The organism is Halobacteriovorax sp. GFR8, from assembly GCF_050955245.1.
In the GTDB taxonomy this organism is placed as follows: domain Bacteria; phylum Bdellovibrionota; class Bacteriovoracia; order Bacteriovoracales; family Bacteriovoracaceae; genus Halobacteriovorax_A.
The window spans coordinates 172164-1094909 of sequence record NZ_JBPBLR010000002.1 but is presented as its reverse complement, the minus strand read 5'-3'; the positions used below and the strand labels follow the sequence as shown (position 1 = coordinate 1094909).

General features: G+C 37.1%; 862 protein-coding genes, 7 tRNA genes and 2 riboswitches (2 of these 871 running past the window's edge). Of the genes, 384 read left to right on the top strand and 485 right to left on the bottom strand.

Features of this window, described 5'->3' with window-relative positions; genetic code table 11:
- From ACRXC1_RS05810 to ACRXC1_RS05785, 6 genes are all read right to left on the bottom strand, one after another.
- Positions 1 to 554 carry the start of a carboxyl transferase domain-containing protein gene (locus tag ACRXC1_RS05810; protein WP_433657231.1) on the bottom strand. Its footprint begins 1066 nt before the window's first position, so the window shows 554 of its 1620 coding nt (coding positions 1-554); it begins with the start codon at positions 552 to 554; its stop codon lies off the left edge, out of view.
- Between the two features lie 112 nt (positions 555 to 666).
- Entirely contained in the window at positions 667 to 3309 is a 2643-nt protein-coding gene (locus ACRXC1_RS05805) for a hypothetical protein (RefSeq protein ID WP_433657229.1), read from the bottom strand.
- 359 nt (positions 3310 to 3668) lie between these two features.
- The gene (locus ACRXC1_RS05800) at positions 3669 to 6659 is read right to left on the bottom strand and encodes a hypothetical protein (protein WP_433657227.1); all 2991 of its coding nucleotides are present in this window, start codon (positions 6657 to 6659) and stop codon (positions 3669 to 3671) included.
- Between the two features lie 256 nt (positions 6660 to 6915).
- Positions 6916 to 8253: an MBL fold metallo-hydrolase gene (locus ACRXC1_RS05795; RefSeq protein WP_433657225.1), complete on the bottom strand. Its 1338-nt coding sequence runs from the start codon at positions 8251 to 8253 to the stop codon at positions 6916 to 6918.
- Positions 8250 to 11687: a thiamine pyrophosphate-dependent enzyme gene (locus ACRXC1_RS05790; RefSeq protein ID WP_433657223.1), complete on the bottom strand. Its 3438-nt coding sequence runs from the start codon at positions 11685 to 11687 to the stop codon at positions 8250 to 8252. The genes ACRXC1_RS05795 and ACRXC1_RS05790 overlap by 4 nt, the downstream gene beginning before the upstream one ends.
- Before the next feature lie 70 nt (positions 11688 to 11757).
- Entirely contained in the window at positions 11758 to 12276 is a 519-nt protein-coding gene (locus ACRXC1_RS05785; RefSeq protein WP_433657221.1) for an energy transducer TonB, read from the bottom strand.
- A 94-nt stretch (positions 12277 to 12370) separates the two neighbouring features.
- On the opposite strand from ACRXC1_RS05785, the gene hppD reads away from it, so the two are divergent.
- Positions 12371 to 13444 carry a 4-hydroxyphenylpyruvate dioxygenase gene (hppD, locus tag ACRXC1_RS05780; protein WP_392907615.1) on the top strand — a complete coding sequence of 358 codons (1074 nt, stop codon included), beginning with the start codon at positions 12371 to 12373 and terminating at the stop codon, positions 13442 to 13444.
- Positions 13445 to 13447: 3 nt separating this feature from the next.
- On the opposite strand, the gene ACRXC1_RS05775 is transcribed toward hppD, so the two are convergent.
- The gene (locus ACRXC1_RS05775; protein ID WP_392907613.1) at positions 13448 to 13807 is read right to left on the bottom strand and encodes a hypothetical protein; all 360 of its coding nucleotides are present in this window, start codon (positions 13805 to 13807) and stop codon (positions 13448 to 13450) included.
- Between the two features lie 275 nt (positions 13808 to 14082).
- On the opposite strand from ACRXC1_RS05775, the gene ACRXC1_RS05770 reads away from it, so the two are divergent.
- From ACRXC1_RS05770 to ACRXC1_RS05735, 8 genes are read left to right on the top strand one after another with little or no spacing between them, the layout of a single operon-like run.
- Positions 14083 to 14394, top strand: a complete 312-nt coding sequence (locus ACRXC1_RS05770; protein WP_392856158.1) for an EthD family reductase — start codon at positions 14083 to 14085, stop codon at positions 14392 to 14394.
- Between the two features lie 14 nt (positions 14395 to 14408).
- Positions 14409 to 15188, top strand: a complete 780-nt coding sequence (locus ACRXC1_RS05765; protein ID WP_433657218.1) for an enoyl-CoA hydratase-related protein — start codon at positions 14409 to 14411, stop codon at positions 15186 to 15188.
- A gap of 1 nt (position 15189) precedes the next feature.
- Positions 15190 to 15978: an enoyl-CoA hydratase/isomerase family protein gene (locus ACRXC1_RS05760; protein ID WP_392907609.1), complete on the top strand. Its 789-nt coding sequence runs from the start codon at positions 15190 to 15192 to the stop codon at positions 15976 to 15978.
- Between the two features lie 12 nt (positions 15979 to 15990).
- Entirely contained in the window at positions 15991 to 16803 is an 813-nt protein-coding gene (locus tag ACRXC1_RS05755) for a 1,2-phenylacetyl-CoA epoxidase subunit PaaC (RefSeq protein WP_433657216.1), read from the top strand.
- Positions 16804 to 16807: 4 nt separating this feature from the next.
- Positions 16808 to 17671 carry a 3-hydroxyacyl-CoA dehydrogenase family protein gene (locus ACRXC1_RS05750; RefSeq protein ID WP_392907605.1) on the top strand — a complete coding sequence of 288 codons (864 nt, stop codon included), beginning with the start codon at positions 16808 to 16810 and terminating at the stop codon, positions 17669 to 17671.
- A complete protein-coding gene (locus ACRXC1_RS05745; protein ID WP_392907603.1) occupies positions 17664 to 18323 on the top strand; it encodes a 3-hydroxyacyl-CoA dehydrogenase family protein in 660 nt (219 codons plus the stop codon). The genes ACRXC1_RS05750 and ACRXC1_RS05745 overlap by 8 nt, the downstream gene beginning before the upstream one ends.
- Complete coding sequence (locus ACRXC1_RS05740; RefSeq protein ID WP_433657213.1) at positions 18320 to 19531, top strand: thiolase family protein; 1212 nt, start codon at positions 18320 to 18322, stop codon at positions 19529 to 19531. Before ACRXC1_RS05745 ends, ACRXC1_RS05740 begins: the two co-directional genes overlap by 4 nt.
- An 8-nt stretch (positions 19532 to 19539) precedes the next feature.
- Positions 19540 to 21030, top strand: a complete 1491-nt coding sequence (locus ACRXC1_RS05735) for an aldehyde dehydrogenase family protein (protein ID WP_433657211.1) — start codon at positions 19540 to 19542, stop codon at positions 21028 to 21030.
- A gap of 39 nt (positions 21031 to 21069) precedes the next feature.
- Here ACRXC1_RS05735 and ACRXC1_RS05730 read toward each other — a convergent pair whose 3' ends face one another.
- The gene (locus tag ACRXC1_RS05730) at positions 21070 to 22254 is read right to left on the bottom strand and encodes a hypothetical protein (protein ID WP_433657209.1); all 1185 of its coding nucleotides are present in this window, start codon (positions 22252 to 22254) and stop codon (positions 21070 to 21072) included.
- Between the two features lie 134 nt (positions 22255 to 22388).
- On the opposite strand from ACRXC1_RS05730, the gene ACRXC1_RS05725 reads away from it, so the two are divergent.
- Positions 22389 to 22796: a DUF523 domain-containing protein gene (locus ACRXC1_RS05725; protein WP_392907594.1), complete on the top strand. Its 408-nt coding sequence runs from the start codon at positions 22389 to 22391 to the stop codon at positions 22794 to 22796.
- Between the two features lie 89 nt (positions 22797 to 22885).
- On the top strand, positions 22886 to 23230 hold the full coding sequence (locus tag ACRXC1_RS05720; protein WP_433657207.1) for a hypothetical protein: 345 nt from the start codon (positions 22886 to 22888) through the stop codon (positions 23228 to 23230).
- Positions 23231 to 23359: 129 nt separating this feature from the next.
- Here the strand turns inward: ACRXC1_RS05720 and ACRXC1_RS05715 are convergent, their stop codons facing one another.
- Entirely contained in the window at positions 23360 to 24193 is an 834-nt protein-coding gene (locus ACRXC1_RS05715; protein ID WP_433657205.1) for a flagellin, read from the bottom strand.
- A gap of 286 nt (positions 24194 to 24479) precedes the next feature.
- Here ACRXC1_RS05715 and ACRXC1_RS05710 point away from each other — a divergent pair, with 286 nt between their 5' ends.
- Both ACRXC1_RS05710 and ACRXC1_RS05705 read left to right on the top strand, forming a co-directional pair.
- Complete coding sequence (locus ACRXC1_RS05710) at positions 24480 to 26990, top strand: hypothetical protein (RefSeq protein ID WP_433657203.1); 2511 nt, start codon at positions 24480 to 24482, stop codon at positions 26988 to 26990.
- Positions 26987 to 28000 (top strand): HD domain-containing phosphohydrolase, encoded by a 1014-nt coding sequence (locus ACRXC1_RS05705; RefSeq protein ID WP_433657201.1) that lies wholly within the window; start codon positions 26987 to 26989, stop codon positions 27998 to 28000. The genes ACRXC1_RS05710 and ACRXC1_RS05705 overlap by 4 nt, the downstream gene beginning before the upstream one ends.
- On the opposite strand, the gene ACRXC1_RS05700 is transcribed toward ACRXC1_RS05705, so the two are convergent.
- Both ACRXC1_RS05700 and ACRXC1_RS05695 read right to left on the bottom strand, forming a co-directional pair.
- A complete protein-coding gene (locus tag ACRXC1_RS05700; protein WP_433657199.1) occupies positions 27997 to 29136 on the bottom strand; it encodes a metallophosphoesterase in 1140 nt (379 codons plus the stop codon). The genes ACRXC1_RS05705 and ACRXC1_RS05700 overlap by 4 nt on opposite strands.
- Positions 29114 to 29509 (bottom strand): hypothetical protein, encoded by a 396-nt coding sequence (locus tag ACRXC1_RS05695; protein ID WP_392907581.1) that lies wholly within the window; start codon positions 29507 to 29509, stop codon positions 29114 to 29116. Before ACRXC1_RS05695 ends, ACRXC1_RS05700 begins: the two co-directional genes overlap by 23 nt.
- A 115-nt stretch (positions 29510 to 29624) precedes the next feature.
- Between ACRXC1_RS05695 and ACRXC1_RS05690 the strand changes: the two genes are divergently transcribed.
- Positions 29625 to 30137: a M48 family metalloprotease gene (locus tag ACRXC1_RS05690; RefSeq protein WP_392856190.1), complete on the top strand. Its 513-nt coding sequence runs from the start codon at positions 29625 to 29627 to the stop codon at positions 30135 to 30137.
- Here ACRXC1_RS05690 and uvrB read toward each other — a convergent pair.
- The gene (gene uvrB / locus ACRXC1_RS05685) at positions 30100 to 32097 is read right to left on the bottom strand and encodes an excinuclease ABC subunit UvrB (RefSeq protein WP_433657196.1); all 1998 of its coding nucleotides are present in this window, start codon (positions 32095 to 32097) and stop codon (positions 30100 to 30102) included. The genes ACRXC1_RS05690 and uvrB overlap by 38 nt on opposite strands.
- Before the next feature lie 134 nt (positions 32098 to 32231).
- Here uvrB and ACRXC1_RS05680 point away from each other — a divergent pair, with 134 nt between their 5' ends.
- Both ACRXC1_RS05680 and ACRXC1_RS05675 read left to right on the top strand, forming a co-directional pair.
- Positions 32232 to 32843 carry a TetR/AcrR family transcriptional regulator gene (locus tag ACRXC1_RS05680; RefSeq protein WP_433657194.1) on the top strand — a complete coding sequence of 204 codons (612 nt, stop codon included), beginning with the start codon at positions 32232 to 32234 and terminating at the stop codon, positions 32841 to 32843.
- A gap of 32 nt (positions 32844 to 32875) precedes the next feature.
- Entirely contained in the window at positions 32876 to 34354 is a 1479-nt protein-coding gene (locus ACRXC1_RS05675; RefSeq protein WP_433657192.1) for an N-acyl amino acid synthase FeeM domain-containing protein, read from the top strand.
- 114 nt (positions 34355 to 34468) lie between these two features.
- On the opposite strand, the gene ACRXC1_RS05670 is transcribed toward ACRXC1_RS05675, so the two are convergent.
- From ACRXC1_RS05670 to sucC, 6 genes are all read right to left on the bottom strand, one after another.
- The gene (locus ACRXC1_RS05670) at positions 34469 to 34942 is read right to left on the bottom strand and encodes a CarD family transcriptional regulator (RefSeq protein ID WP_392907574.1); all 474 of its coding nucleotides are present in this window, start codon (positions 34940 to 34942) and stop codon (positions 34469 to 34471) included.
- 124 nt (positions 34943 to 35066) lie between these two features.
- Positions 35067 to 36452, bottom strand: coding sequence for a sensor histidine kinase (locus ACRXC1_RS05665; protein WP_433657189.1), 1386 nt, complete (start codon positions 36450 to 36452; stop codon positions 35067 to 35069).
- The gene (locus tag ACRXC1_RS05660) at positions 36445 to 36927 is read right to left on the bottom strand and encodes a hypothetical protein (protein WP_433657187.1); all 483 of its coding nucleotides are present in this window, start codon (positions 36925 to 36927) and stop codon (positions 36445 to 36447) included. The genes ACRXC1_RS05665 and ACRXC1_RS05660 overlap by 8 nt, the downstream gene beginning before the upstream one ends.
- Positions 36928 to 37026: 99 nt before the next feature.
- The gene (ndk, locus tag ACRXC1_RS05655; protein WP_392908600.1) at positions 37027 to 37455 is read right to left on the bottom strand and encodes a nucleoside-diphosphate kinase; all 429 of its coding nucleotides are present in this window, start codon (positions 37453 to 37455) and stop codon (positions 37027 to 37029) included.
- Positions 37456 to 37497: 42 nt separating this feature from the next.
- Positions 37498 to 38373, bottom strand: coding sequence for a succinate--CoA ligase subunit alpha (sucD, locus tag ACRXC1_RS05650; RefSeq protein ID WP_021266725.1), 876 nt, complete (start codon positions 38371 to 38373; stop codon positions 37498 to 37500).
- A complete protein-coding gene (sucC, locus tag ACRXC1_RS05645; RefSeq protein ID WP_392856207.1) occupies positions 38373 to 39545 on the bottom strand; it encodes an ADP-forming succinate--CoA ligase subunit beta in 1173 nt (390 codons plus the stop codon). The genes sucD and sucC overlap by 1 nt, the downstream gene beginning before the upstream one ends.
- Positions 39546 to 39750: 205 nt before the next feature.
- On the opposite strand from sucC, the gene ACRXC1_RS05640 reads away from it, so the two are divergent.
- On the top strand, positions 39751 to 40593 hold the full coding sequence (locus ACRXC1_RS05640; protein WP_433657184.1) for an MBL fold metallo-hydrolase: 843 nt from the start codon (positions 39751 to 39753) through the stop codon (positions 40591 to 40593).
- A gap of 2 nt (positions 40594 to 40595) precedes the next feature.
- On the opposite strand, the gene ACRXC1_RS05635 is transcribed toward ACRXC1_RS05640, so the two are convergent.
- Positions 40596 to 41969: a DUF4339 domain-containing protein gene (locus tag ACRXC1_RS05635; RefSeq protein WP_433657182.1), complete on the bottom strand. Its 1374-nt coding sequence runs from the start codon at positions 41967 to 41969 to the stop codon at positions 40596 to 40598.
- Between the two features lie 23 nt (positions 41970 to 41992).
- Here ACRXC1_RS05635 and ACRXC1_RS05630 point away from each other — a divergent pair, with 23 nt between their 5' ends.
- Positions 41993 to 42868, top strand: a complete 876-nt coding sequence (locus tag ACRXC1_RS05630) for an arginase family protein (protein WP_433657180.1) — start codon at positions 41993 to 41995, stop codon at positions 42866 to 42868.
- Here ACRXC1_RS05630 and ACRXC1_RS05625 read toward each other — a convergent pair.
- The 5 genes from ACRXC1_RS05625 to ACRXC1_RS05605 all read right to left on the bottom strand — a co-directional run bounded on the left by ACRXC1_RS05625 (position 42860) and on the right by ACRXC1_RS05605 (position 48470).
- The gene (locus tag ACRXC1_RS05625; protein WP_433657178.1) at positions 42860 to 43291 is read right to left on the bottom strand and encodes a hypothetical protein; all 432 of its coding nucleotides are present in this window, start codon (positions 43289 to 43291) and stop codon (positions 42860 to 42862) included. The two genes, ACRXC1_RS05630 and ACRXC1_RS05625, sit on opposite strands and share 9 nt — an antisense overlap.
- Positions 43291 to 44580: a hypothetical protein gene (locus tag ACRXC1_RS05620; RefSeq protein WP_433657176.1), complete on the bottom strand. Its 1290-nt coding sequence runs from the start codon at positions 44578 to 44580 to the stop codon at positions 43291 to 43293. Before ACRXC1_RS05620 ends, ACRXC1_RS05625 begins: the two co-directional genes overlap by 1 nt.
- A gap of 109 nt (positions 44581 to 44689) precedes the next feature.
- Positions 44690 to 46003, bottom strand: coding sequence for a cytochrome-c peroxidase (locus ACRXC1_RS05615; protein ID WP_433657174.1), 1314 nt, complete (start codon positions 46001 to 46003; stop codon positions 44690 to 44692).
- An 18-nt stretch (positions 46004 to 46021) separates the two neighbouring features.
- Complete coding sequence (locus ACRXC1_RS05610; RefSeq protein ID WP_433657172.1) at positions 46022 to 47761, bottom strand: DUF885 domain-containing protein; 1740 nt, start codon at positions 47759 to 47761, stop codon at positions 46022 to 46024.
- A 463-nt stretch (positions 47762 to 48224) separates the two neighbouring features.
- Complete coding sequence (locus tag ACRXC1_RS05605; RefSeq protein ID WP_021266900.1) at positions 48225 to 48470, bottom strand: hypothetical protein; 246 nt, start codon at positions 48468 to 48470, stop codon at positions 48225 to 48227.
- A 34-nt stretch (positions 48471 to 48504) separates the two neighbouring features.
- Between ACRXC1_RS05605 and ACRXC1_RS05600 the strand changes: the two genes are divergently transcribed.
- From ACRXC1_RS05600 to ACRXC1_RS05590, 3 genes are all read left to right on the top strand, one after another.
- Positions 48505 to 49047: a YceI family protein gene (locus ACRXC1_RS05600; protein WP_433657170.1), complete on the top strand. Its 543-nt coding sequence runs from the start codon at positions 48505 to 48507 to the stop codon at positions 49045 to 49047.
- A 133-nt stretch (positions 49048 to 49180) separates the two neighbouring features.
- Positions 49181 to 50005, top strand: coding sequence for a hypothetical protein (locus tag ACRXC1_RS05595; protein ID WP_392907550.1), 825 nt, complete (start codon positions 49181 to 49183; stop codon positions 50003 to 50005).
- 468 nt (positions 50006 to 50473) lie between these two features.
- Entirely contained in the window at positions 50474 to 50944 is a 471-nt protein-coding gene (locus ACRXC1_RS05590; RefSeq protein WP_433657168.1) for a hypothetical protein, read from the top strand.
- 293 nt (positions 50945 to 51237) lie between these two features.
- Here ACRXC1_RS05590 and ffh read toward each other — a convergent pair whose 3' ends face one another.
- Positions 51238 to 52683: a signal recognition particle protein gene (ffh, locus tag ACRXC1_RS05585; RefSeq protein ID WP_433657166.1), complete on the bottom strand. Its 1446-nt coding sequence runs from the start codon at positions 52681 to 52683 to the stop codon at positions 51238 to 51240.
- A gap of 11 nt (positions 52684 to 52694) precedes the next feature.
- Positions 52695 to 53363, bottom strand: a complete 669-nt coding sequence (locus ACRXC1_RS05580; protein ID WP_392907544.1) for an HAD family hydrolase — start codon at positions 53361 to 53363, stop codon at positions 52695 to 52697.
- Positions 53364 to 53427: 64 nt separating this feature from the next.
- Here ACRXC1_RS05580 and ACRXC1_RS05575 point away from each other — a divergent pair, with 64 nt between their 5' ends.
- The 9 genes from ACRXC1_RS05575 to ACRXC1_RS05535 all read left to right on the top strand — a co-directional run bounded on the left by ACRXC1_RS05575 (position 53428) and on the right by ACRXC1_RS05535 (position 67848).
- On the top strand, positions 53428 to 54513 hold the full coding sequence (locus ACRXC1_RS05575; RefSeq protein WP_392907542.1) for a tRNA dihydrouridine synthase: 1086 nt from the start codon (positions 53428 to 53430) through the stop codon (positions 54511 to 54513).
- A 106-nt stretch (positions 54514 to 54619) separates the two neighbouring features.
- The gene (locus tag ACRXC1_RS05570; protein ID WP_433657163.1) at positions 54620 to 56800 is read left to right on the top strand and encodes a hypothetical protein; all 2181 of its coding nucleotides are present in this window, start codon (positions 54620 to 54622) and stop codon (positions 56798 to 56800) included.
- A 191-nt stretch (positions 56801 to 56991) separates the two neighbouring features.
- Positions 56992 to 62001: a hypothetical protein gene (locus ACRXC1_RS05565; protein ID WP_433657161.1), complete on the top strand. Its 5010-nt coding sequence runs from the start codon at positions 56992 to 56994 to the stop codon at positions 61999 to 62001.
- Positions 62002 to 62145: 144 nt separating this feature from the next.
- Complete coding sequence (locus tag ACRXC1_RS05560; protein ID WP_392907537.1) at positions 62146 to 63210, top strand: hypothetical protein; 1065 nt, start codon at positions 62146 to 62148, stop codon at positions 63208 to 63210.
- A gap of 86 nt (positions 63211 to 63296) precedes the next feature.
- Positions 63297 to 64058 (top strand): hypothetical protein, encoded by a 762-nt coding sequence (locus tag ACRXC1_RS05555; protein WP_433657159.1) that lies wholly within the window; start codon positions 63297 to 63299, stop codon positions 64056 to 64058.
- Positions 64059 to 64994, top strand: coding sequence for an endonuclease/exonuclease/phosphatase family protein (locus ACRXC1_RS05550; protein ID WP_392907534.1), 936 nt, complete (start codon positions 64059 to 64061; stop codon positions 64992 to 64994).
- A 66-nt stretch (positions 64995 to 65060) separates the two neighbouring features.
- Positions 65061 to 66344, top strand: coding sequence for a S8 family serine peptidase (locus ACRXC1_RS05545; RefSeq protein ID WP_433657157.1), 1284 nt, complete (start codon positions 65061 to 65063; stop codon positions 66342 to 66344).
- Between the two features lie 90 nt (positions 66345 to 66434).
- Positions 66435 to 67199, top strand: coding sequence for a hypothetical protein (locus ACRXC1_RS05540; RefSeq protein WP_433657155.1), 765 nt, complete (start codon positions 66435 to 66437; stop codon positions 67197 to 67199).
- 67 nt (positions 67200 to 67266) lie between these two features.
- Positions 67267 to 67848 carry a hypothetical protein gene (locus tag ACRXC1_RS05535; protein ID WP_433657153.1) on the top strand — a complete coding sequence of 194 codons (582 nt, stop codon included), beginning with the start codon at positions 67267 to 67269 and terminating at the stop codon, positions 67846 to 67848.
- Here the strand turns inward: ACRXC1_RS05535 and ACRXC1_RS05530 are convergent.
- The gene (locus ACRXC1_RS05530) at positions 67845 to 69473 is read right to left on the bottom strand and encodes a PhoU domain-containing protein (RefSeq protein ID WP_392907525.1); all 1629 of its coding nucleotides are present in this window, start codon (positions 69471 to 69473) and stop codon (positions 67845 to 67847) included. The genes ACRXC1_RS05535 and ACRXC1_RS05530 overlap by 4 nt on opposite strands.
- Positions 69474 to 69502: 29 nt before the next feature.
- Entirely contained in the window at positions 69503 to 69826 is a 324-nt protein-coding gene (locus tag ACRXC1_RS05525; RefSeq protein ID WP_392907523.1) for a hypothetical protein, read from the bottom strand.
- A 300-nt stretch (positions 69827 to 70126) separates the two neighbouring features.
- On the opposite strand from ACRXC1_RS05525, the gene ACRXC1_RS05520 reads away from it, so the two are divergent.
- The 5 genes from ACRXC1_RS05520 (at position 70127) to ACRXC1_RS05500 (ending at position 76697) form a co-directional block, all read left to right on the top strand.
- Positions 70127 to 71023, top strand: a complete 897-nt coding sequence (locus tag ACRXC1_RS05520; protein ID WP_392907521.1) for a hypothetical protein — start codon at positions 70127 to 70129, stop codon at positions 71021 to 71023.
- Between the two features lie 71 nt (positions 71024 to 71094).
- Complete coding sequence (locus ACRXC1_RS05515; protein WP_433657150.1) at positions 71095 to 72741, top strand: ABC transporter transmembrane domain-containing protein; 1647 nt, start codon at positions 71095 to 71097, stop codon at positions 72739 to 72741.
- Between the two features lie 8 nt (positions 72742 to 72749).
- Entirely contained in the window at positions 72750 to 74873 is a 2124-nt protein-coding gene (locus tag ACRXC1_RS05510) for an ATP-binding cassette domain-containing protein (protein ID WP_433657148.1), read from the top strand.
- 8 nt (positions 74874 to 74881) lie between these two features.
- The gene (locus ACRXC1_RS05505) at positions 74882 to 75712 is read left to right on the top strand and encodes an HlyD family efflux transporter periplasmic adaptor subunit (protein ID WP_433657146.1); all 831 of its coding nucleotides are present in this window, start codon (positions 74882 to 74884) and stop codon (positions 75710 to 75712) included.
- 1 nt (position 75713) lies between these two features.
- Complete coding sequence (locus ACRXC1_RS05500; protein WP_433657144.1) at positions 75714 to 76697, top strand: hypothetical protein; 984 nt, start codon at positions 75714 to 75716, stop codon at positions 76695 to 76697.
- Between the two features lie 51 nt (positions 76698 to 76748).
- Here ACRXC1_RS05500 and ACRXC1_RS05495 read toward each other — a convergent pair whose 3' ends face one another.
- A complete protein-coding gene (locus ACRXC1_RS05495; protein ID WP_392907509.1) occupies positions 76749 to 78080 on the bottom strand; it encodes a S8 family peptidase in 1332 nt (443 codons plus the stop codon).
- 223 nt (positions 78081 to 78303) lie between these two features.
- On the opposite strand from ACRXC1_RS05495, the gene hemC reads away from it, so the two are divergent.
- The 6 genes from hemC (at position 78304) to ACRXC1_RS05465 (ending at position 85113) form a co-directional block, all read left to right on the top strand.
- Entirely contained in the window at positions 78304 to 79833 is a 1530-nt protein-coding gene (gene hemC / locus ACRXC1_RS05490; RefSeq protein WP_433657141.1) for a hydroxymethylbilane synthase, read from the top strand.
- A gap of 24 nt (positions 79834 to 79857) precedes the next feature.
- Entirely contained in the window at positions 79858 to 81129 is a 1272-nt protein-coding gene (locus tag ACRXC1_RS05485) for a glutamate-1-semialdehyde 2,1-aminomutase (protein WP_433657139.1), read from the top strand.
- Entirely contained in the window at positions 81120 to 82034 is a 915-nt protein-coding gene (locus tag ACRXC1_RS05480; protein ID WP_433657137.1) for a sensor histidine kinase, read from the top strand. Before ACRXC1_RS05485 ends, ACRXC1_RS05480 begins: the two co-directional genes overlap by 10 nt.
- On the top strand, positions 82027 to 82725 hold the full coding sequence (locus ACRXC1_RS05475; RefSeq protein ID WP_392907501.1) for a response regulator transcription factor: 699 nt from the start codon (positions 82027 to 82029) through the stop codon (positions 82723 to 82725). Before ACRXC1_RS05480 ends, ACRXC1_RS05475 begins: the two co-directional genes overlap by 8 nt.
- A gap of 2 nt (positions 82726 to 82727) precedes the next feature.
- Positions 82728 to 83765: a uroporphyrinogen decarboxylase family protein gene (locus tag ACRXC1_RS05470; protein ID WP_392907499.1), complete on the top strand. Its 1038-nt coding sequence runs from the start codon at positions 82728 to 82730 to the stop codon at positions 83763 to 83765.
- Between the two features lie 148 nt (positions 83766 to 83913).
- On the top strand, positions 83914 to 85113 hold the full coding sequence (locus tag ACRXC1_RS05465; RefSeq protein ID WP_433657135.1) for a M20/M25/M40 family metallo-hydrolase: 1200 nt from the start codon (positions 83914 to 83916) through the stop codon (positions 85111 to 85113).
- Positions 85114 to 85177: 64 nt separating this feature from the next.
- Here ACRXC1_RS05465 and ACRXC1_RS05460 read toward each other — a convergent pair whose 3' ends face one another.
- The 4 genes from ACRXC1_RS05460 to ACRXC1_RS05445 are packed head-to-tail and all read right to left on the bottom strand — an operon-like array spanning position 85178 to position 88376.
- The gene (locus tag ACRXC1_RS05460; RefSeq protein WP_433657133.1) at positions 85178 to 85954 is read right to left on the bottom strand and encodes an exodeoxyribonuclease III; all 777 of its coding nucleotides are present in this window, start codon (positions 85952 to 85954) and stop codon (positions 85178 to 85180) included.
- Positions 85955 to 85956: 2 nt separating this feature from the next.
- A complete protein-coding gene (locus ACRXC1_RS05455) occupies positions 85957 to 86724 on the bottom strand; it encodes an enoyl-ACP reductase FabI (RefSeq protein WP_392907492.1) in 768 nt (255 codons plus the stop codon).
- Between the two features lie 22 nt (positions 86725 to 86746).
- Positions 86747 to 87424: a response regulator transcription factor gene (locus ACRXC1_RS05450; protein ID WP_433657130.1), complete on the bottom strand. Its 678-nt coding sequence runs from the start codon at positions 87422 to 87424 to the stop codon at positions 86747 to 86749.
- A 1-nt stretch (position 87425) separates the two neighbouring features.
- Positions 87426 to 88376: a sensor histidine kinase gene (locus ACRXC1_RS05445; RefSeq protein WP_433657128.1), complete on the bottom strand. Its 951-nt coding sequence runs from the start codon at positions 88374 to 88376 to the stop codon at positions 87426 to 87428.
- 83 nt (positions 88377 to 88459) lie between these two features.
- Here ACRXC1_RS05445 and deoC point away from each other — a divergent pair, with 83 nt between their 5' ends.
- The 3 genes from deoC (at position 88460) to ACRXC1_RS05430 (ending at position 89848) form a co-directional block, all read left to right on the top strand.
- Positions 88460 to 89128, top strand: a complete 669-nt coding sequence (gene deoC / locus ACRXC1_RS05440) for a deoxyribose-phosphate aldolase (protein WP_392907484.1) — start codon at positions 88460 to 88462, stop codon at positions 89126 to 89128.
- Positions 89129 to 89200: 72 nt separating this feature from the next.
- Entirely contained in the window at positions 89201 to 89488 is a 288-nt protein-coding gene (locus ACRXC1_RS05435) for a hypothetical protein (protein WP_433657126.1), read from the top strand.
- Between the two features lie 90 nt (positions 89489 to 89578).
- Positions 89579 to 89848 (top strand): flagellar protein, encoded by a 270-nt coding sequence (locus ACRXC1_RS05430; protein ID WP_392907480.1) that lies wholly within the window; start codon positions 89579 to 89581, stop codon positions 89846 to 89848.
- On the opposite strand, the gene ACRXC1_RS05425 is transcribed toward ACRXC1_RS05430, so the two are convergent.
- Both ACRXC1_RS05425 and ACRXC1_RS05420 read right to left on the bottom strand, forming a co-directional pair.
- Positions 89843 to 90874 carry a CpaF family protein gene (locus ACRXC1_RS05425; protein WP_433657124.1) on the bottom strand — a complete coding sequence of 344 codons (1032 nt, stop codon included), beginning with the start codon at positions 90872 to 90874 and terminating at the stop codon, positions 89843 to 89845. The two genes, ACRXC1_RS05430 and ACRXC1_RS05425, sit on opposite strands and share 6 nt — an antisense overlap.
- Before the next feature lie 22 nt (positions 90875 to 90896).
- A complete protein-coding gene (locus tag ACRXC1_RS05420; RefSeq protein WP_433657122.1) occupies positions 90897 to 91574 on the bottom strand; it encodes a hypothetical protein in 678 nt (225 codons plus the stop codon).
- A gap of 73 nt (positions 91575 to 91647) precedes the next feature.
- On the opposite strand from ACRXC1_RS05420, the gene ACRXC1_RS05415 reads away from it, so the two are divergent.
- The 4 genes from ACRXC1_RS05415 (at position 91648) to ACRXC1_RS05400 (ending at position 93748) form a co-directional block, all read left to right on the top strand.
- Entirely contained in the window at positions 91648 to 92148 is a 501-nt protein-coding gene (locus ACRXC1_RS05415; protein ID WP_392907473.1) for a hypothetical protein, read from the top strand.
- Entirely contained in the window at positions 92135 to 92482 is a 348-nt protein-coding gene (locus ACRXC1_RS05410) for a hypothetical protein (protein WP_392907471.1), read from the top strand. The genes ACRXC1_RS05415 and ACRXC1_RS05410 overlap by 14 nt, the downstream gene beginning before the upstream one ends.
- Positions 92483 to 92491: 9 nt before the next feature.
- Entirely contained in the window at positions 92492 to 92995 is a 504-nt protein-coding gene (locus ACRXC1_RS05405; protein WP_392907470.1) for a YtfJ family protein, read from the top strand.
- A gap of 144 nt (positions 92996 to 93139) precedes the next feature.
- Positions 93140 to 93748, top strand: a complete 609-nt coding sequence (locus ACRXC1_RS05400) for a transposase (RefSeq protein WP_433657120.1) — start codon at positions 93140 to 93142, stop codon at positions 93746 to 93748.
- Between the two features lie 50 nt (positions 93749 to 93798).
- On the opposite strand, the gene ACRXC1_RS05395 is transcribed toward ACRXC1_RS05400, so the two are convergent.
- Positions 93799 to 95469 carry a CRTAC1 family protein gene (locus ACRXC1_RS05395; protein ID WP_433657118.1) on the bottom strand — a complete coding sequence of 557 codons (1671 nt, stop codon included), beginning with the start codon at positions 95467 to 95469 and terminating at the stop codon, positions 93799 to 93801.
- Positions 95470 to 95544: 75 nt separating this feature from the next.
- A complete protein-coding gene (locus ACRXC1_RS05390; protein WP_433657116.1) occupies positions 95545 to 97311 on the bottom strand; it encodes an acyl-CoA dehydrogenase family protein in 1767 nt (588 codons plus the stop codon).
- Positions 97312 to 97554: 243 nt separating this feature from the next.
- Between ACRXC1_RS05390 and ACRXC1_RS05385 the strand changes: the two genes are divergently transcribed.
- From ACRXC1_RS05385 to ACRXC1_RS05325, 13 genes are read left to right on the top strand one after another with little or no spacing between them, the layout of a single operon-like run.
- Positions 97555 to 99006: a hypothetical protein gene (locus ACRXC1_RS05385; RefSeq protein ID WP_433657114.1), complete on the top strand. Its 1452-nt coding sequence runs from the start codon at positions 97555 to 97557 to the stop codon at positions 99004 to 99006.
- A 15-nt stretch (positions 99007 to 99021) separates the two neighbouring features.
- On the top strand, positions 99022 to 101388 hold the full coding sequence (gene gspD / locus ACRXC1_RS05380; protein WP_433657112.1) for a type II secretion system secretin GspD: 2367 nt from the start codon (positions 99022 to 99024) through the stop codon (positions 101386 to 101388).
- 20 nt (positions 101389 to 101408) lie between these two features.
- Complete coding sequence (locus ACRXC1_RS05375; RefSeq protein WP_392907458.1) at positions 101409 to 103142, top strand: GspE/PulE family protein; 1734 nt, start codon at positions 101409 to 101411, stop codon at positions 103140 to 103142.
- A 17-nt stretch (positions 103143 to 103159) separates the two neighbouring features.
- On the top strand, positions 103160 to 104368 hold the full coding sequence (gene gspF / locus ACRXC1_RS05370) for a type II secretion system inner membrane protein GspF (RefSeq protein ID WP_392907456.1): 1209 nt from the start codon (positions 103160 to 103162) through the stop codon (positions 104366 to 104368).
- A gap of 47 nt (positions 104369 to 104415) precedes the next feature.
- Positions 104416 to 104871 carry a type II secretion system major pseudopilin GspG gene (gene gspG, locus ACRXC1_RS05365; RefSeq protein ID WP_392907455.1) on the top strand — a complete coding sequence of 152 codons (456 nt, stop codon included), beginning with the start codon at positions 104416 to 104418 and terminating at the stop codon, positions 104869 to 104871.
- A 24-nt stretch (positions 104872 to 104895) separates the two neighbouring features.
- Positions 104896 to 105561, top strand: a complete 666-nt coding sequence (locus ACRXC1_RS05360; RefSeq protein WP_433657109.1) for a pilus assembly FimT family protein — start codon at positions 104896 to 104898, stop codon at positions 105559 to 105561.
- Positions 105546 to 106058 carry a type IV pilus modification PilV family protein gene (locus ACRXC1_RS05355; protein WP_392856314.1) on the top strand — a complete coding sequence of 171 codons (513 nt, stop codon included), beginning with the start codon at positions 105546 to 105548 and terminating at the stop codon, positions 106056 to 106058. Before ACRXC1_RS05360 ends, ACRXC1_RS05355 begins: the two co-directional genes overlap by 16 nt.
- Before the next feature lie 7 nt (positions 106059 to 106065).
- Complete coding sequence (locus ACRXC1_RS05350) at positions 106066 to 106983, top strand: PulJ/GspJ family protein (RefSeq protein ID WP_433657106.1); 918 nt, start codon at positions 106066 to 106068, stop codon at positions 106981 to 106983.
- Entirely contained in the window at positions 106967 to 108334 is a 1368-nt protein-coding gene (locus ACRXC1_RS05345; protein WP_392907449.1) for a hypothetical protein, read from the top strand. The genes ACRXC1_RS05350 and ACRXC1_RS05345 overlap by 17 nt, the downstream gene beginning before the upstream one ends.
- Before the next feature lie 60 nt (positions 108335 to 108394).
- The gene (gene pilM / locus ACRXC1_RS05340; protein ID WP_392907447.1) at positions 108395 to 109972 is read left to right on the top strand and encodes a pilus assembly protein PilM; all 1578 of its coding nucleotides are present in this window, start codon (positions 108395 to 108397) and stop codon (positions 109970 to 109972) included.
- Entirely contained in the window at positions 109972 to 110589 is a 618-nt protein-coding gene (locus ACRXC1_RS05335) for a hypothetical protein (RefSeq protein ID WP_392907444.1), read from the top strand. The genes pilM and ACRXC1_RS05335 overlap by 1 nt, the downstream gene beginning before the upstream one ends.
- Positions 110589 to 111548: a type II secretion system protein GspN gene (gspN, locus tag ACRXC1_RS05330; RefSeq protein WP_433657103.1), complete on the top strand. Its 960-nt coding sequence runs from the start codon at positions 110589 to 110591 to the stop codon at positions 111546 to 111548. Before ACRXC1_RS05335 ends, gspN begins: the two co-directional genes overlap by 1 nt.
- 35 nt (positions 111549 to 111583) lie before the next feature.
- Positions 111584 to 112555 carry a polyprenyl synthetase family protein gene (locus ACRXC1_RS05325; RefSeq protein ID WP_433657102.1) on the top strand — a complete coding sequence of 324 codons (972 nt, stop codon included), beginning with the start codon at positions 111584 to 111586 and terminating at the stop codon, positions 112553 to 112555.
- On the opposite strand, the gene ACRXC1_RS05320 is transcribed toward ACRXC1_RS05325, so the two are convergent.
- The 4 genes from ACRXC1_RS05320 to ACRXC1_RS05305 form a co-directional block, all read right to left on the bottom strand.
- Positions 112514 to 112948: a MerR family transcriptional regulator gene (locus tag ACRXC1_RS05320; RefSeq protein WP_392907435.1), complete on the bottom strand. Its 435-nt coding sequence runs from the start codon at positions 112946 to 112948 to the stop codon at positions 112514 to 112516. The two genes, ACRXC1_RS05325 and ACRXC1_RS05320, sit on opposite strands and share 42 nt — an antisense overlap.
- Positions 112949 to 113353, bottom strand: a complete 405-nt coding sequence (locus ACRXC1_RS05315; protein ID WP_084710483.1) for an integration host factor subunit alpha — start codon at positions 113351 to 113353, stop codon at positions 112949 to 112951.
- Positions 113354 to 113649: 296 nt separating this feature from the next.
- Complete coding sequence (locus ACRXC1_RS05310) at positions 113650 to 115116, bottom strand: DNA gyrase subunit A (RefSeq protein WP_392907432.1); 1467 nt, start codon at positions 115114 to 115116, stop codon at positions 113650 to 113652.
- A 24-nt stretch (positions 115117 to 115140) separates the two neighbouring features.
- A complete protein-coding gene (locus ACRXC1_RS05305; RefSeq protein ID WP_392907430.1) occupies positions 115141 to 117333 on the bottom strand; it encodes a toprim domain-containing protein in 2193 nt (730 codons plus the stop codon).
- A 121-nt stretch (positions 117334 to 117454) separates the two neighbouring features.
- Between ACRXC1_RS05305 and ACRXC1_RS05300 the strand changes: the two genes are divergently transcribed.
- Complete coding sequence (locus ACRXC1_RS05300) at positions 117455 to 118015, top strand: hypothetical protein (RefSeq protein ID WP_433657099.1); 561 nt, start codon at positions 117455 to 117457, stop codon at positions 118013 to 118015.
- On the opposite strand, the gene ACRXC1_RS05295 is transcribed toward ACRXC1_RS05300, so the two are convergent.
- Positions 117989 to 119746 (bottom strand): DEAD/DEAH box helicase family protein, encoded by a 1758-nt coding sequence (locus ACRXC1_RS05295; protein ID WP_433657097.1) that lies wholly within the window; start codon positions 119744 to 119746, stop codon positions 117989 to 117991. The two genes, ACRXC1_RS05300 and ACRXC1_RS05295, sit on opposite strands and share 27 nt — an antisense overlap.
- A 208-nt stretch (positions 119747 to 119954) precedes the next feature.
- Between ACRXC1_RS05295 and ACRXC1_RS05290 the strand changes: the two genes are divergently transcribed.
- Both ACRXC1_RS05290 and ACRXC1_RS05285 read left to right on the top strand, forming a co-directional pair.
- Entirely contained in the window at positions 119955 to 120560 is a 606-nt protein-coding gene (locus ACRXC1_RS05290; protein ID WP_433657095.1) for an iron-containing redox enzyme family protein, read from the top strand.
- Positions 120561 to 120572: 12 nt separating this feature from the next.
- Positions 120573 to 121319 carry a hypothetical protein gene (locus tag ACRXC1_RS05285; protein ID WP_433657093.1) on the top strand — a complete coding sequence of 249 codons (747 nt, stop codon included), beginning with the start codon at positions 120573 to 120575 and terminating at the stop codon, positions 121317 to 121319.
- Here ACRXC1_RS05285 and ACRXC1_RS05280 read toward each other — a convergent pair.
- From ACRXC1_RS05280 to ACRXC1_RS05200, 17 genes are all read right to left on the bottom strand, one after another.
- Positions 121303 to 122646 carry a sensor histidine kinase gene (locus ACRXC1_RS05280; protein WP_433657091.1) on the bottom strand — a complete coding sequence of 448 codons (1344 nt, stop codon included), beginning with the start codon at positions 122644 to 122646 and terminating at the stop codon, positions 121303 to 121305. The two genes, ACRXC1_RS05285 and ACRXC1_RS05280, sit on opposite strands and share 17 nt — an antisense overlap.
- Before the next feature lie 215 nt (positions 122647 to 122861).
- Complete coding sequence (locus ACRXC1_RS05275; RefSeq protein WP_433657089.1) at positions 122862 to 123707, bottom strand: hypothetical protein; 846 nt, start codon at positions 123705 to 123707, stop codon at positions 122862 to 122864.
- A 9-nt stretch (positions 123708 to 123716) separates the two neighbouring features.
- Positions 123717 to 124532 (bottom strand): ThiF family adenylyltransferase, encoded by an 816-nt coding sequence (locus tag ACRXC1_RS05270; protein ID WP_433657087.1) that lies wholly within the window; start codon positions 124530 to 124532, stop codon positions 123717 to 123719.
- A 140-nt stretch (positions 124533 to 124672) separates the two neighbouring features.
- On the bottom strand, positions 124673 to 126082 hold the full coding sequence (locus ACRXC1_RS05265; protein ID WP_433657085.1) for a sensor histidine kinase: 1410 nt from the start codon (positions 126080 to 126082) through the stop codon (positions 124673 to 124675).
- Positions 126083 to 126289: 207 nt separating this feature from the next.
- The gene (locus ACRXC1_RS05260) at positions 126290 to 127144 is read right to left on the bottom strand and encodes a hypothetical protein (protein WP_393061307.1); all 855 of its coding nucleotides are present in this window, start codon (positions 127142 to 127144) and stop codon (positions 126290 to 126292) included.
- Between the two features lie 61 nt (positions 127145 to 127205).
- Positions 127206 to 128546, bottom strand: coding sequence for a sensor histidine kinase (locus tag ACRXC1_RS05255; RefSeq protein WP_433657082.1), 1341 nt, complete (start codon positions 128544 to 128546; stop codon positions 127206 to 127208).
- A 146-nt stretch (positions 128547 to 128692) separates the two neighbouring features.
- Positions 128693 to 129919, bottom strand: coding sequence for an NADH:ubiquinone reductase (Na(+)-transporting) subunit F (gene nqrF / locus ACRXC1_RS05250; protein ID WP_433657080.1), 1227 nt, complete (start codon positions 129917 to 129919; stop codon positions 128693 to 128695).
- Between the two features lie 28 nt (positions 129920 to 129947).
- Positions 129948 to 130559 carry an NADH:ubiquinone reductase (Na(+)-transporting) subunit E gene (gene nqrE / locus ACRXC1_RS05245; RefSeq protein WP_392907401.1) on the bottom strand — a complete coding sequence of 204 codons (612 nt, stop codon included), beginning with the start codon at positions 130557 to 130559 and terminating at the stop codon, positions 129948 to 129950.
- Positions 130560 to 130572: 13 nt separating this feature from the next.
- A complete protein-coding gene (locus ACRXC1_RS05240; RefSeq protein ID WP_392856353.1) occupies positions 130573 to 131190 on the bottom strand; it encodes an NADH:ubiquinone reductase (Na(+)-transporting) subunit D in 618 nt (205 codons plus the stop codon).
- Positions 131190 to 131963: a Na(+)-translocating NADH-quinone reductase subunit C gene (locus tag ACRXC1_RS05235; RefSeq protein ID WP_392907399.1), complete on the bottom strand. Its 774-nt coding sequence runs from the start codon at positions 131961 to 131963 to the stop codon at positions 131190 to 131192. Before ACRXC1_RS05235 ends, ACRXC1_RS05240 begins: the two co-directional genes overlap by 1 nt.
- 10 nt (positions 131964 to 131973) lie before the next feature.
- Positions 131974 to 133173, bottom strand: coding sequence for an NADH:ubiquinone reductase (Na(+)-transporting) subunit B (locus tag ACRXC1_RS05230; RefSeq protein WP_433657077.1), 1200 nt, complete (start codon positions 133171 to 133173; stop codon positions 131974 to 131976).
- A gap of 5 nt (positions 133174 to 133178) precedes the next feature.
- Positions 133179 to 134522, bottom strand: a complete 1344-nt coding sequence (locus tag ACRXC1_RS05225; protein ID WP_433657075.1) for a Na(+)-translocating NADH-quinone reductase subunit A — start codon at positions 134520 to 134522, stop codon at positions 133179 to 133181.
- A gap of 160 nt (positions 134523 to 134682) precedes the next feature.
- The gene (locus ACRXC1_RS05220) at positions 134683 to 135153 is read right to left on the bottom strand and encodes a YchJ family protein (RefSeq protein ID WP_392907390.1); all 471 of its coding nucleotides are present in this window, start codon (positions 135151 to 135153) and stop codon (positions 134683 to 134685) included.
- Positions 135154 to 135165: 12 nt separating this feature from the next.
- The gene (locus ACRXC1_RS05215) at positions 135166 to 135828 is read right to left on the bottom strand and encodes a class I SAM-dependent methyltransferase (protein ID WP_433657073.1); all 663 of its coding nucleotides are present in this window, start codon (positions 135826 to 135828) and stop codon (positions 135166 to 135168) included.
- Complete coding sequence (locus ACRXC1_RS05210; RefSeq protein WP_433657071.1) at positions 135825 to 137135, bottom strand: MATE family efflux transporter; 1311 nt, start codon at positions 137133 to 137135, stop codon at positions 135825 to 135827. Before ACRXC1_RS05210 ends, ACRXC1_RS05215 begins: the two co-directional genes overlap by 4 nt.
- Positions 137136 to 137155: 20 nt before the next feature.
- On the bottom strand, positions 137156 to 137509 hold the full coding sequence (locus ACRXC1_RS05205) for a SirB2 family protein (RefSeq protein WP_392907382.1): 354 nt from the start codon (positions 137507 to 137509) through the stop codon (positions 137156 to 137158).
- Positions 137506 to 138009, bottom strand: a complete 504-nt coding sequence (locus ACRXC1_RS05200; protein WP_433657069.1) for a potassium channel family protein — start codon at positions 138007 to 138009, stop codon at positions 137506 to 137508. Before ACRXC1_RS05200 ends, ACRXC1_RS05205 begins: the two co-directional genes overlap by 4 nt.
- A 46-nt stretch (positions 138010 to 138055) precedes the next feature.
- Here ACRXC1_RS05200 and ACRXC1_RS05195 point away from each other — a divergent pair, with 46 nt between their 5' ends.
- The 4 genes from ACRXC1_RS05195 to ACRXC1_RS05180 are packed head-to-tail and all read left to right on the top strand — an operon-like array spanning position 138056 to position 141307.
- Positions 138056 to 138796 carry a hypothetical protein gene (locus ACRXC1_RS05195; RefSeq protein WP_433657067.1) on the top strand — a complete coding sequence of 247 codons (741 nt, stop codon included), beginning with the start codon at positions 138056 to 138058 and terminating at the stop codon, positions 138794 to 138796.
- 29 nt (positions 138797 to 138825) lie between these two features.
- A complete protein-coding gene (locus tag ACRXC1_RS05190; protein WP_433657065.1) occupies positions 138826 to 139989 on the top strand; it encodes a DUF4056 domain-containing protein in 1164 nt (387 codons plus the stop codon).
- 26 nt (positions 139990 to 140015) lie between these two features.
- Complete coding sequence (locus tag ACRXC1_RS05185) at positions 140016 to 140510, top strand: hypothetical protein (RefSeq protein WP_433657063.1); 495 nt, start codon at positions 140016 to 140018, stop codon at positions 140508 to 140510.
- A complete protein-coding gene (locus tag ACRXC1_RS05180) occupies positions 140510 to 141307 on the top strand; it encodes a hypothetical protein (RefSeq protein ID WP_433657061.1) in 798 nt (265 codons plus the stop codon). Before ACRXC1_RS05185 ends, ACRXC1_RS05180 begins: the two co-directional genes overlap by 1 nt.
- Here ACRXC1_RS05180 and ACRXC1_RS05175 read toward each other — a convergent pair.
- Positions 141304 to 144213 carry a helicase C-terminal domain-containing protein gene (locus ACRXC1_RS05175; RefSeq protein WP_433657059.1) on the bottom strand — a complete coding sequence of 970 codons (2910 nt, stop codon included), beginning with the start codon at positions 144211 to 144213 and terminating at the stop codon, positions 141304 to 141306. The two genes, ACRXC1_RS05180 and ACRXC1_RS05175, sit on opposite strands and share 4 nt — an antisense overlap.
- 130 nt (positions 144214 to 144343) lie before the next feature.
- Between ACRXC1_RS05175 and ACRXC1_RS05170 the strand changes: the two genes are divergently transcribed.
- Both ACRXC1_RS05170 and ACRXC1_RS05165 read left to right on the top strand, forming a co-directional pair.
- Positions 144344 to 144739: a hypothetical protein gene (locus ACRXC1_RS05170; RefSeq protein ID WP_392907365.1), complete on the top strand. Its 396-nt coding sequence runs from the start codon at positions 144344 to 144346 to the stop codon at positions 144737 to 144739.
- A 30-nt stretch (positions 144740 to 144769) separates the two neighbouring features.
- Entirely contained in the window at positions 144770 to 145021 is a 252-nt protein-coding gene (locus tag ACRXC1_RS05165) for a BolA/IbaG family iron-sulfur metabolism protein (protein WP_392907362.1), read from the top strand.
- Between the two features lie 7 nt (positions 145022 to 145028).
- Here the strand turns inward: ACRXC1_RS05165 and ACRXC1_RS05160 are convergent, their stop codons facing one another.
- The 7 genes from ACRXC1_RS05160 to ACRXC1_RS05130 form a co-directional block, all read right to left on the bottom strand.
- Positions 145029 to 146000 carry a PulJ/GspJ family protein gene (locus ACRXC1_RS05160; RefSeq protein ID WP_433657057.1) on the bottom strand — a complete coding sequence of 324 codons (972 nt, stop codon included), beginning with the start codon at positions 145998 to 146000 and terminating at the stop codon, positions 145029 to 145031.
- Complete coding sequence (locus tag ACRXC1_RS05155) at positions 146001 to 146447, bottom strand: hypothetical protein (RefSeq protein ID WP_433657055.1); 447 nt, start codon at positions 146445 to 146447, stop codon at positions 146001 to 146003.
- Complete coding sequence (locus ACRXC1_RS05150) at positions 146448 to 149285, bottom strand: hypothetical protein (protein ID WP_433657053.1); 2838 nt, start codon at positions 149283 to 149285, stop codon at positions 146448 to 146450.
- A gap of 27 nt (positions 149286 to 149312) precedes the next feature.
- The gene (locus ACRXC1_RS05145; protein ID WP_433657051.1) at positions 149313 to 150731 is read right to left on the bottom strand and encodes a hypothetical protein; all 1419 of its coding nucleotides are present in this window, start codon (positions 150729 to 150731) and stop codon (positions 149313 to 149315) included.
- Between the two features lie 153 nt (positions 150732 to 150884).
- Positions 150885 to 151346 carry a hypothetical protein gene (locus tag ACRXC1_RS05140; protein ID WP_433657049.1) on the bottom strand — a complete coding sequence of 154 codons (462 nt, stop codon included), beginning with the start codon at positions 151344 to 151346 and terminating at the stop codon, positions 150885 to 150887.
- 246 nt (positions 151347 to 151592) lie between these two features.
- Positions 151593 to 152798: a DNA recombination protein RmuC gene (locus tag ACRXC1_RS05135; RefSeq protein ID WP_433657047.1), complete on the bottom strand. Its 1206-nt coding sequence runs from the start codon at positions 152796 to 152798 to the stop codon at positions 151593 to 151595.
- A complete protein-coding gene (locus tag ACRXC1_RS05130; RefSeq protein WP_433657045.1) occupies positions 152798 to 153754 on the bottom strand; it encodes a M23 family metallopeptidase in 957 nt (318 codons plus the stop codon). The genes ACRXC1_RS05135 and ACRXC1_RS05130 overlap by 1 nt, the downstream gene beginning before the upstream one ends.
- Positions 153755 to 153858: 104 nt before the next feature.
- Here ACRXC1_RS05130 and hisS point away from each other — a divergent pair, with 104 nt between their 5' ends.
- On the top strand, positions 153859 to 155199 hold the full coding sequence (gene hisS, locus ACRXC1_RS05125) for a histidine--tRNA ligase (RefSeq protein ID WP_433657043.1): 1341 nt from the start codon (positions 153859 to 153861) through the stop codon (positions 155197 to 155199).
- 58 nt (positions 155200 to 155257) lie between these two features.
- Here the strand turns inward: hisS and ACRXC1_RS05120 are convergent, their stop codons facing one another.
- Complete coding sequence (locus tag ACRXC1_RS05120; protein WP_021266565.1) at positions 155258 to 155542, bottom strand: hypothetical protein; 285 nt, start codon at positions 155540 to 155542, stop codon at positions 155258 to 155260.
- Between the two features lie 192 nt (positions 155543 to 155734).
- Here ACRXC1_RS05120 and ACRXC1_RS05115 point away from each other — a divergent pair, with 192 nt between their 5' ends.
- From ACRXC1_RS05115 to ACRXC1_RS05085, 7 genes are all read left to right on the top strand, one after another.
- On the top strand, positions 155735 to 156169 hold the full coding sequence (locus tag ACRXC1_RS05115; RefSeq protein ID WP_433657041.1) for a hypothetical protein: 435 nt from the start codon (positions 155735 to 155737) through the stop codon (positions 156167 to 156169).
- Positions 156170 to 156202: 33 nt separating this feature from the next.
- Positions 156203 to 157531 (top strand): tetratricopeptide repeat protein, encoded by a 1329-nt coding sequence (locus tag ACRXC1_RS05110; protein WP_433657039.1) that lies wholly within the window; start codon positions 156203 to 156205, stop codon positions 157529 to 157531.
- 95 nt (positions 157532 to 157626) lie between these two features.
- Positions 157627 to 158238: a hypothetical protein gene (locus tag ACRXC1_RS05105; RefSeq protein ID WP_433657037.1), complete on the top strand. Its 612-nt coding sequence runs from the start codon at positions 157627 to 157629 to the stop codon at positions 158236 to 158238.
- Between the two features lie 70 nt (positions 158239 to 158308).
- A complete protein-coding gene (locus tag ACRXC1_RS05100) occupies positions 158309 to 160510 on the top strand; it encodes a hypothetical protein (protein WP_433657035.1) in 2202 nt (733 codons plus the stop codon).
- Positions 160511 to 160565: 55 nt separating this feature from the next.
- Positions 160566 to 160641: transfer RNA gene (locus tag ACRXC1_RS05095), tRNA-Ala, on the top strand.
- Positions 160642 to 161142: 501 nt separating this feature from the next.
- Positions 161143 to 161583 carry a helix-turn-helix domain-containing protein gene (locus tag ACRXC1_RS05090; protein WP_433657033.1) on the top strand — a complete coding sequence of 147 codons (441 nt, stop codon included), beginning with the start codon at positions 161143 to 161145 and terminating at the stop codon, positions 161581 to 161583.
- On the top strand, positions 161546 to 161779 hold the full coding sequence (locus tag ACRXC1_RS05085; RefSeq protein ID WP_433657031.1) for a hypothetical protein: 234 nt from the start codon (positions 161546 to 161548) through the stop codon (positions 161777 to 161779). The genes ACRXC1_RS05090 and ACRXC1_RS05085 overlap by 38 nt, the downstream gene beginning before the upstream one ends.
- 16 nt (positions 161780 to 161795) lie before the next feature.
- Here the strand turns inward: ACRXC1_RS05085 and ACRXC1_RS05080 are convergent, their stop codons facing one another.
- The 4 genes from ACRXC1_RS05080 to ACRXC1_RS05065 form a co-directional block, all read right to left on the bottom strand.
- Complete coding sequence (locus ACRXC1_RS05080; RefSeq protein WP_433657029.1) at positions 161796 to 162302, bottom strand: hypothetical protein; 507 nt, start codon at positions 162300 to 162302, stop codon at positions 161796 to 161798.
- Positions 162303 to 162554: 252 nt separating this feature from the next.
- On the bottom strand, positions 162555 to 162881 hold the full coding sequence (locus ACRXC1_RS05075) for a hypothetical protein (RefSeq protein ID WP_433657027.1): 327 nt from the start codon (positions 162879 to 162881) through the stop codon (positions 162555 to 162557).
- A 23-nt stretch (positions 162882 to 162904) separates the two neighbouring features.
- On the bottom strand, positions 162905 to 163282 hold the full coding sequence (locus tag ACRXC1_RS05070) for a hypothetical protein (RefSeq protein ID WP_433657025.1): 378 nt from the start codon (positions 163280 to 163282) through the stop codon (positions 162905 to 162907).
- A gap of 2 nt (positions 163283 to 163284) precedes the next feature.
- Entirely contained in the window at positions 163285 to 163638 is a 354-nt protein-coding gene (locus ACRXC1_RS05065; RefSeq protein ID WP_433657023.1) for a hypothetical protein, read from the bottom strand.
- Between the two features lie 231 nt (positions 163639 to 163869).
- On the opposite strand from ACRXC1_RS05065, the gene ACRXC1_RS05060 reads away from it, so the two are divergent.
- The gene (locus ACRXC1_RS05060) at positions 163870 to 164220 is read left to right on the top strand and encodes a hypothetical protein (protein WP_433657021.1); all 351 of its coding nucleotides are present in this window, start codon (positions 163870 to 163872) and stop codon (positions 164218 to 164220) included.
- 442 nt (positions 164221 to 164662) lie between these two features.
- Here ACRXC1_RS05060 and ACRXC1_RS05055 read toward each other — a convergent pair whose 3' ends face one another.
- Both ACRXC1_RS05055 and ACRXC1_RS05050 read right to left on the bottom strand, forming a co-directional pair.
- On the bottom strand, positions 164663 to 165181 hold the full coding sequence (locus ACRXC1_RS05055; RefSeq protein WP_433657019.1) for a DUF6794 domain-containing protein: 519 nt from the start codon (positions 165179 to 165181) through the stop codon (positions 164663 to 164665).
- 16 nt (positions 165182 to 165197) lie between these two features.
- On the bottom strand, positions 165198 to 165755 hold the full coding sequence (locus ACRXC1_RS05050) for a hypothetical protein (protein WP_433657017.1): 558 nt from the start codon (positions 165753 to 165755) through the stop codon (positions 165198 to 165200).
- A gap of 349 nt (positions 165756 to 166104) precedes the next feature.
- Between ACRXC1_RS05050 and ACRXC1_RS05045 the strand changes: the two genes are divergently transcribed.
- The 3 genes from ACRXC1_RS05045 to ACRXC1_RS05035 are packed head-to-tail and all read left to right on the top strand — an operon-like array spanning position 166105 to position 167913.
- Positions 166105 to 166695, top strand: coding sequence for a BRCT domain-containing protein (locus ACRXC1_RS05045; protein WP_433657015.1), 591 nt, complete (start codon positions 166105 to 166107; stop codon positions 166693 to 166695).
- On the top strand, positions 166685 to 166969 hold the full coding sequence (locus ACRXC1_RS05040) for a sunset domain-containing protein (protein ID WP_433657013.1): 285 nt from the start codon (positions 166685 to 166687) through the stop codon (positions 166967 to 166969). Before ACRXC1_RS05045 ends, ACRXC1_RS05040 begins: the two co-directional genes overlap by 11 nt.
- 14 nt (positions 166970 to 166983) lie before the next feature.
- Positions 166984 to 167913 carry a DUF4238 domain-containing protein gene (locus ACRXC1_RS05035; protein ID WP_433657011.1) on the top strand — a complete coding sequence of 310 codons (930 nt, stop codon included), beginning with the start codon at positions 166984 to 166986 and terminating at the stop codon, positions 167911 to 167913.
- 794 nt (positions 167914 to 168707) lie between these two features.
- Here the strand turns inward: ACRXC1_RS05035 and ACRXC1_RS05030 are convergent.
- Positions 168708 to 169115 (bottom strand): hypothetical protein, encoded by a 408-nt coding sequence (locus tag ACRXC1_RS05030; RefSeq protein ID WP_433657009.1) that lies wholly within the window; start codon positions 169113 to 169115, stop codon positions 168708 to 168710.
- Positions 169116 to 169332: 217 nt separating this feature from the next.
- Here ACRXC1_RS05030 and ACRXC1_RS05025 point away from each other — a divergent pair, with 217 nt between their 5' ends.
- From ACRXC1_RS05025 to ACRXC1_RS05010, 4 genes are all read left to right on the top strand, one after another.
- Positions 169333 to 169833 (top strand): hypothetical protein, encoded by a 501-nt coding sequence (locus ACRXC1_RS05025; protein WP_433657007.1) that lies wholly within the window; start codon positions 169333 to 169335, stop codon positions 169831 to 169833.
- A gap of 225 nt (positions 169834 to 170058) precedes the next feature.
- Positions 170059 to 170373 (top strand): VF530 family DNA-binding protein, encoded by a 315-nt coding sequence (locus ACRXC1_RS05020; RefSeq protein WP_433657005.1) that lies wholly within the window; start codon positions 170059 to 170061, stop codon positions 170371 to 170373.
- On the top strand, positions 170373 to 170483 hold the full coding sequence (locus tag ACRXC1_RS05015) for a DUF5522 domain-containing protein (protein WP_433657003.1): 111 nt from the start codon (positions 170373 to 170375) through the stop codon (positions 170481 to 170483). Before ACRXC1_RS05020 ends, ACRXC1_RS05015 begins: the two co-directional genes overlap by 1 nt.
- A gap of 76 nt (positions 170484 to 170559) precedes the next feature.
- A complete protein-coding gene (locus ACRXC1_RS05010; RefSeq protein WP_433657001.1) occupies positions 170560 to 171051 on the top strand; it encodes an RrF2 family transcriptional regulator in 492 nt (163 codons plus the stop codon).
- On the opposite strand, the gene ACRXC1_RS05005 is transcribed toward ACRXC1_RS05010, so the two are convergent.
- Positions 171048 to 171464 (bottom strand): hypothetical protein, encoded by a 417-nt coding sequence (locus tag ACRXC1_RS05005; protein WP_433656999.1) that lies wholly within the window; start codon positions 171462 to 171464, stop codon positions 171048 to 171050. The two genes, ACRXC1_RS05010 and ACRXC1_RS05005, sit on opposite strands and share 4 nt — an antisense overlap.
- A gap of 75 nt (positions 171465 to 171539) precedes the next feature.
- On the opposite strand from ACRXC1_RS05005, the gene ACRXC1_RS05000 reads away from it, so the two are divergent.
- Both ACRXC1_RS05000 and ACRXC1_RS04995 read left to right on the top strand, forming a co-directional pair.
- Positions 171540 to 171965, top strand: a complete 426-nt coding sequence (locus ACRXC1_RS05000; protein WP_433656997.1) for a hypothetical protein — start codon at positions 171540 to 171542, stop codon at positions 171963 to 171965.
- Between the two features lie 493 nt (positions 171966 to 172458).
- Positions 172459 to 173502, top strand: coding sequence for a PAS domain-containing protein (locus ACRXC1_RS04995; protein WP_433656996.1), 1044 nt, complete (start codon positions 172459 to 172461; stop codon positions 173500 to 173502).
- Here the strand turns inward: ACRXC1_RS04995 and ACRXC1_RS04990 are convergent.
- Together ACRXC1_RS04990 and ACRXC1_RS04985 are read right to left on the bottom strand one after the other, a co-directional pair.
- The gene (locus ACRXC1_RS04990) at positions 173477 to 178588 is read right to left on the bottom strand and encodes a protein kinase domain-containing protein (protein WP_433656994.1); all 5112 of its coding nucleotides are present in this window, start codon (positions 178586 to 178588) and stop codon (positions 173477 to 173479) included. The genes ACRXC1_RS04995 and ACRXC1_RS04990 overlap by 26 nt on opposite strands.
- A gap of 23 nt (positions 178589 to 178611) precedes the next feature.
- Positions 178612 to 179091 carry a response regulator gene (locus ACRXC1_RS04985; protein WP_433656992.1) on the bottom strand — a complete coding sequence of 160 codons (480 nt, stop codon included), beginning with the start codon at positions 179089 to 179091 and terminating at the stop codon, positions 178612 to 178614.
- A 367-nt stretch (positions 179092 to 179458) separates the two neighbouring features.
- Here ACRXC1_RS04985 and ACRXC1_RS04980 point away from each other — a divergent pair, with 367 nt between their 5' ends.
- Positions 179459 to 180529 carry a hypothetical protein gene (locus ACRXC1_RS04980; RefSeq protein WP_433656990.1) on the top strand — a complete coding sequence of 357 codons (1071 nt, stop codon included), beginning with the start codon at positions 179459 to 179461 and terminating at the stop codon, positions 180527 to 180529.
- Positions 180530 to 180538: 9 nt separating this feature from the next.
- On the opposite strand, the gene ACRXC1_RS04975 is transcribed toward ACRXC1_RS04980, so the two are convergent.
- The 3 genes from ACRXC1_RS04975 to ACRXC1_RS04965 form a co-directional block, all read right to left on the bottom strand.
- On the bottom strand, positions 180539 to 181888 hold the full coding sequence (locus ACRXC1_RS04975; RefSeq protein WP_433656988.1) for an ATP-binding protein: 1350 nt from the start codon (positions 181886 to 181888) through the stop codon (positions 180539 to 180541).
- A 12-nt stretch (positions 181889 to 181900) separates the two neighbouring features.
- Positions 181901 to 183334 (bottom strand): MBL fold metallo-hydrolase RNA specificity domain-containing protein, encoded by a 1434-nt coding sequence (locus ACRXC1_RS04970; RefSeq protein ID WP_433656986.1) that lies wholly within the window; start codon positions 183332 to 183334, stop codon positions 181901 to 181903.
- A gap of 382 nt (positions 183335 to 183716) precedes the next feature.
- A complete protein-coding gene (locus tag ACRXC1_RS04965) occupies positions 183717 to 184340 on the bottom strand; it encodes an FMN-binding negative transcriptional regulator (RefSeq protein WP_433656984.1) in 624 nt (207 codons plus the stop codon).
- 62 nt (positions 184341 to 184402) lie between these two features.
- Between ACRXC1_RS04965 and ACRXC1_RS04960 the strand changes: the two genes are divergently transcribed.
- A complete protein-coding gene (locus ACRXC1_RS04960) occupies positions 184403 to 185107 on the top strand; it encodes a hypothetical protein (RefSeq protein ID WP_433656982.1) in 705 nt (234 codons plus the stop codon).
- Here the strand turns inward: ACRXC1_RS04960 and ACRXC1_RS04955 are convergent.
- On the bottom strand, positions 185097 to 185516 hold the full coding sequence (locus tag ACRXC1_RS04955; protein WP_392856450.1) for a CBS domain-containing protein: 420 nt from the start codon (positions 185514 to 185516) through the stop codon (positions 185097 to 185099). The two genes, ACRXC1_RS04960 and ACRXC1_RS04955, sit on opposite strands and share 11 nt — an antisense overlap.
- 265 nt (positions 185517 to 185781) lie before the next feature.
- Between ACRXC1_RS04955 and ACRXC1_RS04950 the strand changes: the two genes are divergently transcribed.
- Entirely contained in the window at positions 185782 to 186165 is a 384-nt protein-coding gene (locus ACRXC1_RS04950; protein WP_433656979.1) for a response regulator, read from the top strand.
- On the opposite strand, the gene ACRXC1_RS04945 is transcribed toward ACRXC1_RS04950, so the two are convergent.
- A complete protein-coding gene (locus ACRXC1_RS04945) occupies positions 186162 to 187490 on the bottom strand; it encodes an MATE family efflux transporter (protein WP_433656977.1) in 1329 nt (442 codons plus the stop codon). The two genes, ACRXC1_RS04950 and ACRXC1_RS04945, sit on opposite strands and share 4 nt — an antisense overlap.
- Positions 187491 to 187603: 113 nt before the next feature.
- On the opposite strand from ACRXC1_RS04945, the gene ACRXC1_RS04940 reads away from it, so the two are divergent.
- Positions 187604 to 188878, top strand: a complete 1275-nt coding sequence (locus tag ACRXC1_RS04940) for an acetyl-CoA hydrolase/transferase family protein (protein ID WP_433656975.1) — start codon at positions 187604 to 187606, stop codon at positions 188876 to 188878.
- 1 nt (position 188879) lies between these two features.
- Here ACRXC1_RS04940 and ACRXC1_RS04935 read toward each other — a convergent pair whose 3' ends face one another.
- Entirely contained in the window at positions 188880 to 189401 is a 522-nt protein-coding gene (locus ACRXC1_RS04935) for a TetR/AcrR family transcriptional regulator (RefSeq protein ID WP_392907285.1), read from the bottom strand.
- Between the two features lie 108 nt (positions 189402 to 189509).
- Between ACRXC1_RS04935 and ACRXC1_RS04930 the strand changes: the two genes are divergently transcribed.
- The 5 genes from ACRXC1_RS04930 (at position 189510) to ACRXC1_RS04910 (ending at position 195780) form a co-directional block, all read left to right on the top strand.
- Entirely contained in the window at positions 189510 to 189962 is a 453-nt protein-coding gene (locus ACRXC1_RS04930; RefSeq protein WP_433656973.1) for a MarR family winged helix-turn-helix transcriptional regulator, read from the top strand.
- Positions 189963 to 190011: 49 nt separating this feature from the next.
- A complete protein-coding gene (locus ACRXC1_RS04925) occupies positions 190012 to 191307 on the top strand; it encodes a TolC family protein (RefSeq protein WP_433656971.1) in 1296 nt (431 codons plus the stop codon).
- Positions 191308 to 191309: 2 nt separating this feature from the next.
- Positions 191310 to 191978 carry an efflux RND transporter periplasmic adaptor subunit gene (locus tag ACRXC1_RS04920; RefSeq protein ID WP_433656969.1) on the top strand — a complete coding sequence of 223 codons (669 nt, stop codon included), beginning with the start codon at positions 191310 to 191312 and terminating at the stop codon, positions 191976 to 191978.
- An 11-nt stretch (positions 191979 to 191989) separates the two neighbouring features.
- Positions 191990 to 195031 (top strand): efflux RND transporter permease subunit, encoded by a 3042-nt coding sequence (locus tag ACRXC1_RS04915; protein WP_433656967.1) that lies wholly within the window; start codon positions 191990 to 191992, stop codon positions 195029 to 195031.
- 152 nt (positions 195032 to 195183) lie between these two features.
- Entirely contained in the window at positions 195184 to 195780 is a 597-nt protein-coding gene (locus ACRXC1_RS04910) for a hypothetical protein (RefSeq protein WP_433656965.1), read from the top strand.
- Between the two features lie 37 nt (positions 195781 to 195817).
- Here the strand turns inward: ACRXC1_RS04910 and ACRXC1_RS04905 are convergent, their stop codons facing one another.
- Positions 195818 to 196180 (bottom strand): c-type cytochrome, encoded by a 363-nt coding sequence (locus ACRXC1_RS04905; RefSeq protein WP_392907267.1) that lies wholly within the window; start codon positions 196178 to 196180, stop codon positions 195818 to 195820.
- Between the two features lie 146 nt (positions 196181 to 196326).
- Here ACRXC1_RS04905 and ACRXC1_RS04900 point away from each other — a divergent pair, with 146 nt between their 5' ends.
- The 7 genes from ACRXC1_RS04900 to ACRXC1_RS04870 all read left to right on the top strand — a co-directional run bounded on the left by ACRXC1_RS04900 (position 196327) and on the right by ACRXC1_RS04870 (position 205106).
- A complete protein-coding gene (locus tag ACRXC1_RS04900) occupies positions 196327 to 197229 on the top strand; it encodes a DMT family transporter (RefSeq protein WP_433656963.1) in 903 nt (300 codons plus the stop codon).
- A 78-nt stretch (positions 197230 to 197307) separates the two neighbouring features.
- Positions 197308 to 199626 (top strand): fatty acid cis/trans isomerase, encoded by a 2319-nt coding sequence (locus ACRXC1_RS04895; protein ID WP_433656961.1) that lies wholly within the window; start codon positions 197308 to 197310, stop codon positions 199624 to 199626.
- 51 nt (positions 199627 to 199677) lie between these two features.
- Entirely contained in the window at positions 199678 to 200439 is a 762-nt protein-coding gene (locus ACRXC1_RS04890; protein WP_433656959.1) for a glutathione S-transferase C-terminal domain-containing protein, read from the top strand.
- Positions 200440 to 200505: 66 nt separating this feature from the next.
- A complete protein-coding gene (locus ACRXC1_RS04885) occupies positions 200506 to 201207 on the top strand; it encodes a 5'-methylthioadenosine nucleosidase (RefSeq protein WP_433656957.1) in 702 nt (233 codons plus the stop codon).
- Positions 201208 to 201217: 10 nt separating this feature from the next.
- Positions 201218 to 201634: a hypothetical protein gene (locus tag ACRXC1_RS04880; RefSeq protein WP_392907255.1), complete on the top strand. Its 417-nt coding sequence runs from the start codon at positions 201218 to 201220 to the stop codon at positions 201632 to 201634.
- An 8-nt stretch (positions 201635 to 201642) separates the two neighbouring features.
- The gene (locus tag ACRXC1_RS04875; RefSeq protein WP_392907252.1) at positions 201643 to 203589 is read left to right on the top strand and encodes a bifunctional 2',3'-cyclic-nucleotide 2'-phosphodiesterase/3'-nucleotidase; all 1947 of its coding nucleotides are present in this window, start codon (positions 201643 to 201645) and stop codon (positions 203587 to 203589) included.
- Positions 203590 to 203729: 140 nt separating this feature from the next.
- Complete coding sequence (locus ACRXC1_RS04870) at positions 203730 to 205106, top strand: HAD-IG family 5'-nucleotidase (RefSeq protein WP_433656954.1); 1377 nt, start codon at positions 203730 to 203732, stop codon at positions 205104 to 205106.
- On the opposite strand, the gene ACRXC1_RS04865 is transcribed toward ACRXC1_RS04870, so the two are convergent.
- Positions 205096 to 206064, bottom strand: a complete 969-nt coding sequence (locus ACRXC1_RS04865) for a histone deacetylase family protein (RefSeq protein ID WP_433656952.1) — start codon at positions 206062 to 206064, stop codon at positions 205096 to 205098. The two genes, ACRXC1_RS04870 and ACRXC1_RS04865, sit on opposite strands and share 11 nt — an antisense overlap.
- 171 nt (positions 206065 to 206235) lie before the next feature.
- On the opposite strand from ACRXC1_RS04865, the gene ACRXC1_RS04860 reads away from it, so the two are divergent.
- Positions 206236 to 207357 (top strand): saccharopine dehydrogenase, encoded by a 1122-nt coding sequence (locus ACRXC1_RS04860; RefSeq protein ID WP_433656950.1) that lies wholly within the window; start codon positions 206236 to 206238, stop codon positions 207355 to 207357.
- Here ACRXC1_RS04860 and ACRXC1_RS04855 read toward each other — a convergent pair.
- Together ACRXC1_RS04855 and ACRXC1_RS04850 are read right to left on the bottom strand one after the other, a co-directional pair.
- Positions 207342 to 208163, bottom strand: a complete 822-nt coding sequence (locus ACRXC1_RS04855; RefSeq protein ID WP_433656948.1) for a glycosyltransferase family 2 protein — start codon at positions 208161 to 208163, stop codon at positions 207342 to 207344. The two genes, ACRXC1_RS04860 and ACRXC1_RS04855, sit on opposite strands and share 16 nt — an antisense overlap.
- Positions 208153 to 209076: an aldo/keto reductase gene (locus ACRXC1_RS04850; protein ID WP_433656946.1), complete on the bottom strand. Its 924-nt coding sequence runs from the start codon at positions 209074 to 209076 to the stop codon at positions 208153 to 208155. The genes ACRXC1_RS04855 and ACRXC1_RS04850 overlap by 11 nt, the downstream gene beginning before the upstream one ends.
- A 74-nt stretch (positions 209077 to 209150) precedes the next feature.
- On the opposite strand from ACRXC1_RS04850, the gene ACRXC1_RS04845 reads away from it, so the two are divergent.
- Both ACRXC1_RS04845 and ACRXC1_RS04840 read left to right on the top strand, forming a co-directional pair.
- Positions 209151 to 210185, top strand: a complete 1035-nt coding sequence (locus tag ACRXC1_RS04845) for a hypothetical protein (RefSeq protein ID WP_433656944.1) — start codon at positions 209151 to 209153, stop codon at positions 210183 to 210185.
- A complete protein-coding gene (locus ACRXC1_RS04840) occupies positions 210182 to 211183 on the top strand; it encodes an SPL family radical SAM protein (RefSeq protein WP_433656942.1) in 1002 nt (333 codons plus the stop codon). Before ACRXC1_RS04845 ends, ACRXC1_RS04840 begins: the two co-directional genes overlap by 4 nt.
- On the opposite strand, the gene ACRXC1_RS04835 is transcribed toward ACRXC1_RS04840, so the two are convergent.
- Positions 211184 to 212095 carry a hypothetical protein gene (locus ACRXC1_RS04835; protein ID WP_433656940.1) on the bottom strand — a complete coding sequence of 304 codons (912 nt, stop codon included), beginning with the start codon at positions 212093 to 212095 and terminating at the stop codon, positions 211184 to 211186. It lies immediately after the preceding gene.
- A 275-nt stretch (positions 212096 to 212370) separates the two neighbouring features.
- Here ACRXC1_RS04835 and rpmB point away from each other — a divergent pair, with 275 nt between their 5' ends.
- Entirely contained in the window at positions 212371 to 212607 is a 237-nt protein-coding gene (gene rpmB / locus ACRXC1_RS04830; RefSeq protein ID WP_021266376.1) for a 50S ribosomal protein L28, read from the top strand.
- Between the two features lie 77 nt (positions 212608 to 212684).
- Here rpmB and ACRXC1_RS04825 read toward each other — a convergent pair whose 3' ends face one another.
- The gene (locus tag ACRXC1_RS04825) at positions 212685 to 214379 is read right to left on the bottom strand and encodes a S8 family serine peptidase (RefSeq protein WP_392907232.1); all 1695 of its coding nucleotides are present in this window, start codon (positions 214377 to 214379) and stop codon (positions 212685 to 212687) included.
- A gap of 148 nt (positions 214380 to 214527) precedes the next feature.
- Here ACRXC1_RS04825 and ACRXC1_RS04820 point away from each other — a divergent pair, with 148 nt between their 5' ends.
- Complete coding sequence (locus ACRXC1_RS04820; protein ID WP_392907230.1) at positions 214528 to 215205, top strand: hypothetical protein; 678 nt, start codon at positions 214528 to 214530, stop codon at positions 215203 to 215205.
- A 17-nt stretch (positions 215206 to 215222) separates the two neighbouring features.
- Positions 215223 to 216230 (top strand): DUF4340 domain-containing protein, encoded by a 1008-nt coding sequence (locus ACRXC1_RS04815; protein ID WP_392856494.1) that lies wholly within the window; start codon positions 215223 to 215225, stop codon positions 216228 to 216230.
- Here the strand turns inward: ACRXC1_RS04815 and ACRXC1_RS04810 are convergent.
- Positions 216227 to 217165: a hypothetical protein gene (locus ACRXC1_RS04810; protein ID WP_433656937.1), complete on the bottom strand. Its 939-nt coding sequence runs from the start codon at positions 217163 to 217165 to the stop codon at positions 216227 to 216229. The genes ACRXC1_RS04815 and ACRXC1_RS04810 overlap by 4 nt on opposite strands.
- Before the next feature lie 179 nt (positions 217166 to 217344).
- Between ACRXC1_RS04810 and ACRXC1_RS04805 the strand changes: the two genes are divergently transcribed.
- The 9 genes from ACRXC1_RS04805 (at position 217345) to ACRXC1_RS04765 (ending at position 225349) form a co-directional block, all read left to right on the top strand.
- Positions 217345 to 218355, top strand: coding sequence for an HD-GYP domain-containing protein (locus tag ACRXC1_RS04805; RefSeq protein ID WP_433656935.1), 1011 nt, complete (start codon positions 217345 to 217347; stop codon positions 218353 to 218355).
- Positions 218356 to 218474: 119 nt separating this feature from the next.
- Complete coding sequence (locus tag ACRXC1_RS04800) at positions 218475 to 218690, top strand: hypothetical protein (RefSeq protein ID WP_392907221.1); 216 nt, start codon at positions 218475 to 218477, stop codon at positions 218688 to 218690.
- Between the two features lie 103 nt (positions 218691 to 218793).
- Complete coding sequence (pstS, locus tag ACRXC1_RS04795) at positions 218794 to 219789, top strand: phosphate ABC transporter substrate-binding protein PstS (RefSeq protein WP_433656932.1); 996 nt, start codon at positions 218794 to 218796, stop codon at positions 219787 to 219789.
- Positions 219789 to 220730: a phosphate ABC transporter permease subunit PstC gene (gene pstC / locus ACRXC1_RS04790; RefSeq protein WP_433656930.1), complete on the top strand. Its 942-nt coding sequence runs from the start codon at positions 219789 to 219791 to the stop codon at positions 220728 to 220730. Before pstS ends, pstC begins: the two co-directional genes overlap by 1 nt.
- Positions 220727 to 221587, top strand: a complete 861-nt coding sequence (gene pstA / locus ACRXC1_RS04785) for a phosphate ABC transporter permease PstA (RefSeq protein ID WP_433656928.1) — start codon at positions 220727 to 220729, stop codon at positions 221585 to 221587. The genes pstC and pstA overlap by 4 nt, the downstream gene beginning before the upstream one ends.
- Positions 221587 to 222354, top strand: a complete 768-nt coding sequence (gene pstB / locus ACRXC1_RS04780) for a phosphate ABC transporter ATP-binding protein PstB (protein ID WP_392907215.1) — start codon at positions 221587 to 221589, stop codon at positions 222352 to 222354. Before pstA ends, pstB begins: the two co-directional genes overlap by 1 nt.
- 10 nt (positions 222355 to 222364) lie before the next feature.
- Positions 222365 to 222982 (top strand): phosphate signaling complex protein PhoU, encoded by a 618-nt coding sequence (gene phoU / locus ACRXC1_RS04775; RefSeq protein ID WP_392907213.1) that lies wholly within the window; start codon positions 222365 to 222367, stop codon positions 222980 to 222982.
- Between the two features lie 8 nt (positions 222983 to 222990).
- Positions 222991 to 223686, top strand: a complete 696-nt coding sequence (locus tag ACRXC1_RS04770) for a response regulator transcription factor (protein ID WP_433656926.1) — start codon at positions 222991 to 222993, stop codon at positions 223684 to 223686.
- Positions 223676 to 225349, top strand: coding sequence for a sensor histidine kinase (locus ACRXC1_RS04765; RefSeq protein ID WP_392907208.1), 1674 nt, complete (start codon positions 223676 to 223678; stop codon positions 225347 to 225349). The genes ACRXC1_RS04770 and ACRXC1_RS04765 overlap by 11 nt, the downstream gene beginning before the upstream one ends.
- Here the strand turns inward: ACRXC1_RS04765 and ACRXC1_RS04760 are convergent.
- Genes ACRXC1_RS04760 through ACRXC1_RS04735 form a run of 6 tightly spaced genes read right to left on the bottom strand, consistent with a single transcriptional unit; the run spans position 225346 to position 230390 of the window.
- Positions 225346 to 226392: an NAD(P)H-dependent glycerol-3-phosphate dehydrogenase gene (locus tag ACRXC1_RS04760; protein ID WP_392907206.1), complete on the bottom strand. Its 1047-nt coding sequence runs from the start codon at positions 226390 to 226392 to the stop codon at positions 225346 to 225348. The genes ACRXC1_RS04765 and ACRXC1_RS04760 overlap by 4 nt on opposite strands.
- Entirely contained in the window at positions 226389 to 226643 is a 255-nt protein-coding gene (locus ACRXC1_RS04755) for a DUF493 family protein (RefSeq protein ID WP_392856514.1), read from the bottom strand. The genes ACRXC1_RS04760 and ACRXC1_RS04755 overlap by 4 nt, the downstream gene beginning before the upstream one ends.
- A gap of 13 nt (positions 226644 to 226656) precedes the next feature.
- A complete protein-coding gene (locus ACRXC1_RS04750) occupies positions 226657 to 227232 on the bottom strand; it encodes a KdsC family phosphatase (protein WP_392907203.1) in 576 nt (191 codons plus the stop codon).
- Positions 227233 to 227235: 3 nt separating this feature from the next.
- Positions 227236 to 228042 carry a 3-deoxy-8-phosphooctulonate synthase gene (kdsA, locus tag ACRXC1_RS04745; protein ID WP_392907200.1) on the bottom strand — a complete coding sequence of 269 codons (807 nt, stop codon included), beginning with the start codon at positions 228040 to 228042 and terminating at the stop codon, positions 227236 to 227238.
- Positions 228032 to 229636 carry a CTP synthase gene (locus ACRXC1_RS04740; protein ID WP_433656922.1) on the bottom strand — a complete coding sequence of 535 codons (1605 nt, stop codon included), beginning with the start codon at positions 229634 to 229636 and terminating at the stop codon, positions 228032 to 228034. The genes kdsA and ACRXC1_RS04740 overlap by 11 nt, the downstream gene beginning before the upstream one ends.
- Entirely contained in the window at positions 229626 to 230390 is a 765-nt protein-coding gene (locus ACRXC1_RS04735) for a 3-deoxy-manno-octulosonate cytidylyltransferase (RefSeq protein ID WP_392907195.1), read from the bottom strand. The genes ACRXC1_RS04740 and ACRXC1_RS04735 overlap by 11 nt, the downstream gene beginning before the upstream one ends.
- Before the next feature lie 69 nt (positions 230391 to 230459).
- Between ACRXC1_RS04735 and ACRXC1_RS04730 the strand changes: the two genes are divergently transcribed.
- From ACRXC1_RS04730 to purB, 4 genes are all read left to right on the top strand, one after another.
- Positions 230460 to 230819: a hypothetical protein gene (locus tag ACRXC1_RS04730; protein ID WP_392907192.1), complete on the top strand. Its 360-nt coding sequence runs from the start codon at positions 230460 to 230462 to the stop codon at positions 230817 to 230819.
- Between the two features lie 98 nt (positions 230820 to 230917).
- On the top strand, positions 230918 to 232360 hold the full coding sequence (locus ACRXC1_RS04725) for a TolC family protein (protein ID WP_392907190.1): 1443 nt from the start codon (positions 230918 to 230920) through the stop codon (positions 232358 to 232360).
- Entirely contained in the window at positions 232360 to 233001 is a 642-nt protein-coding gene (locus ACRXC1_RS04720; RefSeq protein ID WP_393061333.1) for a hypothetical protein, read from the top strand. Before ACRXC1_RS04725 ends, ACRXC1_RS04720 begins: the two co-directional genes overlap by 1 nt.
- Before the next feature lie 16 nt (positions 233002 to 233017).
- Positions 233018 to 234304 carry an adenylosuccinate lyase gene (gene purB / locus ACRXC1_RS04715; protein ID WP_433656918.1) on the top strand — a complete coding sequence of 429 codons (1287 nt, stop codon included), beginning with the start codon at positions 233018 to 233020 and terminating at the stop codon, positions 234302 to 234304.
- Between the two features lie 2 nt (positions 234305 to 234306).
- On the opposite strand, the gene cdd is transcribed toward purB, so the two are convergent.
- Both cdd and ACRXC1_RS04705 read right to left on the bottom strand, forming a co-directional pair.
- Positions 234307 to 234729, bottom strand: a complete 423-nt coding sequence (gene cdd / locus ACRXC1_RS04710; RefSeq protein WP_392907183.1) for a cytidine deaminase — start codon at positions 234727 to 234729, stop codon at positions 234307 to 234309.
- 97 nt (positions 234730 to 234826) lie between these two features.
- Positions 234827 to 235807, bottom strand: a complete 981-nt coding sequence (locus ACRXC1_RS04705; protein WP_433656916.1) for an alcohol dehydrogenase catalytic domain-containing protein — start codon at positions 235805 to 235807, stop codon at positions 234827 to 234829.
- 211 nt (positions 235808 to 236018) lie between these two features.
- On the opposite strand from ACRXC1_RS04705, the gene ACRXC1_RS04700 reads away from it, so the two are divergent.
- Together ACRXC1_RS04700 and ACRXC1_RS04695 are read left to right on the top strand one after the other, a co-directional pair.
- On the top strand, positions 236019 to 237677 hold the full coding sequence (locus tag ACRXC1_RS04700; protein ID WP_392907181.1) for a SulP family inorganic anion transporter: 1659 nt from the start codon (positions 236019 to 236021) through the stop codon (positions 237675 to 237677).
- Positions 237678 to 237747: 70 nt separating this feature from the next.
- Entirely contained in the window at positions 237748 to 238077 is a 330-nt protein-coding gene (locus tag ACRXC1_RS04695) for an SWIB/MDM2 domain-containing protein (protein WP_392856538.1), read from the top strand.
- Between the two features lie 17 nt (positions 238078 to 238094).
- On the opposite strand, the gene ACRXC1_RS04690 is transcribed toward ACRXC1_RS04695, so the two are convergent.
- Positions 238095 to 239222 (bottom strand): DEAD/DEAH box helicase, encoded by a 1128-nt coding sequence (locus ACRXC1_RS04690; protein WP_433656913.1) that lies wholly within the window; start codon positions 239220 to 239222, stop codon positions 238095 to 238097.
- Between the two features lie 60 nt (positions 239223 to 239282).
- Here ACRXC1_RS04690 and ACRXC1_RS04685 point away from each other — a divergent pair, with 60 nt between their 5' ends.
- Positions 239283 to 239501 carry a DUF3820 family protein gene (locus tag ACRXC1_RS04685; protein WP_433656911.1) on the top strand — a complete coding sequence of 73 codons (219 nt, stop codon included), beginning with the start codon at positions 239283 to 239285 and terminating at the stop codon, positions 239499 to 239501.
- Here ACRXC1_RS04685 and ACRXC1_RS04680 read toward each other — a convergent pair.
- The 3 genes from ACRXC1_RS04680 to ACRXC1_RS04670 all read right to left on the bottom strand — a co-directional run bounded on the left by ACRXC1_RS04680 (position 239498) and on the right by ACRXC1_RS04670 (position 243516).
- Positions 239498 to 239941 carry a hypothetical protein gene (locus ACRXC1_RS04680; RefSeq protein ID WP_433656909.1) on the bottom strand — a complete coding sequence of 148 codons (444 nt, stop codon included), beginning with the start codon at positions 239939 to 239941 and terminating at the stop codon, positions 239498 to 239500. The genes ACRXC1_RS04685 and ACRXC1_RS04680 overlap by 4 nt on opposite strands.
- 76 nt (positions 239942 to 240017) lie before the next feature.
- Positions 240018 to 240488, bottom strand: coding sequence for a hypothetical protein (locus tag ACRXC1_RS04675; protein WP_433656907.1), 471 nt, complete (start codon positions 240486 to 240488; stop codon positions 240018 to 240020).
- 1 nt (position 240489) lies between these two features.
- Complete coding sequence (locus tag ACRXC1_RS04670) at positions 240490 to 243516, bottom strand: hypothetical protein (RefSeq protein ID WP_433656905.1); 3027 nt, start codon at positions 243514 to 243516, stop codon at positions 240490 to 240492.
- 249 nt (positions 243517 to 243765) lie between these two features.
- On the opposite strand from ACRXC1_RS04670, the gene ACRXC1_RS04665 reads away from it, so the two are divergent.
- On the top strand, positions 243766 to 244428 hold the full coding sequence (locus tag ACRXC1_RS04665; RefSeq protein ID WP_433656903.1) for a hypothetical protein: 663 nt from the start codon (positions 243766 to 243768) through the stop codon (positions 244426 to 244428).
- A 2-nt stretch (positions 244429 to 244430) separates the two neighbouring features.
- Here ACRXC1_RS04665 and ACRXC1_RS04660 read toward each other — a convergent pair whose 3' ends face one another.
- From ACRXC1_RS04660 to ACRXC1_RS04640, 5 genes are all read right to left on the bottom strand, one after another.
- Positions 244431 to 245177, bottom strand: a complete 747-nt coding sequence (locus ACRXC1_RS04660; protein WP_433656901.1) for a Bax inhibitor-1/YccA family protein — start codon at positions 245175 to 245177, stop codon at positions 244431 to 244433.
- A 55-nt stretch (positions 245178 to 245232) separates the two neighbouring features.
- Positions 245233 to 246495, bottom strand: a complete 1263-nt coding sequence (locus ACRXC1_RS04655; protein ID WP_433656899.1) for a sensor histidine kinase — start codon at positions 246493 to 246495, stop codon at positions 245233 to 245235.
- A 222-nt stretch (positions 246496 to 246717) separates the two neighbouring features.
- The gene (locus tag ACRXC1_RS04650) at positions 246718 to 248208 is read right to left on the bottom strand and encodes a hypothetical protein (RefSeq protein WP_433656897.1); all 1491 of its coding nucleotides are present in this window, start codon (positions 248206 to 248208) and stop codon (positions 246718 to 246720) included.
- Between the two features lie 24 nt (positions 248209 to 248232).
- Complete coding sequence (locus tag ACRXC1_RS04645) at positions 248233 to 248799, bottom strand: pentapeptide repeat-containing protein (protein ID WP_433656895.1); 567 nt, start codon at positions 248797 to 248799, stop codon at positions 248233 to 248235.
- A 44-nt stretch (positions 248800 to 248843) separates the two neighbouring features.
- Positions 248844 to 249239: an acyl-CoA thioesterase gene (locus tag ACRXC1_RS04640; protein WP_433656894.1), complete on the bottom strand. Its 396-nt coding sequence runs from the start codon at positions 249237 to 249239 to the stop codon at positions 248844 to 248846.
- Between the two features lie 29 nt (positions 249240 to 249268).
- A riboswitch (adenosylcobalamin-variant (AdoCbl-variant) riboswitch) is annotated at positions 249269 to 249343 on the bottom strand.
- 105 nt (positions 249344 to 249448) lie between these two features.
- Here ACRXC1_RS04640 and ACRXC1_RS04635 point away from each other — a divergent pair.
- Entirely contained in the window at positions 249449 to 250078 is a 630-nt protein-coding gene (locus ACRXC1_RS04635) for a hypothetical protein (RefSeq protein ID WP_433656892.1), read from the top strand.
- A gap of 34 nt (positions 250079 to 250112) precedes the next feature.
- Here the strand turns inward: ACRXC1_RS04635 and ACRXC1_RS04630 are convergent, their stop codons facing one another.
- From ACRXC1_RS04630 to ACRXC1_RS04615, 4 genes are all read right to left on the bottom strand, one after another.
- The gene (locus ACRXC1_RS04630) at positions 250113 to 250514 is read right to left on the bottom strand and encodes a hypothetical protein (protein WP_433656890.1); all 402 of its coding nucleotides are present in this window, start codon (positions 250512 to 250514) and stop codon (positions 250113 to 250115) included.
- 99 nt (positions 250515 to 250613) lie between these two features.
- A complete protein-coding gene (locus ACRXC1_RS04625) occupies positions 250614 to 252116 on the bottom strand; it encodes a hypothetical protein (protein ID WP_433656888.1) in 1503 nt (500 codons plus the stop codon).
- A gap of 89 nt (positions 252117 to 252205) precedes the next feature.
- The gene (locus ACRXC1_RS04620) at positions 252206 to 252547 is read right to left on the bottom strand and encodes a hypothetical protein (protein ID WP_392907147.1); all 342 of its coding nucleotides are present in this window, start codon (positions 252545 to 252547) and stop codon (positions 252206 to 252208) included.
- A 69-nt stretch (positions 252548 to 252616) separates the two neighbouring features.
- A complete protein-coding gene (locus ACRXC1_RS04615; protein ID WP_433656886.1) occupies positions 252617 to 253522 on the bottom strand; it encodes a MerR family transcriptional regulator in 906 nt (301 codons plus the stop codon).
- Between the two features lie 82 nt (positions 253523 to 253604).
- Here ACRXC1_RS04615 and ACRXC1_RS04610 point away from each other — a divergent pair, with 82 nt between their 5' ends.
- From ACRXC1_RS04610 to ACRXC1_RS04595, 4 genes are read left to right on the top strand one after another with little or no spacing between them, the layout of a single operon-like run.
- Positions 253605 to 254993 carry a TIGR01777 family oxidoreductase gene (locus ACRXC1_RS04610; RefSeq protein ID WP_433656884.1) on the top strand — a complete coding sequence of 463 codons (1389 nt, stop codon included), beginning with the start codon at positions 253605 to 253607 and terminating at the stop codon, positions 254991 to 254993.
- Between the two features lie 18 nt (positions 254994 to 255011).
- Entirely contained in the window at positions 255012 to 255545 is a 534-nt protein-coding gene (locus ACRXC1_RS04605; RefSeq protein ID WP_392907140.1) for a lipocalin family protein, read from the top strand.
- Between the two features lie 20 nt (positions 255546 to 255565).
- Complete coding sequence (locus tag ACRXC1_RS04600; protein WP_433656882.1) at positions 255566 to 256522, top strand: YbgA family protein; 957 nt, start codon at positions 255566 to 255568, stop codon at positions 256520 to 256522.
- Position 256523: 1 nt separating this feature from the next.
- Entirely contained in the window at positions 256524 to 257831 is a 1308-nt protein-coding gene (locus tag ACRXC1_RS04595; RefSeq protein WP_433656880.1) for a cryptochrome/photolyase family protein, read from the top strand.
- On the opposite strand, the gene ACRXC1_RS04590 is transcribed toward ACRXC1_RS04595, so the two are convergent.
- The 9 genes from ACRXC1_RS04590 to ACRXC1_RS04550 all read right to left on the bottom strand — a co-directional run bounded on the left by ACRXC1_RS04590 (position 257828) and on the right by ACRXC1_RS04550 (position 266713).
- Entirely contained in the window at positions 257828 to 258232 is a 405-nt protein-coding gene (locus ACRXC1_RS04590; protein WP_392907132.1) for a hypothetical protein, read from the bottom strand. The two genes, ACRXC1_RS04595 and ACRXC1_RS04590, sit on opposite strands and share 4 nt — an antisense overlap.
- An 86-nt stretch (positions 258233 to 258318) precedes the next feature.
- Complete coding sequence (locus ACRXC1_RS04585; protein ID WP_433656877.1) at positions 258319 to 259713, bottom strand: ATP-binding protein; 1395 nt, start codon at positions 259711 to 259713, stop codon at positions 258319 to 258321.
- A 61-nt stretch (positions 259714 to 259774) separates the two neighbouring features.
- Positions 259775 to 261295: a S8 family serine peptidase gene (locus ACRXC1_RS04580; RefSeq protein WP_433656875.1), complete on the bottom strand. Its 1521-nt coding sequence runs from the start codon at positions 261293 to 261295 to the stop codon at positions 259775 to 259777.
- A gap of 79 nt (positions 261296 to 261374) precedes the next feature.
- Positions 261375 to 261818 carry a hypothetical protein gene (locus tag ACRXC1_RS04575; protein ID WP_433656873.1) on the bottom strand — a complete coding sequence of 148 codons (444 nt, stop codon included), beginning with the start codon at positions 261816 to 261818 and terminating at the stop codon, positions 261375 to 261377.
- Between the two features lie 92 nt (positions 261819 to 261910).
- Positions 261911 to 263314 (bottom strand): ATP-binding protein, encoded by a 1404-nt coding sequence (locus tag ACRXC1_RS04570; protein WP_433656871.1) that lies wholly within the window; start codon positions 263312 to 263314, stop codon positions 261911 to 261913.
- A 116-nt stretch (positions 263315 to 263430) separates the two neighbouring features.
- Positions 263431 to 264837, bottom strand: a complete 1407-nt coding sequence (locus ACRXC1_RS04565; RefSeq protein ID WP_433656869.1) for a sensor histidine kinase — start codon at positions 264835 to 264837, stop codon at positions 263431 to 263433.
- A gap of 65 nt (positions 264838 to 264902) precedes the next feature.
- Positions 264903 to 265316 carry a DUF899 family protein gene (locus tag ACRXC1_RS04560; protein WP_433656867.1) on the bottom strand — a complete coding sequence of 138 codons (414 nt, stop codon included), beginning with the start codon at positions 265314 to 265316 and terminating at the stop codon, positions 264903 to 264905.
- A gap of 129 nt (positions 265317 to 265445) precedes the next feature.
- On the bottom strand, positions 265446 to 266303 hold the full coding sequence (locus ACRXC1_RS04555) for a LysR family transcriptional regulator (protein WP_433656865.1): 858 nt from the start codon (positions 266301 to 266303) through the stop codon (positions 265446 to 265448).
- An 83-nt stretch (positions 266304 to 266386) separates the two neighbouring features.
- A complete protein-coding gene (locus ACRXC1_RS04550; RefSeq protein ID WP_392989095.1) occupies positions 266387 to 266713 on the bottom strand; it encodes a hypothetical protein in 327 nt (108 codons plus the stop codon).
- Positions 266714 to 266897: 184 nt separating this feature from the next.
- On the opposite strand from ACRXC1_RS04550, the gene ACRXC1_RS04545 reads away from it, so the two are divergent.
- Together ACRXC1_RS04545 and ACRXC1_RS04540 are read left to right on the top strand one after the other, a co-directional pair.
- Positions 266898 to 268052, top strand: coding sequence for a phosphatase PAP2 family protein (locus ACRXC1_RS04545; protein ID WP_392989094.1), 1155 nt, complete (start codon positions 266898 to 266900; stop codon positions 268050 to 268052).
- 100 nt (positions 268053 to 268152) lie between these two features.
- A complete protein-coding gene (locus tag ACRXC1_RS04540) occupies positions 268153 to 269100 on the top strand; it encodes a hypothetical protein (RefSeq protein WP_433656862.1) in 948 nt (315 codons plus the stop codon).
- On the opposite strand, the gene ACRXC1_RS04535 is transcribed toward ACRXC1_RS04540, so the two are convergent.
- The 3 genes from ACRXC1_RS04535 to ACRXC1_RS04525 form a co-directional block, all read right to left on the bottom strand.
- Positions 269097 to 269663, bottom strand: coding sequence for a GNAT family N-acetyltransferase (locus ACRXC1_RS04535; protein WP_433656860.1), 567 nt, complete (start codon positions 269661 to 269663; stop codon positions 269097 to 269099). The genes ACRXC1_RS04540 and ACRXC1_RS04535 overlap by 4 nt on opposite strands.
- A gap of 94 nt (positions 269664 to 269757) precedes the next feature.
- Positions 269758 to 270351: an OmpW/AlkL family protein gene (locus ACRXC1_RS04530; RefSeq protein ID WP_392907109.1), complete on the bottom strand. Its 594-nt coding sequence runs from the start codon at positions 270349 to 270351 to the stop codon at positions 269758 to 269760.
- Positions 270352 to 270485: 134 nt separating this feature from the next.
- Positions 270486 to 270941 (bottom strand): hypothetical protein, encoded by a 456-nt coding sequence (locus tag ACRXC1_RS04525; RefSeq protein WP_021266502.1) that lies wholly within the window; start codon positions 270939 to 270941, stop codon positions 270486 to 270488.
- Between the two features lie 185 nt (positions 270942 to 271126).
- Between ACRXC1_RS04525 and ACRXC1_RS04520 the strand changes: the two genes are divergently transcribed.
- Positions 271127 to 273301, top strand: coding sequence for an OsmC domain/YcaO domain-containing protein (locus tag ACRXC1_RS04520; protein ID WP_433656857.1), 2175 nt, complete (start codon positions 271127 to 271129; stop codon positions 273299 to 273301).
- Between the two features lie 44 nt (positions 273302 to 273345).
- Positions 273346 to 273891 carry a glutathione peroxidase gene (locus ACRXC1_RS04515; protein WP_433656855.1) on the top strand — a complete coding sequence of 182 codons (546 nt, stop codon included), beginning with the start codon at positions 273346 to 273348 and terminating at the stop codon, positions 273889 to 273891.
- 18 nt (positions 273892 to 273909) lie between these two features.
- Here the strand turns inward: ACRXC1_RS04515 and ACRXC1_RS04510 are convergent, their stop codons facing one another.
- The 5 genes from ACRXC1_RS04510 to ACRXC1_RS04490 all read right to left on the bottom strand — a co-directional run bounded on the left by ACRXC1_RS04510 (position 273910) and on the right by ACRXC1_RS04490 (position 278291).
- The gene (locus ACRXC1_RS04510; protein WP_433656853.1) at positions 273910 to 274653 is read right to left on the bottom strand and encodes an SDR family NAD(P)-dependent oxidoreductase; all 744 of its coding nucleotides are present in this window, start codon (positions 274651 to 274653) and stop codon (positions 273910 to 273912) included.
- A gap of 66 nt (positions 274654 to 274719) precedes the next feature.
- Complete coding sequence (locus ACRXC1_RS04505) at positions 274720 to 275439, bottom strand: transglutaminase-like domain-containing protein (RefSeq protein WP_433656851.1); 720 nt, start codon at positions 275437 to 275439, stop codon at positions 274720 to 274722.
- A 38-nt stretch (positions 275440 to 275477) separates the two neighbouring features.
- Positions 275478 to 276164, bottom strand: a complete 687-nt coding sequence (locus ACRXC1_RS04500; protein WP_433656849.1) for a helix-turn-helix domain-containing protein — start codon at positions 276162 to 276164, stop codon at positions 275478 to 275480.
- Between the two features lie 40 nt (positions 276165 to 276204).
- Positions 276205 to 277782, bottom strand: coding sequence for a methyl-accepting chemotaxis protein (locus tag ACRXC1_RS04495; protein ID WP_433656847.1), 1578 nt, complete (start codon positions 277780 to 277782; stop codon positions 276205 to 276207).
- A gap of 98 nt (positions 277783 to 277880) precedes the next feature.
- Positions 277881 to 278291 carry a hypothetical protein gene (locus ACRXC1_RS04490; protein ID WP_433656845.1) on the bottom strand — a complete coding sequence of 137 codons (411 nt, stop codon included), beginning with the start codon at positions 278289 to 278291 and terminating at the stop codon, positions 277881 to 277883.
- An 82-nt stretch (positions 278292 to 278373) separates the two neighbouring features.
- Here ACRXC1_RS04490 and ACRXC1_RS04485 point away from each other — a divergent pair, with 82 nt between their 5' ends.
- The 3 genes from ACRXC1_RS04485 to ACRXC1_RS04475 are packed head-to-tail and all read left to right on the top strand — an operon-like array spanning position 278374 to position 279948.
- Positions 278374 to 279264, top strand: a complete 891-nt coding sequence (locus ACRXC1_RS04485) for a LysR family transcriptional regulator (protein ID WP_433656843.1) — start codon at positions 278374 to 278376, stop codon at positions 279262 to 279264.
- Positions 279265 to 279280: 16 nt separating this feature from the next.
- Positions 279281 to 279592, top strand: coding sequence for an NGG1p interacting factor NIF3 (locus ACRXC1_RS04480; RefSeq protein ID WP_433656841.1), 312 nt, complete (start codon positions 279281 to 279283; stop codon positions 279590 to 279592).
- A gap of 8 nt (positions 279593 to 279600) precedes the next feature.
- The gene (locus ACRXC1_RS04475) at positions 279601 to 279948 is read left to right on the top strand and encodes a 4a-hydroxytetrahydrobiopterin dehydratase (protein WP_433656839.1); all 348 of its coding nucleotides are present in this window, start codon (positions 279601 to 279603) and stop codon (positions 279946 to 279948) included.
- Here the strand turns inward: ACRXC1_RS04475 and ACRXC1_RS04470 are convergent.
- The 3 genes from ACRXC1_RS04470 to ACRXC1_RS04460 all read right to left on the bottom strand — a co-directional run bounded on the left by ACRXC1_RS04470 (position 279934) and on the right by ACRXC1_RS04460 (position 281947).
- Complete coding sequence (locus ACRXC1_RS04470; protein WP_433656837.1) at positions 279934 to 281013, bottom strand: hypothetical protein; 1080 nt, start codon at positions 281011 to 281013, stop codon at positions 279934 to 279936. The genes ACRXC1_RS04475 and ACRXC1_RS04470 overlap by 15 nt on opposite strands.
- Positions 281014 to 281204: 191 nt before the next feature.
- The gene (locus tag ACRXC1_RS04465; RefSeq protein ID WP_433656835.1) at positions 281205 to 281342 is read right to left on the bottom strand and encodes a hypothetical protein; all 138 of its coding nucleotides are present in this window, start codon (positions 281340 to 281342) and stop codon (positions 281205 to 281207) included.
- A 17-nt stretch (positions 281343 to 281359) separates the two neighbouring features.
- Positions 281360 to 281947, bottom strand: coding sequence for a YkgJ family cysteine cluster protein (locus ACRXC1_RS04460; RefSeq protein ID WP_433656833.1), 588 nt, complete (start codon positions 281945 to 281947; stop codon positions 281360 to 281362).
- Between the two features lie 164 nt (positions 281948 to 282111).
- Here ACRXC1_RS04460 and ACRXC1_RS04455 point away from each other — a divergent pair, with 164 nt between their 5' ends.
- The gene (locus ACRXC1_RS04455) at positions 282112 to 283473 is read left to right on the top strand and encodes a family 14 glycosylhydrolase (protein ID WP_433656831.1); all 1362 of its coding nucleotides are present in this window, start codon (positions 282112 to 282114) and stop codon (positions 283471 to 283473) included.
- On the opposite strand, the gene ACRXC1_RS04450 is transcribed toward ACRXC1_RS04455, so the two are convergent.
- The gene (locus ACRXC1_RS04450; protein WP_433656829.1) at positions 283457 to 284776 is read right to left on the bottom strand and encodes a S1 family peptidase; all 1320 of its coding nucleotides are present in this window, start codon (positions 284774 to 284776) and stop codon (positions 283457 to 283459) included. The genes ACRXC1_RS04455 and ACRXC1_RS04450 overlap by 17 nt on opposite strands.
- 175 nt (positions 284777 to 284951) lie before the next feature.
- On the opposite strand from ACRXC1_RS04450, the gene ACRXC1_RS04445 reads away from it, so the two are divergent.
- Positions 284952 to 285602 carry a thermonuclease family protein gene (locus ACRXC1_RS04445; RefSeq protein ID WP_433656827.1) on the top strand — a complete coding sequence of 217 codons (651 nt, stop codon included), beginning with the start codon at positions 284952 to 284954 and terminating at the stop codon, positions 285600 to 285602.
- 1 nt (position 285603) lies between these two features.
- Here ACRXC1_RS04445 and ACRXC1_RS04440 read toward each other — a convergent pair whose 3' ends face one another.
- Positions 285604 to 286536 (bottom strand): hypothetical protein, encoded by a 933-nt coding sequence (locus ACRXC1_RS04440; RefSeq protein WP_433656825.1) that lies wholly within the window; start codon positions 286534 to 286536, stop codon positions 285604 to 285606.
- Between the two features lie 76 nt (positions 286537 to 286612).
- Here ACRXC1_RS04440 and ACRXC1_RS04435 point away from each other — a divergent pair, with 76 nt between their 5' ends.
- The 4 genes from ACRXC1_RS04435 (at position 286613) to ACRXC1_RS04420 (ending at position 289712) form a co-directional block, all read left to right on the top strand.
- Positions 286613 to 287395 (top strand): BtpA/SgcQ family protein, encoded by a 783-nt coding sequence (locus ACRXC1_RS04435; RefSeq protein ID WP_433656823.1) that lies wholly within the window; start codon positions 286613 to 286615, stop codon positions 287393 to 287395.
- Positions 287395 to 288177: a carbohydrate kinase family protein gene (locus tag ACRXC1_RS04430; protein WP_433656821.1), complete on the top strand. Its 783-nt coding sequence runs from the start codon at positions 287395 to 287397 to the stop codon at positions 288175 to 288177. Before ACRXC1_RS04435 ends, ACRXC1_RS04430 begins: the two co-directional genes overlap by 1 nt.
- A gap of 250 nt (positions 288178 to 288427) precedes the next feature.
- Positions 288428 to 289033 (top strand): hypothetical protein, encoded by a 606-nt coding sequence (locus ACRXC1_RS04425; protein ID WP_433656819.1) that lies wholly within the window; start codon positions 288428 to 288430, stop codon positions 289031 to 289033.
- 49 nt (positions 289034 to 289082) lie between these two features.
- Positions 289083 to 289712, top strand: coding sequence for a transposase (locus tag ACRXC1_RS04420; RefSeq protein ID WP_433656817.1), 630 nt, complete (start codon positions 289083 to 289085; stop codon positions 289710 to 289712).
- A 34-nt stretch (positions 289713 to 289746) separates the two neighbouring features.
- Here ACRXC1_RS04420 and ACRXC1_RS04415 read toward each other — a convergent pair whose 3' ends face one another.
- Together ACRXC1_RS04415 and ACRXC1_RS04410 are read right to left on the bottom strand one after the other, a co-directional pair.
- Entirely contained in the window at positions 289747 to 290670 is a 924-nt protein-coding gene (locus tag ACRXC1_RS04415; protein WP_433656815.1) for an ATPase, T2SS/T4P/T4SS family, read from the bottom strand.
- Positions 290671 to 290740: 70 nt separating this feature from the next.
- The gene (locus ACRXC1_RS04410; protein ID WP_393061898.1) at positions 290741 to 291061 is read right to left on the bottom strand and encodes a response regulator transcription factor; all 321 of its coding nucleotides are present in this window, start codon (positions 291059 to 291061) and stop codon (positions 290741 to 290743) included.
- Between the two features lie 254 nt (positions 291062 to 291315).
- On the opposite strand from ACRXC1_RS04410, the gene ACRXC1_RS04405 reads away from it, so the two are divergent.
- Positions 291316 to 291789, top strand: coding sequence for a hypothetical protein (locus ACRXC1_RS04405; RefSeq protein WP_433656812.1), 474 nt, complete (start codon positions 291316 to 291318; stop codon positions 291787 to 291789).
- Between the two features lie 25 nt (positions 291790 to 291814).
- Here the strand turns inward: ACRXC1_RS04405 and ACRXC1_RS04400 are convergent, their stop codons facing one another.
- The 3 genes from ACRXC1_RS04400 to ACRXC1_RS04390 are packed head-to-tail and all read right to left on the bottom strand — an operon-like array spanning position 291815 to position 294466.
- A complete protein-coding gene (locus ACRXC1_RS04400) occupies positions 291815 to 292690 on the bottom strand; it encodes a GNAT family N-acetyltransferase (RefSeq protein WP_433656810.1) in 876 nt (291 codons plus the stop codon).
- Positions 292690 to 293793, bottom strand: a complete 1104-nt coding sequence (locus ACRXC1_RS04395) for a S1 family peptidase (protein WP_433656808.1) — start codon at positions 293791 to 293793, stop codon at positions 292690 to 292692. Before ACRXC1_RS04395 ends, ACRXC1_RS04400 begins: the two co-directional genes overlap by 1 nt.
- 13 nt (positions 293794 to 293806) lie before the next feature.
- Positions 293807 to 294466: a hypothetical protein gene (locus tag ACRXC1_RS04390; RefSeq protein WP_433656806.1), complete on the bottom strand. Its 660-nt coding sequence runs from the start codon at positions 294464 to 294466 to the stop codon at positions 293807 to 293809.
- A 178-nt stretch (positions 294467 to 294644) separates the two neighbouring features.
- On the opposite strand from ACRXC1_RS04390, the gene ACRXC1_RS04385 reads away from it, so the two are divergent.
- Positions 294645 to 295820, top strand: coding sequence for a PAS domain-containing protein (locus ACRXC1_RS04385; RefSeq protein ID WP_433656804.1), 1176 nt, complete (start codon positions 294645 to 294647; stop codon positions 295818 to 295820).
- Complete coding sequence (locus tag ACRXC1_RS04380; RefSeq protein WP_433656802.1) at positions 295810 to 296190, top strand: response regulator; 381 nt, start codon at positions 295810 to 295812, stop codon at positions 296188 to 296190. Before ACRXC1_RS04385 ends, ACRXC1_RS04380 begins: the two co-directional genes overlap by 11 nt.
- Here the strand turns inward: ACRXC1_RS04380 and ACRXC1_RS04375 are convergent.
- Positions 296187 to 297101: a universal stress protein gene (locus ACRXC1_RS04375; RefSeq protein WP_433656800.1), complete on the bottom strand. Its 915-nt coding sequence runs from the start codon at positions 297099 to 297101 to the stop codon at positions 296187 to 296189. The two genes, ACRXC1_RS04380 and ACRXC1_RS04375, sit on opposite strands and share 4 nt — an antisense overlap.
- A 116-nt stretch (positions 297102 to 297217) precedes the next feature.
- On the opposite strand from ACRXC1_RS04375, the gene ACRXC1_RS04370 reads away from it, so the two are divergent.
- Positions 297218 to 298618, top strand: a complete 1401-nt coding sequence (locus ACRXC1_RS04370) for a hypothetical protein (protein ID WP_433656798.1) — start codon at positions 297218 to 297220, stop codon at positions 298616 to 298618.
- On the opposite strand, the gene ACRXC1_RS04365 is transcribed toward ACRXC1_RS04370, so the two are convergent.
- The 4 genes from ACRXC1_RS04365 to ACRXC1_RS04350 all read right to left on the bottom strand — a co-directional run bounded on the left by ACRXC1_RS04365 (position 298615) and on the right by ACRXC1_RS04350 (position 302757).
- A complete protein-coding gene (locus tag ACRXC1_RS04365) occupies positions 298615 to 299454 on the bottom strand; it encodes a methyltransferase domain-containing protein (protein ID WP_433656796.1) in 840 nt (279 codons plus the stop codon). The genes ACRXC1_RS04370 and ACRXC1_RS04365 overlap by 4 nt on opposite strands.
- A gap of 98 nt (positions 299455 to 299552) precedes the next feature.
- Positions 299553 to 300863 (bottom strand): ATP-binding protein, encoded by a 1311-nt coding sequence (locus ACRXC1_RS04360; protein WP_433656794.1) that lies wholly within the window; start codon positions 300861 to 300863, stop codon positions 299553 to 299555.
- 88 nt (positions 300864 to 300951) lie between these two features.
- Positions 300952 to 302145 carry a DEAD/DEAH box helicase gene (locus ACRXC1_RS04355; protein ID WP_433656792.1) on the bottom strand — a complete coding sequence of 398 codons (1194 nt, stop codon included), beginning with the start codon at positions 302143 to 302145 and terminating at the stop codon, positions 300952 to 300954.
- On the bottom strand, positions 302146 to 302757 hold the full coding sequence (locus tag ACRXC1_RS04350) for a hypothetical protein (RefSeq protein ID WP_433656790.1): 612 nt from the start codon (positions 302755 to 302757) through the stop codon (positions 302146 to 302148). It abuts the gene before it with no gap.
- Between the two features lie 148 nt (positions 302758 to 302905).
- Here ACRXC1_RS04350 and ACRXC1_RS04345 point away from each other — a divergent pair, with 148 nt between their 5' ends.
- Together ACRXC1_RS04345 and ACRXC1_RS04340 are read left to right on the top strand one after the other, a co-directional pair.
- Positions 302906 to 303955 carry a cytochrome-c peroxidase gene (locus tag ACRXC1_RS04345; RefSeq protein ID WP_433656788.1) on the top strand — a complete coding sequence of 350 codons (1050 nt, stop codon included), beginning with the start codon at positions 302906 to 302908 and terminating at the stop codon, positions 303953 to 303955.
- A 187-nt stretch (positions 303956 to 304142) separates the two neighbouring features.
- Positions 304143 to 304979, top strand: coding sequence for a protein-L-isoaspartate O-methyltransferase family protein (locus ACRXC1_RS04340; protein WP_433656786.1), 837 nt, complete (start codon positions 304143 to 304145; stop codon positions 304977 to 304979).
- On the opposite strand, the gene ACRXC1_RS04335 is transcribed toward ACRXC1_RS04340, so the two are convergent.
- Both ACRXC1_RS04335 and ACRXC1_RS04330 read right to left on the bottom strand, forming a co-directional pair.
- Positions 304959 to 306326: a sensor histidine kinase gene (locus ACRXC1_RS04335; protein WP_433656784.1), complete on the bottom strand. Its 1368-nt coding sequence runs from the start codon at positions 306324 to 306326 to the stop codon at positions 304959 to 304961. The genes ACRXC1_RS04340 and ACRXC1_RS04335 overlap by 21 nt on opposite strands.
- 289 nt (positions 306327 to 306615) lie before the next feature.
- The gene (locus tag ACRXC1_RS04330) at positions 306616 to 306870 is read right to left on the bottom strand and encodes a hypothetical protein (protein ID WP_433656782.1); all 255 of its coding nucleotides are present in this window, start codon (positions 306868 to 306870) and stop codon (positions 306616 to 306618) included.
- A gap of 193 nt (positions 306871 to 307063) precedes the next feature.
- Between ACRXC1_RS04330 and ACRXC1_RS04325 the strand changes: the two genes are divergently transcribed.
- From ACRXC1_RS04325 to ACRXC1_RS04315, 3 genes are all read left to right on the top strand, one after another.
- Entirely contained in the window at positions 307064 to 308113 is a 1050-nt protein-coding gene (locus ACRXC1_RS04325; protein WP_433656780.1) for a hypothetical protein, read from the top strand.
- A 71-nt stretch (positions 308114 to 308184) separates the two neighbouring features.
- On the top strand, positions 308185 to 308775 hold the full coding sequence (locus ACRXC1_RS04320; protein ID WP_433656778.1) for an HAD family hydrolase: 591 nt from the start codon (positions 308185 to 308187) through the stop codon (positions 308773 to 308775).
- A 93-nt stretch (positions 308776 to 308868) separates the two neighbouring features.
- Positions 308869 to 309501, top strand: a complete 633-nt coding sequence (locus ACRXC1_RS04315; RefSeq protein WP_433656776.1) for a hypothetical protein — start codon at positions 308869 to 308871, stop codon at positions 309499 to 309501.
- A 4-nt stretch (positions 309502 to 309505) separates the two neighbouring features.
- Here ACRXC1_RS04315 and ACRXC1_RS04310 read toward each other — a convergent pair whose 3' ends face one another.
- The 4 genes from ACRXC1_RS04310 to ACRXC1_RS04295 all read right to left on the bottom strand — a co-directional run bounded on the left by ACRXC1_RS04310 (position 309506) and on the right by ACRXC1_RS04295 (position 312814).
- A complete protein-coding gene (locus tag ACRXC1_RS04310; RefSeq protein WP_433656774.1) occupies positions 309506 to 310426 on the bottom strand; it encodes a glutaminase in 921 nt (306 codons plus the stop codon).
- Between the two features lie 69 nt (positions 310427 to 310495).
- Positions 310496 to 311248 carry a substrate-binding periplasmic protein gene (locus tag ACRXC1_RS04305; RefSeq protein WP_433656772.1) on the bottom strand — a complete coding sequence of 251 codons (753 nt, stop codon included), beginning with the start codon at positions 311246 to 311248 and terminating at the stop codon, positions 310496 to 310498.
- Positions 311249 to 311366: 118 nt separating this feature from the next.
- Positions 311367 to 312116 (bottom strand): type 1 glutamine amidotransferase domain-containing protein, encoded by a 750-nt coding sequence (locus tag ACRXC1_RS04300; protein ID WP_433656770.1) that lies wholly within the window; start codon positions 312114 to 312116, stop codon positions 311367 to 311369.
- Positions 312117 to 312301: 185 nt separating this feature from the next.
- Positions 312302 to 312814 (bottom strand): hypothetical protein, encoded by a 513-nt coding sequence (locus ACRXC1_RS04295; protein ID WP_433656768.1) that lies wholly within the window; start codon positions 312812 to 312814, stop codon positions 312302 to 312304.
- 346 nt (positions 312815 to 313160) lie between these two features.
- Between ACRXC1_RS04295 and ppsA the strand changes: the two genes are divergently transcribed.
- From ppsA to hypE, 12 genes are all read left to right on the top strand, one after another.
- Positions 313161 to 315539 (top strand): phosphoenolpyruvate synthase, encoded by a 2379-nt coding sequence (gene ppsA, locus ACRXC1_RS04290; protein WP_433656766.1) that lies wholly within the window; start codon positions 313161 to 313163, stop codon positions 315537 to 315539.
- Positions 315539 to 316651 carry a 4Fe-4S dicluster domain-containing protein gene (locus ACRXC1_RS04285; RefSeq protein ID WP_433656764.1) on the top strand — a complete coding sequence of 371 codons (1113 nt, stop codon included), beginning with the start codon at positions 315539 to 315541 and terminating at the stop codon, positions 316649 to 316651. Before ppsA ends, ACRXC1_RS04285 begins: the two co-directional genes overlap by 1 nt.
- A complete protein-coding gene (locus ACRXC1_RS04280; RefSeq protein ID WP_433656762.1) occupies positions 316638 to 317099 on the top strand; it encodes a cyclic nucleotide-binding domain-containing protein in 462 nt (153 codons plus the stop codon). The genes ACRXC1_RS04285 and ACRXC1_RS04280 overlap by 14 nt, the downstream gene beginning before the upstream one ends.
- Before the next feature lie 293 nt (positions 317100 to 317392).
- On the top strand, positions 317393 to 317911 hold the full coding sequence (locus ACRXC1_RS04275; RefSeq protein ID WP_433656760.1) for a hypothetical protein: 519 nt from the start codon (positions 317393 to 317395) through the stop codon (positions 317909 to 317911).
- Positions 317908 to 318699 carry an oxidoreductase gene (locus tag ACRXC1_RS04270; protein WP_433656758.1) on the top strand — a complete coding sequence of 264 codons (792 nt, stop codon included), beginning with the start codon at positions 317908 to 317910 and terminating at the stop codon, positions 318697 to 318699. Before ACRXC1_RS04275 ends, ACRXC1_RS04270 begins: the two co-directional genes overlap by 4 nt.
- A complete protein-coding gene (locus ACRXC1_RS04265; RefSeq protein ID WP_433656756.1) occupies positions 318671 to 319966 on the top strand; it encodes a Ni/Fe hydrogenase subunit alpha in 1296 nt (431 codons plus the stop codon). The genes ACRXC1_RS04270 and ACRXC1_RS04265 overlap by 29 nt, the downstream gene beginning before the upstream one ends.
- Positions 319963 to 320397 carry a hydrogenase maturation protease gene (locus ACRXC1_RS04260; protein WP_433656754.1) on the top strand — a complete coding sequence of 145 codons (435 nt, stop codon included), beginning with the start codon at positions 319963 to 319965 and terminating at the stop codon, positions 320395 to 320397. Before ACRXC1_RS04265 ends, ACRXC1_RS04260 begins: the two co-directional genes overlap by 4 nt.
- A gap of 10 nt (positions 320398 to 320407) precedes the next feature.
- Positions 320408 to 320668, top strand: coding sequence for a hydrogenase/urease maturation nickel metallochaperone HypA (locus tag ACRXC1_RS04255; RefSeq protein ID WP_433656752.1), 261 nt, complete (start codon positions 320408 to 320410; stop codon positions 320666 to 320668).
- The gene (gene hypF / locus ACRXC1_RS04250; RefSeq protein ID WP_433656750.1) at positions 320658 to 322835 is read left to right on the top strand and encodes a carbamoyltransferase HypF; all 2178 of its coding nucleotides are present in this window, start codon (positions 320658 to 320660) and stop codon (positions 322833 to 322835) included. Before ACRXC1_RS04255 ends, hypF begins: the two co-directional genes overlap by 11 nt.
- Positions 322804 to 323058: a HypC/HybG/HupF family hydrogenase formation chaperone gene (locus tag ACRXC1_RS04245; RefSeq protein WP_433656748.1), complete on the top strand. Its 255-nt coding sequence runs from the start codon at positions 322804 to 322806 to the stop codon at positions 323056 to 323058. Before hypF ends, ACRXC1_RS04245 begins: the two co-directional genes overlap by 32 nt.
- A complete protein-coding gene (gene hypD / locus ACRXC1_RS04240) occupies positions 323055 to 324143 on the top strand; it encodes a hydrogenase formation protein HypD (RefSeq protein ID WP_433656746.1) in 1089 nt (362 codons plus the stop codon). Before ACRXC1_RS04245 ends, hypD begins: the two co-directional genes overlap by 4 nt.
- Complete coding sequence (gene hypE, locus ACRXC1_RS04235) at positions 324140 to 325153, top strand: hydrogenase expression/formation protein HypE (RefSeq protein ID WP_433656744.1); 1014 nt, start codon at positions 324140 to 324142, stop codon at positions 325151 to 325153. The genes hypD and hypE overlap by 4 nt, the downstream gene beginning before the upstream one ends.
- Here hypE and ACRXC1_RS04230 read toward each other — a convergent pair.
- From ACRXC1_RS04230 to ACRXC1_RS04200, 7 genes are all read right to left on the bottom strand, one after another.
- A complete protein-coding gene (locus tag ACRXC1_RS04230; RefSeq protein WP_433656742.1) occupies positions 325136 to 325375 on the bottom strand; it encodes an acyl carrier protein in 240 nt (79 codons plus the stop codon). The two genes, hypE and ACRXC1_RS04230, sit on opposite strands and share 18 nt — an antisense overlap.
- On the bottom strand, positions 325368 to 326477 hold the full coding sequence (locus tag ACRXC1_RS04225; protein WP_433656740.1) for a dihydrolipoamide acetyltransferase family protein: 1110 nt from the start codon (positions 326475 to 326477) through the stop codon (positions 325368 to 325370). Before ACRXC1_RS04225 ends, ACRXC1_RS04230 begins: the two co-directional genes overlap by 8 nt.
- Complete coding sequence (locus tag ACRXC1_RS04220; RefSeq protein ID WP_433656738.1) at positions 326464 to 327444, bottom strand: alpha-ketoacid dehydrogenase subunit beta; 981 nt, start codon at positions 327442 to 327444, stop codon at positions 326464 to 326466. Before ACRXC1_RS04220 ends, ACRXC1_RS04225 begins: the two co-directional genes overlap by 14 nt.
- Before the next feature lies 1 nt (position 327445).
- Positions 327446 to 328435, bottom strand: a complete 990-nt coding sequence (gene pdhA, locus ACRXC1_RS04215; RefSeq protein ID WP_433656736.1) for a pyruvate dehydrogenase (acetyl-transferring) E1 component subunit alpha — start codon at positions 328433 to 328435, stop codon at positions 327446 to 327448.
- The gene (acsA, locus tag ACRXC1_RS04210) at positions 328432 to 330216 is read right to left on the bottom strand and encodes an acetate--CoA ligase (protein WP_433656734.1); all 1785 of its coding nucleotides are present in this window, start codon (positions 330214 to 330216) and stop codon (positions 328432 to 328434) included. Before acsA ends, pdhA begins: the two co-directional genes overlap by 4 nt.
- Before the next feature lie 161 nt (positions 330217 to 330377).
- Positions 330378 to 330974, bottom strand: coding sequence for a transposase (locus ACRXC1_RS04205; RefSeq protein ID WP_433656732.1), 597 nt, complete (start codon positions 330972 to 330974; stop codon positions 330378 to 330380).
- Positions 330975 to 331087: 113 nt separating this feature from the next.
- Complete coding sequence (locus ACRXC1_RS04200) at positions 331088 to 331858, bottom strand: trypsin-like serine protease (RefSeq protein ID WP_433656730.1); 771 nt, start codon at positions 331856 to 331858, stop codon at positions 331088 to 331090.
- Between the two features lie 148 nt (positions 331859 to 332006).
- Between ACRXC1_RS04200 and ACRXC1_RS04195 the strand changes: the two genes are divergently transcribed.
- The gene (locus tag ACRXC1_RS04195; protein WP_433656728.1) at positions 332007 to 332972 is read left to right on the top strand and encodes a tRNA-dihydrouridine synthase; all 966 of its coding nucleotides are present in this window, start codon (positions 332007 to 332009) and stop codon (positions 332970 to 332972) included.
- Positions 332973 to 333057: 85 nt separating this feature from the next.
- Entirely contained in the window at positions 333058 to 334008 is a 951-nt protein-coding gene (locus ACRXC1_RS04190) for a hypothetical protein (protein ID WP_433656726.1), read from the top strand.
- Here the strand turns inward: ACRXC1_RS04190 and ACRXC1_RS04185 are convergent, their stop codons facing one another.
- Positions 334009 to 334365: a MerR family transcriptional regulator gene (locus ACRXC1_RS04185; RefSeq protein WP_433656724.1), complete on the bottom strand. Its 357-nt coding sequence runs from the start codon at positions 334363 to 334365 to the stop codon at positions 334009 to 334011.
- A gap of 59 nt (positions 334366 to 334424) precedes the next feature.
- Here ACRXC1_RS04185 and ACRXC1_RS04180 point away from each other — a divergent pair, with 59 nt between their 5' ends.
- Positions 334425 to 335207: an MBL fold metallo-hydrolase gene (locus tag ACRXC1_RS04180; RefSeq protein WP_433656722.1), complete on the top strand. Its 783-nt coding sequence runs from the start codon at positions 334425 to 334427 to the stop codon at positions 335205 to 335207.
- A 59-nt stretch (positions 335208 to 335266) separates the two neighbouring features.
- Here the strand turns inward: ACRXC1_RS04180 and ACRXC1_RS04175 are convergent, their stop codons facing one another.
- On the bottom strand, positions 335267 to 336340 hold the full coding sequence (locus ACRXC1_RS04175) for a S8 family serine peptidase (protein ID WP_433656720.1): 1074 nt from the start codon (positions 336338 to 336340) through the stop codon (positions 335267 to 335269).
- Between the two features lie 150 nt (positions 336341 to 336490).
- Between ACRXC1_RS04175 and ACRXC1_RS04170 the strand changes: the two genes are divergently transcribed.
- Positions 336491 to 337258 carry a hypothetical protein gene (locus ACRXC1_RS04170; protein WP_433656718.1) on the top strand — a complete coding sequence of 256 codons (768 nt, stop codon included), beginning with the start codon at positions 336491 to 336493 and terminating at the stop codon, positions 337256 to 337258.
- A gap of 108 nt (positions 337259 to 337366) precedes the next feature.
- Here the strand turns inward: ACRXC1_RS04170 and ACRXC1_RS04165 are convergent, their stop codons facing one another.
- From ACRXC1_RS04165 to ACRXC1_RS04145, 5 genes are all read right to left on the bottom strand, one after another.
- Complete coding sequence (locus tag ACRXC1_RS04165) at positions 337367 to 337918, bottom strand: GNAT family N-acetyltransferase (protein ID WP_433656716.1); 552 nt, start codon at positions 337916 to 337918, stop codon at positions 337367 to 337369.
- A 246-nt stretch (positions 337919 to 338164) separates the two neighbouring features.
- The gene (locus tag ACRXC1_RS04160) at positions 338165 to 338902 is read right to left on the bottom strand and encodes a hypothetical protein (protein ID WP_433656714.1); all 738 of its coding nucleotides are present in this window, start codon (positions 338900 to 338902) and stop codon (positions 338165 to 338167) included.
- 68 nt (positions 338903 to 338970) lie between these two features.
- On the bottom strand, positions 338971 to 339327 hold the full coding sequence (locus tag ACRXC1_RS04155) for a hypothetical protein (RefSeq protein WP_433656712.1): 357 nt from the start codon (positions 339325 to 339327) through the stop codon (positions 338971 to 338973).
- Entirely contained in the window at positions 339296 to 340366 is a 1071-nt protein-coding gene (locus ACRXC1_RS04150; RefSeq protein WP_433656710.1) for a hypothetical protein, read from the bottom strand. Before ACRXC1_RS04150 ends, ACRXC1_RS04155 begins: the two co-directional genes overlap by 32 nt.
- 271 nt (positions 340367 to 340637) lie before the next feature.
- Positions 340638 to 341369: a hypothetical protein gene (locus tag ACRXC1_RS04145; protein ID WP_433656708.1), complete on the bottom strand. Its 732-nt coding sequence runs from the start codon at positions 341367 to 341369 to the stop codon at positions 340638 to 340640.
- 246 nt (positions 341370 to 341615) lie between these two features.
- On the opposite strand from ACRXC1_RS04145, the gene ACRXC1_RS04140 reads away from it, so the two are divergent.
- Positions 341616 to 342443, top strand: coding sequence for an Fpg/Nei family DNA glycosylase (locus ACRXC1_RS04140; protein WP_433656706.1), 828 nt, complete (start codon positions 341616 to 341618; stop codon positions 342441 to 342443).
- Positions 342444 to 342445: 2 nt separating this feature from the next.
- Here ACRXC1_RS04140 and ACRXC1_RS04135 read toward each other — a convergent pair whose 3' ends face one another.
- Positions 342446 to 343051 carry a hypothetical protein gene (locus ACRXC1_RS04135; protein WP_433656704.1) on the bottom strand — a complete coding sequence of 202 codons (606 nt, stop codon included), beginning with the start codon at positions 343049 to 343051 and terminating at the stop codon, positions 342446 to 342448.
- A 44-nt stretch (positions 343052 to 343095) separates the two neighbouring features.
- Positions 343096 to 343710 (bottom strand): hypothetical protein, encoded by a 615-nt coding sequence (locus ACRXC1_RS04130; RefSeq protein WP_433656702.1) that lies wholly within the window; start codon positions 343708 to 343710, stop codon positions 343096 to 343098.
- A gap of 103 nt (positions 343711 to 343813) precedes the next feature.
- Here ACRXC1_RS04130 and ACRXC1_RS04125 point away from each other — a divergent pair, with 103 nt between their 5' ends.
- On the top strand, positions 343814 to 344191 hold the full coding sequence (locus tag ACRXC1_RS04125) for a hypothetical protein (RefSeq protein ID WP_433656700.1): 378 nt from the start codon (positions 343814 to 343816) through the stop codon (positions 344189 to 344191).
- A 143-nt stretch (positions 344192 to 344334) separates the two neighbouring features.
- Positions 344335 to 346098 (top strand): ABC transporter ATP-binding protein, encoded by a 1764-nt coding sequence (locus ACRXC1_RS04120; protein ID WP_433656698.1) that lies wholly within the window; start codon positions 344335 to 344337, stop codon positions 346096 to 346098.
- A gap of 1 nt (position 346099) precedes the next feature.
- Here the strand turns inward: ACRXC1_RS04120 and ACRXC1_RS04115 are convergent, their stop codons facing one another.
- Positions 346100 to 347452: a hypothetical protein gene (locus tag ACRXC1_RS04115; protein ID WP_433656696.1), complete on the bottom strand. Its 1353-nt coding sequence runs from the start codon at positions 347450 to 347452 to the stop codon at positions 346100 to 346102.
- A gap of 203 nt (positions 347453 to 347655) precedes the next feature.
- Here ACRXC1_RS04115 and ACRXC1_RS04110 point away from each other — a divergent pair, with 203 nt between their 5' ends.
- Both ACRXC1_RS04110 and ACRXC1_RS04105 read left to right on the top strand, forming a co-directional pair.
- Positions 347656 to 351612 carry a hypothetical protein gene (locus ACRXC1_RS04110; protein WP_433656694.1) on the top strand — a complete coding sequence of 1319 codons (3957 nt, stop codon included), beginning with the start codon at positions 347656 to 347658 and terminating at the stop codon, positions 351610 to 351612.
- Positions 351596 to 352117, top strand: a complete 522-nt coding sequence (locus ACRXC1_RS04105; RefSeq protein WP_433656692.1) for an NYN domain-containing protein — start codon at positions 351596 to 351598, stop codon at positions 352115 to 352117. Before ACRXC1_RS04110 ends, ACRXC1_RS04105 begins: the two co-directional genes overlap by 17 nt.
- Position 352118: 1 nt before the next feature.
- On the opposite strand, the gene ACRXC1_RS04100 is transcribed toward ACRXC1_RS04105, so the two are convergent.
- From ACRXC1_RS04100 to ACRXC1_RS04075, 6 genes are all read right to left on the bottom strand, one after another.
- A complete protein-coding gene (locus tag ACRXC1_RS04100) occupies positions 352119 to 352649 on the bottom strand; it encodes an NUDIX hydrolase (RefSeq protein WP_433656690.1) in 531 nt (176 codons plus the stop codon).
- Between the two features lie 8 nt (positions 352650 to 352657).
- The gene (locus tag ACRXC1_RS04095) at positions 352658 to 353314 is read right to left on the bottom strand and encodes a hypothetical protein (protein WP_433656688.1); all 657 of its coding nucleotides are present in this window, start codon (positions 353312 to 353314) and stop codon (positions 352658 to 352660) included.
- Positions 353315 to 353322: 8 nt separating this feature from the next.
- The gene (locus tag ACRXC1_RS04090; RefSeq protein ID WP_392911554.1) at positions 353323 to 354042 is read right to left on the bottom strand and encodes a glycerophosphodiester phosphodiesterase family protein; all 720 of its coding nucleotides are present in this window, start codon (positions 354040 to 354042) and stop codon (positions 353323 to 353325) included.
- The gene (locus ACRXC1_RS04085) at positions 354042 to 355712 is read right to left on the bottom strand and encodes a hypothetical protein (protein WP_433656686.1); all 1671 of its coding nucleotides are present in this window, start codon (positions 355710 to 355712) and stop codon (positions 354042 to 354044) included. The genes ACRXC1_RS04090 and ACRXC1_RS04085 overlap by 1 nt, the downstream gene beginning before the upstream one ends.
- A 19-nt stretch (positions 355713 to 355731) precedes the next feature.
- A complete protein-coding gene (locus ACRXC1_RS04080) occupies positions 355732 to 357162 on the bottom strand; it encodes an aldehyde dehydrogenase family protein (protein ID WP_433656684.1) in 1431 nt (476 codons plus the stop codon).
- A 66-nt stretch (positions 357163 to 357228) separates the two neighbouring features.
- Positions 357229 to 357468: a hypothetical protein gene (locus tag ACRXC1_RS04075; RefSeq protein WP_433656682.1), complete on the bottom strand. Its 240-nt coding sequence runs from the start codon at positions 357466 to 357468 to the stop codon at positions 357229 to 357231.
- 243 nt (positions 357469 to 357711) lie between these two features.
- On the opposite strand from ACRXC1_RS04075, the gene ACRXC1_RS04070 reads away from it, so the two are divergent.
- Positions 357712 to 359703: a transketolase C-terminal domain-containing protein gene (locus tag ACRXC1_RS04070; RefSeq protein ID WP_433656680.1), complete on the top strand. Its 1992-nt coding sequence runs from the start codon at positions 357712 to 357714 to the stop codon at positions 359701 to 359703.
- A 115-nt stretch (positions 359704 to 359818) separates the two neighbouring features.
- Entirely contained in the window at positions 359819 to 361819 is a 2001-nt protein-coding gene (locus ACRXC1_RS04065; RefSeq protein WP_433656678.1) for an alkyl/aryl-sulfatase, read from the top strand.
- A 16-nt stretch (positions 361820 to 361835) separates the two neighbouring features.
- Here the strand turns inward: ACRXC1_RS04065 and ACRXC1_RS04060 are convergent, their stop codons facing one another.
- Positions 361836 to 363722: an MFS transporter gene (locus tag ACRXC1_RS04060; protein WP_433656676.1), complete on the bottom strand. Its 1887-nt coding sequence runs from the start codon at positions 363720 to 363722 to the stop codon at positions 361836 to 361838.
- Between the two features lie 82 nt (positions 363723 to 363804).
- On the opposite strand from ACRXC1_RS04060, the gene grxB reads away from it, so the two are divergent.
- Positions 363805 to 364452, top strand: coding sequence for a glutaredoxin 2 (gene grxB / locus ACRXC1_RS04055; protein ID WP_392911542.1), 648 nt, complete (start codon positions 363805 to 363807; stop codon positions 364450 to 364452).
- A gap of 2 nt (positions 364453 to 364454) precedes the next feature.
- Here grxB and ACRXC1_RS04050 read toward each other — a convergent pair whose 3' ends face one another.
- Positions 364455 to 364901 carry a DUF962 domain-containing protein gene (locus ACRXC1_RS04050; protein WP_392911540.1) on the bottom strand — a complete coding sequence of 149 codons (447 nt, stop codon included), beginning with the start codon at positions 364899 to 364901 and terminating at the stop codon, positions 364455 to 364457.
- Between the two features lie 72 nt (positions 364902 to 364973).
- A complete protein-coding gene (locus ACRXC1_RS04045; protein WP_392911538.1) occupies positions 364974 to 365609 on the bottom strand; it encodes a 50S ribosomal protein L25 in 636 nt (211 codons plus the stop codon).
- A 109-nt stretch (positions 365610 to 365718) separates the two neighbouring features.
- Between ACRXC1_RS04045 and ACRXC1_RS04040 the strand changes: the two genes are divergently transcribed.
- Positions 365719 to 366372, top strand: coding sequence for an alpha/beta hydrolase (locus ACRXC1_RS04040; protein ID WP_433656673.1), 654 nt, complete (start codon positions 365719 to 365721; stop codon positions 366370 to 366372).
- An 88-nt stretch (positions 366373 to 366460) separates the two neighbouring features.
- Entirely contained in the window at positions 366461 to 366850 is a 390-nt protein-coding gene (gene grxD, locus ACRXC1_RS04035; protein ID WP_392856768.1) for a Grx4 family monothiol glutaredoxin, read from the top strand.
- 9 nt (positions 366851 to 366859) lie between these two features.
- Here grxD and ACRXC1_RS04030 read toward each other — a convergent pair whose 3' ends face one another.
- The 3 genes from ACRXC1_RS04030 to ACRXC1_RS04020 all read right to left on the bottom strand — a co-directional run bounded on the left by ACRXC1_RS04030 (position 366860) and on the right by ACRXC1_RS04020 (position 369817).
- Complete coding sequence (locus ACRXC1_RS04030; protein WP_433656670.1) at positions 366860 to 368317, bottom strand: two-component system sensor histidine kinase NtrB; 1458 nt, start codon at positions 368315 to 368317, stop codon at positions 366860 to 366862.
- A gap of 106 nt (positions 368318 to 368423) precedes the next feature.
- Positions 368424 to 369176 (bottom strand): response regulator transcription factor, encoded by a 753-nt coding sequence (locus tag ACRXC1_RS04025; RefSeq protein ID WP_392856771.1) that lies wholly within the window; start codon positions 369174 to 369176, stop codon positions 368424 to 368426.
- A complete protein-coding gene (locus ACRXC1_RS04020) occupies positions 369173 to 369817 on the bottom strand; it encodes a hypothetical protein (RefSeq protein ID WP_433656668.1) in 645 nt (214 codons plus the stop codon). The genes ACRXC1_RS04025 and ACRXC1_RS04020 overlap by 4 nt, the downstream gene beginning before the upstream one ends.
- Positions 369818 to 369986: 169 nt before the next feature.
- Here ACRXC1_RS04020 and cmoA point away from each other — a divergent pair, with 169 nt between their 5' ends.
- From cmoA to ACRXC1_RS04005, 3 genes are read left to right on the top strand one after another with little or no spacing between them, the layout of a single operon-like run.
- Positions 369987 to 370739, top strand: coding sequence for a carboxy-S-adenosyl-L-methionine synthase CmoA (gene cmoA, locus ACRXC1_RS04015; RefSeq protein ID WP_433656666.1), 753 nt, complete (start codon positions 369987 to 369989; stop codon positions 370737 to 370739).
- A gap of 7 nt (positions 370740 to 370746) precedes the next feature.
- A complete protein-coding gene (gene cmoB / locus ACRXC1_RS04010) occupies positions 370747 to 371676 on the top strand; it encodes a tRNA 5-methoxyuridine(34)/uridine 5-oxyacetic acid(34) synthase CmoB (RefSeq protein ID WP_433656664.1) in 930 nt (309 codons plus the stop codon).
- The gene (locus ACRXC1_RS04005; RefSeq protein ID WP_392911524.1) at positions 371676 to 372056 is read left to right on the top strand and encodes a YbaN family protein; all 381 of its coding nucleotides are present in this window, start codon (positions 371676 to 371678) and stop codon (positions 372054 to 372056) included. Before cmoB ends, ACRXC1_RS04005 begins: the two co-directional genes overlap by 1 nt.
- Here the strand turns inward: ACRXC1_RS04005 and ACRXC1_RS04000 are convergent.
- The 4 genes from ACRXC1_RS04000 to ACRXC1_RS03985 form a co-directional block, all read right to left on the bottom strand.
- Positions 372051 to 372710, bottom strand: a complete 660-nt coding sequence (locus ACRXC1_RS04000) for a Type 1 glutamine amidotransferase-like domain-containing protein (RefSeq protein WP_433656661.1) — start codon at positions 372708 to 372710, stop codon at positions 372051 to 372053. The two genes, ACRXC1_RS04005 and ACRXC1_RS04000, sit on opposite strands and share 6 nt — an antisense overlap.
- Before the next feature lie 3 nt (positions 372711 to 372713).
- Entirely contained in the window at positions 372714 to 374573 is a 1860-nt protein-coding gene (locus ACRXC1_RS03995) for a hypothetical protein (protein ID WP_433656659.1), read from the bottom strand.
- Positions 374574 to 374670: 97 nt separating this feature from the next.
- Positions 374671 to 375228 (bottom strand): peptidylprolyl isomerase, encoded by a 558-nt coding sequence (locus tag ACRXC1_RS03990; protein ID WP_392856785.1) that lies wholly within the window; start codon positions 375226 to 375228, stop codon positions 374671 to 374673.
- Entirely contained in the window at positions 375225 to 375872 is a 648-nt protein-coding gene (locus ACRXC1_RS03985; protein ID WP_392911518.1) for a 2-hydroxychromene-2-carboxylate isomerase, read from the bottom strand. Before ACRXC1_RS03985 ends, ACRXC1_RS03990 begins: the two co-directional genes overlap by 4 nt.
- A gap of 522 nt (positions 375873 to 376394) precedes the next feature.
- On the opposite strand from ACRXC1_RS03985, the gene ACRXC1_RS03980 reads away from it, so the two are divergent.
- Together ACRXC1_RS03980 and ACRXC1_RS03975 are read left to right on the top strand one after the other, a co-directional pair.
- Positions 376395 to 377333 carry an HD-GYP domain-containing protein gene (locus tag ACRXC1_RS03980; protein ID WP_433656657.1) on the top strand — a complete coding sequence of 313 codons (939 nt, stop codon included), beginning with the start codon at positions 376395 to 376397 and terminating at the stop codon, positions 377331 to 377333.
- Positions 377317 to 377637 (top strand): hypothetical protein, encoded by a 321-nt coding sequence (locus ACRXC1_RS03975; RefSeq protein ID WP_433656655.1) that lies wholly within the window; start codon positions 377317 to 377319, stop codon positions 377635 to 377637. Before ACRXC1_RS03980 ends, ACRXC1_RS03975 begins: the two co-directional genes overlap by 17 nt.
- On the opposite strand, the gene ACRXC1_RS03970 is transcribed toward ACRXC1_RS03975, so the two are convergent.
- Positions 377620 to 378033 (bottom strand): hypothetical protein, encoded by a 414-nt coding sequence (locus tag ACRXC1_RS03970; RefSeq protein ID WP_433656653.1) that lies wholly within the window; start codon positions 378031 to 378033, stop codon positions 377620 to 377622. The genes ACRXC1_RS03975 and ACRXC1_RS03970 overlap by 18 nt on opposite strands.
- A gap of 2 nt (positions 378034 to 378035) precedes the next feature.
- Entirely contained in the window at positions 378036 to 379145 is a 1110-nt protein-coding gene (locus tag ACRXC1_RS03965) for a ParA family protein (RefSeq protein WP_433656651.1), read from the bottom strand.
- A 104-nt stretch (positions 379146 to 379249) separates the two neighbouring features.
- On the opposite strand from ACRXC1_RS03965, the gene ACRXC1_RS03960 reads away from it, so the two are divergent.
- A complete protein-coding gene (locus ACRXC1_RS03960; RefSeq protein WP_433656649.1) occupies positions 379250 to 379786 on the top strand; it encodes an N-acetyltransferase family protein in 537 nt (178 codons plus the stop codon).
- Positions 379787 to 379793: 7 nt separating this feature from the next.
- Here the strand turns inward: ACRXC1_RS03960 and serS are convergent, their stop codons facing one another.
- A complete protein-coding gene (serS, locus tag ACRXC1_RS03955; protein WP_392911508.1) occupies positions 379794 to 381074 on the bottom strand; it encodes a serine--tRNA ligase in 1281 nt (426 codons plus the stop codon).
- A 91-nt stretch (positions 381075 to 381165) separates the two neighbouring features.
- Between serS and ACRXC1_RS03950 the strand changes: the two genes are divergently transcribed.
- Positions 381166 to 381372 (top strand): hypothetical protein, encoded by a 207-nt coding sequence (locus ACRXC1_RS03950; RefSeq protein WP_021266340.1) that lies wholly within the window; start codon positions 381166 to 381168, stop codon positions 381370 to 381372.
- Here ACRXC1_RS03950 and lgt (ACRXC1_RS03945) read toward each other — a convergent pair.
- From lgt (ACRXC1_RS03945) to ACRXC1_RS03935, 3 genes are read right to left on the bottom strand one after another with little or no spacing between them, the layout of a single operon-like run.
- Positions 381329 to 382126 carry a prolipoprotein diacylglyceryl transferase gene (gene lgt / locus ACRXC1_RS03945; RefSeq protein ID WP_392911506.1) on the bottom strand — a complete coding sequence of 266 codons (798 nt, stop codon included), beginning with the start codon at positions 382124 to 382126 and terminating at the stop codon, positions 381329 to 381331. The two genes, ACRXC1_RS03950 and lgt (ACRXC1_RS03945), sit on opposite strands and share 44 nt — an antisense overlap.
- Positions 382126 to 382593: a DUF2489 domain-containing protein gene (locus tag ACRXC1_RS03940; RefSeq protein WP_392856806.1), complete on the bottom strand. Its 468-nt coding sequence runs from the start codon at positions 382591 to 382593 to the stop codon at positions 382126 to 382128. Before ACRXC1_RS03940 ends, lgt (ACRXC1_RS03945) begins: the two co-directional genes overlap by 1 nt.
- 22 nt (positions 382594 to 382615) lie before the next feature.
- Positions 382616 to 383515: a radical SAM protein gene (locus ACRXC1_RS03935; RefSeq protein WP_433656645.1), complete on the bottom strand. Its 900-nt coding sequence runs from the start codon at positions 383513 to 383515 to the stop codon at positions 382616 to 382618.
- A gap of 29 nt (positions 383516 to 383544) precedes the next feature.
- Here ACRXC1_RS03935 and ACRXC1_RS03930 point away from each other — a divergent pair, with 29 nt between their 5' ends.
- Together ACRXC1_RS03930 and ACRXC1_RS03925 are read left to right on the top strand one after the other, a co-directional pair.
- Entirely contained in the window at positions 383545 to 383847 is a 303-nt protein-coding gene (locus ACRXC1_RS03930) for a hypothetical protein (protein WP_392911502.1), read from the top strand.
- Between the two features lie 6 nt (positions 383848 to 383853).
- On the top strand, positions 383854 to 384678 hold the full coding sequence (locus ACRXC1_RS03925; RefSeq protein ID WP_392911500.1) for an RluA family pseudouridine synthase: 825 nt from the start codon (positions 383854 to 383856) through the stop codon (positions 384676 to 384678).
- Here the strand turns inward: ACRXC1_RS03925 and ACRXC1_RS03920 are convergent.
- The 3 genes from ACRXC1_RS03920 to ACRXC1_RS03910 form a co-directional block, all read right to left on the bottom strand.
- Positions 384675 to 384893, bottom strand: coding sequence for a hypothetical protein (locus ACRXC1_RS03920; protein WP_392911498.1), 219 nt, complete (start codon positions 384891 to 384893; stop codon positions 384675 to 384677). The two genes, ACRXC1_RS03925 and ACRXC1_RS03920, sit on opposite strands and share 4 nt — an antisense overlap.
- Before the next feature lie 50 nt (positions 384894 to 384943).
- The gene (locus ACRXC1_RS03915; protein WP_392911496.1) at positions 384944 to 385489 is read right to left on the bottom strand and encodes a YceI family protein; all 546 of its coding nucleotides are present in this window, start codon (positions 385487 to 385489) and stop codon (positions 384944 to 384946) included.
- A 93-nt stretch (positions 385490 to 385582) separates the two neighbouring features.
- The gene (locus ACRXC1_RS03910) at positions 385583 to 386602 is read right to left on the bottom strand and encodes an ABC transporter ATP-binding protein (RefSeq protein WP_433656642.1); all 1020 of its coding nucleotides are present in this window, start codon (positions 386600 to 386602) and stop codon (positions 385583 to 385585) included.
- A 124-nt stretch (positions 386603 to 386726) separates the two neighbouring features.
- Between ACRXC1_RS03910 and ACRXC1_RS03905 the strand changes: the two genes are divergently transcribed.
- Entirely contained in the window at positions 386727 to 387206 is a 480-nt protein-coding gene (locus tag ACRXC1_RS03905; protein ID WP_392911492.1) for a globin domain-containing protein, read from the top strand.
- Here the strand turns inward: ACRXC1_RS03905 and ACRXC1_RS03900 are convergent, their stop codons facing one another.
- Complete coding sequence (locus tag ACRXC1_RS03900) at positions 387207 to 387617, bottom strand: hypothetical protein (RefSeq protein WP_392911490.1); 411 nt, start codon at positions 387615 to 387617, stop codon at positions 387207 to 387209. It lies immediately after the preceding gene.
- Positions 387618 to 387681: 64 nt separating this feature from the next.
- On the opposite strand from ACRXC1_RS03900, the gene ACRXC1_RS03895 reads away from it, so the two are divergent.
- Entirely contained in the window at positions 387682 to 388032 is a 351-nt protein-coding gene (locus tag ACRXC1_RS03895; RefSeq protein WP_433656639.1) for a hypothetical protein, read from the top strand.
- Between the two features lie 7 nt (positions 388033 to 388039).
- Here the strand turns inward: ACRXC1_RS03895 and ACRXC1_RS03890 are convergent, their stop codons facing one another.
- Entirely contained in the window at positions 388040 to 388336 is a 297-nt protein-coding gene (locus ACRXC1_RS03890) for a hypothetical protein (protein ID WP_392911486.1), read from the bottom strand.
- A gap of 111 nt (positions 388337 to 388447) precedes the next feature.
- Between ACRXC1_RS03890 and ACRXC1_RS03885 the strand changes: the two genes are divergently transcribed.
- Complete coding sequence (locus ACRXC1_RS03885) at positions 388448 to 389341, top strand: 1,4-dihydroxy-2-naphthoyl-CoA synthase (RefSeq protein WP_021266380.1); 894 nt, start codon at positions 388448 to 388450, stop codon at positions 389339 to 389341.
- Between the two features lie 36 nt (positions 389342 to 389377).
- Here ACRXC1_RS03885 and ACRXC1_RS03880 read toward each other — a convergent pair whose 3' ends face one another.
- The 4 genes from ACRXC1_RS03880 to ACRXC1_RS03865 form a co-directional block, all read right to left on the bottom strand.
- Entirely contained in the window at positions 389378 to 391525 is a 2148-nt protein-coding gene (locus ACRXC1_RS03880) for a hypothetical protein (protein WP_433656637.1), read from the bottom strand.
- Positions 391526 to 391560: 35 nt separating this feature from the next.
- Positions 391561 to 391914: a hypothetical protein gene (locus tag ACRXC1_RS03875; protein ID WP_433656635.1), complete on the bottom strand. Its 354-nt coding sequence runs from the start codon at positions 391912 to 391914 to the stop codon at positions 391561 to 391563.
- Positions 391914 to 393344: a beta-Ala-His dipeptidase gene (pepD, locus tag ACRXC1_RS03870; RefSeq protein WP_433656633.1), complete on the bottom strand. Its 1431-nt coding sequence runs from the start codon at positions 393342 to 393344 to the stop codon at positions 391914 to 391916. The genes ACRXC1_RS03875 and pepD overlap by 1 nt, the downstream gene beginning before the upstream one ends.
- 67 nt (positions 393345 to 393411) lie before the next feature.
- Entirely contained in the window at positions 393412 to 394305 is an 894-nt protein-coding gene (locus tag ACRXC1_RS03865) for a hypothetical protein (protein ID WP_392911478.1), read from the bottom strand.
- A 166-nt stretch (positions 394306 to 394471) separates the two neighbouring features.
- On the opposite strand from ACRXC1_RS03865, the gene acnB reads away from it, so the two are divergent.
- Positions 394472 to 397033: a bifunctional aconitate hydratase 2/2-methylisocitrate dehydratase gene (gene acnB, locus ACRXC1_RS03860; RefSeq protein ID WP_433656630.1), complete on the top strand. Its 2562-nt coding sequence runs from the start codon at positions 394472 to 394474 to the stop codon at positions 397031 to 397033.
- A 51-nt stretch (positions 397034 to 397084) separates the two neighbouring features.
- On the opposite strand, the gene ACRXC1_RS03855 is transcribed toward acnB, so the two are convergent.
- The 6 genes from ACRXC1_RS03855 to ACRXC1_RS03830 all read right to left on the bottom strand — a co-directional run bounded on the left by ACRXC1_RS03855 (position 397085) and on the right by ACRXC1_RS03830 (position 405577).
- A complete protein-coding gene (locus ACRXC1_RS03855) occupies positions 397085 to 397864 on the bottom strand; it encodes a hypothetical protein (RefSeq protein ID WP_433656628.1) in 780 nt (259 codons plus the stop codon).
- 110 nt (positions 397865 to 397974) lie between these two features.
- Positions 397975 to 402045 (bottom strand): tail fiber domain-containing protein, encoded by a 4071-nt coding sequence (locus ACRXC1_RS03850; protein WP_433656626.1) that lies wholly within the window; start codon positions 402043 to 402045, stop codon positions 397975 to 397977.
- A gap of 152 nt (positions 402046 to 402197) precedes the next feature.
- Positions 402198 to 403139, bottom strand: a complete 942-nt coding sequence (dmeF, locus tag ACRXC1_RS03845) for a CDF family Co(II)/Ni(II) efflux transporter DmeF (protein ID WP_433656624.1) — start codon at positions 403137 to 403139, stop codon at positions 402198 to 402200.
- Positions 403129 to 403692, bottom strand: a complete 564-nt coding sequence (locus ACRXC1_RS03840; RefSeq protein ID WP_393089821.1) for a hypothetical protein — start codon at positions 403690 to 403692, stop codon at positions 403129 to 403131. Before ACRXC1_RS03840 ends, dmeF begins: the two co-directional genes overlap by 11 nt.
- Positions 403693 to 403701: 9 nt before the next feature.
- Positions 403702 to 404949, bottom strand: a complete 1248-nt coding sequence (lysA, locus tag ACRXC1_RS03835) for a diaminopimelate decarboxylase (protein WP_433656622.1) — start codon at positions 404947 to 404949, stop codon at positions 403702 to 403704.
- Entirely contained in the window at positions 404936 to 405577 is a 642-nt protein-coding gene (locus ACRXC1_RS03830; protein WP_433656620.1) for an N-acetyltransferase family protein, read from the bottom strand. The genes lysA and ACRXC1_RS03830 overlap by 14 nt, the downstream gene beginning before the upstream one ends.
- Positions 405578 to 405716: 139 nt before the next feature.
- Between ACRXC1_RS03830 and ACRXC1_RS03825 the strand changes: the two genes are divergently transcribed.
- Positions 405717 to 406823: a hypothetical protein gene (locus ACRXC1_RS03825; RefSeq protein ID WP_433656618.1), complete on the top strand. Its 1107-nt coding sequence runs from the start codon at positions 405717 to 405719 to the stop codon at positions 406821 to 406823.
- A 175-nt stretch (positions 406824 to 406998) separates the two neighbouring features.
- The gene (locus tag ACRXC1_RS03820; RefSeq protein WP_392911461.1) at positions 406999 to 407916 is read left to right on the top strand and encodes an aspartyl/asparaginyl beta-hydroxylase domain-containing protein; all 918 of its coding nucleotides are present in this window, start codon (positions 406999 to 407001) and stop codon (positions 407914 to 407916) included.
- Here the strand turns inward: ACRXC1_RS03820 and gshA are convergent.
- Together gshA and ACRXC1_RS03810 are read right to left on the bottom strand one after the other, a co-directional pair.
- Complete coding sequence (gene gshA, locus ACRXC1_RS03815; protein WP_433656616.1) at positions 407908 to 409497, bottom strand: glutamate--cysteine ligase; 1590 nt, start codon at positions 409495 to 409497, stop codon at positions 407908 to 407910. The two genes, ACRXC1_RS03820 and gshA, sit on opposite strands and share 9 nt — an antisense overlap.
- Positions 409498 to 409561: 64 nt before the next feature.
- The gene (locus ACRXC1_RS03810; RefSeq protein ID WP_433656614.1) at positions 409562 to 410572 is read right to left on the bottom strand and encodes a hypothetical protein; all 1011 of its coding nucleotides are present in this window, start codon (positions 410570 to 410572) and stop codon (positions 409562 to 409564) included.
- A 75-nt stretch (positions 410573 to 410647) separates the two neighbouring features.
- On the opposite strand from ACRXC1_RS03810, the gene ACRXC1_RS03805 reads away from it, so the two are divergent.
- The 3 genes from ACRXC1_RS03805 to ACRXC1_RS03795 are packed head-to-tail and all read left to right on the top strand — an operon-like array spanning position 410648 to position 412489.
- Positions 410648 to 411283, top strand: a complete 636-nt coding sequence (locus ACRXC1_RS03805; protein ID WP_433656612.1) for a DUF3943 domain-containing protein — start codon at positions 410648 to 410650, stop codon at positions 411281 to 411283.
- A complete protein-coding gene (locus tag ACRXC1_RS03800; protein ID WP_433656610.1) occupies positions 411270 to 412001 on the top strand; it encodes a hypothetical protein in 732 nt (243 codons plus the stop codon). Before ACRXC1_RS03805 ends, ACRXC1_RS03800 begins: the two co-directional genes overlap by 14 nt.
- Positions 411998 to 412489, top strand: a complete 492-nt coding sequence (locus tag ACRXC1_RS03795; RefSeq protein ID WP_433656608.1) for a DUF501 domain-containing protein — start codon at positions 411998 to 412000, stop codon at positions 412487 to 412489. The genes ACRXC1_RS03800 and ACRXC1_RS03795 overlap by 4 nt, the downstream gene beginning before the upstream one ends.
- Here the strand turns inward: ACRXC1_RS03795 and ACRXC1_RS03790 are convergent.
- The 7 genes from ACRXC1_RS03790 to ACRXC1_RS03760 all read right to left on the bottom strand — a co-directional run bounded on the left by ACRXC1_RS03790 (position 412486) and on the right by ACRXC1_RS03760 (position 421125).
- Positions 412486 to 412902 carry a hypothetical protein gene (locus tag ACRXC1_RS03790; protein ID WP_393061972.1) on the bottom strand — a complete coding sequence of 139 codons (417 nt, stop codon included), beginning with the start codon at positions 412900 to 412902 and terminating at the stop codon, positions 412486 to 412488. The two genes, ACRXC1_RS03795 and ACRXC1_RS03790, sit on opposite strands and share 4 nt — an antisense overlap.
- An 8-nt stretch (positions 412903 to 412910) precedes the next feature.
- Complete coding sequence (locus tag ACRXC1_RS03785; RefSeq protein WP_433656606.1) at positions 412911 to 413435, bottom strand: FMN-binding protein; 525 nt, start codon at positions 413433 to 413435, stop codon at positions 412911 to 412913.
- On the bottom strand, positions 413423 to 414535 hold the full coding sequence (locus ACRXC1_RS03780; RefSeq protein ID WP_433656604.1) for a hypothetical protein: 1113 nt from the start codon (positions 414533 to 414535) through the stop codon (positions 413423 to 413425). The genes ACRXC1_RS03785 and ACRXC1_RS03780 overlap by 13 nt, the downstream gene beginning before the upstream one ends.
- 91 nt (positions 414536 to 414626) lie before the next feature.
- Positions 414627 to 415547 carry a DUF368 domain-containing protein gene (locus ACRXC1_RS03775; RefSeq protein ID WP_393061976.1) on the bottom strand — a complete coding sequence of 307 codons (921 nt, stop codon included), beginning with the start codon at positions 415545 to 415547 and terminating at the stop codon, positions 414627 to 414629.
- Positions 415548 to 415552: 5 nt separating this feature from the next.
- Positions 415553 to 418090, bottom strand: a complete 2538-nt coding sequence (gene topA / locus ACRXC1_RS03770) for a type I DNA topoisomerase (RefSeq protein ID WP_392911446.1) — start codon at positions 418088 to 418090, stop codon at positions 415553 to 415555.
- A gap of 87 nt (positions 418091 to 418177) precedes the next feature.
- Complete coding sequence (locus tag ACRXC1_RS03765; RefSeq protein ID WP_392911444.1) at positions 418178 to 420388, bottom strand: LysM peptidoglycan-binding domain-containing protein; 2211 nt, start codon at positions 420386 to 420388, stop codon at positions 418178 to 418180.
- Positions 420389 to 420396: 8 nt separating this feature from the next.
- Entirely contained in the window at positions 420397 to 421125 is a 729-nt protein-coding gene (locus tag ACRXC1_RS03760) for a hypothetical protein (protein WP_433656601.1), read from the bottom strand.
- A 142-nt stretch (positions 421126 to 421267) separates the two neighbouring features.
- On the opposite strand from ACRXC1_RS03760, the gene ACRXC1_RS03755 reads away from it, so the two are divergent.
- The 3 genes from ACRXC1_RS03755 (at position 421268) to ACRXC1_RS03745 (ending at position 424022) form a co-directional block, all read left to right on the top strand.
- A complete protein-coding gene (locus tag ACRXC1_RS03755; protein WP_392856875.1) occupies positions 421268 to 421495 on the top strand; it encodes a DUF4911 domain-containing protein in 228 nt (75 codons plus the stop codon).
- Positions 421496 to 421593: 98 nt separating this feature from the next.
- Positions 421594 to 422964: a hypothetical protein gene (locus tag ACRXC1_RS03750; protein WP_433656599.1), complete on the top strand. Its 1371-nt coding sequence runs from the start codon at positions 421594 to 421596 to the stop codon at positions 422962 to 422964.
- Positions 422965 to 422984: 20 nt separating this feature from the next.
- Positions 422985 to 424022 (top strand): thrombospondin type 3 repeat-containing protein, encoded by a 1038-nt coding sequence (locus ACRXC1_RS03745; protein WP_433656597.1) that lies wholly within the window; start codon positions 422985 to 422987, stop codon positions 424020 to 424022.
- Here the strand turns inward: ACRXC1_RS03745 and ACRXC1_RS03740 are convergent.
- Together ACRXC1_RS03740 and ACRXC1_RS03735 are read right to left on the bottom strand one after the other, a co-directional pair.
- On the bottom strand, positions 424012 to 424605 hold the full coding sequence (locus ACRXC1_RS03740; protein ID WP_433656595.1) for a hypothetical protein: 594 nt from the start codon (positions 424603 to 424605) through the stop codon (positions 424012 to 424014). The two genes, ACRXC1_RS03745 and ACRXC1_RS03740, sit on opposite strands and share 11 nt — an antisense overlap.
- A complete protein-coding gene (locus ACRXC1_RS03735; protein ID WP_433656593.1) occupies positions 424593 to 425690 on the bottom strand; it encodes a hypothetical protein in 1098 nt (365 codons plus the stop codon). Before ACRXC1_RS03735 ends, ACRXC1_RS03740 begins: the two co-directional genes overlap by 13 nt.
- 163 nt (positions 425691 to 425853) lie before the next feature.
- On the opposite strand from ACRXC1_RS03735, the gene ACRXC1_RS03730 reads away from it, so the two are divergent.
- Positions 425854 to 426864 carry a phosphatase PAP2 family protein gene (locus ACRXC1_RS03730; protein WP_433656591.1) on the top strand — a complete coding sequence of 337 codons (1011 nt, stop codon included), beginning with the start codon at positions 425854 to 425856 and terminating at the stop codon, positions 426862 to 426864.
- A gap of 34 nt (positions 426865 to 426898) precedes the next feature.
- On the opposite strand, the gene ACRXC1_RS03725 is transcribed toward ACRXC1_RS03730, so the two are convergent.
- Genes ACRXC1_RS03725 through ACRXC1_RS03715 form a run of 3 tightly spaced genes read right to left on the bottom strand, consistent with a single transcriptional unit; the run spans position 426899 to position 429281 of the window.
- Positions 426899 to 428029, bottom strand: coding sequence for an endonuclease/exonuclease/phosphatase family protein (locus ACRXC1_RS03725; RefSeq protein ID WP_433656589.1), 1131 nt, complete (start codon positions 428027 to 428029; stop codon positions 426899 to 426901).
- Between the two features lie 32 nt (positions 428030 to 428061).
- Complete coding sequence (gene bcp / locus ACRXC1_RS03720) at positions 428062 to 428535, bottom strand: thioredoxin-dependent thiol peroxidase (RefSeq protein ID WP_393061984.1); 474 nt, start codon at positions 428533 to 428535, stop codon at positions 428062 to 428064.
- A gap of 26 nt (positions 428536 to 428561) precedes the next feature.
- Complete coding sequence (locus tag ACRXC1_RS03715; protein WP_393098808.1) at positions 428562 to 429281, bottom strand: MBL fold metallo-hydrolase; 720 nt, start codon at positions 429279 to 429281, stop codon at positions 428562 to 428564.
- A 71-nt stretch (positions 429282 to 429352) separates the two neighbouring features.
- Here ACRXC1_RS03715 and ACRXC1_RS03710 point away from each other — a divergent pair, with 71 nt between their 5' ends.
- Both ACRXC1_RS03710 and ACRXC1_RS03705 read left to right on the top strand, forming a co-directional pair.
- Positions 429353 to 430609: a M48 family metallopeptidase gene (locus ACRXC1_RS03710; RefSeq protein WP_433656586.1), complete on the top strand. Its 1257-nt coding sequence runs from the start codon at positions 429353 to 429355 to the stop codon at positions 430607 to 430609.
- Between the two features lie 181 nt (positions 430610 to 430790).
- Positions 430791 to 430979, top strand: a complete 189-nt coding sequence (locus tag ACRXC1_RS03705; protein ID WP_433656584.1) for a hypothetical protein — start codon at positions 430791 to 430793, stop codon at positions 430977 to 430979.
- Between the two features lie 8 nt (positions 430980 to 430987).
- Here ACRXC1_RS03705 and ACRXC1_RS03700 read toward each other — a convergent pair whose 3' ends face one another.
- Complete coding sequence (locus tag ACRXC1_RS03700; RefSeq protein ID WP_433656582.1) at positions 430988 to 431461, bottom strand: hypothetical protein; 474 nt, start codon at positions 431459 to 431461, stop codon at positions 430988 to 430990.
- Between the two features lie 414 nt (positions 431462 to 431875).
- On the opposite strand from ACRXC1_RS03700, the gene ACRXC1_RS03695 reads away from it, so the two are divergent.
- Entirely contained in the window at positions 431876 to 432541 is a 666-nt protein-coding gene (locus ACRXC1_RS03695) for a type 1 glutamine amidotransferase (RefSeq protein WP_433656580.1), read from the top strand.
- Here ACRXC1_RS03695 and ACRXC1_RS03690 read toward each other — a convergent pair.
- On the bottom strand, positions 432538 to 433389 hold the full coding sequence (locus ACRXC1_RS03690; RefSeq protein ID WP_433656578.1) for an alpha/beta fold hydrolase: 852 nt from the start codon (positions 433387 to 433389) through the stop codon (positions 432538 to 432540). The genes ACRXC1_RS03695 and ACRXC1_RS03690 overlap by 4 nt on opposite strands.
- 63 nt (positions 433390 to 433452) lie before the next feature.
- Here ACRXC1_RS03690 and ACRXC1_RS03685 point away from each other — a divergent pair, with 63 nt between their 5' ends.
- On the top strand, positions 433453 to 433821 hold the full coding sequence (locus ACRXC1_RS03685) for a hypothetical protein (protein ID WP_433656576.1): 369 nt from the start codon (positions 433453 to 433455) through the stop codon (positions 433819 to 433821).
- Here ACRXC1_RS03685 and ACRXC1_RS03680 read toward each other — a convergent pair.
- From ACRXC1_RS03680 to nth, 3 genes are read right to left on the bottom strand one after another with little or no spacing between them, the layout of a single operon-like run.
- A complete protein-coding gene (locus tag ACRXC1_RS03680; RefSeq protein WP_433656574.1) occupies positions 433798 to 434577 on the bottom strand; it encodes a DUF2797 domain-containing protein in 780 nt (259 codons plus the stop codon). The two genes, ACRXC1_RS03685 and ACRXC1_RS03680, sit on opposite strands and share 24 nt — an antisense overlap.
- A gap of 28 nt (positions 434578 to 434605) precedes the next feature.
- Positions 434606 to 435283: an alpha/beta hydrolase gene (locus ACRXC1_RS03675; RefSeq protein WP_392911414.1), complete on the bottom strand. Its 678-nt coding sequence runs from the start codon at positions 435281 to 435283 to the stop codon at positions 434606 to 434608.
- The gene (gene nth, locus ACRXC1_RS03670) at positions 435280 to 435930 is read right to left on the bottom strand and encodes an endonuclease III (protein ID WP_392911412.1); all 651 of its coding nucleotides are present in this window, start codon (positions 435928 to 435930) and stop codon (positions 435280 to 435282) included. Before nth ends, ACRXC1_RS03675 begins: the two co-directional genes overlap by 4 nt.
- Before the next feature lie 69 nt (positions 435931 to 435999).
- Between nth and yidD the strand changes: the two genes are divergently transcribed.
- Positions 436000 to 436239, top strand: coding sequence for a membrane protein insertion efficiency factor YidD (gene yidD / locus ACRXC1_RS03665; RefSeq protein ID WP_392911410.1), 240 nt, complete (start codon positions 436000 to 436002; stop codon positions 436237 to 436239).
- The gene (locus ACRXC1_RS03660) at positions 436236 to 437582 is read left to right on the top strand and encodes a D-alanyl-D-alanine carboxypeptidase (protein WP_433656571.1); all 1347 of its coding nucleotides are present in this window, start codon (positions 436236 to 436238) and stop codon (positions 437580 to 437582) included. Before yidD ends, ACRXC1_RS03660 begins: the two co-directional genes overlap by 4 nt.
- On the opposite strand, the gene ACRXC1_RS03655 is transcribed toward ACRXC1_RS03660, so the two are convergent.
- The 4 genes from ACRXC1_RS03655 to priA form a co-directional block, all read right to left on the bottom strand.
- Positions 437579 to 438310, bottom strand: coding sequence for a substrate-binding periplasmic protein (locus ACRXC1_RS03655; RefSeq protein ID WP_433656569.1), 732 nt, complete (start codon positions 438308 to 438310; stop codon positions 437579 to 437581). The two genes, ACRXC1_RS03660 and ACRXC1_RS03655, sit on opposite strands and share 4 nt — an antisense overlap.
- Positions 438294 to 439760, bottom strand: a complete 1467-nt coding sequence (locus ACRXC1_RS03650) for a sensor histidine kinase (protein ID WP_392911405.1) — start codon at positions 439758 to 439760, stop codon at positions 438294 to 438296. The genes ACRXC1_RS03655 and ACRXC1_RS03650 overlap by 17 nt, the downstream gene beginning before the upstream one ends.
- 103 nt (positions 439761 to 439863) lie before the next feature.
- Entirely contained in the window at positions 439864 to 440457 is a 594-nt protein-coding gene (locus ACRXC1_RS03645; protein WP_393062004.1) for a LysE family translocator, read from the bottom strand.
- A gap of 3 nt (positions 440458 to 440460) precedes the next feature.
- Positions 440461 to 442497, bottom strand: coding sequence for a replication restart helicase PriA (gene priA / locus ACRXC1_RS03640; protein ID WP_433656566.1), 2037 nt, complete (start codon positions 442495 to 442497; stop codon positions 440461 to 440463).
- Positions 442498 to 442554: 57 nt separating this feature from the next.
- On the opposite strand from priA, the gene lgt (ACRXC1_RS03635) reads away from it, so the two are divergent.
- The gene (lgt, locus tag ACRXC1_RS03635) at positions 442555 to 443334 is read left to right on the top strand and encodes a prolipoprotein diacylglyceryl transferase (RefSeq protein WP_433656564.1); all 780 of its coding nucleotides are present in this window, start codon (positions 442555 to 442557) and stop codon (positions 443332 to 443334) included.
- A gap of 2 nt (positions 443335 to 443336) precedes the next feature.
- Here the strand turns inward: lgt (ACRXC1_RS03635) and ACRXC1_RS03630 are convergent, their stop codons facing one another.
- Together ACRXC1_RS03630 and cysS are read right to left on the bottom strand one after the other, a co-directional pair.
- Positions 443337 to 443837 carry a hypothetical protein gene (locus ACRXC1_RS03630; protein ID WP_392911395.1) on the bottom strand — a complete coding sequence of 167 codons (501 nt, stop codon included), beginning with the start codon at positions 443835 to 443837 and terminating at the stop codon, positions 443337 to 443339.
- A gap of 99 nt (positions 443838 to 443936) precedes the next feature.
- Positions 443937 to 445397, bottom strand: coding sequence for a cysteine--tRNA ligase (cysS, locus tag ACRXC1_RS03625; protein WP_433656561.1), 1461 nt, complete (start codon positions 445395 to 445397; stop codon positions 443937 to 443939).
- 55 nt (positions 445398 to 445452) lie between these two features.
- Here cysS and ACRXC1_RS03620 point away from each other — a divergent pair, with 55 nt between their 5' ends.
- The 6 genes from ACRXC1_RS03620 to arsH all read left to right on the top strand — a co-directional run bounded on the left by ACRXC1_RS03620 (position 445453) and on the right by arsH (position 449757).
- Entirely contained in the window at positions 445453 to 446778 is a 1326-nt protein-coding gene (locus ACRXC1_RS03620) for a dihydroorotase (RefSeq protein WP_433656559.1), read from the top strand.
- Between the two features lies 1 nt (position 446779).
- Positions 446780 to 447193: a PH domain-containing protein gene (locus ACRXC1_RS03615; protein WP_433656557.1), complete on the top strand. Its 414-nt coding sequence runs from the start codon at positions 446780 to 446782 to the stop codon at positions 447191 to 447193.
- Positions 447194 to 447262: 69 nt separating this feature from the next.
- Positions 447263 to 447679, top strand: a complete 417-nt coding sequence (locus tag ACRXC1_RS03610; protein WP_433656555.1) for a MerR family DNA-binding protein — start codon at positions 447263 to 447265, stop codon at positions 447677 to 447679.
- Positions 447679 to 448095 carry an arsenate reductase ArsC gene (locus tag ACRXC1_RS03605; RefSeq protein ID WP_433656553.1) on the top strand — a complete coding sequence of 139 codons (417 nt, stop codon included), beginning with the start codon at positions 447679 to 447681 and terminating at the stop codon, positions 448093 to 448095. Before ACRXC1_RS03610 ends, ACRXC1_RS03605 begins: the two co-directional genes overlap by 1 nt.
- A gap of 1 nt (position 448096) precedes the next feature.
- Complete coding sequence (gene arsB / locus ACRXC1_RS03600) at positions 448097 to 449107, top strand: ACR3 family arsenite efflux transporter (RefSeq protein ID WP_433656551.1); 1011 nt, start codon at positions 448097 to 448099, stop codon at positions 449105 to 449107.
- Positions 449107 to 449757 carry an arsenical resistance protein ArsH gene (arsH, locus tag ACRXC1_RS03595; RefSeq protein WP_433656549.1) on the top strand — a complete coding sequence of 217 codons (651 nt, stop codon included), beginning with the start codon at positions 449107 to 449109 and terminating at the stop codon, positions 449755 to 449757. The genes arsB and arsH overlap by 1 nt, the downstream gene beginning before the upstream one ends.
- Positions 449758 to 449795: 38 nt before the next feature.
- Here the strand turns inward: arsH and ACRXC1_RS03590 are convergent, their stop codons facing one another.
- From ACRXC1_RS03590 to ACRXC1_RS03580, 3 genes are read right to left on the bottom strand one after another with little or no spacing between them, the layout of a single operon-like run.
- Positions 449796 to 450356, bottom strand: a complete 561-nt coding sequence (locus ACRXC1_RS03590; RefSeq protein ID WP_433656547.1) for an AAA family ATPase — start codon at positions 450354 to 450356, stop codon at positions 449796 to 449798.
- Between the two features lies 1 nt (position 450357).
- Positions 450358 to 451194, bottom strand: coding sequence for a hypothetical protein (locus ACRXC1_RS03585; protein ID WP_433656545.1), 837 nt, complete (start codon positions 451192 to 451194; stop codon positions 450358 to 450360).
- A 13-nt stretch (positions 451195 to 451207) separates the two neighbouring features.
- The gene (locus ACRXC1_RS03580) at positions 451208 to 451417 is read right to left on the bottom strand and encodes a hypothetical protein (RefSeq protein WP_021266029.1); all 210 of its coding nucleotides are present in this window, start codon (positions 451415 to 451417) and stop codon (positions 451208 to 451210) included.
- 240 nt (positions 451418 to 451657) lie between these two features.
- Here ACRXC1_RS03580 and folE2 point away from each other — a divergent pair, with 240 nt between their 5' ends.
- The 9 genes from folE2 to ACRXC1_RS03535 all read left to right on the top strand — a co-directional run bounded on the left by folE2 (position 451658) and on the right by ACRXC1_RS03535 (position 458086).
- On the top strand, positions 451658 to 452596 hold the full coding sequence (folE2, locus tag ACRXC1_RS03575; protein ID WP_392911378.1) for a GTP cyclohydrolase FolE2: 939 nt from the start codon (positions 451658 to 451660) through the stop codon (positions 452594 to 452596).
- 119 nt (positions 452597 to 452715) lie between these two features.
- Positions 452716 to 452791: transfer RNA gene (locus ACRXC1_RS03570), tRNA-Val, on the top strand.
- A gap of 326 nt (positions 452792 to 453117) precedes the next feature.
- Positions 453118 to 453612, top strand: a complete 495-nt coding sequence (locus tag ACRXC1_RS03565) for a hypothetical protein (protein WP_393098806.1) — start codon at positions 453118 to 453120, stop codon at positions 453610 to 453612.
- A 241-nt stretch (positions 453613 to 453853) separates the two neighbouring features.
- Positions 453854 to 454354 (top strand): hypothetical protein, encoded by a 501-nt coding sequence (locus tag ACRXC1_RS03560; protein ID WP_433656542.1) that lies wholly within the window; start codon positions 453854 to 453856, stop codon positions 454352 to 454354.
- A 106-nt stretch (positions 454355 to 454460) separates the two neighbouring features.
- Entirely contained in the window at positions 454461 to 455237 is a 777-nt protein-coding gene (locus ACRXC1_RS03555; RefSeq protein ID WP_393096275.1) for a hypothetical protein, read from the top strand.
- Between the two features lies 1 nt (position 455238).
- On the top strand, positions 455239 to 455799 hold the full coding sequence (locus tag ACRXC1_RS03550; RefSeq protein WP_392911370.1) for a hypothetical protein: 561 nt from the start codon (positions 455239 to 455241) through the stop codon (positions 455797 to 455799).
- Between the two features lie 241 nt (positions 455800 to 456040).
- Entirely contained in the window at positions 456041 to 456535 is a 495-nt protein-coding gene (locus ACRXC1_RS03545; protein WP_433656540.1) for a hypothetical protein, read from the top strand.
- Positions 456536 to 456691: 156 nt separating this feature from the next.
- The gene (locus ACRXC1_RS03540) at positions 456692 to 457495 is read left to right on the top strand and encodes a hypothetical protein (RefSeq protein WP_433656538.1); all 804 of its coding nucleotides are present in this window, start codon (positions 456692 to 456694) and stop codon (positions 457493 to 457495) included.
- Between the two features lie 21 nt (positions 457496 to 457516).
- Positions 457517 to 458086, top strand: coding sequence for a hypothetical protein (locus tag ACRXC1_RS03535; RefSeq protein ID WP_433656536.1), 570 nt, complete (start codon positions 457517 to 457519; stop codon positions 458084 to 458086).
- A 12-nt stretch (positions 458087 to 458098) separates the two neighbouring features.
- On the opposite strand, the gene ACRXC1_RS03530 is transcribed toward ACRXC1_RS03535, so the two are convergent.
- On the bottom strand, positions 458099 to 461569 hold the full coding sequence (locus ACRXC1_RS03530; protein WP_433656534.1) for a hypothetical protein: 3471 nt from the start codon (positions 461567 to 461569) through the stop codon (positions 458099 to 458101).
- Positions 461570 to 461753: 184 nt separating this feature from the next.
- Here ACRXC1_RS03530 and ACRXC1_RS03525 point away from each other — a divergent pair, with 184 nt between their 5' ends.
- Positions 461754 to 462548 carry a sulfite exporter TauE/SafE family protein gene (locus tag ACRXC1_RS03525; protein ID WP_433656532.1) on the top strand — a complete coding sequence of 265 codons (795 nt, stop codon included), beginning with the start codon at positions 461754 to 461756 and terminating at the stop codon, positions 462546 to 462548.
- Here ACRXC1_RS03525 and ACRXC1_RS03520 read toward each other — a convergent pair.
- The gene (locus ACRXC1_RS03520) at positions 462545 to 463006 is read right to left on the bottom strand and encodes an Lrp/AsnC ligand binding domain-containing protein (protein ID WP_392911358.1); all 462 of its coding nucleotides are present in this window, start codon (positions 463004 to 463006) and stop codon (positions 462545 to 462547) included. The genes ACRXC1_RS03525 and ACRXC1_RS03520 overlap by 4 nt on opposite strands.
- A 128-nt stretch (positions 463007 to 463134) precedes the next feature.
- Here ACRXC1_RS03520 and asnB point away from each other — a divergent pair, with 128 nt between their 5' ends.
- The gene (gene asnB / locus ACRXC1_RS03515) at positions 463135 to 464715 is read left to right on the top strand and encodes an asparagine synthase B (RefSeq protein ID WP_433656529.1); all 1581 of its coding nucleotides are present in this window, start codon (positions 463135 to 463137) and stop codon (positions 464713 to 464715) included.
- Between the two features lie 23 nt (positions 464716 to 464738).
- On the opposite strand, the gene ACRXC1_RS03510 is transcribed toward asnB, so the two are convergent.
- The 4 genes from ACRXC1_RS03510 to ACRXC1_RS03495 all read right to left on the bottom strand — a co-directional run bounded on the left by ACRXC1_RS03510 (position 464739) and on the right by ACRXC1_RS03495 (position 469797).
- On the bottom strand, positions 464739 to 464963 hold the full coding sequence (locus ACRXC1_RS03510; protein ID WP_392911353.1) for a hypothetical protein: 225 nt from the start codon (positions 464961 to 464963) through the stop codon (positions 464739 to 464741).
- Positions 464964 to 465092: 129 nt separating this feature from the next.
- Positions 465093 to 467501 carry an endopeptidase La gene (lon, locus tag ACRXC1_RS03505; RefSeq protein ID WP_392911351.1) on the bottom strand — a complete coding sequence of 803 codons (2409 nt, stop codon included), beginning with the start codon at positions 467499 to 467501 and terminating at the stop codon, positions 465093 to 465095.
- A 336-nt stretch (positions 467502 to 467837) separates the two neighbouring features.
- The gene (gene clpX, locus ACRXC1_RS03500) at positions 467838 to 469145 is read right to left on the bottom strand and encodes an ATP-dependent Clp protease ATP-binding subunit ClpX (RefSeq protein ID WP_021266518.1); all 1308 of its coding nucleotides are present in this window, start codon (positions 469143 to 469145) and stop codon (positions 467838 to 467840) included.
- Positions 469146 to 469185: 40 nt separating this feature from the next.
- Positions 469186 to 469797, bottom strand: a complete 612-nt coding sequence (locus tag ACRXC1_RS03495; protein ID WP_021266245.1) for an ATP-dependent Clp protease proteolytic subunit — start codon at positions 469795 to 469797, stop codon at positions 469186 to 469188.
- Positions 469798 to 470082: 285 nt separating this feature from the next.
- On the opposite strand from ACRXC1_RS03495, the gene ACRXC1_RS03490 reads away from it, so the two are divergent.
- Positions 470083 to 470685, top strand: a complete 603-nt coding sequence (locus ACRXC1_RS03490) for a peroxiredoxin (protein ID WP_392911348.1) — start codon at positions 470083 to 470085, stop codon at positions 470683 to 470685.
- Between the two features lie 41 nt (positions 470686 to 470726).
- Here the strand turns inward: ACRXC1_RS03490 and ACRXC1_RS03485 are convergent, their stop codons facing one another.
- A complete protein-coding gene (locus tag ACRXC1_RS03485; RefSeq protein WP_433656526.1) occupies positions 470727 to 471467 on the bottom strand; it encodes a hypothetical protein in 741 nt (246 codons plus the stop codon).
- A 126-nt stretch (positions 471468 to 471593) separates the two neighbouring features.
- Here ACRXC1_RS03485 and ACRXC1_RS03480 point away from each other — a divergent pair, with 126 nt between their 5' ends.
- Positions 471594 to 472205 carry a DedA family protein gene (locus ACRXC1_RS03480; RefSeq protein WP_433656524.1) on the top strand — a complete coding sequence of 204 codons (612 nt, stop codon included), beginning with the start codon at positions 471594 to 471596 and terminating at the stop codon, positions 472203 to 472205.
- A 136-nt stretch (positions 472206 to 472341) separates the two neighbouring features.
- Positions 472342 to 472653: a hypothetical protein gene (locus ACRXC1_RS03475; protein WP_392856983.1), complete on the top strand. Its 312-nt coding sequence runs from the start codon at positions 472342 to 472344 to the stop codon at positions 472651 to 472653.
- 77 nt (positions 472654 to 472730) lie between these two features.
- On the opposite strand, the gene ACRXC1_RS03470 is transcribed toward ACRXC1_RS03475, so the two are convergent.
- The 8 genes from ACRXC1_RS03470 to ACRXC1_RS03435 all read right to left on the bottom strand — a co-directional run bounded on the left by ACRXC1_RS03470 (position 472731) and on the right by ACRXC1_RS03435 (position 480225).
- Positions 472731 to 473294 carry a PilZ domain-containing protein gene (locus ACRXC1_RS03470; RefSeq protein ID WP_392911339.1) on the bottom strand — a complete coding sequence of 188 codons (564 nt, stop codon included), beginning with the start codon at positions 473292 to 473294 and terminating at the stop codon, positions 472731 to 472733.
- Positions 473295 to 473308: 14 nt separating this feature from the next.
- Positions 473309 to 474634 (bottom strand): PhoH family protein, encoded by a 1326-nt coding sequence (locus ACRXC1_RS03465; protein WP_392856989.1) that lies wholly within the window; start codon positions 474632 to 474634, stop codon positions 473309 to 473311.
- A 115-nt stretch (positions 474635 to 474749) separates the two neighbouring features.
- Positions 474750 to 475883 (bottom strand): hypothetical protein, encoded by a 1134-nt coding sequence (locus ACRXC1_RS03460; RefSeq protein ID WP_392911334.1) that lies wholly within the window; start codon positions 475881 to 475883, stop codon positions 474750 to 474752.
- Between the two features lie 3 nt (positions 475884 to 475886).
- Positions 475887 to 476888 carry a hypothetical protein gene (locus ACRXC1_RS03455; protein ID WP_392911332.1) on the bottom strand — a complete coding sequence of 334 codons (1002 nt, stop codon included), beginning with the start codon at positions 476886 to 476888 and terminating at the stop codon, positions 475887 to 475889.
- A gap of 64 nt (positions 476889 to 476952) precedes the next feature.
- The gene (locus ACRXC1_RS03450) at positions 476953 to 478179 is read right to left on the bottom strand and encodes a pyridoxal phosphate-dependent aminotransferase (protein ID WP_433656520.1); all 1227 of its coding nucleotides are present in this window, start codon (positions 478177 to 478179) and stop codon (positions 476953 to 476955) included.
- Positions 478179 to 478658, bottom strand: coding sequence for a pantetheine-phosphate adenylyltransferase (coaD, locus tag ACRXC1_RS03445; protein ID WP_392911328.1), 480 nt, complete (start codon positions 478656 to 478658; stop codon positions 478179 to 478181). The genes ACRXC1_RS03450 and coaD overlap by 1 nt, the downstream gene beginning before the upstream one ends.
- A 51-nt stretch (positions 478659 to 478709) precedes the next feature.
- Complete coding sequence (locus ACRXC1_RS03440) at positions 478710 to 479291, bottom strand: RsmD family RNA methyltransferase (protein WP_433656518.1); 582 nt, start codon at positions 479289 to 479291, stop codon at positions 478710 to 478712.
- A gap of 28 nt (positions 479292 to 479319) precedes the next feature.
- Positions 479320 to 480225: a hypothetical protein gene (locus ACRXC1_RS03435; protein ID WP_433656516.1), complete on the bottom strand. Its 906-nt coding sequence runs from the start codon at positions 480223 to 480225 to the stop codon at positions 479320 to 479322.
- Positions 480226 to 480491: 266 nt separating this feature from the next.
- Here ACRXC1_RS03435 and ACRXC1_RS03430 point away from each other — a divergent pair, with 266 nt between their 5' ends.
- Both ACRXC1_RS03430 and ACRXC1_RS03425 read left to right on the top strand, forming a co-directional pair.
- The gene (locus ACRXC1_RS03430; RefSeq protein WP_433656514.1) at positions 480492 to 483320 is read left to right on the top strand and encodes a hypothetical protein; all 2829 of its coding nucleotides are present in this window, start codon (positions 480492 to 480494) and stop codon (positions 483318 to 483320) included.
- Positions 483321 to 483335: 15 nt separating this feature from the next.
- Positions 483336 to 484964 (top strand): ChaN family lipoprotein, encoded by a 1629-nt coding sequence (locus ACRXC1_RS03425; RefSeq protein WP_433656512.1) that lies wholly within the window; start codon positions 483336 to 483338, stop codon positions 484962 to 484964.
- Here ACRXC1_RS03425 and ACRXC1_RS03420 read toward each other — a convergent pair whose 3' ends face one another.
- Entirely contained in the window at positions 484965 to 486425 is a 1461-nt protein-coding gene (locus tag ACRXC1_RS03420) for a hypothetical protein (protein WP_392911319.1), read from the bottom strand.
- A gap of 179 nt (positions 486426 to 486604) precedes the next feature.
- On the opposite strand from ACRXC1_RS03420, the gene ACRXC1_RS03415 reads away from it, so the two are divergent.
- Positions 486605 to 487402, top strand: coding sequence for a hypothetical protein (locus ACRXC1_RS03415; protein WP_433656510.1), 798 nt, complete (start codon positions 486605 to 486607; stop codon positions 487400 to 487402).
- Here the strand turns inward: ACRXC1_RS03415 and ACRXC1_RS03410 are convergent.
- A complete protein-coding gene (locus tag ACRXC1_RS03410) occupies positions 487382 to 487780 on the bottom strand; it encodes a hypothetical protein (RefSeq protein WP_433656508.1) in 399 nt (132 codons plus the stop codon). The genes ACRXC1_RS03415 and ACRXC1_RS03410 overlap by 21 nt on opposite strands.
- Entirely contained in the window at positions 487761 to 488183 is a 423-nt protein-coding gene (locus ACRXC1_RS03405) for a hypothetical protein (protein ID WP_433656506.1), read from the bottom strand. The genes ACRXC1_RS03410 and ACRXC1_RS03405 overlap by 20 nt, the downstream gene beginning before the upstream one ends.
- Positions 488184 to 488304: 121 nt before the next feature.
- Between ACRXC1_RS03405 and ACRXC1_RS03400 the strand changes: the two genes are divergently transcribed.
- Positions 488305 to 489126, top strand: a complete 822-nt coding sequence (locus tag ACRXC1_RS03400) for a hypothetical protein (RefSeq protein ID WP_433656504.1) — start codon at positions 488305 to 488307, stop codon at positions 489124 to 489126.
- On the opposite strand, the gene ACRXC1_RS03395 is transcribed toward ACRXC1_RS03400, so the two are convergent.
- The 7 genes from ACRXC1_RS03395 to clpS form a co-directional block, all read right to left on the bottom strand.
- Positions 489127 to 490077 carry a hypothetical protein gene (locus ACRXC1_RS03395; protein ID WP_433656502.1) on the bottom strand — a complete coding sequence of 317 codons (951 nt, stop codon included), beginning with the start codon at positions 490075 to 490077 and terminating at the stop codon, positions 489127 to 489129.
- A gap of 16 nt (positions 490078 to 490093) precedes the next feature.
- The gene (locus ACRXC1_RS03390; protein ID WP_433656500.1) at positions 490094 to 491137 is read right to left on the bottom strand and encodes an aminopeptidase; all 1044 of its coding nucleotides are present in this window, start codon (positions 491135 to 491137) and stop codon (positions 490094 to 490096) included.
- Entirely contained in the window at positions 491125 to 491751 is a 627-nt protein-coding gene (locus tag ACRXC1_RS03385) for a hypothetical protein (protein WP_393062040.1), read from the bottom strand. The genes ACRXC1_RS03390 and ACRXC1_RS03385 overlap by 13 nt, the downstream gene beginning before the upstream one ends.
- A 94-nt stretch (positions 491752 to 491845) precedes the next feature.
- A complete protein-coding gene (gene miaB, locus ACRXC1_RS03380) occupies positions 491846 to 493321 on the bottom strand; it encodes a tRNA (N6-isopentenyl adenosine(37)-C2)-methylthiotransferase MiaB (RefSeq protein ID WP_433656497.1) in 1476 nt (491 codons plus the stop codon).
- A gap of 292 nt (positions 493322 to 493613) precedes the next feature.
- Positions 493614 to 494132: a hypothetical protein gene (locus ACRXC1_RS03375; protein ID WP_021266390.1), complete on the bottom strand. Its 519-nt coding sequence runs from the start codon at positions 494130 to 494132 to the stop codon at positions 493614 to 493616.
- A gap of 379 nt (positions 494133 to 494511) precedes the next feature.
- Complete coding sequence (gene clpA, locus ACRXC1_RS03370) at positions 494512 to 496848, bottom strand: ATP-dependent Clp protease ATP-binding subunit ClpA (protein WP_433656495.1); 2337 nt, start codon at positions 496846 to 496848, stop codon at positions 494512 to 494514.
- An 18-nt stretch (positions 496849 to 496866) separates the two neighbouring features.
- A complete protein-coding gene (gene clpS / locus ACRXC1_RS03365; RefSeq protein WP_392857024.1) occupies positions 496867 to 497223 on the bottom strand; it encodes an ATP-dependent Clp protease adapter ClpS in 357 nt (118 codons plus the stop codon).
- 203 nt (positions 497224 to 497426) lie between these two features.
- Here clpS and ACRXC1_RS03360 point away from each other — a divergent pair, with 203 nt between their 5' ends.
- The 6 genes from ACRXC1_RS03360 (at position 497427) to ACRXC1_RS03335 (ending at position 502022) form a co-directional block, all read left to right on the top strand.
- A complete protein-coding gene (locus ACRXC1_RS03360; protein ID WP_433656493.1) occupies positions 497427 to 497846 on the top strand; it encodes a TerB family tellurite resistance protein in 420 nt (139 codons plus the stop codon).
- 52 nt (positions 497847 to 497898) lie between these two features.
- Positions 497899 to 498657, top strand: a complete 759-nt coding sequence (locus tag ACRXC1_RS03355; protein ID WP_433656491.1) for an SH3 domain-containing protein — start codon at positions 497899 to 497901, stop codon at positions 498655 to 498657.
- A 103-nt stretch (positions 498658 to 498760) separates the two neighbouring features.
- The gene (locus tag ACRXC1_RS03350) at positions 498761 to 499279 is read left to right on the top strand and encodes an FxsA family protein (RefSeq protein ID WP_392911294.1); all 519 of its coding nucleotides are present in this window, start codon (positions 498761 to 498763) and stop codon (positions 499277 to 499279) included.
- A 9-nt stretch (positions 499280 to 499288) separates the two neighbouring features.
- Positions 499289 to 500509, top strand: a complete 1221-nt coding sequence (ilvA, locus tag ACRXC1_RS03345) for a threonine ammonia-lyase (protein ID WP_433656488.1) — start codon at positions 499289 to 499291, stop codon at positions 500507 to 500509.
- Between the two features lie 9 nt (positions 500510 to 500518).
- The gene (locus tag ACRXC1_RS03340; RefSeq protein ID WP_433656486.1) at positions 500519 to 501502 is read left to right on the top strand and encodes a succinylglutamate desuccinylase; all 984 of its coding nucleotides are present in this window, start codon (positions 500519 to 500521) and stop codon (positions 501500 to 501502) included.
- A 16-nt stretch (positions 501503 to 501518) separates the two neighbouring features.
- Positions 501519 to 502022, top strand: a complete 504-nt coding sequence (locus ACRXC1_RS03335) for an NADPH-dependent FMN reductase (RefSeq protein ID WP_392911287.1) — start codon at positions 501519 to 501521, stop codon at positions 502020 to 502022.
- A 36-nt stretch (positions 502023 to 502058) separates the two neighbouring features.
- On the opposite strand, the gene ACRXC1_RS03330 is transcribed toward ACRXC1_RS03335, so the two are convergent.
- A complete protein-coding gene (locus ACRXC1_RS03330; RefSeq protein WP_433656484.1) occupies positions 502059 to 502529 on the bottom strand; it encodes a hypothetical protein in 471 nt (156 codons plus the stop codon).
- Positions 502522 to 503811, bottom strand: coding sequence for a hypothetical protein (locus ACRXC1_RS03325; RefSeq protein ID WP_433656482.1), 1290 nt, complete (start codon positions 503809 to 503811; stop codon positions 502522 to 502524). Before ACRXC1_RS03325 ends, ACRXC1_RS03330 begins: the two co-directional genes overlap by 8 nt.
- A 190-nt stretch (positions 503812 to 504001) precedes the next feature.
- On the opposite strand from ACRXC1_RS03325, the gene ACRXC1_RS03320 reads away from it, so the two are divergent.
- Complete coding sequence (locus ACRXC1_RS03320; protein WP_433656480.1) at positions 504002 to 504883, top strand: trypsin-like serine peptidase; 882 nt, start codon at positions 504002 to 504004, stop codon at positions 504881 to 504883.
- A gap of 4 nt (positions 504884 to 504887) precedes the next feature.
- Here the strand turns inward: ACRXC1_RS03320 and ACRXC1_RS03315 are convergent, their stop codons facing one another.
- Positions 504888 to 505361 (bottom strand): CarD family transcriptional regulator, encoded by a 474-nt coding sequence (locus ACRXC1_RS03315; RefSeq protein ID WP_392911279.1) that lies wholly within the window; start codon positions 505359 to 505361, stop codon positions 504888 to 504890.
- 163 nt (positions 505362 to 505524) lie between these two features.
- On the opposite strand from ACRXC1_RS03315, the gene ACRXC1_RS03310 reads away from it, so the two are divergent.
- The gene (locus ACRXC1_RS03310) at positions 505525 to 507528 is read left to right on the top strand and encodes a urocanate hydratase (RefSeq protein ID WP_433656478.1); all 2004 of its coding nucleotides are present in this window, start codon (positions 505525 to 505527) and stop codon (positions 507526 to 507528) included.
- A gap of 33 nt (positions 507529 to 507561) precedes the next feature.
- Here the strand turns inward: ACRXC1_RS03310 and ACRXC1_RS03305 are convergent, their stop codons facing one another.
- Positions 507562 to 507816, bottom strand: a complete 255-nt coding sequence (locus tag ACRXC1_RS03305) for a hypothetical protein (RefSeq protein WP_392911275.1) — start codon at positions 507814 to 507816, stop codon at positions 507562 to 507564.
- Positions 507817 to 508070: 254 nt separating this feature from the next.
- On the opposite strand from ACRXC1_RS03305, the gene ACRXC1_RS03300 reads away from it, so the two are divergent.
- Positions 508071 to 509027 carry a DMT family transporter gene (locus ACRXC1_RS03300; protein ID WP_433656476.1) on the top strand — a complete coding sequence of 319 codons (957 nt, stop codon included), beginning with the start codon at positions 508071 to 508073 and terminating at the stop codon, positions 509025 to 509027.
- Between the two features lie 13 nt (positions 509028 to 509040).
- On the opposite strand, the gene ACRXC1_RS03295 is transcribed toward ACRXC1_RS03300, so the two are convergent.
- Both ACRXC1_RS03295 and msrA read right to left on the bottom strand, forming a co-directional pair.
- Positions 509041 to 509295, bottom strand: coding sequence for a hypothetical protein (locus ACRXC1_RS03295; RefSeq protein ID WP_392857052.1), 255 nt, complete (start codon positions 509293 to 509295; stop codon positions 509041 to 509043).
- A gap of 236 nt (positions 509296 to 509531) precedes the next feature.
- Positions 509532 to 510011, bottom strand: a complete 480-nt coding sequence (gene msrA / locus ACRXC1_RS03290) for a peptide-methionine (S)-S-oxide reductase MsrA (protein WP_433656473.1) — start codon at positions 510009 to 510011, stop codon at positions 509532 to 509534.
- A 37-nt stretch (positions 510012 to 510048) separates the two neighbouring features.
- Here msrA and ACRXC1_RS03285 point away from each other — a divergent pair, with 37 nt between their 5' ends.
- The 4 genes from ACRXC1_RS03285 to ACRXC1_RS03270 are packed head-to-tail and all read left to right on the top strand — an operon-like array spanning position 510049 to position 513168.
- Positions 510049 to 510570 (top strand): TrmH family RNA methyltransferase, encoded by a 522-nt coding sequence (locus tag ACRXC1_RS03285; protein WP_433656471.1) that lies wholly within the window; start codon positions 510049 to 510051, stop codon positions 510568 to 510570.
- A gap of 6 nt (positions 510571 to 510576) precedes the next feature.
- Positions 510577 to 511569, top strand: coding sequence for an ABC transporter ATP-binding protein (locus ACRXC1_RS03280; RefSeq protein WP_392911267.1), 993 nt, complete (start codon positions 510577 to 510579; stop codon positions 511567 to 511569).
- Positions 511562 to 512359 (top strand): ABC transporter permease, encoded by a 798-nt coding sequence (locus ACRXC1_RS03275; protein WP_433656469.1) that lies wholly within the window; start codon positions 511562 to 511564, stop codon positions 512357 to 512359. The genes ACRXC1_RS03280 and ACRXC1_RS03275 overlap by 8 nt, the downstream gene beginning before the upstream one ends.
- The gene (locus ACRXC1_RS03270) at positions 512359 to 513168 is read left to right on the top strand and encodes an ABC transporter permease (protein ID WP_433656467.1); all 810 of its coding nucleotides are present in this window, start codon (positions 512359 to 512361) and stop codon (positions 513166 to 513168) included. Before ACRXC1_RS03275 ends, ACRXC1_RS03270 begins: the two co-directional genes overlap by 1 nt.
- A gap of 14 nt (positions 513169 to 513182) precedes the next feature.
- On the opposite strand, the gene ACRXC1_RS03265 is transcribed toward ACRXC1_RS03270, so the two are convergent.
- The 3 genes from ACRXC1_RS03265 to ACRXC1_RS03255 all read right to left on the bottom strand — a co-directional run bounded on the left by ACRXC1_RS03265 (position 513183) and on the right by ACRXC1_RS03255 (position 516187).
- Positions 513183 to 514772: a HAMP domain-containing methyl-accepting chemotaxis protein gene (locus ACRXC1_RS03265; RefSeq protein WP_433656465.1), complete on the bottom strand. Its 1590-nt coding sequence runs from the start codon at positions 514770 to 514772 to the stop codon at positions 513183 to 513185.
- A 158-nt stretch (positions 514773 to 514930) separates the two neighbouring features.
- Positions 514931 to 515308, bottom strand: coding sequence for a Kazal-type serine protease inhibitor domain-containing protein (locus tag ACRXC1_RS03260; protein ID WP_433656463.1), 378 nt, complete (start codon positions 515306 to 515308; stop codon positions 514931 to 514933).
- Positions 515309 to 515314: 6 nt separating this feature from the next.
- Complete coding sequence (locus ACRXC1_RS03255) at positions 515315 to 516187, bottom strand: RsmB/NOP family class I SAM-dependent RNA methyltransferase (RefSeq protein ID WP_433656461.1); 873 nt, start codon at positions 516185 to 516187, stop codon at positions 515315 to 515317.
- Positions 516188 to 516239: 52 nt separating this feature from the next.
- Between ACRXC1_RS03255 and ACRXC1_RS03250 the strand changes: the two genes are divergently transcribed.
- Together ACRXC1_RS03250 and rlmN (ACRXC1_RS03245) are read left to right on the top strand one after the other, a co-directional pair.
- Positions 516240 to 516599, top strand: a complete 360-nt coding sequence (locus tag ACRXC1_RS03250; protein WP_433656459.1) for a hypothetical protein — start codon at positions 516240 to 516242, stop codon at positions 516597 to 516599.
- Positions 516599 to 517636: a 23S rRNA (adenine(2503)-C(2))-methyltransferase RlmN gene (gene rlmN, locus ACRXC1_RS03245; protein WP_433659896.1), complete on the top strand. Its 1038-nt coding sequence runs from the start codon at positions 516599 to 516601 to the stop codon at positions 517634 to 517636. Before ACRXC1_RS03250 ends, rlmN (ACRXC1_RS03245) begins: the two co-directional genes overlap by 1 nt.
- Here rlmN (ACRXC1_RS03245) and ACRXC1_RS03240 read toward each other — a convergent pair.
- A complete protein-coding gene (locus tag ACRXC1_RS03240; RefSeq protein WP_433656457.1) occupies positions 517631 to 518008 on the bottom strand; it encodes a thiol-disulfide oxidoreductase DCC family protein in 378 nt (125 codons plus the stop codon). The two genes, rlmN (ACRXC1_RS03245) and ACRXC1_RS03240, sit on opposite strands and share 6 nt — an antisense overlap.
- 122 nt (positions 518009 to 518130) lie before the next feature.
- Here ACRXC1_RS03240 and ACRXC1_RS03235 point away from each other — a divergent pair, with 122 nt between their 5' ends.
- Positions 518131 to 519384, top strand: coding sequence for a hypothetical protein (locus ACRXC1_RS03235; RefSeq protein WP_433656455.1), 1254 nt, complete (start codon positions 518131 to 518133; stop codon positions 519382 to 519384).
- Between the two features lie 52 nt (positions 519385 to 519436).
- Here the strand turns inward: ACRXC1_RS03235 and ACRXC1_RS03230 are convergent, their stop codons facing one another.
- A complete protein-coding gene (locus tag ACRXC1_RS03230) occupies positions 519437 to 520210 on the bottom strand; it encodes a dienelactone hydrolase family protein (RefSeq protein WP_433656453.1) in 774 nt (257 codons plus the stop codon).
- A 51-nt stretch (positions 520211 to 520261) separates the two neighbouring features.
- On the opposite strand from ACRXC1_RS03230, the gene rlmN (ACRXC1_RS03225) reads away from it, so the two are divergent.
- A complete protein-coding gene (gene rlmN, locus ACRXC1_RS03225; RefSeq protein ID WP_021266430.1) occupies positions 520262 to 521302 on the top strand; it encodes a 23S rRNA (adenine(2503)-C(2))-methyltransferase RlmN in 1041 nt (346 codons plus the stop codon).
- Here the strand turns inward: rlmN (ACRXC1_RS03225) and ACRXC1_RS03220 are convergent.
- The 5 genes from ACRXC1_RS03220 to ACRXC1_RS03200 all read right to left on the bottom strand — a co-directional run bounded on the left by ACRXC1_RS03220 (position 521299) and on the right by ACRXC1_RS03200 (position 525060).
- Positions 521299 to 522141 carry a LysR family transcriptional regulator gene (locus tag ACRXC1_RS03220; protein ID WP_433656450.1) on the bottom strand — a complete coding sequence of 281 codons (843 nt, stop codon included), beginning with the start codon at positions 522139 to 522141 and terminating at the stop codon, positions 521299 to 521301. The genes rlmN (ACRXC1_RS03225) and ACRXC1_RS03220 overlap by 4 nt on opposite strands.
- Positions 522142 to 522148: 7 nt before the next feature.
- Complete coding sequence (locus ACRXC1_RS03215) at positions 522149 to 523183, bottom strand: D-alanine--D-alanine ligase family protein (protein ID WP_433656448.1); 1035 nt, start codon at positions 523181 to 523183, stop codon at positions 522149 to 522151.
- Positions 523180 to 524187, bottom strand: coding sequence for a putative zinc-binding metallopeptidase (locus ACRXC1_RS03210; protein WP_433656446.1), 1008 nt, complete (start codon positions 524185 to 524187; stop codon positions 523180 to 523182). Before ACRXC1_RS03210 ends, ACRXC1_RS03215 begins: the two co-directional genes overlap by 4 nt.
- 85 nt (positions 524188 to 524272) lie before the next feature.
- Positions 524273 to 524584, bottom strand: a complete 312-nt coding sequence (locus tag ACRXC1_RS03205; RefSeq protein WP_392911231.1) for a winged helix-turn-helix domain-containing protein — start codon at positions 524582 to 524584, stop codon at positions 524273 to 524275.
- Between the two features lie 149 nt (positions 524585 to 524733).
- Entirely contained in the window at positions 524734 to 525060 is a 327-nt protein-coding gene (locus tag ACRXC1_RS03200) for a winged helix-turn-helix domain-containing protein (protein WP_392857097.1), read from the bottom strand.
- Positions 525061 to 525192: 132 nt separating this feature from the next.
- Between ACRXC1_RS03200 and ACRXC1_RS03195 the strand changes: the two genes are divergently transcribed.
- The 3 genes from ACRXC1_RS03195 to ACRXC1_RS03185 all read left to right on the top strand — a co-directional run bounded on the left by ACRXC1_RS03195 (position 525193) and on the right by ACRXC1_RS03185 (position 528313).
- Positions 525193 to 525777 carry a hypothetical protein gene (locus tag ACRXC1_RS03195; protein ID WP_433656443.1) on the top strand — a complete coding sequence of 195 codons (585 nt, stop codon included), beginning with the start codon at positions 525193 to 525195 and terminating at the stop codon, positions 525775 to 525777.
- A gap of 102 nt (positions 525778 to 525879) precedes the next feature.
- Positions 525880 to 526386 carry a hypothetical protein gene (locus ACRXC1_RS03190; protein ID WP_433656441.1) on the top strand — a complete coding sequence of 169 codons (507 nt, stop codon included), beginning with the start codon at positions 525880 to 525882 and terminating at the stop codon, positions 526384 to 526386.
- 69 nt (positions 526387 to 526455) lie between these two features.
- Positions 526456 to 526533, top strand: a riboswitch (adenosylcobalamin-variant (AdoCbl-variant) riboswitch).
- A gap of 4 nt (positions 526534 to 526537) precedes the next feature.
- Positions 526538 to 528313, top strand: coding sequence for a TonB-dependent receptor plug domain-containing protein (locus ACRXC1_RS03185; protein WP_433656439.1), 1776 nt, complete (start codon positions 526538 to 526540; stop codon positions 528311 to 528313).
- On the opposite strand, the gene ACRXC1_RS03180 is transcribed toward ACRXC1_RS03185, so the two are convergent.
- Positions 528295 to 529449, bottom strand: a complete 1155-nt coding sequence (locus ACRXC1_RS03180) for an MFS transporter (protein WP_392911223.1) — start codon at positions 529447 to 529449, stop codon at positions 528295 to 528297. The two genes, ACRXC1_RS03185 and ACRXC1_RS03180, sit on opposite strands and share 19 nt — an antisense overlap.
- Before the next feature lie 22 nt (positions 529450 to 529471).
- The gene (locus ACRXC1_RS03175) at positions 529472 to 531625 is read right to left on the bottom strand and encodes a UvrD-helicase domain-containing protein (RefSeq protein WP_433656436.1); all 2154 of its coding nucleotides are present in this window, start codon (positions 531623 to 531625) and stop codon (positions 529472 to 529474) included.
- An 83-nt stretch (positions 531626 to 531708) separates the two neighbouring features.
- On the opposite strand from ACRXC1_RS03175, the gene ACRXC1_RS03170 reads away from it, so the two are divergent.
- Together ACRXC1_RS03170 and ACRXC1_RS03165 are read left to right on the top strand one after the other, a co-directional pair.
- A complete protein-coding gene (locus ACRXC1_RS03170; RefSeq protein ID WP_392857108.1) occupies positions 531709 to 532179 on the top strand; it encodes an FKBP-type peptidyl-prolyl cis-trans isomerase in 471 nt (156 codons plus the stop codon).
- Between the two features lie 85 nt (positions 532180 to 532264).
- The gene (locus ACRXC1_RS03165; protein WP_433656434.1) at positions 532265 to 533365 is read left to right on the top strand and encodes a porin; all 1101 of its coding nucleotides are present in this window, start codon (positions 532265 to 532267) and stop codon (positions 533363 to 533365) included.
- On the opposite strand, the gene ACRXC1_RS03160 is transcribed toward ACRXC1_RS03165, so the two are convergent.
- Together ACRXC1_RS03160 and ACRXC1_RS03155 are read right to left on the bottom strand one after the other, a co-directional pair.
- The gene (locus ACRXC1_RS03160) at positions 533362 to 534504 is read right to left on the bottom strand and encodes a cation:proton antiporter (RefSeq protein WP_433656432.1); all 1143 of its coding nucleotides are present in this window, start codon (positions 534502 to 534504) and stop codon (positions 533362 to 533364) included. The genes ACRXC1_RS03165 and ACRXC1_RS03160 overlap by 4 nt on opposite strands.
- Positions 534504 to 536120 (bottom strand): ABC-F family ATP-binding cassette domain-containing protein, encoded by a 1617-nt coding sequence (locus ACRXC1_RS03155; RefSeq protein ID WP_392911215.1) that lies wholly within the window; start codon positions 536118 to 536120, stop codon positions 534504 to 534506. Before ACRXC1_RS03155 ends, ACRXC1_RS03160 begins: the two co-directional genes overlap by 1 nt.
- Before the next feature lie 163 nt (positions 536121 to 536283).
- Here ACRXC1_RS03155 and ACRXC1_RS03150 point away from each other — a divergent pair, with 163 nt between their 5' ends.
- Together ACRXC1_RS03150 and ACRXC1_RS03145 are read left to right on the top strand one after the other, a co-directional pair.
- A complete protein-coding gene (locus ACRXC1_RS03150; RefSeq protein ID WP_392911213.1) occupies positions 536284 to 537111 on the top strand; it encodes a mechanosensitive ion channel domain-containing protein in 828 nt (275 codons plus the stop codon).
- Positions 537112 to 537191: 80 nt separating this feature from the next.
- Positions 537192 to 537752, top strand: coding sequence for a hypothetical protein (locus tag ACRXC1_RS03145; RefSeq protein WP_433656427.1), 561 nt, complete (start codon positions 537192 to 537194; stop codon positions 537750 to 537752).
- Positions 537753 to 537788: 36 nt separating this feature from the next.
- On the opposite strand, the gene ACRXC1_RS03140 is transcribed toward ACRXC1_RS03145, so the two are convergent.
- From ACRXC1_RS03140 to ACRXC1_RS03120, 5 genes are all read right to left on the bottom strand, one after another.
- Positions 537789 to 538589, bottom strand: coding sequence for a DUF2608 domain-containing protein (locus ACRXC1_RS03140; protein ID WP_433656425.1), 801 nt, complete (start codon positions 538587 to 538589; stop codon positions 537789 to 537791).
- 115 nt (positions 538590 to 538704) lie between these two features.
- Entirely contained in the window at positions 538705 to 539070 is a 366-nt protein-coding gene (hpf, locus tag ACRXC1_RS03135; protein WP_021266419.1) for a ribosome hibernation-promoting factor, HPF/YfiA family, read from the bottom strand.
- Positions 539071 to 539139: 69 nt separating this feature from the next.
- Complete coding sequence (gene rpoN, locus ACRXC1_RS03130) at positions 539140 to 540591, bottom strand: RNA polymerase factor sigma-54 (RefSeq protein ID WP_433656423.1); 1452 nt, start codon at positions 540589 to 540591, stop codon at positions 539140 to 539142.
- A 51-nt stretch (positions 540592 to 540642) separates the two neighbouring features.
- A complete protein-coding gene (gene lptB / locus ACRXC1_RS03125; RefSeq protein ID WP_392911207.1) occupies positions 540643 to 541377 on the bottom strand; it encodes an LPS export ABC transporter ATP-binding protein in 735 nt (244 codons plus the stop codon).
- A gap of 7 nt (positions 541378 to 541384) precedes the next feature.
- Positions 541385 to 542371, bottom strand: coding sequence for an LptA/OstA family protein (locus tag ACRXC1_RS03120; protein ID WP_433656420.1), 987 nt, complete (start codon positions 542369 to 542371; stop codon positions 541385 to 541387).
- Positions 542372 to 542486: 115 nt separating this feature from the next.
- On the opposite strand from ACRXC1_RS03120, the gene mutS reads away from it, so the two are divergent.
- Positions 542487 to 545180, top strand: coding sequence for a DNA mismatch repair protein MutS (mutS, locus tag ACRXC1_RS03115; RefSeq protein WP_392911203.1), 2694 nt, complete (start codon positions 542487 to 542489; stop codon positions 545178 to 545180).
- Positions 545181 to 545251: 71 nt separating this feature from the next.
- Entirely contained in the window at positions 545252 to 545845 is a 594-nt protein-coding gene (locus tag ACRXC1_RS03110; protein ID WP_433656418.1) for an RDD family protein, read from the top strand.
- 17 nt (positions 545846 to 545862) lie between these two features.
- Here ACRXC1_RS03110 and ACRXC1_RS03105 read toward each other — a convergent pair whose 3' ends face one another.
- From ACRXC1_RS03105 to aspS, 4 genes are all read right to left on the bottom strand, one after another.
- Positions 545863 to 546237, bottom strand: a complete 375-nt coding sequence (locus ACRXC1_RS03105) for a hypothetical protein (protein WP_433656416.1) — start codon at positions 546235 to 546237, stop codon at positions 545863 to 545865.
- 45 nt (positions 546238 to 546282) lie between these two features.
- A complete protein-coding gene (locus tag ACRXC1_RS03100; protein ID WP_433656414.1) occupies positions 546283 to 547773 on the bottom strand; it encodes a hypothetical protein in 1491 nt (496 codons plus the stop codon).
- A gap of 78 nt (positions 547774 to 547851) precedes the next feature.
- Positions 547852 to 549312: an SLC13 family permease gene (locus ACRXC1_RS03095; protein WP_433656412.1), complete on the bottom strand. Its 1461-nt coding sequence runs from the start codon at positions 549310 to 549312 to the stop codon at positions 547852 to 547854.
- A 49-nt stretch (positions 549313 to 549361) separates the two neighbouring features.
- Positions 549362 to 551152 (bottom strand): aspartate--tRNA ligase, encoded by a 1791-nt coding sequence (gene aspS, locus ACRXC1_RS03090; protein WP_433656410.1) that lies wholly within the window; start codon positions 551150 to 551152, stop codon positions 549362 to 549364.
- 30 nt (positions 551153 to 551182) lie between these two features.
- Here aspS and ACRXC1_RS03085 point away from each other — a divergent pair, with 30 nt between their 5' ends.
- Complete coding sequence (locus tag ACRXC1_RS03085; protein WP_392912311.1) at positions 551183 to 551707, top strand: DUF192 domain-containing protein; 525 nt, start codon at positions 551183 to 551185, stop codon at positions 551705 to 551707.
- Here ACRXC1_RS03085 and ACRXC1_RS03080 read toward each other — a convergent pair.
- The 5 genes from ACRXC1_RS03080 to ACRXC1_RS03060 form a co-directional block, all read right to left on the bottom strand.
- Entirely contained in the window at positions 551652 to 552509 is an 858-nt protein-coding gene (locus ACRXC1_RS03080) for an FtsB family cell division protein (RefSeq protein ID WP_433656408.1), read from the bottom strand. The genes ACRXC1_RS03085 and ACRXC1_RS03080 overlap by 56 nt on opposite strands.
- 155 nt (positions 552510 to 552664) lie before the next feature.
- Complete coding sequence (locus tag ACRXC1_RS03075) at positions 552665 to 553501, bottom strand: hypothetical protein (RefSeq protein ID WP_433656406.1); 837 nt, start codon at positions 553499 to 553501, stop codon at positions 552665 to 552667.
- Between the two features lie 82 nt (positions 553502 to 553583).
- Entirely contained in the window at positions 553584 to 553808 is a 225-nt protein-coding gene (locus ACRXC1_RS03070) for a YggT family protein (RefSeq protein ID WP_392857147.1), read from the bottom strand.
- 81 nt (positions 553809 to 553889) lie between these two features.
- Positions 553890 to 554186 (bottom strand): hypothetical protein, encoded by a 297-nt coding sequence (locus tag ACRXC1_RS03065; protein WP_392912306.1) that lies wholly within the window; start codon positions 554184 to 554186, stop codon positions 553890 to 553892.
- Entirely contained in the window at positions 554183 to 556522 is a 2340-nt protein-coding gene (locus tag ACRXC1_RS03060; protein ID WP_433656404.1) for a DNA polymerase II, read from the bottom strand. The genes ACRXC1_RS03065 and ACRXC1_RS03060 overlap by 4 nt, the downstream gene beginning before the upstream one ends.
- Positions 556523 to 556624: 102 nt before the next feature.
- Between ACRXC1_RS03060 and ACRXC1_RS03055 the strand changes: the two genes are divergently transcribed.
- The 6 genes from ACRXC1_RS03055 (at position 556625) to pheA (ending at position 561668) form a co-directional block, all read left to right on the top strand.
- Positions 556625 to 557113 carry a hypothetical protein gene (locus tag ACRXC1_RS03055; RefSeq protein WP_433656402.1) on the top strand — a complete coding sequence of 163 codons (489 nt, stop codon included), beginning with the start codon at positions 556625 to 556627 and terminating at the stop codon, positions 557111 to 557113.
- Positions 557114 to 557189: 76 nt separating this feature from the next.
- A complete protein-coding gene (locus tag ACRXC1_RS03050) occupies positions 557190 to 557627 on the top strand; it encodes a 6-carboxytetrahydropterin synthase (protein ID WP_392857154.1) in 438 nt (145 codons plus the stop codon).
- A gap of 205 nt (positions 557628 to 557832) precedes the next feature.
- Positions 557833 to 558924 carry a chorismate mutase gene (locus tag ACRXC1_RS03045; RefSeq protein WP_392912296.1) on the top strand — a complete coding sequence of 364 codons (1092 nt, stop codon included), beginning with the start codon at positions 557833 to 557835 and terminating at the stop codon, positions 558922 to 558924.
- 19 nt (positions 558925 to 558943) lie between these two features.
- The gene (locus ACRXC1_RS03040; protein ID WP_433656399.1) at positions 558944 to 560101 is read left to right on the top strand and encodes a pyridoxal phosphate-dependent aminotransferase; all 1158 of its coding nucleotides are present in this window, start codon (positions 558944 to 558946) and stop codon (positions 560099 to 560101) included.
- Positions 560101 to 560832: a prephenate dehydrogenase/arogenate dehydrogenase family protein gene (locus ACRXC1_RS03035; protein ID WP_433656397.1), complete on the top strand. Its 732-nt coding sequence runs from the start codon at positions 560101 to 560103 to the stop codon at positions 560830 to 560832. Before ACRXC1_RS03040 ends, ACRXC1_RS03035 begins: the two co-directional genes overlap by 1 nt.
- A 14-nt stretch (positions 560833 to 560846) precedes the next feature.
- On the top strand, positions 560847 to 561668 hold the full coding sequence (gene pheA / locus ACRXC1_RS03030) for a prephenate dehydratase (protein WP_433656395.1): 822 nt from the start codon (positions 560847 to 560849) through the stop codon (positions 561666 to 561668).
- Here pheA and ACRXC1_RS03025 read toward each other — a convergent pair.
- From ACRXC1_RS03025 to ACRXC1_RS03005, 5 genes are all read right to left on the bottom strand, one after another.
- The gene (locus tag ACRXC1_RS03025; RefSeq protein WP_433656393.1) at positions 561665 to 561916 is read right to left on the bottom strand and encodes a hypothetical protein; all 252 of its coding nucleotides are present in this window, start codon (positions 561914 to 561916) and stop codon (positions 561665 to 561667) included. The genes pheA and ACRXC1_RS03025 overlap by 4 nt on opposite strands.
- 167 nt (positions 561917 to 562083) lie before the next feature.
- Positions 562084 to 562857, bottom strand: coding sequence for a PP2C family protein-serine/threonine phosphatase (locus ACRXC1_RS03020; protein ID WP_392912288.1), 774 nt, complete (start codon positions 562855 to 562857; stop codon positions 562084 to 562086).
- Complete coding sequence (locus ACRXC1_RS03015) at positions 562847 to 563593, bottom strand: protein kinase domain-containing protein (protein ID WP_393061575.1); 747 nt, start codon at positions 563591 to 563593, stop codon at positions 562847 to 562849. The genes ACRXC1_RS03020 and ACRXC1_RS03015 overlap by 11 nt, the downstream gene beginning before the upstream one ends.
- The gene (locus tag ACRXC1_RS03010; protein ID WP_433656390.1) at positions 563586 to 564197 is read right to left on the bottom strand and encodes a septation protein IspZ; all 612 of its coding nucleotides are present in this window, start codon (positions 564195 to 564197) and stop codon (positions 563586 to 563588) included. The genes ACRXC1_RS03015 and ACRXC1_RS03010 overlap by 8 nt, the downstream gene beginning before the upstream one ends.
- 11 nt (positions 564198 to 564208) lie before the next feature.
- On the bottom strand, positions 564209 to 564994 hold the full coding sequence (locus ACRXC1_RS03005) for a WYL domain-containing protein (protein ID WP_433656388.1): 786 nt from the start codon (positions 564992 to 564994) through the stop codon (positions 564209 to 564211).
- Positions 564995 to 565084: 90 nt separating this feature from the next.
- Between ACRXC1_RS03005 and ACRXC1_RS03000 the strand changes: the two genes are divergently transcribed.
- On the top strand, positions 565085 to 565582 hold the full coding sequence (locus ACRXC1_RS03000) for a hypothetical protein (protein ID WP_392857171.1): 498 nt from the start codon (positions 565085 to 565087) through the stop codon (positions 565580 to 565582).
- Here the strand turns inward: ACRXC1_RS03000 and ACRXC1_RS02995 are convergent.
- The 13 genes from ACRXC1_RS02995 to ACRXC1_RS02935 all read right to left on the bottom strand — a co-directional run bounded on the left by ACRXC1_RS02995 (position 565532) and on the right by ACRXC1_RS02935 (position 577986).
- Complete coding sequence (locus ACRXC1_RS02995) at positions 565532 to 566446, bottom strand: pseudouridine synthase (protein ID WP_433656385.1); 915 nt, start codon at positions 566444 to 566446, stop codon at positions 565532 to 565534. The two genes, ACRXC1_RS03000 and ACRXC1_RS02995, sit on opposite strands and share 51 nt — an antisense overlap.
- On the bottom strand, positions 566421 to 567266 hold the full coding sequence (locus ACRXC1_RS02990; RefSeq protein ID WP_392912277.1) for a flagellar motor protein MotB: 846 nt from the start codon (positions 567264 to 567266) through the stop codon (positions 566421 to 566423). The genes ACRXC1_RS02995 and ACRXC1_RS02990 overlap by 26 nt, the downstream gene beginning before the upstream one ends.
- A gap of 64 nt (positions 567267 to 567330) precedes the next feature.
- Positions 567331 to 568098, bottom strand: a complete 768-nt coding sequence (locus ACRXC1_RS02985) for a motility protein A (RefSeq protein WP_103216391.1) — start codon at positions 568096 to 568098, stop codon at positions 567331 to 567333.
- A gap of 235 nt (positions 568099 to 568333) precedes the next feature.
- The gene (locus ACRXC1_RS02980) at positions 568334 to 568567 is read right to left on the bottom strand and encodes a hypothetical protein (RefSeq protein ID WP_433656382.1); all 234 of its coding nucleotides are present in this window, start codon (positions 568565 to 568567) and stop codon (positions 568334 to 568336) included.
- Positions 568568 to 568699: 132 nt separating this feature from the next.
- Positions 568700 to 569860, bottom strand: coding sequence for a chorismate-binding protein (locus tag ACRXC1_RS02975; protein ID WP_433656381.1), 1161 nt, complete (start codon positions 569858 to 569860; stop codon positions 568700 to 568702).
- Positions 569835 to 571196 (bottom strand): replicative DNA helicase, encoded by a 1362-nt coding sequence (gene dnaB, locus ACRXC1_RS02970; RefSeq protein ID WP_392912273.1) that lies wholly within the window; start codon positions 571194 to 571196, stop codon positions 569835 to 569837. The genes ACRXC1_RS02975 and dnaB overlap by 26 nt, the downstream gene beginning before the upstream one ends.
- Positions 571197 to 571268: 72 nt before the next feature.
- On the bottom strand, positions 571269 to 571883 hold the full coding sequence (gene rplI, locus ACRXC1_RS02965; protein ID WP_392912271.1) for a 50S ribosomal protein L9: 615 nt from the start codon (positions 571881 to 571883) through the stop codon (positions 571269 to 571271).
- A 1-nt stretch (position 571884) separates the two neighbouring features.
- Positions 571885 to 572895: a DUF2232 domain-containing protein gene (locus ACRXC1_RS02960; RefSeq protein WP_392912269.1), complete on the bottom strand. Its 1011-nt coding sequence runs from the start codon at positions 572893 to 572895 to the stop codon at positions 571885 to 571887.
- Between the two features lie 41 nt (positions 572896 to 572936).
- Positions 572937 to 573554 (bottom strand): 30S ribosomal protein S18, encoded by a 618-nt coding sequence (gene rpsR, locus ACRXC1_RS02955; protein WP_433656378.1) that lies wholly within the window; start codon positions 573552 to 573554, stop codon positions 572937 to 572939.
- A 321-nt stretch (positions 573555 to 573875) separates the two neighbouring features.
- Positions 573876 to 574487 carry an LON peptidase substrate-binding domain-containing protein gene (locus ACRXC1_RS02950; RefSeq protein ID WP_392912267.1) on the bottom strand — a complete coding sequence of 204 codons (612 nt, stop codon included), beginning with the start codon at positions 574485 to 574487 and terminating at the stop codon, positions 573876 to 573878.
- 49 nt (positions 574488 to 574536) lie between these two features.
- On the bottom strand, positions 574537 to 576108 hold the full coding sequence (locus ACRXC1_RS02945; RefSeq protein WP_021266295.1) for an Rne/Rng family ribonuclease: 1572 nt from the start codon (positions 576106 to 576108) through the stop codon (positions 574537 to 574539).
- 181 nt (positions 576109 to 576289) lie between these two features.
- Positions 576290 to 577504 (bottom strand): NupC/NupG family nucleoside CNT transporter, encoded by a 1215-nt coding sequence (locus ACRXC1_RS02940; RefSeq protein ID WP_392912264.1) that lies wholly within the window; start codon positions 577502 to 577504, stop codon positions 576290 to 576292.
- 86 nt (positions 577505 to 577590) lie between these two features.
- Positions 577591 to 577986, bottom strand: coding sequence for a hypothetical protein (locus ACRXC1_RS02935; protein ID WP_392912262.1), 396 nt, complete (start codon positions 577984 to 577986; stop codon positions 577591 to 577593).
- A 161-nt stretch (positions 577987 to 578147) separates the two neighbouring features.
- Here ACRXC1_RS02935 and ACRXC1_RS02930 point away from each other — a divergent pair, with 161 nt between their 5' ends.
- The 3 genes from ACRXC1_RS02930 (at position 578148) to ACRXC1_RS02920 (ending at position 581726) form a co-directional block, all read left to right on the top strand.
- Positions 578148 to 579467: a thymidine phosphorylase gene (locus tag ACRXC1_RS02930; RefSeq protein ID WP_433656374.1), complete on the top strand. Its 1320-nt coding sequence runs from the start codon at positions 578148 to 578150 to the stop codon at positions 579465 to 579467.
- Between the two features lie 8 nt (positions 579468 to 579475).
- Positions 579476 to 580300 carry a purine-nucleoside phosphorylase gene (locus ACRXC1_RS02925; protein ID WP_393061571.1) on the top strand — a complete coding sequence of 275 codons (825 nt, stop codon included), beginning with the start codon at positions 579476 to 579478 and terminating at the stop codon, positions 580298 to 580300.
- A gap of 97 nt (positions 580301 to 580397) precedes the next feature.
- Positions 580398 to 581726, top strand: coding sequence for a 3'-5' exonuclease (locus tag ACRXC1_RS02920; protein ID WP_433656372.1), 1329 nt, complete (start codon positions 580398 to 580400; stop codon positions 581724 to 581726).
- Between the two features lie 24 nt (positions 581727 to 581750).
- Here the strand turns inward: ACRXC1_RS02920 and ACRXC1_RS02915 are convergent, their stop codons facing one another.
- The 10 genes from ACRXC1_RS02915 to ACRXC1_RS02870 form a co-directional block, all read right to left on the bottom strand.
- Positions 581751 to 582359: a hypothetical protein gene (locus ACRXC1_RS02915; protein WP_433656370.1), complete on the bottom strand. Its 609-nt coding sequence runs from the start codon at positions 582357 to 582359 to the stop codon at positions 581751 to 581753.
- A gap of 160 nt (positions 582360 to 582519) precedes the next feature.
- Positions 582520 to 582993, bottom strand: a complete 474-nt coding sequence (locus ACRXC1_RS02910) for a hypothetical protein (protein ID WP_433656368.1) — start codon at positions 582991 to 582993, stop codon at positions 582520 to 582522.
- Positions 582953 to 583750, bottom strand: coding sequence for a hypothetical protein (locus ACRXC1_RS02905; protein ID WP_433656366.1), 798 nt, complete (start codon positions 583748 to 583750; stop codon positions 582953 to 582955). The genes ACRXC1_RS02910 and ACRXC1_RS02905 overlap by 41 nt, the downstream gene beginning before the upstream one ends.
- A gap of 2 nt (positions 583751 to 583752) precedes the next feature.
- A complete protein-coding gene (locus ACRXC1_RS02900; protein ID WP_433656364.1) occupies positions 583753 to 583950 on the bottom strand; it encodes a hypothetical protein in 198 nt (65 codons plus the stop codon).
- A 526-nt stretch (positions 583951 to 584476) separates the two neighbouring features.
- Positions 584477 to 585913, bottom strand: coding sequence for a histidine kinase dimerization/phospho-acceptor domain-containing protein (locus ACRXC1_RS02895; protein ID WP_433656362.1), 1437 nt, complete (start codon positions 585911 to 585913; stop codon positions 584477 to 584479).
- Complete coding sequence (gene xseA, locus ACRXC1_RS02890) at positions 585910 to 587211, bottom strand: exodeoxyribonuclease VII large subunit (protein ID WP_433656360.1); 1302 nt, start codon at positions 587209 to 587211, stop codon at positions 585910 to 585912. Before xseA ends, ACRXC1_RS02895 begins: the two co-directional genes overlap by 4 nt.
- 75 nt (positions 587212 to 587286) lie before the next feature.
- Positions 587287 to 588624 (bottom strand): S41 family peptidase, encoded by a 1338-nt coding sequence (locus ACRXC1_RS02885; RefSeq protein WP_433656358.1) that lies wholly within the window; start codon positions 588622 to 588624, stop codon positions 587287 to 587289.
- Positions 588625 to 588638: 14 nt separating this feature from the next.
- Positions 588639 to 589694, bottom strand: coding sequence for a murein hydrolase activator EnvC family protein (locus ACRXC1_RS02880; RefSeq protein ID WP_392912250.1), 1056 nt, complete (start codon positions 589692 to 589694; stop codon positions 588639 to 588641).
- Positions 589679 to 590476 carry a hypothetical protein gene (locus ACRXC1_RS02875; RefSeq protein WP_392912248.1) on the bottom strand — a complete coding sequence of 266 codons (798 nt, stop codon included), beginning with the start codon at positions 590474 to 590476 and terminating at the stop codon, positions 589679 to 589681. The genes ACRXC1_RS02880 and ACRXC1_RS02875 overlap by 16 nt, the downstream gene beginning before the upstream one ends.
- On the bottom strand, positions 590464 to 591237 hold the full coding sequence (locus ACRXC1_RS02870) for a cell division ATP-binding protein FtsE (protein WP_392857211.1): 774 nt from the start codon (positions 591235 to 591237) through the stop codon (positions 590464 to 590466). The genes ACRXC1_RS02875 and ACRXC1_RS02870 overlap by 13 nt, the downstream gene beginning before the upstream one ends.
- Positions 591238 to 591389: 152 nt before the next feature.
- Between ACRXC1_RS02870 and ACRXC1_RS02865 the strand changes: the two genes are divergently transcribed.
- A complete protein-coding gene (locus ACRXC1_RS02865; RefSeq protein WP_433656355.1) occupies positions 591390 to 592199 on the top strand; it encodes a hypothetical protein in 810 nt (269 codons plus the stop codon).
- Here the strand turns inward: ACRXC1_RS02865 and ACRXC1_RS02860 are convergent.
- The 12 genes from ACRXC1_RS02860 to sppA all read right to left on the bottom strand — a co-directional run bounded on the left by ACRXC1_RS02860 (position 592192) and on the right by sppA (position 603082).
- Positions 592192 to 593622, bottom strand: a complete 1431-nt coding sequence (locus ACRXC1_RS02860; RefSeq protein WP_393098609.1) for an HD domain-containing protein — start codon at positions 593620 to 593622, stop codon at positions 592192 to 592194. The genes ACRXC1_RS02865 and ACRXC1_RS02860 overlap by 8 nt on opposite strands.
- A gap of 87 nt (positions 593623 to 593709) precedes the next feature.
- Positions 593710 to 593880 carry a hypothetical protein gene (locus tag ACRXC1_RS02855; protein ID WP_021266323.1) on the bottom strand — a complete coding sequence of 57 codons (171 nt, stop codon included), beginning with the start codon at positions 593878 to 593880 and terminating at the stop codon, positions 593710 to 593712.
- 56 nt (positions 593881 to 593936) lie between these two features.
- On the bottom strand, positions 593937 to 595484 hold the full coding sequence (locus ACRXC1_RS02850; RefSeq protein WP_021265818.1) for a sigma-54-dependent Fis family transcriptional regulator: 1548 nt from the start codon (positions 595482 to 595484) through the stop codon (positions 593937 to 593939).
- A 130-nt stretch (positions 595485 to 595614) separates the two neighbouring features.
- Positions 595615 to 596937 carry a TolB family protein gene (locus ACRXC1_RS02845; protein WP_021265714.1) on the bottom strand — a complete coding sequence of 441 codons (1323 nt, stop codon included), beginning with the start codon at positions 596935 to 596937 and terminating at the stop codon, positions 595615 to 595617.
- Between the two features lie 8 nt (positions 596938 to 596945).
- On the bottom strand, positions 596946 to 597659 hold the full coding sequence (locus ACRXC1_RS02840) for a TonB family protein (RefSeq protein WP_433656351.1): 714 nt from the start codon (positions 597657 to 597659) through the stop codon (positions 596946 to 596948).
- Positions 597660 to 597720: 61 nt separating this feature from the next.
- Entirely contained in the window at positions 597721 to 598137 is a 417-nt protein-coding gene (locus ACRXC1_RS02835) for a biopolymer transporter ExbD (protein ID WP_393061549.1), read from the bottom strand.
- Between the two features lie 14 nt (positions 598138 to 598151).
- Positions 598152 to 598850, bottom strand: a complete 699-nt coding sequence (locus tag ACRXC1_RS02830) for a MotA/TolQ/ExbB proton channel family protein (RefSeq protein ID WP_392912240.1) — start codon at positions 598848 to 598850, stop codon at positions 598152 to 598154.
- On the bottom strand, positions 598850 to 599650 hold the full coding sequence (locus ACRXC1_RS02825) for a hypothetical protein (protein WP_393061547.1): 801 nt from the start codon (positions 599648 to 599650) through the stop codon (positions 598850 to 598852). The genes ACRXC1_RS02830 and ACRXC1_RS02825 overlap by 1 nt, the downstream gene beginning before the upstream one ends.
- A 1-nt stretch (position 599651) precedes the next feature.
- Entirely contained in the window at positions 599652 to 600506 is an 855-nt protein-coding gene (locus tag ACRXC1_RS02820) for a hypothetical protein (protein ID WP_433656348.1), read from the bottom strand.
- Positions 600506 to 600895: an SH3 domain-containing protein gene (locus ACRXC1_RS02815; RefSeq protein WP_433656346.1), complete on the bottom strand. Its 390-nt coding sequence runs from the start codon at positions 600893 to 600895 to the stop codon at positions 600506 to 600508. The genes ACRXC1_RS02820 and ACRXC1_RS02815 overlap by 1 nt, the downstream gene beginning before the upstream one ends.
- Complete coding sequence (locus tag ACRXC1_RS02810) at positions 600895 to 602124, bottom strand: hypothetical protein (protein ID WP_393061541.1); 1230 nt, start codon at positions 602122 to 602124, stop codon at positions 600895 to 600897. Before ACRXC1_RS02810 ends, ACRXC1_RS02815 begins: the two co-directional genes overlap by 1 nt.
- Before the next feature lie 10 nt (positions 602125 to 602134).
- The gene (gene sppA, locus ACRXC1_RS02805) at positions 602135 to 603082 is read right to left on the bottom strand and encodes a signal peptide peptidase SppA (RefSeq protein WP_433656343.1); all 948 of its coding nucleotides are present in this window, start codon (positions 603080 to 603082) and stop codon (positions 602135 to 602137) included.
- Positions 603083 to 603239: 157 nt separating this feature from the next.
- Between sppA and ACRXC1_RS02800 the strand changes: the two genes are divergently transcribed.
- Positions 603240 to 603509 (top strand): hypothetical protein, encoded by a 270-nt coding sequence (locus tag ACRXC1_RS02800; protein WP_433656342.1) that lies wholly within the window; start codon positions 603240 to 603242, stop codon positions 603507 to 603509.
- A gap of 2 nt (positions 603510 to 603511) precedes the next feature.
- Here the strand turns inward: ACRXC1_RS02800 and rlmN (ACRXC1_RS02795) are convergent, their stop codons facing one another.
- On the bottom strand, positions 603512 to 604576 hold the full coding sequence (gene rlmN, locus ACRXC1_RS02795; protein WP_393061535.1) for a 23S rRNA (adenine(2503)-C(2))-methyltransferase RlmN: 1065 nt from the start codon (positions 604574 to 604576) through the stop codon (positions 603512 to 603514).
- Between the two features lie 150 nt (positions 604577 to 604726).
- On the opposite strand from rlmN (ACRXC1_RS02795), the gene ACRXC1_RS02790 reads away from it, so the two are divergent.
- Positions 604727 to 605563: an endonuclease/exonuclease/phosphatase family protein gene (locus ACRXC1_RS02790; RefSeq protein WP_433656339.1), complete on the top strand. Its 837-nt coding sequence runs from the start codon at positions 604727 to 604729 to the stop codon at positions 605561 to 605563.
- Positions 605564 to 605685: 122 nt separating this feature from the next.
- Complete coding sequence (locus tag ACRXC1_RS02785) at positions 605686 to 606513, top strand: endonuclease/exonuclease/phosphatase family protein (protein WP_433656337.1); 828 nt, start codon at positions 605686 to 605688, stop codon at positions 606511 to 606513.
- Here ACRXC1_RS02785 and ACRXC1_RS02780 read toward each other — a convergent pair.
- On the bottom strand, positions 606499 to 607236 hold the full coding sequence (locus ACRXC1_RS02780) for an OmpA/MotB family protein (RefSeq protein WP_433656335.1): 738 nt from the start codon (positions 607234 to 607236) through the stop codon (positions 606499 to 606501). The two genes, ACRXC1_RS02785 and ACRXC1_RS02780, sit on opposite strands and share 15 nt — an antisense overlap.
- Position 607237: 1 nt before the next feature.
- On the bottom strand, positions 607238 to 608029 hold the full coding sequence (locus ACRXC1_RS02775; RefSeq protein WP_433656333.1) for a motility protein A: 792 nt from the start codon (positions 608027 to 608029) through the stop codon (positions 607238 to 607240).
- A 127-nt stretch (positions 608030 to 608156) separates the two neighbouring features.
- On the opposite strand from ACRXC1_RS02775, the gene ACRXC1_RS02770 reads away from it, so the two are divergent.
- From ACRXC1_RS02770 to ACRXC1_RS02755, 4 genes are read left to right on the top strand one after another with little or no spacing between them, the layout of a single operon-like run.
- A complete protein-coding gene (locus ACRXC1_RS02770) occupies positions 608157 to 609659 on the top strand; it encodes a hypothetical protein (protein ID WP_433656331.1) in 1503 nt (500 codons plus the stop codon).
- A 57-nt stretch (positions 609660 to 609716) separates the two neighbouring features.
- A complete protein-coding gene (locus ACRXC1_RS02765) occupies positions 609717 to 610307 on the top strand; it encodes a hypothetical protein (RefSeq protein ID WP_433656329.1) in 591 nt (196 codons plus the stop codon).
- Positions 610300 to 610644, top strand: a complete 345-nt coding sequence (locus tag ACRXC1_RS02760) for a hypothetical protein (protein WP_433656327.1) — start codon at positions 610300 to 610302, stop codon at positions 610642 to 610644. Before ACRXC1_RS02765 ends, ACRXC1_RS02760 begins: the two co-directional genes overlap by 8 nt.
- 25 nt (positions 610645 to 610669) lie before the next feature.
- Entirely contained in the window at positions 610670 to 611245 is a 576-nt protein-coding gene (locus ACRXC1_RS02755; RefSeq protein WP_433656325.1) for a hypothetical protein, read from the top strand.
- Here ACRXC1_RS02755 and ACRXC1_RS02750 read toward each other — a convergent pair.
- The 6 genes from ACRXC1_RS02750 to ACRXC1_RS02725 all read right to left on the bottom strand — a co-directional run bounded on the left by ACRXC1_RS02750 (position 611228) and on the right by ACRXC1_RS02725 (position 625662).
- Positions 611228 to 613162 carry a hypothetical protein gene (locus ACRXC1_RS02750; protein WP_433656323.1) on the bottom strand — a complete coding sequence of 645 codons (1935 nt, stop codon included), beginning with the start codon at positions 613160 to 613162 and terminating at the stop codon, positions 611228 to 611230. The genes ACRXC1_RS02755 and ACRXC1_RS02750 overlap by 18 nt on opposite strands.
- Positions 613163 to 613756, bottom strand: a complete 594-nt coding sequence (locus tag ACRXC1_RS02745) for a hypothetical protein (RefSeq protein ID WP_433656321.1) — start codon at positions 613754 to 613756, stop codon at positions 613163 to 613165.
- Between the two features lie 107 nt (positions 613757 to 613863).
- Positions 613864 to 618591 (bottom strand): choice-of-anchor D domain-containing protein, encoded by a 4728-nt coding sequence (locus ACRXC1_RS02740; RefSeq protein ID WP_433656319.1) that lies wholly within the window; start codon positions 618589 to 618591, stop codon positions 613864 to 613866.
- A 45-nt stretch (positions 618592 to 618636) separates the two neighbouring features.
- Positions 618637 to 623307, bottom strand: a complete 4671-nt coding sequence (locus ACRXC1_RS02735; RefSeq protein WP_433656317.1) for a hypothetical protein — start codon at positions 623305 to 623307, stop codon at positions 618637 to 618639.
- A 247-nt stretch (positions 623308 to 623554) separates the two neighbouring features.
- The gene (locus ACRXC1_RS02730) at positions 623555 to 623932 is read right to left on the bottom strand and encodes a hypothetical protein (protein WP_433656315.1); all 378 of its coding nucleotides are present in this window, start codon (positions 623930 to 623932) and stop codon (positions 623555 to 623557) included.
- Between the two features lie 2 nt (positions 623933 to 623934).
- Positions 623935 to 625662, bottom strand: coding sequence for a hypothetical protein (locus ACRXC1_RS02725; protein WP_433656314.1), 1728 nt, complete (start codon positions 625660 to 625662; stop codon positions 623935 to 623937).
- A 178-nt stretch (positions 625663 to 625840) separates the two neighbouring features.
- Here ACRXC1_RS02725 and ACRXC1_RS02720 point away from each other — a divergent pair, with 178 nt between their 5' ends.
- Positions 625841 to 626983 (top strand): acyl-CoA dehydrogenase family protein, encoded by a 1143-nt coding sequence (locus ACRXC1_RS02720; protein ID WP_433656312.1) that lies wholly within the window; start codon positions 625841 to 625843, stop codon positions 626981 to 626983.
- A gap of 53 nt (positions 626984 to 627036) precedes the next feature.
- Here the strand turns inward: ACRXC1_RS02720 and ACRXC1_RS02715 are convergent, their stop codons facing one another.
- From ACRXC1_RS02715 to ACRXC1_RS02675, 9 genes are all read right to left on the bottom strand, one after another.
- Entirely contained in the window at positions 627037 to 629160 is a 2124-nt protein-coding gene (locus ACRXC1_RS02715) for a hypothetical protein (protein ID WP_433656310.1), read from the bottom strand.
- Positions 629160 to 629756 carry a tetratricopeptide repeat protein gene (locus tag ACRXC1_RS02710; RefSeq protein WP_433656308.1) on the bottom strand — a complete coding sequence of 199 codons (597 nt, stop codon included), beginning with the start codon at positions 629754 to 629756 and terminating at the stop codon, positions 629160 to 629162. Before ACRXC1_RS02710 ends, ACRXC1_RS02715 begins: the two co-directional genes overlap by 1 nt.
- Before the next feature lie 12 nt (positions 629757 to 629768).
- Positions 629769 to 630389, bottom strand: a complete 621-nt coding sequence (locus ACRXC1_RS02705) for a hypothetical protein (RefSeq protein WP_433656306.1) — start codon at positions 630387 to 630389, stop codon at positions 629769 to 629771.
- The gene (locus ACRXC1_RS02700; protein WP_433656304.1) at positions 630379 to 631272 is read right to left on the bottom strand and encodes a hypothetical protein; all 894 of its coding nucleotides are present in this window, start codon (positions 631270 to 631272) and stop codon (positions 630379 to 630381) included. Before ACRXC1_RS02700 ends, ACRXC1_RS02705 begins: the two co-directional genes overlap by 11 nt.
- Positions 631259 to 631801, bottom strand: coding sequence for a hypothetical protein (locus ACRXC1_RS02695; RefSeq protein ID WP_433656302.1), 543 nt, complete (start codon positions 631799 to 631801; stop codon positions 631259 to 631261). Before ACRXC1_RS02695 ends, ACRXC1_RS02700 begins: the two co-directional genes overlap by 14 nt.
- 11 nt (positions 631802 to 631812) lie before the next feature.
- The gene (locus ACRXC1_RS02690; protein ID WP_433656300.1) at positions 631813 to 633219 is read right to left on the bottom strand and encodes a hypothetical protein; all 1407 of its coding nucleotides are present in this window, start codon (positions 633217 to 633219) and stop codon (positions 631813 to 631815) included.
- A gap of 162 nt (positions 633220 to 633381) precedes the next feature.
- The gene (locus tag ACRXC1_RS02685) at positions 633382 to 638373 is read right to left on the bottom strand and encodes a fibronectin type III domain-containing protein (protein WP_433656298.1); all 4992 of its coding nucleotides are present in this window, start codon (positions 638371 to 638373) and stop codon (positions 633382 to 633384) included.
- A gap of 15 nt (positions 638374 to 638388) precedes the next feature.
- The gene (locus ACRXC1_RS02680) at positions 638389 to 643548 is read right to left on the bottom strand and encodes a fibronectin type III domain-containing protein (protein WP_433656296.1); all 5160 of its coding nucleotides are present in this window, start codon (positions 643546 to 643548) and stop codon (positions 638389 to 638391) included.
- 3 nt (positions 643549 to 643551) lie between these two features.
- Positions 643552 to 645438, bottom strand: coding sequence for a fibronectin type III domain-containing protein (locus tag ACRXC1_RS02675; RefSeq protein ID WP_433656294.1), 1887 nt, complete (start codon positions 645436 to 645438; stop codon positions 643552 to 643554).
- Positions 645439 to 645747: 309 nt separating this feature from the next.
- Here ACRXC1_RS02675 and ACRXC1_RS02670 point away from each other — a divergent pair, with 309 nt between their 5' ends.
- Genes ACRXC1_RS02670 through ACRXC1_RS02660 form a run of 3 tightly spaced genes read left to right on the top strand, consistent with a single transcriptional unit; the run spans position 645748 to position 647808 of the window.
- Positions 645748 to 646530: a motility protein A gene (locus tag ACRXC1_RS02670; protein ID WP_433656292.1), complete on the top strand. Its 783-nt coding sequence runs from the start codon at positions 645748 to 645750 to the stop codon at positions 646528 to 646530.
- A 2-nt stretch (positions 646531 to 646532) separates the two neighbouring features.
- Positions 646533 to 647270: an OmpA/MotB family protein gene (locus ACRXC1_RS02665; RefSeq protein ID WP_393089485.1), complete on the top strand. Its 738-nt coding sequence runs from the start codon at positions 646533 to 646535 to the stop codon at positions 647268 to 647270.
- Positions 647257 to 647808: a hypothetical protein gene (locus tag ACRXC1_RS02660; protein WP_433656290.1), complete on the top strand. Its 552-nt coding sequence runs from the start codon at positions 647257 to 647259 to the stop codon at positions 647806 to 647808. The genes ACRXC1_RS02665 and ACRXC1_RS02660 overlap by 14 nt, the downstream gene beginning before the upstream one ends.
- Here ACRXC1_RS02660 and ACRXC1_RS02655 read toward each other — a convergent pair.
- Together ACRXC1_RS02655 and ACRXC1_RS02650 are read right to left on the bottom strand one after the other, a co-directional pair.
- Positions 647805 to 648497: a hypothetical protein gene (locus ACRXC1_RS02655; protein WP_433656288.1), complete on the bottom strand. Its 693-nt coding sequence runs from the start codon at positions 648495 to 648497 to the stop codon at positions 647805 to 647807. The genes ACRXC1_RS02660 and ACRXC1_RS02655 overlap by 4 nt on opposite strands.
- Before the next feature lie 119 nt (positions 648498 to 648616).
- Positions 648617 to 648790 (bottom strand): hypothetical protein, encoded by a 174-nt coding sequence (locus ACRXC1_RS02650; protein ID WP_433656286.1) that lies wholly within the window; start codon positions 648788 to 648790, stop codon positions 648617 to 648619.
- Positions 648791 to 649027: 237 nt separating this feature from the next.
- Here ACRXC1_RS02650 and ACRXC1_RS02645 point away from each other — a divergent pair, with 237 nt between their 5' ends.
- The 8 genes from ACRXC1_RS02645 (at position 649028) to ACRXC1_RS02610 (ending at position 657473) form a co-directional block, all read left to right on the top strand.
- Complete coding sequence (locus ACRXC1_RS02645; RefSeq protein WP_393056577.1) at positions 649028 to 650161, top strand: acyl-CoA dehydrogenase family protein; 1134 nt, start codon at positions 649028 to 649030, stop codon at positions 650159 to 650161.
- Positions 650161 to 651387 (top strand): glucose-6-phosphate isomerase, encoded by a 1227-nt coding sequence (locus tag ACRXC1_RS02640; protein WP_433656283.1) that lies wholly within the window; start codon positions 650161 to 650163, stop codon positions 651385 to 651387. Before ACRXC1_RS02645 ends, ACRXC1_RS02640 begins: the two co-directional genes overlap by 1 nt.
- A gap of 111 nt (positions 651388 to 651498) precedes the next feature.
- Positions 651499 to 652404 carry a diguanylate cyclase gene (locus ACRXC1_RS02635; RefSeq protein WP_392912171.1) on the top strand — a complete coding sequence of 302 codons (906 nt, stop codon included), beginning with the start codon at positions 651499 to 651501 and terminating at the stop codon, positions 652402 to 652404.
- An 8-nt stretch (positions 652405 to 652412) separates the two neighbouring features.
- On the top strand, positions 652413 to 654104 hold the full coding sequence (gene mutL, locus ACRXC1_RS02630) for a DNA mismatch repair endonuclease MutL (protein ID WP_433656281.1): 1692 nt from the start codon (positions 652413 to 652415) through the stop codon (positions 654102 to 654104).
- Positions 654101 to 655060, top strand: coding sequence for a tRNA (adenosine(37)-N6)-dimethylallyltransferase MiaA (miaA, locus tag ACRXC1_RS02625; RefSeq protein ID WP_433656279.1), 960 nt, complete (start codon positions 654101 to 654103; stop codon positions 655058 to 655060). The genes mutL and miaA overlap by 4 nt, the downstream gene beginning before the upstream one ends.
- Positions 655061 to 655101: 41 nt before the next feature.
- Positions 655102 to 655944, top strand: coding sequence for a pyruvate, water dikinase regulatory protein (locus tag ACRXC1_RS02620; protein WP_040314013.1), 843 nt, complete (start codon positions 655102 to 655104; stop codon positions 655942 to 655944).
- A 113-nt stretch (positions 655945 to 656057) separates the two neighbouring features.
- Complete coding sequence (locus ACRXC1_RS02615) at positions 656058 to 656603, top strand: hypothetical protein (RefSeq protein ID WP_433656276.1); 546 nt, start codon at positions 656058 to 656060, stop codon at positions 656601 to 656603.
- A gap of 48 nt (positions 656604 to 656651) precedes the next feature.
- Positions 656652 to 657473 carry a hypothetical protein gene (locus ACRXC1_RS02610; RefSeq protein ID WP_433656274.1) on the top strand — a complete coding sequence of 274 codons (822 nt, stop codon included), beginning with the start codon at positions 656652 to 656654 and terminating at the stop codon, positions 657471 to 657473.
- Between the two features lie 62 nt (positions 657474 to 657535).
- On the opposite strand, the gene rpsU is transcribed toward ACRXC1_RS02610, so the two are convergent.
- A complete protein-coding gene (rpsU, locus tag ACRXC1_RS02605; RefSeq protein ID WP_021266202.1) occupies positions 657536 to 657760 on the bottom strand; it encodes a 30S ribosomal protein S21 in 225 nt (74 codons plus the stop codon).
- A 163-nt stretch (positions 657761 to 657923) separates the two neighbouring features.
- Between rpsU and ACRXC1_RS02600 the strand changes: the two genes are divergently transcribed.
- Positions 657924 to 659171, top strand: a complete 1248-nt coding sequence (locus ACRXC1_RS02600) for a replication-associated recombination protein A (RefSeq protein ID WP_433656272.1) — start codon at positions 657924 to 657926, stop codon at positions 659169 to 659171.
- Here the strand turns inward: ACRXC1_RS02600 and ACRXC1_RS02595 are convergent.
- Positions 659168 to 659572: a hypothetical protein gene (locus ACRXC1_RS02595; protein WP_392857291.1), complete on the bottom strand. Its 405-nt coding sequence runs from the start codon at positions 659570 to 659572 to the stop codon at positions 659168 to 659170. The genes ACRXC1_RS02600 and ACRXC1_RS02595 overlap by 4 nt on opposite strands.
- A 232-nt stretch (positions 659573 to 659804) precedes the next feature.
- Between ACRXC1_RS02595 and ACRXC1_RS02590 the strand changes: the two genes are divergently transcribed.
- Entirely contained in the window at positions 659805 to 660623 is an 819-nt protein-coding gene (locus ACRXC1_RS02590; protein ID WP_392912158.1) for an endonuclease I family protein, read from the top strand.
- Between the two features lie 132 nt (positions 660624 to 660755).
- Positions 660756 to 661508: an endonuclease I family protein gene (locus ACRXC1_RS02585; protein WP_433656269.1), complete on the top strand. Its 753-nt coding sequence runs from the start codon at positions 660756 to 660758 to the stop codon at positions 661506 to 661508.
- Here ACRXC1_RS02585 and ACRXC1_RS02580 read toward each other — a convergent pair.
- Positions 661488 to 661622, bottom strand: a complete 135-nt coding sequence (locus tag ACRXC1_RS02580) for a hypothetical protein (protein WP_433656267.1) — start codon at positions 661620 to 661622, stop codon at positions 661488 to 661490. The genes ACRXC1_RS02585 and ACRXC1_RS02580 overlap by 21 nt on opposite strands.
- Positions 661623 to 661742: 120 nt before the next feature.
- On the opposite strand from ACRXC1_RS02580, the gene ACRXC1_RS02575 reads away from it, so the two are divergent.
- Both ACRXC1_RS02575 and ACRXC1_RS02570 read left to right on the top strand, forming a co-directional pair.
- Entirely contained in the window at positions 661743 to 662474 is a 732-nt protein-coding gene (locus ACRXC1_RS02575) for an SAM-dependent methyltransferase (protein ID WP_433656265.1), read from the top strand.
- Positions 662475 to 662567: 93 nt separating this feature from the next.
- The gene (locus ACRXC1_RS02570) at positions 662568 to 663182 is read left to right on the top strand and encodes a hypothetical protein (protein ID WP_433656263.1); all 615 of its coding nucleotides are present in this window, start codon (positions 662568 to 662570) and stop codon (positions 663180 to 663182) included.
- A 67-nt stretch (positions 663183 to 663249) separates the two neighbouring features.
- On the opposite strand, the gene sucB is transcribed toward ACRXC1_RS02570, so the two are convergent.
- Both sucB and lpdA read right to left on the bottom strand, forming a co-directional pair.
- On the bottom strand, positions 663250 to 664905 hold the full coding sequence (gene sucB / locus ACRXC1_RS02565; RefSeq protein WP_433656261.1) for a 2-oxoglutarate dehydrogenase, E2 component, dihydrolipoamide succinyltransferase: 1656 nt from the start codon (positions 664903 to 664905) through the stop codon (positions 663250 to 663252).
- Positions 664906 to 664924: 19 nt separating this feature from the next.
- Positions 664925 to 666313: a dihydrolipoyl dehydrogenase gene (gene lpdA / locus ACRXC1_RS02560; RefSeq protein ID WP_392912147.1), complete on the bottom strand. Its 1389-nt coding sequence runs from the start codon at positions 666311 to 666313 to the stop codon at positions 664925 to 664927.
- Between the two features lie 142 nt (positions 666314 to 666455).
- Between lpdA and ACRXC1_RS02555 the strand changes: the two genes are divergently transcribed.
- The 7 genes from ACRXC1_RS02555 (at position 666456) to ACRXC1_RS02525 (ending at position 671331) form a co-directional block, all read left to right on the top strand.
- Positions 666456 to 667340 carry an exonuclease domain-containing protein gene (locus ACRXC1_RS02555; protein ID WP_392912321.1) on the top strand — a complete coding sequence of 295 codons (885 nt, stop codon included), beginning with the start codon at positions 666456 to 666458 and terminating at the stop codon, positions 667338 to 667340.
- Positions 667341 to 667355: 15 nt separating this feature from the next.
- Positions 667356 to 667631, top strand: a complete 276-nt coding sequence (locus ACRXC1_RS02550; protein ID WP_433656259.1) for a hypothetical protein — start codon at positions 667356 to 667358, stop codon at positions 667629 to 667631.
- Positions 667628 to 668557 (top strand): KamA family radical SAM protein, encoded by a 930-nt coding sequence (locus ACRXC1_RS02545; RefSeq protein ID WP_433656257.1) that lies wholly within the window; start codon positions 667628 to 667630, stop codon positions 668555 to 668557. Before ACRXC1_RS02550 ends, ACRXC1_RS02545 begins: the two co-directional genes overlap by 4 nt.
- Before the next feature lie 47 nt (positions 668558 to 668604).
- On the top strand, positions 668605 to 669783 hold the full coding sequence (locus ACRXC1_RS02540; RefSeq protein ID WP_433656255.1) for an APC family permease: 1179 nt from the start codon (positions 668605 to 668607) through the stop codon (positions 669781 to 669783).
- A 98-nt stretch (positions 669784 to 669881) separates the two neighbouring features.
- Positions 669882 to 669957: transfer RNA gene (locus ACRXC1_RS02535), tRNA-Gly, on the top strand.
- Between the two features lie 162 nt (positions 669958 to 670119).
- On the top strand, positions 670120 to 670605 hold the full coding sequence (locus ACRXC1_RS02530) for a CBS domain-containing protein (RefSeq protein WP_392912140.1): 486 nt from the start codon (positions 670120 to 670122) through the stop codon (positions 670603 to 670605).
- Between the two features lie 15 nt (positions 670606 to 670620).
- Positions 670621 to 671331: a phosphoribosyltransferase gene (locus tag ACRXC1_RS02525; protein ID WP_433656253.1), complete on the top strand. Its 711-nt coding sequence runs from the start codon at positions 670621 to 670623 to the stop codon at positions 671329 to 671331.
- Between the two features lie 13 nt (positions 671332 to 671344).
- Here ACRXC1_RS02525 and ACRXC1_RS02520 read toward each other — a convergent pair whose 3' ends face one another.
- The 3 genes from ACRXC1_RS02520 to ACRXC1_RS02510 all read right to left on the bottom strand — a co-directional run bounded on the left by ACRXC1_RS02520 (position 671345) and on the right by ACRXC1_RS02510 (position 675170).
- Entirely contained in the window at positions 671345 to 672439 is a 1095-nt protein-coding gene (locus ACRXC1_RS02520) for a hypothetical protein (protein ID WP_433656251.1), read from the bottom strand.
- A 65-nt stretch (positions 672440 to 672504) separates the two neighbouring features.
- On the bottom strand, positions 672505 to 674367 hold the full coding sequence (locus tag ACRXC1_RS02515; RefSeq protein WP_433656249.1) for a CheR family methyltransferase: 1863 nt from the start codon (positions 674365 to 674367) through the stop codon (positions 672505 to 672507).
- A gap of 170 nt (positions 674368 to 674537) precedes the next feature.
- A complete protein-coding gene (locus ACRXC1_RS02510) occupies positions 674538 to 675170 on the bottom strand; it encodes an NAD(P)H-binding protein (RefSeq protein WP_433656247.1) in 633 nt (210 codons plus the stop codon).
- 95 nt (positions 675171 to 675265) lie between these two features.
- Between ACRXC1_RS02510 and ACRXC1_RS02505 the strand changes: the two genes are divergently transcribed.
- Positions 675266 to 678097, top strand: a complete 2832-nt coding sequence (locus ACRXC1_RS02505) for a hypothetical protein (protein ID WP_433656245.1) — start codon at positions 675266 to 675268, stop codon at positions 678095 to 678097.
- 38 nt (positions 678098 to 678135) lie between these two features.
- Here ACRXC1_RS02505 and ACRXC1_RS02500 read toward each other — a convergent pair whose 3' ends face one another.
- Positions 678136 to 679515 carry a M48 family metallopeptidase gene (locus ACRXC1_RS02500; RefSeq protein WP_433656243.1) on the bottom strand — a complete coding sequence of 460 codons (1380 nt, stop codon included), beginning with the start codon at positions 679513 to 679515 and terminating at the stop codon, positions 678136 to 678138.
- 178 nt (positions 679516 to 679693) lie between these two features.
- On the opposite strand from ACRXC1_RS02500, the gene ACRXC1_RS02495 reads away from it, so the two are divergent.
- The 4 genes from ACRXC1_RS02495 to ACRXC1_RS02480 all read left to right on the top strand — a co-directional run bounded on the left by ACRXC1_RS02495 (position 679694) and on the right by ACRXC1_RS02480 (position 688882).
- Positions 679694 to 680167, top strand: coding sequence for a hypothetical protein (locus ACRXC1_RS02495; RefSeq protein ID WP_433656241.1), 474 nt, complete (start codon positions 679694 to 679696; stop codon positions 680165 to 680167).
- Complete coding sequence (locus tag ACRXC1_RS02490) at positions 680167 to 680964, top strand: hypothetical protein (RefSeq protein WP_433656239.1); 798 nt, start codon at positions 680167 to 680169, stop codon at positions 680962 to 680964. Before ACRXC1_RS02495 ends, ACRXC1_RS02490 begins: the two co-directional genes overlap by 1 nt.
- A 140-nt stretch (positions 680965 to 681104) precedes the next feature.
- Positions 681105 to 685310, top strand: coding sequence for a tail fiber domain-containing protein (locus ACRXC1_RS02485; RefSeq protein WP_433656237.1), 4206 nt, complete (start codon positions 681105 to 681107; stop codon positions 685308 to 685310).
- Positions 685307 to 688882 (top strand): fibrinogen-like YCDxxxxGGGW domain-containing protein, encoded by a 3576-nt coding sequence (locus ACRXC1_RS02480; protein WP_433656235.1) that lies wholly within the window; start codon positions 685307 to 685309, stop codon positions 688880 to 688882. Before ACRXC1_RS02485 ends, ACRXC1_RS02480 begins: the two co-directional genes overlap by 4 nt.
- Before the next feature lies 1 nt (position 688883).
- Here the strand turns inward: ACRXC1_RS02480 and ACRXC1_RS02475 are convergent, their stop codons facing one another.
- Complete coding sequence (locus ACRXC1_RS02475) at positions 688884 to 689627, bottom strand: acyl-[acyl-carrier-protein] thioesterase (protein ID WP_433656233.1); 744 nt, start codon at positions 689625 to 689627, stop codon at positions 688884 to 688886.
- A 144-nt stretch (positions 689628 to 689771) separates the two neighbouring features.
- Here ACRXC1_RS02475 and ACRXC1_RS02470 point away from each other — a divergent pair, with 144 nt between their 5' ends.
- The 3 genes from ACRXC1_RS02470 (at position 689772) to recJ (ending at position 693254) form a co-directional block, all read left to right on the top strand.
- Positions 689772 to 691094 carry a hypothetical protein gene (locus ACRXC1_RS02470; RefSeq protein ID WP_433656231.1) on the top strand — a complete coding sequence of 441 codons (1323 nt, stop codon included), beginning with the start codon at positions 689772 to 689774 and terminating at the stop codon, positions 691092 to 691094.
- A 146-nt stretch (positions 691095 to 691240) separates the two neighbouring features.
- Positions 691241 to 691486 (top strand): hypothetical protein, encoded by a 246-nt coding sequence (locus tag ACRXC1_RS02465; protein ID WP_021265840.1) that lies wholly within the window; start codon positions 691241 to 691243, stop codon positions 691484 to 691486.
- Between the two features lie 46 nt (positions 691487 to 691532).
- Positions 691533 to 693254, top strand: a complete 1722-nt coding sequence (gene recJ / locus ACRXC1_RS02460) for a single-stranded-DNA-specific exonuclease RecJ (protein ID WP_433656229.1) — start codon at positions 691533 to 691535, stop codon at positions 693252 to 693254.
- Positions 693255 to 693288: 34 nt separating this feature from the next.
- Here recJ and ACRXC1_RS02455 read toward each other — a convergent pair whose 3' ends face one another.
- The 5 genes from ACRXC1_RS02455 to rsgA all read right to left on the bottom strand — a co-directional run bounded on the left by ACRXC1_RS02455 (position 693289) and on the right by rsgA (position 697313).
- Entirely contained in the window at positions 693289 to 693825 is a 537-nt protein-coding gene (locus tag ACRXC1_RS02455; RefSeq protein ID WP_433656227.1) for a peptidylprolyl isomerase, read from the bottom strand.
- A 9-nt stretch (positions 693826 to 693834) separates the two neighbouring features.
- A complete protein-coding gene (locus ACRXC1_RS02450; protein WP_433656225.1) occupies positions 693835 to 694578 on the bottom strand; it encodes a hypothetical protein in 744 nt (247 codons plus the stop codon).
- 19 nt (positions 694579 to 694597) lie between these two features.
- Positions 694598 to 695686: a hypothetical protein gene (locus ACRXC1_RS02445; RefSeq protein WP_433656223.1), complete on the bottom strand. Its 1089-nt coding sequence runs from the start codon at positions 695684 to 695686 to the stop codon at positions 694598 to 694600.
- A gap of 45 nt (positions 695687 to 695731) precedes the next feature.
- The gene (locus tag ACRXC1_RS02440; RefSeq protein WP_021265844.1) at positions 695732 to 696193 is read right to left on the bottom strand and encodes a PilZ domain-containing protein; all 462 of its coding nucleotides are present in this window, start codon (positions 696191 to 696193) and stop codon (positions 695732 to 695734) included.
- 133 nt (positions 696194 to 696326) lie between these two features.
- Complete coding sequence (gene rsgA / locus ACRXC1_RS02435) at positions 696327 to 697313, bottom strand: ribosome small subunit-dependent GTPase A (protein WP_433656221.1); 987 nt, start codon at positions 697311 to 697313, stop codon at positions 696327 to 696329.
- Positions 697314 to 697428: 115 nt separating this feature from the next.
- On the opposite strand from rsgA, the gene ACRXC1_RS02430 reads away from it, so the two are divergent.
- The 3 genes from ACRXC1_RS02430 (at position 697429) to ACRXC1_RS02420 (ending at position 698616) form a co-directional block, all read left to right on the top strand.
- Positions 697429 to 697505 (top strand) — tRNA-Arg (locus tag ACRXC1_RS02430).
- Between the two features lie 18 nt (positions 697506 to 697523).
- Complete coding sequence (locus tag ACRXC1_RS02425; protein WP_433656219.1) at positions 697524 to 698162, top strand: hypothetical protein; 639 nt, start codon at positions 697524 to 697526, stop codon at positions 698160 to 698162.
- 82 nt (positions 698163 to 698244) lie between these two features.
- A complete protein-coding gene (locus ACRXC1_RS02420) occupies positions 698245 to 698616 on the top strand; it encodes a hypothetical protein (protein ID WP_433656217.1) in 372 nt (123 codons plus the stop codon).
- A gap of 6 nt (positions 698617 to 698622) precedes the next feature.
- On the opposite strand, the gene ACRXC1_RS02415 is transcribed toward ACRXC1_RS02420, so the two are convergent.
- From ACRXC1_RS02415 to ACRXC1_RS02395, 5 genes are all read right to left on the bottom strand, one after another.
- A complete protein-coding gene (locus ACRXC1_RS02415) occupies positions 698623 to 700929 on the bottom strand; it encodes a hypothetical protein (protein ID WP_392912091.1) in 2307 nt (768 codons plus the stop codon).
- 127 nt (positions 700930 to 701056) lie between these two features.
- Positions 701057 to 701788, bottom strand: coding sequence for a tRNA-uridine aminocarboxypropyltransferase (locus tag ACRXC1_RS02410; RefSeq protein ID WP_433656214.1), 732 nt, complete (start codon positions 701786 to 701788; stop codon positions 701057 to 701059).
- A gap of 3 nt (positions 701789 to 701791) precedes the next feature.
- Positions 701792 to 702124 carry an arsenate reductase family protein gene (locus ACRXC1_RS02405; protein ID WP_021265763.1) on the bottom strand — a complete coding sequence of 111 codons (333 nt, stop codon included), beginning with the start codon at positions 702122 to 702124 and terminating at the stop codon, positions 701792 to 701794.
- Complete coding sequence (locus ACRXC1_RS02400) at positions 702121 to 702762, bottom strand: class I SAM-dependent methyltransferase (protein ID WP_433656212.1); 642 nt, start codon at positions 702760 to 702762, stop codon at positions 702121 to 702123. The genes ACRXC1_RS02405 and ACRXC1_RS02400 overlap by 4 nt, the downstream gene beginning before the upstream one ends.
- Before the next feature lie 12 nt (positions 702763 to 702774).
- On the bottom strand, positions 702775 to 703518 hold the full coding sequence (locus tag ACRXC1_RS02395; RefSeq protein WP_433656210.1) for a YkgJ family cysteine cluster protein: 744 nt from the start codon (positions 703516 to 703518) through the stop codon (positions 702775 to 702777).
- Positions 703519 to 703684: 166 nt separating this feature from the next.
- On the opposite strand from ACRXC1_RS02395, the gene ACRXC1_RS02390 reads away from it, so the two are divergent.
- From ACRXC1_RS02390 to ACRXC1_RS02375, 4 genes are read left to right on the top strand one after another with little or no spacing between them, the layout of a single operon-like run.
- Positions 703685 to 705169, top strand: a complete 1485-nt coding sequence (locus ACRXC1_RS02390) for a TolC family protein (protein WP_392912081.1) — start codon at positions 703685 to 703687, stop codon at positions 705167 to 705169.
- On the top strand, positions 705166 to 708360 hold the full coding sequence (locus tag ACRXC1_RS02385) for an efflux RND transporter permease subunit (protein ID WP_433656208.1): 3195 nt from the start codon (positions 705166 to 705168) through the stop codon (positions 708358 to 708360). Before ACRXC1_RS02390 ends, ACRXC1_RS02385 begins: the two co-directional genes overlap by 4 nt.
- Positions 708360 to 708971 carry a TetR/AcrR family transcriptional regulator gene (locus tag ACRXC1_RS02380; RefSeq protein WP_433656206.1) on the top strand — a complete coding sequence of 204 codons (612 nt, stop codon included), beginning with the start codon at positions 708360 to 708362 and terminating at the stop codon, positions 708969 to 708971. Before ACRXC1_RS02385 ends, ACRXC1_RS02380 begins: the two co-directional genes overlap by 1 nt.
- 32 nt (positions 708972 to 709003) lie before the next feature.
- A complete protein-coding gene (locus tag ACRXC1_RS02375; RefSeq protein ID WP_433656204.1) occupies positions 709004 to 709852 on the top strand; it encodes a class II glutamine amidotransferase in 849 nt (282 codons plus the stop codon).
- Here ACRXC1_RS02375 and ACRXC1_RS02370 read toward each other — a convergent pair.
- Positions 709845 to 711275 carry a hypothetical protein gene (locus ACRXC1_RS02370; protein ID WP_433656202.1) on the bottom strand — a complete coding sequence of 477 codons (1431 nt, stop codon included), beginning with the start codon at positions 711273 to 711275 and terminating at the stop codon, positions 709845 to 709847. The genes ACRXC1_RS02375 and ACRXC1_RS02370 overlap by 8 nt on opposite strands.
- Positions 711272 to 712180, bottom strand: a complete 909-nt coding sequence (locus ACRXC1_RS02365; RefSeq protein WP_433656200.1) for a YihY/virulence factor BrkB family protein — start codon at positions 712178 to 712180, stop codon at positions 711272 to 711274. Before ACRXC1_RS02365 ends, ACRXC1_RS02370 begins: the two co-directional genes overlap by 4 nt.
- A gap of 246 nt (positions 712181 to 712426) precedes the next feature.
- Between ACRXC1_RS02365 and ACRXC1_RS02360 the strand changes: the two genes are divergently transcribed.
- Positions 712427 to 712855: a hypothetical protein gene (locus ACRXC1_RS02360; RefSeq protein ID WP_392912068.1), complete on the top strand. Its 429-nt coding sequence runs from the start codon at positions 712427 to 712429 to the stop codon at positions 712853 to 712855.
- 22 nt (positions 712856 to 712877) lie between these two features.
- On the opposite strand, the gene ACRXC1_RS02355 is transcribed toward ACRXC1_RS02360, so the two are convergent.
- Positions 712878 to 713522 (bottom strand): hypothetical protein, encoded by a 645-nt coding sequence (locus tag ACRXC1_RS02355; protein ID WP_392912066.1) that lies wholly within the window; start codon positions 713520 to 713522, stop codon positions 712878 to 712880.
- Between the two features lie 163 nt (positions 713523 to 713685).
- Between ACRXC1_RS02355 and ACRXC1_RS02350 the strand changes: the two genes are divergently transcribed.
- Positions 713686 to 714432 (top strand): hypothetical protein, encoded by a 747-nt coding sequence (locus tag ACRXC1_RS02350; protein ID WP_433656197.1) that lies wholly within the window; start codon positions 713686 to 713688, stop codon positions 714430 to 714432.
- Positions 714433 to 714459: 27 nt separating this feature from the next.
- Here ACRXC1_RS02350 and ACRXC1_RS02345 read toward each other — a convergent pair whose 3' ends face one another.
- The 4 genes from ACRXC1_RS02345 to ACRXC1_RS02330 all read right to left on the bottom strand — a co-directional run bounded on the left by ACRXC1_RS02345 (position 714460) and on the right by ACRXC1_RS02330 (position 718478).
- Entirely contained in the window at positions 714460 to 716379 is a 1920-nt protein-coding gene (locus ACRXC1_RS02345) for a serine/threonine protein kinase (RefSeq protein ID WP_433656195.1), read from the bottom strand.
- A 61-nt stretch (positions 716380 to 716440) separates the two neighbouring features.
- Positions 716441 to 716962: a hypothetical protein gene (locus tag ACRXC1_RS02340; RefSeq protein WP_392912060.1), complete on the bottom strand. Its 522-nt coding sequence runs from the start codon at positions 716960 to 716962 to the stop codon at positions 716441 to 716443.
- Complete coding sequence (locus tag ACRXC1_RS02335) at positions 716952 to 717680, bottom strand: alpha/beta hydrolase (RefSeq protein WP_433656193.1); 729 nt, start codon at positions 717678 to 717680, stop codon at positions 716952 to 716954. Before ACRXC1_RS02335 ends, ACRXC1_RS02340 begins: the two co-directional genes overlap by 11 nt.
- A gap of 6 nt (positions 717681 to 717686) precedes the next feature.
- A complete protein-coding gene (locus ACRXC1_RS02330; protein ID WP_392912056.1) occupies positions 717687 to 718478 on the bottom strand; it encodes a GYF domain-containing protein in 792 nt (263 codons plus the stop codon).
- A 164-nt stretch (positions 718479 to 718642) separates the two neighbouring features.
- On the opposite strand from ACRXC1_RS02330, the gene ACRXC1_RS02325 reads away from it, so the two are divergent.
- Positions 718643 to 720250 carry a hypothetical protein gene (locus ACRXC1_RS02325; RefSeq protein WP_433656190.1) on the top strand — a complete coding sequence of 536 codons (1608 nt, stop codon included), beginning with the start codon at positions 718643 to 718645 and terminating at the stop codon, positions 720248 to 720250.
- Here ACRXC1_RS02325 and ACRXC1_RS02320 read toward each other — a convergent pair.
- Entirely contained in the window at positions 720247 to 721311 is a 1065-nt protein-coding gene (locus ACRXC1_RS02320; RefSeq protein WP_433656188.1) for a Crp/Fnr family transcriptional regulator, read from the bottom strand. The two genes, ACRXC1_RS02325 and ACRXC1_RS02320, sit on opposite strands and share 4 nt — an antisense overlap.
- Positions 721312 to 721355: 44 nt before the next feature.
- On the bottom strand, positions 721356 to 722522 hold the full coding sequence (locus ACRXC1_RS02315; protein ID WP_433656186.1) for a thiolase family protein: 1167 nt from the start codon (positions 722520 to 722522) through the stop codon (positions 721356 to 721358).
- A 119-nt stretch (positions 722523 to 722641) separates the two neighbouring features.
- Between ACRXC1_RS02315 and ACRXC1_RS02310 the strand changes: the two genes are divergently transcribed.
- Together ACRXC1_RS02310 and ACRXC1_RS02305 are read left to right on the top strand one after the other, a co-directional pair.
- Positions 722642 to 723076, top strand: coding sequence for a hypothetical protein (locus ACRXC1_RS02310; protein ID WP_392912048.1), 435 nt, complete (start codon positions 722642 to 722644; stop codon positions 723074 to 723076).
- Positions 723077 to 723170: 94 nt separating this feature from the next.
- On the top strand, positions 723171 to 723512 hold the full coding sequence (locus tag ACRXC1_RS02305) for a hypothetical protein (protein WP_433656184.1): 342 nt from the start codon (positions 723171 to 723173) through the stop codon (positions 723510 to 723512).
- 38 nt (positions 723513 to 723550) lie between these two features.
- On the opposite strand, the gene aspA is transcribed toward ACRXC1_RS02305, so the two are convergent.
- The 26 genes from aspA to ACRXC1_RS02175 all read right to left on the bottom strand — a co-directional run bounded on the left by aspA (position 723551) and on the right by ACRXC1_RS02175 (position 757729).
- On the bottom strand, positions 723551 to 724969 hold the full coding sequence (gene aspA / locus ACRXC1_RS02300; RefSeq protein ID WP_433656182.1) for an aspartate ammonia-lyase: 1419 nt from the start codon (positions 724967 to 724969) through the stop codon (positions 723551 to 723553).
- Between the two features lie 89 nt (positions 724970 to 725058).
- A complete protein-coding gene (locus ACRXC1_RS02295; RefSeq protein ID WP_392910182.1) occupies positions 725059 to 726339 on the bottom strand; it encodes a flagellar hook protein FlgE in 1281 nt (426 codons plus the stop codon).
- A 132-nt stretch (positions 726340 to 726471) separates the two neighbouring features.
- Positions 726472 to 726939 carry a TIGR02530 family flagellar biosynthesis protein gene (locus ACRXC1_RS02290; protein ID WP_392910180.1) on the bottom strand — a complete coding sequence of 156 codons (468 nt, stop codon included), beginning with the start codon at positions 726937 to 726939 and terminating at the stop codon, positions 726472 to 726474.
- A gap of 10 nt (positions 726940 to 726949) precedes the next feature.
- Positions 726950 to 727816, bottom strand: a complete 867-nt coding sequence (locus tag ACRXC1_RS02285) for a flagellar hook assembly protein FlgD (protein WP_392910177.1) — start codon at positions 727814 to 727816, stop codon at positions 726950 to 726952.
- Positions 727816 to 729363, bottom strand: a complete 1548-nt coding sequence (locus ACRXC1_RS02280; protein ID WP_433656179.1) for a hypothetical protein — start codon at positions 729361 to 729363, stop codon at positions 727816 to 727818. The genes ACRXC1_RS02285 and ACRXC1_RS02280 overlap by 1 nt, the downstream gene beginning before the upstream one ends.
- A gap of 80 nt (positions 729364 to 729443) precedes the next feature.
- A complete protein-coding gene (locus ACRXC1_RS02275; protein WP_433656177.1) occupies positions 729444 to 729977 on the bottom strand; it encodes a hypothetical protein in 534 nt (177 codons plus the stop codon).
- A gap of 1 nt (position 729978) precedes the next feature.
- Entirely contained in the window at positions 729979 to 730437 is a 459-nt protein-coding gene (locus ACRXC1_RS02270; RefSeq protein WP_392910171.1) for a flagellar FliJ family protein, read from the bottom strand.
- 5 nt (positions 730438 to 730442) lie between these two features.
- Complete coding sequence (locus ACRXC1_RS02265; protein ID WP_392910169.1) at positions 730443 to 731813, bottom strand: FliI/YscN family ATPase; 1371 nt, start codon at positions 731811 to 731813, stop codon at positions 730443 to 730445.
- Positions 731800 to 732615: a FliH/SctL family protein gene (locus tag ACRXC1_RS02260; RefSeq protein ID WP_392910167.1), complete on the bottom strand. Its 816-nt coding sequence runs from the start codon at positions 732613 to 732615 to the stop codon at positions 731800 to 731802. The genes ACRXC1_RS02265 and ACRXC1_RS02260 overlap by 14 nt, the downstream gene beginning before the upstream one ends.
- A gap of 28 nt (positions 732616 to 732643) precedes the next feature.
- Positions 732644 to 733675, bottom strand: a complete 1032-nt coding sequence (gene fliG, locus ACRXC1_RS02255) for a flagellar motor switch protein FliG (RefSeq protein ID WP_021266524.1) — start codon at positions 733673 to 733675, stop codon at positions 732644 to 732646.
- A 42-nt stretch (positions 733676 to 733717) separates the two neighbouring features.
- Complete coding sequence (gene fliF, locus ACRXC1_RS02250) at positions 733718 to 735379, bottom strand: flagellar basal-body MS-ring/collar protein FliF (RefSeq protein ID WP_392857416.1); 1662 nt, start codon at positions 735377 to 735379, stop codon at positions 733718 to 733720.
- A gap of 68 nt (positions 735380 to 735447) precedes the next feature.
- A complete protein-coding gene (gene fliE / locus ACRXC1_RS02245) occupies positions 735448 to 735810 on the bottom strand; it encodes a flagellar hook-basal body complex protein FliE (protein WP_021265866.1) in 363 nt (120 codons plus the stop codon).
- 26 nt (positions 735811 to 735836) lie between these two features.
- Positions 735837 to 736280, bottom strand: a complete 444-nt coding sequence (gene flgC / locus ACRXC1_RS02240; protein WP_433656173.1) for a flagellar basal body rod protein FlgC — start codon at positions 736278 to 736280, stop codon at positions 735837 to 735839.
- Between the two features lie 14 nt (positions 736281 to 736294).
- Complete coding sequence (gene flgB / locus ACRXC1_RS02235; RefSeq protein WP_433656171.1) at positions 736295 to 736702, bottom strand: flagellar basal body rod protein FlgB; 408 nt, start codon at positions 736700 to 736702, stop codon at positions 736295 to 736297.
- 9 nt (positions 736703 to 736711) lie between these two features.
- Entirely contained in the window at positions 736712 to 737644 is a 933-nt protein-coding gene (locus tag ACRXC1_RS02230) for a sigma-54-dependent transcriptional regulator (RefSeq protein WP_392857420.1), read from the bottom strand.
- A gap of 40 nt (positions 737645 to 737684) precedes the next feature.
- A complete protein-coding gene (locus ACRXC1_RS02225; RefSeq protein WP_433656168.1) occupies positions 737685 to 740360 on the bottom strand; it encodes a tetratricopeptide repeat protein in 2676 nt (891 codons plus the stop codon).
- A gap of 237 nt (positions 740361 to 740597) precedes the next feature.
- Complete coding sequence (locus tag ACRXC1_RS02220; RefSeq protein WP_433656166.1) at positions 740598 to 742139, bottom strand: sigma-54-dependent transcriptional regulator; 1542 nt, start codon at positions 742137 to 742139, stop codon at positions 740598 to 740600.
- Between the two features lie 153 nt (positions 742140 to 742292).
- Positions 742293 to 742523 carry a hypothetical protein gene (locus tag ACRXC1_RS02215; protein ID WP_433656164.1) on the bottom strand — a complete coding sequence of 77 codons (231 nt, stop codon included), beginning with the start codon at positions 742521 to 742523 and terminating at the stop codon, positions 742293 to 742295.
- A 206-nt stretch (positions 742524 to 742729) separates the two neighbouring features.
- On the bottom strand, positions 742730 to 743896 hold the full coding sequence (gene metK, locus ACRXC1_RS02210) for a methionine adenosyltransferase (protein WP_392910157.1): 1167 nt from the start codon (positions 743894 to 743896) through the stop codon (positions 742730 to 742732).
- 119 nt (positions 743897 to 744015) lie between these two features.
- Complete coding sequence (locus ACRXC1_RS02205) at positions 744016 to 745710, bottom strand: hypothetical protein (RefSeq protein ID WP_433656162.1); 1695 nt, start codon at positions 745708 to 745710, stop codon at positions 744016 to 744018.
- The gene (locus ACRXC1_RS02200) at positions 745694 to 747118 is read right to left on the bottom strand and encodes a Mur ligase family protein (RefSeq protein WP_433656160.1); all 1425 of its coding nucleotides are present in this window, start codon (positions 747116 to 747118) and stop codon (positions 745694 to 745696) included. The genes ACRXC1_RS02205 and ACRXC1_RS02200 overlap by 17 nt, the downstream gene beginning before the upstream one ends.
- Positions 747119 to 747190: 72 nt before the next feature.
- Complete coding sequence (locus ACRXC1_RS02195; RefSeq protein WP_433656158.1) at positions 747191 to 751027, bottom strand: hypothetical protein; 3837 nt, start codon at positions 751025 to 751027, stop codon at positions 747191 to 747193.
- Positions 751028 to 751038: 11 nt separating this feature from the next.
- The gene (locus ACRXC1_RS02190) at positions 751039 to 752721 is read right to left on the bottom strand and encodes a hypothetical protein (protein ID WP_433656156.1); all 1683 of its coding nucleotides are present in this window, start codon (positions 752719 to 752721) and stop codon (positions 751039 to 751041) included.
- An 86-nt stretch (positions 752722 to 752807) separates the two neighbouring features.
- Positions 752808 to 753695 (bottom strand): hypothetical protein, encoded by an 888-nt coding sequence (locus tag ACRXC1_RS02185; RefSeq protein ID WP_433656154.1) that lies wholly within the window; start codon positions 753693 to 753695, stop codon positions 752808 to 752810.
- Positions 753695 to 756346 (bottom strand): pyruvate, phosphate dikinase, encoded by a 2652-nt coding sequence (ppdK, locus tag ACRXC1_RS02180; RefSeq protein ID WP_393098561.1) that lies wholly within the window; start codon positions 756344 to 756346, stop codon positions 753695 to 753697. Before ppdK ends, ACRXC1_RS02185 begins: the two co-directional genes overlap by 1 nt.
- Before the next feature lie 63 nt (positions 756347 to 756409).
- Entirely contained in the window at positions 756410 to 757729 is a 1320-nt protein-coding gene (locus ACRXC1_RS02175; protein WP_433656152.1) for a glycine--tRNA ligase, read from the bottom strand.
- 303 nt (positions 757730 to 758032) lie between these two features.
- Between ACRXC1_RS02175 and ACRXC1_RS02170 the strand changes: the two genes are divergently transcribed.
- The 6 genes from ACRXC1_RS02170 to ACRXC1_RS02145 all read left to right on the top strand — a co-directional run bounded on the left by ACRXC1_RS02170 (position 758033) and on the right by ACRXC1_RS02145 (position 763021).
- Complete coding sequence (locus ACRXC1_RS02170; RefSeq protein ID WP_433656150.1) at positions 758033 to 760486, top strand: DUF3656 domain-containing U32 family peptidase; 2454 nt, start codon at positions 758033 to 758035, stop codon at positions 760484 to 760486.
- On the top strand, positions 760486 to 760746 hold the full coding sequence (locus ACRXC1_RS02165) for a GIY-YIG nuclease family protein (protein WP_392910139.1): 261 nt from the start codon (positions 760486 to 760488) through the stop codon (positions 760744 to 760746). Before ACRXC1_RS02170 ends, ACRXC1_RS02165 begins: the two co-directional genes overlap by 1 nt.
- A gap of 64 nt (positions 760747 to 760810) precedes the next feature.
- Positions 760811 to 761332, top strand: coding sequence for a redoxin family protein (locus ACRXC1_RS02160; protein ID WP_433656147.1), 522 nt, complete (start codon positions 760811 to 760813; stop codon positions 761330 to 761332).
- A 2-nt stretch (positions 761333 to 761334) separates the two neighbouring features.
- On the top strand, positions 761335 to 761721 hold the full coding sequence (locus tag ACRXC1_RS02155) for a hypothetical protein (RefSeq protein ID WP_433656145.1): 387 nt from the start codon (positions 761335 to 761337) through the stop codon (positions 761719 to 761721).
- Positions 761721 to 762152 (top strand): FixH family protein, encoded by a 432-nt coding sequence (locus ACRXC1_RS02150; protein WP_433656143.1) that lies wholly within the window; start codon positions 761721 to 761723, stop codon positions 762150 to 762152. The genes ACRXC1_RS02155 and ACRXC1_RS02150 overlap by 1 nt, the downstream gene beginning before the upstream one ends.
- Positions 762134 to 763021, top strand: coding sequence for a hypothetical protein (locus tag ACRXC1_RS02145; protein WP_433656141.1), 888 nt, complete (start codon positions 762134 to 762136; stop codon positions 763019 to 763021). The genes ACRXC1_RS02150 and ACRXC1_RS02145 overlap by 19 nt, the downstream gene beginning before the upstream one ends.
- Here ACRXC1_RS02145 and recO read toward each other — a convergent pair.
- Entirely contained in the window at positions 763016 to 763813 is a 798-nt protein-coding gene (recO, locus tag ACRXC1_RS02140) for a DNA repair protein RecO (RefSeq protein ID WP_433656139.1), read from the bottom strand. The two genes, ACRXC1_RS02145 and recO, sit on opposite strands and share 6 nt — an antisense overlap.
- Positions 763801 to 764745 carry a DEAD/DEAH box helicase gene (locus ACRXC1_RS02135; protein ID WP_433656137.1) on the bottom strand — a complete coding sequence of 315 codons (945 nt, stop codon included), beginning with the start codon at positions 764743 to 764745 and terminating at the stop codon, positions 763801 to 763803. Before ACRXC1_RS02135 ends, recO begins: the two co-directional genes overlap by 13 nt.
- A gap of 79 nt (positions 764746 to 764824) precedes the next feature.
- Between ACRXC1_RS02135 and ACRXC1_RS02130 the strand changes: the two genes are divergently transcribed.
- Together ACRXC1_RS02130 and ACRXC1_RS02125 are read left to right on the top strand one after the other, a co-directional pair.
- Positions 764825 to 765529 (top strand): RsmE family RNA methyltransferase, encoded by a 705-nt coding sequence (locus ACRXC1_RS02130; RefSeq protein ID WP_433656135.1) that lies wholly within the window; start codon positions 764825 to 764827, stop codon positions 765527 to 765529.
- A gap of 1 nt (position 765530) precedes the next feature.
- Entirely contained in the window at positions 765531 to 765785 is a 255-nt protein-coding gene (locus ACRXC1_RS02125; protein WP_021266260.1) for a NifU family protein, read from the top strand.
- On the opposite strand, the gene ACRXC1_RS02120 is transcribed toward ACRXC1_RS02125, so the two are convergent.
- The 4 genes from ACRXC1_RS02120 to ACRXC1_RS02105 all read right to left on the bottom strand — a co-directional run bounded on the left by ACRXC1_RS02120 (position 765786) and on the right by ACRXC1_RS02105 (position 769143).
- On the bottom strand, positions 765786 to 766673 hold the full coding sequence (locus ACRXC1_RS02120) for an alpha/beta fold hydrolase (protein ID WP_433656133.1): 888 nt from the start codon (positions 766671 to 766673) through the stop codon (positions 765786 to 765788). It lies immediately after the preceding gene.
- A 71-nt stretch (positions 766674 to 766744) separates the two neighbouring features.
- Positions 766745 to 766927 carry a hypothetical protein gene (locus ACRXC1_RS02115; RefSeq protein ID WP_392857462.1) on the bottom strand — a complete coding sequence of 61 codons (183 nt, stop codon included), beginning with the start codon at positions 766925 to 766927 and terminating at the stop codon, positions 766745 to 766747.
- A 96-nt stretch (positions 766928 to 767023) separates the two neighbouring features.
- A complete protein-coding gene (locus ACRXC1_RS02110; RefSeq protein WP_433656131.1) occupies positions 767024 to 767830 on the bottom strand; it encodes a nitrilase-related carbon-nitrogen hydrolase in 807 nt (268 codons plus the stop codon).
- The gene (locus ACRXC1_RS02105; RefSeq protein ID WP_433656129.1) at positions 767830 to 769143 is read right to left on the bottom strand and encodes a UDP-glucose dehydrogenase family protein; all 1314 of its coding nucleotides are present in this window, start codon (positions 769141 to 769143) and stop codon (positions 767830 to 767832) included. Before ACRXC1_RS02105 ends, ACRXC1_RS02110 begins: the two co-directional genes overlap by 1 nt.
- A gap of 80 nt (positions 769144 to 769223) precedes the next feature.
- Between ACRXC1_RS02105 and ACRXC1_RS02100 the strand changes: the two genes are divergently transcribed.
- Entirely contained in the window at positions 769224 to 770219 is a 996-nt protein-coding gene (locus tag ACRXC1_RS02100; RefSeq protein WP_433656127.1) for a lysylphosphatidylglycerol synthase transmembrane domain-containing protein, read from the top strand.
- A 6-nt stretch (positions 770220 to 770225) separates the two neighbouring features.
- On the opposite strand, the gene ACRXC1_RS02095 is transcribed toward ACRXC1_RS02100, so the two are convergent.
- From ACRXC1_RS02095 to ACRXC1_RS02075, 5 genes are all read right to left on the bottom strand, one after another.
- Positions 770226 to 770846: a hypothetical protein gene (locus ACRXC1_RS02095; RefSeq protein ID WP_433656125.1), complete on the bottom strand. Its 621-nt coding sequence runs from the start codon at positions 770844 to 770846 to the stop codon at positions 770226 to 770228.
- A gap of 2 nt (positions 770847 to 770848) precedes the next feature.
- Positions 770849 to 772672 carry a translation elongation factor 4 gene (gene lepA, locus ACRXC1_RS02090; RefSeq protein WP_392910112.1) on the bottom strand — a complete coding sequence of 608 codons (1824 nt, stop codon included), beginning with the start codon at positions 772670 to 772672 and terminating at the stop codon, positions 770849 to 770851.
- 88 nt (positions 772673 to 772760) lie between these two features.
- Positions 772761 to 773993: a HAMP domain-containing protein gene (locus ACRXC1_RS02085; RefSeq protein WP_392910110.1), complete on the bottom strand. Its 1233-nt coding sequence runs from the start codon at positions 773991 to 773993 to the stop codon at positions 772761 to 772763.
- A 30-nt stretch (positions 773994 to 774023) separates the two neighbouring features.
- The gene (locus tag ACRXC1_RS02080) at positions 774024 to 774719 is read right to left on the bottom strand and encodes a potassium channel family protein (protein WP_021266154.1); all 696 of its coding nucleotides are present in this window, start codon (positions 774717 to 774719) and stop codon (positions 774024 to 774026) included.
- Positions 774720 to 774739: 20 nt separating this feature from the next.
- Complete coding sequence (locus ACRXC1_RS02075; protein ID WP_433656122.1) at positions 774740 to 776470, bottom strand: TrkH family potassium uptake protein; 1731 nt, start codon at positions 776468 to 776470, stop codon at positions 774740 to 774742.
- Between the two features lie 65 nt (positions 776471 to 776535).
- Here ACRXC1_RS02075 and ACRXC1_RS02070 point away from each other — a divergent pair, with 65 nt between their 5' ends.
- From ACRXC1_RS02070 to ACRXC1_RS02060, 3 genes are all read left to right on the top strand, one after another.
- Positions 776536 to 777684, top strand: a complete 1149-nt coding sequence (locus ACRXC1_RS02070; protein ID WP_433656120.1) for a class I SAM-dependent RNA methyltransferase — start codon at positions 776536 to 776538, stop codon at positions 777682 to 777684.
- Between the two features lie 97 nt (positions 777685 to 777781).
- Entirely contained in the window at positions 777782 to 778585 is an 804-nt protein-coding gene (locus tag ACRXC1_RS02065) for a tetratricopeptide repeat protein (protein WP_433656118.1), read from the top strand.
- A gap of 20 nt (positions 778586 to 778605) precedes the next feature.
- A complete protein-coding gene (locus ACRXC1_RS02060; RefSeq protein ID WP_433656116.1) occupies positions 778606 to 779715 on the top strand; it encodes a helix-turn-helix domain-containing protein in 1110 nt (369 codons plus the stop codon).
- Here ACRXC1_RS02060 and ACRXC1_RS02055 read toward each other — a convergent pair.
- Positions 779712 to 780893 (bottom strand): LptF/LptG family permease, encoded by a 1182-nt coding sequence (locus ACRXC1_RS02055; protein WP_433656114.1) that lies wholly within the window; start codon positions 780891 to 780893, stop codon positions 779712 to 779714. The two genes, ACRXC1_RS02060 and ACRXC1_RS02055, sit on opposite strands and share 4 nt — an antisense overlap.
- 101 nt (positions 780894 to 780994) lie before the next feature.
- Here ACRXC1_RS02055 and ACRXC1_RS02050 point away from each other — a divergent pair, with 101 nt between their 5' ends.
- Positions 780995 to 782503, top strand: coding sequence for a leucyl aminopeptidase (locus ACRXC1_RS02050; RefSeq protein WP_433656112.1), 1509 nt, complete (start codon positions 780995 to 780997; stop codon positions 782501 to 782503).
- A 12-nt stretch (positions 782504 to 782515) separates the two neighbouring features.
- Positions 782516 to 782992: a tRNA (cytidine(34)-2'-O)-methyltransferase gene (locus tag ACRXC1_RS02045; RefSeq protein ID WP_433656110.1), complete on the top strand. Its 477-nt coding sequence runs from the start codon at positions 782516 to 782518 to the stop codon at positions 782990 to 782992.
- On the opposite strand, the gene ACRXC1_RS02040 is transcribed toward ACRXC1_RS02045, so the two are convergent.
- The 10 genes from ACRXC1_RS02040 to ACRXC1_RS01995 form a co-directional block, all read right to left on the bottom strand.
- A complete protein-coding gene (locus ACRXC1_RS02040) occupies positions 782989 to 783975 on the bottom strand; it encodes a hypothetical protein (protein ID WP_433656108.1) in 987 nt (328 codons plus the stop codon). The genes ACRXC1_RS02045 and ACRXC1_RS02040 overlap by 4 nt on opposite strands.
- Before the next feature lie 68 nt (positions 783976 to 784043).
- Positions 784044 to 784919: a hypothetical protein gene (locus ACRXC1_RS02035; RefSeq protein WP_433656106.1), complete on the bottom strand. Its 876-nt coding sequence runs from the start codon at positions 784917 to 784919 to the stop codon at positions 784044 to 784046.
- Between the two features lie 110 nt (positions 784920 to 785029).
- Complete coding sequence (locus ACRXC1_RS02030) at positions 785030 to 786010, bottom strand: hypothetical protein (RefSeq protein WP_433656104.1); 981 nt, start codon at positions 786008 to 786010, stop codon at positions 785030 to 785032.
- A gap of 61 nt (positions 786011 to 786071) precedes the next feature.
- Positions 786072 to 787067 carry a hypothetical protein gene (locus ACRXC1_RS02025; RefSeq protein ID WP_433656102.1) on the bottom strand — a complete coding sequence of 332 codons (996 nt, stop codon included), beginning with the start codon at positions 787065 to 787067 and terminating at the stop codon, positions 786072 to 786074.
- Between the two features lie 103 nt (positions 787068 to 787170).
- Positions 787171 to 788133 carry a hypothetical protein gene (locus ACRXC1_RS02020; RefSeq protein ID WP_433656100.1) on the bottom strand — a complete coding sequence of 321 codons (963 nt, stop codon included), beginning with the start codon at positions 788131 to 788133 and terminating at the stop codon, positions 787171 to 787173.
- 291 nt (positions 788134 to 788424) lie between these two features.
- Positions 788425 to 789372, bottom strand: coding sequence for a hypothetical protein (locus ACRXC1_RS02015; RefSeq protein ID WP_433659894.1), 948 nt, complete (start codon positions 789370 to 789372; stop codon positions 788425 to 788427).
- 177 nt (positions 789373 to 789549) lie between these two features.
- Positions 789550 to 790731: a hypothetical protein gene (locus tag ACRXC1_RS02010; RefSeq protein ID WP_433656098.1), complete on the bottom strand. Its 1182-nt coding sequence runs from the start codon at positions 790729 to 790731 to the stop codon at positions 789550 to 789552.
- 152 nt (positions 790732 to 790883) lie between these two features.
- Entirely contained in the window at positions 790884 to 792023 is a 1140-nt protein-coding gene (locus tag ACRXC1_RS02005) for a hypothetical protein (RefSeq protein ID WP_392910086.1), read from the bottom strand.
- 128 nt (positions 792024 to 792151) lie between these two features.
- Positions 792152 to 793681 (bottom strand): lytic transglycosylase domain-containing protein, encoded by a 1530-nt coding sequence (locus ACRXC1_RS02000; RefSeq protein WP_392910084.1) that lies wholly within the window; start codon positions 793679 to 793681, stop codon positions 792152 to 792154.
- Between the two features lie 156 nt (positions 793682 to 793837).
- Complete coding sequence (locus ACRXC1_RS01995; RefSeq protein WP_433656095.1) at positions 793838 to 795094, bottom strand: dicarboxylate/amino acid:cation symporter; 1257 nt, start codon at positions 795092 to 795094, stop codon at positions 793838 to 793840.
- A gap of 47 nt (positions 795095 to 795141) precedes the next feature.
- On the opposite strand from ACRXC1_RS01995, the gene ACRXC1_RS01990 reads away from it, so the two are divergent.
- Positions 795142 to 795684 (top strand): hypothetical protein, encoded by a 543-nt coding sequence (locus tag ACRXC1_RS01990; protein ID WP_393061473.1) that lies wholly within the window; start codon positions 795142 to 795144, stop codon positions 795682 to 795684.
- Here ACRXC1_RS01990 and ACRXC1_RS01985 read toward each other — a convergent pair.
- Positions 795681 to 796490, bottom strand: coding sequence for a hypothetical protein (locus ACRXC1_RS01985; RefSeq protein ID WP_433656093.1), 810 nt, complete (start codon positions 796488 to 796490; stop codon positions 795681 to 795683). The genes ACRXC1_RS01990 and ACRXC1_RS01985 overlap by 4 nt on opposite strands.
- Positions 796491 to 796734: 244 nt before the next feature.
- On the opposite strand from ACRXC1_RS01985, the gene rplU reads away from it, so the two are divergent.
- The 5 genes from rplU (at position 796735) to ACRXC1_RS01960 (ending at position 799354) form a co-directional block, all read left to right on the top strand.
- Positions 796735 to 797040 (top strand): 50S ribosomal protein L21, encoded by a 306-nt coding sequence (gene rplU, locus ACRXC1_RS01980; protein ID WP_021266313.1) that lies wholly within the window; start codon positions 796735 to 796737, stop codon positions 797038 to 797040.
- A 26-nt stretch (positions 797041 to 797066) separates the two neighbouring features.
- On the top strand, positions 797067 to 797321 hold the full coding sequence (rpmA, locus tag ACRXC1_RS01975; protein WP_392910076.1) for a 50S ribosomal protein L27: 255 nt from the start codon (positions 797067 to 797069) through the stop codon (positions 797319 to 797321).
- A gap of 89 nt (positions 797322 to 797410) precedes the next feature.
- Positions 797411 to 798412: a GTPase ObgE gene (gene obgE / locus ACRXC1_RS01970; protein WP_392910074.1), complete on the top strand. Its 1002-nt coding sequence runs from the start codon at positions 797411 to 797413 to the stop codon at positions 798410 to 798412.
- Between the two features lie 3 nt (positions 798413 to 798415).
- The gene (rsfS, locus tag ACRXC1_RS01965) at positions 798416 to 798880 is read left to right on the top strand and encodes a ribosome silencing factor (protein WP_392910072.1); all 465 of its coding nucleotides are present in this window, start codon (positions 798416 to 798418) and stop codon (positions 798878 to 798880) included.
- Positions 798881 to 798886: 6 nt separating this feature from the next.
- Positions 798887 to 799354 carry a 23S rRNA (pseudouridine(1915)-N(3))-methyltransferase RlmH gene (locus ACRXC1_RS01960; RefSeq protein WP_393061469.1) on the top strand — a complete coding sequence of 156 codons (468 nt, stop codon included), beginning with the start codon at positions 798887 to 798889 and terminating at the stop codon, positions 799352 to 799354.
- A gap of 5 nt (positions 799355 to 799359) precedes the next feature.
- Here the strand turns inward: ACRXC1_RS01960 and ACRXC1_RS01955 are convergent, their stop codons facing one another.
- Both ACRXC1_RS01955 and ACRXC1_RS01950 read right to left on the bottom strand, forming a co-directional pair.
- The gene (locus tag ACRXC1_RS01955) at positions 799360 to 800376 is read right to left on the bottom strand and encodes a tryptophan--tRNA ligase (protein ID WP_433656089.1); all 1017 of its coding nucleotides are present in this window, start codon (positions 800374 to 800376) and stop codon (positions 799360 to 799362) included.
- A gap of 102 nt (positions 800377 to 800478) precedes the next feature.
- The gene (locus ACRXC1_RS01950; protein WP_392910066.1) at positions 800479 to 800775 is read right to left on the bottom strand and encodes a hypothetical protein; all 297 of its coding nucleotides are present in this window, start codon (positions 800773 to 800775) and stop codon (positions 800479 to 800481) included.
- A 149-nt stretch (positions 800776 to 800924) separates the two neighbouring features.
- On the opposite strand from ACRXC1_RS01950, the gene ACRXC1_RS01945 reads away from it, so the two are divergent.
- The 3 genes from ACRXC1_RS01945 (at position 800925) to ACRXC1_RS01935 (ending at position 803776) form a co-directional block, all read left to right on the top strand.
- A tRNA-Met gene (locus ACRXC1_RS01945) sits at positions 800925 to 801000 on the top strand.
- A 285-nt stretch (positions 801001 to 801285) separates the two neighbouring features.
- Positions 801286 to 802497 (top strand): sensor histidine kinase, encoded by a 1212-nt coding sequence (locus ACRXC1_RS01940; RefSeq protein WP_433656087.1) that lies wholly within the window; start codon positions 801286 to 801288, stop codon positions 802495 to 802497.
- 52 nt (positions 802498 to 802549) lie between these two features.
- The gene (locus tag ACRXC1_RS01935; RefSeq protein ID WP_433656085.1) at positions 802550 to 803776 is read left to right on the top strand and encodes a sensor histidine kinase; all 1227 of its coding nucleotides are present in this window, start codon (positions 802550 to 802552) and stop codon (positions 803774 to 803776) included.
- Here the strand turns inward: ACRXC1_RS01935 and ACRXC1_RS01930 are convergent.
- The 3 genes from ACRXC1_RS01930 to alaS form a co-directional block, all read right to left on the bottom strand.
- A complete protein-coding gene (locus tag ACRXC1_RS01930) occupies positions 803773 to 804072 on the bottom strand; it encodes a hypothetical protein (protein ID WP_433656083.1) in 300 nt (99 codons plus the stop codon). The genes ACRXC1_RS01935 and ACRXC1_RS01930 overlap by 4 nt on opposite strands.
- A gap of 65 nt (positions 804073 to 804137) precedes the next feature.
- Positions 804138 to 804491 carry a hypothetical protein gene (locus tag ACRXC1_RS01925; protein WP_433656081.1) on the bottom strand — a complete coding sequence of 118 codons (354 nt, stop codon included), beginning with the start codon at positions 804489 to 804491 and terminating at the stop codon, positions 804138 to 804140.
- Between the two features lie 136 nt (positions 804492 to 804627).
- Positions 804628 to 807198, bottom strand: coding sequence for an alanine--tRNA ligase (gene alaS, locus ACRXC1_RS01920; protein WP_433656079.1), 2571 nt, complete (start codon positions 807196 to 807198; stop codon positions 804628 to 804630).
- A gap of 232 nt (positions 807199 to 807430) precedes the next feature.
- On the opposite strand from alaS, the gene ACRXC1_RS01915 reads away from it, so the two are divergent.
- From ACRXC1_RS01915 to ACRXC1_RS01880, 8 genes are all read left to right on the top strand, one after another.
- The gene (locus ACRXC1_RS01915; RefSeq protein WP_433656077.1) at positions 807431 to 809014 is read left to right on the top strand and encodes a phosphoenolpyruvate carboxykinase (ATP); all 1584 of its coding nucleotides are present in this window, start codon (positions 807431 to 807433) and stop codon (positions 809012 to 809014) included.
- Positions 809014 to 809550, top strand: a complete 537-nt coding sequence (locus ACRXC1_RS01910) for a CopD family protein (protein WP_433656075.1) — start codon at positions 809014 to 809016, stop codon at positions 809548 to 809550. The genes ACRXC1_RS01915 and ACRXC1_RS01910 overlap by 1 nt, the downstream gene beginning before the upstream one ends.
- A complete protein-coding gene (locus ACRXC1_RS01905) occupies positions 809550 to 809795 on the top strand; it encodes a DUF1653 domain-containing protein (RefSeq protein WP_392910051.1) in 246 nt (81 codons plus the stop codon). Before ACRXC1_RS01910 ends, ACRXC1_RS01905 begins: the two co-directional genes overlap by 1 nt.
- Positions 809792 to 810586 carry a 2-oxo acid dehydrogenase subunit E2 gene (locus ACRXC1_RS01900; RefSeq protein ID WP_433656073.1) on the top strand — a complete coding sequence of 265 codons (795 nt, stop codon included), beginning with the start codon at positions 809792 to 809794 and terminating at the stop codon, positions 810584 to 810586. Before ACRXC1_RS01905 ends, ACRXC1_RS01900 begins: the two co-directional genes overlap by 4 nt.
- Positions 810587 to 810669: 83 nt before the next feature.
- Entirely contained in the window at positions 810670 to 812463 is a 1794-nt protein-coding gene (locus ACRXC1_RS01895) for a phospholipase D-like domain-containing protein (RefSeq protein WP_433656071.1), read from the top strand.
- Positions 812464 to 812504: 41 nt separating this feature from the next.
- A complete protein-coding gene (locus ACRXC1_RS01890; RefSeq protein WP_433656069.1) occupies positions 812505 to 813059 on the top strand; it encodes a hypothetical protein in 555 nt (184 codons plus the stop codon).
- A gap of 94 nt (positions 813060 to 813153) precedes the next feature.
- Positions 813154 to 814239, top strand: a complete 1086-nt coding sequence (locus ACRXC1_RS01885; RefSeq protein ID WP_433656067.1) for a hypothetical protein — start codon at positions 813154 to 813156, stop codon at positions 814237 to 814239.
- 1 nt (position 814240) lies between these two features.
- Positions 814241 to 815605, top strand: coding sequence for a hypothetical protein (locus ACRXC1_RS01880; protein ID WP_433656065.1), 1365 nt, complete (start codon positions 814241 to 814243; stop codon positions 815603 to 815605).
- On the opposite strand, the gene ACRXC1_RS01875 is transcribed toward ACRXC1_RS01880, so the two are convergent.
- On the bottom strand, positions 815606 to 817342 hold the full coding sequence (locus ACRXC1_RS01875; protein WP_433656063.1) for an ABC-F family ATP-binding cassette domain-containing protein: 1737 nt from the start codon (positions 817340 to 817342) through the stop codon (positions 815606 to 815608).
- 64 nt (positions 817343 to 817406) lie between these two features.
- Here ACRXC1_RS01875 and typA point away from each other — a divergent pair, with 64 nt between their 5' ends.
- Positions 817407 to 819248 carry a translational GTPase TypA gene (gene typA / locus ACRXC1_RS01870; protein WP_392910037.1) on the top strand — a complete coding sequence of 614 codons (1842 nt, stop codon included), beginning with the start codon at positions 817407 to 817409 and terminating at the stop codon, positions 819246 to 819248.
- A gap of 233 nt (positions 819249 to 819481) precedes the next feature.
- A complete protein-coding gene (locus tag ACRXC1_RS01865; protein ID WP_392857551.1) occupies positions 819482 to 820183 on the top strand; it encodes a response regulator transcription factor in 702 nt (233 codons plus the stop codon).
- Here ACRXC1_RS01865 and ACRXC1_RS01860 read toward each other — a convergent pair.
- The 8 genes from ACRXC1_RS01860 to ACRXC1_RS01825 form a co-directional block, all read right to left on the bottom strand.
- Positions 820172 to 821239, bottom strand: a complete 1068-nt coding sequence (locus tag ACRXC1_RS01860) for a UDP-N-acetylglucosamine--N-acetylmuramyl-(pentapeptide) pyrophosphoryl-undecaprenol N-acetylglucosamine transferase (RefSeq protein WP_433656060.1) — start codon at positions 821237 to 821239, stop codon at positions 820172 to 820174. The genes ACRXC1_RS01865 and ACRXC1_RS01860 overlap by 12 nt on opposite strands.
- A 7-nt stretch (positions 821240 to 821246) precedes the next feature.
- The gene (locus ACRXC1_RS01855) at positions 821247 to 822404 is read right to left on the bottom strand and encodes an NAD(P)/FAD-dependent oxidoreductase (RefSeq protein WP_433656058.1); all 1158 of its coding nucleotides are present in this window, start codon (positions 822402 to 822404) and stop codon (positions 821247 to 821249) included.
- Positions 822405 to 822408: 4 nt separating this feature from the next.
- On the bottom strand, positions 822409 to 824208 hold the full coding sequence (locus ACRXC1_RS01850) for a DEAD/DEAH box helicase (protein WP_433656056.1): 1800 nt from the start codon (positions 824206 to 824208) through the stop codon (positions 822409 to 822411).
- A gap of 170 nt (positions 824209 to 824378) precedes the next feature.
- On the bottom strand, positions 824379 to 825071 hold the full coding sequence (locus ACRXC1_RS01845) for a hypothetical protein (RefSeq protein WP_433656054.1): 693 nt from the start codon (positions 825069 to 825071) through the stop codon (positions 824379 to 824381).
- A 73-nt stretch (positions 825072 to 825144) separates the two neighbouring features.
- A complete protein-coding gene (locus ACRXC1_RS01840; protein ID WP_433656052.1) occupies positions 825145 to 825528 on the bottom strand; it encodes a hypothetical protein in 384 nt (127 codons plus the stop codon).
- A gap of 160 nt (positions 825529 to 825688) precedes the next feature.
- Positions 825689 to 826078: a hypothetical protein gene (locus tag ACRXC1_RS01835; protein WP_433656050.1), complete on the bottom strand. Its 390-nt coding sequence runs from the start codon at positions 826076 to 826078 to the stop codon at positions 825689 to 825691.
- A 107-nt stretch (positions 826079 to 826185) separates the two neighbouring features.
- On the bottom strand, positions 826186 to 826587 hold the full coding sequence (locus tag ACRXC1_RS01830) for a response regulator (protein WP_433656048.1): 402 nt from the start codon (positions 826585 to 826587) through the stop codon (positions 826186 to 826188).
- A 10-nt stretch (positions 826588 to 826597) separates the two neighbouring features.
- Positions 826598 to 829552: a FecR domain-containing protein gene (locus tag ACRXC1_RS01825; RefSeq protein WP_433656046.1), complete on the bottom strand. Its 2955-nt coding sequence runs from the start codon at positions 829550 to 829552 to the stop codon at positions 826598 to 826600.
- A 55-nt stretch (positions 829553 to 829607) separates the two neighbouring features.
- Between ACRXC1_RS01825 and ACRXC1_RS01820 the strand changes: the two genes are divergently transcribed.
- The gene (locus tag ACRXC1_RS01820) at positions 829608 to 831767 is read left to right on the top strand and encodes an ATP-binding protein (protein ID WP_433656044.1); all 2160 of its coding nucleotides are present in this window, start codon (positions 829608 to 829610) and stop codon (positions 831765 to 831767) included.
- Here the strand turns inward: ACRXC1_RS01820 and ACRXC1_RS01815 are convergent.
- The gene (locus ACRXC1_RS01815) at positions 831764 to 832492 is read right to left on the bottom strand and encodes a LysM peptidoglycan-binding domain-containing protein (RefSeq protein ID WP_433656042.1); all 729 of its coding nucleotides are present in this window, start codon (positions 832490 to 832492) and stop codon (positions 831764 to 831766) included. The genes ACRXC1_RS01820 and ACRXC1_RS01815 overlap by 4 nt on opposite strands.
- A gap of 52 nt (positions 832493 to 832544) precedes the next feature.
- Complete coding sequence (locus tag ACRXC1_RS01810; RefSeq protein ID WP_433656040.1) at positions 832545 to 833594, bottom strand: hypothetical protein; 1050 nt, start codon at positions 833592 to 833594, stop codon at positions 832545 to 832547.
- Between the two features lie 239 nt (positions 833595 to 833833).
- Between ACRXC1_RS01810 and ACRXC1_RS01805 the strand changes: the two genes are divergently transcribed.
- Positions 833834 to 851923, top strand: a complete 18090-nt coding sequence (locus ACRXC1_RS01805; protein WP_433656038.1) for a LamG-like jellyroll fold domain-containing protein — start codon at positions 833834 to 833836, stop codon at positions 851921 to 851923.
- A gap of 333 nt (positions 851924 to 852256) precedes the next feature.
- On the opposite strand, the gene ACRXC1_RS01800 is transcribed toward ACRXC1_RS01805, so the two are convergent.
- From ACRXC1_RS01800 to ACRXC1_RS01765, 8 genes are all read right to left on the bottom strand, one after another.
- Positions 852257 to 852340 (bottom strand) — tRNA-Leu (locus ACRXC1_RS01800).
- A gap of 82 nt (positions 852341 to 852422) precedes the next feature.
- Positions 852423 to 854552 carry a hypothetical protein gene (locus tag ACRXC1_RS01795; protein WP_433656036.1) on the bottom strand — a complete coding sequence of 710 codons (2130 nt, stop codon included), beginning with the start codon at positions 854550 to 854552 and terminating at the stop codon, positions 852423 to 852425.
- A complete protein-coding gene (locus tag ACRXC1_RS01790) occupies positions 854549 to 855370 on the bottom strand; it encodes a hypothetical protein (RefSeq protein WP_433656034.1) in 822 nt (273 codons plus the stop codon). The genes ACRXC1_RS01795 and ACRXC1_RS01790 overlap by 4 nt, the downstream gene beginning before the upstream one ends.
- Positions 855371 to 855473: 103 nt before the next feature.
- Positions 855474 to 856346: an ABC transporter permease gene (locus tag ACRXC1_RS01785; RefSeq protein WP_392857575.1), complete on the bottom strand. Its 873-nt coding sequence runs from the start codon at positions 856344 to 856346 to the stop codon at positions 855474 to 855476.
- Between the two features lie 8 nt (positions 856347 to 856354).
- A complete protein-coding gene (locus tag ACRXC1_RS01780; protein WP_392910012.1) occupies positions 856355 to 857296 on the bottom strand; it encodes an ABC transporter permease in 942 nt (313 codons plus the stop codon).
- Positions 857297 to 857410: 114 nt separating this feature from the next.
- Positions 857411 to 859174 (bottom strand): ABC transporter substrate-binding protein, encoded by a 1764-nt coding sequence (locus ACRXC1_RS01775; protein WP_433656031.1) that lies wholly within the window; start codon positions 859172 to 859174, stop codon positions 857411 to 857413.
- 106 nt (positions 859175 to 859280) lie between these two features.
- The gene (locus tag ACRXC1_RS01770) at positions 859281 to 859835 is read right to left on the bottom strand and encodes a hypothetical protein (protein ID WP_433656029.1); all 555 of its coding nucleotides are present in this window, start codon (positions 859833 to 859835) and stop codon (positions 859281 to 859283) included.
- Positions 859836 to 859897: 62 nt separating this feature from the next.
- The gene (locus ACRXC1_RS01765; RefSeq protein ID WP_433656027.1) at positions 859898 to 861769 is read right to left on the bottom strand and encodes a tetratricopeptide repeat protein; all 1872 of its coding nucleotides are present in this window, start codon (positions 861767 to 861769) and stop codon (positions 859898 to 859900) included.
- 492 nt (positions 861770 to 862261) lie between these two features.
- Between ACRXC1_RS01765 and ACRXC1_RS01760 the strand changes: the two genes are divergently transcribed.
- Genes ACRXC1_RS01760 through ACRXC1_RS01735 form a run of 6 tightly spaced genes read left to right on the top strand, consistent with a single transcriptional unit; the run spans position 862262 to position 867720 of the window.
- Positions 862262 to 862651 carry a polyhydroxyalkanoate synthesis regulator DNA-binding domain-containing protein gene (locus ACRXC1_RS01760; RefSeq protein WP_021265786.1) on the top strand — a complete coding sequence of 130 codons (390 nt, stop codon included), beginning with the start codon at positions 862262 to 862264 and terminating at the stop codon, positions 862649 to 862651.
- Between the two features lie 45 nt (positions 862652 to 862696).
- On the top strand, positions 862697 to 863347 hold the full coding sequence (locus tag ACRXC1_RS01755) for an outer membrane protein (protein WP_392910003.1): 651 nt from the start codon (positions 862697 to 862699) through the stop codon (positions 863345 to 863347).
- Positions 863347 to 864159: an ArsA-related P-loop ATPase gene (locus tag ACRXC1_RS01750; protein ID WP_392910001.1), complete on the top strand. Its 813-nt coding sequence runs from the start codon at positions 863347 to 863349 to the stop codon at positions 864157 to 864159. The genes ACRXC1_RS01755 and ACRXC1_RS01750 overlap by 1 nt, the downstream gene beginning before the upstream one ends.
- 14 nt (positions 864160 to 864173) lie before the next feature.
- Complete coding sequence (locus ACRXC1_RS01745) at positions 864174 to 865175, top strand: ArsA family ATPase (protein ID WP_433656024.1); 1002 nt, start codon at positions 864174 to 864176, stop codon at positions 865173 to 865175.
- Complete coding sequence (locus ACRXC1_RS01740) at positions 865172 to 866554, top strand: pyridoxal-phosphate dependent enzyme (protein ID WP_392909997.1); 1383 nt, start codon at positions 865172 to 865174, stop codon at positions 866552 to 866554. Before ACRXC1_RS01745 ends, ACRXC1_RS01740 begins: the two co-directional genes overlap by 4 nt.
- On the top strand, positions 866554 to 867720 hold the full coding sequence (locus ACRXC1_RS01735; protein ID WP_433656022.1) for a trans-sulfuration enzyme family protein: 1167 nt from the start codon (positions 866554 to 866556) through the stop codon (positions 867718 to 867720). The genes ACRXC1_RS01740 and ACRXC1_RS01735 overlap by 1 nt, the downstream gene beginning before the upstream one ends.
- Here ACRXC1_RS01735 and ACRXC1_RS01730 read toward each other — a convergent pair.
- The gene (locus ACRXC1_RS01730) at positions 867717 to 868379 is read right to left on the bottom strand and encodes a hypothetical protein (protein ID WP_393061459.1); all 663 of its coding nucleotides are present in this window, start codon (positions 868377 to 868379) and stop codon (positions 867717 to 867719) included. The genes ACRXC1_RS01735 and ACRXC1_RS01730 overlap by 4 nt on opposite strands.
- The gene (locus ACRXC1_RS01725; RefSeq protein WP_433656019.1) at positions 868360 to 869430 is read right to left on the bottom strand and encodes a hypothetical protein; all 1071 of its coding nucleotides are present in this window, start codon (positions 869428 to 869430) and stop codon (positions 868360 to 868362) included. The genes ACRXC1_RS01730 and ACRXC1_RS01725 overlap by 20 nt, the downstream gene beginning before the upstream one ends.
- Positions 869431 to 869616: 186 nt before the next feature.
- Here ACRXC1_RS01725 and ACRXC1_RS01720 point away from each other — a divergent pair, with 186 nt between their 5' ends.
- Positions 869617 to 870429 carry an HD-GYP domain-containing protein gene (locus ACRXC1_RS01720; RefSeq protein WP_392909990.1) on the top strand — a complete coding sequence of 271 codons (813 nt, stop codon included), beginning with the start codon at positions 869617 to 869619 and terminating at the stop codon, positions 870427 to 870429.
- Here ACRXC1_RS01720 and ACRXC1_RS01715 read toward each other — a convergent pair.
- The 4 genes from ACRXC1_RS01715 to ACRXC1_RS01700 all read right to left on the bottom strand — a co-directional run bounded on the left by ACRXC1_RS01715 (position 870426) and on the right by ACRXC1_RS01700 (position 876318).
- Positions 870426 to 871841: a hypothetical protein gene (locus ACRXC1_RS01715; RefSeq protein ID WP_433656017.1), complete on the bottom strand. Its 1416-nt coding sequence runs from the start codon at positions 871839 to 871841 to the stop codon at positions 870426 to 870428. The two genes, ACRXC1_RS01720 and ACRXC1_RS01715, sit on opposite strands and share 4 nt — an antisense overlap.
- A 93-nt stretch (positions 871842 to 871934) precedes the next feature.
- Entirely contained in the window at positions 871935 to 872825 is an 891-nt protein-coding gene (locus tag ACRXC1_RS01710) for a hypothetical protein (RefSeq protein WP_433656015.1), read from the bottom strand.
- Positions 872822 to 873649 carry a DUF455 family protein gene (locus ACRXC1_RS01705; protein ID WP_433656013.1) on the bottom strand — a complete coding sequence of 276 codons (828 nt, stop codon included), beginning with the start codon at positions 873647 to 873649 and terminating at the stop codon, positions 872822 to 872824. The genes ACRXC1_RS01710 and ACRXC1_RS01705 overlap by 4 nt, the downstream gene beginning before the upstream one ends.
- 5 nt (positions 873650 to 873654) lie before the next feature.
- Complete coding sequence (locus ACRXC1_RS01700) at positions 873655 to 876318, bottom strand: helicase-related protein (RefSeq protein WP_392909982.1); 2664 nt, start codon at positions 876316 to 876318, stop codon at positions 873655 to 873657.
- A 109-nt stretch (positions 876319 to 876427) separates the two neighbouring features.
- Here ACRXC1_RS01700 and ACRXC1_RS01695 point away from each other — a divergent pair, with 109 nt between their 5' ends.
- The 4 genes from ACRXC1_RS01695 to ACRXC1_RS01680 all read left to right on the top strand — a co-directional run bounded on the left by ACRXC1_RS01695 (position 876428) and on the right by ACRXC1_RS01680 (position 880250).
- A complete protein-coding gene (locus ACRXC1_RS01695; protein WP_433656011.1) occupies positions 876428 to 877414 on the top strand; it encodes an NAD(P)H-dependent flavin oxidoreductase in 987 nt (328 codons plus the stop codon).
- 2 nt (positions 877415 to 877416) lie between these two features.
- Complete coding sequence (locus ACRXC1_RS01690) at positions 877417 to 878664, top strand: MFS transporter (protein WP_392909978.1); 1248 nt, start codon at positions 877417 to 877419, stop codon at positions 878662 to 878664.
- A 21-nt stretch (positions 878665 to 878685) separates the two neighbouring features.
- Positions 878686 to 879747: a saccharopine dehydrogenase gene (locus ACRXC1_RS01685; RefSeq protein ID WP_433656009.1), complete on the top strand. Its 1062-nt coding sequence runs from the start codon at positions 878686 to 878688 to the stop codon at positions 879745 to 879747.
- Between the two features lie 119 nt (positions 879748 to 879866).
- Positions 879867 to 880250 carry a DUF4156 domain-containing protein gene (locus ACRXC1_RS01680; protein WP_433656007.1) on the top strand — a complete coding sequence of 128 codons (384 nt, stop codon included), beginning with the start codon at positions 879867 to 879869 and terminating at the stop codon, positions 880248 to 880250.
- A 44-nt stretch (positions 880251 to 880294) separates the two neighbouring features.
- On the opposite strand, the gene ACRXC1_RS01675 is transcribed toward ACRXC1_RS01680, so the two are convergent.
- From ACRXC1_RS01675 to ACRXC1_RS01660, 4 genes are all read right to left on the bottom strand, one after another.
- Entirely contained in the window at positions 880295 to 882328 is a 2034-nt protein-coding gene (locus ACRXC1_RS01675; RefSeq protein ID WP_433656005.1) for a M3 family metallopeptidase, read from the bottom strand.
- A gap of 31 nt (positions 882329 to 882359) precedes the next feature.
- Positions 882360 to 883577 carry an Npt1/Npt2 family nucleotide transporter gene (locus ACRXC1_RS01670; protein ID WP_433656003.1) on the bottom strand — a complete coding sequence of 406 codons (1218 nt, stop codon included), beginning with the start codon at positions 883575 to 883577 and terminating at the stop codon, positions 882360 to 882362.
- Entirely contained in the window at positions 883577 to 884032 is a 456-nt protein-coding gene (locus ACRXC1_RS01665) for a hypothetical protein (protein ID WP_433656001.1), read from the bottom strand. The genes ACRXC1_RS01670 and ACRXC1_RS01665 overlap by 1 nt, the downstream gene beginning before the upstream one ends.
- A gap of 94 nt (positions 884033 to 884126) precedes the next feature.
- Positions 884127 to 884699 carry a metal-dependent transcriptional regulator gene (locus ACRXC1_RS01660; RefSeq protein ID WP_433655999.1) on the bottom strand — a complete coding sequence of 191 codons (573 nt, stop codon included), beginning with the start codon at positions 884697 to 884699 and terminating at the stop codon, positions 884127 to 884129.
- Positions 884700 to 884972: 273 nt separating this feature from the next.
- Between ACRXC1_RS01660 and ACRXC1_RS01655 the strand changes: the two genes are divergently transcribed.
- Positions 884973 to 886682 carry a hypothetical protein gene (locus ACRXC1_RS01655; protein ID WP_433655997.1) on the top strand — a complete coding sequence of 570 codons (1710 nt, stop codon included), beginning with the start codon at positions 884973 to 884975 and terminating at the stop codon, positions 886680 to 886682.
- A gap of 19 nt (positions 886683 to 886701) precedes the next feature.
- Positions 886702 to 887088 (top strand): thiol-disulfide oxidoreductase DCC family protein, encoded by a 387-nt coding sequence (locus ACRXC1_RS01650; RefSeq protein ID WP_433655995.1) that lies wholly within the window; start codon positions 886702 to 886704, stop codon positions 887086 to 887088.
- Here the strand turns inward: ACRXC1_RS01650 and ACRXC1_RS01645 are convergent, their stop codons facing one another.
- From ACRXC1_RS01645 to ahcY, 3 genes are read right to left on the bottom strand one after another with little or no spacing between them, the layout of a single operon-like run.
- Positions 887089 to 887769, bottom strand: a complete 681-nt coding sequence (locus tag ACRXC1_RS01645) for a hypothetical protein (protein WP_433655993.1) — start codon at positions 887767 to 887769, stop codon at positions 887089 to 887091.
- A 4-nt stretch (positions 887770 to 887773) separates the two neighbouring features.
- Entirely contained in the window at positions 887774 to 888214 is a 441-nt protein-coding gene (rpiB, locus tag ACRXC1_RS01640; RefSeq protein WP_433655991.1) for a ribose 5-phosphate isomerase B, read from the bottom strand.
- A gap of 54 nt (positions 888215 to 888268) precedes the next feature.
- Complete coding sequence (ahcY, locus tag ACRXC1_RS01635; RefSeq protein WP_392909959.1) at positions 888269 to 889564, bottom strand: adenosylhomocysteinase; 1296 nt, start codon at positions 889562 to 889564, stop codon at positions 888269 to 888271.
- Between the two features lie 184 nt (positions 889565 to 889748).
- Between ahcY and ACRXC1_RS01630 the strand changes: the two genes are divergently transcribed.
- A complete protein-coding gene (locus ACRXC1_RS01630; RefSeq protein ID WP_392909957.1) occupies positions 889749 to 890984 on the top strand; it encodes a THUMP domain-containing class I SAM-dependent RNA methyltransferase in 1236 nt (411 codons plus the stop codon).
- Between the two features lie 2 nt (positions 890985 to 890986).
- Here the strand turns inward: ACRXC1_RS01630 and ACRXC1_RS01625 are convergent, their stop codons facing one another.
- The 3 genes from ACRXC1_RS01625 to ACRXC1_RS01615 form a co-directional block, all read right to left on the bottom strand.
- The gene (locus tag ACRXC1_RS01625) at positions 890987 to 891790 is read right to left on the bottom strand and encodes a hypothetical protein (protein ID WP_393061449.1); all 804 of its coding nucleotides are present in this window, start codon (positions 891788 to 891790) and stop codon (positions 890987 to 890989) included.
- Positions 891791 to 891829: 39 nt separating this feature from the next.
- On the bottom strand, positions 891830 to 893554 hold the full coding sequence (locus tag ACRXC1_RS01620; RefSeq protein ID WP_393061447.1) for an acyl-CoA dehydrogenase: 1725 nt from the start codon (positions 893552 to 893554) through the stop codon (positions 891830 to 891832).
- Between the two features lie 168 nt (positions 893555 to 893722).
- Positions 893723 to 894493, bottom strand: a complete 771-nt coding sequence (locus ACRXC1_RS01615) for a hypothetical protein (RefSeq protein WP_433655988.1) — start codon at positions 894491 to 894493, stop codon at positions 893723 to 893725.
- Between the two features lie 202 nt (positions 894494 to 894695).
- Between ACRXC1_RS01615 and gpmI the strand changes: the two genes are divergently transcribed.
- The 3 genes from gpmI to ACRXC1_RS01600 are packed head-to-tail and all read left to right on the top strand — an operon-like array spanning position 894696 to position 898821.
- Entirely contained in the window at positions 894696 to 896219 is a 1524-nt protein-coding gene (gpmI, locus tag ACRXC1_RS01610; protein ID WP_433655986.1) for a 2,3-bisphosphoglycerate-independent phosphoglycerate mutase, read from the top strand.
- Between the two features lie 8 nt (positions 896220 to 896227).
- Positions 896228 to 897235 (top strand): 6-phosphofructokinase, encoded by a 1008-nt coding sequence (pfkA, locus tag ACRXC1_RS01605; RefSeq protein WP_433655984.1) that lies wholly within the window; start codon positions 896228 to 896230, stop codon positions 897233 to 897235.
- Positions 897236 to 897249: 14 nt separating this feature from the next.
- Positions 897250 to 898821 carry an ArnT family glycosyltransferase gene (locus ACRXC1_RS01600; RefSeq protein WP_433655982.1) on the top strand — a complete coding sequence of 524 codons (1572 nt, stop codon included), beginning with the start codon at positions 897250 to 897252 and terminating at the stop codon, positions 898819 to 898821.
- Here ACRXC1_RS01600 and ACRXC1_RS01595 read toward each other — a convergent pair.
- The 11 genes from ACRXC1_RS01595 to ACRXC1_RS01545 all read right to left on the bottom strand — a co-directional run bounded on the left by ACRXC1_RS01595 (position 898803) and on the right by ACRXC1_RS01545 (position 908235).
- The gene (locus ACRXC1_RS01595; RefSeq protein ID WP_433655980.1) at positions 898803 to 899555 is read right to left on the bottom strand and encodes an alpha/beta fold hydrolase; all 753 of its coding nucleotides are present in this window, start codon (positions 899553 to 899555) and stop codon (positions 898803 to 898805) included. The two genes, ACRXC1_RS01600 and ACRXC1_RS01595, sit on opposite strands and share 19 nt — an antisense overlap.
- 3 nt (positions 899556 to 899558) lie before the next feature.
- On the bottom strand, positions 899559 to 900515 hold the full coding sequence (locus ACRXC1_RS01590; protein WP_392909941.1) for a DUF2817 domain-containing protein: 957 nt from the start codon (positions 900513 to 900515) through the stop codon (positions 899559 to 899561).
- 1 nt (position 900516) lies between these two features.
- Complete coding sequence (locus ACRXC1_RS01585) at positions 900517 to 901197, bottom strand: hypothetical protein (RefSeq protein WP_433655978.1); 681 nt, start codon at positions 901195 to 901197, stop codon at positions 900517 to 900519.
- 75 nt (positions 901198 to 901272) lie between these two features.
- Positions 901273 to 902544: a Y-family DNA polymerase gene (locus ACRXC1_RS01580; protein WP_433655976.1), complete on the bottom strand. Its 1272-nt coding sequence runs from the start codon at positions 902542 to 902544 to the stop codon at positions 901273 to 901275.
- A 7-nt stretch (positions 902545 to 902551) separates the two neighbouring features.
- Entirely contained in the window at positions 902552 to 902947 is a 396-nt protein-coding gene (locus ACRXC1_RS01575) for a LexA family protein (protein ID WP_433655974.1), read from the bottom strand.
- Positions 902948 to 903025: 78 nt separating this feature from the next.
- Positions 903026 to 903541 (bottom strand): hypothetical protein, encoded by a 516-nt coding sequence (locus tag ACRXC1_RS01570; protein ID WP_021266190.1) that lies wholly within the window; start codon positions 903539 to 903541, stop codon positions 903026 to 903028.
- A 47-nt stretch (positions 903542 to 903588) separates the two neighbouring features.
- Complete coding sequence (locus ACRXC1_RS01565; RefSeq protein WP_433655971.1) at positions 903589 to 904074, bottom strand: hypothetical protein; 486 nt, start codon at positions 904072 to 904074, stop codon at positions 903589 to 903591.
- Between the two features lie 54 nt (positions 904075 to 904128).
- Positions 904129 to 905391 (bottom strand): Glu/Leu/Phe/Val family dehydrogenase, encoded by a 1263-nt coding sequence (locus tag ACRXC1_RS01560; protein ID WP_433655969.1) that lies wholly within the window; start codon positions 905389 to 905391, stop codon positions 904129 to 904131.
- 113 nt (positions 905392 to 905504) lie between these two features.
- Entirely contained in the window at positions 905505 to 906323 is an 819-nt protein-coding gene (locus tag ACRXC1_RS01555) for a hypothetical protein (RefSeq protein ID WP_433655967.1), read from the bottom strand.
- A gap of 149 nt (positions 906324 to 906472) precedes the next feature.
- Positions 906473 to 907354, bottom strand: a complete 882-nt coding sequence (locus ACRXC1_RS01550; RefSeq protein ID WP_392857661.1) for a ParB/RepB/Spo0J family partition protein — start codon at positions 907352 to 907354, stop codon at positions 906473 to 906475.
- Positions 907355 to 907461: 107 nt separating this feature from the next.
- Positions 907462 to 908235 carry a ParA family protein gene (locus tag ACRXC1_RS01545; RefSeq protein WP_021265854.1) on the bottom strand — a complete coding sequence of 258 codons (774 nt, stop codon included), beginning with the start codon at positions 908233 to 908235 and terminating at the stop codon, positions 907462 to 907464.
- Between the two features lie 209 nt (positions 908236 to 908444).
- Here ACRXC1_RS01545 and ACRXC1_RS01540 point away from each other — a divergent pair, with 209 nt between their 5' ends.
- The 4 genes from ACRXC1_RS01540 to ACRXC1_RS01525 all read left to right on the top strand — a co-directional run bounded on the left by ACRXC1_RS01540 (position 908445) and on the right by ACRXC1_RS01525 (position 912159).
- Positions 908445 to 908762: a rhodanese-like domain-containing protein gene (locus tag ACRXC1_RS01540; protein ID WP_433655965.1), complete on the top strand. Its 318-nt coding sequence runs from the start codon at positions 908445 to 908447 to the stop codon at positions 908760 to 908762.
- 27 nt (positions 908763 to 908789) lie between these two features.
- A complete protein-coding gene (nadA, locus tag ACRXC1_RS01535) occupies positions 908790 to 909896 on the top strand; it encodes a quinolinate synthase NadA (protein ID WP_433655963.1) in 1107 nt (368 codons plus the stop codon).
- A gap of 34 nt (positions 909897 to 909930) precedes the next feature.
- Complete coding sequence (locus ACRXC1_RS01530; RefSeq protein WP_433655961.1) at positions 909931 to 911079, top strand: cysteine desulfurase family protein; 1149 nt, start codon at positions 909931 to 909933, stop codon at positions 911077 to 911079.
- A gap of 108 nt (positions 911080 to 911187) precedes the next feature.
- A complete protein-coding gene (locus ACRXC1_RS01525; protein WP_433655959.1) occupies positions 911188 to 912159 on the top strand; it encodes a hypothetical protein in 972 nt (323 codons plus the stop codon).
- Here ACRXC1_RS01525 and ACRXC1_RS01520 read toward each other — a convergent pair.
- Both ACRXC1_RS01520 and ACRXC1_RS01515 read right to left on the bottom strand, forming a co-directional pair.
- Complete coding sequence (locus ACRXC1_RS01520) at positions 912154 to 912945, bottom strand: hypothetical protein (RefSeq protein ID WP_392909919.1); 792 nt, start codon at positions 912943 to 912945, stop codon at positions 912154 to 912156. The genes ACRXC1_RS01525 and ACRXC1_RS01520 overlap by 6 nt on opposite strands.
- Positions 912945 to 914114 (bottom strand): hypothetical protein, encoded by a 1170-nt coding sequence (locus ACRXC1_RS01515; protein WP_433655957.1) that lies wholly within the window; start codon positions 914112 to 914114, stop codon positions 912945 to 912947. The genes ACRXC1_RS01520 and ACRXC1_RS01515 overlap by 1 nt, the downstream gene beginning before the upstream one ends.
- A gap of 81 nt (positions 914115 to 914195) precedes the next feature.
- On the opposite strand from ACRXC1_RS01515, the gene ACRXC1_RS01510 reads away from it, so the two are divergent.
- Positions 914196 to 916394, top strand: coding sequence for a hypothetical protein (locus tag ACRXC1_RS01510; protein WP_392909916.1), 2199 nt, complete (start codon positions 914196 to 914198; stop codon positions 916392 to 916394).
- Positions 916395 to 916408: 14 nt separating this feature from the next.
- Positions 916409 to 917494, top strand: a complete 1086-nt coding sequence (locus tag ACRXC1_RS01505; RefSeq protein ID WP_433655955.1) for an RluA family pseudouridine synthase — start codon at positions 916409 to 916411, stop codon at positions 917492 to 917494.
- On the opposite strand, the gene ACRXC1_RS01500 is transcribed toward ACRXC1_RS01505, so the two are convergent.
- Complete coding sequence (locus ACRXC1_RS01500) at positions 917457 to 918185, bottom strand: HAD family hydrolase (protein WP_433655953.1); 729 nt, start codon at positions 918183 to 918185, stop codon at positions 917457 to 917459. The two genes, ACRXC1_RS01505 and ACRXC1_RS01500, sit on opposite strands and share 38 nt — an antisense overlap.
- A 71-nt stretch (positions 918186 to 918256) precedes the next feature.
- Complete coding sequence (locus ACRXC1_RS01495; RefSeq protein WP_103218817.1) at positions 918257 to 918859, bottom strand: hypothetical protein; 603 nt, start codon at positions 918857 to 918859, stop codon at positions 918257 to 918259.
- Between the two features lie 162 nt (positions 918860 to 919021).
- Between ACRXC1_RS01495 and ACRXC1_RS01490 the strand changes: the two genes are divergently transcribed.
- Positions 919022 to 919097: transfer RNA gene (locus ACRXC1_RS01490), tRNA-His, on the top strand.
- A 262-nt stretch (positions 919098 to 919359) separates the two neighbouring features.
- Here ACRXC1_RS01490 and ACRXC1_RS01485 read toward each other — a convergent pair.
- On the bottom strand, positions 919360 to 919938 hold the full coding sequence (locus tag ACRXC1_RS01485; RefSeq protein WP_433655950.1) for a hypothetical protein: 579 nt from the start codon (positions 919936 to 919938) through the stop codon (positions 919360 to 919362).
- 119 nt (positions 919939 to 920057) lie between these two features.
- Between ACRXC1_RS01485 and ACRXC1_RS01480 the strand changes: the two genes are divergently transcribed.
- From ACRXC1_RS01480 to ACRXC1_RS01470, 3 genes are all read left to right on the top strand, one after another.
- On the top strand, positions 920058 to 920837 hold the full coding sequence (locus ACRXC1_RS01480) for a DUF3825 domain-containing protein (protein WP_433655948.1): 780 nt from the start codon (positions 920058 to 920060) through the stop codon (positions 920835 to 920837).
- Between the two features lie 264 nt (positions 920838 to 921101).
- The gene (locus ACRXC1_RS01475) at positions 921102 to 921917 is read left to right on the top strand and encodes a hypothetical protein (RefSeq protein ID WP_433655947.1); all 816 of its coding nucleotides are present in this window, start codon (positions 921102 to 921104) and stop codon (positions 921915 to 921917) included.
- A gap of 92 nt (positions 921918 to 922009) precedes the next feature.
- Positions 922010 to 922746: the 5' portion of a hypothetical protein gene (locus ACRXC1_RS01470; protein WP_433655945.1), read on the top strand. It continues 178 nt past the right edge of the window; 737 of the gene's 915 nt are visible here — the first part of the coding sequence; its start codon is at positions 922010 to 922012; its stop codon lies beyond the right edge, outside the window.

The window sequence follows — 922746 nt, the reverse complement described above, 5'->3', positions numbered from 1 at the left end:
TGTGGAATCCCTTGAGCAGACATTTGCGCCTGATTAAAAAAGATTCTTCCAAAGTGTTCTTTATCTGGGAATACCTCATCTTGCATTGGCAGAAAGGCTCCTCCGGAGTCAACAAGATAAATACAAGGCAGACGGTTCTCGCGTGCGATCTCTTGCGCTCTTAAGTGTTTCTTAACAGTCATAGGAAAATAAGTTCCACCCTTAACTGTGGCGTCGTTTGCAACAAACATACACCATACACCGTGGACTTTACCGATACCTGTTACGATACCAGCACTTGGAATATCCATGCCGTACATACCATTAGCAGCTAATGAAGATAATTCAATAAATGGAGATCCTGCATCGAGAATCTTATCAATACGCTCACGTGGAAGTAACTTTCCACGAGAATGGTGACGAGAAACAGATTTTTCTCCTCCACCCATATGAGCATGTTTAACTTTGTTTCTTAATTCTTCTACATTTGAAAAATGAAAATTGAAATTTTCTCTAAAGTCGTCACTAGAGCGATCAACTTTAGAAACGATAGGTAGCGTCCCTGAAATTGTCATAGAAATTGCCTCAAATTTTTGTAATAAAACTGAGCAATTTTATCTATTTATGATGGATTTTGACAAGGCAAGGCACGTTATAACGCGCCTCACATAGGTTTAATCTAAGAAATTATTCTGATATTTCTGCTGCATTGAGAAATTTAGAGTAGATACTCTCCTCCGAACTTACTTCTGAAGGCTCTGAGGCAATAGAACGACCTGCGTTATCTAATTTCTTTATTTGATCGAATTCTAACTGTGGCCCTTCAAGTTCCGGTAGTATTGCTACTTCATACAGCGCATCCTTTGACTGAGAAAGAATGACATTTCCATTATCATCATGACCGATAAAATAAGTTTGTCCATCGGCCAAAACAACTCGATTACTTCCTTCTGAAATGGCATCCGCAACGCGTTTTCGGTCCTGCTTTCCAATACGATTATCTGAAACGGATAATATATCAGATCCTGTACTACTTGATAAACTTAACCCAGATGCCATCTCCGCTGGCCCTAGAGAACTTGCAACCGCGGCCATGCCAGCAGAAGAAGAGGCTCCAATACTTGCGCTACCACTTCCACGGCTTCCACCAGCTCCAGCAGTAGCTACGGCCCTTACCTGAGAGTGAGAATTTACGGCCCCAGTATAACCGGAATTATGTACTCCATTATATGAAGCATCTTCATTAAATGCCTGCTCACTGGCAGCAACTCTTTCTCTATTCTTCGAACTTTCTTCATTAACAGCAAGTGCATTTTTAGCAACACTTGCTAACTGTTCTTTAAGTTCTCTAAGTTGCTTCCTAAGCTCTTGGGCCTCAGTATCACCAGTTTCTGTTGAAGAAAGTTTCTCTTCTATTTTATCAACTTCACTTTGTAGATCTCTTTCAACTGCTTCATGTTTTGTCGTTACATTATTAGATGCCACACTCGTTTGATTATTTACAACTTGTGCCTGACTTACTTGAGCAATTTGTGAGTCATTTGCCATCGCTCTATTTTGTGAGTTTGCATTATACTTTTTATTTAAATACTCGGCCGTTTGAGAAAATGCTCCATCATCTATCGCATCGTTTGAGATATTATCAATAGTTGAACTGGCCTTAGAGTTATTATTAAATGCATTTGCTAAGCCGCCTTTTTCATAAGACTCTCTAAGTGATGCAATTTGTTGTCCATGACTACCACGAACTTCATCGAAGACTAATGCTGGATCATAAGTCGAAGTGAAGTTTCCGTAGCCACCCGCAACAGTTTGAGAAATTTCTCCCTTATCAACAGCAGAACAGTAAAAGTTGGCCGTTGCAATATCGTTACCACCAAATAACTCATTTGCCTCTGTAAACTCTACGGCCGAGACACTTTTCATTACATCATCAACCTTTGTAGGATCACAAGTATATTCTAGCTCTTCAATTCGACTCTCACATTCACTAATAACCTCTTCTTTTAGACCTGTTAAGTGATTCATTAAGGAGTCAAAAATAAACCTCTTAGTATCAGTGTCATCGCTTTTAATATCCTTTAATGCCTTAGAGACTTGCTCAAAGTCATCTGCATCACGAACCATTGACTTCATAAACTTTGAACTAAAGAAAGAAACATACTGAATTAGAAATTGTTCTTCTTCCTCTGCTGTAAAAATCTGATCAGCATAATCGAGTCGCCCTTCTTTCCCATTTGTTTGATAGTAAAGTGAACGACTTAATTTATCTGTCTTTGCAATTTCTTTTTCTCTAAAGCTATAAAACTCACGACTAAAAATTTTGTTATTATAAATGTAGGCTTTAAGATCATCTTTATAATCCTTCGAATATCCTTCTCCGCCAATTCTTTGTTCATTAAATTTTACAATAAAAAGATCAATGAATTGTCTTCTCTTGCTACCACCTCTAGCATCTAAAGTAACATTTTCGGCTGCAATCCTCTCATCGAAGTATTCATCAATATCAGAATTAGAATTAGTGAATAGCTGGTTAAGACGTTGCTTAGCATCCCCCTCAGCATTTGTTTTTAAAAGATTATCGAGATTATAACCAATCTTCTTATCAATAGCGTCTCTGACTTGGGGACTAAAACAAGATTCAATCTTTTGACTAATCTTATCGATATCACTCTTTGTACAAGTAAATCGATCAAAGTTCTCATCTCTAATAGATAACTTATGACGATAACGCTCTAGTCGGCCAGCATTGTCTCTAATGAGATCAAGTAAATTGTAAACACGACTTGCAACGATAGCAGAATAAAGCTTATTTTTATAAGCTTGATCTGAATTAGGGATAAATGACTGCTCTTCTGTGACTGTATCTGTAACATTAGTTACGCAATCACAATATTGATTAACATTAATCTTTTCTTTAGCACCTTCATTAAGGTCAACACTATAGAGAGTGTCTCGACATGCATTTCCATATCTCGACATACTAATTTCCATTTTAGTTACTTGGTCAATTTGATCATCTGCTGGCGAAGAGCTCTTACGATCTCCAACACAGCCCGCATTTGCTAAAGTCTTCTCCATGTCAACAAATGGATCACTCGTTCCAAGAATACGATTTTTCCTAATCTCGTTAAATGTATCTTCATTATGATCAACTTGTTGAAGAAGATAGGTGCCTGCATTAGCAGCATTAGTATCAACCTGACTTAACATAAGTAAGTTTTTATGGATGGGAGAAACAGATGCGCCTGCACCAAAAATCGCCACCGCTTGAGTTGTGCTTTGTAGAGTAAATAAAGTTGTCGTGATAAATATTTTAATTAATTTCATTTCCGTCCCGGATACCTGATCCATTTTGTCTATCGGTGACATTAAGAATTCTCTTAAGTGACTAATTTTTATTGTCTCACTTCCTTTCTTCAATATATTATGGATGCAAAGAATTTAATTTCTAAATAGGTTTTTAAGACAACAGATATCGAGTGATCAAACTCACTGATTTCACATGTAAATATGTTCAAAAACAAATAAATATTTCCTAATCAACAAAATCCTTCTATGCCAATTATAGTCGTCGTTTCAACACTTTCTATTTTTAAAAAAAGTTTAAAAAAAATAAAAAAAATAAAAAAAAATAAAAAAAGACCAGCAAAAGCTGGCCTTGTTATTAATTAGAATATGAAATTGGACTATTCGCTTATTTCAGCAGCATCTAAAAATTTAGAGTAAATGCTGTCTTCACCAGGTGCTTTAGTTTCTTCACCTTCAGATGCTATTTCACGTTTTGGGCCATCCTCGGCCTTTGGCTTCGGTAATTGAGGGCCTTCTTGTTCTGGCCCTGGAACACTTGCTAGAACTTCTTCTGCAGTTTCAGAAAGAATCACATTTCCTTCTTCATCGTGCCCAATATAGTAAACTCGGCCATCGGCCAGAACGACACTATTACTTCCTTCAGCAATGGCCTTAGCTACTAATCGCTGATCACTTTTTGCAATATTATCCCCGGCCACAGCACCAGAAGCTGCGCGAGATGAAGAAGACCCAGAAGTAAGTCCAAGCCCACCTGTTGCTCCAAGGCGATTTATCCCACTTACACCAGAACCGGCAGACGAAATACTTCCTGCACTAGCTGCGTTTGAGTTTGTTGGAATACTAGAGCCTCCAGATGCCTGTTGAACAGCCCTTTGAGAATTTGATGGAGAGGCATCACGACGTCCCCCACCAAAACCACTGCTCGCTGAAATATTAGACATGACTTTATTTCTTTGTGCTGCAATCCTCTTTTCTCTTTCAAGGTCATCGGCCGGATCGTTGTTTTCATTCTTAGATGTAATGGCAGAATTTAGCTCAGCAATTTGTGCCTTTAGAGCAGCTAATTCGGCCTTAAGCTCCGCACTTTGGCTTGCTTCATCCGTAGATACTGCAGTTGAGTTTTGATTCTCCTCGATCTCTCTAGCAATTGCTTGGGCTTCATCCTCGACTCTTGATTTTACATCTTCTAATGATTTTACAGATGTCGTAGGATTTTGAATCATCGATTGTAGAGAATCACTATCAATGACATTAGAGCTTGTGAAACTTGAATTTGAAACAGCTGAATTTGAGCTATTATAGCTCTCAAGAAACTGCGCAGCTTCGTCAAAGTTATACTCACTTGAGCTACCATCATTTGCTATACCTGATTCTTGACCATTATTAATGATATCTCCAGCAGTATTAGCTCTCTCAACAAAGCCACCGAGGCCCCCCTCTAACTTCGAGTCTTGATCACTCTTCACTTTATTAGTCGCAAGACCTGTTGTTGGATCATATGTACCTTTAATTTGTTCTAATACTTTTTGAGAATCTGATACAACATCACTAGCAAGTTTATTGGCATTCGTATTGACTACTCCCATATCTAGAGCAAGACAGTACTTTCTTGAATTTAAAGATACATCTTCACTATTCGTATCATTAATAGCAACAAACTCTTCTAAAGATAGAGAAGACATAATTTCCTTAGGACTACTATTACAGTCTTTTTCAAGGGCCTCAATTTTTTGACGACATGTTGCTCTTAACTCACTCTCATGTTGATTTCTAATAACATTGTACATATCTCCCATAACTTTAGCGCCTTGATCATTTTTCGTTTCAAGGTCATTTAAAGCTTTAGAAATTTCAGACAGAGATGCTTTCGAAGAACCATCAAGTAGTCGAGGTAAGGTTTGACTGGAAATGGAAGTCGCAAATTGTAACATAAGCATATCTTCTTGAACTTGAGAGATATACATATTATCGACAAAAGAGCTTCCCCAACCTTGGCTTTTATTTTCTAAATTGGCCTTGGCCCTTATCGTTTTATCTGTTACATCAAGCTCGTGTTTTCTAAAGTCCTGGTAAGCTCCATACATAATAGGATCACTATAAATATACTTATTTAAGCGGGCTACATATGAACGTGGGAAGCCTAGAGGGCCTCTTTTATGCTGGCTATACTCTAAGATAAAAATATTTGCGAATTCCTTTAGCTTCTCATCATCAGTTGTGAACATCTGTCTTTGTCCACTAACCTTTTCATCAATGTCTTTAAAAATTTGTTCGAAACGATTCTTAGCACGAGATTGTCTAGACGAGTTTCCTAGTGCAGGGATTGTCGTCATAAAGTGCAGGCCTATCATATCTTTTGAAGAATCAAGATCTAGTTTCTTATCAATGGCATCACCAAGTTTCCCTGCAAAACAAGACTTAAGTTTATTACTTAGATTTTCAATATTCTGACCAGAACAACTATACGGATCATTAACATAGCTTTTCTTATCGAATTCATCGAAACGAACTCTAGATCTTTCTAAAAAGTCTTTAAACTCTTTAACTCTATGTGCAACAACTTTTCCATAGATTTTATCTGAAAAATTATCAATGACATCCTTTTGAGCTAATTCTTCTTCTTGTTCATCAGAGTGAGTTATCTTATTAGCGCAATTACAAAACTTTTGAGAATCTACTTTTGGTGTTAAGTTAAACGGATCTTCATCCATTGATAAGTAATCGTCTGAACAGCCCTTAAAGCGGCTATCAAGTTTAAACATAAATGATTCTAAAGATTTCCCATTAGTTCCAAGACGCCCCTGAGTAAGAGATTCATCACCAGAACAAGGTCTATAGGCTTCATCAAAACGAAAAATATATCCTTTATTCCAAGGGTTACTCGCTACCGCAGCTGATGAGCTAAATGGGTATTGAACACTTTGGCCAATCCTGAAGGGAGTATTTGATCGATCTTTTTGCGGATTATCATCATAGCTCAAGTCGAAGTTCGTATCATAATCAAAATCAATCAAGGAATCATCAATTCGACTCATAAGGCCGGCCTGAAGGAAGCTTGGACTATAATACATTGGAGGAACCTTACTTCTAATTCCATCCCCACCCTCAAGTTCTCTTAACTGTATACGCTTAAGGCGAATGGACTTCTCAAAATCTTGATTCGTTTCCGCAATATTGTAGACTTGTTGAACAAGAACTTGTTGAACAGGGTCCACAGCATTGAACTGTCCACTCGCATTCACAACAGCATTACCAACCGCAGCTCCAAGCATGTCACCACTTTGATTAGCTACTCCACTTACTAGACTGTTGGCAAAGCTTGAGTTAATCGTGAATAATAGGATAATCGATGATTTAACAACTTTCATTTCTTCCTCACATAGATTAATCTTCTTAATTTATCGGTTAATAAGTTTTATTTCTTTACTCAACCGATAATAAAGTTGACCACTCCCCTCTTTTATTTTCACTTGAGAAAGGATGTGAGTGAATGATTTTAATTAATTAGACGCAAGATAATTTTACGGCCGGCTTCAACTAGTTGATATCAAAGAATTTTTATGAATTGTAGAATTACTAATCACCAAAATTTATGCAATTAATAGTGCCAATAAATTTTGCTTTTTAGCAAAGTCCTGGCCCAAACTTATTTAACTTATCTAAGTGAGAATCAATCGTAGCATATGCATACTTGTGTAACCTATCAGGTAAATCAGGATAAATTGATTGAAAAATCTCTTCGCGACTTTTCCCCTCTTCTAGGCATGCACGGATTTGATTTTCTCTTTCAATTCTGTGTTCCAATGTATGCTTAACCTTATTGGTCCCCCCAAGGCAAATTCCATGGGACGGCATCACGACTTGTGGATCAAGATTAATGACTTGATTAAGAGACTGGAAATATTCTCTCATATCCGAACCAATGCCACCAATTGTAACTGTTCCGATTGTTTGAATGAGATCAGATACGATCATCCATGCGCCGTCTGCTCGTAAAAGCGAGCTTTGACCGAAAGCATGGCCTCCTGTAGTGACAAGCCTCACGTCATGGCCACATGACGTTGTGACAATATCACCATCCTTATAAAAATTTACTTCATGGCCATCAAAATAATCATTTCCAAAGTCTTTTAGAAGATGCTCGTAAGTACCTTTAGACATGGAAAAAGGAAGGCTTAACTTTTTTGCCAACTCACGGCTTAACTCATGATGATCTGGATGGTGATGTGTTAAAAATATTTCACTTAATCGATGCTCTTTTAGCCCATAGATAAGCTTTTCCAATTCTTTCTCATTCTTAGGAGATGGGTCGATAACAATCTTTTTTCCATCTTCATCTCCAATAACAAAGCAATTTGTACGATTTGCTGGAGGAAAAGTGTGAGACAATGGCATATACTGACGTAGGCCATATAAAGGCTCTATCATTGGTACTTGTTTATCTCCATCATACTTTAAATTAGCATCAAGAAAATCGACACTATTAATATCACGATCAAGATCCTTTAAGATTGTAATCATAGGAGGAACAACTAAGAGGTGTCCTTTTTTGTACTCAGTAAAGGCCTCATGGCAATTCATCCAAGTTGCCTTGGCAATCTCGCCATCATCAAAATGAAAAGCTATTTCATCAAGAGCATTCTTATCTTTTATAAAAACTTTAAAATAATAATTTTCAAAGCGATGTGGATTGAAGTCAGGTGTAACTGCAAGAGCGTATTGTTTAACATCTGTGATATGTCCTAACTTTAGCAGTTCATCAATATTAATATAGAGTTCTTCTTGTATCTCTCTTTTAAGAGCAAAGAGAAGATAATCATCACCACCATTGACCACATCCTCCTCATCAACTTTTCCACCAGGAAAAGATGAGTAGCCAGGAAAGGCCCTAAGGTAGTTTTGTCTCTTCATAATGAGGATTTGATCCTCACAGATAAATATTGCTGAAACTGATTGCTTCAATTGATCTCCAACTCTTTAAATACTCTTTGTGCATTAGTGTAGCGAACTTCCCTGTATCCTTTAATATTATCGAGAAGTTTAAGCGCGTGGTACTGACTATTCTTGGCCTCAATCTTTTGAATGCCATTAAATAGATAATTTCTAACTTTAGAACTAATCTCTCTTTCCTTCTCGTGCCATGATGGAAGGAATGAACGTAATAGTCTAAAGTGTCTCATAAGTTTTAATTGCCAATCTTTTGGTGAAATATCAAATTCAATTTTCTTTCCAAAAATATCAAATGACGGACGATTGATTCTCTCTTTTGTATAAGACTTTCCAAGGAAGCTATAAATACCTTCTTCCATTTGTTTTAGGAATGGAGAAAGCATTAAATGCGCAACCATAACTTCATCTTTTACGATAAACGTCTTAGCTAAAACTCTTGTCGCAAGAACTCGATTTTCCTCATTAACAATAGTTCCAATAGCTCTGGCACCTGAGATAAACTCTGTCGTCTCTTTACCACGATTGTAGATATACTGATCGTGAATCATTTGAATTAAGTCTTTACGACTCATCCAATTAATATCAACAATGGCCTGATCAAGATGCTGTCTAAATTTATTAAGAATATAATTTGAATTATGCCATGGAAGTAGTGATGCCTTAATAGACTCAATTGCTAAATCAAGTGGATCCTTACTCTTAATGACAAGATTCTTATACTTAGCTTCAAAGGCTTCAGTTCCAAGAGACGCCATTTCTCGTCCAAGCTTAAAAGAGGCGATATTATTTTCAACCTCTGCTGGCTTCATTGATTTTTTGAGTGCACCAAGAAGATCTTCTTCACCAAAAGGAACAAGACCTAATTGAAATGCATAACCAAGAATCATACTTGAGGCATATACTGCTTTTCCAAAAAAGAGATCACACCACTTCTTAAGTGGAACAAGGATGATCCTATCATCACCCTTGCTTCTAACTTTCTCAATAAGCTTTGCTCTCGTTAAGCTCTCCTCGCTCTCCCCTTTATCAAGAAGAATTGAAAGAGGTACTTGATATGAATCATCGAAAATGGCCACCGCATTTTCCGTCTTTAAGAATCCAAGTTGCCCAATACCATCTAATAGGTCGGGACTTAAGAGAACGTCAGATCCTCCACGTGGAGTAACCGCCCCCATCGACTTTTCCCTATGACAAATTGACATGTGACCAGTTACGTTTCCATTTCTTTGAGCAAGTCCCTTTTGATCCATAAATTTAAAATCAAGATCATCACGGCCGGCCATTTCAACACATGCATTTGCAATAATTTTAGAAATTGTTGTAATCCCTGATCCACCAACACCAGTGACAACCATTCGCCAAGTATCTCCACTAGCAATGGCATCAAATGTCTTCTTCGTTTCAAACTCTTTAAGATCGTATGTTAAGTGAGAAAGATCACTGTCTCGATACATTGTCGGGTGATACCCCTTAACGACTACTTTTTCAAAACTAGGGCAGGCCTTCATCTTTGTACAATAGCTATCGGCTACACAAATTGTTGGATCGATGGCCATTTTAGTTCCATAAGCATCCATTACCTGAGTTAAACCAGGACACCCCGTCTCTTCAATACAAACACGACAATCTTCACAAGCAGAAGTATTAATTTGATAGAAAGTTTTCTCAGCTAAAGATCCTTTCTGCTTGATCTGAGTTCTCTCCTTAGCTCTTACCTTAGCTTGGTAAGTAAGTGAGCACTCTTTATTTGAAATAATGACTTTCACGCCTTTTTGTACGACAAATTCACGCATAAGGTTTTGATAGAAATAGCGATCAGAAGGGTTAACTTCCTTGGCCACTTTAACACCAAGATTTTGAACGATATTTAACATATCTTGCTTAGGTCTCTTGCTTCCTTCGACATTAATCTTAGAAGCTGGAGTCATCTGATGGCCTGTCATGGCAGTATTATCATTATCTAAAAGAATATAAGTAATATCGTGATCAGCTTGAACTGAGTTTGAAATATCAGTTAGACCTGAGTGGAAAAAAGTTGAATCTCCCATAAGAACAACTGAAGGGTTCTTTGTAAAAAGATCCATCCCCGCACCTAGTGCACCACCTTGTCCCATTGCAGATAAATTATGCATCTCTCCAAAAGGAGGAAGAAATGAAAGAGAGTAACAACCAACATCGCCGTGAGTGATGAGGTCGATATCTTGGGCCTTAAGCCAGCGACGTAGATCTTTCAGAAGAGAAAGAGTTTCACGGTGCGGACACCCTGGGCAAAAAGTCGGAAGTCTTTTTGGAAGTATCTCCCCGAAGTTTCTCTCTTCGAATGCCAATGATTTACATTGGCCAATTTCAAGATAGTCTTTCAGGGCCTCAAGTTTTTCACTGATGATTTCATAACTAAGCCCACCAAATGCAGGGAATCCTTCTGTATCTTTAAAGTCTTTACCGACAATATCAAGAATAAGACCGTGCTTTTGACAAAGAGAGCGAATCTCTCCTTCAAGGAAGCCACGCTTTTCTTCAACCACTACTAGTTTCTTTAGGCCCTTTAAGTACGGAACTAATAAATCATCAACAAGTGGAAATGAAGAAGCTACCTTATAAAGAGAAAAGTGATCAAGGTACTCACCTTCTTCTAAGCATTGCTTAAGTGTTTCAAAAATAACACCACTTGAGATAAATCCAATATCAGCATTAGCTTTTCCAAAAACCTGATCAAGGGCCATCTCTTTAAGAACGCTCTGAAGTTTTGGAAAGCGCTCTTTAATCATACTCACATCAGCAAGTAGAGAGTTTGGTGGAACCATAACATTCTTTTGAAGATCAAAAGTTGATGGATCAATATCAATTAAACCAGCTTCAATTGGTGCTTCATCAAAACACTCAACGCGTCCTCCACCTTCAGCTAAGAATGTTGTTAGAAGTAAACCTTGATAGAGACTTGTTTTTGATGAAATCTCCTTTGCTTTTGCAATCCAATCTTTTAACTCTTTCGGATTTGATGGTTCTAAAAAAGACATATGAAGATGCTTGAATAAGTACCTTGAATCTGCCGCAGTTGAAGTCGACATTGACCAAGGATCATCACCAACACAAATGACTGTGGCAGGATAAATTTCTTTTCCATCAACAATCTTTGGACGTGCAGGATTAGCAAAGTTACCAACAGATAAAGCGTCACTTGCCACATGAAGTCCCATTGACTTCATGGCCACAATACAATCACGTCCCGCTTGCTTTACACCACTTGCCATGGCCGCGGCATTGGCCTCAGAGTTAGCAATAACAACACGGATACCTCTATCGTGAAACTCTTTTTTCTTCTTATATAAGATATTAAAATAATCTGCTAACGGTGACCCAGGGTAACCAGTGTAAAGATTAAAACCAGCTTCAAGAGCACCTTGAATGATTAATTCATTCCCATTGAGAATTCTATATTGACTCATAATTCCTCTAAATTTAATTGAGGTGCAAGTATAGAATTATTATCATGTTTTTTGACGAACCAAAGCGTCATTACTCAATAGTAAACACAATCTTTTTAGTGTACGTATTTTGACTCTTTTGAGGCTTGAATTGCCACAGCTTAGCAACACTTAAAACCGCTTCATTAAATGCTGCATAATCTGCTGGCCTTAAGATCTTGGCATCAATAACCTTGCCGTCAACTCCCACTATGAGGGAGATCGTGACTGTACCACCTATCGCAGACCTTCTCGCTGAGCGTGGATATATTGGTGCCTTAAAGTGAATGATTTGATTATCGAAAGTATTATTAGTTAAAACTTGTTGCTGCTCAGAAGGAGAAGTTTCTTTTTTTGCCTGAACACTTTTACGGGGCTTTTGTTCAACCTTCTTGATTTCTTTTTTTTCAATTTTCTTTTCTTTCTTTATTGCATGCGCCTTAATCTGAATATCAATACCAATACGCTCACGCCTCATTTGTTGCTCACCCTTTCTAATATTTGAAAAGAAAATAACAGCATGAGTCACTAGACTTAGTGCAAAAAAGAAAAACCATAAACGATGCTTCATGCACATATCATAATGCATCTTGCTCCATTTGGGAAAAATCGTTAGTATCTTCCATACTCTATTCAAACAGCAAAATTAAAAGAAGGAAGTTTTTATGAACTCAAAAATTTCTCCAGAGAACCCACTTGGGGTTCTGGCCATTGATCACCTAGAATTCACATGTGATTCGTTAGAGACGGCCACGAAAGAATTATTCTATACATTTGGTTTTTCTAAGACATATGAAAAGCAAAGTGAAAGCAAAGAGCTTTTTACTCAAGGGCAGGTTAGATTTCTTCTAACAGCACAAAAAGGTGGCCATGCAGAAAGCTATTTTAAGGCCCATGGTGAAGGTGTTTCGACAATTTCATTTCTAGTTGAAGATTGTGAACACGCATATAAAACAGCAATGGAGCGTGGTGCAGAGTCACTTCAAGAAGTTGTTATCACAGAAAATGAGCACGGTGTTTATAAGTCGGCACGTATCAAAGGTTTTGGGGATGTTGCCAATGAGTTTATTGAAAGACCTCGCTCATTCTTCCGTCCGGAATATACAAAACTTGAAGAGGATCCAAAGGCACGTCCACTAGGATCTCGAGTTGCAAGAATTGACCACCTAACTAATAACGTTCCAAAAGGCGAAATGAAGAAATGGGTTGAGTTCTATGACCGTGTTTATGGATTCAAAGTAACTCGTTACTTCGATATTAAAGGTTCAAAAACAGGGCTTAACTCAGAGGTTGTCCAGCTTCCAAAGGGTGAAGTTATTATCCCTATTAATGAGCCAAAAGAAGCAGGTGGGAAAGATCAAATTCAAGAATTCCTAGATCGCCACAATGGTGCAGGTGTTCAGCATATTGCCCTTACTTGTGGAGATATCCTAACAACAGTAAAAGACTTAAGGGAAAGAGATATCAAGTTCCTCGATATTCCACACTCATATTATGAAGGTATTTCAGGTCGTGGAATCAATGTTACTGAAAGCCTAGAAGAGTTAGAAGATCGTCAACTTTTAGTTGATGGAGATGAAGAAGGATACTTAATCCAAAACTTCACTGATACATACGTTGGTCCACTATTTTTTGAATTTATTCAAAGAAAGAATCACAATGGATTTGGGGAAGGAAATTTCCAGGCCCTCTTTGATGCCATTGAAAGAGATCAAATGGCCAGAGGATACCTGGACTAGAAATTACTTAATACAACTGAAGATGCTTTGTTTTCGATAAGATCTCGAGGCAAAGCATCTTTTATCAATTGTCATATCTGACCAAGCCTTATAAGCACGATCGCGAATTGAATTAATCACTTCGACAAATCCTTGAAGGACTTCGTATTCTGATTTATCAGAACACTCAAAGAAGAAGTTCTCACAAATAACTTCTTTAGAAATGATAATATCTTCTCGCTCTGTATTGATTACAATATGGGCCTCATGAAAAGGGCGAAAAGATTCAATTACGTGCGCACGCACATCTCTTGGTGAAACTTCTAAGGCAAATGACGCCTGAATTGCCATTGCGACTAGAATTATTTTGATTAATATTTTCATTTTCCACTCCGGGATTAATTATTTTTTAGATGCGGCAATATAGACGAAAATCTAAAGGCAATGTTTATTATTGAAACTATTTCACATAGCGTCATTAAAAACTGATGTTTTACATTAGATTAAACTAATATATGGTTTTCCTTTATCTAAAGTACTGAAAATACGTCAAAAAATGACTCAACTAGCCTATTCAAAAGGTCCCTCATATCCCTACAATATTGGTTTAATTAACTAAAATTTAAACAACACGACACAACTTCAAAGAAAGGATACTTATGTACAAATTAATCGCCATTTATAAAATACCAAATGATATCGACGCATGGGAAAAGCACTATGCAGAAGTTCACACTCCACTTGTAAAGAAAGTTCCAAGCATGAAAGAACTGCGCTTAAACCGCATCACGGGAACTCCTCGTGGAGCTAGTGACCTACACGTTATTGCAGAAATGGTATTCGAAAATAAAGACGACTTCAAAGCAGGTATGAGCTCTGAAGAAAATATGGCATGTGGAAAAGACCTGTTTAACTTCGCTAAGGAGATCGTTTCTGTTCACTTCGCTAAAGAAGAAGTTATCACTCTTTAATAAGGAAAGTTTTAATGAGTAATATCCTTTGTGAATTCCCATATAACGGACATGAGCATATCGCCCTAGTAAAGCTTAATCGCCCTAAGGTTTTGAATGCTCTTTCAACTGACCTAATGAGAGAGCTAGTTGATAAACTTTTTGCACTTGATGACAACCCACAAGTTCGTGTCATCATTCTAACTGGTGATGATCGCGCATTTGCGGCCGGAGCAGATATTGCACAAATGGTTGAAGCAACTCCAATTGATCAAATCAATGATAACCGCTTCCGCTCTTGGCAACAACTTGCTCAAATTACAAAACCAATCATTGCGGCCGTAAATGGCTTTGCACTTGGTGGTGGTTGTGAGCTAGCAATGCACTGTGATTTTATTATTGCAGGAGATAGCGCGAAATTTGGTCAACCCGAAATAAAAATTGGAACGACTCCAGGTGCAGGTGGAACCCAAAGGCTAACACGCGCTCTTGGAAAATCGAAGGCCATGATGCTTGCCATGACAGGTGAAATGTTTGGAGCGAAAGAAGCAATGGATTGGGGCCTTGTTGCAAAGGTTGTCCCAAGCACGACTCTACTTCAAGAAACTTTTGAAATGGCAAAGAATATCGCAAATAAAGCACCTGTTGCCATTAAGCTAATTAAAGAGTCTGTAAACAAGGCCTTTGAAATGAGCTTGAGTGATGGTGTTGATTTTGAAAGAAGAAATTTCTATCTCACGTTTGCAAGTAGCGACCAAAAAGAAGGAATGCGTGCTTTCTTAGAAAAGCGTGATCCAGAGTACAAAGGTTTATAAGATGTCAGAATACAAAAATATCATCATTGAAAAAGAAGCTTTCACAGGTGTTATCACAATTGACCGTGAAGAAGTTTATGGTGCTCTATCAAAAGAAGCGAAGCTAGAAATTATTTCTGCGATCCGTACTTTAAATAGAGATAACGAAGTTGGTTGTATAATCCTCGCCTCAAAAGGGAAAGGATTTTGTACCGGTCAAGACTTAAATGACCGTACGGTACAAGCGGGAGAGAAGCCAGTGGATCTAGGGATTACACTTGAAACAGAGTGGAACCCACTTGTAAATGCTATTAAGTCATCTAAGAAATTAGTCATTGCAGCAGTTGAGGGCGTCGTTGCGGGAGCTGGTGTATCTGTTGCTCTAGCATGTGACTTAGTCGTGGCAAAACCAGGGATAAAATTTGTTTCAGGTTTTTCAAAATTAGGACTTTGTCCAGATGCAGGATCAACTCATATGTTCACGCAAGCACTTGGGCCAAAAAAGGCAATGGAGTACTTTCTCTTCAATGCTCCCCTAACAAGTGAAGATCTTGAAACAGCAGGACTTATTAATAAGGTAAGTGAAGAAGCATTAGCTGACGCTAAAGCTTGGGCCGGGCAAATTAATGCAATGGCACCACTTTCAGTAAAAGCAATAAAAGAAAATATCAGTGTTGCAGTTGACAGCACTTCTAAAGAGTCAATGGATCGCGAGACTGCATACCAGAGATTCTTAGGAAATAGTGAGGATTACAAAGAAGGCCTATCGGCATTCTTTGAAAAGAGACAAGCAAAGTTTTTAGGAAAATAAGAAGGAGGCCCTATGGCAGTTAGAGAATACACTCAAGAAGAATTACAATTATTTGAAGACATTCAAAATGGTAAGAAATTTGATAAGGGAGATGAATTACCTCCTCTATATAAGAAGGCCCTAAGAAACCTTCTATGGATGCAACACGACTCAGAGTACTCTGGAGCACTAGGATATGCACCATGGATTGAGAAGGCACCAACGATGCAAGAAAAAGTTGTTGTTGCTCAAATCGTTAAAGATGAAATGAGACATGCTTCTGTTTGTTATAGACTTCTAAAAGGTCTTGGTGAAGATGTTGACACTCATATCGAAAAGTCAGAACTTGGATTCAAGATGCCAGAAGACGAAGCACAAATTGGATTCCAAAGGCTAAAAGATGACTACCGTGTAAATATCTTCTACTACGGTATTAACTTCTGGGAAGACTTTATTCTTTTTAACTTCCTAATGGATAGAGCTGCTGGTCACCAATTAGAGGACACACTTGATTCAAGCTACCTTCCATGGAAGAAAGGAATTGAAGGGATCTATAAAGAAGAAATCATGCACCTTGCTCACGGAGATAAGTGGATCAAGATTCTTGCTGAAGGTGAAAATAAAGAATTCCTACAAGAAAGATTAAATATCTGGTGGCCACGTGTAATGAATGTATTTGGTTCAACTAAAGGTCGCTCAAATGACCTATACGTAAAACTAGGTCTTAAAAAGAGAACAAATGCTGTTGTTCGTGATGTTTTTGTCAAAGAAGTAGAAGAGCTTTGCGAGCAAGCTGGCCTAGTTCTCCCTGTATACGACGAAGACGCACAACCACAAAGGCAATAATTTAATGAATATAAAAAGTGTACTAGTTATCGGTGCAGGAACTATGGGGCGAGGAATCGCCCAGTGGTTTTGCCAGCATGGTGCTAAAGTTGAGCTAGTTGACCAGCACCTTGAAATGGCCCAAGCAAGCGGTGATCTCATCCACTCTTCATGGGATAAATTACAAAGTAAGGGAAAATTTGATGAAGCGGAAGTTGCTGCATTCAAGAACAACTTAAGCATCGTTGAAATGAAAGATCATCAGATCGATCACGACCTTGTTATTGAAGCAATTGTCGAGAACCTTGATATCAAAAAACAAGTCTTTGCAAAACTTGATGAAGTCATGAAAGAAGAAACGATCTTCTCTTCAAATACATCATCAATTCCAATCACAAAGATGGCAAAGGACCTATCAAAATCTCGTCGAGAAAAGTTTATAGGACTGCACTTCTTTAATCCAGCAACTATTATGAAACTTGTTGAGATTATCGAAACACCTTGGAGTTCAAAAGATTGTGCTCATGCCCTTTATGATTGGTTTGAACGTTATGGAAAAAAACCTGCACTATGTAAGGACTCTCCTGGCTTTATCGTTAATCGTGTGGCCAGAAACTTTTACGGAGAAAGCTTTCACCGTCTGGAAAATTATAACCAAGAACAGGTCACAGAAATTGATCGTGTCATGAAAAATGTTGGTGGTTTTAGAATGGGACCATTTGAATTAATGGATCTTATCGGAATTGATGTTAACTACGATGTCACGCAGTCTGTATGGGCCTCATATTATTATGAACCACGTTTTAGGCCACATAAAATCCAAAGAGAAATGGTTGATAGTGGCCGTATTGGACGTAAAGTAAAAGAGGGGTTCTATCGTTATGAATAAAACAATTTTAGTAAGTGATAACCACCCTCTTTATAAAAATGTTCTCGGAAGTGAATTCCTTTCGATTGTCGTTGATCCATATAGTATTAATACTCTTGATGGTGTTGACTTCGATGAAACTGACTTTATTCTCGACTTAACTTGCTTTGATCGAAATTCAAAAATGGATCTCTACGAACATCTCGACATCGTCTTTGGAGGACCAATCGTCTCAGATCTTACAGTGAACTGGGGTGAGTACCTAATTGGCCAATATGAAAATGTTCTTGGTGCCGTTGCGGCAGCCTTTTACTCGCCTAAGAGTTGTTTTGAATTCTATATGAAAGATGATGTAATTGAAGAAGCGACGTTTGAAGTTTTTAAAAAGCTAGGCTTTGACTTAGAAATCGTTAACCACATTGGTATTGGTTTTACTTATCCAAGAGTTATTTCTCAAATCATTAATGAAGCATACTTTGCCAAAGAAGAGGCACTTGCCTCAAATGCTGATATTGATAAGGCAATGAAGTTTGGAGTGAACTACCCTCTTGGCCCATTTGAATGGTCGGAGAAAATTGGCGTTGAAAAGATCTTAATTCTTCTTGAAGAGCTAAGAGAAATCACAGGCGATGCACGCTATCGTCCATCAAAACTATTAAGGATGAATCTATGAGTTTAAATAATAGAGATGCATATATTGTATATGCTAAGCGAACTCCAATTGGAAAACTTGGAGGAAGTCTCGCTCACTTACGTGTCGATGATATGCTGGCAAACCTATTTCGTGACTTTTCTCAAAACTTTGATTTTGACATGAAAGAAATCGACGATGTTATCGTTGGTTGTGCAAACCAGGCCGGAGAAGATAATCGTAACCTGGCCAGAATGGCAGCACTACTTGGAGGCCTTCCTTACGAAGTCCCAGGTGTAACCCTTAACCGTCTTTGTGCTTCTTCACTTGATGCAATTATTGATGGTTGGTCACGTATTAACTTAGGCATGGCCGACTGCCTTCTTGTTGGTGGTGCAGAAAGTATGACAAGAGCACCACTTGTAATCTCTAAAGGCTCAACACCCTTTGGACGTGACTCACAGATGTTTGACACTACTTTTGGTTGGCGATTTCCAAATAAGAAGATGGAAGAAATGTTTCCTCTGCTAGGAATGGGGCAAACAGCTGAAGAAGTTGTGGCAAAGCTTGGAATCTCTCGAGAGGATCAAGACCTTTTTGCACTTGCTTCTCACCAAAAGGCATGTCAAGCATGGGAGAATGGAGATTTTAATGACGAAGTTCTACCTGTTGAAATCAAACTAAGAAAACAAACACTAACTGTCGAAAAAGATGAAGGACCTCGTCCTTCAACAACTTTAGAGGCCTTAGCTGGACTACGAGCAGTCTTTAAAAAAGATGGCTCCGTAACGGCAGGAAACTCTTCAATGATGAATGATGGTGCAGCCTGTGTGGCACTTGTCAGTGAGGAATTCTTAAAACGCCATAATTTAACTCCACTAGTAAAACTAACAGGAGCAGGTGTTCGTGGAATTCACCCAAGTATCATGGGCCTAGGTCCTGTCGAGTCAACAAAGAGACTAATGGATAAGTTTGGAAAGAAAATTTCAGACTTTGACGTTATCGAACTTAATGAAGCCTTCGCGGCCCAGTCACTTGGCTGTATTCGCGAACTAGGCCTTGATGAATCAAAAATCAATCTACGTGGTGGAGCAATCTCACTTGGACACCCTCTCGGATGTTCAGGCGCTAGAATTGTGACAACGCTAACTCACATCATGAAAGATAACGCAAACCTGAAGCAAGGCTTAGCCTCAATGTGTGTTGGTGTAGGACAAGGTGTTTCACTTAGTATTGAAAACTGTAAATAGGAGCATATATGCAAGAAATTAAATTATACATTAACGGAGAAATAAGGCCCTCATCATCTGGTGAAATGGTCGATTCGATTGATCCATCAAATGGAGAACTAGTTGCGAAAGTTCATATTCCGTCAACTCAGGATCTAGAAGATGCTGTACAAGCGGCAAAGAGCGCCTTCTATAATAAAGAGTGGCGCAATAAGACAGCTACAGAACGCTCAGAAATCCTTTTAAAGATTTCTGAAATTTTAAAGGAAAGAAAGAGAGACTTCATCTCTCAAGAGATCAAAGATAGTGGCTCAACTTTTAGAAAAGCTGCTGCTGATGTTCACAACTCAATTAGTTTCTTTAAAGTTATGAGTAAGGTAACGGCCAAGTTTAACTTTGAAGCTGTCGATGAAAATGCAACTCGCGCTGGATTTTCAAAGAATACACGTCGCTATGAACCAGTTGGTGTTTGTACTCAAATTATTCCATGGAATCTTCCATTACAAATGGCCGCGTGGAAAATTGGTCCAATCTTGGCAACAGGTTGCACGACTGTTCTTAAATCAGCAGTAGAAACACCTGTAACCGCGATGATGCTTGCAGAAGTCCTCATTGAAGCAGGTGTTCCAAAAGGTGTTGTAAATATTGTAACTGGTGGTGCTAAAGAAGGTGCATACCTTGTTAATCACAAGGATATTTCAAAAGTAGCCTTTACAGGTTCAACTTCTGTAGGTCGAGAGATCATTAAACAGTCGGCAGATGGAATTAAGAATACAACGCTAGAGCTTGGAGGAAAGTCTGCCAATATCATCTTAGATGATGCCGATCTTGAGATTGCCGTTGATGGTTCACTCTTTGCTTTCTTATACCACTCAGGACAGGCCTGTACTTCAGGTACTCGCCTACTTATCCAAGAAGGTATCTACGACGAGTTTATGGCAAAATTTAAGGAGCGCATTGCTCAAGTGATCCCTGGCCCAACCACAGAGAAGACAACAGGTCTTGGACCAGTTGTGAGTGAGAAGCAATTTAACAGCGTTATGAATTATATCAATAAGACTAAAGAAGAGGGAGCAACACTAGTTTACGGTGGAGAACGTGTTACTGAAAACGGTCTTGATAAGGGTTATTATATCCAACCAACAGCTTTTGAAATCACTCCAGACAATACTATTTGGCATGAAGAAATCTTTGGGCCAGTTGTTGGTATCACAAAATTTTCGACAGAAGAAGAAGCTATCTCCTTAGCAAATAACTCAATCTACGGACTTGCAGGTGCTGTATGGTCAAAGAATGAAGATCGTGCGCTTAATATTGCGAAAGAGATTGAAGCAGGTACCGTATGGATAAATGAGTATCACCTACTTAATCCAGGTATGCCTTTTGGTGGTTTCAAGCAATCAGGTCTAGGACGCGAAATGGGTGAAGAAGGAATCAAGGCATACCTTGAAGTCAAACACCTGTGGGAATCTGATTGTAATACTCGTGAAGGAAAAATGTGGTTTGATGCAATATTTTAGATAGGTAATAAAAAGGCCTTCGTAATGAAGGCCTTTTTTTTATTTGTATAATACTTTAAGAGCAACATCACCAAAGTCATCATAAATTGAAAATGACTTCTCTAAATGACTTTCTCTAAATACGATATCAAGCTTAGCTTCAATACAAGTCGTAATAAAGTCACGTCCATAAATTTCATAACTACGATTCAGGTAAGGTTGAAATTCACAAATTCTAACCCTTGGATATTGATAAGGAATACTTTCATAACTTAGAGCAAAGAATTCGCGGTAACGAATATAATTTTCACCTACTCCAGCAAGTCTAGAAAAGACATGATCAATTCGACGATTATTAAACCTAAATAAATCTGCTAATTGCTTAGAGTGCTCCGCAGAACCTGGGCGATATACAGGGGCATTACAGTAGCTAGCTTCCTCACTCCCCTCATCATCAAGGTTAAATGTTTTTAAGATACATTTAATTGGTGTTGCAAGAGTAAGAGTAGAGCCTTTTCTTCCGTGCATAAATCGCCTAAAGGTCTTATCTTCATTAATTGATCCATGAACAAGGCCAAGAACGTCTCCAGTTCTTGTGTCAACAACTCCACCACCCATTGAATCATCGCGAATATTACAATTTTTCATAGCAACTGCCGAAGAATCATCATTATTGCTTGGAAAGAGAACATTATTATTTGTCTTTCGACAGTTATATCTCATACGGTTAAGTTCATAGCCAGTATTATCAAGCTTCTTCTTAATGAACCATAATTGGTAATAATTAAAGTCACTCATCTTATTATCAGATATTTCAGCATAATTCCCAGGAATCACTTCCTTAAATTTGATCGTAGTGAAATTTCCATTATAAGTTTTTTCTTCATTAAATTGGGATTGGCCGGCGAGAATTTCACCACACTGGTAAACTCGTCCATTTGTTGTCTTTGCTGCAATTGAACTACATTTTGCTTCGGCCACGCAACGAGATGGAACAATCATATGCTGTTCATCGGCCATATAGCCTGTGCAATATGTTGGAAATTCACCTGAGCTATTGATAAAGAGAATGAATGAGTCAGTACACTGCCCCTCATCGAAACAGTCGAACTTAACCTTCGTTGAGGTCTCTAATTTCGAGGTTTGTCTCGTCACATTCTTTTTAACACCATCTTCTCCACCTGGAGTTCCACATGAACATAGAACAAGAAGAGAGATAGTTATAAGTGTTATTGCCTTAAGCAAAATTCGTCTCCAAAAACTTCATTTAGTCCGATTTTTTACCATAAATAGGATTTTCAATAATGATATTGTAATTTATTCAAGAATCCTCGACACACAGTGGCGAATTCGACGATTTTAACGTATTCTTGTTAAATATGATGATCGTAAGTGCGTGCTTGGCCGGTAAGAAGTGTCGATATGACGGTGAGCACAAAAAACAACAACTTATAAGTGACCTCGTTGCTCAGGGCAAGGCCATCGCTGTTTGCCCAGAAGAGCTCGGAGGGCTTCCTACTCCTCGTCCACCAGCAGAGAACGTTGATGGTAAACTCATCACAATTAACGGGGAAGACGTCAGTATCAACTATGAACTAGGTGCCCAGAAGTCTTTAGAGATTGCATTGGAAAATTCATGTACCAAGGCCCTGTTAAAATCAAAGTCACCAATGTGTGGAGCAGGTCTTGTCTATGATGGAAGCTTTGCTGGCAACCTTATTGAGGGCGATGGTGAGTTTACGAAAAAGCTAAAAGAGAACGGTATCCAAGTTCAAGCAATCGACTAATCCAAAGTTTTCATACATCTAACAAAGCAGTAACAACTCAATTATAAATTCAATTAAGATAGACTTACTAGAGCACTAGGAGGGTCTAGATGAATGAATTAGAACTAAAGAAATTTCAAGCAAGAAATTTACAAGGGCGAATGAAGCACCTTAGTCATCAACTTGAATACTTAAAAGTTAACCCTGAAGACTGGGAGAATTTTCAATCAATCATTAATATGAAGTTTAATCACCTTATCAATGATTCAATTTCCCTTGGGAGCGTTGAGGCGGCAAATTACCTTGCTCTCTTACAAAACCATTTAAATGAGAATTTTAATAGTGAAACGATCACAATCGTAAAAGATCAATTTGATGAAGTTCTTGATGCCTTGGACGGCCTTGGAGTTGAGCTTTTAATTAACACAGAGGCCCAATCGGAATTTACTCACTAGGTGCCATGCGGATGCACGCAAACTCGTCGGCTTCGGCTCCTGCCTCTCGCCGACATACCGTCCATCCTGAACATAAATAAGCCCCGCATTCGCGGGGCCATCCTTTTGCAGTAATTATTGTGGTTTTAATTAACCAATTAGTTTTAGAGCTGCAGCACCTTGAGAGTTAGACTGAGCAAGTACTGAAGAACCAGCGTTAACAAGAATATCATTCTTAGCTTTCTTCGCTGTCTCAGCTGCGTAGTCAGTGTCTCTGATACGAGAGTTGGCAGCACTTAAGTTTTCTGAACTGATTTGTAGGTTGTTAATTGTAGAATTTAATCTATTTTGCTTAGCACCTAGCTCAGCTCTTTGTCCTGCAATACTTTCGATTGCAGAGTCTAGGTTTGCTAGAGCAGATTGAGCACCTTCTTTCGAACCTACTTCAAGGTCTGCTACACCTAGGTTTTCAAGAGAAGAATTCAGTACATTCGTATCAAATTGAATTCTATCTTGGAAATCATCATTATTAATACCGATTTGGATATCAAACTTATCACCAGTTCCAGTTAGTAGTTTCTTTCCGTTAAACTCAGTAACTTCTGAAATTCTTTGGATCTCTTGCTTAAGGTTTTGATACTCAAGATCTGTAAACTGTCTCTCAGTGTCACCTACTGTGTCCGATGCAGCTTGTACAGATAGTTCTCTTAATCTTACTAAGATGTTTGATACTTCATTCAGACCACCTTCTGCGATTTGAATCATTGAAATACCGTCACTCGCATTTCTTTCTGCTTGATTAGTTGATCTAATTTGCCCTTTTAATTTCTCAGAAATTGCTAGACCTGCAGCATCGTCAGCTGAACGTACAATTCTTGTACCAGATGATAGTTTTTCTAATGACTTTGATTGAGCTGAGTTTGATTGACCTAATGATCTTTGTGCAGCTAAAGACGTTACATTTGTGTTAATACGCATACCCATTGTGATACCTCCGTGATCTATTTCCCCCCCGTACTCAGGGTTGTCCCGACCATTGGAACAATGAGCATACTGCTCTTGTGAATTTTATTAACTTTTTAATTAAGTCTTCTGACCTAACATGAATCTTCTCGGAGGTGAAAATGAAAGCTTTAGGAAAATATTAAATTATTTTATTTTTTTTTTACATTTTCTAAAATTAAGAAAGCGTTTCAATATCCTTAATATTTTTGGCCTCTATAATGATAAGTTTATAAATAAAATAAAGAATTCACCGATAATGACCTATATGGAAGAAGGGAAACCACTCATATTTCTCGAGCCTCTTACAGAAACAGTAAAGAAGCTCAAGGAAACGATTGAAGCATCTGCGCAAGCAGAAGGTATCGAAATCTATGAAGTTGAAAACCCTGAGGAATATAATCAACTAATCCCTACTATTGGCCAGTCACTCACGATTGCTTGTAGTCCTAAGAAGACCGCTCAATGTATTCAGCCCCTAAGAAAGTTCATTCACAAGAATAATGTGAAGGTACTTTTGATTAATTCAAAGTCCATTCCACCTAAGACTTTAGAGAAGTTTAGAAAGATTGGCCTTACTGAATATATTCAAGAACCTGTTCCCGCAAAAACATTAGAGTATAAAGTAAATCTTATTCTAAGGTCTCTAAAGAAGGCCGAAGAAGCCGCAGAAATGGAGCTTAAAAGTGGTGAAGAAAAGGCCCTTGCTCCTGAAAGTAATTATGAAGATAAGAAAGAGGCCGAACGTAATAGTAACGGCGGCCACCTAAAAGGCAAGGTTGCAAAGTCTGCAGCTCAAAAAGATAATAAAGATGTCTTTGATGATAGTACCTATGCAGACTATAGCGATGGGGATGAGATTGAAGAGCGAGGAATGTCATTAAAAGACTTAAGTGCTCATCAAAAGCAAAATAATCAGGCCCCAGGTCACCTAAAAGGATCAGTTGATAAAAGTAATAAGGAGGGTGCCTCTCCAGAGATTAACTTTGAAGAAGACCTCTTTAATAGTCTTGAGCAACAGTCTAGTAAATCGAATAAAGATCTTGGTGGTAACCTGAAAGGTCAAACATCCCCTACTTTAGATGATAAGGAAAATAATAAAGATGACTTTGGTGATGACCTCCTTAAAAGTCTTGATAATGTAAAAAAGAGTTCACAAAAATCTGATGAACTTGGTGGTCAACTAAAGGGAAGTCTCGCTCCTACATTAGATGAAGTTGAAGATGATGAAACAGAAGAAGATCTTTTTAAAAGTCTTGATAGTGTAAAGAAATCATCAAATAAAGCAGATGATCTCGGAGGTGCTCTTCAAGGAATTGTCTCCCCTACCATAGATGATATTGAAGACGAAAAAGATGCGGACGAGGATCTTTTTGCAAGCCTCGATAAAGTGAAGAAGTCGACAAGTAAATCAGATGGCTCTGGTGGACCACTAGAAGGAAGTATCTCCCCGACGTTAGATGATGTGGAAGATGAAAAAGAATCTGATGAAGACCTCTTTGCAAGCCTTGATAGTGTCAGAAAATCTAACTTTAATGAAAAGAAGAATGCCCCGAGTTTAAAAGGTAAGATTGATCCAACACTGGATGATATAGACGATGATGACGATGGTTTTGACGACGACTTACTAAAAACATTGGATGAACTACAGTCCAATCAAGGAATAGCTAAACCAAGTGAGCGGCTAAGCTCTAAGAATTCACGAAATGATGAGCTTATCGATAATGAAAAAGGTTTAGAAAGACAGACAAAAGACATATCCGAAGCAGCAAATGGAAAAAGAGGAGCTGCACAAGAAGATGACAACAAGAAAAGTAGCGATGAGGACCTCTTCGCCTCCCTTGATGCTCACTCGAAAGAGAAAAATAAAAGATATGACAATGTTCACAATCTTGACCTCAATAGAGGAAATGAAGAAGAACAAGATCAAGAGACAAAAGCTGCTGGCCCGACAATTGAATATGAGAAAAAGGGTGATCTTGGAGAGCAGACTATCGATTATAGTAACCTGGACAAGCAACCGGAGTATGACGGTGGTACTAAGGAAGAGCTAGAGATCAAGTTCTCGGAAGGAGACGATCCCCTAGCGGCCAAGAAGAAAGAAGAAGCCGCTCGCCTTGCTCAAGAGTTAAAATTACAACAGCAACAAGAGGAAAAAAGAAAACAAGAGGAAGCAAAGCAAAAGGCACTTGAAGCCGAACGTGCCAGGGCATTAGCTGAAGCGGAAGCTGAAAGGCTTCGAAATGAACAAGAAATAGAAGAAGCACTTGGCGCCATCTTTGTTCCCGATCCAAAGGATATGAACTTCTTTATTGAGGCCATGAATTTTGTAATTGATGGCGATGGTATCAAAAACTTCACGAATGAATATATTAATACCTTCTGCCACGGCACTGTCGTTGTATATAATATTCAAAATGAATGTATTCTTGGCAATGAGGATGTGGATGATCGTTTTGATGCCATAAAGAATGTCTTAAAGGCCAAGAGAAAACCAAGCTGGAATGATACGACTTTTCAAAGTGAGCTTCTCTATTATCACATCCCTATTATAGAAAATGGGAAGTATCATAATTTCCTACTCTTTCTAACTTCAAAAGATGAAGTTGCAAGATCTAGTGAGAATCCTAAAAGAGTCGAGTTATGCCTCCAGGTATTAAAAGGTAGCTACCTAAGTGGAGAAGATCGTGCCTCAACAAAAATAGCATCAAAAAAGAGTCATTCTATTTCTGATTCAGTTAGTGGACTTTTTAAAGGAATCTTTGGAGGTAAGAAATGAGAGCATATTTCTTTATCAAATTAAGCTCCCTAAAAGACATTAAGACTTTTGCTTTCTCTCTCTATGTCTATAACTTGAAAGATAAAACCTATAACCTATCTCTTAAGGCCAACACGCCTTTAACAAATGATAGTTATGAGCTCCTTCGTTATATCGAAGAAAGTAAGAAAGGAAAGATTGCAGTCAAGCTTTCTCAGCGAATGACATATCTCGCGACAGTTGGAGAACTTGAAGAGATCGAACCTAAAGTAATTGAAGAAACGAAGAAAAAAATTGAAATACTTAAGGAGTATGAGAATATCATTGAAGAACAGAGAATTAGTGAGCATATCGCTCTTCCTCCTCTTCGTAGTATGGTTTCAAAGGCAATTGATAAGGATGACTTTCTACCTATTATTTTAAGGGCACAAAAAGAGATCATGCTTTTTTCTATCGATATCAGTCATACTGTATCTCTTGCACGTCACTTTGCAGGTGTTCACCTGAATAAAGATAATCTGACCAATCGTATTGTTGCCCTAAGCTACTTCTTTGCTAAAAAACTAATGATAGATAAGCCTGATGACTTGGCGGATTTAGTATGTGCTTCATTCTTAGCAAATATTGGCCTGACTCAAATATCCCCTAATATCACTCACGGCAATCACACCGAGATTACAACAGATCAAAGAGAGCAATATTATAAGCATGTTAAATTCAGTCGTATGTTCATTGACCAAAGTGGAATTGAACTTAGTGACACATGTAAAAAGTTAATCGATATTCATCACGAAAAGTATGATGGTACAGGTATGCCTGATCAGATCTCACAAGCAGGTCTTAACCTTAGCAGCGAGATTCTAGAGTTTATCTCCCACATAATGGAGTATAGCTACGGATTAATCACAGGAGAAAAAACATCACTAAGTAGTGTTGTCTATATGATTGATGCGGGAGCGGACGTAAGTGGCCTCAATGTTAACTATAGTGGACGAATTAGGCCTCATGTTACAAGTGTCTTAAACCTCTAACTAAACGTTCCATAAGGAAGAGTATTGCGCCCCATCCAAGTATGAAGGTTTGCCTGAATCTTTACATCTTTATCACTCTTGCTATCCATTACCTCAATCTTTGCAAAAGTTAGCTGAGTTGTTCCAGTCCCTTTCCCAAAATCAAGATTATACATACGAGTCCATGTTCCAGTATTGATAAAAGTTTTTCCATTAGAGTATGTACGGCAAATTGGCTCATGAGTGTGACCAACGATTAGAACGTCTGTATCCTCTGCCTGTTGTAGATAGTCAAAAGTAAGAGATTCATAGTCTTGAAAAAGTGTAAGTTCTTTAAAGAAAAGTTTTAGCCAGTCACCAAAGTTATCACTTATTTTAAAGAGGAAAATTGAACGCACCATAATGAAATAGATTACGTTTGCCAGCATAAATCTAAGTGTAAAAAATGTATCGTAAATTAATCCATTGATAAGAAACTTATTAATTGGCCTTACAGCATTAACGTGGTCACGTTCTTCCTTAAATTTATTTATAACCCTTGTCACATAATATGATCCCCAAGGAGGATTAAAATATCTCTTCCCCGACTCATCTTCAATAATACAATGTTCTTCATCAAAGGTATGAGCAATCTCGTATTCGTGTCCATGCTTTAACACGACTCGATCGGCCGGGCGATATTCATCATTTAGGTGGCGAATTTCAAAGCGAGAACGAACACTTTTATCAAAGCATTCTAGGACTAAGTCCTGTAGTGATTTAAAGACTAGCTCAGCATCATGATTACCAATGATGAAAGTTATTTTCTTATTCTTTGCCTTAAGAAAATCATTAAGGCCCTGCATAACTTCTTTGTGAGCTTCAAGTATCATTTTTAGCTTCTTTAAAGAAGACTCTTCTGACCAAAATTCATCATCATAAACTTTTACATAAGGGACGGCCAAGAGATCAAAAAAGTCACCATTAATAATTAGCTCGACATCCTTATTGGCATATTCCTCTTTACTAAAGTATTCAAGAAAATCCACGAGCTCTTCATCGTAGTGAAAGTCCTCTAGATAATTTCTTACACCATCAACATACTCTCCTGCTCCTAAATGAACATCAGAAATAACAATAATGGTTTTCTTTGAATTATTTTTGCGAAGGAATCTCATACGCCGACTTACCTATATTCAAGACTACTTTTTGAAAAGCAGGGTCTAGTGGAACAAAGAAAAATTTCTTCTTAGTATTAAAGTCAAACTCAACACTTACTTCCATATCAGACTTAACTGTAATAAATTTTAAATTCTTATCATACTCATCAATAAACTTCCCACGAATAGAAGTGAGAGTTTTATTCTGAACAATAACTGCAACCCTTCCATTTCTCATCTTGGCCGGAGAAATTACTTTGTAATAACTAGGCATGGCCGTCACAATAAATGCTTCGGCCCTCTCCATTCTCTGCTGAGCATAGACCTCATTAGATAATAAGAGACTAAATAAAAAGGAGAAAAAGAGGCAGGTTAATTGTTTATTATTCATATTTATATTGTAACTATTTAATATTTTATCGATTATAGCTGGCAAAGCTTACCTAGTAACGGCCTAATGTACTCTGAAACTGATGTCACGTAAGTTTCGATCCGATGAAGAATGCATGATAAACGCAATAAAGAAAACATTTACAAAGAATACTGAAGAACAAAACCTACCATTAGTGGACTTTTCTGATCCAGCACACCATTGGATCGTTTCAAACCCACATATTTTCAGATTCTTTCAAGATATACTAGGTCAACTTGATGATGAGGAATGTGAAAGCTTAGCATCTTATGGACAACTCGTTTTTTTAGAAAGCCAAGGAATGTACTCAAGTGTTATCCCTTCACATGGAGATAAAACATTTGTCCTTATTTATCCTCAATTACTCAAAATGATTCGTTCTGCAGATAATGAAATGGCCCAAGCAGTGATCTTCCACGAGTTAGGTCACCTCTACTATCGCCACTTTACAATGAGATCTCAATTAAGTGAGATGACAAAACAAATTGAAGCAGATGAATTCTCAATTCGTCATGGCCATGCTCTAGGGCTCTTTAATTTCTTAAAGAGTATGCCAATTACCACTGAGGTTAGCCAAAGACTAGAAATGATTCGTTTAAGAACTTAATTTCATCACGAATCTTAGCAGCATCTTCAAAACGTAGATCCTTAGAAGCTTCTTTCATTTCAAGCTTAAGCTCAGCAATACGTTTTTTAATCTCATCAGGAGACATCGTAACTTCTTTTGGCCCGCTCTTTTTCCCCTTCTTCTTATTACCACGAAGAGTCTCAATAACTCCGCCAGACACTTCTTTTAGAATTGTCTGTGGCGTAATTCCATTGGCCTCGTTATACTCCATCTGAATCGCTCGACGCCTCTTTGTCTCGCCAATTGCACGCTCCATCGACTTTGTCATCTGGTAAGCATACATAAGAACCTTACCGTCACTATTTCTGGCGGCACGGCCAATAGTTTGAACAAGAGATCTTTCAGACCTTAAGAAACCTTCCTTATCTGCATCTAAAATGGCCACAAGTGAAACTTCTGGAATATCAAGTCCTTCCCTTAATAAGTTAATTCCAACGAGAACATCAAACTCACCAAGCCTAAGGTCGCGAATAATCTCAACTCGCTCAATAGTATCAATATCACTATGAAGGTACTTAACCTTAATTCCGCTACCGTGATAGAAATTTGTTAATTCTTCGGCCAACTTCTTTGTTAGTGTCGTAATAAGAACTCTTTGACCTTTTTCTATAATCTTTTTAACTTCGACTAGTAAATCATCAACCTGATTTGTCGCATCCCTTACTTCAATGATTGGATCAAGAAGACCAGTCGGCCTAATAATTTGCTCAACAAACTCTCCATGTGTTCTCTCCAACTCATAATTACCAGGAGTCGCAGACACATAAAGAATATCATCTAATTTTGACTTAAATTCTTCAAAGTTAAGAGGACGGTTATCAAGTGCAGAAGGAAGCCTAAAACCATAATCAACGAGATTCATCTTCCTTGCTCGATCTCCCCTATACATACCACCAACCTGAGGAACAGTGATATGGGACTCATCAATAATCATAAGAAAATCTTTTCTAAAAAAATCAATAAGAGTTGGAGGAGGATCTCCAGGCTCACTTCCAGTCATGTGACGAGAGTAGTTTTCGATCCCTGAGCAAAAGCCCATCTCCTCTAGCATCTCAATATCCAGAAGTGTTCTTTGCTCAAGTCTTTGCTTTTCAACTAATTTATTCTTCTTTTCTAAATCCTGTAGCGTTTCTCGAAGTTCCACTTTAATTGTCTCTAAAGCATGCTCCATTCGCTCCTCACCAACAACGTAGTGGGACTTTGGATAGATTGTTACTTTTTGAAGTGCTTGTATCTTAGTTCCCCTTAAAGGGTCAACAATTGTAATACTTTCAATTTCGTCATCAAAGAATTCAATACGCACGACATTTGAATCCTCGTGGGCCGGAAAAACTTCAACGATATCACCACGAACACGAAAGCAACCACGCACAAAATCGATATCATTTCTTTCATATTGTATGGCAACAAGTGACTTTAAAAATTCATCACGATCTCTCTCATCACCGACAAAGAGAGTTTCTCTCATGTTTGCATACTCATCAGGAGAACCAATCCCATAAATACAACTAACAGAAGAAATGATGATGACATCATCTCTCTCTAATAGTGATCGAGTTGCAGAGTGGCGAAGTTTATCAATCTCATCATTCACTGATGAGTCTTTTTCAATATAAGTGTCACTGCCTGGAACATAGGCTTCAGGTTGATAGTAATCATAGTAAGAAACAAAGTACTCAACAGCGTTATCAGGAAAGAAGTCACGAAACTCAGCATAGAGCTGTGCCGCAAGTGTTTTATTATGAGCAAGTATAAGAGTTTTCTTTCCAAGCTTTTGAATAACGTTGGCCATGGTAAATGTTTTACCTGAACCCGTTACTCCTAAAAGAGTTTGCTCTTTAATACCAGCACTAAGTTTTTCGACAATTGTTTTTATCGCTTCAGGTTGGTCACCACAAGGCTTAAACTTTGATTTTAAATTAAATACATTTTCACTCATATGCCTATTTTATCTCATTATCCTAGTTTAAAACAGCGAAATTGAGGTATCATTAATATAACCAAGTTAGATTTTGTAAACTCGATAGAAAGTTTATATGATAGTCAGAATACGAATTGTTATTAGGATTTTAAATGAGTGTAGGTGAAACACCTAAAGGTGAAAAAAGAAAGACCGCGATCATTGAAACAGCAATTGATCAGATGGCACAGAAAGGTATTGACGGTGCATCTTTTCAAAAGATTGCAAATACTCTTGGAGTTAGTCAGTCTGCAGTTTTTCACTACTTTAAAAATAAGTCTGAACTCTTTCTTGGAGTTCTCGAGTATATCGTTTCAAAGAACCACGCTAGAGTCATAAGCACAATTTGCGAAGAAGATACTTCTCTTACAAGGCTAAAAAAACATTGTCTCGCTAATTTCCAATGGCTGATTGACCGTCCTAACGAGGCCAAAACGATTCTCTATCTTTACTATCGTGCCTCAATTGACCAGAAGGTTTCACAAACTGCTGCCAATCTCATTCACACCGGAAGAAAGAGAATTATCGATCTCGTTCGTAGTGCTCAAGAGAATGGACAACTTGCCAAAGACCTAAATCCAGAACTTGCTGGTCAGGCCATTCATGAGTTCCTAACAGGTGCCATCATCCAAATATTAAGCCTTTATAATGTAATTGATCCAGAAGAAGAGGTTAAGGCCTATACAAAAAGGCTTGAGACGATAATTAACCGACTAAACGACTAAAGAATAAACGTCAAAATTCCGAATAGTAATTAGTGAAGATTCTAATTTCTTGTGTATTTTCCATTCTCGTAATTCTTAGTTTTTTTCTGAGTAAAGACGAAGTTGCACGTCGTTCTATTGCAAGCGTTAATAGGCCTAATTCTTGTCTCGAGGCGATCTCTGAATTTGTCAATTTTGGAACTGATCCTAAATACAACACAAAGGTTGCACAAATCATTACATATTTGAAAGATAAGTATAAGGGTATAAACCTCTCATATATTCATCGCTCAGGACTAAATCGAAAAATAGAAGATGGCCATTTAGTTTTTACAACAATTAGAGGAAATCAAAAAATCCCACTTAATCAGCAACATCTTATTAAGGCCGATAAGGTAAAGGCCGTAACTCCCCTTTCACAACTGAGCGAGTACCATCAAAAACAATATGAGAATAATATTTTTAAACTTTATAAGTATCAAAATGATATCAGTACTATTATTTATGAAGCTCATAAGAAAGGCGAAAAAGAAGTAACTGATTATCTTCTTAGTGAATATCAACGAATTAACACTCTTATAGAATTCTATCGAGGAGAATTGGACTACGTCCCATACGCACAACTTGGAGATAATTCTTATCAGTTACACGAGCCGGTTCACATCGATTCTCATGGAAGAACAAGAACTCTTGTTCATTTTGATAACACAACCTCAACGAGCAATTCAATCTTTAATATTTCTGCAAATGAAAGTGAAGAGATAAGTTACCAAACGATGTTTGCTAATTTTTTGAATAGCTTAAAATACAATCAAAATTTCTTCACTGCTCAAAGAGGTGTAAAGAGAGTTCAAAGCTTTACCTATATGAATGATAATGAGGTAAAGGCATCTTTTCATATGATTGGTGCTATAAGAGATCATGACTCACGCCCAGAACTAGTGAGTACAGTAAGAGACTTTCTCTTTAATCAGTACAAGAATCGTCTAAATATTGAGACCCAAGACTTAAATAAGCTTAAAGAAATTACGGAACAATTAGAAAATCGAACGATCGTTCTTGCAGCAGCTAGAAACTCCTATATGAAATACTCTTTTAAAGGGTATGATGACTCAGGCATCCGCTACCTCTCTAGAGAAAAAGATACTATCGATATCTCAGGAACAATTTCAATTACTGTTTCAAAAGAAGCAGATCAAAAGCTTCCTCTTGAGATCTTTACAGGCCATGAGGTAGAAAGACAAAGAAGTGAAATTATCGCAGAGATTGGACGTTTTGCTGTGGATGGAAATGATTCCACCTTTAATGCTAATGACCTAATAGCAGCAGTAACCTTTGCCGCACAAAAAGTAGAGGGTCTTGATCGAATAGTCATTGAAGCGGACAAAATTAGAGCTCGATCATTTAAGAGATGGGGTTTTAAACCAATTCATGAGCGAATTAATTACGAAGGAAATACTGAATACATAATGGAAGTAACACCGAAAGAGCTACTTGAGAATGTTGAAAAAAGATATTTTGATAGTCTTTAAGATAATGGCATCGGTACAAAAAAATAAAGCGTTTGCAAGTTACCCCACAAACGCTTATTTCACACACACAACACAAGAGAATAAGTTCAAAAGAACCTTGAACTTATAAAGCTATTAATTAAAACAGCTCTCAATTTGATTTTTTACTTCTACTTTCTCTGCCCCGTTCTTGATTGAAATCTCTTGAACAATTAAATCTCTACACTGCTCAAGCATTTTCTTTTCACCAAACGAAAGATTTTTCTTATTCTTTAATAAGAATAGTGATCTAAGGACATCAGCAATCTCTAAAAGTGAACCTGTCTTCACTTTTTCCATATAGTCTCTGTAGCGACGGTTCCAAGTTGAATTATCAACTGTTACATCGTGATCATTAAGAAGCTCATAAACTTCATTGATCTCTTTTTCGTCGACGAGTACTCTAATTCCATCTTTGGAATTTGTAGGAACCATAACAGTCATTCCATTTGCTACAACTTTGATGATGTAGAATGAAAGGTTATGTCCTCCCACCTCGCGATCTTCGATGTCCACAATTTGTCCCACACCGTGGCCAGGGCAAACTGCGTAATCTCCAATGTTAAACATTTCTACCTCCATGGGTATTTTCTCTCCCATTGAATATACTACGACGCAGCATCAGTCTCAATGAGCCTTGTAAGATTTACATATGATCTTTGATTTTTAGACAGTTCGTTGTAGAGAGCAAGTCCTATGATTTCAATGACTTATATTTAGAAGAGTTACGATAGAGTGGCAGCATTATTTCAAATGTCGTATTCTTCTCTTCATTGAGGTACTTGATATGGCCATTCATGGACTCAATAATTTGCGTGCTAAGGGCCAAACCAATCCCCATTCCGGCTTCAGGCTTGGTTGTATACATGTAAGCAAAGAGTTTCTTTTGATCCTTGAGCTCAATCCCTTTTCCAGTATCAATGATATGAATGATCAGCTGATTGTCACTATTAGATTCGTAGCGAATGGTAATTCGCCCCTTCTCCATCTCTTCAATTGCGTCAACAGAATTAGAAACAAAATTTGTTAGAACCTGAAGGATTTGAACTTCCTTTCCCCAAATCTGACAACCATCGCAGTCACCTTCAATATTTAAAGCAATATTATTTGCGCTACATTTATGAATAACCAGCTCTTGAAGCTGATCAAAAAGACGATCAACATCAATAGGACTATTATTGAGATGATTGGAGTTTTTAGAAAGAAGTTTGATCCCTTTAATAATTTGATCAATACGTTGTGCCTGATTCTTAATCATATTAAAGCGCTTCTTCTCTTCCTCATCGACTGTATTCTTTTCTAATCTCTTCACACTCCACAAAAGCACAGTTAGCGGATTATTGATTTCATGTGCAACGTTGGCCGCAAATTCACCAAGATTTGCTAGACGATAATTATTAACTAGCTCAACATTCTTTTCTTCAAGCCTTTCATCGCTTCGAATCTTTAACACAAGAATGACGAGAAAACCGATAAGACATATAGTAAGCCCAGATAAAGATGCAACATAGACGGCACGCTTAAAGTCAAAAGAGCTAGTGATATCACCGTAAACATAAGCAGAGATCTGCCAGAATTCACTTTCTAATTCTAAGTTTAAATCACTTAATCTCTCCAAGATCACAATCGACTTAGTGATTTCCTTAAAGTCACTCTCCTGAAACTCATAACCTTCAATACTTTCGGCCCTCGTTAGAACCCCTTCAATAATATTACGAGCAGATGTGAGTATTTTATTTGCGACTTTTAAGTAGTCTTGGAAAGACTTCGTTTCAAACTCATCTAAGATGAAGGCTTCACTCTTAAGGGCACTAATTTGTCCAAAACTTGCATCAATTCTTAAATAGGCATCTTCTAGATTATCTATTGTTGGCGTTTCTTTAAACTTAATGAGTTTTTTATGAGTATCGTGGATGGCATAGGCCACATGAAAATAAAGCCTAGCAACAACTCTTGAGTTAAAGAGTCTGTGTTCTTCCTTGTCAAAGATTCGAAGACCTGCTCCGAATCCAGCTGAAAGCATAAGAACAAGGATAATTAGAAAGCTGTAGAATAAGTGCTTATTAGAAAGCTTACTCATAGACAAATTCGATCTCATTTATCATCCAGATCCAATCAGCTCCTTCTTCAGTGATCTTATCTTTGGCAATTATACCAAGATCCTTTCTGATGATTCTCATTGGCCCTAACTCTGAATTTTTCAACCATTGGCCATCTTGCTTATACATAATATAAGTCGTTTTTGAACGCTCTACGTTCCTTTGGATATGTACCTTATATAGATTAATGGCCTTAAGCCTCACAGAAGTAGCAGCAGGAGCAAAGTAAACAAAGAGGCTTTCGAGAGAAAATGCCGTGACTTTTACTTTCTTATGCTGCTGATATGGATCGAAAAAATCAAACTCAACACTCGGTATCTTCGTAAAATAATCTACCTTAACAATCTTATCTTCTTTATGAAGTGTTTGATTGAATATTTTAATTTTTTGCCTCGGTACTTTATTAGCAAAAGTACTTAGACTAAAAAGTGTAGCGATAAATATCAACGTTCTCATCAATAATTTTTATCACAATTCATACAATATGAACAAGTATAAAAAAGGCCCTGTCATAAACAGGGCCTTCTCTTATTATGCTTTTAAATTAAAAGATAATTAGAAACGTGAAACGATTTCATCTTTTTCGAAGAAATAAGCAAGTTCTCTTTCTGCAGAAGCTAGAGAGTCTGAACCGTGAACAGCGTTTTCACCGATTGACTTAGCGTATAGCTTTCTTAGAGTGTTTTCAGCAGCTTCAGCTGGGTTAGTTGCACCCATGATTTCTCTATTTCTTTCAACTGCGTTTTCACCTTCTAGGCACATAAGTACAACTGGCGCAGAAGTCATGAAAGCAACAAGTTCACCAAAGAATGGTCTATCTTTGTGCTCGATATAGAAACCTTCAGCTTTCTCTTTTGAAAGGTGAGTAAGTTTAAGTGCAGCGATTCTTAGTCCTTCTTCTTCGAATCTCTTAATGATGTTACCGATGTTGTTATCAAGTAGCGCGTTTGGCTTAATGATACTAAAAGTTCTTTCCATACTAATCTCCTATAAATTATCTTGCGGAAAAATTCCTTAATTTTTTAATTAAAGGTTCTTTAAAACCTTCTCCATTGTCTCACCAAGCTCAGCTGGAGAACGTGATACTGTAACACCACATTCTTCAAGAATTCTAAACTTAGCTTCTGCAGTATCATCTCCACCAGAGATAATTGCACCTGCGTGCCCCATTCTCTTACCTGGAGGCGCTGAAGCACCTGCGATGAATGAAACAACTGGCTTACTCATGTTCTTTTGAATCCAACGACCTGCATCTGTTTCAGCAGAACCACCGATTTCACCGATCATGATAACTGCATCTGTATCTGGATCTTTTTCGAAAAGCTCTAGTACGTCGATGAAGTTAGTTCCGTTTACCGGGTCACCACCGATACCAACACAAGTTGATTGCCCGATATCTCTTTGAGTTAACTGATAAACAGCTTCGTAAGTAAGAGTTCCTGAACGAGAGATAACACCTACACGACCTGGCATGTGGATGTGACCTGGCATAATTCCGATCTTACACTCACCTGGAGTGATAACACCTGGACAGTTAGGACCAATTAGTCTTGATTTTGAACCTTTAAGAGCTGCTTTAACCTTAACCATATCAAGGATAGGAATCCCTTCTGTAATAGCAATGATAAGTGGCATTTCTGCATCAATTGCTTCAAGAATAGAGTCAGCTGCAAACGGAGGTGGAACCATAATCATGGCCGCATTCGCTTCCGTCTTATTCATAGCTTCTTTAATTGTATTGAAAACAGGGAAACCTTCGTGAACTGTTCCACCTTTACCTGGAGTTACACCACCAACAAAGTTAGTACCGTAGTCTCTTGATTGTAGTGAGTGGAAAGTACCTTGCTTACCTGTAAAACCAACAGTGATTAGTTTTGTATCACGATTAATAAGAATGGCCATTACGCCTCCCCTTTTGCTGCTTCAACTGCTTTCTTAGCAGCATCAGCTAGATCTTCTGCAGCGATAATTGCAAGATCTGATTCATTTAATATTTTCTTACCTAGAGCAACGTTTGTTCCTTCTAGACGTACTACTAATGGAACTGTTAATTCTAGTTCTTTTGCAGCTGCAACAACACCTTCAGCGATAATGTCACATTTCATGATTCCACCAAAGATATTAACTAGAATTGCTTTAACGTTCTCATCTTGAAGAATTAGAGAGAATGCTTTTTGAACAGTTTCTTTTGTTGCTGATCCACCAACATCAAGGAAGTTAGCTGGCTCACCACCGTGAAGCTTAATGATGTCCATTGTACCCATTGCAAGACCTGCACCGTTTACTAGACAACCAATATTTCCATCAAGCTCAATATAAGCTGCACCAAATTCACTTGCTGCTAGCTCTTTTTCACTTTCTTCAGTTGGATCTCTTAGTTCTTGAACTTCAGGATGTCTGAAAAGAGCGTTTGAATCGAAGTTTAACTTTGCATCAAGTGCTAAGATATCACCTTGCTTAGTTTTCACTAGTGGGTTGATCTCTGCAATTGAACAATCGTACTTCATGTATAGATCATAAAGACCCTTAAAGAAGATTGAAGCTTCTTTCACTTCTTCTTTTGTCTTAAGACCAATTCCGTATGCAAGCTTTCTAGCAACAAATGGAGTAAATCCAGCTGCAGGATCGATTGCTACCTTAATAATTTTCTCTGGAGTTTTGTGAGCAACTTCTTCAATTTCAACTCCACCTTCTTCAGAGGCCATCATTGTAACTTTACCAGTTGCACGGTCTAGAACAACACCAGCATAGTACTCGTGCTCGATGTCACAACCTTCTTCGATGAAAAGTGTGTGTACTTTCTTTCCTTCTGGACCAGTTTGGTGAGTAACAAGAGTCTTACCTAGAATATCGTCAGCGTGTAAGCGAACTTCTTCGATTGACTTTGCAAGCTTAACACCACCTGCTTTACCACGCCCACCTGCGTGAATTTGAGCTTTAACAACCCAAATATTTCCACCTAATTTTTCTGCCGCAGCAACTGCTTCATCAACAGTCTTCGCAACTTCACCTCTAAGAACCTTCAGGCCCATATCTCTCATTAAACCCTTGGCCTGGTACTCATGTACGTTCATTAAAACTCCTAAGTTTTTTGTCTATGAAATATTCATGATTTTACTGGCTTATAATAGAGGGCAAGACCATATCTTTCTAGGTGAGTCGTGTCATTTTCCCCAAGTTTTTTGTGCATTAAATGATTAAGATTTAGAACAAAAGAGTTATCCACAATATAACGCTCACAGTCTTGAAGCTATTTCCAAACTTTCGCACAATTAAGGCATGGAAAACATACTGATTAGCCCTGGTAAATTTAGATTAGACGGTGGTGCCATGTTTGGCATTATTCCAAAACCATTATGGAATAAGGTTCATCCTGCGGATGATTACAATCGCATTGACCTTGATCTGCGACTTTGGATTATTAAAGATCAAGATCGCATCATTATAACTGATACTGGAATTGGTGATTACCACGGTGAAAAGTTTGATCAACAATTTGATGTTCGCCAAGAACATTCACCTCTCGTTAAGGCCCTTGCAGACAAGGGAATTAACTGTTCTGACGTGACAGACCTTGTGATCTCCCACCTTCACTTCGACCACGTTGGAGGAATGGTATATAAAGATGAAAATGGTGAATTTGCACCAGTCTTTCCTAATGCCACAATTCACCTTCATAAGGATCACTGGGAATATGCACTTAACCCAACATTAAGAGATAGTGGTTCATTCCATACTCAATATTTTAAAGAAACAATTGAGAAATTTGATAAGGCCGGACGTGTTCATTGGCTGACGGGTAAAGAAGGTGAAATTTTAAAATTAAGTGATGATAGCCTTCGTTTTAAGTGTTCTTATGGCCACACTCCTCACCTTATTCATCCATACACGAAGGACTATATTTACCTTGCAGATTTAATCCCGACTTCAAATCATATTCACGTACCTTGGGTTATGGGCTATGACATAGCACCTGGGCAGACGACAGTTGATAAGATTGAGTTTCTAAAGATGATTGTGGAGAAAGATCTTCGCGTAATCTTTGAACATGACCCAAAATATGCCAGTGCAAAGATTACGCAAAATGAGCGCGGCAAGTATATTCCAATCGAATTAGAATAGATTTAAAGCAGCTCTTTGATTTGTTTTTGAACTTCGTTCTTTGAAGCCTGAAAGTTCACGCGATCCTTATCCATGAATCTTCTTAGATAAAGACGCTTCTTCTTATTAAGCATGCCATAACGAGAGAGCTTTTCAGTTAGCTTTACACTCCAAGCACTAATATCCTTACCAAGTGCATGAACCTCATTTTCAAGCTTTCTTTCATCATCCGATAACTTTGTATTATTGAGGTCATAATTTGATAAAACGATACTCTGTAAAAGAGGTGCAATATTCTTAGCGTAGCGCTGTTTAAATTCCTTATGAGCAAGCCAGCCACTTTGTTGACTTAGAGAGAGTCGGTAGTGAATCGACATTGAAGAAATAATGGCCTCAAGTGTTCTAAGCTTTTCATTAATAGCGGCAATATTCTTTTTAGAAGCGAGTGTTTTCTTCTTCTCAACTTTAGTAATTTTCTCAATATACTTTTCGCGAGTTTCAGGAACAAGAAAGACCTTCTTTTCTAAGACTTCACGATTTGAACCACTTCCCAATTTACTTTTAATATTATCTAACAAGCCTAAGTAATCATAAATAAATGTGACTGCGTATGCGCCGGGAATGAAGTTTTGACCTTCTTCTAGTATTAGGTCCTTAAACTCAATAATTCCACCCTCACCGATATTGTGGGCCTTAACAAGAACGTCACCACGGTGAAATTCATCAGGCTTTCGATGTAAGATTAACTCGACACTCACTCTCTTTTGGAAAGGAAGCTTGATATAAAGAGTCGACATATCCTTATTCACAATTAAGTGAACATCATTAGGACTAACAGGCTTTTTAAATTCGTTTAATGCGCTGATTGAGATATTTTTTAACTCGACCTCTTTTACCTTAGGTCCAGCGGCCATGTAAAAGCTTACAACGACCACAACAGCAATAATAAAACTTGCTACTACAGTTAAGTAAATTGGGAATTTACTAGGCATCTGTGCCTCTAATTCGACTTCAGTATCGTTGATATCAAATGAAGAAACTGACTTGAGATTGTCCTGATCATACTCCTGATCGAGTTCTTCACTTAACTCTTCCTCTAAAGCAGGCGGAATGTCGTCTTCATTGAAGTCATCATTGTCGCCAAAAGACTTTGCTTCGTGAATAGGAATTTCAGGAAGATCATGATCCTCATCTAATACCTTAGACTCATAATATGACTGGGCCTCATTGCGGGCAACTTGAATGACAGCAAAGACAGGCTTCCAATTCGCGGCCCCCTTGCGCCAACAAAGTTGATAGGATTTAATTAGACCTTTATCATAAAAGTCGATAATATCTTGAGCGTTGAATGGTCCCTTGTTTTTACCGGACTGATTAATATACCAATTTTTTTGCATAGTTATACTTTAAAGGAAGTTACATGGGCTGGAAAGAAATAGATGACAATCTTAACAAAAGAAAATCACAATCCATTGCCACTCGCTTCAAATTTGATGACTTTAAGACACAGCAAGCGCTTCTTTTAAGTGAGAATGATCTTGGAGTTGTTAGAAATGGTGGACGTCGTGGAGCTTCCCATGGACCAAAAGTCATTCTTTCGCAGCTTAAAAAATTTGCCGATCATAATAATTTGCAAGAGCTTGGTATCATCAGCGTCGCAAACCAAGAACAATTAGACTTTGATAAGATGCAGGCCCAGTCAATTGAGACAATAAAAAAAGTCACGGCCAAGAAGATTGTTCATCTCGGCGGTGGCCATGATCATGTATACCCACTGGCCATGGGAACCCAACTAAAGAATCCACTTCTCATTAATATTGATGCTCACCTCGATACAAGAAGTGATGATGTCTACCATTCTGGAACTCCCTTTCGCCAGGTGGCCAAGCAAAAAGATGTAAAGATTCTCCAAATTGGTATTCATCAATATGCCAACGTTCCTCAAAATTATGAGGGCATGAAGATGGATATTATTGATACAAAGAAGCTAAAAGAACTATCACACACTTTTAGTGATATTAGTTTTATGGACAATATCTATAAAAGTCACGATGGAGATATCCTCTTTAGTATTGATGCTGATGCTATTGCAGCAGCAGATATGCAAGCAGTAAGCGCAGTTAACCACGACGGTATTCCTCTTGAGTTTTTAAGAAAGTTAGTTTCACAATACAAAGAGTACACTACTGATAAAAAACAAATCTTGGGAATTTACGAATACAATCCGTTATTTGATGAGTTATCGGCAAAGGACGCACGCGCCCTCGCCTCACTCATTTATGATTTTTTAATTTGATCTTAATTCGATTGTTTTATTCAAGTCTGTTTGCACATCATTGATTTTAATAAACTTGTCTGAGATATCCCATTTTGGGTTATCGACCTTCTTAGAACCCTCTTGCGCTTTATAGGCCCAAGGGTAATCCCCGATAAATTGTTTTTTCTTTTTATCAAAGATAACAGCATAGTAAATATCGATTAACTGAAAAGTACCAGCAGACCCTGAGTAATAGACAATAAGTTCATAATTTTCACCTACTGGTTTTGTCTCAGTGACTTTACTCTTACCTGTTCGTTTTGTGATCTTGGCCTTAAGTGTTTTTGAGTCTTTCTTTTTAAGCCAAAAGTCACCTTTGATATTAACAATAGACCAATCATTCACACCGGCGAATGCAATTGCTTGAAATAAAAATGTAGAAATTAATAATAGCTTTTTCATTATGACCTAAATGGCTTTTTTACCGTCCAATGCCAATCGTCGCCATCAACGATCTTTCCATCAGTATCAATCGGTTTATAAAAAATATGGCGTTGTCTTTTCCAACTCTTTGCAATCTTCTTGCGATCGCTTGCATTGTTTTCATTATACATCGGGTTTGGTTGTCTTAGAAGCTCTCCATCAACCTTAACATTTAATTCCCAATTATCTTGATTTGCTCTGAAGTTATCTCCCCAAGCATCATTTGTCGGAAGCATCCAGTTTGCATGGTAATGATAAACATGATCAACATCTGGCTTAGGCTTAAAATCTGCCGTTCCAAACTTCATATAAGCATCAATGGCCGTATCAAACTCTTGATTACGCCCAGGTAACATCATCTGTCTCCAGTTATCTTCATTATGATTGTACATTGAGAATTGCCAAGGATCTAAAGCAATATCAAGAGCTCTTGTATCACCTTTCTTACCTGCTCGCGTAGCATCTTCATTTGAGTTACGAACACGGTTATCAATAACCTTCATAATCATCATCATTTCTTCTGGGTGTCTTTCCCCGCCATTTATATCGCGAACAAGAATCCCCGCTTCACCTTGAGCTGTAAAAACCATCGCTGCAAAATGCTGTTCTTCTGGCCTTAGGTACTTATAAAGATTCTTAAATATTTGCCCACGATTCGTAAGAGTCCCTTGGCGCGTAATAGAGTTTTGAATACTCTTCATACACTGGGCAAGCTTAGATTTTGACTCACTATCTTCTGCTGATAATGAACCGCGGTTCTCAAGAACTTCACAACCAGCTTTCCACGTTTGATTATTTGTAATGATATTTTCAGGTTCTTCAAAAATCTCACTTACATAAACAGGGCGTGGCCTAGGTCTCTGGCTTGTTGATACAGTATTATCCCCACACGGCTCAACAGGAGGGTTTCCGACTTCTCCAACCATACGGTTTAGGCGGATATAATTATAGGCCGTTGCCATATCAAGGGCCTCTTTAAGATATCTCTTTGTTACGTGATAAGTTTTTTCGTGCTCGATGCCATCAACTTCAATCTTAATTCTATAGGCCCAATTATTTTGGCCAACAATACGAACCTTAATGCTCTTATCGCTTCCCCTTTTTGGAGCGTCAATACGGTGGGAATAGCCTGTTTCGGTATCTAGAACATCAAATGAACGAACAACATCAAATTGAATATCTGTAATTTCCTCATAAGTAGGATCTGTTGTACCTGCATATATACCTGAAATTGCAAGGATACTTAAAAACAACACCAATTTCTTCATCAACTTCCCCATAAGTTTAACGCGACAATAGTTATTGTAACACGTTGCGAGAATATTGGTGAAATATGGGCGAAATCTGCTTGTTTATACAAATTTCGCTACCAACTATTTAAGGCACTATTTTATCGAGGTCTTTTTCGTCAGTTAATCCATACTTTAAAAAGTAGACTAAATCGCTTTTTTGAGAATTATTAAGGCGAATAAGATGATCTTTAAGGATCGTATCTGCGGCGTTTTTCTTCTTAAAGTTCATATAGTTATTAGTTTCAACAAATAACTTACGTCCAAAATTTTTCAAGAATGTATTCTCCACCCAAGAACTATCATAAGTATCAATAGACTTTATTCCATTATTATAATGATCCACTACCTCTTCTAATGTCCCATATGCACCTGCGTGAAAGTATGGGCCAGTAAGAGCGATATTTCTTAGAGGTGGTACTCTAAACTGATAACGATCAAAGTCACGTTTAGTTATATTAAATCGACCTTCATCATTCTTTCTAGGGTCGTTCTTACCTGGACCAACCTGAGGAGAGGCAACAGAGAAGAACCCGCGTCCACCTAGGAGATCACCAGAGTGACATGAAAAACAACTACCATTTTCAAAAAAGATCACAGCTCCACGCTTTGCCTTTTGATTAAGGGCCATACGCTCACCTCTTAGGTACTTATCCCAACCAGTGTTATATGCAGCAAACTCATGTGTTTCAAAATGGGCCACGGCCTGTCCGAAGTGACCAATATTAAGCTCGGCCTTTGGAGTTTTAGGAAATGCTTCTTTAAAGAGCTTCTGATACTTTGGCATGGCCAATAGCCTCTTCATCACAATATCCCAGACTGCTTCTTCATTTGTAGCATTTGCAATATCATTACTCCCCTTAACACCTCTCATTTCCTCATGAGAAGTAATAGGAAATAGTGCTTGTGCGGCAAGTGCACTACCTAGGTTTTCAGTAATATCCCAACGTTCAGGATAGTCTCCATTTAGGGCCTTAACAGGAGTTGTGTAGACATCCCAATCTTTACGATAGTGAACTCTTCCATCCCAAAAAAGAAATTCGATATTCTTGTCACCAAGATTATAAAGAGGCTGAGAATTTCGAGGGATCGCATGTCCACTACCAATTAAGCGCTCACCAGCTTGCCACTTTCCACCTTCACCAATTCCAACAGGAAGCTTGTCACCACTTCCAAACTCTGGCCTATGGCAGTCAGCACAGCTAATATTTCGATTTCCAGAAATCTCCTTCTCATGAAAGAGTTCTTGTCCCAATTTAAAGATTTGAGGATTCTTGCCCTTAGGTTTTTCAACGGCCTTTAATCTAAAGTCACTAATATAGCGTTTTAGTTTGATATCAAGTTGGTCGGCCTGGGCCGCAAAAGCACCCAGAGCCATTGTGAGGATAAATAATGTTTTCATTTTGTGTGTGTCACCTTTTTATTTACATGCCTTAAACTTATCTTTAAATAAAAGAATCATATCGTGTGGCATGAGTCCAAATGATAAAAGAGTGTCATTAAAGCACTTAAGCTTAATTCTTCCGTAATCCTTTTCAATTGAAGCCTTAAGTCCTCTAATCTTTTTTAGTCCGTGGTAGTAAGCTGTTGCTTGCCCCGGAGATCGATATGCATAACGCTGAAACTCAAGCATTGACATCTCTTTTGAAACACCAAGCTTATTATGAAAAACCTCAACGACATCTTCAGCACTCGCCATTCCAAGTTGCACACTTGGATCAAGAAAGTAGCGAGCAATACGCCAAAGTCTCATTTCAAGGCCTGCAAACTTCTCTTCTAAAGTTAGATAATCATAAACAAGATCTTCCGCATATAATGCCCATCCCTCTACATTCACAGAATTCATTGCATAACGTGCCCGAATTAAAGAAGTCTTCTCTTCAAGCATACGACTAAATTGAAGATCGTGACCAGGTCTCCCCTCATGGGCAGTTAAAACTGTGGCGGCACTTTCATAAGAGAAGTCATCAAAAGGAAGGCTTCCTGTTGAAGAAGTTGGAACAACAAACTCAGGTTTAATACTTCCATCATTTCCAATTAAAGGAGGAGGATTTAAGTGAGGAACCGGTTGTGCTCTGGACTCCGCATCTCCGGCCATACGAATCACAAGCTTTTGTTTTGGTAGAGTTACTAAATGATTCTCAGTTATAATTTTTGAAAGCCTTCCAGCGGCATTCTCATAAAGCGTCTGAACATCCTCTAGTTTAGTTACTTGATTCTTCTTTAGGAAAGTAATAACAGAGAGAGGATCATCTTTTTTTAGATTATTTTTCTTAGCGATTAGAGAAGCTAATTTTTGATATTCTTTATAAAGTTCATCAAAATCTCTCTTACCAATTTTAATTAATTCATCCGCACTAATATCAATACCAGCATCACTTAGGGCAACTTGATATAATTCCTTTGGAAGATTTGGGTTTTGACGTGCATGAGGAAGAATCTCTTTTCTTATAAATGCGTCATACTCAAGAACTTGTTTTTGAAATAATTCATATTCCTTCTTCCAATCAGTACGGCCACTTGACTCAAGCAGTTGTTTTACTCCTGCAACATAGGCCGGAGAATTTTCTAGGTTCTTTGTAACTTCCCCTATAAATGGATAAACTTTATCTTTATAAAGAGCAAGATATCGCTTCTCTTCACTAAGCATCCCCATAACATAAGACTTCTTACCTTCTTCAGACATGTAGTATTTAAATCGATCAACTGCAGCTTCTTTTCGTTGCTTTGGCGATTGAGGATTAATTAGACTAAAAAGTGACTGATAAATTGATTCAGAAACATTAGAAGCACCGATAACACCAAGACGTCTTGAAGTATCAACTCGATTCTTCATTCTCTTAATAACTCCAAGAAGAATTTCATAATCAACTTTAAGATTTCCTAATTCAGTCTCAATTTCAAGCTGTTCTATCTTCTTAATCCAGTTAATAAATAACTTGTCATAAGCTTCGTCTAGTTCCTTACGAGGATTACTTCCAAGCTTGTCATATTGCTCATATCCAAAAGATGAACCTATTTCAGGATTTAGATCAGAAAGAGCAAATGTAAACTCTTCGGCCAATTTGTCTGAGGCCACTCTCCAGTCTTTTTCTTTTTGTGAAAAGCATGAAGAAATAACTAATAAAGACAGAAAGATTAAGTGTTTAAATTTATGCATATTGACCCTTGGAGAATTATTTAGATCAGAAAAGTTTAATTGCTGATTAATGGAGTGTCTAGGTTTGGTATTGGGTTTGCTGGTTTATTGGTTTACTGAAGTTGCTAACTTCACTTCGAGAAGTGTTGTGGTTGGGTGGCATTTCAATGAATAGTTGATTTGATTTGCTAAGACCGTACCCGAAGGCTCCCTTCGTGGTCGCCTCTGGGTTGTATTGCATCATTTGCTCCTGCAAATGCTGCAAACAAAAAAAGCCGGATCAGGGATCCGGCTTCTTAAAGAGAGACATTTTTGACGGAGTGAAAAAATCCTTTCTTCTGCTCCAACACACACACGTTTATATATAAGCAAGGCCCGTGCCAACTTTTGCATACCTCTGACGCGTCGAAAAGTTCCTGAAATTATATAAGGAAGAAAAATGACAGTGTCATATTCATGACTGACACACATAGTCTTTGTGTTATTAAATTGACTTCACTGATTTTAGAAAGCGAGAAAGTTTCATCATGCCGATGTCACAAGCTTCCGTTTCATCCTCTGCGTTAAAAACTTGATCCACATGTTTGAAAATTTTCTTTGTCTCTTTATAGACGATTGCAATATCAGCATTGAAACCACGAGATGTTTTATTAACTTCAATCTGACCAATTAGATTGTCATTATTTTGTAAAGTTACATAAAAATCTTTCGGATAATCATTTTGTTTCATATACTTGATTTATCTAATTCAAAGGAGAAAGACAATGAAATTTATTATTGCTGGGCTCCTCTTTTCTAGTATGACATTTGCAAATTGTTACGAAGTAAGTAATGCGAATACGAAGATAAAGTGGGAAGCCTACAAGACAGCTAAAAAAGTTGGCGTTAAAGGTGAATTTAAGAAATTCGACATTAAGGCAACTAAGAAACAAGGTAAAATTGAAGAACTTATTAAAGGTGCACGTTTTACTATCGACGTAAACTCTGTACACACAAAAGATAAGTCTCGTGATGCTAAGATTGAAAAATTCTTCTTTCAAGACATGAAGATTTCTGGTGTTGTAAATAAAGTAGATAGCAACTACCTATATGTTGATATGACTTTAGCAGGAAAAACTGTGAAGGTTCCAATGAAGTATGACATTGAAGATGGTGAACTAGAAGCAGAGGGAACAATTGATGTTCTTGACTTTGCTCTAGGGAAAAATCTTTCGGCCATTAATAAGGCATGTCTAGCTCTACACGAAGGAAAAACTTGGAACGTTGTTCAGGTTGAAATCGAATCTAAGTTCTCAAAGTGTAAATAATATACTCGATTGTGGGCAGGTTACGTGAACCCTCACTAACTTTGCCCGCATCTTTTTGTGATTAATTCAATTAACTATCATACTCCCTCTAAGTTCAGGGTCGAACCCTATTTAAGTAAGCTTGGAGGCATATTTGAAAAAGATAGCAACACTATTACTTTCATTAGTAATTAACCTTACCTATGCACAGGTAAATGAAATTTCAATTGAAGAAGCTTCTTTTCTTGATTCCCTATCAAAGAATTTTAAATTTCTTTATTTAAATTCAACTTATACAGAGATGAATGCAAAGAATAGAGACGGCTTCACAATGGATCACCTTTTCTACTTTCGTTACAACTTAACTAAGAATCAAAATATTCGTTGGGTTCCTGTATACACTCAATCAATAGGCCAAGAAGGAAAGAAAACTCTTCAAGGTGAGTACGCTTACTCTTCATTAAGATGGTATGTAAACAACATCCTTACTGAAGATAAGCATGGTATTAATTTAAACTTTCAAAATAGAAATTATATTTTTGATGGCGAAGATCGTAACAGCGGTTACGACTCTTATCACAGGGCCTACTTCCTCTCATCGAAAACAGTTGCGGATGGAAAGCTAACACTAGAAGCAAATACTTACTTGCAGGTTTATAACAAGAACGGAAGGAATCCTAATGCAAACACATGGCGTACAATGTTTGGAACTTTTGCTTTTTACAACTTTAATGACAACTGGTCTCTTGGCTTTGGTGGCGAGTGGTATACTGACCACAGAGACGGTGAAAGAAAATCAGGAGACGATCGATTCGTAGCATGGCTTCCTTATTTAAGATATGCCAAGGGTGATGGCTTTGTTGAACTTTATGCAACATATACTGCTGCCCAATCTGGAGATAATGACCACGCTCTTATCATTGATGACTTTCATAAACGTGGAACATTAACTCTCGATATCGGTTATTACTTTTTCTAAATCTTAACAGAATCTCAACTTTGCAAGTGGAGAGGATCTTGCTATTTTCATTGAGAACACAAGAACAATATCCTCTCCACTTAATTACATATGCATAGAGTAATCAGGTTTAGAGAACACACTCGCGGCAAGACCCCTGAAACTTGCCGCGATTCCACTCCTACTTTTTTCTTTTCAATCAATCAATTAATTGTTACAACAAATAAAATTTACAAATATCTGTAGGGGGATATTAGTCATTATACAAGAACGCTTGCTTCTAGTGTTTCTTAATATCTTCCCCTCAGTTATTAAAAATATCTCATAGAGCTCAGGTACGCGAGCCTGCCTCTATTTCTCTAAGTATCTGGCGTGGCACTTGTGCCACGTCTTTTCTTAAAAACAATGTTCAAATCTTAACAGAAACCAAACTTTTCTTTTGAGTCGCAGATTGGTACTTAACCAGCATAAACAAACTTGGAGATTATTATGAAACTTGTTATCGCATTATTTGTTACACTTTCAGCTTTTGCTAACACTTACCAACTTTCAAACACAGTTGCTTCAGAAGCTAGCTATGACTACAAAGTCCTAGAAACAATCACACTTACAGATGTTGAGCACTTAAACTCTGACATCTACGCAAGAACTGTTACTTTTAGAGCAGTACTTAATGGTGAACTAAAGTCATTCACAGGAAAGATCGTAGAGCGTGAAGTTGTTGGTTCAGATTACCTATACAAGGTTCAAGGATCTCTAGATAGAGACGTTGTTGCTAACGGTTACCATTGTGACGAATTTGAAGCATTCAACTATGTTTTCGATGGTGAGCTTGAAGTTAACTTTGAAGCAAGATACAGAGAAGTAAAAATCACAAAAGTTTCATTACTTAGAGAGTACAGCTACGATATCTGTCACGACAGAAAAGAGTCAACGCTTACTCCATACATCCTAAAATAATTCAATACTTCTAAGCGACACTTCGGTGTCGCTTTTTTTTTGCGGTGGACGAAGTCCTAGCAGCGACGAGCGCAGCTCAAGCAAAGGCGATGGGCGCAGCCCTAGCAGCGACGAGCGCAGCTCAAGCAAAGGCGATGGGCGCAGCCCGAGCCACCGGCGAAGCCGTAAAACAAATTTTGAAATGATATTTAATTCTTTAAGGCTTGCTTCGGATGCTAGCGTAAGACGAGGGAAGGCGTAGTTTGCTACGCCGACCGAAGTCAGGCGCAGCAGACGGAGTGAGACCTAAAGAATTAAAAGAAGCCACCGCCCCATGGGCCGCCCTTCTTGCGAGGCTTTTTCTTCTTTCCACCACCAAGCCCAGGGAAATTAGGCATTCCGCCTCCCCCCATTCCTGGCATACCAGGCATCCCCGGCATTCCTCCACCTTTCATCATTTGAGAAAGGCCACCCATCATCTGCTCCATCTGCTTAAACTTAGCAATGAAGTCACGAACCTGTGCTTCAGTATTTCCAGAACCACGAGCGATACGCTTGATGTGAGAATCTTTCATGATCTTATAATTATCACGCTCTTTTTTTGTCATCGAGTTGATGATAACGCGCATTCTTTTCATTTCATTTTCAGCAGGTGTTAAGTCACCTACTTGCTTGAGCATTCCACCCATACCTGGAATCATTTTCATGATTGATGCCATTGAACCTAGGTTCTTCATCATATCCATTTGTTTCATGAAATCGTTAACAGAGAATTTTCCTTTCTCTAAACGCTTCATCATACCTTCAGCATCATCTTTATCAATTGCGGCTTCCGCTTTTTCAACAAGAGTTAGAACATCTCCCATATCAAGGATTCGTCCAGCAAGACGATCTGGGTGAAAGAGTTCAAGGTCTTTCATCTTCTCACCTGTTGAAATGAACTTGATTGGAACGCCAGTTACGTGCTTAATCGATAGAGCGGCACCACCTCGAGCATCAGAGTCCATTTTTGAAAGAACAACACCTGTAAGCCCTACAGCTTCATGAAAGCTCTTAGCAACGTTTACGGCCTCTTGACCAGTCATTGCATCTGCCACCATTAGTACTTCAGGATTTAGTCCTTCTAAGCTTTGGCGAACTTCTTTGATTTGTCCCATTAGTTCTTCATCAACGTGAAGGCGTCCGGCCGTATCAATGATAACGATTTCTTTACCATGCTCTTTTGCATAGGCCATGGCATCTGCAGCGATATCTTTAGGGTGCTTACCAAGATCTGAGTCGAACCAGTCCATATTCATTGACTTAGCAAGAGTGATTAACTGGTCCTTGGCTGCAGGTCTGAAAGTATCGGCTGGAACAAGAAGAACATTTTTCTTTTCTTTCTTTGTTAGGAAAAGAGAAAGCTTTCCAGAGAAAGTTGTCTTACCTTGACCATTTAGACCAACAACAAGAATTGGAGTAATACCGCCTTCAACATAGTTAAGTTCAGTATTCTTATCACCCATTGTCTTAGCAAGTTCATCGTGAACGATCTTAATGAATTGCTCTTCAGGGTTAACACCTTTGATAACTTTTTCACCAAGAGCTTCTTCTTTAACGTTGTTGATGAAATTCTTTACAACCTTAAAGTTAACATCAGCTTCTAGGAGTGCAGTCTTTACAAGTTTTAGAGTATCTTCAATATTGCTTTCAGTAATCTTTCCCTTACCCGAGATATTCTTAAACGCTTCTGAAAACTTATCACTTAAATTATCAAACATTCTTGTCGTCCTTATTTTATTTTATTCAAAATTATTTCTAAACATTCACTTGGGTGCGTGGCCCAGTAATCAGCAGTATGATCGCCAAAACCATCTTTCGTTATTCCGCTTTCCCAAAGAGCGCCAATTGATTCAACACCAAAGCCTCTTGCCCCTTGCGTATCTGTGTAACTATCACCAATCATCACAATCTTATTCTTTGGCATATCTTCAAGCATCTCACTTAGCCCCTGCGGATGTGGCTTAGGAGTCGTATCATCAAGACAGCGAAGTTCCAAGAAGTGCTGAAGCACATTTTGGTCATCTAAGATTCTAAGAGTTGATCTACGATCACGTGCCGTCCAAACATAGAGTTGGAATTCATGATCGAGTAGATCTAAGATTAGTTTCTTCATACCATCAAAGAGTTTGTAATTATTGCTCTGCTTTGCCGTCACTTCTTTCCAAGTCGTCATAAGCTTATTTCGTTGTAGCTCAGAGTTGACTGGATCAAGGCCAAATTGATTTGCGGTATAAACGAGATCAGGTCCATATTTTGAACGGGCCTCATCAATCGACACCTCACGATTTAAAATAATCGTCATCATCTCGGCCACGGCACAAATAACGGCCTCTTTAGATGAAACTAAAGTTCCGTCACAATCAAAAACAATATATCCTCTTGGATTCTCAAAAAACATTAGTAATTATTTCCAAATTATTGAAATATGTTGACCTAATTCTAGCTACTTGCTAAATAAACGCATGGCCAATAATCGCACTTTTTCACCATCTCTTCAAGCTAAGATTGACACTCTAATGGCACGTCGCCCAAAGGTCAAACTTGGTAATATTTCATTTGATTCACCACTTCTACTTGCTCCCATGAGTAGTATTTGCACGGCCCCATATCGTTTATTGATGGAAGAGCTAGGCTGCGGTGGAACAGTAAGTGAGCTCGTAAGTTGTCATGGGATCAATTACAAGAATGAAAAAACCACTAAAATGCTTGAGATTCACCCACGTGAGAAGAATATTGGACTTCAACTTTTTGGTGAAGATGGTTCGGCAATGGCCGAAGCTGCAAAAGTGGCCGAGGAAAGAGAGCCTAAATTTATCGACATCAATATGGGTTGCCCTGTTCGTAAAGTTGTGACTAAGGGTGGTGGTTCCGCTCTTCTAAAAGATACATCAAAGCTTGGGAAATTCTTTAATCAAATGAAGAATGCTATTGAAGTTCCACTTACAATCAAAATCAGAACTGGTTGGGATGAGAATTCAATTAACGCCCAAGAGGTTATTCATATTGCCAAAGAAGAAGGTGTTGAATTCGTTGCTATTCACGGTAGAACAAGAACTCAGGCCTATAAAGGATTAGCAAATTGGGATCTCTTAGAGAGTATTGCAGAAACTTCTCCCCTACCAATTATTGGAAACGGAGACCTTCACTCTGCACCTCTGACAAAGCAGCGCCTTATGGCAACTCGTTGCCAGGCCCTAATGCTAGGACGTGGCCCCCTTAGAAATCCTTTTATTTTCCTAGAGAGCTTCTTAAATGAAGATGATGACATCTCATTTACTCCAAGTGACTACCTTGAAGTTATTGAAAGATTTCGTGACTATATGGAAGAGTACACAGATCGTGAAAGAACTGTTCTTATCACACTTAGAAAGAATATCGTTTGGATGGCCGCAGGTTTTCCAAATGTAACTCACTTTAGAAATGTGATGTTTCAAACACCTGATATCGAAGAGACGATGAAGGTAACTCGTGAATATTTCGATGCCATAAAAAATGATCACAAGAAATTGGATCTAACTCAGGCCTTCATGGCCGGTGGACACGGCTAAGACTCCGAAATCACTTCTCATACTAAAGTTTTCCACTTGAAATGTCGAAGAGGCATAAGTGGAGATAGTGTAAATTACTTTATACTTAAGTTTGAGATAATGTGAGATGAAGAGACTTTTTAAAAACATTTTCAATACAGTACTCATTAGTACGTTTGCCTTCAATGCGACGGCTTCAGATATGTGTACAGACCTTGAAACTGAAATCTCTGCCATTCATGCAAAACAAGACCAAATGAAAAAAGATGATAAGGCGGACTCTCCTACTCTTATCGAACTCAAAAAAATTCGCGACGCTCAAATGGCACAAGTCGTTGCCCTAAGAGCGCTAAAGAAAATTCGCAATGAATACCTAAGCTTTAAAAAAGAGGCAGAGGTTCTTGATGTTGCAAAGCTATTTGATACAAATACGGCCCAGGCCCTCAAAGAGCTTGAAACTCATACTCAGGCGGTCACAAAATATGCAGTCATTCATTCGACTGTATCAGCATTAGCAAAGAAGCAGGCCGCAAGCATTGCAGAGAATAACAAAGAAGAAAATGCATTTGTAAAACTCTTTAACCACTTAAAAGACGGTAACGGAAAAGATCTCTTCTCATATGTTAAGTCTGCGTGTCGAGGAAAGGATGCGAGTGTGCAAAAAGAGTGTGAAGTCTTTAATGACTTCACAAATAACTTCGAAATGGATCAAGGCTATGAAGATATGGCCAAGGATACCATTAATAACTATGGAGTTATCCTACAAAAGATCTATGCAGGTAGTGCAACAGAGAATGATGCAAATAACTTTCTAGAGGCCCACCTTGAAGCTCTTAAGGATGATACAGTAAACGTTGCCCTAACGACGACAAAAGAAGGAACACCATCAATTAAGATCAACACTTCAGGAAATAGCCTAAACCTCTTATCTCATAATGATCAGCTTAAGCACTATTATGAAAATACTATTTTAAAGCTATATGAAGAAACTTATGATCATAATGATGACCCAAATATTTTTAATACACAGCAGGGCTCATTCGCATCCTTCTACTTGGATAGTGGAATCTCTGATCAGTCATTTAGTGACCTTTCATCAGCACTATCGAGCCTAAAGAATTGTCGAGTAAAGATTAAAGAATGTGATGCAAGTAGTGACCTTGAAAAAATTAAGAATGCTATTAACGACTCGAGAGCTGCCATTGGTGATTACAACACACTTGAGAGCATCTCTCTCTACCCTAGTGAAGAAGAGAAGAAAGCTGATAAAAAAAGAAGAGATGATCTTAAGAATAATATTCACAATTTTTTAAAAGATGCTAATGATAAGGTCGAGGCCTTAAATAAAACAAGTAAGAGTAATCATAACTTCGGTGAGATCTTAGCAGACAATCTTGCGGAACTTTGTCCAGGTACATCAGGTGCCTCAACAACAGATATTCTCTATGAATGTGTGGAAAGTGAACTAAACGACAATGCCTTAGATCAAAAGATCAAGGAACGTGAAGAGGCACTGGGTGACGTTGAAAAGCAAATTGCGACGATATTCACAACAAGGCCAATGAAAGACTTAGAAGTCCTCAAGGCCTTAAACCTAAAGACATATAAGTTAAATTGTCGTGGGTTCAAGGAAGCTAATATCTCTTGCATGCCAGCACTTGAAACTGGCAATGAAGGTATTTCAATACTTACAAAGCTAAGTGATGGAATGGATGATAAGTTGATTACAGAGGACTACTCACGCTACTTCTATGGTGAACAAGAACCAAATGATTATCGTATGACAGATCGCTACCTTCTTGATTACTGTCACAAAAAGAAGAACAAACGTTGTAACGGAGCTGTTGTCGAGAATGGAGCGAATGGAGATGATGAGGATAATCGCGGCGATGAATTCGATTACGCCTGTCGTGCTCTTCATGTACGAACTTGTAACTTAAAAAAGAGCTCATTTGCTAATAGTAGTGTTCAACTTGAAAGCAACGAGTATTTTGACTGGGACCCTGTTTCTGAAAGAATGGTAAAAAGAAAACACAGAAAGAGCTTTTGGCCTCAAGTTGCCATGTATGCTGCTCAAAACTCTTATGCCTTTATAGGTCCGATGATCTCAACACAACAGCTTAGAGCACAACTTCCAGGCTATATCTATACAGGTCGTGTGCAACAGCAACAACTCGCCTATCAACAACAATACTACGATTGGTACATGAATAAGCTCGACCTTTCTAGACAGAGAATGTTTAGCGGTAGCAATAATCCATTCTATAACTCATATGATTTCTATGCCAATTATGGCTATAGTTTCTAAATGGCCCTAAATCACACAAATTCTTGTCGTCTAAATTAGATTCTCCTCTAAATAAGAGGTACGTAAACCTCGTCATATCAATAACTTAGATCAAACTAGGTATTTCTTACCTTTTCTTTAATATCAACAGGTTAATATAAAGAAAGGCGTCGGATTTCACGAAAAGTGAATGGGTAGGAAAATGTAAACCAATGAAATTTAAAATAAGTTTACTCACATTCATAAGCACACTGATGCTCCTTACATCTTGTATGGAAGCGGCCAATAACCGCCGCTCTAATCTAGATTCAAATGACTCGGAACAAGAGTCTTCAGATTATATTGTCGAAAATCCTACTGACCCTTCATGGTATGCCAAAGGCCAATATGTTGATGGTGCACTTACCCTTAACTCTGAAGATACGGGCAGCATCTATCTTGTTGGCGGAATTGTTAATAACTACATCGTTTCACAAGATAAGAAGAATTCAGTATTCTGTCTAATTGGATCAATTAATACGGCAAGCTCAACAGGTGTTGATAAGAAGCCTCAAGTGAGACTTGTGGCCACTCCTATTAAGTCAAGTAAGTCACAAGAAACAAGTTTAAGAATTAATATTGCTAATGCTGCTGACAACGCTGCTTTTTGTGGTGGTGATAATATCGTAAGCTACACTTCAACAGGATCATCTGTTTTAGTTGATGCAAATGAAGCGGCCTATAGCCTAGCGACGATTTGTCCTGAGTGTTCAACAAGTTTTACAACGATAAAACTGACGCTTCATGAGTCTGTTTATGGTATTTTAAAGCAAGCACCTGTTTCGAGTACTTCAGTAAACCTCTCTAGCCTATCAATTACAACGAATGTAAATGGATCTTCGACAACACCAGGTGGTAGTTGTACAAATACTTCATGTCAGCAACAAGGTTACAATTGTTGCCTAAATGGCCAATGTGTTATTGATGGTGAAGTTCGCCCAGAAACTGATCAAAATAGCTCTGCCTACAAAACTGCTTTAGCAGAGATTTTAGAAGATGCTAATAGCTTTAAAAATTATCCTGAACTATTCTATGTATGTCCGATTAATATCGACCCAGATGAAGATGATAACGACGGTTCTGATGGTGACCCTATCGACGATGCCAACCAACAGTTATTAAAAGATATTGAAGACTACAAGTGTCTACTTGGACAGCTTGATAGCTGTGATCCTGATCTTGACAGTGTTCGTGTAAAAGTATGGCAGAAGTGTGGATGTTCATTTGAACCAACTTACATCGGTGGAGAACTACAACTAGATTCTCGCTGTATTGATTATGGCCTAAAGGCCGAGAAAAACTCTAACGGTAATATTTTAAATATACAATGTGATATTCCTGTTGCTGAAAATGAAGATAAGCCTTTCCAAAACTTATCAGTACTAGTTTCAGGAAAAAGTGCCCCTCACCGCTTCTTCTCTCTTGCAGGTACTCCTTATGATGATCTAACAGAGATCCCAGAAGGAACAAATCAAGAGGGAGATACATTCTACTACCTAGATGATGCTAACAAGGCCGGGCCTTTAGAAACATCATATAATATGAATGCAGTTATTGGTCAGATGACACTTGATCTTCAACAAGCTCAACCGGCAAAGGCCATTGATGTTGAAGTTGATAAAGTTTATATCGTTTCAGTTACAAGTGGCTACGCGACTCCTTGTCCATACTGCCAACAAGATGCTTGGCAAAAAGTATTTAGCTCACAACCTGAGACAAGTAAGGGCTACGGTCTAACTTGGCGTGGTTACACGACAGATCGAGCTGCCATTGGAAGTAATACGACATACGGTAACTATGAAGATACTATTTTTGGACGTGCATGTTGGGTTCCTCCAACAATGCTACCTAGTTCACATATTAGTTATGCAGATGCCGGTGTTCAAAGAAGAAACCGACTTGAGACTCAAGCGGCCATGTTTGTTAATGGTTACCAAAGAGATTGGTACGGATTTAATCAGGGTGCCCTAATCGGATCATTTGATGGAGTTTCATGGTTCTCAGTTGGAGCAGGAAGACGTGTTCGCTCAACAACTCAAAAGCTTTTCTTAGCAATCAATGCTCCATTTGCAGACCTTGCTCAGAATACAAATTATACAGTATCTGTGGTCGAAGACCTTGGTGGACAAACAGCAGCAGATTACGACTGGGACTTTTCAAAAGACCCATCAGCGGCAGGACAAGGATATGGTGCTAGTTGCCAGTATATGCATGCCTGTAATGTTGATAGTGACTGTGTTGCCAAGCTTGGTTGGGAATATGCCTGTGCTCAAGTAACTGACGTTAAAACAAATTGGCCTAAATTTGATATTGATGCATTTGAAAGAAATAACTATTCAAGAGAAGGTGTTTCACTCTCTTCTATCTTAAATACAAATATTAGTAGCGGGCAGAATAAGAGATGTGTTTACCGTGGAGCAGGTTCTCTGTGTAAGCTAAGTCCAACAACTAATGTAAAGAAATCAACTCATACAAAGCTTCTAACTTGTGCACCAAATTTTTACTGTGCGGCCCTAGACTCAGCAAGCTTTTCAAAAGAACTTATTCGCTCACCTAATGAGCCAACAGCAATTCTCTACGGACAAGCGGCCAGTGTTCTAGGCAGACCAATTAGTTATAGTAATCGTGGCGAAGAGCTACCGACAAATATTCAACAGGCCATCGCTGCTAACCTATCTATTTATGCAGCCTCTGGAACATTTGGGCCAGGTGATGTTGGACTTTGTGTACCAGGACGATCAACTGATACAACAAATGGTTTTGAAAGCCGTCACGAATCTGAGGATAATAAGAACCGAACTGACTATATCTCTCAAATAGCTTCTTGTAATGAAGATGCAACAGGAGTGAATCGTACACGTTCATGTCCAGTATTTGATACTGATGGAAATTATGTAACAGTTGAAGATGCTTCAATCAATGTGCCTTCTATTTTACAAAATATGTGTTCGGCAGCTTCTGTTGACACAGACGAGTCCTCTTCTTTCAAATCAATTGAAGCAGGACTTGTCCAAGATATCCTTCAACTACAAACAGAAACACTTGCAGCAAATGCCTGTATTAGAAGAGCAGGAGCTGTTTGCCATACAAACTTAGACTGTGGGCCTAACCGCCTTCATGCAGATGTTGCCAGAGGACTCTCACCTGCTAGCTTTGGAGACACAATAGCAGAGCAGAAGTTTTGGGAAGAAGAACTAGTATGTGGGCAAAGCCAACAAGAGCCTCTACTTAATACAATTCTTGCTGGTAGTTATTATAACTACGACATGGGACAAAACCGTTGTTGTCGTGAAATTTCAAAAGACTTCACAATGTACACTCAAGTTGAGACAAATACTGCATTCCCTGGTTATGACTCACAAAACGAGGCCCTAAACACAAGAATAACGTCTAATGACTCTCCAGATGCAACAGGACGCTACTCACGCTATATTGCTTCAGAAACTTATAACACAAGTTCAGTTGAGATGAAGATTGAACCAGGAGTTCTACCTGATAATGGGCAGGCCCTAATTATCAATGAAACTGGTCAATCAAATTGTTGTGGCGGTGGTTTCATTAGAAAGTTTGAAGATGGAACAAATAACTGGACAGCTGGTGGACGCTTAAATCTTTCACCGACAAAGTTGGCTTGTCTAAACTACTCAATGAAGTCTTGGCGCGAAGAGCTTCAACCACTCTATCGCAATAACTGGCTAATGGAGTACTCTTTCATGAGTTCAATTGGTGGATACCGCACTTATAATGGTGAAGTTGGACAACCATTTGTATGGCTTAGACCAGGTGATCCTATTGGTAGTATTCAAGCAAATATTGATGCTAACTCTAGCGCCACTCCTGAAAATATCAATACGACTTCGGCCATTGATGGGCGTATTAGTTTCTACCCTGCAGATGAGTCGGGAACGCTATTTAATACAAAAATAGCATTTGGACTTTATCAAAATACAGGTTTCAATGACACATTCAATGCACCTTACTCACCAGTCGTTGTAAAACCAGCAGGTTTCAATAACCCTATTGCTCCGGCACTTGGCGCTGATGATCTGGAACAACAAACTCTTGCAATTTATATCCCTGATTATGTAGATGGTGCTTCGATTAATGATGTTATTTTAAACTATATCACTGATCCAGATGCAACAGATTTTTCAGACCTTTCAACACACGATGAAGCAGCGATGACTGAAGTTATCTGTCCAAGCGTTGCAGGAGCTGAACTTGCACTTGCTTCAATTGGTCAGCCTGCTTACTGTACAGTTACGGAAAATAACTTAAGATATATGTTCTTTAGAATTAATAATGACCTACTTTCGGCACCTACACCAATGCAGATTGGATGGGTATCTTTCAGATATAACTTCCCAGCAAGTGCATTTGGAACGATTCCAGGTGGACAAAAGTATTACGAGAGTATCTTTGAAAGATATGAACTTCTTGGTGTACCACAAGTAACGTATGAGGCCATTCGTTGTAATGATGAAAAGGCCAATCCACTCGCTCATACTTCAAATGAAGGACGCCTTGTTGAAGGTATCTATAATGAAGTAAGTGATCCATTCTTTACAGATCCTGATCGAATTCCAGCAACTGATCCAAATATTGGAACTGCTGATGATATTGATAACCAAGTCTATTATAAGACTGATGGATCAACGATTGCCCTACCACAAATCTTTGCGGCAAACGATTTTAAATGTTGTTCAAAGCTTGGAACAAATGTCACGGATCCAGGTTCAATGTGTTGTTCAGGCTTTGGTGTCTTAAATGAAGATAATACTTATGAATGTCGCCTACCTAGTGGGACAAATATAAATACTTATTTAAATCTATTTATCTCTTCTGAAGGTATCGTAACTGAAAGTGCCGATATGTCTCTTGATCCAGAAAAACACTACGATCTTAGAACAGGATTTCCTCTGGTTGAGGGTGCTAACGCCGATACAGTTAAATCGAAACTAAATCAAATCGGTAACCGCTTTTGTCAGCTTGGAAAAGTAAGAACTGGTAGCGCCTTTGATAATTACTACCCACAGCCTGCAGCTGGTTACTTTACTGAAGATACGCAACTACAAGGCTATAACTCAATTGTCGATTCAATGGATGACTTAACAGCAGATGATGCAAACTACTCAAGCTTCATTAAAGGCTTCCGCTGGAATCACCACTTCTACTGTGAATAAGATTCATACACTGTTCATTTCTTAGACAGAACAATCTTCACACTTAACTAAAATTCAACAACTTACCCTATCAGAATTTTGGCACACCTATTGCTTTATACATAGTATCTAATTTTAAAAATGAAAAAACCAAATGGGGAAACTATGAAAAAGCAAAATCTATCAACACTGATTAAAGTTGCCATCTTCACTGGATTAATTCCACTTTCGGCCTATGCAAATATTTGTACGATCGTAGAGAGAAAGTTTGAAAGAAAAGGTTTTGAGAAGATTAGTGACTTCGATAAAGATTTCCAAGAAAGGTACAATAAGTATAAAGAGAGATGTGATCTTGAAAAGTATAAGATTGCAGAAGAAAAGTTTCAAAAGAAACAAACTAATATTGCAAAAGATGAACAGAAACATGCTGACTTTATCAAAGATCGTGAGTCAATTGAACTTACAACAGAAGATCTAAGAGATTACTACGATAACTCACCTATTATCGCGTACCGTGCATCACTAAAGTATAAGATATTTGACGGTAACAAAGAGATCTATCTTCAAAAGGTTTCTGATCCAAATGCTATTTGCCAAAACATCCTTGGTGACAAAAAAGCAAAAGCAAAGAGTGCACTAATTTCTATTGCTGAAAAAGAGCATATGGGACAAGTTAGAACTCCTCAAGAAGTTAGTGACCAGTTAGAGTCAAGATTTGATGGTGCTGGATCTTCAGCTGCCTTTAAAATTACAAAGAGAGGGATCTTTGATCTTGGTGATAATGTAGAGGCAGGAACAGTTACAGAAGATTTTGAAACGTCGAGAAAGGACCGTATGGAATTTAATGCAGACCTTAGAGTTCTTCAGTCAAACGGTAAGATTTCAACATTTGCAAGCGATATTAGAGCACTTGAGTTCTCTAAATTAGAATGTATTAACAACCCAGTAAATGAAAAAGATACTTTAGATGATATTGAAACAAAGGCAACAATTGAAACAAGAGTAAACTCTGCAAAGATTGATAGCGATGAAGATGAGCAAAAAGTCATCGTAAAGTTTGAAGCTCAAGAAAAGCAAAACTTCATGGCCCAAAAAGGAAATAGTGATCGTGTAAATCCAAACCAGCCAACGATCAATGATATCCGCAGAGGTGAAACAACAGAAAAGTACACAGTTGATGATCAGATTGACTTTATCCTTGGAGGAAAAGTTAACTCAAGATCACAATAATAAAATACCCCTCCCCCCTTTAAAGGCCCGTATAATACGGGCTTTTTTATTTTGAGAATTATACAAATTCCATATACAATTTAGATATGAATAATTACTTTAAAACACTTCTCGTTACTAATATCGCTCATATCTCACTTGCGCTAAGCCCTCAAGTTCCACCAAAGGTGATTGAAGAGGTTGAGTTTAAGCCACATATGGTTGAACACCTAATTAAGGGATGTCCTGAGAATTCAGCATGTACTGCAAAAATGGGTACTATATCAGAGGAGTTCAAGGAGACTTTCTTAAAGGGCAGCCTAAAAATGAAAAAGAATTTTGCAGCTAAGCATGGCCTTCCCTTCACATTCTGGACTACTCTTCCAAAAAATAATAACACGATAACATACCAATCAAAATGTAACTTTCATCATCCACAAAAAGATAAATTTGGAAAGATCATCAACGATAGACAACCAATCTACGAAGGGATTAGATTTCTTAAGAGCACAAAAGAATTAAAAGACTCTCAAGATATCCTTCCAAATATTATGTTTAAAGAAGGACAAGAAAAACCAATCATTATACCACGCCACACTCTTCCCTTTTATACAAATGGGAATGCTATTTTCTTTCAGCAAGAGTATCGCGGAGTTGATTTTAAATTTAAAATTGAAAATGAAAAGATCACTCTCCATACAACAACTCTTGAAAACCGTGAAATACAAGGCGCAGTTTGCAGCGAGGAACTCTTAGCTAAGTTTAAGAAAATCAATAGTCAAAAGCTCTATCAAAGTGCATATTGTAAACTAATCTATGATGCAAAAGCGAAGAAGTACTTTCGCTATATTTTTGGATGGAGCTGTTAATTGCAACAGAAACAAATAGAAGAAATTGAGCTTTGTGTTTACAATCTAGAAAATCTCTTTATTAAGGATGCTCTCGCTCATCCACCAAATCTCAACTATTTCAAATCACCATTAAATCTTAATCAGCTTCGTACTGTTTTTAATGAGATCAATGCGGATATCTACGCATTAACGGAAATTGGCTACATTGAAAGCCTCCATTACTTCAATGATAACTACTTATCTAGCGAGTATGAAATCTATCACAACCAAGGAAATAGTGATCGTGGGATTGAGAATGCATTCCTGGTAAGAAAAGGACTTCCTTTTTACTTTGAGCACCTATCTCATACTGAAAAGGAAATCGATTTTATCTTACACGAGGAAGATGAGACTAATTACTTTCTCTCAAGAGACTTCTCTCACCTGCGAATCTTTAAAGATCAAGAAAAAACACAGCACATAATGAGTCTATTGAATGTTCACTTAAAGTCACAACGTGATGATGACACCGGCCATGACTTTCGTTCAGTTAGACGAAGAAAGGCCGAACTTGAGTTATTGGTTCACGTCTATAAACAAGAATGTACACTCTACAATGAGACCCCTGTAATTCTATGTGGTGACTTCAATGGTAATGCTTCAAGTGAGAATACAGACGATGAATTTACTTCACTGTATAGTGAAACAAATCTCAAGGATGTTTTGGGAATCTTCCAACTTCCACTAGAATACCGAACGACATTTTATCAATTTGTTGGGCAAGCGGCACACCCGTTGCAGCTAGACTACCTTTTTATCGATGAAAAGTTTAAATCTCAAATCGCTGATGCGGCGGTTTATCGCTACCGCAACTCAGTAGGTAAAGTATTAGGGCCACCGCGCAAACGCTCTGATATTTGGAATAATCCCTCTGACCACTACCCTGTTTATGTAATTTATAAGCTATTGAAATAAGATTAAAGAATCCTAAAATTACGCGATGCAATTGCAAGGATGAAAAAGATCATTTAAAAATTTTCTATGCATCAAATCACACAACACATACTAATCTGGCTTCTTGCGTTACCAACTTTTGCAACATCTGTTGTTGCTATTAGTGATAATCAAATTGATATCAACCATATCGATCTAAAGGGTCAACTCTATACAAATCGACTTGAGTATAGCAATGGCAAGGATAGCGACCAAAATGGTAAAGTTGATGATGTTAATGGGTGGAATTATATTCAAAACTCAGCAGAAGTTTTTGACTCGAGCCTGATTGGAACTTTTGATCCTAGAGTTTTTGAATACTACGAAGTTAGAAAGAGGAAGACTCTTAAAACGGCAACTGAAAGTGAACTTGAGTGGTACAAAGAAATACGTAAAGATGATGATTTTATGGATAGCCGAGATGATTTCTCATCTTATACTCACGGTTCACATGTTGCATGCTTGGCCATGAATACAAAGGCACTGCCATATGAATTAAAGTCTAATGATATTCAATTTCTTCCAATTCGCTATCTCGGTGACGATCCTGTTGGACTATTTGCAAAGAAAGAGTTTGTTCCTAGTAAGAATAAGAAGTCATACCTTAAGATTAGAAATATTGAAAACTATCTTGCTTACTATCAGGATTGGATGATCGCTAAGATGAGTGAGACAGTGAAATACTCGTCAAACTTTTCGAATATTTACCATGCCTCTTGGGGACAGAGCTGGGAGCCGGCCTACGATATGATCAATGGTCACTTCCAAGAAGAATTCGATCTGAGTGAAAAAGAGGTTAATAAAAAATTCGAAAAGCTCATTACTCAAATGCGTGATGATTATATGAATGGCCTGATGAACAAAGGCCTAGAAGTTGTAAAGTCATATCCAAAAATGCTTTTTGTATTCTCTGCTGGAAATAAGAAGGATGATACCGATACTTTTCTTCACTACCCTTCGTCGATCATTGCAGATAATGTGATCTCAGTAGCTGCAATTGACGAACACAATAAGGATAAGGCCTACTTTTCAAATTTTGGAAAGAAGACTGTGACTATCTTTGCACCGGGAGTTGCCATTAGCTCATGTACTCCAGGAGATCGCTATGTTCCAATTAACGGAACATCTCAAGCTGCACCACAAGTGACGAATACTGCTGCAATGATCTTTGCCATGGCCCATTACTACAAGAAAGATATTGATGCCTCTATAGTTAAAGACATACTAGAGAAGTCGGCCAAGAAACTGACTACTTTAAACAACCTTTGTACAAGTGGTGGAACCCTTGATCACGAAAGGGCCCTAGGGCTTGCTCGTTATTATTTCAAATAATTTCTAAGCTAAATATTCATATGAAATGAGCATATTTTGCCTAAACCTCTTATCTGTTTTGACGATAAGAATAGATAAGAGGTGGATCATATGAACAAATTAGCAACTTTAATCTTACTATCTTCATTAATGAGCTGTGCTACTGGCACACATCATACTGAAACAATTGAAAGCAAAATTGCAGGTTTTGAAGACCGCTCTGATAGTGAAATCAACCCAATCCCCTCTTATAAGGTTAGAACCTTTAAAAAGAAAAGTCGTGGGCCAGCAAGTGTTGGACAAGAGCCAACTAAAGATATTTCAAAACTCGATAATAAGAAAGTTTACTTTCTTTCACTCTATGAACAGTACCTAACATTTTCACAGCTCTATCCAAGCTTTAAAAAAGAAGTTAAGACCTGTGCATACTTTCACCAAGAATTCATCTCTTACAATGATAAACCTCGTATTTGGGATTATCAGTTGAAAGAAGAGATTGACGACAATATTGAAAATATCGTTTGGCACCTACCATATAATGGAGAGCGTGCTAATAAGAGTACTCTCCCACTTGCGATGCAAGAGCATATGGATCGTACTCACTATGAACTAACAAAACTATGTGACAATGGCTTCTCTGATAATTACTACGTTTTTGAGAACTACATCACTCTTGCAAAAAGTGATAAGGTTGCAGCAGGAACAAGTGAAGGTGCCAACTCACTAGTTAAGACAAGTTTAGTTTTCAATAAGCTTCTAATTGATAACCTCTCAACGAAGAAAAAAGTTAATGTTGGACGAGGGCTTGCCTCAAGTACTGAAGAGATCGAATATACAGATATTTCATTCAGACGAATGCAAGCACTTTGGTTTTAGGAATCTTTAACTAAATTAAGCCTTACCGACCTTTTAATTAAGATTAAGTAGAACCTATCATATTTCTATGAAAGCTCTACTAATGATACCCTTAATCTTCGTAATGACCTTATCTTGTACTCAAGAGCGCCCTAAAGAATCGCGTTTATCAGAGATAACGAGAAGTTTCTATGAGATTCCTAACTTCTTCGATATTGAAATTGTCTCCATTGATGTCCAGAGTGAGGTCATTGACGAGAATTATAATTGCTATGAGTATAAGTTAGACATAAGCTTGCGGGCAAAAGAAGACCTCCTTACACTAAGACCAAATCGGCCATTCGGAAAATATCGCATTAGAACGACAAAGGGAGAAGAATTTATCCCCATTACAAATACAAAGCTTGAACTCGAAAAAGAAATTCAATATTACGAGGGCCAAATTGATCAGGTTGCTCTTATTAAGCAGTGTGTCCGAATGCGTGGAAAGAAGTGCATTCGTTACCGTAAAGTTAAGGCCTCTCGACGACACAAGGAAAGTATGATTGATCGAAAGATTGCCTCGACAAAAAAATTCTTTCCTTACGAAATAAATAAGAATCAAAATACGATCGTGAGAGAGTTACCAATTATTGTGTGTAAGAATGAATTAACCAATAAGTGGAATTAGATAACACCAGTTAGGAGTAAGTAAACTTCTCTAACATTAGCACGTACCACTGAAATCGATGTCATCATATCCGAATAATAGATATGCTTGCGTCCATCCTCTTTATGATGAACTTTCGCAAAGTCCTCTCTTTCAGTCATAAGATGTCTCTTAAGTTCTCGAGTACTAACAACAACTTCGTTGATCTCTTCTTCAGTTGCAACTTGCCCCTTATAGACAGCAATGCTTCTTTGGTAGAGAGATTGTACTTCAGAAAAGTAGCTTAGTAGACGGTCTGTTTCATCAGCTGATAACTTCCAATTCTCATAGTACTTAGTAAGCATCGTTGTAAGCTTATCGAGACTATCTGCTAATTGTTCAAGGTCTGAGGCAATCTGCATCAGCTTGATGGCATTGCGACTCTCAACTTCTTCAGCACCGTTAGCAATTACTTTTGAGATAAAATCATTTATCTCTAATTGAATATTATCAATAATTTTTTCGTAATCTTTAATCTTTGCAAGAGCTCTGGCGCCTTTGGTAGGACTTTCAATATACTCGTGACATTTTTCAAACATTCTTGAAACAATATCTAATAACTTTCCAATCTCTAACTCGACTAATACATAGGCCATTGTCGAAGAGATATGTCTTCTCTCCCCCAAAAACTTAAGCTTAGGACGATCCTTAAACTTCGCATCTGGATACATTCCTTTAATCAATTCAGACACAATATTCTTAAAGAAAAAATAATTTAATATTGCTAATGAGATAACAAAGAATTGTCCCACTATAATGAGACCAAGATTTCCCACAGTTGTTTCAACATTGTGGTCAATGATGACAATAAGTAAGAAACTAGCAAATGTAGCAACTAAGTAGTGAACAAGAGGATGAAGAGAAAGCCTAATCGCAAGGGGCCTCGCAACCTTTCGTGCAGTATTAAAATTAATAAAGAACGAACTTAGTGTTGATGCACAAATAATTGAAAAACAAACACTAGCTGGAAAGACTCTCGTAAATATCATGACAACAGCAATTGCTAACGTCATTGTTTGACTTCTTAGAATGAAAGAGATCACACTTCCAATAACAAATCCAATCAAGAGATTTGTAAATAAAGAGTAGTCAACGAATCTCACCACAAGGTCTTGAACAAAACTCCAAGTCAGAAGAGAAACTAAGCTCTCATGCATGACCGAAATTCCTAAGAATAGGAAAGCTAAACCAAATAGTAATTTTGTGAGTTTTCTTACAAAACGCTGAGAAAATATCAATCCAATAATAAGAGCAAATGCCATTAAATTTAATGCTAACTCTTGCCTTGAGAGCATCAATATAAGAAAGATAGCGACTGCACCAATAACTGAACCAAATAGCATTGGTATCACGCGATTCTTTCTTATAAGATTTGCATTAACGAGGCCTACAGTCACGATATTGGCCATTGTCGGTGAAAAAGCTAAAAGACTTAGCCTTGCCCCATTCCAAAAGTTGACGACAAAGTTCTTACCATCAATATCTGAGGCAATATGCTTGATTGCACCAGAGCCCAGACTCTGTATTCCAGCAGAGATGATTCGTTGTCCGTAATAAAAAATAGCGAGGCCTGAGATGAAAAATAAAACCGTTTGCAAGTATTCCATGACTTATTAGATACAAATCCTTATGTGATTTACGAAGTGGCCTTGGCCAGCCAAATAGGGATAATAATATAGAGTATTGTATCTCGGATCAAATAAAATAGGAAAAAATAAATAAAAGCTTTTGGGCCCTTGTTCCAAAGTCCTTCAATACCTAAATATTGGATCTTCTTAGACATGGCCACCATAAATTTTGTTTTACCATAGTGAGCGATAAAGAATGAGATAGCACCATCGACCTTGCGATCAAACGCTAGGAATGGAGCCTTTAGTCGCTCCAGAAAGGACTTTAGCGCAGTTTTCTGCTCTGGTTTCTTCTTATCTACTTCGTTTGCATTATTAGTGATTGAGCTCATGATAGGCACAAATTAGCAGAGAATTGTAGCTGTGAAAAGGATTTTAGGCATCTTTGAACAAGTATTGATGACACCATATAGTTTTTCTATTGGCGCCCAATCCAGACATATAAGATAGTAATATTATGGAAGAAGCTATTGACTAATACGCTCAGACAATACAAATTAGGTCAACTTCACATAGAAATTATAAAGACGGATAAAGAAAAACAGGGTCTACAATTCCATGACACTTTTAGGTATCGATTTCGGTAATCTAAGTCACAGGAATCATAGACGACACAGTGCAAGGACGATTTTTTGTTACAAAAAATACACCTATTAAACATTCAAACGAAGAGTGAAAATATACCAACTCACCTACTAAAAATGCCTGGTGCGTTTGTTCTTATTACATGTCAAAGAACGATTATCTTAACGACATCAGAATTCTCTCAAGAAGATACTCAATTAGGTACATACTACTTTGGAAAAAAAGCATACCACTTTCTATTAGAAACAATATGCGGCCTACAAAGTAAACTCAAAGGTGAAAGTGAAATCGTAGCTCAATTCAAAGAGGCCTTTTCAAATTACCTTAAAGAAGATATTCGTTCTTCACTTATTCTTAGAGTTTTAGAAAAACTTTTCAAAGATGCTAAAGAAGTAAGAAAAGAACACCTCATTAAGATTGGACAGCAATCTTATGCTGGTATTACAAGAAGAATCATTCAATCAAAGTACGATTCTGGTGATGTCCTTATTTTAGGATCAGGACAACTAGCTAGAGATTCAATTAAGCACTTGATGAAAAAGTATAATGTTTACATTAGTGCAAGAAACCCACAAAAAGTACAAGAAATCATCAACGATTTTCCAAATATCAATATCACGGCAATTGAGTGGAAGAACTATAATGAATACTTCAAATTCAATAGCTATGTGAACACAATTGGATGTTCTGGAAAGATCTTTGCTGAAGAGTTCTTTGCTGGTCACTGTCCTAGTAACTCAATCTTTGTCGACCTTGGCTCTCCTTCTGTCATTGATACACAATTTGATAAGAAGCAAGGTGTTTACCGTTTAGGAGATATTCTTAACCACGGTAAAATGTTAGATGAAGAAAAAATTGAGAAACTAGATCAAGCAAAACTGGCCATTGAAACTCTTGTTGAAAAGAGAGCAAAGCATCTGGCAAACGTTCGCGCAAATCTTTAGTTTTAATTAACTCACAAGCACCGATAGCTAAGTCGATCAGTCATCTACAGTAAATTACTGTAGGAGACGTCATGGAAATTAATATCCCAAGGAGTGTCGGTCATATTCCATCCACGACACTGAAATGGATAAAAGATAATTCAAAAGTCTTTAATAAGGATCTTATCTCTTTAAGAATCTTATTAATGTTGAGTATGGTCATAAGTACAATTTCCCTGGCCCTACCAGTTGTTCTGATGCAACTCTTTGATCGTATCATTCCTGGCCATAATACTGGTAGCGCCATGGTGCTTCTCTTTGGCCTTACAATATTTATACTGGCGGAGTCAGCACTAAAATACTTACGCTACTACTTTGTCACCTTCGCATCTGCACGTTTTGAAAACAAGCAATCACAAGAGTTGATAAAGAAAATAATTACCGATACTGATTTTTATGACGTTGGAGTTTTTCAATATTCCCTAAAGGAAATACAAAGAAATAAAGACTTCTTTGCCGGCAAAGGTTTTGTCACATTATTAGAACTTCCATTCTTGTGCCTTTATTTTGGCTTTCTCTTCTACCTCAACCCATTAATGGCCTTCATCCCCTTTGTTTCATTTTCACTCTATATGATGATTTCTTTTTATTCCATAAAGAGAATGACTAGAATTATACAGCTCAAACATATAACAGATATCGAGCAAAACAATCTACTTTATAAAATTTTAGATAACCTCACTGTTTTAAGAAAATTTGGAAGGATCAATCTTTTCAACAATCGTTTTAAAAAGAAACAAGCAACGGTAACTAAGAACAACTATTTACTTAGTCGTTACGCGAACTTTCAATTTAATTTGAGTCAACTTATGTTACAGCTCACATCTGTCGTAATTCTAGCGACTGGAGCTTACTTAGTTATTAATGGCCTGATGAGTATTGGTGCCCTTGCTGCGTCACTAATTTTGGCAAATCGTTGTATAGCACCAACAGATAAAATATTTAAGACCTTGAGAAAAATTCATGAAGTAAAGGTCATGACGGATATTATCGTTCACCCAAAGGGAAGATCACAGGAAAAAGAAAAGAAAAATATCGATAAGATCTACTCAATGATAATACCAATTTACATAAGAGGAAGGAAACATGAAATTCCTTTTATGAAGGGCGATACCATCTCTTTAAAAAATCAAGATAAAGACACAAAGGAGTTTCTCTTTGCTCCAAATCTTAGGTCCATTACAAATAAAGTCTATGTCGATGATTTAAAATTATCAGACATTGATGATCTAAGCCTCTATAAGAATATCGCCATTATCAATGCGGGCCCAAATATATGGAATGGAACAATAAGAGATAATATTACTTCATTTGGTCTTGTTAGTGAAAAAAAGGCCCAGAGCTATATCGATGTTTTGGGGCTAGGAGAAATCATCAGAAAACTACCTCATGGATTAGATACTAAGCTAACTTCTGAAGTAGAAGATAATATTTCTGATGAAGTAAAATCACTTATCTACATTACTAGGCAACTTGCACTTGACCCCGAAGTCATCGTTCTAAATGAATTTGAAGCGGGTGTTGATCGTGAAAATTACATCAATATCTTCAACTATATAGCAAGTATTAGAGAGTCTCGAATAATCTTCGTAAACACAAGAGATAGAAACTTATTAAAACTCTGTAACCGAGACCTTCTAAACAATCGTATCGGAGAGATTGAGACTTACTTAGTCTAAGGAGAGATATGTCCAATATAAAAATGATCTTTCATAATTTCATGGAACTAAAGTATCAGGATGACTACAGCGAAGATGTTAATGAAATCTTAATATCATATCGACATATGAAAGAAATTGACTTGATAAACGCATTAGCGACAATTGGACTTGAAGCAAAAAAAATAGAACTTCAATTAAAAAATGTTGAAATCGACGCTCTTCCCTGCCTATTAATATCAAATATCGATATTGAAGATTTCTGTGCTAAGAATGACCATCTAATTCTGACTTACGAAAAAGAAGAAGAAATATTTTATCTCATAAATGACCATGACCTAAAACGACAGATTGAACTTGAAAATTTCCCTATCAAATATGCTCTCTTTATTAGAGAGTTTAATGAAGTTGAACTAAGAAATGAAAAGGTATTTAGAAATACAAATAAAAACTTCGTATCTTGGACAAAGGCGATTATAAAAAGATTCAAAAAAGAATTTTCAAAGCTATTCATCCTATCTTTAATCAATACACTTAGCACACTTGCCTTTGCGGTTTACGTTCTTATTACTTACGAAGTGATTACTGGAGCTAGGTCACTAGAAGTCCTAGTCCCAGCTACATCTGGAATTATTATACTACAAGTAATAAGTTATTTTTCACGTAGTATAAGATCAAATATTATCAATTGGTGTACCAACCGTATTGACTATATTCTAGAGATAGCAGTTCTAGAGAAAATATCCACAATGTCAGATCATCAAAGAGAGATCGAAAAAGTTGACTTTCAAGTTAACCGTTTTGAAGATATTAAAGATGCTGTCAACTACCTATCATCAGAAAACAACCTAAAGCTCATTGACACGATTTTTAATACTCTTCTTATTTTCCCTATTTTCTTCTTATCATGGCAAATGGCGATTCCTCTTGTTTTTCTCGCACCATTGGTAACTCTTCTTTATTACTCTGACATTACAAAGATAAGAATGAAGAAAGAAATATATGATCAGTTACATGAAAACAAGAATAATCTAGTTAATGAACTTAAAAGAGGCTCTGAAGAAATCTATCTAGAAAACTTATTTCCAATATTTTCAAATCGTTTGTCATCACTTAGTTCAATGTCTTATTTTAAAGAACAACAATATAAAATGAATGCCTACCGGACTGAGTTTTCTTCTAAAGTCATTACCATTACAATTGTTTTGGCATCGACAATCGTAGGTCTTCTACTTATTTGGAATCAAGAGTTAGCTGTTGCTCATTTTATGGCCGTTATGGTTTTAGTGTGGAATATACTCACAACCGCACAACAAATACCTAACTCAATCCAAAGACTAGACTCTCTATCTTGCTCATTTAGAAAATTGCACAAACTCTTTTGTGAAAGTAGTGAGACGAGAACATACCGTTCTAGTGAGGATCTTTACACTAGAAACTTTGAAATAGAATTTAAATCAGTTTCTTTTCAATACCCAGATACATTAGAAAATGTCTTTAGTAATATCAATATTAAACTAAGGCCAAATGAGGTGTATGGCATTCATGGAGGAGCAAACTCTGGAAAGAGTGCGTTTATAAAATTACTCAATAAAACCTACCTCCCTCAATCAGGTTCTATCCTCATTGGAGGAATCGATCATAGGCAATTCGACACACTCTATCTTAGACAGCACATTCTAACTCTAAACTTAAAGAAGTCATTATTGAAAGATATGAGCATTTACGAAAATATAAAATATATTAATCCTCTAATCACACGTGATGACATCATGATATATTTAGGATTCTTTGGAATTGGAGAGCTTCTTGAGGATAACGGATTAACAATTGACAGCCCTCTAAGTGGCGCAACTAAGTTAAAAATTACAAACGAGCTATACTCTGCAATAGTTTTAGCGATTCCATTCTGTACTCAGGCCAAAGTCGTTCTCATTGAAGATATTCCGACCTGCACAATCAACAAACAGTTCAAACTATTAAAGAAGTTTTTAAAACTCTCTAAGAGAAACTTTACAGTTGTTTTCTGTAGTGAACACAAAGAAATATTAAAAGAGGCAGATAATATAATCTACATGGCACCTAACAAAGAATTCACTTCAGGGAAAAAGGATAAGATCTTTGAATACCTAGAAGAGAATGCCCTCATATAAGGAGGATAATGATCATGAACAAAAGAAAAAGATTCTCATTTGGTAGTAGTCTCGATTATGCAAAACAAACAGACTATATCGGGCAAGACCTTCTCTTAGAAGAAGCAAGAATTCCATATGTATCTAAATCAATTATCCTTCTTTCATTTTTTTCTGTGATAGCATTTTTTGCATGGTCTTCTTTCTCAACAATTAACGAAGTCGTCCAGGCCAATGGAAAAATTGAAGCAACCGCGATCACACATCTTATCAAGCACAATAAATCAGGAATCCTAGATTCTCTTGAAGTCATGAATGGACAATATATAAAAGCGGGTGATTTACTCTATACCCTTATTGATGAAAAAAAGAATAAAGATAATAATACAGTTAGAAAAGAGATTCTCTTAATCAGATCACCTATTACTGGAATTGTTAATGAGGTAGACTATAAAGCACTTGGAACAAGTGTAAGTATAGACAAGAATATTGTAAAAGTCCTTCCTATAAATGACACCCCAATAGCGACAGTCAAAATAAACCCAAAAGACCTAGGGCTACTCCAACAAGGCATGAAAGTTAATGTAAAAGTCACCTCCCATCAAACCCATCGCAATCAAACTGTTTCGGGATGGATAGAGTCTATTTCACCAAGTGTGTTTTATACAAGTAATGGGTCAAGTTATCACCAGGCAAAAGTGATACTTTCTAAAAACTATCTTGGCCAGAACCAGGAAAGCAATTTAATCCTACCAGGAATGAAGATTCATGCAGACATACAGATAGCTAAAAAAAGTATCCTAAGTTACTTATTTATGCCGATTGATACTTCACTAAGTTACGCATTAACGGAGAGATAATATGTATAAAAGAATTCAACAGGCGGTTCAAAATATTACAAGTGAAGCAAGTGCTAGCAAAGAGCTAAAAGAACGAGACATTCAGTCAGAGAAATCGAAGGTTCTCATTATAAGTAATAATGAAAGCATTACTGAACGACTATCTTCAATTCTTGATGATACTTACGAGATTGTACAACGAGATAGTATTTCTATGATCATGCAAGTTTTTGCCAATGTTAAGAAAAACGATATCGACCTTATTCTCTTTTATGATTCAGACTTAAATAAAGATCTTTCAATTTTTTCAACTTTAAGAAAATATCCACGTTTCTCAAATATTCCCATTATTGTGTTAGCACAAGAAATAACAGAAAAGCGTAAATCACATTATCTTGAGAATGACTTAAATGACTTTATCGATCTTCAAAGCTTTCCTCTTATCAAACAACTTGCAAATTCAAAAATTAAACTTCAGTCAAGAATTAACTCAATCATCAATTACTCTATTGATCATAATAGCGGCCTTGATATCGTCAACAATGCGCAAATGCATCTTAGAACATTGGCCGATGTCGCGAGTTGTGCACGAACATTGAAGTTATTCACCAATGCAACAATTACGCAGGAGAGGGCATTCTTTGAAATCATTTTAAACTCCCTAGAACATGGACAGTTAAAAATTGATAAGAACGAGCGTCAAAAAGTAAAGGATAATGGTGACTATGAAAATTACCTCGACATACTTTGCGATCGAAATAAAGAAGCAGTCATCGTAACTTATGAAAAACTAGAAGATTCATACCGAATCTCTGTTATTGACGGAGGTGATGGTTTTAACTTTAAGAGGTACCTAAGGCCTAACCTAAGTAACTCGACAAATGAGACAGAAAAAGGCATTGCGATAGCCAATAGTACGAAAGGAATAGAGTTAAATTATATTGCCCCTGGAAATATTGTTGAGATCAATATCCCACATCAAGAAAAGTTTAAACTTTGGCATTAGGGCGAAGTTTAAAGAGATAAAAAAAGGCCCTTGATTTAGGGCCTCTATAAATTAAAGACTTTCTAAAGCAGAATATAGGTCAACAACCCCTCCTGTTAGGATATCACCATCCATTGAGGACTTTGTTGTCACACTATTCATTAATACATTTTTTAATTCAACAGCAGTTAAATAAGGATGTCTTGAAAGAACTTCAGCTGCTACTCCTGTCGTATTAGGAGAGGCCATGGAAGTTCCTGACATATTTCCATAACGATTTCCTGGAGTTGTTGAGTAAATAGAAGATCCTGGTGCAGCAACATCAACACTTACAAAACCGTAGTTTGAGAAATAAGAAAAGCGACCATAACGAGTTGAAGAAGCGACAACTAACATCCCCTCACTATCGTAAGAAGCAGGATAAGTTAGTTTTGTATCAATGTTTTGAGAACTATTACCTGCACTCACAACAACTAGAGTGTTATAAGTTTTAGCGATATAATCAATTGTCTCTTTTACCAACATTCCGCCTTCATTATGAGACTTACCAAAAGAGCAGTTAATAACTTTGGCTCCATTTCTTGCAGCATAGAGAAAGCTTTCAGCGATATCCACATCTGTCTCGTCACCATAGCTTGGAACTGAGCGAAGCCCCATGATACGCACATTGGAAGCAACACCGGCAATCCCCACCCCATTGTTTTGAGTAGCTGCAATAGTTCCCGAAACGTGAGTCCCATGTGAATGGCCATCCATCATATCCCCTGTCGCATTTCCATCACTGTCACGCTCTAGAGTATTGATACCGTGAATATCATCGATATAACCATTGCCGTCATCATCAATACCGTTACCTGGAATTTCATTTATATTTGTCCACATAACATCTTTTAAGTCTTCGTGATTATAATCAACACCAGTGTCAACAACTGCAACAATAACGGGTTCATTTGAGATGGCCAGGCCACTTTCTTCATAAACCTTATTAACACTCATTCCATGCTTACTTGCATCTTTAAAGGCCCAAAGCTTTGAAAGTTTAGGATCATTTAAAACAGAGCTGTAGATCTCATCACCTTCCTCAACTGATTCTGATTCAATCGCTTCAACAGGTGTTGGAAGTGGCTCTCGTTTTGAGAATGTATCAAACTGAGCATCTTGAACATCTTGATGGGACCTTAGTTTATTAAGAAGGCTTTCATCACCATTTGTGTAGAGAACATATGTGGTTTCAAAAAAGTAAACTGATTTATTTATTCCTTTTAACGCCGGTATATCTTTACCATTCTTTAACTTTACAATAATGCGTTTAGGGTTGATGTTAAGAGACGATGCCTTAGCTGTGATGTTAAGGAAAAAACCTAATAAAATTAGGACTGTCCCTATTAAGATCGATCGATTCATTTGCAATTCCTTTTGCTAATAAAATTTCAATAACTTAAGTGTATCTATAAAAAAACAATATAGAAAATGTCTTTTTCTTACATTTTCACTCGGAGATGGGACCACTTTATATAAAAATCAGATAATAGACTCGCTGCGCATACTTGGTTTTAATGACAATTTCATGACAAAAAAGTAAGTTATCTAATGTATTTTACGTTCACACCATAAACAAGGATTTATTTTGAAATACATCATCGGAACACGTGGCTCTCTATTGGCCCTGACTCAATGTAATCAAGTAAAAGATCAGCTCGAAGAACTAACTGGTGACGAGTTTGAATTAAAAGTAATTAAAACTCAAGGTGACCAAATTGTTGATAAGCCACTTTGGCAACTTGAAGGAAAAGATTTTTTTACAAAAGAACTAGATGCGGCCCTACTTCAGGGAGAGATCGACTTAGTCGTCCACTCATACAAGGACCTAGGAAGTGATAGACCTGAAGGAATAAAGTTGGCAGCAATTTCTAAACGAGCATACGCTTACGATATTCTTTTAATCAAAGAAGAAACTGTTAGTAAGCTAATGGCCAAAGAGCTGACTGAATTTGTCGTGGGTACATCTTCTCCTCGTCGAATTGTAAATATTGAAAGTTCTCTATCTGAATTTCTTCCTTACGGAGACAATGTAAAGGTATCGACTAAGATGCTTCGTGGAAACGTAAATTCACGTATTCAAAAGCTTAGAGAAGATAATTACGATGCTATCGTTCTTGCTATGCCAGGTATTGAAAGACTTGCCATCACAGAAAGTTCTAGAAAAGAACTAGAGGTATTACTGGCAGGTATGACTTATGCAGTTCTTCCTCATAGCCAATTTCCAGCAGCAGCTTCTCAAGGAGCTCTTGGAATTGAATGCCTAGAGACTCGTGATGACAATGGAGTCCTAGCAGAAAAACTTCAAAAACTTCAAGATAAAGATACTGTAAGTGAAGTAAGCCGTGAGCGTAAAGCATTTGCAAGCTACGGAGGTGGTTGTCACCTAGCAGTTGGTATCAACGTTACGAAGAAAGGCGACTACTATATTCATACTCACAAAGGAAAAGTAGACGATAAGGTCATTTATGAAAGACACCTTGAAGGAAGCTTTCCATCTCCAGCTTCAAAAGAGAAGGCCTTTATTGGTCTTCCACATGCTGACCATAGAGAACAAGAATATATCTATTGTGAGTTAATTCACAAAGAGGCCCTAAAGAATGCACGCGTGCCAAATAACGACATTCTTCTTTCTGCACGCTACGGCGTTAGTCTTCTAAAGAATCACGGAAGGTCTGTTTATACGGCCGGAACTTCAACATGGAAGCTACTAGCACAAAATGGTCAGTGGGTACATGGAAGTTGTGACGGACTTGGTGAAGATGTACTAGATAAGATTCGCGACTCAAAGGCCATAGAAGTAATGAATGGGCCCAAAGAAGAGCTAACAATTTTAACTCATAAAGATTCTTATTCGGATTACGGTCAAGTATTTGAATCCTACGAAAAAAGCGACAAAGAAGTACGTGAAAACTTCTTCGATGAGCTTAGACAATGCGATATATTCTTTTGGACAAGCTACTCTCAATACAAAACTTACATTGAGCACTTACCGGAACTTAAAGATAAGTTTCATGCATGTGGCCTAGGTAAGACATTTGAACAACTTTCAAAAGAAGATATCACAGTACGTCCATTTGCCAGCATGGAAGAATTCAAAGTTTGGCTAAAAAAATAAAATTATAAAATTAAAGGAATATATATGAGTAATATGCACACAGAAATTTTTGAAAAAAGTAAGAAGATGGTTCCAGGTGGAGTTCACTCACCTGTTAGATCATTTAAGGGAATGACTTCTACTCCTAAATTTTTTAAGAGCGCTAAAGGTGCCTACTTTACTGATATTGAAGGTAAAGATTATATCGACTTTTGCATGAGCTTTGGACCACTAGTTCTTGGTCACCAAAATGAAATAGTGAAAGAAAAATTAACTGAGGCCCTAGGTCGTGGTTGGAGTTATGGCGCTTGTGAACCTTATTCAGTAGACCTTGCCGAGTATCTACTTTCACGTCTTTCTCACGTTGATCAAATTAGATTTGTAAACTCAGGAACCGAAGCGGTTATGACAGCTCTTCGTCTTGCTCGTGGTGTGACAGGAAAGAATAAAATTATCAAGTTCAATGGCTGTTACCACGGACACGTTGATGCCATGTTGATTAAAGCAGGTTCAGGTCTTGCTGGTGCTGCTGAATCTTCTTCTCTTGGTGTTCCTAAAGGTGTAGCTGATGACACACTTATTCTAGAGCTTGAAGACCTAGAAGGTGTAAAGAAGTGCTTTGAAGATCACAAAGATGAAATCGCAGCAATCATTATCGAGCCTCTACCAGCTAATAACGGACTTCTTATTCAAGACCAAGCATTTCTTGAAGGCTTAAGAGAAATTACAAAAGCAAATAATGCTCTTTTAATTTTTGACGAAGTTATCTCTGGTTTCCGTGTTGCATTCGGTGGTATGGCAGAGCTTACAGGAATCACTCCTGATATCGTAACTTACGGTAAGGTTATCGGTGGAGGCCTTCCAGTTGGTGCCATTGCTGCAAAAACAGAAATCATGGAGCACCTTGCTCCAGTTGGCGGTGTTTACCAAGCCGGTACTCTAAGTGCAAACCCATTAGCTATGGTTGGTGGACTTGAAACACTTAAGCAGATGACAAAAGAAAGCTACAAAGAGCTTGAAGATAACACTCTTAGAATTGTGAATATCTTTAAGAAGTGGTTAGCAGAATATAATGATGGCCAATTTTCAAATTACAACATCATTCACCACTCTTCTCTATTTTGGATCGTTCCAGGAGATAAAATCAAGTCAGTTGGAAATATTCCAGGCAATATCGGTGAAGACTTTGTTCCATTATTTGAATTACTTCTTGAAAAAGGAATCTACCTATCTCCAAATGCATATGAAGTAGGATTCGGCTCACTTGCACATAATGAAGAAGTTGCTAAGGATTTAGAGAACAGACTTTGGAACTAAAGAAATCTTCTTCTCCATTCTTTCTAATCTCGACAATAACGACGGGACTTATCGGGCTCTTTGGCCTGTGGTGGCTCTTTTTAATATTTAAGATGAGTGATCGCTTGGCAAAACTTAATAGTACAGAGGGCCCAGATATTGGCTCACTTATTAAATGGGAAGGAATTACATTCTTAGTTCTTATACTCATTCTAGTGAGTTCGCACACTCTCCTCTTTATTAGAGATCAAAGAAAAAATCGCTCGATTGCAGCTTTCTTTGCCGGTCTTACACATGAACTGAAGACCCCACTAGCAAGTATTAAGCTACAGTCAGAAGTAATTAAAGATGAAGTTGAAAAAGATTCCAATCAGAGACTACAGAGACTTACGACACGATTAATTGACGATACAATTCGTCTTGAGAATCAAATGGATAAGATCCTGCAACTTTCTCGAATCGAGCGAGGTGGAAATTTAAACTCAACAGATATTGAAATTAATCACTTCCTTGAAAAAATCATTCAAGGTGGCTACCAAGAAAAGCTTCAGGTAACGATAAATAAAGACACAGAAAATATAAGCCTACAAGCGGATGAGTTTGCTTTAAGTATTATTTTTAAGAACCTTTTAGAAAATACGATTTCCCATACGGATTCAAATGAAGTGGAGATTCACATAAGTACAAAAGGCGAAGCAGTTCATATCAGATACCATGATCGTGGCAGCTTCAGTGGTGATGTCAAAAAACTTGGAAAACTTTTCTACAAGCATCAATCAACGAAAGGTTCAGGGATTGGCCTCTACCTATCTAAGAAGCTTATTGAAACGATGAAAGGACAATTTGATATCACTTTAGATAAAGGTCTTATCTTCGATATTCAGCTACCAATGTCTGAACAAAGTGACGGAGGAAAAGATGAGTAATTTTGGCAAAATTCTTGTCGTTGAAGACGATAACAACCTTGGAGATACGCTAAGTGAATACTTGGGAGATATTGGCCATGAGTGCCGATTAGCTAAGAATGTTAAAGATGCTCGCTATTACTTTGAAGACTTTAAACCGAATATCATCTTGATGGATATTGGGCTTCCTGATGGCAATGGAATTGACCTTGCCAAAGAATTTAGAAAGATTAGAAAAGACTTTATTCTTCTTTTCTTATCTGCCCTAAATGATCCTCAAACAAAAGTTGAAGGCTTTGAGGCAGGTGGTGAAGACTATATAACTAAGCCGTTTGCTCTAAAAGAGCTAACGATTAGACTTGATCGGCTCTTAAGCTTTAAGACAAATATTGACTCACTAGAAGAAGAAATCTTGATTGGTGACCTAAAGATTTGGCCAAAGCGCTTTGAAGTTCAAGACGGTGATGGAAAGATTCTAAACCTGACGCAAAAAGAGTGTGCCATTTTAGAAATCTTATTAAAGAAGAAAAATGAAGCAGTAGAAAGAGATTTTATTATTGATGAGGTATGGGGTGAGGATAAGTTTCCATCACAACGTACTGTAGATAACTATATTGTTAAACTTAGAAAATGGGCCGAGAGTGACACTAAGAACTCACTAGAGATTCAAAGTGTTCGCGGAATTGGCTACAAGCTTATTATAAAGGAATAAAAATGGGATTATTTAACGATCGCAAAAATGAAAATGGAAAAGAATTTGTACCTGTATGGTTTATGAGACAAGCTGGACGCTACCATGATCACTACCAAGGCATGAAGAAAGAAAATACATTCATGGAGCTTTGTAAGAAGCCAGAGCTTGCCTGTGAAGTAACAATGGGACCAATCAATGATTTTAAATTTGATGCTGCTATTCTTTTCTCAGATCTACTTTTCCCACTAGAACAAATGGGAATGGGACTAGAGTACGCACCAGGACCAAAGCTTGAAATGAAGCTTGAAACAGTTGCAGATGTAAAAGGTCTTAAATTCTTAGATACAGCAGAGAACTTCTATAAGTTTCAAGGTGAAGCATGTACTCTACTAAAGGATGCTCTTCCAAGTAACAAAACTCTTCTAGGATTCGTTGGAGCACCATTTACTCTATACACATATGCAGTTGAAGGCTCGCACGCGGGAGCTCTTTATAGCTCAAAAATTGGATTATACGACGGACGCTGGGATGCATTTGTTGACCTACTAATTCCAGAGCTACTTGGAGAAATGAGAGCACAGGCCGTTGGTGGTGCAGACGCAATGTGTCTTTTTGACACAGCAGCAGGTGAACTGAACTTTGAAGACTACACTCAAAAAGTTCTTCCTGTACTAAAGAAAGTAACAGCTGAATTCAAAAAAGAATTCCCAAATAAGAAAGTAATCTACTACTCAAAGATGACTCACCTGAGATACCTACAAGCGATCGAAGATGACAATATTGATGTATTAGGTATCGACTGGCGTCATGACCTTGGTCATGTTTTAAATACACTAGGAAATGACTACTATATTCAAGGTAACCTTGAACCAGCATATCTGGGACTTCCTTGGGAAACTCTAGAGAAGAAATGGATGGATCTCTACGAGTCTGTACAAAATGCCAATGCACCGATGAATAAATGGATTTGCGGACTTGGCCACGGTTGTCTTCAGTGGATCGACCAAGAAAATGTACGCAAGAGTGTAGAGCTAATTCAAACAAGATTCCAATATTAATTATTTGGGCGCGAAGCGCCCAAACTCCCTTCCTATAAGCCCTCTTCATCATCTATGTAAGAAGATAATAGAATCTATCTCTATTTTAATTAACTGATTGCCCCTAAAATAATTTAGTTACAGATATAAAATAACCAAGGAAGGTTAGATGAAAATTACACGCAAGATTTGTTTTCAGTTACTAGCAGGACTCTCTCTACTAACATTTAACTCTTATGCATTTGAGCACAACTACATTGTGACAGGAAAGGACTTATTCCAATCAACACAAAGTCTACACTCAAATCTACAAATCGATATTATCAAGGTTGAAAAAGACCTTGTTATTGCAAAAACAAAAATAATGAGTGAGCAAGCTGAGATCTCTCACCTTGCACACGAAGAGCACCAAAGATGTGGTGGTTTCTTTGCGTTCCAGACAAAAGAAGAAGCACTTCAATTTGTAAAAGAACAAAAAGAAAACTCAAATATTAATGCCTTCTTAGCTGATTACACAATCAATCAAGAAGACCTTGTTAGGTCGGCCATTGCAAATACGAAGGAAAGCTCAATTAGAAGTGTTATTGAAAAGCTTTCAGGCTTCAATAATAGATACTATAAGTCTCAAACTGGTGTTGATTCTCAACGGTGGCTTAAGGACCACTGGACAAGTCTAACATCACACCGTTCAGACATTAGCGTTGATTTCTTTAACCACTCTTCATACCCACAGCCGTCGGTTATTGCGACAATCAAAGGTAAGACTGACGATGTTATTGTTATTGGCGGTCACGGAGACTCAATCGCAGGTTGGTGGGGACGTACAAATGCTCACGCACCAGGTGCCGATGATAATGCTTCAGGTGTAGCAACTGTTACAGAAGTTCTAAAGACTCTAGCGCAAAGTGGCTATCAACCAGAAAAGACAATTATGTTTATGTCTTATGCGGCAGAAGAAGTTGGCCTTCTAGGTTCAAAAGAAATTGCCCAAACTTTTAAAAGACAAGGTAAGAACGTTGTTGGTGTTATGCAACTTGATATGACGAACTTCAATGGTTCAAACGATGACATCACAATCATTACTGATTATACAAATGAAGCACAAAACAACTTCCTTGGTTCTCTACTAGATAAGTATCTTCCAGAGCTTTCTTGGGGACGTGACACTTGTGGATATGCTTGTTCAGACCATGCTTCATGGACGGCGCAAGGCTTCCCTGCTTCAACTCCTTTTGAAACTCGTAAACGTGAAATGAATGGAAAAATCCACTCTTCTCGTGACACCCTGGATAATATGGGAGGAACAGCTGATCACGCTCTAAAGTTTGCAAAACTTGCACTAGCATTCACAATCGAACTTGATAGATAGGAAATCTCTCGACTTTGATAATAATAAAAAAGCCAGCTTTTGCTGGCTTTTTTTTTTATGTCGATTACTTAAATTCAATTGAAAGTGGACAGTGATCACTTCCCATAACATCTGGCTGGTGCCAGCAGTTCTTCACGCGTGATACAAAATCATCTGTTGACCAAAAGTAATCAATACGCCAGCCAACATTTCTTGCACGACAGTCGCCACGATAAGTCCACCAAGTGTAGTGGCCATTTTCTTCTGGAGAAGTGAATTCACGGAAAAGATCAGTAAAACCCTGGGCCTTAAACTCATCCATCCATTCGCGCTCAAGAGGAAGAAACCCCGTTGTCTTCTTATTTGTCTTTGGATTTGCAAGATCATTTTCAGTATGAGCTGTGTTGTAGTCACCACAGATCACAACTTCTTTCTTTGTCTTCTTCTTAAGAGCTAATGCCTTGTCAGCAACGGCACGACAGAAGTCCATTTTATATGGAACACGCCCGTGATCTCTTTGGCCATTTGGGAAGTAGCAATTAAAAAGAATATAATCATCAAATTCAGAAATAATCGTTCGTCCTTCGCAGTCGAACTCAGGGATTCCAAGCCCTACAGTATGCTTAACATTAACACCCTTTCGAACCCAAGTTGCAACTCCTGAATATCCTTTTCTCTCTGCAGGTGCGATAAGCACTTCGTGATGATCAGGATTATTTAAGCGCTCACTTAATTGTTCAGGTAATGCCTTTGTTTCTTGTAGACAAATTACATCTGAATTATCTTCTAAATACCAATCGTAAAAACCTTTCTTTTCGCAGGCCCTAAGACCTGCGACGTTCCAACTAGAAATTTTAGCCAAAACTAAGCTCCTAAGATCGAGATACCAGAGTCAACGTAAAGTACTTGCCCAGTTACACCATTTGCAAGGCGTGAACCTAAGAACACAGCTGCTCCACCAACATCTTCTTGAGTTACGTTACGACGAAGTGGCGACTTCTCTTCAACGTCATTTAAGAAACCTTTAAGCCCTGGAACACCAGAGGCTGCAAGAGTTCTAATTGGACCTGCAGAGATACAGTTTACGCGAATTCCTTCTGGACCTAGATCATCAGCAAGGTATCTCATTGTTGATTCAAGAGATGCCTTAGCAACACCCATTACGTTATAACCATTAAGAACCTTAACTGAACCATGGTAAGTAAGAGCGATAATAGAACAATCTTTTGCCATAAGTGGCTTAAGAACATTACATACACCTAGTAGAGAGTATGCTGAGATATCTTGTGCCATCTTGAAACCTTCACGGCTTGTTTTATGAAAGCGATCCTTAAGATCTGTTTTATCTGCAAACGCAAGTGAGTGAACAATAACATCAACCTCACCCCATTTTTCTTTTACAATCTCGGCCATCTTAGTCATGTGATCTTCATTTTGAACATCTAGTTCAAATGTAAACTCTCCACCAATTTCGGCGCTGAGTGGTTCAACTCTTTTTTGAAGAGCTTCGTTTAAGTATGAAAATGCAAGACGTGCACCTTGCTCTTTCATTTGCTTTGAAATTCCCCATGCAATTGATTTGTCATTTGCAAGGCCTAGGACTAGAACTTTCTTTCCTTCTAAAATTCCCATTTATTACTCCATTTTTATTATATTATTTAATAAATTTGTAACCGACTGAACGGATACTAATTATATGTTTTGGTTCCTTTGGGTTTTCTTCAAAGTATTTTCTAAAACGTACGATGAAGTTGTCAATGGTACGAGTATTTGAATCCTTTTTGTAGCCTAATAATTCAAGTAACTCACCGCGCGTCACCACTTCACCCTCATTTTGAGTTAAAAGTGTCAAAATCTTCACTTCCTGCTCAGTAAGGGCATACTCCTCGCCTTGAGAGCTGGCCTTAAAGTCAGAAAAATTAATCTCATTCGCACCAAATTGATAGACTGACACTTCTTTCTTTGTCCAACTTGAACGCTTTAAAAGACGCTTTACGCGCAAGATGAATTCATCAAGATTAAAAGGTTTTGAAAGATAATCATCTGTCCCCAAATTAAAGCAACGCACCTTCGACTTTGAGCTATCCTTAGCAGAAAGAACAAGGATAGGTGTTTTCTCATTAATCTCACGAATTTGAACGAGGATATCCTCACCGCTTAACACTGGTAACATGAGATCAAGAACAACTAAATCAAAGTCCTGCTCACGATAAAAATTAATCCCCTCGTCTCCACGACTTGCATGGACAACTTCATAACCTTCAAGCTCAAGGTTTAAGATAATTCCTTTGGCAATATTTTGCTCATCTTCAATAAGTAAAATACGACTCATACTAACTAACCTTATTTTTAAAAATTAACTTTAATGTTGTTCCCTGGCCGAGGCCTTCACTGTCGGCACTAATACGGCCACCGTGTATTCTCATAATCTGCATCGCCATATAAAGACCAACCCCACTTCCCTTTGAAGACTTTCCAGCTTGATAGAATTTTTTAAAGATATTCTTGATATCCTTATCCTCGATCCCATCTCCATTATCCACAAAAAAGAGTTCACTAAAGCGTTTCCCCTTTTGGAAGATGATCTCCATTGTCTTATGCTCTTTACTATTATAGCGAATAGCATTTGTCAGAATATTCATTAAGAGAATATCAAATAGCTTGCGATCAAACTCGATAGACTCCTCATCATCGAGATGAACAAAAGAAACCTCAAGTTCAGAAAAATTATGACGATTGCGATGAACAAACTCTTCAATTGTTTGGCGAATATTAATCTGTCTTAGATCCGGCTCGACTTTCTTTTCTTCAAGTCGACCTAACTGTAGGATTTGTTCAATATTATCCCCTAGTCTCTCAGTGTCATGCCTCATAATATCGAGATACTCTAACTGCTTCTCTCTCTCAAAACTGTGACGTTTTAAGGTATCAATGAAGATAGAGATTGAAGCAACAGGAGTCTTAAGCTCATGAGTGAAACCATTAATAAAATTTTGCTGCATACGATAGAGCTGACGAAGCTTTTGATAGTAGTAGAAAACCATACTAAAGCCTACGATAATCAAGGATACTAGTATCGATAGAATGAGAATCATAACCCATGTCTCAGTCTGCTGAAACTGAACGAGAGGGATATTTGATTTCTTCACAAAGTCCGTTAACTTTGCGTTTACCTCTAGGTAAGAAGAAATATAGAGATATAAAGAAATCCCTAAGGCCACCAAGCTCGATATAAAGATAAAGAGTGGGTGAATAAAAAATGGGCCGCGTTTAATAAGTGACATATTGCAAATATTAGCAATTATTGGCACTATAAGTTAAGGAAATAATCTCAATAATATATCAAAGAATTTAAATCGAGGAATTTATGCAAGACATCGCTCAATTTATTGACCACACTTTATTAAAGCCTGAAGCAAGTAGCCTACAAATTAAAAAGCTATGCCAAGAAGCTAATGAGTATGGTTTTAAATCAGTTTGTATAAATCCTAGTAATATTCTTGAAGCAAAGAAACACCTTGATCCAAGTAAGTCTCTTATTTGCACAGTTATCGGTTTTCCACTTGGTGCCATGACAACAGAAACGAAGGTATTTGAAACAAAGGATGCTATCGAAAAAGGTGCCCAAGAAATCGATATGGTTTTAAATATTGGTAGACTTAAGGAAGGAAATCTTGAGTACGTTGAGCAAGATATTGCGGCCGTTGTTAAGGCCGCAAACGGAAAGATTGTTAAGGTTATTTTTGAAACTTGTCTTCTTAATGAAAAAGAAATTCGTTTAGCGGCCAAAGCATCGATAAGTGCTGGAGCTAGCTTCATTAAGACTTCAACAGGATTTTCAAGCGAGGGTGCCAATCCTGAAGTAGTCTCAATAATGATTGATGAGGCTCAAGGAAAATGTGAAGTTAAGGCCTCTGGTGGCGTTAGAAGTCTAGAGGATGCTCGTAAATATCTAGAAATGGGTGTAAAAAGACTGGGAACAAGTTCTGGTGTCGCAATTATGGAAGGTGAAAAAAATATCACAACTTCTTACTAATGTGTAAGTTTGCATCTGAGTATGCTATTGATAGAAGTAGATGAGAGAGAGGGACTCACACAAGGAGTTTTCATGAAGTCTATTTTGCTATCAGCAACTGTAACTTTAGTTTCAATCAAGGCGTACGCAAGTCTGCCATGTGAGCAACTCGACCAAAACCTAGCTTATGAAAACACTCGTGAATTCATAAGCATCAAAAAGAAAATCACAGAAAATTCTCAATTAAATGATGACATTCGAAATCGAATTAAATCACTTATTAAGAACACAAGAAATTACTACTTCAAATCGGGATGTCAGAACCTAAGACATCAACAGCTTGGTATTTTACTAGAGCTTAATGAGTTGAAGAAGTTATAAGATTTTCTTTACCGTTGCCTACCTACTATTGCGTCCAGCAAAGTGCCACAATGACTTGAGAGTCATTAGGGCCAAGGCCAGGAAGGTTATATGGAGAGAATCGCACACCAATTAACAATTTCAAAGCATGCAAAGAAGAGACTGCTAGAGCGTCAAATTCACTTTAGCGAAATTGATTATTGCCGCTTAAATGAAGCTGCTCATAAATTGAAATTAAAAGGTTCCAAAGAGTCCTTAGTTATCACAGATGAAGCTGCCTTTATTCTCGACATTGATCGCTACTGTCTAATCACAGCAGTAAATAAAGATGAACTTAGTGATAATATTTTTACTAAGATTGATGCAACAATGATCTTATAAAGTATTCCAGTAATTAGTTGGAAGCTCTCCTTTTTTCGCCAATTCATTAGCAAGGCCAGGAACGGCTCCACCAAAAACGAGTTCACCATTTTCAATCTCAAGAACAGAAGTTGTAAGAATATTATTTCCTTCCATACTATTGACTTCCATCACCTGAGTCACTTTTCTTCTGCCATCGTCTGTTCTTCCAAGCTGAATAATGAAGTCGACAGCTGTTGAAATATATTTTCTTACTACATGATATGGAAGATCAAATCCGGCCATTAAGAATAATGCTTCAACTCTTTGTAAACACTCCACTGGAGAATTAGCATGAATAGATGTCATACTTCCATCATGTCCTGTATTCATGGCCTGAATCATATCAAAAACTTCGGCCCCTCTTACCTCTCCGATAAAGATTCGATCGGGCCTCATTCGAAGAGTATTCTTAACAAGTTGACTCATTGAGAGCCCTTCCTTGCCACTTGTTAGGCCGGCCTCAAGTCTTACACAATTAGTATTGCCCACGACAAGCTCTAGTGTATCCTCAATTGTGATAATTCTTTCGTCTGGAGACACTTCCTTTAGAAGCATATTCATAAAAGTCGTTTTCCCAGAGCCTGTACCACCAGAAATTAGAATATTCTTTTTTGCCTTAATAAGTGATTTGAAAAAAGGAATATACTTTTCACTAATACCAAATAACTGAGAGTGTTTATCTAATTCGAAATTATTTGAAAGGTATTTTCTAATTGTAATGGAAGTGCCTTGAGAAGCGTATGGTTCACTAATAATATTAATACGTGAGCCATCGGGTAACCTTCCATCTAAAATAGGGTTCTCATTTGAAAACTTCTTCTTATTAAATAGTGCGACTTCATTAGAAAATTCGAGAATATCTTTTTTATTAAGAGCAACATTAAGTCCAATAAACTCTCCTCCTCTTTCAACAAAAACATTCTTTGTTCCGTTAATCACGATTTCAGAAATTCCTTTCTTCGTCGAAAGATCTTCTAACATTTTCCACACACTATTATCTGCCATACTCTTCCTTCTTCACACTATCTTAAACTGTTTTCGACGCAATCAAGTCAGTGTCTCCAATACTTAAGGCGTAATTAATTATATTTTTTTGTAGTTGGTATTTCTGGTCTGTTGCAAGCATCGACTCAATCGTCTCAAAGCTCTGTTTCGCTCTAATTAGTCCAAAAAGTTTTTCTTCACCTAAGTATTTTAAAAAGTGAACAAGCATTAGTATCAAGATATCAATACGAATATTTCTATTTTTAGATTGAGCTAATAGTTGATCAATTCTTCGATCCGGGAAATAAGGGTGCTCCTCAATACTATCAAGATCAGATTCATAACAAGAAACTTTTAGGTACATACCAAGTGAAATTAAACGAGAGTAGCCACTTACCGTTTTATCGCGAAATCGTGATTCAATCTTTTTGATATCTTCAACCTCTTCTGTCAAAACAGCATGAGGGTGATTACTATTGTAGAGAAAGTTCATGTAGTAGGCCAAGAGACGATCACGAATTCCATGCCAACCATACTTCTTTACTAGAGAGGTTAAATCAGTCTCCTCACCGCCATTTAAAATACGATAAAGAATCCTGGCCATTGCAGGTGATTCAAAGAGAAATCTTTGTAAATCAACAGATGTGTTACTTGAGCTTGAAACATCACTCAAAAGTAACTGACAAAATCTCTCGGGAAGTTCTACATAATCTAATTCCATAAAACTATGATAAATGAGATTTAGGTGAGATTCCAGCTTTATATTAATAAGCTGCTGCTGTTATAATAGATCTATGAAAACACCCATTTTAGAAGAATTTAAACTCAAGGCCATTGATAAAGAAGAAATAAAACTGGCCATGAAAACTTACCGTGTTGGTCATCAGCCACTTTATCTCGATGCATCGAAACTCCAAAGAGATCGACTCATTAAATTGCTAGGACTCTTATCTAATGTTTTAGAGGAAGAAAACCTTTCACCAAAGTTTCCTTATCCCTTCTACATCATCTCGGATATTGAAGATATTTGGACTCGTTTTCCTATCTTTAAGTCACTTGAGGATCTTCCCAAGTACTACCAATTTGAAGCGGCCAGGCCTACAAACAAAGAACAGAAAATATTGGACTTCATTGATATCTCAGCTTCTAATATAAGAAATGAAGATGTACAGTTATGTCTGGATGAATTCGGACGAACGATTTCTTCACAGAGAATCATTAAAGCACTTGCTAAAGAAGGTTCGAAACTTGAAAAGATAATTTCAATCATGGAAGACGAAAATGTCAGAAGATAATCAAAATGATGACCTTAAAAAAATTGATCAGCATATAAAGAAGGTCTTAGGAGATGAATTCGCTCCTCCTCCTAAGAAGCAGTCTTCAGGTAATGAAGAGCATAAGCTGACAAACTTTCTCGATATAGAAAAAAATCGCATCAAGCAGCTAAAGGACTTCTTTCAAACGAGAGTTCCAAATGTTATTGAATTAAATCAATTTGATGAACTGATGCAAGAGTTAGTTGAGTATAATGACCAACTTCGAGCAAAAGTGTTAAAGAAGACAGTTCAAAAAGACTCTAAATTTAGTTTAAACTTAAAACAAATATTTAATAAAACTTTTATCGAATAGGAGAAGTGAATGAAGAAGATTTTTATGATGGCACTTTTATGTGTATCAACTTTAGCAATGAAGCCTGCAATTGTTGAAATTTCAGGTGAAAATGGTGGTCGCCTAAATGGAAAGGCCTGGTCTTCATCAGAGCTAAAAGATAAAGTTCACGTTCTATTCTACGTTGACCCTGACGAAAAAGACTTAAATAATCACGCCTCAGAGGCCCTTGCACGCGAAAAATTTGATCTTAAAAAGTATGCTTCTATTGCAGTTATTAATATGGATGCAACTTGGCTTCCAAACTCAATCCTTGAGGGTGCTCTAGAGGACAAGCAAAAGAAATATCCTAACACTCTTTATGTAAAAGACCTTGAAAAAGTAATCGTTAAAAAGTGGAAAGGAATCGTAAAGGATGACGACTCGAATATCCTTGTTTTCGATAAGTCAGGTAGCATTGTTTATAAGATCAATGGAAAAGCAAGCGATGCTCAAGTGAAAGAGATGATCTCAATTATTAAAAAGAATATGTAGGTGCCTATGTAGGTGCCATGCACCTTTGGTTTCGCACCTGCTAACAAGCGGGTGCAAAATCTCCCCTATTTTCACATACGAAATATTCAAATAAATACTCCTTTTTTAATTTTATTCATTCCTAAACTCAGTTATCAGTGCTGAATGCCAAGAAAACCAATAATTAGAACAAATCTTTGTCCGTACCACGTTTATATCAGAACAAATAATAAGGAATGGTTCGATATTCCCATGCCTACCGTTTGGAACTATTGTTTGAAATCAATCAAATATGCTCAAAATCACCATCCAGTCGAAATCCAAGCATTTGTATTAATGACAAATCACTATCATCTCTTAATCTGGACTCCAAATTTTGATATCGATCGTTTTATGTTCTTTATGAATTCCCACTTAAGTAAGCTGATAAGAAGAGAGACAGGTCGAATCAATCGTATATTTGGAGATCGCTATAAGTGGTCAATTGTTAAAGACCAAAAGTATTATCAAACGGTATTGCGTTACGTCTATCAAAACCCGAATCGCAAAGGAATTACACAAAAGTGTCAGGATTATGAGTTTTCGACTCTGTCTTATGTAATTAAAAATGAGGATTTGGGATTTAAATTAAAAGATCCAATAATTGGAGATACTAAAAATTTCTTAGAGTGGGTAAACCAAGAAGACGAGAAGTTTTCATCTACTAGAATTAAAGATGCTTTAACAAGGCCAGAGTTTAAAATAAAAAATAATAGAACTTCCCGTCGTATTTAGCAGGTGCGAAACCAAAGGTGCATGGCACCTACTCTAAAGGTGCATGGCACCTACTCTTTTATGATTGTCGTTGAGTTCATCAAGACAGGATAAGTTTTTCTAAGCTTCTTCCCATTTTTTAATAAATAGGGCCATTCAACGACAACTTCACTAACCTTCTCATCTCCAAGACCAATGTGAATATAAGATGTATTTTGAGGCTGAAATTGCCCAAAAGATGGATAGTGTTGGCGAGTAAAAGTATTGCCCTTATCTGTATCTACGATAACCTTCGCACCATAAGCTTCTTTATTAGACTTTTTTCCAATGAGCTTAAGTTTGATAAAATTCTTTTGCGGGAGTTGATTTTCGAATAAATAAACTCTCGGCCCAATTCTAAAATCACGAGTATTCGTTTGAATCGTTAGAATATCCATTCTCCCATCATCGTTAAAGTCTAGGACGACAGTTGAGCTTGGGTTAACAATATCAATTCCAAGGTCTGGCGCACGGTTAACTAACTCATGATCATTTTCTTGTACAAATGAGACAAGTCTTGAGTGAGGCGGAAAGCCAGAGTTATCAACGATTAAATCAATAAGGCCGTCGTTATTTAAGTCACTCCAAAGCCCTCTCATATCACCTTGGTTCCAATTAGCCTTCGCTTCATCATTTGTATACTCTGTACGAATGAAAGAAATATCCTTAAGACCTTTATTCGTCAAAATACTTGAACGATCGCGCGAAGCTAGATCAAGAGAGTGAGAAATTTCTCCCATGGCAATATCGTAGTAGCCATCATTATTATAGTCACCACAAATTGCAAAGGTAGAGTTTCCACCGTTATAGCGGCCACCACTAGTGATTGTATCCATACTGTAACCAGAACTCTTGCCCGTATCAGTGTAGACAATATTTTTTCCACGCTTTGATGAAAGCCAAAGCTTATTTGGATAACCAGCAGAGTTACTCGTTAAGATATCAGGGATGCCGTCATTATTTATATCACAAATACTTGATGAAAAAGTCGGTGCAATATTTATATATGTATCACCACGCTGGTCTAGCTCACTTGTTAGGGCACCGGATATTTCGAAGACCTTACCTTTCTTATAAGTAAAGAGGCGATTCTCAATTGCCTCACCCTCTTTATTACGGTCAAACCAATTAGCGACAAAGAAATCTAAGAGCCCGTCATTATCATAGTCAAAGAGGTTAACGTTTGAAATTGGTGCAATGAAGTCAAAGCTGGTTTCACCAAGCTTTCTAAAGACAATGCCATTATTACGAGAAGGGCTTCCCTTATACGAAACAAGAGGTTTCTTCGTTAAGGCCGACTTCTGATTATGAATCCCTGTAATAACATCGACAATTCCATCCTTATCAAGGTCCGCAAATTGTAAGAACGTCACCTGAACATCATCTTCAAAGTAGATATTCTTAGCTTTAACAAAGCCTTCATCCGTGGCCAAATAAAACTGAGGAACAGAATAATTCCCATTTAAGAAAACGAGATCCTCTCTTCCATCACCGTTGATATCATATACATAAACACGTGATGCCTTAATACCACTTAGTCCAAGTTTTCTCGTCACATCGACAAATTTCGAAGATGACTTTGTTGGCCCATAATTGAGCCTTACTTGTTTAGTTTTTGATTTCTTTTCTTTCTTTTTAAAAACCTTACTAGAACAAGAAGTTAAGAGTATGGCCGAAGAAAGTAGCAGGAGAGAATATTTCATATCATTATTCTAATAGGCCCCAGCATTTTTTACTAGGGCCTAAGAGATTATTTTTTAAATTGTCATGAAAAATAATTAGAAGTTAATGATATCTAGGCCGTAACCGTCATTTGCGCAAACTTGATCAGAAGTTTCTTTAACAACTTTATCGTCGTGCGAAGTCATTGCCTTAAGATTTGTCACAACAACTGCTCTTGCATCTTTAAGTGCTACACGAGCAAGGTTAAGAGCATAGTCTTTTTTGTCTTGTTCGATCTTGTCACTATTAAGGATTGAAGTTGTACGAGAAATTACAGCTAACATTACATAAAGATTCATCGCCATTTCAGCAATTCTCTTTTGTGGAAGCTCATTTCCAATAATATTCTTACCATACTTCATTAGTGTATTCTCAACTTGAATTGCGAATTGACCAAGAAGAGAATTAAACTTCCCTGCTTCCTTATCAAGCTTAGCGTGATGCTTAGTGATTAGACGTTGCCCAATCATCTTTGATAGACGGCCTTTTGCGAAGTTTGTTAATACACCTACTGACTTAATCGGATCTTGAAGAGCTTTTGAAACATCAGCCGCTTTACCAAGTGCTTTCATGCTTTCAGATGGATTTCTAATACCAGAAAGAGCAAGGAAGATTCTTAAAATTTCGTTTGTTCCTTCAAAGATCATATTAATACGAGAGTCTCTCATAATTCTTTCATATGGATACTCTTTCATATAACCATTACCTGCTGCAATCTGCATCCCTTGATCAACAACTTCCCAAAGAGATTCAGAACCATAGATTTTACAAACAGCTGTTTCTAGGTAGTAGTCGTTTAGACCTTTACACATATTACCAGTTGTCATGTAAACGATTGATTCAGTTGCATAGATTCTTGCTGCCATAAGAGCAAGTTTATCTTGAATAAGGCCAAATTCAGCAATTGGTGCACCAAATTGCTTACGTCCTTTAGCGTGCTCAGTTGCAAGCTTAAGAATTGTCTTCATTCCACCAACACATCCAGCACCAAGTGATAGACGTCCAGAGTTAAGAACGTTCATCGCAATCTTGAAACCTTTTCCAAGCTCACCAAGAATATTTTCTTTAGGAACAATTACTTTATCAAAGTAAACCGCACGTGTTTCAGAGGCGCGGATCCCCATTTTGTTTTCTTTTTCACCAAATGAAAGACCTTCCATTCCCTTTTCGACAACAAAACAAGAGATCTTCTCTTTTGTTTCACCATCTACTTCGTGATCTGTCTTACAAAATACTGAGTAAAATTCTGCTGTACCAGCATTTGTGATCCAAAGCTTCTGTCCAGTGATCGTATATGTACCGTCACCATTATCAACGGCCTTTGTCTTAATCGAATATGCATCAGAACCTGAGCCTGGTTCAGTTAAACAAAATGCTGCTAACTTTTCACCTGAAGCAAGTTGTGGAAGCCACTTTGCTTTTTGCTCTTCAGTTCCTTCATTAAGTAGTGCACGGTAACCAATTGACTGGTGAGCACCAATCATTGTTGCAACTGCACCATCAAAAGAAGCTACTTCTGCAAAAACGCGACTATAAAGAGTATAATCAAGACCAAGACCACCTAGATCTTCATGAACACCCATTCCAAAAAGCCCAAGTTCAGCTAGACCTTGCATTACTTCAGGTGGGATCACACCTTCATGATCCATTTTCTCACCGTCTAAAGTCCCCTCACAGAACTTATTTACAGCGTTCACCATTTCGCGCCCAAAGTCTTGCTGCTCATCAGTAAAACCAGGGTATGGAAATACATTGTCTTCTTTAACTTCACCAAAGAATAGATCTCCAACAATGGAGTCCATCATTTGCTTTTCTTCACTCATCATTAAGTCCTTTTTTAAATCCATCTATGTGGGTAGAAATTTGATTGACTAGAATTCCCTGACATTTTAGCACGACATACGTCAAATAATCAAAGCAAACACTTACTAAAGTTTGTCCGACAAAAACGCTCGGTCAAAAATAAAGAAAATTCTTACCGAATATATCAATGGTTGATGCTTTGGGTAAACAACCTTAAAATACTATAAGGTATTAAAATATAAAAACTTTCAAGAAGAAACTTAATGACGAAAAAGAAAGGATTCTTTTCAAAAATTAAATCAAAGTTATCCAAGGAACAGGATGACAGTGAATTTATTGAGCATGAAGAAACTCTTCACGATGGCGAGGAGTACGAGGAAGAGTACGAAGGCGAAGTCTACGAAGAAGATGTCGACGTCCCTCTTCCACCCCCACCAGCAGCTCAACTAGAAGATCATCAAGAAGATGACAATGTGTTGGAAGACCCAACCCTAGAAGTCTATATTGATGACCTTGAGGCACATTCTGAAGAAGACGCTGGATTCTTATCAAAGCTCAAGAGTAAGCTCTCTAATAAATCAAAAGATGACACAGAAGATGAAGACTCTGAAGAGTTTTCGGATGATGAAGAAGACGAACTAGAAGTAGAATCAGGCAATAAGTACAATGTCATGCAACGTATGCTTGATAAGATTAAATCTAAAACAGAAGACTTTGACTTATCAAAAGTTGGTGCTGGTAAAAGAGGAAAAGGTCACCAATCAGGTGCCCAATACTTCCTTCCTAACCTTCTAAGTAATGAGTCTCGTCCAAAGATTCATCACTACTTCTTAATTCTCTTAACTTGTGCCTTCTTATATCAGATTGGAAAGTTTGCCGCTCTTTTTCTAAGTGGAAAAGATAACAGCGCAAAATTCCAAACAAACTTTAGTCGCCCTACTACATACGACCACAATCCATCAATTGCTAATTTTAGAAATTACAACCCTTTTAATATTCAAGAAGATGAGAATGAAAAAACTGAAACAAAAGTTAAGCGTCCAAAGAATGTTGTTAAGGTTTGTCTTTCGGCCGATCAAGAATCAAGACTTGGCTTTAAGCTGCTAAATACGATCGTTCTACAAAATACAAAGAAGTCAGTTGCGAGTGTTTCTAACCGTGGAAAAGTTGAAAACGTTCGTGTTGGTGGAAAGATCAATAATATTGCAGAAATTGGAAGTATCACTCGCCAGAAAGTTATCTTTAAAAACTTAAGAACTGGTGAATGTGAATTCATTGCAAATGTTGACGAGAAAGCGAAACGTTTTGCACGTAAGGCCAATACAAAGATCCTTCCTCCAAGTAGAGCGAAAGATGTTATGCCTGAGTTCAATAAAGATATTAAAGTTGAAGGAAATAACTTTAAAATCAAGAAAGAACTACGTGACTCTCTCCTAAGTAATATTGGAGACGTTCTTACTCAGGCCAAGGCCATTACAATAAAGAATCCAGATGGATCACTTTGCTTCAAAATGACTGAAGTTAAACCTGGTTCAATCTATTCATACTTAAATGTTCAAAATGATGACATAATTTGTGAAATTAACGGCGCAAAAATCGAGAATATGAATCAAATTATGGGAATGTTTGGAAAAATTAAGTCTACGGACTATTACGAACTCGGTATTAAGAGAAACGGAGTTCAGCAAAGCTACAACTACAATTTTGTCGAATAATTATAGGGATCATGGATGAAGAAACTATTTTTAAATCTCTCAGCACTATCTTTACTATGTCTTGCCGCAGATCCGGCACAGGCCCAGTTTAGACAATTTAAATCGAAAACGAAGGTTAATCGTGATGCGACTCCTTCCGCTGCCAACCTACTCAACAGTGGGAATGCAGAGTCAGGAAGTGATGCATTTGGTAGAACGGCCAATCAACCAAAGAAGTCTGACGATGCTTACGTTAACTTAAACCCAGAAACTGCTTTTGGGCCAGAGATTGTAACAAGCTTTGATTTTGAAGACACTTCCCTACAAGACCTGACAAAGCATATGCAAAAGCTTACAGGGCTTAACCTTATTATCGACAAGGACCTCAAAGGAAAGATATCAATTTCAGCACCGACTCCAATTACAGTTGGTGATGCATGGAAAGCATATTTAGCAGCACTTAATATGAATGGCTTAACTATGGTTAAATCTGGTGCTTTCTACAAGATTGTTCAAGCAAGAGATATTCGCTACATCCCAACAAAGATTTACACAGGTAATTATGTTCCGGAAACAGAGAATTACCTAATGAAGATTATTGCTCTTAAAAATATTGATTCAACAGAAGTTTCTCGTTCATTTAGACCCTTCATGTCTCGTTACGGGCGTATTATTGAGATCAAGCAAACAAATACAATTATCATTCAAGATACAGGTTCTAACATCAACCGTTTAATGAGCTTAATTAAATTCATCGATGTTCCTGGACACGAAGAAACTCTTCAAATTATTCCAGTTAAAAATACTTCAGCTTCTGAAATTGCCAAGCTTCTGGATAAGATCCTAAAAGATGATACATCGAAGAAAACTTCTTCAAGAAGAAGCTCTGATGGTGGTGGACAAATTATCTCTAAACTTACGGCCGAGCCACGTACAAACTCAATTATTGCCATGGCAAACTCAAGTGGGGCAAAGAGACTAAAAGAGCTTATTAATAAGCTTGATGTTGAGCTAGTTGCTTCAAATAATGAACAAATCCACGTTTACTACCTTTATCACGGTGATGCAGAAGATATGTCAAAAACATTATCTGAGCTAGTAAGTGGATCAAAGTCGAGAACATCAAGTACGAGAAGAACATCACGTTTTTCAAGAACTTCAAATGATGACAATAATGAACTATTCAATGCAGAAGTAAGAATTACTGCTGATAAATCAAATAACGCTCTTGTTGTTACGGCCTCACCTACTGATTGGCTTACACTTGAAAAAGTTATTAAGAAGCTAGACCAACCAAAGGACCAAGTATTCATCGAAGGTCTTGTGATGGAAACAAATATTTCAAAATCTCGTGACCTTGGTGTTTCTATTGTTGGAGCATACGGTTCAGGAGCAGCTGATCGCGCCGGTTCAATCAACGGAACTTCAGGTTCAGTTCTAACTCAACTTATTTCTGGAACATGGACATCAATTGGTGGTCTATTTGCAGGTGTTGGTCTTGGTAATGAAATAGAAACAGAAATTAACGGTCAAACTGTTAAGATCGACTCTATTAACGCTCTAATTTCAGCAATTGCAAGTAATGGTGATACAAACGTTCTATCAACTCCACAACTATTGGTTCAAGATAATACTGAAGGAATATTTGAAGTTGGTGAAAAAATTCCAGTTCCTAAAGAAAGTCAGGCGTCAAATGGATCGACAACGACTACACTTGATACACAAAACGTTACATTAAAAATGAAGATAACTCCCCAAATTAACAAGGTAACGAGATATATCAAACTAAAAATTGACCAAAACTTTGAAGATTTCTCAAGCAGGGCCCTTCCATCTGGTGTAGCATCAGTTGGTGTTGGTACTGTTGTAAGAAGTGCCGTAACTACTGTAACTGTTCGCGATCGCGACACAATTGCAATGGGTGGGATGATGAGAGATAAGACTACTGATTCAGTAAGTAAGGTTCCCTTACTTGGTGATATTCCAGTACTTGGTTGGCTATTTAAGAATACAACGACTCAAACAGAAAAACTTAATATGCTAATGTTCTTAACGCCAAAAATTCTTGATAACTACCAAGAAGACGTTGCAAGTACTGTTAAGGAAAGCTTAAATCGTCGTGCATCTCACCTTAAAGAGTTCCACGGTGAGAAGGATCCATTTAAGTCAACTGCGAAAGGACTTTACAATAAAGCTCAAAAACAAGAGCAAGGTCCACTATATGATGAGCAACGTAACAAGTATTACAAGCAACAGAATCAAGATAGCGTGATGAATGAATCCGTTATTGAGCCTGGCTACAAAGATATCGTTCAAAAAGTAAACGCAAAGAAATCTGCTCCTAAGAAGGCCCCAGCTGTAAAAGTAAAGTCTTCAAATAAAGAAGTAGTGATTAAGAAGTAATATTAAAAGGCTTGATGTTAATGAGAAACCAAATGCTAGAAACATTTGAACACGGTAAAGAAAAGATTGGTGAGCTTTTAATTAAGCACACCTCTCTTACACGTGAGCAATTAGATGAAGCACTAGAGATTCAACAAGAATCAGGAATGCTTATCGGTGAAATCTTACTTAAGAAGAACTATATTCACCCTCACGATATTACAAAAGTAATTTGTCACCAAATTGAAATCCCTTACGAGTCAGAGATTGACGTGGATTCAATTGATCCTGAGCTAATTACAAATATTCCGATTAATTATGCAAAAACGCAGGAGCTTATTCCAGTAATGGAAACTCCGCGCTTTGTTTCAGTTATTATCACTGACCCATTCAATTTCGATGCTATTAATGATCTAAGAGAGATCTTTAAAAAAGATATTCATATCTCTGTGGCCCAGCCTCTAAAAGTTAATGATGCCATTAACCGTGTTTATGAGAAGGCCAATAAGAATATGGTTCAGTCCCTTGAAGATGAGTTCGATGAATCTCTTGATCTTGATGGGCCAATTGATATCTTAGATGCCGGAGCTGACGAGGCGCCTGTTATTCGTTTTGTAAACTCAATTATCTTTAGAGCTGTAAAAGAGCGCGCTACCGATATTCACATTGAACCTTATGAAAAAGAGTCAATTTACCGCTTTCGTATTAACCGAGTTATGACGGAAGTTTTAAGACAGCCTCTTAAAACTCACTCTGCTGTTGCCTCACGTATTAAGGTTATGGCAAAGCTTGATATTGCAGAAAAACGTCTTCCACAAGATGGGCGTATTCCTATCAAGATGGCCGGTAAGGATATCGATATCCGTCTCTCAACAGTACCAGTCCAAAATGGTGAGCGTATCGTTATGAGGATTCTTGAAAAAGATAATAATATCCTTCAACTTGATCACCTTGGTTTCCACGGTAAAGTTCTTGATGATCTCGATGCCCTATCGCAAAGAAAAGATGGAATTGTTTATGTATCAGGACCAACAGGTCACGGTAAGTCGACAACTCTCTTTGCCATGCTAAGTCGAATCAATACACCAGATCGTATGATTATTACAGTTGAGGACCCGGTGGAATATGAGGTTCCTGGAATTTCACAAATTCAGGTAAATCATAAGATTGAACTTTCATTTGCCAAAGCACTTCGTGCCATCCTTCGTCAAAACCCTGATGTTATCATGGTTGGGGAAACAAGGGACTACGAAACAGCAGAGATGGCAATTCAGGCTTCTATTACAGGTCACTTTGTTCTTTCGACAATTCACACTAATGACGCTTCGTCTGTGCCAAACCGTCTGATTGATATGGGAGTGCAGCCATTCATGATTGCCTCTTCTCTTTCTGGTGCACTAGCGCAAAGACTTATTCGAACTCTTTGTAAGGAGTGTAAGAAGCCAAAAGATATTACAGATTTTGATCTCGAAGTTTTAGGGATCGATAAAATACCAGAAGGTTCAACAGTATATGAGGCCGTAGGTTGTCCAAGTTGTGACAATAAAGGCTACTCAGGAATGACTGTAGTAGCAGAACTTTTAATGATTAACGATGAAATTCGCTCTTTGATTATCAACTCTTCTCCATCTGGACAAATAAAAAGAGTTGCGCAAAAGTACGGGATGAAGACTCTTAGAGACGATGCAATTGAAAAGGTTCTTATGGGAATAACTTCAATTGCTGAAATGAACCGTGCTATTAATATCGAAGGTGAAGACGAAAGTTACGAGTAACAAAAGAGTAAGAAGACATGGCCATATTTGATTATAAAGGTATTGATCGCACCGGAACTGAAAAGAAAGGTAATATCACAGCAGAAAACGAACAGGCAGCAAAGGCCAAGATTCGTGCAAAAGGTATTATGCTCACAGCGATTAAAGAACATAAGTCTTCTAGCAAGTCTTCTTTTGAGTTGAACTTTGGAAGTAGCGTTTCAATCAATGACCTATCACTTATGACTAGACAGCTGGCCACTCTTGTCAAAGCAAAGATTCAAATCGTTGAAGCCTTCAATGCACTTATTGAGCAGTCAGAGAATCCAAAACTAAAAGTTGTCCTCTCTGAAATTCGCCAAAAAGTGAACGAAGGTAGCTCTCTTGCGGCTGCATTCTCAGACTACCCTAAAATCTTTGACCATATCTATGTCAATATGGTTGAGGCCGGTGAACAGTCAGGTACTCTTGATATCGTTCTCATCCGTCTTGCAGAATTTACAGAAGCGCAAGTTAAATTAAAAAATAAAGTAAAAGGTGCCATGATGTATCCAATCATCATGCTACTTGTTGGTGCTCTTGTTATGGGAGTTATTCTTGTTCTAGTAATTCCAAAAATTACAAAAATCTTTGTTTCAATGAAAAAAGAATTACCACTACCAACAAAGATTTCGATTTGGTTATCAAGTTTTTTACAGCAATATTGGTGGGCCGTCATTATTGGAGCATTCGCTCTTTACTGGCTATTTAATCGCTATATTAATACTAAGAGTGGCCGTGAGAAATGGGACTACGTTACATTAAAGCTTCCTATTTTTGGTTCACTTATTACAATGGTGAACGTATCTCGCTTTGCTTCAACCTTAGCAACACTCCTGAATTCAGGTGTACCAATTCTTGCATCAATGAAAATTGTTAAAAACCTAATTGGTAATATTCATATGCAAGAGGCAATTGAAAATGCTCGTGTTAATATATCGGAAGGTTCTTCCATGGCAGCGCCCCTTGCACAATCGGGATACTTCCCTATCATGGTTACCCATATGATTAGTTTAGGTGAGAAATCAGGTGAACTCGAACCAATGCTTAACATCATTGCAGAAAACTACGAAGATCAGGTAGAATCTAAATTGAGTGGGTTAACATCTGTTCTTGAACCTATTATGATGGTCGGAATGGGTGGTGCAGTTGCCTTCATTGTTATGTCAGTTGTCGTACCAATGATGGAGCTAAACTCGATCAATTAAGCTTTTTTAGAGGATATAAAGAAAGAAGACATTTAAGGAGATTTTAAATGAAGAACAATTTTTTAAAGCGCCAAGTAATGAAGAGTCAGGCAGGGATGACACTAATTGAAATCCTAATTGCCCTTACTCTAATTTCATTAATGGGGACATTTATTGCAGGTAAGGTTTTCGACTCACTAGAAGAAGGTCGTGTAAAATCAGCAAACATTCAAATGAAGTCACTAGAGTCACTACTAAAAGACTTTAGAAGAAAGTGTAACTTCTACCCAACAACAGAAATGGGACTAGATGCACTTATTTCAAAGCCGTCTGGAGGACGCGAGTGTAAGAACTATCCACCAAATGGATTTATCGATGCAGATGAAATCCCATTAGATCCATGGGATATGGAGTATGTTTATACTTCAGATGGAAAGACTTACAATATCATGTCTTATGGTAATGATAACGAAGAAGGCGGAGAAGGTTTCGCTGCTGATATCTACCTAAGAGATAAGAAGTAATTTAAATTAAAAGTCAGGGAAGTTATGCATAAGGCACATGGACAATCAGGTTTTACATTAATTGAAATTCTGGTATCCATGGCCTTAGCTTCCCTACTTCTCTACATGGTTGCAGGATCAACCTTTTCCTCACGCCGCAACCTCGATGATACGATTGAAAACATTGAACGCATTATTCGCTTCTCAAGTGATGAAGCTAGTTTAACAAATAAATTTTTACGTGTTGGTTTTGATATTGAAGATATCGACCAAAAGCTTTCTCTAGAAATGGCACAAAGTAATGACTTTGTTATCGACATGGATTCGACACAGAATTATGACGATCTGACAGAGGAAGAACAAAAAGAAGCAAATAAGCAAGGAAGATTTATGCCACTTCCCGACTTTGATGCGAACGAGTTTCGTCCAACAGGAGGAGTTCGTATTGTTGCCATAGGTAGCACCTTAACACAAAAATTACACACAACTGGCAAACCATATGTCTACTTTTACCCCACAGGTGAGAAAGATTCTGTTATAATTATTCTTGCAACTGAAGATGAAATGGTCGCGCTATCAACTGAGCCATATTCTCAAGTAATCAATCGTGAATACGTTGGCCTTGAAGATGTGAACTTCTCTAGTGATGACTATATTGAAAAACTAACAACAAGAGCAGAAGAACTTTATAACGAATGGTTAAGCAATTAAAAAATAATTCAGGTTTTACCCTCATTGAGGTTCTTATTGCGCTCGCAATATTCGCAGTCTTTATTACTTCATACATTACCGCTCAAGGTTTAAATATCACAGACTCAATGGAGATGCGTACAGAGATTACTCTTCGTGAATACGGCATTGAGAAAATGAATGAAATTCTAGCATACCCTCCAGAGCTAAAAGATAGCATAACTCTAAAACCAGAGTCTGGAAAGTTTGAGAGTAATGACAATATCAGCTATAGCGTTGAATGGAAGAACTTCACTGTTCCAGACTTTGAAAAGATATCAGGCTCTGAAACACCAGATGATGGTGATGATAGTAACAATGCTATTCAAAAACAGATTTTTGGCGTTGTAAAAAAGAATCTTGAAAAACTTCTTTGGCAAGTCAGTGTGACAGTTAAAGATGATACTACTGATGAAACATATACTATTAGTACGTGGTTATCAAATGATAAGTACAAGGTGCAGATAAACGGACTCTAGGTTTTTAATGAAAGGCATAGAAAAAAATCATATTCACAAGAATGAAGATGGCTTTACATTAATTGAAGTTCTTATCGCTATTGCTATTCTCTCTGTTCTTATGACGGCCATCTATACAATAGTCGACAGTAGTGTAAATACGAATGATCGAGTAACAAAAGAAGACCGAGAAAGGCTTCAGCTAGAAATTGGAATGATGAGAATAGAAAGGGATATCGAGTTAATCAACTCTCCCCTATACTATGAATCATCTAAGGCCGATGATAATAAGGCCTTTGCTAAGGCGTATAATTCATCACAGTCCCAGTCACAGTCAAGATCAAGACTTGGAGGCTCAAGTCAACAGCAACAGCAACAACAGCAACAATCTAAAAAATATGTCATGACGACTCATCTTTATAAGAATAAGAATTTTGATAACCTTTCAGCAGGTAATGTTCCGATTCCAATTCTTTTAAACGAAGAGAAAGGCTCTCTTGTTTTTCTATCATCTGCTAACCGAAGACTTGTAAAAAATATGAAGCAGTCTAATTTAATGTGGGTTCGTTACCGCGTGGTAACGACTTCAACAGATGGTCAAGACGAAGAAGAGAAAAATACAGAAGCACCTTACTCATTAACTCGAACAGTAATCCCTGTTGATATTTACAACAAGGACCTCGACTGGGAAAAGGCTAAAGAATATCCAGTTATTGAAAACCTTAGAGACTTTTCATTCGAGTTCTACAGCCCAGAGAAAGAAAAATTTGTATCTTCTCTTAGAGAGTTAAATAAATTAAGGAATACGCCACGTCTAATTCGCATGAATATTGATTATGTATCAAAAAATGGTGATGAGCTTCAACTTAGCCGAACGATACGTGTTATGTGGCCTGAATTTAATTCCAGCGAAGACTTAAAGGAAAAGTATGACTTTAAAAAATAAGAAGACAATACTTAGAAATGAGTCAGGAATTGCCATTATCATGGTAACTACAGCTGTCGCTATTTTAACTGTACTTCTTGCACAGTTCACATACGAAACCAAACTCAACAAGATTAGAATACAGGGACAAGTTGATAAGGTTCAAGCAAAGCTTAATGCTGAAGCGGGACTTCACTACGCTCTTTCTGTATTGAAAGTTTACCGCGAAGCATGGAATAAACTTGAAGATAACACTTCTCTTCAGTCGACAATTTCAAAAAGTGATATTGAAGCAATTGCAACTCAACCTTTTATTGTTCCTATTCCTGTATCAACAGAGCTAAATGCACTACAAAAGAATGCCATTGCTGAATTTGAAAAAGAGTCTCTTATTCAAGGTTCAATCTCTGTAAGCCTGAAGCCTATCACAGGCTTTCTCAATCCAAATACATTAAGAGTCATCAAGCCTGTTAACGAGAGCTCGTCTCAGTCATCTTCAAGTGAAAGTGGTCAAGATGGTTCAACTATTACTCCACACCAATTTATGGAGAAGACGTTTACAGATATGCTTGAGAGAACTTTTAGAAATGAGATTGAAAATAATGAAGATTTTGCCCTTCACTATTCAAATTTAGATCCCAAGCTTCTTGTTAAAGAATTAAAGTATTATGTTTCAGGTAAAGAAGATTACGATGAACCTGAGAAGGCCGATATCGAAAGAACTTACCAAAATCTTGGAGTGGAAGCAAAGCATGCGGCCTTTGAAACTGCTGATGAACTCTATTCTCTTGCAGGTTGGGATGATGAAATCGTGAACTTAATTAAGGATCGAATTTCAATTCACAATGTATCGGTTATTAATGTAAACGAAATTACGATTAATCAACTAAAAGTTCTTTTTCCAGAAATGTCTGATGTTGCCCTTGAAGAATTCTTTAAATATCGCGATGGAGATGAGGAAAATGGTACATCACCAAGCTCATTTAAAAGTGATAAGGATTTTAAAGAGCTAATCACAAATCGAATTGGTGCAGTAGAACCTTCTGATTTTGATAAGAGAATTAAGGAATTCGCTGATGCCGATATTATTATTGGAACAGGTGGGAAATTATTCAAATTAGAATCAATTGGAAGCTACGCCGATACGATCTATAAACTGACTGCTTTTATCGACTTACCAATAAAACCTCAGGCCCCATCAACGACGTCTCAAGGTCAAAGTGGACAGCAGGCCGGCGGTTCCCAAAACCCAGATGATGACGATGACGGTGGTAATGGACAACAACAGTCAGGATCTGCCTCTCAGGGACAAAAGTCGACAGGAAAGAGCTATCTCTTACGCCCGAGAGTTGTAGAAATTCGCACTTACTAATGGCAAATTTTTCATTCAAAAAAAAACAGCAAAGTTATTGAAATTTGGTAAAATAAATTTATGAGTATTTTAGTAATAGACTGTGGTGCCTACAGTATTAAATTTGTTGAAGGCCGAGTACACAAAAAAAGATTCATTATTGATGATATTGAAGAAGTTCTACTCGAAGATGTTCGTGGCCCTAGTGACCAAGAAGTCTCTGTACACGAACTTCAACAAAGAATTATCTCTGGTTTTTTAAAAGACCAACACTATAACGGTCGTATCATTACTCAATTACCTAACGAGTTTTTAACGAATCGTTACCTAGATCTTCCAGCAAAAAGTAAGAAAGATGCTGAACTGATGATCCCTTTCCAACTAGAAGAGGATCTACCATTTAATATTGCTGATACTCACTACATAGTTAATCTTTATAAGAAAATTAATAGTCAATTTTCAGCTATTGTTCAAATTGCAGAAAAAAGTGTCTTTGCAACTTATCGAAACTTTTTACAGGCCTATCATACAGTGCCTTCGAACTTAACTTCGGAACTTAGTGTTTATCAAAGTTTTGTCGAAGAAAAGAAGTTAGAATCAAATGTATGTATTCTAGATATTGGCCATCAAACGACAAAAGCATATCTTATTTACAATGGCATTATATACACTCATCATATTTCATATGTAGCTGGTGCAGCCATTGATGAGGCCATTTCTAAGACTTATAATATCGGTCCTGCCGAAGCAAGAATTTTCAAACACGAAAACAGTTTCTTTTTAACAAAGTCTCAACTGGATAGTGTGACAAAAGAGCAGCAAGACTTTGCTCTAATGATGCACCATACTTTCAAAGACCTTCTCTCTCAAATTGATCGCTGGCTATTAGGTCATCGAGTTAAAACTGGTCAAAGCATAGAGCATATTTACTTAACAGGTGGATGCGCTAACATTAAGAATATTGATAACTATATTACAGAAAGACTTCATGTTAGTGTTTCACAATTTATGACTCCTGGTCTTGAGAGAATGGTTTCTCCACAGGAGTATAACTCTCTTGCACTCGCCTATACAATGGGTGTATCAAACACATTTAGAGAGCCTGCAAAAAACTTTTTCACAAAAGAGTTTGCATCTGCACTGAAAGATGGAATCAAGTTAGAAAATACAATTTTTACTTTCTATCGTCTTGCTCTTGTCTGCCTAATTCTTTGTGCTGGTTTTTTAGTAGAGTCACTCTATTTCGTAAACCGCGATATAAAGGCCACTGATAGAGAGATTAAGAAACTTATCAAATCAAGTGATCTTAATATTACTAAAAAGCAGGAGAGATATCTTAGAAAATCACCTGATAAATTAACAAAGATCATTAAGCAAAAAAATAAAGCGATAGAAGTTGATTTAAAAGTATTAGCAGGTGTACCAAAGTCGAGTGCTCTTGCAAATCTACATACTATTACAAGTGCAATTAAAAGAAATGAAGAAGTTTCTCTGACGAAATACAAAGGTGATCTTAACTCTGGTTTTGCACAATTCCAAAGTAAGAGTGATCGCGATACGAAGCAATTACTTAAAGTTCTTAAAGGCCTTAATGTAAACGATGCTAATATTGACGACTCAAATAAAGAAAAGATTACAATTAGCTTTAAAGGTAAATAATGACACAGAAAAGCGTATTTAAAGAAATTGATGTCGCTATTGATAAGCAAATTGAAGAAGCTAGAAATTCTGGTGTTTTTCAATCGTTTGCCGATCAACTCCGCTCTTTCACAGAAACTGAGCAGAAAATAATTAACCAGGTTCTTTCTGGTCTTGTCATTATTATTCCAATTATCGCTCTTTTTGGTGTCTTTATCTTTAGAACCATCAAAGTAAACGATTTAAATACAAGAAAAGAGTTGGAACAAACAATCATTAGCTTCAAGGAAGGAAATATTAAGCTTAAGGCCCAAGAAGGCCCCATCGTTATCAATGATGCTATTTATGAAAAGTCTGATTTTATAAGTAAATTAAATAACGCAACTTCAAGACTTAATATAAAAGGAAATCAACTTAATGTTGATGGCTTTCAAAAAGAAAACCTTGGTGGATCAATAAACCGAATTGAAACAAGTATCATGATTGATAAGTTCACAAATAAGGCTTTTGTTGGTCTCTTAAATGAACTTCATCGAAAATTTAAAATCATAATCACTGAGATCGACCTAGAAAAAACGGCAGATGGAAAATTCGTTTCGGGGAAATTCCTTGTTGAATTTTACGCAAAGGTTAATTAATGCAGGATAACTTAGGTAATCAAAAGAATAATATGAGTGAAGCAGCAGAACAAACAGATATTTATAAGATCAATAAGAAGACAATCTTTCTAATTTCTATTTTCGCCTTCTTATCATTATTTTTTGGCTTTATCTTTAACTTCTCTGTCGAAGACAAGATTATGAATCTCGTTTACGATGGTTTAAGAAAGAATCGTAGCTGCCCTATCTACTATCAAAGTGCTAGTTTAAGTTACTTTCTGCCAGGGATTAATTTAAAAGAAATTGATATTTCATCTCGCTGTTTAAACTCTCGCTCAGGACTTTTGATTTCAGAAGCCGATATCTCTCTAGGGCTTCCAAGTATTGCTCCAATGGGACTTACTTTTAATACTGAAATTAATAAAATTGCAGGACTTGATAATCAAATCAACATTAAATCAATTCATAATTTTTCAACACAATACTTAAAAGTTGAAAATACGGTCATTAGCTTTGATGCTCTTGCTCCACTAATGAATAACTTTAAACTTGATGGAACAATCAACCTTAATGCACTTGTTAGCACAGACCTTAAGGCCATTAAAGACCTTGATATCTACCTGACTTCTAAAAACTTTGCGATTCCGACACAAGTTATCCAAAGTTTTGAGCTACCTACTCTTGCAATTAATAATCTATCATTAAAGGCCCACTCTGAAGAAGGCGGAGCTGTTGAAATTCAAGAGCTTATTATTGGAGACAGCAACTCACCTATTCGAGCAAATGCCAGTGGTACAATCACTCTTGATAAAAGAAATATCAGAAACTCTCGTCTTGATATCGAGGCGCAGGTAAAATTCACACCAGAGTTTATTGAAAGCTTTGCTATTATCAATCTTCTTTTAGGCAATGGTACTCCTGATGAGCAAGGTTTCTATCACATGAAGATTGATGGTACTCTTGGACGTCCAAACACACCGAAAATGATTAAGCGCTAGTTGACTAAAGGCCAACTTTAAAGCATCTTAATTCAATGCAAAATCAATCTGTATTAGAGCTTAAAGAAGCAAGGCAGCAAATTGAAGCTGACCTAAAACTATTTATCGATCAAAATAATTATCAAAATTTCTTTAGTGAAATTTATGATTATTCTCTATTACCTGCTGGAAAGTTATTTCGCCCTATGCTGGCCTATGCAACAGCTAAAGACTTTGGTATAGACTTTAATGATGAAAGGCTTAGAAAGTCAGTTAAGAGCTTCTCATGTGCATTAGAGATTCATCATACATATACTCTGATTCATGATGATATGCCTTGTATGGATGACGATGAATATCGCCGTGGGCGACTTTCAACTCATGCAAAGTTTGGCCAATGGCAAGCACTTCTTGCAGGAGATGCACTTCAATCTCTTAGCTTTAATTTAATTAATAAGATTAATGTAAAGAATAAATATGAGATTTTAAATTATGCGCATTGGTGCTTAGGAGCAAAAGGTCTCATCCTTGGCCAAGCCTTAGACCTCGGTCACCACATGACAGAGAGCTTTAAGAATCTAATCCTTACTCATAAGTTAAAAACTGCACGTCTTATCCAACTCTCAATAGTTGGCCTTTATCTTTTTAATGATGATGCAAATTTAGAAATGGCCAAAGCGCTTCACCGTTTAGGTCACCATATGGGCATAGCCTTTCAACTTCTTGATGATCTTTGTGAACTTGAAGATGAAATCTTAAGTGAGCATGAGGAGGCCATTAATCCATGGAAAACAAGACGCCAGGACTGTTTTACAGAACTACAATCTAATCTCGAATATATGAAAGTATTTTTTGAAAAGTACGCGTGCGGAAATATCCGTTTAGTATACGGAGAATATCTTGGAAAGATACTTAGTATTATCGAACCTAATAAAGAAACAATAACTGGTCACTTAAATGTAGAGACAGGCACTAGGCCCGCCTCTTTAGATCCAATTATTTCTTTGTTGAATACTTTGACTCTTTAGGTTCAATTGATTAAGGATGCTCTTTGCTTGCTCAAGTTTATCTAAATCAATATTGTAATTTACAACCTTTGATTTAGAAGACTTTGCAGGCTTTGTATTTAACTTCTTCTTAGAAGCTCCACTAGTTTCTTTAGAAAGATCAAGTTGACCTCTTAAAACTAGCTTAGCTTTCTCAATAGTCATTTTCTCTTCAAATAGAAGGCCTTTAATTTTTGCCAACATTTGAATATCTTTTTGTTCAAAAAGTTTTTGACCAGTTGAAGAAACGAGAGGTGAAATTTCATCAAATTCACTTTCCCAAAATCTTAATACGTATGGCTTAACGCCAACGATTGAGCAAACTTCATCAAGTTTAAATAACGATTTCTGTGGAATCGATAATGTTTCTAGCATTTAAAATCCGTTTTCGCTCTCAAAGTCATCATCAGTATCATTCCTGAATGATGTTAGTGCTTTTGGAGTTCCTTCCTTAGGTGCAATTGAAGTGTCTTCCTTACCTTTATCGTCGATACGGTGTACGTAGCGTCCAGTAATATCTTCCTTTAGAACCTGTGAAGGTTTAAAAGTAAGAACACGTCTTGCAGAAATTTCCATCGCCTCACCTGTTTGTGGGTTACGGCCAACTCTTGATGCTTTATCGCGAATTGAGAAGTTTCCAAAACCAGAAATTTTTACTTTTTCCCCGCGGGCCAAAGTATCTTTAATTACCTTAAAAACTAAGTCTACAAGATCAGAAGCTTCCTTTTTAGAAAACCCTGCTTCCTTATAAACTCGTTCGACAATATCAGCTTTAGTCAAGCTCATTGCATTCCTCCATGAATCAAAAGAACCTTTATATATTAATAGGTTAGCAGAATTATGAATATTTCACAAAAAAAATTTTGTGGGAAATATATTTCATTTTAATAACTTAGGCTTTTTTAGTGTTAACTCGTCAATTAAGCCAGTTTTAAGAAAAGCTTAAGTTGAGCAACTAAACAAATACCATGTACCATGTTTATATCAACTTCTTCTTGTCAAATTGGCGTATTGACATGAACAATCCCCAGCACAAGTTTTACACTTCTGCTGGGGATTTTTTATTTCCGAGTTTTTTACTTAGACTTTTTCTTAACGGCTTTCTTCTTGGCCTTTTTCTTACCAAGCTTTTCTTGATCCTTAGCAATCTTCTTAAGAAGCTTGTGCTTTTCAGCATCTTTCTTCTTGAGCCAATCAGTTAATTTCGTATCAACTTCATTAAGTTCTTCGATAAGTTTCTTGGCGACAAGCTTTGGAGACTTTGCAATTTTAGTATATTCATTAAGTCTCTTAGTCTCGTCCTTAACAAGAAGCTTACGCTTTTCTACTTCATCCTTTGTCATACGATAAATTGGCATATCGGCTAGATAGTCAGAATAAACATATTTTTTCTTATCTAGGTATTCAACAAATGACTTTCTATTCTTAGACTTCGTCGCCTTTTCATACTCTTTGTTTTTAATAAACTTAATGATCTCATTATTCTTTGTAATTGAATCTTTAAGGTCAAGACAAAGAAGTTCATATCGACGAGTTACAACTTTAAGCCTTTCACCAGTGAAAATTTCAATAATCTCTTCGGCCTGATCAAAGATCTTAACACCTCGCTCAGAAATCAGCGTGTAGTTTGGTGATAGAGATGAAGTTGCTCCAACTGTATCCTTCACTTCCTTAAGAGTAACTTCTTGTCCTTTCTTAAAAAGAAGTTCGATATTAATTTCATTATCAACTGATGCATCAACAAAATCTTTAATGAATCCACTATCGATGAACTTTGTTAGGTGGCGATAGATTTTCTTAGCATCATATCCACGAGGAAGTTCCGTAATAAAAAACTTCCCATCTTTTTCTTCAATACTCATTTCAAAAGTAAGCTTACCGCTCTTCTTGTCAACATGAATAGGAAGTGAGTAATTATGAACGTACGGTTTAAGCTTTTTCACTTTCCCTGTTTCAATAAAAGAGATCATCGACTTGATTAGATCTTTGTGATGAAAACTTGGAATCGTCGAAGAGAAACCAGTTCCAATCCCCTCTGCACCGTTAAGTAACATAAGAGGAAGTTTAGGAAGAAGCCCTACAGGCTCCATCGAACGCTCGTCATAATTTGGGACCATTTCAACTTGATTCATATCATCAAATAAAAGTAAGTCTGAAACCTTCCCTAGCTTACATTCAATATACCTTCCGGCCGCAGGATCCGTTTCCATCCTTTCACCGAAGTATCCTTTCTTATCAATAAGCGGATAGTTATTTGAGAAGGTATAGTCTTGGGCCATATTAACAATCGCCGATTCGATTGAAGCTGGACCGTGAGGGTGTAGAGTTAGAACTAAACCAGTTGCCGCAGAAACTTTTAAAAGTCCCTTCGACTGATTTTTCCAAAGAGTATATAAAATACGTCTTTGACCTGGCTTTAGGCCATCTTGAAGATATGGGATCGCACGATCCATAAGTGTGTAGATCTGATATGTACGATACTCATCTCTTACGATATCTTCTAGGTTTACTGATTCAAGTGAATGAAGATAAGTTTCTTGCATTATTTATTTCCTTCCAAATACTTTTTAATCAAGATAATCAATCATGTCCGCTAGGCCACCAGTGGCCGCTTTCTTAGCGACGGCCTTTTTGGCCTTCTTCTTTGCAGCTTTTTTTGCCGTTTTCTTAGCGGCTTTCTTTGCTGTTTTTTTCGCTACAGTTTTTTTAGCAGTCTTTTTTGCTACTTTCTTTGCCGCCTTTTTGGCCGGCTTAGGCTTTGTTACAACCTTATCCTCAGAAATCGCTTCAGACATTATTTCAGATTGATCTTCATCAAGAAGTAGATCTTTTCTCAGATTTGTATCCTTACCAAAACAGATATTAAGCATCTCCTTGGCCTTAGACTTCTGGTCAATTACAATCTTAGTGTACTCATCCTTAGATAAAACATACTTCCAGGCTTCTGGTGACATCTCACCAAGTCCTTTATTTCGATGAATTTCTTTAATCTTTACTTCACCAGCATCTCTAAATTCTTCAAGTTCCTTATCTGATTCAAAGTAAAGAGTTTTCTTATCTGTCACGACTTCAAAAAGAGGTGCCTTCGCAATTTGAATTGCACCCATCTCAAATAATTCAGGCCAAAACTGATAGAAGAAATTCGTTAAAAGCGTATTAATGTGTCCACCGTCAACATCCGAGTCGGCAAGGAAAACAATATTTGAATAACGAAGCTTTTTCTCATCAACTTCTTGCCCTAGAACAAGACCAATTGATGCCATGATGTCAGAGAATTCCTGATTATTTAGAATATCTTTGATACCTGCTTGAGCAACGTTCATCGGTTTACCACGAAGAGCAATCCCACCTTGGTACAACTTATTACGAGCAGACCTTAAACCACCAATGGCCGAGTCCCCTTCGCAAATAAATAGTGTACAAAGCTCACGTTTTTTTCTTTCGTTAGCATCAAGTAGTTTCTCAACTCTTTGTCTCTTTTGCTTACGTCCTTTTGACGCTGCTTCCTTAAGAACTTGATATTTATGACGAGACTTCCCTCTTTCAATAACAACTTCAAGATAGTCTTTATTCTTTCTCATGAATTTATCAATAGACTTGGCCATTAATTCTTCAAGGGCCTTCTCAAGATGTGCATCACGAACTAACTTACGTTTTGTTTGTGATTCAAATCGAGGGTTTGGCATCGTTACACCAAGAACAAAAGTAAGACCAGAAAGAATATCGTTATCAACTAACTTAATTTTCTCTTTCTTTGCTTGGCGCTCTAACTTATCTTTTACAGCATTGATAAAGATTCTTCTTACACGATCATGGTGGAAACCACCGTCATAAGTAGGAGTTGAGTTAACAAAAGAGATAAACTTTTCTCTCTCCTCACTCCCCTTATCAATTGTTAGAGAAAGAGACATATCGATCTTTCCCTTAACTTTTTTCTTTTTCGTATTTATTGTCTCATAAATATAAGTTGTCTCACCAAAGTCGTGAGCATTTGCTTCATCAATTCTTTGAGCTAATTCATATAGCCCTTTTTGATAATGATATTTTTCACCATTGAAGTAAAAAGCAAGCCCTGGATTATTATAAGCAAGGTCAATAATACGCTTTCTTAAAAGGTTTTCATCGATCTTATTGTCTTTGTATACCTCTTTGGCCAGTGTTACTTGGATTGAAACACCTGAAGCGCCTTTAAAAGTCTTTGGTTTAGTTTGCGTAACCTTAAGAGCACCATCAATGAACTTCGTCGTTTGCTCTTTTTTAGAGTTATAGTGCTTAATCGTAACAAAAAACTCATCGGCCGTAAGACAAGTTGCAGCGGCCCCTAGACCGTTTTGTCCAAGAGTTCGATGGAGAAAGCCCTTCTCATCAGTTTCTTCATCTTTAAATTTAGAACCAGTTCTAAATTCTGAATAAACCTGTTTGACTTTATTTAGTGGAAAACCAATTCCGTTATCAGCAACAGTAACTGTTTTTCCATCTTCACTTAGTGATGTGTGAATTTCCGTAACGTGTCCACGATAATATTCATCAATACAGTTATCTAAAAGCTCTTCAATGGCCTTTGACTTTGCTTGGTGAAATTTAACAGTTTTAAAATCGACTGACTTATCTTCGTAGACATATGTCTCTAAATCTTCAATATCATTAGAACCAAAGACGAGCGTAATACGGTTTCGACAGTGCCATCTTTGATCTTTACTCTCAATGACAGCGTCTTTCGTCTTACCTTTACGATTCACTTTTTCAATGCTGCGTCCCATGCTTAAATTTTCCCCTATCTTAGCTTCGTGCTATAATGAATTTACTATAAAGAATAAGGGAAACTTAAAGGCCTTGAAAGTTACAACGCGTCAACCATTGATAATTACAGTAGTTTTTTACTTGATTTTGCTATTTTCAAATCTCGCAATCGCCTCTGATTTCAAGGGGATTGATGCAGACATCAAAGAAATTTTAGTTGATAAAAAAAGAATTTACCGAAAGGCCATCGTTAAGACTCAAGAAAACAAACAAAGTTTAGATTACCAAATATATGGAATTCATCCAAATAAATGCAAAGTCGCGTTAAGAAAATTGTCGCGCTACGAAAAATTCAATGAATATATCGACCTAGTAAAACTGTCGGGTTACTCAGAAAAGAAGAAAGAAATTTATCTCTATCTCGATCATACTTTGATGCCATTTCCCATGTCTCTAAATTTTAGAATCCCACGTATCACTAAACCTGGAGTCTACCCATTCACATTTGATAAGGGTTTTTTAAAAGGCCTAAAAGGTGAAATCAATGTGAGACAATTATCGGACGGGCGCTGTCTCTTTTTTTCGAAGAGTTATTGGCGAGGTGAAAAGTCATCGATACCAGACACTCTTTTTGAAATGTTTTCTGAAACACTGGGAGAGCTTGCGATGGAAAAACTATTTCGTGTATCTCGCCGACTTTAGTTCTTCGATAAAAATTTTCTCTCTTATTTGCCAGAAACGCTGCTTCTTACGAGCAATCACAAATTTGGGTTCTCTAAAATACTTACGATCCTTTAAGATTTTATCAAGATCATCAATATAATACTTAAGCTCAGGCGTTTTTAAGTGCTTTTTAACAAATGCGTGATAGAAGGCCATCTGTTGCGATTTATTATTTAACTGATAATATTCTTTTAACGACTCTCCATTTACATCAAAATAACTCACTTCTAGAGAGCGCCCCTTCTTACCTTGATGCTCATTAAATATCATCTCCTCGACTCGCATAATGTGAGCATCTTTAAGCTGCATGGCCTCTTTAAGTTTCTTATCTGCATCACGAAGCTCATGCTCACAGTGCGCACAAACGTGTGCACTAATATCGTTACTCTGTCCGCAATTGTCACAACTTTTAAAGCGAAATAAAAATCCACATTCCTCGACACTCATATCACTTTCATCAATATGAATCCCCTGGCACTTTCGGCCGTAGTGTTCAGTGATTCCACCTTCACTATCAACCTTGCCCCAGAAGATATTAGCGTGCCCACAATCGGGACACATAACTTGAACCTCTTGAGTTTCACCACTTGGTCGAGTTTCCCCCACTTCTGGCCTAAAAATATCGTGATCAAGTCCTGTGTAATCGAGAATTAAACAGTCTTCTTTTCCTTCATAAAGCCTAAGTCCACGGCCAACAATTTGTTGGTAAAGACTAATGGATTCTGTTGGTCGAAGGATGGCAATCAAATCCACATGGGGAGCATCAAAACCAGTAGTTAATACTGAAACATTAACTAAAAACTTTATTTTTTGATTCTTAAAATCTTCAATGATTTGGTCGCGAATCTTTTGATCAGTTTCACCTGTTACAATGGCGCTAGAGTCTTCAGGTAAAAAGCTCAAGACTTCATTGGCATGCTTTACTGTGGAAGTAAAAAGCATCACTCCATTTCGCTCTTTTGCCTCTTGAACGATATGCTTTACAATCCCAGGTGTAACACGAGCGCTATCATTCAAAATCTTTTCAATTTCTTGAGTTAAAAATCTTCCAGAATTCTCATTTACTTCAAGTTTTGAAAAGTCATAGCAAGCAACAGGAGAATCAATTTTTATTGGCCTAGTTAAATAACCATTTTTAATCATATAACTAAGTGGCAGTTCATAAATACAATGCTTAAAAAAGCGCTCTTCTTTTGTTCTTAGAATTTCATGATAGTGGTAATTATAAATCCACCCCATTCCAAGGCGATATGGTGTTGCCGTAAGACCAAGAAAGAAAACCTTTTGGTTCATTTCTTTGAGCTTATCAAAAACCTGCTGGTATTGAGACTCTTCTTCTAATGAAATTCTGTGACACTCATCGATGATAATAAGAGAAAAATCTTTGAAAAAGTCCTCAGGTGCACGAGCAATTGACTGAATAGAACCAAAGATAACCTTATCGTCCTTATCTTTTCGATTCATGGAAGCAGAAAATATCCCGGCCTTTAAGTCATAGGACTCATACTTTGCATGATTTTGTTCCACTAATTCCTTAACATGGGCCATGACCAGAACTCGGCCTCGAGCAATGCGTGCAAGCTCAGCGATCACTAAACTTTTTCCAGCACCTGTTGGTAGAACAATAAGAGAAGGATCAGCACATTTTCTGAAGTGAGACACAACTTTGTCTACAGCTTCAACTTGATAATCCCTGAGTTTAAACTTCATCTCTAAAGATTAGCAAAAGAGAGCTAATGAATGAAGAAAAATAAGCTAATAAATACAGTTACTTGCTGTGGTATCACCTAATAATTTTGGCATAAAACAAAGAAATAAAATATATTTAACAGACAATTTCCACACACTTGGCCAAACAAATAAAGATGACAATAAATTTCAGTTACCATGTATCAACTAACTTAACGAAGGACGTAGGATGAAAAGTCAGTATGATATTTATGAAAAAGTTAAAAATTATCCATGGGAGAATGAATATTTTGTAGCAGAGTATCTGGCACAAACCTACTTTTACGTATCCCATTCAGAAAAATTACTTTGTTTAGCAATGGCGCGACTTGATGACGATAAAATATTTCGCCGTTTCAAGGAGCATTTGAATGAAGAAAGTGCTCACGATAAATTGGCCATAAGAGATCTACAAAGATTTGGGTCAAATATTGAAAGTCATCAGGAGCATTCTTTAACGAAAGCATTTTATCAAGGCCAGTACTATCAAATTGAGTATAAACACCCTCTTGCTTTAATGGGCTATATATTTTTCTTGGAAGACTTAGTTGCAAAAGCTGGCCCATACGTCCACGAAAAAATAAGTGCTTCAAGTGGCAAGATTTCTAGCTTTATCAAGCTACACTATGAAGAAGATGAAGACCATGTTGAAGAAGCGAGAAAATTAATCGAATCCCTACCTAAAAATATACAAAACTTTATTGCTGAAAACAAAAGATACTCTCAGGAGATATTCTTCAATATCCTAGATGCAATTGAAGCAAATATCGAAAAACAAGATAAAACTGCAGCATAAGTAGGAGCCAAAATGAAGAGTATCGATATAAATGACTTAGAACTTATTATTCTCTCACCAAGAAATACTGACTTGAATGACCCTCTCTATTGTTACTATGAGCAATTCTATAATGAATGGAAGGAGACATGGACAAGTGCATATAAGAAGCTAGGACTTAGGGAGGGAGATATTGAGCTTTATTCAGATGAACTATACAAGCAAGATGAGCTCGTTGCAATTTACTACAAGGGAGAATTCGTAGGAGGTGGCGCCAATACAGTATTTAACCTTGAAAGCAATATAGATCAAAGCTCATCATACTTTAAAAACTGGAATGATCTTATCAAAAAACAAGTACTGAATAAGATTGAAGGGAATCATATTCTGGCATGTGGTAACTTTACTATCACCTCAAAATTTAATACTAAGAGTGATGAATTCCCATGGAAGGCATTAGTGCTTGTGACACTGATGGAGAGATCACTAATGCAAAATAATGGGCCAATTATTTCCTGTACCAACTCTAATAAGAAAGTATCGCAAGCAAGTATATCAGTTGGTGCAAGAGTATTAGTGGAGAATCAGCTTTTTCAATTTTCAAATGGAGCACAAGACTATGTTGATATCCTCTCAACAGATCCAAGCATAATGAGAAAACTTCGCTCTAAACATCCACTTTTTAAAATAACAGAGCAATTATTTAAAAAATTCAAATCAAATAGTGACCTGGAAATAAACTTGAATTCAATTTATGAGGAGCTTAATGCAGTAGCGTAGACTGCACAACTTGTTCTTTAGGCATTAGACCATTAAGAAACTGAGTAGCGACTGTTGGTATTCTTATATCAATAGTCGTTCCCTTATCTTTTCGAGATGTGAATTCAATCTCACCTTTTACACGGTCAACAACGAAACAAACAATACCAAGCCCCATACCAGTACCCATTTCATGATTAGTCCCACTACTTGAAGTTACCTTACTATAGGTTTTGACCTCATTTACAATGTGCTCAGGAATCCCCTTCCCTGAATCCATTACCTGTATATGCATCATATCCATACACACATTTATAGTTAAATGAACTTGAGCTCCTTGTGGCGAAAATTTTAATGCATTCGAGAGTAAGTTACCGAGAATTGTTTTGATTAAAACTTCTTCGCTTATAGGAATATTAATGTCATCACTCTCATTCTTTATCGATTTAACGAGCTGAATTCCTTTTAAACGATAAAGATCCAAGAAGTTGTTTTCAATTCGAGAAAGAATATTAACCATACTAACTTTATGACTGATGCCTTTCTCACTTTGATACTGTTTTCTAACCTCTGTTTTAAATCTTATTAGCTCATTTAACCTTTCATTGGCCTTTTCAACAAAAGAGATATCATCTCTTTTTATTGCTCGGCTTAGACTAAAAGATAGGTAATTCAAATCATTGGATGTATCGTGAATCAAAGTTTTATACAGTGTATTTGTAAGCTTTAGCTCATCTTTTAACTCTGCATCAAGAATAACTTTCTTATCTAAAATCATCAGAAAGAAGCAGTACATAATTAAAATATAATTTAAGACAGCAGCACTCCATCCCCACAACTCTGTCCCGGGCACAAAACGAAAGACAGAAAACGAAATGAAATTCAGTGCACCTAGCGACATAACAAAGACATAGAAGAAATTTGTAAGAGAACTTTTTCTTTTAAGAATATAGTAGATTGCAGCAAACCCAGGAGAATATGCACTCAAGACCAAGGGAAGACTAAAGACTGTAAAGTCATCTGTCCAAACAGCTAGAAGAAAACTAAAGGTAATCCCAATCAAGTGCAAGAGGCCAAAGTAGCGAAAACTTAATCTATTTTGTCCTGCTAAAATATAATTACTCAAGAAAAATATCGGAAAGAACTGAAGGCAAAAAGATGCCGCCGCCAAATGAGGCGTTACACCTACAGTGAAATTAATAAAGTATGCCAAAATGACCGTCACTAGAAACTTCTTAAAATCAAGATAGTCTTGATATCGATCAACGGCAGATACGAGAAATACACTCGCAGTACATAGTACTAGGAAGCCTAATAAAATAGCATATAAAATAATAATTGAATCCACGAGTGTTCAGTACCATAAACAAACAGAAACAAATATACTTTATTAAGAGAGTGAATCTTTTTCAGTCTATAAGTATCTAATTTTACAGACTTCCTAAGGGGTAGTTAATTTAATTTAAGAATAATTATCATTTAAACACATTATTTATTTACACCAACTTTTTTAAGTAACGGCCTAAGTGTAATTCTCATACCTCAGGCCTAATTTTTAAGTTACTAAGCTATTTTTTCGACCTCTGTGTGCTCATTTAATTTTCTCTCTTGGCCATAGTACTTTGGTGGCTTTTTAAAGTGTAGAAAAAGACTTGTAAGTAGGTAAGTTTTTAAAAGTTCAAGATATCCAGATTTTGAAACTTGTACTAAATCTTCTTCATTTTCATAGTCAATAATACTATGGCAAAAATTTTGATATTCAATATTATTTGCTCGACTCATCTGAAACATATTCGTTTTAAATCCCATCTTCTTACAAGGAGACTTAAGAACAAAGCGATAAGGGTCAATACTGCACTCTTTTGGGTCCTGAAACCACTTCTTAATGTAAAACTCTTCGAGGAGTTTAACGACGTTGATATAGTCTTTCGGAGGCTTCTTAATTTGACTCTTTGGAGATGGCCAAACTTTGTGACTTATTTTATCGAATGCTTCAATTGCAGCAGGTGTAGCAGATATATTTGTCGTATAAAAACTCTTATGTTTTTTGAAATATTCTAACTTATTGAAACATGCCAACATGGCCATTGCATCATTACCTGTATATGAATTTGCAACCATAATTCCAACATGAAGAATATTAACAGCACCATCTTCAATTATATAATTCATCAAAAATGAAATATCCTTACCACGTGTATGAACAACTGAAACAATAATATGACTCAGAAAGCTTTTTATTTCATCCATATCCTCTAATTGAAGATATCTAATATTTACTTTTTTCTTAGAAGTATTATTAATTTCTACAATTGAACGGTACAAACGCTTCAAGTTAAAATCATCTAAATAAAGGCCAGGCCTAAAATATGTTTTGAAGGAATAGCTCCCCCACTTTACCTCGTTCATAAATGCTCCTTAGGCAGCTTTCTTACCTTTCTTAGACTGTGTCCCAGCATTAATTATCTGAAACTCATATTGGTCAAAGAACACACCTAAGTGGTCTGTATGTGGGAGGCCACAAATGACTTTATAAGCTTCATTTGCCATTAGTACACCAGAGAGCCAAACAACAGGTGTAAAGCTTGGTCTAGTAGCTTCTTTAGTAACAATTTTATCAACGAGATCTTTAGAAATATATTTATAGGGAGAAAAATGGCTAAAAGTAAAATCAACCTCTTCCCTTACGGCCTGATTACACAACTCGGGTGTTAATTCATCAATACTCGTATTCTTTGTACATAAATCTAAATATTCCTCCCAATGCGGAGAATCGGGAGTCATAACAAATACCGAGGCGAATGGTGTTATCCATGCATCAACAATAGTAATACTTTTTCGGCGAGCTGCTCGCTCTAAAATTAGCGAATAAAACATCTCGTCCATACCATTGATAACAATATCAACATCATCTAGAAGCGCTTCAATATTGTTTTTTGTAACACCTTCGTTAAATGATTCAATTTCAAGATCAGGGTTTATACTCCTGAACTCTTCTTCTAAGACATCGACTTTATATCGATCGTAATTTTTTGCATTACAGTGGATTTGACGATTTGAATTATGTGCCTCATAACGATCGAAATCTGCAATTTTAATTTTTCCTATTCCCATACGTACTAGAACTTCGCTAGCGACTCCTCCCATGCCACCAACACCACAAACTAATACAGATGCTCCTTGCAACTTATCTTGATCTTCTTGAGTAATTAATCCAATATTTCTTGAAAACATCTCTACCCTCCAGTTAACGTGAGAGTATAAATTAAAATAATTTTTTTGGAGAATTTGGGGAGTTACAACGGGGCCTTTTCAAGACCTCAGCAAAAATACTTGGCACACACTAGTGATACTTAATACTTACGAGATGAAAATTAAGACTTAGAACTTTGACTATCGAGATAGAGTACATTGTTAAAATCAGTTTCTTCTTGAGAAATATTTTTAATTAACTCAATTGACGTTCCATTTCCTAGGCTCGAAGAAATATTAACCTTGAATCCAAGCGCATTAGCAGTATCCATGATGATACTCATACCATGTCCAGATCCCTTCTCACCATTAGTTCCCTTTGTAGATCCAATTAGACCAACATTCTTTTTAATTAACTTAAGCTTCTCTTCAGGAATACCTACACCAAAGTCAACGATTCGTAGACAAAGGTTTTCATCACACACAGATGCAGAGAAAACAATACTGTCATTCATATGTGAGAACTTAATAGCGTTATACATGATATTAGAAATTAAGTTATTTTGGAGGGCGATTTTATTAGTATAGATCGTTAAATTTTGATCAATTTTAAAATCATGAATAATTCGAACACCCTTTTGAATAGCAATATCATCATATTCTGTTACTGCTTCTATTAAAAGGTCATATAAGTCGATCTCTTCGAGTTCAAAAAGTTCACCATCAATATGCGTCGTTACAATTGAGTTTTGAATGATACCCTTAACTGAATTTGAAAATTGATTGATCTTATGAACTGCTTGATCATAATCACCATTTTCAATTCTCTTCTTAGCAACTTCAAGGCTTAGGAGCTTATTTGCGACGTCATGGTGAAGCGTACGATTACTTAGATTTAGTTCTGTATTTAACAACTCTAAGTTCTTTCGGTACTCTTCAAGCTCTAGATTTTGCTTTTCTAAAAGATTTGAATATTCCACATTTTTCAAAATAACTTCATGAAGTTTTTTCTTCGTGAAGAAGAAATTATATAAAAGATTTGGAATACTCACTTTTGCAAAGGCAGCATTTCTTACAGAAAACACAACTCTATCTTCAACAATTAGGTATTTCACTTTTGAATATGTACGACACCCAATAAAATTGACAGGGATTGTTTTAAAAAGCTCAACATACATATTGATAAACTCGTGAAAGATATGAGTTGAATCTGAAAATTCAAAAATAATTTGAAAAGAATCTGAACTTAATTTCTTTGTATCAATCTTTATATTTGTATAAAGCATTTTGAAAGACAACTTCAAAAAGAATTCATAAAGTAAGCTATAACTAATGAAGTAAGTAACGATGTCAAAGAATGGCTTAATAATTCTATTTGAAACACCTGTATTACTGATAATTTCTGTATAATTTGGATACTTCTCAGAAAAGAAGATCGTAATGTCTTTAAACTCTTGCCACGTGATGCGTGACTTTACATCTAAAAGATTTTTATCTTTAACAGGAAGCTCTGCTATAAAGTCATCAACAGAGTCACCCATTGACCTTACACCATCAAAATATGCGACTAATGCCTTATTACTTACTTCCAATTAAACACACCTTATCGATCACTAAATACTGATTATCACTACAATAATTAAAATGGCAACTTAAGATACATCTTTAACTCTGTACCATAATTTATATTGTACCCTTTGATAAAAATTCTTACTAGCGATGCAGAACTTGCCGAGAACATCGGCCAAGAAAAAGTATTTCTATTTAGATTGGATTAGATTTTCAAGAGATAGGTCTCGTTAAATACCTTCAAAGCATTTTTGCAATAAGTCACCATACTGTCTTCTTGCAACCTCTAGTAAATCACTTGATTTTGCAGGGGCATGGTAATTTTCAACAAAGTGCTGATAAACATCCGAGCGGTAAGAATCTGGAAAGTTCTTATCTTTGATATTGAAGTCCTTACCTTTCACAAAAATCGTATTAGGAGTGAAGACAAATGCAAAATTTGAAATATTCAATGTGTCTTTAAAGCGAATATCACCATCCGGAAAAAGACGTTCCTTAATTTTCTTCAGGCCCTTCTTCCCAAAGCACGTATTTTTATAGCTATTAATACCATGAGCAATATAGATATCTTGAAGTTTACTCTTAATTCCCAAGATTAAATCAGAAGCGGTATAACCAAAGAATTCATGGGCAGCAATATGAGCATTCACACCTGGAATATTTCTTGAAAACCATAGTTGAGTATTCTTTAGGGCTATATCAGAACGCGTGCGACTCCCTTTTATTAAAACGTCAAAATCCGCATGCATTAATTCATGAAAAATAGTCGATGCTAAAATAGAAAACTGATACTCTTGGCCCGTTGGAAAATCAGAAGAGCTAACAATTCGATCTCCACGCCAATTCTTCTGACGTAAAACGATCGTATTTGTTTTGTCATTATAGGTAGCTTCTGCACCACTTTTATTCATTAACCACTTTTCAAAAACATTAGGTTTTCTGACTCTAATCTTTTGAATAACATCATCTAAGCGCGAAAGTTTTAGCCCTAATTCATTTTCTAATGAGTTTGAAAACTCCGAAATTGTTACGGGAGAAGTTGCCAGGACATAAGTGGAAAGTAATAAAGTAAGTATCGATTTCATATCCATAATTAGACTCAATTTCCCTTCATAAGACTAGTTTTGTAAGAAAAGATAAGATTCTTTAAGCGTGTGATATAACGTCATTTCCACGGTTATTACGCTTATTACCTAATGTATCCGTCAATTGATTAGAAAAAGGAATTTTAACAATGACTTTGGTTCCACTTTTCATACTCACAAAACTAATCTCACCATCAATTCTTTTAATGATGTAACAGAGTATGCTAAGACCCATACCACTTCCCATTTCATTACTTGTTCCACTACTCGACCTTACTTTAGAAAAATTTGTAACGGAGGAAACAATATCATCAGGAATCCCTCCACCGGAATCGATGACACTAAAGTAAACATGAGTTTTATCGTGAATCATTGAAAGATAAACTTTTGAACGTGGTTCAGAAAACTTTAAAGCATTTGAAACAAGATTTCCAAGAATGGAGTTAACCAAGCTTTCCTTACTTATAGGAAGAGAGGCTTCAATATGCTGATGAGGGTAAGTCACAACCAACTGTACTCGCTTTCGATTAAAGTCATCTTGATAACGAGTTACAACAGACTTTACTAGCGTCGAGAGTTCCACATCATAAGAAAGTTTTTCCTCATTAAATTGCTTACGAATTTCTGACTTAAACTTAATGAGTTCACTTAATCGATCATAGGCTAACTTTACATAAGTTAAGTTCTCATCTTTTAATGCCCTTGAAAGGCTCAATGACAAAAAATTTAAATCATTTGAAGTATCATGAATGACGGCCTTATAAATTGCATTAATAAGTTTGAGTTCTTCTTGTAACTTATAATCACCATCGACTTTCTTCTCTAATATTTTAACTAAAAGGCCTAACATGATTGCAATATAAGAGATGACGCCAGCACTCCATCCCCAAATTTCAGCTCCCTTAATTGCTGAAGTAAATGGGTATGAAAAAGTTACGATTCCTGCAATGGCAAAGATAGCAAAATAAAAGGGATTAACAAGATGATTAAGTCTTCGACCAAAGTAAACGAGAGCGTAGAGCCCTGGAGAGAAGCTACCAGCAGCAACGGCCAGTGAATAATATTCAAAACTGTATCCTAATAAAAATAGAGTTAATCCAGCAAGGGCCCCCAAAGAAAAGAGACTCATAATCCCTATTCGATATCGATCTAAACGATTATTGAGGAAGAAATTACTTATAAGATATAACGGAATAACTTTTAGAGCGAAGAAAATAACATCAAACTCGATCCACTGAGCAAAATAAAAACGTATCACATATAAGAAAAAATTTAGAACAATTGCGGCCTTAAATTGGTGGTAATCACTTTCTTTATCAATCATTGCAACGACATAAGTACAGACAACACACAGAAGTAGAAATGATAAGAGTACGATATAAAGAGTTGTCATATTATCCATACATAAAAACTAACATAGTGGAATATATGAACAATTGAAGAAAGGATAACTTAGCTTAACTTTTATTCGAAATTAGCTAACAAAAAAAGGCCAGCTATAAAGCTGGCCTCTTCTCTATGTAAATTTATTACTTTTTTTAGTCCTGGTTATCCACCAAAGTCATCTAGCATGATATCATCTCTCTCAACACCTAGGTCAAGAAGCATATCGATAACACACTTGTTCATGATTGGAGGACCACATAGGTAGTACTCACAATCTTCTGGAGCTGGGTGCTTGCTCAGGTACTCATCGTGAAGTACTTGGTGAATGAACCCAGTATAACCTGTCCAATTATCTTCCGGTAGTGCATCTGAAAGAGCAACGTGCCATTTGAAGTTATCGTTCTCAGCTTGTAGGCCATCGAAGTCTTCAACATAGAACATTTCTCTAACTGAACGAGCACCGTACCAGAAAGTCATCTTACGTTTAGAGTGAAGTCTCTTAAGTTGGTCGAAGATGTGTGAACGCATTGGCGCCATACCAGCTCCACCACCAACGAAAACCATTTCTTTATCTGTTTCGCGTGCGAAGAACTCACCGAATGGACCAGAGATTGTAACTTTATCACCTGGCTTACAGCTAAAGATATAAGAAGACATTTTCCCTGGAGGAGTTCCTTTTGGAGCTCTTGGAGGTGGAGAAGCAATACGCACGTTAAGCATAATGATTCCCTTCTCTTCAGGGTAGTTTGCCATAGAGTAAGCTCTGATCGTTTCTTCATTAACAGTTGAATTGTACTGCCAAAGGTTGAAATGATCCCAGTCACCACGGTATTCTTCTTCAATATCGAAGTCTTTATAATCGATTGAAAGTCCTGCAGGTCTTTCAATTTGAATATAACCACCAGCTCTAAATGGAACTGACTCACCTTCAGGTAGTTCAAGTACAAATTCTTTAATGAAAGTAGCAACGTTGTGGTTAGATCTAACCGTACATTCCCATTTCTTTACACCAAAGACAGACTCTTCAACTTCAACTTCCATATCAGTTTTAATACCAACCTGACATGCAAGCCTTAAGCCTTCGCGAGCTTCTTTCTTAGAGATATGTGACATTTCAGTTTCTAGAATTTCTCCGCCACCTGAGTGTACGTGAACCAGACACTGACCACATGTACCCCCACCACCACAGGCAGAAGATACGAATAATTTTTGATCAGCAAGAGCATTTAGTAACTTTCCACCAGCTGGAATGTGAACTACTTTCTCACCGTTAATTGTTAGCTTAACGTCACCACTTGATACTAGCTTTGATTTAGCAAAAAGAATTACTAAAACTAGTGCTAGAACCACAACGGTAAACATTAAAACACCAAGAATAATTGCATTCATAATATTTCCTTTTTATTACTTACCGTTACTAAAGTTGGATTCCTGAAAAACTTAGGAAACCAAGTGCCATTAGACCTACAGTGATAAAAGTAATACCAAGACCTTTTAGACCATCTGGTACATCACTGTACTTCATTTTTTCTCTAATACCTGCAAGAGCTGCAATCGCTAGGGCCCAACCAAAACCAGAACCTAGACCGAAAACAACAGACTCTCCAAAAGTATAATCTCTTTCAACCATAAATAATGAACCACCCATGATGGCACAGTTTACAGTAATTAGAGGAAGGAAAATCCCAAGAGCGTTATAAAGAGCTGGCATATACTTATCTAGGAACATTTCTAGGATTTGTACCATCGCCGCGATAACACCGATGTAACAAATTAGACCTAGGAATGAAAGATCTGTACCAGGAATCCCTGCCCACTCAAGAGCGTTCTCTTTTAGTAAGTAGTTATAAAGTAGGTTGTTGATAGGGATTGTAATTGTTTGAACAACTACAACCGCAACACCAAGACCTAGAGAAGTCTTAACCTTTTTTGAAACTGCTAGGAATGTACACATACCTAGGAAGAATGCTAAGGCCAAGTTCTCAATGAATACTGCTTTAATAAATAAACTTAAATAATGTTCTAACATATTTCACCTACCCTTACATTTCTTCTACTTGATCTTTCTTCCAAGTACGTAGTCCCCAGATGAAAAAACCAATTAAGAAGAATGCAGATGGTGCAAGAAGTGCCATACCATTAGTTTGGTACCAACCACCTTCTCCAGTTGTTGCTAAAATAGACATTCCAAAAAGTTTTCCTGAACCAAGAAGCTCTCTGAAAAATCCTACAAATACTAGTACGAGTGAATAACCGATTCCGTTACCAATACCATCAAAGAATGACATGATTGGAGGATTCTTCATCGCATATGCTTCCGCACGTCCCATAACGATACAGTTTGTAATGATTAGACCAATATAAACTGACATCGATTTTGCAACGTCATAAACGTAAGCTTTTAGAACTTGATCTGTCACGATTACAAGTGAAGCAATAATCGTCATCATAACAATGATACGAATTGCACTTGGAACGTGGTTTCTAATTAAAGAAACGAATAAGTTAGAAAATGCACATACAACAGTTACGGCAAGACACATAACTGCTACCGATTCCATCTTTGTTGTAACCGCTAGAGCAGAACAAATACCAAGGATTTGAAGTGCAATTGGGTTATTTTCAAATAATGGAGAAACTACTGTTTCTTTAAAGTTCATTATTCACCCCCACCTTGTGTGAATTTATCGATGAAAGGTCCAAATGCATCGTCACCCATCCAATAGCGAACAGTTCCTGTTACACCATTAGCAGTAAGAGTTGCACCTGAAAGTCCATCAATATCAAAGCTGCTTGCTTTACTAGCAGCACCCTTAATTACTTGAATTTGTGGTTTACCTGCATCACCAAAGATTTTCTTCCCTGGCCATACCGATCTCCAGTGTGGGTTATCAATTTCACCACCCAGACCTGGAGTTTCACCGTGAGAATAGAAACCAATACCTTTAACAGTATTAAGATCAGTCTCAAGAACTAGGAAACCATACATTGTTGACCAAAGACCTTTACCGTGGATTGGGAAAACAACAGACTTGATTTCTTCACCAGCTTTAACAAAGTAAACTTTTGCATACTTTGCACGGAACTTGATCTTCCCTTTGTCTTCCGACGCAGGAATTGCATAGTTCATTTTTGGATCTTTAGCAGCTTTTACAGCATCGTACTTTGTCACATCAATATCTGTAACATAGTCACCAGTTTTAAGATCAACTAGCTTTGCTTCGATTTGCTTATAAGCTTCTAAGATCTCTTTCTTTTGAGCTGTAGCTTTTACAAGACCTGCAGTCATCAGAAGGTTTTTCTTAACATCTAAAACTTTATTCTCGTCTTGAAGTGGCTTCAGTGAAACCGCTGACCAAGATACGACAACTGAACAAACAACACATAGGATTGTTGCTACGATCAGAGTTTTTGCAGTACTATCATTACTCATCACTGCCCCCTTAAGCCGTTTTGTATCCGTTTGCACGTTTCTTGATATTTCCTTGAATAACAAAGTAATCAATTAAAGGTGCAAAACAGTTTCCGAAAAGGATTGCAAGCATAGTACCTTCTGGGAAAGCTGGGTTAATAACACGAACAAGGATAACCATGAAACCGATTAAAGCACCATAGAACCAGTGTCCTTTGTGTGTCATAGAAGCTGATACTGGATCAGTTGCCATAAACACTGTACCGAAAGCAAAACCACCAATCACTAAGTGCCAAAGTGGAGTTACTGAGAACATCATATTTGTATCAGAACCGATAGCATTTAAGATTCCAGAAGTAACAACTGCTCCAAGAACCATTGAAAGCATAATTCTCCAAGAACCAATACCTGAAATAATTAGAACCGCAGCACCGATTAAACAAGCAAGAGCTGAAGTCTCACCCATTGAACCTGGCATAAATCCTAAGAATGCATCTTGCATTGAAGTTGTGATTGCTCCAACACCACCAAGTGCCGCTTGAGAAAGGGCCGTTGCACCAGTGAAACCGTCTACTGCTGTCCAAACTGCATCACCTGAAATTTGTGCAGGATAAGCAAAGAAAAGGAAAGCACGAGCAGTTAGTGCTGGGTTAAGGAAGTTTTTCCCTGTACCACCGAAAACCTCTTTACCGATTAAAACACCAAAAGAGATCCCTACAGCGACTTGCCATAAAGGGATTGTCGGAGGAAGAGTTAATGGGAAAAGCATCCCAGTAACAAGGAAACCTTCATTAATTTCGTGACCACGTACGATCGCGAAAAGTGCTTCCCAGAAACCACCAGCAATTTGCGTTACTAGAAAGATTGGGAAGAAGTAAAGGAATCCGTGTAGAAGGTTTGCTACAAGGCTATCTGGAGAGAAGCCTGCACCAAGTGCTAAAATGATATCAGCACGCCAACCTTCAGGAGTCATACCAGCTGCAGCTAAAGCTGAGTTGGCCTGAAAACCAGTATTGTACATTGCCATAAACATTGCTGGAATAAGAGCAATAGCAACAGTGATCATTAATCTTTTTAAGTCAAGTGCATCTCTAACATGAACTGAACCTCTCGCCACTCCACCTGGAGTATAAAGGAAAGTATCGATCATTTCATAAACAGCATAAAACTTTTCGAACTTCCCGCCTTTGGCGAAATTATCATGTTGAGAATCTAGAAGTTTGCGCAACATTGTATTTATCCTTCTTTCTCAATAGTAGTTAAACTTTCTCTTAGAGCTGGACCGAAATCAACTTTACCAGGACTTACGAAAGTACAAAGCGCTAAATCTTCTTCATCTAGCTCTAAACAACCTAATTCGATTGCATAGTCATCATCTTTCGTTACAAGTGCTCTTAAAAGTTGAGTTGGTAGCATATCAAGAGGCATTACTTTTTCGTATGAACCAACTGGTACCATAGCTCTATCTGAACCGTGAGTAGCAGTAGTAAAATCGAAAATCTGCCCTGGCTTTAGCCAGTGTAGGAAAGTACGTTTAACAGAGAACTTATTAAGACCAGGCTTGTGCCATCCTAAGAACTCTCTTTCACGCCCTTCAGTAAGTAGAGAAATTTGGTTGTGGAAACGTCCTAGGTAAGAAAAAGTTCCAACCATTGCACGTCCACTGAAAACAGAACCAGAAACAACTCTCACCTCACCTTGTCCAACTTTTCCAGAAGTAACCTCACCTAAGTGAGCACCTGGAACAGTTTTAACAAGAGTTGGATTTACAGATGCTGGACCTGCAATCGAGATTACTCTCTCAGTTGATAGTTCACCAGTTGCAAAAAGTTTACCAATAGCAATTACGTCTTGGTAGTTGATTGACCATACAGTCTTATTTGCATTTACAGGATCAATAAAGTGAATGTGAGTTCCTGCGTTTCCTGCTGGGTGAACACCTGCGAATTCTTTTGTTTCAACTTTAGTCGTTGAAGGCGTTGGAATATTTGCACCGGCCGCTTTACAAACGAAAGTTCTTCCATCAGTCAGCTTTGAGATTACCTCAACACCGTTTACGAAATCTTCGCTTGCTTCAGCAATTACTACTGCTGGGTCAGCTGCAAGTGGATTTGTATCCATTGCTGTTACGAAAATCGAATGTGGCTCAGAAGCTAAAGCTGGCGCTTTAGAAAATGGCCTTGTTCTGAAAGTTGGCCATAGACCTGATTCAACTAGAAGTGCTTGAACATCTTCTTTTGCTAAATCTTTTACTCCCGTCCCCTTGTAGTTTTCAAATGTAACTTGCTCGTTACCTGAAACTTCAATTACTAAAGTTTCAAACGCTCTTCTTGCACCACGGTTAATTTCAATAACCTTTCCGCTGATAGGTGCTGTATAAAGAACACCTTCAACTTTTTTACAAGAAAATAACGCCTGACCTTTTTTAACTTCGTCACCCACTTGAACTAGCATTGTTGGTTTCATTCCAACATAGTCTGGCCCAGTAAGCGCGACTTTAGTCACTTGAGGTCCTACCTCAATCTTTTGTGATGGCTTCCCACTGATAGGAAGATCCAATCCTCTCTTAATGTGAATCATAGCGACAAATCCCGTTATCTTGGTTTGTTAACAATAAAATATTTATGAAATTATTAGTTTTTTAACAGAAATACATAAAGTTGTAACCCTAATTTTAACTAATCACGACACTCGTTTAAGAGACCATAATGCGTTAAAACAAAGGCTATTTAGTCGACAATTATCGACCGCAACATTTCTTGAATTTCTTACCTGAGCCGCAAGGACATGGGTCATTGCGTCCAACTTTTGCACCATCTCTCTTTACCTGCGCTACAATTGGCTCACCGTCAACGAAGAACCAGTCTCCATCAACTTTAACAAATTCAGAACGCTCATAATGCACATGGTCTTGTCCGCCTAGGCCAAAAGTTGCCTTGAACTCAACCATTCCCCAGTCGTCCCTCTCTGTCCCCTCTGCAGTGTCAACGATCTCAAGACCCTTCCACTCAGATTGTGATGACCATGCCTTGATTTCATTTACATCCATATCCTCTCTATGATCAGGGTGTGTTGAATCAACGATGAAATCAATATTGCCGATTGTATAAGCAAAGTAACGTGCACTCATAAGTTGCGCTGCTGTTTGGGCCTTGGCTTCACCCTTTACAATTGCTTCACATGTCTTTGTATCAAGACCAGAATTACTCATAATAAACTCCATTTAATATCGATATAATAAGTCGGTAAAATTTGTGTTTGTTTCATCAAAATATACCTTGCTTTCCAGTAGTCGACTAGAAATAAATGTAAAATGCTCTCTTAGCACTTTCTGGTATTTTGTACGACTTCTACGAATGGCATATTCGTCTTTAAACTCAAGATCTTCAACTTGGCGATCCAACTCCTTATCTGTTGGAACCGTTAGATAAAAATACTTTATTTTGGAAGCGAGAATTGGCAAACAGTATTCTAGTTCTTCATCTGTGAGGTATTGAAAGACACTTGTACAAACACCAAGGTCAAATGACTTCTTAGTGTTTTCATTCTTTCGACACCAACTAACAATATCTGTTTTTTCTAACTTAAATTTCGTTGATTCGATTTTGTTGATTTCGCGATCTTTTACAATTTTGTAAGCGTACTCACTTGGCTCAATCCCATGGGCCTTATAGGGTTTAAACTCCTCTAAAAGTGCCTCAAATAAGTGACCAAGGCCAAAGCCTAAGTCAATAATTGAGCTGATATCAATATACTCTAAACCAAATAAATTTTTAATATAGCCAACGTGTTGTTCCACATTACCTATTCCATCCATTTGATCAGCTTCCTCGTAATTGACTTCCCAATAGTCTTTTGAGAATCCCTGTGATCCTTTTTCTTTCATGTTGATTTAACCTTTAATGTCTTTCCAATTAAGTATGCATTCGAAATAAATCGGTAGATACCCACCGAGAAAATTGCCCCCCACAGAAGCAAGAAAGATTGATTTAAATAGCTTAGATAGGCCAGAGGAAGAAAGCATGTAAAGAATGCGATTACCATATGGCGTCCTAGAAAATCAAAGCGATTAATTCCAAAGACAAGGCCATCAAAAACATAGGCAATCGACACAGGAATCTGAACAATAGCAAGGAAGTAAATAATCCCTTTTATTGTTTGATGAATACTTTCATCATAGGTAAAAAGTGAGATCAATGGGCCATTTGCAAAAGTAAAGATCAAACAAAAGACGATCCCGATAGCTCCACCCATCACTAAAAGCTTGTGAAAGATATCCTTTAAATATTCATGGCCTTCATTTCTAAAAAGTGTTCCACCAATAATATTTCCAGAAGTGGCCACGCCATCTGTGAAGAAAGAAGCAAATAGCCAAAGATTTAATATAATTTGATGAGCAGCAAGTACTTTTAAAGAAATGGAGCTAGCCACTTTAGTGGCCAAGAAAAAGCTTAACGTTAAGAAGGCCGAGCGCATGAAAACATTGATCGAGTTTTTCCCCATGTGGAATGCATCGGCCAAAATAATCTTTTGAGATAAGAAGAGATGGCGAACCTTTTCGTGAGTAAGAATAAAATAAAGACTGATAAAGAAGCCTACTGCGTTAGCAAAAATAGTAGCAGCGGCAACACTTGAAAGCCCCATATTGAGTTGATAGAGCCCAAGGTATGACAAGACGATATTTATAGAAGTGGCCACACCAATAATGCCCAAGACAATATTTACTTTTGCCATTCCTCTAAGAACAGATAAGGCCGACATGAATAATAAAATAAAAGCATGTCCATAAAGTCTTGTTAAGAAGTACTCATCACATAAAGAGTATAGTTCTTTAGTTACACTTAAGAAGTCATAAACAAAGTGACGAGCTGGTACAAAAATAAGAACAAGTAAAAGTCCGATCGAAAATGCGATTAAGAATGTTACTTTGATAAGTGAGACAACATTTTCATACTCACCTTTTGCAAGTTTTTGAGAAATTGCTTGAATAGGCGCGTGTACTAAGAAGTTAAACATCCAAGTGATGGATGACATAATAGAAACACCGATGGCCATAGCGGCCAGCATATTTGTATCAAAATTTCCAACAAGAGCTGTATCGACAATTGAACTTAGTGGCTCGAGCATCGATGCAAGGATGGAAGGAATAGAAAGGGCCCAAAGGCCCTTATATGTTAACCAATTACGGTCCAAAATTTCTTCTTTAAAATTTCTTAGTATTTAGTTACTGCTGAGAAGATTGCAATAAAAATTAGTGCAAGAATTAAACCTAGACCAGCAAGGCGATTTGCTTTCATACGTTTTGCAAGAATTGGCCCAAGAGCAGAAACTGCAACCCATAGTCCAACCTTAACCTTAACCCATAGTGGCCAACCAGCACCATGACTAACACCGATACGAGCAAGAAGCCCCATACCACCTACGAAAAGTAGGAAACTTGCAATACCAGAAGTAATTTTAAATAGCTTTCTGTTTTGCGCTTCAGTACTTACAAATTGAGGTGCAAAGGCAGCAACCATAAGGACAACCATAAACACGTGAAGTACTTTGTAAAATTCATAACTCATTTCTTTTCTCCATTTCTCTCTTCAAGACTCGTCATTCTATCATTTAATATATTTAAAGTTTTATTTAACTTAGCTAGCTCTCTTTCTAGCATTAAATCTTCTCTATGTAGACTTGATTGCATCCCTTCTACATTTCTTTTTAAGACTTGTACACGTCTTCCGATCGTAAGAAATTGACGTCCAAGCATAACATTGGCAAAAATCGCAGTATATGTGGCAAATAGCCCCGTTCCAAAGATCATCAGAACAATTGCAATAACCCTTCCCCAAAGTGTAACAGGAGTAATATCTCCATAGCCAACAGTGGTTATTGTGGTAAAGGCCCACCAAATAGCATCTCCAAGCTCAACAACTTTTGGATTGGCCCCTTTTTCAAGATGTAGGAAAGCAAATGCGAAGATGATCACACCGAGATTACCTATGATTGTAATAAACCAAAAGGCAACGGTTTTGAATAAATAGATAAAGCGTTCAACAAATACGCGAAAGCTGGAGCGCAAAACTAACCTCTTCTACAAAATTTTAATTTAATATATAATATTTAATATGAGCTATTTTGGAAACAGTAATAAGGGAGAAAAGATCTTTCGCGGTGCGTACAACTACTACCGCAAGGACAATCTCTATGCTGAAGAGACATTTGAAGTTTATCGCAGGCCAAAACTCCACCAGATCTACTTTGAAGGAGAAATGCTGGCACGTGTAATGACGGGAGAGCTTCTGAAAATCAATGTCGCCTACACAGTTGATAAGGAATACACTCCTGTCAAAGTTCAAATCGTTAAAAGTCTTGGAGAACAACTTTCTAAAGAAATTTTCTTATTTGATCATTCGACAAGTGAGCTTAAGTATCAATTTGAATGCGATGGTGAAGTTAATCGTGAGTCGATTACAACCTCTCCTAAATTCTATGTCACAACACCACTAAGCTGTTGCAGCATGCTCTTTCTTTGGTCGAAGAAATTTGATTCGGTTGGAAAGAACTACTACTCATTCTTTTCTTCAAATAATCAGTGGAAATATGACGGGCCTATTATCAATAATAGTATCGTTGTTGAAAGAGCTGCCCAAACATCAGAGTCCATAAAGATTGCGGGAACATCAGTTACTGCTGTTCAGTACAAGTTATTTGAAAAAACAGATTCTGAAGACAGTAAGGATATGAAAGTCGCCCCAGACTTTCTAAGTATCTGGCTTTCTCAACACCAAACAATTCCTTATATTATAAAAGACAAGCAAGGAACGAATATTTCTATTAAATATCTCAACAACCTCGACCGAAGCTAGCGATGAAAAGATTTTGGATATCAACATTTGTGTTAGTTTTGATATCTTCTTGTGCTGGAAATATTTGGGTTGAAAGTACCAAACCGGACAACAATGCCATTAATAGTATCTTATCAAAAGATTACGGGAAAGATTCAAATTTAGATTTAAATCTTATACCATTTGATAAAGTAGAGTTCTCGCAAAACTTTAGGCCGTGCTGTGCTTTTGGGACAGATTTTAGAGTCAAACTTTTATCCATCCCAATCCCCTTTTTCAAAGAACGAAATACTGTCGATTACCACTCTCTTGGGACACACGTATACAATATTGATAACTTCTCGAAGGAAGAGATGCAATTAATTGGAAAAAGAGAACCTGAAGTTAATGGACTGATATATACAAAAAGAGCTGGCCTAATTGATACAGCACATATCAGGGATACAGCAGATATCACATTAACCCTTTTCTATAAGATTTATCCCAAATTAGGTACTGACTTTGAGATTGAATTACCCTATGAAATTGGTAAGCGAATAATTGTTTTCAAAGCATTTGAGACTAGTAAGTTACAAGGCAAAGATAAGATTTATTTTACTTCAGCACTTGCTTCAAAGCTTGCATATGAAATGGCCATCTCCCATGAGTTTGCACAATGGCATGGCTACAGAAATGTCTCAATATTTTCAGAAGAACAATCTGCTTACTCTCCAGAGGATCTTTACTCAAATATTTTTGGTGCAAAAATTGCTTCAGCTTTAATCAACGAGAAGCTTGCCTTTTCAAGTATACAATACAATTTAAATATGACTTCTTGGCTTAGGGATTCGTTAAAAGAATTACAACCTGTCGATAAAAATGAGACGCAAAGACTTCTTATGACAACCAACAAAGAGTGGTGGGATATCGATATTAGATTACCAGAAAAGTTCATGTTGAAAAAAAGAGATTATGACCTATCAATGAAGCTAGCACCACTTGAGATTCCGGCCTCCCCTCTTAGAAACCCCGTCGTACTCGAAATGAAAAGTTTTTTTAAGAATTACAACTTAGACGAGATCGCAGTCATTCAATTAGAAATTGATCCTTCCTATGAAAAAACGTTTATGCATGTTCCAAAGAATCTTTGGAATAAAAAACTCACAATTAAGGATTTGAGAAAGATCGCTCAGTACGATAAAGAATTTGATGAAAGTGACCTTAAGAATAACTAACTTCAAACAACGTATAAGATAGATATATGAAGAATTATATTTTTACATTTAACCTTTATTTGCTCTTATTCACGACTTCCTGTGCGCAGCTTCCTGCCAGCAGAAGTGATATAAGTAAGAAAAGTGAAATCCATCTTTCAAAACAACTCTCACCTTTCATATCAGATGGTTGTTCAAAGTGGCCAGACGGAACGATATCAAAGCCAGAAGCATGGCTTAAGTGTTGCTTTATCCACGATCAACATTATTGGCTCGGAGGCACTGAGGCCCAGCGCTTTCATGCCGACCAACAACTAAAAGCGTGTGTAAAAGAAGAGTTTACTGATTGGATGTCAATCGTCATGTATCTTGGGGTCCGAATTGGTGGCGGCCCTCAGTATCAAACATCTTACCGCTGGGGATATGGTTGGAATTATGACAGAGGTTATATCCCTCTGACTCAAGAAGAGATCGATTATGCCAAGACAGTCGCTCCAAAAGAATTTGATGATATTAGAAAGTATATAAGGAAGACAAATTAATGAAGATCATATTCTACCTACTTATTCTTCTTAGACCCTTATCAACTTTTGCCCAAGAGATGCCAGTAAATAAAGTAAGTGAGGAAAAACCTCGTTACTTTCCAATTTGGGGAGAAGAGGCAAAGAAACGAGGCTACACTCTTCCTCGCCCTTACGGGCTTAATATTTCTAGAATAGAACATGATGAGAATTTCGGTGTCGATAAGGCAACTTTGAATGGAGAAGACCTATTTGCAGCACTTCCTGTAACTGGTGATGTTAAAGTCGATACTGAAACAAAAATCAATATGATTCGAACTGATTTTTGGCTACTGCCGTTCTTTAATTTATATATCGGCCTAGGTCAGATACACTCCAATGTTCAACTTGAATTTAAAACACAACTACCAATAGTGGGGGCCCAACAACATAAGATTCCATTTAAGGCAAAAGGAACTGTTGCAAACTTAGGAGGTGTTTTAGTTGCTGGCTATAATAACTGGTTTGCCATGACTAATTTCAATCTAACAGACGTCATCATTGAAGATGAGTTAGATGTAAGTTTATACAGCATCGCATTTAGAGGAGGCTACAACGCAGGAAAGCTACAAGTATTCACAGGGGCCATGTATATTGATAGTGATATTCAAATCACTGGCTCACGCCAAGATATTGTTCTTAACGTAAGCCTTTCATCTAGTGGATGGCATGGTCTCGCAGGTCTTAACTATGAAATCAATCGCGAGTTTGGACTAACAACAGAACTTAGTTTTGGTGATCGCTATATGTACCTACTCGAATTTGGATACCGTTTTTAATCTAACGTATTCACAAAATCCTTAGAGGCCTCAAGTGCTTCTTTGAAATTCGTTCGATGTATTTGGTATGGCTCCATCTGCTTTGTTAACTTTGCCATTGTCGAGTTCTTCCACTTCTTCACACGTGAGTCGATAACAACTACCGCACCTGCATCTGTTTCAGTTCTTAACAGCCTTCCAAGTTTCTGATGTAGGTTTCTTGTTCTATGGGCAAGGTAGTAATCTTCAAACTCATTTCCTATATTTGTTTCATAATACTCACGACGAAGACGAATAACCTGCTCCATTGAAAGATCTGGAATTTTATCAATAAAGACAAACCTTAAGGCATCACCAGGAACATCAATCCCCTCACCAAAAGACTCCATTCCAATAAGAATTCCGTTTCCACTCTCTTTAAACTCTTCAACAACATTGACCCCCATTCCTTGAACAAAAACCGGAAGCTTGCCTTCAAACTTATCCAGCATATATTCCACGGCCTTCTCAAATCGAGCACGAGCAGAGAATAATAGAAGCGATCTTCCATCGATATCTTCAATAAAAGGAGTTAGGCGATCACAAATTGTTTTCACAAAGTCCTTATCATAAAGAGATGGTGTATCATCACATAAGAATACTTTCGTACGGTTCTTATAATCATAGACAGAAGGAAGATAGAGCCCTGTTCTAAAGCGTCTTTCAGGTTCACTATAGAGATAACCTGTCGACCACTCCATACCACGACTACCTTGATCTCCGTGCTCATTTCCTAGAGTTGCAGAAGTATAAACAACTGATGAAGAAGTTTGTAAAAGTTGGTCATGCAAGATGCGCCCAGTATTAATAGGTCCGGCACTTAGTAAGAAACCTTGTTGTTCATGATACTTCATCGAAAGAGAATGAGGTTGAGACGAGCTTTCAATCTTTAATAAGACGGAAAGAGCATTCATCACATCTTCAAGTTGTCCCACAAATGCCTCAAAACGAGTCCAGGCCGTAATTTCACCTTGGCCTTGCATATCACTTACCTGCCAGCGAATCGTATAAGGGTACAACCTTTCGTGAACTGATTTTAGAAGATAGAAGATACTCTCCAGATGGTGAAAGACACTTAAACGAAGGGCCTCTTTTTCTGTAGGCATAATCATTGGAAGTTCATTCCAGAACTTGTCAGTATAGCGAGGCATCTTTTTAAAGATCATCTCAAACTTCTCAGGAAGTTCGAATAAGTGATCTCTAAGCATTGAGGCCGTATCAATTGATAACATTCGAAGAGATGAAATCTCTTCTTCTTGATTCTCATCAATCATCGTATTGATTAAATAGAAAAGAGAACCTAAACCTTGTAGGTTTTGGAATTGCTTGTGAAGGCTTTCTAGATCACTTTGTGCAACTTCTGCGGAGAATGCCTTTGTTGCCTCTCCTTCAATTTTATGGGCCTCATCCACCACTACGTAAGCAGGTCTAGGAAAAGACTTAGTCCAAGAAAACATCAGTGCATGATTTCCAATAATAATATCGGCTTCCTTTGCATCACGAAGTCCTCGGATATAAGTACAATTTGCGTAGAATGGACACTGCTTACTTGAGCAGGCACGGTAGTCTACGGCCAAGTCTTTTTGAGCTTGCGAAAAATTTTCGAGCTTCATGCGAAGAACAAATGGTAGATCATCTTTTGAGATCATATGCTCTAGCGCACTATTTGAATTGTGATAAAAAAGAGACTCAAAATAGATATCAGAAAACTTATCTTTTAAGTCATTACTTTGAGAAAAAAGATCCTCTTCATTCTGTCTTTGGGTAAAAAGAAGCTCACAAAAGTGATTGCTTGAACCAACAAGTTGACGAATCTTTAAGTCCTTAGGAGAGACTCCTAAGAGCTTATGAAGTGCTGGAACATCTTTATTCATGGCCTGGGCCTGAAGAGTCTTTGTTCCCGTGGCCACAAGAACTTGCTTTTGTTCACTTAAAGCAAATAAAGCACTTGGAACTAAGTAGCCAAGAGTTTTCCCTGTTCCAGTAGGCGCCTGTACCATGGCGTGGATATGGTTTTTAAAAGACTGACCAACTTTAAGGGCCAAGTCTTCTTGTGACTTACGATAGCGATAGCCATTAAATAGTGTCGAAACCTTCTCCTCATCACTGAAAATATTCTTCACATTTTGGCCATTGAAGGTCATATCAAAGTTTTGCTCATACACTTGCTTATCTTCAAGTGTTTTTGGATATGCCCATTCTAGTGCCGTCTCGATGTGAGCGGCAGGATCAAAATCGATTTGTTCAGAAATATCAAATAGTTCTTCTTCATAAAGACATAAGAACCTGAAGAACCAATAGTCTTGAAGAGAGTATTTATGCATTAAAGACATCATGAAGTTGTATTTACCAGCATCTTTCTTCGTCATAAGAGATGCAACAATGACAACTTTTAATAGATCCACTGAATCCTGGAAACCTCGGTGTAATTCCTTTTCAGCTAAACCAAAGCCAACAATAAAGTTTTCAAGCTTAAGAGAAGACATATGAGGAAAAAGCAGTGATAAGAAGTAGAGAGAGTCTTGCCAACGATGCCCTTCTCTAAAGTCGAGGGTTTCGAAGTGATGATCAAGGAAGCCAGCTTCAAAGTCTGCATTATGGGCAAGAATATCATGGCCATCAAGCTCAAGAACTTCTCCGATGACATCATCAAGAAGCGGAGCACGCTTTAGCATTTTGTTATCAATACCTGTTAGCTTTTGAATGAACTTAGAAATTTCAAAACTAGGACGACACAGAGATTCATATTTATGAACAAGTTTAGTTCCTTCGAACTGAAGAAAACCAACATCAATTATTTCATCAACACTGCAATCTGCACCCGTTGTCTCAATATCAAGTAGTGCCCATTTACCTAGTGTGTTATTTTCTGTATTCATCGTATCCATGTTTGTTTATTGCTCCCATAGGCCCTAGGCCTTTATTTAATTTAACATTGTTAAATCGTATTGATAATCACCTTTTTATGCCTTATTCTAGCTACATATTATTAATAATTTCATTACGTAAGGGTGCGCCATGTCTTCTGCGACATTTTTTCAAATTCAATCATTTCTGATCCTATCTTTAATGATTTATGGAGTAACCCAGAGCAAAAAACGCCAGAAACACGTTAAGATTATGTCTGGTGCCATGATTTGGGATATTATCTTAATTCTACAAATTGAGTTAAGTCGCAGCGCAATTGATAAAGCAATGGAAGTATTCCAGTCACAAACAGCACTTAAGATTCACCTATTCTTTGCTGTATCTAGTGTCCTGCTCTACGTTGCAATGGTTATTTCAGGGCGCATGGTTCTAAAAGGTAAAGCAGGACTTCTTAAGAAACACCGCTACCTAGGTATCACAACTCTAGCGTTTAGAATTTTAACTTTCATCACAAGCTTCTATGCAGCATCAAAAGTTGCTCTATAAGAAGGAACAAAAGCAGAAAGCGAGTTATCTATGTTATTTGAACAAGTAAAAACAATTATCGAGGAAAATATCAAAGACTCACAAGTGATGGTCTACGACCTAACTGGAGGCGGCGACCACCTTGGAATCACAATCGTTAGTGACGAGTTTAAAGGAAAAATGCTTTTAGCTCAGCACAGAATGGTTATGGACATTCTAAAGCAGAAGTTAAGCGAAGATCTGCATGCTGTTCAGTTAAAAACTCTAACAATAGAGCAAGCTCAAGCACAAGGCCTTGTCTAAGAGACAACTATTCAACGACATCAAAGTTCACATCAATAAATGGTAGAGATACATCCTTGCGCTTAAAGGTAAGACTTTTAAAGCCATCACCAATAACGAACTCTGTGTACTCTCCATTTGGCCTTTTGATCCCGCGAACGAGTTTGCCTAGCACTTGGTCATTATCCCTATAGGCCTTTAGTCGATAACGGATAATACGGGCCCTTGCAATATTGACAGAGTTAGCAAGGCCATAAACAAATGGAATATTTCGCAAGAAATCATCTTCATCATTGTAATAGTTCATACTTCTAATATCCCAATTAATGAACATATCGGATTCAATACTTTCTTTTACTAAATTCTTAGAATTTTTAGACTTGACCCAACCAAGGTAATTATACTTTACAGGAGGATTTGTACCTGGATTTTTACTATCTTTACGAACAGGCAGGTTTGTATATGCATAGATTAATGCATCCTTTCGCCAAATTAAATCCTGCTTATCATCCTCAAGTCCTGGCCGATAGAGCTTATTATTTAAGTTATTATTATAATTGAATCCGTGAAATTCTGTGCCGCTATTATATGCTTCACTAGGATTTAGGATAACTTCTTTAGAGAAGAAAGGATCTTGAATAAGGAAATAAATTGATGTTGAATAAGACCCAACTCCAGAAGGAGTCTTTAATGTGATCTCTCTTTCACAATTTTTTTCGCAAGTTACATCAAAGTAGAAGTCAAAGAAGTTCTTATTATTCTCATCCTTAAATTCTAAAGACCCCAGTGAAAGCTTAGCAAGTGAGAGGTCTTTACTTATGACTTGTTCAAATTGACTTAAATTAATCGTTTCTAAAATCTCTTGGGTTATTTTCTTATTATCTTTCTTATATTGACTAAAAAAATGAGTAGCAGATAAGAGAACAACTCCAGCAAGCCCTGATGCAACAAGAACTTCAACAAGAGTAAAGCCTTTCTTATTTCTTAACAACTTTAACATTTATTCCCCAGAAATGATAAATTCATAATCTTTAAAACCTTCAATATATGACCTATGGGTAACTCTTATGACGAGCTTTAAGAGGCCTCGGTAACTCGGGTGTGGAATAAGAACATAGCCCAACCTTCCCGGACAGGACGGACACTCATCCACGGAAGTAACTAGTTTATCATTCCATGCCAGTGGAAGCTTTTCATTTAAGTCTTGTACACTTGTCATGGATAAGAAGTCGTCACTGTTTAAGTTCATTTGAAAAAGAGCACTATTTGAAGAAATTTTTCGATAAAGAGAGTGAACAATATTATACTGAACGACTTGACTTCGAGACTTCTTATTCGCTTTCCTAAACACATTCTGACCTCCAACAAAGGCATATATTAGAACACCAAGAAGTCCAGCAGTAACAACAATTTCAGCTAGAGAGAGTCCCCTATTATCTAACTTCATCTAAAGACTCCCCGTTTCAACCCAATAGGTTTGTATATTAAAACGTCGATAACGATTTGGTATCTTAGACCTTGTCACGAGTCCACCATCATCAGGTAAACCAATCTCTGGATCAACAGTAGTCCAGTTATAATTGTTTGGACCTTCAAGCACAAAATGAATTGGAGAGCATGTTCTTAGGTCGTACTGCTCTTGTCTTGAGATATTCTTATCCCAAACGGTTATACTATTATCACAATTTAAAATATCACCATTATCCCTTCTTCGAGCAAGCCATTTATATTCTCGAAGTTTTTCAATGGCGGCAGGATGCCATATATTATAGAAATCAACTCCAGCATTAAGAGCTCCACTAGGTATTTCTAATTTATTTACTAGTAATGTTCCCACAAATGTTAAAGGTGTTGACCTTGCTTCGACAACCAAGTCCTGACAAGCATAGAAACCAAAGATAAAATCAACCTCACTTGGTATGATACATTTCTTAGTCACGGACTGATTTGGGATACCTCCAGCATCACCTGGAAACATATTCCCCTGATTGAAACGATATAGATCTTGCATCTCCATAACGTCAGTTAAAGTCACTCCATTACCCCCAACATCATACATCCATGAATGTAGAGTATTCTTAGTAAAAGAGATATCCCAAGAAAAATTATCATTATCAGGAATACCAGAACACTTATCTTTAAGCTCCTTACTTTCTGATAATGTTAACCCATCTTCTGGAATATAAATCTCATCACTTAACTTATCAAAAAATCCTTCTTCTGGTTTTCTTGGTGGTTCATTTGAGGAATTATCTTTTTTCAGAAGTGTCCAACCTCCAAGTTCCCTATCTTCAGCATTGGTGTACTTAACACCGCTAAACTTTCCAAACTGATCCCTTAAGAACACGATATTTATAATATTAGGATTTCCTAGCTCATTAGGTCCGGGTTTCTGAGGCTCACTTCGGCGCGCTCCTGAAATTGGGTTTGAACTATTTTCAATGGCAAAATCAAATGCTGTTATTGACAGTTTTATTTGTGAAATATTCTTATAAACATCTGTATTGAGTTGGTCTTTATTTGTAATTCCTAAGTTAAAGTTCGTGATATTTGTCGTAGATGCTGACATTTTCAAGTCAATACTAGGCTGGTTTTTTAAAAAATCATCAATCTCCTTTAATGATTCATCCTTCAACTTCTTATAGTCATCTGATAGCCTTTCAATTTCACTTACACGGAAATCACAAGTGGCCTTTCTTGCAGGCTTCTTAGAATACTCGCTTGAGCAGCTTCCACTTTTATCTGTATTAAACCCAGCACTAACGAGGCTACATTCACTAGATCTCACATTTGAATTTTTTGAGTTAAGACTATTACATTTATCTTTCAAACGACGAACGATACCTTCAAATTCATTCTCTTTATAAGTATCATCAAATTGTTCCTCTGAAACAGTTTCTTGATTTAAGACATCTTTTGATTTTATAAAGTTGACATTAGAATTTAAGTTAATTTTGAACTGGGAATCTCTTGCAAGCAAGAGCTCTGCATACTCACCATTTGCAGGTACAGTAACATCCATTTTCATGATTGGTTTTTCAGAGTTTCCAGGATCAATATAAGAAACAGTATTCTTAATATTATCTAATATCTTTATATAACCTTCTTTTTCACTTACCATGGCACTAGGATAGCCATACTCCTTAAACTCATTTGAAATAGGAAGGTCCGTTTTAGATAGTCCAACACTGAAACCACTACTCGCTTTTCTGCCAAATAAGCGAGAGTCACGAGTTTCAGATAAATTCTCCTCTAATTTTCGCCAGATATCACACTTCTTTGCAAGAGCTGTATCTGAGTAGTAAGCATTGCCAAATAAGACAGCAATCCCTTCATCTACCTCATCCTCAAAGATCACCCCTCTCTTTATCGTTTTAACCATTGGATAGGTTGAATAAAGTTGGTCATTGACTCCACCATGACTTGGCGGTTCAAAATCCCCACTACTTCCTCTAATACTTCCTCGACCTAAGTGAATATTTGAATATAGTCCAACAGGGGCGTATGAAGAAGTCGGGATAATTAAATCATTATCGACATAGATTGGTGCATGAATATTTAATCCTTTAGCACTTTTTGAACCGGTGTATTTCGTTATATCAAAATCTCCACCTTTAATAATTGCAAATTGATTCAAAGTACGAGGAAAAAGTCCGACTAAGCTACGGGCATAAGGCTTTTTATCGTAATCATCACATTGAGAATCCTCTTTCATCTTTGCTTCGACATAAATTTCGATATAACGATCATCCCCGGATGTATAAAGAGCACTATTCTCAGCACGATTAAGCTTAATAAGCACTTCATCCATACAGTTTCGCAAAGTATGTGAGAGTGATAAGTTGATAGGATGACTCTTACTTAGTTCTTCTAGTGACTTAATTTTTACAGTTGTTTGAACTTCATTTAAGGCAGGTTCAAATCCAATTTCTCTATTGTATTCATTTTGATATGCTTTCTTTATTGCTGTTACAGCAGTGCTAGACCAAAGAAGTCTTTCAAGATTACGTTTATTACTAATAACCTCTTGCATGTCACCAGAGCATTTTTCACTACGTTCCCAACTCTCATCCATACACCAACGATTCTTTAGTGCATGTGAAGTATAAGAAATTAATCCTCTGGTAAAAGTATCAATTTCAGCGTTTATACGTCCATCTTTCTTCTTTTTTGAAACCACGTCGAGAACCTTATTAAGGTTCATGGTCAAGTATGCTGCCGCAACAGAAGCAAAGATAATAAATGCTAAGGCCGCGCCACCTTTTTCATTTTTTAATAATTTCATAAAATTCCGTCTTTAATCGATTAACCACTAAAGCGCTGGAGAAAACCAAATGTCATAGACACTTCCATTTCGTCCATCTTCAGTTGTAAAGATTGATTTTTCTCTCGCTTCGGCCCTTCCTTCAAAGGCGATATGTCCTTTCTTGTAATCTAAGCTTATTGATGTAACTCCTAGTTTTAGAAGTGACGTTAACTCGGAACTTTCACTTACTCCATTACCATTGAGGTCATTCCACAAAATAAGATTTGAATATATCTCATCATTAGCATCAATGATGCCATCATTATTCGAGTCATATTTTGCAAGAGCTCTAAAACCATTTTCATAAGTATTTTGATTACCAAATAGCTCTAATGCACTATTGATTTTCCCATCTCCATTACGATCTAGTGCAAGGAAGTAGCCTTTTGAATTTGGCTCAACCCAGTTTATGATTGGAACATCATTGATAAGTGGAAATGAGCTGCGGCCTAGAAACTGCGGAAGTTCAGAGTCAAAAAATAACATTAACGGTGAGTAATAAGATCCACAAAATTGATTACGTCCCAAGAAAGCGGCTTTTATATTAAGACAATCCTCAAAATCATTTAGACCAATACTACCCTTGTAATCTAATTTAACCCATTTATCTTCATCAACATTATGTTGAAAAAACTCAACATTAACATCACTTGATCGACCAGAAAACTGAACTTTCCCAGTACTTAAATCTCTTGCCCCTGTACGCTTAGGAATTTGTATCTCTGAAATTAAGACATTAACTTCCCCTTCATGAATTTCACTTTCGGCCGTATCATCAGCTCCTGAAACAATACGAGTTTCCACATCCATTGTCTCTTTACCGCGAATTCCACAATTAGCAATTCCAGGCTTCTTAGTATAAGAAGACTTAGCAGCATAACCAGTTCCCTTCCAATTATAGAAGAACTTACATTTTACTTTCTTATTAAGATCAGCTTGTCCTAAAGGGTCACCTTTACGAGAGCAATCAAGATAGTCATTTAAGAAAAATTTCTCTTTGTTATAAGAGCAATTATAATCAATATTTCGTGATGAATTTCCACTTTGAATTAGACACTTAACCTTATTTGTATCAGCTTCCCAATTACAAGACTGTCCATAAGTATTTGGCCAAGTAACTTGAGGAGAGAAGGTAGTATTACTTTCAAACAGCTTTCCACCATTTGAAAGTTTAACATTCATTTTAATATCACCGCCACGAGGATCAATTGAACTCTTTGCGTGACGAAGGTTTGCACCATAACATGTCGGCGTCAGAGTAATATTTAAATGCTTAGAACGAAATTGATCACAAGAATTTTTCTTAACAACATTACCGACTTGATTAAGCTTAACCCCAAGAGCTGTGTTATTTGGGATTACTGAAATTCCTTGAGCGAATGCCTGATGGCCACTAAATATGATTAAGAATAAGAATGCTAACATTTTACTACTTCCTTTCTGTAAGTAATTTCCTTTAGCTTAACATCACTATTTTAAAGCACTTACAACTTACTGAATTCACAACTCTTTAAAACCTAAACCTCTTATGTAACTAAAATTACGTGAGTACTATTCTTGGCATCAAGCCCAAAGAATTTATTTACGAGAGTTTTGTTTATCTACTAGCTCGTTAAATGAGTCTTCGATCTCTTTAAAGTAATCGCCTTTTCTAAAAGTTACCTTCTCTAAAAAGTGCTCTTCATCTTCTTGAGAGTTGGCCAATTTTTTAAAATGTTGATTCAATCGATACAGTGGCCCAGCTATCTTATGAGACATTGTTAAGCCTAGATAGAGAAATAAGAAGAATGAAATGAGTACAGCAATAAGAAGCGAGAAGCTGATAATTTGAACTTGTACATCCCAAAAGCCTTGAAATGCCTGGCTTTGAAAAAAACCACTCTCCTCTGCCATCTCTTTGACGTTGACCAAGAAAGACAAAATTGTGGCCACAAAGAGCCCACAAGAGATGAGATTTAAGAATCCAAATTTAACAAGAAAGTGTTTTTGAAATTCTGGATTGATCCAGATTTGCTTTAGACGACGGCGATTTTTTGCCATATCTGAACTCCTATAATATATATTTAAATACTATTATAGGAGCTTACTTAAGTTATTGAAACAAGGGAAAAGTTATCCTTATTTCCTAGTGATGATCATCCATCATGGCATCATCAAAGTCTTTACAAGCAATAGCTAGAGAAGCTGGTAAAAGTGCCCAAAAACCCACTAAACTAAGTGCTACGAATACTTCTAAACTCATATATTATTCCTTTTATTCTAAATTTCTTTGAAACCTATTGGCCATTATAAGTCATTTAGACTTTCCTGACTAGAAAATTCGACTTCAGGGGCCTGCCCCTTATCGATCTCAACTTCCATAATCCTTTGAAACCTTTTGGAAATCTTACCAGTCGTTATATTAATATTATTTACGTCTTTAGTTACCGTCGCTAAGTGCTTAGTTAGGTCACCCCATCTCTTCTCGTATAGGCCAAAATCAACACCCAGCTTATTGATCTCTTCGTGTAGAATCGACATATATTTAGAGCGCTCCATATTCATCAGAACTGACTGGACAGTTGTTAAAGTGGCCATAAAAGTTGTCGGTGAAGCAATCCAAACATTCTTCTTTTGAGAGTAAGCAATAATATCTTCGTGATAAGCATGAATCTCAGCAAAGATTGCTTCTGCAGGAAGAAATAGAACGGCTTGCTCAGAAGTTTCACCCTTAATGATATATTTTGAAGAAATATCATCAATATGCTTTTTAACGTTCTTCACAAACTCACGTCGAGCAAGAGTCTTCTCCTCAACACTCCCCTCAAACATTCTCTTGAAGTTCTCTAGTGGAAATTTCGAGTCGACACATAATCTTCCAATTGGCTCAGGAAGATCAAGCATTGCATCCACGAGCTTGTCGTTAGATAGCTTAAACTGAAGCTTATAGTACTTATCACCTTCTCCAAAGACAGACTTAAGTAGCGAAGTTAGTTGAACCTCTCCAAAAATCCCGCGAGACTTCTTATCAGTTAAAACTTCCTGAAGGCTTACAACATTAGTTGAGAGAGATTCAATCTTCTTTTGGGCCTCATCAATTTTAGCAAGACGAGCGATAATACCAGTAAAAGTTTCGTTAGTTTTTTTGAAACCTTCATTTAAGTTTTCTTGAACCTTATTATTAATCTTCTCTAACTTTTCTTGGATAGCATGATTAGTCTTATCAAATTTCTTTTCAAGGTCTTGCGTTAGCTGATCCTTAAAGCTAAACATATCTTTATTAAGTGCACCTTTTGTCTCCATTAGGCGCTCAACCACAATCTCACGAAGATTTGAGAAGTTCTCTGCTAGTTGATTATTATTTCTAAAAAGCGTCTCAGTAATATCATCTTTTTGAGAACGGATAAGGTTAGTTACTTCATCAAAGTTAACCGTATGCTCTTTCTTAAATATAAGAAATAAGAAAGCTAAGATTGCGACTTGTAAAACGATGACAATAATTATTGGAGTCATTAATTCTTTCCTTCAATTTTTGGCGTAACATATTTCTGGGCCTTGAGAGTTCGCTCTTTTTCTTTAATGAATTGCAGGCCATCAACCCATTTCCCTTGTACACGTACACCCCAGTGTAAGTGCGGAGCACTTGAACGACCAGTATTACCACTTAAAGCGATGATTTGACCACGCTTAACTGTATCACCTTGATTAACCTTGAATTTTGACAGATGGCAATACATTGTGATGACACCGGCTCCGTGGTCGATGAAAACAGCATTACCATTAAAGAAGAGATCCTTAACAAGTATAACTCTTCCATCATTAGAAGCTTTTACTGGAGTAGGCCTTCTGGCGCGCATATCAGTTCCCGAGTGCCAGCTATTCTTCTTATTATTGAAAACGCGACGATTTCCATAGTAGGCTGTTATTTTTGAGTCAAGAGGCTTAATAAAGTCCTTATCTGTTAGTGACTTCTCTAACTCAGCTGTCGCATAAGCTTCTTTTTGTAACTTTACTTCCTCTTGCCAGCGCTTAACAGCCTCAGGAGACAAGTCGACATGTTTTTTTGAAACCTTGATATATGACTTCTTATAATCAAAAGGCTTAATTTCAAATGTTGCGATATGGTATTGAACCTCTTGGCCGTAAACTTCAGACTTTAGGTAGCAGTGAACAGAAGTCGCAGCGTTTGTCTCCTCGCCATCCTTTGTCTCAAAGTACCAATATTTTGGTGCCCAAACTGTCTCGAGAGTATTCCCTTTCACATTGTGGCCAAGAGTTTCCTTTCCACAAAGAACTCGAAACTTCTCCCCAATACTTGGCAACTCCAAGACAATTTTATTGACCTTCCCAGGGTAGGCAATTCGCTGTTCAACTTCGTATGTCCCAAGTTGTGGTAATGGTTTGATCCCAGCACATGAATAGATAAATAGAATAAAGAAAAGTGGTAATAGCTTTGTGTGTTGTCTCATATGAAAATTATGGCAAAGAAGTCACGTTTTTTAAACGCCTATTGCTTTAAAAGTACTAAAAATCAGGGTATAAACAAATATATTTATTTCGAAGGGGTAATTTAATGGCGACTATTAAGCCACAAAACGCAAAAGGAACTAGAGATTTCGGGCCAATCGAGTCAGCAAGAAGAAATCATATTTTTGAAACAATTAAAAAAAGGTTTCAATCTCATGGTTTTATGCCACTTGAAACACCGGCCGTTGAAAACTTGAACGTACTTACGGGAAAATATGGAGAGGAAGGAGATAAGCTTCTTTTTCGCGTTCTGAACTCAGGAGATTTTTTAAAGAAAGTTAAACCTGAAGATCTTCAAGAAAAAAACCTTGGGGCCGTTTCAAGTAAAATGTGTGAGCGTGGACTTCGCTACGATCTAACAATTCCATTCGCTCGTTATGTGTGTGCTAATCTTAATGATCTTGCTCTGCCATTTAAGCGCTACCAAATTCAGCCGGTATGGCGCGCTGACCGTCCTCAAAAAGGACGCTACAGAGAGTTCTATCAGTGCGATGGAGATATCATCGGAACAGAATCACTACTAAGTGAAGTATCACTTGTGGAAGTCTATCATGATGTATTTAAGGACCTAAAGATCGACGGTGTTGAAATCGTCATCAATAACAGAAAAATCCTTCAGGGAATTGCAAGTGTTCTTGGTGTTAGTGACAAATTAACAGATATGACAATTGCTATTGATAAACTTGATAAGATTGGCGCTGAGAAAGTTGGAGAAGAACTACTTAATCGTGGCTTCAATAAAGATCAAGTAAATCGCCTCTCAACTCTTCTTACTCTTGAAGGTAGCTCAGATGAGAAACTTACAACGATAAAGAACTTCCTAGGTGAAGATGAAATTGGAAAACTAGGCCTTGAAGAACTAGAATTTGTTCTTACAAACGTAAAAGAGCTTGGAATTGAGAACTTAGTATTTGACCCTACCCTTGCACGTGGACTTGATTACTACACAGGTTGTATCTTTGAAGTAAAGCTAGTCGATGGTTCAATGGGAAGTATCGGTGGCGGTGGACGCTACGATGACTTAACAAGTATGTTTGGTCAAAAAGAGAAGCTCTCAGGTGTTGGAATCTCATTTGGAGCAGAAAGAATTTATGATGTGATGCTTGATCGCGGTCTATTTGAAGATATTAGTGCAAGCGTTGATTATATGATCATCAATATGAGTGATGAAGATCAAAAAGAATACCTCCAGATAGCTCGTAAATTTAGATCAGAAGGCCATTCTATTGAGATTTACCCTACCTCAGCTAAAATGAAGAAGCAGATGACTTATGCTAACAAGCGTGGAGTGAAGAATGTGATCTTCTATGGAGAGGCCGAGAAAGAAAAAGGTGTGCTACAAGTGAAGCATATGGAATCTGGAGAACAATCAGAAATTAAATTTTAATTAAAAAAGGCCAGCTTAGCTGGCCTTCTTTATTTCTAACGAAATTGATTCGTGTCGATTATCCTAGGATATCGTATGGACGAATTGTCTTTCTACCGTTAGCTGTACATCTCTTTTGAGCTTGATCAACTAGCCAGTATACGTACTCGTTCATTGCTTCAAGAGCGTCAGAAGATACATTGTATCCTTTACCCTTAAGAGCTTCTTTAGTTTTTGAACCAACTAGAAGCATTTCTTTTTTCTTAGTTGCTTTTTTAGCTGTTTTCTTAGCTGCTTTTTTTGGAGCTGCTTTCTTCGCAGCCTTCTTTGGAGCTGCTTTTTTCGTAGCTTTTTTCTTTGCCATTTTAAACCTCGTGTTTAGTGTTTTTAACGAAAAATTTGTAATAATGTAATTTTAAGTACCTGGCCTAAACTACGTCAATAAAAAAAACGGAATGCCTCTTTAATTTGTCGATAAAACCCCCCAATCTCAACTAAATAAATGGGTAAAATGGTCACCTTTGCGCCAATTCCAAGCTTGAGCTAATCTTTAGGGATGGATAAGCAAGCTATTAAAATTGCTTCAGAAAAAAGCAACAAATTTATATTAGCGTTTGAAAATATCACAAGTAATACAAACGTCTACGATACAGAGAAAAACCAAATACTCATGTTGGAAGCACCTAACAGTATATGTGCAATCATCCCAAAGAAAACATGTGCAAATGGCCACAAGATCAATCTCTACATTATTCAAAGCTCACAAGTACCAAAAGGACAGCTCGGCAATATTACAAAACTTGCGAATGTCATAAAGCTAGTAAGCGAGGTCATTGAGATTGAAGAATATGGTAAAGAAAAAAATAAAGTTGTTTTTCGCTTACTTGAAGACAACTTAAAAGAGCATAAGAAAATTGAGGCGGTGATCTTAGAAAGGCAAGAACGCTTTAATGAACTTTTGAAAGAATATAGAAACACACACAATGACTAAAAATAATTAAGAGACAGTTACGGAATTGAAGAAATGAATAGAGAAGCATTTTTTAACGACATGGAAGTTTTGGTAGTCGAGTCCATAGGAAACGCACGCGTGGCCTATGAGAATGCGTTTAAGACTCTGGGAGTCCAGAGGAAGAATGTGCGATTTGCCAAAACTTTCGAAGATGCCATTAAAGAGATGAGGAGCTTTAAGCCTACTCTTGTTTTCTCTTATGAAGTACTCGCTGAAGGGCGCTACAATGAAGTATTAAAAGAACACTTAAAAATTCTTCCAAATCGAACAAAGAGTAGTTTTATTCTTTTGACTCAAAATGACTCAATTGATGCAATTTCAAGAATTGCCCAGCAACAAGTCGACCTTGTACTACCAATCCCATTTACGGTTGATAGTATCAAGGCCCTGATGGAAGAACTTTATCAAATGAAGTCTTCCCCTAGTGACTACAGAAAGCTAATTAATGAAGCTTATGAGTACGTTGGGACAAAGCATGAAAAAGTTTTTGAAATTACTCAAAAGGCACGCGAAATCTCTGACAATGCATATGAGTCATTTTATCTTGAAGGTCTCTGTCAATTTAAAGAAAAAAAGTATGATGATGCTATCAAGTCTCTAGAGCAGGCCTATGCACTCAACCCAACAGACTTTAACACTTTAAAGTTATTCTTTAAAACATATAAGCATTTAAAGAACTACTACATGGCACTTCAATACTCACTGAAACTTCATGCCACCTACCCTATTTCTCCTGATATGCTTCGAGACCTTTCAATGGTGGCCGTTGCAGCGAGAAAGCATGAATTGATCATAAATTACTATGAAGCCTATAAGAAAGTTAATGAACCGGCAGATGATATCAAGGATGCCATTGCCGCAGCTATAGTTATTTATGTTCAATGTGAACTGGATAAGATCGATTTCAATAAAGCAAAGATTCAAGATCTTGCAGTTAATAAGAGCTATAGAGAATCTCTTAAACTTTTAGAAGAAGCTTCAATAATTTGTACGACAAAGCCAGCAATTCTAGAACGTATGCTTGTTGTCCTTGCCCATACACCAGACAATAAGACGACAAAATTTATTCAAATTAAACAGAAAGAAAAATTCCCAAAATATGAAAATGCTCCACTGATGGATGCCCTCGTTTGTGACAAAGATTCCACTGCATCTCAATCATTAAAGATGGCCATTGATACATTAAATAGTGGTTTTAAGTCAGAGATCCTTTATGAAATAATTATAAAGAGGTCTGTTGAAATGAACCGTAAAAAAGAAAGTACTCAAGAATGGTATGAGCAGGCCCTTAAAATCTATCCAAATATAAAGGTTAGGCTCGATAAATTTTATAATGCCTAATGTGATTACGAACACTTCGCCCTGCGCCGTACCATAAAGACCTTTGCATAGGCCCACCAAAATTATATAAGAATAGGAAATTTTTGGGGGTATTTATGTTTAGAGCAGTAATTTTGCTAGCTGCAATTGTTTACTTAACAAGTACAATGGCGCAATTTCAAGCACCACAAATTCCATCTCATACACAAGCTCAATGTGTAGAGAAGCTATGTGCAAATAATCCAGGTGAATGTAGTTCAAGAACGCAGCATCGAATGATCTTTGATGCATGTTCAAGACAACTTGATCTAGGATGTGTTGATCTTTCAATGAAACTGATCTCAAGCTATGAGCAAAATGACCTAGAAGAAATGATCTCAATTGCTCGCTCTTGTCAGTATGTTTCAGGATACGCTCACCAAACGGCCATGAAGAATATGTACCGTTATGACCGTGATGAATTTTCAGAAATCACATTTATTAACTCAAGACTTTGGCTTGTTCAATACTCTTGTTTAACAAGTGCGCTTTCAAGACTTCACCCAAGAGACTTTGATAGTCTTGAAGATTTAAAAGCAATTACAAACCAATGTACTGGTACTTTTGATGTTGCCTGCTTTGAGACGCAGTGTAAGTCAAAATACTCATGTAACGATCAAGAAGAGGTTGTGGATGCACTAAGAAGCTGTATCTCAGGGCCAAGTAAAGTTGATCGTCGCAGACTTTAAAATTTACAAAATTTAAAATTAAAAAGCTAAAAAAATAAACACACAAGAACACAACACACAGGTTTTTTTAATGATTAAAATTCTAATTAAAATAGTGGCCATCACGATGGTGGCCTCGTTTTCTAAGGCTCAATTTAATAGCTCGATACTCTTTAACGGACGCTTAGCAAACTCATGTCAGTTTGTCAGTGACCAAGCAGTTCTTGAAGTCGTCGACTCTCTTATAACTGCAATCAAAGATATCAATGATGAGCGCTACCGTTGCCAATCTATATACGCAAACTCTAAGGCATTCCTCGCCTCTTTAAGCGAGCAGTATCGTACAAGCTCAAATGAACTTTCGATCATCGATGCAAACCTTGAAACGATCTCAAGTGAAGTTTATAAACTTGTTACAAGTAGCTCATACGCAGGAGAATACGATCAAGAGATCCTAAGTCTTCAGCGTCGTAGACAAGAACTTTTAGATAGTGACTACAATCAAAACAATGGAGTTGTGGACTCACTAAGTATGGCCACGACGATCCTTGATGACCTAAGAGCAGCACCAGAGTGTGATGAGGACCTTGGAACAAAGATGATACGTCCAACGATCATGCTTATGGGACAAGTTGCAGGAGCACTTTACCCAGGTTCAAGTTTATTTACAGCAGCTGCTTCTACAGGCCTTGCCAATATGGTCGACAGCTTAGTTTCTTACGTACAATTTAAGGGCAATGATGCAAATCAAGCGCTAGAAGATCTGTATAATAGTCGTAACTATTACGTTTCTTATAAGTGTGCATATAAGAATATCAATGCCATGACTTGTAATCTTCGTCGCAAGAATGCAACAAGAGAAGAAGCAAAATGGCTTTATAATTATATTAAGGAGCTTGATACTCCAGATAAAGATTTCGAACGCATCAAGGACCTTAGAAAGCACTACCCTCGCCTACAGCGTATTCTAAGTGAACTTCGTGACATTTACGAAACTGCAAATCAACAAGACACGATTGTTACCATTGCCACTCTTCAAAAAGAGCAGGCGAAGCTTAGACTCTATCAACCAAATCCTTACGAAATTGAGGAATGGAATGATAGCTACCAGAACATTCGCCCATGGAGTGAGTGGGCCCATATGCTCACTTGGTATTCTAATATCAACTCAAAGCTAAAGGTCTACTGTCGTGAATTCCAAGACGGAAAATACTGGGTAAAAGAAAATAGTGATTGTCAGGAAGGTGCTATTGCACGTGACGAAGATCGTACGCAATATATCCAAGAAGTTGTTAAGCCTGCTCTAGCAGACCTTGCAGCAGACAAGGAAAGACTTTCAGAGAAACTTAGAAATTCAGTAAACGTTGAAAGGCTTTATAAAATTATCGAAGCTGAAGATAATTGGCGTGATAATAAAAAAGACTTCTCAATTACTGAAGTTATTCAAATCTTTGAAGAAGACTTAGAGAATACAACAACTAGACCAGAAGCAACGTCACTCTTTTCAATTAGAATTAGGAAAGCACTTAAGGCCCTAAAGGCATTAGTTAATTTTGAAAATGTTGTGACAGACGCACAGGGGCTGACGCCAGAAGATTGTGATATCGATAATCCAACTTGTCAGTGTGACAGCTTTAAGGATCTTTCTCAAGCTGCTTATACGTACCTTGCAAATAATCTATCAGATGGAGACGTTCTTTCTGTTGAAACAATTGATGCAAGTTTTTACAATTATATCCGCACAGTAGAAGAGTTCTTCCTATATGGACTTCCTTACGCTGAGTCGCCAAAGCTTACTTATGAAGACAGCTTAAATTACTCTAAGTATATTTTCCTTGTTCCAATTTATCGTGGCATTCAAGAAAGCCTTCTTCGTGGGGACAACGTGGGAGCAAGTAATATCCCATTAATGAATACAGCACGTCGTAACTTTGAAAAAGTTTTTGCAAAAGAAATCATCAAAGTTCTAAATAAGAATGTAAAAGTGGCCCTGGACAAAGGAAGCCGTCACGATATCTACCGTGACACTCTCCACTCTTGTGCTATCTATTACCCAATGATTAAACAAAAAGGGATGGGCCTTCGCGCGAAATACGTCCTCAAAAGATGTAAGGAGCTACTTGATAAGAGTGGCGGTATCCCTTACCTCATCCAAGGCCAAGAGCGCTTCTCAACAAAGAACGAAGCTTACAAAAACCAGTGCTTCTATCGTGACTACGAAGAGGCCGTAAGCACAAAGAAAGCAGAAATCGCTCGCGAACTTGATCAAAGTGGTGATTTACCAGAATTATAATATTGCCAACCCCACGCGGGTTGGCTATTATCTTTCTACAAAATATCTCAATTGAGGGCCTTTAGCTCAGCTGGGAGAGCGCTTCGCTGGCAGCGAAGAGGTCAGCGGTTCGATCCCGCTAAGGTCCACCATAAAAAAGCCCGTGCGGTATGAGCGTAAGCGAATATCACACGGGCTTTTTTTATTGTTGATTTTAGTGTCAGATATAATTGCTTTTGGCGGTTGCCTACAGGATGTAGGTATGTCGACGGAGGCAGGAGCCGGCAGTCGACTCGATCCCGCTAAGGTCCACCATTTTTCGTAAGGCTTTTTTAGAAGGCCTTTTTTTTCGCCCAAAATCTAAAAAGACATCGTTAACAACATTCTAAACACTTATAAAATCAATTACTTGGTATCTAGTGTTTGATCTCTTCTTCCGTTGTTCCAAAACTAACCATTGTGACTCAAAATGACTGAGGTTGGCTATTCGTAGCCAAAAATCTGGCTACGCCGATTAGCCTCACTTTCATGCACTGTCATAAAATTAGCCTTTGGTTTGTAACCATCTAAATTCCTTGAGCAATTTCACTGGCGTCCCGCTGGCTAGCTAGGCTAATCCAGCAAAACGTCTTAACTGTTAAAGGAGAACTAAAATGACAAAAACTAAGAAGAAAAAGAGAAATGGTAAAGCGATCACATCAGAGCACTTGGCTCTAAGAGAGCTGAGGCTTGAGTGTGAAATGACCCTTAAAGAAGCTGGTGAAAAGTACGGTCTAAGCTCTAAGGGAATGGGAGCAATTGAAAATGGTCGCGTGAGCCTCAATCGAGAAAAGATTGAGGATATCGTTAATTCTTATGGCCTTACCCACTTAGACTTCATTAGGTCTAAAAGATTAATTGAAAAGGGAGCAAAAAGAAGACCCAAGCGAAAATTCATAAAGACGGTACTTAAAAACTCAGATCGTCGAAAGTTATCAAAAAATTATCACCAAGGAGTGCCAAGTTCTACGCTCCTTAAGGCGAATAAAGAAAATTTCTCAAGACCAAGCATCTGCCATGTGCGGATACTCAAGGCCAACCATTGGACACATTGAAAATGGAAGGATTGAACTGGATGAAGAGCGTGTTCGACATATTGTGAAATCTTACGGCTACAAATACTCAGACTTCGAGGATTCTATGGCCAAGGCAGAACTTCGAGATACGATTGTGGATTCATGCCTAGAGAAGATAGACCAGCTTGATGATGGCAAGCTTGAGATTGTTAAGAATTTGTTGGGGAGCCTCTGAGGGAGGCTTCCCCTATTTAATCAACAAATGTTGTATCCGTCCAATCAGCAAAGTCTGTATCATCTAAAATATTATAACGATAATAGTCATATAAATACTTAGAATATTGATTATTGATAGGCTCATTATTTTTAATAGCATTAATAAATTCTAAGATAATATCACTCTCAACTTTCACTTCACCAATGTTTTGAATTAAGTAATCTACCTTTTTGAATAACAATAGTTTTCTATTTACTTTAATTTTAAAATGACCTCTACTTACTAAATTGGCAAGGAAGGTCTTACGGTGGCCCTTAACTTCTTTTAGGTTTTGTTGGATATATTTATAATGAATTAGGCTTTCAAGTTCTATGGTTTCATTGGTCTGTATTTTTTCATCTAAAAAAGCTAGATAGATACAGAATTCAAAAATGTTTCTTTCTAACCTAAGGAGAAGACTGTTACTTATAGTTGAATATAAATAGAGTGCTTTCTCTAAAGTCTTTTGTGGTACTTTTGTTACTATTTCTTTTATATCCAAAATTTAAATCCCAATGCGGTCGACAATGTCTTTCCGGCTGCTAGGCTACCAAAAACAAGCATCATTATATAACTTATACAATAAGCTACAGTATACTTTTTTATAAAACTTGTGGTCTAACTAACCACCACGATCGTCCATATTCAAGTATCAATTTTCTTTCGACTTCTGCAAAAGATATACCTTTAGGTTTATTCAAATGGATAATCAACAACCATATACTTAAAGAAACAAATGCTACTGTATACACAATCATATTTCCTCACTTAATTCTGACAATACTACACGAATATAGCTAATACTTTGATCACTTAACATTATCTTGTCAGGCTGTAATGAAGGATACTTTTTATCTATATTTATGAACTCTTGTCTTAAGTGGTCAATCTGAAGTTCGGCCTTAGCACAGTATAAAGAATCATAGGCATTACTAACTTCAACATTCTCGGCTTCATTTATAAGTAGAATCTTAAATAATGAGAGTACTTCATTTGTGGATAAAGGCTTCTCGAAGAAGTTAAGAAACCATTTAAAAACAAAAATAAATGGAGAGATAAACAAGAGAAGAAGCTTAATCACATTTGTGTTCCTTACAATCAAGACTAAATTCTCGATGAAGACAACATACCGAGATAAAACAAACAAGCAGTCTCTTTTAAAATAGGCTTATCTCCTATTGTCTCAACAAGACCTTCCGTTTTCAATAAATCTAAAGCCTTATTAGATAAAGTATCGTTACCAAGAATTAGACTTTCTACGCAATCAACGACTTCGGCCCTTGAAAACAACGAACATAGACTCATCATATTTTGCTTAAGACTTTCGTTTGATATTCCTTCCTTAAAGTCGCTTACTGTTTCAAATTCACCAGAAGTACTCCAAGAAAAGTTTTTAGATTTTATACGACATCCCGTAAAAACAACGGCTTCTTGATCTTTATTATCTTGTAGTAAATCGAGGACTTTATCTTTCAATTTCACGGTCATTTAATCTCCGAATATAAGTTCTTCTTGTATTTTGAAATGTATTCAGACTCACATTTGTAAGCATTGCCAATTATGTAAGGCTGATGCACCTTTACTTGAATTGGCTCTCCTACGTTACCACCTGCTTTAGCAACACTATTCTTAAAATGATTCTCAACATTAAGAGCATTTTTTCGATGAAAAAAGAAAATCTCTTCGATTTCCTTTATAAACTTACAATGATTTAAGTTAGGCTTCATTAAAACAACATCTTCACCACCAATAGAGTTTGCTCCTCCTTTTGTTAAAAGAGGATGATGTGAGCAAGATGCAAACAGAAAAGTAAGTAGTGAAATATAAATGAATTTCATATACAATTATTGTATTGCAATAACTGATTGATTTAAAGCGAAATTATGAAACTCAATACAATTATAAAGTTCATATTACTCACATTAATGTGCCTCGGCCTTATGGGTACGAGCTGTATCAAAGAAGGTGGATACGTATATAAAAAATACGAACTAAATCAATGCCCTCCCATCGAATACATTCTCCCACTTCATAATGGGACGAATACGAGCAGAATAGAATTAAGTGAAATGCCTGATTTACTTTGCAAAAAACTACCTTCTTATCAATATTTTAAGAATAACAATAGGACAGGGCCAATTTATTATCCAATGATCGAACGTCAAAAAGACAAGTGTTCTCTGTATGTAGCATTTAGAGCTTTTTTTCCTGACCAAGTAGGAGGAAAGAAAGCTGATACCACTGATTCAACTAAAGCATATACATATCCTAGCGGTATTGAGAATATCGACGCCTTTGCCAATGCATTAGTTCATGGAACGAAAATGGCTCCCTTAACTGCAAGAGAAATCAAAACAGGAAAATCTGATAAAGAAGATCTCGAATTCTGGTGTACAACCTTGAAGGGTGATAATAGATGAAGTTAAATAAATTTCAAGCAGCTTTTATATTACCAATTACAATTCTAATTTCAATACTCATTACTGGTTTTATTTCAGATCAGGTAAAAGTAAACTTTTCTGTTATAGGAATTATATTATCTCTTTTTTTGCCGTTTATTTTATTTTCAAAAAATTTAGTCAATCACCAGAACTTAAAAACGTCGAAGCAGCTCTGGCTACTGAACATATACTTCATTATTGACTGGTTTCTTATGAGCTGGTTATTTTATAGAAAAAATTCTGACGTAACATTCATATCATTCTACGATAATCTGATTCAAGCACTAGATGGATTCACAGCAGTAGTGTTGATAGGTTTAATCTACTGTCTCGGCTTAATAAATTTTGGGCTATTCAATATTAACAAACAGCTACAAAACAAATAATTAACCTCAATTATATTAGCCACAGAATAGACAGCTTATTGAGAATGATAAATTTTCTTATCTTTTTGAATATCATGCCAAAGATACTTAATAAGTTCCATGCTCATTGTATCAGGATGATTAATTCCTTTTCTTAAGAAATAGCTTGTTAGTTCAGGGTTTCGATTTCCCCACAACCATTTATTCCTAATATACATTCCATAGCCTCTATGAAGCAGTATCAGCTCGGTTTCTTTCATATCCAATAACTTCCTCTTAGTGCTTGGTTTCATTTCATTCTTTAAAATATCAATCCATTTATGTAGTTCATGAGGAATCTTAGAATAGTTTATAGCAGAGTCTAGTTTCTCAATTGATTCGTTTTCACTTGAAGGAAGAAAAGATTCCTGTCCTATAAATTGTTGAATAATCTTATCCTTAAATTTTATCCCGACATAAATAACAACAAGCAAAGCTATTATTATAGGCCCAAAAAAGAGAATCTTTCCTAAATTAGTATTAAAACTAGTCCAGTATTTAATCAGTTTATCAATCTTATCTTCTTTTTTATCCATAAAAATAACTATTGTATTAGCTTAAATCTTTAATTTCCTCTAAGGCCTTCATCAGCCTACTTTTTTCAAGTAAAAAGCCACCAAATACTATTAGGCAAAAGACAAACAAAAAACATAAGAGTATGAAGAGCATTAAAAATATTTTATCACTCTCAGCAATAAACAAAGAAAATATAAACATTCCAAATAATGATAATAACCAAATCGTTAAGAAAATGGATGAAAACAAGGGAATTCTTGCAGTCAGATAGACTTTATTATCAACTATCTTCAATATTCCTTTTAAAGGAACTGGCGTATTTACATGCAAAGAGAATAAGGCACGGTAAAATCTGAAATAGACTGTTGTATCATCTATAACCTTCAGAGAACCTACTTTTGTTCTACTAACTTTCCTAAGTTTCTCTATATCCATGAAAGAAAAATCAACAGGTATATTTATGACTTTAAATCCTTTTGAGAATATCCATGGTGAAAACATCTTAGTTAGATAGTATTCTGCGTATATAGAACAGACTATAGCAATCAAAATTATAAAATAAACTATGAGTGTATAATCTTTTTCTGCAATCATATCAGCCTTAATAAACAATAATATTTTTAAATATCTAACTATTTGAAATATCGGGATATTAGAACATGTTCTTAAAAAATAATTTCATCTTTAGAATAACTAATAACTTCCCTACTGACTTACTGTAATCACATAGATAAGAAAAATACACTCATACAATAGTTCGTTAGCTCATCAGAAAACATACTAGAATCACATCTATAACCTAGAAAATGTTCACTAAAGGATACAAGAAACACGTCCGACTAATTAACTCAGGTTAATCTTTTACAAAGTTGGTTTAATGTCTGATGTATTTATTTTTCTATTTATTGGTTTAGTTTTTTATTCATTCTATAAATTTCTTCAAATGGCCAAAGAAGCAAGTGAAGTAACAGTTGAAACAAGGCCAAAAGATAAAGTTATAAATTCAAAGCCTATAACAATAGAGGATCATAAAAAATCTAAAACAAATATTACCAATAGCTCAAAAGTAAAAGAAATTATAAGTTTCATTTATGAAGATGCTTCTGGAAATAAAACCACTAGAGAAATTACTGCATACAATATAGATGACGAATATATAAAAGGATTTTGCCACTTAAGAGGTGAAATAAGAACTTTCAGAAAAGATAGAATTGTATCCTTTATTAATAAGCAAAGTGTTGAAAAACTATCCACAAAAACACCTACTAAAAAACCTAGATCGACAACAGAAACAAAAACAGAAATACTATTTACAGGTTTCTCAGCAGCGAAAAGAGCTGATCTCGAAAAAGTTGCGACGAACAATTCTTTCAAAGTAAGAAAAAGTGTTACAAAGAATCTTGCGATATTGTGCTGTGGACCTAATGCCGGTCCTAAAAAACTAGAAGAATCTAAAGAAAAAGGCGTTGAGATTTTAACGGAAGATGATTTTAATAAATTAATTCAAACAGGAGAACTTCCAGTTGCGTCATAGAATTACCAATAGTCTCACATTAATCTGTATTTCACTTACAATCATAAGTTGCTACTCACACAAGGAAGTGAAGCTTTGCACAGATACTAATTTAGAGCGCTATAACAGTGAATGCTGCCCAGTTGTAGGCAATGATGAATCTGGTATATTTCATACACCAGGAGGACAATTCTACGGAATGATGCTTGTCAAAAACAAAGGACATGATAATAGAGTTTGCTTTAGAACAGAATCAGATGCAGAAAAAGTTGGGTATAGAGCGAGTATGAAATAATTCATGGGACCAAAATGGGACATAAAATAAGAAGACAACACTTTGTCTGGAGACGTTATTTAAGAGAATGGTCAGACAAAGAAGAACAAATATGGTGTCATCGAGATGGTAAAATCTTTAAATCCAATCTAATGGGTATTGCTCAAAAAAGAGACTTCTATAAAGTTCAAGAACTAACTACGGAAGAAGAGCAGTTTTTAATCTATCTAACAAGAACTCCTGATTCGGCTACGCACATCAAAGAAATTCATCAGCAATTTCTTAATCTTTTCAAACGCCCCTTTGACTCTAGACGGTTCCTAGAATCTATAAATGATCAAGAAAAAGTTGAAAAAATTAACATAGGAATTCACAACCTTGAAGAACTCCTTCAAAGAACAATTGAAAATACAGGAGCGACTTTTTTAAATAAGATATTGAATGAAGATACATCTTTTTATTCAAATGGTTTAGAAAGAATGCAATTTTCTATATATATTTCAATGCAATATTTTAGAACTCAAGAAATGAAAAGAAGGATGTTCCTGTTTGCAGAAAACTCGAATGAACTAAATGTAGAGAAATTCGCACCTTATATGAGAGCAATTTTTTCAACAAATATTGCAATTAACATCGCAGAAGACCCTAAAATCTATAAAATAGTATTATTAAGAAACAACACAGAACTTGACTTCATCACTGGCGACCAACCTGTCTTGAACACATGTGCTAGCTACGAAAAAAATACTCCTGTTCATGAACTGGAATTCTACTACCCTATTTCTCCGAAACTGAGTATTCTCTTAACAAATAATGCTGACCAAAAAGATACATCATTAAGCATACATGAAGTTGATCATTACAATAATTTAATAAGAACAGCAGGAAACAATATAATATTCTCATCATCTAAAGAAATTTTAAAAGCTTATTATCCAAACTCAAAAATATTTCTAAGCAAATGATCATTAACTTAGATTACAATTCTCTGATTTTAAATAAGTAAAAGAGATGACTATACAAATAAGCAATACACTACCAGCAAGAATGTTAACAATAACTCCAAATAACTTATAATCTAAATTAACAAGTAAAAGTAATGCACTTGATAAAGCCAAGAATGTGAAAGAACCTTGGCTCTTATGTTTTGAATAGCCAAGCTTTCGAAATGAATACTCAGTATATAGAGATGCAGGAATAGAAGTCATTAAGATACAAACCATTATTAAATTCTTGTGTTCGACTTTATCGGGTAAATTTAAGAATAATAAAAACATTGGATAAAGTGAAAAAATATAAATTAGAAAGAAATAGATCATTTCATATAAATGATTTTTTATCATGTATTTAAAGCTCATTAAGAACTCAACATATGGCGGTTCTGGTACGTGATACTTTTTCGTTAAATGTTAAACATTATCCAAAAAGTCATAATAATAACTACAGATAATACAGCTTTTACAGCTAAAGATATCTTTCGTGCTTTTACGCATCTATAATCATCACATTCCTTTATAAACTCAAACATATTAGATGACTTTGAAACATCATAGTCCTTCTTTAATCTAATAAAGAGCATTGAATATACAAAGACAATACACCAAGTACAAAAAATAAAAATAAATAAATGCTAAATACTATATTCATATATCACCTCTTTACGGTTCTGGTACGTGATACTTTTTCGTTAGAGCCGCATCAATTGACTGGAAAGACAAAGCGAAATTTAAAAACTTACTTTAAAAGGCAAAGTTCTATTTTAGAATCCAGGTGCTTTACCTTCACGACTTTGGCGATCAGTAAACTCTAACATTTCTTTATAAACTTTCTTATTCTTTTCAGACAATGCCTTATTAAGAATTGGCATGAACTGCTTTCCTCTTTTTCTTATAACGTATTCTATGAGATCAGCATTGAAATAGTTTTGATTCACATTAAGTAGCTCATTATAAACACGTGCAACTTCACGGGCCAATTTCTCATTCCAATCTTTCACCAGACTCTCTGATGATTTACTGATGAGAGTAAGGTCTTTGTTACTACCATTACCTTCCATTTTATGAATGGCCTGCAACTCTTTTAGGTATTTATCTTGAAGAGGAGTCGCTAGCGTTTGGACGGTAACAAATGCAATCAGCAAAGATTTTAAGATAACTCTTAATTTCATACATACCCCCCTCTAAACATAAATCACTTATCGCCTATAATTTGAAAAACCTTACCCCTACTGAAGCTTAGACTCCTAGATGATTTTCATTAACCAAGTGTAAAGAAAAACACCTGAAGCACTTATTCAAGTATATTTTAGTTCTATCTTTTGGTCAGGATTAAAGGTTTCTCCACTCCTAGCCGACTATGAAACGATAAAGAACTGAGGAGAATAAGTGTCAACAATAATAAAGTCGAAAGTAATTGGATACGGCTCATCTAAAGTGAAGGGAAAAAGTAGAGAGTACACTTTCCTTGAGTTTGAAGATGGTACAAAGCTTAAGAATGTTATCACGACAACATATATTGCTGACCATATCTGTGTAGGAAATGAAATTGAAATATCTTACATGAAGGTTAAAAAGTATCAATTCATCACATGTGCAAGGTCACACACAGGTGAATTAATGCTCGCCTCAGATGACTCAATGATTCTTACAGCAGTAGCTTTCTTCTATCTTCGCGATAGTGTCTTAATTTCGGGCTTTGTTGGATACTGGCTTGGAAAGCTGTCCTTTGAGCATTACCGAAGCTTTCCATTGGCGGTTACACACTTTGCTTATTTTGCAGCTGCTATTTTTTCGATTTATATCTTTAAATTTTTTAAATTCACAAAAAATTATAAACAAGGGATTACTGCTTTAGAAAAAAGTCCAAAACGAGTACTTGCGGCGTAATTGATATTTGGTTCCAGTTCACTTTTCGTTGACCGTGCGTAAAGAATAAGCAACGTGCTGATCACAATTAATTGATCATCATCTTTCAAAGATGCTATTATAAAGTGAATCGAAGCTTATTTCAGCAAGGGAAAATATAATAGTTCCAGGTGTTTTCCGTTTAGTGTGCATTAAGAAAAATCACCTAGAACCTCATATTAAACAATATATACACAGGTAAAAAATATGAATGATCAAAACAATCGCAAGAAAGACCCTTTAGAGGGCGTGACTTTAAAGATGATGTTAACAGATGTTATCAATCTCTTTGGCTGTAAAGATATCTATGAAATGACTGAGATCAATAGCTTCAATGACGATCCTCCAATGTTTAATAAAATTTTAAAATTTATTAGAAAGAATCCATGGGCCATTCAAAAGATTGAGAAGATGTATCGTGGGAATTTAGAAACTATAGAAAAAATGAAACGCGATGGAACGGTATCGAAGAAAGACCTTGCTCTTGGAAGTGGTACCGGTGGCCGTAAAACAAAATACTAGTGTGCGAACGCAAACAAAAAAGTACCGAAGTACGCCTTAAGCGAATGAGGAAATGTTGTAAGTATGGCTGCCGCCATTGCCCTTGGGGATTCAAGAAAAGAAAAAGTTAGTGGATCAACAGCTCTAAACAATATAGCGATATCATGCTATAATTTTAAAGTTAGTGACTAATACAGGTGAATAATTTTGAAATTGAGAAATCAGATAGAATGGGCAATACATTGCATGGAGTTTTTAGCGAGAGTTCCAGAGGGAGTATTTATCCCAACAAAAGTTCTCGCCAAATTTCATGGAATACCTAAGGAATACCTATCTAAGGCTTTACAACTCTTGGCCTCAAATGGGTTGATTGAAGGGACCTTAGGTCCTAAGGGTGGCTATCAATTAGCAAAAGATCCTTCCCAAATTAGCCTTTTAGAAATTATTGAGGCCATTGAGGGAAAGAAAAGAACATTTAATTGTCAGGAAATCCGGTTTAACAACCCTTGCTTGAAGAAAAAAGACAAAGATAAAAGTGTAAAGTGCACAATTGCAATTGCAATGCTTGAGGCCGATGAAGCTTGGAGAAAAGTTCTTAGAGAAAAGAAATTATCTGACATTGTCTCAGGGATAAACTCCCAAGTTCCAGCAGAAATCTTCAAATTATCAGAACAATGGGTAAATAAAGAGATGTCCTAATCTGCGCCTCTTTTAAATCTCCAAAACATGTATCCATTTAATAAAGCTAAGACAACAGTAAAGATAATAAAGTCGTATGCCTGTTCAAATCCTACTGAAAAAAGCATACTGAAAGTAAAAGTAACTAAGAGTAAAAAGCTTGCCAGAAAAGTCTCTTTTAACCTTACGTTAAAAATGAAAAAAACAGCTAATAAGACTTCAAAAATGGTAACAATATAGCCAAAAAAATATGAAACTTTTTCAGGAAACCACGGGTTTAGACTTGCCGTGTAGCTTAAGAAAGTATCAAAATCACCCCAAACAACTCCCATATTCCCTACTGGGCCTAGTAGGCTTAACCTGTCAGCAATAACCCACAAATATGTGATAGCTAGAAGATATCTCGTAACTAACGTAGCTTTTTTAAAACACATACTTTTCTCCTTGAATTAATTATGGATATAATATATCCTTAATTAAGACTTTGCAATATATTTTAAAGGGCACATATGAGTCAGGAAAAAAGATGGAAAATATTTTTCTTTTTAATATTCCTAGGAAATTTTATTAGTGGAATATGGATGCTTGTAGGCCCTACACATTGGTATGAAAACTTTCCAGGAAGAATTCCTGACTTCGGCCCTTTAAATGAGCATTTTGTTCGTGATCTAGGATGTATTTTTTTAGTATTAAGTATAATTTCATTTAAATCGGTTGTTGATAGTTCATGGAGAAAAAATACACTCTTTATATTACAGCTTTGGTTTACAGCTCATGCCATAGTTCATCTATTCGATACTCTTAGAGGGCTGGTTGCGATGGAGCATTTATACATGGATATACCTTTATGCTACATGCCTCCTGTACTAGTTGGTTACATGCAGTTTTATTATTATAAGGAACAAAATTCAATCAATGGGAGTAAGCTTGCTTAAAGATTTATTTTTTGTGCTGGTTGGAATCTACTTAGGACTCTCCCCTTTTTTAATATATTACTTTACGCATGGACCGGCTTGCCCATGTCATGCACTAGTAAATGAAAGAAAAGTCCCCTAAAAAGCTCTCTAATTTAGATTTAAAAAAAATCAATATTTAGGCTACAAACAACTTCTGTTCCAGACTCCTTAATGTCATCTTGGCCAGATTGAATAAGTTTTAGAATTTTCTCCTTCAGATGTTCCATACTTCTTAATCGTGACTTCTATGTTGCAGTTATGATTGATAACGCTAGAATCAAGCTCTAATAATCGATAGGAGGTAGTCGAGAATCTTTATTTCGGCTGCCTTTATTCCTTCCCTGATTGCATTCTTTTTCAATTGAGTTCAACAAAAGGAACTCTCAAGAAATTAACATAAATTTAATAGACTACATGTGCCACGCTTCCTATAACTGGAACTCTACGACAATTGTATAATTGGTGAGGAAAAGTGAAGCAGAGTTTAGAGTATGTATTCGATCAACTTGAGACTGGTGTGCAGATCATCAATGAGAATATGCAATACATATTTCTTAACAAATCTTTACTTCGTCAACTTGGAAAAACTCTTGAAGATCATGTTGGAAAAAGAATGGAAGATGTTTACCCAGGAATTGAAAAAACTGATGTATATGAGTCTATTAAAAATTGCCTAAAAACAGGAAATTCATATCGTGTAACTAATGAGTTCTTTTTCGAAGACGGAAGAACTACTTATTGGGACCTAGAATTAGCTAAGGTATCTGATAAAGTAGTCATACTTTCACGTGATATTTCATCGACAAAAGAGGGCGAGAGATTATTATTAGAATCTAATCTAAGGCTTGAGGCAGAGATCAAAAAACGAACAAAAGATCTAGAAAAATCTAATAAGCGAATTAGAGAAATTCTTGGTCACGTTAGTCATGATCTGAGGAATACTCTTGGGATTGTTCTTTCTTTAGCTGACTATATGGAAACAAAGGGAAAAATGAGTACTTCTAAAATATCTACGATTAGAAAGATGTCAGAGAAGTCTTTAGAAATTGTTTATTCAATTCTTGAAGGGGCGGCCCTAGGAACGGGAAAAATAACTCTAAATAAAGCGAAGACGAATATTGCGAATATCATTAACTCACGAATTAAGATCCTTATAGAGAGCTCTAGTCTAATAGAGTCGCGCTTTAAATTACTGCTGGATAATTCATTAGAGGCAGAAGTCGACCCACTTAGAATTGAGCAAGTACTTGATAATCTTATCTCTAATGCCTTGAAATACTCACCTGATGATTCAGTAATCTTAATTACTCTTACGAAAGACGGAAATTTCTCTATTAAAAATCGAATAGACACCCATAAAGTTGAGAAGCTCAAGCCAACGAACCTTAAAGAAAGCGCAGGTTTTGGTTTAGAGATCATTAATTCTATTTTAGAACTTCACTCGCTTAAACTTACAATAACGAAAGAAAATAATGAGTACCTTGCTTCTTTTAATTTAAAGGAAGAACTAATCTAAATCGCGCCCCTTGATTCTCTCCATAACTAACTGCCGTTAAAGACCCCTGTAGCTGTTTAGCAATATTTGAGGAGTTATGTAATCCATAGCCTTTTCCAAAACGGTTAGATTGTAAACCTGCTTTAAAAAGAGTTTTATGGGCCTCTTTACTAAAGCCAACACCATTATCAAAAACTTCGATAACAAGTGAATTATCTTTCAAAGATGCATGAATATCAATTTGTGAAGGGTTTTGTGATCGATCACAAGCTGTTTTAGCATTATTAAGTAGGTTCATTAAAATTGTAAGAGTGTTTGCGAAGTCAATCTTAACGAGTTCTTCAACATCGACGTCTATATTTATATAATCGAGCTGATCCATTTCCAACATAGAAAGGGCCTGTTCGATTAATTCTTTTACATTGACTGACTCAATAACGTTCTTAGTTATACCATGCTCTAGATGAGTAACAAGAAGCTCTGAAACCGACTCCCCTTTCTTCTTTAGGGCCCTAACATCATTTCCTAAAACCTCATAGAGCTCTTCAGGAGATAAAGACTTTTTACGAAGTCTTCTATCCATTCGATAAATAACTGTCATTATTGATGTAATAGAGTTTCCAACATTATGTAGAATATTAGACATGATATCGGCCCTACCAGCGTTTCGAGCTGTATCAATCAGCTGCCTCTGTGCAGCTCGTAGCTCGTTACTTATCCCCTCAGCCTTTTCCTTTTCATTCATAAGCTCGATCGTTCTCTTTTGAACTTCATATTCAAGCTCAGAATTAAAGCGAGAGAGTCTCTCATATAATTCTGAATTCTCTAAAGAAATAGCAAGCTGGCCAACAAGCATATCAAGGAGTTCAAAATGGCCTTTTGTAAATGCACCATTAATCTCATTATTTTCGAGGTAAAGAATTCCTTTATCAGTAATAGGAACAACAAGAACAGAAAGATTATCTTTGCTTGAGAAATAATTCGAATTTTCCACTAATTGATTAGCAAAGAGACTATCTCCATAAAGGATAGGAGTTTTTGTTCGCCAAACATAATTAATAAGTGAATGTGGGATTTCCCTATAATCATCTAGAGCGAAAGGAAGTGAAACAATACTCTTTGCTCCATTTTGAGAACTAACGAATAGCTTTTCATCTTTATTTAAAACAATGAAGCCCTTAGCTGCACCAGTATTAATAACCATAATATCGAGCATTGCCTCAAGTAAGTCTTCCTTAATTAGATTCTTAGAAATAACTTGAGATGAGAGTAGGATTGATTTTATATCAAAATTTTCCCAAGATGTTGTAATTGTCGTTGTTTTCTCAATATTTTCATCTTGATCACGAGCTGTTAAAGAAAATTCTGTTTCTAATTGAGAGCTCTTTTCCCAAGCTCCCCAAGCACGGTAGAGTCCTGCTGCTTTTTGAATCTGTAAGCGTGCAAAGTCGTCATTTTTCAGGTTTTTCCATACTCTTGCCATTCTCTCACGTATAATTGATTCGATATTAACGTATTCACTCTCCTGAGCATAAGCAGCTGCTTTGTCATAAAGTTCTAAAGATAAGTACGTATCACCTTTTAGTAATAATCGCTCTGCTTCAACGAGGTAATACATGTGAGCAAAGTTCTCTGGACAATTGTCCATAAATCTCTTCATCTTCTCTTGGTTAGATTCAACTATTGTCATTAACGACTCATCAAAGTTTTTCTTTTTAGCAACTGCAAGAATCGCCAATGATTGAAAACAGAAGTGCGTAACATTAGTAATGACAGAAAATGAATATGGTAAAAGTTCTTGTGATTTAAAAGATGCTTCTAAACTTTCATCAAAGCGCTGTAGAATATAGTCATTTTGAACTTTAAGAGACATATACATACTCAAAGACATTAAGCTTTGATTTTGTTGGCATTCTTCAATATAGCGAACTTCATCTTCTCTCTCAGCATCTTGAAGCTGAGAGATTGCAATACTAAGCCCTCTTAAAGTGTCGATACCAATTTGATTTGGGTGTTCAGTACAGAACTCTATTCCAGTTTGTATATCTTTTTGCAGTTCCTCAAGATTTCGGCCGCGAAAGAATTGATTATAAGGCTTAAATAACTTAATGAATCCGGCCCATAAGTGTTCACCAGCATCATGTCCTGCCTTAAAGCCTTCCTCATTAAAGGCATCCCCTTCTTTAATATGTTGAGTCCAGAATTGAACATGATTTGCCATTGTATGGCACGCTCGACACTTCTGTCCAAGATGTGAAAAGCGTTCAGCTATTTTAATCCCAAGAGCATTGAAGTCGTATCCTAAAGAGAATTCATTAAATGAACATAGAACTATTCCATACGATGCGTAACCTTTTGCAGACTCAGGTACTGGCCCATAGGCAAGAGAAAGCTGTACGATTTTAGCTACGACAATACAATACAGATCAATATTGCTTAAGTAGCAAGGAGAATCGAGATTGATAAGAATTTCAACCGCAACGCGATTTAGCTTATCTTTCATTTCAGGGGCATCATAGAGAGATTCAATTCCAGTAGATGGAATAAGCTTTCTTACAGCTTCAAGTTCCTTCGGAACAATATTGTTCAGATTTTCGCTTGGTAATGTTATACCTAAGCAGCAAAGCGCCAAACGGCCCTCACTAATCGCCTTATCATAAACACCCTGTGCAGTGTATTGGATAATTAAGATATTATGAACTTCGGCTTTTTCAATAGGGTCTTCTAATTGTTCAAGTAACCATCTGGCATGCTCTTCACACTTGATATAGTCTCCAGAGAGATAGTAGAGGCTTGCTCTCTCTTTCTCTATTTTAAAGAAAATATCATGATGAGTTTCATTGGCCATACTTGGAAGAAACCTAGATGCATACCTCAAAAAAACACTTGCTTGATCAAAGGCCGTCGAAGACTTTGCTTTTTGAGATGCTTCAAAATTCATTTCTGCGAGTTCTAGTCTAAATTCACCATCATCAATAATACTTTCACAGTGATTCAAATGACTAACAACAGTGATAGAATCGATATTTCCATCAACAATATGTGATAAAAGTTGTTTTCCAATATTCAGGTGTATATGTGAGCGCTCTTCTTTTGAAACAAGCTCATAAGCTGATTGCTGAATCTTATCATGTGCAAATTTATATTCACTATTATTAAGAGGTCTTATAAGAGGTGCACATCCAATTGAATTCAATTCATCTTTAATCTGTTCTTCACTAAGATCAGTAGCATTTTTTAATAATTGTAAACTAAATCTATTCCCAATACATGCAGATAAATTGAGTAATTTCTGCGACGATTCAGGCAGCTCCTTCATCATCTCTATTAAGTAATCAACAACATTATCGCTAATTTGACTTTTTTGAATTTCTGTTAAGTTCCAGTCCCACTGAAGTTCTTTGTTATTAAAAGTACAAATCTTTTTCTGATAAAGTACTTTAAGAAATTGGTCGACACTAAATGGATTACCAGCAGTTTTTTGAAGTGTTAGTTTAGCTAATTCTGATGAATCTCTTTTAGACGCAAAAGTTCCATCAATCATGTCTTGAATATTATTTTGAGTTAAAGGAGTAAGTTTTATTTCTGATTGATTAATACACGTATTAGAATCAATTAAGGCCGAAAGAGGATGGTTCTTATCAACTTCATTATCTCTGAAAGCACCAATGAAGTAGAGAGGCTTTACTTTTTCGTTCGTTAACAAAAGTTCTAATAGGTGGATACTTCTAGCACTTGCCCACTGAAGATCATCAATGAACATAACAATATGACCGAGCCTTTCACATAGAACTTTAAATAATTCGATAAAGAGTAGCTCAAATCTCGTTTGAGACTCAATAGGTCCTAAGGGTGCCGGCTCCTTTTGCTCACCAATAATCATTTCCAACTCGGGAAGAATATCAGTCATTACTTTTGCATTAATTCCAAATGCATTGAGTAGGCTTTCTCTTAAATAAGAAATTTCTTTATCACTTTTAGTAAGGGCAAGTTTTAAAATATCAGAAACAGCACTTACAAGAGCAATCCCAAGAATATCCCCTTGAAATTGATCAAATTTGCCAGTGACAAAAATTCCATTTTCTTTAGTAATTGGGCCTAGAAGTTCATTTACTAAAACTGTTTTCCCAATTCCAGAAGGGCCAGAAATAAAGCTCGCCTGCTTCTTTTCGTTTGATAAGAAATTATTTACTAAAAGGTTAATTTCCTTTTCGCGCCCATAAAGGGTTTCAGGAATCGAAAACGTGTGCTTTACATCTTTTGTGCCAATTTCGAAGTCTGGCTCAGCTTCACCTGAACTAATCGCATCTAAGCACTTCTCAAGGTCAAATCTAATTCCAGATGCACTTTGGTAGCGAGACTCCGCTTTCTTTTCAAGTAAGTGATCAATAATTTTAGCAATTATCTTTGGATACTTAGCTAAACGACCTTCAACATCTACCTTTGTCGCAATATGGTGATAAACCCAAGTTAGTTTATCCTCTACCATAAAGGGATATTCTCCGGTTAGAAGCTCAAAGAATGTAATCCCTAATGAATAAAAGTCCGAGCGATAATCAATCGATCGATTCATACGTCCAGTTTGTTCAGGAGACATATAAGCAAGGGTTCCTGCGAGTTTATTTACAGGAGAGAAAGAGATAAAGTCACTATCTCTTAATGAACCAAGCTCTAAATCAATAACTTTGATTTCACCATTTCGATCAACAATTAGATTCGATGGGTTAATGTCTTTATGCGTAATTCCTTTCGAGTGAATTTCTTCAATCACAGATGTAATTTTAATTGCTAATTTTAAAAACTCAGTCGTTGATAAACTTGCATTAAGTGCCTTCTTATCTAGTGAGATCGATTCGTCATCATCTAAGACTAAGACCCAGTCACCCTCTGATTGAAAAAGATCGATACAATTGACCATTGAATCACTGTGATATTTAGAAAGGATATTAAATTCATTTTTTATAAAATCGATTTTATTTCGAGATGGCTTTTTATAAACCTTGATGATAACGTTCTGATCACTCTTTCTATCTTTTGCTCGATAGACAGTAGAGTTCTTACTGCGATGAAGTTCATTCGAAATTTGAAAATTTGAAATCTCTTGCATGATTTTACATCTCTATCTAAAGTTTATAATAGATATTTGTCTTCAATATTTTGCTCAATAAGTTCAGGGTAAAGTAGGCCAGAAGTTAGGCTACAGAAATTTTTCATCGTAAATGGCTTAGGTAGATAATAAATTTTTCGTTCTTTTGACGTTATACGTCCAATCATCTCTTCTAATGTATAATCACTATATGCCGAGCATATAACGAAGTTTTGATTTGGGTAATTTTTGACAATACGTGAAATGGCCTCAATTCCGTCAATTCCTGGCGGCATCCTAACATCCATAAAAATCACGTCATATGGCTCTTGTTCACGATAGGCTTTGTCGACCATATCCACGGCCTCTTCACCTTGAAAAGCACTGTCAATTTTAAGTTGGCATGACTGATAAGTACTATTAGTCAGATCTTCTTTCAGATCATCCTCTAGATCGATAAGACACATAGACATAAGCTCGTGTATATCTTCATTATCATCAACTATTAAGATGCGTCTTAACATTTATTCCCCAATAAATCTTACTTGAATACAAAGTGATCCTCATCAGAGCTAAGTATTATTTGTATAAATACCTTATAACGCACACGAGCAAGGCGGTCAATAAAATCTAACGACTTACAATATTCTAAGCACTTAATATCACATGAATTTGAGGTTAATTTTTTATTAATTTTCCATAATACATATTATTAATTCAAGGCCTTATTAATAAGAAGGCTCCTCTTACCAATATATTTTTTCTTTAAGTAGTCAGACATGTACCTAAATAAAGTACTCAAAAGTCATAACTCAATAAAAACAAGTAGTTAAGAACCATGTCACTTATATTAAAAAGTAATTTTTTTTAGTTTCCTACCGAAAAGAAAACATGTTCTATCTTTTTAATCTTCTAATATTTGCCATCTCTATACCAACATTTGCTAGCGATCTGGATACCTATTACGAATTAGAATTGGAAATCAACCGACTTCATTCTCAGTTTAATAAAAACCAGGAAGAGGTAGCTAAGAAAAATAACCTCTACAATCGCATGTTAAAGGCAGAAGAAACAGCAGCACAAATTACAAGGCTACAAAAAGAAAACAAAGAAATTATAAAGAAACTAGGGCCAATGAAAGAAGATTTTCAATCTCTAGAAAACAAGTTGATCGTTAAGTCCATAACAGGTGAACTCAATGAACTTACTGAAGTAAAAGACAAGTATCTATGTCTAAATAACGAGCTACACTACTTTTCAAATGACAGAGAATTTGAGGGCTGGAATTTAAAATATGGTAGTTCAGAAAGAAGAATTTCATACTACGCTAATAAAAGTACATATATTAAAAGCTGTCTAGAGAACCGGTCTACTGAAGCTTTTGTTGAGGTGGATTATAAATCGCAGTCATTATGCAATAAAGAAAGTAATCTGTATAAATATGTAGGAACAAAGACGAAGTATAAGACATATATCAAAGAAGGACTTGTTAATATTGATGTTTCTCTCTACTTAAAATTTGATGGAAATGAGAAAGACAAAGAAGAATCAATGGCACTAGTAAGAAACTCAATGCCATGTGTGAAAGACTTCTATGCAAGGCATGGCCTTAAACTTAACGTTGATCTAAAAGAAGAAACCGGCATCGTTGATCGCTTTAAATGTGACCATACAATAATGATATCTAAGGAGCATAAGAGACCAACTGCTAAAGAATGGGCCACGCATAAATTTGCGAATGTTGCGAATATAAATGATCAAAAAAGATGCAAACTATACATACATGAATTGGCCCATAACTTAGGGCTAGCAGATGCGTACAAAGATCGACTATGTCCTGATCGAAAGATCATTTTAGATGATAAGAATATTATGGGTGATGGCCCAAGTGGCTACTCTCCTTATCAAGCAGAGTTAAATGGTAGTCAAATTAGAACAATTCTATCACCTCTATGTGAATAAAAATTATTATTAAGCAAGTGGAAGTTCAATTATAAAAGATGTTCCTTGCCCTACTACAGTATCGATAGAAATATTTCCGCCATGTTCTTTTATGAAATCAAAAGAAAGAGACAATCCAAGTCCACTCCCCTTTCCATACTTCTTAGTTGTAAAATAAGGATCGAATATTTTCTTTTTGATAGCATCGCTTATTCCAGGCCCTGTATCTGAGACTCGAAGAAAAGCAGTATCACGATTACTAGAAAGCTTAACTTTGATCTCCTTAACTTCACAATCTTCGAGTGCATCTTTTGCATTTGAGAGAAGATTGAATATGACTTGTTGAATCTTTCCAGGACAGCCTTTAACTAATAGCTCCCCAACAGAATTTTCAAAAGAAACATCGATTCCATAATTCTCATAAATCTGATCTAACATAGAGACACTATTCTTTGTGACCTCATTCAAGTTGAACTCGACGATTCCTTGTTCATCCTTACGGGCAAAAGTCCTAAGGCCCTTTACAATATTCTCAATTTGAATCGAAGAATCTTCAATTTTCTGGAGTGAGTTATTTATATACTCTTCATTTTTACTTCCCTTATACAATTCTCTTTTTAACCTTATCAAATAGCCTTTAATAACAGTTAGTGGCCCATTTATCTCATGACCAACACCTGCGACTAAATCGCCAATAGTTGCTAATTTCGAACTATGATGAATTACCTGATCTTTTTCCTGAAGCTCTTTTAGATAATTAATTAACTTTCTCTTTAGCGGTATAATAACTTTGAAGAATTCATAAATTAACAAAAGTATAATTAAGCAGAACAAGAATAATTCTATTTTACTTAAATTTAATACTCTTGATTTTGAAAAGTCAGCAGATTCAAAAACAATCTTATTCATCTTACCTAAGAAGATTTCCGTATCGACAACAATATTTTCAAGCCGCTGATTCACATCAGTACAATTAGTAACAATACAAGTGACATCATGATCAATTTTCTTCAAAATTTGATCGAGTTTAATATACTGCTGTCTAATATCTTCAGTAAAAGCAGGTACAATTCCTTTTTCAGTACTTCCATTTTTAAGTGTATCATGAGAAGAAAGCAGGAGTTCCTTTGTAGCAATAATCTCATTATTTAATTTTAAACGATCTGACAGTTTACTATCATAACGGTATAATAGTATTTGTTTTGCAAGTCTTTGGCTTAACATACGCTGTCGTCCTGCCAAGTTAATTACTTGTGAATAACTTTCTTGTTTAAGGATAAAGAATTGCATCAAGGCTTGAGAAATAATAGTAAATAAAACGATCGAAACAAAAGCAACAATATACTTTAAAGTTACACTTCTTTCGTAATCTACCTTCATCTGGCCCTTACCTCAAGCCGCGATTTTACTGGCGACCTTTGCTTGATTATCATAAATATTTTCCAAATCAAATTCCTCTCCTAGAGTTGCTATCGTTGTTCTAAAACTTAACTGTGATTCTAAAAGAGTTTTGAAATGACTTGCGGCCTGTTCTTCTCCATGATTAAGAATTACTAATTTTGGCGAAATACGAGATTCATTTAACCATCCAATGAGATCTAAATAATCACCATGTGCCGATAAAGAATCTATATAAAATATGCTAGCTCGAACAGGAATTCTCTGCTTATGCATATGAAGTTCTTTCTCTCCATTAATTAAAATGCGACCTTTCGTTCCTTCTGGCTGAAAACCGACTAAAATTATTCCGCTATCTTCATCTACAATATGCTTCATAACGTGATAGACAACTCTGCCACCATCTATCATACCAGAGGCACTAACGATGATACGTGGCCCAGATTTATCCATAAGAGCCTTAGAGTCTTCAACATCCTCTACTTCTTCAAACGTATCAGGGTAAATATCAATATCCTCTGTTACATGATCTTTAACATGACCTTTATGAAAACAGTCATTAAAGATTCTGTTAGCCTTCTTAGAAAGCGGACTATCAAGATGCACAGGCACACTGGGAATGGCCTCATCATTCATAAGCTCTTTAATAAGATAGAGAATGTCTTGTGTTCTTCCAACAGAGAAGGCCGGTATAACAGCGACACCACCACGCTTTAAAATTGTATTAAGATACATTCCTAGAACTTCTTTTGCAGGAATCCTGGCATGCAGTCTATCTCCATATGTTGACTCCAAAACAAGATAATCAGTATCACAGATAACTTGCGGCTCGTTTAAGAGAATGTTTCTCTTATGCCCAACATCACCTGAAAAAACTATCGTTTTAACTTCACCAGTAGATGTTTTATAGCGGATACGGATGAAGCTTGCTCCAAGGATGTGACCTGCCCAATAAAATGTAATAGCAATATTTGGAGAAATTGTTAATTCTTGTTCAAAGTCGACAACTTCAAAGTGTTCAAGAACAGCTTGAGCTTCTTCTGTTGTATAAAGCGGAAGTGCGGGTTTGTGTCTTGAAATCTTTTTTCGATTGGCATATTTTGCATCTTCTTCATGGATACGGGCCGAGTCCATTAATAGAATTTGGCAAAGTCTAAATGTCTCTTTTGTACAGTAGATCCTTCCACGAAATCCATCACGATAAAGACGAGGAAGAAGGCCTGAATGATCAATATGTGCGTGAGTTAAAAAGACCGCACTTAACTTACTTGCACCGTGATAGCTCATCCAATTTCGTTCACGATTTTCCTTGGCCCCTTGATAAAGGCCATAGTCAACTAAGTACTGTTCTTTGTAGTCCTTTCCTACTTTAAGCAATGTCTTTGATCCGGTTACACCTCCGGCAGCACCAAGAAAAGTAATTTTCATCGATAGATCCTTTTTATGATTTAAATACGTGTAGTACCTATCGACGATTTAATAGTTAAGAATATTTAATATTAACTAAAGAATGGTTATCTTAGTTGAGTAATAAATTCGACTAACAAAAACATCACAATCACTTTGCAAAAAATAGACCCGAAACAAACCTTTAAATATTTTTTTAGTCATATACTTATTACATAGGAAAACAACTCAAGGAGAATATTATGAGAACTACAGAAAAAATTAATCTATCAACAAAAGGGTCAGTTTAATACTGACCTTTTTTTTTACTTCATCGCACCTAAAAGAGGAGTCCCAATTACAACGACCTAAGCGAAGTTATGAGAGAGAAAATGTTAAATTATTGATGAAAGAGCTAGAAAGCTTATAAATTCATTCTTTGGGCGACTTCAATTTTATATGGATCTCCTGAGTGGCCTAAAGCAGAGATAACTCCCTGCCTATTCTCAAGTGGTTGATTTTGGCTAAGCTTCCACTGCCCTTCAAGGGAAGTCACTTCAACTTTAACTCCAATAATTGCTGCTAGAAGCTTTTGTGTATAATCAGCGGGAGCATCTTCAATCTTCCAGGGGTTACGACTTCCCGCCTCCTGTTCATTAGTAAGCATCTCAATGGACTTTAGAATCCACTTCTTATCTTCAATAAAAGAAATTTTTCCACGAGCGTGAACAACAATATAATTCCAAGTTGGTACAGCTTTACCAGTCTCTTTCTTTGTTGGGTAATGATTTGGCGAAATATAACAATGAGGTCCATTAAACGTAGCAACGACTTCACTAACATCAAGTCTTTTCCTCCAAAGAGAATTAGCTTTTGCAATATGGCCAAATAAAAAGAGCTTCCCCTCTTCTTCGACAACACAAAGAGGAAGATGATTAACCTCAATCCCTTCGGCTCCGTTAGAGATAAGATTAGCAAATGTCGTCTCCCTCATCTGCTTTATTAACTCGGCCTTATCTTCTTGTTTGAATAACTTTGGAATATGCATTCTACTACCTCTAATCCATTTATTAATGCTACAATGATAACTCAATAAACACTGGAGTTTAAATGCCTTATATTCTAAGCCCAATTATTACAGAGTCAATGCCTGGAATGTGGTTTGAAGGCCAAGGCTATAAGCGAGAGAATATTTACTCGATGAATGATCCAAAAGGTCCTCCCGTAAATTATGATGCCCACCTTCTAAAACCTCATAGCTTGACTCATATGGAAGCGCAGTCTCACACCATGAAAGATGGGATGAGCGTTGATGACTATTTTAAGAAGCAAATAAATTCATTCTTTGGGCCAGTCACTGTCGTCAAACTAAAAGGTCAAAATTGGAAACCAGTAGAAGGCCTAGATGGAGTTTTTCATTGGGAAGTCTCTCTTAGTGAGCTTAAAGAGGAGCTTAGAGATGAAATGCCCAATAAGTTAATTTTAACAGTCGAAGACATGCCAATAAATGAGTCACAACTTCACGACCCAAATTATGTGCTAACACTTTCACAAGAAAGCGCTGACTACTTATTACAAAATCCAAACTTTAATATGTATGGAACTTCTTGGAAGTCTTCGGACTTTAATCCAGGGAGTAGAAATAGACCAATTCACAATACACTCTTTAAGCAGGCCGCGATCTTTGAAAATTTAAAGCTTCACGATGTGCCAGCTGGAAAGTATTTCTTTTCAGGATTTCCACTCCCCCTTCACTTAGCTTCTGAATCACCGGTTTGCCCAGTGTTATTTACCAAAGAAGAGATTAACTTCTAATATCACTTCTCTTATAAGCATCGTCGACAAAGACTTCAACAAGAGCATTAAGTGCATCTGTTACTGTAAAGATACCGTAGACACGATTTCTATTATTGAGAACAATTGCAGACCCAACTTTGTGACTTGCTAATTGATAGGCAACTTCACCTAAGCTATCGTCCTTATTAACTGCAAGAACAGATTCATTCATAAAGTCCTTAACAAGAACACCATCACACCAGCTCTTTCCATAAATCGACATGACATCTCTTTCAGAAATGATTCCCACAATTTGATTCCCGTCACTTACAGGAAGATGCCTAATTCCATTGTCTTTCATAATCTTAAAAGCAATATCAATGCTGGCATCCTGATCCACAACGTGAACAGCAGGAGTTGTAAATTCTTCGACTGATATATGTTTCATATATGCCTCCTAAATTAAATTTAGATTAGCACAATGGATTAATTGGTAACTGACAAGTGTCAGTTTTTACGAAAAAAATTCTTAAAATATGCCTTAACCTTAAGGCAATAAAAGCGAAAATACCAAAAAGATGGAATACAAATATAGACTTAAAATCTTAAGTAAACCAACCTAACCATCTAGAATAAGGCTGGGCCTAAAAAGATGACATTCGTCACATTTAAGTATTTGCCTTAGACCTAAAGATTACATACAATTTTTATATATGTTAGCCAAGAAAAGGGTCCTTGTTGCAGAGGACGAACCGACATTAAATGATATCTACGTCGAAACCTTTGAGTCATTTGGTTATGAAACCATTGGTGTAAAAGATGGTGAAATGGCACTAGACTATGCAAAACACAACCCAGTAGACTTCGTCGTCACTGACTTAAAAATGCCAAAGATGGATGGACTTAAGCTCTTAGAAGAGATTCGTAAACTTAATGCTCAAGCACCTCCTGTTTTAATTATCACAGGCTTCATTGATGAACTAAATGCACAAAGGGCCAAGGAACTTGGTGCAGTTGATCTTATGACGAAACCCTTTGACTTCGATAAGGTCATTCTCTATATCGAAGAGAAGTTAAGCCAGCAAACAGAATCCTAGATTCCCCACTCTTTTGAAAGCTCACCAATTCTCTTCTTAAATAAAAGAGACAGAATCATTGAGACAATTGTCAGTCCAATAGCAAACCCCGCCCAAAGTCCGGCCGCTTCCATTCCATGCTTATAACTAAGATAAACACCTACAGGAATTGCAATTAACCAGTAACCACAGAATGAATAAAGCATTGGTTGTTTACTCATTCCAAGACCTCTTAGAACTCCCCACATGGCAACTTGTAGGCCATCAGGAATTTGAAAGAGAGCAACGTATAGGAAAAGCCCTGAGCCATATAAAATAACGGCTTGATCAGTTGTGAAAAGTCCCATTAAAAACTTATGAAAGAAGAAGTAAAAAATTGCAGTCATTACCATATAAGAGACGGCCATAAAGATACACCCATACGAGTAGTTCTTTATCATCTCCATATCCTTACGTCCTAGAGCATAGCCAACCTTTACACCGGCAGCACCATTAATTGCGAGAGGTACCATAAAAGTTAACCCCGCAATAGTTAGGACGATATTGTGAGAAGCAGAAGCAACAAGACTCATACGACCAATTAAAACCGTGACAGTTGAGAACATGAGAACTTCAATAAAAGTTCCAAGTCCAACGGGAATTCCAAGCTTAATAAGTTCTTTAAACGACTTCTTACTAAAGTGTGTTTCAATTGGAAGCACACGGTAAGCATAGACATAAATAATAATAGCAAGAACAAAACGAGTTATGACAGTTGCAACGGCAGCTCCTTTAATTCCCATTTCAGGAATAGGACCAATACCAAACATTAAGCAGTAATTCATAATGAGGTTAACAACATTCATAATGATAATAAGTGAGTTTGCAAAAATCGTTTTATCAAAGGCCTGAAGATATTCCTTAATCATCTGAAAAATGAGTGCCGGAATAATTGAGATATTTACCCAATAAAGATAAGTCTTAACAAGAGGAACGATTTCCTTATTTAAACCAATATGGTCAACGAAGTATGTAAAGATATAAAGAGCAGTACAGATAACACTTCCTAAAAGAAGCGCTAAAGTCATTCCACTACCCCATACACCATTTTCATGTGGGTTAGTTTCTTCTCCACGCATTCTTGCCGTAACTGCACTAACAGAGAATAGAGTTGATATTCCAATCATAATAAATGGAGATAGCATTCCTGCCGCAACCCCAATGGAGGCCACTGCTGATGTGGAATAACGTCCGGCCACAAAGATATCACCAACGTTAAAAAGCATCTGACCAACTTGGCCGATAACAAGTGGAATAGTAAAATAAATGAGTTCTTTGAGTCTCTTGCTCGTTGTTGCAACTACCATAATAGTTAGAGGTTATACCTCAATTTTTTAATAGATGGCATATAAAAATTGTAACCAAATATACTTTAAATCTCGGCCAAAAATTCGTAGAATATGAACACAAAGGAGTGCTTGTGAAAATTGTTTCAAACGCAGCGGAAGCTTTATCAATAGTCTATTCAAACTCAAACATTTTTATTCATGGTGGAGACTCAACACCACAGGCCCTAATTGATGGCCTACTTGAAAATGCACATAAACTAAAAGATGTAACGCTTACTCACCTCCACACTCATGGTGATGCGAAATATGCAAATGAAGAATATTGTAAAAACTTTAAAATCATAAACCTCTTTGTTGGTGGTAACGTAAGAAAACATATCGACTACCAAAGAGTCGATTACCTTCCATGTTTTCTGTCAGAAATACCAAACTTGTTTCGCAGTGGAAGAATCCCTCTAGACTTTGCTCTTATTCATGTAAGTCCACCAGATCAACATGGCCATTGTACTCTAGGTACTTCTGTTGATGTTGCAAAGGCCGCAGTAAGTAATGCTAAAGTTGTTATCGCACAGATCAACCCAAATATGCCTCGCGTTCATGGCGATGGGTTTATCCATGTTAATGATATCGACTATGCTATTGAAATTGATGAAAAAATTGTTGGCCATCAAGAGGTTTGCTTAAGTGAAGAAGATTTGAAAATTGGACAACTAACTTCGACACTTATTGAAGATGGATCAACTCTACAAATGGGAATTGGTTCAATCCCAGATGCAGTTTTGGCGAGCCTAAAGAATCATAAGAATCTTGGTATTCACACAGAGATGTGGTCAAATGGAGCTCTTGATCTCATTAAAAGTGGTGCCGTTAATAACTCTCTAAAAAATGTTCACCGAGGAAAAACGGTTAGTGCCTTTATTGTTGGAGGCCAAGATGTTCATGACTTTATTAATGACAACCCAAGTGTCATTCAACTTGAAGCAGACTATGTAAATAACCCAAGTATTATTAAGAGAAACCCAAAGGTTTGTGCCATTAATAGTGCCGTAGAAATTGATCTTACTGGACAAGTTTGTGCAGACTCAATTGGCCATCATATTATCTCTGGGGTTGGTGGACAAATGGACTTTATGAGAGGAGCTTCCCTTTCTGAAGGCGGTAAGCCAATTATTGTCATCAACTCACGTAGTGCAAAGGGCTTTCCAAAAATCGTTCCAACTCTAAGGTCAGGAGCAGGGGTTGTAACAACTCGTTCACATATGCACTACGTCGTTACTGAATACGGTATTGCTGATCTTTATGGAAAGAGCCTTAATCAGAGAGCACAAGAATTAATTAGAATTGCTCACCCAGATGACCGAGAAAATTTAGAAAAGATGTGGCATGAAACGCACTGTAGAAGATAATCTACAGTGCAGCTATTGGGGATTGGCATAATAACTCAACCATGCCACTTCCCTCATATTTTTCTTTTGCAACTTTTAAATCAACCCTCTTAAAGATCATATACGAAATAAATGATCTTAAATTTAATAGGAATGGATTATCTTGTCCGTGAACTGAAACATATGAATCTGAAACATAGCCTTCATAGATATCTCTAAAACCAGGTGAATCGATAACAAGAAGCATGACACAAATTGCGATAGCTTCCTTACCTTGCTCGACTCCTTGGTTAATGGCCTGATTAAGCTCTTCAACCGAATCAAATGTTTGTTTTGAAATCTCTTTAATTTGATCAGCTAGGAGATTTATACAATGTTCTCCACAAGTTGTTATGAATTCTTCTTTAGAGCCGAAATGATAAAGAACTGAAGAAACATTAATCTCGGCCTTCTTCGCAATATCTCTTAGACTCACACCGTAGACACCATTTTTGGCCATTAAAGGAATTGCAACATCAATCAAATTCTGTTTAGTCCTATTCATCTATCTACTACCTTTTGTTAACTTAAGGTCAAATTGAATAAAATTCTTGATTCAACTTAGTTAACATGTTAACTATATAGTTAACACATTAACAAACTTGGAGTAAGAATGTCAATAATGAAGAGTGAATTTGTACAGGAAAGTATTATCGGACGTATGATCCGTACAACTCGAATCCTCGATAAAATGGTATCCGAAGAAGTTTCAAACTTTAAGCTAACGAAGCCTCAATTTGACGTCCTAGTCATTCTACACCTAACGGATCAAGAGTCAGTAACAACGACAGAATTAGCTGATGAGCTACTTGTCTCTAAGGCAAATATCACTGGAATCGTTAAACGACTTGAGATGGCCAACCTTATAAAGAAGGCCGTTGATGAGAATGATACAAGATCGAAGAAAATCACCTTAACAGAGGACGGCCTTGATTTAATTAATAAAGTACTCCCACGCTACTTTAGTATGGGTCAAGAGCTAGTATCAAGATTTACACCAGAGGAAAAATCTAAACTTCTTTGTCAGTTGGGCATGATTGAGGAATTTTACCAGTCAAAAAGATAAAACAGCTAAGAATCAAAAAAGAGACAGAATAGACAGGAGAACGACACTCATGAGAAGGATCAAGACCTATATCGTCTTGTTTGGACTGGCCAGTAGCGTAAGCGCTGCTCAGTACAAACTAAACGAACAATCAGTAGTTGAACTTGCAACTAAAAGAAATGAAAATGTTGGAATCGCTAGACAAGAACTAGAGCAAGCAAGAGAGTCGCTGAGCAGCGCTACCTCAAACTTATTTCCAGTTCTATCAATATCGGCCGGCGTATCAAAGAATGATGGTAAAGGAAATATCATGCCACATGGATACGACTGGAATCACAATGCGAGAGTACAACTAACTCAACCCCTATACACTTTTGGAAAGATCTCAAGTGGTATCGACATTGCACAGTCAGCAAGTCGAATTGGCGAATTAAAGACAGTTGTCACAAAAGCAGAAGTTCAAAATGTTGCTAGACAGCTCTACTATAGAGTTCTATTCAATCAAGAGCTGGTTAGAATTACAAATGACTCATATAAGAATGCTGTTAAAAATAAGAAGGCGCTTGAAGAACGCGTATCTTACGGACGTATTTCAAGAAATGACAATATCAAGATGCAAGCAGACCTTGCCAGTCGAAAACCAAATTGGATTATTGCAAAGAAAAACCTAAAGAACGCAATCTTAGACTTAAAAAACTTTCTAGCATTACAGCCTGAAGATGATGTTCAAGTTGTAACTGATAATTTCAATGCAAAAGATAAGATCGCAACGATTCCATCAAACCTACAAAAACTTGATGAAACAGTTGATGTAAAGATTCTAAAAGAAAGCATTCAATTATCAGACTTCTCAGTAGAGCTTGCAAAAAGCCAACGCCTACCTGATCTCGGGCTATTTGTTGCCTACTCTCCTCTTACTTATCGAGTGGATAAACCATTTACAGGAGATATTTCTCATAACCAAAATGATATCTCATTTGGACTTCAATTTACATTTGATTGGGATCTCGGAGGAAGTAAAAATTCAGAAGTTGCCATTAAAAGAAGTGATGCAAATATCGCACGTTTAAAATTCAACCAACTTAGAAGAGAAATCAGAACTCAGTATTTAAAATTTGAGCAAGACTATGAAGGGCTACAAGAGCGATTTGATGCCGAATCTGAAGCTGTAAAGCTAGCCGCTTCATCTTATAAAGTAGCACTTAGTTCGTTTAAGTCAGGTGGAGTATCTCAACTTCAATTAAATGATAGTGAAATCCAACTTACTCAACATCGTCTAAATCTTGCCCAAACAAAACTTCAACTAAAAGTGACTCGTGCAGAAATGGATAGACTTCTTACGAGTACAACGAAGGGAGAAAAATAATTATGAAGCAATTAATCTTCGTTCTAGTTGTAGGTCTACTTTATGCGGGTAGCTTGTATGTAAAAGACCTCGACCTTCAAAGAAAAAAAGGAAAAGAGACTGCCACGATGTATACAATTCGTGCAAAGTCAGGAACTCCAGTCAATACAACGAAAGTTACAAGACGAGCATTCTCTAATTTTGTTATTGTAACAGGTAGTAATATCGGCCCTAAGATCCACGCATCAGTGGCCCCAAAAGTAGCAAATTTAATTCGTCCAGGAGCTCTTGTTAGTATTCGTGTAAAAGACAAGAAAGTTTACGGTAATGTTGTTTCAGTTGATACCAAGGCCGACTACCTGTCTGGTCTACATAAAATTATCGTTTCTTTTGCAAACAAAAAGATCCCAACAAACCTCTATATTATGAATATTGAAACACACAAGCTTGAAAATGCTTTGACGCTAAGAAGAGAAGCTGTTTCAGAAAGGGGCGGTTCGCATAATGTCTTCATCGTTAATGATAAAAATATCGTCATGAAACGTAATATTGAAGTAAGCGATAGTAATGAGGATCTATACGTTGTTAAAAGCGGACTAAATGAAGGCGACACTGTCGTACTTAGTGATCAGCGCTACCTAACAGATGGCGAGAAAGTCAATATCATTGATGCGCAAGTGGATCAGGATTAAGGAGTTATAAGATGATCGAAATATTTGTAAAACGCCCTGCCACGACAATCATCTTCATTGCCATCTTTATGGTAATGGGCTTGGTTTCAATTGGTAATTTAATTATCGAACCTACACCTAAAGTTGAGCTTCCAATTATTACGGTACAGACAATCTACCCAGGAGCCTCTCCTGAAGAAATTGAATCTCAAATTTTAAAGAAAATCGAAGATGAAATTTCTGAAGTATCTCAAATTAAAAAAATTAAATCGGATGCAAGAGATAGCTTTGGTATAGTTGTTATTGAATTTGAAATTGAAGCAGATGCTAATATCAAGTCAATTGAAGTTAAAGATAAGGTTGAAGCAATTTTAAATGATTTCCCTGACGGTGCAGATCGCCCTATTATTGCGAAATTCGACCCTTTAATTCAACCAATTGCAACCCTTGCTCTTTCAAGCACAAAGCATGATCTAACTCAAGTATATGAGTATGCGGACAAAAAACTTAAGTCTCGCTTATCTTCAATCAATGGTGTTGCCTCTGTTGATATCTTTGGTGGACGAGAGAGAGAAATCAATATTGAACTTGATAATAACCTTCTCATTCAAAACTATCTTTCAATTGAAGATGTACTTTCTGCAATTTCAAGAAAGAACTTGAATATTCCAGGTGGCTCTATCAATACAACTGATTCTAAAATTAGTGTTCGTTTTGTTGGTGAGTTTGCAAACGTAGATGAAATTAGAAATTTAGAAGTAGTTTCTAGAGAAGGACAAGTTTTCAAACTTATTGAGATTGGAAATGTTACAGATAGTTTCAAAGAAGTTGAAACGATGGCACGCTTTAATGATAAAGAGGTCGTAGGACTATCAGTTCTAAAACTTTCAGATGGTGACGCCATCAAAATTGTTGATAACGTAAAAAATGCACTTGCCCAAGTCCAAAGTGAGTTACCAGATGGAATGAATCTTGAGCTTGTTGTTGATACGACAAGAATTACACTTGATGATACAAAAGGAACAATTAACTCGATCTTCATAGGAATTGGATTAACGATTGCTATTCTTCTAACTTTTCTTGGAGATTGGCGTGGTGCTCTAATTGCAAGTATTGTAATTCCAACATCAATCATCTCAACACTTTTCCTTATGGATATGTCATCGTTCTCAATTAATGTTATGACTCTCCTTGCGTTTGGTACATGTTTAGGAACACTTATTGCCAACGCTCTTATTATTATTGAAAACGTTTATAAGCATCTTAAGATGGGAAAGGATTCTCAGTCTGCTGCCATTGACGGAACAAAAGAAGTTTTACTGGCCGTTATGGCATCTTCGGGAACAAACCTTGTCGTATTCACGCCACTTGCTTTCATGGGTGGTATCGTTGGTAAATTCATGCTGCAATTTGGGATGACAGTTGTCTTTGCAACGATCTTCTCAATCTTAGCATCTGTTACTTTAACACCTATGCTTTGTGCCCTACTTCTTAAAGATCCAGATACTTTAAAAGGGCCATTTCCTAAGCTTGCAGGTCTTGTTGATCGCCTTCTTGCGTGGGTAACAAAACAGTACCGTTGGTTCTTTGATAAGTTCATGAACTGGCCAATTACTTCAATCATTGTTCTCATGGCATTATTTTTTACAATTGTTTATCCGGCAAAACGAGTTGGAAACGAATTCCTGCCAAAATCTGACCGTGATGAATTTAAAGCATTTATCCTGATGCCAGATGGTTCACCAGTTGAAAAGACTGCACAAATCACAAAGCAAGTTGATGAGATCATCAGAAAATATCCTGAAGTTGTCTCAACTCTTTCCGATATTGGTTATGACGGAGAAGAAAGATCTCGTATTACTGTTAACTTAATATCTGCAACAAAACGTAAGAGAGACTATAAAGAAATTATGGATGACCTACTTCCAAAGGTTTCTAATATACCTGAAGCAGAGATTACTCTTACAGGTGGTAGTCGAAATGCAAGTAATGACGGTGATATCACGATTAACGTAACTGGTGATGACTTTGATAACATGGTTATCGCTTCAGAAAAAATGCAAAAGATCATGAAAGATTCTGGCTACTTTAGCTCTATTGAAAGTTCATACAGAATTCCAAAAATGGAGATACAGTTTATTTCTGAACCTCAGAAAGTAATTCGTCAAAACCTTTCAAGCTCACGTCTTGGTGGAACAATTCGAGCACTTGTTAACGGAAACGATGATGCTGTTTATAAGGAAGGTGGAGAAGAATACGATATTAACGTAACTCTTGCACCAGAGTTCAAGAAAAACATTTCAGATTTTGATAAATTTTTAATTCATGGAAAAGATGGACTTATTCCTATCTCAAGTCTTGGAAAGGTTCAAGTTGTTGAAGCAACTTCACCACTTAAAAGACGAGATAAGGAAAGAATCATTCAAATTAAGGCCTTCGTTGTTAAAGGCGTTGTTGGTGCCATTATGGGAGACCTAGGTCAGAAATTTAATCAGGCGCAACTACCAGAAGGGACGAAGTTTATGTTTGCTGGACAAGCAGAAAGTCAAAAAGAGTCTCAACAGGAGATGGGTAAGGCCTTCATGCTGGCGGTTATCTTAACTTATATGCTACTTGTTGCGATTCTAAATTCTTTTGTCTTCCCTATTTCCATTGGGTCAGCGATTCTAACATCCTTTCTAGGATCATTTTTAATGATGTTCTATACAGAGCAGACAGTTAATATTGGTTCCATGATGGCCATTGTAATGGTTGTTGGTCTGGCCGTTAATAATGCAATTCTTATGATTGAATACACCCAGCAAAAACTTAATGAGGGAGTTGAGATTAAGGAAGCACTCTGGTTAGGAGCTCAAGAAAAGCTTAAGCCAATTCTTATGACTTCCATTGCGATTATCGCAGGAACAATGCCACAGCTGTTTATGATCGATAAGATGAAATCGGCCATGGGAGCTGTTCTAATTGGAGGGATGCTGGGATCAATCTTCTTCACTTACACTCTCGTGCCAACGATTCACTTGGTAATTTACCGAGCGAAAACATGGTTCTCAAACCTAATAAATTCAAGAACTTAAAGTATACAAAGGCTCCTAAACAGGGGCCTTTTTTTTCGTCTACATTTCAGACATCTCCTGTAAAACTTCCCTCTTTGAACAAATTCACCTCAATAAATGTTATAAGTGTTCATTATTTATTTAGCCAAGAGAGTAATAAGAGAGAGTTAAAGATGAGATCAATTATCCTTACTTCAGTTCTATGTTCAGGAATTTGCCAAGCAATGCCAATGCCTTCAAAAGGTGTTGTTAAAGTATCAGATGGTGCTAAGGCAAATTGTAATTCAAAGAAAGACTTATATCGTAATAAGCTGCAAGCTTACCGAGTTAAGAATTATAGCTCACAACAAAAAGGCGAAAATATTGAGTTAACACTTAATATTCAAATGGTTCAATGTAGTGAAACTGATAAAGGCTTTGCTTTTAAAGATAAGAATATTTTCGATTTATTTACTTACAAAACATATCGTAATCTTGAAATGGAAGTAAGAACAAAGAGTGCTAATATCCTCTTTTATCAAGATGGTGTTTATAAAAAACTTTCACAGGTTGATATCATTGATAACCAAGACCTCTCAAAGATTACAGCAAACTTCAATGTGAAAGACTTACTAACAAAAGAGAAGTACGAGCAGTATCAAAATGGTGAAAGTGTAATTACAAGCTTAGACTTTAGCCTTAAGCGCCTTATTGAAATATCAGGAAATGATTATAACGGTGTTTATGATCAGAACTACGGTGGATTTAGAATATTTTTTGAAATTAAATAATAAAAAAGGGCCTCTGTAGAGGCCCTCAGTATTTGTCTTATTTTTGATTCATACCTTTGAACTTATCTTTAGACATAGTTGTTACATATGCTGCAACATCTTTAATGTCTTGATCTGATAGCCCACGAACTTTAGTCCACATCATTGATGTGTTCTTAGTCTTTCTCTTCTTAGACTTAATTGCAGTTACTTGCTCAATAATATAAGCAGCATCTAGACCTGCAATTCTTGGACCTTTAACAATCGCAAGCTTACCATCTTTTGCCTTTCCCATACCGTCAGCATTGTGGCAAAGAGCACAGTTAACTTTTTTGTAAATTGCCTTACCTTTAGCAGCGTCACCAGCGTAAGCACTTACACTTAGTAAAGCAGCAACAACAGTGATTTTTAATAAATTCACAATATATCTCCTTTATATTTATAGCGTAGCTATACTTTATTCAATTATCGTCAAATCGTCAGTAAATTTAAAAGAAAATATACCCCTAGGGCCATTAGTTGAGCTATACTCTCTTGCACATAGTGACAAGTTAAAGAGAGTAAAGGATGAACACAAGTGTCATAAGCCTCATTTTAGGGACAATATGCATCGGATTAGCACCCATTTTTGTAAAAAACTTAAGTGGTGACCTTTCTCCAAGTATGATTGGAGCGCTCCGTTGTTCAATAGCGGGATCAATTCTTCTTATTTACCAACTTTTTATTAAGAAAAATTATATCAAGGATAAACGCTTCTATACTATGACGGCCGTCATAGGTTTTTGCTTTGCTATGGACTTATTCTTTTGGCATCGCTCAGTTCACCTCATTGGTGCCGGCATGTCGACAATCCTAGGAAACACTCAAGTATTCTACTTACTAGTTTTTGGACTTATTCTTTATAAAGAGAAAATTACAATAAAAAAACTTTTGGTCTTTCTCTTTGCTTTCTTTGGGGTCTTTCTCATTCTAAAAGGTCAGGTTCAATTCTATCAGTCGGAGGAATTCTTTTGGGGTGTACTCTTTGGGCTAACTACTGGATTGTGCTATTCACTATATACGACATCAATAAAGAAAACTTCATTATTGTCTTTTAAAACAAATGTCACTGCATTAGAAATAATCACATATTCTTCACTTGTAACTGGCGTGCTGTTATTTATTAGCGCCCAATTTGAACAAGGCCACACAGGACTAAGCTTAGAGCATTTACCATCAGTATTTGGACTTGCCATCCTTTGCCAAATCATAGGCTGGTCTCTAATCAGCTATGGACTAAAGAGTGCTCCCCTTTCAGTTTCAGGGCTTATTATCTTGTTGCAACCAGTGATTGCTAAGACTCTAAGTATTTTCTTATTTGATGAGCCATTTTCTTCACTTGAGATCATTGGAGCATCAATTCTACTATTTTGTATTTATTTGGGAACTCACCTTTCTCGCCCAAAAAAATCAAAATCAAATGACAATTAAGTTTAGTCTTAATACCATATTATGAATAAATATAAATAGGTATGGTCTACAATGAAGGTATTTTCATTATTTGCTTTAATGAGCATTTTTCTTATTAGTTGTTCCAATAATAACGAAGTAAATCTTCTTGATCCAAAGACTAAAGATATTCACGAAGAAGCAACAAAGCAATCGCTCAAAAAGATTGAAAATAATAGTGTTGTCTTCTCTCAAAAACAATCAAACCACTGGAATGGCAAAAAGCAATTAAGCTTTAATAAAGATATCAAACCAATATTTGATAACCGCTGTGTTGTTTGTCACAGCTGCTACGATTCACCTTGCCAGCTAAAACTTACTTCAAAAGAGGCCATTGAAAGGGGGGCTTCAAAAGATAAGGTCTACAAAGGAGAGCGCCTCATTGCAGACACCCCGAGTCGTCTTTATATTGATGCAAAGACAGTAAAGCAGTGGAGAGAAAAGGGCTTCTTCTCTGTTTCAAATAATCATCTTAATAAAAGTGTTATGGCAAAAATGCTGAAACTAAAAGAGGTTGTTCCTCTTCCAAAAACAAAGATTCTCCCTACAAGTTTAGACTTTAGTCTTAATAATGATCGCTATTGTCCAAAAGAAGATGAGTTTAATGACTACGCTAAGGCATCCCCTTTTGGAGGAATGCCATACGGACTGCCGGCCTTAAGTAAAAAAGAGAGTGAGCTGATCACGACTTGGATCGCGCAAGGCCAAAAATTTAACAAAGAAATACCTCTTTCTAAAGCAGAGAGAAAAGAGATTAAGAATTGGGAAAACTTCTTAAATAACAATAGTAAGAAGCATCAGCTAATGGCACGCTACCTCTACGAACATCTTTATCTTGCAAATCTTTATTTTTATGATGATCAAAATACAAACTTTTTCAAATTAGTAAGATCAAAAACCCCAACAGGTAAGCCGATTGAAATAATCGCGACACGTAGACCTTTTGATGATCCTAAGGTCAAGAGAGTCTATTATCGATTACAAAAACAAAAAGAAACTATTGTTGATAAAACGCATATGCCTTACCTCTTTAACAAAGAAAGAATGAATTGGTATAAAGAACTATTTATTAAACCAAAGTATCAAGTAAAAGCACTTCCTAGTTATGAATTCTATGAAGCAGCTAATCCATTTTTAATATTTAAGGATCTTCCTGTTCATTCACGCTACGAATTTCTTCTTAAGGAATCCCAGTATACAATTTCTAACTTTATAAAAGGGCCTGTATGTCGTGGTCAAATTGCTCTTAATGTTATTCAAGATCACTTTTGGACATTTTTTGTTAATCCTAAGTTATATAGAGACAGAGAGAATTTCCCACTCACTAATGAACTAAAGCGCATGAGCCTACCCGCACAATTTGCCAATACAGGTGGAGTTCGTTGGTTTAAATACAAGAACGAAGAAGAAAAATACTTGAAAAATAAATCAGACTTCATTGATAAAAATCACTCGATTTTGAATCTTGAGTCGATCTGGGATGGCGATGGAAAAAATCCAAATGCAGCGCTAACTATTTTTAGACACTTTGATAGTGCAACAGTTTTAAAAGGATTAGTTGGCCAAAACCCTAAAACAGCATGGGTTATCGACTACCCCCTACTAGAAAGAATACACTACCTCCTTGTTGCAGGCTTTGATGTCTATGGCAATCTTTCTCATCAGCTAAACACAAGACTCTACATGGACTTCTTAAGACTAGAGGGCGAATTCAACTTTCTAACTCTCCTCCCGTCTAAACAGAGATTGGAGGAGCGAGATCACTGGTATGAAAAAGCCTCCGATGCTGTAAAACAACATATTATTGGACGACATGCTTGGATAAAAAAAGAACCTCTTATTTCATATAAAACAGACAATCCAAAAAATGAACTCTTTACTCTTTTAAAGAAAAGACTCAATTCTGCTTTAACAAATGATTATGAAGTTAAAGATGACGATTTAAAGAGTCTTATGAATAACGAAGAGATGAAGAGAACTTCAGTTAAACTCTTTTCGCAACTTTCTTTTATCTTAATTGAAGATACAAATGAAACTTATACTTTAGTACATAATAATGCTCACTATAATATCTCTCACCTACTAAAAGAAGGAAGACAGCGTATTGCCCAAGAGGATAACTTTACAGTTACGAAAGGAACAATAGGAAGTTACCCAAACACAATTTTTAAGATAACAAAATCTCAAATACCGGCCTTTGTAAATGCAATTAAGAATACAACCTCTGAAGCGGGCTACAGTAGGCTTCTAGATAATTACGGTGTTAGAAGAAGTGATGAAAGGTTCTGGCCAACACTTGATAAAATTCACAACATCGCTTACAAAACAAAACCTATTGAATTTGGACTTTATGATCTAAATCGCTTAGAAAATCGTTAAAGGTATCAAATTTTTGTTAACTTTTTGAAATAACTCTCCGACAGTTTAGCCATGAATAAAGTATTAATCTCATGGGCAGGAAACGAAGAGCTTGAATCCTTTTCTCCTTATTGTGCAACAGTAAATAGAATTTTTTCATTTTTAAATATCGACTTTAGCTTAAAAACTGTCCACGTTAACTCTCAAATTCAGGGAGTCCCTGCAAAGATGAGTAGCCTACCTGCTATTATTGATGGTGATAGGAAAATTCTAGGAATTAGAAATTGTATCAACTACTTCAAGGATCTACGTGGAGAATCTGATTTATTCTTACTTACCAATGAAGAGCAAATGCAGGCCCAACTCTTACAAGACTGGTGTATAAGCTCATTATGGGCAAGTGTCGTATACTTTTCGTACAAAGATATTAACGGACTCAATGCTATGAAGAAGAAATACGCTAAGCTAGCAAAATATGTTCAGGACATTGATGAGTCACCTGAAGAAATAATTTCATCTTTCAAAGAAGCTATCATAAATGGAATCTCAGAATACGAAATCTTTCATAAAGATCAAGCAAGTGCTCTTGATTATTTTGAGTTACAAATTATTCATATCGATGAAATATTAGGGGCCAAAAATTTTATTTTTGGTAATGAAATTAAGTATATTGATATTTTACTCTACACTCACCTTAATCGAATCCTTATTACAGGCCTAACGACATCTGATCTTATTAAACAAAAATATCACCGAATTGTTAGATGGCTTCACAGGGTTGCTGCTCAAACACGTTCAAAAAACAATGTCTACCCTACCCATCTAGAAAGTTAACTGCAATATTTCTAATTATGCTCTTTTTCTATTAAACTTAGATAATAGTTATTAAATGGAGACATTATGAAGAATATTGCCATCGTCATGGCCATGGACTCGGAAGCAGCACCACTTCTTGAGAAACTAGGTATCATAGACCAAGATAAGAAATTAGATCCCAAGCTTCCAATGAAGTTATATCAGTGCGAATATCACGGACATAAAATTTCAATCATCATTAGTGGTGAGTGTAAACATCACAAGGTACAAAATGTTGGTACTTCCCCTGCCGTTGTCTCTACTCTTCTTGCAATTAGAGAGCTTGGAGCAGAAATGATAATCAATGCAGGAACGGCCGGTGGTTTTAGAAAGCGTGGAGCCGAAGTTGGTGACGTCTATACTGCCGACACAACAGTATTCCACGATCGTAGAATCCCAATCCCAGGTTATGAAAACTACGGAGTTTATAAGACAACACACGCTATTGCTCAAGAATATGGGAAACTCCTAAATCTAAAGACTGCAATTATTTCAACAGGAAACTCACTTGATATGAGCACAGAAGATGAGAAACTAATTGAAGCGAATCAAGCTGTGTTAAAAGATATGGAAGCAGGAGCGATTGGCTGGGTCGTTGATCAATTTAATACTCCAACACTCTTTTTAAAGTCTGTAACAGACATTGTTGACGGAGAGCATCCAACGCAGGAAGAGTTCTTTGCCAATTTGAGATTAGCATCGGATAATTTAGGTAAGAAATTAATTGAATTAATCGAAAAAATCTAAGGAGTGATTTATGAAACTACTAGCTGCTATGCTTTTTATACTTCCAACTTTAGCTGCACCATGCGCTGGCCAAGAAGGTCAATATTGGATCAATAACGATGGAACACAAGGTGGCTTTGTTGCCGACACTGCATATGTATCAAAGAATGTTTACATAGGGGAAAATGCACAAGTTTGTGATAAGGCCCAAGTAACAGGATTTGCAAAAATCACAGGAAACGCAATTATTTCAGACTACGCAAAAGTCTGGGGGAATGCTCACGTTTATGAGAATGCAAGAGTCTACGACGAGGCATCTGTTTGGGATAATGCTCAAGCTTTTGGCGAATCTCGTATTTACGGATTTGCAGGCCTAAAAGGAAATGTAAAAGTATACGGTAAAGCACGTATGTTTGATGCTACTTACTCTTCAGGTCGTTATTACTAGGAATTAATATGAGAAAAATCTTTTTATTTTCACTGTCTCTTTTTCTAATTGTAGGCTGTAAGGAACAAACACAAGTAAAGCTTCGTGTTATTGAAACCACTGACCTTCATGGTTACTACAAGGACTACGATTATTATAAGAACGAGGAAAGTAAAAGATTTGGACTTGTAAAGACGGCGACACTTATTAAGAAGTATGCCGCTCAAGCAGATAATTATACTTTAATTGATAATGGTGATCTTCTTCAGGGCAATCCTATGGCCGACTTTGTGGCCACGCATGGGAAAGAAGGAGTTCACCCTGCTTTTAAACTCATGAACCACCTTAAGTACGATGTGGGTAATATTGGAAATCATGAATTTAACTATGGCCTAGAATTTCTCGAGGCCTCACTTAAAGATGCTGCGTTTCCATATATCAACGCTAATGTCTATAAAGATGAAAATGGCAAGCCTGCTTCACCCTACTTCAAACAATACGTCATTATTGAAAAGAAAGTGAAGGACACCAAAGGCCTACCACACAAGTTAAAAATTGGTTACATTGGTTTTGTCCCACCTCAAATTATGATTTGGGATAAGAATAATCTTGAAGGAAAGGTTGTTGCCCGTGATATTGTAGAGGTTGCAAAAGAGCTGACAGCAAAAATGAAAAATGAAGGAGCTGACGTAATTATTGCAATTCCTCACTCCGGAATTAGCACAGATGAATACAAGCTCTACGCGGAAGATTCAGTTTATTACTTAAGCCGTGTTCCATATATTGATGCCATTGCCTTCGGTCATACGCATGCCCTATTCCCCTCTAAAGATTATGAAGGTATCCAAGGTATCGATGCTAAAAAAGGAACAATTAATGGCGTAGCCGCCGTTATGCCTGGTAAATGGGGATCTCATGTTGGGATCATTGATTTAAAACTAAACTTTGATGGAAGTAAGTGGCATGTTATCGATGGCCAATCATCAGTTTACTCAATTTATGACAAAGAATCAGACTCCAGCGTAAAACCAGATCTAGAGCTTGCAGAAATCATTGAAAATGATCACCAAAGAACAATTAAGCTAGCTGGTGAAAAAGTTGGTTTCTCTAAAGAAGAATTTTACAGCTTCCTATCCCTAATTCAAGACGATGCAGCAACTCAAATTGTTTCTAATGCACAAATTGATTATGTTAAAAGAGCAATTCAAGGTGACGCCAATCTGAGCGGTCTTCCTGTTTTATCGGCCGTTGCTCCTTTTAAAACCGGAGGGAGAAAGAATGATCCTAATGGTTATACAACTGTTGATAAGGGTGTTCTCACATTAAGAAATGCAGCCGATCTTTACCTCTACCCTAATATGCTCTACGCTCTTAAGCTTACAGGTAAAGAAGTGAAAATGTGGCTTGAATGTTCAGCGGGCATGTTCGCTCATATCGATCCAAAGTATAGTAAAGACCAGCCACTCATAAACTGGGGAAGTTTCCGTTCATACAACTTTGATATGATTGATGGCCTGACTTACGAGATTAACATCACAAAAAGAAGACATTACGATGAAAATTGTAAGGTTTTAAATAAAGATTCATTTAGAATCGAAAATCTAAAATATCAAGGAAAGGCCGTAACTAATGAGCAGGAATTCATTCTTGCCACAAATAGCTTTCGTGCAACAAGTGGAAAATTTCCAGGGGCCAAGAAATCCAATGTTGTTTTCACTGCACCGGACAGTAATCGACAAGTTCTTATTAACTACATTAGAAGAGAAACAAATGAGAAAGGCTTTGTGGATGCACGTCCAAATGAAAATTGGAAAATCAAGCCAGTTCCAAACGCAGAAAAATTGAAAGTATATTTTGAAACATCGCCTTCAAAAAAAGCAACCAAGTACATAAGAAAGAATTCTAAGTTTAAGCTTAATCGCATTAAAGGCCTAGATGATGAAGGCTTTGCAAAGTACTATATAATTCTAAAATAGACACATTGCTTCCACAAATTCCCAAGGCGTAAACTACTGAATTTACGCCTTGACGTATTAATAATATGACATTTACGCAAAATTTAGATAAAATCTACGGTCCGAGGATTAAATTCTCAAACGATTTAAAAGGATTTTATATGTCAGTATACGTCAATAGAACATTGAATATGAAAAAGATCAAGGCCATTGGTTTTGATATGGACTACACATTAGTTCGCTATAAAACAGAAGCATTCGAAAAATTTGTTTTCGAACTAGTACTTAAAAAATTAGTGGATGTAAAAAATTACCCGAAAGAAGTAACAGAATTAAAATTTGATTTTAACCAAGTTATTCAAGGTTTAATTATCGATCGTCTTCGTGGAAATATTCTCCAAACAAACCGCTACGGGAAAGTAAAGATTGCAAAACACGGTACAAAGCCAATGGACTTTCATGATCAAAATGAAATCTATGGGAATAGTATCATTGATCTAAATTCAGATCAGTATCAGTCTCTGGATACAAACTTCTCTATTTCAAATGGAGCAATGTTTGCAAACCTTGTTGATCTAAAAGACCAAGGAATGAAGCTTCCTGATTACGAAACACTATCTCATGATATCAAAGAAGTTATTGATATCGCTCACTCTGACAACTCTCTTAAGGGATATGTTGAAGAGCATCTTGAAGACTTCATTATCAAAGATCCAGAAGTTGCAAAGCTTCTAGAAAGATTTAAGCGTTTTGGAAAAAAACTAATTCTTATTACAAATAGTGAATGGTCTTGGACGAAAAAATTAATGGAGTACACGATCAATCCATTCTTAAAAGAACACGAGACTTGGACTGACCTATTTGATATTTCAATCTGTCTTGCATGTAAGCCGAGATTCTTTAACGTAAGCAATATGTTTCTAGAAATCCAAACGGATACAGGTCTTATGACAAACGCCGAAGGACCACTTGAACAGAACAAGGTTTACCAAGGTGGATGGGCCGGTAAACTACAAAAAGACCTAGGCCTTGAAGGTGAAGAAATCCTTTATCTTGGAGACCATATTTACGGCGACGTTCTAACATTAAAGAAAACATTTAACTGGAGAACGGCACTTATTTTAGACCCACTTGAAGCAGAGATTGAAGCAATTAGACAGTCAACTCCAACACAAGCTCTTATTGATGCTGAAATGATCCAAAAAGAAAAGCTAGAGCACGAACTAAATAAACTTGAGCTTCTTAAACACGAAGACCCTGAAAGGTATAATAAAGAAGATATTGGTAAAATCTTTAGTGAAATTGATAAGATCAACTCAAAGATTTCACAACACCTAGAAACTTATCGTAAATTCTTTAATGCCCACTGGGGAGAAATGATGAGAGCAGGTCTTGAAGAATCACGCTTTGCTGATCAAGTTGAGAAGTATGCATGTTTCTATATGGCAAAGATCACGGATCTTCTAGAGTACACTCCACGTACTTACTTTAGGCCAAAGAAGAGAATCTTGGCCCACGAAGACTCAACTATGCTTTAAATTTAGATTGTACAAATTGTTGAAAGACTCGGTAGACTTCATCACCGTATCCCCCGGCCATAACCCATGCTTGGGGGATGCCTTTCGACTCAAGTAATTCATACATATAATTATCTCTTTCAAGGCATTCTTCTAAAGTTAACTGAATACCCTTCGCGCTCTCAAGAATATCTTTTTCATAAACATCTGCACCTTGAACAACGATACAAAGGTCATAATCATCTTTAACAAAGTCCCCTATCTGCTTAAGCTTCTCTAGGTAGTTATCTTCGGGTGTCACCGGAATATCAAGAGTGCTTGGAATATAGCTAGAGTTTGTTTTATCAGGATTATCAAGAGGCCATCCATCTTTCATATGAATTGAAACGCAATCAATAGATTCATCACTTGTTACAATTTGTGCCGTTCCATCACCTTTATGGGCATCCATATCCACAACGAGGCACTTCCCTACACCTTTTTCTTTTTGTAACTTTCTAATTGCGATAACGATATCGTTAAACATACAAAAACCACCAGGCCCATCACTCTTAGCATGATGCATTCCTCCTCCTAAGTGATACGAAAAGCCAGATTCAAGGGCATTACAAGCAGCAAGATATGTACCTTCACAATGAGAAAGAGCACGGTTGATAAAATCACTTAATGGTTTAAATGCGGCCGTTGGATCATAACGATGGTAACTTCCATCATCATTAATAAGCTCGTAGGCTTCAAGGACAAGTCCAGTTGGATCAAGCTTAGTTCGTGCACAGAAATCACGATCGTGGGCAAGAGCGAGGTCACTTAGGAAAAAGTGAGTTGATCTTCTTCGCTCAAGGAAAGGTGAATTCTTAAATTCTTCTAAAATTTTTGTCACTCTTTCATCTTTCAAAGGAACGCCAATACCGTAATCGGTATAACTACCAAGGGAGTCTTCCATATAATAGAGTCGACTTTTTTCTGGGTGGTATTTCATAATCATTCCTTTATTAATGAAACTTAGCTTGCCTGATTATCCTAATATTATATAGTTATACCTTAAAATCGCCTGTAAATCTTACAAATTTAAGAATGAGACAGGGCCCTTTGCTATAGTAGTCTATTAGCTTTGCTATAAGTATTCGATTTTTTTGGGAGATTAAATTTCATGACAAATAGGACAATCTGGCTTCGCCATGAAACAAAACCGTTTGAACAGCGTAGTGCTCTTACGCCACAAGCAGCCTTAAAACTAAAGGAGCTTGGTCATGAAGTAATTATTGAACGCTCACCAAGTCGTATCTTTAAAGATGAAGAGTTTGAGGCCTTAGGTCTTAAAATGATGCCGACAAATTCATGGATAAACTTTGCCCCTGCAAACGCTTTTATCCTTGGACTAAAAGAACTTGATGTTCACGAGTTCCCTCTAAGTCACCGTCATATTCACTTTGCTCACGTCTATAAAAACCAAACAGGCTCAAAAGAAATGCTTGATCGTTTTATTCAAGGAGATGGAAAACTTTATGACCTTGAATACCTTACTGACAGTAATGGGAAAAGAATTGCGGCATTTGGAAAATGGGCCGGTTTTGTAGGAGCAGCTCTTGGGCTCAAGAACTGGATTTGCCAGCAAAGAGGCACAGACTTCAATGAATGCGCACCTCTTAAGTCATATTCATCTCAACATGAGTTAATCAATGAAATATCAAAAGAACTTGATGAACTAGGCTCAAGGCCAAGAGTTTTAGTTATTGGTAATCGAGGGCGTTGTGGACGTGGAGCAAAAGAGCTCCTCAAAGCAGTTGGTGTAGAAATGATTGGTTGGGGAAGGAGCGACACACAAGTGGCCAGACCAATTAAGCAAATTCTTGACTACGATATACTCGTTAATTGTACTTTAAATAAAACACCTGCAGAGCCATTCTTAGACTTAGATATCCTAAAGAATGAAAGAAACCTTTCTGTGATTTCAGATATTAGCTGTGACCCGACAGGACCTTGTAATCCACTTCCAATTTATCCAGATATTACAACGATAGATGTCCCAACATATAGGATTCAAGAGCTCGATCAGCTTCTCGAAGTTACGGCCATTGACCACTTACCTTCACTTCTTCCAAGAGAGAGTACAGAGGAATATGTCGAGCAACTACTTCCTTATCTAATTAATTTACTTAATGGTGATATCGAAGACTCTCCGTGGGAAAAAGCACTTGAGATCTTCTATCAAAAAACAATTGAGCTAGGATTAGAGAAGAAATTAGTCGAAGAGCCTCAGTTACTAATGTAATTTTCGATCGCTCTTACTTCATCGTAATTTTCAAAATTTTCGTGTTTCTCATACCCTTTAATAAGGTATTGGCACTTCTTTAAACAAAGCTGTGTTAATACTTCAATTCTTTCTTTCGAAAGTTGGCGATTTGCTTTTGCCCAGGCCATGGCCTTAACTCTCCAGTAGTCCATTGCAAAGAATTTAAATGAGAGTTGATCGTCGTGCCCAGCATGTTTAATTACGAAGGCCTCTTCTAGGAAACCTATTTCATACAGAGACGTTATCTTGAGCCAGAGGTCGTAATCTTCACAAACAATAAAGTCTTCATTAAACCCACCCATCTCTTCAAATAAGCTACGCTCCATTAAGACACTTGATGGTGAGATCACACAATTTTTTAATGAGCGAATAAACATATCCCCACCAACTTTTTGGTGAACTTTCTTTTGCTTCACAACCTCTCCATCTCTTAACCAATGCTCACCTGTATGGCAAAGACGAAGCTTAGTGTTCTCAAGTAGGCTTAGTTGGCGTTGAAGTTTGTTTTCACTCCACTCATCATCTGAGTCAAGAAATGCAATGTAGTTTCCTGACGACTGGATTACGCCAAGATTTCGAGCAGCGGAGACTCCTCGATTTTGTTGAAAGATATATTTGATACGCTCATCTGAAAAAGACTCGACGATATCTTTTGAATTATCGCTAGAACCATCATCAACAACAATCAGTTCAAAGTTTTGAAAGCTTTGCTTTAAAACCGAATCAATTGCACGGGCCAAGAAATTGGCCCTATTATAAGTGGGAATAATAACGCTAACTAACACTGCTAATGATATCTTCCAGCATCTCTTTCGTTACTTTCTTTTCAAGAGAATTTAGAACGCCATCGAGTTGACCATGATTTCTAGCACCACAAAGAATAGTGCTTAACTCATCATGTGAAAGGTTAAAATGAATAGCAAAGTCTAGCCCTGTTATTCCATGTTCTTCAAGGGCCGGCTGCATTCTAGCTACGATATCATAGCGACTCTCTTTATCCATGGCCTTCCACCATGGTGCCCATGAACGACAATCACTTTTATCAAACTTACGATCTTTTGTAACTCTTCCTGTAAGGATCCCCTTATCAAGAGTTCCCCAGCTCATGAAACTTATGTCTTCACTTTTTACAATTGGGAAGATGTCATTTTTCACGTCTTGTTCAAAGAAGTTAAATTGTGATTGAATCACTTCAATCTTATCAATTTCAGATGCTAACTTAAACTCTTCTGGAGTAGTATTACACAAACCGATGTGTTTGATTTTGCCTTCATGCTTGGCCTTGGCAATCACTTCAAGTGTTTTTCTAATATCCACTCTCTCATCAGGCCAGTGAACCATATAAAGATCGATATAGTCTGTATTTAAATCTCGAAGAGACTGTTCAATCATCCTTTGAGTTACAACTGGATCATTAGTCATATCCACTCGTTTATTCTCGTGCCAAGTCACTCCAGACTTAGAGACAATAAAAACTTTTTCGCGATTATTTTTAAAGGCTTCACCAATTCTCTTCTCACTCTCACCAAAACCGTAAATAGGTGCAGTATCGAAGATCTTAACTCCACGATCAAAGGCATACTGAAGAAGACTAATTGAATCTTCTTTACTAATATCACCAAATCCATAACCTGCGCCCTCTCCAGAGATGCTGGCGCCACCAAATGCGAATTGTCCAAATTGATCTAATATTTTCATAAGTCATGAATATCTATTTCGCCTAAATGCGTAAAGACTTGACGCACCGACAAGATAAGCGTTATCTCCTAGTTATGGATTTACTTGTATTTGCCCACCGCGGCGAGGCCCAAACATTTTTAAAAGAGATGGATTTTAAGTCCCATCCTGAATTTAACGACCTCTACCTAAATGGTGACCTGAGCTTTGGTTTAGTTCTGACAGGAGAGGGCCCACAGAATGTAATGATGGCACTCACCTATGCGATGGGTATTCTAAAGACACAAGGGGTACAGCTAAACCAACTTATTAATTTTGGAATTTGTGCCTCCTTTAATGAAGATTTAAAACAAGGTGAAATATTTGAGATTAGAACAATCTATGGGCAAGGTGAATTTAAAAGCTTTCAGTGCCTAGGCGAGACATCAAAGCTAGATCTCATTACTGCAAATGAACGAATTCTAGATACTAAGCTTGCAAACTCACTTTCACACTTTGCCCCACTTGCTGATCGCGAGGCTTGGGCCATTGGGTTAGTGGCCAAAAAATTTCAGACTCCTTTAAGAGCTTTTAAATTAATTTCTGATCATGTTACAGATGCACCAATTTGTGAATATATAAAAGAGCATGCACAGGACTACTCACAAGAGCTCTACCGCTACTTTGTGACTTCAGTATCGAAACAAGAGAAGTCCCTCAATGCAGAGCTTCCTCTTCTTGATGATAAAGACTTCTACTTTACTCTTTCATTAGAGCGTGAAGTCAGAAACTTAACAGAGCAAATCCTTGTGAAGTATGAAATGGATCTGGAAGAACTTTTAAACTTAAGTGCTATAAAAAATATTAAGGCCCTTGAAGTAACGCCAAAGAAGAAGGCCTTAGAACTTAGAGACTTCTTAAAAGAAAAACTCTATCCAACTCGAACGAAAATAATTAAACAACTTGATAGCTTTGTTAAAAATACGGCCTTAGAAAAGAATGAGCTAACTTACGATCCTTCACTAGAAAAAGTTATCCTTTATATACGATCAAAAATTACTTCTGAAAAAGATCTCGTGAGTCTTCAAAAAAACCTTTCAAAGATTGATTGGCAAAGATTCAACTCCCTAATGAATGGAGAAGAACTTTGAAAATAGAGAAGATCTTTATTGAAAATTCAATTAAGGATGAGATTGTCGCAAATCAGCTGCCACAGAAGTTTCCAAAAGCAAAAGTCGAAATCATCTCCAACTATGCTGACATTTGGGGAAGGGTAAAAAAGCCTTACCTCCAAAAGAGGGACTCTCTCAACCTCTTTATTGCTAGAAAGCAAGGCCAGCTAGTTAAAGAGGCCCCAAATGCTTACGGTATCTCAGGAGAGCCTCACTACTACTTTATTCACGCCTATAATTGTATTTATGAATGTGACTACTGTTATCTTCAAGGCTATTTCAATACTCCTGATCTCGTCCTCTTTGTTAACCATGAGGAAATCATCAGCGAAATGCAAAAGCTTGCAGATAAGTCCGATGAAAATATGTGGTTTCATGCGGGAGAATTTAGTGACTCTCTCGCCCTGACACATCTTACAGGTGAACTAAATTATTATCATGAATTTACGAAGAAGAATCCTCACTGCTATATTGAGCTAAGAACGAAGTCGGCAAATATCAAAGAGCTTCTAAAGCTTGCGCCTCTTCCCAACTTTATTACGTCCTTTTCTCTTTCACCAAAGAATAAGGTTAAGTCTCATGATCTGAAGACACCTAGTCTCGCCGCCCGTATAAAGGCCATTAAGAGTCTTTATCAAGCAGGCCATCCTATTGGTATTCACTTTGATCCAGTCATTCACAGTGAGAATTTTGAAAGTGAGTATGAAGAATTAATTAGTGAACTAAGTGAAGTCATTCCCCTAAGTAAAGTTGAGTATATCTCTATTGGAGTTGTTCGCTTTACAAAGGATGTCTATTCGCAGGTAAAGAAGAACTATCCACAAACAACGTACTTCCACTCTGAACTAACAAAGGGTGAAGATGGAAAGATTCGCTACCCTAGACCTATGAGAATGTGGATTTTGGGCAAGATAAAAGATCTCTGTCTAAGAGCAGGTGCCTCTGAAAAGAGTACTTATCTTTGCATGGAAGAATAATTACTCGTTTAAGTATTCTGGATAATTAAGATAGAGAATTTCAATCACAGAAGAAGAGAACCCACGTTGCCTTTCACGATAATTGCGATAAACCTCTCCAGGATTTACAACCTTAGCATTCTTAGCTGACGCCTGATTAAGGCCTGCTTGAGACGTCGACATCTCGTCATAAATTGATTCAAGCTCAGAAAAGTACTCACTGTCTTTACTTGATAAACTTCCAATGGCCTTTAAAAGAGTTAAAGACATAAGGATATTATCTTGTAGCCCGTCTGTTTCTAGGCTCATAACAAGCTTATTAACTGTGCTATCAATTATCTCGGCCCTTTGAGCTTGCGTAATTTTATCTTCACTCGACATTTCAATAATAGTTTCAAAGAGTACTGTGATATTTGACTGACGACAAACAAGCGGAGCTCGCATGATCGCTGCCATATCCTCTTCACTTATCTCATCTACACTGTCGAGGGCCTCTTGAGCTAGTTCAGGAAAGCGTTTCGCTATGGCCCTTCCCTCATTATTAGTTAACTGATCGAGCGCTCTGTTTACAAGGTTTGCAATATTGCTCTCTTGTGCATAATAGCCAGAGTCAGGGTCAATGATCTGGGCCGGCGGCATAACTGAATTAAAACTCTGTTCACAATCTGCATTACTTCTTCTTAAATCTTCAATAACAGCACTTAGCTCAGAAAAGGCTCCCGTATCTGGGCCAATATTATTCAATGCCACGACCTGATCATCAGATCTCTTATAATCAGTCTTCTCATGAAACTGCTTACGTGGAACGAATTTCTTCTTAGGTAGTGCGCGATCTGTAAAAGCGATTGGGGCGCTCTGAGAGTATTGTTCCCTCAAGGCCTCTGGATGGTATTCATCATTGTAATAAGTGTAGAAATAATAACCGAGGGCCATCAAGACCAAGACCGACAAAAACAATAATATTCGTTTTTTCAAATCTCTTCCCTCAAAAAAGTTCTAACTAGCTAGAATTACATTTAATAATAAGTATATGATAACGATATTCCGCTGCTATGTCCAAATAACTTTGGTATTTTGCAGTAAAAACCGTAGGATATTACGCAATTTGTACAAAAGTAGTTGCACTTTTACGACGTTATGTTTATATTCTACAACCTAATAACCCATATGTTAATGTAGAGTTTATATAAATAAATAAGGATGAAGTGATGGCACGTACATGTGATTTAACTGGAAAAAGAAGACTTGTTGGTAACAAAGTTTCTCACGCTAAAAATAGAACAAAAATGACTCAAAAACCAAACCTTCAAACGAAGAGAGTTTTTGATCCTGTAACAGGTGAAACAATCAAACTTAGACTTTCAACTAGAGCAATCAGAACTCTAGACAAAGTTGGTTCACTTTCTAAGTTCCTTAAGAAGTACAAGCACCTTTGGAACGCTTAATTAGATTTAAATCGATTTAAGATAAAGAAAAGGCCAGCATTTTGCTGGCCTTTTTATTTGGGTAATTTTAATTCTTCTTAGTATTGAACATCTACTTGATCAATAGCAAATCCCCACTTCTGAACTGAACGATCAGACTTGAAAATAAGCTTCAGCGTATCACCTTCAGCGAAGAAAGAAGTATAGTTCTCTCCTGAACCTGTAATCTTCTCAACTAGTACACCTCTAGCGTCTCTAACTTCGATAAAGTCATAACGATTCTCAAGATCAAATTTACGAACTCTTACTCTCATAAACTTTGCACCTTCAACAGTGTAAGTCGTCTCAAGTGTCTGGTTCTCTAAGTATGGGTGCTCTGATTCAAAAGAAGCAACATTTACAGTTTCCCAATCTTCTGGATTCGGCTCATTTCTTTCGGGAACTGTGTCAGTTAGAAGATTATAAGCATTGATACGACCAGCGTTGATTGTCTTACCTCTTAGGGCAGCAACAGGATCAGAAGTAACCATTACCTTATTTCTAATTTCTAATGGAGTAAGTCCTTTGTTTTCAGAAAGGAAAAGACCGATTACACCAGAAACATGTGGCGTTGCCATTGAAGTTCCAGAGTAAGAAGCATAACGTCCACCCTTAACAGTTGAAAGAATTTCGTGTCCTGGAGCACCAATATGTACAGTTGAACGTCCATAACAAGAAAAGCTTGCTAGTTCATCAGCAGCAGTTGTTGCAGCAACAGAAATTACGTTATCAACATTGTAGTTTGATGGGTAGTGTGGCTTAGAATCATTGTCTGTTGAAGAGTTACCAGCAGCTGCAGTAAATACGATCCCTGCTTCATTAGCTCTCTCGATTGCTTCCTTAAGAGCTTCTGAGCGGCCACCGCCTCCCCAAGAGTTTGACATAATATCAACACCAATTTTCGTTGCATAATCAATCGACTTAATTGCTGCTTCAGTTGATCCTGAACCACTATCTGTTAGGAATTTAATCCCTACAAATTGTACATCTCTCATTACACCAGCAACACCAATAGCGTTATGTGAGGCACCGATTGTCCCTGCACAGTGAGTTCCGTGTGAGTGACCATCCATTGGATCACCATCATTATTTGCGAAGTCATATCCGTGGATATCATCTACATATCCGTTTCCATCATCATCAATTCCGTTACCAGGAATCTCGCCTTCGTTTGTCCACATTTGATCTCTTAGGTCTGGGTGGTTGTAATCAATCCCTGTATCGATAACCGCAATTTTAATGGCACGATCACCTTGAGTAATTTCCCATGCTCTAAGTGCATCAACGTCCGCACCTTCAACACCAGACACACCTCTTGGAGCATTTGAACCAGTATTTTTTAGACCCCATAGTTGACCAAATTTTTCATCAGCTGGCGTGTAGTAAACACCTTCATCTGAAGAAGTGTTATAACTTAAGATTTCTTCTAATACATTTGTGTGTACGATTGGCTTAACGATTTCATAGATAAAGTTTGGCTCTGCATACTCTACCTCTGCTCTTTCGTTCATTTGCTTTGCAATTGCATCAATTGACACAAGTGACTCATTAAACTTAACAACATATAAGTCACCAGACGTTAGTTCGATACGACGGTCAAGTGAACTTCCATGTAATGATTGTCCAAAGAAACTTTCAACAGATACATCTTTCTTTAACTTTACGATTAGTTCACCTGGAACGTAATCAGCAGCTAGTGGAGAAAGGGCCATTGCAGAAACAACAGCGGGTGCTAAAAATGCTTTTAATCTCATTAGATCCTCCTAATCTTTTTGTCTCCCTTCCATGGGAGACCCTATGCTAAGACTTTTGAATAATTGTCTATCAACTAGTTTAGCACTCTTTCAGAGGCAAAAATTTCAAAAGATACAAAATATTGAAAATGTGAGAAAATGTTAGTTAATGATACACGGTAAAAGTAGCGACCCAGTCCTAATAAAAAGAATCAAAGTTAATGTTTGGACACTTCGAGATGAAGTGGAAGCAGCGGTAAAACTAAGATATAAAAATGGTGAAAAGCCTAATATTGACGACCTTATCGAGATTTATAAGGATAAGGGTGAATTACCTATCAACGAAAGCATTGAAGATGAAGAGGCAGCTCTTGATCCACAGGCTTTGGCCGACGCTGCCATGGCCGGAGACAATGTTACGCCGATCAAAGAAACAAAAATCATCAAGCAATTTATTCCTGATTTACCTCCTGCAAAGGTTTACGTAGGAAATATTCTCCTATCTGAACTCTATATGGATGGAATGTATTTCTTTTGTGAGAAACAATTTACTCAAGGTCAATCGATTGTTGTTGATATTCAAATTCCAAATCGAATTATTCTAAATGGTGTCGTGATCTTCTCACGTACCTACAATATGAAGAGTCGTATTATTTCCCAAACGAGCATGCCGTTCCGAACAGGTATCAAGTTTACATTCCTCAAAGAAGGTGAACGTACCCTACTTAGGAATTTTATCAAATCTATTGAGCCAGAAGTTAGAGAGGAGCCGACTGCTCCAGCGGCGGCCAAAGAAAGTAGCTCAGATGGTGATGATGACTTCGATCTCTTTGACGATCTCGAATAAGAATTCTAGAATTTCTTATGCAAAATATTAAACGTAATTACTTTTCAGCCAGCCTCGTCTCAATACTCTTTATTACTCTCCTTTTTGGAGCAGTTATTAGTGAGTTTTTTCAAGCACCAGTTATTACTTCAAAAGAACTGTCTAATCTTCAGTTTCTATTTACAAGTGATCAGGTTGATAAAGTTGATAATATTTCCCTTCAATCAAATCTTGGACGCTTTAGCCTCGCTAAAAATAAGAATCAATGGATTATTACAAAGCCAAGAAGAATTAATGCTAATGAAGCAATCATTAATAAACTTTTAGACTCACTAAAGAATGTGAAGATTAAAAAGATCTTTCCAAAGGATCCGATTAACCTATCTAACTTCTCTCTTGATAACCCAACATCAATAGTCACACTAAAAGGCGAAGATGGATCAGATGAAACAATTTCATTTGGTTTAATCAACCCAATCGATAACTCGACTTATGTTGTAAGTGATAAGGACAATGCTATCTATCACGTCAATGCAGTAAAGTTCTCTCTTGAGAAAATTGATCTTCCCTCTCTTATTGACTCACGAGTCTTTAGTTATGCACCAAGTGATATTAGAGGTGTTACAGTTATTAACTCTGGGAAATTACGTTTTGAATTTAGTCGTAATGATAAAGACATTTGGGTTTCAGGGAACAAGGCCCTTGATGATGAGGCCGTACAAGAGTTCTTAGTTAAGCTGACAAGCTTTAAATCGAACTCTATCCTTGATAAGCGAACAGAAAAGATGGATAAGGCAATTGAGCGCTATCTGGCCAAGCCATACTTTAAGGTCATCGTTAAGATAAAAACAGGTGAAGAAATTGAGTATGACCTCTCTTGGGTGTTAACAAGCTTACCTGATCTAAATATTGAGAAAAAAGAGAATTTTATAATTCGAGCATCAAATAGAGAGCACCCTTTCTTAGTAAGTAAAGAGTACTTAAATGTTTTATACAAAAGGCTAAGATCTTTTAGACCAAGCCCTTTGAATAAAATTATTTATTAAGCGATTAAATTATTAAGGATATCAGAAGCCGCGCCTTCAACTTCATCAATGACGTGTTGAATGGCCTTACCTATGCGGTGATGTTTGATTGGAAATTTCGCAAAAGGAATGAACATATAGTATGTCTCACCCTTGCAAGTCTCAAGAGCGTTTAAATCCTTAAAAATATTTTCATCAAAATCAATTTTTACAGATTTTGCTTTTGTGCAATTTCCAATTACTTCATCAAACTCTTCGAATCTTTTCCCTGTAGCGCTGAGGAGTCCCCCAACCTCAGCACTAAGAGATATTTGGTCGGACTGCGATAGACTTAAGAAGTTCTTATGACCTTCAATTGATACAAGGATTCCCTTGCGGCTCAATTGAACAATCTGTCCATCAACAGGTTTTAAAATAGAATTCCAAAATGAAAACTTCGCTTTTAAATTTGTATTCATTCTAAAGTCTCGATGACTTAGAGAAAGATTATTAAGCAGGCGATCATAGACAAATAATTTATAGATATCATAATCAACCCATCTCATTGAATGAAGATGCATGAATGGCCCGGCCTTATGCTTTAGAGAAATAAGAGTTTGCTTATTCACATCAAACCATAGGTGCTTAAGCCTTGGGTCAATATAGAAGTTATACAGATCAAAGAGAGTTGTCTCCATCTCACCTTTCTTATTTACAAGCCAAACTGGTATTTCTTTAAAAGTTTCGAGTTCTTCCTTTACTTCCTCGATACTCATTGAAGAATCACCATTTAAGTGTCGCTCTTTCATTGCACAAATTAACTTTGACCAATTCGACCAATGAAGACTGTATGAACTGTCATCAAATAGTTGAATTGATTCAAATAACTTCGGGTCAGCAATATAATCTTCTAGATTCTTTAGCGCACTCATGGCCTTCTCACTTGTCAAAATTAGCTCAACATTCGTTCTATTCATTCAATATAGCAACTTAGTTAATTAATTCGAGCCTTATTCAAATTAGCCTTTAATTTCTATTAATTTCGAGTGCTTAACTTATAAACTAAGGCTTTCTCCAATAATTTATAAAATTGCGAAATATTGCCTATTATTCTTGGTATTTAATGATTTTAGCGACTTAAGCTATAATATGAACTATGAAAGCAGAAGATATCTTCCGTAAATCACATTTGGCATTAAACTTGACCCCTTTTACTATTAGGGAGCTTTTTAATATTCCAACAACACCATGTGATGTTTATATCTTCGAAGATGGAAAATTTAAGCACAACCTCTATCGTGGCACTTATGTATCGAATGACACTCTTAAAGAGATGATTGAAAAAGGTCATACAATTGTTTTTGCAACAACAGAGCAAAGACAAGAGCTTAAAGAATTACAGCAAGAATGTCTCAGACAAGTGACTCGCTCATTTTCCATGGGTGATACTTACCAGAATTGTAAGAATCAATTGAATCTAATTACCATCAATCTTCGCTATCTTTTTGAAGATCCAACAGATGATAATGCACTTAATTTGCAGTACCAAAGTTTAAAAGTTCTGGCATCTTTCTTGATTAAGAATCCAAAAATGCACGAAGCGCTTTATCGCTATTTTGCGGCCCAGGGCCATCACTATATTTTTGCACAGCCCCTACTATCATCTATTTTTCTTGTGGGGATTTTAAAAACATCTCAGCTATATAATGATAAGGATATTGAGAACTTTTTTATCACAAGCTACTTCAAAGATATTGGGATGTCGGCCATCCCAATTGATAAGTACGATAAAGAGAATCTTTCTGAAATGGATAAGGTGCTACTTGCAAAACATCCGATTATTTCAGCTCGTATTCTACAAGGAAGAATTCAATTAAGTCCTGCTCATATGAAGGTTATCGAAAACCATCACACGTTCAGTATTTTAGATAAGTATGATTCGGACAACCAATACTTAAAGAATTTAACTGTTACGGGTTTTGAAACAATCATGGTAAATATTTGTGATATTGTTGCTGCCATGATTTCTCCACGCCCTTATCGAGAGGCCCTTACAATCTTTGATGCCCTAGAGAAAGTACGTTCACATATTGGTAAGGACTACCCTCACGAGTTTAAGATTATCATTAATTATTTTCGTAATTTCTTTACAACTTCAGTCAAGTAAAAAAAACTTTTCATAACGTTTTAAATATTTCACAATTATAAGTAACCAAGGACTGAGGTTAATATATTTTTTATTATATATATTTAAATTCAACATTTGCCAGATTCTAGGGAGGGAACATGGCCAACGAAGTAAGCCCGGTAACGGGAATTATCGCAGAAGAAAACGTCTTTATCGATTTTGGTGAACACGAAGGAAAATCAATTTTAGAAATTCAGGATACACTGCCTGACTATTACGATTATCTCATTAATAAAAGAGAAGAAGGAATCTGTACAATTCGTCGTAATCAAGACAAGTCCTTCAGACTCTACGTATCAAATACATTACAATAACTACGCAGGGCGACATTGTCGCCCATTTTTTTAACAAAATCTTAATAAACACCATATTTACCATGTGCTAAATTCAATAAAACACTGAATTTAGGAGACACACATGATTAAGAGAATAATTGCACTTTGCCTTCTACTGGCAAGTTCAAGCACATTCGCTTTAAAAATTAATGCAGCAGGAGCATCTTTTCCGTACGCAATTTATTCAAAATGGTTTTCAGAATATTCAAAGCTTCACCCAGAGGTTCAATTCAACTATCAGCCAATTGGATCAGGTGGTGGTATTCGCCAACTTCTAAAAGAAACAGTTGATTTTGGGGCTTCAGACGCTCCAATGAAAGCGAAGGATAAGAAGAAGGCAAAATGGCCAGTTCTTCACGTCCCAATGGTTCTAGGAGCTGTTGCTATTGCTTATAATCACCCTCAAGTGCCTGACCAACTAAAGCTTGATGGGCCAGCACTTGCAGATATCTACCTAGGTAAGATTACTAAGTGGAATGCAGCTCAAATTGCGGCACTTAACCCAGGTGTAAAACTACCTTCAGATGATATTCTGGTTGTTCGTCGTGCAGACGGTTCAGGGACAACAAAGAACTTTGCAGACTACCTTGTGGAAGTAAGCACTGAATGGAAGCAAAGAGTTGGAACAGGAAAATCACTTCGCTGGCCAACAGGAGTTGGGGCCAAAGGAAATGATGGTGTAACTTCAATTGTAAGTAACACTAAGGGATCAATCACTTATATGGACCTTGCTCACGCAAGAAAGAATAATATTAAGACAGTAGCACTTAAGAATAAGTCTGGCATCTTCATCAACCCAACAGTTGAGGCCGTCTCAGCTTCAGCTAAAGAATTCAAAACTGATGGAAAAGAGTTAACAGGTTCACTTATCAATAGTAGTGCCAAGGACTCATACCCTATCAGTGCCCTTACTTATATTCTTCTACCTATGGTGGAAAAAGATCAGAAACAAGTTGAGATTTACAAATTTGTCGAATGGGCAATTAGTAAAGGTCAGAGTTATGCTAAAGAACTTTACTACGCTCCACTACCAACTGAACTTTCCAAAAAGGTATTAGAAAGGGTAAAATCTCTTTAATGAACCTACTTAAAAAAATAGGGCCAGCTTCTCCTTCAAAACAGGATAAGTTGGCCTATATAACACTTCGATTCTTTTCTCTTATTGTCATTGTCCTACTAATACTTATGATTGGTCAGCTATTCTACGCCAGTCGTGAGGCATTCAGTGAATTTGGGTTTAAATTCATCACTGATGATTTTTGGAACCCGATTGATGATGAATTTGGTGCACTACCATTTATCTTTGGAACAGTAGTCACTTCTCTGCTGGCCCTACTTATCGCAGGCCCAGTTAGTATTTCTGTCGCACTCTTTATTACAGAATATCTTCCAAAAGGAATTTCGAGTATTTTAGGAACTTTCGTTGAACTTATTGCTGCAGTTCCTAGTATTATTTTTGGTCTCTGGGGTCTTTACTACCTCGCTCCATTTGTAAAAGAAATACTTACTCCTGCACTTAAAGCAACACTTGGTTTCCTACCATTCTTTCAAGGGCCAAGCTTTGGAATTGGTATTCTTACGGCCTCAATTATTTTGGCCATTATGATTATTCCAACAATTACTTCGGTTGCTCGAGAAGTATTTCGATCAATTAATATTCTCCACAAGGAAGCGGCGCTAGGTCTTGGTGCAACAAAATTTGAAATGATCAAGATCGCAGTATTAAGGCCAAGCTTTTCAGGGATCGTTGGCGCCCTCGTTTTAGGACTTGGACGTGCACTTGGAGAAACAATGGCCGTTGCTATGGTGATTGGAAATACTCCACAAATTTCAAAATCAATCTTTGCCCCGGCTTCAACAATGGCCTCAGTTATGGCAAATGAATATGCAGAAGCAGAAAGTGACCTTCACCTTTCGGCCCTATGTTTAGTTGGTTTACTTCTTTTTGTTGTAACATTTGTTGTTAACTTAGTTGCACGTACAATTGTATGGAAGCAAACGAAGGGAGCATCGAAATGAAAATCTCCAAAAGCCGTATCCTAAAAAACCAAGCCTTTAAAGGGTTATTAGTTCTTTCTTCACTACTAGTTATTCTTCCTTTAATTCTTGTTTTTATCTTTTTACTTCAAAAAGGATCAACTTCTATTAGTTTAGATTTCTTTTTAAATGATCCAAAACCAGTTGGTGAAATTGGTGGAGGAATGAGACATGCAATTTTAGGGACACTTATTATGGTTTCAATAGGCTCACTTATTGCAGTCCCTGTCGGAACATTATGTGGAGTCTACTTAAGCGAATACGGAAAAGGCAAGATTGCAACTTCTCTAAGATTTACAATTGATCTCTTAACAGGTGTGCCTTCAATTGTTGTTGGGATTTTCTCTTACTTAATCTTTGTTGTAAGCTTCAAATCATTCTCGGCATTGGCCGGAGCATTTGCTCTAAGTATAATTATATTGCCAATTGTAACGAGAACGACAGAGGAAATCTTAAAACTGATTCCTAGACACGTAAGAGAAGCAGGCCTTGCCCTTGGACTTCCAAGATGGCGAGTAATTTACAATATCATTCTAAAGGGTTCAAGAAATTCACTCATGACAGGTGTTATTCTTGCCATCTCTCGTGCGGCAGGCGAAACAGCTCCCCTGCTATTTACGGCCTTTGGAAGTATGTACATGAGCTACAATGTAACAGGTCCAATGGCCTCGCTTCCAGTACAAATTTATAACTATGCAATTAGTCCATATAAAGAATGGCAACAACAAGCTTGGGCCGGGTCATTTACACTTATCATTATTGTTCTAGGACTAAATTTAAGTGCAAAGTTTTTATTCAATTCAAAGAAACTTAAAAAATTCTTTGTGAGGAAATCATAATGTCAAATAGCGATATCATTTTAGAAGTTAAGAATATTCAAGCATGGTTTGGTGACTTTCACGCCGTAAAAGGAATTGATCTCAAGTATCACAAAAATACGGTCAATGCGATAATTGGTCCTTCAGGATGTGGTAAATCAACATATATCAGAACACTAAATCGTATTCACGAAGAAGTACAAGGTGCACGTGTTTCTGGAGAGGTACTTCTTGAGGGAAATGACATCTATGCACCTTCAGCAGACCCTGTTGAAATTCGTAGAAAGATTGGAATGGTATTTCAAAAGCCAAATCCATTTGCGGCCATGAGTATTTATGACAATGTTGTTATTGGTCCAAGACTTTGGGGTAAGAAGAAAAAGAGCGAACTTGATGAAATTGCCTACAATTGTCTTTCAAAAGCAGCTCTTTGGAATGAAGTTAAAGACAAGCTACACCAAGAAGGAACTTCTCTATCAGGTGGACAGCAACAAAGACTGTGTATTGCAAGAACTCTTGCAACTAACCCCCCAATCGTTTTAATGGATGAGCCTACATCTGCACTTGATCCAATTGCTACAGGAAAAATTGAAGACTTAATGAGTGAGCTTAAAAAAGACTATACAGTAATTGTCGTAACTCACAACATGCAACAAGCGGCCCGTATTGCTGATTACACAAGTTTCTTTATTCTTGGAGACCTTATTGAGCATGGGCTAAGTAGTGACGTATTCACAAATCCAAAAGAAAAGAAAACAGAAGATTATATCACTGGCCGTTTTGGCTAAGGAGCATTCAATGGAATTAACTGTTGAAACACTAAGAAAAGATATTACAGAAATGGCAGCCGTTGTGGAAAAGATTCTCCACGTTGCAGTAGATGAAAAATCAACAATGGAAAATCTTTATGAGCTTGAAAATGAAATCAATGAATTTCACAAGCTTGTGGATGACCATGTCTTTAAGTTTATCGCTCTAAAGTCCCCTACTGCAATTGATCTTAGAACGGCCCTTGCCATCATGAAGATTAATTCTGAATTAGAAAGACTTGGTGATGAGGCCGTTAACTTAAAGCGCTATCTAATGCGTATTTCTAACCAAGAAAAACACTGTAGCATCATTCAAGCTGAAGTCTTTGAAATGGTTAGAAAGAGCTTAATTGCCTTTGCTTCAAATAATATTCAAATGGCAACAGATGTTATCAAGGCAGACCACGAAGTGAACTCTCTCCACAGAGATCTTGTAAAGAAGTTCTACCAACTTCTAAAAGATGGTAAGGCCGAAGTTGATGAAGGTTTTGCAGTTATTCGTGTCTCAAAGATCTTTGAACGATGCGGTGACCACGCTACAAATATTTGTGAAGATATTATCTTCTTAGAGTCAGGTAAAGACGTAAGGCATACAGAGGAACAGTAAGGCAAGTAATGAAAGCACTTATAGTAGAAGACGAACAATCTATTGCAAAATTAATTGGGGTTAACCTCAAGGCCATCGGAATTGATTACGATATGGCAAATACTGGAAACGATGCCATCTCCGCCATTGAGAACAATCGATATGATCTTTTTATTCTAGATCGAATGTTACCGGACTTAAGTGGTGTTCAAATTTGCCAATATATTCGAAACACTAAGAAGCTAAAGAGCGTTGGCATCCTATTTGTGACAGCATTAACTTCTAGTGAGTCAATTATTGAAGGATTAGATGCGGGTGCAGACGACTATATTACAAAGCCATTTGATATTGGAATTCTAAAGGCAAGAGTTAGTAGCCTAAAAAGACGAGTTGAGGGCCATCGCGACACTTCACCAATCAACAATAAAAACACTTACGATCATATGGGTATCAAAGTCGACGTCGACGGGGTAAAAACACTTATTGATGACAAGGAAATTAAACTCACAGTTTCCGAGTTTAAAATTCTTTGTGTCTTAATATCTTCTCCAGGAAAAGTTTTTACACGTAAACAAATTGTTGATCTGATTAAAGGTGAAAATATCTACGTTACAGACCGTACTGTTGACACTCACGTATTTGCCCTAAGAAAGAAGCTTGGGAGTAAATCAAAGGTTATCGAAACAGTACGAGGAATTGGATATCGAGTGAAGAGTGAAGAATAACTTTTTTAATTTTCTAAAAATAAAATTTTTAAATGATATCATTTTTTATCAAACGATAATTTTTTGTTTATCCCTACTCTTTTTAGGGACATTCTTCATCATCAACTTTAAAGATAATTTTATCCACTCAATTGTCGATCAAGAACTAAAATCGCTTCGCCAAGACGGTATCGCTAAGATATGTGATAAACAAACAAAACGTACACAATTCTATATTTTAAACGCAAATCGTACAATTAGATGTGCTGCTCCCGGCTTTAAGATTGAAGATTTCAAAAACATTGTTATTGGTGGGTATGATAGCGATGATAAGTATATCTATCACCATCGTGTTCTTCACTCAAAAGGCAAAAGCTATACATTATTTTTAAGGGTTGAATCAGATGCACTAAAACTGATTTCATCAGAAGTATTTTCTAAACTTTTTATGGCAATGGGAATCCTTGGGATTCTATTCATTGCGGGCCAATTCTTCCTCTTTCGTCACTACTTCACACCTCTCTACGACCTCTTTCATATCTTTAGAATGAAAGGTGTAATCGATACGACAGATAGCCGCGATTACTGGGATTATATTGAATCAAAATCGATAAAGAACTTTAATAAAAGAAGAAAATTACAAAGAGACCTATTTAATACAAAACAATATTATTCTGTAATCATTAACTCAATTGATGACCCTGTTGTCGTAACCGACAGTAAAGGCAAGATCATCTTCTGTAATAATGCCTTTAGAAAGTCATTTGCACCTTTTAATGGACGCTACCGTGGAGCAGAGCTTATTAGTATTATTAGAGATTATGACTTTATTAACCTGATTAAAAAGCATGGCCATCAAGCAAATCTAATCCACAATACACAGATAGCGCTGACAAAAGTAAGTGGCAAGACAAACTCTTTCCAACTTAAGATTAGTGATATTGAATCTAAAAATAAGAATAAAGAGATCCTCTTCTACTTTAGTGATATTACGAAACTTCAAGATGTAAATAATATGCGAAGAGATTTTTTTGAGAATGTCTCTCATGAAATTAAGACACCACTAACTTCTATTAAAGGCTACACGCAAACTCTTAAGTCCATTAACACAGACGAAGATCAGCAAGAAATCATGGATATTGTTATTCAAAATGTCGATCGTCTCGATGAGTTAATCAATGGTATCCTCTCTCTTTCTAAAATTGAAAATGAAGGGAGAATTGAAGTGGAAGAAATCAATCTTCCATCATTCATTAATGCTCTAATAAATGATCAACAACTTAAGATCAATGCAAAGGATATGAGTGTCAACTACTCTCAGACTGGCCCCGAAACGATTGTGGCCAATGGGAAGCTGCTATACCACTGTATTTCAAACTTAGTTTCTAATGCCATCAAATACTCAAAGGATAGCACCGTTATTACAATTGAAAGTGGTCAAAGAGATAATCATCAGTATATTGCCATTACTGATGAAGGTGTTGGAATTCCAAATGATAAGATCGCCAGAATTTTTGAAAGATTTTACAGAGTCGATCAATCACGAAGTATTAATACAGGTGGTACAGGTCTAGGACTTGCTATTGCAAAGCACTCTGCTCAAAAAATGAAAGCTTCTATTGAAGTTGAAAGTATGGTTGATAAGGGGACAACTTTTACTGTTCTCTTTCCGATAAAATCTTAATCAATCTCGAATTTAATAGGAGCGTCCATTAGCTTCTTTAGAACTTCTTCGACATTGGCGTCATTGTAAAGAACATCGTAGAGTCCAGTAAAGATTCTTGCGCGGATATCATACTTTTGAGCTAGTAAGAATGCAGCCTTTGTCGTTTTATAACCCTCTACAACAGTTCGTTGAGAATTAATGATATCAAGAGGCTTTCTTCCCTTAGCTATTTCTAGTCCAAAAGTTTTATTACGTGAGAGGCCACCAGTTGTCGTAAGAATGAGATCACCCATCCCACTTAGGCCATAGAAAGTTTCAGGGCGAGCATTAAAGACTTTACCGAAGCGAAGCATTTCAACAATCCCACGAGTAATCATGGCCGCACGAGTATTATGGTTATAACCAAGGCCTTCAACAATCCCACCGGCAATGGCCAAAACATTCTTAAGAGCACCGCCTAAGAGTACTCCTTTAATATCATAATTAGGTAGGGCCTTAAAGTATGGTGTTTCAAGCTTGGCCGCAACATCCATTAAAACACTCTTAGAGCGTCCGGCAATTGTGACAAGTGTAATCTGTTTTTCCATAATTTCTTTAGCGAAACTAGGGCCAGATAAGAATGTGATATTATCACGATATTGTGGAAAGAAATCATTTAAGAGATCATCACTTAGCTCAAGTGTATCTGGATCAATCCCTTTCGAAAGACTAATTAACGGAATTCCTTTTCCAAGATAGCTATTAAAGCGAACAAGGTTCTCACTAAAGAAAGTTCTAATTCCATGAGTCGGTAAACCTGAAACAATAAGTTCTAAACTATCTTCTTCTTTTGAGTCTAGTTCACTCCAGTCTAGGATGGCCTTGATATTAGCATCCAGCTTGATTCCTGGAAGATAGACAGAGTTTATACGATCGTCATTTATATCTTTGTAGATATCCTCAGAGCGTACCTTAAGAATTACGTTTTCAAACTTATGTGCCAGAATTGATGCGATGGAAGTACCAAACGCTCCGGCACCAACAACAAGTGCAGTCTTATATTTGAATTTTTCTTTTGTCATAGTGCAAGTATACCATGAAGACGTCCGACTCGTTCATAAATCGTTAACACTTCATCTGAACTATTGCATGTAACATTGAATGTAAAAGAAATATACTTTCCTGTTTTAGATGGTTTTTCATGGTGTGGTTTTTCACCTACGGCCATAATTAACTCATCACGATTTGAATCATTTCCAATAAATTTAAAATTATATACAGCAGGCCACTCGTACTGATCGTCTAATAGGGCCTTAAGTTTTGCTAAATCCATTTTTAATCAACTCCTACTTTGGCCATGAATGTTTAAAATCAATCGGCTTGTCATCGAAGTCTAGGACTTCTGGAACAATACCGTGTACATAGCGGAAGATATCGATAACTTCCCTAACTGCACCATGGCCACCTTCTCTTTGAGTAACGTAATCACAATAAACTTGAATTTCATGAGATGCGTGAGGAGTTGTCGCTGCAAAGCCAGCGGCCTTAAGAAGTGGTACATCAAAGAACTCATCTCCCATAAAAAGAACTTCTTCTGCTTTATAGCCAAGCTCGAGAACTTTCTTAAAGGCAACCCTCTTATCTTCATCACCAAGAAAAGCGAAATCAAGTTTAAGGTTATTCACAAAGCGCTCTTGAACACCTTTTGAAGCACCTCCAGAGATCACTCCTACTTTAAACCCTGCTCGCATGAGCAGTTTTAGTGCATAACCATCAGAAGTATGTGATGAACGGTTAAAGCCCATTTCATCATCTTGGTACCATACGTGTCCAGGAGTAAGTACTCCATCAATATCAAAAGCAAGAACTTTGATATCTTTTAATTTCTCTTTGTACTTTTGTGCTTTTGTAAATAAATCCATTAATTATTCCGTAATTGCGTTTTTAATTCTTAATAGTCTTTGGATAATCGCTCCAGCTTGGTCAAGTGGTAAGCTTGTTGCAGCATCAGACTTGGCTTCTGCAGGGTTAGGGTGAACTTCCATAAAAATCCCATCAGCACCAGCAGCGACTGCAGCTTGTGCAAGAGTTAAAATCTGTTCACGTTTCCCACCAGTTGAAGTTCCAAGTCCACCAGGTCTTTGAACACAGTGAGTAGCATCGTGAATTGCACGAACACCAAATGACTTCATAATTTGGAAACTTGCCATATCAACGATAAGATTATTGTAACCAAATGAAGTACCTCTTTCAGTTAGAAGGATTTTATCTTTTGTAATAAACTCTTCGGCCTTCTTAACAATATTTCCAGTCTCTTCAGGAGAAAGGAATTGCCCCTTTTTAATTTTAAGTTGAGCATCGTGCTTCTTACAGGCTTCGGCCCCAGCTAAGATCATATCTGTTTGACGACATAGAAATGCTGGGATCTGAATTGTATCAACAACACTTGCGACAACATCAGCTTGTTCAGCAGTGTGAAAGTCAGTAATAAGCTGAACTCCGTACTGCTTCTTAACTTTTTCAAGAATCTGTAGACCTTTTTCAAGTCCTGGACCTCTGAATGAATCGATCGAAGAACGGTTGGCCTTATCGAAACTTCCTTTATAAGAAAAGTTGATTTGATCCTTAACAGGCTCAAGCATTTCTAATAGGCGTCCGCAAACGTCCATACACATTTGTTCAGACTCGATTACACAAGTCCCCATGAATAGATCAAATTTTTTATTTTCCATATTTATCTGCCTCTTTAATAAATTCGCTAAAAACTGGGTGGGCCGCATATGGCCTCGACTTAAATTCTGGGTGGTACTGACATGCAAAGAAGAAAGGATGATCCTTAATCTCAATCGTTTCAACAAGATCAAGCTCAGGATTCTTTCCACTGATGACTAGCCCACATTCTTTTAACTGCTCAACGTAGAAGTTATTAACTTCTAGACGATGACGATGTCTTTCATGAATAATTTTTTCACCGTACATCTCGATGGCATGGCTTCCATCAAGAAGCTCACACTCATAGCTACCAAGGCGCATACTTCCACCTTTAGCTCCATCGCGAGTCTGTCCTTCCATATAATGAATTAGGAGATCACCACCATTATTAAATTCCTCAGATGTAGCATCTTTTAATCCACAAATATTTCTCGCATATTCAACGATTGCTAATTGCATACCAAGGCAAATCCCAAAGAATGGAACCTTATTTTCACGAGCGTATTGAATGGCAGAGATTTTTCCTTCTGTACCACGCTCTCCAAAACCACCTGGAACAAGAACACCTTGTACATCTTTTAATAAATTTGCAGCACCTTCTTTTTCAATATCTTCTGAGTCAACATAAACAGGAACAAGCTTAAGCTGGTGAGCAAGAGCTCCGTGTTTTAGGGCCTCATCAAGTGATTTGTACGACTCGACTAATTCCGTATACTTCCCAACGATACCAATCTTCACTTCTCTTAAAGGGTGATCGAAGTTGTATGCAACCTTCTCAAGGTCATCAACTTTTGGTGAAGAAGACCAGATTCCTAAAATCTTTGTGATCTTTTCATCTAGGCCTTGTGAGTGAAAGTTTAGCGGAACTTTGTAAATAGAATCCAAATCTAGAGATTGGAATACATTGTCTTTTGGTACGTTACAGAAAAGAGAGATCTTATCCATAATCGACTGATCAATCTCGCGGTCACTTCGACAAATAATAATATGTGGAAAGAGACCTTGTGAGCGTAACTCTTTTACCGAGTGTTGGGCCGGCTTTGACTTTAACTCTCCTGCAGCTGACAGGTAAGGAATTAGAACAAGATGAATAAATAGAACATTCTCTTGTCCAACGTCATGTGCAAATTGTCTAATTGACTCAACATATGGCAGAGATTCAATATCTCCAATTGTTCCACCAATTTCACCAATAAGAATATCTGCATCTTCTGCTGCAATATGAATACGGCGTTTGATTTCATCAGTAATATGAGGAACAACTTGAACTGTTTTTCCTAAATACTTCCCTTCTCTTTCGCGCTCAATTACCTCAAGATAAACCTGTCCAGTTGTGAAGTTTGATTGCTTAGAAAGTGTTAGCGAAGTGAATCTTTCGTAGTGGCCTAAATCAAGATCTGTTTCTGCACCATCGTCTGTCACAAAAACTTCCCCGTGTTGAGTAGGACTCATCGTACCTGGGTCAACGTTGATATACGGATCCATCTTTAACATATTGATACGAATTCCTCGTCTCTCAAGTAAAGATGCAATGGATGCAGCAGCTAGCCCCTTACCAAGAGAACTTGTCACACCACCAGTAATGAAAATATACTTCTTTTGGCTATTTGCCATTTATCACTCCCTCCACAAATGGAATATCTTCTGGAGTATCAACTCCACATAATGTCATATCTGTAATTGCTGCACCAATAGTGTAGCCATTATCGAGTAGTCTTAGTTGCTCAAGGCATTCGATCTTTTCATTAGTCGACTCCCCTAAAGAGCAAAATCTTTTTAAAACTTCAGGCCTAAATGAATAGATACCAATATGTAGGTACCAATTAAGACCTGGTGTATTTTGGCGATTAAATGGATGCGGGCTTCTTGTAAAGTAATGACAAATATTCTTTTCTTTCGAAAAGACGGCCTTTACCTTATTTGGGTTTAAGTAGTCCTCATGATCATTATCAATCGACATCTCTTTAATTACCGTGGCCACATCAAAGCCTTGCGAACTATGAATTCTAAGAAGTTCACTCAGTAAGTCTGCTTGAATCAGAGGCTCATCACCTTGCACATTGATAACAAAATCATACTTCTCGTCTTTAAAGAAACGATCATAGGCCAAGAAAATTCTTTCACTTCCCGAAGGCACATCATCATCGATACGAACCACATTACGGCCCGATTCTTTTAACATATTTTCAATTTCATCATTATCCGTTACGACACAAACTTTCGAACCAGGAAAGTTTTCTACAATACCTTCGCATCCATCATAAACATGAGAGACCATTGCCTTGCCGGCGATATTTGCTAGAGGTTTTCCGGGGAAACGAGTCGAGGCGAATCTTGATGGTATTAATACCAAAGCTTTTAAGTTCATTATTTACCTTTTTGACAGTAAATAATAACAAATACCTGTGCTACTTGCAAAGTGTGATATCATAAATCTATGAAATACTTCGCCTTAACACTCAGTGCCATTGTTTTTATTTATACGGCCTTAATTGAGCATAGACTTAATGCGCAAACTATTTCAGATTCTATCATTACTGACCCAAGTATTTCCCGACGATGTGACTCTTTGATGAACCAACGACAAGAAAAAGTTGAACACCGACAAAGACTTCTCTTCTTACTCGATCGAAATAAAAATCTTTTAAAGTCGACACCTGAGAATAAAAAGTCGATCTCCTCTAAACTAAGAGATAATCAATACCGCGTCATTCAAGAACTAAAGATTACAAATCTAAAAGTTATCAAACTCGAAGAACAAATTGTTCGTCGTGGCTGCCCGGGGCTAACCCTCTAGAATTCCCATTTAGCAAAAGTTGCCATCTCATATCACGCAAGTCATAATTTTAGCAGAAGCACAATATTAGCATTAGCTAAACGAGAGGGACTTCATTTATGACTAAAACAATAGGCTTTGTTTGCGCCTACCTATTTCTATCAACCTTTTCATATGCATTAGAACAATCTCCTGAGATCTTCATTCAAGAGGCCAGCGAAGATAGAGTTGACGAGAGTGCTTATCGCCCACTTGATATCGGAACAGTCATCGAACAAGGAATGCGAAGCTATCAAGACAATATCATTCGTCGCAAGAATATTGAGATCCTTAAGAATCGTCTTAAGGATACAAAAGAAGAATTCTGGACACCAAATCCTAAGATTAACTTTCAGTTAAATCCACAACGAATTGGTACCCTTAAAAGTGGAAGTAACGACCTATCTCGTACATCTCGCTCCGCAAGTGGAAGCGTTGGTCTAGAGTTAGGAGAATATACTCTATTTAACTGGGGCAAGGATTACTTAAATTATAAGAATGAAAAGGAATCACTTGAGCGCCAAATAGATCGCGACAAGGAAACACTTCGTGAATTTAAGCAAGAACTTGTTCGCGAATATGTAAAGCTTATTCATGCAAAGGACTTGAAGATCATTGCTCGCCAATACCTACAAAGAGCAACTCTTGTGTATCGTATGAATCGTGAAAAAGTTCTCCAAAAGAAGGTCACAAAACACGAATATTATCAGTCACGTGCTGAGTACCTTAGAGCGCAGGAAGCTTACACAAATGCAAAGACTAATGAAAATATTGCTTCTGAAGACATGGCAAAGCGCCTAAATGATCCTCCAGGAACACTCTACTTTATCAAAGATGATTATCAATACGAGAAATCAACTTATAGTAGAGACAATGCGATTGCGACAGCAAGAAAAGTCTCTCCTTTCATTCTTGATAAGAAGGTCGAAAGAAATATTAAAAATCGTGAGTACGAAATTGCGGTAAGAGACAATCTTCCTCTACCAAAGATCACTGTGAACTTTGGAACGTATTCTCAAATCTTTGATGGTAGTTCTGTGACAAACGACTACTACACAACTTCACCGGGTAACTCTAATATTGACCTCGTGGCAAGCTTAAACGCTAGCTGGACACTATTTGGGGATGGAGGGCTTTTCAATCGTCGTAAACTTGCAAATGCAAGACTCGAAAAAGAAAAGGCCATGTACGACCTAAGCCTAACAAGAAGAAAAGTTGAAGAAGCTATTGTCAATATTTTCAACTTCCTAAACTCTTCAGTTGAGCAACTTAATATTATCAAGTCTCGAAATGATTCATTGAAAAAGAGAATGGAGACGGCCCTGTATCAGTATACAAACCGCAAGACGCGCTACTTAGAATATCAGCTGGCCATGCAGGACTATTTTGACTCACTAACGAGAGAGTCTATTATAAAATTTCAATACCTAGCAAAAAGAGTTGAACTTGCTCAAATTGTCGGTATCGAGAATCTCCCTGACCAGGCTTTTGATAAGGCGATTATTAAAGGAGGAGGACGTTAATGAAAAAGTTAAGTTTAATCTCTACTCTACTATTAGCTTTAAGCTCCACTGTATATGCACAAGACTTAACAAGTTTTGAAGATATCAATGTCGTGGATGAAGACTATGGCTACGAGACTTCTCGCTACAATATTAAGGACGATAATTTTTCGCTAGAATTTAATTATGGTGGAATTACCAACTTAAGTGAATTTGCTTCGACAAATACAATAAGTGGAACACTTACTTTCTATAGTGACAGGTACTCTCTAAGTCTTTACGGTGCCCTAAACACTCTTGATGTGGCAAGCGTAACTGAATTTGACAACCTCGATGCCAGCCTAAGTGTTTATACTGGTGGCCTAGGACTAAGTAGGCGCTCAATTTTAGTAAATGACTTCATTAATATTAAGTCTATTTACGATGAAATTCATGCCCATGTTACCTATAATATGACTGACTCTGAAGCATTTGGAACAGAGTTATCAGGACTTGGGTTTAATGCTGGCTATGGTTTAATTTATCGTGCTAGCAGTGGTCTTCATTTTTCAGCAAGGCTAATTTATAACCTGATGGCCCTAAAGAGTTCTGATGACACAATTACTCAAGAGGCATCAGCAAGTTGGGTAAGTGCTCAGCTTGGAGTAGGTTTTATTTTTTAAAAGAATTGGATAAATTATGATTGAAAGGTACGAAAAGAAAGAGATTAGTGAAATCTGGAGCGAGCAATTTAAGTTTGAGAAATTTCTCGAAGTCGAACACTCTTTAACAAAAGCTCTTGAGAATGCAGGTATTATCAAAGAAGCGTTCTCTAACAAGCTTAATCTTGTCACAGTTAACCCTGAACGAATCAAAGAGATTGAAAAAGAAACAAGACATGATGTTATCGCTTTTTGTACGTCAATTACAGAGCAGTTAGAAACAAATGAAGGTAAATACTTTCACTATGGTGTTACATCATCTGACATCATCGATACGGCCCTTACACTTCAAATCAAGGAAACACTTAATCGTATCCTTCCTGCTTTTGATAATCTTTTAAATACTCTCGATAAAAAATCTCAAGAACATATCGATACGATTTGTATTGGACGCTCACATGGAATCTTTGCCGAGCCAATGAGTTTTGGACAAAAACTCAGAGGACACCTATGTGAGTTTAAAAGACGCTACGGTGATCTTAAAGACTTTTATGAGAATGAATTAACTGGTCAAATGTCTGGAGCAGTTGGTAACTACACAATCCTAACTCCAGAGATTGAAGAAGAAGTTTTAAATTTTCTTGGCCTAAAAGTAGAACCTATCTCTACTCAAGTCGTCCCCCGTGATCGAATTGCAAAATTAACTAATATCATCGCCCTTTTTGGATGTGCCTTAGAAAGGCTATGTGTCGAGATTCGCCATCTTCAACACTCTGACGTTGCAGAAGTTTTCGAAGGCTTTAAGAAGGGCCAAAAAGGATCTTCGACAATGCCGCACAAAAAGAATCCAATCTCAAGCGAGAACCTAACGGGTATGGCAAGGATGCTAAGAACATATAATCAAGTGGCAATGGATAATTGTCTTCTTTGGCACGAAAGAGATATTAGTCACTCAAGTGCGGAAAGATTCTTTCTTCCAGACATGTTTGGAATCCTACTCTACTCAATTGAGCGCATGAGTAGTACTGTCGAAGACCTTGTCATTGACAAGGAAGCAATGAAAGCGAAAGTCACTCAAAACTTTAAGCACCTTTCAAGCTTCGTTCTTCATAAGTTAATTGAGGTTTCAAATAATACAAGAGAAGACCTTTACCGCGTGGTTCAAAAGGCATCATTTGAAGCAACTGATCGCCAGGGCTTCTTCACAATTTTAGAAACAGAACTTAGCGATAGTGACGACAAAAAGCTTATCGGGCAACTAAAGGATCTCAACGATCTTGAAATCTATAGTGCCCATACGAAAAGCGTTTTTTCTCGCAGCTAAAATTAAACAGAAAATTCAGTAAATGGATGCGGAAGAAGTTCTTTAAAGAGAACTTTTTTCGTAATCCCTTTTAGGTTGCCCAAGTAAACTGGAAAGTCTGCTTTTACAAATTCTGACATAACCTGAAGACAGAATGCGCATGGAACGGCCGGATCTTCTTGGTCTGTCACAACCACGATAAATTCAAAATCCTTTTTACCAAATTGTGCCACACTTGAAAGGACACTTCCCCTTTCAGCACAAATTGTTCCACCATAACTTGCATTTTCAACATTACAGCCAGGGATTGGGTCTTCGACACCACTAATCTTTAGTGCCGAGCCTACTTGAAATTTTGAATATGGAGCATGAGCATTTGAGCGTGCCTTAACTGCAATTTCATATGCCTGCTTAACTTTGTCTGATACTTCAATTTTATTTTCCATAAGATTTATTATAAAGGAAAACACATCGAAGTCTATTTGAAAAAAACCGGCCCCCTTTATAAAGGCCGGACAAAACCTGGAGGAGTTTTGATGAAGTTTAAAAACTTAAGCTAATATTACCTATGATATGCCTTTGGTTAATCAGACTATGGCCCTGCTCAAGAGTCTCAACTGAAATCTTTCCCAGATCCATACCAACAAGAGGAATAAGAGCACCGGCTTCAACCAAAAGAGTGACTTCTCTTAAATAATTTCCATAGTCCTCCTGATCTATAATCCCGGAGGATGACACGAGGACAAATTCTTGTTCAATATTTGGCAAGGCCGAAATAAAGTCGTTAGGAAAAAATTCATCACGAACAGTAAAAAGAGATACCATACGAGTTTTCTCATTAACGATGGCCCTTAGCCTACGGATATATTGATTTGGTGTACTTGCACAAATAATATAATCGACTTTATCAACACCTACTCTCTTCAATTGAGCAGCAATTGGAAGGGTGCCATTAATGGTAATATCCGCCCCCATCTTCTTTGAGAACTCCTTAGACTTTGCATCACCTGCCGTTGTAACAATTTTTAAATTAGTCAGTTTACTGGCCAATTGGGTTGCCATGGCACCAATGCTATTTGCTCCATCGATAATTAAAATTGTTTGCCCGCGACTCTTTTCAGGATCAATTTGTAATTTATCAAATAAACTATCAAAGGCCATAATCGAAGCAAGCGGTAGAGTTGCAGCTTGGGAGAAATCTAAGTTCTCAGGCTTAAGGGAAACAAGTCTTTCATCCACAATTTGAAATTCTGAATTAGTTCCACTTCTTTTCATATCACTTGTGTAGTAAACCTCATCACCCACTTTGAAATCTTGAACCCCTTCACCTACTTCCGAAACAACACCAGAAGCATCAAAGCCGAGAGTCTTGCCCATATGAGTTGGTCTCATCTCATTATCATAAGTTCCGACCGAGACCGCCTTCACTTGGATGAGAAGATCTCTTCCCTTTGCCTTAGGGCGATTTACTTTTATCTGGGAAAAGCTCATTGGATTAATTTCGTTTACAATAAATGTTTTCATAAGAAAGTCTCCATGTAGTAGTTGTGTGATTACCACAGGCTTATTATGGAATTTAGCAGCGTAAAGTTTGTGGAGAATTGGTCAATTCGCCGTAAATAATAATTTTTATTGTAACTTTAACGAAAAGATAATTTGATTTAATGAACAAAGCCTTTAAATGTTGCGTCAAATACTATAGTATTTAGGCTTACACTTAAATAGGAAGAGAGACATGTCAGCTGATAAAATCAAGCATAGTGAAGATGTGAGTGCTTCACTAAAAAACCGTTTTATTGATCTAACGATCAAGAAACCAGAAAACTTAAAAAATGATTTCCTTTCAGGGTTAACTGTTGCTTTAGCACTTGTTCCTGAAGCAATTGCATTTGCCTTTGTTGCAGGTGTTCACCCAAAGGTTGGTCTTTATGCGGCCTTCATGATGGGACTTATCACGGCAATCTTTGGAGGGCGCCCAGGAATGATCTCTGGTGCAACAGGAGCTGTAGCAGTTATCTTTGCGCCACTTGTATATAAAGTAATGGAAATGAGCAAAGACAGTGGGATGACTTTTGATGCGGCCATGGACAATGCACTTAGCTACCTTTTTGCTGCTGTTATCATCATGGGCCTAATTCAAATAGTATTTGGGCTACTTAAGCTTGGTAAGTTTATTCGCCTTGTTCCCCACCCAGTAATGCTTGGATTTGTTAATGGTCTTGCCATCATTATTTTCCGTGCACAATTTTCGCAATTCACTGTTGGCGGAGAGCTTCTTCCTTCAGCTCAACTCTTAGTTATGTGTGGACTGATTGCTCTAACAATGGGAATCAGTGTCTTCCTTCCAAAGCTTACAAAAGCTGTTCCAGCAACCCTTGTAGGAATCGTAGCTTCTACTGTTATTGGGTACCTATTGAATGAAGCAAATCCAGGACTGGTTAGAACAGTACTTGATTTTGTACAAGACCAAGATAAGACAATCACAACAATTGCAGCAGGTCTTCCAACATTTAAAATTCCTTTTGTTGAATTAACAATGGATAACTTAAAACTTATCTTTCCATACGCTCTTTTAGCAGCCGCCGTTGGTCTAATTGAATCTCTTATGACACTTCAACTAGTTGATGAACTAACTGATACTCGTGGACAAGGAAATCGTGAATGTGTTGGTCAAGGGCTTGCCAATATGGTTAATGGCTTCTTTGGTGGTATGGGTGGTTGTGCCATGATTGGTCAATCAATGATTAATATTCGCGGTGGTGGACGTGGACGCTTCTCGGGTGTTACAGCAGCAATCCTACTTCTAGGCTTCGTTCTTTTTGGTGCGCCATTAATTGAAATGATTCCACTAGGTGCCCTTGTTGGTGTTATGTTTATGGTTGTTATCGGGACTTTTGAATGGTCAAGCTTACGTCTATTTAAGAGAATTCCACTTTCGGACTTCCTAGTAATTATCCTTGTTTCAGTCGTAACAATTCTAGCTGACCTAGCGATTGCTGTTCTTGTCGGAATTATTGTTTCGGCCCTAGTATTTGCATGGGAGCATGGAAAGACAATGCATGCAAAGAAGAAAGATGAAGACGATAAGACTATTTATGAATTAGATGGTCCGCTATTTTTTGGTTCAGTAACTTCATTTAAAGACCTTTTTGACTTTAAAGAAGATAAGGAGCACGTGTATATCGACTTTGATAATTCACGTGTTTGGGATCACTCAGGAATTGAGGCCCTACAAAATATTACCGAACGCTACGCGCAACAAGGTAAGAAGTTACACCTTCTTAATTTAAGTAAAGACTGTCTAGTATTACTAGATAAAGCATCAAATATAGTTGAATTATCAGTAATTGAGGATTTAAATACTCATATTGCAGATGATCGACTCGATGGGTAATTGATTTTCTCTGTACAAAGAAAGTCTTTTCCTAAACAATTATTAGAGACACTAATTAAAGGATTAAATTATGAGTGAAGAAAAAGGATTAAAGAAACCAGTAAAACTAAAAGCAGACTTAGCAGCAATGCTTGGTGAGACAGAACTACCAAGAACTGAAATCACTAAAAGACTGTGGGATTATATTAAAGAAAAAGGTCTTCAAACTAAGACTGAAAATGGAAAGCCAGAGAATGCTGGTAAGTTTATCGTAGCTGACGCAACTCTACTTTCAATCTTTAAGCACACTAATTCGACGTCTAAGTCTGGAAAAGTAACTGACCTTCGTAACATGAAGGAAGGTGAAACAATCAACATGATGCAAATGGCAGCTGTTGTTGGTGCAAATATCGAAAAATAAATGCTAAAAAGAAGGGCCTACTTAGTAGGCCCTTTTATATGGATATCAAGTCCAAGTTCTTTTTGAATTCTTTTAAAATAATTTTCTTCATTTGGTGAAATATAAGAGATGGCAATCCCTCTTCTTCCCCCTCGTCCAGTTCGGCCAATTCTGTGAGTGTAGTTCTCAATCTGCTGTGGGAGGTTAAAGTTTAGGACATATCCCACACCGTCAATATCGAGCCCACGAGCTGCAATATCAGTGGCCACAAGAACATGCATATTCCCCTTTTGGAATTCTTTTAAATTATAAATACGTTGGCGCTGATCACGATCAGAGTGAATAGCACAGGCCTTAATATGATTTGCTTTTAAGTGTCTTTCTAATTTATTGGCCTGAGACTTAGTCTTCACAAAGACAATAATACTTTTAATATTGCGATCTTTTAAAAACTTTAAAAGAAAGTCGGCCTTCTTCTCTTCTTCCACAAGGTAGGCCATCTGACGAATCCCCTCATGCCTAGCCTTAACAGGAGCGATTTCAATCTTATGAGGACTTTTTAAAAGCTTATTAGCAATCCCTTCTACTTCCCTTGGCATTGTTGCAGAAAAGAAAAGACATTGTTTTTGTTCTGGAATCTTATTTAAAACAAACTCCAAATCATCTTTAAAGCCCATATCTAACATGCGATCTGCTTCATCAAGAACTAAATGTGTGACCTCATCAAGAAAGATCTTCTCATCTTGAATAAGATCAACTAATCGTCCTGGTGTAGCAACTAATATTTGTACGCCTTTAGCAAGTTTTTGAACTTGAAGCTTCTTGGCACTACCTCCATAGACAGCAAGAGTTGAAAGAGCAAGGCCCTTACCATACTCTTTAAAGCTTTCTTCTACTTGCATCGCAAGCTCGCGAGTTGGGGCAATGACAAGAGATCGTATATGGTACGGTTTTAACTTTGATTTACTCTTAGAGATTAAATCGAGTATTGGCGTTGAAAATGCAGCTGTTTTACCACTTCCCGTCTGAGAGATCGCAAGAAGATCCTTGCCCTGTAAAACAGCAGGGACTCCCTCTGCTTGAATTTGAGTTGGTTTTGTATAACCCTTCTTGGAAAGAGCATCTTCAATAGTTTGGGATAAACCCAATTGCGTAAATTCTGCCATTCGTCATTTTTAGCAGAGTTTATAGGGGCCAGTCAACGAGTAATCCATTATACTGTGGATATGGAAGTTGCATTTAATAAAGAACACCTCTTAAAATTTGTCCAAACAACCATGCCCTTTGGAAAATACAAAGGCAGACTTCTTATTGATCTTCCAGACGAATATCTTGTTTGGTTTTCACAAAAAGGCTTCCCTCAAGGCGAGCTCGGCAGACTCCTTGAGGAGCTGGCCGAGATCAAATTGAATGGACTTGAATTCTTATTCAAGGATCTTCGTTAGAAACAATCCTCACCAACCCTATTTGGCATTTGATGACTAAGAGTGTGGGTAAATTTAAAACCGCGAATATCAGCATTAATATTCTCTTGTAGAGAAACACGGCATTCACCATCTGGATTCTTTGAAATAAATCTTGTTAGAGTTATTTCAAAATCAATATCTTCGACACCTGGGTTGTCACCAATCACATCTTCAAGATTTTTAGTATCGTATGTGAACATGCATGGCCCATCTTCGCCTAAATTACGATGATTCATAATAGTCTCACTCGCAAGCTCAGGTACAATAACTTTCACAAAGTAAGTACTGCCATAGCCAAGATTGGTCCACTTAAGCTTTGCTGTGCTTACATCAACAGGTAATGTAACGGTACGTATTGATAAAACTTTTGAATTTGCAAATGTCATTAATGAAAATAATAAAACAAATAGGACCTTCATTTCCCCTCCTCGATTCCTTTTGATGAAGAAAGAATGGCCTTTTCATTGGAATAAATAAAATAAAAGATATAGCTTACTACGATAAGAAATATTTATTATAAAGAATGGTGCTCCAAAAAGCTAAGCCTATAATATTTAAGACAATAATTTGGGTAATTCGAAAGATCTTTAACTGTTCTTTATTCTTAATACCTAAGCCAAATTTATAAAGTGATAAGAGATTAAGGATAACTGGAACAAAGATCATACCAAAAACAGCAAGCCTTAAAGAGTCGTGCATATAGTCTACTTCTCTTTTAGACTTAGACTCATTTTCTTCAATATTTAAAACTTCGATACCATGCTTTTCTAAAATATACTTTGCATCCACATAGTATAATTCTTCAACAGAAATTGAGTACTCTTGGGCCGAAGCTGAGTTTAAGTAGATATGCTCATTCAAGTGGCCACTAGAAGATTTTACCTTAATACCAGCCTCTTCTAATATCGCCCTTACTTGCTTTGCATCCTCTAAAATTAAAGTTGTATAGATAACTTTCTGTTTCATATTAATTTGCAATTAAGCTTTTAATTGCCTCCACACAATTCGTCCTACGCGAGAATTGCTTACCACCATAGAAATTTGGATCAAGTGTAGCACGATTAATCTCACCTTGCTTGGCCGACTCAAGTCGAAGCTCTTGAAACTCAATTGCTTCCGGATAGATTGGCCCAGTATAAGCTCTTCCTTCGGATGTGATTGCCTTATTTTTACCTCTTGGCCTAACCGCCTTCTCCCAACCATCAAAAACTGGGTTATTAACTAGTTGGTCTTTAAGTGGTCGGTAGAATTTCATACTTGTGTATTGCTCAACATTCGCAAGCCCTTCGCCAATAATTGGACGATACTCTCGCATTTCAAGTCCTAAGTCATCTGTCATTTTCTTAAGATCTTCAATAAGTCTTGCTGGATTCTTAAGATATTCTTCATGACTGACGCTTTGTAACGTACCAGAAATTTCATCTGTCGTATTTAAGGCCTTATTTAGAATGGCCCGAAATAATTTCATCTGTAGTGCACTCTCATATGCATCACGTGGTGCATTCATTAGGCGAACTTCGGCCTTTCTAATTTTTGGATTTACTCTAAAGGCAGGGCGCCATGGCACTTTTGGATTAGAAATATCAAAATCATCACTAATAAATTTTTCAGGAATCACATCTTGAAAATATGCTGACACATCTAAGTGAGTATAGCGCGCTTTTCTTCCGACGCGTTTATTAAAGTATCCTTCATTATAAAGAGCTTTCTTAAGTTCAGTTTCAGTTCCATCCCAATTAGCAAGTCTTTGAGCAAACTCAGAAGAAATAGCAACCGGTTCAGCACTCTTAACACGATTTAAGTCTTGAAACATAAATGCAATGACAGATCGATACTCATTAAAAACAGCAAGAAAGCGCGCAAATTCATGAGGCTTTCCATCAAAGACAGTCAGGTCAATATTTAAATGACCTCCCCCTGCTTTAATATATGGAAGAGCATTATTCTTTTGAAATGTATCAAATACGGCCTGCATCTCATCCATATTTGGTTCAAACTTTGGTGTGACAACTTCAATAGAGCCGGCCCTAACAGAGTCAATAATAACATCTCCTGCAGGAGTATAGTTTCTACCAATACCATCCCACTCGACTCTCCACGAACGATCTTTAGAGTCACGAATTTTAAAGGCAATATCAAGACCGTGACCATGCCCATCTTCATAAAGTCTTTCGACTTGCGCTTCACCACCTAACCTGTCACGAAGATCTGTTGCAAGTTTTTCGAGATATGCTTCTTTCTCATCAGGTGACATATCAACACGGGTCTGAAGCCATGACATTTTACCGTCCATAAGCCTTTCGCGATTATACCCACCGTTTTCATTTTCGATCATTGCAAAATCGCCTTGATACTTAAGAGGAAACTTTGCAGAGTATTCAATCCCAAGATCGACCTTATTTACATCGACTGGCATATTTGTACCTGGTTTAAATTTATGAAAATTCTCTCTGTCAGAAAAGCTTCTCTGAGGCATCATATACTTTCTTATATCTTCAGTGATATTTGATGAAGCAACCCACTCTCTTTGAAGGGAGATAATGGCCTTTCTTAGATTATCTCGGTTTGTCTGCCTAAGGCTTCCTACATCAATGAGATAATCTCTAGTTAAGTTTTTAAGAATTGCCTTCTTTGTTTTCCCAAACATTGGACATTCGTTATACCAATTCCAAAGGACAACGTTATAGCCTTCAAGAGCAGCTTTATTAAGCTTGTCTGCGGCCCTCTTTGCTTGCTCCATTGTTAAACCAAAGCGGTGCTTTAAGTCAGAAGCTTCTGCATAGTGCATTGTTTGATCGTCTATTAGAGTCCAAGAACGAATCTTTTCAATTCCACTAAAGTCATTACGTGAAAAGCGTGAAGCGAGAGAAGCCTGAACAAAGCGAGCAACTCTTGCATTCTTTGTTCCCGATCGAAATTCAATTGAAACCGAATCGTTCACAAAGCGACCTTCATAATCAACTCGTAAAGGTCCTCGATCAGTTTCCTCTCCATCAATAATACCATTTGAAATTTCCCAGTCATCGAGTATTTCTTTATAGTCGGCCGTTTCAATTCCAGAGCGTCCAGCGATCCCCTCAAGAACGATAAGCGCTTGAGCGGCTTTCGTTAATTCTGCAGCTTTTTGACGATTAAAGTTATCCCCAATAGGAACGACCATTCGTTGATGACCAGGGGCCTGAAATAATTCTCCATTTCTTCCCATTGTCTTTTTAAACCAAGCAATCATTTCTTGGAATTCGCCATAAGATTTTTGCGGCTTAAATAATACTTCCCAACCAACAGAGGTTGATTCGATACCTTCTATATACTTTTGAGCAGCGCCAATATTTGGAATCATACGATAATAGGGTTTTAATTCCGCTTCAGTATGCGGAAATTCTCCCTTAAAGAGTTGTCTTCTCGTTAGCGGTGAAAGATAGCTAAATGGACTATTATTGACCTTGCTACCCCATTGCTGCCACTTCTCTTCAAGTTCTTCCAATGACGCTTCTTTAGGATTGAAGCCATTTAGAAATGAAATATCCATGGCCTTATTTCTTCCCTTTTCATCAAAGAGTTCTTTAACTGGATCGTGACGAACACCCTTATCATCAATCCAAACACGTATCGACTGTCCAGGAGTATTATTTATCCAGCGAGTAAAGAATTCTTTTAAGAATTTAATTCGAGTTGATTCACTTGTAGGAAGGACTGAGTTGAATGCATTTGTATTGGGCCCAAGGATTCGTGTGACATATGAAGAAGAACCTTCCTTCTCCGCACCCCAAGTGATTGAGCGTCGTCCAGAACCTAAAACCCCAGTGGCTTTTGCACTATAGCCAACAGAGGCCTCCATCATCTCCCCCCAAATCTCATAAGCACTCTTTTGAGTTGAAGCAGGTGTTCGCCAGTCGATTTCAGGTAGAATATTTTTAACAAAGTAAACCTGTGGGAAGACACCAAGTAAGAGGGAAAAGATTAGGATAAAAGAAGGGTTCTTAAAAAACTTCATGAACGTCCTTAATAAAGATTAATTATTCATTCACTTTTCGGAAACCTAGTGAACTTACTTGACTAAAAGACTATTTTTAATGCAATTACGATGACTTACAAGTTTGCCTAAGTAAGATGAGATACATATAATCGCGCCCATGAAAAATAAAAAACCACTAAATTACTGGCGTATCAGTTTCAAGTTAGTCCTTCTAGTTCTTAGTATTTACATCTGGTTTGTGCTCTACCAAGGAATGACTGGTAAATAATGAGATCCCTACTCACAGGAATCCTTTCACTAAATATATTAGCGGTTGGGCCAGGCCCAGGCTTTTGTCTAGCAGATTACGCGACAAAGAAATACATTCAAAACGACTTCGCAGCGCCTTATCCAAAGGAAGTGATCTTTAGTTGCCAGTACAACTGTCGTGACATGGAAAGTGAATCAACAGAGAAAGTGACAGGGGTCTCAAAAATAGTTGTGACAAGTCTTTCAGATGATGCCTTAAAAGTTGTTTGCCAGGGCGTTGTTGTTAAGAAATCAAAATGGGGATACGACTACGATCGCACGGATGAATTTTATGCTCACCAAACAAGTATTAAAGAAATTAAAGAATGGGCAAAGCTCTATATCCCTACCGAGAACGAATACACTGTTAAGCTTCTTATAGAGTTCAAAGAGCATTTAAAGAAGGTCTACCCTAGCTATAAAATAGCGGGCAAATCTAATACTGTAGTTGCAAAAGAATTTGCACAAGCGGCATATATTTTAGAAGAGATGGCCCAGCAATTACCAGAGAATAGAAATTTATTTGATGAATATCGTCATATGCTTCAAGAAACAAATGGAAATACGGGAAGTGAATTAACAGCTAAAAAGTTAATCATGGACCAAATACTCTTTGGAGCAAGTTGGTCCATGAATATTTAAAATTAATCGCGACTATTTAATTTTGAAAGAAGTCTTAGAACTTCGATATAAAGCCATACAAGAGTCACCATTAAAGAGAACCCTGCATACCACTCAAGATGTTTTGGGGCACCTTGATCAACGCTCTTTTCAATAAAGTCAAAATCAAGAATTAAACTAAATGCTGCAACCCCAACGACAATAAGGCTGAAACCAATTCCAACTGGACCATTTCCATGAATCATTGGAATAGATGCTCCAAAGAAAGACATGATAAAGCTTACCAGATAGATTCCCATAATAGAGAACATTGCCGTCATAATAATCTTTCTAAACATTCCCGTAGCTCTTACGAAGCCCCAACGATAAAGGAAGAACAAAGTGATGAAGGCCGCAAAAGTAATTGTCACGGCATTAAAAACAATTCCTCTAAATTGAAATTCATAGATAGCAGAAATAGATCCTAAAAGAAGCCCTTCACATAGAGCATAGGCAGGAGCTGTAAACATTGCCAATCGAGGCTTAAAGATTGTTACCATAGCGAAAATAAATCCGCCAATACCACCAATCATTGGATACATTCCCATTTGAGGCTGCATTGAATTCTCTAGCGTTCCAAGCGTTATATTCCAAGTATAAATGAATGTCATAAGCATTAAAGCAAAGAGAATCATCCCTTTATTAAATACTCCAGAAAAAGACATTCTTTCGTCAGATAAAGTTCCCGTATTGAATACGTCATTTCTTAGTGTCGGGTTAGTCGACCTCATAATTCCTCTTTTGTTATAATTTTAAAATATTATATCAAAAGCAAGGAGCTTTGGTCTAAGAAAACAAAGTCTTTTTGAACAATAGCGAGAATTGTGTACCGTGATTGTCAGGTGATACTTCTTTAGTTTTTGAGCGTACCGAAATTGTGCCATGACTAAGTTCAACAAATGTCTTAACGATAGACATCCCAAAACCAGTTCCCTTTTCACCACTTGTTCCAACTCTTGAAGGGATAGAATTATTTTCAAATAAGACTTCCAATAATTCCTCTTCAATACCAACACCCCTATCAATTAAATTGACTTGAACGCCATCACTTCTTTCATCAACAGATATTTCAATTTCCTGGCCAATTTCAGAGAATTTTATAGCATTAGATAAGAGGTTTCCAAAAATTTGGTATTTTAAGGCCGTGGAATTCCCCATAAAATAGATATGCTTATTAGCAGCATAATCATACTTTAATTTAATATTCTTATCATATAGCTTAGATTCAAAGACTCGGTATAAGTACTCAATAACCTGATTTAAGTAAACTTTTTCAAACTTAAGTTCAACTTTGCCTTGCTTAATTGATTGCAGGTCACGAATCTGGGTCAAGATATTACTTATCCCAGATGTACACGAGTTGATACGAGTTAAGCACTTTTGAACGTCTGCGTCTTCATTCGTGATTAGTAACTTACTCAGTCTTTTTGCTGAAAGGTTAACCACTGTTAGAGGGTTACTAATATCGTGACCTACTAATGTTAAAAGAGTATCAATCTGCTCTTTCTTTTCGACAATAGTATGGTAGAAGCGATCTCGATCCACCATATAGACAAACATAAAAAGAGAGTTTAATAAAATAAACCCAATCATGATCAGAACGCGCCCTAACACTTCACCTGTTTCATTCAAATAGCTATGGAGAACGATGCCATTTAAGTGCAAAATGAATAAGTATGTTGCGGCCACAATTGATAAAATAAACCAAAGAAGAAGGTCTCTCTTTGTTCCAATAAGTCCGGCAATCATAGGTAGGACTGCAAACCAAATTGGCGAAACACTAAAGAATCCTCCCGTTAGAATTGACCAAGAAAATTCATGGATAAATCCGGCCAGAATTGTAATATTTAGCGCAAGAGATAAGGACCCAAAAAAGTAATAAAGAATTGGACTAAAGAAATGAATCAGACATGCCCCAACTCCGATTTGAAAAAGCAAAGGGTTCTCACAAAAGAAGTATGCAATAACTAAGTGCCCCCACATTAGGGGTGCAGTTAAGAAAACAGTATAGATATACAGACTCAACTGCGATAGATCACGCTCAGACATATCCGACTCCCTCAGGGCCAAAAATCTGATAATCTTATTTATTGGGTTTACTGGATTCATAACCATTTATTAATACCACAAACATAACTTTTATTTAGATAATTTCATCACTTTTAATAGATAAGCACCTAAAAATAAAGAAAAAAAAAAGCGCTTCCAAAATTTAGTAACTTTTATAGAAGCGCGATGCAACAACAAATATTGCCCAAATATTATGGCAAATTAGAATTGGATACTGGCCGAGATTTTATTAAGCGGCATATACTCTATGCCCTCTGATTTTAAAGATTTATCCAAGTTTATTAGCTCTTGCTTGAAATTTTCAGCAATTTTTCTTTGCTTTGGTTCTTTAAACATATAGCGAGCATTAATTAGCTTTGTCACTGTTGTTGGTGAAAAGAATAAGTTATCCGCCATGTAATACTTCATCTGATCAATAGCATTAACAAGCTTTGACCTCTTTATCATTTTTGTATCTTTATGTGGTGGAGCCTGCCTTAGTCTTAGAGGAACTTTTCTCTTATCTAAAATTCCATAATTGTAATGATCTGTAGCATGGGCCACTGTGACAGTGAAAAGGTAGGTTGTGACAGCGCGAATTAATTTATCATCTTCAAAAATCTCCCCGCTTGAAGGAAAGTCATTAACATGCTGATTACAATAATCGGCCCATTTACTAATCCAAAAATCATCGGCACTTACATCCGCCAAGATAGCTTTTACAAATTCATAAAATACTTCATAGTAGCGACTCAAATAAATCCCATACTTTCCTTCTACACATGGAGACTTAAGGGAATAAGAAAAAGGAGGATATGAAAGATTTCCTTTAATACCTTTGTAACCTTCAACAAGTAGATCTCTTAGGCCTTCAGGACCTCCAGGATATGGAGCATAGACCATCCACCACTTCTCTTGTAAAAGAGAGCTCTTATAATTTAGAACTGCATTCTCTAGAGGAAGAGTGAATCTGAAGTGAGGAGATAGAAGTCTAAAGAGAATATGATCTTTTGGAAGAGATGTTTTTGAAATGGCATTAATTGAATCAAAAGGAAAGTGTAACAATGGATGAACAACAAGTGTTGCACATAAGGCCCCACCTTGAAGAACAAAGTACTTTGCTAGCTCAAGTCCGTCACAGGGCCTAGAAAAATCAAAAACCGTTTCTGTTTTTTGAATATAAATCGCTTGGACTTTAAAGCGATTTCCTTCTTTATAAAGAAGTGTTTTCGTCGCACTTACATGAATTCCTTTTAAAGGCTTAACAACACGAACAGCGTCGAGGTCCACAATAAACCAGTTCTTTTCGTCTTTATTATAATCACTAAAACACTGCCAATCTTCTTCATCTAACTTATCTGTTAAAAACTTACTCATCATGGAATAATTTAAGAGGTCTTCAAATTCATTATTTCCTACTTTCTTTAAGCCTGGAAAGATAAGACCTTTGATAAAGTAGTACGGAGAAAGAGCTAGAGTTGCAATATAGCGAGATCCAATGAATAGCCACCAATCGAGAGTTTCTCTTAGAGGAATATGAATAACCGCTGGCGACTCTCCCCACGGATGAACTGGTGAAGGTTGAGGCCAAGGGCCTTTTCGCTCATACATGAAGTCTTTTTGAGAGTAGAGGTGCTTCGGTGACGTTGCACTATTGATCTGAGAGCGAATTTTATCCTTAACTCTAACAGAGAACTTTTCTTGATTCTTCATTTTGCCTTCCTAGCTTAAAAAATATTATTCGATTTCAATACCAAATGGACTCAATAGATTGAGAACTTCAGGCATCGAAAACTTACAGTTTTTTAAATTTGTATTTGCAATATCAATATAGAAATTTCGTGCATTAAGGAACTTAGAGCCCTTTAAATTTGCTCTCGTAAAATTTGTTCCTTGTAAATCACTATCTGAAAAATCACTACTCTCAAAAGAGCCTTGAGTGAAATCAGTTTCTCTTAGAGTTGATGAGATAAACTGAGCACCATGGATTGTGCAATCTTGAAATGAAGCATAGTTAAGAATACTACGATTGAACTTAAGTTCGAAGAGTGTATTACAGTCACTGAAGTTTAGGCCAATACATTTAGAATCAACAAATGTGACATCACGAAAGCTTGCCCCAAGTAATTTTAAATTACTTAAGTTACAATTTTTAAAAGTACATTCGATGAATTTTGCACTCGAGGCATCAAGTTCACTAATATCAACACCAACAAATTCACAGCAGATAAACTCACTACCTCTAAACTCACTGACCTCGTTAATATTTTCAGTATCAAAAACTTCATCTTCAAAATATGGCATAGAAGCATTTTAAACTAAATTTATTAACGAGGCTATTTTAAATTTTATGAGAAAATTGGTACAGGTTTTCGAGAATCGTCGATGGCCACTAATGTAAAGCTTCCCTTAACAGCTTCAACTTGTCCTTCCTCATACATTCCCTCTAGCATAAGTCTTACTTCAACCACTAAGCTGCTATTTCCCACCTTTGTAATCTCACCTACAAGTTCAGCAAAATGTCCGCCAGGAATAGGCATATTGAAGTCAACTCGATCACTAGAGACTGTAACAAATTTTTTACGACCAAAGCGTGTTGCCGTAATAAAGGCCACTTCATCCATCCATTTTAATGTGTTTCCACCAAATAAAGTATCGTAGTGATTTGTGCTATTAGGAAAGACGGCCCTAACTACCGTAGTTTTTGCGTGTGCAATCGCTTCGCTTAATTGCGCTTCATTCATTGCTTCCTCCTCGGGACTTAAAGATTTCGCTAGTTTGGGATCGGACTTTACCGTTGCGGGACAGTGCTGGAATTTCACCAACTTCACCACCTAACGCTAACCATCCTAAATCTCGAAAAACTTAAAGGCAATAAGAATTACAATTAAGCTGGCTAATTACCTAGGACGTGGTATTGAGAGTCAACAATAATTAATTAAGGACACATATTATGAAGAAATTACTATCAGTTGCGGCCTTATTTCTTAGCTTTAATGCCGCGGCCGTTCAGACAACAGCAAGGCCATTTAGCTTTGATGTTTATGCTCCAACTAATGAGTTAAATTTTAAGGTAACTCTTGAGCAAAGATGTCGCTATGAAATTCCAGTTTGGGGCGATAGCGCAAAATTTGAAGAGAAAAATAAAACAACACCACTAGTTGTTAAAAAGTCTAATCAATCAAGTGGACTTACTCGTTACACTTTTTCTTTAAAGCAAACTCAAAACTTAGAGATGACTGGTTTTTTTAAATACGGAAAAGAATGTACAACAGGTATTAAGATTATTGTTCAAAGTGAAAAGTATGCACTTGGATGGGGAAATCAATTTAGCCGCCCTATAGAATTTAAATTCCTAGATGAAATGTATGCCTATAAAGAATATGACACAGTATTTGAACCAAGTGATAATAAGAATATTAAATTGTTTGAAAATAATGAAATCTCACTTGCTTTTAAGTCCCTTCCAAAGGCCAATCAAATAAATGTAACGATTTTATCCAATGGTAAGAAAATACCGGGTACTTTTAGCACCGGTGTTTTAAAGAACCCACAAACAGGACTTCCATATAAATTAAAGTAATAAAAAAGGCCTCTTTAAGAGGCCTTTTATCTTTTTAGTATCCTAGTTTATCGTAAACAACTTCTTCTTGCTCAGTCACACAATCTGTAACCGCAAAGTAAAAATCATTCTTTAATCTTGGCCAACCATTGCGAGAAACTTCAATCATTTGATCATACTTTGTATACCCTTTGATTTCGCAAGTTGCTTCATATTCTGTAGCCGAATAAGAATCATCATATCCCCAAACTTCATCTAGAATAACAAAGTCTAGAACACAAGAGTTTGTCTCGGCATTACACTTGAAAGTATCAAATCGAAAATTGAAATCACCTTCACACCAAGTGTCCCCACAGATATTATCAATCTCTGTTACAACTCTACTTTCTTCTTGAGCCGTTAAAGTATTTGCAAAAATTGATGATGCAAAGAATGCTAGAATAATGATTTTTTTCATGACTGATCTCCCAAATAATGATTTTTCGGGAATATAGGATGCGACACATTGTATGTAAATCCTATTAATAGTATTTACACGATCTAATTATTAGATAAATTAAAATAACTGCTCTATCATCTCAACTCCACGTGCAAGCTTACTAGAAGCTTCAGAGTCTCTTTCATTTCGATCCGCAATATCTCTTAAGTCACTAGATTTAATCTTCTTAGAGAGCTTAAATTTGGCCGTCGTGGCCTTCTTATCCACAAAGCCTGTAATTACGGCCGAAACATAGGCTTCATTCACCTGTGCGATGAAATCATTAACAGGACGGTATCTCTTGGCCTCTTTAATAAGCTTCTTTATTCGAGCTCCATCTTCAGAAACCTTAAGGCCTCGCTCCTTCATTTGTCGCATAAACTCCTGCATAACCCCTGCCCCACGCGTGGCCAGTCCAAGAAAAACTGAATCAATATTTTTTTGATTCACAGGAATACGACTTATATTTTTATAAATAAAAATTTCGGCACTAATTAAACCAGTCTCACTAGAAAGTGTTGCCATATCTCTTAAGTAGTTTGGGTCAATTTCATTTTTAGGATCATAGGCCCCTAGACAAATATTACAGGCCGAAACCTTAGCTGACTTATTATCAGAGAAACAACAAACTTCACAACCATAGCTCACATCAATCCCATGTCCATGACGATAGCCAAGATTATGTAGCAGCTCATGAAAGACAACTCCTTCAAGCTCATCTCGAGGAGGACCGTTTTTAATTGAATTTAAAAAGCCAGATTTCATCTTTGGATTTAGAGAGACATATGGCCCATTGATTCCCAGGCTCTTTAGCTTGTTACTTCCGACAGAAGCATTAGCAATCGTTCCATCCCAAGAGTAATCTTTCTGATGACAGATTATCGATGTGGGCCTGACCTTACCACTTAATTGAATATTTAAAAGATTAATTATATTTGCGATCTCAGCTTTTGCCCCAGTCTCTTTATTATTAGTACCAAGTTCTGAAAGACAACTCATTCCTTTATCAAGAGAGTTTCGCATAAGAGTTTCAAAATTATCATCACCAAAGTTATCAAGACAACTTTTATGGATATTTACTCCTGGCGTGAATTCATAGAAGCCATTATTGAGTTTTTCAAGAATTGGATCAAAATCGGAGATTAGGCCATCAAGAGAATTGATCGAATTTAAAAAGCTCTCATATGAACACATATTTACATCTTCACTATTTTGAATATTTTGAATTCTTTTTTCAACCGCCAAAACACGCTTACCATTTTCAATACGGTAGAGTTTGTAAATAGACTCATTATCAAGATTCTCAATTAACTCCACTCGATCAAATTTTAAATCGAAATTATTATCCGATTCAATCGTCGTAAGCCCACCCTCGACTTTCATTTGATAATCAAATTTTCCATCGTAATTACGATCATTGAAATGTTCAATTAAGCGCTGATTTTGATAGCGAAAGATATTATCAATCTTTCCGTCTTTATTATCATCGAATTCAAAGGCCTGCCTATCTTCTGACCTGGCCAAGATGCTAGAGAAGAATAGAATAAGAAAGATAAGAGTTTTTGAGTTTGAATTCGTCATGATATTTATTTATCGGAATAATCATGAAAAAAATGACAAAAAAGGCCCACAATTGTAGGCCTTAAGTATATGAAAATATGTTATCTAGATTACCATGTGTTGTAACAACGTTGGCGACTTAACTTCTTTTGAGTTTGGTTATAGTAGATTGTGCAGCTATGGTACTCATAGTGAAGCATAAGCTTAACATGGTGATCCTCTTCCTCACCCACTGGCCAAAAGTTTGGAGCGTGAGAAACCTGTAGGTCCCAAAGACGATCAGCTGTACAAAACGCTTCCACAGAGTCGTAATTTAATAGATCAGCAGTGAATTGGATTGCTTCAACCTTAACTGCATCGTTTTCAAATCTTAGGCATTCATTTGATCCGTTAATGGCAAATACTTGCGTGCTTACAAAGAGCGCCACTAGCATCATAATTGTGTTTTTCATTTTTCCCCCTTATAAAAGTGAGGAAGTTTTACCCATCAAACAATAATATGACAAAACATATTGCGTTAATTAGGCTGCATTAGCGAGAAAACTACTATCAAAGGTTTGAAAGTCACTAATAATTGACACCAACTCAATATTTTTGAATTCAGGAAGCTCAATTGGATAGCCTCCACCAATAACCACTTCTATCTTTCGCTCAAGCTTCTCATCGATTTTTTGCAGATATGGAACAATACTTTTGAAATAGTCCCAGCTATCAGATGAGACAGCTCCTAGAATAAGCCCTTTGCAATTTAGGGCATTAATGGCCTCAGCTAAGCATTCAGCAGGATTTGCGGCACCAAGATAGAATGTTCCCACTCTTCTTGTTCGACACAAAATATCTGCAATCATAATCGAAAGCTCGTGAAGGTTTCCCTCTGGTGTCGCCAGAACATAGCGTCCCTTTGTATCGTTATTTGGAAGTCTAATCTGCCCAATTTGATCACGTATAATCGTCGAAATTATATGCTCTTGAGTAACACTGTAACTTCGCTCAAAAACTAGTCTTCCTATCTTTCTCATAACAGGTAGAACTACTGAAAAGATAAAATCTTGAGCACTAAGACTTAGTCGCAAGAACTCAATTTCATTTCTCACATCTTCAATTTCATATTTAGCTAATGCAGAAAAGAGCTTATCGACTGATTGTTCGACCTTGTCCTCTTGCGACAAGCTTGACTCACTAATAGCAAGGCTCAACTCTTTGAGCTCATCTAGTGATAGATTGGCCACCTTAGAGATGGTTTGACCCGACTTTATAAGAGAGGCGATAATCTTGGCACGGGCAAGATCTTCTGGGCCATACAAACGCTGACCGGCCTCATCTCGTGTTGGGCTAAAAGCATTATATCTCTTCTCCCACATGCGAATTGTGTGAGGTTGAACATTACAAATACCTGATATTATTCGGATTGCTACATTTTGCTTCATTTTTTACCTCAATATCTCACAATTAAGTGTTTAAGTATTGTATATTGTATTATATATACAAGACCTATACAAGGAGTAATTAATGGGAATTCTAATTACTGGTGCAACAGGGCTTATTGGCCGTGAATTAATTCATGAATTGGCCATTCATGGCCATGAAGATATTCGTGTTCTAAGTCGCGCCCCTAAGAGAGCTCAAGCTTCTTTTAATATTCCAATAAAATGTTTCTTCTGGGATCCTGAAAAGGCTCAGATTGATAAAGCGGCCTTTGATTCGGTCCATACTATCATTCATCTTGCTGGCGAAAATATCGGAGCAAGAAGATGGTCGAAAAAACAAAAAGAAAAGATCATCAATTCACGCGTGCTTTCAACTCGCCTACTCGTGAATACAATTAATGAAAATAAAACTCTGCCGATTAAGAAATTTATTAGCGCAAGCGCCATCGGAATCTATGGCAATCGAAGTGGAGATCAAGTCTTAGATGAGAAAGCAGACTTTGGAAGTGACTTTCTCGCTAAGACTTGCATTGCTTGGGAAGAAGAAACGTCCAATATCCAAAACAAAGAAATCATCGTCAATCATGTCAGGACAGGAATTGTCCTTGCTAGAGATGGTGGTGCTTTAGAGAAGATGCTTATTCCTTTTAAACTAGGAGTAGCCGGAAAATTAGGAAGTGGTGAACAGATGATGAGCTGGATTCATCTTTCTGATATGGTCTCGATCTACCGCTTCTTAGTAGAAAATGACTTTAGTGAAAGAGTATTCAATGCTGTAGCACCTAAGGCCCACTCAAATTCTAATTTTACTAGAATCATGGGTAAAGTTTTAAAACGTCCAACTTTACTTCCAGCTCCAGGATTTGCCTTAAAGATTGTTCTCGGTGAAATGGCCACCCTTGTTCTTGATGGCCAAAATGTATACCCTAAAAATCTTTTAGAGAAAGGCTACAAATTCAAATTTGACCACCTTGAAGATGCACTTACTAATCTCGTTGGGCCGGAAAAGGAATTTAAACAAGTACAATGGGTCGAGCACCCATTAGATGAAGTTTTTGACTTCTTTAGTGACGAGAGAAATCTAGAGACAATTACACCTGACTCTCTAAGCTTTAAAGTACTTGGAAAAAGTACTGAACAGATTGAGGCCGGAACAATCATTGATTATAAGTTAAGCCTCTACGGTTTACCATTCAAATGGAAGACAGAGATTTCCAGCTTCGATCGAAACAAAGAGTTCACTGATACACAACTGAAAGGGCCATATAAGAAGTGGGTTCATACTCACGGCTTTAAGAAATATGCGAATGGAACATTGATGACTGATAATGTTTCTTACAAAGTTCCTATGGGAGAGATTGGAAGTATCTTTGCGGGAGCATTTGTTAGAAAAGATATTAATAAAATTTTTAATTATCGTAGCCAAAAATTATACAAAATTTTTGGTGAGACTGATAACCATGTTGAATAAAATTATAGAGGAGAAAAAATGAAGAAGCTCATGTTACTTATTGCCATTTTATCTAGTTCACTTACTTTCTCTGGATCTTCACTTCCCCTAGATACAGTTGATTATGTCGAGCTACAAAAGTACCTCGGTAAGTGGTATGAAATTGCCCGCTTTGAACAAAGCTTTCAAAAAGGTTGTGCCGCAGTTACTGCTAATTATAGTCTGCGCAAAGATGGAGACATTGAAGTTCTAAATACATGTCGCCAAGACTCTCCATCAGGAGAATTAAAGACGGCCAAGGCACGAGCTTGGGTTGTTGATAAGGAAACAAATGCAAAACTTAAAGTTCAATTCTTTCTACGTGGAATAAAACTTCCAATCTTTGCTGGAAATTATTGGATTTTAGAACTAGGTGAAAATTATGAATATGCCATGGTTGGTGATAATTCAAGAAAGTATCTATGGATTCTATCAAGAACAAAAGAACTTGATGAAAAGATTTACCTTGAACTAGTTGCCAAGGCGAAGGATCTTCACTTTGATACATCTAAACTAATTAAAACAAAGCACTAATCAATATTAAGGAGAACCCAATGTCTTTACGACCAAAAATTGCCATTAGCTCTTGTCTATTAGGTGAGAATATTCGCTATAATGGCGGTCACTGCCGTGAAGATTGGGTTTTCTCTGAACTTTCAAAGTTTGTCGATTTTGTACCCGTGTGCCCTGAGTTTGAAATGGGTCTAGGGGTTCCACGAGAAGAGATTCACTTATTCAAAGTAGATAAAGACTCTAACGAGGTTCGTTTAAGATCGAAGTTTTCAAAAAAAGATCTTACAGATGAGGCCCATGATATTTATCAAAAAATTCAAGAACGGATTGCACGTGAAAAGATAAACGGCCATATCTTCACAAGAAAATCCCCTACTTGTGGAACAGATAATGTAAAAACAATCACACTTAGCGATGAAAACTATGTCACAAAGTCCACAGGACTTTATGCTCAATACATCATGGAGGCAATGCCGAGCCTTCCTTATATCGATAGTGGGAGAATTAAGAACCTTGAATTAAGAGAGAATTTTGTAAAAAAAATCTTTTCACATTTAAGATTTCAAGAGCTCGATGGTTCAATTAGAGAACTTCAACTCTTTCATCAAATGTATAAGTATTCCATCATGGAGCATAATCAGAATAATTTAAGACAGCTCGGAAGCATCGCTGCCAATCACGAAAAGCTTGATGCTAGTGAAGTCTATATAAAATACTTTGATCTCTTCATGAAGACTTTAGATATTCTTCCCACAAGAAAAAATCGTCTTAATGCCTGCTTTCATGTATTTGGATACTTTAAAAAAGATCTTTCTTCTCATGAAAAAGATATTCTTATCAAAATGATGGAAGATTATAAGAATGGCATTTCCAACTATCTAACAGTGAACTCATTTTTAAATATTCTCACAAATACACACAAGAAAACTTATCTTCAAGACCAGTATATTTTTGGGCCATATCCAAAAGATTTGAAGTTATTAAAGAATATTGCATAAGATGAAAAAAAAAGAAGAAGTTAATATATTTTGGTTTAGAAGAGACCTGAGGTTAAAAGATAATCGAGGACTTCTCTATGCACTTCAATCAGAAAAGCCTGTTATCCCAATCTTTATTTTTGATAAGAATATTCTTTCAAAACTTAAAGATGAAGACGATCTAAGGGTTAGCTTTATCCATGATGCAATCAAAGAGATCAAAGTAGAGCTCAATGATATGGGTAGTGATATTTTAGTCTTTCATTCTACTCCTGAAGAAGCTTATAAAAAGTTATGCAAAAACTATAATATAGGAGAAGTCTTTACTAATGAAGACTATGAGCCCTATGCAATAAAGCGAGATAATAAAGTAGAACAAATACTTAAGAAAGAAGATATCAAATTCTCTCGTTACAAAGATCACTGTATCTTTGCCAAAAATGACATTCTTAAAGAAGATGGTAAACCTTATGTTGTCTACACCCCATTTAAGAATAAATGGCTTTCAACACTTGCACCAAAAGATATCGCAACAATTGAAACTCATAAGTACTTTAGTAATTTTCACAAATTTAGTACAAAGAGTTTTCCAAGCTTAGAAGAGCTGGGCTTTATCTATAACGAGAAGGTAAAAGATCAAGTTAAAACGATAAAAGGCAAAGTGATTGATAGCTACGATCAAAACCGCGATATTCCAGCACTAGATGCAACTTCAAAGTTAGGAATTCATCTTCGCTTTGGTACGGTCTCACCTAGAAAATGTGCACAAGTTGGTTTTAAAAGGAATCAAGTTTGGCTAAGTGAATTAATTTGGCGAGAATTTTTTATCCAGATCATGTACCACTTTCCTCATGTTATTGATGGCCCTTTTAGAGAAAAGTATAGTCAAATTAAATGGAATAATAATAAGAAGCTATTTAAGAAGTGGTGTGAAGGTAAAACTGGATACCCTATCGTTGATGCTGGAATGCGAGAGCTAAACGAAACTGGACATATGCATAATCGTGTTCGCATGATAGCAGCTTCTTTTCTTGTCAAAGACTTACTCATTGATTGGCGCTGGGGAGAAGAGTATTTTGCAAGAAAGCTTAACGACTTTGAACTGGCCTCTAATAATGGCAATTGGCAGTGGGTTGCCGGAACAGGTTGTGATGCAGCTCCATACTTTAGGATTTTTAACCCTTACACTCAGCAGAAGAAATTTGATCCTGATTTTAAGTATATAAAAAAATGGGTACCTGAATATGGAACGTCAGAATACCCAGATGAAATCATTGATCATAAAATTGCTTATCATGAGACTTTAAAAGCCTATAAGGCCTGTAATTAAATACTTACACATGGTCCGATGTTACGAGTGACGTTGAAGTCTGATCCATAATCATCACTTAGATTATATTCGACAACAACTTCATCATTTGAGTATTCATCAGCTGCAAGATGCTCATCACAACTAAGAACTTCAATACGATCATGTGAACCTTGATAATAGCGTCCATTCATATCAAATGCTGCTTGAAGGATAAGATTGCAAACTTGCTTTGCATCCCCTACATAGCAGAACTGACGTGCTCTAATCGAATCACTTTCATCGTAATTGAAACTAGAGTCACTAAAACCAATAATGGCACCTAGCTTCGAGTCAGATGTTATGACAAATGTTGAATTTAATGGATTTGCAAATGCAGTAGCTGCACTCACAAAAATGAGTGTAATAAAGATGTTTTTCATATTGAGCTCCCTAATACTAAATATGCTTGGCAATTTCTAGCATGGTAGACTCAATAAATAAAATATTTAAATAATCTTAACGAAATCTAAAAATTAATAACAAAAGTTGTATTCTCACTCTCGTTATCGATAAATAACTTATAACCAGAGCGTTCTATAATCTGTTTCGTAATAGCAAGTCCTACACCGTGACCATCACCAGATTTCTTTCTTGAATCACCTAATTCAAAAATCCCTTGCTGGGCCTTCATAGGAATACCTGTTCCGCTATCAACGATCTTAATAAAGCGCTCTGAGGAAGATGTAACAACCTTAATCCAAGGTGAGTCCGTAGATTTTACCTCATCTAAAGAATTTTTAATTAAATTAACTAAGCAAAGACTTAACTCAGTCTCGTTTCCTTCTATAGCAAAGTCATCTATTTCAATATCAACCTTTACACTATGGCGTTCAATCTTATCACTTACAAGCTCTAATGCTTCCTGTGTGATTTGGGAGATTGAAATCTTCTGTTTTGAAGAAGAGTAATTTTTTTTAAAAATATTCATATAGAGGTCTGTTACCTCAAGGATTTTGCCAATATGGCGACGTAACTTTTGTGTATAAGGAGATAGTTCCGTATCGATCATCTTATCAAGTCGATCATTTGTCGTATTTAGAACAAAGAGATGATTTCTAATATCGTGAGCAATACTTGCTGAAGCAAAACCAAATTGAGCAACCTTAGAAAGCTTAACCATATCTTTTTCAAGGTTATACATCTTAGTAAAGGCCAGGTCTTGATAATACATATTAAAGCGCATTGATTCGAATACGTAACCGAGGTAATAAATTGGAACGAGGTAACCGACCGTTTCAGTTCCAATCATCGTATCCCAGCAAGAGACGAATAAAGTGAGTAGAATACCGGCCTTGAAAAGATACTCCTTATCTTCTCTCTTATTAAGTTCACGCCAAATCACAACCGTTGTATAAAGAATTGTAATAATTCCGAATAATCCAACAACGACAACTAAATTGCTTGGGTAAATTGTTAAATTTAAGGCCTGAGTAAAAAGAGTTGTCGGCGGGGTTTCACGAGGAATAAACATGAGGTCAATATCAGTGAGCAGATAGAGGAAGCCTCCAACGACCTGGAAGATTGAATGACCAATACAAAAAACCTTCGCTGGTTTTAAGAGTTTTAAATCATGGCCAAGAAAACCTTCGATGGCCTTGATATAACAATAGTAAGTGAAGTATGCGAAAAACCAGTACGTAAGAAGTAGAAAATTTGATAGCTTAATATCTGTAATATGAGTATTAAATGCAATTAGGATAGCGTATGAGCCCGCACTTAAGCACATAGCGATATGCCAGAAGACCTTGCGACTAAGTAACTTCCTAGAGGTATAAACCCCTATTGAAGCTTGGTACAAGAAAAACGCAAATGCGAAGGTCGTTACATATCTAGTAATTACCTTATATTCTTCGATGCTCATACAGTAAATATACTATATTTAAAATAATTAAAACACCTAAAAATGCCTGATTTTATTAAAATTATCTCAAGACAGTTGGTAAAGGTCTTATAACACCAAATTTTGACTCAATTATGTTCTTCTTAATACTCTGCTCTTTCATGAGCTCAACGATCTCTAATGCGCTCATATTCGGATTTTGCTCTTTAAGATGTGCTGCCATATTAAGTGCCATCGGAGATGCCATCGAAGTTCCAGAATGACGAATCTTCATATCACCAAGAAGAGCGGCCTCAACTTTTGTTCCAGGGGCAAAGAAGTCAACATAGTTAGAGCTATAGTTTGAAAAGTCGGCCATTTCATAATTTTCATCACTTCGCCACTCACTATCCGTGGTTGCTCCAATCGTTATAACATTTGGATAAGCGTAGCAAGCTGGATACATACAATCACGACTTCCATTTAAGAAGCGACCATCATTTCCTGCGGCTACAAAGAAGACTACATCAGGGTTATTTAAAAACATATTTTGAAGACTGCGATAAGTTTTACGATCCACAAGTCCTAAGGATTGATGAGGAAAAGAAAAACTCATATTCACAAAATCGACTTCTGAGTTTTGTAGTTTTTTAGAAATCATATCAAGATACTTCGACTCTCCAAAGTCTCCTGCAAAAGCAAGAAGAGAAGCAGATTTTAGCCCCTTAAGTGCAATTGAGGAAACATGGGTTCCGTGAGAAGTGATTGGACCAGTAGTCCCTTTGGCCTTAATTGTCTCAAAAGGAATTCCATAAATACCGGCCTTCTGACTTGAGGCACCACCCGTACGAGGTAAGAAGCCAGAAAAAGGGTTCATAAACTTTATATCGCTATCTCCATCAAAATGGACACCTAGAACATTATCAACAAAGCCGTCACCATCACTATCTTCCTCATTGAAAGACTCGATCGAGTTGATGAGAATATGATCTTGAATATCTTGGTGATTATGATCGAAGCCAGAATCAATAACTGCAATCTTAACAGTTGCATCACTAGGTCCGCCTGTAACCTCACCTATTTTATTTTGAATATAATCACCAATTTTAACGTCATTATTATTAAAGACATCAAAACCAATGATGCGCTTGTCATCATAGATAAATTTATAATTAAAGTCCTCACCGTCAGGACTAATAACTTTTCTTTCAACAATTGTATCATCTAAAATTGTATCGATACTTTCTAATGCATGTGTTCTCTTATCAAAACCAAACTCTTTAAGAATAATTTCTTGAGAACCAATCCTTTTAATTAAAACCTTAGATTGGATATGATTATTTTGAGTATTAAATACCGTTTTATAAAAAACTGAGTCACTTTTGTATTCGTAAGTAATACTTGAGATTTGCTCTCCTTCTATCGTATAGAAGTTTTGCTTTATCAGTCTACTATCTAAAAAGAATTCTTCGGATGAGATTTTTTTATTCTTTTCAAAGTATTTAGAAATACTTTTCTTTGCACCGTCAATACATGTTTTGACATTACCATCTAGAGTACATGACTCTGCCGCTAAAATATTTGTAACTGAAACTAGGGAAATAAAAAAAGGGATTATTTTCATAATCCCTTTATATCTTAATTTTGAATATTATATTTGAACTTTGAAAAAACTATGTCCAAGGTTAAACTTTAGACACTTCTTAATTTAGTTCACAAGTATAGTTAATCTTATTCTTCTTAAATAAGAAACAACGGTAGCTAATATCAATTGAAACTGAATTATCGTCAATTACAATTTTCTCTTTGTAATTTGAAGCTCCACCGAAATCACCACAAGCATCACCACCTGGACGATTAGAATTTGTTGAAACTAAAAGTGTATCATTATCTAAAAGCTCGGCACTATCTAGAAGAGCAACAGAAACTGGATTTGCATATAATTCAGGAGTATCAAACTCTACTCTTACAGCGTCACTATCACTCTCAACAAGAACCGTACAATTTCCTCTTTCTTCTCCATTCATCATAACCTTTCCAGATTTACCATTTAGGTCATTTAAATCTGAAACGAAGTTATCTAGATTAGAGTTTGCAGATACGTTTGCAGAAAGTGCAATTAAGACAGCTAAAGATAGTAATTTCATATGATTCTCCTTAAAATTTTAACGTTTTATAGAGAATCTTATACCGAAAAAATAAAATTTAATCAGCTTAATATGTAATATTAACCTACCTGTCAAAAGTTTATGATAAAGGTTGTATTGGGCCCATTTTGGTCCAAATCCAGCTCAAATCCGGCACGCCCTAGTAATTCCTTAGTGATAGCAAGCCCAATACCATGGCCCCCATCGTTATTCTTAGTTGTATAGCCTAGTTTAAATAGCTCCCGTTTACTGACGTTATGTATTCCACTTCCACAATCAATAATCGACAATTTTCTCTCTTTAGCGTCTGAAATAAGCTTTACCCAAGGAGAATCATATTTTCCATCCATTGAAACTTCCTCCAGCGCATTTTTCAGGATATTAACCAAACAAATTGTCACTTCTGTTTGATTACAACTCAATTCGAAGTCTTCAATTTCAACGATTAACTTCACCTGTGCTTTATCAAATTTTTGTTTTACCAATTCCAGAGCTTCTTCAATCACGATACCAATTGTTGTTTGAGCTTTCTCATTATTGGTATTTTTCTTAAAAACATTCATATAGAGATCTGTAATCTCAGTAACTTTATTAGTGTGTTTATCAATTGATAAGTAGGTATTTTCAATATCGATTGGCCTCTTTTTAATTAGTCTTTCAACAGACGTCTTTATAACGAAAATATGATTTTTGATATCATGAGCAATACTGGCAGCAGCAAAGCCAAACTGCGCAATTTTAGATAATCGTATAACCTCACTCTCAAGATTGTACACTTTTCGATAACTAAGGTGGCGATAATAGACATTAAACCTCACCGCCTCAAAAGCATTTCCAAAGTAATAAAGTGGTAAAATCGCCCCCGTTACCTCAAGTCCAAGTAATGAATCATTTAAGACCACTAAAAAGCTTACAATTATACCAATTCGTAGAAAGAGTTCTCTCTTTTTTAAGCGGTTTAATTCAAGCCAAATCATAGTACATGAGTAGAAAACAACCATAGCACCTAGTCCGCCAAGAAGTTTCCCCATGAGATTTGGGGAGACATTAAAGTGCATTGTTTTAGAAAAGAGGTTATCTTTTACGTAATTATGATTATCAAAGAGAAAGTTATAGTCAAAAACAAGCGTCGAAAAAGAGCATATAAGAAGAATCGATACAAAGATTAAGCAGTAAAGTTTAGCAAATGAAAGTCCTCTAACTTTGTGACCAAAATAAACTTCAACAGTTCGCAAATAACAGTAAAAAGACCCATAAGCACAAATCCAAAAGACTATAAGAATGAAGTCGGAGAGCTTTTGGTTAATAAAGTGAGTATTAAAGGCAAAGACAAAACAATAGCAGGCCGTTGAAAAACACATTGCTGCCGGCCAAAGAATATTACGTTCTCTTATCTGATAATAATTCGTTAGACTCGCAAAGAATTGATAAACGAAGAATGAAAAAACAAAAGTCGTTAAATACCTTGTGAATGATATATATAAGTCAAGTTCCACAAACGTTCCTCAAAAATTAATGACTTACTCTACAGTATAGTAGCTATCAGAAAAAAATTACTTGAATAACCAAAAGAACTTGAATTACACAAAGGATATCAAGCACTTACAATGCTTTATTCAATAAGGTCAATCGTAAAGGTTGTATTGGGTGTTTTTTCATTTAGCCACAAATTAAAGCCGGAGCGACTTAAAAGCTCCTTTGTGATGGCCAGCCCAATTCCATGGCCACAGCTTTCCTTATTATGAGTGAAGCCAAACTCAAAAATATGCTTAGCAGTACTAGGATCAATTCCACTTCCACTATCCACAACGTGAATTGATTTATCATAACCTTTAAAAATTAACTTCACCCATTTATCTTTGTCTTCATGGCCTTGCACAGCTTCAAGAGCATTTCTTATGAGATTAACAACTGAGATGACTATTTCTGTTTTATTACAGTGAATGATAAAATCATCGGCCTCAATTTCAAATTTCACCTCACTGGCCTCAAATTTAGGAGTCACTAATTCTTTAATATCTTGAATAATTTCTAAGCTAGAATAGTCCTCTTTGTTTGAGGCAATATTATTTTTAAAAATATTCATATAGAGATCAGTTATCTCAAGAAGTTTATCATTGTGTTTTAAGATTTCCTCATATGCCCTCTCCTTATCTTCGATTTTATTTCGAAGAAGTGAGCTAATCTTTACCTTGATAACAAAGATATGATTTTTAATATCATGAGCAATACTTGCAGCAGCGAAACCAAACTGGGCCACCTTAGAGAGCCTAATGACTTCCTTTTCTAGATTAAATAGTTTTTCAAAGGCAAGTTTTCGATAAAAGAAATTAAATCTTACGGCCTCAAAAGCATTTGCTAGATAATAAATTGGAATGAGTGCCCCTGAAACCTCTAGGCTTAAGCATGTGTCATTGATGACAGATATTAAAGTTAAGACAATCCCAATTTTTAATAAGTATTCTTTTGAATTTGATTTCTCTAACTCTTTCCAAATAACAGCACTTGCAAAGAAGACAGAAAGAGCACCAAGGCTGCCGACAATTTGTCCAAAGACATTCGGAGACATTGCAATCTGTGACGACTGATAAAAGTATGACTCATTTACGAGACTCTGACTTGTAAAGATAAAGCTATTATCAAAAAATATATAAGATCCCAAAGAAACGAATTGAACAATAGTGAGGATAAAGATAATAACCTTCGGAGCTTTTAAGAACTTTAAGCTCTTACCTAAGAATGCTTCAATTGCATGCATATAAGAATAGAAAGCGATAAACGCAAAAATCCATAAGAGATTTAAAATGGCATTTGACGTCTTGATATCTGTGACATGGGTATTTATAGTGAAAAACAGACAGTACAGGGCAGAGAAAAGGCACATCTGCGTATACCAAAGACTAGAACGTTCCTTAATAGTGTAAGAGCTAACCAGTCCTGAAAAGAACTGATAAGTGAAGAAGGCCATGAAGAATATCGTAAGATAACGAGTAATATGAATATAGATATCAAGGCTCACGCCATCTCCCTCTCAGCAGTATACACAAATATTATGTACCCTACATATCAAACATTCAAGAATTACTATCGATTCTCACCCCCATCATCCATGTGCTCAGGATACTTCCAATAACTATACTGCGGAGTCCAGTCACTCGAAGAAATTCCCGCCAATGCTAGAATATTCCACATTGAGCAAAACTCATCCCCTGGACCGAAAACCGCAGAATAATTTCGATAGATCTTAGTGCCAAATTTTTGAAAACAGATAATTCCAGACATATTCACCTCACCCGCAACGACACTTAGTTCTTTTATATAATCTCCTCCCCCATGAGATAATATATTTAAGCGCCACCCTCTCTCATTTGCAAAGTGACGTTGAATTTCTGGATCATCTTTGGAAACCAAAACCAACGAACACACACTCTCAATATGAGAGACAAGTCCGTTAATTCCATCTCCCCACAACGTGTAATAACGGAATGCTTGTCTCATATTATGAATCACAATAGGTTGATCTTTACGTAAAGCTTCAACCTTTCCATATAATCTCCAATCGAATGTAGATATATTCAATTGTGGATACGGTGCTGTCAATTTACGAAAAGGTAAAGAATAGGAAATCTATTTTAAACAATTGATTAATTCTGTAATGAGCTTTTTCGTATCTCTATTTTCAAGATAATTTTGCCTGACACAAATATAGATACCATGACTACTTTCTTTCTTCTTATAGATCTTTAGTTTTTTAGAGTCATTAAAACTTGAAGAGGGAACAACACAAAAAAGACCACCAACTTCACAGAGTGTCAGCATTGCTTTGTGAGAGTTTACACAGCCGATTACTTCAAACTTAGATCGCCAACTCTTTCCAACAGATCGAGATAAGAAGTTTTCAGTATAAAGATCTTCTTTACGATAAGTAACAAGTTTTCTATTTTCTTTGCTATCTTCATTTAGAGGGCCAACTAAGTACGTCCCATCACGACAGACCTCAAAAGCGGCCAAGCTTTTTTGTGTCGGAATAACATGGGTCATTATAATATCTAACTCTCCTACTTGTAGTTTCTCAATAAGGTTAATGGCAGAATCAAAATGTAAATCAAAGTGACCAATATTCTCCCTATCGTGTAATTCACTTAAGGCCGGCAGAAGAAACTTCTCCCCTGCTTCAAAAATACTTCCTACCTTTAAATCAATTCTTTGTGCTTTATTTTGAATAGCGCCACTTATTGTATTGAAGCTTGGCAAAACTTGATCAAGAAATGCCTGTCCCTTAACGGTTAGAGAGGTTGTTTTATTTGATCGAACAAAGAGCTCATAGCCCAGCTCATCTTCTAAGAGCTTGATCTTACGAGAAATTGCAGGTTGAGAAGTATTAAGCTCTCTTGCTGTTTGCGAAAAATTTAAGTTCTGCCCGAGATGGCAAAAAACTTCAATGTAATTGAGGTTGATATTCATGCCATCTTCATACCATATCATTTTGATATTTCAAACAAGCACTTATACTATTACATGATTGCGTATTATGAAAAAAAAGGGAGCATCAAGCTCCCTGTATATTTTTAGTAGCAATAAGCGTTTTGAGTTAGGAGAACCTTTTTTGAATCTACTAGGTAAACCATTTCCTGCTCACAATCAGTTTTTACAGGAACATAGATTTGCTCACCTTCATCATAGTAAACATCAGCAGTCTCTTCTGACCATAGTACATTGAAGAAGACTTCTTTATCTTCTGCACTACTATTTGAGTAGTATACGTAAGTCTTTGGACCAAAATATGCTTTTGCAGTTTTTTCAACAGCTTTCTTTGCTTGTGCAATTACTGAACTTGAAACAGGTGCTGCAACTGAAGTAAGTGATAGAATTGCTACCATTAATAATTTTTTCATCTTAATCTCCTCATAGTTTTTTTGTCTAAATAACAATCTTTCTATTTAAACGTCTACGAGTAATCGTAGGTATGTAATTTATTCTTCTAAATATTTTAGATACTTATACTGTCTATTTTTTTGACTCCCCCATGATAATTTACACTTAACACCACTTACATCATCTCTAAGTTATAGTGCATGCATGAAAAATATAAGAAAGATCGTAACTAAAGGTATCATTTTATCAACTCTCGTATCGAGTGCTTTTGCACAAGAGAATAACTACTTCTGGAAACAGGAGTCATTTAATCCTCTCCAAGAAAATTGTGAGTGGCGCTATGAAGGCTGTGTATCAGTAGATGAAAACCAGATTGATATGCGTTCTCAGGCAAAGAGGATGCTTGATGAAATCTACAGCTGTAAGAATACTATTCAAGGTTGTAGCGACGAGGAACAAAAACGTATTGATGATATGGAAGGGATTAAAGGGCGTATTGGGAATGAGACCATCCGTGGTGGAATGAACCCAAAAGAGTTCTCAGACTTTCTAAGAAAATACGACCCTAGCGATAATAAAAAGGGATACTTTATTCCACTTGGGCTAAGTGATAAAGAGGCCCTTATGCTAGCAGCTTCTACTTCACTAGGACTTGTTATGTTTTCTTCAGATGAAGAAACAATGGACTTTATACAAGATCATAAGAATGGTTTCACAGAGAAACTAGTTTATCCTACAAATAATCACGAACGTCTCATTATGGGAGGAGCTGCAGCAGGTTCTTACTTCATGGGAGTTGTTCTTGAAGATGGAAAGCTTAAGAAAGCAGGACTTTATGTTGTCACATCTCAAATTGCGACACAAATTGTAACTGAAGGATTTAAGAAAACATTTGGCCGTCAAAGACCAAATAAAGACCTTGGTGCTTATGCATTTGGAACAGAAGGAAAGTCATTCTTCTCCGGGCACTCTTCAGGAGCTTGGTCTTTTGCAACAGTATTTGCAGAAATCTATAAAGATAATAAAGTTGTTCCATACTTAGCCTATGGAGTTGCGGCACTGACTTCTTATGGACGTTTGCATGATAGAAAGCATTGGTTATCGGATGTATTTGCAGGCGCTATCGCAGGCCATCTGATTACAAAGCTTGTTATCAGAATGCATGAGAATGATGATAGCGAAGGCGGACTTATGGTATTTCCTAGTTGGAATGCTGAATCTGGTACCTTCATGGTTAATTTTGAATGGACACCTAAGAGAAAGAACTCCCAAGGTGAATTCAAGTGTAAAAAAATGCCAGAAGGAAAAGAAAAAATCCGCGCTTGTATCTATGAAGCGTACTTAAGATCACAAAACTAAAAACCAAGGCCAGCAACGCTGGCCTTTATACGTATAAATTTTATCGACTAACTATGATAAATTTCGATATCCCCCTATAATCGCTCAAATTGGAGATATTATGAAGAAGTTGAAATCCCTAGCACTATTAGTTCTTATTGGAATTAGTGCACAAGCTCAAGCAGCGCGCCTTTGGTCATCGATCCCCTTTATAAGAGGAGCAGACCTTTGTGCTTATAAGCAGGCCTATTCTCAAACACGCTCAGAGTATATGAGCGAGATGACCGGCCTAGCATCAGAGCTTATGCAATCAGGAGCCAAAGGTAGCGAGGCCCTACAAATGCTTGTTACTTTCGATGCCTTATATGACAAGAACGTAAGGCTTGCGACTCAACATAAATATCTTGATGTAACACTTGAAAATACATTAAAGGCGTACTTTGATGGTTACTATCGCGACTTTCCAGTTGTTGATAGAAAACTCGAATTCGTCCAAATGAATAATATCCGTTATATCTTTAACTCAATCAATAATGGTCAAAGACCTGGTTGGATTCCTGACAATGCAGGAGAGCTAGTAGACTATATGGCCTATGGTTCATATTCGTTTGCACCTAATTGTCGAGGTAATATCCAAGTAACTCTCACCCTTGTCGGATCAGATGGATCGACAAAGAATTATCAGGGAATCGGACAACCTTCAGTTGTGATGTCCCAAATTGCTTCACGTATGTTCGAAGATTTTCAAAGGACACAATTTCCATCAACACTTAGAGTGAATGGGCGAAAGCTGACTATTATTGGAACTCATAATGGATCAATTGGAAGAGTAACATCACTAAGACAAGCAGAAAGGGCCTGTGACAATATGTATGCAAGACTTCCTAATGGCCAAGAGCTTGAGGCTATTGATGCTTACGGTGATTGGAATGGCGGTATTTCCATCCAACAAAATATTTGGGCACTTCGAGGTGGAAAGGTATACCACCCAGGACTAATGAATCCCTCACCTGTACGTGATCCATGGTCAGTAAATGCAAAGGTAATTAATTACTACTGTGTTCGCTAGAGTTTAAATAGTTTTTTAATTTCAGTGTCGGGTCTTAACTGCCCGGCACGGTAATCCATAACTTTCTTTCTCATCTCATTAAAGTAGTGATGAAGATGAATAAGAACACCAAATTTATCATCAATTTCCATTTTAGAAATAAGAAAGCCGGCCTTTAGTTTTGGAATGATAACACTATTATTAGTAGCACAGTGGCGAGAGTAAACCATTTGAAAGCCTTCTGCTTCTAAAATAGCGAGAGTCTTATCAAGCATGGCCCCATAAACACCATGGCGACGATATTCAGGAAGAACGGCCGAGTTACACATATAATAAGTTGTACTATTTTCTTGGAAACCCCAACTCCAGCCAATGAAATTCTCATCTTTATCGAAGGCCGCAAGACAGAGTTGGTATGGTTTGCCCATATGCTCTTTTAGCCTTTTAATATTAGCTAATTCTTCTTTAGAAAGAATATCCCAAAGAACATAACTATGGTCTTCTTCAAAGACTGCTTCTTTGTGTGCTTGATAATACTTATCAAATTCTTTGCCTTCTAGGACTCTAATTTCAAATTCCATCATAGAGAAATGATACAGGAAATATCAATGGGTGCAAATAAGTTAAGATAGATTTAAAGAGGAGGCTACGCCACATAACCTCCCCCATTTTAGAGTCTTAGAATCTGAAACCAATACCGACTCCAACAAGGAGAGGATCGATATCAACTTCAGCATTCACAACTCCTGATCCAGTATCAACTGTTGCATCTGTTTGTAAGTAAAGTTTTTTTACGTCAAAGTTTAGATACATATTTTGTGCAACCTTGATATCTGTACCAAGCTGTAATGCATATCCAAATGAATCATCGTACTTAGTTGAGGCCATGTCTCCTGGAACTTCTCCATAAAAGATTGTGTAGTTGATCCCTGCTCCTACATATGGTTTTAAAATACCAAAGTCCATATGGTACTGAGCAAGTAATGTTGGAGGTAGAAGAGAAACACTTCCAAGGCTTCCTGTTCCATTAAGATTTACGTCATGAGTTGCTGTTGCAAGAATTAACTCAACAGCAAAGTTTGGATGGAAGAAGTAAGAGAAGTCGACTTCAGGTACTGATTCGTTATTAATTGCAATATTGCCACCGATATTATCACTAACATCAGGGCTTACACCAAGCGCTCTAACACGCACCATAGCGTTCTCTTGTGCAAAAGAGAAAGAGTTAAACATTAAAAAAAATAGAATTGAAATGATTGATGTTTTTTTCACAAAAACTCCTTATGTGTTTTTTTATAATAAAAAAATAACAAAAGAGTTTTTAAAATTTTATGAGACAGATCAGAGATAAAAATAAAAATAAAAATAAAAAAAAGCCTACAAAAGTAGGCTTTCTATTTTAATACTTAGTAGTGGAATCCCCACTGTTGCATGAATGCATGATCTGAGTCATCAAACATTGGCCACCAGCCTTGAGAACCTAGCTGCTCACCTGTTTCATAATCGATTGTGTGATTAATCCAACCAGTTGGCTCTGGCCCAACAAAACGACGAAGAACAATTCTTCCATCAACAATATAATCTGAGCGGTGGTATGTTACAGTAAAAACAGAACCGTCAGCTTTTCTTCTAAAGAAACGAATAACTTCACGATCTGTTAGATTATCACCAAGGTTCCACATAAGAGTTGTGTCACCAAAGTCTTTTGCCTTATACCAATCACCAACTAGGTAATCGTGCTTCATTGTTGAAACCATCGAACGAAATTCTTGGTATTCAGTCATAAGTGTTTTTGCGTCTGGGTGGTTATAACCAAAAACAAGGCAAGGCAGCATTGCCAGCATTAGAATGATAGATTTCATTAACTTCTCCTTTAAATTGAACAAATATTTTCGCAATAAAGATCATGGAATGGCAATAACTGACAACTTAAGAAAGTTAAATTTATTGATTTTCACATACTTACAATAAGATAAATAGGAGTAATTCTTATAGGATTGAAGATCGATAGGGCCATAACATACTTATTTATGGTAGTTATAGCGCTATGCAAGTAAACGTAAAATACCTCGACAATCTAAAAATCGAAGCCAGCTTCGACGACTTTAAAATCATTTCAGACCAGCCTGTACGCTACAAAGGTGACGGCACAGCTCCTGGTCCATATGACTATTTCCTAGCATCATCAGCCATGTGTGCAGCTTACTTTGCCAAGGTGTATTGTAATGCTCGTGATATTCCAACGGAAGACATACGTATTAGTCAGCAAAATATTGTGGATCCTGATAATCGCTATAAACAGTCGTTTGTGATTCATGCAGAACTTCCTGCTTCCATCTCTGAAAAGGATAGAAAAGGGATTCTCGCCTCAATGAATCGTTGTACTGTTAAGCGTGTGATCCAAAACGAAATCGATTTTAAAATTGAAGCAAAAGAAGTTTTAGGAAATGACGTTAAGCTTGAATATGAAGTAAACGAAACGAAGACAATGATTGCAGGAAAAGATTGTTCACTCGAAGAAACAATCACTAATATGACAGATCTTCTTGCTAGTCTTGGAATAAAAATTGAAATCGCCTCTTGGCGTAATCAAGTCCCTCACGTCTGGTCAGTTCATATTCGAGATGCCGACTCTCCAATGTGTTTTACAAATGGAAAAGGGGCAACGAAGGATGCGGCCCTAGCTTCTGCTCTTGGTGAATACCTTGAACGTATTAGCACGAACTACTTCTATAGTGACTACTATCTTGGTGAAGAAATCTCTAATGCAGACTTTGTTCACTACCCTAATGAAAAGTGGTTTGAGATTCCAGAAGATGACTCACTACCACAGGGCCTAATGGATGATACATTACTGTCGGCCTATGATAATGATGGTGAGCTTTGCGCTTCTCACCTAGTTGATACTAACTCAGGAAACTTCGATCGTGGAGTTTGCGCTCTTCCTTATGAGCGTCAATCCGATGGTGAAACGGTTTACATTCCAGCAAACCTTATTGCTAACCTATTTGTTAGTAATGGGATGAGTGCAGGAAACACAAAGTACGAAGCTCGTGTTCAGTGCCTTTCTGAAATCTTTGAAAGGGCCGTAAAGAAACAAATTATCGTCGATGAAATTACTCTCCCGGATGTACCAAAATCTGTTCTTGAGAAGTACCCAACGATTATGGAAGGGATTGCCAAACTTGAAGAAGCTGGTTTTCCAATTGTCATTAAAGATGCTTCTCTTGGTGGAAGATTTCCAGTTATGTGTGTGACTCTAATGAACCCAAGAAATGGTGGAGTCTTTGCTTCTTTTGGGGCCCACCCTCGTTTTGAAGTAGCACTTGAGAGATCATTAACAGAACTTCTACAAGGAAGAAGTTTTGAAGGAATGAATGATACATTCCCACCAACATTTAACGAGTTTGCAATTCGCGAAGACAATAATATTGTTGATCATTTTATTGACTCTACAGGTGTTATCTCGTGGAAATTCTTTGGGGCCAAGCCACAATATGAATTCAATGAGTGGAACTTCTCAGGAACAACTGAGGAAGAATATAACTACTTAATGGACATTCTTAAACAACTTGAAAAAGAGGTTTATATTGCTGACTACAATGAACTGGGAGCAGCTGCATGCCGAATTCTAGTTCCAAATTATTCTGAAATCTATCAACCAGAAGATTTGATTTGGGATAATCATAATCAAGCACTCGACTACCGAGAAGCCATCTTAAATCTCCATGCACTTGATGAAGAAGACCTATCTGAACTCGTTGGCCAGCTAGAGGAAAGCTCTCTGGATAACTACATGCCAGTATCAGAGCTTATCGGTGTGGCCTTTGATGAAAGTACGGTATGGGGACAACTCGTGATTGGAGAACTTAAGGCCCTGACTTATCTTGCATTAAAGCAATTTGAAGATGCTAAAGAGCTTGTTGATATGCTTGGAACATTCAATGACAATACAATCGAAAGAAGGCGCTTTTATCAGGTTCTCAATATTGCCCTAGACATTGAGCTTGGTGAAGATCTTGAGATGGCAGATTACATTGATAGCTTAACTCGTATGTATGGTAGCGAATTAATGGAGCGAGTAACTAAGACAATTACTGGAGAGAATCGTTTTGATGGCCTTACGCCAACAGGAATGAATCTTGAAGGAATTGATAAACATTTGAAGTTAATTGAAAGTTATAAAAAGCTTCAATTAGCACGCCACAACTTTCTAAAATAAATCTTTATGGTAACCTCTTTAAAAAACTTTAGGAGGTTACCTATATGAGTACAAATCTAAATTCAATTCAATTTAAAGATGGAAAAGGTCTAACAAAGACAATTACAGATTTTGATGCTAAGGCATATCTGATTGTAAATGTCGCTTCAAAGTGTGGGCTTACTCCTCAATATGAAGGACTACAGAAATTATATTCTGAATACAAGGATAAAGGACTTGAGATCCTTGCATTTCCTGCAAATGAATTTCTTGGTCAAGAGCCTGGCAGCAATGAAGAAATCCAACAATTCTGTTCAATGGAATACAATGTTACGTTTCCAGTTAATGAAAAAATTGTTGTTAAAGGAGAGGGCCAACACCCACTTTATAAAGCACTTACTGAAATGAAAAAAGAAGCAGTAAGAAACGACAAACCTGACTTTGAGCAACTTTTAATTAGTAAGGGACTTATTTCAGGTCAGCCTCATGACATTCATTGGAATTTTGAAAAGTTTCTTCTAAATCAAAATGGAAAAATTATTGAAAGATTCTTTCCAGATATCTCTCCAACAGATGAAAAAATTACGTCAAAAATAGAAGACCTGCTTTAAAAGCAGGTCTTCTTTATTTTATTTTGTAGTGTAACCACCATCAATAATATAGTGACTTCCATTAATAAATGAAGAATTATCACTTGCTAAAAAAACTGCTAAGTTAGCTACTTCAACAGGCTGACCAAGACGACCAATTGGATGAAGCCCCTTTAATCCTTCATACGCTTCACTTGAAAGCGAATCTTTAACAAGCGGAGTTTCAATAAAGCCTGGACAAATTGCATTGATGCGAACACCTTGCGCAGCATATTCAGCTCCTGCAACTTTTGTTAAACCAACAACACCGTGTTTTGCCGCAACATAAGCACTTGCAGTTTCAAAGCCTACTGTTCCAAGCATTGATGCCATATTGATTATAGAGCCACCATTCTTTAACATATGAGGAATTTCTTCTTTCATGCAATAGAAGACACTGTTTAAATTAACCTCAATAACTCTTTGCCAGTCCGTAATTTCAACATCACCAGCAATTGCAGCTTTTCCAGAAATTCCAGCATTGTTTACAGCAATATCAAGTTTTCCAAATTTTTCGATCGTAAAATCAACCATCTCTTTAACTTTATTAAGATCAGTTACATCAATTTGAAATGCTAATGCATTTTCACCTAATTCATTAGCAAGAGAGCTTGCTTGATCTATGTTAAAGTCAGCGACAATAACTTTTGCACCTTCTTCAACAAATTTCCTTACAATTCCTTCACCGATACCTGAAGCACCACCTGTGATAATTGCGACTTTATTATACAATTGATTACTCATAAAGACTCCTTTCCACATATTCTACTCTGATAAGAATTGAGTTCAAGGCATCGGTTAACTAGTGAACTAAAGTTTACAAGAATTTAACAAAACATTCTTTTGTTCAGAACGAATTTGATTAACATTCTTATTCATCAAGAAACGAATAAAGTATTTGTAGAAAAACTTTTTAATACCCTTTGGATTTGTTCCATATTTTTCATAGAACTCGTCCGGTGTTTCATAGATGCCTAAATCTCTGACAATTCCTTCTTTTTGAATATAAGTTGAATTTCCCCCTTTCCATTCAACTTCGGGATTTTGTAAATCCTTACATGCGACCCCATAACCACAAAAAGAGCGAACATTTTTCCCGGCAATTTTTTGAATAGCCTTAAGATAGTCACTATCGAGGATAAAGCCTTCGAGATTAAACCACTTCCCTTGATAATTCACTTCAACCCAGCTGTGAAGAATCTCACGAGGGGCAATCCAATAAAAGATTCCGGTGATGGCCCCATATTGTAACTTCTTATCAATTGTAAAACCGTGAAGCCTATTTTCAATCCCACAAGCAGTTAATAGACTCATTAGCAGCGTCGCCTTTGTGTTACATTGGCCATATCCATCACGTAAGACCTCGGAAGCAGTTATATCATCACTAGAATTATAGCCAAAATTTATCTCATCTCTAACATAGCGATAGCAAGCTCCGATGATTTGCGATTCATCTTGAGAAAACTCAAGAATATCATTTTTTAATGCAATTATATCCGGGTGCTCAAGATCAAGTAATTTTGATTTCATATATTCTCCTTAAGAAGATAATACGAAAATTTGTTATTCTATTCTTGTATAAACTGGCTATTTTTAAAAACTTCCTTTGGTGACAGGCCAAAGCTTTGTTTAAAAAACTTTGAAAAGTGAGCAGAGTCACTAAAGCCAGCTGCGATAGCGATATCCGTAATACTTCTTCCCTCCACTTGAACTTCCACGGCTCTTTTTAACTTTTGCCAAAGGATATACTTTCTAAATGTAACCCCTACTTCATCTTTGAATAAGTGGAGAAGCCGACTTTCTGAAAGAGCTAGTTTTGCGGCCAAATCTTTGAGTTTTATTTCATCAAGGCTTTCATAGGATTTAATCATTTGAAATAATTTAACTATTCTTTGATCCATTTCTTTATCAGATAATAATCCCAGTGCCTTTAGGAATTTCTCAACACTATTGTGATTGATATCACTAAGCTTTAATTCTCTATGATCAATAAGCTTAGGATCCAACGTGAAACTAGCTTCATCATCAATGAGAATATTTAGATTGTGGCACCTTTCACTTAGAAAGCGATGCTTTTTAAGTGAAGGAAGGTAGACGGCCATGTTTTCGAATACGCCATCTTCTGTCTCATATTTTAATGGGCATGAATCGAGAGAGATAGAAATCTGTTGAGCAATATGAGAGTGAAACTCTACATTTAAGGATTCTGATTCAATTACAGTGAAATAGTCGAAGAGATAAATTTTACGATTCATGGCCCTATTATAAGGGCCATTCGAACCAATTACTAGCTTGTTATGCTGCGATTTTTTCTAATTTTTCAACAGCGGTCTTAATTTGTTCACTCTTTTTAACAAGATCTTCAACCTCACGAGCAGAAGTCTCTTGTGAACTCTTTAATTGCCACTGAGACTCATTAAGAGTGTTAATCGATGTATTTACATCTGCAATACCATTTTCTTGCTCTGAAAGTGCACCAAGAATTTCATTACACATGCTAGAAGACTCCATTGATTGACCTACTAGCTCTTCAAGAGCATCACGACAATCAGACATGAGTCTCTGTCCTTCAAGCAAATCCTTTTCTGTTACCTGCACAAGGTTTTCAACAGTCTTAGTAGTCATATCAGTTAACTCTTTTACTCGACGTGTTGACTCTTCGATGATTGTAGCAATTTCAATGGCGGACTCACCGCTAACTTTAGCAAGCCCTCCAATTTCTTCGGCCACAACACTGAAGCCCTTACCGTGCTCTCCAGCTCTCGCTGCTTCAACAGAGGCATTGAAAGAGAGAAGCTTTGTTTGGAAAACGATATCACTAATGACTTCAGTCTTTTCCTGTATATCATTAATTGTGTTTGAAATATCATTTAGCTGAACACTATTGTCACGAATAACTTGAATCACTTCTTCATTATCTTTTTTAATAATATCAAATGATTGAACTAATCTTAAGATTTTCTCTTTAGATTCATTTGAGATATTTGCAGTATGTTTAGCAAGGCCACTTGAGCGATCAGCATTATCTCTTGTAGAGTCAACCATTGACTTGATCTCTGTAATAGCAGCAGCTACATTATCTACTGAATCAGTCTGTTTACTTGAAACATCGAGAATCTGTCTAGAACTCGAGTTGATATTATTAGCAATGCGCTCTAGCTCAACATATTCAGTCTTCAGGTTTCTAATAACGTTTTTAATTGGCGAAATAAAGTTTGCATACATTGAGTGGGCATTCCACAAAGACAGGCCCAGTGCAATAGCAACACAAATCATAAGTCCAACAAGAGTACTCTTTTTAGCTTCAAAGACAGCAACCTTTACATCATCAATATAGACTCCTGTTCCGATAACCCATCCCCAGGGAGCAAAATACTTGATATAAGAAGTCTTTTCAATCACATCACCTTCTTTCTTTCGAGCGCGATAATATGTTAAAGGCCCTTCTCCTTTTTCAAGTCCAATCTTTAAGAATTCTTTATAGAGATAAGTTCCCTTTCCATCTTGGTACTTGGCCATATTATTTCCCACTTTATATGGATCAGCACCATGGGCAACAACATTTAAATCTTTATCACTCACAAAGAAGTAATTCTTACCATCGTAACGAAGGGCCTGTAGTAAGTTTTTTGCATGTAGCTTTGCTTCTTGCTCTGTAATCTTTCCAGCTTGTGATTCATCATAAAGATACTTCACCATGCTATAAGCATTGTGAATCGCGACCTTTACACTTTCATTCTTACCATTTCGGGCGGTAGAATTAATCGATGGAAGAGTCACAGCAAATAGCAAGACAACAAAGACTGCTGAAGACAAAATTGAATAAACTGACGCAGAAAAGAAGTATTTGATTCTCTCTTTTAAACTAACCATTAGTTTTCCTCCTAAATACCTCTTACTCCTCGTCAGTTTATAAAACTAATTAATGAACCAAACTCAATTATTTTTATGATATTGGTCAGGGTTTACTTTTAAAATGAGCGGCAGTTTTCAAATACGACTAATTCCTCATCATATACTAATAACTCTACTCGACCACCCTCAATTACAACTCTTCCAATTTCTAACTCACCTCTATTTGTACTAGTATATATATGGGCCGTTGATGAATCATAAAACTCGATCCTGCCTTTTGCTAATACTTGTGTACCGAAAGGTGGCCATCCACATCTTCCTCCAGAAGGCATAGATAATTCTTCAGTGAAGCTAAATTGATCATTCTTGAAAAAGAAATTGTAAAATGACGGCCAACATCCCACATCTGCAGCAGAGCTCTTGCAAATAAGATTCGTAGGTGCCTCTTGAGCATAGGCCATCGTTCCAAATGTTGTTCCTAAAGAAATCAGGAAAACCAGTTTTAACATCAATAATTTCATATACATATAATCCTCCCTTACTGATGAAGACAATATACAAAAGCAAATCATTGATTAAAAGTGAATATTAATATATCTTTGGTAACCAATGGATACCAATAAAGTCAGACATTTTAAATCGATTGTCCAAACCGAAAATATGAGAGAAGCAGCTCAGCTTCTGGGGATCTCTCATGCAGGACTTTCAAAATCAATCAAAAGCTTGGAGAAGGAGCTTGGTGTTGATCTCATAACCAAAGACGGGCGCGGTATAAAAATCACACAGGCAGGATTACGTATTGCTCAGGAAATTGATCGACTATTACTTGAAGAAGAAAGGCTATTACACTTGGCCAATCAAGAACAAATTAAAGTTGAGACACTTTGTCGAATTGGTACATTCGAAGTTTTCTCCACTTACTTGGCGCCAGATATCATGAATCAACTTGGTGATGATATTCAAGTTGAGCTACGAGAGTTAACACCTGGTAAGATTGAAGAAGGTATTTTAAATGGCAGTGTGGATTATGGACTAACTTATATACCTGTTCCACATCATCAGCTCGATCATTTAAAAATTGGTCATGTGCAAATGGGACTCTATGGGACCTCAAGCTTCATCAAGAAGTATATAAAAGATGAGATAAATTTTGAGTTACTCCCCTTTGTGGCACCCCTTACTTCTGTTACAGATACCCCCACAAGGGCGCAGGGACTTGATGGTTGGCCAGATGGAAGAATCAAAAGGTTTATTAAATATAAAGTAAGCTTACTTGAAAGTGCTTTATCTATCTCACGTGCAAGTTTAGCAGTTGGATACTTCCCAACCTTTTTAGTCGACCTTCATAATAAAAATATTAAAAGAGAGTTTAAACTTCAAGAAATAAATATTTCTAAACTTGATTCACCTAAGCAACCAATATATCTTGTTAAGAGAAAAGAGGATCAAGAAAATAGAATAACAAAAGTACTAGGTAAAATACTTAGAAAGTTAGCATAAAATCTTGTGAGGAAGAATGAAGAAATTAGTTTTCTTTGTACCAAAAGAAAATGCCGAAGTTGTAAAGAATGCGGTCTTTGATGCAGGCGCTGGGACAATTGGTAATTACGATCGCTGCTCGTTTGAAGTGGAGGGTGTGGGACAATTTAGACCCAACGAAGAAGCAACACCACATATTGGCACAGAAGGCGAAATTGAAAGAGTTGCTGAGCTAAAAATCGAAACAATATGTCCTGATGACAAAATAGATGATGTCCTCAAGGCCCTACGAATGGCCCATCCATACGAAGAACCTGCGATAGATTTGTACGAATTATTAAACTTCTAGGAGCAAGTATGACATCCCTTAATGAGAAAACATGTATTCCATGCCAAGGAGGAGTTCCTCCCCTACCAATGGATGAGAAACTTCAATTAAAGGAACAACTTGATCCTCGATGGAGCTTCTCTAATGACAAGAAAAGACTCAGTCTTGAACTTGCATGTGATAAATTTAATCAACCGATGGCCATAGCAAATGAAATTGCAAAGATTGCAGACGAACAATGGCATCACCCTGATCTCTTCATTAGCTTTGGTAAATTAAAAGTTGATCTTTGGACACATAAAATTGATGACCTCGTCGAAAGCGACTTTATTTTTGCCAGCAAAATTGATCAAATTTTAAAATCACATAAGCTTTAATGCCAAATTATAAACAAATGGTATAACTTCTATTGCAATAAGGATGATAATAATGATCTCCATTAAGTGGCTTTTGCGATTATTTACTTCGGCCATATACATCTGAGAAACATCAAGAAGGTTCTTAAGTTTCTGATCAACTAGTGATTGCCACTGCTCTACTTGTAAACGCTTTAAGCAGATTCGAAATAAACGAGCATAGTAGATATCTCCGATAACTTTTACAGAATTCTCAATTCGATCAACTAGCTCACTTGTCTCAAAATACATCTGACCGGCATCTTTAGCGAGAACAGACACTTTACTAAAAATTGAAGGGTTCTTTTCGACAACTTGTCGATAAAGCCCAGATAATTTCTTATCAAGAAGATCATCAAAATAGCGAAGTTCAAGAAGCTGAATATTTGCAAACTCAATAACATCACAAATATCATGCCCATCAACTTCAGAGTAGACAAAGGCATTATCCCAATCGATGGCCACAAGATCGTCAGGTCCATAGCTAATGGTACAATCAATAACAGGTGCTAACATTGCAGGACTTAACTTTACATTCTTTTCCATGGCCAATAATTGGTAAACGAAAGAGTCTTCCAGCCAGTAATCCTTATTATGATACTTAGGAGAAGTGACAAATATACTATATTCTTCACTTTGCTCCCATATTTTAGGTTTTACTAGTGAGTCTCCTAACGACTCGACAAAGAAGCTTATTCTTTCACGGCAAAAGTTCTCAACAGAGTCTCCCTGTGACCAATTCTCAACCCACTTAATTAATTCTTTCTTGTCGACAAAGAATGGACATTCAATATCAACAGAAAAGGAAAGAGCACCATAACTCCACAATTTTGCAGTGACGGTAACTTTTAGGTTTTCTATCGAATGCTCTCCTAAAAAGACCACTAATGGAGGATCCTGAAAGAGCATGTTCTTAGAAGGCCTATTAAGGCTAAACTTTTTAAGAACAGTAAGGCTTTTTAGTTTCTCATAGGCCCTATCTAGTAATACCTCATGAGCAATATCAAAAATTCGATAAACCTTAAGGACACCCATCTTCTTATTCATAAATCACCGATACCAAGCTTAAGAAAAAAAGTGAAATAACACATTTAAACTGTCCACTTCCATTCTTGGCCATTTTTTAAAATTCATTAACCCCAACAGGGATATTAATATTATCAACCTTGTCCTGATTAGAACGAGGGCCAATCCTGCGCCTTCTATTATCTCACGATTTTTAGGGATGCCATAATTTTTTAAATAGTTTTTACACTTACTTCCTTGAACTTTTTATCAAATTTTTGTTGAACAAGCTCAACAAGCTCTTTCTTCTTTTTATCTCTGACAGTGTAAATACGTCCTAGATCCATTAGGGCCATCATTAAGCACTTCATTCATAAAATAAAAGAGACTAAGAATCTTCATTAAAACCATAAGTGTGGCCTAGCCACACTTTCTTTAGGGCCTCATACAGAGCTTCATTAATGTGCATTAACCTAGCATCTGAACTTTGCCCTAAAAGATAGATTTGCTTAGCAAAATCTCCAATAACAGGAGCTTTCTCTGGATCAAGATTCTTAATTTCATCAGGATAGGTTTCCTTTAAACGCTTACACACGCTCATAGTCTTAGCACCATTCTTATCGCGATAAGCAGCGACTCCAAAAGAGCGACAAACAGCAGGTCTTGTTAAATAATTCATACAATAACCTTTAGCTCCATCTTCAGAGTTACGATGATAGAAAACGCAAGTTTTTGAAGGAGTCCCTTCAAGCTCTTCTAATAACTCTTCAACTCTTTCAATTCCTTCGTCATTTAGTATACGGAATGCACTTGGAAGCATTTCTGATGTTGATGCCGAAATTTCCTGACTCAAGCAACATGCTCCGCAACCACTGAGACAAGGAAGTCCCATATTTAATTGATAGCCTGAAAAAGTCTTTGCAGACTTTTCAAAGATAGATTCGATATGCTTTGAGATCTCTTTATTTAAACTCATAAAAACCTACAACACGTAAAAACCGAAGGCCATTCTATTCATAAAATTTTAATTGGCAATAAAATTCGATAAACAAAAACAACCAAATAAATTTAAGCACTTAGCTTTTGGTAATTTATACAAAACAACTACTCTAGATAAATTTTCTAGAGTATAAAGCATCTATGAAAATATTAATCGCTACCCTACTTCTAAGTTTCACAACCTATGCAAAAGTCTTTAATGTAATGGCCCCACTTCTAGTTGGTGACCCTAATAATTTAAATTCTGATTTTTCAAAATACCAACTTGAAGACTTTAAAAGACAGCTTCATGAAATTAAGGCCCTTGGTGCAACTGGTGTAAGCACAGATATCTGGTGGGGACTTATAGAAAAGAAGGATAACCAATTTGACTGGCACTACTATCAGGTCTTAAGCGACTTAATTATTCAAGCAGGCCTTAAGTGGGTTCCAATTCTTTCATTTCACCAGTGTGGTGGAAACGTAGGAGACACTTGTAACGTTCCTATTCCAAACTGGCTTTGGGCCAAGTATGGACATGACGCCATGTCTAAGTCAGAGCAAGGTAATTACTCAAAAGAGTTTTTATCTGTATGGACTACTCAGCAGGCCCTTGGTGAATTCTACGATGTTATGCACTCGTTTAATTATCACTTTGGTCACAAGATGAATCAAATTTATGAAATCAATATAAGCCTTGGCCCGGCCGGAGAACTCCGCTATCCGTCATACAACTCTCATGATAATGGAGCAGGTTACCCAACAAGAGGAGCAATTCAAGCTTACTCAAGGCCTGCCATTGAAAGTTTTCAAGATGCTGTTAGATCGAAGTACAAGACTGTGCAAAGTTTAAATCAAGCATGGGGTTTTGGGCTTCAAAACTTCGCTCAAGTATTTCCGCCGAATCCAAACTTCTTCTTTTCTAATAATGAGCAATACACTCAATACGGAAAAGACTTTTATCAGTGGTATTCCAATAGTTTGAAACAGCATGGAAAGCGAATTCTTTCTGCCGCCATCGATGTCTTTAGAATGCACACACATATTCAACTTGGTTTTAAAGTGCCCGGTATACACTGGCGAGTTGCCCCAGGAGGAGATCGTCTAGCAGAACTAAATGCAGGACTTATCTCTACTGACAACGATATTTTTAGTGATCAAACTGGTCACGGTTATAATCGAATCATTGGCCTTGTTAACGAATTAAAGGCAGAAAAGAATTTTTATAATATAAATTTTCATTTTACTTGTTTAGAGATGGATAATTATGATGGTCCAGTTCATGCTCAAAGCTATGCTAAGGCACTAGTTTTTTGGGTTGCCCAAGAAGCAAATCGCCAAGGTGTTAGAATACTAGGAGAAAATGCACTTGCAGGAACTCTGTATTCACAAAGAGCATGGGATAACATCGCCGATGCCGTCTACTTTGGAAATTATGATGGTGTTACATTCCTGAGAATGGGGACAATTCTAAGTAGTGGACTAGCAAGAGATAACTTCTATCGTCTTACTCATCCAAACTGACTTTCTTAAGAAGAAAGTCAGTTCGACCTTCCAAGGCTTCATAATTTTCTTTTGAAAGCTTTCCACCAAAAAGAGAAAGTTGCCTTACACTATCTCCAAGTTTGAAGTCTTCATAGGCGTTATTAAGGTAAATAACATTTGAATTTACCCCTAAGACCATTTGATCACGTCTTGTTATTCTCATGGACTGATCAATTGAAATCTTTTCTAAGTTTTTAAAGTATCTTAAGAAATAATAATTCCCAACAATAGACCACTTTCCTTGTATAAACTCGGCCTTACTACTTGGCCTTTCAGAATAAGAAGTTTGCGAAGAGAACCATTCATTCATTGATTCGCATTTAAAATTCCCAATTACACGAGAAGCATAGGTATAGAGCCCTTGCCAACGAGTAATGCTTAAAGATTTTAAATTATCACATTCCAAAGAAAGTGAGTTTTCACTTTCATTTTGTGAAAACTGAAATGGGTTATATTCAATATCAGAAGGACTATATTCAACCTTATTAATGACACTTTCTATCCATGCTTTATAATCCGGTAAGAATGTATACATGCCTTTTCCTGATGAACAATCGAGATCCTCGACTCCATCAAATGCAGCTTTTGCGTAACCTTGGGTTGCACCAATTAAGTATGCTTGGTTATCAATTGTAATTGTAGCTGGGCCCCCCGAGTCTCCACGGCATGCTCCATTTGCATCTTCATAGAGAAGTATTGAACGCTCTAAAAGATTACGCCTAATTGCTGTAGCTGTAACTTCAACTTTTTTAGGCTTACCTACAACACCATTTACATCTTGACCGAAGCCTATAAGCTTAACTTTCTTATTTAGAACTTCATTACTTTCTGATGCCTCAAGAATTTCAATAACCTCAGCACTTTCCGGAGCGGCCTCTTCTAACTCTAAAATCGCAATATCAAAATTGTGACCAAAGTCCCCTCTTATTCTCTCCAAATTATGCATATCTAGTAATGCGTCCTGTGCTAAGTACGCTTCTTTAATATTAATAAATTTAGGTCCCTCAGAAACAAAGGCCACCTGCATATTTTTATAAGAGTTACCAATTAAGCAATGTGCCGCCGTTATGATATGACGTTGTGAAATAAGGCTTCCTGTGCAAAATGACTTATCAAGATCATTTTCTTTAGTAATGGCCACTGTATATTTCAGTTCTTTAGCTTGATGAGAGAGCTCCTCTCCACCAATAATAGCACTTGATTGTAATTTAACTTTCAAGGATCTTTCAGAACAAGAAATGAGTGATAATAATAGGACAATAAATAATGGGGTTTTTCTCATGCTAAGAATGTAGCAAAAGAGAAGAGTCACATGTGAAACTTTGCCTAATTCGGATAGTAATTATATGTAAAAACCTTAATCAGCACTAGTTATTTCAAATAGTTAGCTATTTAAAGAGATAAGTAAATCTTATCCGGCCCCTATTCATAACCACTTTATTTTACTACAAAGCACTATGAGAAAAATAAAACTTCTAATCCTAGCACTAATTCAATTATCAATCTTTGCCATCTCATTTGAGGGAAAAGTTCTGTATATTCACGATGGTGATACCATGACAATTTATAGTGACTTTCTGGGTAAGAAGAAAAATATCCGCATGCTTGGGATTGATACTCCAGAGGTCGACTTCAATGGAAATACTCAAGGACAGATATCTCTTGATGCCAGAGACTACCTTAGAAATCTTGTTCCAATTGGAAGTACAGTTGTCATTGACTTAGGAAGAGATGGAGACCTAAATACACGCCGTCTACTTGGTACAGTTTTATACCAAGGCCAGGATATAAATTTAGAAATGCTAAAATCAGGATTAGCAGTACCTTACTTTATTGAGCCTTTTGATAAAGACATTATGTATGAATATATGGCCGTTTCTGAAAAAGTTTTTCTTGAAGAAATTGGAGTTTACGGACTTAACGTACAGCTACCATATGAATTTCGTATGAGTGTTCAAAATCGTATCGGCACAAATTATGTCGGGGATTTAAAGACAAAAATTCTTTACTCACCTGAAGATGGTCACATGGTACCGCCTTACCGTAGGCTTTTCATCCGATCTTTTGAGAGGGCAAAACAATTAGGTTACAAGCTATTTTCGAAATAAGTTATTCACATACGTGTCTAACAATTTCACTTACACCGTCACCTGATTCAACTTCTGTTGTGTAAATAAATTCATTGTCTTTTGGCCCGTATGCAATGGCCTCTTGTTGAAAGAGCTTCTTAGTCGTCACAATTCTAAAATCACTCTTTGCCTCTAACTTCCTTGCATTGAACTCTTTTAAAGAGTTAAACTCAATATTAAATTCAAAAACAGCTCCATAAGTTAGAACAAGAAGTGTTTTACCATCTTTAGAGATATCCATTGCTGTCGCAATTCTTCCCCAAAGATTATAATTATAAAGATGATAAGGAAGATCAATTGTAGCAACTTCCTCTAATTCGGCCTTTTCATTTTTTTCGATAGCTTTAGCAACTTTCTTTTGGCCTAACTTAAAAAGCTTTGCAGGCATAGCACGACGATTTTCTTCATCCACAATCTTCGTTAAAATATAAATATCTCCACTTGGGTGAACAACCATACTCTCCGCATCGTACTTTTCTTTATTTGGATAAACGAGACGTAAAACAAACTCAGGATCAATTTCAGTTGTCTCCTCTTTTAACTTCATCTCATCGATTGCAATAATTGAGAGAAATTTTCTCTTTTTACGATTATCTCCAATATCTGCAATATAGACACACTTAAGCTCACCACATGGGCCTAGTGACATATCTTCCATATCGTATGGTTTAAAGTTATTAACCTTTACTTTCTTTGTATTTTTTCCTGAAGTCGTCGTCCAAAATATTTCTGGACCAGAACCAGAATCATTTAAGTTATACATACGATCGTCATGAATTTGAGAGATTGCAATCCCAGATGTCTCATTTAAAACTGAAGTATCAAGACTTCCAATGACCTGCGGACCAGACCATTTCTGACAAATAGCAAAAGTTGAAATTGACACTAGAGTAAGTGTAATTAGACGTAACATAGTTCCCCCAAATTGTTGCTGGACTATTAAATCACTCGTCGTTTACTATGACAATACACATGCATGGAGAGATTAAATGCTAGACTTTAAGGCAAAACCAATAATTGCAGTTATTTATCTACGCCCACTACTTGGCTACTCGAGTCATCCAGGAATTAATCAGGTCATTGATTACGCTCTTGAAGACCTTGAGGTTCTAAGAAAGTGCGGAGTCGATGCGGCCCTCTTGGAAAATGAGCACGACAGGCCTTATACAATAGAGGCCTCTAAAGAAGTTATTGCAAGTATGAGCGTTGTTGCCAATATGGTCCAAAGGCAAGCAGGCAACTACCCAATTGGTTCAGAGTTTTTAATCAATGACCCAGAGGCTTCCCTTGCAATCGCAAAAGCCGGTGGCAATTCTTTTATCCGTACTGATTACTTTGTTGATCGCATGGCACGTGAGGAATATGGAGGAGAAATGAAAATTGACCCTCAAGGCTTACTCAATTATCGAAGTAAAATTGCAGCAGACGAGATTCAACTTTTAACAGATATTCAGGTTAAGTACGCAACGATGTTAGAGGAGAAAACCCTCGCCCAATCTGCTCGCGAAGCTTACGAGTTTAAAAGTGCTGCTGCCGTCGTTTCAGGGCGTGAGACAGGAATTGCACCAAGTGTTTCTGATATAATGGAAGCAAAAGAAGGCGCTCCAGAGCTTCCAATAATTATTGGCTCAGGACTTTCTCATCATAATTTAGATGAACTCTATCCTGCTCTTGATGGCGCTATCGTTGGAAGTGCACTTATGACAGACACTCGTATGGATTATGAAAAGATTGCACCATTTATGGATAACGTAAGAAGGCTTAGACAATAATGTACACCTTCATTGGAGATGCTGGCTTTGATGATTATACATCCGTACACGAAAGACATCTTGGGGGATGTTCTTTAAATGTGGCCACGCATTTTATGCGCAATTCAAATTCAAAAGCAGCTCTAATCTATCCTGCAGCAAGTGATGGCCAAGCAATTATCAACCATTGTCTTAAAGAAGGAATTCAGGCCATACCACTTCTTCGAAAGGGAAAGACTCCGATTCAATTTATCGAAACCTTAGAAGGTGGCGAAAAGAATTTCACTGAATACAAAAGTGGTGTCCTTGAAAACTTTAAATTCACCAAAGAAGAGCTTCAATTAATTAAAGAGCTTGAAGGTCATATCGTCTGTCCTCTCTATACACAGATCCTTCCATTCGTAGACCAACTTATTGAAGCAAAACCTAGAGCAAAATTTGTCTTTGATTTTCATGATGCTCAAGGGTTTACAATAGAAAAATATTTGAGAGAAGCAGAGTTGGCACTATTTGGACTAACCCCAAGTCATGACCTTGAATTTTATCTTAGGGATTTTGTAAAAGCACATAAAACATCAGTACTCATCACAAGAGGTGCCGGTGAAATTTCTTTCTATAATAAGCATGAATCGATTAGCTATACTCCTCAACCGGTTGATGTCGTAGTCGACTCCACTGGAGCTGGCGATGCATTCCTTGGCGCATACCTCGCCCACAACAACCTCGAAAAAGCCTCCCATTACGCAAAAACAATCTTATCAGTTAGGGGCGCGGGTACCAATCGAGATTACGAAGACTTATAATTCAAAATTCGCGTAATCTGACCTCTTATGCACATTTCATGGTCTACTTCCCGTAAATTCATCCCTTTGATGGACTACTTACATGTAAATCACACGCATTTGCCTATATGCTATTAATTTTTCACCACCAACTATTGGAATTCTCGATTGGTACCCGCGCCCCATTTTGAAAAAACTTAATATCAAAATGAAATTTAAATGCGTAAAAGATCTTAGGCGCCTATTACCTCAACAAACAAGTGAGGTAAATATGAGTCAACTACTAACTAACTTTAAAGAATCAAAAACAATAAATGAGTTATCGCAAATCTTAGATACTGGATGGCAAACGTATAAAGACAATGCCTTAATATACAGCGGCTTTACATTGGTCTTCACTCTACTGGTCTGGATACTCTCTGCCATTCCATTTTCTTCGTGCCTTATCACTCCATTTTACTTGGCAGCAACTTACACAGCGATCACAAAATCCGAAACACAAAAACAACTTACGATTTACGATTTTCTTTCGATACCAAAAGAAAAATTTAATTTGATTTTTATAACGGGCTCTTTATCGACACTGATTACTTTCTTTGGTGTTATTCTTTTTATTATTCCAGGAATTTATTTCTTTGCTTCTTATCTCTTCGTTATGCCTTTAAGTCTTGAACAAGATGAACAAAATACAAAAGCATGGGATCTACTTGAGAAAAGTAGAAAAATCTTTTCAGAAAACTATCAAATTATATTAGCAGCAACACTCACCTACCTTGTCCTTGCTCTGCTTGCAGTACTTTCACTTGGACTAGGTCTTTTTATCGTAACACCTCTAATCGCATGTATTAATTATCAGCTCTATAAAAAACTTAAATAGCAAAATGTGGCGCTCTAAGCGCCATTTTTTTTTAGCGAGGAAGTAAGTAATGCCAAAGAAGAAGCTAATCCGCCAAGGAGATTTTCCTTACCATGTGACGACACGAAATAATAACCGAGACTGGTTTAGTATTCCCATGAATGAAGTATGGGATATTTGTAAAGAGTCTTTAATTTATGCACAAGAGAAAGAAAAGGTACAAATAAACTGTTTTGTTCTCATGTCAAACCACTACCATCTCCTACTTACTACTCCCGATGAAAATATCGATCGCTTTATGATGCATTTTAACTGGCGAATTAGTTATTTAATTTCATTGAGGACAACTAGAATCAATCATAAATTTAGTAATCGTTATAAGTGGTCTATCGTGGCAGATCAAAATTATCTGTATAATGTTTATCGCTACCTTTACCAAAATCCGATACGGGCAGGAATCTCTGAAGCTTGTATTGACTATCCTTACACATCACTACACTTTTCAAGACTTGAGGCAGAGTTATTTCAGTATCGGCCACATATCGATTATGCAGGGGCAAAACAACTAATTGAAAGAAGATATGATACTGAATTTGATGATTGTATTAGGAAGTCCTTAAAGAAGAGCTACTTCACTCCAAAACAAAGTATATCTGCACTATATCTAAAAAGACTCAAAGACTTCAAGATTACAATATAAGTATTGGAATTCTCGATTGGTACCCGCGCCCCTTTTAAGGGACATAAAGTGGTTTAAGTTTTATTTCACCTTTTTCAAATACAATCTCATGAATTGAAGAAATAAATCGATGTTCACTATCTGCTTTCTTTTCTTGAAAGATAATATATTTGAAAACTTCAGAAACCACGAGGGCCGCCTCTTCTAAGTTGTAACCGTATGAGGAAACGACAGACTGGCGAATTAAGCGATCAATTGTATTAACAGGGCCACTACCACCAGCACATGCAACACCAACGGCATTATTTCTAACGAGATCAATATATGGGTAACTCAATCTTTCATCTAAATAACTAAGAGTAATATAATCACTCCTACTTTCTTCCGCAGCACTCATGACCTCAAGAATAGAGTCAGTATCTTTTCCACGTGGCATAAGCCTTGTCACTAAATTACGATAAAAAACGATCGATGGAGTGGTTTCAATTGAAACCAGTGTCTTATCTTTTGGTAGAAGGTTTAGTATTGTATTATAAAAAGTCGTCTTACCTGAGCCAAAATCTCCTGCACAAAGAACACCTCTGTTTGATTCAACGATCTTCTCTATGACATCTCTTCCTTTTTCAGTAAGTGCATTTAATGAAATATAATCTTCTAGAGATAAAATCTTTTTAGGTAGTTTTGTTAACTTAAGTGCTGGCCCTTTAATTGATATAGGCGAAAGAACAACTGAAACAGTTAGCACTTCTGTTATGTACCTAGAAAAAGAAACCTGTTTATCAGTTATACCGAAATTTTCCTTAAGAGAATTGATCACTCTTTCGTACTCATCTTTATTATTGAAGCATTGAATAGAGTGCCACCCATCAACTCTTTTTACCGATACATCATGATAAGCACCGACACTGATCTCATCAACTGATTCATCACAAACTAATTTATATAAACTTCCAAGTACTTCTTCTAATTGATCTTTCATCATATCTCCTACAGTTATTATCTACTGTAAGCTTATTTGTTATTTCAAAATAATTCACCTAGGGACTTCCCTAGGACGCCTCTAACCATTTGAATTTTAGAGCATTTGTGACAGCTTCAGTTCGCTTACTAGCTTGCGTCTTTTTGAATATAGAGCTCATATGGTACTCAATCGTCTTTTCTGATATCGAAAGAGCATTGGCCATCTCTTTATTTGTGTAACCAAGTGAGACTAACTCCAGCACCTCTGCCTCTCTTGCTGTTAAGGGGTTCTCTGGTGAGATTGCTGATTGATCAACTGATTTTGTTAAAGATTCCAAGGTTTTAGCAACACGATTTAGACATAGTGATTGATTTTTACCACGTGAGTAAAGACGACATTCTTTGGCCAAATTGAGTAACTCTGCCTCTAAGGTTTTTATAAAAATCTCCCCATTAAATCAAAAACTTCTAAATGAAATATTCCCTACTGTTCCTATCGGTTACTAGGCCCTAAATAATTAGCTTTTCTGAGCGACAATCACCACTAACCCACTGAAATCTCGATTGGTAACCGCGCCCCTTTTAAGTAAGTATTACAAGAAGCAGTGTCAAATAAACTAAATAGAGTTAATTAAGTAGGTGTATCTATAAATGAGAGGAACAAATGAAGATTTTATCGTTAATTGCCATTCTATTTACGCTAAATACATCAGCTGGATGCCTTGAAGATCAAACAAGTTGTGACGACGAATTTCAAGGATGTGTGAACTTTGCGATTCAAATGCCTTACGAAAAAGATATCACTCCTATGCTCTATCGCTGTCAGGAGAAATACCTTACGGCCATTACATATGAGCAATGTATGTCACTTGCAGATGAAATGATTTTTATGAAAGATAAGAACAAGGCCCGCGCAATTTGTGGCACACAATTTGGTGGAGCTTTTAACTTTGATCAATGTCTAGCTCATGCTGAGGCACAAGCCTACACAGAAGATATCACTCGCCTTGGGCTTGAATGTTTTGAAAAACAAAAAGAAACAATCACGCTAGCACAGTGCTCACAAGTAGCAGCACTTATGCACTTTATAAAAGATAAGAATTACATAAATCGTTATTGCTTTGAAAAGCATTTTTAAGAAAAGCCTCCCAACGGAGGCTTTTTTATTTTCGTATTAATTCGATGTATGCAAACATTGCTCTTCGTTTAAGTTTCTTCGAAAAGCCAAGAACCTCATTGGTCGAGGAAACACCAGCATAAACTGATATTTTCTTTTTCTTATAATATTTTAAGGCTTCATTATATAAGAGTTTTGAAACGCCACGCCCTTGAGCATCTGGGTGAACAGAAATTGACATAATATGGCCAATCTTAGTCCTTGAAATACTTGGTACAATAAAGCCTATCGCCTTACCATCCTCAACAGCAACTAATGCATCTACGTTATTCTTGATAAGGTTCTCGACAAAACCAAGAAACATCTTACGAGGAAAGTTCTCACAGCGTGATGTTGTGCTGAATTTGTGAGCAAGATATTCAATATCGGCGACCTCATCACTTAAGACTTTGTTGAGTTTCACGACTTTAACATTCTTATCATACTCATATTTTGAGAGATACTTTAGGCCATCATCAACACTTGCCAAAAGTTCCTCACCACGACTTCGTCCACCTAAATCGAGCAACTGATTATATACTTGAGAATTTACTGGAACATAGAAATGGGCCCTTTTAATGCGTTTAACATTATTAAACACATCCTCAACCATGGTCTTCGTCTCAACAATAGACCATTTTGGAGCAACTTGAACATCAACTTTTATAATTCTTAGACCTATATCGTATGAAGGAAAGAACTGATAAAAGTATTTATTTTTCTTCTCATCATGACGAGTATATATAGACTCATCACTTAAGCTCTTTTTAATATCATTTTTTCGAATTGAAGAATATTTTCTTGGTACTGAAATCCCCTTACTTTTGCAAAATTTAACGAGTGCTGAACTATCATATAACAAATCAAGAAGCTTCTTATTCATTAATTCTCCAATAAGCTCTTAATAATTGGATTATCCACTTTTTCTAACTCTGCCTTGATATACTTCATCGAAGTTGCAAAGCTTGCATCATTCCAAATACTCGAAGCATTCTCTTCTTTTTCTTCAATAAGTTGCTTTGATGTCAGTCCAATTTTTTCAGTTTGAATCCTAGTTATTACTCCGATCAACTCACCAGTATTACGGTCAACGATAGGAGATCCAGAGTCGCCACCAGATGCATCACAACCTGTTGCAATTGAGAAGACCTTATCAAGTTTCTTTACCTTATTATCACCAAAGATGATCTGACAGTCGTTAGAATTATCATAGCGAGCAAGTCCTAGTTTCTCATTATCAAAGAAACCAAACCCTACTGTTGTCAGAGGTGTTCCCTCTTGCGCAATTTTATCAAAATTTAATTTTACAGCAGAAACAGTTTCCATCAGAACTGATTCCTTGTCTTCCATATCAATTGAAACAATAGCAAAATCGATATCATCACTGTAGAAAACAAGCTCTTTTGCTTTCAATGAGAATTTCGGCCCTGCAATAAAATGAAAGAGCATGTCATTGAAGTTTTCACGATCAATAACATGAGCTGCAGTTGCAACAAGATGCTCACCTTCAAACTTACCAAGATAGAAAGAGGTTCCAACATTCTTTAGCGTCAGCTTATTTGCTGTATTTACTACTCCAAGTCCAGTAATGAGGATTGAGCTCTTAAGCTCTTCAACATCTGGAGTGTCATTTTCGCCAATATGAATACGGTTCCATTCATCTCCAACTACATATTCTTTAATATTGAGGTCTCTTCTTTGATTTGAAAGAACGTACTTTAAATAAACACTAGGATAGTTGATATTTTCATAAAGTTTAATAATGGCCCTATAGATCGGAATTGAAGAACAAGTTCGTTCGATACGGTTAACCTGCGTAACATAACTTCTAATATGCTCTTGTCTCAAGTCCATCAAATTTGTAATAAAAACTTCATCTTTACTCATTGCCTTATCGACAAGCTCTATTTTCTGAAGAGAGATAGCTTCTTGCTCCTCATTACACAACTGTGCTTGAGCATTAAAAGAGATAAAAAAAGTGATCAAAAGTGATAATAATCTAAAGCGCATTTTCAATAAAACCTTTATTAGAGTTAAGTTTTTTCTTTGTTAAACGAATTAAGCGACTAAGAGAGATAAACTTTTCTTTTCCCTTACGTCTACATAGTCCATCGTTTTCTGTGGCAATCTCGATTACGGCCTTACGAACTTCTTCATATGAATAATTCGTATTCTTATATTTGCGATTGACACGATTTACGAATGTGAAAAATAGATTATTTTCACGACTATATTTATTTTCTTTTAATTCAAGAACTTCTTCTTCTATTTTTGAGTCAATGTCCTGATTAGCAATTTCTTCTTCTGATAATTCCGACATCTTTAATATAATATACGTACCAATGATCCCTTTCTCATTCTTTAAGACATCAAAGAATGATGCAACCGCAGTAATCCCTAGTACGACAGGTATTGAAAATGGAACAAAGGCCACGATGAAAACAGCTACGGGATGACTAACAACCTTTGCTAGCCAGTAATAGCCTTTTAGCTTATAAACCCAATCATGCTTACCTTGATTGACTGACTGGTCTTTAGGGTAGAATGTCTCAATCTTATTCTTATAAGCATCCATACACTGATAATCAAAAGTGTTGGCCTGAACAGTACTCCATAAAATTGAAATACATAAGAATAGAGTTTTTAGTAGCTTCATCATAGTTGTAAGATTGAGATTAAATGAATTTTTGATAAATTACTTAAGATTTGAAATATCTACGCCTATGTACACAGAGTGAACGGCCTTTAATTTTTAAGTAATATTAATCACTTGGATCAATAATTTAATTAAACATTCTTTAATCCAATCTATTTATGTCATTGCCGAAAAAATAGTTGTGGAAAATAAGCTTAATCTCGACATTCTCCTAGAAAATATTGATGGCATTGCCTATCGATGTCTAAATGACAAGCATTGGACAATGCTCTTTATGACCTCAGGTGTGGAGCGAATCTTGGGTTATAGGGCCGAAGAATTTATCAATAATAAAGAACTATCAATTGCAGATATTTACCATCCTGATGACAAATCAAGGGTATGGAATGAAGTACAGATGGCCATTGATAATAAAACGTTCTTTACTATCGAGTATCGAATTAAGCATAAAAAAGGACACTATATCTATGTTTGGGAGCAAGGAATAGGTATTTACGAAAATGATGAGCTGGTCGCCCTTGAGGGATATATTTGTGATATCACGATAAGAAAGCTTACAGAAATGGAGCTGATGGAGATTGTCGAAAAGCAGGCAAAGGAGCTTTTAAAAAAGAAAGAAGGTGAAATTGAAAGGGCCAACTTCCAGCGCATTCTTGAGCTGACAAAAGGAATGGCCCACGAACTTAAAAACCCACTAACACTAACATTAAACTCTTATCAAATTTTAAGGGCCGAAATTTTTCGTAAAGAACAAAGGCGAGAGAGAATTGAAACCCTACTCTCTGTTATGAGAGACGCTAACAAACGTATTAATGATATCGTAGAAACAATTGATCTAACATTTCGCTCTGTTTCTAATACAAAAGAAATATTCAATGTAAAGAAACTAATCGACAAGAGTATTACAATTGACTTCAAACAGGAACTTAAAGAACAAGAGATCAAGCTAACTCTTGCTGAAGATATCCAAGATTATAATTTATTTATTACTGGGCCGAACTTCATCCAGGCCTTCAAAAATATATTTAAAAACTCAATTAATGCAATAAAAGAAGTAAAAGATAATATTGAAAAAGAAATAAAAATTAGCGTTGAAGTTAACAAAACAAACCAGGCACTTTTAATCAAGATACGTGACACTGGTGTTGGTATATCTGAAGACTATGTTAAAAGTATTACTCTCCCATTCTTTTCTTCAACATCGCAGAAGACAGGAGGAGGTCTTGGCCTTGCAATTGCAAAATTTCTTCTTCAAAATGATAAAATTGATATCTCCTTTAAAAGTGACATTGGACACTGGACAGAGGTAACCCTAAATATTCCTAAGGAAAGATGGAGGCACAGTAATGGCGACTAATATACTATTTGTAGATGATGAAGAGGCGCTACTCGATCTAATTGAAATGATTTTTGAAGAGGATGTTTTAAATGGAAAATTTAAAACCAACTTCAATCTTTCAGGTAAGGATGCTCTTAAAAAACTTAAAAGTGAGGAAGGAAAGGATATTAATGTACTTGTGACGGATATCAATATGCCTGATATGAATGGGATTGAACTTGTTAAAGAAGTTAAAAAGAAATATCCAGACATCCTAGTATACATGATGTCAGCATATGGAGACCAAAACACTCTAGAAGAGGTCACTAAGCTTGATATCAAGCACTATTTTAATAAGCCGGTTGATTTCAGTGAACTTAAAACAACTATCGAAAAAGATACGATTTAGACATGTAAGAGATATATATTACATTCCGTCTTTCTCATAATGTCCAATGTCACGCTCCCTAAAGCTAAATGTTCAAATATATAGTGTTGTGGCTTAAGGACAACAAGATCAGAGCCTTCTTCATTAATAAGTTTTTCTAAGCGCTGCCCTGGATCAGCATTAAGAATCATTTTTAAGGTATAGCTCGCATCAACACCTTGTTTCTTTAATAAAGCGACTGCCTTTTGTAATTCGTCTTCGGCTCCTTTGTGAAGTTCAGACATCTCGTTTGTAAGAACCTCGCCGGGATATGGGCTATCAGGGAAGACTTCTAGGTTATAACTGACAAAATTTAGTGGAACGATACAATCCATATGAACCTTAGCATTATTACATCGGGCCAAATTCGCAACTTTTGCAAGATCATTCTCATCAATCGATTCATAGGGAATCAAATAAGTAATCTTTTTAAAGTTATCGATTCCTGTCTTATTTATAAGAACATCCTTATTCAAATTAAAGAGAGTTTTTTCTGCAAAAGTATTTAAGAAGAAGCGATGAAAATCACCATGATGACTGGCTCCAATTGATAAGATCTCCATATCAGAGTCTTCTTTTAAATGCTCGATTCCCTCATTAATAGTACCTTCAAAGTTTTCAAATTCAATGTCTTCTTTTTTTATCTCAAGTCGACCAAGAGTCGCATTAACCATTTCCAATGAAGTTTCTTCAATATTTTTCTTCCAAATAGGATCCTTTATACGACGTGAACGAGTTGAAGCAGCGTGAAACTGTTTTTCTAGCTGAGGAGATATCGTATCAATATGATATAACGAAGGTTTTAATCCGAGAGCTTTCGCGAACTTAAAACCTGAACGAATATTTTTTTCAGAACCCTCGTGAAGATCTGAGCAGATGACCAATTTTTTCATGATGCCTCCAATCTCTATATTATTTGGCATAGGCAATTAATAAAAGTTAAATTTGCTCTATATATTCCAAGAAATTCAAAGAAAGAATTGGCATTAGACTTGCGATATATAACTTCATGAAGTTGAAAAATACGAAAAATCACATCATTAGCATGATGTACGCCCTATTTCTTTGTCTAATTCTTGGACAGCAGTCCACTTACAGTGCGGCCACAAACACCTCCATTGAAGACGATATCTATGCCTCAAATCAAGATAACGAGCGATTTGAGTTCAAAGTACTTGTTAACGAAACAGGGAGCAACTTTGGTATTGATTTAAGTGAGCAAGACCTTGATGAGCTCGCAGAAAGTGTTGGTAATTTTAAGATCTCGACTCTAAGTTTCTCAAAGAATCGCTTTAACCGTGATGGCGCTGTCGAGTGGTACCATAATATAAGAAACGTTAGTAAAGTATTTTACAATGTAATTACTGATCATAAACGTTATAATGAACATACTGCAGTTAGGGCCTCGATAAATTTGGCCCATCAAGTTGTCTCATGGTGGATTTCTCGAACAAATTATACCTTAGTTCACGAGGTGGCACATGCACAGGCGGTAAAAGAATTTGGCGGAAGTGAGATCCAATTATGGGTTGGAGATGAAGCATATCAAAGCGTTGGTGCTTTCTATTTAGCATTTATGTCGACCTATAATCGTGGTGCTGTAAGCTACTCAATTGATAGGCCTTCTGCACAACAAGAAGCAGTGATTTCAGCGGCAGGAATAAATTCACAAATTAGTTTAGCTGAAGATATTGCAGAAGAGAGTATCGTGAATCGAAGATTTGATCAGAGTGATGCTCTACACTATATTTTAAACAAAGTTATCTCTACTATTTATTATCAGTATGATCCAAACTCAAATATGAGTGACTTGGCCCACTATGCCCAGGCACTTCATCAACAAGGCTTAATTGAAGAAGATGAAATAGACTCAACAAAAGAATTTATTTCTAATATTTCATTTTTAGCAACTCTCCTTTCAGGAAGAACCTGGGAAGCAGTTAATGCCATTAGTGATGAAATTATATTAAACAAGAACTACACGGAGACCTATAGATTTGAAACTCCTCTTGGAGAGATCACCTGGCCAGAGTTTGCAGCATTTTTGAATGAAAAAGGAGTTAGTGGAAAAATTTCGACAAGTCTTCTAACGCAATCTCGAATGACTTATCACTTCTCTTTTGAAACATCTCTTTTAGGAGAATCGGCCAATGAATTAGGAATAGGGTTTACATATAAAGCAGACGAATGGCAAACATCTGTCAAAACATACTTCAATGATCAAGATGGCCGAGGTATCTCAATAAAGTCAAAATATGAGGTGGGTAAAGATAGTGGTTTCTCTTTCTTTGCAGAAGCAAAGGCAGACAATGGAACATTAAGTCAACGTAGGCATCAATATAGCCTAACAGGACAAGAGAATAATGAATTTGAAACAAGCTTTAGTATAGGTGTCGAGTATCGATTCTAAGTACTATAGAAATTAACAACTCGGCCTTGCTGCTTACGACTAGTATGAGACTCTATCTTCTTAAGGCCCGAGAGGTTGTCGAGTGCATTTAGCATAATCTCATCCCAGCCAGAAATAAAGAGTAAGTAGAATTTTGCACCTGTATCAATGAGTTCTTTAAAATGAGAAACTAATCTTGGAACATTATCTGTACCGACGGAGTCATAGAGGTAATAAACATCATGGCCTGCAAAAGCTTCAGGATTTTCTAAGAAGTCACATGTTTGAAATTTAACATGATCTAAATGAAAGTGTTCGGAAACAGAATTTGTAAATTGAACTCTCTCATCAACTAGTTCAAGTCCTAGATAATTTAGCCTCTTATTCATCATTAGTGCCATATAGAGGAGAGCACGGCCGGTACCAGAGCCTAGATCACATACGCTCTTAATATCATCCCTAGAATTGATGAAATTTATAAGTAGGTCAAGATCATCATAACAAGCAGTATAGACATGGTAATTTTCACCAAAGATCACATTATCGTCATCACCATTACATTCATTTCCATCTTCATACTCTTCTGGATATAGGTGTTCAATATCAATAATACGTAAAAGACGGTCATAAATTAAGTCACGAAAGCTTGGATCAAACTCTCCACGAGAAATGATCGTCTTCACAGACTTAAAAATATCGGCCATTAATGGGTAGTCAATACCATCGAAGTATCGTTCTGTGAGAACGAGAGAGTCTCGTTTGTTAATCTTGCAAATTTTATTTAAAAACTTACTTTGTTTATCGATAGGTTCTGCGAGAACCTTTTTCCATTTTTTATCAGATTTTTGAAAGAACATGATTTGAAACTAGCACTTATTTCTAAATGAGGTAACTAAAATTATTCGATAATGTAATGCTTTCTAGGCGAGTTCAGGATAGCGGTAGGCCATTAATTTCATGAGTTTACCTTAGGAAAACGAATCTTAAAAATTGTAAACTCCCCTTCTTTTGATTCAACAAAGATTTCACCATTATTTTTCTCCACAATTGACTTGATGATTGACATACCAAGGCCAGAGCCCTCTCGCCCCGACTTAGTCGTGAAAAATGGTTCAAATATATTTTTTAATAAGCGACTTGGAATCCCTATTCCATTGTCTTTGACTTCAATTAGTATATCTTTGCCCTTTTCGTATGTATGGACTGAGAGGACTGCTTGCCCTTGAGAACCACAAAATTTCTTATGAAGAGCGTAGATTGAATTTTCATAGAGATTGATAAAGACTGATTGTATATCGTTAGTAAAAGTATGAAGATCCTCACTCGTATTTAGAGAGTGTTCAAACTTAATTTCAACTCCATCGTTTTTTAAACTTAATGCATGTTGAGCATACTTATATGACTCTTCAACTAGCATCTTTAACGAATATTTCTTTTTGCCGTTTACTCGTGTATCTAACATAATTTCGAGAATATTCTTTATCCTCAAGCTATGAGTCGTAATAATATCGAGGGCCTTATTTAGATCTTTTAATCTTTTATTATCGCCTTCTATTAGACGTGTATTAATATTGCTCGCAACTTTTCCCGCATTTAAAATAAGATTAAGAGGATTTCTAATTTCATGAGCAATCCCCGTTGTCAGACGACCTAGTGCTGCAAGCTTCTCTTGTTCAAGAAGAGTCTCATGAGTCTTTTTTATCACTTCCTCTTTCTCTTTCACTTCCTTGGCAATAATTTCGTTGAGATCTGCAATTCGTTGATTTGCACTAATCATGGCAAGCTCTACTCCAATTCGACTTGCGAAAAGGTCGACGGCAGCTCCCATAAAACTGGGATCTTTAATAGGATTAGTGCTTAAGAACACGATAAGCCCAAGAAAGTCACCTGATGGCAGCAGAATTGGAGCACCAATATAAGCATCAACATCCATATCCTGTAGCATTAGATCTTCTGGAAATTCTAAGCATACATTTTTTGCGTGCATGCAAACACGTTTCCCAGTGATAACGTCATGACAGGGAGTACCTTCTAGATCATATTCGAGATTTTCAATAAATTGGCCATTTGATAATGCAAAATCAGTAACGATAACACTAGATTTACCTTCTTTTGGTCTTCCTACAAAGATAAAATCAATATCTAAATAAGTAGCGATATTCTTTAATAGTTCTTTAATATAATCTTCACCAATAAAGTGTTGATTAATATTATAGATTTCTTTAATAATTTTGAATTTATCTTGATGCTCACCATGGCCTTGCATATTGCCTCACTTATTAATGATATTTCATTATAAGAGAAATACATAAGGCATGGGTTTAAGAAATCTAAAGAAAAGTTTGTATCAAAAACTAGCGTCGGCGACGTCCACGAAATCGTTTCTTTGATTTCGGTTTAGAGGCTGGATAATCGTAATGGAAGGGATGATCGAGTACTCGAGTGATTTTCACTCCAATCAATTTCTCTATATTTCTAAGAAATGGTAGATCTTTTTCACTACATAGGGATATTGCGACTCCCTCTCTATTTGCCCTAGCTGTTCGTCCAATTCGGTGAACATAATATGTAGCATCTTCTGGCATATTATAATTTAGGACCATGTCCACATCATCAATATCAATTCCTCGAGAAGCAATATCAGTTGCAACGAGGACTCGTATATGGCCATTTGTGAAGTCTTCGATGGCCTTATTCCTCTGTCCTTGAGTTAGATTACTATGAATTTCTCCGACATTAACTTCACTACGATTAAGTAACTCAACGATTTCAGCTACAGCATATTTGGCCTTACAGAAAATAAGAATACGAGACTTTGATTTGTCTTCGAGTAAACTTAAGAGCAAGTAGTTTTTATTTTCGGCCAATGTAAAATAAACAGATTGCCTAATCTTTTCAACAGTTGAAGACTCTGGAGTAATCTCAACTTTTGCAGGATCTCTTAATATCGCATCCGCCAAGGTTTCAATTTGCTTTGGCATGGTCGCTGAAAGAAGAACCGTTTGGCGAGATATAGAAATCTTTTTTGCAATATCGTTAACTCCTTCATAAAAGCCCATATCAAGCATCATATCGGCTTCGTCTAAAACAAAGAACTCCACTTTTGATACTTCAATGAATCCATCATTCATCAGGTCAATAAAGCGACCAGGAGTTGCTATTACAATGTCCACTCCTGAGTTCATGGAAATTATTTGTGGCCCTTTACTTACACCTCCAATAATTAAGGCAGAGCTTATGTGTGTCCCCTTTGCGAATGCGATGATGCTATCATTTATTTGGGTGGCAAGCTCTCTAGTAGGAGCAAGTATAATTGCTCGACAATGATTTGGTGCAACCATTTTTTTATTCTTAATAAATCTTTCGATAATAGGCACAGAAAAGGCAGCAGTTTTTCCTGTTCCAGTTTGTGCAATTCCAAGAAGGTCTCGTCCCTCTAATAGCAGTGGAATCGATTTTTCTTGAATCGGTGTTGCCGCTTTATAACCAAGACTAGATAATGCCTCAAGTATTGAGTTAGATAAATTAAGATTTCTAAAAGAAGTCATTTACTTAGAGATCGCACGACTATTTGAAGACGGCGTAACCTCAACCTCATCAACAACATGGCCGTTTTCGTAGAAGTACCTAAGGACACCAGTTTCTTTTGTTGAAGGTCTAAAGACACGGCCATCACTTGTCGTACATGCAGACTCAGTAGCATTAGGTTCACAAAAGACTTCATGCTTAATTGATGTTGTCATATTTCCAAACTCTTTTTGAATCTCTTTACAGTGAGGGTTCTTTGTAGGCTTAAGCTTACCTGCTTGATAATTGAACTCACACTTATTTGAGAAATCCACACCATTTATAGATTGCGTAACTGATTGAACCTTTCCTTCTGTATTATATTTAAATTTAGTTTTAACTTTTCCAGCATTCTCTTCAAGTAGATAATCTCCACTCTTCCAGTTTGCAATTTTAAAGGAATAACTAGGGTGAACCTTTCCAGAGTCGGCCACACAGCTAAATGTGGTCGTCTTATTCTTACCATTCACTTCCGTAAGTTTATAGAGATAACCATCTGGGCACTTTTGAGAGTATTTATAGTGGTCAACTTCATTTCGTCCATAGGTTGCAGTGGAAGTTACTAAGAATAGAAGGATGCTTAATTTTTTCATAAGCGACCTATCGGTTAAAGCACGAACATACTTTAGTGTTTCGCTCAACAAATAAACTAAGTCGTTAATAATACTGAAAAAAATAATTTAATGTAACAATCTGGGCCTCCTCTACGAAGACCTAACAAACTTAACAAGAGGAATTGAAATGCAAAGAATATCACTAATCTCAATAGTATTTATACTATCCTGTACATCACCTAACTCTATACAGGAACAAGGCACAAATGAAGAGAGAATATTATTAAACGAAGTCAAAGATCTCTTTGGTACTAGTTTGAACACTATCAAGTATTTTGGTGAAGAGAGACCGAAGGAAGAAGTAATCTCATTAGGACAAAAATTATTCTATGACGCTCGATTAAGTAGAGATGGAACTGTAAGTTGTTCTAGATGTCACCTACCACAGCTTCACTTCACAGATGGCCTGACAAAATCAAAGGGAACCAAAGATCGTTCAGCACCACGTAATGCACAAACCCTCATTAATACAGCAGGACAAATTTCACAACACTGGGATGGGAATCGAAAAGATGTCGAAGAGCAAGCAATCAAGTCATTCTTTATCAAGGTCCCATTTGACCTTGATAATGAGGAGCACTTAAAAGAGAAGCTCATTAGTAATAACTATGCAAAGGACTTCTCTAAGGCGTTTGAAATTAATCTCAAAAAGGAAGATGCTAAGAAGCTGGCCAAATTGAGTGCCCAAGCAATAGGTGCCTTTGAGCGAACACTTGTAGGCCCTTCTCGCTTTGATGATTACCTTGATGGAGATGTGAAGCGCCTAACAAATAAAGAAGCAAGAGGCCTTAAGAAATTTGTGGAATTTGGCTGTATTGGCTGTCATAGTGGCCAATTAGTAGGTGGAGAGATGTATCAAAAATTTGGTGTTGTCGAAGACCCATATCAATATACAAAGTCCGATAAAAGAGATCTAGGACGTTATAACTTTACAAAGAATGAAGATGATAAAGAATACTTCAAGGTTCCACCTCTTCGTAATGTGACTAATACAGCGCCTTACTTTCATGATGGTAGTGTTGCAAGTCTTGATCAAGCAATCTATATCATGGGAAAGGTTCAACTTGGGATAGAAATAGAAAAGAAAGATCGCGAGGATATCATGGCCTTTCTATCAACTCTAGAAACAAAAGAAGAAGTCATGAGAGAGCTGACAAAAATACCAAGCTTACCTTAGATTAAGCTCTCCAATTTAGGTATAATTTACTTCTTAGAACATGGTCTTACCACTTATCTGCTAATTAAAAGTAGTTTTTGGTAATTCCATGTTCATCTTAAATTATTATAATGAATTAAAGTTTCTTAAGCTTTGTTTTTACCAATCTTACTTTGAGAAAATTCTTATTAATCATTAACCTAAGTAAATGACGGAACTATATAAAGAATTTCAAGATCGTTTCATCGCTCAAAACACAGGGTTTTCGAAAGAAGTTATCGATGCCTACTATAGTGTTCCACGCCACATGTTCGTCCCATATCTTCGAGATTACCCAGACAAGTGGATCACTATCTCTGATGATAACCTTAAAGAATATCTACCCATTCTTTATGCTGATCATCCCCTTGCCATCTTTGGAGATGAACAGGTCATCTCCACGATTTCACAACCTTCGTTTGTCTTAACGATTCTCGACTTTTTAAAACTTAAACCAGGGCACAAAGTGTTTGAACTTGGCTCTGGTAGTGGATGGAATGCGGCCCTAATGGGACATATCATTGGAAAGGATGGCCTAGTTGTCAGTATTGAAATTATTCCAGAATTAGTAGAAAGGGCCAATATTTGCTTAGACAAACTTCATATAGAAAATGTGAAGATCATGCAAGGTGATGCCACAAAGGGATATATAGAAGACGCGCCTTATGATAGGGCAATCTTTACAGCAGGTACTTATGATCTCCCAGCTGTTTTTCATAAGCAACTTGCTGATGAAGCTATTCTAATATTTGTTCTCAAAGGTGATCTCCACGCTGATATTTTATATGTGTTGAAAAAGAATGATGAAGAAGGGTGCTTTATTTCGACAAAGGCCGTAGCCTGTAGCTTTGTCCCAGTGACAACCTCTACAAAGCATAAGATCACTGAATATAATCATTCAATGGCACTTAATAGCACATTGAGAATATATCCAAATAATAAAGAGATTGATATCCCCTGTCGTCATATGATGATGCAGAGTGAATCAATATTTGTTTGGTTGTGAAATAATAACCTTCGTTCCACTTCCAAGTTCAGAAACGAAGCGAACATGTAGTCCTAGCTCACGACAAACCTTTCTAATGATGAATAGGCCAAGTCCTCTTCCCTTCTCACCATGAGTACCAACTGTACTCTTAAAGATCTTATCTTCATTTCGATTGATTTCATTCACTAAGCCTGCCTCAATCCCAACACCGCTGTCTTTACAAGAAAGATAGAATTCGCTTCCATTAACTTCTAGTTTAAATTTGACTTCTGAATTCTCTGGAGAAAATTTAATCGCATTCTGAAGAATATTTCCCAGAACACTATCTTTAAGGGCCTCTTTATTTGTTCTTATCGAAAATTGCGTATCAATATTAGAATCGAGAACTAACTTGATATTCTTTTCTGATGCCTGATCCTGATATTCAAAGATCAGCTCATCTAACATTTCCTTAATGGGAACATCTGTCATATCAAATGAATTTGAATTGTCATCAACGACATTTCTCGTATTTTCAATGATCGCCTTTACTGACTTATAATAGATATCCAGCTTTTGATTGGCCTTAGTGATGTCTCCGCGGGAGATAAGCCGTTTCACATGTTCAATAATAAGCATCTTATTTGCGATATCATGGCTAATAATTCGATTTGCGAGTAAAACTTCTTTATGGGCCTCGCGGATCTTTCTCTCGGCCGTCTCTAGCTCTAGATTCGTTCTTTCCAGATCATTATTATGCTGTAGATTTTCAATAATGAGATTCTTATAATATTTATCAAGCTTGAATAACCTTAAAATAAATATCTGAAATGAAGCAAAGATTGATGGCGCACTCGAGTACTCATCAACGTGATAAATCAGAATATTTTCATTTTGAGTTACCTTCACTTCCCAAGACATGGATTCAGAAACCATTTTAGGCAAGGCCAAGAAGACAATACGATACATATCCACAAAGACAGGAAAAATATCTTCAGGTCGATTAAAAGTGAGCTTAATATCAAAAGAAGTCTTACCTGTTTCAATGAGCTCAATCTTCACAGCATCTGTGTAGAATGTTTTAAACGAATACTTTAAAATGAAGTCACCAACAAAACGAAAGCTAATCATTCTTGAGAGGATATCAAGGACACGTTTGACGTATTTATTTGTCAGCCCGTGCTTTATCATTCCTTCATAGAATTTTTCATATTTGTCATTGAGGGATTCTGTGATGAGGCGGTAATCATTCCATGTCATATACTTTTTCTCATCACTAACAATAGAATAGTCATAACCTAAGCTTTCAAAGAAAAACTTAGGATCATCATTATTTTCGACGATGTAATTAATGTATGCATGGACTGCTTTATTACTAATATTCAAATTTTCCTCAATATCGAGGAGGATATTACCCCATAAGAATTGTTTAATCTAGAGGACATAGGAAATCTTATCTCTAGGAATCCTTAAAACACAGCACTTACATGGATATGTAAGATTTAGAAGAATTTAACCAAAATTAAATCTATGAATATGTTTTACTGATAATATGTAGTTAGTGATAGTTCTTGTTTGAGAATGACCACTCTGCGTACAGCACATCGTTGCGTGTGCGGCTTAACAAAAAAGCCCTTTTCATTGATTAGGGCTTTTTTATATCTTTTCTACCAGTTTATAGCTTAAACCAATTATCCTTACAGCTAACTAATTGATCATTTCTTAGTAAGCAACTTGTGAATCTCTCTTCACCATAAGCGCCGACATAGAAATCAACTTCTGTGTACTCGCCATTTTCTTTCACTTGATCAAGAACAACATAACCTTCAAAGCGTAGCGCATTTTCTAAAGTATTAATTAACTGATTTTCTGAAGCAGCAAAAGAGAATGATGGAGTTAAAAATAGTACTGCTAATAAAAGTGATTTCATAAGTGGTCCCCTAATTTATTATGGGTCCTATTGCTACGTCGAAAACGATGCTTTGGCCATGAGTTTGTACTTCTTATCAATTAGCTTATTCCAATAGATTCAATCGATAGATAGAAAATACCCTTAGTGAACACTTATCATGCCTAGTGCTACAATAATAAATTCAATAACATACAGTAAAAAAAGGATATTGATGTTAAAAAAAGTATCAACCTTCACATTTCTACTCTTAATAATCTCTTCACTTCTTACTTCGTGTGACCCTGGAGGAGATGATGAACCTCAGGCAAATGGAGGCAATTTCGGTTGGGGCGCAAGTGGCCTTAGTATTGAGAAAGTCAAAAGTAAGATGAATATGGTTCCTGTAATTACAACAAAGCCGAGCTCAACTGATGGTGGAAACTATATTTCCAGAACACAACATTATGAAGAACCTGCATGTCATGGAAGGCCAGCTTTTTGGTCAGATCATTTTGAGATAGCAGCAGAAAGCGATAGTGTTCCACGAAGCATTCTACAAAAGATTGTAGCAATGGCAGAAGTTAATCTTGAGATGTTTGCTGGTCATCTCAACTTAAATAACACAGATCTAATCACTGTTGCCTTTGGTGGGAGGATTGGTATTTGTGTCCTTAACAGAACTTCATCCCATGGATCAGGCCACGGCTCAGCACTCGTTGTTAGTGCCTATAATAGTAATGCTGATAATGGCTTTAGTTATGAGTATACTCTCCATAAACATGAGCTTATGCATATCTTAGACTCTCAATTCAATCATAATGAACATGGCTTTAATGTTACACCAGGTTGGTGGGTTGAAGGTTTAGCAGAGCTATCATCAGGTGCTCCAATTCTGAGTGCTAAGCAGTGGGCAAGCTACCACAATAAGTATGCACCATCACGCAATATCGTCGCTGACGGTCAGGCCGAGTCAGGGAGTTACAATGCTTATCCCCTATATACGACAATCGTAGCATACCTCCAGTCACAAGGTTTAGGGACAAGTGCCTTTAAATTATTTATACAAAAAGATCGTTGGCATGGCCTTGATACAATCGACACAACTCCCTGTCCTTCTGATCGAGTCTTTACTGGTGCCTGTGTTGCCCCGGCCAATGTGATGAATAATTTTGAATATCAGTTTAATGATATCTTAAATAGCTCAACCTCCCCCCTATCGAGCTATGGCGAATTTGAAACAAATTATTACAACCTTGTTTTAAGTTGGCTTCAAAGTAGATAACACTCAAAGGCCCTTATTTAAGGGCCTTTTTATTTCATGACATGCTGTCTAGCTTACCTTAAAATTTCATCATGAACTTGGCCTTATTTGATTTTGATGGAACGATAACCTTCAAAGATACATTTACAGAATTTATCTATTATTCAGTTAGCAAGAGAAAGCTAAGACTTGGTAAATTCTTACTCTCTCCCTTTGTGTTGGCCTATAAATTAAAGCTTCTTTCAGGGCCAAGAATGCGTGCCCTCATCGTCAAGTATGCCTATACAAGACAGAGTGCTTCTAAACTTAAAGATCAAGGCCTTAGCTTTTCCAAATCATTTCTTCCAAAAGTTATTAGAAATAATGCCCAAGAAGAGATTGAGCGTCATCGAAAACTTGGAAGTAAGATTGTCATCGTATCGGCCTCTTTGGATATCTACCTTGCCCCATGGTGTGAGAAAAATGGATTTGAGCTTATATGCTCCTCTCTAGAAACTAGAGCTGGTATCTGTACAGGAAGCTATCATAATGGCGATTGTACTGGTTATATGAAGGCCAAGAGAGTTAAAGAGAAGTATGACCTCTCAAGCTTTGACAAGATCTTCGCCTATGGTGACACCGCAGAAGATAAGCAGCTGCTAGAACTAGCAGATGAGGCCTATATGTGCTGGCAAAAAATTTAGCTCAATAATTAATACATAGTTCACTTTGTAATCTGTACATTCCTTGGTTAAATCAATTACATTAAACAAATTAAATTACACCTAGGAATATATATGATTAAAAAACAAATTATCATCGTTGCACTTATCTCTTTAACTTTTGTAACTAAGGCATCTGAAAATGAGTTATGTAAAAAAATTGGTAAGAAGTATCCTCAAGATGCTTCACTTTGTAAGAGGATCATAAAAAATGGTGGACCTTTAGATACCAACGTAATTCCTATTTGTTCAGAGATTGCAAATTACTCAACATACTATGCTATGACTTGTGTAAGAAAAGCAGTGGGGAAAAGCTATCCAGAGAATGCTGCTCAAAACTGTATTAATATTGCAAAAGAAGTAAAAGAGAACTCAGTGAATGCAGTTGCCTGCGTTGAGGTTTCTGTAAATAAAGAATTTGATGATAATATCTTAGCAACTTGTGATGAGGTGGCCAAGTACTCGACGTTCAATGGTTATCAATGCCTAAGCTATGCTGCAAACTCTCGCTTTAGTAAACCTGCTGCTGAATTTTGTACAGCGATGGCAAAGGAAACAAAAGATTTTGCGACTTATACATTTAACTGTCTCGAGTTAACAGCAGATAAAATAATCAGTGAAGACGACTTGGCCCCATGTTACGAAGAGTTATTAAAAGGTGAAGATTTTGGCCCATTTAAGGCAAAAGAATGTCTCTTACAACTTTAATCTTTTAGTAAATTGATTGCTCAGAATATGTTGTAAAAAGCTCGAGTGCTTCAATTCCCGCTAAAGAGTTTCCTGTATCATCTAAGCAAGGTGACCAAGTTGAAATCGACATCTCATTTGGGATTACACCAACGATACCCCCACCAACTCCAGACTTTGCAGGAATTCCAACTCGGTAGGCAAAGTCCCCTACAGAGTTATAGAGACCACATGTCATCATTATGGCATTCATTCTCTTATTTTGACTCTTCGTTAAAATCTTCTTTCCATTCCAAGGGTTTTGTCCATTCGAACTAAAAAGTCTAAAAGATCTTGCTAGGTCAACACATGACATTTCGATCGAACAAATTGTTGTATAAACATCAATGACTTTTGAAACTTCATTATTAATATTACCAAAGCTTTTCATGAAGTATGTCAGGGCATAGTTTCGATTGGCACATTCAAGCTCTGAGGCCCTTACAGACTCATTAATAAAAATACTATCGTTACCACTTAGCTCGCGAACAAAATTTAAAACCTCATTCACAGGATCGTCATAGAGATCAATTAGCGTATCCACGACAACGATGGCGCCAGCATTGATAAATGGATTGCGAGGAATTCCCTCTTCATTTTCAAGAAGCACAAGCGAATCAAAACGATTTCCTGAAGGCTCTAGGCCCACACGAGACCAAAGCTTTGAGTCGAGTTTCTGATATGCCAGAACTAATGAAAAGACTTTAGAGATTGATTGAATGGAAAATGATTTTTGGGCGTTACCAATAATATACTCATGCCCATTATTGGTACAAATCGACATACCGAATTGGTTAGGGTCAACCTTACTTAGTTCGGGGATATAGTCAGCAACATTTCCCTTGCCAATAATTGGTAGGATTTCAGCATAAATCCTTTCTAAAATCTGTGTATAATTCTCTTCCATGGGAATTAATATAACTTTAAACTTCTACTTTTTTAATTCTATTTTTGATTTTAATGAAACTCTTACCTACTATTTATCGACATTAGTAAAATCTGGCATTTTATGATTCCACTTTTTATAGATTTTTTCGAGGTCTTTAGTCTTAAGTAGTCTGGCCATATTCTGATCAAAGATCTTAATAAGCTCTTGCGACTTCTTAGTACGAGAGAATCTGACATAGAGATTCTTTGTAATAACTGGCTTAATGACATATTTGCTTAAATCAAACTTTAATTCTTTTAATTTAGGCATAAGGGTATTATTAGAGTCGATAAAGAACTTTATTCGACCCTTTTCTAAAAGTTTTAAACCTTGATTAGTATCTTGAAGCTCTCTCCAGTCTAATTTAGTTTTTATATACTCATGGTAATTATAGCCACGAACCCAATAGACTCTTTGACCCTTTAGGCCCTCTACACCTTTCCAAGCTTTTAGAGAACTCTTTTTATAGATCACAAGTGTATATTCGACATCGATTGGATAATTTGGATAGATTGATTCTTCATCACTATTATAAGCTCCGAGCATGGCATCTTTGAGATTTTCATTTACATACTTAACGGCCCTAGGCCATGGAACGAATGTATAATTAACTTTGATATTTGAAAGAGAGTAAGCTTTTTTTACCAGTTCAAAATAAAGCCCAGTGCCGTCTTTATTTGTAAAACCATCCCATTTAGGAGTCGAGATTTCGATAGTCTTTATTTCACTTGCGAAGCTTGCATTCAGCAAAGTAGCGTGAAAAAGAGTAACCGTTAAAAGGAGTTTTATTTTTACCATCACGCCTAAAAGGCTATATTAACCAAATAGTATTGACAAGAAGATACGCGCTATCTTTTCGCGAAATCAACGTGTTAGTGAGTTAAAGAGCTCCCACCTTTAAACGGGTGGGAGAATTTATTTATTTCTTTATTAATTCAATAACTTTAAGTGTTGCTTGCTTTGCGGAGGCAGGATTTTGCCCTGTAACCAATCTTTCATCGACGATGACATTTTCACTCCAGGCCTTACCATAGATATGCTTCCCACCTCTTTGAGCTAGCTTCTCTTCTAGTAAGAAAGGAATGATCTCAAGTTGCTCAATCAATGCCTCTTCTTCTCTTGTGAAAGCGGCAAACTTCTTACCATCGATAAGATACTTTCCATTAGATAATTTGATATCAGAAAGCGCGGCCGTTCCATGACAAATTGCTGAGACAACTCCCCCCATTTCATAGAGCTCTTTTGAGATACGATTAACATCCTTGTTATTAGCAAAGTCCCACATTGCTCCTGAACCACCACTATAAATGACGGCCGCGTAATCTTTAGGATTAATCTTAGTGAGAGGAATTGTACGAATAACCTTGGCCATTAAAGTTGCATCCTTTAAGAAGCGATCATTAAAGCTATCTTTTTCGGCAAAGCTATTCATATCAATCGGTGCACTTCCACCTTGTGGACTGGCGATATCAACTTTAATACCTGCCTTAGTTAATTCGTAATACGGATGAGTTAATTCTGGTAACCAAAAACCAGTCTTCTTGCCAGTATTACCTAGTTTGTCGTGGCTAGTAACCACAATGAGAACCTTTTGATTTGTCTTGGCCAAAGTGTTAGTTCCTAGACCTAGAGTAAGTAGTAAAACTGAAACCTTAAATAACATACGCATATTTTCTCCTTTATCGTTTGTTTATTATGGAGTTAATATAGCGTAGGTATTTTTTGATTTCCTTTACATAGGTTGAAAATTTGTTTTTGACGTTAAACTTAAATCTGGTGAAAAATGAGTTGAGCTACAACTTACAATAAATAAAACAGAGAGAAAAAGAATAAAGTTCTTCATAATGACTGCTCTTAGAATAAAAGACCTAAGGATAGTACCGCAGCAAAACGGTGCTTATAATCATCTTTAAGGTCATATTCATGACCAATACCGAAGTCGAGATTCATTCTCTCGAAGTATATCCATTGATATCCTAATACAATACGAGCATACTCTGACTCGTAAATTTCAGTATAGCTTGTTCTATAGTAGAAGGGAGAAGTCACTGTTGTTGAAGTGTGTGTTACATTACGATCCCACTTATAACCTGTTTCAATAAACCATGAGTCGACAGTCGCTTTATCAGAAAAATAATAACGGTATCCGATTGAATAATCGGCAGCACTAGAATGCGTCATTTGATTTGTTCTAAGATAGAGAGCGTGATTTTCTTCAAATATACGCAAATACTCGAGAGAAAAATTAACACCAAACACATCAGAAACCGCAGGGTTTCCTATTGAGAATCTATTTTGAAAATCAATGGCCATTACAGTTGATGTTGAAGAAATAAGAAATAGAATTAAAATGATCAAACGATTCATTATGTCCCTTTAAGTTAAGTAAGTACTTAAAATATCGGACTTAATGAACCTGTTCTTAACAATATTTTTTATATAATGCCTAAGTAAAGAATTAAGAGCTTAGTAGTTGAAATTAAAGACACAAACTAATGCGCTAAGAAATTTAAGTCTAGTTATCTTTCAAAATAGATGCAGTATCTTAAATTCCCAGTGAAGTTTCGATACTTAGAAACGAGATACCTTTCATAATTAGAAACTACTGTTTTTTCATGGTTCAAATTAAATATAAGAATGAAAGGTAAAGGTAAAATAACTTTATCGAAAATAGCGTGGCCTATATCATTTAATTTACTAAAAAGGATGAGATATGATCACTTATTGTCGTTGGTTAAAAGATGTAGGCTTAGGCGATCTGGCTACTGTTGGCGGAAAGAATGCCTCTCTAGGTGAAATGATTAGAGAGCTTCAGGCCAATGAGATTAGAGTCCCTGATGGGTTTGCTATTACAGCAGATGCTTATCGACAGTTCATGAAAGACTCGGGCCTAAATAATTTCATCATTGATACACTTCAAGGTCTAGACAGCTCCGATATCTCTTCGCTAGAAAGAGCTGGCAGTAAAATTCGTACCGCAATATTAAATGCTGACCTCCCTGAAAACCTAGTGAACTCAGTCATTGAGTTTTATCAAGAGATGTCTCATGAAAATGGACCGGTTTCTGTGGCCATCCGCTCTAGTGCAACTGCTGAGGATTTACCAACTGCAAGCTTTGCTGGCCAACAGGAAACTTATCTTAATGTTAAAGGAGAGAGTGAACTACTGGATCATATAAGACGCTGTTATGCTTCTTTATATACAAACCGTGCTATTAGTTACCGAGAAAATAATAATTTTGATCACTCTAAAGTTGCCCTTTCTGTTGGTGTACAGAGAATGATACGATCTGACCTTGCAAGCTCTGGTGTTATCTTTACGATCGACACTGAAACAGGTTTTAAAAATGCTGTTGTCATTACAGGCGCCTGGGGACTTGGGGAAAATATCGTCCAAGGAACTGTTAATCCCGATGAGTTCATTGTCTTCAAACCGACTCTCGATGAATATCAACCTATCATTCGAAAAAAGTGTGGAAGCAAAGAGATGAAGATGGTCTATGCGAAGGGAGGTACGAAGAGGATTAAGAATATCCCAACCAAACGAGAGCAAAGAAAATCATTTGTTCTAAGTGACGAAGAAATCTTAAAGCTTGCGAAATGGTCTGTTCGTATAGAGGAGCACTACTCTAAGAAATATGGACATGAAACGGCCATGGATATCGAGTGGGGAAAAGATGGCGAAACAGGAGAATTGTATATTCTCCAGGCAAGGCCTGAAACAGTTCAATCACAAAAACCAAATTATTTTGAAATCTATAAGCTAGAAGAAAAGGGCGACATCATCTGTCGAGGCGCCAGTATTGGAGACAAGATAGTAAGTGGAGTTGTTCACGTTATTAACTCCATTGAAGATCTTAAGTACTTTAAGGAAGGTGAAATCCTAGTCACAAAACGAACTGATCCAGACTGGGGCCCTTCAATGAAGAAGGCCAGGGCGATAATTACAGATACAGGTGGACGAACTTGTCATGCAGCGATAGTCAGTCGAGAACTAGGTGTTGCCGCTATCGTTGGTACAAATGATGCCACTAGCTTATTACAAAGTGGTGACGTGGTTACACTCGATTGTGCCTCTAGTGATGTGGGTACAGTCTATAAGGGAGAGCTGCGCATTACTAAAGAAAATGTCGAACTTAATATAAAGCGACGTCCAAAGACTAAGATCATGCTCAATATTGCAGATCCTTCTCAGGTATTCTCCCTCTCCCGCCTGCCCCAAGATGGTGTAGGACTTGCTCGCTTAGAATTCATCATCAACAACCATGTAAAAGTCCACCCCATGGCACTAATTCAATTTGACCAACTAGAGTCCCTGGCCCTTAAACGCAAAATTGAAAATCTTACGTATGGATATGACATAAAGACAGACTATTTTGTTGATCAGCTGGCCCAAAGTGTAAGTATGCTAACTGCCGCGTTTTGGCCTAATGATGTTATTGTCCGCATGTCAGATTTTAAAACTAACGAATACGCCAAACTGCTTGGGGGAGCACAATTTGAACCCCACGAAGAGAATCCAATGATAGGTTTTCGAGGTGCTTCTCGTTATTACCACAAGAGCTACCGCCAGGGCTTTGCTCTTGAGTGTCAGGCAATGGATAAGGTTCGACGAAAAATGGGACTTAAGAATTTGAAACTAATGATCCCCTTTTGTCGTACACTCGAGGAAGCACAGAAAGTCTTAGATGAAATGAAACTTTATGGCCTTGAGCGAGGACGCGATGGCCTTGAAATTTATGTCATGTGTGAAATACCTAGTAATGTTATTTGTGCCAGTGAATTTGCAGAGCTGTTTGATGGTTTCTCTATTGGTTCAAATGATTTAACCCAACTAACCCTAGGTGTGGACAGAGACAATGAACTACTCAAAGAATTATTTGATGAAAATAATTTAGCAGTAAAACGGATGATTGAAAAAGTCATTAGAGATGCACATGAGGGCGGAGCAAAAGTTGGTCTATGTGGTCAAGCACCTAGTGACAATCCAGAATTTGCACGTTTTCTCATTCAATCAGGTATTGATAGTATTTCATTAACGGCCGATGCCCTTTTAAAAGTCACCCAACTTGCAATGAAAATGGATGACTAATGTTATTATTCAAGGCCTCTCAATTTTCCATCTTATTTGAAAAACTCAAAGAAAGTGGCTATACCATTATTGCTCCAACCATAAAAGACGACGCAATTATCTACGATCAAGTAGCTAATATCGATGAACTTCCTATTGGCGTAACAGATGAACAAGACAAGGGAATGTATCGTCTAAAAAAAAGAGATGATAATGCTTACTTTGGTTACGCACTAGGCCCCTATTCTTGGAAAAAATTCTTAGATCCTCCGCTTCAAAAACTCTTCTCAGTAAAAAGAGAAGATATGTCAATTCAAGACGAAACACCAAAAGCTCCACGATATGCATTCTTAGGAGTTAGAGCATGTGAACTTTTCGCCATCTCTATTCAAGATCGCATTTTTATTAATGACACAAATATTAATAATTATTATCAGCAAGCAAGAGAAAATACTTTAATAATTGGTGTTCACTGCCATAGTGCTGCGGCCACCTGCTTTTGTCCCTCAATGGATACGGGACCAGACTTCAAACAAGATTATGACTTTCTTTTAACTGAAGTTTTAGAGGACTCGAATCACTACTTTATTCTGCAATGGGGATCAGATAGAGCACAAGAGATTGCTAACACACTCCCTTTTGAAAACGCCCCTAATGATTCAAATGTAAAAATCAATAATCAACTTACACAAACTAAAAATAAGATTAAAAGACAGCTTGATGCTCCTAAAGCACGACAACTACTAAAGTCTAAACTCGACTCTCCCCTATGGAAAAAGGTGGCCACTGATTGTACCAGTTGCGCCAACTGTACCATGGTATGCCCTACCTGTTTTTGTTCAACTGTTGAAGATGTCATTGATCTTGAAGGTAATCATGCGCAGCGATGGAAGAAGTGGGACAGTTGTTTCAATCTAGATTTTAGCTATATCAATGGAGGTGCAGTAAGAGAGACGATTGATTCTCGATATCGTCAGTGGCTAACACATAAGCTATCTACTTGGTATGACCAATTTGATACCACAGGTTGTGTGGGCTGCGGCCGTTGTATTAGTTGGTGTCCAGTAGGAATTGATTTTACCGAGCGAATAAAGACATTCAATACAGGAGAAGATGAAAATGAAGAACATTAAGCAACTCCTAGAAGACTCACAGTTTTTTAAAAGCTTACCTGAAGAATATATCGAGCTAGTGGCCGGATGTGGTTCAAATATACAAAAGAAATCTGGAGACTTCCTTTTCAAAGAGGGAGAAAGTGCCAATGAATTCTACCTTATTCGCCATGGAAAAGTTGCCCTCGAGCTAGTAGCACCAGGAGTTAGACCCCTTTGTATAGAAACATTGGATACAGGAGAGCTAATCGGTTGGTCCTGGATTTTCCCTCCCTATACCTGGAGTTATGATGGCCGTTGTATAGAAGATTGTCGCTTAATCAAAATCGATGGACGATGTCTGCGTGAGAAGTTTGAAAAGAACAATGCTCTTGGTTATACCTTCATGAAAAGTTTTGCTCAGGTAATGACATCAAGATTGGCCTGTGTTCGATTACAGCTCCTAAATCTCTATGGAGAAAAGAATTGAAGTCTCCATGGATACCTAATATTTATCAAGTCCAAGATTGTCTCAAACAGACAGAGAGTACGTTTTCGTTTAAGTTAACTCCCATTGATTCATCTGTACCAGAATCAAGGCCGGGGCAATTTAATATGCTCTATCCATTTGGCCTAGGAGAGATTCCTATATCTATCAGTGGTAAATGCGAAGAAGGTTTTCACCATACAGTACGTGGAGTGGGAAAAGTCAGCAAAGCATTGTGCAACCTAAAGGATGGTGACCGAATAGGACTTAGGGGCCCTTATGGCTCATCATGGCCTATGGAAAAGCTTAGTAAACAAAATATCATCGTGATTGCCGGCGGTCTTGGTCTCGCCCCCACTCGTCCAGTTATCGAGCACCTTATCGCTCATAAAACTCCTAATCAAAATATTACACTATTAATTGGAGCTCGAGACCCTAGTGAAATTCTATTTCAAAATGAAATTAAACAATGGAGAGAGCAAGGAATAAATATTGAAATGACTGTTGATACGGCAGGCGAAAGGTGGAAGGGACATGTAGGAGTTGTAACAAAGCTAGTTTCTAAGCTCAAAATAAATGCTAAAGAATGTGTCGCTCTAATTTGCGGGCCAGAAGTAATGATGCGATTTTGCATCAAAGAACTAGAACAAATCGGCGTGGCCGATGAAGATATCTACCTTTCACTCGAAAGGAATATGAAATGTGCAATTGGGTTTTGTGGGCATTGCCAGTTAGCGACAGAATTCATCTGTAAGGACGGTCCTGTATTTTCCTATGATCAGATTAGGCACCTTATTAAAGTGAGACATTTATGAAGCGGCCAAAACTTGCAGTATGGAAGTTTACTTCATGTGATGGCTGTCAACTTTCCTTACTTGACCTAGAGGAAGACTTAATCCTACTTTCTGAAAAGGCCGAATTTGTTTATTTCATGGAGGCCATTCGCACAAAACCATCTGGCCCTTATGATCTGTCTATCGTTGAAGGATCAATATCTACACCTAAAGAGGCCCAGCTTATTAAAGAAATTCGAAATCAGAGTAAATTCGTCTTAGTTATTGGGGCCTGTGCTACTTCTGGTGGAATTCAAGCTCTTCGCAACTTTAAAGATGTCAAAGAGTTCACTTCCATTGTCTACGCCTCCCCTTCATATATCGATACTCTGGAAACCTCTACTCCTATTTCAGATCATATCAAAGTCGATTTTGAACTAAGGGGCTGTCCTATTAATAAATGGCAATTACTAGAAGTTATCACTTCTTTTATTCATCAAAAGAAACCTAATATTGCCAATCAAAGTGTATGTGTTGAGTGCAAGTTAGCAGGAAATATATGTGTCATGGTTGCTAAAGGCATCCCCTGTCTAGGTCAAGTTACCCATGCTGGCTGTGGTGCTCTTTGCCCAGCATATGACCGTGGTTGCTATGGATGTTACGGGCCAGTTAAGGATGCAAATAATAAGAGTGTCATCAATTGGCTTCTTAAAAAAGGACTAACGAGCCGTGAGTTAATAAATAATTTTCAAAATTTCAACTGTAACGCCATTGAAAATAGAGAGTTGGAGAAAATAATCAATGAGCAAAAAAAAGACCATAAAGGTTGAGTATCTAGCGAGAGTTGAGGGAGAAGGTGCATTTCATCTAGAAATTGAAAATGAAAAAGTCATCAAGGCCCATCTCAAAATCTTTGAACCTCCGCGCTTCTTTGAAGCATTTCTGAGGGGTCGAGACTTTCGTGAGGCTCCTGATATTACCGCAAGAATCTGTGGAATCTGTCCTGTTGCCTATATGATGAGTTCTGTTCACGCGATGGAAGATGTAGCAGGGGTTACAATACCAGATGATATCAAAGAACTCAGACGCCTACTCTACTGTGGAGAATGGATTGAAAGTCATATGCTTCATATGATTATGCTTCATGCGCCAGACTTCTTAGGTTTTGAGAGTGCCATTGCGATGGCCAGTAAGTACAAAAAAAGACTTCAGCAAGGACTATTTATAAAAAAAGTCGGCAACGAAATCCTATCTCTTATGGGAGCAAGAGAGATTCACCCTATTAATATAAAGCTTGGAGGTTTTTATAAAATACCTTCGACAACAAAAATACAACAGTTAAAAGAAAACTGTCTAAAAGCACAAGAAGAACTCATTGATTTAGTAAAGTGGATGAAAGGCTTTAACTTTCCTGAACTAACACGTGAATACCTCTTTGTTTCGACTTTTAACCAAAATGAATACCCTATGAATTGCGGAGTCATTGCGACAAGTCACTGCGAGCATATCTCCATTGATAAATACGAAGAATATTTTTTCGAAAACCATGTTAAGTACACCAATGCACTTCAATCTTCATTCAAAGGTAAGGATGCTTACCTTGTAGGTCCAATGGCACGCTTTCATCTTAACTACGATCAACTCAGTGTTGGAGCAAAACAATTGGCCAAGGATTGTAAGCTGGAAAAAAAGTGTCTTAATCCATTTAAGTCACTCTTAGTACGCGCAGTTGAAGTCTTCTATGCATTTGATGAGGCCATACGAATAATAAACAAGGTTAAAACCCCACCTAAAAATCCTTCAGTGGAGGTTCGTCCTAAGGCCGGTGTTGGCCACGGATGTACAGAGGCCCCCAGAGGGATGCTATGGCATAAATATGAAATCGATAATAATGGGATAATCCTAAATGCAAAAATAGTTCCTCCAACTTCTCAAAATCAGTTGATGATCGAAGAGGATCTTAAGGAATATGCACAGAATAATCTTCACTTGAGTGATGAAGAACTTAAATGGCATCTTGAGCAATCTATTCGAAATTATGACCCTTGTATTTCTTGTGCAACACACTTCCTTAAACTTGAGGTGAATCGAAGATGACTTTGGTGTTAGGTATTGGAAATCCATTTCGACGTGATGACGGTGTTGGCGAATATGTCATCTCTCATTTAAACAAGAGAGTCGACCTAAAGGCCATGATTATTAATGGAGACCTTAGTCGCTTGGTTGATTTTATCGAAGGCTACTCATTGGTTATTATTATTGATGCCTTTGAAAATACAGATTGCAAGAGTCGAGTATTGAAATGGAATTATAGTGAAGAAGCTCCCCCTTCAGATTGGATACAGTATTCAACTCATGGAATTGGACTAGCAGAGGCATTAGAGCTGGCCCAAGTACTAGGAAAAATTCCAAAGAAAATCATAATATATGGAATTAAAGGAGAAGACTTCTCACATGGACAAGGCTTAAGTGCCAATGTGTTAGAGAGTGCCAAGCTCGTTATTAAAGAAATTGAAAAACAACTTTAAGGAGAAAGCTATGCATGAATTTTCATTAATAAATAACTTAATAGGAAAGATCGAGACTTTGGCCAACGAGAATAAGGCAAGTAAGGTCACTCGAGTGAAAGTGACATTAGGGGCACTCTCTCATATTTCAGCTGAACACTTCAAAGATCATTTCTATGAAGGAGTGCGAGGAACAGTTGCTCAAGATGCAAAACTCGATATAGTGAAATTAAGTGATACATCACACCCACAAGCGGAAGAAATCATCTTGGATAGTATCGATGTTGAATAGAGCTGCTTTTAAAATATTCGGCGAAGTACAAGGCGTAGGCTTTCGCCCCTTTATCTACCGTCTAGCAACAGACCTTAATTTAAAAGGCCGTGTAAAAAATAGTCCTTGGGGTGTATGGGTAGAAGTTCATGGTCAAAATGAAAATCTTAACAACTTTGTCAGTGGGTTAAAGAACTGCCCAGGAAGAATATCAAATATTGAAAAAACTCAGGCATCAGGACAAGAATATGAGTCATTTCTTATTGTTCAATCGCAAGAGTTAGGTGAAAAAACCATGAGTTTCCCAAAAGATTATGCGACTTGCTCTCATTGCCTTAAAGAACTCAATGATCCCTCTGATCGACGTTATCAGTACCCTTTTATCAATTGCACTCTATGTGGCCCTCGCTATAGTATTATTGAGAAGCTCCCCTATGATCGTAAATATACCAGTATGCAAAATTTTCAGCAATGTGAGCAATGCTTAGAAGAATATGAAAACCCAAATAATAGACGCTATCATGCCCAAGCTAATGCATGTCAAAAATGTGGCCCAAGACTTAGTTTCACTTGTAATCAAGGCGTACCTCTTTCTGGTGATCCAATAGGTCTTTGTATCGAGAAGTTAAAGCAAGGAAAAATTATCGCAATCAAAGGCATAGGAGGATTCCACTTATTTGCCGATGCGAAAAACTCGAAGACATTAGCAAAACTTCGAAAACGAAAGAAGAGGCCACATAAACCATTTGCACTCATGGCACCAAGTCTTGAGGCAATCCAGAAGTTAACAGAGCTATCTGCGATTGAAAAAGACGTACTCACATCTAAAGAGGCCCCCATTATTCTTTTACGAAAAAAAGAAGATCTTGCCCAAGAAGTGGCATTCGATCTATCCCACTACGGTGTCATGCTCCCCTATACACCACTTCATCATCTACTGATGCAATCATATGGAGACTGGTTAGTTGCCACCAGTGGAAATATAAGTGGAGAGGCAATTTGTATTGATAATGAAGAGGCCCTACAGAACTTAAAAGATATTGCCAATTACTTTTGTTTTCATGATCGTAATATTACTCAAATAATTGAAGACAGTGTTATTCGTATCGTTGCAGATCGCATACTCTATATTCGTAAGGCAAGAGGATATGCTCCTAGCCTAATCGATTGTCACGTACCACAGGCACTGGCCCTTGGAGGAGAACTAAAGAACACCCTAGCATACACTATGGACCAGAAAGTTGAGGTATCTCCTTTTATAGGCGACTTACTCCATCTAAAAAATTTTCATCATTATAAAAATACCTTAAATAATATCGATACATTTAGAAAATTACAGAAATCTCCACGTGTCACAGATATGCATCCTGAATATCAAACGACAAAACTTTTAAACTCTCAAGGCATATCGGCCAAGAAAGTACAGCATCACCTCGCTCATATCGCCTCAGTTATGGCAGAGTGGTGTCTAGAGGTACCAGTATTAGGAGTAAGCTTTGATGGAACAGGTTTTGGAATGGATGGCAAAATTTGGGGTGGTGAATGGATAGAGGTTAATAATAAGAAGGCCAAACGTATTGCCACTCTACGAAACTTAGAACTCCCTCTCTCTTCTCTAAAGTCACCTTGGATAACTGCGGCAAGTCTTGTGGAGCAAGTCGATCCCATCTGCGCAAAAGAATTGGCCACAAATTATATTAGTGAGCAAGACTGGTCGAACCTTAAAAGATCTCGAACGAAATTTGAAACCTCAAGTATGGGCAGGCTCTTTGATGCAATTGCCTACTTAGCTGGCTTTAGAGGCGAAATCTCCTATGAGGGACAAGCGGCCATTTGGCTAGAAAATCAAATTAAAGACCAAGGCGATACTTACTACCCTGCTGTAATAACAAACGCAGAGATTGACTGGAGACCAATGATAAAAGTGATGATTCAAGAAGGTGTGTGCGCTCGTGCATTTCACCAATGGATTATCGACTGCATTTTAGAAGTTGCAAAACAGTCCGCAAAGAAAGTTATCGTCCTCTCTGGAGGCTGTTTTCAAAATGCTTGGCTACTTGAAAATGCTATCAAGCAATTAAAGAGACATAAATATGATGTCTACTGGGCAAAGGACCTTCCTCCAAATGATGGCGGCTTAAGCTTAGGTCAACTCTATGCTCAAGATTGGCAGTGGGAGGACTATTAAGGTGTGTCTTGCAATTCCAGGTCAGATTTTTAGTATCGAGGGGCAGGCGACGAGCTTAAAAGGAGTCGTTGTTTTCGGTGAAATCAAAAAGGAAATTAATCTGGCCTTTGTGCCAGAAGCTAGAATTGGAGATTACGTGATTGTTCATGCAGGAGTCGCCATTACAATCCTAGATGAAGAAGCGGCCCTTCGCACCCTAGAATTCTATGAAGAGGATATATGAAATATCAAAAAGAATTTCGTCAATCGAGTCGTTTAAAAAATTGTCTCGAAAAAATTCAGAAAGTCACCACTCGTCCCTGGAGGATCATGGAAGTCTGTGGAGGACAAACAAATACAATAATGCGCTATGGACTAGATCAATTAGTAAAGCCTATTGAGTTTGTCCATGGCCCAGGCTGTCCAGTTTGTGTTACTCCGATCCATATCATTGACATGGCCCTCGAATTGGCAAAGAGCGAAGAAGTCATTTTTACAAGCTTCGGTGATATGCTAAGAGTCCCTGGGAGTCATGAAAATCTACTCAGTATTAAGGCCAAAGGTGCAAAAGTGCAGATGGTTTACTCACCTCTAGAAGCAGTGGACTTAGCAGAAAGAAACAGAGACAAACAAGTTGTCTTCTTTGCGATTGGTTTTGAAACTACTGCCCCACTTAATGCCCTTAGTGTTCTAGAGGCCAAGAGACGAAATTTAAAAAACTTCTCTATCTTAGTTTCACAAGTACTAGTTCCCCCAGCAGTCAAAACACTTTTTAGTGATCCGCAAATACATGTGGATGCATTAATTGCGGCAGGCCACGTATGTACCATAAAAGGTGAAAGCGAGTACATCCCACTTATTCAGCAATTTCAAAAGCCAATTGTTATTACTGGCTTCGAACCACTAGATCTTTTAGATGGACTCTATCACTGCATCCAACAATTAGAGAAAGGCCAATATAAATTGGAAAATCAGTATCGTCGTTCAGTACGGCCACAAGGAAATCCCATTGCTCAAAAAGCAGTCGATCAAATTTTTGAAGTTGCAGATATTAATTGGAGAGGACTAGGTAATATCGAAAAAAGCGGACTTCGACTAAAGAGGGAGTATAGAGAGTTCGATGCCTATGAACGTTTTAAGCTCAACGCTTCTTCTCAAGAAGTATGTAATGAGTGTCAAAGTGGAGATATTCTTAAGGGCCTAATCAAACCACCTCAATGTCCAGCATTTGGAAAGGCCTGTACACCTCTCAATCCGCTAGGAGCACCAATGGTTAGCGAAGAAGGCGCATGTCAGGCGTACTATCGCTTTAAAAGGAGAGATCAATGACAAAGTGTCCACTAACGAAGACTCATCACACCCATATTCAGCAGGCCCACGGCGGTGGGGGGAAATTAATGGATCAGTTAATCAATGAAATGTTTAAACCCTATTTCGGTATAACCGATGAACATGATGGTGCTTTTATTCCTGTAAGTAATCATGAAATCGTCATGACAACAGATAGCTTTGTCGTCAATCCCCTCTTCTTTCCTGGTGGAGATATTGGAAAGCTTGCCATCTATGGTACAGTCAACGATCTTGCTGTTAGCGGAGCAATTCCTAAATACCTTAGTCTATCCTTTATCTTAGAAGAAGGATTTGAGCTTTCAAGCTTGGATAAGATCTGTCATTCCATTTCTCAGGCCGCAAAAGAGTGTAATATAAGAATCGTCACTGGTGATACAAAGGTAATCGAACAAAGCGGCAGAGGTGGTATTTTTATTAATACGACAGGTATTGGATATTGTGAAAAGCGTTTAACTCCCAATCATATAAGAAATGGAGATGCTGTTATCATTAGTGGTGATATTGGCCGTCACGCTATGGCAATCATGGCCCAAAGAGAGAATCTAAGCTTTGAGCCGCCCATAGAAAGTGATTGTATGAATCTCTATCCGGTAATTAACGCTTTAATAAAAAATAAGATCGATCTGCATTGTGCTCGAGACTTAACCCGTGGCGGATTGGCCAGTTCACTTAATGAGTTGTCTGAGAGTGCACAGTTATCAATTCAAGTTCAAAAAGAACTCTTTCCTATTCATTCTCATGTAGAGTCAGCTTGCGAGCTTCTTGGACTATCTCCTGAGAATATGGCCTGTGAAGGCGCCTTTGTTGCCTTTATCTCGCCAGAGCATACCCAAAAGGCCATTGAAATTCTTAAGGCCAACGGAATGGATAGAGCTTGTATGATTGGAAAAGTAAAAGAAGCGCCTGGCCCAGTTACCATGATTAATGATCTAGGAGCTGAACTGATTTTAGATAGGCCCTTTGGTGATCAGCTACCGCGAATTTGTTAGGTAGCTTACAAAATCATCTAAGTTAACCAATTTTGTATAGTCATTTTCTGGGATCTCACAATTAAACTCCTTGCCAACTTTTGTGATGTACTTTAGCCAATCCATCGAATCGAGATCAACTTGATCTCTTAAGTCCTCATCTGTCTCTATTTCTTGAGCATCGATTTCAGGAGCAATCGTTTTGAGTATCTTCAGTAATTTGTTTTTTATTTGATCATTCATCATCGGCCCATTTTTTCGGATTAGCTAATAGTGCCTCTATTTTTCGAAGTAACAGACTACCTATATGGCCATCAGTTAATCGATGGTCAGCACTTAGAGTCCAGGTACAAACAGGAACTTCTGTAACTTGATTAGCAATAATTTTAATTTTCTTTCTTAGAGATCCAATCCCTACAATGGCCACTTGAGGAGGATAGATGACACCGTAAACCTTATCTGCTCCCCTATCTCCAAGACTTGTTAAACATATTGTTGAGGAGCTCATTTGCGCACGTGTAAGTTTTCCTGCCTTGGCCCTATCCATAAGATCTCTAAACTCTTTCATGAGTTGATTTAGTGGCCTCTTATGAGGATTTGCAATAGCAGGTGCAACCAAACCTCCTTGACGTAAAGAGACGACAATTCCTATATTAATATCCTTGGCCATGACAAAGGCATCATCTTTATAAAAACCATTAAACTGTCCATATTTCTCCAATGCCATGGCCATGATTTTGATAAAGATCACAACAGGAATATAACGTTCTTGCATACTTCGATTTTCATTCGCTCTTGTCATCCAATCAAGGGCCTGTGTGACATCAATTTCTTTTTCGAGATAGAAATGGGGAATTGTCTGTTTAGACTTTTCCATCAAGTGAGCAATGACTTTTTGTCTTTCTTGAACCTGTGATGGTTTGTCGAGGTCTTGTTTTTGCTCTAACGAATTTAGAATATCATCACCGCAAATTGGGCCTTGGGCCTTTATTTGCTCGAGGTTTTGTAGAAATGAATTTTCTTTTAATAACTTTTTAGCGCGAGGAGAAATTCTCTGATGCGTATGATCCTTAATTGTATGGATTCTCTTCATATCTTCCTGGCCTGCAACTTCAAATAAAGCGATTGCTGTTCCAACTGAGACCATTCTCCCTTCTGGTATTAAAATCTCTTTGACCGTACCAGTATAAAAAGATTCGATTTCAATATTTGATTTAGAGGTTTCGATTTCTGCGACCATTTGTCCTTTTTCAATATGATCACCAGGTTCTATAAACCATGAGACAACCTTTCCCTCATCCATATCGGCCCCTAGAGAGGGCATTGTAAATTCAATAACCGCCATGAAGACATTCCTTTACTTTCGCTAAAATTCTCTCTTCATTTGGGATACATTGTTGCTCAAGGCTTGCAGAATAAGGTATCGGAATCTCTTCGGTACATACTCTCATGACTGGTGCATCTAATTCATAAAAGACTTCTTCCTGAATGCGAGTGATAATTTCTGCTGACAGGCTTCCTGAACGCCAACCTTCATCGACAATGACAGCGCGATGAGTTTTCACAACTGATTGCATAATCGTTGCATTATCAAGAGGCCTTAAAACTCTGAGATCTACAACTTCTGCACTTACCCCTCTCTTATCTAATTCCCGGGCCACGTTCATACACTTATGAATTCCTGCGCCATAAGAGATTAGGCTAATATCACTTCCTTCTTTTAAAACACTGGCCTTGGCAATATCAACTTCACTCACTTCTTTAAGCTCACCAGTATTATTATAGAGTGCCGCTTGTTCAAAAAGTATAACGGGATTAGGATCTTTTACCGCCGCTTGTAACATATACCTGGCATCGGTAATCGTTGCAGGAGTTATAATTTTCAATCCAGGAATATGGGAAAACCATCCCTCCCAACTATGAGAATGTTGGGCCGCCAACTGCCTCCCCGCTCCTGTGGCCATGCGTATGGTGATAGGAACCTCAACTTGTCCACCAGACATATGTCTTATCGTGGCCGCATTATTAACGATTTGATCCAAGGCCAGTAATGCAAAATTACAAGTCATGATTTCAACGATGGGATGCATGCCTCCCATTGCTGCTCCAATTCCAAGACCAGTAAAGGAAGACTCTGATAAAGGAGTGTCCTTAATTCGATCTTCTCCAAATTTTTCCAAGAGTCCTTTACTAACGGCGTAAGTACCACCGTAGCGTCCGACATCTTCCCCTAATAAAAAAGTTTTAGGATCACTTTCTAAGATGTCGTAAAGTCCGTCGTGTAAAGCTTCGCGGTAACTCATTTCACCCATATCAAACTCCTGCCATCACTTCTGATAAGCTTTCTTCTAAAGTTTCAATACTGCCTTGGTCTGCATATGCTATGGACTCTCTTATCAGGTCCTGGGCCGCTTCCTCCATTCTTTCAATATCATCCTTGTTAACCCAACCTAGCTCACTAAGTTGTTTAATAAAGTGTGGAAGAGGATCATATTTTTTCCACCCCTCAACTTCTTCTTTACTTCGATACTGTTGAGAATCAAACATCGAATGGGCCCGGTAGCGATAGGTATCGCACTCTAAGAAGAAAGGTTGCTTATGTTCTCTGACATAATCAATGGCATCTCTAGCGTGCTCATATAAGTCTGGAACACTCATACCGTTGACTCTCATCGATTTAACTTTATAGCTATGTGCCTTTTCGGATAGATTGAGTTGAGACTCTGATCTCTCTAGTGCTGTTCCCATGGCATAGTAATTATTTTCACAAACAAAGAGAACTGGAAGTCCCCAAAGTTGAGCGAGGTTTAGACTCTCATGAAACTCTCCCTCTGCAATGGCCCCTTCGCCAAAGAAGCAAACACTAATGAGATCATTACCTTGCATTTTATTGGCCATCGCCATTCCAATGGCCAACGGAAGCTGACCAGCAACAATGGCATTCCCACCATAGAACGCCTTAGTGGTATCAAAGAGGTGCATGGAGCCTCCTCGTCCTTTGGAGCACCCCTCTTTCTTTCCAAACATCTCTGCCATAATTGAATTAGCACTCAGGCCTTTAACTAAAGCATGGCCATGCTCTCGATAAGTACCAAAGAACTGATCCTCTTCTTTTAACAAGGGAATCACTGTGCTAGCGATGGCCTCTTCTCCTATATAGAGATGGAGAAAACCACGAATTTTACCTGCACTATATTGTTGAGCGCACGCTTCTTCAAAGTACCTAATGAGTATCATTCTGTTTAATATTTCGATGGCCTCACTCTTGCTGATGAGTTGCTTAATTTTTTCAGTTGAGTTCATGATGATCCCTCCTGCGTCAATAAGGTCGAAATATCTCCCTCTGGTAATCCCAACTCTCTGGCCTTAAGTAGTCGACGCATGATTTTTCCAGAACGAGTTTTCGGAAGATCTGAAATATAATCTATTTCCTTTGGAGCAACTGCGGCCCCTAATTTCTTTCTGACAAATCCCAATATCTCATTTTCGAGTTGCTCGCTAAGAACAAAATCTTTTTTTAAAACAACGAAGGCCTTAATAATATTGCCTGCGATTTCATCAGGTTTACCAATCACCGCCGCTTCAGCAACAGCAGGATGTTCCATAAAAGTACTTTCTACTTCAAATGGCCCTATTAAATGACCGGCCGTTTTAATCACATCATCGGCCCTACCAATAAACCAAAAGTGGCCATCCTTATCTTTCTTAGCTAAATCTCCAGTAAGGTAATACTCTCCACAAAATGAGTTTTCATATTTTTCGTTTTGATGGAGGTAGCCACGAAACATAGAAGGCCAGCCTTTTTTTAAAGCAAGCATTCCCTCTTTGTTTGGTTCTGTTATCTCTTTAATCTTTTTCTGTTCACCTTCTTCTGTGACCTCAACAATCGTTGCTTCAATACCAGGTAGGGGCCTGCCCATAGAGCCCGCTTTAATATCCATACTAATAAAGTTGGAAATCATGATGCCACCTGTTTCACTCTGCCACCAATTATCATGTATTGGCATATTAAAGGCCTTAACACCCCAGCGTACTGCTTCAGGGTTAAGAGGTTCACCGACACTGGCAATAAAGCGTAAATGTTCTAATTCAATTGGGAGCTCACTGCTAATTTCAGACTTCATAAGCATCCTTATTGCAGTGGGCGCGGTATACCAGATATTTATATTTTGCTCTTTTAGAATTTGCATCCACTGATGAGCATCGAATTCAGATTCAACCACAATATTAGTTGCGCCGATCACGAGTGGAGAAATGATTCCATAGCTTGTTCCAGTTACCCATCCTGGATCGGCCGTACACCAAAAAATATCATCCTCATGAATATCCAGTGCATACTTCCCCGTAAGGTAATGAACAATGACGGCCTGATGCACATGAATGGCGCCTTTAGGCTTACCTGTTGTCCCACTAGTAAAATGCATTAAGGCCATATCTTCTGGCGAGGTCTCTGCTATGAGATATTCTTCACTCGCCTTGGCCATGAGTTCATCCCACCAATGAATATTTTCAAATTGATACTTCTTATTTTTATCTGGAATTAAAATGACATGCTTAAGACTTGGAATCTGATCTCTTATCTTTTGAATCTTCATCTTATAGAGACTTTCAGTGGTTATTAAAACACTAGCATCCCCCCTCGTCATTCTTTGCATAATTGGCTCAGGTCCAAATGCGCTAAAGAGAGGACAAAAAACACTGCGATTTTTTAATATTCCAAAAGTCGCGAGATAAAGCTCAGGCACTCGAGGGGCCAAGCAAAATACTCTTTCTCCCTTAGCTACGCCAAGTTCTTTTAAGACATTTGCAAATTGATTAGTCGTTTTCTTTAAATCAAAAAAAGAGAAATTTTGGATTGTCCCTTGCTTGCGGATAAACTTAACCGCAACTTTATTTCCCGTCTCAGCTCTTTCACAATGACGATCAATGGCCTCATAAGCAATATTCAATCCTTTATTATCAGGTAGTCCACTTAAAGACTTTGAGGCTTCTTGCCAATCAAAGTTCTCATAGACTTGATAATAATCAATTAGATTTGGTTCTTTCTTATAAGGTGGGCCTTTCTTCAGGACTTCCGTTTCCATAACTCCCCTCAATGCTTTGTATACAAAAACATTATAAGGGGCATGAATTGGAAATAATTAGCAACTGTTAGCTTTCATTAAAAATTAATAAATCTTAAGCAATCTTGTACGTGATACTTTTTTGTTAGAGCTGCAGCAACTGTCTGAATTCACATAAAATCTTACAGGAGTTCCGAATGGCCTCTCTTCTTATCGTAAGAAGGCCTAAAGTGAGTACGCTTAAACCCTTTCCTGATTCTATCGACAGATTCTTTAGAATAGAGTTCATTCATCCAATGGAGATCTATACTTGTAAGGTAGCTACTTGTTTTAATCTTATACCTCTTCTCATGGAGTGTTGAATAAGGATAATCCTCAACCCGACTACAGATATTTGCCCTGACAGGATTTTGATAGAGGTATTTAATGGCATTAAAATAATATCTTTCACTATTAATAAGGCTCCACTTATATGTACCTCCAAAAACATGATTGATTCGGCCTGTTGACATATTTATTCGTCGACTCATGTTTTTATTATAGAAATGCATAAACTTATCAATATTGGCCTTAGGAAAACGCGCCATTAGATGATAGTGATTATTCATCAAAACAAAGGCATGAAGTTCAACTGAAAATCGTTCGAGTCCTTCGCTGATAAGTTCAACGCATATATTCCAGCATTCATGTAAGGGCAGATAAAACCACTCCTTAGAATTAGATCGTGTTGTGATGTGATAAACATGCTCACTTGAGCGAATTAGCTTCTTTCTCGGCATAAAGCACCTCCAAAAGAAGCTTAAGCAAGTAAGCTAGATGTAAGAAGCATCGTAAACGTTGAAAATTACAGTAGCCAACGCACACGCTAACAAAAAAGTATCACGTACCTAGTTTAGTTTATTGTTTTAGTGATCCACTCCAGATGCCTTGCAAGCGGAACAGCATAGAATGTCTTCAAAACATCATCACACTGAGGTGCCAGAACAAAGTATCCTCTTAGATTACGATAGTTTCTCTCAATGAAGTACTTTAAGTTTTCTGTTCCCCCACTAACGAGAGCATGTAATTGGTATTCGCCAGATTCAGTAACTGAAAATATCGGAGCACCGCTGTCCCCAGGGCAAACCTTGTTATTCTCAGCTGGAAGATAAGAATTCGCCGGGCGATTTTTGAAATTCTTCTTTAATTTTACTTCAGATAGATACCATGGGGCCACGCCGCCCTGGCCATTTGAAAGTTGAGAAAAAAGCACCAAGGGTGCACTTGAATCATTCGAAATTTTAAATTTCTTATTCAGCTCTAATGGAGCTTTTTTGAAATAATCAATCGATTCAGAAGGTACACGTTCTAAGAAAACAAGGGCAAGATCATATGTCTTCTTCTTTTTACTATTGTACTTTGGATGAATGACAATATTCTTAACTGGAATCCAGTCAGCAGATAGATTTCTCCCATCATATAGCTTCATATGAAATAAGAATTCATTTGCTCCACCGACTACACAATGGGCCGCCGTAATTGCAACATCGTCTTCTAATAAAACGGCCTTGCAGCCATTTACTGTACCAACTCGCATGAATTGATAATCATAGACTTCTTCTCCACCAAGAGAGGCAAATGTGTTTAGGGATAAAAGAATTAATCCTAATAATAGCTTTTTCATAATATTTTCCAATTATTTGCGGTGAGATAGATTTAACACACATATAATAATCACACGTTAAACAAATATAATCGTGAAAGATTTATATGTTACACGGCCCCTTGATTCTTCTATACCAAAGGATCGATTTTGGTGTAGTAAATGAGCTATGAGTTTTAATGATCATCTGGTCCTCGCCCCCATTCGTGGCGTGACCAATTATGTTTATCGCAATGCTTTGGAGCAGACCTTTTCTGGCGCTGATAGTGCCATCGCTCCCTATATTGTGACGAAAGAATCAAATGAACTCAACCAACGTCAGCTTCATGATGTTCTGCCTGAAAAAAACCTTCTTCCAACGACCGCTCAAATTCTCACAAAGGAAATTGATCAATTCCTCTATGTGGCCAATATCTATAAAGACTTTGGTGTTAAAAAAGTAAATTTAAATATGGGATGCCCGTACCCAATGGTTGCCAATCGAACGAAAGGCTCAGGTCTTCTTCTACATCCCCAAAAAGTAGAAAAACTCTTAACGGGAATTAAAGAAAAATGTCCCATCGAATTCACCGTAAAGATTCGCCTTGGGCGTGAGGATGTCTCAGAGATTAAAGAGATCATTCCCATGATCAATAAGTTGGAAATTAATGATTTCACAATCCATGCTCGCTATGGAAAACAAATCTATGTTGGCGGTGTAGATCTCGATGCCTTTGAAGAATGCCTACCTCTTTTAAATACACCTCCTTGTTATAACGGTGACATTAATTCCGTAGAAGACTTCAAAAAATACAAGGCAAGGTTTCCACAAATTAATCGCTGGATGGTTGGACGTGCGGGCCTTTCAAACCCAGCTCTCATGGCACAGATCAAAGGTTCTAAATTTAACGAGCAAACTTACCTGGCAAAATTCATTGAAATGCATAAGCTTATGACCGAAGAATACCTCTCAATGGATAATGCCAAGTCAGACTATCTACAAAAGATGCGTGGCCACTGGCTTTACTTCAAAGATATCTTTGAAAATGAACACAAGGTTTACAAGAAAGTGAAGAAGGCCAAATCCATCGACCACTACAATGATGTCGTTGAGTGGATCTTTGAGCAGGATCTTAATCCGGCTTTTTTAGATTAAATCATCAACTAACGCTACATCTAAGTTTGAAATATTTATAAATATCCTTTTCACAAAGCTTTATAGTGTGTATTAAATAAAATCTATGAAGACATTTTATATCGCAATCATATGCTTACTTATTTTATCTTGCTCTAAAACTACGCCTGAGAAGATGGAACTCTCAAAATTTGATAAAGAATCATTAAAAGAGCTTACTAGACAAGTAGATGATTACTCAAAGTGGTATTCTAATTATGCAAAGGATATGCTGGCAAGGTTTGATCACCTTAATAATGTTGTGACTTATTGGAATATCAGCATACGAGATATTAGCGAAGCAAAATACATCCCAAGCTTTCGCTATCATAAGTTCGAACATCCTATTGTCTACCTTAGAGACTTAAATGTCGTTAAAACTAAAATTTTAATGGCCAAGCATAAAGTGGCCTGGTTTCATGCAATAAACGATATCTCAACACCAGAAAAAGTGTTCGATAAAGAAGTCGATGAAGAACTTGATGCTCTTTACAAAGAAGTTGTCGAAAAATCAGCATTCTTAGACAGAGACCCTTCACTGGTAGATCTTGCCAATAGAAAACTTAATGAAATCTTGACCGAAGAAGAGTCAATGTTTGAATGGATGATAACTAATAAGGACTATGTCGAGGGCCTAGAAGAGTCCCAAAAAGCTGACTATTGGCGATTTAATCAAACTTTTAATAGATTCTCTACACGCTTAGAAGAAGAGAAAATAGAAATAAACGGTCTACTTAAAAATGAAGACTACTACAGTGTAAAAAGAGCACAAGAAAAAATAGACTCTCTAGAGGTTTCATATATCTTTAATGAAACACTTCTAGCCTACGAAGTCACAACAGAAGCAAGAAGAACACAACACTTTCAACTGAGAAATGATTTATATGCCTTTACAAAAGCAAGTCGCTTGCAACTAATGGCCAACTTAGAAAAACTCGATAATAAAGATAATAAGTACTACTATGAACTCTTAGATGAGATCAAAAGATGGCTAAAGCTTATGGAAGATATTGAGTAGTTATAATAGACTTCGTTCCTGATGCCTCTTTAATATCTTATCAATCTCTTTCAAGGCATTCTCTTTCTCTTTTATCTCTTGTCTTATTTCTTTTTTCTTTCGGCCAAGGTCATCTTTTACACCATCACAAAGACGACCAAGTTTTCTCATATTTGCCAAGGCCAATCTTATTTCATCAAGAGATAACCCTATTCGTTTGCTACTTTTAATGAAGAGAAGGTCATTCAAATGGTCTTTGCTATATTCACGATAACCATTCATGCCCCTTGCTGGAGAATTAAGAACCTTAATCTTCTCGTAATATCGAATGGTATCACGTGTAAGCCCTGATTTTTCTTCTAGTTCTTTTATTTTCATATGCACCTTGACTATGGAGTTACTCCACACTTTACCATAGTTTTAAGAAAGGAGAAACTATGAAAACAAATTCAGGAATTCAACAAATTAGAAATGCAACCGTTATCATTAATTATGCAGGAAAGAGAATCCTCGTCGATCCTATGCTCTCAGACAAAGAGTCTTTTCCAGGATTCGAAGGAACGGCAAACTCTCACCTACGTAATCCATTAGTAGAACTACCTCTACCAATTAAAGAGATCACTAATGTAGATGCTGTCATTCTTACTCACGTCCATCCGGATCACTGGGATGAAAAAGCGAGCAATAGCATTTCAAAAGATCGTCTCATTTTCTCTCAAAATGAAAAAGAGAAGAGTTTCTTAGAAAGCAATGGATTCACAAATGTACAAGTTCTTGATGGTGAAACAACATGGGAAGGAATTACGATGATTAAAACCTCAGGTCTTCATGGAACACCAGAAGTAGTAGAAGCTGTTGATCTTCTCGATGAAGTATGTGGAATTGTATTTAAGCATCCAGATGAAAAAACATTCTATCTTGCGGGTGATACTGTTTGGAATAAAGACGTACAAGAAGTCATCGACACTCATAATCCAGATACGATTCTCTTAAATGCTGGTGGTGCCGTGATTGAAGGGCTGCCTCCGATCATTATGGATGAAAAAGATGTTGAAGCCGTTGTTGACTATACCAAGGATGCAAAGATTATCACGACACATCATGAGGCCGTAAACCACTGTCTAACGACTCGTGAAAGCTTGCATACATACCTAAAAGAAAGAGGAAAAGAGGCTCGTGTACAGTCACCACAAGATGGTGAGTTCGTTTCTTTAGTCTAGGTAATTTTTGTTCCAGGTGACTCCCTTACTCGTGGTCAACAAAAAGGCACCTGGAACCTTTATTTTTTGTACTTAGTAGAAAACTTAGAAGGAGAATAAATACATCTAGATATAGTATTTCTCTTTCCAGTTATAGAGACTGAACATGATTTTCGAATATCTTCCCTGAGTCGACTATTCATTTCAAGATCAACACCTGAAGCACTTAATATACCTAACGATAGAGCAACTATAGGTGTGGACAATGAACTACCTGTAACACTCTTAAACCCTGAATTATTGCCATCGCGATCACAAGTCCAAGGTGATTGATACTTATAATCCTCACATCGCCCTTCCCAGACGAAAACATCAGTTCCATAGTAGGCTAAATCAACATTATTACCGTAACCACTTTCAATGATGCCGTTAAAGTTTACATTAGCAACTGATATGACATTCTTTAGATTACCTGGGATAGAAGGATCCTTTACATGATCCCTGCCAGACTCATTAGAAATAGAACCGACAACAACGACTCCACTTCTCTTAGCTCTATCGATTGCTGATTGTATGTAGGCCAAAGACTTATTATTATCCCCATCAATAAATCTGAATGAAAACCTATTAAACTTAGAAACTCCCTGACTAATTGAAATAATTTTTGCGCCTCTTGCAACTGCATAGTCAATTGAATCAGCTAATTTCTTAAGTCTTAATTCATCAAATCTTCCATCTGATGAATAAATATTGATTGGAATAATACTTACGAAACGAGAGAGATTATAATTAGAAATAATCGCATCCATAATTGATACGATTCCATTTTCATGTCCTGTCATAACTGGTGTAAGTAGCCTCCCGTTTCCTCCATCAGAATCAAATCCAAAGAAATCGTCAACATATCCATTTCCATCGTCATCAATACCATTGCCCTCAACCTCTTTAGCATTGGTCGCAATACTCTCAAACTCTTCTGGATGGACGTAATCTCCAATTACAGCGATCTTAACTTGTCGTTTAATATCCAAGCGAGAAACGTACTCAAAGTCTTTCATTATCCTTGGATTATTCTCAATAAGAAGATCCACATCATTAGCTGATGCTTGTGCAAAATTAGTAAATAATACTGAGAGAAGTGCTATTAAGAGCATCAACAATCCTTAGGTTAATTAAATATAATCTGCACTATACTAACGGCCAAACCAATTTAGCGGTGAAATCTTGAAACCTTTACACTACATGTCATATTTATAACTTTTTGAGCTAGTGTATGGCCAAAGCCGTTTAGAAAAGGAGATTCCGTGAAGAAAAGCCTAGCTATCTTACTGATATTACAGAGTTTCAATATAAGTGCAGGGGTTCGCCGAGATATTGTATTTGAGCATAAGATTAACAATTCTGACTGTAAGAAGAATGACAGCTGTACCCTTAAGAATTTTCATCTACAGGTTACTGACTATATTGTTTCAAGAGGAAAAGAGAAATCTTACGGGACAAAAGCAATCATTTCATATCAAACGGACCAAGTTAAGCATTTAGAGGACTATGCTGTTGTCCAATTTATAAGAGGTTGTGTCTACAACGAAATGATAGATAAGAATGGTAAAATTACTAAGTACAGTGGAACGTCGAGACAATTCTTTGGATCAGTCGAGAAGTTTAACCATCCTAATTGGGTTATTGACTCTATTGATAAAGACCCTATTTATAATAGCTCTGCAGTAACAAGCAGTCGACACGATTACTATAGATGGAATACTAACCCGAATTCATATGGCGAAAATGGAGAGGATTACTTAATCAGAAAGTACCCAACTTTTCCTAAAGTTTATGTATCAGACTTACCTTCTACATCGTTTTATTCTCACGGTTCGGCCAAGAGTACAAACTTAGAGTTCAATGTCTGTATTTACAAGACAAGCGATATTCCAAGAGAGACAACTCCAGATGATCTTGATTTTGCAAAGCCAATTCATTGTATGAAGTGGAAGACATCAAATGTATTTAATTTTAAAACGATGAAGTATGAAAAGAATGTTCCAATAGAAAAGTCTTGTAGTGATTTATAGAAAGTTAGTACGTGATACTTTTTCGTTAGAGCCGCATTAAGTGACTAGGAAAAGGTGGCGAAATTAAAAAACTTACTTTTAAAAGCAAAGTTCAATTTTAGAATCCAGTTATATTTGATTCCAATTAGGATTTATTTTACTCGTCAGCACATGATCTTGCCACTTACCATTAATATGTAAGTAGTTCTTAGCAGTACCATGTTCTTCAAAACCGAGACGCTTTAGTAAATTTCCGCTGCGCTTATTATGTGGAATATAATTGGCCTCGATACGATGAAAATTTAATTCATCAAAAATGTATTCGATTCCACGAGTTAGGGCCTCATTCATATAGCCTTGAGATTGAAAGCTCTCCCCTAATTTATAACCTACTCGACAGTTCTGAAAAGGCCCTCTTTCTAGAGTTGTGAAATTAACCATTCCAATTAGATCACTGCTATCTTTAAGATAGATATTAAAACGAACTGACACACCATTTTCAAATTCATCGATAGCCGCTTGAGTTTTCTCTTTCCAATATTCTCTTGTAAAGAAGTTCTCCGGCTTCTTAGGATCCCAAGGTGCAAGATGCGCTTCATTGTCTTGATAGAACTTCAATATATCGTCTACTCGATCTAAAGAAGGGATGGCCAGGATAAGTCTTTGAGTTTCAATTTTCATGATTCAATTATATTTCACAAAAGTAAAAAAGTGCTAAAAATAATGAGAAAGCACCTGTGCCCTTTATTTACTACATTTAACACAAGAGCTAACAAGAAAGTATCACGTACCTATTTCCCCTAAAAGTAGCTAAGGTTATCAACTCAGACACTATTGATTTTCTCTCATAGACTTTTGTCTCGTTTTTTTTTCATTGATCGTGCATTAAGAAAAAGCACCTGAAACCTATTTCCACTCTAACTTTATTTATTTTGCTGCATTTCTTACAACTTTCTTTGCTGTTTTCTTTGCTGTTTTCTTTGCTGTTTTCTTTGTTGTTTTCTTTTTCTTTATAGTAGAGATATAGGGACGATACTCAGGAAGATCAATTGCATACTCTTCCTCCATTGTCTTCACAATACTTACATAATTCATGCTACAATCTTTAAAGGATAACCAGCGATTCACCTTCTCCCAAAAAAGAACATTGAACGCTTCAGGATACTGTAGTAAGAAATCATAATCATAATTATTAAAAACAATAAATTTCACCTTAGTCGATCCAGAAATATCTCTTGCCAATGCCGTTGCAGCTGAAAGCTCATTACCAGTGAGTCCGTTCCGAGAGAAGATTATTGCAATTGACTTGTCGTACATTGAAGCAATCGAACCGACCTTATAAATAATATTCACATTAATCTTAGCTGTCTTGTAGTTCTTAGACTCTCCTAAAACAGAACAGAAAGTAATCCCACGCCTACTAAAAAATTTATAAGCAAAATCACTCAGGTCAGCCTGATGGTCAAGTTCGTGAACAGAATTCTTCTGATTACATTGCACTGATTCAAGAAAACCACAGTTCAACATTAAGAAATGAGCAAGATTTTCTAGTAAGTTTCCCTGATCAACAGATACAAGGTCATCTTTAGAATCTGCTTCAAACAACTCTCGAATTAAACTTGTTATTTTTTTCTTATAACCATCAACTTTTTTAGCCTCCCACATTTTCCGGAACAATTTATAAGGAGGGAGCCCTAAAAGGTCCGCCTCCTTACCCGATTCACTAACCTCAATCATTCAGACCTCAAATATGTTGAAATAAGGGTAATCTCATTTCGCGGTATTGGAGTATCATCCATTTCCTCATCTACAACTTCATCATACCGATCGTAAGAAAATCCTACAGATAAATACTGCTCTAACAAGTCACCTTTTACCTTAGGAACAATACAGTGCTTTACATCATCAGTCTCAACAGACAAAACAAGTAATGCCTTATTGACAACCTCAGCAGGTAATCCCAACTCCCCCGATAACTTATTAGGATAAAGTAACCCTTTATTACTCTCTACAAAACAAACAAGTTTTTCGATAGAACCAGAGTCAAGCATTTCAATATCATAGTGTTTCAAGATAGTCGTATAACTCATTATAAATTATCTCCAAAAAAGGAGCTGCACCAATAGCAACTCTTACTTGTGAATTCTCATCTGCAGGGTACTCAATCTTATAATCTATATCAATTCCTGTCGGAGAGCTTCCCGCCTTCAGTCTTATTTTACCAAATCCACTTAAAAATGCCCTATGTGAAGCATTAAAAAAATATTTACTAATACCATGATTTTTTAGATTCGATTTTAAAGAATTTCTTTGTTTAATATTGTTAACTTTACCATAAAAACATTCTGCTAAAATAGGTACTAACTCAGGTATTACATAATCATCAATAACATTATGTACAAACCTCATATCTGGAGAATTCTTCTCAGGTAAAAACTTTAACTCTACTGGCGCAGGAACTTTAGAAGTTCGATTCTCCATACGTCTAACTTTAAAACCTGAAATTTCAAATTTATCAGGAAACAGATGCTTCGAAAAAAAGTTTCGCATTTCGAATGACTTTAGCTCTACCCCAAGTTTCTGCATCGCCCACCCTATAAAATAGCTCGTCTCCGTAGAAAAGTGATTTACTTCCAACTCATTTCTTCTTCTATAATGAAATTTAAACTGTGCATAAATCTTCCCTGTTTTATAAGCTTTGAAAAAAATTACTTGAAAAATATTTGCAACGGGATAATAAATATCATAATACTCTTCAGTTTTTTCATTTAGCTTTCTATATGAAAATTCAGTAAAACCAGCAAAGGACAACCGTAGGAATTGTTTATCTGTAAAGGTAAAATCATAGATCGAATAATTATCGTATCCACGATTTCGTGAAATAAAGTCTTTATTTAACTTTAGCTTACCTACGGCCTTTCTTAGGTGTTCAATATCATCCATACCATTAGTGTTAACCACTTCAAATAACTGAAGAACATTAAACCTTTTCTCGTCGCTAAAGCTTGTAACAATTTCTTTTTCTAATTCACTCACTTTATTAAACGATTTTGCGCAAATTGCTTTTCTATTCTTCGATAATAACAACTCTAAAGCTTTATCAATCCTCTCTTGCTTTGTTAAATTCAAATCCCCTCCACATAACACAATATCAATAAAAAGAAATTCTTTTATATAATTCCATAAACTTAGTTACAATTCCTTAATCATCATATCGTTATTGTTACTTACTAACTTAAGTGTACAACTTCCACAAAGAGATCCTAATGTATTGAAACAACTCACATTAAAGATTTTGAAAGCATACTTTTTGATATTTATAGATCATAGCTTTTGTTCCAGGTGCTTTTTCTCTACGCATGGTCAACGAAAAAGCAACAACGAACAATTTCACTCATAATTAATCATCTAATGTCACTGCCATAACAACAACATCATCCCCATCATCAAACTCAAAATTCTTATTAGTATCTTGTTTCACTTGAATATAGATTTTCTTAAATTCGTAATCGACACGATAACCAATGACATCTGTTCCTTCTGGAGACAGAGCAACTTTTGAATTTCCTTCGAAGTCTGAAGAATAGAGCCTGTAACCATCTATGGAGTTTAGAACTTTATCTGAGTTGTAATCCTTATCTACTTTAGAGAAGAATATTTTGTTCAACTTATGCTTAATTGGTTTTTTGCTATCTTTTTCTCGTTGAACTGCAAAACCACCAATGACCTCTCTCTCATCAAATAAGTTTTTGGATTTGGAAGTCTTACGATTAAAGACTTTTAGATTTGAAATAGCGCAACGGTAACATCCCCATAAATCAGAGGTAAGAAATAATGTATACTTATCATTTTCACTTGATGAAGAAGATTTGAAGTTTTTAAAAGATGATTTATCTGTTTCAAAGTTAACAACATATGAAACGAGATAATTTTCATTAGAAGTTTCAACAGGAGTTGATACATACTCCCCTAACTTCTTATTATCTTGTTTGCCATTTAAGACAATTTGTCCAGACGCATCTCTTCCATAGGAAGTTGTCATACTCTTATAGGTTGCATAACTCAGAAAGAGAATAAATAGTACGTAAACACAAAACTGTAATACATGATTAATCTTAATAAGCTTATTCATATTCCCCAACAAATTTAATAATTAGTAACTACCCATCGCCATCCTCACCCCAAAACTTAACCCACTCACACCACCAAAACCCCAACAATTCCAGTCACATACACACCCTCCCAATCTCCCCCAATAACAAAATGAACACCTTACAACCTCAACCTAAACCGCACCTAAAGATAAAAAAATCGAAAAAAATTCAAATAAATTTTCGAAAATGTTAAGCTACTCCTCACACAAAAAAGGATTTTCAAAGTGCCAGAATTACCAGAAGTCGAAACCATCAAATCACAAATCTCACACGTTCTCCCAATGGAGATCCAAGACGTCGTCTACTCTGACGTAAGTGACTCGATTGTGAAAGACAAGGACTTCAACCCGCAAGGCATGACTCTTCAAAGAGTTGAGCGCCAGGGAAAAGTTCTGCGCTTCTTTTTCACCGATACACATGGCAATGAGTGGCGTGCAATTTCAGGTTTAGGGATGTCGGGATCGTGGCGAATTGCAACTGAAGAAATTACGGAAAAGCATACTCACATAAAACTCATTGGCACAAATGCCAAAGGCCCGCTGCACTTGGGCTATATTGACCCGAGACGCTTTGGTGTTTTTCATCTCTACTCTCCACCTAATGAAGCGACTTGGTTAACACGTCTAGGCCCTGATGTTTCCAAGGCTGAGTTCACACTTGAGTATCTTTTGATGCTTAAAAAAGAAAGGCCTAATAAGGTTTTAAAACCATTTCTTTTGGAGCAGAACTTTTTTTCGGGTGTTGGCAATTATATGGCAAGTGAGATTTGTGCTCACGCAGGAGTTCGCCCGACTCGTCGAATGAAGACACTCACAAAGCTTGAGTTAGAAAAAGTTTTCATGGCCATAAGAATTGTTCTTGATGATTCCATCGCAACAGGGGGAACGACTTTTTCAGGTGGCTATCAAGATGCCTTTGGTGAAAAAGGTGAAGGCGTTAAAAATCTAGTGGTGTTCTATCAAAAAATTTGTCAGCTTTGTAAGAAGACTGAAGTGAAGAAGATCACACTTGCACAGCGTGGGACTTACTATTGTCCAAAGTGTCAGAAGTAGAATTATTCAACTAAGAGAGATTCATCAATTTTGTAATTATTTAGCTGATTGACCAAATAGAGTCTTCCCTTCTTGGTAATGATACGAAAGAAATCATTTCCAATTTCAGGGTCGCGAAGTTTTTTTCGAAGGCGGCTAAGGCTTACATCCATTGTGTTCTCACTTGTTGAACCAAAGAGAATATCAGAAAGCTTTCCCTTTTCGCCATTACCCGCACGATTGATGAGGCGAAAGAGTTCCATATCGGTGCGACTAATGATGTGAAAGAGTTTATAAATTTCCATCAAGTGAAAACGGCCAAAGAGGGCCTCGATAAAATCATCGACTCCCATGCTCTTTAAGACACAAAGATTTCCACCAAGAGGCAAGAAGCGATTTAGGTTTCTTTGGGTGAAGTCTTCGATAACGTAGACATACTTAAGAGTCGTGTATTTTATTTCTTCGATTAATTCATCAGGAATGGTGTCGAGTTCGACAACAAGGAGTTCTCCTACTTTTGTGCTAGAAGGAAGCTCATCTAAGTATTCAATAGGCATTCCGAATGCCTCTTCAATAGCGTCTGCGTAAAAGAGTTTTCTCTTTCCAGTTGTGTAGGCCAAAATTTTCATCTCTACCTCCAAGTAATTTTACTTGAAAGTACTTCAATGAAATCTTAATTTTTTTCTAATAAATATTTTGGAATTTCGTAATTTGTTAAACGACTCACAATATAGAGTCTTCCACTCTTTGTAATAATGCGAAAGAAGTCATCACCTATTTCAGGATCGCGTAACTTCTTTCTTAAGCGGCTTAAGTTAACATCCATTGTACTCTCACTTGTGGAGCCAAAAATGAGTTCACTTAATTTAGACTTCTGTCCATTGCCGGCCCTTAAGATAAAGCGAAATAATTCAGTATCGGTATGACTAACAAGATGGAGCATCTTGAACATTTCCATTTGGTGAATACGGCTTGTGAGAATTTCCATAAAATCCTCAAACGGTGTGCCCTTAACTGCAAAGAGATGTCCACCTATTGGCAGCAGGCGATTAAGGTTATGTTGTTTAAGTGTATCAACTAGCGTCACAAACTTAACCCTCGTGTACTGGGCCTTCTCAATGAAGTCGTCAGTGATCTCATCTAAATCTAAAATGAGTATTTCACCAGGAGAAAGTTCAAATGGAAGCTCGTCTAAATACTCAAACTTGGCACCATAGAGGGCCTCTATTTCCGCTTCCCTAAAGATTTTCTTGCGATTAGACGTGTAAGCTTTTAATTTTATTGACATAGTAAACCTTACGTATTTGTAAGTAAATAATATTGCCTAAACATATTATCATCATGTTGTACCAATAACAATAGTTGGTAAATAATAAAACTGGAGGTTATGGATGAAAGAAAGAAGAGTGTTTGAGAACATCGCTGAATTAATTAGAGTCAAAAGACGTTCTTTATCACCTAAGGTGTCACAACAAGGATTGTCGTACCGCCTAGGTTATAAGAACGGACAATTTATAAGTAATATTGAACGCGGACTATGCTCTGTGCCACTACGTTCACTGAATACAGTTTGTAGTGTTTTAAAAGTATCCAAAGAAGAACTTAAAGAAGTACTTCTAAAAGATTACGAGCAAACAATTGATAATTATTTCGCGGAAGCGGCCCAGCAAGATCAGGCCAGCGCGAGTGTTGAGGCGAGGGACGCTTCAGCATCTAGTGACAAGGAACTGAAGGGAAATTTTGAATTTGCCAGCAGTTTAGTCATCTAATATAGGGTGACTTCGATTACCCTCAGGTGTACTCAACAAGCACTTCGATTCAATATAATCTGAGTGCACCTGAGGAACTTTTTCAAATTAAGAAAATTAGGCCATAATGCTCTCACTACAAAGTACATGCACTAGAGGTCTAAATGGAAACTCAATCCCCATTACAAAAACTAATTAATCATTTCAAAAATAAACGCGGCCAAATCTATACGGCCTCATTCTTTTCAGTCTTAAATAAAGTATTTGATATTGCTCCTCCCCTGCTTATCGGTCTTGCCGTTGACACAGTTGTCAAACAAGAAGACTCATTTCTTGCAGGAATGGGAGTCTCTGATAAAGTCCATCAAATCTATATCCTAGGTTTTCTAACTTTTATTATTTGGGCACTTGAGTCCCTCTTTGAATACCTTCTTAAATTATGGTGGCGCGGATTGGCCCAAGAAGTTCAACACGACCTTCGAATGGAAGCCTACGATCATCTTCAAAACTTACATATTTCTTTCTACCAAGATAATAACTCAGGGAATTTAGCGACCATTCTAAATGACGACATCAACCAACTTGAGCGCTTCTTAGATGTTGGGGCCAATGATATTATCCAAACCCTAACAACAGTCGTTTCAATTGGTGCAATCTTCTTTTATCTTTCACCGCAAATCGCCCTCCTATCACTAACACCAGTACCATTTATTCTTTGGGGAAGTTTCTACTTTCAAAAGAAGGTACAACCTCGTTATCAAAATGTTAGAAGCGAAGCTGGTCTTCTTGCCAGTATGCTTGTGAATAATATTGCGGGGATGATGACAATAAAATCATACGTTGCTCAAAAATTTGAATACGAACGCCTCGAGAAACAATCAAATCAATATGCCAAGGCCAATAAAGATGCCATTCGCGTCTCTTCTTCTTTTAGCCCAATCATTAGAATGGCCGTTCTATGTGGATTCCTCTTTACACTTATCATCGGTGGTATCGACGTTCTTGATGGAAAGCTAGAAGTTGGATCTTACTCTGTTCTAATCTTTTTGGTTCAAAGATTACTTTGGCCACTAACAAGACTTGGTGAAACTTTTGATCTCTACCAAAGATCGATGGCCTCAACGTCTCGTGTGATGGAGTTAATTGAAACAGAAGTTAAAGTAACTGATGGTGGAAAAGAGCTTCAAGAATTTAAAGGCGCTGTTGAATTTAGTGGCATCAATTTTAAATATGATGAAGAAGACAATACAGGTCTTAAAGATATCAATCTAAAAATTGAAGAAGGACAAACCATTGCTCTTGTAGGCCCTACAGGCTCTGGAAAGTCCACAATGTTAAAACTTCTTCAACGCTTCTATGATCCGCAAACAGGGGCCGTAAATTTTGATGGCCACAATATTCGTGAGCTAAAACAAAACTCACTGCGCTCACATATTGGTTTTGTTTCGCAGGAAACTTACCTCTTTCATGGAACAGTTCTTGAAAATATCATTTATGGCTCACAAGGTGCATCTGAAGTTGATGCCATGAGAGCGGCAAAGCTTGCTGAAGCACACGACTTTATCGAGCTTCTGCCAAATGGTTATCAGACCATTGTTGGAGAGCGCGGTCAAAAACTTTCAGGTGGCCAAAGGCAGCGTATTGCCATTGCTCGTGCGATCTTAAAGGACCCGAAGCTTTTCATTTTTGATGAGGCAACAAGTGCAATTGATAATGAAACAGAAGCGGCAATTCAGCGCTCTCTTAAGACAATCACAAAAGGGCGTACAACAGTCATGGTTGCCCACAGGCTTTCAACGATTATTCACGCAGACCAAATCTGTGTTTTAAATGAAGGAAAGATTGAGCAACGTGGAACCCACGAAGAACTCATTGCTCAAGAAGGCCTCTATAAAGCTCTTTGGAGTGTTCAGACAGGAACGGCCTAAACTAGAAAGCAAATTTAAGTGAAGAATAAATGGTGTCGTTAGCTCGATAAGCTGACCAATAAGAATTCTTATTTGGTGACTTAATCAGCTCGGCACCTAAATTTAAACTAGCAGCACCACGCCAAAAAGCATAAGTCGCTTCAGCTTTTAAGATAATATCATCGCGATCAAAGTCATATTTTAAATCCCCCATCACATTGATGAAGTCATTAAAGTAATAACGCCCACGCATCCCAAGAGCATTACTCCACTTCGCCGTATCAGAGAAGAAATCATCTGATCCACGCTCATTATTAGTAAGAAGGTTGATATAGTTTACAGAAAACATATAGTAACCTTGGTTTACGTTAAATGAGACAGAAGCATAACTTTCTTTTTCGTAGTTAGGCTCGATATTGAAATATTCTGATTCGAATTTCTTATTTTCTTCACGGCTAAAGTCAACAACCTTAAAGTCATTTCCAAAAGTCGCTGTTGGGTCACTCATATCAATACCGGCAACCATTTGGACGTCACCTAACTGCTGCTTATACTGAATCCCATAATAAAGATGGTGGTTAACAACCGGAGAAGCATCAACAGCAATAACGTCGCGATCTTGATCAAAGCGAGCATCAGCATTCATCTGTAGGCTATTTTGTGGCTTATAGATAAAGAAGGCCGAAATCTCTGAGCTCTTCTCTTCATTAGTTCCAGAAAGTCTAAATCCAAGAGACTTATTCTTTACAACATCATTATAGATATTAGGCATATCAATTGTGTAATAAAGAGGAAGAACATTACCTTCAAGTACCGTGTACTTTGGAGGAAGCCTTACCCACTCACTCTTACTCGATACATTCCCATTTTCAATCTCAAGTCCTGGGTTCATCCCCGGAACAAAGAAGTATGAGAAGAATACTGAAAAATTGAGATTCTTATTAAACTTGCGATCGTATTGAATACCGACTAGTCCTTCCTTCTTTTCAGAAAGTAGGTAGAAACCTTGATTTGGGTTCAGTGTACTAAGTAGCCAGTAGTCTTCATTCTCATTCCACCTAAGAAGCTGTCGACCAAGTGAGATACGATTATCTTCATCTTTGAACTCGATATAGGCCTCAGGCATTGAAAAGTTAAAGGCCGGCTCTTTTGTGACATAGGCCCTTGCTGCAAATTCACCGTAGACTTTACCATTCCACGCTCTCGTCTCGTAATTTCCTTCGATTTGGGCCCAGTCGTCGTACTCAGACTTCTTAGCTGGATCATTTAAACGTTGGAATTTCTCGTAAGACACACTTCCGTCAAGCTGTGCGTAAACAGCAAGGCCAGATAGCGACACGCATAATAATGTAATTTTTTTGATGAATTTATTCATTAAAATTAATTAAATCAGAAAAGAATCGTAAATAGAAGCTTTTAACTCGGATTTGGTAGCTATTACCCTGAGTGTTAACACTTTTGACAGTATACTGTTAGGAATTGTGTACACTTTTAACGCAACTCGTAAAAACATTTCAAAATATTCGGTTATTCCTTTTCATTTAACTAGAAATTTTCTAGAATTTGGGTGAGGGAATTATGATTAAACACACTAAGTTATTGAAATTACGAGATTTCATTGCCTACCTCTTGGTAGCACTACTAGTTTCGTCTTGTGGTTTCGTCAATGATGACCCTGTCGAAGGTGCAGACATCGCTGAGTATGACGGAATTTCAGCTAGTTGCAAAATCGACACGGATCGTATCAAAAAATTATTCGAAGTTAATATCGAAAAAGACCTTAATTGCGTCCAAGATACACTAAATAAATTCAAATATGTTGAGTCTAGAGATAATCGTTTCTTCTTCCGCGAAGATATCGTGAAGTTTGCTCGCAAGTATATGGATAATCCAGCAGGCTCTGCTGATGATATTATCGAAGGCCTTGATCTTCTTTTCAAGCTGAACACTCTCCTTCAAAGAGATATCCCGGGACAAATGTCTCGTACAAAGATTGATTCTTTCTTTCAAATCCTAAAAGAATTTAACCGCTCAGCAGTTAAGATCGTAGCGACAGTAAAAGAGCTACAAAAAGTAAAATCAAAAGAAGACTATTATAAGACTTCGGCGATCCTTAGAACTCAGGCCGATGCCTTTTCTGCAAACCTAAATGAAATCCTTCAACAAATCCCTGGGCCGGCACAGGCCATTGATATTCAAAGTCTAATTCTCGACATTACAAGAGACCTTAAAGACTTTAAACTTGGTAAGGAGCTTCTAAACTCACTACTATTTGCTAAGAAACTATTTCTTGGTGGTTCACGTATCTACGTTGACTCTGATGAGTTTGCCCAACTATTCACTTTCTTCCCAGTTTTCTTACAAAATACAATTGATATCTTCTTCCTTAAAAAGGAATACTTTGAAGATGGTTCTGAATACTTCAACAAGCTTGCAAATAACCTAGAAGAGCTAAAGCTCTTTGTTTACGAGCACCAGAAAGAAGAAAATATCATTACTATTGCTGACATCAATAATATCATTGATGAATTCTTCAATGAAGATGATGACTTTATCTCAACAATTCTTGGAACAAATAAAGATACTAACGTTAAGCTTAAGTCACTTATTCGTTATGCAAAGAGAGACCTAATTCGTGGTAATCCAGAAGTCTTCTCTTATGCTGATGTTGAGCTTTCACTTGGTGTTGTTAACGTTGCCCTAAGATCTTTTGAATCAGTAAATGTCTTAAATGACCTTGTTAAAGAGATCGAAGAAAAAGACTTTAACAGAAAGATCGAAATTAAAAAGCAATTCCGCGCAGAAGTTGGACGCCTAAGTGAAAACGCAAAGAAGCTATTAGACGAAGATATTTCAATTCCTCGTAACCACGAGATGAATGTTCTTAAATTCGCTAATGATACAATCAAGCTTTATGACATTGATCTCATCGAAGACGTTGTTAAGTCGTTTATGGCCCTAAAAGTTGTGACAACTGGTGGTAGCCGTGAAACACTTCTTTTCCCAGAGCTAATGACACTTCTATCAAAGACAGACCCTCTTGCGGCCCTATTCTTTGACCTGAAATACCTTGCGAAGGAATACCTAGAAAAGACTCCACTAGAGAAGAATAATTTCTTCCTCGCTCAAGTTAGATCGGTTCAAGACCTTATTCTAAATGAGCTTGAAAATGATCAAGTTATTACAGTTACAGATATTAATAAGCTAATTGAACAATTCTTTAATAAGCCTGAAGACCTTGGTAAAGGGATCGCTATTAAGAACCTTGTTCTCAATTATAAAGATAATATTTTAAGACTTCCGCCAGAAGTTGATTATCTTTCATTTAAGCAATTTAAGTCGACAGTAAATGTTGTTGCCATCGTTTATCGCTATCTAGCATTCCTTGATATGCATATTGAGAATGTTAAGCTTTTTAAAGATGACGGTTCAAAGACAGCGAGAAAAGTTATCTCAAAAAAGGAATATGTTAACCAATTCCTATCGATTAAAACGGAATTAGCAAATTACCTTCTTGATAAAGACTTTGTTAACCAAGATGGACTGATTAAATCACTTATCGCTCGTCTTAAAGAGTCAGGCGGAATGTTTAAGGAGCCATTTAACTGGAAGCTTTATTCAGAGGCCATGGCCCTTAAGGGACTTGTTCTTGGTGGTAATAACCTTATTTTAAATCGTGATGATCTTTACCACTTAACTGAAAAATCACAATCACTTGCAGAAGTACTTTATGATGCATTCTTCACAGACTTCTCTGACGAGACTCAGTCAGTACAGAATACGGCGAAGGTTCTTGAGCTTCTACGTAAGACTCGCTCAATCTTCCACCCTATCACTGAAAAGAAGAATTACTTTACAGCAAAAGAGATTCTTTCATTTGGTGATGAGCTAATTAAAGAACTTAACCGCAGGTCAGATAACCCTAAAGATGAAAGTGAGCTACTTAAGCTTTCAAACTTTAAGCGTACACTAATTGACTTTACTCAGCGTATTTTTGATCCAATTCCACGCTCGGAGCTAATGTATCCAATTCCATGTAAGCCAAACCCGGCCTATGATGCCGATAAGCAAGGTAGTTCTAAATGGATTTGTTCAGAGCTAGATCCTCCGGGAAGTGAGAACTTTGATCTCATGATTACAAGTGATGCTGTTAATCGTATCCTCGATATTGCAGATAGCGCGTTTGAGACTCTTCTCTTCTCAGATTCGACTTTCCAATTCTTCAATGAGAGAATGAATACGCCTAAGCCGCTTTACATTGATCGTCGTGAGTACCCAACAGAAAGAGAAGTTCCTGAGTATAAACTAATCACGAAGAAATCATATGTGGTTCTTATTGAAGAGTTTACGAAAGTTGCACGCGACTACCGTTACTTTAGAAATAAAGATGGTTTCCCAACTTACCAAGCGGATATCGTAAGAAATAAGACAGGGTTTAACTCAATCATGCTCTTTAGAAATGTGCTTCCACACATGCTTGAGGGTTATAAGACAGAAGGTGATACAACTCCTCCAAGACAGTCAAAAGGTTTATCTGATAACCAACTTAATAATGCACTCGTTGGACTAAAGGCCGCTCTAGAAGAGATGGGGCTTTGGACAGAGGACTTTAAGACATTTGGTGAAAATATTCTTCTTCTATCAGACCTTTTCCAAGCGACTTCTGGTGGTGACCTTTTTATCAACCTAGATGAAGTGAGTGAGTTCATTGAACTAATCTTTACTGCTGCAAAGATTACAACTTTGATCGAAGAAAACTTATACGAAGAAAAAGAGTGCGATACTAGAATTGATGAAGCAGGCTTCTCAGTCATGGACTCAAAGTGTATTCGTACAAAATTCTTTGATAAGTTATTTGGAGAGGAAGAGCTAAATCTTTCGAAGTACTTCCCTCGTCTAAAAGAATACGTAAATAACAATAGCAGAGGACACGTTGTCGAGTTCATCAAAGGTGTCGAGATCTTCTCAAGAAGTGTTGAAGATGTTGATAAGATTTGGTGGAGAAAGAAAGACTTCACTCTTGTTATTGGAGCAATGTTAAATATCGAATCGACTTATATTCGTTTTGATAGAAACGCAGATAATAAATTGGACCGTGGTGAACTGGATCGCGGTTACAAGGATGCATATAAGAACGCAATCATTAGTATTGCTAAACTAAAAGGTAAATTAAAGACCTTTGGACGTACAGCATTCTTCTACCTACTAAAGTACCACAAAGACCCAGGTGTGGTTAATATCGCTTGGACTCACGTGTGGTTTAAGAAATACTTCAATGATTTTGAGGCCAAGCGTCTTGATATCAGTGAGCTACTAAGATTCTTAGTAGACAAGCGTAAGCCAGAGGATCCTTCAATTATGTTTAAGGAAGAATTGGCAGCTTGTGCACTAGGTAGAGCAGATGTTGATGAAGATGAGTTAAACGAGATTTTCAAGGGTATGAGTATTGAAATGATCGAAGCACAAATCAAGCAATGTCACGCTGACTACGTCCAATCAAACGGAAGTGAAGCATTTTATGGAAATTTTCATTAATCAAACTGTTGCCATCCTAATCGATGGCAACAATATCGAAAGAAGTATTCACAGCGTAACAAATAACTCAAATACGATGGTTAATTTTGATACGCTCATTCCAAAACTCCTAGATAATCGAGGGCTTAATCGCCTGATCTATTTTAGAGAGGGAAAGAATATCTCTTCTAAACTTACTGAGCGATTACACAATCACTACTACGGTTCGGTTATCCCTTGCCACAAGAGTGCGGATATCCCTCTGACAATTAAAGCGACACAACTTGCCTCAAAGGTTGATACAATTATCATTCTTTCTGGTGACTCCGATTATATCGAGCTTGTTCGCCACTTAAGAGCAGAAGGTGTTCGTGTTGAAATCGCCTCAATCCCAGAAACGACTTCGAGCCTACTTGTGGAAGAAGCCGACTATTATCACGAAATTGATGAAAGTGATTGGTTTGAGCTACAAGGTCAATCAAGACAGACTAGGCCTAAGAAGTATAGTAAGAACAAGCGAAACTAATTTAAGACTGAAGAAGGTATCGACTTAGACAAAGCTCAGATAAAGAGTGATCAACTTCCTTTAGCTTTTCTTTTAGATCAGCGACAGGAACAAGTTCTAGCTCGATATCTTCGTCTTCATCAAAATTTTGCTTTCCATCAGGACGACAATTTTTAGCTAGATAGAAGTGAGCAGTATTGCTCATAAAAGCAGGATTTACACTAACCGGACTTAGGCTTTCCCACTCATCGCTGATGTAGCCAGTCTCTTCTTCCAGCTCTCTCTTGGCGGCAGCAAGAGGGTCTTCACCGCGCTCAACAGCTCCGGCCGGAGTTTCAATTGTGATAACGTCTTTTCCAAAGCGGTACTGCTTAACGAGGACAACTTTATCATCTTCAGTAATGGCAACAATATTCACCCAATCTGCGAGACGAATAATGTCATACGGGCCTGCTCCTATTGGCTTCGTTGGATGATTGGCAACAATGGTTTCATATAAAAAGATATTGCCACGATAAACGTTCTTTCTCTCTTTAATAATCCACTTTTCCATCTTACCTCCTAGAATTCCATTAGCATGGCGGCATCATTTGGCTTTGTTGCCTCTAAGATTTTCTCATTCGTACGATCTCTTAGTTCAAGATATTTAATGAAAGCATCCTTTCCGATCTTTTCTAAAAGAAGATCATCATATTTTTTTTGAATTTCGCGATCAAAGGCCATCTCTTCTTCAGTAGGATTGTAAGTATAGTTTTCACCGTACTTCTCTTCTAACTGTTCATGCATTTCTTCAAAAGCAGAGACCTTATCATTGAAGAGACCTTCTCTCATACTCAAATAGTCTTTATATTCTTTTTCAGTAAGTCCGAGCTCAGAAATAAATAACTCTTTTACATTTGTCAGCCACTCTTCTTCAAGGCGATCAAACTCTTCTTCTTTGGCCTCTAGCCTTCTCTCAAGATCCTCATCGTCCACGACGTCCAGATCTAATTTGGCAGCATTACCATTAGGCTCAACCGCCTCGGCACTATCATCATTTCCAGCGGCTATTTTCTTAGCTGGCGAATCCTCAAATTCCACAACTTGAACTTGAGAAGTCATAATGTCCTTGGCCTCATTGTCCTTAGCTGTTTTTGAATTTGATTGTTGAGAAGTGAAAAGGTAGAAACCACCGGCGGCGATGGCAAGTATGATTATAGCAATTACGATTTTTTTCATAAATTAACTCAAGGTTTAATATTTTCAAATATAATATTAGCACCTAAACGCTTAGCTGTCCTCATTTGTTCTTTAGTTCTTACTGTCCAAAAGACAATATTATTAAAAGTAAAATGCTTGATGATACTAAGCTGTACCTTTGAGTATGTGTCGATATCAAGGCCTATATAGTCTGGCCTGATGACTGGAATGAAAGTCATATTCTCTAAGAGCTTCTGCTTGAGAGGGTTAAGAGTCGTGTCACTAAAATCTCTTGTGACAAGAAGGCCTAAAATAACGGCCGGATAGTGTTTGCGAAACCACTTAAGGGTAAATGGATTGAAGGATTGAATTGTATAATCCCCTTCATAGCCTTGAAGGATCTTCATTACTTCAGACTCAAGCTCCCCCGTATGTTCGTAAACCTTAAGTTCAATAATAAGTGGAACTTGTCCGTCTACTAACTCCAAAACTTCTTTGAGGGTTGGAATCTTCTCTTTTGTTTCATTGATGTAGAGTTGTTTTAGGCTATCAAGAGTATATTGAGAGACCTTTCCGTTGCTACCGGTAAGTCGCTCAAGAGTCTCATCGTGAAAGACCACCACATGGCCATCGCTTGATAAGTGGACATCTAATTCTATAGCGTAATTATGTTTAATGGCCGCCTTGAAAGCGGCCATCGTATTTTCAGGTTTTTTATCGTCGTGTAAACCACGATGGGCAATATAAGTATCGAGATAGAATGCCATTATAATGTTCTTAAGAACATACGAAGATCTGATTTATCCTCTTCACTAAGTAGTTCGTTCCCCTCTTTATCTGTAAAGATTCGATTATAGTGACCTGCATTTGAAAGTCCAGGTAACTTTGTATTGTAATATGCTTCTCTAACTCTTCTCTCTTCAGGAATATCCATTCCCACAGGAAAACCATTGCAATCAAAATCAAAGTCAAGCATCGGATCCACTGCTGGGATCTGATAGAATTCCTTCACACGCTTTGACGGCTCAGTCATAAGCTCACAAAGGTTTGGAATTGAGTTATTGTGCATATACGGCCAACGCGCCCAAATCCCATTTAGTGGAGGTGGTACATATCCCTTTTGTGGCTCAACTACTGTCTTCATCCACTTAGAAATGGCAAGCTCATTTAAAGCATCTGCAAAGTAAGCCGTTCCTTGGTAACGAAATGGATCTGTTCCAACATCCTTAACAGGAGTTTTCTCATGATAGATAAGTTTTCTTGTTTTGATCTGCTCACTCTTAGACATCAGCCCAGAAAATGGAAGGTCCCAATTCTTCTGATACTCACCGTGACATTTCTGACAACGATTTTCAAAATGCTTCTGTCCTCTTTTTGCAGCATCAATATCAATTCTTGAAACATCAAAGAAGTCATCAATACGAGGCGCTTTTGTTGAGAAGGCCGCGGCCGTAAGCTCTTTAATAATTTCAGGATTATCTTGAAGCCATTTTTCTAGCTCATATAAATCAGTTCCACGCCCAAGCTCATTCCAAAGGAAATTTGTAAAGATTGGGTTTCCTGCAACAATTGAACCATCTGATAGCCAACGAGTTTTATACTTCAGTGTCCACCAAGGCATAGGCTTTGAATCAGCAACTGTTGACTTTAATGGATTAAATCTTGGAAAGACTTCATTTAGTTTCGACTTTGAAGCATACGCATCTTGCTTTCTGTGAGCAAGAGACAGTGCAACTTGTGGAAGAGAAGTATCAAGTCCTAGAACCATTGGTGATGCTGCTCCAACAGCGTGAATATTCTTCTTTGTTCTCTTTAGCATTGCTACTTCATCATCAGTAGCATTCGTAACTTTTTGGAAAGTCTTCGTTGGAATAAATGGAAGTAGCTTCTTGGCCTTTACAAAGAGCTCATTTGCCTTAACTGTTTTATTTGTAAGGCCCATCACTGATGTGCCAAAGAGACTAGCAGAGTGGCAAGTGGCACAACTAAAAGTCAGACCTTTCCCCCACTTCGTATCAACAATACTGGCACCCATATAGTAGTCAGGTTTATATCCTTCAGGATAAGGGATGCGGTAAATTCCAGTAGCATCTTCGTCATTGTATGGATTAAGTCCAAGCCACTGATAGAAAGATTCAACACTATTAATACCAAATTGCTTTTCACCAAGAGTTGTTAAAACAAAGTTAACAAATTTCTCATCACGAAGTTCAAAGAAATTATTAAAAGCATCATATGGAATGAGAAGTCCTGTAACACTTACTGGCCAAACCAGAGCGTGCTTAAGTCCATCTTGTGTGACTTGCTCATATTCTTCTTGAGAAAGTTGATAAAGGTTTTCGCGATTCTCACCCTTTTCAATTTTAGCATCACGTCCCCAATCAGGTGCGTATGAAAAAGCCTGTAAACTAATTAGTAGTAAAAGTAGTGATTTCATCCTCTCTCCCCTCAAAGATTTAGAATAAGATTAGCTTCTTGCGAGTGTAATCTTCCATCGCATATGCGATCCCCTCACGGCCAAGTCCAGAATCCTTGATCCCTCCATAAGGCATGGCATCCATGCGAAATCCTGGGACATTGTTGAAGATAATTCCTCCAACATCAATTCGTTGACTTGCTTCCTTCATATTTACTAAGCTGTTCGTAAAAACACCAGCTTGGAGTCCATATTTTGAATCATTTACAAGCTCAATAGCCTCTGAAAATGAGTCATAAGGCTCTAGAATCACGACTGGGCCAAAGATCTCCTCTGAAACGACCTTCATATCCAAATCTGTATTAGTTAAAACTGTAGGAGCATAGATATGGTGGTCCTCATCGATAATATGGCCACCGCAAAGTAGCTCGGCCCCATTTGAAATGGCCTCTTGTACCCACTGATGAATTCTCTCAAGAGCCCCCTCGTTAATCACTGGCCCATTGATAACACTTTCATCTTTTGGGTCACCTGAACCAATAGTCTCAACTTGTTCAAGAAATTGCTCCACAAATTCATCAAAGATATCACTGGCAATAAAAACTCTCTGTGTTGAGATGCAAATTTGTCCCGAGTATAGAAATGAGCCTGTAACAATTTGAGATGTTACGGCCTCCATATCTTCTACGTCATTAACGATAACTGCCGCGTTACCGCCAAGCTCTAGCAGACATTTCTTCTTTCCACTTAAGGCCTTAAGGGCCCAGCCAACTTTAGCACTTCCGGTAAATGAGAAAATATTAATTCTTTCATCTTCTAAGAATCTTTGCGCAAGTTCATCTTCACAGATCACAATATTTACAACACCTTTTGGAAAACCAACTCTTGAAAGAAGTTTAGCAAAAGCAAGTAAAGTTATAGGTGTTTGCGGTGAAGGCTTAACGATAATGCTACAACCAACAGCAAGTGCTGGAGCAATTTTATGAAGAGCTAGATTTAGTGGAAAGTTAAATGGAGAGATACCAAAAACGATTCCCTCTGGTTCGTGTCGAACCATGGCCATCTTATCAGCTCCTGGCCCATAAGAAAGATCAGGAGTTTCACTACTGTGATGACGTGCCTTCTCGCCAGCGAGTCTAATAGTTTCCACACAACGAGCAATCTCACCCTTAGCATAGCTAATTGGCTTCCCCGCTTCTAGACAAATTAGATGAGAAAAGAAAGCGGCTTCTTCCTCTAAGAAATCAGCAAGTTTTAAAAGTAGTTTGCTTCTTTGAGCGCTATCGAAATTTTGAAACTCCTCAAATGCATTAAGTGAAGACTGAATAACTTTTTCGTACTGATAAGAAGCTAAGAGATCCACTTCATTTAAAATACTTTGATCGTATTTATTTAAGACTTCTATTGAGCTTTCGCCGTAAAGAAATTCATCGTCCACAAATGAAGAACGAAATTGCGAAAAATTTTGCATAAAAAAACCACCTTGCTTAAGGTGGTATTGTATCTATTCTAAAAATAATGGGTCAATTAATATTGCTTAAAAATCGAACTCACTACCTGCATGCTGGGTGGTTAATTCATAATTCAAGGAAGGGTTATCTCTTAAGAAGAGCTCTTCGCCTCCCATAAATAATTTGATAGAACATAGGTAGCAAAGTTTAACTTTTACTTCTCTACCATTGAAGCTTGAATACAATCTTGCTTTAATCATCTTGCTTCTGCGAGGTCCATTGGCCAATGACCAGTTACGCCCTGCAGCTGAACATGCATCACACATCGCTACCACCCCCGTGTTATTTCAAATAGATAAATTGTGTTTAACAACAGTTTCTATAGATTTTATCGTCATTCTAAAATAAAACTTAATAAATTTATAGTTACTGTATTTTCAGATATTTACGTTTTACGGATTTGGCCCAAAGTGCCAAACTATTTGGTCAGCAAATATTCTCTGGCCAGAAAAAATTCCCTCGTGATACCTTTTATAAGTTATTGAAAATCAACGAATTCGGAGAAGTTAATGACTGCAACTATCAGCCCATTAAAAGTAAAAAATCATCTTGCACCGGCACCGACAACGGCCCCAATTTATGCAACTAAAATTCATAACTTAGCGGGAGAGGAAATCACTCTTGCTGACCCAAAAGCGACAAGAGCTCTTGTTGCACTAATGAATCAACACGCAGTAATTGGTGGAGCAGCTTGCCACTGGGGAGGCCCTGCGGCTTTCGCTGAGATGATGAGTGCCCTACACTCAATTATGTTCTCACAAGGACCAAATTGGTTTGAGAAATTTAACTTTGTAAACGACGCTGGTCACGCTGAAAACGGAATCTACGCTCTTCGTGCAAACCTAGGTTTCGATGGCCTTACATTTGAAAGCCTACGAGGTTTTCGTTCAATAACTTCTAAACTTACTGGTCACGGTGAAGCTCACCTAAACCCAGAAGGCGTTTTCATTTCTAACGGGCCATTAGGCTCAGGTCTTCCTCAAGCTCAAGGTCTTGCTCTTGCAGATAGAGCGATTGGAAACGATCGTGTGACTGTTTGTACAATCTCTGATGGTGGTTGTATGGAAGGTGAAGCACGAGAAGCAATGGCAGCAATTCCGGGACTTGCACAGAAAGGAAAGATGAATCCATTTGTTATGATCGTCAGTGATAATAACACTAAACTTGGTGGACGTATTACAGAAGATAGCTTTGACATGAAAGGAAGCTTTTTGGCCCTAAGAGAAATGGGTTGGGATGTTGTTAGAATCGAAGAAGGACACAACCTAGAAAGAGTTTACCAAGCAATCGAAGAAAATATTGCAAAAGCAAAATCAAATGAACTTAAGCCAGTTGCTCTTGTTATCAAGACAATCAAAGGTTACGGCGTTAAAGCGACTGAAGAAGCAAAGTCTGGTGGACATGGTTATCCACTAGGTGCTTATGACGAAAAACTTATCTCTTTCCTTGAAGAAATTTATAGCGGTGAAACTTGTCCAGAAGAATTTACAAATTGGGCAAATGAAATCCTAGCTTCAAAGCCAGCTCCTAAAGAAGGAGCAAAGAGTTCAGTACCTTCTGACAAGGTTCAACCAGGTCTTGCCAATGCAATGATTAAGGCAACAAAAGAAGGGCTTCCAGTATTTTCTGTAACGTCTGACCTTGCAGGTTCAACTGGTGTTGCGGGCTTCCACAAAGAATTCCCTAACCACTATGTCGATATTGGTATTGCAGAATCTAATATGGTTTCAACTGCAGTTGGTATGGCAAAACAAGGATTCATTCCTGTTGTTGATACATTTGCACAATTTGGTGTCACAAAAGGAAACCTTCCTTTAATTATGTCTCAACTTTCACAAGGTGCTGTGATTTGCTTATTCTCACACACAGGATTCCAAGATGCTGCTGATGGTGCTTCTCACCAAGCGACAACTTACTTCTCTGCTGTTGCAGGTATTCCAAATACAACAGTTATTGCTCTTTCAACAAAAGAAGAAGCAGAAAGCCTAATGTATCAAGCGATTAAGAGATACGAAGAAGCTGTTAATAAAGGTGAAACACCAGAAACAACAGTATTCTTCTTTGGCCGTGAAAAACACCCAGTATCATATACAGAAGGTGGAAACTACGGTTGGGAAAAAGCTCAAGTTCTAAAGCAAGGAACAGATGGGATTATCGTAACTCACGGACCACTTGTTCAACAGGCCCTTAAAGCTGCAACTGAACTTGAAGCAAAGGGAAAAAATATTACAGTTATTAATAACCCATTCATTAACAAGATTGATGTTGAAACATTTAAAGATCAACTAGCAAAGAATGGAAATAAAATTGTCACTGTTGAAGATCACCAACTAACAGCTGGTGCTGGTGCGATGTTATGTCACGCTCTAAAACAAGAAGGACTTGAATTTAATATGAAGTCTCTTGGAAATGATGGCCACTTCGGTCAATCTTCTTATACTGCACTTGAGCTTTATAAGAAATTTGGCTTTGATGCAGATGCAATGATCAATCAATTCTAATTAATACTAAGGCCTCAGTAATGAGGCCTTTTTTATAACCTTTCTTAGGCCCATCATAACCAAGCTTTAGCCGATATCCCCCTTAAGTAAAAATAATAAATAATAAGGAGGAATCGTGTTTCATTCCAAGAAAGTATTCTATCTCATTGTCCCCATTCTAATTCTAAGTTCTCTCTTAAGCTGCACTCGTGGTTCAAGGTATTCATTTTCAAATGATTCTAAACCCGCATCACGATACACGCTTGATGCTCACAAGAAGGTTGCACAAGAGTTAAATTTTGATGACGACCGAGACTTTAAAGACTCTCAAAAAGGCTTTATTGCAAAACTGGAAGGGCCAATTAAGTCGAAAGATGGAATGAAAGAAATTTTCGACCCGGCCAAGTTTCCTTCTCTAACACAAGGAAAACCACCAGAGACAGTCAATCCAAGTCTATGGCGTCAGTCACAATTAACAGCAATTAATGGACTCTTTCGAGTAACTGACCATATCTACCAAGTTAGAGGAATTGATCTTGCAAACGTTTCTTTTATTCGCGGAAAAAAAGGTTGGATAGTTATTGATCCTCTCATGACAACAGAGACGGCAAAAACAGCATTAGAGCTTGTGAGAAAAAATGTTGAAAACTTACCTGTCACTGCAATTATTTTCACCCACTCTCATATCGACCACTTTGGAGGTGTATTTGGAATTGCTAGTAAGAGTGAACTTGAAAGTGGAAAAATTCAAATTATCGCTTCAAAAGATTTTGTCTATGAGTCAGTAAGTGAAAATGTTATTGCTGGTGCGGCCATGAGTCGTCGTGCTGAGTATATGTATGCAAGAACATTAGACTTTGGTCCACAAGGTTCGGTTGGAACAGGACTAGGAAGCTACACTCCTAATGGTGAGTATGCCATTGCTAAACCGACGACAATTATTGATCGAGACAAAAGCTTAGTTGTTGACGGTGTAACTATCGAGTTCATGTTTACTCCAGGAGCAGAAGCACCGACAGAAATGATGGCCTACTTTCCAAGAGATAATGCACTTTGTGGTGCAGAGATTTTAAGTCATACGATGCATAATATTCAAACGCTAAGAGGTGCTCAAGTAAGAGACAGTCTTATGTGGTCAAAACATATTCAAAGAAGCCTTGAAAAATATAGCAAGGCAGAGGTTCTTTTTAACTCTCATCATTGGCCAACTTTTGGAAATGATCGAGTCGTCTCTCTTATGGCCTCTCAAAGAGATCTCTATAAGTTCATTCACGACCAATCTGTGAATCGCTTAAACAAAGGTCTCTCAGGTACAGAACTTGCCGACAGTATCGAGCTTAATAAGAATCTTGCAAAAAACTTTGCGAATCGTGGCTACTACGGAAGTCTCAGTCATAACACTAGGGCCGTATATGATAAGTATCTAGGATTCTTTGATGGAAACCCAGCACATCTTAACCCTCTGCCAGCGGTTGAGTCAGCAAAGAAAACCATTGCCTATATGGGAGGAGCAGGTGATGTCCTAGAGATGGCCATTAAGGATTATAAAGTTGGTGAATACCGCTTTGTTGCTGAAGTTTTAAATAAGCTAATTTTTGCTCAACCAAAGAACGTCAAGGCCAAGCAGTTATTAGCTGACACTTATGAACAATTGGCCTATCAAGCAGAGAATGCCACGTGGAGAAATTTCTATATTCAAGGAGCTCAAGAGCTGCGCTATGGAGTTGGTATGCCTGCACCACCAACAGCATCCCCTGCAATTTTATCTCAAATGGATACCGAGTTATTACTAGATTACTTATCCGTAAGGGTTAATTCAGAAAAGGCCAACGGTGCAGACTTAACGCTTGAATTAAATATTACAGATAAGAAAGAAAAATACTATTTAACACTAAGAAATAGTGTGCTGAACTATTCAAAGAGAAAGCCACAAGAACAAAATCGTCAATTGGCCTCTGATGATAATGCAAGCATCTCATTAAAGCATGGCCAATTTGTTAAACTTGCCATGGGAGCACTTTCTTTTGCTGAGCTTGACGAGAAAAATATTAACTATAGTGGAGATAAGAAAGTATTTGATAATCTCAATGAAACTCTCGATACCTTCCCTAGTACCTTTAATATCGTGACACCTTAAAAAAAAAGCCTCTGTACTACAGAGGCTTTTTATATTCTACGACCATTTTTTCTTCGAGATCTTTATAACAGAAATTTTCTGGTGGGATAGAAGGTAGAATCACAACTCTAATTTTCCTACGCTTTAGAAAATTCCAACGAATTCCTTTAAAAACACCTTTTCCTGAAAATGAATAAAAACTTCCCCAGAGGCCTTTAATCACGATTGGAACGACTTGTGCGTTAGTCTGCTCAACGACTTTTTTAATTCCAGGCTGATACCTTCTTGGCTCACCATCACGAGTGATCCACCCTTCTGGAAAGAAGCCTACACAACGCTCTTCATTCAGTGTCATATTTAACTTTGAATATGCTTCATCAAGTATTCTAGGATCTTCTTTTCTCGTTGCAATTGGAATGAGGTGTCCTTGCATAAAGAACTGCTTAAGCCCCGGAATATTATAATAGCGATGATCAATGACCCAACGAATAGGTCTTGGTGAAAGACTCATCACTACACCCCAGTCAACAAAAGAAGTATGGTTTGCAGCAATTACAAGTCTTCCTTCTTTTGGTATATTATCTTCACCTTCAATCTGAATGTCGTAAAGAAAAGTTGTTAAAAGCTGAATAACAAAACGCCACATTTCTTCATGGAAGAAGTAGTAGCTGATCCCAGCGTAGATTAGATTCAACCCACCAAGAATAAGAAGATTATCAAGAGCAGTTGAGCCCATCTTATTTAGGACAATAATTGAGACGGCCGCAACTACCATAAAAATAGCATTCCAAATATTATTGGCCGCAATTGTACGAGCAAGCTTCTCTAAAGGAGCACTATGCTGCATAAAAGTTAATTGTGAAATATAGAAGTTTCCACCAAATATTGTAATTAGAAGAAGATCAATAATCGCTCTAAGAGCAAGCGGTTGTGCAAAGAATTCGGCTGGTGGCATAAGTGCGCCTGTTACAGACATCGGCCACTGAGTTGAAATATAGTAGAGATCAAAAACAGCAAGAGACATCCCCACTGCCGCAACCGGAACCATTCCCACTTCAATTCTCTTACCCGATAGCTTTGAACAAATCCAAGACCCTAGTCCCATCCCTACCGTGAATGTCGCCATGAAAATATTTGTTACCATCTCACTACCGTAGAAAACATTCTTAATAATGGCAGGCATAACTGAAAGAACAAATGAGCCTAAGAACCAAAACCAAGAAACTCCCATCATGGCACGAAACGAGTTCCTCTCTTTCATAGAGTCTCTAAGAAGCCTAAAAGTCGGTTTTACAAATGTATAATCAATTTTAACATCTTCATTGATATCATTAATCTTATTTTGAAAACGCGCTGAAATGATTCCTAAGACAGAAAAGGCCAAGATAGCAAACGCCGCGGTACTAGTTGCATCAGGAGCAGAAGCTGCAAGTCCCCCAATAATTGTCCCGATAAGAATGGCCACGAAAGTTCCCCCACCAATAAGTGCTGTTCCCGTCGTTAACTCATCATCTCTTAATATTGTTCTAAGAGAAGAGAACTTTACTGGAGAAAAGAATGAGGACTGACCACCCATGAGAAATAGTGTCAGCATTAAGAGGCCGTAGTTCTCTAATAAGAGTCCAATTGCACCAACGATCATAAAAGCAAGCTCTGTATATTTGGTAACTTTAATTACTTGTGCCTTATCAAAGTGGTCTGAAATTTGACCAGATGTTGCAGAGAATAAGACATATGGAAGGATGAACGCTCCTCCGGCAAAGGCCACAAGAGATTCTGCACCCAGTCCAAATAATGAGACATTCTTATATGTAATTAAGATAATTAGAGCATTTTTAAATACGTTATCGTTTGCGGCACCTAGGAACATCGTCCAAAATAGAGGCCAAAACTTTCTTTCTTTATAGAGCATTGCTAATGACATTGTTTTTCCTTAAATAATTCTTAACAATATTGTACTATTATTTACTGATACGTAATGACGCACAAACCCGAAAGGAATCTATATGAAACTTTATCACTATATCCACTGTCCATTTTGTGTAAGAGTTCGCATGGCACTTGGTTTTTTTGGAATCGAATATGAATCAGTTGTCTTAGATTACAACGATGAGAAGACACCTGTCGAGCTTACTGGAACAAAGATGCTACCAATAATGGAAATTGATGGCGAGATCATGAACGAGTCACTTGATATAATCAAGGCCCTTGCAATTCACAGCGACAAGGATTTAAATCTTTCAAAACTTAATAGCGAAAGCTTTAAGCTCCTCAGTGACTATCTTGATCAACTTGGAAAAGATGTTCATAACTTATGTATGCCTTACTGGGCATGGTCAAAAGAATTCACTCCTGAGGCGAGAGAATATTTTATCAATAAGAAGTCGGCCAAGCGTGGCCCATTTCACTTACTTGCACAAAATAAGGCAGAGTACTTACACGGCCTTGATCAAACACTTTCTCAACTTCCGGCAAAGCTTTTACCGTTTTATGAGAGTGATAAGTTTACAATTCTAGATATTCTTTTAGCATCTCATCTATGGGGAATGTATATCTTTCCAGAGTATCAATTCCCTCCACAAATTCACATCTACCTTCAGAAAGTGAAAGAGCTAACGAATTTTAAATATCATGAAGATTTCTGGCGCAACTAGCGCTAGGACTTCTTACCTAAGAAAACCCAAATCGGTCCAATAAGAAGGAATTGAAGATCTTCAAAGAATGAAGGCTTCTTTCCTTCAATCTTATGCCCAATAAACTGTCCTATCCAAGCAACAACAAAAATAACAATCCATGTGACAAGAAAGTACTCTGCGAGAAGTTCTACGAAGAAGAATTGAGTTAAGAGCATAAAAGGAATCACAAGTGCTAGCGCAACACTAATGGCCTTTAAGTTCTTTAATGAAAGATAAAAGAGACTGGCCACAATAACAAAGGCCCAGGCCCAATTAAAATAACCAAAGAAAGCTGGCCTAGGAATACACCAAAACATTCCAAGTAAAGACCAAGTGATGAGAGGAACACATACTTCATGAATACGTTGATTCATTTTATTCTGGTGTGATTCACCGTACATTTCAAGCCATGTATCTAATGATTTCATTTGAGTGCTCCAAAATAATAAAGGGAGACCATATGGCCTCCCCTCATTATAACATAATCATTTTTTTAAAAATTATGAAGCTGCTTCTTCTTTCTTTTCTGCCGCTTCAGCGTCAGCGTGAGTTTCAACAACCATTTCAGTTTCTTCAACTTCTGGCTCAACAACTACTTTTGGTAGGTGACAAGAAACAACTGATGCAGTTGGCTCATGTGCCCAAGTAAGACCTGTTGGTAGAGTGAAGTGCTCTAGAGACCAGTGTCCATCAAGCTCAAGACCAGTGATATCGAACTCTAGTGATTCTGGCATATCTTTTGGTAAACCTTCTACTTCAACTTCATGCATATTGAAGTTAATTAGACCACCAGCTTTCGTTCCAACAGCTTCACCAACAAAGTGAATTGGAAGTGAAATAACAACCTTATCTTTTGCTGATACCTTGTGGAATGAGCAATGAACAAAGTCTGTTCCGAGGTGTCCTCTCTGTACGTCTGCTAGAGTTACAAGGTGCTTCTTACCTTCGAACTCTACTTCAAATACTTTTCCTGAAGTGTGTAAAAACTTTGAAAGACCTTGCTTTGGAACCATAAATTGAGCTCCTGCAAAACCTTTGCCGTAAATAGTTCCTGGAATATATCCGTCTTTTCTCATTTGAGTTGTTGATCTTCCCGGTTTTCTTGTTTCAACTTTTAAAATACTAGTTGTTGACACATTTTCCTCCTGTGTTCCGTGGATTCAATAGATAGTATTCTATCGACTGTTCATAAAAAAAATTTAGATAAAACTTGAATAAAAACACACAATCACATATTTTTTCCCTATGAAAACCGACTTAAAAACACAGCTACTCGACTCATTCTATATACCTGCAAGTGACATCACTCCAACGAGTTCACAAAAGGTCATGATTATCCTTCACGGCCTAGGTGATAGCCTGGAATCATATAAAGTATTCACTCAGGAAATTAATGTCACAGGCCTTAGTTACCTACTGCTTAACGCTCCAAAGAAGTATTACTTTGGCTACAGTTGGTACGATATTCCACCCAATAATCCAGTTCCAGGCATAGAAAATAGTGTCAGACTTTTAACAAAGATTATTGATGAGATCGTGGCCAATAATGAGCATATTGATTATAGCGATATTTTTATTGGAGGATTCTCACAAGGTGGGTGTGTTAGCCTTGAGACGGCCTACCAGCTTGAGCATAAGCTTGGAGGTATTATTCTCATGTCACCAAGAATCTACCCAGAAAGACGCCCTCGAGAGCTTTCGACTTGCCTAAAGCAAACAGATATTTTCTGTGCCCATGGAAGTCTTGATCCTGTAATTGATATCAATCAAACAAGAGCAGGGATTGATCATTTGGTGTCTTTGGGAGCTAATGCACAATTCCATGCCTATGAAATGGAGCATGAAATTGATATCGATGAAGTGATTCAGCTACGTAACTGGTTGAATGAGCGTCTTTAATTTCCGACACTTACCCTAAGCTATTTCCAAAACTGCCATTATTAGGTAAGATAGAAGAAATTGAAACTCAGGAAATAAAGGAATCAATATGAGCGATAACCCATTCAACATTCTTGGTAAAGAATCAACTCCTATTAATCAAGGAGAAGCAGTTTCTGGTGCAGATAAGTCACAAGAACTTAATATTCAAATCGAAACACTAATTAAATCAGCTGACCTTTTCTTATTCATGAAAGGAACACCTGATATGCCAATGTGTGGTTTCTCTGCAAATACAATTGCAATGTTAAACTCTGTAGGTAAACCATATAAGACATTTAATATTTTAGAAGATATGGACATTAGAGAAGGTCTAAAAGCTTACTCTAACTGGCCAACTTACCCACAACTTTACTTTAAGGGTGAGCTTGTAGGTGGTAACGATATTATCACTGAAATGTTCCAATCAGGACAATTACAAGAAGTTCTAAATAGCTAATTAGTTTTTTTAAGAATCGACGCTAGGCCTTACAACGTTTTGGCCTAGCGATATTGAAAACGTTGTATATTCAAAGTCTTTTTCAAAATCAAGAATCATATTATTTTCAAGCGCTAACTTTTTCGAAATACTTAATCCGAGTCCAGTTCCCTCTCCTACATCTTTTGTCGTAAAGAAAGGTGTAAAAATATCCTTAACGTCCTTATCCTTGATTCCATCACCACCATCTTGAATATATATAGTGTAGTGATCAAGCATTGATTCCTCTACCCAGATTTTAATCCAACACTTTTCCAAGCTTTCAAATTTATGAACTGCTTGATAAGAATTTGTAAGAAGATTTAAAACGACTTGATAGAATTCATTCTTCTTGCAAGCAACCTCAAGTTCACTAAATGGATTTTTGAAATCGATATAAATCTCACGCCCTGTTTGGGCCTGAAAAAGTCCTAAAGAATCTTGAATTAATTTATCAAGATTGTGAACTTCTTTTGAGATAGAATTTGATGAGCGAGAATAGATTTTTAAACTATTTGCAATATTCTCAATACGATCAACTTGCTTAATAATACTTTCTAATTTCTTTAGGTACCCAGGGTCAGAGTCTTTGATCTTACCGGCATAACGATCTTTTAGCTGTTCGGCCTGAATGCGAATAATACACAATGGATTATTGATCTCGTGAGCAATACCAGCAGACATTTGTCCAAGAGAGCGCCATCTTTCAAACTCTTCAAATTGCTTTTCTTGCATTTTTAAGGTGATGCGATTGGTATGTTCTTGATGAACATCACGAATCTGAACCATATAGCGGCCAACACCTTGAATAACAATATAGGTTACACTTATACGACAAAAGCGTTTTTTCGAGCGGCGCTTTCGGTAAATAGGATGAGTTACCTTAAGAGCAACACCATCAAGACGTTTTGCTTGTTCAAATGTATTCAAAAAGAAAAGATATTCTTCATCATCAAAAATAACTTCAGAAAACTTTTCTCCCACAAGACTTTGCTTTGTCACCTTATTAATATCTAAGATAACAAGCTGATTATTTAAAATAAATAAGTCATCATCAGTTGCAGTATAGAAATTTTTAAATAGAGTAGAGATAAAATTTTCTGGGCCGGCATTTGTATTTCGGCTATAAACCTCAATATAAGAAGGTTCGTTCCCGGTCGCAGAATAGCCAGGCTGAAGCCATACTTCCCACAGGTCTCTCTCCCCCAGTAAATTTATGCATTCAGAAAAGAAGTGGCATGCTTCTCCTTTCTTTGCTTTCTCGAATTGCTTAAGGAAGAACTCCATTTTATCATCAGGAGTATATTTAAAAAGATTGGTCCCAATATTCAGGCCATAACCAAGATAGAGATCATTGACGTAAGTACACACCCCATCAAAATCGATGTGACAATAATGGATATTCGAATTTAATAGCTCCTTATTGAAGCTACTATTCGGTTTATTCACTTGGCGTCTCGTCTCAATCATATTGACTATAATTGTTTTAAATCAACTTCTTCTAAATATAAAATCGCCTCTATTAGTTGTAGAGGCGATTTATAAAAATTAAAAATTATAATGAATTTTCTGATACTGAGTTCTCACTATCTTTACTACTAGATGAAACATTTGATTCATCTGTACTTGCAGCTTTTTCATAAGTATCAGGAATTAGTGACCATTTACCGCCACCTTCTGAACGAATGATATAACCATAGTCATGAAGTTTTCTTCTTAGGTTATATAAGTGAACATCGACAGTTTTTGGGTGAACAGTTGTGTCGCCCCAAACATTATCTAAGATATCATCGCGGCTTACGATACGATGTGGAGAATTAATAAATAATCCCAGAAGTTGTTTTTGCTTACTTGTTAAGTGTTCAACTTCTTTTCCATCGAGAAGCATCGACTTATGTGCAATTGGTTGTACCATTCTTCTTGGACTACCATTAAATACATTCTCGATCTTAACGATTAATTCATTTTTCTTAAATGGTTTCGTTAAGTAATCAAGTGCACCTTCCATAAAACAGAATCTCAGAGCATCGATATCATCAATACTTGAAACAATGATAAATGGAATCACCATTAAGCGTCGATCTTTTGAGTGATTTAGGTACGTCATAAAGTTACCATCATCAAGCATAAGATCTGCAATTATAAGAGCAGGATTCTTTTCTGTGTTAGAAAGAGCCTTTTGAAACTCTTCAATTGAAGTAAAGAATCTTAAGTTGTTGTAGCGGTGAACGAGCGTTTGTTCGTAAACAAAACGACATCCCTCATCATCCTCTAAAATCCAAATTTCCTTGTCCGTTGCCATTGTCATAATTCAAACCTCACCGATAAATTGTTGTCCCCATCAAGAATTTCGTAATCCTTCCCCTTCGCAAGAAAGTTATGAATTCCGATATATCTTCTTAATGATTTTTCGTTTTCGTCACCTAAGTTTAAGATGGAATCTAACTCTTGTCTTAAGTATTTGTTTAATTCTGACTTAATAAAAATTAATTTTCTTAACTCGTCTTTAATTTCTAGGGTGATATGAAATGTCTCTCGGCCTTCTTTTTTTGCGAGAGTCGAAAATAAGTGGGCAAAAGAGAACAAGAGCTCACATAAATCATTGGCCTGAGAACCTTTTACGGTTGAGTCATTTTCAATAGTCCATGTAAGATCGGCAAAGTGTTTCTTTAAGTAGATACGTGCTTGACCGAAGGCCCTTGCTGCAATTTTACTTAAAGGAACATCTTCATCTAAGAAGTATGGCGTCGATTGTTTAAGAAGATTTAGATCATTCTCAAAACGTTCAAGACCTTGGTTTAATTTTTTCACAAAAGGGTTATCTTGATCCTGATCTTGCATTAACTCATCAATACAAAATCTAATCAAATGCATATGCCCCGAGTAATCATGGGATAAAACTCTTAGCGTTTCGTTAAAAGCTTCCCCTCTATCCAATTCGTTATTCATAGAACCTGCGCTGTTATTTCAATATATATTTTGTTTACATACCAATAAAAATTGCTTATTCAAAGGAAAAAATCACGCGTATCAGTAAATCATTGAAATTAAAGAGAAAAGAAGGAGTATTTTTTATACTAGATTGGACAATATCCAAAAGATATTCTAGTTTCGCCACATGGAAAATAAATTTTTAAACGCTGGTGAAGACAAGGTCTTTGCAAAGAAAATAGAAAAAATCTCAGATTTTGAATTCAATCAAGATGTGGCCTCTGTATTTGACGACATGGTGTCACGTAGTATTCCTAATTATCATGAGATTCACAAAATTATCATCGACCTGACAAGACGATTTTATGAGTCAGGAACAGTGTATGATTTTGGATGTTCGACAGGAACAACAATGCTTTTAATGGCCGACTACTTTCGCCAAAACGATAAAGAGCTACCTCAATTTATAGGGATTGATACATCAAGACCGATGCTTGAGAAAGCTGCGCAGAAGCTTAAGTCACACGGCTTACAAGATCATGTTGAGTTACTAGAGGAATCAATTACTGATGTAAAAATCGAAAATGCTGGTATGGCAATTATGAATTATACGCTTCAATTCCTACCAGTCGAAGAACGTCTTGATGTTCTTAAAAATATCTACAATGGCCTAAATGATAATGGCTGCTTTATCTTAGCGGAAAAAATCATCTGCCAAGACGAGCAAATTGATAACCTACTCATTGATCTGTATTACGATTTCAAACGTAGAAATGGTTATAGTGAGATGGAGATTGCCCAAAAGCGAGAGGCCCTCGAAAATGTTCTTAGACCTCTTACTCCACAACAACAACTTAAAATGCTTGATGAAGCAGGATTTAAGAAATCTGAAATGATTTTTAGATGGTATAATTTTGCTTGTTACCTATGTATCAAATAGGAAGAGAATGGATAATTTAGAATACTTAGAAAAATTTGGTAATCGAGTTGATATAGAATCTTTAAGAAAGCTTAAAGGCGAAAAGATTCAAATGTTTCGTACAAAGTACCAAAGAGAATACAAAGAGATCTTCGATATCATTCCTTCTCTAGAAGAAGATTCAAAAGAAACTCTAGAGACGGCAACAAAGCTTATTCCTTGGCGAAAGGGCCCTTTTCAAGTTGGAGAGCTCGACATTGATGCAGAATGGCGTTCCGATAAGAAGTGGCAAAGATTAAAAGAGTCTCTTCCGGACTTGAAAGATAAGGTTGTCTTAGATGTAGGCTGTAACAATGGTTACTATATGTTTGAAATGGCCAAGCAAGATCCAAAACTAGTTATTGGAATTGATCCAGTCCTACATAACCAGGCCCAATTTGAATTTATCAATCATTTTAAGAAAAACGACAATTTAAAATTTGAATTATTTGGAATTGAAGACCTTCCAAATTTTAGATCATTCTTTGATGTTGTCTTCTCGATGGGTGTTCTCTACCATCACCGTCATCCTCTTGAGCAGCTAATCTCAATTAGAGAGTCACTTGTTCCCGGTGGTGAGATGATTATGGAAACAATTGGTATTCCTGGTGAAGAAACGATTTGCCTCTTCCCTGAAGACCGTTATTCAAAGATGAGAAATGTATGGTTTCTACCAACTCTTAGTTGTCTTAAGAATTGGATTAATCGTACAGGCTTTATTGATATGGAAGTTGTTTCTGTTTCAACAACGAACTTTGAAGAGCAAAGACAAACAAAATGGTGTCCACCTCCACATCAATCTCTTGAAGACTTCTTGGACCCAGAAGATAAAACTAAAACAGTTGAAGGCTACCCTGCTCCAGTAAGGTTTTGTATTAGAGCAAAGAAGAAGCCTAATTCACCAATAAAGACTTTTTAATGATTAATAAGAGTAGAAAGGCCATTTACCTAAGCTTTGGAATTGCATTTGTGATTCTTGCCTTTATTGGTATCTTTCTTCCTCTTATTCCTACAACTCCGTTTCTACTACTAAGTGCATACTTCTTTTCGCAAAGTAATGAAAAATACTATCAATGGTTACTGGATCACAAAGTATTTGGTCCAATTATCACAGATTGGAATAAATATGGTGTTGTCAGTGTGAAGTCAAAAATTATTGCCATCTCAATGATCGTAGCACTCTTTTCTTACACTCTAATTTATGTAGATGTTAATCCAACGATTAAAGTCATCGTTTCATTAATTGGAATTGGTGTTATTGTTTTCTTACTGACAAGACCGAGTAAAAGAAAGTTATAATTTATATTTCTGACCTTTTTCAAAAATATAACACTCTCCGTGAACAACAATTTCTTCATCTGTAACCACGAGCCCACTTCCATCTGGACATGCATAAATTGGATAACGAGATAGAATCGAATGTCTCTTTAGTTCGTCATCATAACGTTTTGATTTGCGATAATGTGGAAAGAATTCAAAGTCGATAATATTCATGGCATTAAAGTCAGTTACATTATCTTCATTATCATCGCGATCCCAAGGAGGGAAAGAGGCCGTTAAAATATTGGGAGTTGTGATAATGGCGCCAGCAGAGAGTCCTGTTAGAATTCCCCCTCGCCCTACATACTCAATCAGTTCTTCAAACATTCCACTTTCTTTAAGATGTTTTAGAAAATAAAAGGTATTTCCTCCTCCTAGGTGAATCACATCACTTTGAAGGGCCTCTTCTTTTAGAGTTCGATCAAATTCATGATCAACAGGAAGATGAATAAATCTCTTAAAACCAATTTTCTTATAGGCCATAATTAAATCAATGAATTCTAATTCAGATTCATAAGATCCTGCAGGTATATAAGTTATGCTTGGTGAATCGCTCTTACAAAGCTCAAGAATATGCTCATCAATCTCGACATTATCACAAAAGTCGCCACCACCATATAGTCCAATTTTCATTTGCTATATGCCTTCTCTGTGATCTCTGACTATTTTAAGAAGCTCTTTTACAATTGGCCTTAAATGCTTCTTCTCATTTGCAACACGCTCACTCTTTGGACTGATATTATCAGGGTCGAATGTTTGGTTTTCCCTAAAGTCATGAACCACATTGAAAATCGTTTGTGGATCGAACTTCTTATACTTCTTCATCATTGATTCAACAATGCGAGCGATACTATCCCCTGTTACTCTTTCATACTTATTGATGATTGAAGAGCGCATGACAACTTCTAAAAGTATTTCTTCAAATCTCTTCTTTGATTTCTTTGAAACCAAATTAATTAACTTAATATAAGAATCTTGAAAAGAGTCAATTTTGTTTGCACGGTATGAATTAATCTCTAAGTCAACCTTACTTGCATAACTAGACTTAGCAATATTAATAAACTCATCACGAGTAATCCACTCTCCTCGACTTAATATCATTTGTGGATACTCTCGTAGAATATCGCGCATACTAAAAATTGCATCCCAGCAAATTCCATCACTAACTTCATAAAGTCCAAAGCTAGATTTTGCTTTTTCGAAATAATAAAAAGACCTTTGTAGATCCTCAATCTCTTGAGAGTTTTTTTGAATTAGCCAATCATGATATTTTGGAGAAATACCAATTTTAGAAATCAGATTATATTTCTTTTGAGTCTCAAAAATCTCATCAAATTTTTCGAGATACTCGCTTGTTGCAAACTCTGCAATAGGCTTCTTCTCTTTAGTTTCTAAAAAGTCCACAATCTGTACAAAGGATTGAACAATATACTTGGCCTTATCTTTTTGTTCTTTAATTGTGGTTGAATAGCGCTGGACATCGTCAAAGCGATATTCATGGTGATAGAGTCCAAATTGCCTAATTGAGCCATAGTCGATAATTCCCCCATTCATAAGGATATTATCTCCATCCCAATCCAGCCAACAAAAGATATAATCATCTTCAAAATTTGCCGCAAGCTTTGCAAATACTTCTACTTGCTTCTTTAAAAAATAACGATATCTCGCCTTCGTTGTCTTGGGTACCTTCTGCCAAGCATTATTCATTTTTTGACGATCAATATAATAATTAACAATATCTTTTAAGGCGTTAAAGTTGGCCTGTTTAAGGTGATTAAACATATGAGAAGGCCTGATTAAATTATTATTGGCCCTAACATTGATTGAGATATTATCTTTAAACTTAATAATGGCAAGACACCTCTCCGTCTCATAATTATTCTTTTGCATAACTTCTGAGAACATTAGAGTCGCAAGACCTTCATCAAACTCAGAATAGCCGCAACCGTAAGAGATAGAAGGGTCTCCGGTTTTAAAGTACTTATTTTGGATGTGCGTTGCAGGTGAAAGTTTTGTTGCCCCAGTTCCCTGACTTGAGACGTCCCAAGTAACTCCATTGTGATTGACTGCTCCATTCCAAATCGAGCGGCCATCTCCAGAAGTCTTTCCCTGCTTATTTGGGTGCTGAAGCTGAAGGTAGCGAGTTGCCATATAGCGATTTGGTAAGATTTCATCTTTTGGATATTCAACACCATTTTCAATGTCATATTCATTAATGATCACGATGGAGAATGTATCGAGAATTTTTTGAGCAAGATCTTTTGTAAGGCTATTTTCATGCTCTTCAGGGATTAGCCCCATCTCCTTAGCTAGCTCAAAGTTAAAGTAAGCGACACTTCCCCCGTGCCTCTTTCGTACCTGGTATGTAATAAAGGAATCTTGGCAACTGTCCTGAAGCGGATGCTTGCCATTAATTTGATTAAATTTAGAATAACTTAAATTCGATTTACTAGATAATTTATTACTTGTTTTGCTACTTATCTTTAATGAGCCCATACTCAGATTATATCTTAACTAAAATAGCAAATTCTTCCCTACGAAGAATTTGCTATTTGCGAGCTATATATCTGAGTATTTCTATAAAGTTTAAGGATTAAGGAAGGACGTAAACCTTCTTAATTTCGATATTTGATACTGGAAGGTTTTGAAATGGGCCATTTCTTCCAGTCTTTGATTTCTTGATTCGGTTAACAACGGCCATCCCACTAATAACTTTTCCAAATACTGCGTAACCATATTGTGATGGCGTTGGCCCAGAGTGATCAAGAAAAGTGTTATCTTTTACGTTCACGAAAAATTGTGACGTTGCGGAATTAATAACAGAAGTTCTTGCCATCGCAATTGTTCCAAGAACATTACTTAAACCATTTGTCGCTTCGTTCTTAATTGGCTTTTCTGTCTTCTTCTTTTTAAGGCTTGTATCATATCCTCCACCTTGAATCATGAATCCATCAATTACACGGTGAAAAATAGTTCCATTGTAGAAACCAGAATTAACATAGCTTAAAAAGTTCTTTACTGTCTCAGGTGCCTTTTTATCATAAAGCTTAATTGTGATGTCACCATAATTCGTTTTCATCATAACCTTAGTGTTTGCATGTACACTAAGACCAATTAATAGAATAAAAAGTAGTTTTAATTTCAATTTCATTTTTCTTCCTCGAAGAACTTTTTAAAGTTAACAAATTCTTCGTGTTCATTATAATCTAAAAATTTATTTTTTGCGAGAAAGTCAATATTGTGATTACCCCAATAAAAATCATCGTCAACTTCAAATGTTGGTACACCGAAGACTCCTTTATCAAAGGCACGATTAATATCAAGCTTTAACTCTTTCTTTAAGTTACGATCACTATCTAAACGTTCGTACTCTTCTAGTGTCAAACATTTTTTCGTAATAAACTCTTTAAACTGATTATAGTCATTAAAATCGTGACCGTACTTCCAACCATAATGAAATGTTTCAAGAATGAATGCTGCTTGTTTTAACTTATCATTCTTAAGACCCAGGGCCATTCTTAAGTAAGGTAAAGAGTTAAATGGAAGCATCTTTGGTGACGTTAGTTTTACACCCAAGTGCTCAGCTGTTCTTAAGGCTTCTTTAAATAAGTACAAGGCCTTATTCTTTACTTGCGCAGGTGCGCTCATTTCATTTAAGGCAAAAAGCCTTCCCACCATAACGGGGCAATAATTAATCTCATACTTCTCGGCCAAAAGCCCTGCATCTAGTTGCAACATACTTAGGTATGAATAAGGAGACGTGAAATCAAAATAGAAATTCAAGTTTTTTTTCATTTGGCTACACAATTGTTATTTAAAGTTTGTTTAAATAAAATCACACACTTTTAGTGGTGAATTTTATTTTTCGTATTTTATTATTACTTCTTCTTTTCATTCCAGCAAAAGAAACTCTCGCAACGCAGACAATTGTACAGATTAATAACGAGACTTTCAAAGCTCAAAATCAAAATATTTTTAATTTCGAATATACAAATAAATATGTTTACCTAATGAAGTCTATCTTGTGGATTTAGTAACACTACACAAGTCATTAAGGGTCGATTTAAAACTAGGTGATCAGCTTTGGTACTTTAGGAGAAAAAGGTTCCGGTTTTGGCCACTTCATCATTCCCTCATATTGCGAATTACTTAAGATAAAGTTCACAATTAAGCGAAAACCCATCGGAACTCTTGTGGCACTTTACATTCCTCTCAATAAACACAAGTAGTGCTAAGTCTCTATAGTTGTGTAAATTCTAAATTCACCATAGAATTAAATTAATAGACTTTATTAATAGTTTTAATGAATTAGGATTTATGAATTATTACCCTCTAAGAATCACAACAATTGAAGCAGAAAGCATCATAACGTTTGATTTATATATTTACTTTAAAGAAACCTATCTTAAGTATCAAGAGGCGGGCAGTGCTATCTCACGTGAAAAGCTTGAAAAGTTAAATAAGCAACAAGTTGCAAAGTTCTATATTCTTGAAGAGGATGTTGAAAAATATCAGCAATATATCAGAGAACTTCTTGATTCAAAGCTTCAAGACCTTGACCTACCAATTAAAGAGAAGATTGAAGTTGTTGATGGAGCTTGTAAAACCGCCATCGAACAAACAATGAAGGCACCAGATAAAGAAGAAAATTATCAAATGACTGAGCTTGCTGCTGGCCAGCTAAAAAAAGTTCTCTCTTCAGGGCCAGATGCCTTAAAACAATTCTTTGATAAAAAAACAGTCGATACGAATTTAATTATTGAGCACTCAATGAATGTTGCAACCCTTGCCACTAGACTCGCAATTAGAGCTGGCTGCAATGATACTGAAATTTCAAATATTGCAACGGCAAGCCTACTCCACGACGTTGGAATCACGCGCTTAAATAGTCAGGATCAAGAGCTCTTTAAAAAGAAGAAGGAAGAGTTAGGTGAAGACGAGCAAAGAGTTTATAGCCTACACGTCAAAGATGCAGTCAGTGCTCTAAAAGATAGGCCATGGGTAACAAAAGGAGTTCTCGACCTTATCGTCAATCACGAGGAAGTCAAGGGTGGTTCAGGACCAAATCGTCTAAAGGAATTAAGTCTTCCCATAATGATTATCTCACTAGTAAATACTTACGATAAAATGGTTACCGTGCATAAGATGAATGCAAGAGATGCATTAACTGAATTAACGATGAATCAACTTGATCATTACGAACATGATGTCATTAACAAGTTTAAGGATATATTAATCGATGAAAATATTGTCTAGTATAGCAGTTTTAATTTTTCTACTCACTTCCTGTAATACAAAGGTAGTGGATGAAAATACATGTGATATTGAATCGATGAAGTGCTATCGAGGCTATCCTCATTCTTGTGATTTTATTAAACAGTGTAGTGGAATCAAACATAAATTCACAAAGCAAGTGTGCTCTAATGCCTTTAATGAGCTTTTCAGAGGAGCTAACTCGAAAGATGTTATCGAGAAGTACTCCCCTAAAATTCTTCATTGCTTTAATGAAAAAGAATTTCATAATTTTAATATTGATATGAAATTAAGACCTAAAAATTGAATCCCTTAGCCTCTTAAATAAAGAGCGCTGCATCTTAATGCGATTCTTTGACTTAAGCATATTCTTAGATGAATCTAAATCAACAAACTCTTTCTCACGGTTTTCAATATATTGATTAATTTCTAATTCTTTCTGAGCACTAGTAAAACTCTTTCTAAGCTCTTTTGCATGAAGCTCATTCTTAACAGAAATTTCTCTCGCTCTTTTTACAGCTTGATTGGCCACAGAGCTTTTTTGGGCCTGAAACTTTCCTTCCCAAGGCCTTTGTTGTTTTTCAAGCGTATCTTCAACACTTACATCTGGTGCTACAACTTTTTCAACTGCAACAACAGCAGGAGTAACTTCAACCTTCTTGGCCTGTTTCTTAGCTGTTAAATCATTTAAACCAATGGCCATAATTAAAACCTATTACTTAAATTTCCAAAATTCGCTTGCCCAAGTCCGCCAAAAACTCGCGCCTGATGGCCAGGAAGTTCATTTTGTTCAGACTTTCTTTCATGATAATTTGAAATGGCCTGATGAATTTGTTTGAATAATTCGACCGTGTCTTTTGCAATGGCCTTCCCTGCAGCATGCTCTGCAATCGAAAGATTAAGCGCCATGGCCTCTTCAGCACTTACTGATTCTTTTATACCAACAGTCGTACAACCTGCAACATTTTGATAGTACCAATTTAAGATATCATTACTTAACTTCTTATTTGTCGAATACTTTGTTGGAACAAAGATTGATTCAAAATCTAATCTCATCTCATCCTTAAATTCTTTTAAGAAGTGAGAGAATACCCTGAAGTTTCTAAAATTATTAATCTTACACTCTAGAGGCGAAATCAGTGCATCACTGGCCACAAGAGCATTAGTCGTTAGCTTATTCCAATTAGGAGAGCAATCCATGATCACAAGATCAAAATGTTCTTTAAGCGGATCAATCACTCTTTCTTTTAACCAAAACTCGCGACGGTTAATATTATTTAATGAGTCGTTAAGAGCTACTAGCTCAGGAGTCTCTGGAATAATAAATAAATTAGGCATTCCTAGTTGAACGATTACTTCATCGAGAGTTGCCTCTCCAGAGAAGTAATCACAAAGGCCTTTAGTTTGATCTAGTTTTTGAATAAGCTCATCGAGGCTTCCACTATCATCAGACTCAGTATCGTAACCAAGAGATGTCGTCACATCGCCTTGAATATCAAGCCCAACCACACATACTCGCTGTCCATGAAGGGCAGCTGTACGAGCTAGATTTAGAGCAAGAGTTGATTTAAGAACTCCACCTTTTGTCGTGAAAACACAAACTGAAGTCGACTTTTCAAACTTCTTGAAATATCCAACTTGTTCGCCAATTTTTGGAAGTAAATTTACTGGCCAACCTTTTCTAAAGATTGCACCACTTCTGTACTTACGAGAAGCAGGAATTTGCCCTGCAGATTCAAGATCTTGAATTTCAAATTTTAAATTTGGGTCACCATATATATCGGCCACTTTTTTAAGTGGGTAGAAATTATCCATTATTAAGTCTCCTCCATAAGTACTTTACTTATAATTTTACGCATTTAGTGGAGGCTGTGTCAAAAAATTCATACTCTCAAATGAAGCTGTGATACTATTTCAGTGTGGAAGCTTTAGCTCTAGACCATATTTACGATTTTGCAGGCCATAAAGCACAGATTCGTGAAATCGGCCCTCTTGATAAGAAGATGCTACTTGAAGGTATCCATGAAATGGAACCAAAGTCCATCTATCACCGTTTCTTTGGTGCAAAGAAGGGACTAACAGCAAAAGAGCTAATCAATCTCACTGAGTATGATAAGAGGTTTCACTACGCTATCGGAGTCGCGACTATCACAAGCCCTTCTCATCCAATGGGTGTTGCAAGATTCGATATTCAACGAGACAATCCAGCTATTGCAGAGTTTGCCATTACAATCATTGATAAATACCAAGGTATTGGTATTGGTAAAGAGTTACTAAGTTTATTAATTCTTGAGGCGAGATCTCGAGGAGTAAGGATCCTGAAGGGTGAGATGCTTAGTACAAATACGCAAATGATAGGCTTGGCCCAATCCATGACAAAGACGCATGGATGTGAGCTCAAGTTATCACGAAGTGAGCAGGGAGTTCAGACAATAAGCCTGATCCTTCCCTCATAAAATCAACCTATTGGCGGTTACGTCCCTTAAGAACTTCTTTCCCACCCATATATGCTCTTAATTTCTCAGGAACATAAATTGAGCCATCTTCTTGTTGATGATTTTCAATGAAAGGAACAAGAATTCTTGGAGTTGCAACCATCGTGTTATTTAAAGTGAAAACATGTTTAACATTTCCATCTGCATCTCTGTAACGAGTATTTGTTCTTCTTGATTGCCAGTCATGAAGTGCTGAACATGAGTGAGTTTCACGGTACTTCTCTTCACTTGGTACCCAACACTCAATATCGTACATTCTATATTTTCCAGCACCCATATCCCCTGTACATACTTCTAGGATTTGGTATGGAAGCTCAAGGGCCTTACAGAACTCTTCAGCAGCTTCAAGTAGTGACTTGTGCCATTTTTCAGATTCTGCTTCATCGCCTTTACAGATAACGAATTGTTCTGTTTTTTGGAATTGGTGGACACGGATAAGACCTTTTACATCCTTACCATAACTTCCCGCTTCTCCTCTAAAACATGGAGAGAAACCAGCGTAAAGGATAGGAAGATCTGATTCATTAATAATCTCACCACCGTGAAGACTATTTAATTGAACTTCTGCCGTTCCCGAAAGGTAGATATCATGTTCTGGAATATAGTAAGCGTCTTCTCTTCCTGTTGGGAAGTGACCAGTTCCATAAAGAGCATCTTCTCTTGCCATTGATGGCGATGAAACTAATGTGAAGCCTTTTTCCGTTAGCATATCAAGCGCTAGACGGTGCATGGCCATCTCAAGAAGAACCATATCATTTCTAAGAGAATAAGAACGTGACCCACAAACCTTTGCGATATTCTTAAACTCCGCCCATTCATTCATTTCTAAAATTTCAACGTGGTGTCTTGGCGCAAATGAGAAATTTGGTTTCTCACCTTCAACACGACTGACAACGTTTTCACTGTCGTCTTTTCCAACTGGTGCATCTTTTGATGGAACCATTGGAACAACATACATAAGTGCCTTAAATTTTTCTTCAAGTTCACTAATTTCTGGATTCATTTCCTTAAGCTCGTTGGCAATTTCTTTACCTTCAGCAATAAGTTTTGGCCTTTCTTCGTTAGATGCTTTTGGGATTAATTTCGAGTGAGCATTTCTCTTCTCTTGTAAATCCTGTTGTTTCGTCTTTAGCTCAGAGAGTTTAGAGTCAATTGAAAGAAGTTCATCAAGATCAAGACCAACTCGCTTGTTCGCAATTACATCCTTCATTAAATCAACATTTTCTCTGATAAATTTGATATCTAACACTATGCACTCCAGTTTATTTTTATAGTTGTTAGAATAACCTAAAACCACTAAAATTGACACTCTAAATTGCTTTAAAATCAGGGAGTTACTCATGGCATCATGTCGTTATTGTGGAAAAGAAATTACTTGGATGAAAGATGGGCGTAAAAACGTTCCAGTTGAAGGTGACGGTGCCGTCCACAAGTGTGAGAATATGATTAATGCTCGTAAGAGTTTTCGTAAGATCACGCCAACTGAGGTTGATCCAGAGTTACTTAAGCAGTACGAGAATGCGATAAACGAGAAGGCCAAAAAATAATTGCCACTCCAATGAGTATCATCGCAAAACAGTAGAATTGCCCCACAGAAAAGAGGTTAAAGAAAAGCCCGATTTGTGGATCAGGAGTTCGAAAGAACTCAACAATGAAACGACCAATTCCATAGATGATAAGAAAAAGGCCAGAGTTTAAAGCTGGTCTTTTTAAATTCTTTTTCAAAATAAATAAAATCAGAAATAAGACTAATCCTTCAAGAAAGGCTTCATAGAGTTGTGAAGGATGGCGAGGATTAGAATCATATAATCTTGGAAAGATGACGGCCCAGGGAACATCTGAAACTCTTCCGGCCAGCTCACCATTAATAAAATTAGCAATTCGACCAAACATAATGCCCGGTCCAACACATGTTAGAACAATATCTGTTAAGGCAAAGAATTTTAGGCCATGCTTTTTAGCGTAGTAATAGGTCCATAGTGCGCCACCTATAAGGGCACCGTGAAAGCTCATTCCACCCTGCCAAAAATAGAGAATGCGCTTTAAGTCCGCAGCATAGTAACTAAAATTATAAAAGAAGATGTAAAAGAGTTTTCCACCGGCAAGCATGACAAAGAAGCCAGCAAAGAGATAGTTTAAATAATGATGAAAAGAGACACTTAGCCCTTCCCTTTTAATGAGGTATTTACCTAAATATAGTGTCCAGAAGTAGCCAAAGAAATAGGCCAGCCAATACCACGCAATCTTAACACCCAAAAAATCGATAGCAATTGGATTAAGATTGTGGACATAGTAGTGCATTAATTAACCATAAGATTTGTTATTAGCTTATTACATTCAATAGTTAAATTATCCATGTGTTTGTCTTCAATGGCAAATCGCTCCTTATCTTGTGAGAAGCGCTCTTGCTTTGATAGGTCTTTGCGGGCCTGATGTGTTGGAAAGTGCTTAATCTCCTCATACATCGAAAAGATAATTGGATACTCTTCATTCTCAACAAAGTCCACGCGGTCAATAAGCATTCTTAAGCGGATACAAGCTTCACTCGCCTCACATTGTTTTTGTACAAAAGCACGAGCAATTGTAATAAGGCTGTCACGAACAAAGGCCTGCCTTTCTTTCTCTTTTGCTTCCATCTTGTCATGTTCGGCGATACGCTTTTTCGTCTCTTGCTTAAGCTTGATATAGAAGAAGCCTACTCCCATTGAAAGGATGAATACTAAAACTGATAGAATGATAAATGCGATATTATACTGTTGTTGAGTCATGGCCAATTTATACTGCGAATTCCTACATATGTGAAGGTTTTGGTGGATATGTTCCTTCAGGTGCTTCAACAAACCATTGCTTAACCTGTTGAATTATCGTGTCTTGGTCTTGAGGAAGACTCCCTCCAATTGGATACATATTTGAGACATGATTAATCCTAAGTAAAATTTCTCGAGAAGCTTGAATGCCAGATAAGATATCGTGCATCTCCCCTAGAATCTCTTTAGTAGTCAGCATTTCAAAGCCACGCTGTACCATTCGGTAATACGGAGTTCCTTCAACGGCCATTGTCGTAAGAAAAGAAAGATAATCTGGAGAGATCTCAGATAGAACGCGGGCCGTCTCTTTCACATGAGTCTCAGTATGCTTCTTCCCACCTAGTCCAAGCATAGCAATTACCGATAACTTCATGCCGGCATCCATAACTTTCTTGGACCCATCAATCATATCTTGGGCGGTATTTCCCTTAACTGTCATATGAAGGACTTTGTCACAACCTGATTCCATACCAAGGTAAGCAATCCCAAGCCCTGCTTCTTTTAAGAAATGTAGTTCCTCTTCAGACTTATCCAGCATATTCTGGGCAGTTGCATAGACGCCAACACGAATCTCTCCAAATTCCTCACGAATGGCCAAAAGACTCTTATAAAGGTCCTCTGTCGGCGCACCAAGGGCATCACCATCACATAAAAATACTTTAGATGGGCGCATATCAAAGCGGCGATAATAGGCTGCGGCCTTCTTTATATCCTCGATTACATCAACGCTGTTTCTCTCTTTATAGGTCTTGGAACGATACATATTGCAATATGTACATTTATTATTGGAGCAACCAATGGTTTGTTGTATAAGAAGAGAGCGTCCTTCAGAAGGAGGACGGAAAACAGGTTCGTGATATTTTATCGGAAAGTCATAAAACATGGCGCTACCTTAGTTGATTTGGATTATTTATGAAAGAATATATCATTGAATCATATGCAGAGAAATACCTAGTGACTCTAAATAATGAGGCACAGTTCAATATTCTATGTGATTCTCACTCGATAGCTCACCACTTGGCCCTATCTCTAAATTTAGGAACAATGGAGACACCAATTCAAAGCCCTGAACTTTTCACTCTAATTGGAAATGTTCGCGGCGTAAAAACTTACACCCTATCTCTTGTTTCACCAAACCTTAGAGTTGATGAAGAAGCCGATATTAATGACTGTTGCCAAAGTGGATGCAGCGGTTGTCCTTATTTTAATGGATAATAATTTATGAAAAAATTTAGTGTAACGGCGAAAGCCTATTCAGATACAACCGCAGCAGACCTACTAGCAGAAAAATGTGCAAAGGCAGGAATTGAGCTATCAAAGATAAAAATCAAAAACCTTATGAAACAAGGTGCTTGTTGGACGAAGTCTGCTAAGCCAGAGAGAATTCGTAAGGCCAAGTATGAAATTAAACGCGGCCAAACGATCAAGCTCTACGTTGACCCAAATATTACAGAATTTGATATGAGCACTGTTGAGTGTCTACACGAAACTCACCACTACGGAGTTTACTTCAAGCCAGCAGGACTTCTTTGCCAAGGAACAAAGTATGGTGATGAATACACGATCATAAGAGAAATTCACAAGCGTACAGGACGAGAACCATTTCTTATCCACCGCCTTGATAAAGAAACGGCCGGTGTTATGATGATTGCTTACACAAAGAAAGCGGCCCGCGCTTTTTCTGAACAAATCAAGAATCATAAAATTCAAAAAACATATCAGGCCGAAGTTAAAGGTAAGCCAGAAAAGGCCAAGCGCCTTGAAAGTGTAATCGACGGGAAAAATGCCATTTTAGAATACGAAGTTAAGAAGTATCTTGAAAAGTCGGCCCTTGTTGAAGTCAATCTTATTACAGGACGTAAACACCAGATTAGAATTCAATTCACAGAATTAGGTTTTCCAGTCATGGGTGATCCACGTTACGGGAAAGGAAATGTGAACGATACTGGCCTTGCCCTTATCGCATCTAAACTTGTTTTTGATGATCCTTGGAGAAGTGGGAATCTTGTCACTATCGAATTACCTCAAGATAAGAGGCTATTCTAATTAGGTTTCTTATAATCTTTTAAGTCGATATTCTTAACCTTAAGATTTAATTCTTTTGCAATTGATTTCTTAATCAGTTCATTCTTATAATCGACAATAGGGTTCTTGCTACGACGATTAATTGGGAATAAGTATTGGTCTTTTTCAAAGAATGCGATTTCGATTTTTCCGGCTTTCATACGCCAAAACTTAGCATAGAATAAACTTACGTGCATCTATTACTTAATTCTTGTGCTACGTGTTCAAGTTCACATGTAATTTCAGCTTATTGAACGTTGAATTCTAAATCAACTTTGTCGTGAATAACCTTGTCTGCCACAGTGCCCAATAAAGTTGATCGATACTTGATGCCAAATTTTGTCCGATCAAAGCTAACTTTCCCCGTGGCATTTTTGCCATCGTAATTCATATTAAAAGTTAGAGGACGAGTTACCTTTTTGATTTTAAAGTCTGCCACAACCTTATATTTATTCTTTGCGATTTTTGTAATTGATTTCGTTACCATGGTCGCTATTGGATATTTTTCAATTTCAAAGAAGTCACTTTCACGAAGGTGGTTTTGTAACTTATCCTTCCACTCCCCTTCAAGATCTCGAACATCAATTGTATTCATCTGAACAGTGAAAGTTCCTTTAACTGGCTCACCCTTATCATCGTGTTCAATTGTTCCTTTTAAAAATTTGACATGGCCCCAGTGCTGTCCACCAACTTTACTTGCGTGCCATTTTAGGAAACTCTTATCGGTATCAATTTCTCTAGCGAATGCAAGAATAGAAAGTAAGATACAAAAACCGATAATTAATAACTTCATTCTCTTTCCTCCAACGATACCACAACGACAATATTTGTAAGTATTCTAAGAGAAAACGGGGTGCGCCAATAATTAAGTTTTGGTAAAAATTAGTTAAACAGGCAGAAGAAAGGCATTCTCAAGATCGATGGCAAGTTTTACTTGCGAACCAACACTCACCTTAGATGAGTCGGCCATTTGGAATCTTAGAACCTTGGCATTCATGGTTGCAACTTCAATGAAATCATATTCACCATGTCTGATAATTGCCTTCACTCGTCCTTTTAGATGTCCACCTTCCTCAACTATTTTTAGGAATTTTGGACGAAAGGCCAAGTAGACAAATTGGTTATTTGTTTTAAGATTATCGATTAATTCAAATTGTCCAAAGTCATTTTTTACGACAACCTTGTCACCACTTCTCTCAACAATAGGGCCAGCAACGAGATTAATCATCCCACCAAAGCGAGCAGCATCAATTGACAGTGGCCTATCATAGAAGTCCTGAGGTTTTTGATAAGTTTGGAGTTTAGCACCACTAAGATAAATAATACGATCGCTTAATGAATACGCTTCTTTTAAATTGTGAGTGACAAAAACTAATGAGATTTCATTTTCTTTAAAGATTTCAAAGATTTCATGACATAGTGTTGCCTTTAGAAATTCATCGATATTTGAAAAGGGTTCATCTAGTAAAAGTACATCTGGTGCAATGACCATTGAGCGAGCAAAGAGAAGTCTTTGTAATTGTCCGGCCGAAAGTTGATCTAACGTTTTGTGATCTTTATATTCAAGGCCAAAAATTTCAATCATATCTCGGACGCGATTTGTATCGGCACTTGGCTCGTGAGCAAGTAAATGACTTTCAATATTTTCAAAAACCGTTAAGTCCCAGTTGAGGTTATCAATGCCTGAGACCATTTCAATTTTAAGATCATCAGATTTTTCGACCTCACCACTTAGTGGCGTTAACTTTCCAGTTAGGATATTGAATAAAGTCGTCTTCCCTGTTCCAGAAGGACCAAGAAGAGTTAAGACCTCACCCTTTCTAAGATCGAAAGAGATTTTATCAAACTGACAAATTGATTTTTGATCAAAATTATAAGTTAAATTATTTACAGCTAAAACTTTCATTAACCCTAGACTCTCCTAAGAGGGACAATCTGTAAATACGGGGTTTGGAGAGAATTTAGAAAATCTTAATTCAAAAGAAGTTATATTGCCCACGAAGAGTAAATTATAGCGCTTAGGAGAAATTATGAGCTTTGATAAGGAATTAGTTACTGAATCATTTAGGAGAATTGAGCCTAATCTAAAAAACTTTACAAATGCCTTTTTTGACAATGTCATTATTCTTGAACCAGGCATGCAAAAAGTTTTCGCTCACATGGACCGCGAACAATTGAAAGCATCTTTTATTAGGGCCCTTAGTATCACAATCAATAATTTAAAAAATCCTGAGTATTTAAAATACTACCTTCAAGGACTAGGAGGGAATCAGATCAAGTACGAAGTCTCTGAGACTTACTTTCCTATTTTCGAAGAAGCTTTTATCCAAACACTTATGCTCTTTCATATGAACACCTGGAGTCCCAAGCTAGAAAAGGCTTGGCGTGAGTGCTTCTACTATGTAGCTGAATATATTTCTGACGGAATGGTAGATGCGACCCTACGTCGAGAATTTGAAGAGTTTATAGAAAATAAAGAGCGAGTGGAGTCCTTTAAAAAGGCTGCCTAATTATTTTCTAAGTAGTTTCGACTTAATGATTAAGTAGTCACTTCCTTCTTTCCAAGACTCAGTGACCTCAACTTCGTCTTCTGCGACAAAGTAAAAGCGTAGAGAAAAGCCATCTTCTTTAGAGTAAATCGTTAACTCGTCGTTATTGATGAGCCCAGAGACTTCCCCTTTATAGTAAAGGAGTGGCCCTTTTACATCAAAGACAGAGTATGGGTATTCGGCACTAAGGCCATTACAGTTGTAGCCACCTTCTTGAATTTTAAACTTTTTTCCATCATAGAATAATCGAAAATAAACTTCCGAACATTCTTGAGTTGTCTTAGGAGTTTTAACAGCTCCTATGCCCAGCCACTTGCCACCGATACTAGCAAAAGTTATTTGAGTAAATAATAAGAGTGAGATTAATTTCATGGTTTAATTATCTCTATCCCTTGCCCTATAGTCAAAAACCAACTAGTTAAATATAATGATTTCTATGAATAAACTTTTCATTACTTCTTTTTCGATATTACTAATTGCTTGTGGTGGCCCAAAGAAATTTCTAGGGCAAGAACAAGGAAGCCTCTATTCTTCAGAGAGCTTAAAGAGAAACCCAAGTGATGGCAAAGAAGTTGCTCTTAAGGCCCGAATACATAAGAAGCTAAAAAATAACTTCTACCTTGTTAAAGATGACTACGGCCTCATTCTCGTCAAAATTCGCTCAAGCCTTCTTGGACTTGATACAGACTATAATTATCAAACCCTTTTTCTTATGAAGGGTGAAACAGATAACGAGTCAAAGCACTTCTATGTAGAGATAGAAGAGATTGAAAAGGTTAAACCTTAGTCGACCTCTAGTTCTCTGAGCGACAAATGTCATTTCCGTAGCGACGACACTCACCATCAGATGCTCGAGACTCACAATATGGAGTACAGCTCGCATTGATGCCACAGAAATCTTCTCGATACCTACGACATTCCCCATCTGAAGTTCTGGCCGCACAGTGAGCAACACACTGCCACTGGCGATCCTGCGGAGGTCTGCCATCTTCGCTACAGAAATAGCGAGTCCCATCGATGACTACAGTTACCTCAGCTCTAGCACTGAGTCCTAAAAAGAATAAAAATGTAATTAGAATTAGATTTTTCATCTTATCATTAAGCCATAATACCGGTATTTTGTTTAGACCTACTGCACACAAAGTTATGAATGACACTTTAGCTCAGGCATTTTATATTGAGCGAAAACAAAAGGAGATCACATGGTTTCAGATATTTTTGACCCAAGTGCTTGGAAAGAAGTAGAAGGCTTCGATTTCAAGGACATTACATACCACCGCGCTGTTGACCAAGGGACAGTAAGAATTGCATTCAACCGCCCAGAATGTCGCAACGCATTTAGACCTCAAACAGTAGATGAGCTCTATCGCGCCCTTGATCACGCCAGAATGTGGAGTGATGTTGGTGTTGTTCTTATCACTGGTAACGGGCCATCGCCAAAAGACGGTGGATGGGCATTCTGTTCAGGTGGAGATCAAAGAATTCGTGGAAAAGATGGATACAAATATGTTGATGGTGATGGAACTCCTGATCCAGCAAAACTTGGAAGACTACACATCCTAGAAGTACAGCGATTAATTCGCTTTATGCCTAAAGTTGTTGTTGCTGTTGTTCCAGGTTGGGCCGTTGGTGGAGGACACTCTCTTCACGTTGTTTGTGATATGACCATTGCTTCAAAAGAACATGCTATCTTTAAGCAAACAGATCCAGATGTTGCTTCTTTCGACTCTGGTTATGGTTCTGCATATCTTGCACGCCAATGTGGACAAAAACGTGCTCGTGAAATTTTCTTCTGTGGTTTTAACTACAGTGCCGAAGAAGCTTTCCAAATGGGTATGGTAAATAAAGTTGTTCCTCATGCTGATCTTGAAAAAGTTGCGCTTGAGTGGGCAAAAGAGATGAACTCTAAATCTCCAACAGCAATGCGTATGCTTAAGTTTGGATTCAATCTTCTTGATGATGGTTTAGTTGGTCAGCAACTATTTGCTGGTGAAGCAACGAGACTTGCTTATGGGACTCCTGAGGCACAAGAAGGACGTGACGCATTTGTTGAAAAGCGCGAAAAAGACTTCTCTCAATTTCCTTGGCATTACTAATGATATAACGGGGGCCTCCATGCCCCCTCGATCTCTCTACTTCCATGAGAAAATAATTGATAAATACTCTTTCGTTGCATTCTGACCTCGATCATAAATAGTTACCCCGACTTGATAATTTCCATCAAGGTCGTACTTTCTATTAAAAAAATTCTCTTTAAGGATATTCGACACAGTAAATTCATCAATCGTTTTACGATCGATAATTTCTTCTTCATTTTCTTTAGAGAAGACAACTTGATAAAGAGTGTATTTGTAAAATAATTTATCATCACTTACACAATTATCATCGGCATCTTTAAAGTGGAATTTTGGTAATTGTTTTCTAAATAATGGTGAATAATCGATCTGTTCGACCTGGACTTCATCAGGAGGAGTGAAATCAAATCTTATGGGATTTGTTTCAATGATAATTGATTTTCTATTTTTCTTATCAACAGACTGAAAGTAGACCTGTACTTCCTCGCATTCTTTATAGCCCAATCTAAGTAATTCATGGCCATCGAGAAGTAACTGATTAGTATTTTGTGGTAACTTCTTCCACTCTACTTGAATATAACTATTCTTTGAATAGTAACCATAATAAATATCATTAATCTCAGACTTATACGGATACTTCCAAAAAAAACCTAGTGGTGATACTTTAGAGCCCCAACCAGGAACGGGTGATTCTTGTAAAAACTGATAAGGAAAAGCTACCGCATAATTATAGTTAACATCAATTAGCTGCTTGGCCCCTTGATAATTTTCAAATAAGTTAACCTCGAAGATTTCATATTGATTTATTCCTGCCATTTGTGAAGATGTCACCTCAATTGAGTATTTCCCATTTACACACTTGTCCTGTTCAACATTTTCATTACTCAGATCAAGCAAGCGAACAGAGGTTCCTTGAGAACATGCCCCCTCAATTGTATGATTCATACTATGCACAGAAATTTCTTTTGGAGCGAGTCGAGTATAGTCAGAAGAAATATAGTCAAAAGATGTTGAGAAATTATTAGTTTTATAGTCGATATAAAAATCATTGCACTCGGCAAAAACTGTCGTCTCTCCCTCTAGATCATACTCTTCGGGGTAGATAATGAAGACACCATCATCTTGTCTTAGTGGAATATTGTGGCCATCCCGCAGAATATTCTCAGACTTCTTAGTATAGAGCCTCACATTTCCATTTATATAAGTTCTACCACAAGTCCCACTGATTACATGTCTACCTCTAGCACTCTCATCATACTTACCACTGGGAGAAAAAAAATGTGGAGAGGTTTCAACTGTTTTATAATAATAAAAGAGCATTCGTAGATTTGAACGATAATCTCCTTTCACCCCTTCAACAGGAACTTGATAAAGGAGACGGTCAGGACTTTTTCGAGGTTCTAGACTAAGCTTATAACTGAAGTTGCCATTACGACAATTAACAATATTTCCATCGATACTGACTTGATCAAAGCCTTTGCAACTTCCTGTCACCTCTAGCGTGTCACTAAGTGCCCCAACAATTGACTCACTTAAAAAAATCGAATGGTCATCATTTCTAAACTTAATCTTCTTAATAGTCATTTCAGAGCTATTACCATAGGCATCCACCTGATTGATAAAAAGATAAGTCTCCATTGTTTCTGCATTTACTTTTGAAAAGTAGATCGGGGTAAGAAAGATCCCATTTGAGCACGACACTGCTTTGACAAAATCTTCAATATAACTTCCACGAATAAAGACAGTTCCCTTTAATTGACAACGTCCAGAGACGTAAATAGTACGCCCATAGAAGTAGCCTTCCATTGGTGTATCAACAATTACTTTCCCTGGCCTACGAGTGACAACACTTGGAATCATCACAATAGATGAGTATCCATCTTGAGTAACGAAGACATCTTGATGACCGACAACATCAGCTTGGTAGTATAAAACTTTTCGATATTTCTCATTTCGACATTCAGTGGATAAATGTTGGTCTTTAACTAGATTATTAGAAAAGAAGCTAACAGGAATACCATCTGAGCACTCCCCTTCAATAACGATCCTTTGTCCATTTAATCTTCTTGAGACAAGACGTGCTGTTAAATCACCTTTGGCAACTTGGAGATTGGTACTAACAGAGCTAATCGTACGACTGCGTTTTTGACAACCTTCGAGGATAAAGATGAAGATAAGAATGGTGTAAATATATTTATATTCCACACCATTCTTATCGAGATTAAGATATTTTTACGCAGTTAAAATTGATTAAAAAATGCCGTTAAAACTAAAACGATAATTAAGTTAGCAAAGAAGATAATATCCCTAAGCCCAACAGATAGATTTAACGCCTTAACAATCTCACTCTTTGAAGGAGACTTACCATTTTTCATTTGAAGCTGCTTAAAGAGTTTTGACTCTACCTTTTTTTTAAAGTGATCATCTTTAAAAAATGCAACTCTAAGCCCAATAATAAGACAAACAAAGTATAGCCAAAGATTAGAAATCCCTAAATCCTTAGCAAAGAGATATGTAATGATCATTGGAATTTGAACAACGATCAAATAGACAAAGAGAGTTGAAATATTATTTTGTAGGCCAATCGCTAGCATTACATAAGCCTCTTGATAACTTCTAAGAATAGAAGCCACGTCTTTTCAACTGATGAAATAGAAACTTGTTCATCTGGCGAGTGTGCCCCTGTTATCGTCGGTCCAAAGCTTATGATATCGACATCAGGCATGGCCTTTGAAAGAATTCCACATTCAAGACCTGCGTGAATTGAAGAAATCTTCGGGGCCTGACCTCTTAAGTCTTTAAAAGCTTCACCAGTAACTGAAAGAATTTTAGATTCTGGATTTGGCTTCCAACCAGGATATGCACCTTCAAGAATAGCATTAGAATTAAGTTCGCTTTGAGCTGAAATCATTTCCTGAGCAAAGCTATCTCTTGCTTCTTCACTAGCACTACGAATAAGATTTGCCATGCTAAATTTTCCCGCTTCAAGAGTGATCACACCTAAGTTTGTCGATGTTTCAACAACGCCTTCAAAGTGCTCATCCCACGCTTTCACACCGTGGTGACAATTACTAATTGCAGATAGTACAAGCTTAGAATCTTCTATTGAAAGGGCCTTTGCCTCTTCACTAATTGACGATAACTCAAACTTTAGGCCAGCTTCAGCATCTTGATTCTTCTCCCATAGAGATTCAAAATTACCACGAATTTTGAGAAGGCTTTCTTCACTTGTATAAAAGTCGACAAAGGCTTCCCTAGCAATAGCGTTTCTTAAAGACCCACCTTTAATCGAAACAAGTTGAATATCATCAACTCCAGCAAAAACTTCTGGAATAAGCTTATTAGCATTTAAGCGTCCACGGTGAATATCAATTCCCGAGTGTCCACCCTTTAAACCTTTAATAGCAACTCTTTGATGGACTCCATTTGCTTGGCCCTCACCAAATTCTTTTTCAAAGATAAGATCAACACCACCGGCACAACCAATGATAAGCTCATCTTCCTCTTCAGTATCGAGGTTGAGCATAATCTTTCCATCAAAGTGATCGCCTTTTAGGCCAATTGCTCCGTGCATTCCAGCTTCTTCACAGGCCGTAAAAACACATTCGAGAGGCGGATGTGGGATATCCTTACTTTCAAGAAGCCCCATTGCAAACGCACAACCGATACCATTGTCGGCACCAAGAGTTGTTCCATTAGCACGTACCCAATCTCCATCGATAAAAGTTGTAATTGGATCCTTTTTAAAATTATGAGGGTTGCCTTCGTTCTTTTGAGCGACCATATCAAGGTGACCTTGAAGAATGACTGGCGCTGAGTTTTCACCCCCCAGTTGTCCTGGCTTCTTTATAATGACATTATTTACTTCATCACGATAAGTTTCTAAGCCTAAACTCTTCCCAAATAAGAGAAGTAGAGTTTGTACCGCTTCTTCGTGATAACTAGGTCTTGGAGTATCTAGTAGTTTTTGAAAGTTAGACCAAACATATTTTGGACTTAATTGTTCGACACGTGATTGCTTCATAAAATAACCTACTTGTTATGTTTTTTAACAATCTACTATGAAGATCAATTTTAGAAAAGCCCAAATGCTATGCGGCCTCTTCACCTGCTTCCTCCTCAGAACTAGGAAAGTGAGGAAACTTAGGATGATTCTGTGCTTCTTCAATTAGGTATTTATCCACAATATGAGGACGCCAACTTAGGTAAACACCATCATATTTATCGAGGGAGAGGTTTTCATTGAAGTGAGGACTACGCTTAACATCCATATGGTAGATATCGATACTCCCCTCTTTTTCAAAGTAATTTCTGAGATTTGCTCCACGCGAAAGATAGAGCTTGCGAACTGTTGAGTCCTTCCCAGAGGATTCAATATTTAAAATAATATTATAGTGGCGATAATCAACGGCAAGGTTAATCGAGTTACACTTTAGATCTGGTTTATAGTCATATCTCTTACAATCACTTGTTCCTAAGTTATGAATGAGTAAGACATTTTCAAAGATCGCCCCACCATGCTTTTGAGCGGCACGCGCTCGAGACTTAGAAATCGTAATGGAGGCGGCTCCTTTATATCGCAAAAAGTCAAAATCAATCCCGGCCACAAAACCAGGACGTAGGACGTCATTTAACAATAATGTAAAATCGCTTTCATCTGACATTGCCACCATATGGGAGAGCTTAGAAGTACTAACAGATAAGTAACGCTTCTGGCCGTAGATATTTTTAAGCTCAACGATTGCCTTTGTGCCAGCGTAGACCTCAATCCAATTGACCTGCTTTCTCGTTTGCAGTGGGATATCACCAAAGATTCCTGAGTCTGGGCCTCCCATGAGAACATTACAACCCAATTCCTTCATTAGTGCCTTTGAAAAGTGTTGAATATAAGACTTATGGACATTGATATACTCCAAAAGTTCTTCTTTAAAGAAGATTTGTTCACACAACTTTTCTAATTCCAATTCGAATTCTTGCTTTTTCATAGTCTGCCTATCGACTGTCCAACGATATGCAGTGAGTTAAAAAAAGTTAATTTAGTCAAGCCTTCTAAAAGCTGATAACGACTAGTAAAACGGCCTAAAAGGTGGTAAAAATGCATGTATAAATCAAATACAAAAAACTGAATTTAACTCAAAAAGTCGAGGATCTATGTCTAATTTTCTAGAAGATTATCACGCACATGTTGAGGAAAGGGCCAAAGAAGGTATTCCTCCATTAGCACTAACAAAAGAACAAGCTACTGAAGTTGTTAAACTTCTTGAAGCTGCGCCTACACAAGAGCTACTTGATCTACTTAAAGATCGTATCAACCCAGGTGTTGATCCAGCTGCTCAAGTAAAAGCAAGCTTTCTAGTTGGGATTACGAAGGGTGCACAAACTTGTTCACTTATTTCAAAAGAATATGCAGTTGAATTACTAGGGACAATGGTTGGTGGTTTCAACCTTCAAGGTCTAGTTGATATTGTTGCAGGAAATGATGAAGCTCTTGCAAAACTTGCTGCTAAAGAACTTAAGAATCTTCCTCTTGCAGTTAACGTTTTCGACGACGTTAAGAAACTTGCAGACGGTGGAAATGCAATTGCTAAAGAAATTATCGAGTCTTGGGCAAATGCTGAGTGGTTTACAAACAAGCCACAAATCAATGAATCAATCAAAACTGTCGTTTACAAAGTAGACGGTGAAATCAATACAGATGACTTCTCACCTGCTCCATTTGCATTCACAAGAGCGGATATCCCTCTTCACGCAAATGTTATGGGAGGAGCACTTTTCCCAGAAGGTCCAAAGCAAATTTCTGATCTTAAAGAAAAGTTTAACCTTCCTGTTACTTTCGTAGGTGACGTTGTTGGTACAGGTTCTTCAAGAAAGTCAGCTTGTAACTCTCTTCTATGGCACATTGGAGAAGATATCCCATTCGTACCTAACAAGAGACGTGGTGGTGTAATCATCGGTTCAACAATTGCTCCGATCTTCTTTAACACTGCTGAAGATTCAGGTGCTCTTCCAATTCAAGGAATTGATGTATCAGCACTTACAACAGGTACAGTAATTGAAGTTCGCCCTCTTGAAGGGAAAATCCTAAATGATAAGGGTGAAGAACTTGCAAAATACGACATCGCCCCAGAAACAATTCTAGACGAATTCAGAGCTGGTGGTCGTGTTCCTCTAATTATTGGTAAAATGCTAACAGATAAAGCAAGAGCAGAACTTGGACAAGGAACTGCAAACGACTCAGGAATCTTCGCTAAGCCTCACACAACAGAAGCGCACGAAGGTCAAGGTTATACTCTTGCACAAAAAATGGTTGGAAAAGCTTGTGGCGTAACAGGTATCCTTCCAGGAACTTCATGTCTTCCAAAAATGACAACTGTTGGATCTCAAGATACAACAGGTCCAATGACAAGAGATGAGATGACTGAGCTTGCATGCCTTAAGTTCAACGCTGATCTAGTTATGCAATCATTCTGTCACACTGCTGCTTATCCAAAGCCAAGTGACGTTATCACTCACGCGACTCTTCCAGACTATATCAGAAACAGAGAAGGTGTTGCTCTTAGACCTGGTGATGGTATTATCCACTCTTGGCTAAACCGTCTTCTAATCCCAGATACTGTTGGTACTGGTGGAGACTCTCACACTCGTTTCCCACTTGGAATTTCATTCCCAGCTGGTTCAGGGCTTGTTGCATTTGCTGCAGCTCTAGGAGTTATGCCACTTGATATGCCAGAATCTGTTCTTGTTAAGTTTAAAGGAAAGTTACAACCAGGAATCACTCTACGTGACGTTGTTAACATGATCCCTTACCAAGCAATTCAAGATGGTCTACTTACTGTAGAAAAGAAAAATAAGAAAAATATCTTTGCTGGTCGTATTCTAGAAATGGAAGGTTTACCAGACCTTAAGCTTGAGCAAGCATTCGAACTTACAGATGCAACAGCAGAAAGAAGTGCTGCTGGTTCAACAATTAAGCTAAGTCGCGAAACTGTTGTTGAATACTTAAGTTCAAACGTTGCTCTTATGAAGTCAATGATCGCAAATGGTTTTGGTCACGTTGGAACACTTGAAAGACGTATTGCTGAAGTTCAAGACTGGATTGAAAATGGTGAACTAATGGAAGCGGATGCAAATGCTGAGTACGCTGCTGTTATCGAAATCGATCTAGATGAAATGAAAGAGCCAATCGTTGCTTGTCCAAATGATCCTGATGACGTTAAGAAAATGAGTGACGTTCAAGGTGATAAAATTGATGAAGTATTCATCGGTTCATGTATGACAAATATTGGTCACTTCAGAGCTGCTGCGACTGTTCTTGATGGTCAAGGTCAAGCTGATGCAAGACTATGGGTATGTCCTCCAACAAAGATGGACAAAGACCAACTAACTAAAGAGGGTTATTACTCGAAATTTGCAGCTGCTGGTGCAAGACTTGAAATGCCAGGTTGTTCACTATGTATGGGTAACCAAGCGCGTGTAAAAGACGGTGTAACAGTATTCTCAACTTCGACACGTAACTTCAACAACAGACTTGGTAAAGGTGCTCAGGTTTATCTAGGTTCAGCAGAACTTGCTGCAATCTGTGCGAAACTTGGATACATTCCAAAAGTTGATGAGTATCTATCAATGATGAAGCCACTTGAAGGTAAAGATGATTCAATCTATCGTTACCTAAACTTCGACCAGATGGAAAATTTCTCGATTGATGAAGCTTAACCTAAAGCAATAGAGATATAAAAAGAAAGGGAGCTATTTAGCTCCCTTTTTTTATTTGCAGAATTCTTTAATTACTTTCTTAACTCTTTTGATCTCAACTTTCCTTCCCGTATAAGGAGCGAACTCTCCATACCAATAATTGTAGCTAAAGAACTTATCCCCATAATTATAGTGCACCTTTTGTAACTGTCCTGGAAAGTTGCTATCAACAGCATAGAGAACGTATCCAGTCTTAGTCTTCTTCATATCAACAACAAGCCATGCGTGTGCATCGATCCCTTTTATTTGCAGCTTTTGATAAGTGACATCACCTTGATTCACAACACGCTCATAAAGGCCATCCATCATCTTTCTCATACCATTAGCACTTCGCTTAGGTGCTCCAAGTAAACCAATTACCCACTGCTGATTAATAAACCCATCAGTTTTTTGCCAAGCTTCAAGTTCATTTTGAATTAAGTAGTCATTATCAGCTGAGAACTCTCTTAAGTTTCGATAGCCAGGAATCTCAACGACACTGCGGCCTCGACGAATTGCTTTAATGATATTCTTAACTTCATCTTCTGATGGTTTAGAATACTCAGGCTTGAAGATCCCAAGATAAAGAGCATTGCGATGAAAACGAGAGTGCCACCAACAAACTCCACCATTAAGAAGGCCCCCGTAATTCCTAAAGCCCATGCGCGCACCAGTCTTTGTCATCATCTGATTTCTAACAAAGTGCTTATTCTCTCTTTCTTTACAGAATTTCTGCTTAGGTGTCTGGGCCATGGCAGAACTTGCGCTAAATGTCGTTAACGCTATCAATAGTGATAGATAAATAGATCTCATAGAATCGTCCCGTGTTTTGTTCTTGATGAACTTGTATAACGCAACGCCACCAAACTCAAGAGAGCCTATAAAATCTACTGTAAAACCATAGGATTAGTTTGTAATTACAACTACTTAGAGTCTTTAACCAGACAGATCTTCGCTTTTGGATTCATTTCACAAAGAGCATCTTTAAGCATCTGATTCTCTTCTTCTAGTTGTTTTGTGCGGGCCTCAAGGGAAGCAATATCTCTTCCTTGGTCTTTTGAAATTGTAAATAAACTCTTAACAGCTTCAATAAGTGGAGCAACTAATTTGGCATAAGCAACACTTAGATAACCGTTTTCGTCTTTTGAAATGGCCTCAGGAAAAACCTTCTCTACATTTTGGGCAATGACACCAATATCTCTACCCTCTTTAAAATTCTTTTGTGGAAACTCATCCTTTCTCCACTCAAAATAGACACCATCAAGAAGAGAGATTTTATCGAGAATCGAAACCTCACTTGAAATTGTCACTACTTTCTTCTTTAGTCGTTCATCTGATGTTGAATCAAATGCAGCAGTCCCTCGAACAGCACCGTTTACATCAAGAGCAAATGAAGCACTTGGTGAGGTCGTTAAAATACCTACGTTAGCATTAGCTCCATTAACATTTAAAACATCTGTTAGTGTTGCATCTCCCACGGAAAGGTTGATATCACCAGCAAAGGCATGCATACGCATTCCATTTGCAGTCTCAGGAGCAGTGTGGAATAACATCACATCTGACCATGAAGAATCTGGAAAATCAGAGGCCCAGTCATAATTTGAATTTAAAAGAGCAAAGCCAGCTTCAGAACCATCTGCAAGGAAAGTGAAGTTTACTTCCGATGAAATTCCTGTGTTCGTATCTTGAATTTTAGCTTCTGCATGAGAATCTGAAATATGAAGGTCCGCAGCAGGAGTGTTTGTTCCAATACCAACATTACCACCAAGGTTTACATAGAGACCTTCATCAAGTCCCGAGTAAGAAATATAGTTGGCCCCAATTTGAAAGTTTTGAGTGGCCATATGATTTCCAAGGTCATCACCTGGAGCAACTAAGTCGGCCGGCTCCCACTCTGAAAAAGAACTATTCCAAGTTAATACCTGACCATTTGTTGGTGCATTCGCTGAAACCGCACGCGATTGTAGAGTTGTATCACTTGCAGGAAGGTTGTAAAGATTCGTTGCATCTAGAGATGGTAAGCTTCCATCTGACTCGAGACGAAGAAGTCCATCAGCAACATTTGTATTTCCAACAGAAATATCTAAGTATGTCCCAACGTCCATCACTGAAAAATCAGAACTAAAAGTTAGGCCCTTAAATTGAATGTCACTTGCAACTTTTTGAGAATATAGGCCGAAGTCCCCACCCCTGTTGCTTGCTGTATTGGTTTCACCACCAGCAGAAATCCCAGTAAGCTGAGAACCATCAATAGCAGGTAGACGGCCAGAGCCATCAAGGCGAAGAAGTTCATTGGCCCCATTAGAAGTATTCACTCCAACTTGGACATCATTTACATTTTCAGTTATCGCAAGATCACTTGTTACAGTTAGACCTTTTAACTCAAGGTCGCTTCCTGTTTTTTGTTTGAATAAAGTCGCACCACCGGCACTTGAAATTGTGTTAACTTCTCCACTGCCACCAGCACTAATCGTTTGTGGCTCCCACTGTGAAGCTGTGTTATTCCACACAAGGGCCTGACCATCAGTTGGTGCAGTCGCAGCAACAGCTCGTGATTGAATTGTATTATCAGAAGTAATAATTCCTGTTAGCTGAGATCCATCAACAGCAGGAAGACGCCCAAAAGCATCAAGTCTTAGAAGTTGATTAGCTGTATTAGTCGTTGTTACATCAATTTGTACATCATTAGTGTTACCAGTCAGTGTAATGTCTGCACCACCAGTAAGGCCTTTAAAGACAAGATTGGTTCCAACCTTTGCTTGAAATAAACCTTCCCCGCCAGCACTAGAAGCAGTATTGGCCTCTCCGCCAGCTCCACCTGTCACGATTGTTGTCGGCTCCCACTGAGAACTTGTACTATTCCATAAGAGAGCCTGCCCGTTTGAAGGAGCAACAGAAGAAACGGTACGAGACTGAATGGCCGTTGCATCAGAACTTCCACCAGCAATTCCTGTTAGAAGAGAACCATCGAGAGCAGGAAGACGTCCAGAGGCGTCTAGCCTTAAAAGTTGATTTGCACCATTTGACGTATTAATTTGAAGATCAACAGTATTGGTACTACCAGAGATAGCAAAGTCAGTTGAACCTTGAAGGCCCTTTAAAATTAAATCAACACCTGATTTCTGCTTAAAAAGAGAAACTCCACCAGCACTTGAAATGGTATTATTCTCACCTGAGCCACCACCAGAAACAATTGTTTGAGGTTCCCATTGAGTAGTTGCATTATTCCAAACGAGGGCCTGCCCATCAGCAGGAGCTGTCGTTGAAATAGTTCTCGTTTGAAGAGTTGTTGCATCAGAGCTAGCGGCAGCAAGAGTTTGTGGCTCCCACTCAGAAGCAGTATTATTCCAAGTTAGGACCTGTCCATCTGTTGGCGCTGTTGATGAAATATCTCTTGTTTGTAAGCTAACAGCATCACCTGACGCAGACGCCGAGATACCAGTTAGAAGAGATCCATCTAAGGCCGGAAGTCTTCCAAAAGAATCAAGACGAAGTATTTGTCCTGCTCCATTCGAAGTATTAATTCCAATTTGAATATCATTAGCATTTCCAGTTAAGGAAATATCCGATGTATTAGTCAGTCCTTTAAAGACTAAATTTGATCCCACTTTATTTTGATAAATTGCTTCGCCACCAGCGCTTGAGGCCGTGTTAATTTCTCCACCGGCTCCACCAGCAGTGATAGTAGCAGGTTCCCACTGTTGGCTTACATCATTCCAAAGTAAGGCCTGACCATTAGTTGGTGCAGCGGCCGATACATCACGTGATTGTAAAGTTGAGTCTCCACCACCAGCAGCAATTCCTGTTAACTGAGAACCATCAATAGCAGGCAGGCGCCCACTTGAATCAAGTCTTAAGAGTTGATTTGCACCATTGGCCGTGTTGATCTGTAGATCAACAGTATTAGTACTTTCATTAACAACAAAATCAGATGAGCCTAAAATACCACGCATCACAAAGTCCACACCAGACTTCTGCTTAAAAAGAGAAGCACCCGCGGCCGTTGACATCGTGTTGGTCTCACCACTTCCACCACCTCCGCCAGAGATACCTGTTAATTGTGAACCATCGATAGCAGGAAGCCTTCCTAGAGAATCAAGTCTTAGAAGTTGGTTTGCACCATTACCTGTACTTATTTGAAGTCCAAGTGAATTTGAACCTTCAGTGATATTAATGTCAGAAGATGGAGAAAGGCCTTTAAACTGAAGTTGGCTACCAACCTTTTGTTTAAAAATAGAAGTTCCACCTGTTGAGTAAACAGTATTAGCTTCACCAGATCCGCCTCCACCGCCACTTGCGATTGTTGAAGGAACCCAAGAAGAATTACTACTGCTCCAAACAAGGGCCTGCCCATCAGTTGGCGAAATATTTGAAACTAAGCGATTGTGAATTGATGTTGCATTTGTTGATGAACCACCTTCATCGGTTCCAATAACCCAATTTGTTCCATTGAATTTTAAGATTGAACCAGAGATGGCACCACTTGTATCTGTGTCGTAAAGATCATCTACTGTAAGATTGACCGCACCTAATTTTCCATTAACAGAAGTCACACTTGAAGTTGGTTGATTGGCCGGGGCCCACTTTCTTGTGATGGCATTGTATTGCAGAATCTGTCCGTGAGATGCTCCAAGATCAGGAAGATCAACATTGATTGAAAATGTACTTGCACCACTTGCACTCTCTAACGTCATCGTAAGAATTTGATTAAGAGGCAGAAGTGTATTGGAAAGAGCATCAGCAATGATCTCCCCTTCATTTTGTGAACCAATTGAAAAATTTGAAGTCACTCCACTCTTATCAGTGATACGAATATTTTCGACCTTATGAAGACTCGAACCTACGATTCTAAGCTTATCACCTTGCACGCTAATATTTTCAACCTGAACTTCTCCGCGGCTATTATCACGACGTTGAATCTCAGGCACACAACTCGAAATGAGTAGCTGCAGGCATAAAATATGAATATAAGATTTTTTGAATATCTTCATCATTTCGCTTCTTTATCGACGATCTCAATTAAATTCGTACGAGAATTTTAATACGATTTAAAAATCGGCAAATAAGGCACTGAAATGATAAGAAGTAGAGTAAAAAGCAGGGGCATTGTTGCCCCAAAAAAACGGCATTTTAATAACTTACAATATTATGATTTGGTACAAAGTCGTTCTTCAACGATAAGGTGAGAGATATCGTACTTCGCTAGTATCTTTTCACGGTAATACTCACTCCCCTTTAGTTTACAATTATAAATCATCACTTCACACGCATGAGCATTCGGAGCAATTCTCCATAAATGAAGATCCGCAATTTCAATATCTTCATCGTGTGAAAAGAGCTTTCTAATTTCTTTCTCATCAAATAGCTTTGAGTTTCCATCAAGAAGCTCCCAAACTGTATCTTTTGCAAGACTCCAGGCCCACTTCAAGATTACGATAGCACCGAGGATACCAATAATAGGATCGGCCCAATTCCAACCAAAGTACTTTCCTGCAAAGAGAGCAGCAATGGCCATCACTGAAGTTAGAGCATCTGCAATGACGTGTAAAAGTGCCGAGCGATGGTTGTGATCATGAACATGGTTGTGATTATGGCCGTGACCGTGACCGTGATCATGCCCATGATGATGATCATGAGAGTCCCACAGAAGAACAGCACTAAGAACGTTTACAACAAGACCAATAATGGCCACGAGAATGGCCGTCTCAAATTTAATCGCCATCGGATTTAAAAAACGTCCAATCGACTCAACACCCATCACGATGGCAACAATTCCCAACATAAGAGCACTAGTATAGCCTCCTAGAGGAATCATCTTACCCGCACCAAAACTTAGTTTTTCATTTATCTTTTCTGAACGGGCCAAGCGGTAAACAATAACAGTAATAGCAAGGGCCCCTACGTGAGATCCCATATGCCAACCATCTGCAAGTAAGGCCATTGAACCGGTAAAGTATCCATAACCAATTTCGACAACCATGGTGACAAAAGTTAAAAGAATAACAAGCATCGTTTTCTTCTCATTTGATCCTAAGCGATCATCTTCTAGGACATAATTATGTGGCTCTAAGTGTTCCTTATGCTTCATGATCAAAGCTTTGTCTGAAGTATGAGCGTGGAAATTTTAGAAGCTCAAGCTTAGGAATATTAAAATCCCCAATTTTGGTATCATTAAGGGTTACAGCATAGAACTCATTCTTGCCTTCTTTTCCAATAACAAAGACATTAATTTCTTGGCCATCCATGAATAATTTGTGTTCACCAAATTTTCGATATTCACCAAAAGAAGTTTTTTGATCTTCTAACGGAAGTGTTTCTGGGCCAAGAGGTAGGCGAAAGCGATAACTACTAACAAGATTTCCCGCAACAATCATAGCGTTTCCACGATTAAGTTTCGTCGTGGCCTTGTTAATGAAGTAATCCATAATATAAGCAATGAGATCCACATCTTTTAAGTTAAGATCATATATCTTTTGTTCGTTACCTTCTAAACGAGACTGACGATTTAATACAACTTGCGAAATAAAGACATTTCCCGATGGGTGTAGAATACGAACAGTATTACCATGGTCTTTTGAAATATCCCAGGCCCATTCAGTTGTTGGAAAAAGTGGTGTTAGTGTTACAGTTTTTGAATTCATAATTGGATCCTAATCACATTGTTCCAAGTAGTAAAGATCTTGGTAAGATTCTCGCTTTCTTATTAAACGAGCGTTAGCGCCATCAACGAGCAACTCACATGCTCTAGGCCTTGAATTATAATTACTCGACATGGTAAAACCATATGCTCCACAAGAGCGGATTGCGAGAAGCTCTCCTTCACAAAGCTCAAGTTCCCTTTCCTTTGCAAGGTAATCACCTGTTTCACACACGGGCCCGACAATATCAAAACTTTCTTTTGTTCCTTTAATCGATTGATCCACCTTAATGACTTCTTGCCACGCCTGATAAAGAGCAGGCCTCATTAAATCATTCATGGCCGCATCAACAATGGCAAAGTACTTACCTTCATTCTCTTTAATATATTCAAGCTTTGTCACAAGAATTCCTGCATTGGCCGCAATGGCCCTTCCTGGTTCAAAAATGAGTTCTAACTCAGGATAATCTTCAAGACTTTTAATAACTTCAGCAAGGTACTCACTCGGATGAGGTGGTATTTCATCACGGTATTTTACCCCGAGGCCCCCGCCTAAATCGATATGTTTAAGAGGTGTTCCATTTTTTCTTAAGGTATCAACTAATTGCTTTAGCCTTTCTAGCGCTTCTAAGAAAGGGCCCACATTCGTGAGCTGTGAACCGATATGACAATCAATTCCCTCAACACTAATATGCTCCAACGAATGAGCAATCTCATAAACCTCTTGTGCCTTTTGAAATGAAATTCCAAATTTATTCTCTTTCAATCCTGTTGCAATATAAGGATGTGTCTTGGCATCCACATCTGGATTAACTCTAATAGAAACAGGTGCTTTCTTATTTATTTTTTTCGCAACTTCATTAATTCTTCGAAGCTCTGCAATAGATTCGACGTTTAAACACTTAATACCTTTCTCAAGTGCAAATTCAATTTCATCGTGCGATTTTCCAACTCCAGAAAAAACAGTCTTTGATGCAAGTCCACCTGCGGCCAAAACTCTTTCAAGCTCTCCGCGAGAAACGATATCAAAACCACTTCCCATGGCCGCGAGTTCTTTTAAAATATTAATATTGGAATTTGCTTTAACTGCATAACAAATTAAATGGCGATGCTCTTTTAAAGGCTCTTGAAAGGCGAGAAAGTGTCTTTTAAATGTTTTTAAAGAATAAATATAAAGTGGTGTTCCATACTTTTGAACGAGGTCTGAAACTTTATTTTCTTCTGCAAATAACTCATGATTTCTATAATTAAAGAAGTCCATTCGATTCCCTATTGATTAAGCTACATTCATATAGCATTCCTAGCCCGCCATTAAATGTTATCTTTAAAAAGCCTGGCCCTTTTTCTTTTATTTTAAAACCATACTTTTCATGCATCTTAATCGAAGTCTTATTTTTTGCGTTAACAACATAGTAGGCCTTCGTTGAAATTTGCCCAATATGCTTGAGTCGCTCTTGAGTTAGGAGATCACCTATTCCGCACCCTCGATATTCAGGAAGAACTGTGAGTCCCATAAGATACCACCCAACAGGAGCCTTATATTTGTAGCGATTCACCATTTCCTGCGTGTATAAAATTGACCTACCATAGCCAACGATTTCTTCATCAAGAATGGCAACGATCAGATGAAAGCCTTTTAAGTTCCCACCACGGGCCAATTCCTTTTTTGTTCTTTCAAAGAAAAAAGAATAGTCGAGATTTGGATCAATATTATTTTCACTAATGATACGAGCAATTGCTTGGGCATCGTCATACCTAGCATAACGAGTCTTTATCCCTTCTGGTACGGGCCTTGACTTGTGATCTGTGACAAAAGGACAGTAGGAATTATACTCTTTACTGGTCTTAGACAGTGTCTGCAATGTTTGAGGAATTAGCTTTTTAAACATAATTTAATCTATTATAGCGCATTCATAAAAGCGTTGAATAAATTAATTCAATTAATAAAGTTTTTATTTTAGATATTCTGCTTATATGCTTTAATTGTGACAAATATATAATATTTACCAGTGACCGATCATTTTACTCATGAAAAAAATATTTCTAGGCATAGCGCTCATATTCATCACTACTCTACTCGTTCTTATCTTGAATTATAAGTGGGTGATTAAGAAGTCTCTTGCCATGGCCGGCGTGAGAATTGAACGTGTTGAAAAAATCAATATCGGCCAGTGGACTCTCCATAATCTTAAGTATCAACTAGATGAGAAAATTGAACTGAAAGTAAACTCTGTTAATATCAGCTTTTTAGAAATTGATGTTGATGCAAAGAAACTTGATCGCTACATCCAGGCCCTTAATTCTAAAATAAAAGTAAAAGTTGTCGGTATTCAACTTCAGAAGTTCAAACTTAAGAGTATAAGCTGCATTGTTCATAAGAAAGAAGGAGCTACTGTCGAAATAAGTCAGATACATATTCCGGACTTTGGCAGCAAGAACCGCGGTGTCCTAACTCTTAATCTCGCTACACTTAAAGATATTCATTTAAATTACAATAATCTTGATATTAACCATATCATCAAATACTTTGATGCCACTTTAGGCTTATCTGGCCTCATTAATATTGAAGCAAGGGCCAATGGTGATATCACTGCAAATGTATCAGGCAAGAACTTAGTCCTAACAGGTTTTAGAGTCGATGATGTTATTACTAACTTTCTCGATACACGAAGTATTGGACTGATTGATGCCGCTGCCGTTGTGGCACTAGGCCCTATTGGACTGCTCTATACGAGTGCCGCGAGTCTAGGGCAAACAGTTGGTGGCTTTCGAGGTGGGGACACAAATCTTAAACAGGTTAATGCCGGCGTGACTCTTGCCGGAGATCTTCTTGTATTTGATGATGTCGCTGTTGCAACACAAGAGCACCTCATTATTGCCCAGGGTGGTGCCGATATTGAAAAGCAAACCTTTAAAAACTTTATCGTTTCTGTTGTTGATGAAAAGTATTGCCCTGAATTACAGCAAGTGATCAAGGGAACATTTACGAAACCAGAAATCTCCAAAACTAAAGCCTTCCTTGATACCGCAACAGCGCCTGTCTCTAGTGTGAAGAGTTCAACTTTTCAATTTGTTGGCGTTGAAAAATGTAAGCCAATTTACAAAGGTATAGTTACGCATCCAACGCTTGAGTGAACCATTTCAGAAAGAGTCTAACCTTAAAATGACACATTACACATAATGAGAAAAATCATGGAGGAAAGCAAACGCTTGATGTATATTTGATTCTAATTGTTAAAACTTAAACGAGGATAAGACTATTAGCGTTATATCTGTACTCATTTTTCTCTTTCTTTTTGGTATTGCCTCAATGGGCTATGTCTACGCTTACCGTGGAACTGAAAGATATGAGAGTTTAAACTTCTATCTGCGTAAAGGTTGGCCCATTTTTGCACCTTTAAATTGTCTACTCTATATGTTCACAAAGAAGAGAGCGGCAAGGCCAATTATGAATCTAGCGGACTTTCCTGAACTAAAACTTGTTCAAGATAATTGGGAAACAATTCGCGACGAGGCCGTAAGCCTCAGAGAGAATGGCTACTTTGATAAAGTAAAGGACCCTACTTCAAGTGCTTATTACGATATCGGTTTTAGAACTTTCTATAAATACGGTTGGTCAAAATTCTACCTAACTTGGTATGGAACAACTTTAAACTCAGCAAAAGAATTATGTCCTAAAACTGTTGAACTTGTTTCAAAGGTTCCTGGCGTTAATGGTGCCATGTACTCAATCCTTCCAGTTGGATCGAAATTAACGAAGCACCTAGATCCAGTGGCCACTTCTCTTCGCTACCACCTAGGACTTAAAACTCCTAATGATGATCGATGTTACATCAATATTGATGGTACAGATTATTCTTGGCGTGATGGAGAAGCATTACTTTTTGATGAAACATATCTTCACTTTGCATTCAATAATTCTGAAAACGAAAGAATTATTCTTATGTTAGAAGTTGATCGCCCAACGAATATCATTGGAAAGATTATCAACTTTATCTTTAAGCAAATAATGAGAATTACTCTGGTTCCTAATGTTCCGGGAGATCAAAGAGGACTAGTGAATGCAATCTTTGGTGCTGTTACTCCAGCTCTTCTTAAGGTAAGAACCCTTAAGCAAACGAATATAGTTCTTTATAAGATCATTAAGCACACTGTAAACTTAACACTACTTGCTGTCGCATTTGGTTTAATTTACTTAGTACTTACTTTTATTCAATCTCTATTTTGAAAAGCTAGAAGCAACATATGCGGCGACGTATTCTTCAAAGTCTACGTCGTCGAGTTTTTCAAAGTCCACCTGGCGCTGCATTGATGCATTCTTCTCTAGTGCCAACTCTTCTTGAAAAATATGATTTACATCTTCAGAAGCTAACTCTTTACGGTGTTCAAGAGCTAGATCCTTCATTGTTTGAATATGTCCCTTTTGTGAGACAAGATCAAAGACCTTCTGAGATAGAGTATTTACAGGATCAATTAACTTACGTTGCTCTTCAATGGCAAAAATTAATTCTTCCTTTCGCTCTCCATCTGAAATCGCATTAACGACTTCACTCATTTGATCAAAGAAATTAGTTAGATATTCTTGGTAATTGATTTTTGAACCATTAAGGCCAATTTCTAGTCCAGCACTTCTTCCCTGCTTAACAATGAGCTGGTTATTTTCTTCGATCTCATTGTAGATTTCACGATTACACTTATCGGCCTGCATGAACAAGCATGTCAAAAGAAATGCATCAAGAAAGTCTGCCTGAGTTTTAGTAATTCCATTTTTTGCAAATGGGTTTAAATCAAGAAGCCTCACCTCAATATATTCAATCCCCTTACTTCTTAAGCTAGCAAGAGCACTCTTTCCAGGAGGGGCAATTCTTTTCGGCCTAATAATTGAATAGAACTCATTTTCAATCTGTAAAATGTGAGTACTAATTTGTTGTAGCTCACCTTTCTCATTTCTAAGGCCAATCTTATCGAAGTCTGCAAAATTCATTTGCAGGGCCTCTTCTAAACTATCACAGTAGCTATCAAGGCTATTATAACAGATACGAATACCATTTTGAGAAGCACCAGTATAACCAAGCCCACCCATTCTTAGGCAAGTCCCCTCTTTCGAACCATAAGTCTTGCCATAATTTTCATCTTCGTGAATGACATCTAAAGAATGTTTTTTTCCTTCAAGAAAAGACTCGTGAACAGAAATAGAATTTCCAAATAAATAAAGCAGAACATTTGAGTAGCTTCTAAAGTTACGACAAAGGTTGAGATATTCTTCATTGATAAATAGTTGTAAAGAAAGATCACTACCACTTAATTCATGCCAATTCTTCCAAAACTCTTCGGTCATCGAAAAGTTATAGTGAAGGCCAGCAATGGCCTGCATTGATCGGCCATAGCGAAGCCCAAGCCCTGAACGATAAAGTGTCTTGAGACGGCCTGAGTTACTCTCGCCGTAATAAGCAAGCTTGATATCTTTATCTTCTGGTAAAATACAAGGCATTGATGATGGCCAAATTACTTCATTTGAATCTTGCTCTAAAACATAGTGCTGAAGATTTCCTAACGTTGATAAAGTTTCAGCATTTGATTTTGAAACAGGAGTGATGAACTCAAGAAGACTTTCTGCAAAATCTGTAGTTATCCACTTGTGAAGAAGTTTTGAACCAAACTTAGGATCATGGTCTGAACTAGCAAGCTTGCCATCTGCAACCATTACACGAAGCCCTTCTTTTTCAATTCCCTTATTAACATTTAGAATTGAATCACTTCCGTATTTTGTTTGATAATTTTCAAGTGCTTGCTTATTAATCTTAATCATAAATCGTCCTATATTTCGCATCTATAGTACGCTTTCAGTAATATGCAAGCAAGCTAATCTTAACCTAGTTAAGATTCCCAATACTTATAGGTAGCTCATAATTTATTCCAAAGGCAAAGTCTTCATTCTTCGTTTGACCAAGCATAAGAGCAAAATTAGAAGCACTATCAGCATAGAAGTGAAATAATGCAGGATATAGATTTAGACGGACTCTAAAATCTTCTGAACTGTTCATAAGTAGCGACGCAGCTTGTCTCCCCATCGTTTCAAGAAAATAACCATATGCAAAACGCCCCTCCTGCTCCAGAGGGTTTGTTAAGGCCAGACCAGCAGCAAATGAGTGTGACAAATCTCCATCATCGTAAGTAAGCCCTACCAGGTTCATCATTCCCATATAAAGAAGTGGCCTAAAATTATCGAAGTGAAGAAACTTAGGACGCATAATATAATTTAGCCCGACGTTAAAGAAATCCTCATGCTCAACATCATAGACTGGCATGAAGTGCCAAGTCGTCATCCCCATTTCATCAACCATAAAATTCATAAAGGGATCATTTAGTCCAAGAAAGAAGGCCGCAACATCATAGAAGTATAGATCAGCAATATGATCAAGAGCAGATACCTCAGGCTGAGTTGTCTCATTGGCCTCATTTCCAAAATGCATGGCAAAAGTGACAAAGAACGAGAAAGTTTTGGCCCACTTAATATCATAATAGTCAGAGTACTCCATGAGCTTCTTTGTTTCATATGCCCCACCAAATGTATGAAGAAAAATATTTGGTAAAGCACGATTACTTAGAAATTCCTCTTTGATTAAGGTATCAAATCCACCATTCTTTTTTATTGAATGAATGGGATCCTTCACCTTATTCCAAACAATCTTATGCTTTTCGAAGTAATCCTCTTGGTTAAACCAATACGGATTCTGAATGACATCAAATGACCCATTAATATAGAGCTGAATTGGAAACCATGGACCGTCTTCTTTCTCGTCAAAAACAAGGTAATTTGAACTCTGGGCAAAGATTTGTGATGAAGTAAATAAAATTAATAAGAAAGAGATTAATTTTTTCATATATTTAGTGAACTGGCTTAATTATCGCAATGTATTATTGGCCAGAACGTGGCCAAATTTATATAAGATCACATCGTGAAAAGTTTTATAATTACTCTATCTTTTACAATACTTACCCTATGCATGCAAAGAACTTCTTTTGCACAAAAAAAGTATTTCTACCAAGATCGTGATCACACAAAAGAAGAGATCTATAAAGACGTTGGATTTGTTTTTGGAATCTCTCTCATTGCCTATCCCCTAACTCAATGGGATACCGTAAGAAATGAAGGATCATGGGATAGCTACCGCAAGAATTTTGGAAAGATTGTCTTCGATCGCGATGAACCGTTTTGGAATTATATGGTTCACCCTTATACAGGTTCACAAATGTTTCTCTACTATCGTGCTCGAAGTTATCGATATGCAGATGCCCTCGCACTAACTTTTGTCTCTAGTACGATTTTTGAGTTTCTCATCGAAGTTTATACTGAACCAGCTTCAGTACAAGACCTCTATCAAACACCTGTACTTGGAGCAGTTATGGGTTATGGTTTTGAAAAACTATCCATGTCTCTGTTAAATGGAGAAAGCAAGGTTGGGCACTTCTTTGGTCACTTAATTAACCCAATGACTTTATTTCCTTCAATCTTTGAAGGAACAGCATATGCAGTCATCGCACCAGACTTAGATAAGAAATCAATTGGATATTACTTTCATGCAGAATTTTAAACTAATTCTCATATTTATTATCTCTCTTGCTTCTTTGAATGCTAGAAGTGCTTCTGGCCCTTATGAATTCTATCTAAGAGCAGGGTTTACTCTTCAAAACACAATCTTTAACGAATTAGACGACGACCAATTTGAAAATAAATACGATATCGAAGACCGTGAAGAATCGAAGGCTTTTGGTATTTATACACAGTTTTCATTTCGACTAGAAAAGGTCGAAATTGGCCTTGAGTCCCATACAACTTTCGGACGCGCCCGTGACCTACGTTTTGCCTATGACAGTACAGTTCTAAAAGGCAATGGAAACTTCAGATCTTTCAATATTACGCCAACAATTCGTATTAATAGCGATATCTATGAAATTGATTTTTTACATCATATTGGATTTAGAAGATTTAAGCTCTATGTTAAGTTTGGTCCTAGCTGGCTTCTAAACTCTCTTGATCTTGATGACTTTAATATCGTTACAAATGGTAGAGATCTAAAACTAAATTATGACTCTTTTGGAGGCTCACTTTCTGTCGGTATTGAACAAGTTAAAGAAGTCTATCGCTTTCCATTCTTTGCCGAAGTTACGGTTGCAGCATATCGCTCTTATAAGACCACATTAATCGATCGGACAGATCGTACCAAGGTTGAGATTCTTAAAGAGCAGAGTGCGCGAGAAGATATTAATTCGTTTTCAATTTTTTATACCATAGGAGCATCTCTATTTTGAGCACACAAACTACGCAAAAAGATATTGAACAGATTGAAGCTTTTTTAAAAAGAGAGGCCAGAGGTATTGTTGAGGTTTCAGCAAGAACAACAGACGGTCGACCAGCTTCAATTAAAGTTACTCCAGTTGTAGATAAAGTTCCCTTCCCTACGATCTATTGGCTAGTCGATCCTGTCGTCTACAAGGCCATTAGCCAAATCGAAGGGCAAGGATTTACAAAAGAGCTTCAGGCCATGATTGATGCTGATGATGAACTTAAAGAAAAAGTGAAAGCAATTCATGAATCATATCGTGATGAAAGAGTGAAGTTATTTAAAGAGATGAATCTCGAGCTACCAGATAATATGATGCCGATGATTACAGATACTGGTATCGGAGGGCTCAGAGATTTCTATCACCTAAGATGCCTACATATGTTCTATGCTTTTCACTTAGTTCGCCCTCATATAATTGGAGAACTAGTTGATAAGAAGTTACAACAAGCTTAGCGATTTGCTGTCACGTGATGGTAAGTGAAACCAAGACTCCACACAAGGGACACTCCAAGGTGGATATAGGCAGACCATTGCCTAAGTAGATCATTATCACTAACCTGAATTAAGTATCCGGATAAGCTCATAACCACAAAGAGTCCAATTAGAAAGATTCCCGAAGTACGTGACTTCTTGTAGCCACTTAATACTCTCTTATAGATATGATTTGAAAAAATTGTCCCAACAAAGAAAAGAAGAAAAGGCACAGATAAGATGTGAAGCTTTTGCATCCAAATAGAAAGTGGATGGGTTTCAGCTCCCCAATCACCTTCAATTGTCATAAAGTACTTGGCCACAAAATAAATTGTCCCCGTAACAACGATAAAGTAATTTGAAATAAATAGATTATTCTTTTCTGTCGGCGTCATAACTTAGGCTAGATTATATCTTTTTGTAGATATAGCGACAACCATACTAAAAATTTTGTACTATTAGACGAAAGAGTTGCTCCAGAAACAATATCAATTGTATCCGGCTTCTGTGATTTAAAGCGAGAAAGCCAATTCGGCTTCACCTTATATTCTGAAGGCTCTTCAAATTTAACGATCGCTAAACTTTCAATATTATTTTTTACCACATGAACATGAAGAACTTGATTCTTTGTACGAACAGTATCCGTAAAGACAAAGTCATACGACGTTTCATTCTTGCATTCTCTCTTATAAAACGAATAGAAGCGTCGAATATCACGAGTTGGATATTTAGATTTTATTGTTTCAAACTCTTTGTCCGTTAAGAACTTAGACTTCTCAACAAATGCACAATCAGGATACTTCTTAGAAAGAGTTTCCTTGATCCCAGCGTAAGCTTGTCCTTTCGCTAGAAATAAAACAGCAGTAAAGAGGAAAATCCCCTTTACTGCCTTAATATTGAATAGATTTGAAAATCTTAGTATTCCCATCCGATCCCGAAGTTTACTTCTTCTGATTCACCAGCATTAGATGCATTATTTAGTTTAGTGAAGTCAGCTTTGAAAGAAACTTTATCAAGTGGCTTATACATAATACCAGCTGTGATATTTTCTTTATCGTTTGCTTTATCAGCTACGCCAACAGATGCATCAACATCGTCTTGAGTGTTATAACTTTCGTATCTTACATATGGCATAATTGAATAAGTTTTACCATGAGTAATATTGTAAGCTAGGTCAACATAGTAACCTTGCATAACGTCAGCTACAACTTTTGACGTTGCTGCTGAGAACTCTTTACCATCAAGAGTTGAGTAAACATATAACGCCTTCACCATTAGGCCTTTGTAGTTATATGCTAAGTGAACATCGTAGATATTGTGCTCACCTTGAGCGTCACCATTAGTTGTCCCCATATAAAGAGAAGCACCTAGATCAAGACCAAAGTCAAAACCGTAATCAACTCTAGCAACATGTGACCAGTGTCCAGCAAGTGCTTTAGCACCTTTTTGACGTCCACCACGTACACCACCTTCAGAGAAACCAGCAGATCCATCCCAAGACTTTAGTGAGTTCATGATATAGTATTTATACTCAAGATTATTCCAAGTACCATAAACTCCAACACCGTTTTCACGCATAGTCGTTGGAATAATTGCATTTTCAAGTCTTGGACGCTTAACACCAATAAAACGAGTTGGCTCGTGCTCAGTGTTTACGATCCCGATTGGAGTAAGTAGAAGACCAGCTTTGAAGTTTAAAAGGTCAGAGTGAGCATAACGAATTTCTGCAAACTCAGTATAGATTTCATCTGCGTGCTCAATTTCAATTTCAGTCATGAATGACCACTTGTCACTAAATTGATACCCAACGTAAAGTACGTTTCTTAGAGTATCCCACTGAGATGTACCTTCACTATTGTCAGTATAGATGATCTCACCGTAACCACCAAGGCTTACCTTAGATGATAGGCCCTTTGATTGCATGCTTTGTACTTCTTTAGAAAGAATATCAATTCTTCTCTCTAGCTCTTGTGTTGTAGCAGCACTAACTGTTGTTGCTGCAATTAAAGCGATAAACAACTTTTTCATTTATTCTCCTATTAAACATTTTGTTTGAATTACCAAACGGATGTTAATGAGAATTAAATAAAAGGTCAAGTCACTAAACTAGACAATATTTTTAGTTGTTTCTGTTCGCACTACGCTCTAAAAAGAAGACAAAGAAGAAACCAATGACAACAAGCACAACAGCTAGAATATCCTCTGGCGTAAGTGAAGTTGGAAAGTAAAGGCTCTCAGAAAGGACCTTTGTCTTGCCACGAATAACGACAGACTTTGTCACTTCTCTCCAAGGCCAAACCTTAGATAATGTCCCAAGAAGAATTCCTACCAGGAACGCCATTGTGCGCTCGCGGAAATTCTTCATAAAGAAATTTAAAACCTTAGAAAAACTAACAAGACCAGTTAAGCAGCCAAGAGCGAAGACACCAATGATAATTAAGGCACCTTCTTGAAATGGATTCTTTAAAGCACCTGTAACGTATTCATACTTTCCTAAAATTAACAGTATGAATGAACCTGAAATACCTGGCAGAATCATGGCCGTTATACCAATTAGGCCACAAATATAAATAAACCATAAATCTGTTGGAGTTGTGACAGGCACAAGCTGAGTAATAGCAAAACCAATTGCAGCACCTAGGGCCACCATAACAAGGGCCAGAGGATTCTTACGATCCTTTAAGTCCCTAGCGATGACAATGATAGAAGCTGAAATCAACCCTAGAAATAGGCCCCAAGTCGGTACAGGGTGATGATTAATCAGATAATGCATAAGCCTTGCAAGAGAAAGCATGGCCCCGAGAATTCCAATACCTAAAGGAATGATGAATTTTAAATCAATCTTCTCTGAAACACTCTTTATATTAAAAGTTAGTGCATCCTTAATGAGACCTTTATCAATGGCAGCGACTGTGGCCAGAAGCTTATCATAGATTCCAGTGATAAATGCAATAGTTCCCCCTGAAACACCAGGGATTAAGTCGGCAATGCCCATAAGAAAGCCCTTGCAAAAAACAAGGGCCATATTTTTATTGATCATATTGATTACTCTTTATTCTCTTGTGCTTCTTCTTTAGCAAATGGAGTATCTTCCCAGTCTACAGAGTGCTTACACTCAGGACATTGAAGCTGTTTCCCCCATCTCTTTGTTTCCTTAACACCCATAACGCCGAAACCACAAGCAGGACAATCCATAACTTTTGGCTCATTCCAAAGGGCAGTTTCACACTCTGGATAATTCGTACAACCATAGAAGATTTTCCCGTAACGAGACTTCTTCTCTGCAAACTTTCCAACCTTACACTTTGGACATGTCACATCGATTGTATAAGGAAGAGTTGTTTCACACTTTGGATATTCTTCACAGCGAACAAAGCGTCCATACTTACCTTTCTTAACTTCGAGACGCTTTCCACACTCTGGGCACGGGTCTCTAAACCAGTCCTTTGGAAGTATTTCAATTGTTCCATCAAGGTGCTTTTTAAAGTCATGAGTCGATGTACAATCTGGGTAGTTACGACAGGCAAGGAACTGACCATTACGTCCCCATTTAATAAGGTACTCACCGTCTTCACATTTATGGCAGTGAATTCCCGTTGGAATCTCCTGCTTTTTAAGGTTCTTCATTTCCTCTTTTGCTTTTTCAAGAGTCTTTTCAAAACCTTGCCAAAATTCCTTAAGAACTTTCTTCCACTTAATTTCACCGTCTTCAATTTTATCCAGAAGCTTTTCAACATTGGCCGTAAAAGCAACATCCATTACATCCGGAAACGATTCAATAAGCATCTTACAAACAACAGTACCAAGCTCTGTCGACATAAAACGGTTTTCAACCTTTTCGACATAACCACGATCTTGGATATTTGAAATAATTGAAGCATAAGTAGAAGGACGCCCAATCCCCTTTTCTTCAAGAGTCTTTACAAGAGAAGCTTCGTTATAACGAGGAGGCGGCGAAGTCCAGTGTTCCTGTTCAGCAGGTCCATTCTTTGCAGGCATTTGCTCACCAACTTCTATTACTGGTAGCTCACCTGTTGCCTTTGGTGTGTCATTTTCATCCTCATCATCATTACCGCCGCGGCGTGAAGCTTTTTCAGCAGCTGCTTCCATATAGACAGTTCTAAAACCTGGAAACTTAATGATCGAGCCATTTGCCTTAAAGAAGTGGCCTTCACACTCAAAAGTTACAGCTGTTTGATCGATAATCGCCTGACTCATTTGAGAAGAGATAAACTTATTCCAAATAAGCTCATATAATTTTTGCTCATCTGGCTCTAAATCTCCTCTTAATTGATTTGGAGTATATTCAAGAGAAGTTGGTCTGATGGCCTCGTGGGCATCTTGAACCTTACTACTTCCCTTTTTCTTATATTCAATTGGTTCTGGTGATAAGTACTTCTCACCATATTGGCCCTTAACATACTCACGAAGAGCATTTAATGATTCCGGCTCAGTTCTAACAGAGTCCGTTCTCATATATGTGATAAGACCAACAGTTCCAAAGTCAGTTGTTGCAATCCCTTCATAAAGTCTTTGCGCAACCATCATTGTTCTCTTGGCCGTAAATCCTAGCTTATTAGCAGCTTCCTGCTGAAGCTTTGAAGTTGTAAAAGGAGGTGTAGGGTTTTGTTTTCTTTCACGTTTTTTAACGTCAATAACTTCAAACTCTTTCCCATTAACATCTTTTACAATTTGTTTCGTGAACTCTTCATCTGTTAATTCAGTTTTCTTCTTGGCATCTTCACCATAGTATTTGAACTCAAAAAGAGTTCCATCTTTTTCCATCTCACCGTGAATTGAAAACCACTGCTCTGGAACGAAGGCCTTAATTTCATCTTCTCTTTCAACAATGATTCTTAGGGCAACTGATTGAACACGCCCAGCAGAGATACCACGTTGAACTTTATCCCAAAGAATTGGTGAGATCTTATATCCCACAAGACGGTCAAGTACACGACGTGTCTTTTGGGCATCATACATATTAACATTTAGATCAACTGGGTTTTCAACGGCATTTGTTACAGCATTCTTTGTAACAGCATTGAAAATAACTCTTCTAATTTTTTTCTTCTTACCAATTTCTTCAGCAAGGTGAAATGCAATGGCCTCTCCTTCACGGTCCAAGTCGGGAGCCAGGAAGATTTCATTTGCATCTTTTGCTAATTCTTGAATTCTTTCGATCTTTGCTGCTTTACCAGCTATTGGTACTAGGTCAATCTCAAAGTTCTCTTTGATATCAACACCTAGTTTTGATTTTGGAAGGTCTTTAATGTGTCCATTTGAGGCAACAACCTGAAAACCACGCCCAAGATACTTCTTAATTGTTTTGGCCTTTGAAGGTGACTCCACAATGACTAGTTTGTAGTCTTTGTCTTTAACTGAGGAAGCCTTTTTCTTTGTCGTCTTCTTTGCAGTTTTCTTTGCAGTCTTTTTGGCCGCCTTTTTAGCTACTTTTTTCTTTGCAGTTTTTTTGGCAGTTTTTTTAGCAGTTTTCTTCTTTGTTGTTTTTTTTGCTGCTTTTTTCGAGGCCTTTTTAGAGGCAGCATTTGTTGCAGCTTCACTCACAACTTCTGATTGTGTCATGATGTTCACTTTCTCCTGTTATAAAAAAACAAGGTGCGTTACTGGAACGCACCAAGGATATCTTAACATATTTTTTGCTAGCATAGATTAATTTGAGTCACTATTCAATAGTTCTTCAATTTCTTCGATGTCATATGGAGTCAATCCGTAAGGGTTCTCCTTACTGTTCAGATCTTCATCCATATATTTTAGACCTTCTTGTGATTCGATTTCATTCATTGAAGGTAGTGCGTTAGGATCTTTGGCCTTCACACCTTTCTCAATTAAATTCAGATCTTGACGCTCTAAGTAAGTATCTTCATCAATCTTCTTCTCATTTAATTTTGTTTCAGCTTCAATCAATTCTCTCTCAAGCTTCTCAAGTTCTTTAAGATCACGAGCTTGTTCTTTAATGATCGATTTCTCTCTTTCTTGGCGTTCAAGTTCTTCAAGTTCATCTTCTTCAAGGCGAATTTCATCAACCTGCTTAAGAAGATCCTCTCCAAGATTATCTAAGTTCAACTCAACATCAAGTTCCTCAAGAGCAAGGTTCTCTTGCTTGCCAAGATTCTTAGCACGAGTATTATTACGTAGCTGCTCTGCCATCTTTGCAGTTGCCTCAGATTTAGTCAGAGCAATATCACCAAGCTCCATTCCTGAATTACTATAAGAAATAACGGCCGTCGCAAAATTATCTGTGACAGTAATAACAGTTGCCTCACCTTTTACATATGTTGGTTGAGAACTAATTTGCTTTCCTGTTCCTCTATCCATGAATGAGTAGACTTCAAAAACATTTCCTAGCTCAACGCCATCCACTCGACCACGATCGAGGTAAACAACACTTCCTAGAGCTAGTCCTCGCTGTTGTTGTTTATATGAACCAATAATGGCCGCTTCAATACGTCGAGGATTATAAGTTTTAAAAATCTTAGCAATCTTAGGTGTGTAAACTGTAACTCTAGCACCGCGCTCAATCGTTTCAACAATTTCGTCAACTGATACTTCCCACTTATTATCTTCTAACTCTCTTATCGCTTTCACTTGTCCTAAGATTGTATAGCGAAGACCTTCACGATCAGAAATACGATGAGAAACTTTTCCATCTGGTTGATAGATTGAGAATTTATCACCAGGCCTTACTTGCACACTCTTATCAAACTTAACGTAGACTTTCTGATCGCGAAGAATAAGAACAGACTCGTCTTGCTTATCAGAGATATACCCTAAGTCTTGAAGGTGGTTAGTCGAAAGAAAAGTATTTAAATAGAAACCATGTGAAACCGTGATTTCTTGTCTTTCAATAGAAGAAATTCCATTCTTATCATATTGATTATCAGGTTCCTCAATAATGATACGAGAAATAGGCGGAGCATACTTCTTATAGTCAGTATTTAGCTCGATCTCAGTCATTGATAGAACATCATCATAAGAAGATTCAGTTAATGATTGAAAGAACGCACCTTTATTAACAAGCTGTCTTCTCTCTCTTAGCCAATTGGACTTTATATCATCACCGTACGCAGAAAAGGCACCAGAGGATGCGACCTTAACATTTTCAGAGCGACGTACTTGTGAGCCATCATCTTCAAATGTCCCAAATGCAACCTTAGGAAAAGAGCTTTCGCTTCCCGTTGAGAAAACAAGAACTTGTCCCGGCTCAATTTCGTGAGGGTTTGTAATTTGTGGGTTCATTGACCAAATCTTAGAATAGTAGAATCCTGATCCAAAAAGGTTTTGTGAAATTTTCCATAACCAATCACCCTCTTGAACAACATACTTATCGACCTTTGCCGATGTAGCAAGCTCATTCCACTCTTCTTCTGGTATTTTCTTTTCAACAAATTTTGCAAGATCAAGAAGCTCTTTCTCTTCTCTTCCCACATTGAAAAGGTTTTTATTAATCGTTACTTTTTGATCACTTGCACTCGATCCTTTGGCCTTCTCTGGCTCAACAATCTCGACATTAGTAGCTTGTGATTTTGTATCAACATCTTTTGCAAGAATATCAATCTCTTCAAGATTATCTGCATTCTCTAAATTATTGGCATTAATCTTTTGTAGATTCTCATCAGTTAGAACCTCTTCACCAGGAAGGGTCTTCTTTTGATCACTTTTTATCGAATTTAATTCATCAGTAAGAACTTCCTCAGACACGTCCGTTTGCTGTGGCTGATCAGTCTCTTCTTCTAATAGCATAAGAAGGTCTTTATCATCTAAGAGCTCTAGATCCTTAAGATCATCTTGTGCGCGCACCTGTCCCATGCTCATGAGAAGAGATACGATACAAAATAATAAGCTTAGATTTTTCTTCTTCAAACTACGCCCTATGCTTCACCGAAGAAATCGTGAAGGATTGAATAATACTTCTCTTTCTTCTTTGCTAATTTTAATTTATCAGTACAAACAATAAGTCTTCCTAAACTCTTAATAACAAGACCTGAAAAAGCATGTTGTCTAAGAATCTCTTCATACAACTGCATCGCTAGATCAAATTCTTGTTGAGAAAAAAGCATTTCTGCTAAGTAGAACTTTGCTCTTACTTTAATTTGACTATGTCTTGAACCTTCAAGATCTTTTAGAATAGTTAAAGATTGGTCCAAGCGGTTTTGCGCCATTAGACCTTCGGCCTGCTTTAGCAGATTTAATTCTTTTTGTAGAAGAACATCATCTGATTGTTCTTGCTTCTTTTGGGCAACCACTTCATTAGCAAAAACATCTACTGTTTCAGCAACACTACTACTCTTTGCGCCTTGAAGATCATCAATCATACTAAGTTGTACTTGCTCAGCCGACCCCTTCCCTTCCTTGGCCTTGTATTGTTCGGCCAGACTTGGCGCCTTAGTATCTTTTAAAAGCTTGTCGTATTTTTCAAGAAGCTGATCGTACTGGGCCTTAGGAACCATTTGTTGTTTAGCTTCGGCCTGCTTCGCTTCTTCAATTGGGTAACCTTCTTCATCAAAAAGAGTTTTTCTTTTCGACCACGAACAAGAAGTCGTTGCCAATGCTAAAATTAATACTGAAGTGAGTGGAAATCTCTTCCTGAAATCTTTCACTTGTAGTCCTCCATGACTTGATAAAAGAGTGGCCTTTAATAATATTTTAGGTTACAAAGCGTTTAAGTCAATGAAATTTCGTGGATAGGCAAAGACTGCCAAGCCAAATAACTAAATAAAAAACAAACTTGTCGAGTATTTTATGAGTGAGATATTTAAAACAATTGTAAGAGTACCAAAGAAAGAATCAGCATATTTCTACTTTCAACTTGAAGCAAATGAAGGCCTATGTTTCTACTCAACAATCGAAGGAGACAAGCACGAAGGCCATCGCGACATTATCGTACAGGCCCACCCTAGCCTAGAACCTGAAGTTAAGTACTTACTTAATAAATTAGCTCAAGAAATCGAACTACAATTTATTGACTAATTTTTGTACAGCTAAGAGAAGATTTCAAATCCGACTAACTCAATCAAATTAAATGATATAACTCACAAAATACCGTAAACCAAAAACGGAGAGAGATTATGTCACCAGCAATTAAAAAAGTTGCTAATACAACCTTGTGTGTATTTGCCTGCCTTCAAATGGCCTCTTGTAAAGTTGTTACCAATAAAGGTATCAATAATCACTTCAATGATTTCAAGCTTAGCCTTGAAAGCTCTGAAAAATCAAACTTATCAGATTCAAAACTGATGATGGCCAACGAACTACAAATAAAATCAGAACAAATTGCCAAGCTAATCAACAGTGCTCCAAAGTTTGAAACTTGGACAGACTCAAAGCAAACTTACGGATCGAATGATCGTAGAAGAAGAGTGCGTACAGTTGAAAAATATAATGAAAGTAAAGAAAAGATTCGCAACTGGATGAAACAAGTTAAAGATCTAACTCTCGATATCCACGCAATTACTTTTGATGCAGGAAAAGACTCTTACCGTAAAGATGAGACTAATCGTCTTATCAATACACCTGAGCAAATGGCAAAAAACGAAGTTCTTGCACTCTACTCTCTTACTTATATGAGAAATCTAAGTGAAGGTTATACAAAGCGTTCAATTGGTTATATCGAAGAGATTTCTTCAGATAAGATGCAACGTTTTACTGAAAATGATGAAGAATTCAAGCTTGAAGTTCTACAGCAACATATGGCCTATATCGGTATGATGAAAATCATCGATCAAGATGCTAAGAAAACTCTTACAAAGCTTAAGGCCATGAGAGATGCAAATATTCTTTCACCACAGCTAAGTGAAAATATTAACAACCTACTTAATACAGGTAAGAAAGAAAATTCTGAGAAATTAGAAAAGTTCAAAGAATATAAGCAAGAAGCTCTTACTCAAGAGCAAAGAGCTGAGTTTGATAAGGCCTTAACAACTTACGAAAGCGTATTTGGAAAGAAGTCCCTTCTATTTGATCCAGCAAATCCAGATCATCCACTTATGCACCTATTTGTTATTGCTTCTAACCTATCTTGGGGATTAATCAATACAATGGTAGGAGCTGCTTTTATTGGAACAAAGGTAATTCTTGCGCCAGTTAGTCGTGGAGTTAACTTATTTATAAACTTCCTAGAAGCTGTAACTCCATATCGTTATATGAGAATGATTGAATTTGATCTACCACGTATCAGAATCGCAGCTTCAAAGATGCAAATATATGCTGACGTATGTGGACTAGGAATCGTACCAGGAAAGATGTCTGCAGGACTATTTGAGCTAGACTTCTGCTCAGGTTACCGTTTCGCTTCAGGACATGAAGCAGGTCACGCGAAGCAATCAGCACTTCTTGGCCCACTTTACTTCCCAGCGGCGATCCTTTCATACGCTCTAGTTGGTGGACACGGTGGATTCATTGAAGCATGGGCAGATATTTGGTCAGCTCACTACCACTAAGAATTGGATAAAACTTAGGCATGATTTTCAAAAAGAAAAACATATTTAAAAACTCTCTACTGGGCCGCCCTTGGTCCATAGGGAGTCTTGCCATTTCAATGGTAATTACCCAAACGATCTTAGCCGCCCCATTCAATCTTCCACCCATCGATGAAAAACTTCGCTATACAATAAATGAAACCTTTATTGAAAAAGATGTTATTAGAAATGATAACTACTTTATTTTTCTGGACCAAGACTTCGATGGAATTCCAGATGCTATGGATAATGATATTGATGGTGATGGTTACGAGAATATCACAGATGAGTTTCCTGAAGACAAAACAAGATTTGGCACTGATCTAAATAATAATGGCATTATCGACTTTGTTGATTTTGAGTTTAGTAAGAATATTACTGACAAAGAAAGGTCTAAAGCAAGTACTCTTCAGACGCAGATATATGAAGATTACAAAATTCTTCTAATTCCTGCTGCAGAAATAAACTTAAAGCAAATCCGACTTGTCAAAGAACTACTCGACACTGGTTTTACAGAGACAACAAATCACTTAAAATTTGTTATTTTTGAGACAACACATCCGACAAGCTGGCTAACAAAAGGCAAGTATGATGAAGAGTGGAAACAAATCGTTATCTACAAAGATCAATTAAAAAATGATGAAGAAATCAACCTGACTCTAACTCACGAGTTCTTTCACTTCGTTCAAAAAGAGAACCCAGACCTATACCAAGACTTCATTAACTCTGTTGGCTGGTCTTCGACTGAAAATGAGAGGCATTTCACATACCAACACAATAATGATCACCATCACCCAGAAATTAACTTATCTGAAGCAAAGCTTAGATTAACTAATACAAATGAGTTAATCACCTATGATAACTTCCCTTCGGAGTACTCAACAGTATCGCCAGAAGAAATGTTTGCAGAAGTGGCCACAGCATACCTATATCAAAATAAATCGAACGAAAAAGATTTCGCCAATAGGTTTACAAATTTTGAAGCATTTGCGAAAAGCCAGGCCTTTAAAATATTTAACGAAATATTCTCTATTTTTTAAAGTCACTATTTAAAACAAAGCGCTCCCATTTATTCTTAATGAACCACTCGGTAACACTCTTAAATGGAGGAAGATTTTCTCTCTTTCTAGCAGCGTTTAGCTTTCTTAGATCTGGTCGATAATAAGTACCAATCACCTTTCCAGAACGTTCAATTACTTGAAACTCATTTGAGACAGGATTATAGCGGTAAATATCATTCTTACTTCTAAAAGAGATAATATTATCATCACTTGAGCGAGCAAACTTCTCAGCATTTCTCAAGTATTGTCTATCACTAACAAAGTTAAATTCATCACCGTGTTTTTTCGCATGCCCAACAAGAAGATCCTTATCCTTGAACCCCGTTGTCTTGAATCCCTTACGATGAATCATATGTTGAAAGAACATAGGATTAATCTCGACACCACGATCTAGAAGACTTGTCATCTCTTGTCTGATTTCGCCCTTAATTCCTCTTTGGCTCATAATCTTTTGTGACTCAATTGCTCTTGTCACCTTAGCGTCAAGATCCTTACACTTCTTACCTGCAGCGAAAATGGGTAAGTTAGAAATTAAGAATAACGAAATAACTAAAGCGCGCATGCCGCATACTCCACAGTTAAGTTCACATAATTACCAGAAGAAAGAGTATTAACTTTTTCAAGGCCATCTTTATTTTTTGTCATAAGTACTTTATTTATGAGCTCACCGACTTTTTCTTTCCCTAACTTTCCTGCACTCTTTAACTGGTCAAGAAGCTGTAAGAATTTTGCCGATGACGTTACTCTCTTTGAAAGATCTGCAAGAGAAGTCATAGCATTCCCTAGCCCAAGAGGTCCTCTCATAATGACGTTTACTAAGACATTTGATCCCAGGCTTCCTACTAGAGAGCAAACTAATTGGATTTGCGACTCAAGAGATAGAGCACCGAGCGCCTCACCGAGACTAGCTAGTTTTTGATCAATTTGCGTGATAAATTCCTTTGTTGTCTCATATGTATCAACAGCACTACTCCAAAACTTTTTCGCTGACTTAACGGGAGACTTAATAAAGTTCCAAATTCCACTTCCCACATCTTGAACAAGGCCACCAGTTTTTGCCCAGGCAGCGCTTAGGGCCTTTTGCACACAACCGCTTGCTTGCGCCATAAGATAGTCCTTATTGAAGCGATCAACAGGCGCCTTTAGGTCATCAATATTTACAATTTCTTCTAATTGATTTTCACATTCTAAAGCATGCGCCTTTGGGATAATGAGATCAATGAGAGTGTACTTTTTAAAGCTCCCCTTTCTCATTTGCTTTGCCACAAAGCCTTTAACACTTTTTACAATTCTAAATTTTTCAACTTTTGAGATATTTTCAAAATAAATAGAAACAGGAACTTTTCCAACTTTGAAATTTACGACTTCCCCAGCGTCTAGTGAGATGAATTTATTAAGCTTACTTTCATCGGCCTCTAGCCCGAGTTTTACGAAGAATCTCTCACTCCCCTTAACAAAAACCTGATTTGCTAGGAAGTGCTCAGAATAATTTTGATAGAAACCATCAAAGTCTTGATATTGGTACTCAGCAATTAGCACTTCTGCTAACCCTTGAAAATCATTCGAACGATCTTGGTAATTGAAATCAGTTGATGAATATGCACCCAGGCCGTAAATAGTTAAAATTAGAATTAAAATTCCCCTCATTTAATTATTCTAACTTAAATTCACCTTTAAAAATTGAGGAAATATATTACCGCCATCTAACTGTCTAAAATTTGTAACCCCTGTGTAAATACAACAAAATCAATCTAGCCACTTACCTATCAAGATATAATGGCACAAATCATATTTTATTTAGGGAGAAATTATGAGAGGAACTAGGTTTCTAAAAATATTGGCATGCCTTGTATTCATTTTAAATGCGCAAGCAGAATGCCTTGTCGAAGACTTCTTAAGAGATGGTTACTGTCCAGGTATGGGTAAAGATAGTGCCTTTCAACCTCGCTACGAAGAAGATGGGATTATCAATAGATATGGTGAATACACTTTTGCACCAAGCTATCAAACCTTACCAATTGGTTTAACAAATTCAGAGTTAGTAACTATTGGTGCGGCAGCTGGTACGGCAATTCTTCTATTTAATAATGATGAGCAATTAAAACAATTCGCACAAGAGCATAGAACTGAGATTTCTGAAGAGATATCATATTGGGGAGAAAAAGCAGGTAGCCAAGTTATCGGCCTATCAGCTGCAGGATATGTTCTCGGAGTTGTTATGGATAATAACGAAATCAAACGTGTTGCTAAAGTTGCACTTAAAGCTACTGCAATTTCAGGAATTATCACAAGAGCTGGTAAAATGACTTTTAGTCGAACAAGACCAAATAAGACAGATGATCACCAAGAATTTTCTGGATTCAACTGGGATAATGATAATGTTTCATTTCCTTCTGGACACACAACAACGGCATTTGCTTTTGCAACGGTAATCGCAGAACACTATAAAGATAAATCAACAATCATTCCTGTACTAGCTTATACAGCAGCAGCAATTGGTGGTTGGTCAAGAGTACACGATAATGCTCACTGGGCCAGTGATGTTGCGATAGGAGCACTTGTTGGTCACTTAACAGGAAGACTATTCTATGCTGATGAATTCAATACAAATCGCAATGAGAAATGGGATATGTCAATTCATCCAGTTTTCACTCCAGACTATGTAGGGTTTCACTTTGAGTTCCGTGGTAAAAAGAGAAAGGATGATTCAGCAAAGAGATTTAATGAAAAGTGTATGAAGTTCTACGAGGAAAATCCACCATTAGAGGATCCAACAAGACTTTGTTTTAGACATTATTTAAATGCAGTATATGAAGATTAAAAAAATAAAGGCCCTTTTAAAGGGCCTTTTTCTTTTAGTAATTTAATTCGAAAACAAGTGGAAAGTGATCCGAGTATCCGGCCTTAGCTTTCTTAGTCGCTAAATGATCATAACGATTTGGAGCTGTTTGAACTTTCTTCGTTTCAACTTTAAATCCACGATCTCTCATCTCTTCCATATCTTCATCAAAAACACTTTGTGGTTGTGGTTGACGAATAAAATCTGGAGCATAGATCTGATAAGACTTTAAATCAATTCTAACCGGGTGTTTCTCACCTAACATGACTCTTGGAACAAAAACACGGTCTAGGTGGTTCCACTGAGAGTTTCTTGCATAGTAGTAAGTCCCAGGAGGCATTGTTTTAACTTTCTTTGAATTAGACTTCTCAGAACGAAATACTTTTTCAACATCCACAATTGTTCCATCTTTTAATAGAACATCTCTCATAGGATGCTTATTTCCTGACTTCTTTAACTCAGGAATAGTATTGAAGTCACCTACTGCAAGAACTGAAGCCTTCGCATTCTTCTTCATAATCTCATCAATTCTAGTTTTTAAAGTTGTTGCAGCTGTTACTCTTGCCTCGTCAGGGTTTCCTAAACTTGGCCAGTGATTAGCAAAAACATAAAGGTCATTCTTCCCTAGTTTGAATTGCACTTCAAAGATATTACGAGAAGGCCTCTTTTTTAGATAATCACTTTTAAGAACATGCTCTTTCTTTGAAACATATTTAAAATCTTTTGTTTCATTAAAAAGTACTGCAAGATCAACTCCACGGTAATCTGGTGAATTTGAAGTATAAAATTTCTTATAACCCAGAACTTTTGCAAGTTGACCGATGACATTTTCATTTTCAATTTCAGAAACAACTAATAAGTCAGGAAGCTTCTTTCTTTCTTTTAAAACAACATCCTTAATCTGAGATAGTTTTAAATTTAGTTTCTCTTGAGTCCAGTCGGCCGAGAAACACTCGTCACGACGATACTTTGAAGAAACTTTCTTACAAGCTTCTTTCTTTCCCTTAGTGTTCTTTGGAAGGTAAGCCCAATCGTTCTTTCCTTCATCTTTTTGTGTGTCGAATAGGTTTTCAACGTTATAAGACATCACTTCAAGTGTTGCTGCATAAGTTGTTGAAAATAGTAAAAATAAAATTAGGGCCTTCATAAACTTCCTCAGCTAATTAATTAAAGAAAGGACTATAGATTTTCTTTAATCCAGTTCAGTACGTCATCATGGTGTGACTTAGTTTTCACCTTATCCATTACATATTTCAGACGACCGTCTTTGCCAATAATAAAAGTCGTTCTGATAACACCCATGTATTCTTTACCCATGAATTTCTTAAGTCCCCAAACTCCATACTTATCCATAATCTTGTGCTCAGGATCTGATAGAAGGTCAAAGTTTAACTTTTGTTTATCGATGAATTTAACAAGACGTGCTGGCTCGTCAGGAGATACTCCTAAAACCACTGTATCGGCTTTAGCAAACTCCTTTTTATAGTCACGAATACCACAGGCTTGAGTTGTACACCCAGGTGTCATGGCCTTAGGATAGAAGTAAAGAACAACGTTCTTGTCACCTTTGAAATCCTTTAGGCTTACTTTTTGTTCGTCTTGGTTAAGCATTGTAAATGCTGGCGCCATATTTCCTACTTTTGGAAAACTCATATCAACTCCTTTAAATGTTTTTTTATTTACCAGTTGTCTCGTTTATGTCTTAAGTCTTTAATTCTTTCTTTATCATTCGTCATCAAGAAGAGATTAACTCTCCTCTCTGTTTCAAAATTGGTTTGAAATCCGATGCTTCCTTCTGATTCCACACGCTCGAGCAACTGTTTTGCTGCTTCATTATCCGGATCATTGGCCAAGGTGAAATTTAAATTATTCTTTATATAGTCATGTCCCGGCCAGAGAATGACCTGATCCTCGACTCTTTCATTTAAGGCAAGAATCGTGTCAACGAATACTTCAAGATTTCCGCCGTTCTTACAGTTACCAATCCCTGCATTAAAGATCGTATCCATCGTGATAATTTCAACTTGCTTGCCAGATTCAAAAAATAGAAAGCACAAGTGATCCATCGTATGACCTGGGGTCTCAATGACTTCGAGTTCTCCTAAAGAAGTTGGAATCTTTTCTCCGTCAACAAGAATGCGATCAACACTTTTAAAGCTGTCTTTATGCCCCCAGACTTGAGCACCATGTTCTTTAACCAAGGCCTCAACTCCGGCCACATGATCATAATGACCGTGTGATAGCAGGACCACGGCCAGTTGGCGTTCATTAGCGGCCAACCACTCATTGATTAATTCAGGGTAGATAGGATCAACCACAGCAACTTCAGCATTGCCCATTTCGACAATATAGTTATAGTTGCGTAAAGGTGAATCGGTATAAATTTGATGAACATTCATAGGCAAATACCTTTTTTTTTGACATGATATAAAGGTCATAACAAATATAGAAGTTAAAAAAAAGGAAGCACATGGTCAATCTTACGATGGCATCAAAAGTATTTATTTCTGTCCTTTGTATTAAGGGACTTGTTGAAGCATATCTAGATAAGAGAAATATTAAGCATATTGGAAAGAACTTTAATAAAGTTCCAGAAGAGTTCGCAGATAAAATCACTCTTGAGGACCACCAAAAAGCTGCTCGCTATACGATGGAGAAGCTTAACAAGGGCCAACTTTTCAACTTTATCGGCTATATCATTCTTGTGGTTTGGACACTTGGTGGTGGACTAGATGCCCTAAATAAGTCAATTCTAGCTCTAGAGCTATCTCCACTTTTTACAGGAACTTTCTTTATCCTGGCCTTTAGCTTTATTAACTCAATCCTAAGCCTGCCAGAATCTCTTTATACAACTTTTGTTATTGAAGAGAAGTACGGGTTTAACAAAACAACTTTTAAAACTTTTGTTACAGATATGATCAAGGGATCACTTCTTGGGCTTATAATTGGTACTCCACTAATTTACGGAATCCTTTGGATCATGGAATCTCTTGGACAATATTGGTGGGCCTACGCTTGGGCATTCCTAAGCGCATTCCAACTACTTTTAATGTGGATCTACCCTACTTTTATTGCTCCAATCTTCAACAAGTTTACGGAGCTTGAGGAAGGCGAAGTGAAGGATCGTATTCTCGAGCTTTTAAAGCGAGTTGAGTTTGAAAGTAAGGGACTATTCGTGATGGACGCTTCACGTAGAAGTGGTCACGGAAACGCTTACTTCACTGGATTTGGAAAAAATAAGCGCATTGTCTTCTTTGATACTCTAATTAACACTCTAAGCGCGTCAGAAGTAGAAGCCGTTCTTGCTCACGAATTAGGCCATTTCAAGCGTAAGCATATTCTTAAGATGATGATCAAGGCCTTTGTTTTTAGCTTTATCGGCCTATTTATTCTAGGACAGCTGATGCAAACATCATGGTTCTTTGAGATGCATGGAGTGCATACGACACAGACTTATATGGCATTAACACTCTTCCTACTCGTTAGCGGAATTTATACTTTCTTTATTACACCTATCTCATCATGGGCATCGAGAAAGTACGAATTTGAGGCCGATGAGTTCGCTTCAATTCACTCGGACCCTCAAGAGCTAATCAATGCACTTGTGAAGATGTACAAGGATAATGCGAGTACGCTAACTCCAGATCCAATTTATAGCTCTTTCTACCACTCTCACCCACCAGCACTAACGAGAGTGAAGTTCTTAGAAACATTTATTAAGAAATAACAAATATTCAGGGTAAGTTTGGCACCGTCCAACCTTACCCTGCTTTCCCAGAAGCCAATCTCCTGTAAGAATCTCGTCTCAATCTTACATGTTTAAAAAAATTACAACCCCCGAGCGATTCTCTTTGTCTAAGGCCCAAATCCTTTCTATTCTAAGCATAATTATATACGTGAGGGAATTTATGAAACTTGTACTAGCAATGGCCGTTATCGCATGTCTTGGATTTAGCATGAATGTATCTGCAACAGAGATCCTTAAAAGTATCCCAGTTGAAGATCAAGGTCCTGAAAAAGACGAAAAAGAGTCAAAGAAAGATAAAGACTCTAAGAAACCAAAAGAAGATAAGCTACTTCAAATAGCTAGTCGCTAATTCTCGATTTATTTTACAGATCTGGCCTTCTCGAGAATCTTTTCAATATTAGAGAAGTCTTTTACGACTTTCCTCATTTGAAGAAGATACTTCTTTGATTGTGGGCTTTGTTTGTGAATAGCGTGAATATATTTATTCAGCTCGCCCTCAAGTAGCCTGGCCTCAGATACAAAAAGGGCGATTAACTTCACCTGTGCTTCAAGCACATCCACTTCAGTCGAACTCTTTGCAAGATTTAGAATTTGAGTATGAGTAATATCACCAACTGGCTTTGCTGCAAGATCAAGATTATTCAAACTACCAGTATTCTCCTCAGAACTTTCTCCCAACTTTGATAAATCAACATCCTTAATTTGTTTAGTAATTGAGAACTCTAAAACATTAGATGGATTTTCATCATTAGGACCAGAAACCTTTGGCGCATCGACGCAAGCTGCTGGCTTTTCAATATTGTCTTGATCTAATTTCTTGGCAGTTGACAAGATATCCCCCCGAATTAATCTTAATTTATTTATCGGTAAATTCTTGCCTTAACTTTAACCTGTTTTTAGTTAGATTTTATATAAAATTAGACTTTTAACCTAGGTCAACAAAGAGTTTTTCTTTTAGATTCTTTGTAAAATTGAAAGGTATTGAATTCACATTTGGTGCTGACGAACTCTTAATAACTTAGAAATTTTCAAAATTTTTCTCTGATTTTGATCTTTTGAACTTAGAAAGTACTGATTGTTAAAACCTTTAATTAAAAAGTGCCAATATCTTGTGGAAGTTTGACACTGTCAAAACTCACTAAGTACTATTTCTTTTTACGACAAAGTTCTTTTAGCTTTTTAACAAATTTGTTAGATTAGGCATTCTCAAATTGACACTATTTCGACCATATTTTAAGGAACCTCATGAAGAAGCCTATTGCAATAATCGACTGCGCAATTTCGAAACCATCATATAACTGCATGAATCAAATGATTCAAAATTTTAATATTCCTACGACCTATCACTGGGTATCTCAATTTGGATGCAGTTCACTCGATAAAATTGAAGAGGCCAGCGGCTATATTATTTTCGGTTCAGACTCAAATGTTTATCAAAGACTTGAGTGGCAAGTTGATCTAGCAAAACGTATGAAAGAAAAATTAGAAAAAAATATTCCAGTCATGGGTATCTGCTTTGGCCATCAGCTTATTGCCGATATTTTTGGCTCAAAGGTTGATATGGTGAAACCTGATAACCAACTTTTTGAAGGAACAAGAAAAACAAAAGTTCTTACTGACAAATTTGGTTTCAAAAAAGACGAACAATTCAGTCTCTTCATCACTCACCACTATGAAGTCAAGGAGCTGCCAAAAGGCTTTATTCATCTTGCAACATCAGACGATTGTTTTCTGGATGGAATTGCTCATGAGTCACTTCCATTCTTTAGCTTTCAAGGACACCCTGAAGCATCTCAAGACTTTGTCGAAGGCCATATTGAAATGACTCTATCGGAGCAAGAATTAAAGGCCGGTTATGAAGGTGGCCGTAAAGTCATAAAGAACTTTATCGACTATGTTCAAGCTCGCTAAAAAATTAATTTTTTAACGAGATCCCTAAGATAATTAAAATAAGGAGTACGATACTTTTCAATTTCTTGATATTGTTCGTGTCGTGCACCTTCTATTTTTGTTACAGTAAAACTCGTGTCAACTTCTGCCAAGTACTTTTCAAGCTCAGGTACACTAATTAACTTATCAGCTGTTCCATAAGAAATATACTTTTCAACCTTATCATTGATAGGCTTTGAAAAAACTCTCTTACTACAAGCAACCATTTCCAGCAGGAGTTTTGTGTGAAGCTTTTGAAGATTAAAAGGATCATTTTTAAATTCCTCAACCACCTTATTTTGATGAGAAAGAGTATTTAAATCCACGAGTCCACCTAGTGGTATCGACATCTTAATCGAGGCCAACTTATTAAAAAAGTGACCCTTGATCTTATTAACGGCAACGGCAAATGGGCCACCAACACCAACAGGTGGAGCATTGACGATAATTGCTCTTGGGTAAGAGCCTTCTTTTAGATTATTTTGTGTAAAGCCACATGTAATCAGGGCGCCCATTGAGTGCCCATAGAGAATATAATCTTCCATTTTATAATTCTCTCTTAAATGCTTAAGACAATCTTCAAGGTCTAGCATATATTGCTCAAATGGGTCGATATAAGCTTTCTCACCACCGCTTCGTCCATGGCCACGTAGATCATATTGAAAGACATTAACATCAAAGCCAAAAATCTCTTGTAGGTATTTATGTCGACCTAAATGCTCACCTATTCCATGAGTCGCTATTAGCCAGTACTTTGCCCCGTGCTCAACCACTTCAGTGTATAGCTTTACACCATCACGCATAGGGATCGCTCTCTTAATTGGCTCCATATTTTACCCTTTGATTAATTTTTATTTAGCTTTTATAATTATACTTAAATTTAAGGAAAAGTAATGTTTTGTCCAAAGTGTTTAAGTAATAGTCTACATCTAAAAGAAAAAGGCGTCATTCATATATTAGTAAATGGACGCCAAAAAGATACTGGTCGCTTTCTTTACAACTTAGAAAGACGTCCTGAGATCACTCAAAATATTTCTAATAAAATTCTTGAACACTTTAAGTGGATCGCAAGTTTCCAAAATACGAAACCAGTTGAACACGTGAATATCATCACTTCTGATGCAAAATGCGATAATGGTTGCGCAATTCCTTTAGCTCAAAAGTTTTCACTACTCGATCATCTTATTTCAACTAGAGAAGTTAAGAATATGGTTCAAATACATGCAAAAGAATGTGGATTAGACGTCGAGCTCGACATTTAAAAAGTAACCACCATGCTTTCTCATATTCACGCATCCCATATCTAAAATTAAATACTGACCTTTAATTCCCATTAAAGTCCCCTCAATAACAGGGCTCTTATCAAAACCAATTGACTTAACTTTCGTAGGATATTCAAGCACAGGGTATTCAATATGAGTAACTTCTTCTTCAATATCATCAAGGCCAAAGCTATCAATAATGTCCGCAAAATCATCATAAATTTGATCTCGAATCATTTCGAGGTCTTCGTCTGCGACTTCATTCATGAGCATCTTTCGCCAATTAGTCTTATCAGAGAATGCCTTAGCAATCTCAACTTCAATCTCACCAGAAGTCTTGCGATCGGGAACTTCTAAAATCGGAAGCGCATATGAAGCTCCCTGATCTATCCAACGAGTAGGAATTTGAGTGTGTCTCGTTATCCCCACTTTCACATGACTAGAGACCGCAAGATACACATAGTGTGGAATCATGCAATTCTCTTCTCCCCACTTCGGCTCGCGACAAGTCCCTTTGTGGTAGTGACAAAGCTCTGGCTTTACAATACAAGTGTCACATTGAGCAAGAGTGATCATTTCCTTATATGAGTATCCTTGAGAATAGGACTTCTTTATTAACTCTCCTGAATAAATTGAATTAATCTGACCATCAAAACTTAGCTTGATTTTCTTTCCTAAAAGATCATTCATATAAAGTAGCTCATCACCTAAAGGTAAGTGATAATGTGCTAAACCATCTTCAAGAGATGTTTTCATTTTGCGTATATTTCCGCTTAACATAATTTTATTTCTCCAAGAATGTTTTTAACTTTTGAATCACAGGCATTGGAATTTCATGGCCACCTTGAAATGGATGAAACTCATATTCATCAACCTTTTCAAGATAAGTCTTAAGTTTCTCGCTCAAGAAAAATGGCAGAATTGGGTCTGCACTTCCATGGGATTGAAAAATTGGAATATGCCTAATATGCTTCGTATTCTCCGCGATATGCCCTTCATCAAAAAGAGTTGATGATAAAAGAAATAAGCGTTTAATTAATTCCGGTTCTTTATAAGCAATCGCAAGACTCATCATTGATCCTTGAGAAAATCCACCAAGGTACACTTCATCACTATTCTTTTTAATTTCCTTAATTAGATGAATAAGGCGATCACGCATATCTTCAATTCCATCAGGAACACTTTGTGAGAAGAAGTCTTCGATACGACCTTCCATTGATGCCTGCTGTAGCCCTACCATGTCAATCGGAAACCATGCACTTCCCTTCATTCCCATACCGATATCAACTTTCATTGGCCCATCGACAAAGTACCAATTAAATTCATCCTTAGGATCAAGGTATTGATATAAAGGAGCTAAATCTTGAAAGCTTGCTCCATATCCATGGAGAACAATAATAGATTTTTTAGTGCTCCCCTCTTGTAGTAAAATATCGAAGTCATTAATTCGTGTAACTCTCATTTTTTTGTCTCAACTTTTGATTTACGGTTCGGATAAACATGGCGACAGATTGGACATTCAAGACCAAAACATGACCTCGCCTTACAATACTCACGCCCATAGAAGATAATTTGCAAGTGAAGTTTATTCCAAAGATCTCTTGGAAATAGCTTCTTACAGTCGGCCTCTGTCTGATCGACATTCTTTCCCTTAGTTAGGCCCCAACGCTGAGCAAGTCTATGAATATGAGTATCGACTGGAAATGCTGGAACATCGAAAGCTTGGGCCATAACAACTGAAGCTGTTTTGTGACCAACTCCTGGAAGCTTTTCAAGCTCCTCAAAGCTTGCTGGAACTTCTCCCTCATGTTCATTAACGAGAATGCGAGAAAGGTCATAAATGGCCTTCGACTTTCTAGGAGAAAGCCCACAAGGCTTAATGATTTCCTTGATCTCTTCTTGTGTTAATTTCATCATGTCACGTGCGTTGTCGGCCTTTGCAAAAAGCGCTGGCGTTACTTGATTAACTCGTTCATCGGTACACTGCGCTGACAAAAGCACAGCAATAAGTAATGTGAACTCATTCGTATGATCTAGCGGCGTTGGAGTTTCTGGATAAAGCTCCTCAAGCGCCTCAACAATATAGTTTGCTCTTTCTTGTTTTAACATCTTCTTTCCTATTAATTTGAACCACAAAAATTTAGCAAATTATCCATGAAAATGCTAAAATAACGCGTAATGAGATACGTTTTCATCAAATTAATCCGCTTTTACCAACTGGCAATCTCCCCATTTCTCGGGTCTAATTGTCGCTATACGCCAACATGTTCCCAATATGGCATCGAGGCCTTTAGTAAATTGCCTTTTCACGTTGCCTTTTGGAGAACGACAAAACGCATTCTAAGCTGTCACCCATGGGCCAAGGGCGGCCATGATCCCGTAACTCCAGACTGTAGTCATAAGGATGGACATAAATGAAGTACTTGGTTTTATTTTTATTTTCACTGGCAGCTCTTGCTACAACTTCAATTGATAAATTAAAGAAAGAATTTTTAGATAAAGGTGATGAATTAAGCTATTTTTTAGAATGGGATAGTGGCAAATCAAGATCCCTAGATACAAAGAGTACATTTATTCCCGCATCTATTTTCAAGATTTTCTCGGCCTACTATATCTTGGATAAGTTAGGGACTGACTATCGATTTAAAACGACGATCGCCACACGTGGGCATATCTCAAATGGTATTCTCAAAGGTGACCTGATCCTAAGTACTTCGGGTGATCCTTACTTTCTTACCGCCCAAGCATTTGATCTTGTGGATGCCGTAAAGGCCGCCGGTATAAAAAAAGTAGAGGGAAAACTCGTTATCATCAATAACTTTGTCAACTTAAGTCGCATTGGCAACGTTGGCCTTGATGATCAGCCTTATAATCAAAGTATCTCAGGTCTTAATATAAACTTTAACCGCTTCAAATCTATTGGCCGCGATAATAAAGAAATTTTTCCTATTCACGATGGCTTCAATGTAAATAGAGCGACTAAAAAGCTTGGTCCAGGAGAAGGCTTTCGCCACCTTAACAATAGTAAAAAAGAAGAATGGGTCTATTCAAAAACAGACAGCTACTTCCTAGAAGTTCCTTTAAGAAACTCACTACTCTTTAATGCTCACTACTTCAACAACCACCTAAAGACGGCCGGAATAGAAACGAGTGGTATTACTTTTGAAAAGAAGTTTACTAAGTCAAAAATTTTAAATTCAATCTACTCTGTTCCATCTTTGGATATGGTAAAACTTTCTCTCGAGTACTCAAATAATCTCTTTATCGAAACCTTAGTTTTAAAAGCAACAAACAAAGATAACCTGAAAGATGCTGCCCAAAAAATGGTTAAAGATTTAAAGCTACCTGTGAAGGGAGACATCACAAATAGCTCCGGCCTAAGCGTTGACATTGAAATGCAAGCACAGGACATCGTGAAATTTATCAATAAAAATGCCTATAAGAAATTTGGTAATCACTACTTTATTAACCTACTTTCAATTACTGGTCACAGTGGCTCTCTTCACCGTAAGTATTTAACAAAAGCTGGTTTTGAAAAGTATCGTTACAAAACAGGAAGTCTTGATTACGTCTATAATATTTGTGGAAGAAGCTTTGAAGCTGATCCCGTAACATTTTGTATTATGATTAATAATCCCAAAAAACGAAAGCTGCTTATGGGAGAAAACTCCCTAAAGAATGAACAACTCCGTCAAGATGCTAAAGCGTGGAGACGTTCTAAGGAGCGCTTTAGCGAGTTGTTAATGTATGAGTTAAATTAAAATTTGAATAGTTTACGACAACAAGGCCTATCTTTTATTTGTCTTAAAAGACTCATCATCATATCTTTTGAAATATGCGAGGACTTCGTCATAATAACCCGATGATCGTATACTTGGTCATAATGTTCAGAGATAATAAGCTTATTTTTAAGTTCGCTATTTTTGTCAAAGAAGAGATCTAAATAAGACTCCGTTACAATGGCAATATCACCCCTACCTTTAAGAATACTGAGAATATTTCCCTCGTGAGAGTTAGTATAAACGATCTTAGCATTAAAGTTTTTATCAACTTCATAATCGAGGAAGCCGTAGTGGTAGCCATCAAATAATAGAATCATTTTCTTCTTTAGTTGCTTTAGGTAGTTTTGATTTCTATCTTTCTTCAATGCGATAAACTTTTCACCACCGAATGAAAAAGGAGGAGTCATGACATAATTAATCTGACGTTCACTCCAGCCCCACTTAGGGCTTTCAAAGAAAATCAAATCAAAACGATTTGATATAAAGTCACGGTAACGACGTCTTGCAGATGTTTCGATAATTTTAAAATGGTACTTTTTTTGAACTTTATTAAGTTCGTCAATCATCTCTAGTAAAACCCCACTTTTTTCACCATGTTTTTTTATGTAAAAAGGTGGAAAATGATAGGCTCCGACGAGAATATCCTTTGCAGCAAAAATTGAAATTGAAAATGAGAAGGCGATCAGAACCTTAGTGAATATGTTCACTCATACCTCCACTATATTTCGGTAGTGAGATAATGAATTTTGTATTCTCTGCTTTTGGATCATACTTTAAATAACCGTCGTTATTTAACATCATTTCATACGACAAGCTTAAGCCAAGACCTGTCCCTTTATTAACATCTTTTGTCGTATAAAATGGCTCCATAATACGACTTTCAATACGAGGGTCAATCCCTTTTCCACTATCGATGACTTCAATATAAAGATTTTCAAAGTCTTGTTTAATGACAACATTTATATGGCGTTCTTCAAGGTCTTCAATTGCATCAATTGAATTATTGATTAAGTTAACAAGGACCTGACTAATCTGCGTCTTGTTTGCATAAATAAGGTTTCCTTGAGAACTCTTGTCATAATGAAAACTAAGACCAATTTCTTTTTCGGTCAAACGACCTTTACAAATCGCTAAGACAATTGACTCAAGTTCCTCACATCGAATAACTGTTTTTAAGTCTTTTTGTCCATCACGTGACATCGTCGACATACTTTTTACAATTTCAGTGATTCGATCTGCAGCGACTTCAACTTTTTCAAGAATATACTCGCATTTCTCACCACTCACACATTTCTTCAGACGATTAAGATTACCCAAGATAACAAATAAAGGATTATTAATTTCATGAGCAATTCCTGCTGCCATTTGTCCTAAGGCCGCAAGTCTTTCAGACTCATGACTTCTTTCTCTTTGTTCATATAACTCTTGAGTGCGTTTACTAACAGTAGCTTCAAGCTCCACATTGTATTGCTTTAATTTCTCATCTCTTAGAATAATTTCTTTTAGGGTTTTATTTAAAGTTTTTGCAAAGAAAGATAGTTCATTTAAAGCAAATTTTTCACGAATTGGTCGAAAGTCTCCACTTGCAATGAGGCTCGTTCGATTAACAAAGTGCTTAAGTGGGCTAAAGAATAAGTAATAGTATGCAATTGAAGTAACAATTAAAGATAAAACTAAACCAGAGGCAAACCACAACCCAATCATTTTCATGATATTGTGGACATAAATTGCATTTAAACGATTAGAAAAAATAATCTCAACATTCCCAATATTCTTCCCTTCATATGAAACATCGAAGTTTTCGATAATAATTTCAGGATTAACATACTTAGGAGCAGGGGCCTCAACAAGAGAGATATGGCTAAGAAGATTATCACTCTCATCTTTTACTGTAATTGATCTTACGGTTTGATCACTTGAGTTTACAAAAACATTAGAAATTTTTTGTATATACTCTTTATTTAAGTTCCAAATAGGAAGCTTAAGTGAGTCTACGATTTGTCTTGAAATGATTTCTCGATCATTTTCAAAACGCACCTTTTCTTGATTATTATGGATGTGATAAGCAGCAATCCCTAAGACAAAGAAGCTTAAAGTAAGTACTACCCCCATAACAGTCGGAATAATAAATGAAAAGCGAGCTGGTGTTTTGTCCATGCTCTATATCTACTTGCGTTATTTAGATTTAGCAAGCAGTTTGTAAATAGAAATAGTTTTTAAAGAATGAGTCCAAACTAATGACAACAGTAATATCAAGAACTTACAGAGATGTCGATATCATCCACAGCCCTACTGCAACGAGTAAGAAGCTGAAGAAGTACTGCGCCTTCTTTCCACCAAGGACATGTGCCAAGCGATTGCCCATAAAGAACCACAGTAAATGAGCGCTAGCTCCGCCAAAAAATAGGACAGCACTAAAAAGAGTAAGAAAGAGTTTACCTTCATTTAAAAATGGTGAGTAAACACTAATTGTGAAAACTAAGAACTTCGGATTGAGGGCCTGAAAAATTGCTCCCTCCAAAAATGAGGGGCCTTTCGAGCTTTCTTCTTCGCTATTAACCTTTACTTCCTTTACATTCGTAAGACTCTTGTAGGCCATATAGAATAAGTATAAAGCTCCAAAGATTGGTAAGTATGTCATGATCTTCTCATGCTTCATGATGAAATCAGTCGCACCATAAAGACAGATCAAAAGACCAGAGATTGTCGAAAGCCAAAGCCCAAGAATAAAAGGTAGCGTTTTCTTAAAGCTATAAGTTCCACCAAGTCCGGCCAAGGTTACATTCGCAGGCCCTGGAGAATAACAAAGTGGTGCAACGATAAAAAAGAAACTAGTTAATATCTTTGTAATCATAAATTAAGTATCCATTGGATCGACATCGATCTTTAAAGAGAAGGAATAGTCGATCTTATTTTGGGCGCGAAAAATCTGCAAGACTCGATTTAAATCTCCCCCATTCTTACACATTAGAGACATGCTCCACGTGAACATATTCGCACGTCTTTCAATCATGGCAGGAGTTGGGCCCCAGACCTGGCCATCGATACCAAGCTGATCCATGAGGCCACGTAGCTTATGGATTTCACTTGAGAGATTCGCAATAATCTTATCACGATCTCTACCCGAAACATGAATATTGGCCATCTTAGTATAAGGAGGAAAAAGACCGAATTCTCGAGTCGTTAACTCGAACTCATAAAAGCCAGAAAAGCTATGTGACTTGATAAAATCAAACATCGTGTTATCAGGAAGCATCGTTTGAATTGCTACCTTAGCGTGATTTGAATAGCGTCCCGCTCGTCCTAGAATTTGTACAATCATCTGATAAGCTTTTTCCATGGCCCTAAAGTCAGGAAAGTTTAGCATTGAATCTGTTCCCAAGATTAGAACCAGATTTACCTTCTTAAAGTTGTGACCTTTAGAGAGCATCTGGGTCCCGACAAAGATATCGATCTCACCTTTGTGAAAACGCTCAAGTTTATCCTCTAGCTTATCAAGGTTTGTGATCTCATCGCGATCAAATCTTTCAATTTTATTAGTCGGGAAAAAGTCTTGTAAGACTTCTTGTAGTCTTTCTGTTCCAAAGCCTTTTTGAAGAAGATTCATATTTCCACACTCAGGACAAATCTCTGGTCGCGGGATTTGATAATCTGAATGAGAACTCGAAAGAATATTTTTATTTTTAAAATATCTTAGAGGCACACCTGTATTTGGGTCTTCAAATTTATAACCACAGCTACGGCATTGAAGATAATTAGAAAAGCCGAGACGGTTTACAAAAACGAGTACTTGCTCTTTTCTATCCAGAGCTTCACTAATCATATCAATTGACTTCTTTTCAAAAGGCCAAATTGATAGAGCATCCATATCTTTCTTCGCTCCGTGTGATCGCGAATCCAGTAATTCAATATCAGGAAAGCCACCGGCAACCCTCTTTTCAAGCGAGAAGTAATTCTCTGGCTTAAGTTTTGAGAAAGTATAGTAGTTTTCAAGCGAAGGCGTTGCACTTCCAAGAACAACTGGAGCGTTAAAGAGCTGTGCTTTCTTAATGGCCACATCACGCCCATTGTATGGGCAACGATCTGTTTGCTTAAATGAACTATCGTGTTCTTCATCAACAATAACAAGACCTAGGTTTTCAACAGGTAGGAAAACACTTGAGCGCACTCCCATTAAGAGTACTGGGCGATCTGATTTTTTTAAGAACTTCCAAATAGCATTCTTGTGAGAAGGCGTTACTCCAGAATGGTAAGGAAGAATTGGACAGTCTAAATATTTTTTAAACGTCTCCATAAACTGAGGCGTTAAATTAATTTCAGGGAGCAAAAAGAGAACACTCTTTCCTTTCTTTAATACATTCTTAATCAAGTGAAGATAGATTAAAGTTTTACCAGAGCCAGTCACACCATGAACGAGAAAGCGATCAAAGCCAAGATCAAGTTTTGCATTGATACTTTCATAAATAGGTTTTTGGAGTGGTGATAGTTCATGCTCAAAGTCTTGGTTATCTCCAAATTGAGTTTCAACTTCACGCGGGCGTTTTAAAATCTTAGGTAAGCAATCCCAGGTCAATCGCCCTAGATTATAGTGATAGTAGCGAGACATCCAATCATAGAGTTTCATTTCACTCTCTGATAAAGCAAATTCAGGAGCTAGCACTTCATTAATTGGTCTTAACTTGTACTTAGTTATTGTCTCTTCTAATTCCTTTTGCGTGATCGTAAAAGGCACAACAACACCCTTGGCCTTTCTTCGGCCGAGAGGAACTTCCACAAGGGTACCAACAGGAATTTCCTCACCTAGTGTCTTGTAAGTAAGAACACTTGGAAGTTTTGGATAATCAACCGCGACTTGGCAATAATGTTGAGCGTTTAGTGTGTTAACGTCTTGCATAAGAATTAAAAATAAAAAGTAAGTGTAAAACCTACACTAACATCATACAATAAGTATATGATTACATGGAATGTTGATCCAGAAATTTTTAGAATCGGACCAATTGCTGTTCGTTATTACTCACTAATGTTTATCGTTGGTTTCTTTATTGGTGAGCGCTATTGTCGTCGCTACCTAATCAAAGAAAAAGACTTTACAACAGACGAAGTTAGCTCACTTTTAAATTATATGATCGTTGGCTGTGTTGTAGGTGCACGCCTTGGACACTGTCTCTTTTATGAGCCAGGTTATTACTTAAGTAATCCACTTGAAATTCTCTATGTATGGAAAGGTGGACTAGCAAGCCACGGTGGCTTTCTTGGTGTTATTGTTTCAATTTATGCCTTCAAGAAAAGAGTTAAAGATGTTCCTCTCATGTGGCTTCTTGATCTCGTTGCGGCCCCGGCCCTTATGACAGGAGGCTTTATTAGACTTGGAAATCTTATGAATTCTGAGATCTTTGGTCACCCAACAAATCTTCCATGGGCCTTTAAATTTGTTCGTGCCGATAATATCCCTCGCCACCCTACTCAGCTCTATGAAGCACTTGGTTTCTTTGCCATTTCAGGACTTGTTTACTACCTCTATTCAAAATTTCACAATAAATGGCAATCTGGACGCTTCCTAGGAATTATCTTTATTGGAGGATTTTCTTGGCGCTTCTTTGTCGAATTCTTCAAAGAAAATCAAGTGGCATTTGAGCAAGGTATGGCCCTTAATATGGGACAAATCTTAAGCATACCACTTGTTATTGTTGGGATTATCTTAGTTCTTTATAAGCCTGTTAAAAAAGCTTAAGCTTACTTGCAATATGATAGGTCTAAATCATTCAAGTTCTTATAGATACTTGGACTAAATGCCTTATCCCAAAGATCTTGACCGGCCATTTTATCAAGGGCCATATCTGTTAGCTTTAAATTCTTATTATAAGAAAATGAATTAGCAAGAGCACCAAATAGAGAACCACCCTGCCCTTCGACAGCGTTTCCATAGCAATTCATATCATCTTTAATATAGTCGTAGATGTCGATCATACGTTCTTTACCCATACTATCTGCTGAGTAATACTTAAGCTCTCCGCCTTCAATCACTGTGAACTTCTCAATTAAACGATCAACCATTTCTTGCGAAAGCTCTTTACATAGTCTCTTCTTTTTACTTTTTGAACCATTTACGTGAAGCTCAGCAATGACTTCATTTGAGGCCTTAACAAAGCAGTCCACAAATTGCTTAGAGTTAATTTGGGCCATCGAGCTTGATGACAGAAGTACTAAAGCTGTTGAAATTACTAGATTTTTCATGAAAATCTCTCCTCGTGTCAATTGCGTATATAAATAAAATTACCACAAGGAGAGAATATAAAGGTCTTTTAAGAAACAATTACAATTGGTGTTCGGCCATTAGACACGAACTGACCACGTCACTTCATCACCGCTTTCTTGGAAGTCAATTCCTAGAGCGTTTAATTCGTCACGTGCCGCATCCGCTGCATCCCAATCTTTAGCAGCGCGAGCATCAGCACGCTTTGCCAGAAGTTCATTAACTTTTTCAAGGGCAATTCCCTTTCTTCTCACTTGAACCTCTTTGATCTCAGATAAGAATTGTTCAGGGTCCATGGCAAAAAGAGCGCTCATCTTTCCATACTTTGCAATCCATTCAGTGAATGCAATTGCCGTTGGAGCAGAGTTTACGTCCTTTGCTTTCTTTTCAAGATTTAATGTATTGAATGTTTTAACTGCTTCATAAATCGCAGACATCATCTCACTTGTATTAAAGTCGTCATTACATGCTTTCTCAATCTTGGCATCTAGACGCTTAAGGTCTTCAGCAAGTTTCTTATTAACTTTTGCACTATCATTTGTTTCAAACTGTGCTGCATGCTTTGCCACTTGAAGTGCGCGGTAAACACGAATGGCACCACCAAAGGCTTGATCAATTTTTTCATCTGTTACATCAAGCATTGAACGGTAGTGAGTTGAAAGCATAATATACTTTAAAATCTCTGGGTGATACTCATCCATAAATGCACGAGCTGTGATGATATTCCCAAGGGACTTACTCATCTTCTCTCCACTCATATTGATGAAGTTATTATGCATCCAGTAATTTACGTATTTACATGAATTACATCCAACACCTTGAGCAATTTCGTTTTCATGGTGAGGGAAAATTAAATCAATACCACCACCGTGAATATCAATTGACTTACCTAAGATCGACTTAATCATAGCAGAACACTCGATGTGCCACCCTGGACGACCTTTCCCCCATGGAGAATCCCATGATGGTTCTCCTGGTTTAGCAGGCTTCCAAAGAACAAAGTCCTTCGGGTCGTGCTTTCTTTGGTCAACATCAACTCGTTCACCAGCATTTAATTCATCAAGATTTACTCCCGATAACTCTCCATATGAATCAAGCTTTGTTGTTTCGTAGAAAACTTCTCCGTCAACTACATAGGCCATACCATTATCGATAATGCCTTGAACGTATTCAATAATCTCAGGAATAAAGTCTGTTACTTTTGGGTTATGTGTATGAGGACGAAGGCCTAAACGACCAAAGTCTTCTTGAAAATACTTGATATAACGTTCAGAAATTTCAAGTGAATCAACACCCTCTTCATTGGCCTTATTAATGATCTTATCATCAACATCAGTATAGTTATAAACGAAGTTCACATCATAACCGATATGCTCCATCCAATTTCTTGCGAAGTTAAAAAAGATAGGCCCACGAAAGTTTCCAATATGTAGCGGTCCGTAAACAGTAGGTCCACAAAGATAAAGCTTAACCTTACCTTCCTCTAATGGCGTAAAAGTTTCTTTCTTCTTTGTTAAAGTATTGTAAACTACTAGTGACACTATCAACTCCTCTATTTTTTATGCAGATAGAATAACCGAAAAAGGGAAAACTGTCATGGAATTCGACCTAATCATCAAAAACGGCACTCTACACTCATCACAAAAAAGCTGGCAAGAAGATATCGGATTAAAAGACGGGAAGATAGTTAAATTAGCTAAATTTAGCGAGGATGAGCTCGAAAATGCAGCGAGAGTTATTGACGCACAGGGACTCGATATTCTTCCAGGCTTAATCGACTCTCAAGTCCACTTTCGCGAACCTGGCCTCACTCACAAGGAAGATATCGCTCACGGCTCAAAGGCCGCAGTACTGGGCGGAATTTGTACTTTCTTTGAGATGCCAAATACAAAGCCAGCAACAACTAGTGTTGAGGCAACACAAGTAAAGGTCGATATAGCCAAAGAGACTTCATATGCAAACTTTGGCTTCTTCATTGGAGCAAGTGGCAAGAACCTTGATGAACTTGTGAAGTCCCAAGATATGGTTGGTTGCTCTGGTGTTAAGATCTTTCTAGGAAGCTCAACGGGCGATCTTCTTTTATATGATACAGATAAATTAGTTGAGATCTTTAAGACTTTAAACTGTCATATTTCAGTTCACTCAGAAAGTGAGGAAAGACTTCATGCCAATGTTGCCATTAGAGACAATGCCAACGGAGACGTTCACGCACATTATAAGTGGCGAGATGCTCAGACGGCCCTTGAATCAACAAAGATGATTATCGAGGTGGCAAAAAAAGCTGGGCGCAAGGTTCATATCCTTCACCTGACAACAAAAGATGAAATCGAATTTTTAAAAGATCAAAAAGAGCATTGTACAATTGAGGTGACACCTCAGCACCTAACTCTCTTTGCTCCAGATATCTATGACAAGATTGGAACTCTTGCTCAGATGAATCCACCTATCCGCACTAAAGATCACACCGATGGACTTTGGGAAGGTTTAAAAGCTGGTGTGATTGATGTCTTTGGAAGTGATCATGCTCCTCACACTCTTGAAGAAAAAGATCAGCCTTACCCAGCATCTCCTTCGGGAATGCCTGGAGTGCAAACAATGCTGCCAGTAATGCTAACTCACGTAGAGGCCGGCCGCTTAAGTCTTTCTGATATCGTGACTTACCTAGCAGAAAACCCTGCAAAGCTTTTCAAGCTTAACAAAGGCTTTATTAAGGAAGGCATGGATGGTGATCTGACAATCCTAGATATGAATAAGAGATTCACAATCAAAAATGAAGACCAAGCTTCTAAAGTGGGCTGGACACCTTTTGATGGAATGGAAGTTCAAGGAACACCGACTTATACAATTGTTAGCGGACAGGTTGCCATGGATCACGGAAAGGCCATAAAGGTAAAGGCCCTACCGATTGTGCGCGGGAAGTAGAATGCGTTATCGAAGTAAGCTCGACTTTTTGACCTCACTCATTCTCCTGTTACCAGTGATCAGTTCAATTTTTCGTCTTATTTCAGTCTATATTGTTAGCCTAACTATCCACATGGGCTCGCTATACTTTATCTTATTATACATGAGCATTCTCGTCTTTTTATACCTAAGTATTTTCTATGAAATCAAAGATGATGAATTGATTATCTCAAATCTATTCTTGAAGTCTCATATTCCAATTTCAAGCATAAAAAAAATTACAAAGACTAGAACATTCATGTCAGCACCGGCACTTTCACTTGATCGCATCAAGATCGAATGCCACAAGATCTCTTACGTAATTTCACCAGTAAATCGCGCACAATTTATCTCTCAGCTCCAAAAGATCAATTCACAAATAAAGATCAATCTCTAAAATCAAATCTTAACAAATTATCACTACCGCCTTGACTCCGTACCATGGTACAGAGTGTATATTATGAAAATGAATGAAACACTTACCATTGGAAAACTCGCAGAGGCTTCAGGAGTCAATCTTGAAACCATTCGCTTTTATGAGCGAAAAGGAATTCTTATTCAACCCAAAAAGAGCGGCGCTTTCAGGCACTACCCTAGTGAATACATCACACGGATAAAATTCATCAAAAGGTCACAGGAGCTAGGCTTCACACTCAGTGAAACAAAAGAGCTACTTGATCTAAGAATTAAGAATCACGCCAAGTGCAGCGATGTTCTTTCTAAGACCGAAACAAAAATTAAAGAAATAAATGAAAAGATCAAAGACCTCAAGAAAATGAAAAAGTCGTTAGAGGGCCTAGCAAATTGCTGTGTGGATGACAACCAGCCTCTAAGTGACTGTCCTATTCTCGATTGCTTTTTAACAAATAAGGGTAAGAATTAATGAAAAAAAATATTCTCTTTCTGTGTACAGGAAATTCCTGTCGATCTCAAATGGCCGAAGGCTGGGGCAAGGCGCTTAAAGGCGATAAGTACAATTTCTATTCGGCCGGTACAAAGAAGCATGGGCTCAATCCTTATGCCATCGAAGTGATGAAAGAAGTAGGCGTCGATATTTCAAATCATGAATCAAATACGACGGACGAAATTGAGGCAAAAATCGACATTGTCATTACTGTTTGTTCCGATGCCAATGAGAATTGTCCATACTTTCCCGGTGGCAAGATCATTCACATTGGTTTTGATGATCCCCCTCGCCTCACAAAGGAGATGACTGACACAGAAGAGATTCTTCAAGTCTATCGCCGAGTACGTGATGAAATTAAAGAAACAATTTTAACTTTAGAAGAGAGAATATAAGATGGGATTTTTTGAACGCTATTTAAGTATCTGGGTAACAATCTGTATCGTTGCAGGAATCGTTTTAGGAAAGGTTCTTGGGTCATCAATCACAGTCTTAAGTGAGATGAATATCGCAACGGTCAATATTCCAGTGGCAATTCTTGTGTGGCTTATGATCTTTCCAATGATGGTACAAATCGATTTTGGCTCCATCGCCGATGTAGGAAAGAATCCAAAAGGCCTAAGCCTAACAGTTATTATCAACTGGCTTATTAAGCCATTTACCATGGCCTTCTTTGCATGGATTTTCTTTTCAAAAATCTATGCAGGAATCCTCTCTCCAGAACTTGCCCAGGAGTATATCGCAGGGGCGATTCTCTTAGGTGCGGCTCCTTGTACGGCGATGGTCTTTGTCTGGTCATACCTAACAAAAGGGGATCCGGAGTACACACTTGTTCAAGTGGCCATCAATGACTTAATTCTCCTTGTGGCCTTCATCCCTATTGTTCAGTTCTTACTAGGCGTAACAAGTATCTCGATTCCATACGATACTCTTATAAGCTCAGTTGTCATCTTTGTGGTGATCCCACTTATTGCAGGCTATATCGCAAATAAAGTCTTAATCAAAAGATTTGGAATGAAATGGTTTAGTGAAGTCTTTATGGCAAGACTAAAGCCTATTTCCATTGTTGCACTTTTAACAACACTTATTCTTCTCTTTGCCTTCCAAGGGGAGAAGATTTTAGCTAATCCACTACATATCTTACTAATAGCAATTCCTCTTACAATTCAGACTTACTTTATCTTCTTTGTAAGCTGGGGAATTGGTCGCAAAATGTGCTTACCACATAATATCTTGTCACCTGGTTCAATGATTGGGGCTAGTAACTTTTTTGAACTAGCTGTGGCCGTTGCAATTGCTCTTTTTGGTCTTAATTCAGGAGCGGCACTAACAACAGTAGTGGGTGTTCTCATTGAAGTACCGGTAATGTTAAGTCTCGTTAAAATTGCAAATAAGTGGAGATACTAATGAAGTATTTAGAAAGCGAAGAATTTAATTTAAAAGCACCAGAGACAAAACCATCTGAACATAAACCCAGAATCCTAATTCTTTATGGTTCACTGAGAGAGCGTTCATACTCAAGACTACTTGCTGAAGAAGCAGGTCGCATTCTTGAATACATGGGAGCAGAAGTAAAATTCTTTAACCCGGACGGCCTTCCAGTTTACGATTATGATCGCTCAGTTGAGCATCCAAAAGTAAAAGAGTTAAGAGAGCTTAGCCTTTGGTCGGAAGGACAAGTTTGGTCATCTCCTGAGTTACACGGAAATATGTCCGGGCTTATGAAAACTCAAATTGACTGGATACCACTTTCAATAGGTGCCGTTCGTCCGACACAAGGAAGAACCCTGGCCGTTATGCAAGTAAGTGGTGGCTCACAAAGTTTTAATGCCGTTAATAATATGAGAATTCTTGGCCGATGGATGCGCATGATTACCATTCCAAACCAATCCTCTGTAGCTAAGGCCTATCAAGAATTTGAAGAAGACGGTTCAATGAAAGAATCTAGTTTTCGTGATCGCGTCGTTGATGTCATGGAAGAGCTTATGCGCTTTACCTACCTGACACGAGATCAAGCTGACTTTCTTGTTGATCGCTATAGTGAACGTAAGTCCTAGACTTACGTTCATTTTATTTCAAATTGGTACGTCGATACTTAAAAAAGTAATTCTTTAATAATCACCTTCACTTCTTGAAGGTCAAGACTTTCAAGATTTGTCGTATTCACTGTAACGCTTTTACAATTTAGATCTAACTTTTCAATTTTACCTTTTGAGAGAGAGTTCTTAAATTCATCGAAATTTTCGTGATCCTTATGTCCCGGGTGTCTCTTTCCAGACAAGGCCCTTGTCTTAAAACGTTCAAATAAGACGTTGCCATCACACTCACAATAGATAGTAAGCACTTTTGCATTATATTTGGATATAAAGTCTCTTAAAATTGGAGTATCAAATTGATTCGAAAAGTTACTCTCCACGAGCAAGCTTTTAGAAGCCTTAAGTTGTGCTTCAATAAGAGAATATAGAATTGGATAGCTCGCTTTTCCAAGTTCTCTTGACCAGGCCCTATCCTTAACACCTAAGCTATCAAATAGGCTTTCTTTGATTGTATCTTTTCCTATCAATGGCAATGAGAACTCCATAGCGAGTTCTTTTGAAATAGTCGTCTTTCCTACTGCAGGTAAGCCTGACACGATAATTAGAATAGGCTTATTCATTTTAATTCTCACTAAGCTTTGCTATTCCTACAAGCTTTCCATCATCGTAGTAATTTGCCATCTTCATTCCATACTTTGTCACAAAGTGAATGAAATTATTGTCGACAATTTTGATAATAAAAGAGCCGTCTTCACCATTCAAAATATTACGATTACCGCCAGTTCCACGAGAGTGAGAATAATTCTTTCCACTCTCATCATATAAGAGAATCTCAGACTGACCGTCAGTCCCCTTACCATCATCAGAAGCAAAGTAGTCGACATTTAAAACAAGGCGATGTCTTTGACCTTTGTATTTACCTTCAAAGAAGTTTATCTGACCTGAATAAGATCCATTAATTTTTTGTAGCTCTTTCGCATCATTAATGATTTTTGACTTTGCTAGAAAAACAGTTGGTTCAGTAATCGCTGGAATTGGAGAAAATTTCACACGCTCATAAGTTTTAGCCTCTTGCGATGTGCTTATGCCTGTCTCATTGCGTGGTATCCCCCATCTTGAATCATTATCTATTTTATTATTTTGCTTAGGCACTAATTTTTCTTTAATTGAGTTTCTTGCAATGAAATCTCTTGGGTCTTTCATGATCTCTTTAACTTCTTCTTTTTCAACTTTTATTTTTTCAAGTCCCAAGGCCGCAAGAAAGAGTGTAAAGGCTTGAGCAAGTGCTTCATCCCCTGCTTTATCAATGACAGGAACTTCTTTAATCACTTCGATTTTCTTTTCTTTGATGACTTCGACTTCTTTAATTTGAATTTCGGGATTTGGTGCTTGAGATTTTCCAATAAGAAAACCAGCTCCCAGGCTGGCGATGACAGCAATAATTAATGTTGGCTTCACTACTCTTCCTTAATTAGTTCAGTATATGAAGTGTTTCCTCTGTACCATAAGTACAATTCTCACAAGTAACCTCTTCGTGGATGTAGAGGTTATCATGATCGGCCAAATGAGTAACAGTGAACTTGGCCCCACATTTCGGGCAACACTCAATCTGCTTTTTGACGTCCTCAATCTCACCAAAGTACCTGATGAAATTTTCGACTCTTAGGGATCTTTCCTTCATATCAAGCTCCTCGTCACATTCTATTTTACCTTATTTAGAAAAAATAAGCTTATTAAATGAGGTTATTTCCCAGAATTCAGTAACTTACGTTCATAAAGAACCTATACAAACACTGTATAGGCTTATAATTACTACGGAGTTAGTTTGCCAAAAGTGCTTGAACACGTTAAAACGTGCTATTATTAATGAAACCAAGGGTTGGACCACACCTACCTCTGCATAAGGAACAAAAGGACTCACATGAAAAATATTGAAGCACTTAGAAATAGCCGCGAAGATATCCTTAATTGCCAAATCAAAGATGAAACAGGTTTAAATGACTTTCAAAAGACAGCTAATGAAGTTCATATCGCCATTCCAAAAGTTGGTATTGAAAGATTTCGCATCCCTTTAAATTTTGAGCACAGAGACGGAACTGTTAGATCAACAGATGCACAGGCCTCGATGTTCGTATTCTTAGAAGCACATAAGACAGGTGCAAATATGTCTCGCTTCTGTAATATCCTTCAAGCTGAAGGATTAGAAAAGAATGTTAATAACGAATTCTTTGCAACTGTACTAAGAAGATACCGTACGGATCTTCGTGATTACGATACTGAGCCACTAATTCCACAGGCCCACCTAACTCTAGATTTTAACTATCCTGTTAAACAACAGTCACTAAAGTCAGGAAACTGGGGATGGCAATACTATAAAGTATCAATGGAAGGTGTTGAAGGACGTGATGGTATTCCTCTAATTAACCTTACAATGGAATACGAATACTCATCAACTTGTCCATGTTCTCTTTCGATGTCAAAACAATACGAAGAGCAGTACAGAAATGGAGAGACAACTGAAGGAAGTGGTATCGCTTCTGCTCACTCTCAAAGATCTGTAGCGACAATCACTGCAACTTATAAGGCAGAGTCTAACTTCCACCTTGAAGACCTAGTTGATCTAATGAGAATTGCTCTTCCAACAGAAACTCAATCTCTTGTTAAGAGACTTGATGAGCAGGCATTCGCTATTCTTAATGGTGACAACCCAATGTTCGTTGAGCACTCTACGAGACGTATCTCAGAGGTTCTAAACTCTGCTGAAGAGATTCTAGACTGGCAAGCAAAGGTTGAGCACTTAGAAAGTCTTCACAGCCACAATGCTGTCGGATACATCAGAAAAGAAAATCCAAAAATTTAATCCAAATATAAAGGCCTCTTATTTAGAGGCTTTTTTTTTCAAAAAAATATTAAACTTTTTTAAATTTAGTATTGACAAGTGAGAGTGAAATCCTTATTCTAACTCCACTTCAAATCGGAGGGCGATTAGCTCAGCTGGGAGAGCGCTACCCTTACAAGGTAGATGTCGGCAGTTCGATCCTGTCATCGCCCACCACTTTTTTTGTGGTTAAATTCAAAAGAAAAAAATCGGAACTCTAAAGAGTTCTTTTTTTTTGCCTAAATTCTACCTTCTTTAAATTCAACTTCATAAATTCGATATCCATTTTCTACTTATTATCTAAACCTATTCCATTTGTCTTATTTCATACCAATTTGTCATAAGGAAATTGTCACAATTGGACAATGTCGAACGAAATAGCATTCAAAGGACCAAATTATTTACGAGCTGAAGCAACTACTTTAATTTTTCCTCATCAAAACAACTAAAAAATATAGAAATTGATAAATCAATTTTTTGATAACAAACAAACGGAGGAATTTATGAAAAAAATTATCGCACTTGCTGCTGCACTACTAAGCGTTTCATCTTTTGCACTATCTGCAAATGATTCATGGGATACAATCAGAGCTGAGGTTAAAGCTAACCACAAGCTACAAATCACTTCTGGTTACTCAGTATTTGTTGGACGTATCGTTTCTGCATTCGACGTATGTGTTGAAGGTGAAAACTTTGTAACTCTGAGCCAATACCCAATTTATGAAAGAAAGTGGATCGGTGGAAGCCGTGATGGTGACAGATACGAAGATATCGTTGTTGGTTACGAAACACTAACTTTCCCAATCTCAAGAGAAGTAACTAGAAAGATCTGTTTTGGTAAAGAAGACAGAAACTGTAAAACTGTAACTAAAATGGAAACTCAACCACTAGTTAGAGACATCACAGTTTCAGAAGTTACTCGTCGTGGTGGACACGATCACGATGACAAAGTAGAAGTACTTTTCTCAAAGTCATTCGAAATCCCAGCTTGTAACTAATTTCAAGTACATATAAAAGTAGAGGCCGAGTTTATGCTCGGCCTTTTCTTTTTCTACTGCCATCCATCCACTGATGACAGCTAAAAAGTCCCACTCTACTGCCGTTGTCACAGAAAAAGTAAATATTCTTTGTGTTTTTTAGACATCTGCTTTCGTCAAAAATATAACCTCTACATCAAAACAACTTAATTAATTAAAGGCTTCAAACTAAAACTGAATGTCTAATAAACCGGAGGAATTTATGAAAAAAATTATCGCACTTGCTGCTGCACTACTAAGCGTTTCATCTTTTGCACTATCTGCAAACGATTCATGGGATACAATCAAAGCTGAAGTTGCTGCTGATTACGATCTATCATTTGCTGGAACAACTGTATTTGTTGGTCGTCCAGTAAGCTCATTTGACGTATGTCTAGATGGTGACCAATTTGTTACTACTAGAGAATTCCCAATCTACGAAATCGTTAAAGTTGGAAAAACTCACCCAGAAGCTGACGAAGATGGATATGCATCAGTAATCGTTGGTTATGAAATCCTTTCATTCCCAACTACTTATACTTCATACAAGCAAGTATGTAACAGCCAAGAGAAAAACTGTAAAAGAGTTGCTTACACAGTTAACCAAGACCTTACTAAGAACGTATCTGTAAAAGAAGTTGTTAGAAGAAACGTTGGTTCAAACGATCGTACAATTGAAAAGACTCTTTTCAAGAAAGAATACGTAATCCCAGCTTGTAACTAATAAATTCAATAGCTTAAGTATTTCCCTAAGGTACTTAAGCTATACTTTTTATAGCATGAGTGGATAACAGAATCGACTCATGCTATTCAAGCTTTATATGGATAAAATGAACACCCCACAACTATCTCAAGCGCCCCTCGGGCCAATTGAGCAAGTAAGCTTAGATCTGGCAAAAAAGCTAGATGAGTACAAGAGCGTAAAAATTGGAGTTCGTCTTTTATCTGAAAAAACAGGAGTTAGTGAAAGAACACTTTATCGAATCCTGGCCAAAGAAAATAAGCCTACATATCAAACTCTTTTTAAAATCTATCGAGTCATTTTTAATACAAGTAACGAGTCCCTACTCCTGGATCTTGTCCCAGAAGTCATTCGAAAAGAAATAAAGAAGTGTAATCCAAATAAGATCTCAGAAAAGATACAGTATCACCAAGATATCGAAACTCAAATGAGCTACGATCGTACTTTTGCAGAGATTTACATATTAGCAGCTTGCGCACCTATTACGAACGAATTAATTCAATATCGTTATGGTATGAGCGGCATGCTTACAGTGGAAAAAATGCTTGAAATGAAGGCCCTAAGAATTTCGAAAAGTGGTCACTATACCCTTGGAGAGAACCAAGCTAATTTTAGTGCCAAGACATTAAAACGCCTGGGTCTGTCACTAGTTGAAAAGTATAGCAAGGAACAAAATGCTGAGTCATATGGTGAAAATATCATCGCCTTCTTTGCAGAAGGACTAAGTGAAGAAGCATATGATCGCTGGCTACAAGTGGATGCAAAAGCATTTGAAGAAAAGGTAGCCATTGCTAAGGAAGACAAATCAAAAGGAACAAAGAGGGCCTTTACCTTTATGGTAACAGACACTTTGAATGAGAAGTAATATGAAGAATAGTATAAAAAAATTAATTGCTATCGTTTCGACAATGTCGATTTATGCGGGTGTTGGAGGCGTTTCAGGAGGCCCTAAGCCGACTAAAGACGACTTCTCGAAGCTTGGACCGCAAACTTCGTGGCAGAAGATTCTCGATGTTACAAAGAGAAATGATGACGTTAAACTTGAAGGTCGAACAGTATTTGTATCGAGACCAGTGAGTGTATTTGAAACTTGTGTTGATGGAGATCAACTTAAAACAACAAGAAAGTTTCCAGTTTATCGAACAGAATACGTTGGAAAGAATCAACGTGGTGCTGATAAAGATGGTTTCAAGAGTGTTTTAATTGGTAATCAATTCTTAAAATACCCTATTAACTACAAAACACGTGAAAAGGTATGCAATAATCGTGGAAAACGTTGTCGCGAGATAGATAAGGAAGTGACAACTGAGACAATTAAAAATGTTAAGGTAAAGAAAGTTGTCATCTATAAAGAGAATAGTGATCGACCTAGAGAAGTTGAGCAAGATTCATTTAAAAAGGAATATATCATTCCATACTGCCAATAAAATTTAGATTAAATAGACTAGAGGGCCGCGCAAGCGGCCTTTTTTTGTAAAAAGTTAGTCTCATTTGTCCATTTGTCATGACAAAACTCAAGAATTAAGACAATGTCGGACAAAAATCCCCTTCTCCATAGAAAAAATTGTCACCTCATATCAATCAAATTAATTTCATTTCATCAAAACAACTTAAAAAATATTGAAATTGATAAATCAATTTTTTGATAACAAACAAACGGAGGAATTTATGAAAAAAATTATCGCACTTGCTGCTGCACTACTAAGCGTTTCATCTTTTGCACTATCTGCAAATGATTCATGGGATACAATCAGAGCTGAAGTTAAAGCTAACTACAAGCTTGAAATCTCTTCTGGTTACTCAGTATTTGTTGGACGTATCGTTTCTGCATTCGACGTATGTGTTGAAGGTGAAAACTTTGTAACTCTAAGCCAATACCCAATTTACGAAAGAAAGTGGATCGGTGGAAGCCGTGATGGTGACAGATACGAAGATATCGTTGTTGGTTACGAAACACTAACTTTCCCAATCTCAAGAGAAGTAACAAGAAAAATCTGTTTTGGTAAAAAAGAAAACAACTGTAAAACAGTAACAAAAATGGAAACTCAACCAGTTGTTAGAGATATCACTGTTTCAGAAGTTACTCGTCGTGGTGGACGTGATCACGATGACAAAGTAGAAGTACTTTTCACTAAGTCATTCGAAATCCCAGCTTGTAACTAGTTATAAGCTTGGGCCTAGGTGAGCGCCTTTCCCTAAGGGGCGCTTGCTATAAATAAAACTATTGGCCGAGGCACTGCTTCGGCCTTTGTAATTTTTACTGCTTAAATGAATAAAATTATGAAAAGTGGTAAGATCGCCAAAAATACTTGAGGCATAATGAGAGAAGAAAACTCCAATATAATCAATGAGTTACCAGAGAAGGCCATTCCTTCACTAGGGCTCAAAGAGCAAGTTGCTCTAGATTTAAGAACACATCTAAAGCAATTTAGAAGTGAATCTATTGGACTTCGTAAACTTTCAGAGAAGTCTGGTATTCACCAAAGAACTCTAAAGCGTCTATTAGCTCAAGAAAATAGGCCAGGTTATCAAACTCTTGTAAGACTATATACTTGCTTAATTGATAGCCCAAATGGTGGCCTTCTTTTAAAGAACCTTCCTGAAAAAGTAGCAAGTGAAATTCAAAAGAAGTCTCCTATTTCAACAGCAGGCAATCTTGAATATAGCGAAGAAGCTAATAAGGAAATGTTCTACGATAAGGTTTTTGCAGAAATCTACTGCCTAGCTTCAATGTCCCCTATCACAAATGAGTATATCCAATATAGATATGGTATGAGCGGAGCGGAAACAGCAGATCGCATGTTAGACCTTGGAGTTTTAAAGCTGACTAAGACGAATATGTACACTACTGGTGACAAACAAATTGAGTTCTCTCCGAAACTTGTAAAAAGACTTGGACTTAACTTAGTTGAAAAATATGTAAAAACTCAAGATGTTGATCTTGCCGAAAAAAACCTTATTGCATTCTATGCAGAAGGGCTGAGCCCAGAAGGCTATCGAGCATGGCTCAAGATTGACCAAGAAGCATTTTACAAAAAAATTGAAGTAACTAAAAAAGAAGGCATGCTAGGTGATATTAAAACATTCACATTCATGGCCACTGACACAATGAGAAAGGAATAAGGTTTTATAATGAAATCAATAATGACTATATTATTTCTGGCCCTTGCATTTAATGTATTTGCAGGAACAGGTGGAATTAGTGCACTTGTTAGAAATAATGGTGGCGTTGATGCTGGAACTGGCGGTATTGTCGGAGGTGTTGATGACCTTAAAGAGTTAAAGCAATACGACTGGAAGACAATTAGAAAGTATGTAAAGAATAACTACGATCTAGATCTTGATGGTGATGTTGCTTACCTAGGTAGACATATTTCTATCTTTGACGTTTGTATTAATAATGATCAAATCCAATCTATTTCAAAGTACCCGGTCTATAAGAGAATCTGGCTTGGTGGTAGCAAGGAAGGTGATCGTTATAAAGATATCGTAGTCGGATCTGAAATTCTAACCTATCCACTAGAGGTAGAAAAAGAAGAAAAAGTTTGCTACGGAAGAAAAGATAGAAACTGTCGAATGGTGAAAACGGTTTATCGACAAAACCAAACACCAGAGATTACCCTTAAAAAAGAAGTTATCCGCAACAGAAGACGTGGAGACAGAGAGTACAAGCAAATTTTCACAAAAAAATACGACATCCCTTATTGTCGATAGTGTGTGATAAGCCTAGGCCCTTGCGCCTAGGCTTTTTTCTTTCGTTAAAATCTCTACCTTAATAAGTCCATTAGAAATTTTAAATCGAAGCCCTTTTTTGAACTTCCCTTTTACATTATCTCTTAATAATTCTTTTGTTAGCTCAGTATCGCAACGTAGTTCACCACGAGCAGCAATTGCGATTGCCTCTTCAGCTGTTAAATTAATTTTCACCTCATCAATCTTTGAAAAAACAAACGGTAGAGATTCGAGGTAGTTCGAAACATTAAAAAGAATATTCTCGTCACGAATAAGAATTAGAGCATCATCTTCAGCATAGAGGTTTGCATCAAATTCAACACGAGATAATGCAACTTCTAGCTTATTCAAAAGAGTCCCCGCCTCTACCTGTCTTTCCACATAGGCCAATTCATCAATAGCAGGTTGAACATTTTCCTTTAAGGTATCTAATTGCTTTTGCTCATTTAATTGCTTAGACTTCAAATCTCTTGCTTGATTTCTTAGAATTTCAATAGAGCTAACAATTGATTTAGACTTCTCTAACTCTTCATTATAGCTAATTTCAAGCTGGCTACACTCATTTTTCAGACTAGAAATTTCAAGAGACAGGCCAGAAAGGATGTGACGACTTTCTCTATTTGTATCTTTTATGCTAGAAATTTCTTGTGCTAATTCGTCCTTTCTAAGAAGTAGCTCACCTTTCAATTTCGTTGAATTATTAATTCCATTCTTAAGAAGTTCTTTCTCAGAAAGAACACCATTTAGTTCATTTTCAACTGAGCTTAATAAATTCTTTGCTTCAGTAAGCTTATTCTGGCGACTATAGTGTTCTTTAGAAACTAGTTCTTTCTCATTAAGTTCAACTTGTAGAAGTTCTAGCTTCTTTTTATGAGATTCTTCAACGACCTTTAATTCACTAACACTTTGCTCGATTTCATTATTTAGTTTAACGATATCGGCCTTAGCAATTCGAGTGTCCTTTTCTAATTTCTTTGCTTCTTCATTTAGCTGAACCTTGCGAAGAATATTTGACTCTAAATTTGCTTCAATATCATTGATTTCTTTTTCAAGATCGGCCAGCGACACTCTAAGTGAGTAACAGTCATTCTCAACTTTAGTAAGTTCTTCGTTACTAACAATTTGTTGATTATTTAAATCCTTATGTTGCTCTAGTAGGCTTAAGCGAGAGCTTTCTAATCTCTTAAGAACTTCTCCCTGATTAACAATTGAATCCTCTAACTGTAGAATTGTCTTTTCATCACTTTCTATCATTGCCTCAATTGAAGAAATTTCAGATTGAAGTTTATTAGATTTTTCTTGTTTTTGTGAGACCTCAAGGTTTAATGAAGTTAACTCGTCGTCAAGCTCTCTCTTTCTAGAAAGAGTTTCTGTAAAGAGTTTTGATTCAGATTCAATCCCCTCATTCAATTCACTCAACTCAACCTTAAGCCTTTCAACAGAAGAAACTTTCTTATTAGCAAGTCTTTCAAATCTCTTTCGTGAAGAAGTGAGGCCCTTAAGTTCATCTGACTTACGTAGAACTTTATCCTTAAGGTTAAGAGTTTTTGATTCCATTTCTTTAATTTTAAGGAGGGCTTCATCATAAGATACTTGGTTCGCATTGATTTCAAAATCAAGGGCCTTAATTTGATTCTCAAAAGTTGAAATCTTTGCATCTAAAGATTCGATCATACGAACCGTCTTATTCAACTTATCACACAGGCTTTCTGAAATATTGTTTAAACGTTGGTTCTCTTTAGCAAGCTCCTCGATCTCAAGACCTTTGACTTCAATACGATTGTCACCAATTTGAATGCGTCCTTTCAGACTCCCAATCTTTACAAGCAGCTCATTATTAGTATCACTTAAAGAGTTCTCGTCATCAGCTAATTGTTTGATTAAGTTATTTTGAGACTCACAGTCTGAATTTAAGAGTTCATATGCTGCTTGTGACTTTTCAATCTTATTATTTAGTAATTCGATACTTTTTCTTAAGTTTTCAGCTTGATCTTGAAGTGCCTGTTTTTGGTATTCAACATTCTTTTGCTCAAGTCCTAGATCAATTAGTGTTTGCCTTGCTTCAACATCGCGGCCTTTTAAATCTTGTATCTCAAGTCGAATTTCGCTAATACGACTACTTCCCTCTTCAATTTGCCTCTGTAGAGAAGAGATTTTTGACTCACGATTTTCATTATTTAAGATTGCCTTATGCTTCTTTGTTAGAAGTTCTTCAACACTTGTATCTAGTCGATCGACTTCACTCTGATAATCTTGTACACTTTTTTCTAATCTAAGAGACTGAGCTAAGACAATGTCATGTTCTTTCTTAGTTTTCTTATACTCTCTATCGAGACGATCAATCTCAATAAGTGAAATACTCTCAGTTTCTTTAAGTTCACTGATTTCTCTTTCTAATTTCTCCGACTTAATTGTATTTTCTTCAATTTTATCTTTGAAATTTTGAGACTCTACTTTCAAAAGTTGAATGTCTTGTAATAGTTCCTGCTTCTTTTTTTCTCTTGCTACGATTTCAGACTCAAGTCCAGACATAATTTCAAGTTCACTCATCTCTTCAGATCGTAGTGACTCAGATTCTCTCTCTAGCGTCTTAATCGATGTTTCAACTGCGATAATATCTTGATTTAACTTCGCTTGTTTTGAAGCAATAACCTTTAAGTCTAAAAGTTGTAACTCAAGATCCTTTTCTAGATTCAGCTTTTCACTTTTTACATCTTGAACCTTTAAAGTTAGATTTTCGAGTTTTTGATTTTCACTATGCTTTTTTTCAACAACCTCTTGTGTTTTTTCAATAAGCTTAGAAATTTCAGCATCTAACTTAAGTCTTTCATTTTCTAGTTCAGAGATATTTGCATCACATTTTTTTATCGTATTGCTATCTTCTTCAATAACTAGTCTTAATTTAGAGATTCTTTTTTTAGTTTCTTCTATTTCTACTTTTAAGTGAGAACGTGTATCCAAATTAAATGCCTTATCCCCATTTAAAACAGACGCCTTATTCTTAAGTGAGACCTCCTCACCTTTTAAATTACCAAGCTCAACTCTGATGCGACCTAATTCATCTAAGTTTGAACGATGAGAATTGTTTATCTCTTCAACTTGTTTTTTCAGTTGGACTATAGAGCTTATAACTAATTGCTTTTCTTCTAACAATTCCTTTAAATGACATTCTTGCTCACTATTAAGTTGTTGAATCTTTTCGATTCTCTTTTCAAGAATCTCCTTATCTGCATGCTCATCAGTTAGTGTGCTTTGTAATCTCCTTAATTCAACTTCTGTTTTTTGAAGTTTAATCTTTTGTAGCTCAACTTCTTTTCTTAGAGATTTATTAATCTCTTCATATTCTCCAATTAGTTTTCTTTCATCACTAATTTGTAGATCTAAGTTGGCCTGAGTCGCTTCGATGTCGGCGATAGAGTTTGTTTCAGATAAGTTCTTTTTTGTTTTACTTTTAAATAGATTCATAAGGTCCTCACTAACCTCTATTTTCTCATTAAAAGCCTTTAAAATAAGCATGTGGCAACTTTTGCGTTGACGCAGACCTAAGTAAAAATATCTCTCGAATAATCAATTATTTTGGGTCAATTTCTGACAATAATGAACAAGTATACTTCTTGTCTTAGCTTATTTATGAGTGCATATTGGTAGCATGATTTTCTTACTCTACTTACTCGTTGGTGCATTTGTTGGAACGCTCTCAGGCCTTTTTGGTATTGGAGGAGGTGTTGTCATTGTTCCAACTCTATTATTCTTATTTCATAAACAAGGATTCTCTCCAGATATTAGAATGTATATGGCCCTAGGAACTTCCCTTGCAACAATTGTTATCACGGCAAGTGCTTCAACTCTTAGGCATTACAATATGGGAAATCTTCTCTTTGGTATTACGAAGAAATTCTTATTTCCAATGATTATCGGAATTAGTGCCGGTGCCTACCTCGTAAACATCGTAGAGGCCCAAACTCTCGAGTTTATCTTTATTTGCTATCTTTACCTCGTATCTCTAAAGATGATTTTTTACAAATCAAAGGTAGAAGAACCAAAAGAAACTTCTAGTCTATTATTTAATTTCACAGGTTTTATTATCGGCCTTAAGTCATCAATTCTTGGAATTGGCGGAGGGACAATTAGCGTTCCTTTCCTTACTTGGCGTGGTTATCAAATGAAGAATGCTGTTGCGATTTCAGCATCTCTAGGAATCCCGATCGCACTTTTTAGTAGTTCATTCTATATATACAATGGCCTAGGCAAGGCCACACCAGAATACTCTCTTGGATACGTCTATCTACCGGCCTTCTTTGGAATTTCTATCGCAAGTTTCTTTTTTACGAAGTTTGGAGCAAAGATTTCAAGTGTTGCCAATCAAGCTATTCTTAAGAAGTTTTTTGCTCTGCTATTAATTGGAATAGCAATAAAGAAGACTCTTACATACTTAGGGCACTAAACGTTTAGGCTCTTATTAATGACTTGTTTTAAACTGATGAAAGATTCTGTCGATTGAATCTCTTTAATCATTTGTATTTTTCCAATGAGAAATTCGTGAAAATGATTAATATCCTTAACGATGATTTTTACAATAAGAGCGTAGTCACCGGTTGTATAATAAGCTTCAACAATCTCATCCATCTTCTCAAGTTTATCGATTACTTTGTGGATATCACGGGCATTAACTAAGTGAAGGCCCAAGAGAACCACAACATTATGACCTAGTTTTGTATAGTCGACCTTGATGGTGCTTCCAACAATAACACCTGCCTCTCTTAGTTTTTCAACTCTTTGATGGATTGTCCCGCCGGAAACCCCTATTTTTCTGGCCATTTCAAGAAATGGCATACGGGCATCCTTTTCCATAAGTTTGATAATCTTCTTATCAATACTATCAATTTCGTAGTTATTGGCCACAATGCTCCCCTGGAATTATTAATCTATCAGTATTTTAGGCTATTTATTAAATAACTCATAGTTTTAGGTGTTCAATATTGAGAATTTATTAAAAAAAGCCGAATATTATTAAAAATATGGAGGTTTTCATGTGTGGATTTAGTGTTTTTACGGGAAAAGTTGAAGAAAAAGAATTTGCAGAGAAGTTTGATCTTATCTCTCACCGCGGGCCAGATCAAAGGGCGATCCACGGGTTAGCTAAAGGAATAATGGGCTTTCACCGCCTTGCTATCATGGACCTAAGTGAAGCCGGCTCTCAGCCTTTCATCTCAAAGTCTCAAACACACCTCGTCTGTAATGGCGAAATCTATAACCACCGTATATTGAAAACAGACTATATTGATCGCTATGAGTTTAAATCAGATTCAGATTGTGAAGTCATTATTCCAATTTTTGAAGAGTATGGTATCGAAAAACTTCTTATGTCTCTTGATGGCGAGTTTGCTTTTGTTATTGAACGCGAGGGCAAATTCTATGCAGGAAGAGACCCAATTGGTATTCGTCCCCTCTTTTATGGATATGGCCTTGAAGATGGTAAGATCGCTTTTGCTAGTGAAGTAAAGGCGCTACAAGGCCTATGTAAAGATATCAAACCATTTCCTCCAGGGCACTACTATGCCGATGGTGAATTTACTCCATACTTTGATGTTCGAAAGATTAAATCACGCACAAAAGAAGACTTAGAGGACGTCTATCGAGGGATTCATGACCACTTAGTTGAAGGTGTAAGAAAGCGTCTTGATGCTGATGCTCCAGTAGGTTTCCTCCTTTCTGGTGGACTTGATTCATCACTAGTATGTGCCATCGCGGCCAAACTGAGTGATCGCCCAATTAAAACATTTGCCGTTGGAATTGATACAAACCCAATTGATTTAAAATATGCACGTATTGTTGCTGACTACCTTGGTAGTGAGCACCATGAAGTCATCTTTACTAAGGAAGAAGCATTTGAGCACCTTAAAGAACTGGTTCACAAGCTTGAAACGTGGGATATTACGACAATTCGAGCTTCAATGGGTATGTCACTTGTGTGTAAGTACATACGTGAAAAAACAGATGTGAAAGTTGTACTAACAGGAGAAGTAAGTGATGAGCTCTTTGGCTATAAGTACACAGACTTTGCCCCTAGTCCTCTTGAGTTCCATAAGGAAGCACAAAAACGTGTTCACGAATTATATCTCTATGATGTTCTAAGAGCGGATCGCTCGATTAGTTCTCACTCACTTGAGGCCCGTGTGCCTTTTAGTGATAAGGCCTTTATCGAATACGTTATGGGGATTGCCCCAGAGCTTAAGATGAACTGGTCAGGAGAAGGAAAGTATCTACTTAGAAAAGCTTTTGATCATAGTGGCTATCTTCCTGATGAAATTCTATGGCGTGAAAAAGCGGCCTTCTCAGACGCTGTTGGGCACGATATGGTTGATTGGCTAAAGGCCTTAGCAGAAGAAAAATATAGCGAAGAAGAGCTTTCTAAGGCCCATGAAAAATACCCATATGCAACTCCATTTACGAAAGAATCTCTTATGTATCGTGATCTCTTTGAAGGACACTTTCCAGGACTTTCGGGCCTTATTACAGACTTTTGGATGCCTAATAAGGAATGGGAGAACTGCCAGGTTGATGATCCATCAGCGCGAGTTCTGCCTAATTACGGTACTTCTGGAGAATAAAAAACACCTCGTAAGAGGTGTTTTTATTTATCAAGCTTATCTAAGTTAACACAAATGAGCCTCTTACCTTTCTTTGCCTCACGGCACTCACCACTTACAGACTTCCCCTTTACTTGATAGTTACAAGAAGAGTTTATGGCCTTATCGAGACAGGCCTTTAGTCTTGAGCGATACCCAAAATTCTTAGGTAAACTGAAAGCATTACTAGTGGCCACGAGAGAAATTATTATTAAAAGTTTCTTATTCATTATCAACTCCTATTCCTACCTATTATACGCGATCTTTTGCTATTTTTATAACTTGCTGAAATAAAAAAGGCCCCGCATAAGCAGGGCCAAATTTAACAAGTATTAATTTTTTAATAGGAGGCAAGCAGCTTAGTTAGCTACTTCCATCCCTTTCCCAGAGTCAATAACCTTCAGCCCTACATGCTGCATGAACTTCTCTGGCTCTGTTAAGTTTAGAGCTAGTTTCAGTACATCTTCAACATGTGAAACAGGGTGAACTGATAGTCCTTGCTTGATTTCCGGTGGGATCTCAAGAAGGTCTTTTCTATTCTTTTCAGGAATAACAACTGTTTTTACTCCTGCCTGTTTTGCTGCTAGCATTTTTTCTTTTAGGCCACCAATTGGAAGAACACGTCCTCTAATTGTTACCTCACCTGTCATGGCAACATCTTGCCTTACAGGGATTCCAGAGATTGCCGAAGTGATTGCTGTAACCATCGTGATACCTGCAGATGGGCCATCTTTTGGAGTTGCCCCTTCAGGTGCATGAATATGGATATCATGCTTCTCAAACCATTCTTGATCAATTCCAAGACGGCCAGCGATTGAGCGAACATAACTCATTGCTGCTTTAGCCGATTCAGTCATTACCTCACCTAGCTTACCAGTGATTTGGATACCACCCTTACCAGGAACTGCGATAACTTCAATATGTAGAAGACAACCACCAACTGAAGTATAAGCTAGACCATTTACTAATCCTACTTCTGGTTGTTCTTCAATTACATTGTCATCAAACTTAACCGGACCAAGATATTTCTGAACTTGCTTTGAAGAGATTGAGAACTTCTTACCTTTCTCAACATTCTTCGTCACAACATCAGTAGCAATCTTTCTTGCGATCGTATTGAACTGTCTTTCAAGTCCACGAACACCAGCTTCTTTCGTATAACCACGAACAACTTCCATGATTGTATTATCAGAGATTGAGTATTCGTAATCGTTTAGTCCATTGTCTTTCCATGCACGTGGTGCAAGGTACTTCTTAGCGATCTGAGTTTTTTCAATTGGAGTGTAACCAGCAAGGTTAATGATCTCCATTCTATCTCTAAGTGGACCAGGGATTTGTCCTAGGTCGTTTGCTGTCATAACAAACATTACTTTTGATAGATCGTACTCAACTTCAATATAGTGATCACCGAAGTTCTTATTTTGAGCTGGGTCTAAAACCTCTAGCATTGCTGCTGCAGGATCCCCTCTCATATCAGATGTCATCTTATCAATTTCATCTAAAAGGATTACTGGATTTGATGTCCCTGCTTTCTTAAGAGCAGTGATGATCTTACCTGGCATTGCACCTACGTATGTACGACGGTGACCACGGATTTCAGATTCATCTCTTACACCACCAAGAGAAACTCTTTCAAATTTTCTACCTAGTGATTCAGCAAGTGACTGACAAATTGATGTTTTACCAACACCTGGAGGACCTGCTAGACAAAGGATCGTTCCCTTTCCTTCTGAACCAACAAGGCTTCTTACTGCAAGATACTCAAGAATTCTTTCTTTAACATCTTTCATTCCAAAGTGATGATCATCTAGAACTTTTCTAGCGTGAGTTACATCATTGTTGTCTTCTGTATACTCTCCCCAAGGCAGAGAAAGCATCCAGTCAATATAGTTTCTTACAACGGCAGACTCAGCTGACATTGGAGACATTGACTTAAGTTTCTTAATCTCTTTTTGTACTTTAGCAACAGCTTCTTCAGGCATAACCTTCTTAGCTAGACGCTCTTCCATTTCTTGAACTTCAGACTTCTCATCTTTTTGTCCAAGCTCTTTTTGGATAGCGTTCATTTGCTCATTCAAGTAGTACTCTTTCTGAGACTTTTCCATTTGAGACTTAACGCGAGTTCTTATTCTTCTCTCAACGTTAATGATCTCAATCTCTCCTTGCATTTTTTCAAGAAGAAGTTGAAGACGTGCTTCAATATCTACCGCTTCAAGAATTTCCTGTTTCTCAGGAATCTTCATTGAAAGGTGTGCAACGATAATATCAGCTAATCTTGAAGGATCAGTGATTGATGAAATGCTCATAAGTAATTCAGGTGGAATTCTCTTATTAAGCTTCACGTATTGTTCAAATACGTTTTTGATCGATCTTACCGTAGCTTCAATTTTTACTTGTTCAGGAACAGCTGGAACACACTTAGTTACTTCTGCCCAGTAACCTTCAGTTCTTGCTTCAAATTCCTCGATAGTTGCTCTGTACTTCCCTTCGATAAGTACCTTAACAGTATTATCTGGGAGACGTAGCATTTGAATGATATTTACAACAGTTCCTACGTTGTATACATCTTCACGATCTGGGTTTAGGATACTTGCATCCTTTTGTGTAACTAGAAAAAGCTCGTTACCATTTTTTGATGCTTCCTCAAGGGCGTTGATTGACTTCTCTCTTCCTACAAATAGTGGAACAACCATGTGTGGAAAAATAATCATGTCTCTTAGCGGAAGTAACGGTAGGCTCTTCGACTCAGTTGACTTCTTGTCTGACATAGCACCTCCTGCACTATTAATACTTGTCAAAAAAATTCTGGGAAAAGGAAAGATGGGAAGACTTCATGTCTAATCTCTAACCCTTTTATAAATTGTATCAAGAACCTATAAATATTTTGAAACTTTTTTTGGTCGGAATCTTATGCCCCTCAATAAATTCACAGTGCATAGGCCTATATTTACAAGCACTTAAGTTATCCGACTGGAGAAGACTGTTTAGCTAAAAAAAACTGACATTTGAGAAGTAGTGTAATTTCTACACCGCCTAAACGAACAAGGGCCAGACAAAATGCCTGGCCCTCTTAAGCTATATATTAATTTTTAAATAATTAACTCTTAAGCTGATTCGATATCTTTCTTAGCTTCTAAAGTTGAGCTCGCTGAAGTTTTCTCTTTTCTTGGACCTTCTTCAACTCGAGGTGATTCCTTACCTGCAATTGAAGCAGCAGTAATCACAACTTTATTGGCCTTATCATTTGCCGGAACATCATACATTACTTCAAGCATTGTTTGCTCGATAATGGCACGAAGTCCACGTGCACCAGTCTTTCTAGTAAGAGCTGTTTGAGCAATTGCTTTTAGAGCTTCTTCTTCGAATTCTAGTTCGATTCCATCAAATTCAAATAGTTTTTGATATTGCTTAGTAATCGCATTCTTTGGTTCAGTTAGAATTGAAACAAGTGCGTCCTCATCTAACTCTTCAAGAAGTGCGTTTACAGGAAGACGTCCGATAAATTCAGGGATTAGTCCAAACTTTGTTAAGTCTTCTGCTTCAATACCACCAAGTTTTTGAATAACAGACTCTTCAGCATCAACAGTTTGTTTTGCAACAAGTCCCATTGGTCTCTTCGTCATACGTTTTTCAATAATTTTATCAAGCCCTACGAATGCACCAGCAACAACGAAAAGAATATTCTTTGTGTTAACTTGGATGAATTCTTGTTGAGGGTGCTTGCGTCCACCTTTTGGAGGAACAGAAGCAACAGTACCTTCAACTAGTTTTAGAAGTGCTTGCTGTACACCTTCACCAGAAACGTCTCTTGTAATCGACGGGTTTTCTGACTTACGTGCAATTTTATCGATCTCATCAATATAAACGATACCGCGCTCAGCTCTTTCAACGTCGTAGTCACATGCTTGAAGAAGATTAAGAATGATATTCTCAACGTCTTCCCCTACGTAACCAGCTTCAGTAAGTGAAGTTGCATCAGCAATTGCAAATGGTACGTTTAGAAACTTTGCTAGTGATTGAGCGATAAGAGTCTTACCAGAACCAGTTGGCCCAGCTAGTAGAATATTTGACTTAGCAAGTTCTACTGAATCATCTTTTCTCTTCGTATCACCGTGAGCAATTCTCTTATAGTGATTATGAACGGCTACAGAGATAATCTTCTTTGCTCTGTCTTGTCCAATTACATACTGATCTAAGTGAAGCTTAATCTCATGTGGCTTTGGAACATTATCAAGAGCGGCCTTAGAAACAGACTTAACCGTATCTTCATAAATGATTTCATTACACAATTCAATACACTCATCACAGATATAAACACCAGGTCCTGCAATTAGCTTTTTAACTTCTTTTTGAGACTTCCCACAGAAGTTACAAGAAAGTGAACTATTGTATGATCCATCTTTTTTAGTCATTCATTGTCCTTTAGTTTTAATTCTAAAATAGAATTATATCTTACTTCTTATTAGATTCAATAACACCATCAATAATACCTAGCTCAATTGCATCTTGTGGAGATAGGTAATTGTCGCGGTCAGTTGCTGCAACAATTTTTTCCATCGTCATATCAACTGACGAGTGCTTAATATAGATACCATTTAGTTGGTCTTTTAATGTTTGAATTTCATTTGCCTGAATCTGAATATCAGAACACTGACCTTGAGCTCCACCAAGTGGTTGGTGAATCATGATTCTTGAGTGTGGAAGAGAGTAACGGTGTCCCTTCTCCCCTGCCGTTAGAAGCAGAGATCCCATAGATGCCGCAAGACCTACACAGTATGTATAAACTGGGCAAGATACGTGTTGCATAATATCGTAGATACCAAGTCCAGCATAAACGCTTCCACCTGGTGAATTGATATAGAAATGGATTGGATCTTCTGGATTACTCTGCTCTAGAAACATCATCTGAGCAATAAGTAGGTTGGCAACCGTGTCATTAACTTGTGTACCTAAGAATACAATTCGATCAAGAAGTAGTCTTGAATAAATGTCGTATTGTCTCTCACCTCTTGCCGTTTGCTCAATAACAATTGGGTTAGGTATATGTGCCTTTGGATCCATCATTTTTTCTCCCTAGATATATATTTGGACTCTTTTCCAATAAATTTGTCTATTGCATTCAGCATTTCGGTGGGTTGGGACTATATCTTTAGATAAATATTTGCGATTTTCTGATTAAATTCCAGCTTAAGCAACTGAAATTATTTACTCTACTTTTTCCTTTTTTACAAAAAGATGAACGAATTTTAACATTGCAGGTCTTGAATTTCCCCTACCCCTGCGGTTTAATTTAGCGCAAGAATTTATAAACTATTCAATAGTTATACGAGCAGAAAACAGGAGAATATTATGACTGAAACAGTTTACCCAACATCATTAGTTTCAAAAGCGGCACCAGAATTCAAAGGTAACGCAGTAGTTAACGGTGAAATCAAAGAAATTTCACTTTCAGATTTCAAAGGAAAGTGGAAAGTTCTTTTCTTTTACCCACTAGATTTTACTTTTGTATGTCCAACAGAAATCACAGCATTTTCAGATAAGATTCAACTTTTCAAAGACCTTAACTGTGAAGTTATCGCTTGTTCTGTTGATTCAGCTTTCTCTCACCTAGCGTGGACAAAGCAGTCAAGAAACGAAGGTGGACTTGGTGATATCAACTTCCCAATCCTAGAAGACCTTACAAAGGAAGTTTCTAAGTCATACGGTGCTCTTATGCCATCAGGTGACGTTGCATTTAGAGCAACTTATATCATCGATGACAACAACATCGTTCAACACGTTTCAATCAACAACCTTTCAGTTGGTAGAAATGTTGAAGAAGTTGCAAGACTTGTAGATGGTTACCAATTTACAGCTAAGCACGGAGAAGTTTGTCCTGCTGGTTGGACAAAAGGTGCTGATACAATGAAGCCAGATCCAAAGGGATCACAAGAGTATTTCAACAAGCTATAATTTTAGCTAGAAATATGAAGGCCCTCTACTGAGGGCCTTTTTTAATAATAAAATCCTACTCCGATTCCCAAGCGAGTGATACTTAGTTTTCGATAATCATTTTTTAACTCATGGCGTTTAGCAAAGATGTGATACCACATATTCTCACTATATTTTTGACTATAGTTGATTTGATAGCGCTGACCACTTAGACCTCTTTGCGAATTTACAGACTGAGAAAAGCCCAAGTTGAAGACAAATGGTGTAATCAACTTTTGCGCAAAGGTTAAACCAACTGTCCCATAGTAAATACGCTTCGTTTCAACATCAAGGGCCCCTCCATTTAAGAGCTCACTTGATTTGTAGACATTAAATAATTCGTAATCCACTCCAGCAAAAAAACCAGTTGAATTGCGATGAGTATATGATTTATGTGCGTAAAGGCTTGCCCCAAGCTCTGGCTTTAGTTTTAAGTTATTTGAGAAGGTGCTGCCACTATCACTTTCAACTTCTGAGCCAACTAGATAAGAAATGCTACCAAGAGCAACTATTGAAAGTTTTTCTATTGTTGTTGGAAAATAAGAAAGCCCAGCAGTTAATGTCATTGGTGAATTTTTTTGAGTTTTCAAAACTTGGCTAGATGTTTTCTCTTTAAACATACCCAGAGACGCCGAAGTTTGAATAAAGTAATTATGGTTATCCCCTTTAGACTTTAAAAAGAAGTCCAAATCCTTTCCATATACTTGGTTCGTATTTAAACCAATATAAAAAATAATGAGTGATCTCAATATTCTCTTTTTCACGGCACCAATATTACCAGAGAAATGTTTAAAATTTGAGGGAGGAAAAATGCGCTGATAACTAATGCATATTGAATCAAATTAGGATATTCTTAATTTGATTTTTTTACAGTTACGCTAGGAGATAAAATGGAATTCATTGATCAGATCATGCTCTATATCAACACTCACGTCCACATGGCACCATTCATTATTTTTGGTCTACTACTCTTAGCTGGTTTTAATATTCCCATTTCGGAAGATCTCATGTTATTTACTTCGGCCATTCTTGCGGCCAAGAATCCGGATTATTTATACCCACTTTTCTTTGGAGTATTTCTTGGGGCCTATCTTTCAGATTTAATTTGTTACGGATTTATTGGACGCTACCTAGGTCCTAAAATTTTTAAAATCAATTTCTTCGCCTCAATGGTTACTCAAGAACGTCTTGATATGGTGAATGCCTTCTTTAAAAAGTATGGTGTTTTCACATTGATTTTCGGACGTTTTGTTCCGTTTGGATTTCGAAACGCCCTCTTCCTATCGGCCGGTCTGGGACGTATGAATGCTTGGAAATTTGCTCTGTCAGATCTTCTTGCAGCAACTGTCTCATGTGTGGTCTACTTCACTGTTTATTATAAATTTGGCGAGACAGCTATTGAGTATATCAAGAAGAGTAATTACGTAATTGGTGCTGTAGCACTTGCAGTAATTCTTGGTATCGTCGTTTCAAAATGGAAGAAAAAAGACGTAAACGCCTAAAATCATTAAAGTCAGAAAAAATTACAAGGCCCGTCAATTTGAGTTTACAGCACGGGCCTCTTCCTCCATAATCCCGCTTGTTCACAAAAATTGTGAAAAAAAAATGAACAGCAATTGATTATTGGAGTACCGCTAAATGTTAAATTCAATCACGCAGAATAAAGTTATCAGTTTCAACGCATTTAAGAGCGAAAAAGCTAACCGTTGTGAAAGTACTGTTCAAAGAGATTATTTCTCTAAGCTAGACTTCTCTGCCCTAATTAATGAGACAAACTCTCTTGTTGCAGAAATTAACAATGATGATGTTATTAATAACGATCTACTAATTAAAGTTGACCAGCTAACAGCTGAATTTAAAAGCCGTATCCTTGATAATGAATCGCCTATTGATAAGTATCTTCTAGCGACGATCAAGGACCTTAAGTATTCGATAAAAGCAAAACTATAGTTTTGTTCTTTATATTCTTCTCTTTTTATTTTTGTTTTTTTGTTTTAAGGCCCGTCAAGTGATGGGCCTTATTTTTCTTAGAGACTTTCCAGCGATTGATAATCATGAAGAACTTTTGCTCTAAGAAGTGGTAACTTCATTTCAGAGTCATAGCCCAGTAACGACGCCGTCTTTCTAAGATGTACGATATTTCCATTCTTCTTTGATGAATTCTCAAACTGAGTTAGAAGATAGATCATATTCTTTGAAAAAGTTGTTACATATGATCGAATCAGGGCCATATTCCCCGAAGTAACGTGAGAAAACTTAGCACCAATTGACGGTAGTAAGATTTTTTCGACTTCAGATAGTCCTTCAAATGAGCGAACAATATCAACTTCGCAGCGAATGACTTCGATGTCAAAGGCACTGTGGTCAATACTGACTAATTTCTGAGAGCTTAATTTTGAAAACTCTGGATATTGTATAAGGGATACCATGGTATGAAAGCGCGTACTTGCTGGTACGCGCCCCATATCGGTAATTAACATTCCACCTTCGGAAATATTAGAACAGCGGCCTTTTAAAACATAGTCATCACAAAGATAGAGCATCTCTTGATTAACAGGTGCTCTTAAATGTTGACGATTAGCTCTCGACACTCGCTATTCCTCTATTAAAGTAATTTTGAAGCTGTTTCAGAAAGCGCCGAACGCTCACCAACAGTTAACTTCGTATGAGAGATGATCTCTTCAGTTTTTAATCTTTCAACAACATAACTTAACCCGTTGTTGATTTCATCAAGGTACGGACTATCGATCTGTTGAGGGTCACCTGTTAGGATGATTTTTGTTCCCTCACCGGCACGAGTTACAATTGTTTTAACTTCGTGTGGAGAAAGGTTTTGTGCCTCATCAACGATTAGGTACTGACCAGGAATTGAACGACCACGAATATACGTTAGTGGTTCAATGTGGAGAAGTCCGTGATCCATTAGATCAACATATGAAGAACTTGTTCCCGCTCTTCTTTGATCAAATAGGAAATCCATATTATCAAAGATTGGTTGCATCCAAGGACCTAGTTTATCGTTAACATCTCCAGGAAGATAACCAAGGTCTTTACCCATTGGCTGAATCGGGCGAGAGACAAGAAGTCTTGAATACTTTTCTTGATTAATTGTCATCTCAAGACCTGCGGCAATTGCAAGAAGAGTCTTACCAGTACCGGCCTTACCAACAAGAGACACTAATTTGATATCATCATTAAGAAGAGCATCAAGTGCAAATTGTTGTTCCATATTCTTTGGATAGATCCCCCAAACCCCTTCTCTCATTGGGATTAGAGGAACGATTCCTAATTTACTTTTTGAAAAGCGTCCTAAAAGTCTTCTTCTATCATTTCCTTCTTCGTGAACAACTAAGTATTCATTTGGAAAAATTTCAAGCTCTTCCCAATTCTCAAGTTGAAGGAAGCGATTCTTTTCATACTCTTCAAGTTTATCTTTTGGCAGTGGAAGAAAACGGTAACCTGAGTAAATCTCCTCAAGTTTAATATCTTTCATTCCGTAATCTTCTGCATTGATGCCTAAGATATCAGATTTAATTCTTAAGTTAATGTCCTTAGTAATTAGAACAACATCTTCACCCTGCTCTTTTAGAAAAATTGCAGAAGCAAGAATTAAATTATCATTAATTGTTAAATCAATTGTGTCGTGTTGATTTTCAATTGTCTTATCAACAGAGATAATTAGAGTTCCACCATTGTCTAGCTCTACACCATCCATTAGTGATCCCTTCTTGCGAAGGTCATCGATAATTCTTGAGAAGTAACGAGCGTTACGACCATTCTCATTCTGATCTTTCTTAAAACGGTCTACTTCTTCCACAACAACTAGTGGAATAAAGACGTCGTTAGGACCAAATTTGTTAATAGCATTAGGATCAAATAGTAATACGTTAGTATCGAGAACAAAGGTTTTACGTGTCAAAATGCCCTCCATGACATTAAGATTATGGGAGGAATCCTCTCTTAATTAAATTTTAAGTTATGGTAAAAAGGGATGTCAAAGAAAAAGGGCCGTTCACCTTTATGCGTCATGAAACTCAATCAAAAGCCTAAAAAATATCCATGGATGTATCAAATAAAGAAATAAAGATGAAAAGGCGATCACCTTTTGTCTCTTGATAGTTAGAACCAATTTCAACATTGTTAAATCCGGCAGTAATCGTAACAGGCCACAGACGAATCTCGGCACCATAGTTAAGATAACCTTCCCCAAGGCCAGCAAAGAAGCCAAAGAAAGGAATATTCAATTGGGCCCCAAAGTGAATCATACGGCCAAATTCAAGACCTTGATTAATTGGCTTAACATCTAATGCGAGAGAGTAATCAAAAACCTTCCAGTCTTGCTTTACCGCAAATCCTGTATTTACGGCCATAGCGATACGAGGCACTTCTCCATCACCTTCAGTCTTTTTAAAATAAGTATCACCAATATCTAATATTGCCATGGATGCAACAAATTCAGTATTTCCCCAGCCATTAGCATATTCAATTCCAATATCATGTCCTGAACCAGAACCTTTTGAGAATCCAAATGTACTTTTTATTTCATCGATAGAACCAAGGCCGTTTTCAATTTTCGTGATGATATTCGTTGAAAAAATATCAAACTTATCACGTGTCCCCTCTCTCGTTAAATACTTGAATGAATAACCAACAGAAAGGCGCTGGCCTGTCATAATCTTCTTTTTCTGCTTATTTCGATCTCCACCAATTAGATTAAAAGCGAAACCAGTAATGAAGCCACGATCATATGAGTAATCGACATTAAAGGCAGGGTTAACGCGATTTTTTAAAACTATATTAGCGCGATTTTTTGTAAAATAAGAAAATGAGAAGTGATGGGCCTTAATTGTTGAAAAATTTGATGCTTCTAGATAAAGAGGAAATCCCATTAGCTGATTTGCAATCCCTGCTGCATCACTTGGCAGATTAGTAAAACGATCCATATCATCAATAGCATTTGGCCCTGCAAATGTGAAATTAACTGGCGATAAGTCGATGTCGTAATTGGCCCCAAGGCTCGCTGGATTATAGAAAATAGTAAATGAGTCCTGATTGGCAAGTCCCATCCATGCATTCCCCATTAGTTTTGCTCGAGGACTCTCTCCAAGAAAAAACTTTTCAAAGGCCATTGTATGAATGGTCAAAAGAGTAATGAATAGAAGCTTTAGCGAGTTCCTCATTACCTACCTTGAATGAAGTGTTTCAAATAATGCGGCCATATAGTAAGCAATTTGAAGTTCACTTCCCGTAAAATCAGTTACACATTGAGTTTGATTTTTTACTGTCACAAGACTATTAGAAAAGCCTTTAGGCGTAATCACATTATCAACAAAATCTTGTCTCACAGCACTGATATCAGCTAAGAATGTCGAAAGATCAACATCTGTAATATCCCCAAGAGAGATATTTTCAAGAACATCTAAAAGATTATTAAAGTCTGTTACCATTGCACAGGCGCGCTCTAAATGAAGACTAGAGTCACCATTAGTTAAGTCTATGCTTCCAGTATCCGCACCATCATCACATGCACCAGTAACGCCACCTGCTTGAATATAAGCATCGAGATCAACATCACCAAAATAAGAATAAGCAAAGAGACACTCATTTGTTCCAATCGCCCCTGCTCCCTTTGAACCTAAGGCATCAGAGTTACCAAAAAAGGCCATACTCATTCCGTTTCGAACAAAGAGCATATACATTAGAAATGAGTTTATATCTGCAGCTCCGTAACTTCCAAACGTCGCTTCACGAAGAGCGGCCGATGGATCCTTAGTTGCAGGTCCCATTCCTCCAGAGTATGTAAGAACTTCAATGGCCTCGCCAAGGTAGTAGTACGAAAGATCATCAATATCAGTCATGGCCTGGGCCATGGTAAAAGTTGACATTGAGCTTAGAAGATCAGCGCCTGTTGTAATTTTTGTAATTTCATTTAAGAAGAATTCGGTAACTGAAAAGCCTGCTTTACATGCATAAGATGAAGCAAGAAGCTTATAGTAAGTGGCATCTCCACTTTGCTCTTTCATCGAAAGCATCTTCGATAAGGCCTTATCACAGTCTCCTGACGACAAATAATCTTCGACAGAAAGATAACTTCTTTCTAACTCGATTTCTTCGTCTGCACCACATGAGGTGAAGATAGTAAGAGATGTTAAGAGATAAATACTGAAAACAATTAGCTTATTCACAGCTTAATTATCTCTTAACTTAGCCTTTAATTAATAGTGGGAATCAGATACCAATCTTTATAGCCTATTCTTGAGTTAAGTACTCAGCTAAGCTCACAATGGCGTCTCTAAAATCTTCTTTTGGCAGAACTAGAGAAATTCTTGCACAATTTGGTAGTCCAAAGTCTCCACTTGGCACCATCGCCACACCTTTTTGCTCAAGTACTTGCTCACAAATCTCAACTGAGTAATCAGACTGGTCAGTATCTGATGTTTTGAACTTGTTAATGATTGGGGCACTTGAGAAATCAAAGAGGAAGTAGAACGCCGATGTTACCTGATACCAACATTTCTCCAATTTATATTCTCTAAGAACTTCTCTTAGAATTTGAGCATTTTCACGAAGATGTTTTTTTACTGGAGTTAAATATTCATCAACATGATTCATATTATAGCGAAGAAGAGCACGTTGAATAAGTGAACAAGAACCCGAAGCTGTATGCCCCTGAATCTTCTTAATCGCATCAATAACATCCTCATGAGCAATACAGTAGCCAAGTCTTAACCCTGTTGCTGCTAAGCTTTTTGAAATCCCATCAACAATAATTGTACGCGATAAGAGCTCGCGGTCATATTGATAGAAATATGTTGGCTTTGGATCGTAGTAGTTTAATTCGTAGTAAATTTCATCTGAGATAATAAAGGCATTTTCAAAAGGCTTCACAATCTCAGCAAATTGTTTCATCCACTTTTCATTATAGAAAATCCCAGAAGGATTATTAGGACTATTTAAAACAATGGCTTTCGTCTTATCACTAATTAACTCTTTTAATTCTTCAAGGTCAGGTTCAAATGCATTAAAGACTGAGGCTTTAACTTCCTTAAGAACTCCCCCGTTAAGAGAAATCATTTGCGGATAAGAAATCCAATATGGTGCAAAGACAATAACTTCATCACCTGGATCAACAATACTGGCAAAGATATTGGCAAGTACATGCTTCCCACCGTTTCCAACGACTGCTTTAAAGTTATGATCAAACTCATCAAAACTAATCCCACGAGAAGTTTCAACGTAGTCAATAATCTTTTCTAATAACTCGCTATCACCTGCAACGGGGCTATACTGAAAGCTTTTAAGAAAGTCTAACTCTCCCCTAATTGACTCGACGAGCTCTCTTGGCGGACGATAAGGAAGTTGACCTGCTGTTAGGTTATAAACTTTCTTCCCCTCTTGTGCCATGGCAACGGCCTTAGCATTAAGTTTCAAAGTAATACTTTCATTAATTTCTTGAGAACGTTTAGAAACATTCATTAGATCTTCCCTTTTTTAGAAATCCAATTATAAATTGTGTCTGGAACGAATTCCTTAATGACTTTTCCATGCTTGTGAATCTCTTTTACTAGTGAGCTTGAAACATAGTAATTGTCTCTTTCTGTAATAAAGAAAACAGTTTCGATTTCTGGATATAGTCTCTTATTCATCGAGGCCATTTGAAATTCCGCCTCAAAGTCGCCAGTTGGTCTTAAGCCTCTAATGATCGAGCTAATATCATTTGCTTTGGCATAATCTACAATTAGGCCTTCCCACTTATCTGCTCTAATACGAGGCTCGTCTTTAAATGTTTCATTTAACATTTCAACGCGTTCTTCAGCAGTGAAAAGAGGTTTCTTATTTCGATTGTGGGCAACAAGAATAATGACTTCATCAAAGACAGTTAATGACCTCATTAAGATATCTTTGTGACCATTTGTGAAAGGATCAAACGTTCCTGGATAAATTGCTCTTTTCATTGAGTACCTAATTCCTCTTATAAATTTAAATCAATTTTATACGACACCGGATTACAATGCAATTTTTGCAATATAACTCGTACCTTGCTTATAGACTTTTGAGAATGTAAGAGAATGTTTTTTTAAATCGGCTTCAAGAATTCCTTTTTGGCGATCTGACTCGATCCAAACCTCTCCAGAAAATGAAGATTCTTTAAGTAATTTGAGACATTCTAAGTAGACATCTTTTAATTCGTATGGCGGATCAATAAAAATATAACTTTCATCAAATTCGTCTGAAGTAGACTCTAAGTAAGACAAACTTGTTTTTAAGTATGCTTGTGCCTTTTGCTTAATTATCGACAACTCAACGGTATCTACTTTCTTGGAAATTTGCGCCTTATTCTTTTTTAAGACATTAAGAACTTTTGGATGGTCATCAACTAATACGACTTTCTTTGCACCTCTTGATAAGGCTTCAAACCCCATTGCTCCACTCCCCGCAAATAAATCAACAAAGAGACAATTTGTTAAGTCCTGATGAGCATCAAAGAATTTTCGACGAAGCATTACACTCGTTGGACGAGTAATAGATTCTGGGGGAACAAAAAGGGCATGCCCTCTAGCATGCCCACCAAGTATATTTATGGCCATTTAAAACCTTTTAATCTTTATTACAATGTTAAGCGACTTTCTTCGCTTCATCGGCCGACGGAAGTGGAATATTAAAATTAGCTCCACCTTCAATACAGGCCTTAAAGCCTTCTTCTGTGATTGAGACGTCCACACCATTCATTGTTAGTGTAAAGCGGCCATCGACCACACTTAATGTTGCTTGTGATCCAGCGATCGTCAAGTTTACATTAAAATTCATATTACCTGCTGCACTAAAGGCAACTTCCCCACTGTCAGCACTTGTTGGTGCAACATGTGTAAAAGTTGGAGCAGGAGTTTCTTTAGGCGCTTGATTTATCACAAGTACGTTTTCATTGTCTTCATCTTTTATCATTGTTGTTTCTGGAGTTTCTTCCATCTCTAGAGTCGTCGCAGTCGACGCCGCATCAATTTCTTCAAGATCCTTCATAATGGCATCCATTTCCGCATCATCAAAGCCTTCAGAGAACGCTTCTTCTAGACTTGGAGTAGAATCCCCAGCAACAACTTCTTCAATATCTTCTTGAGCAACGATTTGCGCTGGTCCTTCTTCGACCTCAGCAACAGGTTCGGCCTCTGAAACCATCTCATCTAAAGGATTTACCTCTGCTACCATCTCATCAAGAGGGTTTGCTTCAGCTTCCAGAGTATCAAGAGGGTTTGCTTCTGCCACCATCTCGTCTAAAGGATTTGCTTCCGCTTCCAAAGCATCAAGAGGGTTTACTTCCGCAACGGCCTCTTCAACAGCTTCCATCACAGGTGTTTCGGCTACAGGTGCTTCTTCTTCTGTTTCAGCAACCGGCCCTTGATCAAGCTGTCCCGTTAATTCCTTATCGAGGCTTGCGAACTCTGCCATGATGTCATCTAATTCATTTTCAGAAAATCCAGTTTCTACACTTTTTGCTGCTGCATCTTGTGGTTTATTTCCAACCATATAAACTCCGTCTATTGATCCAATATCACTTGTGCTTTTCGACACAGATGACAGAAACTTTAAGAAATAAACATCACTGAAAAATCAATGACTTAGATAGGCCAAGTCGAGAATTTCTATTTTTAAGCATGACAATATGAATGCCCATCGTTATATTTTACTACCAATTTAAAGACGCAACACACGACTTTCCTTACATAGTTTAGAATGTTAACCATCTTAAAGTTTTGAGGATTGTCTGATTATTATATGGAACAACAGGCGAAGTGAAAGATTCATCGTTTTCAGCTAAGAACTGGCTGATTAACAATATTCCTGGACCTAGTGCCGAGGCAGAAAGCCTTGAGGTACAAGAGCATGCAGCATCTGCAGGCGGACCCACTCCTGTTCCATCAGTCCAAAGCGGAGAATTCCTTGTTAGTGATCACATCATTCCTAAATGGCGTGGTGAAAGCTTACTAACTAAAGGAAGTATGAAGTTTAAAAAGATCGTATTTGAACTTTTTACTGAAGCAAAGACACAAGTAAAGTCTTTCAAAAACCGCAACCGCAGTCTTAAACAATCTCTTTTTCAAGAATTTATTGAATATACGACTCACAATGGGATTCACCCTGAGGGAGTTAGCGACTTTAATCAATTTTGGGCACAACTTGATGACAAGAACGGCCCAAGTTACGAGTGCATCCAGGACTTTTTAAAAGTTTACTGCCTTCGTTCTATTAGCGTCTATATCTTAAAGGTTCGCTTTCTAACTCAATTGAGCTCTTTCTATTCAAAGACTCTTACTAAGAATGAGATTCTAAATCCAAACTCAACACTAAGTAAGATCTTTAAAGTATCAAGCTCACGTGAATTATCGAGCCGTGCTCTCGGAACTAATGAATACAGCTGGTTTAGGCCAAATGAGAACTTTGGTGATAGTATTCTAGAGCTTAGCTCTATCCTTAAAGACCTTAACCCGATTGAGTTCTTTAAAGTTTTAAATCATGAAATTCCAAACGAGCTATCAGTTGTTCTATTTCATAATGAAACAGATAAGTACTCTCATGCTTTTAGTAATCGTAACTCTGGTCTAATGATTAATAATCTCTTAATTAATTTTCCAAAGTGGATTGAAAATCATGGTGGATACTTTAATTTCAATGCACAACCACAGTGCCTAAGTACACTATTTACAGGGAACTTCCTCAACTCTCTGACAATCTCTCACTGGATTGCTCAGGAGAATAACTCGACAGAAGCTTGGCAAGAAATTATCTGTCCAGAGTTTAGAGGCGACAACTATGTTAACGGGCAATACTTAAAGATATTCCAAGAAATTCAATTCATGACTTTCTTAGTCTACCTTGCTCCAAGACAGAATAAGGATCCAATTTCTTTAATCGTTTCGCTCTTTAAACAGAAGTCGAATAAATCAAGAATCACAGCTAGTGGACAATTTGCGCTACTCGATGCAACAGAGGTTCAACAAAGTATCTACGATAGAATACTTGTTAACTTAGTTAATATTCCTAAGAAGAACCCACACCACTACCTCATTACAAATATTATGCAAAATGGGGAGCATCTTTCTAATAGTGGTTATATGTACGTCTTCTCTAACCAGAAGCTCTTCGTTCCTTCTCACGCAGCAAAGAACGAAGCACTATTTAAGCAATACAAGCTACTAATGCGTTTTAATCTAGAAGGACTTAAGGGCAAGGGGGAAATCCCTCGCTACTTCTACATCTTCTCAAAACGCGTTGTTGAAAATAAATTAGATATCTTCGGTAACCCGGATGTAAACTCGACTCTTCTAAAAGAGTCATGCCTATCTGTGAATATGAATGGTGACCTAACTCACTTCTCTAAGTTTGATTTCTTCGTTGAAGAAATTGATAAATTATTCGCAAACAAGAAGGCCATTGACGCTCCACTTTTCTCAAATGAGACAAAGTGTGGACTATCATTTGAATTCCACCAGGATGCTATCTTAAACGGAAAGCTTCTAAGTAATAATAGCGAAAGCGATAAAATCACTCACCCACAATACTTTAAGAACTTAACTAAGAGTTGTATTCCTTTTGACCAGTTCTTCAGTGTGGAGTCTCTTTCAAATTATCGTGAAGATGAGAATTATGATCTTTTAGGTTTTAACTTAAACCCACAAGAGCGCTACCCATATCTTCTAATTGTCGATTTCACGAACGAAAATGATATTAAACTTGAGCTAACAACAATTGATTCTCTGAAAGCGAAAATTGAGGAGTATGGTAATGCTTACTTCCAATACTTTGGACTTCTTCCTAAGATTTCAAATCTAAATATCAACCTATTTAGAGAGTTCTTTAAGACAACAATTGGTAAACAAATTACTCAACTTACTTTCAATGGTGGACTTAAGAAGACTAAGGCAAAACTAAATGCCATGTTAATTCCAAAATTCCTAGAGAAGACGGAATTCTTACCAACTCATCATATTGAATCTCTACAAGATATCACTCTTTCAAAAGAAGATATTCTGAAGACAGATTTTTCAGTATATACACAGAAACTTGCATCTAAGGTTGATACAATCAATCTACTTGCTAAGCGCTGGCCTTGGCACACAAGCTGTATCCTTTCTCACCTGAAAATTATCATTGGAAATTACCGTGATCAGGTAAATAGTGGAAAGGTTCAGATGAAGTACGATTACTCTTCAAATGCACTAATTGGAAAAATTGTCGCTCTACCAAAGACTCCAATTTATCCAAACAACCAAGATATTTATCTTGAAACTCTTATTAGTGAAAGAAGTGACATTCACCTTCCACTAACAAGTGCAATCTTTGAAAAGTCTGAACACACAACGAAGCTTAGACTAATTTCTAATGATACTGAAGTTCTTAACCTACACGGGGAACTTCAACTTCTACAATTCATTCAGTTCATTCTTACAAGTGCCGTTGGAACACCTATCTCAACAATTATTCAGTCACTTGAAGTACCTGCAGCTATCGAGCTGAACTCATTACTTGCTGAGCAGGATCAAGTTGCTCAAAACGTAAATGAGACATTTGCTCTTATAAATAACACCCTAAATAATATCATTATTGGTCAAATAAATAATTAGTGATATCATAGACTTATGCAATTGAAAGTCGATGAGACTCACCGGAGTATCTACCGCTATTTTAAAAATAAGGCCAACTCTCTTGAAGGAGAGCCCACGCCTCTACTAAAGAAATATCGGCAAGATCAACAGCGCTACGCTCGCCGCGAGTTTCAAAAGTCGAGTGTAAGTCAATTATACGAATCAATTGATTCCTCTGATATTATCTACCTTGGAGACTTTCACACTTTTGATCAGAGTACGAGAAATCTCGAGCGTATCATTCGCATTCTAGCAAAAAGTGATTATCAATTTGCTATTGGTGTGGAGTTCATTCATATCAATCATCAATTCTATATTGATTCTTACCTAAAAGGTGCAATTACTGAGCTTGAGTTCTTAGAGTCAATTAACTACAAAAACTCATGGCGTTTTCCTTGGACTTTTTACAAGATTTTCTTTGACCTTGCTAAGGATCATAATATTTCAATTCTTGCTCTTAATACCAAAGGTAACCTTGAGCAAAGAGACAAGAAGGCCGCAAAAAAAATTGCAACTTATCATAGGGAAAACCCTGAGCAGAAGTTACTGATTCTCTTTGGTGAGCTACACATCGTTCCTAACAAGCTCCCTCAAAAAGTTTTTGATTTTGCCAATAAAGGTGTCGTTCAAACGATAATTCATCAAAACACTGATGAGGTGTACTGGAAGCTAGTTGAAACTAATAAACTTAGATCAGACCAAATTGTTAAGTATAATATGCGAGAGTTCGTTCTTGTAAACTCACCTCCTTGGCTTAAGTATGAGTCTCAAATTTACTGGTATGAGCACTTGGCCGATGATCCCGAATTTGATATTCACGAGTATATTATTGAAACTGGAACGCTTAAGTTCTCAGATAATATCTTTGATAACTTTGCTTACTTCTGTCACGAAATCAATAATACTCTAAATCTTGATATTCCAATTGGAGAGGTTGAGGACTTTAGGATCTTCGATCAACAAAGCCTAAAGAGAGTAAAGAATACAATTAGTAAACTTAAGTCAAAGAAGGCCATTGGCTTTTATAATAAGCTACTTGAACATGGAAAAACGTTTAAGCTTCCATGTAAGAAAGCCTACTACTGCTCAAGTTATTCCATAAATCGAATTTCTTACTTAGCAGGAATTCATATTCACCAGTCAAAGTTAAAGATTCCAGAAAAGGAAATTGTGGGCTTCTTTAACAAAATAGATCGTACAAATTTATTTGTCTATCTCGTTCATAATTATATAAGCGCGTATTTTTGTTCTAAACTCTTTAATCCGTATCGAAAATGTAATATGTATAAAGACTTTCAATACATGGCCCGTCACAATAAACAGGTAAAGAAGACAGATAAGATGGTCTTTAAGGCATGTTTAAAGCTTTGTAATAAAAGGGTCAATGTAAATGAAGAGCTTAAGGGATTAAACCTCTACCAGCTTCATAAGGCCTCACGAAAAGTATCCCATATGCTGGCCGACATTATCTTCGACTACTTCTTTGCAGCAAATAGAATTGAGTATAAAGATGTATACAGGCTTGTAGCATCAGATGATTACTCAAATGAAAACTATCAAAGCCTGTTAAATGAAATTGGAAATTTAGTAGAAATTAAAAAGCTTAAAAAACGCGAGTTCTAATTACATTAGTCTTTGCATAATTTCGCGCTTAGTACCCTTTTCAATGCGAGTAACTTTCTTAGAAGTATCTTCCTTAGCTTCCGTAAACTCCTCAGCTCCCTGCTCAACACTCTCTGCTTTAGCGGCAGAAGTAGCAGTAACAACATCTTTTGTCTTAAAGATTAACTTGTACTTACGCCCAACTGGTTGTAAATCGTCGTTATAAAGATTTGCAAGCTCGAGACGTCCTGAAATATCTTTCAGAAGCTCTCTTACTATTTGTACAGATGTTTCAAGCTCAGTTGAGTTTTTACTCTCTCCATATGATGAAATACTTAGATAGTAAATTGCTCCAAGAGTCTTACCTTGAACTTCAATTGTCCTCTTATCTTCCTCTGCATTGATTGAGTTCTTAGCTGCATCTAAAAGAATATTATATTGAATCTGCTCAATTGTTTCTCTCTCACCAATGATTTCTTTTTCATTAGTATCAATTTTAAATTCGATTCCCTGCTCTTTGTACTGATCTTGTACCTTACAAGCGATGAAACGATTTACAGATGATATTTCACAACTTTGTACCATTGGTACATTTGTTTCATTATCACCACTTTCATTTGATTCACTCATAGACCAAATTTGATCTGCAACTTGCTTTGCATCTTGATCATCGTCAGAAAGAACCATTCCAAAAGTTTTATTTTCATTAGAAGAGATCGTTGCCTTTCTCTTCTCTTTTTTGAAATTTTGTTTTTGTGCTGAGTAAAGTCTTGAACAATGCTTCATTTCATTAAGCTCTAGAGCATTAATAATAACACTTTCGATCTCATCGAAGTTCTCTTCTTGGTTAAGCATAAGTAAACTTAAGGCTTCATCCTCAAGATCTTTTCTTCTTTGCATAACAATTTTCTTAAAGATTAATTCCCATGCAAAAGTAAATAAGAAAACTCCTGCGACAAGAGCAAGTGAAATTTTAATATTTGAAAGTGAATTAGAAATTGTTTCAAAGTGATTCTCGATAAGAATTGAACCCGCATCAGCAGCATCTTCAAATTGAGAGAATTTTTCATCAACATTACTAGAGAAGTTTTTATCAGTAACAGAGAACCCCTTCCCTGTACTTCTTAAACTCTCATGAAACCAGTGAACATTAGAGCTAACTGTATTAAATTTTTTAACGATAGCTGACGAGAATTTTCCATACTCAGTCATTAGGTCTGAGACTTGTGCGAAACACTCTCCAGTTTGGGCCGTAAAGTTACTATCAAGATATGTAGAATTCATATCTCCTGCTACTGCGGCCGTGTAGGTCTGCTGAACTCGTGTGCTACAAATTTGAATTCCATTTTGAATTGTTGAAACCAGTTTATAACTACTTGATACACCACTTAACATATAAGCAATGACTAAAATTGAGACAGAAGATAGACCTAATATTCCTAATCTCACCTTTGAAAATTTGTATTGAACTGGTTTACTCATCCATAAGTCCTTAAAATTACGTAATTCATTTACTATTGCACCAACTAGCACACTTTAATTCTACCTACTCATTGCGCTAGAATAAAGAGTAGACAAATTTTACCAGTTTAAATGAGATTCCTTTGTCCCTAACCAAGTAAAATGGTACAATTTTTATAGGAAAATCCGGCCGGAGAAAAATGATCAACTATATAACAATCCTATTTTCCCTCGTTTTGCATGCATTAATACTAAGTCTAGTATTCGATGCCGGCGAATCTAAAAAACTGGCACAAGAAGAGCCGATAAAACTTAAGTTTAAGCAAATTGAAGTTAGAAAGATTGGACTTGATAAGGCCCAGGATAATCAAAACCTATTTGGTCAACTCGCTTTTGGTAAACCGTCCTATAGCGAAAAAGAAATTAAGCGCGTGGATCAAGAGGTAAAAAGCCGCTCATCTGCCCTATCAAAGAAAGAAGAACAAAGAATCATCAAAGCGGCCAAGAAAGAATCTTTACAAAAAAATCAGATTCTTCAAAAAAGAATTTCTAAGGAAAGCTTTAAAGATGCAAATTGGACTAACGAGTTATCTCACGTTCAAGAGGCCACAGTTAGTTTTCTTCCTCCAAAAGGGATTAGCCCAGACAAGCTCAATGAATTTGAAAAAGTATTCTATGCTTTCTATAAGCGTGTTGCCATTCAATATATCAACTCTGTTCAAATCTCAGTAAGAAACCGAGTTAACGAAAGGCCTTATGTCCAAGAAAGCCTGCGCTCTGCTTCAGCTCAAGAGCTCAGGGCCGTTGTTCGCTATGACGAAGAAGGGAATGCAGAAATTGTAAAGATTCTAAAATCGTCTGAAGACGATGATATACACAAAATTTTTGAGAAAGCTCTCGGAAATATGAATAAAATCCCTAATATTGTCAAAGATCTAAAAGACGAAGATGGTAAGTACTATGCAATCTTCACTCTCTCAGTAAATACACGCCGCTAAGATTAGCGTGGCCACAATGATCAATTGTAATTTTCGTGGAATTCCAAAAGTAATGAAGATAAAGAAGTCCTTCAAGCTCAGATTGTACTGACGCTTTCTTATAATCGGACTCCCCTTTATCTGATCCTCTTCTAACTCGGGGATTAACTCATCGAGCTCACGCAAAAGAATCTCTTCAACTTCAGTGTTGGCCTGATACGAATTAAATTCGTTTATGAGCTCTTGCTTTTTAAGCTCATACTCCAGTATTTTTTGGCGACAATCTAGGCATTGAGAAATATGTTGTTCATTTTTTACAAAGTCACGACTTTCTAAATAGGTCATCTGCTTTGAAAAGAAACATTTTTTCAGATTATTATTAATTAATTGTTCTTCCATCAAAGCTCTCATTTAGATTAATGCTCTTATGCGGTAGTTGATCGATATAAGATAAGACTTGCTGTTGTGAAATCTTTAGGATCTCTGAGATATCATCAACGGCTTCACCTTTAAACTCAAAAAGGTAAAGACACGCCCTTTGTTCAACTGTATTCAAGTTACCACTTCTATTATTTAGAATTTGCTCACTTCTTTGCTTGGCCAACGATATTAACTTTAATAAGAATTGACGCTCAAAGTATTCATTATCAATCTTATAGAGAGTCTGACTATCTTGGGCAACGAAGCCTGTTGCCACATCAATAATAAGTTGCATCGCCTGCAACTGATCTTGAATCAAGTAATTGGCAACTTGATAAAATTCATCCACTAATTTTCGAATAAGTTCTTTTTTAACTAACACAACATAATTTTAGCAAGCTTTAGAAAAAATGCTACTGAGATTTTAAACACTTAAGTGAAGATTAAAGTATATTCAATAGATTACCGATAAAATAGTGAGGAAATGTAAGAACGAGGATTACATGAGAAAATTTATATTATTGGGAACTTTAGTACTCATGACATTAACGAGCTGTACTCAGCCGACTAACTCTAGAGCTAATTTTAGTAACTCTAATGGAAATGGTTGGGATAACAATAACTCTGGAAACGGTAACGGCGGAGGCTGGGACTGGGGTGATGGCAGTGATGACAGCGGTGATAATGGCAATAATGAGCAAACTGATCCAGGTGATGGTTACGGTAGCGGTAACGAAGAGGGTGATGCCGATGGTGGCCAAACTCAAAACTTCTATACCGTTGGAAGTATTATCCTGCACGGAAACTCACGTGTTTCTTCTGGCTCCAATGTAAGATGGTCCTCAACATCACTTGGAACAGGTCAAGCAATGCTCTACACAGACTCTCGTTTTAATATTCGCGTCCGTCCAAGAACTGCTCCTTCTCAAGGAACTTACGACGATTACGGCGTTAAATGTCACTATAATCCACAACAATATAAGAAACTAAGAATTAAGCTTTGTCTTAGGGCCGAAGGACAGCCTTGTAACTTAACAAGAACTGTAACTTTTGGTGATATTACAAATGAAGAAGTTTCAAAAGTTAAGGAATTTTCTGGCTCAACACTACCGACAACTTACGGGCCAATGATTGTGGACATTCTTGATGTTCAGTGGGATTGGTCTTGCCAATACTATTTAAACCAAGGCTATAGCCAAAGTGATGCCGTAACAAATGGTTATTGTCCAATGGCATCGGTATGGCCAAATGACTGTGTCGCCTTTGATCTTCAGTTTTCAACTGACTCGACAAAGGACTTTCCAGCGTCAGCTCCAAGAATGTAATTATTTAAACAGATCGAGTGCGAGGTTTCTTTTCATAGCAGAAGAAACCTCCACCATTAAGCCTGGACACGTCACATTTACTTCAGAAATTCTTCCACCTAAAATATCAAATGCAATTAAATCAACACCATCGGCCATAAGCTTTTCGCAAATATGCTGACATTCCGCCTTTACCTGAGCGTCTAATTCTACTGCTGAGTACTTTGCTCCTTGAGCAATATTGGCAAGGAACTCTCCTTCTTTAGGAACCTTAAGAATTGTTCCCAACTCCTTAGCTTGGTAGAAAATTGTACGAATTTCACCTTCAACAACTGAGTTATCAAATTCTTGTACAACAACAGGACCTTTAAACTCATCGCATTTGGCCTTAAAATGCCCCTCAAATTCGTTTAAGCTCACTTTTTGAACACCAATACCCTGATAGAGATCTAAAGGCTTTAAAATCAATTCCTGAACGCCTCGGGCCTCAAGTATCGAAACAAATTTCTTTGCTCCCGACAAAGAAGTTCCCACATAACTGTCGAGACTTAACTCTCTAGTGTAGGCCGCAAGCTTTTCATTGTGCTTCATAATCCCTAATGGGTTATTTAAAACTTGAACACCATACATATCAGTAAGGAAATTAAGCATCCAAAGATAGCGCTGGTAGCGCGAGTCATATGGAGGATCGATTCTCATGTGAATCGTCGTATTTGAATCAACCGAAACAACTTCTGAAGATTCATCTACTTTGAAGCCTTCAACATAGAAGTTTTCATTAATCTTTCCACTAATTCGGTAGCAGTCGAACTGAATACCGTTAGCATTTTGAACAAAGAAGTCCTTTTCAAAAAGAACGTAAACATCCTCACCTCTTTCTTGCATCGTTAAGGCAATTAAGATTGTAGAGTCTTTCTTTGTGACAAGTTTTTCGATTGGATCAATAAAGAATAAGTGCTTCTTGTTTTTCATAACAAGAAAGATATCACTAATTTAACGATTTGGAATTAAAAAGATAGTTCTCAAAACTTCCCTCGATATCGTCATCGAGATACCTTTCATAACGTTGCTCAATATTTGCAAAAAGGGCCTTAAGGTCTCCATTAAATTGCTTTGCGTACTGAGTGATATAAGATTGGCTTTTCTCATAAGTCATAAACGCAGCTAGAGATGCCGTGTTCCACTCCATTTTTGCGGGCCAACAATTTGTCACCTCAAGCTTAGTGCATAGACTGTTGAGCTCCTTAGGCATCGTCTTTGAAAGATATTCCTTCTTTGCATTCTCCCAATCATCTTGCTTTAGGATATCCTTAAGCTTTTGAGCGTGATCAGTGACGGCCTTTTTAAGCTTAGAGTTTAGCTCTAGATTTTTAAAGTAACCGTCCAACTCTATATCATCTTTGTAATATTCGATCAGCATTTGTTCGCCAAAATAATTAGCAAGATTTTCATTGAGATCAACCTCACTCTTTGCAAAGAAGATAGTGTGAAATAGTTCATGAAAGACAGTTTCTGTTAAGCTATATTTTCCATATTCAAAGAAAGAAGAAAGAATGGGGTCGTCAAAGTTTCCCAGCGTCGAGTAGGCCAAGACATCCCTTGTATAAGTCTCATACCCTTCTCTTTCGAGCCCCTTAGCAAATTCCGTAGCAGACTCTTCTTTAAAAAAGCCCAAGTAAGGAAAGCAGCCATAGAAAGTGAAGCACTCTTTACGGGCCTTAATTTCATTTGGCCTTGAAGCGATAACCAGATAAGTAACTGCACGAGACTTCAAGAGAGTCGTCTTAGAATAAATATCTGTCGATGGCCTTTGCCAATAATTATAGAAGTAAGTCTTATAAGTTTCGATTTGTTTAATTTTGGCCTTATACTCTTCACTAACTTTTGGGTCTTCTAAAACTTCATGGTTCTTTCTAGCACTCCAAAGAATATCCACTTGGCCAATACCTTGTTCTGTTAGATAGCTGATCTTGGCACATGATAGACAGCTTAATAAAAGAGAGTATTGAAAGATTCTTTTTAGAATAACCATGAGATCCCAGCGTTATAACTTAGCTGATCTCTCGCCTCTTCAAATTTGAAAGCACGAAAGACCGTTCTTACTGAGCCCTTAATTGAGAAAGTTCTTGTTAGCATCATTTTTAGAGCAAAGGCACCAAACATTGCATCATAACTCGACTTCTCTTCTCCAGACTTAATGAGATATTCGGTTGAAGTATCTAAGTCCTTAACTAAAGTTGTTGAATAAAGAGTATATTGTTGTCTACTCCAACCTAATGAGATGAGCGGTTGAAGAAATGATTTACGGCCAGAAAGCGCCTGTCTAATACCAATTCCAAAGCTTTGAGTTTTAATATTGGTATATTCGTTTTCAATTACTAGGCCTGTCGAAAGGTCAGAGTTGTCGTACTTTCCAATAATTTCATTCTCAGATTGAGAAATATTAAACTCTATCCCAGTTTTAGAAAGAAAGTAGAATGTAACTGATCCAGCATATGTTCTCTTTGTTTCATAAGACTGGCGATCAAGCCCAAAGATATTCTTATTGTAGTTAAAATCGAGATCAAGTTCTGTAAGGGCCATTGAATTCATCGATAAAAGGCCTAAGAACATAATTTTACAAAGTAAGGGTAAGCGTAATTTCATAATATCCTCAAAGTATACTCAAGGATATTTTACAACTTACGAACTCATCAATGCCTATTTAGGCAAAGAACTCCATTTAACTTTGTCATTACAACTACTTATTTAAGCGGCGACCATGATCTTGAAGTAGTTCACCCTGGCAAGAGAGTGCAGTTGTCGAAATACACTTAACGTCAACCCAATGCCATTTAAGATTAAGGTCTTCGTTTTCTGCTGGTCCCTTAAAGTGAATTAGGCGATTACAATTTGTTCTCCCCTTCCACTTCGTTTCACCTTTCATTGTGTTCGAACCTTCGACTAGCACGCGGTATTCATTGCCAACCATCTTAGCGCGAATCTTTTCTTGAATTGCAAGTTGAAAAGCTTGTACCTCATGAAGACGTGACTTTCTAATTTCCTGAGTTAGGAAATCTTCCATTTTTGCAGCACGAGTTTTACTTCTTTGTGAGTAAACATATGAATAAATGAAATCAAATTGAGCTTTTTCAAGTAAATCAAGTGTTTCTTTGTGTTCTTCATCTGTTTCATTTACGAAGCCACAGATAATATCAGTTGAAAGAACAATATCAGGCCTGGCAGCACGAAGTTTTTCTAGAAGTCCTAGGTAATGTTCTTTAGTGTACTCACGATTCATTCTTTGAAGAACAGTATTTGAACCAGATTGAACTGGTAAGTGTAAATGTTTTGATAACTTTTTCGCTGCTCCGTGAGCTGCAATTAAGTCATCCGACACATCATACGGATGTGAAGTTGTATATCTTAAAATTTCAAGGCCGTTAATTTGGTCAAGATCCATGATTAGATCACTTAATCGCTCCCCATTTTCTTTTCCAAAAGAGTTTACGTTTTGACCAAGTAGCATAACTTCTTGAACACCTTGGTATTCAACTAGTCTTCTTACATCCTCAACAATCTCGGCCTGTTTTCTTGAACGTTCGCGGCCACGAGTGTAAGGAACGATACAGTATGTACAATATTTATCGCACCCTTTGATAATATTTACGAATGCTTGTGGTGTTCCATGATTAATTTTTGTTTCAATTGAAAAATTACTTGAGCGGTCCCAAGTATTAACAGAGAATTTATCATCCCCTGCATATGTGCGATAAACCATATCGTTAATTGTATCAATTGTATCTGGACCGAAGGCAAAGTTAAGGTGCTTAAATTTTTTAACAAGATCCTTCCCTTCAGTTTGGGCCACACATCCACCAACACCGATAACAAGATCATCACCTTTTTGCTGCTTTAAATGCTTTAGCTCACCTAATTGTGAATAAAATTTATTATTAGCAAGTTCCCTAACGGCGCATGTATTGAAAAGAACCAGACTGGCCTCTTCCAAATCTTCAGTATGAGAAAAATTTAAATTCTTTAGGTGTGAAAGAATACGTTCAGTATCATGATAATTCATCTGACAACCGTATGTTTTCATCCAAACCTTTCTTGGTGGAAATGCCACATCACCCAATTGAACGATACGATCACCTGACTTTTCATCAATAAATGATGAAGCAACGTGATTTTGCTTACTTACACCTAGACCTGTTGGAGAAATATCTGTTGTCATGAACTTTTCCTTCTAACGCCTTTGTTTCATTTCCCCTGACCAACCTACGGGCAGAATTAAGAGATGACAATCTTATAAGTAACTGAAATGACGAGAAAACCAAGGAGATAACTACAGTTTCAAAGACTGTAACATGTTGAAATCATTGAATTATTCTTATCGTATCAGCTATAAAATCTGGCGATAATATGGTCTTTTTTTAGATGTTTTTGGGTGGAATGTAAATAGATTTGAAAATAAGAAGGCCCGCTTAAAGCGGGCCGACTCATTATTGAATTAAGAATTGTGTTTCTTACTTCTTTTTAGCAACTTTTTTTGTAGCTTTTTTTGCTGTTTTCTTAGCTGCTACTTTTTTTGTAGCTTTTTTTGCTACTTTCTTAGTTGCTTTCTTTGCAGTCGCTTTCTTAGCTACTTTTTTTGTAGCTTTCTTTGCAACTTTTTTCTTTGTAGCTTTCTTAGCTACTTTCTTAGTAGCTTTTTTAGCAACTTTTTTCTTTGTTGCTTTCTTTGCTACTTTCTTAGTTGCTTTCTTTGCTACTTTTTTCTTTGTAGCTTTCTTTGCAACTTTTTTCTTTGTTGCCTTCTTTGCTACTTTTTTCTTAGTTGCCTTCTTTGCAACTTTCTTAGTTGCTTTCTTTGCTACTTTTTTCTTTGTAGCTTTCTTTGCAACTTTCTTAGTAGCTTTTTTAGCTACTTTTTTCTTTGTAGCTTTTTTTGCAGTTTTCTTTGCTGCTTTCTTAGCTACTTTTTTTGTAGCTTTTTTAGCTACTTTTTTCTTAGTTGTCTTTTTAGTAGTTTTCTTAACTGCCATTGACATCCTCCTGGTTTTTTCAATACTTATGTTTATGGTAAACATAATTTTATTTGTGTGCAAATAAAAAATTACTTTTTGATAAGCATAAGCATCTTTTTTATTTCCCTATGTTCCTTTTTAACTTCGGATTAATTTTGAAATTACTTTACATTATTTTTAAAGAAAACCTCGAAACGAGCCGACAGCAAGGCTTTTCCAAAAAACACAAAACTTTCTAATCTTCCTGATAGACGTTAGTTTCGGACTTACTCTTATAAAAAAATTAAGCGAATTTTTTTTTCATTTTTTTTCAAAAGAATAAGCAAAAACTGCCCTTTCAGGGCAGTTTCAGCATTTAAAAAATGTAAGTTTGATTGTCATTTGTCTTAGAAAAGTTTTAAAAATTCAATTTTAGATCATCGTTTTCAACGACTACTTCTATTTTTCCACCGTGAGTTAAACTTCCAAATAGAACTTCAGTAGAAATTGGCTTCTTAAGCTTCTGATCGATGATTCGAGCGATTGGTCTTGCCCCCATTTTTTCATCAAATCCATTTTCGGCAAGCCAAATTTTAGCTTCTTCACTTAAAACGATCTCAATATTTTTAGCAGCTAACTTAATTTCAAGTTGTGAAACGAATTTTTCAACAATTTTAACAATGTACTCAGTAGAAAGTTTCTCAAAGTGTACAATTCCATCTAAACGGTTACGAAATTCAGGGCTAAAAAAGTTCTTAATAGTCTGATCTCTCTTACCTGTATTCTTTGAAGATGACTTTGCAAGGCCAATAGATCCACTATCCATTTCCTTAGCTCCAGCGTTCGTCGTCATGATTATCACTGTGTTTGTGAAGTCTGTTGTTCTCCCTTGAGAGTCTGTTAGAGACCCATGATCCATCACCTGTAGAAGAATATTATAGATATCCACATGTGCTTTCTCGATTTCATCAAGAAGTAGAACAGAATGTGGGTTTTTCTTAACAGCATCTGTTAATAAACCACCTTGGTCATGGCCAACATAACCAGGAGGCGAACCAATTAGCTTGCTGACTGAATGTTTTTCCATGTATTCTGACATATCAAAGCGCTCAAGGTGACAACCTAGTTGGATGGAAAGTTGTTTAGCTAACTCTGTCTTCCCTACTCCGGTTGGGCCTGCAAATAGGAAGCTAGCAATAGGTTTTCCTTCATCACCAAGACCAGATTTAGACATATAAATGGCCTGAGACACTTCATCTACTGCATGGTCTTGTCCAAAAATAAGCATTTTAAGATTCTTATTTAGATCCTTAAGCTTATCTTTTTCAGTCGTCTCAACAGTAATCTTTGGAATATTGGCCATTTTGGCCACAACATCTTCAATATCCTTCTTTGTAATCGATGATTTCTTCTTACTTTCAGGTCGAATTTGATTTAAAGCACCTGCTTCATCAATGGCATCAATTGATTTGTCTGGATTTTTACGATCCATTAGGTAGCGAGATGTTAGGGCCACGGCTTCCTTGATGACATTGTCAGAGATCTTAACACCATGATAAGACTCAAACTTAGGTCGCAGTCCTTTTAAGATAGCAATTGTGTCCTCATTTGAAGGTTCATCCACATCAATTTTTTGAAATCTGCGGTTAAATGCCGGATCTTTTTCGATAAACTTTCTATGCTCAGCATATGTCGTTGAGCCAATGATGCGAACAACTCCACGACTTAAAGCAGGCTTTAATAAGTTAGAGGCATCCATACTTCCACCAGAAGTTGCTCCGGCACCCATTACGGTATGCATTTCATCAATAAATAAAATCGCCTTTTTCCCATCCTTATCGAGCTTTTCAAGGTCTTTAATAACACCCTTAACTCTTTGCTCGAAATCACCTCTAAACTTTGCTCCTGCAACAAGGGCGGCCATATCAAGATTGAAAATAGTTGTACCTTTTAAGATATCTGGGACTTTCTCTTCAACAATACGTTGTGCTAGACCTTCGACAATCGCAGTCTTACCAACTCCGGCTTCTCCAACAAGAAGTGGGTTATTTTTACGGCGACGACAAAGAATTTGAACAATTCGGAGGGCCTCTTCTTCTCGACCAACGAGAGGGTCAATACGATTCTCTCTAGCTAGCTCATTTAAGTTAACAGTAAACTTAGCTAAGAAAGAATCTCCTTTCTTAGAACGAGATTGAGGTTCTTCACCCTCAACATATTCAATACGAGGAACTTCTTCTTCATCTTGATCTGGTCCAAGTCCATGGGAAATTGCCTTAACAATATCGAACCTTTCAATCCCCTGCTTTTGAAGAGAATAAAGAGCAAAGCTTTCTTTCTCTTGAAATAAAGAAACGAGTAGGTTGATACCTAGAATCTGACTTTTTCCACTGGACTGCACATGAATCGCGGCCCTTTGAATGACTCTTTGTAGAGACATTGAGATTTCAGGTTGGTAAACAATCCCGTTTTCTCGTGCCAGCTCCCTTAACTCATCGTTAACGAATTGTTGTTTAGAAAGAGACTCAATTTGATCCTCTGATAGAATACTAAAGTTAGATTCATCGTGGATAAACTCGTTAAGCTCACTTTCAATTTCTTCAAGGTCACCACCACAATATTCGATTATCTCTCTTACATTTTCATCTGCAAGTAGAGACAAAAGGACATTTTCAAGAGTCAGATATTCGTGCTTCAAAGTATTTGCTCTTTGAATTGACTCATTAATGATGGTTTCTAATTTTTTTGACATCATTTTATAATTCTCCTGTGCCTATTCAGGCTCAACAGTACAAAGTAGTGGGTGTCCTTCTTTCTTTGCTTCAGACATAACCTTATTCATTTTTGTTTCCGCAACTTCATATGAATAGGTTCCACATACCCCTCGTCCATTATTGTGGACATCGAGCATAATCTTCATGGCCTCTTCTTGACCTCTATTAAAGATATGCATCAACACCCAAATGACAAACTCCATTGTCGTATAGTCATCATTATGTAGGATGACATGATATTTAGAAGGCTTCTTAACCCTTACTTTATCTTCTAGTGCTACATCACCATCCTCTTCAGTACTAAAGATGGTATTCATTTTTCTAATGTCAATATCGCCAACTTCAAACTTATCCAATTTACTTCCTCGACTTTCTAAATTTTTTTTCTTTTTTTCCATTATCGCCCATCTGTGTTACTCTTTACAAGGTATATACGACTGAAAATCTCTAAAAAAGGTCCATAATGAACTTCTTCGAATTTTTCAAATCACTGAAGGCCGATCATCAATCAGATTCTATAAATCAGATACACGCATACTTGAATAATAAATTTCCAAATATGAACGATGAAAGAAAAGTTATCATCTCATGCATCTGTGGACTTCTTGCCCGTATCGCCTACTCGGACTTTCACGTCAGTCAAAATGAAAAATCAAAGATGAAAAAGATTATTACTGGCATGACACAATTAAATGCCGAGGAAGCCGAGTTAATAACTGAATATTCTATTGAGAAAATGAAAGAGCTTTCTGGACTTGATACCAGAAGTTACTGTAAACCACTTGTTGAGATTATGTCACAACACGAGCGCTATCAAGTCTTAAAGGCACTATTTGCAATTGCCGCTGCCGATGGTCAGGTCGACAATGTAGAGTCAAATGAGATTAGCTACATTGCCAATGCTCTTGTTCTTGAGAAGAAGTACTTCTTGAGTGCACAAGCAGATGTGAAAGAGTATTTAAAAACTTTTCAAGTCTAAAACTATTCTCTACACTCTTATAAGTAATTAAAATTTATGACAAGGAAGTTTAATGAAAGAGAGTGTTGATTCTAACAAAAATCTAGAGAACTCATTAAAGAAAGCCGCACAATTTATGAATGACGATTTTCAAGGTAATTTCAACTTTTCAAATTTACTCGAAAAAAATGAAAAAAAAGCCTCTAAAAGTCCTATTTCAAACTTACTTCAATCAACAACTCAGACAGTCGTCGCATCAGATGTTGAAACACATATAGAAAGAGAAGAGAAAAAGGATAACTTATACAAAAAGATCGAAGATCTTGAGAGAAGGTTTGAAACAAAAGAAGTAAACGAGAAATTTGAAAGGCTCGAGTCACTTCTTCAGTCAATAATCATTAATCAAAAGAATGTTCGAGAGCAAATCGAACTTAAGTCTGCACCAGAAGTTATTCCATCAAAAGAGAATAAAGAAAACAAAGAGTACAAAGACCAAAAACCTCTTTATATTGCCGCCTCAATTATTGCAGTTTCACTCATTGCCAGTGCAATGATTTTCAAATCTGAGCCTAAGACCCAAATTGTAACAAAAGAAATTGTTAAGCCCGCTGTTGTAGCAATCCAAAAGTCATTCCACACTCCAGTTAAGTACCTTAACTTAAGAGCAATCCCAAGTACAAAGGGTGAAAAGCTTGAAGTTGTCGCACCAAATACGCGTGTCGAAATCTTAAAAACAGATGGTGACTGGGTCCAAATAAAATATAAGAACTACCTAAAAGGATCAACTCACGAAGGTTGGGTTTACGATTCTAAGAACTTAAAATCTATTTAATATCAATAACATACAATGGGAATTTCGACTCTTCGAAATTCCCAACCTTGACATTCCTAAATCTCATCCCATCTTATAGGTACACAAAAATAAATGAGGTACCATGTTTCCAATATTAGTTATGTTATTCACTGTTATTCCTGCAATAGAGATTTACCTACTCTTTTCAATTGGTGGTCAAATCGGTGGAGGGAATACTTTTCTACTCGTTCTAATTACTGGTGTAATCGGAGCGGCCCTAGCAAAATCGCAAGGAGCAGCACTACTGGCCAAGATCCAAGGAGAACTTGCCCAAGGCCGAGTTCCTGCCAATAGCTTTATCCATGGACTTCTTGTCTTTGGTGGAGGTCTTCTCCTTTTAACTCCAGGCTTTCTTACAGATGTCCTAGGACTATCAATGGTTCTTCCACTAACTCGTCATATCTGGCTTATTTATTTGAAAAAATTCTTTATGAGCTCAATTGAAAGTGGCAATATGCAATTTTATTCATTTAAAAATGGTGGTGGATTTTCTTCTTATTCAGGAAATGCCTATAATTCTCAGGCCCGTCATGAAGGCACTCAAAATGGCCCGATCCAAGTAGATGAGAACACATTTGAAGTTGATTACGAAAAGAAGTAAGATCTCATTATGACAACAACGAACGTAACGCTAAGTGATATTCAAGATGCAAGGCTTGCTATTGAAAATCGTATTATTAAAACACCTTTAACATACTCGACAACATTGAGTGAGAAGTTTGACTGCCAAGTTTACTTGAAACTTGAAAATTTGCAGTTAACGGGAGCCTATAAAATAAGAGGGGCCCTTAATCGTCTTTCTAAATTAACAAAAGAAGAAAAAGATAAGGGTGTTATTGCATCTTCTGCAGGAAATCATGCTCAGGGCGTGGCCCTTGCAGCAAAACAACTTGGCATTCAAGCAACAATTGTTATGCCTGAATCAACTCCTCTGGCAAAAATTCAAGGCACGAAGAAATTTGGAGCGGAAGTTATCCTTCACGGAAACTTCTATGATGATGCTTACCAAAAGGCACTTGAGATTCAAAAAAAATCGGGACAAGTTTTTATTCACCCATTTAACGATAAAGATATTATTGCTGGCCAAGGAACAATTGGTTTAGAAATTATTGATGAATTACCTGATGTCGATCTTGTTGCTATTCCAATTGGAGGCGGTGGCCTCATCTCAGGTATTTCAACGGCCATCAAAGAAAGTGGAAGCAGAGCGAAGATTGTTGGAGTTGAAGCGGTAGAAATGCCTGCTATGAAAACATCTATCGAGCAAGATAGAATTGTTACAATCGATAAAAGAAAGACAATTGCTGATGGAATCGCTGTCACAACTGTTCTTGATAATACATTTAATATTGTAAAAAAATATGTGGATGACATTGTTACAGTAAAAGAAACTGAAATCTCACACGCTATTGTGACTCTTCTTGAATATGAAAAGGTGCTTTGTGAAGGTGCTGGTGCAACTTCAGTTGCGGCCCTTTTATACGATCAATTCAAAGATATAAAAGGAAAGACTGTTGTCCTAGTTGTCAGCGGTGGAAATATTGACTTAAATATCCTCGATCGCATCATTGAAAGAGGTCTCATTACTTCTGGGCGCTCTTGCTCAATTATCGTTAATGTTCCTGATACACCTGGAACAATTGCAAGAATTTCAAATATCATTGGCTCAAAGCAGGCAAATATTTTAGAAATTCATCATAATAGGGCCTTCACGACAAGCGTCCTCGGTGAAACAGAAGTTGAATTCTCTCTAGAAACGAGAGGCCATCTCCACATTAAAGAGATTGTTGATGAACTCAACTCAATGGGCCTTAGTGCCAAAAGAGTCTAGGGCCTGCTAATGAGTGAATTAAACTTCTTAAAGACAACAAGAAATAATGAAGATGGCCTTGGAACGAGCACTTTTAATAGTGATAATTGTCAGTTTCAAATTCATGATACAGGTATCATTGAAGTCACGCCTAACTTAGTAACAACAGATGATATCTACATAATCTCTTGCGGTATTCATGGCAATGAAACAGCACCAATAGAGTTTACAAATGAGACGCTAGAGAAGATTTATCGTGATGAACTTATCATCAACTCTCCTACTCTCTTTATCTTTGGTAACCCAAAGGCCATGAATATTGGTAAGCGCTTTAGTGAATACAATTTAAATCGTTGCTTTAATGGAGCTTATAAAGACTTACCTGAAAACTATGAGGTTAAAAGAGCAAGTGTTCTTGAGAAACAATGCTATGACTTTGTTGCTAAGTACGAAGGTAAACAACTTTTCCACTTTGACCTTCATTGTGCCCTAAAGAAAAGTGAGATGGAGCGCTTTGCACTTGTACCTAAGTCAGAGGATCGAAAACAAGATCATCTCTTTAACTTAGTACTAGCAAATATGGGGGTTCAAGCATCTTTGTTTTCTCATAAGGAATCAACAGTATTTAGTTCCTTTAGTTTTGAAAAGCTAAATGCCTATAGCGCCACCGTTGAATTAGGAAAGGTCTATCCTTTTGGAAAGAACCCCAAAGGAAAATTCAAAGCAGCGCAAGAGACAATAGAATCCCTTTTAAGCTCTAAAGAGCTAAAGGATAAAGCTCTTCCAAAAGCATTTACAATCTATGCTTCAATCAATAAAGAATATGATGACTTTAGTTTTACTTTTGAGGAGGAAGAAAGCGCAAACTTTACTCTCTTTAAAAAAGGTGATCATATTTTCACCCAAAATAACGAAAAGTACCTCGCTCCGGAAGATAACTTACGTATGATTTTTCCAAACTCTAAAGTTATTTTAGGGCAAAGAGCACTACTACTTATTAAAGAATTAGAATAACAAATCAGGAGAGAAAATGAGTGATTTTTTAATCGTTACTTCAAGTGACGGAATGAATCTAAAAATGGCAGACAAGATTCTTGAATTAGCACAGGAAACAGGAAGATCTTTTGAAATCGTAAAGATTAGTGATTACAAACTTCCACTATATACAGCTGAAGAGGAAAAGAATGGAATTCCAGAAGATGGTGTAAAACTAACTGAAAAGTTTATTGCAGCAAAAGGTTTTGTTTTCTTAACTCCAGAATACAATGGATCTGTTACACCTTCATTTATTAATGCCATAGCATGGGTATCTCGTTCAGGGGGAGAATCATGGCGTGAAGCATTTGTTGATAAGCCAGCTGTTCTTGGAACACACTCTGGTGGAGGCGGTCAATACGTAATCCAAGCAATGCAAAATCAACTTTCTTTCATTGGACTTCATATTGTTGGCCGTAAACTTCTAACGAATTACAGCAAGCAATTAAATGAAGAAGGTGCGAAGGGTGCGCTAGCAAGCTTAGTAAAACTTGCCTAAATTTCACATAAAGAAAAAGCTCCGAAAGGAGCTTTTTTATTTCTTACATGATTTTAGTAAAATTAACTTCTTTGGTGGTTCAATAACAGAGGCGCAACCATCCCCTTGCTGTGCCCTTTCAGACACATTGATATAAAAGCGAAAGCTGTCTTTTACGACGCTCTTTTTTCCCTTTAAGTCTTCTACATTTACTGTGTACTTCGCCTCATAAGAATGTACATCTTTATCAATAAGTTTTACCTCAGAGATTTTAATTGCCTTTTCTGAAGCTGCAATATATTGCAACGACTTTGGTGCATCATAATCAGGATCTTTATTGAATCGATAAAACTTTTGATATTTTTCTTTTAAGCATTCATCCTTTGCACCGCTAATAAGTCTAATGCCACTCATTTCAATTTCGGCCAATTGAGCAGCTACTTTTTTAACATCCTTATTAAAAGGACAAATCTCTTTAGCATAGCTATATTGAGAAAATATAATAGTAGCAATTAATAATTTATACATTCCTTGCCCCTTTTATTTCTTCTTGAAGACATTGATTGATGCAACTTTCACCCTTAAGCTTTGCTGGTTCATCATACCAGCACGCAGAATTTGAAGAATCATGTCTTAGAATGCTAAATCTTCCAGACATCATTTCACTTGAATGCTCTTGCTTAGCAATAATCGCTTTACATGAAGCAACTGCTTTTGTTCTTAAAGTAGAAAACATCGTTGAACGATACTTTGCGTGAGTTTTTGCATCAACTCTGGCCGGCCCATAATTCTTAAGAGCACCACTATGGATATAAGTAAAATTAAAATCACTAATTGTAATATCATCACAACGGCCAAGTTCAGAAAATTTTCGAATCGCCAAAGGATCTTCACCAATAGTATCAACCATCACAACATGGCTTCCTTTTACATTGATGATATCACCTGAATGAAGAGAATAAGGTAATTCGAATTTCACCGGCTTAATACATGAGTTCTTACTTTTTACAGTATCGTGGAGAGAAGTCGTCGTTAGTGAACGATAGTCTCGATCATTAGTTGTAAACTTTAATCCCTCTGCTGCATAAGCTGCAGAGATAAATTCAGAACAATCAATTCCCGATGCCTTAGCACCATCTTTTGAAACACCTTGCCCACGAGTAAACAGATTAATCTCCTTACTGCGAAGCCCTTTACGTGAGCCATAACCATAAACAGGTGGAACCTTAGTTGCATCCATACATCCCTCACCAGGATAATTAGGATCTTCATCTAGCTTTCGTAAAATCTCATGAGATCTCACCATTGCAGCACGATCATGGACAACTCTTTGTTTAAAGTCTGTTCCATTACTGAATGTTGCTTCTTGAGTTGAAACTCCACTTAAGCTTGGAGTATTTGAATCAATAATTGTATTAATTGGCTGACATGATTGATATATCGTGGCCAAAACCTTACGGGCACCGAAAGAGCCAGTACCAACATTCTTAACAAATGACCATTCACGCTCTTGATCGGTCATCGCACACTGAGTACCAAGAGCACCCACAGTGCCATTTATATAATCTGTAATATCGTAAGAAGTTGGAAAGTTAGAATAGTTGTCAGTTAGATCACGCAAGTCTTCATTAACGCCTTGGCCCTCTTCTTCACGCACAACATCATCAACGACATCGAGAATATCACTTTCACGTGAAAGTCTCTTTGCTTGACTCTGTGCCTTTCCACTTAAAAAATCACCACTCGTTAGCTGACAAGACGTATTTAGTGCGGCCAAAAATATAAAAGTTAAAATTGTATTTTTCTTCATAAGTCACTCATCTTAAGGACTTATCGGTTTAGGCCATATATAACTTTAGATGTGATTATGGATACTTACAACTCAACGTAAATAATTTACATAGGATGTAAGGATTTGTAATTTTTTATTAAAGGCCCTTTTCTGTACTTTTCAATGCCTCATTGTTTTAATGCGCCACTCACAAAATAAGGATAAATAAATGAACTTTTCTCTTGCCCTGCTAGCTGCTGTTTTTACTGTTAACCTTTCATCGATGGCCATTGATAAAGTTGTTTATGGTGAAGATAATCGCCTGGACCAATTCGAAGTTACTGATCAAAATAAACTAGACGCCCAAAGGTCTACTTTAGCAATGATCCCAAAATCAAAACTTAAAAAGAATACTAAGGACACTTACCTTGCTGATGATTCAAAAATTGAATTATGTGATGGCGAGAGATTCAATAAGCAAGTTGATGTTGCCGACTGTTCAGGTTTTCTAGTTGAAAAAGATAATAGACAATATGTTATAACTGCTGGTCACTGTATGACTTCAAAGTCAGACTGTTACGATAACTACTGGGTATTTGACTATGCTAAGAAGTCACCAAAAGATGATGCAAGAACAATTCACGAAAAGAATGTTTATAGCTGTCGCCGAATTGTTGCTCAACGTCTAGAGCGTGTAAAACCAGACGGAGAAGACTTTGCAATCATCGAATTAAATCGAGAAGTAGCTGATCGCAAGCCACTTGAATATCGTAAAGAAGGTGATGTTCATGGTGGAGATATTAAAAAAGGTGAAAAAATCTTTGTTATCGGACACCCATCAGGGCTTCCATCAAAAGTAGCAACAGATGCATATGTACGCAAAAAAGACTGGAATAGCTTTTCAACAAATCTAGACACTTTCTCTGGAAACTCTGGCTCAGCTGTTTTCAACGAAGAAACAGGACTAGTTGAAGGTATCCTTGTTCGTGGTGACCAAGACTATAGATACAATCCAAGAAAAGATTGCTACGAAGCAAATCACTGTAACATGAATGGTTGCGGTGGCGAAGACGTATTTAGAATTACAAGAATTCTATTCCTTAAAGACTAAAAATCTAAAAACTAAACTTACCATCCAAGCAAGAGTTCACACGTTCTTTTGCTTGGTTGAGATCTTCATTAAAGACTGCACCAACTTCCACAGATAAATTTTCTAAAAGCATTTCTAAGTACTTTGACTCGGCCGAACCTTTGTCCGTGATTTGAAGTAACTGCTGAATGTTATCAACGAAAGTATCAATATCTTGTTTTTGAATATTTGATTTAAAGAAATTGATACGATCTTTTTTAGAATCGAATTTTCTGATTTCACTATTTTGCGAAAGTTTATCAAGAGTTTCTTCTAATTCAGTAGGACTACTTAAAGGTCTAAACGCATCTTCCTTTACTGTTGGAATCATTGTTGTTGAACGTCCTTGGGAAGATTCAATAATGTAGAACTCCGCTCCACTCATATCTTTTATTTCAGTAATTACGCCAACTCCAAAGTTAATCGATACTACCTCTTGTCCTATTTCTAATTTTGGCATAAATCCCCTTTCGTTAGATAAGTATTATATCACAAATGAATTAGAATTTCTCGAAGGCAATCTATTCGTTAATAGGTAGCGTCAATTGACGCTCAATCCTTTTTACTTCATCCCAAAAGTGATATATGTCTTCTAATATACTTTATTTTAAGGGGATTTAAGAATGAGCACGGATAGTTTTAAAGAAGCTATATTAGAGGGTATTCCTAAGACTTTACCAAATTATAAGAAATATGAAGAGGATATTAACCACGCTCCAAAACGTAAACAAATTCTATCTCAAGAAGAAGAAAAGTTAGCACTAAGAAATGCACTTCGCTACTTCCCAAGCGATCTTCATGCTGAACTACTTCCAGAATTTAAAGAGGAATTAGAGAAGTACGGACGCATCTATATGTACCGCTACCGCCCTGATTACAAAATTCATGCACGCTCAATTGATGAGTATCCACATAAGTCTAAGCAAGCCGCTGCAATCATGCTAATGCTTTCAAACAACCTAGACTACGCTGTTGCTCAACACCCACATGAGCTAATCACTTATGGTGGAAATGGTGCCGTTTTTCAAAACTGGGCACAGTATCTTTTAACGATGCAATACCTTGCGACGATGACAGATGAGCAAACACTAGTTCTCTACTCTGGTCACCCTGCTGGTTTATTTCCATCACATAAAGATGCACCAAGAGTTGTTGTGACAAATGGAATGATGATTCCAAATTATTCAAAGCCTGATGATTGGGAAAAATTCAACGCTCTTGGTGTCACTCAATACGGACAAATGACAGCTGGTTCATTTATGTATATTGGGCCTCAAGGAATCGTTCACGGAACAACAATTACAGTTCTAAATGCTCTTAGAAAAATTTCTAAAGAGGCCGTTACTGAAACAGCTGGTAAAGTTTTTGTAACAGCAGGACTTGGTGGAATGTCGGGAGCACAACCAAAAGCTGCGGTAATAGCAGGTTGTATTGGAGTTGTTGCGGAAGTAAATCCAAAAGCAGTTAAGACAAGACATGAGCAAGGTTGGGTTGATGAAGTATTCACTGACCTTGACGAGCTAATGGCAAGAATCAAGAAGGCCCAAGTTAATAAAGAAGCTGTTTCACTTGCCTATCAAGGAAATATTATTAATCTTTGGGAGAAGATCGCTGAAAGCGATATTTATATTGATATTGGTTCAGACCAGACATCTCTTCACAACCCATGGGCCGGAGGCTACTACCCTGCTGATCTAACATTTGAAGAATCAAATGAAATGATGGCAAATAATCCAGAACAATTCAAAGTTGAAGTTCAAAAGAGCTTAGTAAGACATGTTAATGCTGTTAATAAGCTTGCCGACAAAGGGATGTATTTCTTCGATTATGGAAATGCATTCTTATTAGAAGCATCACGCGCTGGTGCAGATATCATGAAGGAAGGATCGACTGAAGATTTCAAGTATCCTTCATACGTTCAAGATATCATGGGGCCAATGTGTTTTGATTATGGATTTGGACCTTTTAGATGGGTTTGCACTTCAAGCACACAAGAAGATCTTGATCTAACAGATAAACTAGCAACTGAAGTTTTAGAGAAACTAATGCAAGAGTCTCCAAGTGAGATTACTCAACAAATGCAAGACAATATCACTTGGATCAAAGGTGCAAAAGAAAATGATCTTGTTGTTGGATCTAAAGCTCGTATTTTATATGCTGACAGTGATGGGCGTATTGAGATTGCACTTGCTTTTAACAAAGCACTTCGCGAAGGGAAACTAAAAGCGCCAGTTGTCCTTGGTCGTGATCATCACGATGTTTCAGGAACAGACTCTCCTTTTAGAGAAACTTCAAATATTTACGATGGCTCGCGCTTTACAGCAGATATGGCCGTGCAAAACTTTGTCGGTGACTCATTTAGAGGTGCTACTTGGATTTCTCTTCATAACGGCGGTGGTGTCGGATGGGGTGAAGTTATGAACGGTGGTTTCGGAATGGTTCTCGATGGAAGTGAAGACTGTGACCGTCGTATCAAGTCGATGCTTTTTTGGGATGTAAATAACGGGATTAATCGTCGAAGTTGGGCACGTAATGAAGGTGCCACATTTGCAATTAAGAGAGCGATGGAAAAAGAGCCTCTTTTAAAAGTAACGCTTCCAAATTTAGTTGATGATAAATTACTTTAAAAAAAGAAAAGCTCCCACTATGGGAGCTTACTCTTATGCCGCAGTTTTGTAGTTTAAACTAAAGGGGTAGTAAATTTCCTGGGCATCTTTATTAATAATATCCTCGACCAAGGATATAAATTCAAATTCGTCTAGGCCATTTAATGAAGCTGCTGTCCAAATTGGCGTTAGTTTTTCAGAAAAAAGGTCTGCATTAAAATCTCCGTCTGTTGTTGTTTCTAAGTAAATTCCTTGCACCTCATTTCTTGTTTCATTTAAAAAAGTTTGTTTGAAATTATCTTTTTGCATTCGAACGTCCCCCGAAAAATAAGTACGTGTACTCTATTTCTACTTATTCATTTTGCAGCAATTTTTAATTTCTAAGAATTAATTCATGCAATTCAATAAATTCAATGACTTATTTTTATCCATCTGAATAAAATTAAATGATGATATGGTGATTTTTTGTCAGTTTTCCTTGGCAATAAATAAAAACTAATGAACTTGTCCATTTGTCGAAACTCTTCGTTGTTTTCTTTTTAAAAGCGAATTATATTGTCGCCATGAAAGGTATCATCTTATTAAGTATTGCTTGTGCAATCTGGGGTCTTGGTTTTGCCGGAACTCGATTTACACTAACAGACTATTCACCAGTGTGGTCAAACTCGCTACGCTATATCTTTGCTGGCTCATTCGCTTTTCTGATTCTACTTTTTAGAAATGACTTTAAAAAACTTGCCAGTAAAAAAGATGAAGTTCTAGGTGGTCTCATTTGCTCAGCACTTCTGATGATGGCCCTTCAACTACAAACTGTTGGTATTGCCATGACAACAATGGCAAAAGCCGGCTTTTTCACGGTCTTCTACGCTATTATTACTCCGATAATCTCTGTGATATTTTTAGGACAGAGAGTTCGTAAAACATTCTGGCTTCTACTTTCAACATCAATGCTTGGAATTATGATGATGAATGGAATGGACTTTAGTAATTTTAATATGGGAGATATCTTTGTTATTGCTTCAGCAGTCTTCTTCTCACTACACATCATTGCAACTGATCGATACGCCAATGATGTCGAAGCTGTTCGCTTTAACTTTCTCCAATGTATTTTTATGGGAATCATGGGATTCGTTTTTGCACTGATTTATGAAGGGCCAACGAGCTTAGCAGTTCTTTACACGAACTCCCCTCTAAACTTCCCTTCTCCACTGTGGGGATTTTTAATACTATCAATTTTTTCTTCACTGATTGCCTTCTCTCTTCAGATTACGGCACAAAGAAGTATTCCTGCCCATATTGTAGGATTAGTCTTCTTAAGTGAATCGATCTTTGCTGCATTATTTGGCTATATCTTATTTGGAGAGACGCTAGACCCGACTGCCATTGCTGGTTCAATTGTCATCGTTATATCAGTAGCGCTTGTACCAAGATTTACTAATATCAAAAAAGATGAAAGTGAAAATAGTGACTTAATAGAAAATACCGGGGCATCGTCTGTTGTCAACGATACCCGAGTATAATTTATAAACAGCGCTAAGCTGCTAGTGGTATATCGTTTGTGAATGGAAAGATTACATTATCGATTTGAGTTGGGATAACTTCTTCAACTATAGTTGCGAACTCATCTTCGGTAAGGCCATTGATTTGTGCTTCCGACCAAATGATTGTTAACTTCTCATTAAAGACACTGCAGTCAAACTCACCTTTAATTTTTGATTGAGAAACGATTGATTTAATCTCATCTCTTGCATGGGCAATAAAAGTCTCTCTAAAGTTCTCAATATTCATTTATGTTCTCCTCGTCATTAACCAATTCGCAACCCTCTGGAACCGTTTTGGCTATTTAGTTATTATGCAAAGGTTTTGGGTAATTCAGACGAGAAATTTAACTTAATCTAATTACAAGCAGTTAAATAGTGAACAAAGAGATGAATCGTAGCTAATTTATTGATTTAGATAATTTCAAAGTGCCATCTTCCTATGTCACTCTCAATAAAAACATGAACTTATGAATTCAGCAAAATCTATAGCGAGCAACTCGTAAGTCCCTTCTTTTTCAAGTACTTCTGATGGTACTCTTCTGCCTTGATGTAATTATTCAACAATTCTAATTTAGTAACTATAGGATTTCTAAAGCAACCACTTTCTTCAAGATCTTTTATGGCCTTTGCTCCAGCTTCCTTTTGGGACTCGTTACTGTAGAAGATCACACTTCTATACTGAGAGCCAATATCAACTCCCTGACGATTAAGGGTTGTGGGATTGTGGTTATTAAAGAAGATATCTAATAGGTTTTCGAATTTAATTATTGATGGATCATAAGTGATTTTAACTACTTCAGCGTGTCCAGTCGTATCAGTACAGACCTCTTCGTATGTTGTATGGTCACTATTTCCACCAGCATAGCCCACTTCGGTTTCAAGAACTCCCGCAAGCTTTCGAAAGGTTTCTTCGACACCCCAAAAACACCCTGCTCCAAATACTGCGACTTCAATATTGTTCATTGCAAACCTCCGATTTATTTCGTAATTTAACCGACATATGAGCAAGAAAACAAGAAAATTCTTAGAAAAGAAATTGGAAAAAGAGCTAGAAATAGCTAAAGAAAAAGCCGTTCATGGACAACATGAAATCATCATTATTTTAGATCATCTAAAGGGTGGTTTTAATATTGGTAAGATCCTAAGGTCTTGTGAAATCTACAGTGTTCACGAAGTTCATATTGTGGGAACGAAATTCTTTGATGTCACAATTGCAAAAGGTGCACTTAAAAGAGTGAAGACTTTCTTCTACGATAATATCGAAGATTCGATTGAGCGTATTAACGAACTTGGCTACACTCCCCTAACTCTAGACTCTCATGCACAAACTTATCTGAATAAGAGTGAACTTCCTAAGAAGTCTGCCTTCATCTTTGGCCATGAAGAGTTTGGGCCTCTAAAAGAGATGCCTGGGATCGAAAGGCTTAAGATTAAGCAATATGGAATGACTGAATCGTTAAATGTTTCCATTGCGGCCAGTATTGTCATGTACGAGTACACTAACCAACACGCTAGCGAGTAAGAAAAAATGATTGAAACAAATAATCTCACAAAGAAATTTACCAGTTATAAGAAAGAAGAAGGTTTTAAAGGAAGTATTAAATCTTTCTTTAATCGAAATCCCATTACAAAGTATGCCGTAAACGACTTTAGCTTTAAAGTTGAAAAGGGAGAAATCAAAGGTTTATTAGGTCCAAATGGAGCTGGTAAAACGACCCTTATGAAGATGCTGACAGGGATTATTGTTCCCTCAAGTGGCGAAGTCACAATTGCAGGATACAAGCCTTGGCAACGAGATAAGGAATTTAGAAAGAAGATTGCTCTTGTTATGGGGCAAAAGTCGCAGCTGTGGTGGGATATCCCAGCAATGGACTCATTCCAATTACTTCAAAAATATTATGAAATCCCAGATGACCAATTCAAAAAGAAACTTGGCTACATGGGAGAACTTTTAGATGTTACTGAGCTATTTCATATCCATGTAAGAAAACTTTCTCTTGGTGAAAGAATGAAGCTAGAGCTCATGGCCTCTCTCTTACACGAGCCAGAGGTACTCTTCTTAGATGAGCCTACAATTGGACTTGATCTTGTGGCCCAAGAAAATATGAGAAATTTCTTAAAAGAATATCATGCTAAAAATGATCTCTCGATTATTCTAACCTCACATTATATGGCCGATGTTCAGGCGCTCTGTAAGGACCTTGTTCTTATTTCAAAAGGACAGAAAGCATATGATGGGCCACTTCAAAATCTTGAAAAGATTCTCGGGGATAAAAAGTCTGTCTACTTCAGCTTTGATAAAGCAATTGACACCAAAGAAGATTTTTGGTCAAAACTTGATTGCGACTTTCTAGATAATGGGTCAAGTGTTGAGTTAAGAGTTGATAAGGAAGAGCTCTCAGAAATCTCAGCGGCCATTTTATCAAAATACCCAGTTATTGATTTTCATACAGAAAAGCTTCCAATTGAGAAAGTTATGAAGAAGATCATGGAGAACCCGGAGATTCTAAGTAATGTCTAATCTTATCAAATGGTGGCAAACCATTAAGATCTCCATTGTAAAGTACACGGCCTACCGTCTAAACTTCTTTCTCCAGATTATTGGACCGGCACTAGTCTTTCTTTTTATTAAGTACAATCTGTGGACGGCCATTTTTGAAAGTACGGGAAGTGACACAATAAAAGGCTACACACTTAAGGCAATGCTTACGTACCACGTTTGGGCCTTTGTGGTTTCACAGCTTGCTCAAGGGCACACGGCACTTAACTTGGCCCTTGATATCAGAATGGGAAGAATTTCAACTTATCTGATCTACCCTTTTAATTTCTGGGAATTCCATACGGCTTCATTTATTGGATTTCAATTCATTCAGCTTTTTGTAACAGGCTTTGCAATATTCCTATTTTCACTAATTGGAATTTTACCAAGTGTTGACTTACCGACACTACTTAACGGTGTTGGAGTTTGTCTCTTTGTAAGCCTCTTTTGGTTTTCTCTACAATACTTAACTGGTGTTATGGCCTTTTGGTTAGAAGAGACTTGGATCTTAAGAGTTATGCTTCAAATGATCACAGTTTTTTTATCAGGCGCAATTATTCCACTAGAACTATATCCGGACTTCTTTAGAGAAATCCTAATGTATACACCTTTTCCATATCTTACTTATTATCCAATTAAAGTTTTTATGGGAGAGGCCGTAAGTTACGCGAGTTTCTTCAGTATCTTAGGTCCTTGGCTACTGCTTGTAAGTATCATTTGTGCTCTAACGTGGAAGCGTGGAATTAGACTTTATACAGCGGCGGGGATGTAATGAGATTTGGTTCTTTTAGTTCAGAAGTTAAACACTACCTATCAGTATATAAGAAGTTTATCTCAACAAGTACGGCCGTTGCTATGAGCTTTCGCACAAGTTTTGTCCTCATGGTTATGATGGATCTAATGTTCTTTGGTTCAGCTTACTTTACTGTTGATTTTATCTTTGATCACGTGGATATGGTTATGGGGTGGAATCGAAACCAATTTATGCTTTTTCTATCTTATGTCTTACTTGTCGATGGTTTTCATATGATTATCTTAAGCCAAAATTTTTGGCGCTTTAGTGATGACCTTAAGTCTGGACAGCTAGACTATACGATCTTAAGACCTCTAAGTTCGATCTTTAGTGTCTTCTTTCGCAATATTAGGCCATCATCTATTCCAACACTAATTCCTGCAATCGCAGTATTTAGCTACTATGCAAACCTTAATGGTTTTAACCTATTACAATGGGCACTTATTCCTCTGCTTCTAACGCTGTCGCTTGCACTACTTGCTGTCGTGGAATTTGTTATTAGCTGTGCTATGTTTTGGTTGGTTGAAGGGGTTGGAATTAACTTCTTTAGAATGCAGATGCAACAACTTTCGCGCTGGCCTGATCTTATTTACGGGGCAGCAACAAAGAGAGTGTTTTCGACCCTCGTACCGATACTACTAGTAGGTTCGGCACCGATTCATTTCTTATTAGATATGAGTAAGTGGCACTACCTTCTTATTATGGTAGTTGCCACTTGTGTATTTTGGTTTATTTTATTAAAACTTTGGGAGCGAGGACTACAAGTCTACGATTCGGCTTCTTCTTAAAGTCAAAATTAAACTTAAGCGGCTTGTTTTCTTTCTTCCTCACCTAAGAAAACAAGCTCGATCTCACCAATTGAGTGGTTCACGAAGCTTACTTCATTCAATAATTGATCCGCAATATTTGATGCTCCCTTTGCAATCCCCGTATTAGACTTTGAAGACACATCAATACTTGAAATTGAGCTCTGTAGTTCAGTAATCCCCTTAGATTGCTCGAAGGTTGCAGATGAAATCTCAGTAATAGAATTTGTCACATTCTCTACACTAATAACTATTTCTTCAAGAATTTGCCCACACTGATTAGCGACATCAGAACCTGACGTTACGCTATTTCTTACTTTCTGAACTAACCCAGAAAGTTTCATATTTGACTCTTCAACAATTGAGTTCACTTCATTAACACTTGTACTGACCATATCTGAAATCTCAACAGAGGCATTCCCACTCATTTGTGCTAATTTCCCAACTTCTTCGGCCACGACTGCGAATCCCTTCCCGGCCTCACCGGCCCTTGCGGCCTCAACTGATGCATTGAATGAAAGAAGCTTTGTTTGAAAAACAATATCGTTAATAACTTGAGTTCTTTCCTCAATTCGATTAATAAGCTCTACGATGTGGAGCATCTTCTTGTTATTATCTGAGAACTCCTCAACCATGACGTCAATATCGCTGTCGATTCCATTCATCGAATGAATCATCTTCTTTACAATCTTCTTACCTACAGCGGCCTTAGCTAAGCTATCTTGTGCAAGATTATTAGACTTTTGTGCGTTATCGGCCGTCATTCTCACCATTGAACTTATCTCTTCTAATGAACTAGAAGATTCTTGAAGTGAAGAGTCTTGTCTTTCACTAGACAAAGATAGTTCATTTGAAGTTGTTGCGATATTCTTTGCACTCTTTGTAAGGGAGCGAGATGTATTTGTAAGAGCAGAGATTGTTGCTTTAATTTTTTGTGAAATATTTGAAGCGTACACTACGCCAATAGAGAATCCAAAAACAATTCCAATTAATGAAACAACCACAAGAGTAATCTGTAAACTACGTGCTGTTGCACTAACAACAGATGCAGAAGAAACAACTTCTCTTGATAGACGTGTGTTGTACTTATCTAGAACTCTTTGATAATTTTCGGCAGCTTCTGGACAATGAACTAAGAAAATTTCATGCAGTTCCGCTCTTGCCTCATCATTATTAATCTTTGCAAGCTCAAGCGCTCTAGCACCAACTTTCTTAAAGTCACTCCACTGAACTTGTAGCTCATTAAATATTTTTTGTTCTTCAGGGTCAGTGATTATACTACGTAACTTATTTGCAGCTAACTCATAATTATCAATCATCTTAATCGTATTAGAGATCGCATTATTTCGATTCTTACGATCTAAGTCCTCAAGTCCTAAGGTCCTAACTTGAATTCTCGTTTTCTGATAACTGACATCCATCTCACTAAGTAGAGAACTTCGTGGAATAATATTTTCATTAAAGAAATTTGATTGCGCACTTAAGTCACTTACACCAAAGTAAGAAACAGTACTGATGACAATACTGACAACTGACAAAAAGAAACATAATAAGATCAATTTAACTTTAAAATTCTTATTCTTCATTAATCCTCCAGAACACACTGAAGTATCGTACAGAGTCATTTTAAATTAAAGTTTAGGTGTTAAACCAATCCTATACAAAGTGAAAATAAATAGAATTGGACCTGTTGAAAATTCACAGCTTACATAGGAAAAAAAAAATTAAAAAGCCAAAAGTAAAATTAGTGGGTTTCAATCTTCTCACATGCGCCCTGGTGTTTTATTTGCACTTTTTCGCAGTTTGCATTACAAGCACTACCGTAGGTTTTCCCGTCAACTCCACACACTGGCATCCAAATCATTGGACAGATACACGGAGCTTTGGCCTTTGGACGATGTGGCTTCATCGGAGAAGTACCCTGTGGTCTTGAGTGTTTTTTATTTAGAGAGTTATTCTTATCATTTGAACAAGGGCCCTCCTTAATATTCGTGGCGTCTACCATTTGGGCCATGCAACGATTTGAGTATGTTTTTCCGTTAGCACATACCGGACGATATTCTTTTGTACATTTAAATGCATAACTGTTTACAGCAAGAATTAGGGCCAAAAGAAATTTCATACCAACCTACTTTTTTCGAAGTTTACACATATAGAGCGGACCAATTGATCCCTCTTTATCAGGTAGAAATATTGTACCATATTCAGTTTTCTCACCGAAACCAAAAGTATCTAGGTCATGAACAAGCTCAACTTGATCGCCTTTCTTTTTCAGGACTTTAGCGATCACTTCATCATTTTCAAGACTAGAAATAGAGCATGTTGAGTAGAGAACTTCACCGCCACTTTTTAGCGTTAGAAGGGCAGAGCAAAGTAGAGAGTATTGAAGACCAGCAAGGTTTCTCGTTCTCTTCTTTGACCACATATTAAGATATTTTTGATCGTTTAGAGTATGGCGTTCTCCAGAGCAAGGGGCATCCAGTAGAACAAAGTCAAATTCATTTTTTAAGTTAAGCCCATACTTATTGCCATCAAAACCACGGATATCAATAATATCTCTCATTTCTTCCGGGACATATTCTGAAACAACTCGACGTAAACGCTCTTTACGGTTACGTGAAAGCTCATTTAGAACAAGGTGTCCCTTACCTTCCATTTCTTCAAATAGTACTAAGCTCTTACCGCCAGGTGCCGCACACATATCAAGAACTTTGGACCCAGGTGTTGGTTTGAGATTACGAGCAACAATAACACTAGCAGCATCCATCACATAGTGGGACTTAATCTCTTCAGATTCCGTTACCTCCCCTTTGGCATACACATCTGGGATTAGTTCTTCTGAATCAATAAATTCTCCTGAAAACCACTTATTTCGACGATAGGCCTTCTCTTCTTTCTTAGTAAAAGAATCTTTTAGAGAATTCCATCGGGATCCCCACATTTGTGAGTAAAAATATTCAAAGCCCTCAGGGCCTTTCGTTGCTGCAGCTTGGTTTTTCATGCGCATCATGTTACTAAATATGACCTAATCGAGCAAAGAAAAGGATGTTGAAATGGAAAAATTTATTGATCAAATTATCAAGAATTTAAGCGCCAATGGCTTCCCTGAAAAGAAAGTATCTCTTCCTACTGATAAGATGTATGAAGTTGCAGATAATAAAGGCCTAAGCCTTAATAAGGTTCTCGAAGAGCTAAGAGAAAAGAAAATGATCGACAGCGAGATTGGCCCTGAAAAAATCGTTTTTACGATGAAGAAATTTGAAAACCAGCAAGATATGTATGCTAAAGCACAAGAGATGATGTCTCAAATGTCACCAGAAGAGCTACAAAAAATGCAAGAAATGCTACAGAATATGTCTCCAGAGCAGCGCGAGCAAATGATGGAACAAGCAAAGAAAATGGGGATGATCTAATAGAATCATTCTTTTCTACCCCACTTTCAAGTCTTGAAGACTTTATCACTGGGCATGGATTTACTAGAGTCCATGCTCAAACAATCTATACCCAAGTTTATAAACATGGGGCAGAATCCTTTAAAGAAATTACTGGCCTACCTCAAAAACTCTACTCACTATTAGAAGAAAAATATTGTTTTGACCTACTTGAAATCGCTAAGATTCAAGAATCAGTTGATGATAGAACAGTTAAGCTTCTCTTTAAGTTAAGTGACGGACGAACTGTGGAAACAGTATGTGTCCCCTTTCAAAAGAAATATACGCTTTGCCTTTCCTCACAAGTTGGGTGCGCAATGAAATGCTCATTCTGTTTTACAGGAACGCAAGGCTTAACACGTTCGCTAGAAAAGAAAGAAATTATTCTGCAATATTTGCAAGCCTATGCCTATATTAAAGATAAGTTTCAAGGCCATCAAGCCGCACCTAATATTGTTTTTATGGGGCAAGGAGAGCCTCTACATAATATTGATAATGTTGCGGATGCCATCGAAATCCTAAAGACAAAAGAAGGTATGGGATTAGGCCCAAGACAAATCACACTATCAACGGCCGGATACTTACCAGGTATCAAAAGATTCAGTGAACTTGGGAGTGTTAACTTTGCTCTCAGCTTCCACTCTCCATTTAACGAAGAGAGAAATGAGCTCATACCACTTAATAAAGCCTACCCAATTGATAAATTAATAGATGAGCTTAAGACGATCAAGTTAATGAAGCGCCAGTTTCTAACTTTTGAATACTTAATTATTCGCGACTTAAACCACACAAAAAAGCACGTAGAAGAAATAGGAAGGCTTTTAAAAGGCATGCCTGTTATCTTTAATCTCATTCCTTTTAATGAATTCCCTGGAGCTCCTTATAAGAGACCAGAAATGACTGCTGTCGAAGAATTTAAGAAAGGCCTAATTGACCTTGGCTTTCACGCCATGATTCGCACAACAAAGGGTGACGATATCCTAGCGGCCTGTGGCCAGTTAACATCACAAGAATCATAGAAAGCGACTCGCCAAATCCTTATCAGGAATGGGACAGGTATCCAGCTCCTTACCAAGTCGGTAGCGATTTTGCGCAACAACTTCATAGAGCCAATCTCTTAGAGACCTCGGTATCAATTTAAAAACTTTAAAATAGCGATGGCCTAACTCCACCATCACCGCGATAGCAGCATCTGACTTCGTTGAAAGCTCTCCATTTTGATAGAAAACGACTGTGGAGAGATTCTTAACAAAATCTTGTTGAAGATAATCGAGCGCTTTTGGATCCTGTAAATGACAGAATTTAACCTTCTTCTTGCGATCGATTCGATAAATAATCTTGACGAGGCCATTACATATTAAGCACTTACCGTCGATGAAGATAATATTCATACTCTCCATTCTACACCATCTGACAAATTGTAAAAATTATATTTGCTGAGTTAGAACTACATTGTTCATATTTATTATGCTAGATTTTGCCAACTTTTACCCTATTATCGAGAGAGCAATCTATGAAGAAAATTCTACTTCTTGGTGTTAGCGCCATCACCCTTTTGAACCTAACTTCATGTGGGAACCGTTCAAGTATTTATGAAGACAAGGGACCAACTATTAATAGTCAAGGCCTAAAAGGAGACGCTGTTGCATCAGAAGTTGCAGGAGCTAATTTCGTTTGTGACCGTTTCTCAAGAAATGGCTGTATCGACCAAGTTTTATTAATGGGTAAACTTAATCGTGGAAAGCTTCAAACATGTGCGGCATTCTTTGTTGGCGATAACCTAATTGCAACAGCTAAGAAATGTCTTCCAAGTAGACAAAAGGATCAATCATACTCAGACTGGCTAGATTCAGCTTGTTCAGAAGTTGCTTTCAAAGACCTTAAAGGCTTTACATATACTTGCTCTTCAATTGAAAACCAAAAATATTCAGAAATCGTTCTTGTTTCGACAAAGCAGAAATCAAAAGTTGGATTCCTTGAAACAACTAACGAGGGTATTAACTTTGGTGGAAAAAACAAGATCTTTGAACTAACGAGTTTCAAAAAAGGATTTGAAGTTAACTATGCTGTTTCTGAAGGTAAGTACACAAGAGCAAAGAAAGAGTGTAATGGTCTAACAGATTCACTACTAACTACAATTAACGGATCAAAAGATTCAAAGAACTTTGTTCTTTCTAACTGTGCAATCGACTGGAACTCAACAGGTTCTCCTGTTCTAGTAGATGGAAAAGTTGCAGGTATGCTACACGGAAAAATTGAAGGTGATGCAGACTTTGGAACTAAAGTAAGTGACAGAGATGGTGTTGCACTAGCAGAAAACTTTGCATGTCAGACAAAGTTCAATGCTAATACTCCAGCAGATTGTGACCTTCACAATAAAGGTGATAAAATCAACAAGTTAAAGGCAACAATTAAAGGCGCACTCGTTAACAACGGGACTGCTTTTGATGCTGACACTCAAGATATTACAATCTTTAGAAAAGATTCAAACCTAATGGTTCTAGCAACTGAAAAAGCAACAACTTGTGCAACAGAGGGTGAAAAAGGAAGCTTCCAAGCTTGTAAGGTAAACCTACCACTTAAGAACAAATTCCTTGCAACTCTTGATCTTGCGAATGTAGCTCTTGATTGTGACAACGCAGTAACAACAAATTGGAAAACAATCAAAGTTGATGAAAAGCTTACAAGACAATTTAGCTTTGAAGATTATACGCTAGATGGTTATCACGCTGATAGATTTTGGGTAGAAACTCCAGCTTGTGAATAATAAGTAAAAGAAATATTAAAATACCAAGGGCCTCGATGAGGCCCTTTTTTATTTAAAGTGTATTTTGTAGAAACTCTCTCATTAAGTCCCAAGACTCTTTATCTGCCTTTTCATTATAGGCCAAAGGAAGATTGAACTTCTTTCCGTTCTCCGTTGCCTTTGGATTTGTAAAGGCATGAGTAGCACCTGGAAGGTTCACAAACCTCATTGGCAGTTGCGATCTTCTAATAACCTTTTTGAAATTAGTGATATCATCTTTAGTCACTAAAGGATCATCGGCCCCATTAATAACCAAAAGCTTTGCTTTAGAGTTTTTTGTAACTTTTTTAATACCTGATAAAGACCCGTGGAATGAAACCACTCCTTTTAGGTCTGCGCCCTGAGTTGCATTGAAAAGGACAACAGCACCACCAAAACAGTAGCCGATAGCACCAATGCGATCAGCATCAACACTTGGTTGTTCTTTTAAAAGTTCCACGGCCTTATTAAATTTTGCCTTTAGAAGCGTTGGATTCTTAAACGCTTCAGATGAAAATTTCATAGCATCTTTTGGGTGATTTGCTGTTTTACCATCTCCATACATATCAAGGGCAATAGCATTGTAGCCTAGGGCAGCGAGCTGATCTGCACGCTTTCTCGCATAATCATTATGTCCCCACCATTCGTGAACAACGACGACACCTGGCTTCTTATTATCCTCATCCCCAGTTAGGGCCATATAACCTCGAAAACTCTTATCCCCTACTTTGTAGTCAACATCCTTCGTTGTCACAGATGAACAGCTTGCAAAGCCCATCACCATCAAAATTGGCAGTAAAATTCTCATTTTTCCTCCTAAAATATTGACTGCCACAACGCAATCAGATAATTATGCATTATGACAAAAACAAGCCTATATAATTTAACTTTAGAAAGTTTCCCATATGATGAAGCAAAAATCATGGGAAAGTGGGTCTATAAAAAGTTAAATTTTAATCCTGACACTTGGGAGAATGCCCCTCGCGTTGTCAGAGAAAAGGCAAAGGAATATGACTTATCGCTACTAAAGATACTCTGGCAGGGCCTCTCCAAAGATGGTACGCGAAAGTTTCTCCTAGGTTTAGATGATAAGAACTCAATTGAGGCCGTCCTTATTGAAAGTGAAAATGATAAGCGACTTAGGTCCACTCTATGTATTTCTTCTCAAGTTGGTTGTGCTATTGGTTGTACTTTTTGTCATACGGCCACTCAGGGACTTACTAGACACCTACAAACATCAGAGATCGTCGGACAATACCTAACTGTCTCCAAATGGATGCAGGATAATGTCGATCCGAAGTATCAGATTTCAAATATCGTTTTTATGGGTCAAGGTGAACCTCTTCATAACTTCGAAAATGTTAAGAAGGCTTGCTACCTCTTAACAGATCCTCTTGGGATCGCTCTAAGTAAGCATAAGGTAACGATTTCCACTTCAGGCCTTGTCCCAAAAATCAAGCAATGGGAAGAGCTTCCTGACGTCAATGTCGCTATCTCTCTTCATGCTATTAGAAATAATCTACGCTCAGAGCTGATGCCAATTAATAAGCGCTACCAAGTAGATGACTTGCTTGAAGCCTTAAGATCAATCCCAGTTAAGAACTCTCGTCGAATTATGTACGAGTACCTTTTAATAAAAGACCTTAATGATACTCAAGAAGATATTGATGGGCTTATCGAAAACCTTCCTAAGAAGGAATCAAAGATTAATATTATTCCTTTTAATGAATACCCTGAAAGTAAGTTCAAGCGCCCAAGTGATGAACACATTGAGTGGTTTCAAAGGTCTCTACAAGCAGCAGGGCTTACTTGCACGGTAAGAGAAACTAAAGGTGATGATATTTTAGCGGCTTGTGGCCAGCTAAAAACACAATACGAAAAGCTCAATTTACCTTCTTAAATTAAAGAGTCCTTCACAAGTGCGAGAATATCTTTAACCAACAAAGAGTTCTTCTTCTCGACACGATAAACCAGAGAAATTTGATCCTTAACAATCGGAGAATTACTTATAGGAACTAGATTCTTATAATTAGAGGCCACTCGGCTTGGAAGAAGGCCAATCCCAACTCCCTCGTGTGTCAGCTTTGCAATAACTTCTAAATTATCACTTTCAATATGTCCGTCAACGAAGATTGAGTTATCTTTTAACTTCCTCAATAAGTCCTGACTTTGCGCCAATTGAGGGTTGTATATTAATTTATCATTTTTTCTCTTTGGGCGGGCCGATTCAAATAACTTAACTTCATCTACTCCCATTTCATTAATAATTAAATCGGGGTGCTTGATAGGATTAACCACTATTCCAAAATCCACTTCAAAATTGATCACCTTGCCGGCAATCACACGAGAAGAGTCATGTATGAGATTAAAATTCAGACGTGGAAACTTCTCATAAATCAATGGAAGAATATTAGGAAGGGAGTAAATTGCAACTGAAGGGTGTATACCAATTTTAAACTCACCAACAATATCCCCGCCTTCTTGGTTAAAGATATTTTTAGCATCTTGCCAGTCTTGCAAAAGCTTATTGGCACGATGATGAAACTCTTCTCCAAACTTTGTATGTTCGATACCACTTTTTAGACGAATAAAAACAGGCGCACCAAGTTCTTCCTCTAGTCGCTTTATCGAATAACTTAGAGCTGGCTGAGTTAAGCCTAGCTGCTCAGAAGCTCGAGTTACATTCTTTAATTCTGAAACTACGATAAAATTTCTTAAATCATCTAATTTCAATGACATCTCACACCTACTTTATAATTTCACTAATTAGTTTCTTATAATCCATACCAGCTAACTTTGCGGCCATTGCAAACTCATCTTTACAGGCAACGTTGGGATTTGGATTGGCCTCAATAATATAAGGCTCCCCCTCAGGACAAACTCTTAAATCAAGACGAGCATATCCTGTCAGTTCTAAAACCTTATAAGCTCTTTTACATATTTTTATAATTTTATCTTCCAACTCTTTTGTAATTAATGCGCGGCCTGTTTCGATCCCTTTTTCTTGACGGTACTTCATGCTCCACTTTGCTTTTTCAGAATAGAGCTGAGCGAGAGGATTATCTATATTATTAAAAGAAAGTTCCAAAACAGGGAGGACCTTCAACCTCTTTACTCCCATAACTCCTACAAAGAATTCACGTCCTTCAATAAATTCTTCCACGATTACATCTTCATCGTACTTATCCATAAGATAAATAATTCTTTCGATTGCCTTTTCGGGTGTTTTAACGATTGATGCAGAACTGATTCCCAAAGAAGCATCTTGATAAAGACATTTTACAATAAGTGGAAATTTCAATTTCTTTGATATCTTTGTCACCTTGGCCTTAGAACGACTTGTAAAAACCTGAAAGCCTGGAGTTTTAATTCGGTGATAAGAAAGCAGTTTTTTTGCTAGGGCCTTATCTCTTGCAATCATAAGCCCTCGAGGATTGGCCCCAGTATACTTAACTTTTAGTAACTCTAAATACGAGACAACATTTTGATCTAAAAGAACCTTTCCATCAAATTCTTCTAAAAGATTAAAAACAATATGAGGCTTGAACTCATCGATGGCCTCTCTTAATGGTAGAAGGTCTGAATAAACACCTACGACTTTAACCTCATGACCAAGGCTATCAAGTGTTGATATAACATTGTATTCCGTTATCCACGGCTTAAACTCAAATTCTTCTTTTTGCTTATCTTCTTTAGAAATATTTTCAGGTGGGATGAGATCCGAGTGAACAAGTACTAAGACCTTTTTCTTTCTTTTATTGCTTCTTAATTTTTGGCTCACATGACTATCCTGTCACGCCCCTCCTTAAAGTATTTATTAGCATGTGATAAAACAATCTCATGAATAATTTGAGGGCCGCACTTTTCTGAAATCATAAGTTTCTTCTTATTAGAAATATTTTCCAGATCATTTACAACAGATTCTATTTTATATTGATATTCTTTTGTCATCAAGGAGATATCCCTCACCAGATCCTTTCTTAAGCTACCTATGATCTTATCGAGTTCAACACCGGTAGTCTCATTCTGACTAAGATATTGTTGAATATGTTGGATACTTCGACGTGCCTGCGAACTTTTACGAAGCTTTCTTCTTTTTTGGAGTAAATACTCTCTTACAGTTAATTCACTTTCATCAATGCTATCAATTTCTTTATAACAAATAACATTAGGCTTCTTATTGCTTAATGATTTCATCAAGTGATCGACATACTTTAATTTTTTAAGTGCTGGCCAATTTTCATAAACACGCTTCCAATTAGAACGTGGTGTAAGCCACACAGAAAATGTCTCAGCAAAATCTTCTTCTGGATGCGCCTGCGCATAGTTATCTTCTAGATGATAAACATACTTTTTAGAAAATTTCTTTGGCCCATATGAAGAAGGATAAGATTTATCGTGATCACCAAATATGGTTTTACGACTCTTTTCGTCTTTTAAAAAATAAGCATTATCCATAACGTGGCCGCACTCATGTCTCATGAGCTTCATAAACCAGTCACGGCCTTCACCCTCACAAACTCCAGTGAATTCTTTTTCTAGCTCAATTAGTTTTGGATGCATTAAAGAGAAAGGAATAGCAATTCCAGAAATTGCTTCGGGACAAAACCACTCATCACTTAGCCAGACTTTTGGCCTGACAAGTAGTTTCTTAGCGTCTAGCTCACGTTCTAGTTGTTCAAGACAAGGAGCAAATTTACTTCTTTCAAAGCAAATATCCAGCTCCCATAATTGAGCATTGAGAATGTCATCACGACACGCATGTTCTAAATTCAATTTAATCATATCAATCTCTTCAAGGTAGGGGCGATTATAGCCCTAACCGGAAGAAATTAAAGAGATAATGAGGACCTATGAATTATTTATCAACTCATAAGTCGTTAATACAAACTTGGCCATTGCGGTTGATTTTGATCTTGAAATCAACACCTTTAATTTTTGCACGAATATGGGATAAATGCGTATTGATAGTCTTATTTGTGACGACAACTGGGCCCCACGTCCCTAGTACTAACTCCTCAAGAGTGTAGATACGTTTTTGACTAGAAATTAAAAAGTTTAGAACTTTAAATTCCGTCTTTGTTAATGAAACTTCCTCTTCATTGACAAAAACCGCCTTCGTGCTGGTGTTGATTCGCAAATTACGAAATCCAATCCACTCATTTTGAAAAACAAATGACATTTTCTTCTCTCCTCCCCCCTTAATAAACTAGATTAAGTGGAAGTTAGATATTTCTCAAGTTGTAAAATCAATAAGTTACGAATCTTATCGCCGCTAACAAAAATAAGTTTATTTAGGCTAACAATTACGGTTATTTGACGCTTTTTTCTTTAGAGGTCGTGCAAACAAATCTGATTATTGCGATTAATACGTATTCTAAAGTCAACGCCTTTTGTTTTATGTCTCAGATGAGTCAGGTGAGTATTGACAGTTTTATTTGCCACTTCTACATCTCCCCAAATATATTCAACTAGTTGCTCGCGTGGGTAGATCCTTTTTCCACCATTTAGCAGAAAGTAGAGAATTTTATACTCTGTCTTGGTTAATTCGACCTTGCGCTCATCAACAAATGCGACTCGCTTTTCTGGATCGAGAGATAAGTTTCGAAAGCTTAGCTGCTTTTCTACTTGGGCCTTGTCATTATCAAAAGCGTGCATAATTATTCTCCTCTAAAGCTATACTTGAGAGAAGTTTATTCCATTGAACAAGTCCATGTTTTTGAGGTAAAAAAAGACACGTAAAGAATATTCAGTTATTAATTATTATTAATCAAAAGATAAGAGTTATTCATGAAAAATAAGAAGGCACTCTTTTGGAGTGGAGGCTTAAGCTCTCTAAGCTGCTTAAAACATTTAATTAAAGATGGTAACCCAAAGAGTGAAATCGTTCTCATTACTCTACTTTCAAAAGAGGGTAACGAAGTTGGTTATACAGGAATACCTGAAGAGATCATTTCCCTCCAGGCCAGGTATATGGGAATGAAACTAGTTAGGTTGTATAACGATGAAATGAGTAAAAAGGTCATAAGTAAGCTAAGTGAACAAGGTTACGAGTTCTACAGTGGTCAAAGAAATGAAGATTTTGCAAAGCAATCGATTCTCTCTAATACCAATATTAAGACACCTTTAATGGGCTCACCGTATACAAAGCTTCTCGAAGACCAAAACAACCGAGCGATACTTACAAGTGTTGATCGTGAAGACCATCAACGCTTTCTTGGCAAAGAACTTAAGGATATTGATATAAAGTTTGATGAGATGGATATTGATACATTTGTTATCTTTGATCCCCTTATGCGAATTCGAATTCCATTTTCAAAAAATATCATAGTGCAAAAGGATAACCATTTTATCTGTAAAATAAGAAATGTCTGATGCTATAGCATCAACGTGAACTTTGAGGTTTCTTTAACATTAGCTCCATACTTGCTTGCCCCTTCGACAATATAATCAGTAGTGATCATATTTGGAGGTTGTATGAAGAATAAAAAGAAATTCTTATTTGTAGGTGCGCGAATTCTCATGGGTGCGACCTTACTCTTGGCAGGCGTCACCCCAGGACTAGGCCTGCTCACGGAATCTCAGTTCACACCAGAAGCTTTGTCCTTTATTAATTCCCTTCAGGATACAGGTTATCTATACTACATGATCAAGGCTCTTGAAATTGTACTTGGAACGATGTTCTTACTTAATCTATTCGTTCCTCTAACGGCCGTAATAACTGCTCCACTGGTTATTAATATTCTATTCTTTGAGCTCTTTCTTTGTAACTCTTATCTTATTGCACCAATTATCCTTATTGTGTGTGAGTTTATGGTTTACCGCGAGCATCGAAAATTATTTAATTGGCTCTTTAAATATCAGATACACACCCATACAAATGATCTCGATGCACCTGATATGATAATTCTCTCAGATTTAAAGGAGAAAGACCCTAAGATGTATAAGAGCGTTGTCGATTCACAGTACTATCACAATATTTGATATCAATTAAACTCGGCCCATTATCTGTTTATTGACAGATAATGGGCTTCTTGTAACTATCTTCTCTAATACATACAGTACAAAAGGTGAACTCTGTGAAATTCAGAGACTGTCCCGCAACGGTAAGAGTCCGAGCCCTTCAATATTTCTTATGTCTCGGAGGAAGATCATAAAAACATTATTTTATTACGCCACAGCATTTCTACCATTAACTTCAATTGCACAAATAACCATTAAGGCCACAAAGCTTGAAACGAGCTCAGAACGTGTAACTAGTGCCGTCACGATTATCACTCAAGAAGAAATTGAAAATAGTGATGCTACGACATTGCAACAACTACTACAAAGTAAGGCCAGCATCTTTATCGGTCAGACAGGACAAATTGGAGCTGCTTCAAGTTTACGACTTCGTGGTTTACCGACAGGCTTTTCGAAGGTTCTCATTGATAATATCGAGCTTACAGATCCAACAGATATCAATAACTCATACCAAATTAACCATATCAACTTGGATAATATTGAAAGTATAGAGATCCTAAAAGGTAGTCAATCGGTTCTATACGGCTCTAATGCAATTGGTGGAGTGTTAAAAATCAATACAAAAAAAGGCATCAAGAGCTCAAGAGTTAGTGCTGAGTACGGTAGTTATAATACAGCAAAGGTTGCGGCCCAAACCAGCGGACATATGGAAAGGTTAAATTACGGATTCAACTTTTCTTACCTACGTTCTGATGGGTACTCTTCAGTCAATGAAGACAGGCTAACAAATGCTGAAGATGACTCTTATAAGAATCTTAGCTTCTCTTTAAATACAAGCTACCTCATTAATAACCAACTTGAGTTAAACTACCAAGCTCAATTTATCGACTCAGAAATTGAAATTGATGGATTCAATTTTGTACCTCCATTTAATCCAATTGATGTCGCTGATAACGATTTAAATAAGTACAATCAGTACAATAATTTCCTCAGTCTTAACTATAATAGTACAGATGAAAGGTTTACCCTTATTCCTAGTATCAGGTACTCAACAATTAGAAGAGAAGACCCTCAAGGTTTCACTCCTCTATTTCGCGGGGAAGAAACAGATATTAAACTCGATGCAACTTATGAATTTTCAAAGAGCTTAAATTCTTTCTATGGTGCTCAATACCTTAAGCAAGATGATCTTACTCTTGGTAACTATAGTGAGTTGTTCTCAATCTATACGACATTCAATTATGCATATAATGATTGGTTTTCAGATTTAGGACTTCGCTTCGACAAATTTTCTACATTTGATCTAAATACTATTGCAAGCTTTGGCCTTGGTTATAACTTCACAAGAGAGTTATCTCTTAAAGGTCATTTATCAAGTGGATACAAACTTCCGACGCTCTATCAAATAGCTAATCAACTTGAAATGCTTGATCCAACAGACAGTATCAATAGTGAACTAACTATCTCGTATAAGAAAATTACTTATCAAGCAGAACTTACGATATTCAACTATGACCTTAGAAATCAAATTGATTATGATACGATCAAGATGGGTTACTTAAATATTGCAAAGTCACAAATCCAAGGAATCGAATTTAATTTCAACAAAGAATTTCAAAACTCATTTAGTCTTGCAACATCAATAACGATTCAGAAGGCCACAAATAAAATAACTGACTCTGATCTTGCTAGAACGCCAGAAGCACTGGCAAATCTTGAGTTCGGCTATCGAATTAATGATAATCAAAGAATTACAAATTGGTGGCAATATGTAGGAAAACGAGAGGACTTTGGAAGCATGCCTTCCTATGTGATTGGAAACATCAACTACGAATATCAAAACTTTAATTTCAAAATAATAAATATTCTCGATAAGGATTATGAGAATATTCGCTACTACGGGACAATGGCCCGTAGTTACTTCCTAGGCTACAAGCTCGATTTTTGATGATATTTCTTTACCATTGCAATTGCGATGGTAAAGAAAATTATTGATCCAATATTTAAAATATAGAAGAAGTTAATCGCATTCTTTGCACCATAGTTATCTGCAATGGCACCAAATATAAAGTGCATAATTGCGATACTTACACCGATATAACTCATGGTTTGAGCAAGAACGACATGGTTCTTCTTTGGAAAGTTATTTGAAACCCAATCAACGATAACAGGAAAACAAAAAGACATAAATAAAGCGGTCATTGGATAAAAAATATGATGAACTCGCCCTAAGCTAAAACAAATAAGGCTAGATACCAGTGAAATATAAATCAAACGATTCGATGATAATTTGATATTTAAGAAGGCAAACCCTAACCTCCCCAACATTAAAAATAGAAAGAAGTAAGATAGGTAATTATTAGCTATAATATCTGAGTACTCATGGGCCTCTACCAGATAGAACTTTAATCGCGACGAAAGCATGATTTCAGATGCGACATAGAATCCCGCAAATAGGCCAATCATAAGATTCATTAAGAAAGCATTTGGCATTGATCCATGATTTTCTTTTATTTCTTCATGGTGTGTATCATCCACGAAGAAAGAGTAGATAAAAACCAAAGCACATGGAATGAGTAAGAATTTAAAAAATTGAATCCAATCTGAGTTTAAAAAATAAAATAGAGAAAGAATTTGGGGGGCCATTAATGAGGCCACCCCGTAGACACCATGAAGTCCAGATAAATAGCGCCTTTTATGCTCGGATGGTGCTCCATTATCAACCATGAAATTCATTGTTATTCCAGTAATCCCAAAGCCAAATCCGGCCCAAGCTCCAAAGAATAAACTCAAGTCAAAGTTGAGAAAGTCTCCACCAAGTCCAATTCCAAAAGTCCCTATTCCCATCATGACCATGGCCATGCGAGTTGCCCTAACAGGGCCAAAGCTTGGCAGCCAAAAAGACGTTGTCAGGTAAGCAATAAAAGAAGTAATCGACATTAAGGAAAAGATTAACGATCCCTTATCAGGTCTGATTTGAAAATATTGCAATAGCTCAGGGTAGATACTTCCGCGTCCATTATCAATAAGACTTAACGCCACAAGTGACAGATATCCGAGCGAGACATAACCAAAATTTTTCAAATCAACTTCCTTCTAATTCAAATTAAGCAATAAGTGTCTTATCTTTGAATAGAATCCAAAGCTGGTGAATTGCTCTTGTTGCAGCAAGGTGAAGCCTCTTTCTTGCTGTATTATTTGCAGGATAAAGATCCTTATCACAGTCTGGAATAATTACGTAATCAAATTCAAGACCTCTAATTTGCTCAACAGTTGTCACATCAACACCTGGCCTTAGAGAAAAATTCTCATCAAGAACAAGTCTAATACTTCCCACTTCTTCAATCTCAGAATAAAGTTCTCTTGCAATACTCTCTTTCGAACAGATGATTGCAATTGATGCTTTAGGCTCACGATTCATAAGTTCAACTAGTGCACTACTAATTAGCATCGAAGCATGCTCAAGATGTTGAACAGAAGTTTCAATAATTGGTCCACCATCTCTCTTCGATTCAGGAAGTTCTTTTGACGCCAGAGGTCCAAGAACCTTATGAGCAAAAGAAACAATTTCTTTTGGAGAACGGTACGAAACATTAAGTTCTTCAACTTGCATATCATCCACATCAAGTTCAAGTGTGTGACAAACGTCATGCCATGAAGTGAACTCAAATGTGCTATCAATCTGTTGAACACTATCCCCTGCAATTGTGAAGTTTCCATCTTGATGTTTAATTTGTCCTAACATCACAAGCTCTGACTTCGACAACTCTTGGGCCTCATCCAGGAAGATATGGCGATAAGACTTAAACTCACGGCCAAAGTATTTCAGGTGACCAAATTGCTTAACAATCAAATAATTAAATAAAGGAAGATCATACTTATCCACAAAACCTGATAGATTTTGTCCTTGATTGGCGTAATCAGAGTCTTTATCTAGGCCTTGAATTTGCTTTGCCGTATAGAATTTTAAGTCATTTAACATGTGAGTCGTTACCATACGATTTGTCATCTCAGGCAACTTCTCCATAAGCTTCGCATCAGAGAAGATATTTAGAAGCTCTTCTCTTACATTTTTGAAGCCATTTAAGATCTTCTTCACTTCAACTTTTAAAAGAGGATCACGCGTATTTTCATATAAGTTCTTCACACGTACATATAGAGGACGAGTGCGATTCTTAGTAAAAAACTCAAGATCAGTTCCCTTAAGTTTCTTCTCAATATTCAATTCTTTTGTAGCGAGGTATTCATCCACTAACTCTAGAAGTTTTGGATTTCTCTTAATTGTTGCAATTGAGTCTAATGGGTTATCTTCAATCTTTTTAGGAACTGAGCGCATATTTTGAAAGACAATCTTTTTAATTAGATCATCAAGTGTTGAAACTCGTACTTTCTCAAGGTTCGATTCAACTAATAGCTTCTTTGATAATTTCACAAGACCATTATTCGGTACGATAACCATGACCTCTTCTTGGCGAATTCCATCTTCACGACAAAGTTTTGCAATTCGATAAAGAGCAACTGTCGTCTTACCAGAACCAGCTCCTCCTGTGATAAGCAGAGGCTTCTTAGCACTTTGATTAACAAGATCATACTGAGTCTTATCAAGAAGGGAGATTACTTCAGGGCCATCAAATCCAGTACGGCCACTTCCAAGGCTCTGGTTAGCACTTCCTTCACCACCAGCAAGTTTTTGAGCTGACTCATTAAGAGAGATCCACTCATTTTCTCTAAGAACATTGGTGTTTCCTTCTCGGTCAATTCTAACAAGTTGTTTTTCTCTAACAGTTAGAATTGATTTCTCTAGAATATGACCCTCAATAATTCGATCATCTAAATCGAAATCAAAATCATCTCCTTCACCGTATTGGTAAAAGATACGTGCCATAGGAGACTTCTTCCAATCGATGATTTTAAACTTTAGTTCTTTATGTGAGAAAGGCGTATGACCAATTAGAAAATCCTTAAGCTTTCCATTTTGTTTAATTTTAAAATGGCCAAAGAATGGAGATTCAATATTTGGTAAACTTTGGTGTTGCTCATAGCGATCAGCAAGTTGGTTTAGAAGGTTCATCTGCTGGATAATTCCAGGAAGATCATCTTCTTTACAGTTAAGAGACTCGTCTCTCAGGGCCTTTATATTCTCTGCAATATCGGCCAATGCTGCAGCATTCAAATCTGGGACTCTATCAATTAAATCAACGGTTTGCGTAAGGAAATCATTAATTTTTTGAATATATTTTTGATTTACTAATTCACTCATTCTTTATTTGCCTTTAATCATCTAGCTTGTTAGTGTTGAACTTTATTTACTATATTAATAATCAACAATTAGAGGGCCCTATTATGCCAAAAGTTATCGGATTTCACTACACATTAACGAACTCAAAGAACGAAGTTTTAGACAATTCTGCTGAACATGGTCCACTAGTTTTCTTAGAAGGTGTTGGTCAAATCATTCCTGGTCTAGAAAAAGAGATCGTCGCAATGAATATTGGTGATAAGAAAGTTATCAATGTACCTGCTGCTGACGCGTACGGTAACAAAAATGATGAATTAGTAATTACTGTTCAACGCTCACAATTCCCAGAAGATGCACAATTAAATATCGGTGACGTATTTCAAGTTAACCAAGATCAAGGTCTTCCTCCATTTGCTGTTATTGCAATTGAAGGCGATGAAGTTACTTTAGATGGTAACCACCCTCTTGCAGGTGAAGATCTAAACTTTGACATCGAAATCACTGAAGTAAGAGAAGCGACTGAAACAGAAGTTGCCCATGGTCACGCTCATGGACAAGGTGGTTGTGGTCACTAATCAATCTTTACCTTTCTTAAGTTAAAAGATCGCATAGATCCTTACTAAAATTAATTTATCGATTATTGATTTGAGTGAGGATTCTATGTGGGTTATAAATTTAAGAAAATCTCTCGCGTTTTCTCTATGTGCGAGTTCATTTCTTTATTCTAATTCAATTTCAGCAAAGAACCTCGGTGATAATTTTGAGCTTTACGGAAAAGTATCCATGGCGGCCATCGGCCAAGCTGGAACTCAATCATTAAATAATAACTCTTCTCGATTTGGGTTTAAATATAAGAGAGATGACCTACTCGAGAAGTTCACCACAGGTCTTCGTGCTGAGTTTGGAATCAATACCAGCAATACGAGCCAAAATATTCAGAGCATCCCTAACACAACGGGACGCTTTCAAGTTGACAATACTAGTGACCGGCCCTTCTCAACGAGGCTTGCTTATCTTTGGATTGAGAGAGGAGATTTTTATGCAACTCTTGGGAAGAACTGGTCTGTCTGGTATGACATTACAGAAATGACTGACATTTTTATGGTAACGGGGGCTTTTGCCTCCTCTACCTACACAGCCAACAGTGAAGTTATTGGGACGTCTCGTGGTGTTGATCTATTAGAGGCTCGCTACAAGTTTGGTAATATTCACCTTGGTGCACAGACAAAGTTTACAGGAGATGAGAGCTCTGACTACGACTCTGATGGAGATGGTATCGACGACGCCGTCCTTACTCTTGAACATTCAATTGCTGCCTCAATTCGCTATATCAATAAAGACTTTAAAATTGGTCTAGCTGCAATCAATCTTAATTCAAATAATAATGGGATTGAAATTGCAAAATTATCTCTAACAGCAGGTGCACAATATTATTTTGATAACCTCTTCCTTGCAGCAGTTTACGGGGACACTAAGGATCTTGAACTTATTGATGGACGATTTGTAACTTCTGAAAATATTGAAGCTCTACTTGGTTGGCGCTTCAATACATATCATCAAATCATGCTCGGCTATAATTGGCAGATATCAGATGAGAAAGGTCTTGATAACTATGAGATGTCTAAGATACTTGGCTCTTATATTTTTACTAATGGTTTATATCAATTAGGTATGGAGTTTGTTTTAGATGATAGCATAGAAGCAAATGGAATGCGCCCAAAGAACCATCAGTTCATTTTAGGCGCAACCATGTATTTTTAATAATTTTCTGGTGGTACTTTTTTGAACATAAAGGCCGGAATTACACTTGAAACAAGAGTGTAAATCACAAGACCTGAAATAATTTCTAATGGAACATCAAAGCGCTCCTTAGCAATTTGGGCCATAACTAGACCAAAAATAAGAGTTGGCAGAAGTGATACCGTAATTTCTTTACGATCTGGCCAGAAGTCCTGCATAAAAAATTTCATATTAGAGTATGTATTAAAAATTCTTAGAGGAATGAAAATTCCTAAGAAAGCTAATCCAATATATAACCCATCCATTGTGAATAGATCTTGTGTGAAGCCTACCCCAGCTTTAAAGAAGTAGAACGGAATAAAGAATGAAAAGAACATCTGAAGGTTTTTAAGAATCTCTTCCGATTTTTCAGATTTACCAAAGTGCTTAAACTCCGAAGCAATAAATCCAACAAGGAAGGCACCAACAAGATAATAAGTTCCAATCTTCTTCGTAATAACACCACAAATGAGGGCCGTAAGAATCAAGAAACCAACTTCTGAATCCTTGGCATATGGTGCGATATATTTGAAAAATAATTTATAAGATAGAGGTAAGAAAATACTGAGGGCAACTAAAATAAGGGTAGAACTACCAAGGTTTACTAAACTCTCCGACTGAAGAGTAATAAATAGCAGTAAGATGGCAGAGATCTCCTTAGAGATTGCTTTCGAACGAATCCAATACTCTTGCCCCTCGCTAAATCCATAATTCTTTAAAGAGTTAAGAATGAAACCAGTTGAAGGAGTCATAATCCCTAGAGCAATTAAAGTTGCAGCACGAAAACTAATTGAGAAGAATAAGTGAATAATGAATGCCACAACTAGAGTTATCGACATTGTCTGCGCCACACCACCTAAGAGCTCTTTCCAATTTTGCTTGAGTTCTTCAAACTCAACTTCAAAACCTGCAAAAAGAAATAACGATGTAATCCCTAGGCGAGAAAGCATAAGAAGAAGATCATCTCCCTGAAACCAACCGAGACCAAGACCTGCTCCAATTCCTAAGAAGATAGAAGAAATACCGATAGGAATTTGAAAGCGAAGTAATAGCTTTGGCAGGATTAGAAGAATTGTGAACAGTAGTAAGTACTGTACTTCCGTATTTTGCAAATGAATCATTATTGTCTCTCCATGTATTCAACGTATGAACCCGGGAAGATGCGAACTTCCCCCTTATCCACTTCATAAACATTTTCAGCTAATTCACTTAGAAAGTGTCTATCGTGGGATACAAACATCACTGTTCCCTCATATCGCTTTAGTGCATCTAGAAGAACTTCTCTCGATTTAATATCAAGGTGGTTTGTCGGCTCATCTAGAACTAAGAAATTATTATTTTGTGAAAGTAGTACGGCCATCACAAGTCGAGACTTCTCTCCTCCTGATAGGTACTTAACTTTTTTATCAACGTCTTGACCTCGAAATAGAAAGGCCGCAAGTAGGTTTCTAATATAGCCATCACTTGCTGTAGGTAGATCCTTTCTTACTTCATCAAAGACGCTTGCTTCAGGATTTAAAACTTCAAGTGAGTACTGAGAAAAGTAGCCAATTTTTATACTTGGTCCAATTGCTACAGTTCCGCTAGTCGGTTCAGTATGCGCAGTAATGCACTTTAATAGTGTCGACTTCCCAGCACCATTTACACCAACCACGGCGATTTTATTTGTTCTCTTAACTGTTGTTGATAGGCCATGAAAGACTTCATGTGCACTTCCATCAGACAGTGGCCATGATTTTGAAAGGTCTTTGATGATAACAACATCATCCCCACCCCTTGGTGGCGTTGGGAATTGGAAGTTAATTGTTTCTTCTTCAGCAGGAACTTCAATACGGTCAATCTTTTCAAGTTTTTTTACACGTGATTGAACTTGAGCAGCGTGAGAAGCACGGGCCTTAAATTTTGCAATGAACTCTTCTTCTTTTGCTAGCATATCAGCTTGGCGTGAAGCTTGAGCAATTAATTGTTCACGACGAAGGTCTCTTTCTTTCTCGTAGAATTCATAGTTACCTGTGTAAGTCGTGATTCTTTTATGGGCGATTTCAACAATCTTATTACAAACATTATTCATGAAATCACGGTCGTGGGTCGTCATAAAGATCCCACCTTTGAAGTTCTTTAACCACTCCTCAAGCCATAGGATAGATTCCATATCAAGATAGTTGGTAGGCTCATCCATTAAGATAAGCTCAGGATTGATAACAAGAACGCGGGCAAGAGCAATACGCATCTTCCATCCACCAGAGAAGTCTTCGATCATCTTATTGTGATCAGCTGGCATAATTCCTAGACCAGTTAAAACTTCTTCTGCTCTTGTTTCTAAATCGTATCCACCACGCTTTTCAAACTCTGACTGAACATCTCCCATTTTCATTAGGACGTCATTCATCTCGTCGTCACTCATATTAGCGCAGTCCACTAGCTTTTCTTCATACTCTTTAAGCTTGGCCCCAAGTTCAGAAATCTTTACGTCACCAGACATAACAACTTCCTTAGCAGTCTGACCTGCCATCTCCCCTACTTTTTGAGAGAAATAGGCCCAACGAAGTTTATCAGGAAAAGAGACTTGTCCCTCATCAGGCTTCTCTTCACCAATAATCATACGAAATAGAGTTGTTTTTCCTGCACCGTTTGGACCAACAAGCCCAACTTTCTCACCTGGATTTATTTGAAAGGTTCCACCACTATATAGGGTTTCACTACTTTGAATTTTAGAAATATTGGAAACATTTAACATATGTGATAAATCCCACTCAACGTTTTATATTTGCTTAGCTATTTAATCTGAATATACGAATTAGTTCAGTCTAGCATGGCACTTCTAAATCTGTCTTTAATATTCGACATTTTTAACGCATTTAATCGTTTGGAAATCAGCTATTTGGCCTTATAATTTCGCTATGACTTTAGATAATATATTCGTCGACACACAGGGTGATATTAAGAAATCGGTATATGTTATATTTGTGCTGATTTTGTTTTATTTAACAAATCATATCTTTTCTTTCATTTTAAAGAAGACAAGTAGTATTAATATTGAAACCAAAAGACGCTACGTCGTTAATACAAATATTTCATTAACGATTATCTTCGTTTTTATTACCCTCTATATCTATTCAACGGAGCTAAGAAACCTCGCCTTCTCTCTTGCGGCGCTAATGGTTGCTATCGTTCTAATTACTAAAGAGTTATCACTGAATATCATGGGCGGTATTTATAAAACATTCTCAGGCGGATTTATTATTGGAGATACCATTGAAATCGAAGAAAAGCGTGGAAGTGTTATTGATCGCGATCTTTTCACAACGACACTTTTGGAAGTAGGGCCAAATAAGACATCCCATAATTACACAGGACGCTCGATTATCATTCCGAATTCGATCTTTTTAACGAATCGAGTGACCAATGAATCCTTTCTAAAGAGTTTCGTACTCCATACATTCAAAGTAATCCTTTCTCCTGATTGTGACTGGGAAAAGGCGGAAAAAATCTTACTTGAAAGATCAGAGTTCTATTGTTCGGAGTACTTTGAACAGGCGCAGGTCGTACTAAATAAACTCTTTACGAAGTCACACCTTGAGACACCAATTCTTAAGCCTCGTGTCCAAATCAATTTTACAAGTAAAGACGAAATCGAGCTAAATGTGCGAATTACTGCTCCAGCAAGGACAAAAGGTTCCGTGGAACAGAAAATTCTTAAAGATTTCTTACGTGAATTCTATAAGTAAGTATCTGGTGTCAAACTGTCTCTAGACAGTCTATTTCAATACAAGATATTTATCTTCTACAATTTCAGTAGGGAGAAATTATGTCGAAGAATATCTTAAGATTGTTACTATTTGTAACTATTTCATTTACTTGTATTAAGGCCACAGCAGCTCCTCCTACAGAGCTGGCCCCTTTTGATCAAGCAGGTTCGTATTTTGATGAAGACCAAGGGCTTATTATCGGTAGCGACGGCCTTAAGTACTGGCACCAAACAAACAATACAATGAGAAATGAAAAGGGTGTCATTTTCAAATTTGGCTTCTTTTCAATCAAGTCTTCTGATGGAAAAAGATACAAGAAAGCCTCAAAGAAATATATCAAAGATAATTGGGAGCTTAAGCGCTACCCTGTAAAACTTAGTAAGCGTATGCTTACAATAAGAGAAGATGCAGGAGTTGACTTTGGAGAGCTTTCAAATGCCATCGAAAATGGCGAAAGTATTTATCTTTCAGAGCAAGAAAGAGCATCGCTGTCAGCTTATTTTTCAGTGAGACAACATGAACAAGATAGTTGGGACGGTAGCTTTAGAACAAATCGTACGGGTAGAACAACTTGTACAACTTATGGAATGAATACTGTCTGTACGACGACATCATATTAAGAAAAAAAAAGCCTTCATTACGAAGGCTTTTATATTTTAATTAAGATTTTTAATTAATTCTTTAAACTCTTCACCAATGCGAATCTCAAGTTTCTTATCTGACTCATTGAACTCTTTCACAATGGCATCTGTCGTCGTTAAACGATAAGCAAATACCGGAAGCTTATTGGCCTTATTATTCTTATATTCTTTATCCATTGTCTTCATGTGTTTTAGACGATCATCTAAGAAGAATACTGCTTTATACTTCTTATCAAGTCCTGGGCGATTAATTAAGTGAGTCAGCATCTTCCCTTTATTTAGGCCAGATGTCATAAAAACACCATCCGCATAACGAACTTCTCTCCCGTAGAGCTTCGTAATAAATGGAAGTCTTGGAGCATTGGCCTTCTTTAAATCAATACCACTCTTATTAAGCTCGCGAATTGTTGCTGGATAATTAACAGGGCCTCTTGAAGTAATTGAAGCAACGCCGTAGCCAGACTCTTGTAGCTTTTCAATTAGTCTTGGAATTTCTTTTTCAACTAGAATCATGTCAGAAATAAAAGTTGCTTTATAAGAATAATCTAAGAGTCCACTAACTGACTTAGCAATACAGTGAACAGGACAGCCTTTCTTTATTTGATCATTCTGCCAACCATACCATTGGTCACTCCCAAAACTCGTTTTGAATCTTAGAAGAGTGTTATCAATATCGTAAACAACAAGGACATCGCTTGTTTTAAGTTTATTCTTCTTCGTATACTCAACTATCTTCTTGTAGAAATTCGTATGGGAAGAGATCTCTTGATATGAAAGTGCACTGAATGTGATCAGAATTGAAATAAATAACTTCATCTTGTCTCCTTTTCTTGACCAGCAAGCATACCAGTATCGGAGGCAAAATAAAAGCCTTCCCTTACGGAAGGCTTTACGTGACTTTATATACAGAAAGTATGTTTATATTAAGTGATTAAGACGCCATATCGTCATAGTCCATCCACGCATCATTTGGATCGAGGATTTCCATGTCTTTATGTGGCATCTTCTTCTTATTAAGCATTTTCTCTTTCTTCTTCTGTACCTGCTTTTCAATCTTAGCAACAACAAGATCAATGGTCTTATATAGGCTATCAGAGTGAGCTTTTGCATGATAGTCAAACTTAGGTCCAATTACTTCGACCTCAGCGTAATGCTCGCGACCATCCCTTACTTCGCAACTCCATTTCAGATGAAGATTTCCATCAAGGTACTTGGCAATTTTAGCTGATTTCTCTTGGATTCTCTCATCAAGTGCTGGCGTATGCTCAAGGTGTCTAAAACTTACTGTTACTTTCATAAAATACGTTCTCCTCTATGTGTATAGTATCTTGGATAAACCTATCGGCAGTTTCTCCAAAATATCGAGCTATTTTACTTTTCTTTTTGATGACGACAAAATCCCAAGCATTTCTCTATACTTAGCGACTGTACGTCTCGCAACTTTCACATCTTCTTGGCTCAAAAGGTCGGCAATCTTCTGATCCGATAAAGGCTTCTTCTCATTTTCATTGTCGATAAGTTCTTTAATTTTTAGTTTAAGAACTTCACCTGCAACGTCGATTCCACCTTTGTCTCCACCAATTCCTGCATTGAAAAAATACTTTAATTCAAACAGGCCAATTGGTGTGTGCATATACTTATTTGAAGTAGCACGAGAAACTGTGGACTCGTGAACTCCCAGCTCATTAGCAACATCTTTAAGAACCATCGGCTTTAAAAATTTCGGTCCCTTCTTAAAAAATTGCTGCTGCTTTTTCACAATTGATTTTGCCACAAGATCAATTGTTCGCTGTCTCTTATTTATAGACTTTATTAGCCATAAAGCCGACTTAAGTTTTTCTTCTACGAATTCTTTAGCTTCTTTATTTTTAAGGGATTCTGCTTGATTAAGCATATCCTGATACATTTTAGAAATTCTTAATCTTGGTACACCGTCGTCATTAACCTGAACAACGAACTCTCCTCCAACTTCAACAACAAAAACATCAGGAGTTACATAGTGAGTATCTCCACCACCAACAAGGCGACCTGGCTTTGGATGAAAATTATGAAGTAGTTTTGCTGTTTCAATGATCTGCTCTTCAGACACACCCGTATCGGCAATGATCTTTTTAAAGTCTCTATTCTTTAGGTTCGTTAAATGGAAACGAATTAGCTTTTCTAACAGCGGTGAACGCTCTTCTGCAATTCTTGCTTGCGCTAAAAGACAGTCAACAAGGTCTTGAGCACCACATCCAACAGGATCGAGGCGTTGAACAACTTCTAAAATATCAAGACAGTGCTCACGCTCCAATTTTGTTTTTTCGATTAGTTCATCAAATGGACATGAAAGATAACCATCATCATTAATATTTCCAATGATCTCAATGGCAAAATCAATTTCAATATCACTGAAAGCTTCCATACGAAGCTGCCACTCGAGATGTTCCGCAAGGGACTCTCCCTTGGAAACCATATTTTCGTAATTAGGCATATCATCAGGACTCAGAGATGGAGCGGCCATATTTGGCTCATAAGTAGTCGAGTTATAACTATCGACATACTTTTGCCAATCAATATCGTCGCCACTACTCATCATGGCCTCTTCTTTAAAATCATCGGCCTTGGCTTCTTTTGTTTGACTTTCTAATTTATCGAGTTTGTAATCACTTTCACCTGGTGAAAACTCTTCCAGCATTGGGTTTTCCACCATCTCCTTAGCGATAACATCTGTCATTTCTAAATGGCTTAATGTCAGTAGTTTAATCGCCTGCTGAAGCTGCGGCGTCATCACGAGCTGTTGAGTTTGACTGAGATTCTGCGAAAGTTTTGTGGCCATATTGGTTCCTTATTTCTTAGTAACCAGACCAGCTTATTTGCTTAGGTCTAGCTACATTCTAAATTCTTCACCAAGATAGAACTTCCTTGCTCTTTCATTGTTTACAATTTCATCCGGTGTCCCACTTACAAGTAATTCTCCACTACTCATAATAAACGCTCGATCAACTACTCCTAATGTTTCCCTTACGTTGTGGTCGGTGATCAGTACACCGATATTCCTTCTCTTTAGGCTGTTAATAACATTTTGAATGTCATTAACTGCTAATGGGTCAACTCCAGCAAAAGGCTCATCGAGAAGAACAAACTTAGGCTCTAGGGCCAGTGTTCGTGCAATCTCAACTCTTCTTCTTTCACCACCGGAAAGAGCTGAACCAAGAGATTTTCTAATATGTCCAAGTCCAAAATCTGCTATCAAGTTATCAAGAAGTGTCTTCTTCTTGGCCCTTGGTAAGTCTCGGTTTTCTAGAACCGAAAAGATATTGGCCTCAACCGTTAAATCTCTAAAGATGCTGGCCTCTTGCGGAAGATAGCCGACACCCTTTAATGCCCTAATATGAATTGGCTCTTCAGTTAAGTCTTCGCCAGATAAATCAATCTTTCCTTCATCTGCCTTAACCAGCCCTACCATCATATAAAACGATGTTGTCTTACCAGCACCGTTTGGGCCGAGTAGTCCTACAACTTCTCCTTGCTTAACATCGATGCTTACGCCTTTAACGACTTCTCTGCCGCCGTAGACTTTCTTTAAACCATGAGCTGATAATTGTGCGATTTCTTCAACCATGCTGCTATTACCTTATTTTAAAGTTCGTATTAGCATCATCAACTTCTATGGTCTCGATGTCACGCCTAAGAACAATTGTGTTTCCTTTTAAAACGTCTTTCTTTTGATAAACCCTTGGAAGGCCAAGCAGAACGATTTTATCCTCTGCCATATACCCTTCAAGCCTCTCACTGAAAGCCTTTCTTTTAAAAGGAACTTGTCCCTTAGGAGAAACAGTTTCCTCAATGACCACATCGTCATAAAGTGCATAATACTTGAGTTTTTTATTGTAGTTATCTAGATAGATTTCGCCATTTCGGGCACTTGCAAGTAGTTGAGATTTCTGAAATTTTACATTTCCACTCATATTGGCATTGCGATTGCTCTTATCAACAACAATTGAGTCTGCAAAAAACTTCACTGAGTCCTCATAGGCCCTCACTCTCTGCACCCTTCCCTCAACATTTCCATCGTAAGTACCAATCTCAGACACAAGGTTATAGCTTAGCTCATCTGCATTAACTGCAACTTCATAAGCAGAGTCAAAGTCTTTTGAAATTGACTGGGCCTTGCCGCGAAAATTTACGATTTGAGAGTTATCAGAATAATTCATGCTCTCAGACTTGATGCTCATATTACGATTTCTAAGAACGACCTTCCCTCTTAGAGAAAGGTACTTTTCTTTTGCATTTAAAACACCAGTATAAGCATCGTAGTACATTGGATCTGCTTGGTGATCATTGATAAGAACACCATTTGGTTCTGTAAGGATTAGCACGTCTGTTGTTAAGTTTTGTGAAACCTCTGCGGCCTCCAAATGGTAGCGCGCATCTTTGTCTGTCATTTTAAAGTATTTCACATTCTTAAAATACGAGTAGATATCTTGGTTCAAAAGATCTGTCATCGACTGGTCGAATTCATCTTCTTCGTAACGAGTAAAGAGACCAAAAAATGTAGATGAGACGATGCCAATGAGAAATAACCAAATTGACAGACGTTGTCCAACGCTTAGCAAAAAGAGCTTCCTTCAGTTTATGTAAATAATCAGCTATTTACGTCCTTCTATTTTACGACAAATAAGTGCGTCATGCCAATTGTAAGTATTGAAGTCTTTTCCATTGGTGGCGCATTTGGTAGAGTTAATCGCTCAAGAATACACAACACTTAAGGGAATCAATAACATGACTTTAGAGATTGAAAAAATCGTTGCCGAAGGCGTTAAGCTTACACCAATGATGACCCAATATCACGAGATAAAAGTTCAGTATCGTCACCACATGCTGATGTTTCGCATGGGCGACTTTTACGAAGTTTTCTTTGAAGATGCCATTAACGCTTCAAAGATTTTAAATATTGCTCTCACTCACAGAGGAAAGCTTGGTGAACACAAAATTCCAATGGCAGGGATTCCTCATCACGCGGCCGCGACTTATATTGATCGCTTCTCTAGCGAGGGCCTGAAGGTTGCAATTTGCGAACAAGTTGAAAATCCAAAAGAAGCAAAAGGTATTGTTAAAAGAGCGGTAACTCAGGTTGTCTCTCCGGGGATGCCATACGATCTTGATAAGACCGACTCAAAAGAAGACCAATTCATTATCGCGTGTAATGAAGTAAATGGACGTTTTGAAATCGTTGCCATTGATTTCACAACAGGGTTTTTCAAAGGTTTTATCCTAGATAGCTTCGAAGACTTTATTGAAAAGATTCGTGTTCTTCACCCTAAAGAGTTCATTACTTACTTAGGCCAGTGGGACAAATACGAAAGTGTGACAACTCTTAATGAGCACAATGGAACACTAGTTACTCACCTTTCTAAAGAGTATTTTGATGAAAAGTATTCAAGTGTTTATCTTGAGAAACTAATTCCAACATATAAACGTGATCAACTATTAAAAGAGAATGAAACAGTTCTTAGTCCAATTGGTGCGCTTTCTTATTATATTTGTTCAACACAAAACCACGAAGAGTTCACTCACCTTCACGCCTTCAGTCTTTCAGATCGCACAGGTGCTATGAAAGTAACAATCCCAACTCTTACAGGACTTGAGATTCTTCCAAAGTCACGTGAAACATACAAGGACTCACTTCTTGGATTCATGGACAAGACAAAAACTTCAATGGGATCAAGAAAACTTAAAACAGTTTTCACAAGTCCATTAACAGATAAGAAAGAAATTAAAAATCGTCTCGATACAATTGAGTTCTTTTTAAAGAATGATGATCTTTTACAAGACACTCGTGAAGCACTTAATAATGTTCGAGACCTTGAAAGAATCTTAGCAAAGGCCGCAACAAATCGCGCCAATGCTGGAGACCTTCTTAATATTGCAAGTGCCGTTGATGTTTTTGAAGAGTTAATAAACTCACTTCATAAACTTCCGACAGATGTTTTTACAGACCTAGAAGAAGACGCAAAGAAAAAGCTATTCTCTCTACGTGATGAAATAAAAAAGACTATCAATGACGAAATTGGTGCCAACCTTGATAAAGGAAATTTAATCAAAGAAGGTGCAAACGAAACTCGTGATCATCTTGCAAAGATGTCACAAAATACGGCCCAGGCCCTAGTCGAACTTGAGAATCGCTACCGAGAGGAAACAGGGATTCAAAAGCTTCGTATCAAATCGAATAACGTCGCTGGCTACTTTATTGAAGTTTCAAAAACTCATACTGATAAGGTTCCAGAAAACTTTATTCGCAGGCAAACTCTAGTAAACTCTGAAAGGTATGCTACTGAAGAGCTAACTCAATTTGAAAAAGAAGTTGTCGTTGCTCGTGAAAAGCTTGAAAAACTTGAAAGAGAAATCTTTAAAGGTCTTATTAAGCAAATTACAAACCTTAGCCTGGCCATTCAAACACTAGCAAATATCTTATCGGCAACAGATACTCTTCAATCCCTAGCTTGGATTGCTCGTAACGAAGAATTCTCAAGACCAACAATTTCAGATAAGTCTCGTGACATGGATATTCGAGGTGCATGGCACCCGCTAATTAAAGCGGCCATTAAGGATCAGTTTATTCCACACGATCTAAAGCTTAATGATGAAACATACTTTGGTCTGATCACGGGTCCCAACATGGCCGGTAAGACAACAGTTATGCGTGAAATTGCCATCATTCAACTTCTTACTCAAATTGGCTCATACGTACCTGCTGAAAATGCCAGAGTCAGTATTTGTGACTTCCTATTTAGTCGTCTTGGTGCAAGTGATGATATCTTGAAGGGTCAATCGACTTTCATGGTTGAGATGGCCGAAACAGCTGAGATCTTAAGACATGCTACCGATAAATCTCTTATCATTCTTGATGAAGTTGGTCGTGGAACTTCAACTTATGATGGCCTCTCAATCGCATGGGCACTAGTTGAGCACTTTATTGAAAACACAAAAGCACTTTGTCTCTTTGCCACTCACTACCATGAGTTAATTGATTTAGCGGATCGCTATCCTCAGGCAAAGAACCTGACAGTAGAAACACAGAACCACAGAGGAAATGTAAAATTCCTATATCGCCTTGTTGAGCAAGCCGCTTCACAATCATTTGGTATTTACGTTGCCAAACTTGCAGGGCTACCTCCAACTGTTCTTAAACGTTCACAATCAATTCTTAAAAGCATGGAAAAAGAATCAAGCGTATCTCAAGCGTTACTTGATAGTGACCATAGCGAACAATTAGACTTCTTCAGTGTGCAAACACCTGCAGAAATACCTGAGTACTTAAAACAAGTTGAAGATCACTTATCAAAAGTTGATATCAACAACTTAACTCCGATTCAGGCCTTAAATAAGCTAAATGAATTAGTTGATCAAATTACTTTAAACTAGAAATAATTTCCAAGGGCGCTTTCTTAAGCGCCTTTTTTTTAATCTCCCCTGTTCATACCGATAAATACTGTATGAGCACGAATAATAAGCTATCTGAAATTTACGACTACTATAAAAAAAGCAAAGCAGCTAAGAAGGTTCGACAAGACCGTCTTAGAAAGAGATTCTATGCTTTCATCCTAGATATCTACATTGTTGTATTCGCAAATAAGGCCCTAACTTTTATTTGGCTATCTTTTGTAAATAATTTCATTTCAAATATTTCAACTTCACCAAAAGTTTCATCGATGGCCTTTCAAAGCCAAACGACTCAGCTATCACTTGCCATCATGTTCTTTAGCTATTTCTTCTTTTCTTATTACTTAGGAAATGGACAGACCTTAGGAAAGGCATTCTTCAAGCTAAAAGTTGTGAGGTCACACGCTGTAACTGAACCACTTAGCGCTCTTGATTGCTTTGGCCGTTCAATTGGTTATGTTTTCGCTAACCTTCTTTTCTTCTTGCCTCTTGTGATCAATTTCTTAAGACACGATCAAAAAGGTGTTCAAGATTTCATCTCACAAACTCATGTAATCAGCACTGAAGAGTTCGCTTATGCACTTGCTGTAATCCAAGCTGAAGCTGAACCTCTCGAAGAAGTCGAACAAATCAGCCTATTCGGTTAGCCCGGTTAGGAGCGCCCCTAAAGATCAAGGTTGGCGAAGATTTCGCTAGCACGACTAAGAACTCGTGACTTTAGTTTTTCGTCACAGCTCACAGACTTACTTGAGCGATTCCCCTCATTTTCTTTTTGATACGGCTTCATGACTGTTTTGTTTGCGACCTTAGACTTGTTATAACCTTCGCTCTTACCATTAAAGAGATCACGCTGAGAGCTATCACTTGAGTCCCATGGTCTTTTCACACAGGCCTTATGCTCACCTTTCTGGGTACGACGAGAACGCTCCTCTTTGTGATCGAGAATAATCTCAAGTAATGATTCATCAGAATTTTCAATACGATTCTTTATCTTATTCTTTGTCGTTTTAATAAAAGTTTTTTCTAAACTAAGGGCCATAATATTCTATTTTATCTGCCCCTATGATTTCGTGCAACAAAGATCTTACTGGTCTCCGTAAAGGCTATTAATACTGGCCTTTAACTTTTCCATACTCTTGGTTCTTAAAATTACTTCATCACTATTTAAGAGAACTTCAACTTCACGATCAACAGTCTTCCCACCTTTTCTCACAATATTATCCAGAACAGAAATACTACAACCATTTCTCCCCTCGATATAATTATGTTTAACATTTGAATTTTCTGTACGCTCAGACATTTTAAGATTTCGTCTGGTCTGTCTTTCAAGAATATATGCAATGGAAGCAGCATCACATAACTTCGCTAAATCAAGGCGAGAAACATCTTTGTAACAATCATCCTGTACAAGTCCAAGAGAGATGAGCTCCTCTTTAGCAAAATTATCAAGAAGCCCTTCTCTATGAGCAACTTCGAGATAATCCCTTGGGTACATACCATCAGCACAAACCGTATCAATACTTCCACCTAGGGCCTGGTAATGAAGAAGGTTATTCATATTATTAAAAATCGCCGAGCTTTTGATATCTCCCATCATGGCCTGCTGCTCATAAGAGCCAAACATATTACCAGAAGTGGCCATTGCTGGATATGTCGAACTAATAGTTTCTTTCATATGATCAGTGTTGAGATAAACTCCTTTAGCAAATTCACATGCCAGATTATCTCCTAACCCATTTCGATAAGACTCTGCTACATCAATATGCTTTGATATTAAATCAGAAATTGGAGATGGTTTCCATCCAAGTGATCTTGATACAATCTCTTGTCTAATTAATTGCATAACCTTTGTATCATCAAGTCCCCCAGATTCTAGAGATAGCTTTAATAATTTGTAATAGCCATCTGAAAGGTTCCCATTGGCATCCAAACCTACATAACTAGTATATTGATTTGCTGCCTTTGCAAGCTTAGCTCCATTATAGTTATCTTTAAGATAACTAATTAATCCATCCACATCACCTTCATAAGTAATATAGGCCTTTGCTAACTCTAGGTCTTTAAATGACTCATTATCAACATTATAACCATAAGCCTGACTTGAGCGAATGAGACGTTCAATAGCAGGATTTACTTTATAGAAACCAGTATTTGTTTCTATATTATATTCATAGTATGGAGCCGTGGAATTACTTATAATTTCAGTTACAATTTTCTCACGCTCACTACGACTTAACTCATTCTTTGGATCAACACTTGCGAAATAACTTTCTAAGTCAACTGTATCATTAGCTGACTGGGATACATGATTCTGTAGTTGGTTTTTTGCAAATGCAGATGCAATCGCTTTTTCATCTGGCATCTCCAGATTAACACCATAATTTGAAAAGCTGCCCCACATGCCCATTCCCATACTTGGATAGCCTCCCCCAGAAGAGTTCATATTTTGATTCTGTTCTTGGATCATGACACATTCAATACATGCATCCATTTCGGCAAACTCCTCAAGCTTGTCATCAAAGGCAAAGGTAAAAAATGAACAAAGTGATAATGTAGCGATTTTTAGTACTTTCATGCTCTACTATTCGGTAGGTGCAATTAGTACGTTTATATAATCATGAAACTAAATAAAATTAGGAAAAATCAACCAATACTAAGAAAATGTCACAATGAGGGCCAACGTAATAAAGGCCACCAGATTGAGAATAACCCCAAAACTAATCATGCGATTCATAGGAACTAAACCTGTCCCGTACACAATAGCATTTGGAGGCGTGGCAACTGGAAGCATAAAGGCCATATTACAACTAAACGCCACGACAAAGGCTGCCGTAATACTAGAGTAATTAGCTTGTGTAGCCGCTGCAATCAAAATAGGAACGAGAACATTGGCCGCCGCAGTATTACTTACAAGCTCAGTTAGCAAGATAGAAATTCCAACAACAAGAACAAGAAGTGTCGCAAAACTCCAACTGCTAAAAATGCTGATCAGATTATTCGCCACAAAATCGGCAATTCCAGTTTTAAAAAGAGTTGTACCTAGAGAAAGACCTGAAGCGAAGAGTAATAGTGTTCCCCAATCAATCGTCTTAATATCATCTTGATCCAATAATTTAGTACGACTATAGAGTGGTGTCATAAATAATGTACAAGCAGCTATAATAGCAACCATTCCGGCCGTTAAGTATTTTTGGACGTATACTGAGATGAAATGCTCCTTGCCTAATAAGAGTGAGCATAAGCTAGGTGCAAACCAAAAGAAGATAGTAAATGCAAAGATGACCATTAAACGAATTTCGTTATTAGTAATTTTATTATTCTTACCTAGGCTCATCATGAGATCATTTTTATCTACCTTCTTGATCTCTTCAGTAATATTTCTCTTTGCATAGAAGTATAAGATGAGTGAAAAGAAGATTGTCAGCGGAAATCCGTACTTACACCAATCCCAAAATGTTAAGACCTGATTTGTATGTTGCTCGAGAAGCCCCATCGTGATGAGGTTTGGAGGAGAGCCAATTGGAGTTGCCATTCCACCAACTGAAGCAGCGTAGGCAACTATTAATAAGAAATACTGCTTAGTTGTCCCCTCTTTAACTTTAAAAGATTTTAAAAGCCCAAAACTAATTGGTAACATCATGGCAGTTGTCGCGGAGTTTGAAACCCACATTGAAAATACACAAGTGACGCCAATAACGACGGCAATAGTACGATTAAAGTCTCCATCAATAAATCGAGAATTCAAAATTGTCACGGATAACTTTCGATCTAGACCAAGCTTCTCCATAGCACGCGCCAAAAGAAATCCCCCCATAAAGAGGAAAATAATCTGAGAGCTAAAACTGCTGAAAGCTTCTTCAAAAGAGATAACACCAAAAAGAACAGTCAGAGCAACTCCCATCATTCCTGAAATAAATAATGGAGTACTTGATAGAAGCCATTGAATGACAACATAAGAAAATATTGCTAAAAATGTTTTTGCATTACTTTCGAGTTGTAAATTTGAAGTATAGACGAAGAAGAATGCGAGGATTCCTAGAAATTGAAAAACCACCGACATTGTCGAACTATGTTTCCACTCATGTAAGAATTCACGGTATAAGCTTTTAAACATAGATCAATATTCCGAAAATAGGCCCTCTTATAACGAGGGCCTTATGCGATTATTTTAAGAAACCAAAGTGTAGTTCATCAGTCTGCTCTTTTGCAGGAACTGATGGTGCATTCGACATCATATCACTTGCTGTCGTTGTTTTTGGGAAAGCGATAACGTCACGGATATTGTCAGTTCCGGCCTTAACCATTGTGATACGGTCAAGTCCTAGCGCGATTCCACCGTGTGGAGGAGTTCCATACTTAAGAGCATTTACGAAGAATCCAAATTGACTAGAAACTTCTTCTTCACTCATTCCAAGAACTTCAAACATTCTTTCTTGAACTGCACCATTGTGAATTCTGATTGATCCACCACCAAGCTCGTAACCATTACAAACAAGGTCATATGCTTGAGCAGGTAGATCACGAAGAGTTTTATTATTAACATTTACTTCTTCATTCATGAATTTATCCATTTCACTAATCTTTGGAGAAGTAAATGGGTGGTGTTTTGCATAGAACCTTTCTTCATCTGTTTCAAAACATGGGAAGTCATTTACCCATAGGAATGCATAACCGTCTTTAATAAGACCAAGTTCACGTCCAAGGTGACGACGAAGAGCATCTGCACTGTCGTGAACGATTTCTTCCTTATCAGCGAAGAAAAGCCATGTTCCATTTGCAGCATCACCATCTAGATCAGAAAGACTTGATAGCGAAGCTAGAACTTCATCTGTGATGAATTTTGAAATACCACCAGATGCTTTCCCCTCTTCAACTTTAAAGAAGGCCACACCCTTTCCACCAAATGGCTTAACTACATCAACAAATCCATCAAGGATCTTGCGAGAGAAAGTTCCCATCGTAGCTGGTACGAACATCGTCTTAACCATGCCACCATTTTCGATAGCTGATTTGAAAACTCCAAAGTCAGTATCTTTGAAGATTTCTGAAACAACATGGTGCTTTAAACCAAAACGAACATCTGGCTTATCTGAACCATAGTCTCTCATGGCATCGTTATAATTCATCACTGGAATTTCAAAGTCAGCACCAAGCTCAAAAATATTTCTCATAAGATCTGTAGCAAGGTTTTTCATATACTCTTCAGTAGCGAACGAAACTTCAATATCGATTTGAGTAAATTCAGGCTGACGATCAGCTCTTAAGTCCTCGTCACGAAAACACTTACAGATTTGGAAGTACTTATCAGTTCCACCAATCATAAGAAGCTGCTTAAGAGTTTGCGGCGACTGTGGAAGCGCGTAAACGTGACCTGGGTGAACACGAGATGGAACAACATAGTCACGAGCACCTTCAGGTGTCGACTTATAAAGAATTGGCGTCTCAACTTCGATGAAGTCATTTGCACTCATTGTATTTCTTACGTCTAGCGTGATTTTAGAACGAAGCTTTAAAATATCTTGAAGCTTCTTTGTTCTAAGATCTAGGTAGCGATACTTAAGTTTATTATCTTCTGTTGCTTCCGTAGCACCGTACGGAAGAAATGGAATATTGTTAATATCACATTCAGATAGAACTTGAAGGTCTGTTACATGAACTTCAACTTCACCTGTTGGCATATTTTTATTTAGTGCTTCTTCAGGACGTCCTGCAACAGTCCCAACTACTTTGATTACTGATTCAAGGTGGCATTTTTTAAGAAGATCAGCGTCGCCCTTGAAATTTGTGAAGTTAAGTTGAGTTACACCAAACTTATCTCGTAAATCGATAAATGTTAGACCACCAAGGTCACGGTTCTTATTTACCCAACCGCATAGTGTTACTTCATTTCCGATATGCTCGGCCCTTAATTCTCCTAAATTGTGAGTTCTCATCAAACCCTTAATCTGTGACATGCTAATCCTCTTGATATATAGTTTTTTGGTATGAAATTTATAACAAATTCTTCACATATTCTCAGTACATTTTTTGTCTTTCTGACATTAACGCTAGGCACACATACCCATGCCCAATTCATTAATAAGAAGTGGTCTGAGAAAACCCTGCTAACACCAAAGAATAGTGAGATAAATATTTCATGGGCAGTGTCAGAAGAAGAGAAACAACAAGGCCTAAGTGGACTTAAGGCCAATAGAATGAAAAAAGATGAAGGTCTTGTCTTTGTCTACCCAAAAGAGATGCCTCTAAAGTTTTGGATGCCTGATACTCACTTTGATCTCGATATTATTTTTTTAGATAAGAATTTTAAAGTTGTAGCGATTGAAACACTACCTCACTACCCAAGTCGTAATGAGCCGCAAAAGATTCCAACGACAAAGGTTTATCAAGGTCAATTTGTTTTAGAATTACATGCCGGCATGGCAAAGAAGTATGGAATTACTAAGGGCTCCCAACTTAGATGGAAGAAAGCCCTTGACCTGAAGTTTCAGAAGTCTCTGGGAATAAAATAAGATACTCATCACGAGCAATATACCCAAGATGATCTCGTACAAGCTTCTTCTTGTAACGGTGATTATTTCTAATAAGATCAAGCTCTTTCATCAGCCCATCATTCTCCGCTTTTAGCAGAGTAACTTCATGGTATGCCTGATCAAGTGTCGACTTCTTATCAAAGTACTCAATAACGCCACCTTGAGAAAAAACTAAACGCCCAAGTAGAAATAAGCAAAATCCCCAGCAAAGTTTCACACCCCAGTGTGTCAGCTCACCTTTCTTTTTTGATTTAGACTTAACTTTTCTCTTTGCACTAACGGCCGCTTTGGCCTTAGTTATTGCTTTGGCAGGAGTTTGATCAGCATAGTTAACTGCTGCCGGAGCAGTCGCCTTCTTCCTGAGTGGAGAAGACATTTCAATATTATCAGCTTGAGTGATTGGTTTTCTTGTAGGGGCCCCACTTGCCGAAGCACTAGGCGTTGGCGTAGCAGGTGGCTTTGGTGCTGAACTTGCCTCTCGTTGAGCGCGTTGGGCACGAAGTTTTGCTAAAACAGATGATCCCGATTCACTAGACTCTCCCTCATCACGAGATGGAGCGGACATCGGCCTTGGTCTTGGACGAGCAGTTGCTGATGCACCAGGAGTCGGAGGAGGAGTTCCCATCGGTCTAGAAGTACCTCTTGATGCCATCTTTGCACGATTTCTCTCAATCGCCTTTTGCATTGCTGCACTTCTTGAATTTTGCTCTGAACTACTATTAGTCTTCGATGCAGACCCTGACGCAGAAGGTCCACGATTTCTTCCTAGTGAAAACTGCAAACTTACATCCTGTTTTTTGCGAAGTATTCCTCATGAATACTTTTTTTCCCAATATCAATATTTTAATGCGTTTCAAAATTTCACACAAGTAGTTTTCTCACGGAAAACTTATCGTGACAAAGCGCACAAAGGCATTCTGGCCGCTTTATTAACGATTAAGACAGAAGATTCTGAGTTGTTGAATAATCAAAATTTGTATTTAAAGCTTCAATATGAAGCCAAAATTTTCTGATTGTGGCCAACTCTATTAGATATAATTTTAAAGTATCGTCTAGCCCTTTAAGAATTTGAGCATCATTATCAAGCTCTCCTTCTTCAAAAATAAGTGACAATTCTTCAAAAACTCGGTGAAAACGATCTTTTGGTTTAATAATAAAATGCTTTTCGGAGATGCTAAATTCTAAAAGATTCATCTTCTCTTCAATGGCCTTTTCTAGACGTGTAAATAGGATACTTGCAATACAAACATCGCCAATTGGTCCTAATTTCAGTCTTTCTCCACTGCCTTCAAGCTTATGACTTTTGAAATTAATTCGAATCGCATCATCACTTCTTTGATACCACCAGCTAAAGCCAGGGTCAGAGATATTGCAGATTAAGTCTTCTTCAAGAGGAAAGCGCTTATTAAAAATTTGATCGTAAATGACTTGAGCAAGATCTAGATCTGAAATTTCATAGTAGAGAGTTGCTGCCACTTCACTCTCATCGATTCTCAGTGACTTCAGCGTTGTCAGATCACCAGACTTGGCCATCTCGAATGTTTCGCTAATATTGTCCGAGATCACACCGCGAATAGAAAATGTCGAGCTACTCTTAACGATATTGTATACGAAGCCAGAAGTTTGTGGATATTCTGCTCTCGACTCTGATTCAGACTCTAAACTATCTGAGCCAAAAAGAAATTCATTTCGAAAATCTTCATCGGCCAAAAAAGTATCTTGTGTATTTAGGTTAAAAGTCTCTTGTGTAAGAAAATCAAACTCGTTGTGCACTAACCCCTCCATAGGCAATACATATGATTATAGTTTAATAACTTTTGATACGTATTGGCAAGAATTTGAAATTACAAAGAAACTAAAAAACTGCGACGAAAATCTTTAAAAATAAAATGACAATCATCGGAGAGATATCAAATGGAATATCCATTTCAGGTAACATGCGGCGAACTGGCCCACATGTGTAGTCTGAGAGTTGCTTAATTCTGATACAAATTGGATGTGACTTATATTGAGGAATATAAGAAATAATCACATCAATGATGAGAATAAAAATATAAATATCAATTAATGTTCGAATCAAAATAGAACCCCTTTGAACTGCTCAATAGAATATATAAGAAGCGAAAAAAGTTCAAGCGATGGTAAGGAAATAAAAGTGACGCTATTTCACGATAGTGGCCGGAAGTACCTTGCCTAGCTTATTACAAGCGATTTCATATTTATTCTGACAAGATAGCTCAAGATACTTTTGTGCCTTTGCATGCTCCCCGTCATCCTGATAAATATCAGATAATAAGAAACAGGCCGGGGCGTTATTCTCTTGCTCACAAACATATAAGTAGAGATCTCGTTTAAAGAAAACGTAGATGATGGCCATAATAAGGAACACAGAACCCATAAAGGCCCAATTCTTCTTATAGCTTTTTCTAGAATGTATTACTTCTTGTTGCTCGCTCATTCAAATAAACTCATTTGTGAACCCATGACAATATCGTCAAAGGAGATACCCATAAATTTTAGCACATCAGTTGCCACTGGAGACAGTTGTTTGTCAATATAGTGTTGATAATCGATATCTTTCGGTGAAAAGTCCAGTGGAACTGGCCCATGCATTGTTATTAAGTAGTCGATTTTCCTGATATTCTTATTAGGCTCCTTTTCTTGTAGCAACCTTGCGGCCTTCACATGAGGAGGGTTTGTCTTTGTGTACTCACTGATATCTTTTGATAACCTCTTTGAATAAATCAATTCTTTATCAAATAGGCCGTTTTTAAGATCATTTACATAATTCTTAATATATTCATTTAAAGATTCAGCATTAAAGAATCGCTTATAAATTTCGTATTGAAAACTCTTTGCGGCCTTCGTCCAATCAGAGCGAACAAATTCCATTCCAGAAAAATATAATTCACCATTATCAAAAATTCCGGCATAGCGCTTCTTTGCACCCATCTCAGAACTACGAGACTCAGGAATAAAAAGTTTCTTAAAACACTTTTCATACTCCATCTCAAGATGTGACTCGAGATCATAATCTCTTTCAATAAGTTCACTTAAATGCGTTGTAATCTTTCTGGCAAGTTCAGTAGCAGCTTTATCTTTTTGAGAAACCTCTAAGAACTTTAGTTTTATAAAGACAGAATCCGTATCTCCATAAACAACTTCATAACCAAGAGAGCGAGCATAATTCATGGACTCATTTAAAAGCCACTGCCCTGTTGAAGTTATTGAGGTTGCAAGGTCAGCATGATAAAAGCGGCAACCACCTGATCCCATCACTCCGTAAAATGAATTCATTAAAATCTTTACGGCCTGTGATAAGTTCTTATCTTGTCTCGTCTTTGCAATTTCTCTTTGCTTTAAAAGAAAGTCAATTTGCTCAGGAAGAATATGCTCTGTCTTAGAAAAGGCAACACCATTTTTAAGAATTGTTGAATTAACATCACCTTTTAAACGAGACAGAGGATCAATCTTAAAAGTTTTTATAATCGTTGGATACAGAGACTTAAAGTCTAGAACCACAACGTTTTCATGTAATCCTTTGGTTCCTTCAATAACGAGTCCACCAAGTGATGCACTTTCTTTATCAATATCTAAGGTATTTCCTGCAATGAAACCCTTGCGGTGAAGACGTGGTAAATAGATATGATCAAAGGCCCGTGTTGAGCCAGAGAGACGATCAATAAGCATCCCACTAAGTTGTACGCGACGATAAAGGTGATCAATAATTTCTAGCTTCTTATAAATATCAAGAACGAGAGTACAGTCGAGAATATTATACTTAGCAAGAGCGTGCTTCTCTTCTAAGAAGCGTCTTGTGATTTCTTCAACCTTATCCATTCCCGTTTCTGTAATATCTTTATTGGCACCAAGAACAGCGGCCGCAACAGTATCGAGTTTGAAGTTTTCAAATTGATAGAATGCGGACCTTAAAGTTGGAGGCCCATCGATGACTTGGCGACCAGCAATTGTTGAAAACCAACCGGCGCCCTTCCTTTCTCTCAAACGAACTTGAGAACCATCGCGCCCAAGGTTGAATTTAAGACCAAATTGTTGGCACTTGCGTTCTAAGAACTTTAGGTCAAAACCAATAACGTGCCAGCCCACAATAAAGTCTGGATCATAATTAGGAAAATCGTTAATGAATGAAATCATTAATTCTTTTTCACTACGATAGAAAGTTGTTAACTCATCATTTGAGTACTGGCCACTTTCATCAACCATATAAACTTTTTTAATATCGCGATCACCTATTTGATGAATTGCAATTGAGTAGAGGTCATTTCCCATACTCGTTTCAATATCTAAGGACATAATATTAAAGTTAGGTGTTGGTTTTTGTGCTGATTCATGAATGCCTAAGGCCTTCATTTGTGGGTTATGAAAGACTCGCATCTTCCCCATCACTTGAGCTTGTCCTTGAATAAGAACTTCACCATTAATGAATCTCTCCATCAAGAAGCGCTCATTTGGTCTGACATCACTTTCGTAGGTACGAATCCCATTTTTATGAAAGTGCTCTCTTGTATCCATGAGATCTTTATGACGATTAAAATAAATACCATCTAAGCTTCTGCCATTAAAGGCCTTAAGGTTTAGCTTCTTTCTTTCTCCCTGAAAGCTAATATTTAAATTGGCATCACTTTCAATAAAAAAGAGAGGACGCTCATTTGAAATAATAACTTTAACAACATCTTCTGGTGTTTTAATCCAAAAGATAAGTTCCATATGATTGGCCTGATCAATAACTTGATCGTGAATGATAAAACCCTGCGTGCTTATGATATTCGTCATGGACAGAGCGTAGCTTATTTAGAGCAATATGTTAAAGAGGATTTAGCCTTTTTTAGCATTTTCTTAAGTTTAGACATTGGCAAAAGCCCCGATATGCAGGGCATGACAATAACAATCGTATTCACAGTATTCAATTTAGTTTTTTTAGTGGATTTCTTTTCGGAAAAGGATGACAAGGGCAAGAAGTATCGCTTACTAAGCTATATGTTCTTTGGTGTCTTGGCACTCTTATCCATTCAAGTTTTCCAAAACCCCGTAATGACCGTGGTATTTACAGCACTTTCACTACTGTCCTTAGGATTCGCACTTTTAAATGAGTTCTTAAATCCCCCTAAGAACTCAAAAGAGAGAGTCTACAATGGCCTAGTGAATATGCTCTTACCAGTTGCGATTTACTTTATTGCCCTAAGATGGTTTCCCTCAGCTGGAAACTTCGTGGCAGCAGAAGGAGGACAGGATATTAATCGCAATATCTTCATTATCCAAACTCTTATTGTTCTGGGTGTAGCTTTCAAGTATTCCCCTACCCTCATCTTTACCAAAAAAGCTACCAAAGAACTTAATGAAGATATCAAAACTATCAAGTTATAGTCCCTTCTGGGACTAGATCATGTGGCCATGATTACCCGATCTATGCTAGTGTGTAGGTACTTAAACGGAGATAATTATGGCCACTTTTAAATCAACAAAACACTTCTATGGTTTCCCATGTACACACCGTCAATGGAAAGCAGATTCACACTGTCGCTTCGTTCACGGATACTCTCGCTCATTTCACTTTGAATTTGAATGTTCTGAATTAACAAAAGAAATGTGGGTTATGGACTTTGGTGATCTTAAAGATGTAAAGGCTTGGCTTGATGATATGTTCGATCACACTTTCCTTGCATCACAAGATGATCCATTTATGGATGAGTTTAAAAAACTTGATGAAGCAGGTGTCGTTCAACTTCGAGTTCTTCCGAATGCAGGAATGGAAGGAACAGCAGAATTCGTTTACGAAAAAATGTCTGAACTGATTAAGAAGAAAACTGACGGTCGCGTATGGATTTCTCGTCTTGAAGTAAAAGAGAACGAAAAGAACTCAGCAATTTATATTCCATAATTCTTATAGTGGGCCTGATATACTTAGCGATATTTTGGCCCATAACTTTCCCTAAGCAAATAATTCCATTTACATCAAATAAACACTGAATAAATTAAGAAAATTTAAGTCAATTTCGATGAGTTAAAGACTTGAATAGTATCGTATTGAGTAATATAAATTTATCTTAATACTTGACCAAAAAGAAAGCCTAAAAGGATGTCACATGAAAATAGCGCCACTAAACTCTTGGATTAAAATTGATGAAAAGCCTCTTGTTATCGCTGGACCGTGTTCAGCAGAAAGTGAAGAGCAAGTATATCAAATTGCAAAAGAGCTAGTTGAAAATGGCAAAGTAGACGCATTTCGTGCAGGTATCTGGAAGCCAAGAACTCGCCCTAATACATTTGAAGGTGTCGGACTAGTTGGCCTTCCTTGGATGGAACAAGTTAGAAAAGATTTTAATATTCCTATTACAACAGAAGTTGCAAATGCTTCACACGTTGAATTAGCCCTTAAGCACAATGTGGATATCCTCTGGATTGGTGCACGTACGACAGTTTCACCATTTGCTGTTCAAGAAATCGCTGAGGCCCTCAAAGGTGTCGACATTCCAGTTATGGTAAAGAATCCAATCAACCTAGACCTTGCTCTTTGGATGGGTGCTATTGAAAGATTCTCAAACGTGGGCCTTGATAAACTTGCTGCAATCCACAGAGGTTTCTCAAGTGCGGAAAAAACAAAGTACAGAAACAAACCATACTGGGCCATTCCAATTGAACTTAAAAGATTAATGCCAGATCTTCCAATTATCTGTGACCCTTCTCATATTGCTGGTAACAGAAACCTCATTGGAGAGGTTTGTCAGAAGGCCATGGATATGAATATGGATGGTGTGATGGTTGAAACTCACATCACTCCAGACAAAGCACTAAGTGATGCCGCTCAACAGGTAACACCAAAAATGCTACACGATATCATCACTCACCTACAAGTTAGAGATGCCATTGGACATAATGACGGATTTGAAGATGAGTTAAACAAACTTAGAAATAAAATCGATCAAATTGATAATGATATTCTCGAATTTATGCATATGCGTATGAATATCGTTAAACAAATTGGAGCGCTAAAAAGTGCAAACAATGTAACTCCACTTCAAGTAGGAAGAATGGACGCTCTAATGAATGATCGTATTGCTAAGGGAGAAAAGCTTTCCCTTGATCGTCGATTTGTTGAAGAGCTTTACCATGCAATTCACACTGAATCAGTTAGAGAACAAACTCGTATGATGAATGATTTTAAAAAAGAATTATAAAAAGTGATATAATGAACTTATGAAAGTATCTGAAAGAGTGGAAGGAATTGCTCCGTCTGGAAGTATCCAGATTTCGGCACAAATTACAAACCTTAGAAGTCAAGGAAAGGATATTATTGGTCTTAATATCGGTGAACCAGACTTCCTCCCCAAAGAAAGCATTCTAGAGGCCATCTATGAGGCCCTTAAGAAAGGGAAAACCAAGTACTCTTCTGTAAGTGGTGAGCCTGAACTAAGGCAAGCTATTGCAAGCTACTTTAATCATCGTTGTAAAACTCAAATTACTCCTCAGAATATCCTCGTTGGAAATGGTTCAAAACAAATTATCTTCAACTCATTTCAGTCGATTCTAGATGAAGGAGATGAAGTTATCGTCCCAATTCCATACTGGGTCACAATTCCAGAAAGCATCAAACTTGCTGGAGGTAAGTCAGTCTTTGTTAACTCTAAAGAAGATTTCCACCTAGATCTTGATGCAATAAAAAATGCAATTACATCAAAGACAAAAGCAATCTATATTAACACTCCAAATAATCCATCTGGAGCTGTTTACACAAGACAAGAGCTAACAAAGCTTGGTGAAATGGCCATTGCACACGATTTGATTATCGTTAGCGATGAAGCTTATGAATCCCTTACCTATGACTGTGAGTTCGTCTCACCTCTTATGCTAGGAAAAGAAATCGCCGATCGATCAATTTCGATTCAAAGTTTTTCAAAGTCATTTTGTATGACAGGCTTTCGCGTCGGATACATGATTGCAAAGGAAGAGTTCATTAAGAAAGTTGATAGTTTTCAAGGCCATCTATGTGGCAATATTCCACCCTTTACACAATATGGTGCCATCAATGCCATTGAACATAGTGATGAAATTATTGGCGATATGCTAGAGACAATGACGGCACGTAAGAAACGTGCTTATGAATTATTCTCACAAATCTTTAAAGTAACTCAACCTCAGGGTGCCTTCTACCTTTTCCTTGATATCAAACCATTTATTGAGAAAGGAATAGTTAAAGACTCAGTTGAGATGGTGCAAAAGCTAATTGAAGAAGCTGGAGTTGCCCTTGTTCCAGGAAAGTTCTTTGGACAAGACGATTATATCCGCCTGGCATTTACTGATTCAGTAGAACGAATTGAACAAGCTTACGAAAATATAAAAAAGGTTCTTTGTTAATGAAAGTTGGAATTATTGGGTTCGGACGTTTAGGGAAGTTAATTTCAAAATACCTAGAAGAAGATTTTACAGTTGAAATTTATGATATTAATGAAAGCGTAAAATCAGAAGTTGAGGCCATGGGTTGCCACTTCAAAACTCTCAAAGAAGTTTGTAAAAATCCAATCGTCATTCCATTTGTTCCAATGAATAAATTTGAATCTGTTATAGAAGAGATCGCACCACTGCTATCTAAAGATGCTCTCGTTGTTGACGTCTGTTCCGTCAAAGAGATGCCAGTTGCTGCAATGAAGAAGCATCTGCCAGAAACAGTTAGTATTCTTGCCACTCACCCAATGTTTGGGCCAGACTCAGCTGGAGAAACATTATTTGGAACTAAAATAGCTGTTTGTCCTGTTCGCATTGAAGACAAGTACTATCAAAAGATTTGTGCCTTTATGCGCTTTCATGGAATTAAGGTTATTGAAACAACCGCAGCCGAACACGACAAACAAATCTCACATTCTCTTCTACTCACTCACATGATTGGAAGAACGCTAATGAATATGGATGCGAAAAAACTTCCGATCGACACCAAAGGTTACCGTAGACTTTTAAAAATTCTCAAAACTGTCGAAAATGATTCATGGGAATTATTCGCGGATATGAATGAGCATAATCAATATGCCAAGCAAACCCGTGAAGACTTTCTCGAATCATTTAACAAAGTAATTAAAAGGCTTGAAGATTGATCAAAAATAAAGGCATGAAAGTCGCATTTCAAGGAACCAAAGGTTCTTACTCAGAAGAGGCCCTCTATAAATACTTTGGAAAAGACGTTGAAGCTGTAGGAATCGCCCTAAGTGAAGACGTATGTAGCGCCCTTGAAAATGAGGAAGTCGCTTGTGCCATCTTACCTATCGAAAATAGCATCGTCGGAAACGTCGATATCAATATGGATTTAATTTTTAAACATGACTTCTTTGCCATTGGCGAACTCTACCTAGAAATTAACCATTGCCTTATGGCCAATCAGGGTGTTGATGTAGCGGATATCAAGGCCGTCTACTCGCACCCGATTGCCTTGGCCCAATGCCACGGCTTCTTTAAAAAAGAAAGCCTCAAACCAGTTGCAGAATTTGATACTGCTGGTTCTGCCAAAATCATCTCTGAGTCAAAATCCAGTAATGAAGCCTGTGTTGGTTCTCGCCTATGTGCAGACTATTACGGACTCAATATCATTCAAGAAAAGATTCAGGATGAAGCCGATAACTTCACTCGTTTCCTTATTTTCGTTAAAGAAAAAAATATTCCAACAGGAATTGGCAAAGAGAAAACAAGTATCGCCTTCACAACAAAGCACCACCCTGGAGCACTTCTAGGCTGCCTACAAGTCTTTGCTGATTATAGCATCAACTTAACAAAGCTTGAGTCGCGCCCTATTCCACACCAACCATTTAAGTATATCTTCTATGTTGATTTCATGGGTGCGCTTCACAATGAAAAAGTGCAAGAATGCCTTAAAGAATTAAAGCGCGATGCCAACGATATTAAGATCCTTGGAAGTTATCCTGCTGGCAAGTTTTAGTTTTTTCTACTTTGCATCATTCTCTCTAAAACTTTCTCAAATTCCTTTTGTGAAGGATAAATATTCTTCTCAGGACCAGCTTCTTCAAGTTCTTTATCATCAATTAAATCATCTAACTTTTTCCCGACTTTATCTTCAGTTTCTTTTGTTACTTCAGCAACCTCATTGACTACTTCTTCTCTAGTAATGTCACCATCCTTAATATCTCTCCACACTTTCTTTTTAATTTCATCCTTTATATTGCTCATCATTCCTCCTAATTATAAAAGTAACATGAGTAGGAAAAAATATATTGAGATTTTAATCTAGGGAGAATGTAAATAAAATTTACGAGGACTTAAGATTTAAGTCTAAATCTAACCTAAAGAGTAGTTTTTTTAAAAAATTTATATGTATTAAAATAAGTGCCTACTTTCTAGGCCTTAACCTTTCGAATCGCAATAAAAGAAATATCGTCATACTTAAGCCATGCCTCTTCGTTTTGAATTTTGCAAAACTCAGCAAGATTTTCAAATGACTTGTCAAAGATTCCTTGTCCGATGAGTTCAGTAAGGGAGTCGTGAGGGATATTATCAAAAAGCCCATCACTTCCAATGAGAATGGTGTGACCCTTTTTGATGCTGGCCCCAGACGTTGATTCGATTTTAATGACGTCGTCACCCATGAGATTATTCACATAATTTCTTTCGGGGTGAGCAAGTGATTCTTCCTGACCGAGGACCCCGGCCTTAACCATATGGCCGACTCCAGAGTGTGGAGTGGAAGTATAGATTTCATTTCCGTGAGCATTCCAATAGAGAATTTCAGAATCCCCAACATGGTAGAAGCGAACCATATCATCTTTAATTTGAGCAAAGGCAAGAGTTGATCTTGCACCGGCCTTAAGGTCAGATACATTCTGATTGGCGGTTTCGATAAGCTCCAAACAATTACAACCGTCTTTATAATTTGCTATGGCCTCAACGATGGCAACGGCAGCGTCTCGTCCACGAGGATGTCCGCCAGCTCCATCAGAAACACCAACAACAAAGGACTTCTCTTCTCCGCTAATAAAGAGAGCATCTTCGTTATTATCACCTGATTCTTTTAGCTTATGCTTGGCAATGAAGTAGCCAATGCGATAATCACCAAAGTCAAAAATATCGTGTTCAAATTCCGCTACATCGGAAACTATTTTCTTAAACGGCATCAGACCAATCCATGGTTTCTAAGTGGTAACGAAGCATACTAATATTCTTAAAACGATTTAAGATCATCCCACGCTTAAGTCCACAAATGATATATTTAATGGAAGGAGATAACTTCTTGTAATGCTTCTGTCCTCCTAGGATATCATAGAAAATTCTGATTATTTTAATGATGTCTTCGTCGCGATTATCTTTTTTTGAATCTCCCCAGTGATGAAGATCAATAATCTTTAAATCAAACTCTAATCCAAAGCGACGAATGATAATATTTTCGGTGTGAAGGTCTCCGTGATACTCACCTTCGAGATGAATAGACTCGACTCCAACGACGATAGAGTAAAGGAGATGAATGGCAGAGAAGATTTCAAGGCGCTTACCTTTTTGCTTTTGGATAAACTCTCCCAACATCTCTCCTTCGATAAACTCAGACGTTAAGCACGCAACTTTTTGACCTTTCAAAGTAACCAATTCATGAGAAATACAGTCCATTACAATTGGACTATGGCTGAGCTTTTCAAGCTTTAGGGCATATCTTGTGCTCACTTTAAATTTTTTATTTCTCTGTGGGAAATAGATTTTTATGGCCCTTTCAATATTGGTGTGTTTCTCCCTTACGCGGTAAACCTCACCTTCATACCCAGAACCAAGTTTTTCAAGAACCACATAACGATTTGCAATTGTTCTTCCTGGAGAAATATCAAACTCTTCAATCTCAACAATATCGCTTGCCTTAGTCAATTTGGCCTCCGTGGTGTGTTTGAATCATATCGGCTTGGGCCTGCATTTGCTCAAGCATAATCTTCTTTACTTCACGTCTAATTAAAATAATTTCTAATACTAAAAAGACCGCAAAAACAATATAGAATCCAATGGATTTAAAGAAGGCCCAACGAGAAGTTGTTTCGTAAATGGCCAAGTAACCCATAAAAATACCATTGAATAGAAGAAAGTAGGCCAAGTGATACTCGATTTTCGTCATTATCTCTTCTGGTACATTGGCCTTCTTTTCCATATCTTCCATCATCGTAAGCATAAGACTCTTGCCCTGCTTGAGATTAAAAATAAGAAACCCACTAAGAAAGAGCCCCGTAAAAAATGGCTGTAACTTAAACCAAACTCCATCATGGCCAATAAGGGAGATTGGCCCAAGAATTAAAATAATGATGAAATTCAACTTAGAGATTGAGTGAATGTGTTTAAAGAATATCTTTTCAAAAATGATTTCTAAAATTGCCAGCGAAAGACCGCCAATAATGGCAATCTCCACTGTCTGTGTTTCTTCAAGGTACCAATAAAGAAGTGCCGGGAGAAACGATATTAGAAATAAGTTATTCTTTTTCATCTCATGTCGGATTATGCAGCATTTCTTCTTTTCTGGCAAAACTCCTCAAACTCTTCTTTTATACAACTCGGTTCAAGAATTTCAATTTGGTCGCGCATTGAATATAGCCAATCAAATAAATAAAGAGACTTCTCGACAGATGCGGCCCAAATGATTTCACCATACTGATTTGTTGTTGAGTATGGATGACCTAGAAAGATTAAATTACTTATTGGAGTTAACTCGAATCCATAGTTAAGTTTTAATACTAAACGCTGATCACTGCCATCAATATGTCTTAGAGCATTAATATACTCTTCAATTTCAAATCTTGAATACATTGAAGCGTAATCAAAATCCTGAAATTCAATATCATCGACTTCGTTCATATCAATTGTGATTAATTTCTTTGTCACAACATCTTCACTAATGACTTTATAAAGATTCTGGGAAAGAACAACTCTCCACGGACGAACCTTCTTCTTAGAGTGATCTAGGAATGTAAACTCACAGACACGCCCCTCTTTACAAGCGGCCTGAATATCCTTAATAAGTTCACGATGTGATGTATTCTCAAGTAAGATATCGCCATAATCCCTACGCCATGAAAGTGGCATCAGTAAAAATTCATTATCTTTGGGACGAAGGTCAATCGATAGTCCATAGAAGTGAGACTTCTCATAAAACATATAGAATTCATCGCGATTAATATGATTTTTTCTTAGGAATGAAACCAAACTGATTGGCTTTCTAATTTCTTCTAAATTAAATAAAATATTCCAAAAATTTTGATCTTCCATAGACGAAAATAACGTCATTACAGCTCCTTAAATAACCTACTATATTTATCGGATATGGCCATCATTTCCTTTAGTGATTTTTATAAAATTTAGTGCGATAATATTGCTATGGTATTGAAATCACTACTTAGGAATCCAGTACTCGGGTTCGGAATATTAATATTTATTATCTTTATCTTTCAATTAAGAGAAAACGGCGCTTTCCAAAAGCGTGCAGATCGCATGTTAGCGACATCGTGTCGTTCTGTAAAAGTACGTCTTGATAAGTATATGCACCCTTCTTGGAAGATTGAGTGTAATAAAAATAACCTAGAAGTGACAATTCCTGTTGATGAAAAGATCGTACCTGAAGGAACGGACAAAGAGATCCTTCGTCGTGAAATGTACAAGGCCCTGGCCAATTCTTATATTTCAATTTCTCGTTATGCTATGGAAGAAAGTCTTGAGCGAACAATGATGGTTGTAGTCAAACTTGTTCATCCAAAGATGATTCTCTCATCTCTTTCTGAAGGTAAGTATGTTGTGAAGTTAAAGACACTTAAAAATAAGAATAACCTAGCTCGCCACATCCATCAGACTATCCAAGTCCAAGAGGTCGCAGAATAGCTCTGCCTTCTCGGCCTTAAAACAAGTTGTGTGTCCATTTACATCTAAGCAGTATTGAAAGGCGTGGAGATACAATCGCTTATCTTCTTTCTCGCTATAATCATCGTTATAAAGAGGGTCTCCCACAATTGGAAAGCCTGCGTGAGAAAGTTGAACACGTATTTGATGGCGATGACCTTCATTTAAAGTGATCTTAACAAGTGTGAGATCTTTTTTGTCCTGATAGAAAATAGGTTCAACTTTTAAAGTCGCTTCAACTCCAATGTCATTGACGATCATCTTCTCACCCTTGATGCCACTTGAGACAAGGCGATCAGTTAAATCCTTCCCCTCTTTAACCTTTCCTTTTACAATAGCGAGATAGGTTTTCTCCTTAGCAATTTGAGAGAAGGAGTTTCTAAGATTTTCGTGAATGAGCTCATCTTTAATATAGATAAGAACACCACTCGTTAATTGATCGAGGCGATAAAGAAGGCCCTTCTCATAATCAGAGCGAGAATTCCCAAGGCTTGGTAGATTAAAATGCGAGCGCATAAAATTTAATACAGTATCAGTTTCACTATACTCCATTGGGTGACCGTGAATACCTTGAGGCTTATTTAAGACGATAAAAATATCGTCTTCATGAATCACTTCAATGGCCGGCCCTGTATAAATAGGATTAACGTGAAAGCGATTTAAAAGATCTCTCGGTAGGTATAGTTCACTCTTTGGAGCGAGATGAGATTGCAGCATAACCTTTGAAATATAAGAGGTCTTAATTGCCTTATTAGAGAAATGGAGCTCCCCTTTAAGGAACTCCTTCAAACTATCTTTTTCAGTGAGATTACAAAAATTCTTATTGTGCTTCAACTTTGTGGCCATTATCTTCAAGATCACGTTTTCTAATCATAAATTCAACTTTACGATTTTCGTTATCAATCTCCATTTGAGATCGTCCCGGAAGGTCAGTTAAACGAGTATCACCATAGAATACCGTTGAGATTCTTTCTGGGTTAATTCCTCTTCTAATAAGAGATTTTGTGGCCGCAGTGGCACGGGCGGATGATAACTCAAGAGCATCACTCTTTCCATCATTTGATACTTCACCGCGTGCGGCATAACCCATAACAAAGACTTTCCAATTACGCTTTTTAAGAAGATCAATCATACGCTGATATGATGATACAGCTATTTTCGTCGACTCAATTTCAACAGAGCCTCGCTTGAAGTAAATCTTGTCATTAACACGAACGACGATCCCCTCGGCCTGTTCATAAACAGTTACGTTCTCGCTTAAGTTAAACTCTTTTAAGTCATGACGCATATTTTTTAGAACTTCTTCTGAGCCACGATTTATTTCATGTTTATCAAGAATCCCTTCCATTGTTAAAAATTCAATTGGGAAAGGTTTGATTGGAGTTTGAGATTCCATCATTGTCGGGAAGTTATCAGGAGACTTTCCTTTTTGAATGACTTCACCCTGTTGAAGAACGTTACCACCAAAGGCATTGCGAATTGAACCAAGGGCCGCTTCATATTTGGCCGTCTCAGTCTTTGCAAAAGAAAGAAGAAGTACGAAGAATGTAAGTAGAAGCGTTACAAGGTCAGAGAACGTTGCCATCCAACCGGGAAGGCCCGGTACACACTCAGGACACTTCGCGTTTCCACCATCATCAACTACTGCAGCACTATCATCTGCCATTTCTTACTCCTTGATTACCCTTAGTATTTATTCCTCAAATACTCATTTAAAATTTGTTTAAAACTTATTCTTCGCCTTCGTCCGAAGCAGATCTTTCACTTGGTGGAAGGAATGAATTAAGTTTTTCAATAATCATACGTGGGTTCTCACCTGCAACAATCCCAAGTGTTCCCGCAACAACGATACTCATGGACATAAGCTCCATTTGAGATCGATATGAAATTTTATTCTTAACAGGCCCTGCAAAAACGTTGGCAATAATCGCACCATAGAACGTTGTTAAAAGGGCAACGGCCATGGCAGGACCAATCGCCGAAGGATCTGAAAGGTTCTGAAGCATCTGTACCAGACCAATCAGAGTCCCGATCATTCCCATCGCTGGGCCATCGGCTGCAACACCATCAAAAACATCAGCACCAGTTTTATGGCGTGACTCCATAGAATCAATATCCATTTGTAGAATTGAAGCAATAACTTCAGGAGGTCTGTTATCCGCAGCTAGAGTCATCGCCTTTTTCATAAACGGGTCATCAATTTCTGCTTTCTCTAATGCAAAAACTGATTCTCGTCTGGCAAGCTCCGCTAGTTCTTTAATTTTGTTAATTTTATCTTTTGGATCCACTGGAGTGAAGAAGATTGATTTCATTGCAATTGCAACAAGACCTTTCACAACCTCCATTGGCCAACGATAAAGAGTAACTCCGATTAGACCTAGCCCAACAACGAGTACAGAAGGAACATCGATAAAAATCGAAATTGCCCCACCTGACATAATGGAACCCATGATTCCACCGACTGCTAAAACTAAACCTATGACTGATGCTATATCCATACAACATTCCTATGAAAATTTTCCTATTTCATTCTAAGTATCGGAAATGAGACGGCCTACCTTAATAAATTTTTAGTAAGCACTTTAAATTGCATAGTTGTGGAAATTTCTACCGATTGAAGGTGTTCAGTATGGGCAATAAAAAATGCCCCTCTTACTAAACCTAGGCTTAAGTAAGAAGGGCATTAAGGAGATTATTGAGAAACAAGTCCTATGTTTCCAAAAGATTAACTGACTATTTTACTTTAAAAGTATCGACACCATGTTCTTGAAAAGTTGTGTCGAGAAATTTAAGCATTTTTGATCTCAATTCATCCATTGAAACAGTATCATCAAGCATTAACTCTTTCTTAATGAAATCAGTTGGTACACCTGAGATTTCAACTAAATCATTTAATTGCACCATAACGTCCTTGTTGTGAGTATCTTTGTTCTGTGTTGTCTGTGTTGTGTTGTTTGTCATATCCATTGACTTCCCTCTCCTGTGACAAATTTTCAACGATCCATGTTGGAGCAATCCTTTGCTTCACTTTGTCACAAAAAAATCATATCTAGCGATAGATTTGAATGTCAAAACTATCAAATGACATGTAAGAATTTATTAGATTTTTACATCCTTAAAGAAAACCTTAAGAAAGCTATTAGCTTTGGCTTTTAGTTCTTGAAATTCGCTCTGAGCGTCACTCAGTAATGTGATTCCTCCTCCGGCCCCATATAGTGCGCGTCTGGAAGATGGTTCAAGATCTAAAGAACGGATGTTTATAGATGCTTTAGAGATTGTGTCAAAATTTAAAATGGTAGAACCTGTGTAAATCCCTCGGTCTTTTGTTTCAATCTTTTTAATCAATTCGACGACTCTTTTCTTGGGCGCACCAGTAATGCTTCCACCTGGAAAAAGAGATGCGACAAGCGCCAATGCATTACACTCTTCTAGTTCGACGCTGATTTTTGAGTATTGATGAATAAGGCCAGGGACACGAAAGAATTCACGTAGTGACTCTACTTTAGAGAAGTTCTTGCCAATGGCCGATAGGTCATGCCTTAAAAGATCGGTAATGATATTGAGTTCACTAGTGTTCTTAGCATCATTAATGAGAAAATCCTCACCTAGCTCTTGCGCTACAGTTCCCTTAATTGGCCTTGTTATTAACTTCTTTGCTGCTTGATCAAATTCATAGAGACACTCTGGTGAGTTACTTATGACAAGACGATCCTCAAATGGAAAATTGAGAATATGTGCAAACTCACCAAGTTTAGAGAAAAGCTCTTTGCTTAGAAAAGTATTAATAAGATCGTCCGTACTTGAAATCACGACTTCGATAAGTGAAGTTAGATTTAGCTGATAACAATTACCAGCTAGTAAGTTCTCATAAGTCATCTTAAAAAGTTTCTCATACTCATCTTCACTTATAATCTTTTCAATACTTGCCGTTGGTTTTCTAAAGCCTTCAATTGGCCTTATAAAGCTTTTATTTTCAAAATTAATAAGAGTTGCAAGACTAACTTCATTTTCGAAAGACGGGGCCTCTAATAAGAAATAGTGGCCTAATTCATAGTGAAGTGATTGCACATGCCAGCTGTGGCCTAATAACTCTTTTAAAACAGCAACAGAAAACTCCTGTTCAGTTTCATTTAAGCGGTCATAAATTTTCTTATTTGTTATATGAAGGTATTTTGAAGGCCTCTCAAGTTTTAAGAAGCCTTCTTTATGCTTAAAGATTGCGTAAGCAGATTGCTTAACTTCTTCCATCGTCTTGTGCATAAGCGATATTTTCGAAACTTGTGTGCGCACCAACGAATGTTAGCTTGGCCGTTCCAACTTCACCACCACGGTTTTTACCAACGATAACTTCTGCAATCCCTTGATCTTTTGTGTCTGGGTTATAGTACTCATCACGATATACGAACATGATAATATCGGCATCCTGCTCAATTGAACCAGATTCACGAAGGTCTGAAGTCATTGGACGCTTATTCGGACGAGACTCAACCCCACGGTTAAGCTGTGAAAGTGCAATAACCGGACACTCAAGTTCTTTGGCCATATTCTTTAGGCCCCTTGAGATTTCAGCAATCTGCTGTTCACGAGGAAGCATCTTATTATGTGAACTCATTAGCTGAAGGTAGTCGATAACAACTAAGCCTAGGCCTTCTGAAGCCTTGATCTTACGACAAGCTGACTGAATATCAAGAAGGTTTGTCCCGGCATTATCATTGATATAGATTGGCATATCAGCAAGCTGCTGAATCCCCTGCCCAATTTTTCTTAAATCTGTTTCGAGGAACTCTTTTGTACGAATTCTTTTTGAATCGATCTTCGCACGTTGAGTTAGAAGTCTCATTGAAAGTTCCTTGGCCATCATCTCCAGAGAGAAAAGTGCGACAGGAAGTTTTGAGAACTCACATGCGTTTTGTGCAACGTTAAGAGCAAGAGCAGTCTTCCCCATGGCCGGACGAGCAGCAAGAATAATCAGCTGACCAGGTTGCATACCAAGTAATAATTTATCAAGGGCACCATAACCAGTTGGTACACCATGAATCTCACCAGCGATGCGAGATGTATCTTCAATTTCTTTAATATTTTCTTTTAGACATTCATTAAGCTTAACCATACTTCCTTGCTTGGCCTCGTTTGTAAGACCAAAGAAGATTGATTCTACTTCCTGAATGAAGTCTTGTGCATTTCCTGAGAAAGTTGCACCTTTGTCCGCTACTTTTCTAGCTTGGCGAACGAGGTCTCTAAGAGACGCTTTATCTTTAACAGTCTTCGCATAGTGGCGAAGGTTGGCACTCGATACCTGATCTTCAGTAATATCGAGAATAAAGTTTTGACCACCGATTTCTTCCAGGCGATTGTGATCCGAAAGGTATGAACAAATTGTTACGTAATCAACAGGATTATTCGAATGAACCATGTCTTTAATGGCATCGAATACAATTCCATACTTCGGATTATAAAAATCCTTTCCTTCTAACTTTAAGTCAGAAATTTCATCGAAAGACATACTATCGAGAATTAAACACGAAAGTAGAGATTTCTCTGAAAGAGTATCGTTTGGAAGTGTTCTTGCGTTGTTTGTGTTGTTTTGATCAACCATATTCTGCCCCATAATATGATTAGAAATAAAAAGGGAGGCTCAAGGCCTCCCCTCTTTAATATAAGAAAAAAATTAGCTTCTTAGAATTCTATTCGCTTCCATTTTTAACTTTTCTTCTTCAGTCATTTCACCAGAAGTGTCACCTGAAGCAGCAGCTTCTGCTTGCTCTTTAGCAAGAAGATCTTGAGCAGCTTTCATTGCAGCTAACTCTTCTGCTTTTTTCTTGTTTTCTTCTTCTTGTTTTGGATCCATTTTTACAGTTACTGTAAAAGCAGCTTCAACACCATTGAAGATCTTAGCTTTAACATCGTAGCTACCAACCGCACGGATTGGGTTTTCAAGAAGAAGGTGTCTTCTTTCTACGTTGTGACCTAGTTTACCTAGTTCTAGAGAAAGCTCGTGAGTAGTAACAGAACCAAATAGTTTACCGTTAGTACCAACTCTTTTGATTAGTTCAATGTTTAAACCATTGATTGTACCAGCAACTTTTGTTGCTTCTGCTTTATCAGCAGCAACTTGCTTAGCAAGTAGTTTTTCAAAGTGCTTAACTTGAGCTGTGTTTGATTCATCAGCAAGAACTGCAGAACCATTTGGTATTAGGAAGTTTCTTGCATAACCAGCTGAAACGTTAACGATCTCACCAACGTTACCAAGAGACTTTACAGTTTCTTTAAGAATAACTTTCATTTTATATCTCCTTATTATTTTTAAAAAATCTTCTAAAGTTGACCCAATAATCTAAAAGGCCAACAATCGCAATAAAACGATGAGCAAAGAAAATAGTCATAATCGCAAGAATTGAGCGAACAAACCCAGTCACCTTAATATATTTTAAGAAGTCTAAGTAAACACCCATTCCTTGAAAGAAATAGAATATTCCTAAGCAAAGTAAGATATTAAGGCCAATAACCTCAATAATCTCACCACCGATATACTCTCCACCTAAGAAGAGAGCTAGCCCAACAACTACGATAAGGGCAAAGTACTCAGGCACTTGAAAGCGCACAAAGTGCTTTAATCCATATTTATAGCCATGAAGCATTTTCCATAACTTTGCATTTCTTAAAAGCATGAAAACCGTTAGCCATAGAATAAAGAATGTACTTACAAAGATAACTGCGAATCCCCACTGATAGATTCTTTTAATGATATCATCAGGGTTCTCGAAAACACTTTGATAAGTTGCTGCGACTTCTCCACCGCGAGCAATCAGTTCTTTATAATCTGGCGAATTCTTTAATTGTGACAAACCTTCATTTACTGAAGTTGTAATCGTCGTTGAGATTGTTGAAGGAAAAATCACTTCAATCGTCCCCATGATTCCGAAGATTACGAGTAGTAAGATGAGTCCTCTTTTTAATAATCCTTTTACAGGATCTTCATTGCGCAAAATAGTCGCAGCACTTAAGTAACCAATGATAACAGCGTAGAATAAAACATACGCCGAGTTAGCAAGGATTAAGAAAGAGTCGCTCGATTGAGCAGCAATAAAGCAGAGAACAATCGTTACACCGAAAGTCACAAGCGTCTTTAAGTTTCCATAGATCAAGAAAGCGAATGCCACTGGAAGCGGTGAAAATACACCTAGTGGATAAGCAACGCTTAAGATCAAACTCACGACACATAAGAAAAGCAACTTCCCTATTGTGAAGTTATCTTTTGAGATAAGTGTAAATGTGTTTGGTTTCTTATCGTTCATTATCTTTTTCTAATTCCCTTAAGACTAAGTTCTCAACACTCTTAGTGAGCGAAGTCACCTCTAACGTGAGAAACTAGACCAATATTTCTTGCTCTCTTAATTGCAGATTGTGCCCATCTGTGGTGCTTAGTTGAAACACCAGTAACTCTTGATGGTTGGATCTTACCAAACTCGTTGATTAGCCAGTTATAAGTCTTTGGATCTTTCCAGTCTGCAGTGATGTTGTTTGCTTTGAACCAACAGTTCTTTCTCTTAGCAAATCTTCTCTTATCTTTTTCTGCACCTTTTTCTAGTTCATCAGTTTGTGAACCTGGGTGAGCTTTTGAGAATGGAGTTTTGTAACCTTTAACAACTGCTTCAGCAGCTTCGTTGTTATCAGCTAATTTAATGATAAGGTACTTGTGAACGTCTTCGTTGATTTTGAAACGTCTTTGAAGTTCTGTATTCAGGTCTTTGTTTCCTGAAACGATGAAATAGATGTAGTTACCTGTTTTAGAACCGTTTTTGGCAGTTTGAGCAAATGATCTCATTCCCCAATCATCAGTTAAAAGGACTTCACCTTCGTAATTTTTTGCAACTTCAGCTACTAGGTTCTTAAGAGCTGTTTGCTGATCTTCTGTTGCGCCCGCGTGAGCTACTAATGCTAACTCATAAATCATACTTTATCTCCTGGACAATAGTTATTATTGGCCTCCCCACCACAGGGAAGCGAGTAAATTAACGGTCAAATGTGGTGCTAATCTATCAGTAACTGTGCTTTGTGTAAAGGAAGTTCGGGTACGCGCCACCTTTACGTGATTACAAATAGTTGGGTAAGAACTTCTGAATGAATAAAGCATAATTTCAATAGGTTATGTAGTCACTATAGGAATAATATCCCCCAACTCAAGTCAAAATAGCCTAAATATGCGAATTTTTTTCAATTTTTTGTCGTGCAGGATTACTAAGCTACTGAATTCTCGATTAGGTGGTGCGTACCACTAGTCGAGCCATTCAAGAAGGACATCGATTTTGGCGTTGATATCATCAATTTCAAGAATCCCCTGCTTAAGATCGGGAGAAGTCACAACAAATTCAGTGATGGCGCCAACTAAAACGACGGGGTCTTGAGTTGCCTCCATCAGGGCATCGTACTCTACTTGATTCTTAAAGAATGACTTTGCCCAGTGGCGAAAGAGCAGGCCAAGTCTTTGCAGAGAGATCATATGCTCTGGCATCACCGTTAAGAATTCAGTAATGGGATCAACTTCAATGGTATTGTAAGGTAGATCTTCATTATAGACATCCATAATGAGTCCCTTAAAAAGTGGCTCAAGCACAACAAGCATGGTGCCGTCTTTTGACTTTTGTAAAATTTGAACGCGGCCAAGCCCCACCATGCGCTTCACTGCATGGTATTTTTCGTGATTGATGGCAATCGTATCAGCTTCGTCATCAGCATCTTGCAAAGTCGCATAGGCCAAAGCAACAGGAGTGTTAGTCTGCTCTGCTTCGTGAATCATATGAATATAGCGCGGTTCAAAAATATTGAGGGGCTTCTTTAAGATCGCCTGATATGAAACTTTATGTAATGGGAATAGAAGTGCTCTCATATCAGTTAAACCCTAAAAGCAAGTATGGGTGCCATAAGCACCCACACGGCTAAAAAATTTCGTATTGTTCAACGTGGTAAGAGTTCTCCGAGCGAATCTGAAGATTAACGCTAAAGACTTCTTCCATCGTTTCGATGATATCAAGCTCTTCACCACAAAGAGATGCTGTCACCTCAGGGTGGGCATAAATTGATATCTTCTTCGATTCTGGATTGTTGCGAATTTTCTTACCAAGCTCACGGACAATCTCATAGCAAATCGTATTTACTGTTTTTACAATTCCATTTCCTTCACAATATGGACAAGGCTCACACATAATACGAGTTAGTGTGTCACGAGTTCTCTTTCGAGTCATCTCAACAAGGCCAAGCTCAGAGATTGGAAGTACTTTTGTTTTTGAACGATCTTTTTTAAGAGCGTCCACAAGTGAGTTATAAACAGCTTCGCGGTTTTCAACTTTTTCCATATCGATAAAGTCGATAATGATAATCCCACCACAGTTTCTAAGTCTTAGTTGGTAAGCGATCTCTTTAACTGCTTCAAGGTTTGTGCGAAGAATAGTTTCTTCTAATGTTTTTCGTCCTACAAATTTTCCCGTGTTAACGTCAATTGAAACCAGGGCCTCTGTTTGGTCGATATTTAGAGAACCACCTGAACGAAGATAAACTTTGTTACTTAGTCCTCTTTCAATTTCGATATCAACATTAAATTTTTCAAAGATCGGATTTGTTTCATCAAAGAATTTTGCCTTCCCTTTAATTTGAGGAAGATACTTTGTTGCAAATTTCTCGACTTCTTTTACACCGTCTTTATCGTCGATAATAATATTATCAACGTCTTCATCTGTAATATCTCTTAAAACTCGTTGAATAAAAGTTAAGTCTTCATAACAAAGGGCCGGTGCTTTCTCTTTTTCAGATTTCTTTTGCACCTCTTTCCAAATCTTTGTCAGCATATCGTAGTCAGACTTAAGAGTTTTGTATGAGCTTCCTTCAGCAACAGTACGAGCAATAACACCCTTACCTTCTGGACGAATTGTCTCAAGCATCTCTTTTAGACGATCACGTTCTTCTTCATTTTCGATACGACGAGAAACACCAGTGTGCTCAATAAATGGCATATAAACAACATAGCGACCTGGGATTGTCACATGACGAGTAACACGTGGCCCTTTTGTTGAGATCGGCTCTTTGGCAACCTGAACAATGATCTCATCCCCTTCTTTTAGGAATGATTCGATTGTTGCTGATTCTGGACGCATCTTCATATCCATTGATTCAGATAGAGTTGCTAATTCGTCAGGAATCACGAGGCCATTTTCTTTCTTTTCTTTCTTAATAACCTCGGCCTTTTTGGCCATCTCTCTTTGCTCATCAAGAGTTGGAAGATAGGCATCGTCTACATAGAGGAAAGCTGCTTTTGAGTAACCAATGTCAACGAATGCTGACTGCATTCCAGGTAATACTCTTAAGACTTTTCCGCGGTAGATATTTCCAAGGCGTGGGTGTGGCGTTGCAGTTGGTTTCGTTCTCTCCATAAGGAAATCGAGAATTTCACCATTCTCCATCAAAACAGCACGCCACTCGTTAACTGTTTTGTTAATAATCAAATCTTTAGACATATATATTCCTTTTAAACTAAATCGAAATACGAAATAAAAGCGCGAGGCAAGTCGGCGAGCATCGCTCAAGCCAAAGACTTTAACCTACTAATAATTGTACGTGTGAGCAAGGTTTTACGCTAGAAGATATAATATTCCGCGTTACCCTACTCAATTAATTTAGAATTAGACGAAGACGGTATTAAATAAATATACCCGCAATACATGCTGTCATAAAACAAGCAAGTGTCCCTGCGATTAGAGAGCGAATCCCAAGTCTTGCAAGGTCATGCTTACGATTCTCAGCGATCCCACCGATTCCACCAATTTGAATCCCAATTGATGAGAAGTTAGCAAAACCACAAAGGGCGTAAGTAGAGATAATGGCCGAGCGTTCTGATATATTACCCATATTTTCTCTTAGGTCTAAGTAAGCAACGAACTCGTTTAGTACTAACTTCTTACCAAGAAGTGTTCCTACAATTTGAGCATCTTTCCACTCAACACCTAATAACCAAGCAAAAGGAGCAAATAATTTCCCCATGATTAGCTCAAGAGTAATTCCCTCAAAACCAAACCAACCTGTAACTAAGGCAAGACCACCATTAATCATGGCAACAAGTGCGATAATCGCAACAAGCATTGCACCAACATTAATAGCAAGCTTTACACCTTCACTAGCACCATTGGCAGCGGCATCAATAAAGTTAACACTAGTATCATTTAATTCTAATTTTAAATCACCTTTAGTCAGAGACTCTTGTGTCTCTGGGATCATAAGTTTGGCACACACAAGTGCTGCCGGAGCAGACATTACCGATGCAGAAAGTAAGTGAGCGGCATCAATTCCGAAGCCAACGTATGAAGCAAGTACACCACCTGCAACAGTTGCCATCCCACCAGTCATTAGGGCCATAAGTTCAGACTCAGTCATTTTTGAAATAAGTGGCTTAACAACAAGAGGAGCTTCTGTTTGGCCAGCGAAAATATTGGCCGCGGCCGCAAGAGATTCAGCTCCCGAGGTTCCCATCACAACAGACATTACTTTTGCAAATGCCTTAATAACTAATTGCATAACACCGAGGTGGTATAGAACACTCATTAAAGACGACATGAAAATAATTGTTGGAAGAACCATAACAAAGAAGATGAATCCAGTTTTTGGAACATTAGTCAGAGGCCCAAATAAGAATTCAGAGCCTTCATTCGTAAAGTTTAGGATTGCAGTAAAGAAGCCACGAGCACCTTCAAAGAAATTTTGTCCTGCATCTGTTTTAAGAATAATTAAGCCAAAGAAGATCTGAAGAGCAAGCCCGGATAGAATTAAGCGCCAATTAATTTTCTTACGGTTATTTGATAGTGCAAAAGCAACACCAACCATAACGATTAAACCAAATGCCGAAATAACTCTTTCCATGGAATACCCTATAACTAAATTAAATTAATTCTAAAAACAGCTTTAGAGTATAGGTTTGAGCATAAATGGACAATAAAAAAGAATAATTAGAAGTTAAACGACCAACCAACTTTTGGATTTACAGCATTAAACTCTTTGATATCTTGTGCCGTATTTGACGCATGCCAATTTAAACGACTAGTCGTATCAAAGTCGCGGAATCCAGTTTGGCGAATTGTTGCCTGAGACTTTGCCGCTTGGTTATAGGCCACAACACCAACACCAACAACGATCCCTAGTGCAGCACCAACAAGGATATTTTTAAGGTGATCTTTTGGCTCCTCAACAAATGATAGTGTCGAGAGTCCAAGAATTGCTCCACCAAGTCCAAGGCCTGCAACTGTTGTTAAGTCACGTAATCCTTCTTCCTTAAAATTTGTTTGTGCTACTGAAGAGAATGAAAATGTAAGAGCTAAACATATAATGATAATTTTTTTGAACATTTCTAAAACCTTAAAATCCCTGCGCTACGCATTAAGTTTCATCATTGCCACCTCTAATGGCCGTGTCTATAATGACCCTTTTACTATTCTATACGCATAAGTAATTTGATGCAATAAATGCACAGGAATTATTAGGGAATTAAATTTTTAAAAGGAATACTATGTCGGAAAATTTTAGCGCATATCAGATCATCTCAAAAAAAAGAGATGGTAAAAAATTAACAGATGAAGAGATTAAGTGGTTCATTAATGGAATTACAAATGGTGATGTAGCCGATTATCAAATGTCTGCACTTCTTATGGCCATCTACTTAAATGGGATGAGTGTAAAAGAGACGGCCGCTCTAACAGATGCCATGCTCTACTCTGGAAAGACGCTAAAATTCTCAGGTGTGAACGTGATCGACAAGCACTCAACTGGTGGTGTTGGAGACAAAGCATCGTTCATTCTTGGACCAATCGCAACGGCATGCGGAGTAAAGGTTCCAATGATGGCCGGACGTGGTCTAGGCCACACTGGTGGCACAGTTGATAAAGTTGAATCGATTAAAGGATTTAAAACTGAACTAACTCTCGAACAATTCAAGAAACAACTTAATAAAGAAAAAATCGTACTTATCGGTCAAACAAAGGACATCGCTCCTGCTGACAAGATTATCTACGGCCTAAGAGATGTTACGGGAACAGTTGAATCAATCCCATTAATTACAGCTTCAATCATGAGTAAGAAATTAGCAGAAGGTGCTAATGGAATCGTTATGGATATTAAAGTTGGTGACGGTGCATTCATGGATAATATCAAGGATGCAAAAGCACTAGCAAAGAGTCTTCGTGATACAGCAAAGCGCTTTGATAAGCGTATGATCACAATGATTACAGATATGAACCAACCACTTGGTCAGTATATTGGTAACTCACTTGAGATTATTGAATCAATTGAAACACTAAAAGGAAATGGCCCAAAAGACCTAACTGATATCAGTGTTAAGCTTGCTGGTGCCATGATCTATATTGCAGGTAAAGCGGACTCACTTAAAGAGGGTGAAAAGAAAGCTCAAGCTGTCATCGATAATGGAAAAGCACTTAAGGTTTTCAAAAACCTTATTAAGGTTCAAGGCGGAGATGAGAAAGTTTGTGATGACTACTCTCGCCTACCACTAGCAAAAGAGAAGACCGTATTTAGCGCAACTAAGAATGGTTATGTTTCAGCTATCGCTTGTAAGAATATGGGACTTCACTGTGTTAGCCTTGGTGGTGGACGTGCCAAAGCAACTGACAAGATTGACTTCGGTGTTGGTTTTGTTCTTAATAAGAAAGTTGGTGACAAGGTTTCTAAAGGTGAAGCGCTTGTTGAAATCTATCACAATAAAAACCAGAAGAAACAAGTTGAAGCTATTCTTGCTGACTTAAAGAAAGATATTAAAGTGACAACTGCAAAGCCTAAAGCAAGCAAGTTAATCTTTGAAGTGAAAGAAATCTAGAGGTACGTATGCACGCAATTTTTAAAAGACTAGAAGAATCAAAGAGCTATATTCAAAGCAAGTATGACAAGACACCTGATATTGGAGTTATCCTAGGTTCAGGACTTGGTGAATTTGCTAACCTTTTAGAAAACAGAGTTGAAATTCCATACGAAGAAATTCCAGGTTTTAAAAAGACAAAGGTTATTGGCCACAAAGGTCAACTTGTTATGGGTGAACTTGGAGGAAAAGTTGTTGCAGTTATGCAAGGGCGTATCCACCGCTATGAAGGCCACTCTCTTGATGAAGTAGTTTTTCCGGTTCGCGTTTTAAAAACACTTGGAATTAAAAATCTAATCATCACAAATGCTGCTGGTGGAATTAATCTTGATTACAGCTCAGGCTCACTTGTTCTAATTAAGGATCACCTAAACCTAACAGGCGAAAATTGTCTTGTTGGTGAAAATATTGAAGAGCTAGGAACTCGTTTTCCAGATATGACATATGCATGGTCACCTGCTCTTCAAGAGATCGCTTATGCTTCAGCAAAGAATATTTCATATGATCTTAAAGAAGGTGTTTACGTTGGTGTTATGGGGCCAACTTATGAAACTCCTGCTGAAATTCGCATGTATCGTAACTTCGGTGGAGACCTTGTTGGAATGTCGACAGTACAAGAGTGTATTGCTGCAAACCACATGGGACTTGATGTTCTTGGTATCTCTTGTGTGACAAATATGGCCGCAGGAATTGAGAATACTAAACTAAATCACGATGATATTAAGCACGAGGCCGCACGTGTTATGAAGAAGTTCCTAGAGCTTCTTGAAGAAGTTATCTCAAATATCAAATAAAAAAATCATATTTTCTCCCTACCTCGGTGGGGAGATCTTTGCTATAATCTATTCAATACCTAACCACGAGTGAATACTCGGCTTTCATGGATTATTGATGGAAACACATTCTTCAAAGAAAATGCTAGCAGACATGAGCTTCTGCGTCTTCGATTTAGAGACAACTGGTGGAAACCAGAAAAAAGATAAAATCATTGAAATTGGCCTCGTCCAAATTGATAACCTGGAAGTAGGAGCGAAGAAAAGCTTTCTTATTAATCCAGAAAGAAAAATCCCAGACTTTATTCAAAAGCTAACTTCTATTACACAAGATGAAGTTGAAGACGCACCAACAATTGATGCCGTTATTGATGAAGTTCTAGAGTTTATTGGTGACCGAGTGCTTATCGCTCACAACTCTTCATTTGATATTCCATTTTTAAATTCAGTTCTAGAAAGACTTGGAAGAAAGCAACTTGAGAATAAGGGCCTATGTACAAACCTTATGACAAAGTATCTTATTCCAACTCTTATGAACTCGAATCTAAACTATATGTCGCGTATTTTTAATATCTCTCACCAAAAGGCACACCGTGCCCTTGATGATGCTATCGCGACGGCGCAACTCTTCTTAAACTATCTCAATATCTTTATTGAAAAAGACATTAAGAAGATCAATCACCTTTACTACCCAAAAAATCGCTACGAGCTTGATCTTTGTAACTTTAAAAAAGACACAAGTGAGCACGATGAGATTGTAGTAAAGATGAAAAAGATTTTTGCTCCTTTTGTTATTACAGTAAAAGGACAAAACGGAATCATCCTATTCTCTTTCCCGTGCACGAATAAAGAAAATGAAATTCAATTCATTAGCGAGCGTATTAAAAATCTTGAGTGGCAAACTATTTCCATAAAACTTAGTGGCCCAATTCTTGAGGCCCTTATTCGCTTTAATCATTCATTTAATAAAATGGATGAAGCCGATCAAGAAGAGGCCATCACAATGCTTCGTCAAAATTTGATTGGAGACGGTACGAAAGAAGAACTAAAGGCCGAGTACAAAGAAGAGCTTCAAAAAATCAAGCAAGCTGACTTTGTTCTTATGAATCACCTTGTGCCAGAACAATTTACGATCTACCCTCTTGGCGCCCTAGGAATTAGACAAGGATTAATCTTTCGCTACCCTGGTCACGACAAGAAGCTAATTCAATATATCAACTCGAAGTCTAATCGCAAGAAAGCGCAAAAGCTTAAAGAGATTCATTTCCCTGAAATGCTACAAGAGCTTGTTAATCTTTATATGGCAAAGAACCTACGCGAAGAGCGCGAGCTTATGATCTTTAAGGATTCTTTTGCCCTAAAGAATAAGGACTTCTTCTTTACGCAACTTGATAAATTCATTGAGACCAATCCGAATAAGTATAATTATCCGGAAGCGTTTATTTAATCAGCAGTAACACTTGAAACTAGTTTAAATATATGACTCAAACTTTTGAATATATGGCCTAAGAGCTTCTATCTTTTTACAGGTATCTTTGTTTTCTTTCTTTAAACAATATTTGATAATTTCAAACTTGTCCTGACTAGAGAAGATGACTTCAAATTTTTTGGCCTTATTTTCCTTATTAAATTTTACATATTTAAAATCATAATAGCCTAAATCATTTCTAAAAAAAGAAAAGACAACACTGTCTTCAGAAGTTGAATAGTATTTTGTTGGTATCGCTATATACTTCTCATTATTTAATAACTTTTCGATCTTTTCATCAGTTAGCTTTGGATATCTATTTTCGATTTCAAGTTTCTCACAATTCAATTTCTTATAATTACAGTATTCATAAATTTCTAACGGATAAACACTTCTAAACACTCTAACAATATCGTTATTCATATAGCGATAATGTATTAGTTCACCATTAAAATCTTTTAATCCTTCATAATTAAAAATGAGAATATCCCTACCAGATATCGATAGTGTAAACTTCTTATAAGTATCTAGATCAAAGTTTTTAAGATATTCCTTTTCACATCCACTGCGTAATTTTCGATTATCAATTACTACGGGGTTACCACAATTCATAAAAACTCTTCTAAGCTTTAATATTAATACATCCCAGGAAAATGGCTGCTTAACACTTCTAGAATACGAAGGAGAAGAGAATAATAAGATTAAAATCATCAATATTGATTTTGAAAAAAACATAAATCTATGCAAAACAGTCCTCCATTAATACATTTTTCTAATTGTTAAAATAGACTTTATTAAGCATCTCTTCCTTTAAGTCAGGGTGTCCAGCAACTTTGTATCCAGGTGCTTTTTCGTTGACCTTACGTAAAGGTAAAGTACCTGGATCAAATCTTGTATCTTCTGCCACTTTCCTTTCATCTTCAATACTTCCTTCAAATGGCAAATCAAAAAAGAGATCTATCTTTTGTAATAAAGCCTCCAATAAGTCTTTTTCAATTCCCTCTGTCTGATTGAAATATCCATTTTCATCACTGTATAATATAAAATTGTTATATGGAGGATTTGTATTTTTATACTCATCATTAACAATCTTTAATGCACTCCAATTTTCCTTGTACGATTCTTTATCCGTATTTATTCCGTTAACATAGTAAATATGAATATTATTCTTTGGATAACAGGTATATTCAGATTCAGCCCATACTTTACTTAACAATATTATTAAGGTTATTGTAAAAGTCCTCATAAACCTCTCCTCTTGATAGTATCTTATCTTTATAGTAATCAAAATCTATATTATTTTCATAAAGCCTAGGCTTTTCATTAAAGAACTTTGTAGATAGGTTTTTTTCAATTCGTATTTCACCATTAACATCTGTCAAACTTCTTTTTTGTAATAGAAACATTTCATATTTACTAAGATTAAGATCAACACAAGCGTATTTTAAATTAATGATATCCTGAGAGGATATAGAAGTTTGATAAAGGAACCAATTTTCATCCAAAATGCTTTTTCTCTGAGCTGTATTAAAACTTAGCTTAAACACCTGTGAGTGGATCTTTTTTATAGAAGTATCTACAAAACTATTGGTGATCTTCTTCTTCCTTTGCAGTAAAAGCCAACAAGATCGAGAATTTATATAATCAATTTTTTTATCATTATCGACATGTGCTTTATTCTCCATCACAACGTATAAGTTTTTGAGCCAATTATAATATGCTTTAAGAACGAGAGGGTCCCAATCTTTGTATGCTTCTTCTCCAAAGCGCTCTAGATCATCCCTCATCCCATTGCCATTTGCATCTATACCAGCAAGCGTCTCACTTCTGTCTTCATAATCTATGTCATATGTACGTCGATACTCATTAGTAAACCATATTAATGCCATTCCAAAAAGAAACGGTATAGCGGTAATCAATGGGATAAAATACTTAATGTGCGCTAAGATAAATGGCAGCGAAAACCACGCCAACATAGCTTTAACAACTTCTTTAAATTTCAATTTTATACTCCTTCACAATCAAAACTCCCATTTTCATAATCTTCTTGATAGATGTATTTAATTGTATAGTAGAACTCTAGTCTTTTCTTTGAGTTATAGTTCAATGTATGCAAATGCTTATCGATCATACTCTTATAGATATTTGGATCCTCTAATTTTTGAATACAGCTATATACATCCTTATTTTCTTGGATAAGCATTCTAATAAAATTATGATCCTCTTGATTTTTAAAGATAAGTTGTAAGTTTCGTACAACTTTATCGAGATATCTTCTGTAATCAGAGTTATTTAACGAAATAGGAATATAAAACCTTTGCGAACTTTGTATCCAGGTGCTTTTTCGTTGACCTTACATAAAGGTAAAGAACCTGGATCAAATCTTGAATCCTTCCCTCACACATCAAATTTATGAAATGATTATCGGATAAAATTAAACTAAATATTACTTATTTTCACACAGATTACATTGAGTCCGAGTTCATCGTGTTTAGCAGTGCCAAAATAAAGATTTTCTAAAGAAAGAGATTCCAGACACAAGAACTTTTCTCAAAAAAATTGCCAACAAAATGAGAAAAGTTGATTGGAATGAATGTGAGTCGGTTGAACGAGAGGTATTTGTTTCTCATTTTCACTTCGTGAAAATGTCGTCCTTTTTATGCGGAGGCTTTCCCATTAGCCTTGAGATGAATACGAATAAGTATAATTATCCGGAAGCGTTTATTTAATCAGACCAGATTATAAATCACAATATCCTGCCCATGAATTTCAACCCGTGAATTTTCAAGAGCAAGTAAGTGGATGATTAAGCGGTTTAAAATCTTACTCTTTTGTCCTTCGATATTGAGATTCTTCACCGTAAGAATGATGTCGTGTTCACTACGATAGAAGTTACAATCGATCGAGTTAGAGCTAGCATCAATTAAGAGTTCATGATTCTTTAGAGTCATCATTTCACTTAGGATTAAGTAGAGAATGATTGGAAGACTCGCACCACTAATGGCATGTTCTTTGAGATCATTTGAAATATTTGTTTGAATCGAAATCCCCGATTCAATTTTTCGATTGCTCAGTAGAGAGATTGCCTGTTGAAGGATACTCTCAAATGTACTTTGACGACTTAGCTGATCATTGACCTTGGCAAAACCAAGGAAAGTATTGATAAGACTTTTACAACGATTTGCTGACGCCTTCATTTCATTTAGAATTGTTAAATCGTCCTCTTCCCACTCTTCAAGCTCAAGCATGTTAATGGCCGCAAGAATTCCAGCAAGAGGATTATTAAGTTCGTGGGCAATGGAGCTTGTGATAATACCAAGTTCAGAGTGAGACTTGGTATAATTGAATTCCTGCTTTACAAGACAAATCGTTCTTAGATTTGAAGTCGTACTTGAGAGGATTTTATATTTTTGATCATCAATATCAATCCAACCGGACTCAAGATTTTTGATAAGATTATTTGGTGTGATTCCAAGCTTTAGAAAGTGGTCATTGTGATAGTGAACGATTCCGTCGTCACTTATGATAACAACTGGATAAGTTAGCTTGTTAATTAAATCTGTCACTCCAAGTTGTTCACTTGAGAGCTCTTCTTCATTTGCATTAATTAGTTGGATAACATTGGCAATGGCCAGGGCTGCCTTCTGGGCCTCTTCCTTCTCCCCTTTTACCGTAAGTAGATAGTAAGAAGCTGTATCTTCAAAGCAGTAGTCTTCTTTAACAGGGTAAAGATGTGAATCGGCCTTTTCGATTACCTTAATATTGAATTCATTTTTAATTTCTGAGATTTTAAAAAGTTCTGGAATGAAATTGTCGTCGTTGTCTTGGTATACCTTCTCAAGATAAAGACCTGCAACTTCCATCTCATCGAGATTAGCACTGGCCATACTTGAGTTTAGCTTAAAAACTCTTGCAAGCTCTCTTTTAAAGTGCAGAAGCTCTTTAAGATTTTCAATCGTCTCAATCTCAATAATATGGCCCTCCAATTTAACAATCAGAGGGATACTTGATTCAATTGAGAAATCGAATTCATAGTCACTAGAACTAAATCCAGAGTAATTTAAATTGCGCTCTAGTTCTTCATCAATTTCAATATTTGAGTGATAGTAAAAATTCTGCTTCGGTGAATTTACTTCACTATCTTGAAACCCAAGTGATGCACTCACGAGCGAGCTCCCTTGTGAAGAGTCACCTTACCATCAGCGTAGTGAATATCAACATCGACATTTTCAAGCTTTGCCATGTCTTTAGCAGAACTAATGACCTTGTCACCAATTTGCGTGTAGGCATAACCACGAGTCAGAACATTTTTTGGATTTAAGGCCCCTAGGATCTTCTCAAATTCCATATTCTTATTTTTATAATTCACAATTTTATTTTGGATAGCTTTCACAAGATCACGGCTTAGACGATCAAGCTCAAATGTATATTCATAGAGAGAAAGGATCTGTTCTTTTCTCTTTATAAGATTTAGTTTTTCTAACTCATGTTTATAATCTGAAATTTTCGATTTAAGAGCAATCAGGAAACTTTTCGGTGACGTTTCAGAAAGGATATCATAGCGGCGACGAAGCTCCATATTCATGGCACCTTTTAAATCCTTACGAATGCGATTCATATCAGAATCTAACGCCATAAATTTTTGAGTTAGTACTTCAGCTGCTGCAGAAGGTGTCTCCATTCTAAGATCGGCCACATAATCAGAAATCGTGAAGTCGACCTGGTGTCCAACGGCACTAATGGTTGGAATTGGACAATTGTAGATATCCCAGGCCAGGGCCTCATCATTAAACGCCCAAAGGTCTTCCATCGAGCCACCACCACGAGTGAGAACGATAACATCTAACATATCTTTCGTGCGCCCTTCTTCCTTTGCCTTCAAGTGATATGCAATGAGTTTCTCAAGGGCCTTACGGATTGAAGCTGGAGCATTAACTCCTTGAACCAGGGCCGGTGAAAGAAGAACTTGGTGATATTCAGATCGTCTTTGAGATACATTTAAAAAGTCTTGCAGGGCCGCGGCCCCCTTTGCCGTAATAACACCAATGCGTTTTGGCATTGTCGGAATCGGCTGTTTTGAACTCATATCAAAAAGACCTTCGGCCTGTAGCTTCTTCTTTAGTAATTCAAATTGCTCCTGAAGATCACCCTTACCTGCTGGAACGATTCGTTTCACAATTAATTGAAACGTTCCTCGAGTTGGGTAAACAGAAACGGAGCCAGAGACAATGACCTTGTCTCCTGCTCGAATATTTTTGATTATCGGATTTCTCATGGCATCCATTTTAAAGAGGGCCATTTGCATAAGTGCATTACCATCACCAAGTGAGAAATACCAATGTCCAGCACCAGAGGAGCTAAGGTTTGAAACCTCTCCTGTTACACTAATATTTTGGTAATTAGACTCGAGATTTTTCTTTATGTGATTAACGAGTTGTGAGACTGATGGGACTTTATTATTCATCCCTTTATGATGTTAAAAAAGGGACAAAGTGGGAAGACAAAGAGCGTCATCCCACTGTGATTTCAACTAGATATTTTAAAATTTATTGACTGCGTTTAGGAATTTGATCGCTTGTAGAACTTGGTAGTCCTTGTCGGCCGCATACTTTCTATGAACAGGTGATTCCTCTTTCTTTTTATTGATTTCCTTAGCTCTTTCAATTCTCTTTAGTCGAGCTGCTTTTTCACGCTTAAGGCGGGCCTGCTTTTCTTCTTCTGTTTCAACTGTTGCTGTTAAGTGGTTTCTAAGATCAACTTCTCTTACCCCACCATCATCATACATATGCTCTTCAACAAACTCCCCTTCAACCTGAGAAACTTGCACATCTGGTTTAATTCCAAGGGCCTGAATTTTTCGACCTTTTGGTGTCATATACTGAGCGATTGTAAGTTTAATTCCCTGTTCCTCTGAGATTTGCGAAACAGTTTGTACACTTCCTTTTCCAAAAGAATTTGTTCCCACAACAAGAGCACGTTTATGGTCTTGTAATGCACCCGCAACAATTTCTGAAGCAGAAGCACTTGAGCCATTAATAAGAACAGCAAGCGGAATATCTAATTCTTTATGGCCACTCTTTTTTACGTAGCGAATTTCTTTATTCTTTGGATCACGCCCTTCTGTTGAAACCACGACACCATCATTTAGAAAGATTGAAGAAAGGTTTACGGCCTCATTTAAAAGACCACCTGGATTTGAGCGAAGGTCAAGAACGACACCTCTAAAATTCTTACCAAGCTTCTTCTTTTCTTTTTTGAGTGCTTTTACAACATATGCTGCCGCATCTTTTTGGAATTGGCTTAAACGAATAACAGCATAGTTGTTTACCGCAAAAGACTTAACAGGTTTTGTTTTAATCTTTTGGCGTTTTACCTTGAAGTTACGAATATCTTTTTCGCCAGCTCTTAGGATACCAAGATTAATAACTGTTCCAAGCTCCCCTTTCATACGATCAACAGCTTCATCTAGAGTAATACCAATTGTTGATTCATTATTGATCTCAACAATCTTATCTCCTGGAAGTAGTCCTGCTTTCTCTGCTGGAGAATCCTCAATTGGAGTTGTGATGACAAGAACACCGTCTTTTTGTGTTACTTCGATCCCGAGTCCACCGTACTCCCCGCTTGTGTCTTCTTGCATCTTCTTAAAGACTTCTTCATCTAAGAATGCAGAGTGAGGGTCAAGTGTTTGAAACATTCCTTTTAGTGCTCCATCAATGAGCTTATCAATATCAACCTTACGGTAGTAATTTGTTTCAATGATATGAATAACTTTATTGAAGAGTTCGAGTTTTTCAAAACGCGACTTCGTCGTTTCTTTTGCTTGTACAGGTGCTACAAATGCCGTCAGCATGAGAGCAACAAATAGCTTTTTCATTATTATTCCTAATTTTAAATATTAATTTTAGTATTAATTAATTGAGCTGTATTTTGTGCTGTATTTTTCTTTCTAATTTCAAAGTAAACCTTACTTAGATTCCCCTTCTTAATTGAGAACCTTGTTTTAGCAACAGAAGAGCCAAGATCGACGGCCTGTCCCTTCTTTACACTTGAAGCAAAGTCTCCAAGATAAATACTACGGATATCATTTCCATGATCAACCATAATAACATTACCAACGTTTGCAAGTGAGCCTACGTATTCAACCTTTCCGGCCTTTGTTGCAAAGATTTCTTGTCCACTCTTAACAGTATAAGTTATCCCCTTCTTACCATTTTCAGTAGAGATATACTTCTTAACTGGAACAGCGAAGTTTGCCACAAGCTTTGTAGAAGTTGAGCTCTTACTCTTTGCCTTTCTTGCATTAAGTTTTGCTTGGGCCTTCTGCTTCGCTAAGCGCTGAGATTTTCTAAGTTTACTATATTCTGATTTTAATTTTTCGTGATTTTCTTTTTCAGTTAAGAACTCTTGAACAGTAGTACTTTTACGAGTCTCAAGCTCTTGTAGTAAAGTGTAAAGCTCTCTTTCAATCTTTACAGTTTCACTTAAACGAGCTCTAAGCTCAAAAGTTTTTTTCTTTAAGTTTGTGCAGTAGTCAATTTTTGATTGAATTTCTTTCTTTTCATTCTTAAGAGATCTTAAGAGAAGCTGACTCTTAATAAGATCTTCATGTGTTGAGTTTTCCATATAGCTTAGAGCAACATGGCGAATCGTTTTCTTTACTCTCACCTTATCTGCTTCAAGGTCAAAGAGAGATTGGTTAAGATTCTTTTCTAATTCAAATATTTGATAATCAAGGTCTTGCCTTGATTTCATTGCCTGAAGATAGTCCTCATTCTTAGTTTGAAGCTTTGTTTCAATAGACTGAATTGATTTCTTATAATTATCAATCTTAGTGCGTGAGTCTGTAACCTTCCCCTTGATCGCGTTAAGACTTGGAGCGGCTTGCACCCTCATTGAAACAGAAGAGATTAAAAGTACTGTGAAAAGAACTAAGCTTTTTGCCATTCAAGTTTCCCGATCGTGTACCACGCAGAAGTTGTTAATAATGCTCCACTTACAATTAATGCAAACACCTCATTTGGAGAGAAGAATGCAAATGAAAGAGCACAACCAATAAGAATTGAAGTAACGATATTTACTGTATACATTTTGAAGGCTACATTTTTCTTTCTTTGAAACTTTTCAACAAGATAAGAAACCTGTTTTAAATTTCTTCTAATTGTCATAAATGCTACAACCCAAAAAAGAGAAAGAACTGTAATTAGTACTTGAAGAGGTCTTCTCTTTAGTTCTGTCATCACATTCTTCCAAGATTGAGTATTTGAGATTTTCTTTCTAATGCTTCCTAGAACAACATTATCTTTACCAGTAAGACGCACTAAGTATTCTCTAATTAGATTTGTCGAACTCTCCGAAACTTTTTCATCTAAGATAATCTTTAGACCTTTCATTGAAATAATCGATGTGATTTCATCTTTACCAAGTTCAAGAACATCTTTAAGTTCGTTTGTCACGGCCATGCTCTTTGTTGCACTAATGGCCTCAACACCCTTTACACCAGGAAGCCCTTTAATTTTTCTTGAAATACTACTTGTATTTAAGTCCCCATCAACAAGAGCATTGAAGTAGTACTCATTTTGAATGGCCGGAAGCGCATTTGAAATCTTCTTCTTGAAACTGTCATAATTTGAAACAGAAATAACAAGTGAGATTGTTAAAAGAGAAAAAAGCGCTTGCCCAAAAAGATTATTTTTTGTGAAACGAGCTAATTCTTTTAAATAAAACATGCATGCCCCGAGTGTATTAGACGAGAGTTATCTAAGTGGATAATACGTCCCGTGAAACGTTGTACTAATTCGCGATTGTGAGAGGCCCAAATAATTGTAGTCCCTCTTTTCGCATTATAGATATTTAATAAATCAAAAAGTCTTTTTGTATTATCAAAGTCTAGGGAGCTTGATGGCTCATCCGCAATAAATACATCTGGCTTTGCAAGAAGGGCGCGAATGATGGCAACCTTTTGTCTCAGTCCCCCATTAGCATCCTTGGCCTTAAGATTTACGCGATTTTTAATTCCTAGAATTTTAATTAGTTCGCTTAGATCGCTCTCAAATTCTTTGCGAGAGCGATAAACACTTGGATCAAATGCAAATTGTAAATTATCGATAAGACTCATATTTTCAATAAGTCTTAGATCTTGAAAAACTTGTGTTGTAAAAATGCGATCTTCTATTTTGATCGTTCCACCTGTTGGTGAAACATTACCAGCGAGAACATTTAAAAGCGTTGTCTTACCTGCTCCAGAGGCCCCAGTAACAAAAACAATTTCACCTTTTCTAATTTGCAAATTGATATTGGAGATTGCCTTGATACCGTTGTAATCAACAGTGACATTTTCCAGGGTAAAATACATATTTGTATTCAAATTCTGGTTTCCAAATAAATTACTTGCTTGATTCGCGTAACTGCTTGAGATCATTGATATGAGTCCTTCATTTCTATATTCAAATCTTCCTAACTTGAATTGGGCAAAAATCCTCTTTGCCACTCTCTAATTTTATAACAAAATCAGATTTTAAGCAAAGGTAGATAAAAAGACCGACCATGTGCGTCAAATAAGTAAATCTTAATATTTCAGCTATTGATGGAAACAAATTTTCTACGTAGAATCAGCTGCAAATCTGTATAAGAGAGGTCAAAGTGCTTGAAAAAATTAATGGAAAGCAGCTCGATGCTCACCTTCTATCTTCCCTCTTGCAAGATAGTAGTGTTGATGGAGATAGAGAAAGTAGAAATCTTTCATTTTATGACATCATCTATGTCATCGATACACCTGTCGATATTTGCCCTCGTTTTAAAACAAATAAGGTTGATGGACTTGGAGTCAATGTCACGCTGGCCTTTACAGACAAAGTTCTTTGTAACGAATATCTTGATCAAAATAGTCGCATACGTGCAATCACTGTTGGTATGTTATGCGGTGAGGTTGAATCTAATTTCATTGAGGTCATTGGATTAAATAAAAATTCCTCAGACCGCTTTGAAGAGTTCATTTTTGTGCCTCCCTACGACAAACTAACTTGTCAGTATATTCTCTCTCCTCGTGATGAAACGATATCTCTCTTATCAATTGATAATGAGTCCCATCGTTTTATGGGAGTTGAGGCAACCTTCTTTTCTATTACAAATAAGACCATGGTTACTTACGGGCAAGAGCAAAGAGATGAGTACCTCAATAATCTCATTGAAAACTTAAGCTTTATCATTCCTCGAATTCCACAAAGAAGAGGAAGTGCAAATATAATCTGCCTACTTTTAAATCTTGAAAATTCGATTGAAGAGAAGGCATTTATAAGGGATTACCCTACTTTTGAGAGTTATACAGAAGTGCTGTTTGTAAATTCAAATTTAGAACTACTCACAGGAAATCTGACAAAGATTGAATACGATGGGGCAAGTTTAGAAGGTATCTACTTACCCCTTATCGAGCGTGCAAAGAAAGTTAGATAACGCCTTCGTCTTTTAATAAATTATAAGCACCATCTGAACAAAAACAATTTGGCGTATAACTCATTACGTTTGAAAGCTTTGATATTATCGAGTTTTCAACATCAGCGAGTAGCTTTACCTGTCCATCATCAAAACTAATCTTAACAGGATCACGCTCTAACAGGAGGTTTGCCGTATTTGTTTTCTTTGCAAGCTCTCTTGGACTCTTAACAAAGATAATTTTCTTCTTAGGAATATCTGGAATAACCCAATCAGCATCACTTCCCTTATCTTTCACAAAGTTAACAATGTCATTGGCCTTATTACTTGTCTTCTTAAAGAGCTTATCATTAAAGCCAACATTATCTTGCTCAAGTAGAGATTGCGAGAAGTCACTTGTATCAATATTTTTGGCACCATGACGTAACAGAAGAATACGCGCCATATCTTTGATATCTGCATATTTATCAAACTCTCCATCGACAAGAAGCTTGTGGATTGTATTCATAAAGTATGAGTCGTTAAAACCATAGAAGCGCATTGGATCATTACTGATAATATCAAGAAGATCGCTATAGCGATAAATATGGCCCTTCTCTAACATGTGATAACAAAGAGCATCTGCAATTGCATCATACTTTGATCCGCGTGGTGAGCGAATGACTTGCGAGTACCAAGCAAAGCGCGCACTTAAGAAATCTTCTACACAGTGAAGTGCATTCTCTTTAATTGCTAGAATATCGTGGCCTGCAACTTTCTCTGTCGTGAAATGGTGTAGAAGATATTCTCTATCGTATGTTCCATACTTAAGACCTGTGTAATGAGCATCTCTTAGAAGATAGTCCATACGGTCACAATCAATTTCTGAGTGAAGAATTTGATTGGCAAGAATTGACGAGTGCGTACCTTTAACAAGGTCTGAAACTTCTTGTGGATCAATTCCATGATCTTTTAGAATTCGAGTAAGTCCACCTTCATAATCAGTATTCTTAATAATGAATGAGCCAAGATTTTCGTGATCGTCTTGTAATCCCTTTCCACCTTTCTTATTTGTCGTCTCCCCTATCTTGATATAGGCCATCTCTGTTGTGTGAGAAAAACAGAATGTTCCAATATCGTGAAGAAGAGCTGAGACACGTATGGCCTGATGATACTTGGCCTCTTTTGAATTTTGAACTTTTTGAAATAATTCACCATCTTCCACACCGCGGCCAACTGACCTTAGAATATGGTGAGCATTATTTAGTACACCAATTGAGTGGCCGTAGCGAGAGTGCTCGGCACCGTGAAAGACGTAGAATGAAAATCCTAGTTGTTTAATCCAGCGCAGTCTCTGAAAGAATGGACTGTGGATGATCTCCATCTCAAGTGGAGTTAAGTCGATGAATCCATATAATGGATCATAAACTTTTAGACCTAATTTAGCGTTTGAGACAACTTCCATGTTGATCCTTTTGATATAAATAAAGATGCCCGTTAATTAACGGGCATCTTATATTTTATAATGAATTTGTTGATAGATACAAGAAAGTTAAGACTTTTTCTTTCTTCCTCTTTTCTTTACAGGAGTTGTAGCGACTTTTAACGCTTCAAATATTTTCTTCGCTTCACTTCTTAAGTTATTTTCGTAGATAAAGCGGTAGAAGTTCTCTAAATCTGGTGAACTTCTGAAGTTCTTTGGTAGTCTATTGTCTTCTGACATGGGCTCTCCTTTTAGACTGTCATAATAACTTCAAAATTACGCTTTATCAATTTTCTTTAAGCTTCTTTTGCTTCAATCATACCGTAGCTGTGCAGCTTGTTATAAAGAGTCTTAACTGTAATCCCAAGAACTTTAGCTGTCTTAGTCTTATTACCACCTAAGTGATCTAGAGTTTGACAGATGTGCTCTCTTTCGATTTCACCTAGCGTCATTTCTCTAAATACTCTGATTTCTTCTTTTTCTTCAGAGATTTCAGCTTGCTCAACCTTGATGCTATCTGCAAGGTGATCTCTTTCAACAATCATTCCTGGAGATAGAACATATGCTCTTTCCATGATTGAGTGAAGTTCTCTTACGTTTCCTGGCCAGTTGTAATCTTCAAGAAGCTTAACAACACCTGGAGACATTGACTTTTGAGCTTCTGGTAACTTTCCTAGGTTAAGGAAGTGGTTAGCTAGAATTTCAATATCTGACTTTCTTTCTCTTAGTGAAGGAATTCTTAAACCAATTGTTGATAGGTTGTAGAATAGATCTTCTCTAAAAGTACCTTGAGCAACACTTTCTTTCATATTGATTGAAGAAGCTGCAATAATTCTTACATTTGATCTTAGTTTTTCATGAGTACCAACTCTTGAGTAAGCAAGGTCGTTGATAAAGCTCATTAGTCTTGCCTGTACTTTAACTGGCATTTTATCAATATTGTTGATGAAGATTGTTCCACCATTAGCTGCTTCTAGAGCACCCTTCTTAATTCTGAAACCTCTTACTGCATCAACTTCTTCTTTCCCGAAAATTTCTGACTCAAGGTACTCATCGTTACCCATTGAGCAGTCTACTACGATGAAAGCGTGATTCTTTCTTTCTGAACGACAGTGAATTCTTCTAGCGATCATCTCTTTACCAACACCAGTCTCACCTGCCATATAAGAGTTAACATCTGATGCAGCTACACGATCAACTGCAACTAGAAGCTCTTGCATAATTTCTGACTTACCGATGATTTCTTTCTCTTGAGTTGTTGAACGAGACAGAGTTACACCTGGTACAGAGTTCTTTAGTTCATTTTCTTTTTCTTCGATCTTCTGCTTAAGTGACTCATTTAGGAACTTAGCAGATAGGTACATTTTCATATTCTTAAGTGGCTTTTGGATAGCATTTAAGCTATCGATAACCATATTAATGTCTTCTTTCTTAAAGTTAACTTCTTCGCTATTTCCTTTGAAAGAAATAGTACCGATAATTACACCGTCGATAATCATTGGAACACACAGTTCAGAGTGAGAAGCTTCTGTTTTTGTCGAAGCAAATAGAGGATCTCTTTGTACGTTGTTTGAGAAGTAAGCACGCTTAGTTTTGATTACGTGTCCTACAGCACCTAGACCTTTTGAAATTCTCTGTGCGTTTTTTACAGCGCGAGCATTCTTAGCAACCATGCGACAACTTCCGTCTTCATGTGCAATATTTACGATGATTTCATCACAAACGATCTCTGACTTAAAGAATTTTGATAGTTCAGAAAAGAAAACCTGCTCATCTAAAGTCGTAAGAAGTGTAGACAGTAGATTTTCAATTTTTGTTGATTCTTTTTTCATTTCGATTGTCATGCGTAAACTCCCGTGTATTTTTTAGTGTGTGTCTTGCGAAGCGTTAAACTAAATTCATGATACAGTGCGTCTGAATTTTTTACAAGACTAAAATACTCGGTTGTTCAAAAAAAATATACTTTTACTGTGATTATAATGACTTAAGCCATCTACCACTTGTACACTTTCCAAAATTTGAGGTCAGTGGGCCTAGGATTTTGCCCCAAGTGTCCATAATATAGACACTTTGAGTGGCCCTCGATTGTGAAAGAACCCTCAAACTTGTAAAAATAATGAACTGTCCATCTTTTGAGTACTCTGGATCCTCATTTGAACCGAAATCCTTCGTTAGGCGATGAAGGTTTTGGCCATCCGATCCTACTTTAAAGAGGTCAAAGCGATTATCTAACCAGCTTGAGAAAACAATTTCTGAAGCACTTGGGTGAAAACGTGGAGTGGCGTTGTACTTACCAACGTAGCTAATACGCTTAACATCCTTCTCTAAACCATTTGGATCCATTGTGTAGATCATAGGCTTTCCGGGGCGTCCAGATAGAAATGTTAAGATTGAGCCGTCAGCACTTAAAGATGGATCAACATCGGGAGCATAGCTTTTCGTTAGGCGTGTAATTGCACGAGTCTTTAAGTTCATGCGATATAATTCCGCATTACCTTGATGTGAAAGAGTTAAAATGATTTCATCACCATTATTAGTAAAGATAGCACCAGAGTTTAGGCCCTTTCTCTTAGATAGTACTGTCGATTTCTTTGTGGCCACATCATAGAGCATAAGATTTACATTCTTCTTTGCGCCCTTAACAGACTCATCAATCAGACTGTAAACAATCTTTGAGCCATCATGTGAAACCGCAGGAGAAAGTACAACACCATTGTGCCATGTTAGTCTCTTTGGGTTTGCCCCATCAAAGTCCATGATAAAAAGCTCTTTCTTTCCATCTGGCATCTTATAATCAGAAACAAAGACTATCTTATCTTTAAAGATTGAGGGCTTGCCGACTATGGCGCGGTAGATTTCATCTGATACTGCGTGAATGGCCGCTCGATTATTAGCATCATATGGAATTGTTTTTGAAATAAGCTCTTGCTCGGCCGCAATATTCCAAAGCTTATAAGAGAGAGATGTTTGTGTTGCGGTTCTTACAATTTTAAAACGAACTAAGAAATTAGTTTCTTTCGTTTTGTAATTCGTAAATCGTACATTATCAAAAGAAGTCTGCGAGATACGACGAGGTAGAACATTAAAGTAATTCTGATAGAATTTAAAATCGTTTCGTACGATATTAATATAATTCTCAGACTCCTCAACTTCATTAGGAGTAAAGACTCCCTCTGAAAAAATCTTTTCCACTAGTAAACTTTCTTTAACAACTTCAGCATCCCCTACAGAGACAACAGTCAGACCACCATCAGCAACAACGTTTAAACATATAAGTAATAATACTAAATACTTCATAAAAACTCCTATATAGGAAAGGCAAGAACGAGTTCTCCGGCCACTAGCCTATTAGTAATTTCTTTTTTCGGACGAGGAAATGATCCAACAGCGCGAATTGATCCCACTGCCTTACTATCATATTCCGCGTTCCCACTCGATTTTATAATTTTATATTCTAATAATTTCCCCTGTGAATTAATGAAAACCTGAACATGACAAGATAACTCAAGGTTTGCTAGATAGGCCGGAAGTCTCCAGTGCTTACGAACAGCTTCCATCACAGAGATAACATAATTATCAAAATCCCCCTGGGCCTGGGCACTACCAGTGCCAGTATAAGAAGAACCTTCACTAAGCTTATTTCCTGCAGCAATGATATTGCTATAGTCTGTTGTATCCTCAATAATCTTTTTAGGCTTAGCATTTTGCTTTGTTTTTGTATCTGTTTTCACATTACGATTAGCAAACTTAGATAGCATATCCTTTAAAGACTTTTGTTTAGTTGCTTTCTCAAGAATCGCCTTATCACTTCCACCAGTATCCTTGGCCTTCTCTTTAACCACCTCTACTTGCTCTTGTGGTGGTGGAGTCATTTTTTTAAGCTCTTGATAAGTCATCTTAGGCATGGCCACAACATCAACTTTAATGGCCTTACCAATAACACGAACCTTATCGAGATTGGCCCTCCTTGGATCAAAAGGTGTCCCAAGTTTAAAGATCGATAGAAGATACAGTCCCAAAATTAGGACAGCATGCGCTCCTAATGAGATAGAAATGTATTTGTTAAAACTCTTTTCGATACTACTTATCCTCTAGCTCTGTTACCAGAGCAATATCATTTATATTATTTGATTTTAAATAAGACATAAGCTTGGCAACTTTACCGTATTCTAATTGATAGTCAGCTCTTAGAAAGAGTGTCTGTGACTTCGTTTCTTTTAGCTTATTTGAAACAACAGCAATAAGTTCACTTAGTAGAATTTTATCCTTACCTACATAAAACTCTTCAGAGTTAGTAAAACTAAGAACAACTTGTGAAGAGCTTAAGCTCATGACATTGACTTCCTTAGTCTTTGGTAAAGTCAGTTCAATCCCATTTAACATCAAGGGCGCTGTAATCATGAAGATAACAAGTAGAACTAACATAACATCAACAAGTGGTGTTACGTTAATCTCTGATACCGGTCCATCTCCATTACCACCAGAATTCATACCCATTACTAACCCCTAAATTATGATTTTGAAGAAATATATCTTTCAACTTCATTGATAAATTGATTACCAAAGATATGAAGTTGTTCTCTAAGCTTATTTCTTCTTTGTCCAAATTTATTAAAATACCAAGTTGCAGGAATTGCGGCCACTAGACCTACAGCAGTCGCAACAAGCGCTTCGGCAATCCCTGGAGCAACTGTCTCAAGCGTTGCACCACCACTGGCAAGGCCAGAGAATGAATCAATGATTCCCCAAACTGTTCCAAATAAACCAACGAATGGCGTAATCGAACCAATTGAGGCCAAAGTTGTTAGCCCATTACTCATTTGCTGATCAACTTCTACTGCTTCATTAGATAAAGTTCGCTCCATTGATTGATTAGCAATTGAAGAATAATGTTCTTTAATGAGCCCATAGTCTTCACCTAACGCAATTTCTGTTTTCTTAAGTTCACGGTAACCAGAAAGAAACAATTTCTTTAACGGACTATCTTCAATAGTTTGGGCATCATGATATGCTTCTTCAAGAGAGGCCACTCCACTAAAGAAGTTTTTAAATTCACGGTTAGCCTTTTCTGTTTTATTAAATAGTGATCTCTTTTGGAAAATTATCGTCCACGAAAGTACTGATGCTAAGATTAAAAGAAGTAAGTCTAATTTAACGACAATACTTGAGTCTAAAAGGATTTGGAAAATATCTAAATTATGACCTTCCACTATACTTCTCCTTGCTTTTTTAAAATATATGAATATGCGGATGTAACAATTAATAAACTAATAGCAGGAACCAAAAGGTTACTTAGCTTTGAAAAGAATATTGAGTAATATGTACCCCATAATGGATCATGACCCAAGAAGGCAAAAAGAGGTACAAAAACAACTGAAATAAAAATCATCCCTTTAAGTACAGAGTAATTAAATAAATAGAGATGAGTATATGCCAAGAAGAATAGAAACATATGACCTATTTCTAAACTCGTATTTCTTGGAAATAAAACCAATAGGGAAAGATATAAGAGAGAGCCTTCTGTTAAAATATGAAACCCCTTCCCTATACGTCTGGACTTTAAAAAGACTTTTGAATTCAAAAACTCAAAAAAGAAAAATACAAAAATAAGGACATTGTGAACAATTAGCTGCCATATACTAAATTGTACATTTTCCATATGAGATGGTCGGCTAAAGAAAATAAAGACAATGAGCGTGCCCATCGAAATTAAATAAGTTGGAATATTAACACTGTTGTACCAATCAAAGGATAACTGGCCTTTAATATCCCGAAACTTCATATCCGAAAAGAAGTAGATTGAAACAAGATATCCTAAAATTCTTGCAGTGACGAGAACATGCCAAGAGAAATCATATAGCCAATTCTCTACAATAATAAGTTTGTGCCCAAGTCTAAAGTGGAAGAACGTAATAATTGAGACAAGAATAAAGTAAATAATCCAGTAAATTATTGTCGATGTGGCGTACTTTGCCAGATAAATAGATTTTTCTTTGGCGAATAACTTCATACTAATTCGTCGTTGGGTTTATCCAATTCAACTGTAGTTCAGGCGCTGGATAAATCTTTGAATAATTCTTATAAAGTAAATTCCCTTTTGTTAAAGAATCAATTTTCTCTAGTAAGTGATAATAGTTTTTCCAGTACTTTGGATTATTCTTTAAAATAGTATCCATTTTCTTCGTTGTTTTAAACTGATCCTTAAAAGTAAAACCAGAATTAAAAACTACATCACTAAAACGAGTTAAAACCTTATGAAATTCTTCCTTCGGGAATTCTTTCTTATAAAAATTACTATTCATTAATTTTAAAAGTGTTTCATCATCAAATTTTTTAATAAATTGCTGATCCTCTAACCTTAATAAGTCTTCAAATAAAAGAAGCGAAATTTGTAACTTAGATAAGTCCATTGCTCTAATAAATGGAACACTAATGACAAATAGATAGTGATTTGTTGATAGAGGAAATCCGAAGTGAGTCACATTTGGTGAGTTTAGATATAAAATATCAAACTTGATACCAAAGTAGCCTACCTCTTTTAAAAACTTAGCGTAATATTCTCGGACACCAAAATCAGGTTTATGAAAATCCCACTTTAGTACCCCTACATTCTTTACAAGCCAGTACTGAGTCATGATATGCCAAAAGTCTTTACCAGCTGGTGTATTATAAAAAGCCTTCTTTTGTGCATCAATATCAACTTGTTTCTTCTTGGCCTGTTTGGCTTTTTCTTTTGCGGCCTTCTCAAGACCATCCTTCTTTAGAACTTTTTGAATTTTATTAAAATTCACAAATTCATTCTCTACCGGAAGGTTTTCTTGAGCATAAGTATTAAATATTAGGAGAAGTGATAAGAAGTACTTCATTACTTACTCTCCCCTTTAATGAGAAGATCCTGAAGTCTTCCCCAGTAGTGTATCTCTGTAACGCCAATCTCAATTTGATCAAAGAAGCGACGATACATATCTTGCCAACAACCATCTGGCTTTCTTTGAGAAAGTACATTTGTACTCATAAAACCTTTATAATTTGAGTACTCGACTTGATAGAAATCAGATATTGGTGAACTTAAAACGTAGAAAGGTTGCCCACATTCGAAAGTTGATAATACTCGAGAAAATTTTGAAGGATTTTGGTGCAGTTGTGAATAAACAGACTGTACATAGTAAATTGTCTTCTTCTGATCATTACTAGACTGGGCCTTTATTTGAGTAAAGGCCGGTAAAAGAAGAAAAAATACTAGAAATATTCTCATTATACTTTCCATCTAAACTGTATTGTTTCCCACTCGTGACATTGCGGACAACGCCAAAAAATTTCATCTGAGTTGTAACCACATTCACGACAGTAGTGCTTTGTAAGAGTTTGGTGCATATTTTCAAGAAGATCTTTTGTTTGTGAAACAGCTTCTTCTTTCTTACCTAACTCAATTAAAATTTTAATATATTCAGACTTTAAGGCCTCTGAAGTAGCATTAGAACTCTTATCCCACTCACTTAGCAATTCATAAGCTTTATGTAATTGATGCTGCTGTTTAAAAAGTCTAATTTTAGTAAGAATTATCGATTCATTAGAAAGTAATTCTTCATCTTTCATTTCTAAGAAGTATTCAACTAAAAGGTTTAATCTTTTAAAGTACTTCTCTTTCTCTTCTTCACTTCCTTTGAATCCCTCTTCAAGAGACTCAAATGCAAAAGAAGCATACATCGGCTGCTCTTTTAAAAGCTCAACTAGATAGAACTTCGCTTCATCAATATTACCTTCGTGAAGAAGAATTCTAAGCTTTAAAATCTTTGCTGATACAGAAGGAGCAAAACGAAAACCATCTTCTAGATCTTCAATCGCCTTAGAAAGCTGACCATTTTCAAAAAACTTCTTGGCCTTTTGAACAAGAATATGTGAAATCGTTTCAGACTGATTCTCATGCCCTACTTTCGAAAGCATGATGCGATAATTATAGGCTTGATCCCAATCTCCAATATCTTCATAAATACGACAAAGCGATTGGATGACATCATATTCATCACGATTGATTTTTAAGACATCTTTATAAGTTTCAATGGCCTTATCAACAAAACCACCCTTATCAAAATCGATGGCCAACTCTTTTAGTGCACGTATACGGTGAGACTCTGAAATATTATCTCTTGCAATAAGAGAGCGGTGGATACTAATGGCCTTTTCTATTTCACCATTACTTCTAAATAGTCCACCTAGAGCAAAGTATGTATCAATTGTTTCTCTGTTAATATCAACTGCACTTAAAAATTCTTTAATTGCAAGATCACGATTACCAGAGATTAGGTATTGAGTCGCATTTAGGAATACTTTCGATTGAGCTTCAAAGATTGAGTTACGATATCGTTTAGAAAGTTTTACACCTGTATCCTTCTCACTGAAGTAGTGATAGATCAAAATTAGTGTAAATACGAATGCTACAACTGCGAGTATATGATCTTGTAGCCAATTTAAGTATATATGCATTATGCCTCTATTATTTGTACATTAAAGTTGTCGAGCTATTAGCTTTTACAAAATTCTTAACTGCACCTTTAACATCTTCTAAATCTTCTAAGATTGAAAAGAAATTAGCTTTCTTTTTAATCTTCATTTCTGAAAGGTTTAAGTCCCCTTCTAACTCAAGTTTTGCATGAAGTTGGCGTGCACATGGCCAAAGACCTACTAGATCATCAACAAGCCCAAGCTTCTTTGCTTGCGCACCTGAAAAGACCTGCCCTTGAGCAACCTCATCTATTTCCACTGTGATTCTTTCACTACGCTGTGCTGCTACATCGTCTTTAAATTGTTTATGAACATCAAGAGTCATCTCAGTCATAAGAGCTCTTTCTTCTTTAGTCATCGAACGATTAGGTTGACCGATATCTTTGTAACGTCCTGCTTTGATCGTTTGTGGATTAACCATGGCAAATTTGTATAACTCAGAAAGGTCAACAAATTGCATGATGACACCAATTGATCCAGTCAGTGTTCCCGGTGATGAACAAATCTTCTCTGTTGCCGCGCCAATATAGTAACCACCACTTGCTGCGATTGATGAGAATGATGCATAGATTGGTTTAGGATTCTTTGTTACTTCAGCGTAACTCCCGGCTCCTCTAATTCTTAGGATTTCTTGATAGATTTCTTGAGTTGGAGCAACAGCACCACCTGGTGAGTTAACTCTTAAGATAATTCCCTTAACTGCTTCATCCGCTTCCGCACGGTGAAGAAGTTGAATCGTTTTCTTAGCGTCCATGATGACACCTTCAACTTCAATTAGGGCAATCTTATCTTTAGACTTCTTACTCGACGAAGCAAGATCGTTATTTCCTTTGAAAATTGTCACGGTATAAGCTGAAAATAATATTAGTACAACGAAGAAAACTGCAACCATTGCCATAAGGCCTATGACCGCGCGATCTTTTGATTTAGTATTCGACAAAGCATCCTCCCTGAGCTTATAAATCTACCCTTCTATCTTCCCAAAAATATTGGATTTCGTAAACTTTTTAACATGTTACAAACTTGCCGATTAAAGTAAATTTGTCCCTATCCGAAAAGATATAGGAATAAAACCGCGAATGCGAAGTGAGGGATATATGAAAGGTTTCAGCGTTAAAACAATTGCCATAATTACTCTAGTAATTCAGTCTAGCTTTGTTTTTGCTGAGAAGTATGAAGCTCCTTCATTTTATCAAGAAGCGAAAAAACCAATTTCATTTAAAAAGAAAGTAGTCCACCATAAGACTCAAGTATCTTGGGAAGACTCCTATCAAGTTGAAGATGACTCAAAATCTGAAAAATCGATGCGTCTTCCATCTTCTAAGAATACAAAAGTTAAGTATTGGGATTACGAAAATAAGAAGTAATCTTATTTCCAAAGATTTAGATCTTTTTCTAGCTCACTCTTAAGTTGGCCACAGGCCGCTAAGATATCACTCCCCTTTGTCGTACGAATTGTCGTCGTGATTCCACCATTATCAAGCTGATTCTTAAACCAGTTGATACGACTAACACTTGGGCGTTTAAAATTCGACTCAGGATATTCATTAAAAGGAATTAGGTTCACTTTAGATACTTTCTTAGGAAGTAGTTTTAAAAGTGCTTCAACATCTTCGGCGCGGTCATTGTATTGATCAATAAGAAGGTACTCATATGTAATATAACGATGGGCCTTAAGTGGAATTTCCTTAATCGCCGTTAGAAGTCTGTCCAGATCATAGGCCTTATTAATTGGCATAAGCTCTGTACGAATCTCATTGTGAGCAGCGTGCAGAGAAATAGCAATATTAACTGATGGGAATTCTTCTAGCTTCTTAATTGCAGGAACTAGTCCCGATGTTGAAATTGTCACACGTCTTTGAGAAAGGCCTAGTGCCTTTTCATCAACCATAAGTTCAGTTGCTGCCTTTACTTGCTCAAAATTATGAAGAGGCTCACCTTGACCCATAAAGACAACATTAGAAAGTCGCTCTTCTGGCCCAACTTTTTCTCTTAGAAATTTCGTTACAGCTAAAAATTGGCCAATAATTTCACCGGCCTCAAGGTGGCGCATAAGCCCCATTGTTCCCGTATGACAAAAAGTACAACCGATAGCACACCCTACTTGTGAAGAAACACAAAGAGTCTTACGGTTTGATCTGGCCGGAATCATAACAGTTTCGACAGTTTTCCCATCTCTCATGGCCACAAGAAACTTTCTCGTGCCATCTTTTGAAAGACCATTCCATACAATTTTAGGAAGTGTGAAGTCGAAGTTTTCTTCTAATAGCTCTTTAAGATTCTTAGAGATATTTGACCAGCCCTCAGGAGTGTACTCGTGTTTCTCATAGACCCATTGAAGAATTTGGTTTGCCACAAAAGGCTTCTGACCATTCTCAACAAGGAATGATTTCAAAGACTTAGGTGAAAGCGAGTAAAAAAGCTGCTTTTGCATATGATTCTCCAATATTAGGTGACATTTATATGGTCAGGGACTAAATATTACAAGCTCCTCTGTAGAATTTTTGCTATTTAGCCTATTCTTTGGTCTATTAAACCTCAAATACAACAAGATTTGCTGACAACAGTATAATTAGGAATAAATATGAGAAAGCTTGGCCTATTAATCACATCCCTTCTGCTACTTCAAGGATCTGTCCTGGCCAGCAATAATATGGCCAATCTTATATATAGAGTTCCTTCAAAAGATAATTTAATTTCCATAAAGGGGTCACTTAACTGCACAGAGTGTAAGCTTGGGACGCGTTTTAATGTGACAGTTTGGAATATGTACAAAGGAAAAGAGCCTTCTTGGGCAAGAGATTATCTAAAGCTAGCAAGCGAAAGTGAAATCATCCTTGGTCAAGAATTCCTACTACAAGGAGAAATGAGAGAACTTCTTTCAAATAGTCAGCGAGAAAGTATACTAGCAACATCATTTTATAATACTGATGGACAAGCAACCGGTGTCTTTACTAGTTCGAGCATTAAAGCGGTAGCAAAGCAGGCCTTTCAAAGTAGTGATCGAGAGCCCATTGTTAACACACCAAAGCTTTCTCTAATTACCCAATATCCAGCAGAGAATGGACAAGTTGTAACTTTCGTCAATATTCACGCTCTTAACTTTGTCGGTATTCAACCTTTTACAATTCAAATAGCAACACTTCTAAAAGCTGTAAAAAATATCAAAGGCCCAGTTATCTTTGCGGGTGATTTTAATACTAATGCTCCAACAAAAACTCTCATCATGAATATGCTATTTAAAAAAGATGGTTTCAAACAGGCCCATTATACTGGAGCAGATGATCGCATGACCTTCTTAGGTCAGCCTCTTGACCATATTTGGTATCGTGGACTTAATCTAGTGGAAGCAAGAGTTCTTGGAGAGGTTGAAGGATCTGATCACACTCCTCTTCAGGCAGAGTTCGAGCTAATTGATTAGGTATTAGCTTTGACAGTTTAGCTTATAAAAAGAAAAATTTAGCTGCATTTCTTTGCACATCCGTATTCTCTTATAGATAATAAAGTATATTAAAAGATTAGTTTCAAACAAAAGGATTTGTTATGAAAAAGCTTATGATAAGCTTAGCAGTTGCCTTACTGGCAACACCATCTTTTGCACAAGAAAAGCTCATTCACAAAATTCCAAGTTCAGATAAGATCATTCAAGTAAAGCAAGGCCTTTCATGCCATGACTGCCCTTTTCCTAATGAATTCACGATCACTGCTTGGAATATGTATAAAGGAAAGAATGAAAGCTGGCGCCAAGACTTTGAAGAACTGCTGAATGAAAGCGATATTCTTCTCGGGCAGGAGTTTAGCTTTAAAGGAAAGATGAAGGAGCGCCTCTTTACTCCAGAAGATGAAGAAATCATTTTGGCCACTTCATTTATTAGTTGGGGAAAGTACAACACAGGAGTTACTAATATTTCAAAGTATCCTGCAATAACAATCACACCTCTTAGAAGTAAAGTAAGAGAACCATTTATTCGCACACCGAAACTATCTCTTGCAAGTCAGTATAAACTTGAAGATGGCCGTAACATTACCTTTATTAATATTCATGCAATTAATTTTGTCAGAAAAAAATCTCTAAAAAAACAAATTGCCCAAGTTATTAACTATATAAGAACGACAAATGGCCCAGTTGTTTTTGCTGGTGATTTTAACACTAACTCAAAATCTAAAATTAAGATGATGAGAGGTATTTTGAATGGAGAAGGCTTTAAAGAAGCTATCTACACAGGCCGTGATGATCGTATGAAGTGGCTTGGTAATAAACTAGATTACATTTGGTATCGTGACCTTGAACTAATTGAAGCTAGAGTTCTAGGAGATATCGAGGGATCAGATCATAAACCTCTACAGGCAAAGTTCTTAGTCCTCAAATAATACACCAAGGCCCATCTTTAGCTTTTTTTGAAACTTAGGAATTTCTATAACCTTAATAACAACACGTCGATTGACTTTGTTATTTTCACTGATTGGTTTCCCATTTTTATCTTGATTAGGTCTTAGTGGCTCAGAGTCACCAAGACTAATCATTTTTAAGTTCTTAGGAGAAAAACCAAAGTATTCAAATCTCTCAATAACAAGGGCCGCTCTTGCAGCAGCTAATGACCAATGATTTCTATACTTTGAATTCTGTTTAATTGGTAAATTATCAGAGTGTCCTTCGATAATAATGCGATAATCCTCTTCACCCTTCGATTTTATAATATCAATTAAGTTATCTAATAAGAATGTCATCTCCTCACTCATCGAAACTTCGTTTTGCGGAAATAGAATTGAACCACTCATTTCGATTCTCATTTTAGAGTCGTTCACCGTAATCTTTGAGATTTTTAAAAGTTCGGGGTGCTTTGCAATCTCTTCATTAATTTCTTTAAATTTTTCATTCGTAACCGCAACTTTCCCCTTGGAGAAACTTTTTGCAACAATCTCAGCTTTAACTTTAAAGCCGGCAGGGTCATAATTTGCGAATGCCATCATTAAAATAAAAAAACACGCAATCAGTGTCATCATATCTGCATATGATAATAGCCATGCTTCGCCTTCATCCGGAGCATCTTCAAATATTTTTCCTCTTCTACCTTTATTCTCTGATTTTCTCATATTAAACCGTACGACTCTCTAGCTTTTTATCCATTCTCTCGCTTGGTTTTAAGAATGAATTTAACTTTATCCCAACAATAATTGGATTTGTTTTTTCAATTAATAGAGAAACACCTTCAATAATGATCATCTTCTTAAGGTAAATCTCCTTATTATTTGCAGATAAGTTCTCTGCAAAAGGGATAAAGAACAAGTTAGCAATAGCAACACCATATAGCGTTGTAATAAGACAAACCCCCATCGCTGGACCGATCATTTTAATCGCATCTTCACCACCAAGATTTGCAAGAAGAACAATCATCCCAATAGTGGTTCCCATCATTCCAAATGCCGGAGGAAATTTTGATATTGATTTTATCTTATTGGCCTCTTCTCCATAAGACTCTAAAATACGGTCAGCGCGATCATAAATAATATCTAAAAATTCTTCCTTCTCAAGAACATCACTTCCATAGAGCTCTAAACACTCCTTGAAAAACTCATCATTTACTGAATTAATAATTGATGAAATCGCTTCACCTTTACGATATTTTTCGGCAGCTTCCATAACCTCTTCAATTGTAGTCATGTAATTAATGCGCTTATTAAAAACAAGCCTTCTAAAGAATATTTTCAAAAGTTCCATTAGTCTTGTTACTTCAAAAGAAATCGCAGTTGCGGCAAGAGTTCCTCCTGTAACAATGAATAAAGAAGGATAATCAAGAAAAATTTTCAGATCGTCACTCGATAGCCAAAGTCCGACAACAAAAACAAATAGGGCCATTGAAAAGCCAATAATAGTAGAAATATTCATATTCTCTCCCGTATGTATCGAACTTTACGGGTCTAAGGAAAAATCCTTTATAAAAGAATAATTTTAGTTACATGAAAGAAAATTTTTCTTAGTAGAATTTGTTTATACATTTGATAATCTGAAGAGAATGTTAAAGATAAAATTAATAATTCCTCTCTTTATACTCCTTAGTTATTCTTGCTTCGCACGAGAGCGCACTCTACTAAGAGTCTCAACTCCAGCCTATAAAGGCTTTGGGAAGAAAAGTGAGTTCTATAGCAAGCAAACAATCAAGTTAGCTCAAAAGCTTATCTGGGAATCACCTGAATACGAGCTGGCCATTACAACTGGGAATAATAAGAAAGTTGAGAAGAATTTAAAAATTAAGAAGTTAGTCTTGCATACTAAGAAATCCAAAGGTGTTAATAGCCTCTACTTCCTTATTCTTAATCAAGATAACAATATCGTCGAACAAGCTTGGGCAGCAGGAATACCTGAGCGATTCCTACTATTACAAACGAGAATGTCTTTATATGAATTATTCTATGGAAAGCAGAGAATTCGAAAAGCATTAAAGAAGTTACTAAGTAAGCAAACAAAGCAAAAGAGCGAAAATTCTAGTGATGATTCAAAGGACATGGATGACTTAGATCTTGATCTTGAAAATCGTCTTAAAGTCCTTATTACACAAGCTGGACTTGAAACAAATATCAAAATGAAGCCCTTCTCTTTATTTACGAGCTTGGATGATAATCTATCCTATGAAGACTCACTCATTAATATTGAAGAAGAAATAAAAAAGCAAAAAAAAAAATCTAACAGAGCCTCAGAATTTAAAATCAATTTAAAAAAGATTAGACTTGATCTTGATATTGCCATGGATAGACAGAAAGAAAAAGTGGCAAAGAATAAAGAAAGCAAATCAAAAAACGAGAAAAAAAAAGAAAACGAAGAAGTTAGCTCTGATGATGTTTTTGCAATTTCAAAGAGTAGTAATAAAGAGCCTGGCACAAGTTTTCAAAAGAACACACGCCCAAGAAGATCTCGATCTATATTTGACTTTGTCTATATGAACAAAAACAGTAATACGAAATACCTTGTCGAAACCGCCAATAACTACAACTTCATGGGTGCAAGATATACATATCGAAAAAATATGTCAGATACTCGTGGAGATGATTTTGTTTTTGCCCTACATTACTTAAAGTCAATTGGATCTAAAGCCGAAAAGTATGATGTACCAAATATAATCAATCTCTATGTTCAATACTTATTTGCACCAACTTGGCTGCCATTTGATCTATTTGGAGGTGTACACTATGAGAACCAACCATTTATCAATTTACCAGAATACAATAAAGGATTAAAAAGCGGTGAAAATACAATAGCTTGGTCTCAAGTAGGTATCGAATATATAGCTGAACTATGGAGTCGAAAAATCATTTTCAATGTCTCATATTTTCAATCATTTTTTGCTGAGAGCTCATTTAAGACAAATAATATGACAGCCACAAAGATATTTAGTGAAGTTCAAGTTGATATTACAAGTAAGTACCGCATAGGACTAGGGGGGTTTAAAACAACAGTAACTGCTGATAATTTTGACCTAACTCAGAATACTTTTTTATTTTCATTAAATTACTTACTCTAGTAAATAAACTTTTTTCCCCCTTCAAAATTACAATAAAATAAAGTTAAAATGTAGATTATGAACACTGTGACTATCAGGCAGAAAATATTCAATAAAGTAAAAAGAAAACAGCTTAATAAGAAGTTTTCTGGTGTTAATGATCTGAAATCACAAGAGAAAGAGTGTGAAGAATCATTAGAGACTTCTTTAGAAACTTTTGGGGAAGCCAATAATGATGAAAAAATCTCTGTTAAATTCTCCCCTATTAATTGGCAAAAGAATTTAACGAAAGATTCTTATTCCCAATGGGTTTTTGATACATTCTATAAAAGATTACAACTTTATCTAAAAGAAAATTTTGTCACAATAGAAAGTAAGAGATTCGTTAAGAATAAAGAAGATCGTAAACGTTTAGAGTTAGTACTAAAAGTTGATAACTTACCTCTAAAAGAAAATATCGTTAAACAACTTACACGATTTAAAGTACAGCCAAATCTGAGCTTCCCGAAATTTCAAAGAATAAGTAATTCATCTTTAAGTTTCAAAACAATTTTCGACATAATAGAGGATCATGATGAAACTAACACAACAAAGCAAGCAGCCTCAAGCAAGAAACAATCGAAAAGTCCTACTAGATCCAGAAAGGTTTACAGAGCTACTCTTGAGTAGCCTAAAGAACGTTATTATATCGAAAAACAAAGTAGTTGATTTAACTTCAAAAGCTTATAAAGCAGAAAATATAAGCTTTGAGAAAGATGCATTAAAAGTACTATCGCGATTAATTAAGATTCTTATTTTAAAATTAAACTTCGATAACCTAAAAGCACTAACAACAGATAAGCGTCTCAACCTTTACTTTAATGAGTGGGACTTGGATATGAGCTTTCTTGAAGATTCAAACATTACAAACTCTCTACACTACCTGAAGATGAATGCAGAAAATCTCGATGTACAGATTGGAATTTATAATGAGAATATTTTCAATATAAGGATTAAACTTGGGTAAGTTCTTTATTTCTTTAATTTTAGCAATGTCATCATTGGCACTAACGAAACCAACCCCTTACTATAGCTTTGGCCTAGGTGTTTCTAATATCTCTTATAATGAAGCAGAATCAAACCTAAAAGACGAAAGTGGAAATAATGCTAAAAAGACTCCAATTAGTGGTTCAGCAATGGTGATTACACTTATGGGTGACTACACGATTCCCTTTAAGACTAATCAAGCAGTAAGTGTTCGCGGTGTCATTCCCCTATTGGCTTCAACTGGAAGAATATTTTCGCTAGGTGCTGCTTATCAGTATTACTTTGGCAATAAAGCAGCTTCCGATATTGAGATAAAAAGTTCAGACGGAGTGTATATCAAATTTTCTCCAAAATTTAGATACTATGCAGGTGCAGCAACAGATGTTTCATACCTTTTCTATACAAGTGAAACGGCAAAGAAAACAGATCTAATATTTCACGTGGGACCAACTGGTGGGATGTTATATCGCTGGAAGGATAATATCGACATTAAATTAGAAGCCGATTTCCAAATCGGCTTTGGTTCTGTTGTTTCAACAACTAATATAAAAGTTCAAAGTGGATTAACTTACCAGTTCTAATGATTCTTCTTCACGGACAGATTTAATCCACTCATAGATAACTTGCTTTGCATCTCTTGTAATTTCAAGATCACTTAAAACAAGTTCTCTAGCCTTTTTATATACTTCGCAGTAGTTATCTGCTTTACTTTCTTCTAAAGCTAGCCTAGCACTATCATCAATAACAAATCGCTCTTGCTCTAGCTCATACATCTCATAAATAGTTGTTCCTTCTTTAGCGAAAGAAGAAATAAATGTGTTTCTCAACTCTTCATCATCAAAAGACTCAATAAGTTCAACACGTCTAATCATCGTATAGCTCATAAAGATTTTATTCAATGATTTTTCAGATAATTTACCTAATAGGAATGAGGGAAAGTTTTTTAAAGCAATGCTTTCGACTTTATTTGTTAGCCCATTTTGTAATAGAACATCATACAAGTATTCTTCATCTTCATGAGAGGAGATTGGAATCATTGCCATTATTTTTTCAATAAACGGACTGACCACTTCGATGCTAATATACTTAGATAGTCTTTCATTAATTTCCACAAATAATTCATCTTCATTTGCAGTATTGATAGCTGCTGCGCTTTTTAAATACTTAGCTCGCTCTTCGATATCTATTTTTGACAGAATATAGTTCATAGTATGAGTAGGACAAATTGTTAAAAACAGTGGCGCCAAGTCTCTATTGTTCTTAAAAAATTCAAATGCACCCTCATCATCAATACTTAGAAGTTTCTCTTTTAATTCATCACTTTCAACAATATCTGGAACAATAAAACTATTAATAATTGAGTTTGTAATGTAGGAATCAACAGCAGTTGCCCGAATTGAATTGTATGGAGTCGAATCAATAACAGACTTCCACTCTTGCCTTTCGGCCATATTTAACTTTTCAAATATAGTATGTAGACTTTGTGAATCTAGCTTATCTAATAGATACACAAGTGATTGCTTTGCCAGTTCTTCTTCTGATTTTATCCAGCCTTTTATTAGTAAAATTACAGTTTGCGGACTTTCATCTAATGTTTTAATCAATCTTTCAAATCCACTAATTGTATTTTCATCTTTTTGATCAGAACTACTTCCACCAAGAACTTCACCTCCACCAATACCATTATCGACTTCGTCAGAAGAATTCTTATTATCGACAACATTCTTATTATTTGAATCTAACGTAATTTTACGTTGGAGAATATCATTTCTTAATTTTTCATATTTTTTAAAAATAAGTAATGAACAGAGAGATATCGTTAATGCTCCAAGAAAAATACCTATTGGAGTAGCAAATTTTTCTAACAAGCTCCAAATATTACTATCAGATTCAGTCTCAGCCGCAACAGCAGAGTCATTAGCAACTTTATTTTCATATAACTTTAACGGTTTTAGATTAATATAGATAAACTTATAATCAATGGTGAAATCTTTAAGACTAAACTTTGTTTCTTTTACAAGTTTTTCAACATGCTGTCTCTGATCTTCATTTAAACTTTCAGGTAGGCGTATTGAGACTTCGATACTCTCAAGGTTATTAAAAATACTTTGACTCTCTTGATACTTCCAAAGATATTCATATTCACTATTGGCAGGAGCCTCTTTTGAATTCATATTAGCTGTAATTGGTGTCTCTAAACCAAACTTTGATAAAACAATATAATCACCAGGTGAAGTTTTTGCAACATTTGTAAACTTAACTTCTTCTGGAGCCTGTTTTGGTGTTTGTTTAAAACTAGGTTTTCTTGGTGTTGTAACTTTAATTTCAATATCAACAGTATATTGTTTATCGGCTAAAATTTTATCAAGCTTCGTTTCGATAATATCTTTCATATCATCGGACAAAATTTTCTTTTGCCAATCAACATTTAACATACTTGGATTAGTATTGGCATAAATTGAAAAACAAAGACTAAGGATTGTTAATAAATATTTCATTTATTTTTCTCCTAGAACTTTTTCTAAGTATTGCTTCATTGCAAATGCATCTTTATTCTGTTCATTTAAAGAAGTTGCTTTTCTATAATTTGCCAAGGCCCCAACAAAGTCCTTTTTTAAATAAAGCGCCCCACCTTTCATTTCATAAAAACTAGAAAGGTTGCTGGCATCATTTTCAATAGAATCCAGTGCCTTAACTGCTTCACCATAAGCTTTCGTCCTAACAAATCTTTGTGCATCAAATAATTTAATGATGACATTATCCAACGTTATATGATTTGTAGCGCGATCATGCTCTTTTAATGAGGCTACAATTTTGATATCACCTTCGGCTGGCCTTACCACTAATAAGTTATAGCTTTCATAACCACTTTTCTCTATTTCTAAGACAAAGGTTGAGTCAATCCCTACAGTACTAGCAACTGTACTTAATTCTCCTTTATAAGGGGTCTCACCTAAAAGTCTCCTCTGCCCATTTGCTGAGTTTCGTATGTAAACATTTGCTTTTTCTGGAATGCTAGAGATGAGAAAGTCCTCAGCAAAAGCTGTCGTAAAAGAAAGAATAAAGAATGTAAAAAGTTTTAATATATTCATAGATTCATACGCCTATCTTAATAATACGTATGATTTTTCGGATCTGCTTAACTAAACTTAAAGGATTGAATTAAGCAAAATTAATTGCGATAATTCTGCCTAGTTCCTTACTCCATCGAAAATTTAAATGTACAACGAGGTGCCCCCCCCTCATATTGGCCATTCGGATGCTGGGCCATAAGAATTCTTTCGGTTTCTGGATTGGTCCAATACATGACATATCTACTCGGAGATACATTAAATCTTTGGGCCGATGAATTTGATCCCCCCATCATTAATGTTCTTTTAAGAGTAAAAGCACTACCTAACTCAGACTCATACTTAGGAAAAATAACTGCCGTATTAACGGACGAAAAATCCTGCATCGGTCCATTATAGGCATCATCCATTAAAACATCAGATTTTGCTGTTGCACAAATCCCCCCTAGTGAATAACGAGGTTCATTAAATAAGGTATTAAAACAAATCACACTAGCATCAAACTTAAAGAAATCGATAAAGGTATTATAATCACTACCAATATAGTTATTTAGATTTAGCTCCGAAACGTTAAAATAATATTCATCACCTGCATAGAATGAGTTTTCATCATAAATCCATGAATTACCTGGCGCAGGCAGTAGAGTATCATCTAGCATCTCCCATGCGTTTCCAACCATATCATTTAACCCATAGGAAGATTCACAGCTACTAACACCAGAGTTCTGCATCGCTCCCGATGTTACGCAATTCATAGGATCAGTACCAATTGAACCAATGATATAGTCTAGCCTATTCATTAAACTCTTTTCTTCATTGTAAATATTCAAATCAAAAATAGAGTATTGTTGAGAGTCACAATAGTCCTTTGCTTGCGACAAGCTTTCAAATAAATATGGAGGTAAATTAGGAACATTCGAAGGTTTACCATCCGAATTGCTTTTTCCAACTTCATAGCGATCAATGATTGTATAATCTTTAACATCAAAACTACCATTTGAATTATTAGGTCCGCTATAGACACATGTATAATTATCAGTACGATCAAGGTCCTCATAATTATATTGAAGATTTTTTGTACAAATATCAATATTTGCTGTCCAACGATGTATGAGAGACATATATGGCCCAGGAATGACTAAACTGACCACATGATCAGCATTTCCATTGCTAATGTCTGTCGGGCTATCAAACGTTCCTTCTCCAGGAATAGAAATAATAGCCTGTACTTTATAATTAAAGACTTTATCTACTTCAAGGGCCGTTACTGTGGAACCATTTGGTAGGGAATCGTCCACATGGTTACTATATTCATAAAAGCCAGTATCTTCATTATAGAAGTCTGCTATTGCTCCTTCAAAAATGTGTTCATCACTAAAGGTACCTTCTTTAATATTTTTTCTAAAAATCTTGTACCCTGTAACTGTTCCCAAATCATCAACAACAGTCATTTCATTCCATACGATTTTCGCATGAGCTGTTTTTTCTAATGTTTCACCTTCCGCGTAAGCACCACGCCATCCATGAAATACAGACTTCGGTACTTTCCCTGATCCAGCAACAATTGCATAAGAAGTTCCTATTGGAGATGTGGCCGACTCATTAACTTTGTAGTTTACTGCAACACAAGCTTTTTCAACTTTACCAACATGTGATGGACTAAAATCAATTGATAAAGGACAACTTTCACTATAATTAGTGAAGTATGATGTATCATCTTCACCAGGATGAATTCTGACTCCACTACAACTTTCTGTATTTATTGAAAAGGATTCTGGTTTAAAGACGATTTCTTTCCCACTCCAAATAGCAGGCAGAGTAAGTGCTTTTTCGCACTCGATAATACCTGAAATATCTGAAACAACTTCTAGGCTTGTAACTTCTCCAGGAACAACAAATGGAGTCCCTATTGCCGATTGAATTAGAAATTCTTGATTATCAACTTGACCAAGATCAATTTCATTAAACTTTACAAAATTTAAAACTCCAGTTTTAAAAGGATTAAATCTTAATTTTGCCAAATTAAACCCTACTCCCCTAAACTTTTCATAATCACGCCCAATACCATTAATCTTCTCGAATTCGACCTTTAAAACTTCTTCGATAAATCCAAAATAATCTGGGGCATAGTCATAAATTTCAAACTCACATGACTGAAGAGGCTTAATCGTAAACTCAATACTTTGATGATCTATTTGAGATAAACTATTAAAACATGTATCACTAGGATTCACTGCACGTAGTTTAAAATGCGTATCAATTGTAGGATCTTCAGTATCATCACTTGCATTATAGCTAACAATACTTTTTAAAAGAGCTTTTGTAGTACCTATTTTATCTATTAGTCCATAATTTGTTACTTTTATAATTGTATGGGCAACATTCTCAACGTTCGCAATCATTAATGCAGCATCTGGGTCATATAATTGTGGTGCGAAAGGTCTTCGGTTTGTAAGTTTACTGATACGATACTTAGGTTCGATAACAGGCTTAGCTTTTAAGTTGTAGATGACAGTCTCTGGCTCATAATCTGTGCTCGAAATATCTTGCCCCATACCATGATAGCGAATAATAAGCTGAGCTGTCGATTCACCATCTGCACCTAAATCTTCAGCTTGAGTCGGTGCCGTATAGATAATATTCAATGTTCGATAAACTAGACCATCATCTTCACCTGTAGGCCAAATTTCTGATTGAAAACCTTTTGAGTATGAAAAATGCGATGCCTCATCTCCAACAATTTCAAATGTAAAGTGGTTACGAACATGGCTACCTTTAACACTTGAATTCGGGATATCTACGACTCTCGTATACGTATTGACTTGTCCAATTGGAGATTGATCTATCGTTGAATATAAAACTTCACCAAAGTCCACTTCTTCAGGAGCAAAGTCATACCAACCTCTTTCAAACATACTGACGCGATATTCAAGATCAAAAATTTGATATGCCTCATTGTCGATGGAAACACCATTAGAAACTTTAAAAGAATTAGTAAATGATTCAGCGACAAATGGTTTGGCCCTTGGATCACCTGGTTTTAAAAAATCAAATCTTAGAGTACATGTCTCACTATTTTTAATTAAGCGGTCACAGTCAGAATTATCGTACGAAAAATACTCCTCACCAGTTTGACCTGTTGAGCGTATAATATTTTGTGCAATATTAACTCCAGATAACCCCTCATTCTTAATAACAATACTTGATGATGTTACAAAATTTGTCATGGTACTATTTTCCGCAAAGTAAGTCACACCATCGTCATCTAAGTAAGTTTCTTCAATCGATAAATATGGATAGCTTGTTGCCACAGCAGGAATTTCGACCTTAAAAACCTTATTCTTAACACCATCAAAATAACTTACTGTTAAGATATACGGATCAGCTGATTTATCCTCAGGAACAGTTGGTGCGTAAGAAAAAGTCATTTCACTTTTTTGGCCGTCATGTATGATTTCAGGACAGTTTCCATTTTCAAGACAATTCAACTTTAAGGCGCCATCACTTGGAGATAGACTAAATTCAACATTTGTCATCTTAGCGTTTTTACCAGGAGAACCATTTTTAAAAAGAATTTTTCGAGATAGTACAGCTGTACCAACAATATATTTCCAATCGTAATCATTCCAACGAGCAGTTTTATCAAGAGGAACAATATCGTTATCAAAAGGTTCTAATGTATTAGAATTTGGATAAATCGTTAGATTAGCTTCACCAAGAACACTTCCCGCAGCAAGAATTTCTGGTGTAAGCTGTAATTGAGCATCTTTATTATTATCATACTTAAATACAATTGGCTCTTCATTAATAATCAAAGGAAATTCAATCCCGTCAGCAAGTGGATAACTATACTCCGGCTTTAACATTAGGTCGATCTCACAACTTTCAAAAGGCTCCAGCTCTGCTGGACAGCGATTATCTGAAACAACAAGAGGAAGAGCTCCCGAAGAATTCAAGTCCATTGCTTTCGTAGCGAGATACCCAGTATTAGTTAGTGAGTATGTGAGTACAGGTTGTGTTTCATCAGCAGCATTGTTTATGGCAGTTGTATAAAGTGCTCCACTTCCTAAAACTTCTGCTTCAAGATACCCCTTAATATCTGCACCGTAAAACCCTAACCCAATACTAATAGACTGATATTGAGATGGGTTTTTAAATGTTAATTCAAGTGTTCCAGTGTGCTCAAACTCTAAAATCGATGCATGTGCTTCAACTTCAAGAGTACAACTTTGACCAGGAGCTAAGTATGCTGCACAGTTCCCACCAGTGCCAGGATAACCTCCCCCTGAAAAATAAAAGTCACCAGGTGTTCCATCGATCGTTAATGTATAACCATCTAATTCAGTAACAGGAAGATTTCCAATATTTTGAACTGATACTTGAAGAGTTTTAGTCGCACCGACTTGAAGATTCCCAAAATGTAGTCCACTTAAGCTTGGCGCAAGATTTCCAGGGGAACCGAAATTACCACTTAATTGATAAGTAGTACTATTGTCACCAATACCGTCTTTATATTTGATAAATAAGTTCTCTGCTATTACCGCAGGAAAATTAGAAAAAACAAAAACTTCAACATAACAAGATTCACCGGAAACTAGTGTGTCTGTACACGTCCCACTAAGCCCAGGAAAGGCATCCCCTGTGTAATTCATATTCTTATTGCCGACGATATCAAATACCATTTCAGATGCATCAAGGTTTCCCTCATTTGATATTTTAATCAAATGAGATCTCGTTGAGCCAACTGCTAAAGTACCTAAAGAATTCGAATCACTTGAAGTAAAAACAAGTTTTGCATTTGTACCATCTTTGACAGTAACCTGATCATCAACCGGTGTCGGTGTACACGAAATCAAAAATAATAATATGAGTGTAACTCGAATTAACATGAAAGCGCTTACCTAGTTAAGATCCTTATCATCGACTTGTTTTAATGAACCAGCAAGATCTAATTCCACCTTTACACCACAACGAACTCCAATATTACGCCCACGATAATCTGGACTATAATCCCAATTCGTCATGAAGCGACTATGAGAACGATAGCCAACCCCTTGTACTTGAATAAGAGAACCACTTCCATCATCGTAGTATAAATTCTTATCTGTATCATCACCGTAATAGTCAGCTAGATTATCATAAGATTCAACAGTGAGGACTTTAGCAAAGTATTCGTCTTGAGTTGCCAAATTAGGGTTGTACTCAATCGGATAAAATAAATCAAAATCACCAGCTAATTGATCAAGGATATAAGTACCATAATCACTTGCACTAGAACGTGCCGGGAAAACACCTTTATCATCAGGATGACAATAAGACTCTCCAGAAAGACAATTAAGAGGCATTCCAAGAGCAAAGCTAAATGAACTCAAATTAGACATTTGCTCCATTAAGTGTGTTGCTTTCTCATAACCTGATCTTGGATAAGCGTAAGAACCATATGTTCTTGTTGTGGCCGTTGCCCTAGGCTTTCCGTATTGAATTAAACTTCCATCATCGAAGTACTTCCAGAAGAATTTCTGTTCAAAAGCATTCTTATAAATTTCGCGATCAGCGTAATCATCTTCGATAAATTTTGTCAGAGGAAAAATACCGTTATAGGCATCAATCCAACTTTGTTCTGGATAAATCTCACACGTCGCATTTGAGTCATCACTATACTTCTTACAAAGTGCGTGATCGTTTAAGAAGTGATTTATTCCAAGATAATCTTGAATACCAAAGCCACTAACACAATGGTCTGTTCCCCCTGTTCGAATTCCACGCCCACTCATATTGTAACTACCTGTTACAAAGTTTGCCTTACGCCATGAACTTCCCCACATATAATTTAACTTCCCAGAGATCACACGAGCATTATCAGAGTAGTCCGTGATATAATCCCAATACCTTGACTCCTTATTACAGTGACCAGATCCATTATTATATGAATAGAATGAATGACCACGATCTGGGTTATCGTGACCATGATAACTTGACTCTAATTCGTACGCATAAGGCTTATCACCTTCAATTAAACTGGGCATTGTCACGTGTTGATATTCACGAGAGCTAAGTTGTCTCTTTCTTATTTTTGCACTTATAAGAGAAGATGTTTGTACTTGGACAGTATGAGACTGGCAAAGTAAGTGCGCTTCTTTAAAGTTCACGTTTAAAATTGGTGGCATTGAAGAATCATTTGTCGAAATGATTTCCCCATATCCAGAACTACCGGCATATGAACGTCCTAAGGCTTCTGATGTTTCATATGTAGGAAGAGTTGTTGTAGCAGGTGTATCACCTGTAATCTCACTTATCTTCTTCCAATTTGAGTATGTTGGATCGGACGAACCATTATCTTCATTTAGAATACAGAATCCACCTCCAACTTCATAACCGACAGAATTAGGCGTTGCACTTGGGCGATCACTAGAGCTACGCATATAGCATGAACGATCAGGTGCTTCTGTCATGTAATACGGGCTTGCGGAAGGGTTCATATCGCAAAACTTTGATGTTCCACTAGTCTTATCAATATCACCATCAAATGTAACATTACACCCTAGTTGCCAACGATCGACTAAAATATACCCACCTAGATCATAGTAGTATTGATTATCAATTTTAGTCGAGCCAAGTCCTCCAAACTCGCAACGATAATCATTTTGACGATCAACTTCTTTCCCCATTTGCTTACACATTTGAAGATTTGCAATCCATGGATGAATACTTGCCATATTTGCAGGAGGAATCAGAACTTGAAGAATTGCATCCGTACTCTCACCGTCTTGATTGTAATTCATTACTTTTCCGGCCATGCGATATCGGACTGTATACCAAACAACCTTTCCAGTATTGGCCTTTTCTCTTTGGCTTCTAGAGATATTTGATCCATGTATCGGATGATAGCCGTCAGGTAGTACATCAATATAAGTAAGTTCATCGATTGACTTAACTGGCTTTCCTGTATTTAGCTCGACCCAACCAGAGCCAGAACCATTAACGTTATTTAAAAGGTTTGTTAAGTCTTGTTTTGTATTGGCAATAGGAACTTCTTTTCGATAGATATAATATCCATCAAGCTCATCACTAGCGATTTGATTATTAAAGAGAAAATCCTCAATTAGCTCACCAGTAGAAGTTCTGACTGGTTCCCAATTTATTGCAACAAGCCCACTATTTCCGGAATTAGTTGTTATCAGGCCATCTAATGTTACAGGGAAGCCACCAGCGGCGTAATGCATAGTACGATAATTATAAGATCCACACGTTAAAGAGAATAAATTTTGCATAGTAGCATCATTAGCAATATATGCGCTAACATCACGACATTCATTACTTGAGTAACTCCCCGTTCTCGCTGTAATTTTCACGTTAGAGTCACCATCGTATTCAACTTTAAAATAAGGACTTGGCAATGAATTATCAGCTTCATAAGTAAACTTCAATCGCTTTGAGTTATCTAATAAAGTCAAATACCAATAATTTGAATAAATATATTTTTGAACGGAGTCTACTTTAGGAGTTGGAATAATTCTTCCATCAGCATACTTATAATACTCACGAACAACCCCTGCCTTTTCTAATGTAATTTCATCACCTGTATAGCCAGCACGTGGTAGCTCTATTGTCGTTTGTGTAAGCTTATGGTCACCAACGCCATTAATTCGTGGTCCAACAGATAGAGCATGCCTCCAGCCTTGAAAATTAAGAGACATAGACTTCGTCTTACATTCCACAACATTTGCATTGTCATCAAAGTAATTAGTTCCATTAGCAGAAATTAAAGTTTTAATCCCAATACGATACTTTGTATCAGGAATCTTATATCTAAGTTTTTTTGTATTGATTGTTTTGTCTAATACATCTGTTGTGTAAGTGGAATTAGAACCTGCTTCATAAGCCTCAACAGCATCATTCATCCAATTATTAGCATTTAATGCCGATGTATCACCATCTTCTACTTGTTCAACAAAGAGAATGTAATTTGCATAATCTCCATCACTAGGTGTCGGCCAATCAATTTGTAACTCTGTACCTCCATCTAGCGCGGTACAAGTTGGCGAGTCAGGAAAAACTGGTTTTGTAATTCGATTCGTGAAACACTTTTTATTTTCTGTTTCTTGCTCTCTTCCATTTTCGAATACTTTTGATCGAAAACAATACTCAGTATCTAAGCTAATTCCCGAAAGAATAATTTGAGTATCATCACAAACGGCACCTTCAGAGAAACAAGGTTTAGTTGGATCCGCAAGCTCGTCATTACAAGAGTAAATAGGCTCTTCATTATTTGCCGAATCAACAAAGTACAAATTGATATTGTCACATACCCCCTGACTTATTGCCGGAGGATTCCAAAGAAGACGAGCAGTACTCAGACCGGCTGTTCCTTCAAGTTTTTGAACAGAACCTACACCAGCGTATGGAGCAAGAGGAGGTGTTGTTATGGCCGATAATTTCACATCCTCACCATCATAGGTAACACAACTATCTGTTCCTGAATCATACATACACGCCACAACAAAAACCGCATATTCTTCATTCTGCGTTAAACCTGGAATAATTGCTGTTGTAGCATCAACATTTGTCACCTCTGATTTTAGATAAAGTCCATTATTCGGATTAACTGTATTGCTTGAAAATGCTGGCGAAGACTTTGGAATTGCAAAAATTCGATAACGATCAAAGTCACCAGAGGCTTTAGGCCACGACGCCACTAATGATGTATATCCAGACTTTGTTTTCGGTACAGTTAAAGACTGTATCCCGACAAAACTCGTTACAGCAGGAAGATTTGTTCTTGCAGAAAGTACCTTAATATTTCGTTCTTCACGATTAGACTCATCCTCTGCCCGAGCTAAGAAATAATAATTACTACCTGGAAGTAGACCTGTAACTTTATAAGATGTGATTGGATTAAAATTATCCTCTGTTATCTCAGTCAATAATGTTAGATTATCCAAAGATCCAGAAGAGTCTGACCAGTAGATATTATATTTTTTTATTTTATATCCATCGGCCGCAATTGAACCAAGAATAAACTTTGCGGGAGTTGCAGTATTCCATCTTAAAACCAGCTCATTTTGTCCAAGAATTCCCGGAGTCGGCTCAACAACTTCTAATCCATCAAATAATGGATACTCTTCATCAAGAGTTCTAACAGTACATGTTTCAATATTTGTATCAATTGTATTTGTACTAGGGTCAAGAGCCTTTACTGAAATTGAATATGAGGTATTTCTTACTAAGTTTCCAATTGTTAGGTGATAAAGATCTTCATCATCAATACGAAGATTTTCGATTTTATTTGAGTTTACGGGTATATTGAAATTACCATTTAAGAAAGCTTGATAAACTAAATCTTCTGAGCTTACTGCACCTTTAGTAATTTGCGCTTTTGAAAAACGGACCTCAACTTTATCCTGGCTAATAGCATAGCAATCGAATATTCCATCAAAAGAGATGCGAACATCCTTCGCCTCTTTCGAATTAACAATCTCTTCAGTATCCTCAACAGTTCCTACACAAGAAACAAATAAAATGCTTAAAAGACCTGTAAATATAAGTGATTTTGATAATTTACTAAACATCATTTCCTCAAATTAAAACCCTTCTCAACAATTCTTATCGCTCTATATTAAAATAATTTAAAATTATTTAAGAATGTGCTTATAACAGGAATATATTTACAGTAACTTAGCAAAAGTCTCGGATACGACATGTTCTACAGAGTGCAAATTTATTTAGGCACTAGTAGCTAGTAAGTGTTTAATATTATGTATAACTCGACAATTTGGAGTCTCTTGGAAATTAGAACATTATTTCATGGGACAACAGTTCCTATCGAATAAAGCTCGATAGGAATCCCTTCTTTGCTCTTTCAGGGTTTTCTAAGACATTTCCATGCTCAACAAAAGCTTCAAGTAATCCACCAATCTTCTTAGTTGTTTCTAAAACTTTATTAAAGCAATCTGGAGAAATTAAGCATACCCTATCTTGCTTTAGACGATCACTAAGATCATAAGCAAATTTCGTTAATTCATCTTCATCAAAGAATCCACTAAGGTAGCCATCTGAAGTTATTTCCATACGAGGACCAAGCTCAACTTCACTAAAGTCAACTGATGACTTTGCAGTAAAGATCGAACGAATAAAGAAAAGACTGTGCTCTTCACTATAGACATAACTTACATATAAAACTTTATCATTTGCACCCATCTCTACTCCGAAATTATCCCAAAATCTAATGAAATACTTCCCTTAGGCATGAAGCTCAATTCAATCTCGTGTGGAGTATTATTAATCTCAACATGATTTTGATCGATCATCTTTTGGAAAACGTATTCCGATGGATATTTAATATTAAGTTTTTGCTTATAACTTGAAGGATTAAAAAAGCTAATACGCTTTACCTTATCGTATTTAAGATCAGAAGAAGCGATGGCCCTTTCTTGCCACTTATAGCGAACTTCTCCGCTTTGAGAAATATCGCAACCGATATAGCCAATGCTCTTCGTAACTTTATTCCAAAAGGTATTGAGCTCATCATCACTACATTCTTGAAAATCATTTGAGTTAAAGATAAGCAGTCGCCCCTCACCCATTGTGACCGTATTGATCTCAGTTATGAAACGGATCTTTTCGACACTTAATTCATTTTCTAAGTAGAAAGACTCAAGTCTTCTCCTTAAATTCTTTTCAAGATATGCAATATCGATAAGAACCTTACCGCCACTCATAAAGAGCTTTAAGACCTTTCCTAGGAGTTCAGCATTAATCTCTTTTCCATTGAAGTAGAAGAATTGAAATGGACTTTCAACATAGTCTTCCCAGTGAAACTCATTAATATCGCTATAGCTATAATTCCAGCTAAATTGACTTTTACAAAAGTCGATAAATCCAGAAAATGCGATAAGCTCCTTACTTTTAAAATCCTTCACATTATGAAAAATATTAACAGCATTTGAAGTTTTAAAAATATAGTCATTATCTGCGATAATCGTCTTATCATTATAGAATTCATCTAAACGAGAAGAGTTAATAACTTGTTTCTTTAAATCAGAATAAATCCCATTCTTATTGCGATTAGGTAGAAGAATAGAAGATGGAAGGATTCCATTGTCTAAGCTCTTTAGTGCATCATCAATGATCTTAGTATCACTTACTTGGTCAAGCATACGATTCTCAATCGAGTTCATTGAACCTTCTAAGAAAGAGAAGTTCTTTACACCTTGCCAATTCTTCTCCATTGAATGCTTCACAATATCGATATAGATGTGAGAAATCGTTTCATTATACTCAATAATAAACTCATGCTCTTGCTCGGCCGTAATTTTCTCAAGCTTAAGCTCACCTTTTTTCATTTCAACAAAACGACTGAAGCCACTTTGAAATGCCACTGAGCGATCAAAGATATAAGAGTTGAAGTGGCCATGTGAGTAGTGGCCGCAATTGGCGCCCCATAAAGGAGCCTTAATTCCACTTTCTTGAAAGTATGAATTTAGTTCTGAACAAAAACGAGTAAAGCCTTTATAAACTCGAGGATCATAGAAACTATAGAAATTATGAATTGTTCCATCACTATCTGCACTTGCACGGTTAAGGCCGTACTGATCACAGCTAGCAGTTCTTGCCAAAAGATATGGAATACCACCATTTGGCAGATACGGTACCGGTGAAACAGGTAAAAGAAAGATAATCTCCTTATCTAACTCTTTACAAATATCATATAGGCGCTTGAAGTCCGTCTCAGGTTTCTGCTTTGCAAAATCAATCTTATCGCCGGTATCCGTATGGAAGCTCCAATTTATCGGTACGATAATCTTATCTGTTAAAGACGTTTGTTCAATTTTAGATTTCCAAAGAGAAGCTGAAGTTTTCCAGTAGAAAAACCAATTCTCCCCTGGAAATACCGTGTCCTCATCCTTGACTACAGGTGTTGTAAGCATCAATCGACTCCTTAAAAAAATTGTAGGTCATGTAAAACACTTTGACAATTTCAAGTACTTACAATTTTTATCTTCTCACTAAATATAGTCTATTGGCTAAAAACATCTTTGGCATTATTGCCATAGGATGTAAGACACGGTAAGTTATTTTGACTTAAAATGACAGAGGGGACAGAGTATGTGGTATTTCACAGAGGAAGAAAAACAAATCCAAAAAATGTGTCGTGATTTTGCAAGACAAGAGCTTGCTCCTGTAGCGGAAAAGCATGATACGGACGAAAGTTTCAACATGGATGCTTTCAAGAAAATGGGTGAAATTGGAGTTCTTGGAATTACTGCTGACCCTGAGTACGGTGGTGCTGGAATGGGTGCCCTTGCCGCAACAATCGTCATGGAAGAATTTGGAAAAGCGTGTGCTTCTTCAACTCTTTCTTACCTTGCCCACTCTATCCTTTGTGTAAACAATATTGAAAATAACGCATCTAAAGAACAAAAAGAAAAGTACCTTCCAAAACTAATTACTGGTGAGCACATCGGCTGTATGGGAATGTCTGAGCCAGAGTACGGATCAGATGCTGTTGGTATCCAAACAAAAGCAGAGAAAAAAGATGACCACTACCTTCTAAATGGAACGAAGATGTGGATTACAAATGCACAATACGCAGACATCGCTTACGTCTATACAAGAACAGGAAAAGAGAGAAAGAATCTTTCAACTTTCATCCTAGAAAAGGACAAAGGTCACTTTGACTTTGGAAGCCCAATCCACAAGATGGGTATGCGTGCTTCTCCAACAGGTGAACTTATCTTTGACAATGCTAAAGTAGGTCTTGAGCAACTTGTTGGTAACGAAGGTGATTCAATTTACCACATGATGAAAAACCTTGAGATTGAAAGAATTACAATCGCTGGTATCTCACTAGGTATCGCTCAAGCATGTGTTGATCAGTGTATTAAATATGCAAATGAAAGATCACAATTTGGAAAAACAATTGGTGAGTACCAAATGATCCAGAAAATGATCGCTGAAATGGCAACTGAAACAGAGATGATGAGAAACTTCCTTTACAACGTAGCTTACCGTTACGACCAAGGAGAAAAGGGGCCAGTTGTTGCAGCTCAAGTTAAGCTTGCAATTCCAAAAATGGCAACGAAGATCGCTCTTGATGCTATCCAACTACACGGTGGATACGGTTACTCAAGAGAGTTCCCAGTTGAGCGTATGATGAGAGATAATAAGCTTAATGAAATTGGTGCTGGAACTAATGAGGTTATGATTATGATCATCGCTAAGAATCTTCTAAAAGCAGCTCAAGTCTAAATAGAAATTCAAAATAAGAAATAAAAAAGCAGCTCTTAGAGCTGCTTTTTTTATTATGCTACTTTTAAGTCTGGTCGAGTCTCAACTGAGCCATATAACTCTTGGGCCCAATTATGGACAATGTTTTCGATCTCAGTCTTCTCATCTTTTTCTTTTGTGATTCGAGCACGTACGAACTTAACAAACTCACGCCAGCTATCATCTTTTCCAGCAATGATTTTACTCTTTCTCATTTCATCACGTTCAACAGAATCAAACTCAATTTGCATAAGGTCACGGGCCTTAGTTCCATCAGGCGCAAAAAGGTCTAAATAATACATTCTCTCAGACTCTTCCATTGGGAAAAGTAATGAAACTTTCTTTCCTAGGTCATAGGTAGCAAGTGATTCTTTTAAAAATTTCGTCGGTAGCTCACTTACAAGCTCAGAAGGGAAATTCTTCTGACTTAGTTCAGTGAACTCTTCAACATTGATATTCTGTTTAAGTGTATTGAAAATACTTCTCTCAACGGCCGACGAAACATTTGGAAGAATATCATATAGTTTCTCAACAAATGGAAGCTTCGACTTAGACTCAACATATTGAGAAAGGACTTCTTTAATACGGGCCTGATTATCTCTAACCTCTTGCTCCTTAATAATTACTGACGACATTAAAATCTGATCTACTGTTTCAGTATCACAACTTGAAAGAACTTCAGCGACAAAGCTTTCACTTAGAGCGTTAAGAACAAGTGAAACAATATACGGATCCTTTTCATAGATCTGATTAATCATGTCAGCATTAAGCTTAAGAAGTAAATCGTAAGTGTTTGGATCTTCGATTAGAGAAGGAAGAATAACACTTTGTACGATTTGATTACTAATATAGTCATTTGCAAGTGATAACTCGCTTGCATTAAGTGGTTTATTTAGTAGATCTCTCCACTTTGCCTTTTCAGGTTCACTTAGCATCTTAAATACATCTGTTAGTGCACTATTATCAATTTGCTGTACGAGAGCTCTAAGAGCTGCATGCCCACTCTTTGTATCTTGAGCAATCCATTTCTTAACTAGTAGAATTGCTTCTTGAGGAGTGTTATCTGCAAAAACCTTAAATCTTTCAATACCATTAAGAGAGTGTACGCCACCAAGGCCGTCACCACCGCCACCACCAGCGGCCAACATTTCTCCAGCTCCCCCATCATCATCTGAATCAGAGCTATCATTTTGCATTGTAAAATTACCACCAGCTTGAGCAGCACTATTAAGTTCAAAGAATTTAGAAATCAAACGATTCCCTACAAATCCAATTAATAGAACACCAAGAACGATTGCAATAATATTTGAAACGCTACTTAGAGCCTTTAGGAAATCACTTTTAGAAATTACATCTTCTTTCTGAGGAACGTTAATTGTATAAGAGAATTTAAAGTTAGGAGTAATATCATTTACACCAAGCTTAATTGACTTAATAAGCCCTTCAATTCTAACTCTTTCGTCTTTAGCAATATCATTTGGTAGACGAACAGAAATATTAATTTCAGAGATATTTTTGAAAATATCAATAGAAGTATTATATTTCCACATCTGCTCAATCATACTAGGCTTGGCCTTAGATGCATCTCTCAGCTTCTTAATTTGATCAACAAGCTTCTCTTTTTCTTTAGAGAAGTCTTCTTTCATTTTATTAATCTTATCTTTAGAGTTATCCCCCATTGTTAATAAGATCTTACCAGAAGGTGAGAAGTCATTAAAATCATCAATAAGTGGTGCTTCCATACCTAGGCGAGAAAAAACAATACTTTCACCATAATCAGTTTCAGGAACATCATTCGTAAATTTGATTTCAGCATCAGACTTTGTCTTACCATCTTCAGCTGATTTAGCTTGATCAGAATCATCCGCTAAATCTAATTCCTTACCACCTTTTCCATCAATACCTCCGGCACCACCTTGAGGTGAAGGATTCAATGGAACACTAAAGTTTGGAGTTTCAGGAGTATTCGTTACGATTTCAACATCAACAAAGAAATGCTCATGTCCGAGGATAACCTCAGTCCCTCTTTGTAACTTATCATGAACCTTCATTTCAAGTTCATTCTTTTGCCATTCAAGACTTGGCAGGACATTCATCTTTGGATTTGAAATGGCCGCAGAAGAAAGTAGTAGTAATGAGATAAAAGCCAATTTTTTCATTATTTACCTCCTTCATTCTTAGAAACATTAAATTTTTTCTCTAAGTAAATTTTCATTTTATATGCTTCTCTATTTTTAGGATTAATCCCAAACGCTTTACGATAGAAAGCAAGAGAGTTTTTAAAATCTTTCTTTAAATACGAAATAGAGCCTTTCATTTCGTGAATAATTGAAAAATGAGGAAATTTTAATTCAAGTTTTTCAAGCTTAGCAAAAGCAAGATCAAAGTTCTTCCCTCTCATCAACCTTAGTACATCAAATAAATCACCCACAAGAAAGTCAAAATCCTGTGCTAATTCAATATCCTTCTCTACCTTTAGGTTGGCGCTGATATCAATATCTGACTTTGCAAGCATTGGAACAGATAAACTATATGGTTCAAACCCTGGTTTATAAACCTCAATTTGAACTGGCCCATTTGCACCATAATTTGTTTGCATCGTTTCTACATCAGTTTCGTAAGGTGTCTTTCCAAGGGAAACTCTTTTACCATTCTTATCAATAACGTATACGTCACAATCACTTGGATCAGACTTAACATTAAACTTAGCAGCAAATACAGATGTAGATAGTAATAATAGTAATAAGTACTTCATTAAAAAATTTATTTATAGATATTGGCTAATACCTACAAATACCCCCATTTTAATTCCAGTTGTTTTAATTCCTGTTGCACGACTAACTGCCGCTTCAGCTTTAATTGTTCTATTCTTACCCCAACGCCAACCAGCGCCTAGGTTTACTCCTAAATCAAAGAAAATATCTGAGTATTTAGCAGAGTCAGTATTATAAATAACGTAGCCTGGACCAACAAAGGCACCCCAGTAATACTTACTTGTTGGTGTAATCGTTAGGTTTTGGCCATTACTTGTGTATGAATATTTAGTACCGATATCACCAAAGTACCAATTCATTCCAACAACAGTTGAATAAACACCTGTCCCTTCTGCCGACATCATAGGAAGAACACCACTAATATAGTAACTTTTCTTTAATTCTGTCTTGAACTCCCAATTAACTTGAATTGAAATAGCTGAAACTGCAGCTGCTGCCGCATCAGCTCCTTCTTCACCTGTTGAAGTACCATCAGTATTTTGAAGAGTACTTTCATTAGGAGTAACAGAGTAATTCATCATCCCTAGTGAAATACTAGCAGAATTATAGAATGTTTCGTTTGCAAGGAGACTTGAGCTTAAAAGTCCAAGAATCAATAGCTTTTTAAAAGCCACCTGCAGTCCCTCTCGATACGTGCCATCTAACACCATCGATATCGTTTACATTTAAAGTAATTTTTAGCTTTGACTGATGATCAGCTCTAAAGTTCTTTACATAGAGAGAAGTATAAAGATCTGGTAAGCGTGACTCCATCACCTTACAGATATCATTCAGACGCATCTTTCTTCCATGCCAACTAATATTTGACTGAAAGTCACCATCCGAGAAGTTAAAGCTAGAGAAAACACCTGTAATCTTTAATCCGTCTTTCCCTCTAGAGAACTCAACTGCACAATGAGACTCTTCTGTCTTCATATTTAAAACACCATACAGAAGTTCGACAAAGTCTCTTAGTAGCATCTTTGCTTCATTACTATTTGAATAAAGAACACAGTCATCTGCATATTGAAAATCTGTTAAAGTTAGATTGTTATTAATCCAACTTAGTCGCTTACCAAACACTTCATCTTCAATCAGATTATAAGCATCTAGCTTCTTTGATTCCATAAGGGCCGTTCTCTTTTGAGAGATTTTATTCATGACATCAACAGGAATTTTATAAATCCAACCATAGCGGTAACCTGTCGATTCATCCATTGATGTGTGAATGATATAGTCATTTAGAATATCATTACAATTCTTGAAAAGGTTACTTGTGTCAGCAAGTCCCTTCTCTTTACGAAATGTCTTTTTAAAGAAAATATCCCAATTTCCACCTTTAAGGTTTACGTTATTAAACATTTTTCTGAATTCAGAATTAACTTTGATTACTTGGTCGTTTTCATCAATAACAACTAGAGCAATACCAGGAAGGTTCTTAAAGACCTTAGTCTTTTTAACTGTTTTATCTAATTCAACCTTTTGGTTTGTTTTATCTGCCACATCAAAGAACTTCATTTAATACCTCACGATTTCTAAACTGTAGAAAATCTTTTTCATCAATATTTTTATATTTAATTTTTAAAACTAAATTCGTTTTCTTAGCACTACGAGTGAGCCTAATTGCAACAAGATTCTTAAGTCCTCGTCTACCAAAGATATCACTTTGCATATTGCTTATCGACGTTCTGATATTTCCAATGTCACAAAGTTGAATCGTCATAAAACTAGGTGTTACATAGAGCTTCACCCCAGTAATATCCCCTACAGATCTCTTCAAAAGTTTCATTTCATCAATCAACAACTTTTGAACAAGGTATGCATTGATTAACTCTTTCTCTAAACAATTTTGTAAAATCTTGATTTCAACATTCTTAATATTGAGAGCCTTTAAGCATTGATCCTTAAAAGACTTACTAAAAATTGAAAAATCTTTAACCTGCTGCCTTTGATTATCACCAAAGTAAATTAGTGTTTCCTCTTGTATTGGCTTTACCGCAGGTACCGAAGAAGAAAATAGGCTTTCAATTTTATCCTTAAAATCCATAGTTATCATTCCTAATTATAAACTAGCCTTACGCCAAAAATCTGGTGAGAAGTATCAAAAGCTGATGTTGCGGCTGAAGCAAGATTTACAACTTCAACATACCCACCAAGACCGAAATTTTTATATAAATTCACTGAAAAATCTAACACATACTTATCACCATCTAATGGCGTAGTGTCTCCTGTCGTACTTAAGTCAGAAGAACCAACAAGGGCCTTCTTAAAGAAACCTTCTATAACAGTCTTCTTAGCAAAGTGTTCACTGATATACTTAAAACCAAAACCAAACCAAAAGACACTATTGGAAAATCCGGCAATCCCTGTCCCTCTATCTTTAATATTGGCAAAACTTATACTTTCATATTCAGCGTCTACTGAAGCAAAAAATGAATCGCCCAGAAGTAGCTTATTATATGCACCGTAAACAGACATACGAGGAGAGATCCCATAAGGATTTTCACTAAGAATATTTGAAAACGAACCACCGACAGAGAAGTACTCTTGCCACTCCTCTACCTTGTAATTACTTAGGTACGTAATATTCACACTTGTAAGATTAGTTCTAGTATCAACAACTTCACTTGTATTAAGTGTATTTGAAGCTAATGTAGTCTCTTTTAAATAACCGATTGCATAGAAGCTATCTGGAATTAACGTAAGAGTTGAAGGCTCTACCTTTTCAGGCTTTGCATTCATCTTTAGGTCGAGATCAGGAGATTTGAAGTTACTAATTTTAACTTTTTCTTCTTTCTTTTTCGCCTTCTTCTTCTCTTTCTTCGTTTTATCAATCTTTTTGATATCTGCAGCAACAATAATCTCCTCGACAACAGGAGACTCATCAACAGAAAAAATGCTTATAGCATTCGTATCATTAATTCGTGGTGAATTGAGCGAGTTGATTGCTGAAACAATCTCACTCTTTAGCTTCTTCTTAACTTTCTTTTTCTTAGGGTCTTCCTTAGGAGACCTAAGGCTTGAAGAGCCGTCACCATAAAATAGCTCATAAAGCAGTTTTCTTACTTCAAGATGAAATCTCTTTCTAGGAACATCGTCTTTAAAAGCTTTAGTTACAATCTTTCCATTTTGAACGTCTAAAATTTTAAAATCGATGACATATGAATTATTACGCTTTTTCTTTGTCGAAAGATCAAGTGCGAAAGTATTTTGATAAATAGCTGCTGCACTATCTCCCATTAAAATCTCAAATGAAGAAGTTCCAAGAACAATTTCCATTGCAGACTTACGAATTAGGGCAAGATCTCGCCTGTCTATCCCTCTTGCCTCAGTCACTCTAATCATCATATATGGAGTGATTTCTTCTTCCTGAACAGCTTCAGTTGCTACAACTTTTACTTCCTCAGCAAAAGAAGAAAAAGAGAGAAAAAATGTTAGAATATAAATGTAAAACGTATTCATCACATAAATATTCTAAGTTAATTAAATACTAAATAATACAGGGCAAAATTCTCTTAAAACACCTGATTTTATTGAGATTTTTATAAAGATTTTGTTAAGATTTAAACAATAATTAAGTTTGCATTACCTAACTATATTTTAGTTAACAATACAAACTTAATTTTATTAGAAATCATCTTGTGAAACACGACATCTAGCTGCACCACTAAAGTCATCATAAGCATAAATAATTGTATCGAGTGGAAAGTCTTCCCCTCCAACAATCTTCGATAAACTATTACATGTACAATTATCACAGCTCTTAATAAACATAATGCTATCTTCTACATTGTGCATATTTGTTAAATCACAACTAAAGCCAGGAAATAGTGGTGCAATATCCTCTTGCGCATCGGACAGCCAATGTGGGAATGCAAAGAAAGGATAATCGCTATTGGCATCATCTCCATTAATTAAGTAGTAATCATTTAAATCAATAAGCTCTTTTGCCCTACTTCTATTAGCACCCTGTTTTCTTATTGTGCGAGTCGCTCCCTCACAATTTTCAATGGCCTCTGACTTTGTAATGAAAGTTGGGGAACCAGATCCTTCAGGAAGAGCAAATTTATCAATAATAAAGCCTCTCGAGTAATCATAGATTGCAGTCTCATCAGGCACGACAACTTCTTTGGTTGAGAATCCATTAGGCATCGAAATATATTGCTTACCAGATGATGTTTCTCTGACCGCAACAACTTTTAAGTAATAGAATCGATTCTGTAGAAGTCCAGTAATCTCAACATTCGGAGTCATTCCAGCTGTTTCAACAAAAGTTAAGCCAGTTGAGTTGTATAAATCGTTTAAACTATTTGCAAATTCACTATAGTAAACTCGGTATGAGATGATTGGTCCCCAGTCATTATTAATTGGCGCAAAATCAACCCATTCTAAATAAATTCTTCCAGTATCATCTGTTTCAACATTGAAGATTTCGTTCGTCATGGCATTTGAGCGATTTGGCTCAATAAATCCTTTAACATAAATTGGTAGTGTCGAAACTGATGCCCTCTTACTATCGTAGTATTTTAAAATGGCATAGTTTTGACTCTCATCAACGTACTGCCCAAGATATGTTTCATCAAATGTGAAAGTTACTCTCATCGTACAAGTACTAGCTGTATTGACATTAAATCCCCACTCTTCTTCAGGAAGGCCACCACCTTCATCATCACCAAAGAAACATGGACGATTTAGCTCAACTTGGATAAAGCCTTGGTTATAAACTGTATGAAAGTCTCCTGCTGGAATCGTCGCACTTTGATTACCAACGTATTCTCTATACTCTTTTAAGAAACTTGCTTTTTCATCACTTGGGTTATTCAAGTTAATATTCTTAATTACTGATCCACTTGGGTAAGCTGAAAGAATCGGGTGAGCAGGATTTGTGTAAGTTCCAATATCAATAAAGTATGCATTTGGAATTGTTCCACCTGAACCGTCACTAATATTATTTGTAATTAAATTTCCAGCAGCAACTTTCGCAGGATCAACTGCTGTAAATTGAATTCTAAATGATTCAGCATAGAACTGATCCGTACCGATATCATAAGAAACAATCCCGTAACGTGTTGTCAGAGGTAATTCTGCGATACTGGCCTTATGCTTTACATCAGCAAAACAAGAAGCACCTGGAGCTAAGCTCGCTCCACAATTAACAGACTCAAGAGAGTACCCCACACCAGCACCATTATTATCATGGATGGCCCCAAGAAGTGACGTCTTTAAATTAAATTTCACATTATTGACTGTCGTCGTTCCTTCATTTGTAAAAACAAGACGAGTTTTTGCATAAACATTTGAACCTCTAACGGCCTCAACGCCAACAGTTGTTGCAGCATCATAGCCATTCATCACAAGGTTATGATCAGTTTCTGCAACATCTAGTGTTTCAGTATGAGAAGAAGTCAGTTCATCGTATTCAACAGTATACTTTTGAGACTTCAAAGAAATTCTTCCTGTATTTGCTGCAACAGCTTCTGCAACAACAAGAATACGAAGCGATTTAACATTATCCGCATAAGAGTATAAATCGCGATCGACGAGAGTCTGAGATCCATCTCTATATTGAACTTCTAGTTCAGTCTGAAAAGTCCCCTGAGTAGCAGGTGAAAAGCTCAATTTGATATTTGCTAAAGAAGATTGCCCAACAACTCCAGGCATTGTAGTAACAGCAAACTCGCTATCTCCATTTAAGACTTGAACTAATGAAGAGGCTTGTTTTTCGCCAGCATTATATAGTTGAAATGGAAGCTCTACTGTCTCGCCTGCATAAAATGTTCCTGCATAGAGAACATAGTCATAAGTAGTATCACGATAAGGAGCAATTCTATTGATAGACTTTGTCGGTGCATAAGTGATTGGCTCAGCAGCAGTTCCCTTAGCAAGATCTCGATACATTGCTGGAATTGTATAGCTTCCAAAACTTTGTCCCCATTCTCCTGCAAGCGGTGAATGAGAAGGAATATTAACCTGCTGGCGCCACAGAATTGCACTAATCATAGGCTGGGCCCCTTCAGGAACGAGGGCCGCTGACCTTCTAGAATTTATGGCCACAGGATAATCTTGTGTTGTATAGAATCCACCGTGTCCATCTAAATCGGGAGTATATCCAGTGCCAGCATCAGCAATACCGTCTCCATCAAAGTATCCAAAATTGAAGAAGTCTTGAACCATCATCCCACTACTATATTCTCTTAGAGCATGTGAGCCATTTAGTGGAGCAGAAAAGTGACGTTGCCACCTGCGATCATTTGTATTGTAATAACTATCCTCTTTTTTAGCATTTGATAATTTATTCATTTCGATTGTTAAACTACAAACTTCTCCCGGAGCAAGAAGCGAAGGAGCATTTGTCCCAGGAGACGCAGCAGCTGGCCCCATTGCACCACCAAAGTCCATAAAGTCGTAACAGTCCTTATCAACACCGGCCACAAGCGCAGAGCTTGGATTATCAACAATTTCGCCACCAAATAAAGGTGTACTTGAGTCAGGAGCCCAAAAGATAGTTCCAGGAAATATTACAGGTGTATTGAGATTGATATAAGTGATACCACCAGTACCAACATTTTCTAACTTTAAATGAAAGTAGCGTGTTTCATTGGCCGTAACAGGAGGAAAAGTAATCCCTTCAGTCATTGTAAAATCTGAAAATGATAAGAATCCCTTTCTTACCAGAAGGCCACGCATCTTCATTTCAATTTCACGATCAGTTCGAGGAGACATATCGTCATTATAAGTTGTCCCATCTTTATATTTGATTCTAAAAATTTTATAACGATTAGGATATGCTTCCAGAACATCATACATTGCTGAATTTTCTTCATTCTCAGCTGCCGTACTATCAGGGTTTGTCGAGACAATAGGATTTAGGTCAAATAGGATATCACATTGCCCATTATACGGATTTAAAAAATCACACCCAGAGTTTTTTATGTTTTGGTAGTAGTTATTAATATTATAACTTGTTTCAGTAATAACATTAACACTAGGTTGCGCCCCATCTGTCACACTTACTACCTCACCAGATGTCGAACCACTATTATTAACTCTAATTCTGAGTCTTTCTTTATAGTTTGAGTTTGCAATTAGAGAGATACGCCCTAAATCATAATCAAATAATCCGTTATCTGCAGTATCTGTATTAGTAAATGTTGTATTTTTATATTCGATAACATCAAAGCTTAGCTTTGCAGCAGCTAAGTAATTGGCATCCTCAACAACATAGTTATTCTCATCTGAATCTAAGTCGTTTTTTATAACAAGATTATCTTTCCATGTTGAGTCATAACGTACATTAAAGCGGTAATTATTAAAATTGCCATCAGCTTCAAATTGTACACTAGGGTGAAAAATAACGTTAAAGAAACAAGATCCTCCTGGATCAGTAATAGTTCTTCCAGCAACTTGTTTTAATGCTGTATTTGTAATTCGCCCATCTTCACCACGAACATAATTAAAATCATTCACATCAATAAAACACTTACTTGTATCAAAGAATTTGAAAGGAATTGTTGTTAAAGGAAGATCACTTGCACTACTCGTTAGATCTCCTGAAGGATCACGACAAACGAGATTATCTCCACCAGAACTCTCATCTCTTAAACAACGAGCAATAAGTGTATTTGAAGCATTTCTAACATCAACGCTTAAAACGATCGCTTCTTTATATCCCTTATTTGAAACTTTCAATGTTTGCGTATCAATATTCCCAACAACTAGATCATCAAAACTTAGATTTGGAAGACCACCAATTTGAATATCACCTTCAATTCGAATTGACTTGGCATCGAAGTAAACGTTAAGGGCATTAATACCACCCTCAGGATCACGGCCATAGTCAAATCTAATATTTGAGTTGTAATCGACATCAACATTTCCATCAGGTGCACCAACACCATAATTCTTTGCCTCAAATTCAACAACGAGTTCACAAGTTTCATTTTGTAAAAGTACAGTTCCACATGTATTTGAAACAATGCTGATTGCATTTGACGTTGTGTTATCAAGCTTAGTCATTGTAATATTGCGGGCCCTTAATTCTCCCGTATTCACAACAACAAGACGTTGAGAAAATACTTTAGGCTCTGTTCTTTCCACAACACCGAATGAATAATTAATCGTCTCCTCTTCAAATACTAATGAAGCCGGAGTTCCTGTTAAGAACTTTAGCTGAGTTGATTGAGAGAAATTATCAATGAGTGTCTTATAGTTAAATTGAAGATCTTGTGTATGAATTCCTGAGGTACGAGCTTCATATCTTAACTTGTAATAACAAGTTGCTTTAGGAGCAATAACTAGACCACAATCTCCACCGAATCCAGGGCTTTCTGACTCACCTGCTTCATCAGGAAAAAACTTAACCCCAGCTGAAGAAGCCTGATCGATTAAAAGTTGCGCATCACTTAGGTTATAACCAGTATTATTCTTTACTCTTATAAGTATTTCATCGCCAAGACCACCTAGTAGGAACTCACCACGGTCAAGATTACCGACAACCGAGAACTCAACAGTCCCATCAACTCCGTCATTTAAAATTTCAGCAGTCTCTTCTGCCTTCTCGACGGGGGTACACGAGATTATTGTAAAAAAGAATAAGATCAACCAAACGTACTTCTTCATTTATTCTACCTTATTTTATTGATAAGACTCATCTTCGATGCGTACAACACATCTAACAGCTGAATACTCAGTTCTCATCTGTTCGTGCTCACTTCTAGCATTAAACTTCGCTGAGTAACGTCCACTACTCTTTGTGTTCGATTCCCCAAAGTTCAGCATATAGATAGGAGTTGTTCGAGAAAGACTCCACCTAACGTAGTCAACTGATGTTCCATCATTATCCAGAGAGGACTTTAGAGCTCCACCGCGAGTACTCGAATATGTAGCATATGTGTCCGTCGCCGGATCAACTGTCTCAATAAAGTCATAAAAGTACTCTCTCGAAGAAGGAGACATATACGCATTACGACTAATTCTAGTTTCAGACATCCCATCTGAGAAAATCTGACTATCGCCAACAGGGAAATTTGGAATATCCATTGTCGAAGGATCAAGACTAAAGTCAGTTACAAAAGTATCAAGAGAAATCGACATATTATCTAGACTTTCCGAACATAGGCTTCCCTGACATTCTAGAGGTAAACCTATAATCGGGTTGAAGTAGCGGCCACGACGTGGATCTGTTGAGATATCCTGAGCACGATTAATAACATCCTGATCCCACTTAATTGCTAGGGTGTCGTTAATTGAAAGCTTTGGAGCAAGGTTATCTTGCCCAAAGTCTAAGAAGAATCCATCTCCATTTCTATAATAACTAACACTTCCAGTATCAAGAGAGTTTACAGATTCCGCAACACCACTATTCACATTTCCAAATAGATCAAAAATAGGAGTAAAGGCACCATTAACAAGATAGCTACCACCTCTTGCACCACCTGGTTCAACAAATGAACAACGGCCAGTATCTGTATCAGACATAACCCAAGAGATTAACGTATTAAGGTAGTAGGCACCATTTGGAGCCTCAACTGAGTTTGAAGCAAGTCCCGCTCCTAGCATCAGCTTCTCACTATCAAATCCACAAAAGATTTGTTCTGATGAAATTTCAGCCTTATTTCCAATAATATCTTGTACACCAAATCGAGATGTACAAGCTTGAGTCGTAAATTGCGTCCCACCATTATCGTAGAAGCTTGAACCAGTTATGAATGGTATGCGACGTGGTGTCGTTACTGTTCCTTCGTAACTAGTTGGCATATTGATCATTAGGCGATCACCTGATCTTTGCTGATTTGTTAGTGCTCCACTGATAACGTCTCTATCATAGACATTACATGAGTTTTCAAAATTTACACCACTTGTTACAGGAGCATCATTTCTTGAACCTGTCTCAACTTCTGCAACAGCTGCTTCATCGAAGTCTTTAGGATAACGACTTGCCGTAATCCCTTCTCCACGACGCATAAGCCTCTTTTCTCTTACAGGCCCGATTTGCTTAAATTCATCTGCATCATCATCATATGTTCCAATCTTTACTTCGTATGAATTACAAACACGATTGGCCTGATTCTGGCTAAGCCCCGTTAGCGGAGGAAGCTTTGAATCATTAGAAGAAAAGACACGTGATAATTTTGTATTTCCACGATAGCGTGGAGATGCATCAACATTAGTATAAGCTGGACTAGGAACAGCATTAATTCCTGAATCATATAGCTTATTATTAGCAAGAATATCATTCATCGACATATCAAGAATGTCGACATCATCTGCACCATGGGCAAGCGTCGATAAATTATTAACAGCAATCCATCTCGGCTTTAGCTTATCCCCGTCAGTTGAGTCCGAAACCGGAATATTAATCATACAACGTGATGGCCCTAGGGAGTTTTTATTTCTTAGGTTATTTCCATCAGCAAGGGCCGCACCACCAGCTCCTCTATAGTAACCATGACTAATACGGTCTTCATAACTCTTAACTGCATTTCTCGAGTAGTAAACAGCTGCGAATTCACTTTGTACATTATAAGAAGCATAGCTTCCGTTTCCAGCATATGGATCAAAGAAATTTGTCGCAATATTGGCAGGGTCAGTACAATCCGTGAAGTCACCAAAAAGTCCTGGCGAGATAAAATTTCTACGATCAGCAGTGTCAGGGTCAGAACATGCAGTGCTTGTAATTGCAATTGAAGCAGTATCTTCACCAAAACAGTCACCAACTCGAAGCTGACTACGATCAGTATAAGACTCTCCAGTATTAGGATGATTAGCACCGGCCGTATACCATGGACGATTTCCGTTAAAACATCCTTTAAATCCTGATCCTAAATCATTTGATCCAGTAAAGTTTGGAGTTGTTCCAGAGTAATTACTTTTTTCATAAGCGTAATCCCCTCTTGTAAAATTACAACCTAATTCAAAACGGTCAATTAGCATACTAGGACCAAAGTCATATACTGTTGAACCTTTAATCCACGGCGATGTTAGACCTCTGGCCCCTACACCATTCCAAGAACAAGTGTATTTTTGACTAATATCTTTTGAATGAACCTTTCCAAGTTCACGACATTGCTGGCGGTTTGCCATTAGCCTATGAACAAGGGCCATATTTTCAGGAGGAAGAACAACCTTAATAATATGCTGAGGATTTGTTGTCTCTCTTTCATACTCGAGCTCAATTCCTCTAAAAACAGGAACGACTTTATAGTAGTAAACACGAGCGTGATTATAGTCGTCGCCTGACTGAATATGTCTTACAGAATAATCTGTAAACATAACGGCACGATATGTTTCAAGAACTTCATTAGTTCGACTTCTTTCCGTATAATCAGTAGGATGAATTAATCCCTTATTCGTTAGAGTTTGATAATCAAAGTCACCACTTGTGATATCTTTCCAAGTGATTTTATTATCATCAGAGCGGTAAACTCGATATCCAATTTTATGATCTTTCTTTTGCATACCAGTTTCATAAGCATCAATGAAAGTTTGCATTGAAAGTGAACCACTTGTAAAAGTCACATCCTTCCAAGCGATACGAATGATTCCAGAATTTGAATATTGGTGTAAAGAGTTTGTTGTCACTCCATCTTTAGTGCCATAAACACCACTAAGTTGATTACTACCACTTGCAATTCCAAATTGCTCTTCAAAACCAGTTGTTGGAGCAAGAGTCGAAGGATCAACTTCAACTTCAATTGGTTGACCGCTATCGTTTAATGTTTCTAAAATATAGTCTTTTTTACGATCAGGCCCCGTTGGAGTAACCATACCGTTTGCTTTTGGGCCAATTGCAAAAATATCAACCCATTCTTCAAATCTTGGCTTCGGTACCTCAATCTTACACTCACCTAGTCCAGTGTTGATATCGGCATAGATCGGAGATGGCCCGTCAATATAAGGAAGAACACCAAATTGATAAATCTTACCAGGAACAAGAGCAGGGATTGTATACGTATAAGTTGTCGCAACAATATCATCAACTCGAGTATAGGCAGGGTCATTTGCTAGTGCATCTGTATACTTAAATACCTTCCCATCTTTTTCTTTATAGAAAACAGCATACTTGTCATAAATACCACCAGTTGGAGCATTCCACCCCACTGTAATATAATCGGCACCAGTATTACATGCATTTAGAACACCTGGAAATTGTTCAACAGTTGGAACTTTTACAATTGGAGTGATACATTTAACAATTGCATTTTCAACATCGTTTAGAGAAAAATTATTCCCTGAAATACTAGGAACGGCCGCAAAACAATACTCTTTATCTGCAACTGTATCCCCTGCTCCAAAGAAATTTCCTTGGATACGTACACTTGTATAAGAACCAAATCCAGCATAATCACCAGGGTTATCATCTAGTCTAATAAGTCCATCACACGAAGCCTTTCCACTTGCGTTTGCAACATTATAATTTAATAGAGTTGGACTACTGTCTCCCTCTCCTTCGTAACAGTAAATATCAAAACCATTTAGGTAACCTGTTTCAATAACAGGTGGATCAAAATTTATTGTAACTTCATTAAGTCTAGAAATATCTTGTGGACTCTGAATCCCTAAAATACCAGAGAAAGAAGCTAGTTTAGGAACGGCACGATAGAAAACAGGTTTCCCAATAATTCTCTCACCATCACCACAAGTTAGTGTACGACAAGCGATTGCAAATGTTAGGTAGTAATCATACTCTTCTAAGCTTCCTATTCTTTTTGAAAATTCATCTGCCTCAGCAGTACGGTAATCACCAGCGAGGTTTAGTGGATCGATAACTGAAGCATCAATTTCTTCAGGAATTCTTGCTCTTACAAGATCAACATCTTCTTCTGCTTCACCAATCTTATAATTATAAATTCTATAATTTTCAAATGGCCCTACTGCAGGAGTCCAAGTTAAATCAATAGAAGTAAGACCTAGGTTTTTATCAGGTGTTGCCGCTCTTAGAGATAGAGTATCCCAGTCAAAAAGCCCACCTGAACCTAAAGTCGTTACAGAAACAATTTTATTATTTTCTTCGAAACGATAACCTTGTGTATCTTGATAAGTACCATAACTCTTATGGATTGATCTAACTCTGAAATAATACTGCTTACCTGGCATTAATCCAGTAACTTGTCTTTCTCTTTCTGTCGTTCCACCTGTTGATGCTGTCACCTCACCAGGCTTTAGATCTCTTTGAATTGCAGGGTGTGTATTATTGAATAAGTCTGAAACTGTTCCATCATCAGCAGCGATATATGCAACTTCATACGCAATTGGATCATTTGGCATCGGGTTATATGTCGATCCTAGAGTCACGGCCGGTACCCATTTTACAAGGACAGTATTTTGTCCAGCAGCACCGACGAGAGGCTCAACACTTGATACACCTGCAAAGTCGGCCGTGTAATTCGAAAATGTTCTGGCAGATAGAGTTGCATCGTTCTCACTCTGGCTCCCTGTGCTACCATCACGTACACCGACAGAGAATGTATATTCAGTATTTACATTTAAGTTACGTACCGTAAAACGATACATCCCTTCGTCATTTACAGTTAAAGAGTCTGCCTTAACTTCGATAGGAATCGTCGCATCGTTTACTTTAATTAGATAAGTTAACTCTGAAGCAGGCCCTGTAGCAGGAAAGAAGTAAACTTCAATTTTATCATTTGAAATTGGAATGACTTTTGAAATACCTGCAAATTGAAAAGTCTGACGTCCACTTTCTGCATTTTTTGCATTTTCAAGATTAGCGTCTTCTACTTTTCCAACACAACTGGCAAGTAATAATAAACTAAGTATAATTGATATAAATTTCATAAACTACTCAACCACCAGTGTTTGAATACTATTGTTAAATTCAGAATATTTGTCTTCTTGGTACAGATAAGTAAGAGCACCAAAGTAATATGTTCCAGCTGGAATGAAAGGAATTGTAATTCCAAGAGCGTTCTCTTCTGCTTCAAATCTTAAGTAGTCATTGTCACCATTAACAGCATCACTGAAACTAAAAGCTCCAGTAGTTGTCTTCATAAAGACAACATATCGATCGTATACACCCTCTTCAGGTGGAGTCCATGAAATAGCCGCCGAATTATTTGAGCTGTCAAAGTATAGAGAACTAATTCCAGTAAAGTCTTCATATGTAGGAGTCATTACCTGCGGAACAATACAGCTAACAACTTCAGAGTCACGATTAGGAGTAACAACATCTCCAACATAAACGAATGGTAATAAAGCGAAGCAATACTCTTCCGTCGAGTTAATATCAATCCCTCTAATTGAAACTTCTGTTCCATTAGTAAAATCAAGAGTTGATGGATTTAGTGACGTTGGATTATTTCCATCTGGAAAGTTAATAAATGTATCAATAAACGGTTCTCCGGAGCTTCTTCCCTTAACTTCGATTAACATCCCATCAATTACACCACTAGCAAGATCTACTGGCTCATAGCTTAAGTAGATTTCGTTAAGCGCCCAGTGATAACGTGGGTTATTAATTTCTGTAATACCAGAAAAGCTTACAAGCGGAGGGCTTGTACGATAAACATTTGGTGAATTATAGATTATAGACTTACCTGGAGAACACAGAGAATCTAAGCACATAATAAGATATACTTCATATGAGGTATAAGGCTCAAGTTCAACTAGCTTTGACTTACTATCTTCATATGTAACTTGCTTACAAAAATAAGCAGGATCAGTCGTCTCTTGACCATTACAAATATCATCACGGCTATTCTTATATGTCGACCAAGCCTCGCCTGTAGCATTTTCTTTGTAATAAATTCGATAGTGATCAATAGCACCAATACCTGTGGCCCAACTTAAATCAAGAGAAGTTTTACCAGTACTATTACTTGGTGTTGTAACTTCAAAAGAATCTAGATCAACTTGAATATCACCGACACTATCACTTAGTGTTGTTGCACTTAAGTAACTATTATTCTTCTCATAAAAATAACTTGGATCAGAACTATATTTACTAAATCCAGCGTGTATACCTCTTACTCTTACATAGTAAGTTGTTCCCGGTAGAAGACCATTAACTTGCTGAGAGATCTTCTTTCCATCAACATAATTTACAATACGAGTCGGTGCAGTAAAAGAAGTGTCATCAAAAGCAACCGGAGTTGCTGTATCAGAGTTAATTAAGACAACTTCATATTTTGAAACATCTGAGTCATCAGGAATATAACCACCTGTACGCTCAGCGGCCGGCCACTCGATTAATAGCGAGTTTTTAGAAGCTCCACCAGATAGGTTTTTAATACTACCAATTCCTGAAAAATTAGCAGTTTGATTTGAAAAAGTTGTCACAGACTTAAAGGCATCGTTTACTGACTGTTGCCCCTTATCGTCCTTTGCCTGAACGTTGAAAACATATTGTTCATTAATATTTAAACCAGTAACTGTATAGCGAAGAAAGCCTCGATAGTCAGGAACAAGAGTTCGTCCAGGTACAGTAATGGGTGCGATAGCACCATCATAATTGATAATATACGTAACCTTTAACGGGTCTAAATTAGACGGTGGGAAGTAAATTTCAACCTTATCGTGTGCTATTGGAAATGCGTCTTGAATCCCAGTGTAATTAATAACAGTCTCACCATCATTAATCCCCTTCGTTAACTCAGAGTTTGCATCCTCTACCTTACCAACACAGCTAAAAAGTAAAAAACAACCAAAAATCAGTAAAAATTTATTCATCTCAATACCAAACATTGTGAAATTATTGCATGTGACTCATAGCATCACTTCGTTAATAATAGAATAAAAGTCCAAGTATTTTAAGTTCTTAAAATTAAAGGAAAATTATTCCGAACAATGAATATTAGTGAAATCGTTAACTTTTCAATCCTGAGGACCGATGCCAACCATAGTTGCCTCTACATAGACGAGTAAAATGCTCTAAGTACTTTAATATACGATGGGAAAAAAGTGACCGTATCGTAGAGAGTTAACCTAAGTAGTTAAAAATAGTAAAATTTAGTTATGAATATATACAAAGGTGAATAAATGAATATTTTTTCTTTAATTGGACTCATAATATCGGCCGGTGTTCTCTTTGCAGGCCTAAGAATGTCATCAAGTAACTTAGGTCTCTTCGTCGATGGCCCTTCTCTCTTTATCGTAATTGGTGGGACTTTCGCTGCTACATCTGTAGCTTTCCAGCTAAATAAAATTGGCGCTCTTTTTAAAATTTTTCTTAAGCAATTTCTTGGTGGGAAGATGGTCAATTCGACCGAAGTTATTAAAGAGATCATGCAAATATGTGAAGCTTACCGTTCAGGTGAAGCTGCAGAGAACCTTCCTGGTAAAGCGAATGATGAGTTCCTTAAGGAAGGACTTGAGTTAATTGCAGATGGATTCCTTCAAAAAGAAAAGATTATCGAAATCCTCGAACAACGAGCTGTCAATATGCATGCTATTCGTAGTGAAGACACAAGAAAGATCAAGACCCTTGGAAAATTCCCTCCGGCATTTGGAATGATGGGAACAACAATTGGGATGATCGTACTTCTTGCCAACCTTGGTGGAGCTGACGCCATGAAGATGATTGGGCCGGCCATGGGTGTATGTCTTATTACGACACTATATGGAGTAATCATTGCCAACCTAGGGTTTATTCCTATCGCTGAAAACTTAGAAGATATTCAAATTCAGATGGAGACTAAGGATAATATTATTATCGAAGGAATTAAGCATATTCTAGACAAGTCTAACCCGGTTCTTGTGGCAGAAGAGTTAAACTCATTCCTTCTACCAAGTGAAAGGCTAGACTGGAAATCAGCGAGTTAATAATGGCAGTTAAGAAAAAAGTAGTAAAACAAGATAGCGGAGGCGGTGAAGGCGATTGGATGACATCCTATGCAGATATGATGACCCTAATTGCCTGTTTCTTCATTCTTATGATGGCCTTTGCAAATTACGACCCAGTGGGTTTTAACAAGAAAGCAAAGGACCTCTCAACATCCTTTCAAAAGGACAAATACAAAAGCTCAGAAACAGAATTATCAGAGCTAACAGAGGAAATATCAAAGCACCCTGAGCTTGAAAAAAATAGTAAGATTTCACTCGTTGATAATGAGCTAATTATATCATTTTCAAGTAGTATTCTCTTCCCTGAAGGAAGTACTAAGCTAAGTAAGAGCAGTATCCAGTCTCTCGATACAATGATCGATATTATTAGAACAAAGAATCCTAACTATCGCATTATGATTGAAGGACATACTGACTCAGATGAAAGAAGTATTGCTCCAGGAATCGAAGGTCCGTGGCAACTAGGAGCAGTAAGGGCCGCGAAAGTCCTTTCTCGTTTTGAGTACTTTGGTTTTCCACCGACTACACTTGCGGCCACAACAAAGGGTGACTCTGAACCTCTTATTACAAAAGAAGAGCTAGAAAAGTTAAAAGAAAAAAATAAAAAGAAAGTTTTCTTTAACCCAAATAGAAGAGTTATTATTAAAGTTGTAGAACCTAAAGATCCAAAATCTAAAATCAAATTTGGATTCGGAATATATTTTAATGACAAGAAATAAGCTTAGAGATTTTATAAAATTTATCGTTGTATTTGTCGTATTCTTAGGAGTCACGATTCCAACTTATCTCTTTCTAGTTCCTTCAGAGGCCCAAGGGAGAATTGATAAGATTGCTTACGACAAATGCATTCAACAAGATAGGCAGACTGAATATCAGTCATGCCTTAGACGTGATATCACTCAAATAATCTCTGTAGCAAGGCCAATTGACGTTAATACAATTGAGGAGTTTATATACTCTCTCTACGAGCGTGACTTAAAAAACAGCTCGACTAATGAAGACCAAAGTATCGCTGCTCTACTCTATCTTGAGAATATGGCGATTTATTTTAATAGCATGAGAGAAATTACGATTGCGAGAAATAATATTACATTTCTCGATATATTCTTTATTAGTAAGGCAAGAGAAGATCTATCTAAGCGATATAAGAAATTTATGAGTACGATTGATGTAATGGACTTCAGGGCGCTGCCTAACGATATTGCATATCGAAAGGATATGGCAATGAATCTTCTTTTAAAATTTGAGAGTAATTAGAGCTCCATATTATTTGAACGCCACTCATCTGACTCAACATCATTTTTTTGGTTAGTAAGAACTTTTGCATTCACAGGCTTATTTCCTTTAAATTGAACAACATGACGTGTAGCACTTGCTGGTGCACGCGTCTTTAAACCAGCACTATCAACTTCGGCCATCATCTTACGTCCCATACGAGTGATCGTTTCAGTGCTTGCTCTGTTGTGTGCATCTAGACGTTTTTGATACTCATTTTCAATTTGAGCAAGTTGAGTCTTGTACTGTAACTCAGACATCTTTAGGTTCTTAAGCTTATCAATTTCTAGGTTGGCCTTAGCTAGGTCAACTTTACTTTTTGCAATAATGGCATTCAATGAGTCCACGTGAGCAACTTTACTTTTTAAAGTTTCTTTTGAAATTTCTTGGATCTTCTTGTCTGCCATATATTTCATCGAATTCATCTGAAGATTAGCAACTTCTTGAGTTAAAGAAGCATTCACCTCTTTTAACTTTGCCACTTCAGATGACTTCTTATATTGTCCAACACCCATAAGAACAGCACAGACGGCAAGTGCAATATTTGTAAGGTTCAAAGAAGAACTCCCCTTTTTAGCCTTCTTTACTTTACGGGCAACACGAACTTTCTTTGCCTTTCCGTTGCTGATTACATTTTTGTGAGTTGGTCTAAATTCTTGTAGTGTTTTCATACTCAAATTATAAAAGCTCTCGGGATAGAAATGAAGATTTTCGGAAGTGAGCTTATGAAATCAAATAGTTAACTAAGAAATGGCTAAGATTTCAGCGACAAAATTCTGTGGCAGGACACTTAAAAACCAGCGAAATTCGCTGCAAATTGCTTTGCTAATGGATACAAAATTAAGTGCATGATAGTGATCACGGCCATTGAGGTAATCAAGAGCATGTAGGGAAACGAATTAGTTAACTCAACTTCTTCTACATTGGCCTTATCAGAATGGGCCAAATTGATATCGTGTCTCATTGTATTCTCCTTGCTAGCGCTTAGGAAGGGAGTTTCACCCTTTGTACTATTGTATCGCACAAATCCATTAAATAAAACATAGTTAATGGATACATCTTATAACATACTGTAATCACATTTAAGAATACAAGCTCCTAACACTGAATTTCATAAAATTTAACCATTTATGATTTATTTGGTACTGTAGGTGGATTTTATAATGAATTAAATTATTTAAAGAACTCAAAGGATATAAATATGAATGAGATGCAAAAAGAGATCGTTGAAGGACTTAAGCGTTTTCGTCTTGAAAAAATCGAGCCACATATGGAGCACGATGATTTTGAAGGAAAATTTCGCATGGAAATCTTCAATGAACTTGGAGAGCTAGGCTTCACAGGAATGACTGTTTCAGAAGAATATGGTGGACTCAATCTTCCAGTTCAAGACTATAGTTATGCTCTAGAAGAAATCGCAAAGTCTTCAGTTGCCTATGCTGTGACAATCTCTGTTTCATCAATGGTTCAATCTATCCTAGATACATTTGGAAACGAAGAGCAAAAACAAAAGTACCTTCCAGAATTAACAAGTGGTCAAGCAATTGGTGCTTTCGCACTTTCTGAGTCAGGAGCTGGTTCAGATGCAGCAGGACTTAAAACGACTGCAAAGAAAGTTGAAGGTGGATATATTCTAAATGGTTCAAAACTTTGGATCACTTCTGGTGGAATTGCGAAAACATATATCGTAATGGCAAGAACAGGTGGCGAAGGAGCAAAGGGTGTTTCCGCATTTATCGTAGAAGACGGAATGGAAGGATTCTCATACGGTAAAAAAGAAAGAAAGATGGGATGGAATATCTCACCTACTCGCGAACTTCTTTTTGAAAACTGTTTTGTTCCAGAAGCAAACCTTCTACAAAAAGAAGGTGAAGGATTTAAAGTTGCAATGAGTGGCCTTGATAAGGGACGTATTGCGATTGGTTCAATCTCAGTAGGTTGTGCAACTCGCGCTCTTGATGAAGCAATTAAATACTCGCTAGAGAGACAACAATTTAAACAACCAATCTTTGACTTCCAAGGACTACAATTCATGATGGCGGATATGGCCTGTGATGTAGAAGCTGCAAGACTACTTGTTCAAGCTGCTGCTAAATCAATTGATGACGGAGCTTCTAATCAAAAGCTTGCTTCAATGGCAAAGATGCGTGCAAGTGATACTGCAATGAAAGTAACAACTGATGCTGTTCAAATTCTTGGTGGTGTTGGTTATACAAAAGAATATCCTGTTGAAAGATTTATGAGAGATGCAAAAGTTCTTCAAATCGTTGAAGGAACCAATCAAATCCAAAAAGTTGTTATTTCTCGTCTGCTGAAAAAGGAATACGGAGCCTAATGAAAATTTCAATTAACTCCTTTATTCAAGAACAGGACAAGTCAGAACAAGTCTCGGCGGAGATTGAAAAGTTTCAAACTAATCCTCGCTTTGAATTTGTTACAAAATTAAGTGAAGAATATTATCCACAACAATGTGTTGATATATTTAATAAGTATGGTGACCGTCGTGACTTTATCCAAGTCGGAATTGGCGGAAGTGCGCTTGGGCCAGAGATGCTTGTAAGCGCCTTAAGAAAAGATATGAAACGCCGTTTTTATTTCTTTAACAATATTGATCCAGATGACACAAACCAATTATTAGAAAGTATTGATTTAAAAAATTCTCTAATCTATGTGGTTTCAAAATCTGGTGGCACGGCCGAAACTCTTGCTTCATTTGCAATCCTTGCTAATGAACTAATAAAGCTCGGAGTTAAAGAAGACGAATTCAAAAACTACTTTGTCTTTGCAAGTGACCCTGAAACATCACAACTTAGAGAGCTTGGAGATGAACTTGGTATTACAACACTAGATATTCCAACAAATGTTGGTGGCCGTTTTAGTGTCCTGACTCCCGTTGGCCTTCTTCCGGCCCTTTTTGCAGGAATCGATATTCACGCTCTTTGCAAGAGTGGCCTTGAATATGGCCTTTCACTAAAAGAGTCACAAGAGTTTAAAGAAGTAATCAGTACTTTCTTAAACCATCAAGAGCATGGCCATGATCAAACAGTAATCATGCCCTACTCAAGCAAAATGAAGAATTTTGCATATTGGTTCGTCCAATTATGGGCCGAGAGTCTTGGAAAGAAAAAAGAAGATGGTTCACGAATTGGACTAACTCCAATTCCTTCATATGGTGCAACAGATCAGCATTCACAAATGCAGCTCTTTATGGAAGGGCCACTTAACAAAGTGATGCTACTCATCCATGTAAAAGAGTTTGAAAACGATTTTAGATTAAGTAATTCATTCAATCATCCGAAATTACAAAAACTCGGAAAGTATACACTGAAGAACTTAATGGACTCGGAGTTCTACGGAACTCAGAAAGCTTTAGAAGAACAAAAAGTTCCACATATTACTTTTGAAATAGAAAAACTAAATGAACAAAATTTGGCCAAGTTGATTGTATTCTTCGAATACTTGACAGCTATCACAGGTTATTGCCTAAATATTGATCCGTTTAATCAACCTGGAGTTGAGGCCGGAAAAATATATAGCTTTGAATGGCTTGATAACCTATGAGAAATACTCGATTTAGACAGATAGAAATGTTTTCCAATCTTGATTAAAATCGGGGCGCTAGTTAAAATCTACAGGGAAAACAATCTATTATAAAGTACTGAAAGGACGAATATGAGTGATGACGCTACTCTAGTATTAACTGACATCAAAGCTGCCCTAGCATCAGCGAATAAAGAAGCCGAAGATAAGCCTGCGGCCCTTCTTGTTGTTGGTGGTGATTTAAACGGTACCCTTTTCGATTTAAAAGAAGAAGAGATTACAGTTGGTCGAAGTGCAAAGTGTGATATTCCACTTGAGTTCAATGGAATCTCAAGAGAGCACTTTAAGCTAGTTTCATCAGCAGATGGATATCAGGTAGTTGATCTAGGTTCTAGAAATGGAACTTTCTTAAATAACAGTAAAGTTGAAGCCCCTACTGAATTACAAAAAGGTGACATCATTAAGATGGGTGCAATGGCACTTAAATACCTTCCTAAAGGTGATCCAGAAAGACTAACATATGATAAGCTTCAACTAGAAGCTAATACTGATGGACTAACTAGTTGCTACAACAAATCTTTCTTCAATAAGAAACTTGATATTGAAGTAAAGAAGTCAAAGGTAACAGGAACTCCTCTTTCTCTTATTGTTTTCGATCTAGATCACTTTAAGAAACTTAATGATAATTACGGACACGATGCTGGTGACTACGTTTTAAAAGAACTTGCAGAAGTTATCCGTTCAAATGGAATTAGAGAAACTGATATCTTTGCTCGCTACGGTGGGGAAGAATTTGTTGTCCTACTTCCAAAGACAAATATTAAACAATCATACGAAATCGCTGAGCGCCTAAGAAAGGCAGTTGAGACTCACGATTTCATTTACGACGATAATAAGTTACCGGTAACTGCATCGATTGGTGTTTCAGACTACAGACAGGGAGTTAGTAGCGGAACAGACCTATTTAAAAGGGCCGACTCTGCAGTATACAAATCCAAGGAAGGTGGAAGAAACCAGGTTAATTTCTATCGCGACTAGTTCGTATAATGGAAATATCAGAAAATTCACAAAATAGAATTAACCTTCTTCCCGAACACTTAATTGATCAAATCAAGGCCGGTGAGGTTGTTGAACGCCCGGCCAATGTTCTTAAAGAATTATTAGAAAATTCAATTGATGCAAACTCGACTAAAGTTCGAGTTACTATTATCAATGCGGGACTTGACCTCATAGCAATTGAAGATAATGGCGATGGAATGTTCTTTGATGAACTCCCCTACGCCTTCTGCCGTCACGCAACTTCTAAAATAAACAACTTTGAAGATATATACAGGCTTAATACTTTTGGCTTTCGTGGCGAGGCCCTTGCTTCGATTTCAAGTGTTGCAAGAATCTCATGTCATTCAGCACCACGTTCTAACCCTGAAGAAGGCGCCAAATACGTCATTCATGGTGCAAGAACTGTTGAACACTCAAAGTACTCTACACATAAGTGCGGAACTTCGACTTATGTCAAAGACCTCTTCTTTAACACGCCTGTTCGTTTAAAATTCGTGAAGTCTGGTCAAAGTGAAAAGAATGCACTTAAACGTGTTATCAATTCTTTCTTAATTAACTACCCACAGGTTGAGTTCTCTATCACCTGGGATGATCAAGACCCTGATATTTACCGAGCTCAAGAGCACACGGTTAATCGTGTGGGTGAAATTTTTAAGAAAAAGTCTCGTAAGAATAGGCCAGAAATACTTCAGTCCTATGGTGAGTATCTTGGTTCAAGTTGTCAGTTCTATATCTCAAAAGATGCTTCTAAAGGCTATAGTGGTAAGCAGCAGTTTCTCTTTGTAAACAACCGCCTTTTTACAGATAAGAAGATCCATCAAATTGTTATTCGAAATATGGAAAAGTTTTGGCCTCAAGGCTTAACTGGTGACTATATCATGCAATTCAAAGTTCCAGAGAATGAAATTGATGTAAACGTTCACCCTAACAAGACAATTATAAAATTCTTAAAAAGTAATGAGATTTTCTCTCTCACGAGTGCAACAGCAAAGAAACTTATTTCTGAGAATCAAGATCATATTACAGAAAATCACTCTCTAGAAATGAATGAGGAAGAGGCCAATTTTAATTCCCTTTCAAGTGCCCTCTTCAACCAAGGTGCGGACAATATTGTTGCCGATAATTTTAGTGGTGGATTAAATCTTCAAAGATTTCAAAATGAACTCAATCAATCAACAGACTTTCATGGGCAGAGCTCTCTGTTTGGAGAAAATGCTAGTGGCCAACAAAGTGAGCTAACGATTTCGGCGCTGGGTGAGAATATCTTTCTCTTTAATCACGTTGAAAGGGGGCCATACTTTGTGGATGCACAAGTCTTCTTAGACGATGCTTGTGAACAAATTGATATTGATAATATGACTCCTCTGTTAATTTCAGAGCCAATTTCAAAAGATATCTCAGACATGGAAAATCTTGCGCAATACATGGCAATGGGAATCGAAATTGAGCGTCTTGATGGACACACATGCGTTCTAAGGTCTGTATCTCATGTATTTGAAGACCTTCCCTATGCGAAGATTGCGACTAATATAATTAATGGTTGTGAGCTTCTTAAAGATTTAGAACTTCAAGTAAATGAGGTCAGAAAGCTCCTTTCATTTACTTCATTCTACGATCTTGTTGAGAAGAAAATTGCAAAGAAGATCTCACCAAAAAAACTGAGAAAATTATTAAAATGACAAAGAAATTGATTCTTATATTAGGGCCAACGGCTTCTGGAAAAACAGGTATTAGCATTGAGCTTGCCAAGCGAATAGGTATCGACAGATGCCACGTTATCAATTTCGATAGTGTCCTCTTTTATAATGAATTAAATATTGGAAGTGCCAAGCCAGACGAGAAAGAAATGGATGGTGTTATCCATCACCTCGTTAGCATCTCCCCAATTACAAATGAACTTAATGCTTCAGATTTTGTGGAGCTAGCAAAGAATAAAATCAATGAGCTACATGCAAGAGGGATCACTCCTATTCTAGTTGGTGGAAGTGCCTTTTACCTTAGAAGTTTAGTTCGTGGCATGTATGAATCAGAGTCAACAGATGAGGCCATTCAGCAAGAGGCCCGTGCGATCTATGAAAAAGAAGGTATGGCCCCAATTGTTGACTACCTTAAAACTCATGATCCTGAATCACTTGAGAATCTCCATGAGAACGATCACTATCGTCGTACTCGTGCCTACGAGTATCACCGCATGACGGGTAAGAAGATCTCAGAACAGAAGAAACAGGCCGACGATCAAGGAGCCTATGACTTTTCAACAAATATTCACGGCTGGGAGACATTAAATATCTGTCTTGATTTACCTAAAGAAGAACATTGGGAAATTATTCTCAAGCGAACAAAGCAGATGCTCTCGCAAGGTCTTTTAAATGAAGTAAAAGAGATCATGAAAAACAACGAACATCATGCTCAGCTTAAGGCCTTAAAAACCATTGGATACAAAGAAACTATCCAATTTTTAAACGGCGAAATCACATCTGAAGAAGAATTAATCGAAAAGATTTATTTTGCCACTCGCCGACTTGCGAAGTCACAAAAAACTTTCTTAAAGAAAGTGACTCCCTTATCTCGCTTTCACCCATTAAGTCAGCGAAATGACATCTATAACCTTGTCGAAGACTTCATTCTTGAATAAAGTAGATTAAAGAATTAAATCGAGGCTAAATTTTGAAAAAGATGAAAATAATTATTATTTCTGACGGAACAGGTTCAACAGCAAAAGCGATCAGTCGCGCGGCCATGACACAATTCCCAGAAAGCGAAGTCTTCTATACTGGTTTTAAAAATGTTCGCACTAAGGAACAAATCAAATCAATTTTTGACGAAGCAGCTATTCATCACGACCTCGTTATTTACACAATCGTTTCAGCAGAGCTTAGAGAATATACAAAAGAAATCTCAATGCAAAAGCACGTGCGCTCCCTTGATTTAATGGGGCCAGTACTTACGACCTTCTCTAATTACTTTCATCAAGAGCCTAAGAGTGAGCCAGGTTTATTACACGCTGTAAACTCTGAATACTTCGATCGTGTTGCGGCCATGGAGTTTACGCTTAACCACGACGATGGAAGAAATGTTGAAACTCTCCACCTAGCAGATGTTATTCTTGTGGGGATTTCTCGTACATCAAAAACACCACTTTCAGTGTACCTATCTCAACACGGAATCAAGGTTGTAAATATCCCTATTATCAATGGACAGGATCTTCCAAAAGAGCTCTTCGAAATTGATCAAAGAAAAATCTTTGCTCTTACAATTGACCCTGAAGCACTTTATTCAATTCGTAAAAACCGTCTTAATAAACTTGGAGCGACTGAGCACACAGGTGATTATGCAGACACGAATAAAGTTATCGAAGAGCTTGAGTGGGCCAATGAAATCTTTGGAAAGAATAAGAGATGGCCGGTATTTGATGTAACCGATCGTGCCCTAGAAGAGACGGCCACAGATATCATGAAACTGCTTCAAATGAGAAAGAATAATATTTTCAAGCAGTTAATGAGTGAGTCTGACGAATAAATTCCACGATAATTAGTTAAATTTCAAATTTTATAAGAAATTTACTTAACTTAATACCCAATCGTTCCGATTAACTAAATAACATTATCAATTTAGTAACTACGGGGTTCGTTGTGTCTAAGGTCTTATTTTCTGGAAAAATCAAAGTTAAAGGTGCTGGAGCTGATGTAGTTTATAAATTCGATACTCAAGAGCCTACTTTTGATGAAGTGATGATGAATAATTTTTCTCACCTTAACTTTTCAGAGAATGAAAAAAGAGTTCTAACTGCTAAAAATAGAAAAGATATCTTCAAGTTTGAAAACTTAAATACTAAAGAAATCGAAAAATACTCGAATGATCTACTTTCTCTTATTAAAAGAGTTAAAGGCGATAGAATTCAAATTGAAACATCAAATGCTGGTGCCTTTATTTGCTTAGCACTTATTTATTCAGGAAAGATTCCTTCTCACCTTGATGTTCATTTCAAGCTCCACGGAGCACCATTGAGATTATTTCCAAGAAGCTTAGCAAAGAATAAAATTCCAAGACATAATATTTCAATTTCACTTTGTAATACTGATAGCTGGGTGCGAGACTTTCGCTCTCTGCAAAAGAAACCAAAGTTCATTGAACTAAGTCATATTTCCCCTCAAGCTGACCTCGATCTTGTTGGTTAAGGGTTCATTTCATTGACATTTTGCGCCATCTCTTCAATCATTTAAGAAGTGAAGAAAATAATTTTTGCCATTCTTTTAACGTTTTCAAGTTTTGCGGAGTATCCGTACTTTAACTTCGATTCTTCAAAACTAAAGCTAAGTGATTACAGCTATCGACGCTATGTACGTCCACAGCTTCGTTCAATCAAGAATGACTTCTATTATATTGTAAAGAGAATCACCTACACATCTCAAGACTTCATCAACTTAAGAGAGAACACATTAAAACTCGTTCTTCAATTTGATGGTGCATATAGCGATTGTAAGAAAAATCAAAAGACCTGCTATCAACATATAAAGGAAGTCGTTCCACTTATTCAAGCTATTGAACGAAATATCAAAAAGCTACGAGAAGACTTCATTTCTCTTCCAAGTAAGCAGTACGGAAATGTTGATGATTATATCAACCTTATCTCTCTTCTTGATAATATCGATAACCTAAACCTTAGAATTCAATCTTATATACAACTTCTTCACCTTACAGAGGGAACTAACTTTTCGACTTACGTCCCGTATATTGAAAAGTATAAGAATTACGTTGGTAAGATGTACAACTACTCTAATGATGCCTTTATCTACATCATTCCAAATGAGCTAAAGCCATCCTTTGAACAATTTCTTGATAACTTCCTCTCACCTCTTGAGTTGAAGATGATTCCAGAACTCGATAGGCGCTGGTTCATCGATCGCCTTGGTGATCTAAATATGCAATGGAATGTTTTTCATATGGACCTAGAGAAAGGTCAAACCGGATTTCCGAGAGAGTATGTTCGTAACGTTAAGGTTATGCACGCTCGTTGGAATAGTATTCTTAAACTTATGTTTTATTGATAGCTGAAATACAAAGGGCTCCCATCGGGAGCCCTTCAAGTATATAAGAAATTTAAATCAAATTAGATTTTAGAACCTCTACTGTACTTCGTCTGAGTTTTCTTTCTTCTCTTCTCAGCCGCTTGTAGCTTTTCTTTATTTCTAATAGAAGGCTTCTTATACTCTTGTCTCTTTCTGTATTCTCTAATAACACCGAAAGCTTCGCAGTATCTCTTGAATTTCTTAAGAGCTCTTTCCGCACTTAATCTTTCATCGATCTCGATTTTGATTGAGTAATCTTTAGACATAACATTCACCTCCTTCTATTTTTTTTTCTCAACGCCTTTAACGACGCATTTGCGAGATTTATTAGCACGTTATTACGTGCAAATTTTGTCTAGCTTTAATTGGTATGTTAAATTACACGACGGCCCCACAGTGTGTCAATGGCCAATAACGAATAGGTAATATATGCAACAAGGCTTATTTAACGCAAAAGACAACAAAGTTACTCCCCTGGCCCACCAGGTTAGACCTGAAAGTAGACAGGATTATGAAGGCTTTGATGCACTTGCTAGGCGCTTTCCGTTTCTTAGAAGTGAAAATATCCCTTCTCTTATAATCTGGGGACCTCCTGGAAGTGGAAAAACGACTCTGGCCAAGGTTCTAGGTAACGAGATTCATGCAAATTTCTATGAATTCAGCGCTGTATTGTCAGGCGTTGCAGACCTAAAGAAGCTCATTCAAAAGGCCCAAGAAGAAGCGCGCGACTTCCAAAGAAAGTCCATTATCTTTATTGATGAAATACACCGTTTTAATAAGGCCCAACAAGATGCCCTTCTTCCTCACGTTGAACAAGGTAGCTTTATCCTTATTGGTGCAACAACAGAGAACCCACGTCGCTCTGTAAATCGCGCCCTCCTCTCGCGTATGAAGATCATTGAGCTCAAGTCTTTTACAACAGATAAAATTCGCTCACTTATAAAGAGAACGATCAGTAAACTTGAAAAGGACTTATCGCAAGAGTATCTCGACCTCATTTGTGATTATGCAAATGGTGATGCTCGTATCGCTCTTGGCAGCCTTGAAGTTATCTTCTCTCTTCTTGATCAAGATGATGAAATTGATTTTGAAACAGTTAAAAATATCATCAAAGAGAACTCTCGAAATTTTGATGCTGGTGGAGACCGTCATTATGATGTGATTTCGGCCTTCATTAAGAGTATGCGCGGGAGCGATCCTAACTCGGCCATACTATGGCTTGCGGTCATGCTCGACGGTGGAGAAGACCCAGTCTTTATCGCAAGAAGACTTGTCATCTTTGCAAGCGAAGATGTTGGTAATGCTGACCTTAATGCACTGACGCTAGCAACTAATGCCCTTCACGTTGTCCAAAATATTGGTATGCCAGAAGCAAGAATCACACTCGCTCAAGCCACTACTTATCTTGCAAGTACAGTAAAGAGTAATGCTGCTTATAATGCTATTAACGAGGCCCTGGCCTACGTTGAAAACTCGCAGACAATTGAAGTTCCGGAGCACTTAAAGAATTTTCCAGATAAGTTTCACAAGGTAAAGTATCAATACCCTCATAACTTTGAAGGATCATTTGTTAGACAGCAATATGCACCTAAGGGAACACCAAAGTTCTACCAGCCTAAAGAAATAGGTGTCGAAAATAATATTAAGAAGCGCTTATCAGAACTATGGGGTGATTAATCCCAGCGAGAATAAACAACAAAAGCATCTGTTTGTAGGTCTTTTGTTACAAAGAAGAATCCCATATTTGATTCAACATAGCAGCTCATTGAATAGTCTTGTCCAGGCACAAGCTCTACACAACGGCTCTTAGCACGCCCTGATGGCGTCTTAGAGAAGTTAATTGTGTTATGACTATTACATCCATTAAGTTCAAGAGTCGTTCTAATGATAGCAATTGCTTCATCTAGAGGTCTTCCCTCGAAATCAATATCTGCATCAACCTCATCTGTATTAACTTTAAAGGCACGGCTATCGACATTAAGATCATATGTTAGCTTCTTAATACAATTAAGAGTTGTCTTAGTGTAAGCAAATGCACTTGAAGATATAAGCAATGATGCAAGTAAGATGTATTTCATATTAAGTTACCCTAATAGTGTTGTTATTTTCTTTGGTGACTTATACAAAAACGCACTAAATAAATCCAGATTTTTCGGTAGTTTTGTCAAAGTTTCATTAAGAGCAATGCGTCTAATAGTTGAAAATAGATTCTGTGTCAGATTTTATTAGAAAAACTTAATTTTCCTATTAGCCAATTTAATAATTATGTCATATAAAAGTTTCACACACACAAACACCAAAGGGGATTTGATGAAAATCGCAATCGTTCTATCAACACTACTTTTCGCTCTTACGAGTAATGCTGCAGAATTAAACAAATACTACCCAAAAGAAACTAAAGATGTTCTTGCTAGAGGTGGTGAGGAATTAAAGAGCTATCTTTTTGAAGTTCTAAATACAACTCACCAAGAAACAAATGCTCAGGATGTACTTGGTTGTGACTCTAAGAACAAAGGTCGTTGTTATGGCCAAAGAAGCCTTGGATACAAAGGTGCTAGAAAAGTTCTTTTCGGAAAAATCCACTTAAAAGAAGATGATAAAGGTTACTACATTAAAGATGTATACTGCCAAAAAACACTAAGAAGATACCAAACTCGTTCAATGGGTCCAGGGCAAATCCCTAACTCAAACGTTCTTAACTGTGAACACACTTGGCCACAGTCTAAATTCACTGGTCGTTTTGATAAAGGACTTCAAAAGTCAGACCTACACCACCTATACCCAACTGATTCAAAAGCAAACTCTGTAAGAGGTAACTATGAATTTGATAATGTAGATGGTTTCCCAGTAGATTACGAAGATTGTACAGCTTCTCAAACTCAAGGTAATGGTGCTTTCGAGCCACCAGCGGATCACAAAGGAAATGTTGCAAGAGCACTTTTCTACTTCTCAGTAAGATATGATATCTCAATCTCAAGTAACCAAGAAAGAGTTCTTAGAGAGTGGGACAAGCTTGATCCAGTTGATGCTGAAGAAAGAGAAAGAAATGAAATTATTTATTCTGTACAAAATAACAGAAACCCATTTATTGATATCGCTAACCTAGCTGATAAGATCAATAACTTCTAATAATTGACTAATCCATTTCAGTACTAATATTGGCCTTCTGTTAAGAAGGCCTTTCTATTTGATTTTTTATTTTGCAAAACCTTCTATCTTTGAGATGCTTTTATGTACAAGAACATTATCAAGGATTAGATTTTGAAATTAAGACTCTTAGTAGTGGCCCTATTGGCCCTAACGACCACGGCCGGATATTACCCGGAATCATTTAAAGCAGATATCGCAAATGATCTTTTAAAAAATGAAACCCTAAGAACAAAACTACAGAGAATTACAAGCCAAAATCACACAAAAAATTCTTACTCACAAGCTAAGCGCTACCTATTTAATGAATTACACTTAAAATATGATGAAAGTAATCAACCTTACGTAAAAGGTGTTTACTGTAATAAAGTATTTAACGGAAGAACTCCAAATATTGGACCTATTGGTAATGGCACAATCCCAAACCATCAGGTTGTAAACTGTGAACATACATGGCCACAATCTCAATTCACAGGTGGATTTAGCTCTAGACTACAAAAGGGTGACCTTCACCATCTCTTTCCAACGGACTCCAAGGCAAATAGCGTTCGTAGTTCAAACGACTTTGCTGAGCTAAAAAATGGAAAAAGTGCTACGAGAGACTGCTTTGCATCTCACTCAGATGGACACTACTTTGAGCCGCCTACTGAGCACAAGGGTAATGTTGCTCGTGCAATGTTCTACTTTGCAACTCGCTATGGAGCAAAAATTAATAGTAGAATGGAAAGCTATTTAAGAAGATGGCACGTTGAAGATCCTGTCGATAGTGAAGAGATCGAACGCAATGATAAAATCGAAAGAATTCAAGGAAATAGAAACCCTTTTATCGACTTTCCTGAGCTAGTTTCAGATATCAAAGACTTCTAATATATTTTCAACTTTTTGGCGGCCTTGAAAATTGAGGCCGTCAATAAATACCGTCGTCACAGCAGCATTCGCTAAAGTCACAAGCAGACCTAATAATACTAAAAACTTAATCATAGGAACCTCCTATTTGGCTTCTTAATATATTTTAAACATTTAATTGAAGTTCTCACAAATTCTAATTGATTAAGATTTCATGAAGATAGAATTTTAAAGAAAATAGGAGTATAAAAAACTATGTTTCAAATTATTCGAAAATTACTTAGTCAGAAAGGATTCAACGCCAAAGCAAAGCAGGCCTTTTCAAATTACTACCGTTTTGCAAAAGAATCACAATCATATCTAACATACTGTAAAGAGATGCACGGAATTGAATGTTTCATGCAAAATAACTTATCAAAGAAGCAATTCTCTGCCCTTACTTCTCACTTTAGGCCCCATCAAAAAGTCCTCGATATTGGCTGCGGGACTGGTCAACTCACTGCCCACTTTGCCAAAAAGTATAAGCTTAAGGCCAAGGGATTTGATTTAGTTGAAAGTGATCACGACTATAAAGAAGCAAATTATGAAACAACATGGCTTGGAGAAAACGAGTTTGATCTTGTGATCTCACTTGATGGCTTCTATATGCTAAATGACCTCTACCGAACTCTAAACAAGGTTATGGACTGTCTAAAGCCAAAAGGAAGATTCGTCCTAACCTATACTTCCGAAAGGCCATTTCACAAGACTCGACTTGGTAAGGCCTTAGCTAATAAGTATAAAGATAAATTTGAGGTACATGATTTCACTCAAGATGATCTTATTTTTAATAATAAGGCCAAGGAACTACTAGAAAAGCTAGCTCCTGATTTTGTTGCTGAAGGAAATTCAAACTTATATCGTACTAAGTTCAATGAGATTAATAAGAATGTTGAGTCACACAAGGCGAAGAAAATGTATCGAAGCCTTGTTACTATTTATAAGTAGTTAGAAATTTAGTTTGTTGGCCAACTGTTTTCTTTGTTAAGCTTTTGTGAACTTGTTTTACTTCAAAATCGATGAAATCTATAGTTCATAGTTATGAAGAAGCTAGTACTGATATCCTTTGCCCTTATCCTAACCTTTAAAACATTTGCTGCTGAAATCTCAGAAATTGCCGTCTCTAGTCACGTTAATGAGTTTTCAGTTGTAGACTCAAAATATGCCAGAGAAATCTTTCTAGGCCTTCCCGTTAAGAATACCTATGCTGACCTCGTTCATGGACTTGTCTTTCGCTACCACAAGTATTTCTTTTGTGTACGTGAACCAAATCATAAATTTCATTGCCACCTTTATTTGAATGGCCTTGGAGAAGGACAATTATCTGCCTTTGATAAGGATACAGATTTTGGCAAAGGAGCGATTAGTGAATTTCTTGGAACCTCAAAGGCCAATGGGAAATCAACTATTAGTTACGACAATAATACCCTAAGAATCAAATTTGACTCCCATCTAGCAAAACGCTTTTGGGACAAACTCGATCTAATCGCTGAAAGCTACCATACAATTGGGAATAAAAATTACGAGGTAAGAAAAGGAAAACACCTTAATTGCTACGTTGAAAAGAATGAGAAAAAAGATATCTATCAATGCCAATTTAACGTTACAATCAAAACTGAAGAACCAAAAGTTGAAATTAATAAAGAGTTAAATTAGATCAGCACTAAGTATATAAAAAAGGCTACCATCGGTAGCCTTTCTCATTATGGAATTTTAAAAACTCTTAGAATAATTGTGCCCAATCAGTTGTTTGAAGAGTGTTGATTACGTGTCTAAGGAATTTAGAACCAATCTCACCATCAATTAGTCTGTGGTCATATGTATGAGTTGCATACATCATCTGACGAATTGCGATTGCATCATCTTCAGTAACAATTGGACGCTTCTTCATTGTACCAACACAGAAGATACCAAGTTGTGGTTGAAGGATAACTGGAGTTGCTGCAAGAATTCCAAATGATCCGTTATTTGTGAAAGTATAAGTTCCACCTGACATATCATCCATTGTAAGCTTCTTAGCTCTTGCCTTTTGAACAAGCTCATCAAGCTTTCTTGCCATACCTCTAATATTTAAGTTATCAGCACCTTTGATTACTGGAACCACTAGCCCGTTACCAGGAACAGCTACAGCACATCCAAGGTTAATATCTTTCTTCATATGAATCTCATCTCCAACAATTGAAGAGTTAACCATTGGGAACTCTTTAAGTGCTTGAACAAGAGCATAAAGAATGAAGTGAGTATAAGTTAGGGAGAAACCTTCTTCTTTTTTGAATTGGTTCTTAAACCCTTCTCTAAACTTAAATAGATTCGTCATATCGACTTCATCAATTGAATTAACGTGTGGTGAAGTCATTTTAGAAGCGATCATATTCTTAGCAATCGCTTTTCTCATATTATCCATTTTGATAACTTCAACACGTCCGCTTGTTGCAGATGGAACAGAAGAAGCTACAGGAGCTGGTGCTGCTTTTGGAGCCGGAGCTGCCGCTGGCGCAGGTGCCGCTGCTGGAGCCGAAGTTGTTGCAGCAGGAGCTGCCCCTCTATTATTTAGATAGTTCATGAAGTCAGCTTTGTTAACACGTCCGCCTGCTCCACTTCCTTTTAGGTGTGCTAATTCATTAACATCTACTCCGTGCTTTTGAGCAAGAGTTCTAACAAGTGGTGTGTAGAAACGACGTCCAGCTGGAACTGAAGTCGCTGCTACAGGAGCTGCTGCAACTGCCGCCGGCGCTGCCGCTGCTGGAGCGCTTGCTACTGCTGCTGTCGAAGTTGCTGCTGCACCAAATGCCTTAGAAGTATCTGTTTCGATTGCTGCGATTTTAATCCCAACATCAATAGTCTCACCTTCTTCAAAAAGAATTTGCTCAACACGACCTGCGTATGGTGATGGAATCTCTGATTCAACTTTATCAGTCGAGATCTCAAGAAGAATTTCATCGATCTCAATCATATCACCTGGCTGCTTGTGCCACTTAGTGATTGTACCGTTAGTAATTGACTCTCCCATTTGTGGCATAACAACATCTTCAAGTGTATCTGAAGAAGAAGCTACCGCTGCAGGAGCAGGTGCTGCCTCAGGAGTTGGTGGAAGAGCTTCAGCAGCTGGTGCCGCTGGAGCTGCTGAAACAGCTGCGTTTGCATCATCATCGATTGCTGCGATTTTTACACCAACATCAATTGTTTCACCTTCTTCAAAAAGAATCTCAACGATCTTTCCAGAAAATGGAGATGGAATTTCCGATTCAACTTTATCAGTCGAGATCTCTAATAGGATCTCATCAATTTCAATTGTGTCACCAACTTGCTTGTGCCACTTTGTAATCGTTCCGTTTGTAATAGACTCACCCATTTGTGGCATTACGATATCATTTTTCATACTCAGTCCTTATATATAATTAAAAATTGATTGATCTACCTTTAGCATTTAACACAGATTCTGCTAGGAATTCACCTAAAGTCGGGTGTGGGTGAATTGTTGCAAACATTTCTTCATCAACACCTTCCATTTGTCTGAACAGTACATATTCATGAATAAGTTCAGTTGCATGAGTACCAACAATATGTGCACCAAGCATTTCTCCATCTTCACCCATAAGAGTTTTAACAAACCCTTCTGTTTCGTTAGAGGCCATGGCCTTACCATTTGCAGTAAATGGTACCTTACCAACAGAGTATTTAATACCTTGCTCTTTAAGAGCTCTTTCTGTGTAACCAACAGATGCAACTTGAGGCTGACAGTAAGTACAACCAGCAACATTCATCTTATCAAGTGGATGTGGGTGTAGACCTGCAATTGCTTCAGCTGCAATGATACCTTCGTGAGAAGCTGCGTGCGCTAGAAGTGGTGGACCAGCAAGGTCACCGATTGCATAAATATTTGGTACATTTGTTTGGTAAGTATTATTTACTGAAACAAACCCACGATCAGTTTGAACACCAACTGTTTCAAGTCCGATTCCATCGATATTTCCTGTCATACCAACAGCAATTAGACCCATGTCAAACTTGTGTTCAACAGTCTTTCCACCGAGAACGGAAGTGATTGTTACGTCATTACCATTGTTCTTAGCTGAAACTTTTTCAACACCAAGAGACATTTTAATTCCGTATTTCTTATATGCTTTCTCCACAACTTTAGATGACTCTTCATCTTCAATTGGAAGTAAGTGTTTTTGAAGTTCGAAGATATGAACATCAACACCAAATGCATTCCAGAAGTAAGCAAATTCAACACCAATTGCACCCGCTCCGATGATCCCAATTGACTTTGGAAGTTCTTCCATTTTAATGGCTTCCCAAGCACCGATCAGTCTCTTCCCATCATGCTCAAGTCCAGGAAATGAGCGGTAGTGAGCACCTGTTGCAAGGATGATATTTGTTCCTTCAATTGTTTCAGTGTGACCACGAGATGAAGTAACTTCAACTTGTGTATTTGTACGAAGCTTTCCATAACCTTCAAAAACTTCAATTTTGTTTTTCTTCATTAGGTAAGCAACACCACCAGAAATCTTAGCAGAGATTCCCTTTGCACGCTTAACAGCTTGGCCACCGTTTAAACCTTTAAGTTCAACATCAATACCAAGATCTTTCATATCAGCAAGCTCGTGTACACTGTGAGCTGCTTTAAGAACCGCTTTAGTTGGAATACAACCACGGTTAAGACAAACACCGCCAAGTTCTTTACTTTCTACGATAGCAGTCTTCTTTCCAAGTTGGGCTGCACGAATAGCGGCGACGTATCCACCAGGCCCAGAACCAATAACAATAACATCAAAATTCTTCATAAAAATATTTCCTCAAACTATTGACCATAAGGCCCATAATCAGTAATAAAAGTTAAGATTTAAGGTTCTTCAACGTACTAAAATTATTTAAAATTGGCATGACACGTTGCTACGATTCGTTAATATTTACAAATCGTTGTAACTGCCCTCTATAAGCCAACTTAAAGGGATTCTCATTAATTTTACACAGAGCGAAATTAAAAATATCAATAAGTATTTCCCAGAAGGCCTTATAGCACTCGATTTAGAGACCTCTGGACTTTCCCCTTTAGTTGACGAAATCATTGAAATTGCGGCTATTAAAGTCATCGGGAATAAAATCGAAACTTTCGAAACCCTTGTAAAACCTAAAAATCCAATTCCAGAGTTCACAACAAAAATCCATGGTATCACTGACGAGATGGTTAAAGACTCTCCTTCAATTGAAGAGGTCTTACCAAAATTTCTTGAGTTCTGTGGAACTCACACGCTCGTGGCCCATAATGCAAAATTTGATATAGGCTTTATCGTCTTTGCCATGCATCAACTTAAGATGGAATTACATAAAGCTAAAGTTTATTGCTCATGCAAACTTTCTCGTAAATATGTCAAAGGGAGTGAGAACCATAAACTAAGTTCATTGTGTAAACATTTTGATATTCCACTTGAGAACCACCATCGCGCACTAGACGATACAGTCGCTTGTCTACGAGTTTTTGCCAAAACTCTTGATGAAGTAAAGTCAAATCGTCAGCTCAAAGAAGGTGAAATCCTTAATATTCAAGACTTCAGAAAGGCCAATATTGCAGAAGCTCCTGAAACGATTCAAAAACTTCAAGAGCATATCGCTAAACAAGAAGTGATTGATATCAAATACAAGGGTGGATCTTATAAAGGAAAGTTTAGACCAATAAAACCTGTTGCCTTACTTCCAATGCCAGCAGGAGATGTTCTCTACGCTCACTGCCTACTTACAGATATCTACAAGTCTTTTGCCATTAAAAAGATTCAAGAAATCCGTGAGCATATTGAAAATGACTCAAAGTAGTTATATAAAGACGCCATGCTAGCAGGAAAATCAATCTCATATAAAATCCAATTTGTTGTGATCTTCATCATTCACATCGCTTTACTCTATTGGATTTACTGGTTACTTCAAAACACAGGTGTTCTTTCAACAGTTAGTGTAATGCTTCACTTTACAGGAATTGCACTTTACGGTGCCCTACTAATTCGTGGTTGTGCAGCTTGGGCCAAATGGCATCATCTAAACGATATAAAGAAATACGAAGAAGCTCAAAAAAATAAAAAAAATCAAGAAGATAAAGATCAGGAATGAGAAAAGGACTGCGAAGCACAGATGAAATCAATGCTCGCTTTGGTTTAAATTTAGGGCCATCTCGTTACGAAGTCTTTATTCCCGATCACATAAATGAAATCATTCAGAAAGAAGGCGTAGACGGAATTCACGCCAAACAATTCCTTCCTTCAGCTTTGGAGCATTCGGATAAGGGATTTGAAGATCCAATTGGTGATCAAGAAAAATACGTCGCCCCCCAACTCATTCACCGCTACGACAATCGCGCTCTCTTTACTCCAACAACGATTTGTCCTGTTATCTGTCGCTACTGTTTTAGAAAGAACGAATTAAGTGATAAGCACGAAATCTTTAAGGCCGACTTTGAAAAAGTTATTGCTTACTTAAAGTCCCATTCAGAAATTAATGAAATCATCTTTTCAGGTGGTGACCCATTCATGCTTTCAGCTTCAAAGATTAATTTCTATCTGAGTGAATTTAGCAAACTAAAGCATATAAGATTCATTCGCTTTCACACGAGAACTCCAGCATCTCTTCCAAATTATATTGGTAATGAAGTAATCGAAGTTCTAAACATTTATAAGCAAGTCTTCAACGATATTAATATTGTTATTCACATAAATCACGCAGATGAAATTACAAGAGATGTTCGTAACTGCATAGCAAGACTTGGAAGTAGTTTTTCTCTGCTTTCACAATCAGTACTTTTAAAAGGTGTGAATGATAATGTCGATGATTTAGCGAAGCTCATCTATACATTACATGAGCTAGGAGTGAGACCTTACTATCTCCACCATCCAGATCAAGCCAAAGGTGCCATGCACTTTTATCTCACCCAAGATGAGGGCCGTGAAATTTACCGCAAACTACGCCGCCAAGTTCCGGGCTGGCTACTTCCCCAATATATTCTCGACTCTCCGGATGGCTCAGGAAAGCGTAACTTATAACTTAAATAGAGTTTTAATTAACTTATAGTTTTTTTAGAATTTACTATATGGCAAAACTTAAAAGAACTCTCAATACATTTCAAGTGTCTTTGTATGGTATTGGTACGATTTTAGGAGCAGGAATTTATTCACTAATAGGAAAGATTGCTGCAACTGCAGGAGTTCTGGCCCCAATCTCATTTATACTCTCTGCTCTGATCGCTTCGCTAACTGCAATATCATACTCGCAGTTGGTAAGACTCCACCCAAAAAGTGCAGGAGAGGCAGAATATGTTTATCAAGGATTTAAGAACTTGGGCCTATCAAATATCGTCGGCTGGTTAGTGGCCTTTACTGGCGTTGTTAGTGCATCGACTTTAACTAAGGCGTTTATTGGCTACTTCAAAGTAATTATAAACCTACCTAGTTTCCTAATTGCTACTCTTGTAATTTTTGTTATCACTCTTCTGGCAATTAAAGGAATCAAAGAGTCAATCAATCTTGTAATTGTCTTTACTCTAATTGAAGTTACTGGGCTCATTTTAGTATGCTTAGTGGCATGGCCAGAACTAGTTGAAAATGACTTCATGATTCCTGTAATGTTAGAAAGTCTTTCTTGGAATAAATCTCAGTCAATCGTAACTGGAGCTTTCATTGCCTTCTATGCATTTATTGGATTTGAAGACATGGTAAACCTTGCTGAAGAAACGACCGTTGCAGGAGTCACTATTAGTCGCTCCATTTATATAGCTTTAATCACTTCAACAATTCTCTACATTCTAGTGGCGATAGTCGCAATTTCTAGTATTCCCTTAAATAAATTAAATACTAGCACTGCTCCAATAAAAGATATGTATGTTCATCATGGAGGCAATCCCCTCGTTATTAGTCTGATAGGAGTTTTTGCGATATTCAACGGGATAATGGCCCAAGTAATTATGGGCTCACGAATACTCTATGGCCTTAGACACCCTTATAAGTGGATGAGCTTTTTATCTGTGGTTAATGAAAAAACAAAGACCCCAATCTATGCAACTCTTGTCATCGCTGCCGTCATTGCCTTACTCATAAGTTTTTTTGAATTAAAGTCCTTGGCCATGGCCACAAGTTTTATCATTCTTATTGTCTTCACTTTTGTTAATACATCACTTATTTTCATTCGAATAAAGAAAAGACAGGTCAAGATAAAGTATCTCTGGAGTCCCATATTGGCCGTTATGGTAAATATATTATTTCTTATTATTTGATTGTAAAATTAAGTATTTAAACTTTTTCCTAGATTTTTTTACTCCATAAGTATTGACAACTTTTTCTCTCAGCAATATATTCCTTTTCACTCAAGTAAGCGCGTGTAACTCAGTTGGTAGAGTGTCACCTTGCCATGGTGGATGTCGCAAGTTCGAATCTTGTCACGCGCTCCATTCTTTTAATAAATAAGATACTATTCATTTAAAACGATACACCAGCGCTGATGTGAACAGTAATCGCAAATTAATCAAAACCTTTCTTTAAAAATAATTAAATCTTGTCGCCAGAAACTCCTTTTATAATCAAATTGAATTTAAAAATATAAGGAGAAAAAAATGGCGATTAAAGACATGATTCAAAAAAATACAGTCATCATAAATTCAAATGCGACATTAAAGGACGCTGCTAAACAGATGTATGAGAAGCATGTGGGTGCCATCGTTGTTGTGGATAATATAACAGGAAAGAAGAACACTCCTATTGGTATTTTAACCGATAGAGACATCGCAATTTCATTTGGTAAAGAAGGAAAAATTGAGCCAAATTCTAAAGTGAGTGAAATCATGACTCAAAATGTTGTCCTATGTACACCAAAAGATAGCGTGGTCGATACAATCAAAAAGATGCAGGCCAATGGTGTTAAACGCCTGCCTGTTGTTAATGGAAGAGATCAGATTGTAGGAATTATTTCATCTGATGACATTATTCAAACAATTGGTAATGAACTTTATGACTTATCTCGAATTGTAAATTTAGAAATTGAAAAAGAGTCAGCTATTCAATGTCCAATTGACGAAAAGCGACAAGTTAAAATTGCATAAAAATAGGAAATTAATATGTTCAAGAGTCGAAAAGAGGCAGGAAAACTACTTGCTGAAGAGTTCAAAGATAAAATACTCGCAGATAGTAATACACTGGTTATTGCACTTCCCAGAGGAGGTGTCCCAGTGGCCTACGAAATTGCAAAAAGGTTCGAGCTCCCCCTTGATGTATTCTGTGTAAAGAAAATAGGTGCGCCAAGAAATCAAGAATTGGCCATTGGTGCAGTAACAGAGACCGGTGATAGTTACTATAATAAAGAATTAGTAAGAGACTTCGGAGTAAATGAACTACAGCTTCGTCGCTTAACTAATGATAAAAAACATGAAGCCAAAAGGCAGGCAAATCTTCTGAGAAAGAATAATTCTCCAATGGATTTTTCAGGCCGTGATATTCTCATCGTAGATGATGGTATTGCAACTGGTGCTACGGTCAAAGCTGCGATAAAGCTAATTAAGCAACATAAGCCAAACCAAATACAAGTAGTCACTCCTGTTTGCTCACGGGAAGCATGGAGTGATATCACTAATACAGTTGATGATATGCTAGTACTTGAGACACCTCATAACTTTCTCTCAGTTGGTGAATTCTACTTAGAGTTTCCACAGGTCAGTAATACACAAGCTCGAAAGTGCCTAGATGAGATCTACCTCTTAAATCAAGATAAGCGTAAACGAGAGCAAATTGAGAGATTAGAAAATGAAGGTGGACCAGTAAGGAAAGTATAGGGAAGAAAAATTCCTATAACTTTCCCTTATAATTCTTTTTTGGTGTTTCTATTGTTCTCATCCACTTAACGGAACGTACTTCCCAATTTGGATCATTTTCTTTTAGAAGCTCAAGAACACCTGATAGATGTTTAGCTCCGTATGTAACAAAGATTTTCTTATTAGAATCATTGATAATTCTTTTAGCAAGTTCATTATTTCTGTAGTCCAAAATAACAGGCTCAATACTTGTTACTTTCCCAGAGTCCGACTCCCCTATTTTCTTAGACATAAATCCTCGACAGACTATTCCCGCTAATTTCTTTTGCCCCTCACTTCCCGATTTTAAAAATGAGACAAACGCAGCACTTGGGTCATCTTTGCTTTCTTGCTCAGCAACTTTAAAAAAATTCTTATTTTCCCTTGCAAATTTCTTATCAGTCTTCATTAGACGATTAAATTCTGCCTTTAGCTCAAGAGCATCAACGTCAGCAATAATATGTCTTTCAGGGTGTTCTTTCTTATCAGCATCAAGTAATCCAAAGTAATCCATCTGAAACTTTAGGCCGCAAGCCTTCCCTATTGCAGAATAAGTCTTCGCCAAATCCTTCTGTCCTCCAGTAATTCCAGCGGTTATTTTTTCAAAAAATTTCTTTGACGCAGGAGAATTTGTCTGAACACCTTCATAGTAAATAACAAAACCATTTGCTAAGGCTTCTTCCACATCATAAATAACAGATTTATAAAAATTTTCAGATCCAATATGTTGCATCCCCTGAAAGATAACGGTTTTATCACCGTTAACTAATACAGTCTGTGGCTGCAGAGCAGGTTTCGTTTCCGTTATGACAATTGAATAATAGATTGGTAATGAAGCAATTCCAGTAGAAAAGAAAAATAGTCCAAGAGAACAACGTAGCCAATTTGTTTTAAGAGTGTGTGAATTACAAAACTTTGTAATTAGCCAGCCAAATGGTATAGCAAAGAGAAAACTAGCGATCAGGATATAGACATACAATACTGGCCAATTAAGAATAACAGGTAGACTTGAAAAAAAGCCGAGAATTAACACAAGCCAAATAATAGTTTGTAGACGAATTTTCCAAAATACTTTTGTATGACTTTGCATAATCTCTCCTGAACACTTTTCAAGAGAGATTAAACAATATTAAGAGAATTTAGTAAAGCTCATTACTATTCATCGTCAGCTAGATATTCAGTTCCTAAGTGAGCAAAACTCGTCCATGGGAAAATATCTGAAGCAACCTCTTTGACACTCTCGTTAATGCTTTCAGTATCTTCAATAAGAATTTGAGCATTCTTTAAATCAAAAAAAGCATTCTCAACTTGCTTTGAAACGATTCCAAATACCGATAAACTTTTCTTTCTTGAAGATGTTTTTGAGTTAACAGCGGCGAAGTGTGATTTAAAATCACAAATATAGACAGCATTATTCACAACTGTAGTCATTTGAGAAAAGACTTCAACATTTGGAACAGACTTAAATTCTTCACTAATCATCTCAAGAAAGTTTCCGTTACCTTCAAAGAATAAGAATGTTGGAGGTTGATCTCCTCTTAATTCATCAAGAGTTGCAACAATTTTCTTCTTATCACTAAAGCTACCAACAAAGAAGCGGGCCTTCGTGTCTGGCGATTTAATATCAAAGCTCTTTTGGAATGAGCGATCAATTCGAGTCATCGCTGTTCCAGAATTTAGGAATGACATTTTAATTTTATTCTTAATCTCTTCTGCTCTTTCAGAGAGATTATTAAGAGCAGGCTTTTCAACAAAGTCACATGCACCATTGTTAAGAGTTTCTTGAGCATAGCGAGTATCTTCTCGACTTGCACTTGAAACTACAATGACATTAGGGTGCCCCATGCGATAATTCTTTTTTAGATATTCAACACCATCCATCTCAGGCATGTGAATATCAAGAGTCATGGCATCGACCTTATTAGTTCTAAGGAATTCCTGTGCCTCAACACCATTAGCAGCTGTACCAACAACTTCAAAATCCTCATCCTTCTCAAAGATCTTTGTTAATAGCTTCACAACAGAAGAACTGTCATCCACAATTAGCATACGAATAGGCTTTGGAATAGATGAAAGCAATGAACTAGGTCTTGAAGTCGTTCTTGTAATTGGTGTACCACCGTCTTTAACAAGACTAAGAGTTCTCTCTGTTTTTGCTGGTGCAGATGGATCAAGACAGTAAACACTTGGTGCTAATGTTTGAACCTTCAAGCTAGTACCTTTAAGAGACTCACTAATACCTGTGACAAATAAAGCATCCTTATGAAGATACTTCTTAAAATTAACAACGATATTTTCAATTGATTTTTGGTCAAAATAGATAAAAACATTACGACAAAAAATAACATCAAACTTCTTACTTCCTAGAAACTTTTCAGGAGAAAGTAAGTTCATTACACCAAATTGACAGTTATCTTTGATATTAGCGTTTACTTTTGCAAACTTTGAAATTTCACCAGAGCCACGCATCCAATTCCCAGTTAAGTACACTGTTGGAATCGATTTAATTTCGCGGTAACGATAAACGCCATTCTGGGCAATCTTTACACTTTCTGGATCAATATCAGTACCGATAATCTCAAAGCGCATACCTGGATAATTCTTTAAGTGATGATTGAAGAACATTCCAAGTGAGTACACTTCTTGTCCTCGACTACAAGCGGCCGAAAGAATTCGAATTGTTGAATCCCCACGCTTCTTAGCATTTGCAACAATACTATCAATATTTTTTAAGAGATATTCAAAGTGTGAAAACTCTCTAAAAAAGTAAGTATGGTGAGTCGTTAGCATCGAAATGAGATGAGACGATTCCTTGTTATAATTCTTCGTAAGATAACTATAGTAATCTTCCGGTGTCGAACAACCTAAGGTCATCATTCTCTTTTTAAGACGGCTTGTTACCATCGATTGTTGTGCTGGCCCTAAAATATTTCCACTTTCTTTTGAAACAATTTCTGACACATAATTAGCAAGACTGATAATATCCCACTCAATACCTTTCTTAAAAGCTTCGCTCACATAGTTCTCCGATAAACAAAAAATCCCCATAGATGAAAAATCTATATCTCTACTTATCGACAACTATTACAATTTCTTAACCGTAATTTCAGATAGTTAAATTATAAAATATAATCAGAACAAAATTTATATCAATCTCGAACTAAGATACTGAAAACTCATTTTTAAATTTAAATGAACCTGTCAGATGTCATGATTTCAACTCCAGTTTTTCCCTCAATTGCGGCCATCAACATGGCATTTGCAATTGAAGAAGCAGGATTAATACGCAACTTTTTTGGTAAGATATAGTGTAATGACTTTAAAATTATTTTCCCAAGAAGCTCACCAAGACGAAACTCTTTCCTCTCTCCACCAATGAGCCCAGGTCTTATTAGATAGAGAGATCTGAAGTCTAAATCTTTTAAGGCATTCTCTATCCTTCCTTTAACTTGGTTATAGAAGAATCTTGATTTTTCATCTGCACCCATTGCGGAGTTAAGAACAAAGATTTCGACACCGGCCTCTTTTGCACATTTTGCAAATGAGAGTGGATATTCAAAATCGACTTTTGAAAAAGCTTCCCTACTTCCTGCCGCTTTAATGGTTGTCCCTAGAGCACAAATAACGGCATCGACATTCCATTCTTTAAACATATCTGTCGTAATATGATCAAAGTCGATAATGGGTGCACTTAATTTTGAATGTGAAATAATTTGGCGACGTACAGGTGCAATAACAAAATCAATATCATTATTTGTTAATGCTTGCTCTAAAATATGGCCACCAACTAACCCTGTAGCACCTAATATTAATAACTTCATAATATCACCTATTTAAGTACCTATCTTTTAATTTACAATTAACAATCATTATCATTTAATATGGCCAATATTAACAGATTAAACGCGGAGCAATAATGGCTAACTTTAAAGGCCTTTTTCTTCTATTATTTATCTCTTTAAAATCTTACTCACAATACTCGTTTACTGAAGCGCAAAGTACTCCAATGAATTGGAAGACAATTGAAAATGAACGAGCACAAGTTATTTATCCTGAAAATTACAAGGAAAGGGCCATCTATATGGCCAATCTAATTGAATACTACTCTAAATATGTAGGGCTCTCTTATGGAGTTAATGCTCCAAAGCAGATTACACTAATCTATCGTCCAGAGATGGCCAATCCAAATGGTTTTGTAACTCTTGGGCCTCGTCGTACGGAGTGGTTTGATTCAGCTCAGTTCTCTAGTCGCCTTAGTACACTTGAGTGGCACGAAATGCTCTCAATTCATGAATACCGTCACGTCATTCAACAAGATATTTTCAATAAAAAAACAGTTAAAGCAATTGATGTTCTTATGGGAGACACTGGACAACAAATTTTAAACTTTGTTGCGAGAAAACCTTGGTATATGGAAGGTGACGCTGTCTATGCAGAGACAAAATATACGCCTGCTGGAAGAGGACGTTCTCCACGTTTTATGTCGAGATTAAAGGCCCTGTTATTAAAGGGTGAAACTCCAACATATGATCAATTTGTTGGCGGCTCTTATAATGACGAACTGGTAAACTGGTACATCTATGGCTATGCACTAATTTCATATGGTTATAAGAAATACGGCGATAACTTCTGGAATGAGGTAATGGATAATGTTACAGCTAGGCCATATCCAAACGGAATTGTTGGAGCAATTGAAAATGCTTCCGGTATTGATTTCTACGATTTTTACTATGCGGCTTTTGATGAACTACGTGCTCAATGGAAAGACGACAAGTTTGAAAATCTACCTGTTGCAGATTATAAGGTGCAAACAAACCAGTACAAAAATAATGAAAATTTATATTATCTTGAATATGATTTAGATAACCACTTTCGTTTAATAAAAGAAACGAAGGGGGAAAAAGACGTTCTAACAGATCTTCCTTACTCTGAAGACTTCACAAGACTTAGTTATAGTGAAAAGTATGCGATACAGTCTCAATTTCTACCGCACTGGAGATATGGATTTAAAGGCTATTCTGACTTATCACTTATCGATCTAGAAGATGGTAGTAAAAAATATATCACATCTGGAGAAAGGCTTTATAACCCACACTTTAATCTTGATGGTTCTAAGATCACCGCAATTAATTTCGACAAGAATGGAAAGTGGATTATTCAAGAGTTAGATTTAGAAGGTAAAAAACTTAGAAGCATCGAAAGCAACAAGTATGATTATCTCGAAGCTATCAGTTTGAATAATAATGATGTTGTTGCAATCGTAACCGGTCAAGGAAAAGGAAAAGCAATTGTTAAAACTAGTTTTAACAATAAAAGCGTTAAAGAACTTATTCCTTTAACTTATAACAACCTTTACGCTCTAAACTATGATGGTAAGGACTCAATCCTGTTTGAAGCTCAGTATAAAGGTAAAATTGAAATCTTTAAATTGAATGTGAAGTCATCACTTTTAGAAAAATGTACAACATCTAAAATTGCTTCTTATTCACCTTCATTTTCGCAAGGTCAACTTTACTTTACAGAACAAACAATTAACGGAAAAAGAATCAGAAACCAATCATTTAACTCATGCCAACGCATAAGTATAAATGCATTAGTTGATAGAAAGCAGTATTATGCTAAAAATGATCCAAGTGATAGTTACAACAACTTCAAATTGGTTGATATTAAAAATAGAGATCTAATTCATACAAAAAATGCAAGTAATTATAAAGAAGAAGACTATAGTGGTTTTGACTGGAGAACTGCGACTCCTCACTCATGGAGCTTCTTTGTAGGTACTGGCTATGGACTAAACCTCTTTGCCGACAACTACTTAAGAGACTTCAGCTGGAATGTTAGCCTTGGTTATGAGGCAGCTGAAAATACTCCATACTCATCAGCTCAAGTTAACTTTAAAAGATACTGGCCAATTTTAAGTGCTACTGTAGATTTAAGAGAAAGAATGGTCAGCCAACTTTCGAATGATACAGATGACTATGGCTGGGATGAAGTAGCTTATGGTGCTCAAATTGAATTACCTATAGTTAAAAGAAGAAACCTTTACAACTTCAATCTGAGTTTGGCCTATAAAGCAGAACAAGTTTTAACGGATGATTATATTCAATTTGATACAAAAGTTTCAGGTGAAGCAGACTTCATTAGGCAATCATCTGTCCTTTCAATGTTCTTATATAAAGATATGACTGCTAGATCGATTTTATCTCCATGGAGTTTAAGCCTTACAGGAATGTATCAAGATGCTAAGACAGATGATGACACTGGATTAAGCGGGGACTATCGTTGGTTTGGTGATATGGCCATTACAACTCCTGGTTTCTTCACGAATAATGGAATCAAATTCACATTTTCCGGTGAACAGTACGGAAATGGAAATAACTACCGTTTTCAACCATCATCAGATGAATTTATGGGATATACATATTCACGTGGTTACGACTACTTTGCAGCAAAGAAGTATTTAAAATCTACTGTTAACTACTTATTTCCACTTTTTTACCCAGATTATAATATTTCGGCATTCATATACTTTAAAAGAATCTATATGAACCTATACTATGATATTACGAAAGCTAAAGTTTCAGACTTAAGTAAAAGTATTCAATTAAGTAGTTATGGTACAGAAATAATTTTTAACACGAATATACTAAGGGCCTTTCCTGTCGATTTTGGACTTAGATATATTAATAAACACGAAGCTGAAAAAGAAGAGTTTGAAGGATATCTTGGAACAAGTCTAGATTTTTAAAATAAGAAAAGGCCCTTGAAGCAGGGCCTTTTTTTTTATTATCTTTCTTCTAATTTATGATCTAATTTTAATTTTTTACGAACACTCTTCTTGATACTTGACTCTACTAAAGCACCCATTGATACCATAAGTTGTCTAACAACATATGGTGGCATTGCCTGTAGTTCATCGATCGATTCTTTTGCTTTTTCATACTCAGTACTTGTCACAACAAGAGAAGAGTCATACGGAATATAGTTAAAGATTAACTCTTCAATTTTTTCTACACGAGTTGATGACTTCGGGTGACTCGAAGTAATTGCTTGGAAGAAAGTCTCATCATAATCAGGTACCGATGAGAAGTACTTTCCAAGCCCGTAAGGAGAATATCCTGCTTTATACGCATACTGAACACCTAGCTTATCGGCCTCGAGTTCCTGAATACGGCTAAATCCCATAAGCGGAATATCTTCTAACTTATCATAAACATAGTAAGTTGCCGCCCCACCTAAGATTCCGAAGTTTGCCCAAACAAATCCAGCACCGACAAACTTAGCAGCAATTGATTTTAAATTTCGTGTAACTGATTCAGTACCATGTCTTTCAGTTACGTGAGCCCACTCATGCCCAAGTACACCCGCAAGTTCTGCTTCTGTTTCAAGAGAATCAACTAAACCTCTAAAGACAAAAACATATCCACCTGGTAGAGCAAACGCATTTTCAATTGGAGCATTAATAAAGAAAACTTTTGGCTCAATATCTGGCATATCAGATGCTTTCGCGATTTTTGTAATCATTGTTTTTAGATACTCGGCCATTTCACCATCTTGATAAATATAGCGTGAGAAATTATTAACAATTTCGTAGGCAGCTTCTTTCCCAAATTGAGAGTCAGTTGCAAGTTTAAAGAAGTTTCGACCAAAACCATTGTGTAGACGACCTTCTTCACCAATACGATTGTAATTTTTGTACTTTCCTACAACTTTACAAGATGCAAGACTTTTGAATTTTGACATATCAACAACAAGTTCATCTCCATTCACTTTGAAATCAACTGTATTAGTACAATTCGTTAGCTTAAGTTTATCACCTTGAAGTTTTACAGTTCCTGCTTTTCTAAGATCAACACTTCCATTTTCAGAATCGTAATTACGTACTTCAAATTCCATCTTAATTTCAGTTGCTGAAAGTTTATTAAGTTCTGGCCCATGATTATAATCTAACTCTAGCTTTAATTTTCTAGGATACATTGGTTTTACTTCAAATGACTCTTCACCTGATCCAGATAGGTTTAACTCTTGACCATTGATTTTCATTTCACCAGAAAGTGATTCACCCTCTAGAGCATGGACAAATTTAACCTTTGATATTTTTTCAGCATTACATGACACAAGTAGTGCTAGTGTCATCAATGTCGCAATATTGACCATTCTTTTCATACGCTTCTCCCATTTTTGTAATAGTCATTACTACCAATGAAAGCCTGTATATGTCATAGAGTGTGTAATAATGAATACAATGCTTAGGCTACATAATTATTGATGAGGAAATCTTGTCTCCACAAATCCCTAACCCCTTATAAAATGGTATAATTCGGGAGTTAATAAGAGGATTGGTATGATTAAGATTTCAACTATAAGTATCTGTAAATTGGTAATAATATTATTACTTCCTTCAATGGCGCTGGCCACGAGCGCAAGTGACTTCATCTCTACGATGAAAAAGCACGTCGGTGAATATAAAACCCTAGTAAGAAACTCTGATTTCTGTGATGCCTCAGACATTCAATTTGTTGATGAAAAATCCCCAAAGAAAGGTCTTAGAATAGGCCACAGAATTTTTTTCGGTCCCCTTACAGATAAGAAACAGGTTGAAAAGTCAGATTGTACTTACACGTCAACCTTCTCATATACAAAAACGAAAGTGATTCAAATTAGTGAAATAAAAAACTGTAAGACTTCTGCTAAGCAGAAGGATTCGATGAGTACTCAAATACTAGAGATCAAAAATGATACAATAAATTATGAATCAAAAGAAAGTGGCATCAAGTGTGTCTATAAGAAAGTTCAAAAGAATAAGGAGGCAAAATAATGAAGTCTCTCATTCTTCTTTCGACTCTATTTTTAAATTTAAACTCTTATAGTAATGACATCAATACAAGAAAAGCCGACTTTTTGAATGAGCTCAATAGTGTTATCAATAGTGTCACAAATCCTCCCGATGGAAATTGTCACAATTGCCAGGTGGAAGATAATACAATTTCTCAAGGAGATCCTCTCCCTACAGAACACCGCAGAGACGGAAAGTACTTTAATAAGGGTTGTGAAATGTTCATTACTGAAGATGGTAATGAAGGTGTTTGGGGACAAATGATTACGGAATATATCGATAACGAAGAAGGTGCGGCAGAGATGTTTCTTTATGATGAAATAAAGGGAATGACAGCGAGGCCATATACGTGTCCAAATTGGTATAATCTTAATAAAGAGCAAAGAAAGAGATTTTGGGTTTGGATGTTTGCTTCCATTGCTCAAGTTGAATCTTCATGTGATCCAACAAAAGTAAACACTGGACGAGTGCCAGACGCTACGGATCGCCCTACCGGCCTCTTTCAATTAAATCGAAAAAAAGATGCTCGTTATTGGCGTGGTAAGAATTGTCAATTTGCTTCAGGCTATGAAACGACAATCGAACCTAGAAACCAAGTTCGCTGTAGTATGGATATTATGTACAATATCCTTCTTGGTAAAAAAGGTATGTATAAGGCAAATGGAAAGATTTTTCCAACCAACTCTTATTGGGAAAAGCTAAGACCGAATCATAGCCAGACAGGTGGGCCAATTGGAGAGCTTGCTCGCATGTATCCACCATGTAATGCAACCCCTTAATAGTTGGAGGGTAAGCCCAATAAAATTGGCACCTCCTGCCCCGAATTTGGAATTATTGTCCACTTAACTACCTAAATTTCTTTTCTTTAATGTTTCGTAATAATATGACGATATGCCACTGTAAACACAGGGGAACTTTGTTGTACGTTAGTAGAATCTTTACATTCATTTTAGCGTTTAGTTTAAGCTTCTTATCCTTAAACCTACACGCTTCGACAAGTAAGCTCGGTTACTCGGGACGCCTTGTGCAAAGTAATGGAACTCCAGTTACAGGTACTCCTAATTTAAAATTTGATCTCTTCTATTCAAATGATCTTGCAACCGTTGTTGCGACTCAAACAATTAATAGCGTTCCACTCTCTAATGGGATCTACACTGTTGAGTTAGACTTTGATAATTTGGGATCATTTGATCCACTCTATTCGAGTACTGCAGATGTCATTGATAAAATACCCTCAGGACAAACACTTGTTATTCGCGTAACTGACATTACAGATGTTGGAAATCCTATCGCCTATGATTATCAAAATATCTTAGCGAATCCAATTTCAGTTTACGCCAATCATGCTGCACTAGCTGAAACGATCGCCAACGATGCGGTAACGCCAGATAGTGTTGATTTTAAGAGTACATGTTCTAATGGACAGGTTGTTTCTATAAATGCATTAAATGAATTTGTGTGCGTGGATCAAACGGCAGCAGTTAGCGTTGATACGACTCTTGTTGATAATGCGGGAGTTATTGGACAAGCAAACATTGGGTCAAATGGTACATATACTCGTGTTGTTGTTGATCAATATGGAAGAGTGACTTCTGGTGATAATCCAGAAATTGATTCAAGTGGAATCCAAGATGGCTCAATTATGGATGCGGATATTAACGCATCAGCAGCTATTAGTTGGTCAAAAATCAATGCGCCTACAATTGATAAGACTTATGTCGGGCTTGGAAATGTTGCCAATGTCGCCCAAATTCCGGCAAGTGATCTTGATAACTCAGGAACTTTAGATTCTGCAACACAAGTTCCAAGTGAGCTTGCTGTAAAAGGCTACGTCGATACGACTGCACAATCGATGGCCGATGCAAAAGTTATCAATTCAATGGCAGGAACACAAACAGATACTGCTCCGTCAGTTGATTCAGTAAAAAATTATGTAACAGCTCAAACAGGTGCTATTACGTCGTCACAGTGGACTACGAGTGGTAGTGATATTCATTATTCGACAGGAAAAGTTGGTATCAATATCAACGCACCAACATCGCAACTCCATATTAAAGAAGTTGATGATACTTGGGCGAGCTCTTTTAGAATGGATCGTTCATGGGACAGTACAACTGATTACTTTCAAATGATGTATGACTATCAAGGTCTAAAGATTAGAACAATGGCAAATGATGCTGATGAAGCACATATTATTTTCAAGCCACTAAATTCTGAGGCCATGAGAATAACAGAGTCAGGAAACGTTGGTATTGGAATAGATACACCGACAGAAAAACTTGATGTAGCTGGAAAGGTGAAAGCTACAGAGCTTTGTATCGCAGCAGACTGTCGTGCCTCATGGCCAACAGGCAATGCTGGAACAGTAACTGCCGTTACAGGTGGAACAGGGCTAACAGGTGGAACAATCACCTCTTCTGGAACTCTTGCCGTTGATGTGGGAACAACGAATGGCAAGATTGCTCAAGTTGGTGCCGGTGATAAATTAGCGGATTCAATTATTAATTATAATCCTGCCATTGATGTCGCCCTAACAGGGTTTACAACAGGAGCAGCTTCAAGTGTCTTAGCAACAGACACAGTTCTTCAAGCATTCCAAAAAGTTCAAGGACAACTTAACTCTCATGCATCAACTCTGGCTGCTATTTCTGCTTATGATACTGACGATATTTCAGAAGGATCAACGAATCTTTATCACACTGATGCCAGAGCAAAAACTGCAGCAGTTGTGAACTCGACAGTAGGCAGTGAGACAGATCAGGCACCTTCAGTTGCTGCTATTAAATCATATGTTGATAATCGCGCAACTCAATGGACAACAGCAGGAAGTGATATTCACTATCCGACAGGAAATATTGGAATTGGTTTAACAACACCATATTCGCTTCTTGATATTAACGGTGTAGATAAAACCGTAAGTCTTGCGGCAGGAAGAGATTTTCCTGCGATGCTACGTTTAAATTCGACTGATCCAGCGATCGGCGCTGAAAGTAATATTCTATTTACATCTAACTACTCAGGATCTTCAAAAGTTGCCAATGCATCGATTGCTTCGATTCAGGAAACAGATGGTGCCGATGCAGACTATGGACAAGCCTCCCTTGTTTTTAGAACAAGTGGTTCATTAATTGCAGATCTTAATAAAGAAAGAATGCGAATTGATGGTGCAGGTAATGTTGGGATTGGTGTTGCATCTCCAGGCCACAAGCTTACCGTAAATGGTGGTGCAAACTTTGCAACGGCTTCAGGCACTCAACCATTCTATATTTCAAGAGCAGGTGCAACAACTGAAGCCTTCTCACTAACTGTTGGAGATACAGCATCTTTCTTTGATCTAATTGAAGATAATGGTGAACCAGACTTTCAAGACATGAACTTCCGCCTAATCTATGAAGGTGGTGATACTCATACATACCTTAGAACATTTGCCTCAGGCCCTAATGTTGGTGATGTTGATGTCTATCTTCAGTCTTCTGGTGGAAATGTTGCCATTGGAAATATCGCACCAACGCAAAAATTAACTGTCGATGGTAGTATGAATGTCACAACAGGCAATGATATCTGTATTGATGGTGCTGGCTGTTTATCGACTGTTGTTGCAGCAAGTGGAGAACAAAACACTGCTTCGAGTGCAGGTGGAACTTCACTTTATAAAACAAAGACTGGAACAGACTTAGTTTTCAAAGGTCTAACAGCTTCTTCTGACCTAACTCTAACGGCGAATACTGATGATGTGAATATATCTGTTAATACTTCAAATGGTGCGAACGAACTTCTAAGATTAGATGGAAGCGGACGTGTACCAGCATCAAATGTAATGAGCACACCTCTTACTGGATACACTGTTGGAGCAAATTCAGTGCTAGCGCCTACGGATTCTATATTAAGTGCCTACGGTAAACTTCAAGCACAAATCAATGCGAACTATACAGCAATTACAGGGTTAGCAAATACAGATGACCTTGCCGAAGGTGCGACTAATTTATACTTCACAAATGGCCGTGCCCAAACGGCAGCAGTTGTTAACTCGACAGCAGGTACTGAAACAGTTCAGGCTCCTTCAGTTAGTGCCATGAAGAGTTATGTCACAACACAAATTGCTGGAGTTAACCAATCTCAATGGACAACTTCCGGAAGTAATATTTATTACAATTCAGGAAATGTTGGGATTGGAACAGCAACTCCGCAAAATCAACTTCACGTTAGTGGTGCACTTAATTCATATATTTATTTAGAAGATCGCTCAGGTGGAGTCGATAATAAGATTTGGTCATTTAATAATAATGATGGAGTATTATATCTAGGACAAAGAAATGATGACGCCTCTTACAAGAATACGCATATGACAATTACCCCTACTGGAAATGTCGGAATTGGAGATACAAGTCCAACGTCAAAGCTTATGATTAGAGGAGATGACGACGCAATTACTGGTCCAAATATAACTCTTTCAGGAGATGCTATTAATCAATTTGAAGGCGGACGAATTCGTTTTACTGAAGCGAATGGAACCTTCCAAGGTGGATTTATCCACTACGATGGAACCGGTCCAGATTATCTTCATATTGGAGTTCACGAAACTGCAGACTCAAATATCTTGAATGATGTAAACTCAATCAGTATTCGACGTAACAATGGAAATGTTGGTATCGGTATCTCTGCGGCAACAGAAAAACTACATGTTGCAGGCAATGTTCTTGCAGCAGCCTACCTTTATACTTCTGATGAAAGATTCAAAGAAAATGTTGAAACAATCATTGATCCACTTCACAAGGTAAAATCTTTAAGAGGTGTTACTTTTGATTGGAAAACAGATGAATTTCCAGAAAGAAATTTCCCAAAAGAAAAGACAGTTGGTTTTATCGCACAAGAAGTTGAAAAAGTTCAACCAGAACTAGTTAAGACAGGGCAAGATGGCTATAAGTCAGTTCAATACGGAAATATCACTGCCCTACTAGTTGAAGCTGTAAAATCTATCTCAGATAGAGTTGAAAAACTTTTTTCTAATGATGAAGAAGTGAAAAGAGAAATCGCTTCACTAAAAGAAGAAAACGAGCAACTTAAAGCTGAAATGCAAGAGATGCGTCAAGCAATTAAAGAGTTACAAAAAGCAAATAAGAAATGAAAATTCAAATAGGTTTTCTATTTACTTTATTCTTCTCGCAAGCAGTTCTTGCGATCAATACTGTTGATACAGGATTTAAACTAGCGGCCAATGAACTTAAAACAATTGTCGCTCATAATACTTGTAAGAAGGTTTGGAATACGTCGACAACTAATCCACACTTTGTTTCAACGAAGACTAATCCAGAATGGATGAATTTCTATGCCAATGCACCATCCGACATTGTCGTTCGCGACTGTCAGGTTTCATGCTCAACACTTAACAAAACAGGAACATACCCTAGTGGACTCTATACAATTGATATCGATGGAGCAGGGCCACTTGCGGCCTTAAGTGTTTATTGTGATATGGATAATAATGGCGGTGGTTGGACGAGAATCTATAAGCATAATGTAGCCGGAGGTTATTTCCCTTCAACTAACTCTGCCCTACTCTATAATCAAGCAGCACCGACTGGTAACCTCTATTCCATCGTTCAGTATATTGATGAGTTTGAAAATCTCAATCGTTTTACTTTTTGGATTAACTACCCTAATGAAGGAAAGAAAAATATTTGGTCTCAATATACAAATCCAATTTATGACACTCCTGTTCGCGGATACCGTGGAATTGATATAGAAATGGATACTCAAAGATGGGGTGGTCTAGAGCTCGGAAATAATAGTTTTGGCTACTCAAATAATGATCAAGCACTTATTGATGGCTCAGTTAACCACTCAAATTGGTACTTCGCTATTGGTTCAAATACAGCTTATAAAACAGGTATTCCTTCAGATCATAATAATGATGTTGGGACACAATTAGCAGAGCTCTATCTCCACGATGAAGGGATGAGGCCAATGTCATGTCAACATATCTTAGAGCTAGGAGAATCCAAAGGTTCAGGAGTTTATACGATCTATCCAGATCAAGTTACTGCCACACAAGTTTATTGTGAAATGGATATCGATAATGGTGGTTGGACTCTCTTCTATGCCAATGCAGCCGATCCCGCCATGACGACAAAGAAGTCATATAATCAGATGAAAGATGAATTTACAGGAATTAATATAACAGCAACAAATTACGCTGATATTAATACAATTGGGATGCATAATTTCTTTGATTTCTCGGCAACGCAAATGATGGCGCGAGATATCGGCAACTGGGGTGCAACTGATTACTCGACTGTTGAATTTTTTAACCCTGAAGATTTTAATCTTGTTGTTGATATTAAAGCAGGACCAAGTACGACTTTACCAGGAGATTGTGACATGTTAACAGGAGGTTCACAATTTCGCTTTAGAAATAGCAATGGAACAAGTTACTACTTAGATAGGCAAACAAATTGGGCCGGTGTTGGTTTTGGATGGGGAGACTGTCTTCCTGCATACAATCAAACAGGAACATCTGACGTACACGATCAGCCACGTCACTATATTTATCATACAAATGGTAGTGATGACCTTAACCGTGTTCGTGGAGTTGGTGGCTTCAATACAGGACAAGCAAATGTTAAGGCCCGCTACTTTTTAAGAGAAAAATATGATCGTCCAAAGAATTGTATGGATATTCTCTTAAGTGGTAAGTCTCGTGGAAATGGTTCTTATACGATTTACCCAGAAGGGAGCGCCGTTACAGTTGATTGTGATATGACGACAGAAGGTGGTGGCTGGACAAAGGTATGGCATGGCTACCCGACTCACGCAGTTCGCGGCGATACTTCAGCAGAAGTTTACTCAAGATCGAATTCTATTGCCTTCAATCAAATGCGCATCGAAAGTGTTAATACTGGATTTAGTATTACAGATAATACTTGGGAGACAGCTTACCTCGATAAGACAATTCCAGACTATTTTCAACAAGTCGTTTCACTAGCGGATGCTTCGAGTCCTCAAGTTAAGTTTGCCGATATGGATGGTACAGAAGATGTAGAACTTGTTGGAAAGTATTTCTTCCATGGTTACGGGAATAACTGGCGTGTTTTCTATTCATGCGTCAATGTGGACCCAAATGTTACAGATCGAATCTTCATTGGTGGAGGCTATGGTAAGCGATGTACTCCTAGAGACTCAATGGTACGAAGTGATTTTACGACTTGTACTTCTACTGGAAATAGCTATTGTACGGATGCTTATAATAGTACAGAAGTTGAATCTGGCCTTGGGCTTACTCTTAAACAATATCAAGAGACGCGTGTTTGGGTACGCTCACTTCCTTCCATGAAATCGTGTCGAGAAATTCTTGATCGTGGCTATTCAAGTGGTACGGGAATTTACATAATTGATCCAGATAGTCCACTTGGCGCAACACCTCCTTTTCCTACAGTATGTGATATGACGACTCAAGGAGGTGGCTGGACTCTTGTATGGGGAAATACCAGAGAAGGAACAAATAAGCCAACAACAGGACTTACTTATAGTGATTCAATCAATACGACTCCACGATGCTCATATGATCGTTCTTCAGCAAACGACTTTACTGGAAAATGTTCACCAATCGCTAGGCCAGGAATGCCAGAGGCACAGACATTAAATTATTACTTAGAATATTTCAATTACTTCGTCGGTCTAAAACATTGGGATTCGATCTCTGGAAATAATGACTTTCAGCTCCTCTATTCTTGGTCACCTGATTATGAACAACCGATTTCACAACAGGCCATGATGACAGTGAAGAATTTTGATCCTGCAGATAAGTATCGTTTAAATATTGAATCCTACACACAACTAATTGGATCGGTAAATGCTGCAATGGCCACAACTCACAATGGAATGATGTGGTCTACTTCAGATCAAGATAATGATAATCACACAGGAGTTTGTGCGACATTCTACACTGATACTCCGTTTTGGTATGCAAACTGTTGGAATGGAAAAATAAATGGTGGTGGAGAAGGAACTGAAGGTGGCTACTTCAATGGTGCCTACTGGAATGGAACGACAATGCAGTGGGCGACAGATCCAGCAACAGCAATTGGTGCCGGAAATGGCTGGTTTATGATTCGTGAATCAAATTCATATGGAGAATATAAATCTTCATGTAAGCAAATCCTTGAAGACAATCCAAATGCTCCTTCAGGAAATTACACGATCAACTTCCATCCAGGGCAGAATGCCCTACGTACAGTCTATTGTGACATGACAACAGATGGCGGAGGCTGGACTCTTGTTGTTCGCTCAAGTGGTGTTACAGATCTTGATAACTCTATTATGGTGAGTGCAATTGCAGACAATCTCTTAACAGAGAGAACACTGCCTAATACTCGCGCTTCAATAAACCCAGAGTACTTCTCAAGGGCCAATGGAACAACAGATGCCATGTTTATTTCTCCATCTTACAATGGCGGTGCTCCGATTATTGAAAATGGAAATGGAACTTGGGATTACGACAAAGTAGATTGTACAGGGAACCTACGCCACACAAGTCGAACAGAGGGGTGTTCAGGTCAAAATGCCAATGATAATTACAATGGCGTCGATGCATATAATCTTACCATCAATGGTGGTAATGAAGGTGTTGTTCCGGCCTATGGAACAGAAGTTTGCTATTCTGGAAAAGGTGCCTGTAGCTTTGAGTTCTATCTACGCTAATCTAGTCCGCTAAAAGCTTAGCTAGGAAGCAAGTCTTACCATCAGAGTGTCTAACCCCTTTATAGACAATATCGTGACTCTTCTCCCCTTCTTCATTACGGGCACGGTAAATATCAATTGCATCCCCTAAGTGTGTTTCGGCCATAAAGTTTATTTCAAATTCATTAAGTTTTGCAGTCTTATGAAGCTTTATTGGAATGGAATCAAGAATCCATTGCGAGTACTTTGTATTATTCACATGCATATTTAAGTCGAGATCGCTGTTGCGTACTGTAATGGTATTAACTTTTTCAAAGTTATCTCTTACTTCTACCTTATGAGCGATGTAATCGAGATGATAATCTGTGCGTGGATTAATTCTCTCCATTGGGAAGTCAGGCTTTTTCACCTTTCTTGTCACACCGTCTAGGATCATCCATACAGTTGAGCAATCTCCAACTTTTTCACCATCAAGAAATATTTCAAACTCGCGAAAGGCATACATTCCTTCGGGAGGTCTCGACCAAGTTTGAATTTCTACGCTTTCATTCCATGCAGGAAATTTTGTCATACGTAGTTTTTGTCTTACGAGAACCCAAAAGGATTGATCTCTTATCATATCTTCTAAGCCAAAACCCATCACCTCTGCGTGAACAGTAGCAATGTCTTGTAAATAACCAAGAATACCGAATAGGCCCAATTTCTTGTTGATATTCACACTATTGATACTAACCTGATACGTCTTTTTAAATACTTTATCTTTCATGTATCTATTAAAGCAAAAGCGCATTGGTTTTGGCCAGTGTCTAAAAGATGAACAGTATCCATGGCATTTTTGCATGGTTTTTGGCCTTTTTCTTGGCATAGCAGTTGCAACTAATAAATTGAATCAAATTCTTGGGAGGAATTTATGAAAGCTTGTTACAAAAAGCTATTTATTATGAGTGCATTATTTCTATCGAGCACTTACGTGCAAAATGAAATGCTAGTTTCAGACCACTCATATCATAGTGGCCATTACCGCGAGATCGCTGGTGAAAAGCAAATTTCTGTAACATCTTATCAAGTCCACCAAAAAGGAATCTTTGATCTCTGGTTCGATACAGCGAAACTCTTTGGAAAGGTTGAAAATATCGTAAAGATTGAAATTAAAGATGTTGATGAAAAGCTTGTAAAAGACTTCAAAGACTTATCTAAAAGATATGAAGACCTTCAAGGTAAATCAGATACTCTCACACAAGAGCTTGCAAAAAGTAGTGAGGAGATTTCAAGCCTAAAATCAAAACTAGCAAATGTACAATCATCTGATCCAGTGGATGATAATATTCGCCAAGAAAAAATTAAGGCACTCGAAGAATTAATCGAACAAAGAACGGCCGAGCTTGATACGGCAAAAGAAGCCATTTCAAAATTTGATGAAACAAGAGAAAAGCTTCAAGAAATTAGTGAAAAGCTTTCATCTCTAGAAGTTGAAAATGAAGAGCTTAAAAAAGAAAATGCAATCCTAGTTTGCGAATTAGAAAATGCAAAATCAAAAGTTGATACTGACGAGATCAAAAAGCTTCAAGATGAACTTGCTAAGATTACGGCAGAACTTGAAGACTACAAGAACGACTCAAAAGATTTAGAAGAAAAAGAAGAAGTAAAAGATAAACTAACAGCTAAGAAGAATAAAAAAGATAAAGATGAAGATAAAGACGACAAGCTATCAGAAGCTGAACTAGCTCTCGTTGAATACATCAGAGAAATGAAGGAACAAGCTGAGTATCAACGCCAGCAACAGCAAGAGGCCTTGGCCATGCAACAGTTTGTTAGCATGCTTACTTCTCAATTTACGCAACCACAAGTGAACTCTTACTTTGGTACATACGATGCGCTAAACCAGAGACAGGAAAGTTTTTCTAGCATGGTGCGCGACTTTAGAGAACAATCTTATATGATGCAAGATCTTAATCGCCTGAATAATTGGAACCATACTTACAACGATTACTACGGAGCAAGTGCACCTATGTTAAGAGTAAGTGAATCAATGCCTTGGGGTAATTACTACACTCCAGAGCAATCAATTCAGGTTCAAAATTTTGATTACTCTCAACATGGTTATAACTGGGGTAGCAATATTCCAAACCAAAACTTTAATATGGGAATCAATACTGCAGACAGTAACCCTATTCTAAACAATTTTACGACTGCTTTAGACGCTTCTAATAGCGCTAATATAAAACTTTTTTAATACCCCTCCCCCCTTTTATTTGATGACAAAGGCCGAGTTACACACTCGGCCTTTGCTTTTTTTCGGTAATTATTGCCGATTTTTCTAAACTTATTCACCCATCTTTCGAAGAGGTATGTACTAAATCTAAAGGAATTAAGGTTAGAATGATGAAAGAAATTAATATGGAAGTTGCTAAAAAAAGAATTATTAAAAAGTGTCATGTTTGTGGCCACGTGCACGATACCGCAACAGAAGTTCAAAAATGCCAAAGCTGCAAGAAATCATTCTTACCAACAAAATACTTTGATAAGGTCCACGCAAAGAACTCTTCTGACTTTAAGCTATTGTTTTCAGATGTTAACGAGCTGCACGAAGAAGATATTATTAAAGGCATTACCGTACTTTGGTAAGACTTTATTAATTCTCGATCAAGTTCCAACGTGATATCGTTCTCTAATGGAGAACACAACACACGCAACTCAGAATTTTAATTTACATCCAGTCGTTCAAAGACTCTTTCAAAAAAGAGGAATGGGCGTTGAAGAAATTCAAGAATTTCTTTCTTGGGATCTAAAAGCATTGCCTAATTTTGGTGAACTTATTGATATTGATATTGCCGCGGATGAAATCATCAAGGCCATTGATAATAACGAGAAGATCGCCATCTATGGAGACTACGATGTAGACGGAACGACGTCTTGTGCTCTCTTCTACCAATTCTTTCAAAAGCTAAATTTAGAAGTTGATCTTATTCAACCTTCTCGCTTTGTAGAAGGCTATGGACTTCACAATTGTTCAATTGATCGCGCTATTGAAGAAGGCATTGATCTTATGATTACGGTTGACTGTGGTATTTCAAATGTTGAAGCTGCAGCTTATGCAAAAGAAAAAGGCCTAAAGCTTATTATCACTGACCACCACAAAGATGGGCGTGAAACAATGCCTGAAGCAGTTGCCGTTGTTAACCCTTCTCGACGTGATGAGCCTGCTGACTCAGCAATGAAGCCTCTTGCTGGAGTTGGTGTTGCCTTTGCTATTTGTGTAGAGATTAGAAAGAAGCTATTAGCTCGTGGACAAGAAATTCCATCTGTTTACGATCTTCTTCAATATGTGGCCATTGGTACTATTTGTGACCTTGCTCCACTTAGCCCTATGAATTTGAAACTTGTTCGTCATGGAATGAGACTGATTAAGAATACTCAATACGAAGGGATTAAAGCCTTCTTTGACCCAACTGATCGTGGAAAAGATATTATTCCAAGTGAAAAACTATCTTTTAACGTAGGCCCTCTAATTAATTCGAAAGGTCGACTTGACCACCCAGAGGTTGCTCTAAAACTTTTAATTTCAAAAGATTATAACGAAGCTCGTGAGTACTACCATCAACTTGTTAATTGTAATACTGAACGCAAGGCCATTCAAAGAGAAGTTTTTGAAGAGGCCAAAGAACAAGTTATTGATGAGCTTAAGAGAGACGGTGAGTTAGATATTGCCATTGTTTATGCCCCACACTTTCATGAGGGTGTAATTGGAATTGTTGCCTCAAAACTTGTTGAAACTTTTAAAGTTCCCGCTATTGTTTTTAGTGATGCTGAAGATGAAGGTGTAATTAAGGCATCTGCGAGATCTGCGGGCGAGCTTGATATTTATAAACTTCTAGATGAGCACCGTGATCTTTTCTTAAAATTTGGAGGTCACAAGGCAGCGGCCGGTCTTTCCATGCCAGTTGAAAATCTTGAAAAATTCAAGGCCTCAATGAATGAAAAGCTTCAGGCCATTCCATTAATAGAAAGAACAGTGCAAGAGTTTTACGATCTTGAGATTACGCCAGATGAAATTGATCCAAATCTTCTTAAAGGACTTGATGCTCTCGAACCCTTTGGAATGGGTAATGCGAAGCCCATCTTTAAATTAAAAGGTGCAAAGCTTAAGAGTTTTGATCTTTTAAAAGATGTTCACGTAAGATGGAATTTTACTTCGATTACAAATCAAAAAATTAATCTTAAAGGGATTAGTTTTAATTATATGACTAAGTGGGGAGCGCTTACACCAAATGAAATATTTGAGCGCCAAAATGATCCAAGTGTCGAAATGGATGTTTTCTTCACTCTTGCTCTAAATTACTTCAATGGAAATAAGTATATTCAACTGATGGTTGAAAGAGTGGACCTTAACTAAGAGTTAAGGTCCTATTGTAGTTCAACCTTTCTTTTTATCTTTCTAGGGTCACTTTTTCCATGACGATATCGTGCATTGGACGATCGTGCATACCAGTGCGAACTTCACCGATCTTTTCAACAACATCCATCCCCTCGATAACTTTACCAAAAACAGTGTGGCGTCCATCTAAGTGTGGAGTGGCCCCAAGAGTGATAAAGAATTGAGATCCATTTGTTCCTGGCCCTGCATTTGCCATTGAAAGAATCCCAGCACTATCATGACGAAGATCTGGACGACACTCATCTTCAAATTTATATCCTGGTCCACCCATTCCTGTTCCATCTGGGCATCCACCTTGAATAACGAAACCAGCAATAACTCTATGGAAGATTAGACCATCATAATATGGCCCTTCTTTCGCAGGAGTCTTTTGTCTACCTTCAATTAGGTTAGCAAAGTTCCATACTGTTTCTGGACATTCTTTTGCATAAAGTTCTACTTTGAAATTTCCCATATTTGTTTCAAAGTTTGCGTATAGGCGATCTAGATCCTCTTTGTGGGCATCTTTCTTAGTTCCAAAACCGAACATAATTACTCCTTAATAATTGATATATTTAAAGCGTCCCTTAATAAAATTTGGGCGTTTCTTATGAGAATAAACACGACGACTCTTAACACTTGAACTCAAATACTGATCTAAGTAGAAATTTTCTTCTGAAGATAACTCTCCCTTAGGTGTGTAGTAAGTTAAATAGCGATAGTCGACAAAATAAGCACCTTCAAAATTAACACTGGCTTCTTTAAGCTTAGCTTTTAATTCAGTGTCTTTAAGACATAGAGAAACAAAGACAGGCCTTCCTTCTAGCATTGACTTAGAAGACATAAGTTTCTTAAGTTGGGCCATATTATCGCGGTAACTATCAAACCAAATGACATTAACTCGCGAAAACTTTGGCTGCTTTAGATAACCACCAGTTGCCGTAACAAAGTCGTTAGCACTAAAGAAGATTTGCTCAACTTCTTTAAGAGTTGGACTCCTCTCCATATTTTGGGCACGTTCTGAATATAAGCGGTTAAAAGCAAATTGAATTTGAGAAGCACTTTGATGATCAATTGAAAAGCTATCCATAAGGTTTAAAATATTTAAGTACCTCATGTCACTTGTGCGTTTACACTGCCCTTCCCCTGAATAATTTCTCCATTCCGGAAGAATTGGAAGCATATAAACAGCAGCACCTGAATCACGGTAGTATTCATCTGTTTGTACTCTTTTGTACTCACGATCAACGGCCGTCGTACAAGAAAGAAGTGCTAATATGAATACGATATAAATTAGTTTCAATATAAAACCTAGTTTTCAATTATTGCTTAGAAAAATATTTTAACATATTTTCTTTAATTTCTTCTAACGCCATCTCATGAAGAGGATAGAATCCCTCTTCATCACTCGCTAGACCCTTTACTTTACTAGACTCTACACTCACGCCTTGGTCGACACAAATGCGATCACAGGCAAGAGTTTTAAGCTGTTCAGCACCACCAAGCAAATCACTTCCTTCGATGGTAACAAATAAACCTTTGCGGTCTAAAAGCTTATCAACAGAAGAAACAACGGCGCTATTATAAATCATAAGCCTTGGTTTTGGCTCAGCAGGCGTTGGAGTCTTGGCCTTAATATGTGGCTCAAGAGCTCTCCACTGCATAATCTTTTCTTCGAACTCTCTTTTCTCATCGTCAAATTGCTGGCGATCCTTTGCTAAAAGGTCACTAAATTGAGAAATTTCATCTTTATATTCTTTAACTTGTGCTGAAGTTAGATTTCCAAATGGAACTTCTTCAGAAGTGATAATCTGTAGAGTCTTTGTTAGATCTTTAAGATAGTCATCTTTTATTAAGCTTAGAAGCTTAAGATTCTCAACTCCAGTACCTACTAAGCATAGGTTTCTAGCTGCTTTAATATCTGAAAGAGAAGACTCGTGCTCACTGTGGTAAGTGATTCTTTCATCATCAGCGAGAGCGAGTTCATTTAAAGCATGAACTTGAGCGGCGCCCATTGGGTTTGCCATAGTTAACTCATTTGAATAGCAAATGAAGTCAAAGTCCTCAAAAGACTCGATTGAATTCTTTAGAGAATCAAGAACATCCTTACCAAGTTTTTCAAAAATTTCTGGATTCTCTAATTTTTGGCGCTCAATTTCAGGTGTTGCATCGACTTTAAACACAACACGGAAAGTATCGGCCACGCGAGAACGACTTTCTAAAACTGAAGATGGTGCAAGAAAGCGTTTATGAACGCGAATCACCTCCACATTACGATGGGCAACTTCTCGAAAACCTTCAAGAGATTCACTTGGAATTTGACCAATAATTTTAACGTGGACACCTAAGTCTTCAAAAAAACGATAAGCGGCAAGGGCCTGCTTATCACTACCTAAAATCGCGATTTTCATGGCCCGATCTTATAAGCTTAAAGGCTTAATGACAATTAGATACCATTAAATAAAAAGAGATTTCATCTCTCCATTATCCACTACTGAGTACTCAGAGAATGCATAAATGAAGTTGATAAATTGCTCCATGGCCTTAAATGAGTGCATCGACTTGTCGAATTCACAACCATATTGCATATAAGTGACACCGTCCGCACCTTGAGTTAGTGCGCTGTGACGAATATTAACGATAACGGGGATATATGATCCTTTCGTGAAGTAGAATTTAAGCTTTAGCTCATCACCTTCCTTAAGCTTTGCATCTGTCTTATCTGTCCATGGTACATTGAACGAAAGTCCATCATGAGAGATATCAACCATATTGATTGCATAAGAATAACCATCTGACTCAATTACCGAGTAAGCTCCCATAAAGTTATTAAAGCAAATACGCTCAAAGCTTCTACGCTTCTTCTCGATATTCTCTTCTCTCTTAGCTTGGAAGTTAATTACTTTGTTATCAGACATTATTACCCCTTATTACAGATATTTTAGCTGTCTGACTTATCGTCAAAAGAGCATAAATCATGAGGTAAATAAGAGATAAATCTTGCGCTAGGCAAGAAGGTCCAATTGTTAAGACCTTAGTAAAATCATAGACTTAACGGTATTTCTTCTTTTTCTGCCAAAATGGCGTCGAAGAAATTTCGGAATGAAATAGTTGGTAGCTATCAAGCCTAGAGTGAACCATAAGTCCTTCTTCAGTTTCTGGATCATATTCCTCAGAATAGAAGGCACAACCTCGATTTTCGGGCTCGTGGTTACAATTTGAGAACTGACAGTGGCGAGCGATCTCTTCAAGATCAGGAAAAAGCTCCATCAGATCATCTGGATCGATATCGTCGAGAGAGAAAGAGCGAATCCCTGGAGAATCAATAAGATAGAAGTCACCAAGATCGACAATTTCTGACCAAGTTGTCGTGTGTGAACCCTTACCGACCTTTCCAACTTGCTTCGTCTTAAGCTCCACTTCTCCTTCTGAGAGACAGGAAATCGTTTGTGACTTTCCTACCCCAGACTGGCCAACAAAGAGAGCAGTCTTGCCTTTAAGGGCATCTCTGAATTCATTCATTCCACCCTTTAGGTATTGGGTCTCATAATCCTTATCTAGAGCGCAAATTTCAAAATACTTAACACCTAATTCTTTAAGACGTAGAACTTCGTATTGAATATCAAACTCATCAGGATCATATTGATCCATTTTATTGAAGACTACGATTGGCTCCACTCCCCACTGGAAAGCACGGACGAGAAATCGATCGATAATACCACGCTTAAACTTTGGTCTTGCAGCACTTGATAGGATCACAAGGTAGTCACAATTAGCGGCCGTAACCTTGCGTTTTGAAGTTCTCACTAGAATTCGAAAGATTTCATTTTTACGAGGCATGGCCTCTTTAATAATAAACTCTCCTGTTTCAGCTATCGTATCTAAATAAACATTATCGCCAACAACGAGGGTTTCTCCCTTCTTGAGAAGGTTACCAAGCGCCGTCGCCTTGACTACTTCTTTAGTTTCGTCGATGAGGCAATCGAAGTCGCGCTGGTGCGAGCGAATAATTTTAGCTTTTAGTACGTTATCTGACATAGAATTCCACTGTGTAAACTTTCTATAAACTTTACCATCTCTTCAACATTTTTACATCTTATATTGACAAATCTGGCATGTGCCATTATTTTAACTGAACACAAAGTCCAAGTACGCACTCGTAGCTCAGCTGGATAGAGCATCCGCCTTCTAAGCGGACGGTCTCAGGTTCGAATCCTGACGAGTGCGCCATTTTCTCAACGACTTTCTATGAATCAACAATCACTTAAATTTACAATTATCGTGGGCAGCTTCTGGATGCTTATCATGGGTATTATAAATCTTGTGTTTAAGCCATACGGAATTGATTACAATTCAGGCTGGGCCCCGACGTCTGCTTTCTTTATTGCTAGCGCCCTAGTATTTAATTACATCACAAGTTCAATAAAGATTTCTAAAGAGCATATTAGATCTTACTTAACTGTGAGCATCGCTTTCTTAGCAATGGCCGTTTCAATTAATTACTTATTTCCTATTTCAATGATTAAGAAATTTGAAATCATCAACTCAGAAATTCTCTTTCCACTTTTTAATTGGAATGTTTTTATTTCGAAGTCTGCTGATATTATCTTTCAACAGCTACTAATTAATATTTTAATTGAACACTATCTAAAATTTTATAATCGAAGAGATAGTGTGAAGTACTTTGGGATTTTCTTCGCTGTCATTCACTTGCCACTATTTTATATATTTGGGATGGATGCCCTTTATTTCATTTTACCTTCAATTGCAGGCGGGCTCCTCTTTGCCTATCTCATTTCTTATTTCTACCGTGGCTACCTTCTATCTCTTGGTTTTCACTTCACTTTTTATTTAGCTTTAGGTCTCTTTTTAAGATATTTAAATTAATTTAAATCTCTAAACCTCTAAATTTACTTAAATAAAACTTTGACAGTTAAAGGAATTTACATGAGCTGACGATAAGTATTTCATGAAACGAATCACTCTAGCGCTACTTTCAATTTCCTTCTTGGCCTCGTGCTCACCTAGCTATCATGTTGCTTATGATGTGGATACATGTGTGGAGGAAGTGGATAATCGCTATGCTGGAAAGAATCGTTCTCCAAGCTCAATTTACAAAATTGATGATGTCGTTATTAATCAAAAGAGCAAAGAGCCAGAAATAAAAGTAAGTTCGTGGTCCCATTCCCAATGGTTTTATGAAGGAAAGAAACCACACTACTTTTTCAAAGATACAAAATTATTTTCTTATCAAGAAGTTGATTGTCCTAAGAGATTCGGTGAAGAATATCGTAAGAAGAATCTTGGTATTGATAAGCGAATCAAAAAGATCGACCTCTAGTCTCCTTTATTCAATTCGCTTTAATAATCTATCGTAAGCTGTTTTCTTATAACGAACAGAGATTGCTTTCCAGATATCAACATTTGAATCCTCAATAATCTCACCTTCGCTATCTTCTTCCATTGCTGCAACCGCGTCTGCATTAGCTGCAAATTCAGAATTCTTATGAAGTGCATATTGATCAGCATCACTTTCACCAAAGTCAAACTTAAATCCACCATTATTAGCAGCACCGGCCGCATCAAGACCTTCTCCACCTTTAGCATCAACAGCTAGGCCATCTTGTAATTCCTCTTCATCTTCATTCTCATCAAAGCTTGAACCTTGGTTTGGTTGTGAAAGATATGGAAGAGCTGACATAAGACCACTTGAGCCACCTGCTCTCTTATTTAAGTTTCCAAACTTTCTACCAAATGAAGCTAGTAAATTTTTAGCAACAGGTTTTTTCTTATTTAACTTTTGCGCTCTTTCTAGCGTCTTCTTCATTACTGCATTTGCTTTCTTATTAAGAGCATTAGCAGATGATCCAAGAGCATCGAATGCCTCTTGTGTCGTTGGAGATACAGATGTCGTATCCTGAATACCATTAGCAGCATTAACAAGTGATCCCACTAAACTATCCGGCATCTTAAATCCAGCAGCATTTAGTTTATCTGTTCCACTAACAATATACTTCTTAGCATTTGGACACGCTTTAGAGCCATTATTTGTGGCAATTTTAGGAAGACCTCCAATACACTCAAACTTCTCACCAATTTGTTGAGGCGTATAAGCACTTAACATTGTCGTCTTCTTTTGAAGTGTCTTCGCTTGTGCACTTGTTACAGAATCAGCAGATCTAAATTTTGCTAAGATTGAATCAATCTTATCAATATTTTTTTGAATGGCATCTGCTTCCTGATCCATCGCTTTCGATGAAGCTAAAGACGTCCCACTCATGGCAAGCCATAGTGTTCCTCTTTTAATACTTGAAAGCATGAATGTATCCATTGCTGTTCCTACTGGTAATTTATAAGCAGCAATTAATCCACCAAGTGCCCCAATAAGGTTTCCATAACCAGCATGAGCTTTATTAATAAGTAGTGTAAGAATCGACGCATAGAAACCAGCTTTTGCACTCGGTTTTGCATCTGCTGCTGTTTCAATCCCCTTAGATTGACCTGAGTTTTTCACTGTTTCTTTCGTATGCATTAAACATGCAGACTCAAGAGTAGCCTTTGTCCCAACGAGTGCTCCATTAGCTGCTTGAATCGTAGCATAGGCAGCATTTAACTTAACAAGAAGTGCTGCTGCAGCTGCGGCACCAGGTCCTGTTGCGGCGGCTGCTTTAGTTGTAGCCTTAATCTTTGCTTCACACTCTTTTATTTGAGTAGCCGCGTAAGTATCACCACCTAGGGTACATGTTTGTTTACTTGATTCTTTCGTCGTAATCAGCTCCGTTAAGAGAGTATATTGAGTAGCCGACTCTCCAGGTTGTAGTTTTAAGGCTTCAATATTTTCAGTTGTAACAGCAGTAGCTTCACATGCCACCATTGGAGCTTTTGCGCCTGCTGCAGTTGTATTAAAACATGCGGCTGCACCACCTTCTAAGGCCATAATAGTTTTCGCTCTTGCATTAACAGCTGCAGCACATGCTTGAGCCTGAATTTGCTCACCATTACCTTGAACAAATGCGATTCCTGAAGCTACAGCAAATGCAGCGGCTGCGGCTTTTTGATATTTTGACTTATTCTCGGCCGTTCCCTTGATTTCCTCTAGTGCTGCTTTCTCTTCTTCAAGCATTTGCTTTTGAGAAACGTCAATTTGTCCATCTTCATCAAGACCTTCATATTCAATTCGATCCTTTCGATCTTTAAGTGACTCATTTTGCTTAAACGCACTCATGACTTCATTTAATAAGAGAATACCTGCGCCAAGAGCTGCAGCATAAACGTCATAAGGCTTACTTGGTTTAAAGAAAAGCCAGATCTTTGCGACTAAGAATGCAATTGTTAACAAAATGAGAGGTGCAAAAAGTTGATTACTAAAGATTCCAAGTAATCCCCCACTTGCTTTTTCTTTTGTATAAGTCCCACTATTTTGCTGACGCTTACGGGCCATACTATCACTATCAGACTCCTGAGCATTCTTTAACTTGAATGAACCGTCCCCCGACATTGAACGATCTTCTTTTGGAAGTGTACTTTGGGCCATCGCTTGTTGGCCTGTGATATTAAAGCGCGCCTGCTCGATATTGATGGCAATATTAAGATTGATCATCGTAAAGATGATGGTCGCTGTTAATAATTTATTGAGTACGTTTAAGCTTCTCATAAGAATCCCTCTTTAATAATTTATATTTTATTATAGGGCCTTAAGAGTTCCTAAAAAAGCCGGAACTTAAGTGCATTCTCTTTAATATCAGTCACTTAGATATATTAATAGATGCCAAAAAAATGGGTTATTTGAGAATAAATGAGCGGTTTTTCTTCTCTCTGACAAGTGCGACTCTCTGCTTATCCATTTTACGTCCACGATACGTTGGAACATTAGGATCAGAGGCGATATCGATCTGCTTTTGAACCATGGCCTTGAAAGCATCAATCATCGAATCTTCATTGCCATCGAGGTCCTCGACACCATATTTTCCAAGCTCTTTGATTAAGACATGAACTGACTCAACAGTTGAAAGGGCCTGCTTATGAGGTTGATGCTTAATGAGAAATGCTGATTCCTTGTCTGACGAAAAAGATATACGAGGAAGCTGATTAATATTTGTTGAAAGCTTCATCATCTTCTTAGCACATGGCCAAGTTCCATCAATTACAAAGATAAGAGGAATCTTATTCTTTAATAGCTCAACTTCTTCACTTGAAGGAGCTGAGATATTGAGTGCGTCCTCACCAGGGTATAGAACCATTGGGTAATATCTAGAATCATTTAAAAGATCATTTACCTTCTTATCATTAGTAAAATCAATCCCCATGATTAATTCACTATTTGCTAATCCAGTATGAGTAATTCGACCTGTCCCAAGCTTCTCTTTCTTCGCTTCCATTGGGTGAATTAAAATCACAATTTTAGAACGAATTTGAGAAGTTTTAATCAGGTCACATACACAAAGAGTTTTGGGCCTAGAGCAGCCCATACACTTTATGCGATATGAATTTGTATCTTTTAAATCTTTAAGCATAATTTAGAATAACTGATCCCACTCTTCTTGAGAGAAACCTCTAAGAGTCTTCTTCCCTTTTTCAAGAATAGGTCTTTTGATTGCAGATGAGTTTTCAATTAAAAGAGAGATTTGTTTTGCTTTTGTCGCACCTTCAAATTCTTCTTTAATCTTTCTAAAAGTTGGACCGCGCTTATTTGCAGGAAGTTCACCAAAGGCCTCATCCCATCTCTTTAGATCATCTTTTGTTGGTGGTGTTTTCTTATAATCAATGAACTCATAAGTTGCACCTTTCGCTTCAAGGTACTTAAGAGCTTTCTTTACAGTATCACAGTTTTTAATTCCGTAAATTTTCATGATAAATCCTTTTTTAGAATAACAACTTGGCGACTTAAGATCTCTAAGCTCGCCCCTAGTTCTTTAGCAATATAGCCAAAGACAGCTTCGTTGTAAAAACCTACATGTGTCTCGTCACGAAGATACCACCAATTAGAGAACTTCTCTTTTTCTTCCGGTGTAAAATATGTCATCACACCTAAATGTCCACCTGGTTTCACAAGATCCCAACATTTTTTGATATCTTTTGCTGGCTCGTAAAAATGTTCCCAAACTTCTGTTGAAGTAACAAAGTCGTACTGTTTTTCTAATAACTCTGGTTTATTGGCATAATAGATATCGTAATCTTCAACATGATGACCACGTTTTTTCATCTCTTTTGAAATTGTAGGCCCTGGGCCACAGCCAAAATCTAGGCCATAACTATTTTCAGATAGTCTTTCACTTAAGGGTAGAATAAGGCGATTTAAAAAATCAACATAACCCTGATCTTCACTATTATTTTCATGAGTATCATAGCGTGACTTCTCCACAACACTATCCAGTAGTTTAGTACGATCCTTAAAAATATAAGAGCAATTCTTACATTCAAAATAATCGCTACCTAGTGTATTGGCATACAAATGAATTGAGTTACTATGACATAATGGACAGTGCATGAAGTATTTTTATTACATCACACTACTATTGAAAAGCTCTTTTAGCCTTTTAAAGCTATTCTTTTTGAAGTTCTTCTTCATTGATTTAGATAATTTTTGTTCCCCTAATTTGTTTAGAGACTCAACGAGCATTAAAGGTAATGTTCCACCTTTAGAGCTTAAATTAAAGGCGGCCATTGTTACAAAGTCGGCCTTACTCGTTTTTAATATTCTAATCGTCTTATACTCACCATTTGACGTATCACAATGTCTGGCATCACTTATGACATAATTTGAACGACAAACACTTGGGCGATCAGAGTAGATACGACATGCACCCTTATCATCTAGGAAGACACAGCCTCTTTGTTTATAAGGAATTGCAAACCATGCAACAGAGTCATTTCCAGCAGTAAATTGTTTTGCCAGTGAATCGATATCAATCCTGATTCCATCTTCTAAGATACGAGTGGCCAAAAGCTCCGCCTCATCTTGGTTTACCGAAACCTGAGTATGACAGCAAGCCGAACAGCCTTTACGACAAGAAATCATGGACTCTGCAGTGGGGTCAGATTTGGCTTCATTAGTAAAATGATCAACAAGTTCATGAGTCAGCTGGGCCCTCTCAACAGAGTTTAACCTTTTCTGTAGTCGACTAAAGACTGTAAGATAGAACTCTCTAAACTCATTTAATTGTGAGTACTTTTTAAAAGTTTGAAGTGCTCTTTGTGGATAATTCAGCTCGACCTCCTGACAGAGCCTACTCTCACTTATCATTATAACTTACTTTGTCACTAGGACTTAGCGATAGGCAACAATGTTCATTTATAAAGTGAATATATTCGGCCATAAAAGTGTTTGGCACATAAACCAAATTGTAGTAAATTTCAAACAAGCGTTTGAATCAAACAATTGTTTGAATACATAAGGGAGTAATATAGTTATGAACAAGTACTTACGCCACGGACTTAAATTCTCTGTCCTCATGGTACTAATTACTGGCACATCGTATAGTTGGGCCAATTCCCTTCCCGTTATGCTCAATGAAGATAAACTCATTCAATGGGCCGAGGAAGAAAACTTTAACCAATTAAGAATCTCTTTAGAGGAACTTGCTAAGAAGCAAGAGAGAGCAAAGTATGATGAAAACTTTGGTTTTAAATTAGATACTCAAGCTAATTACCAAGAAACGAAAGAAAAATCTTTTGCTCAGTTTATTCCAGTAACCTCACCTCTAACAGACTTTCAAATGAAGCTAAGTAAGAATTCAAAGTACGGACTTTCTTACGGAGTCATGGTTAACACAAACCAATACTCTAATAACTTCGTAAAAGATGGAACAACTTCTTCAGCAGGGGCTTTTCTAGCTCTAGATATCTACAAGGATTTTCTAGGTTCGACTTCAAGAGCTCAAGATGCAAGCCTTATGGTGCAAGAAGAAATTGCCAAGAGACAAAGAACGATTTCTTCTCATGCCTTTGTTCAAGAAGTAAGAAAGCTATATTGGAAGATCGTTGCTAATAATGAGTCGACTAAGATTGCCAAGGCCCTTTTAAAAACAACGAAAGAGCTAGAAAAAGATACAAGAAAGCGTTACCGCAGCAATATTGCAGACAAGGGCGATCTTTCACGTATTAGCTCTCAAGTAGAGGCAAGAAATGGACAACTCTATCTTTTAGAATTTGAAAGAAATGAGCTTTTAAAAACTTTAAAGTCTCTGTTCCCTCAAAAGCTTGGTGGAAAAACCGTTCAACTAGCAGCATATAATCTCGATCGTACAGTTGAAGATGTTATGGGATGTACACAAACAATTGCACAGCATTCATCATCACTACCACTTGAGTACACAGAATATGATGAAGTATTGGGCCTTCTTCAAAAAGACCTAGAACTTACTCAAAAAGTTAATAATAACTATGATAAGTCAGATCTAAAACTAACAACTCAATTTGAAGTTGTTGGAAAAGAATATAGCTATTCAAATAGCTTTCAAGAGTTGACTGACAATGGAGATAATCGCTTCTCAGTTGGTATCCAATGGACAATGCCAATTGGTGGGGAAAAAGATAAGACAAGAGAGATTCAAGACAAAATCATCAAACGTCAAAATCTTGCCCAAGCACAAGAAGTTAAAGGAAAGCTTGACGCTTTTCATGCCCAAACTCTTAGATCGGTACTAACACTACAAAATGTTATTAGAGCACAAAAAAGAAACGAAGTTCATTTAAGAGATACTTTGAAAGACTCAAAGAGAAAATTTAAACAAGCACGTGTTACATCACAAGATTTACTTATTGATGAGAACCAGCTTCTTAACTCAAACCTCGATGAAATCAGTACAAAGTATCAAGTTATAGAAACTATTATTAATTACTTCACAGTTTTTAACCAAACTCCGTGTAAGTTAAATAGAAGAGCGAAACTATGAATCAATTATCGAAATTCTTTATAGAGAATCATAAGTTTACAATTGTTGTAACGTTTTTCCTTTTAATCTATGGATTAATGGGACTTAATAAAATGACCTCTGAGTCATACCCTACCGTTTCATTTGCAACAGCTGTTGTAACGACAGTTTATGATGGTGCTTCTGCAAATGATATCGAAATCAAAATCACAAAACCAATTGAAGATGAAATCAGAACTGTTTCAGGTGTAAAGGACGTTAAGTCAACTTCACAAGCAGGGCTTTCAAAAATTATCATTCGTGTCGATATGGATAATGTCGACAGTGTTGATGATGTTATGAGTGACCTTCAAAAAGCAGTTGACCGAGTATCAGATCTTCCACAAGACCTTCAAGATGCTCCCCTTTTTCAAGAGATTAACTCAGATGAAATTCCAGTCTATCAAATTGCACTCGTTGGCCCTAATACCGTTCGCGAAAGAGATGAGGTTGCAGATATCCTAAAAGAAGATATTGAAGACATTAAGGCCGTAAAAGGTGTATCTCTTGATGGCTTCGCTAAGAGAAAATTTGAGATTATTCTTGATCTACAAAAACTTGAAAGACAGCATATTGGTATTGACGAGGTATTAAATAAGCTACGTCTTAGAAACGTAAACGTTCCTGGCGGTACTTTAAAAACAGTTGATGATCAAAAGCTTGTTCGTATTGAAGCGAAAGTTAGAGATGTTCAAGAACTTAAAAATATTCTAATCCGTTCAAACTTTTCAGGTGCTAATATTTTCCTCGAAGATGTTGCTCAAGTAATTGATGGGAAGGAAGAGAAGAAAGTAATCACATCATACAATGGTGAAGAAGCAACACTTATTACGATCTCGAAAAAATCAGGTGAAGATACTATTGCCATGGTTGAAGAGATTAAAGCTCATATGGAAAAGTTTGAAAAACGATATCCTGAGTATAAATTCTACGTCTATAATAACGAAGAACTTAAAGTTGTTAATAAACTTGAAGTACTAGCTTCAAACGCTGTTTCAGGACTACTTCTTGTTATTTTCTTCTTATTCATCTTCCTTCCGGGACGCATTGGACTTCTTGCTAGTATGTCACTACCGCTTGCAGTATTTGGAACACTTGGTTTCATGCCAGACTACGGTCTTACATTAAACGCCATGACTGTACTAGCTCTAGTAATTGCACTAGGAATGCTTGTTGATAATAGTGTTGTTATCAGTGAGAACTTTACACGTCTAATGAATGAAGAAGGATATAGTGCTAAAGAAGCTGCCCTTTCGAGTGTTAAATCTCTTTGGCTTCCAATTACAGGTACGGCAATGACAACAATTGCTGCCTTTATTCCAATGCTTGTAACAAAAGGAATTATGGGGCAATTCATCATGGCCATTCCTATTATTGTAACAATGTCTCTTATTCTTTCTCTAGTTGAATCATTCTTCTTATTACCAATGAGACTTGCAAAGTACTCAGGTTCCGCTAAGAAAACTGGAGCAGAAAAGAAAGCCGATTGGTTTACAAAATTTCAAACGAAATTTGAATCTCTTATGAAAGTTGCGATTAAACATCGTTATATTTCAGCATTTTTCTTCACTGGTATTATCATTGGTTCTCTTGTTTTCATGGCCGTTGGTAATAAGTTTATTCTCTTCCCTGCAGATCAAACAGAAATTTACCTTTCTCGTTTTGAAGCAAAAAGAGGAACACCAGTTGAGAAGACTGAAGAGTACATGCTTGAAGTTAGTCGCAAGATCAAAGAAAAGATTGGTGACCAAGCTAAGCATATCGTAGGTTTTGCCGGAAAAGCCGCTATCGGTTTTTCTGATCCAAAAGATAAAGAAGGTAATAACGTCGGGCTTCTATTCATTTACGTAAATGATTACGCTAAATACAATATTGCTGAAACACAAATGCTTAAAAAGCTACGTGAAATTAAAATCCCAGAGCTGGAGTCATTAACATTTGAATCTCAAGTTAACGGACCACCTGTAGGTGAAGATATTCAAGGAACATTTAGGGCCAATAGCTTTGAACAACTTGATGCAATCATCGCAGAAATCTCAGGTGAACTAGGAAAAATTGACGGTATTCTAGACCTTAAAACAGATGATGTTTACGGAGATGAAGAAGTTTACGTTGATATCGACTACGTTCGTGCTGATCAATTAGGTGTTTCAGCTTCACAAATTGGTACGGCAATTAGAGCTGCAATTGCGGGAAGTATCGCAAGTACAGTTACTCTTGATAATAAAGATGTCGACCTAGAAGTTCGTTTCAAAAAAGCACTAAGAGGAAAACCAACAGATATCCTTAATATTCAAGTTATGGATAATCGCGGTAACCTTATTCCACTTAAGTCACTTGCCAAGATTCGTAAAGAAAATGGAACGCCAAATGTTAAGCGCTATGATTTCAAGCGTTCTAAGACTTTAATTGGATCTGTTGACAATATTAACGCTACTTCGGCCATGGCCAACATAAAGCTTAAGCAAATTTTTGATAAGGTATCTTCAAAGTATCCAGGAGTTTCACTACGCTTTGGTGGAGCAGCAGAAAGTACGAAAGAGTCCCTTGAATCATTAGCTCAAGCCGGTGTGCTTGCAGTTATTGCAATCTTTGCGATTCTAGTCTTCCTATTTAAGAGTTTTCTACGCCCAATGATCATCATGATGACAATTCCTCTCGGGTTCATCGGTTTCTCAATTGCCTTTGCAACACCGATTCTTAGTGGATATCCTGATCGTTCACGTCCAATCAGCTTCCTTGCCTTAATTGGGATCATTGGCCTTGCTGGTATTATTGTTAACTCAGGGATTGTTCTTATCAGCTTCATTGATGAGCTTAGAGCAGAAGGAAAATTAAGCTTAAATGAAATTCTTGTAAAAGCTTCAGGGCTACGTTTAAGAGCGGTTCTTGTAACTTCTTTAACAACTGTATCAGGACTTCTACCAACGGCATATGGTATTGGCGGTTCAGATGCAATGCTTGTACCTATGACAATGTCGATGGCATGGGGTCTTACATCAGGAACAATTATGACTCTAATATTCATCCCTTGTGCGTATGCAATCATTGAAGACTTTGTGGAATTTACAGATAAAATTTCAAATAAGATTTTCAAAAGAGGAAATACTGCCCAATCGAGTAATGAAGAGTCATCTGCTGAAATTGTTGATACACAAGAGGTAGAAGCATAATGAGCAAGACAACAAGAGATATAATTTTAGCAACTGCGAGTCGGCTTTTTGCCGACCGTGGTTACGATAATACTTCGATCCGTGACATCGCTAAAGAAGCAGATGCTAACGTTTCGGCCATAAACTACCACTTTAAGTCAAAGGCCGGGCTTTATGCAGAAGTTCTAAATCAAAATACACATCGTATGTCAGAAGTAATGGCAAAGATCAGTGAAACAACAGATAAGACTGAAGATCTTGCAGAAGAGGTATATAAGTACTTTATGGATGAAAGTAGTACCTTCTTAAACTCTGTAAAAATGTTCTTTATGAATAATCTTCCTTTAGACAAAGAGCTAATGCCTAAAGCATGTCTAGAGGATGCAAAGGGTCCTCCGGGAGTCTTGATTTTAATGGAAACAATTAGAAAAGAAGTTAGTTTTACTAATGAAGATGAAACTCTACTGCTTTGGGCAGCAAGAAACATTCTTCACAATATCACAATGATTGCCCTCGTTTCTCAATCAACACTGATTAAGATGAAAAATGATGAGCTCATTCAGTTCACAGAAGCGGAAAAAATTGAGTCTATCAAAAGAAATGTCCGCGCCACATTAAATTTTATTAGATAAATCCGATCAGACACATAGAAGGAATTTTTTCTATGTGTCGATTATTTGGATTTAGATCAGTTATATTAAGTCAAGTTCACCAAAGCCTTGTTCAAGCAGATAATGCTCTTGAAGTACAAAGCCGAGAGCACCCGCATGGTTGGGGTGTTGCCTATTATGTTAGGAACTCTCCTCACATCATTAAATCTACTTGTGCTGCTCTCGAAGATAAGATTTTCAAAAAAGTGTCAGGTGTTGTGTCATCACAAACTGTCCTCGGGCATATCCGTAAAGCGACAGTTGGAGAAACAAATATCCTGAACACTCATCCATTTCAATATGGCCATTGGACCTTTGCACACAATGGAAATATTAAAAATTTTGATAAATGTCGCGAAAAAATCCTTGAGCATATTCCAGAATATTTTCAGAAATTTATATTAGGAACAACAGACAGTGAAGTTCTCTTCTACTTTCTTCTTTCTAAGATCTCAAAAGAGATTAATCTAAGTGAAGAAGAGATTGATATCGAATTTGTCACAAATATTATCAACAGTGCCATCAAAGAGCTAATTAATATCATTGGAGATCTTAATTTTGATCCTAAAGCACCACCAACAGATAATTTTATTTCATTTATCCTAACAAATGGAAACCTAATGCTTGCCTTCAATGGCGGTAAAAAACTTTTCTATTCGACTTATAAGAATAAATGTCTCGATCGTGATACTTGCAGTAGCTTCTCTCCTGAGTGTGAGGCACCTACGCAGACGGGTTATGTTAATCACCTTATCTTTTCAAGTGAGCCACTATCAGGAGACAATATCTGGATTGATCTTAAACCAATGGAGATCATGGGGGTTGATTTTAAGATGAGACTATTTAATAAAAATCTTAAATAGCTCGATAAAACTTCCCTGAGTTTAAGTACTCATGGTAATCATCCATTTTATAGACTTTCATTTTGCAAATTGAATAATCGTAAATTACCGATTGAAGTATTTGAGGATTTAATCGAGATGAAGCGAAGGCTTCCCACAGTGCCTTATATTCATTCCCATCGATCGTTTCGTCAGCAAAAAGGATATGACAAATGGCCAAGTATTTTAGCTTTGAGTCCTCTTTCTTTATCCCTTTAAAAACTCTTTCTATATAACTCTTATTTAAAAATCCATTTATTTTTTCAAGATCATATCGATCGTTTAGAACGAGATTGATGATAAGAAGAATCTCTTCCTCAACAACCTTTCCTGATAAGATCTCATCGATACCTTCAACGATTTCTTTTTTTCGACCAGATTTAATATAATCGGCAAACGTTGTTAACCTATTCTCATCGAGTCTCAAGAAGTGTTTAGCAAATGTTAGGAATAACATATTGGCCATATCATAAAGAGGTTTTTGATCATGCCATACTTTACGAATGAATGAACGATTCTTCTTAAAGACAGAAGGTACCTGAATTAAGACACTAAATAGCCAAAAGACTTGTTCAATATTATTAACAATAAAATTCTCGTCGTAGTGCTCAAGGAACCACTTCTCTTCTTTGTCTGTTAACTCGTGATCTGCAAGTAAAACAATGAGAGAGATAAATGGCGAAACAACTTCCCAGCTATCATCATGAAACTCGCCTAGGTGCATCTTCTTTACAACTGATTTTACGGCAGCAATTTCTTTCTTATTGACCTCACCATCAGATTTTACAGCTTCGACAACCTCACTTCTCATTTTCAGGATCTCTTCCTTTGAGTAAGCATTAACGGCCAAGACATTTTTTATATCAAATGAATGGATTGGAACTTTCGGCATATGTCCACTAATGTGGCGTAAGATTTTTCTTAAGCTTTCAAACTCAGCTTGATCGAGAATGCCATCATTTGAATATGAGATCATTAATGAAAATAACAACGCATTAGAGTAATCTCTTAGTCCCGCCTGATTAAAATATTGAGTGCGATAAAAACTATCTCTAATATATTCAAGATCAGATTCTTCGATCTCTAGATGTTCATAGGCCTCACGTAAGATATGAGGAGCCTTTTTATTTCTTATCTTAGTACTAAAGATATCAAATAGACGAAAGAAGACCTGCTTCTTTTCTTCATAGCTGAACTTTGCATTCATATATTTGAATGAGCTCTTCCAACGATTAAAAAATGATTGATCATTATCGATATCGCTAATTAGTTTTTCTACTTGATTATATGAACTAAAAGACCATGAGTAGAAATAAGCAAAGAAGTTCTTACGAAGTACCTTATCAATATGTAAGTCTTCACATATTTCATGGCACATCAATAAAATGACATCTTCTTTAATCAACGCTTACCTCTTTTCTTTCCGTTGAAAATCTTTATCTTCGGAACATACGTATAACATGCCCCTAAATAAAAGGAACATATAATATAATAAACCCAAATCATCGCCACGAGTAGGTTATAAAAACTTCCGTAATCACTAACTAAATCATCTTTAAAATACTTAAGATAAACCCAATAAGTCGACTTCCCAATAAAGAAGCACATAACGAAGACACATGCTCCACAAAGAGCATCCTTATAGCTAACCTTTATTTGAGCTGATACCTTATAAACAAGAGCAAAGGTTGTGATAGTAAAAGGTAGTAAAAGTAATTCGATAAGGTAATAGAGTTCATTAGAATGAGTCGTTAGATTTGATAATAGGCCAACAATGACGTTCTTTTCCATAAGAAAAGAAACAATGAGGAAGAACAGAGCAAGAACGACTCCAAAAATAGCAGATCTAAGGTCATCTTGAATCATCCCACCATCGATATCAACTTTTGAAAGAGTATTAATTCCAAAAATAAATGAAGTACTAATCCCAAGACATGCAAAGAACCAAAGTCCTAGTTGGTGCCAATCGACGAATGAGCCCTTTACCTGCTCTTCAACTAAATGCTTAATTGCATTTAAAACAGACGTATCGATTTGTGGAAAATTTGAGAAAATCATTGAGATAATATGCTCTTTGGCCGTATCACTATCACCTAAGTAGGCACCAATAATAGAAATTAAGATCATGATGGCCGGGCCAAAACTTAAGATTGTAAAGAATGTTGTCGCCCCAGCTAGAACCTCTCCCTTTCTCTTCTTAAACAAGAAAATCGAAGCAATTAAGCGTAGTACGAATGTCTTACAAAATTCTAGAAAATCTTTTTCAATTTTGTCAGGATCGAGCCTAACGGCGTTCATATACTTTTTCATTTTCTATTCAGGCACGAATACCTGACTCCCTATCTCTACTTTTCATCGATTCCTATATATATTCATCGGTTATAAATCCCTGAATTTTAGTCTGTTCATTCTTTTTTTTAGCGCAATTTTAAGTACCTATGAAAACTAGCCGATATGTAAGATTAGCTGATGGTCAAAGATTACCATCTCAAACTGCCTTTAAAATGGTGGTAAAATAATAAGGTGGCCATCGCCACTTCTAGGATGGAGAAAATAATGAGTAAGTTAGTAATCGCAATTTCACTAATGTATTTATCGTCACAATTTTCTTTTGCAAGAAAACCAGCGGTAGAAGATACGTACACTTCATCAATTGATGAGTATAAAGAAGTTGAACCTTCAAAGGCCAAAGGGTACGACTTTTCTCCAACAAGAAAACCTTCAACTGCAAAGACTGAAAGAGTCCATAGTCCTGAGCTTTTAAAAGTAGAAAGCTATACAGAAAGTAATGCTTCTGAAAGTCTACTCTACCTTTTCTTTATTCTTCTTCCTATTGCTGTTAGTGCATATACTTTCTTTAGAGCAAACAAAGACTCATATGCAAATAGTTTAAAAAATGAAGAATCAACTGATCACTCGAATGTAGCTCACCTCTCAGATAAAAGAAGTTCAAAAGAATCTGATGAAGTTAAGAAAGCTTCATAAGAGTCATTTAAAAAAATCAGTATTATTTTTTATATGTTTGAGACCACTTACTCCCGTTAATATGGGAGTAAGCTTTATAAACTGAACCACTAGAGATAACGACATCCAGTTGTCCATCTTTGTTAACATCCATGAAATTTACGAGATGAGCTCGTTTATAAAGGCCATAATTATCTTTATTCTCTTGCCAGATTTGGCCAAAATTATGAATTTTAATATTATCTAACTGGCCATCTTCAACAACAATTCCCCATAAATTAGATGAGCCATAAGTATTGATATAATTAGTGTTACCATTAAATTGATAAAAGAGAGTTGCTGTTTTATTATCAGAAATCTTTCTTCTTTTTATTCGATAGAGATGAGAGTTAAATCCTGAAATAGGAAACTTATAACTAAAGATGAGTCTCTTCTGTACGTCATAGATCTGAAGAGTTGGTATTCCATCGACAATTGATGTCCCAATATACTCTCTTACGATATCCCCATTGATATCAACTTGATATAAGGCCGAGTCTTTCTTGTAATGTACCTTCTCTTTTTTCTGCTCAACTTCCTTAGTCCCTTGAGTATAGAAATCATCGAGAAGCCAGGCATCCTGAGCAATACTATTTGTTGAAAATAATAAGATCGGGCAAAGGCCAATCATCCACTTTAATGACAACATATGTTAATTATAGCATTGAGTTCAAATATCCACAGCACTATGCTCTTTTATTCCTCTATTTGACCAAAAACAGCTACAAACCTTGTTCCTGCGGGCATACAGCATTGACGTATGCTCGACTAATTCGATAATATTTTGCAATAGGACACACAGAGGGGACATAATGCAACGCCAGATTGGTTTAATTAAAAATCAGAATCAAATTATTATCAGAGATCTAAATAGTACGACAAAGAGTAAGATTGCTGATGTATCAGAAGTATCTGAAGAGAACTTTGACTGTATTTTTTATTCTCCTGAGCTATTAGAAGAAGAGAGCGTCCACAATTTTCTAAAGAAAGAATCAAAATATACTCCCCTTCACGAACTAGGTACATTCTTTGAAAACTCTGAACAATTTGAAGCGGAGTCAAATGAGAAGCTTGAACAAGTATTCAATAAGATCTCAAGTAATTGGATCCTTCAAAATAATATCGTTCTCTTAGAAGAACTTTTTGAAGTTGTTGATCACTTAAAAGCTTTATGGCCAAATGATAGAACTGCTTTCTTTGAAGAGCTATGGCATATCTTTAAAATCAACCTAGGTGCTAACAAGTTAAAGCTTATTTATAATGATATTGAAGACGTTTCAAAAAATAGCGACAAGAAAGCGTTAGTTCACATCACAATTGATGGTGAAAAGAAACCAAATCCTGTCAAAGGTAAAGATTTTGAAGCCAAGCTTATGAAGCACTTTGAAGAAGAGTTTGTAAATGCTTTCCAAATAGTCGAGTATAACGAAGATAAGGGTGAGCTAACAATTTGCGGAAATATTCTGAAAAGCCCTTTTATTATCATGGCAAATATCGGCCAAATCACAAAGCTTCAAGAGTCAGTTCTTGCAACACTAATCAAAGCATTATCAAGATAAAAAAAAGGCCCGTTAAACGGGCCTTTCTTATAGTAACTTACAAAGATCTACAACTTTAGAATTCTGAATTTCAAAGCTCACCTTGTGTGGCACAGAGCTCTTTGAGTCCTTAATAATCACTTCGTACTCTTTTGGAATACTATCACCTTGCGAATTCATACCTGTCGCAAAAGGAATTCCCGGAACAAAGCGAATTGGTAATTTTTCTTCTCTCTGCTCTCCAAATAATTCAAAGCTAATTGATCCACGGATACATGCAGAGCTTGTCTGTAAGTAACCATAGTATGCCTTGGCCATCGACTCAACTTGAATGTTGCGAGACTCACCATCTTGTACAGAAATATCTTGTGCAATAAAGTGTTCACGTCCAGTTTTTTCAACTCGAATTGTTAGAAGTTCATTTGCACGAACTTTTAAGCGGTTTAAAACATCAACACTTTGTTCAACACCATTGATATATAATTTATCTTTATTTCTACTGAAATTTTTAAGCGTAATTGTTCCAGTTTGATTACTTGTCGGTGCACGCTTTGTTTTATCCTTTTCACCTGTCGTCGTTGCAACTTCTGTCGAAACTGTCGGCGAATCTTTTAAGAATGGGATATGATCCTTAGCAAAGTAAACTCCTGCTGCAATCGCAGCAATAGAAGCAACATGAATGAAGTAATTCTTCTTCTTTGTTTCAACTTTTTTCTTTTTCTTAATACGCTTAATTTTTGTACTCGCGCTTGTTTTATTAGAGCGAATATCAATTTTATTAATCTTTGTTTTGGCCGATCTTGATGCCATATCAAGTTTAGGTATTGAACCTTCAACTTGAATATCTGTTTGTTCATCGATATCAAGCTCAAAAAGGGCCTCTTTCTCTTTCCTCTTCTTAGCTGCAGAAGGTTGAGTTATATCAACGCTATCATCAGAAGAAGGTCTCCCTTCTGTTTCATTCTTATAGTCTCTAATATATGGGCCTAGTTCAATTTGACCAAACTCATACATTCTTTCGCGATCAACTTTAATTTCGTCTTTAAATAATTCCTTCGCAAAGTACGAAAGATCCGAAGAGTTAAAGTCTGGATAAGTTGAATATAAAAACTTATTAAGAGCACGAGCAAACTCTTCAAGAGATTGATATCGCTTGTTACGATCCTTATGAAGGGCCTTTAAGATGATCTTATCAAGTTCTTTTGGAACCATTGGATTAATTGATGAAGGAACAGGAATCTTACATTCCTGAATCTTCTTTAAAACTGCTAGATCATTTGAAGCTTTAAATAGTTTTCTTGAACACAGCATTTCCCAAAGAGTAATTGCCGTTGCGAATAAGTCATAACGTGGATCAAGATCTAATCCATCTAAGTATTCAGGAGCAAGGTAAGATAACTTTCCTTTAATTGTTCCTGCTTGAGTCGCTTCAGAATTTGTTTCAGACTTTGCAATACCAAAGTCAATAACCTTAACAGAGCCATCAAAAGTTAGCATGATATTATGAGGCGAAATATCACGGTGAATAATATTAGCAGGCTTTCCTGTTAGCTTATCTGTAAATGTGTGAGCGTAGTGAAGACCTTGAGCGGCCTGAATCGTAATGAAAGATGAAATCTCTACTGGAAAAACATAATTATGTTCCTTCAGCTTATCGATATATTGCTTTAGGTTTCTCCCATCACAATATTCCATTGCAACGAAAAGCTGGCCATTATGAAAACCATAATCGTAGGTCTGAACGATATTTGGATGTAATAAACCAAAAGTCGTTTTAATTTCATCCATAAACATTGTCTGAAATGCTTCATCAGATGAGAATTGTGGTTGAACCATTTTTATGGCAACAATTTTATCGGCCTGCTCCCCCAGAAAGCGCGCTCGACAAATTTTGGCCATACCACCATCAACTAAGTGATCTAGAATAAGGTATCGACCAAATCTTTCAAATTTCTTTTCTTCACTCATTACTAAAGCTCCTCGCATTTTTATCGGAGCTTTTAAGTTCAAACTTTAGATAAGTTTTTGACTAAAAATGCAGAGTTCTCGTTTTAAAATTAGGGAATTTGATCTTTAAGTCACCGATATCAGATGTTGCACAGAGTGTTTTACTCTTGTATAGAGACAAAAAGAATTTATTGAAATCAGGATGATTAGCAATGGCCAAATCAAAGTCATTTGTTACGACAGGCTGAAGCTCTTTCGATAAAACTTGATTGTAAAACATTGCATGTGAAATTCGGTCGGAGTCTAAACTAAATGTAATGGAAACATAGACTGCTTTACACTCTTTTAGGCGTCTCGATTCACTTTCAGAAAACCACTGCCAAAAAGGAGAACTTGGATCCATTTTTGTAAAGAAAACATCATACATAAGATTTAGTTCCGAATACCAAGATAGACGTTGAAATGTTAAAGCTTCATTCCAAGGCTTACCACCAGCAGTACCACCCTTGATAATTGACTCACCACTTTTGACAAAGTTCTTTGTCATATTTCCGCATGAAGTTAATAAAAACAGGGCAAAAAGAGCTAAAATTTTAGTTTTCATGTATCCAATTATAAGTTTCTTTGAAAATAATGTCTTGTTTTTTTATGGTCTTTACAGAATTAAACTCTGGGATTTCGATTTCATCTCTAAATTCACTCATAATCGTCTCAAAGATAATACTATCCTTATTGCTACTAAAGATTAAATTTCTACATTCCATAAAATAGACATCTAATTGAACTTTTTTCAAGATTTGGTTAAGAACGATTAAGGTTTTCTTTGTCACAAAATTATTAGCAGTTAAGTCGTTACTCTGCTTTGACAACTTAATATGAGCACGCGATAGAAAGTTTGGCTGCCAAGGTATTTTTGATATCAATTCATTTTTAAGATTCTTACTAAACTCTGTGCGAATCTTTGGATTTAAAAAGATATTACCTTTTACATTATCAAATAAAGTAGAAAAAAGTAATGAAATCAGGGCCCCCTGATTAACGGCCAAAGTATAGACTTCATCGCCTTGAGCAAGTTTACTATGGTGATAAAGTTCATTTAAAAATGTCTTTACTTGGTCAATACTTTCAAAGTGTCCACGTGTCCCAGAACTTAATCCATGGCCCAAATAATCAAAGGAAACAACATTCACTCCCTCTTCGACAAGTAGAGGAATCAAACTATCATAAGTATAGTGACCTCCCCCAATATCATGAAAGAGTATGAGGGTTTTTGCATCCTCTTTATCACAGCGATACTCACGAATATAGATCGAAGTATCCATCTAAGATTAACCGATATAGCTTTTGATCGAGCTTTCTGCTTCATCAGATAAATTAACAAAGCGAAGAGCAAAACCTTGGTTTTCATTTAAGTGACGAACCACAAGCCCAGAAGCAATAAAGTGGTAATCAGAATTTTCTGGGTGAACATTTAACGTTACTTCATCTCCGACATTGAATGGAAAGTTTGAAACAAGAACTTGCATTCCACCAATTGAGATATCACGGCAAACACCTTCAAATACTTGTTGAGAATCATGGAAGAACATACGTGCTACAAATGGCTTGCGCTGATTAAGTCTCCTTTCATCATCAGTAATTAAAGGAGGAACAGAGCCCATGACTTTTTTTGCAATTGGAGTTTCAGCAAGGAACACCCACTCATTCTCACCGGGAATATAGGCGAGAGTTTTTTCATTGATGCGATTTTGCTGATAGGCTTTTTGTAAATCAATGACACTAAATGGCCCATACTCGACTTCATCAGTACCGCGATCAAGTCCAATTTTTATTGTAATAATTTTTTCATCATCTTTGATATCATCCCATGAATAAAGAACAACATGCTGATCATCAATAACTGGAGGCATATCAAGCTCAGGAGGTAGCTCATCGACTACTCTCTTATTTAATAAGTGACCTAGCTCAGTCGCCTCAGAAATTAACTTCCAATTATCAAAACCCTTTGTCCAGACATAGCTATCAGGTGTGAGCTTCCCCTTTCCAAATAGAACTTCAACCTCTTCTAGTTCGACAGGTCCTACTCTTTCACCTTTTTCAACGTAATACCATTGTGCCATATTCCTCTCCGTTTGCTTTGACCTTCCTATTTTAACCTGTTGATATCATTAACAAAATTAATGAAAAATATTGCCCCTAAGAAGCATCAAATGGGAATAATACTTTAGTAAAAAAGGCCGAATTATATTTAAGTTTTATTTTTTCTTAACCGAAGAGTTAATTGATGAAAAAGATCTTAATCGTTTTGACATTATTATTTATGGCCTCATGTGCGAAAGAAGAATTTGCGACTCGCAAGAATTCAGACTCATTTGGGACGGACCCGACACAAACAGTTAACAGTGAAATGTGTTCTAAATTTACCTATATTAGGCCACCTGTTGACCTACTCTTTGTATGGGATAATTCAACGAGTACGGGTTTTATAAGTAACCAGACAAAAACGGCACTTAATAATGTTGTGAATAATATTGCGGATCGATTTGATTACCAAGTTCTTATGGCACCTCTTATTGGCTCGGGAAATAGTGGAACATACTTCTTTTCTCGCGCGGGAATCAATCCTTCAGGAGTAACGACAATTTCTCGCTATGCTGCTTCAAGTGTTATTTCAAACTTCAGCCCTGCTTCAGGAACAAGAGAAGGTGGACTCTCTCGTATTAACGAACTCGTAAAACTTAATCAATTGAATGGTGCTCTTAGAAAGAATGCCCATACGATTATTGTCATCATGTCTAATGAAGACGATAACTCTTGGAATACGACAGGATCAAACCTATCAAATAATCACGCCCTCGCAGTTAAGTATCGAAAGGCCATGGCCCACGATCTTCTTTGTATGCGTGGTAACTACAATGGCGCACTCTACTCTCAGTCTCTTTACTCGAGTTTTGATAAGCAAGTGCTTGGAACAACTAAGAATACTGCCGCAACATTTAATTCGACATGTAGTAATGTTGGAAATTACGAGCTTAACTCTTCGATGTTAAGACTGATCTCACTTGCACCATCTGTTGATCCAGAGTCTTATAGTTGCCCACAGATCACTAAAGGTGAGAAAAACTTCAATTATCACGGGGCCAGTGACCTCGTTTACAATCAACCATATGAGAACTTAAGTGGAAGTAATCCATATCCGTTTCCACGTTCTAATAACTCGTACAATGGCTTTGGCTATAACGACAATGTAAATGTTTGTACTCAAAGTAACTTCAATAGTATTTTTGATCATGTCTACAATTCGATTGAAGATGCGATTTTAAACCATAAGTACAACTACTGGAAAGTGGCAGAACCAGGAGCTCGTATTGATACGAACTCTCTTATTATTACAAAGTATGTAAGAGGAAGCTCGCAACCGGGGACACCTATTCTTGAAAGTATGAGTAATGGTTACTCTTATATTGGAGAACGAGGGAATTTTGCTACAAGATACTCTCCTTCAGTTGGAGAAGAGCACTCTGGTCACTTCATCCGCCTAAATGGTAATGCCATTGTAGAATATCCAGAATGTTTAGTTGTCAGCTACCAAACGCCACAAAACTTCTATGGATATGTGAAGCTTAATAGTAAGCCTGTTGAAAGCTCGATTACTCTTAAGATTAATGGACAAACAATTAATAAGAGTTCAACGAATGGTTGGCAGCTAATGAAGTCGGGATCAAGTCCTGCTTACTACTCTAACTTCAATATTAAAGTAACAAGTCCGACAGACGACACTCCAGCGACACCAGTCATGAATGAGACAGGATATTTCCTAAAACTTTTCGGAAATGCAGTTTATAGTGATGGGGCCAACGTTGAAGTAAACTTCTATCCAACTGGAAATTAATAACTATTGCCGGCCTTTTCTTCATTAAGTCGCTGCCAAGCAACTTGAAAGATTAGGCCCGGTAAAGTCTTAACTAACTTATCCATATCTACCACGTTAGTCATATTACCTTTATCATCCACAAAAATATCTTCTACAATTCCCGCTAAGATGGCAGGACGAATATCTTCAGGATTGACTATTGCTTCTCCTTCTTTCAGCTCTGCAATCACTGCTGATAGATCTGCAGAAGCTTTCCCTTTTGTAACACCTTTGGCAAGAAGCTGATTCTTCATACGAGAAAGAATGAGGTTACATTTTTTAGATACTTTAGTTTTCTTATCATCTGTTTTTATTTTTTCAGCGTTAACAAAAGCAACAATACTTCGAAGACTTTCAAGATTAGGAATTTTCACAAGCTTAGGTTGTCCATCCTTATCGTCTTCCATGATAATTAAGCCTTCTCTTTTAAGAAGCTCAATCATCTCTTCAAACTTAATTTCAGAAACACCAAATATATCAAATAAGTAATAACGAATAGAGCTGATGTGAATACGGTGAGCACCGTCTTCACCTTTTTGAGCATGAACTTTCGACGAAAGATAGATTCCCGCCAAAATTCTTAGAACGTCAGTTGTATGAAAGAAAACATACTCTCCGACTTTTCCATCTTTACCAAAACCAACAGAGTTTGACTCTAATGCCTTTACACGATCATTTGTTTTTCTTAGACGATCCGCAAGAGTATTAACAATAGTCTTAAACCATGGGTTTAGTCCCTGCATCGTTTTATCAAAGGCATTAAATGTTACGCGAACAACATCTGTAGGAACAATCGCTGCAGCAGAGCAACTTCTTCTCGATCCTTTATTATCAAAATAGGCCATCTCACCTATTACTTCACCGGCGCGAAGAATAGCGATTTCAACAAAGCCCTGCCCCTTTGGGATATAGAGTCTTATCTGTCCTTTTTGAATAATATAGAGAGAATCTGCTGGATCGTTTTGGTTGAAAAGAACTTCACCTGCTTTGAAACGTACGATACCAGATTTGTGTTGTTTTTGTGTTTGAGCTTGGGCCATCCATAGTCCTACTTAAAAAGCAGGACTATGAAAGTCCTGCTATTTTATTTAATTTTTTCTAATATCAATGATAACGCTTCACCGCCACCGATGCAAATAGAGGCCAAACCGTACTTTGCATTTTGGTTTTTCATCGCAGTCATAAGAGTTACAACAATACGAGTTCCAGAAGTTCCAATTGGGTGACCAAGAGATACACCTGAACCATAGATATTTAGCTTCTCATGAGGAATCCCCATCTCTTCCATCGCTGCCATTGGAACAGCTGCAAAAGCTTCGTTGATTTCAAAAACATCAATATCTGAAAGTTTTAGTCCAGTTTTCTCTAGATTCTTTTTCATTGCTTCAATTGGAGCTGTCGTAAACCAAGTTGGTGCTTGAGCGTGTGAGGCCCAACCAACAATTTTAAAATCTGCCTGATCTTTGTACTCTTCCCCAGCAAGAACAACAGCAGCAGCACCATCGTTAATCGTTGAAGCATTAGCAGCTGTAATCGTTCCATCTTTTTTGAAAGCTGGTCTTAGACCTGGGATTTTATCGAACTTGGCCTTGAATGGCCCTTCGTCTTCAGAAACAACAGTATCGCCTTTACGCCCTTTGATTGTTACTGGAGCAATTTCATCTTTAAAGATACCTGCTTCAATTGCAGCTTGAGCTCTTTTAAAAGATTCAATTGAGTATGCATCTTGTGCTTCACGAGTAAGATTATATTTTTCAGTACACTCTTCTGCACAATTTCCCATTGCTTGGTCAGAGTAAACATCCCATAACCCGTCCCATTGCATAGCATCTTTAACTTCTGCTGCACCAAATTTTGCAACACCAGTTCTTGAGTTCATTAGTAAGTGAGGAGCTTGCGACATATTTTCCATACCACCAGCAACAACAACTTGGTTGTCTCCTGTCATAATTGACTGAGCACCAGAGATAATTGTCTTCATTCCTGATCCACAAACCTTATTAATAGTTGTACATGGAGTTGCTTCACTTAAACCTGCAAAGATCGCAGCCTGGCGAGCTGGAGCTTGTCCAACACCGGCCTGAACAACATTACCCATAAATACTTCATCAACCTTATCTTTAGCGATACCTGCTTTTTCAACAGCAGCTTCGATTGCAGTTGCACCTAAACGAGTTGCTCCAACTTGAGAAAGTGAGCTTAAAAAACTTCCACTTGGTGTTCTTGCACCTGATAAAATATAAACGCTCATTATTTACTCCTTTTATTTAGTCTTAATTAAAGTCCAGATATATTGACACACAAACAGTGGCTTGTTAATTATCTTCTACTTCTATATAGATTTTCACAGCGTTAAAAAGGATATTGCGAATGCTTTCAAGAACTAACGGGCCATTTTTAATTGATCTTCCAAACGAGTGGGCAGATTCGGTACTTGAACTTCTTCAAGATACGTATCGCAACGAGTTATTTGACGCGAATAAAGTATTTGAGATCTATGGAAGACTCTACAAAGGTGAAGTTCTTGTTATGGCCTCTCTTGTTGATACATCAAACGAAGCGGCTGCAGCAACGACTTACTTCGCATCAATGGATCTAGAGGAAAATGGTGACCATACAAAGCTTCTTGAAGGCCTAGTAGACTCAATTGGTGCTTTCTTTGATCAATTCTTTGCAGACGAAAACTGGGATGACTACCAGGACATGTGGAAAGAAGAAACTTTTAAGGGAACAACACTATACTGCAAAGTGACAAGAGAGAATGTTGGCCTAACGATCCAGGCCGATAGACTTCTCAATCAGTAACACACAGCATCCACAGCTTAACTCACGTTAACTTGCCAGAGCCACTTAACTCTAATAGCATTTTTATATAAATATTCATTAGAGAGGGATTTTTATGAAGAAGCTACTTTGTTTAGCACTGCTACTTTTTCTAACTCAAAAGATTTGGGCACAAGAAGAAAGACACCGCACAGTGGAAGGTCAAATTAATTGGGGACCTTTTGTTAATTGTGAGATCTATAACAACTCACATCGACGTATGACAGTTCTTGATTATCAATACACGATTACATACACAAATGGATTTCAAAGAACTTTTAATTACGTCTGCCAGCATGGTTGCAATGTTAGAAGCTTTGACTTCACTAGGTTCTCGGGGCCAACGAATCATCCAAATATTATGGCCGCAACTTGCCGTGCCCATATTTTTAAAGAAAGAAGAGACCGTCGTCATTAAAATAACGAAAAAAGAAAGCCTCCATAATGGAGGCTTTTTTATTTAAATAACTTTGCTCTGTACTTAGGCTTAATTAAGTTTTCAACAGATAAGATTTCATCAAGCTCTTCTTCTGATAGTAGCTTCTTCTCAAGAACTAATTCACGAATTGATTTTCCAGTCTTAACCGCTTCTTTTCCAATGATATCGCCCATGTGATGGCCAATGAATGGATTTAAGTAAGTAATGATACCAACTGAATTTAGAACCATATTTGTCGTATGTTCCTCATTGGCAGTAATTCCTTCGATACACTTTTCTTTTAACGTCGTGGCTGCATGGCTTAGAAGATCAACTGATTCAAACAGAGACTGAGCAATCACTGGCTCCATAACATTAAGTTGAAGTTGTCCTGCTTCAGCTGCCATTGTTATTGTCATATCATTTCCAATAACCTTAAAACAAACTTGATTTACAACTTCAGGAATAACTGGATTTACCTTTGCTGGCATGATTGAAGAACCGGCCTGTAGTTCAGGAAGATTAATTTCATTAAAACCACAACGAGGTCCAGAAGAAAGAAGTCTTAAGTCATTACAAATCTTTGAAAGCTTAACAGCTGTTCTTTTTAGAGAGCCTGAAATCATAACATAAGCTCCACAATCTGAAGTCGCTTCAATAAGGTTTTCAGACTTTACGAAATTTCCATCAGTAAATTCTGAAAGAAAACCAATTGCCAAATCAGAGTAACGATCGTGAGCATTCAGTCCTGTACCAATTGCTGTCGCTCCAAGATTAACTTCAAGAACTAAGTCACGACAACGAGATAGTGAGCGCACCTCTTCTCGAAGGTTAACTGCCCATGAGTGAAACTCATCTCCTAGAGACATTGGAACAGCATCCTGAAGTTGTGTTCTTCCCATCTTTAGAACCTTTTCAAATTCAATTCCTTTCTTTTCAAAGCTATCTGAAAGGCCTTGGATGCGCTCTATTACTTTAGTCATATAAAAGTAAACGGCGACACGGAAACCTGTTGGGTAAGCATCATTAGTTGATTGTGATTTATTAACGTGATCGTTTGGGTTTAGAACTCCATATTCACCACGCTTATGTCCATTCATCTCAAGTGCTACGTTAGCAATAACTTCATTAGTATTCATATTTACAGAAGTACCTGCTCCCCCTTGAAAGACATCAGTTGGAAAATATTTAAGATATTCATCTAAGTTCGCTAGGATCTCATCGCATGCGCCAATAATCATATCGCACTTATCTTCTTCCATTGTTCCGATTTCTTTATTGGCCGCAGCTGCAGCCTTCTTTGTTAGAACCATTCCTTTAACAAAGTTAGGATAGTCCCCGATTTTTGCATTTGATATTTGAAAATTATTTAGGGCCCTTTGAGTATGAATCCCATAGAGCATTTCGTTATTTATTTCTAATTGTCCAAGTAAATCTTCTTCGATTCGAGTCTTCATATAAATCTCCTATAGGAGTATTTAAACACAAGAACATAAAAAAGGCCCTCAAAAGAGGGCCTCAAAAGCATAGGAGTATGAGTTAATTATTAACCCTTAATTCTGAAAATCTCTTGCATCATTTTGTCTGCTGTAGAGATCGTCTTAGCATTAGCTTGGAAGTTTCTTTGAGACGTCATTAGGTTAACGAACTCACTTGCGATATCAACGTTTGAAAGCTCGATCGATTTAGAAAGAACTTGCCCACGTCCCGCTTCACCTGGTTTACCCATTGCTGGTTGACCAGAGTTTTTAGATTCTTTGAAAAGGTTTTTCCCCATTTTGAAAAGACCTTCGTTGTTATCGAATTTTGCAATAGCGATTTGAGCGATATCTCTTGTTTCACCATTGTCATATACTGCTGTAAGGATACCATCATCGTTGAATGATAGAGATCCAAGAGTTGCTGCTGAAGCACCATCTTGAGTGTGTCTAGCAACTGCAGAACCTGAACCATACTGAGTTGAAGCATCTGTACCATCTCCACCTTCAGAGATTGATTCACCCCAAGAGAATTCAATTCTTTGACCTTGTTGTGCACCTTTATTGAAGTTGAAAGAGTTTGAAGACTCGATCTCTTCTTGAAGTTGACCTTTATCGTTGAAGACAAGTTGACCTTGTGCCATTTCAACCATCTTACCAGCTTCACCACCTTGAGCATCAGCACCATCGGCCATGATTCTATAAGTCCAGTTGTTATCAGCTGTCTTGTTATAGTATGCAGTTACAAGACGAGCTGTACCTACATTATCATATACTGTAATTGAAGAAGAAAAGTTTGATGTTTCTTCTGGATTATTTGGATCGAATTGTTTTACAGAAACTCTTGAGTCTAGGTTCATTGAAAGCTTAACTTTTTCAGTTGCTTGAGCTGGAATCGTCGTATTCCCTAGCTTAATTTCACCTTCTTTATTTGTAAGTGTTCCATCTTCATTTGATTTGAAACCAATTACTTTATATCCATCACTGTTAACAAGTTCACCGTCTTTGTTAAAGTGCATTGAACCATCTCTAGAATATCCATTTCCGAATGGAGCTTTTACTTTGAAGAAACCATCACCTTGAATTGCAAGGTCAGTGATTGATTCAGTTCTTGCAACATCACCTTGAGTCATAATCGGCTTAATGTGAGCTAGCTTTGTACCAGCACCGAACTGATCTCCACCTTCGATCCCTTTTAGAGAGACAGCAAGTACATCTTGGAATTCTGCTCTAGAAGCTTTAAAACCGTTAGTTCCAGCGTTTGAAATGTTATCTGAAACAACATTCATTCCCGCTCCTGAAGCGCTTAAACCAGATACACCAATGTTAAATGATCGTAAAATACTCATTCGTCCCTCCTAGACTAAAACTAAATCTAAATTTTTAGATCTAAAAACGACTAAATGGAATAAGGATTTTAAAAGGTGTGTTTACAACGACAGGCAAACACAAAGCTTCCGTTAGGACCAGCTAATTAAATCTTAAACCAATACAGTCGAATCAATTTTTGTAAAAACGTTACTCTCTATACTTCCCTTATCTATGGCCGTAACCACCTTCTTGGCCGGCACGTCCACGATATAGGCTGCTTTATCTGTAATCACTAAAGAATCTCTTCCCCCCTTACTTTGAAGTTTCTGGAAAGCATCCTTTAGCTTAAAAAATTCATTACTATCAATATCAATATTTCTCTCTTGCAGTCTCTTCGCCGCATGAGTCGAAAGTTGAATTCCGTGTTCTCTTTGAGTTTGCGCTAACTGATCTAAATGATGCGCTTTATTGATCTTCTCATTCGAGATTTGTTCATTCAGAAGGTTTTTAAATTCTGATTGAGCAGCTTCATTACCACCACTAACATTACCAAGACGGTTACGAAGATCAACTTTCTTCGAACCAGGAACCTGGCTTACATTTGGAATATGAAAATTTGAAATATCTTTAGTTCCCATTTATTTCCAATTATTGGTTAGCGGAATTGTTAATATTATTATAGTTTTGAGCCGCCCTCTTTTGCAATGCGGCAATATTTTTATCGTTCATTTCTGAACCACTATTAGAAGCTTGTTTGAAGCTATCAACGTCACGAAGAAAAACTTTTTTTCCATTTTCTAGTGTGAAAATAGTTTCTCCGTTATCAAAATCAACAGCACTAACAACACCTGTCGACTTTGTTTCACCCTTAAACTTATTCATGTCCTTATCAAAGGCCCAAACCTCAAGAGTATAATCACCTTTAGCCGCTCTGGTATTATCAAGTTGACGTCCATTCCAAGTTAGAGTGTGTTGTCCTCTTCCTAGATTTTCAGCTTCAACCTTACCAATCAGTTGGCGATTTTTATCATAGATATTAACCATAACATTCTTAGCTTCTTTGTCTAAGAAAAATGGAACATCTTTTCTGAAAGATTGACCATCATAAGTAACCGATGAACCTTTCGTTAAAATTTCTTTTCCTAAGAAACTTGCACCAAAAAACTTTAATTCTTGAGGATCATTCTTTCCCATATTATCAAGCTTTTGATTCATATTTGTCATCTGCTCTAATTGAGAAAATTGAGCTAGATCTGCAGAAAGTTGTTTTTGATCCATTGGCTTCATTGGATCTTGATGAGTTAATTGGTGAGATAGAAGTTTTAGAAAACCTTCTTGTCCCATTTTATTGTGATCTTTAGCATCAACGAACTTTTGATCAGCGATATTATTACCAGCAATACGGTTTAGTTCTTCACCTACCGAACCACCTCTTCCATTCCCCTTCGTCTGGCGTGGGGCCATACCGATTTGTGAAAATGAATTTCTCTGTTGTGGTTTTCCAATTCCTGGCATTATGCACCTATACGTTCGCTATATTCTTGCCATCTTCTTTGACGGCCTTCTCTTGCATCTTGAAAACTATCAAATGCAAAAGAATCTTCACTATCTAATTGTCTCGTATATTCAGACTCATTTCCAGTCATATTTGAAGTGGAGATTTTGTCCGCTTGTCTTTCACTATTACGCTTTTCATTTTTAAAGCTCTCAGATTGAGAAGCCGTATCGCTCATTTGACCAGATGTTGCCGTATGAATTTTGAAGTCAGCAACTCTAACACCTTTCATATCAAGGTTCTTTAATAACTTAACTTCATTCTCTTTAAAGAACTCTTTTGCTTCAATCGTTGTAGCTTCGATATTTAGAGCGATCATACCGTTAGCATCTTTATTAGCAGTAACATGAAAATGTCCTAACTCATTATGCTTAACAAGAACTTGTAAAGATTTACCATTTTCAATACGGTTCATCTCAATATAGTTAGTAACTTCTTTGATCATTTGATCTGCATTCGATACATTTGAAAGATCGAGAACTTCTGATGCTTTCCCTAGATTGATTTCTGGTCTGAAATCGTTTGTTGCATTAGTATTTCCAAGGGCACCAATTAAATTATTTTGAACTTGTGGAGCTCTTCTTTCACCTTTTGACGTAATATCAGATGAGAAGTCCTCTACTTTTGCTTCACTCTTCATACGAATAATTGAATTATTCTTATGAGATGCTTCCTTAGCAAACTTATTCATATGTAAGCTATTTGAAACCTTTAAGTCACTTGCTGGCCTATTATTTAATACTTGGCGATTGGCCAAGAAATCTGCACTACTTGCTAGATTGTTATTATTTGAACTAGCTGACTTCTTACCTTTTAAGAGATTTGTTGAGGCCATTCTTAAAAGATTATTATCTTTCATCCCCTCAACAGATCTTTCAGGTGTCACCTGTGCTGAATCAATAATAGCTTGAGTGTTCTTTCCTAAGAGAGCATTTGTCTTAACACCCTCAGCAGCAAGCTTTGGAGCTTGTTTATTTTCAAGAGTTGATTCAAGTTTAGAGTTAGCAAGTGTTGTCTTAGCTTTTTGTAGTTCGACAATATTCTTAGTACCAAGAATATTGTCAATATCACTATGCTTACCTACTGGATTTTTTTCTGTTGAACTTAGAGTTGATATTAAAGAAGTCGGCGTAGTGTGCTTTGCCATGGCCTTTGCCATCTTTGGACTATGTGATTCTTTAATAAAGGTATTTGTATTTGCCTTTCCCTCTTTAAGAAGCTCTCTAACTTCTTGATGAGAGATTTTTTCGTTAACAGGGTTATTTAGATTATGCTTTTGTGATTTTGACACTAATCCCTTGGCCACATTCGTAGTCTGAAGTGATTTTTGTCTCTTGGACTCCCCACCTAGAAGAAGTTTACTAAACTCTTCCTTTTGTCCTTTTGAAAGCTTCTTATTGGCATGACTAGAAAGTAGGTTATCAACAGAACCAGTCTTCGCACTAGTATGCGACTGCTCCTTCGTCCCCTTTGCTTTTAAGTTATGTCCAATTAAGTTTTTAAGCATTACTCTTTGTTCCTTTTATTAACGCTTTGCAATATCTTTACATAAATTTATGAAAAAATTAACCATGGAAAAGTTTACCTCTACTTCTTCATCGTCATATATTGCTTTTGTAAGCGCGCTGAAATCTCTTTATCCATCATATTAAAGATCTTTGAAACCTTTACTGGGTCGAGCTCTCCAAGAATCTTAATCGAAATTGATGGGTCCTGTTGAGATAGTAAATTTGCTGCTGTTTGTGGCCTCATATTCGAAACAACATCAACCATGTGAATCACACGTTTTTGTTCATCTGAATCTTTCTTATCAAGACATGAAAGAAAATTCGTTTGATAGGCCTTAAATTCTTTAATTCGCCCTTCAAGCTCTTTTTGATTAACAACAACTTGTTCTTGTTGATTCTTTAGGGCATTTTCACGTGAGGCCAATTCCTCTTCTTTTTTAAGAAGTTCTTTTGAGAACTCAATCAACTTTGAGCGGCCTACTTTTTTCATCTTTTTTTCAAGGGCCACTTCAAGGGCCTTATCAAACTCTTCTTGCGAGTAGATTTTCTTCTCTTGCGAAAAAGCATTAAGTGAAGATGATAATATTAATACTAAAAGAAATAACCTTTTCATTTTAAGCTTCCCCGGCCAATTTTCGAGCATGCCTCTTTGCCATCATTAATTCATCAATAGCTTCTTGGCGCTTCTTTTCAATGACCCTATTTTGTTCTGTTTCAAATTCATTTTTTAAATTATCAATTACTTTCACTTCACCTTTAGCAACAGAAAGCTCTTTGACCTTCTCTTTATATTGTCTCTCAACGGCATGTAATTGATTTTCTAAGACCTTAATTTCGTCTCTTTTAGATTGAATAAACATTGGAAAGAATTGAGCATTTCTTCCTGACGTATATGTATCAAAGAAGGCTTCTTGTGCTTTATATGTTTCTTCAATATCTTGATGACATTTGGAAATTGCTTCGTTTAAACGGCCTTTTTCTATATTAATCTGCCCAAGTTCAAGCTTCACTTTTTGTTCTTTGAACTCTCTTAACTTTAATAGGCCTTGTAGTTTAAACTTTTCTCTACGCAATTATATTACTCCTCATATGAGTTATATGCTTCTTCCGCATACTTTGCGAGGCCAACCATTGAATCATATAGTTGATCAATCGTTTGATAATGATCCTCACCCTGCATTTGTTTTAATAAATCGTTTAATTGATCGATAATGATCATGGCCTTATCTACTTTTGGGTTTGAACCTTTTGAATAAGCACCAACATTGATTAGATCTTCATTATCACGATATGCAGACATGAGGTCACGCATATGTCCTGCTACAACTCGATGCTCACTTGAGACAACTTTATTCATTACCCTCGATAGTGATTGTAGTACATCAATTGCAGGAAATTGATTTTTTGAAGCAAGGGCACGAGATAGAATAATGTGACCATCACTAATCCCTCTTACAGCATCAGCAATCGGCTCATCCATATCTCCCCCTTCAACAAGAACAGTATAGATACCAGTAATTGATCCAGCATCAGCTTTTGTTCCGGCACGCTCCATTAGTTTTGGAAGTTGTGCAAATACTGTTGGAGTATAACCTTTTTGACCAGGTGGATCTCCAGCACTTAATGAGATTTCACGTGATGCCATTGCAAAACGTGTAATTGAATCCATCATTAGCAGTACGTCTTTATTTTGATCTCTGAAGTATTCTGCAAATGTTGTGGCAACATAAGCGGCCTTCATGCGAATTAATGCTGAAGTATCAGAAGTTGCAACAACAACGATCGACTTTTTTAAACCTTCTTCACCAAGATCGTGCTCTATAAATTCACGAACCTCACGGCCACGTTCTCCAATTAGGGCAATAATATTAACATCAGCTGATGACTTCTGTGCAACCATCCCAAGCGTTACAGACTTACCAACACCAGAGCCCGCCATAATAGCTAAACGTTGTCCCTTTCCAGCTGTCATAAAGGCATTAATAGCATTAACACCAGTATCAAGCATTTCACAGATTGGTGGACGCTCTAGAGGGTTGATTGGTTCACCAAAGATTGACCTAACTTCATTTGATCTTTTTATTGGTCCCTTACCATCAATTGGATTTCCTTGGAAGTCAATGACACGGCCAAGATACTGTTCACCGACATTAACTTTTGTAACAAGCTCTTTTAAATATACTTTTGTTTCCGAATTAATTCCGGCTATTTCAGAATATGGCATTGTTAGACATTTTGGTCCATCAATTGAGACAACTTCACCAAGACAACGATCCCCAAATTCTGTAACAAACTCAACGTTAGAGCCGATAACAGCACGGGAAAGGTTTACTTCATAGAGCATCCCTTTTGAGGCACATACCTTCCCTACTTTCTGGTAAGGTGTAGCATATTCATAAGCTTTATGAATTGCTTCTAAATCTAATGTAGAGAAATTATTGTGATTCATCCGAGTCGTCCTCTGAACTTGCTAATCCTACTGCTTCAAATAACTTATCAAGACTATCGAGTTGCGTCTTTAAGCTACCATTGACAATACCGTTTTGAGATTCAACGACAATACCAGGTGCTTCTATATCATAGTCAATTTCAACACGAGTATTAGTGAGTTCTCCAAGTTTACCTTGAACAACTTCTAAGACTTCTGGCATTTGTTCAAAATGCTTCTCATTGACACGAATTAGAAGATTTTCTTTTGTTTGCGCTTCCACAATAAGCTTTTCAAGAAGACGTATAATATACTCACCGTCATCCTTAAGCTCTTTAAGAACAATCCATTTTGCAATTGTTCTAAGTAGTGTATATGTTTGCATTTTTTGAGCAGAAAGAAGTCCTATTTGTGTACTTAAAACTTCTGAAACCATATCGTTTAGAAGAAGAATCTTTTCTTCTGCCGCTCCAGCAAGTTCAACCTTTACTTCTTCTCTTCCCTGCTCACGTCCTAGCTCAAGCCCTTCACGATAAGCATCTTCTTTGATTGCTTCAATTTGACGTGCAACCTCTTCATGGACAGCTTCAGTAAAGTCACTCTCTTCTTGAGCACGTACTCCTCTGTGTTCATGAACGATAGGGTTTAGATCAAAACCAGTATCTTTGGCCATCTCTCTTTCAACGCGAATAATCTTCTGCTTCTCTTCAATTTCACGAATCGACATACCTTCGAAGTCTTGAAACTCAAATTCCTCAACATTAGAGTTAAGTGGTTTTTGAGAGAAAGAGTGAAATTCATATTCTTTTACATCACGAGTCATACTACGGCCAATAACCTATTTTTAAATATTAAACAAGGGCATCGCCATCTCCACCACGAGAGATAAACGCCTTACCTTGTTGTTCAAGTTCTTTACACTTATGTACAATTTCTGCTTGAGCTTTTTCAACATCAGAAAGCTTTGTTGGCCCAAGAGCATCAAGGTCTTCCTGTAGAAGAGTTGCTGCACGATTTGACATATTTCTAAATAGCTTCGCTTTAATTTCTTCAGGAGCTGTTTTAAGGGCAATAACAAGCTTCTGTTGATCAACTTCTTTAAGAAGTGCCTGGATACCACGATCGTCAACATAAACAAGGTCTTCGAAAACGAACATAAGCTTACGAATTTCTTCTGCAAGTTCAGGATCTTTTTCTTCAACACGTCCCATAATATTCTTCTCAGAGTTCTTATCCATAAGGTTAAGCATATCTGCGATTGGTTCAACACCACCAAGTTGGTTTGTATCGATAGTTCCAAGAGTTGAAAGTTCAGTCTTAAGAACATCATCAAGTTGCGCGATAAGCTCCGGAGATACGAAGTCAAGGTTTGCTACCCTTAGTACAACTTCGGCCTGAAGACCTTCAGGAAGACGTCTTAGAACATCAACCTTACGCTCAGCTGATAAGTGCGCAATAATAAGCGCGATTGTTTGAGGGTGCTCGTTGATTAGGAAGTTTGCAAGAGTTCTGGTATCAACTAGCTCCAGTGATTCTAGTGTCTGGTTGGCACCAACATCAATAATTTGACCAAGAAGTTGCTTGGCACGATCTTCCCCAAGAGCATTTACAATAAAGTCTCTAGATGAGTTATCAGAGAAAAGTAGATCATTTTCTTCGTTAAGTTCAGAATAGAATTCTTCAAGAACACGCTTGATCATCCAAATTGGCGCTTTCTTAACATTAGACATCGCATTGATAAGACGTTTTACGTCATTATCGCGCATATGTGCGAATATAAGTTGTGTCGTACTCACACCAAGGGAACTAAGCAGAAGTGCTGCTTTGTCTTGTCCTGATAGTAGCGAGTATTCTACATCTGGGTCTAATGATTGATCGGCCACTTTTCTCTCCTCTTCCTTAAAGGGCTCTATTACTTATTATCATTACGCAATCTGCTTATCAGATTCCGTACTATGAATCATATCATGCACAATCTGTGCCGCTTTTGCAGGGTTTCCTTCAACCAGTGAAATAATCTTCTCACGTAGCATATTCCCTTCAATCTTCTCTGGATTGAGCTTCTCTTCAATCTGTGGAAGAGCATCCTCAAGCCCAGGTAGTTTTTGATTTGCTTGGACTTTTTCAAGCTCTTCAAGAGTTCTTGGTAAGAAGTCTTCTACTGTTTCTACAGCATTGTCTGTTACCCATTGAATGAACGGACGAACAACAACGAAGAAGAATAGAGAAATCGTTAAACCAATTGCAAGATACTTAAAGATATTCTTGATTAGCTCTCTATTTTCACGCTCACGCATAAGAGCATCAATAGCTTCAAGATCTTCTTGCTGGAATTCCATATTCTTAATTGTGATAACATCACCACGACGATTATCAATTCCAAGAGTTGAAGCAACAATCGCTTGAAAATTAGCGATATCAGCTTCAGACCATGGCTCATACTTTGTAACCGTCTTACCATCTACAGTTTGAGTCACATGCTTACCATCTACCATAACTGCTGCTGAGATCTTTCTAACAGATGCAGTCGGAGACTTTGATCGAGTTACTTTCTTTGGAACGTTATAGTTACGAGTTGCTAACTCTTTCTTAACATCATTTCTTGTCTCAGGAACACCTGGTTGTGGTTGTTCCCCAGGAAGGTTTGATCTAGCTCCTGGAATTCCTTGTGGAGAAGGACGTGATCCTTGAAGATTTTGAGTATTTGTTACCTCAGAAAGAACAGCTTTGTTTTCAGAATCATAAGTTGTCTGAGTCGATACGCTTTCAGTAAAGTCCATATCAACTGAAACTTTAGCGATAACTTTTCCAGCACCAACAACTCTCGTTAAGATATCTTCAATTTGTTTTTCATACTTTCTATTTAGCTTTGATTCAAGAGCAAGACGATTGGCCGTATTGGCCGTCATCGCATCCCCTATATTCTCAGAGAGTTTCTTCCCTCTGTGATCAAGGATAACAACACCCTCGCCTCTCATTCCTTCAACAGATGAAGCAACAAGTGAAGAGATCCCTTTGATTTCTTGTTCAGTTAGAGTTACACCACGATTAAGCTCAAGAACAACAGAAGCCGTTGGTGGTTTCTTCTCAGAAACAAATGGAGAAGACTCAGGGATATTTAAGTGAACACGAGCTCTCTTAACACCTCTTAAGTGCTTAATTGTCTTAATGAGCTCACCTTCAAGTGCTCTTTGCTTATTTACTTTTTGAACAAATGAAGTTGTTCCAAAAGATTGATTATCAAAAACTTCATAACCTACTGTTCCAGAAAATGAGAACCCTGAAGTCATCATTTTTAGACGTACAGTTTCAATCATATCTTCTGGGATACTAATTGTTTTACCATCTGCTGAAGTTTTCTTCTCAACATTATTCTGACTTAAGAAGACCTCAACCTTTGTCATATCTTCTTTATTAAGGTCAGAGTATAGAACTTTGTAGTTTGTGTGAGTGGCCCAAAGGACAACACCAAGTAGGAAGACTAGAATAACCCCAGTAACAGCAAAGAGAGAAATCTTCTTTCCTGCATCAAGTTCTCCATAGAACTCTTTGAAGTTTCTAAGCATTTTATCGAAAAAATCTTTCACGTATCCTCCTGACACCTGAAACTCTTAATTCATCCTAAATTAAGAGATCATTAACAACTAGTTATTAACTAGACTTGCATTCTCATTACTTCTTTATAAGCATCAATTACTTTATTACGAACTTGGTTCATAGTCTTAAAAGCAATTTCAGCTCTTTCAACAGCTAGCATAGTTTCGTGGATATTCTTACTCTCACCACTCACCAATTTTTCAATAGCTGTGTTAGCTTCTTTTTGTAAATTATTTACATCCATAATTTGATTAGAAAGCATTTCAGAAAATGACTGACTTCTCTCAGATGGTGTAACTTTTGAAAGTTCATCAAAACCTTCTAGTTTGAATTCTTCTGCGCCACCAGTTGGACTTGTCCACTCGCGCATTTTGTGTGAGTTAAAGACGTCATTCATTGTCGTAATATTATTGATCGCCATGGTTTAACCCCTTTCCTTTATACTTCTTAGTTTCCACTTCCAATTTCAAGCGCTTTCATCGCCATACTCTTAGTTGTATTCATAACGTTAATATTCGCTTCATAACTTCTTGAAGCTGAAATCATGTCTGCCATCTCTTCCATCACATTAATGTTAGGATAGGCAACATACCCTTGCTCATTTGCATCAGGGTGACTTGGATCATACTTTAGAATTGGTGGTTTATCACTCGAAACCACTTCTGTAGCATGAACAGATTGAGCAACCTCACCCATCTCACCTTCTAAAATATCAGAAAAGCTTTCACGAGCAGGCTCGCTACCAAAAGCAACTTCTTTCTTACGATATGGACCACCTTCGGCCGTTCTTGTCGTCTGAGCGTTTGCAATATTTGAAGAAATCGCTGCCATACGCTTCTTATTTGCTGCAACACCTGATGAACTAATTTTTAAACTCGTTAGTAAATCCATTATCTCCCCCTACTCTATTTTTCAGAGTTAATTGTATATTTAAGCATCCCTAGTTTCTTATTCAGTAACTTAACTGATGCATCATACAAAATCTTATTTTCTGCCATTTTGGCCATTTCAGCGTCTCTGTCGACAGTATTCCCATCTTCAGAGGCGATGTCATTTGGATCATCATAAATTTCAGGTTGAAGATTTTCAAAACCACCATTGCCAACGTCAAAGTGTTTCTCTTCAGAGGTCAACATTTCAAGATTCCCATCGACGTCTAAAGCTCTTGCAAGCGCTTCTTCAAAGTCAACTCGCTTGGCCTTATAGCCTGGTGTATCTGCATTAGCGATATTTGAAGTTAAGACCTCATGTCGGATCTGTCTTAAATTCAAAGATGCAGCTAGTGCTTTTAATGTCTTATCCTCAACCCTCATGACGAAACCTTATCTTAAGTTAACAAAGTATGAGTTCCCGTCTCCGCGATACTCATTAATTTTGTTTCTTAGTGTTCTAATTGATACACCAAGAATCTTTGCTGCTTGAGTTCTATTTTCAGAAGTATGGATAAGTGCCTTTTTGATAAGTAGCTTCTCAGCTTCTTTAAGAGACATTAGTCTGATTCCTTCTGAATCATCTTCAGAGATAACATTTACTGCTTTCTTCTCACCGATCTCAAGGTGCTCAGCTGAAACTTCATTTCCTTCAAAGTTAGCTAGTGCGTTTTCGATAACGGCCTTAAGCTCTTTAACATTGTGAGTCCAGTAGTGAGAAAGAATCTTGTTCATTGCTTCTTCTTGAACAGATACTTCTGCACCACCAAGAGTTGTCTTGATAATATTTTTTGCGATGTACTCTAGGTCACCAACTCTTTCTCTAAGTGGAGTTAAAGTAATTGAGTTAGATGAAATGAAAGTATATAGGCCACGATAAAAACGACCAGCACCAACAAGCTTAGAAAGGTTCTTAGTTGTTGTTGCAACCATTCTTACGTCAATTTCATAATCAGTTAGTTCACCAAGGATTTTGTGAAGCTTCTTTTGGAAAGTATCTTCTAGTCCATCTACGTTTACTAGAACAACAGTACCACCGTTCGCGTTTTCGAATGCACCTTTAATGAAACGTCCTGTTTCTGGGTCTCTATAACCTAAGATCTCATTCTCAACTTGATTTGCATCAGCTGCACAGTCTACAGTTACAAATGGCTTTCCTTGTCTTGTTGAATTTTCATGGATAAAGCCAGCTAATGTCTTCTTACCAACACCTGCTTCACCAACAATAAGAACTGGTGCTTTTGTAACAGCAACGTTGTTTGCAACTTTAAGTGCCTTAACTATTTTAGGGTCCTGCCCAAAAATTTCCGCTGTAAACGTATTCATCTGACCTCCTGTCTGTCGTTTGCCCGATCCGTGGGCTAAATTATAGTGTACGTTTTTTTAAGTTAACTAGTGTTAGCTCTGTCCTGGCCAACTCTTTCAAATAATCCTTTGCTTCGCTATCTGAAAGTATTTCATTTAATAACTTCTCACCTGTTGTGAAATCGTTTTGTCTTAGGCTTTCCTTTCCTAATAAAAACTTCACACGATTTTTATAAAGTGATTTTTCATAATCGTTTAGGAACGCTCTTGCTTCATCTGATGCAAGTTTATTTGCCTTCTTAAATAGGATTTCAATTCTTTGATAATTAACTCTTTCTCTTAATCCTTCAACAACAGTGTCAGCGATTTGGAATGAGCTAGCATCTTTAAGAAGAGCTGTCGAAACTTTTAAGTACTTATCAAATTTCTTACTCTCATAAATTGACTCAAGGTAAAACTGAATTGAATCGACAAGATCTTTAGCATCAATTGAGTTTGCATTAGCATCACTTGCATAGAACTTTTCGTACTCTTTTTCAGCTTTTGCAAACTCTCCTCTCTTATAGTGAGCAAGAGCTTTATAAAATGTGATTTTTTCAAATCCTGGGTAATCTTTTTTTGTACTCGCGATAATGCGGTCTACTGAAGTGTAATTTTTTAGTTTTAGATTTCTTAGAATTTGTAGCTCGTTCTTATACAAGTCCAATTTCTTAACTTCCTTGCGAGAAACCCATAAAGGGAAAGTATGAGCAGTTTCCTTTTTGCTCGCTATCATTTTCTCATACATTTTCTGAAATCCGTCCCACAGTGTAAGATTTATATACGATTTTGCGATAATAAATTGGATTTCAGGATCAGCACCGATCTTTGCAAAATAAGTATCTTTGTAAATTTCCCAAGCGCGAATAGCACGGGCAAACTTACCTTCTTCAAAGTTTGTCTTGATGATCCCGTAAACAATTTCGGCTCCATCAGCTTCAAAAACCTTTTTTTCACTTATTTTCATGGCCGCAATTGGTAGTGCAGTCAAGAATGTTAAGGCCTCTTCATATTGTCCATCAACAATGAACGTTCTTAAACGAGTTTGCCACAGAAGCATTTCAAGATCTTTGTTTAACTTCTTATCAGTTCCCTTATCAAGGAAAACTCTTGTTTCAAGATCTTTTGTATCTGGTTTAAACTTTCTAATAGTACGAACACCAACATAGCGAATACGTGCTTCTAGACTCACTTCTTGATTTTGAGCTCTGTTAATTGCATTCTTATAAAGCTCTAATACTTCATTCTTTGGACGATCCTGAAGATCAGCAATGAGGGCCATACGTAATCTTGCCTGAGCAGATTCACTCACATATGAGTACTTAGAAATAAAAGTATCATAAATTCTGAATGCTTTCTCATATTGTGATGTTCTAAAGTATGCTTCTGCAGCATTGTAGTAGATCGATGGAAGATACTCACCTTTAGTAGTTTTAGCGAATGTCTCATAAGCACTGATTACTTTCTCTTCATCATTTTGTCTTAAATAAGTATACATTTCATAAGCCTTAAGCTTTTGCTTAGAAATGATCTTAACTAAAGTCTTATCTTTAATTAGATTTTCTACCTTCTCAACTTGATTTAAATTTGCAAGAGATGAAAGGATGTACTCACCCATATACTCAAGTTCTTCGTAATCAAAGTTCTCCTTCGCATCACTAAAAAATCTCTTGGCATATTTAAGGGCCTTAACAAAGTCCTTCTTTTCACGATAAAATTGAACTAAGTATTTGTAGATACCTTTTCTTAGATCGTAAATATCAGTTCTTTCAAGAATATTTGTATACATTGAAACGGCCGTATCAACTGGCTTAATATCACCCTTTTCAAGAGTTTCTCTTAAAAGAGCATTGGCCTTCATGTAGTCATTATAAGGATTGTAAGACTGTGAAAATTTCTTCTCATAAAGCTTAATTGACTTATACATAAGTCCCCACTTACCTTTTCTATAAAGATTAAGAGTAAGTTGCATATGAGCTTCTTTTTCATTCTTATTGTAATCAAAGTTCTTAATTGGAAAGAAGTATTCTGCTGTTTTTCTATTCGTTAGAATTTGTGTCTTTAGCTCTGGTGCAAAAGCTTGATAATCCCAGATAAAAGAGGCTCCATATCTAAAATCACGATATGGATTCGCTTTCTTAGTAGGAGCCTTTTTAACAACATTTTTTCTAACTATCTTTGGAGCTGGCTTAACAGCTTTAGACTTTTTTACAAATTTTGGTGTTGATTGTTGTGCTGATGCTTCATTCTTTTTTACTAGAGTTGAAATATCTTTGATTGCTGCTTGTTTAGTAGTAACAGCACCATCTTTCCAGAAATCGACAAAGTATGCACGGTCACGATTCTTATAGAATGAGAAGACTTCTACATTCTTTTTTAGCATTAAAGAGATTGTGAAAACATTATTACCAGATGTTGGCTCAGTATAAGAGATTCTCTTAATATACTTTGAAGAAGAGAAGTTCTTCAGCCCATCTTTCACCTTAGTATATATATCTCCATCTAACGTCGAGAATGATACCTCTGAGTTTGATTTTGTTACATTAACGAGTTTCTTATCAATAAAGAATTTAACACGTAGGAAGTCATTATGAGCTTCTGGTGTAACAATTGATGCTGATGCAATATTTAGGAAGGCAGTACTAAAAATAAGTACGATAAAAGATAATAAATTTTTTGAATTAAAATCTATCTTCATTTGGTAGAAACTTCCTGTTTCAAATTTAATAACGTCAATTATTTGGCAATTTCTTCGTCCTAAAGCATGCCGTGAATCTATTTTACAATATTTTGAAATATTTCAAAGGAAAATTTTTCTCATGGGACGTTTTTTCCATGTCAAAGTTTTTACACTACAAGATATTAGGCATTTAAAAAGCCGACTGTGAAAGTCGGCTTAAGTATTGGTGTCATATTGGCCATGTTAAGTAGAAATTTATTGTTGAATAGTAACGTCTAAATTTCTCTTCTTCATTTTTTCAATAAGCGTTGTACGATTCATCTGTAGCAGCTTTGAAGCTTGGTTTTTATTACCATTCGTTTTAATAAGCGCCTGCTTAATTAAAGACTCTTCTACTTCATTCATAAAATCTTTTAAATTGATACCATTATCTGGAAGACTAACAAGATCATCAGTATCAATTGTCGAGCGATTTGTAAGAGCTAGAATTTTTGGTGGTAGATCCTGAGGTCTAATTTTATTTCCACCTCTTAAGATAACAAGTCTTTCAATTAAATTCTCTAGTTCACGAACGTTACCAGGCCATTCATAAGACATAAGAATTTCAAAAGTTTCGTCATCTAATTCAATATCATTTCTACCATCAGCACTTACAAAGCGTGATAGGAAGTATGAAATTAAAAGAGGAATATCTTCTCTACGATCTTTTAATGCAGGTATCTTTATCGGAATAACATTTAGTCTGTAGTAAAGGTCTTCTCTGAAGTTACCTTGCTGAACAGAGTCTTCAAGATTTCTGTGAGTTGCTGTAATAATACGCACATCTACAGGAGTCGTCGTTGAAGAACCAACACGCTCAATTTCTCTTTGTTGAAGAACTCTTAGAAGCTTAACTTGTAAAAGTAGTGGCATATCGCCAATTTCATCTAAGAAAATTGATCCACCATCAGCAGCTTCAAAGCGACCCATACGATTTGAGACTGCGCCAGTAAAGGCTCCCTTCTCATGGCCAAAGAGTTCACTTTCTAAAAGCTCTCCAGGGATCGCACCACAGTTTACATTAACAATTTTATTATGATTACGATTTGAAGATAAGTGAATTGCCTTTGCAACAAGCTCCTTCCCTGTACCAGAAGGACCTCCAATTAAGATCGTTGAACTTGAAGCTGCAACTTTCTTAATACGCTCAAAGATTTTTCTCATTGGTTTAGAGCGGCCTATCATCCCACAAAACATATCGTCTTCTGTAGGCATCTCTAATTTGTACTTAGTCCCAAACGAGCGCTTATCATTGGCAGAACTTGTTCCAGCAGTTATCTCAAGACTTTCACGGTACTCAAGTTTATGAACTAGGGCCCTAACCACAAGATCTTTTAGTGCTTCAAGCTCGAACGGCTTAGTAAGGTAGTGAAAAACACCTTTCTTAGTTGCCGCAATTGCTGTTTCAATAGAGGCAAAGCCTGTCATAGCGATAGAGCTAAAAGTTAAGCCACGCTCTTTTAATAAGTCGATTAGATAGAGTCCGTCAGACGAATTATCTTCAAAGCTAATGTCTGTAATTAGACAAAAGCGATCAACTTGATTCTTAGTAATATGCTCGATTGCAGGTGTTGGAGAAGTAAAACTAATAACTTCTAGATTTATCTTCTTACTTAGATACTTCGTTATCATTGCGGAAAGAGTTTGATCATCTTCCACGACAATAATCACTGGTTTTCTTCCTTGATCGATTTTTACTTCATTATCTGATTCATCATTTGAGAATGTATCAGTTAGAAAATTAAAATCATTCTTCATGTGTTGTTGCCTCTCATCGTGTGAGGTTAAAAATTGTCCCACTAAAATGGTATCGAATAACTCGTGGACGTGTCAATTTTTTAACACCATGATAAAACTTCCGAAACTAGCATAAATAGCTAATATCACAGGTTTATATATAAATATTAGTGTCTAAAAGTTTCTTACAATATCTAAGAAATAATGAACAACTTTGTCTGGACCACCGGCCATTACCCAAATAAATAGGAAGAAACTTGAGATAGCTGAGCAAAGTGCAAAGAAGATCGGAGGCAGAGTGTAGCCTCTTAACCAATAGTAGTACGCAAAGCGGCCACCAATGATCATAATTGGAATTGACCAAAATGGCGTATAGCGTAATGTGAACATGAGGAATTCATTCATGGGATAAGTATAAACTGATTTGGGAAAAAAGAAAGGCTCCTTTCGGAGCCTTCTATACTACAAGCAAAGTGCTTTAAGTTTTTCAACGTACGACAGTTCTTCCCAAGGGACATCCTGCGGCAAAAGTGCCCCAAAGGGCAGTTTTGAAGCTGAGATGGATGTGACTCAAGAAAGCTAGCCTAGCGCAGCGATGGCGCGGCTTTCGGTTAAAGGCAAAGAGCTTTTAACTTCTCCACATAGCTTAATTCTTCCCAAGGGAAGAAACCATCTTTAGTTCTACCAAAGTGCCCGTAAGCTGCAGTTGGAGAATAAATTGGTCTTAGTAGATCAAGTCTTTCAATGATAGCCGCTGGCTTCATATCAAAGATTTGGTTAACAGCATTGTTGATCTTAGCAACATCTACTTTCTCTGTACCAAAAGTATCAACAAGAAGTGACATAGGCTCAGCAACACCAATTGCGTATGCAACTTGTACTAGAGCTTTATCAGCAAGACCAGCAGCAACGATGTGCTTAGCAATTTGTCTTGTCGCATAAGCTGCTGAACGGTCTACCTTAGTTGGATCTTTACCAGAAAATGCTCCACCACCATGAGCACCGTGACCACCGTAAGTATCAACGATAATCTTTCTACCAGTTAGACCACAGTCACCCATTGGCCCACCGATAACAAATTTACCAGTTGGGTTAATGAAGTATTTTGTGTTGTTATCAACAAGTGATGCTGGAACAACTTTATTAACAACTTCTTCTCTAACTGCTTCTTGAACTTGTGCAAGAGTCATATTGTCAGAGTGTTGAGTCGAAACAACAATTGCATCGATACGAGATAATTTACCATCTTCGTACTGTGCAGAAACTTGTGTTTTACCGTCAGCTCTAAGCTCACCTAAAGTTCCATTCTTTCTAACTTCTGAAAGTCTTTCAGCAAGTCTGTGTGAAAGATCAATTGTCATTGGCATGTAGTTATCAGTTTCGTTACAAGCGTAACCAAACATTAGACCCTGGTCACCAGCACCTAATTCTGTATATGTACCTTCACCAACGTTTACACCTTGAGCAATATCTGGTGATTGCTTATCAAGAGCAACCATAACACCACAAGTATTAGCATCAAAACCTTTATCAGAGTGATCGTATCCAATCTCTCTAATTTTATTTCTTACTGTTTCTTGGAAATCGATATTAGCTGTAGAAGTAATCTCACCTGCAAGAACAACTAGACCAGTTGTGATCATAGTTTCACAAGCAACACGAGATTTTGGATCTTGTTCTAACATCGCATCAAGTACCGCATCACTGATTTGATCCGCAATTTTATCAGGGTGCCCTTCTGTTACTGATTCAGAAGTGAATGTAAAATCTTTTAGCACTGCCTCATCTCCTAGCTATAAATAATTAATACACTAATAATTGTATGAATATACTGCTATTAGCGCGTTTTAACAACTAGTTTCAACTACTATTTTCAATAGCTTATACTCAATAAAAATTAGTAATCATCGTTCTTTACGAAGTATTTGAAATAATGAGGATTACGGTATTGATAGAACTTACCGCTCTTGGCCGAATGTACATAAACTTTATTTTTATAGCGATAGACATCGTAATTATGTTCACCGCTATCTTTAAAAGAATACAAGTAGTTTAAGTTCTTACGAGTAAGTAATGTTTTTAATCGTGTCGTATTGTGAATTAAAGGTCCTGGACGCTCTTCCATACTTGTGTACTCATCCCACAAAGAGGACATATCCATTCGTCCAAGCATTGAAGCTCTTGAGAAGTAACGTGTTGCCTTGAAGTCCTTATCAGGATTATGTAATTCATCCAAAATCATTTTTAAATTCTTACGCATTAACTTTCGTGCAGACTTTGATTGGTCAGGACAAAAGATTCCCTTCGAAGCAGGTATAAAAAAGTAAGTAAATGAAAACTGGCCTCTTTTAAAAAGCACATTAAGCCACGGATACTTTTCAGTATTTTTCACACCTGCTTTAACAAGAGACTGATAGAACGGTTCATCGCTTTCAATTGTATTATAGCCAGGGTTTGTCACACGATTGATTACAACCTTGGCCACATCTCTTCTTTCACTTCCGTAATTGTCATCGAGACGTCCAACTTCATGAATCAAAATCGTTTCAAGTGCGTATAGCTTGCGATAAATCTCTTTTTGTCTTTTCCAAAACTTATAAACTAAAGCTTCCTTATCATAGATATACTGGCTTAAGGCATAGCGGGCCTGGTTTTTATCTTCGAAGATTTTCTTTAAGATATCATCTTTTGTTTTACTCTTATTAAGTAAATCAAGGTAGTAGTCTTCACGTTCAATGATCTTTTTTTGCCAGTACTTTGTTCTAGCATAAGTCTTCTTATGACCTTTTCTTAAAACTCCATCAAGGCGTGAAATTAAATCAGAAATATCATAACGTAGTTCTTCAGTTAAGAATGGTTGGTCAAAGCCAACAATACGTAAGTAGACTGAGTCAATTAGAGAGCGAAGACTTAAATCAGATCGGCCCTTTTTAGGATCAACACTTCCATCCTCAACAATTTTTCTCAGTAAGTATGCAGAGTTTGACTTCTGTTTTCCTTCTGCTGTTTCTAAATCCTTAACCTTGTCATACTCACTTCTTAAATGAAGGTGATCAACAGGAAAGTTAAAAGATTGTAAAAAGAAGAGGCTATTTAGGTACCTTTCAAGATCTTTTAGAAATTGTTTGATCTCTTTTTTTGACTCAAGGGCCACATGAGATTTAGTCTTTAAATCCTTTATGTAGCGATACTTATAATTGTGGCGCATAGCCTTTTCAAATTGACTTTGAATTTGGCGATTTCGTGCCAGTACATTTCTAAAAGAGCGCATTTTGGAAAGGCGTTTATTAACACCTTTTATCCACTCTCTCTTCTTTTTCATTAGTGGAACATATTCTTTAATTGTTCCCTCATCGAGATCGCCACTTATTTGAAAAGGAATAAAGATTCCATTTCCTAGGAAATTCTTATAAAGCTTTTGTGACTCATTATAAATTTTCATCGAGCACGTCGTTTTGTACTGCTTGCGATGAAGCTTCATATACTCATTGATTACTTGTGCATCTGTTAAGCTCTTTGCGTGAGCAAACTGGCCAGAGAAACTTGTAAAAGCGATGAGAAATGGAAGAGTTGTTTTAAAGTGCTTTAACAAACTCGCTACTCCATAAGCCTAGACAAGAACTATTACTCATAACAAGCTGAACACTCTGCTCACTACTATTATCTTTAATTAATGTAATTAAGGGTTCTAACTCTGTAACAATATTAGTTTTTATTCCACTTTTTTCTAAGTCAGACTTTAGTTTATCAACATCGAGATCCCCTTGGCCCTTTGCCGTTGTAGGACGCGATGGTTTGATAATTGTTGCGCTCGCTGCTCCTTTTAAAGAGTCTGCAAATCTTTCTTGGAAAAGATCACTTCGAGCAGTTGCCGATCCCGGTTCAAGGTAAGCATGTATTTTCTTTCCTGGATACTTTAGGGATATTGCATGTAGAGTTTCTTGGACAGCTGTTGGATGGTGAGCAAAATCGTCAATAATAGGCGAAGAATTAAATTCACCTTTTACCTCCTGCCTTCTTTGCACCATTCTAAGATCTAAGATGCCGGCCTGTATTTCCTCTGGAGTCTTTCCAGCCTTTAAAGCGACAATAATAACTGACGCTAAATTAAGAATATTATGATGCCCCATTAGGTTTGTTTTAAATTTATGCTCACCAACTGAGCATTTCATTGAAAACGAAGTCAGGCCATTCTCGACATTAATGATTTTTACATTTTCACGATCATACTCTGACCAAGACTTATCTGTGACCTTTAGATCATTGATACTTTGCCACTCAGAACAAGCTATTACTTCATCTACAATTGGAAGAATAGCTTTAAACTCATTTTTAATATCTTCAATCGACTCAAAAATATCAGCATGATCAAATTCAAGCGATGTAATAATTAATTTATTAATATAGTAAGAGCGAAACTTTGAGAATTTTTCAAAGTATGCAGAATCATACTCATCAGATTCAATAAAGAAGTAATCCCCTTTACCTACTCTCGCAGGTGGACGCTCATCCATAACTCCACCTATAAGATAACCTGGTTCCAGACCTAGTTTTTCAAAAAGTTGAACACCAAAGTATGTTGTCGTTGTCTTTCCATGAGTGCCGGAAATACCAACAACGGTTTTATCCTTTAAAACCAATGCTCCAATTGCCGCCGGAAATGAACAAAACGGGAGCCCACTTTCTTCAATAAATTTTGCATCATCAGAATTTCTTGCAACAACATTACCTACAACAATTAAATCGTAGTCTTTAATAATCTCTTCAATATTGTGTTCTTCAAATTTATAGACATCAATACCCGAGTTATCTAAATAGGTACTCATTGGGGGATAAAACATGCGATCCGCACCAGCAACCTCAAACCCCGCTTCTTTAAGGAGGCATGCAGCCGCTCCCATCCCAGTCCCGCAAATACGGTAAAAGAACACCTTTTTAAATTTATTTGATTCTTTTAATGCAGATAATGCATTTATATCTTTATAATTTTCTAAATTCATAACTTACCCTTTATCCGTCAATTTTAACCGTTTTTCGGACAAAGGGTAAGGGTAAATATTATGATCAACTAATTACTGTTGAGATAAGAACATCTTAATTACACCCTTACAGGTCTTGGTAGAATTTGTTGGCGTAATACCATTCGGATCAATTTGTTTCCACCACTCAAGCGTTGCTCTAACTTTGTAATCGCTATCGGCCTGTACCGCTGATCTTTCAAGTTCTGTATCTTTAAGAGGACGTCCAATTTTTTCTTCCACAGAATCCTGAATTGCTTCACTATCCCCTGCTGGCTCAATTGAAATAATCTCATCAGGGAAGACGATCAGTGGGATCATCTCTTCGAGTTCATTATAATTTGAAACAAGGTTTAATAAGCTCCTATTTTGAGACATCTTCAATGCAGCTATTTTTTGACCTTGGGATTCACTAGCAAAATTATCTGCAACAGAAAGAACTGATCCTGATAAATAAGGAGAACCTAAAGGCTCAACACTATGGCCTTTGAAAACACCAGCAAGAGACTGAAATTCAACCGGCATATGCACGCCTGCTTTCTTACTAATTTTTTTATCAAAGTAGGTTTTTAACGAACGAAGTCTTCTCGTGTAACTCCCCTGATTCTTTGTCAAAAGCTTGGCCATTAAGAAGTGGCCACCATCATCTGACTCACGAACAAGGTCATCTCCTAAACCTCTAAAGCTGACAAAGAAATCATCACTTGGATTTTCAATTTCTTTTACCCATCTTTGCCATGCTGCAATCTCAGTTGGCTCCATTTGTTCCCATGGCATATACGCTTCAATTAACTCGGCCACTTTTTTGCGGTTACCAGAAGCAATATAATCATCTAGTTTAAGATCTTGTGCCTCAAGTGCCTTATGAAGAGCTTTCCATTGTTTAGCTAAACCATTACGAATCGTTTTCTCAGCGCGTACCTTCTTCTTAAGATTATTGGCAATCTTTGATGCATGCGCCTTTCTAACTTCTGCATATTGTTCAATTTTCGCAAGAGCTGCATCTGCATTTCCGGAGAAGTTACTTCTCATTAAGTTAGATAATTTATCCATTGCATCCACTTCTGCTCGCGCTAAGAACTCACGAGAGCGCATTGAACCATGTTTTGCATTTAAAGCAGCTTCGGCCCAAAAAACGGGATGCTTTAAAAAGTCATCTCCACGTGTAATTTGGCTTACATGAATAGCTTCTTCTAAGAGTACTAGTGGATTCTTATACCCTTCTTTCGTAAAACGTACTTTTACAAGAAGTCCCTTATTAGGATCTATATCTGGAACAATTTCAGCTAATTTACCATCTTCGAGAGTCGCATTCTTTTCAACGACAACTTCAAAGCTATAATTAGTTTGTGTAATTTCATTTGCCCTCTTAATCATTCCATTAAACATCTCAACTGGATCTTTATTAAATTGTGTTTTGAATTTTGTGTGTGAGTCAAAGTCAACTAATAAGTCTTTTGTGGCCTGATCTGGTTTAAAGAATGAAAGGTGACAAAATTTGTCATCTGCACATACATCAGTATTATTAACAGTTGGTAAGAAGTTAAATTTTAAGTTTCCGTTATAAGTTACCTGAGCGTCAAGACCTGCTTGCTTGAATGCAGATTGCGAATATAGATTTACAAGGAAGTCACTATCTAGACCTACGTATTTTGGAATAGTAACAAACTCACTAGAAGGAGGTCCTCTTATGAAATTGATTTCACAAAACTTAGAAACCTTTGCAATTTCATTTTCAAAATCTTTAGCAACTTCTTTATACTGATCAACTAACTCTTGTGTATCAGCGTGGATATTAATAATAATCTTACCTGTTTTAGGATGCCACTTTCCGTCAACAAATTCTTTATCAACAGAGATTTTTGGCATATGCCCAAATTCTTCAAGCTTTCTTAAAACATAGCTTGAGACCTCCGAAGACTCAGTGATTCTCTTTGTAAAATAGTTATCACTAAAATTATCGACAGAGTCTACTGCCGCTTGAATCTCTGCTTCAGATACATTCTTATTATCCTTAAGCATTGAGAAAATATAATACTTTAAAGTATTGGCCTTGTTCCCAAGAACTTTATCAATTGAACTTCTTAGAATTCCAATATGATTATCAGCAGTGTTTACACCTTGTGGTATTCCAACCTCATCTCTATCAAGCATTGCATAGAGAAGTTTATTGAGAGAATTTCTTCTCTTCGCTCCAGTAGCAGAAGCGAGAGTCTCCCCTTCCGACTTAAGGACATCTGATATTAATAGATAGGCTTGCAGATCATCATCTTGGCCATTTAAAATTTTTCGTAAGTGACTTACTTCAACTTCAACAAAGTCAGAATGACTTGAACTTTCTTCTAGCCATTCATTTGTTTCGATAAACGGAGAATATACGTGATCGACAGTACCACCAACTTTGGCACCATCAATATCCATCATCGTTCCACGTAGTTTTTTACTTTCACCATCTAAACGCGTATGTGAAGGGATAACAAGATCACCGACACTATAGCCTTTATCAGGAAAGGCTCCTGCTGTACCAATATAAGTGATATTCTTATGGCCAGTATTTTTCAGGGCCTTTGCAAGAGGAGAAATTTCATCTCCCCAACTATTTGCAACAACACGCCAAACAACGTCTTCCCCTTTAGAGTTTTTAAAAACAATATCTGACATCGAAATAACATAATTATCATAGTCATATTTCTTAAACTCAAAAGGCTCAATTCCTTTAGCTTTAATTGTCTTTTCTAACTTAGTAAAGGCCGTTTCAATATCTTTTTTATTCTTAAAAATATCGTATTTCTTGATATCTCCATCGGCCATGAGATCTTTAAAAGAGTCTTTTAACTTATCTGAGATGTGAGATAGAACCAAATCAGGCTCGTCATCGTATAGATTTTTAAGGGCACGAACTTTCCACAGCGTTTCAAAAGTTCTCTCAATAGCACCTTTTTGTCCGATAATGACTCTTTCAGACTTTGGTAGATGTCTAAAAATTCCAGAGAGTTCGTCTTCCATCATCTTATGAGTGTCATCAAGATCACCAAAGATACGAACCTTATTTGTTACTGTATGGCCTCTCTTAGATAAGCCAAATTGTAGCATTAGGTGATTAAGTCGATCCTTCCCACCGATTGCTGTAATTGCATAACGATAAGTAGACTCACCAGGGTATTGAACGGCATAAATTTTATTATAATTATTAGCAAAGGGACGAATTTCTTTTAGAATTTGCCCACCATTGGCCTGCAAATTCTTTAAGAACTCTCTAGAGTTTTCAAGATGAAATTCAACATCACGATTGCTTTCAACTGCTTCCCAGAAAACAGCACGTGTCGTACGATTTGAAATATAGTGATCAGCATCTAATGTAAGCTCACCATTTTTAATTCCTTGATCAGGAAGCGTAAACTCAGACCTTGGCTCTACTTTAGTAATAGCAGAATCATCTTTTGGTTTAATTTTAGAATCGAGAAGAGTAAAACCTTCATTTAGTTTATTTTTAAAGAAGTTATAACCCCACTCATAACTAGCTTTTGAACCAGAAGGCTTCTTACCTAGTCGCTCTTTTAAAATATCATAAATAATTGCATCGTATTTCTTTGCATCAAAGATTCTAGAATCAGTTGAGTACTTATCAATAATATAATCGAGTTCAACTTTCTTTAGTTCTCCTAGTGCTTCCTCATCAATCTTCTTACCAAAATTATTGATATATTCACCGATATAGTAATCGAGTTTATCAACAGCTAGTAGCGTCTCTAAACGTTCCATATCAGCAACAGAAGCAGGTGCTCTAGTACTAAAGTAAGAATACTCAGAACGATCTACCTGCGAGTACTGTGTAAGAACAGTAAGAGTTAGAAGTAAGACGGAAAGTAAACCAAATGCTTTCTTATGCATGAATTCCTCTTTTACTGTAAGAAGCTTTTAATAGCGTATAAACAATTATTAATCTTAGGCATTTCATCAATCACTTTTACTTTCCCCTTACTAGAAGAGGAAAACTTATTCTTTAAATTACTAAAGAAGTTACTAATCTTCTTTGCAATTCCGACGTTCTCATTAGTTGCCCCAGTCAAATTTGTTTTTAATTTTGGAACAAGATACGCCTTTTCATATTCATTAAACTCGCTTGAACGAGAAAGGATTTCTTCAGCGATTTCTGGCCCCTGTGTATCTCCATAAATTCTAATCATTTCTTTCTTAAGGCCATCGTGAAGTGCATCTTTAATAGCTGAACGATTAACTTTTTCCATATAGTCTTCATCATAGAAGCCAACCATTTCATCAGGAAATGTGATTAATGGTGCTAAGTATTCCATTTCAGACTTAAATCCAGACATTTGATTAAACATAAGAAGTTCTGGATCGATTAAGAATGCACCCATGGCCCCTTTAGCATCGGCAACTGTTTTGTCATCTGCGATTGAAAATCCAAAGGTATAGCCAGTATCAAAGTTAGACGTAAATGAAAGGAATGGACTTCCTTGAGCTTCAATAGAATGCTGCTTAAGCATTGTTGTTAAGCGAGCTGTTTCAACGAATTTAGAATCTGTATTACTTGGATTAGAAGCAATTTTCTTTCCATACATCGTTTGGAGAGAGCGAAGTCGACGGTTATAAGTTCCTTGATTTCGAGTTAAAATAGTAGACATCGAGCCTAGATTTGCTTTCTTTACAGCGTCTTCATACTCGAGTTCCTGGCCATCAACAATCTGAGGAAATAGGCGGTCACCATATGTCCCACGATAGACGAGAACCTTATCTTTTGCAGGAATAGGGTTTCGCATGCGATTAAGAATGTGATTCCAATATGAGTCTTCAATTGGAGTCATTTGCTCCCAAGGAAGATATTTTTCTAAAAGGTCAGCAACACCCTTACGGTCATTATTTTGAATTAATGCTTTAAGTTGGTGGTTTTCAGCAGCTTTATCAAGCGCGGCCATTGCACTCTTTCGAGCTGTTTCTTTGGCCTTCATTTCTTTTTTCACAACTTTAAAGTCACTTTCTAGCTCAGAGATCCCTTCTTCGATGATCTTTCGATCTTCATCATAAATTGCAGAATCTCCTAATGCCTTCATCTTTATATTTTCTAAGGCAATCTTTGCACGAAGATCACCTGCTTTAGCATTGTGAGCAATTTCAAAGAAAGAGTAGATATTTACAATATTCTTCTTTTCATTAATTTCTGAAAGAAAGTTAAAGAGCAAACTCTTAGATGACTTAGTTATGGCCGCATCATTTGTTGAACGGATAACTTTTAAGACATGGACACCATTATCTTCAATTGCCGTATCAATAGCAAAGGCCTGTCCTTCCGGAAGCTCCATTGACTCTAGCGAGATAAGTACCGCTCTGGTTTCACTCGAGTCATAAACTCGTTTTTGAAGGTTAACATTATAATGAGCAACTAACTCTTCAAGATTTCGGTCAAATAAATCTGATGCTTCTGTAATTGTATTCAAATAAAGGGCCGGTTGATTATCAACCTGGTCTTCAATACTAGAAATTGATCTTTGCGTTTGCTGACAAGAAACCAATAAGAACGAAAGTACTAAAAATAATAATTGAAATCGCTTAAGGACGAGTCCCATTTTTCATCTCCGATAAAATACTTGATATTTATCGGCAATTATTAACAATTTCTTAATTTAAGGTGTAAGACAAAGAGTAAAATTAACTACTTACAGAAGAAAGTATTTGCAATTTCCTTTCGTATTTCGCTCAACTTCTTTCGATCATACCAATATTTAATAACTTCATTTGCTAGAATCACGACGCCTTTTTGAGAATGAGGGTCAATCCAAATTGATGTCCCAGTAAAACCAAGATGACCAAAAGTATCTTTATTGGAACATTTACCAGCAAGAGAAGTTTCAGGACTAGTCACACTATCCCAACCATTAATAAAACGCTGATCACTTTCACGTTTCGTCTTACTTATTAATTGGTATTCACCATCTGCTTTTAAGAGTGTTTTACAAACACCATCAATCGTTCCAAAGAGTCCAGCATGAGAAACTTTTTCAGCGATAACAAAAGCGTTATCATCATGAACTTCCCCATCGATACTCTCTCTATTTCGACGGCCAGTAGGAACACAAACCTCAGCTCCAATATCAAGCCAGTGCTTTATTTCTTCATCCCACATTGGTGAGACAAGATCATAAAGACCTTGCTTCTTTTCAATTTCAAGTTGAAGTCTAAGAGCGCCAAAGTCAGAATAAAGAGTCTCACTTTCTTTAATTGGATAAGAGAGAATTTGTTCTCGCCAATTCTCAAATGAAAGTCTTCCCCAAGATTTTAGTCCTCCTCGATGATTTAAAAGAAGCTTCATCTCTTCAGAAAAAATTTCAGGTTTCTTTAAATAAGCAAAGCCAAGAGTTAGGGGTTTTGTTAAAGAAGCTAAGTCAAAATAAACTTTTTGACCTTTTAAAAAAGGATTTTCGAAAAAAGAAAATGTTTCATACGAATCATTCTTGAAGTCAATATAAGCAAAAGCAAGGCAGTTAAAATTATAACTGCCAAACTCTGCTTTTATTTTTTTTGTTAATTCTTCTATCGGCATTACTTATTACGAATCACGGCCTGAGCAGCTGCCAGACGAGCAATCGGCACTCGGTATGGTGAACAAGATACATAATCTAAACCAATTCTATGACAGAAATCGATTGATTGAGGCTCCCCTCCGTGCTCACCACAAATTCCAACGTGAATTTCTTTATTAGCACTTCGTCCTTGCTCAGTTGCAAACTTAACAAGGTAACCAACACCTTCTTGATCAAGTGAAACGAATGGATCATTTGGAAGAACTGATTTTGAAATATATTCAGTTAAGAAGCGTCCAGCATCATCACGAGAAAGACCAAAAGTTGTCTGAGTTAAGTCATTTGTTCCAAAAGAGAAGAAGTCTGCATGATCTGCAATTTCCGCAGCTGTAATCGCTGCACGCGGAAGCTCAATCATTGTTCCTAGCTTATACTTAAACTCCTTATCTCCTTTAGTCTTATCAATCGTTGCCACTAAGATTTCTCTAAGAATTGATAACTCCTTAGCTGTTGCCACAAGAGGAACCATGATCTCAGGTCTTACATCAATCCCTTCAGCAAGAGATTCTAGAGCAGCTTGAGTAATAGCAGTAACCTGCATTGTATAGATCTCTGGATAAGTGATACCTAAACGACAACCACGGTGACCAAGCATTGGGTTAAACTCGTGAAGCCTTTCACATCCATCTTCAATAGTTTTTACTTCTACATCAATATACTCAGCAAGTTCTTTCTTCTCTTCATCCGAATGAGGTAAGAACTCGTGTAAAGGAGGGTCAAGAAGTCTGATATTAACAGGCATACCATCAAGGGCCTTAAAGATCCCTTTAAAATCTTCTTTCTGATACGGAAGAAGTTTAGCAAGAGCTTTTTCTCTTTGAATTGTTGAATCAGCAAAGATCATTTCACGAACTGCAAGAATTCTTTCTGGCTCAAAGAACATATGTTCTGTACGACAAAGACCAATACCTTCAGCACCAAATTTTACGGCCGTTTCACTATCTTCAGGGTTATCAGCATTTGTGCGAACTTTTAACGTTCTAATCTCATCTGCCCAAGACATGAACTCAGCAAAGTCAGCATTAATTTCAGCATCAAGAGTTGGTACTTCACCTTCAATAACTTCACCTGTTCCACCATCAAGTGTAATAAAGTCACCTTCGACATATTTTTTATCGCCAACAATCATTGTACGATTTTTGCTATCAACTAAAATTTCAGAACATCCAGCAACACAAGGCTTCCCCATTCCACGTGCAACAACGGCCGCGTGAGAAGTCATCCCACCACGTGCTGTTAGAATTGCTTGAGCTGCGGCCATTCCCGCAATATCTTCAGGTGAAGTTTCTTGGCGAACAAGAATAACTTTTACACCATTTTCATTCATACTTGTTGCATCGTCTGAATGAAAAACAATCTTTCCAGCACCAGCGCCAGGTGAAGCAGGAAGACCTTTAGCGATAATATTCTTCGTTGCATCTGGATCAAGTCTTGGGTGCAGAAGTTGATTTAGTGCTTCAGGATCGATTTGCATAATTGCTTCTTCCTTCGTCACAATACCTTCTTTCTCAAGATCAACAGCGATTTTCAAAGCGGCTGCTGCTGTTCTTTTCCCATTACGAGTTTGTAGTAGATAAAGCTTATCTGCCTCAATCGTAAACTCGATATCTTGCATATCTTTGTAATGTTTCTCTAGTTGCTGATAAAGATCTGTAAGTTCAGCAAATGCCTTAGGCATATACTCTTCAAGAGTTTTTTCATTTCTATTTGAATCATTCTTTGAACATTCATTAATTGGTGCCGGAGTTCTGATCCCAGCGACAACGTCTTCACCTTGAGCATTAACTAGATACTCACCAAAGAACTTCTTATCTCCAGTAGATGGATCACGAGTGAAACAAACACCTGTTGCACAGTCATCACCCATATTTCCAAAAACCATTGCCTGTACATTGACTGCAGTTCCCCAGTCACCTGGAATATTATTTAACTGACGATACTTGATTGCACGTGGATTATTCCAAGATCCAAAGACGGCCTCAATTGCTAGCCATAATTGTTCCATTGGATCTGTTGGAAATTGTTTTCCAGTTTCTTGAGCAATAATTTGCTTATAAACCTTAACTAAGTTTTTAAAGTCTCTTGCATCTAATTTTGTATCAGAGTCAACACCCTTTGCTTCTTTTAAGTCCTCTAGAGTTGACTCAAGAAGAGAGTGACTCATCCCCATAACAACATTGGCATACATTTGAATGAATCTTCTATATGAATCCCATGCAAATCTTTCATTATCAGACTTCTTAGCAAGGGCCTCAACTGTTTCATCATTTAGACCTAGGTTAAGAACAGTATCCATCATCCCAGGCATCGAAACTCTAGCTCCAGAACGAACAGAGAAGAGAAGTGGATTCTCTCCACCACCAAATGTTTTCTCAGTTGATGACTCAACAAGTTTTAGGGCCTCAACAACTTGAGACTTAATTTCTTCATTTATCGTGTTTGCTTTTTGATAATCGATACAGGCTTCAGTTGTAACTGTAAAACCTGGAGGGACCGGTAATCCAAGAGCAGACATTTCAGCTAGGTTGGCACCTTTACCACCTAGAAGATTTTTCATGCTTCTATTACCTTCAGTTTTTTCCTTTGAAAACGAGTAAACCCATTTACTCATAACTGCGCTCCTTGCTTAGTATAGAAAAAAGGCCACGAATCTGTGGCCTTTCAAAAAAATATTTTAAATGTAGATTCTATCTCTTAAATAGTTTTTAACTTGATCGAGGGCAATACGCTCTTGATTCATCGAGTCTCTGTCACGGATTGTAACAGCGTTATCATCTAATGAATCGAAATCAAAAGTGATACAAAATGGAGTTCCAATCTCATCTTGACGACGGTAGCGCTTACCAATTGATCCCGCGACATCATATTCAGCAGCAAATTCTTGCTGTAGTTCATTAAATAATTTTGTTGCTGGCTCATTTAACTTCTTCGTTAATGGAAGAACAGCAACTTTAACAGGAGCAAGAGATGGATGGAATTTCATTACCACTCTTTCATTCTCTTTATCACCTTCATTTTCAATTCTAAAAGCATCACACATAATTGCTAGAAGTGAACGATCACAACCAACAGATGTTTCTAGAACGTATGGAAGATATTTTTTATTTCCATCCTGTAGATCTGTATACTTTAAGTTCTTTCCTGAGAACTCTTCGTGCTTTCTTAGATCGAAGTCAGTTCTTGAGTGGATCCCTTCCATCTCATCCCAACCATGTGGAAATTTATATTCAATATCTTCAGCAGCATCAGCGTAGTGAGCAAGCTCATCTCCTAAGTGTGGATGCCATCTTAAATTTTCAGGACGTAGTCCATTTGATAAGTGCCAATTCCAACGAATCTCTTTCCACTGCTCCATGGCCTCCATTTGAGTACCAGGCTTAATGAAGTATTGCATTTCCATTTGTTCAAATTCACGAGTTCTAAAAATGAAGTTACCTGGAGTAATTTCATTTCTAAATGCTTTCCCAATTTGAGCGATACCAAATGGAAGCTTCTTTCTCATTGTTGATTGAACATTTAAGAAGTTTACAAAAATCCCTTGAGCTGTTTCTGGTCTTAAGTAAACCTTCGCTGATGAATCTTCAACAGGCCCCATCTGCGTATTAAACATTAAGTTGAAATCTCTTGGCTCTGTAAACTCACCTACTGCTCCACAGTTTTGACATGGAGCTGATGTATCAATTTTATCTTCACGAAAACGCGACTTACATTGCTTACAATCAACCATTGGGTCATTGAAACCATCAACGTGACCTGAAGCTTTCCAAACTTGTGGGTGCATGAAGATTGAAGCATCAACACCAACGATATCTGAACGTAAAGTCATGGCCTTCCACCACTTATTCTTTAAGTTTCTTTTTAACTCAATTCCGTATGGGCCATAATCCCAACAAGAAGATAGACCGCCATAAATTTCCGAACTTTGGAAAATAAATCCACGGCGTTTAGCTAGACTAACAATTTGCTGCATGTCCTTAATATTACTTTCTGACACAATGCCCCCTACTATGGTAAATAATTGCACAAAGTATACCTTTTGAAATGCCGAACGGCTAATTATTTTCCCATTAAGCTACCTATCAACTTTTTGTAATATTACTAACTTATGCGTCAATTTTTATTGAAATTGATGGTATTCGACAAGTTTATAAGTACTGCCTAATAACGACTCTTGAATTAGATAAGTAGCTTTTATAATTGCGAAGAATTGTCATCAATTCGCTTATTTTCTATATATAAATTACTGAAATCACGATTTGGTATCGCGTACCTTTTGCTATCGTGTTAAAAGCAGGTCATGAAAAAATCAGAAATTCTCGCCCCTGTGGGCAATATGCAAATGTGCCTTGCGGCAATTCACGGTGGTGCAGATGCCATCTATGTTGGTATGCCAGGCTTCAATGCTCGTGGTAGAACTCACGACCACTCCGTCAATGAATTAAAAGAGATCATCGATATATGCCACCTCTATGGAGTTAAGGTTCACGTCGCATTTAATATACTAATTTTTGAAGAAGAAATTTCAGATGCCATTGAAAGATTAAATGAAGTTGTGGCCTTAGGCCCAGATGCCCTAATCATTCAAGATATCGGACTAGCAAATATTGTTAGACAACTTTATCCAGAGCAAGTTATTCACGGCTCGACTCAAATGACTGTGACTAACCACGATCATATCGCATTCTTAGAAGATCTTGATATCAAGCGCTTCGTACTAGGACGCGAAAACTCAATTCCAGAAATTAAAGAGATCAGATCAAATACGCAACGTGAACTTGAAGTCTTCACTCATGGAGCTTTATGTGTTGCCTACTCTGGTCAATGCTTTACTTCGGAAAGTATTGGAGGGCGTTCCGCGAATCGTGGCCAATGTGCCCAAAGCTGTCGCTTCTCTTACGAAATGTTTGTGGATGGAAAGAAAGAAGACCTCACAAAACACGGCCGCAAGATGAGCTACCTTGTTTCTCCTCAAGATCTTTGTGGAATCGAAGAAGTCAATGAGCTCCAAGATATGGGAATTGACTCTTTCAAAATTGAAGGACGTCTTAAAGGGCCGGCCTATGTTTCGACTGCTGCAAGTGCATTTAAAGCAAAACTTGAAGGAAAGAGAGTCGGACAAAAAGAGCTCGATAATATGGCACTCACATATTCACGTGGACTCTTTTCAGGATGGCTTCACGGTGTAGACCATCAACAGCTTGTTAAAGGTCACTACGGTGCTCACCGAGGAATAGAGCTTGGAAAGGTAAAAAAAGTTTCTCCTCCATTTTTAGAAATCGATACTGACCGAGAATTAGAAAATGGAATGGGGGTTGCGATTTGCGACGATAACAAGGGTCTGGAAATTGGCTCTTCAATCTTTGGTGTAAAAAGAAAAGGAAAACGCGTAAGCCTTTCACTTGCCCACGATTTTAAATGGAAACAAGTTCGCCCAGGAATGGATATCTATTTAAACTCAGATCCAAAAGTAGCAAAAGAGAGCGAGTCTTTAATTAGCGATATCAATAAGCAAAAGCGTATTCCAGTTCAAGTAACACTAATTGCAAATGTTGGAGAAAAGCTGACATATAAAATTAACGATGGAAATAACCAAGTTATAATTGAAAGCGAAGACTTAGTTGAAGAAGCAAGAAAGCCTGCCGACCTTGAAAAAGTAGAAAAAGACGCCTGTGCCTTATCTCGCACAATCTATGCTACTTCAAAATTTGAGTTAATAACAAATGAGAAGTCTCCATTTATTCACTCAAAGTCGCTAAAAAAAATGAGGCAAGAGGCTATCGAAGAATTGAACAACAAAAGAGTCTCAGTTAAAGCTCCCCTGCCTCAACCTTACAATCTCTCAAAGAAAGATATTTCTGAAACAGACATTACTTTAAATTTTCTTCTTAGAGATATTGATCAAGTAAAAGAAACTTTTGAAGTATTAAAGAGTTGTGACTACGATAGACTTCTAATCACATTAGATTTTGAATTTGGTAAGGATTACAAGCCCTCATTAGAGCTATTAAAGCAACTTCCAAAGTGTAAAGTTGGTATTGCTACGAATAGAATTTTAAAACCAAAAGAGTATCATCATTTAAATGTTTTAACTCGATTAGAACCAGACTTTATTCTTTGTCGTAATCTTGGTTCTTACCAATACTTAAAGTCTAAATGTGATATTCCACTTAGGGGTGACTTTTCTTTAAACGTCGCCAACTCACAAACGGCCAATTACTTACTAGATAAAGGTTTTGAAACCTTAACATCATCATATGATTTAAATGCGAAGCAGTTGGAAAATCTTCTTGCAAGTACTGATGCTGGGAGAATAGAAGTTAATATCCACCAATATATGCCAAGCTTTCATATGGAACATTGTGTATATGCAGCTTTCTTATCTGAAGGATCGTCATTTAAAGACTGTGGGAAACCTTGTGAAAAGCACCATGTGGAACTCAAAGACCAATTTGGAAATATGCACTTTATTAAGGCCGATCAAGAGTGTCGTAATACAATGTTCAATGCTATTGCACAGAGTTCAACAGATCTAATTGATGAACTCATTGCTAAAGGTGTTTCTCAATTTAGAGTCGAACTTTTAAACGAACATGGTGAGAAACTAAAGAATAAGCTTGAAAGCTATCTTAACTTCTTCAATGGAAAGATTTCCACTAATGAGTTAAAGTCTATGTTAGGCACTCAAGAGAAGTACGGAATTGGTACGGGAATGCTTATGAAAGAAGATACATATCAAGCGAGAAAGAATTAATGGCAAAGGCCGACAAGTGGTTTGTCTACATTATTGAAACACAAAATGGAAAGCTCTACACTGGTATTACAACTGATGTAGAGCGAAGATTTGAAGAACATAAGAATGACCCAAAAGGTGCGAAGTTCACTAAGGCCAACCCACCTAAAAAAATTCGTTTTACAGAAGAACACCCAAATCGCTCAAGCGCGAGCAAACGAGAAGCTCAAATTAAGAAGCTTACTCGTCCTCAAAAGCTGACTTTAATCAAGAAATCGTAAAAATTAATACCTACCAGGGTATTGATTTCTTGTACTTCAATTAGAGATTTTATAAATAACACCTATGAAATTACTAATTGTACTCCTTATCTCAAGCGCAACGTTTGGGGCATTTACTGAAGTTCGTTACGATTTATCAACTCATCAAGAGAAACAAATTTCTCTAACGAGTAAAAAGAAAGTTCTTATTTTTCTTTCTCCTAGTTGCCCTTGTTCACAAAAACAATTCGACTACATTAACTCTCTTGCAAAGAAGTTTAACAATGTTGAGTTCATTGGTTTTAGCTCTAATAAACATATCAGCAAGAAAAAGGCACTTGAATACTTTGACCAATTCAAAATCAATTTCCCTATCTTCATTGATCAAGACTTAAAGTACGCAAATAAAATGAATGCTCTTAAAACTCCTCATGTCTTCATATTAAATGAAAAAGAGGAAGTTATCTACCAAGGGGCCGTTACAAATAAGAGAAGTCCTGAGCTATCTTCAAAATTCTATTTAAATGATGTGCTAACAGCATTACAAAAAAATAAAGAACTACCATATAAAGAATCAAAAGCACTTGGGTGCTACATCGCGAGGTAAATATGTTTAAATCGTTTAAAGCATTAATTGTACTAGTTATCACAGCTTCAACAATGGCATGTCCTTATCAAATTGAAACACAAAATCTATGTGTTGATATCGAGTGGACTAACGGGCCATTTGATGGAAAGCCTTCAGCATTTGAAGCAATTGTTTATGATAAACAATCAGGAGAAAGAGTATCTCCAGAAGATCTTAAAGTTTATGTATGGATGATAATGGCAAACGGTCACCAACACGGTGGACCAGCTATTTCTTGGTCATTTGATGAAGATCAACTAATCAATGGAAATGCAAAATTCTTCATGGGTCACATGAAAGGTTACTGGCAAATTCGTTTTGAACTAAATGGTGACTTTGCTGCAATTGATGTGGAGCTTAAGAAGTAATGAAATTATTATCACTGGCACTTTTATTCTTACTATTCACAAGTTGTGGAAAATCTCCATTCTCTGGCGACCTGAAAGAGTTAGTTGGTGGACGTGATAATATTACAAATGAATTACAATTTAATACAGAGGCCCTGACAATTTCTCGACAATGGGAAAAAGGGCCACTGCTTTACGATAGCTCAACGATCACGATCACATTTAAAGATTCAGCAGATAACCTAAAGGATCCGACTGGAGATTTTTCGGCTTATATCTGGATGCCTGACATGGGGCATGGATCCTACCCAATTACAGTAACGAGAATTGCGACGGGAGTCTATGAACTAACTGACATCTATTTCACAATGGGTGGTCTTTGGGACTTTCACTTACAATTAAAAGATAACGGAAACTTATACGACACTGTCTCATGGCCACTTACACTCTAATTCTACTGACATTCTTCTTTTCACTAACGACTAATGCATCTTCATGTTGCGGCGGTGGCGCAAATATTCCAAATATTATTTTAGGTGACCACCAATGGGAAGCAAAAATTAACTATGCAAACTCTGCAGTAACAAGTGAAGCAGGCGTTGATGGCAAGATTCATAATATTAATTCTAAGAATGAAGTTACTGAAACTGTCGCGTTAAAAGGCAGCTACCTCATTGACAGCTATTTTCAAATAGCAATTGATATTCCAGTCAAAAAAAGAACAGTAGAATCTTCGCTAAAAGAAACTAGTACCACTGAAGTAGTCGACCCAAGCTTTCAACTTACTTGGGAATTTTTACCAGAACTCACTTATAATCTTTTAAAGCCTCGTGGCTTTCTATTTTTCAAACAGCTAATCCCAAATGGTAACTCTATATATAGTTATGACGATCCCCTCTTATCAGACTCACTTAGCCGAGGAGTCTATGAGTCAACTCTAGGCCTTGCTCTCTTTAAAGTTATTTACGATTACGACTACTCTGTAACCCTAGAAGGACACTATGGTTTTAAAAGAACAATTGATAATAAAGAAGTTGAGCCAGGATTTGGGTATTCGTCTTCTTTAGGTCTTGGATATAATCCAAACGCAACAATGCGCATTGGAACTTCCCTAACGTATTGGCAAGATAGTGCCGTTAAGATCGATGGTATTGAAGGTGAAAATAAGTACTATCTTTCAACAAGCTTTAACTACTCATATATGTTTACGAGAAGTTCACTTGTTCTAAATTATTCAGATGAGACAATTTTAAATGTAGCAAAGAATACAAACCTAGCGAAGGTCATCTCACTTACTTACAAAGTATTTGAAGACCTATAAGAGTAAGCTTAAAGACTTATAGTGCTCACGCTGAACGTGCTGGTGATAACAGATATAATTAACAAGTTGGTTTAAATCAGATTTTTGAATTTGCGTACTGACTTGATACTCTGAATACTTACTGGCGGCTACATTAAGCATTTCGCTTCTAAGTATTTTACCTTCTTGTCCATTTACTAGTCTTTGCTCCTCTAGGCTTAAGTGAGAAAAGTGAATGAAGCCACCTTGCTCAATTGAGAGAGAAACAAAATCATTATCACCAATTTCGACTCCCGAGACAGCACAAGTCTCTGTTCGTGGAAAGATCCCAAGCTCAACCATTGCCTTAACAAGAAAAATGAATAACTCATGATTGGCATTAAAGTCACTAACCAATACTCGGCTTTCTAGGCGAAAGATGGCATTTGAAAGAAGGCGAAAAATTCCCTCATGACTTTTCTCACTTAGATCAAGATCGTCTTTATGTGTAATTTGTGGAGCAAATGACTGGCACAGTTCACAGAAGAAACAAAGTAAGTAGAAGGCCATTGGATTATGAGAAATATTCTTATGGCACCATTTTTCGACATGATCCTTACTCGTTAAGATTTCAAAACTGCTCTTAACTCGACCGAAGCCAACTTTAAAAAGGTAACCTATTTGTAAGATAGAAGAAACTTTCTTCTTTCCTCCACCTTGCCCACCATAGAACATCACAGAAATTTTATTTCCGTTTCTAAGGAGTAAGTTTCCAATCAAGTGCTTGTCTTGATATGGTATCTTGTTAATGAGAATACCTTCTAATTCAACCATAATAATAAGTCCTGACTCATTATAAAGAGATAATTACATATCTTGTAGTGAATTCTTTCCCACCACTTCTTCCCTTTCTCTATGGCACCAATATATTGAAAATCTTCCCCAAAACGACCACCACGACCGATCATTTGAAAATTTGTGGACTCACTAGGCATATAGCTAATATAAACATTTTCAATTCCATGTAGATTAACTCCATGGCTCAAAGCACTAGTGGCAACAATCAAATCTGCAGGATTTTGATTCTCTCTGGCCACAAAGTCTTTAACCTCTCCTCCTACACAGTAATCACATGAAATGCCTAATCTTTTAAAAAACTTGTGCCAAAAGAAGACTTCTTTTCGTGATGAACAAAAGAGTATGGTTCTCCCCCTTTCAAAGAGTAATTGTTCTAAGATAAGTTTTAGTAGAAGAAGTGGCCGAATTAACATCCGCTTCTTCTTATACATATTCTTCTTTTGGAAGTTTCCAATATTAAGAAAACAAAAGTGTTTAAAGTTATTTTCAACATCCCTTTCGATCACACGATATAACTCATCTGTAATAGTTGCACTCAGTCCTATCACTTTGGTATTTTTAGAAGATGAGATTTGATAAAGGAAATCAAGTAACCTCGGACGAAAAGACTCTCCCCATTCGTAAAAGAGGTGAAATTCATCTAATACAAAAAGGGAGTTGGATTTTAAAGCAAAATCAAGATCATCCTTAGAAAGTGACTCCACAGTTGTTAAAAAGATTCCCTTGTCAGAAATATTATCCACAACACATTCCCTCTCTTTCAAATCTTCCAGAATTGAACGCAACGGAGAGACGATAATAATCCTTTCAAAGTCTTCTAATAATTGCCAAATAAGTCTTGTTTTCCCCCAGCCCATTGGGGCCATAAATAATGTGAATGAGTGCTCTCTATTGACGATCTGTGACAAAGTTGCTTTAAAATCCATACCCAAGAGGTGCAAGAAGTGGTAAAAGAATTAAAGTTATAACTCATTAAAATTAAAGAAGATGAACTCTGTCATAATAAGAAAAGATCAAATTCGCGACTCAAAAGTTGTTCTCACGCAAGAGCAATCGAGACATTTACGTGAAGTTGTCAAAGTAAAGATTGGTGATGAACTCAAGGGAACAATTCTTGAGCAAGGACTAACGACTCTTAAGGTAAGCAATATTATCGACGCGATTGTTGAGGTAGAAGTTGGCACGATTCGTCCAGGACTTCACTACCCTATTGAGTTAATCATTGCGGCATCAAGGCCACCTACAATGAAGAAAGTTTTCGAGCATTGTAGTGCAATGGGGGCAGATAGCTTTCATATCTTCAAGGCCATCCTAAGTGATAAGAGCTACCTCACTTCTAAAGTTTACGAACGTTTTCAAGAACTATCTGAACTTGGCGTAAGCCAGTCAGCTGTTTTCTACAAGGCACCTAAACTTAAGAAGACTTATCAATACGAAGATATGCAACCACAAGGTGTTCAAAGATTTATTCTCTCACCTTATGCCACAACCAAGTTAAAAGATGTTAAAATAGATATCGAAAGACCATTACAATTGGCCATTGGACCTGAGCGTGGATGGACTAACCAAGAGATTAACGAATTTAAAAATCTTGGTTTTAAAGAGATATGCATTGGCCCTTCAATTATGAGAGTGGAAAATGCTTCAATCGCAATCCTTGGCCACTTAAACCAATTAATGGATAGGAATTAATATGCTTAGAAAAATTGAAAAACTTTTTGATGAACAAGTAAGGCCAGCACTCGCTGCCCACGGTGGAAATATCGAATTAATTGATTACGATAATGATAAGCTCTACGTAAAGATGACTGGTGGTTGCCAAGGTTGCTCTGCTTCACAAGCAACTCTTACTGATGGTGTTGCAAGACTTGTAAAACAAAATTTTCCAGATATTGTTGAAGTTGTCGATGTAACAGATCACTCAAAAGGTGATAACCCATTTATGTAATTAGTACTGATTAAAGTACTCTATTATGATCTCAGCAACTTCATCTGGTTGCTCACTCGTTAGAGCATGCCCGGCATGCTCGACCTCTTTATAAGTTACCTGATCCTCAAGCTCTTTAGCTAATACCTTACCGGCAAACTCAGGAGGAGCAATAAAATCCTCACTGGCCTGGACAACCAAAAACTTTTTGCCCGCTGCCATCTTGTATTTATTTGCGTCAATAGTAGAGATCGCATGAATTTGAGCGGCCGCGAGTTGTGGGAACCACCCATTTAGCCAAATAGAAGCATCATTTCCTTTTGCAAAGAATGCACAGCTAATCATTTCTAATCGCTTATCTTTTGGTAGGCGCATATTAAAAGAATTCTTCAAACAATTCTGTGCTTCACTAGTCATTTGATAATTACCTCCAGCAGCAAGAAGGGCCAGACCTTTAACATACTTAGGGTAATATGTTGTGAAGCTTCGTGCTAGTCTATTTCCAAAAGCATGGCCAACAAGCCAAATTTCTTCCATTCCTAACTGATCAAGAGTGTCTCTTACGTCATCAACAAGCTCTAGCATAGTCGTACTTTTTCCACTTAGCTTCCCAGTACTTTTTCCGATACCACGCGGCTGAATTAAAACAACTTGATAACCTGCCTGGACAAAACGATTTGTCAGAGTCGATTTATATTTCTCAGTATAATCTTCGACCCCTCTACCAAGCGAAGGTAAGATAACGAGATACTCTCCAACCGAAGCCTTTTCACTGAAAATTCTTACGTGATTAGAAGAATACTTATGTCTAACGATCGTTTCTTTTTGAAGGTATTTAACTGTTGGTGATTGTGTCGTACTACTACAAGAAAACAGAACGAGATAAAGCAAGATAAGAATTAAATGCATTGAGACTCCTCGATAAGCTTTTTACTACTTATCGAGAAGTCCATTCATACAAGAACTTAATTAAGATTAAATTATGCAACTTTTGTGTGTTCTTCTAATTCAGACTCGCGCATACCATAGTCTTCATTGGCATGAGAAATTGACCTTCTTACCCTATCTTCAGTCTCCCAATAACTTAATCCTGAAAGAATAATATTTCCACTGGTGGCAAATGCCATGACTGTAGTCACGAGTATAATTTCTAGTAATTCCATATTTGCCTCCTAAATCTAATCATATAGACTTATCGGCAGGTAATTATGAAATACCTCCAAATTCTACTCAATTTCCAATAAATTTAAAGAGTTAGACTATAGGATCACTCGTGAACGTGTCTCAGTAATTTGCTCTTTTTTGAGCCTTACAAGAGACAGTCCCTCATCATTTCTTTGATCAGAAAGAACTTCTCCCCATGGATCAATAACTAAAGAGTGTCCATAAGTATGAATTCCTAGATTATTTTCACCACATTGTGCACTGGCCACAACAAAGCATTGGCCTTCAATTGAACGTGCTCGTAATAGAGTATGCCAATGGGCCTGTCCTGTTGGTACAGTAAATGCTGAAGCAAAGGTGATAAGATCAACTTTATTGTCATAGTAATATTGAAGAAAGCTTGGATAACGAAGATCAAAGCAAATTGCGATACCGATCTTCCAGCCAAGTACATCAATAATTAAAGGATCTTTTCCAGCAGTATAAATATCGGCTTCATTAATTTTTTTTCGTTTTGCTTGTCCTTGTTCATCTACAGTTGTGATGTCACAAGAAAATAGATGGCACTTGTCGTAGCTACCAATAACATGACCTTGAGGATCCAAGTTAATGGCCTTATTAAGAATACCTGTATCAGTTTTAAAAGCAACAGAGCCCCCAATAAGGAAGAGCCCAGAATCAACGGCCAATTGTCTGATGTTATCAAAGTGTTCATTGTCCCACTCCACGAGGTACGGGCTTGGCTCGCGGCCATTAGAGATTGAATAAAAACATTCAGGCAGGAAGGCCACCTGGGCCCCCTCTCTTTTTGCCTGAGATAAGTATGTTTTAATTTTTTCTAGATTTGATTTGTAATCAAGTGATGAAGAAATTTGAATATTGGCGACGACCAATTCATTCATTAAATCTTCTTCCCAATCGCGTAGTAAGTGAAACCTTCTGCTAAAACTTTTTCTGTCTTAAATAGATTTCTCGCATCAAAGATTACCTTTTCATTTAAACGAGTAGAGATTTCAGCAAAGTCTGGAGTTGAAAACTCTCTCCACTCAGTCACAGTAACCATTGCATCACAACCACTTAAGCAATCGTACTTATTTGAAACTTCTTCTAAAGATGTGTGGTATTTTTCCCCTACAGCTTTCATGAAGTTTGTCCCACCTTCAGGATCAAAGAAACGAATTTTTGCACCGGCATCGATTAGATCTTTTGCCATATAAATTGCTGGAGACTCACGTACATCATCAGTATTAGCTTTAAATGCTACTCCCCAGAACGCAAAAGTTTTTCCACTTAAGTCTTCTCCGAAGTGTCTTTTTATTTTTGTTGCCATGTAGAGCTTCTGCTCATCATTTACATCCTCAGTTGCTTCAATAACTCTAAGAGAATGTCCATTTTGTTTAGCTGTATAAATTAAGGCCTTCACATCTTTTGGAAAACAAGAACCACCGTAACCAGGACCTGGATATAGAAAGTGTGACCCAATTCTTCTATCGCTTGATATCCCCTGTCGAACCTCATTAATATCGGCACCGAGAGTGTCACATAATCTTGCAATATCATTGATGAAAGAAATTTTTGTAGCAAGAAAGCAATTAGCTGCATACTTTGTCATCTCTGCCGATAAATTCGACATCATATAGATAGGATTTCCTTGTTTAACAAGTGGCTCGTAAAGTTCTTCCATGGCCTGAGCGGCTTTTTCATTATTGTGTCCAATAACAACGCGATCTGGTCTCATGAAGTCCTCAATCGCTGAACCTTCTTTTAAAAACTCTGGGTTATTTACGATATGAAATTTCTTATCTGTATTCTTTGCAACAATCTCTCTTACTTTTTCACAAGTTCCGATTGGCACTGTTGATTTAATAACAATGATTGCATCATCACAGATATTCTTTGCTATATCTTCGGCCGCTTGAAATAAGTAAGTAAGGTTAGCACTTCCATCATCACCTGAAGGAGTTCCTACTGCTAGAAAGATTGACTTTGAGTCTTTTACTGATTCAAGGCTTGATGAGAAATTTAATCTTTCTGCTTTAATATTTCTTTCTAATAAATCATTTAGACCTGGTTCAAAAATAGGTGATTCACCACGTCTCATCATGGCAACCTTATTTTCATCAATGTCGACACAAGTTACCTTGTGACCAATTTCTGCAAAACAAGTTCCGCTTACTAAACCAACGTATCCCGTTCCAATTACTGTAATTTTCAAGCTATTATCCTTTTTAAAAATTGGTACTAGATTAGCACCTTTTATGCTAAGTTTTAAGCCTAAATAAGGAATTTAACTATATGCACAAAGCGTCAATTCAGACAATTCTTAAGGTTATTTTTGCAGCAGCAATTCTCACATGGCTTGCAAAATCTGATAAACTTGACCTTAGTCTGATCGGACAAGTACTTGAGAATGGGCCATGGGCCTTAATTTCGTTTGCTCTTTTAATATGCAGTTCATTTATTGCAGCATTTCGTTGGTCACTACTTCTTAAAACCAAGAGTGATAAAATTCATATTAAGAAGATCTACCCAATCAATTTAATAGGACAATTCTTTTCAACCTTTCTCCCTGGTATCGTAACGGGAGATTTTTTAAAGCTTCTCTACGTTAGGGATTGTGACAAGAATTTAAAGAGATCCTTTCTCTTAAGTACCGCACTTATTGATCGCATCATTGGTCTCATCGGGCTCTTGATTGTAGGTGGACTATCTTCGATTTATTTTTATTCAGAGTTAACTGTATTATCGCCAAAGGTTAAGCCACTTATCTCTTTTAATATTATGTTGCTACTTGGTGCTCTTGGATTCGTTCTTGTGCTCTTTATGCCAGTAAGAATTAAGATACATGTGATTGAGCTAATTAAAATCCTTCCATTTGTTGGAGATAAGATCGCAAGTATCACTGAGACTTTTTGGAAAATTGGAGAAAGCAGAGCTGTTATCCTAAAGTCTATTGGCCTTTCAGTTATTGTCCACATTTTAGCTATTACTGCTTTTTGGAGCTTAGTCCACTCATTCCTTCATACAAATATCGGTATCAAGCAGCTCTTTAGTATTATTCCAGTGGGGCTTATCTCAATAGCTATTCCTATCTCACCTGCGGGAGCAGGAGTTGGTCACCTTGTTTTTGAAGAACTCTTTAAGGCCCTAGGCCAAGATAAGGGAGCTTCATTCTTTAACCTCTACTTCTTAGTAGCAATTTCAGTGAACCTTCTAGGTGTGATTCCATACGTCCTTTGGAAAAAGAAGCATACATTTAAAGAAGCTGAAGCGCTTGAAGAAGTTCAGTAGAATTATTTAATTAAAAACAAAAATCTTTTTAGGATCGATATGACCGTATTGGCGCCACTTTGTTTTTAGGGCCTCAATTTTTAAAAGAAATTGCATATCTCTTTTGCGATCATTAAGTTTTCTGACTTTCTTTGATTCCTTAACTAGCGGGCCTCTTGCATCATATGGAAGAACCGAAATGTCATCGAGTAACATCGTCTTTCCTTCATGGCTAATTGTACGGGCAATGAATAAGTCATCTTTTACAAGTTGTAATGTAAACTCATTCTTAGGAATATAGAATTTTGTATTGTGAAGAATGTCTTTAAAGACATGCTTTTTAAAAAGGTTTTGTCCACGGTACTCAAAAAGAGAATGGTTAATACTTAACATTGAATCTTTTTGATTTTCTTCAATTGAGATTTCATTAACAAATTTCTTAATTAATGGGCCATTATCATCGAAATCACGTTGAGTGATATACCAATAGACGAAACCATTCATACGAGATTCGTAATCTTCATCTTCTTCAGATAATTTTCCAGCAAGCTTGAAGTACTCTTCTTTTGCTGACCTTAATTTGTCATAGTATTCATTTGATGAAAACTTCGTTACAGCATCATCTAAAATACTTCTCAATTCTTCCATGTTTATTTTTTCCCACCACTACTGTCTTCATCTACAGCAAGTACGGCCAAGAATGCTTCCTGTGGAACCTCAACAGATCCAACCATCTTCATTCTCTTCTTACCTTCTTTTTGTTTTTCAAGAAGCTTTCTCTTCCTTGAAACGTCACCACCGTAACACTTGGCGAGTACGTTCTTACGAAGTGCCTTAACAGTTTCACGAGCAACAATTTTAGCACCAATTGCGGCCTGGATGGCAATATCAAATTGTTGACGATCAATAATCTTTCTTAAACGACCAACAAGATCGCGTCCCTTATAATAAGCATTATCAACGTGACAAATAATTGATAGGGCATCAACTTTTTCACTATTAAGTAAAACATCAACCTTAACTAGTTTCGAAGGCTCGTAACCTTTGAAGTCATAGTCCATTGATGCATATCCCTTAGTGTAACTTTTTAACTTATCATAGAAGTCAAAAACCATTTCACTAAGTGGAAGATCGTAAGTTACTTGTACACGCTCTTCCGTAATATATTTCATATCAGTTTGAATACCGCGTTTCTCTTCACAAAGACGAATGATCTTACCTACATACTCATTTGGTACGTGAATTGAGATTGAAACGATTGGTTCAGTAATCTCTTCAAACTTACCAGGCTCTGGCATCATTGAAGGGTTATCAACTTCAACAATCTCACCATCATTCATCTTTACTTTATAAGATACAGAAGGCGCTGTTGAAATTAAATTTAAACTAAATTCACGCTCAAGTCTTTCTTGAATAATATTCATGTGAAGAAGGCCAAGGAAACCACAACGGAAACCAAAACCTAGAGCTTGAGAAGTTTCAGGCTCATATGTAAACGAAGAATCGTTAAGAGCTAGTTTTTCTAGTGCATCTTTTAAAACTTCATAGTCGTTAGACTCAACAGGGAAGATACCGCAGAAAACCATTGGCTTAACTTCCTCGTATCCACCTAAACTTGGTGTATCTTTCTTCTTGGCATTAATAACCGTATCCCCAACTTTTACGTCACGGATATTTTTAATACCACAAATTACCATCCCTACTTCACCGGCACCCAGCTCTTTTACTTCAGTAAAGAAAGGAGTATTCACAGCAAGCTTAAGAACTTCATACTCTTGATCAGAGTTCTTAAGATAGATCATATCTTTCTTACTAATTGTACCTTCAACAACTCTTAGTAAGAAGATTACACCTTGATATGGGTCAAACCACGAATCAAAAATTAGACCCTGTAGGTCCTTATTAGGATCACCTTTTGGATGAGGAATTTTTTCTATAATTGATTCTAGAAGATCTTCAACCCCTAGACCTGACTTTGCAGAAACTTCATCAGCATCTAGTGCCTCAATTCCTACAACATCTTCAATTTCTTGCTTTACACGATCTGCATCCGCATGAGGAAGATCGATCTTGTTCAGAACAGGCATGATCTCAAGATCATTTTCAATGGCCATATAAACATTGGCAAGAGTCTGTGCTTCTACACCTTGAGAAGCATCAACAACAAGTAGTGCACCATCACAAGAAGCAAGTGATCTTGATACTTCATATGAGAAGTCAACGTGACCCGGAGTATCGATGATATTTAGGTAGTAAGTCTGTCCATCGCGGGCCTTGTAATTCAAGCGTACAGTTTGGGCCTTAATTGTAATCCCACGCTCTTTTTCAAGTTCCATATTATCGAGAATACGATCAGATTTCTCACGATCTGTAATTGAACCTGTTTTTTCAATTAATCGATCCGCAAGTGTCGACTTTCCGTGGTCAATATGGGCAATAATGGAAAAATTTCGAATTAGTTTCCTATCAATCATTGTATCTATAACTCCGCTAAATTCCACGAATCATAGCACAGAAATCAATGGATAACTATATTTTCAGCATTTTCAGGCACCTAAATCATTAAGATGCCTGAACTTCTTTTGACATTACCATCAAGTAATAATCTAGTGACGAGTCGCGTCCACGAATTGGAATAACTGACGCGTAGCCCTCATAAATATATTCAACTACTTCCTCGGCTTCTTCCTGTTCCTCGGCAACTTCATCACCTTCAATATCAACCTTTACTGAAATCTTATCTCCAACTTCTTTATCTGATTTAGTTGAATCATCGCGCTTAGCGATTTTGATTTCCTGGTTTTCAATCTTTGAACGACGCTTAATGGCAAGCTCATAGGTCTCAATAATACACTGCGGAATAATTGAGTCAGTCATCACCTTACCAATTGTATCCTCAGATTGAACTTGAAGAAGTTGGTAAATCTGATTATTCATATACATCAGCTCACCCTTGGCATTTGTTAAAAGAACCGGCCTTTTAACCATATTGGCGAGTACATCAAATTTTCTATTCTCAACAACGATCTTATCCGCACGTAATTCTTCGAATTTCTTAAAAGAGTGAATCATCTTATTCATCTCTTGGGCAATTTCGCCAATCTCATCATCTTGGGAGTAGTAAATGGAAACATCGAAGTTACAATCTTGAAGCTCGCGAATTGCATCTTTAATTTTCTTAAATGGTAGCGCAATCTTTCCAGGGATAACTAAACCTAAAATTATTGTCCATAGAAAAGCGATAATAAGAGTAATCATCATCTTACGTTTTGTTTCGTTGATAATTCCCTTAATCTTCTCTTCTCTTTCGACATTTTGATAATACTGAATATCTTGAAATTCAGAGAAAGCATCAAGAATCTTATCCGCAAGTTCTCCAATAGAGGTCATTCCAATATTATTTCGATGAAATAAAGATGCCTTGCTTAGAATAACTTTTAGAGAGTCCGTATAGGAGAGCATTTGCCCAATAATCTTTTTTACTTCAGGCTCATCATAGTGAGTATCGAGTCTTTGAAGTTGAGATGTGAATGACTCACAAAGATTTAGAATCCTCTCAACCATTTCAGGAGTAGGTTTCTTTGTTAGAATTCTTCTTTGGTTCTTTAGAATCGCAACGGCCGAAATCCTAACTTCGTCAGTAATAAGAGTTACTTTATTAGAACGATCTGTGATGGACTCAATTTCTTTATTGAGATTATTTAAATGATAAAAAACGATGAACGCAAGAAGGATTACAACTGCTGCTGCAAATGAAAAACTCCACGCGACTCGATTTCTTAGTGATAAATTCAAAATACTTCCCCTTTATGCGACATTAAAGACTTATGCATCCTCAAGATCAGCAAAAAGTTTATTAAAGTTTTTCTCACTTCCGACAAGAACAACGATGTCATCTGATTCGATAATATCCATCGGCATCGGACAATCATTAATCTCCATACGATAAGCGGACTTACCGTCTTCAGTGATATATGGAACCTTCTTTTGAAGGGCAACAATATTAAGTGAATAGTTTTGACGAATCTTACTCTCGACAAGAGTCTTTCCTTCAAACTTCTTCCCAAGCTTTAATTCGACAATTGAATAACCAGCTGCAAAGTTGTAGCGCTGAAGAACGTGTGGGGCGATGATCTTAGAAGCAACGATTTCCCCCATCTCCTCTTCAACTTTAATGATTTCAGAAGCACCAATTTCATGTAAAACGTGCTCGTGAAGTTTAGAGGTAGCACGGGCAATAACACGACCAACCCCAAGCTTTCTAAGCATTGTTACGGCCATAATCGACATTTGAATATTATCCCCGATGGCCACAACTGCCGTATCGACGTCAGAAATATTTACTGATCGAAGAGATCTCTCATCTGTTACATCAAGGGCAACAGCGTGAGTAGTACGGTCTTTAATTTTATCAACGAGCTCATCATTCTTATCAATAGCAATTACCTCGGCACCTTTTTCAAAAAGTCCTACCGCAGTTTTTGCTCCAAATGTCCCTAGCCCGATAACAGCAACTAGCATATAAAATCCTTTATTTAATTTTAACCAATCATTATTCGTCCGTCAGGATAGTCTAATTTACCTGAGTATTTCTGTCTCTCACCAATAGCTAAGATTAATGTGAGAGGCCCAATACGTCCAATAAGCATTAGCATCGAAATTGCGATCTTTCCTGCGACAGTTAAAAATGGAGTAACTCCAAGTGTGAGCCCAACTGTCCCCCCTGCACTCAGTACTTCAAAGAAGAGAGGCAGGAAATTTTGGTTTGGCTCTATTTTCATCATGACAAAAATAAATGATGTTGAAACAACGATAGAGATGAACATTAGTGCCGTTGCCCTAACAACAACTGGGCCTGCGATCTTGCGATCAAACATCATAACGTTCTTATCACCTTTAAGTGTTGAAATAATAGATTGAACTAAAATTGCCAGAGTTGTTGTCTTTACCCCACCGGCCGTCGAACCAGGAGATCCACCAATGAACATAAACATGGCCATCATATAAATCGTATATGAGTGGAGGTTTGTCAGTGGGATCGTATTAAACCCGGCCGTTCTTAAAGTAATTGACTGGAAGACAGATATTTGGATTTTTTCCCATAAATTATATCCATCAAGAGCACCTAGGAACTCTCCAAAGAAAATAAAGATTGCTCCACCGACAGTTAAAGCCAGTGAAGTAATGAGAACAACTTTAGTGTGCATTCCCAGTCGAACGATGGTCTTTTCTCTTGTGACAACTTCCTTTAATTCCTTAAGAGCAATAAAGCCAATCCCACCAAGAGAGATCAGAATGGCAATCGTTCCGTGAATGAGTGGATTGGTTGCATAGTTTTCAAGAGAGTTATCAAAAAGAGCAAAACCTGCGTTACAAAAAGCAGAAACACTATGGAAGAATCCGTAGTACATCGCCTGACCAAATTCAAAGCCTTCAAATGTGAAGCCAATCGTTAGAATGATTGCACCCCAAAGTTCAATAATGAAAGTGTACTTAACAATATTGATAATCATGGCAAAGAGTTCTTCAAGTGACGAAACATCGAGAAGATCTTGCATGATAATACGATCTTTCATCTTCATTGATCGACCAAGAACGATGGCCATCGAAGAGTATAAAGTCATGATGGAAAGCCCACCAATTTGAATCAATCCTAAAATAACAAGTTGGCCAACAATACTAAAGCTTGTATTTGTTCCAAGAGTAGATAGGCCAGTTACACATGTTGCGGAGGTTGCGGTAAAGAGAGCATCCACAAAGCTAATACTAACTCCATCCGCAGCAGATAGAGGAAGCATAAGTAATAATGTTCCAGCTAAGATAACCCCACCAAATGTGAAGAGTACAAGCTGAGCAGAAGTTAATTTTATTTTACTAAAGAGCGTATCAAATCGATTCTTATATTCCCGATTAGTTGTCTCTCCCCCATCGTCATATAAAGATAAAATTGTTGAGAGTAAGTGAGCGCTCGCTAATAGATAAGTGAACTTTAAGTCACCCCAAGTAATAAGTGTTGGGATAAAGACAAGTAACGAAAATGAATAACGACGGAAAAAGTCTTCACCATTCTTTGCTTCAATCATGTTCTTAATAACTGTTAAAGCAATGGCAATTGGTACTACCCAAACCATTAAGTCTAGGGTATTCACGATAAACTTTTGATTCCAACTGGCAGGAATCTTCTTATTATCATAGAGAGTGAATAAGAGGATAAAACTACCGTTGAAAAAAAGTTCAAACAGGAATGACAATTTTTGTAATAATGATGCCATATTATTTAATAATATTACTAATTTAGCTAAGTTGATACTTATAGCAGATTGAGACATATTTTCCTATGACTAAAAAGAAGAAACCTAACAAAGAGATCAAGTTTCCAAAAAACTTCCCCGTCGACTTCAAAGTCGAACACCTCGACTCTCTTGGTCAAGGCGTTTCAAAATTAAATGGAATTACCTTTATCCAAAAAACTCTACCTGGAGAAGAAGGAAAGGCCCTTGTCTACAAGTCTAAGAAAAGCATTCAATTTGCAAGCTTAACTGAGTTAACTAAGAAGTCCCAATTACGTACTGATTCTGAATGCCCTTACTATAGTGAATGCGGAGGTTGCCACTTCCTGCACACAAGCTATGAGAATGAAATTGAATTCAAGAAGAAAGCTTATCTCGATAATTTCAATCGACAATTCAAGATTGATTTGAGTGATGCACTTATTATCCATAAAGCAAGTGATCGCTACCATTATCGAAATCGTATTCAGCTTCATTACAATAAAAAGGATAACTCACTTGGGTTCTTTAATGACTCTAATTCAAAAATCACTTCAATTAAAAATTGTTTAATGGCCAATGATGATATCAATCGGGAGCTAGCTAACTTGCATGACAATTGGCAAGGTGAAGCAAAAAAGACAAAAGGGCATATTGAGCTATTCCAGCGCGATGGAAAGATCTTAAAAACTTTTGACTCTTATTACTCAGCGGAGGGATTTCTACAAGTAAATCCACCAATGAATGAGCTTTTATTAAATCTAGTTAATGAAAAAATGAAAAGTGTCACAAATGACTCCTCAACAACAGTCGACCTTTTTGGCGGAAATGGGAATATTACAAAGTCCCTTTCTCATCGAACGATTGTTATGGATGCAACACCGACAAAATATATCAAGTTACAAAATAAGGAGTATCAAGAGTATAGCGAACTCGATATTTATCATCAGTCGGCCATTAGTAAACTTGAAGCCTTCAATATAAAAGATATTGATCTACTTGTTATAGATCCACCTCGCAGTGGCCTGAAAAATATTGACGATTTTACTAAAGTACTTAATCCAAAATATATCGTGTATGTAAGCTGTAACAATCAAACACTGGCCCGAGATACTCATAAGATTCTTGATGATTACATCATTGAAGAAGCGCACATGTTCGACTTCTTCCCAGGTACCCGACACTTTGAATCAGTTATCTTCTTTAAACATAGGTAACGATTGTAAGCTCTTAGATTAACATTGTAATGGGCGCTGAAAGCCATTACAATTAAAGAGTATATTCTCTTTTTAATCTAACGTTTTTGGTGAAATGATGAAACGAACTACAGTTACTTTTCTATTTGCAACATTAATTGGAATCATGACAACTTCTTGTTCTTCAAGTCAGAAAACGGAGCAGTTGAAAAAAGCAGAACTTTTCTATACATATGGAACTCAAAAGATGATTGATAAGGATTACTCTCAAGCACTTGAGGCTTTAGAGAATGCTAATCAATTAAAGCCGAATGATACAAAGACGCTAAACAATCTTGGACTTGCTTATTATTTCAAAAACAGACCTGAAAAAGCTAAGTTCTATTTCAAGCAAGCAATCAAGGTTGATAATAAGAACTCTGATGCCAGAAATAATCTCGCTTCGATTTACTTTAAAGAAGGCGACTATAATAAGGCCGAAGAGCAGTACAAAGTTGTTCTTAAAGATCTTATCTATCGCTACAACTACCGAGTAAAGTATAACCTATCTCTAATTGAACTAAAGAGAGGAAATAAAGATGCGGCCATCAAATATCTTCAACAAGTAATAGGCTACACTTTAGATTATTGTCCGGCACCTTTTCAATTGGCCATGATTTATAAGAAAGATGGAAATATTAAAGATGCCATTAAAAATTTAAATATTGCAACAAGTGGTGAGTGTAAAAAAGAGATTGCACCTAAATTTGAACTTGCAGAAATTTATCGCTCTCTTGGAGAAAGTAAAAAGGCTCTACCACTTTACAATCAGATCATCGAACAGTTTCCAAGAACTGATTATGCGAAAAGAAGTTTAGTAATAAAAAATAACCTAATGAAGAACGTATACTATTCGAACAAATTTGAAACTGATAATTTATAAATAATTAAAAAGGCGTAATAATGGAACAGGAAGTTGCAAAAGAAGCCCCAAACCTATCTCTAGGTAAGTACCTACAAAAGGCCAGAGATAAGAAAGATCTAAGTATTGAAGCAGTAAGCAGACATACTAGAATCAATCTAACTAACCTTTCGGCCCTTGAAGCGGATGATGTCGAGAGACTACCTAATATCGCTTATGTGAGAGGGTTTGTTAAAACACTCGCTAAAACTTATGACATTGATGCTGATGAAGCCACAAGAAAGCTAGAAGAGCTTTACGGCGAAGTCGCGCCTGAGAAATCTCAACCTCTTGAAGCAGAGGAGTTCCCTCAGGCCAATGTTGAAAAGAAACAAGATCTTGTAAAACAAGAAGTTCAGATTTCAGATTCATTAAAATATAAGTTACTTGGCGTTGTGGCAGCATTTTCAATTGGTATCTTTATTTACATCAATCTCGATAAATCAAAAGAAGTCGACACAGGTGAAGATACTAAGGAAGTGGTTGTTGAGGCCCAGGTGCTAGATGAAAGCACACCTATGCAAGAGACGGCCGTAGATGAAACGACAGAAGAAGTTGTGGCCGAAGAAACTCCAGCTCAAGTGGTTGAAGAAAAGAAGCCTGAAGTAGTTGTTAAGGAAGAAGTAAAAGAAGAAAAAGAAGAAAAACCAGCGGAAGAAAAGGAAAAAGAACTTAACTTCTACAACCTACCTTCCCCTCTCTTTGCTTTCAAAGATATCTCTGAAGAAGAGAAAAATGAAATCATCCCTGCTAATATCAGAGCGGCTTTTGAAGAAGGTAAACAAAATATTTTCCTTAAAGCAATGACTGGTGACTCTTGGATTGTTTATCAAAGTGACAATGACCCAATTAAGAAGTTCACTCTAAAAGAAGGACGCTACCTACTAATCAAGGGTGACCAAGTTCTACTTCGTCTTGGAAATATCGATGCCTTAAATGTTTTCTATAATGGGGAGCTACTTGGAATGTCTTCACGCTCTGGCGTTAAAAGTTTAGTTTTTCCTGTTGAGATCGCAAAAGATCATAAACTACCGCTTTTTATTTTTGATAAAAACGGTGGTGTCCAAACTTCTAAGCAATACTTAGAAGAAAAAGAAAATTCTCAAAACTAAGAATTCCAATCTAATTTTTTATAATAACTAATTCCGATAGCTCCTGTGATTACCGCTGGTAAGAACAGGACTAGAGGGATTGGGACATTATTCTTCTTTGCCAAAGACACCCCTGAGAAATAAAGTGCATAGTAGATAATCGTCACAAGAAGGGCCAGAGCACTTGTATTTCGAGTTGCACCACGTCCCTTCTTTACACCGAAGACAAAACCTAGAAGAGCAAAAATAATACATTGAATAGGAATCGTATAACGTCCCCAATACTCAATGCTCCCCTTTCTTATATCATCTTCAAGATTATCTTTGATTCTTTTCGTCTTAGCTTTCTTAAGCTGGCCATTCAATTTCCTAATATGCCTTCTAAGTTCATTAGATGACATCATGCTGGCCTTATTAACAGTCGAGAAGCTCTGACTGGTAACAATTGGATACTCATATGTTTCAAAAAGAATTTTTTCTATCTCATGGCCTTCTTTATCAATTGAAATAATACTGCCATTAAAGAAGTCGAATCGAATATTGAGGCCAACTGAGTCTCCATCAACTTTCGGCTTATTTAGAACTCCTCTTTTGGCCATAATCACTTTATCAACATTATCCTTTGATGAGATCCTTAAGAATACATTTTCTAGAACCTTCCCTTCATCTTTTACATCTTCAGCAAATAGAATGACTCCAGGAATTTCAGTAAAGAATTGTTCCTTTTTAATGTCCGTAAGAATTCCCTTTGAACCAAGTTGCTTAAAAGTATTTCTAAAAATCTTCTTAGATGTCGGGATCATATTCGTATTCAGAGATACAACCGAAGCAGCAATTAGAATTGAAATAATGAAAAAAGGAGAAAAGATTCGATGCTTATTGATTCCCATGGCCCTTAGAGCAACAATTTCAGAGTCTTCACTTAATTTATTTAGTGTATAAATCATGGCAAAGAGAATCGACAGTGGAGTCGCCATTGGGATGAAACTAATTGAAATATGGCCAAGTATTTCTAGGAATTGCAAAATTCCTACACCTTTTTTCGTCACAAGCCTCATGAATCTGAATAATTGTGTCGTTAAGAGGAAGGCAACAAAGAATGTAAGACTCATCGCAAAGGGTACAATAAAATTTGACGCAAGGTATCTTTGAAATATCTTCGTTGGGATTAAATCTTTGATCTTTTTGACTGCGTCCATGAAAACCCTTGCCGACTTTTGTCATACTTTGTCTTTTTGTATACTTACTGTTAGTTTATACCCTCTTAAATCACTTTGAAACCCCCTTTTAAGGAGCAAATATGAAATTCACTTTGAATTTAAATTCTAAAGAAAGTTCAAGTGCTGATTGCTATGTAATCGGTGCTTACTCGACAATGACAAAAAAAGGTAAAAAAGAAGTTGCAACTGTAGCACTTACAGGTTGGCCAAAAGAGCTTAAGGCTACTTTTGAATCAATGAGCAGCTCAGAAGACTACACTGGTGCGAAAGGAACAACTTACTCTTTCAACCACTACGGAAGTGACGTTTTAGTTGTTGGTCTTGGTGATAAGACTAAAGTTACAACTGAAGATATTAGAAAAGAGCTAGCAAAAGCTTATAAAGCTGTTTCTAAGTACAAGAAAGTAGCTGTAGCATTTGATACTTTCACTTACAAGACTAAGAAAGAAGAGTCTCTTGCAATTCTAGTAGAAGCTTTCGAAATGACAGCATATAAGTTTGATAAGTACCTTTCAGACTCAAAGCCAGCAAAGCTTAAAGAAGTAATCATCGATACTGCGGAAAAAGCAGCTAAGAAGAAAGACTTTGATAAAGCTATCAAAAACGCACAAATCGTTGCTGAGTCTGTAAACGTTGCACGTGACTTCGTAAACGAGCCACCAAACGTTCTACGTTCAACTGAATACGCTAAGCGTGTTAAGAAAGACGTTGAAGGTATGGCCGGTGTTAAGTGTAAGATCATGGGTAGAAAAGAACTTAAGAAAGAAAAAATGGATCTTTTCCTATCTGTTAACGACGGTTCTGCATTTGATGCTCAACTAGTTCACCTAACTTACACTCCTTCAAAAGCAACTAAGAATACTAAGCACATCGCTTTCGTAGGAAAGGGACTTGTTTTTGATACTGGTGGATATTCACTGAAGCCAGGTGGGTCAATGATGAATATGAAGTTTGATATGGCCGGTTCTGCAACTGTATACGCTGCATTTAGAGCTGCTGCTAAAATGAAACTTCCAGTTAAAATCACTTGTATCCTAGGTATGACTGATAACGCTGTTAACTCTAAAGCAACAATGCCAGACTCAATTGTAAAAGCTAGAAATGGTAAAACAGTTGAAATTTTAAACACTGATGCTGAAGGACGTTTAGTTCTTGCTGACTGTCTAGACTATGCTTGTGATCAAAAACCAGATGCAATCATCGACGCTGCAACTCTTACAGGTGCATGTCTAATGGCACTTGGAACTGAAGTTTGTGGTCTTATGTCAAATGACAAGAAACTTGCTTCTAGCCTTCTTAAGGCTGCTGATTCAGCAGATGAGTATATGTGGGAACTTCCAATTATCCCTGAGTGGCAAAAAGATATGAAAGGGACGATTTCAGACCTTAAGAATATCGGTGGTTCACGTTGGGGTGGAACAGCTAAAGCTGCAGCATTCTTACAAGAATTCATTAAAAATGACATTGCTTGGGCACACCTTGATATCGCAGGTGTTGGTGACTCTCAATCTCACCTTCCATACTGTCCACCAAAAGGTGCTTCAGGAACTGTGATTAGATCTCTTGTTGAGTACTTAAAGCAAAACTAAGAAGTCATCCCAGTGAGTAGTAACGCAATTTTTAACATTGTTCTATATGCGCCAGATATTCCCGGTAACACCGGGAGTATTGGGCGTACTTGCATCGCTCTTGGCGCAAGACTAGTCCTTATTAAACCTTATGGTTTTGATCTTTCAGAGAAGGCCGTAAGACGAGCAGGTCTTGATTACTGGAAACACGTTGAAGTTGCCGAATACGAAAACTGGGAAGAATTTCTTGAAAATGAAAAGCCGCAAGAAGAAGATCTATTCTTCTACACAAAGACTGCCAAGGAAAACCACTTCTATGGACGAGGCTACTCTAAGGGTTGTTACTTAGTCTTTGGTTCCGAAACGAAAGGGCTACCAAAGCATATTTTTGATAGCTACCCTAATCGTTTATTTTGTCTTCCGATGTTTTCAGAACATGTGAGATCGTTGAATCTCTCAAATGTGGCCACTGCCGTAGCCTACGAAGCCTTAAGAGTTATTCAATACTAGAATTGGTATCCCGCTCCTAAAGTTATGCGATACTGATCAAGCTTAATATCTTGATTTGCAATCTCAAGACTTCCATCAGCTAAATAATCAAAAGCAAGAGTTATATCCATTCCAGCTTCGCGATAACCAAAGTCCACAGAAGTATAAACTTGCTCAGATGTAGAGTTATTAATCTCAAGTTTTCTATAATCAATTCCGGGAGTTACATATAGGTATTTTGTATAAAGGACTTCAAGATCAAAGTTAAACTTCATTCTCTTATAGTCACCTGCCTCGTAACCATTTTCTCCTGACTCATACTCAAAATCAGTATCAAATTCTAAGTTACTATACTTTCTTGTTCCACCAATAAAGAATTCTTTACGAGTTCCACGATTAAGCTCTTGGCTCTTCGTCTTAACACTTAAACCAGCTTCTGCAGAAAGAACCTCATCTAAGTATCCACCGGCAAGAGTTAAGTCTGCATAGTAACCATGTCTTTGTGAGTTTGGTTTTACATACTTATAGGCACCACCAAAACTTACGCGGTTAATATTAAACATTGTTGAAGCTTCAACTTCAAAAGTATTAATATTCTTATTTTGCATATCTCTTTCAATATTTCGATAACCGAAACCAAAAGATACTAAATCAACAGGTCTAAATCCCATTAGAAGTACGGCCTCTCTATTATGACCAACTTCTGTAATGATTGGTCTAGTCTGAGCGAAACCGACATTGTCGTTATAAGAAAACTCCGTCGAAAATACGCGATTTCCAAAAGCACCATTGATATCAAAGTCAGAGCTATCTAGTGTATCAATATCTTGAATCTCAGCACTTCCACCTTCGAATTGAGTATTAAAAAATTGTCTGCGGTCGTTTGCTACTGCCATTGAAGAACTGTGTCTCGTTTTACCATCCTTAGAGATTTCAGGCATAACTCGGTTTGCAAATGCAGTTGATGATAATAGTAGTGATAGTGCAAAAATTTGTTTTTTCATATCCCCTCTTAAACATGTTTTATTTATTCTAGAGGATATAAAAAGGGAGGTCAAAGCCTCCCTCGTATTTAGAAAAAGTAAACAGCGTTTACTTTTAGGTTTAGATCACCACCTAGGAAAAAATCAACACCTACAGTTGCGTCAATTTTATCCTTACGGTAGCCGAAATCACCTGAAACAGCTAAGTTATCGAATTCAAAATCATAATCCACGATATCCCACATAACACCTGGAGTTACGTAATATTGATCCTTCACTAAAAATTCTGCATCACCAGTAAGTGAGACAATATTATCAGAGAAAATATTTAGGCCATCAGTCGATGAAATAGAGATATCTGCATCGTATTCAATTTGATCAACGATCATTGTTAAACCACCAAAAAGAGTTAACGTATCATCACGTCCTAGATCATCTGATGATAATGAATAAGTCATTCCCGCTTCCCAAGTCATCTTCTTATTCACTTGACCAATACCAGCAGTCGCAGAAAGATAGCTTCCATCAACAATTACTAAGTCTTGAGAGTTATAAGTTACAGAACCACCAACAATGAAGTCATTCCATTTTGTTGAAGCAGCAAGTTCAACGGCCATATCTTTTGCATCAGAATCAAAGCTACTAAAGTCAATTCCAAGTCCGAGTGCTAAGTCATTTGATAGCTTCATCCCACCTTTTGCATTTATTGAATTATGGCCATCACCAAAATCGACAACGCCTTCTGCCGAGTAATTCTTAAAAGAGTACGCACCAAACGCCGCCAGTCCTGAAGTATCTTCAGTGTCTTCAATCATAGCACCTGCAAATTTTCTCTGTTGAGTCGAAACTGCAATTGCAGAGTTATTTAGAGTTTTTCCATCACGTGAAGTTTCAGGAACAATTGTGTTCGCCGCTGCTGTTAAAGAAACTGTTGATAATAAAATAGTACTTAATGTTTTTTTCAAAATTACTCCCTTAATTTTAATAACTTGAAAAAAGAATTATAAGGAAAGTTTGAAATAAAAAAAGGGAGGTCAAAGCCTCCCCGTCCACATATAAAATTTATAAATAAATCTTAGAATGAGTATCCAACATTTAGATTAAAACCTAGTCCATCGACATCAACACCTTCTAGCTCTCCTGTTGAGTAACTAAGACCAAAAGTTGTATCTAGACCATTAGCTCTATAACCAAAATCTGATTTCACACCAAGAATAGACGTATCAGCATCAGCAGCTTTAGGAAGAGTCGTTCCCATAAATTCAACACCTGGAGTGATATAGAAAGTTGGACCCACTAAGAATTCTGCATCAAGAGAGATTTCAAGTTGAGAATAGTCGTTGTCTGTTGCACGATTTTGTAAGTAATCACCATATTCATAAGATAGTGATCCATCTAATTCAACATCATTAACAATCATTGTCCCATTAGCAAACACACCAAGGCGAGTATCTGCTAAAACAGCGTCATTACCTTTCGTTGTATATTGAATTCCTGTTTCCCAAGATACTCCCTTATCTTGCTTACCAAAAGCAAGAGTTAGAACAGTATAATCTCCTTCAGTTGTAGGAGTATCAACCATATGGTGAGCAAGTGATGCACCTAGAGTAGTTCCATTAACAACAATTGTTCCACCAGCTTCAATAACAGTGTCATCAACTGTTTCAGTTAGCTCATCTACAGTTAGCCCTAAACCAAGAGTCAGATTTCCTCCAGCTCTAAATCCCATTAATAAATTTAGTTCAGCAAGATCTTGCTCCGATCCCATAGCTTCCATTTTATTTTTGTCGAAAGAGCCTTCAAAAGAAAATGTATCAGTTGAAGCCGCACCAAAAAGATTTAAGTTTGTAATATCAACATCAATTGATGGAGTCGTGTCAGTTTCTAGAGATTGAGAAATATATTGGCCAGCGATGAAGCTTCTCTTTTCTTGAGAAACAGCAAGTACTGAAGTGTTTCTTGTTTTACCATCACGTGAAATTTCTGGCATTAATACATTAGCGTATGCCGATGTCGAAAGTGCTGTAAGCGCAACCGCACTAATAAACTTCTTCAAATCTTCCTCCTTGAAGCAATAAAATAAATATTAAGATTTATTATACTGTAAAAAGTCTTAATTAAAACAAATATCCAACATTTAGTGACCAACCAAGGCCATCATAATCGATATCGTTCTCCTCACCGACGAAGACATAGCTTGCACCGATTGTTGCATCTAGTCTTTTTGTGCGATAACCGAAATCAGTCTTTAATCTAACGTCAGAAGTATCACTTGAAACACCTGGTGCGTTTTCTGCAGAATAATTAATTCCCGGAGTAATATAGAAGTTTGACCCTACTAAGAATTCAGCATCAAATTCAAAAGAAAGTGCATTAAAGTTATTTCCATCTGAGCTATTATCTTCATCTTTTAGGTAATTTCCGAATTCGTATGTGAAGCTACCATCAATTTCAATGCCGTTAACAACTTTTGTCATCCCACTAAAAAGAGTAAAACGCTTTCCTGTTGTTAAATCATCAGAGCCTTCTGTCATTAATTGAACACCTGCTTCAACACTATTCTTAGCATCTTGCTGACCGAAGCCTGCACTTAGAACAAAGAATCCACCTTTTGCGGCAGAAGTTTTATTTTCAACATATTCAACAGAGCCACCTAAAACCTTGTCATTTACTTTAAGACTCCCTCCAGCAGCAATTACGCTTTCATCTGTTGAAATATCTAATTCAGACTTTGTGTAACCAAGCCCTAAAGTAAGCTTCTTATTTACTTGGTATCCACCTAGAAATGAGAAATTAGTTGCATGGTTTTTTGCACCTTCCATATTATAAGTAGGAATATCCAAATTTAACTGGCCACTAAAGCCATTCGTCGAAAATCCACCCCAAACACCTGGAGAGCTTTGTTTAATTTTAACTGCTGGAGTCGTGTCACTTTCCACACTTAAGTATTCATACTTAGCTGCCGCAAAATTTCTTTTTTCTTGTGAGACTGCAATGACAGACGTGTTTAAAGTTTTACGATCACGTGAGATCTCAGGGAGGATAAAATTTGCAGATACATTAGTACTTATAAGTGAAATTACACTTAGACATAAGATTTTTTTCGACTTCAACTTGAACTCCTAGGGCGTATGAATATTGTAATTGATTATACAAAGAGAAAAGGGAGATGAAAATCTCCCTTTTTATGTTAACAAATTGATTGTTATCAGATTTTTAAAATAAGTATGCGACGTTAACTTTCCATGCCATTTCATCGTAATCAACAGTTCCGACTTCCCCAATAACCGCATAATCAACACCAAAAGTTGCATCAAAATTATTCATACGATATCTAAAGTCAGCAGAAAGATCGAGTTGTTTAGTATCTGTTCCATCATTGTCGATAAGTGTATATTCAATCCCCGGTGCAATAAAGAACATCTTATGAAGCATGAATTCAGCATCAAAATTTAAATGAAATTGAGAGTAGTCACCACCTGCTGTTGTGTAGTCACCTGTTGTGTAGTCAATATCACCATCAAGTTCCGTGTTATTTAGTACCGTTGTCATACCAGCAAAGATTTTAGTACGAGTTGGAGACTTAATATCATCATCTTTTTCTTCAAGATCAAATTGAAGTCCAGCTTCCCAAGACATATTATCCTTATTTGATCCAAGGCCTAAAATGATACGATTATGAGAACCATCAACTGTTCCATTATCTTCATCCACAAGACTGAATGAACCACCAATAATTAAGTCATTCATATTAAATGAAGCAGCTATTTCAATTACAGAATCTTCATTATCTGGATCGGTATCAATCATTTGGTAACCAAGCCCTAATGCAAAGTTTTTATTTAGTCTAAAGCCAGCTTTTACATCATAGGTCGTACTATCGTTATCTGTAGCACCTGTATCAATATTCCCAAAAATTAAGTCAGCTTCAATCGATACCATGTCATTTGACCAACCACCGTAAAAGTCAAAATTAGTTGTATCAATATCACCACCACTATCAGGCTCTAAATTTGATGAGTTGTATTCAGCTGCAACAAAAGTTCTCATCTCTTGAGTTACTGCTATTGTTGAATTATTTTTAGTTTTTCCATCACGTGACGTTTCGGGAACAATCGTATTAGCAAACGCTGTTGTTGTGAGCCCAACAAGAGTTGCGGCCATAAAGATTTTATTCATTTCTTCCTCCATTAAATTTGTATATGCAAATTTTCAACTAAGAAGAAAAAAATAAAAACTTAAATTAATTAAAGAAAGGAGGATTTGAAGGTATGTGGCATCCGCTCCTGCGTTTTTTTCCAACAAATGACATTCAATAATGAGCTACTTAATTTTGCAAAGACTGTACCCGAAGGCTCCCTTCGTGGTCGCCTCTGGGTTGAATTACGTCATCCGCTCCTGCGGATGGCCGCAAACAAAAAGGGAGGCATAAGCCTCCCTTCCCATATATTCAAAATTTAAAAGATTAAATTAGAATAGGTAAGCTACGTTAACTTTCCAAGCCATTCCGTCGAAGTCAACATTGCTTGACTCACCAGCAACTGTATAATCAATACCAAAAGTAGCATCGATTTTGTTAGCTCTGTAACCAAAGTCAGCTGAAAGATCAAACTTAGTAGTTTCTGCACCATCTGCATCTTCATTTGAGTAAGCAAGACCTGGAGTGATGTAGAACATTTTCCCTACTAGGAATTCTGCATCAAAGTCAATTGTGTATTTAGTGTAATCACCACCAGCAACAGTGTTGTCACCTGTAGTATAAGTAATATCACCATCAAATTCGATGTTGTTGATAACTTTAGTTGCTCCAGCAAATAGCTTAGTTCTTGAAGCCGATGTGATATCATCATCTTTCTCTTCAAGATCAAATACTAGACCTGCTTCCCAAGACATGTTGTTTGCATTTGAACCAACACCAAGAGTTAGTCTATTGTGTGAACCATCAGTAGTTCCGTTATCTTCAGATACGATTGCAAATGAAGCACCGATTACTAGGTCATTCATATTGTATGAACCAGCGATTTCGATAGTTGAATCTTCTGAATTTGGATCAGTATCTTCCATAGTGTAACCAAGACCTAGACCAAATTGCTTGTTGATTCTGTATGCGGCTTGTACACCGTAAGTATTTACATCTGTATCATTGTCATCAGCCATGTTAAGGTCTGCTTCAACAGAGAACATTTTGTTTGACCATGCACCGTAAAGGTTCATGTTTGTTACTTCATCTTTATTAGCTGGTGTTGTATCTGTTTCTAGGTCTGTTGAGTTGTACTCACCAGCTACGAAAGTTCTCATTTCACCAGTTGTAGCGATAACTGAAGCGTTTTTAGTTTTTCCATCACGTGAAGTTTCTGGAACGATTGTGTTTGCAAATGCTGCAGAAGAAAGTACTGCCATTGCGATAATACCTGTCATTTTTTTCAAAACTTACTCCTTGTTTTGTTTTATTTAAACTAGCGTTCTAGTTCGATTTTAAAAAATAATTTACTAAATTATACCCTTTTTGTTTTTGTGTGCAATTTTTTTTTACTTTTTTTTAAGAAAGGCCGTGGTTACACTTCCACGGCCTTCTGTATATATTCAAAAATTTAATTAGAAGTTGTACTTCATTGCAACTCTTGAATCAGTGTCTTCACCGTTTGTACCAGTGTAAACATCAATATCAACTGTTTTATAAGTTAAAGTAGCACCTACAGCAACTCTTGTTGTGTTTTCAAAAGAAGTATCACCATTTGTGTAAGAACCATTATAGTTAGCAACAACAGCTGATGCTAAAATATTAGTTGGTCCACCTGTAGCATTTGCAAGGTCAGTAGATTTTGCATTTGAGTAAACAGATTGAGAAACAGAACCTCTTAGAGTTAACCAATCAGTTGCTTTAGTTTCTGCACCAACGATAACTGGAAGATTCATTGTTTCTAGCTTTGCTTTTCCTGGAACAGCATTAACTTCAACATTGATCATTTGGAATGCAGTTCTTACGAATACCATTCCACCTTCAACTTTATACTCTTTACCTGCACCAAGGTCTAAACGAGAAAGATCTCCATCCTCAGCTCCTACACCTCTTTCTTGGTCCCAAGAAAATGTTTTATATGAACCGTAGAATTTAGTGTCTTTATTGATTGTGTAAGAACCTCCAACTTGAACACCAAGAGTTCCATCAAACTTATTACCAGATAGTTGGTTTTTAGACTCAGACATAAGAGATACGTTAGCGTATGCATCCCAGTTGTCTTTGTTAACACCAAGCTTAACTGCCATAGCTTCGTCTTCCATTTTATTATTTGTAGTTCCATCGATTGATGTAACATTTCTATCCGAAGAAGCGTAAATGAAAGCTGCACCCCAGTTAACACCAGCTTTTCCACCAATAAAAAGTTCTAGTTGATTATCTGATGAAGCTAAGTAGTTTGTTGTAGCAGCTGGAGCTGATGCAAGAATTCTTAGAGATGTAGAAATATTTGATTCATTACCTAGGTAAAGACCATAAGTGAAGTTCCCCATTTTCTTAAAGAAACCACCCATTGCTTTTGGGTCACCATCAGTATCAAGAGTTGCTGATCCAGAACCAATTCCTTCTGCACCGTACTCAAGTACAACCATATCTCCGTAGTTGTTCACAAATGAAGCGTTAGTAAAGATATAACGATCATCCATTGTGTAGTAGTTGTCTTCAACTTCATCACCAAGAGCAAGAAGTCTTGCTTTTGTTGCGTAAGCGCTTGTACTTAAAAGTGCTAGCGTAGCTGCTCCTAAAAATACCTTTTTCATATTCCTCTCCTTGAGTGAGTAAAATCCTTGAGTTTAATTATTAAACTCTTCTAAAAAATGTTAGTTCTTAAATTTTCAAAGGAGATGGGATGAATGTCAACACCCCGAAATTGCTAAAGAATTCGTAATTCCGGGGTTTGTATAAGTATTTTTTATTTTATCTTTGCTTGGACGGCCATTCCACGTGCAAGGAATTTTGACGACATCCAGGAATCTACGAATGTAGTATTTTTTGTCGCCGCCTGCTTCAAAGGAGCGTTGAAACTAAAGAATATTAGATGATCTTCATTTAGAGTTCCATCTGCAATTGAAGAATCGTCAATATCTGGACAATAAGAATAATCTCTTAAAACCACGCGCTCCTTTGACTTATTCTCATCAAAAGCGTCAAAATTCTTAGCTAGGTTTTTCTTCAAAAGATTGATTTTTTTAGAAATATCTTCTTCCGTGCTCTCTTCTTTATCGACAAAAGTAACAAATTTGGCCGTTTGAGCATAACCTTCACTCTCTGAATCACAAATTTCACCAATAAAATGTCCCCAATCGTGAGTAAAAGAAAGAGGAAAGAAGTAAGTCTGTTCTTGATCTTCTTCCTTAGTAATTTTCTCTTCAAGATCTAAGTGAACATATAAAGAACACGGTGTAGTCGTGCTTTCACAGAATTCGATAAACTCACTAGAAAGCGTTTTCTTATCTTGGAAAAGCTCTAAAAATTTTGATGGTGACTCTCCCCAATAAAGATTTTCACATTCAATAATTAACCCATTTGTTAGGCATACTTTCCAGAAGGCCTGATCAATAAGTTCTTCAGGAGTTGTACGGAAAATTTCTTTGATTCTAAGGCCATAACTATTCTCTTTGATTCTTTCAAGAAGCCCTTCTTTATTAAGAGATGGAAGAATTTCAGATGGTGACAATTGAATATGATTATCAATATAACTCTCTTCTCCCCAAAGTAGTGGCATTGGCTTTGTACGTGAGCCAAAGGCATGAAACTTTGAGTCTTTATAAAAACAAGAGCTACTAATTTGAGCTTCTTCAACGAGCCCTAATTCTTTGAAGATTGAGATATTTTCTTCACCGCGAATTAATGATGGCCCCATAAGTTTGAAATTATCTTCAGTAATTTCTTCCTCTGATAGAAGCTTCACACTTGTCGCATCTAAGTTATTTAAATGGTCAAATAAGTCGATAGCAAAGATATCATTTCCAACAATTAAGTTTTTAATAAATGTCTTCTCTTCTTGTTTAACTTCGACTTTTTTAAGCTTTAGAATATCGCTATAGGCCATGGTACCAAATTCCTTGTGTTGTGTTTGGCAATACAATAGCTTATTTTTTTTGGAATTTAAATAGCGAAACCACGCATTAAAGCGTGGTTTCAGGTATTTTCACTATTTTTTTCTTACATTTTTTTAGATTATTTAATGACGAGTCTGTCACCTGCTCTAATTTGTCTCTTCTTAATGATCTTTAAGTTAGAAACGATTAGGGTATCAAGGCTAACTCCAGTCTTTCGTGATACTGACCATAAAGAGTCACCACGTTGAACTGTATAGTACTTTGTTGGATTACTAATTTTCTTTCCACGCTGTTTAGCTAGGCGAATACGATTGCGATACTTTCTCTTTCTCACAACTGACTTACGTGGCTTATCGTAAAGATCAGCATACATATTATCTTTCTTACTCTGACCGATTCTAAAAGGCAGTGTCACATATGACCCACGCTTCACTCTAGAACGATGTGATTTGTAATCATTGTTTAGCCAAGTAAGAACTTCTTTATCTTTAATTTTAAACTTTCTTGCAACATCATCAAGACGAGTTCTCTTTCCTCTTACGCGGTACTTCTGAAAAACATCCTGACTTGCAACGTAGTTCTTCTGTGTACAACAAGCGGCCCACTGCTCTCTTTTTCCAACTGGAACTCTTAGCGTATAAGTCTTATGAGTTGGCGGTGTAAACCATCTTTGAATCTCAGGGTTTAGATAATGTAGATCATCAAATTCAACATTTAGATCTTTTGCAATTTCAAATAAATCAGCTCCACCAGGAACAGAAATCTCTTGAAAGTCTAAAGGCTCATGCCAATCGATTTCTTCAAAACCAAATGACTTAAGGTTCTTTCCAATGATAGCGAGGGCCATAATTTTTGGAACATAGTTTTTTGTTTCTGGCTTAAGGTAGCGTCCCTTTCTAATTTTCCAAAAGTTCTTTGTACGGTATCGGCGAATCGCACGAGACATCTTCCCTTCACCAGCATTATATGAAGCAGCGGCAAGTTCCCAAGAACCAAATTGGTTAAATAACTTTCTTAAATATTTCGATGCTGCATATGAAGATTTAATTGGGTCACGTCTTTCGTCAACGTACCAATTAACTTCAAGTCCATAACGACGTCCTGTGTATGGCATGAACTGCCAAGGGCCAACTGCTTTTGCCCATGACTTTGCCTTCGTTTGAAAACCTGACTCTGCCATTGCTAAGAAAATTAAATCCTGTGGAAGTCCGTTGTCTTTTAATACTTTTGAAAGAATTGGTGCATACCTTCCAGCTCTCGCAGAATATCTTTCAAAGAAGCCACGGCCACGAGTTGTAAAATACTTAATCCATTTCTTAACAGCAGCATTGTAAACAACAGGGATGTCAAAATAATTATTTTCAAGATTTAAGTGCTCAGCTCCATATAGGAAGTAAGTCTTAAGTTCGTGAGATGTCGGATGTTCGATCTTTGCAGACCCAACAATTTGATCACTTGAAAACTCTGCACCGTGCTTAGCACTTCGTGCAATGATCTTTTCTTCTGAGAACTCCGCATCAGCTTCGATTTCAGCATCTGTCTCAACTATTTCAGAAATGTCCTTCGGGCTCGGGACATCTTTCTCAACAGAGATACATGAAAAGAGCAGTTGGGAGGCTATCAGTAAAATTAATCCATTAATTCTCATCGATCATCCTTAACTATATATGTATATTCAGCGTTCATAAATATAAGAGAACCCTAAATTTAGGGTTCTCATATTTTTTCAAATTGTAGTGTCTGAGTCAACGAGGAAAAGATTTTTTCGGTTAAGTTACGTACTAAAATCAATACTTTGTATTGTTTACTCTTTATTTTTCAGCATTGAGTCAACAACAACTGTTCCCATGGCATCACCAAATACGTTAACAGCAGTTCTGAACATGTCCAAAATTCTATCAACGGCCAGGATAAGACCGATCCCCTCAATTGGAAGACCAACGGCCGAAAGAACAATCGACATTGTAATGAGTCCAGCTCCAGGAATCGCTGCAGCACCAATGGCCGCTAGAGAAGCTGTCATAAAAATAATAATTTGTTGTGTAAGACCTAAGTCATAGCCATAAGCTTGTGCAATAAAGATGGCCGCGACTGATTCGTATAAGGCCGTCCCATCCATATTAACAGTTGCACCAAGAGGTAGAACAAACTTAGCAGTGTCCTTATCAACTCCAAGGTTCTCTTCAACATTCATCATCGTAATCGGTAGAGTTGCCGCTGAAGAAGCCGTTGAGAATGCCGTAATAATAGCTGGTCCAATACCCTTAATAATTTCAAGGGGAGATGTCTTACTACGAATACTACCTACCATAAGAAGGAAGATACCATGACAAATAAGACCTAGAATTACAGTAACCATATATTTTGAAAGTGAAACAATTGCGCCAAATCCAGATTTAGCAAGAACACCTGTCATTAGGACGAAGATCCCATAAGGAGCTAAGCTCATCACACCCATCGTTAGCTTATTTGAAAGGGCCTCAAGAGCGCCAACAACTTTAACAAAAGGTTCACTATCTTTTGGAATAAATAATGCTGTCATCCCCATTAAAATTGAGAAGACAATTACTTGAAGGATATTTCCATCGGCCATTGAACCAAATGGATTAGTAGGAATAGCACCTAAAAGAACTTCTTTAATTGAAGCAAATAGTGATGCCCAACCACCAGAGCTACTTGCAACCTTAGACTGCATCGCTTCTGATAAACCTTGTACACCGGCGGCTCCAAGATCTGCTCCAACACCAGGGTTGATTAGGTTTACGAAGATAATACCAAATAAAACCGCAATACATGTTGTCACGAAATAGTATGCAACGGCCCTTACACCCATTCTTCCTAAAGATTCAGGTGTACCTAAATGATACATGGCCATAAAGATAGAAGAGAAAACAAGAGGGATAATCACCATTTTTAAAAGGGAGATAAAGGCATCTCCGATAGGAGAAATAAATTTTACGTATTCACCCTTTCCAAAATAATGTAACAGAAGACCCAAAATTAATCCGAGCACCATTGCAATACCAATTTTCTGCGCTTCCTTCTTTGCTGCTGGTTGCATTAAATTCCCCTTTTAACTATAAAAATTCAAATCGTTTAAAATAACGTATGGTTGAAAAAAATCTTAACAAAATTCTAACATGTTCATTTATTCTCTTATCATTTTGCATATTTATCAATCCGGCAAAAGCTAAGGTAGAAGAACCAAATTACGATTTTACCTTCGATAAATTTAAGCCTTTTCATCCTGGACAAAAACTGTCAGATATAAAAAAAGAATACAAAGCAATTAGGCTTATTAATGATAAAAAACCAGTGGCAACATATGAAATTCAAATTCGCCACCAAAGTTATTTCTTTCCAGTTTTTATTCATGTTCGAGATGAAATCGTTTTAGATTTCTACGCAAGACTTCCTAATTATTTTCTTCACAATACTTTTCACCAGTCACTGATCAATCGCTATGGAAAGCAGGATAAGTTTATCAATAATGACGGCACATCGGTCTATATCTGGAACGATGAAGCCGGACTTGCCATAACATATTCAGGAGCATGTACAATTACATGCTTCCCGATATTTATTCATATGATAAAAAAAGATGATGTGAAAAATAAGGATTCTTTTCTCATTAAACTTTTAAAAAATTAACTTAACTCTTTTGCAATATCATTTACCGCAAACTTATAGCTCATAATATTCTTGGCAAGAGTGGCCACAGCTTGTCTTGTTGCCATTGGCATCCCATTGGCACCAAAATAGGCCGAATGAATTGCTAGAAATGCTTGTGCATCTTCAAATCTCATCCTTACTGGCCCTAACTTATGAAGGGCATCTTGCTTAATGAATATTTCAGATTTTCTTAGCTTATGAACTTCGCTCATCGTAAATATATTTTGATTGCGATAATCAATATAGATCACCTCACCTTTTACTTCGGCCATGCGACCTAAGATGATTCCTTGCTTTGTTTTACGGCCCCACAGGCCAATAATTCCCATTGGCGCCAGTGCCCAAGTTAGGAAGCGATTAATCACCACACGGCTCTCAAATTCTCTTTCTGTGTGACCTAGCTCAGGAAATGCTCCCATAAGCCACTCATTTGAAGCTAGAGATAGAACAATCATCGCCATATTCTTGTAGCGGTAGACATTGTAGCCTGACTTTTGAACGATAGATTCTTTCCCATACTTATCGTTATCAAAATTTGATCTGATTTGAGCAGCAACCATCGGTGTTGCCTCATCAATTGTCATGACCTTGGCAAATTGGTTTGACGCTAAATTTTGTTGGGCCAACTCACTTTCTTTTTCACCTAATTCGGTAAAATTCATGATTTGCAAAAATCCTGCGATCTCAGGATCGAACTCCGCGACGCGCAGTCTAATATAAACAGGCAATGCCTGCTCCTTAGCATATTGATAATATGTGTATTTTTCAGTACTTACAGATTGCATTAGAGCCTCCATTCAACTTAACTTTTCGGTATTTTCTCCGACAAAATAAGCTCGGAAGCATTTCGGCTTAGCGCTAGGCAAAAAATCCTCAAATAAAGGAGTGTAATTGCGTCTTAGTCCTTGACAACAGGCCCAATTATTAATAAAAATCCTAGTTTCATAAAGTTAATTTCAGTCCGAGGGAAAAAAGAGTTCGCGATATAATATAGCAACCCCCAAAGGCTGCCTTTCATTAGGAGAAAGTATGTACGGAGTAGTAGAGATCTCAGGTCACCAGTACAGAGTAGAAGCTGGTATGACTATTGATGTTCAGAAATTAGATCAAGAAGCTGGTTCAACAGTAGAATTCGATAAGGTTCTATTTGTTGGTGGTGAAAGCGCAAAAGTTGGTGCTCCAACTGTTGCAGGTGCTAAGGTTGTTGCTGAAGTAGTAAGACATGATCGTTCAAGAAAAGTTATCGTTTCTAAAAGAAAGCCAGGTAAGTACATCAAGAAGAACGGACACAGACAACACTTTACAACTTTAAAAATCAAAGAAGTTAAAGCTTAATTAATTATCAATTTTAGGAGTTAGATATGGCACACAAAAAAGCCGGTGGTTCAACAAGTAACGGTCGTGATTCAAACCCAAATATGTATGGTGTTAAGAAGTTTGGTGGTGAAGTAGTTGTTCCAGGAAACATCATTGTAAGACAAGCGGGATCTAAGTTCCACGCTGGTAAAAACGTAAAAGTTGGAAAAGACTTTACTCTATTCGCTACGAAAGAAGGTAAAGTACAATTTGGTTTCTATAACAAGAAGAAACAAATCGTTTCTGTTGTTGAAGCTTAATTAAAATTACCATTTTACGCTATTAATTAGTTGTAAATATTAAAGGGAGCCTATACATAGTGCTCCCTTTTTTTATATAAGACCTTATTATGAAATTTATCGATGAAGTTAAAATTACAGTAATTTCCGGAAACGGAGGAAACGGATGCGTAAGCTTTCGCCGCGAAAAGTATATCCCATTTGGTGGACCAGATGGTGGTGACGGTGGTGATGGTGGGAGCATCTACTTTGAAGCCGACGAAGGAATGAACACTCTAGTTAACTTCAGAGGGAAAAAGCACTACCGTGCCGAACACGGACAACAAGGTGGTGGCCGTCAGATGTGTGGAGCATTTGGCGATGACCTCACAATTAAAGTTCCTATTGGAACGATTGTTCGTAATGCAGAAACAAATCAAGTTATCGCGGATCTAACTGATCACGGTATGAGATTGATGGTTGCCCAAGGTGGACGTGGTGGCCTTGGAAATATCCACTTCAAAACTGCAACGAATCAAGCACCACGAAAAGCAACTGCTGGAAAAGAAGGTATTGAGCTTGAAGTAGAACTTGAACTTCGTCTACTTGCTGATATCGCATTAGTAGGACTACCAAATGCTGGTAAGTCGACTCTGATCTCTTCAATCTCTGCGGCAAGGCCAAAGATTGCAGATTATCCTTTTACAACTCTTGAGCCAAATCTTGGTGTTGTTACACTTGGTGAAGATGACTCATTTGTTGTTGCCGATATTCCAGGGCTAATTGAAGATGCTTCTGAAGGTAAAGGACTTGGAATTAAATTCCTTAAACATATTGAAAGAACAAAATCTCTTGTTCACTTAGTTGATGTTTCTTGGTGTCTTGATGAATACGAGGCATTTGAGCAATACGTAATTATTCGCCAAGAACTTGGTCGCTATAGTGAAGATCTTTTAAATAAGAAAGAGCTAATTTGTTTAACAAAAATTGATGCTATGACAGATGAAGAAATTAAGAAGTTTCAAGACTTCTTTGAAGCACAAGTTGATAGAAAGTGTCTTCCGATCTCTTCAGTATCTGGACTTAATATAGACTTACTTAAATCTTTAATGCTTAAAACGATAAAGGACTAACCAATGTCACAAAATGAATTTATCACAAAAAACGTAGATGAAATTGCAGATAATTCAAAACTAGAATTCCCTCTAAATATCGCAATGGCCAGTGCTTGGATTCTTGGAAACTTTAAAGGTATCAACCTTAAAGTTCTTGATATGAGAAAAACGACTGCTCTTGCTGATTACTTCATACTTGCTTCTGCAACAAACTCTTCAATGGCAAATGCTATGTCTGATGAGATTGCAAAACAAATGAAGAGAAAAGGACAAACAGTCATCTCTAAAGAAGGTCTACACCAACAGACAGACTGGATTCTAATTGACCTTGGTGACATTATTGTTCATATCTTTGATGAGTCAGCTCGTGAAGCTTACGACATTGATAACCTATGGTCAGTTCCAACAGTTGAAATTCCAAATGAGTACTACTACTCTTCTGATGATGCAGAAACTTCTGCAGACTCAGACAAAGGTTACTTCTAGTAATCTATGAAAGACAATCACGTTATTGTCATTGGGAAGTTAAAAGATAAGCATCTTATCGCGCTTGAAAATGAATACTTAAAGCGTATTAACTTCCCAAAACTTCATATCCACGAATGTAAAGGTCATCAAGAAAATATCGATCTTGAACTCAAAGAACTTCTAAATAAAGTCGAATCCATTAAAGCTAAATTTGGAAACCAACATATCGTTGCCATGACTGAGCATGGAAAAACTTGTGATAGTGAAAAACTGAGTAAGTTTATCTATGACGTTATTGAAACTCAGCAAAAAGGTGTTTGCTTCTTAATTGGTGGAGCGGCCGGCTTTCCAAAAGAATTTTTAAAGACAGTTGATTATCAACTCTCCCTATCTCCAATGACATTTCCACATAAAATTGCACGACTTGTTCTTATCGAACAAATTTACCGTGCACAGACGATCAAACAAGATCACCCTTATCATAAGAACTAAAAGAATTAATTTGAAACGCCAATGGCCTTTTTAATACGTCTTAAATTTTCTTGAGCAATTGGACGAACCTTTGCGGCACCTTCAGCTAGTATCTTATCAATTTGAGATTTATCTGCCATAAGTGCATCATATTTTTCACGAGCTTCTTTCATCTCACGATTTACAATTTCAAAAAGTTCAAGCTTTGCATGGCCCCATCCAATTCCTTCTTGGTAGCGTTTTGCTAAGGCATCTTGCTCTTCTTTTGTGGCAAAGAATTTATAGATATCAAAGATTAGAGAATCATCAGGGTTCTTTGGAGCCTCTGGTGGAGTTGAGTCTGTCGTGATTTTATTAATCATCTTCTTTAATTTCTTCTCAGGAACAAAACAAGGAATATGATTATTATACGACTTACTCATTTTACGGCCATCAAGACCTGGAAGTAACTTCACTTCTTCCTTACTAACAATAGCTTCAGGTAGAGTTAGAAGATCACCATATTTATGATTAAAGCTTGAAGCGATATCACGAGCAATCTCAATATGCTGAAGTTGATCCTCACCAACTGGAACATAGTTCGCATTCATAAAGAGAATATCTGCGGCCATAAGAACTGGATAAGAAAATAGGCCCATATTAATACCAAAGTCCTCATCACGATTCTCTTCAGCATTCTTATCTTTCTTAGCTTTATAAGCATGTGCGCGATTCATTAAACCCTTAGAAGCAAAACAAGAAATAATCCAGTTAAGTTCGGTGATCTCAGGAACATCACTTTGCTTGTAAAGAACTGCTTTTTCAGGGTCAAGCCCTGCCGCCAACCAAGTTGCGGCAACTTCGTAAATATCACTGCGAAGAGTTTCACCATCATGAACAGTAATTAGTGAGTGATAGTCTGCAATGAAAAAATAGCCTTCCATTTCAGAGTTCTTAACATTATCAATAGCTGGTTTGATCGCGCCAATATAGTTTCCTAAATGTGGCATTCCTGTCGGTTTAACACCCGTAAGACAAATTTTCTTTTTACTTGAGTCACTCATTCTAAAAGCCTAATTATAAAAGTTCACAGTCTTTTATAGCTAATATTTACACAAAAAAAAAGGGCCCACTTAAGGCCCTTTTCTAACAAAATATCTATTCTCTTAATTATCGTATTTTACTACTGAAGAAGATTCCATAAGCTCTGTTAATAGCTCAATTGAAAACTCCAATGCTTGATCACCATATGGAATTGATGAATTGCCTTGGCAAAATTTTGACTGTTTAACTAGTGAAGCACAAATTCTCATAACTTCAGCAGTCCCATCAAAAAAATCTGCTTCATCTTCAGTCGTCACAATATGTGCCATTAGCATATTAATTGTCTTAATCGCGCGAAGTTGTGCAGGCGTAAGCTCTGAAGTGTCGATATCAATCGTTAACTTACTATGATTTTGCATTTCCATCTTCTAAACTCCAAAAATTTTATTTTTAAACATCCCTCATACAGAGTTCATATCGGAGCGTCTTCTAGAAATTTTAGTAATTTATGTCTGACAAATTTAATTTGACATAAGACCTTTCTGATAATATATTGATTTTACTTTGTCGCGGGGTGGAGCAGTTGGTAGCTCGTCGGGCTCATAACCCGAAGGTCGTTGGTTCGAATCCAGCCCCCGCAACCAATTTCTTAAATAAAAAATTCCAGTCATTTACCATACTTACCGTCATTAAAATAAGGCGCTAACGCTTATATTTTAATTTTGCATGTTAAGCTCCTCAGCGTCATAAAGCTTCGCTTCATGAACGCAGGGACAACCCGCAACCAATTTCTTAAATAAAAAACCCCAATCATTTACCACACTTACCGTCATTAAAATAAGGCGCTGACGCTTATATTTTAACATCTTCAAAACTAAATAAAAATTCGTCATAACCGACAAACTTTTATATATAAATATTTAGTTATTATGAAAGATCGACTTAATACAATTCTTATTCACTTTACCAATGTCATGGCAATGCTCTCATTGATTAGCTATGCCTTTAGGCATCATCATTTTATTAATGATTCTGTTTTGTATTATTTTGTTCTACCGATATCAACCCTATACTTGGCCTTCTATTACTTTGACTTCAAAGGCCAACATCTTCTAAGAAACCTTTCAAGTCTCTTTCCATCTATTGCGATTACCTTAGTTCTCATTACTTCTTTCGGAGGAATTCATGCACCGGGAGTATTTTGGATCGCTGGTTTTCCGATCTTCTTTGCAATATTTTTTAGAAAGAAGGGCATGATTATTGGCATTATACTCATGCTTATTATTTACGCTATTTTTTACACATTTGAAGCTCAGATACTTTCGATGACAGTAGAAGTACCACAAGAACTATATATCGCGGAAAAGAGGATGAATGTAATTCACTTCTCAATAGTTATTACCCTCTTCTTTCTTTACTACACCTGGTTGGAACAAAGAACAAGAGATGAAATTGAGAATTCCAAGGAGCAGCTCGATACACTTTTACACGTCGTACTCCATGACCTCTCAAATCCGATTACAATTCTAAAACTTAAGCTTGCAAGTTTAAAAAGGCGTTTTCATATAAAGGAAGCTGAAACAAAACAAATAAAAGACGCTTTTGTAAAAATTGAAGAAATTATCCAAAATGTTAGAAGCTTCCAACTAAGCTCCGAACGCCTTCAAGAAGATAGAAAATTAATCAGTTCTGCTGAAGTTAGAACTTATCTAAGTCAGCAATTTAAAGAAATGAATAAGAAGCATCTAAAGTTAGTTTTTGATGACCAAGGAGGCTTTTATATAAAGTTTTCACCATCTATCCTAAAAGATCATATCTTAAGTAACCTCCTTTCAAATGCAATTAAGTTTAGTCATATTGAAGGAATCATTGAGGTCACATTTAAGGCCCAAGACGACACGGCCATATTATCCTTTCGTGATGAAGGAGTTGGGATACCAGAAGATATTATCGATGAAATCTTCGATTTTGATAAGAAGACGTCACGCCTTGGAACAATAGGAGAAACTGGTACAGGATATGGACTACCTATCGTTCGCTACTTCACCGAGTTATCAGGGGCGAAGGTATCGGTTCAATCACCTACAAGTACTGGAAATGGCACGGAATTTACTCTTAGCTTCCCATTAAAAAAACCATAAATAAATTTCACTTTGCTAGAATAAGATCACATTTTGCTCTAATGTGGCCCAGATGAAATTAAAATATAAACGTGAACTTCTTATTCAGCGCTACCTGATTATTTTCACACTGATTATGGTTTCTATAACAGTTTGTTATTACTACGTGGCATATCCAAAGGTACTCTTTCACAAGATCCCAAAAGAGTTCTTTTACACGTACACAACAAGTCAGGTCTTACTTTTCATCACGTCGTGTCTCTTAGGTAAACACAGACTGGCCAAGGCCATTTGTGTTCTTCCATCAGTCTTTATCATGATAATCATTGTTTTTACTTTTGGAGGAGTTAAGTCTCCAGGGATTCTCTGGATTACCGGTACACCAATTTTCTTTGGGGTCTTTTATAAGCGCTCTGGTCTGCTCTTTGGCGTACTTGTTATGATCTCAACGTTTGCATCTTTTTTTATGCTCGATCATACCATTAGCTCTCTCTCTTATCCTCTAACATCTATACAGTACTACACGCTTTTGAAATTTAATATTGTACAATTCTCGATTCTCACGACAATTTACTTTTTCTTCTACGTTTGGCTTGAGTCCACTTCGCGGCTTAAGTTAGCTCTTTCTAATAAGCAACTTGATACATTACTACATGTTGTCTTGCATGACCTTTCAAATCCTATAACAATTTTGAAGCTTAAGATTTCAAGCTTACTTAGAAAAAGTGTTATTGATGATTCTTCGTATTTACAAATTAATAACTCACTAAAAAAAGTACAAGAGATTATTTCTAATGTTAGAAGCTTTCAGTTGGACTCTGAAAGTCTTCTTACAGAAAAAAGTATGATTCATCCGCAATTAATCAAGGATTATTCTGAACAACACTTCAAGCTTTTAAATGATAAGAATCTTAAACTCCACTTTGATATTCATACAAGTAATGGTTTCTTTTGCGAACAGAAGATTTTCTTCGATCATATACTAAGTAACTTAATTTCAAACGCCATTAAGTTTAGTTATGATGGACAAGATATTCTCATTAAACTTTATGATAATGCTGGCCGTGTCTATATCGACATTATAGATAAAGGAATAGGAATACCTAAAGACATCATTGAGGGCCTCTTTCATTTTGAAAGAAAGACAAGTCGCCTTGGAACCAAAGGCGAAATAGGTACGGGTTACGGACTTCCTATCGTTAAATACTTCACCGACTTTTCAAATGGTAAAATCAAAGTCAGCTCAGACGTCAACATCGGAACCAGAGTGTCACTCTCATTTCAAGTCGCAAAGAATTAATGGATACTCTCATTTGGCAGCATTAGTAATTCGCTCCAAAAGCTTAAATGCTCTTTGGCCTTAGCATTCAAGCTAAAAGACTCTTGGCATATACTCTTGTAGCACTCAATCCATCCCTCACGTATCTTCTCAGCAATATCGACAGGTATAATATTGGCATCGAGGTAGGCCTTGTCTAAGTGTTTTAGCGAAGAGAAGTAAAAGACATCGTTTACACGCGAGCGTTGTTCTCGCGTGTAGTGAATGGCCACAACCACCTTCTGTGCAAATGAAACTCTAGGATCATAATCTCTCATAATTTACTCCAAATCTCTCAAGATTATTTCGGAGCAAAGTTAACAAATACTTAATTATGAACAGGTTATGCAGAAATTTTGTTGAATCGGTGAACAACACCATCAAAACGATCTTTGATCACTTTTAGGCGTAATTCATTCTTTTGTGGAAAACGGCCAATGCCCTTACCTAGTAAGTTAATTTCGGCCTGAACGAAGCGTTTCTTTAAGCTTGTTTTTCTAACTCCCTTAAGTTTGCCAAGGTAGTTAATATTTGATGAGGTCATATCACTCATCTTAAGGATAATGGATTTTTCAACAAGCTCTCTTTTCTCTTCGATTTCAGCAGCATCAAGATGATTCTCAATAATATCAAGTTGCATTGTTAAACGACGAAGCTCACGAGAAAGAGCATCTGTTGGTAAATTAGTTTTAATCACGTCTACACTCCATAAATTTAAGACAGATTCTTTATACACCAGAATTTGTTGCCAACGACTATGGAGTGAAATTAAGTATAGGGATGTTAGGAAATTAGACACAGGCTCTTTGAACCTGTGCCTATTATAAGAATAATTACATTTTTTCAATAAATTCAAGTACTTGAGATCCTGAGTTTACATCAGGAGCTCCACCTTGAGCAAAGTTAGGACGTCCACCACCACGGCCAGATACTGGCTCGAGAATCTTTTTAAGGAGGTCACCTGCCTTAACGTCTGAGTTAGACCATACAAATGACTTCATTCCCTTATCATCTTTAGAAAGAAGACACACAATTTGTACCTCTCCCTTATTAATTAAGTTATCACCTAATTCTTTTACGGCCTTAGCATCTGCTTCAAGAGTTGCAGCTAGCATTTTAAAGCCTTCATAGTCACGTTTAACTTCTTTCGTGAAGTTAGTTGAGCCACCTTTTGCGGCCTTCTCACTCGCTTCTTTAATCTTCTTTTTCATCTCTGCGCGAAGATCTTTAATACGAGCAGGTACATCTGAAGGTTTTGCACTTAACTCTTTTGCAGCAGCATTTAAAAGGGCCGATCTTTCTTGCATAACTCTTACAGCAGCAGTTCCTGTTACGGCCTCGATACGACGAATTCCTTTTGCAACAGAAGTCTCTGTTGTAATAACGAATAGTCCAATATCTCCAGTACGGCCAACGTGAGTTCCTCCACAAAGCTCAACACTATCTTTACCAAAAGCGATAACACGAACGTCGCTATCATACTTTTCACCAAATAGTGCCATTGCTCCACTATCAATTGCTTCTTCATAAGAGCAAAGTTTAGTCGTACGTGAGTCGTTTTGCATAATCCACTTATTAACAAGCGCTTCAACTTTGGCCAGCTCATCCGCAGACACAGCTTGTGGGTTTTGGAAGTCAAAACGTAAGCGCTCAGCAGTAACCATTGAACCTTTTTGGATTGCATGCTTTCCGATAACTTCGTGAAGAGCAGCATGTAGTAAATGTGTCGCCGAGTGATTTCTCATCGATGCCTTTCTATTTTCACCATCAACGATTAATTCTATTTTTTCACCTGTCTCAATTTCACCAGAAATAATCTTAGCGATATGAACATGTGTATTCTTCACTTTCATTGTATCGATAATCTGAAGTTCACCAGTTGAAGTTCTGGCAGCTCCAATATCTCCGGCCTGTCCACCTGACTCTCCATAGAATGGAGTTTCTTTTGTTGCAAAGTAAACTTCATCTTCTGTACGGTAGATCTTTAGAATTTCACTATCTGTTTCTAGCGAGTCATAACCAGTAAACTCAGTATCGGCAACTTCAATAAACTCAAGTTCAAGTCTTTCTTGGTCAGCACCAACTGAACTTTTACGAGAGATGACACGAGAAGCTTTTCTGTGAGCTTCATAGCACTCATTATATTCGATTTCCGCAAACTCAATATTCTTAGAAGCAAGCTCAGCTTTAATTACTTCTAAAGGAAGACCATGAGTTGTTACGAGTTCAAAGGCAACATGGCCAGGAAATAACTCTTTTGATTTTGAGTTTGTTGATAGCTCTTCTTCAATTTTCTTAAGTCCATTTTCAACAATTGGAACAAATTCATTAATCTCTTGTTCCATATTGTAGATAATTGCTTCACGAGCAGACTTAAGTTGAGGATAAAAGTCCCCAAGCATTTCAATTGTTTTTTGAATATGATTTTTAAAGTTTGGCTTAACACCTCTTGAAATACATGCGGCGACACACTTACGAATAAGACGACGAGGAATATATCCTTGTCCCTCATTTCCTGGCATTACACCTTCGGCAAGAATCATAATACTTGCACGCATATGATCAGAGATCATACGTTCTGTTTGAACATCAGTATTTTTTCCAAGAAGTTCTTTTGAAAGCTTCATTAGTGGTGCCAGAAGATCTGTTTCATAAACGGAGTCACAGCCATTCATCACCATTGCAAGTCTTTCAAGACCAGAACCAGTATCAACAGACTTAAGAGGTAGTGGTTCAAATGTACCATCTTTTTGCTTATTAAGTTCCATGAATACACCAGCATTCCAGATTTCGATATAGCGACTTACATCATCAAAGTGTCCACCTGGTTTGTATTCCGGACCATACTCTGCACCAGTATCATAGAATACTTCAGTACATGGCCCACATGGCCCATGATCACCTGCAGGTCCCCAGAAGTTATCTTCACCAAGAACAACAATATGGTCCTCAGGAACACCACACTTCTTCCATGCTTCAATTGATTCAGTGTCCGGCTTGATTCCTAAGTCTTCATTTCCACCGTAAACTGTAAAATAAAGTCTTTTCGGGTCAAAATTTAACTCGTGAACAAGAAGATCATAAGCAAGCTTACATGCTCTTTCTTTGTAATAATCACCGATTGACCAAGAACCTAGCATTTCAAAAATTGTTAAGTGGTGGCGATCACCAACATCATCAATATCTTTTGTACGAATACACGGTTGGTAGTTTGCTAACCTTGGAGACGGAGGAGTCTCCTTCCCAAGAAAGTAATTCTTTAATGGGGCCATCCCAGAGTTAATAAAAAGTAGTGTCGGATCGTTTTGAGGAACGATTGAAGATGCACTAATTTTTAAGTGATCCATCTTTTCAAAGTAATCTAGGAATCTCTCTCTAATCTCGCGAGATGATAATGGCTGCATATTTTCTTCCTTATAATTCAAAGCACAACTAAGTGCATCATATCTATTGTGTATAAGTCTTCAAAATATACTATAAAATCGTTGTTCCGACTACTTCTAGCGTTAAAAAATATGAGCTGAATTAGAATAAAAATGGTTATCAATACAGTTTAAAAAGCATATATTTAGAGGCATAAAAAGAACTAAGAACAAGAACAATTATGGACTGTAAAAATCGAACCGGAGATGATGTATGACGCAATTTTATACAGACATGGGAATTAACATGGAGCGACCAAATAATAAGATATTTGTAAACTCTGCAAGAAGTTTCTTAATCCAAGAAACAGTAGCTCGTGGCATTGGAAAACTAACAAAAGATGGTGCCCTAGTTGTTGAGACAGGAAAGCATACGGGGCGTAGTGCCAATGACCGTTATATCGTCCGCGATGAAACAACAGAAAATACTATCTGGTGGGAAAATAACTTTAAATCAATGACGCCAGAAACTTTTGCAAAGCTAAAGTCACATGTGACTAATTATCTAAATAAAGATCGTGATCTATTCATTACAGAAAGAAGTGTAGGAGCTGATGAAGTACACAACCTTGGAGCAAGGCTTGTTACAACAAATCCAAATCATGCACTTTTCTCAACTCACCTATTCCGTGAGAAAGTAAGAGACTTTAACGAAAATGACTTCACAATTCTTCACGCGCCAGAACTTCTTCTTGATCCGGCAGATTTTGATCTAAGGTCGGAGACAGCAGTCGTTACTTGTCTAAAGTCTAAGATTACTATCATTGCAGGAACACTTTACGCAGGTGAAATCAAAAAGAGTATGTTTGCAGCAATGAACTATCTTCTACCAGAGTCAAATATTATGCCAACACACTCAGGAGCATCTCGCCTAGATAATGGTGAAGTTTCAATCTTCTTTGGTCTATCAGGAACGGGTAAAACTACTCTATCAACTGATACAGGGACATTTCTAATTGGTGACGATGAGCATGGTATTAGTGAAGCGGGAACTTTCAACTTTGAAGGTGGCTGTTATGCTAAGACATATAAGCTTTCCAAAGAGGGTGAACCTGAAATCTATGAAGCATCAAATCGTTTTGGTGCACTTCTGGAAAATGTTGTTCTAGATGAGAGCACAGGTCGAGTTGATTTCTATGATAAGTCCCTATCTGAAAATGGCCGTGCTTCATATCCTCTAGAGTTTATTGATGAATTAGAAAAATCATCTCGTGGAGATATTCCAAAGCATGTTTTCTTCTTATCAGCTGATGCCTTTGGAGTTCTTCCTCCAGTAGCAAAGCTTACTAAAGAACAAGCAATGTTCTACTTTGTCCTAGGTTACACAGCGAAACTTGCTGGTACTGAAATTGGAGTTAAAGAGCCAACAGCTACTTTCTCTTCATGTTTCGGTGCACCTTTCATGCTTCGCCACCCAAGCGAGTATGCGAAACTACTTGGTGAATATATCGACAAGTTAGGATTTAACGTTTGGATGGTAAACACTGGTTGGACTGGTGGTGCTTATGGAACAGGCCAGCGCTTCCCACTTAATATTACAAGACAAATTATTCGCAATATTCAAGCAAATAATCTTCAAAATGTTGAAACTGAACAAGACCCTATCTTTGGTCTAAATATTCCTAAAGTTGTAGGAGAAATTCCAAGCACAATTTTAAATCCACAAAAATCGTGGGAAGATCAAGATGCTTATACAGCTAAGGCACAAGAGCTTGCAGTTAGCTTTCACAAGCAAATGAGCACATTCGGTAATTTCTATGAGGAAAATATCAATGGTGCTCCAACATTTGGAAAATAATGAGTTACGAGTATTTAAAAGCATTACATTTAATTAGTATCGTTTGTTGGTTTGCTGGACTTTTCTATATTGTTCGTCTTTTTATTTATCATACAGAGGCGCAAGATAAGAGTGATAGCGAACGAACTATTTTAAGTGCTCAATTTAAGATTATGTCTCGCAGGCTATGGTATGGAATTACCTGGCCTGCGTGTATTGCCACTATTATCTTCGGGGCCTCTTTAGTTTATACAACTTATTGGCCAATGAAAGGTCACTACTGGCTTCACCTCAAACTAACTTTAGTTTTACTACTGTTAGTATATCAATTTAAGTGTCATAAGATATTTAAGGCACTTCAATATGACAAATTTCCTCACTCTGCAAAATTCTTACGTGTTTGGAATGAAGTGGCGACGCTATTTCTTTTTGCTATTGTTTTCCTTGCAGTGATTAAAAGCTTAGAAGGAATCCTTTATGGAGTTGGTGGAATAATTGCCTTAGGAGTAGTTCTTATGGCCGCAATAAAATTTTATCGAAAAGTGAGAAAAGACTAATGAGCAAGATTGTTAAAGGTGGCCTATACCAGCACTACAAGGGCATGAATTATATCGTTCACGATATCGTACGCCACTCTGAAACTTTAGAAGAATTAGTTTACTACGAATGCCTTTATGAAAATGATCTTGGTAAGCTGTGGGTACGACCACTAGAAATGTTTATTGAGACAGTTGTTATCGATGGTATTGAAACACCTCGTTTTAAATATATCGGTGACCAAAAAGCAAACTCTCGATTATGAGACATATTAAACTTAAAAAGGTAAAGCATCTTTCATCTTGGCGTAAAGTGTCCATGAATACATGGAAAATGCCTGTTGATCCCTCGACATATGGACTCTTAAAATTTGATGCAACAAATTTTCAAGAATATACAAAAGAGAAAGGGATTACTCCTACTCACCTATTCACAAAGATTATTGCGCAAGTTTTTCACGAAAACCCACAGATAAACCGTATGATTAGAGGCTCAAATCTTTACCAAAGAGAGAGCGTCGATATCTTCTTACAAGTTTCAGTGGATCACAGCGGTCGTGACCTTTCAGGAACTGTTATCAGAGATGCCGATAGAAAGAGTGTTTTTGAGATAAAAAAAGAACTCATGGATAGTGCAAAGAATATAAGAAATGATAAGGATAAGTCTTTTAAGAAAGTGAAGAAAGTTGTCGCACTCATTCCAAACTTTCTGGCCAGACCAGCTCTTACTCTACTTGATATTGCTATGTATCGACTTAATTTCTATACGAGCCTCTTTAGTGTTAAGCGTGACCCATTTGGTTCATGCATGATTACGAGTGTAGGAAACTTTGGAGCTGAGTTTGCCTTTGCACCAATTCCAACAATCTCTCATGTCCCAATTGTTCTAAGTCTATTTAAGATCAAGGAAGAGGCCATCGTTGAAAATGGGGAAATTATCGCAAGACCTACCCTAACAGTTGGAGCAACTCTGGATCATCGAATTATTGATGGAGTTTATGCGAGCAAGATCATTGCAGGAATAAAGAAGTACGCAAAAAGCCCACAACTACTTTAAATTACAGCTGTTTTCTTTTTAAACAGGTTAGTAGATCTTTCAAAATTCAATATATTTTCCTTAATTCGCTCTAGAATATGAGCATGTATATAAAATCAATTCTCATATTTATCATGGCCACGAATGCCCTTGCGCTTCAGATTCCATTTTTAGATCGTGACTACGTTATTGATCAGTCAAGCGAAGACAGAGCAACATACAGCTATAAAAAAGATCAATATGGAAGACTCGAAAATACAAAATGGTTCGAGTTAACTTGGCACCTTTTACAAGATGACTACCAAACAAATTATAAAGCCTATATTAATGAATATAGAGGCACGACTTTTAATGAGGCCAAGATCAATTACTACTCTCAATTCAACTTTTCTAATGAGAAAAGACATCACCTTGTGGATGAATACCCACTTAAAGAGTGGGGGTTTTTAAATCATCCACCAATTAGGCAAAAGATCACTGACTTTTCTCTATTTTCTAAAGACTTCGATAAAATTGATTATAATGCGATAGAGCACCCTTATTTCACAACAAACTTTCAAGTCACAATGGATGAGGTATCCAAGTCTCAACTGAGTTTTGGAAATAAAGTAAGAGTTCTAGAAAACCATCACTCTTACCTGAAGAAATTAAAATTAATTCGAGGTGCAAAATCTGAAGTCCTAATGTCTTCACTTAGCTTTGTTTGTGACAGCTCTGTAAAGGTACTTATTGATGAACTGATAAATGCGCACCAACGTGGCGTCAAAGTATATGTTATGGAAGACAAGATGATGTCAAAGGCGCTAGGTCATAATGAATGTCCTAAGAAACTAAAAAAGAAAGGTGTGCAAATCATAAGAGCGAATGATTTTTGGAAGCATGAAGGACGAACCGTTTATCACCATAAGAAGCTTGTTGTGGATGGCAAGACTGCAATCATTGGTGGTCAAAATCAATTAAATGCAGACAATTTATCTCGTGACACGGATTTTAAAAATAAAGATATCGATGTCATTATCCAAGGGCCACTTGTAACTGATATCGCCATCGGTTTCTTAAAAGATTGGCAATATTTTAAAAAGAAGAATTCTCGCAAAGCTATTGCCGATCTCGGTAAAGAACTTAAATTTTACCAAGCAAGACAGAAATGGGAAACCAAGAACGAATTAAGGGGCCAGGCCCAATACGACAGAGTATTAAATAACAAAGAAACGCGAATGAATGGAGTTTGTCGCTTTATTCAACAATCTCCATATGAATATCAAACCAATATTGGTGACGCCTACCTATTGGCCCTTAATCATATTGATAAATACTTAGGAATTATGGACCCAATTCGATCTGATACTTATTACAGGTCAGTCTTTAAAGAGGCACCACTCATTGAAAAATTTGATACTTTTAAAATGTTCAACAAGCTTCATCACAAATTAAAAGATCTTCAAGAAAGAGGAATCTCATTAGATTTCATTACAACAGGCACAGATATGACAGGTAATGAAATTATCGATATTAAAAATGAAGAAATTAAGGATCTCATTTTAAATGAAGATATTAGCGATAAATCGCTCCGTAAGAGAATAAAGAAAAAGCTTAAGAGCATAAAGAAGTGGAATGACTATTTTGGAGAGGCCCATTTTGAAAACTTAATCAATGATTATTCAGAGTTTGAAAATACACGTGTATGGCTACACATTAGTTTTCTTCACTCAAAAGTTTTTTATTTTGATAGAATCCTATCAAGTATTGGTAGTTACAATTTTCAACACAATGCTACCGATCATTCATATGAAAACACCCTTTTTTGCTTAGACAAAGATCTTAATAGAGAGCTAGATGAAGTCTTTGTTAGAGATATGGCAAACTCGGTTCCACTAAAATTTAATAATTTAAAATAATTTCCGATGAGTAACCTAGAAAACTATTCTTAGGTGGTAATATGAGACTTAGTAATGTCTTAAAACTTTCATTAGTACTTATTTTTGCAGTCGCTACTCAAGCTTCAGAAATGAAGATAAAGCTTAGCAAAAGCTTCTTTCCTAAGAAAGAAATTACTATTGATGCCGACTCACCTGATCGAATCGTCGTTGAATACGATCTTATGTACTATATTAGTGACGGCTGTGCAGTTGATGTTGTCACCGCTTACAAACTTGGCGGTTGCCCTCGTAAAAAGTACAAGACTCTAAGAAAAGAAAGTAAGTATGTTATTGAACTTGAAAACTCAAGTGCGAGAAAGGGCAAAGGCCCTCAAACCATAAGGCTTTCAGTAAAACAAGAAAAGAAAGACTCTTATGATATTGTGCCAGTCATCACGATCCTAGATGGTAATGAAGATCAGATTAAAATTGAAGATCCTTGGTTTAGTGCAACGAAAGTTACTTTAGAATCACGTGATCGTGTCATTAACCAGTCGCAGTCCAACCAGAAAGGTGGTGGACATAAAGGCCAATCAGGCCAAAAAAGCAATAAAGTGAAATCTCACAACCAATAGAGATTTTAAACACTTAGGAAAGAACACATTTACTCAAGTATTTCCGCTATCTCTCCGATAAGAATAAAGTAATGAGAGAAAGGGAATTATCGTAATGACTTATTCAAAGAAAAAGATTTTAAAACTATGTGGACTCATAGCTCCACTACTCTTCTCAACACCTTTGCTTGCAAACGACGACAAGATCGTGGAACAAATTATTGAAGGTCATGAGTTCTATGAAGCGAGTATTCATGGTTCAAAAATTAATATTCTAGAGTCAGATGCCTACAAAAATGCGTTTACAACACATTTAAAAGCAAGGCTTACAGAAGTTATTATGGAAAAGGCCGATCCTCTTTTACAAGAAGAAAAGATATTAGTAGATAAGATTGCCAAAGGAGATACATCCACAACTACTCGAGACTCTCTAAGAGATGTCCGTGCAAAGTTAGATGTATATCGCGACAGAGAGGAAGTAAGAAAGCTCTACCATGCAGTCAAAGAAGAGGAAGTGAATAAAGAGAGTAATTACTGCTACGATAATTCACAAACGACTCTTAGGATTGTTTCAGCTGGCGAAATGACAGTTCGTTGTATTCAAAATGAAAGTGCTCGCAACATTGTAAAGGTGGCCATATCAAATCCACTAGACCGTAGTGCAGTTGAGGTTAAAACAACTTCGGCCGCTAAGCCTGAACCAGTTGAGGAGCAAGCTACAGAAATTGAGAGAAGGTATTACTTCTGTTACGAAAGAACAAAGAATATCTTAGCAAAAGAGAGTAATTGTCGACCAAAGAGATTAAAACTTTCTAAAGAAGAACTTGAAAGAGTTGGACGTAGTAATTGCTATCCAATCGATCAAAGCTATAACTATGATCCTAAAGACGGCTTCACTCCAACCGCAAAGCTTTACGGAAAATGTCGTGATGAGATCTGTACAAATCAAAGCGAACAAATTGATTTTGGAAAATTTGAGTTGATCTCTTTTTCACAAAAAGACCCTAAGCAATGTATAAATGATAACTCAAAGTCTCGAGTGTGTGCTCAAACTTATAAGTGTAAGAATCAAACTTATCAAATCACGTGTGAGTTCAACGATGAGGAGACTATTGACGATAACCCATGTCACGTAAAAACAATTCTTAACTCAACTATTGAGAACAAGTGTAGTGTCATTGAACTTGGAACGGAGGTATAAGATGAAGTTTTTAATTTCTGTTCTATTTTCAATTACTTCAATTTTTAATACGTACGCATTTACGGTTCCGACTGTATACAACACAGGAAAATTAATTAATGTTACGAAGGAACACTATTTAATTCAAACGAAGTCGAAGAAATACATCAAGGTTAAACCGTTTTTAAAGAACCCAAAAATTGGTATTCAGGTAACCTACCCAATTTCAACAACAGATGTTGCTGTTTCTGATAATTATATTTATCAGCAAGCTTTAACGATGCTCCCACAAAGTGAATATACTTCAGATATTATCGAAGCTTATCTGAAAACTCTTGCCGAAGTATCGCGCAATGGACTTTATAAAGTTGAAAGTACAAATGGTGGCAGGTATTCGTTTAATTTTGTCATGGATATGCTAATCCCTACCGCCTGTGCAGAGGGACAAGACTGTAATAATATGTGCTACTTTGGTGGATGGGCATCCACAAGAAAAGGGAGCTATTGCCAAGCTCCTTGGAAGGTTTCTGGACTAGATAAAGTAAAGAGTGTCGACTCTGAAGTATATACGAATAACTATAGCTGCGGTGGAAAGAACCTTTTCCGTTGTAACCCGAAAATTTTTGGAGCCTACGACTCTAGTCTAGATCCGGTACAATTTGTTGCAACAAGAAACTCAAAAAGAAATAGTGAAGCTGGTATTTGTATTAAGGTCTCACCTTCTTATGCTTATGCAACAGCTCAGTGTCTTGAGGCTTCTGCCAAAGTTCCTAACTTTAAAGAATCTTTAAAAGAGCGCTATAATAATAACAAAGAAACATTTGAAAAGATTATTGATAATGTGAATTGTTTTTGTGAATCAAAGAGTACGCCTAAAAAGGCCTTTAGTTGTAACGCTCTTAAAGAGAGACTTGCAACAATTTTTGAAAAACCAGAAATACCGGCAGCCCCAGTTGTTCAAGAACCAGTTGAAGAAGAACCGGTCCCTCAGGTCGAAGAAAAAGAACCAGTGGCGATTCCGGAATCAATTCCACGAGAAGCAGATGGTGGCGACGAGGAGAAATTTGTTCCTGAGCAAGTTGAAATAGAGCAAGAAGAAGAACTTCTTCCAGATGACTTAATCTATTACAACTGTAACTTTGATACGAATGAGAAGTTATTTGAAGGAAAGAATGCCAATTGTTCAAATAAGGGAGTATGTCTTAAGAAACTAATTTGTGAAGCACACTCTGAAAAGCAAAAGAAGTTTGATATCAAGTCAAAACTTCTGGCCTACTGCCCTTGTGATGAGAACGATGCCACAGAATGTGCTAATGCCAAGGCAGATAAAGCAATTCGAACAGGCCCTTCTGATTCTTCGAAGTCGAGTTCAGCACAAGAACAATAATTACAACAACTCTAATAACTCATCGATTTTTGCATTAACTAGTTCAAGCTCATGGCCTGCGCTAGTTATTGCATCGGTGTCTCCGGCCGCTGAAGCATTCTGTATCTTTTCTTCTAATACAGACTGATACTTTTCTAAAGTCTCGATCTGCGCCATGATCTCTTCTTCTTTGTATTTATTTCCAGATACCTTAGCCTCTTCCTTCTTAACTGGTTCCACTTTTACAGGCGCAGGCTTATCTTTTACTGGTTTAGCATCTTCTTCCCAGCCAATTTTCTCAAGAAATTCGTCATACGTTCCCTCAAAAAACTCGGCGCCATCTTTTCTAAAGATCACAAGCTTATTAACACAAGACCTTAGAAGATCTTCGTTGTGTGTAACAATGAGGCAGGCCCCTTCATAGTCGTTTATGGCCTCACCAAGAGACTCAATGCTCTCCATATCTAAGTGGTTTGTCGGCTCATCGAGGAAGAGTAAGTTCGTTTTCTTCGCCAGAATCTTTCCAAGCATAACTCTTGCCTTCTCACCACCTGACAGCACAGAGATTCTTTTATCAGAATCTTCACCAGTAAAGAGCATTGTCCCAGCAATGGCCTTTACTCTTGTAATAGGAAGTTCTGTATTTACCTCTTGAATCTCTTGAGCAATTGTATTTTCAGCGTGAAGGCGTTTCACATTAGTCTGACCAAAGTGACCAAGAGCAAGACTTGGGTGCTCCCAAATTTCTCCAGTCCCTTGCTTAAGTTCATGGGAGAGAACATTGAGGAGTGTCGACTTCCCCTTTCCATTTTTTCCAATAATCCCAATTCGATCCTCGCGGTCGACTTCAAAGCTTACACCTGAAAATAAGTCTTCATCATCATATCCAAAGCTTAGATCATGAACTTTCATAATCTGTTTTCCCGGACAAGGAGTATGATTAAATGAGAAGTCTAAGTCAGCAATCTTTTCAAGTTGCTTCATATCCTGCATTTTTTCAATCGCCTTAAGTCGCGACTGAGCTTGTGATGCACCCCTAGCACTTACGCGGTACTTGTCCACGTAATCCATCATATGCTTTATTTTCTTTTCCTGATTCACACGAGTTTGTTCATAAATAATCTCATCTTGCTCAAGTTGTTCGTAGTACTTCTTTGTCGGCCCTTTTATTTTTCTAAGCTTTCCACGATGAACACCCATGGTATGAGTTGTCACCGAGTCCATAAAGGAGCGATCGTGAGTAATAATAATCACTTCACCTTGGAATGTTCTTAGAAATGAACGAAGCCACTGAAGTGAGACAATATCAAGATAATTTGTTGGCTCATCTAATAATAGGCAGTTTGGCTCAGTTAAAAGAGTTTTGACGAGATTAATTCGAATCTGATATCCACCAGAAAAACTTTGAGGGCTTTTTAAAAAATCTTCATCAGAAAAGCCTAGTCCAGTTAAGAGTTTTTCCGCACGATAGGTCTCATACTCAAATTCAGGCCCAAGTGCCGACATACATTCAGCAAGTACAGTCTCATGTGTGAAGTGGATATGTTGATCTAAAGTACCGATTTTATAAGACTTTGGTATCTTCACCTGACCACTATCATAGGACTCAACACCAGTAATGACCTTAAACAAAGTCGATTTACCAGTTCCGTTACGTCCGACTAGGCCTATTCTTTCACCCGTATTGAGGGAGAACGTCACTTCTTCAAAAAGCGTTCGGCCACCAAAAGATTTAGTTACATTTACAAGCTGAATCATATATATTGTGTAGCAAATAAATTCATTAATAGAAAGCAGATAAGACAGACAAGAAAGGGGCACAATGAGTCAATTCGAGAAACTAAAAAACATCGCAGTAGTTGCGCACGTTGACCACGGTAAAACAACCATGGTTGATGAAATCCTAAAGCAATCAAATACTTTTGACGAACGCGCTGAAGTTGAAGAGAGAGTAATGGACTCTGGCGAGATCGAAAAAGAACGCGGGATTACAATTACAGCTAAAAACTGTTCTTTCTTTTACAAAGACACAAAGATTAACCTACTTGATACTCCAGGCCACGCGGACTTTGGTGGAGAAGTAGAAAGATCACTAATGATGGTTGATGGTGTACTACTTTTAGTAGACGCATCAGAAGGTCCTCTTCCGCAAACTCGTTTTGTACTTAGAAAAGCACTTTCACGTGGACTTAAGGTTGCCGTTATTATCAACAAGGTTGACCGTCCAGACCAAAGAATTGACGAAGTAAAAGGTGAATGTGAAGACCTACTTCTTGAAATTGCGACAGAACTTGAAGTTGAAGATTTCGATATTGATATCCCTTTCATCTATGCTTCAGCTAAGAATGGTTGGGCCGCAATGGAGCCAGGTGTAGTTAGAGATGACATGATTCCAGTACTAGACTTTATGGTATCTGATTACTTCCCTGAGCCAGAAAGAGACGTTGAATCTCCACTACAACTTCTAGTATCGAACCTTACATACTCAAAATTCCTAGGACAGCAGTTTGTAGGTCGTATCCACAAAGGTACAATTGTTAAAAACCAACAATTCACTTGTATCGGTGATGGTAAAACTAAGAACTTTAAAGTTTCAAATATTCAAACTTACTCAGGTCTACAAACAGTTGAGGTTAATGAAGCCCATGCTGGTGAGATCGTAATTTGTGCAGGTATTGAAGAGGTTCATATTGGAGATACAATCACACCAACAACAGCTCAAAATCCTCTAGAGAGAATTGAAGTTGAGCCACCAACTGTTGCTGTAAACGTTTCCGTTTCAACATCTCCAATGAGTGGGCAAGAAGGTGAATACCTAACTTCTAGAAAGTTAGAAGAATTTTTACAAGATGCTTGTCGTTTAAACGTTGCTCTTCAGTACGAAGGTACTGACGATGCTAAAGTATATAAACTTAAAGGACGTGGTGAACTTCAAATCGCTATCGTATTCGAAGAACTAAGACGTAAAGGGTTTGAGCTTATGGTTTCAAGACCAGAAGTTCTTTTCCAAGAAATTGATGGTCAAAAGCATGAGCCATACGAACTAGCTGTTCTTGATGTTCCTGAAGATTTCACAGGAGTTGTTACAGAGAAGCTTTCAATCAGAAAAGGGATCATGTCTTCAATGATGCCAATTGGTGAAGGGCGTACAAGAGTTGAGTTTGAAATTCCATCACGTGGTCTAATTGGATACCGTGGTGCTTTCATGACTGACACTCGTGGTGAAGGAATCCTTTCGACAGAATTCCTAGGTTACCGTCCATATGCTGGTGACATGCTTGCTCGTCAAAATGGAGCAATCATCTCAGACAGAACAGGTAAAGTTACAGGTTATGCTCTATTCAACCTTCTAAACAACGGTGAATTCTTTGTTGAGCCAGGTGATATGGTTTATGAAGGAATGGTAGTAGGTGAAAGTAAAAAAGAAAACGACGCGAACGTTAACGTTTGTCGTGGTAAACAACTTACTTCTGTAAGAACTGCTGGTAAAGATGAAAACATTATCCTTCCTCCTGTTAGACCAAGAACTCTTGAGTGGGCACTAGACTGGATTGATAATGATGAGTGGGTTGAAGTAACTCCACAAAATATTCGTATCAGAAAGAAAGAGCTTGCTGCTAATAAACGTTCAGTAGTTAGAAAAGAAAAAAAGAGTAAAGATTAGGCAAAATTGTCGGCATTAAATATTTTTTAAGCTACGAATATAGGCCCCTAGAGAGAAACTAGGGGCTTTTTTTTATCAAGATTACAGCTCCTTAAGTACCTATAATTAAAGAAATTCTATAAATTATTCCACAAAGACGCGACGAGCATATATTTATCTTATTGACGATTATATGAAGCAACCTTTAAAATCAACATGTTATAGTTCAAAACTAAAGAATGAGAAGTTGAATCATGTCAAAATCTTTAAAGGCACATAAGCCACACGTAACAATCGTTGACGACGACAGCGATAATTTAGAGAACTACCAAGATCTTCTTGAGGATGATTTTGATCTGGAGTTAATTCAGAATCCTCTGGAGTTACTAAGTTTCTTAAACACTAATAAAACAGACATCATGGTACTGGATCTTCACATGCCAGAAGTGAATGGCTTCGAACTATTCAGCAAGGCCAGAGAACTAGCACCACGCACTCCTGTTATCTTCTTAACGGGAGATCCTTCAGAGGAAGCTTGTGTAAAAGGACTTGAGATTGGTGCACAAGACTTTATTGTTAAGCCAGTTACTATTAATGAACTAGTTGCTCGTATTAAAAATAAGGTTGAAGCTAAGAAAAGTAAGCACCGTCGTAAAAAGAAGAATGAGATTAATTTTGAAGATCATAATTTTTCAATCAACCTTGATCAACAAAATGTCACTCTTGAAGGTAAAGAAATTAAACTCACGACAACTGAGTATAAGATCATTACACTACTTGCTTCTAACCCTAACAAAATCTTTTCAAGAGATCATATCTCTCAAGTTGTTTGGGCCGACAGTGATGTAAACTCACAAAATATTGATACTCACCTATCGAATCTAAGAAGAAAGATTAAACCTTTCTCAAACTACATCAAGACGATTAAGTCTCGCGGTGTCCTACTAAGACTGTAAAATTTCTTTTAATATAATCTCACTCGCATGCTCCCTATCTTGAGGGGTAGCATGTGATGGGATTTTTTTAATTTCTTCAAGTAAATCACAATTTCCAAATTCATCCTCAGTAATAACAACTGATCCCAAAAGACGATTTGCTTCCATTGCATTATGATATTGTTCATTTTTTTGAGCAATCTTTAGTGGAATATAAAGGCTTGGTTTTCCAATCGCAATTAATTCCGCGACTGTTCCAGCACCAGAGCGAGAAATAATATATTTTGCGGCCTTCATAAGATCTGGCATCTCGTCCCCAAGGAAAGCAACTGGATAATAGCGATTACTTTCAAGAGAGCTATATTCATCAATATACTGGCTTCCCACTTGATGGATAACCACAAATTGCTTTGTTAACGAGTCTAAATTCTCCTTAATTTTATCATTTAAAAGCTTTGAACCATTTCCGCCTCCAGTGATAAATAAAATAGGTGCTTCAGAATCTTTTAATTCAATGCCATTGAAGGTACGAGTCTTCAACTGAGTCGTCTTAAATTCATCCCGTACAGGATAACCAGAATAGCGAACAATTTTTTGAGGAAAGTATTTTAATGAATCTTTAAAACTTACAAATACACGGTGAGCAAATAGTGAAGCAATCTTATTTGCGAGCCCCACGCGAGAAGTCTGTTCATGAACAATAATCTTATAGCCTAAGAGTTTTCCCGCAACAACAGTTGGAACACTAACGAAGCCACCCATTGATACGATTGTATTTGCTCTCATTCGAATATGGGCAAGATAGTAAAAGCATTGGATTAGCCCAATCATTAAGCGAAAAATATCTGTCACGTTTTGCCAGTCTAAATATCTTCTAAGTTTGCCCGTTGAAACACCAATATAGCGATTAACCTTACCTTGAGTTAGTTTAGACTCAATTCCATAATAAGAGCCGATATAGTAAATTCTTACTCCATCCTGCTTTAATTTTTCAATTAAAGTAAGAGCAGGAACGATGTGTCCACCGCTTCCACCACCAGTAAATATGACTGCTTTTTCTTTTTTCTTATTTCTCATAGAGAAATTATACATATTTTGCAGCTACATAGCCAGAAGACCAGGCCCATTGGAAGTTATATCCTCCAAGAAGTCCTGTAACATCAAGAACTTCACCTACAAAGTAAAGATTCTTTTGTAATCGACTCTCCATTGATTTAGAGCTCACTTGATTTGTATCGACACCACCTCTCGTAACTTCGGCCTTTCGATAACCTTCAGTTCCACTTGGTACAAAGGTCCAATGGTGCATAACTTCGATAAGTTTTTCTTTTTGTGCTCCAGACAATTCAGCACAATTTCTATTTAAAGGAAGCTCATGTTGTGTAAGCCAAAGCTCAACAAAACGGGTTGGAAGATGCTCCTTTAAAGCATTTACGAGATTCTTCTTCTTATGTTCTTTTAAGATCTCATAAAGATCAGATTTTGGAAGGAAATTAATTTTTACTTCATCTTTCTTATTCCAATACAAAGATGCTTTTAGGATTGAAGGACCACTTAGTCCCTTGTGAGTCCATAGAATATTTTCTAGAAACTTCATATTCCCTACTTTTACTTCCGATTCAATTGCAATACCTGCCAGATTCGTATTAACCTTATCCAGCGTGAACGGTACAAGTGCCGGTGTCGTCTCGATTAACTTATGACCAAACTTTTTGGCCACACGGTAACCGATATCGGTAGCACCAAGCCCAGGAAAAGAAAGGCCACCTGTTGCAAGAACGAGTGTTTCGCTTGTGAAGGTTATTCCATCACTTAAAGAAACCACATACTCTTCTTCATATTCGACATCGACAACACGACTATTTACTCTCAATTCACAGTTACTTGGAATAGACTTTTGTAGGGCCTCTAGGATCCCACGAGACTTTTGATCACAAAAGAGCTGCCCTAGAGTCTTTTCTGTATACGTTAAATTGTGTTCAGAAATAAAAGAAATAAAATCCCAATTCGTGTACTGGCTTAAGGCCGACTTACAAAAATGAGGATTACTTGAAACATAGAAATTAGGCGTGACATCAAGGTTGGTGAAGTTGCAACGGCCTCCACCTGAGACAAGAATCTTCTTCCCTGGGCCTTTGGCACCTTCAAGAATTAAAACGCTTCTTCCTCTCTTGGCAGCATGAATGCCGCAGAATAAACCTGCGGCACCAGCACCAATGATTATGACATCATATTTTTTCATTTAATTAGATTGAGCTGCGAGAGTTTCCTCTATTACCGTTTGAACGTGTTGAGTTGCGACGGTTACCAAAACCACCACGACCGCCACGATCACCACCGCGTCCACCGCGATCGCCACCACGACCAAAACGTCCACCACGATTACCATCGCGTCCACCATCACGTGAGCGCTCTTTTGTCGCTTCAAACCTTAGTTTCTTATTACCAATGAATACTTGCTCTTCACCGTTAATAAGTAGTTTTCCACTTTCGATAGGAATATCAATGAAAGAGAACTTCTCTTTTAATTGAACGTTGCGGATCTTTCTTTGGTCAATATTAAGCTCACCAGCAATTGCATCTAGGAAAGACTTAATTTGAGCACCGTCATCACGTCCATAGTTTACGAAACAACGGATATTTCCACGATTGTCAGCTCTAACTTCACCACGAGCACCACGCTCTCCACGCTCTCCTCTCTCTCCTCTTTGTCTTGGCTCCATATCAATAATTGGATTCATTTCAAAACGCTTTAGATTATCAGAGAATAGTGACATGTACATAGCTCTTAGTACTTGTTCTTTTTCTAGATGATCAAAGTTTTCAGCGAAAATACTGAAACTTTCATCAAGGTTGTCATCACTTTCAAGCTCTTCAAAGATTTCATCAAAGTGATTAAGCTTACGACGAACCATAGCACCTTTAAGAGTATCGACAGTTGGAATTCTTTCTCTTTCAATTTTTGCCTTTGTTAGTCTTTCAAGAGCAGAGATCTTTCTAATTTCACTTGGTGAAATAACTGAAAGAGCTAAACCTTTTTGACCAGCACGTCCTGTACGACCAATACGGTGAACATAAGACTCAAGGTCTTGTGGAAGGCCATAGTTGAAAACGTGAGTTAAGTGATCAACATCAATCCCACGAGCAGCAACGTCAGTACATACAAGAAGTTTAACTTTCTTATTCTTGAACTTCTTCATTGTTACATCACGGTGCTTCTGGTCCATATCTCCGTGAAGAGAGTCTGCAAGATAACCTCTTAGATTTAATTCATCACAAAGAGAGCTTGCTTCAAGCTTTGTCTTTGTGAAGATAATCCCGTAGTAGTCTTCAACAGCATCAAGAAGACGACAAACCGCTTCTCTCATATTTTGATCACGAACTAGGTAAAACTTCTGAGTGATATTATCATTTGAAAGAGTCTTCTTTTGAACTCTTACAATTTCTGGTTCATCAAGGTAATTCTTAATTAAATCAAGAATTGCCGGTGGCATAGTTGCTGAGAACATCCACGTCTTCTTATTTTCAGCTTGAGCTAGAATTTCCTTAACATCATCAAGGAATCCCATATCTAGCATTTCATCAGCTTCATCTAAAACAGCATATTTAACTTCTGCAAGTTGAAGTACACGTCTACCGATAAGATCAAGAACACGTCCTGGAGTACCGACAACAATTTGTGGTTTAATCTTCTTTAGGTTTCTAATTTGATTATCAATTGGTGTACCACCATATACTGACATTGTTTTAATATTGTCATGTGTTGATAGTTTCTTAATTTCATCACAAATCTGATTAGCAAGCTCTCTCGTAGGAGAAAGAATGATTGCTTGAATTGATTTACTACTAGTATCTAGAAGATGAAGTAGTGGAAGAGAGAAGGCCGCAGTCTTTCCTGTCCCTGTCTGGGCCTGACCAACAAAGTCAGTGTCCTTTTCAATTAGTAGTGGGATAGCTTGAGACTGGATATCTGTTGCTGTTTCGAAACCTCTATCTTCGAGTGCACGAAGCAGCGATTCCCTAAGTGGAATTTCGTTAAAATTCAATTTTGACTCCTTAAACGCTAGCCTAGAATGCTGGCCACGGATGTTGCTCGATTCAAGAGCGGGATAATGACTAAGTGACCGTCATTGATAAATAGGCGTATTTTCTTAATTTCCGGGACTGTAACACGCTAGACGCTGTGTTTCAAGGGCCATGGAAATAATACAATTGTTCAATTTTTAATTGTCTCAAATTCAGATCGTAAATTTTTGGCCATGTTGCTAAAAAATGTTGAGACCGTTATCGATTTATTAAGTAACCAGTGATCCGTGCTGCAAGTGAATGTATATGTATAGCGAGTTTTACCGCCAGAGGCCGGCATAATATAGTAAACCCCACCAGAGGTTTGCATCACACTGTTATTACTAAGAGGAGAAGCGATATAGGCTTCAGATTGCTTATCATTCATCATCTCCATCGTGATCTTAAAGCCATCCATATAACGATAGACACGAATAAGATCATTATATGTATAAAGACCGCGATTATAGGATCTGCGCTTTACGACAAAACGCTTAATTTCATTCTTTTCCAGTTTTTTTACTTTAAGATCTTTGATTATTACTGATTCGATTAGAGAATCACTTGAGAATGGACATGAGATACTTTTAGCAGATAGCGTACGCTTATCCCTATACTCGTTATTACAACGCTTATCAAAGGCAAGAACAGTCTCTAGAACCTTGTCTACAGGCTGGGCAATCGTATCACTTATTGTTCCTTGATAGAAGCGAATCCCCTTCTTTTTTCCAGAAAGCATTGAGACATCAAATTCTTTTGATTTTTCACGGTAATCTATTTCAAATTTTTTGATATTAATTGCATATGATGAAATCGCCGCAAATACTAAAATAAGAGTCTTCATGCCACCTATTTACCACCTTTTGAAAATTTGGGCAAAATAATAAACCTCAACAGGATGGCCAAATAAAACTATATTATTCTCTATTGTCTTTGTGATCATCGAAGAAACGATCAATGGCATCTTCCCCATCCGCCGCACTAACTTCTAGTAACGTATTCAATGCATCGAGAATACGATCTTCTTCGTCCGCCGAGTATTCATTATGGGCCATGCGATCCTCAAGGTTTCTTATAACATGTTGTAATGCCGTCTCTTCGGCTAAAATTTGTCTCTTTAAAAGAAGGTTATCAAGGGCCTTTTGTCTTTTTATAATTGTGATATCAAAAGCAGCACTCTGGTGCTCCTGATCATAAATTTCTTCTTTGATTGTATTTAGCTTCTCTTGAAGCTCAAGATCACTAGCAAATGGACTAGCAGAGATCAATAGAGCGAAGAGTGCGAATAAAAATGCCTTCATGATAATTTCCTTTAATTTTAGAATTGAGCTAAAGCCAGACTATCATCAATAAAGAATATTTCATTTCAATTTGAAAGCATTACAAGTGCTGTATAAAAGGTACACACGAAATTAAGGAGGCCCTTTGAATTTAAAAGAGCCTCAAGTGCCTGAATTTACTCTAGAAATCGCGGTATACTTCATCTTCAATAAATTCTGAAGTTTCAAAATTCTTAAACCAAAGTTTCGCAGAAATTGTCTTAATGATCTCACCAGTTTTTACATCTTTAATTCCAATATCAAGGTTGGCAATGTCGCCAGCGATCCCATAACACTCTTCCATCGTTGTATTATCAATAATGCGCTTTTTGCCCCATTCATGAAAGACACGAGTCATTTTTATTCTTATTGGTAAGTTATCACCAAAATTTCCTTGTACCATACAAGCAGTACTTAGCGGCACAGGCATTGGTTCAGTTGTTTGGTCACTATCTGTCTGATCATTTGCAAATGAATTAAGGCCCGTTATAAGCACAAGTAAACACAGAAATCCCTTTAACATTTTAGGCATAAATCCTCCCTCTCAATAGAATTCACATTTTGATATAGGAAAACCTATCAATATCTAATTTGCTCGACAAATCAAGTTCATACAAATTGAGAAAGATTAAGAAAACATTAACCCATAATTTTATCGAGTTCCGAAAGCTTGCTTCGCAAAGTCATTTTTGTAAAGGGTTTTAGAATATAGTTAGCAGCTCCACTCATAACTGCTTCCATGACAATTTCTTTTTCATTTTCAGAACTTAGCATGACAACTGGTACATTTTTAAAACGATCATCGCTTTTTAATTCTTTTAAAAGCTCAATACCATTCATATTAGGCATATTGATATCAGAGAAAATGAGATCAATCTTCTCACTTCTTTTATGAAGTTCTTCTAATTTCTTTAAAGCGTCGACACCATCAATTGCTTGGTAGATACGGCCAAAGCCTTCTTCTCTTAGGTGAGCAACAATTGTCTCCCTTAGAGTATCCATATCATCGACAACAAAAACTTTCTTTTGCTCATAACTCATAAAATAACCTTTAAAAATCAGTTAGGGGAGAAATTGGGAAGATGATTTCTGAAATATCTGAATATCTTGAACCACTACCCCAATAATCAATATACTTATATCTGAAAAAATATTTTCCATCTCGATTACTACGCCAGCAATAATTCGATTCATCAGACCAAATCTCACGTACAATTTTCTTCATCTCACTATCGCGATAAATTTCTATAAAGTATTTTTGGGCAGTATGATAAGTTGGAAGCTCAACTTCATAACATAGCTTTTTTGAATTATACTTCATTACATACTTCTTTAACTCTTTTGGGTGTAGGTTCTTAGGAGGCTTAACTTTAAAGCTTTTTTCTCCTAGTGGGGTGAGCTTTCCTGCATTTTTTTTTGAAACCTTTATTCTATAATCACTAACTTTCTTACTCTCAAAGTTTAATGTATTCTTACTCAACTCCTTTTGGAGAACGAGCTTGTTAGCTGAATCAAAAACTTCAACTTGATAACTTGCTTGCTTAAGGACCTTTTGTACGGCATCTTTCTCACCCGGCACGTCCCATGTAAGAGTATTTATAATCACATCTTTTTTATTATCAACCTTCTCTTGTTTAATAAGAACGGCTTGTCCAACGATAATGTCTTTATCCAGTAATCTAATTCCACTTTCATTATTAACAACCTCTAAGCGATAATCTCCGGCTTTGAGATTTTTACTCTCTAAAACACCTCTCTTATTCACCTTTATAGGTACAACTTTCTTATCATCTTTATTAATTAGATTAGCAACGTGCTTATTAGATTTAAAAGGACGATTGATTTTTATAGATGTTACAATCTCTTCTTCTAACGAGATCGCTTTTATTTCCTTAACCTGATATGGATCTTTAAGTTTTAAATCTAAATTCTTTTTATAAATAAGTGAATCATTTGCAGCACTAGCAGAAGATTCTAGTTTCATATTTTCTTGCCCGACAACAGGAGAAGTCAAACCAACACTTGGGATCAAGGCAGCACTTGCAATAATAGGTGCAACACTTATTTTAATTGATTCTTGATCAAGAGATGGAAAACTAAAATCATTATCTTCGACGATATATTCTTTCTTCTGTTTAAGTTTTGGATATTCAACTGTAACTTTTGACTGAATTCCTTTTCTTACGTTGAGCTTTACTTTAACCGGTTCATCATAATCAATTTCCCTCGACTCCACATTTATAGGATCTTGTTTTGAAGCAACAATATCGAGACTATCAAAACTAGCAAAATCAGGAGTTGGAGAGACTAGGTATTTTCCAAAAGATAGACCACTAACATCGATTTTCTTATCAACGACATTGGCCTTTAAGACTTTAACACTTTCATTCTTATTATTACTAGTTGCTCTAATATAAACGGATTTGACTTTATTATTGATTGCTTGATTTTGTAATCCAATCTTATCCTGTTTAAGCATATCAACTTCATTACTTTCAAGAAGTGAGACATACTTACTCTCCACAGGTTTGGCTACAATTCTATTTTTCTTTACTTCTGATTTTATAATATCAAAGCTATCAACTTCATTAAGGTTAGGATCTTTTGAAATAAGATACTTCCCAACAGTAAGGTGTTGGACATTGGCTATTCCACTTGAAACACTTATTTTAACAGGAGCAACCTTCTCATAAGCTGGTTTCAAATAGGCATATTTAATATTTTTCGATAAGGCATTCTTACTTAGAATAACCTTCTCATTATTACTGATATCAACCTTCTCATTTACAACAAGTCTTTCACTACCTCGACTCTTTTGTACTTCTAATATATCGACTGTCTTCATTGCAGGTGAAGAAGAGACTAAATAGCTCCCAACGGCCAAAGCTGATGCCTTTATCGTGTTTCCTACAACAGTCATCCGACTTGGAGCAACTTCTAAGGCCAAAGGCTTAATATAAACAAATCTGAGATTCTTATTCTTACCTATTTTATTAATACTAACTTTGTCATCAACACTTAAGTCCACAACCTTCTTTTCAAGTAGTTCTTCTTTATTTTCAACACCTTTAACAATAGTGTTCGATTGCACATCCTTTCTTTGGCCAAAAATCCTAAAGCTATCCACAGTTGGAAACATATAATGATCAGATACAATATATTTTCCAGCAGTTAGCATTGATACATTGAAAGCATTCTTTTCTACTTTTATCTTTATAGGCTTACTTGGATTATTGACAGACTTAACGTACACATATTTTGCATTAGGGTCAGGAAGCTCATTATTTAACTTTATGATCTCTTGATGTTCAATATTGCGATCAATAATATCATTTTCAATCAATCCCTTTTTAATAGGTGTTGTTTGAGTCTCTATAATTTCTATCGCCTTTGTTTTTTCGACAAGATCTTCCCCAAGGTTAACTAAAACAGGCTTACCCAATTCAATTACCGATTCAATGGGTTTGCCACCTTTCTTACGAATTAGCGAAGCACTCCCCTTCACTAATTTCACACCGTACTTCGCCCCTTCTATTTTTTCGACCTTGACTGTACTTCCTTTCTTGATTTCGACAACAGCATCATTTCGCTTAATTTCCACTGCTTGATCAACCTTTGTAGCATCAACCTCGACATTCCCCTGTCCTAAGTCGAGACTTATTTGATTTTCATCATTCAATTGGATACGAAGCAAACTATTTGGCTTAATATTTAGGCGAGTTTTATTTTTTAAATTAATATCGAGGTTTTGTTGAGTATTAGTGAATACTTGATCATTATTAAAAATCTTATCCTTCGAATTAATACTTCCCCAAGAAATACTTCTTTCTGTCTTTCTCTTTGCTATGCCCGCCTCATTATTTCCAATCATAACCAACTCAGAAGAGATGAGATCAATATTAGATAAGTTTTGTCCTAGATAAATACCCAACCCAACCAGTAAAGTACCGACAACGATCAGGGAAGATTCGAATAGATTTAAGTGAGAAGATTTTAACTTGTTCATAATTTTATTTATTTAGTCTAACATATAAATAAAATAAAAATCATATGGGATAAAAATGCACTTTTTAAATCTTAGAAATAAAATATTATCATGTGGCCTACTTATACTAATCCTTGTCACATCTTTTAACCTCTATTATACGTATCAAGTCTTTCAAGATGATAAAGAGTCTTACATTTTTGAAAATGTTTTAAGAAGCACAGAAATTGTAGATCGAGAAATAAGTCGTTCTTCACTAGAAGATGTAAAATCTATCATGAACTCAGATAAAGTCTTCTCTTATATTTTAGTGAAAGAAGGAAGAGTTATCTATGGTGATGAAAGCATATATCAATCTGAACTGATTAAAGAAGTATCATCTCAAGCTATTGTTAAAGAGTTAAGGATCAATAATCAAAGCTTTTTAACTGGAATTATTAAGAATCAAAACTCTAACTATGTCACCATAGCCTACATAAATAAAAACAAAGCATTTGCATCACTTGATTATTTAATGAAGAAGAATCTGTATTTTTCACTCATCATATTTGGTATTGTTTTAATACTAACAATCTTCTTTGCTAGAAGTATCACAAATCCAATATTAAAAATTATCAAAAGAACTGTGGAAATATCAAATGGTGACTATGAAAATGAAGTTTCCGTTAAAACCAATGATGAATTAAAGATTCTCGGTGATAGCATCAATACAATGTCTCATGAAATTAAGTCTCTTTTAGATCAAAAACAAGATATGATCGTTAAGCTTGAAGAGGCAAATAAGAAGCTCGATATCTATAGTAAAGATTTAGAGCGTTTAGTTGACGAGAGAACAAAAGATCTAAAAGATGCTAATGCCTATATAACAGCGATGCTTAATTCACTTTCACAAGGACTCTTTGTCATAAAACCAGATGGTACATGTTCTGATCTCTTTACGAACTCGTGTCTAGAAATATTTGGAGATAAACCAAAAGATAGAGATTTTGTTAGCTATATTAAGGACAAGAATCCTACTGCTGTTGAAAAATGGTTAGAGATAACATTCTCTGAAAAAATGCCTTTTTCAAGTTGCGCCCCTCTTGGTCCTTCATCTTTTGAAGCTGGACATATTGGGGAAGACGATTTCAAGCATATCAAACTAGATTACTATCCTCTTATGCTAGACGAGAGCCTTGGTGGGATTGTAGTCCTTGCAACAGATATTACACAAGAGCTTATTCTCCAAGCTGATATAAGTAAGAAAGAAGCCTATATTAATAAAGTAACAGAATTTGTCTTAAATAAAGACGTTATCAAGAATCTCGTCTCTGAAGCAAATACTTTACTTGATGAGATCATTGAAGCCCCAGAGTCAGAAAATTTCAATGATCGTGCACTAATGGTCTTCCATACAATTAATGGAGGATTTGCCACATATTCATTTATTGATATTCAACAATATGCCATTGAATGTGAAGAATTCATTCAGACAAAAAATGAAAATAAAAACATTACACAAGATATAAAAGGAAGAGCTGCATTAGCTAAGGATCTTATTAATCAATCTATTGACGAGTTAGAAAATAAATTTTCAAATGGAAATACAATAAATATCTCTAATGATGATCTTAATTACCTAAAGAACTCCCTTTCACAACTAGGAGAAGAAGGAAAAAATATTCTTCACAACTTCCTTGATAAGAAATCAATATCTAGCTTATTTACTCCTTACCCGAACCTAGTTAGAAAATTATCAAAAAGCTTAAATAAGCCAATGAAGGAACTTATCATTCCTGAGTCAGACTATCGAGTTGAGCCAGAGAAAATCCAAGAACTCTCAAATGCCCTCGTACATGTGTTTAAGAATAGTCTTGATCATGGTATTGAAATCAACACAAAAAGACTTGAAAATAGAAAGGAAGAAGCTGGTGAAATTAAACTAGATATAAAAAAACATGACAAAGAAATCCTTGTGACAATAAGTGATGATGGTGGCGGCTTAAATTTGGAGGCGATTCGTGGAAAACTTGAAAAGATATACGATAAAGAAAGTGTCGACAAACTAAGTGAGCATGAACTTATGTCAAAGATATTTGACCCTAACTTTTCAACACGTGACAATGTTTCTCAATACTCTGGTCGCGGAATAGGAATGAGTGCAGTAAAAGAAGCAGTAGAGAAACTCAATGGAACTATTAAAGTTAACTCTAAGGAAAACGAAGGTACGACCTTTGAGCTATCTCTTAAAATTTAATTCTTAGTAGAGCTAATATTTCGTCTTTTTGGATTAGAGAAGTCATACTTAGCTCTCACCTCTCTGTATTCTTTTTTCACGACTTCATAGTCTTTATAGTAGAGAGTAAAACCAGGGAAGATTAAATCATAATCATCAATAATTTCTTTATTATTATCCCAGATATTAACCCAGTACTTGCTATTACCACGGTAGAATTGTTGAGAGATTCTTCCTAAGGTATCATCTTTTCTAATGAGATAAGGATTTCCCTCAGGACGAGCATAATTTAAGGTTTCTGGAATTTTTGGTACTTTAATTGTTTGACCAGTAAAAAGGTTCGTTGTTCCATTTAACTCTTTAATCTCTCTCCACTTTCTAATATCTTTATATAAGTAAAATGCAATCTTCATGGCCGTATCATGTTCTTTTACAACATAGAGGTCGAAGCTCTCTACACTATCCGCTGAAGCCGGAGACCTTTCCTTTTCATATGTAATTTCTTTTTCAACTAGGGATGTCTTTGGTACATCCTCATATATCGTATCGGATCTAAGGATCGTATGTTCATTACCTGTTCCAACTTTTCCAAGATCAAATACCATTTCATCTTCAGACTCAACGATTGCCATTTCCTGGCCATCTTCCTCCATAGCCAACTGTTCTGCTAAATTATAAGAATCAAATGAACATGATTGAAATGCTAATAGTAAAAACATTCCCGACAAAACTGAACAACTTTTCATACTTTCTCCTCAATACTATATGTCGGACTAAAGTAAAATAAGTTTAGACTTATTAAAGAATATAACCGAAACCAACACCAAGCCTAAAAGTTGTGATGTCTGAAGGCCCACTCATCCAGTGATACTTAAATAGACTATGAGCAAAGAAGTTGTTACCTAAGTTTTTAAATAGATAGAATAAAATCTTACTACCACTGAAACTATCATTAAATTCTGAGGCACTATAGCTATTTGTTCGTCTTGAAACTATTGAGTGAGAGTAACTTAGTTTCGTAAAAAATTGATGACCAAAAAGGTCAACTGACTTTGACATTCCTATTGTGAGATAGGTCACTTGATTTGTATCAAAGGTGACAAGCCCATTAACTTGTAAGTTTTCAAGATTGAAAGTATTAAATTTTTCAAAGTCGACTCCTCCATATAATGACATTCTTGGTGAATCCAACTTATACGAGAAGTAAATATTACCACCGATTTCGGGGTCCACCTTAACCTCTTCATCTGTCTGATCAATAAGGGCAGTTGTTAAGTAAGAATAATAAATACTACCAGACAAGTTATACGGTTTCTCTTTCGGATAAAAAGATGTGCTTAATCCAAAAGAGATAGGTGAATTTTGAAGAAATGTCACATCCGCATGGGCCGGATTTTCCTGAGCGAAACTCCCATATGAGGCCATATAGAATACAGAATAGCGAAATGGAGATTCTTCTAAACGCTCCTTTACTCGATCTAGACTCTTCTGAGCAATCCTTTCAGACTCTTTAACACTAAGTTGATACTTTGATAATTTATCCCAATCCAAAAGATCAACAGATACATATAGCTTAAAGCGCTGTGACTTCTTAAGGTTTGAGAAATTTGTATCAGGATTTGTATTAATAGTCTTTACAACCATGGGATGACTAATACTGACAATTGAATCATCTTTAATAAATATCTTATAAATCTGTGATAATCGCTCCTTATCCATCGAGACACGATACGGAACCTTAATATACTTAATCTTCTTACTTTTTATGATCTCTTTAAAATCAAGCGGCTCTGCGGCCACTGGCAACATTAAGACACACATTAGTAAGATAGCTTTTAATTTTTCCACATTTACCCAGTATCGGTTAATAAATTAATTTTGATTATATCAAAAGTTGAACAGCATTCAATGTATGTAATTTCAGTGCAATATCTACCTAGGAAGTTGTAACTAACCAAAAGCTCATCTATCTCTATTTAAATAAGATAAGTTGGTAAATATTTTCCACTTATATAAAAAATGAACACAATATAAACTAAGCGTATTGAGTTCACGTGTCCCCAAACACCTGAAAACACCTGGAGACTTTGATTATACTTAATCAACTTAAACAATATTCACTCCTGACGGTAATTCTCCTCGCCGGTTGTAGCGACCCTCTGAAGGGCCGTATCGATATTAATTCCATAACTGAATATGATGAAATTCCACCAGAAATTACCTTTGTCACAACTCCTGGGACAATGAATGGTAATAACAACTTTACGCTCAACTACACTATTACCGATGATAACTCAGGCGTTGCTAATGCGAAGATTCTCTATACTCCAGACTTCAACAATACAGACTATGTCGAATTAACAACTGTTGCTGGTTCAAGTGAAGAAATAAATTTCTGTGTTCCTAATAAGAATCATCCAGCTCCGGCTTTTAAGATCATTGCAAGAGATGAAGCAGGTAATACTTTTGAAAAAGAACTCGGCGTTGATGGTTCTAATTTCTCTATTAACTTAGATACTGATCCATCAATTCCAACAATTACCTCAAGCCTTGGAGTCTTAACAAAGGATCAACCAACAACTCTGAACCTTAATAGTTGCTCTATTAACTTATGTACTGGCGATGCTGTTTATTTTGAATCACCAACTCAAACAAAATATGTACTTGCTAATACAACAGGCACTCAACCTGCTCCAGGTGATGCAGGATGGATAGATTGTGAAACCGCCCTAGCAAGTGGTTATCTTCAAAATAACTTCCCTTCTGAAGGAACACATACTTATCACCTATGGACAAAGACAGAAGATATTGATGCAGACAGTGTAACTCCACTTAGTCACGTTTCAAGCGCAAGTTCAACTATTGCTATTACTTATGATAATACTGCTCCTCAAGATAATACGGGAACAGGGTTTCTCTTTGATAATGATGTTGAAATTGTTGGTGATAACTTACCTGTTCAATGGTCACTCTTTACTGATCAGCAAGTAGTAAGCCATCGAATTGAACTCTATACAGATAGCATCTGTGATCCTACAAACCTATATAATAGCTATACAACTTCTAGTGCGGCCATCACTGACAACACAAATATTGATGGTGTTGTTGATGGACAGTACTGGGCAAAAGTTATTGCAATTGATCATGTTGGCCTTGAAGGTTCCTCAGCCTGTTCACTTGATAGTGTTTTTGTCGATGCAACACCTCCAGTTGATAATGGTGCAGATCTTCAATTCAATGACGCTCTTGATGCTGATGGTGATGATATCTCAATCTCATGGGTGGCATTTAATGACTTAACACTTACAAATCACCGCATTGAAATCTTTAGTGATTCTACATGTAGTACTTCGGTAGGAACATTTCTAACCAATAGTACTACTAACACTGATTCTGGTGTCGTGGATGGATTAAATACTGGTAACTACTGGGCAACAGTTACAGCAATTGATGGAATTGGAAGTGAAACAACTTCTGCTTGTTCAACTGATACTATCCGCGTCGATAAGGACTCACCGATTGATAATGGAGCTAATCTACAATTTGCTGATCTTTACGAAGCTGATGGAAATAATGTTTCTGTTACGTGGACTGCATTTAGCGATCCGGATGGTGTCGTCAATCACAAACTCTACACTTACACTGATAGTAGCTGTACCAATGGTGAAACCGATCATGGATTTACGACGAATGGTACTAATGCAAACTCAACAATCATTACAAGCGTACCTGATGGACAGTACTGGGCAATTGTCGAAGCCTTTGATCCAGGAGCAAATAGCACGAAGTCAGCCTGTTCAACTTCGTTTACATATGTTGATACAACTGCACCAACAGAAGGAACTACAGATCTACAATTTACTCTAGCATATGAGAATACAGGAAATAATATTGCCGTTACATGGGGAGACTTCTCTGATCTAACGCTAAAAGAATATCAACTCTACACTTACACAGATAGTTCTTGTAGTACCGGTGTAATTGATCATGGCCTAACAGGCTCTACAACAGCAGCATCAAGTATAATATCAGGACTAACAGATGGTACTTACTATGGACAAGTTAGGGCCCATGATCAGATGGGACTCTCGACCTTATCAGCATGCTCAAGCGATGCAATTGTCATTGACCTAACTGCTCCAACAGATAACACAGCAGATATCCAATTCACAAATGCATATAATAACTCAGGCGACAACGTTAATGTCTCATGGACAGCGTTTGATGATACTAATTTAAGTGACCATAGGATTTATACTTATACAGATGGAGCATGTAGCTTGAATCAAGACGACCATGGACTTACAGGAAGTGCGACAAATTCTGATGGTGCCATCATTGATGGACTAGCAGATGGTGTTTACTATATTAAAGTTACGGCCATCGATCTTGCAGGGAATGAAACAACATCAGCTTGTTCAACTGATACAATTACAATTGATACGACAGCACCTGACACTTCATTAGCTAATTTTCAATTCACAGATGATCGTGATATCGATGGAAATGATATCGCCGCAACATGGACCGCTGCAACTGACTTAAATGGTATAGTTGATTATCAAATTTTAACTTATACAAATTCAACCTGTTCCACGGGAGAAACATCCCATCCATATATTGGAAGCAATACCACTTCCGATGCAGTGACAATTGATGGACTTGCAGATGGTACCTACTATGCAAAAGTTAGAGCACAAGACAGTGCTGGTAACACTTCTGAATCACCTTGTTCGACTGATTCAATTATAATTGATTCGACGGCTCCGATAGTAGGTCCAGCAGACATTCAATTTGCCCTTTCTCATGAAAACACAGGTAATAATATTGCAATTTCATGGACTGCCTTTGATGACTTAACTTTAAGTGATCACGAGATCTACACATATACAGACTCAGCATGTAGCCTTGGTCAAGTTAATCATGGCCTAACGGATTCAACAACTAATAGCTCGACTCTAATTACGGGACTTGGTGAAGGAACATATTACGCGAAAGTAAAGGCCCATGATCTTATGGGATTTTCAACTGAATCAGCATGCTCGACGGATTCAATCATTATTGACCTAACAGCTCCAACAGATAATACAGCAGCTATTCAATTTACAAATGACTATAATAATACGGGAAACAATCTCGATATCAGCTGGACAGGTTTTACTGATACTTACCTAAGTGATTATCGAATTCTTACATACACTGATAGTGCCTGTAGCGTAGCTGAAGCTGATCACGGTCTAACTGGTGATACAACAGTAGCCAACAATACAATTGTCGATGGACTAACAGATGGTGTTTACTATGCAAAAGTAATTGCTTATGACCTTGCAGGAAACTCAACAGAATCGGCATGCTCAACTGATACTATTACAATTGACTTAACTCCTCCAACAGATGCAACAGCAGACCTTCAATTCACCGATATCTATGATAATGATGGTAACGACATTGCTGTTACATGGACAGCTTTTACTGATCTAAACAGTGTTATTGACCATCAAATTTACACTTACACTGACTCTGCTTGTACACTAAATGAAATTATTCATACACCTACGGCAAGTGGAATAAATTCAGACGCCACGACAATTGATGGACTCACAGATAATATTTATTATGCAAAAGTTCTTGCCTACGACAGTGCTGGGAATACGACATTATCAGCATGTTCAACGGACTCTATCGAAGTTGATACAACTCCTCCAACAATTGGAACGAGACAAGTTGTCGGTACAGTTGTAACTGGTCAACCTCTAGGGCTTTTTAACTTAACTGATTGTAATGATGTAACAGAAGTTAAGATCACAAAAGGTGCAGGATCTCCTCCTCTTGCAACAGATAGTGGATGGCAAACTTGTGATACGGTTAACTACTCAATGACATATAATGACTTTGAGGTTGGAGCAAATAATCTACAGTTCTGGATTAAAGATGTAGCGGAGAATGTTCAACCTTCATTTATTGCACATCAAGTATTCTTCAACCCTCCACAATTAACAGTTGAGAACGGGCCAACAATCAATACTAATATTGCAGATGTTTCAATCGATTATTGCGCAGAAGCTGGTATTACGAGAGTTATCTTTAAAGATGTCGACGGCCAACCACTAAGTTCCGACACAGACTGGCAACCATGTTCAACAGTAACAGGTGCCCTTAAGTCTTATATACTAACTCCAGGAGATCACACCCTAAAGGTATACTTAGATTATGACGGCGATATTTCCTTAAATGCTATTGATCTCCCTGTTCGCTATGAGCCAACTATTAATTGGGAAGAATCACCTGTTATCAATCGTCCTCAACTATCTTTTACATTAGAAAATTGTACTGGCACAGATGAAGTTTTAATAAACCAGGGAACTCAACCACTAGCAACAGATGGAACATGGCAAGCTTGTTCAACTGCAACAGGAGCAATCTCTCACACACTGACAAGTGAAGGTGAGCAGAGTTTAAACTTTTGGTTTAAAGATGGAACTGGTGCTGGTGGAACAGTTCTTGATGATTATATTCAAATCACAGTTAATTTTGTTCCTCCTAGCGCTTATATTGCAGCAGGAAATGATCTCGACACACCTGATCCGGCCATTACAATTGATTCATGCGACGGTGTGACAAAAGTTATTACGAATATTCATTCATTATTCGAATCAGCACCTCTTAATACAGACTTCACGGGATCTGGACAAGACTGTACAACAGCGATGAATGCTAACACTTCTCCAACTCTACCAAGTGAAGGTGTCCATCAAATTGATGTATGGTTTTATTTTGGAAGTGACGGATATGTACTCGATCCTTGGCATGAAACGATTACAGTTCGTTATACTGCTAATGATACAACTCCTCCTCCTGTTCTTATTGGTGATGGAGCAGCTGTTCCGCTTGCTATGAGTTTAGAAAATGGAGATGCAAGCTCTCCTCCAATTCTCTTAGACAGTGCTTCGAGAGCATTATTCACTCTAAATACATGTCAACCTAACCCTCCTATTGCAATGACTGGAACAGCGACAATATCAGCAGATTCGATCGAAGTAGTGGGAAGTGGAACTTTATTTACAACAGAAATTAGCGTTGGTGATTATATCAATATTGGTGGAGAAATTATTAAGGTTGCTGCGATTACGACAGATACAGCCTTAGAGTTAGTATTCCCACATGAAGTGGGAGCAACAAATGCTGCGCTAACAAAAGAGTCACCAAACGATAATATATCAGAAATGATTATTACCACAAGCGCTACAGCACCTGCTGCGGACAGTACAGATTGGCTAGCATGTTCTACTGACACTGAAGCTTTAAAGTCAAAGTCACTTGTACCAGATGGTGTTTATGACCTCTACGCTTGGTTTAAAGATGAGAGTGGAAATGTATCAACTAATAGTCTTACACAACAAATTGAAGTACAAGCAAATGGTGACACAACTCCTCCACCAAGGCCTGAAATAATCGTTGAAGGTGCACCTGAAGTGGCAACAGCACCAGTTAATATGACCGTTGTGGATTGTACAGATGTTGATCAAATATATCTGAAACCATCAGAATACCCTAGTGCCTATGTTGCACCTGATGCTGATCAATCAGGTTGGCAAGATTGTAGTGAAGTCACAGGTGCGCTAGAGTATAGTGTTGATAAGATTGGTTCATATACAATTTCAGCATGGTTTAAAGATGCAGCCGGTAATATTAACGATACTCCTCGCGATGTCTCATTTATCTTTAATCCGTCACAAGGTAATTATCCAGCACCAGTTGCTTACTGGACAATGGATGATATTCACAACAAAGAAAAGAGATATATCGATTCATTTGGAGATAGTCACCTAACCTACTGGTCAAGTAGCAATGTTTCGACGGCGACAGGGCAAATTAATCAGGCAGTTCAACTAAGTGGAACCAATAGTTATCTCGTAACACCGAATACACTTACCCTTAGGCCTGCAACAGCTGTTTCAATGTCTCTTTGGGTTTATCTAACAAATAGTGAAGCGGCAACTAAAGTCATCGCTGGTAATATTGAAGATGGTGTTGGTGGCTATGGTTTTAAACTCGACAGTGGTAATCTTGAATTCTATGCAAGTGGACAAACAGCTTCTGTAGCAACAACAAGCTATACAACAGGATGGCACCATATAAGTGGTACTTCAGATGGACGCTATATTAATATTTTCGTTGATGGACAACTACAAAATACAACTGATCTAGGTTCACCGGCCAATCTCGTTTATGGTTGCCCAACTTTATTTGCAATCGGGTCTAATGTTGACTGTAGCGATTCTCCTGTAGCCGCAAATGGTTTTGATGAAAAGATTGATGAAGTTGCAATTTGGAATAAGTACTTATCAGAACAAGATATTCTAAATATTTATATTGATACATTTAATAAGTACAAGATTAGTCAAAACACAACAACGCCAGCAGATATTGCATCAGCTACATTCTATGGAGAGACCCTACAAAATACAAAACTCACAATTGACTCTTGTGGTGATAATAAATTCATCTACATTGATGAAACAACTCACCCACCGACAGTTGATACTCCAAGGTGGCAATTATGTCGTGATGTTATTGGTAATGCCATTAATACAAATCTTATACAAGGTCCACATGAATTAAAGATTTGGGGTAAGGATCAATTTGATAATATAACAGACAGCTACTTCATTGTTGATACAACAGTAACATCTGTTAATTACCACAAACCAAGTATTCTCCACTACACAATGGATAATGATCATATCTCAGGTTCACAAGCTTTTGAGATGAGGTCAGGATATCATGCAATTAATAATGGAGCGACTCCTTCTGTCGCTGGTATTCAAAATGAATCTTATCGTTTTGTAAAAGCTAGTAACACATTTTTAGAAACAAAACATGCAGCTATATCTCAAGTTGAAGATGAAGTATCAATTTCAATTTGGGCAGACTTAACAGCAAATGATAACCGAAAACAAGTTATTGCAGGAAATAGAATGAGTGGCCATGGGTACTCAGTCGAAATTGATGATAGTACAAATGAATTAAAGTTTATTGTTGAAGCTGGTGGTTCTTCAAGAGAAGTTTCGATAGCCACCAATTCTTATATCAATGGTTTCCATAATATTATTGGTACCTATGATGGGCAGAATTCAATCCTCTACCTAGACGGACAAGAGGTTGCTAGTGTTGACCATGGAACAGTAGAGGCCATCACATACTCATGCCTAGGTTCATTTACAATTGGTGCTGGTGCTACATGTAATAATGGTGCCGTTACTGGAACTCATTTTGACAATGAGATTGATGAGGTTTTAGTTTGGGATAGTGCCCTTTCTTCAACTGTTGTCTATGAACTTTTCACAGGACAAGACACAATCCCTCCTCTAGCAGTTCCAGTAACGCCAAGAGATAATCTATTTACAATTGATATTCCAGTAGCAAGACTAAATGTTTCCGACTGTAGTGATATCGCGAATGTTTATGTTGCTCTCGATAACACAAAACCAACAAAAGGTATTGCTAATTGGCAGACCTGTTCAACATCAGGAAACCTAGTTAAATCGAGCTTGTTAGAGATCGGGGCAAATGATTTGAAAGTTTGGTTTATGGATGCTGCTGGTAATATATCTGAGACATCAACAGACCTAACAATAACTTATAATTATAACACTGATGCTGGTATACCAGACTCATACTACAGCTTAGACGCTGTAAACAAAGATGGGACAACGATATATGATGTTGTTAGTAGTTTCCATGGAGAGAACTATGGGTCAATTGAGTCATCTGGTATCGCTGATGAAGCCATAACCTTCAATGGAGTAGCAGACTATATTGAAGTTCCTTATGATGCTTCATTTGCTCCTAGTACAGAAGTGTCATTATCAGCCTGGTTTAATGTGGATAGCTTTCCTCTCACAAGAAAAGTAATCGCTGGTAATTACAACAATGGTGGTTACGAAATTGCACTTGATAATGGCGTTGTCGAATTTAAAGTCCAGGCACTTGGTTCAAGTCAGGTTGTAACATACCCAACATCATCACTTACAGCTGGCCAATGGACTCACGTTGTCGGTATTTGGAATAACGGGGCAATAAGATTATTCATTAATGGAATTGAAGAAGCCAATATTGTTGTTGCCGGTAGTGGAAGCATCGATTATGCACAAAATAACTCATTTCTAATTGGAGCCGCTCCAACAGCAGATACAGGAGCATCAGGAAATTACTTTGATGGAAGTATTGATGAAGTTTCATTTTACCGTGTGGCGCTAAGTGATACTGTTGTAAACACACTATTTGAAAGACAGTCTAAAGGCGACAAGGCTTATTACGATATCACTCCACCAGAGATCCCAGTAAACTTAAATATCATCTACTATAATTCACTAGTTTCTCGTGCGAACCTCACTGTTACTGACTGTACTGGACTCGATTATATTATTATTACTAAGAATGAGTTTCCACCAGATAAAAATGATGAAGACTGGCAGCTATGTAATACGCTAACAGGTGGTACCCTTTCAAAAGAACTAGATCCTACTGATGCCTATGCAAAGTTTTGGACGAAAGACTTATTTGGAAATATCTCTCAAACATTCGAATATGTCCCTATTGTAACAAATACAGATAAACCGATCTCGAGGCCAGTCGTTCACTGGACATTTGATGATGCTCACTATGACTCAACAAACAACGAGGCCCTTGATCGCATCAGTCGTCTTAAGCTTAAAAACGAAGGATATAAAATTGTTCTAAGTGATCCAGGTAATGATAGCTGTACGGGAACGTTACAGCACGACAATACAATCCATCCTACGACAGCAAGTACTAACGGCGTGCTTAATAAGTCAATGCTCTTTGGTAATGAAAGAATCATGAGAGTTAAGTCGCCAGAAAACTCAAAAATGAAACCAACAAAAGAAGTTTCAGTAGCTGCATGGGTATATTTAACAGGGTCCTCTACGAATGATAACAATCATATTGTCTCAACAGACTACAATGGCAAAGGTTGGTCACTAAGACTTGAAGGTGAAACTGTTGATGACAAGGGGCTGCGTTTCACTGTACATACGGCAGCTGGAACACTAGAGCCATATCTTGAAACAAAAAATTATGAAACAGGTTGGCACCTTGTCGTAGGTACTTACGATGGCCAAAAGGCCTCTCTCTACTTTGATGGTATCTTTGTAAAATCATTCTCCAATGCCTCCCCTTCTCCAATTATTTACGAAGCGGGATTGAGTGCGTTCGTTGGATCACAAGCATCTCTTGGAGATGAACCAACTAGAGGAAAATCATATTATCAGGATTATTCATTTGGATGTAATATTGAGCCAATTGAAAATAGTTATTTTGAAGGTGAAATTGACGAAGTAATTATTTGGGATACAGCAATCTCAGGACTAGAGGCATCTTCTCTCTACCATAATGGTGCTGATATTCTTTATGAATCAGATACCACAGAGCCATCAGTTCCTACACTAACTTTAGAAAATACGAGACCTGAATTATATGCAGGAAAAGCATATTTCACAGTTTCAGATTGTAATGATATTTCCGGTGTTCTCGTAAATGAGGGAACAAGACCAGACAAACAAGATGATCGTTGGCAAGTATGTCGAGAACGTCGTGGGTCATTTGGACTTGAAGACTTAAGTGATGGTGGACATACAATTACAACTTGGTTTAAAGACCTTGCTGGAAATGTAACAAGTACATCAGCAGACATTGTCGTCAATCAAACGACAACGGCTACAATTCCTTATGCAAATGCATACTGGCCACTTGATGAAACATCATCAATTGATCGACGTTCTGTCGATGTTGTCGAATTTGGTGTTCATGACTTGATTGAAGTTAATGTCGATACAGACAGTAATCCTACAGCAACACATACAACAGGTACAGTTAACGATGCTATCAATTTACAAGGTAGTCAGTCTTACTTAACAACAAAGAGTACTATTCTCTTAACACCAGTAAACTTTCTATCAGTTGGTGGCTGGTTCTACTTAACAAATTCAGATACATCAACAAAAATGTATATCGATAGACATGTCTACAGTTCAACAACTAGTCGTGGAGGTTACGCCCTTTACCAATCAGGTGGACAACTAAGATTCAAACTAGAGCTTGATATTGAAGGAACAATTAATTTAGCAACGCCAATGTCAGGTATTTCTACTGGATGGAATTACATTGTCGGAACATTTACTGACCAAGAAGTTATTCTCTATGTTAATGGAGTTCAAAAAGCGACTTCTGGAGAATTTGAAGAACAGGATTATGTGCGATATGACATCAACACGGACTTCCGTGTTGGAGCTGAATCTAATCAACTTCGACCGACAACAAACTTTCTTAATGAAAGAGCTGATGAAATTCAAATCTGGGGATATGATCTAACGTCAAGTGAAGTGGCTACATCATACACAAAAGGGCTTTCAGGAAACCCACACATAGATACTCTTGCAACACCAAAAGATGTCGACAATGCCTATATTTACTTCCACAGTCTATATGGCCCATATGCGAAAATGACTCTTCTAAATTGTGATAAAACTCCTTGGGTATATATTACTTATCAAGGAGCACCTACTCCAAGTGCTGCTAGTAAGGACTGGCATCGTTGTAGTACTTCTCCAGGGGCCCTACTATCAGAAAAGCTACCGACTGGTACAACTTATGTAGATGTCTATGCTAAGAATGCATATGGAGTTATCTCATCATTGCCAGGAACAAAGGAAATTGATCCAATTCCAGCTATTGCAGACTATGAACTCGTCAAACCTGTATATCACGCATCTTTTAACGATGGAACAATTTCAGGTACAACACTTATTCACCCACCATCTCAAATTGGTGCAACAGTAAGTGGCTCTCCTACTTTAAACTCGACAAATGAAGGTGGTGCATACGACTTTGATGGAGCAAACGACTTTATTACTGTAAACGACAGCTTTGACTTTGAGGCAAGGTATAACTTCACTATCGCGACTTGGGCATATATTAATAATGCAGAAACAGCAACGAGATATATTTTTACAAAAAGAAACTCAAAAGACGATATTGCGCTATTTATCGCCAACGGAAACCTTAACTTCCGTGTCAATGTCGTTTCACCAACGACTTACTCGAGGAGTACTGATGATATTGTTTTAAGTTATCCACTTGATCTAATTAAGTCTGGAAACAATCATATTGCGGTTCAATATGACGGGCAAAAACTCTACCTTTATCTAAACTCGAATTTAGTTGCTACGGAAGATCCTGGTATCAGAAATTGGTCTACAACGGCCAAACGAAAAGTCGATTTCGACTATATTACAGGTTTCTATATTGGTGATAATACAACAAATGATAACCATGTTGGATTCATTGATGACTTTATGGTCTTTAATCAAAACTTAACATCAGAACAGCTTTATTATCACTATAAACGTTATATTGATGAAGTTTATCCAAGTGATACGACACCACCAGCGACAATTCCAAATATCTCCGTACTAGGCTCGACATTTGGAACGAATTGGCCATCTAAAACACCAAATCCACTTTATAGTATAGATGACTGTACAGACATAACAGGTGTATATGTAACCATTGATGGAGCAGCAGCACCAACAAATACAGATACTGGATGGCAGAGTTGCAACACTGCTGAAGGAACAATTAGCTCCCCAACACTTACACCAGGTGTTCACTCTGTTTACTTCTGGTATCGAGATGCTCGCGGTAATATTGCACCAGCACAAAGCATTATTGTTGAATACACAGACCCTGTACTACCACAACCAATTGCTTATTGGACTTTTGATAAGAATACTAGAATCAGCAATAATTACTACGATTCTTCGAATCAAATCAATATGTCGAGTTTTGGAGCAAATATCAACACTTCTGCAAAGATGGCAGAAGGTATAACAACTGATGGATCAAGAAAGTATCTTAAAACTAATTATGACGCGAGATTAAAGGTAACAGACGAGTTTACTATAGGTTTCTGGCTTGACCATGATCTAAATGGTTGGAACTATGGAAGTGATGATACAGACCGTGTTTTAAGTATGAGAGGTTCCCTACCTGGAGGATTCGAATTATATGTAAGTTGTGATAGTACAAGCTGTCTTGAAGATGATGACTACTTTAATTTTAGGGTTAATATTGATAATGCTGATTATGTATTCGATATACCAAGAGATCAATTTCCATCGACTTGGGCCTATATCATCTACTCTTTTGATGGCCGTTTCCTTCGTTTTTATAGCAATGGTGTCCTATTAAGAGAAAAAGACCTTGGAGAAAAATTTCAAGTAACATATGAGCCAACAGAAGAAGTTCCTCTTGTTATTGGAGCTAAACCAAATGAGCATGAACAAATATCAGATTACGGTGAACTTTCAATGGATGACCTTGCCATTTGGGACAAGGCCCTAAACAATGATCAAATCACAGAACTTTATACAAGCTTTGTAAATGCCAACACAAGACATTTTGACCCTGGCCTAACTGTTATAACGCCTCCAGATACAAGGGCCACAATTTATAACCCAGGCTTTAAATCTTTTGGTTCAAGAGTTAGACTTACAATGAGTGACTGTACCAATACAAATATGATCCTCGTTTCGGACTCAACAGTACAACCTGCAGACGATGATGAAAACTGGCAACCTTGTAATACAATTTCAGGGGGGATTTTAAGTGCCCCGCTACCTTCAGGTACAATAACCCCTAGAGTTTGGGCAAAATCATTTACTGGAGAAGTCTCTGCTGCTTCAGGAACAGCTAACTCTCAATCCCTTACAATGCAAACATATGCAAGTGATATCCCACGTCCACAAGTACACTGGTCATTAGACTCAACGACATCAGGTGCTTATGCACATCCATATATTTATGACAATATTGCACAAGCACATGGAGAGCTGGATGCCACGTCACCACCAGAATCAACTGAAACAAGTGGTGCAGATTCAGTAATCGAGAAAGGATTCGATTTTAACGGTATTGATGAATTTATTAAAGTAAAGCCTGATGGAAACACAAACCCAATGTATACGATGTCCATTTCCGCATGGGCCGAACTTGAAAAAGGAGAAGGCTCTTATCGCTATATCGCAGGTAACATTCAAAACGTTGAATCTTCATCAGGAAAAGGTGTTGGACTTAGAGTTATAAATGGAAAATTACAATTCTACATTTCGACTGAAACACAAAATTACTCATCATCTGGCTCTAACCTATTTGTTGAACTTGATACAAATATTTATGATACAGGACTTCACCATATTGTTGGAACATTTAATGGTAAGAAGATGGAACTCTTCCTTGATGGAGTTAAAGTCGCTGAAAAATACGCACAGTTATTTGATGGTGGAACACTAGAAATCTATCACGATGATTATAGTTACTGGAATATCGGAGCAGATACAGGATCTCATCAAACGGCACAAAGTAACTCATTCTTTAGAGGTGTCATTGACGATATCATGATTTGGAGTTCTGTACTTACAGAGCAAGAAGTTTATTATCTATATGAATATGGTTCTGACCTTCTACCAACAACACTTGCAGACGGCATACCACCTACTGATCCAGGAATTGAAATTCATGAAAATTTAACAACAACATCATCTCCTTGGGCATTTTTTACGATGCCAGGTTGTACTGGAGACAATGGTATTTTAATTAATGCAGTTTATATAAACTCAGCAGTTGATCCAGCTCCAAATAAAGACGATCTAGGTTGGCAGCTATGTACAGAAGACGAGGGCTATCTAATCTCTCAACTTCTCACTAGAGGTGATAATAGCGTTACTGTTTACTTCAGAGATGAAGAAGGTGATATTTCATCATCAACAACATTTAATATCACATATAATCCACCAGAATTAATTCAGCCAATAGCATATTATAACTTCAACCCTGAAGCTCAGCCCTCAGATTACCGTTTTGAAGATATTGTCGGTAAACTTGTAGTCGATACAACTTCTGGTATGGGAACGGCATCATCACCGATTGAAGGAAATGCTCTAAGCGATGGTGGCACATGGCACGACTGGATTTCTCGTTCATATTCATTTGAATATGACTTTGTTCGCGACTTCACAATTTCATTTTGGCATATCCCTATTGAACCAGGGCTTTCGGATGACGATGACCAAGAAGGACTATTATTAAAAACAGGTCAGCTTGAAATCAAAAGAACTGTCTCGAATAATATTCAGGTTAGTATTCCTTTTACGACTATAACGACACCACAATCTCTTATTCCAGAGCAGTGGTCACATATTGTTGTGAAGCGAGAAAATAGAACATTAAATATTTATGTCAACGGAAAACTATTATCTTCCGCAAGAACCACACCTTTCAACTTATCTAGTAAAGCAGAGCAGATGACTTTTGGTGGCCCAATGGGAAGCTATGATGAACTTGTTTTCTATGATGCACCATTGTCAGATGATCAAATTGGCTATCTATACTTCAAAGGTAATAACAATGAGCAAGTTGATCTCATGCCTCTAAACTATGTAGAAGCTCCTATTCCAGATCATTATTGGAATTTTAATAATGCTCAATACTCAGGCTCGAACCTTGCAGGTGTAACAAGTAATGTAAACCTTGAAGCTATAAATGGTGTAACAACCGGAAGTCTTGATTCAATTGAAGGAGAGGCCTTCACTTTCACAAGATATGAAGATATTTTAGCTGGTGACGGTGGAAAGAACACTGTTGGGCCAAGACAATTTTTAAGATCAGACACGGTATCACCTATTAATCTTAACTCTGAATTTACAATGTCTATGTGGCTTAAAATGCCAAATATATCTGATTCGACTTGGCACGAGGATGATGACAAAATGGTAGTTATTGACCAATGGAGTCCAGAACTTGCAGAGCAAGTATTTCTCTTAAGATTCACTTATTCAAGTGGCACTTCTGGTACATATAATCTGACTATGAAGAACTCAAATACAATTCTTCCAAATCATACAATTTCAACATCTTCCATTGATGTATCAGCATGGCATCATCTTGTTATCAAGCGAGAAGGTAGAAAAGTTGCGATATTTATAAACGGACGCGAGTATGGTTCAAAAATGATTTCAGAGGGAGCTACAATTCAGAATAATGCTCTCTCAAATCCTCTTAGAATTGGAGAAACAGGACTGAGTGGATTAAGAGAAATTGTCGGTACAGTTGATATTGCAGCTGGCACAACAGCTATTACTGGAACGGGTACAAATTTCGAAGACAGTTTCTATAATTACATCCAAGGGCAAGTATCTGTAACAGCAGGTGAAGTAAATGTTGTAGGAACAAATACTCGATTTGTCGCGGATCTTTCTGTTGGTGATAATATTATTATAGCAGGTGAAGCACACAGTATTGCTTCAATTACAGACAATACAAATTTAACACTTAATGCAAATCACACCTTAGGTGCGACAAATGAATATGTACGACGCGTTCTGACAGGTACAGTATCTATTACAGCTGGTGATACAATTCTAACTGGTACCGGAACTGATTTTACAACAGCAGGTTTTAATGGAGCATCATACATTACTTTTGGTAATGAAATTGCAAAAATTCAATCTGTTGATAGTGAGACTCAAATTACTCTTGCTGAGCCGGCACTTATCACCCAAACAAATGTACCGATTGAAAGTACAAGCTATATCAAACTGATCAAGCTTGGCGCAGAAGTATTTACACATTATGCAATCAACAGTGCAACATCTATCACTCTTCAAGAACCACATGTAGCGGGAGCAACGGCCTCGAGAATGTGGGTAACAAAATACCAGCATAATGATGAGCATGGATTCGATGGAAGTATTGATGAGTTTGCAGTTTGGAGTAAAGCACTTAACTTTACTCAAATTTACAAATTATATGAGAAAGGACTTGCAAATCAACCGATAACAACTGTTCCAATTGTGACATTTAATGGTGTTGGCTCAACAACAAATGACTCAACAATTGAACTAACATTATCAGACTGTGGAGAATTCACAGATGTGTGGATTGGATCAAGTCTTGACTCTACTCCAACAGATGCGACTCCAGGCTGGGTTGCGTGTAGTGATATTCCAGGAGCACTCAGCTCAGGGGGACTAACAGCTGACTCGCTAAATACGATAAAAGTATGGTTTAAAACAGGTACAACAGTAAGTTCATATACATCAACTTATGATATTACACATGAGACAGGTGATTTAACGCCTCCAACAATCCCTGGTATTACATTAGAGACAACAAGTCCAACAAACTCCCCTTTCGCTAGATTCTCACTAGATTCTTGTAATGATATTGATGGTGTTCTTATTAATCTAACAGGAACTACTCCAAATAAGATCAATCCAGATTGGAAGAACTGTACAACGATTGAGTCAGCAATGCGTTCTCCAGTGCTCACAGAAGGTGCGAATACAATTAGCGTATTCTTTAAAGATGAAGCAGGAAACGTAACGGCAAGCTCTGACTTTGCACTTTCATTCGAACCAAATGCAATTGCCAAACCAGAATTATATTTAAACTTCAATACTGAGAATATCTCTGAAAATATACTTATTGATGAAGTTAACGATGGCCTATTTAGTTCTTCAACAGCACCTGCACTTGTAAGTAGTACAGTAGAAAGTGAAGCAGCAGACCTAACTGGAGTGGACTATTTCGAAGATATTTCTCAATTAGTTACAATTACATCTGACCTAACAATTTCATCTTGGATTAACATAGCTCAACCGGCTACCTATAGTATTATTGCAGACCAATGGAATACAACGTTAGCAGAAAAGAAATTTAGAGTATCAATTGATAATACCGGACGTATTTGTTTCCGCTTCCAAACAATCAATAGTATTGGAGAATGGGGTACGAGTACATACAAAGATATTTGTTCATCAGGTAAAATTGAATTTGGACAGTGGGGACATATTGCAGTTTCTCGTTCTGGAAGTAACGTGACATTCTACTTCAACTCGAAAGTTGTGGGGTCTTTCACTATTGATTCTGGCGATCTGATGGCATCACCTCTTCCTCTTAGAATTGGAGCTAATGAAAGAGGTTATGCTAGCCAAGGTCTTATTGGAAGTATCGATGAAACGGCTATCTGGACAACAGCTTTAAGTAGTCTTGATATCGAATACCTCTATGCAAAAGGCCTAGAGAGGAAGCCTATTATTAATAAATTACAAGTACAAGCTCCTCCAATTGAAGATTACTTCTGGGGATTCGAGTCAACAAATTACCTAGCACCTGTATTAACAGCAGAAATTGGAGGGGTGAACCTTACAAATGTCGCTTCAACAACACCAACCTCTGCAACATATAATCCATCTGCACAAATTGGAGAAGCCTTCGATTATGCAAATGAAAACTTATTTGAATCAAATAGTAACAGCATTGATCTTGGTACTGATTTTACAATTTCAACTTGGTTTAACTTAACAGATGACACAGATGATGAAGGGACAATTCTGAACAAGTGGAATGCGGCAGATGTTGATGAACAAGAGTTCAGACTATATACAAATAATCAGTATGTTAATTTTGCTTACCACGCGACTTCAACGGCCGCAGACACATACCCAATGACAGGATTTGACACGATGACATCACTTAATCAGATTCCTGCATCAACTTGGGTTAATGTCATTGTGACAAGAAGAAATAATATCATTCGCATGTATATTAATGGAGAATTAGAAACGTATAAAGAAATCGGAACAGAGGCCATGAAGAATATAACAACTGTACCACTGCGCTTTGGTGGAGTTGAAACAGGCGGAACAAACTTCTTTACTGGAACAATTGATAATACGAGTATTTGGAAAATGCCAATTAGTAAGTCACAAGCTAAGTATATCTACCAGCAGGGTATAGCGAATCTTGTCAACCCTACAAATCCTGTAGTTAGTGTTGGAAATATTTCAAATACTGTGGCAAATAAAAATACATACCTATCCCTTTCTGATTGTAATGGTAACACTAAGTTTATCGTTCAAGACTCTGCTTTAGCTGCACCAGCTGCAGCAACTCTATCAGATGATTGTAGCGAGGATGTGAGAGGAATTTTTACAAACGCGCTTCCTGCAACATCAGATACTCTTCATATTTACTTAGGAGATGGTGCCTCAACAGTTGAAGGGCCATATCCTGTAAACATCATTTACGCTCCATAATACCGCCTGCGAGAAAAGGTGCTCTAAGGCACGTTTTCGTGCAGAGTGGGATATCGAATCCCTAAAGCAAGCAATACGAATTATTAGTTTTACAAAGTTCGGGTTTAAACAAGAAAAAAGGCAAAAAAAAAGCCTCCGGTACGGAAGCAAAAAGATGGTGCCCAGAAGACTGACCTGCGGCAAAATGCAAAGCATTTTGAAGCTGAGTCGGCCAAACGAATGAGGAAGCGTCAGCGCCCGAAATGAGTGCAGGTTGAACCGCAGGTTCAAGTCCATTCGTCTTTAATCTTAAATTTAGGCAAAAAAAAAGCCTCCGGTACGGAAGCAAAAAGATGGTGCCCAGAAGAGGACTTGAACCTCCACGCCAAAGGCACTAGATCCTAAGTCTAGCGTGTCTACCAATTTCACCATCTGGGCACATATTCGGTTTTTAAAAAACTTCATTGGTAAGGCGTGAGAATATTTATAAGGGAGTTTACCTAATATGGCAAGAAAAAAATTAAGCTGCTGTCTTATTTTTAATATTAAGCTTTCTTTCTAAGTCCTTAATTTTATTTAAAAGGATCTTATTATCCTGATTAAGCCTATGATTATCTTTTTTATAATCAGCAATTTCTGTATCTTTTTTTGAAGCAAGTATTTTTTGTTTATCAAGTAATTTCTCAAGATGACTTAATTTCTTATCATTAGTGCCTTTATTAAGGGCAGCCTTCTTTGCTTTTTCGAGAGTTTGTATCTGAGACTGAGCAAACTTTAACCTATGCTTATACTTCTTAACTTCATTCTGAGCTTCTTTTAGCTTATCGAGATGACTTTGAGAGTTTGCAACTAGTGCATCTTCATTTATTTTTTCAATTTCCTTCTCTAAGTTCTCAACTTTTACCAGTTCTTCTTTATATTTCAATTGTAGAGTAGCTAACTCTTTTTTCTCAGCTGCTGCGAGTTCATTTGCTTCATCAACCTTCTTACTCATTCTCTCAATTGAGTCATTCTTTAATTCGATCTCTTTTGTAAGCTGATCAACTTTAGACTCTAAGTCTTGTACCCAACGATCATCTCCATTAAGGGCCTTTGTACTCTTTAATTCCATCTTGCTTTGGACTTCACTATTGTCATCTGACTTTATAATTACAGTATCATCTTCGGACTCTACCTCTAGTGCCCCTGTAACAACAGTTAATTCTTCTTTGAGATGTTTTGACTCATAAATCGCTGTTGAGCCATTCTCTCTTGTCCTCTCTAGCTCATCTTTCATCTTATTAAATAAAAGACTCATACGTGCTACTTTGGCCTTCATTTGGGCCATCTCTGAAGACTTTAAGAACTCTTCAACATTTTGACCTTTAGCTCTTATAATTTCTTCTGCAATATTACCTTCAGCACTATCCTTTATAGTAACAAAGTCTTCTTCAACGACAGAATAATTATCACTTACATACTCTTTAACATTTTCAATATATTCATCATAAGACTTTACAACTGTTTTATCTAAAACTTCATCAGCAATTTCATTCTTTAGCTTATCACCATCAAGAGGCCAACTATCAGGTTTAACGAGTTCTTTGAAAGTTTTTCTATCAATATTATTAAAGAACTTATCATTGAACTCTTTAGGGTTACAAAAAGAATCTTTAACTGTAGTAGTGATTGCTTTCTCTAGATCAACATTAACCTCTGTAAAAAGACTTTTCTTAATAAATGCAATTTCATCATCTTTGAGTATTTTTAAAATAGCTTTATCTGGATATGCATCAAGGTTATCTAGAAAGTCTTCTTCATTACAATTTCGCTCCTTCATAAAAGCAACGAGTTCTTTCAGCGCCTTTACAGTAACTTTCTTCACAATTGGATCATGGTAGTTATTATGATCAATTACATTATCTGTAACATCTGCATTAGGGATATCTTCACGACTGATTTGAGTTGAATTAGTAAAGACAAAGCGAGCAAAGTAGCTTGTCATTTTCTCAATTGTAAAACAAATTTGAAGCTGTCCTCTTCGATCATTTCTTTTTAAAGAAAAGAAAGAGCAAGAATCTAATACATATGTGCTTATTTTTTCAATAAGTGCATCATCAATATAGATTGAAAATGCATTTATATAAATCAGCGCCTCTTCATTACTTAGAAATAAATCGATTTCAACAGGACTGGCCTGCTTTACTAAAATAAGTTCAGATAATAATGGCTGTAAAATACTTGCATAATTTTCAACTTCAAATGACTTCTCATCTAGTTTTAAATTAATAAGATCTGTGTAGTAACCAATACTAAATCGAGAGCTAATTTTATATTGTTTCACTGAAGTAAATGTACTTAATTTTCTTTGCTTAGGTGTATGTTTAACTCCAAAGAATTGTTCAATTTCTAGAACAACATTTTCTTTACCAAGCAGAATAGCATCTGGATTAACTGATGCCCTCTCAATTGTTACATCATCACCAACATAGAGAATTCGTGAATCAGCAGAAGCATTAAAACTAAGATCATTAGTGATAATATTTGATTTATTACTAAGATCATCAGCTGCAGTCGTATTTATAAGATTTATATCTAAAGATAGAATCTCTCTTAATTTATTAAATATGTCGTCAGTTAGGAAAGTGTAGACATCAATCTGAAGGCTCATCTTACGCCTCCTTCTTGAGTCATTATCTCATTAAGATAACGATAGTCTTTCAGTGTTGATAAAATTGACTTAAAAATAACTTCTAAGTCTGCTTCATTAAAATCAAGCTTAAGTGCGAATACTTTGTGGTGAATCAGTGACCAAATAGAGCTTATATCATCACTTAGATTATAGTTTAGCTCAAAGAAGTTCTCGGAAAGTCCCTTTAGATATTCACGATTTATCAAATTTCGATCATTACTATCATAGGCATTATGAACCTTTTGATGACGAGATACATGTGAATAATAAGTTAGAATAATCGTATTATAAACTTCTTTTAAAAATACAAAATCATTATATCCGCTAATAAGGCACATATACATCGTAACAGTTGCTACAAGCTGCGCTCTTTTGAAAGTCATAGCATTTTTTCTAATGAAATCATCTTCAATATTTAAATTAGTTGAATTGAGGTCATTAAATACTTCGTAACAAATAAATAGGAAATCAAGAGTCGTGCTTTTCTCTTCACCTTTTAGAACTCGATAGAAGTCTACTAAAATCAAATTACGATATCGCAGTCTTAAATCTTCAATATTAGCATTTGATAATTCATTGAAGTGATCGATAACTTTAGAAACTCTTTCTTCATCGATAATGATTTCTTGAATAAATTGATCATTGGTAGTTGCTAGTTTTTCAACGAGATCTAAATTCGCAAACTCACCAGCATGGCCCACACATAGCCGACGGCCACTAGGACGACACCAATACAACTCCCCTCTAAGAAGAGGTGCCTCTTTGATGTGAATAGAACTTAGTTTTATTTCTCTCATATACCCAAGTTACTAAAATTAAAAGGCCCTAAAAGGGCCTCTTAATAATCTTTATCGGATATAATCGACAAAATATTTAGATATTTTTAATCTGACTATTTTACTACGCTTTACCTTTAAGCTTTGGATCTAGAGAGTCACGAAGAGCATCTCCAAGAAGGTTTAGTGCTAGAACAAGCACAAACATTGCTAGTGTAGCCGCAGAAAGCTGCCACCAAACTCCACGAGCAAGCTCAAGTTTTGAATCATCAATCATTGTTCCCCAAGATGGCTGACCTTGTACGCCAAGTCCTAAATAAGAAAGGATTACCTCAGACTTAATGGCCTGTTGAAATCTTAGTGAGAATTGAATGATAACAATGTGGAAGATATTTGGAAGAATATGCTTAAACATTCTTCTCATATTACCAGCTCCAAGTGCTGCCGCTGCTTGGACATATTCTCTTTCCTTGTGACGAAGAACTTCACCACGCACAAGACGACATAGACCTACCCAAGAAGTTACCCCAAGAGCTAAGAATAGTGACGACGTACCTTTTCCTAGTACCATTGTTACGGCAAAAAGAAGCATGATATATGGAATCGATGCAAGTGACGTGTAAAACCAAACAATGATTTCATCGACTTTTCCACCAAAGTATCCGGCCATAAGACCAAGAGTCACACCAATTACAGTTGAGATCATTGCTGTTGAGAAACCAATCCCAATTGCCATCTCTGCACCTTTTAGTGTTTTATAAACAACAGAGCGTCCGAAAATGTCTGTTCCAAATAATGCATCGGCACTTGGTGGCATATAAGATGCACCAATTTCTTTTGACCATTCACCTGCAATTACACCAAAGAATGTAAGTGCAGCTAGTAATACATATAATCCAATAACAACCATACTAAAGACTGCGGCTTTATCTTTTTTAAGCTCAGTCCAAGCATGTCCCCATAGTGATTTTGATTCGCTTGATAAATTTGCTGACATGACAACTCCTACTTTAACCTTACTCTTGGATCAACGATTGTATATAGAATATCCGTAATTACTGTGAAGATGATATAGGCCATTGCCGAAAGAATCGTCATTGCCTTAATAACTGGGAAGTCATTATCAAATACAGCTTTTACAGTTAATCCACCTAGCCCTGGAATTGAGAAGAAACTCTCAAGAAGTAGAGCACCTAAAATAAGGAAAGGGATTTGAATAACTACATATGTAATAATTGGGATTAATGAATTTTTTAAAACGTGCTTTAAAAGAACGACTCTTTCACTAAGACCTTTTGCACGAGCAGTACGAACATAGTCTTGGTAAATATCATCTAGAATAACTGTTCTAAAGTAACGAAGGTCTGGACCTAAGTTTAAGACGACCATAATAATAACAGGAAGAATGATGTAAGGAATAAAGTAAGGGAATCCATGTTCATAACCTGAAATTTCAAACCATCCTAGCTCATATGCAAAAAACTTTTGGAAGAAAAGAATGTATGCAAGAGAAGGAATACTCATTAAAGAGACACTTATAATAACTAACGTGCGGTCAATTGCTTTACCTCTAAAGAAAGAAACAACAATTGCCAGTAAGATTGAAAGAATAGTCGATATTAAGAAAGCTGGAAGAGTTAAAGTAAGAGATGGTACTGCACCTTCTTTAATCATCTCAATAATACTCTGCTTAGTTGCCCATGAACGACCAAAGTCAAATGTGAAGGCAGACTTTACGATACCAATATATTGTTCAACAAGAGGACGATCTAAACCTAGCTCGTGTCTTACCTCTGCAATTTGTTTAGCACTCGCGTGCTTACCTAATAAAAGTTGGGCAGGATCATAACCAGAAAGGTTAAAGATCGCGAAAATAATTAAACATACCCCAAGAATAATAGGGATCGTATAAAGTAATCTTCTTAAAATATATGACCAAGTATTCACAAAAACAGCTCCTTAGCTCTTACTTAATTAAAGCGTTTCGCTTATTTAAAAAAGCAACCATTTCGATTGCTTCATTAAATAAGCGCCGGAGAAAACTCCAGCGCTATAAATCAATTATAATTTTGATTGCATATTCTTTTTAGCTTCAAGATCAATATCTAGGTATTGAGCTTGACCAGCTTCAAAGTCAGTTGTGATGTAGTTCTTTAACCAGCTATGCTTGATTAGGTATGACTGACGGTGAACACCGTAAAGCCATGGAACTTCTTCAGCTGCCATCTTATTAAGCTGCTCATAAATTGCAGTTCTCTCTGGAGAATCTTGCATGATTGAAGCTTTTGCGAAAAGTTCATTGAATTTTGGATTGTCGTAACCTGATCCGTTAGCACCTGGTGAACGATTTGGTCCGTAAAGAAGCTGTAGGAAGTTTTCAGCATCTGGGTAATCCGCACCCCATGCGATTCCGTAAAGCATAACCTGACGAGCAGTGATTTTCTTTTGTAGCTCCGGCCATGAGTTTTGAACAACTTTAATATTTACACCGATTTCGGCCATTTGCTTCTTGAAAAGCTCACCAATCTGTCTTGAAGTTGAAGAACTTGGACAGTCATAAGTAATTTCAGGAAGACCTTTACCTTCTGGGTAACCAGCTTTTGCAAGAAGAGCCTTAGCTTTCTCAAGGTCACGGTTTCTGTAAGGGCTTACATAACCAGGCATATTACCAGCGATCCCCGGAGGAACAACCGATTGTGCCGGAAGAGCTGTATCATTATAGAATAACTTATTAAACTCTTTAACATTATAAGCAAGAGCAAGTGCTCTTCTTAAGTCAACATTGTGAAATAGTTTTAAATCGTGATTGAATGCTGTGTAAGTAACATCTAGAGATGGTGAAACTGAAAGCTCAATTCCTTTCTTAGCGAACTCATCACCTAGTCCCTTACCTGGAGTAACAGCTGATTCAAAGTTATCTTTTGGAATACCAATATAATCAACTCTCCCCTTTAGGAAGTTTAGCCATCTTGGTTGATCTTCTTTGATAATATTAACTTCGATTTTATTTACGAAAGGAACTTCTTTACCTGCATACTTAAGCATATGCTTGAATTCATCACTTGCTTCAGTTGGGAAAAGTTTTTTTCTAAAATTAGGATTTCTCTCGTAAGTAAATTTCTTTGCAGACTGACGGAACTCCTTAAGCATAAATGGCCCTGTACCAACTGGGTGATTAAGGAACTCTTTCCCGTAGTGATCAACAACTTCTTTAGCAACAACAAATGTGAATGGCATTGCAAGAGAGTATAGAAATTGTGGGAACTGCTTCTTTAATTTGAACTGAAGAGTATACTTATCTAAAGTTTTTAGTCCCTCAACAACTTCTGTGTAATCAACAGTATCTTTTTTAGAGTTTTTCTCACGCCACTCATCAAGACCTACAACCTTGTCTTGAAGTAGCCACCAACCAAGCCCCTGAAGCTTTGGGTCAGCAAGTCTTTTAATTGAGTATACGAAATCTTCTGCAACTAGCTCACGACCTTTACCATCTTTAAAAGCAGCATCATCGTGAAATAGAACACCTTTTTTAATTTTGAAAGTATAAGTTAGTCCATCTTCAGAAACTTCTGGTAGAGATTCTGCAAGGTTTGGCACAAGCGTGTATGGTCTTTTTAAGTAATGATACTCAAGTAGACCTTCATAAACACGACCAACTTCATTTGAAGAGTACTTGTCGTTTGAGTAAATTGGATCCATTCCCTTCACTTCTGAAGTAACGGCCAGGTGTAGAACTTTTTCACTAAGATCTACTTTTTTTGTACATGAAACTGTTAAAGTTAATAGTCCCATGATTAAAAATGAAACAAGATTCCTTGATTTCATAAACCATCCTTTGTTCAAAAAATTATTGCATAGAATAATACTAGAGTAATTTATACAAGAGATAAGATAAATTTACTAGAATTTATTAGGAAACGGTGTTGCGCTGCTAGATAGATTCACAGCTATCGACGATTAAATCTAAGGCCAAAATTCTCTGCTCTTTTTGTGGGTTCTTCGTGTGTCTAATTCCTTCGAGTCTGATGAATTTATATTCGTTGGCCTCGAGCTGACTGAAGCTTGCGTGATACTCATACTTTCCAAGCATCTTTCTTTCGAAGTCTACATTGCCATTACTGTAATGTGTAAGCTTCCCTTCAAGACACCCACTGTCACAATAATTGCTATCGATATTTTTTAAGTCACTAAAGAACAGACGATTCTTAAGCAAGAAATCATCTAATATTTTTAAAGAAGTATAACGCCCTGCCTTCACCAGCTCAGTTGAAATTTTCTTATAGAGAGTTCCTTCAACTGGCCTAGTAGCGTCGAGTGGAAGAATAAGAGTTTCTTGACCTTTAAAAGGAACATCAATGGCCAAGCTAAAAGTTTTTTTATTTAAAATAGCATTGTAAGTAAAGCGATCTTGGTTTTTACCGAATTTCAAACGGCCACGACCTTTAAACTCTTTACAAAGACCACTGCTAAGAAGCTTATGGGCCACAACTTTATCAGTTGAGCCCTTAGCATTTATGTCTTTTTTAATTGGATTTGATGTACAGGATATTAACGAGATGCCGGCAAGCGCACAGAGTCCAGCTTTTCGATATAATTTAGAATTTCTTCGCGTTCTTTTACTTTCGTACAATTTTTAAGTGCCTCGACATAATATTGACGAGCCTTTTCCGGCTTCTTCAATGAAGTATATATGAGCCCTAAGTGCTTTGCAATGACCACATCATCGCTAACAAGAGCAAATGCTTTCTTAATTTCACGGTATGCTTTTTGATACTCGCCAGTTTTATAGTAGTACCAACCTAAAGAGTCACGGATGTAGCCATCTTGAGGATTAAGCTGAACTGCTCTTTTAATATAAGCATAGGCTTTATCCATATGAACACCTTGCTCTAAGTAAGTATAGCCAAGAAAGTTTAGTGCATGAGAATTATTAGGATCACGCTTTAGGATATCTAGCATGATCTTCTCAGCCTTTGTGAAAGCCTTATCCTTTTCATATAAAGAGGCTAAATAGTATGCGTGTCCATCAGTATAACTATTGTGCTCAATTTGAGATTCCATTAAAGCAATAGCTCTTCCAAGGTCTTTTCTATTTTCGTAGTAGCCCGCAAGGATTACCTCTAGTTCAAAGCGTAACTCTTTCGAAGCTTTTGAACGCTCTTTAACGAATTCAACAAAACGCTTTTCTTGAGAACGATCTTTCTGAGCATAAGTATTTAAAATATTAGCAATCTGAATATTAGATTCATGAAAGAGAGAGCTATCTTCTTTAATACGTGAGAAGTAAGTTACAGCTAAGTCACCCTCATTAGACTTCTGATACAGACTCGCTAGGTAGTACAGAACTTTATCAGAATCCGGTATTACAGAAAGAATCTCTTTAAAGATACCTTTCGCATCTTCGATTCTATCCGTTTCAGTATAAATAACTCCAAGTCTCACTTTTAAATTTAGGTTCTCAGGATCAAGCGCTAGTAGCTTTTCTAAGTATGGGACAACTTTCTCATACTCTCCATCAGAGAATAATAAATTAACGTACTTTCCAAGAGCTGTATAATTACTCGGATCATACTTTAAGAACTTATGATAAAGAAGTTTCGCAGAGTTGAAGCTTCCTTCTTGTTCATAGATCATACCTAAAAGGATAGTGCTCTGTTGATTTGTTGGATCAAGCTTTAAAGAAGTATTAAAATACTTTTTTGCATTTTTGTAATCAGACTTTTCAAAGTAAATCTTACCCTTATGAAAAGCATAATCACTGCGATTATCACGGTCTTTTTTCGAACAGTAACTTAATGTACCAACAGCTTTGTTAAACTTTTTTACATCAACATATGCCTTCGATAAGTAAATACAAGCTTCACTTAGAATTGGCTTTGTTTTATAGACTAGTTGACGGTATAGCTTAATTGATTTCTTTGAGTTACCAAGGGCCCCGTAAACCCCAGCAAGTAGTAACTTAGCCTTAATCTTAATTTCTTTATCTGCATGTTTAATTAGGTACTCAAGCTCTTTTTTTCCATCTTCTAATTGGCTCGACTTGATTAACTCAACAGCATATTTCTTTCTAAGGTAAATATCCTTGGGCTTTAGTTCAACAACATGCTTCAAGATTAAAGAAGCTGAAACAGAGTCACCACTTAATGAAGCATCTGCTGCTTTTAAAAATAAGTCACTTGCAACAAAGTTTACCGTTGCCTCACCCTTTGTTTTTGCTTCTTCTACAATTTCACTTAGTGACTGATCAACAAACTCTTGTGCACGCTTTGCTTTCTCAAGGTCAGAAATCGTACTTGAGAGCTGTGAATCTTCATTAATCCTAGAGTCAGAATCATCTTTAACACTACTAGTCGTAGCACAACCAACAAGTGTTACTAAAGCTACGGTGCAGAGTGAATTTCTAATAAAAATTTTAAACATTTAATATCCTTGGCCTTACTGCCTCAATCACTCATCGTCCTAAACAGATATTTCTTAAAGAAAATTAATCCTTAATTTTGTAGGGGCAACTTAGGTAAGTACTCAAGAATCAACAACTTACATTAGTTCGACCTAATGCATGGTAAACACCTGAAATCATGGCAAATAAATGGATTCTCTTTGAATTTAGATAAAATTAAGAAGCCTATCCCTTGACAGTTACTGTCATAGACTGTTACTTCTCTGATGCAAATTTCAAAACGCTAAGCAATAGACACAGCGGGAAATCAATAAAATATATGAACACCAACCTGTCTTTTGTTATAAGTTGAACTTGTAAGTATTTAATTTTACTTATTTTGTATTAACGGTGAAATTTATACAAAAAGCTTAACTATTAGAAGGCGTCGTGTTAATTATTAACTCGTTTTAGCTCAAGAGAATTCTAAAATTAAACTTGAGATATATTCGTAAACCAATAGGGGTAGTAGAATGAATGATGTAAGAATTATTAAAAGGTACCAAAACAGAAAACTTTATGACACACACCAAAGTTGCTATGTAACACTTGAAGAGATCGCTCAAATCATCAGAGAAGGTCACGAGATTCAAGTAATCGATAACAAGACTAAAAACGACATCACTTACATGACTCAAATCCAACTTCTTTTTGATCAAGAGAAAAAGTCAACTAAGCCAGGTGACGTTGAACTTCTAAAGAGAGTTATCCGTGGTGAAGAAGGTACATTCACTGGATATATTAGAGGTCTAGAAGGTATTGAAGCTCCTGTAGTTGAAGAAGCTCCAGCTCAAACTTTCAACGCTTTCAACAGTGCAGCAAACCTAAACTCTTCTGTTGAAACTACGACTACTTTAAACTAATATAAGGCAGTTATTACTGCATATATATTTAGTTTAGAGGGTGAAATGATTTCTAAAATTTCAAAATCTATATTAAGGCCTGCAGTTATTCTAGCAGGCCTTTTTATTTTTGGTGTTCAAACACAAGCACAAACAGTTAAACAACTGACTTCTTCAAAATCAGCGAAGAAAAACTCTGAGGCAGCTGCCGCTGCAGCACTACTTAGTGGACAAGAACTCCATATTCACTCTATTGGGATCGGTATTGGACAAACTCTACTAATGAGCGATCTTCAAGATAATGGTGAAGATAAGATTACAGCTGAATTATTCTATAATTATAAGGCTTCTTACTCGTTTGACTTCTACGCTAACCTTCACTATTCAAAACATGAATTTGAAAATTCTTATTCAAAGATAGCAGGTCTTCTTTTTGGGGCCAAAGGAAAGCTATTTCACTACGATGCATTCCAGCCTTTCTTTGCAGTTGGACTTGGGTTCTTTAGACCTCAAATCAAAACTGAAACGTATAAGTCGGATGCTAAGACAGTATTTGGTTATCAACTTGGTGCTGGTGCGGACTTTGATTTAAATAGAAAAATCTCTGTTGGTGCTATGGCCTCATTCAATGATCCGTTTGACGTAGATCAAGAGAATCGCTCAGATGTTGAGGGATACTACTTTAAAGTTCTACTAACGGTATTCTACAAATTCTAATGAAGTTTAAAGACTTATATATCGTCACGGGAAAGGGAGGCGTTGGAAAAAGCCTCACTTCCTTGGCGCTGACTAAGTCGATTTCTGAACTTAATCATAATAAGAATGTATATTATTTCTCATTTGAACAAAATGAGGATATTGCACTGATTAAATCTCTTAATATCAATACAGTTGAACTAACTCACTTAAGCTCAGTCCAAGAATATATTGCTCGAAAGCTCAATTCTAAAACAATTGCAAAGTGGATTGTTTCAACTTCTTTCTTTAAGGCCCTCTTTGATATGGTGCCAAGCTTTGGCCAACTCATTTTCCTAGGGCACATTATTGACCTTGCAAAGGATGAAGAGAATATTGTGATAGTTGATGCACCAGCATCTGGTCACCTACTTTCAACGATTCACTCACCTAAGGTCTTTAAAGATATTTTTAAAATTGGACCAATTGCAAACGATATCGATAAGATGCATAACTTCTTAACGAATAAAGAACACACTCAATGTGTTGTTGTTAGTATTCCAACGGAGCTTGCTGTTGAAGAGGGAGTTGAATTAAGAGCTGAACTCACTGACGAATACAATATTTCGACAATTGAAGTTCTCAATTGTGACTTAACTTTGAATAAGTTCCCTGAAGATGATACTCCAGACTTTATTAAGGTAAAGATTGAGAATCAAAAACAATTACAGAAGAAGTTTCAGGTAAAATATGATCTACACTTTCCGCTAATTATTGCTCAAAACCAAGAGCAACAAGTAGAGGCGTTGAGTGATCTAATTATTGAAAAAATGGATATTTTCAAATCCGAATAAAAATAGGCTTACTAGTGAAGGACTTTAAAAAAATTGAAATTTTTTGTGGAACAGGAGGAGTTGGAAAAACAACAATCTCAGCATCCCGTGCCTTCTCATTAGCAGCTGATAATAAGAAAGTTCTCTTAATTACAATTGATCCGGCCAAGCGCCTAAGACAACTGTTGAACTTAAAAGACCAGTCAGAAATAGTTGAATTTAAGAATGATGAGATTTCTTTTGATGTTCTTCTATTAGATTGTAAGTCATCTTTTGAAAAGATTCTCGGCTCTAAAGTTGATAATAAGATTTTAGAAAACCTAACAAGTTCAAGAGGTGGTCTCAACGAAATCCTTGCAGTTCTTGAAATACAAACGCAAATTAATCGAAGTATTTATGATGCAATAGTTGTAGACACAGCACCAGGAAAGAACTTTCTAGATTTTCTAAATTCATCAAAGAAGATCAATCGCTTTTTCAATAAAACTTTTGCAGAAGCTTTTAACTATATAACAAATCAGAATAAGCCGGGGCGTTTTTTCAATCGCATCATTTCAACTGGAATTGAAAAATTTCTAAGTTACCTCGAAAGTGTCACAGGACAGGGCTTTATTAATGACTTTCTTGAAGCCATTTCAATCCTCTATGGAAATCGTGAGAAGTTTATCGATGGTTTAAGTGTAGAAAAGACATTAAATGATCCAGCTCACTCAAGATGGTATCTAGTGACATCAGCCGAACATATGAAAGAAGTTGAAACAAAGCAAATCTTTGACTCAATTCAGGCCCAAATGGACACCGAACGTTACCTCATTATCAATAAATCATGGTATAACAACCTCGCTTCATGGCAGCCAAAAACTGCAGAGATGAAAGAGTTTAAAAAAACAATAATTAAACAAGAAGAAATAAAAACTTCCATTTCGAAAAAGTCTAATATCGAAACTCTAACGTTTCCAGATCTTGTGACTTTTGATCCTATAGAGCAATTAAGGGCCCTACAGAAAAATTGGAAGCAAACGGAGAAAGAAGTATGATGAAAGGTGCTAAGGCAAACGTTGTTGAAGCAATTGGTAATACGCCAATCGTAAAATTAAATAGTATCGGAAAAGATACAAATTGCGAGTTCTACGTAAAATTAGAATATATGAACCCAGGTGGATCAACGAAAGATCGTATTGGTGCTTATATGCTTGATCGTGCTGTTGAAGAAGGTGTTCTTAAGCCAGGTGGAACAATTATTGAGGGTACTTCTGGAAACACAGGTGTTGGTCTTGCGATGTGGGCAGCTGTTCACGGTTATAAATGTATTTTCGTACTAGCTGACAAACAATCAAAAGAAAAAATTGATAACCTTAGAGCATTCGGTGCAAAAGTTGTTGTATGTCCAACCAACGTTGAGCCGGAAGACCCACGCTCTTACTACTCTGTTTCTAAAAAACTTTCAGAAACAATTCCAAATTCATTTTATGTAAATCAATACGATAACCTACATAATAGAAATACTCACTACACTTGGACTGCTCCAGAAATGTATGAGCAGACTCAAGGTGACTTCGATGTATTTATGGCCGCTGTAGGAACAGGTGGAACAATCAGTGGATGTGGCCGTTATTTCAAAGAAAAAATGGATAAAGTAGAAATCGTTGGTGTTGACTGTGTTGGTTCAATCATCGCGGGTTACCACAAAACAGGAGAAATGGGTCAAGCTCACTCATATGTACTAGAAGGTGTTGGTGAAGACTTTATTCCTGAAAACTACGACTTTGACCTTATTGACGACTTTGAAGTTGTTAATGATAAAGAATCATTTCTTATGACAAGAAAACTTCTTAAAGAAGAAGGTATTTACGCTGGTGGTTCTGCTGGTGCTGTAATTGAAGGTGCACTAAAGTACGCAGCTAAGCAAACTGAGCCAAAGAAGATCCTAATTCTTCTACATGATTCAGGAAACCGTTACGCTTCAAAAATCTATAATGATGATTGGATGAGCGATGGTGGCTACCTTGATTCATCATTTAATGTTCAAATCTCTGAGGTATTAAATACTCTAGGTAAGGACGGAAATATTATTACTGTTCAAGACACGACAACAATCGGTGAGGCCATTACATTAATGGAAGAGAAGAATATCTCTCAAGTACCTGTCCTAAACAAGGATGGTGATGTACTTGGTCTATGTACAGAAAGAAGTCTTATTAAGCCTGTTATTATGGGTGAGTTCCAAAAAGATGATAATATCTCACTAGCGATCACAAACAAATACCGTGTTGTTGATTGTAATGAACTACTTGAGACTGTAGCTGATGCTCTTCTTAAGAAGGAAGTTGCAGTAATCACTAAAGGTGGAAAAGTTTCAGATCTACTTTCTGAAATTGATGTTCTTCAATACATGTCTGAAAAAGGCTCAAACTAATGAAGAAGCGCACACTGAAATCGGCAGGTAAGTCATCAGTGTGCGTACATGCTGGTGGTCATCCAGATAAAGAGACAGGGGCAGTAATGCCTCCAATTTATCAGACGACCACCTTTGCTCAAACAGGCCCGGGAGTCCATCAAGGCTATGAATACTCTCGTTGCCACAACCCTACTCGTACAAGACTCGAAGAATCACTTGCTGCTCTTGAAAATGCTAAGTATGCACTAGCAACCTCAAGTGGTGTCTCAATTGAAATGCTTATTATGCATGCACTACCAGTAGGTTCAACAATCCTATGTGGTGATGATGTTTACGGGGGAACGTACCGACTTTTCACAACAGTTTTTAACAAAATTCATAATTACATTTTTGTCGACACGACAGATGTTAAGAAAGTTGAAGAAGCCTTAAAAGAGCATAAACCTAAACTTGTTTGGGTTGAAACTCCAACAAATCCACTCTTAAAAATTTCAGATATCGAAAAGATATCAAAGCTAGCAAAAAAGCATAAGGCCATGACTGTTGTTGATAATACATTCATGAGCCCTTACTTCCAAAACCCACTCAATTTAGGTGCCGATATTGTCATGCACTCAATGACAAAATATATCAATGGCCACTCTGATGTTGTTGGTGGTGCCTGTATGTTAAATAACAAAAAATTCTATGAGGAATTATGGACATTACAGAAGTCACTTGGGCCAACTCAATCACCATTTGATTCTTGGCTTGTTCTAAGAGGAATTAAAACTCTTGCGATACGAATGGAGGCCCATGCAAAGAATGCTATGAAAGTGGCAAAGTACTTGGAGTCCCATCCAAAAGTAGAGAAAGTCTCATACCCAGGCCTTAAGTCTCATCCACAGCACAAGCTTGCAAAAAAACAAATGTCAGGCTTTGGCGGGATGATTACCTTTTTCTTGAAAGGTGATATTAAAAAATCAAAAAAGTTTTTACAAAAAGTAGAAATTTTCTCACTTGCTGAAAGTCTTGGCGGAGTTGAAAGTTTAATCGAGCATCCTGCCATTATGACTCATGCTTCTGTACCAAAGAATGTTCGTGAAAGTATCGGACTGACAGATAACCTTATTCGATTATCTGTCGGTATTGAAGATGCCGATGATTTAATCGACGATCTTGAGTCGGCATTTAAATCAATCTAGAAACTACCTGGTCCAGCATTTTCATCGATTTGAAAATCCCCAGAAGATTCTGTAGTCGATTCTACTTGGCCATTTTCTTCTTTTGCTTCAGCTTTCTCATTAGCCGCTTTAAACTCGGCCCTCTTTCTTTTGAGGTCTTCCGGAATTCTTGCAATAGGCTTTTTAATCATTAAGTAATCGTAATTACCATTACGACTAAATACTGTATTAGCATTTAAATACTCTTCAACTAAAAGTTTTGCACAAAACACACGGCCATGGTCATCATTGAGACTATTCTTTGCACCAGAAGCAAAGATTAGGCCATCATCCTCAATAATTTTTTTAATTGTTTTATACTCATCACAAAACTCATTTGAAGTCGCATGACACTCACCTTGTTTGCGATAAACATCAACAGAGTTAGAAGTCGATTTCACGTGGATTGGATCACGACAAATATCGATCAGCCAATTGCGATTCATATACTTGTACTGATTATGGGCTATCTCTATTTCACACTCTTTCTTGCTAATAGTAATAGTCTTATTCAAAAGACCAAATGGCGCAGATTTATGTTTTACAGAAACATCAAATGTAGATTGAAAACACTCTGTTCCAGTAAAGGCCATGGCCCCAGTTGTGACAAGAATAATGATACTAGATTTTAGAAATTGCATTTTTATCTACCTCTACCATTAAGATGGTTTGATCATTTGGTAAGAATTCATCTTCATTATATCCCTTTTTACTCTGAAATGTTAATTCACTGATTAACTCGACCGGAGACGACCAGTTCTTGTTAATAAAGGAAATATATTCTTCGCCATTTACGATATGGTCATTATTTTTGAAGTATCCAGGAGACAGTAAGAGAATTCCTTTTCCTTTTTCCAATTGAATATTTTCTTTCTTAATTTCATATGAGTCAGGGAAGCTAAATTCATTAGACTTAATAAGAATATCATTATGAGATAGAATTTCATGGCCACCAATATTAACACTCTCAAGTGTCAGGTCCGCCAGAGTTAATTTAGCGACAAGAATAGAAGCCTCTCCAAATTCAGAAAAATCTTCTTGTCGACTTTCTAGATGATTGAGAATTTTATCCATAGAAAGAGTACCTTCAGCTTTCCACCCTTCAATCATTGTTAAGAAATTTCCAATTAACATATAAGAAGAAGCATGTAGAGAGATAATCCACACATCTCCACCTACTTTAAAAAAGTCAAAGAACTCACCTCCGTTAGAAGTTCCTGCACAAAAACGAGATGTTATTCCAACACCACGAATTTTTTCACTTCTAAATGGTGCCATATTCTTATGCATCTCTTTGATGCTTTCAACTTGTCCAACAAGCCCTTCCATAACACTATTCATTTTATAAAGAAGTTTTTTTTGTAGCTCCATGGCCTTTAGGCCTTCAACAGCATTCTTCATATTGAGCAGGTTCTCTTCTACTGTTTTATCAGCAAAGAATACTCCTAAGCACATTTCATTTTCTAGGATAGATTTGTCGATCTGATCTCCATCATTGAATACAATAATGAAATACTCATCGTTTGATACATCAGTCTGTGATTTAGTAAAGGCAACTTGACTTGCGGCCGATTCGTTATTTTCTTCTGAAGTTTCTTTATTAAGATCTGAAAGCTCTAGCAATTCTAGTAGATTATTGAGCTTATCGACGGCAATTTTATCGAGATTCGTCTCGACGATTCTAATACGCATAACTCTTCCTAAGTATTTAAAATTAAATAGCGATGACACGAATTTTTGGCATCTTGAAAATCCATTTTAGCATATTAAGCGACCAATATCATATAAATGAGCCGATTAAATTAAAGATTCCTTAAGAATGACCCGAAGAATTATTAGAATATGGGTATAACCCGACTGTAACACTAGGTCTTATAAATGAAGAAGAGTAAAATCGTAAATTTGGGAGAGAGACGCAAGAAAGCTAGTACGCGCAAAAGTACGTCTGCAAAGAAGACTCACTCCAAAACAATCTCTGGAAAAACCGTAGTTAATGCTAAGGGTGCGACTGATGATCCAACGCAGAGGTTGGAAGCTGAAAATAAAGCACTAAAGCTTGAGCAGAAAAAGATTTGCGAAATGGCCGCCAGAACAATTCTTCATGCGCTAGATTGTAAAGACCATTATACGTACGGACACAGTACACGAGTTGCCTATTTTAGTTTAACTCTTGGGAAAGAAATCGGACTAAACGAAGATGAATTATATGATCTAGAACTTTCGGCCCTATTCCATGATATTGGTAAAATTGGTGTACCAGACGAAGTATTAAATAAGCCATCAAGGCTTACAGAGGATGAATTTCTTCAAATGAAGAGTCATCCTGAAAAATCATTTGAAATCCTTCAGGGGTTTACGCATTTTGAAAAAGTAGCAACATTTGCAAAATATCATCACGAAAGATGGGATGGCCGTGGATACCCAGAGGGACTTAAAGGCGAAGATATTCCATTATTTTCTCGAATTATTCTAATTGCCGATACTTTCGATGCTATGACATCAACTCGAGTTTATCGTAAGGGACTAGATTATGAAGTTGCTTATGCTGAACTAGAAGAGTTCTCTGGATCACAATTTGACCCAGAGTTAGCAAAAGCATTTGTAAGAGCGATGAAAAAAGAAGAAGCCAAACAAGAAAAGACGTTCACGCTTACAATCATCGACGGCCTCTTTAAGAAAGACGCCGCTTAATTACAGTTTGGTGTTTCTGCAACAGTATTAATATAGTACTCCTGTAGAGTTCTACAATCGTATTCTGATGCTAAAATCTTAGAAGTTGCACATTCGTTAGGTTTACCTTCTTGTTGTGCCCACTTCATATTATCTTCACATTTAACATAGGCATCGCGATCGACACAGGCCCAGTGCTTCCCTTTACAGTTATAAACTAGACCACGTCCAAACTCTGTGTACTTCGGAGGTGCTACGTAATCTAATTTCTTAATAACTTCTTCTTTTTCTTCCTCTAATTTATCAACAATCTTATCTAGTTGATTATCGAGAGTATCCGCCTTTTCTTCATCTTCAACATCTTGCTCACCAAAGCTGATATTAGAATCAACTGGAGTTGTTGGGATAATGACTGGCTCCGGAGTAGGCTCAGTATTCTTTTCGCCAAGATTCAAACTAGAATCAGGCTTTGTTTCTTCAACCTGAGGCTCACTAGGCACCACTGCAGGTTCTTGGACTTGCTCTTCAGGTTGTTGTTCTGGTTGAACTTCTTTAGTTGGTTCTGGCTTAACTTCAACTTTTTGTTGTACTGGTTGCTCAACTTGAGGCTCAGCTTGTTCCACGGCCTTTGCAGACTCTTTTGTTTCTGTTACCTTCTTTGGCTTCTTCTTACGTGGCTTTTTCTGTCTTTTGACAGGAGGGACTTCAGGTACCTCATTATCACTTCCATCGTTTAAGACAAATTGATCGATTGCTAAAAGAACAACTGCAACGATAAGAACGATTTTAATTAGCTTACTTTTATCGTTAGCCTTTTTATCGTCATCTTCGTCTTCGTCTTCGTCTTCATCATCGTCATAATCGTCGCTATCTTCGTCATCTTCATCTTCATCGTCTTTTTCTTTAGACGATTTTTTCTTCAAAAGCTTAGCAAGAAAAGGAAGTTGTTTTTCAAGAAATGACTTTTCCTCGTCATCGTCCTCATCTTCATCATCCTCTTCATCATCGTTATCAGATTCTAGATCATCATCTTCTACTTCTTCATCATCAGATGATTTTTTCTTAAATAGCTTTGCTACAGAAGGGAAGTACTTTTCAACGAAAGACTTATCTTCACTGTCTTCATCATCTTCATCTTCTTCGTCGTCGTACTCTTCATCTTCCTCTTCGTCATCTTCATCCAAGACTTCATCTTGAGATTGTGGAGGAATAAAATCAGCTCCACCAGATGCATCAAAGTCATCTTCAAGTTCAGAATCTTCTAACTCTTGGGCACTTGGAATTTTAACATCTGTTGATGTTGCATCATCAAAATCAGAATCATCCTCATCAGATTCAAATTCATCTTCTTCAAATTCTTCGAGTAGCTCTTCGTCTTCTTCAGACTTCTTTAGCTTCCCTTTCATCTTGTCAAAAAAACCTTTCTTGGCCACAAGTACTCCTAATCTAAACCAAAGAACTCTTCCATTTTACTGTATAATTGAGAATCCTCGAAGGAATATTATCTATTTAGCATTCTTATCCAACTACTTAACTCGGTTATAGTAGCAAATATTTTTAACGAAAGGTGGTGATAGAATGACAGAATCTTTATTAAGATACTGTTTATCACCAAAATGAAGTGTTCCCTCTCCCAGAGTTTTTGTTACATTGAAAATAACTTCACCCATGGTGCGACGATAATTTAACTCAACAAGTGGGCAAAGTTTTAGCTCTCCACTCTCATCTTCATAGATCATATTATCGAATTGAATTTTTTGTATTGAATTATTTGGTAAGTTCTCTTTGATCAGATTGATAGTCGAGTTGAGGTCGAATTCTAATTCAAGGTCTTCTAGATCGATCAAACGTCCCCCCTTAAACTGTCCATTTGGGCCTGTTAGATTTTCAACGACAAAGAAGTCATCTGTTTCAAGATTATATGTAACCCCAAATGTTTTGATAACCTTAACATATTTAGAAAGAACGCCTGGAAAGTTCACGCGTTCCAAATCCGCGAGCTTATTAATAACCTTATTACCAATACCCGAAAAAGTTTGATCAGGGCGATAGAAATGTACACCATGGATTTCAATACTTTCACCTTTATTTATAATTAGGTCATCTAAAGGCCTATGCCAGCTGGCCAGCCAACATTTAGAATTTAGAAGCTGGGCATTTTTGAAATCTGTAAGGTCACCCCACCAGTTTAGATAATTATTGAAGTCAGTTTTTACGGCCCCTGTTATAAAGCCAAAATGAGTTAAGCTATCTAAATACTCTTGTGGATAACTTAATTTTGTACAGAGAGTGTTTTCACTAGAGTCATTAACTAAGAAGAAGATATACTCAAGCTCCGTTAAGTACTTATCAATTTTAATTTTTGGATTGTTAGCAGCAAGTGCAGCATCAAAGTCGAGATTAACACGATACTTCACTTCCACTCCTTACGATTCGTGACGATAAACTCATCTTTAAAGTTCTCAATACGAGATATAAAGTCATCATCCATCCCCGTTCTCACTCGACCCTCACGATCAAAGATCATTCCCTTCGCACGTGCAGGAGATAGTAGATCAGGTAACGACTGTACATAGAATTCCCATAGATCACTTTGATTTCGCCACTTATTTAACCAATGTACGCCAAAGCCTACATGTGAGATCTCATCTTCATAAACAACATTTAAAATTGCTGCAGACTTTTTGTCATCAACACCTTGAAAAATGTCGCGATAAAACTTTGCAAAGTCTAAGTTAGCAGCCTCAAAAGTTAAGGCCATCACAGCAAAGTACTCTTCAAAGCATGTGATTTTTTGCATCTGTCGCCAAAAGAAATCGTTAACAGGTAGATCTCCAAAATCAATCCCAAAGTCATTCATTCTTTTACGGTAAAGATTAAAATGTTTGATCTCATCATCAATAGTCTGTAACAGACCAGAGGCAATCCTCTTGTATTGGGACTTATCTTCTATTGGGATATACATCAAAGCGGTTGCCATCATTTCAATGGCCAAAAGCTCATGATTTGCGAAGAAGTGTAAGGCCATCGCCTTCTTTTCATCTAAATGAAAACTTCCTCTTTTTGGAAATTTTAGTTGTTCAGAAGAGAAAATGATCTTCCCCTCTCTTGCAGGACGAAGATCTTTTATGCCATCTTGTGTTTTATGATAATTGAGATCTGTAACAACATCAGATGTTGTTAGCTTGTCTTCAAGAAATGGAGATTCTAGCAATAGCCTTGCGTACTCGAAAGTATTCATTATCTCTAAGGTTTAGAAGTAGTATTTTTTCTCTTACGACTTACATTTCTTTTTCGACTCTGTCCAGGACGGCCTTTACCTTTGAAGTTTCTTCCTGTCGATCCCTTAGAGGCCCCACCTTTTCCAGGCTTACCTTTAAATCGACCACTACCAGGTTTACGACGATTGGCCTTACGCTTTTCAAAGCACTCTTCACAAATAGGGAAACGAGAGTCTTCTGGTAGCTTAACACTACATGAAGAACATCTAGCAATAATCTTTTGTGATAGAAGTTCATTTAGCTGATCAATAGCAAGCTGCTTATTATTTAAGAGCTCTACTTCAGAATAAACAAAGTTTTTATTATTAAAGTGTCTTGAGAGCCATTGATATAGCTCAACACATTTAATCGAAGTCTCAAGGTAATCAATATCACTTGAACCATGTTCAATCGGTTCACAAGGAATCCCTTCCATATTAACGTATTTATGTAGGATCCAATTATAGAATTGAACATGATCCATTAAGCCTAGGTTTACTGGAGCACAAGCAAAGCCAAATATTTCAGCATCAGTTAGAATACCATTTGAATCTGCATCCTCAACCATCTCAGCTAGTTCAATCATCTCCTTCATATCAACACAATAGAAAGGAGCCTGAAAAGTCATCGTGTTAAATAGACGTAAAAATTCCGAAAGCTTAAGCTTTGGAAGATTATTATCAATTAATGCCTTATTAACTTGATTGAAGATATCAAGGTCAGGCCCAACCATACACTGATCACTTTGATCAAGAGTTGCATTTAAAGCTTCATTGATTGACTCAATTCCATCTTCGACCTTTCTTAGACACGTCACAGTTCCGCGAGGAAATCTCTGAAAACGCCCTGCACGTCCACCTATCTGCTTTATCTCACTTACTGAGATATCATGCTGATGACCATCATAGAATTTAGAAAGAGTTGAAAAAACAACTCTCTTAATAGGTAAGTTCATTCCCATTGCAATAGCATCAGTTGAAACAATTACATCTGTTTCTCCCTGATCAAATTTACGTGCCTGCTCTCGGCGAACTTCTGGAGAAAGTCGTCCATAAACAATCGAAACTTTATAACCTAAACGTTCTAAGTCTCTTTTATGCCTTAGAGCATTCTTTCTTGAAAACACAATAAGGGCGTCGTTCTTTTGCATATCAGCTAGAACAATTGGATGCCTCTCAACTGAAAGCTCTGTCATACGTGTGTATTCATTAATAATTAGTTCATCGCCACAAAGCTCAACGATTACCTTCACGAGATCAAGAGCAGAAGCATCACCACAAAGATGAACCTCATCGGCCATAATATTAACAAGTGCTCTCGTCCACGCCCACCCACGTGAAGGGTCAGTAATCATTTGAATTTCATCAATTACACAACAGTCAAAAACTTCTTGTAATCGTGCCATTTCAATAGTCGACGAGTAGTGTGTTGCACCTTCTCTTTCGATAACTTCTTCACCTGTCAGTAGAGTTGTGACTGCACCTTTTGAATTCAGTGTATCGTAAAGCTCTGCGGCCAGAAGTCTTAGAGGAGCAAGGTAGCAACCTTTAGGGACAGTCGATAACTTTTCAATTGCATGATAAGTTTTACCTGAGTTTGTAGGTCCCATATGATAGACGATCTTTCTCTTCATCTGTCTTGCTGAAGAGTGAGTCCAGAACTCTCCAAGGTATTCTTGAAGAATTGTCGAAGAAACGTCTTTCTTTTTTAGAATGATAATTGATTTAACAAATTTCTTAAATTCACGCTCTAGATATCTTTCATTTCTCCAGTAATGAGTTGAAAGAGAGCGGTAGAATTTGTCGTATTCAGCATCAGTGATAAGATCAGTACTAAGCTCATTTGCTTCTAAGTATTGATCAAACAACATACTTACATTTCTTCGGTGAAGCGAAGCAAGTTCTGACGGATAAGCAAATTCAGATTTAAAATATTGCTTAACCTGATTTTCTAATCTGTTTAGAGAAGATCTTTTAATTGTATTTCTTAATTTGTAGAAATTCTTATCGAGAGTTTTTTGAAGATTAAAAACGATATCTGAAACAACATGAATTCCATTATCAATTTCTTCTTTTATTTGCTCTTTTGTTGTTTCGATGATTTCAACACAGTTTTCATAGACTGAGTCTCTAAGAAGTGCCCTAAAGTCATTCACACACTTAATACACTGACACTTCAGCTCACTGATTTTATGTTTTGTTAAATCAATATCTGAGCGAATAAAGGTTTGAGTCTCATTATGCTGATTTAAAACCTTTTGTCCCCATTCATAAAATGTTTTCTCGTGAAGAGAAAGGATATTTTGAGATAACCCACCATCCTGACCAAAGAAGATTGCTTCCTTTTCTGGGATCATACAATCATCAATAAAAATCAAATCAAGGATATTGTCTTGTTTAATTAGTAAATTAAAATTCGTGAAGTCTTTATTGAAGAAATAAACTAAAGATGGATTCTCATCAAAAACTGCCCACAACTTAGTTAGGGTCGACTCAAGAAAGCCAAGAACGACAAGAGCATCATCACTTGCTCTAACATAACTGTCATCATCGGAAAAATTATTGACCTTAATAATCGTTTTTCTTTCGGTTTCTATATTTTCTCGAATTGCGGAGAAGTCAGGTAGCTTATTTATTTCTTGTGAGCTCATTCTTTAAGAGTACGTTGAGGGAAGAAATTGTGCAAGTAATCTTAGGTGTTAAATACAAAAAAATACATTATAATTAAGCAATAAACATATAAAGAAAAATGGACTGCATATGATGAAAACATGGCTAACAGAAACTTTTAATATCAAATACCCTATTATTATGGCCCCGATGTTCCTTGTAACTAGTATTGATATGCTAGTAGAGGCTTCTAAAGCAGGTATTATGGGTTGTATTCCAGCACTCAATTGGAGAACTCCAGAAGAGTTTGAGGAAGGTCTAAAGGAATTGAAGGAAAGATGTGAAGGTCCATTTGGAATCAATATCATTGTAAACCAGTCAAACATCCACATGCACAAACAAATTGATTTGTGTGCTAAGTATGCACCAGATTTCATTATCACTTCCCTTGGAAATCCAAAGGAAGTTATCGAAAAGTGTCGTCCACAAGGAACTAAGGTTATCTGTGACGTTGTTGATTTAAAATATGCTCAAAAAGTACAAGATCAAGGAGCCGATGCAGTTATCGCTGTAAATTCGGGAGCTGGTGGGCACGCAGGGCCAACACCTGCAAGTATCCTCGTTCCTCTACTTAAGAAAAACTTAGAGATTCCAGTAATCTCGGCAGGTGGAATTGCAACAGGTTCAGGCCTATTTAGTATCATGGCCCTAGGTTGTGAAGGTGTTTCAATTGGGTCTCCTTTTATTGCCACTAAAGAATCAATTGTTTCTGATGCTTACAAAGAGGCCGTTGTTCAATACGGTGCTAAAGATATTGTGATGTCGAATAAGATTTCTGGTACACCTTGTACCGTTATCAATACTCCTTATGTACAAAAAATTGGAACTGAACAAAATATTGTTGAAAAGGCCATGAGTAAGAATAAGAAACTTAAAAAGTATGCAAAGATGCTCACTGGTTATAAGGGAATGAAGGCCGTTGAGAACGCCGCTTTTGGTGCCACATATAAAACAGTATGGGTTGCCGGTCCTTCTATTGAGTTCATTGAAAAGATTGAAACAGTAAAAGAAATTGTCGATAGAATTGTTTCAGAATTCGATACTTCCGTTGAAGAATTCTTAGCTAAAAGATCCTAATTATGTTTAAGCTGCCTAAGGTTTTACGTTATCAAAATTTTAGAAGGCTCTATATTGCAGGTCTGACATCTGAGCTTGGCTCGTTTGTCTCGGAAACAGCGCTAATGCTCTTAGTATTTGAATTATCAAATCATAATAAGAGCTACCTTGGTGCTGCACGTGCAGTATTTCTATTCTTTCTAACAATTGGAAATTTAATCGGTGGGGTCATCGGCGAAAAATATAATCGTAAGCATGTCCTACTGTTTACTAATTATATTCGTATCCCAATTATTTTTACAATTATCTTTGCCAAAACTCCTGAGGTAGTCATTCTTTGTGATGGCCTAATCGCCCTGTTTACAGGGATGTACAATCCCACCAGACAGGCAATGGTAAATGATATTGTTCCACAAAAAGATATGAGCCGCGCCAATGCACTATTCGGTTCAGCATTTGCTGTTCTACATATGATTGGGCCATTTCTTGGTGCAACAATGTTTACGGCCTTTGGTGGAATCAAAGAAGTAGTCGCTCTTGATTTCCTAACTTATATTGTTGGAATCTACTTCATAATGAGCTTAACTTATAATCCCCCAAAACAAGAGGGCGATAGTGAGAGCTTCTTTTCTGAAATAAAGAACGGAATAAAGTATGCTCGAACACAAAAAGAGCTCTTTGCCGTAATTTCAAATGTCATTATTGAAGGTCTCGTTCTTGGGTTTATGTTCCCCCTCATTCTTCCATATCTTACTGAAACACTAGGGGCCACGAAACAAGACTACGGTATAGGTCTTGCGCTCTTCGGGCTTGGCGGCCTATTTGGTGGTTGGGCAAGCTCAACTATTTTTAAAGATAAGCCTGTTGGAAAATTAATTATTACAACACTCTATTTAGAACCTGTTCTAATGGCAATTTGGCTCTATACAGCTTCTTATTCAGCAACCTTAATGATTTTCTTTGTTTGGGGATTTGTTGTATTCGTTCGTATTACAAATCAACTAAATTATGTTTCCCTCAAAGTAGAAACGAAGTACCTAGCGAGGATATTTGCCCTACTCGATCTTGGCTTTGTTGTCCCAAATATACTAGGTGGAATTATCCTTACATTTATTGGAAATCAATATGCGACAGAAGAGATCCTTATCGTCGTCTGTATTGCATTCTGTGCACTTATTTTCCCGAGAATGCTATTTTCAGATATGAAAGCATTATTTAACTTAAATAACGAAACCGTCGATAGGGATACATCAATACAGGATAAAATTTAATTAGAGACAAGGTTATTAAGTATGACAACAGTTTGGTTAAGAGATGAAGATAAGGCATTTGAAAAAAGAACTCCTCTAACACCAGAAAATGCAAAAAAATTAATCGATGCAGGCTATAAAGTAGTCGTCGAAAAATCAAATGATCGAATTTTTCCAATTGAAGAATACAGAAGCATAGGATGTGAGATAAAAGAAAGCCATGCTTGGGTTACTGAAGCACCAGTTGGTGACGATATTTATATCTTAGGCTTAAAAGAACTAAAAGAAACGGATGACTTCCCACTAAAACACAATCACATTTACTTCGCCCATATTTACAAGGGTCAAAATGGATCACAAAAAGTTTTTGATCGTTATCGAAAAGGAGAAGGAACCCTATTCGATCTCGAATTCTTACTCAACGAAGACAAAAGACGTGTTGCGGCTTTTGGTTATTGGGCCGGCTATGTTGGTGCAGCACTTAGTATAGAGAACTATTTCTCAAACTCCCCTGCTTCTTTGAGGCACTACTCTTCTAAAGATGAATGGCTCAAGATTATTAATGAGAAAAGAAATGGAAAACAAAACCCTTCGACTTTTATTATTGGTGCCCTGGGGCGTTGTGGAAGTGGAGCAAGAGAACTTCTTAATGATCTAGAGCTTGAATCAATTAATTGGGATGTTCAAGAAACCAAAGTTGGTGGCCCATTTAATGAAATTCTTAACGCTGATATTTTCATTAACACAGTTCTTATGACAACTAAGATTCCTCCATTTTTAGACAAGTCTCTTATGGAGAAAAATCAAAAACTATCTTATATCTGTGATGTTAGCTGTGATCCTAATAGTGACCTAAACCCAATACCGGTTTATGATGTCCATACAACTTGGGATAGTCCACTTCATCGAGTTGAAAGTTCAATTGAACATGAATGTAATATTATTGCAATTGATAATCTTCCTTCCGCACTTCCAAAAGAAAGTTCGATTGATTATTCGAATCAGTTGATTCCTCATCTACTAGAGCTTAAGAATGCGAAAAGTTATTTTACATGGTCACATGCTAAAGAGATTTTTGAGAAGAAAAAAACTACTCATTTGTAGTACTATTGCTACTCTCACTTTGTGAAAGTCTCAAAAACGAGGAATTTTTTTTAGGCCATCATATTTATGTAAAATCAAATAAAGTTTAATTTCATACGTCTATTTTAACAGGAGAAAGAATGAAGAAATTTTTTATTTTATTTAGTGTGTTGCTTACAGCTTTAATGATGACATCTTGCTCAACAGCAAAACTATCAACAACGGGCCAAGATGTAGAAGTTGTTTACGAAAAGCCTGATATGTTATGCAAAAATATGGGACCTGTATTCGGAAAAGGTGGCGGATCATTTGGAGGAAGCTGGATTACAGATGAAAAACTAATGGAATATGCATCTAATGATATTAGAAATAAAGCTTCAGCAAAGGGAGCAACACATGTGCATGTTACAAACCATCAAATGGGTCAAACAAGTGGACAATATGGCGGAACAACCTCCACAGCAACTTTTTCAGGTGTTGCATATAAATGTCATAAGAAATCAAAGAATGTATCGAGAAATTAAATAAAAAAGGCTCCAATAATGGAGCCTTTATATTTGAAGAGTGGCTAGATTAAACCACCACGTCTAAGTAGTGCATCAACCTCTGGCTCACGTCCACGGAATTTTTTGTAAAGATCCATTGGGTGCTCTGAACCACCTTTTTCAAGGATATTTTCTCTGAAACGATCTGCAATTGTTGTATTAAAAATCCCTTCTTCTAGGAATAATTCAAATGCATCTGCATCTAGAACTTCTGCCCATTTGTACGAGTAGTAACCAGCTGAATAACCACCAGCAAAGATGTGACCAAATGAAGTTGAAACCATTGTTCCAGCAACTTTAGGAAGTAGTTGAACATCTTGTGTTGCAAGATTTTCAAACTCTTCTACATTTGTAATATTTGATGGATCACCTGAGTGCCATGCCATATCAAGTAGACCTAGGCTTAGTTGACGAATAGTGTGACGTCCTTCACCGAAGTTTGAGCTATCTTTAAGCTTTTGAACCAATTCTGCTGGAATTAACTCTCCAGTTTCATAGTGCTTAGCAAATAGGTCTAAACATTCTTTTTCAAATGCCCAGTTTTCCATAATCTGTGATGGTAGCTCAACAAAGTCCCAAAATACATTTGGACCTGAAAGCATACGATACTGACACTTCGTTAGAATACCGTGAAGTGCGTGACCAAATTCGTGGAAGAGAGTTGTCACTTCATTAAAAGTTAGAAGTGATGGCTTCGTTGTCGTTGGCTTAGTAAAGTTACAAACATTTGCAATATGTGGACGAATATCTTCACCGTTAAGAACATATTGTTCTCTAAATGCTGTCATCCATGCTCCACCACGCTTAGATGAACGTGGGAAGTAATCACCATAGAATAGAGAAATAAAGTTTCCGTCACGATCAGTAATTTCATAAGTCATTACATCTTGGTGATACTTAGGAACATTAGTAACTTCTTTAAAGTTTAGTCCGTATAACTTTGTTGCAACTTCAAAAACACCATTAAGAACATTTTCTAATTTGAAGTATGGCTTTAGCATTTCATCATCAATGCTATATCTTTCTTTCTTTAACTTCTCATAGTAGTACATATAGTCCCATGAAGAGAAGTCCTCAACACCATCTTGCTCTTTTGCATAGGCTTTAACTTCATCCATGTGCTCAATTGCAGCAGGCATTGCTTTTTCTTTTAGGTTATTTAAAAGATCGAAAACATTTTGAGCACTCATGGCCATACGTTCTTCTAAGATATAATCAGCGTGACTCTTGTATCCAAGAATCCCTGCTCTTTCAAAACGAAGCTGTGCAATTCTCTTAACGATTTCTTGGTTATCAAGTTCGTCACCTTTAGCACACTTAGTACCAGATGCGATTGTCATCTGCTTTCTTAGTTCACGGTTTTGCGCGTAAGTAATGAATGGACCAAAGCTTGGATAATCGAGAGTAAAAACCCACTTACCGTCATGACCCTTTTCTGTTGCTGTCATTGCAGCAGCTTCAATAAGTCCTTCAGGAAGACCTGCTAGATCTTCTTTATTATCAAGTACCATTTCAAATTTATTCGTTTCTTTTAGTAGATTATCAGAAAACTCTAGGCCTAACTTAGAAAGCTCTTCATCAATCTTTCTTACTTTGTTCTTATCATCTTCACTTAAAAGAGCACCATTTCTTACGAACCCTTTATAGATCTTTGTAAGAAGAGTCATCTGCTCAGCATTTAAGTCTTCATTTTCTTTGTTATCGAAAACAACTTTAACTTTTGCAAAAAGATCAGCGTCAAGGTTAACGTCGTTACCATGAGCAGTTAATAGAGGTGAGAACTCTTTTGCAATTTCATTCATCTCATCATCTGTATTTGCAGATTTTAGATTAAAGAAGATCATTGAAATATCTTCAATAGCGCCTCCTGAATTTGCATATGGCTCAATGATATTTGCAAATGTAAGTTCACCATCAAAGTTTTTAATCGCTTCGATTTCTTCTTTGTGCATCTTAATTGCTTCACGAATTGCTGGCATATAGTGCTCATTTTTGATTGTATCAAATGGCCTTGCACCATATGGATTTGTGAATTTTTCTAATAATGGATTAGACATATAAACTCCTAAATGAATCTTATTAAAGGCATTACTCTGCGCGAAACTTAATGGCCATAAAAGCCGCTAGAACTAGCCAGAGTAACACTGATATTATTAGCATATTTTGGGTAAAAGCCAAACTCGTAAACACTAATAGTAGAGCTGAAATCCCCATTTTTGACGCACGGTAGACAACCATATCAACAATATACTTGGCCCCATACTTTTGTTCTTTGCTTAAAGGAAAATATAGCATCTCCTTGGCCGCCGAAAAGATCGAATAGTCCAGGCCTTTGAAGCCAACAAATAAAATTGCTGTCCCGAGTAAACCTAAGTATTCCATGCGGTCCAAAATAATTAAGATAAAGAAGACAAATGGAATAAAGATATGGACTGATGAAACTTTAAAATATTTAAAAGCAATTGGAATAATAATAATTTGGACAATTAGTGAAATGGCATTAATCGAAGAATATATATTGCCAAGATAGGCACCCTTCTCATTGGCGTCTTTAAATACTTCAAGTCCTAGATTAAATTTATAATTTGCCAAGTTAATTACCACTTGTGAAAGAATAATTAGGCCACAAATAAAGAAGACATAAAGCTTCTTATCTGCAAGTGAAGATATTGGAGACTTTTCCTTGAGTGCCAAGAATTGTTTTTGGGTAAAACTAAAAATAACAATGACCAGAGCAAGAATGAGTAGGCCGCAAGAAGCAGCATAGTAAACTCCCATCCCCTTCATTAACTTTGTCGTAAGAAGCCCTCCAAAGATTCCTCCAAGAGAACCCAAGGCTCCAAGTGGCCCATAGACGAGCTTTGCAACCCTAAAATCAATAACAGAGTTTAGATACCCCAATGATAAATGAACAACTAAAATAATATAAACTTCTTTCCAAACAGCAAAGACACCACTTCCGTAAGCGAAGCCATTTCCAAGTGCTATTAGGGCCCCTCCCATAAGGGCCAATGAAATAGCCACAATACCATTAAAGATTATCGCAATAGAAAAGTATTTTTGTAGTTCATTAATGATACTAACGCTGAGACCAAGAAACATTACCGAAGATAACCAAATCCATGGTGTACTCTTTGCTCCAAAATTTTGAATAAAGAGAGCAGTTGAGCTCGAACGAATCATTGGGTATGAAAAGAATGCTAGAAAAAGCGTAAAAGTAACTAAGAGAATATTTCTTCTCTCATCTTGAGATAGCCCAAAAAGACCAGCATTGATCTCCTTAACGGCCGTAATAATATTTTTCATTATTCAATCACCATGAGAGAGTATTCTTTATTTTCAAGTTTTGTCAGTGAAGTTAAGTCGACCCACTTTCCTAAACTAAAAGTTAAGGTCGTTAACTGGTCTTTATTCTTCTTATTTCTTAAATCGAGAAGATAAATACTCCCCTTCTTCTTACAAATTGCATGATAGACTTCACCACCGAAATCCATTTCAAAGTCATTGCCTTGAGAACTAATGATGTCAGAGAGCTGTTCATTAACCTTATCATTAAGCTTTGTGACTTCCTTCATTTTGAATTTACATATCTCTTGAGTGTAGTGAGACACAGAGCTTTTCTCTAATTCATTTGGAAAGTATTTATTGACTAGCTTTCGAAATAATTCTTGGCGATATGATTTAACTTCAACATTTAAGCAGTTCTTATGAGAGTCTATTTTGATCTTTTCACCATCAATAACGTATTTCAACAGATCCATACGAATAGTATGGATTGGTCGTTTACGATTAAAACAATACTCAGTTGCTGATGCAGTTGATAGCGATATGCCCAGAATTAAAAGAAATAAGAATTTAAGCGTCTTTCTCTTCCTGTAAGTACGTATCACCCTTTTGACCTTCCATAAATTCTTCAGCCGACTTGTAGTCACAAAGACTTAAAGTTGTCTGAAAGTTAAAACCTTTAGGAAGTTTACCACTTTTTGCAAGATCGTCACATGAGCAAGAAAGTGTCTTCATGAATTCAAAGAATTTTGTACTAGTTTCCTCACTTAAAAGGTGCTCAATCATACAAGAGTCTTTTTCAGCAACTGCTTCTGAAACACCTACAAAGTCTTTTAGGAAGTAATAAAGAAGAGTACGAGAAGTTAAAGTCTTGTGAACTTCATCGTGACCATCATCAGTTAAGAGAAGAAATTTTGTATCATCTTCCTCTTTAACTAGATTACGTTTTTTAAGATTATTAAGAGCTGTTGAAACAGAACCCTTAGTTAAACCTAAATCTTTGGCAATATCTGTAACTCGAGCATAACCCTTGTCTTCTTTTAGTTTATGAATTGCTAAAAGATAGTGAACCATAGAGTGAGATAACTCAGCCTCACGAGGTTTTTTGTCATTAGTATTAGCTTTTGTTGGTGTATTTGCCATAATATTTCTCACAAATTAGGTTATGCCTTTAATCTAGCAATTTCAGGTATTTTTGGCAACTAATGGCCTCTAGAAGATGCCCCAAATTATGTGCATCGCTTTTTTTGATTTCTAAAATATTAACTCATGTAACATACTGAATTTACGTGATTTTTAATGAGGCATATATTACAGACCTCCCGAGCAACACCACAGCGTGTTAAAATCAAAGAGAATCTAAATAATTGGGGTTAGCTAATGTTGTGGCCAAAATCAAAAATATTCACCACTCTCGTGACGTTATTCTTAGTAACGAGTTCAATGTTGTCCTACGGACAAAATAGCAACTATGAAGCTCCCTCGGAAGCCGATGTTGAGTCTGGAAACATTACGGACAGAGATAAATACACAATGGATAATTATACGCACGCTGGTTATCAGCAGAGAGAAGCTGATGAGAAGTGGGCCGAAGAATGTGGTACTTCTCAAGAGTGTGAAAGTATAAGAAAGGGTGGCGATGCGACTGATGGTGAGAAGTTCATGGGAATGTCGCCTTCAATGTTTAAGGCCGTAGGGCAAGCCTACTCTATTATTATGCCGGCCATGTCGCAAGCTGGAGGCGGTGGAAAATTCAACCAGATTGATGTTGTGACTAAGAAAGATGTTGCGGCCAAATATAGTGAGAAAGGTATTAGTTTCAATCAAGAAGGTAAGGCCGAGGCAATGGCCGATACTCAAGTCGAACAAAAAGACCTTGATGCTGCTCAAAAAGAACATGACAAGGCCAGCGAGAAAGAGGGTACTGATTACTGCCAATATATTCCAATGGGAGCAGAAGTTATCGCACGTGTAACACAACAAAAGAGTGATGAGTTTGCACTTGCAACGGAACCAGATGTTGAAAATGCTCAAAGTCAGGCCCTTTATAAGCAAGCTCGCTCTCACCGCGATCGCCAGAAGTCGGTTGATATTCAAAGAAAAGGATGGGGAGCGACAACTGTTTGCTATATTGCCTCGATGGCAACACAAGGTGGATTCACAAGTGGTTGGAGTAACTGGGTAAAGCTAGGGGCCTCAACTCTTATGACGAGCTACTATATGTGGGAACATAAAATGCACGGTGATGCTGCTGACAAACTAAACAATGTCGCAAATAAACTAAGTGGTAAAGGTAAATGTAATCCTGTTTCAGATCGCGATTGCTATTGTAGTCAGCCTGAAACAATGAATGATGTGAAGTATTGTTATCCGCAAATTAGACAAAGAACTGCTCAGAATAATAACTGGCAAGTTACTTGTGTTGATAATAACGTAAAAGAAGATCTTAACTGTACTTGTCGCCAAACGAACTCATGTCTCGATTCAAGAATCTCATCAAAGATTGGAGGAATGTATATTCCAGGTGGACTTGGAACAAGTCTTGATGACTTCTACAAAATGACAAATGGTATTTCGACTCCTGGTGATAGCTCAAATAGCTTCAAATCAACGTCAGGAAAAATCTTTGCCATGGCCAACGATAAACTAAAAGAAGGCTTAAACAAGATCAACCTACCTGCTAATTATAAGAAGAAAGATGCAAAAATCGCTGAGGGCCTAAGACAACTAGGTTTTGATGGAGCCGTTGCTAATGCTATTTCGGCCACACCAGAAACTAGTGAAAGTAAGTCAGCAGAAGCAAAGTTAAAATCTCGTGCTTCAGGACTAAGAGGAAAGGTTGGAAAGTATACAGCATCCTATAAGCCAAAAAATAATGGACTCTACTTTAGAGGTGGTAGCGGCTTAGATAATAAAAAGAAGAGTAAGAAAAAGGCCGTAAATCCATACGCACACCTACTAAAGAAGAAAAAGAAAGATAATGCAAATGCCAGTGCAGAAATTTTAGATTTCTCACAAAGAGCACAAAGAAATGCAGGCATTACAAAAGATAAATCTAGTAATATTTTTGAGATCATATCAAGAAGATATCGTTACTCAGCGACTAAGAAATTAGGAGCACAATAAGAATAAAAAGGTTGTTTTCATGGAAGAAAATTATAAATTACCAATTCTCATTTTCGATGATGAATGTCCACTTTGTGTTAGATTTAAGGATTCTCTGGCCCGCTTAGAAGAAGCTAAGTCTGTTAACTTTGTAAGTGTTAACGATGAGAAGCTCTATCAAGTATATCCCGAGCTGACTAAAGAAGAATGCCAAGAAATCGTTCACTACATCACAAGTGATAAGAAGGTTTTAAAGGGTGACGAAGTTATCACTCACCTTGCTAAGCTCTACCCACTTGTAAATAAGTTTAGCTGGCTTATTGAAAGTAATATGGGTCAGAAGGCCACAAGCTACTTTCATAAGACAACGAGTGCTTACAGAAGAATGCTAAAAAGAAAATGCCCAAGCTGTGTAAAGCACGCCTAACTAGCGCACAAGGCTTCGACGAGAAAACATACTGCGGTTAAATGGCTCTAATGTTAGGGCCGTTAAAACCCAAGTCAAACAAAACTCTGCAAATTGCACTTTATTATCACTTGGAATAAAAAGTGTGATCACAAGAAGAATCATGAAACTTATTATGTGAGTTGCCTTTGGTACAGGCAGTGCAAATTTATCAATGAATAGCTTGGCCTTTTCAATTTTAAGATATGAAATAGGAACAGCAAAAAGATAAATAAATAGAATAACTCTTAGAAAGAGGTTCCAAGACTCATGAGAAACTCCACGAGCAATTAACCAATTTTGAAAGTTTGTTTCAAGTAGAACACTATTTATATCTCTAAACATTTCAGGGGAATTCCAATCAAAGATACGCTGTCCCCAGCTCACCTCTTCCAAGGCACAGATAACATAGAACACACCTTGAACAACAAGCATAAGTAGAAATTTTGAGTCTCTAAATTTTGCTAAAACTCTGCGTCTGTAAAAATAACCAAATGAAATGAGGCATAGACCGACAAAAGTAAACCATTCGAGAAGTCCATTTTGTGCGCTAAGTACTTTATCAAAATAAGCTAAATCAGTTCTTGATATATATAGGCTATAGATACCAATAACTAAGATAACAAAGAATGAGATATATTCAGTCCATTTAACTTTAAACATAAGATTAATTTTCACCGAGGTCAGTGAACATGTCAATGCGAGTCTGATGTCTACCGCCTTCAAACTCAGTAGCAAGCCAAACCTTAGTCATGGCCAAAACTTCTTCACTAGTAGAAATACGGCCACCAAAGCAAATTACATTTGCATTGTTATGCTCACGAGAAAGCCTTGCAAGGTCAACATTATGACAAAGAGCGGCCCTAATGCCTTTAAACTTATTGGCAACCATACATACTCCAATCCCTGAACCACAAAGAAGAATTCCCCTGCCCTCTTTTTGAACTGCTTTAGCTAAAGCAATTGCATATTCCGGGTAGTGGCATGATTCCGAAGAGTGAGTACCGAGATCCTCTACTTCATAACCTTCTTCGATTAAGAATTTCTTTACCGCTTCCTTTTGTTTGAAAGCACCGTGATCTGTTGCTAGGAATATTTTTTTACTCATTATTTGGACCTAAAAGTAAAAAGCCTCCCGAAGGAGGCTTGAGTATTTGTTAAATTAATAACGGTAGTGTTCTGGCTTATATGGACCTTCAACCGGTACGCTGATGTACTCAGCTTGTTGTGGAGAAAGTTCATCAATTTCAACATTAATTCTCTTAAGGTGTAGACGAGCAACTTTTTCATCAAGGTGCTTAGGTAGCATGTAAACCTTGTTTTCATACTTACCAGCATTGTCCCAAAGTTCCATTTGAGCAATTACCTGGTTACAGAATGAGTTAGACATAACAAATGAAGGGTGCCCAGTTGCACAACCAAGATTAACTAGACGACCTTGAGCAAGAAGGATGATTCTCTTACCATCTTTACCTGTGTATAGATCAACTTGTGGCTTGATATTATCTTCTTCATAGTTGTTGTGAAGGTGCTTAATATCAATTTCGTTATCGAAGTGACCAATGTTACAAACGATTGCACCATCTCTCATATTATCAAGGTGAGACGCATTGATTACGTGGTAGTTACCAGTAGTTGTAACGAAGATGTCACCTTCTAGAGCGGCTTTATCCATTTTCATTACTTCAAAACCTTCCATCGCTGCTTGAAGAGCACAGATTGGATCGATTTCAGTAACGATAACTCTTGCTCCAAGACCTTTAAAAGACTGAGCAGAACCTTTACCAACATCACCGTAACCAACAACAACACAAGTCTTACCAGCGATCATTACGTCAGTTGCACGCTTGATACCGTCTACTAGAGACTCTCTACATCCGTAAAGGTTATCAAATTTAGACTTTGTAACAGAGTCATTGATATTGATTGCTGGCATCTTAAGAGTTCCAGCTTTAACTCTTTCATATAGTCTGTGAACACCAGTAGTTGTTTCTTCAGAAAGACCTTTGATTCCTTCAATTAACTCAGGATATTTGTCGTGAACCATATTTGTAAGGTCACCACCATCATCAAGGATCATATTAAGAGCTGATCCATCGGCCCACTTAAGAGTTTGCTCGATACACCAGTCAAATTCCTCTTCGTTCATACCTTTCCAAGCAAAAACAGGAATTCCAGCAGCAGCGATGGCCGCAGCAGCTTGATCTTGAGTTGAATAAATATTACATGAAGACCATCTTACTTCAGCACCTAACTCAACAAGAGTTTCGATAAGTACAGCTGTTTGAATAGTCATGTGAAGACAACCAGCGATCTTTGCACCTTTAAGTGGCTTTGACGCTCCAAACTCTTTTCTCAGAGACATTAGTCCCGGCATTTCAGTTTCAGCGATTTTAATTTCTTTTCTTCCCCAGTCAGCTAGAGAGATGTCTGCTACTTTGTAATCTGTAAAGCTCATGTTTCCTCACTTTATGTATGAATAAATCTTAATATATTTTATGTCCGAAACTATAACAGTATATCCGTCAAGTTTGAAGCCTATACAAAGGAATTTAGCCCATTTTATTGAGTAAAATGAACGAATTTTTACCAACTTAAGCCTTTTTCTTTGACACATACCTAAATAAGTCATAAATCGAGTCATGGAAAAATATCAGAAGTCGAACAAAGTCATTAATGACAAGAGTTTTTATTTTGCGTCATGTCCAAGAGGATGTGAACAATATCTAGTAAATGAGCTACGCGCTAACGGAATTGAGGCCAAGGCCGGACGTGGAGGAGCTTCATTCAAGGCCCGTAATAAGGCAACTGTTGAGTATATTTTCAATGCTAGAATTGCTTCTCGTGTTTTTAAGGAAGTTGGCTTCTTCTATATCCGAGACGAAAAACAGATTTATAAAAGAGCGAGTGAGCTTCCATGGGAAGATTATATTACTCCAGAACAAACTTTTAAAATCAACACTCTTCTAGATGGAGAAAGTAAGGAGCTTTTTAGAAGTTCAATTTTCTTATCTCAAACTCTAAAAGATTCTCTTGTTGATTATATGAGAGAAAAATTTAATAAGCGTCCAAATGTTGAGACTAATGAACCAAATATTAGCTTTCTTCAACGTGTTGAGAAAGTTAAAGAAGGTTGTAAAGTAATCGTTTACGCTGACATGGTCGGAACTTCTCTTGATAAACGTGGCTACCGTGAATCAGGTCACCGTGCACCTCTAAGAGAAAATCTAGCTGCTTCTCTTATTGCTGAAACAAAGTGGGATTGCCAAGGTCCTTTCTATGATCCAATGGCAGGGTCTGGAACAATACTTATTGAAGCAATCTTCTACTACTTAAAATTATCTCCGGCTTTTTTAAGGCTTAAGCAAAATACAACGCCTTACTCATTTACTGGACAACCATGGTTCCATAATTCAAACCTAGTTGATTGGTACTTTGATAAAGTTCACGAAATCATGAAGGACTCTCAAGATAGAATTGAATCAATTCCAAGTGGAAAGTTCTTCTATAATGATGCTGACGTCGAAAACTTCAAACTAGCAAGAAAGCACCTTCTCGACTGCTTTGGCCGAGTAGACTTCGTTAATTTCAACTGTGAAGAGTTCACAAAGTCCTCTGTGCCTGCAGGGTTTGAAAGAGGAATTATTCTCTTTAACCCTCCTTATGGAGAGCGTATTCACGCCATTGGTTTTGAAGACATAAATGACTTCTACTATGAAATCGGTGAAACTCTTAAGAATAACTTTGCAGGATCTACTGCATTTATTCTGACAGCTCACGGGCCACTTCGAAAAAATATTCGTTTAAAGACAAGTAAGAAGACTGAGTTTTTAAATGGCGACATTGAATGCCGCCTTTTAAAATATGAATTAGTTTAGATTTAACCTTCTAAGAATTCAGTTAGATTCATCGCAAGCTTAGGTAGAGCGTACTTAAGAAGAGCATTCTTATTGACGACTTTATCCTTATGCTTTGTTGATTTAGAAAAGAAGTATGTTCCGATATCAGAATCTTTTAAGAATAGTGTATGCCCTTTTCCTGCAAATTTTCTAAGAACGTAATCTGAGTCCAAGAGACAAATATCTCTAATCATAAAATTACGTGCAAGATAAATAATAATAACACTTGCTGAAAGATCACAAAGAGACTTTCTAACCTTCACACCTTTTGGTGAAGTTTGATCTCCCCAGTGAACGACAACTTCAATTCTTTTTTCACCAACGTAGAAATCAAAACCACGCTGGGAAGTCGACTTCTTCTGCATTAATCCGAAGATACACTTGGCGTACCATTCACCTAGCTGTACCGGAAGTTTCTTACCATTGAAGATAATACGTTCATCACGAAGGATGTCATAAACCTTATTAACTGTCTCAATGGCATCAAAGATTCTTTTATTATCTGGTAAGTGAATAATTAGAACTTGCTTAGCATGAGCTCTCTTCATCTTGCGAGAGAATTGCTTTTCATACCATCCTAAAAATTCTTTATCACCTACGAGCTCTAAAGAGTCATAGATAAAACCACGGCTTAATAAACTTTCCTCATCAAAGCCTTCAACTTTCTTCTTCATGAAGCTTAAGGGAGCATACTCTCCTTTTGTCTTCATAATATAAACATTGTCTTTGTAGTAGTCTGTACTACCACGAGTCGCCTCATTAAATAGGTCGACACCTTTTTCCATTACTTCCATCTCTCACATACCTTTGTGCTTAATCTTTAATTAAACATTAATCGAAGTTAAATCTTCCTCGAAGTTTAAAACACTATGTGCGAGCCCAATATTTCTCGTTAATTGGTACTGACAGAAAACTTTAAAATCATCGATTTTAGACTGATAATATTTCTTCTCTTCTTCACCTGTTGCTGTCTTCAATTCGTTTTGAGCAATACAAGCGTGTTCAAGAAGTAACCATGAAACAACAAGGTTTCCACAATAGCTTAAGAAATCAGTTGCATGCGCAAGCACTGCACTCTGATTTTTTGCTGCCATAAAAGAACCAAATTTTTTCACAACTTCTTCACTCATTTCCATTGACTTTCCAATCATTGAAACTTCGTGTGGATAGGCTTTCGCTTCTTCTCTATTCATCGTTGCGTGAATCTTCTTACCAACATTAAAGAATGTTTCACCCTTATCCATAAGAATTTTTCTCATGACAAAGTCAATCGCCTGAATCCCGTTTGTCCCTTCATAGATTGTTGCAATTTTTGTATCTCGCATAAACTGCTCAATTCCATACTCTGTACAATAACCGTAACCACCATGTACCTGGACACCTTCGCTGGCAATATTCACGCCCTCATCTGTACAGAATCCCTTACAGATGGGAGTGAAAAGAGCGATTTCTTTATCCGCTTCTTCATCACCCTTTTCGGCCTTATCAAATAGATTTGCCGTATAAAGAGACAGGGCCCTAAGGCCTCTAGCTGTTGATCTCATCTTTAGAAGCATTCTCTTAACATCTGGCATGTTAATAATTTCAGTACCAAATTGTGAGCGCTCTTTTGCATATTGCTCAGTTAATTCAAAACAAAGATTTGATTGTGCTTCACCTTGAAGTCCGCAAAGAAGTCTTGCTTCATTCATCATAATGAACATATTCTTCATTCCATCAAATTCTTTCCCAATCAACTCACCAACACACTCACCGTCTTGCCCAAATGTAAGCTCACATGTTGCTTGTGCATGAATTCCCATTTTGTGCTCAAGCTTCGTACACTTAACATTATTTGACTCACCAGTTTCGACATTAAAGCGTGGAACGATAAATAGAGAAAGTCCTTTCGTTCCTTCTGGTGCCCCAGGAGTTCTTGCAAGAACGAGGTGAATATTATTTTCGTAAAGATCACTTTCTCCAGAAGAGATAAAGATCTTCACACCATTAATTGCGTATTTCCCATTATCAAGAGGCTTTGCCGTTGTATTTGCATTTCCAACATCAGATCCAGCACCAGGCTCAGTAAGACACATCGTGCCTCCCCATTCCCCAGTCATCATTTTGGTAACGAAAAGATCTTTTTGCTCTTGAGAGCCAACCTTAAGAATTACATTCATAGCACCTTGAGACAGTCCGTAGTACATCGACCACGCAACATTTGAGCCAATTGCCATTGAAGTACATGCAACTTTCATTGCGTGAGGTGCAGGCATTCCACCAACCTCTTCGGGATAACCAAGTGCATACCAACCATTTTCATAGAAGGCCTTATTTACTTGGTGAAAAACTTCTGGAACAATAACTTTTCCGTCAACGTGCTTTACGCCAATTTCATCAGAAATCTGACGAGTGGGATAAATTTCATTTTCAACGAATTTATCGAATTGAGTTAGGATATCTTTTAAATCAGCTTCACCATACCCAAGCTCGCTCGCTTCGTCTTGAATTTTGCACGCTTTAAATAGATTGAAATTCACATCCATTAAATCTGTACGATACTTTGCCATATAATAGTCCTTTTTTAATACTAAAACAGTTCTATTATAATGGATGTTCAGATTTCATGCACGTGTAGACACAAAATAGCCGGAGTAAATTAGGTTAAATTTAATAAAAAAGCGCGAACATTGCCGCGCTTTTTTGTCAGGTATATATTTAAAGTCGTTTTTTATTTATTAGTAAGCTGAAACTCCAACAGTTGTTGCTCTTACAACTGGTTGATTCATTAGTGAGCCTCGTAGATCGATAATCATTTTCTTACCATTAACAGTGATCATCCAAACTGGAGAATAGGCTGAAGCAACTTGGTTACAAAAATTATAGTTTCCATTAAACTTGTTTCCAACCCAGTTTGCATCGTTACACATATTATCTTTGTAAGATACGAAACCTGCTCCATAGTACGACTGAACATACTTAAATAGTCCATTATTAGCATCTGACTCTTGAACTTTATTTGCCAAGAACGACGCTAAAGAAGCGATATTTCCACCAAAAGCACTATCAATAGATGATCCAGCATTATTACGTGCAATTGTTCCGTCATTATTTAATCCTCGATAACCACTTAAGCTACTATTGTTACTTGAAGTATTCGATGAAGTACAAATAGTCCCAAGCGATAGGCCAAAAATTTCGAAGTCATCACAGTCTTCTGAATTGCTATTACTTACTGAGTTAAAATCGCTAACTGTATAAATACCGTATTGATAACCGGCCATGCTAGCTGAATTAAAATTATTATTCACAATCGCTTGAGATAGTTCATCAGCAGTACTAAGACTACTTGGCAGACCTCTAGCAGTATCAACGTATTCACTTGCTGAGCCAGCAGGGAAATTCCCGTAATTGAGGTTACCTCCAGTTCCCCCACCATCAGATCCGCATCCGACAAGCGAAGCTAGAACAATAACTGAAAGTAATGTGTTCTTAAGGTTAAGTTTCATAGTAATCTCCAATATTCTCTGTGTTTGTGTATGTTTAAAGTATTTGCCTATATATATACAAGTTGTGTGCCAAGTTTTAAGATGAGATTACAGTCCTTTAGAAAGTCGTGGTGTTTAAAAAGTGAACACGATAGAGTATTTTGTCTAATCTTTGGGTAGTATTAGAATAAGGACTGCACAAGCTTTTAACGGGAAAATATTTATGTCGATCAAAAATATTAGTGAAAAGGCCCTTCTAATTATCTTAGATGGCTTTGGAATCAGCGAAAATACTGAAAAGAACGCGATTCGAGATGCAAAAACTCCAATTTTGGACGGACTGTTTAAAGATTATCCATATACAACAATCCAAGCAGGTGGTGTTTTAGTTGGTCTCCCTAAAGGTGTTGTTGGCAACTCTGAAGTTGGCCATATGAATCTTGGAGCTGGCCGAGCAATTCGCCAAGACCTCGTTCGTATTAATGAGTCGATTAAGAATCATACTTTTGGAGAACTACCTAAGCTAAAGGAACTCATTGAAGTAGCGAAGAAGAATAATAATCGTATCCACCTTATGGGACTTCTTTCAGATGGTGGAATTCACTCTCACATTGAACACACTAAAGAAATTATTAAGTGTCTTAAGAAAGAGGGCATTGAGGTTTTCTTGCATGCTTTTATGGACGGACGAGATACTCCTCCAGCATGTGGTGAGATGTACCTTAAAGAGATCGTAGGCTATGAAGGCTCGCACTTTGCTTCAATGCAAGGGCGCTCAATTGGAATGGACCGCGATCGTCGTTGGGAAAAAATCAAGAAAGCATACGATATGTTCCTAGGCCATGGTGATGTCACAAACTTATCACCTTTTGATTATCTTAATAGTGAGTATGAAGCCGGTAGAACAGATGAATTCGTAGCACCGGCACTCTTTAATAAAGACTATGCGATTAAGGAAGGTGACTGCGTCTTCTTTACAAACTTTAGGCCAGATCGTGCTATTCAGCTAACAATGGCATTTAACTATCCAGAGTTTACTGAATTTGAAAGGCCATTCTTTCCGGCCATGTTCTTATGTATGACACCATATATTCCAGATGAGATGGAGCTTCCAATTTTATTTGATAAAGAGAAGTTACAAGGAACAATGACTGAGTACTTAAGCAGTATTGGAAAGAAACAATTAAAGATTGCTGAAACTGAGAAGTATGCACACGTCACATTCTTTTTTAATGGTGGAGAAAAGAAGCCATTTCCAAATGAAGAGCACTTTCTTATTCCATCACCTAAAGAAGTTTCGACATATGATGAAAAGCCTCAAATGAGTGCGCCTGAAGTGACAGAGCAATTAATTGCAAAATTAAGTGACTTTGACTTTAGTGTTGTAAACTTTGCGAACTCAGATATGGTTGGTCATACAGGAAAGTACGAAGCGGCAGTCAAAGCAATTGAAACACTTGATGAGTGTGTCGGAAAAATAGTTAAGAAATGTCTTGATGAGAATATTACAGTGGTTATCACTGCAGATCACGGTAACAGTGATCAAATGACACATAAAGATGGAACACCACATACTGCTCACACCGGAGCACCTGTACCATTTTGTGTGATTAACAGTGCACTAAAAGATAAAGCTTTTACAATTGCACCAGGAGATCATTCACTAATGGATGTTTCTCCAACATGTCTTTATATTATGGGGATTGATCGTCCAGCGAGTTTTACTGGCCATCATATTTTTGAATAGGAATATTTATGAGCGAAGTTGAAAAAGATGTTAAGTCGATTAAAACAATTGCTGTCCTTTGCAGCGGAGGAGACAGCCCGGGAATGAACTGTGCCATTAGGGCCGTTGTTCGTACTTGCATTGCAAATGATATTGAAATCTATGGAATTCGTCGTGGATTCGCAGGTCTTCTTGAAGGTTCTCAACACAAGATGGATGCTGCAAGTGTGGGAAACATTCTTCAAAAAGGTGGAACAATTCTACAAACTTCTCGTTGCCCTGAATTTATGCAACCAGAAATTAGAAGAGAAGCAGCTCATATTCTAAAAAGAAAGAATATCGATGCATTAGTCGTTATTGGTGGGAATGGATCATTTAATGGTGCATGGGAACTTCATAAGGAACATGGTGTTCCTGTAGTTGGAATCCCTGGAACAATAGATAATGACATCGAAGGTACTGACTACTCGATTGGGTTTGATACGGCAGTACAAACAGCTATTGAAGCGGTAGATAAGATTCGCGATACGGCCCACTCACACGATCGTACCTTCATCGTTGAAGTCATGGGACGAAAGTCACCGGCCATTGCACTTCATGTAGGCCTATGCACTGGTGCTGAAAATATTATTTTTCCTGTTCAAGACGAAAGTAATGTTGATGTGGATACAATTGCAGCAGATATCAAGCGTGGGCTTAAACGTGGAAAAGGTTCTTCAATTATTATCGCTGCTGAAGGTGAAACAGAAGGTCTATCACACTATGTTCACAATAAGCTTCTAGAAGATCATAAAATTGATTCTCGTGTTTGCATTCTGGGGCATATCCAACGAGGTGGTAACCCAACAGGGCGTGACCGCTTTATTGCAACTCAAATGGGACATCTTGCAGTTAAGTCACTACTTGAAGGAAAGACTGCTATTGTGACTGCGGAACAAAATGGTCAAATTGTTATCGAGAATTTAGAAAAATGTCTTGGTAAGAAATTTGAAGTGGAAGAGAAATATGTGGATATGGTTAAGACCCTATCAAAATAGAAAAGCTAATAATTATGACAAATATTTCAAATAAAAAATTATTTATTATTTTTACATTCCTTTTTTCAATTCTCTATTTTTGGGATATTGGAAATATCAGTGCTCCAAGACAAGGAACAGAATCATTATATGTTCAAATCTCACAAGAGATGTATGACACAAATAATATAATGACTCCACACTATCGTGGAGATAGACATTGGTCTAAACCACCAGTTCACTTCTGGCTTCCGTTCCCTATCTATGTACTAATGGGAGAATCTTCATTAACAGGCGCACGTGCTTCCATGGCCTTTCTGACAATTGCCCTAGGGATACTAGCGGCAGTTTGGTTAAAAAGAAGATTTAGTGTTGAACCTCTATTATCACTGGCCTTTTTCTTAGGAAGTTATGGAGCAATAAAGTTTGGCCGAACGTTTATGATGGAGACATCGCTCTCACTTCTTCCATTCATTAGTTCACTCTTTCTTTTTGATTACTTAAAAACAAAAGCAAAGAAGTACTTTATTTGGGCCGTTATTTTTGGAGCAGCTGGTGCGCTAATTAAAGGACCTGTTACAATTGTCATGAGCTTTCTTGCCATGTCACTCTATCAAGTCTTCTTATTCAAGAAAGAGAAGCGCTTTATTATTAAAGAATGCTTTTTCTACTTTCTTTCAATAACAGTCCTAAGTTGTCTTTGGTACTTCATCAGTTATCTCAACTATGGAGAAGAGTTCTTTAATTACTTCTTTGTTAGAGAAAATGTTGGAAAATTTGATCAAAAGCCAATGCCAATGATTAAGGTATTCCAAGGTCTCATCCTCTATGCACTACCATGGTTACTTGTTCTTCCATTTGCTTGGAAGAAAGTTAGAGAGAATTTTAGAAGTTTAAATGATGAAACATATTTCTTCTTTGTCCATTTTTTATGTTTCTTTATCACTTGGTTAATTCCATCGCAGAGATCGCATCACTATGCAATCCCATCGATCCCATTTCTAATGGCATTTATGTTATTACAAATTAATCTAGAGACACTTAGAGAAAAGGCAAAAGGTATTCTTTTAATCTTCTTACCAATCAACCTACTCTTCTTGGCCGTTGGTTTTCTACTTTTATATTTTTCAGATGGTGTAACGATCGTTGCAAACTTACTATTTGTTACTCTTATTATTGTGACAAATATTTTTATTTTCAAAAAGAAAATGCTTATTGCTTTCAATACCATGGGGCTCTATTTAATTTTTCTTTGGTCAGTTGTTGCTTCACAGTTCTATATTTTACCAGTTCCACAAGCAGCTCATGGCCTTTTCAAGGATAAGACAGTTGCCCTTGTTGATCGTCGCTCTTATTTTTATGAGCAAACATTAGAAATGAATGTTGAGCCGATTAAATATAGTCAAATTGCAACTTTCTTAGAAAAGAAGAATGCCGTTGTGATAACAGCAGAATCAAAGACCCCACTTGAATATCGCAAGGACCTTAGACTTGTTGCTAAATGGCAAAAGTGGAAAAGAAGAGTAAAGTGGCCTCATATTAAGGCGGCCCTAAAAGCACGCTCTTATGAACCATTAAAAGAGGAAGTTTACTTACTATCAAAGTAATGTTCTTCAATCTTTTTTATAATCCATTCTGGATCATCTATAGGTAAATCGTGTCCCGCTTGTTCGTGTAGTTCAAGCGTGGCACCAAGCCTTTTAGAAATTTCAACACTACATTTATAATTGGCCAACTTATCTTGCTTTCCTGCAAGTAATAAGACATCGGCCTTTACTTTCTTTGGGAGACGATAGTGAGATGCCGCAATTAATTGTCTGACAAAGTTAACTCGATTAAGTGGCCTCTCTTCAAAGTAAGCTGCATAAGCATCAAGAAGATCGTCTGATAGATCTTTCATCTTAACAGTAAGTGAAAGTGCTTTTCTTTCACGTTCGCGGTGATTTTTATTGAAAATAAGTTTTGAAAAAGTCCCCATCGCCTCAAGAGACATACGGTGATAGATCTTTCCTGAATCACTTGTTGAAGTGTTTAGAAGAACAGCATGTTCAAAGTCATCGGCATGGCGTTCACACCAATCAAGGGCCATCATCCCCCCCATTGAAATACCAATGACACTCCATGACCCCTCATTTTCTTCTTTAAGTTTTAGCCACTCATCTCTCATATCTTCTACATAATCTGAAATCTTTAGAGGCGATTTTTCGTCGTTCTTGCTACCAACTCCTAGGTAATCAATGGCAAAGACTTTTTGTGTCCCCTTCATTTTTTCCACATATTCTGGAAATTCATACCAATGACGACTATCTCTTGCTAAGCCTCTAAGAAGTAACCAATTCATAACTTACCTTTTCACCCAAGCTTTAGAACTTCCAACAGCTCGAAAGAGAAATTTGATTAACATAATATGTCTTCTCATCGTTCGATCATAACGGTGAGACTTAAGAGGATTAAATAGCCCTCCTCTTCTAAAGATTTGTAATGGATTTTTTTTCACCCAAATCCAGCTTCCCATTTCAAGTGTTAATGGCAAGTAGACTCCATCAGGATTCTTCACAAGGTACTCATCGTATAAGTAATCCCAAGCATCTCCTTGAATTGTATAACTTTCGGAAGTTGGCTCAACTCGGTAAATGTGATGAGGGTGAGTTTCATTTAATAAGTGCTCAAGGTTTTCCATTTCCGTTATATGCTTAAATGGAGTAAGCGTTCGAGCATATGGATACCAAAGGCGGTCTCTGAGACCAAAGCCAGAGTGAAAGTCCACGGAGATGGCACGCTGAGAAGCAAAGATATGTTCTCTTACATAATCCACAAGAGTTTGAAGCTCATGCTCCATTTCATCGCTGTTTCCTTGATACCAAGGAAGCTTATCAGAGAGCTTATGACCAGAGAGAAGAAACTTTGTTTTCTCATGAGTTCGCGATGGTGAATTTCTCATGAGATCAACATTATTAGGATTTGAGCGACGGTGATGATACATCCCCCATGGGTTAATAAGGGGAATGGATACAATTCTAAATTTCTCGAGGCTTCGTCTTAACTCTTCATCCCAAGATAATTGCTTAAATAATGATGAAAGATATGTCACAACAACTTGAGTCCCGACTTTTTCAAGTCCGTGAATGCCACCAAATAAACCAAGGACAGGAGCACTTACATCAGTGCTACCAATTTCAAAGCTGTGAATTGGGTAGCTATCCCCTTCGTGACTTATACGGGTAATTTCTCGACAACGAATTAAAGGATCTTCGATATTAGTTAACTCGCTTATGGCATTTAACTCATCGAAGTCCTTCATCTTATGACCTCTGGAAAGTCTTGTCGTTATAAGGGAATAAGAAAATCACGAAGAACATTGCACATCCTACAAGCTCTCCAACCTCTCCTTTTTTACCATGGTCAATAAGGCTTACTAAAACAAACATTAGTAAGTAAAAAAGTGAGTGCATTAGTTTTGGAACTGGAATAGCAAAGTCGTCAACGAGGTATTGAATGAATCCAATTGCTCTATAAAGGAATGGAAGAAATAAAACATAGACTCCAACGATAATTCCGATGATAAGACCAAAGATAATTTTGTTAACTTTGAAATCACCAAACTTTAAATTGTGAAGTGTAATATCGTTTTGAGTATTGTATTGCTGAAAGAATTCAGGTGCAGCAACATTAAAAATTCTCTGTCCCCAAGCAATCTCTTCTCCAAACCCAAAGAAGAAAAGCGCAGCAAAACCAAGAAGTGCAAAAGAGAATAACTTTGGCTTTGTCCCTTTTAACTTAAAGTAGCGCCACAGACAGACAAATGAAACAAGTAATAAGTAGATGGCCTGTTGTACTTCTAAAAATCCATCTTCAATTGTATAGACCCCAGAAAACCACTCTGGATTTGCACTCGCAAAATACATCCCAAAAATTACCATATGGGCGATTGATGTTAATACTACTGCTTCAAATATATTAATTTTATCTTTAAATATGCTCATCTCGCCATTATAGTCACCTCTACGACCAAAGGCAATAATAGTCCTATTTGACGCCGCGCACTTTTCATAGAGGTCCTATGAACATTTTGGTAACTGACCCCAACCTGTCACATATCTTTGCGAAACCATTTCTCGCCTCATCTTCCAAGCTTGATTGTCAACTCCACATGCCATGGACCTAACCATGCCACTGCCTTCGCGCCGGTTTATCTTATCAATAACTTCCATAAGCTTCACGCTTCGTGGATCATCCAATTCCTCAAAGAGGCTTTGTTGAACAATCTCTGAGTCAGAGAACTCTCCCAACTTAACCCCCGCCTTTTTAAAACAAACCCCCATACGAAAGAGATCATCAAGGGCCGCCCATGCGTATTTAATAATTTTTCTTGTGTCACTTGTTGGGCCAAGAAGTTTCACTTTATCTCTTCCGTAGTATGGAGTTTGGTCAACTTTATGTGGATCACTTAAGCAAAATACTTCAATTGTTGAGCATAGACTTTGCTGGTTACGCATCTTCTCACTAGCATTTGTGACATAATTGGCCACAGACTCTCGCAAACTTTTTAAGTCCACAACACTTGAGCTAAAGCTTCGAGAGCAAAGAATTTCTTTTTTCTTAGGCTGGGCCTCCTCTAGCTCAAAGCAAGCGATTCCTCGTAATTCATCTTGTGTCATGCGCCCTAACTTTGTTAGAAGCTTTTGAATGACATGAGTATTTTTAAACTTCTTAAAATCGTATGCTGTTTTCACACCTATACTTTTAAGCTTAACACTATTCCTTCTCCCGACTCCCCAAACGTCTTCAATCGGTGTGCGCTGAAGAGCAATATCCTGTAACCTCTCATTTAAAATACAAACAACACCTTGGGCCTTCAGTGACTTCTTCCCAATATGATTGGCCACCTTTGCTAGAGTCTTAGTTGGGGCAACACCAATACTGACCGGAATACCAGTCCACTGAAAGACTGTTTGGCGAATACGCTGACAGTATTCATTTAAGTCACCGCTTACGCCAGTTAGGTCAATAAAGGCTTCATCGACAGAATAAATCTCAATTGATGGAGCAAAGGTTGCAAGAACGTGCATTACCCGATCACTGATATTTGTATACAGAGAAAAATTAGAAGAAAAAACATGAACATTGTGTGACTCACAAAGCCTCCTTACTTTAAAGTACGGGTCCCCCATTTTTACTCCCAACGCCTTAAGTTCAGGAGTACGAGAGACGAAGCACCCATCATTATTTGATAAGACACCAACAGGTTTATTTCTTAATCCAGGTCGAAATAGTCTTTCACAAGAACAAAAAAAGGAATTACAGTCCACCAGCGCATACACTTTTTCCATAAGGCCCTCATAACTCTTTCATATCACGGGCCACGGCCACAATTGGCCCCCACACCAAGAAGTCCATCTCCTCAGAGATGGTAATGTCTCGATGCAGAGGATTGTGTGAGCGCAAAATGGTTTCCCCATCTTGTCTAATGAATCTCTTGCACAAGAACTCTCCGTCCAGATAAACCACGGCAACTCGACCACTCTTTACTTCTAAAGATCGATCGATAACCAGGACGTCACCGGGCATAATCAATGGCTCCATCGAGTCACCTTGTGCTTCAAAGAAAAATGTCGCAGAACGATTCTGTACAAAACGATCATCTAAAGATTGATAATTTTGTATGTGATCCTCACTGATTCCAAAGAGTCCACAATTTGCAATCGGTAGTTTTGCTCTAATTTTCTTTTCCATGAAAGTTAGTATAACTTACGCATAACTTACGCACAAGAAAAAGAATTACTTTCCTACACAGCAAATGATTACAGTAGCTTATGAAGCATCTGGAAACTTTATGATCTCATCAAGAGGAATAAAGTACGTAAGTCCTCGAAGGTCCTGAGTGTAGCTTGCAATTACTTTTAAACTCATGGCATCTAATCTTTCTAAGAAAGCCTGTGAAGTTTCATCAAATCGAAACGGCTCGATCTTTCCACGCGTTGAGATTCTTCCTGCACAAAGACAGTCATTTAAATTTTGTATAGGAAGGACCCCGGCCATCGACCAGTAAAGAATTAAAAGTGGTAACTCAAGCCATCGATAGAGTTCTTCTTTAGAACTTAAAGAGCCTAAAACCATATTATCATCAATGCAAAGAACATAGCGCTTCGGTGAGATCTTTAAGTTGTACTTCTTCGAGAGAAAAATAAATTTTTCTTTAATAGACTTTCCTTTTGGCCCAAGACCTACGATTTCAAGACCAGGTACTCCCTTTGAAGCATAACCATAAAGTTCTGTTAAATGTCCCTTACCTCCAAGAGGTAGAAGACCTAGCATTTGCTTGTGCATAATCCCTCCTATCACTAGGAGTGCAAGAGGTGTGAAAGAATCAGAAATTATAAATTACTAGAATTAGGGATCTTTGCTTTTGACTGATAAAAACATTTTAAATGAGGAGGATAAATTTCTAGAATCATCGCTGAAGATACTTCTAGGGAGTGAGCGAAATCTTTCTTTAAGTTCTCACAAGAGCCTTTAGCATCCTTACAAAACTTCTCGTACTTATTCTTACAAACCAGTTCGAGGATAACAGTATCAGAAAAGTGACAAGATACTTTACCGTCAACAAGATCAAAGCGAGCTTTTGTATAATTTAACTTTTTTGAAAACTTGGACTCACAGAATTTTGCTATTTCGAATTCTTTGCCCATGCAATCGATCTTAGTTGAGGAAGATTTGTTCATTAACATTGCATCTTTTACACCAAAGAATTCACACACCTTTGCGTAGCTGAAAACCTTGCGATCAGCGCCTGTAACAAGCTCACTAGTGACACTAGCGAGACAGCAGAATGTAAAAAGAAGTGTTGCAATATATTTCATAATAAAAAAAAAGCGCGTCCTAAAAAGGACGCGCCTCTGATTGTAGAATAAATATTAACCTGGGAAAAGACCTCTTAGTCTCATTGCTCTCTCTAGTCTTCTTAGAGCAGCAACAAAAGCAGCCTTTTTCATATCGATATCATATTTTTGGTGAGCTTCGTAAACATTCTCGAAAGCATCTTTTAAGATGTCGTGAAGTTTCTTGTTGATCTCAGAAAGATCCCAGAAGAAGTTCTGCAGACCTTGAACCCACTCGAAGTAAGAAACGATAACACCACCAGCGTTACAAAGAATATCTGGAACTAGGAATGAACCGTTCTTAGTTACGATATCAATTGCTGCTTTGTTAAGTGGACCGTTTGCACCTTCTGCAATGATCTTAGCTTTAACATTGTGAGCGTTCTTTTCAGTGATTACACCATCAATTGCAGCTGGAATTAGAATATCTACTTCAAGAGCAAAAAGTTCTTCGTTAGAAATCTTTTCAACACCTTCCATATCAGCAAGAAGCCCACCGTTTTTGGCCCAAGCAACTGCTTTTTCAATATCTAAACCATTTGGATCATAGATTGCACCTGAAACATCAGATACCGCAACAATCTTTGCACCCTGAGCACCAAGATCTTCGGCGGCAGGAACAGCAACTTTACCAAATCCATGAATTGCAACCGTTGTGTTTGTATCGATATTCATACCAATCTTCTTAGCAGCAAAGTTTACACAGAATGCAACACCTTTACCTGTAGCTTCACTACGCCCAAGAGAACCACCAACTGTAATTGGCTTACCAGTAACAACACCTGGTACAGTATAACCTTTAAGTTGAGAATATGTATCAAGCATCCAGGCCATTGTTTGTCCGTCAGTTCCAATATCTGGAGCTGGGATATCAATCGTTGGACCAATAATCATATTAATTTCAGTTGTGTATCTTCTCGTTAAACCTTGAAGTTCTTGACGAGAAAGTTTTGTTGGATCAACACAGATCCCACCTTTTGCTCCACCAAGAGGCAGACCAACAAGGGCACATTTAAAAGTCATAAGCATCGCAAGAGCTGCTGTTTCAGCAAGGTCTACACCTGGGTGAAAACGTACCCCACCTTTTCCAGGTCCAAGAGTCATGTTGTGCTGAACTCTGAATCCTTGAAAAGTCTTAACAGTACCGTCATCTAGACGAATAGGAACTGCAACTTGAAGTGCTCTTTTTGGGTGTTTAAGTCTGTCAGCAACGTTTGGGTCTAGTCCCATGATCGCTGAAGATTCTTCTAATTGCGCAATGGCATCCTGGTATAGTGGATTGTCTAGAAGATTGCTCATTTTTTAATAACTCCGTTAAGCGTGTAAAATAATGTCTAATTTACTTCAAATATAACGGATGAGCCAGCTTTTGCTTGAAGCAAAAGCTGACTTTTTTTGGCGAATTCGGTTAATTAGAAATTGAATGGTGCATGATAATTGACGCGAAACACATGATCAGCATTACTGCCACCAACCATATCGATTGAAGATGCTCTGGCCCTTAAATTATTTGTGAAGGCCTGTTCAACATATAATTCTACCGTTGTCCCGGCAGGGTTATAATCAATCGAAGCAATCGTACGATTCTCATTGAATTTTTTCTGTAATTGCATTGTCACGCCATCTGATAGAGAAAGGTGTGTGTTTGCATCAAGGTATGGATTTACAAATTTAATCGTTGCAAGGCCTTTTAAAACCTTTGCTCTAAACTTAACTTTAAAATTTGGAAGTAACTCAGCTTCTGAACTTGGAGAGAGTGTATCTTTCATATTTCCAACAGCGGCCATTGTAGAGCCTTTCTTTGCGGCCTTGATCGAACCAGAAATTCTCTTGTCGATATACCTTAAAAACTGCTTATTGAAGTAGCGTTTTCTCTCATCCATTGTTGAAAGACGATACATCGTTGTTGTTGAAAGATCCCAATTCTTTACGTATTCATCGCGCGCTTGAAGCTGCTGGTAGTGATTAGACATACGTTGAAGAACACCTGCTCTATCGTAAACAAAGACATAATCAAGAAATGTTTTATACTCTTCAGGTTTTGGTGTGTAGTCCACGTCTGCATAAAAGCTCTGTGGTGTACGGGCCTTGGCCTGGGCAACCTTAACTCTTGGATTGAATGACTTAAAGAGCGAAATATCATTTGCAGCTGCCTGAATTGTGAACACCAACAAACCAAATTGGATAATTTTTGAACAGTGTGTGTAGATTTTAGCCTTGTTTACCATCATAAGTCCCTTAAATTACGTTGAGTAATGTCTCTTCTGTATTATAACTTGCAATGGTGATGCCAAGAGTCAAACTTAGGCTAAGAAAATATAAAAGAAGAGCGAGGACTAGGCCTCGCTCTCTTAACTTTATTTAATTTAAAATCTGCTTACTACATATCGACGATATTTTGAGTTTCTTTTAGAAGTTGATTTAGAAGTGCTTGTGTTTCTTTATCAAGCTTTTTCGTTTTTGCTTGTGACTTAAGTGTTTTGATAAAAGCATTTGCCGTTAGTCCCTTAGGAACTTTAGGTGCCTTTTTAACTTTACCAGCTTTTAGAACACCACCATCTTTAATGGCCTTCTTAAGCTCAGCTCTCTTAGTTAGTTCACCTTTATAAAGCATCTTAGTCAGTTTAGTTTTTAGTGCACCTTTTTCAAGAGCATCAAGCTCAAGAAGAACATACTTTTCAATATTAAATGCTTTTGCCGCTTCCTTAATTTTCTTGCCCATTTTAGCAATCATTAGAGAACGGTGTACTTCTGATTTTGAAATACCAAGTGCAGCTTGGATCTTTCTTTCACTTGCTTTCGTTGCCTTTTGGTAATTTAAAATACCATCGGCCTTATCAATATAATGAAGCGCTTCCCTTGAAGAGTTTTCAGAGAATTGAATTGCCATTAATTCTTGTTCAGACTTCTTATCAAGAATGAAACAAGGACACTTCTCTTTATTAATAAGTGTCATGGCACGATAGCGTCTCTCACCACAAATAAGAACAAGTCTACCAAGTTTATCTTTGTGAAGAACAAGCGGTTGAATTAGACCGTTTTGTTTAATGTTTTCCGAAAGCTCTTTTAAAGAACTATCATTAAACTTAGTTCTTACTTGTTCTTTTACAACGATTTCTTTTAGAAAAACCTCATCAAGTTTCGCCCCCTGTAAAAGGCGGTCACCTGATAGTCTTTCAACTACTTTACTATCGAGACCTTCAGTTAGATCGATTGTCTTTCTTTTTCTTTTAGAAACTCTTGGAGCAAAGTCTTTTGCCATAAATTCCTCTTCCCTATGTTGAGACTGTTTTCCTTTAAAGAGGGCCAGTCACACACACATGGCCCCTTTAAAAGCGAAACACATCCGTGTGTCTCAAAAATTATAGATTATAGATTTAATGATTCCCAAAGTGCTGTGTAATCACCGCGACCACGAGACTTTTTCCCCATCTTACAGATAGGTCTTCTTAATGAAATTGATTCTTGCATTTGAACAAGATTTCTAATTGGTGGCGTAATATTGAAAGACTGAGCAAGTTCTTCAAGTCTTTGTCTTTCAATCTTTCTTCTTGTATTTACCATTGATGGAATAATCGAGAACTCAAGAGCTGGGTTCTCTGTTTCTTTGATAATTTCAAAAGTATCCATTAACTCTTCTAGACCATCAATTGAGTAGTCTTGAGCCTGAGTAGGAATAAGAATCTTATTAGAAGCAACTAGTGCCATAATAAGTTCATCACCAAGCATTGGAGGAGTATCAATTACAACGTAATCAAACATTCCTTGCGCTTGCTCAAGTCTAAGTCTCATCAGCCTTTCCTTACGACCAGCTTCTTTTCTAATCTCACCCTCTGAAAGGATTAGCAGTTTAGAAAGGTTGGCCATATGACGACTTGATGGAATTACAGTGATATTCTTATGTAATTTTCCCTTACCTTCTGACGGAACCATAACGTCTTCAATTGTAACGTCACCGATTAACCACTCAGGAATAAGAGTTCTGTGAATTTGTAGATTAAAAGTTGAACTTAGATTGGCCTGTGAATCTAGGTCAATAACAAGCACTTTGTTCCCTTTATTAGCTAAGTGTGTCGCTAATTGGTAGCACTGCATTGTTTTTCCAACACCACCCTTGTTATTTGCAACCGTAATAACTTCCATGTAAGCTCCCTCGGTCATCCCTTTGACCGTAATAAAAGACTATCTATATAAAATGTTAAGAAAACTATCACGCAACGTCAAATACCTGATAAAACATTTTTTTTAACTTAGCGCAACACGAACTGGAATCAATTTTAAGGATGTTCAGGTGACAGGTTGGCCAGAATGTTTTAAATTCCAAAACGTCAATTATATAAGGAGATGACACGATGATTAACTTTATGGAAGTTGGTGAATTAAAAGATTTAATGGACAAGAATACAGACCTAATCTTAGTAGATTGTCGCGAACAAGATGAGTGGAATGCTGGCCATATTGATGGTGCCATCTTTATTCCTCTATCTGATTTCGCAAATCAATTTGGAAGTCACCTATCTGATAAGTCAAAAAAGATCGTTGTTCAGTGCCGCAGTGGAAAGAGAAGCTTAACAGCATGTCAATTTCTACTAGAAGAAGGTTTTGAAGACCTATACAACCTTGAAGGCGGAATTCTTGCTTGGGGCGATAGCGGTTACCCAATCAAATAATTAATTTAAAATCGAGAAGGAAGAAATATGTTAGATCTATTCGGAAAAGAAGAAGTTCACCGTCCGTTAATTTCTCAAGAGGAATTATCAGATGAAGAAGTGCTAGTTGAGTTAAGAAAGATCAAAGAAGAACTTAAGAATCAAGTTGTGGTTCTTGGTCACCACTATCAACAAGATGATGTTATTGAGTTTGCAGACTATAAAGGAGACTCGCTTAAGCTTGCCCAAGATGCTGCCAAACTTGATAAAGACTATATCATTTTCTGTGGCGTCCACTTTATGGCCGAAACTGCTGATATGCTAACTTCTGAAGATCAACATGTAATCCTTCCTGATATGCAAGCGGGATGTTCAATGGCCGACATGGCAAATCGTGAAGAGATTGATAAGGCATGGGCCTTCATGCAACGATCAACTAACGATAAGATCATCCCAATCACCTATATCAACTGTGCGGCAACCTTAAAGTCATTTGTTGGTGAAAACGATGGAACAATTTGTACTTCTTCGAATGCTCATAACATTATTAAGTGGGCCTTTGATCAAGGACAAAAACTTCTTTTCTTTCCAGATCAACATCTAGGTCGCAACACTTGTTTTGACCTTGGTATCCCACTAGAAGATATGGTTGTGTACAACCCAAATATGCTCAATGGTGGACTTACAGCCGAGCAAATCGATAAAGCAAAAGTAATTCTTTGGTACGGATTCTGTTCTGTTCACCAAGGCTTTACAGCAACTCAAGTTGAACAAATTAAAAAAGATAAACCTGATACAACTGTTATCGTTCACCCAGAGTGTAACTTTGATGTTGTTCAGGCGGCTCACGATAACGGATCGACTGCCTACATCATTAATAAAATTAAAGATGCGCCAGCTGGTTCTAAATTTGCCGTTGGTACTGAAATCAACCTTGTAAACAGATTAGCGAACGATTTCCCTGATAAAGAAATTACTTCACTGTCACCTTACCAGTGTTTGTGTACAACAATGTATCGAGTAAGACCTCGTTGGCTACTTGCCAGCTTTAGAGCAATTAAGGAAAATAAACCTATAAACATAATTAAAGTAGACGAAAAAACAAAAGAGTACTCATTAAAAGCACTTAACAAGATGCTTGAGCTGAGTAAGTAATAGGTTTAATACACAAGAAAAGAAGAGGGACAACATGCAAGAGATTTACGCTGATTACAATGGAAGTGCTCCAATTTGTAATGAAGTTAAAGAGTATATTATCAACCGACTTAATAAGGGACCATTTGCTAACCCAAATGCAACTCACCACGTCGGAACTCGCGTAAAAGTTGCTATGGAGAATGCCCGCTCAGTTTGTGCCAAGCTTTTAGGAGCACATATGAGTCAGCTAGTTTTTAACTCTGGCTCTACCGAAGGGATCTCAACTGTTTTTCAATCTGTTCTTTTAAATAATCCAAAAAAGAAAATTATCATCTCAGGAATTGAGCATTCAGCGGTAAGCAACAATGCTCAGTTCTATGCAGAGAATTTTGGTTGCGAAGTATATACACTTCAAACAAAACCTAATGGTATCGTTGATATTGAAGATCTTATCAACCATATCGACGATAACACGGCCCTTGTTGCTGTTATGGCAGCAAATAATGAAACTGGTGTTATCCAACCATATAACGACATTGCAAAAATCTGCCAGGAACAAGGTGTCCCTTACCTTTGTGACACGACTCAATTTGTAGGAAAGACTTGCTTCAATTTTGAAGAGTCAGGTATTGATTATGCAGTCGTAGCTGGTCACAAAATTGGTGGTATGACTGGTTCAGGTATTCTAATTGCTAAAGACCCTACAACTTTAAAGCCACTTATCATTGGTGGTGGTCAAGAAAAAGGTCTACGTGGTGGAACGCAAAACTACTTAGGAAATGAAACTCTTGCAGTAGCACTTACTTATTCAATGAATAACCTACAAAAGCACGATGCTATTAATAGTAAACGTGAAGAGTTTGAAAAAAATATAAAAGCTAAATTTCCACAAGTTGTTATCATTGGAGAAGAAGCGCCAAGACTTTCTTCGACAACTTATCTTTCATACCCAGGAATCCACGGGCAGGCCGTTCAGATGGAGCTTGAGTCAGAAGGAATCTATGTAACAACTTCATCAGCATGTTCTGACAATAACCCTCAGACATCAAAAGTTCTTAAGGCCATGGGAGTAGCTGACGATATTGGTCGTGGCGTAGTGAGAATTTCTTTAGGGCTATGTAACGATCCGGCCCTCTATGATAGAATTGAAAATGCACTTACAATTGCATATGAAAAACTATCAAAAATTAAAAGCTACTAAGGCTTGAGAAGTTACTAGAACTTGAAAAAAAACAAACTACTAATATCTATATTGATACTTATCGGCGCTATCACTTCATGTAGTGATAGCTCTCGAAAGTATAGCTATATGAAAGCCGATAAAAGCTTTCTATCGAAGAACGACTCTGACACAATTTACTTTGCTTACACATCTAGTTTGAATTCAGAAGTAGAGTCTCATAATGATGAGCTAATTGTTTCATCTAAAATTCAATTTGGTGGAGATGCTCTTCTTTACAAGTTTATCTCGGCCCTAAGAGAAAAGCTTAACAATCTTGTGTTAATTGACGGCGGGCAGGTATTAGAAAAGGAATATGACCTCGCCGGTGAGTTAATTCTCAATCAGATGGCCAACTTTAATTACGATGCCATCCTCTTATCTGATCATGAGCTTATCAATTTCAAAAATAACCTACTTCCACAAGAGCTTCCATTTGTGAACTCTAATCTTATCTCTCTCGATACAAATTCAGCATTTACTCAATATGGAAACCAAGAATATATCATTAAGGAGATTGGAGGTATTAAAGTTGGAATTATAGGGCTGACACCATATAAGCCTAAACTTAAAAAAGAAGATGGCCTTGAAGGGATACTATTTGACGATATCGTCGCTAGGGTGATTGAAATAAAAAAACAACTTCGAGGAAAAACTGATCTAAATATTGCTCTCCTACACTCTCACACTGCATGCAGCGATAAGATTGATTATAAGTTTAAGAATTGCTCTCTTGATAAAGAAGCGACAAAGGAGATTCTTAAACGCCTTCCACCAGATGCTTTTGATTTGATTTTTACAGGAAATAGTTTTGAGCCTCATATGCAAGTGGCGGGCTACCCAATAATCTCAAACCTTGGGCATGGTGAATTTATCACTCTCGTTAAGTTTAATAAGAAAACAAAGGAAGTAAAAGCAGAACAGATTAGAGTTTGTTCTCACTTCTATCAGGCAGTTGATAGTTGCTATATTGATCCCGAAGATATTGATGCAATTAAGAAAGTAAGAAAATCTCGTCTAAAACTTAAGCCTGCTACTGTTTTTGGCAAAGAAATCTTATAAGCAAATTAGAATTCCCTCATCATTACAGAATGTACTAAGTCCTGGAGAGCAAAAGCCTGCTGGAGACCCATTGAAACAAAGAGATGGGAGCTTTGTATCAAGAACCTTATAGCCACGTGGACAGGCCGGTTGATTCTTTGTTCCACACTTATCCTTACCACAATACTTACTTCCACCTTGTGCACAATTGAAGTCGACTACTTCAAAACTGCCATCCTCACAAAGATCACACTTATACTTCACCACATCCTTGCACTCAATATTAACACCATGGCAAAGGGTTCCACTTTTTAATATTTTAGTTTTTAAATGCTCCAAACCACCATTAACGTAGACATTATCGAAGAAAGATTTCTTTAATTGATTATTAAAAGGCGTAAACTTCTTTGGGACTGAATGATTAAGTAGAGGATAATTAAAACTCTCTCCGTCAATGATAAGACTAAGCTTTATCTTTTCTTGTACATGAAGATTCATTTTAAAATCTTTAATTCCTGCTTTGGAAAAAATGGCATCCCCACTAAAACTACACTTTCCTGCTTCTCTTTTTGTAATTCGAGACTCTCCAAGAGATTTATTAAATGGCGTTTTATAGAAGTAACAGTACTTGTTAAACGTAAAAAGAAGAAGCCACGTATTCTTAGGCTCATAAACTCCCTTACTGCCTTGATAGAGTTCATTCATTTCAAAATTCGTTGTAAAGGCCAACTCATTTGCAAAGTCAAACTTCTCTTGCTGACACGAAACAAGGCTCAGTAGAATAAATAAACTTAGAATAAGCTTCATTACAATGTCCTCATGCAACGGAAGGCAATCTTATATTCAGGGCCAATCTCTTTAGAAATAAAGGGATCAAATGCAATATTATTAAGACCAAAACCTTCTCCATCCCAATAGCCTCGCATCCCCGTTTGATGTGCTTTTTGATGCCAACTAAAATAGAATGAAGCTAATTTAATATTCTCACTTGGATGAATAATATTTCTTAAATACTCAAGTGGACCACCAAAAACTTCATAAACTCCGGCCCAAGAAACATTTCTGCTATCTTTTTGAATATAATTTAGATCAAGGCATTCACTTGAATAATCTTTTTCACAAAGCTTCAACCTTTCTTCATTTGTGATCTCATCGATATGAAAATCTTTCATGCGTTGAATTTCATTTAAGAGTGTTTTTGTATTCTTTCTCTCCCATGGATAAAAAGGAGCTCTTAAGTATTTTGTTGTCGTATCATTAAGATCTTCAGGATGAATTGAAATAGCATCAAAGACGCGTGCACTTAAAATTGATTTTCCTTGAAATGAACAATAAGCTTCCATCTCATCAATTGATAAACCGTAGGCATAAGAGTACTTATTCCTCTCTTTTATTTTATTGGCCGCTTGCTGGGCCAACTTGTGTTTAGAAGCTTTTGCCCAATTTAGAACTTCCCAATTTTGAACATGGTATTTATCAACAAAGATATTACGATTGAAGTTATCCCATGAAATTGTCACATCTCTCTTATTTGCTAAGAATGGATAGTATCTTTGTGGAACGTAAACTTCCTGACAACTATCGACAAAGCTAAGCTTGAGATCTTCATTAAAGCCTTCGGCCTTTACCGTATAATCATAGTAACGATAACTAGGCATCTGATGGTAGCGATAACTTCCCTTCATCGTAATTGGTACTAATTTCTTATTAATATGGACATTGACGAGTTTCTTTTCGAGTAAGCAGGCCATATACTCCGGAAAACATTGGTAGTACTGGTCATCGACGTAGCTGAGTTTCTTACACATCCCCTCTTTATCAAGGTGTGCATTCTCCCATTCAAACTTCAATGTTTTAACAATTTCGATAATTTCTTCGTTTGAAAGCTTAGGCCCTGACTTCTCATTCGTAAAAAGCCAATACCCGAGTCCAATGCTCAGAATAAGAATGGAAGTAAAGATTATTTTTTTAAACATTTCTCACTTATATGTAACACCCAATCAATGGTAAAATTATAACTAGAAATCCCTTATGTTAAAAGGATTCAAAGGAAGATTATGGATTGGTTAGATAGTTTAAATGATTTAGAAGTTAACGGAAATGAAACAATGTCATTTTTTGACTACTACGAACTCTTCAAGAAGTTTCCAGACAGAGAACTTAGACCAACATCGGCATATCTTCAAGATATGGTGGACTACTTTGGGCGTGATGAACAAGGACATCTCAATGTTTTTCAAAAGGATGATCAAGATGCACCAGCAGTTTTTGGCCAATATAAAATCGAAGAAAAAATAATTGAACAACTGAGAAACTTCGCTGAAGAAGGTTTTAATAATAAATTTCTTTTACTTGTTGGACCAAATGGTTCTTCAAAAAGCTCGCTTGTTAAACGTCTAATGAAAGGCGCAGAAGATTATTCTAAAACAGATGAAGGTGCTCTTTATACTTTCAGTTGGATCTTCCCTATTAATACTGTGGTAAAAGGAAATCTTGGGCTCAACCAAACTCACTCTTCTGTTAACTTAAGCTCATATGCTTTATTAGAAGATAAAGATATCTCGGCCATCTTGGCATCTGAGTTAAAAGATCACCCACTTCTTCTTATTCCAAAAGAAGTAAGAAAAGATCTCATTCACTCTGCATTTAATGATCAGCCAGAGAAATTAGAAGAAATTGAAAAATCATATCTTGTACGTGGTGACCTTTCAAAAAGAAATCGTATGATCTACGATGCACTTTTAAAGAACTACAAAGGGAAGCATGAAGAAGTTTTAAAGCATATTCGTGTTGAGCGCTATACAGTTTCTCGTCGCTACTCACGTAGTGCCGTGACTATTGAGCCACAACTTCATGTCGATGCGAAGATGCAACAGATCACAATGGATCAAAGACTTGCCTCTCTTCCTCCTTCACTACAGTCACTGAATCTATTTCAAATGTCAGGTGAAACGATTCACGCAAACCGCGGAATCTTAGAATACTCAGACCTACTAAAGAGACCTCTTGATACTTTTAAATACCTTCTTATGACGATGGAATCTGGATCAATCAATTTAGGTGGGATTTTAACAGAGCTTGATATTTTCTTTATTGGAACATCAAATGAAGTTCACTTAACAGCATTTAAACAACACCCTGACTTTAATTCATTTAAAGGACGATTTACATTTATTCGCGTTCCTTACCTACTCGACTATAAGTGCGAGATGGATATCTATAAGAAGCAAATCGATAGTATTAAGGATCGTACTCGCTTTGAGCCAGGTTCACTTTCGGCCATTGCTAAATTTTCAGTAATGACACGCATTCGCTCATGTATGAGTAAGCACTATGAAGACAATAAAAAGCTTTCAGCAATTGTGACAACTCTTAATCCTCTTGAGAAATGTGCACTTTACTCAAGTGATCGCCAGCTTCCTTCTCACCTGAATGTTGAAGAAGCACAACTTCTAAAACACAATATCTCAAAAGTTGAATCTGAGTTTGAATTCGATAATCTTTATGAAGGTAAATTTGGTATTTCACCTCGTGATATTAAGAATATGATTTATCGCCTTGCGGATTTAAATAAAGATATTACATTCATTGAGGTTCTTGATTACTTCAAAAGAATTATAAATAAGAAGTCTGAGTATGATTTCTTAAACATGTCTGCTCACGGTGATTACCATAACCCTCAAAAATTTATCGAACTAATTAATGAAGATTGCCTCGATCAATTTGATCGTCAGCTAAGAGGATGTCTAGGTCTTGTTGATGATCGTTCGTATGAAGACTACCTCAAAAAGTATATACAAAATATCAACGCTCAGATTAAGAATGAAAAAATTAAAAATGAAGTCACTGGAAAATATGAAGAAGGTGACACTTATTTTATTAAAGAATTTGAAAATAATATTTCTTTAAAGGAAGACCCAGCAACATTCCGTTCACATCTTATCTCAAAACTAGGTGCTTGGTACTTAGATAATCCTGGCCAACAAGTTGATTATATTAAAATTTTCCCTGACGTCGTGGATCGTCTAAAAGAATCATTTAGACAAGAACAAGAGAAGGTTATTAAGAATATTTCTAAGAACTTAGTCTACTTTGAAGCGGAAAAAAGTGGAAAGGATGTTCAAGGCCACATTCCTTTAAAAGAAGATATTAAGAAAGAGATTCAACACATTCTTGATAACCTTCAAAAGACTTATGGTTATTCACAGAACGGATCATTTGCGCTAATAAAGTATCTAATTAAAGAAAGATATTAATACTTTATTAGATTATGGCCATTCTCAATAAGAAATTTACAACGCAAGTATATGAAGTCACATACTATGTTGAGGAAACTCAGCATGGTATGAGGCTAGATCAATATTTGCAAATCTATCTCGAGACTTGGTCGCGCCAAGAAGTAAAAAAACGTATCAAAGCCGGCGATGTGCAAATCATTGGCCGCCCAGGAAAGCACCGCCCTTCTACAACTCTCCACTACAAAGAAAGAATCTTCTTTAAGATAGAAAGAACAACGCAAGAAGATGAATACTGGCGTGGTGAACTTATTGAATTAGACGAAAAACCAGAGATTATCTTTGAAGACAAAGAGCTTATTGTTATGAATAAGCCTCCTTATATGGCATGCCACCCTACTGGGCGCCACCTCTTCTACTGTGCAACAGTTATGTTTGAAGAGAAGTATGAAAAAACCATTCACTCAATTCACAGACTTGATCGCGAGACCTCAGGTGTCATGATGCTTGGAAAAGAGCCTCAGATTGCAAACCTAATGGGTGAAGAATTTATCCATGACCGCGTGAAAAAGTGTTACTTCTTCATTGCCAAAGCAAATGAAGATTATAATGGAGAAATCGAATTCTATTCTGACGAGCGTCTTGGTGCCTCAGAAGAAGGACTAAAGAGAGTCTACATCGACTCTTACCCTGAAGACTCTCATGAAGGTAAACACGCCTACACAGACTTTAAGGTTCTTTATAAAGAAGGCGACTATGTCATTGGCCTGGCCTTTCCACAAACGGGACGCCAGCACCAAATTAGAGTCCACGCAATGCTAAGAGGACTCCCCCTCGTTGGAGATAAACTCTATCTAGGTTCTTTTGAAATGTTTCAACGCTTTAAAGATAACCTAGCAAGTCCTGAAGAATATGATCTAATGGAACATAATCGTCACTGCCTTCATGCAATTGGATTAAAGCTCCACTATAAGGGTGAGGATCGCATGTATATCTCTTCACTACCAAAAGATTTCATTCCTTTAATCAAAGAGAGATTTACAACTCCTGTGGACGAGATTGAATCGACTGTAAAAGGTGCCGCTAAAGATTATTTTTCAGGTAGCTTAAAACCCCGCTAGGCCCAGCATTCTCTTCTCCCTCAAGAATAACATGAGGCTTAACTGCAAGCTTATCAAGAACTGATTTGATATTTGAAACACCGATTGATGTCTTCACTTTATCAAACATTGATTGATCATTTAGACTATCGCCAAAGTAAATTGCATCTTCGGCCATATTTAAATTTGGATAGAATTTATTAAAAAGAACTTTCGTTGCATTTGCTTTTGAAAGGTTTCCACACCAGAAATTTAGGTGCACATTTGATGTTGAGTAATTGATTCCCTCTTCATCCATAAGATGACAAATTTCATTTTTAAATTTTTCATCTTGAAGATCACAAAGTTCAATCGCTCGATCTGCAACTCTTCCTAACGAATCACTTGTTAAATAAAGATCTGGATACTTTTCCTTAAGCTTTATACAAAAGGCTTCAAGCTTGGCCAACTCACTTTCAGGAACAAGAAATTCATTTTGAATAAGACCGGCCTCATCACGCCAACTTATTGCCCCCCCACCTTCTGAGATAACAATAGGAAGTGCAGTAAAGTGAGTGATAAGAAAGTGTGCCCAAGAAATAGAGCGACCTGTAACAATGACAAAAGGGACCTTCTTCTCGTCAGCTATTTTTAAAATATCAAAAAGTTCACGACTCATTTCTGTGTGGTGAGTAAGTGTTCCATCAAAGTCTGAGAGAATAATTTTTGTCATTGGATTGCCCTGTTAATTAAAAAGGCGACTCTTAGGCCGCCTTATTAGTTATATATAATTTCTGAAAGATATTATAGTGGAAACGAAACACCAGCAAGGAATGCTGTGAATGAGTCCTTAAGTCCTACTTGAACTTCCATTGTTCCGTTTAGGTGTTTGAAACCTTCAATTGGAAGCTGTCCGTTGATACCAGTATTAAGACTGATCGTTGTATCATAAGTCTTAGTGTCACCATTTAGAGAAAGTCCTACAGGTAGTGAAGCATATGGATAAGCTTCTTTACCCCAGAAAGAAAATCCCTTAGTGATAGTTGGTGCCATTGAGATTTTTGTAATACCTTGGTCAAACTCAGTTGAACGCTCAAGAATCCCTTTCACAGAAACTCTTGGTTGTTGCATGTAATCTGGATAGATTTCATAGTCAGCACCAACAAATAGTCTTTGTGAACGCTCACCACCTGAGATACCAATCCCACCGTCTACGATTAATTTTTCATCTAGTTTTTGAGTGTAGCGAACTTGCATCCCCATTCCGCCCTTATCAGACGTAATTCCAGTAAGTTCTGTTGCAATTTGCTTACTTCCACTAAGCATTGGCATTGTTGATTGACCAATCCCGTACGCGAAAATTGAAGCCTGTGAAAGCATCATTAGTGATAGAAATACCTTTTTCATATATCCTTCCTAGTTTTTTGGTAACTTCACTAATCATTTTAATGCCTTGGGGCATTTATATGCAAGATATTCCTAGGACGCTTCGCACAAACCTTACACATTATGCAATTAACTGTTGACTCATAAGGCCCAAGCATTTATAAATAATTCCACATTCTTATGGTGACCGTAGTTCAGTTGGTAGAGCGCCAGATTGTGATTCTGGTTGTCGTGGGTTCGAGCCCCATCGGTCACCCCATTAAAAAAGCCCTTGTTTCAAACGAGGGCTTTTTTATTTCTAAGTAATTAAAACTAAATACAAATGAAGTCATAAGTAACATATTCAAGATTCTCTTGTATCTTTCAGATTATTTCTTAGGAATGGTCAATTATTGACTGACTTATGACTGACTATATTTTATCTACTTTTGTCTACTTTAGAGAAATAAGACTACCAGACAGCTTCGATGAGTTATAAAAATCTTGAAATCGAATTAGGCTTCAAATTTCATTAAATATTTTTAAATCTCTTCTAAATTAGAACTCTCTATTCTATTTTTTAATACTTTTGCTGGTGCTCTAAGCTTACTAATAGACTTTCTCATATTACCAGTAAGTTGCGAAACATTCTGCTTTACAGCTTGTCCAGCTTGACTTGACCTTGTACGATCTTCATTTTCATACAGAAAAAGCATATCATCCAATGCACTTAACATATCTTTAGATACAAGAATTGTCTTTTTAAGCTCCCGATTCTTTTCGCTTTTCTCACTTAACTTTTCTTTGAGAGTCTTCCTTTTTCCAATTGAACCTCCATGGTCTTTTAAGAAGAATACTACTTGTGTCTTAAAACTATCAAACCATGCTAAAAATAGATCCAGTGAAAATACTATGACTAAATATCCAAAAGTAAAAAGAATAGGCCATTTTAAATTTAATTTCGACGCGAGAATGTATTCGTTCACAAAGCTAATTTTATCATTAGCACTATTCAGCGAGAGCAGAAAAATCACCAGGGGATAATTAAAAATAATAAAAAATGATGTATATACTCCAATAACAGGATGTTTAAAACGTTGAAAAAATCCACTAAAAGGCATAAGAGCCTCTCCTTTATCAAAATATTAATATTGGCTATATACTTAATCCTTAACTAAATTAAAACAAATTTAATTAAGAAATTCTTTAATTTGTCGATAAATAGAACTCAGGAGGCACAATGGGAGAAAAAAGAAGCAGACTATTTAAGTACTGTTGGTTTAAAGATCATGATGGTTCTATTAATGAACTAGCAAATCTTGCTATGAAAGAAAACTGGGTATCATACACCAACGAAGATAAAGAAAGAGAAAAAAAATTAGTACTAATAAACTATATTGATCATACTTTTCAAAGACTATCATATGAAAAGAAAATTATTGAGAGCACTTGTGGTCAGTATGCGTGCTTCAACACTGGATTATGTACAGACAATCAAGAAGATATTTATGCATTCTTAAATAAGAACAAACACCAGAAAGCGACAATACCTTGGTATTTTATTGGTTTTAAAAAGTCTAGCGACAGGGACCTTACGAAATTTAGTAAACTTCCAGACAGAGCTCATTATTTTGATGACCCCTCAGAACTACTCTATGATACAAGAATTGACCTAAGATATAACGCAGACCATATTATCGATGACAACTTTAACCGGTTCCCAGAGGCTCTCAAGCAACAAGATAAGCATATGCTAATAAACATCCTTGAAGGTGCCATTAATGACTCAAAGAGACGAGTAGAGAGAAACTATAAAACCGCTATTCCACAGTTCTATCACAATAAGATACAATTGCTACTTCCACTTTGCTTGATACAAAAAGGTAAAGCAGACTTGGCCCTAGTGGTTGAAAAGCAAGACTCTGGAGTATATCTAGCCTCAACAATTTTAACCCTAACAATGGCATATAATAATGCAAGGCTTATTGCAAAGCCAGATGATGAGTGGCTAAGGTCTTGATATTACACAAATTATGCACATTTTCTATTTATATGGTGAAAATTTTTCAACTTTAACTTGAAACTAACCGATACGTGATATAATAATATTACATTGCTGGTTGGATTTCCTTCCAGTATCATAAAGGTGTTAAACCATAGATTTTTTTGATTATAGAGCCCCCGCTTAGCGGGGGTTTTTTTATGAATATACACTATAATCTTTTCCCTTATTCTATACAACTCAAGTAATTTCAACTAGTTTTGTTTAAAACGAGGCTTACGTATGCAAAAAGGGAAATATTTCAAACTAAAAGAAACCATAACCAATGGTAATTACAAGGATTTCATAAGAGACTGCTTACATAAAGAAATACCCCTGTATGCATTCACATCTCAGATTTCTGACATGTTCGCCTATGAGCCTGAAGTAACAATATTCACAAACTCATCAAATGATTTCTATTCTAGGGACATAGGAGAGATAATTGACCTATGGGATCACGACTATTACGAAGTTATGCCTTCAGTCTTGGCAAGCATTGTTCACGAAGATCTTGAAGAGATAGGAGTCACTAGCACCGAAGGGGATATTAACGATCTTGTCTTTTACACAACACCACACAACTTTATTTTAAAGAATAGCTCTACTGAAGATAGGTGTGGAGGTTCTCCAATTAACCAAAATACATTAAACACTGGAAAACCATCCCCCTATAAAGTTGAAGATATCTATATTAATTTTGATGATATCTCCAAAATAGACCTGCCAGGAGAAGATTATCCAAATCCAAAGACAGATAAAGAAGTTATTCCTACTCCTCCTAAGGGGACTATTGAGTCATTTAAAAATACAAGAAGTGATGAAAAGCTAAAGCTACTATACGAAGCGATTATACATCAACTCATTCAAGATATTGAAACAGGGAACACATCTCAATATCAAGCTACTAGCTCTAACAAGTTTCAAAACAAAAAGCTTGCTGAAGAAATTGTTGATAGATCTATATTTTATTTTAATTCTGAGCCGTATCAAGCAAACACAGTTGCTGACAAAATAAGCGTCATTAGAAAGAAGATCTTCCCTTTCAAGGGAGAATAATCCCGATTTTTCAAAAAAACCTTAAGAAATCTCCGATTTAAAAAAATATCGGTTTTTTTCTCTGTATTTAATTTCTACCAAACGGGGGAATAATGAATACAGATTCTATATTAAGCAGAAAACTAACGTCAGAATTAATCACTAAATTTTACTATGCAGGCTTCTATGACAAGATAACACTTGATGCCAGGCCATTAAATATTAACAAGAATCAAATCAAGAAGAGATTAGATCAACTAGGAATATTCTGTGAGGATGGATCTTTTAGAGGAGGAGGAACGAGGCTAGCAATTAAAACCTTCAATGATGACTTGATACTAGCTAGATATAACTACTCCACTAAGATTATTAGCCAATTTATCTTAAACCCCAGCTCATACTCTAATTACAATGAATTTATACAAGACGTATCTATATATTTAGTGGATATCGAGAAACTAGAGAGCCTTAGAATAATTAGACTTGATAAAACTGTAGATTATTCACTCGATATAAATACATTAGTAGCTGGTCTTTCAATTAAAAACAAAAGGGCCATAAAAGGATATGAATTCAGATCAGGAAGATTAGAGGGCTTTGAACTTGGTAAATACCCAGAGGTAGCTAAAGTATATAATCGACAAAAGAAGGCAAAACTCTCCGTACCGTGTACAAGAATAGAATTTTGTTGCCAGCGAAATAAGATAGAGTTTGAGAACCTAGGAGAAATGAAGAATAAATGGCTTTCAGATTACTTTGATAAAACCTTTGAATGCATAAAACTATCTGAAATAACTATTAAAAACGAATACATTTTGATGCCTAATAGAAAAATAAAAGAACTAAAAAC

Excerpts from the sequence above, each read along its gene's own strand:
- ACRXC1_RS03055 (WP_433656402.1), top strand. The coding sequence starts at position 556,625 with ATGACAATAACAATCGTATTCACAGTATTCAATTTAGTTTTTTTAGTG.
- ACRXC1_RS01735 (WP_433656022.1), top strand. The coding sequence starts at position 866,554 with ATGAAGAAGCGCACACTGAAATCGGCAGGTAAGTCATCAGTGTGCGTA.
- lepA (WP_392910112.1), bottom strand. The coding sequence starts at position 772,672 with ATGATTGATAGGAAACTAATTCGAAATTTTTCCATTATTGCCCATATT.
- flgC (WP_433656173.1), bottom strand. The coding sequence starts at position 736,280 with ATGGATTTACTAACGAGTTTAAAAATTAGTTCATCAGGTGTTGCAGCA.
- ACRXC1_RS02510 (WP_433656247.1), bottom strand. The coding sequence starts at position 675,170 with ATGAAGTTATTAATATTAGGTGCTACAGGGTTAGTTGGTGGCCATATT.
- ACRXC1_RS03460 (WP_392911334.1), bottom strand. The coding sequence starts at position 475,883 with ATGAGGAACTCGCTAAAGCTTCTATTCATTACTCTTTTGACCATTCAT.
- ACRXC1_RS04090 (WP_392911554.1), bottom strand. The coding sequence starts at position 354,042 with ATGGCATTCTATCTCGATACTTATATTGCCCATCGTGGTTTACACGAC.
- ACRXC1_RS01705 (WP_433656013.1), bottom strand. The coding sequence starts at position 873,649 with ATGAATACTTTCGAGTACGCAAGGCTATTGCTAGAATCTCCATTTCTT.
- ACRXC1_RS05800 (WP_433657227.1), bottom strand. The coding sequence starts at position 6,659 with ATGAAAGTTGTTAAATCATCGATTATCCTATTATTCACGATTAACTCA.
- ACRXC1_RS04160 (WP_433656714.1), bottom strand. The coding sequence starts at position 338,902 with ATGTGGGAGGCTAAAAAAGTTGATGGTTATAAGAAAAAAATAACAAGT.
- ACRXC1_RS05295 (WP_433657097.1), bottom strand. The coding sequence starts at position 119,746 with ATGAAGTTTAAACTCAGGGATTATCAAGTTGAAGCTGTAGACAAAGTT.
- ACRXC1_RS03685 (WP_433656576.1), top strand. The coding sequence starts at position 433,453 with ATGTTTTGTCCAAAGTGTTTAAGTAATAGTCTACATCTAAAAGAAAAA.
- ACRXC1_RS02985 (WP_103216391.1), bottom strand. The coding sequence starts at position 568,098 with ATGGATATAGCATCAGTCATAGGTTTAGTTTTAGCAGTCGGTGGAATC.
- topA (WP_392911446.1), bottom strand. The coding sequence starts at position 418,090 with ATGACACAATCAGAAGTTGTGAGTGAAGCTGCAACAAATGCTGCCTCT.
- ACRXC1_RS01760 (WP_021265786.1), top strand. The coding sequence starts at position 862,262 with ATGAATGATGTAAGAATTATTAAAAGGTACCAAAACAGAAAACTTTAT.
- ACRXC1_RS05055 (WP_433657019.1), bottom strand. The coding sequence starts at position 165,181 with ATGGATAAAAAAGAAGATAAGATTGATAAACTGATTAAATACTGGACT.
- ACRXC1_RS03350 (WP_392911294.1), top strand. The coding sequence starts at position 498,761 with ATGTTTCCAATATTAGTTATGTTATTCACTGTTATTCCTGCAATAGAG.
- ACRXC1_RS05065 (WP_433657023.1), bottom strand. The coding sequence starts at position 163,638 with ATGAAATTCATTTATATTTCACTACTTACTTTTCTGTTTGCATCTTGC.
- ACRXC1_RS03925 (WP_392911500.1), top strand. The coding sequence starts at position 383,854 with ATGAAAAAATTTAGTGTAACGGCGAAAGCCTATTCAGATACAACCGCA.
- ACRXC1_RS03415 (WP_433656510.1), top strand. The coding sequence starts at position 486,605 with ATGATCAACTATATAACAATCCTATTTTCCCTCGTTTTGCATGCATTA.
- ACRXC1_RS05745 (WP_392907603.1), top strand. The coding sequence starts at position 17,664 with ATGAATAAAACAATTTTAGTAAGTGATAACCACCCTCTTTATAAAAAT.
- ACRXC1_RS03785 (WP_433656606.1), bottom strand. The coding sequence starts at position 413,435 with ATGGGAATACTAAGATTTTCAAATCTATTCAATATTAAGGCAGTAAAG.
- ACRXC1_RS04650 (WP_433656897.1), bottom strand. The coding sequence starts at position 248,208 with ATGAAGAATCAAGAAAAGTTCTCTGTTAGAGTTAAGGATAAAATTCGC.
- ACRXC1_RS02710 (WP_433656308.1), bottom strand. The coding sequence starts at position 629,756 with ATGAAGTACTTATTACTATTATTACTATCTACATCTGTATTTGCTGCT.
- ACRXC1_RS04680 (WP_433656909.1), bottom strand. The coding sequence starts at position 239,941 with ATGAAGGTCCTATTTGTTTTATTATTTTCATTAATGACATTTGCAAAT.
- ACRXC1_RS01725 (WP_433656019.1), bottom strand. The coding sequence starts at position 869,430 with ATGCGTATTAGAATCGTCGAGACGAATCTCGATAAAATTGCCGTCGAT.
- ACRXC1_RS05590 (WP_433657168.1), top strand. The coding sequence starts at position 50,474 with ATGAAACTTGTTATCGCATTATTTGTTACACTTTCAGCTTTTGCTAAC.
- ACRXC1_RS03045 (WP_392912296.1), top strand. The coding sequence starts at position 557,833 with ATGAAAATAGCGCCACTAAACTCTTGGATTAAAATTGATGAAAAGCCT.
- ACRXC1_RS05140 (WP_433657049.1), bottom strand. The coding sequence starts at position 151,346 with ATGGCAAAAAATCGCCGTCGTCTAAAGCAAATCTGGATCAATCCAGAA.
- ACRXC1_RS01875 (WP_433656063.1), bottom strand. The coding sequence starts at position 817,342 with ATGATTCAGCTTGTAAATGTAACTAAATCTTTTGGTGGCCGAACGCTT.
- ACRXC1_RS03740 (WP_433656595.1), bottom strand. The coding sequence starts at position 424,605 with ATGCGCGCTTTAGTTATTTCGTTATTCTTAATTTCTAACTTACCCATT.
- ACRXC1_RS05450 (WP_433657130.1), bottom strand. The coding sequence starts at position 87,424 with ATGAGTCGTATTTTACTTATTGAAGATGAGCAAAATATTGCCAAAGGA.
- ACRXC1_RS02855 (WP_021266323.1), bottom strand. The coding sequence starts at position 593,880 with ATGTCAGAAGACAATAGACTACCAAAGAACTTCAGAAGTTCACCAGAT.
- rplU (WP_021266313.1), top strand. The coding sequence starts at position 796,735 with ATGTACGGAGTAGTAGAGATCTCAGGTCACCAGTACAGAGTAGAAGCT.
- ACRXC1_RS02825 (WP_393061547.1), bottom strand. The coding sequence starts at position 599,650 with ATGAAGTTATTCGCCAAAGAAAAATCTATTTATCTGGCAAAGTACGCC.
- miaB (WP_433656497.1), bottom strand. The coding sequence starts at position 493,321 with ATGACAACAGATATTTCTCCAACAGGTCTAGGTGTAAGTAAGCAAAAT.
- cdd (WP_392907183.1), bottom strand. The coding sequence starts at position 234,729 with ATGGAAAATAAAATTGAAGTATCAGACAAAGTTAAGCAGGCATATGAA.
- ACRXC1_RS04510 (WP_433656853.1), bottom strand. The coding sequence starts at position 274,653 with ATGAGTAATCAATTGTATAATAAAGTCGCAATTATCACAGGTGGTGCT.
- dmeF (WP_433656624.1), bottom strand. The coding sequence starts at position 403,139 with ATGAAGCATAAGGAACACTTAGAGCCACATAATTATGTCCTAGAAGAT.
- ACRXC1_RS02635 (WP_392912171.1), top strand. The coding sequence starts at position 651,499 with ATGAGTGATGACGCTACTCTAGTATTAACTGACATCAAAGCTGCCCTA.
- rpsR (WP_433656378.1), bottom strand. The coding sequence starts at position 573,554 with ATGATTTATGAGTTAGCATTAGTAGCTCACGCGGGCGCAACAGAAGAT.
- ACRXC1_RS04195 (WP_433656728.1), top strand. The coding sequence starts at position 332,007 with ATGAGTTTTAATGATCATCTGGTCCTCGCCCCCATTCGTGGCGTGACC.
- ACRXC1_RS04155 (WP_433656712.1), bottom strand. The coding sequence starts at position 339,327 with ATGAGTTATACGACTATCTTGAAACACTATGATATTGAAATGCTTGAC.
- ACRXC1_RS05375 (WP_392907458.1), top strand. The coding sequence starts at position 101,409 with ATGAGAAACCAAATGCTAGAAACATTTGAACACGGTAAAGAAAAGATT.
- ACRXC1_RS04815 (WP_392856494.1), top strand. The coding sequence starts at position 215,223 with ATGCAAAATATTAAACGTAATTACTTTTCAGCCAGCCTCGTCTCAATA.
- ACRXC1_RS02815 (WP_433656346.1), bottom strand. The coding sequence starts at position 600,895 with ATGAGAATATTTCTAGTATTTTTTCTTCTTTTACCGGCCTTTACTCAA.
- ACRXC1_RS05385 (WP_433657114.1), top strand. The coding sequence starts at position 97,555 with ATGACGAAAAAGAAAGGATTCTTTTCAAAAATTAAATCAAAGTTATCC.
- ACRXC1_RS01940 (WP_433656087.1), top strand. The coding sequence starts at position 801,286 with ATGAAAGATCGACTTAATACAATTCTTATTCACTTTACCAATGTCATG.
- ACRXC1_RS02195 (WP_433656158.1), bottom strand. The coding sequence starts at position 751,027 with ATGCATAAGAAAGCATTTGGTTTACTTTCCGTCTTACTTCTAACTCTT.
- pdhA (WP_433656736.1), bottom strand. The coding sequence starts at position 328,435 with ATGAACTCAACTGAAAAAATTAAGCAACTCATCAGCAAGAGTGAGGCC.
- ACRXC1_RS05570 (WP_433657163.1), top strand. The coding sequence starts at position 54,620 with ATGAAGAGACTTTTTAAAAACATTTTCAATACAGTACTCATTAGTACG.
- ACRXC1_RS03885 (WP_021266380.1), top strand. The coding sequence starts at position 388,448 with ATGGTTTCAGATATTTTTGACCCAAGTGCTTGGAAAGAAGTAGAAGGC.
- ACRXC1_RS04070 (WP_433656680.1), top strand. The coding sequence starts at position 357,712 with ATGACTGCAACTATCAGCCCATTAAAAGTAAAAAATCATCTTGCACCG.
- ACRXC1_RS04865 (WP_433656952.1), bottom strand. The coding sequence starts at position 206,064 with ATGAAATACCACCCAGAAAAAAGTCGACTCTATTATATGGAAGACTCC.
- ACRXC1_RS05110 (WP_433657039.1), top strand. The coding sequence starts at position 156,203 with ATGAATAGAGAAGCATTTTTTAACGACATGGAAGTTTTGGTAGTCGAG.
- ACRXC1_RS01960 (WP_393061469.1), top strand. The coding sequence starts at position 798,887 with ATGAAAGACAATCACGTTATTGTCATTGGGAAGTTAAAAGATAAGCAT.
- ACRXC1_RS02110 (WP_433656131.1), bottom strand. The coding sequence starts at position 767,830 with ATGAATGAATTGGTCGTCGCCAATATTCAAATTTCTTCATCACTTGAT.
- ACRXC1_RS02315 (WP_433656186.1), bottom strand. The coding sequence starts at position 722,522 with ATGAGCGTTTATATTTTATCAGGTGCAAGAACACCAAGTGGAAGTTTT.
- ACRXC1_RS04725 (WP_392907190.1), top strand. The coding sequence starts at position 230,918 with ATGACTAAAACAATAGGCTTTGTTTGCGCCTACCTATTTCTATCAACC.
- ACRXC1_RS02885 (WP_433656358.1), bottom strand. The coding sequence starts at position 588,624 with ATGAAAAAGCTATTTGTTGCTCTCATGCTGACGGCATTTGTAGCACCT.
- ACRXC1_RS05120 (WP_021266565.1), bottom strand. The coding sequence starts at position 155,542 with ATGGCAAAGAAAAAAGCTACGAAAAAAGCAGCTCCAAAGAAGGCTGCG.
- ACRXC1_RS03230 (WP_433656453.1), bottom strand. The coding sequence starts at position 520,210 with ATGAGAATTTTACTGCCAATTTTGATGGTGATGGGCTTTGCAAGCTGT.
- ACRXC1_RS04425 (WP_433656819.1), top strand. The coding sequence starts at position 288,428 with ATGAGTCAACTACTAACTAACTTTAAAGAATCAAAAACAATAAATGAG.
- ACRXC1_RS04245 (WP_433656748.1), top strand. The coding sequence starts at position 322,804 with ATGCTCAAGATTGGCAGTGGGAGGACTATTAAGGTGTGTCTTGCAATT.
- ACRXC1_RS03510 (WP_392911353.1), bottom strand. The coding sequence starts at position 464,963 with ATGAATAAGAAACTTTTAATAATAATTTCTCTCGTGGCCACTAGTAAT.
- lpdA (WP_392912147.1), bottom strand. The coding sequence starts at position 666,313 with ATGAAGAATTTTGATGTTATTGTTATTGGTTCTGGGCCTGGTGGATAC.
- ACRXC1_RS02880 (WP_392912250.1), bottom strand. The coding sequence starts at position 589,694 with ATGGCAAAAAGCTTAGTTCTTTTCACAGTACTTTTAATCTCTTCTGTT.
- ACRXC1_RS02695 (WP_433656302.1), bottom strand. The coding sequence starts at position 631,801 with ATGGATTTTAAGGATAAAATTGAAAGCCTATTTTCTTCTTCGGTACCT.
- ACRXC1_RS02820 (WP_433656348.1), bottom strand. The coding sequence starts at position 600,506 with ATGAAGTACTTCTTATCACTTCTCCTAATATTTAATACTTATGCTCAA.
- ACRXC1_RS04980 (WP_433656990.1), top strand. The coding sequence starts at position 179,459 with ATGTTCTATCTTTTTAATCTTCTAATATTTGCCATCTCTATACCAACA.
- ACRXC1_RS05230 (WP_433657077.1), bottom strand. The coding sequence starts at position 133,173 with ATGTTGCGCAAACTTCTAGATTCTCAACATGATAATTTCGCCAAAGGC.
- ppsA (WP_433656766.1), top strand. The coding sequence starts at position 313,161 with ATGATCACTTATTGTCGTTGGTTAAAAGATGTAGGCTTAGGCGATCTG.
- aspS (WP_433656410.1), bottom strand. The coding sequence starts at position 551,152 with ATGTCACAGATTAAGGGTTTGATGAGAACTCACAATTTAGGAGAATTA.
- ACRXC1_RS05565 (WP_433657161.1), top strand. The coding sequence starts at position 56,992 with ATGAAATTTAAAATAAGTTTACTCACATTCATAAGCACACTGATGCTC.
- ACRXC1_RS02975 (WP_433656381.1), bottom strand. The coding sequence starts at position 569,860 with ATGCACAAGACGATGGAAGAAGTTAAGCAATCTGCTTACGCAATCTTT.
- ACRXC1_RS05575 (WP_392907542.1), top strand. The coding sequence starts at position 53,428 with ATGGCCAATAATCGCACTTTTTCACCATCTCTTCAAGCTAAGATTGAC.
- ACRXC1_RS01840 (WP_433656052.1), bottom strand. The coding sequence starts at position 825,528 with ATGAAGGCATTTTTATTCGCACTCTTCGCTCTATTGATCTCTGCTAGT.
- ACRXC1_RS04925 (WP_433656971.1), top strand. The coding sequence starts at position 190,012 with ATGAGAAGGATCAAGACCTATATCGTCTTGTTTGGACTGGCCAGTAGC.
- ACRXC1_RS01675 (WP_433656005.1), bottom strand. The coding sequence starts at position 882,328 with ATGTCTAATCCATTATTAGAAAAATTCACAAATCCATATGGTGCAAGG.
- ACRXC1_RS04005 (WP_392911524.1), top strand. The coding sequence starts at position 371,676 with ATGATTAATAAGAGTAGAAAGGCCATTTACCTAAGCTTTGGAATTGCA.
- ACRXC1_RS02770 (WP_433656331.1), top strand. The coding sequence starts at position 608,157 with ATGTTAAAGATAAAATTAATAATTCCTCTCTTTATACTCCTTAGTTAT.
- ACRXC1_RS04655 (WP_433656899.1), bottom strand. The coding sequence starts at position 246,495 with ATGTCTGAGCGTGATCTATCGCAGTTGAGTCTGTATATCTATACTGTT.
- ACRXC1_RS03705 (WP_433656584.1), top strand. The coding sequence starts at position 430,791 with ATGAAACTTGTACTAGCAATGGCCGTTATCGCATGTCTTGGATTTAGC.
- ACRXC1_RS02810 (WP_393061541.1), bottom strand. The coding sequence starts at position 602,124 with ATGCATATATACTTAAATTGGCTACAAGATCATATACTCGCAGTTGTA.
- ACRXC1_RS03620 (WP_433656559.1), top strand. The coding sequence starts at position 445,453 with ATGGAATTCGACCTAATCATCAAAAACGGCACTCTACACTCATCACAA.
- ACRXC1_RS02800 (WP_433656342.1), top strand. The coding sequence starts at position 603,240 with ATGAAAGGTTTCAGCGTTAAAACAATTGCCATAATTACTCTAGTAATT.
- ACRXC1_RS04040 (WP_433656673.1), top strand. The coding sequence starts at position 365,719 with ATGAAAACCGACTTAAAAACACAGCTACTCGACTCATTCTATATACCT.
- hypF (WP_433656750.1), top strand. The coding sequence starts at position 320,658 with ATGTTGAATAGAGCTGCTTTTAAAATATTCGGCGAAGTACAAGGCGTA.
- uvrB (WP_433657196.1), bottom strand. The coding sequence starts at position 32,097 with ATGAGTGAAAATGTATTTAATTTAAAATCAAAGTTTAAGCCTTGTGGT.
- ACRXC1_RS04660 (WP_433656901.1), bottom strand. The coding sequence starts at position 245,177 with ATGAGGTCGACTAACCCGACACTAAGAAATGACGTATTCAATACGGGA.
- ACRXC1_RS05115 (WP_433657041.1), top strand. The coding sequence starts at position 155,735 with ATGGATAAGCAAGCTATTAAAATTGCTTCAGAAAAAAGCAACAAATTT.
- ACRXC1_RS05620 (WP_433657176.1), bottom strand. The coding sequence starts at position 44,580 with ATGAAGAAATTGGTGTTGTTTTTAAGTATCCTTGCAATTTCAGGTATA.
- pfkA (WP_433655984.1), top strand. The coding sequence starts at position 896,228 with ATGAGCGAAGTTGAAAAAGATGTTAAGTCGATTAAAACAATTGCTGTC.
- ACRXC1_RS05545 (WP_433657157.1), top strand. The coding sequence starts at position 65,061 with ATGCATCAAATCACACAACACATACTAATCTGGCTTCTTGCGTTACCA.
- ACRXC1_RS04375 (WP_433656800.1), bottom strand. The coding sequence starts at position 297,101 with ATGAAAAAATTGGTCATCTGCTCAGATCTTCACGAGGGTTCTGAAAAA.
- ACRXC1_RS03040 (WP_433656399.1), top strand. The coding sequence starts at position 558,944 with ATGAAAGTATCTGAAAGAGTGGAAGGAATTGCTCCGTCTGGAAGTATC.
- ACRXC1_RS04740 (WP_433656922.1), bottom strand. The coding sequence starts at position 229,636 with ATGGCAAATAGCCAAAAGAAGTATATTTTCATTACTGGTGGTGTGACA.
- ACRXC1_RS04800 (WP_392907221.1), top strand. The coding sequence starts at position 218,475 with ATGGCCAACGAAGTAAGCCCGGTAACGGGAATTATCGCAGAAGAAAAC.
- ACRXC1_RS04310 (WP_433656774.1), bottom strand. The coding sequence starts at position 310,426 with ATGGAAGAGAATTATACACAGATTTTAGAAAGGATTTATGCTGAAATC.
- ACRXC1_RS04315 (WP_433656776.1), top strand. The coding sequence starts at position 308,869 with ATGATTAAAAAACAAATTATCATCGTTGCACTTATCTCTTTAACTTTT.
- ACRXC1_RS03190 (WP_433656441.1), top strand. The coding sequence starts at position 525,880 with ATGAAGAATAAAAAGAAATTCTTATTTGTAGGTGCGCGAATTCTCATG.
- kdsA (WP_392907200.1), bottom strand. The coding sequence starts at position 228,042 with ATGGAAAATAAAAAATTTGATCTATTCATGGGGACTTGTGTAATCGAG.
- ACRXC1_RS04615 (WP_433656886.1), bottom strand. The coding sequence starts at position 253,522 with ATGAAGCAAAATGTAGCAATCCGAATAATATCAGGTATTTGTAATGTT.
- ACRXC1_RS05770 (WP_392856158.1), top strand. The coding sequence starts at position 14,083 with ATGTACAAATTAATCGCCATTTATAAAATACCAAATGATATCGACGCA.
- cmoB (WP_433656664.1), top strand. The coding sequence starts at position 370,747 with ATGGATAATTTAGAATACTTAGAAAAATTTGGTAATCGAGTTGATATA.
- miaA (WP_433656279.1), top strand. The coding sequence starts at position 654,101 with ATGACAAAGAAATTGATTCTTATATTAGGGCCAACGGCTTCTGGAAAA.
- ACRXC1_RS04025 (WP_392856771.1), bottom strand. The coding sequence starts at position 369,176 with ATGACAATGGCAACGGACAAGGAAATTTGGATTTTAGAGGATGATGAG.
- ACRXC1_RS02700 (WP_433656304.1), bottom strand. The coding sequence starts at position 631,272 with ATGAAGTTCTTTGATGTGGCAGATAAAACAAACCAAAAGGTTGAATTA.
- ACRXC1_RS05090 (WP_433657033.1), top strand. The coding sequence starts at position 161,143 with ATGACAAAAACTAAGAAGAAAAAGAGAAATGGTAAAGCGATCACATCA.
- ACRXC1_RS04000 (WP_433656661.1), bottom strand. The coding sequence starts at position 372,710 with ATGAAAATTGGACTATATGGTGGTGGCGACTTTTGTGATAATGTCGAG.
- hypE (WP_433656744.1), top strand. The coding sequence starts at position 324,140 with ATGACAAAGTGTCCACTAACGAAGACTCATCACACCCATATTCAGCAG.
- ACRXC1_RS02320 (WP_433656188.1), bottom strand. The coding sequence starts at position 721,311 with ATGGCCCAAGCTCAAACACAAAAACAACACAAATCTGGTATCGTACGT.
- ACRXC1_RS02355 (WP_392912066.1), bottom strand. The coding sequence starts at position 713,522 with ATGTTGTCATTAAAGTGGATGATTGGCCTTTGCCCGATCTTATTATTT.
- ACRXC1_RS05395 (WP_433657118.1), bottom strand. The coding sequence starts at position 95,469 with ATGAAATATTCTCTCCTGCTACTTTCTTCGGCCATACTCTTAACTTCT.
- ACRXC1_RS05555 (WP_433657159.1), top strand. The coding sequence starts at position 63,297 with ATGAATAATTACTTTAAAACACTTCTCGTTACTAATATCGCTCATATC.
- ACRXC1_RS04370 (WP_433656798.1), top strand. The coding sequence starts at position 297,218 with ATGAAGTTGAAAAATACGAAAAATCACATCATTAGCATGATGTACGCC.
- ACRXC1_RS04755 (WP_392856514.1), bottom strand. The coding sequence starts at position 226,643 with ATGGATTTAGCAAAACTTAAGGCCCTATTAGACGATCAGTACGAGTGG.
- ACRXC1_RS03650 (WP_392911405.1), bottom strand. The coding sequence starts at position 439,760 with ATGGACAAAACACCAGCTCGCTTTTCATTTATTATTCCGACTGTTATG.
- alaS (WP_433656079.1), bottom strand. The coding sequence starts at position 807,198 with ATGCAGCCATTATCATCTCGCGAGATTAGAGAGAGATTCCTAGATTAC.
- pstS (WP_433656932.1), top strand. The coding sequence starts at position 218,794 with ATGATTAAGAGAATAATTGCACTTTGCCTTCTACTGGCAAGTTCAAGC.
- ACRXC1_RS02720 (WP_433656312.1), top strand. The coding sequence starts at position 625,841 with ATGTGGTATTTCACAGAGGAAGAAAAACAAATCCAAAAAATGTGTCGT.
- ACRXC1_RS04135 (WP_433656704.1), bottom strand. The coding sequence starts at position 343,051 with ATGAAAATTTTGGCCTACACAACTGGAAAGAGAAAACTCTTTTACGCA.
- ACRXC1_RS05790 (WP_433657223.1), bottom strand. The coding sequence starts at position 11,687 with ATGAGTCAATATAGAATTCTCAATGGGAATGAATTAATCATTCAAGGT.
- ACRXC1_RS01935 (WP_433656085.1), top strand. The coding sequence starts at position 802,550 with ATGAAATTAAAATATAAACGTGAACTTCTTATTCAGCGCTACCTGATT.
- ACRXC1_RS02670 (WP_433656292.1), top strand. The coding sequence starts at position 645,748 with ATGAATATTTTTTCTTTAATTGGACTCATAATATCGGCCGGTGTTCTC.
- ACRXC1_RS03540 (WP_433656538.1), top strand. The coding sequence starts at position 456,692 with ATGAGAGAAGAAAACTCCAATATAATCAATGAGTTACCAGAGAAGGCC.
- ACRXC1_RS02170 (WP_433656150.1), top strand. The coding sequence starts at position 758,033 with ATGAAAAAATCAGAAATTCTCGCCCCTGTGGGCAATATGCAAATGTGC.
- ACRXC1_RS05165 (WP_392907362.1), top strand. The coding sequence starts at position 144,770 with ATGTTATTTGAACAAGTAAAAACAATTATCGAGGAAAATATCAAAGAC.
- ACRXC1_RS02790 (WP_433656339.1), top strand. The coding sequence starts at position 604,727 with ATGAGAAAGCTTGGCCTATTAATCACATCCCTTCTGCTACTTCAAGGA.
- ACRXC1_RS03715 (WP_393098808.1), bottom strand. The coding sequence starts at position 429,281 with ATGAATGTTCATCAAATTTATACCGATTCACCTTTACGCAACTATAAC.
- ACRXC1_RS03580 (WP_021266029.1), bottom strand. The coding sequence starts at position 451,417 with ATGAAGGAAAGATCCCTAAGAGTCGAAAATTTCATCAGGTACTTTGGT.
- ACRXC1_RS04495 (WP_433656847.1), bottom strand. The coding sequence starts at position 277,782 with ATGGTTAGTTTAAAAGAGAGAATCAAATACTTCTTTTCTGCGTCAGTT.
- ACRXC1_RS02215 (WP_433656164.1), bottom strand. The coding sequence starts at position 742,523 with ATGAATGAATTCCTCATGTTCACATTACGCTATACGCCATTTTGGTCA.
- ACRXC1_RS03550 (WP_392911370.1), top strand. The coding sequence starts at position 455,239 with ATGAAGAATAGTATAAAAAAATTAATTGCTATCGTTTCGACAATGTCG.
- ACRXC1_RS03690 (WP_433656578.1), bottom strand. The coding sequence starts at position 433,389 with ATGGAGCCAATTAAGAGAGCGATCCCTATGCGTGATGGTGTAAAGCTA.
- ACRXC1_RS01835 (WP_433656050.1), bottom strand. The coding sequence starts at position 826,078 with ATGCCTAAAATGTTAAAGGGATTTCTGTGTTTACTTGTGCTTATAACG.
- ACRXC1_RS05700 (WP_433657199.1), bottom strand. The coding sequence starts at position 29,136 with ATGAGATTCCTTCGCAAAAATAATTCAAAGAAAACCATTATTGTTATT.
- lysA (WP_433656622.1), bottom strand. The coding sequence starts at position 404,949 with ATGGACTTCTTTAATTATAGAAATCATGAGTTATTTGCAGAAGAAAAT.
- mutL (WP_433656281.1), top strand. The coding sequence starts at position 652,413 with ATGGAAATATCAGAAAATTCACAAAATAGAATTAACCTTCTTCCCGAA.
- ACRXC1_RS04255 (WP_433656752.1), top strand. The coding sequence starts at position 320,408 with ATGCATGAATTTTCATTAATAAATAACTTAATAGGAAAGATCGAGACT.
- ACRXC1_RS02145 (WP_433656141.1), top strand. The coding sequence starts at position 762,134 with ATGGCCACTTACACTCTAATTCTACTGACATTCTTCTTTTCACTAACG.
- ACRXC1_RS01510 (WP_392909916.1), top strand. The coding sequence starts at position 914,196 with ATGGATTGGTTAGATAGTTTAAATGATTTAGAAGTTAACGGAAATGAA.
- ACRXC1_RS03590 (WP_433656547.1), bottom strand. The coding sequence starts at position 450,356 with ATGAATAAGCCTATTCTAATTATCGTGTCAGGCTTACCTGCAGTAGGA.
- ACRXC1_RS04080 (WP_433656684.1), bottom strand. The coding sequence starts at position 357,162 with ATGCAAAATTTTTCGCAATTTCGTTCTTCATTTGTGGACGATGAATTT.
- ACRXC1_RS04190 (WP_433656726.1), top strand. The coding sequence starts at position 333,058 with ATGAAGACATTTTATATCGCAATCATATGCTTACTTATTTTATCTTGC.
- ACRXC1_RS03535 (WP_433656536.1), top strand. The coding sequence starts at position 457,517 with ATGACTATATTATTTCTGGCCCTTGCATTTAATGTATTTGCAGGAACA.
- ACRXC1_RS02395 (WP_433656210.1), bottom strand. The coding sequence starts at position 703,518 with ATGATAAGTGAGAGTAGGCTCTGTCAGGAGGTCGAGCTGAATTATCCA.
- ACRXC1_RS02070 (WP_433656120.1), top strand. The coding sequence starts at position 776,536 with ATGACTAAAAAGAAGAAACCTAACAAAGAGATCAAGTTTCCAAAAAAC.
- ACRXC1_RS04225 (WP_433656740.1), bottom strand. The coding sequence starts at position 326,477 with ATGGCGGTTATTGAATTTACAATGCCCTCTCTAGGGGCCGATATGGAT.
- obgE (WP_392910074.1), top strand. The coding sequence starts at position 797,411 with ATGAAATTTATCGATGAAGTTAAAATTACAGTAATTTCCGGAAACGGA.
- ACRXC1_RS01475 (WP_433655947.1), top strand. The coding sequence starts at position 921,102 with ATGCAAAAAGGGAAATATTTCAAACTAAAAGAAACCATAACCAATGGT.
- ACRXC1_RS02285 (WP_392910177.1), bottom strand. The coding sequence starts at position 727,816 with ATGCCAGGAATTGGAAAACCACAACAGAGAAATTCATTTTCACAAATC.
- ACRXC1_RS04200 (WP_433656730.1), bottom strand. The coding sequence starts at position 331,858 with ATGAAAAAGCTATTATTAGGATTAATTCTTTTATCCCTAAACACATTT.
- ACRXC1_RS05085 (WP_433657031.1), top strand. The coding sequence starts at position 161,546 with ATGTGCGGATACTCAAGGCCAACCATTGGACACATTGAAAATGGAAGG.
- ACRXC1_RS04985 (WP_433656992.1), bottom strand. The coding sequence starts at position 179,091 with ATGTTAAGACGCATCTTAATAGTTGATGATAATGAAGATATACACGAG.
- ACRXC1_RS03605 (WP_433656553.1), top strand. The coding sequence starts at position 447,679 with ATGAAAAAAAATATTCTCTTTCTGTGTACAGGAAATTCCTGTCGATCT.
- ACRXC1_RS03995 (WP_433656659.1), bottom strand. The coding sequence starts at position 374,573 with ATGGGCTCATTAAAGATAAGTAGCAAAACAAGTAATAAATTATCTAGT.
- ACRXC1_RS03975 (WP_433656655.1), top strand. The coding sequence starts at position 377,317 with ATGAAAATATTGTCTAGTATAGCAGTTTTAATTTTTCTACTCACTTCC.
- rlmN (WP_393061535.1), bottom strand. The coding sequence starts at position 604,576 with ATGCAAAAGCAGCTTTTTTACTCGCTTTCACCTAAGTCTTTGAAATCA.
- ACRXC1_RS03000 (WP_392857171.1), top strand. The coding sequence starts at position 565,085 with ATGGTATTGAAATCACTACTTAGGAATCCAGTACTCGGGTTCGGAATA.
- ACRXC1_RS05105 (WP_433657037.1), top strand. The coding sequence starts at position 157,627 with ATGTTTAGAGCAGTAATTTTGCTAGCTGCAATTGTTTACTTAACAAGT.
- ACRXC1_RS05390 (WP_433657116.1), bottom strand. The coding sequence starts at position 97,311 with ATGAGTGAAGAAAAGCAAATGATGGACTCCATTGTTGGAGATCTATTC.
- ACRXC1_RS01950 (WP_392910066.1), bottom strand. The coding sequence starts at position 800,775 with ATGCAAAATCATAGTAAGTTAACGATTGATATCGACACTTCAGAGCTT.
- ACRXC1_RS03310 (WP_433656478.1), top strand. The coding sequence starts at position 505,525 with ATGAGCACGGATAGTTTTAAAGAAGCTATATTAGAGGGTATTCCTAAG.
- ACRXC1_RS01585 (WP_433655978.1), bottom strand. The coding sequence starts at position 901,197 with ATGAGCATATTTAAAGATAAAATTAATATATTTGAAGCAGTAGTATTA.
- ACRXC1_RS02385 (WP_433656208.1), top strand. The coding sequence starts at position 705,166 with ATGAATCAATTATCGAAATTCTTTATAGAGAATCATAAGTTTACAATT.
- folE2 (WP_392911378.1), top strand. The coding sequence starts at position 451,658 with ATGAAAAATATTGAAGCACTTAGAAATAGCCGCGAAGATATCCTTAAT.
- ACRXC1_RS02350 (WP_433656197.1), top strand. The coding sequence starts at position 713,686 with ATGCAACGCCAGATTGGTTTAATTAAAAATCAGAATCAAATTATTATC.
- ACRXC1_RS03390 (WP_433656500.1), bottom strand. The coding sequence starts at position 491,137 with ATGGTTATTCTAAAAAGAATCTTTCAATACTCTCTTTTATTAAGCTGT.
- ACRXC1_RS04820 (WP_392907230.1), top strand. The coding sequence starts at position 214,528 with ATGATACACGGTAAAAGTAGCGACCCAGTCCTAATAAAAAGAATCAAA.
- ACRXC1_RS01740 (WP_392909997.1), top strand. The coding sequence starts at position 865,172 with ATGATGAAAGGTGCTAAGGCAAACGTTGTTGAAGCAATTGGTAATACG.
- ACRXC1_RS03385 (WP_393062040.1), bottom strand. The coding sequence starts at position 491,751 with ATGAAATTACGCTTACCCTTACTTTGTAAAATTATGTTCTTAGGCCTT.
- ACRXC1_RS02520 (WP_433656251.1), bottom strand. The coding sequence starts at position 672,439 with ATGCAAAGTCATACAAAAGTATTTTGGAAAATTCGTCTACAAACTATT.
- ACRXC1_RS03105 (WP_433656416.1), bottom strand. The coding sequence starts at position 546,237 with ATGGCCCTTAGTTTAGAAAAAACTTTTATTAAAACGACAAAGAATAAG.
- gshA (WP_433656616.1), bottom strand. The coding sequence starts at position 409,497 with ATGATTAAGATTAATAAGCAAGCACTTGAAAATTATCAAACAAAATAC.
- ACRXC1_RS04440 (WP_433656825.1), bottom strand. The coding sequence starts at position 286,536 with ATGTTACGTCTAATTACACTTACTCTAGTGTCAATTTCAACTTTTGCT.
- ACRXC1_RS03330 (WP_433656484.1), bottom strand. The coding sequence starts at position 502,529 with ATGTATAAATTATTAATTGCTACTATTATATTTTCTCAATATAGCTAT.
- ACRXC1_RS02745 (WP_433656321.1), bottom strand. The coding sequence starts at position 613,756 with ATGAATATATTAAAACTTTTTACATTCTTTATTCTTTCTTTTACGACA.
- ACRXC1_RS04270 (WP_433656758.1), top strand. The coding sequence starts at position 317,908 with ATGAAGCGGCCAAAACTTGCAGTATGGAAGTTTACTTCATGTGATGGC.
- clpX (WP_021266518.1), bottom strand. The coding sequence starts at position 469,145 with ATGACTAAAAAAGATGGATCATACAATAGTTCACTTTCTTGTAACTTC.
- ACRXC1_RS01750 (WP_392910001.1), top strand. The coding sequence starts at position 863,347 with ATGAAGTTTAAAGACTTATATATCGTCACGGGAAAGGGAGGCGTTGGA.
- nadA (WP_433655963.1), top strand. The coding sequence starts at position 908,790 with ATGTTAGATCTATTCGGAAAAGAAGAAGTTCACCGTCCGTTAATTTCT.
- ACRXC1_RS02835 (WP_393061549.1), bottom strand. The coding sequence starts at position 598,137 with ATGGGTATGAATTCTGGTGGTAATGGAGATGGACCGGTATCAGAGATT.
- ACRXC1_RS05660 (WP_433657187.1), bottom strand. The coding sequence starts at position 36,927 with ATGAGAACGTTGATATTTATCGCTACACTTTTTAGTCTAAGTACTTTT.
- ACRXC1_RS01755 (WP_392910003.1), top strand. The coding sequence starts at position 862,697 with ATGATTTCTAAAATTTCAAAATCTATATTAAGGCCTGCAGTTATTCTA.
- ACRXC1_RS04145 (WP_433656708.1), bottom strand. The coding sequence starts at position 341,369 with ATGAATAAGCTTATTAAGATTAATCATGTATTACAGTTTTGTGTTTAC.
- ACRXC1_RS02590 (WP_392912158.1), top strand. The coding sequence starts at position 659,805 with ATGAAAATCGCAATCGTTCTATCAACACTACTTTTCGCTCTTACGAGT.
- ACRXC1_RS04550 (WP_392989095.1), bottom strand. The coding sequence starts at position 266,713 with ATGAAAAAATTATTAATGGTAGCAATTCTATCACTTACTTCAGTTGCA.
- ACRXC1_RS02845 (WP_021265714.1), bottom strand. The coding sequence starts at position 596,937 with ATGAAGTATTTAGTATTATTACTTATATGTTTAAACGTTGTTGCTGAT.
- ACRXC1_RS01595 (WP_433655980.1), bottom strand. The coding sequence starts at position 899,555 with ATGAATTGGTTACTTCTTAGAGGCTTAGCAAGAGATAGTCGTCATTGG.
- ACRXC1_RS02410 (WP_433656214.1), bottom strand. The coding sequence starts at position 701,788 with ATGCTTAAAGATTTAAAAGATACAAATTCATATCGCATAAAGTGTATG.
- ACRXC1_RS04915 (WP_433656967.1), top strand. The coding sequence starts at position 191,990 with ATGATCGAAATATTTGTAAAACGCCCTGCCACGACAATCATCTTCATT.
- ACRXC1_RS01660 (WP_433655999.1), bottom strand. The coding sequence starts at position 884,699 with ATGGCAAATACACCAACAAAAGCTAATACTAATGACAAAAAACCTCGT.
- ACRXC1_RS03675 (WP_392911414.1), bottom strand. The coding sequence starts at position 435,283 with ATGAGAGTTACACGAATTAATGACTTCGATATTTTACTACAAGAGGGG.
- pheA (WP_433656395.1), top strand. The coding sequence starts at position 560,847 with ATGAAAGTCGCATTTCAAGGAACCAAAGGTTCTTACTCAGAAGAGGCC.
- ACRXC1_RS03930 (WP_392911502.1), top strand. The coding sequence starts at position 383,545 with ATGAAAGAATATATCATTGAATCATATGCAGAGAAATACCTAGTGACT.
- ACRXC1_RS02910 (WP_433656368.1), bottom strand. The coding sequence starts at position 582,993 with ATGAGGACTTTTACAATAACCTTAATAATATTGTTAAGTAAAGTATGG.
- ACRXC1_RS02280 (WP_433656179.1), bottom strand. The coding sequence starts at position 729,363 with ATGCTTAAAAACTTAATTGGACATAACTTAAAAGCAAAGGGGACGAAG.
- ACRXC1_RS04690 (WP_433656913.1), bottom strand. The coding sequence starts at position 239,222 with ATGGCAGAATTTACGCAATTGGGTTTATCCCAAACTATTGAAGATGCT.
- pstC (WP_433656930.1), top strand. The coding sequence starts at position 219,789 with ATGAACCTACTTAAAAAAATAGGGCCAGCTTCTCCTTCAAAACAGGAT.
- rplI (WP_392912271.1), bottom strand. The coding sequence starts at position 571,883 with ATGAAAGTTATTCTTAAAGAAACTGTAAAGTCTCTTGGTAACGTTGGT.
- ACRXC1_RS05445 (WP_433657128.1), bottom strand. The coding sequence starts at position 88,376 with ATGTCACTTATTAAACGCGGCCCATTTTTTATTCACCCACTCTTTATC.
- ACRXC1_RS01700 (WP_392909982.1), bottom strand. The coding sequence starts at position 876,318 with ATGAGCTCACAAGAAATAAATAAGCTACCTGACTTCTCCGCAATTCGA.
- ACRXC1_RS04115 (WP_433656696.1), bottom strand. The coding sequence starts at position 347,452 with ATGAATAAATTCATCAAAAAAATTACATTATTATGCGTGTCGCTATCT.
- lptB (WP_392911207.1), bottom strand. The coding sequence starts at position 541,377 with ATGGTTGAAGAAATCGCACAATTATCAGCTCATGGTTTAAAGAAAGTC.
- ACRXC1_RS04920 (WP_433656969.1), top strand. The coding sequence starts at position 191,310 with ATGAAGCAATTAATCTTCGTTCTAGTTGTAGGTCTACTTTATGCGGGT.
- ACRXC1_RS05510 (WP_433657148.1), top strand. The coding sequence starts at position 72,750 with ATGTCCAATATAAAAATGATCTTTCATAATTTCATGGAACTAAAGTAT.
- ACRXC1_RS03400 (WP_433656504.1), top strand. The coding sequence starts at position 488,305 with ATGAGAAAATTTATATTATTGGGAACTTTAGTACTCATGACATTAACG.
- ACRXC1_RS02275 (WP_433656177.1), bottom strand. The coding sequence starts at position 729,977 with ATGAAAAGGTTATTTCTTTTAGTATTAATATTATCATCTTCACTTAAT.
- ACRXC1_RS03980 (WP_433656657.1), top strand. The coding sequence starts at position 376,395 with ATGAATTATTACCCTCTAAGAATCACAACAATTGAAGCAGAAAGCATC.
- ACRXC1_RS04770 (WP_433656926.1), top strand. The coding sequence starts at position 222,991 with ATGAAAGCACTTATAGTAGAAGACGAACAATCTATTGCAAAATTAATT.
- ACRXC1_RS05130 (WP_433657045.1), bottom strand. The coding sequence starts at position 153,754 with ATGAGACAACACACAAAGCTATTACCACTTTTCTTTATTCTATTTATC.
- ACRXC1_RS03140 (WP_433656425.1), bottom strand. The coding sequence starts at position 538,589 with ATGAAGTTATTTATTTCAATTCTGATCACATTCAGTGCACTTTCATAT.
- ACRXC1_RS04120 (WP_433656698.1), top strand. The coding sequence starts at position 344,335 with ATGGAAACTCAATCCCCATTACAAAAACTAATTAATCATTTCAAAAAT.
- ACRXC1_RS02095 (WP_433656125.1), bottom strand. The coding sequence starts at position 770,846 with ATGGAAGAATTGAGAAGTATTTTAGATGATGCTGTAACGAAGTTTTCA.
- ACRXC1_RS03285 (WP_433656471.1), top strand. The coding sequence starts at position 510,049 with ATGAGCAAGAAAACAAGAAAATTCTTAGAAAAGAAATTGGAAAAAGAG.
- ACRXC1_RS05705 (WP_433657201.1), top strand. The coding sequence starts at position 26,987 with ATGAGAGCATATTTCTTTATCAAATTAAGCTCCCTAAAAGACATTAAG.
- ACRXC1_RS05410 (WP_392907471.1), top strand. The coding sequence starts at position 92,135 with ATGTCAGAAGATAATCAAAATGATGACCTTAAAAAAATTGATCAGCAT.
- ACRXC1_RS04390 (WP_433656806.1), bottom strand. The coding sequence starts at position 294,466 with ATGATGAAGCTACTAAAAACTCTATTCTTATGTATTTCAATTTTATGG.
- ACRXC1_RS03155 (WP_392911215.1), bottom strand. The coding sequence starts at position 536,120 with ATGTTAAATGTTTCCAATATTTCTAAAATTCAAAGTAGTGAAACCCTA.
- ACRXC1_RS02755 (WP_433656325.1), top strand. The coding sequence starts at position 610,670 with ATGTCATCATTGGCACTAACGAAACCAACCCCTTACTATAGCTTTGGC.
- ACRXC1_RS04100 (WP_433656690.1), bottom strand. The coding sequence starts at position 352,649 with ATGGAAAAGTGGATTATTAAAGAGAGAAAGAACGTTTATCGTGGCAAT.
- ACRXC1_RS04635 (WP_433656892.1), top strand. The coding sequence starts at position 249,449 with ATGAAGAAATTACTATCAGTTGCGGCCTTATTTCTTAGCTTTAATGCC.
- ACRXC1_RS01575 (WP_433655974.1), bottom strand. The coding sequence starts at position 902,947 with ATGGAAAAGAAAATTAGAGCAAAACTACCGATTGCAAATTGTGGACTC.
- ACRXC1_RS04970 (WP_433656986.1), bottom strand. The coding sequence starts at position 183,334 with ATGAAAATTACTTTTCTTGGTGCTGCCGGAGGTGTAACCGGATCAAAG.
- ACRXC1_RS03050 (WP_392857154.1), top strand. The coding sequence starts at position 557,190 with ATGGCCACTTTTAAATCAACAAAACACTTCTATGGTTTCCCATGTACA.
- rsfS (WP_392910072.1), top strand. The coding sequence starts at position 798,416 with ATGTCACAAAATGAATTTATCACAAAAAACGTAGATGAAATTGCAGAT.
- ACRXC1_RS02190 (WP_433656156.1), bottom strand. The coding sequence starts at position 752,721 with ATGGGACTCGTCCTTAAGCGATTTCAATTATTATTTTTAGTACTTTCG.
- ACRXC1_RS05405 (WP_392907470.1), top strand. The coding sequence starts at position 92,492 with ATGAAGAAGATTTTTATGATGGCACTTTTATGTGTATCAACTTTAGCA.
- ACRXC1_RS03830 (WP_433656620.1), bottom strand. The coding sequence starts at position 405,577 with ATGTTTAAAAAGCTAATTCCTCAAACATTGCAGACACTGTCTAAGACC.
- ACRXC1_RS03755 (WP_392856875.1), top strand. The coding sequence starts at position 421,268 with ATGAGTGAGATATTTAAAACAATTGTAAGAGTACCAAAGAAAGAATCA.
- ACRXC1_RS05760 (WP_392907609.1), top strand. The coding sequence starts at position 15,190 with ATGTCAGAATACAAAAATATCATCATTGAAAAAGAAGCTTTCACAGGT.
- ACRXC1_RS02900 (WP_433656364.1), bottom strand. The coding sequence starts at position 583,950 with ATGCTTATCCAAGAAAATAAGGATGTATATAGCTGTATTCAAAAATTA.
- ACRXC1_RS05045 (WP_433657015.1), top strand. The coding sequence starts at position 166,105 with ATGGCCAAAGAAGCAAGTGAAGTAACAGTTGAAACAAGGCCAAAAGAT.
- ACRXC1_RS04505 (WP_433656851.1), bottom strand. The coding sequence starts at position 275,439 with ATGAAATCAAAATTACTTGATCTTGAGCACCCGGATATAATTGCATTA.
- ACRXC1_RS02405 (WP_021265763.1), bottom strand. The coding sequence starts at position 702,124 with ATGAAAATTTACGGAATTAAAAACTGTGATACTGTAAAGAAAGCTCTT.
- ACRXC1_RS01685 (WP_433656009.1), top strand. The coding sequence starts at position 878,686 with ATGACAACAGTTTGGTTAAGAGATGAAGATAAGGCATTTGAAAAAAGA.
- ACRXC1_RS04490 (WP_433656845.1), bottom strand. The coding sequence starts at position 278,291 with ATGTATATGAAATTATTGATGTTAAAACTGGTTTTCCTGATTTCTTTA.
- ACRXC1_RS03295 (WP_392857052.1), bottom strand. The coding sequence starts at position 509,295 with ATGAATATTGAGAACTTTAGAGAGACTTTTATTGCCCATGCAAGAGAT.
- ACRXC1_RS02850 (WP_021265818.1), bottom strand. The coding sequence starts at position 595,484 with ATGACAATCGAAATGAAAAAAGAATCAACAAAAATTGAAAATCTACTG.
- ACRXC1_RS03490 (WP_392911348.1), top strand. The coding sequence starts at position 470,083 with ATGACTGAAACAGTTTACCCAACATCATTAGTTTCAAAAGCGGCACCA.
- ACRXC1_RS03175 (WP_433656436.1), bottom strand. The coding sequence starts at position 531,625 with ATGAGTGAATTAGTAAATCAAAAATATATTCAAAAAATTAATGATTTC.
- ACRXC1_RS05695 (WP_392907581.1), bottom strand. The coding sequence starts at position 29,509 with ATGAATAATAAACAATTAACCTGCCTCTTTTTCTCCTTTTTATTTAGT.
- ACRXC1_RS04735 (WP_392907195.1), bottom strand. The coding sequence starts at position 230,390 with ATGAACTTAAAAGCTTTGGTATTAATACCATCAAGATTCGCCTCGACT.
- ACRXC1_RS04130 (WP_433656702.1), bottom strand. The coding sequence starts at position 343,710 with ATGTCAATAAAATTAAAAGCTTACACGTCTAATCGCAAGAAAATCTTT.
- ACRXC1_RS02335 (WP_433656193.1), bottom strand. The coding sequence starts at position 717,680 with ATGGATACTTCGATCTATATTCGTGAGTATCGCTGTGATAAAGAGGAT.
- ACRXC1_RS04445 (WP_433656827.1), top strand. The coding sequence starts at position 284,952 with ATGAGAAAAATAAAACTTCTAATCCTAGCACTAATTCAATTATCAATC.
- lon (WP_392911351.1), bottom strand. The coding sequence starts at position 467,501 with ATGTCAGACAAGAAGTCAACTGAGTCGAAGAGCCTACCGTTACTTCCG.
- ACRXC1_RS02130 (WP_433656135.1), top strand. The coding sequence starts at position 764,825 with ATGAACTCTGTCATAATAAGAAAAGATCAAATTCGCGACTCAAAAGTT.
- ACRXC1_RS04630 (WP_433656890.1), bottom strand. The coding sequence starts at position 250,514 with ATGAAAAAAATCATTATTCTAGCATTCTTTGCATCATCAATTTTTGCA.
- hisS (WP_433657043.1), top strand. The coding sequence starts at position 153,859 with ATGGCGACTATTAAGCCACAAAACGCAAAAGGAACTAGAGATTTCGGG.
- ACRXC1_RS05680 (WP_433657194.1), top strand. The coding sequence starts at position 32,232 with ATGAGTGTAGGTGAAACACCTAAAGGTGAAAAAAGAAAGACCGCGATC.
- ACRXC1_RS05030 (WP_433657009.1), bottom strand. The coding sequence starts at position 169,115 with ATGAAATTAAGAGTTATCTTAAAATCTTTGCTGATTGCATTTGTTACC.
- ACRXC1_RS02020 (WP_433656100.1), bottom strand. The coding sequence starts at position 788,133 with ATGAATAAAATCTTTATGGCCGCAACTCTTGTTGGGCTCACAACAACA.
- ACRXC1_RS02575 (WP_433656265.1), top strand. The coding sequence starts at position 661,743 with ATGTTTCAAATTATTCGAAAATTACTTAGTCAGAAAGGATTCAACGCC.
- ACRXC1_RS05185 (WP_433657063.1), top strand. The coding sequence starts at position 140,016 with ATGAAGAATTATATTTTTACATTTAACCTTTATTTGCTCTTATTCACG.
- ACRXC1_RS04645 (WP_433656895.1), bottom strand. The coding sequence starts at position 248,799 with ATGCCATATTTTGAAGATGAAGTTTTTGATACTGAAAATATTAACGAG.
- ACRXC1_RS02380 (WP_433656206.1), top strand. The coding sequence starts at position 708,360 with ATGAGCAAGACAACAAGAGATATAATTTTAGCAACTGCGAGTCGGCTT.
- ACRXC1_RS03990 (WP_392856785.1), bottom strand. The coding sequence starts at position 375,228 with ATGAAATTGAAATTAAAACTACTTTTTATTCTATTAATTGGTCTTAGT.
- ACRXC1_RS03710 (WP_433656586.1), top strand. The coding sequence starts at position 429,353 with ATGGTCAATCTTACGATGGCATCAAAAGTATTTATTTCTGTCCTTTGT.
- ACRXC1_RS05605 (WP_021266900.1), bottom strand. The coding sequence starts at position 48,470 with ATGAAACAAAATGATTATCCGAAAGATTTTTATGTAACTTTACAAAAT.
- ACRXC1_RS02360 (WP_392912068.1), top strand. The coding sequence starts at position 712,427 with ATGAGTAAGTTAGTAATCGCAATTTCACTAATGTATTTATCGTCACAA.
- ACRXC1_RS04760 (WP_392907206.1), bottom strand. The coding sequence starts at position 226,392 with ATGACAAAAGAAAAATTCAAATATAAGACTGCACTTGTTGTTGGTGCC.
- ACRXC1_RS04975 (WP_433656988.1), bottom strand. The coding sequence starts at position 181,888 with ATGAAGGTAGATTACGAAAGAAGTGTAACTTTAAAGTATATTGTTGCT.
- ACRXC1_RS05775 (WP_392907613.1), bottom strand. The coding sequence starts at position 13,807 with ATGAAAATATTAATCAAAATAATTCTAGTCGCAATGGCAATTCAGGCG.
- ACRXC1_RS03735 (WP_433656593.1), bottom strand. The coding sequence starts at position 425,690 with ATGAGGGGAATTTTAATTCTAATTTTAACTATTTACGGCCTGGGTGCA.
- ACRXC1_RS05155 (WP_433657055.1), bottom strand. The coding sequence starts at position 146,447 with ATGAAGTTAGATAATAGGGGACTCTCTCTAGCTGAAATTGTTGTTACT.
- ACRXC1_RS04220 (WP_433656738.1), bottom strand. The coding sequence starts at position 327,444 with ATGGGTGAAATGAGTTACCGCGAAGCTTTACACGACGGACTTTACGAC.
- ACRXC1_RS03630 (WP_392911395.1), bottom strand. The coding sequence starts at position 443,837 with ATGAAAAATCTAGTAATTTCAACAGCTTTAGTACTTCTGTCATCAAGC.
- xseA (WP_433656360.1), bottom strand. The coding sequence starts at position 587,211 with ATGAATAATAAAGTCCCATCAGTCTCACAACTCGTTAATCACATAAAG.
- ACRXC1_RS03085 (WP_392912311.1), top strand. The coding sequence starts at position 551,183 with ATGAAATTTATAACAAATTCTTCACATATTCTCAGTACATTTTTTGTC.
- ACRXC1_RS01580 (WP_433655976.1), bottom strand. The coding sequence starts at position 902,544 with ATGGAAAAAGTGTATGCGCTGGTGGACTGTAATTCCTTTTTTTGTTCT.
- ACRXC1_RS02075 (WP_433656122.1), bottom strand. The coding sequence starts at position 776,470 with ATGGCATCATTATTACAAAAATTGTCATTCCTGTTTGAACTTTTTTTC.
- ACRXC1_RS04595 (WP_433656880.1), top strand. The coding sequence starts at position 256,524 with ATGAAAAAAAAAGAAGAAGTTAATATATTTTGGTTTAGAAGAGACCTG.
- ACRXC1_RS01785 (WP_392857575.1), bottom strand. The coding sequence starts at position 856,346 with ATGTCAGCAAATTTATCAAGCGAATCAAAATCACTATGGGGACATGCT.
- ACRXC1_RS03725 (WP_433656589.1), bottom strand. The coding sequence starts at position 428,029 with ATGAAGGCCCTAATTTTATTTTTACTATTTTCAACAACTTATGCAGCA.
- ACRXC1_RS04075 (WP_433656682.1), bottom strand. The coding sequence starts at position 357,468 with ATGTGTGATGCATGTTCAGCTGCAGGGCGTAACTGGTCATTGGCCAAT.
- hppD (WP_392907615.1), top strand. The coding sequence starts at position 12,371 with ATGAACTCAAAAATTTCTCCAGAGAACCCACTTGGGGTTCTGGCCATT.
- flgB (WP_433656171.1), bottom strand. The coding sequence starts at position 736,702 with ATGAGGGTTGAGGATAAGACATTAAAAGCACTAGCTGCATCTTTGAAT.
- ACRXC1_RS01620 (WP_393061447.1), bottom strand. The coding sequence starts at position 893,554 with ATGGCAAAGTATCGTACAGATTTAATGGATGTGAATTTCAATCTATTT.
- ACRXC1_RS01615 (WP_433655988.1), bottom strand. The coding sequence starts at position 894,493 with ATGAAACTTAACCTTAAGAACACATTACTTTCAGTTATTGTTCTAGCT.
- ahcY (WP_392909959.1), bottom strand. The coding sequence starts at position 889,564 with ATGAGCTTTACAGATTACAAAGTAGCAGACATCTCTCTAGCTGACTGG.
- ACRXC1_RS02940 (WP_392912264.1), bottom strand. The coding sequence starts at position 577,504 with ATGGAAAGAGTTATTTCGGCATTTGGTTTAATCGTTATGGTTGGTGTT.
- ACRXC1_RS04050 (WP_392911540.1), bottom strand. The coding sequence starts at position 364,901 with ATGAAATCATTAGATACATGGCTTGAAATGTACGGTGAATCACACCAG.
- ACRXC1_RS03325 (WP_433656482.1), bottom strand. The coding sequence starts at position 503,811 with ATGAAGAAAAATACAATTTTAACTTTTATATTTTTGGCCGCACTAAAT.
- ACRXC1_RS02015 (WP_433659894.1), bottom strand. The coding sequence starts at position 789,372 with ATGACAGGTATTATCGCAATGGCAGTACTTTCTTCTGCAGCATTTGCA.
- typA (WP_392910037.1), top strand. The coding sequence starts at position 817,407 with ATGAGTCAATTCGAGAAACTAAAAAACATCGCAGTAGTTGCGCACGTT.
- ACRXC1_RS01825 (WP_433656046.1), bottom strand. The coding sequence starts at position 829,552 with ATGAACAAGTTAAAATCTTCTCACTTAAATCTATTCGAATCTTCCCTG.
- ACRXC1_RS02005 (WP_392910086.1), bottom strand. The coding sequence starts at position 792,023 with ATGGCCTATAGCGATATTCTAAAGCTTAAAAAAGTCGAAGTTAAACAA.
- ACRXC1_RS04485 (WP_433656843.1), top strand. The coding sequence starts at position 278,374 with ATGGATACCAATAAAGTCAGACATTTTAAATCGATTGTCCAAACCGAA.
- ACRXC1_RS03275 (WP_433656469.1), top strand. The coding sequence starts at position 511,562 with ATGTCTAATCTTATCAAATGGTGGCAAACCATTAAGATCTCCATTGTA.
- ACRXC1_RS04870 (WP_433656954.1), top strand. The coding sequence starts at position 203,730 with ATGTCAGTATACGTCAATAGAACATTGAATATGAAAAAGATCAAGGCC.
- ACRXC1_RS04700 (WP_392907181.1), top strand. The coding sequence starts at position 236,019 with ATGTCAGCTGATAAAATCAAGCATAGTGAAGATGTGAGTGCTTCACTA.
- ACRXC1_RS04580 (WP_433656875.1), bottom strand. The coding sequence starts at position 261,295 with ATGAAAATAATCCCTTTTTTTATTTCCCTAGTTTCAGTTACAAATATT.
- ACRXC1_RS04325 (WP_433656780.1), top strand. The coding sequence starts at position 307,064 with ATGTTAAAAAAAGTATCAACCTTCACATTTCTACTCTTAATAATCTCT.
- ACRXC1_RS02655 (WP_433656288.1), bottom strand. The coding sequence starts at position 648,497 with ATGAAAACACTACAAGAATTTAGACCAACTCACAAAAATGTAATCAGC.
- ACRXC1_RS02645 (WP_393056577.1), top strand. The coding sequence starts at position 649,028 with ATGAATGAGATGCAAAAAGAGATCGTTGAAGGACTTAAGCGTTTTCGT.
- ACRXC1_RS05425 (WP_433657124.1), bottom strand. The coding sequence starts at position 90,874 with ATGGCAGATAATAGTGTGTGGAAAATGTTAGAAGATCTTTCGACGAAG.
- ACRXC1_RS03375 (WP_021266390.1), bottom strand. The coding sequence starts at position 494,132 with ATGGCAGTTAAGAAAACTACTAAAAAGACAACTAAGAAAAAAGTAGCT.
- ACRXC1_RS05495 (WP_392907509.1), bottom strand. The coding sequence starts at position 78,080 with ATGAATCGATCGATCTTAATAGGGACAGTCCTAATTTTATTAGGTTTT.
- ACRXC1_RS04175 (WP_433656720.1), bottom strand. The coding sequence starts at position 336,340 with ATGCTCTTAATAGCACTTCTCTCAGTATTATTTACTAATTTTGCACAA.
- rpiB (WP_433655991.1), bottom strand. The coding sequence starts at position 888,214 with ATGAGTAAAAAAATATTCCTAGCAACAGATCACGGTGCTTTCAAACAA.
- ACRXC1_RS04825 (WP_392907232.1), bottom strand. The coding sequence starts at position 214,379 with ATGAGATTAAAAGCATTTTTAGCACCCGCTGTTGTTTCTGCAATGGCC.
- ACRXC1_RS03360 (WP_433656493.1), top strand. The coding sequence starts at position 497,427 with ATGAACGATGAAAGAAAAGTTATCATCTCATGCATCTGTGGACTTCTT.
- ACRXC1_RS03820 (WP_392911461.1), top strand. The coding sequence starts at position 406,999 with ATGGGCTATGTCTACGCTTACCGTGGAACTGAAAGATATGAGAGTTTA.
- ACRXC1_RS01985 (WP_433656093.1), bottom strand. The coding sequence starts at position 796,490 with ATGCAATCTGTAAGTACTGAAAAATACACATATTATCAATATGCTAAG.
- ACRXC1_RS04260 (WP_433656754.1), top strand. The coding sequence starts at position 319,963 with ATGACTTTGGTGTTAGGTATTGGAAATCCATTTCGACGTGATGACGGT.
- ACRXC1_RS04955 (WP_392856450.1), bottom strand. The coding sequence starts at position 185,516 with ATGAAACATATATCAGTCGAAGAATTTACAACTCCTGCTGTTCACGTT.
- ACRXC1_RS04895 (WP_433656961.1), top strand. The coding sequence starts at position 197,308 with ATGAGCATTTTTCTTATTAGTTGTTCCAATAATAACGAAGTAAATCTT.
- ACRXC1_RS01775 (WP_433656031.1), bottom strand. The coding sequence starts at position 859,174 with ATGAAATCAAGGAATCTTGTTTCATTTTTAATCATGGGACTATTAACT.
- ACRXC1_RS02055 (WP_433656114.1), bottom strand. The coding sequence starts at position 780,893 with ATGGACGCAGTCAAAAAGATCAAAGATTTAATCCCAACGAAGATATTT.
- ACRXC1_RS04605 (WP_392907140.1), top strand. The coding sequence starts at position 255,012 with ATGAAGAAGCTCATGTTACTTATTGCCATTTTATCTAGTTCACTTACT.
- gspN (WP_433657103.1), top strand. The coding sequence starts at position 110,589 with ATGCAGGATAACTTAGGTAATCAAAAGAATAATATGAGTGAAGCAGCA.
- ACRXC1_RS01560 (WP_433655969.1), bottom strand. The coding sequence starts at position 905,391 with ATGAGCAATCTTCTAGACAATCCACTATACCAGGATGCCATTGCGCAA.
- ACRXC1_RS05665 (WP_433657189.1), bottom strand. The coding sequence starts at position 36,452 with ATGAGTAAGCTTTCTAATAAGCACTTATTCTACAGCTTTCTAATTATC.
- ACRXC1_RS01550 (WP_392857661.1), bottom strand. The coding sequence starts at position 907,354 with ATGGCAAAAGACTTTGCTCCAAGAGTTTCTAAAAGAAAAAGAAAGACA.
- ACRXC1_RS01815 (WP_433656042.1), bottom strand. The coding sequence starts at position 832,492 with ATGAAAAGTTGTTCAGTTTTGTCGGGAATGTTTTTACTATTAGCATTT.
- ACRXC1_RS01650 (WP_433655995.1), top strand. The coding sequence starts at position 886,702 with ATGGAAGAAAATTATAAATTACCAATTCTCATTTTCGATGATGAATGT.
- ACRXC1_RS03950 (WP_021266340.1), top strand. The coding sequence starts at position 381,166 with ATGGCATCATGTCGTTATTGTGGAAAAGAAATTACTTGGATGAAAGAT.
- ACRXC1_RS05720 (WP_433657207.1), top strand. The coding sequence starts at position 22,886 with ATGAATGAATTAGAACTAAAGAAATTTCAAGCAAGAAATTTACAAGGG.
- ACRXC1_RS04730 (WP_392907192.1), top strand. The coding sequence starts at position 230,460 with ATGAAATACTTCGCCTTAACACTCAGTGCCATTGTTTTTATTTATACG.
- purB (WP_433656918.1), top strand. The coding sequence starts at position 233,018 with ATGATTGAAAGGTACGAAAAGAAAGAGATTAGTGAAATCTGGAGCGAG.
- ACRXC1_RS05170 (WP_392907365.1), top strand. The coding sequence starts at position 144,344 with ATGTCTTCTGCGACATTTTTTCAAATTCAATCATTTCTGATCCTATCT.
- ACRXC1_RS03660 (WP_433656571.1), top strand. The coding sequence starts at position 436,236 with ATGAAGTACTTGGTTTTATTTTTATTTTCACTGGCAGCTCTTGCTACA.
- ACRXC1_RS03020 (WP_392912288.1), bottom strand. The coding sequence starts at position 562,857 with ATGCCGTTTAAGAAAATAGTTTCCGATGTAGCGGAATTTGAACACGAT.
- ACRXC1_RS05150 (WP_433657053.1), bottom strand. The coding sequence starts at position 149,285 with ATGAAATTATTAAAAAATGAAAAAGGTGGCGCGGCCTTAGCATTTATT.
- bcp (WP_393061984.1), bottom strand. The coding sequence starts at position 428,535 with ATGAGTTTTCCAAAAGTAGGAAATATGGCGCCAGCATTTACAATGCTT.
- ACRXC1_RS03315 (WP_392911279.1), bottom strand. The coding sequence starts at position 505,361 with ATGCCAAAATTAGAAATAGGACAAGAGGTAGTATCGATTAACTTTGGA.
- ACRXC1_RS02550 (WP_433656259.1), top strand. The coding sequence starts at position 667,356 with ATGCTAGCAGGAAAATCAATCTCATATAAAATCCAATTTGTTGTGATC.
- ACRXC1_RS05160 (WP_433657057.1), bottom strand. The coding sequence starts at position 146,000 with ATGTTAAAGTTGTTAAGAAATAAGAAAGGCTTTACTCTTGTTGAAGTT.
- ACRXC1_RS03915 (WP_392911496.1), bottom strand. The coding sequence starts at position 385,489 with ATGAAGTTATTAATTATCGGTTTTTGTATCTTACTTTCTATTCTTGCA.
- rsgA (WP_433656221.1), bottom strand. The coding sequence starts at position 697,313 with ATGTCAGATAACGTACTAAAAGCTAAAATTATTCGCTCGCACCAGCGC.
- ACRXC1_RS03065 (WP_392912306.1), bottom strand. The coding sequence starts at position 554,186 with ATGAGCGAGCAACAAGAAGTAATACATTCTAGAAAAAGCTATAAGAAG.
- ACRXC1_RS03865 (WP_392911478.1), bottom strand. The coding sequence starts at position 394,305 with ATGAAAAAGCAAGAATTCGAATTGGAATTAGAAAAGTTGTGTGAACAA.
- ACRXC1_RS03775 (WP_393061976.1), bottom strand. The coding sequence starts at position 415,547 with ATGATCAATAAAAATATGGCCCTTGTTTTTTGCAAGGGCTTTCTTATG.
- ACRXC1_RS02545 (WP_433656257.1), top strand. The coding sequence starts at position 667,628 with ATGAGAAAAGGACTGCGAAGCACAGATGAAATCAATGCTCGCTTTGGT.
- ACRXC1_RS04230 (WP_433656742.1), bottom strand. The coding sequence starts at position 325,375 with ATGAATGATCAAATAAAAAACAAATTACTGAAGATACTCAAAACGATT.
- ACRXC1_RS04945 (WP_433656977.1), bottom strand. The coding sequence starts at position 187,490 with ATGGTAGTTGCAACAACGAGCAAGAGACTCAAAGAACTCATTTATTTT.
- ACRXC1_RS05000 (WP_433656997.1), top strand. The coding sequence starts at position 171,540 with ATGAGTCAGGAAAAAAGATGGAAAATATTTTTCTTTTTAATATTCCTA.
- ACRXC1_RS04910 (WP_433656965.1), top strand. The coding sequence starts at position 195,184 with ATGAGATCAATTATCCTTACTTCAGTTCTATGTTCAGGAATTTGCCAA.
- ACRXC1_RS05455 (WP_392907492.1), bottom strand. The coding sequence starts at position 86,724 with ATGGGAATTTTAGAAGGAAAGAAAGTTCTAGTCCTAGGCCTTGCAAAT.
- ACRXC1_RS01995 (WP_433656095.1), bottom strand. The coding sequence starts at position 795,094 with ATGCAACCAGCAGCAAAGAAGGAAGCGCAGAAAATTGGTATTGCAATG.
- ACRXC1_RS02475 (WP_433656233.1), bottom strand. The coding sequence starts at position 689,627 with ATGAAAGATAAAGTATTTAAAAAGACGTATCAGGTTAGTATCAATAGT.
- ACRXC1_RS03890 (WP_392911486.1), bottom strand. The coding sequence starts at position 388,336 with ATGAAAAATCTAATTCTAATTACATTTTTATTCTTTTTAGGACTCAGT.
- rlmN (WP_021266430.1), top strand. The coding sequence starts at position 520,262 with ATGACAAAAACAAGCCTATATAATTTAACTTTAGAAAGTTTCCCATAT.
- ACRXC1_RS03250 (WP_433656459.1), top strand. The coding sequence starts at position 516,240 with ATGGAAAAATTTATTGATCAAATTATCAAGAATTTAAGCGCCAATGGC.
- ACRXC1_RS04205 (WP_433656732.1), bottom strand. The coding sequence starts at position 330,974 with ATGCCGAGAAAGAAGCTAATTCGCTCAAGTGAGCATGTTTATCACATC.
- ACRXC1_RS05740 (WP_433657213.1), top strand. The coding sequence starts at position 18,320 with ATGAGTTTAAATAATAGAGATGCATATATTGTATATGCTAAGCGAACT.
- ACRXC1_RS02260 (WP_392910167.1), bottom strand. The coding sequence starts at position 732,615 with ATGACTCGTGATGTAAAAGAATATGAATTTCACTCTTTCTCTCAAAAA.
- ACRXC1_RS03150 (WP_392911213.1), top strand. The coding sequence starts at position 536,284 with ATGACTTTAGATAATATATTCGTCGACACACAGGGTGATATTAAGAAA.
- ACRXC1_RS02660 (WP_433656290.1), top strand. The coding sequence starts at position 647,257 with ATGACAAGAAATAAGCTTAGAGATTTTATAAAATTTATCGTTGTATTT.
- ACRXC1_RS03790 (WP_393061972.1), bottom strand. The coding sequence starts at position 412,902 with ATGACGCCGACAGAAAAGAATAATCTATTTATTTCAAATTACTTTATC.
- ACRXC1_RS05050 (WP_433657017.1), bottom strand. The coding sequence starts at position 165,755 with ATGATTGCAGAAAAAGATTATACACTCATAGTTTATTTTATAATTTTG.
- ACRXC1_RS05175 (WP_433657059.1), bottom strand. The coding sequence starts at position 144,213 with ATGGATACGATGAATACAGAAAATAACACACTAGGTAAATGGGCACTA.
- ACRXC1_RS03465 (WP_392856989.1), bottom strand. The coding sequence starts at position 474,634 with ATGGAGGGCATTTTGACACGTAAAACCTTTGTTCTCGATACTAACGTA.
- ACRXC1_RS01695 (WP_433656011.1), top strand. The coding sequence starts at position 876,428 with ATGATGAAAACATGGCTAACAGAAACTTTTAATATCAAATACCCTATT.
- ACRXC1_RS05785 (WP_433657221.1), bottom strand. The coding sequence starts at position 12,276 with ATGAAGCATCGTTTATGGTTTTTCTTTTTTGCACTAAGTCTAGTGACT.
- ACRXC1_RS04405 (WP_433656812.1), top strand. The coding sequence starts at position 291,316 with ATGAAGATTTTATCGTTAATTGCCATTCTATTTACGCTAAATACATCA.
- ACRXC1_RS04275 (WP_433656760.1), top strand. The coding sequence starts at position 317,393 with ATGGAAAAGCTTAGTAAACAAAATATCATCGTGATTGCCGGCGGTCTT.
- ACRXC1_RS02080 (WP_021266154.1), bottom strand. The coding sequence starts at position 774,719 with ATGCTAGTTGCTGTTATCGGGCTAGGGACATTTGGAGCAAAAACTGCG.
- ACRXC1_RS02445 (WP_433656223.1), bottom strand. The coding sequence starts at position 695,686 with ATGAAAATCGCGATTTTAGGTAGTGATAAGCAGGCCCTTGCCGCTTAT.
- ACRXC1_RS04540 (WP_433656862.1), top strand. The coding sequence starts at position 268,153 with ATGAAGAAGTTGAAATCCCTAGCACTATTAGTTCTTATTGGAATTAGT.
- ACRXC1_RS02540 (WP_433656255.1), top strand. The coding sequence starts at position 668,605 with ATGGCAAAACTTAAAAGAACTCTCAATACATTTCAAGTGTCTTTGTAT.
- ACRXC1_RS03255 (WP_433656461.1), bottom strand. The coding sequence starts at position 516,187 with ATGAAAAACCAAGCTGCAGCAACGAAAGGCCCTGAGGGCTTTGAATAT.
- ACRXC1_RS03145 (WP_433656427.1), top strand. The coding sequence starts at position 537,192 with ATGTCGAAGAATATCTTAAGATTGTTACTATTTGTAACTATTTCATTT.
- ACRXC1_RS04960 (WP_433656982.1), top strand. The coding sequence starts at position 184,403 with ATGCCTTATATTCTAAGCCCAATTATTACAGAGTCAATGCCTGGAATG.
- ACRXC1_RS02675 (WP_433656294.1), bottom strand. The coding sequence starts at position 645,438 with ATGAATAAATTTTTACTGATTTTTGGTTGTTTTTTACTTTTTAGCTGT.
- ACRXC1_RS04285 (WP_433656764.1), top strand. The coding sequence starts at position 315,539 with ATGTTATTATTCAAGGCCTCTCAATTTTCCATCTTATTTGAAAAACTC.
- ACRXC1_RS04810 (WP_433656937.1), bottom strand. The coding sequence starts at position 217,165 with ATGAATAGAACGAATGTTGAGCTAATTTTGACAAGTGAGAAGGCCATG.
- ACRXC1_RS02440 (WP_021265844.1), bottom strand. The coding sequence starts at position 696,193 with ATGTCTGATAACAAAGTAATTAACTTCCAAGCTAAGAGAGAAGAGAAT.
- ACRXC1_RS05515 (WP_433657150.1), top strand. The coding sequence starts at position 71,095 with ATGGAAATTAATATCCCAAGGAGTGTCGGTCATATTCCATCCACGACA.
- coaD (WP_392911328.1), bottom strand. The coding sequence starts at position 478,658 with ATGAAAAGAGCAATTTATCCAGGAACGTTTGATCCTTTCACAAATGGT.
- ACRXC1_RS02750 (WP_433656323.1), bottom strand. The coding sequence starts at position 613,162 with ATGAAATATTTATTAACAATCCTTAGTCTTTGTTTTTCAATTTATGCC.
- ACRXC1_RS04180 (WP_433656722.1), top strand. The coding sequence starts at position 334,425 with ATGAAAACAAATTCAGGAATTCAACAAATTAGAAATGCAACCGTTATC.
- ACRXC1_RS05345 (WP_392907449.1), top strand. The coding sequence starts at position 106,967 with ATGACTTTAAAAAATAAGAAGACAATACTTAGAAATGAGTCAGGAATT.
- grxD (WP_392856768.1), top strand. The coding sequence starts at position 366,461 with ATGAGCGATAACCCATTCAACATTCTTGGTAAAGAATCAACTCCTATT.
- ACRXC1_RS01530 (WP_433655961.1), top strand. The coding sequence starts at position 909,931 with ATGCAAGAGATTTACGCTGATTACAATGGAAGTGCTCCAATTTGTAAT.
- sucD (WP_021266725.1), bottom strand. The coding sequence starts at position 38,373 with ATGGCCATTCTTATTAATCGTGATACAAAACTAATCACTGTTGGTTTT.
- ACRXC1_RS02525 (WP_433656253.1), top strand. The coding sequence starts at position 670,621 with ATGTTCAAGAGTCGAAAAGAGGCAGGAAAACTACTTGCTGAAGAGTTC.
- ACRXC1_RS05765 (WP_433657218.1), top strand. The coding sequence starts at position 14,409 with ATGAGTAATATCCTTTGTGAATTCCCATATAACGGACATGAGCATATC.
- ACRXC1_RS03200 (WP_392857097.1), bottom strand. The coding sequence starts at position 525,060 with ATGCACGCTTTTGATAATGACAAGGCCCAAGTAGAAAAGCAGCTAAGC.
- ACRXC1_RS04695 (WP_392856538.1), top strand. The coding sequence starts at position 237,748 with ATGAGTGAAGAAAAAGGATTAAAGAAACCAGTAAAACTAAAAGCAGAC.
- ACRXC1_RS03185 (WP_433656439.1), top strand. The coding sequence starts at position 526,538 with ATGTCTCGGAGGAAGATCATAAAAACATTATTTTATTACGCCACAGCA.
- ACRXC1_RS05640 (WP_433657184.1), top strand. The coding sequence starts at position 39,751 with ATGGAAAACATACTGATTAGCCCTGGTAAATTTAGATTAGACGGTGGT.
- ACRXC1_RS05180 (WP_433657061.1), top strand. The coding sequence starts at position 140,510 with ATGAAGATCATATTCTACCTACTTATTCTTCTTAGACCCTTATCAACT.
- ACRXC1_RS02620 (WP_040314013.1), top strand. The coding sequence starts at position 655,102 with ATGAAAATAATTATTATTTCTGACGGAACAGGTTCAACAGCAAAAGCG.
- rpoN (WP_433656423.1), bottom strand. The coding sequence starts at position 540,591 with ATGGCCACAAAACTTTCGCAGAATCTCAGTCAAACTCAACAGCTCGTG.
- arsB (WP_433656551.1), top strand. The coding sequence starts at position 448,097 with ATGGGATTTTTTGAACGCTATTTAAGTATCTGGGTAACAATCTGTATC.
- ACRXC1_RS04535 (WP_433656860.1), bottom strand. The coding sequence starts at position 269,663 with ATGATGGAATTTGAAATTAGAGTCCTAGAAGGCAAAGAATTTGATAAG.
- ACRXC1_RS01540 (WP_433655965.1), top strand. The coding sequence starts at position 908,445 with ATGATTAACTTTATGGAAGTTGGTGAATTAAAAGATTTAATGGACAAG.
- phoU (WP_392907213.1), top strand. The coding sequence starts at position 222,365 with ATGGAATTAACTGTTGAAACACTAAGAAAAGATATTACAGAAATGGCA.
- ACRXC1_RS04430 (WP_433656821.1), top strand. The coding sequence starts at position 287,395 with ATGTACACCTTCATTGGAGATGCTGGCTTTGATGATTATACATCCGTA.
- ACRXC1_RS04720 (WP_393061333.1), top strand. The coding sequence starts at position 232,360 with ATGAAAAAGTTAAGTTTAATCTCTACTCTACTATTAGCTTTAAGCTCC.
- ACRXC1_RS02860 (WP_393098609.1), bottom strand. The coding sequence starts at position 593,622 with ATGGAAGTTGTCTCAAACGCTAAATTAGGTCTAAAAGTTTATGATCCA.
- recO (WP_433656139.1), bottom strand. The coding sequence starts at position 763,813 with ATGGTTGAATTAGAAGGTATTCTCATTAACAAGATACCATATCAAGAC.
- ACRXC1_RS02000 (WP_392910084.1), bottom strand. The coding sequence starts at position 793,681 with ATGAGAATTAATGGATTAATTTTACTGATAGCCTCCCAACTGCTCTTT.
- ACRXC1_RS01885 (WP_433656067.1), top strand. The coding sequence starts at position 813,154 with ATGACTTATTCAAAGAAAAAGATTTTAAAACTATGTGGACTCATAGCT.
- ACRXC1_RS03425 (WP_433656512.1), top strand. The coding sequence starts at position 483,336 with ATGCAATTGAAAGTCGATGAGACTCACCGGAGTATCTACCGCTATTTT.
- ACRXC1_RS05400 (WP_433657120.1), top strand. The coding sequence starts at position 93,140 with ATGCCAAGAAAACCAATAATTAGAACAAATCTTTGTCCGTACCACGTT.
- ACRXC1_RS05035 (WP_433657011.1), top strand. The coding sequence starts at position 166,984 with ATGGGACATAAAATAAGAAGACAACACTTTGTCTGGAGACGTTATTTA.
- ACRXC1_RS01890 (WP_433656069.1), top strand. The coding sequence starts at position 812,505 with ATGAGACTTAGTAATGTCTTAAAACTTTCATTAGTACTTATTTTTGCA.
- rpsU (WP_021266202.1), bottom strand. The coding sequence starts at position 657,760 with ATGTCTAAAGATTACTCAATCAAAATCGAGATCGATGAAAGATTAAGT.
- gpmI (WP_433655986.1), top strand. The coding sequence starts at position 894,696 with ATGTCGATCAAAAATATTAGTGAAAAGGCCCTTCTAATTATCTTAGAT.
- ACRXC1_RS02960 (WP_392912269.1), bottom strand. The coding sequence starts at position 572,895 with ATGAACGATAAGAAACCAAACACATTTACACTTATCTCAAAAGATAAC.
- ACRXC1_RS04420 (WP_433656817.1), top strand. The coding sequence starts at position 289,083 with ATGCCAAAGAAGAAGCTAATCCGCCAAGGAGATTTTCCTTACCATGTG.
- lgt (WP_392911506.1), bottom strand. The coding sequence starts at position 382,126 with ATGCACTACTATGTCCACAATCTTAATCCAATTGCTATCGATTTTTTG.
- ACRXC1_RS01930 (WP_433656083.1), bottom strand. The coding sequence starts at position 804,072 with ATGAGAGATTATGATCCTAGAGTTTCATTTGCACAGAAGGTGGTTGTG.
- ACRXC1_RS05220 (WP_392907390.1), bottom strand. The coding sequence starts at position 135,153 with ATGAGTAATTCTGGTCTTGATACAAAGACATGTGAAGCAATTGTAAAG.
- ACRXC1_RS04165 (WP_433656716.1), bottom strand. The coding sequence starts at position 337,918 with ATGAAAATTGAAACTCAAAGACTTATCCTGGCCATCCCTTCTTTAGAT.
- ACRXC1_RS05135 (WP_433657047.1), bottom strand. The coding sequence starts at position 152,798 with ATGACTCCAATAATTATTGTCATCGTTTTACAAGTCGCAATCTTAGCT.
- ACRXC1_RS03895 (WP_433656639.1), top strand. The coding sequence starts at position 387,682 with ATGAATAAACTTTTCATTACTTCTTTTTCGATATTACTAATTGCTTGT.
- ACRXC1_RS03025 (WP_433656393.1), bottom strand. The coding sequence starts at position 561,916 with ATGAGCAATATAAAGGATGAAATTAAAAAGAAAGTGTGGAGAGATATT.
- ACRXC1_RS02305 (WP_433656184.1), top strand. The coding sequence starts at position 723,171 with ATGAAGAAGCTACTTTGTTTAGCACTGCTACTTTTTCTAACTCAAAAG.
- ACRXC1_RS04380 (WP_433656802.1), top strand. The coding sequence starts at position 295,810 with ATGGCGACTAATATACTATTTGTAGATGATGAAGAGGCGCTACTCGAT.
- ACRXC1_RS04400 (WP_433656810.1), bottom strand. The coding sequence starts at position 292,690 with ATGAATAAGAAGCTTCTTGATTTGTTATATGATAGTTCAGCACTCGTT.
- ACRXC1_RS03780 (WP_433656604.1), bottom strand. The coding sequence starts at position 414,535 with ATGAAAAAGTTGTTTATCGCTTTAATTGCAGCAACAACAGTTAGTGCT.
- ACRXC1_RS04670 (WP_433656905.1), bottom strand. The coding sequence starts at position 243,516 with ATGAAGTTTTTTAAGAACCCTTCTTTTATCCTAATCTTTTCCCTCTTA.
- ACRXC1_RS04460 (WP_433656833.1), bottom strand. The coding sequence starts at position 281,947 with ATGAGTTTAAATAAAGAGATCTCAAAGCATATCGAATCTATCTTTGAA.
- ACRXC1_RS01520 (WP_392909919.1), bottom strand. The coding sequence starts at position 912,945 with ATGAAGCTTATTCTAAGTTTATTTATTCTACTGAGCCTTGTTTCGTGT.
- ACRXC1_RS05100 (WP_433657035.1), top strand. The coding sequence starts at position 158,309 with ATGATTAAAATTCTAATTAAAATAGTGGCCATCACGATGGTGGCCTCG.
- ACRXC1_RS03395 (WP_433656502.1), bottom strand. The coding sequence starts at position 490,077 with ATGAAAAACAAGAAGCACTTATTCTTTATTGATCCAATCGAAAAACTT.
- ACRXC1_RS05005 (WP_433656999.1), bottom strand. The coding sequence starts at position 171,464 with ATGTGTTTTAAAAAAGCTACGTTAGTTACGAGATATCTTCTAGCTATC.
- ACRXC1_RS04950 (WP_433656979.1), top strand. The coding sequence starts at position 185,782 with ATGTTAGCCAAGAAAAGGGTCCTTGTTGCAGAGGACGAACCGACATTA.
- ACRXC1_RS02915 (WP_433656370.1), bottom strand. The coding sequence starts at position 582,359 with ATGAATTGTGGTAACCCCGTAGTAATTGATAATCGAAAATTACGCAGT.
- ACRXC1_RS04665 (WP_433656903.1), top strand. The coding sequence starts at position 243,766 with ATGAGATCCCTACTCACAGGAATCCTTTCACTAAATATATTAGCGGTT.
- ACRXC1_RS05805 (WP_433657229.1), bottom strand. The coding sequence starts at position 3,309 with ATGAAATTAATTAAAATATTTATCACGACAACTTTATTTACTCTACAA.
- ACRXC1_RS02400 (WP_433656212.1), bottom strand. The coding sequence starts at position 702,762 with ATGCACTGTCCATTATGTCATAGTAACTCAATTCATTTGTATGCCAAT.
- ACRXC1_RS03010 (WP_433656390.1), bottom strand. The coding sequence starts at position 564,197 with ATGAAAAAGAATAACTTATTTCTAATATCGTTTCTCCCGGCACTTCTT.
- ACRXC1_RS01600 (WP_433655982.1), top strand. The coding sequence starts at position 897,250 with ATGACAAATATTTCAAATAAAAAATTATTTATTATTTTTACATTCCTT.
- ACRXC1_RS03750 (WP_433656599.1), top strand. The coding sequence starts at position 421,594 with ATGTCACCAGCAATTAAAAAAGTTGCTAATACAACCTTGTGTGTATTT.
- ACRXC1_RS04805 (WP_433656935.1), top strand. The coding sequence starts at position 217,345 with ATGAAAGCAGAAGATATCTTCCGTAAATCACATTTGGCATTAAACTTG.
- ACRXC1_RS04125 (WP_433656700.1), top strand. The coding sequence starts at position 343,814 with ATGAAAGAAAGAAGAGTGTTTGAGAACATCGCTGAATTAATTAGAGTC.
- ACRXC1_RS04990 (WP_433656994.1), bottom strand. The coding sequence starts at position 178,588 with ATGCAAGAGATTTCAAATTTTCAAATTTCGAATGAACTTCATCGCAGT.
- ACRXC1_RS05630 (WP_433657180.1), top strand. The coding sequence starts at position 41,993 with ATGGGCTGGAAAGAAATAGATGACAATCTTAACAAAAGAAAATCACAA.
- ACRXC1_RS05500 (WP_433657144.1), top strand. The coding sequence starts at position 75,714 with ATGTATAAAAGAATTCAACAGGCGGTTCAAAATATTACAAGTGAAGCA.
- ACRXC1_RS02600 (WP_433656272.1), top strand. The coding sequence starts at position 657,924 with ATGCAACAAGGCTTATTTAACGCAAAAGACAACAAAGTTACTCCCCTG.
- ACRXC1_RS02725 (WP_433656314.1), bottom strand. The coding sequence starts at position 625,662 with ATGCTTACAACACCTGTAGTCAAGGATGAGGACACGGTATTTCCAGGG.
- ACRXC1_RS01730 (WP_393061459.1), bottom strand. The coding sequence starts at position 868,379 with ATGCAATTTCTAAAATCTAGTATCATTATTCTTGTCACAACTGGGGCC.
- ACRXC1_RS04685 (WP_433656911.1), top strand. The coding sequence starts at position 239,283 with ATGGAAGTTGCATTTAATAAAGAACACCTCTTAAAATTTGTCCAAACA.
- ACRXC1_RS05735 (WP_433657211.1), top strand. The coding sequence starts at position 19,540 with ATGCAAGAAATTAAATTATACATTAACGGAGAAATAAGGCCCTCATCA.
- ACRXC1_RS03615 (WP_433656557.1), top strand. The coding sequence starts at position 446,780 with ATGCGTTATCGAAGTAAGCTCGACTTTTTGACCTCACTCATTCTCCTG.
- aspA (WP_433656182.1), bottom strand. The coding sequence starts at position 724,969 with ATGAAGACTCGAATCGAAGAAGATTTACTTGGACAATTAGAAATAAAT.
- ACRXC1_RS05310 (WP_392907432.1), bottom strand. The coding sequence starts at position 115,116 with ATGCAAGAAACTTATCTTCATTCACTTGAATCAGTAAACCTAGAAGAT.
- fliE (WP_021265866.1), bottom strand. The coding sequence starts at position 735,810 with ATGGCGATCAATAATATTACGACAATGAATGACGTCTTTAACTCACAC.
- ACRXC1_RS05715 (WP_433657205.1), bottom strand. The coding sequence starts at position 24,193 with ATGGGTATGCGTATTAACACAAATGTAACGTCTTTAGCTGCACAAAGA.
- ACRXC1_RS03985 (WP_392911518.1), bottom strand. The coding sequence starts at position 375,872 with ATGAAAAAAAACTTGAATTTCTATTTTGATTTCACGTCTCCTTATTCA.
- ACRXC1_RS05465 (WP_433657135.1), top strand. The coding sequence starts at position 83,914 with ATGAAAATTACACGCAAGATTTGTTTTCAGTTACTAGCAGGACTCTCT.
- ACRXC1_RS01500 (WP_433655953.1), bottom strand. The coding sequence starts at position 918,185 with ATGACAAAAATTATTCTCTCAGACTTTGATGGAACACTTACTCACCAC.
- pstB (WP_392907215.1), top strand. The coding sequence starts at position 221,587 with ATGTCAAATAGCGATATCATTTTAGAAGTTAAGAATATTCAAGCATGG.
- ACRXC1_RS02715 (WP_433656310.1), bottom strand. The coding sequence starts at position 629,160 with ATGAAAAAATTGGCTTTTATCTCATTACTACTACTTTCTTCTGCGGCC.
- pepD (WP_433656633.1), bottom strand. The coding sequence starts at position 393,344 with ATGAAGCAATCACGTGTCGAACAATTAAGTCCAAAATATGTTTGGTCT.
- ACRXC1_RS04330 (WP_433656782.1), bottom strand. The coding sequence starts at position 306,870 with ATGAAATCACTTTTATTAGCAGTACTATTTTTAACTCCATCATTCTCT.
- ACRXC1_RS03555 (WP_393096275.1), top strand. The coding sequence starts at position 454,461 with ATGAACACCCCACAACTATCTCAAGCGCCCCTCGGGCCAATTGAGCAA.
- ACRXC1_RS02765 (WP_433656329.1), top strand. The coding sequence starts at position 609,717 with ATGAACACTGTGACTATCAGGCAGAAAATATTCAATAAAGTAAAAAGA.
- ACRXC1_RS03060 (WP_433656404.1), bottom strand. The coding sequence starts at position 556,522 with ATGACGAATATCATAAGCACGCAGGGTTTTATCATTCACGATCAAGTT.
- ACRXC1_RS05625 (WP_433657178.1), bottom strand. The coding sequence starts at position 43,291 with ATGAAAAAGCTATTATTAATTTCTACATTTTTATTTCAAGCAATTGCA.
- ACRXC1_RS03905 (WP_392911492.1), top strand. The coding sequence starts at position 386,727 with ATGAGCTTTGATAAGGAATTAGTTACTGAATCATTTAGGAGAATTGAG.
- ACRXC1_RS03355 (WP_433656491.1), top strand. The coding sequence starts at position 497,899 with ATGAAAGAGAGTGTTGATTCTAACAAAAATCTAGAGAACTCATTAAAG.
- ACRXC1_RS03235 (WP_433656455.1), top strand. The coding sequence starts at position 518,131 with ATGAAGAAAATTCTACTTCTTGGTGTTAGCGCCATCACCCTTTTGAAC.
- ACRXC1_RS02155 (WP_433656145.1), top strand. The coding sequence starts at position 761,335 with ATGTTTAAATCGTTTAAAGCATTAATTGTACTAGTTATCACAGCTTCA.
- ACRXC1_RS02995 (WP_433656385.1), bottom strand. The coding sequence starts at position 566,446 with ATGGCCACAAAGTTGAAGCACAATAAGAATTTTTGTAATCTCACTGAA.
- hpf (WP_021266419.1), bottom strand. The coding sequence starts at position 539,070 with ATGAAAGTAACAGTAAGTTTTAGACACCTTGAGCATACGCCAGCACTT.
- ACRXC1_RS01915 (WP_433656077.1), top strand. The coding sequence starts at position 807,431 with ATGACGCAATTTTATACAGACATGGGAATTAACATGGAGCGACCAAAT.
- rpmB (WP_021266376.1), top strand. The coding sequence starts at position 212,371 with ATGGCACGTACATGTGATTTAACTGGAAAAAGAAGACTTGTTGGTAAC.
- ACRXC1_RS02125 (WP_021266260.1), top strand. The coding sequence starts at position 765,531 with ATGCTTAGAAAAATTGAAAAACTTTTTGATGAACAAGTAAGGCCAGCA.
- ACRXC1_RS03935 (WP_433656645.1), bottom strand. The coding sequence starts at position 383,515 with ATGTTTTATGACTTTCCGATAAAATATCACGAACCTGTTTTCCGTCCT.
- ACRXC1_RS01820 (WP_433656044.1), top strand. The coding sequence starts at position 829,608 with ATGCACTTTTTAAATCTTAGAAATAAAATATTATCATGTGGCCTACTT.
- ACRXC1_RS04515 (WP_433656855.1), top strand. The coding sequence starts at position 273,346 with ATGAGTACAAATCTAAATTCAATTCAATTTAAAGATGGAAAAGGTCTA.
- ACRXC1_RS04280 (WP_433656762.1), top strand. The coding sequence starts at position 316,638 with ATGAAGAACATTAAGCAACTCCTAGAAGACTCACAGTTTTTTAAAAGC.
- ACRXC1_RS03320 (WP_433656480.1), top strand. The coding sequence starts at position 504,002 with ATGAACTTTTCTCTTGCCCTGCTAGCTGCTGTTTTTACTGTTAACCTT.
- ACRXC1_RS05540 (WP_433657155.1), top strand. The coding sequence starts at position 66,435 with ATGAACAAATTAGCAACTTTAATCTTACTATCTTCATTAATGAGCTGT.
- ACRXC1_RS04185 (WP_433656724.1), bottom strand. The coding sequence starts at position 334,365 with ATGAAAATAAAAGAACTAGAAGAAAAATCAGGGCTTACACGTGATACC.
- ACRXC1_RS02505 (WP_433656245.1), top strand. The coding sequence starts at position 675,266 with ATGGCTAACTTTAAAGGCCTTTTTCTTCTATTATTTATCTCTTTAAAA.
- ACRXC1_RS03480 (WP_433656524.1), top strand. The coding sequence starts at position 471,594 with ATGGAATTCATTGATCAGATCATGCTCTATATCAACACTCACGTCCAC.
- ACRXC1_RS04965 (WP_433656984.1), bottom strand. The coding sequence starts at position 184,340 with ATGCATATTCCAAAGTTATTCAAACAAGAAGATAAGGCCGAGTTAATA.
- gspD (WP_433657112.1), top strand. The coding sequence starts at position 99,022 with ATGAAGAAACTATTTTTAAATCTCTCAGCACTATCTTTACTATGTCTT.
- ACRXC1_RS02580 (WP_433656267.1), bottom strand. The coding sequence starts at position 661,622 with ATGATTAAGTTTTTAGTATTATTAGGTCTGCTTGTGACTTTAGCGAAT.
- ACRXC1_RS02455 (WP_433656227.1), bottom strand. The coding sequence starts at position 693,825 with ATGTTCGGTTTTGGAACTAAGAAAGATGCCCACAAAGAGGATCTAGAT.
- nqrF (WP_433657080.1), bottom strand. The coding sequence starts at position 129,919 with ATGAATGCAATTATTCTTGGTGTTTTAATGTTTACCGTTGTGGTTCTA.
- ACRXC1_RS02640 (WP_433656283.1), top strand. The coding sequence starts at position 650,161 with ATGAAAATTTCAATTAACTCCTTTATTCAAGAACAGGACAAGTCAGAA.
- ACRXC1_RS03280 (WP_392911267.1), top strand. The coding sequence starts at position 510,577 with ATGATTGAAACAAATAATCTCACAAAGAAATTTACCAGTTATAAGAAA.
- ACRXC1_RS03435 (WP_433656516.1), bottom strand. The coding sequence starts at position 480,225 with ATGGTTGGAAATAAACCACAAGATGCAGCAGCAAAAAGTGTAGAAACT.
- ACRXC1_RS02945 (WP_021266295.1), bottom strand. The coding sequence starts at position 576,108 with ATGTCTAAAGATTTGATTATTAACAAAACAGTTAACGAGTGGCGTGCT.
- sucB (WP_433656261.1), bottom strand. The coding sequence starts at position 664,905 with ATGAAAAATGATATCGTAATGCCACAAATGGGTGAGTCTATTACAAAC.
- ACRXC1_RS04415 (WP_433656815.1), bottom strand. The coding sequence starts at position 290,670 with ATGAAAGATCAATTAGAAGAAGTACTTGGAAGTTTATATAAATTAGTT.
- ACRXC1_RS03240 (WP_433656457.1), bottom strand. The coding sequence starts at position 518,008 with ATGAATATTATCTTCATCGACGGTAAGTGCTTAATATGTAATGGCCTC.
- ACRXC1_RS04340 (WP_433656786.1), top strand. The coding sequence starts at position 304,143 with ATGACGGAACTATATAAAGAATTTCAAGATCGTTTCATCGCTCAAAAC.
- ACRXC1_RS05435 (WP_433657126.1), top strand. The coding sequence starts at position 89,201 with ATGAAGTCTATTTTGCTATCAGCAACTGTAACTTTAGTTTCAATCAAG.
- ACRXC1_RS03100 (WP_433656414.1), bottom strand. The coding sequence starts at position 547,773 with ATGAAAGTACTAAAAATCGCTACATTATCACTTTGTTCATTTTTTACC.
- ACRXC1_RS02220 (WP_433656166.1), bottom strand. The coding sequence starts at position 742,139 with ATGAAGAATGATTTTAATTTTCTAACTGATACATTCTCAAATGATGAA.
- ACRXC1_RS02980 (WP_433656382.1), bottom strand. The coding sequence starts at position 568,567 with ATGGATATGACAAACAACACAACACAGACAACACAGAACAAAGATACT.
- ACRXC1_RS02500 (WP_433656243.1), bottom strand. The coding sequence starts at position 679,515 with ATGAAAAGAATGGTCAATATTGCGACATTGATGACACTAGCACTACTT.
- ACRXC1_RS03875 (WP_433656635.1), bottom strand. The coding sequence starts at position 391,914 with ATGCTAGCGATTGGCCTACAAAATAATATTTCAACTCTCTTTGTCTAT.
- ACRXC1_RS01845 (WP_433656054.1), bottom strand. The coding sequence starts at position 825,071 with ATGAAGACTCTTATTTTAGTATTTGCGGCGATTTCATCATATGCAATT.
- ACRXC1_RS01905 (WP_392910051.1), top strand. The coding sequence starts at position 809,550 with ATGAGCAAGATTGTTAAAGGTGGCCTATACCAGCACTACAAGGGCATG.
- ACRXC1_RS04560 (WP_433656867.1), bottom strand. The coding sequence starts at position 265,316 with ATGAGACAAGCATTCCGTTATTACACGTTGTGGGGAGATGGAATTAAC.
- ACRXC1_RS02920 (WP_433656372.1), top strand. The coding sequence starts at position 580,398 with ATGGAAACACATTCTTCAAAGAAAATGCTAGCAGACATGAGCTTCTGC.
- ACRXC1_RS05560 (WP_392907537.1), top strand. The coding sequence starts at position 62,146 with ATGAAAAAGCAAAATCTATCAACACTGATTAAAGTTGCCATCTTCACT.
- ACRXC1_RS04060 (WP_433656676.1), bottom strand. The coding sequence starts at position 363,722 with ATGTCATTAGCAATGCTCTATAAAGAAAGAAAGTTTTGGCCTCTATTT.
- ACRXC1_RS03450 (WP_433656520.1), bottom strand. The coding sequence starts at position 478,179 with ATGAATGTTTCTAAACGTTCTCAAGAAATTAATGAAAGTATTACTTTG.
- acnB (WP_433656630.1), top strand. The coding sequence starts at position 394,472 with ATGTCTAATTTTCTAGAAGATTATCACGCACATGTTGAGGAAAGGGCC.
- ACRXC1_RS01865 (WP_392857551.1), top strand. The coding sequence starts at position 819,482 with ATGTCAAAATCTTTAAAGGCACATAAGCCACACGTAACAATCGTTGAC.
- ACRXC1_RS05325 (WP_433657102.1), top strand. The coding sequence starts at position 111,584 with ATGCAAAATCAATCTGTATTAGAGCTTAAAGAAGCAAGGCAGCAAATT.
- ACRXC1_RS01855 (WP_433656058.1), bottom strand. The coding sequence starts at position 822,404 with ATGAAAAAATATGATGTCATAATCATTGGTGCTGGTGCCGCAGGTTTA.
- ppdK (WP_393098561.1), bottom strand. The coding sequence starts at position 756,346 with ATGAGTAAATGGGTTTACTCGTTTTCAAAGGAAAAAACTGAAGGTAAT.
- ACRXC1_RS01680 (WP_433656007.1), top strand. The coding sequence starts at position 879,867 with ATGAAGAAATTTTTTATTTTATTTAGTGTGTTGCTTACAGCTTTAATG.
- ACRXC1_RS02785 (WP_433656337.1), top strand. The coding sequence starts at position 605,686 with ATGAAAAAGCTTATGATAAGCTTAGCAGTTGCCTTACTGGCAACACCA.
- ACRXC1_RS03530 (WP_433656534.1), bottom strand. The coding sequence starts at position 461,569 with ATGAATCTATTTAAAAGTAAAACAAAAAAGAACTTATCTGAAACAAAC.
- ACRXC1_RS04610 (WP_433656884.1), top strand. The coding sequence starts at position 253,605 with ATGGGAATTCTAATTACTGGTGCAACAGGGCTTATTGGCCGTGAATTA.
- gspF (WP_392907456.1), top strand. The coding sequence starts at position 103,160 with ATGGCCATATTTGATTATAAAGGTATTGATCGCACCGGAACTGAAAAG.
- ACRXC1_RS04085 (WP_433656686.1), bottom strand. The coding sequence starts at position 355,712 with ATGAAATCACTACTTTTACTACTAATTAGTTTACAGGCTTTTTCATAC.
- ACRXC1_RS02290 (WP_392910180.1), bottom strand. The coding sequence starts at position 726,939 with ATGGGAACTAAAGATATTTCAAATTTTCATATTCCAAATGTAAGCCAG.
- ACRXC1_RS02230 (WP_392857420.1), bottom strand. The coding sequence starts at position 737,644 with ATGAATACGTTTACAGCGGAAATTTTTGGGCAGGACCCTAAAATAGTT.
- yidD (WP_392911410.1), top strand. The coding sequence starts at position 436,000 with ATGAGATACGTTTTCATCAAATTAATCCGCTTTTACCAACTGGCAATC.
- ACRXC1_RS05415 (WP_392907473.1), top strand. The coding sequence starts at position 91,648 with ATGAAAACACCCATTTTAGAAGAATTTAAACTCAAGGCCATTGATAAA.
- ACRXC1_RS02950 (WP_392912267.1), bottom strand. The coding sequence starts at position 574,487 with ATGAGAGCACTTCTATTCCCATTACATAAAGTTTCATATCAGGCGATC.
- ACRXC1_RS01645 (WP_433655993.1), bottom strand. The coding sequence starts at position 887,769 with ATGTTTAAAGTTAAATGGACTGAATATATCTCATTCTTTGTTATCTTA.
- ACRXC1_RS01900 (WP_433656073.1), top strand. The coding sequence starts at position 809,792 with ATGAGACATATTAAACTTAAAAAGGTAAAGCATCTTTCATCTTGGCGT.
- ACRXC1_RS03825 (WP_433656618.1), top strand. The coding sequence starts at position 405,717 with ATGAAAAAAATATTTCTAGGCATAGCGCTCATATTCATCACTACTCTA.
- gspG (WP_392907455.1), top strand. The coding sequence starts at position 104,416 with ATGAAGAACAATTTTTTAAAGCGCCAAGTAATGAAGAGTCAGGCAGGG.
- ACRXC1_RS03965 (WP_433656651.1), bottom strand. The coding sequence starts at position 379,145 with ATGGATAATTTCTACCCACTTAAAAAAGTGGCCGATATATATGGTGAC.
- ACRXC1_RS01690 (WP_392909978.1), top strand. The coding sequence starts at position 877,417 with ATGTTTAAGCTGCCTAAGGTTTTACGTTATCAAAATTTTAGAAGGCTC.
- ACRXC1_RS04555 (WP_433656865.1), bottom strand. The coding sequence starts at position 266,303 with ATGATATGGTATGAAGATGGCATGAATATCAACCTCAATTACATTGAA.
- msrA (WP_433656473.1), bottom strand. The coding sequence starts at position 510,011 with ATGAACAATATTGAAGTCGCAGTATTTGGAGCAGGGTGTTTTTGGGGT.
- ACRXC1_RS05215 (WP_433657073.1), bottom strand. The coding sequence starts at position 135,828 with ATGAAAGAAAAAGGATCACAGGGATTCTCAAAAGACTATTGGGAAGTC.
- ACRXC1_RS03850 (WP_433656626.1), bottom strand. The coding sequence starts at position 402,045 with ATGATGAAGATATTCAAAAAATCTTATATTCATATTTTATGCCTGCAG.
- ACRXC1_RS03910 (WP_433656642.1), bottom strand. The coding sequence starts at position 386,602 with ATGAAAGTTTTAGCTGTAAATAATTTAACTTATAATTTTGATCAAAAA.
- ACRXC1_RS01665 (WP_433656001.1), bottom strand. The coding sequence starts at position 884,032 with ATGGATCTGTTGAAATACGTTATTGATGGTGAAAAGATCAAAATAGAC.
- ACRXC1_RS01485 (WP_433655950.1), bottom strand. The coding sequence starts at position 919,938 with ATGCCTTTTAGTGGATTTTTTCAACGTTTTAAACATCCTGTTATTGGA.
- ACRXC1_RS03840 (WP_393089821.1), bottom strand. The coding sequence starts at position 403,692 with ATGAATTCAAAAACTGTAACACTAACACCACTTTTTCCAACAACTGAA.
- ACRXC1_RS05320 (WP_392907435.1), bottom strand. The coding sequence starts at position 112,948 with ATGCTAGAAACATTATCGATTCCACAGAAATCGTTATTTAAACTTGAT.
- ACRXC1_RS05430 (WP_392907480.1), top strand. The coding sequence starts at position 89,579 with ATGGAGAGAATCGCACACCAATTAACAATTTCAAAGCATGCAAAGAAG.
- ACRXC1_RS04475 (WP_433656839.1), top strand. The coding sequence starts at position 279,601 with ATGACATCCCTTAATGAGAAAACATGTATTCCATGCCAAGGAGGAGTT.
- ACRXC1_RS04360 (WP_433656794.1), bottom strand. The coding sequence starts at position 300,863 with ATGCAAGGCCATGGTGAGCATCAAGATAAATTCAAAATTATTAAAGAA.
- ACRXC1_RS03265 (WP_433656465.1), bottom strand. The coding sequence starts at position 514,772 with ATGAAGAATAAGAATTTTAAAGTTAAATTGATCTTATTATGTTTCTTT.
- ACRXC1_RS02420 (WP_433656217.1), top strand. The coding sequence starts at position 698,245 with ATGAAACGAATCACTCTAGCGCTACTTTCAATTTCCTTCTTGGCCTCG.
- ACRXC1_RS03645 (WP_393062004.1), bottom strand. The coding sequence starts at position 440,457 with ATGATTACAAAGATATTAACTAGTTTCTTTTTTATCGTTGCACCACTT.
- ilvA (WP_433656488.1), top strand. The coding sequence starts at position 499,289 with ATGACAACAACGAACGTAACGCTAAGTGATATTCAAGATGCAAGGCTT.
- ACRXC1_RS04705 (WP_433656916.1), bottom strand. The coding sequence starts at position 235,807 with ATGAAAACATTTATTGTAAACGAAATTAATCCAATGAGCTTTTCCCAG.
- ACRXC1_RS01910 (WP_433656075.1), top strand. The coding sequence starts at position 809,014 with ATGAGTTACGAGTATTTAAAAGCATTACATTTAATTAGTATCGTTTGT.
- dnaB (WP_392912273.1), bottom strand. The coding sequence starts at position 571,196 with ATGGTTGATCAAAACAACACAAACAACGCAAGAACACTTCCAAACGAT.
- ACRXC1_RS03545 (WP_433656540.1), top strand. The coding sequence starts at position 456,041 with ATGAAAAAAATTATCGCACTTGCTGCTGCACTACTAAGCGTTTCATCT.
- ACRXC1_RS04675 (WP_433656907.1), bottom strand. The coding sequence starts at position 240,488 with ATGAAACAGAAAGTTATCTATACAACTTTAATTTTAGAGGATGCAAAG.
- ACRXC1_RS01545 (WP_021265854.1), bottom strand. The coding sequence starts at position 908,235 with ATGGAAGTTATTACGGTTGCAAATAACAAGGGTGGTGTTGGAAAAACA.
- ACRXC1_RS04880 (WP_392907255.1), top strand. The coding sequence starts at position 201,218 with ATGAAACTACTAGCTGCTATGCTTTTTATACTTCCAACTTTAGCTGCA.
- ACRXC1_RS03730 (WP_433656591.1), top strand. The coding sequence starts at position 425,854 with ATGAGAGGAACTAGGTTTCTAAAAATATTGGCATGCCTTGTATTCATT.
- ACRXC1_RS03270 (WP_433656467.1), top strand. The coding sequence starts at position 512,359 with ATGAGATTTGGTTCTTTTAGTTCAGAAGTTAAACACTACCTATCAGTA.
- ACRXC1_RS05525 (WP_392907523.1), bottom strand. The coding sequence starts at position 69,826 with ATGAGCTCAATCACTAATAATGCAAACGAAGTAGATAAGAAGAAACCA.
- ACRXC1_RS03900 (WP_392911490.1), bottom strand. The coding sequence starts at position 387,617 with ATGAAATTAATCTCACTCTTATTATTTACTCAAATAACTTTTGCTAGT.
- ACRXC1_RS03745 (WP_433656597.1), top strand. The coding sequence starts at position 422,985 with ATGATTTTCAAAAAGAAAAACATATTTAAAAACTCTCTACTGGGCCGC.
- ACRXC1_RS02390 (WP_392912081.1), top strand. The coding sequence starts at position 703,685 with ATGAACAAGTACTTACGCCACGGACTTAAATTCTCTGTCCTCATGGTA.
- ACRXC1_RS05530 (WP_392907525.1), bottom strand. The coding sequence starts at position 69,473 with ATGGAATACTTGCAAACGGTTTTATTTTTCATCTCAGGCCTCGCTATT.
- ACRXC1_RS04600 (WP_433656882.1), top strand. The coding sequence starts at position 255,566 with ATGTCTTTACGACCAAAAATTGCCATTAGCTCTTGTCTATTAGGTGAG.
- lgt (WP_433656564.1), top strand. The coding sequence starts at position 442,555 with ATGATTACATGGAATGTTGATCCAGAAATTTTTAGAATCGGACCAATT.
- ACRXC1_RS02120 (WP_433656133.1), bottom strand. The coding sequence starts at position 766,673 with ATGCATTTAATTCTTATCTTGCTTTATCTCGTTCTGTTTTCTTGTAGT.
- ACRXC1_RS05355 (WP_392856314.1), top strand. The coding sequence starts at position 105,546 with ATGGTTAAGCAATTAAAAAATAATTCAGGTTTTACCCTCATTGAGGTT.
- ACRXC1_RS04935 (WP_392907285.1), bottom strand. The coding sequence starts at position 189,401 with ATGAATAGGACTAAACAGAATTTGATTGATGTTGCAATTCCTTTAATG.
- ACRXC1_RS01590 (WP_392909941.1), bottom strand. The coding sequence starts at position 900,515 with ATGAAGGACTTCGATGAGTTAAATGCCATAAGCGAGTTAACTAATATC.
- ACRXC1_RS04295 (WP_433656768.1), bottom strand. The coding sequence starts at position 312,814 with ATGAATCGTTTGATCATTTTAATTCTATTTCTTATTTCTTCAACATCA.
- ACRXC1_RS02490 (WP_433656239.1), top strand. The coding sequence starts at position 680,167 with ATGAAGTCTCTCATTCTTCTTTCGACTCTATTTTTAAATTTAAACTCT.
- ACRXC1_RS04890 (WP_433656959.1), top strand. The coding sequence starts at position 199,678 with ATGAATAAAGTATTAATCTCATGGGCAGGAAACGAAGAGCTTGAATCC.
- ACRXC1_RS05755 (WP_433657216.1), top strand. The coding sequence starts at position 15,991 with ATGGCAGTTAGAGAATACACTCAAGAAGAATTACAATTATTTGAAGAC.
- ACRXC1_RS03810 (WP_433656614.1), bottom strand. The coding sequence starts at position 410,572 with ATGAAAAAATTAATCTCTTTCTTATTAATTTTATTTACTTCATCACAA.
- ACRXC1_RS02160 (WP_433656147.1), top strand. The coding sequence starts at position 760,811 with ATGAAATTACTAATTGTACTCCTTATCTCAAGCGCAACGTTTGGGGCA.
- nth (WP_392911412.1), bottom strand. The coding sequence starts at position 435,930 with ATGTTAAAACAAGAAAGAGCAAACTATATTGTTGAGGCGCTTGAGGAG.
- ACRXC1_RS02480 (WP_433656235.1), top strand. The coding sequence starts at position 685,307 with ATGAAAATTCAAATAGGTTTTCTATTTACTTTATTCTTCTCGCAAGCA.
- ACRXC1_RS05225 (WP_433657075.1), bottom strand. The coding sequence starts at position 134,522 with ATGATTCACATTAAGAGAGGATTGGATCTTCCTATCAGTGGGAAGCCA.
- ACRXC1_RS04480 (WP_433656841.1), top strand. The coding sequence starts at position 279,281 with ATGAAGAAATTAGTTTTCTTTGTACCAAAAGAAAATGCCGAAGTTGTA.
- ACRXC1_RS05285 (WP_433657093.1), top strand. The coding sequence starts at position 120,573 with ATGAAGAGTATCGATATAAATGACTTAGAACTTATTATTCTCTCACCA.
- priA (WP_433656566.1), bottom strand. The coding sequence starts at position 442,497 with ATGCAAGACGTTAACACACTAAACGCTCAACATTATTGCCAAGTCGCG.
- ACRXC1_RS03695 (WP_433656580.1), top strand. The coding sequence starts at position 431,876 with ATGAAGAAGCCTATTGCAATAATCGACTGCGCAATTTCGAAACCATCA.
- ACRXC1_RS02415 (WP_392912091.1), bottom strand. The coding sequence starts at position 700,929 with ATGAGAAGCTTAAACGTACTCAATAAATTATTAACAGCGACCATCATC.
- ACRXC1_RS05270 (WP_433657087.1), bottom strand. The coding sequence starts at position 124,532 with ATGTTTTCAAGAAATATTGGATTAATTACTCAAGAAGATCAAGATAAG.
- ACRXC1_RS03205 (WP_392911231.1), bottom strand. The coding sequence starts at position 524,584 with ATGTCATTTGTTTTTCAAAATGAGTGGATTGGATTTCGTAATTTGCGA.
- ACRXC1_RS05235 (WP_392907399.1), bottom strand. The coding sequence starts at position 131,963 with ATGAGTAATGATAGTACTGCAAAAACTCTGATCGTAGCAACAATCCTA.
- ACRXC1_RS01895 (WP_433656071.1), top strand. The coding sequence starts at position 810,670 with ATGTATATAAAATCAATTCTCATATTTATCATGGCCACGAATGCCCTT.
- ACRXC1_RS05020 (WP_433657005.1), top strand. The coding sequence starts at position 170,059 with ATGAATGATCAAAACAATCGCAAGAAAGACCCTTTAGAGGGCGTGACT.
- ACRXC1_RS02650 (WP_433656286.1), bottom strand. The coding sequence starts at position 648,790 with ATGAGACACGATATCAATTTGGCCCATTCTGATAAGGCCAATGTAGAA.
- ACRXC1_RS03210 (WP_433656446.1), bottom strand. The coding sequence starts at position 524,187 with ATGATTAAATTGAATTTAGAACATGCGTGTCGTGATGACATTCTCAAT.
- ACRXC1_RS05690 (WP_392856190.1), top strand. The coding sequence starts at position 29,625 with ATGATAAACGCAATAAAGAAAACATTTACAAAGAATACTGAAGAACAA.
- ACRXC1_RS01570 (WP_021266190.1), bottom strand. The coding sequence starts at position 903,541 with ATGCACAAGCAAATGCTAGGTCTTCTACCTCTTGGAGGTAAGGGACAT.
- ACRXC1_RS01565 (WP_433655971.1), bottom strand. The coding sequence starts at position 904,074 with ATGAAATATATTGCAACACTTCTTTTTACATTCTGCTGTCTCGCTAGT.
- ACRXC1_RS05145 (WP_433657051.1), bottom strand. The coding sequence starts at position 150,731 with ATGTTAGCATTCTTATTCTTAATCATATTTAGTGGCCATCAGGCATTC.
- ffh (WP_433657166.1), bottom strand. The coding sequence starts at position 52,683 with ATGTTTGATAATTTAAGTGATAAGTTTTCAGAAGCGTTTAAGAATATC.
- ACRXC1_RS04885 (WP_433656957.1), top strand. The coding sequence starts at position 200,506 with ATGAAGAATATTGCCATCGTCATGGCCATGGACTCGGAAGCAGCACCA.
- ACRXC1_RS01495 (WP_103218817.1), bottom strand. The coding sequence starts at position 918,859 with ATGAAAAAGGTATTTCTATCACTAATGATGCTTTCACAGGCTTCAATT.
- ACRXC1_RS02685 (WP_433656298.1), bottom strand. The coding sequence starts at position 638,373 with ATGAAGAAGTACGTTTGGTTGATCTTATTCTTTTTTACAATAATCTCG.
- acsA (WP_433656734.1), bottom strand. The coding sequence starts at position 330,216 with ATGGAAACGGAAGTCCTGAAGAAAGGCCCACCTTATAAGAAAGAACCA.
- ACRXC1_RS04320 (WP_433656778.1), top strand. The coding sequence starts at position 308,185 with ATGAACTTGGCCTTATTTGATTTTGATGGAACGATAACCTTCAAAGAT.
- ACRXC1_RS03855 (WP_433656628.1), bottom strand. The coding sequence starts at position 397,864 with ATGAGATCTATTTATCTATCACTATTGATAGCGTTAACGACATTTAGC.
- ACRXC1_RS02875 (WP_392912248.1), bottom strand. The coding sequence starts at position 590,476 with ATGTTTTATTTAAAAGAATTAGCTCGTTTCACAAAAAATAATCTTTTT.
- ACRXC1_RS02470 (WP_433656231.1), top strand. The coding sequence starts at position 689,772 with ATGAAAGCTTGTTACAAAAAGCTATTTATTATGAGTGCATTATTTCTA.
- ACRXC1_RS03335 (WP_392911287.1), top strand. The coding sequence starts at position 501,519 with ATGAGTGATTTTTTAATCGTTACTTCAAGTGACGGAATGAATCTAAAA.
- ACRXC1_RS03300 (WP_433656476.1), top strand. The coding sequence starts at position 508,071 with ATGAAAGGTATCATCTTATTAAGTATTGCTTGTGCAATCTGGGGTCTT.
- ACRXC1_RS02060 (WP_433656116.1), top strand. The coding sequence starts at position 778,606 with ATGGAACAGGAAGTTGCAAAAGAAGCCCCAAACCTATCTCTAGGTAAG.
- clpA (WP_433656495.1), bottom strand. The coding sequence starts at position 496,848 with ATGATGTCAAAAAAATTAGAAACCATCATTAATGAGTCAATTCAAAGA.
- deoC (WP_392907484.1), top strand. The coding sequence starts at position 88,460 with ATGCAAGACATCGCTCAATTTATTGACCACACTTTATTAAAGCCTGAA.
- ACRXC1_RS05505 (WP_433657146.1), top strand. The coding sequence starts at position 74,882 with ATGATCATGAACAAAAGAAAAAGATTCTCATTTGGTAGTAGTCTCGAT.
- ACRXC1_RS02375 (WP_433656204.1), top strand. The coding sequence starts at position 709,004 with ATGTGTCGATTATTTGGATTTAGATCAGTTATATTAAGTCAAGTTCAC.
- ACRXC1_RS02935 (WP_392912262.1), bottom strand. The coding sequence starts at position 577,986 with ATGTTCAAAAAAATTATCATTATATGTTTAGCTCTTACATTTTCATTC.
- ACRXC1_RS02570 (WP_433656263.1), top strand. The coding sequence starts at position 662,568 with ATGAAGAAGCTAGTACTGATATCCTTTGCCCTTATCCTAACCTTTAAA.
- ACRXC1_RS05255 (WP_433657082.1), bottom strand. The coding sequence starts at position 128,546 with ATGGATAATATGACAACTCTTTATATCGTACTCTTATCATTTCTACTT.
- ACRXC1_RS04105 (WP_433656692.1), top strand. The coding sequence starts at position 351,596 with ATGGAAATTTTCATTAATCAAACTGTTGCCATCCTAATCGATGGCAAC.
- pilM (WP_392907447.1), top strand. The coding sequence starts at position 108,395 with ATGAGTATTTTAGTAATAGACTGTGGTGCCTACAGTATTAAATTTGTT.
- ACRXC1_RS04835 (WP_433656940.1), bottom strand. The coding sequence starts at position 212,095 with ATGGCCCTCGGTTATTATTTCTACACTTATTACAATGATGAATACCAT.
- ACRXC1_RS04845 (WP_433656944.1), top strand. The coding sequence starts at position 209,151 with ATGGATTTACTTGTATTTGCCCACCGCGGCGAGGCCCAAACATTTTTA.
- grxB (WP_392911542.1), top strand. The coding sequence starts at position 363,805 with ATGAAACTTTATCACTATATCCACTGTCCATTTTGTGTAAGAGTTCGC.
- ACRXC1_RS03305 (WP_392911275.1), bottom strand. The coding sequence starts at position 507,816 with ATGCAAAAAGATAATTTCAAACAAACTTTTTTAAATGAAACAAGAAAT.
- ACRXC1_RS02735 (WP_433656317.1), bottom strand. The coding sequence starts at position 623,307 with ATGATGTTTAGTAAATTATCAAAATCACTTATATTTACAGGTCTTTTA.
- ACRXC1_RS05470 (WP_392907499.1), top strand. The coding sequence starts at position 82,728 with ATGGGATTATTTAACGATCGCAAAAATGAAAATGGAAAAGAATTTGTA.
- ACRXC1_RS05485 (WP_433657139.1), top strand. The coding sequence starts at position 79,858 with ATGAGTAATATGCACACAGAAATTTTTGAAAAAAGTAAGAAGATGGTT.
- ACRXC1_RS05260 (WP_393061307.1), bottom strand. The coding sequence starts at position 127,144 with ATGAAATCGATACTTACTTTATTACTTTCCACTTATGTCCTGGCAACT.
- ACRXC1_RS05195 (WP_433657067.1), top strand. The coding sequence starts at position 138,056 with ATGAGCTATTTTGGAAACAGTAATAAGGGAGAAAAGATCTTTCGCGGT.
- ACRXC1_RS05710 (WP_433657203.1), top strand. The coding sequence starts at position 24,480 with ATGGAAGAAGGGAAACCACTCATATTTCTCGAGCCTCTTACAGAAACA.
- ACRXC1_RS02990 (WP_392912277.1), bottom strand. The coding sequence starts at position 567,266 with ATGGCAGATGATAGTGCTGCAGTAGTTGATGATGGTGGAAACGCGAAG.
- ACRXC1_RS04350 (WP_433656790.1), bottom strand. The coding sequence starts at position 302,757 with ATGAAAAAATTAAGCATCCTTCTATTCTTAGTAACTTCCACTGCAACC.
- ACRXC1_RS02345 (WP_433656195.1), bottom strand. The coding sequence starts at position 716,379 with ATGAGTGAAGAAAAGAAATTTGAAAGATTTGGTCGATACCTTATTCTA.
- ACRXC1_RS02365 (WP_433656200.1), bottom strand. The coding sequence starts at position 712,180 with ATGAAAAAGTATATGAACGCCGTTAGGCTCGATCCTGACAAAATTGAA.
- ACRXC1_RS04355 (WP_433656792.1), bottom strand. The coding sequence starts at position 302,145 with ATGACTTCTTTTAGAAATCTTAATTTATCTAACTCAATACTTGAGGCA.
- ACRXC1_RS04875 (WP_392907252.1), top strand. The coding sequence starts at position 201,643 with ATGAGAAAAATCTTTTTATTTTCACTGTCTCTTTTTCTAATTGTAGGC.
- ACRXC1_RS03160 (WP_433656432.1), bottom strand. The coding sequence starts at position 534,504 with ATGATTCATTTGCAAAATACGGAAGTACAGTACTTACTACTGTTCACA.
- ACRXC1_RS04620 (WP_392907147.1), bottom strand. The coding sequence starts at position 252,547 with ATGAAAAACACAATTATGATGCTAGTGGCGCTCTTTGTAAGCACGCAA.
- ACRXC1_RS03560 (WP_433656542.1), top strand. The coding sequence starts at position 453,854 with ATGAAAAAAATTATCGCACTTGCTGCTGCACTACTAAGCGTTTCATCT.
- ACRXC1_RS03475 (WP_392856983.1), top strand. The coding sequence starts at position 472,342 with ATGTTAAATTCAATCACGCAGAATAAAGTTATCAGTTTCAACGCATTT.
- ACRXC1_RS02595 (WP_392857291.1), bottom strand. The coding sequence starts at position 659,572 with ATGAAATACATCTTACTTGCATCATTGCTTATATCTTCAAGTGCATTT.
- ACRXC1_RS05350 (WP_433657106.1), top strand. The coding sequence starts at position 106,066 with ATGAAAGGCATAGAAAAAAATCATATTCACAAGAATGAAGATGGCTTT.
- ACRXC1_RS02310 (WP_392912048.1), top strand. The coding sequence starts at position 722,642 with ATGCTTTCAAGAACTAACGGGCCATTTTTAATTGATCTTCCAAACGAG.
- ACRXC1_RS04500 (WP_433656849.1), bottom strand. The coding sequence starts at position 276,164 with ATGAATCGTAAAATTTATCTCTTCGACTATTTCACTGTAATTGAATCA.
- ACRXC1_RS03005 (WP_433656388.1), bottom strand. The coding sequence starts at position 564,994 with ATGACGTTATTTTCGTCTATGGAAGATCAAAATTTTTGGAATATTTTA.
- ACRXC1_RS02200 (WP_433656160.1), bottom strand. The coding sequence starts at position 747,118 with ATGAATTTAGAAAATTATAAAGATATAAATGCATTATCTGCATTAAAA.
- ACRXC1_RS04900 (WP_433656963.1), top strand. The coding sequence starts at position 196,327 with ATGAACACAAGTGTCATAAGCCTCATTTTAGGGACAATATGCATCGGA.
- ACRXC1_RS03610 (WP_433656555.1), top strand. The coding sequence starts at position 447,263 with ATGAATGAAACACTTACCATTGGAAAACTCGCAGAGGCTTCAGGAGTC.
- ACRXC1_RS02325 (WP_433656190.1), top strand. The coding sequence starts at position 718,643 with ATGAAAAAGATCTTAATCGTTTTGACATTATTATTTATGGCCTCATGT.
- ACRXC1_RS04625 (WP_433656888.1), bottom strand. The coding sequence starts at position 252,116 with ATGACGAATTCAAACTCAAAAACTCTTATCTTTCTTATTCTATTCTTC.
- ACRXC1_RS01515 (WP_433655957.1), bottom strand. The coding sequence starts at position 914,114 with ATGTTTAAAAAAATAATCTTTACTTCCATTCTTATTCTGAGCATTGGA.
- ACRXC1_RS04585 (WP_433656877.1), bottom strand. The coding sequence starts at position 259,713 with ATGAGCATCGAAGAATATAAGGTAATTACTAGATATGTAACGACCTTC.
- ACRXC1_RS01955 (WP_433656089.1), bottom strand. The coding sequence starts at position 800,376 with ATGAGTGACTCAAGTAAAAAGAAAATTTGTCTTACGGGTGTTAAACCG.
- ACRXC1_RS02930 (WP_433656374.1), top strand. The coding sequence starts at position 578,148 with ATGTCGGAAAATTTTAGCGCATATCAGATCATCTCAAAAAAAAGAGAT.
- cmoA (WP_433656666.1), top strand. The coding sequence starts at position 369,987 with ATGGAAAATAAATTTTTAAACGCTGGTGAAGACAAGGTCTTTGCAAAG.
- ACRXC1_RS05750 (WP_392907605.1), top strand. The coding sequence starts at position 16,808 with ATGAATATAAAAAGTGTACTAGTTATCGGTGCAGGAACTATGGGGCGA.
- ACRXC1_RS03920 (WP_392911498.1), bottom strand. The coding sequence starts at position 384,893 with ATGCACGTAAGTTTATTCTATGCTAAGTTTTGGCGTATGAAAGCCGGA.
- ACRXC1_RS03970 (WP_433656653.1), bottom strand. The coding sequence starts at position 378,033 with ATGGCCATTGGTTTAAATGATTTAACAGCTAAGAAACAGGCCAAGAAG.
- ACRXC1_RS05635 (WP_433657182.1), bottom strand. The coding sequence starts at position 41,969 with ATGCAAAAAAATTGGTATATTAATCAGTCCGGTAAAAACAAGGGACCA.
- ACRXC1_RS02150 (WP_433656143.1), top strand. The coding sequence starts at position 761,721 with ATGAAATTATTATCACTGGCACTTTTATTCTTACTATTCACAAGTTGT.
- ACRXC1_RS03035 (WP_433656397.1), top strand. The coding sequence starts at position 560,101 with ATGAAAGTTGGAATTATTGGGTTCGGACGTTTAGGGAAGTTAATTTCA.
- ACRXC1_RS02010 (WP_433656098.1), bottom strand. The coding sequence starts at position 790,731 with ATGAAAAAGGTATTTTTAGGAGCAGCTACGCTAGCACTTTTAAGTACA.
- ACRXC1_RS04590 (WP_392907132.1), bottom strand. The coding sequence starts at position 258,232 with ATGAAAAACATCTTTATTACACTCATTTTTGTGAGTGCAGCTACTGCA.
- ACRXC1_RS02775 (WP_433656333.1), bottom strand. The coding sequence starts at position 608,029 with ATGAATATTTCTACTATTATTGGCTTTTCAATGGCCCTATTTGTTTTT.
- ACRXC1_RS02340 (WP_392912060.1), bottom strand. The coding sequence starts at position 716,962 with ATGAAAACTAAAATTTTAGCTCTTTTTGCCCTGTTTTTATTAACTTCA.
- ACRXC1_RS01795 (WP_433656036.1), bottom strand. The coding sequence starts at position 854,552 with ATGAGCCTTCAGATTGATGTCTACACTTTCCTAACTGACGACATATTT.
- ACRXC1_RS01480 (WP_433655948.1), top strand. The coding sequence starts at position 920,058 with ATGGGAGAAAAAAGAAGCAGACTATTTAAGTACTGTTGGTTTAAAGAT.
- ACRXC1_RS02115 (WP_392857462.1), bottom strand. The coding sequence starts at position 766,927 with ATGGAATTACTAGAAATTATACTCGTGACTACAGTCATGGCATTTGCC.
- ACRXC1_RS02040 (WP_433656108.1), bottom strand. The coding sequence starts at position 783,975 with ATGAAAAAACAAATTTTTGCACTATCACTACTATTATCATCAACTGCA.
- ACRXC1_RS02495 (WP_433656241.1), top strand. The coding sequence starts at position 679,694 with ATGATTAAGATTTCAACTATAAGTATCTGTAAATTGGTAATAATATTA.
- ACRXC1_RS03525 (WP_433656532.1), top strand. The coding sequence starts at position 461,754 with ATGATTTTCTTACTCTACTTACTCGTTGGTGCATTTGTTGGAACGCTC.
- ACRXC1_RS03195 (WP_433656443.1), top strand. The coding sequence starts at position 525,193 with ATGAAAAATAAGAAGGCACTCTTTTGGAGTGGAGGCTTAAGCTCTCTA.
- ACRXC1_RS03495 (WP_021266245.1), bottom strand. The coding sequence starts at position 469,797 with ATGATGGATCCAAAGGCACATATACCTAACCCAATTGTTATTGAGCAA.
- ACRXC1_RS03440 (WP_433656518.1), bottom strand. The coding sequence starts at position 479,291 with ATGGCCATAAATATACTTGGTGGGCATGCTAGAGGGCATGCCCTTTTT.
- ACRXC1_RS02330 (WP_392912056.1), bottom strand. The coding sequence starts at position 718,478 with ATGGCACAATGGTATTACGTTGAAAAAGGTGAAAGAGTAGGACCTGTC.
- ACRXC1_RS04750 (WP_392907203.1), bottom strand. The coding sequence starts at position 227,232 with ATGGATTTATTTACAAAAGCACAAAAGTACAAAGAGAAATTAAAAGAT.
- ACRXC1_RS02065 (WP_433656118.1), top strand. The coding sequence starts at position 777,782 with ATGAAACGAACTACAGTTACTTTTCTATTTGCAACATTAATTGGAATC.
- asnB (WP_433656529.1), top strand. The coding sequence starts at position 463,135 with ATGTGTGGATTTAGTGTTTTTACGGGAAAAGTTGAAGAAAAAGAATTT.
- ACRXC1_RS04575 (WP_433656873.1), bottom strand. The coding sequence starts at position 261,818 with ATGAAATTACTATCTTTAGCTGTCTTAATTGCACTTTCTGCAAACGTA.
- ACRXC1_RS05335 (WP_392907444.1), top strand. The coding sequence starts at position 109,972 with ATGACACAGAAAAGCGTATTTAAAGAAATTGATGTCGCTATTGATAAG.
- ACRXC1_RS01765 (WP_433656027.1), bottom strand. The coding sequence starts at position 861,769 with ATGTTTAAAATTTTTATTAGAAATTCACTCTGCACCGTAGCTTTAGTA.
- ACRXC1_RS05420 (WP_433657122.1), bottom strand. The coding sequence starts at position 91,574 with ATGGAATTAGATTATGTAGAACTTCCCGAGAGATTTTGTCAGTTACTT.
- ACRXC1_RS03800 (WP_433656610.1), top strand. The coding sequence starts at position 411,270 with ATGCAGAATTTTAAACTAATTCTCATATTTATTATCTCTCTTGCTTCT.
- ACRXC1_RS05360 (WP_433657109.1), top strand. The coding sequence starts at position 104,896 with ATGCATAAGGCACATGGACAATCAGGTTTTACATTAATTGAAATTCTG.
- ACRXC1_RS02680 (WP_433656296.1), bottom strand. The coding sequence starts at position 643,548 with ATGAAATTTATATCAATTATACTTAGTTTATTATTACTTGCCAGTTGT.
- ACRXC1_RS01990 (WP_393061473.1), top strand. The coding sequence starts at position 795,142 with ATGGTTGAAAAAAATCTTAACAAAATTCTAACATGTTCATTTATTCTC.
- ACRXC1_RS04020 (WP_433656668.1), bottom strand. The coding sequence starts at position 369,817 with ATGAATAACGAATTGGATAGAGGGGAAGCTTTTAACGAAACGCTAAGA.
- ACRXC1_RS04470 (WP_433656837.1), bottom strand. The coding sequence starts at position 281,013 with ATGAATAAGAAGATGGGTGTCCTTAAGGTTTATCGAATTTTTGATATT.
- arsH (WP_433656549.1), top strand. The coding sequence starts at position 449,107 with ATGAAGTATTTAGAAAGCGAAGAATTTAATTTAAAAGCACCAGAGACA.
- ACRXC1_RS02780 (WP_433656335.1), bottom strand. The coding sequence starts at position 607,236 with ATGAGAAAATCAGAGAATAAAGGTAGAAGAGGAAAAATATTTGAAGAT.
- ACRXC1_RS04860 (WP_433656950.1), top strand. The coding sequence starts at position 206,236 with ATGACAAATAGGACAATCTGGCTTCGCCATGAAACAAAACCGTTTGAA.
- ACRXC1_RS05670 (WP_392907574.1), bottom strand. The coding sequence starts at position 34,942 with ATGTTTAACATTGGAGATTACGCAGTTTGCCCTGGCCACGGTGTGGGA.
- recJ (WP_433656229.1), top strand. The coding sequence starts at position 691,533 with ATGGAGAACACAACACACGCAACTCAGAATTTTAATTTACATCCAGTC.
- ACRXC1_RS03420 (WP_392911319.1), bottom strand. The coding sequence starts at position 486,425 with ATGAGTAAACCAGTTCAATACAAATTTTCAAAGGTGAGATTAGGAATA.
- ACRXC1_RS05725 (WP_392907594.1), top strand. The coding sequence starts at position 22,389 with ATGATGATCGTAAGTGCGTGCTTGGCCGGTAAGAAGTGTCGATATGAC.
- ACRXC1_RS03340 (WP_433656486.1), top strand. The coding sequence starts at position 500,519 with ATGAGTGAATTAAACTTCTTAAAGACAACAAGAAATAATGAAGATGGC.
- ACRXC1_RS01505 (WP_433655955.1), top strand. The coding sequence starts at position 916,409 with ATGGCCATTCTCAATAAGAAATTTACAACGCAAGTATATGAAGTCACA.
- ACRXC1_RS03095 (WP_433656412.1), bottom strand. The coding sequence starts at position 549,312 with ATGTTTAAAAGCTTATACCGTGAATTCTTACATGAGTGGAAACATAGT.
- ACRXC1_RS03170 (WP_392857108.1), top strand. The coding sequence starts at position 531,709 with ATGCCAAAAGTTATCGGATTTCACTACACATTAACGAACTCAAAGAAC.
- ACRXC1_RS03680 (WP_433656574.1), bottom strand. The coding sequence starts at position 434,577 with ATGAAAACATCTCTTGAAGATGGTTTAGCACATTATCACTTACCTTTA.
- ACRXC1_RS01720 (WP_392909990.1), top strand. The coding sequence starts at position 869,617 with ATGAAGAAGAGTAAAATCGTAAATTTGGGAGAGAGACGCAAGAAAGCT.
- ACRXC1_RS04345 (WP_433656788.1), top strand. The coding sequence starts at position 302,906 with ATGCAAAGAATATCACTAATCTCAATAGTATTTATACTATCCTGTACA.
- ACRXC1_RS02295 (WP_392910182.1), bottom strand. The coding sequence starts at position 726,339 with ATGAGTATTTTACGATCATTTAACATTGGTGTATCTGGTTTAAGCGCT.
- ACRXC1_RS02530 (WP_392912140.1), top strand. The coding sequence starts at position 670,120 with ATGGCGATTAAAGACATGATTCAAAAAAATACAGTCATCATAAATTCA.
- ACRXC1_RS05600 (WP_433657170.1), top strand. The coding sequence starts at position 48,505 with ATGAAATTTATTATTGCTGGGCTCCTCTTTTCTAGTATGACATTTGCA.
- ACRXC1_RS03165 (WP_433656434.1), top strand. The coding sequence starts at position 532,265 with ATGTGGGTTATAAATTTAAGAAAATCTCTCGCGTTTTCTCTATGTGCG.
- nqrE (WP_392907401.1), bottom strand. The coding sequence starts at position 130,559 with ATGTTAGAACATTATTTAAGTTTATTTATTAAAGCAGTATTCATTGAG.
- ACRXC1_RS05060 (WP_433657021.1), top strand. The coding sequence starts at position 163,870 with ATGCCTGATTTACTTTGCAAAAAACTACCTTCTTATCAATATTTTAAG.
- ACRXC1_RS04095 (WP_433656688.1), bottom strand. The coding sequence starts at position 353,314 with ATGAAAAAAATCGTAATTGCTATAATCATACTTGCCATCGCCGCCGGT.
- sucC (WP_392856207.1), bottom strand. The coding sequence starts at position 39,545 with ATGAACGTACATGAGTACCAGGCCAAGGGTTTAATGAGAGATATGGGC.
- ACRXC1_RS05240 (WP_392856353.1), bottom strand. The coding sequence starts at position 131,190 with ATGAACTTTAAAGAAACAGTAGTTTCTCCATTATTTGAAAATAACCCA.
- ACRXC1_RS05475 (WP_392907501.1), top strand. The coding sequence starts at position 82,027 with ATGAGTAATTTTGGCAAAATTCTTGTCGTTGAAGACGATAACAACCTT.
- ACRXC1_RS02265 (WP_392910169.1), bottom strand. The coding sequence starts at position 731,813 with ATGAATCACAATAATTTCTCTACATTAGATTTAGAAGCAATTCATAAA.
- ACRXC1_RS05205 (WP_392907382.1), bottom strand. The coding sequence starts at position 137,509 with ATGAGTTATGAATTTTACAAAGTACTTCACGTGTTTATGGTTGTCCTT.
- ACRXC1_RS03565 (WP_393098806.1), top strand. The coding sequence starts at position 453,118 with ATGAAAAAAATTATCGCACTTGCTGCTGCACTACTAAGCGTTTCATCT.
- ACRXC1_RS01525 (WP_433655959.1), top strand. The coding sequence starts at position 911,188 with ATGAAAGCCGATAAAAGCTTTCTATCGAAGAACGACTCTGACACAATT.
- ACRXC1_RS02425 (WP_433656219.1), top strand. The coding sequence starts at position 697,524 with ATGAATCAACAATCACTTAAATTTACAATTATCGTGGGCAGCTTCTGG.
- ACRXC1_RS04465 (WP_433656835.1), bottom strand. The coding sequence starts at position 281,342 with ATGAAGTGCTTAATGATGGCCCTAATGGATCTAGGACGTATTTACACT.
- ACRXC1_RS01880 (WP_433656065.1), top strand. The coding sequence starts at position 814,241 with ATGAAGTTTTTAATTTCTGTTCTATTTTCAATTACTTCAATTTTTAAT.
- ACRXC1_RS04365 (WP_433656796.1), bottom strand. The coding sequence starts at position 299,454 with ATGTTCTTTCAAAAATCTGATAAAAAATGGAAAAAGGTTCTCGCAGAA.
- rpmA (WP_392910076.1), top strand. The coding sequence starts at position 797,067 with ATGGCACACAAAAAAGCCGGTGGTTCAACAAGTAACGGTCGTGATTCA.
- ACRXC1_RS02925 (WP_393061571.1), top strand. The coding sequence starts at position 579,476 with ATGCACGCAATTTTTAAAAGACTAGAAGAATCAAAGAGCTATATTCAA.
- ACRXC1_RS02225 (WP_433656168.1), bottom strand. The coding sequence starts at position 740,360 with ATGAAGATAGATTTTAATTCAAAAAATTTATTATCTTTTATCGTACTT.
- ACRXC1_RS04850 (WP_433656946.1), bottom strand. The coding sequence starts at position 209,076 with ATGAAAATATTAGATCAATTTGGACAATTCGCATTTGGTGGCGCCAGC.
- ACRXC1_RS04930 (WP_433656973.1), top strand. The coding sequence starts at position 189,510 with ATGTCAATAATGAAGAGTGAATTTGTACAGGAAAGTATTATCGGACGT.
- ACRXC1_RS01630 (WP_392909957.1), top strand. The coding sequence starts at position 889,749 with ATGGAAAAATATCAGAAGTCGAACAAAGTCATTAATGACAAGAGTTTT.
- ACRXC1_RS04520 (WP_433656857.1), top strand. The coding sequence starts at position 271,127 with ATGCAAGTAAACGTAAAATACCTCGACAATCTAAAAATCGAAGCCAGC.
- ACRXC1_RS01625 (WP_393061449.1), bottom strand. The coding sequence starts at position 891,790 with ATGGAAAAAGGTGTCGACCTATTTAATGAGGCGACTCGTGGTAGTACA.
- hypD (WP_433656746.1), top strand. The coding sequence starts at position 323,055 with ATGAAATATCAAAAAGAATTTCGTCAATCGAGTCGTTTAAAAAATTGT.
- ACRXC1_RS04435 (WP_433656823.1), top strand. The coding sequence starts at position 286,613 with ATGCTAGACTTTAAGGCAAAACCAATAATTGCAGTTATTTATCTACGC.
- ACRXC1_RS01670 (WP_433656003.1), bottom strand. The coding sequence starts at position 883,577 with ATGAAAAATATTATTACGGCCGTTAAGGAGATCAATGCTGGTCTTTTT.
- ACRXC1_RS05535 (WP_433657153.1), top strand. The coding sequence starts at position 67,267 with ATGAAAGCTCTACTAATGATACCCTTAATCTTCGTAATGACCTTATCT.
- ACRXC1_RS04300 (WP_433656770.1), bottom strand. The coding sequence starts at position 312,116 with ATGCGTATGTTATTTAAGGTTTCAGTTTTACTACTTACTCTAGGTCTA.
- ACRXC1_RS02465 (WP_021265840.1), top strand. The coding sequence starts at position 691,241 with ATGATGAAAGAAATTAATATGGAAGTTGCTAAAAAAAGAATTATTAAA.
- ACRXC1_RS01860 (WP_433656060.1), bottom strand. The coding sequence starts at position 821,239 with ATGAGAAATAAGAAAAAAGAAAAAGCAGTCATATTTACTGGTGGTGGA.
- ACRXC1_RS05275 (WP_433657089.1), bottom strand. The coding sequence starts at position 123,707 with ATGAACGAGGTAAAGTGGGGGAGCTATTCCTTCAAAACATATTTTAGG.
- ACRXC1_RS04265 (WP_433656756.1), top strand. The coding sequence starts at position 318,671 with ATGAGCAAAAAAAAGACCATAAAGGTTGAGTATCTAGCGAGAGTTGAG.
- ACRXC1_RS02050 (WP_433656112.1), top strand. The coding sequence starts at position 780,995 with ATGAAATTCACTTTGAATTTAAATTCTAAAGAAAGTTCAAGTGCTGAT.
- ACRXC1_RS02665 (WP_393089485.1), top strand. The coding sequence starts at position 646,533 with ATGGCAGTTAAGAAAAAAGTAGTAAAACAAGATAGCGGAGGCGGTGAA.
- ACRXC1_RS03260 (WP_433656463.1), bottom strand. The coding sequence starts at position 515,308 with ATGAAATTTCTTTTGGCCCTAATTCTTGCTGTAAACAGTTATGCATTT.
- ACRXC1_RS05305 (WP_392907430.1), bottom strand. The coding sequence starts at position 117,333 with ATGGGACGCAGCATTGAAAAAGTGAATCGTAAAGGTAAGACGAAAGAC.
- ACRXC1_RS05290 (WP_433657095.1), top strand. The coding sequence starts at position 119,955 with ATGAAAAGTCAGTATGATATTTATGAAAAAGTTAAAAATTATCCATGG.
- ACRXC1_RS01790 (WP_433656034.1), bottom strand. The coding sequence starts at position 855,370 with ATGAGAGAAATAAAACTAAGTTCTATTCACATCAAAGAGGCACCTCTT.
- ACRXC1_RS02185 (WP_433656154.1), bottom strand. The coding sequence starts at position 753,695 with ATGCCGATAGAAGAATTAACAAAAAAAATAAAAGCAGAGTTTGGCAGT.
- ACRXC1_RS04450 (WP_433656829.1), bottom strand. The coding sequence starts at position 284,776 with ATGAGAAAAACCCCATTATTTATTGTCCTATTATTATCACTCATTTCT.
- ACRXC1_RS01555 (WP_433655967.1), bottom strand. The coding sequence starts at position 906,323 with ATGATGGTAAACAAGGCTAAAATCTACACACACTGTTCAAAAATTATC.
- ACRXC1_RS04640 (WP_433656894.1), bottom strand. The coding sequence starts at position 249,239 with ATGAATGAAGCGCAATTAAGCGAAGCGATTGCACACGCAAAAACTACG.
- ACRXC1_RS05615 (WP_433657174.1), bottom strand. The coding sequence starts at position 46,003 with ATGAAAACATTATTTATCCTCACAATGGCTCTGGGTGCTTTTGCGGCC.
- ACRXC1_RS04110 (WP_433656694.1), top strand. The coding sequence starts at position 347,656 with ATGATTAAACACACTAAGTTATTGAAATTACGAGATTTCATTGCCTAC.
- ACRXC1_RS03110 (WP_433656418.1), top strand. The coding sequence starts at position 545,252 with ATGAGCACGAATAATAAGCTATCTGAAATTTACGACTACTATAAAAAA.
- ACRXC1_RS02100 (WP_433656127.1), top strand. The coding sequence starts at position 769,224 with ATGCACAAAGCGTCAATTCAGACAATTCTTAAGGTTATTTTTGCAGCA.
- ACRXC1_RS04545 (WP_392989094.1), top strand. The coding sequence starts at position 266,898 with ATGAAAAATATAAGAAAGATCGTAACTAAAGGTATCATTTTATCAACT.
- ACRXC1_RS05580 (WP_392907544.1), bottom strand. The coding sequence starts at position 53,363 with ATGTTTTTTGAGAATCCAAGAGGATATATTGTTTTTGATTGTGACGGA.
- pstA (WP_433656928.1), top strand. The coding sequence starts at position 220,727 with ATGAAAATCTCCAAAAGCCGTATCCTAAAAAACCAAGCCTTTAAAGGG.
- ACRXC1_RS01830 (WP_433656048.1), bottom strand. The coding sequence starts at position 826,587 with ATGAGTTATGAGCAAAAGAAAGTTTTTGTTGTCGATGATATGGATACT.
- ACRXC1_RS02730 (WP_433656315.1), bottom strand. The coding sequence starts at position 623,932 with ATGGGTGCAAATGATAAAGTTTTATATGTAAGTTATGTCTATAGTGAA.
- ACRXC1_RS04455 (WP_433656831.1), top strand. The coding sequence starts at position 282,112 with ATGAAAATATTAATCGCTACCCTACTTCTAAGTTTCACAACCTATGCA.
- ACRXC1_RS02165 (WP_392910139.1), top strand. The coding sequence starts at position 760,486 with ATGGCAAAGGCCGACAAGTGGTTTGTCTACATTATTGAAACACAAAAT.
- ACRXC1_RS04525 (WP_021266502.1), bottom strand. The coding sequence starts at position 270,941 with ATGAAATCTATCATTCTAATGCTGGCAATGCTGCCTTGCCTTGTTTTT.
- ACRXC1_RS03220 (WP_433656450.1), bottom strand. The coding sequence starts at position 522,141 with ATGTCATTGAAATTAGATGATTTAAGAAATTTTATCGTAGTTTCAGAA.
- ACRXC1_RS03940 (WP_392856806.1), bottom strand. The coding sequence starts at position 382,593 with ATGACTCAACAACAGTATAATATCGCATTTATCATTCTATCAGTTTTA.
- ACRXC1_RS03410 (WP_433656508.1), bottom strand. The coding sequence starts at position 487,780 with ATGGAAGAACAATTAATTAATAATAATCTGAAAAAATGTTTCTTTTCA.
- ACRXC1_RS05610 (WP_433657172.1), bottom strand. The coding sequence starts at position 47,761 with ATGCATAAATTTAAACACTTAATCTTTCTGTCTTTATTAGTTATTTCT.